General features: G+C 51.8%; 694 protein-coding genes, 2 tRNA genes and 3 pseudogenes (2 of these 699 running past the window's edge). 536 read left to right on the forward strand and 163 right to left on the reverse strand.

Going from position 1 to position 922746, the window contains the following annotated elements:
- Positions 1-175, reverse strand: partial view of a PQQ-binding-like beta-propeller repeat protein gene (locus H7F31_RS07690; RefSeq protein ID WP_187103653.1) — the beginning only. It extends 2393 nt beyond the left edge of the window; the window shows 175 of its 2568 coding nt (coding positions 1-175); the start codon lies at positions 173-175; its stop codon lies beyond the left edge, outside the window.
- Positions 176-361: 186 nt separating this feature from the next.
- On the opposite strand from H7F31_RS07690, the gene H7F31_RS07695 reads away from it, so the two are divergent.
- Complete coding sequence (locus H7F31_RS07695) at positions 362-1459, forward strand: DUF3626 domain-containing protein (RefSeq protein ID WP_187103654.1); 1098 nt, start codon at positions 362-364, stop codon at positions 1457-1459.
- 125 nt (positions 1460-1584) lie between these two features.
- Here the strand turns inward: H7F31_RS07695 and H7F31_RS07700 are convergent, their stop codons facing one another.
- Positions 1585-1920 (reverse strand): DUF1801 domain-containing protein, encoded by a 336-nt coding sequence (locus tag H7F31_RS07700; protein ID WP_187103655.1) that lies wholly within the window; start codon positions 1918-1920, stop codon positions 1585-1587.
- A gap of 256 nt (positions 1921-2176) precedes the next feature.
- On the opposite strand from H7F31_RS07700, the gene H7F31_RS07705 reads away from it, so the two are divergent.
- From H7F31_RS07705 to H7F31_RS07720, 4 genes are all read left to right on the forward strand, one after another.
- Positions 2177-3109 (forward strand): ABC transporter permease, encoded by a 933-nt coding sequence (locus H7F31_RS07705; protein ID WP_261800339.1) that lies wholly within the window; start codon positions 2177-2179, stop codon positions 3107-3109.
- Between the two features lie 22 nt (positions 3110-3131).
- Positions 3132-4043, forward strand: a complete 912-nt coding sequence (locus tag H7F31_RS07710) for a carbohydrate ABC transporter permease (RefSeq protein ID WP_187103656.1) — start codon at positions 3132-3134, stop codon at positions 4041-4043.
- Positions 4044-4125: 82 nt separating this feature from the next.
- Entirely contained in the window at positions 4126-5730 is a 1605-nt protein-coding gene (locus tag H7F31_RS07715) for an ABC transporter substrate-binding protein (RefSeq protein WP_187103657.1), read from the forward strand.
- 17 nt (positions 5731-5747) lie between these two features.
- On the forward strand, positions 5748-7112 hold the full coding sequence (locus tag H7F31_RS07720) for a hypothetical protein (protein WP_187103658.1): 1365 nt from the start codon (positions 5748-5750) through the stop codon (positions 7110-7112).
- Between the two features lie 121 nt (positions 7113-7233).
- Here H7F31_RS07720 and H7F31_RS07725 read toward each other — a convergent pair whose 3' ends face one another.
- On the reverse strand, positions 7234-7641 hold the full coding sequence (locus H7F31_RS07725; RefSeq protein ID WP_187103659.1) for a tellurite resistance TerB family protein: 408 nt from the start codon (positions 7639-7641) through the stop codon (positions 7234-7236).
- Positions 7642-7817: 176 nt separating this feature from the next.
- On the opposite strand from H7F31_RS07725, the gene H7F31_RS07730 reads away from it, so the two are divergent.
- A complete protein-coding gene (locus tag H7F31_RS07730) occupies positions 7818-8297 on the forward strand; it encodes a DinB family protein (RefSeq protein ID WP_187103660.1) in 480 nt (159 codons plus the stop codon).
- A 192-nt stretch (positions 8298-8489) separates the two neighbouring features.
- On the opposite strand, the gene csaA is transcribed toward H7F31_RS07730, so the two are convergent.
- Together csaA and H7F31_RS07740 are read right to left on the reverse strand one after the other, a co-directional pair.
- A complete protein-coding gene (gene csaA, locus H7F31_RS07735; RefSeq protein ID WP_187103661.1) occupies positions 8490-8822 on the reverse strand; it encodes a chaperone CsaA in 333 nt (110 codons plus the stop codon).
- Positions 8823-8999: 177 nt separating this feature from the next.
- A complete protein-coding gene (locus H7F31_RS07740) occupies positions 9000-9695 on the reverse strand; it encodes an alpha/beta fold hydrolase (RefSeq protein ID WP_187103662.1) in 696 nt (231 codons plus the stop codon).
- A gap of 192 nt (positions 9696-9887) precedes the next feature.
- Between H7F31_RS07740 and H7F31_RS07745 the strand changes: the two genes are divergently transcribed.
- Together H7F31_RS07745 and H7F31_RS07750 are read left to right on the forward strand one after the other, a co-directional pair.
- Positions 9888-10925, forward strand: a complete 1038-nt coding sequence (locus tag H7F31_RS07745; RefSeq protein WP_187103663.1) for a LacI family DNA-binding transcriptional regulator — start codon at positions 9888-9890, stop codon at positions 10923-10925.
- A gap of 620 nt (positions 10926-11545) precedes the next feature.
- On the forward strand, positions 11546-14728 hold the full coding sequence (locus H7F31_RS07750) for an alpha-mannosidase (protein ID WP_187103664.1): 3183 nt from the start codon (positions 11546-11548) through the stop codon (positions 14726-14728).
- A gap of 110 nt (positions 14729-14838) precedes the next feature.
- Here the strand turns inward: H7F31_RS07750 and H7F31_RS07755 are convergent, their stop codons facing one another.
- Positions 14839-15654: an AraC family transcriptional regulator gene (locus H7F31_RS07755; RefSeq protein ID WP_187103665.1), complete on the reverse strand. Its 816-nt coding sequence runs from the start codon at positions 15652-15654 to the stop codon at positions 14839-14841.
- Positions 15655-16310: 656 nt separating this feature from the next.
- On the reverse strand, positions 16311-17318 hold the full coding sequence (gene mgrA, locus H7F31_RS07760; protein WP_187103666.1) for an L-glyceraldehyde 3-phosphate reductase: 1008 nt from the start codon (positions 17316-17318) through the stop codon (positions 16311-16313).
- Positions 17319-17552: 234 nt separating this feature from the next.
- Here mgrA and H7F31_RS07765 point away from each other — a divergent pair, with 234 nt between their 5' ends.
- Together H7F31_RS07765 and H7F31_RS07770 are read left to right on the forward strand one after the other, a co-directional pair.
- Positions 17553-18722, forward strand: coding sequence for a YecA family protein (locus tag H7F31_RS07765; protein ID WP_187103667.1), 1170 nt, complete (start codon positions 17553-17555; stop codon positions 18720-18722).
- A gap of 184 nt (positions 18723-18906) precedes the next feature.
- Positions 18907-19491 (forward strand): hypothetical protein, encoded by a 585-nt coding sequence (locus H7F31_RS07770; RefSeq protein ID WP_187103668.1) that lies wholly within the window; start codon positions 18907-18909, stop codon positions 19489-19491.
- 85 nt (positions 19492-19576) lie between these two features.
- On the opposite strand, the gene H7F31_RS07775 is transcribed toward H7F31_RS07770, so the two are convergent.
- The gene (locus H7F31_RS07775; protein ID WP_187103669.1) at positions 19577-20464 is read right to left on the reverse strand and encodes an AraC family transcriptional regulator; all 888 of its coding nucleotides are present in this window, start codon (positions 20462-20464) and stop codon (positions 19577-19579) included.
- A gap of 196 nt (positions 20465-20660) precedes the next feature.
- On the opposite strand from H7F31_RS07775, the gene H7F31_RS07780 reads away from it, so the two are divergent.
- Positions 20661-21743, forward strand: coding sequence for a glycoside hydrolase family 172 protein (locus H7F31_RS07780; RefSeq protein WP_187103670.1), 1083 nt, complete (start codon positions 20661-20663; stop codon positions 21741-21743).
- A 242-nt stretch (positions 21744-21985) separates the two neighbouring features.
- Positions 21986-22366, forward strand: coding sequence for a hypothetical protein (locus H7F31_RS07785; RefSeq protein WP_108994996.1), 381 nt, complete (start codon positions 21986-21988; stop codon positions 22364-22366).
- Positions 22367-22515: 149 nt separating this feature from the next.
- Here the strand turns inward: H7F31_RS07785 and H7F31_RS07790 are convergent, their stop codons facing one another.
- On the reverse strand, positions 22516-23208 hold the full coding sequence (locus H7F31_RS07790; RefSeq protein WP_187103671.1) for a metal-dependent hydrolase: 693 nt from the start codon (positions 23206-23208) through the stop codon (positions 22516-22518).
- Between the two features lie 207 nt (positions 23209-23415).
- Between H7F31_RS07790 and H7F31_RS07795 the strand changes: the two genes are divergently transcribed.
- The gene (locus H7F31_RS07795) at positions 23416-24399 is read left to right on the forward strand and encodes a phosphotransferase (protein WP_187103672.1); all 984 of its coding nucleotides are present in this window, start codon (positions 23416-23418) and stop codon (positions 24397-24399) included.
- A 132-nt stretch (positions 24400-24531) separates the two neighbouring features.
- Here H7F31_RS07795 and H7F31_RS07800 read toward each other — a convergent pair whose 3' ends face one another.
- Positions 24532-25395 (reverse strand): SDR family NAD(P)-dependent oxidoreductase, encoded by an 864-nt coding sequence (locus H7F31_RS07800; protein ID WP_315970554.1) that lies wholly within the window; start codon positions 25393-25395, stop codon positions 24532-24534.
- A gap of 182 nt (positions 25396-25577) precedes the next feature.
- Here H7F31_RS07800 and H7F31_RS07805 point away from each other — a divergent pair, with 182 nt between their 5' ends.
- On the forward strand, positions 25578-25967 hold the full coding sequence (locus H7F31_RS07805; RefSeq protein WP_187103673.1) for a MerR family transcriptional regulator: 390 nt from the start codon (positions 25578-25580) through the stop codon (positions 25965-25967).
- A 905-nt stretch (positions 25968-26872) separates the two neighbouring features.
- Here H7F31_RS07805 and H7F31_RS07810 read toward each other — a convergent pair.
- Together H7F31_RS07810 and H7F31_RS34020 are read right to left on the reverse strand one after the other, a co-directional pair.
- Positions 26873-27733 (reverse strand): IS3 family transposase, encoded by an 861-nt coding sequence (locus H7F31_RS07810; protein WP_261800484.1) that lies wholly within the window; start codon positions 27731-27733, stop codon positions 26873-26875.
- Positions 27730-28062, reverse strand: coding sequence for a transposase (locus H7F31_RS34020; protein WP_219930285.1), 333 nt, complete (start codon positions 28060-28062; stop codon positions 27730-27732). The genes H7F31_RS07810 and H7F31_RS34020 overlap by 4 nt, the downstream gene beginning before the upstream one ends.
- A 350-nt stretch (positions 28063-28412) precedes the next feature.
- Between H7F31_RS34020 and thrS the strand changes: the two genes are divergently transcribed.
- Positions 28413-30173 carry a threonine--tRNA ligase gene (thrS, locus tag H7F31_RS07815; RefSeq protein ID WP_187103674.1) on the forward strand — a complete coding sequence of 587 codons (1761 nt, stop codon included), beginning with the start codon at positions 28413-28415 and terminating at the stop codon, positions 30171-30173.
- A gap of 180 nt (positions 30174-30353) precedes the next feature.
- Here thrS and H7F31_RS07820 read toward each other — a convergent pair whose 3' ends face one another.
- Positions 30354-31247, reverse strand: a complete 894-nt coding sequence (locus H7F31_RS07820) for an AraC family transcriptional regulator (RefSeq protein WP_187103675.1) — start codon at positions 31245-31247, stop codon at positions 30354-30356.
- A gap of 133 nt (positions 31248-31380) precedes the next feature.
- Here H7F31_RS07820 and H7F31_RS07825 point away from each other — a divergent pair, with 133 nt between their 5' ends.
- From H7F31_RS07825 to H7F31_RS07835, 3 genes are all read left to right on the forward strand, one after another.
- The gene (locus tag H7F31_RS07825) at positions 31381-32508 is read left to right on the forward strand and encodes a glycoside hydrolase family 88 protein (RefSeq protein ID WP_187105254.1); all 1128 of its coding nucleotides are present in this window, start codon (positions 31381-31383) and stop codon (positions 32506-32508) included.
- 232 nt (positions 32509-32740) lie between these two features.
- Positions 32741-33550 carry a YhfM domain-containing protein gene (locus tag H7F31_RS07830; RefSeq protein WP_187103676.1) on the forward strand — a complete coding sequence of 270 codons (810 nt, stop codon included), beginning with the start codon at positions 32741-32743 and terminating at the stop codon, positions 33548-33550.
- A gap of 95 nt (positions 33551-33645) precedes the next feature.
- A complete protein-coding gene (locus H7F31_RS07835) occupies positions 33646-34431 on the forward strand; it encodes a TetR/AcrR family transcriptional regulator (RefSeq protein WP_187103677.1) in 786 nt (261 codons plus the stop codon).
- A 559-nt stretch (positions 34432-34990) separates the two neighbouring features.
- On the opposite strand, the gene H7F31_RS07840 is transcribed toward H7F31_RS07835, so the two are convergent.
- The 4 genes from H7F31_RS07840 to H7F31_RS07855 form a co-directional block, all read right to left on the reverse strand.
- Positions 34991-35749 (reverse strand): ABC transporter permease, encoded by a 759-nt coding sequence (locus tag H7F31_RS07840; protein ID WP_187103678.1) that lies wholly within the window; start codon positions 35747-35749, stop codon positions 34991-34993.
- The gene (locus H7F31_RS07845) at positions 35746-36648 is read right to left on the reverse strand and encodes an ATP-binding cassette domain-containing protein (protein ID WP_187103679.1); all 903 of its coding nucleotides are present in this window, start codon (positions 36646-36648) and stop codon (positions 35746-35748) included. Before H7F31_RS07845 ends, H7F31_RS07840 begins: the two co-directional genes overlap by 4 nt.
- A 752-nt stretch (positions 36649-37400) precedes the next feature.
- Entirely contained in the window at positions 37401-38099 is a 699-nt protein-coding gene (locus H7F31_RS07850) for a zf-HC2 domain-containing protein (RefSeq protein ID WP_187103680.1), read from the reverse strand.
- Complete coding sequence (locus tag H7F31_RS07855; protein ID WP_187103681.1) at positions 38096-38587, reverse strand: RNA polymerase sigma factor; 492 nt, start codon at positions 38585-38587, stop codon at positions 38096-38098. The genes H7F31_RS07850 and H7F31_RS07855 overlap by 4 nt, the downstream gene beginning before the upstream one ends.
- Positions 38588-38726: 139 nt before the next feature.
- Between H7F31_RS07855 and H7F31_RS07860 the strand changes: the two genes are divergently transcribed.
- Together H7F31_RS07860 and H7F31_RS07865 are read left to right on the forward strand one after the other, a co-directional pair.
- Positions 38727-39503: a stalk domain-containing protein gene (locus tag H7F31_RS07860; protein ID WP_187103682.1), complete on the forward strand. Its 777-nt coding sequence runs from the start codon at positions 38727-38729 to the stop codon at positions 39501-39503.
- Positions 39504-39747: 244 nt separating this feature from the next.
- Positions 39748-40692, forward strand: coding sequence for a cell wall hydrolase (locus H7F31_RS07865; RefSeq protein WP_187105255.1), 945 nt, complete (start codon positions 39748-39750; stop codon positions 40690-40692).
- 55 nt (positions 40693-40747) lie between these two features.
- Here the strand turns inward: H7F31_RS07865 and H7F31_RS07870 are convergent, their stop codons facing one another.
- Both H7F31_RS07870 and H7F31_RS07875 read right to left on the reverse strand, forming a co-directional pair.
- Complete coding sequence (locus tag H7F31_RS07870) at positions 40748-41287, reverse strand: hypothetical protein (RefSeq protein ID WP_187103683.1); 540 nt, start codon at positions 41285-41287, stop codon at positions 40748-40750.
- A gap of 118 nt (positions 41288-41405) precedes the next feature.
- Positions 41406-42431, reverse strand: a complete 1026-nt coding sequence (locus H7F31_RS07875) for a Leu/Phe/Val dehydrogenase (RefSeq protein WP_187103684.1) — start codon at positions 42429-42431, stop codon at positions 41406-41408.
- A gap of 899 nt (positions 42432-43330) precedes the next feature.
- On the opposite strand from H7F31_RS07875, the gene H7F31_RS07880 reads away from it, so the two are divergent.
- The 5 genes from H7F31_RS07880 (at position 43331) to H7F31_RS34555 (ending at position 49050) form a co-directional block, all read left to right on the forward strand.
- Positions 43331-44269 carry an ABC transporter permease gene (locus H7F31_RS07880; RefSeq protein WP_187105256.1) on the forward strand — a complete coding sequence of 313 codons (939 nt, stop codon included), beginning with the start codon at positions 43331-43333 and terminating at the stop codon, positions 44267-44269.
- A gap of 17 nt (positions 44270-44286) precedes the next feature.
- Positions 44287-45195, forward strand: a complete 909-nt coding sequence (locus H7F31_RS07885; RefSeq protein ID WP_187103685.1) for a carbohydrate ABC transporter permease — start codon at positions 44287-44289, stop codon at positions 45193-45195.
- A gap of 302 nt (positions 45196-45497) precedes the next feature.
- Positions 45498-47171 (forward strand): extracellular solute-binding protein, encoded by a 1674-nt coding sequence (locus H7F31_RS07890; protein WP_187103686.1) that lies wholly within the window; start codon positions 45498-45500, stop codon positions 47169-47171.
- Positions 47172-47239: 68 nt separating this feature from the next.
- On the forward strand, positions 47240-48919 hold the full coding sequence (locus tag H7F31_RS07895) for an alpha-1,3-galactosidase-related protein (RefSeq protein WP_187103687.1): 1680 nt from the start codon (positions 47240-47242) through the stop codon (positions 48917-48919).
- On the forward strand, positions 48880-49050 hold the full coding sequence (locus H7F31_RS34555; RefSeq protein ID WP_187103688.1) for an S-layer homology domain-containing protein: 171 nt from the start codon (positions 48880-48882) through the stop codon (positions 49048-49050). The genes H7F31_RS07895 and H7F31_RS34555 overlap by 40 nt, the downstream gene beginning before the upstream one ends.
- 58 nt (positions 49051-49108) lie before the next feature.
- Here the strand turns inward: H7F31_RS34555 and H7F31_RS07905 are convergent, their stop codons facing one another.
- Positions 49109-50248, reverse strand: coding sequence for an HD domain-containing phosphohydrolase (locus H7F31_RS07905; protein WP_187103689.1), 1140 nt, complete (start codon positions 50246-50248; stop codon positions 49109-49111).
- Positions 50249-50660: 412 nt separating this feature from the next.
- On the opposite strand from H7F31_RS07905, the gene H7F31_RS07910 reads away from it, so the two are divergent.
- The 4 genes from H7F31_RS07910 to H7F31_RS07925 all read left to right on the forward strand — a co-directional run bounded on the left by H7F31_RS07910 (position 50661) and on the right by H7F31_RS07925 (position 61054).
- Positions 50661-52454 carry an adenylate/guanylate cyclase domain-containing protein gene (locus tag H7F31_RS07910; RefSeq protein ID WP_187103690.1) on the forward strand — a complete coding sequence of 598 codons (1794 nt, stop codon included), beginning with the start codon at positions 50661-50663 and terminating at the stop codon, positions 52452-52454.
- 192 nt (positions 52455-52646) lie between these two features.
- Positions 52647-54320 (forward strand): stalk domain-containing protein, encoded by a 1674-nt coding sequence (locus tag H7F31_RS07915; RefSeq protein ID WP_187103691.1) that lies wholly within the window; start codon positions 52647-52649, stop codon positions 54318-54320.
- A gap of 3 nt (positions 54321-54323) precedes the next feature.
- Positions 54324-59126, forward strand: coding sequence for a FecR domain-containing protein (locus H7F31_RS07920; RefSeq protein ID WP_187103692.1), 4803 nt, complete (start codon positions 54324-54326; stop codon positions 59124-59126).
- A 716-nt stretch (positions 59127-59842) separates the two neighbouring features.
- Positions 59843-61054: an IS4 family transposase gene (locus H7F31_RS07925; RefSeq protein ID WP_187101017.1), complete on the forward strand. Its 1212-nt coding sequence runs from the start codon at positions 59843-59845 to the stop codon at positions 61052-61054.
- Between the two features lie 383 nt (positions 61055-61437).
- Here the strand turns inward: H7F31_RS07925 and H7F31_RS07930 are convergent, their stop codons facing one another.
- From H7F31_RS07930 to H7F31_RS07940, 3 genes are read right to left on the reverse strand one after another with little or no spacing between them, the layout of a single operon-like run.
- Positions 61438-61812: a response regulator gene (locus tag H7F31_RS07930; RefSeq protein ID WP_187103693.1), complete on the reverse strand. Its 375-nt coding sequence runs from the start codon at positions 61810-61812 to the stop codon at positions 61438-61440.
- Positions 61805-63640: a hybrid sensor histidine kinase/response regulator gene (locus H7F31_RS07935; RefSeq protein WP_187103694.1), complete on the reverse strand. Its 1836-nt coding sequence runs from the start codon at positions 63638-63640 to the stop codon at positions 61805-61807. Before H7F31_RS07935 ends, H7F31_RS07930 begins: the two co-directional genes overlap by 8 nt.
- A 4-nt stretch (positions 63641-63644) precedes the next feature.
- Complete coding sequence (locus tag H7F31_RS07940; protein WP_187103695.1) at positions 63645-64697, reverse strand: HD domain-containing phosphohydrolase; 1053 nt, start codon at positions 64695-64697, stop codon at positions 63645-63647.
- 268 nt (positions 64698-64965) lie between these two features.
- On the opposite strand from H7F31_RS07940, the gene H7F31_RS07945 reads away from it, so the two are divergent.
- The 7 genes from H7F31_RS07945 (at position 64966) to H7F31_RS07975 (ending at position 77460) form a co-directional block, all read left to right on the forward strand.
- Positions 64966-66555, forward strand: a complete 1590-nt coding sequence (locus H7F31_RS07945) for a sensor histidine kinase (protein WP_187103696.1) — start codon at positions 64966-64968, stop codon at positions 66553-66555.
- Between the two features lie 99 nt (positions 66556-66654).
- Positions 66655-68268: a glycosyl hydrolase family 18 protein gene (locus H7F31_RS07950; RefSeq protein ID WP_187103697.1), complete on the forward strand. Its 1614-nt coding sequence runs from the start codon at positions 66655-66657 to the stop codon at positions 68266-68268.
- Between the two features lie 201 nt (positions 68269-68469).
- A complete protein-coding gene (locus tag H7F31_RS07955; protein ID WP_187103698.1) occupies positions 68470-69474 on the forward strand; it encodes an iron-hydroxamate ABC transporter substrate-binding protein in 1005 nt (334 codons plus the stop codon).
- A 163-nt stretch (positions 69475-69637) separates the two neighbouring features.
- Positions 69638-70759: an alpha/beta hydrolase family protein gene (locus H7F31_RS07960; RefSeq protein ID WP_187103699.1), complete on the forward strand. Its 1122-nt coding sequence runs from the start codon at positions 69638-69640 to the stop codon at positions 70757-70759.
- A 199-nt stretch (positions 70760-70958) separates the two neighbouring features.
- Positions 70959-73295, forward strand: coding sequence for a glycoside hydrolase family 95 protein (locus H7F31_RS07965; protein WP_187103700.1), 2337 nt, complete (start codon positions 70959-70961; stop codon positions 73293-73295).
- 193 nt (positions 73296-73488) lie between these two features.
- On the forward strand, positions 73489-75798 hold the full coding sequence (locus H7F31_RS07970; RefSeq protein WP_187103701.1) for a helix-turn-helix domain-containing protein: 2310 nt from the start codon (positions 73489-73491) through the stop codon (positions 75796-75798).
- 57 nt (positions 75799-75855) lie between these two features.
- A complete protein-coding gene (locus H7F31_RS07975) occupies positions 75856-77460 on the forward strand; it encodes an extracellular solute-binding protein (RefSeq protein ID WP_187105257.1) in 1605 nt (534 codons plus the stop codon).
- Positions 77461-77639: 179 nt separating this feature from the next.
- Here H7F31_RS07975 and H7F31_RS07980 read toward each other — a convergent pair whose 3' ends face one another.
- Positions 77640-78233, reverse strand: a complete 594-nt coding sequence (locus H7F31_RS07980; protein ID WP_187103702.1) for a YdeI/OmpD-associated family protein — start codon at positions 78231-78233, stop codon at positions 77640-77642.
- A gap of 190 nt (positions 78234-78423) precedes the next feature.
- Here H7F31_RS07980 and H7F31_RS07985 point away from each other — a divergent pair, with 190 nt between their 5' ends.
- The 12 genes from H7F31_RS07985 to H7F31_RS08040 all read left to right on the forward strand — a co-directional run bounded on the left by H7F31_RS07985 (position 78424) and on the right by H7F31_RS08040 (position 95452).
- Entirely contained in the window at positions 78424-78585 is a 162-nt protein-coding gene (locus H7F31_RS07985; protein WP_187103703.1) for a hypothetical protein, read from the forward strand.
- A 119-nt stretch (positions 78586-78704) separates the two neighbouring features.
- Positions 78705-79739 carry a Cfr family 23S rRNA (adenine(2503)-C(8))-methyltransferase gene (locus H7F31_RS07990; protein ID WP_187103704.1) on the forward strand — a complete coding sequence of 345 codons (1035 nt, stop codon included), beginning with the start codon at positions 78705-78707 and terminating at the stop codon, positions 79737-79739.
- Positions 79740-80067: 328 nt separating this feature from the next.
- Positions 80068-80277 (forward strand): hypothetical protein, encoded by a 210-nt coding sequence (locus H7F31_RS07995; RefSeq protein WP_187103705.1) that lies wholly within the window; start codon positions 80068-80070, stop codon positions 80275-80277.
- Positions 80278-80509: 232 nt separating this feature from the next.
- Positions 80510-82066: an extracellular solute-binding protein gene (locus H7F31_RS08000; protein ID WP_187103706.1), complete on the forward strand. Its 1557-nt coding sequence runs from the start codon at positions 80510-80512 to the stop codon at positions 82064-82066.
- Positions 82067-82081: 15 nt separating this feature from the next.
- A complete protein-coding gene (locus H7F31_RS08005) occupies positions 82082-84370 on the forward strand; it encodes a helix-turn-helix domain-containing protein (protein ID WP_187103707.1) in 2289 nt (762 codons plus the stop codon).
- Between the two features lie 231 nt (positions 84371-84601).
- The gene (locus tag H7F31_RS08010) at positions 84602-85513 is read left to right on the forward strand and encodes an ABC transporter permease (RefSeq protein ID WP_187103708.1); all 912 of its coding nucleotides are present in this window, start codon (positions 84602-84604) and stop codon (positions 85511-85513) included.
- Positions 85514-85525: 12 nt separating this feature from the next.
- Positions 85526-86407, forward strand: coding sequence for a carbohydrate ABC transporter permease (locus H7F31_RS08015; protein ID WP_187103709.1), 882 nt, complete (start codon positions 85526-85528; stop codon positions 86405-86407).
- Between the two features lie 59 nt (positions 86408-86466).
- Positions 86467-88125 (forward strand): extracellular solute-binding protein, encoded by a 1659-nt coding sequence (locus H7F31_RS08020; RefSeq protein WP_187103710.1) that lies wholly within the window; start codon positions 86467-86469, stop codon positions 88123-88125.
- A 52-nt stretch (positions 88126-88177) separates the two neighbouring features.
- On the forward strand, positions 88178-90466 hold the full coding sequence (locus H7F31_RS08025) for a family 16 glycoside hydrolase (protein WP_187103711.1): 2289 nt from the start codon (positions 88178-88180) through the stop codon (positions 90464-90466).
- Between the two features lie 208 nt (positions 90467-90674).
- A complete protein-coding gene (locus tag H7F31_RS08030) occupies positions 90675-92507 on the forward strand; it encodes a cache domain-containing sensor histidine kinase (RefSeq protein ID WP_187103712.1) in 1833 nt (610 codons plus the stop codon).
- Entirely contained in the window at positions 92497-94125 is a 1629-nt protein-coding gene (locus H7F31_RS08035) for a response regulator (protein ID WP_187103713.1), read from the forward strand. Before H7F31_RS08030 ends, H7F31_RS08035 begins: the two co-directional genes overlap by 11 nt.
- Positions 94118-95452: an extracellular solute-binding protein gene (locus tag H7F31_RS08040; RefSeq protein ID WP_187103714.1), complete on the forward strand. Its 1335-nt coding sequence runs from the start codon at positions 94118-94120 to the stop codon at positions 95450-95452. Before H7F31_RS08035 ends, H7F31_RS08040 begins: the two co-directional genes overlap by 8 nt.
- Before the next feature lie 98 nt (positions 95453-95550).
- On the opposite strand, the gene H7F31_RS08045 is transcribed toward H7F31_RS08040, so the two are convergent.
- The 3 genes from H7F31_RS08045 to H7F31_RS08055 form a co-directional block, all read right to left on the reverse strand.
- A complete protein-coding gene (locus H7F31_RS08045) occupies positions 95551-96417 on the reverse strand; it encodes a Gfo/Idh/MocA family oxidoreductase (protein ID WP_187103715.1) in 867 nt (288 codons plus the stop codon).
- Entirely contained in the window at positions 96414-97475 is a 1062-nt protein-coding gene (locus H7F31_RS08050) for a Gfo/Idh/MocA family protein (RefSeq protein WP_187103716.1), read from the reverse strand. Before H7F31_RS08050 ends, H7F31_RS08045 begins: the two co-directional genes overlap by 4 nt.
- Before the next feature lie 88 nt (positions 97476-97563).
- Positions 97564-98481 (reverse strand): AraC family transcriptional regulator, encoded by a 918-nt coding sequence (locus H7F31_RS08055; protein ID WP_187103717.1) that lies wholly within the window; start codon positions 98479-98481, stop codon positions 97564-97566.
- A 268-nt stretch (positions 98482-98749) separates the two neighbouring features.
- Here H7F31_RS08055 and H7F31_RS08060 point away from each other — a divergent pair, with 268 nt between their 5' ends.
- The 6 genes from H7F31_RS08060 to H7F31_RS08085 all read left to right on the forward strand — a co-directional run bounded on the left by H7F31_RS08060 (position 98750) and on the right by H7F31_RS08085 (position 108610).
- Entirely contained in the window at positions 98750-102580 is a 3831-nt protein-coding gene (locus tag H7F31_RS08060; protein ID WP_261800340.1) for a TIM-barrel domain-containing protein, read from the forward strand.
- A gap of 239 nt (positions 102581-102819) precedes the next feature.
- Complete coding sequence (locus tag H7F31_RS08065) at positions 102820-103812, forward strand: Gfo/Idh/MocA family protein (RefSeq protein ID WP_187103718.1); 993 nt, start codon at positions 102820-102822, stop codon at positions 103810-103812.
- A 1099-nt stretch (positions 103813-104911) separates the two neighbouring features.
- A complete protein-coding gene (locus H7F31_RS08070; protein WP_261800341.1) occupies positions 104912-106261 on the forward strand; it encodes an extracellular solute-binding protein in 1350 nt (449 codons plus the stop codon).
- Positions 106262-106423: 162 nt separating this feature from the next.
- Positions 106424-107329 (forward strand): carbohydrate ABC transporter permease, encoded by a 906-nt coding sequence (locus H7F31_RS08075; protein ID WP_261800342.1) that lies wholly within the window; start codon positions 106424-106426, stop codon positions 107327-107329.
- 42 nt (positions 107330-107371) lie between these two features.
- Positions 107372-108271, forward strand: a complete 900-nt coding sequence (locus tag H7F31_RS08080) for a carbohydrate ABC transporter permease (RefSeq protein WP_261800343.1) — start codon at positions 107372-107374, stop codon at positions 108269-108271.
- Between the two features lie 156 nt (positions 108272-108427).
- Entirely contained in the window at positions 108428-108610 is a 183-nt protein-coding gene (locus H7F31_RS08085) for a hypothetical protein (RefSeq protein ID WP_187103719.1), read from the forward strand.
- Between the two features lie 147 nt (positions 108611-108757).
- Here the strand turns inward: H7F31_RS08085 and H7F31_RS08090 are convergent, their stop codons facing one another.
- On the reverse strand, positions 108758-111664 hold the full coding sequence (locus H7F31_RS08090) for a glycoside hydrolase family 66 protein (protein ID WP_187103720.1): 2907 nt from the start codon (positions 111662-111664) through the stop codon (positions 108758-108760).
- A 335-nt stretch (positions 111665-111999) separates the two neighbouring features.
- Between H7F31_RS08090 and H7F31_RS08095 the strand changes: the two genes are divergently transcribed.
- A complete protein-coding gene (locus H7F31_RS08095; protein ID WP_187103721.1) occupies positions 112000-112959 on the forward strand; it encodes an alpha/beta fold hydrolase in 960 nt (319 codons plus the stop codon).
- A gap of 475 nt (positions 112960-113434) precedes the next feature.
- Here H7F31_RS08095 and H7F31_RS08100 read toward each other — a convergent pair whose 3' ends face one another.
- The gene (locus H7F31_RS08100) at positions 113435-115222 is read right to left on the reverse strand and encodes an acyltransferase (RefSeq protein ID WP_187103722.1); all 1788 of its coding nucleotides are present in this window, start codon (positions 115220-115222) and stop codon (positions 113435-113437) included.
- 169 nt (positions 115223-115391) lie between these two features.
- On the opposite strand from H7F31_RS08100, the gene H7F31_RS08105 reads away from it, so the two are divergent.
- The 3 genes from H7F31_RS08105 to H7F31_RS08115 all read left to right on the forward strand — a co-directional run bounded on the left by H7F31_RS08105 (position 115392) and on the right by H7F31_RS08115 (position 118251).
- Positions 115392-116219, forward strand: a complete 828-nt coding sequence (locus tag H7F31_RS08105; protein WP_187103723.1) for a helix-turn-helix transcriptional regulator — start codon at positions 115392-115394, stop codon at positions 116217-116219.
- A gap of 111 nt (positions 116220-116330) precedes the next feature.
- Positions 116331-116891: a sigma-70 family RNA polymerase sigma factor gene (locus tag H7F31_RS08110; RefSeq protein ID WP_187103724.1), complete on the forward strand. Its 561-nt coding sequence runs from the start codon at positions 116331-116333 to the stop codon at positions 116889-116891.
- Positions 116892-116895: 4 nt separating this feature from the next.
- On the forward strand, positions 116896-118251 hold the full coding sequence (locus H7F31_RS08115; protein ID WP_187103725.1) for a hypothetical protein: 1356 nt from the start codon (positions 116896-116898) through the stop codon (positions 118249-118251).
- Positions 118252-118332: 81 nt separating this feature from the next.
- Here H7F31_RS08115 and H7F31_RS08120 read toward each other — a convergent pair whose 3' ends face one another.
- From H7F31_RS08120 to H7F31_RS08140, 5 genes are all read right to left on the reverse strand, one after another.
- A complete protein-coding gene (locus H7F31_RS08120) occupies positions 118333-119424 on the reverse strand; it encodes a GerAB/ArcD/ProY family transporter (protein WP_187103726.1) in 1092 nt (363 codons plus the stop codon).
- A 50-nt stretch (positions 119425-119474) separates the two neighbouring features.
- On the reverse strand, positions 119475-119726 hold the full coding sequence (locus tag H7F31_RS08125) for a hypothetical protein (protein ID WP_187103727.1): 252 nt from the start codon (positions 119724-119726) through the stop codon (positions 119475-119477).
- A 40-nt stretch (positions 119727-119766) separates the two neighbouring features.
- Entirely contained in the window at positions 119767-120972 is a 1206-nt protein-coding gene (locus H7F31_RS08130) for a Ger(x)C family spore germination protein (protein ID WP_187103728.1), read from the reverse strand.
- 54 nt (positions 120973-121026) lie between these two features.
- Positions 121027-122580, reverse strand: coding sequence for a spore germination protein (locus H7F31_RS08135; protein ID WP_261800344.1), 1554 nt, complete (start codon positions 122578-122580; stop codon positions 121027-121029).
- 148 nt (positions 122581-122728) lie between these two features.
- Complete coding sequence (locus H7F31_RS08140; protein WP_187103729.1) at positions 122729-126958, reverse strand: glycoside hydrolase family 9 protein; 4230 nt, start codon at positions 126956-126958, stop codon at positions 122729-122731.
- A gap of 434 nt (positions 126959-127392) precedes the next feature.
- On the opposite strand from H7F31_RS08140, the gene H7F31_RS08145 reads away from it, so the two are divergent.
- From H7F31_RS08145 to H7F31_RS08195, 11 genes are all read left to right on the forward strand, one after another.
- On the forward strand, positions 127393-128727 hold the full coding sequence (locus H7F31_RS08145; RefSeq protein WP_187103730.1) for a vWA domain-containing protein: 1335 nt from the start codon (positions 127393-127395) through the stop codon (positions 128725-128727).
- 283 nt (positions 128728-129010) lie between these two features.
- Positions 129011-129862 carry a helix-turn-helix transcriptional regulator gene (locus H7F31_RS08150; RefSeq protein ID WP_187103731.1) on the forward strand — a complete coding sequence of 284 codons (852 nt, stop codon included), beginning with the start codon at positions 129011-129013 and terminating at the stop codon, positions 129860-129862.
- 62 nt (positions 129863-129924) lie between these two features.
- Entirely contained in the window at positions 129925-131721 is a 1797-nt protein-coding gene (locus tag H7F31_RS08155; RefSeq protein ID WP_187103732.1) for a cache domain-containing sensor histidine kinase, read from the forward strand.
- 3 nt (positions 131722-131724) lie between these two features.
- Positions 131725-133362: a response regulator gene (locus tag H7F31_RS08160; RefSeq protein ID WP_187105263.1), complete on the forward strand. Its 1638-nt coding sequence runs from the start codon at positions 131725-131727 to the stop codon at positions 133360-133362.
- 124 nt (positions 133363-133486) lie between these two features.
- Positions 133487-135100, forward strand: a complete 1614-nt coding sequence (locus H7F31_RS08165; protein ID WP_187103733.1) for an extracellular solute-binding protein — start codon at positions 133487-133489, stop codon at positions 135098-135100.
- A gap of 39 nt (positions 135101-135139) precedes the next feature.
- Positions 135140-136105, forward strand: coding sequence for an ABC transporter permease (locus tag H7F31_RS08170; RefSeq protein ID WP_261800485.1), 966 nt, complete (start codon positions 135140-135142; stop codon positions 136103-136105).
- 15 nt (positions 136106-136120) lie between these two features.
- Positions 136121-137017: a carbohydrate ABC transporter permease gene (locus H7F31_RS08175; RefSeq protein ID WP_187103735.1), complete on the forward strand. Its 897-nt coding sequence runs from the start codon at positions 136121-136123 to the stop codon at positions 137015-137017.
- Between the two features lie 208 nt (positions 137018-137225).
- Entirely contained in the window at positions 137226-139241 is a 2016-nt protein-coding gene (locus H7F31_RS08180; protein ID WP_187103736.1) for an alpha-L-arabinofuranosidase C-terminal domain-containing protein, read from the forward strand.
- 10 nt (positions 139242-139251) lie between these two features.
- Positions 139252-141018: a glycoside hydrolase family 2 protein gene (locus tag H7F31_RS08185; RefSeq protein ID WP_187103737.1), complete on the forward strand. Its 1767-nt coding sequence runs from the start codon at positions 139252-139254 to the stop codon at positions 141016-141018.
- A gap of 108 nt (positions 141019-141126) precedes the next feature.
- The gene (locus tag H7F31_RS08190) at positions 141127-141864 is read left to right on the forward strand and encodes a phytanoyl-CoA dioxygenase family protein (RefSeq protein ID WP_187103738.1); all 738 of its coding nucleotides are present in this window, start codon (positions 141127-141129) and stop codon (positions 141862-141864) included.
- An 82-nt stretch (positions 141865-141946) separates the two neighbouring features.
- A complete protein-coding gene (locus tag H7F31_RS08195) occupies positions 141947-142810 on the forward strand; it encodes an AraC family transcriptional regulator (protein ID WP_187103739.1) in 864 nt (287 codons plus the stop codon).
- On the opposite strand, the gene H7F31_RS08200 is transcribed toward H7F31_RS08195, so the two are convergent.
- The gene (locus H7F31_RS08200) at positions 142777-143685 is read right to left on the reverse strand and encodes an AraC family transcriptional regulator (protein WP_187103740.1); all 909 of its coding nucleotides are present in this window, start codon (positions 143683-143685) and stop codon (positions 142777-142779) included. The genes H7F31_RS08195 and H7F31_RS08200 overlap by 34 nt on opposite strands.
- Positions 143686-143812: 127 nt before the next feature.
- Between H7F31_RS08200 and H7F31_RS08205 the strand changes: the two genes are divergently transcribed.
- From H7F31_RS08205 to H7F31_RS08215, 3 genes are all read left to right on the forward strand, one after another.
- The gene (locus H7F31_RS08205) at positions 143813-144586 is read left to right on the forward strand and encodes a phytanoyl-CoA dioxygenase family protein (RefSeq protein ID WP_187103741.1); all 774 of its coding nucleotides are present in this window, start codon (positions 143813-143815) and stop codon (positions 144584-144586) included.
- Between the two features lie 261 nt (positions 144587-144847).
- Positions 144848-146473: a response regulator transcription factor gene (locus tag H7F31_RS08210; protein WP_187103742.1), complete on the forward strand. Its 1626-nt coding sequence runs from the start codon at positions 144848-144850 to the stop codon at positions 146471-146473.
- A gap of 75 nt (positions 146474-146548) precedes the next feature.
- Positions 146549-148225, forward strand: a complete 1677-nt coding sequence (locus tag H7F31_RS08215; protein WP_187103743.1) for a sensor histidine kinase — start codon at positions 146549-146551, stop codon at positions 148223-148225.
- Positions 148226-148275: 50 nt separating this feature from the next.
- On the opposite strand, the gene H7F31_RS08220 is transcribed toward H7F31_RS08215, so the two are convergent.
- A complete protein-coding gene (locus H7F31_RS08220) occupies positions 148276-149028 on the reverse strand; it encodes a hypothetical protein (RefSeq protein WP_187103744.1) in 753 nt (250 codons plus the stop codon).
- Entirely contained in the window at positions 149018-149602 is a 585-nt protein-coding gene (locus tag H7F31_RS08225) for a sigma-70 family RNA polymerase sigma factor (RefSeq protein ID WP_087569086.1), read from the reverse strand. The genes H7F31_RS08220 and H7F31_RS08225 overlap by 11 nt, the downstream gene beginning before the upstream one ends.
- 166 nt (positions 149603-149768) lie before the next feature.
- Between H7F31_RS08225 and H7F31_RS08230 the strand changes: the two genes are divergently transcribed.
- From H7F31_RS08230 to H7F31_RS08260, 7 genes are all read left to right on the forward strand, one after another.
- Positions 149769-150755, forward strand: a complete 987-nt coding sequence (locus H7F31_RS08230; RefSeq protein ID WP_261800346.1) for an ABC transporter permease — start codon at positions 149769-149771, stop codon at positions 150753-150755.
- 38 nt (positions 150756-150793) lie between these two features.
- Positions 150794-151705, forward strand: a complete 912-nt coding sequence (locus H7F31_RS08235; RefSeq protein WP_187103745.1) for a carbohydrate ABC transporter permease — start codon at positions 150794-150796, stop codon at positions 151703-151705.
- A gap of 103 nt (positions 151706-151808) precedes the next feature.
- On the forward strand, positions 151809-153380 hold the full coding sequence (locus tag H7F31_RS08240; protein ID WP_187103746.1) for an ABC transporter substrate-binding protein: 1572 nt from the start codon (positions 151809-151811) through the stop codon (positions 153378-153380).
- Positions 153381-153477: 97 nt separating this feature from the next.
- The gene (locus tag H7F31_RS08245) at positions 153478-154833 is read left to right on the forward strand and encodes a hypothetical protein (RefSeq protein WP_187103747.1); all 1356 of its coding nucleotides are present in this window, start codon (positions 153478-153480) and stop codon (positions 154831-154833) included.
- 90 nt (positions 154834-154923) lie between these two features.
- Positions 154924-156672: a DEAD/DEAH box helicase gene (locus H7F31_RS34560; protein WP_187103748.1), complete on the forward strand. Its 1749-nt coding sequence runs from the start codon at positions 154924-154926 to the stop codon at positions 156670-156672.
- Between the two features lie 270 nt (positions 156673-156942).
- Positions 156943-157623, forward strand: a complete 681-nt coding sequence (locus H7F31_RS08255) for a hypothetical protein (RefSeq protein WP_187103749.1) — start codon at positions 156943-156945, stop codon at positions 157621-157623.
- A complete protein-coding gene (locus H7F31_RS08260; protein WP_187103750.1) occupies positions 157623-158357 on the forward strand; it encodes a hypothetical protein in 735 nt (244 codons plus the stop codon). The genes H7F31_RS08255 and H7F31_RS08260 overlap by 1 nt, the downstream gene beginning before the upstream one ends.
- Positions 158358-159023: 666 nt before the next feature.
- On the opposite strand, the gene H7F31_RS08265 is transcribed toward H7F31_RS08260, so the two are convergent.
- The 3 genes from H7F31_RS08265 to H7F31_RS08275 form a co-directional block, all read right to left on the reverse strand.
- The gene (locus H7F31_RS08265; protein ID WP_261800347.1) at positions 159024-159563 is read right to left on the reverse strand and encodes a superoxide dismutase family protein; all 540 of its coding nucleotides are present in this window, start codon (positions 159561-159563) and stop codon (positions 159024-159026) included.
- A gap of 135 nt (positions 159564-159698) precedes the next feature.
- Positions 159699-160568, reverse strand: coding sequence for an aldo/keto reductase (locus H7F31_RS08270; protein WP_187103751.1), 870 nt, complete (start codon positions 160566-160568; stop codon positions 159699-159701).
- 28 nt (positions 160569-160596) lie between these two features.
- Entirely contained in the window at positions 160597-161808 is a 1212-nt protein-coding gene (locus tag H7F31_RS08275; RefSeq protein WP_187103752.1) for an MFS transporter, read from the reverse strand.
- Positions 161809-161999: 191 nt separating this feature from the next.
- On the opposite strand from H7F31_RS08275, the gene H7F31_RS08280 reads away from it, so the two are divergent.
- Complete coding sequence (locus H7F31_RS08280; protein WP_187103753.1) at positions 162000-162317, forward strand: winged helix-turn-helix transcriptional regulator; 318 nt, start codon at positions 162000-162002, stop codon at positions 162315-162317.
- A gap of 72 nt (positions 162318-162389) precedes the next feature.
- Here the strand turns inward: H7F31_RS08280 and H7F31_RS08285 are convergent, their stop codons facing one another.
- Together H7F31_RS08285 and H7F31_RS08290 are read right to left on the reverse strand one after the other, a co-directional pair.
- A complete protein-coding gene (locus H7F31_RS08285) occupies positions 162390-162881 on the reverse strand; it encodes an LURP-one-related/scramblase family protein (protein WP_187103754.1) in 492 nt (163 codons plus the stop codon).
- 24 nt (positions 162882-162905) lie between these two features.
- Positions 162906-163922 (reverse strand): LacI family DNA-binding transcriptional regulator, encoded by a 1017-nt coding sequence (locus H7F31_RS08290; RefSeq protein WP_187103755.1) that lies wholly within the window; start codon positions 163920-163922, stop codon positions 162906-162908.
- A gap of 319 nt (positions 163923-164241) precedes the next feature.
- Between H7F31_RS08290 and H7F31_RS08295 the strand changes: the two genes are divergently transcribed.
- The 9 genes from H7F31_RS08295 (at position 164242) to H7F31_RS08335 (ending at position 185790) form a co-directional block, all read left to right on the forward strand.
- The gene (locus H7F31_RS08295; RefSeq protein ID WP_187103756.1) at positions 164242-165690 is read left to right on the forward strand and encodes an ABC transporter substrate-binding protein; all 1449 of its coding nucleotides are present in this window, start codon (positions 164242-164244) and stop codon (positions 165688-165690) included.
- An 83-nt stretch (positions 165691-165773) separates the two neighbouring features.
- On the forward strand, positions 165774-166658 hold the full coding sequence (locus H7F31_RS08300; protein WP_187103757.1) for a carbohydrate ABC transporter permease: 885 nt from the start codon (positions 165774-165776) through the stop codon (positions 166656-166658).
- Between the two features lie 5 nt (positions 166659-166663).
- Positions 166664-167485 carry a carbohydrate ABC transporter permease gene (locus H7F31_RS08305; RefSeq protein WP_187103758.1) on the forward strand — a complete coding sequence of 274 codons (822 nt, stop codon included), beginning with the start codon at positions 166664-166666 and terminating at the stop codon, positions 167483-167485.
- A 25-nt stretch (positions 167486-167510) separates the two neighbouring features.
- Entirely contained in the window at positions 167511-170225 is a 2715-nt protein-coding gene (locus tag H7F31_RS08310; protein ID WP_187103759.1) for an alpha-mannosidase, read from the forward strand.
- A gap of 5 nt (positions 170226-170230) precedes the next feature.
- Entirely contained in the window at positions 170231-172120 is a 1890-nt protein-coding gene (locus tag H7F31_RS08315) for an MGH1-like glycoside hydrolase domain-containing protein (protein ID WP_187103760.1), read from the forward strand.
- A gap of 98 nt (positions 172121-172218) precedes the next feature.
- Positions 172219-178188, forward strand: a complete 5970-nt coding sequence (locus tag H7F31_RS08320; protein WP_187103761.1) for an S-layer homology domain-containing protein — start codon at positions 172219-172221, stop codon at positions 178186-178188.
- A gap of 104 nt (positions 178189-178292) precedes the next feature.
- On the forward strand, positions 178293-181997 hold the full coding sequence (locus tag H7F31_RS08325; RefSeq protein ID WP_187103762.1) for a hypothetical protein: 3705 nt from the start codon (positions 178293-178295) through the stop codon (positions 181995-181997).
- Positions 181998-182092: 95 nt separating this feature from the next.
- The gene (locus tag H7F31_RS08330; protein ID WP_187103763.1) at positions 182093-184720 is read left to right on the forward strand and encodes an alpha-L-rhamnosidase; all 2628 of its coding nucleotides are present in this window, start codon (positions 182093-182095) and stop codon (positions 184718-184720) included.
- A 35-nt stretch (positions 184721-184755) separates the two neighbouring features.
- Positions 184756-185790 carry a LacI family DNA-binding transcriptional regulator gene (locus H7F31_RS08335; protein WP_187103764.1) on the forward strand — a complete coding sequence of 345 codons (1035 nt, stop codon included), beginning with the start codon at positions 184756-184758 and terminating at the stop codon, positions 185788-185790.
- A gap of 69 nt (positions 185791-185859) precedes the next feature.
- Here H7F31_RS08335 and H7F31_RS08340 read toward each other — a convergent pair whose 3' ends face one another.
- Positions 185860-186810: a phytanoyl-CoA dioxygenase family protein gene (locus H7F31_RS08340; protein ID WP_187103765.1), complete on the reverse strand. Its 951-nt coding sequence runs from the start codon at positions 186808-186810 to the stop codon at positions 185860-185862.
- 126 nt (positions 186811-186936) lie between these two features.
- Here H7F31_RS08340 and H7F31_RS08345 point away from each other — a divergent pair, with 126 nt between their 5' ends.
- Positions 186937-187845, forward strand: a complete 909-nt coding sequence (locus H7F31_RS08345; protein WP_187103766.1) for an AraC family transcriptional regulator — start codon at positions 186937-186939, stop codon at positions 187843-187845.
- Between the two features lie 95 nt (positions 187846-187940).
- Here H7F31_RS08345 and H7F31_RS08350 read toward each other — a convergent pair.
- A tRNA-Pro gene (locus H7F31_RS08350) sits at positions 187941-188014 on the reverse strand.
- 180 nt (positions 188015-188194) lie between these two features.
- Between H7F31_RS08350 and H7F31_RS08355 the strand changes: the two genes are divergently transcribed.
- Positions 188195-189499: an MFS transporter gene (locus H7F31_RS08355; RefSeq protein ID WP_187103767.1), complete on the forward strand. Its 1305-nt coding sequence runs from the start codon at positions 188195-188197 to the stop codon at positions 189497-189499.
- Between the two features lie 64 nt (positions 189500-189563).
- On the opposite strand, the gene H7F31_RS08360 is transcribed toward H7F31_RS08355, so the two are convergent.
- Positions 189564-190517, reverse strand: a complete 954-nt coding sequence (locus tag H7F31_RS08360; RefSeq protein ID WP_187103768.1) for a helix-turn-helix transcriptional regulator — start codon at positions 190515-190517, stop codon at positions 189564-189566.
- A 175-nt stretch (positions 190518-190692) separates the two neighbouring features.
- Here H7F31_RS08360 and H7F31_RS08365 point away from each other — a divergent pair, with 175 nt between their 5' ends.
- The 11 genes and pseudogenes from H7F31_RS08365 to H7F31_RS08415 all read left to right on the forward strand — a co-directional run bounded on the left by H7F31_RS08365 (position 190693) and on the right by H7F31_RS08415 (position 202426).
- Positions 190693-190920 (forward strand): hypothetical protein, encoded by a 228-nt coding sequence (locus H7F31_RS08365; protein WP_397374094.1) that lies wholly within the window; start codon positions 190693-190695, stop codon positions 190918-190920.
- A 1005-nt stretch (positions 190921-191925) separates the two neighbouring features.
- Positions 191926-192744 carry a molybdate ABC transporter substrate-binding protein gene (modA, locus tag H7F31_RS08370; RefSeq protein ID WP_187103769.1) on the forward strand — a complete coding sequence of 273 codons (819 nt, stop codon included), beginning with the start codon at positions 191926-191928 and terminating at the stop codon, positions 192742-192744.
- 14 nt (positions 192745-192758) lie between these two features.
- The gene (gene modB, locus H7F31_RS08375; protein ID WP_187103770.1) at positions 192759-193415 is read left to right on the forward strand and encodes a molybdate ABC transporter permease subunit; all 657 of its coding nucleotides are present in this window, start codon (positions 192759-192761) and stop codon (positions 193413-193415) included.
- A 70-nt stretch (positions 193416-193485) separates the two neighbouring features.
- Complete coding sequence (locus H7F31_RS08380; RefSeq protein ID WP_261800348.1) at positions 193486-194292, forward strand: polysaccharide deacetylase family protein; 807 nt, start codon at positions 193486-193488, stop codon at positions 194290-194292.
- A gap of 113 nt (positions 194293-194405) precedes the next feature.
- Positions 194406-194612 (forward strand): annotated as a pseudogene (locus H7F31_RS08385) (hypothetical protein); the annotation flags it as partial.
- Between the two features lie 219 nt (positions 194613-194831).
- Positions 194832-195188 carry a thiamine pyrophosphate-dependent enzyme gene (locus tag H7F31_RS08390; protein WP_261800488.1) on the forward strand — a complete coding sequence of 119 codons (357 nt, stop codon included), beginning with the start codon at positions 194832-194834 and terminating at the stop codon, positions 195186-195188.
- A 130-nt stretch (positions 195189-195318) separates the two neighbouring features.
- Positions 195319-197073, forward strand: a complete 1755-nt coding sequence (locus H7F31_RS08395) for a sensor histidine kinase (RefSeq protein ID WP_187103773.1) — start codon at positions 195319-195321, stop codon at positions 197071-197073.
- Positions 197074-197094: 21 nt separating this feature from the next.
- Positions 197095-198726, forward strand: a complete 1632-nt coding sequence (locus tag H7F31_RS08400; protein WP_187103774.1) for a response regulator transcription factor — start codon at positions 197095-197097, stop codon at positions 198724-198726.
- Between the two features lie 124 nt (positions 198727-198850).
- Positions 198851-200554 carry an extracellular solute-binding protein gene (locus tag H7F31_RS08405; protein ID WP_187103775.1) on the forward strand — a complete coding sequence of 568 codons (1704 nt, stop codon included), beginning with the start codon at positions 198851-198853 and terminating at the stop codon, positions 200552-200554.
- Between the two features lie 75 nt (positions 200555-200629).
- Positions 200630-201529 (forward strand): ABC transporter permease, encoded by a 900-nt coding sequence (locus H7F31_RS08410; protein ID WP_187103776.1) that lies wholly within the window; start codon positions 200630-200632, stop codon positions 201527-201529.
- A gap of 18 nt (positions 201530-201547) precedes the next feature.
- On the forward strand, positions 201548-202426 hold the full coding sequence (locus H7F31_RS08415; protein ID WP_187103777.1) for a carbohydrate ABC transporter permease: 879 nt from the start codon (positions 201548-201550) through the stop codon (positions 202424-202426).
- Between the two features lie 127 nt (positions 202427-202553).
- Here the strand turns inward: H7F31_RS08415 and H7F31_RS08420 are convergent, their stop codons facing one another.
- A complete protein-coding gene (locus H7F31_RS08420) occupies positions 202554-203135 on the reverse strand; it encodes a substrate-binding domain-containing protein (protein WP_187103778.1) in 582 nt (193 codons plus the stop codon).
- A gap of 47 nt (positions 203136-203182) precedes the next feature.
- On the opposite strand from H7F31_RS08420, the gene H7F31_RS08425 reads away from it, so the two are divergent.
- The 6 genes and pseudogenes from H7F31_RS08425 to H7F31_RS08450 all read left to right on the forward strand — a co-directional run bounded on the left by H7F31_RS08425 (position 203183) and on the right by H7F31_RS08450 (position 207421).
- Positions 203183-205468, forward strand: a complete 2286-nt coding sequence (locus H7F31_RS08425; protein ID WP_187103779.1) for a hypothetical protein — start codon at positions 203183-203185, stop codon at positions 205466-205468.
- A gap of 168 nt (positions 205469-205636) precedes the next feature.
- Complete coding sequence (locus H7F31_RS08430) at positions 205637-205960, forward strand: hypothetical protein (protein WP_187105685.1); 324 nt, start codon at positions 205637-205639, stop codon at positions 205958-205960.
- Positions 205957-206214: a transposase gene (locus H7F31_RS08435; protein ID WP_261800349.1), complete on the forward strand. Its 258-nt coding sequence runs from the start codon at positions 205957-205959 to the stop codon at positions 206212-206214. Before H7F31_RS08430 ends, H7F31_RS08435 begins: the two co-directional genes overlap by 4 nt.
- Before the next feature lie 147 nt (positions 206215-206361).
- Positions 206362-206514 (forward strand): annotated as a pseudogene (locus tag H7F31_RS08440) (MgtC/SapB family protein); the annotation flags it as partial.
- Entirely contained in the window at positions 206466-207272 is an 807-nt protein-coding gene (locus H7F31_RS08445) for a CdaR family protein (RefSeq protein WP_187103780.1), read from the forward strand. The pseudogene H7F31_RS08440 and the gene H7F31_RS08445, both read left to right, overlap by 49 nt.
- Positions 207269-207421, forward strand: coding sequence for a helix-turn-helix domain-containing protein (locus tag H7F31_RS08450; RefSeq protein WP_187103781.1), 153 nt, complete (start codon positions 207269-207271; stop codon positions 207419-207421). Before H7F31_RS08445 ends, H7F31_RS08450 begins: the two co-directional genes overlap by 4 nt.
- A 191-nt stretch (positions 207422-207612) precedes the next feature.
- Here H7F31_RS08450 and H7F31_RS08455 read toward each other — a convergent pair whose 3' ends face one another.
- The gene (locus H7F31_RS08455; protein ID WP_261800350.1) at positions 207613-208140 is read right to left on the reverse strand and encodes an SRPBCC family protein; all 528 of its coding nucleotides are present in this window, start codon (positions 208138-208140) and stop codon (positions 207613-207615) included.
- A 122-nt stretch (positions 208141-208262) separates the two neighbouring features.
- On the opposite strand from H7F31_RS08455, the gene H7F31_RS08460 reads away from it, so the two are divergent.
- Positions 208263-208451: a hypothetical protein gene (locus H7F31_RS08460; protein WP_187103782.1), complete on the forward strand. Its 189-nt coding sequence runs from the start codon at positions 208263-208265 to the stop codon at positions 208449-208451.
- Here the strand turns inward: H7F31_RS08460 and H7F31_RS08465 are convergent.
- Positions 208432-209616 (reverse strand): ROK family transcriptional regulator, encoded by a 1185-nt coding sequence (locus H7F31_RS08465; RefSeq protein WP_261800351.1) that lies wholly within the window; start codon positions 209614-209616, stop codon positions 208432-208434. The two genes, H7F31_RS08460 and H7F31_RS08465, sit on opposite strands and share 20 nt — an antisense overlap.
- Before the next feature lie 251 nt (positions 209617-209867).
- Between H7F31_RS08465 and H7F31_RS08470 the strand changes: the two genes are divergently transcribed.
- The 12 genes from H7F31_RS08470 to bshB2 all read left to right on the forward strand — a co-directional run bounded on the left by H7F31_RS08470 (position 209868) and on the right by bshB2 (position 227569).
- Positions 209868-210455 (forward strand): YdcF family protein, encoded by a 588-nt coding sequence (locus H7F31_RS08470; RefSeq protein ID WP_187103784.1) that lies wholly within the window; start codon positions 209868-209870, stop codon positions 210453-210455.
- 194 nt (positions 210456-210649) lie between these two features.
- Positions 210650-212116, forward strand: a complete 1467-nt coding sequence (locus H7F31_RS08475) for an ABC transporter substrate-binding protein (RefSeq protein ID WP_187103785.1) — start codon at positions 210650-210652, stop codon at positions 212114-212116.
- Positions 212117-212231: 115 nt separating this feature from the next.
- Positions 212232-213167 (forward strand): carbohydrate ABC transporter permease, encoded by a 936-nt coding sequence (locus H7F31_RS08480; RefSeq protein ID WP_187103786.1) that lies wholly within the window; start codon positions 212232-212234, stop codon positions 213165-213167.
- A 29-nt stretch (positions 213168-213196) separates the two neighbouring features.
- On the forward strand, positions 213197-214033 hold the full coding sequence (locus tag H7F31_RS08485) for a carbohydrate ABC transporter permease (RefSeq protein WP_087572032.1): 837 nt from the start codon (positions 213197-213199) through the stop codon (positions 214031-214033).
- On the forward strand, positions 214030-214794 hold the full coding sequence (locus H7F31_RS08490) for a Cof-type HAD-IIB family hydrolase (RefSeq protein WP_187103787.1): 765 nt from the start codon (positions 214030-214032) through the stop codon (positions 214792-214794). Before H7F31_RS08485 ends, H7F31_RS08490 begins: the two co-directional genes overlap by 4 nt.
- 45 nt (positions 214795-214839) lie before the next feature.
- Positions 214840-215946, forward strand: coding sequence for an SGNH/GDSL hydrolase family protein (locus H7F31_RS08495; RefSeq protein WP_187103788.1), 1107 nt, complete (start codon positions 214840-214842; stop codon positions 215944-215946).
- A 116-nt stretch (positions 215947-216062) separates the two neighbouring features.
- Entirely contained in the window at positions 216063-222245 is a 6183-nt protein-coding gene (locus tag H7F31_RS08500; protein ID WP_261800352.1) for a CehA/McbA family metallohydrolase, read from the forward strand.
- A gap of 38 nt (positions 222246-222283) precedes the next feature.
- Entirely contained in the window at positions 222284-223015 is a 732-nt protein-coding gene (locus H7F31_RS08505; protein WP_187103789.1) for a glycerophosphodiester phosphodiesterase, read from the forward strand.
- A 91-nt stretch (positions 223016-223106) separates the two neighbouring features.
- A complete protein-coding gene (locus H7F31_RS08510; protein WP_261800353.1) occupies positions 223107-223910 on the forward strand; it encodes an MgtC/SapB family protein in 804 nt (267 codons plus the stop codon).
- 100 nt (positions 223911-224010) lie between these two features.
- Entirely contained in the window at positions 224011-226497 is a 2487-nt protein-coding gene (locus tag H7F31_RS08515) for an ATP-dependent helicase (protein WP_187103790.1), read from the forward strand.
- A gap of 71 nt (positions 226498-226568) precedes the next feature.
- Complete coding sequence (locus tag H7F31_RS08520) at positions 226569-226925, forward strand: YojF family protein (protein ID WP_187103791.1); 357 nt, start codon at positions 226569-226571, stop codon at positions 226923-226925.
- 2 nt (positions 226926-226927) lie between these two features.
- Complete coding sequence (bshB2, locus tag H7F31_RS08525; protein ID WP_187103792.1) at positions 226928-227569, forward strand: bacillithiol biosynthesis deacetylase BshB2; 642 nt, start codon at positions 226928-226930, stop codon at positions 227567-227569.
- Positions 227570-227693: 124 nt separating this feature from the next.
- Here bshB2 and H7F31_RS08530 read toward each other — a convergent pair whose 3' ends face one another.
- The 7 genes from H7F31_RS08530 to H7F31_RS08560 form a co-directional block, all read right to left on the reverse strand.
- Positions 227694-229205, reverse strand: a complete 1512-nt coding sequence (locus H7F31_RS08530) for an ABC transporter substrate-binding protein (protein WP_187103793.1) — start codon at positions 229203-229205, stop codon at positions 227694-227696.
- A gap of 29 nt (positions 229206-229234) precedes the next feature.
- Positions 229235-229996, reverse strand: coding sequence for a response regulator transcription factor (locus H7F31_RS08535; protein ID WP_187103794.1), 762 nt, complete (start codon positions 229994-229996; stop codon positions 229235-229237).
- Positions 229971-231734 (reverse strand): sensor histidine kinase, encoded by a 1764-nt coding sequence (locus tag H7F31_RS08540; RefSeq protein ID WP_187103795.1) that lies wholly within the window; start codon positions 231732-231734, stop codon positions 229971-229973. The genes H7F31_RS08535 and H7F31_RS08540 overlap by 26 nt, the downstream gene beginning before the upstream one ends.
- A gap of 149 nt (positions 231735-231883) precedes the next feature.
- Positions 231884-233380, reverse strand: a complete 1497-nt coding sequence (locus H7F31_RS08545; RefSeq protein WP_187103796.1) for an ABC transporter substrate-binding protein — start codon at positions 233378-233380, stop codon at positions 231884-231886.
- A 97-nt stretch (positions 233381-233477) separates the two neighbouring features.
- Positions 233478-234407 carry a carbohydrate ABC transporter permease gene (locus H7F31_RS08550; protein ID WP_187103797.1) on the reverse strand — a complete coding sequence of 310 codons (930 nt, stop codon included), beginning with the start codon at positions 234405-234407 and terminating at the stop codon, positions 233478-233480.
- Between the two features lie 12 nt (positions 234408-234419).
- Complete coding sequence (locus H7F31_RS08555) at positions 234420-235376, reverse strand: ABC transporter permease (RefSeq protein WP_187103798.1); 957 nt, start codon at positions 235374-235376, stop codon at positions 234420-234422.
- Between the two features lie 265 nt (positions 235377-235641).
- Positions 235642-239241, reverse strand: a complete 3600-nt coding sequence (locus H7F31_RS08560; protein WP_261800354.1) for a glycosyl hydrolase family 18 protein — start codon at positions 239239-239241, stop codon at positions 235642-235644.
- A 463-nt stretch (positions 239242-239704) separates the two neighbouring features.
- Between H7F31_RS08560 and H7F31_RS08565 the strand changes: the two genes are divergently transcribed.
- From H7F31_RS08565 to H7F31_RS08635, 15 genes are all read left to right on the forward strand, one after another.
- On the forward strand, positions 239705-240772 hold the full coding sequence (locus tag H7F31_RS08565) for an RluA family pseudouridine synthase (protein WP_187103799.1): 1068 nt from the start codon (positions 239705-239707) through the stop codon (positions 240770-240772).
- 138 nt (positions 240773-240910) lie between these two features.
- A complete protein-coding gene (locus H7F31_RS08570; RefSeq protein ID WP_187103800.1) occupies positions 240911-241612 on the forward strand; it encodes a hypothetical protein in 702 nt (233 codons plus the stop codon).
- Between the two features lie 152 nt (positions 241613-241764).
- The gene (locus tag H7F31_RS08575; RefSeq protein WP_187103801.1) at positions 241765-242310 is read left to right on the forward strand and encodes a GNAT family N-acetyltransferase; all 546 of its coding nucleotides are present in this window, start codon (positions 241765-241767) and stop codon (positions 242308-242310) included.
- 3 nt (positions 242311-242313) lie between these two features.
- Positions 242314-243423, forward strand: a complete 1110-nt coding sequence (locus H7F31_RS34460; RefSeq protein ID WP_187103802.1) for a GNAT family N-acetyltransferase — start codon at positions 242314-242316, stop codon at positions 243421-243423.
- A gap of 32 nt (positions 243424-243455) precedes the next feature.
- Entirely contained in the window at positions 243456-245228 is a 1773-nt protein-coding gene (locus H7F31_RS08585; protein ID WP_187103803.1) for a helix-turn-helix domain-containing protein, read from the forward strand.
- Positions 245229-245331: 103 nt separating this feature from the next.
- Complete coding sequence (locus tag H7F31_RS08590; protein ID WP_261800490.1) at positions 245332-246342, forward strand: ABC transporter substrate-binding protein; 1011 nt, start codon at positions 245332-245334, stop codon at positions 246340-246342.
- Positions 246339-247400, forward strand: coding sequence for an NAD(P)/FAD-dependent oxidoreductase (locus tag H7F31_RS08595; protein WP_187103805.1), 1062 nt, complete (start codon positions 246339-246341; stop codon positions 247398-247400). The genes H7F31_RS08590 and H7F31_RS08595 overlap by 4 nt, the downstream gene beginning before the upstream one ends.
- A 269-nt stretch (positions 247401-247669) precedes the next feature.
- Positions 247670-249928, forward strand: coding sequence for a helix-turn-helix domain-containing protein (locus H7F31_RS08600; RefSeq protein WP_187103806.1), 2259 nt, complete (start codon positions 247670-247672; stop codon positions 249926-249928).
- Between the two features lie 116 nt (positions 249929-250044).
- The gene (locus tag H7F31_RS08605) at positions 250045-250944 is read left to right on the forward strand and encodes an ABC transporter permease (protein WP_187103807.1); all 900 of its coding nucleotides are present in this window, start codon (positions 250045-250047) and stop codon (positions 250942-250944) included.
- A 31-nt stretch (positions 250945-250975) separates the two neighbouring features.
- Positions 250976-251872 carry a carbohydrate ABC transporter permease gene (locus H7F31_RS08610; RefSeq protein WP_187103808.1) on the forward strand — a complete coding sequence of 299 codons (897 nt, stop codon included), beginning with the start codon at positions 250976-250978 and terminating at the stop codon, positions 251870-251872.
- Between the two features lie 19 nt (positions 251873-251891).
- Positions 251892-253523, forward strand: coding sequence for an extracellular solute-binding protein (locus H7F31_RS08615; protein ID WP_187103809.1), 1632 nt, complete (start codon positions 251892-251894; stop codon positions 253521-253523).
- Positions 253524-253583: 60 nt separating this feature from the next.
- The gene (locus H7F31_RS08620; RefSeq protein ID WP_222622743.1) at positions 253584-254867 is read left to right on the forward strand and encodes an FAD-dependent oxidoreductase; all 1284 of its coding nucleotides are present in this window, start codon (positions 253584-253586) and stop codon (positions 254865-254867) included.
- 12 nt (positions 254868-254879) lie between these two features.
- Positions 254880-257120, forward strand: a complete 2241-nt coding sequence (locus tag H7F31_RS08625) for a family 78 glycoside hydrolase catalytic domain (protein ID WP_187103810.1) — start codon at positions 254880-254882, stop codon at positions 257118-257120.
- A gap of 271 nt (positions 257121-257391) precedes the next feature.
- Positions 257392-258345: an ABC transporter substrate-binding protein gene (locus H7F31_RS08630; protein WP_187103811.1), complete on the forward strand. Its 954-nt coding sequence runs from the start codon at positions 257392-257394 to the stop codon at positions 258343-258345.
- 191 nt (positions 258346-258536) lie between these two features.
- Complete coding sequence (locus tag H7F31_RS08635) at positions 258537-260174, forward strand: helix-turn-helix domain-containing protein (protein WP_187103812.1); 1638 nt, start codon at positions 258537-258539, stop codon at positions 260172-260174.
- 90 nt (positions 260175-260264) lie between these two features.
- On the opposite strand, the gene H7F31_RS08640 is transcribed toward H7F31_RS08635, so the two are convergent.
- Positions 260265-261494 carry an aminopeptidase gene (locus H7F31_RS08640; RefSeq protein ID WP_187103813.1) on the reverse strand — a complete coding sequence of 410 codons (1230 nt, stop codon included), beginning with the start codon at positions 261492-261494 and terminating at the stop codon, positions 260265-260267.
- Positions 261495-261655: 161 nt separating this feature from the next.
- Here H7F31_RS08640 and H7F31_RS08645 point away from each other — a divergent pair, with 161 nt between their 5' ends.
- Together H7F31_RS08645 and H7F31_RS08650 are read left to right on the forward strand one after the other, a co-directional pair.
- Positions 261656-262363, forward strand: coding sequence for a DNA alkylation repair protein (locus H7F31_RS08645; RefSeq protein ID WP_108995751.1), 708 nt, complete (start codon positions 261656-261658; stop codon positions 262361-262363).
- Positions 262364-262584: 221 nt separating this feature from the next.
- Positions 262585-263088 (forward strand): hypothetical protein, encoded by a 504-nt coding sequence (locus H7F31_RS08650; protein ID WP_187103814.1) that lies wholly within the window; start codon positions 262585-262587, stop codon positions 263086-263088.
- A gap of 31 nt (positions 263089-263119) precedes the next feature.
- Here the strand turns inward: H7F31_RS08650 and H7F31_RS08655 are convergent, their stop codons facing one another.
- Positions 263120-263902 (reverse strand): class I SAM-dependent methyltransferase, encoded by a 783-nt coding sequence (locus H7F31_RS08655; RefSeq protein ID WP_187103815.1) that lies wholly within the window; start codon positions 263900-263902, stop codon positions 263120-263122.
- 625 nt (positions 263903-264527) lie between these two features.
- Here H7F31_RS08655 and H7F31_RS08660 point away from each other — a divergent pair.
- The 9 genes from H7F31_RS08660 to H7F31_RS08700 all read left to right on the forward strand — a co-directional run bounded on the left by H7F31_RS08660 (position 264528) and on the right by H7F31_RS08700 (position 273369).
- Positions 264528-266141 (forward strand): ABC transporter substrate-binding protein, encoded by a 1614-nt coding sequence (locus H7F31_RS08660; RefSeq protein WP_187103816.1) that lies wholly within the window; start codon positions 264528-264530, stop codon positions 266139-266141.
- 78 nt (positions 266142-266219) lie between these two features.
- A complete protein-coding gene (locus H7F31_RS08665; RefSeq protein ID WP_087572230.1) occupies positions 266220-267170 on the forward strand; it encodes an ABC transporter permease in 951 nt (316 codons plus the stop codon).
- Positions 267171-267209: 39 nt separating this feature from the next.
- Positions 267210-268082: an ABC transporter permease gene (locus H7F31_RS08670; protein WP_087572231.1), complete on the forward strand. Its 873-nt coding sequence runs from the start codon at positions 267210-267212 to the stop codon at positions 268080-268082.
- A gap of 31 nt (positions 268083-268113) precedes the next feature.
- On the forward strand, positions 268114-269130 hold the full coding sequence (locus H7F31_RS08675; RefSeq protein ID WP_187103817.1) for an ABC transporter ATP-binding protein: 1017 nt from the start codon (positions 268114-268116) through the stop codon (positions 269128-269130).
- Positions 269120-270112 carry an ABC transporter ATP-binding protein gene (locus H7F31_RS08680; RefSeq protein ID WP_187103818.1) on the forward strand — a complete coding sequence of 331 codons (993 nt, stop codon included), beginning with the start codon at positions 269120-269122 and terminating at the stop codon, positions 270110-270112. Before H7F31_RS08675 ends, H7F31_RS08680 begins: the two co-directional genes overlap by 11 nt.
- Positions 270113-270146: 34 nt before the next feature.
- Complete coding sequence (locus H7F31_RS08685; RefSeq protein WP_087572234.1) at positions 270147-270533, forward strand: OsmC family protein; 387 nt, start codon at positions 270147-270149, stop codon at positions 270531-270533.
- Between the two features lie 183 nt (positions 270534-270716).
- On the forward strand, positions 270717-271970 hold the full coding sequence (locus tag H7F31_RS08690) for a mechanosensitive ion channel family protein (RefSeq protein ID WP_187103819.1): 1254 nt from the start codon (positions 270717-270719) through the stop codon (positions 271968-271970).
- Between the two features lie 85 nt (positions 271971-272055).
- Positions 272056-272529 (forward strand): hypothetical protein, encoded by a 474-nt coding sequence (locus H7F31_RS08695; protein WP_187103820.1) that lies wholly within the window; start codon positions 272056-272058, stop codon positions 272527-272529.
- Between the two features lie 252 nt (positions 272530-272781).
- A complete protein-coding gene (locus H7F31_RS08700) occupies positions 272782-273369 on the forward strand; it encodes a LysM peptidoglycan-binding domain-containing protein (protein WP_187103821.1) in 588 nt (195 codons plus the stop codon).
- Here H7F31_RS08700 and H7F31_RS08705 read toward each other — a convergent pair.
- Complete coding sequence (locus tag H7F31_RS08705) at positions 273366-274202, reverse strand: helix-turn-helix domain-containing protein (RefSeq protein WP_187103822.1); 837 nt, start codon at positions 274200-274202, stop codon at positions 273366-273368. The genes H7F31_RS08700 and H7F31_RS08705 overlap by 4 nt on opposite strands.
- 235 nt (positions 274203-274437) lie before the next feature.
- Between H7F31_RS08705 and H7F31_RS08710 the strand changes: the two genes are divergently transcribed.
- The 4 genes from H7F31_RS08710 (at position 274438) to H7F31_RS08725 (ending at position 276510) form a co-directional block, all read left to right on the forward strand.
- A complete protein-coding gene (locus H7F31_RS08710; protein ID WP_187103823.1) occupies positions 274438-274797 on the forward strand; it encodes a GIY-YIG nuclease family protein in 360 nt (119 codons plus the stop codon).
- Between the two features lie 53 nt (positions 274798-274850).
- A complete protein-coding gene (locus tag H7F31_RS08715) occupies positions 274851-275486 on the forward strand; it encodes a hypothetical protein (RefSeq protein WP_187103824.1) in 636 nt (211 codons plus the stop codon).
- A 5-nt stretch (positions 275487-275491) separates the two neighbouring features.
- Positions 275492-275944: a GNAT family N-acetyltransferase gene (locus H7F31_RS08720; RefSeq protein WP_187103825.1), complete on the forward strand. Its 453-nt coding sequence runs from the start codon at positions 275492-275494 to the stop codon at positions 275942-275944.
- Positions 275945-276033: 89 nt separating this feature from the next.
- Positions 276034-276510, forward strand: coding sequence for a hypothetical protein (locus H7F31_RS08725; RefSeq protein WP_187103826.1), 477 nt, complete (start codon positions 276034-276036; stop codon positions 276508-276510).
- A 103-nt stretch (positions 276511-276613) separates the two neighbouring features.
- Here H7F31_RS08725 and H7F31_RS08730 read toward each other — a convergent pair whose 3' ends face one another.
- Both H7F31_RS08730 and H7F31_RS08735 read right to left on the reverse strand, forming a co-directional pair.
- Positions 276614-277420 (reverse strand): DUF4367 domain-containing protein, encoded by an 807-nt coding sequence (locus H7F31_RS08730; RefSeq protein ID WP_187103827.1) that lies wholly within the window; start codon positions 277418-277420, stop codon positions 276614-276616.
- Position 277421: 1 nt separating this feature from the next.
- A complete protein-coding gene (locus H7F31_RS08735; RefSeq protein WP_187103828.1) occupies positions 277422-277991 on the reverse strand; it encodes an RNA polymerase sigma factor in 570 nt (189 codons plus the stop codon).
- Between the two features lie 155 nt (positions 277992-278146).
- Here H7F31_RS08735 and H7F31_RS08740 point away from each other — a divergent pair, with 155 nt between their 5' ends.
- The 3 genes from H7F31_RS08740 (at position 278147) to H7F31_RS08750 (ending at position 283822) form a co-directional block, all read left to right on the forward strand.
- Positions 278147-279202, forward strand: a complete 1056-nt coding sequence (locus H7F31_RS08740; RefSeq protein WP_187103829.1) for a M42 family metallopeptidase — start codon at positions 278147-278149, stop codon at positions 279200-279202.
- Positions 279203-279969: 767 nt separating this feature from the next.
- On the forward strand, positions 279970-281730 hold the full coding sequence (locus H7F31_RS08745) for an ABC transporter ATP-binding protein (RefSeq protein ID WP_187103830.1): 1761 nt from the start codon (positions 279970-279972) through the stop codon (positions 281728-281730).
- Positions 281714-283822 carry an ABC transporter ATP-binding protein gene (locus H7F31_RS08750; RefSeq protein ID WP_187103831.1) on the forward strand — a complete coding sequence of 703 codons (2109 nt, stop codon included), beginning with the start codon at positions 281714-281716 and terminating at the stop codon, positions 283820-283822. Before H7F31_RS08745 ends, H7F31_RS08750 begins: the two co-directional genes overlap by 17 nt.
- Before the next feature lie 410 nt (positions 283823-284232).
- Here H7F31_RS08750 and H7F31_RS08755 read toward each other — a convergent pair whose 3' ends face one another.
- Positions 284233-285087: an AraC family transcriptional regulator gene (locus tag H7F31_RS08755; protein WP_261800355.1), complete on the reverse strand. Its 855-nt coding sequence runs from the start codon at positions 285085-285087 to the stop codon at positions 284233-284235.
- 48 nt (positions 285088-285135) lie between these two features.
- Positions 285136-286008 carry an AraC family transcriptional regulator gene (locus H7F31_RS08760; RefSeq protein WP_187103832.1) on the reverse strand — a complete coding sequence of 291 codons (873 nt, stop codon included), beginning with the start codon at positions 286006-286008 and terminating at the stop codon, positions 285136-285138.
- Positions 286009-286117: 109 nt separating this feature from the next.
- On the opposite strand from H7F31_RS08760, the gene H7F31_RS08765 reads away from it, so the two are divergent.
- The 4 genes from H7F31_RS08765 (at position 286118) to H7F31_RS08780 (ending at position 289513) form a co-directional block, all read left to right on the forward strand.
- Positions 286118-287656, forward strand: a complete 1539-nt coding sequence (locus H7F31_RS08765; RefSeq protein WP_187103833.1) for a sulfatase family protein — start codon at positions 286118-286120, stop codon at positions 287654-287656.
- Positions 287657-288209: 553 nt separating this feature from the next.
- Positions 288210-288809 carry a DUF2087 domain-containing protein gene (locus H7F31_RS08770; protein WP_087569782.1) on the forward strand — a complete coding sequence of 200 codons (600 nt, stop codon included), beginning with the start codon at positions 288210-288212 and terminating at the stop codon, positions 288807-288809.
- A gap of 1 nt (position 288810) precedes the next feature.
- Entirely contained in the window at positions 288811-289212 is a 402-nt protein-coding gene (locus H7F31_RS08775) for a secondary thiamine-phosphate synthase enzyme YjbQ (RefSeq protein WP_187103834.1), read from the forward strand.
- Positions 289213-289231: 19 nt separating this feature from the next.
- Complete coding sequence (locus H7F31_RS08780) at positions 289232-289513, forward strand: DUF2277 domain-containing protein (RefSeq protein ID WP_087569780.1); 282 nt, start codon at positions 289232-289234, stop codon at positions 289511-289513.
- A gap of 325 nt (positions 289514-289838) precedes the next feature.
- Here the strand turns inward: H7F31_RS08780 and H7F31_RS08785 are convergent, their stop codons facing one another.
- Together H7F31_RS08785 and H7F31_RS08790 are read right to left on the reverse strand one after the other, a co-directional pair.
- Positions 289839-291461, reverse strand: coding sequence for a response regulator (locus H7F31_RS08785; protein ID WP_187103835.1), 1623 nt, complete (start codon positions 291459-291461; stop codon positions 289839-289841).
- Complete coding sequence (locus tag H7F31_RS08790; protein WP_187103836.1) at positions 291454-293187, reverse strand: sensor histidine kinase; 1734 nt, start codon at positions 293185-293187, stop codon at positions 291454-291456. Before H7F31_RS08790 ends, H7F31_RS08785 begins: the two co-directional genes overlap by 8 nt.
- Positions 293188-293444: 257 nt before the next feature.
- Here H7F31_RS08790 and H7F31_RS08795 point away from each other — a divergent pair, with 257 nt between their 5' ends.
- The 6 genes from H7F31_RS08795 to H7F31_RS08820 all read left to right on the forward strand — a co-directional run bounded on the left by H7F31_RS08795 (position 293445) and on the right by H7F31_RS08820 (position 305881).
- Positions 293445-294437, forward strand: a complete 993-nt coding sequence (locus tag H7F31_RS08795; RefSeq protein ID WP_187103837.1) for an ABC transporter permease — start codon at positions 293445-293447, stop codon at positions 294435-294437.
- Positions 294427-295317, forward strand: coding sequence for a carbohydrate ABC transporter permease (locus tag H7F31_RS08800; protein ID WP_187103838.1), 891 nt, complete (start codon positions 294427-294429; stop codon positions 295315-295317). Before H7F31_RS08795 ends, H7F31_RS08800 begins: the two co-directional genes overlap by 11 nt.
- 61 nt (positions 295318-295378) lie before the next feature.
- Entirely contained in the window at positions 295379-297133 is a 1755-nt protein-coding gene (locus H7F31_RS08805; protein WP_187103839.1) for an extracellular solute-binding protein, read from the forward strand.
- Positions 297134-297208: 75 nt separating this feature from the next.
- The gene (locus H7F31_RS08810; protein WP_187103840.1) at positions 297209-301171 is read left to right on the forward strand and encodes a DUF4838 domain-containing protein; all 3963 of its coding nucleotides are present in this window, start codon (positions 297209-297211) and stop codon (positions 301169-301171) included.
- 79 nt (positions 301172-301250) lie between these two features.
- Complete coding sequence (locus H7F31_RS08815; RefSeq protein WP_187103841.1) at positions 301251-303944, forward strand: glycoside hydrolase family 78 protein; 2694 nt, start codon at positions 301251-301253, stop codon at positions 303942-303944.
- A gap of 17 nt (positions 303945-303961) precedes the next feature.
- The gene (locus H7F31_RS08820) at positions 303962-305881 is read left to right on the forward strand and encodes a beta-galactosidase trimerization domain-containing protein (RefSeq protein WP_187103842.1); all 1920 of its coding nucleotides are present in this window, start codon (positions 303962-303964) and stop codon (positions 305879-305881) included.
- A gap of 315 nt (positions 305882-306196) precedes the next feature.
- Here the strand turns inward: H7F31_RS08820 and H7F31_RS08825 are convergent, their stop codons facing one another.
- Entirely contained in the window at positions 306197-307060 is an 864-nt protein-coding gene (locus H7F31_RS08825) for a sugar phosphate isomerase/epimerase family protein (protein ID WP_187103843.1), read from the reverse strand.
- Between the two features lie 335 nt (positions 307061-307395).
- On the opposite strand from H7F31_RS08825, the gene H7F31_RS08830 reads away from it, so the two are divergent.
- From H7F31_RS08830 to H7F31_RS08930, 21 genes are all read left to right on the forward strand, one after another.
- The gene (locus tag H7F31_RS08830; protein ID WP_187103844.1) at positions 307396-309531 is read left to right on the forward strand and encodes a hypothetical protein; all 2136 of its coding nucleotides are present in this window, start codon (positions 307396-307398) and stop codon (positions 309529-309531) included.
- Positions 309532-309565: 34 nt separating this feature from the next.
- On the forward strand, positions 309566-311278 hold the full coding sequence (locus H7F31_RS08835) for an exo-alpha-sialidase (RefSeq protein WP_187103845.1): 1713 nt from the start codon (positions 309566-309568) through the stop codon (positions 311276-311278).
- A gap of 81 nt (positions 311279-311359) precedes the next feature.
- Positions 311360-312385: an S-layer homology domain-containing protein gene (locus H7F31_RS08840; protein WP_187103846.1), complete on the forward strand. Its 1026-nt coding sequence runs from the start codon at positions 311360-311362 to the stop codon at positions 312383-312385.
- A 5-nt stretch (positions 312386-312390) separates the two neighbouring features.
- Positions 312391-313221: an AAC(3) family N-acetyltransferase gene (locus tag H7F31_RS08845; RefSeq protein WP_187103847.1), complete on the forward strand. Its 831-nt coding sequence runs from the start codon at positions 312391-312393 to the stop codon at positions 313219-313221.
- 14 nt (positions 313222-313235) lie between these two features.
- Positions 313236-314132, forward strand: coding sequence for an amidohydrolase family protein (locus H7F31_RS08850; protein WP_187103848.1), 897 nt, complete (start codon positions 313236-313238; stop codon positions 314130-314132).
- Positions 314133-314156: 24 nt separating this feature from the next.
- The gene (locus H7F31_RS08855; protein ID WP_222622744.1) at positions 314157-314987 is read left to right on the forward strand and encodes a sugar phosphate isomerase/epimerase family protein; all 831 of its coding nucleotides are present in this window, start codon (positions 314157-314159) and stop codon (positions 314985-314987) included.
- A gap of 13 nt (positions 314988-315000) precedes the next feature.
- On the forward strand, positions 315001-316002 hold the full coding sequence (locus H7F31_RS08860; protein WP_187103849.1) for a Gfo/Idh/MocA family protein: 1002 nt from the start codon (positions 315001-315003) through the stop codon (positions 316000-316002).
- Positions 316003-316191: 189 nt separating this feature from the next.
- Positions 316192-317931 (forward strand): type 2 periplasmic-binding domain-containing protein, encoded by a 1740-nt coding sequence (locus tag H7F31_RS08865; protein ID WP_187103850.1) that lies wholly within the window; start codon positions 316192-316194, stop codon positions 317929-317931.
- Between the two features lie 82 nt (positions 317932-318013).
- Complete coding sequence (locus H7F31_RS08870) at positions 318014-318916, forward strand: ABC transporter permease (RefSeq protein ID WP_187103851.1); 903 nt, start codon at positions 318014-318016, stop codon at positions 318914-318916.
- A gap of 41 nt (positions 318917-318957) precedes the next feature.
- Positions 318958-319833 carry a carbohydrate ABC transporter permease gene (locus H7F31_RS08875; protein ID WP_187103852.1) on the forward strand — a complete coding sequence of 292 codons (876 nt, stop codon included), beginning with the start codon at positions 318958-318960 and terminating at the stop codon, positions 319831-319833.
- A gap of 76 nt (positions 319834-319909) precedes the next feature.
- The gene (locus H7F31_RS08880; protein WP_187103853.1) at positions 319910-321739 is read left to right on the forward strand and encodes a cache domain-containing sensor histidine kinase; all 1830 of its coding nucleotides are present in this window, start codon (positions 319910-319912) and stop codon (positions 321737-321739) included.
- Complete coding sequence (locus H7F31_RS08885) at positions 321708-322523, forward strand: response regulator transcription factor (RefSeq protein ID WP_261800356.1); 816 nt, start codon at positions 321708-321710, stop codon at positions 322521-322523. Before H7F31_RS08880 ends, H7F31_RS08885 begins: the two co-directional genes overlap by 32 nt.
- Before the next feature lie 233 nt (positions 322524-322756).
- A complete protein-coding gene (locus H7F31_RS08890; RefSeq protein WP_187103855.1) occupies positions 322757-324373 on the forward strand; it encodes a response regulator transcription factor in 1617 nt (538 codons plus the stop codon).
- Positions 324370-326193 (forward strand): sensor histidine kinase, encoded by a 1824-nt coding sequence (locus H7F31_RS08895; RefSeq protein WP_187103856.1) that lies wholly within the window; start codon positions 324370-324372, stop codon positions 326191-326193. The genes H7F31_RS08890 and H7F31_RS08895 overlap by 4 nt, the downstream gene beginning before the upstream one ends.
- A 156-nt stretch (positions 326194-326349) precedes the next feature.
- Positions 326350-327282 (forward strand): ABC transporter permease, encoded by a 933-nt coding sequence (locus H7F31_RS08900; RefSeq protein ID WP_187103857.1) that lies wholly within the window; start codon positions 326350-326352, stop codon positions 327280-327282.
- A 24-nt stretch (positions 327283-327306) separates the two neighbouring features.
- Positions 327307-328194 carry a carbohydrate ABC transporter permease gene (locus H7F31_RS08905; RefSeq protein WP_187105273.1) on the forward strand — a complete coding sequence of 296 codons (888 nt, stop codon included), beginning with the start codon at positions 327307-327309 and terminating at the stop codon, positions 328192-328194.
- A gap of 97 nt (positions 328195-328291) precedes the next feature.
- Positions 328292-330043: an extracellular solute-binding protein gene (locus H7F31_RS08910; RefSeq protein ID WP_187103858.1), complete on the forward strand. Its 1752-nt coding sequence runs from the start codon at positions 328292-328294 to the stop codon at positions 330041-330043.
- A gap of 120 nt (positions 330044-330163) precedes the next feature.
- On the forward strand, positions 330164-334189 hold the full coding sequence (locus tag H7F31_RS08915) for a DUF4838 domain-containing protein (protein ID WP_187103859.1): 4026 nt from the start codon (positions 330164-330166) through the stop codon (positions 334187-334189).
- A 21-nt stretch (positions 334190-334210) separates the two neighbouring features.
- Positions 334211-336175, forward strand: coding sequence for an alpha-amylase family protein (locus H7F31_RS08920; RefSeq protein ID WP_187103860.1), 1965 nt, complete (start codon positions 334211-334213; stop codon positions 336173-336175).
- Positions 336175-337005, forward strand: a complete 831-nt coding sequence (locus tag H7F31_RS08925; protein WP_187103861.1) for a helix-turn-helix domain-containing protein — start codon at positions 336175-336177, stop codon at positions 337003-337005. Before H7F31_RS08920 ends, H7F31_RS08925 begins: the two co-directional genes overlap by 1 nt.
- 29 nt (positions 337006-337034) lie before the next feature.
- Positions 337035-338228 carry a Gfo/Idh/MocA family protein gene (locus tag H7F31_RS08930; RefSeq protein WP_187103862.1) on the forward strand — a complete coding sequence of 398 codons (1194 nt, stop codon included), beginning with the start codon at positions 337035-337037 and terminating at the stop codon, positions 338226-338228.
- Between the two features lie 146 nt (positions 338229-338374).
- Here H7F31_RS08930 and gluQRS read toward each other — a convergent pair whose 3' ends face one another.
- The 3 genes from gluQRS to H7F31_RS08945 all read right to left on the reverse strand — a co-directional run bounded on the left by gluQRS (position 338375) and on the right by H7F31_RS08945 (position 340365).
- The gene (gene gluQRS / locus H7F31_RS08935; protein WP_261800358.1) at positions 338375-339367 is read right to left on the reverse strand and encodes a tRNA glutamyl-Q(34) synthetase GluQRS; all 993 of its coding nucleotides are present in this window, start codon (positions 339365-339367) and stop codon (positions 338375-338377) included.
- 84 nt (positions 339368-339451) lie between these two features.
- A tRNA-Asp gene (locus H7F31_RS08940) sits at positions 339452-339528 on the reverse strand.
- 123 nt (positions 339529-339651) lie between these two features.
- Entirely contained in the window at positions 339652-340365 is a 714-nt protein-coding gene (locus H7F31_RS08945; RefSeq protein WP_187103863.1) for a hypothetical protein, read from the reverse strand.
- A gap of 128 nt (positions 340366-340493) precedes the next feature.
- On the opposite strand from H7F31_RS08945, the gene H7F31_RS08950 reads away from it, so the two are divergent.
- Together H7F31_RS08950 and H7F31_RS08955 are read left to right on the forward strand one after the other, a co-directional pair.
- On the forward strand, positions 340494-341354 hold the full coding sequence (locus H7F31_RS08950; RefSeq protein ID WP_256975788.1) for a gluconate 2-dehydrogenase subunit 3 family protein: 861 nt from the start codon (positions 340494-340496) through the stop codon (positions 341352-341354).
- 25 nt (positions 341355-341379) lie between these two features.
- Complete coding sequence (locus H7F31_RS08955; RefSeq protein ID WP_187103864.1) at positions 341380-343095, forward strand: GMC family oxidoreductase; 1716 nt, start codon at positions 341380-341382, stop codon at positions 343093-343095.
- A 169-nt stretch (positions 343096-343264) separates the two neighbouring features.
- Here the strand turns inward: H7F31_RS08955 and tatA are convergent, their stop codons facing one another.
- Positions 343265-343471, reverse strand: coding sequence for a twin-arginine translocase TatA/TatE family subunit (gene tatA, locus H7F31_RS08960; protein ID WP_087569776.1), 207 nt, complete (start codon positions 343469-343471; stop codon positions 343265-343267).
- A gap of 45 nt (positions 343472-343516) precedes the next feature.
- Positions 343517-344281, reverse strand: coding sequence for a twin-arginine translocase subunit TatC (gene tatC, locus H7F31_RS08965; RefSeq protein ID WP_187103865.1), 765 nt, complete (start codon positions 344279-344281; stop codon positions 343517-343519).
- Positions 344282-344405: 124 nt separating this feature from the next.
- Here tatC (H7F31_RS08965) and H7F31_RS08970 point away from each other — a divergent pair, with 124 nt between their 5' ends.
- The 6 genes from H7F31_RS08970 (at position 344406) to H7F31_RS08995 (ending at position 350648) form a co-directional block, all read left to right on the forward strand.
- Complete coding sequence (locus H7F31_RS08970) at positions 344406-344798, forward strand: c-type cytochrome (RefSeq protein WP_261800359.1); 393 nt, start codon at positions 344406-344408, stop codon at positions 344796-344798.
- Positions 344799-345084: 286 nt separating this feature from the next.
- On the forward strand, positions 345085-346971 hold the full coding sequence (locus tag H7F31_RS08975) for an assimilatory sulfite reductase (NADPH) flavoprotein subunit (RefSeq protein ID WP_187105275.1): 1887 nt from the start codon (positions 345085-345087) through the stop codon (positions 346969-346971).
- A 62-nt stretch (positions 346972-347033) separates the two neighbouring features.
- On the forward strand, positions 347034-348776 hold the full coding sequence (cysI, locus tag H7F31_RS08980; protein WP_187103867.1) for an assimilatory sulfite reductase (NADPH) hemoprotein subunit: 1743 nt from the start codon (positions 347034-347036) through the stop codon (positions 348774-348776).
- Between the two features lie 388 nt (positions 348777-349164).
- On the forward strand, positions 349165-349416 hold the full coding sequence (locus H7F31_RS08985) for a DUF7667 family protein (RefSeq protein ID WP_187103868.1): 252 nt from the start codon (positions 349165-349167) through the stop codon (positions 349414-349416).
- A 150-nt stretch (positions 349417-349566) separates the two neighbouring features.
- Entirely contained in the window at positions 349567-350337 is a 771-nt protein-coding gene (locus H7F31_RS08990; protein WP_187103869.1) for a sugar phosphate isomerase/epimerase family protein, read from the forward strand.
- 134 nt (positions 350338-350471) lie between these two features.
- Entirely contained in the window at positions 350472-350648 is a 177-nt protein-coding gene (locus tag H7F31_RS08995; protein WP_187103870.1) for a hypothetical protein, read from the forward strand.
- A gap of 1090 nt (positions 350649-351738) precedes the next feature.
- Here H7F31_RS08995 and H7F31_RS09000 read toward each other — a convergent pair.
- Complete coding sequence (locus tag H7F31_RS09000) at positions 351739-353949, reverse strand: heavy metal translocating P-type ATPase (protein ID WP_187103871.1); 2211 nt, start codon at positions 353947-353949, stop codon at positions 351739-351741.
- 208 nt (positions 353950-354157) lie between these two features.
- Between H7F31_RS09000 and H7F31_RS09005 the strand changes: the two genes are divergently transcribed.
- The 7 genes from H7F31_RS09005 (at position 354158) to H7F31_RS09035 (ending at position 359806) form a co-directional block, all read left to right on the forward strand.
- Entirely contained in the window at positions 354158-354850 is a 693-nt protein-coding gene (locus H7F31_RS09005) for a DsbA family protein (protein WP_187103872.1), read from the forward strand.
- Between the two features lie 10 nt (positions 354851-354860).
- Positions 354861-355289 (forward strand): disulfide oxidoreductase, encoded by a 429-nt coding sequence (locus tag H7F31_RS09010; RefSeq protein ID WP_108995184.1) that lies wholly within the window; start codon positions 354861-354863, stop codon positions 355287-355289.
- 4 nt (positions 355290-355293) lie between these two features.
- Positions 355294-356001, forward strand: coding sequence for a response regulator transcription factor (locus tag H7F31_RS09015; protein WP_087569768.1), 708 nt, complete (start codon positions 355294-355296; stop codon positions 355999-356001).
- Position 356002: 1 nt separating this feature from the next.
- Positions 356003-356962, forward strand: coding sequence for a sensor histidine kinase (locus H7F31_RS09020; protein WP_187103873.1), 960 nt, complete (start codon positions 356003-356005; stop codon positions 356960-356962).
- A gap of 96 nt (positions 356963-357058) precedes the next feature.
- Positions 357059-357982 (forward strand): ATP-binding cassette domain-containing protein, encoded by a 924-nt coding sequence (locus H7F31_RS09025; protein ID WP_087569766.1) that lies wholly within the window; start codon positions 357059-357061, stop codon positions 357980-357982.
- On the forward strand, positions 357975-358670 hold the full coding sequence (locus tag H7F31_RS09030) for an ABC transporter permease (protein WP_187103874.1): 696 nt from the start codon (positions 357975-357977) through the stop codon (positions 358668-358670). The genes H7F31_RS09025 and H7F31_RS09030 overlap by 8 nt, the downstream gene beginning before the upstream one ends.
- Positions 358671-358783: 113 nt before the next feature.
- Positions 358784-359806: a DNA-3-methyladenine glycosylase family protein gene (locus H7F31_RS09035; RefSeq protein ID WP_187103875.1), complete on the forward strand. Its 1023-nt coding sequence runs from the start codon at positions 358784-358786 to the stop codon at positions 359804-359806.
- Positions 359807-360753: 947 nt separating this feature from the next.
- On the opposite strand, the gene H7F31_RS09040 is transcribed toward H7F31_RS09035, so the two are convergent.
- Positions 360754-361638, reverse strand: a complete 885-nt coding sequence (locus H7F31_RS09040; RefSeq protein WP_187103876.1) for an AraC family transcriptional regulator — start codon at positions 361636-361638, stop codon at positions 360754-360756.
- Between the two features lie 137 nt (positions 361639-361775).
- Here H7F31_RS09040 and H7F31_RS09045 point away from each other — a divergent pair, with 137 nt between their 5' ends.
- The 14 genes from H7F31_RS09045 to H7F31_RS09110 all read left to right on the forward strand — a co-directional run bounded on the left by H7F31_RS09045 (position 361776) and on the right by H7F31_RS09110 (position 382427).
- Positions 361776-362819: a Gfo/Idh/MocA family protein gene (locus tag H7F31_RS09045; protein WP_258235189.1), complete on the forward strand. Its 1044-nt coding sequence runs from the start codon at positions 361776-361778 to the stop codon at positions 362817-362819.
- A 49-nt stretch (positions 362820-362868) separates the two neighbouring features.
- A complete protein-coding gene (locus H7F31_RS09050; RefSeq protein WP_187103877.1) occupies positions 362869-363612 on the forward strand; it encodes a ThuA domain-containing protein in 744 nt (247 codons plus the stop codon).
- Positions 363613-363825: 213 nt separating this feature from the next.
- Positions 363826-364695, forward strand: coding sequence for a VOC family protein (locus H7F31_RS09055; protein ID WP_187103878.1), 870 nt, complete (start codon positions 363826-363828; stop codon positions 364693-364695).
- A 70-nt stretch (positions 364696-364765) separates the two neighbouring features.
- Positions 364766-365380, forward strand: coding sequence for a nitroreductase family protein (locus H7F31_RS09060; RefSeq protein WP_187103879.1), 615 nt, complete (start codon positions 364766-364768; stop codon positions 365378-365380).
- A gap of 176 nt (positions 365381-365556) precedes the next feature.
- The gene (locus tag H7F31_RS09065) at positions 365557-370689 is read left to right on the forward strand and encodes an S-layer homology domain-containing protein (RefSeq protein ID WP_187103880.1); all 5133 of its coding nucleotides are present in this window, start codon (positions 365557-365559) and stop codon (positions 370687-370689) included.
- A 34-nt stretch (positions 370690-370723) separates the two neighbouring features.
- Positions 370724-371788: a glycoside hydrolase family 130 protein gene (locus H7F31_RS09070; protein WP_187103881.1), complete on the forward strand. Its 1065-nt coding sequence runs from the start codon at positions 370724-370726 to the stop codon at positions 371786-371788.
- 292 nt (positions 371789-372080) lie between these two features.
- Positions 372081-373850 carry a sensor histidine kinase gene (locus H7F31_RS09075; protein WP_187103882.1) on the forward strand — a complete coding sequence of 590 codons (1770 nt, stop codon included), beginning with the start codon at positions 372081-372083 and terminating at the stop codon, positions 373848-373850.
- Positions 373825-374865 carry a response regulator gene (locus H7F31_RS09080; RefSeq protein WP_187103883.1) on the forward strand — a complete coding sequence of 347 codons (1041 nt, stop codon included), beginning with the start codon at positions 373825-373827 and terminating at the stop codon, positions 374863-374865. The genes H7F31_RS09075 and H7F31_RS09080 overlap by 26 nt, the downstream gene beginning before the upstream one ends.
- Positions 374866-375088: 223 nt before the next feature.
- Positions 375089-376147 (forward strand): glycoside hydrolase family 130 protein, encoded by a 1059-nt coding sequence (locus tag H7F31_RS09085; RefSeq protein ID WP_187103884.1) that lies wholly within the window; start codon positions 375089-375091, stop codon positions 376145-376147.
- Complete coding sequence (locus H7F31_RS09090; RefSeq protein ID WP_187103885.1) at positions 376144-377073, forward strand: ABC transporter permease; 930 nt, start codon at positions 376144-376146, stop codon at positions 377071-377073. The genes H7F31_RS09085 and H7F31_RS09090 overlap by 4 nt, the downstream gene beginning before the upstream one ends.
- A gap of 13 nt (positions 377074-377086) precedes the next feature.
- Positions 377087-377968 (forward strand): carbohydrate ABC transporter permease, encoded by an 882-nt coding sequence (locus H7F31_RS09095; RefSeq protein ID WP_187103886.1) that lies wholly within the window; start codon positions 377087-377089, stop codon positions 377966-377968.
- 59 nt (positions 377969-378027) lie between these two features.
- Entirely contained in the window at positions 378028-379746 is a 1719-nt protein-coding gene (locus H7F31_RS09100; RefSeq protein WP_187103887.1) for an extracellular solute-binding protein, read from the forward strand.
- A gap of 55 nt (positions 379747-379801) precedes the next feature.
- A complete protein-coding gene (locus tag H7F31_RS09105; RefSeq protein WP_187103888.1) occupies positions 379802-381433 on the forward strand; it encodes a hypothetical protein in 1632 nt (543 codons plus the stop codon).
- Positions 381434-381461: 28 nt separating this feature from the next.
- Entirely contained in the window at positions 381462-382427 is a 966-nt protein-coding gene (locus H7F31_RS09110; protein WP_187103889.1) for a DUF1861 family protein, read from the forward strand.
- A 48-nt stretch (positions 382428-382475) separates the two neighbouring features.
- On the opposite strand, the gene H7F31_RS09115 is transcribed toward H7F31_RS09110, so the two are convergent.
- Positions 382476-383123 (reverse strand): SIMPL domain-containing protein, encoded by a 648-nt coding sequence (locus H7F31_RS09115; protein ID WP_187103890.1) that lies wholly within the window; start codon positions 383121-383123, stop codon positions 382476-382478.
- A 215-nt stretch (positions 383124-383338) separates the two neighbouring features.
- Here H7F31_RS09115 and H7F31_RS09120 point away from each other — a divergent pair, with 215 nt between their 5' ends.
- The 6 genes from H7F31_RS09120 to H7F31_RS09145 all read left to right on the forward strand — a co-directional run bounded on the left by H7F31_RS09120 (position 383339) and on the right by H7F31_RS09145 (position 392379).
- On the forward strand, positions 383339-384208 hold the full coding sequence (locus H7F31_RS09120) for a hypothetical protein (protein WP_187103891.1): 870 nt from the start codon (positions 383339-383341) through the stop codon (positions 384206-384208).
- A gap of 106 nt (positions 384209-384314) precedes the next feature.
- Positions 384315-385589, forward strand: a complete 1275-nt coding sequence (gene chrA / locus H7F31_RS09125; protein ID WP_187103892.1) for a chromate efflux transporter — start codon at positions 384315-384317, stop codon at positions 385587-385589.
- A gap of 217 nt (positions 385590-385806) precedes the next feature.
- Entirely contained in the window at positions 385807-387690 is a 1884-nt protein-coding gene (locus tag H7F31_RS09130; protein WP_187103893.1) for an LTA synthase family protein, read from the forward strand.
- Between the two features lie 204 nt (positions 387691-387894).
- Positions 387895-389778 carry an LTA synthase family protein gene (locus H7F31_RS09135; protein WP_261800360.1) on the forward strand — a complete coding sequence of 628 codons (1884 nt, stop codon included), beginning with the start codon at positions 387895-387897 and terminating at the stop codon, positions 389776-389778.
- A gap of 60 nt (positions 389779-389838) precedes the next feature.
- A complete protein-coding gene (locus H7F31_RS09140) occupies positions 389839-390942 on the forward strand; it encodes a PIN domain-containing protein (protein WP_187103894.1) in 1104 nt (367 codons plus the stop codon).
- Between the two features lie 3 nt (positions 390943-390945).
- Entirely contained in the window at positions 390946-392379 is a 1434-nt protein-coding gene (locus H7F31_RS09145; RefSeq protein ID WP_187103895.1) for an MBOAT family O-acyltransferase, read from the forward strand.
- Between the two features lie 111 nt (positions 392380-392490).
- Here the strand turns inward: H7F31_RS09145 and H7F31_RS09150 are convergent, their stop codons facing one another.
- Together H7F31_RS09150 and H7F31_RS09155 are read right to left on the reverse strand one after the other, a co-directional pair.
- Entirely contained in the window at positions 392491-394023 is a 1533-nt protein-coding gene (locus H7F31_RS09150) for a M23/M56 family metallopeptidase (protein ID WP_187103896.1), read from the reverse strand.
- Between the two features lie 3 nt (positions 394024-394026).
- Positions 394027-394401 (reverse strand): BlaI/MecI/CopY family transcriptional regulator, encoded by a 375-nt coding sequence (locus tag H7F31_RS09155; RefSeq protein WP_087569739.1) that lies wholly within the window; start codon positions 394399-394401, stop codon positions 394027-394029.
- A 223-nt stretch (positions 394402-394624) separates the two neighbouring features.
- Here H7F31_RS09155 and H7F31_RS09160 point away from each other — a divergent pair, with 223 nt between their 5' ends.
- Together H7F31_RS09160 and H7F31_RS09165 are read left to right on the forward strand one after the other, a co-directional pair.
- On the forward strand, positions 394625-394831 hold the full coding sequence (locus H7F31_RS09160) for a GntR family transcriptional regulator (protein WP_187103897.1): 207 nt from the start codon (positions 394625-394627) through the stop codon (positions 394829-394831).
- 57 nt (positions 394832-394888) lie between these two features.
- Positions 394889-395146 (forward strand): type 1 periplasmic-binding domain-containing protein, encoded by a 258-nt coding sequence (locus H7F31_RS09165; protein ID WP_187103898.1) that lies wholly within the window; start codon positions 394889-394891, stop codon positions 395144-395146.
- Between the two features lie 105 nt (positions 395147-395251).
- Here the strand turns inward: H7F31_RS09165 and H7F31_RS09170 are convergent, their stop codons facing one another.
- Together H7F31_RS09170 and H7F31_RS09175 are read right to left on the reverse strand one after the other, a co-directional pair.
- The gene (locus tag H7F31_RS09170) at positions 395252-396826 is read right to left on the reverse strand and encodes a DUF5050 domain-containing protein (RefSeq protein ID WP_187103899.1); all 1575 of its coding nucleotides are present in this window, start codon (positions 396824-396826) and stop codon (positions 395252-395254) included.
- Between the two features lie 228 nt (positions 396827-397054).
- On the reverse strand, positions 397055-397723 hold the full coding sequence (locus tag H7F31_RS09175) for a copper amine oxidase N-terminal domain-containing protein (RefSeq protein ID WP_187103900.1): 669 nt from the start codon (positions 397721-397723) through the stop codon (positions 397055-397057).
- 20 nt (positions 397724-397743) lie between these two features.
- Here H7F31_RS09175 and H7F31_RS09180 point away from each other — a divergent pair, with 20 nt between their 5' ends.
- Positions 397744-398208 carry a hypothetical protein gene (locus tag H7F31_RS09180; protein ID WP_187103901.1) on the forward strand — a complete coding sequence of 155 codons (465 nt, stop codon included), beginning with the start codon at positions 397744-397746 and terminating at the stop codon, positions 398206-398208.
- Positions 398209-398394: 186 nt separating this feature from the next.
- Here the strand turns inward: H7F31_RS09180 and H7F31_RS09185 are convergent, their stop codons facing one another.
- Entirely contained in the window at positions 398395-398859 is a 465-nt protein-coding gene (locus tag H7F31_RS09185; RefSeq protein ID WP_187103902.1) for a hypothetical protein, read from the reverse strand.
- Positions 398860-399085: 226 nt separating this feature from the next.
- On the opposite strand from H7F31_RS09185, the gene H7F31_RS09190 reads away from it, so the two are divergent.
- A complete protein-coding gene (locus H7F31_RS09190; RefSeq protein WP_187103903.1) occupies positions 399086-399568 on the forward strand; it encodes an RNA polymerase sigma factor in 483 nt (160 codons plus the stop codon).
- Positions 399565-400131 carry a hypothetical protein gene (locus tag H7F31_RS09195; RefSeq protein ID WP_187103904.1) on the forward strand — a complete coding sequence of 189 codons (567 nt, stop codon included), beginning with the start codon at positions 399565-399567 and terminating at the stop codon, positions 400129-400131. Before H7F31_RS09190 ends, H7F31_RS09195 begins: the two co-directional genes overlap by 4 nt.
- Positions 400132-400310: 179 nt before the next feature.
- Here the strand turns inward: H7F31_RS09195 and H7F31_RS09200 are convergent, their stop codons facing one another.
- Both H7F31_RS09200 and H7F31_RS09205 read right to left on the reverse strand, forming a co-directional pair.
- Positions 400311-400706, reverse strand: coding sequence for a bactofilin family protein (locus H7F31_RS09200; RefSeq protein ID WP_087569728.1), 396 nt, complete (start codon positions 400704-400706; stop codon positions 400311-400313).
- 1 nt (position 400707) lies between these two features.
- Positions 400708-401697 (reverse strand): M23 family metallopeptidase, encoded by a 990-nt coding sequence (locus H7F31_RS09205; protein WP_187103905.1) that lies wholly within the window; start codon positions 401695-401697, stop codon positions 400708-400710.
- A gap of 212 nt (positions 401698-401909) precedes the next feature.
- Between H7F31_RS09205 and hisJ the strand changes: the two genes are divergently transcribed.
- Complete coding sequence (gene hisJ, locus H7F31_RS09210) at positions 401910-402731, forward strand: histidinol-phosphatase HisJ (RefSeq protein ID WP_261800361.1); 822 nt, start codon at positions 401910-401912, stop codon at positions 402729-402731.
- A gap of 114 nt (positions 402732-402845) precedes the next feature.
- Positions 402846-403481, forward strand: a complete 636-nt coding sequence (locus tag H7F31_RS09215) for a GNAT family N-acetyltransferase (RefSeq protein ID WP_315970556.1) — start codon at positions 402846-402848, stop codon at positions 403479-403481.
- 861 nt (positions 403482-404342) lie between these two features.
- On the opposite strand, the gene H7F31_RS09220 is transcribed toward H7F31_RS09215, so the two are convergent.
- The gene (locus H7F31_RS09220) at positions 404343-404747 is read right to left on the reverse strand and encodes a DUF2500 domain-containing protein (RefSeq protein WP_187103906.1); all 405 of its coding nucleotides are present in this window, start codon (positions 404745-404747) and stop codon (positions 404343-404345) included.
- 123 nt (positions 404748-404870) lie between these two features.
- Complete coding sequence (locus H7F31_RS09225; RefSeq protein ID WP_187103907.1) at positions 404871-406709, reverse strand: ABC transporter substrate-binding protein; 1839 nt, start codon at positions 406707-406709, stop codon at positions 404871-404873.
- Between the two features lie 118 nt (positions 406710-406827).
- Between H7F31_RS09225 and H7F31_RS09230 the strand changes: the two genes are divergently transcribed.
- The 9 genes from H7F31_RS09230 (at position 406828) to H7F31_RS09270 (ending at position 419306) form a co-directional block, all read left to right on the forward strand.
- Positions 406828-408360 (forward strand): DUF4153 domain-containing protein, encoded by a 1533-nt coding sequence (locus tag H7F31_RS09230; protein ID WP_187103908.1) that lies wholly within the window; start codon positions 406828-406830, stop codon positions 408358-408360.
- A gap of 19 nt (positions 408361-408379) precedes the next feature.
- Positions 408380-409246, forward strand: a complete 867-nt coding sequence (locus H7F31_RS09235; protein ID WP_187103909.1) for a metallophosphoesterase — start codon at positions 408380-408382, stop codon at positions 409244-409246.
- A gap of 118 nt (positions 409247-409364) precedes the next feature.
- Entirely contained in the window at positions 409365-409580 is a 216-nt protein-coding gene (locus tag H7F31_RS09240) for a hypothetical protein (RefSeq protein WP_187103910.1), read from the forward strand.
- Positions 409581-409708: 128 nt separating this feature from the next.
- Positions 409709-411595: a sensor histidine kinase gene (locus tag H7F31_RS09245; RefSeq protein WP_187103911.1), complete on the forward strand. Its 1887-nt coding sequence runs from the start codon at positions 409709-409711 to the stop codon at positions 411593-411595.
- 16 nt (positions 411596-411611) lie between these two features.
- Positions 411612-413141, forward strand: a complete 1530-nt coding sequence (locus H7F31_RS09250; RefSeq protein WP_187103912.1) for an AraC family transcriptional regulator — start codon at positions 411612-411614, stop codon at positions 413139-413141.
- Positions 413142-413241: 100 nt separating this feature from the next.
- Positions 413242-414594 (forward strand): ABC transporter substrate-binding protein, encoded by a 1353-nt coding sequence (locus H7F31_RS09255; protein WP_187103913.1) that lies wholly within the window; start codon positions 413242-413244, stop codon positions 414592-414594.
- 81 nt (positions 414595-414675) lie between these two features.
- Complete coding sequence (locus tag H7F31_RS09260; protein WP_187103914.1) at positions 414676-415545, forward strand: carbohydrate ABC transporter permease; 870 nt, start codon at positions 414676-414678, stop codon at positions 415543-415545.
- Positions 415545-416372 (forward strand): carbohydrate ABC transporter permease, encoded by an 828-nt coding sequence (locus tag H7F31_RS09265; protein WP_261800491.1) that lies wholly within the window; start codon positions 415545-415547, stop codon positions 416370-416372. The genes H7F31_RS09260 and H7F31_RS09265 overlap by 1 nt, the downstream gene beginning before the upstream one ends.
- 93 nt (positions 416373-416465) lie before the next feature.
- Positions 416466-419306, forward strand: coding sequence for a hypothetical protein (locus H7F31_RS09270; RefSeq protein WP_187103916.1), 2841 nt, complete (start codon positions 416466-416468; stop codon positions 419304-419306).
- 922 nt (positions 419307-420228) lie between these two features.
- Here the strand turns inward: H7F31_RS09270 and H7F31_RS09275 are convergent.
- Positions 420229-420660, reverse strand: a complete 432-nt coding sequence (locus H7F31_RS09275) for an SRPBCC family protein (RefSeq protein WP_187103917.1) — start codon at positions 420658-420660, stop codon at positions 420229-420231.
- 261 nt (positions 420661-420921) lie between these two features.
- Complete coding sequence (locus H7F31_RS09280) at positions 420922-422118, reverse strand: ParB/RepB/Spo0J family partition protein (protein WP_187103918.1); 1197 nt, start codon at positions 422116-422118, stop codon at positions 420922-420924.
- Positions 422119-422299: 181 nt separating this feature from the next.
- Between H7F31_RS09280 and H7F31_RS09285 the strand changes: the two genes are divergently transcribed.
- The 6 genes from H7F31_RS09285 (at position 422300) to H7F31_RS09310 (ending at position 425939) form a co-directional block, all read left to right on the forward strand.
- Positions 422300-422461 (forward strand): DUF1328 domain-containing protein, encoded by a 162-nt coding sequence (locus H7F31_RS09285; protein ID WP_087569682.1) that lies wholly within the window; start codon positions 422300-422302, stop codon positions 422459-422461.
- 291 nt (positions 422462-422752) lie between these two features.
- Positions 422753-423187 (forward strand): YflT domain-containing protein, encoded by a 435-nt coding sequence (locus H7F31_RS09290; protein WP_187103919.1) that lies wholly within the window; start codon positions 422753-422755, stop codon positions 423185-423187.
- Between the two features lie 83 nt (positions 423188-423270).
- Complete coding sequence (locus H7F31_RS09295; RefSeq protein ID WP_187103920.1) at positions 423271-424410, forward strand: PP2C family protein-serine/threonine phosphatase; 1140 nt, start codon at positions 423271-423273, stop codon at positions 424408-424410.
- Between the two features lie 108 nt (positions 424411-424518).
- Positions 424519-425151, forward strand: a complete 633-nt coding sequence (locus H7F31_RS09300; protein ID WP_187103921.1) for a hypothetical protein — start codon at positions 424519-424521, stop codon at positions 425149-425151.
- A 35-nt stretch (positions 425152-425186) separates the two neighbouring features.
- Entirely contained in the window at positions 425187-425516 is a 330-nt protein-coding gene (locus H7F31_RS09305) for an STAS domain-containing protein (RefSeq protein ID WP_246608490.1), read from the forward strand.
- A gap of 3 nt (positions 425517-425519) precedes the next feature.
- Positions 425520-425939 (forward strand): ATP-binding protein, encoded by a 420-nt coding sequence (locus H7F31_RS09310; RefSeq protein ID WP_187103922.1) that lies wholly within the window; start codon positions 425520-425522, stop codon positions 425937-425939.
- A 121-nt stretch (positions 425940-426060) separates the two neighbouring features.
- Here the strand turns inward: H7F31_RS09310 and H7F31_RS09315 are convergent, their stop codons facing one another.
- Together H7F31_RS09315 and H7F31_RS09320 are read right to left on the reverse strand one after the other, a co-directional pair.
- Positions 426061-426957: a CheR family methyltransferase gene (locus tag H7F31_RS09315; RefSeq protein ID WP_187105279.1), complete on the reverse strand. Its 897-nt coding sequence runs from the start codon at positions 426955-426957 to the stop codon at positions 426061-426063.
- 32 nt (positions 426958-426989) lie between these two features.
- Complete coding sequence (locus H7F31_RS09320; RefSeq protein ID WP_187103923.1) at positions 426990-429806, reverse strand: ATP-binding protein; 2817 nt, start codon at positions 429804-429806, stop codon at positions 426990-426992.
- 213 nt (positions 429807-430019) lie between these two features.
- Here H7F31_RS09320 and H7F31_RS09325 point away from each other — a divergent pair, with 213 nt between their 5' ends.
- From H7F31_RS09325 to H7F31_RS09345, 5 genes are all read left to right on the forward strand, one after another.
- Positions 430020-430514 (forward strand): DUF948 domain-containing protein, encoded by a 495-nt coding sequence (locus H7F31_RS09325; protein WP_187103924.1) that lies wholly within the window; start codon positions 430020-430022, stop codon positions 430512-430514.
- 10 nt (positions 430515-430524) lie between these two features.
- On the forward strand, positions 430525-430998 hold the full coding sequence (locus H7F31_RS09330) for an ATP-binding protein (protein WP_261800363.1): 474 nt from the start codon (positions 430525-430527) through the stop codon (positions 430996-430998).
- Complete coding sequence (locus tag H7F31_RS09335) at positions 430995-431798, forward strand: sigma-70 family RNA polymerase sigma factor (RefSeq protein ID WP_187103925.1); 804 nt, start codon at positions 430995-430997, stop codon at positions 431796-431798. The genes H7F31_RS09330 and H7F31_RS09335 overlap by 4 nt, the downstream gene beginning before the upstream one ends.
- Before the next feature lie 132 nt (positions 431799-431930).
- Positions 431931-432647: an ABC transporter ATP-binding protein gene (locus tag H7F31_RS09340; protein WP_187103926.1), complete on the forward strand. Its 717-nt coding sequence runs from the start codon at positions 431931-431933 to the stop codon at positions 432645-432647.
- The gene (locus tag H7F31_RS09345; RefSeq protein WP_187103927.1) at positions 432631-434238 is read left to right on the forward strand and encodes a hypothetical protein; all 1608 of its coding nucleotides are present in this window, start codon (positions 432631-432633) and stop codon (positions 434236-434238) included. Before H7F31_RS09340 ends, H7F31_RS09345 begins: the two co-directional genes overlap by 17 nt.
- A gap of 62 nt (positions 434239-434300) precedes the next feature.
- On the opposite strand, the gene H7F31_RS09350 is transcribed toward H7F31_RS09345, so the two are convergent.
- Positions 434301-434687, reverse strand: a complete 387-nt coding sequence (locus H7F31_RS09350; RefSeq protein ID WP_087569671.1) for a YtxH domain-containing protein — start codon at positions 434685-434687, stop codon at positions 434301-434303.
- Between the two features lie 151 nt (positions 434688-434838).
- On the opposite strand from H7F31_RS09350, the gene H7F31_RS09355 reads away from it, so the two are divergent.
- The 4 genes from H7F31_RS09355 to H7F31_RS09370 all read left to right on the forward strand — a co-directional run bounded on the left by H7F31_RS09355 (position 434839) and on the right by H7F31_RS09370 (position 441804).
- Positions 434839-436740 carry an FAD-dependent oxidoreductase gene (locus H7F31_RS09355; protein WP_187103928.1) on the forward strand — a complete coding sequence of 634 codons (1902 nt, stop codon included), beginning with the start codon at positions 434839-434841 and terminating at the stop codon, positions 436738-436740.
- 641 nt (positions 436741-437381) lie between these two features.
- Positions 437382-439157 (forward strand): class I adenylate-forming enzyme family protein, encoded by a 1776-nt coding sequence (locus H7F31_RS09360; RefSeq protein WP_187103929.1) that lies wholly within the window; start codon positions 437382-437384, stop codon positions 439155-439157.
- Positions 439157-440329 (forward strand): acyltransferase family protein, encoded by a 1173-nt coding sequence (locus tag H7F31_RS09365; protein WP_187103930.1) that lies wholly within the window; start codon positions 439157-439159, stop codon positions 440327-440329. The genes H7F31_RS09360 and H7F31_RS09365 overlap by 1 nt, the downstream gene beginning before the upstream one ends.
- A 296-nt stretch (positions 440330-440625) precedes the next feature.
- Entirely contained in the window at positions 440626-441804 is a 1179-nt protein-coding gene (locus H7F31_RS09370) for an IS110 family RNA-guided transposase (protein WP_187101738.1), read from the forward strand.
- Positions 441805-442292: 488 nt separating this feature from the next.
- On the opposite strand, the gene H7F31_RS09375 is transcribed toward H7F31_RS09370, so the two are convergent.
- From H7F31_RS09375 to H7F31_RS09390, 4 genes are all read right to left on the reverse strand, one after another.
- Positions 442293-443189 (reverse strand): DUF4358 domain-containing protein, encoded by an 897-nt coding sequence (locus tag H7F31_RS09375; RefSeq protein WP_187103931.1) that lies wholly within the window; start codon positions 443187-443189, stop codon positions 442293-442295.
- Between the two features lie 179 nt (positions 443190-443368).
- Positions 443369-444235, reverse strand: coding sequence for a bifunctional hydroxymethylpyrimidine kinase/phosphomethylpyrimidine kinase (thiD, locus tag H7F31_RS09380; protein ID WP_187103932.1), 867 nt, complete (start codon positions 444233-444235; stop codon positions 443369-443371).
- Positions 444232-445047: a WYL domain-containing protein gene (locus tag H7F31_RS09385; RefSeq protein WP_087569665.1), complete on the reverse strand. Its 816-nt coding sequence runs from the start codon at positions 445045-445047 to the stop codon at positions 444232-444234. The genes thiD and H7F31_RS09385 overlap by 4 nt, the downstream gene beginning before the upstream one ends.
- Positions 445034-446353 carry a helix-turn-helix transcriptional regulator gene (locus tag H7F31_RS09390; RefSeq protein WP_187103933.1) on the reverse strand — a complete coding sequence of 440 codons (1320 nt, stop codon included), beginning with the start codon at positions 446351-446353 and terminating at the stop codon, positions 445034-445036. Before H7F31_RS09390 ends, H7F31_RS09385 begins: the two co-directional genes overlap by 14 nt.
- Positions 446354-447049: 696 nt before the next feature.
- Here H7F31_RS09390 and H7F31_RS09395 point away from each other — a divergent pair.
- From H7F31_RS09395 to H7F31_RS09415, 5 genes are all read left to right on the forward strand, one after another.
- Positions 447050-448198, forward strand: a complete 1149-nt coding sequence (locus tag H7F31_RS09395; RefSeq protein ID WP_187103934.1) for a slipin family protein — start codon at positions 447050-447052, stop codon at positions 448196-448198.
- A gap of 255 nt (positions 448199-448453) precedes the next feature.
- Entirely contained in the window at positions 448454-448927 is a 474-nt protein-coding gene (locus H7F31_RS09400; RefSeq protein WP_187103935.1) for a GNAT family N-acetyltransferase, read from the forward strand.
- Between the two features lie 141 nt (positions 448928-449068).
- Positions 449069-449746 carry a serine/threonine protein kinase gene (locus tag H7F31_RS09405; RefSeq protein WP_187103936.1) on the forward strand — a complete coding sequence of 226 codons (678 nt, stop codon included), beginning with the start codon at positions 449069-449071 and terminating at the stop codon, positions 449744-449746.
- A 19-nt stretch (positions 449747-449765) separates the two neighbouring features.
- Entirely contained in the window at positions 449766-450272 is a 507-nt protein-coding gene (locus H7F31_RS09410) for a CYTH domain-containing protein (protein WP_187103937.1), read from the forward strand.
- Between the two features lie 57 nt (positions 450273-450329).
- The gene (locus H7F31_RS09415) at positions 450330-451055 is read left to right on the forward strand and encodes an AAA family ATPase (protein ID WP_373863980.1); all 726 of its coding nucleotides are present in this window, start codon (positions 450330-450332) and stop codon (positions 451053-451055) included.
- Positions 451056-451869: 814 nt separating this feature from the next.
- Here the strand turns inward: H7F31_RS09415 and H7F31_RS09420 are convergent.
- Positions 451870-453078: an IS4 family transposase gene (locus H7F31_RS09420; RefSeq protein WP_187100809.1), complete on the reverse strand. Its 1209-nt coding sequence runs from the start codon at positions 453076-453078 to the stop codon at positions 451870-451872.
- Between the two features lie 304 nt (positions 453079-453382).
- Positions 453383-454771, reverse strand: a complete 1389-nt coding sequence (locus H7F31_RS09425) for a DUF5808 domain-containing protein (RefSeq protein ID WP_187103938.1) — start codon at positions 454769-454771, stop codon at positions 453383-453385.
- A gap of 89 nt (positions 454772-454860) precedes the next feature.
- Between H7F31_RS09425 and H7F31_RS09430 the strand changes: the two genes are divergently transcribed.
- The 3 genes from H7F31_RS09430 to H7F31_RS09440 all read left to right on the forward strand — a co-directional run bounded on the left by H7F31_RS09430 (position 454861) and on the right by H7F31_RS09440 (position 457042).
- Entirely contained in the window at positions 454861-455847 is a 987-nt protein-coding gene (locus H7F31_RS09430; protein WP_187103939.1) for a Gfo/Idh/MocA family protein, read from the forward strand.
- Entirely contained in the window at positions 455844-456587 is a 744-nt protein-coding gene (locus tag H7F31_RS09435) for a DUF4085 family protein (protein ID WP_187103940.1), read from the forward strand. Before H7F31_RS09430 ends, H7F31_RS09435 begins: the two co-directional genes overlap by 4 nt.
- Before the next feature lie 86 nt (positions 456588-456673).
- Positions 456674-457042 carry a DUF3221 domain-containing protein gene (locus H7F31_RS09440; RefSeq protein WP_187103941.1) on the forward strand — a complete coding sequence of 123 codons (369 nt, stop codon included), beginning with the start codon at positions 456674-456676 and terminating at the stop codon, positions 457040-457042.
- A 242-nt stretch (positions 457043-457284) separates the two neighbouring features.
- Here H7F31_RS09440 and H7F31_RS09445 read toward each other — a convergent pair whose 3' ends face one another.
- On the reverse strand, positions 457285-458259 hold the full coding sequence (locus tag H7F31_RS09445; RefSeq protein ID WP_187103942.1) for an aldo/keto reductase: 975 nt from the start codon (positions 458257-458259) through the stop codon (positions 457285-457287).
- A gap of 189 nt (positions 458260-458448) precedes the next feature.
- Between H7F31_RS09445 and H7F31_RS09450 the strand changes: the two genes are divergently transcribed.
- Both H7F31_RS09450 and H7F31_RS09455 read left to right on the forward strand, forming a co-directional pair.
- Complete coding sequence (locus tag H7F31_RS09450) at positions 458449-459444, forward strand: lipoate--protein ligase (RefSeq protein WP_087572312.1); 996 nt, start codon at positions 458449-458451, stop codon at positions 459442-459444.
- Between the two features lie 169 nt (positions 459445-459613).
- Entirely contained in the window at positions 459614-460780 is a 1167-nt protein-coding gene (locus H7F31_RS09455; RefSeq protein WP_187103943.1) for an MFS transporter, read from the forward strand.
- Positions 460781-460811: 31 nt separating this feature from the next.
- On the opposite strand, the gene H7F31_RS09460 is transcribed toward H7F31_RS09455, so the two are convergent.
- Complete coding sequence (locus H7F31_RS09460; RefSeq protein WP_187103944.1) at positions 460812-461927, reverse strand: AI-2E family transporter; 1116 nt, start codon at positions 461925-461927, stop codon at positions 460812-460814.
- Between the two features lie 130 nt (positions 461928-462057).
- Between H7F31_RS09460 and H7F31_RS09465 the strand changes: the two genes are divergently transcribed.
- The 7 genes from H7F31_RS09465 to H7F31_RS09495 all read left to right on the forward strand — a co-directional run bounded on the left by H7F31_RS09465 (position 462058) and on the right by H7F31_RS09495 (position 467200).
- The gene (locus H7F31_RS09465; protein WP_261800364.1) at positions 462058-462633 is read left to right on the forward strand and encodes an RNA polymerase sigma factor; all 576 of its coding nucleotides are present in this window, start codon (positions 462058-462060) and stop codon (positions 462631-462633) included.
- On the forward strand, positions 462630-463781 hold the full coding sequence (locus tag H7F31_RS09470; protein ID WP_187103945.1) for a DUF4871 domain-containing protein: 1152 nt from the start codon (positions 462630-462632) through the stop codon (positions 463779-463781). The genes H7F31_RS09465 and H7F31_RS09470 overlap by 4 nt, the downstream gene beginning before the upstream one ends.
- Positions 463782-464019: 238 nt before the next feature.
- Positions 464020-464232, forward strand: a complete 213-nt coding sequence (locus H7F31_RS09475) for a hypothetical protein (protein ID WP_187103946.1) — start codon at positions 464020-464022, stop codon at positions 464230-464232.
- 54 nt (positions 464233-464286) lie between these two features.
- A complete protein-coding gene (locus H7F31_RS09480) occupies positions 464287-464952 on the forward strand; it encodes a hypothetical protein (RefSeq protein ID WP_187103947.1) in 666 nt (221 codons plus the stop codon).
- Complete coding sequence (locus H7F31_RS09485) at positions 464949-466145, forward strand: glutathionylspermidine synthase family protein (protein ID WP_187103948.1); 1197 nt, start codon at positions 464949-464951, stop codon at positions 466143-466145. Before H7F31_RS09480 ends, H7F31_RS09485 begins: the two co-directional genes overlap by 4 nt.
- Positions 466146-466811, forward strand: coding sequence for a hypothetical protein (locus H7F31_RS09490; protein WP_261800365.1), 666 nt, complete (start codon positions 466146-466148; stop codon positions 466809-466811).
- Positions 466808-467200: a DUF350 domain-containing protein gene (locus H7F31_RS09495; RefSeq protein ID WP_187103949.1), complete on the forward strand. Its 393-nt coding sequence runs from the start codon at positions 466808-466810 to the stop codon at positions 467198-467200. The genes H7F31_RS09490 and H7F31_RS09495 overlap by 4 nt, the downstream gene beginning before the upstream one ends.
- Positions 467201-467249: 49 nt before the next feature.
- Here H7F31_RS09495 and H7F31_RS09500 read toward each other — a convergent pair whose 3' ends face one another.
- From H7F31_RS09500 to H7F31_RS09510, 3 genes are all read right to left on the reverse strand, one after another.
- Positions 467250-468443, reverse strand: coding sequence for an NAD(P)/FAD-dependent oxidoreductase (locus H7F31_RS09500; protein WP_187105283.1), 1194 nt, complete (start codon positions 468441-468443; stop codon positions 467250-467252).
- Between the two features lie 169 nt (positions 468444-468612).
- Entirely contained in the window at positions 468613-469128 is a 516-nt protein-coding gene (locus tag H7F31_RS09505; RefSeq protein ID WP_187103950.1) for a DUF4178 domain-containing protein, read from the reverse strand.
- Between the two features lie 18 nt (positions 469129-469146).
- Positions 469147-469818, reverse strand: a complete 672-nt coding sequence (locus H7F31_RS09510) for a PspA/IM30 family protein (RefSeq protein ID WP_187103951.1) — start codon at positions 469816-469818, stop codon at positions 469147-469149.
- 460 nt (positions 469819-470278) lie between these two features.
- Between H7F31_RS09510 and speD the strand changes: the two genes are divergently transcribed.
- Complete coding sequence (gene speD, locus H7F31_RS09515) at positions 470279-471082, forward strand: adenosylmethionine decarboxylase (RefSeq protein WP_187103952.1); 804 nt, start codon at positions 470279-470281, stop codon at positions 471080-471082.
- Between the two features lie 37 nt (positions 471083-471119).
- Entirely contained in the window at positions 471120-471989 is an 870-nt protein-coding gene (locus tag H7F31_RS09520; RefSeq protein ID WP_087572299.1) for an SDR family oxidoreductase, read from the forward strand.
- Between the two features lie 886 nt (positions 471990-472875).
- On the opposite strand, the gene H7F31_RS09525 is transcribed toward H7F31_RS09520, so the two are convergent.
- The 7 genes from H7F31_RS09525 to H7F31_RS09555 form a co-directional block, all read right to left on the reverse strand.
- Positions 472876-473832, reverse strand: coding sequence for a nucleoside hydrolase (locus tag H7F31_RS09525; protein ID WP_187103953.1), 957 nt, complete (start codon positions 473830-473832; stop codon positions 472876-472878).
- Positions 473829-474800, reverse strand: coding sequence for a ribokinase (rbsK, locus tag H7F31_RS09530; RefSeq protein ID WP_187103954.1), 972 nt, complete (start codon positions 474798-474800; stop codon positions 473829-473831). The genes H7F31_RS09525 and rbsK overlap by 4 nt, the downstream gene beginning before the upstream one ends.
- Before the next feature lie 33 nt (positions 474801-474833).
- Positions 474834-475709 (reverse strand): carbohydrate ABC transporter permease, encoded by an 876-nt coding sequence (locus H7F31_RS09535; RefSeq protein WP_087572296.1) that lies wholly within the window; start codon positions 475707-475709, stop codon positions 474834-474836.
- 21 nt (positions 475710-475730) lie between these two features.
- A complete protein-coding gene (locus H7F31_RS09540; RefSeq protein WP_087572295.1) occupies positions 475731-476627 on the reverse strand; it encodes an ABC transporter permease in 897 nt (298 codons plus the stop codon).
- A gap of 90 nt (positions 476628-476717) precedes the next feature.
- The gene (locus H7F31_RS09545; RefSeq protein ID WP_187103955.1) at positions 476718-478406 is read right to left on the reverse strand and encodes an extracellular solute-binding protein; all 1689 of its coding nucleotides are present in this window, start codon (positions 478404-478406) and stop codon (positions 476718-476720) included.
- Between the two features lie 47 nt (positions 478407-478453).
- Positions 478454-480901, reverse strand: coding sequence for a DUF4832 domain-containing protein (locus H7F31_RS09550; RefSeq protein WP_187103956.1), 2448 nt, complete (start codon positions 480899-480901; stop codon positions 478454-478456).
- 158 nt (positions 480902-481059) lie between these two features.
- Complete coding sequence (locus tag H7F31_RS09555; protein WP_187103957.1) at positions 481060-482403, reverse strand: ABC transporter substrate-binding protein; 1344 nt, start codon at positions 482401-482403, stop codon at positions 481060-481062.
- 61 nt (positions 482404-482464) lie between these two features.
- Here H7F31_RS09555 and H7F31_RS09560 point away from each other — a divergent pair, with 61 nt between their 5' ends.
- Both H7F31_RS09560 and H7F31_RS09565 read left to right on the forward strand, forming a co-directional pair.
- On the forward strand, positions 482465-484249 hold the full coding sequence (locus tag H7F31_RS09560) for a cache domain-containing sensor histidine kinase (protein WP_187103958.1): 1785 nt from the start codon (positions 482465-482467) through the stop codon (positions 484247-484249).
- A 66-nt stretch (positions 484250-484315) separates the two neighbouring features.
- Positions 484316-485878, forward strand: a complete 1563-nt coding sequence (locus H7F31_RS09565; protein WP_187103959.1) for a response regulator — start codon at positions 484316-484318, stop codon at positions 485876-485878.
- Between the two features lie 212 nt (positions 485879-486090).
- On the opposite strand, the pseudogene H7F31_RS09570 reads toward H7F31_RS09565, so the two are convergent.
- Positions 486091-486769 (reverse strand): annotated as a pseudogene (locus tag H7F31_RS09570) (SDR family NAD(P)-dependent oxidoreductase).
- 132 nt (positions 486770-486901) lie between these two features.
- Between H7F31_RS09570 and H7F31_RS09575 the strand changes: the two are divergent.
- The 10 genes from H7F31_RS09575 to H7F31_RS09620 all read left to right on the forward strand — a co-directional run bounded on the left by H7F31_RS09575 (position 486902) and on the right by H7F31_RS09620 (position 497818).
- Positions 486902-487897 (forward strand): helix-turn-helix transcriptional regulator, encoded by a 996-nt coding sequence (locus tag H7F31_RS09575; protein WP_187103960.1) that lies wholly within the window; start codon positions 486902-486904, stop codon positions 487895-487897.
- A gap of 87 nt (positions 487898-487984) precedes the next feature.
- Positions 487985-489223: an aminopeptidase gene (locus H7F31_RS09580; RefSeq protein ID WP_187103961.1), complete on the forward strand. Its 1239-nt coding sequence runs from the start codon at positions 487985-487987 to the stop codon at positions 489221-489223.
- 311 nt (positions 489224-489534) lie between these two features.
- On the forward strand, positions 489535-490581 hold the full coding sequence (locus H7F31_RS09585) for a Delta(5) desaturase DesA (protein WP_187103962.1): 1047 nt from the start codon (positions 489535-489537) through the stop codon (positions 490579-490581).
- 108 nt (positions 490582-490689) lie between these two features.
- A complete protein-coding gene (locus tag H7F31_RS09590; RefSeq protein WP_315970557.1) occupies positions 490690-491826 on the forward strand; it encodes a sensor histidine kinase in 1137 nt (378 codons plus the stop codon).
- Complete coding sequence (locus H7F31_RS09595; protein WP_187103964.1) at positions 491823-492428, forward strand: response regulator transcription factor; 606 nt, start codon at positions 491823-491825, stop codon at positions 492426-492428. The genes H7F31_RS09590 and H7F31_RS09595 overlap by 4 nt, the downstream gene beginning before the upstream one ends.
- Positions 492429-492557: 129 nt before the next feature.
- Positions 492558-494051: an ABC transporter substrate-binding protein gene (locus H7F31_RS09600; protein ID WP_187103965.1), complete on the forward strand. Its 1494-nt coding sequence runs from the start codon at positions 492558-492560 to the stop codon at positions 494049-494051.
- Between the two features lie 738 nt (positions 494052-494789).
- A complete protein-coding gene (locus H7F31_RS09605) occupies positions 494790-495314 on the forward strand; it encodes a GNAT family N-acetyltransferase (protein ID WP_187103966.1) in 525 nt (174 codons plus the stop codon).
- A gap of 539 nt (positions 495315-495853) precedes the next feature.
- Positions 495854-496222, forward strand: a complete 369-nt coding sequence (locus H7F31_RS09610) for a GntR family transcriptional regulator (protein ID WP_087572281.1) — start codon at positions 495854-495856, stop codon at positions 496220-496222.
- Positions 496219-497118, forward strand: a complete 900-nt coding sequence (locus tag H7F31_RS09615; protein ID WP_187103967.1) for an ATP-binding cassette domain-containing protein — start codon at positions 496219-496221, stop codon at positions 497116-497118. Before H7F31_RS09610 ends, H7F31_RS09615 begins: the two co-directional genes overlap by 4 nt.
- Entirely contained in the window at positions 497099-497818 is a 720-nt protein-coding gene (locus H7F31_RS09620) for a hypothetical protein (RefSeq protein WP_187103968.1), read from the forward strand. The genes H7F31_RS09615 and H7F31_RS09620 overlap by 20 nt, the downstream gene beginning before the upstream one ends.
- 101 nt (positions 497819-497919) lie before the next feature.
- Here H7F31_RS09620 and H7F31_RS09625 read toward each other — a convergent pair whose 3' ends face one another.
- Together H7F31_RS09625 and H7F31_RS09630 are read right to left on the reverse strand one after the other, a co-directional pair.
- Positions 497920-500502 carry a beta-propeller domain-containing protein gene (locus H7F31_RS09625; protein ID WP_187103969.1) on the reverse strand — a complete coding sequence of 861 codons (2583 nt, stop codon included), beginning with the start codon at positions 500500-500502 and terminating at the stop codon, positions 497920-497922.
- Positions 500503-500993: 491 nt separating this feature from the next.
- On the reverse strand, positions 500994-501392 hold the full coding sequence (locus tag H7F31_RS09630; protein ID WP_187103970.1) for a (deoxy)nucleoside triphosphate pyrophosphohydrolase: 399 nt from the start codon (positions 501390-501392) through the stop codon (positions 500994-500996).
- Between the two features lie 259 nt (positions 501393-501651).
- Between H7F31_RS09630 and H7F31_RS09635 the strand changes: the two genes are divergently transcribed.
- A complete protein-coding gene (locus H7F31_RS09635) occupies positions 501652-503565 on the forward strand; it encodes a sensor histidine kinase (RefSeq protein ID WP_187103971.1) in 1914 nt (637 codons plus the stop codon).
- A gap of 33 nt (positions 503566-503598) precedes the next feature.
- Here H7F31_RS09635 and H7F31_RS09640 read toward each other — a convergent pair whose 3' ends face one another.
- Positions 503599-503838 carry an NHLP leader peptide family RiPP precursor gene (locus H7F31_RS09640; protein ID WP_187103972.1) on the reverse strand — a complete coding sequence of 80 codons (240 nt, stop codon included), beginning with the start codon at positions 503836-503838 and terminating at the stop codon, positions 503599-503601.
- Between the two features lie 141 nt (positions 503839-503979).
- Positions 503980-504957, reverse strand: coding sequence for a hypothetical protein (locus H7F31_RS09645; protein ID WP_187103973.1), 978 nt, complete (start codon positions 504955-504957; stop codon positions 503980-503982).
- A 331-nt stretch (positions 504958-505288) separates the two neighbouring features.
- Here H7F31_RS09645 and H7F31_RS09650 point away from each other — a divergent pair, with 331 nt between their 5' ends.
- From H7F31_RS09650 to H7F31_RS09685, 8 genes are all read left to right on the forward strand, one after another.
- Positions 505289-505858 carry a C40 family peptidase gene (locus tag H7F31_RS09650; protein WP_087572558.1) on the forward strand — a complete coding sequence of 190 codons (570 nt, stop codon included), beginning with the start codon at positions 505289-505291 and terminating at the stop codon, positions 505856-505858.
- A gap of 96 nt (positions 505859-505954) precedes the next feature.
- Positions 505955-506989 (forward strand): NADH:flavin oxidoreductase/NADH oxidase, encoded by a 1035-nt coding sequence (locus H7F31_RS09655; protein WP_187103974.1) that lies wholly within the window; start codon positions 505955-505957, stop codon positions 506987-506989.
- 351 nt (positions 506990-507340) lie between these two features.
- On the forward strand, positions 507341-507733 hold the full coding sequence (locus tag H7F31_RS09660; protein WP_087572560.1) for a LapA family protein: 393 nt from the start codon (positions 507341-507343) through the stop codon (positions 507731-507733).
- 9 nt (positions 507734-507742) lie between these two features.
- Positions 507743-508717 carry a TRM11 family SAM-dependent methyltransferase gene (locus tag H7F31_RS09665; RefSeq protein WP_187103975.1) on the forward strand — a complete coding sequence of 325 codons (975 nt, stop codon included), beginning with the start codon at positions 507743-507745 and terminating at the stop codon, positions 508715-508717.
- 34 nt (positions 508718-508751) lie between these two features.
- Entirely contained in the window at positions 508752-508952 is a 201-nt protein-coding gene (locus tag H7F31_RS09670; protein WP_087572562.1) for a hypothetical protein, read from the forward strand.
- A 155-nt stretch (positions 508953-509107) separates the two neighbouring features.
- Entirely contained in the window at positions 509108-510544 is a 1437-nt protein-coding gene (locus tag H7F31_RS09675; protein ID WP_261800492.1) for a glycoside hydrolase family 26 protein, read from the forward strand.
- Between the two features lie 63 nt (positions 510545-510607).
- Positions 510608-511306 carry a lipase family protein gene (locus tag H7F31_RS09680; protein ID WP_087572564.1) on the forward strand — a complete coding sequence of 233 codons (699 nt, stop codon included), beginning with the start codon at positions 510608-510610 and terminating at the stop codon, positions 511304-511306.
- A gap of 56 nt (positions 511307-511362) precedes the next feature.
- Positions 511363-512010 (forward strand): PAQR family membrane homeostasis protein TrhA, encoded by a 648-nt coding sequence (locus H7F31_RS09685; RefSeq protein ID WP_087572565.1) that lies wholly within the window; start codon positions 511363-511365, stop codon positions 512008-512010.
- A gap of 21 nt (positions 512011-512031) precedes the next feature.
- On the opposite strand, the gene H7F31_RS09690 is transcribed toward H7F31_RS09685, so the two are convergent.
- Positions 512032-512853, reverse strand: coding sequence for a lipase family protein (locus tag H7F31_RS09690; protein WP_108995293.1), 822 nt, complete (start codon positions 512851-512853; stop codon positions 512032-512034).
- A 184-nt stretch (positions 512854-513037) separates the two neighbouring features.
- On the opposite strand from H7F31_RS09690, the gene H7F31_RS09695 reads away from it, so the two are divergent.
- Positions 513038-514009 (forward strand): Gfo/Idh/MocA family protein, encoded by a 972-nt coding sequence (locus tag H7F31_RS09695; RefSeq protein WP_187103977.1) that lies wholly within the window; start codon positions 513038-513040, stop codon positions 514007-514009.
- Positions 514010-514058: 49 nt separating this feature from the next.
- Here H7F31_RS09695 and H7F31_RS09700 read toward each other — a convergent pair whose 3' ends face one another.
- Positions 514059-515255: a magnesium transporter CorA family protein gene (locus H7F31_RS09700; protein ID WP_187103978.1), complete on the reverse strand. Its 1197-nt coding sequence runs from the start codon at positions 515253-515255 to the stop codon at positions 514059-514061.
- Positions 515256-515437: 182 nt separating this feature from the next.
- Here H7F31_RS09700 and H7F31_RS09705 point away from each other — a divergent pair, with 182 nt between their 5' ends.
- Positions 515438-515998 (forward strand): general stress protein, encoded by a 561-nt coding sequence (locus H7F31_RS09705; protein ID WP_108995296.1) that lies wholly within the window; start codon positions 515438-515440, stop codon positions 515996-515998.
- Positions 515999-516084: 86 nt separating this feature from the next.
- On the opposite strand, the gene H7F31_RS09710 is transcribed toward H7F31_RS09705, so the two are convergent.
- Positions 516085-517329: an NAD(P)/FAD-dependent oxidoreductase gene (locus H7F31_RS09710; protein ID WP_187103979.1), complete on the reverse strand. Its 1245-nt coding sequence runs from the start codon at positions 517327-517329 to the stop codon at positions 516085-516087.
- Positions 517330-517417: 88 nt separating this feature from the next.
- Positions 517418-518290 carry an AraC family transcriptional regulator gene (locus H7F31_RS09715; protein ID WP_187103980.1) on the reverse strand — a complete coding sequence of 291 codons (873 nt, stop codon included), beginning with the start codon at positions 518288-518290 and terminating at the stop codon, positions 517418-517420.
- 229 nt (positions 518291-518519) lie between these two features.
- Between H7F31_RS09715 and H7F31_RS09720 the strand changes: the two genes are divergently transcribed.
- The 4 genes from H7F31_RS09720 to H7F31_RS09735 all read left to right on the forward strand — a co-directional run bounded on the left by H7F31_RS09720 (position 518520) and on the right by H7F31_RS09735 (position 523033).
- Positions 518520-519692, forward strand: a complete 1173-nt coding sequence (locus H7F31_RS09720) for a galactokinase (protein WP_187103981.1) — start codon at positions 518520-518522, stop codon at positions 519690-519692.
- A gap of 64 nt (positions 519693-519756) precedes the next feature.
- Positions 519757-520749, forward strand: coding sequence for a UDP-glucose 4-epimerase GalE (galE, locus tag H7F31_RS09725; RefSeq protein ID WP_087572573.1), 993 nt, complete (start codon positions 519757-519759; stop codon positions 520747-520749).
- A 46-nt stretch (positions 520750-520795) separates the two neighbouring features.
- Positions 520796-522391, forward strand: a complete 1596-nt coding sequence (locus H7F31_RS09730) for a UDP-glucose--hexose-1-phosphate uridylyltransferase (RefSeq protein WP_187103982.1) — start codon at positions 520796-520798, stop codon at positions 522389-522391.
- A gap of 186 nt (positions 522392-522577) precedes the next feature.
- Positions 522578-523033 (forward strand): hypothetical protein, encoded by a 456-nt coding sequence (locus H7F31_RS09735; RefSeq protein ID WP_187103983.1) that lies wholly within the window; start codon positions 522578-522580, stop codon positions 523031-523033.
- 166 nt (positions 523034-523199) lie between these two features.
- Here the strand turns inward: H7F31_RS09735 and H7F31_RS09740 are convergent, their stop codons facing one another.
- The 5 genes from H7F31_RS09740 to H7F31_RS09760 all read right to left on the reverse strand — a co-directional run bounded on the left by H7F31_RS09740 (position 523200) and on the right by H7F31_RS09760 (position 528381).
- Positions 523200-523985, reverse strand: coding sequence for an IclR family transcriptional regulator (locus H7F31_RS09740; RefSeq protein WP_187103984.1), 786 nt, complete (start codon positions 523983-523985; stop codon positions 523200-523202).
- Positions 523986-524209: 224 nt separating this feature from the next.
- Entirely contained in the window at positions 524210-525529 is a 1320-nt protein-coding gene (locus H7F31_RS09745) for an aspartate aminotransferase family protein (RefSeq protein WP_261800366.1), read from the reverse strand.
- 38 nt (positions 525530-525567) lie between these two features.
- The gene (locus H7F31_RS09750) at positions 525568-527046 is read right to left on the reverse strand and encodes a M81 family metallopeptidase (RefSeq protein WP_261800367.1); all 1479 of its coding nucleotides are present in this window, start codon (positions 527044-527046) and stop codon (positions 525568-525570) included.
- Positions 527043-527438: a RidA family protein gene (locus H7F31_RS09755; protein ID WP_187103985.1), complete on the reverse strand. Its 396-nt coding sequence runs from the start codon at positions 527436-527438 to the stop codon at positions 527043-527045. Before H7F31_RS09755 ends, H7F31_RS09750 begins: the two co-directional genes overlap by 4 nt.
- 31 nt (positions 527439-527469) lie before the next feature.
- Positions 527470-528381, reverse strand: coding sequence for a fumarylacetoacetate hydrolase family protein (locus H7F31_RS09760; protein WP_187103986.1), 912 nt, complete (start codon positions 528379-528381; stop codon positions 527470-527472).
- 126 nt (positions 528382-528507) lie between these two features.
- On the opposite strand from H7F31_RS09760, the gene H7F31_RS09765 reads away from it, so the two are divergent.
- The 4 genes from H7F31_RS09765 to H7F31_RS09780 all read left to right on the forward strand — a co-directional run bounded on the left by H7F31_RS09765 (position 528508) and on the right by H7F31_RS09780 (position 531982).
- The gene (locus H7F31_RS09765) at positions 528508-529269 is read left to right on the forward strand and encodes an SDR family NAD(P)-dependent oxidoreductase (protein WP_187103987.1); all 762 of its coding nucleotides are present in this window, start codon (positions 528508-528510) and stop codon (positions 529267-529269) included.
- 38 nt (positions 529270-529307) lie between these two features.
- Positions 529308-530483, forward strand: coding sequence for an N-acetylglucosamine-6-phosphate deacetylase (locus H7F31_RS09770; protein ID WP_187103988.1), 1176 nt, complete (start codon positions 529308-529310; stop codon positions 530481-530483).
- A 14-nt stretch (positions 530484-530497) separates the two neighbouring features.
- Positions 530498-531592, forward strand: coding sequence for an alanine racemase (locus H7F31_RS09775; RefSeq protein ID WP_187103989.1), 1095 nt, complete (start codon positions 530498-530500; stop codon positions 531590-531592).
- Between the two features lie 135 nt (positions 531593-531727).
- A complete protein-coding gene (locus tag H7F31_RS09780) occupies positions 531728-531982 on the forward strand; it encodes a hypothetical protein (protein ID WP_187103990.1) in 255 nt (84 codons plus the stop codon).
- A gap of 737 nt (positions 531983-532719) precedes the next feature.
- Here the strand turns inward: H7F31_RS09780 and H7F31_RS09785 are convergent.
- The gene (locus tag H7F31_RS09785) at positions 532720-532947 is read right to left on the reverse strand and encodes a DUF1128 domain-containing protein (RefSeq protein WP_108993061.1); all 228 of its coding nucleotides are present in this window, start codon (positions 532945-532947) and stop codon (positions 532720-532722) included.
- A gap of 246 nt (positions 532948-533193) precedes the next feature.
- Here H7F31_RS09785 and yyaC point away from each other — a divergent pair, with 246 nt between their 5' ends.
- From yyaC to H7F31_RS09870, 17 genes are all read left to right on the forward strand, one after another.
- Positions 533194-533772: a spore protease YyaC gene (gene yyaC / locus H7F31_RS09790; protein WP_187103991.1), complete on the forward strand. Its 579-nt coding sequence runs from the start codon at positions 533194-533196 to the stop codon at positions 533770-533772.
- A gap of 253 nt (positions 533773-534025) precedes the next feature.
- Positions 534026-534877, forward strand: a complete 852-nt coding sequence (locus tag H7F31_RS09795; protein ID WP_187103992.1) for an alpha/beta fold hydrolase — start codon at positions 534026-534028, stop codon at positions 534875-534877.
- 90 nt (positions 534878-534967) lie between these two features.
- A complete protein-coding gene (locus tag H7F31_RS09800) occupies positions 534968-535633 on the forward strand; it encodes a DUF6483 family protein (protein ID WP_187103993.1) in 666 nt (221 codons plus the stop codon).
- Complete coding sequence (locus H7F31_RS09805; RefSeq protein WP_187103994.1) at positions 535633-536823, forward strand: class I SAM-dependent methyltransferase; 1191 nt, start codon at positions 535633-535635, stop codon at positions 536821-536823. Before H7F31_RS09800 ends, H7F31_RS09805 begins: the two co-directional genes overlap by 1 nt.
- Positions 536824-536926: 103 nt before the next feature.
- Complete coding sequence (locus H7F31_RS09810; RefSeq protein WP_261800493.1) at positions 536927-538606, forward strand: histidine kinase N-terminal 7TM domain-containing diguanylate cyclase; 1680 nt, start codon at positions 536927-536929, stop codon at positions 538604-538606.
- 229 nt (positions 538607-538835) lie between these two features.
- Positions 538836-539918 carry an HD-GYP domain-containing protein gene (locus H7F31_RS09815; protein WP_187103996.1) on the forward strand — a complete coding sequence of 361 codons (1083 nt, stop codon included), beginning with the start codon at positions 538836-538838 and terminating at the stop codon, positions 539916-539918.
- Between the two features lie 166 nt (positions 539919-540084).
- Positions 540085-541275, forward strand: coding sequence for a thiamine-phosphate kinase (locus H7F31_RS09820; protein WP_187103997.1), 1191 nt, complete (start codon positions 540085-540087; stop codon positions 541273-541275).
- 10 nt (positions 541276-541285) lie between these two features.
- Positions 541286-541783 carry a tRNA (adenosine(37)-N6)-threonylcarbamoyltransferase complex ATPase subunit type 1 TsaE gene (gene tsaE, locus H7F31_RS09825; protein WP_397374675.1) on the forward strand — a complete coding sequence of 166 codons (498 nt, stop codon included), beginning with the start codon at positions 541286-541288 and terminating at the stop codon, positions 541781-541783.
- Positions 541780-542688, forward strand: a complete 909-nt coding sequence (gene tsaB, locus H7F31_RS09830) for a tRNA (adenosine(37)-N6)-threonylcarbamoyltransferase complex dimerization subunit type 1 TsaB (RefSeq protein WP_187103998.1) — start codon at positions 541780-541782, stop codon at positions 542686-542688. The genes tsaE and tsaB overlap by 4 nt, the downstream gene beginning before the upstream one ends.
- 2 nt (positions 542689-542690) lie before the next feature.
- Positions 542691-543185 carry a ribosomal protein S18-alanine N-acetyltransferase gene (gene rimI / locus H7F31_RS09835; protein ID WP_187103999.1) on the forward strand — a complete coding sequence of 165 codons (495 nt, stop codon included), beginning with the start codon at positions 542691-542693 and terminating at the stop codon, positions 543183-543185.
- Positions 543182-544240 carry a tRNA (adenosine(37)-N6)-threonylcarbamoyltransferase complex transferase subunit TsaD gene (tsaD, locus tag H7F31_RS09840; protein WP_187104000.1) on the forward strand — a complete coding sequence of 353 codons (1059 nt, stop codon included), beginning with the start codon at positions 543182-543184 and terminating at the stop codon, positions 544238-544240. Before rimI ends, tsaD begins: the two co-directional genes overlap by 4 nt.
- A gap of 992 nt (positions 544241-545232) precedes the next feature.
- Positions 545233-546795 (forward strand): 2-isopropylmalate synthase, encoded by a 1563-nt coding sequence (locus H7F31_RS09845; protein ID WP_187104001.1) that lies wholly within the window; start codon positions 545233-545235, stop codon positions 546793-546795.
- A gap of 499 nt (positions 546796-547294) precedes the next feature.
- Positions 547295-548038, forward strand: a complete 744-nt coding sequence (locus tag H7F31_RS09850; protein WP_187104002.1) for an ABC transporter ATP-binding protein — start codon at positions 547295-547297, stop codon at positions 548036-548038.
- 198 nt (positions 548039-548236) lie between these two features.
- On the forward strand, positions 548237-549217 hold the full coding sequence (locus H7F31_RS09855; protein ID WP_187104003.1) for a polyprenyl synthetase family protein: 981 nt from the start codon (positions 548237-548239) through the stop codon (positions 549215-549217).
- Between the two features lie 138 nt (positions 549218-549355).
- Positions 549356-549526: a competence pheromone ComX gene (comX, locus tag H7F31_RS09860; protein ID WP_179215859.1), complete on the forward strand. Its 171-nt coding sequence runs from the start codon at positions 549356-549358 to the stop codon at positions 549524-549526.
- Positions 549527-549566: 40 nt separating this feature from the next.
- Positions 549567-551963 carry an ATP-binding protein gene (locus tag H7F31_RS09865; protein WP_187104004.1) on the forward strand — a complete coding sequence of 799 codons (2397 nt, stop codon included), beginning with the start codon at positions 549567-549569 and terminating at the stop codon, positions 551961-551963.
- A complete protein-coding gene (locus H7F31_RS09870) occupies positions 551941-552597 on the forward strand; it encodes a response regulator transcription factor (RefSeq protein WP_087571145.1) in 657 nt (218 codons plus the stop codon). Before H7F31_RS09865 ends, H7F31_RS09870 begins: the two co-directional genes overlap by 23 nt.
- Before the next feature lie 135 nt (positions 552598-552732).
- Here H7F31_RS09870 and H7F31_RS09875 read toward each other — a convergent pair whose 3' ends face one another.
- Positions 552733-554670 (reverse strand): ABC-F family ATP-binding cassette domain-containing protein, encoded by a 1938-nt coding sequence (locus H7F31_RS09875; protein ID WP_187104005.1) that lies wholly within the window; start codon positions 554668-554670, stop codon positions 552733-552735.
- Positions 554671-554824: 154 nt separating this feature from the next.
- Here H7F31_RS09875 and H7F31_RS09880 point away from each other — a divergent pair, with 154 nt between their 5' ends.
- From H7F31_RS09880 to H7F31_RS09915, 8 genes are all read left to right on the forward strand, one after another.
- Positions 554825-555451 (forward strand): 5-formyltetrahydrofolate cyclo-ligase, encoded by a 627-nt coding sequence (locus H7F31_RS09880; protein WP_187104006.1) that lies wholly within the window; start codon positions 554825-554827, stop codon positions 555449-555451.
- An 18-nt stretch (positions 555452-555469) separates the two neighbouring features.
- The gene (gene moaC / locus H7F31_RS09885; protein ID WP_187104007.1) at positions 555470-555940 is read left to right on the forward strand and encodes a cyclic pyranopterin monophosphate synthase MoaC; all 471 of its coding nucleotides are present in this window, start codon (positions 555470-555472) and stop codon (positions 555938-555940) included.
- Positions 555941-556008: 68 nt separating this feature from the next.
- Positions 556009-556503 carry a MogA/MoaB family molybdenum cofactor biosynthesis protein gene (locus H7F31_RS09890; protein WP_187104008.1) on the forward strand — a complete coding sequence of 165 codons (495 nt, stop codon included), beginning with the start codon at positions 556009-556011 and terminating at the stop codon, positions 556501-556503.
- Positions 556500-557564, forward strand: coding sequence for a molybdopterin-binding protein (locus H7F31_RS09895; protein ID WP_187104009.1), 1065 nt, complete (start codon positions 556500-556502; stop codon positions 557562-557564). Before H7F31_RS09890 ends, H7F31_RS09895 begins: the two co-directional genes overlap by 4 nt.
- Before the next feature lie 98 nt (positions 557565-557662).
- A complete protein-coding gene (locus H7F31_RS09900) occupies positions 557663-557890 on the forward strand; it encodes a twin-arginine translocase TatA/TatE family subunit (protein ID WP_187104010.1) in 228 nt (75 codons plus the stop codon).
- 135 nt (positions 557891-558025) lie between these two features.
- Entirely contained in the window at positions 558026-558778 is a 753-nt protein-coding gene (tatC, locus tag H7F31_RS09905) for a twin-arginine translocase subunit TatC (RefSeq protein WP_397374677.1), read from the forward strand.
- A gap of 154 nt (positions 558779-558932) precedes the next feature.
- On the forward strand, positions 558933-560099 hold the full coding sequence (locus tag H7F31_RS09910; RefSeq protein WP_187104012.1) for a YhgE/Pip domain-containing protein: 1167 nt from the start codon (positions 558933-558935) through the stop codon (positions 560097-560099).
- Positions 560100-560126: 27 nt separating this feature from the next.
- Complete coding sequence (locus tag H7F31_RS09915; protein ID WP_187104013.1) at positions 560127-560720, forward strand: TetR/AcrR family transcriptional regulator; 594 nt, start codon at positions 560127-560129, stop codon at positions 560718-560720.
- A gap of 89 nt (positions 560721-560809) precedes the next feature.
- On the opposite strand, the gene H7F31_RS09920 is transcribed toward H7F31_RS09915, so the two are convergent.
- Entirely contained in the window at positions 560810-561562 is a 753-nt protein-coding gene (locus tag H7F31_RS09920; RefSeq protein WP_187104014.1) for an IclR family transcriptional regulator, read from the reverse strand.
- A 241-nt stretch (positions 561563-561803) separates the two neighbouring features.
- Between H7F31_RS09920 and H7F31_RS09925 the strand changes: the two genes are divergently transcribed.
- The 8 genes from H7F31_RS09925 to H7F31_RS09960 all read left to right on the forward strand — a co-directional run bounded on the left by H7F31_RS09925 (position 561804) and on the right by H7F31_RS09960 (position 579222).
- On the forward strand, positions 561804-562727 hold the full coding sequence (locus tag H7F31_RS09925) for a dihydrodipicolinate synthase family protein (RefSeq protein ID WP_187104015.1): 924 nt from the start codon (positions 561804-561806) through the stop codon (positions 562725-562727).
- 29 nt (positions 562728-562756) lie between these two features.
- The gene (locus tag H7F31_RS09930) at positions 562757-564424 is read left to right on the forward strand and encodes a type 2 periplasmic-binding domain-containing protein (RefSeq protein ID WP_187104016.1); all 1668 of its coding nucleotides are present in this window, start codon (positions 562757-562759) and stop codon (positions 564422-564424) included.
- 19 nt (positions 564425-564443) lie between these two features.
- Entirely contained in the window at positions 564444-565391 is a 948-nt protein-coding gene (locus tag H7F31_RS09935; RefSeq protein ID WP_087571134.1) for an ABC transporter permease, read from the forward strand.
- A 15-nt stretch (positions 565392-565406) separates the two neighbouring features.
- Positions 565407-566309 carry a carbohydrate ABC transporter permease gene (locus tag H7F31_RS09940; protein WP_108992728.1) on the forward strand — a complete coding sequence of 301 codons (903 nt, stop codon included), beginning with the start codon at positions 565407-565409 and terminating at the stop codon, positions 566307-566309.
- A 47-nt stretch (positions 566310-566356) separates the two neighbouring features.
- Positions 566357-567763, forward strand: coding sequence for a sialidase family protein (locus H7F31_RS09945; RefSeq protein ID WP_187104017.1), 1407 nt, complete (start codon positions 566357-566359; stop codon positions 567761-567763).
- A gap of 58 nt (positions 567764-567821) precedes the next feature.
- Positions 567822-572051, forward strand: coding sequence for a LamG-like jellyroll fold domain-containing protein (locus tag H7F31_RS09950; protein WP_187104018.1), 4230 nt, complete (start codon positions 567822-567824; stop codon positions 572049-572051).
- Between the two features lie 52 nt (positions 572052-572103).
- Positions 572104-573060: an alpha/beta fold hydrolase gene (locus tag H7F31_RS09955; protein ID WP_187104019.1), complete on the forward strand. Its 957-nt coding sequence runs from the start codon at positions 572104-572106 to the stop codon at positions 573058-573060.
- Between the two features lie 492 nt (positions 573061-573552).
- Entirely contained in the window at positions 573553-579222 is a 5670-nt protein-coding gene (locus tag H7F31_RS09960; RefSeq protein WP_187104020.1) for a cohesin domain-containing protein, read from the forward strand.
- Between the two features lie 183 nt (positions 579223-579405).
- On the opposite strand, the gene H7F31_RS09965 is transcribed toward H7F31_RS09960, so the two are convergent.
- Both H7F31_RS09965 and H7F31_RS09970 read right to left on the reverse strand, forming a co-directional pair.
- Complete coding sequence (locus H7F31_RS09965) at positions 579406-581034, reverse strand: response regulator transcription factor (RefSeq protein WP_187104021.1); 1629 nt, start codon at positions 581032-581034, stop codon at positions 579406-579408.
- A 28-nt stretch (positions 581035-581062) separates the two neighbouring features.
- On the reverse strand, positions 581063-582841 hold the full coding sequence (locus H7F31_RS09970) for a sensor histidine kinase (RefSeq protein ID WP_261800368.1): 1779 nt from the start codon (positions 582839-582841) through the stop codon (positions 581063-581065).
- Between the two features lie 261 nt (positions 582842-583102).
- Here H7F31_RS09970 and H7F31_RS09975 point away from each other — a divergent pair, with 261 nt between their 5' ends.
- From H7F31_RS09975 to H7F31_RS10025, 11 genes are all read left to right on the forward strand, one after another.
- Positions 583103-584446 carry an ABC transporter substrate-binding protein gene (locus tag H7F31_RS09975; protein ID WP_187104023.1) on the forward strand — a complete coding sequence of 448 codons (1344 nt, stop codon included), beginning with the start codon at positions 583103-583105 and terminating at the stop codon, positions 584444-584446.
- A 99-nt stretch (positions 584447-584545) separates the two neighbouring features.
- Positions 584546-585484: a carbohydrate ABC transporter permease gene (locus H7F31_RS09980; RefSeq protein WP_187104024.1), complete on the forward strand. Its 939-nt coding sequence runs from the start codon at positions 584546-584548 to the stop codon at positions 585482-585484.
- 15 nt (positions 585485-585499) lie between these two features.
- The gene (locus H7F31_RS09985; RefSeq protein ID WP_087571126.1) at positions 585500-586339 is read left to right on the forward strand and encodes a carbohydrate ABC transporter permease; all 840 of its coding nucleotides are present in this window, start codon (positions 585500-585502) and stop codon (positions 586337-586339) included.
- Positions 586340-586466: 127 nt separating this feature from the next.
- Complete coding sequence (locus tag H7F31_RS09990) at positions 586467-590588, forward strand: 3-keto-alpha-glucoside-1,2-lyase-like domain-containing protein (RefSeq protein ID WP_187104025.1); 4122 nt, start codon at positions 586467-586469, stop codon at positions 590586-590588.
- A 109-nt stretch (positions 590589-590697) separates the two neighbouring features.
- Complete coding sequence (locus H7F31_RS09995; protein ID WP_187104026.1) at positions 590698-592407, forward strand: S-layer homology domain-containing protein; 1710 nt, start codon at positions 590698-590700, stop codon at positions 592405-592407.
- Positions 592408-592449: 42 nt separating this feature from the next.
- Entirely contained in the window at positions 592450-593577 is a 1128-nt protein-coding gene (locus H7F31_RS10000; protein WP_187104027.1) for a glycoside hydrolase family 88 protein, read from the forward strand.
- A 12-nt stretch (positions 593578-593589) separates the two neighbouring features.
- Positions 593590-593775, forward strand: a complete 186-nt coding sequence (locus tag H7F31_RS10005; RefSeq protein ID WP_187104028.1) for a hypothetical protein — start codon at positions 593590-593592, stop codon at positions 593773-593775.
- A gap of 72 nt (positions 593776-593847) precedes the next feature.
- On the forward strand, positions 593848-595035 hold the full coding sequence (locus H7F31_RS10010; RefSeq protein ID WP_261800369.1) for a DUF2264 domain-containing protein: 1188 nt from the start codon (positions 593848-593850) through the stop codon (positions 595033-595035).
- A 365-nt stretch (positions 595036-595400) separates the two neighbouring features.
- Positions 595401-595682 carry a co-chaperone GroES gene (groES, locus tag H7F31_RS10015; RefSeq protein WP_087571121.1) on the forward strand — a complete coding sequence of 94 codons (282 nt, stop codon included), beginning with the start codon at positions 595401-595403 and terminating at the stop codon, positions 595680-595682.
- 65 nt (positions 595683-595747) lie between these two features.
- Complete coding sequence (gene groL, locus H7F31_RS10020) at positions 595748-597385, forward strand: chaperonin GroEL (protein WP_187104029.1); 1638 nt, start codon at positions 595748-595750, stop codon at positions 597383-597385.
- Positions 597386-597919: 534 nt separating this feature from the next.
- The gene (locus H7F31_RS10025; protein WP_187104030.1) at positions 597920-606229 is read left to right on the forward strand and encodes an InlB B-repeat-containing protein; all 8310 of its coding nucleotides are present in this window, start codon (positions 597920-597922) and stop codon (positions 606227-606229) included.
- A gap of 98 nt (positions 606230-606327) precedes the next feature.
- Here the strand turns inward: H7F31_RS10025 and H7F31_RS10030 are convergent, their stop codons facing one another.
- Positions 606328-610341: an RCC1 domain-containing protein gene (locus H7F31_RS10030; protein ID WP_187104031.1), complete on the reverse strand. Its 4014-nt coding sequence runs from the start codon at positions 610339-610341 to the stop codon at positions 606328-606330.
- Between the two features lie 95 nt (positions 610342-610436).
- Here H7F31_RS10030 and H7F31_RS10035 point away from each other — a divergent pair, with 95 nt between their 5' ends.
- The 10 genes from H7F31_RS10035 to H7F31_RS10080 all read left to right on the forward strand — a co-directional run bounded on the left by H7F31_RS10035 (position 610437) and on the right by H7F31_RS10080 (position 624952).
- Positions 610437-613286 (forward strand): GAF domain-containing sensor histidine kinase, encoded by a 2850-nt coding sequence (locus H7F31_RS10035; RefSeq protein WP_187104032.1) that lies wholly within the window; start codon positions 610437-610439, stop codon positions 613284-613286.
- A 25-nt stretch (positions 613287-613311) separates the two neighbouring features.
- A complete protein-coding gene (locus H7F31_RS10040) occupies positions 613312-613971 on the forward strand; it encodes a response regulator (protein WP_187104033.1) in 660 nt (219 codons plus the stop codon).
- Between the two features lie 294 nt (positions 613972-614265).
- A complete protein-coding gene (locus H7F31_RS10045; RefSeq protein WP_187104034.1) occupies positions 614266-616698 on the forward strand; it encodes a hypothetical protein in 2433 nt (810 codons plus the stop codon).
- Between the two features lie 96 nt (positions 616699-616794).
- On the forward strand, positions 616795-619140 hold the full coding sequence (locus H7F31_RS10050; RefSeq protein WP_187104035.1) for a helix-turn-helix domain-containing protein: 2346 nt from the start codon (positions 616795-616797) through the stop codon (positions 619138-619140).
- Positions 619141-620052, forward strand: a complete 912-nt coding sequence (locus tag H7F31_RS10055) for an ABC transporter permease (protein ID WP_187104036.1) — start codon at positions 619141-619143, stop codon at positions 620050-620052.
- A gap of 15 nt (positions 620053-620067) precedes the next feature.
- Positions 620068-620946 carry a carbohydrate ABC transporter permease gene (locus H7F31_RS10060; protein WP_187104037.1) on the forward strand — a complete coding sequence of 293 codons (879 nt, stop codon included), beginning with the start codon at positions 620068-620070 and terminating at the stop codon, positions 620944-620946.
- An 80-nt stretch (positions 620947-621026) separates the two neighbouring features.
- Entirely contained in the window at positions 621027-622619 is a 1593-nt protein-coding gene (locus H7F31_RS10065) for an extracellular solute-binding protein (RefSeq protein ID WP_187104038.1), read from the forward strand.
- Between the two features lie 13 nt (positions 622620-622632).
- Positions 622633-623085 carry a NanQ anomerase/TabA/YiaL family protein gene (locus H7F31_RS10070; protein WP_187104039.1) on the forward strand — a complete coding sequence of 151 codons (453 nt, stop codon included), beginning with the start codon at positions 622633-622635 and terminating at the stop codon, positions 623083-623085.
- A 27-nt stretch (positions 623086-623112) separates the two neighbouring features.
- Positions 623113-623937: an HpcH/HpaI aldolase family protein gene (locus H7F31_RS10075; RefSeq protein ID WP_187104040.1), complete on the forward strand. Its 825-nt coding sequence runs from the start codon at positions 623113-623115 to the stop codon at positions 623935-623937.
- A gap of 34 nt (positions 623938-623971) precedes the next feature.
- A complete protein-coding gene (locus H7F31_RS10080; protein ID WP_187104041.1) occupies positions 623972-624952 on the forward strand; it encodes a 2-hydroxyacid dehydrogenase in 981 nt (326 codons plus the stop codon).
- A gap of 73 nt (positions 624953-625025) precedes the next feature.
- Here the strand turns inward: H7F31_RS10080 and H7F31_RS10085 are convergent, their stop codons facing one another.
- On the reverse strand, positions 625026-625925 hold the full coding sequence (locus H7F31_RS10085) for a nucleoside hydrolase (RefSeq protein WP_187104042.1): 900 nt from the start codon (positions 625923-625925) through the stop codon (positions 625026-625028).
- Positions 625926-626207: 282 nt separating this feature from the next.
- Between H7F31_RS10085 and H7F31_RS10090 the strand changes: the two genes are divergently transcribed.
- From H7F31_RS10090 to H7F31_RS10125, 8 genes are all read left to right on the forward strand, one after another.
- Complete coding sequence (locus H7F31_RS10090) at positions 626208-627974, forward strand: PrpR N-terminal domain-containing protein (RefSeq protein ID WP_187104043.1); 1767 nt, start codon at positions 626208-626210, stop codon at positions 627972-627974.
- Between the two features lie 11 nt (positions 627975-627985).
- Positions 627986-629275 carry a four-carbon acid sugar kinase family protein gene (locus H7F31_RS10095; protein WP_187104044.1) on the forward strand — a complete coding sequence of 430 codons (1290 nt, stop codon included), beginning with the start codon at positions 627986-627988 and terminating at the stop codon, positions 629273-629275.
- A 26-nt stretch (positions 629276-629301) separates the two neighbouring features.
- The gene (gene pdxA, locus H7F31_RS10100; protein WP_187104045.1) at positions 629302-630285 is read left to right on the forward strand and encodes a 4-hydroxythreonine-4-phosphate dehydrogenase PdxA; all 984 of its coding nucleotides are present in this window, start codon (positions 629302-629304) and stop codon (positions 630283-630285) included.
- Positions 630286-630297: 12 nt separating this feature from the next.
- Positions 630298-631368 (forward strand): sialidase family protein, encoded by a 1071-nt coding sequence (locus H7F31_RS10105; RefSeq protein ID WP_187104046.1) that lies wholly within the window; start codon positions 630298-630300, stop codon positions 631366-631368.
- A 70-nt stretch (positions 631369-631438) separates the two neighbouring features.
- The gene (locus tag H7F31_RS10110) at positions 631439-633679 is read left to right on the forward strand and encodes a helix-turn-helix domain-containing protein (protein WP_187104047.1); all 2241 of its coding nucleotides are present in this window, start codon (positions 631439-631441) and stop codon (positions 633677-633679) included.
- 149 nt (positions 633680-633828) lie between these two features.
- A complete protein-coding gene (locus tag H7F31_RS10115; RefSeq protein ID WP_187104048.1) occupies positions 633829-634740 on the forward strand; it encodes an ABC transporter permease in 912 nt (303 codons plus the stop codon).
- Positions 634741-634752: 12 nt separating this feature from the next.
- The gene (locus H7F31_RS10120; RefSeq protein ID WP_108992023.1) at positions 634753-635643 is read left to right on the forward strand and encodes a carbohydrate ABC transporter permease; all 891 of its coding nucleotides are present in this window, start codon (positions 634753-634755) and stop codon (positions 635641-635643) included.
- Between the two features lie 28 nt (positions 635644-635671).
- Entirely contained in the window at positions 635672-637372 is a 1701-nt protein-coding gene (locus tag H7F31_RS10125; RefSeq protein ID WP_187104049.1) for a type 2 periplasmic-binding domain-containing protein, read from the forward strand.
- Between the two features lie 108 nt (positions 637373-637480).
- Here the strand turns inward: H7F31_RS10125 and H7F31_RS10130 are convergent, their stop codons facing one another.
- Complete coding sequence (locus H7F31_RS10130; RefSeq protein ID WP_187104050.1) at positions 637481-638995, reverse strand: response regulator; 1515 nt, start codon at positions 638993-638995, stop codon at positions 637481-637483.
- On the reverse strand, positions 638937-640805 hold the full coding sequence (locus H7F31_RS10135; RefSeq protein WP_187104051.1) for a cache domain-containing sensor histidine kinase: 1869 nt from the start codon (positions 640803-640805) through the stop codon (positions 638937-638939). The genes H7F31_RS10130 and H7F31_RS10135 overlap by 59 nt, the downstream gene beginning before the upstream one ends.
- A 231-nt stretch (positions 640806-641036) precedes the next feature.
- Here H7F31_RS10135 and H7F31_RS10140 point away from each other — a divergent pair, with 231 nt between their 5' ends.
- The 6 genes from H7F31_RS10140 (at position 641037) to H7F31_RS10165 (ending at position 655190) form a co-directional block, all read left to right on the forward strand.
- Complete coding sequence (locus H7F31_RS10140; RefSeq protein WP_187104052.1) at positions 641037-642347, forward strand: ABC transporter substrate-binding protein; 1311 nt, start codon at positions 641037-641039, stop codon at positions 642345-642347.
- An 82-nt stretch (positions 642348-642429) separates the two neighbouring features.
- Positions 642430-643299: a carbohydrate ABC transporter permease gene (locus H7F31_RS10145; protein ID WP_187104053.1), complete on the forward strand. Its 870-nt coding sequence runs from the start codon at positions 642430-642432 to the stop codon at positions 643297-643299.
- Position 643300: 1 nt separating this feature from the next.
- Positions 643301-644119: a carbohydrate ABC transporter permease gene (locus H7F31_RS10150; protein ID WP_187104054.1), complete on the forward strand. Its 819-nt coding sequence runs from the start codon at positions 643301-643303 to the stop codon at positions 644117-644119.
- Between the two features lie 37 nt (positions 644120-644156).
- Complete coding sequence (locus H7F31_RS10155; protein ID WP_187104055.1) at positions 644157-650018, forward strand: DUF4082 domain-containing protein; 5862 nt, start codon at positions 644157-644159, stop codon at positions 650016-650018.
- Between the two features lie 101 nt (positions 650019-650119).
- On the forward strand, positions 650120-652126 hold the full coding sequence (locus tag H7F31_RS10160; protein WP_187104056.1) for a DUF4838 domain-containing protein: 2007 nt from the start codon (positions 650120-650122) through the stop codon (positions 652124-652126).
- Positions 652116-655190, forward strand: a complete 3075-nt coding sequence (locus H7F31_RS10165) for a glycosyl hydrolase (protein ID WP_187104057.1) — start codon at positions 652116-652118, stop codon at positions 655188-655190. The genes H7F31_RS10160 and H7F31_RS10165 overlap by 11 nt, the downstream gene beginning before the upstream one ends.
- Positions 655191-655815: 625 nt before the next feature.
- Here the strand turns inward: H7F31_RS10165 and H7F31_RS10170 are convergent.
- Complete coding sequence (locus H7F31_RS10170; RefSeq protein WP_187105288.1) at positions 655816-656733, reverse strand: tRNA dihydrouridine synthase; 918 nt, start codon at positions 656731-656733, stop codon at positions 655816-655818.
- A 407-nt stretch (positions 656734-657140) separates the two neighbouring features.
- On the opposite strand from H7F31_RS10170, the gene H7F31_RS10175 reads away from it, so the two are divergent.
- The 15 genes from H7F31_RS10175 (at position 657141) to H7F31_RS10245 (ending at position 679243) form a co-directional block, all read left to right on the forward strand.
- The gene (locus tag H7F31_RS10175; RefSeq protein ID WP_187104058.1) at positions 657141-658016 is read left to right on the forward strand and encodes a M15 family metallopeptidase; all 876 of its coding nucleotides are present in this window, start codon (positions 657141-657143) and stop codon (positions 658014-658016) included.
- 168 nt (positions 658017-658184) lie between these two features.
- The gene (locus H7F31_RS10180; RefSeq protein ID WP_187104059.1) at positions 658185-658838 is read left to right on the forward strand and encodes a hypothetical protein; all 654 of its coding nucleotides are present in this window, start codon (positions 658185-658187) and stop codon (positions 658836-658838) included.
- 69 nt (positions 658839-658907) lie between these two features.
- Positions 658908-659402 (forward strand): SMI1/KNR4 family protein, encoded by a 495-nt coding sequence (locus H7F31_RS10185; protein ID WP_187104060.1) that lies wholly within the window; start codon positions 658908-658910, stop codon positions 659400-659402.
- 735 nt (positions 659403-660137) lie between these two features.
- Positions 660138-661646 (forward strand): aminotransferase class III-fold pyridoxal phosphate-dependent enzyme, encoded by a 1509-nt coding sequence (locus H7F31_RS10190; RefSeq protein WP_261800370.1) that lies wholly within the window; start codon positions 660138-660140, stop codon positions 661644-661646.
- Between the two features lie 38 nt (positions 661647-661684).
- Positions 661685-662473, forward strand: a complete 789-nt coding sequence (locus tag H7F31_RS10195; RefSeq protein WP_087569650.1) for a DeoR/GlpR family DNA-binding transcription regulator — start codon at positions 661685-661687, stop codon at positions 662471-662473.
- A gap of 57 nt (positions 662474-662530) precedes the next feature.
- Positions 662531-664000 (forward strand): xylulokinase, encoded by a 1470-nt coding sequence (locus tag H7F31_RS10200; protein ID WP_187104062.1) that lies wholly within the window; start codon positions 662531-662533, stop codon positions 663998-664000.
- The gene (locus H7F31_RS10205; protein WP_187104063.1) at positions 663997-665067 is read left to right on the forward strand and encodes an amidohydrolase family protein; all 1071 of its coding nucleotides are present in this window, start codon (positions 663997-663999) and stop codon (positions 665065-665067) included. Before H7F31_RS10200 ends, H7F31_RS10205 begins: the two co-directional genes overlap by 4 nt.
- Complete coding sequence (locus H7F31_RS10210; protein WP_187104064.1) at positions 665055-666452, forward strand: L-arabinose isomerase family protein; 1398 nt, start codon at positions 665055-665057, stop codon at positions 666450-666452. The genes H7F31_RS10205 and H7F31_RS10210 overlap by 13 nt, the downstream gene beginning before the upstream one ends.
- Before the next feature lie 4 nt (positions 666453-666456).
- On the forward strand, positions 666457-667638 hold the full coding sequence (locus tag H7F31_RS10215) for a Gfo/Idh/MocA family protein (RefSeq protein ID WP_187104065.1): 1182 nt from the start codon (positions 666457-666459) through the stop codon (positions 667636-667638).
- Positions 667639-667915: 277 nt separating this feature from the next.
- On the forward strand, positions 667916-668887 hold the full coding sequence (locus tag H7F31_RS10220) for an AraC family transcriptional regulator (RefSeq protein WP_187104066.1): 972 nt from the start codon (positions 667916-667918) through the stop codon (positions 668885-668887).
- Complete coding sequence (locus H7F31_RS10225; protein ID WP_187104067.1) at positions 668853-671216, forward strand: alpha-L-rhamnosidase-related protein; 2364 nt, start codon at positions 668853-668855, stop codon at positions 671214-671216. Before H7F31_RS10220 ends, H7F31_RS10225 begins: the two co-directional genes overlap by 35 nt.
- Positions 671217-671297: 81 nt before the next feature.
- The gene (locus H7F31_RS10230) at positions 671298-672992 is read left to right on the forward strand and encodes an extracellular solute-binding protein (RefSeq protein WP_187104068.1); all 1695 of its coding nucleotides are present in this window, start codon (positions 671298-671300) and stop codon (positions 672990-672992) included.
- Positions 672993-673109: 117 nt separating this feature from the next.
- Positions 673110-674069, forward strand: coding sequence for an ABC transporter permease (locus H7F31_RS10235; protein ID WP_179215684.1), 960 nt, complete (start codon positions 673110-673112; stop codon positions 674067-674069).
- A 17-nt stretch (positions 674070-674086) separates the two neighbouring features.
- Entirely contained in the window at positions 674087-674968 is an 882-nt protein-coding gene (locus H7F31_RS10240; RefSeq protein WP_187104069.1) for a carbohydrate ABC transporter permease, read from the forward strand.
- Between the two features lie 99 nt (positions 674969-675067).
- On the forward strand, positions 675068-679243 hold the full coding sequence (locus tag H7F31_RS10245; RefSeq protein ID WP_187104070.1) for a DUF4082 domain-containing protein: 4176 nt from the start codon (positions 675068-675070) through the stop codon (positions 679241-679243).
- 103 nt (positions 679244-679346) lie between these two features.
- On the opposite strand, the gene H7F31_RS10250 is transcribed toward H7F31_RS10245, so the two are convergent.
- Genes H7F31_RS10250 through H7F31_RS10260 form a run of 3 tightly spaced genes read right to left on the reverse strand, consistent with a single transcriptional unit; the run spans position 679347 to position 682248 of the window.
- On the reverse strand, positions 679347-680156 hold the full coding sequence (locus tag H7F31_RS10250; protein WP_087569639.1) for an ABC transporter ATP-binding protein: 810 nt from the start codon (positions 680154-680156) through the stop codon (positions 679347-679349).
- 36 nt (positions 680157-680192) lie between these two features.
- Positions 680193-681239, reverse strand: a complete 1047-nt coding sequence (locus tag H7F31_RS10255) for a FecCD family ABC transporter permease (protein ID WP_187104071.1) — start codon at positions 681237-681239, stop codon at positions 680193-680195.
- 1 nt (position 681240) lies between these two features.
- The gene (locus H7F31_RS10260; RefSeq protein WP_187104072.1) at positions 681241-682248 is read right to left on the reverse strand and encodes a FecCD family ABC transporter permease; all 1008 of its coding nucleotides are present in this window, start codon (positions 682246-682248) and stop codon (positions 681241-681243) included.
- A gap of 211 nt (positions 682249-682459) precedes the next feature.
- Between H7F31_RS10260 and H7F31_RS10265 the strand changes: the two genes are divergently transcribed.
- The 36 genes from H7F31_RS10265 (at position 682460) to H7F31_RS10440 (ending at position 739739) form a co-directional block, all read left to right on the forward strand.
- A complete protein-coding gene (locus H7F31_RS10265) occupies positions 682460-683467 on the forward strand; it encodes an ABC transporter substrate-binding protein (RefSeq protein WP_187104073.1) in 1008 nt (335 codons plus the stop codon).
- 234 nt (positions 683468-683701) lie between these two features.
- Complete coding sequence (locus H7F31_RS10270; RefSeq protein ID WP_187104074.1) at positions 683702-684472, forward strand: DeoR/GlpR family DNA-binding transcription regulator; 771 nt, start codon at positions 683702-683704, stop codon at positions 684470-684472.
- 6 nt (positions 684473-684478) lie between these two features.
- On the forward strand, positions 684479-685255 hold the full coding sequence (locus H7F31_RS10275; protein ID WP_187104075.1) for an alkaline phosphatase family protein: 777 nt from the start codon (positions 684479-684481) through the stop codon (positions 685253-685255).
- Positions 685255-686526 (forward strand): MFS transporter, encoded by a 1272-nt coding sequence (locus H7F31_RS10280; protein ID WP_261800494.1) that lies wholly within the window; start codon positions 685255-685257, stop codon positions 686524-686526. The genes H7F31_RS10275 and H7F31_RS10280 overlap by 1 nt, the downstream gene beginning before the upstream one ends.
- 351 nt (positions 686527-686877) lie before the next feature.
- Complete coding sequence (locus tag H7F31_RS10285; protein ID WP_187104077.1) at positions 686878-687777, forward strand: aldo/keto reductase; 900 nt, start codon at positions 686878-686880, stop codon at positions 687775-687777.
- Between the two features lie 117 nt (positions 687778-687894).
- Positions 687895-690645 (forward strand): right-handed parallel beta-helix repeat-containing protein, encoded by a 2751-nt coding sequence (locus H7F31_RS10290; protein ID WP_187104078.1) that lies wholly within the window; start codon positions 687895-687897, stop codon positions 690643-690645.
- 75 nt (positions 690646-690720) lie between these two features.
- Positions 690721-692652 carry a DUF8034 domain-containing protein gene (locus H7F31_RS10295; RefSeq protein ID WP_187104079.1) on the forward strand — a complete coding sequence of 644 codons (1932 nt, stop codon included), beginning with the start codon at positions 690721-690723 and terminating at the stop codon, positions 692650-692652.
- A gap of 21 nt (positions 692653-692673) precedes the next feature.
- A complete protein-coding gene (locus H7F31_RS10300; protein ID WP_187104080.1) occupies positions 692674-694413 on the forward strand; it encodes a DUF5107 domain-containing protein in 1740 nt (579 codons plus the stop codon).
- 3 nt (positions 694414-694416) lie between these two features.
- A complete protein-coding gene (locus H7F31_RS10305) occupies positions 694417-695277 on the forward strand; it encodes an amidohydrolase family protein (RefSeq protein ID WP_187104081.1) in 861 nt (286 codons plus the stop codon).
- Positions 695274-695933 carry an L-rhamnose mutarotase gene (locus tag H7F31_RS10310; RefSeq protein ID WP_187104082.1) on the forward strand — a complete coding sequence of 220 codons (660 nt, stop codon included), beginning with the start codon at positions 695274-695276 and terminating at the stop codon, positions 695931-695933. Before H7F31_RS10305 ends, H7F31_RS10310 begins: the two co-directional genes overlap by 4 nt.
- Before the next feature lie 122 nt (positions 695934-696055).
- Positions 696056-696937, forward strand: a complete 882-nt coding sequence (locus H7F31_RS10315; RefSeq protein ID WP_187104083.1) for a MurR/RpiR family transcriptional regulator — start codon at positions 696056-696058, stop codon at positions 696935-696937.
- A 49-nt stretch (positions 696938-696986) separates the two neighbouring features.
- Positions 696987-697778 carry a GNAT family N-acetyltransferase gene (locus H7F31_RS10320; protein WP_187104084.1) on the forward strand — a complete coding sequence of 264 codons (792 nt, stop codon included), beginning with the start codon at positions 696987-696989 and terminating at the stop codon, positions 697776-697778.
- Between the two features lie 3 nt (positions 697779-697781).
- Positions 697782-698951: an amidohydrolase gene (locus tag H7F31_RS10325; RefSeq protein WP_187104085.1), complete on the forward strand. Its 1170-nt coding sequence runs from the start codon at positions 697782-697784 to the stop codon at positions 698949-698951.
- Complete coding sequence (menC, locus tag H7F31_RS10330; RefSeq protein WP_187104086.1) at positions 698948-700057, forward strand: o-succinylbenzoate synthase; 1110 nt, start codon at positions 698948-698950, stop codon at positions 700055-700057. Before H7F31_RS10325 ends, menC begins: the two co-directional genes overlap by 4 nt.
- A 99-nt stretch (positions 700058-700156) precedes the next feature.
- The gene (locus H7F31_RS10335; protein WP_187104087.1) at positions 700157-702271 is read left to right on the forward strand and encodes a helix-turn-helix domain-containing protein; all 2115 of its coding nucleotides are present in this window, start codon (positions 700157-700159) and stop codon (positions 702269-702271) included.
- 172 nt (positions 702272-702443) lie between these two features.
- Positions 702444-703385 carry an ABC transporter permease gene (locus H7F31_RS10340; protein ID WP_222622745.1) on the forward strand — a complete coding sequence of 314 codons (942 nt, stop codon included), beginning with the start codon at positions 702444-702446 and terminating at the stop codon, positions 703383-703385.
- A gap of 12 nt (positions 703386-703397) precedes the next feature.
- Complete coding sequence (locus H7F31_RS10345) at positions 703398-704282, forward strand: carbohydrate ABC transporter permease (protein WP_087569616.1); 885 nt, start codon at positions 703398-703400, stop codon at positions 704280-704282.
- A gap of 123 nt (positions 704283-704405) precedes the next feature.
- Entirely contained in the window at positions 704406-706001 is a 1596-nt protein-coding gene (locus H7F31_RS10350) for an extracellular solute-binding protein (protein WP_187104089.1), read from the forward strand.
- Entirely contained in the window at positions 705998-708064 is a 2067-nt protein-coding gene (locus tag H7F31_RS10355) for an alpha/beta hydrolase family protein (RefSeq protein ID WP_187104090.1), read from the forward strand. Before H7F31_RS10350 ends, H7F31_RS10355 begins: the two co-directional genes overlap by 4 nt.
- 181 nt (positions 708065-708245) lie before the next feature.
- Entirely contained in the window at positions 708246-711017 is a 2772-nt protein-coding gene (locus H7F31_RS10360; RefSeq protein ID WP_187104091.1) for an FG-GAP repeat domain-containing protein, read from the forward strand.
- Positions 710977-711996 (forward strand): ABC transporter permease, encoded by a 1020-nt coding sequence (locus H7F31_RS10365; RefSeq protein ID WP_187104092.1) that lies wholly within the window; start codon positions 710977-710979, stop codon positions 711994-711996. The genes H7F31_RS10360 and H7F31_RS10365 overlap by 41 nt, the downstream gene beginning before the upstream one ends.
- A gap of 15 nt (positions 711997-712011) precedes the next feature.
- Positions 712012-712902, forward strand: a complete 891-nt coding sequence (locus H7F31_RS10370; protein ID WP_187104093.1) for a carbohydrate ABC transporter permease — start codon at positions 712012-712014, stop codon at positions 712900-712902.
- Positions 712903-712954: 52 nt separating this feature from the next.
- A complete protein-coding gene (locus tag H7F31_RS10375; RefSeq protein ID WP_187104094.1) occupies positions 712955-714643 on the forward strand; it encodes an extracellular solute-binding protein in 1689 nt (562 codons plus the stop codon).
- Between the two features lie 24 nt (positions 714644-714667).
- Complete coding sequence (locus H7F31_RS10380) at positions 714668-716440, forward strand: sensor histidine kinase (protein WP_187104095.1); 1773 nt, start codon at positions 714668-714670, stop codon at positions 716438-716440.
- Positions 716441-716445: 5 nt separating this feature from the next.
- Positions 716446-718047 carry a response regulator gene (locus tag H7F31_RS10385; RefSeq protein ID WP_187104096.1) on the forward strand — a complete coding sequence of 534 codons (1602 nt, stop codon included), beginning with the start codon at positions 716446-716448 and terminating at the stop codon, positions 718045-718047.
- 132 nt (positions 718048-718179) lie between these two features.
- Positions 718180-722559 carry a DUF2341 domain-containing protein gene (locus tag H7F31_RS10390; RefSeq protein ID WP_187104097.1) on the forward strand — a complete coding sequence of 1460 codons (4380 nt, stop codon included), beginning with the start codon at positions 718180-718182 and terminating at the stop codon, positions 722557-722559.
- A gap of 155 nt (positions 722560-722714) precedes the next feature.
- The gene (locus H7F31_RS10395) at positions 722715-723515 is read left to right on the forward strand and encodes an SDR family NAD(P)-dependent oxidoreductase (RefSeq protein WP_222622746.1); all 801 of its coding nucleotides are present in this window, start codon (positions 722715-722717) and stop codon (positions 723513-723515) included.
- A gap of 19 nt (positions 723516-723534) precedes the next feature.
- Positions 723535-724473 (forward strand): aldo/keto reductase, encoded by a 939-nt coding sequence (locus tag H7F31_RS10400; RefSeq protein ID WP_187104098.1) that lies wholly within the window; start codon positions 723535-723537, stop codon positions 724471-724473.
- A 1-nt stretch (position 724474) separates the two neighbouring features.
- Positions 724475-725122: an SGNH/GDSL hydrolase family protein gene (locus H7F31_RS10405; protein WP_187104099.1), complete on the forward strand. Its 648-nt coding sequence runs from the start codon at positions 724475-724477 to the stop codon at positions 725120-725122.
- 13 nt (positions 725123-725135) lie between these two features.
- Positions 725136-725585 (forward strand): NanQ anomerase/TabA/YiaL family protein, encoded by a 450-nt coding sequence (locus H7F31_RS10410; RefSeq protein ID WP_187104100.1) that lies wholly within the window; start codon positions 725136-725138, stop codon positions 725583-725585.
- Positions 725586-725902: 317 nt separating this feature from the next.
- A complete protein-coding gene (locus tag H7F31_RS10415) occupies positions 725903-728176 on the forward strand; it encodes a helix-turn-helix domain-containing protein (protein WP_187104101.1) in 2274 nt (757 codons plus the stop codon).
- Between the two features lie 157 nt (positions 728177-728333).
- Positions 728334-729767: an ABC transporter substrate-binding protein gene (locus tag H7F31_RS10420; RefSeq protein WP_187104102.1), complete on the forward strand. Its 1434-nt coding sequence runs from the start codon at positions 728334-728336 to the stop codon at positions 729765-729767.
- A gap of 36 nt (positions 729768-729803) precedes the next feature.
- Positions 729804-730685, forward strand: coding sequence for a carbohydrate ABC transporter permease (locus tag H7F31_RS10425; protein WP_187104103.1), 882 nt, complete (start codon positions 729804-729806; stop codon positions 730683-730685).
- An 11-nt stretch (positions 730686-730696) separates the two neighbouring features.
- Entirely contained in the window at positions 730697-731518 is an 822-nt protein-coding gene (locus H7F31_RS10430) for a carbohydrate ABC transporter permease (protein ID WP_187104104.1), read from the forward strand.
- A complete protein-coding gene (locus H7F31_RS10435; protein ID WP_187104105.1) occupies positions 731404-734295 on the forward strand; it encodes an FG-GAP repeat domain-containing protein in 2892 nt (963 codons plus the stop codon). The genes H7F31_RS10430 and H7F31_RS10435 overlap by 115 nt, the downstream gene beginning before the upstream one ends.
- 71 nt (positions 734296-734366) lie before the next feature.
- A complete protein-coding gene (locus H7F31_RS10440) occupies positions 734367-739739 on the forward strand; it encodes a glycoside hydrolase family protein (RefSeq protein ID WP_187104106.1) in 5373 nt (1790 codons plus the stop codon).
- Between the two features lie 47 nt (positions 739740-739786).
- On the opposite strand, the gene H7F31_RS10445 is transcribed toward H7F31_RS10440, so the two are convergent.
- From H7F31_RS10445 to H7F31_RS10455, 3 genes are all read right to left on the reverse strand, one after another.
- Positions 739787-740470, reverse strand: a complete 684-nt coding sequence (locus H7F31_RS10445) for a FadR/GntR family transcriptional regulator (protein WP_187104107.1) — start codon at positions 740468-740470, stop codon at positions 739787-739789.
- A 54-nt stretch (positions 740471-740524) separates the two neighbouring features.
- Positions 740525-741214, reverse strand: a complete 690-nt coding sequence (locus H7F31_RS10450; RefSeq protein ID WP_187104108.1) for a FadR/GntR family transcriptional regulator — start codon at positions 741212-741214, stop codon at positions 740525-740527.
- 76 nt (positions 741215-741290) lie between these two features.
- Positions 741291-742370 carry a threonine synthase gene (locus H7F31_RS10455; RefSeq protein ID WP_187104109.1) on the reverse strand — a complete coding sequence of 360 codons (1080 nt, stop codon included), beginning with the start codon at positions 742368-742370 and terminating at the stop codon, positions 741291-741293.
- A gap of 178 nt (positions 742371-742548) precedes the next feature.
- Between H7F31_RS10455 and H7F31_RS10460 the strand changes: the two genes are divergently transcribed.
- The 4 genes from H7F31_RS10460 (at position 742549) to H7F31_RS10475 (ending at position 746309) form a co-directional block, all read left to right on the forward strand.
- Positions 742549-743571, forward strand: coding sequence for a Gfo/Idh/MocA family protein (locus H7F31_RS10460; protein WP_187104110.1), 1023 nt, complete (start codon positions 742549-742551; stop codon positions 743569-743571).
- Positions 743572-743592: 21 nt separating this feature from the next.
- Positions 743593-744327, forward strand: coding sequence for an MBL fold metallo-hydrolase (locus H7F31_RS10465; protein ID WP_187104111.1), 735 nt, complete (start codon positions 743593-743595; stop codon positions 744325-744327).
- Positions 744328-744392: 65 nt separating this feature from the next.
- Positions 744393-745292, forward strand: coding sequence for a dihydrodipicolinate synthase family protein (locus H7F31_RS10470; protein ID WP_187104112.1), 900 nt, complete (start codon positions 744393-744395; stop codon positions 745290-745292).
- 12 nt (positions 745293-745304) lie between these two features.
- Entirely contained in the window at positions 745305-746309 is a 1005-nt protein-coding gene (locus H7F31_RS10475; RefSeq protein ID WP_187104113.1) for a succinylglutamate desuccinylase/aspartoacylase family protein, read from the forward strand.
- A gap of 45 nt (positions 746310-746354) precedes the next feature.
- Here the strand turns inward: H7F31_RS10475 and H7F31_RS10480 are convergent, their stop codons facing one another.
- Complete coding sequence (locus H7F31_RS10480) at positions 746355-747881, reverse strand: GGDEF domain-containing protein (RefSeq protein ID WP_187104114.1); 1527 nt, start codon at positions 747879-747881, stop codon at positions 746355-746357.
- A gap of 234 nt (positions 747882-748115) precedes the next feature.
- On the opposite strand from H7F31_RS10480, the gene H7F31_RS10485 reads away from it, so the two are divergent.
- From H7F31_RS10485 to H7F31_RS10505, 5 genes are all read left to right on the forward strand, one after another.
- On the forward strand, positions 748116-749039 hold the full coding sequence (locus H7F31_RS10485) for an NEAT domain-containing protein (protein WP_187104115.1): 924 nt from the start codon (positions 748116-748118) through the stop codon (positions 749037-749039).
- A 31-nt stretch (positions 749040-749070) separates the two neighbouring features.
- On the forward strand, positions 749071-750807 hold the full coding sequence (locus H7F31_RS10490) for an S-layer homology domain-containing protein (protein ID WP_187104116.1): 1737 nt from the start codon (positions 749071-749073) through the stop codon (positions 750805-750807).
- A gap of 106 nt (positions 750808-750913) precedes the next feature.
- The gene (gene isdE / locus H7F31_RS10495; RefSeq protein ID WP_187104117.1) at positions 750914-751858 is read left to right on the forward strand and encodes a heme ABC transporter substrate-binding protein IsdE; all 945 of its coding nucleotides are present in this window, start codon (positions 750914-750916) and stop codon (positions 751856-751858) included.
- 11 nt (positions 751859-751869) lie between these two features.
- Positions 751870-752844 (forward strand): FecCD family ABC transporter permease, encoded by a 975-nt coding sequence (locus tag H7F31_RS10500; RefSeq protein ID WP_187104118.1) that lies wholly within the window; start codon positions 751870-751872, stop codon positions 752842-752844.
- Positions 752834-753619 carry an ABC transporter ATP-binding protein gene (locus H7F31_RS10505; RefSeq protein WP_187104119.1) on the forward strand — a complete coding sequence of 262 codons (786 nt, stop codon included), beginning with the start codon at positions 752834-752836 and terminating at the stop codon, positions 753617-753619. Before H7F31_RS10500 ends, H7F31_RS10505 begins: the two co-directional genes overlap by 11 nt.
- 727 nt (positions 753620-754346) lie before the next feature.
- Here the strand turns inward: H7F31_RS10505 and H7F31_RS10510 are convergent.
- Complete coding sequence (locus H7F31_RS10510; protein WP_187104120.1) at positions 754347-760481, reverse strand: vWA domain-containing protein; 6135 nt, start codon at positions 760479-760481, stop codon at positions 754347-754349.
- On the reverse strand, positions 760478-760831 hold the full coding sequence (locus tag H7F31_RS10515) for a zinc ribbon domain-containing protein (protein ID WP_187104121.1): 354 nt from the start codon (positions 760829-760831) through the stop codon (positions 760478-760480). The genes H7F31_RS10510 and H7F31_RS10515 overlap by 4 nt, the downstream gene beginning before the upstream one ends.
- 229 nt (positions 760832-761060) lie before the next feature.
- Here H7F31_RS10515 and H7F31_RS10520 point away from each other — a divergent pair, with 229 nt between their 5' ends.
- From H7F31_RS10520 to H7F31_RS10565, 10 genes are all read left to right on the forward strand, one after another.
- The gene (locus H7F31_RS10520) at positions 761061-762278 is read left to right on the forward strand and encodes a stalk domain-containing protein (RefSeq protein ID WP_187104122.1); all 1218 of its coding nucleotides are present in this window, start codon (positions 761061-761063) and stop codon (positions 762276-762278) included.
- 37 nt (positions 762279-762315) lie between these two features.
- Positions 762316-762810, forward strand: a complete 495-nt coding sequence (locus tag H7F31_RS10525) for a hypothetical protein (RefSeq protein WP_187104123.1) — start codon at positions 762316-762318, stop codon at positions 762808-762810.
- A 184-nt stretch (positions 762811-762994) separates the two neighbouring features.
- Positions 762995-764476, forward strand: coding sequence for a hypothetical protein (locus H7F31_RS10530; protein WP_187104124.1), 1482 nt, complete (start codon positions 762995-762997; stop codon positions 764474-764476).
- A 118-nt stretch (positions 764477-764594) separates the two neighbouring features.
- Positions 764595-766871 carry a helix-turn-helix domain-containing protein gene (locus H7F31_RS10535; protein ID WP_187104125.1) on the forward strand — a complete coding sequence of 759 codons (2277 nt, stop codon included), beginning with the start codon at positions 764595-764597 and terminating at the stop codon, positions 766869-766871.
- A gap of 285 nt (positions 766872-767156) precedes the next feature.
- A complete protein-coding gene (locus H7F31_RS10540; RefSeq protein WP_315970571.1) occupies positions 767157-768071 on the forward strand; it encodes an ABC transporter permease in 915 nt (304 codons plus the stop codon).
- Positions 768072-768073: 2 nt separating this feature from the next.
- Entirely contained in the window at positions 768074-768940 is an 867-nt protein-coding gene (locus H7F31_RS10545; protein WP_108996059.1) for a carbohydrate ABC transporter permease, read from the forward strand.
- Between the two features lie 76 nt (positions 768941-769016).
- Positions 769017-770540, forward strand: coding sequence for an extracellular solute-binding protein (locus tag H7F31_RS10550; RefSeq protein WP_187104127.1), 1524 nt, complete (start codon positions 769017-769019; stop codon positions 770538-770540).
- A gap of 20 nt (positions 770541-770560) precedes the next feature.
- Positions 770561-772627 carry an MGH1-like glycoside hydrolase domain-containing protein gene (locus H7F31_RS10555; protein WP_187104128.1) on the forward strand — a complete coding sequence of 689 codons (2067 nt, stop codon included), beginning with the start codon at positions 770561-770563 and terminating at the stop codon, positions 772625-772627.
- Positions 772620-773948 carry an FAD-dependent oxidoreductase gene (locus H7F31_RS10560; protein ID WP_187104129.1) on the forward strand — a complete coding sequence of 443 codons (1329 nt, stop codon included), beginning with the start codon at positions 772620-772622 and terminating at the stop codon, positions 773946-773948. Before H7F31_RS10555 ends, H7F31_RS10560 begins: the two co-directional genes overlap by 8 nt.
- A 96-nt stretch (positions 773949-774044) precedes the next feature.
- Positions 774045-778457, forward strand: a complete 4413-nt coding sequence (locus H7F31_RS10565) for an S-layer homology domain-containing protein (RefSeq protein ID WP_187104130.1) — start codon at positions 774045-774047, stop codon at positions 778455-778457.
- Positions 778458-778512: 55 nt separating this feature from the next.
- On the opposite strand, the gene H7F31_RS34565 is transcribed toward H7F31_RS10565, so the two are convergent.
- The 3 genes from H7F31_RS34565 to H7F31_RS34025 form a co-directional block, all read right to left on the reverse strand.
- Entirely contained in the window at positions 778513-778767 is a 255-nt protein-coding gene (locus H7F31_RS34565) for a Spo0E family sporulation regulatory protein-aspartic acid phosphatase (RefSeq protein WP_397374239.1), read from the reverse strand.
- A 108-nt stretch (positions 778768-778875) separates the two neighbouring features.
- A complete protein-coding gene (locus H7F31_RS10575) occupies positions 778876-779799 on the reverse strand; it encodes a proline dehydrogenase family protein (RefSeq protein ID WP_261800371.1) in 924 nt (307 codons plus the stop codon).
- 265 nt (positions 779800-780064) lie between these two features.
- Positions 780065-780169: a sporulation protein YjcZ gene (locus H7F31_RS34025; RefSeq protein WP_087569570.1), complete on the reverse strand. Its 105-nt coding sequence runs from the start codon at positions 780167-780169 to the stop codon at positions 780065-780067.
- 275 nt (positions 780170-780444) lie between these two features.
- Between H7F31_RS34025 and H7F31_RS10580 the strand changes: the two genes are divergently transcribed.
- The 4 genes from H7F31_RS10580 to H7F31_RS10595 all read left to right on the forward strand — a co-directional run bounded on the left by H7F31_RS10580 (position 780445) and on the right by H7F31_RS10595 (position 783881).
- Positions 780445-780603, forward strand: coding sequence for a hypothetical protein (locus H7F31_RS10580; RefSeq protein ID WP_179215674.1), 159 nt, complete (start codon positions 780445-780447; stop codon positions 780601-780603).
- Positions 780604-780778: 175 nt separating this feature from the next.
- Positions 780779-782107 carry an extracellular solute-binding protein gene (locus H7F31_RS10585; RefSeq protein ID WP_187104132.1) on the forward strand — a complete coding sequence of 443 codons (1329 nt, stop codon included), beginning with the start codon at positions 780779-780781 and terminating at the stop codon, positions 782105-782107.
- Between the two features lie 22 nt (positions 782108-782129).
- Positions 782130-783131 (forward strand): CobW family GTP-binding protein, encoded by a 1002-nt coding sequence (locus tag H7F31_RS10590; RefSeq protein ID WP_261800372.1) that lies wholly within the window; start codon positions 782130-782132, stop codon positions 783129-783131.
- 108 nt (positions 783132-783239) lie between these two features.
- Positions 783240-783881, forward strand: coding sequence for a hypothetical protein (locus H7F31_RS10595; protein WP_187104133.1), 642 nt, complete (start codon positions 783240-783242; stop codon positions 783879-783881).
- Positions 783882-783939: 58 nt separating this feature from the next.
- On the opposite strand, the gene H7F31_RS10600 is transcribed toward H7F31_RS10595, so the two are convergent.
- Positions 783940-784632, reverse strand: a complete 693-nt coding sequence (locus H7F31_RS10600; RefSeq protein ID WP_187104134.1) for a hypothetical protein — start codon at positions 784630-784632, stop codon at positions 783940-783942.
- A 216-nt stretch (positions 784633-784848) separates the two neighbouring features.
- On the opposite strand from H7F31_RS10600, the gene H7F31_RS10605 reads away from it, so the two are divergent.
- The 4 genes from H7F31_RS10605 to H7F31_RS10620 all read left to right on the forward strand — a co-directional run bounded on the left by H7F31_RS10605 (position 784849) and on the right by H7F31_RS10620 (position 791307).
- A complete protein-coding gene (locus tag H7F31_RS10605; RefSeq protein ID WP_187104135.1) occupies positions 784849-785883 on the forward strand; it encodes a LacI family DNA-binding transcriptional regulator in 1035 nt (344 codons plus the stop codon).
- A gap of 143 nt (positions 785884-786026) precedes the next feature.
- The gene (locus H7F31_RS10610; protein WP_187104136.1) at positions 786027-788219 is read left to right on the forward strand and encodes an alpha-galactosidase; all 2193 of its coding nucleotides are present in this window, start codon (positions 786027-786029) and stop codon (positions 788217-788219) included.
- Between the two features lie 465 nt (positions 788220-788684).
- A complete protein-coding gene (locus H7F31_RS10615) occupies positions 788685-789560 on the forward strand; it encodes a MerR family transcriptional regulator (protein ID WP_187104137.1) in 876 nt (291 codons plus the stop codon).
- Positions 789550-791307 carry an ABC transporter ATP-binding protein gene (locus tag H7F31_RS10620; protein ID WP_187104138.1) on the forward strand — a complete coding sequence of 586 codons (1758 nt, stop codon included), beginning with the start codon at positions 789550-789552 and terminating at the stop codon, positions 791305-791307. The genes H7F31_RS10615 and H7F31_RS10620 overlap by 11 nt, the downstream gene beginning before the upstream one ends.
- Positions 791308-791489: 182 nt before the next feature.
- Here the strand turns inward: H7F31_RS10620 and H7F31_RS10625 are convergent, their stop codons facing one another.
- Positions 791490-792833 (reverse strand): FAD-dependent oxidoreductase, encoded by a 1344-nt coding sequence (locus H7F31_RS10625; RefSeq protein ID WP_187104139.1) that lies wholly within the window; start codon positions 792831-792833, stop codon positions 791490-791492.
- A 210-nt stretch (positions 792834-793043) separates the two neighbouring features.
- On the opposite strand from H7F31_RS10625, the gene H7F31_RS10630 reads away from it, so the two are divergent.
- A complete protein-coding gene (locus H7F31_RS10630) occupies positions 793044-793805 on the forward strand; it encodes an SDR family NAD(P)-dependent oxidoreductase (protein ID WP_187104140.1) in 762 nt (253 codons plus the stop codon).
- Positions 793806-794062: 257 nt separating this feature from the next.
- Here H7F31_RS10630 and H7F31_RS10635 read toward each other — a convergent pair whose 3' ends face one another.
- The 4 genes from H7F31_RS10635 to H7F31_RS10650 all read right to left on the reverse strand — a co-directional run bounded on the left by H7F31_RS10635 (position 794063) and on the right by H7F31_RS10650 (position 797130).
- The gene (locus H7F31_RS10635; RefSeq protein ID WP_187104141.1) at positions 794063-794758 is read right to left on the reverse strand and encodes a PspA/IM30 family protein; all 696 of its coding nucleotides are present in this window, start codon (positions 794756-794758) and stop codon (positions 794063-794065) included.
- A 62-nt stretch (positions 794759-794820) separates the two neighbouring features.
- The gene (locus H7F31_RS10640) at positions 794821-795036 is read right to left on the reverse strand and encodes a PspC domain-containing protein (protein ID WP_087569558.1); all 216 of its coding nucleotides are present in this window, start codon (positions 795034-795036) and stop codon (positions 794821-794823) included.
- 298 nt (positions 795037-795334) lie between these two features.
- On the reverse strand, positions 795335-796168 hold the full coding sequence (locus H7F31_RS10645; RefSeq protein ID WP_187104142.1) for a lipoate--protein ligase family protein: 834 nt from the start codon (positions 796166-796168) through the stop codon (positions 795335-795337).
- Between the two features lie 131 nt (positions 796169-796299).
- Positions 796300-797130, reverse strand: coding sequence for a phytanoyl-CoA dioxygenase family protein (locus H7F31_RS10650; protein WP_187104143.1), 831 nt, complete (start codon positions 797128-797130; stop codon positions 796300-796302).
- Positions 797131-797281: 151 nt separating this feature from the next.
- Here H7F31_RS10650 and H7F31_RS10655 point away from each other — a divergent pair, with 151 nt between their 5' ends.
- The 11 genes from H7F31_RS10655 (at position 797282) to H7F31_RS10705 (ending at position 807124) form a co-directional block, all read left to right on the forward strand.
- Positions 797282-798154, forward strand: coding sequence for a helix-turn-helix domain-containing protein (locus H7F31_RS10655; protein ID WP_187104144.1), 873 nt, complete (start codon positions 797282-797284; stop codon positions 798152-798154).
- Between the two features lie 198 nt (positions 798155-798352).
- A complete protein-coding gene (locus H7F31_RS10660; protein ID WP_108996040.1) occupies positions 798353-799540 on the forward strand; it encodes a LolA family protein in 1188 nt (395 codons plus the stop codon).
- Between the two features lie 166 nt (positions 799541-799706).
- Positions 799707-800897 carry an alanine racemase gene (gene alr, locus H7F31_RS10665; RefSeq protein WP_187104145.1) on the forward strand — a complete coding sequence of 397 codons (1191 nt, stop codon included), beginning with the start codon at positions 799707-799709 and terminating at the stop codon, positions 800895-800897.
- Between the two features lie 318 nt (positions 800898-801215).
- On the forward strand, positions 801216-801497 hold the full coding sequence (locus tag H7F31_RS10670) for a CopG family ribbon-helix-helix protein (protein WP_087569552.1): 282 nt from the start codon (positions 801216-801218) through the stop codon (positions 801495-801497).
- Positions 801498-801500: 3 nt separating this feature from the next.
- The gene (locus H7F31_RS10675) at positions 801501-801851 is read left to right on the forward strand and encodes a type II toxin-antitoxin system PemK/MazF family toxin (RefSeq protein ID WP_087569551.1); all 351 of its coding nucleotides are present in this window, start codon (positions 801501-801503) and stop codon (positions 801849-801851) included.
- A 164-nt stretch (positions 801852-802015) separates the two neighbouring features.
- Positions 802016-802801, forward strand: coding sequence for an SAF domain-containing protein (locus H7F31_RS10680; RefSeq protein WP_187104146.1), 786 nt, complete (start codon positions 802016-802018; stop codon positions 802799-802801).
- Entirely contained in the window at positions 802798-803649 is an 852-nt protein-coding gene (locus tag H7F31_RS10685; protein WP_187104147.1) for a CpaE/TadZ family protein, read from the forward strand. Before H7F31_RS10680 ends, H7F31_RS10685 begins: the two co-directional genes overlap by 4 nt.
- Positions 803646-805034 carry a CpaF/VirB11 family protein gene (locus H7F31_RS10690; protein ID WP_187104148.1) on the forward strand — a complete coding sequence of 463 codons (1389 nt, stop codon included), beginning with the start codon at positions 803646-803648 and terminating at the stop codon, positions 805032-805034. The genes H7F31_RS10685 and H7F31_RS10690 overlap by 4 nt, the downstream gene beginning before the upstream one ends.
- 57 nt (positions 805035-805091) lie before the next feature.
- On the forward strand, positions 805092-806027 hold the full coding sequence (locus tag H7F31_RS10695; protein WP_187104149.1) for a type II secretion system F family protein: 936 nt from the start codon (positions 805092-805094) through the stop codon (positions 806025-806027).
- 19 nt (positions 806028-806046) lie between these two features.
- Entirely contained in the window at positions 806047-806937 is an 891-nt protein-coding gene (locus H7F31_RS10700) for a hypothetical protein (protein ID WP_187104150.1), read from the forward strand.
- Positions 806938-806974: 37 nt separating this feature from the next.
- On the forward strand, positions 806975-807124 hold the full coding sequence (locus H7F31_RS10705; RefSeq protein ID WP_179215673.1) for a hypothetical protein: 150 nt from the start codon (positions 806975-806977) through the stop codon (positions 807122-807124).
- Positions 807125-807243: 119 nt separating this feature from the next.
- Here H7F31_RS10705 and H7F31_RS10710 read toward each other — a convergent pair whose 3' ends face one another.
- Positions 807244-808653: an IS1182 family transposase gene (locus H7F31_RS10710; RefSeq protein WP_261800465.1), complete on the reverse strand. Its 1410-nt coding sequence runs from the start codon at positions 808651-808653 to the stop codon at positions 807244-807246.
- Positions 808654-809069: 416 nt separating this feature from the next.
- On the opposite strand from H7F31_RS10710, the gene H7F31_RS10715 reads away from it, so the two are divergent.
- The 7 genes from H7F31_RS10715 to H7F31_RS10745 all read left to right on the forward strand — a co-directional run bounded on the left by H7F31_RS10715 (position 809070) and on the right by H7F31_RS10745 (position 816935).
- Positions 809070-809216, forward strand: coding sequence for a hypothetical protein (locus tag H7F31_RS10715; protein WP_187104151.1), 147 nt, complete (start codon positions 809070-809072; stop codon positions 809214-809216).
- Positions 809213-809638: a hypothetical protein gene (locus H7F31_RS10720; protein ID WP_187104152.1), complete on the forward strand. Its 426-nt coding sequence runs from the start codon at positions 809213-809215 to the stop codon at positions 809636-809638. Before H7F31_RS10715 ends, H7F31_RS10720 begins: the two co-directional genes overlap by 4 nt.
- Before the next feature lie 88 nt (positions 809639-809726).
- Positions 809727-810212 carry a hypothetical protein gene (locus H7F31_RS10725; protein ID WP_187104153.1) on the forward strand — a complete coding sequence of 162 codons (486 nt, stop codon included), beginning with the start codon at positions 809727-809729 and terminating at the stop codon, positions 810210-810212.
- A 518-nt stretch (positions 810213-810730) separates the two neighbouring features.
- Positions 810731-811771 carry an S-layer homology domain-containing protein gene (locus H7F31_RS10730; RefSeq protein WP_187104154.1) on the forward strand — a complete coding sequence of 347 codons (1041 nt, stop codon included), beginning with the start codon at positions 810731-810733 and terminating at the stop codon, positions 811769-811771.
- Between the two features lie 10 nt (positions 811772-811781).
- Positions 811782-814958, forward strand: a complete 3177-nt coding sequence (locus H7F31_RS10735) for a Gfo/Idh/MocA family oxidoreductase (RefSeq protein ID WP_187104155.1) — start codon at positions 811782-811784, stop codon at positions 814956-814958.
- 48 nt (positions 814959-815006) lie between these two features.
- On the forward strand, positions 815007-815741 hold the full coding sequence (locus H7F31_RS10740) for a glucosamine-6-phosphate deaminase (RefSeq protein ID WP_187104156.1): 735 nt from the start codon (positions 815007-815009) through the stop codon (positions 815739-815741).
- A 36-nt stretch (positions 815742-815777) separates the two neighbouring features.
- Complete coding sequence (locus tag H7F31_RS10745) at positions 815778-816935, forward strand: N-acetylglucosamine-6-phosphate deacetylase (protein ID WP_187104157.1); 1158 nt, start codon at positions 815778-815780, stop codon at positions 816933-816935.
- Between the two features lie 106 nt (positions 816936-817041).
- Here the strand turns inward: H7F31_RS10745 and H7F31_RS10750 are convergent, their stop codons facing one another.
- Positions 817042-818157, reverse strand: coding sequence for a glycoside hydrolase family 88 protein (locus H7F31_RS10750; RefSeq protein ID WP_187104158.1), 1116 nt, complete (start codon positions 818155-818157; stop codon positions 817042-817044).
- Between the two features lie 122 nt (positions 818158-818279).
- Here H7F31_RS10750 and H7F31_RS10755 point away from each other — a divergent pair, with 122 nt between their 5' ends.
- The 15 genes from H7F31_RS10755 to H7F31_RS10825 all read left to right on the forward strand — a co-directional run bounded on the left by H7F31_RS10755 (position 818280) and on the right by H7F31_RS10825 (position 838278).
- Positions 818280-819164, forward strand: a complete 885-nt coding sequence (locus tag H7F31_RS10755; RefSeq protein WP_187104159.1) for an AraC family transcriptional regulator — start codon at positions 818280-818282, stop codon at positions 819162-819164.
- A 205-nt stretch (positions 819165-819369) separates the two neighbouring features.
- Positions 819370-820509 (forward strand): hypothetical protein, encoded by a 1140-nt coding sequence (locus H7F31_RS10760; RefSeq protein WP_187104160.1) that lies wholly within the window; start codon positions 819370-819372, stop codon positions 820507-820509.
- Positions 820506-821573, forward strand: coding sequence for a hypothetical protein (locus tag H7F31_RS10765; RefSeq protein WP_187104161.1), 1068 nt, complete (start codon positions 820506-820508; stop codon positions 821571-821573). Before H7F31_RS10760 ends, H7F31_RS10765 begins: the two co-directional genes overlap by 4 nt.
- A 155-nt stretch (positions 821574-821728) precedes the next feature.
- A complete protein-coding gene (locus H7F31_RS10770) occupies positions 821729-822826 on the forward strand; it encodes an alanine racemase (RefSeq protein WP_261800373.1) in 1098 nt (365 codons plus the stop codon).
- A 339-nt stretch (positions 822827-823165) separates the two neighbouring features.
- Positions 823166-826168, forward strand: coding sequence for a cohesin domain-containing protein (locus H7F31_RS10775; protein WP_187104162.1), 3003 nt, complete (start codon positions 823166-823168; stop codon positions 826166-826168).
- A gap of 209 nt (positions 826169-826377) precedes the next feature.
- Positions 826378-827424 carry a M14 family zinc carboxypeptidase gene (locus H7F31_RS10780; RefSeq protein ID WP_187104163.1) on the forward strand — a complete coding sequence of 349 codons (1047 nt, stop codon included), beginning with the start codon at positions 826378-826380 and terminating at the stop codon, positions 827422-827424.
- A 24-nt stretch (positions 827425-827448) separates the two neighbouring features.
- A complete protein-coding gene (locus H7F31_RS10785) occupies positions 827449-828267 on the forward strand; it encodes an acyltransferase domain-containing protein (RefSeq protein ID WP_187104164.1) in 819 nt (272 codons plus the stop codon).
- A gap of 155 nt (positions 828268-828422) precedes the next feature.
- Positions 828423-830750, forward strand: coding sequence for a helix-turn-helix domain-containing protein (locus H7F31_RS10790; protein ID WP_187104165.1), 2328 nt, complete (start codon positions 828423-828425; stop codon positions 830748-830750).
- Between the two features lie 160 nt (positions 830751-830910).
- Positions 830911-832515, forward strand: a complete 1605-nt coding sequence (locus H7F31_RS10795) for an extracellular solute-binding protein (protein WP_187104166.1) — start codon at positions 830911-830913, stop codon at positions 832513-832515.
- A 24-nt stretch (positions 832516-832539) separates the two neighbouring features.
- Positions 832540-833514 carry an ABC transporter permease gene (locus H7F31_RS10800; RefSeq protein ID WP_187104167.1) on the forward strand — a complete coding sequence of 325 codons (975 nt, stop codon included), beginning with the start codon at positions 832540-832542 and terminating at the stop codon, positions 833512-833514.
- A gap of 13 nt (positions 833515-833527) precedes the next feature.
- Entirely contained in the window at positions 833528-834409 is an 882-nt protein-coding gene (locus tag H7F31_RS10805) for a carbohydrate ABC transporter permease (RefSeq protein WP_187104168.1), read from the forward strand.
- A 5-nt stretch (positions 834410-834414) separates the two neighbouring features.
- Entirely contained in the window at positions 834415-835248 is an 834-nt protein-coding gene (locus tag H7F31_RS10810) for a sugar phosphate isomerase/epimerase family protein (RefSeq protein WP_187104169.1), read from the forward strand.
- A 40-nt stretch (positions 835249-835288) separates the two neighbouring features.
- Positions 835289-836272, forward strand: a complete 984-nt coding sequence (locus tag H7F31_RS10815; protein WP_187104170.1) for a Gfo/Idh/MocA family protein — start codon at positions 835289-835291, stop codon at positions 836270-836272.
- A 35-nt stretch (positions 836273-836307) separates the two neighbouring features.
- Complete coding sequence (locus tag H7F31_RS10820) at positions 836308-837171, forward strand: sugar phosphate isomerase/epimerase family protein (protein WP_187104172.1); 864 nt, start codon at positions 836308-836310, stop codon at positions 837169-837171.
- 27 nt (positions 837172-837198) lie between these two features.
- Complete coding sequence (locus tag H7F31_RS10825) at positions 837199-838278, forward strand: Gfo/Idh/MocA family protein (RefSeq protein ID WP_187104174.1); 1080 nt, start codon at positions 837199-837201, stop codon at positions 838276-838278.
- A gap of 94 nt (positions 838279-838372) precedes the next feature.
- On the opposite strand, the gene H7F31_RS10830 is transcribed toward H7F31_RS10825, so the two are convergent.
- Positions 838373-841501, reverse strand: a complete 3129-nt coding sequence (locus H7F31_RS10830; protein ID WP_187104175.1) for an alpha-mannosidase — start codon at positions 841499-841501, stop codon at positions 838373-838375.
- 205 nt (positions 841502-841706) lie between these two features.
- On the opposite strand from H7F31_RS10830, the gene H7F31_RS10835 reads away from it, so the two are divergent.
- On the forward strand, positions 841707-842537 hold the full coding sequence (locus tag H7F31_RS10835; protein ID WP_187104176.1) for an AraC family transcriptional regulator: 831 nt from the start codon (positions 841707-841709) through the stop codon (positions 842535-842537).
- Positions 842538-842656: 119 nt separating this feature from the next.
- On the opposite strand, the gene H7F31_RS10840 is transcribed toward H7F31_RS10835, so the two are convergent.
- The gene (locus tag H7F31_RS10840) at positions 842657-843937 is read right to left on the reverse strand and encodes a methyl-accepting chemotaxis protein (RefSeq protein ID WP_187104178.1); all 1281 of its coding nucleotides are present in this window, start codon (positions 843935-843937) and stop codon (positions 842657-842659) included.
- Positions 843938-844127: 190 nt separating this feature from the next.
- On the opposite strand from H7F31_RS10840, the gene H7F31_RS10845 reads away from it, so the two are divergent.
- From H7F31_RS10845 to H7F31_RS10885, 9 genes are all read left to right on the forward strand, one after another.
- On the forward strand, positions 844128-844607 hold the full coding sequence (locus tag H7F31_RS10845) for a PH domain-containing protein (protein WP_187104180.1): 480 nt from the start codon (positions 844128-844130) through the stop codon (positions 844605-844607).
- Entirely contained in the window at positions 844600-846252 is a 1653-nt protein-coding gene (locus H7F31_RS10850; RefSeq protein ID WP_187104182.1) for a PH domain-containing protein, read from the forward strand. The genes H7F31_RS10845 and H7F31_RS10850 overlap by 8 nt, the downstream gene beginning before the upstream one ends.
- Positions 846253-846497: 245 nt before the next feature.
- Positions 846498-847028: an RNA polymerase sigma factor SigY gene (sigY, locus tag H7F31_RS10855; RefSeq protein ID WP_187104184.1), complete on the forward strand. Its 531-nt coding sequence runs from the start codon at positions 846498-846500 to the stop codon at positions 847026-847028.
- Positions 847018-847362: a DUF5345 family protein gene (locus H7F31_RS10860; protein WP_187104185.1), complete on the forward strand. Its 345-nt coding sequence runs from the start codon at positions 847018-847020 to the stop codon at positions 847360-847362. Before sigY ends, H7F31_RS10860 begins: the two co-directional genes overlap by 11 nt.
- The gene (locus H7F31_RS10865) at positions 847347-847589 is read left to right on the forward strand and encodes a sigmaY antisigma factor component (RefSeq protein ID WP_187104187.1); all 243 of its coding nucleotides are present in this window, start codon (positions 847347-847349) and stop codon (positions 847587-847589) included. Before H7F31_RS10860 ends, H7F31_RS10865 begins: the two co-directional genes overlap by 16 nt.
- The gene (locus H7F31_RS10870) at positions 847582-847791 is read left to right on the forward strand and encodes a PLD nuclease N-terminal domain-containing protein (RefSeq protein ID WP_187104189.1); all 210 of its coding nucleotides are present in this window, start codon (positions 847582-847584) and stop codon (positions 847789-847791) included. Before H7F31_RS10865 ends, H7F31_RS10870 begins: the two co-directional genes overlap by 8 nt.
- Positions 847788-848732: an ABC transporter ATP-binding protein gene (locus tag H7F31_RS10875; protein WP_187104191.1), complete on the forward strand. Its 945-nt coding sequence runs from the start codon at positions 847788-847790 to the stop codon at positions 848730-848732. The genes H7F31_RS10870 and H7F31_RS10875 overlap by 4 nt, the downstream gene beginning before the upstream one ends.
- Positions 848729-849538, forward strand: coding sequence for an ABC transporter permease (locus tag H7F31_RS10880; protein WP_187104192.1), 810 nt, complete (start codon positions 848729-848731; stop codon positions 849536-849538). Before H7F31_RS10875 ends, H7F31_RS10880 begins: the two co-directional genes overlap by 4 nt.
- Before the next feature lie 115 nt (positions 849539-849653).
- The gene (locus tag H7F31_RS10885; RefSeq protein ID WP_087566162.1) at positions 849654-849941 is read left to right on the forward strand and encodes a HesB/YadR/YfhF family protein; all 288 of its coding nucleotides are present in this window, start codon (positions 849654-849656) and stop codon (positions 849939-849941) included.
- A gap of 446 nt (positions 849942-850387) precedes the next feature.
- Here H7F31_RS10885 and H7F31_RS34030 read toward each other — a convergent pair whose 3' ends face one another.
- Together H7F31_RS34030 and H7F31_RS10890 are read right to left on the reverse strand one after the other, a co-directional pair.
- Complete coding sequence (locus tag H7F31_RS34030; protein ID WP_222622747.1) at positions 850388-850513, reverse strand: DUF6254 family protein; 126 nt, start codon at positions 850511-850513, stop codon at positions 850388-850390.
- Between the two features lie 125 nt (positions 850514-850638).
- Positions 850639-851484, reverse strand: a complete 846-nt coding sequence (locus tag H7F31_RS10890; RefSeq protein WP_087566163.1) for an AraC family transcriptional regulator — start codon at positions 851482-851484, stop codon at positions 850639-850641.
- Between the two features lie 161 nt (positions 851485-851645).
- Between H7F31_RS10890 and H7F31_RS10895 the strand changes: the two genes are divergently transcribed.
- The 5 genes from H7F31_RS10895 to H7F31_RS10915 all read left to right on the forward strand — a co-directional run bounded on the left by H7F31_RS10895 (position 851646) and on the right by H7F31_RS10915 (position 856391).
- Positions 851646-853136: a tagaturonate epimerase family protein gene (locus H7F31_RS10895; RefSeq protein WP_187104193.1), complete on the forward strand. Its 1491-nt coding sequence runs from the start codon at positions 851646-851648 to the stop codon at positions 853134-853136.
- A 74-nt stretch (positions 853137-853210) separates the two neighbouring features.
- Entirely contained in the window at positions 853211-853675 is a 465-nt protein-coding gene (locus H7F31_RS10900; RefSeq protein WP_087566165.1) for a divergent PAP2 family protein, read from the forward strand.
- A 245-nt stretch (positions 853676-853920) separates the two neighbouring features.
- Positions 853921-854397 carry a glutathione peroxidase gene (locus H7F31_RS10905; protein ID WP_187104195.1) on the forward strand — a complete coding sequence of 159 codons (477 nt, stop codon included), beginning with the start codon at positions 853921-853923 and terminating at the stop codon, positions 854395-854397.
- A 321-nt stretch (positions 854398-854718) separates the two neighbouring features.
- A complete protein-coding gene (locus H7F31_RS10910; protein WP_315970572.1) occupies positions 854719-855378 on the forward strand; it encodes a response regulator transcription factor in 660 nt (219 codons plus the stop codon).
- A complete protein-coding gene (locus tag H7F31_RS10915; protein WP_187104197.1) occupies positions 855375-856391 on the forward strand; it encodes a sensor histidine kinase in 1017 nt (338 codons plus the stop codon). The genes H7F31_RS10910 and H7F31_RS10915 overlap by 4 nt, the downstream gene beginning before the upstream one ends.
- Here the strand turns inward: H7F31_RS10915 and H7F31_RS10920 are convergent.
- Both H7F31_RS10920 and H7F31_RS10925 read right to left on the reverse strand, forming a co-directional pair.
- Entirely contained in the window at positions 856388-858364 is a 1977-nt protein-coding gene (locus H7F31_RS10920; protein ID WP_187104198.1) for an ABC transporter permease, read from the reverse strand. The genes H7F31_RS10915 and H7F31_RS10920 overlap by 4 nt on opposite strands.
- Entirely contained in the window at positions 858361-859110 is a 750-nt protein-coding gene (locus H7F31_RS10925) for an ABC transporter ATP-binding protein (protein WP_187104199.1), read from the reverse strand. The genes H7F31_RS10920 and H7F31_RS10925 overlap by 4 nt, the downstream gene beginning before the upstream one ends.
- A gap of 188 nt (positions 859111-859298) precedes the next feature.
- Here H7F31_RS10925 and H7F31_RS10930 point away from each other — a divergent pair, with 188 nt between their 5' ends.
- The 3 genes from H7F31_RS10930 to H7F31_RS10940 all read left to right on the forward strand — a co-directional run bounded on the left by H7F31_RS10930 (position 859299) and on the right by H7F31_RS10940 (position 864599).
- Positions 859299-861065 carry an ABC transporter ATP-binding protein gene (locus H7F31_RS10930; RefSeq protein ID WP_261800375.1) on the forward strand — a complete coding sequence of 589 codons (1767 nt, stop codon included), beginning with the start codon at positions 859299-859301 and terminating at the stop codon, positions 861063-861065.
- On the forward strand, positions 861052-862857 hold the full coding sequence (locus H7F31_RS10935; RefSeq protein ID WP_261800496.1) for an ABC transporter ATP-binding protein: 1806 nt from the start codon (positions 861052-861054) through the stop codon (positions 862855-862857). Before H7F31_RS10930 ends, H7F31_RS10935 begins: the two co-directional genes overlap by 14 nt.
- A gap of 872 nt (positions 862858-863729) precedes the next feature.
- Entirely contained in the window at positions 863730-864599 is an 870-nt protein-coding gene (locus H7F31_RS10940) for a YitT family protein (protein WP_187104200.1), read from the forward strand.
- A 68-nt stretch (positions 864600-864667) separates the two neighbouring features.
- On the opposite strand, the gene H7F31_RS10945 is transcribed toward H7F31_RS10940, so the two are convergent.
- A complete protein-coding gene (locus H7F31_RS10945; protein WP_187104201.1) occupies positions 864668-865885 on the reverse strand; it encodes an MFS transporter in 1218 nt (405 codons plus the stop codon).
- A 2-nt stretch (positions 865886-865887) separates the two neighbouring features.
- Positions 865888-866622 (reverse strand): glycerophosphodiester phosphodiesterase, encoded by a 735-nt coding sequence (locus tag H7F31_RS10950; RefSeq protein WP_187104202.1) that lies wholly within the window; start codon positions 866620-866622, stop codon positions 865888-865890.
- A gap of 319 nt (positions 866623-866941) precedes the next feature.
- Here H7F31_RS10950 and H7F31_RS10955 point away from each other — a divergent pair, with 319 nt between their 5' ends.
- Together H7F31_RS10955 and H7F31_RS10960 are read left to right on the forward strand one after the other, a co-directional pair.
- Positions 866942-867142, forward strand: a complete 201-nt coding sequence (locus H7F31_RS10955) for a copper ion binding protein (RefSeq protein WP_187104203.1) — start codon at positions 866942-866944, stop codon at positions 867140-867142.
- A gap of 464 nt (positions 867143-867606) precedes the next feature.
- The gene (locus H7F31_RS10960) at positions 867607-868458 is read left to right on the forward strand and encodes a DUF421 domain-containing protein (RefSeq protein WP_187104204.1); all 852 of its coding nucleotides are present in this window, start codon (positions 867607-867609) and stop codon (positions 868456-868458) included.
- A 76-nt stretch (positions 868459-868534) separates the two neighbouring features.
- On the opposite strand, the gene H7F31_RS10965 is transcribed toward H7F31_RS10960, so the two are convergent.
- Positions 868535-869281 carry a hypothetical protein gene (locus H7F31_RS10965; protein WP_187104205.1) on the reverse strand — a complete coding sequence of 249 codons (747 nt, stop codon included), beginning with the start codon at positions 869279-869281 and terminating at the stop codon, positions 868535-868537.
- A 366-nt stretch (positions 869282-869647) separates the two neighbouring features.
- On the opposite strand from H7F31_RS10965, the gene coxB reads away from it, so the two are divergent.
- From coxB to H7F31_RS11035, 14 genes are all read left to right on the forward strand, one after another.
- Complete coding sequence (coxB, locus tag H7F31_RS10970) at positions 869648-870703, forward strand: cytochrome c oxidase subunit II (protein ID WP_087566177.1); 1056 nt, start codon at positions 869648-869650, stop codon at positions 870701-870703.
- 11 nt (positions 870704-870714) lie between these two features.
- Positions 870715-872616 carry a cytochrome c oxidase subunit I gene (gene ctaD / locus H7F31_RS10975; RefSeq protein ID WP_261800376.1) on the forward strand — a complete coding sequence of 634 codons (1902 nt, stop codon included), beginning with the start codon at positions 870715-870717 and terminating at the stop codon, positions 872614-872616.
- Entirely contained in the window at positions 872613-873230 is a 618-nt protein-coding gene (locus tag H7F31_RS10980) for a cytochrome (ubi)quinol oxidase subunit III (RefSeq protein WP_187104206.1), read from the forward strand. Before ctaD ends, H7F31_RS10980 begins: the two co-directional genes overlap by 4 nt.
- Before the next feature lie 4 nt (positions 873231-873234).
- Positions 873235-873552: a cytochrome C oxidase subunit IV family protein gene (locus H7F31_RS10985; RefSeq protein ID WP_187104207.1), complete on the forward strand. Its 318-nt coding sequence runs from the start codon at positions 873235-873237 to the stop codon at positions 873550-873552.
- 125 nt (positions 873553-873677) lie between these two features.
- Complete coding sequence (ctaG, locus tag H7F31_RS10990) at positions 873678-874586, forward strand: cytochrome c oxidase assembly factor CtaG (RefSeq protein ID WP_187104208.1); 909 nt, start codon at positions 873678-873680, stop codon at positions 874584-874586.
- Between the two features lie 62 nt (positions 874587-874648).
- Positions 874649-875110 carry a DUF420 domain-containing protein gene (locus H7F31_RS10995; protein ID WP_187104209.1) on the forward strand — a complete coding sequence of 154 codons (462 nt, stop codon included), beginning with the start codon at positions 874649-874651 and terminating at the stop codon, positions 875108-875110.
- Between the two features lie 6 nt (positions 875111-875116).
- A complete protein-coding gene (locus tag H7F31_RS11000) occupies positions 875117-875266 on the forward strand; it encodes a hypothetical protein (protein ID WP_187104210.1) in 150 nt (49 codons plus the stop codon).
- Between the two features lie 7 nt (positions 875267-875273).
- The gene (locus tag H7F31_RS11005) at positions 875274-876176 is read left to right on the forward strand and encodes an acyltransferase (protein ID WP_187104211.1); all 903 of its coding nucleotides are present in this window, start codon (positions 875274-875276) and stop codon (positions 876174-876176) included.
- Positions 876177-876393: 217 nt separating this feature from the next.
- Positions 876394-877116 (forward strand): hypothetical protein, encoded by a 723-nt coding sequence (locus H7F31_RS11010; RefSeq protein WP_187104212.1) that lies wholly within the window; start codon positions 876394-876396, stop codon positions 877114-877116.
- Positions 877117-877139: 23 nt separating this feature from the next.
- Positions 877140-877544, forward strand: coding sequence for a GntR family transcriptional regulator (locus tag H7F31_RS11015; protein ID WP_108996009.1), 405 nt, complete (start codon positions 877140-877142; stop codon positions 877542-877544).
- Positions 877541-878485: an ABC transporter ATP-binding protein gene (locus H7F31_RS11020; protein WP_187104213.1), complete on the forward strand. Its 945-nt coding sequence runs from the start codon at positions 877541-877543 to the stop codon at positions 878483-878485. The genes H7F31_RS11015 and H7F31_RS11020 overlap by 4 nt, the downstream gene beginning before the upstream one ends.
- Complete coding sequence (locus H7F31_RS11025) at positions 878482-879384, forward strand: ABC transporter ATP-binding protein (RefSeq protein WP_108996007.1); 903 nt, start codon at positions 878482-878484, stop codon at positions 879382-879384. The genes H7F31_RS11020 and H7F31_RS11025 overlap by 4 nt, the downstream gene beginning before the upstream one ends.
- Positions 879377-880684 carry an ABC transporter permease gene (locus tag H7F31_RS11030; RefSeq protein ID WP_187104214.1) on the forward strand — a complete coding sequence of 436 codons (1308 nt, stop codon included), beginning with the start codon at positions 879377-879379 and terminating at the stop codon, positions 880682-880684. The genes H7F31_RS11025 and H7F31_RS11030 overlap by 8 nt, the downstream gene beginning before the upstream one ends.
- Before the next feature lie 59 nt (positions 880685-880743).
- Positions 880744-881226 carry a small multi-drug export protein gene (locus tag H7F31_RS11035; RefSeq protein WP_187104215.1) on the forward strand — a complete coding sequence of 161 codons (483 nt, stop codon included), beginning with the start codon at positions 880744-880746 and terminating at the stop codon, positions 881224-881226.
- Between the two features lie 1344 nt (positions 881227-882570).
- Here H7F31_RS11035 and H7F31_RS11040 read toward each other — a convergent pair.
- Both H7F31_RS11040 and H7F31_RS11045 read right to left on the reverse strand, forming a co-directional pair.
- Positions 882571-884169, reverse strand: a complete 1599-nt coding sequence (locus H7F31_RS11040; RefSeq protein ID WP_187104216.1) for a response regulator transcription factor — start codon at positions 884167-884169, stop codon at positions 882571-882573.
- The gene (locus tag H7F31_RS11045) at positions 884162-885958 is read right to left on the reverse strand and encodes a cache domain-containing sensor histidine kinase (protein WP_187104217.1); all 1797 of its coding nucleotides are present in this window, start codon (positions 885956-885958) and stop codon (positions 884162-884164) included. Before H7F31_RS11045 ends, H7F31_RS11040 begins: the two co-directional genes overlap by 8 nt.
- A 225-nt stretch (positions 885959-886183) precedes the next feature.
- Here H7F31_RS11045 and H7F31_RS11050 point away from each other — a divergent pair, with 225 nt between their 5' ends.
- The 19 genes from H7F31_RS11050 to H7F31_RS11140 all read left to right on the forward strand — a co-directional run bounded on the left by H7F31_RS11050 (position 886184) and on the right by H7F31_RS11140 (position 916799).
- Positions 886184-887134 (forward strand): ABC transporter permease, encoded by a 951-nt coding sequence (locus tag H7F31_RS11050; protein ID WP_222622748.1) that lies wholly within the window; start codon positions 886184-886186, stop codon positions 887132-887134.
- Between the two features lie 24 nt (positions 887135-887158).
- A complete protein-coding gene (locus H7F31_RS11055) occupies positions 887159-888031 on the forward strand; it encodes a carbohydrate ABC transporter permease (protein WP_187104218.1) in 873 nt (290 codons plus the stop codon).
- Positions 888032-888122: 91 nt separating this feature from the next.
- The gene (locus tag H7F31_RS11060) at positions 888123-889904 is read left to right on the forward strand and encodes a type 2 periplasmic-binding domain-containing protein (protein ID WP_187104219.1); all 1782 of its coding nucleotides are present in this window, start codon (positions 888123-888125) and stop codon (positions 889902-889904) included.
- 121 nt (positions 889905-890025) lie between these two features.
- Positions 890026-891924, forward strand: coding sequence for a family 20 glycosylhydrolase (locus H7F31_RS11065; protein ID WP_187104220.1), 1899 nt, complete (start codon positions 890026-890028; stop codon positions 891922-891924).
- Positions 891924-894260, forward strand: coding sequence for a hypothetical protein (locus H7F31_RS11070; RefSeq protein ID WP_187104221.1), 2337 nt, complete (start codon positions 891924-891926; stop codon positions 894258-894260). The genes H7F31_RS11065 and H7F31_RS11070 overlap by 1 nt, the downstream gene beginning before the upstream one ends.
- A gap of 19 nt (positions 894261-894279) precedes the next feature.
- Positions 894280-895338, forward strand: a complete 1059-nt coding sequence (locus H7F31_RS11075; protein WP_261800377.1) for an SGNH/GDSL hydrolase family protein — start codon at positions 894280-894282, stop codon at positions 895336-895338.
- A gap of 220 nt (positions 895339-895558) precedes the next feature.
- A complete protein-coding gene (locus tag H7F31_RS11080; RefSeq protein ID WP_187104222.1) occupies positions 895559-898663 on the forward strand; it encodes a DUF5722 domain-containing protein in 3105 nt (1034 codons plus the stop codon).
- A gap of 562 nt (positions 898664-899225) precedes the next feature.
- Positions 899226-899462, forward strand: coding sequence for a small multi-drug export protein (locus tag H7F31_RS11085; RefSeq protein ID WP_261800497.1), 237 nt, complete (start codon positions 899226-899228; stop codon positions 899460-899462).
- Between the two features lie 219 nt (positions 899463-899681).
- Positions 899682-900695, forward strand: a complete 1014-nt coding sequence (locus tag H7F31_RS11090) for a LacI family DNA-binding transcriptional regulator (protein ID WP_187104224.1) — start codon at positions 899682-899684, stop codon at positions 900693-900695.
- Between the two features lie 118 nt (positions 900696-900813).
- A complete protein-coding gene (locus tag H7F31_RS11095; RefSeq protein ID WP_187104225.1) occupies positions 900814-902172 on the forward strand; it encodes an FAD-dependent oxidoreductase in 1359 nt (452 codons plus the stop codon).
- A 129-nt stretch (positions 902173-902301) separates the two neighbouring features.
- Complete coding sequence (locus H7F31_RS11100) at positions 902302-907296, forward strand: S-layer homology domain-containing protein (RefSeq protein ID WP_187104226.1); 4995 nt, start codon at positions 902302-902304, stop codon at positions 907294-907296.
- Positions 907297-907385: 89 nt separating this feature from the next.
- Entirely contained in the window at positions 907386-907856 is a 471-nt protein-coding gene (locus tag H7F31_RS11105) for a GNAT family N-acetyltransferase (protein ID WP_187104227.1), read from the forward strand.
- Positions 907857-907909: 53 nt separating this feature from the next.
- Positions 907910-909616, forward strand: a complete 1707-nt coding sequence (locus tag H7F31_RS11110) for a hypothetical protein (protein ID WP_187104228.1) — start codon at positions 907910-907912, stop codon at positions 909614-909616.
- Between the two features lie 283 nt (positions 909617-909899).
- Entirely contained in the window at positions 909900-911546 is a 1647-nt protein-coding gene (locus H7F31_RS11115; RefSeq protein ID WP_187104229.1) for an extracellular solute-binding protein, read from the forward strand.
- A 91-nt stretch (positions 911547-911637) separates the two neighbouring features.
- A complete protein-coding gene (locus tag H7F31_RS11120; protein ID WP_187104230.1) occupies positions 911638-912606 on the forward strand; it encodes an ABC transporter permease in 969 nt (322 codons plus the stop codon).
- 12 nt (positions 912607-912618) lie between these two features.
- Positions 912619-913500, forward strand: a complete 882-nt coding sequence (locus tag H7F31_RS11125; RefSeq protein WP_187104231.1) for a carbohydrate ABC transporter permease — start codon at positions 912619-912621, stop codon at positions 913498-913500.
- Positions 913500-914549, forward strand: coding sequence for a zinc-dependent alcohol dehydrogenase (locus tag H7F31_RS11130; protein ID WP_261800378.1), 1050 nt, complete (start codon positions 913500-913502; stop codon positions 914547-914549). Before H7F31_RS11125 ends, H7F31_RS11130 begins: the two co-directional genes overlap by 1 nt.
- A 78-nt stretch (positions 914550-914627) precedes the next feature.
- On the forward strand, positions 914628-916025 hold the full coding sequence (locus tag H7F31_RS11135; protein ID WP_187104232.1) for an extracellular solute-binding protein: 1398 nt from the start codon (positions 914628-914630) through the stop codon (positions 916023-916025).
- Positions 916026-916172: 147 nt separating this feature from the next.
- Complete coding sequence (locus H7F31_RS11140) at positions 916173-916799, forward strand: LysE family translocator (RefSeq protein WP_187104233.1); 627 nt, start codon at positions 916173-916175, stop codon at positions 916797-916799.
- Here the strand turns inward: H7F31_RS11140 and H7F31_RS11145 are convergent.
- Complete coding sequence (locus H7F31_RS11145; RefSeq protein ID WP_187104234.1) at positions 916788-918140, reverse strand: amino acid permease; 1353 nt, start codon at positions 918138-918140, stop codon at positions 916788-916790. The two genes, H7F31_RS11140 and H7F31_RS11145, sit on opposite strands and share 12 nt — an antisense overlap.
- Before the next feature lie 264 nt (positions 918141-918404).
- Between H7F31_RS11145 and serA the strand changes: the two genes are divergently transcribed.
- Positions 918405-919997, forward strand: coding sequence for a phosphoglycerate dehydrogenase (gene serA, locus H7F31_RS11150; protein ID WP_187104235.1), 1593 nt, complete (start codon positions 918405-918407; stop codon positions 919995-919997).
- 23 nt (positions 919998-920020) lie between these two features.
- Entirely contained in the window at positions 920021-920764 is a 744-nt protein-coding gene (locus H7F31_RS11155; RefSeq protein ID WP_187104236.1) for a YggS family pyridoxal phosphate-dependent enzyme, read from the forward strand.
- 29 nt (positions 920765-920793) lie between these two features.
- Here the strand turns inward: H7F31_RS11155 and H7F31_RS11160 are convergent, their stop codons facing one another.
- Both H7F31_RS11160 and H7F31_RS11165 read right to left on the reverse strand, forming a co-directional pair.
- Positions 920794-922227, reverse strand: coding sequence for a MocR-like pyridoxine biosynthesis transcription factor PdxR (locus H7F31_RS11160; protein ID WP_187105299.1), 1434 nt, complete (start codon positions 922225-922227; stop codon positions 920794-920796).
- 226 nt (positions 922228-922453) lie between these two features.
- Positions 922454-922746 carry the end of a glycosyltransferase gene (locus H7F31_RS11165; RefSeq protein ID WP_187104237.1) on the reverse strand. The gene runs 355 nt beyond the window's last position, so 293 of the gene's 648 nt are visible here — the last part of the coding sequence; its start codon lies off the right edge, out of view — the gene reads right to left on this strand; the stop codon is at positions 922454-922456.

Genomic DNA, 922746 nt, shown 5'->3' on the forward strand with positions numbered 1-922746 from the left:
AAGCGTCCGTAATCTCGAGCGTAGATGCAGAAGCAAGTGAAATCGCTTCTTGATTTGCCGCGGCAGGCGTTATTGATGGGCGAGGGGCTTGCGTTGCCGAATTTTCGCAACCGGCCAGCAGCCATATGAGGGCGAATACGCTTAACAGCGTTGCTTTTTTCTTTGGGAAAGTCATCTTCCGGACATCCTTTCTCCGATTCCTCTACATACTAATATTACCAAATAGAACGCGCAGGAGCATAGAAAGGTTGCGTATTGACAGAATATTTCGATTATCTTACCATATAAGAATTTAACTCCGTCCCTTTTGGAATGGAGTTGCTCCGCGTTTTAAATTAATGATGAATAGGGAGGTTGAAAAATGTCCAATAACAGGCAACTTACAAATGCGCAAAACTTATCCTTAAAATATATCGGAGAGCACGCATTATCCGGAAAAGAAGAAGCTACAACTCTAATAAAAGAAATTCTGCGGATGTCAAACGTTCATTGGGACATGTATGAAAATGCCCTTGCCAAACTGCGGACTAACGCGAGAATCGCATTGCATTTTCATCCTGACCGACCGCTTGCAGATATGAAATGCGTGGCGCAAGCATTGCTTGAACAAGGCGCCTACAAGAGTCAGTTCGAAACGCGCATATCAAATGGAAGTCTTTCGGCTTATCTAGGGGGAGCGCGTGATCTTTGGGAGAAGAAACTGTTTAACGGCGCTTATCATTTAGACGGTGCGAGTATAAGCGAACGCCCAAAGTATGGGGCGCTTGACGTAATGTTACACGCTGACGGTCCTTCTCCACGATTTGGATCCTGTTTCTTTTTACTCTCGCCTAGCGTATCCTGTCGCTCGACATTCACTTATGGAGATTCCAACGATGATCGGCCTGAAAAAGGTACGCTCGAGGAATTCGATATCGTAATAGCAGCATTATTAAATGATGTTTTTTTCCGCGAGTCTGCTTTAGGAGAACGGGATTTGACTCCCGGAAAATTGATCGACCATCTTTTATGCAAGCTTGAACAACCCTGCCGAAATCCTTTTAGCGACATGCCAAAACGCAACCTTAACCACTATATTGAGGCACAAGTTCATGGCGATATATCACTTGCAGATGACGTAGAAATGCTGGTTGCCGATTCTTCGTTTAAAGGAACGCGAGTAGGCAACCTTTTAGAGCAGCTATGTTTGAAATATTCGATCAAGCTAATATGGAACATAGGGTCTTATCTGATGGTTGAAGAAGTGCCCGCGGACTTTAGGGGGCCGACCATGCCCTCATTAGCTAAACGAATAGCGAAGAATGGGTATATTGATGCCAGTATAATCGGGGAAGCTGTAAATGATTTGAAAAGAAATCCCACAAAATGGTACGACAGAGGAAGCTACGCAGAAGTGCTCCAAGAGTTAAAATTACTATGGCATGTATTGGTTCGATTTGGGAAACCTTCCACCGTATAACGCCGATTAAAGGGTAAGAGGGGTTGCGCTCGAACGTCCCCCCATACCCTTTGCGGCCCCCACCAGTTGCCGAGGTGATCAGGCTCGGTCCACACTTAGCCATCCATCCAATTCCATTATGGCTTTTACAGCGTGTCGGAAGCTTGTTTTAAAAGTCCCGACAAAAGAGGTAGATCCGGAGAATCGTCTTCCCGTAATTTGATCCACTTTCGTTCGGCAGGGCCATCGAATGTTTGAGGAAACTCTATGCCGTTTGCATTCATAATCATAAAAGCAATTGCGTCTTTAGAGGGTGAAATAACGGCGGCATAATGCCCGTTTTTCAGAAAATGCGGCTTCTTATATTGAATCCGCTCTTCTGCTTCCGGAATTGTTTCGTGTACTAAATTGCGCAGTATCAAGCTGATTTCCGATTGCCATTTTGGCAAATTTTCAATATAGGCTGTTACATCTTGGTTCATTCGTTCGTCACCCTCCAGTTGGTATAATTTTCTTGTTTCTACATTAAACATACCCCTAAGAAAATATTCCTGTCAATGCATGTCAGATATTTAGAAACATTGCGAGAATAACTGGCTAAGCTCCTTGCTTTATTTTTTGCTGGCATTCGGACAAGTCCGACCTCGGCTCACTTCCGTCACAAGGCAGCTTCTATTGATCATCGTATTGGATGATGGGCTGCCCTATACTGAAATCAATCGAGAGGAGTGAAGGCTGGTGAAGGAGAGAACGGGGATTGCGTATTTCATCCATTCTCTATGGAAGTTCAGATTTTTGACGATCATGCTGGTGCCCACGTTTATCGTGCTGATCGTCAACAACTACTTGCCGATGTTCGGGGTGTTTATCGCATTTAAAAATATCAATTATATCGACGGTATTCTCGGAAGTCCCTGGGTCGGATTCCGTAATTTCGAGTTTCTGTTCACGTCAGGCTCCCTTTGGAGAATTACGCGCAATACGGTGTTGTACAGCCTGGCCTTTATGGCGGTCAACACCGTACTGTCCATAGCAATAGCCGTCGCGATCAACGAGCTGCGCGGCCGATTGGCCAAAACGTATCAGACATTTCTCATCATGCCTTATTTCTTGTCCATGATCGTTGTCAGCTATCTGGTGTACGCTTTTCTCAATCCGGATAAAGGCTTTATGAACGCGTCGATTCTCGAATGGTTTGGATTGGACAGAGTTTTCTGGTATTCGGAGAAAGCCTATTGGCCCTATATTCTCATCCTGGTAAATGCGTGGAAAAATGTCGGCATCGGAGCGGTGATCTATATCGCGGCGATAGCGGGCATCGATCAGGAATATTACGAAGCCGCCGTGCTCGACGGAGCATCGAAGTGGAAGCAAACGCTATATATTACGCTGCCGAGCATCCAGCCTATTATTATCATCTTAACGATTCTTTCGATGGGGAGCGTATTCAATTCCGACTTCGGACTATTCTACCAAGTCCCGATGGATTCCGGGGCGCTCTATCCCGTGACCGACACGGTCGACACCTATGTCTACCGCGTGCTGATGGAGCTTAACGATATCGGCATGTCGTCCGCCGCGGCCTTGGCGCAATCCGTATTAGGCTTCGTGCTCGTCCTGCTGACGAATTCGGCGGTGCGAAAAATAAACCCCGATCAGGCTTTGTTCTAGATCAAGACAGGAGATGAAAGACATGAGCGGTCCGGCTAACAGGCGGGAGAATACAATCTCTCCAGTCGCCAATATCATGCTTAACGGCATATTCCTTATTCTATCGTTCCTATGCGTCATACCCGTCGTTCTGGTTATCATCGTATCCTTGACCCATATCGACACCTTGGTGACCGAGGGGTATCAGTTTTTTCCGGATAAGCTGTCATGGATCGCTTACGAGAGCTTGTTCAAGGATTACGGAACGATCTTCAGAGCGTATGCCATCAGCATCGGCATTACGGTCGTCGGCACCGTTGCGAGCGTTCTCTTGATGGCGCTGTACGCGTACCCCATCTCTCGTCAGGATTATCCGTTCCGTACGTTCTTCACCTTCGTTCTGTTCTTTACGATGCTGTTCAACGGGGGAGTGGTAAGCAAATATATCATTTTCACCCAATCGCTGGGGCTGCTGGATACGTATATGGCGCTCGTACTGCCGCTGCTCATTGTTCCGTTTAACGTCATTATTATGCGTACCTTCTTCCAGACGACCATTCATCCCGCGCTGATCGAGTCCGCCAGAATCGACGGGGCAAGCGAATTTCGTATTTTTTTCCGGATCGTCCTGCCGCTTTCGCTTCCCGTTATGGCGACGATGGCGCTTCTTGGCACCATCTTGTTCTGGAACGATTGGTTCAACTCGCTTCTGTTCATTCGGACCGAAGACAAGTATCCGCTGCAATACTTAATGCTGCGAGTATTAAACGATGTACAGTATCTTCGCAATAACGTGCAATTGGCCGCACAGAATCCGGAGCTGATGAGCAACCTGCCCGATGAATCACTGCAGATGGCCCTTGCGGTCGTATGCATGGGCCCCATACTGCTTATTTATCCATTCTTCCAGAAATATTTCGTCAAAGGCCTCACCGTCGGCGCCGTTAAAGGCTGATCCCGCTGCGGTAGTTCCGGTATGCGGATTGACATTCGCCATGCCGTACTATATGAATCTAATTAATGGAGGGTTATGAGACATGAGACAAAAAAAGTCATTTCTGATTGCGCTCGCAATCATGCTTGCGGCCATGCTGGTGCTGCAAGCCTGTGCTTCCGACGGCAAGGAAAGCGGCACAAACAAGACAAACGAAGCCACAACTGCGCCAAGCAAGCAGCCTGACGCCGGTGCAGAGACTAGCAAGCCGACCGATGCCGAGCTTAAGCCTTATCAAGTATCCATCGTTTACTTTGGTACTCCGGAGGCCGACGGCGCGCTCGTAGAAGAGAAGCTTAACGAGTTTTTTAAAGAAAAAATCAACGCGACCGTCAAGCTGGTCCCCATCGCCGCCAGCGAGTATCAGAACCGTACCGAGCTGATGATGAATACCGGCGAGAAGATGGACCTTGTATTCTCGGCATCTTGGCTCAATTACTTCGGCAACGTGACGAAGGGAGCGTTCCTGGAGCTGGATGAGCTGCTGGACAAGCACGGCCAAGGCATCAAGGAAACGCTGCATCCGCTCTATCTGGAAGCGCCGCGCATGAAAGGGAAGCTGTACGCCGTTCCGACGAACAAAGAGATTACGCAAGGGCAATCGTTTACGTACCGCAAGGATATCGTCGACAAATATAACATTCCGATCGAAACGATTAACAAATGGGAGGATCTGGAGCCTTGGTATGAGAAGATCGCAAAGGAAGAGAAAGGCATGACGAACCTGTATATGTCTGGCGGCTCCGGCAATTCGGGCGGCGGCATCCACATGATGTACGAGACGAATTCCAATTACCGTCCGGTTGGCCCGACGCCGGGCAAGACCCAAATGTTCCTGGTTGACTACACGGCGCCCAAGATGGAAGTGAAATCGATATTGGATCCCGAGCTTGTCGCTATTGACAAAAAAGAATTCGAGCTGTTCCGCAAGTATTACGAAAAAGGTTATATCAACCCGGATGCGGGAACAAGCAAGACGAGTGCGGGCGACCTCAGACGCCAGGGCAAGCTGTGGATGTCATCGGGCGTATGGAAGCCGGGTTCGGACATCGAAGTAAAGATCGCCGACAACAATCTGTACGATTACGTGTCGCATGTCGTAACGGAGCCGATCGTGACGACGGACCTCGCTGCCGGCTCGATGTTCTCCATCTCGAGAACGTCCGAGGATCCGGAGCGTGCGATGATGGTGCTCAACTACTTGCATACGGATCCGTATGTCATCAATTTGATCGTGCATGGCATTGAAGGGAAACATTACAATAAGGTCGGCGACAATCGGATCGAACCGATCGCGGACTCCGGTTATGGCACCAGCGCTCTGTTCTGGGTCATCGGTAGCCAGATGCTGAACTACTTGAAGCCGGGTCAGCCGGATGATCTGTACATCAACTGGAAGAAGTTTAACGAGGAGGCGGTACGATTCCCGCTCATGGGCTTCGTATTCGACGATTCCAAGGTGAAGAATGAAATTGCCGAGCTGACCGCGGTTATATCGGAATACAAAATTTTGGCTACCGGTGCGGTTGCGAATCCTTCCAAGGTGGTTGATGAACGCAACGAGAAGCTGAAAACGGCTGGTATCGAGAAGGTGCAGGCAGAGCTGCAGGCGCAGATTGACGCCTGGTGGGCGGATAATAAGCAGTAGAAGGAGCTGCGTTTAACATGAAACCGGGACAGTTGATCTATACATTCGTCAGCTATGCGACCCATGTCGACCAGAGCTGGGGACATGGGATCGCGATCGAAGGGATCGATCGGACGGCGGAGCTCGCTCACAAGCACGGCATTCCGGTTACATGGATCGTCAATGCCGAATCGGCTCCGGTGCTCGCCGAACGTATTCTGGGATGGCATGAGCAATACGGAGACGATGTCATTCTTCAGACGCCGTTCTACGCGGATGAATCGGAGCATTCCAGGGCAAGGCTGAAGCAGGCGCTCCAGGAAGGATGGGCCGTGCTGCAGGATACGTTCCCCTGGGCGAAGACCAAGATTGTTGCCAGAGGCAGTATCTATAAGGAGTTTGTCGAGGTGGCGGAGGAGCTTGGCTTCCAAGGCATATGGGGATACTGCTGGGAGCAGGTATGGTGGGATAACATTACCCACAAGGGGATTCCATGGGGCTCCTGGTACATCGACAGCGGCCGGTTCAAGGCGCCGCATCCCGGCAAGGGCAAGCTGGTCGCCAGCGAATGGACGGCGCGCGATCTGCACGCGACGTATCATTCCGGCAGTCCCTGCATCTACTCGACAGACCCTAATGACGTTTTGCGGGCGGGACTTTGCTCGGGCGACAATATTGAATATTGGAAGAAGCTGTTCCATAACTATCTGGATAACACGGCGAATAACGAGCAAGTTTATTTTCTGCAGCAACAGGAAAGCCACGAGATGGAATATACCGACCGGTTCGCTATCTATCCAGCTTCCCATGTCGAGGCATGCGCCGGCATGCTGGACTTATTCTTCGACTATATTACGCAATATCCCATTACGCTGACGACGCTGCCGCAGGCGATTGCGAACTATCATGCACGCAATGAGGTTACCGCTCCCGTATACATGCTTACCCGCGATACGCTTGTTCGTCCCGAGGTGAACGATTATACGATGACGTTGGGCGGCACGGCTGCAGGGCCATGGCCCGACACGTTCCAGTACTATGATCGTCAATGCCAGATGGCGTTCGTCCAAGGCTCCAGTACGCCTGAACGGCTGCGGAGCTACGTCGGCAAGGGAGACATGGGCGATGAGTTCGAGGAGGCCGTTCCTCAAGTATTCGTGAGCGGCTACGAGAAAGGCGGGGACAGAATCCGCATGGCGTTCGAGATCGGCCATTGGTCTCCCCTTCCGTTCGGGCTTGCCTATTGGGATGATTTGAAGGGGTACGAGGTCCGATCGGTCACGGCAGGGGTGGAGGCGAAGCTGATTCAAGATCGGCTTGCGTTTCTGCGATTTGATCTAACGGGTTCGCCGACGGTCATCGAGCTGGTGCTGGAGAGAATCCTGGAGCGCGCTGCAGGATAGCGATTGAGAGGGAATAACGAAAAGCCTGAGCCCTAGACGAGAGAATGACTCGCCAGGGCTCAGGCTTTTTGACCACATTATAGCCTCGATAGGCGTTTTTCTCATGAATAGACGGTATGCGTCAAACGCCAAGCACCAGCTTCATGCCTTCCACTTTCAGCTTGTTCATGCTTTCAACCCAGCTTTTGAACGAAGCGAATGACTCATCATCGCAGCTGAATAATCGCTGCATCTCATCCGATATCGCTTTTTCCTGGTCGTCGTAGTTGCCGTCGGCATAGCTGAGCAGCAGCATCTCCGCGAGAAATATCCGCTTAAGGCGCTCATCCTTCAGGCTGCCGAGCAGGTCTGCGGTCGTCGTCTCGACGTCGGCGGAAGGCCGCCAGTCCGGAAGGCCAAGCTCCACCATCCAACCCTGCAAATAAGTTAACTCGTTACGGTTCACGAAGCCGTCCGACTTCGCGATCCGGTGCGCAAGCTCCAGAAAAGCTTCTTTATGCTCGCGTTCTGTAATGAAATGCAAGAACAAGTACGCTCACCCCTCTATTAACATCCCGTACATCCTTACAACTTCAAGGGATGATAAGTCAAGTGTAGTGGAGTCGTGTACCAAATTCAAGTTAAGATCGCGTTCGCCGCGTTTGAATTATCGGCCGGGTCATAATAGAATGGAGGGGACAACTTTTTGGGAGGGATCATCGACAAATGTATCGTACATCGGGTGACTTTATGGAAGATTGGGCAGCTTCGGCTGCAGGAACATTGTCCGTTATGCAGGCGATCTCGGATGACAAAATGAATGCGGCGATCGTAGAAGGCCATAACTCATTGAGCTGGCTTGCTTGGCACTTGGTGAGCACTGCCGGCGCGTTCGGCCGCTTTGCAGGCTTGAATGTTCCAACGATCGAGCGCGGCGCTCCAGTGCCGGCGACGATGGCCGAGATCGTCTCGCAATACGAAGCCATAATCGCGGCGTATGCCAGCGAAGGCTCGAAGCTGACGGATGAGTCGATGACGGAAGAGATCGATACTTTCGTGGGCAAGACGCCTCGCGGCAAATTTCTGCGCAAACTGGTCGATCACCAGACGCATCATCGCGGCCAGATGACCGTGCTGCTTCGCCAAGCAGGTCTCAAGGTACCCGGCGTACTGGGCCCGACGAGAGAGATGCAGACGCAGAACTAAGAAGAAGCATCGCCAGTCGAAACGATGGCTTCTATTTCAAGATGGGGGCTATGTGACGCTTGACGCTTGCTGAAAAGTGATAGATTGCCCCCAACTATAAAAACAGCGGCAGCCAAGAACGAATAAAATCCTTGACTGTCGCTATTTTATTAAGATATCGTTCTCCGTTAGGAGTTGAATGATTAAGCTAATTTATCCGATTTGTGTTCCATTGGGTATATTAACATCTGGTTTTAACAGTACAACGTCCCCTTGTTCTGGCACTCCGCCCAGAACCAAAACTTCCGAATTGAATCCCGCGATCCGGCGAGGCGGAAAGTTGACGACACCCACAATTTGTTTTCCGACAATACCTTCAGCCGTATATCTTTTCGTGATTTGTGCGCTGGAGGACTTGATACCAATTTCTTCACCAAAGTCAATTTCCAGTTTGATGGCCGGGACTTTGGCTTTTGCAAAAAATTCAGCCTTAATAATTGTTCCCACACGAAGATCGAGTTTTAGAAAATCATCAAAAGTTGCCATTCATAATTCCTCCTAATGTATAAGACCCTGCTACGGATTGAAAAGTGGAGATGGTTTCTCCCAGGAAGAGATAAGCTAGAATAATTGCCAGAGCTGGTTCCCCAATAATACCAGAACCAAGGAAGAACACCTAAAGGTTTTAGGGAATTCAGAATCGAACTGTCGTGTGCTAGCGCGTTAGTCTAATCCTACGCTCAATGTATCTAAAAAATCAGTTACGTCGGTGTAAAACAACTGTTTCTCGGGCCCTTTTAGGTTATGTCCAGACTGAGAGTACTCTTTTACTGTTATATTGCTGCACATTTTCTTATAACGATCAAGGTCGGTATCCGTAATTAACGATTCTTGAAGCTTGCCTCTCCCCACTAAAACAGGCATCGACAAAGACATATGATCTAAATTAATAAAAGCAGATTCTCTTTGGATACCCCATACCGCTTCAGGTCGGATATTCGCTGTTCGATTGTAAGGGATTAAATAGTTGTTTATATAATCTTCGGGCCAATCATGTGGCATTGCTCGATGCTCTGGAGGATAATCGCCAATAATTAACGAGTGTATTTGTTCCTTGTGTCTTTCAACGTAGCCTAAAGCATAAGAAACACCACGTGAATAACTAAATAAATGGAACGATGAGATTCCAGTCTGCTTTACGACTGCCTCAATATCTGATACATGTTCGTTCAGATTGTATCCTCTATCGGGGGTGTCGCTTTTCCCCCTGCCTCGAAATGATAGAATTATACTTCTTCTTGGTAGAACCGCCTCAAGCAAATCTAGATATTCTTCTGCTGTCTCGGACAGACCTGGACAAATAATCAACGGAACTAATTTCTTGTCGGATTCTTCTAATGAATCAAAATACTCGATCATAACCTTATTGTTAGATGCTTTTTTTGATAAATGTATTTAAACCACATCCCAAAGTTAAATTACTTTTTGCACACATATATTTTAGCACATATTGGAACTGCTCTCCCGTTAACGTAATGAAGCTACTGATCGTACAAAGCCCATTTACAGCGCTTATAACACGTGTTATTCTAGTGGCGAGGTGCAATCATTATGGCGAAAAGAACGACGAGCTTCGACGTCGCGAAGGCGGCCGGCGTGTCTCGCAGCGTGGTATCTGCGGTCATCAACGGAACGGCTGGCATCGGAGTCGGGCCGGAGACGCGCGAGAAGGTACTTAAGGCGATTAAGGAGCTGGACTACCACGTTGACGCTGGGGCCCGAGCGATGAAGACGGGTGTCAGCCGCTGCGTTGCGGCGTTTGGCGATATGAAAAATCCGCTGTTCCTTCAAGTGCTTGAAGGCATGCAGAGAGCTTGCGCGGAACGGGGTTATCATGTGCTGATTAGCGGTAAGGGCGGGGACGAGCGGGATCGGTTCGAGCTCCTCGATTTGTACAGGCAGCGTAGACTCGACGGCATTATCAGTCTGGATGCGATCCCGTTCGAGAGTCGAGAATGGCTGGATGCAGTGCGTAAGGCGAAGGTACCGTACATCTCCATCGAGGGTTATGCAGGCACGGCTGAAGCTTCCTCTATCCTCGTGGACTACCGGGAGAGCATTCTCGATGTCTTGGATCATATTGGCGCCATAAGCGGCTTTACTCCTGTATATCTGGATGCCTATCTGGAGGAGCCGGGATCGAACTGGGCTGAACGGGCGAGACGTTCCGCCTACGAGCGGTGGTGCCTTGAGAGAGGGTTGGTTCCGGTCGTCCACGAGTTGCAAGCCTATGACGAGGCTTGGATGCTCCGGTTTCTGGAGGAGCTTCGCGGGAGGGAGAACGGGAAGTTGCCGCCCATCCTCATCAATTGGTCGGTCAGCGCGTCGATTCTGTATCGGGCGGCTTGGAAGCTCGGAATCGCGGTGGGCAAGGATCTGTCCGTCATGGCAGGCGACAATACGAACCGAAGCAACGCGTTTATGGCTCCGCCGCTCGGCTGCGTCGAAATTCCCTATGCCGAAATGGGCGAGGAGGCGGTGCGCCGTCTGATCGGCAGCTTGGAGGAACCTGGTCAAGCAATGAGGCCGGAGAAGCTGTGGCTAAAAGCAACTATCGTGCCGGGAGAAAGTATGGCGCGCGATCGGTAGAACCGGCCAAACTGCAGCCGAGGTTGTCCGTTAAGTTGGCCGAGCAGACCTTATTCCCTGCCCAAAATCAGTATTTCCTGGTTGCTGACGAGTATAGGTTCAACTGGGAGATCGTCGATTCATTGTGTGCAGAATCGGTAATGAAGCTGCAATCCATCATCGCCAACGTGCTAACGGAAATGAGGGCCCTTATATGGATCGTTTGGCGTGATTTTAAAATCTAACGGAACTCGGCGACGTTATACGTGAGAAATTCAGGCAAGCCGCGGACTTTTGCCCTTCATAAGGGCTGTCAGTTCCATTAGATTTGCGAAGTGCCGCTTTTTGCTGAAATAACGCCTTTCAGTTCCGTTACAGTTGCTCCCGTTTACTTCTCAGTTCATTTCTTACCGGACACTTGCCTGCGATTTCATCTTTGCACAATGGATAGACAGCCTTGCTGGGTCCGTTAGAGAAAAATTGCCTACTTTCATCGATATAACGTCATTTTTGTCCGTAAGCCGTTAGAACGTAACGTGCACCGCCGCCGGTACAGAGTTGAATTACGAAAATTGCGGCGGCTTTTTTCAAGCATTGATAACACGTGTTATTAAATTAAACAATCGCAGGAGGAGATTACGATGTTTTGGATTATCGACAAGCTGCAGGAAAGAATCAAGGAGCTCGGGAAGCTCCGTTATCGGCATGTCATCGAGCTGGGGGAGTGGGCGATGGAGGTCGACGAGGAGCGAGCGAACGGCGTGCAGCGTGCGCCTTCAATCTCCCGTGAGAGAACGATGCGCAAGGGGGAGCGCTGGAAGGGGCGCGATCTGTATGTCTGGCTCCAGCGCCATGTCGAAGTGCCCGCCGAGTGGCAAGGGCAGAAGGTTGTAGGCGTATTCGATTTCGGTTTGACGGGCGCCGGCAACAACTCGGCCTTTGAATCGTTAATTTATGTCGACGGAGTCCCTTATCAGGGCGTCGACAGCAATCATCAGGAGGTCCTGCTCCCCGAGGATGCCGTCGGCCGCGAGCTGGAGCTTACCTTCCGCTTGTGGTCGGGCCTTGAGGGCGGAGGCGTGCCTACGGAGCAGGAGCATGAATTCAAGCGAGCCGATCTCTGCGTGTTGGATGAGGCTGCGGATGATTTGTTTTTCACGGGGATTGCTGCTCTGGAGACGGCGAAGGTGCTGGAGGAATCGTCGCCCGCAAGACAGGATCTGTTGACGGCGCTCGACCGCGCCTTCTTGCTGCTGGACTGGTCCCGACCGGGCTCAGAGGCGTTCTACGGAACGGTAAAGGAAGCGATCGCGCTGCTGAAGGAGGAGCTTGGAAAGCTGGAGTCCCGGCATCCCGTAACGGTACATGCGGTCGGCCATACGCATATCGACGTCGCTTGGCTGTGGCGGCTGACGCATACGCGCGAGAAGGCGGCCCGTTCGTTCTCGACCGTGCTTCGGCTGATGGAACAGTATCCGGAATACGTTTTCCTGCAGTCGCAGCCCCAATTATACGCTTATATAAAGAAGGATTATCCCGAAATCTACGAGGCGATCCGCGAACGGGTAAAGGAGAAACGCTGGGAAGCCGGCGGCGCTATGTGGTTGGAGGCGGACTGCAATTTGACGAGCGGAGAGTCGCTGGTTCGGCAGATTTTGTACGGCACGAAGTTTTTCCGCGATGAGTTCGGCGTGGAATGCGATTACTTGTGGCTGCCGGACGTATTCGGATATAGCTGGGCGCTGCCGCAAATTTTAAGGAAATCCGGCATTAAGACGTTTATGACGACGAAGATCAGTTGGAACCAATATAATCGGATGCCGCATGATACGTTCAAGTGGCGGGGCATTGACGGCAGCGAAATTTTGACCCATTTCATCACGACGCCGGAAGTGGCGGACGCAGGTGTCTGGTGGTATACGTATAACGGTCTCATCGAGCCGTTTAGCGTCAAGGGGATTTGGGATACTTACCGCAACAAGGACGTCAATAAGGAGCTGCTTCTCTCCTACGGCTACGGCGACGGAGGCGGCGGGGTCAACCGGCATATGCTGGAGATGCGCCGCAGGCTGGAGAATATGCCGGGCTTGCCTAAGGTCGTGCCGAGCAGGGCGGATGATTACTTTGAGAAGCTGCATGAGGCGGTCGATGGTACGGACCGTTACGTGCATACATGGGATGGCGAGTTGTACCTGGAGTATCACCGCGGCACCTATACGAGCCAAGCCTATAACAAGCGCATGAACCGCAAGCTGGAGCTGCTGTACCGCGAAGCGGAATGGCTTCAGGCGATGACTGCCGTGGAGAGCGGCGAGTGGGATGAGCAGTCGGCGGAGCGTCTCTACGAGGGCTGGCTGGCCATACTGCGCAATCAATTCCATGATATTATTCCGGGATCGTCCATTACGGAAGTCTATGAGGATGCCAAGGCGGAGTACGAGGAAGCCGAGCAATGGGGGCTGGGGGCGCGGGATCAAGCGGCAGGGAAGCTGGCGCGGAGCGCCGACTCCGGAGCGTTTGCTTTTACGGTATATAACAATGGGTCGTTCGAGCGTGGAGAGCTCGTGACCATTCCGAAGCGGGATGATGTCGGCCCAGCGGGCAAATGGACGATGACTCCTGGCGGAGAGGAACTGCAGGCGGAATATGTGGAAGGAGAGTGGCATGTACTGGTGCCGGGCATTCCTGCTCTTGGCGCGGTCGCATTAAACTTCGAGCCGGAGTCGGCCGAGCCGCAAACGACGGCAGCGTCTGCGTCTGCGTCAACCTTCCAATGGGATGGCAAAGTGCTGACGACGCCGTTTTATGCCATTGCCTTCAACGAGCAGGGGCAAATTGCAAGCCTGTTCGATAAGGAAGCGGGACGAGAGGTGCTTGCGGCCGGATCGAGAGGCAACGTACTGCAGGTGTTCGAAGACAAACCCAAGATGTTCGAGGCATGGGACATCGATTTGTACTATGGGGAGAAAATGCGGGAGATCGACGCGCTGGTCTCCTTGGAGCTGGTAGAGGCAGGCCGGCTGAAGGCGGTGCTGCGATTGGAGTGGACGTACGGGGATTCCTCTATCGTGCAGAAGCTTGCCGTCTATGCGAATAACCGCCGGATCGACTTCGCGACCAACGTTAACTGGCACGAGCAGCAACAGCTGCTGAAGGTGGCGTTCCCGGTACGGATTCGGACGACGGAAGCCACCTACGACATTCAGTTCGGCAACGTAAAGCGGCCTACGCACTGGAATACGAGCTGGGATCATGCCCGGTTCGAAACCGTCGGCCATCAATGGGTCGACCTGTCGGAGCGCGGATATGGCGTCAGCCTGCTTAATGACTGCAAGTACGGTCACGACATTAAGGACAACGTCATCCGTTTGTCCCTGATCAAGTCGGCCGTGTACCCTGACCCGCATGCGGATCAAGGCGAACATGTCTTCACTTATTCGCTCTATCCGCATCGCGGAGATTGGGTCGAAGCAGGCACGGCCGAAGCTGCGTGGCAGCTTAACAACCCGTCTTACGTCGTGGAGGGGATCTCTGCGGCGGCAGGCAAGTCGTTCCTGCGGCCAAGCGGAGCCCATGTCGCGATCGATGCGGTGAAACGGGCGGAAGATGGCAATGGGCTGATCGTGCGCTTGCACGAATATGCCGGCGCTCGCAGCATGGCAGAGCTTGGCAGCGACTATGACATTATTGCGTGGCAGGAATGCGATCTGCAGGAGCGGCCGATCGGCGAACTGCATCAAGATGGCGAGCCGATTCGTTACGAGCTGACGCCTTACGAGATCAAGACGTTCCGGCTTACGCTCGGCAAGCGGAAGCAAGCGTAATCGCCCTTCTGTACCGCGCGCAGCTCCCAACGAGTAGTGGGGCGGTGCGGGTGTCACCACAGTCCCATTCCGATGAACGCGCCGCGCCGCCAAAGGACGGCGTGGCTGCTTTACCTTGTGTTGCGGTATTCCGTAGGCGACATACCCATCGTCTTGCGGAACATCTTGGAGAACAGGAGCGGATCGTCGTAGCCTACGGAGCGCGCGGTATCGCCGACGGAGAGCGGGGTGGACGCGAGCAGCTCCCCGGCCCTCCTCATCCGGTATGCGATGAGATGCTGCTGAATGCTGCAGCCCATCTCCTCCTGGAACAGGGCGTTCAGATAGCTGCGCTGCAAGCCGACGAACCGGGCGATGGCGGCGACAGTCAGACGATTGGCATAATTCCTCTCGATCATATGGACGACTTGCGCGATATAACGATCCCGCGACCGCGTCTCCGGCGGGACGGGTTGCGGCGTCTGGGCTTCCACGACGGCAGAAAGCCATTCGTAGAGCAGCCCTGTCAGCCGGATGTCCCGGCCGGCCCTCATGGAGGCCGTTTCCTCCATTCTCCCGATTATGCCTTCATAATATTGTGCGTCCTCGGCCCGGAAGATCGGCTGTTCAACGGAGAGACCGGCTTGGCCGAGCAAGGTCGCGGCTTTGATTCCGTCGAAGCCGATCCAGCAGTAGCGCCAAGGATTATCCGGATCCGAGGCATAACGCGCGACAATTCCTGGAGCGATCAGGAAGCCTTGTCCGGGACCTAAACGGTATCCGTTGCCCCCGATCTCGAAGTTTCCTTCGCCCCCCAGGATGCAGTGGATTTTGTAATAATCCCTCACGCCCGGACCGACGATATGATTGGGCGAGCATTGCTCCATACCGAACTGAATCAGATGCAAGTCGAGCTGATGCAGGTTGGGAGGCAGAAATTCGATCATGGCGGGCAACTCCTTTCTATAATGATTTTACCGTATACGAGCTTCATGCCATACAATATTGTACGAATAACTGATCTTTGAACACGTACTTTAAGTGTCGCCGTTATAACGACAAGACCGCCGAAGAAGCTCCACGGCGGTCTTGTTGCTTTGTAAAGGACATGATGCTACTCCAAGACTGGTGAGCAACAACCAGCGACGCCGACTAACGGCCTATGCCGGCTAAAAGGAAAATCTCCCTCTAATCTCACGCTAGGCGCCCGTCATTCGGAAGTAAAGGGAAAATCACCCTCTAAATATGGCGGAATACGTCTGGAGCATCGATTTCACACGAATTAGAGGTCGGATTTCCCTTTATTTTGCCTATTGCGTGATGAATCGATGAGATAGAGGGAGGATTTCCTACTATATACCACGACAAAAGGGTGTTTTACGAAATGCCGAGTTTCAAAACTTGATTTGGCGAAAAAACTTGCCTCCAAACGTGTGCGCGCCGGAATGAAACGCACGGAACGCTAGCAGACGGCGCGGCCGAATAGCGTTGGCAAACGTCTCGGGTTGGCCAGACGACGAATAGTCGTCCGGGGTTCTCCGTTCGACGAATCGTCCGTCCGGAGTTTCCGTTCGACGTTTCCGTTCGACGTAACGCGGCCGGCTTACGCTTGCGCGCCGTCGCCCTTCGAAATCCGGTCGATCAGCTCGAGCTCTTCGACCGAGAACGTCAGGTTGTCCAGCGCGCGGACGTTCTCTTCGATCTGGCTGACCTTGCTCGCGCCGATAAGCGCGGATGTGACGCCGCCGTCGCGCAGAACCCAGGCGAGCGCCATCTGCGCCAGACTTTGACCGCGCTGCGCGGCCAGTTCGTTCAACTGACGGACAATAGCCAGCTTCCAATCCGGGATGCTGTCCTTGTTCAGGAAGCGGCTATGCCCGGCTGCACGGGAATCGGCAGGAATCCCATTTAAATATTTATTCGTGAGGACGCCTTGCGCGAGCGGCACGAAGCCGATGATGCCGACGCCCTCCTCGTTCATCGCGTTATGCAGGCCGTCTTCGATCCAGCGGTCCAAAATGGAGTAGCTGGCTTGATGGATTAGGCAAGGCGTGCCAAGCCGCTTCAAAATAGCCGCGGCTTCGCGAGCCTCGGCCTCCCTGTAGTTGGAGATGCCGACATACAGCGCCTTTCCTTGACGGACGATGAGATCCAGCGCGGACATGGTTTCTTCGAGCGGCGTGTCGGGATCCGGACGATGATGGTAATAGATATCGACGTAATCCAGACCCATGCGGCGGAGGCTTTGATCCAGACTGGCCACGAGATACTTCTTGGAGCCCCAGTTTCCGTATGGACCCGGCCACATGTCGTAGCCTGCCTTAGTCGAGATGATCAGCTCGTCCCGGTAAGGGGCGAGATCCTTTTGCAAGATTTGGCCGAAGGACTCCTCCGCTGAGCCGTAGGGCGGTCCATAATTGTTCGCGAGATCGAAGTGGGTAATGCCGGCGTCGAACGCTGCGCGCGCGATCGCTCTCCCGTTCTCGAACACGTCCTGTCCGCCGTAGTTATGCCATAATCCGAGCGATATGGCGGGAAGCTTGATGCCGCTGTTGCCGCAGCGGTTATATACCATTTCGTTGTATCGATTGCCATTAGCCGTGTAAGGCATGTTTGTAATCCCTCCGCAACGTTTATAATCATATTACTAAGCTTTATTATGATGCTGCAATAGAAGGATTCATATAGTGCGAAACCTGATCTGTATGGCATAATGCTTGCTATGTTCGCCGGCAAAAAGAGGGTTGCATCCATGTCTGCGCGTTAAGGCGTTATCTGTTATACTATTATCTTAGTAATTAGTATAAACAAGGTAAATTGTAAGCCAAACAAGGAGATTATCGTTATGCCAACAGTAAAACCGAACAAGATGACTTTGACGGAAATCCTGGGTAAGCTCAAAAAAGACGAATTGACCGAATTGCGCCAGGCGCTGGATGTTCGAGGCGTCAGCCAACTCAATAAAGCCGACCTCGCCAAACGATTGACTGCCGAGATCGTCGACAAGATAGAATACAGCCTGGAGCGAATGGACATCGAACGCTTTACGGTGCTGCAGAGCGTCATGAAAGCGCCGGGCGGCATTGTTTCTATAGAGAAAATCGACAACAATTATGATTCCATGTATTTTCAGCAATATGGTTTGCTCTTCCCGATGGACGATTATGTCTTTATGCCGCAGGAAGTCGTCGCGAAGCTGAAGACGCTGGATATGGACAAGCAGATGGACATGCTGAAACGCAACGAACGTTGGGCTAATCTGACGAGAGGCCTCCTGTTCTACTATGGATACATGGACAAGGAGACGTTAACCGGGCATGTAGAGAGGCTTACGGGCGAGCCGGTCGACGGAACGGCTTTCTGGAGAGTTGTCTGCGATCTGGCCTATTATGATTATAGTCTTAATTACGACGAAGAAAACGTATGGAACTTCATGTTAAAAGATCCGTCCGAGTTGATTGCCGAGCAGCAAAATCGCCCCAATCTTCCTTATTATCCATTTGCGGAGCCGGAGGTGATCCGTGCAGCCGCGCACGATTATGTGGATCGTCATGATGGCTACAAGAAGTTCGCGTCCGTCTTGCGCAAGCATTGGCGAGTAGACGCCAAAAGTCTGGACATCATGGCCGACGAAGCCGCGTCCGCCATTCAGAACGGCGCTTCGATGAATGATCTGTTTATTCAATTAATGGAGCATCTGGAGCTGGGATCGGACAATGAAATGAACGAGTTGATGGATGCGCTGGCGTCCTTCCATAATCATACGCGGATGTGGGTGCTCAAAGGCCATTCGCCGGAAGAGATGTCCGCCTACAGGCAAGGCGCCGGCCCGGTGCTGCAGCCCCAAGGCGCGAACGCTGCCGCGGTTGCTCCTCTCGCCGACCGTCCGGCACCGCTAGACATGCCGAAGGCCGACGTCTACAGCTTCCAGACGAAGCAGAAGATCGGCCGCAACGAACCGTGTCCTTGCGGCAGCGGCAAAAAATACAAAAAATGCTGCGGTGCCGGCGCGTAAGAAGCATATGCGTCAATAAACGGCCGGCAATAGATAATCGGCATCAAGGAAGAAGATCCAAGGACCGCCTGATAGGGGGGCTTGCGATCTTCTTTCTTTTTCGTCTCCGGTCGGGAACAATTGGGCGACGCGGAGCGTCTATACCATTACACAACAGGCCGGAGTAGAGAGGGGACGCTGGACGATGAACAGATTATCAGGACTCGCCTTGTTATGGCTGGCGGCGATTGTATTGTTGATAGCTTGCGGCGGGGAAGAGCGGCCGGAGGGGCCTTCTTCCACCACTAATCCGATTGTGGCGGAGCGGATGGACAATCCGAAGCTCGTGCATAAGGAAGAGCCGTTCGAGATGCGGCTCAACGTGGAGAAGACGACTTATAAGGCAGGAGAGCCCATTGTGCTATCGGCTTCGCTGACATACACCGGGGATGAGAAAGAGTTTACGGTATGGGGATCCAGCAGCGCCAAGGTCGGCTTCACTCTGACAGACGGGAAGGACTTCGATATGGACGGTGCCAGCACCTCGGATTTGACGCCCATGAAATTCGCTTGGGGAGAGACGATGGAGTTCCCGTTCGTGAAGAGCGGTGGCTACAGCTCCGATGATCCCGATGCGGAGTTCTGGAGAGCCTTCTACGCGGAAAAAGAGCTGAAGCTGCCTGCCGGACAATATTTGATAGCCGCGCACTGCAACTTCTCCTTGACGCAGGACGTCGTGGACAGTCACTATGACGGCGATGTGTATACAACGATCACAGTAGTGGAATAGGTACGACGGGAAGAAGGATAACGAAGGTTAGTCCTTCTTCGCCGCTGGACCGGGTATGGCCCGATGGTCTCGTCAGTCATCTGTTTCAGGAGGTAGCCGCCTCGCGATAGGCGCTGGGGCTGCGGCCCTCTTTGTTTTTGAAGGCGCGGCTGAAGGCGTGAATGCTTGGGTAGCCGAGCATATCAGAGATGTCTTGTACGCTGAGAAGGGAGTGCTTAAGCAGGCTGCGGGCCCGTTCGACCCGCATCTGCTGATGGAATTGGATCGGAGTAATGCCGTACGTTTCTTTAAAGCGCCGAATGAGATGATGCTTATTCAGATGGAACTGCTCCGCCAGCTCCTCCAAAGCCAGCTCGCGGCCGGCGTTCTCGCTTAGATAGAGCTGGATATCCTCGAGCCTGACGGAACCTTTCCCGCTTGTTCGCTTCAGTTGCGGGGCTTGCGCATCCCTAAGCAGACAGACGAGCAGCTCCAGGAGCAAGCTTTTTACCCGAACTTGATAATAGGGAAGTCTCATCTCTTGCTCGCGAATAATTCTGAACAGCAGTTCCTCGAAGGGATGGACGGTTTGGAGCCGGATCAGGCTGCCCAGCTTGAACTCGGGACCCGATAGCAGATCGTCGCGGAACCAGCGTTTCTCCTCCGGGGTCATATCCTTCTCGTGCTTGAAGGAGACGGGCACCTCGGAGCTGTCAAACGTTTCGTGCAGGTCGAAGTGAATATGGGGCTGATGCACGGGGCCGTGCTCCGGCACGCGGAGGACGTGTGGCTGGCGGGGCTTGAACAACAGGACGTCGCCGTTCCCCGCCACGATCGTCTCATGTCCGAATTCGACCTCGAGCGTCCCTTGCTTCACGTATAGCAGCTCATAATCCCATAACATTCGCTCGTCCAGCACCGAACCGGGATGGAGCCAATGATCCATGGCCACCCGCACATAAGGCGACAGCGTTTGTACCGACGACAGCTCCATCATTAACCTCCAGGACTTCCCTATTGTCAAAGTCTGCGACCTCTTGACTCTCCTTCCATTATAATCGCCAAAAGAAACTATACAATTGCTAAATCCGTTCTCCGGCATCCTCGTTATAATGGCATTATTGCGAATGCAGGCGCTTTCGATCCGCAAGCCGCCGGCATATAACAGATGACATGGAGGTTGATTGGCGATGAACTACGAATTTAACGGAACGGGAATGGGGCTAGGCAATCTGGCAAGACTTTCGAACGCGGTAACGCGGTCGGTATCGCCGGAAAATTTCACGGGAGAAAAGGGCAAAGGCGGAATGGCCACCGAAGGGGAGGGACTCGGTCCATCGGGTACGCTGGGACAAGGGTGGAAAATTTCGCCTTGCGTTCAAGTGGAGCCGGGCACGGCGTTTACGATGGCGGACATTGCCGGACCGGGCGTCATTCAGCATATTTGGCTGACTTGCCCCGTGGAATCATGGCGGCATTTGATCCTCAATATTTATTGGGATGACGAAGCGGAGCCTTCGGTTCGCGTGCCGGCAGGAGACTTCTTTTGCAACGGATGGTGCGAGCGCAGTCTTGTCAACTCCTTGCCGATCTCCGTTAATCCTGCCAACGGGTTCAACAGCTACTGGGAAATGCCTTTCCGCAAGCGGGCGCGGTTCACGATGGAGAACGTGGGGACGGAGCGGAAGGTGCTTTATTATCAAATCAATTATACGCTGACCTCCGTGCCGGATGACATGGCGTATTTCCACGCGCAGTGGCGGCGCAGCAACCCGCTGGCTTACATGGACGTGCATACGATCGTGGACGGCATCCGCGGCAAGGGGCATTACGTCGGCACTTATCTGGCCTGGCAGGTCAACAGCAACAACTGGTGGGGCGAGGGCGAGGTCAAATGTTACCTGGACGGGGACACGGAATTTCCGACGATCTGCGGTACGGGACTGGAGGATTATTTTGGCGGCGCATGGAACTGGGATATGGGAGGCCAATACGTCACGTATTCCACGCCGTTCCTCGGCATGCATCAGCATATTAAGGGGGACGGGCTGTACCGCGCCAACCAACGCTTCGGCATGTACCGATGGCATGTGATGGATCCAATCCGGTTCGAGACGGACTTCCGGGTGACGGTCCAGGCGCTGGGCTGGCGCTCGGGCGGCAAATATTTGCCGCTGCAGGACGATATCTCTTCCGTCGCGTACTGGTACCAGACGGAGCCGCATGTCCCGCATCCGGCGCTGCCGCATCGGGAGCAGCTGGAAGTGATTTGACGCTGCTGCAGACCCCATACACACGAATCACCCCCTTCACTATTCGATCATGGCGGGGGTGATTCGTGTTCCAGCAGGCATGAGAGCTCCTGCTCAGAGATGTTTCGGCCAAATCTGAGGATGTCCTAAGCTTCGTTAAGCTAACGGGCAGGATAGCAAAAAATAGGAAGAAATCCTCTTGTGCATCATGTATCAATAATTAGTAAAATTGGTACATGGATATAGAGAAGGGAGCAAGCCGAATGATTGACATGCAATATATAAACGATCTTGAGGCAGAGATGGATGTAATGAAGCTTGTAGATAATTATTATGAAATAAAATCAATCTTGCAGCAGTACCCTCAGGAACAGTGGTCATATGAAATGATTTTAGCATATGCTAGGGCATTGAATTATCTGCAAGATTATTCTGACCAGACCAATCCATTTGAACAAGCATACAGGCTGCTGCAAACTGTTTCTGATAAGGGAATTACGGACGCTGAATGGCATTTAATAATGGCTTCTGTTAGTTTTAATCTACAACTTTACGCTGGGGCAGTAAAACATGCTGAACAAGCAAATACGATCATAGCTGGCTGTGCTGATGATATGCTTGAACTGTACTCACAATATGACTAATTATTGCACCGCAATCAACAGTATTTTGTTACGCTAACGGGGAACGTTAGCTCAATAAAATAGCGACAGTCCAGGACTTTATTTTCTCGTCCTTGGCTGTCGCTGTTTCATTTTCTATGCTCACTGACAACGGATAGTGGAGGCCTGGCTCAGGAGTTCAGTTCGTAAGAAGCGCCGGGAGAGAGCGCAATCCCTTTCACGCCCTGCTCATCCAGAGCTTTCGCAAACTTGTCGGGATCCTGCACGATGCCGGGGAACGTATTGTAATGGATGGGGATAACGGCCTTCGCCTGCAGCCATTCCGCGGCCGTGAGCGCATCTTCCGGTCCCATGGTCAGCAGATCGCCGATGGGCAGGAAAGCAAGATCGATGTCGTGGCGTTCTCCGATCATCTTCATATCGCCGAACAAGCCGGTGTCTCCGGTATGGAGAAGCGTCGTGTCATTCCAATCGATGATGAATCCGCCGGGCATGCCCATGTACAGAATTTGGCCCTTCTCGACGATCATGCCGGAGCTATGGAACGCATGGACGAGCTTAACCTTGGCAAAACCGATGTCCAGGCTGCCGCCGATGTTCATGCCGATCGTCTTAAGTCCCTTCCAGGAGTAGTAAGTTGCAAGCTCGTACGTTGCGATAATGGTGGCGTCGTTCGCGCGGGCAATGGCTTCCGCGTCTGCTGTATGGTCGCCGTGCGCGTGCGTCAGCAAAATGTATTGCACCTTCACCTCTTCGGGTCCTGCGGTGGCCGTAGGGTTGCCTGTCAAGAAGGGGTCAATGATGACTGAGTGTTCATCTTCCGTAATTTGAATACATGAGTGTCCATGGTACTTGACGATCATTGCGATTCCTCCGATCCATGATTGAGTTGCAATTCGCGAAAGCCAAGCCGGTATAGCTTGGCCTTCTCCATTATATGTCATCCCGGCGGAGGCGCGCCAACTCAGGCCCTGCTCTGCTGCTCCTCTTTGTGCGGAATACGAGCAATTTCGGTCTCGGTCATGTACGATAGAAGGAGCTGTTCATTCGGGAGAAAAGGGGCATTTGAGATGAATGGGGAGGAAGAGCTTGCAGCGCTGCTAGACATTGAATTCGGTATCCGATTTATCCGCGCAACTCCTATCGACAAGGGCTGGCTTAACGTGAAGTGGAAGATCGATACGGATCAAGGCCCGCTATTCGCAAAATATTATCATCCCGACCGGTACAAGCTTCATGCCCGCCCGGATCGCAAGGCGGCCATCGAGCGGACGCTGGAGCTGCAGAACGGACTTCACGCTGCCGGTGTTGCTTGCCCTCGAGTGCGAACGCCCGACGACCGGCATCTGATGGTGACGCCGTCGGGGATGCATGTCGCGTTTATGGACTGGGTGGAAGGCGAGACCGTGCAGGCTGGCAGCATGAATGACAACCAGCTTAACAGTCTGGGGCAATCGACGGGACGCATGCACGTTTGGCTGTCGCATGTGCCGCCTTTGAGCAAGCCAGCATGGGAACCGGACCGTGCGGCTTACCTGATAGAGTGGGAAGAAAACCGGAATACGGCGGCCGCGGCAGGCGACGAGATCGTGCTGGATTGGCTGGACCGCTCGCGCGCTATCGTAGAAGCCGCGGACTTCGGCGAGTTCGCGGCAAGTCGGCAGGGCTGGCTGCACTGGGATTTGTGGGTAGACAACATCCTGCTGAGCGACAGAAAAGTCGCAGGCATCGTCGACTTCGATCGGATGACGATGGCTTATCCGGAGATCGACGTTGCGAGGGCCATCCTGTCCGGAGCGTTGCAAGAAGACGGGGGACTGCGCATAGACGGAGTTCGCGCGTTTATGGACGGTTATCGCGAGCACGCAGCGGCATCAGGCGAATTGTTGGTTCGAGCGATTCGCATGCTCTATCTGATCGAATCCATCTGGTGGCTGCGCACGGAGGTTCGCGTCGAGAGCGAGCTGCGCGAATTGCTGGCGCGATTTCTTAGGGAGCTGCGCTGGATTGAGGGTCATTGGCGGGAGCTGCCGGAGCTTCTGGAGCGCGTATAGGTAGATTGAACTGGGGCATGTGGAGAGCAAACGGGGAAGCATGCGGCTTCTCGCAGCTCGTCTCCAGACTAGCTTTCCACAGGTGCCGCTGCCTCGATACGCCGGATATGGTAGCTCGTCTCAGGCGGCATATCAGCCCTGCTTCAAATATTCCTTGCGGTAAATCTCGTCCACCTGCCGCAAAATGGCAGGGCCATGCTGCCGGAACTTCAAAGCCCTCGGAGCTCCTTTGGATACGAATGTGCCGGCTGCATGCCGAGCTGCGCCTGCCGCACCGTCGCGAAGCCTTGCCGCGCCGTGCGTCGGAGGCGGGAAAAACAGCCTCATCAACAATTGGACGGGCAAAGGCAGGCCCCCGCTATTGCTGCTTCTAATCGTATTGTTGCCGCCGGGATCGACGCTGAGAAGCCGGATGCCTTCGGCCTCTGCGGCCACCGCGTGTTCCTGTGTCCATAACGACAGGGCCAGCTTGGAGTCGGCATAGGGGCCAAGCAGCTTCTTGAAGGATTCCGGGGAGGCCAGCTTCCCGGGATCCAGACGTTTGACCATCGCGGCCGCATTCGACGAAGTGCCCACGACGGTAGGCCTATCGCCTTGCAGCAGCAGCTCCTTAAGCTCGTTGTAGATAATGTACGGCACGACGGTATGCAGCTCGTAATGAAGCTCGCGTCCTTGCCTGGAGTAGAGCAGCTCGGAGAAGCTGCCTCCCGCGTTGTTGTAGAGGACGTCGACTCGGGTTTCATGCGCGCGGATTTCTTCCATCACCTTCCTTAGGCTCGCGTAATCGGAGAGATCCCCGCGGTATGTTCTGAGCTTGGAAGTCCGCAGCATCCCGTTCAGCAGCTCATCGTCCTTGGGGAGCTCCGAACGGTTGAGGGCAATGACCTGCCAGCCTTCCTTCAGCAGCAAGCGGGCGAGCTCCAGGCCAATGCCGTGGCTAGCGCCGGTAATAAGCGCTACCCGTTCGTTTTGGTTGCTTTTTGTCATCGTGGTCATAGAGTATCATGCCTCCTTCATGGCGGTTGGTCGCAGATGCGATTAATTAGATGCATTGTAGAACTTGGATCTGACTTCAAGTCAAGGGATTTTTTTGAAAGGGATTGGAAGCTTGACTTGGAGCTGGCTCCAACTTATATAATCGGAAGAATACGATGAATCGGAGCAAGGAGAGAGCTGAGATGAACGCAGAACGAACCTATACGATTGCGCAGGCCTCGTCGCATACCGGATTATCGGGGGATACGATTCGTTACTATGAGCGAATACAGCTCCTGCCGCCGCCGGTAAGGAAGGAGAACGGTCACCGCCGTTATACGGATGATGACATTGCCACGATGAAGCTGCTGCTCTGCCTAAAGAAGACGGGATTGTCGCTGGAGGAGATGAAGCCATTCCTGGGCATCTCGCTCGACGGCGATCTGACGGAACATCAGGACTTGATCGACATGATGGAAAGCCATAGGGAGAAGGTCCGCGCGCAGATGGAGGAACTGGCCAAGGTCGTGGCCTTCATCGACGAGAAGCTCGGCAATCGTTCGCTTGCGAATCCGGGCTGCGAAGGGAATTGACAATTCCGGTCAATGAGAATAGAATGAATGACAAATCCAAAGGCAATGATCAAGGACATGAATGATTGCACATACCGCCCAGAGAGAGGGGACCCGGCTGAAAGCCCCTTAGGTCATGACATTCGTTTACCGCCTTGCAGCCGCAAGTTTGAAATTCCGCCAGCGAGGCCTCGCCGCCGGAAGTGTAAGGCTTGCCGGGTATTCCCGTTACAGAAAACACAAGGATTCGTCTGGCGGTTCTCCGCCGCGAAGACGAATTGAATTTGGGTGGAACCACGAGCGCGCTCGTCCCTTTGCGGATGAGGCGCTTTTTTTGATTTCTACGAACGGAGCGCCTCATCCATCGATAAGACCAACAACATACCAATCGGCTATAACCAAGGACATGTGCGGCTTACGCATGCCGACAGAGAGAGGGGCCACGTGCTGAAAGCCCCTTCGGACATGGAAGACGCGTACCCCCTTGCAGCCGCGATTCGGAAATCCGTGCGCTCCGCGCAGGCAACGGAGACTATGAACCGCCGGGAGTTCCCGTTACAGAACGTCGAAGGATTCGTTCGGCGGTGTTACGCCGGCTGCCGATAGTCGCAATGCCGAGGGGGGATATTCCGCCCGGCGTTCCGATCGGCGCAGAGAACGGATCGAACTTTGGGTGGAACCACGAGCACGCTCGTCCCTATGCGGACGGGCTTTTTTTGTTATTCAGGAAATGAGGTGCGTGCAAGAAGAATGTGTACGTATTTGGAGAGTATGCTGGTCTCGCATGATGAGAAATAAGCGTGAAGCTGCTGAAGGAAAACTCCAGAAGAATTCTAGCGGGAAAAGCTCCCTCTAATCTCGCCCCACTACCCGAGGCTGTTGTATTAAAGGGAAAACTGGACCTCTGTCAAGAAAGTGGACACCATTTATGCCGCTTTTCTCTTATTAAATTTTGCAGCATACCGGACTGGTGACAAGTAACCCAGTGCACTGTGGATCCGTTTACGATTGTAAAAAAACTCAATATATCTGTAGATTTCTTCATAGGCCTGTTGCTTCGTATTGAATCGCTTGCAGTAAACGAGTTCCTTCTTGAGCACGCTATGAAATGACTCGATACAGGCGTTGTCATAGCAGTTGCCTTTCCGACTCATGCTGGCTTCCATTTTGTAGGTTTTGAGTTGCTTTCTGTAATCATCAGATGCATATTGACTACCGCGATCTGAATGATGCAGCAGCCCCTTCTTTGGCTTTTTAGCTTTATAGGCGTCTTGCAACGCACCAAGTACCAAGTCGGTCGTCATCCGGCTCCCTAGGCGCCAGCCTACGATCTCACGTGTACACAGGTCAAGAATGCTTGCTAAGTATAAACGGCCCTCTCTGCATGGAATGTAGGTAATGTCTGCCACCCAGACCTTATTAGGTTTCTCCGTTTTAAACTTTTGGTTGAGTACGTTAGGTGCGATCGGCAAATCATGGCTCGAGTCTGTTGTCTGCACCTTGTACTTTCGCGAGACACAGGCACGCAGGCCAAGCTCCTGCATATATAAACCAATGGTTCGCTCTGCTACTGTGTGGCCTTCTTCTTGAAGGAGATACGTGATCTTTGGAGCACCGTAGCGCTGCTCAGAATCATGAAAATGGTAAGAAACCCGCTCCATTAAAGTCCGTTTTCTCAGCTCCTGGTTGCTTATCTCTGCATTTTTCCATTTGTAGTAACCGCTACGTGAAACACTCATGACTTCGCACATCTTCTCTAAACGAAACTCGGAGCGATGATCTTCTATGAACTGGAACCGTCGTTCCTTGGTTTGCTGAAGATGTGCACAGCCTTTTTTACAATCGCGAGCTCCTCCTCTACATCGGAAATCCTCTGGTCTTTCGCGCGGAGCTCACGTTCTTGCTCTTTAACGAGCTGCTCGAGCTCACGGAGGCGTTCCGAACTGGCGACGGGTTCATTCTTAAAATCTCGAAATTTCGCTTTCCAGGCATGTAACGTCTTCGCGGGAATATCTAGTTCGAGGGCGATGTCCTCCACCGATTTCGTCTGCCCTTGCAGATACTTTACCGTCTGTTTCTTAAACTCTTCATTGTATCGATTCCGCTGTTCACCCATTGTGAACACCTCCTATTTCATTCATTATCGAATTCTCTTAACGAGGTGTCTACTATTTATTCTACTTACAAACATACCTATAAATTACAAGAAATACGCGATAGACCCCGCATTTGCATGAAATAGAGGGAACATTTCCCGTTATCTCACCGAAGTGAAGAGAGAGAGGCGAAATAGAGGGAGGATTTCCCTTTGTTTACCACAATAGAAGAACAAGTTAATGGGAAATCAAAACCGAAATTTGGCGATAAAAACTTCATCTAAACGCGGTCGCTCATCCTCAAAGGCAACCGACCGATAAGAGTTTTTCTCATTTTTTCCGAACCAATAAAAATAAGGAGATGAAGACGATGAGCAAGCATGAACAACGATCGGAGCAAGCGGGAAGGGCAGCGGCCCTGCTGCTCGCGGAGGCGGTAAGGCGAATATATCCGGAGGCCAAGCTAGGCATGGGCGGCCTGGTGAATCAGGGTTTCTATTATGACTTTGATTTTTCGGGGGAGTCATCCGTTCCAACATCCGCCGAGCTGGCGGCCATACAGGAGGAGATGAGAAGCGTTGCGGCGGAATCGTCGCGACGAAGCGTAATGCGGCTATCGCGCGCGGAGGCGCAGCGTCTGTTCGAGGAGAAGGGAGAGCTCTGGAAGGTGGAACTACTTCGCGAGGCGGACAAGGACGAGGACCAGGATGAGGATGAGGTCCTGCTGCTGAAACGGGATGCCTACCTGGATCTGCTACTTGAAGAGGGAATGCCGCCGAATGATGCAGAGAGCGCGGAAGTGTCGTTCAGGCTGCTAAGCGTGGCTGGCGCGTATTGGCAAGGCGACAGCGGCAATGCGGTCCTGCAGCGGATCTACGGCGTTGCATTCGAAAGCGCGGAGGAGCTGGAGTCGTATCTGATCTGGCAGGAGGAGGCGCAGCAACGCGATCATCGCAAGCTCGGCAAGCAGCTGGAGCTGTTTATGTTCGCGGACGAGGCCACGGGCATGCCGTTTTATCTGCCCAAAGGGACGATCCTTCGGAATGAGCTGGAGCGTCTGGCACGGGAATTTCTGCAGAAGTTCGGATACGAAGAGGTGCGGACGCCTTTCATCATGGACCGGGCCATGTGGGAGCAGTCCGGCCACTTCGAGCATTACCGCGAGAATATGTATTTCTCGGAGCTGGACAACACGCAGGTAGCGGTCAAGCCGATGAATTGCCCGGGACATATGCTGATGTTCAAGAGAAAACGCCACTCGTACAAGGAACTGCCCATCCGGTACGCGGAGTTCGGCCAGGTGCATCGTTACGAATACAGCGGAGCGCTGAACGGCCTGTTCCGCGTGAGGACATTCTGCCAGGACGATGCGCATCTGTTCGTGCGGCCGGATCAGGTCGAGGAGGAGATCCTGCGGACAATCGAGCTGATCCAGTCCGTCTACGAGCTGTTTGGCTTCGCGTACAGCCTGGAGCTGTCGACAAGGCCGCAGCATTCCATGGGCAGCGACGAGCAGTGGGAACTGGCGGAAGCGGGGCTGCGCAGAGCGCTTGAGGCGGCCCAAGCGCCTTATGTAGTAAATGCCGGCGACGGGGCGTTCTACGGACCGAAGATCGACTTCCACATTAAGGATGCGCTAGGCCGCAGCCATCAATGCGGCACGGTGCAGCTCGACTTCCAGATGCCCGGGAAATTCGGCTTGTCGTATATCGACGAGCGGAACGAAAAGCGGACGCCGATTGTGATCCACCGCGCCGTATACGGCTCCATTGACCGGTTCCTCGGCATACTGATCGAGCATTACGCGGGGGCGTTTCCCCTATGGCTGGCGCCGGTTCAAGTGATGCTGCTGCCTGTGGCGGGCGCGCACGAGGTCTATGCGTCGGAGCTGCGCGAGAAGCTTGCGGCAGCCGGCATTAGAGCCGAAGTCGACAAGCGTAACGAGAAGCTGGGCTACCGCATGCGCGAAGCCGGCCTGGCCAAAATTCCGTTCTTCGCCGTTGTCGGCGACAAGGAGCAAGCCGGGGGAAGCTTGCAGGTTCGGGAGCGCGGAGACAAGAATCAGCGGGAATACGACGTAGAGTCGTTTATCGCGATGGCGAGCGAGCAGGTTCGAGGGAGGAGGTCCTGAACGGACTGAACGGAAACCCTGAAAGGAAGTCCTGATTGGACATTCTGAACGGACTAAACGGAAGTCCTGAACGGTTATCCTAAAAGAGGCTGCCCCAAAAATGTTCGCATGATTTGGGAATACTTTTGGGAAAGCCCCCGGCGTCCTCTTGTCCTCTCGTCCTGGCTGCCCATAGAACCGTCAAGTCGGCATATTTTGCCTCGAAGCCAACAGCTTGGCCTGCTTGCTGCGATATTGCGACGGCGTGCTGTCCACCCACTTGCGGAACTGGCTGGAGAAGTGGGACGGGATGGGCCAGCCCACCCGTACTCCGACCGCCTCGATAGACAGATCGGTGGAGGCGAGCAGCAGGCAGGCCTCTTGTACGCGGCGGGCCAGCACATAGTCGGTCACCGTATGGCCCGTCTCCTCCCGGAACAGATGGGAGACATGATACTTGGACAGGTGCAGGTCGCTTGCAAGCTTCTCCAGCTGGAACGGCTCGTGATAGTGCTGCTCGATCCACTCCAGGATAGCTTCGGTATGCGAGGCGGAGCGGGAGGCGGATGGCAACCTGTCCTGAGGATAAGCGCCTTCGCTCTCCAGAAAGACGAGCAGCTGCATAAGCAAGGCGGCATGCATCATATGGCGGCCCTCCGGGGTCGCCTTCTCTAACAGAGAATAATAATAGAGGAGGAGCGGCTCCACGGGATGGCGGCTGGAGAAGTCGCGGAACACATGCGTCGTCAATCGATCCTTCCAAATGCGCCTTAGTCCGGCGGCCAGACTGCCGAAGGGTTGGAGCGTGCCAGCCACCGCATTAGGCTCGAAGTGCACGATGGAGCGGGTGTAGGGCGAGTGATCCGTCAGCGCTTTCACATAATGAAGCTGATAGGGCTGAAAGAGGAACAAGGTACCGGGCTCGATGGTGTAAACCGTTTGATCGAGCACGACGCTGCCTTCCCCTTCGTGGACGTATAGCAGCTCGATGCCTTGATGGTAATGAAAGTAGCCCCGGTAGCCAGGCTCCGCCTCCCGATGCAGATTGGCGTGGATAGGCGCCTCCTGAAAATCGACGAAAGAGATGCGGCTCATATCGTTCTCCTTCCTTGTTAAGATTTGTCCGGCGAATATTAATCGCAATTTAACTATAGTCTATCACAAGACAACTGAACTGTCGCAACGCAACATCTGGTATCCTCATAGGTAGAAACCAATGGGAAGAGGGATGCGCATGTGGCAGCAAATTATGGATGACGTGGTACAGAAAACGAAACAAAACATCGAGCGTTACGGCGATTTATTCCCGCATGTCAGCTTGAACGATCAATACCTGCTTAATGATAATACGGATTGGACGGACGGCTTCTGGTCGGGCCTGCTATGGCTCTGTTACGAATATTCCGGAGACGAGAGCTTCAAGGAAGCGGCTCGCCGTACGGTGGCCAGCTTCAGGAAGCGCCTCGACAACAATATTGCGCTGGATCATCACGATATCGGCTTCCTGTACTCTCTATCGTCGAAGGCGCAGTGGATGATTGAAGGCGACGAAGAGGCGAAGCAGCTGACGATCGAAGCAGCGGATGTGCTAATGGGGCGCTGGCGTCCGGAGATCGGCATCATCCAGGCCTGGGGGCCGAAGGGAGATCCGGATAACGGCGGTCGGATCATTATCGACTGTCTGATGAACTTGCCGCTGCTCTACTGGGCGCACAAGGTAACAGGAGAACAGAAATATTACGACGTTGCCGTAGCGCATGCGGAACAAAGCCGCCGTTTCCTCGTTCGCGGAGACGATTCCTCGTATCATACGTTCTACTTCGATCAGGAGACGGGCGACGCGCTGCGCGGAGGCACGCATCAGGGCTATAAGGACGGCTCGACGTGGACGCGCGGACAGGCATGGGGCATCTACGGTTTTGCGTTATCCTACCACTATACCAAAAACGAGCAGTATCTCGAGACTTCCATTCGGTTGGCGAAATATTTCCTGGAGCGTCTGCCGGAAGATCTTGTCGTATACTGGGACTTCGACGCCCCCGTTAACGCGGAGACGAAACGCGACAGCTCGGCTTCGGCCATCACGGCATGCGGCATTCTGGAACTGCTCAAGGTATTGCCAGCGGATCATGAGGATCGCGCAACCCTCGAGAATGGTCTGGAGCAGACGATGAAGGGACTTGCAGAAGGATACTCCACGGTAGGCAAGCCGGATGCGCAAGGGCTGCTTGAGCGCGGCTCTTACAGCGTGCGCGGAGGCCACTCCCCGGACGACTACATGATCTGGGGCGACTATTACTATATGGAAGCGTTGATGCGTATCGAGAAAGGCCATAAGGGCTACTGGTACGAATAATATTTTTCGGTTTATGCCGGAGCCGGGTGGGCTCCATGCACCGCATACAAAAAGGAACCGCCGCACGAGTTTGGACTCGGGCGGCGGTTTTTTGCGCACTTGGCCGCATAGGTGCATGGAGCAGGAATGAGCAAGCAGCGGGTTTGTGCAACGCCAAATATGGAAGTGATGCACCTTTTCGCCCTCCAGCGTCGTCAAAGAGATTAGGGATCTACATAAAGGGGGTTGTATTGTGCGAAGAATCAAATACATGATGTTCCTGACCGTCAGCATGATGTTCATCTCGATTCTGTCGGCGGGATGCAGCGGGAAATCTTCCGGGACACCGTCGGGCGAGCCGGGGGGCGTTCAAGCCGATCGGGTTGTCGTCTCCCGATCCATCGAATTCGCCCGCGTAAACGACAAGCCATACGGCATATTCGACGGGAAGAAGGAAATAGAGGCCTTCGCCAAGGCGATTCAGACGGGGGATAAAATGAGAGGGCAACTGGATATCGACTTCCCGGATTACGACGTCGTCATCGACCGGAACGGCAAGCGCAAGCAAATTCACTTGTGGCTGGACCAGCGGAGCAATCGCGGCATGTTTACGTATGTGAGCGACACGGGAACAGGGTACACGCTGACGGAGAAGTCGACGAAGGAGCTTGTGGAGCTGATCTGGGGCATCGGTTATGATGCCGACAAGGCTGCCGAGAACGGAGATGTCGTAGCCGAGCTGTCCGGAGGAGTTCGGAATGCGGAACATTGGCTTTCTTTTGTCGATCTTGTAGAGAGTGGAGAACTGGCCGACATTCAGGTCGTCAACTATACCAAAGAGGGCGATCCAATCTTTCGTAATCTGATTAATAACGGTGATTCGCTCAGACTCAGGTACGACAATACGCATGATGCATATGGAACGCCGGTGGACAGAACGGACTTCTGCGATGGAATCGAGGCGCAGGAAACGGAGCAAGGGACGGTCTATACGCTCTCGGGCTGCGGAGACAGCGAGACGGGGTTCGAGCTTGTGCTTCCGGGCTCCGGCGGCGGGGACTGATTCCGCTGTGCTTGAGACGTTGCCTCCCTCGCCCTGTATGCTATACTGTATATCAAATACACAAATAGCGGACGACGGCGGTGAAAAAGGTCACGATGACACGGAATGAAGAGAACGAGAGGGATGAGAAGCTGAAAGTGCTGCCGGACAGCGTGAAGTTGAGCTGGGGCATTACGAGGAAGGGACGCAGAGGGCCAAAGGGGGAGCTAAGCGTTCCCCAGATCGTGCAAGCGGCGATTGCCATTGCCGACGAAGAAGGGCTTGCGGCGGTGTCGATGAGCCGGGTGGCCCAGTCGCTCGGGTACACGACGATGTCGCTGTATCGATACATCGCAAGCAAAAACGATCTCCTTCTGCTTATGCAGGACGCGGTCTGCGACTTCCCTATCCCGGAGGAGCGGAACGGGGAGTCATGGCGGGACCGGATGAAGGAATACGTGGCACTGTCCGTTGCGGTATTCCGCGAGCATCCATGGTATGCGGATATTCCTTTCGAGAGTTTGCCGCTTATGCCTCATAACCTCCGTATCCTCGACTGGATGATGCGCATTATGAGGGATTTTCCCGTCAACGATTTTGAGAAAATGTCATTCCTGCTGCTCGTCAGCAGCTACTCCAGAGCTTGCGGCATGATCGAGCGCGACGTCGCGCTTGTGGTGAAGGAAAAGGGCTCCATGGACAGCTTCCATGGCCGAAATTATACGGCCGCGCTGCAAGAGCTCATCAGGCCGGAGCAGTTCCCATATCTGCATCCCCTCGTCATGTCGGGAGCGTATACGGACGAAGCGGACAACCCTATCAAGGACGATCTGGATTTCGGACTGGAGCGCATCCTGGACGGCATCGAGCAATATATCGAGATGAAGCGAAAGCTGACATAATGGAGCCTGAACATGGCTTCGAACAAAAAATCACTCATCGCCCCTTCCTCTCCGGGAAGGACGCGTGAGTGATTTTTGAAATAGAGGAGAGCATTCGATTCGCCATGCTGTCTCTCTATTTCTTGGAATGCAACGCACCGCGCTTCGCCGCGCCGCCAAAGGACGGCGTAGCCGTTTCGCCCTGACGTATAGGAAAGCATATGAGTTTGCTCATAATCTCTCCGCACGTTTCGCTGAATATGTCGTCCGACTACTTATGGTCGCGGCCCGCGACAATTGTACCTATATACACAAATTTTCACCCGCATACACTGGAAAACAGAGAAATTGATCGTATATACACAAATCCGTCTCGACAATGAACAAAAATCTCCTTTTGCGGATGAGATTTGTGTATATTTGCACAATTTGCCGTTCTGAGGAGAGTTCGGCTCGCAAAATTGAGCATTATTGCTCAATTACAATCCGGAGCGATAAGTGTTATTCGCAGCGTTCAAGCCGGAACCGCGTATCCTCGATCCATTTTTTGTGAATCGAATTGTATGTCTTGTTGTGTGCGTTACTCCCTGGATTTCCGGGCGAATGCAATGGCGCCCCAGATCATGGCGCCGGCCAATATTCCGCCGCACCAGAGGAGAGCTTGCCAGCCGTGATCGGAGGCAGGGTTGCCGGATAGCAGACTTCGGATGGTCTCGATGACGGGCGTGATGGGCTGGTGGTTCGCGAACCCCTGCAGCCACGAAGGCATCGTCTCCGTCGGCACGAACGCGCTGGACAGGTAAGGGAGGAACAGCAGCGCGAAGCCGTAGCCGCTCGCGGCCGCCGGACTGCCGGTTACGAGACCGATCGCCGCGAACAGCCAAGTGAACGTCAGAATGAATAAAGCGACGAGTCCCACTGCGAGCAGCCACTCCACGAAGCTTGCGCTGGGTTCGAAGCCGACGAGCAACGCGACGCCGATCACGATGCAGGTGGCGACGAGATTGCGCGCGAGGCTGGCCGCGACGTGACCCGTTATGACGGCCGTTGCCTGGATCGGCATCGTCCGAAAGCGGTCGATGATGCCATTTGTCATGTCGGTCGCTACGTCGACGGCGGTACTGGAAGCGCCGAAGCCGGCGCATAACAAAATGATGCCGGGAACGACATAATTGACGTAATCGCCGCCGGAGGAGATAGCTCCGCCGAATACATAAGTAAAGAGCAGCATAAGGAATATGGGCAGCATAATGGCCATGAGCAGAGCCTCGACATTGCGAATGCTGTGGCGCAGGCTGCGCCCGATAAATACGATGTTGGTCGTCCATAGCGTTCTCATCCTGCGGATACCTCCTTGCTCGCCGTTTCTGCCGGCCCTTGCGTAAGCGCGAGGAAAACATCGTCCATGCTAGGCTTGCGGATCCCGATCCGGGTGTCGGGCGGATAGAGGCCGACGAGCTCGTTTATGGTCTGACGGATGTCGGCGAGACCTCCGGTCGTTGGAATGGAGGTTAAGAGCTCGTCGTTGCCGTCGCGCAATTCGATGACTTCTCCGCCGACCCTGGCCTTCAGCTCTTCCGAGGTGCCCTCGGCCACGATATGTCCGCCGTGAATAACGGCGATTCGATCGGCTAACTCGTCGGCTTCTTCCAGGTACTGCGTCGTGAGCAGAATCGTAATGCCTTGCTGCTTGAGCGCCAGAATCATCTCCCACAGGGCGCGGCGGCTGATCGTATCCAGCCCCGTCGTCGGCTCGTCAAGGAACAGGACGGAGCGCTTGGCGACAAGACTGAGCGCGAGATCCAGGCGGCGGCGCATGCCCCCTGAGTAGGTTTTGGCTCGTTTGCCGGCCGCTTCTTGCAGCTGGAATTGCTTTAGCAGCTCGTTTGTTCTTTTGCGGGCTTCCGCACCGGATAATCCGGATAATCGGCACATCATCATCAGGTTCTCTTCGCCGGTCAGCACTTCGTCGACAGCCGCGAACTGGCCTGTCAAGCTGATGGAGCGCTTTACCTCCTTGCGGTCGCGGATCACGTCGTGGCCCGCTACGCTTGCGGAACCGGCATCATGGAAAGCCAGCGTGGAGAGGATGCGGATTAACGTTGTTTTGCCTGCGCCGTTCGGCCCCAGCAGCGCGAAGATGGTCCCCGAGGGTACGGAGAGGTCGAGTCCGTTCAGAACGCTTTTGTTTTTGTACGATTTGCAAAGCCCTCGTACATGGATAGCATAAGTTGTCATTCGGCTTCACTCCTTGTCTCATTAACTGTATGTGTTATAAACAGTATATGGCGTACTCTGTTTGAGCTCCTCGGTCTTGAGACTGAATTTGAGGGGCCGACAGATGTATATACGGGAAATGGAAAAGAGGTTGTCCAATAAGTCTCCAAAATAAAAAGTTGGGCGGAAACACTTCCGTCCAACTTTTTTGTGAACCTACTTTTTCGGGAAAGTGGCGAGGGGATGCCTGCCACTTAACATCTAACCAAAACGGGCCATCCAGCATTCCGTTTTCACTGATTTATTGGATAACCGTTTAGGCCAAGAGCCGGCCTATTTGGTGAATTGTGTATGAATTTTCATACACGTTTGGCCCAGGAGCCGGCCTGTTTGGTGGATTATGTATGAATTTTCATACACGTTTGGCCAGGAGCCGGCCTGTTTGGTGGATTGTGTATGAATTATCATACACGTTGGCCAGGAGCCGGCCTGTTTGGTGAATTGTGTATGAATTTTCATACACGTTTGGCCAGGAGCCCGCCTAACTGGTGGAGTATGTATGAAGCCACTTTTGTTGAATTTTGTATACAATCCTACCCATATAATCGAGCCATAAAGACAACGGGGCTACCTTAAAAGGCCACTTCTCGGACAGCCCCTTAAAATTACTTCTATACTTGATCTCTATTTCTCGGAATGAAACTTACTGCGCCGCCAAAGGACGGCGACAATCGTTTCACCTTGATTCAAGTGCATTCTCTTCATGCATGTTTTTACTGGGCGAAGTTAGCCTCCACCTCTGCGTTGGCCGGAGGCAGCTCCATGCCTTTCTTCCAGACGAGCACGGAATCCTTTTTACTACCGAAGTAGAGGGCTTCGATCTCCCGGCCATTGCCGTCGTTTGATTGGTAGGCGTTGTTTTCGCCTTCGTCGAAGGTGTAGTACATGTTGAAGAGACCAACATCTACGATCTTTTTCTTTTTGACAACGGGACGCAGAGGGATGACGTACTTGTTGCCGTTCTCGTCGGTTTCGGAGCGTGTCCGGTTCAGATCGTATTCATCCGTTATGGACACATGATAGACGATTCGACCGTCCGATAAGCGGGACACGTCGGTAATCTCAATAATGTCCGACGGCACGGGGCGGATATTCCATTGGAACAGCCCGATATACCCGGAGACCAATACAGCGCAGATCGATACGGTAATGACGGCACCTTTCATAAAAGCCATCATCTTTGAGCGGCTCCACACCTTCGAGAGAGAACGAAGTCCTGAGCCCTCCCGAGCATTCGTTTCGAGAACGGATGGCGATAGCGGCAGCGCCGCTTCCAGCTCGGCGAGTGCCATCCGGCAATCGTCGCACTTCGTTATATGGTCCTCTACGAAGCGGCGGCTGGCAGGGCTGCACACCTCATCGGCGTACAGCGGCAACAGGTCTTTGACGATGTCGCAAGTGGCATCCTTCATGGAGAATCCTCCTTCAATTCGGCTAGCAGCCTTTTTTTGGCGCGATAGAAGGTGACCCTGGCCCAGCTTTCCGTCTTGCCGAACAGCCCGCTAATCTGGGCGAACGACAGCTCGCCGAATATACGCAGGGTGAACACTTCCTTATAAGGCTCGTCCATTCGGTGTAGTGCCTGATGAACGCGATAGGCTTGTTCCCTGTTCGCCAAGGCGTCTTCCAGATTCGGACTCCGTAAGTTCGCTCGTTCGAGCATGGTATCCTGGGAGATCCGCTTCTGTTTGTCCACATAGGTGAAATAGCTGTTTTTGGCGATTTGGCAGAGCCAGACGCTCATCTTGCATTCGCCCTTAAACGCATCGATGTTCTTCATTGCTTTGAGGAACGTTTCTTGCGTAATATCCTCCGCAATGGCGGCATCACGGCTTAGCGAGAGCACGAATGCATAGACGGGCTTGAAGTAATCGGCATAGATTTGCTCGAAATCGGTCACATTCTCACGTCCTTACGACAATAAGACTGGCTTGGAAAGAATTCGTTACAAGTTTTTATAGAAAAATAGGATCATTCGTGACAAAATGGGAATGTTTGATAATCGTTAACCATCTTAACAAGTTTGGAGGCAGCTTTCCATGCGCGTTTCGTTCAAATCGTTTATTGCGGGCTTCGCTTGCTGCGCGCTGCTTAGCGCTACTGCTGCGTACGCTGCGGTCGGCTCGACCCGTATTGAGGTTTTCTTTAAGGATATTAAGTACATGATTGACGGGGAGCAGAGGCAGCCGGCACCGGACAAGCAGGGGTTTGTGTATAAAGGGACCACCTATGTGCCGATTCGGTTTGTGGGGGAGTCGCTGGGCAAGGAAGTACTATGGGACCCTGATCAGGAGACTATATGGGTAAGCGACGATCCCGGGGAGCTTACCTTGGATGATCTCGGTATAACTGACGCCATAACCGGCGCAGACATACAATTGGGCATGACGAGGGAAGACGTGGAGAAACAGCTGGGTGAACCGGTCGATGAGTTTGTGGGAAGGTATAATTACGATGGACTAGAAATTTTTTATAGAGATAACAAGGCCGTCGGCTTTATTATCAATGCATCCAATAACGAGACTGGCAGATATAAGACAGCTAGGGGAATTGGGCTGGGAACCCCTTATCGGGACGTATTAAGTCAATATGGAAGTCCGCGAGGACAAGAATCAACTTACGGTGACTTTTATGATAGCAGCGTTACTTATACGTTCAAGGACGAGGGAGGTATTCTAGAGAAGGTAACGTCGCGCCTAGAGCCTTGGGACACCTCGAAGGTATATTACTTATCCATGAATGTGTTCAATAACGGCAAACGAACCATTGGCTTTTTATTGATTGGCGACAAACAATTTGCCATGAATATGAGTTGAATTCGGGTGTTTGTCTGTATATATAATGGCCCTCTGCAACGAATGATTAAGACGAATCTCCCCCTGACGATCATGAATTCTGAAAAAAAGTTAATCCTGCAAACGTTTTCGAGTGTGCTATAATTTGGCGAAGCCTGAGGGGACTAGAGCCAAGCAGCACAGCACAAGCGATTGCTAGGAGGTAATCAAGATCGGAAAGGCCAGACGATTTCATAAACAATGGATACATATTATAGTGGCGGCCATGCTGCTGCTCGCCATGCCGCTGACAGCCGCGGCCGCGCCGCAAGGAGCGAAGGCGGATAAGAACGCCGTCATCAAGCTCGACGGAGAACAAGTGAAGCTGTCCGAAGCGCCGATGATGCTGGACGGGAGAATGTTTCTTCCGGTAGCGCTCATTGCGCAATTGTTCGACGCCAAGAAGGTAAGCTGGGACAAAGTGAATCAGGAGACTACGATCGAAACCGCGTTAGGCGATACAATCGTTCTGGGAGATGGCGTGCCGGTCGTCTATTTCAACGAAGGACGATATGTGTTGGATGCCGCGCCGTTCATCGAAAACGGCAGAATGTACGCGCCGCTGCGACATGTAGCCGAGCTTCTGCATGCTACCGTCAAGTGGAACAAAGAGGAAGAGGCCGCCGAGTTAACGACGGTGGAGCCTGCGGTCATAAACGAGGAGAATGCGCTGACGGACGTGGTCAAGGCTTTTGGCACGAGCGAAGCGGAGCTGCTGCAGCGCAACGAGCTTAAGAGCAAGGATGCCATCAAGGCCGGCGTCAAACTACGCGTGGTCATGCCCTCCGTTCTGGATAAACCAGCCAAGCCGTTCACGGAGCAGGACTACACGCTGTTAGCGAAAATTACGATGGTAGAATCAGGTTACGAATCGTACGAAGGCCAGCTTGCCGTCGCCAACGTTATTTTGAACCGCGTCAAGGATTCCCGATTCCCAAGCAGCGTTAAAGATGTTATCTACTCCGGCAAGCAATTTCCGCCGGCGCATAACGGGCTGCTCGACAAGGCGAAGCCGAACGCAAGCGTACTGCGCGCCGCAAAGGATGCCTTGAACGGCAAAAACAACGTGCAGGGAGCCGTCTATTTCTTCAACCCGAAGGTGTCGAAAGGGGCGTTCTGGTCCAGTTTGGATGTTGTCGCGAAGATCGGACATCATCATTTTGCCGAATAGAGTATAAGAGGGACGCATGACCGACTTGTCGGTTATGCGTCTTTTTTTGTTGTATTTACTGATGCTTCCGGCGTCGGAGTCGGATGAGCCATATAGCGACGATTGAGACGGCGAGCAGACCTGCGACGGCGGCTAGCACGGGAATCAACGCGTTCGAGTTCGACGGGGGCGATGCACTTTGATCAATCCTGCTTGCCTCACTTGATAACGGGATGGGCTGGATAGCGATGTCCTTCATGGCGAGCTCTCTTGACGCGTTCCAGAGCCCGCTTCGACCGCATAGATGAGTGCGGAGCTTTCCTTCCCGTTCGCCTCCGAATACGAGATACGTTTGACCAGGCTCGTACGGATCCCATCCGTTGTCATAGATTTCGATGCGTGATTCGGCTACGCCTTTCCACGCTGTCTGCACCTGGAAGATCGTCAGCCCTTCCTTGTTCGCGGTAATAGCCTGCCCCATGAATGCGACGGAGCTGCGGGCCAGCTCTTCTGCCGCGGGCTCGGGTTCGGCGCAACTTAATGCCTGGACAGAAGGCAACGAGGCAAGCGTGAGACAACTGCCAATCATGAGGATAAGGGCAATGATTTTCTTCATGAGGCAACCTCCTCTCCTGCCAGAATGTTATTTATCTTACTGACGTTTACAATGAAAAAGAGGTTGCTCCGGCGCGTAATTTTTTTTGCAACTGGAGAATGGCAATAGCCGAATACGCTTATTTCAATAAATTCTCCGCCATTCTGTCCGCTGCGGCTGCTGTCGATAATCCCGAGACGGTTGCAGATTGGAACACCTTCATAAGCGTGCCGTAGATGTTCTCCACGTTACGCTTCGCCTCCGCCGCATCTCCTCCGCCTAACTCAGATCCTGTTACAATGATGCCGCCCGCGTTAATAACGTAATCCGGCGCGTACAAAATGCCAAGCTTGCGCAGCTCGTCTCCGTGTCGCGGCTCCGCGAGCTGGTTGTTCGCAGCGCCTGCCACGATTCTGCAGTCCAGCCGGCTTAGGATGTCGTCGTTCAGTATCCCTCCAAGCGCGCAAGGCGCGAAGACATCGCATGGTACGGCGAAGATAGCTTGTGGCGTAATGGTTGCAGCGCCGAACTCCAGAGCGGCCTGCTTGACGCGCGCCTCGTCGATGTCCGTCACGACGAGGTAGGCACCAGCCTCGTGAAGGTAGCGGCATAGCCGGAAGCCGACCTTGCCCAGCCCCTGTACGGCAACGGTCCGGCCCAGCACGGATTCCATGCCGAACACTCTTTTCAGCGCAGCCCGAATGCCGAGGTATACCCCGTACGCCGTCATTGTGGCGGTAAGATCATTGACGGCGCCGAGCGACCCCGACACGTCGGTCACATAGGAGGTTGTCTCGCGAATGCGGTCCATGTCGGCGACTGTCGTGCCGAGATCCATGCCGGTAATGTAATGTCCTTGCAACCGATCGATGTATCGTCCCAGCATTCGGAGCAGTCCGTCGCGCGGACCCTGCTTCGGGTGGGATAGAATGACGGCTTTGCCGCCGCCATAGCGGATCCCGGAGATTGCGTTTTTGTAGGTCATGCCTTTGGCTAGCCTCAAGGCGTCGTTGATGGCCGCTTCGTCGTTGTCGTATTGCCACATTCTGCAACCGCCGAGCGCAGGCCCCAATTTTGTATTGTCGATGGCGATAATCGCCTTAAACCCGCTTGCACGGTCCTGGAGGAAGAACACCCCTTCATAATCCGGTTGCCACATCTCCATGCGAGGCCCTCCTTCGCCTGTAAGTGCTGTATGGTGTAGGATATTCAGCGCAGAGCGGGGAGGACTAGGCTTTTGAAGGAGAATAGCTGTGCGAAGCGCCGACTGAGCAGTAACTTTGGATGCTGTAGCCCGAGAAAATCGGGCTACAGGAGCGCCGGACGCGCCGCAAAGCGCAATAGCCCGAGAAAATCGGGTTAGAGGGTGCCGTGGAGCGACTTTGGGATCTGTAGCCCGAGAAAATCGGGTTACAGGGCGCATTGGAGCGACTTTGGATGCAATAGCCCGAGAAAATCGGGTTACAGGGCGCATCGGAGTAACTTTGGATGCAATAGCCCGAGAAAATCGGGCTACAAGATCGCCGGAAGCGCCGCAAAGCGCAATAACCCGAGAAAATCGGGTTACAGGGCGCATCGGAGTAACTTTGGATGCAATAGCCCGAGAAAATCGGGTTACAGGACTCAGCAGAGTAACTTTGGATGCAATAGCCCGAGAAAATCGGGTTACAGGGATCATCGGAGCGACTTTGGATGCTATAGCCCGAGAAAATCGGGCTACGGCTTCGAACGTAGCTTCCCGTTTCACCCATTACTGATCGTAAGCTCATCCGTCGAGGGGCAGCTTCGCGCGAAGCCCCGGAAAGCCCATATCGTCAGCGTTTACGCCGCCCGTACAGGCGGAAATGTACGGATAGCAAGGGATTGGCCCTCTCGAAATGGGGGCAAATGTACGGGAAAATACCTAAGTGTACCTTCCAGAACGCGGCATAAGTCCACTATGATCAGGTCATGGAAGCGTATCCAAATATCGCGACTCCCGCTTTCGGGGGAGAGGGCGACGTGCGCAACAGACATAGGGGAGGGATCGTTCTGCAGCAATCTACATCAAGACAAAACCACTCGATGAAAGGCTTTTATTCGGCTAAGAACGGGTATGGGAGACAATTTGCCAAAAGCTTGCGCAGGCATTGGCAGCTCTACTTGCTCGTCTTACCGCCGCTATTGTTTTTTGTTATTTTCAAATATGTGCCCATGGCCAACGCGGTGCTGGCGTTCAAGGATTACAACGTCATCAAGGGCATCTGGGGGAGCCCATGGGTCGGCCTGAAATATTTTAATATGTTTTTCGAGAACCCGATTTTCTGGACGCTGGTGCGGAACACGATGCTGCTGAGCTTCTATCAACTGTTGGCCGGGTTCCCGATTCCGATCCTGCTCGCGCTTATGCTGAACGAAATCCGCAATGGCCGTTTCAAACGGTTTATTCAGCTGGTTACTTTCGCGCCGTATTTTATTTCCACGGTCGTCATGGTGTCCATGATCATGTTGTTTCTGGCGCCGCGGCTTGGTTTCGTAAACATCGCGCTCCAGTATTTCGGCTTCGAGCCGATCAATTTCCTGGGCGAGCCGAACATGTTCCGCTCCATCTATGTATGGTCGGACATTTGGCAGACGGCCGGATATGCGGCAGTGATCTATCTCGCGGCTTTGGCGGGCATTGATCCGACGTTGTACGAGGCGGCGAAGGTGGATGGAGCGTCGCGATTCCAGAAAATCTGGCATGTCGACCTGCCCGGCATTCTTCCGACCATTACGATTATTCTCATTCTTAACGTAGGCAACATCATGTCGATCGGCTTCGAAAAAATTTATTTGCTGCAAAATTCGCTCAACCTGCCCAAGTCGGAGGTCATCGCGACCTACGTATACAGCATGGGTTTGCTGAATGCCAACTACAGCTTTGCAACGGCGGTCGGATTAATTAATTCCGTTATTAATCTCATCCTTTTGGTTGCGGTCAACAGCTTCGCTAAACGAATCTCGAACAACAGTATCTGGTAGGCAAGGGGGAACTATCAATGACTTTTTCATCAACAGTGCCGAAACGCAAAATACGGGAGTCGGCCGGAGATCGCCTTTTTGTTTTTGCGATCTACGTCATTCTGAGCCTGGTGCTCGTTGCCGTATTGTATCCGCTAATCTATATCGTCAGCAGCTCGATCAGCAGTCCTTCGGCCGTCGTATCCGGCAAGGTGTGGCTTTGGCCGGTGGACATTTCGTTCAGGGGGTTCCAGACGATATTCAAGACGCCGCTTATTATGACGGGTTACGGCAATTCCCTATTTTATATGGCCGTGGGGACGCTCATTAGCGTAACGCTTACCGTCATGCTTGCTTATCCGCTTTCGAGAAAAACGTTTTTTGGCCGCAAAGGCATCCTGATGCTGGTGATGTTCACGATGCTGTTCGGCGGAGGATTGATCCCGACTTATCTCGTCGTGAAGGAGCTCGGCATGATCGATTCCCGGCTGGCCCTGTTAATTCCGAACGCGATCTGGGTGTGGCAAGTGATCATTGCGCGATCTTTCTTCCAGTCCACGATTCCCGATGAGCTGGCCGAAGCGAGCGAGATCGACGGATGCAGCGATTGGCGATTCCTTGGCAGCGTTGTTATTCCTCTATCAAAGCCGATTATCGCCGTGCTGGTCCTCATGTACGCCGTTGGGCAATGGAATGCGTATTTCGACGCGCTCATTTATTTGAAGTCGGATAAATTGTTTCCGCTCCAGCTTGTGCTAAGGAGCATCATCATTCAGAACAACAGCGCGGGAGCGATGGATATAAGCATTCAGGTGCAAAGGGCTCAACTGGCGGAGCTGCTCAAATATTCGCTGATTGTGGTGGCGACGCTGCCGGTTCTCATTATTTACCCGTTCGTGCAGCGTTATTTTGTCCAAGGGATGCTTGTTGGCTCCATCAAAGGCTAATTCTTATAGAGGTAGTTCAAAAAGTCCGCTTCCCATTACGAAGTAATCCAAGAGGCCTACTCGACGTCGAATATTGAATTCAGCCGAACCTTCCGGTGCTCACGTAGCGCTGCTACGCTCCGCTCCTCAGGTTCTAGCTTCATCCAATCTTCTCGGTACTGATAACCGAACTTTTTGAACATCACTATAAGGAGGTGAGGGAGATGTAAACGTCCGGGGCATGGAGGAGAAACGCTCTACGACAACAATTGGGGAAACAAAGTTCCATCATACTTGCGAACGCAAAGGGGAGTAGAATGCAAATGAAAAAGTTAAGCTGGAGCTTGATGTCGCTCTTACTCGTATTGGTGCTGGTTCTGTCCGCCTGCTCGGGCAAAAACGAAAACGCCGGAACGAACGGCACGCCGACGGACGGTGGTTCGTCCGGTGCGGCAACAGATACGCCGTCGAAGCCGGTGGAGATCAGCGTGTTTGCCGTGCAGGAACAAGGCATAGATCTCAATACCAACAAGTTTACGCAGCATGTCTCAGATATGTTTAACATTAAATTCAACTTCGAAGTCATCCCTTCGGACGGCGCGAAGGAGAAGCGTCAAATCTCGCTTGCGAGCGGAGACTATCCCGATGCCTACATGCTGACGCATTACGTCGATCAGTTCTCGCAAGCCGATCTGCTGAAATTCGGCAAGCAGGGCGTCATCATTCCATTAAACGATCTGATTGACAAGCATGCTCCGAACATTAAAGCCGCCATGGAAACCAATGCGGATCTAAGAACGCTGAATACGGCTCCCGACGGCAACATCTACGGACTGGTCGCTTACACGCAATGTTTCCACTGCTCGTACCCGAGCAAAATGTGGATCAACACGGAATGGCTGGAGAAGCTGAATCTCGAAATGCCGACTACGCCGGAAGAATTTAAACATGTTCTGAAAGCGTTTAAAACGGAAGATCCGAACGGAAACGGCAAGCCGGACGAAGTGGGACTAAGCGGCTCGACAGAAGAGTTTGGCGTGCGCGTCCTTCCGTTCCTGATGAATCCGTTCGTCTACAATGACGACAGAAACTATTTGAACATGACAAGCGGCAAAGTAGAATCCGCCGCAATCAAACCCGAATGGAAAGATGGACTCGCTTACGCGAAATCGCTGTACGATGAAGGGTTAATCGATCCGGGAGCATTTACGCAAAACGCCGAGGCGCTCAAAAAAATCGGCGAAAACGCGGATGCCGAAATTTTGGGCGTCGGCGCAGGCATGCATCCGGCCATCTTTATCGACATGGCGGGCCCTCGCTTCCCTAAATACCATCCGGTACCGCCGCTTCAAGGACCAAACGTGTCGTTTGCGACGCATGACAACGGCGGCGTATCGCCGGGAGGCAAGTTTGCCATTACGAACAAAGCAAGCGAAGAAGCGCAGATCGCCTTGATCAAGCTTGCCGATTACATGTTTACGCCTGAAGGACAAACGAACGGCGGTTCCGGCATGAAGGGAATCGATTGGGAAGACCCGGCGCCTGGAGATACGGCGCTCGGCGAAGGCGTAGCGCCTATGGTCAAAACGATTCCGGGCGTGGAGGGCGAGGCGCCGAGAAACGCAGGCTGGTCCGGCATGGCTCACTTCTATATGCCAAAGGAATACCGCGACAGTTGGGTGCAAGGCACGGACATTAACGATCCGTCCAACTACGAGCGCAAGCTGTATGAAGCAACGAAGTTGTACGAAGGCCATGAGCCGAAGGAGCTGTTCCCGTTCTGGTCGCTTTGGGTTGATCCGGCCGACAGCGACGAGATAGGCATGCTGCAAACGAACATCCGCAACTACATCGAGCAAAATGCGCTGCAATTCGTTACGGGCAACAAGGATCTAAATAAAGACTGGGATGCCTATGTGCAAGGGCTGAAAGACTTGAAGCTCGATCGTTATCTCGAGATTTTGCAAAAGACTTATGATGCGTCTGTAAAAGGGTAACTGGGACGATCAATGTCGGGCACTTCCAGGTGGAGTGTCCGACGTTCTTGAAATGAGAGGTGCACAACATGAGTGTGACGCAGACAGTCATTCGTCTGAACGACTACGGGATCAAACCGGATTCGGGAGAGGATGCAGCGACGGCGCTGCGAAAGGCGATCGAGGAGACCGCAAGGATCGCGGGTCCCGTCGTGCTGACATGCGACCCAGGAAGATACGATTTGTATCCTGAGCATGCCGCCAAGGAGCCGTACTATATTTCCAATACGGCCAGCGAAACCGAAAATTCCGACGTGACCAAGACAATCGGCATTTATCTGAAGGACATGAGGAACGTAACCTTTGACGGCAATGGTTCCTTATTCGTATTCCATGGCAAGCAAACGATGCTCGTTGTCGATGGCTGCGAGGAAGTAACCATCCGGAATCTGCGTCTGGATTACGAGCGGCCGACCGTGACGGAAATGACCGTCGAACGAATCGGCGACAACTTCCTTGACACCGTTGTCCATAGGGACAGCCGTTACGAGCTGAAGAACGGCTGTCTGATCTGGCAGGGCGAAGGGTGGCGTTTCCGGGACGGCCCCATGCAAGAATACGATCCGCTAACGAATACAACGTGGCGCATCGATAATTTTGTCGTTGCCGCGACGAGGGTCGATGAGAGGGAGCACGGTTGCCTAAGACTGTACTTCGCCGACGGTCAGCTGCCGCAGACGGCAGTCGGGCGCGTCTTCCAATCCAGAGACGGCATCCGCGACCAGGTTGGCGCGCTTGTGATTCGGAGCCGCAAGGTCGAATGGAGCGACGTGGGCGTTCATTTCATGCACGGGCTGGGACTGGTCTGCCAATTCAGCGAGGATGTGTTCTTTGAGCGCTTGGAGATCGCCCCGCGGCAAGAGACGGGGCGCACCGTCGCGGCTTTCGCCGACTGCATTCACGTGTCGGGCTGCCGCGGGCTGATCCGGGTGGCGAACAGCCGATTTGTCGGCGCGCACGACGACGTAATCAACGTACACGGGACGTATCTGCGCGTTGTGGGACAACCTTCCCCGGATGAGGTACTGCTCAGGTTCATGCATCCGCAAACGTATGGATTTGCCGCTTTCGGCGCGGGGGACGAGATTGAATTCGTTCGTTCCGAGTCGCTAATGTCCTACGCGGAAGCCGTCGTGGTTGAAGCGGAGCTCGTAGATCCGCGCGTCATGCGGATTAAACTCGACAGAAGCGTGCCGGAGCAATTACGCATCGGCGATGCCATAGAAAATGTAAGCTGGACGCCGGAAGTAGAAATCGTGGGCAACCGAATGGCCCGCATTCCGACTCGCGGAGTTCTGCTGACGACGCGCAGGAGGTCGCTCATCGAGGGGAATCTCTTCGAGCGAATGACCATGTCCGTCGTTCAGGTCGCATGCGACGCCGGAAGCTGGTACGAGTCCGGCATCGTAAAGGATTTGACCATTCGGGGCAATACGTTCGTCGAATGCGGGCATGCGGATGCGGCCGTCATCTCCGTGTCTCCCGAGAATACGGCGACGGAGGGAGGTCGGTACGTGCATTCCCGCATCGCGATCGAAGACAACCGTTTCAACATGCGGGATGCCCCACTGCTGGATGCAAGCGGCACGGAGCATTTGATATTCGCGAACAATCTGATCGCAGGTGCGGGGAAACGCCGTGAATCGGGAACGGCGATCCGGCTGACTGCTTGCGACAATGTATCTATTATGAACAATCGTTATTCCTGACAATCGATGCAGGGTTACCCGGACGGTTCCTTTGGGGTTACGAGGACGGAACCTTTAGGCCGAACAATGCGCTGACGCGCGCCGAAGCGGTGACCATCGTCAACCGCATGAGCATGTTTCGAATTTTATAGCCATAACAAGGGGCTGTCCAGAAAAGTGAAAACTGACTTCTGGTCCGCCCCTTTTGCTCTAAACCTCCGCCTCTTGATCCCGAATCTCCAGTATGCGCGGCAACTGGGCGATAAGCGAGTCGACGACGCGCGGGTCGAAGTGGCGGCCGCGCTCCGCCTCGAACAGCGCCAGAATGCGATCCAGCTCCCAGGCCTGCTTGTACGCCCTGGCGCTGCCTAGAGCGTCGAAGACATCGGCTACGGCGGTAATGCGTCCGTAGATATGAATCTCCTCGCCTTTAAGCCTCTGCGGATAACCGCTTCCGTCCCACTTTTCGTGATGCTCCAGGGCCACAATCGACGCGGCGCGCAGAAGTTCGCGCTTGGAATGCCGAAGCAATTGGTGACCGATCAGCGTATGCCCTTTGATCTGATCAAATTCCTCGTCCGTAAGAGCTCCCGGCTTATGCAGGATGGCATCGGGAATGGCGACCTTGCCGATGTCATGCATAGGCGAAGCGTCGCGCAAAAGAGCCGCTTCCCTCTCGCTCATGCCGAGGCCGAGCGCCAGCCAATACGAATATTGAGCCACTCGCCTGACATGGCTGCCCGTTTCCTTCGAACGGCTCTCCCCGATCTCCCCCATGGAAAAAATAATTTCCCGCTGCGTCTCCACGATTTCCTCACGCAGCATAAACGCTTCCAGCGATTTGCCGGAATACGAAGCGGCAAGCGACAGATATTCCATATCCTTGTCCGAGAAGACGCCCGACTCGGTCAGCTTGTTCACGGCCTGATAAGCGCCGATGACCCGGCCTTCATTATTGCGGAACGGAATCGTCATAATCGCCTTGGTGCGATAGCCGGTACGCTTGTCGTTATCCGAGTTGTGGCGCGGATCCTCGTAGGCGTCGTCGATGATGATCGATTGATCTTCGCTGATGGCGGTTCCGACCAGTCCGCTCCCGTAAGGGATGCGGATCTCCCCTCCTCCATGGGCGACGACGGTAAACAACTCCCGGCGTTCTTCGTCTATCAACCAGACTGCGCAGCGGTCTGCCACGATCATTTCGCGACCCATGTCGGCCATAAGAATCAACACGGATTCGAGCCGGTCGGCGGTTGCGATTTTTGCCGTAAATTCGAAGATCACCTTCAATAATTGCTCAGGGGTCAGCTCTTCCTTAAAGGCTCCGGCGGGCCGTCTATCATCGTTCACGAGGGCTCACCTCATTCCTTCCGCTTGTTGTTCCATTTTTTGTTCCATAGACATTCGCCTCCGGCGCGGTTAATTCCTGTTTATTTGCAGCGAAATTTCTAGGGCGTGTCTGAATACTCCGAGGGGAGCAGATTTTGCCGAATTTTCGTTCCATGCAAGGAACTTTTGTGAAGGCGTACCGGGGGTACTTCAAGCAAAAGTGACGAAGCAGGGGGCGGAAAGGCGGTGAAAGATGCCCCTGAGCGGGTTTTCAGACACGACCTAGTTATTCGAGGACTTTCGACAAGGATGTCCTATTTGGTAGGTTCGTGTAAAAGCTTGCAACAAGTTAACTTTGGGGAATGTCGGAAAATGTAAAACTAGTTTACAATGATAGATAGACTATTAACAATGGCAGGGAGAGTGCGTTTCTATGAAAAAAACGGCGCGCAAGCTGGCGCTGATCGGCAATGCGGGGGTACTGCTCGTCATGTGCCTGCTGATGCTTATGGAGCTTCTGCTGCCCCTCGACCGGGCATTATTCGGCTACAATATGTCGCAGTCGAAGTCGCAGATGCCCGACGAGCGTATTATAGTCGTCGCCATAGACGAATATACGCTGCAGGAGCTGGGCGCCTTTAATACATGGACGAGAGATAAATACGCAACGCTGCTCGATCATATGTATACGCCCGAGACGGAACCTGCCGCTGTGGGCTTCGATATTTTGTTTACATCGGAGAGCGTGCCGGAGGCGGATGCGGCGTTCGCCGAGGCTCTGGAGCGGCATGACGGCATTATTTTGCCATCCTACGCCAATACGGAGAGTGAATTCTCGCGCTCGCTGGAAGGGGCGTCCGACAAGTCGCTGCTGCAGCCCGAGGAATGGGTGCATCCCATTCCGATGTTCGCCGAGCATACGGATCGGGCGCATATTAACGCGCGGCTGGACAAGGATGGCGTAATACGCCGCACGCTGCTGCAGCTCGGACAGCCGGACGACGGGCCGATGCCTTCGCTGGCGCTGCAGATGGCCCGCATGGCCGAAGCCGATGTTGAGCCTTTCCTTAATATGAATGCAAGAGATGAAATTTTGATCGATTACAACATGGTGTCCGGGGATTTCTGGACGGTGCCGTTCGTCGATGTGTATAATGGCAACTTCCCTGCGGAAAATTTCGACGACATGCTGGTGCTGGTCGGCTTTACGGCGGTCGGCTACGATACGGGCGCGACAACGGTGGAGAGCGAGATGAAGCTGGTGTACGTGCACGGCAATATTTTGCACCAGCTGCTTCAAGGCGAGACGATCCGGGAATTGCACGGCCTTTGGATTTCGCTGATCTCGCTCCTGATGTTTGCGCTTATGCCTCTGGTGGCTTGGCGTTTCCGCACGATGACGGGAAGCCTGTTGGCTGCAGGAACGGCGCTAGCTCTGCTGGCCGCGCAATACGCCTCCTTCCAATGGCTGGATTGGCACTTTAACGCCGTGGAGCCGCTGGTCGTGCTGCTGCTAAGTTACCTGGTCAATATTACCTTGAAGTCGTTCCTCGAGAACAAGCAAAAAAACTTTATTACGAAGCAATTCGGGCGTTACCTCTCGCCGGATCTGGTCCGCGAAATCGCCCGCAGCGACCAGGAGATCAAGCTGGGCGGCATTAACAAGGAGCTTTCGATTCTGTTCCTCGACATTCGCGGATTTACGACATTGTCGGAGAAGCTGCCGCCGGAGCAGGTGCTCGACTTCCTGAACACGATGTTCGATATGATTACGCGCAAGGCGCTCGACAACAAAGGGACGATTGACAAGTTTATCGGCGACGCCGCAATGGTTATTTTTAATGCTCCGCTTGATGTGCCGGATCACGAGTATCGCGCCGTGCGGACGGCATGGGACATCCAGGAGTCGATGAAGGAAGTGCGGCGCATGATCGAGGAGAAACACGGCATCACGGTGAGCGTCGGCATCGGCGTCAATACCGGGATGGTCGTAGTGGGCAATATCGGCTCCTTCCTGCGGGTTGATTATACGGCGATTGGCGACAACGTCAACATCGCCGCGCGAATCGAGTCCAATACGCAGCCCAACCAGATCCTGGTATCGGAGGAGACGTATGAGCGAACGAAGGGGAGCTTCGTGTACAACTGCATCGGCGAGCGGATGATGAAAGGCAAAAGCGTGCCCGTCAAGCTCTATGAGGTGGTAGATTTGAAGTCTGCCCAATAATCTTTTGAACTTCAATATTGTAATCGGGGTTACAGTCAGGATTAGCGCGTTGGTGGTATAATTCGGGAATGCTTAAAGATATTTTTCGAAAATAACGTCGAAATTTGTTGTACAATTAGATAGATGTCATCATGTTTATTTATCGATAGATTTCAATAAGGATAGTAGATAAGAGTCTGGAGGTTGTGAGAAATGCATATAAGAGATAGGGCAGAGAACATTAGCCGTATGTCACGAAAGTGGGGAACGGCGTTGCTTGGGGTCTCGCTGGCCTGGGGGCTGACGATGGCTCCTGCCGCTGCGTCTGCGGCGGGACAGCAGCCGTTCGGCATCAAGGACGGAGTGCGGGGCGAGGAAGGGCAGCTATTGCTTCAGGTCGGCACGATGGCAGCCTCGGGAGAACCGGGTGACGGCGATGCGGCGGCGGATATCGCTTCTTTGCGCGCCCCGCAAGGCTTGGCCGTGCTGCCGGACGGGACGGTATACATAGCCGACACGGACAACCATCAGATAAGGAAGCTGGCGGGCGGCAAGATCAGCACCGCAGCCGGGCTGAAATTTCTGACGAACGAGCTGTATCGGCCAATCGGCGGATATAACGATGGGCTCCCCGGAGAATCGGCTCTTAACGAGCCGGTCGGGCTGGCGGCGAATGCCTCTGGCAATCTGTATATTGCCGATGCCGGCAATCATGCGATCCGCAAGCTTTCGCCCGGAGGCCGTCTGACTACGCTGGCGGGCAACGGCGTGATCGGCGATGCGGACGGCCGCGGCAAGGACGCGGGGTTCCACTACCCGCAGGCTGTGGCCGTTGACGATCGCGGCAACGTATACGTCGCGGATTCGCTTAATCATCTCATTCGCCGCATCGCGCCGGACGGCAACGTAACGACGTTAAACGAGTCGCCGACAGCGGGACGCGAGATTATTCCGGGGCTTTTGGTTGAGAGCGGCGGCTATCGCGACGGCAAGCTGGCGCAGGCACTGTTTAACGAGCCTTCCGGCTTGGCGCTGGATGCCAAGGGCAATCTGTATGTCAGCGATACCGGCAATCAATTGATCCGTTATATCGATTTCTCGAGCAACACAGTGTCCACGGTGGCCGGAGGCAAACCGGGCGGCACGCCGGATTTCGAAGCGGGAAGTATCTATGCGACCGCAGGGTATGCGGACGGAGCGGCGGCCAATGCGCGCTTTAGCTTTCCGCGAGGTCTTGCGGTTACGCCGGAGGGCGGGCTGCTCATCGCCGATTCGTTGAATCACGCGATACGTTATTTATATGATGGCAAAGTATCCACGATCGCTGGAGCGGGCGACTCGGAGCGCGGCTGGCTGGACGGCATCGAGAGCAGCCATGCTTTGCAGGCGCCTTCCGCGGTGGCGCTTGCTCCGAGCGGCGAGCTGCTGGCGGCGGACAGCTACAATAACCGCATTCGTTCCATATCGCTTCTCCGTCTGCCGGAGCGGCAGGAGGGCGATACGTCGGTACGGATCGTGACCGGCGCGGCAGCTGAGGAGCTTAAGACGCCTTCCAAACTGTTGGCTGGCAGAACATTCGCCCCGGTGCGGGCGGTCACCGAATCGCTTGGCTACGAGGTCGACTATAAGCCGGATACCCGCGAGGTTCTGCTGCGGAAGGCGCAGCTGGAGATCACGCTCAAGCTGGACAGCAAGGAAGCCGCGGTTCGCAGGAATGGCGGAGAAGCGGAGACGGTCAAGCTGGATGCCGCTCCGTTCGTCCAGAACGGCGTCTCTTATATTCCGGTCCGCTATATTAGCGAATTGATAGAATTGGATGTGCAATGGCATGCCGCGTCGCGTACGGTCATCATTCGCAGTCCGATAACAGATGGAGAGGAGCTGTAGGTTATGCGTTTAAGCGAACGATCAGTCCATGCCGGCGTAAGGAATTCCTTTGGAAGGGGCGTCTCCTTTGTTGCGGTCGTCCTGTTCCTTACCTTGCTGGCGAGCGTGGCGCTGGCCCCGATAGGCGAGCGCGCCGCGGCGGCTTCTGTTCGCATTGCGAGCATCGTGTCCGTATCGGGCACCGTCGAGGTCAAGAAAGCAGGGGGCAAAAAATATTTTAAGGCGTATAAGGATATGCCGCTTAATGCCGGAGACCATCTGAAAACGGGCGATAAATCGAGCGTGACGATCAGGGTGCAGGATCGTTCGGACGAAGCGACGTTAGGCGGCGGCTCTTCGCTGTACATATCCGAGCTGCGCGATGCGAGCGGCAAGAAAAAATCCAATTTTACGCTGTGGACGGGCAGCATGTGGGTGAAGGCAAGCACGCTTGTCTCTACCGAGGATGAATTCGAGGTCGAGACGCCGACAGCGGTCATGGGCGTGCGCGGCACGAACCTGTTTGTAACGGTCGATCCGCTAACCGGAGAATCGATGTTCATGATCGCCTCGGGGGTCGGACAGGTATTCTCGAAAAACAACGGCAAGAAGGACGATATGCCGTCTACCATCTATCCGAGCCAGATGTTGAATACGTATTTCGACGAGAAGAAGCAGTCCGAGAAGGATGAGGTTGTATTCGTCAATCTGGAGCAGTTTGTGCAGGGTGCCGGACCCGGCGTCATTGAGGCGATTATCAAAAACAAGGCGGCGATCGACAAGGAGAATGAAGAGCTTCTGGAGCGATTGCGCCAAGGACTTGGCCCCAACTCCAGCCTTGATCCAGAGAAAGCGGACGGCTTAAATGTTAATTCGATAGAGGATCTGGAACGCTTCCGCCAAAATCTCGAACATTTTGTGGCGAACGCGGTTAAAGAAGCGATCAAGCAGAATAAGGTCGATGCGGACACCATTCGGAAGCTGGTGGAGGAAGCCAATCGCAGCCTCGCCAAAAAAATTGATCTCGACAATGCAAAGGAGCCCGTGCTGACGGACAAGGAGAAAGAACAGCAGCGTCTGGCCGAGCAATTGAAGCAGCAGCGGGATCGGTTAAAGCAGCAGCAGGAACAGGCTTTGGCGGAGCAGCAAAAGAAGCAGCAGGAGCTGCTGGCCAAGCTGGCGGAGCAGGCGCGCCAAAAACAAGAGGCAAGTCAAAAGATACTGGAGGAGCAGAAGAGGAAAGCGGAGGAAGAGTACCTCAAGAAGCTGGAGGAAGAAAAGCTCAAGGCTTTCCTGGAGGCGAAGAAAAAGCTGGAGGAAGCGGCTGGCGTACCTACGCCAACGCCGTCGTCGACCAATGCCGGAACTCCGAGCACGCCAGCGCCGACTCCGACGCCTCCGGCGATTAATCAGCCAGGTGTGATAGAGGGCTCGCTGGAGCAAACGGTAAGCGGCAGCGCGAACGCGACTTACGGTCCTTCCGAAGAAACAGTGACGGTGACTGGCAATCTGACGATTGTTGGTGACGACACGGCGACCGGCGTTTATACGCTACGCAATATGAGTGTTAGGGGCAACTTGTCCGTCACGGTTCCGAACGGCAGCGTCGTGCTGCTGGATTCGGTCTCTGTAGAGGGTACAACGACGATTGTGGATGTGGCGGCGAACACATTCGACAGCTCCGCGTCTCATGAGGGCGTTATCGAGGTGCAGGACAGTAATAATGGCGCTCGGGTCATTCTGCAAGGGAATGCCGGCAGCGGTACGGTTCGCATTACGGGCTCCGGAATGATCGTGCTCGAAGGCCGCTACGACGGAGTAGTGATGATTGAGGGGAACGCTGCGTCGATTGTCCTGAAAGGACAATTTACAGGCACGGTGCAAGTCAATGTGCCGAATGTGACGATGACGGTAGATTCCACCGCCCTCTTTACCGGAACGTTGGCCATTAACGCAAACGAATTTTCGCTTAACGATATATCAAACAAAGTCGGCCATATCGTGCCGGGTTCCGGCATTGAGGTAGATCAGGACATTCTGGACAAAGCGAAGCTCAGCCGTCTGAACCAGGCAGCGAATGCCGAGGCTGTCCTTGCTTTCCTGCAAGAAGAGGAATATGCGGGCGCGTATCTGTGGCATGCCGAGCAATTGCTCGCAAAGCGCAAGAATCAGCAGGGCGGCGCCGGTTTCGCTACATGGGAGCTGGCGTGGGGAGCGATTGCCGAAGTGCTGGAGCTGAAAGAACCGGGCCCGGCACTGGAGACGGAAGGCGAGCTTTCTGCCGATATGCCGATCCTTGCTTTCACTTTTGACGGAGAAAACCTGGACTATCAGGAATGGGCCGAGCGAGTATACGAGGTTCGTATTTACCATGAATCATCGACAGAAGGCGATCCGCTGCGCACGGTTGCAGTGAATTCAGAAGGAGAACAAGACTTCGGTCTGGCGACGCTCAACGCAGGTCGTCTCGAGCTGGTTGGTTCCATCTTCGAGGCGGCAGGCGCGGGCAGCTACACGCTAAGGTTGTTAGCGGGCGAACGATTCGACGATGTCATCCATTCATTCGAGCTGCTGCCTACGGATTGGCTTAGCGGCGATATTGACCTGACCGACAGGGATCAGATCACACAAACGATAGTCGGCACGGAAGACCGCGAGTTTGGTCCTTCATCCGAATCCGAATTGCTGCTGGAGGTACCGGGCAATCTGAATCTTGCCGGAGACGGCAGCGGAACCTATAGGTTACGTAATCTGTCCATTGCGGGGGACCTGGTTATTGATTTGCCAGCTGGCAGCGTCGTGCTAGAGGATTCGGTCACGGTAACGGGAAACACGTATATTGACGGCATTTCGGGAAATTTTGCGACAGGCGGCGGCTTTCAGCCCTTGGTTGCGGTGACGGAGCCGGGCGAAGATTCGCCGGGAGCGGCGGGTACAGGCTTTGCCAGCTCCGCGCAACATGACGGCATGATTGAATTGCGAGAGTCCGATGGGGCTGCTATTCGTCTGGAAGAGGCGGCGAGCGCCGGCAGCTTGCAGATATCCGGCGGCGGCGAAGTGCTGTTGAGCGGCGTGTACCAAGAAGATGTAATTGTTACGGCGAACGCTACGGCTGCATCGCTGCATATTGCCCCTGATGCCAAAGTGATGGCACGGGTTCAGATTAACGCCCCGGGAGTTGAACTGGATCTGCAGGGCATATTGCTAGACATCGGATTTGGCCAGCAGGTGGGGGCAACCGATTCGGTCTTTGTGGCGCAACAGCTAATTGAAGACCGCAAACAAGCAATATTAGACGCAGCCGACAGCCTTAACCCCGATGAGGGCATCGAGCTTTCCGGATTCAAGCAGGCGCTCGAAGCGGCGGGATTCGAACTGGATCGAATGACGTATATGTATTTGCTGTTCGACCGACTGAAAGGTCAAGAGGGCACTCTGTACTCCCTGCTGAACATCAGAGACTGGCTGAGGGACTGGAGTGAGTTGCCGAACAACATTTCATCCGGCTTCGAGGAAGAGGCGCATCTCGCGATTGAGGATATGCCTTATGGGCAGCCATTGCGATTTGTATATAGCGGTTTTATACCTACACCAGTACAAGGCAATGAAGGAGAGGGAGAGTGGCCGGAAGGTCCCGAGTCGTTCGATTGGCCGGATTGGTTCGAACAGGCCAGCGGCATTACGATCAGTCAGACCATCGGAGATGAAGTCATCGAGCGTTATTATCCGATCAATTCCTTATTGTCATGCATTGCAATGCCGTATGGGTGTGAGGATATGTCCTATTGGGACATGACCGCCTTCCATCCGGGAGAAGCTAGCGTAACCGTCCATGGGGGCTTCCAGTATGGGGAAGATTGGGAGAGCGGGGCCGTTGGATTATACGAAGACGTAGCTGATCTGCCCTTTACGATTCAACAGCCTGTCCAGGCGGAGTGGAACGATAATGGGTATGTAACGCAATTCGTGTACGGCAATGAGAACAAAATGTTAGGTCCAACCGATCCTGAGCAGCCGGCAACGGTAGAATCCTTGACGATTCGGGGAAGCGGCAGCGGAACATATACTTTACAAAATATCGTCATAACCGGAGAGCTGAGAGTCGATATTCCCAATGGCTCGCTTGTGTTGGGCGACGGTGTGAGCTTTTACGGCGGGCAACAAGAAATAACTCCACTGATCACCATTCTGGACGTGGGTTACGCCGCTGACGGAGGACTGATCATGAACGGTTTGGCAGGCCCTGTCGATATTGAAGTTAATGATTCGAATGAAGCGAGACTGGAGCTGTGGCCGTCAACGACAGCGGAAGTGTCATATGTAACCGTGAACGGACCCGGTGTCTTGAAATTGGCTGGAACCTACAGGTCTGTTGCTTTGTACAATGACGCTCAATGGAACGGCAACGAGGAGATGCCGCCTTCTTATCGGGATATTCACCTTTCCGAGGGGGCTGTCATTGAAAATATGAGCTTATACAGCAATGCAGGCCGTATTCGTTTGTTTGACAACGGCGGAAAAATATTGAGGCTGTACGCAGAAGGTGAACCGCAGGGCGGATACGACTCCTCCATCACGGCTTACGAGGCCATGCTGAATGCGAAGCTGGCGGAATTAAATGAATTTTTGGCTTCGAGCGATTATAAAGAGGTAAAGCCTGGATTCGAATCCACATTGGCATTTATAGGCATCCCGCCGGCAGTAATACTTCAATCCGGAGAGGGGATGTGGGGTTATCTGCGCACTTCGAATCAGAGCCAACCCTACAGCAGCCTGACGCAAGCACTGAACACCCTGAAGTATTATCAAATTGACACAAACGTGTAATTCGTAGCGTATAAATGCGCTTCGCTGTCATAGTACGCGAACTCCACAGCAAATAAAACCGCCAGGGCGATTCGTCCGGCGGTTTTATTTACCACAATAGAATTTATAAGTTCCCGAGCTTGTCGGAAATCTGAGTGTAGCGCGAGTTCAGTCGTTGTCGCTACGGCGTGCGTACGTGTGCGATAGCGAGGGACGGAACTCAGAGCCCTTATTTCATCGTATGGAGGGGGAAAGGCGGGGCTTACGGAACTCAGAGACCTTATTGGTTGATGATAAAGGGGATGGAGCGCGATTGGGTTGGAATAAGAATGCTCAGTTCCGTAAGGGTACTCGAAACCGTTGATTTGGCGAAAATAACGTCGCTCAGTTCCGCACACCTGTTTAGTTTGGTCAATAAGCCCGCTTTGTTCACGTTTGCCGCCATAGGGCTTTGCCTTGCAAAGCTTAAGGTCGCTCATCTCCAAGAGGCCCACCGTATATCGCATCGGAAAATAGAGGGAAAATCTCCCTGTATTCTGGGGAAATCGGAATATCGGCTCCGCTTAGAAGGAAAACCTCCACTAGCGTTGCATCAAAGCTTACACTGCAAATAAATTTTCTAAAAGTAACTAATTTTGTAATTTTGTGTTCCTTTTTCATGGACAAAGCATGAAAAAAACTCCATTGTAATGAGGTAGGATACCGATCCATACACCCAATACAAAGGAGTAGCCGTAATGAGTGTATCGGATAAACAGGTCGTTCGTCAATGCCTTTCTCTTTTACCTTTGCAAGATTTTGTTGCCCCTTTTCTGGATTACCGGAAACAGTTCAAAACGGTTCAGCTGCTCAAACTTTTTATCACCGGGCAATTGCTGAACTGGGACTCCCTTCGTACCATAGAAAGCGCTATTCGCTCGGATGAAGGGTTTCAGGCTGAGTTTCAAGTGAAAAGCATCAGCAAGTCTCAGCTTTCACGTCGCATGAATAGCCTGCCCGTCGAGATTACACAAGCTTTGTTTGCTGCCGTGGTGCATGCCCTTCGAAAGCCGATCAAACCTTCTTTAAAGGGAAAGAAGCCCGTGTTGGCTATCGTCGATTCCACAAGCCTTCGCATGCCGCCTGTCTTAGGCGATTGGGCGTATGTGACGGAGAAACAAAACAGTGTAAAGGTTCATACTCGCTTGGTGTTTATCGATGAGCATACCGCGTATCCTGACCATATCGTGCCCTCCACGGGCAACATAAGCGACTTTTCAGGGTCGGATGATCTTGTTGTGGTCGATCCCAACGTGCTTTATGTCATGGATCGCGGTTACGTTTGTTATGTCAGGATGGAGAAATGGGTGACGAACAAAATCGATTTCGTCATTCGGCTTGCGAATCATCACTACGCCGAGGTTCAAAGCGAAAGACCGTCCACGGGTGAACGCTCTACCATCGTTCGCGATGCCGTGGTTATCCTCGGTAACCAGCCTAAAACTAAAATGAGAACACCACTACGCCTCATTGAGTTCTACGATGATCAAGGCCGGTTTTATCGGATCGCAACAACCAGACATGACCTACCTGCAGAAGAACTGATGGACGTCTATCGCAATCGCTGGCTAATTGAACTGTTCTTTAAATGGCTGAAGCAGCATCTGAAGTTCGCCAAACTCTACAGCTATCAACCGGATGCGGTGTGGAATCATATTTATCTAGCATTGGTCGGATACGGATTATCGTATCTGGTTAAACGTGAGCTCCATACGACGCATTCAACATGGGATATTCTCCGACTCATTCGCTTGTATGCGACGAAGAGGTGGTCGGCCTTTCTGACAGAAGTACACAGAATCCCAAAAGCCTGTAAGGTAACCAAACGAAAGACGGGTCCACCTAAGCTGCGAGAAGCCACGGAAACGCCTGGTGTGCGAGTACAACAGCCAAAGAAAAGAAATAGGTAATTTTTTTTGGAAAGGTAGCCTACGCTTAGGTGGAGCTGTCTTTTAATTGCAGGTAACATAAAACTTTGTGAAAATCAGCACGTTGTAGTGTTACAACGTGAGTGTGGAAGCATTAATGCAACGCTAGTGGAAATCCTCCCTTTAATCGGGATGGTTCGACCCGAAAACAGTGATTCGGCCAGAATTAGAGGTAGGATTTCCCTCTAAAAAGCAAGCAAGGGCGGAGATGAGGGAATCAGAGGGAGTTTTTCCTCTTATTCGAGAGACCGAACAGACAGGGGGACGCCGCTGCTTCTTTCTGGCGCTAGCACAAATAAAACCGCCAGGACGATCCTGACGGTTTTTCTAAATTGCGGTGCATGGGCCCTGAAGCCCCCGAACGTCTAAGCCAGCGAAGAAGAAAGCAGCGCCTCGATCTTGCCAAGCAGCCTCGTCCACTCCACCGGCTTGGTATCAAAGTCGTCGCAGCCCGCCTCGAAGGCTCGAGTACGGTCGCTCGTCATGGCATGGGCCGTAAGCGCAATGACGGGGATGTTCCTTGTGCCGGGATCTGCCTTGAGCGCGCGAATGGCATCCCAGCCGTCCATGACCGGCAGGCTGAGGTCCATCAGGATGAGGTCCGGCTGGATCGCCGAAGCAAGCTCGACACCTTGCCGGCCGTCAACAGCCATGTCCACGGTAAAACCTTTGCGGATGAGCCGGCGCGACAGCATATCCCGGTTCATCTCGTTGTCCTCCACAAGGAGAATTCTAGCCATCCTCCACAACCCCCTTTACAGACCCGCCGGATAGCTCAATGAGTCTTCGAATTTCGGTCAACAGCGCTTCGCGCTCCAATTGACTCTTGCTGAGTATGTTTTTGGCATAGCCGCTTAGACGCTCGCGATCCTCATCTGTAATCGACTTGGCCGTAACGACCACGACCGGGATGTCCCGCCATGCGTCGTGCTGCCGCAGCACCGTCAAAAATTCGAACCCGTCCATTTCGGGCATCATGAGATCAAGCAGAATGAGATGCGGCGCATCCTGCTCCAGCAGGCTAAGCGCATGATGGCCGTTATCGGCCTGGATCACGTTATAGCCTTCCTTGCTTAACATCTTTGTCATCATGTCGGAGGTGATCGCGTCGTCTTCTATGACCAGCACGGAATGGGACTGTCGTTCCTGCACATACTTTTCGATAATACCGATGAGCCGATCCCTCTGTACGGGCTTCGTTACGTATTCCGCGGCACCCATGGCGTAAGCGAGTCGCTGCTCGTCCATCATTGAAATCATGACGACAGGAATATGCGCCAGTTCGGGATCGTTTTTGAGCATGGTGAGCACGTTCCAGCCATCAACGCCAGGCATAAGCACATCCAGCGAAATGACATCAGGCTTCAGCTGTTTAGCCAGACGCAAGCCTTCCCGGCCGGATTGAGCAAGCGTAACGGTCCATTCCTCCTGACCGAGATAACGCTGCATTAATCCGAGCATTGCGGGATCGTCGTCGATGACGAGGACGGTGCCGACTCCATTGGCAGCGATGAGATTCGTTAAGTCGGAGCCCTCATCGCTAGTCTCACTGGCATATCCAGCCGGAACCTCCGGTTGGGGTATCGTCAGCATGGAAATATCCGACGCCAAAGACACGCCGGGCATTGACTCGCCATTACTTTGCAGAGGCAGCCAGACCTTAAACGTCGAACCCTCTCCGAGCTCGCTTTCGACGGAGATTTTGCCCCCCAGCATGGTGCACAAGTTTTGGCTGATGGCAAGTCCCAGCCCCGTTCCGCCGAATTTGCGGGTCGTGGAAGCATCGGCCTGCTTAAACGCAAGGAATACGCTTTCCGCTTGCTCCGGAGTCATGCCAATCCCGTTGTCTTGCACGCGGAAGGCTATACCAGGCACGTCAAGCTCCTGCTCGCTGGCGAGGGATAAAGTAACCGTGCCGTCCGATGTAAATTTGGCAGCGTTGCTGAGCAGGTTGAGCAAAATTTGCTTAAGCTTGGTCGCGTCCGAGCGGATCGAATCCGGACAATCGTCCAGCCCCTCCAGCAGCAAATGGTTGCGGTTGGCCGCCATCAGAGGATCCACGGTCGCAACCAGTTCGGCGATGAGGGAATGAAGGTCGACGGTTTCGAGATAAAGCTCTACTTTGCCGGCCTCAATCTTGGATAGGTCCAATATGCTATTAATCAGCGTGAGCAAATGCTGCCCCGCTTTATGTATTTTGTGCAGGTCGTCCGAGAAGGCGGCTTCTCCCATTTCTTCGGCTTCTTCCCCCAGCATCTCGCTGTAGCCGATGATGGCGTTAAGCGGCGTGCGAAGCTCGTGGCTCATATTGGCGAGGAACTGGCTTTTGATCTTGTTCGCTTCGACGGCTGCATCGCGCGCTTGGGACAACTCCATCGTCCGCTCTTGAACGAGCACTTCCAGCTGTTCGTTCAATTGATGAAGCTCCTGGTTGAGATCATGGATCGCGTGCGACTTCTCCTCCGAGATCCGCTCGGCTTCCAGCCGGGCTTGCCGCTCGAGCTCCAGCTCTCTGCGGAGTACATCTATCTCATTCCTATTATCGCTAACCCCGTTCCGTTCTTTCATCCACCTAATCCCTCCTGGCAATATTAAACGGCGCTTCGCTTCCGATGATGTCAAGGAATACTTCAACCACGCGTGGATCAAAATGCTGCCCGGACTGCGCTATAATTTCCGAGATGGCTTCCTCTCTTGTCCATGCCCGTTTGTACGGTCGCTCGTGCGTGAGGGCGTCGTAGAAGTCGGCGATTGCCACGATTCGCCCGTAGAGCGGAATGTCCTCGCCGCTTAATCCGTTTGGATAGCCGCTTCCGTTCCACTTTTCATGGTGCGTCAATGCGATCGTGCCGGCTGCCTGAAGAACGGGGAAGACGCTCCCTTGCAGGATGCTGGATCCAATATCGGCATGCTCCTTCATCCTGGCGAACTCCTCGGAAGTGAAGCGGCCGGGCTTAAGCAGAATATCATCCGGAATGCCGATCTTGCCAATGTCATGGAGCGGCGCGGCTCTGCCGATCAGTGCAGCCTCCTCGGGAGTAAGTCCCAGCCCCAGGGCGATACGAGCGGACAAGTCTCCGACCCGTTTCGTATGCTGGCCCGTCTCATCGTCGCGGTACTCCGCCGTGCGGCCAAGCACGTCGAGAATTTCCGCCTGAGCGAGCTCGAGCTCTCGTGTTCGCTCACGTACGCGTTGCTCCAAATCTTGGTTTCTTTCTTGCAGCTTCAGATGATAGAATCGTGTGGCCAGGAAGTTCTGAATGCGCAGCACAACTTCCGTCCGATCAAACGGCTTGGCGATGAAGTCGTTCGCGCCCTCATGCAACGCCCGTTTCTTGGCCTCGGGCGTCACGTCGGCTGTCAGTACCAGAATAGGCAAATATTCGCCTTCGTTCCAGTTACGCAGACATCGAATAGCGGTAAAGCCGTCCATCTCCGGCATATGAAGATCGAGCAGCACGATGTCAGGGCGGTGCTCCCGATACAAGACCTCCAGTTGCAGCGGATTGGTAGTTGTCACGAGATTTGTATATCCCGCACGAGTCAGAATGCGGTGCAGCAGGCTGATATTGAATTCCTGATCGTCTACGATCAGGAATTTGGCATTTTGCTTCCACTCGTCCATGGTAGGCCTCATTTGCTTATGTAATAGGGGAATGGAGAGGATTCCCGTCTGTCCATCCTAATCTTGCCATTCTCTCACTATTATAAATGTAAATTCGATATTTTACGACCAGATTCTTGTGCTTTCGACATAGGTTAAAAGTCATGACACGCGATATAGAGGATGACCTGTGAAACTTTAGGAGGAAATAATTCGCTTTGTGTCGAATGAGAGTAAGGATTTATCTGCCAGGCTGCCAGGGATACTAGGAACGGAAAGAGGGAACTCGATGCAACACCATAACCACGGCACTTACGACATGCTGCTTGTGCTGTTCTCCTATATAGTAGCGATCGCGGCCTCCTATACCGTGCTGGATCTGGTCAATCGGATCAGTACGACGTTCGGACCGCGAAGATGGCTTTGGCTGTCGTTCGGCGCGTGCGCGATGGGTAGCGGGATCTGGTCCATGCACTTCGTCGGCATGCTGGCGTTCTCGCTGCCGGTTCCCATCGCCTACCATATGCCTACCGTTGTGTTGTCGGTGATCGTCGCAATTGCGGCATCGTTTGTTGCCTTGCATATCGTGGGACGTACACAGCCCGGGATTAAGCGTATCGTGTCGGGCGGCGTGCTGCTGGCGGCGGGCATCGTCGCCATGCATTATATCGGCATGGAAGCCATGATGATTGAAATTGTATACGAGCCGTTGTACGTCGGATTGTCGGTGTTGATCGCGCTGATAGCGGCGATTACGGCGCTGTGGCTTTCGTTTTATTTTCGGAGGGAAGGGACGCAGAGTCGCGAGTATTGGTTCAAAAAAGTCGGCAGCGGCATGATCATGGGAGCGGCGGTCGCCGGCATGCATTATGTGGGCATGATCGCTGCGTCGTTCCCGCTGGACGGGATGAGCGGGCGAGAGAGCTCGGGCCTTATTCTCGACCAGAAGTGGCTTGCGTATTTCATTGCGGGCGGCACGTTGTTTACGTTGGGGCTTTCATTAATCGGGATCTTTATCTCCAACAAGTTCTCCTACAAGGATTCGGAGATCGAAGACAAGTCCGCGGAGATCCTCAAGATGAATGAGGAACTGCGCGAGCTTAATGACCATTTGGAGAGCCTGGTCAAGGAGCGGACGATGGAGCTGTCGCATGCACGGGACGAAGCGATCCAAGCCAATCAGATCAAAAGCCAGTTTCTGGCCAACATGAGTCATGAGCTGCGGACGCCGTTAAACGCTATTATTGGTTATAGCGAGATGCTGAAGGAAGAAGCAGATGAGATGGGAGCGAAAACGTTCATTGACGATCTCGACAAGATTCGAAAGGCAGGCACTCATCTGCTGATGTTGATTAATGATATTCTCGATATTTCCAAGATTGAAGCGGGCAAGGTCGAGATGTATTACGAGAAGGTAGAGATCGGGAATCTGATGCAGGAAGTGGCGGCGACGATCCGGCCGCTTATCGAGAACAACGGCAATGTGCTTGAGACGGTCACCGCGAGCGGCGAATTCGAGACGGACATTACGAAGCTGCGCCAAATTTTGCTTAATCTGCTCAGCAACGCAGGCAAGTTCACGCTTAAGGGCAACGTAAGATTCGAGGCTTGTTCGGAAACGTCAGGCGGACAGGCGGGATTTGCCTTTATCATCGCCGATTCCGGGATCGGCATGAGCGAGGAGCAGCAGAAGAAGCTGTTTCAGCCATTTACGCAAGCCGACGCCTCGACGACCCGCAAGTTCGGCGGCACGGGTCTCGGTCTCGCCATCAGCCATCGCTATCTTGCCATGATGGGCGGACACGTTACGGTGACCAGCGAGCCGGGCAAGGGAAGCACGTTTAAGTGTTGGGTGCCGGCAAGTACACAGAAATCATAGGGGGTGCGAAACCATGTATAAGAGCAACTATCCGCCTCCAATCAGCGTCTAACCTCTTGGCGGCTTCTCTATGAAGCTGCCGGAGAGGAGATACTGGGAATGAAATTGAGATTAACGCTGTTGTTAACGATGATAGCGATGATGTTATTCGCGAGCCCCGCAATGGCCTACAATGTCCAACTGAAGCCGTTTCAAGACGAAGAGAACGACTACGCGTTGGATCCGATCTATACGTTGGCTGCGCTGGGCATCATTAACGGTTACGAGGATTTGACATACAGGCCAAGAATGGATTTGTCGCGGGAGGCATTTGTGAAGCTGCTCGTTGTAGCCGAGCAAGTCGAAAGCGGACAGCCAATCGGGAGTATACCCGCGGACGTGGCCAAGGACCGCTGGTCCGCGTCTTATATTGCCGCCGCATTCGATAGAGCCTGGCTTGAAAGCTTGCTAGATTCGGAGGGACGATTTCTTCCGTCCCAAACTATTACGAGACAAGAGGTCGCGATGCTGATCGGCGTATCGCAGTTGGAGAAGCTTTCTGTCGAGCAAAGAGAAGCATGGCTGGCAACGGAGTGGCTGAAGGAGCGGGATTCCCGCGCATTCGGTGACGCCGCTTCTATTAATGTCGCTATGCAGCCCTATGTCTATTACGCGTCGCGTCTGGGAATTATGGAAGGCGACTCTACCGGTTTTAAGCCGAAGGAGCCGCTCATTCGCAAGCAGGCCGCGGCGGTCATTTATCGCTTGCTGGACAGCCGGATCGCAGGGCGGAAAATCGATTTTACGGGCTATTATGCGATAGAATCTTATCCGGCCATCGGACAAATGGACAAGCTGTCGAACGTCATTTTGGGCTGGTCCAGCTTGCAGTATGACGGGGCTGGCGCAGCCAAGCTGAACACCGGTTCGGGGGATTATAAAGTGCCGAACGGCTTCGGGGAAGTAGTGGAGGCGGCTGATAAAGCGGGAGCGTCGAAGGAATTGATGGTGTTCTACGCAGGCTCGGATCTCAAGGACTTCCTTAGGGACAAACCGGCGAGAGAAGCGTTTATCGATTCCTTGTTAGCGACCTTAAGTAATCCGGCCTACACCTTCACCGGCGTTCAAATTGACTTCGAAGGGTTGAGGGAAGCGGGAAGCGCCACGGATTTTACGTCATTTTTGAAGGAATTGAAGGAGCAATTAGGCACGTTAACCTTGTCGGTCGCAGTTCCGCCGATTCATTATTATAGCGGTTACGATCTGGGGGCGATCGGCAAGCTGGCGGATACGGTGGTGCTGATGGCGTACGACTTCACACATGCTGAGAGCAAGCTGCCATCGGCGCCGCTTCCGCTGGTCAATGACACGGTCGTGACGGCGCTGAAGGCAATACCGAAGGAAAAGCTGGTGCTGGGCGTGTCCAAGCAGGCCAATCAGTGGATAACGGCGCCGAATGGCGTTACCGGACCCGTGTACAAGCCAAGGATTGCGGATGTCGAAAAACGGCTCGCCATGCCTGGCGTAAAGACGACTTGGTCTACGCCGCACCTGCTAAAGCAAGCGGAATTTACGGATGAGCGGGGCAGTCATTTGGTCTATTACGAGGATGCGCAAAGCATCTCCAAAAAGATATGGCTCGCCAAGTACTACGGGCTGAAGGGCGTATCGTTGTGGCATATGGGCAATTACACGGCGGCTGACTGGGCGCTGGTCGGCCAACATGCAAGCTAGATGATCACCGAAACAAAGGCATTAACGGCTTGCTCGTATAACGGGCAGGCTGTTTTTGCGTCCGCCGGCCCTGCTCGGAAGAAAGTTCGGATTGCTATTAAAAGGATATTTGACAACGATAATGATAATTGTTATCATTAATAAGCTCGGATAGGCGAATCATACATACCGAGACATATGTAACAAAGGGGAATTTGCAACATGAACGTTAGAAAAACAAAACGATCAACAAGTACACTAGCCGGAATACTATTGCTTTCCTTGCTGCTGGCGGCATGCGGCTCGGCGAATAACGATAACGGGGCGGATAACGGCGCAGAGCCGACCGCAACAACTGCAGCAACAGATGCGCCAACAGCCTCCGGTCAACCGACAGAGTTCAAGCTGACGGACGGATTAGGCCATGAGGTAACCATTCCTGCCCAGCCTAAACGCGTCATCGCTTCTTACCTGGAAGATTACCTCGTCGCACTGGACGTGAAGCCGGTAGCGCAGTGGTCGGTTCCGAACGGAACGCAAGCTTACTTGCAAGAGTATCTGGCCGACATTCCTGCTATACCGCATGATCTCCCTTACGAAGCCGTGTTGTCGTTCGATCCGGATCTTATTATTACAGGTATGGCAAGCACGGTGGAAGGCGACAAGTATAATCAGTATTCGCAAATCGCCCCAACCTTCACGCTGGGCGACGAAGTGAACGGCGACTGGCGCCAAGCGCTGTTGAAAGTCGGCGAAGTGCTGGGCAAGGCGGAGCAGGCGCAGCAAGTGCTCGCCGATTATGAGACGAAGGCGGCGGAGGCTAAAGCAACGATTCAGAGCAAAGCGGCAGGCCAGTCCGCGGCAGCGCTGTGGCTCACAGGGAACAACTTCTTCGTAGTGAGCGACACGCAATCCAGCGGAGCCGTTCTGTATGGGGAGCTTGGCTTGGAAGTGCCGGCAACGGTAAAAGAGATTGCCGACGCATCGGAGTTCAGTTGGAACTCGATTTCGCTGGAGAAGCTGGCGCAGCTTGACGCGGACCATATCTTCCTTATTAATAGCGACGGCGACGGTGCCGAGGCGCTGAAGGATCCGGTATGGCAGGGTATCCCGGCCGTGAAGAACGGCAACATTCACGAATTCGGGGCCGACACGAGCTGGTTGTACACGGGGCCGATCGCGAACGGTCAGATGATCGACAACGTTCTGGCGAGCGTTGTGAAGTAGAGAGATCCCGCTATAGTACCAAACGACAGGATGTCGCCCCCAATGGAAGGGGCGGCATCCTGTCGTTTTAACATTCACTCTAAAGTGGATTCGATATTTTACTTTAGGGCTGGCATCTAAGGAGCTTCCTTGGTACCATGTGCATGATGAGGAGGGATTAATCATGGACAATCGGTTAGCGACTTTGCCTGATTTGTTGGTATGCAATAATGGAATTCAAGTGACAACCGCAGCAGATTGGGTACAGAAAAGGCGTCTGGAGATTTTGGAGCTATTTCGCACTCATGTGTATGGCAGAGAGCCTCAGCCATTATCGGTCAGATTTCATGTGGTAGAGGAAAAAGGTTATATGGGAGGCAAAGCCACCCGCAAGAAAGTGGATATTATGTTTACAGGTCCGTACGGCAAGGGCGTCATTCCTCTGCTGTTATTTGTGCCAAACGCCATCGAGACCGATAAGGCGGCACCTGTATTTCTGCTGATCAACAATAGAAATAATGATTATTTGGACCTCGATCAAGAGGAACAGGATGAGTTTTGGCCTGCAAAGGCTATTGTTGACAGAGGGTATGCGGCAGCCGTATTTCATGTGAAGGATGTGGATCCGGATGAGCATGATGGCTTTCGCGATGGCGTTCATGGCATCTTCGAAGAACCGGCTACGCCGGATGCGCCGCGTCCTTCCGATGCATGGGGAACAATTGCGGCATGGGCTTGGGGAGCCAGCCGGGTTATGGATTACCTGGTCACGGATACGGATCTTGATGCGAATCGGGTTGCTGTGGTCGGTCATTCCAGAGGCGGGAAAACTGCACTATGGGCTGGCGCGTTGGATGAAAGATTCGCCATGATTGTAAGCAATAATTCCGGCAGCACGGGCGCCGCTATCTCCAGAGGGAAAAAAGGAGAAACGATTTATCATATTAATACACGATTCCCCCATTGGTTTGCGGAAAATTACAAAAAATATAATGACAGAGAAAATGAGCTTCCGGTAGATCAGCACATGCTGCTCTCATTAATCGCTCCTCGCAGTGTTTATGTATCCAGTGCAACAGAAGATACTTGGGCAGATCCGCAGTCCGAATTTCTTTCCTTGAAACTTGCTGAGCCGGCGTATCAATTATTAAGCGCTCCAGGGCTCGGCAAGCATTCATTCCCGCAGCCGGAGACTCCGATACACGGCGAGAAGCTTGGTTATCATCTGCGTACAGGCGGACATGACTTGAAGGAGTACGACTGGCATTGTTTTATGGATTTTGCGGATAAGAATTTCAACTATTAAATAAGCGAATAGAAATTTCCGCCAGGGCGACATTGTGGGATGTGAAGGCTGGATGCCGCGCCCCGCAAGGGATATCAGGCGAACAGGCGGAGAATCGTACCCCTGGAACCGGAATTGTACCTTTACGCGAACGAGTTATTCTCGGTACCATTCTTCTTGTGGAAAGCGCTAACATAGAGTGTAGACAGGATGGTGCGATATGGGAGACATGAAGCTGCAATATACGAGCCCTGCCGCGGGTTGGCAGCAGGGATTGCCGATAGGGAACGGAAGATTGGGAGCCGTCATTCAGGGCGGCCCCGACAAGGAAATCTGGAGCTTGACCGAGGTTACGTTCTGGTCGGGCCGTGCCGAGGAGCCGCAGAGCGCGACAGGGGGAAAGGCGGCTCTGGCCGAAATGCGCGAACGGTTTTTCGCGGGAGACTATGAGGCCGGCGAACGTCTGGCAAGAGCGACGCTGGAGCCGCCGAAAGGCAACTTCGGGACGCATTTGACGCTGGCGGATTTGGAGATTCTGTTCGATGAGGGGGGAGGGGCGGATGGTTTCTCCAGGGAGCTGGACTTGGAGAAGGCAATTGTCTCCCATGCCTACAGCCGGAACGGATCGCCTTGCAGACGCGAGGCTTTCGCCACGCATGCTGCCGATGTTCTTGTCACGCGGCTCACGACGGGGGAGACGGGCGGGTTGTCGTTCCGGCTCGCCTTGAGCGGGCGGACGCCTTTGTTCTCGATCGGCGCCGACGCAGCCGGATACATCCGCTTCCGGAGCCAAGCGACGGAAGACGTGCATAGCGACGGGACCTGCGGCGTCTTCGCCAGCGGCATCGTGCATGTGGCGGCGAAGGGAGGCGCTATTGCCTGCGAGGGCAACGGGCTTCGCATCGAGGGCGCCGGCGAGGCCATTATTTATGTGGCTGTTTCGACCGACTACGGAAAGACGGATTCCGATTGGGAAGCCGAAAGCGTGCAAGCGATAGAGCTTGCAGCAGGTCAAAGCTATGAGGCGCTGAGAGCGGAGCATATTGCGGATCACGGCAAGTTGTTCGCGCGGGTGCGCCTGGACCTCGGCGAAGGCGACAGCGGCCGATCCGCGCTGCCGACTGACGAGCGGCTTCGCTTGCTTCGGAGCGGTGAGGGCGACGACCCTGCTTTGTATGCTCTGTTTTATCAGTACGGGCGGTACTTGACCATCGCGGGGTCGCGCGAGAACTCTCCGCTGCCGCTGAACCTGCAGGGGTTATGGAATGACGGAGAAGCGAACCGGATGGCGTGGAGCTGCGACTATCATCTCGACGTAAATACGGAGATGAATTATTATCCGACGGAGGCGGCGAATTTGGCGGAATGTCAAGTGCCGTTGACGAGGTTCGTGGCGAAGCTGGCCGAGGCGGGACGTTCGTCGGCGCGAACCTTCTATGATAGCGAGGGCTGGGTAGCGCATGTGTTCACGAATGCATGGGGTTTCTCTTCGCCGGGCTGGGGCTTGAACTGGGGCATGAATGTAACGGGCGGCCTGTGGATTGCTATGCAGCTGAAGGAGCATTACGAGTTCGGACTCGACCGGGTATTCCTGAAAGAGACGGCGTACCCGGTTCTGAAGGAAGCGGCGCTGTTTTTCCTAGACTATATGGTCGTGCACCCGGAGCATGGCTGGCTTGTCACAGGGCCGTCCAATTCGCCGGAGAACAGCTTCTATCCAAATGGGCGGACGGAAGGTCCGGAATATGCGCTGTCCATGGGGGCAACAATGGATATGATGCTGGTTCGGGATTTGTTCGACTTCTGCGCGGATGCATCCGCGACGCTGGAGGTGGACGAGGAACTGCGAGCGAGACTGAAGTCGGCTATGAAGCAGCTGCCTCCGTTGCAGGTGGGCGGCAATGGACAACTGCAGGAGTGGCTGGAGGACTTCGGCGAAGCGCAGCCGGATCATCGCCATCTGTCGCATCTGTACGGCTTGTACCCGGGAGCGCAAATTACTCCGCAAGGGACGCCGGAGCTCAGCGAAGCGGCAAGGACGACGCTGCAACGCCGAATGGGACGCGAAGGGCTCGAAGACGTGGAGTTCACGCTCGCCCAGTTCGCCGCCAGCTTCGCAAGACTCGGCGATGGCGCGAATGCGCATAAGCAGCTGACTTACCTGATCAGCCAGCTTTGCTTCGATAACCTCCTCACGTATTCCAAGCCGGGAATCGCCGGAGCGGAGACGAATATTTTCGTGGCGGACGGCAACTTCGGAGGCGCGTCGGCGATCGGCGAGATGCTGCTCCATAGCCATGCAGGCGCCATCGGGCTGCTGCCCGCGCTGCCTGCCAATTGGCCGTCGGGCAAGGCGGAAGGGCTTCGCGCCAGAGGGAATACGATCGTGGACATGCGCTGGGAGGAAGGACGTCTGGCGGAAGCGACGATCCTGCCGGGCGCAAGCGGCACGCTGGTCGTCTGCTCGGGCGGACGAACGGTGACGTTGGAAGTGGAGGCGGATCGCGCGTATAAGCTGGACGGCGAGCTTCAAGCAACAATGTTGCAGCGGATGTAGGTTAAGACGGTCTTCGTTTGAAGAAACGTCAGCGTGGGATAGCAACTGTTGCCGACACGACAGTTGCTTTTCTTTTGCCTGAGGGGGCGAGATGGGGGATAATGGGAGAAGCCGACCGGAGGCTTGCGGGAAATCCGCCAATCGGTTATGATAGCGCTCTCAAGCAACATGGTCATCGGGAGGGGGAGTCGTCTTGCCAAGGTATTCCAGAGTGTTCAGGAGATTCCTTGTATCATATCTCATCATCCTGATCATACCCAGCATCGCGGGATATATGTCGTATCAGACGGCCATTAACGTTACGGAATCCGTCTCCATCGAGAACGGCGTGACGCAGCTGCAAAAGAGCAAGGAGTTGCTGGAGCGCCGAATGGCCGAGGTTGAGGGGTTTACGCGGCAGCTTGCCATCAATCAGGATCTCGGAATTCTGATGAACGAGAACGGCACGGGCAGCCAATCCAACGTATACGGCATCTGGAAGATGATGAAGGACGTCCTGACGTTCGGACAGACGAACGACTTTTTGAAACAATTCTACGTCTACTTAAGCAATTACGACGTCGTGCTGACGCCGGGCTCGGCTTACTTCCGTCCGGAGCATTATTATGAAAACTACCATTACCCCGGCATGCCGTTCGAGGAGTGGAAAAGCGGCGTGCTGGAGACGACCCACCGCAGCGAAATTATGGCGCTCAGGCCGTTCATGGAGAACAAGACCGAAACTTCGGTCGTAACGTATATGCAGTCGCTTCCTCTGGACAGCTTCAACGGAGCTTCGCCGGCGGTTGCCGTCGTCCTGATCGATCAGAAGATGATTACCGACCCGCTGTCCGGCCTTACGGATCGTTACGGGGGCTGGATCCATATCGCTGACGGAGACGGGCACACGGTGGGACTGCGCGGGGCGGACGAGGAGCAGGTAACTGCGCTCGCGATGGACAGGGACTTCGATGGCGGGAAGCTGAGCCAATTTTATGAAGACGACCTCGTCATTACGATCAAGTCGGATACAACGGGCTGGGTGTACCGCGCGGGTATTCCGAAGGCTGCGCTGATGGAGAGCGCCAACCAAATTAAATTTATCTCCTGGACGGTGACAGGCATCGCCTTGTTCGTCGGTCTCATCGTCGGCCTGCTGCTGTCGTACCGGAACAGCGCCCCCATCATTCGCATTATCGGCGTGATGAAGGAGCAGTTCGGACCTGGGCAGGAGGAGGGGGCCCATCGCAACGAGTTCGACTTTCTGCACGGCAATATCGCCCAAATGCTGACGCAGCACAAGCGGCTGGAATCGGAGGTCGTCCGCCAGGCGCCGCTCGTGCGCGATGCGTTCTTCAAGCGGCTGCTTGCGGGCGAATTCCAGACCCGCGACGAAATTATCGCCGCGGCCGTCCAGTCGAACGCGGGGTTAAACGGCGACGTCGGGTATGTCGGCATTTTGCAGATTAATGGCTACCCGCTGCTCGACAACGTAGAGGTGCTTAACGAGCTTAACGCCGCCCGGCTGATTCTGAAGCAAGCGCTTATCGACTCCGGAAGCTCCGTCCGCATGACGGACACGGGTTCGGATAAGATCGTCTTCCTGTTCGCGTTTCCGGATCTGGAGGGGGCGTCGGGCCTCGGCAAGGAGGAGGTGTCGAAGACGCTGGAGAGCGTGTCCCGCCGCGCGTTCGAGGAGTTCCGTATCTCCGTTACGGTCGTGCTGGGCGGGCTGTTCCAGACGATTACGGAGGTGAGCCAATCCTACGAGCAGGCAAAGGGAACGCTGGATGTGGCCGTTCACCAGAACCGCAAGGAGCTGACCTGGTTCGAGGATACGCGGCATGAGAGCGCGACCTACCATTACCCGCTGGAGCTGGAGCTTCGCCTGATCGGCACGGTGCGCGCCGGAGAGTTGGATGAGGCCAGGCGGATCCTGGCTTCTATCGTGTCCCAGAATACGGAGCAGCGGGAGCTTTCTTACGAAATGAAGGGGCAGCTGGCAGGAGAGATGAAAGGTACGTTCCTGAAGCTGCTCGACCAGAAGGTATTCATGGAAGCCGAATCGTTCGAGGAGACGAAAAACCGGATTATCGCCATTCAGCCTTCCGAACCGCTGGAGATAATTCAGGAGGAACTGGACGGCGTCATGGAAACGCTGTGCGAAGTGGTGCGCAGCCGGAAAAACGACAGCCATATGCGTACGATCGAAGCGATTAAGGCTTATGTCCAATCGGCCTACGGCGATTCCGCGCTGACGTTATACCGGGTTGCAGAGCAAGTGGAACGGCCGGAGAAATATATTTCGCAGCTATTTAAGGAAGTGACCGGCGTCAATTTGTCGGATTATCTGGAGAACGTTAGAATGGAGCATGCATCGACATTACTGAAGCACGAGGCATTGACCGTCGACGAGATCGCCGCGAAGGTAGGCTACAACAGCTCGCATTCGTTCCGCAGGGCGTTCAAGCGCGTGACGGGCGTGTCGCCGAGCGTGTTCAGACAATCCGCATTGGACGGTTAGGGGGAGAGTGGCGTGAGAGCAGCCCGCAGCAATAATCGAATAAAGCTTGCTTCCGCGATGGCGCTTCTGGCGCTCGCGCTGGTTCTTGGCGCGTGTACGTCGGAGCCGGACGCCGCCATCGACGACGATGCCGCTCCCGTCGCGATTCGCGTATTCGCCCAGCAGGAGCCGTCGGGCGATCTGGAGACGAACGACTTCACGAGAGAGCTGGAGTCGAGGTTCAACGTCAAGTTCGAATGGAACGCCGTCGCATCGGCGGGCGCCAAGGAGAAACGTCAAATCTCGCTTGCCGGCGGCGATTATCCCGACGCCTACATTTTGACAACGTATGTGGACCAGTTCTCTCAGGCGGATGTGCTCCGTTATGGGCAACAGGGCGTATTCCTTCCGCTTAACGATCTTATTGACGAATACGCGCCGAATATCAAGGCCGCCATGGAGGAGAACGAGACGCTGCGCGCTTTCAATACGGCTCCTGACGGCAACATCTATGGTTTGGTCGCATACAGCGAATGTTACCATTGTTCCTTTCCGAACAAAATGTGGATCAACACGTCCTGGCTGGATGCCCTCGATCTGGATATGCCGCGGACAACGGAGCAATTCAGAGACGTGCTGCGGGCATTTAAAACGATGGATCCCAACGGGAACGGAGCGGAGGATGAAATTCCGCTAAGCGGCTCCATCGAAGACTTCGGGGTGCGAATCAGGCCGTTCTTGATGAACGGATTTATCTACGATGACGACAGCACTTATCTTCAGCTTCGGAACGGCCGGGTGAGCATGGCGGCGGATAAACCGGAATGGCGGGAGGGTCTGGCATACATCAAGTCGCTTTACGACGAGGGACTGATCGATCCCGGAGCTTTTACGCAGAACGCCGTCGCCTACAAGCAAATCGGAGAAAACGCGGGCGCGACGATATTGGGCGCGGGTACGGCGATGCATCCCGATATCTTCGTCAATACGGGTCCGGGCAACACGCGCGGGAAGGACTATAATCCGCTGCCTCCGCTGGTTGGGCCGCATGCGTCGTTTGCCACCCATATCAATATCGGCGTCTCGCCGGGCGCCAAGTTCGTCATCACGAACAAGGCAAGCGAGGAAGCGCGGATCGCCCTCATTCGTATGGTGGATTATATGTATACGCCGGAAGGGCAGGCCTTCGCCGAGACGGGCAAGGAAGGCGTCGACTGGAGACGGCCGGAGCCGGGAGAGCAGGCGCTGAATCCGGAACTGAAGCCGCAATTCGCGCGCATACCGGTGGATAGCGGAAAGAAAAGCAACAATTCCGGCTGGAGCGGAATGGGCCACTTCTACATGCCCAGGGAATATCGCGACAGCTGGGTGCAAGGCGAGGATATCTACGCGCCGGACGGCTACGAGCGCAGGCTCATGGAGGCGACGAAGCTGTACGACGGACACGAGCCGGAGCAGGTGCTGGCGGCGGAGTCGCTGTGGATTCAGCCGGAGGTCGCCGAAGAAATTAATTTCCTGCAGATGAACATCCGCAACTATGTGGAAGAAAACTCGCTGCAGTTCATTACCGGCAACAAACAATTGGACGAGGATTGGGACGGTTATGTGAACGGACTGCGGGATTTGAATGCGGAACGGTACGTGGAAATTATGCAGAAGGCGTATGACGAAGCGGCGAGGTAGGCGAGGTAGGCAAGGTAGGCAAGGTAAGCGGGGTAGGAGATGGGCGGAAGGAGCGTTGCTTTTGGATTTTTGATTGGTCCCCCAACGTGCTTCAATAGGAACAGGAAATGGGAGCGGATGCCGAGGCGATCTGCTCCCTGCTGTATGGCATGGCGTTAACGGTCTTGCCAGCTAACCAGTTAATCCTTTAGCCCCTTTCCATCCAGTATTTGCGGCAAGTACTTTTCGATTCTGGACTCGCGGGTTTTGGATTGTTTGGGTTCGGAGAAGTAGAAGATGTACGCTCTTTGCCGTCCAGGCGTCAATGCTTCGAAAGCCGTTTTCAAGTCGGGAATTTCCACGAATTTATTTTCCAATTCCTCGGGAATGACGTATTCGGCATGCTGTTTCATCTCTACTTGCCTGCCGGACTTTTCTATCTCGATGGCTTCATCGATATATGCCTTCAAGATCAGCTGCATCTCCTCGATTTGCTGCAGGCTGGTAAAACGGATCTGACGGGCGGCTTGCACGTTCTCCGTCTGCTGGATCAGAATGCCGTGATCGTCCTTAAGCAAGGCGCCTTTGTGGAACAGAAGGGCGCAGTATTCTTTGAACCCGTGTATCAACACGATGTTTTTGCCTTCATGGGTGTAACAAGGATGCATCCACTTAAAATCCTCGGTCAGCCCGCAATCGAGAACGATTTTTCTCAACTCCTCAAATTCGGCTTTCCATGTTTTCGCCTTTCTTAGAAATCCGTCCACCTTGGGATTGGTTTGATTAGTTGTCAAAGGAAACACTCCTTATCGTTTAGTTGTCATTTTATATCCTCGTTTAATAGTCGGTTTAAACGCTGCTTGGTGCCGTTTTGATTGTAGGACACCTTTTGGTGTCGTGTCAACAACATGCCTGCAAGCCTGCCTCCTGCGCGGGGGAGGAAGGTTGACCGGCAGCCCGGTTTCGTGTTAGGGTACTTGTTACATGAGTGCCGCAGGGCAGAAGGAGGATGAAGTGATGCCGGAAGTTGTAGATGATTACGTGAACCTGCCATTCGTCGGGCAAGACGACAAGTCAGCGGGCATGGTTCACATTTTACGGCCGCCGGAGCTTTATCCTACCATGACGGAATCCGCCTATCGGTGACTAATGCGCCGGGAGGCGTAGTTTCGCGATCGTTTTGGTTGATAAAAAGCGCTTGAAGCACCGGCTTGCCGGTGCTTCTTTTTGGTGTTGCTTTCCTCCGGGGCCAGAGGGAGAAAGCGATGAAAAAGAGGAATAGATACGAACGAATAAGCGATATTATCAAGAAAACGGGACAACCCGATTATCGGTATAAACAAATTACGGATGCGATATTCAAGCAGGGAGTACGCGAATACGATAACATGGGCATATTGCCGAAGGGATTGCGGGACGAACTGATGATGGAGCTGGGTAATGAGGTGTGCGGACTTAAGCCAGCGGCGGAGATAACGTCGAAGCAGGCAAATCGGCTGCTGTTCGGGCTGGAGGACGGCGAACGGGTAGAAGCCGTAAGGCTGAGCTACGAACGGGGCTGGGACTCGTATTGCATCTCCTCTCAATGCGGCTGCGGGTTCGGCTGTTCGTTTTGCGCGACCGGAACGATGGGACTGAAACGAAATTTGACGGCGGACGAGATTACCGACCAGCTGTTGTATTTTCTTATGCAGGGGCATGTGCTGGACAGCGTTTCCTTTATGGGCATGGGGGAGGCGTTAGCCAATCCATATCTGTTCGAGGCATTGTCGATTATGACGGATCCGCAGTTGTTCGGTCTTGGCCAGCGGCGGATCACGGTGTCCACGATCGGCATCATGCCGGCTATGCGCCGGTTAAGGGAAGAGTTCCCTCAAGTGAATCTAACCTTCTCGCTGCATTCTCCGTTCCCGGATCAGAGAAGCGCGTTAATGCCGATCAATAACCGTTTCCCGCTGCACGAAGTGCTGGAAGAGCTGGAGCTTCATGTCCGGCAAACGGGACGGAAGGTTTATGTAGCGTATATTTTGCTTAAAGGGGTCAATGATTCTCGGGAGCATGCGGAGGAGATCGCCGGGCTTCTTATGGGAAGAGGCTTGCGGGAACATCTGTATCACGTAAATTTAATTCCTTATAATGCCACGGACGGGACCGGTGAGCGGTATAGTCAGTCCGAGAGAGCGAGCATCGAGGCATTCGTACGAGTTTTGAGGAGCAGAGGGATGCGGGTGACCGTGAGAACCCAGTTCGGCTCAGACATTAATGCGGGTTGCGGCCAGTTGTACGGTTCGGAACAATAAATTTGCGTTTTGCGCGCAGATGGGGAGCGCAGCCGTATGGCCAAAGTGTATGACAACCGCGTCGGCCGAGTTGTCACGACCGCTCCAAGTCCGCCGTTGCCTAGCAGCGCTCCCTCAATACGCAACAACCGTTCTGGGTTGCCTTCTTGAGCAAACGCGCCGACAAACATTTCGCGTATGCGAACATGGTTTACCAAGTGCTGCCCGTGAGTCGGAAGTGGGCGAGGGAGTATGACGGCTTGGCGATGACCGCTTTCACATTTTTCCCACGGTCGTGCCGGAGCTGTACGAACTGACGCCGGGTTTTCGCCAGAATTACGACTGCATCGTGGATTTGACGCTAACGCGGTTTCTATTTCGCGCGTTCGGTGAGGCTTGTTCCGCGCTCGGACGCGAAGCGGAGGAGCGGGAACTGCTTAGCCGAATTGGAGAGATTCTGAAGAGTTTCCCGGACAATCCGACGGCGGAGTCGCGGCGCGGTACCGTGCTCGTCTCCGTGTCGGGCCAGCGGCCGCGGTTATCCCCTGCGGGCAGCTAGCGGGAGGTTAGTCAATTGAGGCGATTGTGCTACCCCTTTTGTGTTTCTCCTTGTATGAACTTGGAATCAACGGGCATATGGAGCTCTATTCCAGGTGCGGTATAGCCATGTACCTCAAGATGATCTGCAAAAAAAGCGAGGCTGTACTTTTCATACCTATTGAAATTGCTATTTACAATGCTTGATTCAGGGCGGAGAATAAGAGGACTACATCTAAAGGAAGTGCCCGCACATGATCCGTTCGAAATGGCTGCAAATCGGAATAACGGTAATCACGGTTGTTGCCCTTGCCGTCATTATATTTATATGGAACAAGCAGTCAGCTATTGAATCCCAGGATCGTCCTCATCTAACGATTATGCTGAGGATGGGAGACAGCTTCCGGAATACGGACAATCCGTACATTCAGGAGCTTGAGAAACAACTCGGCATGGACATCGAAGTGATGAATGTGCCGGCGAGCAGTTATAATGACCAATTAAATGTAGCAATGGCTTCCGGTGGTGTCGCAGATATCGTTCAGATCAATTGGTCTGGCGAAGTCAATTTTTCCGGATGGGTGCGGAGCGGGCTGATCTTGCCCATCGATCTGAAGCAAGCGCCGAATATTGAATATAATACGCAGCCCTCCCTGCTGTCCTTGATGAGGGTGGGGGAGGATGATCGTATATATGGCGTTCCGGGCACGACGACATCTTATCCTTACGGCGTTATTATACGCAAGGATTGGCTGGATCAGCTCGGGCTAGGAATACCGCGTACACTGAAGGAATATGAACGGGTGCTGGAAGCGTTTGTCACGTTGGATCCGGACGGCGATGGACGCAGCAATACGGTAGGCGTTACTTCGTGGCGTCTGAATCAGTTCGGGGGCATATTCGGAGGGGCCTTCAAAACGGATTATTTGTGGAATTCGCTGCACCCGGACGCAGGTGACGCCGAAGGCAAGGTCGTATTCCGGGAGCAGCAAGCGGGCTATATGTCGTTTATGAATTTTGCCAAGAAGGCGTTCGAGATGCAATGGCTGGATAACGACTTTCCATATCTGCAAAATGCGGAGCATAAGTTTATATTGGGCAAAACAGGAATGATCGGCGGATATTCCAATCAGACACTTCAATTGGAGAAAGAGCTGCAGCGTTTTGTGCCTGAGGCTCGTTTGGAGTGGATTCTAGGACCGGCTGATTCCGAAGGCAGACATTGGAATTTTTCGCCCGAATCGTATGGTTACAGAGGCGGCGGCAGCATGATCGGGGATCAGGCCGTCTTTGTCATTACGCAGAACGCGAACTATGACGCCGCGCTGCGATTCCTGGATGCGATGAGCACCAGGGAGATGATTTTATTCGCGAATCTGGGCATTCAAGGCGTACATTATGAAAGCTACGATTTGAACCGTAATATCGTGATTCGCACTCCTCAACAGGTTGAGGCGGTCAACCGCGATTTATTCGGCATATCCGACACGTACCGCAAAGAAAGCCTTGTGCTTCTCGGCGACAACGAACGGGAGAATGATCGTCTGGAGTATTACCGGAAGAAGGGCATGTTGCTCATTACGAGGCCAAGCTCCTTTAGCAGCGGCTTTGCGTCGGATCTCGTCCATTTCCAAATGATGAATCCAAATTTCAAGGAGCGGGAACGTAACACGGCAATCCAATACGTCACCGGAGATATGGACAGGGAGGAGTATTTGGGCTATTTGGAACAAGAAAATCGGCTTGAGCGGCAATCACTCGCACACGCTATTCAAGAGCGGTACTTGCAGTTAAGCCAGCCCCATAAATAGCGGAGGGATAACAACATGAAGGGAAAAAGCATCTACGTACGATCCGTCATCTATATGATTACGCTTATTTCCCTGGTGGTCTTGATTGGCTGCTCCTTCTATTATATAAGCGTAAGAAGTCTGGTGCTGCAAGAGGTGACCGACAGCGATAGCCAACTGACTGCCCAGATGGCCTCTACGTACGAGGTGTTTCTGGACAGCACGATCAATGCGGCGATGGTGTCAATCCAGGCAGAAGAGTCGAAGGGGTTCGGTGAGCAGAGCAGCCCGACCTCTCAGAGCCGTTACATCTATGAAAAGCTGGGTCAAATCTCGCAAATTTCTAATTTTATTTATTCGGTCTATTACACCAATATCCGATCAGAGGAAGTGTATGTTTCTTCCGGCTTTCGGTTTGATAAATCGGATTTCTATGATGGAGATTGGCTCGGAACGCTTGAAACTGAAAGTGATTTCTACATTCTCCCGGCCCGTAAGCTTCCGACACTGCCGCACGGAGAGAAGGATGTTATTCCGATTGTGATCAATATGCCGCTGCATGCTCTGCAGCACGATCATACGTATATCATTAACTTGGACGCTGGACGGCTATTCCAGTATTTGCTTCAACATTCCGACAACAGCGAGGGCAGAAACATCCGCATCGTCGAGCCAACAGGAATGATCTTCGTATCGACGGATCGCCCGCAGTACAATTACCGTAATGTCACGGAGTTTCCATATTTGAAATCGGAAGAGCTTATGAAGGAGCAAAGCGGACATTTCTTAACATCACGGGATGGTCAGAAGCTGATGATTTCACATTTCACGTCGCCGCAATTTGGCTGGAAGTACATCAGTGAAACGAACTACGACGATTTTGCCAAAAGCATGGTGTTCCCGCTTCAAATCATTATTGCTATTGCGGCTATCTCGCTTGTTATCAGCATAATCGTGGTAACTTCGATGTCCAAGTGGCTGTATAAGCCGGTCAAAGATATTATTAGAATGCTTGGAGGTCAAACCGGCAAGGAGAAGCATGTAGACGAATATAAATGGATCATCTCCCATATTCAGGCGTACCTGAAGGAAAACGAACATTTGCGTGAAACCGTCGATCAGAATCAGAGCATCATGGAGAAGCATTTCCTGCATACTTTAATTGTGCGCAACACGTATAAGGAACAGGAAATTGCGGAAAGACTGGACTATTTCGGTTATCCCTTGTATCTGAACTATACTGTCGTCGTGATCGGAATCGATGAGTTTGACGAGTATATGACTCGTTTCAGCATGGAGGATCGAATTCTCTGGGAATATGCGATTGAAAATATAACGCTGGAATTGTTGGAGAGACATGGGGCTGGCTTTTTCGTCAGCTTAGACACGTCCAAGTTCGCGCTTGTATACAGCTTAATTAACGATGTGCCGCAGGAGGAACTGACGGCCAATCTGATCAAGCTGACATCGGAAATCAAGGAGTCTATCCATTATTACTTGAAATTGTCCGTCAGCATCGGTGTAGGAAGGGCGAAACCTAAAGCCGGACATCTCTACAAGTCCTACCAGGAAGCGTTGACCGCGCTGAAATATGCGGAGTCGATCGGTAACGGCGAACTGGTATCTTACCGAGAGATGCAGGGGGCGGAGCGTGAGCTCGATTATCCGTACGAACTGGAGCAGACGATGACGCAGCATGTGATGCTGGGGCAATATGAGGAAGCAGAGGGTGCTGTGGCACAGATATTCAGGTTGCTGCAGACAGTGCCGAATCCGCAGGCATCCCATCGTCATATGATTTCGTTTCAAATATTGAACGCCTTGACGCGCAAGATGTTCGAGCTGGACATACCGGAATCCAGTGTTCTGCAAGGGGAGAACGGATTGGCTGAGCTCTGCAAGGAATTGCTGCAGAACCGTTCGGATCAGGCCAGCATCGATATGTTGCTTGGGCTTATCCATCGATTATGCTTATACATTCAGGAGCGTAGGGACAATGTATCCAACAGCCATGTGAGAGAGATGATGGCTTATATTCGGGAGCATCTGGCCGAGCCGATCTCGGTAGACTCCGCCGCGGACCATGTCGGGTTGAATCGGATGTACGCAGGCAGGCTGTTCAAGCAATATACGAATCAGAATATGGCCGACTATATGAATCAGACTCGCATCGATAAAGCAACGGAATTGCTGTCCGATACGAACATGAAGGTGATGGATATCGCGACAGCGGTTGGTTTTAACAATACTCATTATTTTATTAAGATATTCAAGCGTTACAAAGGCATGACTCCTGGGAAATTCAAAGAGAATACGCAAGCATAAGCCGGCGAAAGCCGGCTTTTTCGTATGCCTTACCCATCACATCCAATCACGTCCCATCAATAACACAAACGATAAGTTTATTTTGTTTGATCTATCGAATCGAGTGTACATCTGGAGGGCGTCCATGATCTTTTCTATAACAAACATCTTTGCTATTTCCCTCCACACAGGGTCCAGCCATACTGAAGCCAGACAAATAAACACAAGAACAAGAGGAGTTGAAGCAGAGGAATGCAACAACAGTATAAGCGACTATACGATAGCAGGCATTATTTGTTGATGTTGCTGCCTGGCATTCTGTATTATCTAATCTTTCATTATGCACCTATGTACGGCGTTATTATTGCGTTTAAAGATTTTAATATGTTTCAGGGCATATGGGGAAGTCCATGGGCTTCACAGAGCGGCTTCTACAACTTTATTGAATTGTTCCAATCTCCTGAGTTTTTCCGAGTCATTCGAAATACGATATTGCTTAGCTTCTATCTAATCCTCTTTTCATTCCCGATGCCGATCCTGCTTGCTTTAAGCCTGAATGAAGCCAGGAACGGCATCTGGAAACGAAGCGTCCAGACGATTACCTACTTGCCGCATTTTATATCTACCGTAGTCATCTGCGGCATGATTTTTAATTTCCTATCCCTTGATGGAATGATTAACCAAATAGCGTCGTGGCTGGGCGCGGAGCGGATTCAATATCTGCTTATGCCAGAATACTTCCGTACCATCTTCATAACCTCGGACATCTGGCAGACAATTGGCTGGGGCTCGATTTTATATCTTGCCGCGCTATCGGGAATAGATACATCTTTGTACGAAGCAGCCAGAATCGATGGAGCCAATCGATGGCATCAGATTATACACATTAATATACCGGCATTGATTCCAACCATTGTCATTCTGCTTATCTTCAATATCGGTAACCTGATGCAGATTAGCTTCGAAAAGGTTCTCCTGCTCTATCAGCCTAATACGTACGAAACAGCAGACGTCATCGGAACTTATGTGTATCGCAGAGGCATTATCGGCACGCAATTCAGCTTTGCAACTGCCGTCGGCCTGTTCCAATCCGCAATCGGTTTTGCCATGATTATGCTTGCGAATTGGTCTGCGCGAAAACTGACATCCAACAGCTTATGGTAAGGGGAGAATGATGTGAAAAAATCGATATCCGCAGGCTCCAGACTGTTTGATGGAGTCAATAATCTATGGCTGCTGCTGGTGCTAATCGCTACTTTGTATCCATTCCTGCATGTAGCAGCCGTCTCCCTGAGCGATCCGTTCACCGTTCTGCAGAATAAGGTTACTTTTTATCCGATTGGGTTGGACCTTAACTCTTACCAGACGGTACTCGAAAATCCCGCGCTCTGGACCTCGTATCGAAATACGATCGTGTATACCGTCTCAGGGACGTTAATCAATTTGGTGCTTACAACGCTGATGGCCTATGCGCTGTCCAAGCCCAAGCTCTATGCGCGAAAAACATTAACGATGATGGTCATCTTTACGATGTTCTTCCAGGGTGGTATGATTCCAAGCTATCTGGTCGTTAACGAGTTGGGCATTATGAACAGCATGTGGGCGGTTATATTGCCTTATGCGGTCAGCACCTGGAACCTGATGATTATGAGAACCTTCTTCCAGGGATTTCCTCAAGAATTAGAGGAGGCCGCGGTCATGGATGGCGGTAATCCGTACCAGATCTTGCTGCGTATCGTCGTGCCGCTGTCCAAGCCGATTATGGCGACCATGGCACTGTTCTATTCGGTGTGGCATTGGAACTCTTATATGTTGCCGCTGCTTTATTTGAACGAGAAGGTCAAATATCCGCTGCAAATTTTGCTTCAGCAAATATTAATATCCGGCGAAACCTCGTTCGCCCAAGCCAATGCTAACATAGACTCGGCGCAACTGATTATCGGAACCTCGATTAAATACGCAACAATCATGGTTGCCATATTGCCTATTATCCTAATTTATCCATTTGTACAGAAATACTTCGTGAAGGGTGCTATGATGGGTTCTATCAAAGGTTAGCCTATGCCAGACACGGAGTTTTCTTATAAATACGCTTGACCAAAAAGGGAGGAAACAAAGTGAAACAGGTTCAAAGATGGAAGTCGCGCAATATCTGGGTCGTCGCCATGATGATGGGAGTCATGGTCTGGTCGTCCGCTTGTTCAGGGAACAGCAACAACAATGGAGACGCTGTGAACAAGCCGGACCCAAGTAAGGACCTCGTTCGGACGGAGGAACCTGCTCCAACGAATGATAACGGCAGGCTGGCAGAGAAGGATACGAAGTTGCAAGTTTTAATGGAGGAGCATGCATCTTACCCGGTTAAACCGTTTGCCGACAGTCTGTTTCTGCAGCATGTGAAGGACAAAACGGGTATTGAGCTCGATATTATTCCGGTACCTGATTCCGGTGATGCTTATAAGCAAAAGCTGAACATTATATTAAACTCAAAAGATTTGCCGGATATCATTTGGAATACGAAAGACGATGCCAACATCAATTCGCTGGCTGTTAAAGGCATGTTCCTCCCTTACGACGAGTACCTGGACCAGCTTCCGAACATTAAAGCGGCGCTAGAGAAGTTCCCCGAACTTCGCAAGACGATTGCCGCTGAAGACGGCAAGCTTTATATTATGCCGCGCCTTCTGTTTGACAACATGACAGAGTTGTTCCTTTTCCGCAAGGATGTGCTGGAGAAGGAAGGATTATCGCCTCCTGCAACCTTCGATGAGCTGTATACCGTATTGAAAACGCTGAAAGATAAATACCCGGATCATATTATCTGGGCCAATCGCTGGGGATCGGAGCATATTTTGAACCGGCTTGCCTACAGTTGGGGAACCGGCTTTGAGCCTGCGACACAAGGGTTCTACCTAAATCGCGAACAGGATCGTTACGTATACGGACCGACGGAGCCGCAGTTCAAGGAGATGGTCGTATGGCTGAAGAAGCTGTATGACGAAGGTATTCTTGATCCTGAGTATGCACTTCGTACGACACAGCAATGGGAAGAAGTGTTTTTCAGCGAAAAGGCGTTGTTTACAGTTGATTTCATTGCGAGGGTGCAGCAGGTCAACAATAAATTTATTGAGCAAAACAGCTCTGCGCGGATAGTGGCGATTGCGCCGCCGACTGGCCCAACAGGCAGAAGCGGTATCTATGGTCGTTCATCCGTTCTCGCGAACAGCGGGATAGCGGTGACAGCCGGAACCAAGCATCCGCTCGAAGCGTTTAAGCTGATCGATTGGATCTTCGGCGGCGAAGGGCGATATATTGCGCGCTACGGAATCGAGGGCGAGACGTATTCGGTAAATGCGGACGATACCGTATCGCTGACACCGAACATGCAGTCATCCGGCAATCCGGGGGGCAAGGAATTGGTGAAGGATTACGGCTGGGTATATTACCTGAACAAATACGAATTCCCGGTAGACCATATGAAAGCCGAGGATGAGTCAGATGAGAATTTGTATATGTATTCGAGAAAAGTGATGGAAGATGCATCGGGGATAGTAGCCCCTGATCCAGTCCTGGCGTACACGGAGGATCAAACGAAGGTAGTTCGCAACAAAGGTACCGTAATTTCCGACTACTTCAAGGAAAATATCGATAAATTCGTTATGGGTGCAAGACCGATTAGCGAGTGGGAAACCTTCGTCGGCGAGCTGCAAAAGAGGGATACGGAAGAAGTGGCTGCCATCTACAATGAAGCTTATCAAAGCTATCTAAGCAAGTAATCATACATGTAGCGAATGCCTGGTAAACTAAGTAAGGAGATGTGTGAGCTATATGATTCAAATGAAGGTTGGTTTAAGGGAAGGACGCATATTCGAAGGGATAGGGGGAATAACGAGCAACGGGATGTCCAAGCTGATGATGGACTATTCTCCGGAGCAACTAAGCGAGCTGATGGACCTCCTGTTCCGACCTGGTTATGGGGCATCCTTGCAGCATTTGAAGGTAGAGATCGGCTCTGATGTCAATACATCATCCGGAACGGAGCCTTCGCACATGCGGAGCAAGGATGATCTTGATATCACTCGCGGCTGCGGCTTACCGCTCGCGAAGCTCGCCAAGGAAGTGAATCCTGAGCTCGTTCTCGAAGCGCTTCGATGGGGAACGCCACGATGGATACAAAACGACGAGGATAAATGGCTGTTCTATCTGAACTTTCTGAGAGGCGCCAGAGAAACATACGGCTTGGAGTTTGACTTTATTGGTCCTGACATTAATGAAGGTGCATTCGATCGGGACTGGGCGGTCAATACGCTGGGGCCCGGGCTGAAGCAGGAAGGATTCGGTCATATTCGGATTGTAGCGGATGACAGTGAGCACGGCTGGGATATCGCCGACCGGGCCGCAATCGATAAGGAGCTGTTTGAGCTAATTCATGCTTACGGCGTGCACTATACGCAGGAGAGTACGGAAACTGCTCGGAGCAGCGGCAAGCCCCTGTGGCTTAGCGAAGATTTGGCTTCGTTCCGTCACAGCTTTAGTGACGGTGCCTTGATGATCGCTCGTCGCATCTCTGACAGTTACACGCTAGGCCGGATGGTGAGATTCGAAATTCATCCGCTGGTCGAAGCCGAATATGAAAATACGCCATACAACTACAAAGGCATTCTTGTTACCACATGGCCTTGGTCCGGGCACTACCGGATAGATCCGGGCTTATGGATCATTGCCCATTATACGCAGTTCATCCAACCGGGATGGGTGTATATGGATGACGGCTGCGGTCGGAGCGAATATACGAGCCATGTGACGCTGCAGAACAAGGATACGGGCGATATCAGTATTGTGATTGTCAACAATGGACCGGAATCGGTCATGTTTGACTGCGACCTGACAGGACTGCCTGCGTCGAGTCGGGAGTTGCATGTATGGAGGACGACGGAAGCCGAGCAGTTCGAGCTCCAGTCAGGTCAAACGCTGGAACGTGAGCAAGGGAAATTACGGCTGAACGCTGTGCCGTATTCAATCTACACCGTTACGACAACAACCGGTCAGTGCAAGGGCTGCTCCGGAGTAATGGTCGAGACATCCTCTTCGTTCCCGCTGCCCTATGAGGACGGATTGTCTTCCGGTCGTGCAGGCGCTAATCCGCGCCATACGACCGATCAGGGTGGCGCATTTGAATTCGTATCGGGTGAAATGGGCATTTATTTACAACAGCAAGTTACTGCAGCACAGATACCCGTTGACTGGACTTATCGAAGAACGCCGGAGCCGTATACGCTGCTGGGCAGCCTCGAATGGGCGAATTATGAAGTGTCCGTCGATGTGAGGCTGGAATCGGAATACGGTTATGCGATGTTGGGCGGCCGTGTTAATTATACGGACAAAAGCGTGAGACCTCCGGAAGGGTACCTGTTTATTATGCGACACGACGGCGGCTGCGAACTGCGCCGCGGCGTAGATTCGCTGGCGTATGGCCGCATTAGCGAAGGGTTGCTGGGCAATGACGAATGGCATCGAATGAAATTGACGTTTGCGGATAAGACTATTGCCGCCTGGTGGAACGGCACAAAGCTTCTGGAGGTCGAGGATACGGAAATTTCCAGTGGGCAGGTGTCACTTGGCAGCGGTTATCACCATTTGGCTTATCGCAATCTACGTATTGAACCTATCCGCAATGGGGAGAGTATACTTCCTGTCGATTGCTCCCGTGTGATAGATACGGACAGCGCACTATTGTACAAGGGGCAATGGACGTTAAAGAAGGGGGATTTCAACGGATTTGCCCGCACGATGACCCATTCGAATGAGGAAGGGGCAATACTTGTCGTTCGTTTTCAAGGCAGCGGTATTAGCTTGCTTGGCAAGCGTGCGCCTGACGGCGGCATGGCGGATATTTTTTTGAACGGTGTGAATGAAGGAACGATCGACACCTATGCGCCCGAAGCAAAGTATCGCAGATCGCTGTTTTCCAAATATGGACTGGAATCAGGTCGTACGCATGAACTAAGGCTGGTTGTCTCTTCAGGCAGAAATCCCCGCTCTGCGGACAGACAGATTTATGCGGATGCTGTGGAGATTATCGGGGGGACACTGATAAGGAATAAGGAAGACGAATAACTGCAGCTTAAAGACGGACCGATCCAAGGTAGAATGAAACACGCTGCGCCGCCAAAGGAAGGCGACAGCCGTTTCATCTTGGTGGGTCCGTCTTTTCGTTTGTCTCCAAGTTTTCCACCTTCCAGTCCGCGATCCCTTTTTTTTCGTGCAGCGGCTCCGGCTCCGGTTTATAATAAAGAAACCTTGAACAATATGGAGGGGGGCCGCCGTGATATCCTTTATTCGCAACCGACTTGGCCGCAGCTTGTCCACGAAGCTCATCCTCCTGCTGCTCATGCTGCTTACCTTCGCGATTGCGATGATCAGCTCGCTTTATTTTTGGTTTTCTTCCGAAGTTATTTTACGAAATGTAAGTGCTTCCACCAAACAATCCGCCAAGCAGTCCGCCGACTACCTATCGCTTATTCTGACCGTCGGCAGCGACATGGGGCAGCAGATTTTTCGCGACGCGCGGATTCAGGGCGTTATTCAGGAGGAAGCGAAGGGCGGGCTGTCGGTCGACCAGAAGTTCGATCACAAAAACGCCGTTAACGATATTCTCAACAACATCATGTATACGAGTTCGTTTGTACACAGCATCTACCTGCTCCGGGAGCAGGGCGTCAGCTGGGGCAGCGGACTGTTCAACGCGTCGAAGGTCATGCGGTATACGCTGACGGAGCGGGATTGGTATAACGATATTCTTGGGGGCAGGCAAGACGAGCTGTGGCTGCCGCTCCAATTCGACCCTTTCAGCGGAGGAGGGGAGAATACGAGACTGGTGTTGACATTCGTTAAGCCGCTGCACAACCTCGCCACGCGCGAGCCGGCTGGAGCGATTTTGGTTAACGTCGACGGCCAGCTTATTCTGCAAGCAATCGATAGGATCCGGCTTGGAAAGACGGGCGATTTCTTCGTAGTTGACGGAGCCGGAAAGGTTGTCATCGCTTCGGAGCCGGAGCGCTGGAGCGACACGCTTGAGACAACGGGGTTAGGCGAACGGCTGCCGCGTATCGGGGCAGAGGAGTCGGAGTTCGAGCTGGAGCTGGACGGTGTTCGCCAATATGCGGTGACACGCAAACTAAAGAACGACTGGACGATCGTCGGCATCGTTCCCGTGGGCGAGATGATCGGGGATATCGCGCGCATTCAGCAGCAGATATGGTTGTTCGCCACCCTTTTGCTGGCGCTGGCCTCCGTTACGGGTTATTTGTTCTCGAAGCGCATTACTTCACCCCTTAAATCATTAATGAAGCAAATGAAAGAGATCGAGCGAAGCAACTTCAAAGCGCTCTCTGCTGTCTCGTCCCAGGACGAAATCGGGCAATTAAGCCGCCGCTTTAACCAGATGGTAGGCCAGATAGAGGCGTTGATCGATCAGGTAAATGAGGTGGAAGGGAAGAAGCGGGAAGCCGAGATGCGAGCGCTGCGGCATCAGATTAATCCGCATTTTTTATATAACACGCTGGCCACCATACGCTGGATGATCAAGTTCGGGCGGAAGGAAGGCGCGTATGACGGCATCTCATCGCTGGTCCGGCTAATGGAAGCAAGCATGGAGAAGCAAGGGGTGTTCTATACGATTCGGGATGAGCTGGAGCTGCTGGACAAATATATGGTCATCCAGCGGTTTCGATACGACTTCCGTATCCATCTGGATGTCAGATGCGAGGAAGCGCTGATGGACGTGTCCATTCCGCGGATGCTTTTGCAGCCAATCGTGGAAAATGCAATCTTCCACGGGCTCGCGCCCAAGGAGGACGGCGGGACGGTGACGGTTACCATCGAGCAGACGGCCGATACGCTGGAGCCAGGATTAATTCTACGAATCGAAGACGATGGAGCAGGCGTTCCGCCGGACCGTCTGCCGGGATTGTTGCTGGGCAGGACGGGGGAGGCCAAATCCGGCATGTTCGGGATCGGCCTCAATCACGTGCATGAGACGGTGCAGCTGTATTATGGCGAACGAAGCGGCGTGGAGATCGTCAGTCCGCCGGGCGGCGGCGGGACCATCGTAACGGTCAGGCTGCTTATGAAGGAGGAGATGGCAATTGGTATATAACGCGCTGATCGTGGACGACGAGCCGATGATCCGCTTCGGCCTGGCGTCCTGCGTCGAATGGGAGCAGGAGGGCGTCAGGCTGGCCGGCGAAGCGGCGAACGGAGAGGCGGCGCTGGCGCTCATTCGGTCGGAGGAGATCCATATTCTGATCACGGATATTAAAATGCCGCTCATGGACGGACTGGAACTCATCCGCCTTGCCAAGGAGCTCCGTCCGGAGCTGAAGGTCGTGCTAGTAAGCAGCTACAGCGATTTCGCCTATGCGGTGGAGGCGGTGAAGCTCGGCGTCGTGGTGGATTATTTGCTAAAGCCGACGATGGAACCGGAGGATCTGCTGCGCGTCGTTCGGACATGCAAGGATCGATTGGCGCGGGACCTCGCCGGCAGTGAGAAAGAGCTGAGACTGCGGGAAGAGGAGGAGAAGGGCAGAAAGCATCGGTTCGAGGAGGAGCTGAAAGCTTTTTTGGGAGGTATCGGCAAGGATTTCGAATGGAAGCCGGAATGGGCAATCGGCCATATCGTGCTGGCCGTCTGGCGAATGGAGCCCGCGGGCGGTGAAGCTTTGCGGCATATCGTCTCGCTTGAGTCTGCGAAGAACAAGCTCAATGAATGGTGCCCCCATGGCTACTCGTTCCTGTCAGGAGAGGGCGAGCTGGTGACGCTGCTTGCGGATCATAACGGGAGCGCTCTCTCCGATATTACGCGCTACCATCGACAGCTTGCGGAGGAGGATGGCATGGGGGAGTTCACGGTCGGCGTCAGTCCCGTCGTCCACCGATTGCAGTCGGCCCAAGACGCATACGGATGGGCGCGAAAGGCGCTCGGCAACGCCTTTTTTGAGGGGAGTGGGCGCTGCTATCTCGGCCAAATTCCTTCCGGGGGGGAAGAGAGGCGTCAAATTGCCGGGCCGGATGCCGGCTTCGAACGGCTGCGGGAGAAGTTCTCGAAGGCTTATGCGTTCTCGGATCAACCCGGCAGCGAGGCTGCGCTGGCGGAGATGGTCGCGTTATGGAAAGCGCGGCGTTATGGCCGAGATGAGATCGTCGCCCACGCCAGAAGCCTGCTTATGATTATGTGGTCGCATCGATTCCGCGTGAAGACGGAGGAGGATATGGGCATGATGATGAGGAGGCTGGGGAGTCTGGAGCAATCGTCCGGGCTGGATTCCCTGATTCGCGCCGTGCGGGAGGAGCTGTCCCGGTTCTGGAAGCCGAACAATCGTCCAACTGTCGCGGTCGACGCCGGCGGCGCGCATGTCATCCAGCTCGCGTTATCCTATATTCAGGAGCATTATCGCAGAGATATATCTCTGCAGGATGTGGCCGATTATGTGCACATGAGCAAAAATTATTTCAGCGAGCAGTTCAAGCAGCGAACCGGCATGAACTTCATCGACTTCGTGATTTCCCTGCGGCTTCATTACGCAAAACATCTGCTGGAGCAAACAAGCATGAAGGTCATCGATGTTGGCGCGGAATCGGGCTTTAACAGTCCCAAGCACTTCCTGAAGCTGTTCAAGCGGGAGCTGAACTGCACGCCGCTGGAATTCCGCGAACAGTGCGAGCAGGGGAGAACCAAGGAGGCGACATGGCCCGGGGAGGATGGTCTAAATGAATGATGACGCATGGACTGCGAGGAAGCCTGCCCGAAGCTGGACCGTTTATGTGCGCATGATGCTGCTCATACTGGCAACTGTAACGCTGGCCGGATGCATGAGACCTTCTCTTGCGCCGGGGGAGCTTGCGGAGCAGGAGCCTGAGGGCGATGCCGCGCGATATGCAGTCGAGCTGGAATACTGGCACACCTATAGCGATCTGGAGCAGGAAGTGTTCCTGGAGAAGGTTCTGCCGTTGTTCGAGAAACAATATCCCCATATTCGTATTAACGCCGTGCGCAAAGACCAAACGGATCAATTCAAGGATACGCTGCTGTTCGCGGTAGCGGACAACAAGCAGCCGGACGTCATGCGCATGGACATCGTATGGGTGCCCGAATTCGCCAAGAAGGAAGCGCTCGAGGAGCTGTCCGGCATGCCGGGCTTCGACGCGATCAAAGATACGTTTATCGGCGTTCTTATTCAGACGAATGTGTACAAAGGGGGCTATTACGGCCTGCCCGTCAACGCCAATACGCGCGCGGCTCTCTACAATAAGAAGCTTCTGGAGGCGGCGGGGCTGAGTGCGCCTCCCTCCACGTTCGAGGAGCTGGAGGCGGCAGCAGAGCGGCTTCGGGCCGTTTTGCCGGACGCGTACGGCATCGGCGTCTGCTGTTCGGGCGGCTGGGGCATGCTGCCTTACTTTTGGTCCCTTGGCGGAGAAATGACGAATCCGGAATACACCAAGGCAAGCGGCTATCTTAACAGCGAAGCAAGCCGCGCGGCGCTTAGCCGAATGAAGGACTGGATGGACCGAGGCATTATGAGCCGGTCCATTTTGGGCGAGGTGCCCGGCACGTGGGACGGTATTCTGAAGGGACAATTGCTCATGATCGACGACGCGCACTGGTTCCATACCGTCAATGCAACGGGGCCGAACAAGGAGCTGCTGGACGATGTCGTTATTGATTTGTTCCCGGGATTGGAATCGGGATCGGGAGGCATTTCCGTTATCGGCGGGGAGAATCTCGTCATGTTCGAGCAGTCCTCGCATAAGCAGGAGGCATGGGAGTTCATCCGGTGGATGACTTCGGAGGAACCGCAGCGGATTATGGCGGAGACGGGTCTAATCCCGACCATACAGGGTATCGAGAATAACGTGACGAATCCGCTGCTGGCGCCTTATCTGGAGCAATTGGGGCAAGCAAGACCGCGGCCTCCCGTCCCGAATTGGACCGCTATCGACGAGGAATTCGCACGGATGGTGGAGCGTATTTTGGCTGGAGAGATGTCTGTAGGGGAAGCGACGGATCGGGCTGCCGCGAGAATCGACGAACTACTATTAGAGTAGCATGATCCCATAGAGATGGTAGCGCGATCTCGCAGATAGAGCAGCACGATCTCGCAGACGGTTGCCGCGTCCCCGAGATCGTGCATACATTTTCTATATCATCGCGCAACGGATATCCATTCGTCCCGTCGATCAAGGGCCAAGCGACCTGCATCGAGCAGCGCCATGACGGCCAGCGTCTGTTCCCGCGGGACCGGAGGTACTCCGCTCTCGAAGAAGAGGAGCATCTGCTTAATCAGTTCGGGGAAGAAGCCGGTGCATTCCGGCACGATATAACCTTCCGCCTCTCCTTTGGGCTGAAGCAGGAGCTGGAACGGGGCGTTATTGATTTGGAGGAACGACGCCTGGCGGCCCCCTTCGAACTCGATAAGCAGGTGGCGGCCTCCGTTCGGCGCGGACAAACTTTTGACGCGCGTGACGGCGGCGCCGAGAAGCGCGACGATCATCTCCATCTGGTGCACGGCGTAGTTCTCGAAAGCTCCCGGACCGGTAACGGACAGATGGCTGATCGAGTCGGCATTGATTCCGGCGGGCAACGCAACGAGTTGCTCGGAGTAGCGCAGCGCCGAGGTGGAGAACATCGGCGTGCCTCCGGCCGCGGCCATCTCGAATAGCTTTGCGGCCGTAGCCAGGTCGGGAGCAAACGTCTTGTCGATGTAGACCGGTTTGCCGGATTGCAGCGCCAGCTCGGACAGGCGGAGATGATGCTCCGGATGGTCGGGCGACAGCACGATCAGCGCGTCCGAGCGTTCCACAAGCTCCGCGAGGCTGCCTGCCCGCTGTACATTGTGAGCGACGCACCAGTCGTCCGTATGGAGTCCACCGGGCTTGTCTCTTTCTGCCCAAGCGTACGCGACATCCCAGTCCAGTCCTTGCTCGGCGGCGCTCCCGCGCAGCCAGGCGGGATAGTTGTTGGCGTGCCACTCGTCAAGGAAATAGTCTATTAATCCGATTTTTTTGGTCATAGCACGATTTCCTTGCCCTGCTCTGACGAGGCGTACAGCGCGTCAATGACCTGAGCGGTCGTCAGCGTATTGTCGATGTTGGCCCTGTTTTTGACGCCGCCAGCGGCAGACAACAGGAAGGCCTCAATCTCCTCGTCGAACGCATCGACCTTGTTGAAGGTCGCAGCCGTCTCCAGCAGCATGCCGCCTCGCGACGTATACAAAGTGAAATCGCCGCCGTACTCCAGCTTGATTCCGCCTTTGTCCCCGAGAAATTCCACGTACATCGCCGATTCGGCAATGTTTTGCGCCCAAGCCCCGTTGAAAGTCAAGCTGGGACCGCTTGTGCGGATCATGCCGGCCGCAAAGTCCTCGACATCGTAGGTTCCTTCGTAATTTGGCGGACCGGCCCACATTGAAGTGAAGGCGTAATTCTCCATCTGCTTGCCGAGTTCGCCGTGTACCGCGCCCGAGACGCTTAGCGCTTTGGTGTCTTCGCCGAGACAATAGAAGATGAGATCGAGAAAATGGATGCCCCAGTCGATCAGCACGCCTCCGCCGGACATGCTTTTGGTCGTAAACGGTCCGCCGAGTCCGGGGATGGAGCGATGCGCCCTGAAGGAGCAATACACATGGTACAGCTTGCCGAGCTCCCCTGCGTCAATGAGCTGTTTGACGTGGTTGACGGCGCTGTTAAAGCGGTTGACGACTCCGATGTTCAGGATATTGCCGGTCCGGTCCGCCGCCTCCTTCATGCGCAAAGCTTCGGCGTACGACAGCGCGGCCGGCTTCTCGCAGAGGACGTGCTTGCCAGCCTCCAGGGCGGCGATGGAGACGGGAGCATGGGTATGGTTTGGCGTGCAAACGGAGACGGCCGTCACCTCCGGATCGCTTAGCACATCGTCCAGACTGGCCGTAGCCACCGGGATGCCGAATTGCTCTGCGGCAGCTTGTGCCCGCTCGAGAATCGGGTCAACGATGTATTTGATTTCAGCCTGCTTGCTTCGCGTATAAGCGGGAATATGTCTTGAGGTCGCGATTTGACCGCTGCCGATTACGGCGACTTTCATAGGTTTCATTGGCGCATCAGCTCCTATATGTTTATTCGTCCCTATCATAGCAAGGACGCGAGGAGCTGGATTTGCTTTCATTTGTCGGAATGATTGGTCATTTTTTTAGGTGGGAGGCAATTGCCTGGTATTCCGTGGGGGACATGCCAAAGTGGCGGCGGAACGCTTTGCTGAATGAGTGGATGGACTGGTAATGCAGATTGGCGGCAATCTCGGTTATCGAATAACGGTTTTGCCTGAGCCAAACAGTCGCTTGCTCGAAGCGCTTTTGATCGTAATATTGTTTGACGCTAAGTCCCGTTTCTTTGGAGAAAATATGGGAAATATGCGCATAGCTGTAACTAAGCTCGTTCGCGAGCGAGGACAGCTCCGTCAGCTCCAGCAGATGCAGATCGATGTAATGGATGACTCTGTAGACGAGGTCCCGCACGGCGTCCGAACTGGCGGTCGGCGCGTAATGGGAAGCCAGGTCCTCGTAGAAGCCCCGGTAAGCCAGCACGATCAGCTGCTTCAGGTACGTTTCGATCATGAGGGGCGAGAAGTCCGACAAATTCAGAACTTCCTGGAGCAGCCCGGTAAACATGGGGGCCGCAGCCCGACTTCCGGCGACAACAGGATATTTGACCTGCTGAAACAGACGCGAGATTTGAAGAAACTCGCCGTCGGTCTGCTCCTGACGAAACTCGAAGCCCGCATAATAATAGCGGAATGGATCCTCCCGATCCGCTATAACGTTATGCCGCTGGCCGGGCACATGTACGATCAAGTCGCCCTCCTGAACGGGATAGCTGGCGTCGTCGGTCGTAAATACGCCTTTGCCGGAGACGATATAGCTGATCTCATAGCAATATTGATGATGCTCGCCGACTTTATAGCCTGACGCGCAGCTCAGATCGCCGATTTGATACAGTGTAATGGGTCCATAATGCTTGGGATCATGAATGTATTGGTTGTCAAAATGAAATTTGATCTGCTTGTCCGGGGCCGAATTCGGCAACTTTCGCTTGTCGTTCATCATGGCGTCCTCCGAAATAACTTCAGTGGCGTTGCAAATATTCTCTATGTTGGTCATCGTATCATAGTTTCGGCAAATCTGTCGAAACGGCGGCTGGAGGACATTGTTCGGATCCCGGCAGATAGAGGCAATGAGCATAACAAAAGATACCGAATCGGAATAATATGGAATTTTAATAGGATAGCGCTTCCATTATGCTAGAGATAGATTCGTGCGGCAGCCGAACATGGGCATGGGTCTAAATCCATTGTGGAAGGTGGCATGTCATGTGTTAAGGGTAGAGTCTCGCGCAATTGTTTACGTCGTTCTGCTCTCGATGGTCTTTTCGCTGATCGGTATCGCTCGTCCGGGCACGACGCTTGCTTACGTAGGAGCGCTGGGAAATGTAACGGGAGCCTCCGTATCGGGAGACTCGGTTACGCTGACGATCGACAACGGCGCGGAGCCGAACGACGACAAGCTCATTATCGACGTGCTCAAGAGCGACATCGTAAAGGTGTCGTACCGGCCGAACGATGTATCGCCCAGCCCCGATACGCCTATGATTGATCCGGGCAAAACCTGGAGCGCCGTCGGGGCGACGATTAATACGTCGAGCAACCCCATTACCATCGTGACCTCCGAGATTCGGGTCGAAATCGCAAAGACGCCGGCGCGCGTCACGATCAAGAAGGCTGACGGCACGACGCTGCTGTGGGAGCCATCGGGTGGAGGCGTCTTCTACGACGGCGTCCGGTTTATGCGGAACTCCGGCGACAACATCTATGGCATTCGCAGCTACAACGCCAACGAATCGGCTCCTGATCTGCTTCGCAACTCCAGCACCCATCCGGCGCACGCCGGCAACCAAGGGGATTCCGGCGGTCCGCTCATGTGGTCGACGTCCGGATACGGCCTGCTTGTCGACAGCGACGGCGGTTATCCATACTCCGACACGACGGGCAAGCTGGAATTTTATTATGGCGGCACGCCTGATGAAGGACGCCGCTACTTCAAGACCGACGTCGAATATTACGCCATGGTCGGCTCCCCGGAGGAGATTATGGCCAGCGTCGGCGAGATTACGGGCAAGTCTCCCATGCTGCCCAAGTGGTCGCTTGGCTTTATGAACTTCGAATGGGATACCAACCAGACGGAGATGACCTCGATGATCGATACGTATCGCGCGAAGGACATTCCGCTCGACGCGTACGGACTCGACTATGATTGGAAGAAATATGGAGATACGAATTACGGCGAGTTCGCCTGGAATACGGCCAACTTCCCTAGCGCCGGCACGACGGCGCTGAAGACGGCGATGGATGCCAAGGGGATCAAGCTGATCGGCATTACGAAGCCGAGAATCGTGACGGAAGACAGCAGCGGCAACCGGACGACGCAATACAACGACGCCAACGCGGCGGGGTATTGGTATCCGGGACATGGCGAATACAACGATTATTTTATTCCCGTAAAGGTACGAAGCATCGATCCTTACAACGCGGGCATGCGCGCCTGGTACTGGGATCACTCCGAGGACGCTTACGACAAAGGTATCGTGGGCTGGTGGAACGACGAGACTGACAAGATCGCCTCGGGCTCGGCCCAATGGTGGTTCGGCAACTTCTCGACGACGCATCTGTCCCAAGCGATGTACGAGGGGCAACGCGCTTACACCAACAACCAGGCCCGCGTCTGGCAGACGGCGCGGACGTTCTATCCCGGCGCCCAGCGGTACGCGACGACGCTGTGGTCCGGCGACATCGGAGGACAGTTCGAGATGGGCGAGAAGGTCGGCTGGGCATCCGGCATGAAGGAGCAGCGCACGGTCATGCTCTCGTCGGTAAACATGGGACAGCCGAAGTGGGGCATGGATACGGGGGGCTTTAACCCGAACGACAGCAATCCTAGCCCCGAGCTGTATGCGAGATGGATGCAGTTCGCGGCGCTTACGCCGGTGTTCCGCGTCCACGGCAATTTGTACCATCAGCGGCAGCCATGGTTTTATGGCCCTACGGCGGAGGAAGCGTCCAAGGCGGCGATCAAGCTGCGTTATTCGTTGATCCCGTACATGTACGCCTATGAGCGGGAAGCTTACGAGACGGGCAACGGTCTGGTTCGCCCGCTGTTGTTCGATTATCCAAACGATCCGGCGGTCAGCAACTACGTCGACGGCTGGATGTTCGGCGACTGGCTGCTGGCTGCTCCAGTGGTGGACAAGGGCCAGACGGTCAAGCCGATCTATCTGCCGGCGGGTACGTGGACGGATTATTTTACGGGCAAAACCTATGCGGGCGGTCAAACGATTCAGTACGCGCTAAACGCGGACGACTGGTCGGATATCCCGCTCTTCATCAAAAAAGGCGCCATTATTCCGACGCAAGAGCCCCAGGATTATATCGGCCAAAGCGCGGTTACGACCGTCGATGTCGATGTTTTCCCGGATATTGCCGCAACCAGCTTCACGTATTATGATGACGACGGCGGCAGCTACGATTACGAGAGCGGCGAAATCTTTAAGCAGACGTTGACGGCGCAGGATAACGGCGGCAGCGGGGTCAGCTTCTCGGTAGGCGCCAAGACGGGCACGTTTGCGCCGGCTCTGCAAAACTACATCGTGAAGATCCATGGCAAGGCCGGCACGGGCGTAACGCTTGGCGGCTCAGGGATGACCTCTTACGGCGATCTTGCGGCGCTGCGCGCGGCATCCGGCGAAGGCTGGACGACGGGGCGCGATATCTACGGCGAAGTGACATACGTCAAGGTCGCGGCCGGAAGCGGCTCCGCCAAAAACATCGTCGTCTCGGGCACAGGCGCGCCGGCCGCTACGGCCATGAAGCTGGAAGCGGAGCAAGCTTCGTTGTCGGGCGCCACGCCGGCTACGCAGGCTGCCGTCAACAACAATCACGCCGGCTACTCCGGCACGGGCTTCGTGGACAAAATCGAGAACGACGGCGCGTCCGTTACGTTTTACGCCGATGTCAAAGCGGCAGGCGACTACGCGGTCGATCTCCGTTACGCCAACGGCAACGGTTCGGCGAAGTCGCTGAGCATCTTCGTCAACGGCAAGCGCGTGAAGGGGACAAGCCTCGCGAACCTGGCGAGTTGGAGCACTTGGGGGACGGCGACGGAAACCGTTCCGCTGGCGGCAGGACGAAACGCCATTACGTACCGCTATTATGCGGATGCAGGAGACACCGGATACGTCAATCTGGACTATATCTCGGTGCCGTTTTACCCGTCCGTCGGCAAGTACGAAGCGGAGGGAGCCGCCCTGTCCGGCGGAGCGGCGACAAACAAAAACCATGGGTTCCACAGCGGCACGGCTTTCGTGGATAGCATGACGGCAGTGGGGGCGGCGGCAACGTTTAAAGTGAATGTTCCGTCCGCCGGCAACTACCAAGTGGCGCTTCGTTACGCGAACGGCACGGGCAGCACGAAGACGCTTAGCACTTATGTAAACGGCGTCGACGTGGCGCAGGCCAGTCTGCCAAGCCCTGGCGCGAGTTGGAGCGCATGGCAGGATGTTTCGCAGTCGCTGACCTTGAACGCGGGAGAGAATACGATCGCCTTCAAGTATGACGCGGCGGACAGCGGCAACGTCAATCTCGATCGGATTCTGGTATCCCCGAGCTCGCCGGGAACGCCGCAGTCGGAGCTGAATTTGCTCGATAACGGCAGCTTCGAACGGGTCGGGTATAGCTCGGCCTGGACAGAATGGCATCCCAGCGGACAGGCGCTGGCCTTCGGCGTCGACAGCGGATCGGGCACGCATCCTCCGACATCGGCTTGGCACAGGGACGCGAGGGCGTACTTCTACTCCGCAAGTGCGTACCAGCAGAGCGTTCATCAGCTCGTAAACGTGCCGGTCAACAACGCGAACTACAAGCTGGAGGCTTGGGTGCGCATGCAATACGCAACCCCGACGACGGCGAGAGCGGAGATTACAAGCCATGGCGGATCGGCGATCTACGCGAACATTCCGAATACCGGGGAGTGGGAATATATCAGCATCGATAATATTTTCGTAACAAGCGGCGCGGTCGACGTCGGCTTCTATATCAACTCGCCGGGCGGCACGGTGCTCCATGTGGACGACGTGCGGTTGACGAAGCAATAGGGAACGGACGATACCGCGTGCGGTTGACGAAGCAATAAGGAACGGACGATACCGGTTACGATTAACGCATCCATACCACAACGCAGCGATACTACAACGGCCAGCGCCCCTTTAGGGAGCGCTGGCCGTTTGCGCGTCGAGACGGCATCCTGCAAAACTAGCTTTTCCATCCCGCAGCCAACAATGGTAGAATGGAAGGCAGTACCAATGCCATAACGATGAGAGAGGAGCAACAACATATGAGCACGAAACCGGTCAAATGGGGCATTCTGGGCTGCGGCGGCATCTCGTCGAAGTTTGCGAACGACTTGAAGCTGGCGGAGGGAGCCGAGCTGACGGCGGTAGCCGCGAGGTCGCTCGACAAGGCGCAAGCGTTTGCCGAGAAACATGGCTTCGAGCGCGCCTACGGCAGCTATGAGGAGTTTTTTAACGACGCGGACGTCGAGATTGTTTACGTCGGCACGATTCACCCGCTGCACAAGGAGCAGGTTCTTGCATGCCTGGAGGCAGGCAAAGCGGTGCTTTGCGAAAAGCCGTTCACGATGAATGCCGCGGAAGCGGAACAAATCGTACGCGCGGGACGCGACAAAGGTCTGTTCGTCATGGAAGCGATGTGGACGCGCTTCCTGCCTCCGATCGTGCAAGTGCGCGAGTGGCTGCAGCAAGGGCTGATCGGGGAGGTCCAACTGCTGAAAGCAGACTTCGGCTTCGACGCGGGTTGGAATCCAGGGGGCAGGCTTCTGAACAAGGAGATTGGCGGCGGCGCGCTGCTGGATGCTGGCATCTATCCCGTCTCCTTCGCTTCTTTTGTATTCGGCGAGCAGCCGAGCGCGATCCATAGCAGCGCGGTGATCGGCGAGACGGGGGTAGACGAGAAGTTTTCGGCGCTGTTCGAATACGAAGGGGGACATACGGCGGTGCTTAACGGCGCGGTACGTCTGCAGCTGACGAACGAAGCGTGCCTCTACGGAACGAAGGGTTACATCCACATCCCAAGCTTTCTCTTCGGCAAGTCGGCAAGCCTTCACGTCCGCGGAGAAGAACCCGTGCATTTCCAGGACGACCGCACGTACAGCGGCTACAAGCATGAAGCCGAAGCCGCCATGGAAGCTTTGCGCTCCGGCCGGACGGAGAGCGAAGTCATGCCGCTTGACGAGACGATCTCCATCATGGGCACGATGGACCGGATGCGCAAGCAATGGGGACTCACGTACCCTGCGGACAACCAGTAACTTTTAATAGAAAAACAAACCATGCTTGCGCCTCTGTATGTCCGGGGCCCCAAGCCGCGTTTCAAGCGGAGACAACTTGCCGCCTGAGACGCGGTTTTTTTTTGTTGTTTTGGAAATAATGCAGCTCCAAGACTTGTGGACGGACAAGCAACAGGGGGGCTTCACATGCAAGCTATAAAAGGTGAAAAGTCTAACGGACATCAGCGACGCTAATTGTCTGATTTTTGACCTTTGCCCAATCTAACGGACAGCAGGAGGCTGTCGATTCATTGTGTGCGAAACTGGAAATGAAGCTGCAATCGATCATCGCCAACTTGTTAACGGAAGTGAGGGCCCTTATATGGATCTTTTGGCGTGATTTTAAAATCTACCGGAACTCTGCGACGTTATTCGTGAGAAATCCAGGCAAACCGTGGACTTTTGCCCATCATAAGGGCTGTCAGTTCCATTAGATTTGCAAAGTACAGCTTTTTGCTGAAATAACGCCTTTCATTTCCGTTATAGTTGCTCCCGTTCATTTCCTAACGGACACTTGCCCGCAATTTCACCTTTGCACAATGAATAGACAGCCTCAGCAGGGACTCTATTTGGTCGGAATGGAGATAATTGGCGCGCAAATGAGGCAAATAGTGTCGTTGATGTCTCTTAGATTTTAGAAGTCTTCCAAAATAGAAGAATAACGTCATATTTGTCCTTTAGGCGGTGACTGCACGATTGGTTTTTTAAGTGGCCTTCAGGTGACTTTGTTCTCGTTGCCGGAAGTAGGGGGAGGCGAGAATTATAGCGGAGAAATCCGCTATAATGTGCCGAAGTCGGTGGGTGGCGGGAATTATAGCGGAAAAGTCCGCTATAATGCTTCGAATCCGGCGCATTGCGCTGCATATGGCGGAGTCACATCAGGCGGCGGACTACCGCAGCGGCGATCAGTATCTTATGTTCCGATCATCGGAGAATAACGCACCTTTTTGCTGGAAAATCCTGCATGCGCGCCAAAGCGATGAATAAAAAGCACCAAAAGAAGAAGTTAGTCAATCGGAGAACCCCAGCCTGCAGCCCTATAATGAAAGCGTACTCACACATCGATGGAGGGGATCAAGAGATGAAACTGAACATCAAGTCGGCTGCCAAGCCGATGGTGGCAGGGCTCGCGGCAATGATGGTGCTGACCGCATGCAGCGGCGGCAATAACGGTAACAACGGAGGAAACGGGGCGGCCACAAGTCAGCCGAGCAAACCGGCCGCGGAAGAAACGGCGAAACCAACGGAAAAGCCGGCGGATCCCGTCACAATCGAATTCTGGCACGCGTTCGGCGAGGGCGAAGAGAAAGTGCTGCTCGACGAAGTGATGCCGAAGTTTAACGAGAAGTTCCCGCATATTACCGTAAAGTCGACGCGCATGCCTACGGAGAACCTGGATCAGCAGGTCATAACGGCGGCTGCGGGCGGAGCGGTGCCGGACGTTATGCGGATGGACAATACGTGGATTCCGAGAATGGCGAAGGAAGGCGTGCTGCAGAAGGTAGACGGCTTCCCGGGCTTCGATCAGGTCGTGGCGGATTCCTTTAAAGGGCCGATGTCCACGAACTATTATGACGGCAGCTACTACGGCGTGCCGCTCGACACGAATACGAAGATCGCGATCTATAACAAGGAGCTGCTCACGGAAGCGGGAGCTTCGGCCCCGCCAGCTACAATCGACGAGCTTGTGGAACTGGCGCGCAACTTAAAGGCAAAGGGCAAATTCGGCATTACGATCGGTGGTCCTGACGCCTGGAACATGCCGCCGTGGTTCTGGTCGCTAGGCGGCCGCATTACAGACGACAACTACACGACGGCGACGGGACATCTTAACAGCGACGCCAGCGTGAAGGCACTGGAGACGATCATCGGCTGGAACGACGAAGGGCTGTTGGCTCCTCCGATCCTCGGCGGTCAACCGGGCACTTGGGAAGGGCTGCGCGGCGAGGAAGGCAAGCCGGCCAGCTATATGATGATTAACGAAGGCCCATGGTTCTTCAGCATTCTGGGCGATGCGGTCAAGGACAACATGATCCCGGCCAAAATGCCGAACGGTCCGGACGGCGCAAGCCATTCCGTCATCGGCGGTCAGAACATGGTCATCTTCGAAGGCGCCAAGCAGCCTGATGCCGCCTGGACGTTTACGCAGTTCATGCTGACGGAGGAGATTCAAACGCTAATGGCCGTGAAGACGGGGGCTATCCCGACAAACGTGGCCGCGGCAAATGCCGAAGAGTTGAAGAACGTGTACTATCTCGGAGCTTACGTTGCCGAGATGGATACGGCACTGGCACGCACGCCAAGCGCGAACTGGAATCAGATCAGCGACGTGTTCGGCAAAGCTTTCGAAACCGCGCTTCGCAAGGAATCGTCCGCCAAGGACGCATTGGATAAGGCGGCGGCAGAAATCGACGCGCTTCTCAAAAAATAAGGCCCTTCGGGCCCGGAAGGATGGCGGCGGCCGGCCTGTGCTGGCTGCCCCTTTTGATATCGGGAGGATTTGATCGGCTTTTACGCGCAATAATCGCTGCCAATAGACCGCGAGCATTCGTCTCGCCTTGGCAGTAGGCCTGCCGCTAGGAGGTAACTAAACATGAACAAAGTGAGCAGAGGGCTCAAACAATATATCCAGGTCGCGCCGTTTCTGGCGCTTGGTTTCATCATGACATGCGTGTTCGTCTTGTATCCGCTCGTAAAGGGCATACACATCAGCTTCTTCGAATACAAGGTCATCAAGCCGGAACAAAGCGTATTTCTCGGCTTCGACAACTATAAAAAGTTATTTAACGACCCTAATGTCTGGGTCGCGTTCCGCAATACGGTGTTGTTCGCCATCGTGACGGTGCCCGGCCAATGGGTGCTCGGCATTTTGGCGGCGATGATCATCAACTTGCAATTCATTCGTTTCAAGGTTTTTTTCCGGCTCGTGTATTATTTGCCCGTCATCAGCTCGTGGATCGTCGTCAGCTACTTGTTCCAATTTCTATTTAGCGACGGCAGCAGCGGCATCGTCAACTATTTGCTTACGGACGTGCTCCGAGTTACAAAAGAGCCGGTCGCCTGGCTGCAGAATACATGGAGCGCAAATATCGTCATCTGGCTGCTCAGCATATGGAAGGGCGTCGGCTGGGTCATGATTATGTATCTTGCCGCGCTGCAATCCATTCCGAAATCACTCTACGAGGCGGCGCAGATTGATGGAGCGAGAGGGCCGACGGCTTTCATTCATATTACGCTTCCGCTCATGCGCACGATGACCGCTTACGTCGTCATTAACCTCATCATCGGCGCGTTTCAGGCGTTTATCCAGGTGTTTCTTATTACCAAGGGCGGTCCGCTGGATTCGACGCATTTGGTCAACACGTATATGTTCAAGCACGCTTTCGAATACTTCGACTTCGGTTACGGCGCCGCGATCAGCGTCATGCTGGGACTGCTCATCTTCATCATTACGTACGGAAACCAGCGGACGTTCGGCAAGGAGCGGATCGAATATTAGACGAAAGCCGTCGTTTGCGCATAGCAAGAAAGGAGATTTCGTATGAATACTGCCGTACCCGCAAAGTCAGGCGCATCAACGAATCGGAAGTCAACTCCCAACCGTCCAAACCGCGCCAAACGAATGGCGTCCTGGCTTGCCCATATCGTGCTGATCCTTGGCATCGGCTTCGTAATCGGGCCGTTTGTCTATATGATTCTGACGTCGATTACGACCGACAACTTTAGCCTGCCGAGCCCGCAGAAGCTGCTTAACAGCGAAAAAACGCTGGTTAACTACGTCGAGGCATGGAATAAAAACAATTTCTCCAGCTATTTCGTCAACAGCCTGTTCGTTTCTTCCGCTACGATGATCTTGTCGCTTTCGTTGGCTTGCACGACTGCTTATGCCTTCGCGAGATTCCCGTTTCCCGGCAAGGAGTTTCTGTTCAAGCTGTTTCTGTTCTCGATGTTCGTCCCGGCCATCCTGAACATCATTCCGCAGTTCACCATTATTAAGTCGCTGGGGCTCGTGGATACCTACTCCGGTCTGATTTTGGTCTACATTAGCACCGGCGTGGTCGGCAGCACGTTTTTCCTGAGGGGATTTTTTGAGCGGATCCCGACGGAGCTGGAGGAATCCATCGTCATCGACGGCGGCAATCGTTGGACGATCTTCCGCGCGATCTACATTCCGTTGTCGCTTCCGGCTATCGGCACACTGGGCATTTTTGCTTTCTCCGGTACCTGGGATGAGTTTATTCTGGCTTTAACGCTGATCAAAACGGAGGCTCAACGCACATTGCCCATCGCGCTGCAGCTATTCCGGGGTCAATACGCGACTTACTATGGCTTGTTCTTCGCGGCTTCGATGATGGCATTAATGCCGATTATCGCGATCTTCGTTATCTTCCAGAGACAATTCGTCAACCCGAACCTGTCGGAGGGCAGCGTAAAGGGATAAGCTGGGAGCAGGACCCGACGTCCGCAAAGGACTGCGGGTTTTTGCTACTTTTGGAGGGGGGCGAACTTGATATGTCATTGTGCCCGATTGCCGTGACATGAGATAATTAACGTGACACAATAATTAAAATTTCCAGTAATGTTTGGAGGTTCCATATTGAAGAATTTCCCTGTCAAGCTTGGAGAGGGAGGACGAGTCGTCATCCCTGCCGAACTTGTGTCGCTCACCCGTAAGCAAGCTATTCAATACGTGCAGGAGCAAATGGCGAAGTACGAGATCGGCGACCGGGTTCTGTCGCAGGAACTAATCGACGATCGCAGGAGAGAAACTCAAAAATAAAAAGCAGGGTATGGACCGGCTGCGCGAGCCGAAGATCCATACCCTGCTTTCTTATTGGCGATAAATCCTACCTTTAAACGCGGTCGTTCATCTTCGAAAGGCCGAGGGTAGAGGATTTCTCACATCCGCGTGCCTGCCATATGCACGCTAGTTCACATTGATCCCGAAGTCCGTCCCTTCCCATCTGTCCGTGCTTGGTTCCAGGACGCCGTTGTTGTTGTCGTCCCACAGAAACGTAACGTCAACCGCGGTGCCCGTGGTGAACGGTCCAATGGACGTCTCGTGATCCAGATTGCCGTCCAGGTAGCCGTTGCTCCGGAGCGGCGTATCGGTCACGCCCGTCCAGCCGTTCACGCCCCAGTGCACCCAGCCCGGCAATCCCGTTCGGAAGGTAATGCGGTAACCCGCCGGGACGTTCGCGATTTGACGGTCGAACTGCCAAATGTACGTTTTGTCGAGATCCAGATGATCGAGGTTGATTGCCCCGGTGTTGCCGCTCGTCTGCCATAGCACAATGGTGTGGTGGCCGGGCTCCAGACGCGCGGTTATCTCGCCGTAGCCCCATGTGCTCCAAGAGCCCGTGCTCTTAAACGAAACGGTGCCTGCGAGCTTGCCATCGACGTACACGTCCCGGGTTGCGTCGGAGCCGCCGTTGGCATAGCGGAAGCGCAGCGCGTAATCATCGGAGGCCGTCGACTTCACGACGAAGGAAACGCCGTCATTTGTAGAAGAAAATCCGTCGACGAAGCCGCTCCCCGTATAGCCGGCATGATTCGTGTTCGTCGAGACGTTCGATTTGATCGCCGTCTCCGCCTCGTAGATATCGTTAGCCGGCACGCTGAACGAACGTTTCATGTAGAGCATGTCCCAATACTTCAGCTCCGGCACCGTAAAGGAAACGTATTTGCCGCCGGCATCCGAGCCCGAAGTGAACGTCAGTTCCTGCGTCTCTCCGTCGTTAAGATCAGGCGAGGCGAGATAGACGTCAGTAATCGTTTCGTCCGCGCCGATGTAGATTTTAGCCGGAAGATTGGTCTGGAAGCTTGGCTGCGACGCCGTATTGCGCCATTGGTTATCATTGCCGAGCAGGTTAATGAGGTGAACGATATTGTAATCCGACGTCCTTTTATTGATATACCAAACCGTGTTGGCCGATCCGTCGCCGCTTGCGCTGACGCCCGTCAGGTTCACGAATTGCGAGCCGGTGTCGTTGGGGACGACATCCGAGTCGAACAGCAGATTCTCATAAGCCGTGATGAAGTTGTAATGATCCTTCATCGCGTTTTTGAGCGAGCTTCGCATCGTCTTGCTTCGGTTCGGATAATATTCGTGCGGCAGCATCTGGTTGTCGTCGCCCAGCTCGATATGCGTCGCGCCGCTCGCCGACATCATGGCATCCGCCAGACGTACGGAATGTTCGTCGAACGTGCCAAGCGTCAGGCTGTCGAGGTTAACAGCGCCGACGTTGCCGGATTCGTACCGCAGCTCTACGGTGTGGGCTCCTTGCGTCAGCGGCACCTGGTACCAGGCGTCGTGCTTCCATGTCCCCCAACTGCTCTGGTTGAAGAAATACAGCTTCTGCACGAAGTTTCCGTCCACGTACAGATTAAGCGTCGAATTGGCTCCGGTGTTGTTGCCGTAACGGAATACGAGCGAATAATCCCCTGCCTCGGGAGCGTTGATCGCAAAGGAAACCTTATCGCCGGCGCTTGCGAACTGGTCGACAAATCCGCTCCCCGTGTACCCGGCATGATTCGTATTCGTCGAGACGTTCGTCAGCGACGCGCTCTCCGCTTCGTAACGCGTGCCGGCATTGTCGGCATAGTTCATGTAGGCTGCCAGCACGACCGCTTTGTTGCCGCCGTTTGCGCGCAGCTGCTCGATATAGTTTTTAAGCTGATTGTAGCTGTCCGAGAGATACCAGATTTCGCTGTACAGGAAATCAAGATCGGCGTTTTTGCTTACATCGTTTGCCGCCCATCCGTTTACCGTACCGTCGACGATATTGTATGTCAGGTTATCGCGGGCAGGGTTGTTGGCGCTAAGTACGCTTTTGGCCTGGTTCAGGAACGGCGAGAAGCGTGTGGAGAGATCGATGGAGTTGCCGTTGTAATCGTACACGTTGCTGCGCTGGCCCATCTGGTCCACGTGGATGCCGTCGAAGCCCGCGGTGTTGATGGAATCGATGTATTCGGCATGGATATAATTTTGCCAATTGGGATTTTGCGGGTCGAACATATAGAGGTACGTGCTGCCGTCGCCGAAGTCGACGTCGAACTGGTTCGTATGGGAGGAGTCCTCGTAGATGCCCCAGGTCGGACTGATGCCGAGAGGCGAATAGTTCTCGCGGGAGGCGTAGATCATGGCGTAAGCCATCGCCTTGCCGTTTACGTCATGCACCGCGTCGATCTGATTCTGAAGGGTGGACCAGGAAATCTCGCGGTTGAACAGGTCCAGCCAGGTGGAATCGATGCTGCCGCCGGTGCGCTTGATCATTTTGTCGTGCCGCCACATCCAGTCGTAGAACTGCCAGGCGTTAATGTGGTAATCCTGCGCAAGCTGATCGACCTTGGCCTTGCTCTCCAATGCCGTCTCGCCGGACTCGAATTCGCTAATATACCCGTATCGCGGATATTTCGTGAAGTCGCTGGAGACGTCGATCGCCGTTGCTCCTTGCCCCAGCGTCCCGGCATCGATCCGGACGAAGTAACCTCTGAAGTCCGTGGATGGAGCCGTCCAAGTGAAGGTCAAAGTCGTCGATTGCCCGTTTGTTAACGTTAAGGATTGGGAAGAGGTGTACACCGAGTTCTCCAAATGAAAAATTTCCAGTCGGGCGGTGCCGCTCCAGCTTGAGCCGGTGCCGTTTTTTGCCTGCACGCTGATCGAGACAGTGTCGCCCGGATTATAGCGGGCTTTGTCGGTGTACACCCGCTCGATGCCGCCAGAGCCTGATGCCTGTGCTTGCGGGGGAGGGGATACGACGGATGCGACGCACAAAAACAACAGGGACATCGCAAGCAGGAGGGAAAGCCGTCTTTTCCTTAAAGCGTACATAAATCTCACCATCCTCTTCCATAAGGTTGGCTGGGATTAGGGCGCCTAAGTCGCGTCTATCGCAGAAGAGCAGGTCGGCATCATCATGGGGAGCGGAAGCGGTTCTTAAGCTTGTCCGAGTTCCCGGCACTTTTATTGTATCGGTCGGGAGGCTCCATTTGCGAGGTTCTATTATTACGATTTGGTATTTTATATTCGCTAATTTCCAGAGAGAGAGGTCATTCTTTTTTTGGTTGGAATCGCTGTCAAAAAGGAGTATTATGGGTTTATTCGAGCTGAAGCCTACTATATGGCTTATGCCAATCATTGCACTTATTCGAGGGGGAAATTGAGAGATGCCGCAAGTAGACATGCCGCTAGACCAGTTGAAAGAATACCAGGGGAGGAACCCGCGTCCCGCGGACTTCGACGCTTATTGGGATCGCGCGCTGGAGGAGCTTCGCGCCGTTGACGCAAACGTGGAACTGGTGCCGAGCACATTCCAGACGCCGCAGGCGGACTGCTTCGATCTTTATTTTACGGGCGTCAAGGGAGCGCGCATTCATGCAAAATACGTCCGTCCCAAAAACGTGCAGGAGCCGCATCCAGCGATCGTCATGTTCCATGGTTACACGGGGCATGCGGGGGACTGGAGCGATAAACTCGCTTATGCTTCGCTGGGCTTCTCCGTGCTGGCGATGGACTGCCGCGGACAAGGCGGTTCCTCCGAGGATACCTGCGGCGTAAAAGGCAATACGCATCACGGCCATATCATTCGGGGACTTGACGATCACCCGGACAATCTGCTGTTCCGTCAGATCTACCTGGATACGGCACAGCTCGCCGGCATCGCCATTGAGCTGCCGGAGGTGGATCCGGAGCGGGTTTACGCGATGGGCGGATCGCAGGGCGGAGCCTTGACGATCTCATGCGCGGCGCTGGAGCCGCGTGTTAAGAAGCTGGCGCCGGTGTTTCCTTTCTTGTGCGATTATAAGCGCGTATGGGAGATGGATCTGGCGAAGGATGCTTATGCCGAGCTGCGCACGTACTTCCGCCATTTTGACCCGCTGCATGAGCGCGAGGACGAAATTTTCGAGAAGCTGGGCTACATCGACCTGCAGTTCCTTGCGAACCGCATTCAAGGCGAGGTGCTCATGTACGTCGGCCTGATGGATACGATCTGCCCGCCGTCCACGCAGTTTGCGATGTACAACAAAATCACGGCCAAGAAGCAGCTCGCCATCTATCCGGACTTCGGTCATGAAGGTTTGCCGGGTTCGTCGGATCGGACGATTCAGTTCTTTTTGGAAGGATAATAAAATAAATGACAAGCCCCGCTTCTCACTCGGTTTCGGTTTCGAGAGAGTTGAGGGGTTTTTTTATGTTTTAGGAAACGAAGTGTTGCCCCGGGCGGTAACCCGATTTTTTCGGGCTACAGCGCCGAAAGTAAGTCCACTTGGAGCTGTAACCCGATTTTTTCGGGCTACAGCGCCGAAAGTAACTCCGCTTGGAGCTGTAACCCGATTTTTTCGGGCTACAGCGCCGAAAGTAACTCCACTTGGAGCTGTAACCCGATTTTTTCGGGCTACAGCGCCGAAAGTAACTCCACTTGGAGCTGTAACCCGATTTTTTCGGGCTACAGCGCCGAAAGTAACTCCGCTTGGAGCTGTAACCCGATTTTTTCGGGCTACAGCGCCGAAAGTAACTCCGCTTGGAGCATTAAGCCGATTTTTTCGGGACGAAACGCACCTCCCGGCCAAAGGACCGTTGCCATTTCGCCTTGTTTCATTTTTACAACCGCCAAGCCGGCTCCAGCCGATGCACGCCCTTCGGCTCGTAGCCGAGCGCAGAGCTGAGGCCGCACGCGTCGGCGAGCAAGTAGAGGATGCTGAGCCACATCTCCGTCCCTTGCAAGCCCGTGGACTCGCGTTCGCTCAGGACGAAAGCGAAGCCGCGGTTCGGCACCCAGCCGCGCAGGACGATCTCGATGTGGCGCTCCGCCCAGGCGACGATTTCGTCGCGGCGATAATCGGTTTGCCTCATGCACAGCCACAGCGGATGGATGACGTCCAGCACGTTGCAGGCGTTAAGCCGGTCCTCGCGGAAAAACTTCGCGTTGCGGCTGTGGGCAAGAACGGTGTCGATGGCCGTTTCCGGATAAGGAAGCGGCATGCCGAACTGCGCATACGTGGCGCGGGTCAGACGGTAGAAGCCGTTGACGGGCTGCAGCCACCCGTCGGCTTCCGTCGGATCGCCCCATAACCCCGTCAAGCGATTCGCATGTGTGTGCAGCCAGCCGAACAGGTCGTCGGGCCGCTTGGAGGAGCCGAAGTGCTTAAGGTTATGGTACAGCCCCGTCGCGTAACAGTCGATCCAATCGCCGCAGCCCCAAGCGTTGTCCGTCCATGGCAGGGATTCCAGCTTCCCGTACAACGCCGGCGTATCCATCCTCTCTACGACTTGGACGGCATGCGGAAGCGCCAAGCCCAGCACCTCCAGCGCATATCCGACGGCGAGCAGATGGTAGCGGGAGAGGTGATCCGTAAGCAGAGACGGATTGTACGTCTCTGCGTCTGGGGGAGACCATGGATCCGGCAGAAGACCCGTTGCCGCATCCTGGAAGCCGCCAAGCTTCGCGACCAGCTCTTCTCGCGACCAGCCGGGAGGCAGATCGCCGAACATCGCGGCTATTTCTACTGCGTCGCAATAGGCGCGAACGGTTCGTTTGAAGCCCGGGCGGTCCCGGAAATACCGTTCGTCTTCATCGGTTTCTTCATAATATTGAAGCAGATCCGGGAGTTGTCCGGCAACGCCGGCGCCGAATTTGTTTAGGCGTGTCGCAAGCGCGTCTCTCCCTTTGCCGCGATCGTTTGCGTCCGACGACGAGGCAAGCCGGGGTAAAAACGCTCCGATTCGGCTGTCGACGGCCTCGCCGCCTGCGGCAACCAAATCGTGGTTCGAGGTCTCAGTTGTCGTTGCCCCGCTGCGAGATAGAGAGTCCGATATCGAAGCAACAGGGCTGTCGCTTCCCAGCCTGCTGCGAAGGACTTTGGCAGGGTTGCCGCCGACAATGGCGTAGTCGGGAACATCCTTGGTAACGATGGCTCCCGCGGCCACGATGACATGAGAGCCGATCCGTACGCCGTCCAATATAACTGCGCCAGCGCCAATCCATACATCATCTCCGATCACAATGCCAAGCGAAGTATGAGGCTGTTGAAAGATCGGGATCTCCGTCGAGGCATAACCATGATTGAAGCCGTACAAGCTGACATGCGATGCGATCCGTACGCCGTCGCCGATAGTGATGCGACCGGAGACGACTGCGTAAGCGTTAATGGAGCAATCTTTTCCCATGATAAGATGCGTATTGCGTACGATCGCTCCGCCCGCAATGTAACTGCGATCGCCAATGCGAAATGAATCCGGATAGAACAACGATTCCGCAGACACAAAGCAGTTGCTACCGAACTTGCCTTCAAATCGTGCTTCCAGATTGTCCTGCAAAGTTTGTTGGGTCTGCCGTTCTTCTTCCGTCTTGGCCATCCATGGCATATAATCGATCGGCCTAAGCGTCATCAGGATTCCTCCCCTTTGTCATAATCACGCTGATTTTAACATGATGATGCCAAGATAAACATGGTAATACCGCGCGCATACTTGTCAAAATCGATTCGTGAGATTATGCTCTTTATCATACGAATGACGATCGGCAAGGGCAATGTCGATTGCGGCGGGAGGTTATGCCATGGAGGAGTTGCTTCGGCAGCTGCACTTGCACGTCCATTTGGTGATGGACAAGAGGACTTATCCAGGTTGGCGCGACATTCGGCAGAATCGGTCGGCGCATACGTTCTATTGGATTAGGGAAGGACGCGGCGTGTTCCGGGGAGAAAACGAATTCGTCGTACGTGCAGGAATGCTGTTGTATATGCATCCCGGGATGGAACTCGCCATGGAGACGGATGAACGTCATCCCCTGCAAATTACGATGGTGCTGATATCCGCGATGCAAGGAGGAGGGGACGCCGGAAGTTGGCGGAAGGTCGAGGAGGCGCTGCCGTTGCCTTTCCTTCTGGAGGCCCAAGGAGAAGCGGCGCATGAATTCGACAAGCTGTTCGGGGAGATAGAGGCGGGTTGGGTGCCGGGACAGGCGGATGGCGAGTTGATGACCAAAGGAGCATTGTTTCGGCTCATCAGCGCGATTAGGCGCCGGATGAGAGAAGCGCAGACGGGAAGCGCGCAATCCGCCGATGCGTTCGAGCGTGCCAAGCAGGCCATCGACCGAGGGTATGCCGGCCAGGTTAAACTCAGCGAGCTGGCGAGAAGCTGCGGCATATCGGATTCGCATCTTCGCAATCTGTTTCAGCGTCATCTGGAGCGCAGTCCGAAGGACTATCTAAGCGTTCTTCGGGCCGAGCACGCCAAGAAGCAGCTGCTGTACGCAGACAGCACGATGAAGGAGATCGCGGAAAGCTGCGGTTACGCGGACGAATTCCATTTTAGCAAAAGCTTCAAAAAATATACGGGATTGCCGCCGAAGGCCTGGAGGGCACGGATGAAGGGTGGGACGTAAGGGATCGGAGTTCATTATCCGGTCTTTTATTTTTTTGAGGTTGAGGGATTCCGGAATCCGGTGACGTAGTTATAGATATAGGAGCTTAACAAGACTTGAAAGGGAGAGGTTATGAGCGGGGAGGAGCAACAACTGGTAGATGCCTTGCGCCACCGTCTGCCATCGGGGCTTGAAAGTTTGATGGAGAAATACGGGAATTTAGTTTACGGTCTTGTAAGACGGATTCTTGCAGGCGCGGGCAGGACGGAGGATGTGGAGGAATGCGTCAGCGACGTGTTTCTAGCGGCTTGGAAACGAATTGATGAATACGATATGACGAAAGGAACGTTAAGGACCTGGCTTCTGATTTTAGCCAAATATGCCGCTCTCGATGCTCGGAGGAAACTGTTAAGACACCAAGTCATGCAGTCGTTCGACGGGCATGCTGCTGCTGCTGCTGGGGCGAGCGTTGAAGAGAACGTGATAACCAAAGAAGCATCCGCGGAGCTGCTTGCACTGGTCAATGCTCTACCTGAACCGGATAAGAGCTTGTTCTACCGGCGATATTTTTTCTACGAATCCATTGAACAAATCTCGCAGGGACTCAATCTGACCGTGAAAGCGGTGGAGAGTCGCCTGTACAGGCTTCGGAAATGGTTTAAAGTTAAGCTTGGCGAAAGGAGGGCGGAATAAGGAAATGACTCAGAAGGACGAAAAAGAAATATTCTCGTGGATGGATCATCAGGAGCTGGACGAAGTAGGAGAGATTGAGCTATGCCAGGAGGAGGCAGTAGATGCTGCCGCATGGGAGCGAATCCGGAAACGTACTTTTAGTCAATTGGGTATGGAGATGGTTGGCGAGAAACGTTTAACAGAAGCAAAGTCACGCAGAAATCCAGTACGACGGAAATGGATTGCTGCCGTCTGCGCAATTATTATTCTGGGTACGGCTTTTATTTCCCTTTCGCCCGGGGCGCTAGCCGAAATGCAGAAAGTGCTGCAGTTCATCCCGGGCTTCGGCTTCGTGCAGCCAAGCGAAGATTCGGAGCACATCGCGTACGTGCTGCCTAAACCGATAGACTCGATCGGGGAATATGGCAGAATTACGGTGGAGGGCGTGCTCATCGAGCCATCCATTTCGCAAATTTCCCTAGGCGGGAATCATGTTGCCGCTACGGAGGTGAAAAACCTCGTGCTGGTGACGGAGCAAGGGGAGTTCGTATTTAAACAAGGCAGCGCAGCATGGGGGGGCAACGGTCCATGGCAGTCCATATACTACTATGAAGGAAACATCCCGGACAACGGGCTCGGAATAGTTAGTATTCGGTTCGGAAATACACTCATCGGCCCGATTCCGCTGTCGAAGGCGGCTACTTCTGAAGAGTTGGCGGGATTTGGCTCAAGTGACAGCAAGAACGGTATAACAGTTACTGGTATCGTGACTCCGCTAGATGGGGGAACTAATAAAATAAATCTGCTTACGCAATTGTCTGGCCGCCAGAGAGTGGATTCATACGGCAAAAGTTCGATTGCAGAAGGCTTGCAGCTCAAGCTAACGGATGATCAAGGGCGTGAGCTGGAGTTAAAAGAGGAAAAAGGTTTCATCAAGCCGGGAGAGCTGCTATTTGATGACTCTATTGGATCAAAGTATTATCAGGTGGTGATTCCCGCTATTCGAGTTATCGACCCCGATGCGAAGCAGGTTAAAGTGACCCTGCCGGTACCGACGGAAGGCACGAAAGAAATTAATGTAACCAGCCAAATCTTGGGGTTCACGATCGATTTTAGGAGCATAGAGCGCGTTAATGCGGAGAGCGTGCGCGTCGAAGTGGATACTCATTTTGATCCGGAACAACCGAGAACGCTGCAACATTATCGTCTGTACGGGAAGAGAGGCCAAAGCGCGATGTCGTACTCTTCCGAACTAAACGGGGCGACGGGTGCCATCACAGAATGGCTGACCGTGAAGCCTGGCCAGAAGGAAATCACCTTCTACATCGGGGAGCCGCAGTTTGTCGTAAAAGGGCCTTGGGTACTGAGCGATATGCGGTAGGTTCGGTAGGTTACGAGGCGATCAACCTTTATGAGGTTGCTGGTAAGATTCGGCGGTCTTCCGGGAATCCCGGCACCGGCTTTACCCCGCCTTCTTCCGAACAACCGCCATAATTGTCAGCAGCATCAGCGGAATGATGCATACCGCAGCGGCCCAGATAGGGTGAACGGAGGTGACGATGGCTCCCCAGCCGGATGGGCCGTCGTACGTGACCATGCCCGTTATGAAGCTGAGCAGGGCCAGCGGCATGACGATGACGGAGCTGTCCTGGAGTCTGAAGAGGCGTCCTACAAACAGGGAGATGGCGTAGAGTGTAATAGTCGTTTTCATATAGGAGCCCAGGATGAGGGACATGCCGATGATGGATTCGATACGCTGAATGATCTCCTGGAATTCCACGAGCCGGGCCATCGAGTAGAGGACGTATGGAATCTCGCCTGCAAAGGGACCGAACGCCATAATTCCGCCAACCGTTGCCGCCGATAAGGTAACCAGGTTAAAGATTAACGCGATGGATAACGTAACGGGTATACGCCCTCTGTTCTTGGGAGCCACGAAAGGGATCAGCATGCCGAACACGAACACTTCTGCGAATGGGAAGCCGAAGGAGAAGTAAGCGCCGTGCAGCACGGGCCTGACCCCCTTTGGGAGAATCGGAAGCAGATGCTGCGGCATGTACTCCGGAATGGAGAGCAAGAGCGTTGAGAGCAGGAAGAGGGCGGTGATGATCACGATGAACATAAACATGCGTGCCATCACTTCGATGCCTGCCCTGGCGGTAAGCGCCGCGATAAGCAAGGTCAGGGAGGTGAAGATATAGATCGGCGTCTCCCTCAGCATGGAGCTCACCATAAAGAGGGCGACGTCCATGACCATAGCCGACAGCATCTGAAGCATGAAGGTAAGCGACAGAAGACCCAGCACCGTGGCGGGCACATTGCCGATCAGCTTGCGGCTATAATCCACATAGGTCAGATCCGGAAACCTCTTGGCCAAATACAACAGCATGGCCAGCACGGCGAAGCCGGCTGCGCCGGACAGGATGAGCGAGATCCAGGCGCCGTTGCCTGCCTTGCCGATGAGCGGGCCCGGGACGTTGATAATGGAGGAACCGGTCATAAATACGAAGAAAAGCACGCCCAGCTGAATATGGTTGATCTGTTCCTTGTCCATGGCGATCCTCCCTTCCTCCCTTCCTCGTGATTAGCTCCGTGCAGTTCTGACTAGCGCTCCCAATCGGTCTGTAGCAGCTGCTCCATGGTTTTCGCTGCCTTGCCGAACGGAATGTTGGCGAGATCCAGATAATCCGGCCAATCCTGGTTCATGGCGAAGTCGATTGCTCCATAAAGCGTGATGAGGACGATTGATCCGTAGACGATCTTGTCGCGCGCGGTCAGCTTTCCCCTAAGCGCGAAGCCGTCGAATAGAAGTACGCCGCCAAATGCAATCGCGATTACAAGGCATCTTTCCCACATCCTCGTTCCCCCTCCCCCGACTTCGACTTTCTTGACATGGTCAAGACATGGTTTTGCTCCGTATTGTGCCGCCTGAAACCAGCCGCATTCTCACGTAAATGTCGTAAGGCATAGCGGCGAAGCGGGTGCCCCAATCAGCTTTCATGCGAGACCAGGCTTGCGGATGAGTCCTGTAGACGCGATTGCCCAAGCCGATCGCATCGATTTGCCGCTTCTGCAGAAAGGAAAGGGCGCCCGCTGCCTGCTCCTTGATCCGTTCCTCAACGGCGCTTACAAATATGGCTTCTTCCTCGGCTGTGCTAATTTTCGAGCATTTCAATTCATTGATTGTAATATCGCCTTCGATGCGAAGAACAAGACGGACATCGTCTCCTTTCACCACGGGTTTTATGTTGGAATGGAGCGAGAGTACCTCCGCCGTCTCGAGCTCCGTCTTGGAGCCGGGGCAGTGGATTTCGACGGCGCCCGATTTGTAATCGCCGCTTAACATCAGGAAGCCCTCCACTTTGCTTGCGGGGAGTACGTCCTTCATCATGCCGTCTTGAAGCAGGGCGAGACCTGCGGCGGAAAAAAATTGCGAGGTTTTGCCCTCTTCGTAAACGTAAGCGACGGCCATGTCCTTCTGCACGCTCTTCATCCGGCGGATCAGATCCAGCAAGGTCGTATCCAGCGTCTTCGCGGCGTTGCGGTACGACGATTCGCTCGTCCTTAAAAATTGCTGCGAACTCGTCTGTTCGATAAGCGGCGTTTTCTCGAACAGATGTGCAGCCTTTCCCTTCGCGATCATGAGGGAGACGCTGTTCCGCGGCTCATGGTCGCGATAGAACAGATCCAGCGTCTGGACCAGATTAAGGCTTCTGGCAAGCTTCTCCCCTACGATAATGACGCGCATATGGCTCCACTGAGCCTTCCTTCCCAAGTGGATCGGAATGTCGCGGATCGCCTCCATAACGGTATCGTCCGATGTCCGGATGTTAACGCTGGAGCCTACGATCGTGGACGTCGACTTGCCGATTTCCGACGAGGAAGGCCGATAGACTTGCGTCAGCATATCCAGCTTGCCATCGTCGCGAAGGTCGAGCGCCACACCCATGACGAATGCCCTTTCCGTCAGCTCATATTTGCTCCAGCAGCCTGTAGGCAAGACAAGCATGGCGGCCGCGAGCATCAGCGTCAACACCTTGCGGATCCGGGAGCGCAGTCGTTGGGCCAGCCGGCGCAGCAGGGAGGTTCTATCTTCTATCAACTTCGTTCATCTCCAATACGGGCTTCCGCCGCGGGCGCATTGACCGGAAGGTAGTTATTGCTTATACAAATTGCGAGGTTGGCGGAGCAGCTTCTTGAGCGGGATGCGCAGCAGCACGTCCTTGAGATCGCTTAAGCGAAGAGGCATCAACGAAGCCATGTACGGCTGTCCAAGCGATCGCAGCTTGCAGAGATGGAGCAGGATAAACAGCAGACAGATCATCATGCCGAATCCGCCCAGCAAGGCCGCGCTTGCCATAAGCGGAAAACGTAATATGCGCAAAGAGATTGCCATGCCGTACTGAGGCAGGGAGAACGAAGCGATGCCGGTTAAAGCAACGACAATGACCATGATAGGCGAAGCGATCCCCGCGCTGATGGCCGCTTCGCCGATGACAAGCGCGCCGACGATACTGACTGCCGACCCAACCGGCCGGGGCAACCGAACGCCGGCCTCCCTCATGAGCTCGAAAAAAAACTCCATTAGCAGCGCCTCGAAAAACGCCGGAAGCGGAATGCCTTCCCGAGCGTTCAAAATCGCAAGCAGCAATACGGTAGGTATAAGCTCCGGGTGAAAGGTGGACAAGGCAATATAGATGCTGGGCAGCGTAAGCGCGATCACAAAGGCGATAATACGGAGCCAGCGCACCATGGTAGAGATTAGCGTCCGCTGGTAATAATCTTCGCTGGATTGGAAAAATTCCGTGAATTTTCCCGGACATAACATAATGCCGCCCGTTCCTTGCACCAGAACGATAATCTTGCCGTCCAGAAGCGCGGCCGCCGCCATATCCGTTCGCTCCGTATACCGGTGCTGGGGGAAAGGAGAGTAGCTGGAATCCTCGATCAATTGCTCGATATAGGTGGTCTCCAAAATTTCCAGCTTGTCGACGTCCGCGATTCTTCGCTGAAATTCCTGCAGCAGCTCGTCGTCGACCCTTCCTTCGATATAGCCGTAAGCAATGGAAGTGTTCGTCTCGCCTCCGCCCCGGACCATCCTAATTTTGAGCTTCGTCGTCTTCAGCCGGAGACGGATGAGGCCGAGGTTTTTTTGCAAATTTTCGACGGTGCTCTCGCGGGGGCCGATGACGACGGATTCATTGACGGGCTCGTTGACCTGTCGGGTCTCGACGGACTCCGCTTTAAAGCTGAGCGCCTTGCTCCATTCGTCGAATAGAATGACAAGCCGGCCGTTCAGGATTTCTTCCTCCACCGCGAACATGTCTTTAACGACTGTCGCCTTCTTGGCGGAGACGCCGCTGCGCTCGAAGAAATTTCGCAGCTCCTCCATCGTAATATCTTTACCCGGCCCTACCTCATGGGTCTCGAGATCCTGTAGCGAATGTTTCATATAGTTGACGTTGTCCTCCTGCACGAGGGAGCAGAAGTAGATAGAGCAGGCGCGTTCACTGTAGTCGGGACCGAAGCTCCAATGTTGGAAAATAATGTCCGAATCTCCCGCGAACGTGTCTTCCAATTCCTTGAGATTCGCGTCCAGCGATGGCGAGAGCGGACGAGCCGCACGGTCTGCCGATTTGTTCTGCTTCTGAGTCATGCCGTTTGTCGTGCTTTGGCCGTCATGCGCCATGCCGCCTGATTCGTAGCCCATCCTTCAACACCTTTCCCGACGATTCGACGTTTTCTTCCATTATTTCCTATGAGGTGCGGAGCTATACGAAGCTGGCAGCAAGTATTCGATGGCGTTGTCATCATGGTAGAAAAAGGCCAGCCAGAAGTTTCTGGCTGACCAAATCGGATTATGGCGCAGTCACGATAATGTCATCATAGATCGCCTTCGTGTTGGCATAGGCGCGCGCGCCGATTTTGCCGCTGGAGAACGAGTTGTCCGTGGCGCTGAGCTCCAGGACATCGTCCTTGTACACCTCGATGGAATCGCCGTTCGCGACGATTTTGTAGGTGTAGAAGGTATCCGGGGCAATGCTGGGATTGGAGAAGTCCAGCACGGTTTTGGCACCGCCCGCGACCTTGACGAGCTCCATCTTGCGGCCGGCTTTGTCGTTGTTTTTGAGCAGCAGCACGTAAGTGTTGTTGGCGTCGGTATAGCGGAAAACGAGACCCGCGTCCTTGTTGCCGCTGACATTGTTCGTCACGTTGACCTTCGCTTGAAAGACATAGTCGCTCCAAGTCGGATCGCCTGCGACCGAGTAGCTTGAGCCGGAGCCTGCTTGACCGTTGTATTCGTTGCCGACGACGGTCCACGTGCCGCTGGTCGACGTCCAACCGTCCGCAACTCCGTCGCCGAAGTCGTCGGCGAACAGGGGAAGCGGTGCGTCCGCGACTGTCGGCCCCGACAGAACGGCCGTGCTGACGGCATTCGTCTTCGTATCGGTCGTATGGAAGTAATACGAGTGGACTCCGATCGGGAGCTTCGTCGTGTAGGTATAAGCTTTGCCGTCGGCATAGTTGTTGTCGCTTTGGTCGGCTGCCGTCATCTTATGAATGACGCCGTCAAGCACGAGCTCCATGGCGAACGGGGCTTGATTGTCGGCATCCGTGTACGTCACGTCGAACGTGAAATCCGTCGTCGAATCCCCGGCTGCCGCGCTGACGCCGCCTCCGGTTAACGCAGGAGCGCTGCCGCTGTTGACATTCGTTGCCTTGATTTCGTCGATGAGAAGTTCGCCGTACGTTCCGGTCGTTTGGTTGAGCCAGATGGACAACGTTGCGGCTTTCTTGTTTACGGTGGTTGCCAAGCCGTCGAGATTGACCTGCAGATCAGTCCAGGAGGTCGGTACGCTGGCCCAGCCGCCAGTCAGGTTGAACGTGCGCGTGCCGTCGTTTAGCTCGATCTTCATGCGCAGGTCCGGGTAACCCGGATTTTTGATGCCGAAGTTCAAATATTGATAGCCTGACAGGTCCACGAAATCATGCCAAGGCTGGAACTTGGCATTCGATGTCGCGGAGCCTGGCGTTTGAGTGAATTTGCCTACGGAACGCCCGTCCACCGTTGTCTTGGCAAACGTAGCCGAGCCGCCATTTTGCGTATACCAGTTTACCCAGTGGTTGTTGCCGCCCCTCGAGCCCCACAAGCCGCCGCCTCCCATGTCATCGTATAGCAAAGGCGTCGAAGGATCCGGGAGAGGAGGCGCGACCGTGTAGTGGGTGGAGCTGTAGGAATTGTTGCCGTTTGCGTCCACCGCCCGCACATCGATCCGACGATTGGTATATGGTGCAGCCGCGGTCTCGTCGACCGTGCCGGCGTATGCTTCGCCCGATGCGGATATCGGCTGCCAGCCGGCAGCAGGCACCGAGTATTGCGGATTGTTGAATCCATTTGCGGGATCGGCGAAGACGGTAACATTGCCGCGGACATAGTCGCCGATGATCGGCGATAGAATCGGCAGCTCCTGCGGTCGTTCGCCCGGCGGGATGCTGTTGCTTTCCATCGCGCTCAGGCCCATGATCGTATACAGAAGACCGGCTTGAATACTGATGCTGAACTCGTTATAGCGCCATTGATTCGTATCGTCCTGATGCAGCGATCGATCCTGGTACCAGGGGCTGACGCTATTCTTGTCCTTGGTATCCTTCATATTTGGTCCACTGACCATTGCGCCAGGGAAAACGTTGCCTCTGCCCTCCGGCGTGTTGGATTCCTCGTCGAAGCGGGTGTGCGGGAAATCGACATAATCGCTGCCGATGCCGGATACCCAGCTGATATTCCAGGGATTCTCGCCGAAGATCCAGTATATGCCCTTTAGAACGCCGTTTAACGCGGCTGGATCCTGAAAGAGCTCGTAATAGCGGAGCAGGTCGCCCAAATAGGAGGCATGCGGTTCGTTGACGCCGAAGTTTTTGAACTGGTTGAACACGCCGTAAGGCGTATCGTCAGCGGAAGACAGGAAGTAATCAACTTGCTGCTTCAGCAGATCGTGGATATGGGCTTGCGTAACCGGATCCGCAGCGGGATAAAATTCGGCGAGCGACATCGGACGCATATCCCAGTAGTTTGTCGTGTACAAATCGCTCGGCGTGAGCACATTGATTTTGGCAGTGGCAGCATTCTTATAATCATTGTCGTTCGTAAGCAAATACATCTCCACATCGGCAAGCAGCATGGAGTTATCGATGCCGCCTCTCGTGGAATAAGAGCCGAGCGGGTCGTTGTAATGATCCAGCACATATTGGTAGAATACTTCCGCTGCCGCCTGGCTTTCCGCGGCGAATGCGGTCAGTTCTGCCGTCCTGGAAGGATCGATGTCCCCTTCGGCGATAGCGATACGAATCGCGCGGGCCGTCGCGGCAAGCGTACCGGCCGCTTTCGCGGACCCTCCGACGCCGTAGTCGGTAATTTTGCGATCGTCGGCTGTGCCTGGGATATTGTCCGTCGCTTTCTCCGGATGAACGAAGGAAGCATTGTTCTTGAGGTTGTACATAGCTCCTCCAAGCTGGTTGGCGAACTTGATGACGTATTCGCTCCCCCAGATGGCTTCGTCGATGAGGTCGGGAATGCCGTTATTGTCGTTGTCGAACTTCACGCTGTCGGCATCCTTGTGACGGATGTAAGCAAGCGCGATCTGGGTTCCAACCCACTGATTGCCGCCATACTTGCCGTAATCGCCGGCATCGTACCAGCCGCCGGTCAGATCGTAATGCGTCAAGCCGTCTGGCGATGCGCCGTCGTCCAAGTGGCCGGCCCCGTGATAGAGCTTCGCCGAAGGAGCAACGCTGCTGTAACCCGGCGGGTAGACGTCGACTGTGGCCACGCTCGCCCGAAGGAGACGATAGAAGGCGGTCATTTCGTCCTTGTAGTTATCCCAGACGTTGCTTTCGATCGTGAACGGGAACGACGTGATGCCGTTGCTTTTAATGGAATATTGGCTGCCGAGCGCGTTTACTGAAGTGAAGTCGATGCTATAGACATGCTTGTCCCAAGTAATGCCTTTGTAGACCAGGGTACCGCTCGAAACGGGGGTTGAGCCGTTCAACACCTGATAGGAAAGATCCGTCAGCGGCTGGCTGGATACGACCATCGCATTTTTGACGTCGTTCGCGCTGTAGCCTGCTTGGCTGACGACGACATCGACCGTCTGGTCGGAATAGACGACGGTAGGACCCGTCTGCAAGGTCGTAGATGCTCCGTCGGAGGTGAGATCCGCTGCGCGGAAGTAGTAAGTATGGCTGCCGACGGGCAGCTTGGTGAGATGGAAGTAGCTTTTGCCGTCGCTGTACGTCGTGTCGGAGGTGTCGGTTTCCCTAAGATCGTAGGCCGTATCGTCGATGACGACCTGCATCGCGTAAGGTTTCTCGTTATCCGCGTCCGTATAGGTAGCGGTGAACTGGTACAGCGTGTTCTGATTATGAATGCTTCCGGCATTAGAGGTTAAGCCCGTCGCCGACAAAACTGGAGCGCTGCCGCTGGAGCCTGTCGTGGCGACGATATCATCCATCCAAATTTCTCCGTAAGCGCCGTTTGCTTGTCTAAGCCAGATTTCGAACTTGATGTTCTTTTTGTTAATAGCAGGGGAGAGGGAGTCCAGATCGAATTGGCTGACCGTCCAATCGCTGTCTACCGGCACCCAGTTCGCAAGCGTATAATTGCGGGTTCCGTCATTGATGACGATACGCAGGCGCGCGTCGGGATACCCCGGGTTCTTGAGCGGGAAGTTGAGGTAGCGGTAACCTCTAACGTCTACCGTCTCGTTCCAGGGCTGGAATTTGGCCCAGGAATTAGCCGCAGCAGGAGTCTGCGCGAATTTGCCGATGGTGCGGGAATCCTCCGTTGCTTTCGTGAAGGTGCCGGTACCGCCGTCCTGGTTCCACCAGTTCATCCAATTTTTCGTAAAGACTCCGCCACCGGAGAAATCGTCGTATAGGAGCGGGTTGCTCGGACCAGGGAGCGGAGCGACGGCAGCGGCTACGCTTGCCGGTGCCGCGGAGATGCCGGGAAGGACAAGCGCGACGCCCAAACAGAGCGCGGCGAGTTTTTTTGCTTTGGATCGGGCGAACGTTTTGACGAGTGACATAAACTAACCTCCATTTTGATAGGTATAGTAGGCTGCCGGTTCATGCTGCGAGTAGCAGTCTCGAGTGCGGGCTTTGCGGACCGCGTTTAATCTTCCCCCTCCTCTCGAACAATTTGAATCCGTTTACATCACAAGAATAGTACGGGAATGGCAAACCAAGCGATGATGTATTTCGAGGAGTACATGATCAATTTCAGCATGATTCGCGCGAGGAGTACTCGGGATGGTGACGATAATTTAGGATGGCAGCACACGTTCTCGCGCTGCAGCGCTCAAGGTAGCCCTGACGGGCGTGGACGAGCAAATGTGTATGAAAAAGCGAGTACAATGGGGCGTAGACGGGGTGGGAAGTTTTGCGAATAATAGCCTGTCCTAGCAACATATGCCAATCCCTGGACGTTAGAGGAGTATATATACATAAGGGGGTTGTGGCAATGAAGAGGGCGTATTCGTCGAAGGGGTCAAAAAAGGGGCGGCAATCGCGGCTGCATGGACTGGCGGGAGTGCTGCTTGCGATGGTTATTGTCTTGAGCGCGTGTTCCGGCGCGGACAATAACGCGGGCAGCCGAAGCACGGAGGGCGCGTCAAACGCTGCGTCTGCCGAAAAGGGGAACAGCGGCAACGCTCCTCGCGAGGCTTTAGGGGAATCGGACAGGAGCCCCGCTTCTTCCGAGCCGAAAAAAGAAATAGTTGAACGCAACGGAGTTTACTCCAATCCGAAACAGAAGATTCAGGCTGGGCAGCTGACCGCGGGAGAGTGGGATGACTTGGCGGCATGGGAAGGCTTCAATAATCTGCTTAACAGCCAGGAGGGCGACAGCAGCAAGCGCTTCTGGGGTTTTTGGCAATTTCATCGGCTGGAGGTGATTGTCTCGGCTAACGGCAGAGCCGTATCCGATGCGGAGGTCGTCCTGCAATCCGACAACCAGGCGGTCTGGCAGGCGAGGACCAATACGGACGGCATCGCGTATGTCTATGCTGGGCTGTACGAGAAACGCGATCTGAAGACCAGCAATGCCTACAATGTTCAAGTCAGCTTCGGACAGGAACAGAAAGCGACGCAGGGGCTGGACATAACGCGACAAGGCAGCGTCAAGGTGGATTTGGGGTCTGGCGTGCCGGGAACGGAGCCGTCCGAGAAGGTTGATCTGATGTTCGTCGTCGATACGACGGGTTCGATGAAGGATGAGCTGGATTATTTGGAAGCTGAGCTTAAGGACGTCGTGGAACGGGTGGCGGACGAACATGCCAACCAACTGGGGATCAGAGTCAGCGCCAACTTTTACCGGGATGCAGGAGACGAATATATTACGAGGCCTTATCCGTTTACGACGAATATAAATGAGGTGACCGACCAGTTCAGCGAGCAGAATGCGAGAGGCGGAGGCGATTATCCGGAAGCCGTCGACCAGGCGCTCAGGGATGGTATTCATAAGCACGACTGGAGCGAGGAGGCCCGGGCGCGCTTGCTGTTTCTGGTGCTGGATGCTCCGCCGCACGAGGATACCCAAGTCATCGAAGAGGTGCACAGGCTTATCGAAGATGCTTCGGAGAAAGGCATTCGCATCATTCCGGTCGCTTCGAGCGGCGTAAATGCGGATACGGAGTATTTGCTGCGGTTCATGGCCGTTGCGACAGGAGGAACTTATCTGTTCCTGACCGATGACAGCGGGATCGGAGGCGATCATCTGGAGCCGGCGGCGGGCGAATACGAGGTTAAGCTGCTTAATGATTTATTAGTTGAAGTTATTAACCGTTATGTGAGTTGATTGTCGAGCGAGAGTCAGGTGCTCTGGGAACGAGATCGACTAGTTCGGGCAATCTATTATAATCAAGGCCAATGAAGAGGCACTTGCGGGTAAACGGCTGCGAAGGCGGCAATTCCAACGCAAGTGTCTTTTTCTCGATTCGGAAATATCATTATGTTAGGTTTACGAATCTAAAAATTCGTAATATTATAGGTTTCTATCCTATTTTAACCGTACTAATGGCGAAATAGAGAATGGTGATATTATTGTCATTTTGTTATATCGATGAAAGGTGGCGTCGGAGGTGCGGGAATACGATTACGAGTACGCGGACTTTATTTATTACACGCCGGGCGAGCTCGACAAGGCGGGCGGTCTATGGCCCGTTCGGGCGGGAAGATGTCTGGCTAAGCCCCATTATAAAGTCGGACCCAAAAGAATCGAGTGCTACAGTCTTCACTTCGTGAGGGAGGGCAGGCTTCGCCTGGAATATGAGCGCCGGCAGATCGAGCTGCGAAAGGGCGACGTCTTCTGTCTATTCCCGGAGCGTACGTACTTTTACGATATGCTTCCCGCGGATCGAGAGCTCGAGATGAGCTGGCTGGCCATGGACGGCGAGCGGGCAAAGCCGCTGCTTGCGCTGGCGGGGCTTACGGAGGAAAGGCCCTTCCGCGCGGAAGCTATAACTCCGCAAGGATCGGCTGCCGTTAACCGCGCGATTGAAGCGATGGAGCGGGTTCAAAGGTGGCACCCAGCCGCGGCGCTTGAACTGCAAGGCCTCTTGTGCGGGTTGTTGGCGTCCCTGATGCCCCGGGAGCAGGACCAACAGATCGAGCTGGCGGGCTGGATCCGCGAATGCGAAGAGTATATGGAGCTGCACGCTTCGGAAGGCATTACGGTTCAGCAGGTCGCGGATTTCGCGGGGGTGCACCGTTCGTATTTTACCCAGGTGTTTACGGCCCGGACGGGTATGCCGCCGATGAAGTACTTGCAGATGATCCGCATGGAGAAGGCCAGGCGGCTCTTGATCGATACCGATGCCACGGTGACGGAGATCGGTCTGTCGCTCGGCTATCCCAACCTGTATACGTTTACGAGGGCTTTCAAAATATATTTCAAGCAATCTCCTCTAACTTTAAGGAAAGCCCAAGCTTAGCAAATTCAACCGAAATCAAATTGTAAGCGATTGCATTACTCCGTGAAAAGGAGCTGTCCGCAATGAAGCTGTCCACTCTCAGGCGATGGATATCGCCCAGCTTAAGCATTCAAGGGAAAATATTTCTCGCGTTCAGTCTCGTCGCGCTGCTCACCATTCTCTCCATAACCGGCATCGTGTACGTCAACATGCGCGACACGATCAAGTCCAACGCGGTGACCTCGGTGTCGGACAGCATCCGCCAGGCGGACGAATCCCTGAACATCATGCTGGAGGAGATCGATCGGCTGAATATGGTCGTCGTCATCAACAAAAACACCGTCATCGATACGTTGATCAGCCCGTCGGTGGAGATCAGCCACGAATGGTTTCAGGAGCAGAAGCGAATCGAGGAATTTTTGTCGTCCTTAATCACCTACAAACCTTACATTTCCCGGATCGCCGTCGTCGGCTTGAACGGAAAGGTGTTTTTCTCCGGGGGACCATGGCTGGACAGTACGATCCTTGGAACGCCGACGATGGAATACATGCTCCGCAATGGATCGCGCCATGCGTATTTAAAGCAGACGGGCGTCGCGGAGACGATTACGGTGGGGCGCAAGATTCGCTACAACCGCGAAACGATCGGCGTGGTCATGGTCGATCTGCGTTACGATTTCATCCGGAAGACGTACGGCGTTAAGCCGACCGCCGACAGTATGCTGTACGTGCTGGACCAGCAAAACGGATTCGTGTACCGCCCCGACCAGACACCTTCGTTTGCTCCGTCCGACCAGAAGATTATAGATTTGAAGCGGGAATTCGCGGGTAATGGCGACGTTGCGGAGAAGGTGATCGACGGCCGGTCCTTTATCGTGGTCAGCCGGCAGTCCGACCATACAGGCTGGTCGACGCTGGCGCTTATCCCGCTGGACTCGCTGCTTAGCGAGTCGACCCAACTGCGGAACTTGATGCTGGAGGTATCGGTTATCGTCCTTATCGTCGTTCTAATCGGCTCCTTGCAGGTTTCGTCCCGCATCACGATCAATATTCGCCGATTGAAAGCCATGATGATGCTGGTCAAGGACGGCAATCTGACGTTTCCGAAAAAAGAGATTAAAACCAAAGATGAAGTGGGGCAACTGTACCATGTTTTCATCGGCATGGTGGAGGAGCTTAAGCGGCTGCTCGAAGGGATTCGCGTCAGCGAAAAAGAGAAGCGAGAGGCCGAGCTGACGGCGCTTCAGGCGCAAATCCGCCCTCATTTTCTATACAATTCGCTCAACACCATCAAATATTTGGCCAAGCTGAACGGGGCGCCCAATATCGAGGAGGTATCCGGCTCGCTGATCGATCTGATGAGGGGCGTACTGGGCAACTCGAATGAATATTTGACGGTGCGGGAGGAGCTGGACTACGTGAGAAGCTACATTTCCATCGTCAAATACAAATATATGGAGCCGATCGTCGTTCACGAGGAGATCGCGAACCCGTCCTTGCTGGATAGCCGGATGCTGAAGCTGACGCTTCAGCCGATCGTGGAGAACGCGATTCTGCATGGCATCGGTTCGCGGGAGCAGGGCGGCTTCGTGACGATCCGGGTGTACGAGGAGCATCGCGATCTCATGATCGAAGTGACGGACAACGGAAAAGGAATGACCTCGGAGCAGATGGAGCTGCTTCTGGGCGGGCAGGGGACGAAGACGGCGTCCTCCCGATTCAGCGGCATGGGCGTACGCAACGTGCACGAGAGAATCGTACGTTCGTTCGACGAACCATACGGAATTAAACTGTACAGCGAACCGGGCTTATATACAAAGGTCGAAATTCGGATTCCCAATCTGCGGAGCCCGGCGGGCTCCGAACAAGAGGTGAGCTAAATGATGTATCGGGTACTGTTGGTAGACGACGAGCCGCTTGTACGCAACGACCTTCGGTCCTTATTGGATTTCCGCGCGCATGGATTCGATATATGCGGCGAAGCCCAAAATGGAGAGACGGCGCTGGCTATGATTCAGCAATCCCCGCCTGATGTCGCCGTCATTGACGTCAACATGCCGGGGATGAACGGCGTGGACCTTAACCGTGTGATCAAGCAGCGTTATCCCGCTGTCCAGACCATTATGCTAAGCAGCTACGATGATTACGATTACGTCCGTGATTGTTTAAAGAACGGGTCGGTCGATTATTTGCTGAAGCATAGGCTAGACGGCGATACATTGCTCGCCCTGCTCGGGAAGGCGGTTCGCGAGAAGCGTGAGGTCGAAGCCGCAACAGCAACAAAGGACAGAGTCTACTCATCCGATCAATCCCCGCCATTCGACCCGGCAGCCGTCCGAGGCCACATCGCTGATTTGGTAAGAGGCAAAGCCGCAGCCGCAGCCGAGTTGGAAGCAATCGCAGGGCGGCATGGCATGTATGCGAAGGCGGCTTTGTACACGACGGCGGTACTGCAGATCGTCCCCTTCTTGCTGCTGACGGAATCCAATACCGACGTGCAGACGAACCGGATGGTCCAGCAAGCCGTCGATCTCATGCAGCAGAGTCTCGGCGATGTCCGTGAGCGTACGGCCGCTTACGTGGAGGAGGGGCGAATCATCGTTTTGTTCGCCTTCCGGGAGCGCAGCGAAAATGCAGCCGCAACCGAAGCGGCCAGAAGCATGAGCAAGCTCCGCCATGCGCTGGAGATGTATCTGAATTTGAAGTCGATCTATGCGGTCGGACACGTATGCGGCAGCCTGTCGCAGCTAGGGGCGAGCTACGCCTCCGCCGAGAAGGCCCTCGATGCGAGCGCCGCGTCCGCCAGCTTCGAGACGGGAAGCGGGAAGCGGGAACACCTCGTCGCGCTCACGATCGAGGAGCAGAAGCAACTGCTGCTCGCCATCGAGAGGCTGGACGGTCAAGGCACGCAGCGCCTGATCGTCTCCGTGTTCGAGCGGATCCGCTCGTTGCCGCTGCATTCGCATACGGCGCAGATGATCGTCAGCGAGCTGCTGCATATCGGCGACAAAGCGTTGAAAAAAGGGGGTCAGTCCCCGTCCGGAGCGGCGGAAGCGGATCGCTTGCCTTCGCGAAGCGAGTTGAACTGGCTCGGCAGCGTCGGCGAACTGGAAGAGTGGATGCAATCGTTCTATGGCGTCTTGCTGCGGCTGCTCAAGGAGCGCCATGCGACGGGCACTTATTCCCGCCATGTGTCGCAGGCGATCGGCTTCATTTTGGAAAAGTATTCGGGCAGCGTGACGCTGGAGCTGGCCGCGGGTGCCATTGGCCTGAACGCATCCTATCTGAGTCGGATCTTTAAGGACGAGACGCAGTCCACGTTTTCCGAATACTTGAATCGCGTGCGGGTCGACGCGGCGCGAAGGCTGCTGGAGAGCGGTCAATATTCCATTAAGCAGATCAGCGATCAAGCGGGTTTTTCCACGCATAATTATTTTTTCAAGGTGTTTAAGGAGGCGACGGGCATGACGCCGCAGGCGTATTGCAACAGTCTCGGAGGCGGATCTGGAACGAAGCCGTAAAATATGTGGAGTAAATAGTCATATATGTGTAATTTGCCGTCATTGGCGGTGACTTATAATGGGGAAACACCGACGGCAAACGCTTACAATGATCGGTGAATCGATATACTGGAGGTTTATGTACATGCGCAAACAATGGGGGAAATACGCGCTTGCGACGATGATCGTCACCGGGTTGATCGCATCAGGCTGCAGCAACGGGAACAGCGGCGACAACGGCAACGGCGGCAATGGAGGCAACGGAGGCAATCCGGGGAGCGCCAATGGGTCGAATTCATCTGAAAGCGCCGTGAAGACGGACGGGTTCCCGATCGTCGAAACGCCGATCACGCTGAAGATGTTCACTCGCGTCGCGCCTGTAAACGGGCCTTTCAAAGATATGCCTGTATTCCAGGATTACGAGAAGCTGAGCAATATCAAAGTAGAGTTCATCGAGACGCCGACAGACGGCTTCGCGGAGAAGAAGAACCTGCTGTTCGCATCCAACGAGCTGCCGGACGCCATATTCCGCTCCGGGCTGTCGCAGCTCGAGTCGATCCGCTACGGAACGGCGGGACAACTGATTCCTCTGGAAGGCTTGATCGAGGAATATGCCCCTAATCTCAAGAGCCTCATGGAGCAATATCCGGAGATCCGCGCGGGCATCACGACGCCGGAGGGTCATATCTATGCGATTCCGGGTATCGTAACGCTCGGCTCCGCGCGGACGGACAAACGGTGGATCAACCAGTCGTGGCTGGATAAGCTGGGCCTGGATGTGCCGACAACGACGGATGATCTGTACAACGTGCTGGTAGCCTTTCGAGACAGCGATATGAACGGCAACGGGCAAGCGGACGAAATTCCGATTACCGCACGCGTAGGGATGCCAATCGTCAACCATATGGCGGGAGCATTCGGACTGGATTCGCAGCTCGGCTACAACATCAACCTCGAAGACGATAAGGTGAATATTTGGAGCGGCAACGAACGTCACAAGGAATTGCTTATGTATTTGAACAAGCTGTATAAGGAGAAGCTGATCGACCAGGAAATTTTCTCCCATACGGAAGCACAATTTCTAGCCAAGCAAGGAACGGGCAATACAGGGTATTTCTTCGACCAGACGAACAACAACTTCCTCTCGATCCAGGATCAATATGTGGGCATCGCGCCGCCGGAAGGTCCGCACGGCGACCGTCTGCATAGCCAGATTGGGCCGGTGCCGCGCGATTATGGCGCGTTCGCCATCACGTCGGTCAACAAACATCCGGAAGCGACGATGCGCTGGATCGACTACTTCTACAGCGACGAAGGCTCCACGCTGCTGCGCTTCGGCCGGGAAGGCGAGCATTACGAGTTGAGAGACGGCATCCCGTACTACACAGAAGAGTTTCTAGCCGTTTCGACAGACCAAGCGAAGATCACGCCTTATGCAGGTGGAGGCGCGCCTCATATCATCAGCGACAAGGTGGCATCATTCATTAACCCGCCTCAAGTGCAGGAAGCATTCGAAGCCTTGGAGCCTTATCTGCCGGCTATCCGTTACGCTCCGCCGATGTTCGACGAGGCAACGGCTCAACAGGTTAATATTCTCCGCAACGACATCGACAAATATATCGAAGAACAAAGCACGAAGTTCATCGTTGGGGCGCTCAGCTTCGACAAGTGGAGTGAATTCCAATCCACGCTTGAGAAAATGAACGTTGCCCAGCTTGAGAAGCTTTACCAGGAAGCCTATGACAAGATGGACAAATAGACCTGCTGCTAGAAGAAGGAGGGGTTGCCCATGAACAGCATGATGGAAAGCGCAGGGGCCGCCCCTGCACCCGCCCCTACACCTGACCGCAACAAGAAAGGCACGGGGCTGCTCAAAAAAATGGCGAAGCGGTACGACCTATACCTCATGCTGCTGCTGCCGGTCGCCTTCTATTTGATCTTCCATTACGGGCCGCTGTACGGTCTGCAAATCGCTTTTAAAAACTTCAATCCGGCCAAAGGCATTATGGACAGTCCATGGGTAGGTTTTATCCATTTCGAACGGTTCTTCGACTCGTATTACTTTTGGCGGCTGCTGTGGAATACGTTATCCATCAACCTGTTGTCCTTACTGATTGCTTTCCCGATTCCGATTCTGCTGGCGTTGATCGTTAACGAGATTCGGAGCCGGAAGTTCAGCAAGCTTCTGCAAAATATAACGTATATTCCGCATTTCATCTCCGTGGTCGTCATTGTAGGCATTCTGCAAGCGCTGCTTTCGCCTTCGGCGGGTCCGATCAACCAACTGATCGAGCTGTTCGGCGGAACGCCGATTCGTTTCATGGAGAGCGCCGGCTGGTTCAAGCCCGTCTACATCGGCTCGAACATCTGGCAGAGCATGGGATGGCAGTCCATTATCTACATCGCCGCCCTCAGCGGGGTAAACCCCCAGCTATACGAGGCGGCCAAGATGGACGGCGCCTCGCGGCTCCGCCGCATCTGGCATGTGTCGCTGCCGGGCATTATTCCGGTCATCGTCATTTTGCTTATCCTCGATGTCGGCCATTTCATGAACGTCGGCTTCGAGAAAATTTTGCTTATGCAAAACAATCTGAACCTTGAATCCAGCGACGTCATCTCCACGTTCGTCTACACGACGGGCATCTTGAAGGGCGAATACAGCTATACGGCGGCGATCGGTCTGTTTAACTCGGTCATCAACCTCATCCTACTGCTGTTGGTCAACAGGTTCGCTCGCAAGACGTCGGAGACGAGCTTATGGTAAAGGAGGGAATCGCTTATGGAAAAGGTACAAGCGAAGTCAAAACCGTCGGATGAAAAGCTGTTCGACATCATTTTGTATGTCATAGCAGCGGTCATTATGGTCATTGTTTTGTATCCGCTTCTGTTCACGGTCAGCGCTTCGTTTAGCGACCCGTCCAAGGTGCTGAACGGACAAGTATGGCTGCTGCCGAAAGGAGCCAACATCGAGGCGTACGCCAACATCTTGAAAAACGACAAGATCTGGAGCGGCTACGGCAACTCGATTCTATATACCGTCGTCGGCACCATCATTAACATCGTGCTGACGACCCTCGCGGCATACCCGTTGTCGAGACCCGATCTGCCCCTGCGTAACGGCATTATGGTTCTGATTACGCTGACGATGTTTTTCGGCGGCGGACTTATCCCGGTTTATTTGCTGGTCCGGGATCTTGGCATGGTCGACACGATGTGGGCGCTGATCGTGCCGGGCGCTATCGCCACTTACAATCTGATCGTCATGCGGACATACTTCCAATCCAGCATCCCTTGGGAGCTGCAGGAGGCGGCCCATATGGACGGTTGCAGCAATTGGAGATTGCTCGTAAGCATTATTCTGCCGCTGTCGAAGCCCATCCTGGCCGTTATGGTGTTGTTCTACGCGGTCGGCCACTGGAATTCGTTCTTTAACGCGCTGATTTATATCCGCGACGAGGCCAAATATCCGTTGCAGCTTGTGCTCCGCGAAATTTTGCTGATCAGCCAATCGGCCCAAATCGACGGCGGCAGCGTCGGTCTGGAGAAACAAATTCTGCTCGCGGAAAGCATTAAATTCGCAGTCATCATCGTGTCCAGCCTGCCTGTGCTGATCATGTATCCCTTCGTGCAGAAACATTTTGTCAAAGGCGTTATGATCGGCTCCATCAAAGGATAAAAGGTTGTTCAAAAAGTCCGCTTTTGATCACGAAGTATGCCAAGAAGCCTACTCGACATCGAAAATGGAACGCAAGCGAAACTTCCGGTGCTCACGTAGCTTCAACTACGCTCCGCTCCTCAGTTTCTACTTGCATTCCATCTTCTCGGTGCTGAAAACCGAACTTTTTGAACCCGCATTATAATTAACGTTTCAATGGAGGTCCGTTGTGAATAAAAATGCAAAAATAACAGTCGATTGCGGCGGAGCAAGCGAACATGCCGTCAACCCGTACCTGTTCGGGCACTTTGTCGAGGACATCCGCGATCATATGGAAGCGATGCTGGCCTTCCCGCTCAAGGATATGGATTTCGAGAGCGAATCCGAAACGAAACGGGAAATTTCCGGAAGCTGGTATGCCTATACGAACGGCCGAGGCACCAAATACGCGCTGGAGGCGCCCGCACCCAAGCATTCGGGGCGCGCGCAGCGCATCCGCGCGATGAGCGACGACGAAGCGTATGCCGGCATCGCGCAGAAGGCGGCTCTCAAGGGACCTGCGGATTACACGGTTAAGGTCGTCGCACGGGCATCCGTCGAATTAAAAGAGCTTATCGTGGAAGCGGCGGACCGTCGCACAGGGGAAACGCTGGGTCGGGTGTCTATTGCCTTAACCAGCCATAACTGGCGGGAATACGAAACGAGCCTGTCCGTCTCCCGCGCCTGCGCCGATGCCGAGCTTCGCGTCTATATTCCGGCGGAGCATCCAAGGTGGAAGGATCACGTGTCGACCGGCATGCTGTGGCTCGACCACGTGTCCCTGCTTGCAGCGGACAGCATTGGCATGGTGAAGCGCGAGGTCATCGACATGACGAGGGATTTAAACGCCGGGATGATGAGGCTCTCAGGCAACTACATCAGCGCGTACCACTGGGAGCACGGCATTGGTCCCGTTCTGGAGCGGCCGGTTATGTACAACGAAGCATGGGGCGGTTGGACGAGCAAATATTTCGGCACGGACGAATTTATCGCCTTTTGCCGGGAGCTGGGCGTCGAGCCTCTCATCTCCGTCAATGACGGATCCGGGACGCCGCAGGAAGCGGCGGAATGGATTCAATATTGCAACGGCGACGCCGATACGCCGATGGGCGCCCTGCGCACCGCGAACGGCCATCCTGAGCCGTATGACGTCAAGTATTGGGAAATCGGCAACGAGGTGTGGGGACAATGGCAAGTGGGGACCTGCACAGCCGAGGAGTTCGCCGAGCGCACCGTATCGTTCGCCGAAGCGATGAAGGCGGCCGATCCGTCGATCGTGCTTCTCGCCTGCGGCCATTACAAGCAGGAGTGGAACAAGCCGGTGCTTGAGCAGGCAGGCGAGCTGATCGATTATCTGACCTTGCACATCTACCACGGATATGGACCGTTCGGCATGGATCGCGACACGCCTGCGGAGGACCGGTATAAGGCGATCGCCGCCTTCCCCGAATTCACCCGTCATTACGTGGAGGAGACGACGAAGAGCATCAAGGCGAATCCAAAGCATGCCCATGTCAAAATCGCCGTTACGGAATACAACACGATGTATTACCCCAACACCATTCGCAAGGGACTGCCGAACGAACATACGCTGGGGGCGGCGGTGGCCAACGCGGCCAACCTGAACGAAATGCTGCGCGGAAGCGACATGGTGCATATCGGCAGCTTCTCCGACCTGGTTAACGGCTGGCTAGGGGGCTGCATCCGGGTAGGCGATTATTATGCCGACCAATATTGCGGCAAGCAGTCCGGCTGGAGCGGTAGACCGCTTGACGTATACGGGACGCCGACTTACGAGGTCTTGAAGCTGTATGCGAACCGCGGATTGCGTCGTATGCTTCCCGTGCGGACGGAAAGCGACACGTTTGCCGTGCCGGCCTTAAAGAAAACGCCGATCGCGCTGGACGCGCTGCCGGAGCTGGATGTCGCGGCAGGCGTGAGCGGAGCGGGCGATACGGTTACGGTATTTATCGTGAACCGCGGACTGGAAGAAGTAAATGCCGTGCTGGAACTGGCTGCTTTCGACGCGGCAGAAGAGACGGTGCTGTACGAAATTACCGGCGATAGCTATGACGCCATCAACAGCGTCTTCGAGCCGGAGAACATTTTGTGCCGCGACAGGGTCGTTCCTGCGGCGGAGTGGCAACGCGGCGTTCCGCTGCGGCCGTCCTCCGTCTATGCGGCAGTATTCCAAACGAAAGTGTAGGAGGCGCGCCATGACGACGAAATCGTATATAAAAGACTATCCAAGACCTCAACTCGTGCGCGGCGATTGGCTTAACCTTAACGGCGAGTGGGACTTCCGCTTCGACGACGCCAACGTTGGCGAGAAGGAGAAGTGGCAGGGGACGTTCGAGGCAACTCATCGGATTACCGTGCCGTTTACTTACGAAACCAAGGCGAGCGGCATCGGGATCGAGACCTTTCATCCTCAGGTTTGGTATAGCAGGATGATCGCCGTTCCGGCGGAGGCGGCGGGGAAACGGGCGATTCTGCATTTCCAGGCCGTGGACTACGAAGCGAAAGTATGGGTGAACGGCGAACTGGCCGGCGGTCATCAGGGCGGCTACGCGGCTTTCTCGATCGATATGACGCCATATTTGGCGTTCGGCGCCGACAACCGGATTACGGTCAAGGTAACGGACAGCGACAGCTGCTACCAGCCCAGGGGCAAGCAGCGATGGACTCCGGACAACTTCGAATGTTTTTACGTTCAGACCACGGGCATTTGGCAGACCGTATGGATGGAGTATGTGGAGGAGCAGCGGCTGGACGCGGTCAAAATAACGCCGGATCTCGATCGTCATATCGTACGGTTCGATTACGAGGTTAACGGTGTTGCGGCAGGCGGCGACGATCTGCTGCTGGAAGCGATCGTCACGTTTAAGGGCCGGCCCGTCAAGCGGGTCGCGCTGGGAATCGACCGTCCCTGTCTCTCCGTGGAGGTCGATCTTAACCACGAGGCGAACGGACCGTGGAAGCGGGCGTATTGGACGCCCGCCCGTCCGAACTTGTACGACGTGGAGTTCGTCCTGACATCGGGAGGACGGGTCGTCGACCGGGCGCTCTCATATTTCGGCATGCGCAAGATTTCAATCGAAAACGGCAAGGTGCTGCTTAATAATACGCCGATCTATCAACGTCTTATTTTGGACCAAGGTTATTGGACGGACAGCCATCTGACGCCGCCAAACGAAGAATCGTTGATCGAGGACATCGACCTGATCATGGAGATGGGCTACAACGGCGTGCGCAAGCATATGAAGATCGAGGATGCCCGTTTCCTGTATTGGTGCGACGTGAAGGGACTTCTTGTCTGGTCGGAGATGGCGGCGACCTTCGAATTTCACGATCGAGCGGTAAATGCGTTTACGAAGGAATGGCTCGAGATCGTCAAGCAGCAGCATAATCATCCCAGCATCATTACGTGGGTACCGTTTAACGAGTCGTGGGGCATCGGAAATGTTCTTCGCGACGAGAGGCAGCAGAAGTTTACAGAGGGCATCTACCATCTCACCAAGTCGTTCGATCCCCATCGTCCCGTCATCGTAAACGACGGCTGGGAGCATACCGTCTCGGATATCGTGACGCTGCACGATTATGTCGCGACCGGCGATGGTTTTCTGCAGCGTTATCGGGACAACAAGGACGCAATCGTGTCGGGCGAGACGACCTGCAACCAATGGAAGTATGCTCTCGCCAAAGGTTACAGCTACCGGGGACAGCCTATTATCATCAGCGAATTCGGCGGCATCGCGTTCCAGTCGGATAAGGGCTGGGGCTACGGAGAGCAGGTAGCGTCAGTGGAAGCGTTTATGGAGCGATTTAAAGGGCTAACGCAAGCGATCAAGTCCGTCGATTATATTTGCGGATATTGTTATACGCAGGTGACCGACGTGCAGCAGGAAATTAACGGATTGCTAACGGAGGACCGCAAGCCAAAAGTGCCGCTGGAGCAAATTCGGGCGATCAATCTTGGCTAACATCCGAAAATAAGCGTACTATTGCCGAACGAACCATAAGATTGGGCCCCCTTCCCTCTGATAAGATCATCTTGCAGGGAAAATGATGGATTAAACGGAGGGAATGCCATGAGTCACGCGGTTATTTCTGAACAAGAAGCGGCCTATTATCGGGATAACGGATATTTGCTTCATAAAAAGCAGCTTTTCGGACCGGAAAAAATGAAAGAGCTTAGCGATATTTTCGAGGAGCAATGGGAGTTGGTCGGAAGAAAGCTCAACAGCGAGCTGGACACGCCGCACTTTCGCGACGAGAGATTGCTTAAGTTCCTTCTCAGCGAAGAAGTGCTCGATTTGGTAGAGCCGATCATCGGCCCGAATATCGGCCTCTGGTCAAGCCATTTCATATGCAAGGAGCCTTTGGTCGGAAAGCAGACGCCATGGCATGAAGATTCCGCATACTGGAAGGGAAGATTGAGCCGCTTCGACAAGATCGTGACCGTATGGCTGGCGATCGATCCGAGCAACAAGGAGAATGGCTGCATGCGCGTAATTCCGGGCTCTCACAGCAACGGCTTCTCGGATTACGAGGATGTCGACGGGGCTCAGAACATCTTCGCGACGGAAATAAAAAACGTGGATCCCGAGAAGGCGGTTTATTTCGAACTTGAGCCGGGCGAATGTTCGCTGCACGATTCTCGCATTATTCACGGCGCGGCGCCAAACACAAGCCCTTATCGACGCTGCGGCTATACGATGCGTTACTTTGCGACCGACGCCAAGGTGTTTCCGGAAAAGAATCCCGGTTTTAAAGTATGGCTGGCCCGAGGCGTCGATCTAGCCGGAAACCCCTTTGTAAATGTATAATCGGAACAAGACGAGTCGGCTGCGCCGTCCCTTTGGCGGCGCAGCGCGTTTCGTTCCGGGTTTTAAATGAGGGGGTGAAGCCATGCGGGGCGACCGCGCGCCGGAGCGCTTGCTGGGAAGCCAGTATCTCGAAAAAAACGAATCCTACCGTATCTTCAAGCAGGATGTCGGCGGACGAATCGACACCCATTGGCATGATTTTTTTGAGATCGGATACATCTTGTCAGGCAAGGGCGTCCATATGGTAAACGGAGAACCATTCCCGCTCGGCAGGGGAATGGTCTTCTTGATGACGACGGCCGACTTTCACGAGATCGTGCCGGACGAGGGCGAGACCATTCATCTCTTTAATATGATTTTCAAGGATTCATGGGTGATGCCGGAGCTCGCCGAAAAGATGCTCGAACGGGAAGCTCCGCATGTCTACACCTTGTACGACGAAGACGCCGAGCGTATGAGGAGGGAGTTTGACGGCATATGGGAAGAGTCGCGGGAGGATCGCTTCGGGAAGGATTGGCTGGTTCGCGGCAGTCTGGAGCGGGTGCTGATCCTGTTGGCCCGACAATGCCTGCCGACTGCGGGGAGTTCGACAGCTCGCGATTCGGCAAGCGACAGGCATCCTTCCATAAGGAAAGCGCTCGTTTATTTGCAGCATCACTTCCGTGAGCCGGTGACCCTTGGGGCGATTGCCGCCTACGCCGGATTGTCGGCGAACTACTTCAGCGAATGCTTCCATAAGCAGACGGGCATTTCCTTTCAGGAATACGTCAGCGAGAAGCGTCTTCTTTTCGCCTCCGCGCTGCTCGGCAGCACACGACTGGCGATAACCGAAATTTGTTATGCTTCGGGGTTCAATACGATCCCCCATTTCGAGAAATCGTTTAAGAGGAAGTATGGTCTGTCGCCTAGAGACTATCGAAAACGAATCGGTTCGGAAGGGAGCTGATCGGCATGTCGCCAGTTTGCTTCGCGGTAAGCGGCCGGCGGCATGCCTTTTTTTTGCGTAAAGGAGCGGGTGAAATAATGAACGGACGAGAACCCGACCTGTTCGGCAATTTCCTTAATCGGCGTTCCGGTCCGGATCAGCAGTTCCTCGGCTGCGCGAATGCGTTCGTTCCGTACGGTTGTCGTATAGGATTCCATGATGTTCTCGGCGAACAGCCTCGACAGATGCCTCTCGGACACATTTAAGAGGCGGGCGACTTGCTGCTGGGAGAGATCGCCTGCCAGATTGTCGCGAATATATTGTTTGGTGCGCTGCACGAGGAACGAGGAGTCGGTCCGGACGGGCGGGCGATTCGATCTGCTAGCAACGCCGAACATATCCGGGAACGAAGCGAGCAGCGAATGCGCAAGCGCAGGAAGAACGCCGGCGGGTAAGGCGCCGGCGTACGATTCCGGTACGAGAAGGGACCTCCACAATCCCGCGACAGGGGAGCTCGACTGATTATCCATCCAGACCTCTCCTTGCCCAAGCGCATCCAGGTAGGATGAGAGCTCGGCCGGATCCGACTGCTTCTCGTCCGGTTCGAACGCGACGTACAGCAGATCAAGCTCGTTTACATCCCTGATTTGGTGGACGACGCCGGGCCTGGAGCAGAACAACACGCCTTCATGCAACGAATATTCCCTATCGCCTTCGGTATAAATCCCCGTTCCGCCCTCGACGTAACAGATTTCGAAAAACGAATGCTTGTGTACCGGATTGGCCACCAGGTGCCGGGAAACTCCCCAATAATGCACATGAAAGGTGAGCCGTTCGCCCTGCAGCAGTCCGGCTTGCCGGTTAAGTCTTTCCTGGCTTTGTTGCCACTGAAACATATCAATCCGACCTCCCTTGGCGGAATTTTGCAAAAAGGCGTCCGATAGGTGCAAATACGATTTATGTATAGAATACCTATAATGAACGTAGATTGCATCCTATATTTGCGAAGGAGAAGGATCAGATATGAATCAGGCCGATGTACAATTTTACAAAGAGAACGGGTATTTGCTAGTGAAAGGCGTCTTCTCTATGCAAGAAGTGGAAGAGATGAGGACGGCCGTCGAGAACATTATTCAGAGAGCGGCACGCGCAAAGGCCGATGCCAATCACGCGTGGCAGGGCGACTATCTGGAGCCGGAGCAATTAAAGAAGCTGGTTCTGAAGGGGTTTCACGACGTGCACTACCATGACGCGTCATTTACCAGGGCCGCGACGCATCCCAATATGGTAAAAGCGTTAAACGGCATCATCGGACCGAACGTGCAGTTGCACCACTCCAAGATGCTTGTAAAGCCGCCATCCAATGGGGCGGCGTTTCCGATGCACCAGGATTATCCGTACTTCCCTCACCGCGATCATTCCATGCTGGCGGCGAGCGTGCACCTGGACGATGCAGACATGGAGAACGGCTGCTTGTGCGTGGTTCCCGGTTCGCACAAGCAAGGGCCGATGCCCCATGTCGGCGCCCATTATCTAAACCATAAGGAGCATCCGATCTCGTCGGGAACGCCCTGTCCGGCTCAAGCGGGCGACGTGTTGTTCTTCAACTATCTGACCATTCACGGCTCCGACGTCAACAAAAGCCCGAGAACGCGGAGGAACGTCCTGTTCCAATACCGCGACGCATCAGACGTTCCGACGGAAAATGTCCACTTCGATTGGGGGATGGGGCTGATGATCAGCGGCGAGAATCCGGACTTCTCCCGCGCGAGGCCGAACTACCGCATAGTCGAATAGGATGAAAGAATGACCGGCCTCCTTCGCCGAACTTGCCTATCCGGCAAGCTTGGCGAAGGAGGCTTATTGTTCGAGGAGAACAATGCGGATGATAACTCGTATACGAAGCTTGCGATACATCACGAACTCCATGGATTTCATCATCGTCCTGTGCATGGATTATGCGTTATACTGAGAATGCCAATAGCAGAGCCGCCGTGCCCTTACGTACGGCGGCTCTGCTGCTAATAGACGGGCGTAATCGTACGGGAGGGATCCGATATGTACAAAATTTTGGTCGTTGACGACGAGCCGAGAGTAAGCGCCGGGATTAAAAATGTCCTGCTGTCATCCGAGCTGCAAATTTCTCATGTGGAGACGGCGCTGAACGGCTTCGAAGCCATCGATTATTTGCGCATGGAAACCTTCGATCTGGTGCTTACCGATATCCAGATGAGCCGGATGAGCGGTCTGGAGCTGATGGAGACGATCTATATGGAGCAGCCTCATCTGCCCGTCATCGTCATCTCCGCGCACGAAAAATTCGATTTCGCGAAGAAGTCGCTGAGACTCGGGGCGAGAGACTATCTCGTCAAGCCGGTAGAGCTTGCCGAGCTGCTGCGCATCGTCGGCCGGGTGCTGCGGGAGAAAGAAGAGCACGGCAAACAATCGCTCGAGCGGACAATACGCGAGGGCGAGGAAGAGAGGACCGGCGCGGCGCGGCGCAACGAGCTGCTGCTGGAGCTGGTTACGGAACGGAATCTGGCCAAAGCGGATTACGAGGATCTCATCGACGAGCTGGGCGGCGAGCGGAACGGCTGCCATTACGGCGTCGTCTCCGTCAGGCTGGATCTCAGCAGCGGCGGGTTCAGCAAGCGGGAGATTCGGCTGCAGGACCGCAAGCTGCTCAAGTACGCTACGGTTAATATAATGGAAGAAAGCCTTCGGGAGTGGAGCGGGCTTAACTTTAACGGCTACGGCAACGAGCTTGTCGGCATTATTCAATTGAGCGAGCGGGAGTTGTCCGAAGGGCCGCAGCAGTTGCAGTCGCAGCTTCACCTCATCGGGCAGATCATCTCCATGAACGTGAAGCAATATTTGAACGTCGACGCGACGGTGGGTATGAGTCGGCTGAGCGAGGACGTATTTATGCTGCCCAAGCTGATGGAAGAAGCGAACGCGGCGGCCGAATGGCGGAAGCTGCATCCGGGACAAAAGGTGTTCTATTACGAGGATGTCGCGACGCAGGATAACCTTAACATTACGCAGTGGATGGCGAAGGTGGACGAATATATCGGGACTTTAAAATCCGCGAACGGCACGGCGGGTTTCGTCAATCATGCGGCTATGGTCCGAACGCTGGGCGAGCTGGGTCATTCGGAGGAGCTGACCAGCAGCTGCTTCGGCATGCTTGTCTACCGCGTGTACGGGCTGATTCTCGAGCAAGGGAACGGCCGCGGCGTACAATTGCAGCGTTTCGACCCTGCCGCTTATTTCCAGGGACTGGCGGGAGAGGCGAGGCTGACGAAGCTGGGCGATTATTTGGCGGAGGCGGAGGCGCTCGTCTATGAGCTCGGCAAGGAGCGCGATCAATCCATTCTCGCGCGGATAACGGGCTACATTCGCCAGCATTTCCGCAATCCGGCTCTCAAGATTCAAGATATCGCGGGCGAGGTGCATTTCAGCACGGCGTATTTGGGTTATCTGTTCAAGCGCGAAATGAAAAAAAACCTGTGGGATTACGTTACGGAGCTTCGAATCGAAGAAGCGAAACGTTTGCTCGCGACGACGGACAAGAAACGTTACGAGGTGGCTTACGAGGTTGGTTACGAATCGCCGGAGCACTTTAGCCGGATGTTCAAACGGTATGCGGGCGTCAGCCCCGCCGAATTCCGCAAGGAAGCCTAGGGGGGGAGTAAGCTGCGGCTAAAATACAAGGTAACGATCGCATTCCTCCTGTTTATCGTGGCGCCGTTTCTCGTCGTGAGCTGGATCTCGGTCATCCGTACTTCTAATTCCATGACGGACGAGATCGGCCGGACGACGCTTCAACTCGTCAATCAAAACCACGTCACGATCGAGAAGACGTTATCCTCCGTCAATGATAAATCGCTGACGTTTATGGATAATCATTTTTTCAGCAATACGAAACAATACAGCTTTTGGACAGGCGTAGAGACGCTCGGTCAAATCAGCGAGGCGGATTCCATTTTGGAGAGCTGGTCGTCGGACGGCACCGACTATACCTTATATATGAAAAATGTAGATGGCAGGCAAACGCCTTTCGACACCATGTTCAAGGAAAGGGGCTTCAAATATTTCGGCGATTATATGACGGGACTTCCGGACTGGGCGAAGTATGCGATGGAGCAGGAAGGCGGGGCCAGCGTAAGGCATATTTCGCTGCCAGGCGGCGGCAAGACGATCGGCTTTATGCGGAGCATCCAGAATCCCAAGTCGTATTCCGAATCCATTGGCTTGCTCGTCGTCACCAAGCTGGAGGTGCTGCTGATGCGGGATCTTGTCTCCGTTCAGCTGCCGGAGCATGCGGGGCTGTACCTGTTCAACGCCCAGGACGAACTTCTGATGAAGGCCGGTCCCGACAGCGCGGCGCTCTCGGAAATTCCGGAGGAGGCGAGACGGGGGACGTCGGGATTTTATTTTGCCAAGGAGGGGGACGGGAAGTGGCTGTATGCCTTCTCTCGCAAGGCCGCCTACGATACGACGCTCGTCTACAAAATTCCTTACGACTCTATCACGGGCAACCAATCGGCGCTGCTTGTAACGGTAATGGCGCTGTCTGCGCTGTATCTCGTCTTCGTGCTGGCGTTCGTGCTTTATCTGCTCCGGATTGTCGTGAAGCCTCTGGTTCGCCTGGTCACGATTACGAAGCTGTATGAGCCGGGGAAAAGACTGGATATCGGCAATGAGCCGCTGAGGGCGGACGAGTTCGGCATCTTGTACGGGGCGTTCCTAAAGATGACCAAACGTCTAGATCAGTCGTTCGAGGACAATTACGGCATGCAGATCAAGCAAAAGGAATACGAGCTCTCCATGCTGCATTCCCAGATTACGCCCCACTTGCTCTATAACACGCTGGATTCCATCTACTGGTACGCGCTCGGCAGCGGCAATACCGACGTCGGCGAGATGGTAAAGGATCTGTCCAAGCTGCTGCGGATCGGTCTCAGCAAAGGACGGACGATGATCACGATCGGGGAGGAGCTGGAGCATGTGCAGGCGTACAGCCGTCTGCAGATGAAGCGGTACCCGGATACGTTCGAGGTGGAGTGGGACATCGACGAGAAGCTGCTGGCGTATACGACGCCCAAGGTCATCATGCAGCCTCTGGCGGAGAACGCCATCTTCCACGGCGTCAGCACGATGGACGGGGAAGGCGTCTTGCGCATCTGCATTCGCCGGGGAGACGGCGACGAGCTGCTGCTCATCGTCGAGGACAACGGCTTCCTGCCGGTGGACATGGAGCGGCTCGCCGCGATCGTGCGGGGCGACGCGTCCGACAAAGGCTACGGCATCCGCAACGTGCATCAGCGCGTGCAGCTCCACTATGGCGAAGCCTACGGCCTTCGCTACGAGGCCCGCGAGGGCGGCGGCCTTCGCGCCGTCATCAATTTGCCGCTCAACCTTATTGATGGGTAATACGCGGAAAGACGGCCTTGCGGGATTTGCCGCAAGGCCGTTTCTATCTTTTATGGATGGTTTCGCGCCGTTTCAATGCCCAGTTTTTCAAAATACGGTTGGATTTCCTCGCGAAGGCGATTCAAATCCTTCTGTTCTGCCGGCGACAGACGCTCCATGTGAAGGCTTCCGTCGCGATCCGATACCTTTGCTTCATACTTTTGCATAGCCTGCACAAGCTGGACGAAAGCGGACAACTCCTCTCCGTCCAGCTTTTTCTCGGCCATGGTCAACAGCTCGTCCGCAAATCGATTGCGCTCTTCGGTCTCGCGCGAAGCTTCCGCTTCGCTCAGCTTGGCGAGCAGCGGCTCCAGTCGGCTTGTCCAATGGAGGTAGCTTTCATAATCCGCGTCCGACAATTGCTCGGGAGTCGGAGCTTCGCCGTCGCTGCCGTATTTCAGAACCAGACCGCCGAGGTTTTGAAGCAGCAGCATCAACTCCTCAAAATCCTCCGGGGCCAGGCTTTGCTTTGTTTCCGCCAGCCTTCTCTCCAAATCCTCGTAACGCTGGGCATTCAAGCCTATTCCCTCGGCTTGCTTCTTTGAACCGTAGATCGTATCGGCCCAATACGTATACCCGGCGTAAGCACCCGTCGGAATCAATAGCGCGGCGGATAAAACTCCCGCGATCAACCATTTTTTCATAGGTTTGCTCCTATGCCCAATCTGTTTTTTCCAAATGGATTCTTCGAGATAGACCGGCGGCTCCGTTTGTTCCAAAGCGCGCAGCCGCAATTCCTCCCTGAGCTCCCGTTCAAGATTCATGCAGTTCCTCCACCTTTCCCGTTCGAAATAACCCGAGCTGCCGCTTGCGGCGCAATGTTTGCAAAGCGGCATGAATACGCGATTTGACGGTGCCCAGGGGAATGCCTAGAATCAGGGCGATCTCCTCCTGCGTGTATTCGTGAAAATAATGCAAAATAACAGTCTGCTTCAGCTTGTAAGGAAGCTTCTCCACGTTTTGCGCCAAGGAGTTACGGGATAGCCGATCCGTAATGTCGCCGGAAAAATCGTATTCCGCCGTTTGCTGCACCGCTTCCGCTTTTTTTGCAATTCGAAGCTGCATCCACCTCTTTCTTCGATGATTCCTGATTTGCCGCATCGCAATGCCCATAAGCCAAGGCCGAAAAGGCCGGGCGGGATCATAGCGTGGAAAAGAACGGAACATCGCCAAATAAATATCCTGAACGACGTCGTCCGCCTCGGATGCTTCGCGGACCAGGAAGCGAACGGTCTGGTAAACCTCCCTGACGGTTTCCGAATACAAGCGGCTATAAGCTTCACGGCTGCCGGCCAGCGCTTCGGCCGCGAGCTTTGAATGTTCGATGGAGCGTTCCATCCGTTGTCCCTCCTTCTCTCTGCACTCTTTATTGGGGCTTGCATCGATTTCCGTTCGATTTATTTTTGAAAGACAACTCATTATCCATCACATTCATCAAGGAATAGATCATCGCTCTATGACCGTCCGCATCCTATACTAGGTTCATGAGAGAGGAAGTGGACACATGGAGAAATCGATGAGAGAGCGGGTCGGCTCGGCCTCGGAGGCGATGCCCAGGAAAAAGCGAACCGGGTTCGCGCTATGGCTGCATCAAATGTGGAAATATAAATATTTGACGTTCATGCTTCTCCCTACGGCATTGGTCATTCTGGTACACAGCTATCTTCCGATGTTCGGCGTGTTTATCGCCTTCAAAAACATTAATTATATCGACGGCATCTTCGGAAGCCCTTGGGTGGGAACCTCCAACTTCGACTTCCTGTTCTCGTCGGGCTCGCTGATCCGCATTACGAGGAACACCATTTTGTACAGCCTGGCGTTTATGGCCGTCAATCTCGTTTTGTCCGTCGGCATCGCGGTCGCGATTAACGAGCTGCGCAGGAAGTTTCTGGCGAAGAGCTATCAGACGTTCATCATCATGCCCAACTTCTTGTCCATGGTCGTCGTCAGCTACCTGGTGTACGCGTTCCTGCATCCCGACTTCGGCTTTATGAACATGACGGTGTTAAAGTGGTTCGGCATCGATCCCGTCTACTGGTACACGGAGAAGGCGTATTGGCCTTACATTCTGATTCTGGTTAACGCCTGGAAGGGCGTCGGCATCGGCGCGGTCATCTATATCGCGGCCATCGCCGGCATCGATCCCGAATATTACGAGGCGGCCATTATCGACGGAGCGTCCAAGTGGAAACAAATGATTCATATTACGCTGCCGTCCATCCAGCCGATTATTATTATCATGACGATTCTATCCATGGGCAGCATCTTCAGCGCGGACTTCGGCCTCTTTTATCAAGTGCCGCAGGATTCCGGAGCGTTGTATCCCGTCACCGACGTCGTCGATACCTACGTATACCGCTCGCTGATGAAGATGAACGATATCGGCATGTCCTCAGCGGCGGCGCTTGTGCAAGCGGTAGTCGGATTTATTATGGTCATCGCAACCAACGCGGCCGTACGCAAAATCAACAGGGAACAAGCGTTGTTCTAACGCTAAGTGCCGCGAAGACACTACGAGAGGTGAACCTTATGCTAAGTCGAACGAGCCGAAGAGAGAACAGTCTCGCTCCGTTCTCGAGCGCTATCCTTAATATGGCTTTTATTATCCTGTCGCTGATTTGTTTGCTGCCCGTCTTGCTTGTCATCATCGTCTCTTTTACGCATGGCGATTCCATTTTATCAAATGGCTACAGCTTCTTGCCAAGCCGATTCTCTCTGATCGCTTACGATTCCTTGTTTAAGGATTACGGGATGGTGTTCGGCGGCTATGCGGTCAGCATCGGCATTACCGTGGCAGGCACCGTGCTCAGCGTCATGCTGATGGCGCTGTACGCCTACCCGATCTCGAGGAGCGATTATCCTTACCGCAACGCATTTACGTTTTTCCTCTTCTTTACGATGTTGTTCAACGGCGGCATCGTGAGCCGTTACCTCGTTTATACGCAGGTGCTTGGCATCAAAGATTCTTATATGTCGCTTATTCTGCCGCTCTTGATCGTGCCGTTTAACGTCATCATCATGAGGACGTTTTTCCAGACGACGATCCACCCGGCTCTCATCGAATCCGCGAGAATCGACGGGGCCGGCGAAATAAAAATATTCGTCCGCATCGTGCTGCCGCTTTCGTTGCCCGTTCTGGCGACTATGGCTTTGTTCAGCACCATTAATTACTGGAACGACTGGTTCAACGCCCTGCTCTTTATATCGAGCGAAGACAAGTATCCGCTGCAATATTTAATGATGAGGGTATTAAACGACGTACAGTATTTGCGAAACAACGTCGAGCTGGCCGCGCAGAATCCGACCTTGATGCAGGAGCTGCCAAATGAATCGCTGCAGATGGCGATGGCGGTCGTCGGAATGGGGCCGATCCTGCTCGTGTATCCGTTCTTTCAGAAGTATTTTGTCAAAGGTTTGACGGTGGGCGCGGTCAAAGGCTGATCCGCCGATCATGTTGGTAGCTTCGATCACCGCCTTAGGCGCCTTGGGGGGCGATCGTTCTATATAAGCAAGTTGACGTTTCTCACTAACGAGGAGGGTAAACATGAAACAAAGAAAACGGGGTATGCATATTCTGATCGCGCTTGGACTGCTTATGACGATGTTCCTGCAAGCTTGCTCGGGCAACGGCGGCACGCCGGAACCGACGCAAAGCGCTGAGGCGACAAAAGCGCCGGCAGCAACGGAAGGGGCGAAGGAGCCCGAGCTCGAGCCGTATGAGGTATCTATCACATACCATGGTAAACCGGAGCGCGACGTTGCATTGGTCGAAGAGAAGCTGAACGAGTTTTTTAGAGAAAAAATTAACGCTACCGTGAAGCTGAATCCGATTGTAGGAGCCGAATACAAACAAAAAACGGAGCTGATGATGAACAGCGGCGAGAAGATGGACCTTGTGTTCACGGCTTCATGGCTGGACTTCTTCTCCAATGTAACGAAGGGCGCATTTATCGAGCTGGACGAACTGCTGGAGCAGTATGGCGCGGGCATTAAGGAACAGTTGAATCCGCTCTATCTGGAAGCGCCGCGCCTGGACGGCAAACTGTACGCCGTTCCGACGAACAAAGAAATTACGCAAAGCCGTGCTATTACGATGCGCAAAGATATCGTCGACAAGTATCAAATCCCGCTGGAATCAATCAAAACGACAGCGGATCTCGAACCGTGGATGAAAGTCATCAAAGAAAGCGAGCCGGACATCATCCCGAACTTTGTATCCGGCGGCGGCGGCGACGGCGCCATGTACGAGCAAAACTCCAACTACCGTCCGGTTGGACCGACTCCTGGCAAGCTGGCCTTGTTCTTTTACGATTACACGAAGTCGGACAACATCAGCATCATCTCCGCGCTCGACCAGCAGATCGTGGATATCAACAAATCCGAGTTCGAACGCGCCCGCAACTGGTATGAGCTGGGCTACACGAATAGCGATGCGGCGACTTCGAGCACGAATATCGGAGATGTGCGCAAGCAAGGCAAGATCTGGTATCAAAACGCGGTTTGGAAGCCGGGCGCGGACATCGAACTTAATCTGTCCACGAACAACCAGTTCGAATTTATATCGAACGTCATCGACGAACCTCTCGTTACGACGGATCTGACGACAGGCTCCATGTTCTCCATTTCCCGCACGTCCAAGGATCCGGCGCGCGCCATGATGGTGCTGAACTATCTGCATACCGACCCTTACGTGGTCAATCTGATCGTTAACGGCATAGAAGACGTGCATTACAAAAAAGCAGGCGATAACCGCATCGAGCCGATCGCGGATTCCGGCTACGGCACAAGCGCCCTGTTCTGGGTCGTCGGCAACCAAATGATCAATTACCTGAAGCCGGGTCAGCCAGACGACCTCTACACGAACTGGATCCAGTATAACAATGAAGCGAAACGTTCTCCGCTTCTGGGCTTCGTCTTTAAGGATACCAACGTAAAAAATGAAATTACGCAATTGACCGCGATCGCGACGGAGTACAAGGCGATCAGTACGGGCGGCATTGCAAATCCGGTGAAATTGCTCGAAGAACGCAACCGGAAGTTCGAAGACGCGGGCATTGAGAAGGTCAGAGCGGAAATTCAAACGCAAGTTGACGCGTGGAAAGCTGCGCAGAAGTAATCTTTTGATGGAAGACGGGGCTGTCCCGGGGGTCTTGACCGGCCTCCGCGGACAGCTTTCTTTCTTAGAGAGGTCGTTCAAAAAGGAGAGAAGCCATATGGTTAAACCGCAAAATTTGATCTACACGTTCGTCAGCTATGCCGCGCATTACAATACGCCTTGGGGGAAGGGCGTCGCCGTCGACGGCATCGACCGGACGGCCGCGATCGCCCACAAGCACGGGGTGCCGGTCACCTGGATCGTGAACAAGGGGTCCGTGCCCGTATTGAAGGAGCGGATCAACGATTGGCATGAGCGGTACGGCGATAACGTGATTTTGCAAACGCCATTTTTCATCGAGGATTGCGGAGCGGACAAGTCGGTGTTCAAGTCGAAGCTGGAAGAGGCGTGGGCCATCGTGGAGAGTGCCTTCCCATGGGCAAAGACGAAGGTAGCGGGGCGAGGCAAAATCTGCAACGAGGTTATCGAAATTCTGGAGGAGCTTGATTTCCAGGGAATGTGGGGATACTGCTGGGAGCAGGTATGGTGGGACGGCATTACGCATAAGGGCATTCCCTGGGGCTCCTGGTACGTAGACGGCAAGCGTTACAAAGCGCCTCATTCCGGCAAGGGCAAGGTTGTCGCTTGCGAATGGACGGCTCGGGATCTGAACTTGACGTACCACTCCCGCAGCCCGGTGATCTATTCGACCGACCCTAACGACGTGCTGAGAGCGGGCTTGTGTACGGGCGAGGACATCGAATACTGGAAAAATCTATTTGCCGATTATTTGGACAATACGGCTCACAACGATCAGGTGTTTTTCCTCCAGCAGCAGGAGGCGCACGAGATGGAATACGGCGAGCGCTTTGCGGTATTCCCGGCTTCGCATGTAGACGCTTGCGCGGATATGCTGGATCTTTTTTTTTCCCACATAACGAAATATCCCATTACGATGACGACGGTGCCTCGGGCAATGGAGTTGTATCACGAGCATAATGAAGAGACGGCGCCAGCCTATATGCTGACCCAAGATACGTTGATCCGGCCCGAGACGAACGAATATACGTTGACGATGGGCGGAGCAGGCGCGGGGCCGTGGCCGCGTACGCTGCTGTATTACGACAAGGAATGCCAGCTGGCGATCGTGGAGGGCGAATGCGTGCCGAGGACGCTTCGAAGTTATGTGGGCAAGGGCAATATGGCGGATGAATTCGAGGAGAAGCCTCCGGGGCTGTTTGTGACGGACTATGAGAAGACGGAAGAGAGGATTACGCTGGCGTACGAGATCGGCTACTGGAAGCCGATGCCGATGGGGTTGGCTTATTGGGATGATTTGTCGGACTATGAGGTGCTGTCCGTCTCGAAAGGCGTTACGGCGAAGCTGATCGGAGACAGGGTCGCGTTCCTGCGGCTGCAATTGACCGGGGAGCCTTGGAAGGTAGAGCTTGTGCTCGCAAAGAGAAGGAAATAACGGATTGTTCTCACTAGCGTCCCGATTGTGGTATGATGTGAGGAACGACCCTCACCCATACCAAAATACTTGAGGAATGTAGGAGAACACATGAATTTCAATGAATTGCAATTAATGCCTGAAATTTTGCAGGCTTTGAAGGAAGAGCAATTGACGCAGCCGACGCCGATCCAAGAGCAGGCGATCCCGGTCGCGTTGCACGGCAAGGACGTGCTTGGCTGCGCGCAGACGGGTACGGGCAAGACGGCGGCATTCTCGCTGCCGATCATTCAGCAGCTATGCCAGGGCCCGAAACCTCCGCACAAACGCCGGCCGATCCGGTCGCTTATTCTGACGCCGACGCGGGAGCTGGCGATTCAGATCGAGGAGAACATCTTCGCATACAGCCGCCATACGCCGCTGCGGACAACCTCCATCGTGGGAGGGGTATCCCAGAAGGGACAGGAGAGCAAGCTGGAGCGCGGAGTCGACATATTGATCGCAACGCCGGGCAGGCTGATGGACCTGATGAATCAAGGTCTTATCGATCTGTCCAAGGTACAAGTGCTCGTGCTGGACGAGGCGGACCGGATGCTCGATATGGGCTTTATAAACGACGTCAAGAAGATCGTCGCCAAGCTTACATCGAAGAAACAGACGATGTTGTTCTCGGCAACGATGCCGCCGGAGATAGCGAAGCTTGCCGACTCTCTGCTGGTCAATCCAGCCAAGATCGAAGTAACACCGGCATCTTCGACAGTGGATCGCATCGAGCAATCCGTCTACTTTGTCGACAAACCTAACAAGATCGCCTTGCTTGCCGATCTGCTGGGCGACCAGTCGATCGCTTCGGCGCTTGTCTTTACCCGCACGAAACATGGCGCCGACCGAGTGGCTCGCGCCTTGAACCGGGTTAAGATTACGGCGCAGGCGATCCACGGCGACAAGTCGCAGAACGCACGGCAAGGCGCCCTGAACAACTTCAAGAACGGCGCGACACGCGTCCTCGTGGCGACGGATATTGCCGCTCGCGGCATCGACATCGAGGAGCTGTCGCATGTATACAACTTCAACCTGCCGAACATACCGGAGACGTACGTTCACCGGATCGGCCGTACGGGCCGCGCAGGACATAGCGGCATTGCGGTTTCTTTCTGCGAAGAAGAGGAGCTGCCGTACCTGAAAGACATCGAGAAGCTGATTCAGAAGAAGATACCGGTCGTGGACGGACATCCGTACCCTATGCAGGGCGAGGCTGCGGTTGCCGCTGCCGCGTTCGTCGCGTCAGGAGCGGGCTCCGTCGCTGGAGGCAAAGGCGGCTCGAAGGGACAGCGCGGCGGAGGAGGCCAGTCTTCGGCAGGCGCACAGCAACCGGCGAGGAGTCGGCAAGGCGCGGATGCACGGCAGAATGCGAATGGACAGGTAAAGCGTCAAGGCGGGGGACAAGCAGCGAATCCGCAGCCGCAAGGCTCGAAGCAGCAAGGAGCCGGCGGACAACAATCGTCTAAAAGTCAGCAGGCAGCAAATGGGCAGCAGGCGTCGGATGGCCAGGTAAAGGGCCAAGGCAAAGGACAAGCCGCGAATTCGCAACCGCAAAGCTCGAAGCAGCAAGGAGCTGGCGGACGTCAAGCGTCGAACGGACGCCAAACGGCTGGCGGCCAGGGTGGCCAGCAGCCGCAGCGCTCCAAGCCGCATGCACGAGACGGCCAGCAAGGACAAGGCTCCAGAAAGAGGCGTTCGTCCTCAAGAGGAGGGGAAGTCCAAGTTACTACTTTCCCATCGCACGACGGCAATTCTCTGGCTTCCAGTTTATTTAAGCCGTATTGGCTGCCGGCTCAACCGAATAAGCCTAAAAAATAGTTAATCCCAACCGGGCAGCGCAAGGTTCGACCTCGCTGCCCGGTTTTTGCTTTTTTGAGAGTGGAAGGTTAGGGTGCATTTTCCAAATGAGGTGTGTTAAAGTGGGTTAGAGGCGTTCGGCTAGCGTAGCCGAGGCGCGGCAAGCCTCCTATCGTCCGCAAGACGGTCGGGGGGCTTCTTGTTGTTCTTGTTGTTGCCACTATAAAGGGAAAAGAGGGATTCGAGCTGGAGATCAAACTGTGGCCGGGCGATCTGGCAGGAATTGCGACGATGCTGTTAAGCTGGGGCATACTGATAGGACTCGTGCTTCGCCGGTATCGTCGGCAATCGTCCGAGCGTCCGGCTCTATGGAGAGCGCTGCTCGTCGCGTGCATCAGTCTGTTTTCGTTCTCGATAAGTTTTCCTTTGGGAGGCTATGTCGCAAAGCTGGCGATAGTGCCAATTGGCGTGTGGCTGGTCTATTTATTCCTGCCTTGGGCATCCAGGATCCGATATCGTTCGTATGCTTGGACAGGCTTTTGGTGCAATTATGTTTTTCTTGTTATCGGATTGCTAGGGTTCTGGGGTCATGAGCTTGTTTATCCCAAGGATCAACTATCCACTTACTTGTCCAAGATCGATCATGCACGAATCGTCGGCATCCATCCATCCGCGGAGGAGAGCGCGTCGTTGCATGAAGCCCGGTTCAAGGAGCTTATTGATGACTTGAAGCCGCAGCGGCAATTCGAAGAGTCGCTGGATTGGTATTACGAGGCTCGCGACCAAGGCAAGGAGTTCTATCCTTACGCGTTATTGGGAGCAGAGCCAAAGTGGGGCAGCGGCATTCGTTATGAGGCGTACATCAAGTCGGACGGCTTGGGGCTCATTATTGCTCGGGACAATCAATATTACTATTATGAATCGAAGACGCCTTTACTCCAGTGGACGGACGGAAGAGGAGGGAGCCATTGATGAAGCGATCGATCATTGCGGCTATCATCGTGCTTGCCGCCGGTTCGTTTATTTTCTGGAAATGGATCGGGATCGGGCCGACGCCGATGAGCGACAAGGAGCTGGCTGCGCGGATGATTAATGAGTTGAATGAACGGGCGGACGTCTCGGAGGTGCAGGACATTGTCATGCTGGACAGCCGGCATCTGTTCGTGCCGTTCGTGTCGACAAACGGGGATTACGGTATGAGCTTCTGGGTGTGGGACCGGTTCGATTGGGAGATTCGGTCCATCGATAGCGACGGCAACCCTCAAATGTGGCATTTAAGAGAGGACGATCACTCCAAACAATATTTTGTGTGGAACCTTGCCCCGCAATCCAAGGTAGAAGAGCTCGACTTCTATCTGATTCGTAATCGGAATGCGGGACGATCGGACGGCAACGATTTTTACAGCCCGCGCGTACAGATGGAGAAGAGCGTCAGTTTGAAAGACCAGCGTTACGGCGTCAGCCGTATCCCGGACGATTGGATAGATATTCAGAAGTCGGTTCCAAAACAGAAGGGGACGGGAGGCACGTTAGGCATATGGGAATGGAGCCAGACTGGCGTGAAGGACTTTCGAATCGGATACGTGCCCACGCTTAGCGGCGAACTGGAGGCGACGCATAATTCGAGCACTTGGTCGTCGACTTATGGAAATATCCATCTCAGTTATATCTTCCCCTTGAATGAAGACGAATTGGAACATCCGTGATGACAAGCTTCGACAACGTCGAATCGAATTATACAGCTATTAATCATAAATACAGCCGGCGAGTAAAGCGATTCGAGAAATGAACAGTTTCGCTTAGCGGCGCGCTTGTTGCACGATAGAAGGGCGGGAATGAAGGCGAGTTTGCCGTGAGTGGAGAACGGAATAGGGGGATGGCATCATCCTAAACCGACTCCGGGCCACATGCTAAGCCACATGCCAAGCCACATGCCAAGCCGCATGTCGAGCCGCATACCGAGCCGAACGTCGTGCCGCATGCCAAGCCGAACGTCGTGCCGCATGCCACATCGAACGAGAAACAAACAAGCGGAAAAACGCCATCTAATTTATGCGATTTTCCATGGATTGGAGGATTAAAGGGAATATCGCCCTCTAATTGGTCAAATAGACATAGTGGAGCTCATTTTTAGCGGATTAGAGGGATGTTTTCCATCTATTGTTGGCAGGGGAAGTATTCCGGCACAATTAAAGGGAGAAAACACCATTAGTAACGTCACCTCAAACATAAAAGCATCTCCACCGAGTCCATAAGAGACTGATGGAGATGCTTTTTTTACATGACATGTTTCTATATATCCGTGATTGCTCCATACGGCCGAACGTGCTCGACTGCAGTGAACGCGGATGGACACTCACGTCTGACTCTACCTACTTGATCACGCCGCAAGCGATACGCGCTCCGGAATTGCCCGCCGGGTCGGTCGCGTAATCGTCCGCTTTCTCGTGGATGATCAGGGAGGCGCCATCCGCTTTCACAATGGAGTTGGGATGGCCGGGCTGGAGCGTCACGACGGCCGTCGTGATATCGATGGCGACTTTGCCGTTCGCGTCAACCTCGATATTAGGCAGATCGCCTTCGTGGAAGCCCTTCGGATTGTTGAAGCCATGCTGCTTCCCTTGCGGGTTAAAATGGTCGCCTGCCGACTTGAAATCCGGCGCTTCGCATTTGCCGAACTGGTGGATATGGATGCCGTGTTTGCCTGGCGTCAGCTTTTCCGCTTCCAGATGGATCACGACTTTGTCGCCTTTTTGCGTCAATACGGCTTGACCGATCGTCTGTCCCTCGTTATTGATGATCGAGATCGCTTCGTTTGGCGCCGCGCCGCCTTCTCCTGCATGGGCAGCCGCTTCATGCGCCTGGGGATGCAAGATAAGCATCAGCGCCGTTGTTATGGCAAGTAGATTCATGTGTACCTCCGCATACGAGTCGTAGTATCTGCCGCAGGTGTCCAACATACGTCTTCACGTACGCGGCAGCCTAAGTAGTATGCGCGAAAAAAATGGAAACTATTCTCAACGCCCGCAGACAGCGCATGCATCGAATTAGAAGTCAAAGTTGTCCGGGTCCGGTCCCACTCGGCGATTCTCATTAAGCGCATCGATCGCGTCCATCTCTTCCTGCGAGAGGGAGAAGTCGAACAGATCTCCATTCTGGGCAATCCGGACGGGTTTGGTCGACTTCGGTATCGTTACGACGCCATGCTGCAAGTCCCAGCGCAAAGTCACCTGCGCAATCGACTTTCCGTGCTTTTTGGCGATCTGCGCCAAAGTTTCGTTTTGCAGAAGCTGCCCCTGCATGAGCGGCGACCATGCTTCAAGCTGAATGCCTTTTTCGCGTGTATAGGCGAGGAGCTCATTTTGCGTCAGGCGTGGATGGAATTCCACTTGATTGATGACGGGTTTGAGCTCGGCCGAGTCCATCAAATCCCGCAAATGATGGGTCTGAAAGTTGCTCACGCCGATGGCTTTGACCCGATCATCCTTGTACAGCTTCTCCATGGCGCGCCAGGTGTCCTTGTATTTGCCTTTGACGGGCCAATGTATTAGGTACAGATCCAGGTATTCCAGACCAAGCTTGCCTAGACTCGTCTCGTAAGCAGCTATCGTTGCCTCGTAGCCCATGTCAGCCGTCCATACTTTGGAGGTAATGAACAATTGGTCGCGCGTCAGGTTATTCTCGGCGAGCGCTTGGCGAATGCCTTCGCCAACGCTGGTTTCATTGCCGTAGATGGCGGCGGTGTCGATGCTGCGGTAACCTTGGCGAACGGCGGAACGAATGGCGTCGACGAGCTCCTGGCCTTCTTCCACCTGGAAGACGCCAAGACCTACCCACGGCATGGAGCTGCCGTTATGAAGCGTTATTGTGCTTTGAAGCGACGCGGCTGGTTGCTGCGATTGGTTTGCAATCGTCATTTGTATAAGCCTCCAATATATCAATAGTTTAGTTTTTTCGTCCGAGACGGATTGATACGCCGGCAAGCAACACGGCGATGAGAACCATAATTCCGCCAACCCATGGCGTGTGACGCAAGCCGATACTGTCTACGACGATGCCGCCGGTAATGGAGCCGAATGCGATGCCGACATTAAATGCCGCTATGTTCAGCGCCGAAGCTACATCGACAGCCGACGGTACATTGCGTTCAGCCAATTGGACAATGTATAGCTGCAGACCGGGCACGTTCATAAACGCGAACAATCCCATCAGACCAATGGCGATTAGTCCGGCGACTTGATAGGGAATCATAAAGGACATTGCGACGAGAACGATCGTCTGAATGACGAACATCCGGAACAGCGCTCCTAGGGGATTACGGTTCGCCCATCTGCCGCCTATCTCGTTGCCGATGGCAACCGCGATTCCGTAGACCAGCAGCACAAGCCCCACTGTGCCTGGCTTCAGATGCATGACATCTTGCAGGATCGGGGTCAAATAGGTAAAAGCGACGAACGTGCCGCCGTATCCCAAAGCAGTGATGGCTAAGCCGAGCAGCAGACTGCGATTCGCAAGAATGCGCAGCATATCGGCAAACTTGGAAGGCGGCGATTGTTTGAGGCCGGCCGGAAGCAGCTTGGCGATGGCCAGCAGGCTGATTATGCCAAGAATGGCTACTCCCCAAAAGGTAGCGCGCCAACCGAATGACTGGCCGATATAAGTGCCTAACGGCACGCCGGTCACAGTGGCGATCGTTAACCCCGTAAACATCAGCGCGATCGCGCTAGCTTGCTTCTCTTTGGGCACGAGCTGGACGGCAATCGTCGAGCCGATGGAGAAGAAGACGCCGTGCGAGAACGCGGTAATGAACCGCGCGACCATAAGCAGCGCGAAAGAGGCCGACAATGCGGCCACGACGTTGCCTACGATGAAGACAAGCATTAGCGTCATTAGCAATGTTTTGCGATTCATGCGGTTCGTTAACGCCGTTAAGATAGGGGCGCCCACGGCCACCCCGATGGCGTAGCCGGAAATAAGCAGACCCGCAAGCGTGATGCCGATATCCAAATCGCCGGCAATTGATGCAAGCAGTCCGACGGGGACGAACTCCGTCGTTCCGATTCCGAACGCGCTGACGGCCAGAGCGAACAGAGCCAGCGCTCCCGAAGATTGCTTGCTCTTCGTTACCGAGGACTCCCGGATAGCTGATTGTGCCATATCTATGTTCCCTCCCAGGAATAAGTGGAATTCGCAGCGACTAATGTGCTTTCATCATCACATAAGCTGCTTGTGCAGTTCGCTGCATGGATGTTAGTATAAGCCTAACAGTATGCTTTGGTAAGTACGTACTTATAAGTGCTGTAGGCACTAAAAAGTACCCTGCCAAGTGAAAAAGGGAGGGAATCAAAATGCCCTACAACATTCCGGTTGAGGCGACGCTCGATGTGATCGGGGGAAAGTGGAAGGTTGTTATTTTGTGCCATTTGGACAAAGGGGACAAGCGGACCAGCGAGCTTCGCAAGCTGATGCCGAATATTACGCAGAAGATGCTGACCCAGCAGCTGCGCGAGCTGGAGGTCGACGGCATGGTAAAGCGGACGGTCTATGATCAGGTGCCGCCCAAAGTCATCTATTCGTTGACGGAGTATGGCTGGTCATTCAAGCCTATTCTGGACGCTATGTGTTCCTGGGGAGAGACGCATATGGAGGCGAATAATCTGGAGTAGAAAGACCGCGCGGAGTTCGCGCGGTCTTGTTGCGATAATGGGGCAAAGAGGCTTGCCCGTCGCCCTCTTGTATTAAGTGGCTGCGTTGCGAGCACGCTTTTGCATGTTGTGCACGCCCATGACGACCGCGATCAACTCGTAATCGTCAAGCTGAGGCGATCGGTTAACGAGTCGGAAGGCACCTGCCTGGAGCCAGTTGCTAACCTTCTGGAAGGTAGCGACCGTGGACTCCCTTTCATCCAGAATCGTATATTCCTGCGAGAAGGCGGGAGCCTCAATCTGATAGACGCCTCGATGCCCGGCATCGTATTCGTAACGTTTGCTGAACATGGAGAAGCGGGCTCTAAGCACGCCGACCTCGTTTCCTGAGCCGTCCAGCACCTCCCACTTATTGGAGAAAAATCGAAATTTCCCCGAATAACTTAATCGCGAATCATTCCGATAGATCGACAATGTTGCAGTCAGCATGCTCTCCAGATCCATCCTGCCTACCGAATTCCCGCCCTCTTTCATAATATCCGTTGTCCCCGCGCTGAAGAAACGATCGCTGAAATAAAGCTCCATATACATGCCACCTTTCCTACGTTTTTAAGAAACGTATCCGCAAGACTGGCCCTCTACCAAACGGACTTCTAGCAACGTAGAAAGATTAATGGGTTCCTCGTTTAAAATATAGCGTGCCATGTGCTGGGCCGCAATATCGCCTAATTTTTCAAATTGCGTATCCACATGCGTCAATTTATACGGCAAAATAAGCCCCCAACCGTTTTGTACGCCACTGATGACGGATAAGTCTTCGGGAATACGAAGATTCAATTCGTCGGCCGCTTTCTTGACTCCGACAGCTAGCAGATCGTCCGCAGTGAAAATAGCTGTAGGGCGGTTCTCCGTTTGCAAAAGTTTTAGTGCTTCGATATAGCCGCATTCCAGCGTCAGATTCGTCTCTGCTTCCAAAATTTCAAGCTCAGGGAAAGATCGGGAAATGGCAGTTACACCCTCGCGGAGGTCGATCGAAAGCGTCATATTGGAAGGCCCGTTCAGAAAACCGATCCGTCGATGCCCGAACTGTATTAAATGCTCTACTGCTATTGTACCGGCTTTAACGTTATCAACATCCACGTAGGGAATTTGTGCGGTAAGGATACCTGGCCGACCTACTATGATGAACGGAATTTTCTCTGATAAAAGATAAATTAATTCTTCGTTACTGACGGAAGGACAAGTTAAGATCAGCCCCCCGACTTGCCGCTCTTTGAACAACTTCACGAACAACTGGCTGGAATCCTCTCGCGACATGGACGTAAACATCTGCATGATCAAATTATTCTGAGAACAAAACTGGCAGATGGCGGCCGAGAGGGTGGAGAAAAACAGGCTTTGTTTGACCTGATCGCTCGAGAACGGCATAAAAAGACCAATCGATCGAGCTTTGTTGTTGACAAGAAGACGTGCGGTTATATTTGGATGATAATCGAGCGCGTTGATGGCGCGTTGAACTTTGTCCAACGTTTTCTTGCTGACCAGCTCAGGGGTGTTAATCGTTCTGGAAACCGTTTGCGCCGAAACGCCAGCCAATTTGGCAACGTCGGTAATTGTACTAGCCATTCGCGGAAACTCCAATCTATATTTGGCATCGTTAACATAAATAATCAAGCGTGTCGTATTTCTCTACTAAGCTTACGCGTTATGGCGCAAAATTACAAGTCTTTGGGAGTAGAATAGTTTGGATTTCTGCGCTAAAAAGTTATGTTGAGGATATTGACAACGCTTTCTCCTGTTGATATGATCAATCCGAGTGTTAACGTTAACATTTTATCTGATCGAGAAGGGGAGGCAGCAGAGAGCGACAGCAATTGAGCAGTACCATATCAGGTTGCAAAGAAAAGTTTGACAAAAGACGCAATTCATAAGGGGATGATAGCCAATGAAAAAGTTCAGCACAGTTTGGTTGATGTCAGCGCTGATCGTGACGACTTTGTCCGCATGCAGCGGTAATTCCGGTTCCAACGGAAATCCGACTCCATCTGATACCTCAGCTTCGCCCGCCAGTTCGGCGCCTGCTGAGTCTAAGTCGCCTGTTGCTTTTACAGTCGTTCATAATCAAGGGGAATACGCATGGCCCTCCTACGAAAAGATTGTAGCCGGCTACAATGAAAAGTCCGGGAATAATGCAACCTTGAAGTACATTCCGGCGCAGGAATCGGAGAGCTGGCTGCAAGCCCAATTCATCGCCCGCTCCGAGCCTGAAGTTGTAAGCGGTACCTCGAAGTTTGCCGACGCATTTAAGAACGGCTGGATTGTCGATCTGCTGCCTTATTTGGAAGAAGTCAGCCCCTACACGAACAAACCATGGAAAGAATCGTTCCTTCCCGGGCTGATCGAATCCGCGACTGATAAGACCGATGCGAACAATCCCCGCCTGTTCGGCATTCCGACGCAGGTCGTCACGGTGAACTTGTATTACAATAAGGATATTTTCGACGAAATCGGCGTTATGCAGCCACCGGCTACTATTTCGGAATTCCTTGAAGTCGCGCAGAAAGCAAAGGATGCGGGCTACATCCCGTTCAGCATTCAAAATTCCATGGACTGGAACCTGGGTTGGCTGGCTTCTGACGTATTCGGCTACTTGTGGAAATCGCGCTTGGCCGAACTGGATACGAACGGTTCTGGCAAAGTGGAACCGAAGGAATGGGCAGAAGCCGTCCTTGCGGACAAAGTGACGAAGGACAGCCCGGAATTGAGAGAATACTTGCGGCTAATGAACGACTTGAAACCTTTCTTTAACGAAGGTTTCAACAGCGCCAGCTGGGAGTTCGAGGGGATATTCAACGACGGAAAATCCGCGATGGTGCTTAACGGAAGCTGGTATCCGAATCAACATCAGCAAGGTGGCTACCCAGTCAATTATGGCGTGGCGCCGATGCCTTACCTGGACACTGCTTATTCGGAGTTCGGTCAAGATGTCCGCTATAAATACAAGATCGGTTCGACGCCGAGCTTCGCCGTCAGCCGAAATGCAAAAGACAATAAGGCGGAAGGCGCGTCCGTTGAATTCTTGCAATACTTGACTGCCCCCGATGGAGGAGCCAAGGTGCTCGCCGAGGATCTTAACCTCATTCCGGTCGTATCGGGCGTTGAAGTTCCTGAAATTTTGAAGCCCATCGTGGAGTCCTTCGGCAATGACGAGAATATGGGTTTCCACGCCCATGAATTCACGCCGGAGCAAAAAGACAGATGGTTGAAGAAGCAGCAGGAATTTTTGGCGGGCAAGGTGACGGCGGATGAATTCTTGAAAGACTTTGGAAAAGACTTGAAAAAGTTCGCTGAAGAAGCCGTCAAGAATCATCCGGAATGGAACGCTGCGCAGTAATATTTTGAACTTGGGATCGTTTCCGGCGCGATCGGCAGAAGCATTGTATGCCGGATGCGCCGGATTCGGCCGGGGAGGCAATCATGAGCAAGAAGATGCGCTATATGTGGCTTTACGCTTGTCTATTTCCTACTTTTTTCTTTGTCGGCTTGTTTCTGTTATACCCGTCTATTGAGGCTTTCAGAATGTCGTTTCTGGACTGGAACATGACCAATTATTTGAATCCGACATTCGCTGGCTTGGACAATTATGTCGAATTGTTGCAGGATCCCATATTTCGGAGCAGTTTTATTATTCTGCTGGCCTTTCTGTTGTGGAACATTATCATCTTGCAAGGCGCATCCATCCTGGGGGCGTACCTGATCAACTACTTGGGCAATACCGGATTGGCCGGATTTTTTAAAGTTTCCTTCACGATTCCGATGGTGCTTCCGGGCATGGTCACGACGATGTTTTGGCTTTTCTTCTACGAACCTGGAAACGGGATGCTAAATCATACGCTCGGCTTGCTTGGTTTGGAAAATTGGCAAAGAATCTGGCTGGGCGATAGCCAATTAACGGCGATGTTGTCCATTATGATGAAAGGTTTTCCGTGGGTAAGTGGACTGGGATTCCTCATCTATTTGGCCGGATTTCAAAATATCGACGAGTCTTTAAGGGAAGCTGCCAGAATAGACGGCGCCTCCGCATGGAAAATCTTCTGGACCGTGGATTTGCAATTGATTTTGCCGCAAATCAGATTGACAACTGTATTGGTATTAATCGGCGGAACGCAACAGTTCAGCGATCAGCTTATCATGACCAAGGGCGGTCCGGGTTACGACACGATGGTTCCTGGACTGTACATGTTTAATAACGCATTTACTTACGGCAAGCTCGGAACCGGTTCGGCAATCGGCGTCATTCTATTCGTGATTACGCTTGGATTGACCTTGCTGAATATGAAGTTTATGCGGGAAAAGAGGTAACGCGGATGAATAGCCAAAGGTTTGCGCGCATCATTGTCATTGTGTTCCTGTTCGCGTTGTTGTTTTTCACGCTGTTCCCCATGTATTTCATGCTCGTAACGGCGTTCAAAACGAATTATCAGTTATCGATCAATTATTTTGGACTTCCCTTGACCCCGCATGTGGAATTTATCATCGATGCAGCATCCAAAATCGGCGTTTATTTAAAAAATTCTTTAGTTGTTTCCGGGGGCACGGTCATTGGCGTTTTGGCTGTTTCCAGTCTTAGCGCGTATGTGTTCGCGCGATTCGATTTTCCGCTTAAATCCGCTCTGTTTATGGTATTGTTGTCTTTCTTAATGATACCGGGCATTCTTACGCTCATCCCGCAGTTCGTTTTGGTCACGAATTTGAATTTGATCAATAGTCCATGGGCGGCGATTCTTCCTTATATCGCAAGCGGGCAGTTGGTCGTCATTTTTGTGTTTCGCACCTTTTTTGAAGAAATTCCTAGAGAACTCACCGAGAGCATCCGAATGGACGGGGGCAGCGAGCCGGTTGTCTTTTTCCGGTTGGTGTTGCCGCTTGCGTTTCCGATCTTTTTGTCGATGGGTCTAGTGAATATTTTGTCGACATGGAACGATTTCATCTGGCCGTTGCTGGTCCTTTCCGATCAATCTATGTTAACTGTCACAGTAGGCTTATATCGGTTCATGGATCCGCAGCAGATCGTTTACGGCTCGATGTTCTCCGGGATGACGCTCGCCTCGATCCCGCTTATGGTATTGTTCTCCTTTACAATGAAATATTTTGTTCAAGGCATGACATCCGGTGCGGTAAAAGCATAAGAAGCAGGGGGATAGAACTGTTTATATGAGCACATACAAAACGATACATTTAGTTGCCCATACCCACTGGGACAGGGAATGGTATTTGCCGTTTGAAACGTTCCGGTTTCGACTTGTCGGTCTGGTCGACCGTCTGCTGCGCACGATGGACGAAGACAAGGAATATCGCTTTCATTTCGACGGTCAAGTTATAGCTTTGGAGGATTACCTTGAAATCAGACCGGAGCGTCGGGCGGATCTTGAACGGTTCATTCGCGAAGGTCGATTAACCATCGGTCCGTGGTACGTGCTTGTGGACGAGTTTCTCGTCAGCGGAGAATCCATGATTCGCAATCTGGAGGAAGGAAGGCGAATCGGCTCGTCATTTGGACCGATGTTGGAGGTCGGCTATTTGCCGGACACATTCGGCCACATTGCTCAAATGCCTCAACTGTTGAAGGAATACGGGTTTGAGTACGCTCTCATCTGGCGCGGCTTAAACGGAACTCCGGAACAAGTGCCAACCGAATTCGAATGGGAGAGTCCGAGCGGGCATCGGGTCAAGACCGTACACCTGTCACACATGTATGGATATACGAGTGCCATGAGCTTGCCTGTCGACCAGGAGCAGGCCGAGGAGCGGCTGCGAGAGCTGATTGGCCATATCGGTCCGTATGCAAAGAGCGGTCATGTGCTGTTGATGAATGGCTTCGATCATATGGAGCCACAGAGGCATATTACAGCAATGATCGACCAATGGAACACAAAGCCGAATGAATCTCCGATGAAATTCTCTTCTATTGAAAGCTACGTTCGAGACTGCTTTGGCGAATTGCCGAAGGTTCCGGTGTTGGGCGGAGAATTCAGACGTACGAGCCATACGCCTGGGGGCGTAATTAACACGATCATTCCGAACGTGCTTTCGGCCAGAGTATATCTCAAACAGCAGAACGCGACCGTGCAAAATTTGCTGGAACGATTGGTCGAGCCGTTGGAGGCGTTGGCGCTCGCAGCCGGAGACGGGCATCATCCGGCCTTTGTCCGGCAAGCCTGGAAATACGTTTTGCAGAATCATCCCCATGACAGCATCTGCGGCTGCAGCATCGACGATGTCCATGACGAGATGGAGACGCGTAACCGCAAAGCCGGTCATATCGGTGAGCAACTGGTCACGGAGACGCTTGCGCGGATGTCCGACAAAGTCGATCTGTCGTGGCTGCCGCCGGGCGGCAATCCGGTGCTGCTGTTCAATCCGTTGCCCTGGCGCAGAGACGCGTTAACCGAAATCGAACTTGACGCGGATGACGCGACGCTATACAGATCAGTTAAAGTCACGGACGAGGCCGGCGAATGGTACGAGGCGGAAATCGTCGAATACGAGAAGGTTTGTCCGATCGAAAACGATTCGTTGCGGTATCCGCTGAGCAAGGGGGAGACTTACAGACATAAAGTCCGCATTTTCGTTCGCGATTTGCCGCCGCTCGGCTATAAGACGATTGCCGCTCAACTGCGAAAAATACCGGAATTTGCGCACATCCCGGCGAGGGCGACCTCCAATTCCATTGAAAACGAGTTCGTTCGGATTACGGCAGAATCCGACGGAACCTTGACCTGGATCGATTTGGAGACCGGAGAGCATTTGCGGGGTCTGCATCGATTCGAGGACAGCGGCGACGTTGGCGACGAATACTTGTACTCCCGCCCGCTGCTAAACGAACATTTCACGTCCGCGACGGTCCGAAGCATTCGCGTATCGGGAGAAGGCCGCGGATGGCAGCGTTTGACCGTTTCCTATGAGCTGCTCGTACCGCGCTCGGCGGAACCGGATGCGAGAAGGAGAAGTTCGGATTTGGTTGCGCTGGACATCCGGACTGAAGTGACGCTTGTGGCGCGCAGCCGCACCGCGTCGGTCCAAACGACGGTGGATAACCGCGCGCTTGACCATCGCTTGCGTCTGTTGTATCCGATGAAGAAAGGGGGACGGCCGATTCAAGCTGGAGGCGCGTTCGATGTTTCGGAACGGCCGGACCGCGTGCAGCAGCCCCCAATGGACGTATGGGTGGAAAATGAACCGACGACTTTTCCGTTCCAGCATTACGTGTTTGCCGACCATGGCGAAACCAGAACGATCGTTAACGCGCATGGACTCCATGAATACGAATGGATTCCTTCCGAGCGTGCGACCGATGAAGGGACGTTGGCGATTACCCTGTTGCGGAGCGTTGCCTATCTCGGCGGCGGCGATCGCGGGATGGCGACGACCAATCGTCCCGGCCCCGGACTCAAGACTCCGGGAGGACAAGTACAAAGGGTGCTGACCTTCCATTATGGCCTTACCGTCGATCGTCAGGATCGCGCTATCGCGCCTTGGCGCGTGGCGGATGAACAGGCCGTTTCGGTTCAAAGTCGGGGTATCCGCATTCCGGATCCAAGTGAGGAAGCCGTTCCGGCGATAGCGGAATATCGACAAAGCGGACAGCGCGGTTGGTTGGAGATCGACAATGCGCTATTGCATGTCACCAGCCTGCGTCCGGCTCCGGATGACCGGGAGGGCATCGAACTTCGGTTAGTCAACCTCGGAGAAACGGCTGCCAGCGGCTCCATCCGCGTCCGACTGCCGATTCTCGGCGCTCATGCAATCGGGCTGAACGGCGAAGTACGCCGTGAGCTGACGTTGGAGACGGACGGCACCGATCGATGTCTGACCTTAGATTTGAAACCTAAGGAAATTGTCACTATCCAATTCACGATAAAGGAATGATTCGAATGTCGGACATTTACATAAGTCAGGAACGAACTGCAGCATCTGTCTCCGAATACGATCAAGTGCAAGAGAATTTGTCGTCCGGCTGGAACACCTGGCATACCCGCAGCGTCCTGACGCATGTGCTGCTGCCGGAGAGCGCCGCGATCAAGCTCGGCATCAAGGAATACCGGGAAGGCGGTTATCTGGCGGAAGCCTTGATCGGACGGCAAGGCAAGGATCAGGAAGTCGTTCGTCCCGGTTTGCGTAGCTACGACGGGTCTTATACCGAGCTGACCTTGCAATGGCGGGACATCGAGCTGCGTGTCGAAAGCGCGGTAGAAAACGGAGAACTTTTTCTGCTTGTCACTCCGCTGCGCAACCAGCTCAAGCCAGCTGTTCTGATTGCCGAATGCGGCATCCTGTGGAACCGCAAAGGGTATGTCCAACACGCGAACGACGGTAGCATCGAGGCTGTCTTTCCGGATCGGAACGTTAGACTCTATTCGACCGGCTCCGTCGTCGAGGAATATCATGTTCCCGCATCCGGACCCTATATCGCCTTGTCGCTCCATGAGACGGTCGGCTTGTCAACCGGCAAGCCGCGCGAGTTGGCGGCCATCCAGGCGCTCATCGATCAGCGGCGCCGCGGAATTGCGGAAGCTCGCCGATCGGCATTTGGCGATGCAGCGGATGTGTACGCCTCCATGCAAGCCTGCATGGCATGGGATACAATCTACGAACCCAAATATCAACGGGTAGTCACGCCGGTAAGTCGAATCTGGAACGACCAGGGCTACAAGCTTTTCTGCTGGGATACCTACTTTGCCGCTTACATGTGCATGGAGGACAATCGCGACCTTGCTTATGCTAATGCGGTCGAGATCACCCGGGCGGCTGTGGCTGACGGCTTCGTGCCGAACTTCGATTGGTCGGGAACGGTCATTTCGCGGGATCGCTCGCAACCGCCGGTAGGCTCGTTTATTGTTCTGCAGCTCTATCGCAAGTACGGTGATCGTTGGTTTTTGGAGGAAGTATACGAGCAGCTATGCGCCTGGAACGCCTGGTGGCCGGATAATCGGCAGATCGAGGAAGGGTTGCTGGCCTGGGGCTCCAATCCGATGACGCCGGTAGCGGATAACTTATGGGAAACGGCGGGCGTCCACGACACGTTTGGAGCAGCGCTTGAATCCGGGCTGGATAATTCGCCGATGTACGACGAAATCCCGTTCGATAAAACCAAAAATACGCTAAAACTTGCCGATGCCGGTTTGATGGGTTTGTATATTTGGGACTGTCTCGCCTTGGCGGAGATCGCGGATATTCTCAATGATCGCGAACGGGCTGAAGCGCTTCGCCGGTCGGCGGATCGGTTTGGTTCGGGCATGCAGCGGCTATGGGATGAGCAAACGGGCATTTTCCGTAATTTGAGGACCGATACGGGCGCATTCAGCGAACGTTTGTCTCCGACGAACTTCTATCCATTGCTGACGCCGTACGTTTCCGATGAGCAAGTAAAGCGCATGATTGACGAGCATTTACTAAACCCGGAGGAGTTCTGGGGGGATTGGGTACTGCCTTCCATCTCGCGGAATGATCCGGCTTATCCGGATCAGGAATATTGGCGCGGGCGAATATGGGCTCCGATGAACATGCTAGTCTATCTCGGTCTGCGCAACCAAGGAGAAACAGGGACGGCCCGACTTCTTGCGGACAAATCGGCCGAACTCATCCTTAAGGAATGGGTGATGCACGGGCATGTCCATGAAAATTACAACGGCGATACCGGCGAGGGCTGCGACGTAAAAAACAGCGACCGCTACTACCATTGGGGAGGCTTGCTTGCCCTGATCGCCTTAATGGATCGCGGCTATGCCGTATCCCCTGAGGAGATGACGAAGCAATCCCGCTAGAAAGCGGCAGATGCAACGGTTCATTCATAAAAATGGACCGTTGCAACTGAGATAAAAGATTCTTCCGTTTGTACCAGATCACTTAAGGAGCGTGAAGTATGGCTACAAGAAGCAAACGCCTCATCTCATGCGCGCTAGCCTTAGCAATAGGATGGACGACAGTATCCACTGCTTTTGCAGAAGATGCAGTAGCGAAGCCGGCTTTGGTTGAAACCCAAAGTACAGAGGACGCCCATTGGGCGGCGGCCACTATACGAAGTTGGAAAGACTACGGCTTGATTAACGGTTATGCCGACGGTACATTCAAACCAAACCGGCCCATAGGACGCGCAGAATTCATTGCTTTGCTTAATCGAATCTTCAAGTTTACGGAGAAACCGGAAGCGGAGCTCGCCGATGTTCCCTCGCAAGCCTGGTACCGAGAGGACCTGCTGAAGGCAATAGGAGCAGGCATCATACAAGGGGATGGCGAGGGCAAGTTTCGGCCGTTAAGCCCGATCAGCAGACAGGAAGCCGCGGTTGTTCTGGCCAAGGCGTTTCGCGCGAAGGCATCGGACAAGCAAGCTTACCGTAAGTTCAAGGATGCCGATACCATCTCAGGCTGGGCGACAGAAGCTATAAGTGCATTATCAGATCTGAAAGCGGTTACAGGATTGCCCTCTGGCCATTTCGCGCCTGAATCGTTGTTGACCCGAGCCGAGGCTTTGACGATATCCGATCGGTTGATGGGTCGATTGGTCAATAAAGCCGGCGTTTTCTCCGAAAATATCGACGGTAATCTGGTAGTGAACACAGAAGACGTTACTTTGCGAAATATGACGATTAACGGAAATCTCTACCTTGCCGCGGGCATCGGGGATGGCGATGTGACGCTTGACGGCGTTACGGTCAAAGGGACCGTTCACATTGAAGGCGGCGGCGAGAACAGTATTCATTTGATACGTTCCATTCTGGCCTCCCTTGTTGTCAATAAACCGGACCAACGGGTTCGTATCATTTCCGAAGCTGGGTCGGTCATCGCAGTAACGCATTTGTACTCGGGTGTGAAGCTGGACGGAACCTTCGAATCGGTCATTATTCAGTCGGAAGGGTTGACGGTTCAAATCCTGGGAGGCACGATCGCCCAACAGCTTGTTCCAAAAAACGGAGCTTCGGCGAAAATAATCTTGTCTCCCGGCGTCCGAATTAATCGCTTTACAGCCGAAGGGAAGGCAGATGTGACGGGTGACGGAGAGATTGTTGAGGCGGACATACAGGCTGACGGCGTAACGTTTGAAAAAATGCCCAGTCGGATCATGGTTGCGGACGGGGTCTATTTCTCTCGCGGAGCAACGGTTGATGGGGCGGGGAATGCGGGCAACCCGGGCTCAGGGAACGGGCCAGGCGAGCCTGCGCTTCAGGAGCGAGTCATCCATTTTGCTTTTGGACAAACGAATGATGAACAACAAGCAAATTTGATTGTGCAAGGCAACTCGGGAATCGATGAAATCGACACCAAGGTCGGAGAGCTGGCGGACGCGTATACCGTTCGATACCTGGAAGAATCGCAATCGAGTATCTCTTTTGAAATCGATCATCCTTATCCCGGTCGTGCAGTCACACTGGAGTTGGAGGAAATTCATACCCGTTCCGATGAGCTATTAGCCTACACCGTCCTGGTCAATGGCGAAGAAATGTATTTCAGAACGTATGAAGAAGCTTCGGAAGGTCCCAATCATTATTTTATTGAAGTGCCCGCTTCCGCTGCCGGAAGCGCAGGCAAGATCGAAGTAGAACTTCGTAATTATGGCGATGCGCGCGTTCACTTCAGCCGGCTGTGGGCGTACAGTCGATTTGACCGTTTGCTCGAGAACGAAGAGATCGGCCGGCAGATGACCGTCGGACTGCTTCAGCCGGCGCTCAAATGGGACGATTATGAGACGGATTTGCAGCTTGTTCAGGATATCAAGAATGAATATGTCGGAATGGATATGTACAAGCCGGCTCTGGGGTTCGAAATTCTTTACATGCACTGGAGCGAAAAAGAACTGGAGCGTCGTCTGGAATATTTAATGCGCTTATCAAGCGATGCCGACATCCCGATTCATCTCAGCATCAATTCCTGGTGGGGAGGCACGCCGAGCGGACCTGACGGCAAGGGCGGCCGCTGGACGGATATACCTTACAATCAGATCGTTTACGACCCGCTCAACATCGACGGCAGAGGCAACTGGAAGTTGACCACGCCGAATATATGGTCCAACACGCCGTGGCTGACGATGAACAATGCGCACTACAACCAAGTGCGCGCCGACAAGGTCAAGGGAGTTGCCAGCCTTATTTCCGGCAAGACGGCGGCAATGAAAGCGAGTGGAAGTTCGCTGCCGCCCGTCGTCATTTTTACCGAAAACGAACCATTATATTGGCCTTATTTTGCATTTAATGCGTCGCCGGAAGCCGGTGGAGACTTTGGGCCGGACACCATAGCTGCCGCGGCTGCCGACGGCGTTGCCTTGAATCCTGAGGATGGCTTGTCCCAGGATGAAAAGCTGTGGATGTCGGGCAATCTTACGACTTATATCGGCACGCTTTCAAGCGCCATAGCTGAGGGCTATGGTTACAATGCCATCTTCGTCGATCAGGGGCAAATCATTTATCCCGACAGCCAGTTGGTAGAGAATGCGTACACGCATATGTTCCCCACGCCAAACTATCCCGATTGGGACGAGAAGAGGGCGCATTGGGAAACGCATATGGTGAATGACATCCGTTTCGGTGCGGAGTGGGCCGGGGAACTGGATGCCCGCTATCTGGACTATATCGTCGCTCGAGGCAAATACGCGGATGTAAATGCGGAACGAGGCAGTCTCACCGACATGCAAACGCTGAAACAAGCGTACATGTACGGAGCCGACTATGTGAACGTGTATAACTATCATGAGGGCGATCGCCAGTTGATTGACGATTATGACGGCCAACGCGCAGAACTGGTTGCCGTACCCGCATACGACAAGCCTTTGGGAAAATATGATTTCAAAGCTGTGGATTCGCTGACCGTAAATGCAATGCTCGTCGGTGTCGAAGGCGTTCAGCGGGAAGTGTTGGTCGAAAAATATGTGGCGACTCCCGATAATGGGAACGTCGATGGCGGCCGTCTGACCTTCCGCCTGGATAACGCTGGCGATTCGTTCGATTCCGGTCTGACCGTGAAAGTGGAAGGACGAGCACTGAGTTCGCTGAATGCCGATAACCGGGTCGAAGTTTGGGCCGGACCGGAGGAAGGCGATTTAACGCTGGCGGCGACTTTGAAAAATTTCAACTCGGAAGTGGTGGAGGTTAGCGATCATATCGATCGCGATGCGGCTGTTGCTTATGTCGAGCTGAGGTTGTTTTCTCCGGGGTTGCCTTCCAGTTTGTACAGTTGGACCTCCATCTGGGCATTCGAAGCGTTTCTGCCTTGGGATAAACAAACCGGGCATTCGGATGGTACCGTCTACACGGTCGATCAGATGCGCCTTCGGAATTTATGGATCAGCTACCGGGCGGATGTCGAGCGGCTAATGAACACGTATCGGATCAAATCGGGTGAAAATGAGACTTACCAATCCATATCGGCTCTCTACCGCGCGGGGAAGTATCGGACAGCATACGATCGGCTAATCCGCGAGCTTTCCGAGACCTTGCCGGCAAAATATACGGTTAAGGGAGGAGGCAAGCTCGGCAAGTTCCCGATTGAAATCGATCTCGGGGACAGTCAGCGTTTCGCCGATATTGTTCTCTACGAAGCCGATGAAGAAACGCGATTCTCATTGAAAGCAGAGGTTGTACTGGATGCGACAGTTACGTTGTCCGGTCTCGTGAACGGACAATATTACAAAGCCGTTTCAGATTATGGCGGTCTCTATACGATTCAAGCGACGGCGGCGGGAGATTCCGGGGCAGTTCTGGCTGTCGGAGGAAAAGCGGTATTTACGCTGACGGCGTTTGCCGAAAGCGGGAAGCGGTATCCCGAGTCTTTTGAGGCTGCCTTTGTCAGCAAGAACAAGAGTTTAAACAAGCCGACGCCAAAAGGATACATTTATTTGGAATCGCAAGATCCGGAAATCGGAGAATATGTCAATTTCGTAGAGCTGAAGCTTGCGGATGACGCCGTTATCGAAAGAGGAGCGGCCGGTGCAAAGGACAGCGAACTTGAAGAAGTGCCAATCGAGATTTTGAACGATGGGGAATTGCTCAGGATAACGACGAACGAGAATAACGAAGCCGTCCATGTTCGCGCTTATTATGGCCAGATTTTCGGCACCATTACGGACATTCGGCCGATCTCCATTCGGGGAGTGCCGAGCAATGCCAAGATTGAATTGGATGGACTACACGAGTTCGAAATTGGGGCGGATGCGGTGCTTGATTCGCCTAAGGCGACGGGGAGCGGCATTCTGACCGCCGATCTGGACGACTTGGGCTTCGAAATCGGGGATCAGGTTACGGTCACTTATAGTCCGTACACGTATGAGGGCAGTCCGGTCAGAGCGATTAAAATCGCCGAAGTGTACGATACGCTCGTCGCCGAGACGTTCGAGCTTGCGGATGGAGATTGGATGGAACGCGCCTTTTCCGTTGACAACGTCCGCATTGCGCCTTTGGATGCCAATTATGCGGACAAAGTGATCAGACCGGATCATATATCCGAAGCTGGCAGCATCGTATGGAGGATCGACAGCGGAACGCCTTTGTCCGAGCTGGCGATCGAATACAGCGGCAGGGCGATCATGGGGAATCCGGACCTGCAAAGCGTCAAATGGTCTATCAGCGAAGACTTGAGTGAGTGGACTGAAGTAGGCGGAATCGAGCCCGGCGGAGAAGAAGGCAATTTTACCCTCGCCCGCGCAATTCGATTGACGGATGATGTGGCGGGGCTGACAACGGTTTACGTTAAGGTCGAGCTTCGAACAGCTTCCAATGACACGTGGGCCAGCTTGAATGATGTCAAAATCAAAAAGAAAGCGGAATTGCGCGAACTGGATTCCGCCGTGATCAGCCTTCCTGACGGTACGCTGTTCGCCGGGCAGTCCATTCCGCTTACGATCGAAGCTAGGTACAGCAATGGCGCCCCTGTGTACTTGAAGGATGCCAAGATCGCCTATATCATAGGCGATTCCGATCTGGCGGAAGTGTCCGAAGGCGTTTTGAAGCTGAAACAACCGGGAACAGCGACCGTTCAAGCCTATGTTTCAATCGGAGGCAATGTCGTCAAGTCCAATACGCTGGTTGTGGAGATTGCTTCCAACACGCTCTCCGAATTGGTAGCCGATCTTGACAAGAATGTGATCGGCGCGAACGATACGACCGCCATTGCCATCAAAGCCTACAACGACCAAGCGGTGGAAATGAACTTGCAGCTATTGGAGATCGATATGACCAGCAGCGACGTATCGGTGGCCACCGTTTCGGATGAAGGTATCGTTACCGGAGTGACTGCGGGAACAACCGAATTGACTGTTAGGGCGACGCAAGGCGAAACCGTGATTGAACGGAAATTGGCGCTGACGGTTGCCAATGTCCGAACGATCTACGAAAGCCGGTTTGATCAGGCGGCCTCCTGTTCGAACGAATCGGTGTGCCGCACGTTAGAGGCGAATGAAACGTACAAAGTTCCGACGAGCGAGGTTGTCGTTGTCGCAGATAAGGCGATATACGGTAACGTGGAAGCGGCCGGAGGCGTATTCGTTCCGGCGATTCGCGGTTTTTACAAGGGGCAGGGCGGCCCAGACAATACTTGGCCCATACATGAGCAAGCCACCGTTATATACAAACTGGATAGCGCGGGCGACGCGTTTCTGAGTCTGAAGGGCGAGATCGCGGTCAGAGCGGGCGTATTCGGTTCAAAAATCAGCGTATATGTCGGTGACAGCGCAGAGAACGCAAATGAATTTGTGGGAGAACTTACAGGCGGCATAACCGGACTGGATTTCACGTCATTTGTCCAACAGAAAAAAACCGCGTATGTGAAACTGGTCATTGCTGAAACCGCATTTGATTGGGGAGGCATCGTTTCCGTTAAATTCAACGAATTGACGGTTAACCTCTAGACGAAAAATGCCCTATGTGACGTTGTGCTCCGACTCTGGTATATAGCAGCCTAAGTCGGGGCATCCGTCTCACACTAAATGACAAAACTTAAGGAGGTTTGATGATGGAAGGATCCAGGTTGTTAGTCAAATCATGGACAGTTGTTATGATTGCGGTTCTAATCCTCACATCCTTTGTCTACCCTGCGAGCAAGAGTGAAGCTATGGCGAGCGGCATCGAATTATTCGTTAATACGACGGTATCCTCGGTAGATACGACGGTCGTGAAGTCTGGAACCGGTACAGTCGGAACATCCAAGACCTTAACCACGCAGATCGGGAATAATGGGGATTCGCCTACACCCGCCGGTCAGAACATTACCGTGAAACTCTATATTGACGGCGATTACATCAGCTCGCAGCAAATTACCCCGCCAGGGGGCGGATTCAATATGGCGGTGAACGCATCGGGCCAGGCTTGGAGTTTAAGATATTTGACTTGGACCTGGACCCCGACCAAAGATGGCAACCATTTGATTCAATATGAAATCGTAAATAATTACAACGATGCGTCGGCGCCAAATAATCATTGGATCTATACGGCTGCCGTAACAGACTCGACTGCCAGTGTGCTGGATACCGTTGATTTTGGCAATAGCGGTAGCGAAACGAGCCATGGGCTTTCATCTAATGGCGGTGGGACGGGTACTTACAATGAAAGCATCGGAAAAATAGCCGACACCTATAATTACCGAAATGCCGGCAGCAATGCGGGAGATTGGTTCAGCGTCAACATGGCCAACAACTCGAATCGTTACGGAACGCTCGCGATCCGGGAGATCCATCCAGTCGGTTCGGCGAATTATCGCAAGGTGTTAAACAATCCGGATCAGACGGGTTCGGGCAGCAGCGGCATTCCCATTGATGTGAATGTGACCGGTCAAACGTTTACGACCGGCCCTAACACGACTTACATTCCTTCTATTGCGGTTCAGATTGAGAAAGTCGGACTTGTCCAAACCTCCGCAAGCATGAACCTGACATTGACCTTGTGGGATTCTCCCTATAAGCATCAACAGCTTGCTCAAAGCACTTTGTTGGCTCAATCCGTTCAGGGCGGTTACGCATGGGAGATTTTCAACTTTGCCGAGGATGTCGGCGTGCTTCCGGGCAACCAGTATTACATGGAGTTTACGACGAGCAAACCGTTTGATGCGAATAACCGGTACGTTCTTTATGGTTACAACACCAGCTCCTATGCGGGCGGTACGCTCTACTCGGGCGGATCCGCGGTAAGCGGAAAAACGTTATCCTTCAAAACCGGTCCGAATATTCCTACCTCATACGATATACAGGTTGACGGGCAACAAGTCGGCGGTACCGATCAATTGTCGACCGGCAGCGGATTTGCCGCGCTTGATGTTGACAATTCGACGCCTCCCGGTCAAACCTTTGCCGTTGGAAACACGACGGAACTGCAGGCCATCGCCCTGCAAGTGGAGAAGGCGGGTTCGATTCCGGCGGATAATGCTTTGGTGTTGACGCTTTACGATACGCCGACGACAAGCGACAGCTCTTATCTGGCTACGCAGCCTTGGAATACGGATGTCATCGGCCAAGCCGTTCTTTCCCCCGACGAGGTGCCGGGCGGGTATAACTGGGCTACCTTCGTGTTTCCGCAAAAAGTGCTTGTCTATCCAGGGAGAACCTACTATTTTGAATTGAAAACTGTAAAACCGTTCGATTCGTCCAAACGATTCGTGCTGGGTTTTTATCCGACGAGCACGTACAAGCGCGGCGCTTTGTATACGAACCGTTCGATGCAAAGCGGACAGACGCTGTCTTTCAAAAGTTCCCACAACCCGCTGTTCAAGACACGAAATCTGTATGATCGCGGAATCGGCGCGCTTACGCATTTTGTGGATTTGCCGCAGTTGTACGCCGGAAGCTCGATTTCGGTCAAAGTTGTCAATCAATTGCCCGGTTCGGTTAATCATGCATACATCGATAAAATGTGGAACTATGCCGGCTTCGACACCTATGCGGCGAGGTACGATGTTCCCATGTATTTCTCGCCCTTGCTCGGCCGTGCCAGCGAGAATTCCACAACTCAACGTTTTCCGGAACAGGTCGATGTCATTAAGAACAATGTAATTACCCGATCCGACAATTATCTTGGAGGCAATTCAATAAAACCGGGTTTTTCGTTAGAAGAATGGTATGCCAAAAATACGTTAAACGTGCAAACCGATATCGATTATATTATGGGAGTAGCGAAAATCGCCGGAATTCCCGTCAATCTATATCTGAACTCGACTTGGGGCGGGACGCCGAACAGCCCGTACAATTCCATCCTCTATGATCAGATCCTGTTCAGCGGCACGGATAATTACAGCGATCCGAACATGAATTTGCTGACGCAGTCGCTGAATTACGCAACGGATTCGCATTATGGAAGGACAATTCCAAATATCTGGAGCAATACCTCATGGCTTACATTCAATAACGGCGGATTCACGAGCCCCGCTTCCGGCACCTTGAACCGATTCAAGAAGGATCGGCTTGGATTAAGCACGGATCAATTAAACAAGAACATACTCGATTTGGCGAACAGTAATCAGGACAACCTGTTGCTAAGCGTATCGGGCGACAACGAACCGGCTTACTGGGCCTATCAGATGGACACGGATTCGGATCCGACACTTGGGTATGCGTCCGTCAACAGCGGGAATATGCGCGTACGAGGTTCCGGCGATTTCGGACCGGATGCCGTCGCGCAAGCCAGTGCGGACGGCGTGACCCTGGACCCGTACACCGGCAACTGGGATACGATGAAACAGTGGTGGCAGACCAATCTGAATAACTACAACCAGTTTATATATGGCAACATCAATAGGGGCCTCTATAAACCGGTCACGAAGATTAACAACAATACGATTACTTACGCGACTGATGGGGTCAAACATAATCTGTTCACGCAAAATCCGACTCATCCGACGTATCCATTATTTGATATTTATCATTCCGGCTATGAGGCTGCGGTCGTGAACGAAGCGGCAACCGGGATCGAAAGTTACTTTCTGAGTCACGACTACTCCCATGCGCAGCGAATCATCAGCAATGTCGGGCGAACCGCCAACTTGAACCAGGAGCACAGCGGATTGCCGCTGGGCGACTATGACAAAAATATGGCCGGTTCATTTATGCTGGGCCTCAGGTATGTAACGCTTTACAATGTCATGAGCATATCCAGTCCTTATTACACCCCAAGCTTCACTGCCTTTAACGATAAAGTGAGCGCTTTTTCCGGGGACCCGATTCGCATCGCTACATTAGTCAATCAACGCAGAAAAAATTTGACGATTGCTGCAGAGCGTGACGCTGTTCGTTTAAAAAATTCGTTCACGCTTCTTCCAGGCGACGCGCTGGCTACAACGAAGTTGACTGCAGGAAATACAGCCTATAATGCCGGCGATTTTCATATGGCTTACAAAAATTATATTGAAGCAGAGAGCGCGGCGGCTTCAATCTTGCCGGCACCATTTGTGGTATCGGGAACGCAAGGGACATTATCCCCATACCCTTTACAAGTTACGCCGGTTTCCGGTGCCAAGTCGAATATTGTGGTTACGGTGAACAGCAGTTCGGAACTGGAATTTACGGCAAGTTCTACGGTTGCCGGCTCGGTCACTTATAAGACAACCAGTGCGTTCGGATCCAATCAGGTTTATGTAAATGGATCATTGGTTTCCTCAACGGCTAACGGTGCGGGAAGACAGTTCAATTATTCTCATACTGCCGGTACTACGGTTACTGTGGAAATTAAATAGACACACAATTGAGAGAAGTGGCTGTATCCCGACGGGCAAGTGCCGAGAACTTTCCTATCGGCGCTTGTTCTCATGTAAGAAAGGAAGTTGTCCATATGATTAAGGTTAGTTCGCTGACAACCGAATACGCAAATAATCCATTGGGAACGGACAAGTCCAATCCCCGGCTGGGATGGATAAACGAGTCCATGCAGCGAGGGCAGCGTCAAACCGCTTATCGCATTCTGGTTTCCATGTTTGAAGAGAATCTGGACTCCGGGTTCGGAGATGTATGGGACTCCGGTAAATGCGAGAGCGGCCGCTGCGTTTGTATCGATTATGCGGGAGAAAAATTGCAGTCCGCTACCCGTTATTACTGGAAAGTATGCGTATGGGACGAAGAGGACCGTATTTCCGCATGGAGCCCAATCGCTTGGTGGGAGACGGGACTCCTGCATCCGGAGGATTGGTCCGGTGCGTGGCTCTCATCCGACGGCGAACATGCGCCGCTTTTCCGCAGCGAGTTCCAAATTGAAAAGCCCTTCAAACAAGCCAGGCTGTATATAAGCGCGGCCGGTTATTGCGAAGCTTATCTGAATGGCGGCAAAGTCGGGGACCACAAGTTGGAACCGGCGTTTACCGTTTATAATAAACGAAATTTATATCATGTATATGATATCGGGCCGCAGCTGTTGGCGGGTAAAAACGGTGTCGGCATTGAGCTTGGTAGAGGGTTCTACGGATTGCGGACACCCAATGTCTGGAACTGGCATAGGGCCGAGTGGAACGACAATCCCCGGTTTATTGCCCAATTGGTCATTCAATATACGGACGGATCTGATCTCCTCGTCAAGACGGACGATCGTTGGGAGTTGATCGAGGAAGGACCGACCGTATCCGATTCCATATTTGCCGGCGAACGGTACGACGCAAGAAAATACCCGACGAATTGGAATAAGGCCGATTTTTGTGCCGCGGATGCATGTAAACCGAAGATAGTTCCGCCACCATCGCCGCGGCTTGAGGCCCAGTCGATGCCGTCGATCCGGGTCGCGGGACATGTGGATGCTGCAAAAATGGCCGTTTTAGGGGACGGCCACTATGTTTTCGATATGGGAGACACGATAGCGGGTTGGGTGGAAGCGACTATTCGAGGTGGGAGATCTGGACAATCCGTCTCATTTATTTACGGCGAAAAGCTGGATGAAACCGGCCGTGTCGATAACCGTCAGACTGCGATCGAGGCGGAAATACAAACGGATCACTATATGAAATCAAGCGAGCAGGCTGAAAAATGGGAGCCGAAATTCAGCTATAAAGGTTTTCGGTATGTAGAGATTTCGGGGCAAGGAATCAACATGGGACTTTCAGATGTGATAGGCAAACGCGTGCATACCGATTTGCGGTCAACGGGACATTTTCAATGCTCCAATCTTCTGTTTAATCGGATTCACGAGGCAACCCGCAAGACGCTGCTGAACAATTTTCACGGCATTATTACCGATACGCCCAAATACGAGAAAAATGGCTGGCTCGGCGATGCCCAACTGATTGCCGAAACGGCCGCCTTTCAGTTTGATATGGCCTTGTTCTGGGAAAAGTGGCTGATCGACATGCGCGATTCCCAACGGTCGGACGGGTCAATTCCCGTTATGGTTCCCGACAGCGGGTGGGGGGACTTTCACGCACCGGAATGGAGCAGCGCCTACGTCCTGATCGCCTGGCGTTTATACTGGTACTATGATGATATGCAGGTGCTCCGGGAGCATTACGGCAGCTTGAAAAGGTATATCGAATATGAGATCGGCTTGCTTGACGGAGGAATGTCCAGCAGCGACTTGGGCGATTGGTTGGCTCCGGGCTATTCGGAAGGACGTTCCCCGGAGGGCGGTCAAATTACTTCATCGTTCCACCTCATTTTGTTGCTTCGAACGATGGCCGGCATTGCGGGCAAATTGGGATTTTCGGCAGATAGCGAGCGGTACGGGGAGTTGGCCGAAGAAACGGCCGAAGCACTGAACCGCGAATGTCTCGATCGGGAGAATGGACTTTATCATACGAACCAGGAAGCGGGGTACCGGCAAACGTCAAATATACTGCCGCTTGCACTCTCTTTGGTGCCCTCGAATGTCGAGAGGCGGGTCGAGAACCGCTTGCTCGAAGATTTTGAACGGCGAATGGGCGGTCATGCCGATGTAGGCATTATTGGTCATAAGTATTTTTACCCGACTTTGACACGATTGGGATATGGAGAGGCGGCTTATCGGGCAGCGACACAAATCGCTTATCCGAGTATGGGGCTATGGTTTGAGCAGGAAGCGACCACGTTATGGGAATATTGGGACGTTAACACTCGTTCGAGAAATCATTATATGTTCGGGACCATCGTGCAATGGTTTTACGAGTATATAGCCGGCATTCGGCAAACCGCAGCCGGTTGGTCCGAAATGGAGTTCAAGCCTCACGCGCTTGGCGACCTGACTTCGGCCGAAGCCACGTTGGACACGGTAAAAGGGACTGTACATGCTGCATGGAGCCGTACGGCGGACATATCGTTCGAACTGACGGTGCATGTCCCCATGCAATCGCGCGCGATGGTTCACGTTCCTATATTGCCCGCAGGGCAAATAACGGAAAATGGGCTGCCGGCTGACCAGGCCTGCGGCATTCAATATATCAAAGACGAAAACGGATTTCGGGTTTATGAAATCGAGGCAGGCCGTTACGCATTCGCAAGCAGATAATCTCTGAAATATCAGTAGCTTAAGGAGCATGATTCATGTCCAGTACAATAAACGATGTAGCAAAGTTGGCCGGCGTATCCAGACAAACGGTTTCACGGGTCATCAACAACTCGCCGCTCGTAAAACCCGAGACAATCGTGGAAGTCCAAAAAGCAATTGCGTTGCTCGATTATCATCCTAACGCGGTAGCTCGCAATTTGGCGATTAAAACGGTTAAAACCGTCGGTTTGTTCATGCCTTTCGACGTGGAACAAGTGAGGCAGAATATGTTCTTCTCCACGATATCCGCTACAATATGTCATTATTATGCAAAGCAGGACTTTGTACTTCAATTGTTTACGTCGCCGGATGAGCGCAATTATAGCGAGTTGTTTAAAAAACTGTACCGCGAGAAGCGAGTCGGCGGGTTGATCCTAACTTGTCCATCCGTGAATAATGAGGACGTGATGGAATTGCTTGCCGCAAAAATTCCGTTTGTGATAATCGGTCGGCCGGGGTTGGAGCTTGAGCAAATCAACTACGTGGATGTAGACAATGTCAAGGCAGCCTACCTTGCGGTTCAAAGGATGCTGGAGCTCGGTCATCGCAAAATATGTCTTCTAAACGCACCTTCATCTATGACGCTAGCGGTAGATATTCGCAAGGGAGCCGAGGAGGCATACCGTGAAGTAAGCATGCCTATAGGAAACTTAAGCGAAATGCACATCGATCTCACCTTGAAATCAGCTTATGAAGCCACATTACATGTTATGTCCAGGGACGATCGTCCGACCGCATTCGTGACCGCCGACGATTTAATTGTATTGGGTATAAAAAAGGCAACGGATCATTTGAATCTGTCTATCCCAACGGATCTTTCCGTCATTTCCGTAATTAAAAACGGCTGGGCCGACTTGCTGCCGATGCCCCTCACATACATTGACGCTTCCTTTGAGGATTTGGGCACGCGATCCGCTCAATTCATGTTAGAGACCATTTCCGAGCCTGAAAAAAAACATATGATGCAGAAAAAGCTGAAACCGGAACTCATAGTGGGGGGAACGTGCACGCGAGTTGCAATGCCGGTATGAGCGAACCGAATGAGCCCCTGAATCCAATTTCAGAGGCTCATTCGCGCGCTCGGCAGCGCGGTGGAGGTCTCAGCAAATTTTATCCTTCTGCCATCTTATGGATTCGTCAAATGAAACTTGCTGCAGCTTCTCTTCCGTCCAGTAATATTGCAGATCCTTGCGTTCCCAGCCCATGTACAGCTCATCCCACGTATAGGGTCCATGCGGCAGCAGGGATGAGGCTTCAATAGGCTCGCTTGCAGGCTGAAATCGTAAATCGCAAGAGAGCCTTATCCGGCCCGGCGTTTGATTGCGAAGCGCTTTATGGACGGTCAGGCTGTTGAAGGCAATGACATCGCCCGCTTCATAGTCCCCTCCGGCCCATTCGCATCCGAGTCCGCAAAGAATGGATTCCAGTCCTCCGGCGCCGGAATTCGCTGTTACCCCAAGCAGTCCCGCACGGTGACTTCCTTCCAGAATCGTCAAACCTCCAAGTGTTCTGGGTACGTCGCCGAGAGGCACCCAAGTGGTCCAAGTCTCATAGCTTCCCTGAATGTGGATGAAATCCTGATGGGACGGCGTCGGATGCGCCATCTTGTGAGGAAGCATCAGCCTGCCGATATTGCGGGGATGCGCAATGGCACGCTCGCCGAACAGCGTCGTGAAAATAGACAGCAGCTTCGCCTCATGTGCCAGCCCATGGAACGCTTCCAGACGCTGCACTTCCTTATAGATGTGAAGCGGGACGCCGACGCCATTCCAGTTCGCCTCTTCTTCGCTCAGACTGTCGACTGCGGCCTGGTTCGCAGCGCCTGACAAGAGCGGATGGCTCCGATCCAATAGTCCGTTAGCATCCAGGATGGTTAGAAGCTGGCGTCTCACTTCCAGAATGAGCTCGCGAGGGAATAAACCTTTAAAGAAAAGATATCCATCTTTCTGCGCTCTATCCCTTAACGCTTCGGCATCCTGCAGAAGTGTTGTAGAGTCCTTGAACGTTCGCGTTACTGGTTTGAGGTCGGGATTGGAAAGCGACTGAGACATAGCTAATCCTCCTTATTTATCAATTATCGATCTATACCTAATAGTATAAATACCGTATTTACAGAAGTATTTAGATAGTGCAGACTTAAATTTAACGATTATCGATATAATGAGGAGCTATGTCCAATGAATGACAAGCCCAATCCAGCCCGAATTCCGTGGCATATGGTTTCCCCCGTCGTTTCTTATGCAAACTACTTGAACTGTCATGCCGGCGACAGCTTCGGGCCGCGCGTGATCGAAGATTATCAGTTCTTGTTTGTTGCATCGGGAAAAGGCCTCGTATGCATTCAAGAGAACGCATACGAGGCCTGCAGCGGAGATTTATTTTATTACGGACCTAACGTTTTACATTCCATCATCGCGGATAAAGTGGAGCCCTTCTCCCTGTACGGCCTTCATTTTAACTGGAGCTCCGAGCTCGTTCCAGTCGATCGCCGCATAATGCCGCATATTTCTTTCGTGAAGGGGCAAGAATACACCCGCATTGACAACCGTATTTGCATTGGCGACAACCTGTCGGAGACGCTATTTATTCAAGACTATCAGAAGTTGTCCAGACAAGTGTTCCTTCCATATTTCGAAAGACTTGTTCGTGTCTATTGCGCCGATGAAGCCTTTGCTCCATTGCAACTGCGGGCTTATGTAATCGAGCTGCTCATTGCGATGAAGAAAACAGGCGAAGCGTCCGAGTTGTCGCTTGAGACGACTAATCCCGTTGTGCTTGCTATAGCTGATCAACTGGATCAACGGGTGAGAGAGCGCTACGACAGGCAATGGTTAAGCCAATATACCGCTTATCACCCTGATCATGCGTCTCGTTTGTTTCGCGAACATACAGGCCGAACACCTTATAACTACTTCATGCAACGTAAAATTGAGCTTGTAAAGCAACTGCTTGTAAGCACGAACGATACTCTGCTGGAGATCGCGGACCATGTTCAGGCCGGCTCTATTCATGCTTTTACAAAGTGGTTCACTCAAATGACGGGCTTATCGCCGGGCCGCTTTCGGAAGCGAAGCAGGATGATCTAAGAGGATCCCTACGAAAAAGACCGCTCCCCACTGTATATACATACAGTAGAGAGCGGTCTTCTGTTCGATACGGGTTCCCGCATCGTCTGCTATGATCGGAGTAACACGATTCGAACGTGCGACCTCACCCACCCCAAGGGTGCGCGCTACCAGGCTGCGCCATACCCCGACGCTAAAATAGACAGCGTTTTCTTAACGCTGATTACTTGAAATTATACTACTCGTTTTCCTTGCTGGCAAGAGCCTGCCTAGTAAATCGTCCCAAATGTTAAGTTTTTGTTCTTGTCTCCGGGCAGCCTGCATTTCCTATACAATAAAGGCATTCGGTTTTTTACGGGAGGCCAAGCCCATGAAGTCGTTTTCGAAGGAAGAACGCAGTTGGATGTGGTATGACTGGGGGCATTCCGCTTACTCCGTCATTATATCGACTGCCGTATTCCCGCTGTTCTACAAGGCGGCTGCCGAGCAATCCGGCATTAGCGGAGCGGATTCTACCGCGTACCTGGGGTATGCGATCGCAATCTCCACGCTCATTCTCGCCCTGCTGGGACCCATCTTAGGGACCATTGCCGACTACCAAGGGTTCAAAAAAACCTTCTTCGCCGGCTTCAGCCTGCTCGGCGTCATCTCGACGGCGCTGCTGACCTTCATACCAAACGACCATTGGCAGCTGCTGCTGATTTGTTATGTCTTTATTATGATCGGCTCCGCAGGATCGAATGTGTTTTATGACGCCTTCCTGGTCGACGTGACCGATGACGAGCGGATGAACAAGGTGTCAACGAGGGGGTTTGCGCTTGGTTATATCGGGAGCACGATCCCTTTTATCGTCAGCATTGCGATCATTCTTCTGGCTCAGCAAGAGGTGCTTCCGCTGTCGGTGACGGCGGCCAGCCAGATTGCGTTCTTCATTACGGCAGTCTGGTGGGGTGCGTTCACGCTACCCATGCTGCGGCATGTCCGGCAAAAACACTTCATGAAAAGGGAGCCCCGCATTATCGCGAACAGCTTCGGCAGGCTGTGGGGCACGCTGAAGGAAATTAAACGATACCGGGCGCTGTTTCTGTTCCTGCTGGCGTACTTCTTCTATATCGACGGGGTTGGCACGATTATTACGATGTCCAGCGCCTACGGCTCCGATTTGGGTATCGAGGCGACGGATTTGCTTATTATTTTGTTCGTGACGCAGGTTGTAGCAGCTCCGTTCGCAATGTTATACGGGCGCCTTGCCGACCGATTCGGGAGCAAGCTGATGCTTTACGCAGGCATCGTCGTGTACATCCTCGTGTGCATTTACGCTTATTTCATGAAGACGGCGTTCGATTTCTGGATTCTCGCCATGCTGGTCGCTACCTCGCAAGGAGGCATTCAAGCCTTGAGCCGATCCTACTTCGCCAGAATGGTGCCCAAACAAAACGCGAACCGCTTCTTCGGCTTTTATAATATTTTCGATAAGTTCGCCTCGATCCTGGGACCTTTGCTCGTCGGCCTGACGGCGCAAGCTACAGGCAATACCAGTACAGGCGTGTTCAGCCTTGTCGTCCTGTTCCTGATCGGTGGAGCCATTCTTACGCGGGTGCCGGAGCCGGGTCAGGGTTCCGCGATCCTGCATGGGCCTGGCGGGAGCGGGAAGGGGAGCGGAATAGGAAGTTGAACCGGGGGGGACTCCCTGTGAAAAATAGAATGCCCGACCTTTCGGGAAGAAGCGGGCGGAGGCATCAAGCCTCCGCCATGATTTCGCCGGTGTGGCTTAAATCGTAGGCTGCAATCGCTCGAAGCTCTCGCTTGAAGCTGTCCGACCGGAGAATGCGGAGCACGGCTTCGATCCAGGGACTATTATCTGGCCGCTTCAGCATGACCAGATCGTAGCGCTCCTGAATGAGTGGAATGAAGCTGACGCCTTCCACGATGGAGGCGGCTTTTGCCGTTCCGACGCCGACGTCGGCTTCTCCGGAGGCGACCATAGCCGCAACGGACAGGTGATTCGTGAGCGTCTTCCCGTATCCCAGCAAGCCCTCCTGCGGGATGCGGTGCAGACGAAGTTGCTCGTCGAGCAGTACGCGGGCGCCGGCGCCCTGCTCCCGGTTCGCGATGCGCATCCCGGGACGAGCGAGGTCGGCCCAGCATGTGATGCCGTGCGGATTGCCCTCCGCGACGAACAGACCTGCGCTGCGGGCCAAAAGATTGACGACGAGATGCGGCATGCCAACGAGTAGACGACGGATGTATGGCACGTTGTATTCGCCGCTGTCCCCGTCCAGCAGATGGGTACTGACAAGATCGGCTTCGCCCTTGTACATGCGGATCAGGCTATCCATGCTGCCGATGTGCGACCGGAGCATCCGGTACTCAGGCAGCTCCGTTTCCAAATGTCTGGCGAGAACGTCCAGACTGATGTCTTGCCCCGTAATCACGATGGAGCGGGGAAATGGCGGGGAGCTTGGGGCATCGTGCGAGGCGGGCTGTTGCCGCTGACCGAGAGGACCCTCCGGGATCATTCGGTTCCGACGCTTGTACGCCTCCAGGTCGGCAGCGTCTACTCTCATTTGTTTGCCGACGCGGTAAGAGGAGAGTTCGCCTTTTTTGATCAGGTCGTAGACGGTCAGCTTGGATATTTTGAGCAGCTTCGCAAGCTCATCGGTCGTATAGGAGATATCGGACGATTGTGACATAGCGTATGTTCCTCCCGCTGAATTAAGCCGTTATTCTATGAGTTCTATTTTAGCATAAGAGTAGGGAAGCGGCTCCCGTTCTGTACGAGGGCCGTCATGGTAATCCGAATCGGGCGAGGGCCAAGTTTCCTTGAGAGTGTCGCGACATACGATGGTGCGAGGAGGTGTGCAGCCCGTGCCATGGTATCAGAAGGCGACGATGCTCATCGGTCAGCCTATCGGGGTATCTTTGACGAATGGTCAAGGCGTATCCGGCGTCTTATGCAGCTTGAACAACAACACGGTCATCCTGCAAGAATATATGTACCAGAACCAATATGCCGCGAAACAGTACCCATTCCATACCGTTCAAGACATCAACGGATTCCCGGGATGTTCGACGTCGGCGGGACCGTTCTACTAGGAGATTGATGAAGCGGTTGAGGAACGTTTGGATAAAAAGGGGGCGAAGGCTCCCTTTTTTGATGCGCGCGAGAGCTTTGCGCCTGTAGCCCGACTTTCTCGGGCTATTGCGCTCCGCGAAGCCGCTCGCGCTGAAGTAGCCCGACTTTTTCGGGCTATTGCGCTCCGCGAAGCCGCTCGCGCTGAAGTAGCCCGACTTTTTCGGGCTATTGCGCTCCGCGAAGCCGCTCGCGCTGAAGTAGCCCGACTTTTTCGGGCTATTGCGTTCCGCGAAGCCGCTCGCGCTGAAGTAGCCCGACTTTGTCGGGCTATTGCGCTCCGCGAAGCCGCTCGCGCAGCAGTAGCCCGACTTTCTCGGGCTATTGCGCTCCGCGAAGCCGCTCGCGCTGAAGTAGCCCGACTTTCTCGGGCTATTGCGTTCCGCGAAGCCGCTCGCGCTGAAGTAGCCCGACTTTCTCGGGCTACTGCGCTCCGCGAAGCCGCTCGCGCTGAAGTAGCCCGACTTTTTCGGGCTATTGCGCTCCGCGAAGCCGCTCGCGCTGAAGTAGCCCGACTTTTTCGGGCTATTGCGCTCCGCGAAGCCGCTCGCGCTGAAGTAGCCCGACTTTCTCGGGCTATTGCGCTCCGCGAAGCCGTTCGCGCAGCAGTAGCCCGACTTTTTCGGGCTATTGCGCTCCGCAAAGCCGCTCGCGCGCCAGTAGCCCGACTTTCGAGACTGCCGAATCGATTTAAAACAATGTTATTTTTTTACCGACTGGGAACTCTCAATTAAAATTGATCGGAGAGAAGAACTGTTGGAATTAATCAACAGTCTCGGAAATCAGGCTACAGAAACGCACAACGTTGGCGTGTGGAGCAAAGTAAGGCGTTAGTCCCTCAGCTGCCCTAAAGACATCCCTTCGCCAGAGTAATATTACCTCACATGAAGGTTTACATCCAACCAAAAGCAGAATTATAATTATATTTAGATATAAATAGATATAATTAGTTGGAAGGTGTTGGGTGGATGTCGGGGAGAACAGTGAGGTTTCATCCGATTTGGATATTTGCGTTAGCGGTTATGATCATCATGGCTGGCTGCGCGTCGGGCTCGAACGAGAAGCAGCAGGAAGCTGCGGGAACGCCAGTCGAGCTGACGGTGTCCGCCGCCGCCAGTCTGACGGATGCACTCGAACAATTAAAAAGCATATACGAGTCGAAAGCGGGAGGCGACGTGAAGATTTTGTACAATTTCGGAGCTTCCGGCGCGCTGCAGACCCAGATCGAGGAAGGCGCGCCTGTTGATTTGTTTTTGTCTGCCGCAACGAAGAACATGAAAGCTCTGGTGGGCGGCGGTTACATCGAAGAGGAGCAGCAAAGCAACCTGCTCGGCAACGATCTCGTCGTTGTTGTACCAACAGACAGCAAGCTGGACCTTGCAGCCTTGCAGGACTTGCAGGGCCCTGATGTGAAACGAATCGCGATCGGGATTCCGGAGAGCGTCCCCGCGGGGAACTACGCCAAAGAAGCACTCGAGCATGCAGCGTTGTGGGATGCCTTGCAAGGCGTAATGGTACAAGCAAAGGATGTTCGCCAAGTGCTGAGCTATGTAGAGACGGGCAATGCGGATGTCGGCTTCGTATACCGAACGGACGCGATGTCGTCGACCGCATCCGAGGTAGCCTTCGCCGTATCGCCGGACAGCTATACGCCGATTCTGTATCCGGTCGGCATCGTGAAGGCGACGGAGTATCCGGAGGAAGCGGCAGCGTTCCTTGAATTTCTGCAGAGCAAGGAAGCATTGGACGTCTTCGTCAAATACGGCTTCTCCGTTCCGAATCCGTGATCGGCATCGACTGGATGACGTTCTGGCCGCCGATTCGCCTGTCCATCCAGGTCACGCTGCTGTCCAGCATCGTAGCTGCCGTGCTTGGCATCGCCGCGGCATGGTGGATGTCCCGCAGGAAATTCCGCGGACAAACGATGGTGGATACGGCGTTCCTGCTGCCGCTCGTCTTGCCGCCGACCGTTGTGGGCTTTCTGCTGCTTATGCTGCTCGGACGCAGAAGCTGGGTCGGTCAAGCGATCGAATGGCTTTTCTCCTCGCCGGTTATATTTAGCGTGTGGGCGGCCGTCATCGCGGCCGTCGTCGTTGCGTTCCCGCTTGTCTACCAGACGATGAAGGTCGGCTTCGACTCCGTCGACCGCGAGCTGGAGGAGTCGGCGCGATCCATGGGAGCCAGCAACATGCAGGTGTTCCGTATGATTACATTGCCGCTAGCCTGGCGCTCGCTGGTGACGGCGTACGTGCTCGGCTTCGCCCGCGGTCTGGGCGAGTTCGGCGCGACCCTGATGATTGCGGGCAACATTCCCGGCAAAACCCAAACGGTGCCTACCGCGATCTATGTGGCGGTTGACGGCGGCCGCATGACGATGGCATGGGCCTGGACGATTGGCATCGTCATCATCTCGTTTCTATTGCTCCTGTTGACGGGGAGATGGAAAGGAAGGCACTAGGCGCGAGCTCCTTGATCCAGTATGATAGAGTTTGATAACGGACAATGACAGGATGAAAGGGGATAGTCTCTTGGCCACACGCAAAATCAAATTCGATCGTTTCCCGAACGGCAGCCAAAAAGCTGTCGTATTCAGCTTCGACGACGGACGCGAGCATGATCGTCGGTTAGTCGAGATGATGAATCGATACGGACTGAAAGGCACGTTCCATCTCAATTCCGGATTTTTTGGACGAGACGGGTACATCCAAGCGGAAGAGGTTCGGGCATTATTCGAAGGGCATGAAGTGTCCGCGCACACGGTGACGCATCCGTTCCTTGAGCAGTCGCCTACGGATCAGGTGGCGGAGGAGATTTTGACGGATAGGGCGGCGCTCGAATCGCTTGTCGGGTATCCGGTTCGGGGCATGAGCTACCCGTTCGGCACCTACAACGACAGGGTGGTGGATATGTTGCCTGCTCTGGGTATCGAGAATGCGCGTACGGTGCAAAGCCACGGCAGTTTCCACATGCCAGCGGACCCATTGCGCTGGCACCCAACCTGCCATCACAAGACGATGGTGGAGAAGGCGGAGGAGTTCCTGGCTTTGCAGTCTCGCCACTCGCGCATGGAGCTGTTGTTTATTTGGGGGCATAGCTATGAATTCGCCAATGACGGCAATTGGGAGTTGGTCGACCGTGTCGGCGAGCTGCTGGGCGGCCGTGAAAATCTTTGGCACACCACAATGTCGGAGTTGATCGCATACCAGAATGCCGTAAGCGCACTCCGTTTCTCTGTCGACAGGAGCCTTGTCCATAATCCGTCCGCTACCGATGTATGGATCGGCGTTGACGGGGAGTCGGCCATGGTGCCGGCGGGCAAGACGATTAAGTTGTAGTTGTAAAGTTTGCTGCCAAGCCATCTTCAAACATGGAACGACCAAAAACCTCGCCGATCCCACGATCGGCGAGGTTTTTTATTTTTTATGAAATATTGCATCGTTCCCTAAATATTAATGCGATCCGTAAGCTGAACAAGGCGCTTGGTATTGAAGAGTCGTTCCAGCAATTGGGCTTTGATGCTAAGGAATTCGAAGCACGCGTGGATTATTTGGCAGACCGTGCATTTAAAGATCAAGGTAAGACTGCGAATCCGAAATTGCCGCTTGTTTCTGAATTGGCTGAGGTGTACCGCGACGCATTTTACGGCCGCTTCTAAAAGAAGGACTTGTTGTATCCGTATGCGAGTAAAAATAACCGCCCTTAGGGGCAATGTCATTAAGTTAAGGCATAGTGTCTAAAAATCAAAAGAGCGGGTTATCGAAAAGATAGCGCGCTCTTTTGGCGTGAAAATGAAAAATTAGGATTTTACAAATGCCATTGAGAGAGTACGCGAATGAGCTAAGACAAATGCTGACATCCCTCATCCAAGACATGGCTGCGGCCGGACGATTACATGACCACTACCTACTGCGGACGCGGCCAGCACCTTGCCAAAGGCGCGGACCCGAAGGGGCTGATGGCCGAAGTTCTCGGTCGGGCGGACGGATTTTGCAAAGGAAAAGGCGGGCCCATGCACATAGCGGACCCCGAAAGCGGGATACTTGGCGCGAACGGCATCGTAGGCACCGGCGTGCCGATCGCCGTCGGCGCCGCCATGACCGTGCGCATGACGGGAACCGACCGTGTAAGCGTTTCTTTTTTTGGCGATGGAGCCATCAATCAAGGCGCGGTCTACGAGGCCATGAATCTGGCGGCGGTCTGGAATCAATTGCAGACAAATAGAATTTCTTAGAAGTAACCAAAAGTCAAGAATAGTCGCAAGAATGCAAGAAGATGAGCGGTCCGCAACGCAGGGTTGGGAGAACCCCCGGCGAATTAATAATGTAGCATGACAACACGCGCAGAAGAAGGATGATCTCCTTATGAAAGCATTTTCGGCGTTCAAAAATCTGAAAATATTCCCCAAGCTTATCGTCTTGTTTTTGATCGCGATTATCCCCTCTTTCATGGTTTCCTTCCAATTGTTCCGGTTCGGTGCGGAGAGCGTACGCAATGAAATCTGGGGCTCGATGGAGACGCGGGTTCGCTTTACGGTCAGTTCCCTGGATGCGGAGATGGAGCGCCTGATTCGGCTGCACACGCAATATGCGCTCGATAACGACATTACGAAGTTGAGCAGCATGTCGGCCATACTCCCCTACTACGATGTGATGCAAATGCAAAAGCGGGTGCAGAATAAGCTCTGGATCTTGGAAACTTCCAGTCTGTATGTCCGTCAGGCAGAACTGTTTATTCCCGAGATCGGCAAAACGCTCCTCTCGGGGAAGGATATTGCCCCGATGACGGATTCGGAAATCAAACAACTGCAGAAATTGAAGAAAGGAGTTCAATCCCCCTTTGTCTACTGGCACGACAAGATGCTGCTCAGTACGATCTTTCCGGATCCCAACTACTTTACGGCTTCGCCCCCTATGTACATCCTGCAGTCGGAAATCGACCGTTCGAGCCTGCAAGTCTACTTGCGTCGCATGCTTGGCGACACCGGAGGGGGCTCCCTGCTGTTCAACGATAACCGGGATTGGATGCTGGAAGCGGGAGCTTCTCCCGAAGGGCTGAGAGGCAGAATCCTGGAATATGCGTCGGGGCAACCAGCGGACCGGCCAACGGGGAGCGGCGTCCTGAAGCTCGGCGACCTTACCTACTATATCGTTTACGAACGCTCCGAGCTGTTGAACATGACGCTTGCGCTTTATATGCCGGAAGATAACGTAATGGGACCGCTGCAAAGGTACCGGGCTTTGTTTCGCAATCTGTTCGGCGCGGCGCTGATAGCGGTTGTAGGATTCTCCTACTGGATATTCAGATCGATCCATTCTCCGATTCGCCGCATGGTTCAAGCGTTCCGCAAGGTGGAGAAAGGAGACTTGAGCTTAACGATTACGCATCGGAATCACGATGAATTTCAATATATGTACGGCCAGTTTAACCTGATGGTCAGCAAGCTAAGACAGTCGGTACAGGACGTGTACCAATCGCAAATTATGGCGCAGCAATCGGAGCTTAAGCAATTGCAGTCGCAAATCAATCCCCACTTCCTGTACAACACGTACTATATGGTGCATCGCATGGCGCGCATGCACGATCTCGACAATCTGGAGCGGGCGACACAATATTTGGGCGATTATTTCGTTTACATTACCCGCAATTCGTCCAGCGAAGCGACACTTGGCCAGGAGTGGAATCACACGCTCGCCTACCTGGAAATTCAGCAAATGAGGTTTCGGAACCGGATCGAGGCCAGCATCGTTTGCCGGACCGCGCGCCTGGAGGAGATACGCATTCCGCGGCTTATCTTCCAACCGATTGTCGAGAACGCCTATCAGCATGGCTTGCAGACGGTTACGGAGAACGGAGCGATCGCGTTGTCGCTCATTGAAGGAGAAGAAGGGAAATCCGTCGTCTTCTCGGTGGAGAACAACGGCGATCCGGTGTCGGATGAAGAGATCGGCGCGATTCGGCACAAGCTTGAGATGGCGTCGCTGGGCTCGCCGGACAACACGGGGCTCATCAACGTGCACAAACGAATCAGGCTCAAATACGGAGAGCCTTGGGGCGTTCGGGTGTCGGCCGGTGCGAGGGGCGGCTTGAACGTAGCTCTGCATTTGCCGGCCGAGTGACAATGAACGGAGGAAACGAGCATGCGCCGAATCTTAATTGTGGATGATGAGCTGTTCATTCTAAACGGACTGACATCGATGGTGAAGGAGGCGAATTTCGCCGAATTGGAAGTGTATAAGGCCGCGTCCGCGCTCGAAGCTCTGGATTGGCTGCAAAGAACGACCATCGACGTCGTGCTGACCGACATCTGCATGCCGGGCATGGACGGGCTGGAGCTGCAGCGGCACATCAAACGGCAGTGGCCCAGATGCAAAGTCATCTTTTTAACGGGGCACGACGATTTTGATTACGCCAGAGAGGCCATTCATCAACGGGCGGCAGATTATATTCTGAAAACCGATGGAGACGAGCCGGTGCTTCGCGCCATTCGTGCAGCCCTGGAAGAATTGGAAGCCGAGTTTGTCAAGGAAGAGCAATTCGAGCAAGCAAAGTCCCGTTTTATGGCCGCTTTGCCCTATTTGCAAAATGAATTTCTGACCGACCTTCTGCAGGGGGAGAAGACGGCCGGCCGACGGCTCGGGGAGCAATTTGCCGATTTGAAGCTTACCTTTGCCTACGATCGGCCGGTATGGCTGGCGATTGCCCGCGTGGACGAATGGGCCGATTACAGGGAAGCCGACAAGAGGCTGCTGCTGTTCGCCGTACAAAATATTGCGCAGGAATATTTGGCGGGGGCTTTAAACGCCAAATCATTTGTTTACGAGAAGAACCGTATGGCCTGGATGATCCAAGCCGACGAACGAAACGCAGAAGGGGAGCGGGCGGACCTGTCGCAGCTTCTTCAAGGCACATTCGAGCGAATTCAGCAGTCCTGCAAGCAATTGCTTCGTCTAAAGCTTTCGTTCGTCATGGCTTATTCAAGCTGCGAATGGCCGCAGATCGCGGCCCGGCACGATTCGCTGAACAGGGTGATGCGAAGAGGAGGCGGCCTGGGTCATGAGCTGCTCCTGACGGATATGGACAGCGAAGGGGATTTTGCGGAAACCGCACCTGTCGAATACAGTGCCAGGCAGATCGGCAAGCTCATCGACGAGCTGGGCGTGTTGATGGAGAGCGGTCAGAAGGACGACTTCCGGCAAAAGCTGGTGGAGCTTTCGAATCTTTCGGACGGGAATGTCGAATTGAAGCTGATGGCGGCCTATCGGCTGATCTCGATGCTCATGACGGTATTGGCCGACGAAGGGCTGCTCAAGACGACGATGGTCTTAACGATCATGGACCGTCTGCTTAAGCTTGACGCGAATGCGAACTGGGAGACGACTCTGTCGCTGGCAACGGAGCTCGGAGACGCCGTCTTCTCGCGCAAGGAGTCGCTGAACAAGCAGTACGGTAAAAGTGTGATTCACCGGATCAGAACCTATATTGAAGCGAATTTGGCCGGAGATCTGTCGCAAGTCCGACTCGGTGAAGTCGTCGCGCTGAATCCTTCCTATTTGTCCCGCTTGTATAAACAGATTGCCGGCGAGAGCTTGTCCGATACCATCATGTCCGCGCGGCTGGCCGCCGCCACGGAAAAGCTCAAGAAGACCGACGACAAGGTGCAGGATATTGCGGTCAAGGTGGGCTTCGAGTCCGCTGCGTATTTCAACCGATTTTTTAAAAAAGCGGTAGGTCTAACTCCCCAGGAGTATCGCGAGCAATCCCGGATGTAATGGAGACTGGTAACGAGAGAGCAAGAATAGTCGAAATCGTCCAATTTCGCGTTTGCGGGCACGCCTCTATACTAAGAAAGTAAGAAGAGACATCTTCTACAATCGATGATTTGGGGGGAACCATGTGAACAAAAAGAAAGCCATTTCCCTGGTGCTTGCCGCGGCGCTCGTGCTTGTCGTCGTGTTGTCCGGCTGCAGCTCCGGGAACAACAACGACGCACCATCCAACGCGGGCGCTTTGCAGCCGACATCCGGCAGCGAGAATGCGGAGGCATCCGCACCTTCGGCTGCGCCCGCAGATCCGCTCGGCAAGTACGATCCGCCGATCGAAGTGTCCGTTATCCGTCCCTACGACGAGAACGTGAAATTCATCGAAGGCGAATCTGCGACAGACAATGTGTGGACGCGTAATTACGAAGAAGGTCTCGGCGTTAAAGTCAAATACGAGTGGACGCTGCAAGGACCGATCGATCAATATTACCAGAAGCTGAACGTGTCGATCGCCAGCAACGACTTGGCCGACATTATGACCGTCAACAGCGGTCAACTGAAACAGCTGGCTGAAGCAGGACAGTTGGCGGATTTGACGGACATCTATCAAAGCTACGCCTCCGACTTTACCAAGAAAATATTTTCCGACGACGGCGGCGTGGCATTGAGCTCTGCAACGTTCGGCGGAAAATTGCTCGGTCTGCCGCGGCTGGGGTCGGATATCGACGAAGTTCCCTTGCTGTGGGTGCGCAAGGACTGGCTCGCCAAGCTGAATCTTCCCGATCCGAAAACGATGGCCGACGTCGAGAAAATCGCCGAAGCTTTTGCGTCGCAGGATCCCGACGGCAACGGCAAGGCGGATACGTACGGGTTGGGCTTATCCAAGGACTTGAACGGCGGATTCCCCGGCTTTGAAGGCTTCCTCAACGGGTATCATGCATACTACAATACCTGGTTGAAGGACGCATCCGGACAAATCGTAAACAGCAACATTCAACCGGAGATGAAGACGGCGCTTGCCGCGCTGCAAAAGCTGTATGCCGCAAAGGCAATCGACAAGGAATTCGGAACGAGGGACGGCGGCAAGGTTGCTGAAGCCGTAACGAGCGGAAAGCTCGGCATGTACTACGGCGCGATGTGGACGCCGATCTGGCCGATTCAAGACGGCAGAAATCTCGATCCGTCCATGCAATGGGAGCCCTACCTGCTTCCATCCGTAGACGGTCAACCGGCAATCGGCCAGGTTCCGTTCGACGTGCCTAGCGGACAATACTATGTCGTGCGTAAAGATGCAAAGCATCCTGAAGCTGCGCTCAAAATGATGAATTTCTTTTACGATCGCATTCATGTAAATAAGCCGGAAACGACGGACAGCAAGTACGACGGCATTGAAACTTTCAAATATGTCATTCTCGCCGGCGCTCCGATTACGGAAAATCTGGATGTCTACCGCAAAGCGAAGAAACTGCTGGAGGCCAACGATATGGAAGGCCTGAAGTCGGCAAAAGAAGGTCAACTGCCGTTAATTGCCAAGTATCTCGAAGGCGACGAAAAGAACTGGGGCTATTATAAAGTTTTCGGTCCGGAAGGCAGCTACAAAGTAATCGAACAGATGCTGGATCAAAGTCTCTTCTTGCGCAGCGAATATTTCGGACCGCCTACGCCAACGATGGGCGAAAAGAACAGTACGCTCGAAACACTCATGAAAGAAACGTTTACCAAGATCATTATGGGCGCAGCCGGTATCGATGAATTCGATAAGTTTGTTTCCGATTGGAAGAAACTCGGCGGCGACCAGATTACCAAGGAAGTCAACGAATGGGCTGCTTCACGGTAAGTCTTTACTGACTAATGATGAGGGAGAAGAATGTTGCAGCTCTTCTCTCTCTTCTGCTTCGGGGATGTGGAAAACATGCTGTCCAAGAAAAGTATTCGTCAACTTCCGCTTCATTTCATGCTGCTTCCCGGCTTATTGCTGGTCTTAATCTACAGTTACGTTCCCTTTTTCGGTTTGTCGCTCGCATTTGTCAAGTTTTTGCCCGGACGCCCCTTTCTGGACAACCCCTGGGTCGGATTATCGCATTTCAAGTATGTGTTGGAGATGCCGAACTCTTTACGCGTCCTGGGAAATACCTTTTACATTGCATTTTTCAAGATTATGGTCGGGCAGCTCGTCCCGATCATCGTTGCCCTGCTTCTGAATGAATTGCGAAAAAACTGGTTGAAGCGCAGCGTTCAAACGCTGATCTATTTGCCGCATTTTTTATCCTGGATCATATTGGGCGGCATTCTTGTCGATATTCTGTCTCCGTCCCAAGGCATCGTCAACCAAGTGCTCGGTGCGTTCGGAATCCAGCCGATTTATTTCCTCGGGGACAATAATTGGTTTCCCTTCACGATCGTCATAACCGATGTGTGGAAAGAATTCGGATTCAATACGATCGTTTATTTAGCGGCGTTGACCTCGATTAATCCGGCTCTGTACGAGGCGGCGCTGATCGACGGCGCGAACCGGTGGAAACAAACGTTGCACATCACATTGCCCGGCATGCTGCCCATCATCGTACTCTTGGCTACACTCAGCCTCGGCAACGTGTTGAATGCCGGCTTCGATCAGATTTTTAATTTGTACAGTCCATCCGTATATGAGACCGGAGATATTATCGATACGCTCGTCTATCGAACCGGGCTTGAACAGGCGCAATACAGCCTGGCAACGGCAATGGGGCTGTTCAAATCGATTGTTTCGTTCGTTATGGTGGCCGTATCCTATTTACTCGCTTATCGTTTCGCCAACTACCGGATTTTCTAGCAGAGGAAGGATGTCGTCGTGAAAAAAAGCGCAAGCTACCGGGTGTTCAATCTATTCAATGTCGCTTTTCTATCCTTACTGGCGCTCGTATGCATATTGCCGCTGGTGCACGTGCTCGCCTTGTCGTTTAGCAGCAACAGCTCGGCTGCGGCGGGATTGGTCAAATTATGGCCGGTCGGGTTCACGACCAGCGCTTATGAATTCATTCTCCGAAAACCGGAATTTATGCAATCGATGTTGGTTACGTTACAGCGCGTGGGATTGGGAACGACAGTAAACCTCCTGCTGACGTTATTGGTCGCCTATCCGCTATCGAAGGAAACGGCGGCATTTCGGTTCAGGACACCTTATGCCTGGATTTTCGTCTTTACGATTCTGTTCAACGGCGGATTAATCCCGTGGTACATGACGATCAAATGGACCGGTATCATGGATACCTTGTGGGCTTTGGTGCTGCCCGGCGCCGTGCCGGTATTTAATGTGATCCTGCTGCTGAACTTCTTCCGCGGATTGCCGAAGGAGCTTGACGAGTCCGCCTCCATCGACGGAGCAGGCCATTGGACGACTATGTGGCGCATTTACGTACCGATGTCCATGCCCGCCATTGCCACGATTACGTTGTTTACCATTGTCGGCCACTGGAATTCCTGGTTCGACGGGTTGATCTTGATGAAAGTGCCGGAGCACTTTCCTTTGTCGACCTACTTACAAACGATTATTGTCAACATTGACTTGACTTCGATGTCGGGCAAAGATTTCGAGATTTTGAGGGATGTATCGGATCGCACGGCCAAAGCGTCCCAAATCTTCCTTGGCGCATTGCCGATCATTCTCGTCTATCCGTTCCTGCAGCGCTATTTTGTAAAGGGGATTGTTCTGGGGAGTGTGAAGGGGTAGAGCTTGAAGCCGGCACGGGGTTACGGTTCGCCGAGGACAGCTAGTATCATGCGGTCCTCGGCAACCGGTTCTATGCGATTTCAGGCCACGTCCTTCATGCGTTTCAAGCTGTTCCGCAGCTGCGAAGTCAGTCCTTGGCTGGCGGTGCCGTGCTTTCCCTGACAATAAGCCGCGGAGCGATGATCGCGCCTGGGTAGCTTCCGCCGGGATGCTGAATAAGAATTTCTGCGGCCTGAGTTCCGAAAAGATGCATATTCTGGTCTACCGAAGTTAGCCGGGGGATCGACCACTTTCCGGCAGGGTGACCGTCATAACCGATGATACTGATATCCTGCGGCACCAGACCCGGGTCAAAAGGAATGCTGCAATTATCAAGCGCCATACGGTAACCCTGAAGCCGGAGCGAGAACTCCATGTTTAACTCTACGATTGACTTTCCCGTTAGAATAATCCCGATTCGTTTATGGCCCAAATCAAGCAAATGCTTGGCAGCCATATATCCGCCCGCCATATTGTCGCCCGCCACATTCGGGATTTCCAAATCGGGGACATAAAATTGGATCGTAACCAGATATTTCTTCTCGCGCTTCCATTGCTCCATCGTATCCGTCATCTTGGTCTGCCTGGTATTCAGCAAAGCAAAAAGAATGTATCCAGCGTCGGCATCGCTCGGGAGCAGCGGGCTGTCGCCGATATCCAATATGGCCAAATTGTATACGCTACCAAATCGTGATTCAATCAAAGGAGCTGATCGAAATGAAACAGGAAAAAGAATCGTTTGGGAAGGGGATCAGGTATAAAGGGAGGCAACGCTCGTTCGCGATTTTCATGACGATTCTGCTGGCGATTGTGCTGACAACGTCTTCGGCAAGCGCCTCTCCAACCGGTTCATTCAATATTGGTGCCTACTGGCAACCGCCTACTGCAGGACCGGCCTATTCGACCGACATGAACACGAACGCAAACTGGTTAGCGATTAAAAACGCCAATATCGATACGGTGATGGCCATAGAGTCGGAAAGCTTGATGACCAAAGCCAAGAATGAAAGCGGTATTAACTTCAGCAATGCCAACAATGTTACCCTTATGGCAACGGATGCGGCAATTTACGGCAAAGAAACATTCACTTCCGCCGATATTACGGCGTTGAACAATGCCATACTTCCTTACAAAAACGATGCCCGGGTCAAAGGTCTTAATCTCAAGGACGAACCGGCCGGATGGAATTTGGAAGGATATGCGAACACCTATAAGCAGGCCAAATTGTTTGCTCCTAATTTATCCTATTACGTCAACTTGCTTGCTTACAAATCCGAAAGGTCTGAAGGCGATTTTTTAGGGGCTCCAAGCGGAAAGCTGTTTCTAAGCAATTCGGCCGCGAGAGGCAGCGGTACTTTTGTTACGGCACAGCAGCCGCTCGGTCAAACATTCAAGATGCCTGCCGGTGTCAGTTTTCTGCGCAGCATGCAATTTTATCTGGACGCCGTTCAGTGGTCAAGCAATGAAATGCTTTCCTTAAAAATATGGGACAGTCCGGCCAAAACCGCCAAGCTTGCGCAAGCCGATGTATGGGGATATGCCAGCGCCACCACCAATCAGCAATATAAATATTACCCGATCTTTACATTGGACGTTCAATTGACGGCAAATACGACTTATTATTGGGAACTGACTCATAACGGCGGCGGCGACAATTCCGTTGGTTGGGTAACTTCATCTCCAACAGGCACCAGCACGAATGCGGATGGCACCGCTTACGTAAACGGCGTAGCCAAAAATTACGATTTCTACTACAAACTATATACAAGAAGACCTAATACGCCGGATATAAAGGTCAATCCGCCATTGGGCAGCGGCGATTACGTTCGATCCACTCAATCGTTTGGCCAAACCTTTACAACACCTGCCAATGTCAACCGTTTCTTATACTATATTCAACCCTATATCGATCCTGTTCTTTGGAACGGTCAAGCTCTGACGATTACCCTATGGGACAGTCCGTCCAAAACGAATAAGATTGCCGTATCCAAAACGCTTACCTCATCAAACTCCGGACATACGCCGATTTTTTATATCGCTGCAAAATTGAATTCAAATACGTCTTATTACTGGGAGCTCACAAGCAACTCCGGCTCTAACGTAGGCTGGATTGTGTATTCTTCGTCCAGCGCATACGCAGGCGGAACAGCTTATAAGAACGGGGTGCAGCAAGCGAATTCCGATATGTGGTTCAATGCCCGCTTCGGCAGCGAATACGAGAACTATGTGGACGACTGGGTAGACTATAGCGGGGCCGACTTTATTCAATTCGATAATTACCCGTTCCTGGGCGGCCCGAGCGACGATGTCAATTATTTTCTCAATATTGAGCTGATCCGCGACAGAGCCATCGACAAAAACGTGAAGTACGGCGCATTCCTCCAATCCGTAGGGATCACGGACAGCAACACGGGTGCCGTAAGATATCGCAATCCAACCCTGAATGAGAAGCGATACAATGTATACACGCATCTGGCTTACGGCTTTAAAAATATGTATTGGTTTACGTATTGGCGTCCGCAAACAAACGGCTGGGGTGAAGTATTCAACGGCTCGCCCGTCGATTTTAACGGAACGCAGACGGCAGCATATTCGCATATTCAAACGTTAAACGGTGAAATGAAAAATTTGGGGGCAACCTTGAAGGATTTGACATCCCAAGCTGTCTACCATACAGGGCTTAATAAGCCCCGGGGAACGACCGGTATCCCGGCCGGCTTCTTTATCAGGCCGCAGGATATGAATGAAACAACGGTAACAGGATACTTCACTGACGCAAGCGGGCGCAAATATATTATGCTGGTAAACCGCGAATATAATTTCGTTAAGACCAATATTCCATTTAACTTAAATCCAAAACCGGCCACATTAACGGAAATCTCAAAGACTACCGGAGCGGAGGTCCCGCTCGTGCAAGGCACTTATACAGCCGGCACCGGCGTACTGAACATCACTCTGGCCCAAGGGGAAGGAAGATTGTTCGCACTGCCGGTCGGGTATTAAAATCAATATTTCTATCATGGAAGAGGCGCTTGTATAGGCCGCCAACATACAAGTTACCACCGGCCATCTGATATGGCCGGTTTTTTTCGTTGACATGCAATGTTGTAACCCGGAAATGTAAATCGTGCGATGTGTTGCTTTAATAGATACCTCAGGGGGAGATAACACATGCGCAAGAAGACATTGATTTCAACGGTTTATTTGTACATCGTCCACGCCTTGCTGCTTATGGCGCTCGCCGGGCTGGTCGTCGTCTCCTATATGGCGTATCCACTGGCCTGGATCGACCTGTTCTCCCGGAGAAAAATCCCGTCACCATCGCGCACCGCGGCGCTTTCGGCTACGCGCCCGAGAATACGATGGAAGAATACCGGCATCCGGCAATATCGTCTGGCCGACCGGGTGTCGATTCACTCCTTCAGCGCCGGCGCGAAGGTTGTCCGCTCAGAGAAGCAAGTACGAAAGCAAAAGGAAATCGCGAAATCAGCGTGAGTCTAAAGTATCTGCGTTACAAGCAGCGAGCACGCGAGAAACTCAGAAGTGAGGACGGGTACGCCCTCTCGGTTCGAAGGATGATTGAGCCGGAAAGTGTATTCGGGCAAATAAAGAATAACCGAGGATCAAGACGTTTTCTGCTTCGAGGCCTGCCAAAAGTGAGCCTAGAGGTCGGGTGGATTTCGCTCGCCCATAATTTGCTCAAGAAGGCGGCAATCGACCAAAAAGCAGAAATGGTGGTGCAGGGATAGGCTCCCTAGCACCACCATTTCTTTATTTTCACTGACATTTCAACACGTGTACTGTCTCGTCAAGCAAAAAAAACTATTTTTGAGACAGCCCCTTTCTAATGAATATATTACATTTCCGTGTCGGCAATGGCGAAAGGATGATAGGCGATGTTAATGGAGATGGAAAGCGTGTGGGAGATATCCTGGCTGGATTTAACAATCCGTATGGTTTTATCGGCGTTGCTGGGCGGCCTGATCGGCATAGAACGCGAATGGAGCAACCATGCGGCGGGCTTCCGTACGCATATTTTGGTCTGTCTCATTCGCACGATGATGAAATCGTTATCATCTATTTTGAAACGGAAGAGAAAGACCTGATTCAGCAGAAAATGATTCAAATTGCTGAAAATATGCGTCAAAAAATAGAGAAATATCTGAAAACGACAGTGTCCATTGGTATCGGCTTTATTTACGATAGCTGCCGCGATATTTCGTTGTCCTATCGGGATGCCAAGTCGACGTTTGAATTTCGGCATATGATTGGCAAGAACCGAGTGCTAATTAGTGGCGATACCGGTTTGCCTCCATCCAGTTTTGCAAAAACCAAGCTGCATGGACTGGAAAAAGAGTTTGCCATGAACGTGAAATTGGGCTTGGAGAATAAAGCCTTCTCCATTTTGGACGAAATCCAACAAATGCTTTTGGAAATGAAATATGTAACGTTATCGCAACTGCGTTTGATCGGCGTGGAAATTACTCTTCCCCTGTTCAAAGAGTTTGAGGAATGGATAAGCGACAGCGAAATGCTGGTGGCGGAGTCCGGCGAAGTAACGGATTTCTACCTGTTTAATCAAAATGTGGAACGGTATCAAACCAATGATGAGTTGTTTTCGGCTCTGCGTCGGTTAACCAAACACTTTGTCGATATCGCAAATCATCAACGCGAACGTCAGATGAAAAGCAATATTCATACCGCTATGGATTACATGGAAAAAAACTTTATGGTGGAGGGGCTTTCCCTACTCGATGTCGCAGGATACGTTCATATCAGCCCTACTTATTTGAGCAATTGCGCATGAAGTCGGCAATGGAGCTGCTGCGCATAACGGATTTGAAAACCTATGAAGTAGCGGATAAGGTCGGTTACAGCAACCCGCAATATTTTAGCCAATGCTTTAAGAAATATACCGGGTTTTCGCCGACCGATTACAAGAATAGCGCGACGTAAAGCAGCTACACAGCGTAATCGTCGTATTACCTCCGTTAATGAATTGCAGGGCAAGGTGTCTACTTGGGAATTTCGCCATACTTGCCCCACTATTTATCAAAATAAATTTACTCCGCGAACATAGAACGGCGCAGCCGGTTCTCCCTGGGCAATTACCCCAAAGCATCGACTGCTCCCCTCCAAACGAGCAGCTACTCCTGCAGCTTTGCCAAATATTCGTCCAGCAGCTCGAAGGTGCCGGAGAAGCCGACTTTCACGTTTTCCTTAAACGATTCGAAAAACTGGATTTCCGCTTTCGTCGCCTCGAAGGCTTTGCCGTGCATCGTCAGCTCCGTCATGTCGCCATCTTCGCGGAACGTGAGCGTGTTCAGGATGCGCAGCGGCCACATCTGGCTAAAAGGAGCGCGCAGCGTGTTGCCTTCCTCGTCGGAGAAGGCGTTTGTGTATACGAATTTCTCGTTTGGCACGATTTCGACGTACTCCAGCAGGCTCCACATGATCTGGCCTTCGGGACTCGATTGGCTGTAATGCACCTTGCCGCCCGGCCTGACGTCCTCGCTCACGATCGTCATGACGAAGCCGCGGGGGCCTTTCCAGTGCTGCATATGCTCCGGTTTCGTGATAACCTCGAACAGCAGCGCAAGCGGAACCTGAAAGGAACGTTTGACCGTAATGCCGTGGACTTTGCCTTTGCCGGTTTTCCCCATTAATTTTCTCACAACAAACAATCCCTCCCGTTAACCTGAACGATATATTTCGACTATACCGCATGGGGGCACCTGTTATCCTATCCGAAGAAGCTATGCCGGCAATTACACATTCAACAGCAGATGGTTTAAGAATGATGGTTAAAAGCTACAATGATCATGTGTATATATTTGCGGTAAACAACAGCGAAACAACACAGCAAGTGACGTTTACGTCCGAGCAGTTCGACAATGATGCAGTACGTGTATGGAACGAAAATCGTAATGAAGAGGAAGTGCCTTTAAACGAGCATTTACACATGATCAAAGAGATAGAGTATTAAGCGGTATTTCAAAAGCCCGTTTAATCACTAAACCGGCAGCAAGTTTCGTTTCGTCCGGTTTGTTATAGAGGTATGTCATTTGTACGTTATTAACCGTTACCGGCAGTTGATGCATGACTCTGGCCTTGATGTCGCTGAACATCTCGGGGCTGATCGATTGAATGACAAGGCCAGTCATAAGCAGGCTGTCTGGATTAATAAACGTAATAATGTTGGAAAGGGCTACCGAGATGCCTTCGACAATTTTTTCATACAAGCTAAGGAACTTGGCATCTCCCGTTTTTATGCCTTCCGCAAACTCATCCAGCGTACATTTGATAGACACACCTAGCCCGCTGCTGGAAGCTAGCGTCGTTAAGCATCCGGATCTGCCGCAATGGCAAGGATAAGCGTCTTCCCCATGGAACCCTTTATAATGCCCGAATTCCCCTGCGACAAAGTTGGAACCCGCTATAATTTGTTTATCAACGACAATTGCGCCGCCGGTACCATAATCGAACTTGATTGTGATATTGTTATTCGATTCTTTCAAGCACCCGTTCATGTTTTCGTAAACGGAAAGAAGATTAACATCATTTTCGATATGCACGGGAATATGATATTTGTCTTCGAGAAGCTGACTGAGCCGCAGACGATGAAAACCTATGCCGGGCGTCCGGAGAACGATGCCATGCTGGGAATCCACCAAGCCCTGTATACTGATTCCAATGCCTTTTATTTTGGAAGCGTTGGGCACTTGGCTGATCAGCTCATCAATGACTTCATGGAGCAGCTTCAGCAGCACATCAACGGAGCCATATTTGTTAATCGTGCGTTCGGCCGATGCGACGGCATCTTGACGCAGGTTGTACACTTTCCCGCGAATATATTTACCGGCGAGCTCAAGCCCAATGGCATAAAAGCTGCCGCTGTTGATATGAAGGCCCACTCGTTTTCTTCCGCTTCCCGCTTCCAGATCAATGAGCTCTCCAGCCACGATTATTTTTTCCTCCAACAGGCGGTTAACGATATTTGTTACGGTTTGCCTGCTTAGTCCGGTCTTTTCTGAAAGCTCTACGCGAGAGATTGGCCCTTCGGAATAAATAAGAAAAAGAACCTTCTGCTGATTAATGGATTTTAGTAACATATGGCTAGTTTTTTTGACCGAATCTCCCACGATATGCATCCTCTTTCCGACAACATATTAGATATGAATCGAGATTCAAAACATTTGATTAAATGATACACATACTTTGCTCTAAGTGTAGCATTAATACGAAGGGAATAAAAGTTGCAAGTCAGGCAGGAATGAGAAACTTTAACCCCACAATACAAAAAAAGCAAAGGACTGTATTGACATTGTTTAAAAAATAGATATGATTAATTTGTAAACTGATTTGATTAAGTATAACAAATTGACGACTAGAGGAGCAAGTCATGGTATGGATGGGATGGATAATTGCAACAGCGGCGATAGCGGTCCTTACTTACATATGCTGGCTGCATGCAGTTAGGTTGAAACCTGGCAAAGCAGATGCGCTTATTGTACTTGGCTATGTATCTAAAGACGGCCGAATACATCCTTTGCTTAAGGAAAGACTGGATGAGGCTTACAGACTTTTTCGGCAATATGGGCACAAATACATCATTGTATCGGGGGGAGCAGTTGGTTCACGACATTCGGAAGCGGATCTGATGAAAAATTATCTGGTTGAGAGAGGCGTTCCGGCAAAAAGAGTTTTGAAAGAAGATAAATCATTTAACACGGTTCAGAATTTAATGTATAGCAAGCAATTATTGGAGCAGCAACGTCTAGAATCCTTTATCATAATAACGAATTTATTCCATATTCGACGGACAAAGTATATTATGCAACGTCTTGGGATGAAAGGCGGTTTCAGTGCTAATCGAAGCTTTAGAAGCATTGCGATATTTCAGCTGAAATTAACCTTTTTGGAAATTCGGGCTTTCAGGTTAACTCTCCCGATTATTAGAAGGGCCATTAATGATTATCAAAACAATTGACAAGTTGGCTGGCATGACTTTATTAAATAATCAATATGCAAACGCTTACACGTTATTTTGGAGGTGAGGCTTAAGGGATCAAAGTCATTATTTATTTACAAAGTATTCACCTTGATTTGATTGATAATTAACAAAACATAGTTATCCTTGAATAGTTAATCCAATTTATTTATTAATTAAGAGGGGGAACCAAAATGTTGAATGGAAAAATGAATCGATTAATGAGTACGGGTGCTGCGGCAGTATTATCTCTAACGATGCTCGCCGCATGCTCAGGAAACAACGGACCTAGTCCAAGTACGACTCCTGCTGGCTCCGATAAGCCGGGTGCGCCTGCAGAAGCAGAGGTTTATGAGAACGGATTGTCAAAGACTGAGAAAGTAACGCTAAAGGTAGGCTTCTTTGTTGGAGGTTATGGCCGAGAATGGTTCGATTATGCAGTTGATTCGTTCACAGCCAAATATCCGAATGTCAAAGTAGACATCACGGCTTCAGCCGATATGAAGACGATTCTTTCTACCAAAATCTCTGCAGGCAATGATAATGACATGTTTGACCTATTCAATACGGAGCCTTCCGGAGGCATTATAGGGCTCGCTGAAGCCGGTAAGCTTGAACCAATGGATGACATTTGGGATTTTCCTCTTCCAGACGTACCGGACAAAAAGGTCAAGGATCTTATGATGCCCGGCATGTACGAGTCAACGCCGCTGATCAACGGGAAGAGATATGAATTTACTACGGCGAGCAGCTTTGGCGGGTTGTTCTTTAACAAAAAGCTATTCGAAGAGCATGGCTGGAACCAAAATCCGAACACATGGGAGGAATTTAAAGCGCTGCTAGCAGACATTAAAGCGGACGGCATTGCCCCAATTACGTTCCCGGGCATTCATCCAAGCTACCATAACTGGGCTTTCGGAACAGCCAAGAACTTTGAGCTGGCCGATATCAATGGCCATGTCGATGAGTTTATCGATAATTATAGAACTTATGGTCTGCCTCAATACACAAATCCAGAGACGGTTGAAACCTGGACGCGCTTCTATGAGCTTGGCAAGCTAGGCTATTTTGCAGAAGGACTTCCGGCATTGAACCATACGCAATCGCAAATGCAGGTTATTCAAGGGCAAGCAGCGATGGTATCGACGGGGACTCATGTCGAGAATGAGATGAAGGAAGCAACGCCTGCGGATTTCGATTGGGGCTTCATGGCTGTTCCTTTTAGAGACAACACCGATCAAAAGCTTTGGATTCGAAGCGGAACTTCGAACTTCAACTATATCTGGGCTGCTAAGCCGGAGCTGAACAAAAAGTGGGCCAAAGAATTGATCGCATGGCTGGTTACGCTAGATAATCAACAATTTGCTGCCGAAAAAGCAGGAGCTTTGCCAATGCGCAAGGATTTGACGGATGATCCTGCCAAAGCGGCTAACCTTTCCAGCTCTGCCCAATCCGTTCTGAAGTACATTGCGGATAATAAGGCTCAAACTTTTAAAGCAAGCCGGTCTATCAACATTTCCGATCCGAATCTTGCTCAAGCGGAAAAATTAATGAATGAGAATATCGCTAAATTTGCTATGGGCATGCAGGATCCGAAACCGATTCTGGAGCAAGCTGAAGAACTGCTGACGAAAGCTCTAGAGGCTGAAAAGAAAAATTAAGACGCGATGGAGCGGGGAGGATTCCTCTCCGCTTCTCCATTGCAGCCTCAGGGTCTTATAGGCTTCGCGCTGAACATGACTTATAAACGTCTAGTAAGATAGGAGTTGACCTCACGTGTCTGATTCAACCGCTGTGAAGACTGTAAGCAAGCTGGGTCTAGATAAAGCGAATACGCAGAAGTGGATATTTCTGTTCATTGCCATCGTGCCTCCCTTTGGCGGCTATTTGCTTTTTACGTTGTTCCCGAACATTCTATCTGTCTATTATGCGATGCTCAATTGGGATGGGTTTACGGATGCAAAGTTTGTCGGTCTGTCCAATTTCATCACCGCATTCCAAGATAAATATGTTTGGCGCGCGCTTACCCATAACTTGATTTTTATGATAACAGTGCCTTTCTTCGTTATTATCATCTCTTTGCTTCTCGCCTACCTAATTACAAATAAAACGTATAAAGAAAATAAATTTTTGAAGGTTCTGTTTTTTTTCCCGAACGTTTTATCGACGGTCGTAGTCGCTCTCCTCTGGGCCTTCATTTATGACGGATCGTATGGTTTGCTGAACGGCCTTCTAAAATTCATCGGCATTGATATCGGGAATTTCTATTGGCTGGGCAATGAAAGCACGGCGCTTGCATCCATTATCCCGGCATGGGTTTGGGGAGGCGTCGGCTTGTACGCCATAATCTTTGCCAATGCGATGCTGGCGATTCCAAAGTCATTGTACGAGGCGGCGATACTTGAAGGAGCCGGCCATATGACGCGTTTGTTTAAAATTACGATGCCGCTTGTTACGCCAATTATCCGCGTCAGCGCTTTGTTCCTCGTTGTCGGCACCATGAAGGGCTTCGAGATCATCCTCATTATGACGAATGGGGGGCCATTTGGTTCGACGGACGTAATCGGTCTCTATATGTTTAACTTAGCCTTTGGCGTAGAGTATCGGAATTACGGCTACGCTTCCGCAGTCGGTATGATTCTGTTCGTTATATTAGTAACAGCCAAGCTGTTAATCGATAAATTTGTGCCGAACAAAGGCTACGAGTATTAGTTTCCATATGAAGGTTCGGAGGGATCTATTTGAAGGAAAAACGAACGTTAATGGACATTGTGTGGCGTGTGGTGCTTTATGCCTGGGCGCTAACCATTTTATTTCCTTTAGTTTGGGTTATTTATGAATCATTAAAAAGCAATCCGGAGTTTTTTCAAGATATATGGGCGCTGCCTTCTGAATTCAGATGGCAGAACTATTCGAAGGCTTGGAATCAATACGGTTTTGGCCAATCGCTCTTAAATACGCTCTATTACGTTGGCGGAAGTCTAGTGCTGGGACTTTTCTTTACGACCATTAACGCTTATGCGCTTACTCGAATGACATTCAAAGGAAGAAAGCTGATTTGGGGCTTGATTATGTTGTCCCTGTTCCTGCCTGGCATCAATGCGCTTGTGCCTCAGTATGTCATTATGAGGGAACTGGATTTGACTAATAGCTTAACCGGATTAATACTGTTGTCCAGTTTGGGCGAAAGCGTGTTCTACCTGATGTTGCTCGGAGGATTTATGAGTTCCCTGCCTGTGGAGCTTGAGGAGAGCGCAACGATGGATGGCGCGACATTATTCCAAAAGTTTTGGCGCGTTATTGTTCCGTTGTCTACACCGGGAATTGTAACTGTCGGCGTATTCAAGTTTTTAGGGTTCTATAACAATTTCTTGGCGCCGTTCATCTATTTGAGCGATCCTAAAAAATATCCCATTGCGGTACAAATGTATTCAGCCAATAAACAAATGGAATTTACTGCAGATTGGGTAACCTTGTTTGCCGGCGTAACCATTGCAATGGTACCGTCCATTATTATTTATATTCTATTCCAGAGACTACTTATGGAAGGTGCGACGATGGGCGCGGTGAAGGGATGAATATCATGCATCAGGTACATGCGAGGTATAAGCTGATTGCACTGGATCTGGACGGGACTCTCCTGACAGATCGGGAGCAAATAACGGATGAGACTAAAAAATGGATTCAATATGCCGTAGACAACGGAGTGAAAGTCATATTTTCTACCGGAAGAGGCTTGCAAACCGCGAAGGGCATCTGGGATGAGCTTGGTCTCGACTCCCCAATGGTGCTGCTCAACGGCGCAGAGATATGGGAAGGTCCGGGCAGGCTTTATAAACGTTTCTTTATTCCTCGGGAAACGATTCGCCGCATTCACGCAATTGCTGCCGAACGAGGCGATTGGTATTGGGGCTACAGCGTAGAAAGCCTTACAGGGGCCAAGGACTGGACGCCGGAGATGTTCGAGCGGGATTGGATGAAATTCGGCATCGGCTGTCAAGATCAGAAGAAGCTTGCGGGACTAAAGGAAGAGCTGCTCAGCTTTGGATCGCTTGAGATTACCCACTCTGCCCCTGTCAATATGGAGATTTCAGTGCAAGGCATTACAAAGGAAAGCGGAGTACGCCAAGTATGTCAGATGCTGGGCTTGTCTATGTCCGATGTCATCGCCATGGGGGACAGCCATAATGACGCGAAGCTGCTGAAGGCTGCGGGTCTCGGTGTGGCGATGGCCAATGGAGAAGAGCATATCAAATCCATAGCGGACGTCATCACGGCTACCAACAACGAGGATGGCGTCGCTCAGGCGATTCGGAAGCATATATTCCAAATCGAATAAACGTGGCAAATGTCCGCATGTAGAGACAGAGGGGAGAACTTACAGATGAATGTTCAATCGAAAGAGATAAATTTAGATCAACTGGGCGACCCGATATACCAGGAGACAATGGAAGACGAACCGTTGAGATGGCATTCTCCGCTCGAAGCGCCTTTTCATATCGCGGGCTTCCCTTGGCTTGCGCAGGATGGGATTTACAGACGCCTGCCCCTCGCTTCCGGGGCCGTCTTGCCGCCTGCGGTTGATACGCTTGCTTATTGTACGGCAGGCGGGCAAATTCGCTTTCGCACCAATTCTTCGAGGCTGGTCATAAGGGTGCGTCTTGCCGGACCGTCCAATATGTATCATATGGCGCCTACAGGGCAATGCGGAGTAGACTGCTATCTTGGAGAACCGGGAGAGCAGAGCTTTATCACCGCGGCTAAATTCAAGCCAACGGAAAGCGAATATGAATCAAAGCTTTTTCGGTGGGATACAAAAAAAGAAGTGGCCGTCACCTTAAACTTACCGCTCTACCAAGGGGTGGAAGAGGTGTGGATTGGGGTAGATCAGGATGCCGACATAAGCGATGCACCTGCCTATGCAAGCAATAAACCCGTCATTATATATGGAACTTCGATTACGCAAGGGGGATGCGCCTCGCGGCCGGGTATGGCTTATACCAATATTCTCAGCCGCATGATTCCGATGGAGTTCGTCAATCTTGGCTTCTCGGGGAATGGAAAGGGCGAACCGGAGCTTGCGCGTATTATTTCGGAAATCGATGATCCGGCGCTTATTATTCTTGATTATGAGGGGAATACGGGCGAGGCCGGCAATATCGCACGAACGCTGCCTGCTTTTATCCAAATATTAAGAGAGCGTCATCCCGAGGTTCCTATATTAGTAGTCTCCAGGATCAGCACTGCCGAAGACCAGTTCTATAGGAAGAGAAGGGAGCTTAATGATCGCCGCAGGTTGATTCAGATCGAGAATGTGGAACAGAGGCGGAAAGAAGGTGACCATAATATCCATTTCGTTGACGGCTTTAAGCTGCTGGGCAATGATTCCTTCGAAGAATGTACGGTTGACGGAACACATCCGACTGACCTCGGATTTTTGCGCATGGCACAATCGCTTGCGCCTGTCATTAAGTCATTGTTGCGACTGTGATTAACAAGATAGATGAGATGAACAGCCTTCGGACTTCATGTTTTAGTTTAGAGGCTGTTTGTTGATCGGACAGACACCTGTTATACCATTTTAGCCGAAAAAAGGAGAGGATTTATGTGAAGTCTCAAAGAAGAAGACTGCCTTTTATTGTGCTGGCCTGTATCATTGCGGGGGTTGTTAGTCTTTGTTACGGCATGTTGGTATTCGCGTCTTCGGAGAAAGAAGGTGTTGTTTCTAATAAAGAGCGAGCCGAGTACTTGGGAGCTTCCCTGTTCAAAGGTCACATGCATACCCATACCTCTCTTAGCGATGGGATATTGCTGCCTAACGATGCTTACAATTTTGTGAAAGCAAATACGGATTTTGATTTTTATGCAGTGACTGAACACGATGTGACTTACGACATCAGTACGGGCAGTGATTTTATTACGAATGTACAGGACTCTTATTCAGAAGAATACAAGCTGCTGCATGAGCAATCAGATGCTCACAATCGTGATAACGAATTTATTACGCTGCCTGGCACGGAAGTGACTTGGTATGATGAATCGGGCCATATTAACTTATTTAATGCCCCGTGGTTTGCAAGAACACATGGAGTAGGTGCGGATGGCACTTGGGGCTGGAGCGACATCAAATACGATTTGCCAACCTTTTACGCAAGACTTGCCCAAGATCCTAACGCGATTGCTCAGTTTAATCATCCACGTTCGTCGGGAAATTGGAGCTTTAATGAATTTAAACACTATAACCGGGATGTTGACAGAAACCTGAACATGATGGAATACAAATCCTCCAATGATTTTGCGATCTATACCAAGGCGTTAGATCGAGGCTGGCATGTATCCCCTGTGTTTGGCGGAGACGAGCACAAAGGAAATTGGGGGATGGTACAGCCCCATGTGACCGGAATGTGGGGGGATAATCTCACAAGAGAAGGTCTTTACGAGGCGATGCGAAATCATCGCACCTATGTATCATTTGATCGTAATTTAGAAATGGCGGTTTCGGCAAACGGTCAGATGATGGGGGCGATCCTTCCAGCCGATACAAATGAAATTAGTCTTAATATACGAATAAACGACCCTGATGCTACTGATCATTTGGATAAAGTCGTTGTGTACAAAAACAGCGGCGAAATCGTCAAGGAGTACGGCAATATTGCCGGCAATCCATTTGAAATGCAAGAAACCTTTGCAAGTAAGGATGGGGACTATTTCCTCGTTAGAGCTTTCCAAGGGGACGGCGAAGAAGCTATAAGTGCTCCAATCTGGATTGGCGAGGAAACGAGGGGCACGGTGCATGCGCCTGAAATTACGGTGCAAGGACAATATCCGGAAACGATTAAGCTTGGGGATCAAGTAGAAGTGCTTAGCGCTTCGGCGACGGATAATCGCGGTCAATCTTTATCGGTTGAAGCGATCGTTCTTAATGATAAAGGCGAAGTAGCTGTTGCAAATCGGCAATTCAAGGTCGAGATGTACGGGGAATATTTCATTAAGTATGTAGCAACCGACTCTCAAGGAGATACGCGTGTTGAACTTATCCGATTGCTCGTTGATCAACAAACGCTGGATGCCGATAAAATTTTGAATGAATTTCAACCTATTGTTAATGTAGGTGCAAACGAACATGAAGTTGGCATCAATTTGGTGACGGATAAGGCATTAGAAACGTCGTATGTTCAGTTTAAGCCGGAGTCGGAGGCGACGTGGGACAATGCTGAAGCGGTCCAAGCGGAAGTTTCGTATTTTCAAGTCGCCTATGGCGATACGTTTGCCAAGAGCAACTATCGCGTGCTTGCAGCTCATGAAGCGAACTTAACAGATCTCGATTTAGGGACAACCTATGACTATCGATATGGGGCTTCGCCGACTGGGCCTTGGAGCAGCAGTTATAGCTTCAGGACCGCGCCAGCTACAGAAGAAGCCGTCATGTATGTGATGGGGGATCTTGAAGTTCCGGATCGCAATCCGGAAAGCTTCGGGCTCTTTACGGATATGCTGGACGTTCTGCGGGAAAAAAATGCAAACGGACAGACTGTGATTCAAGTCGGAGACTTGGCCTGGCTGGGCGGCAACCATTATGCTTGGAGCGATGTGTTTAACAACATTTACAACAACGATTTGGGTCTGGTTTCCGCACATATTGTCGGGGATCGCGAACATGCGACGGAGCGAAAATTCGGGCCGTACTCCGGATTTTTTAACCTGCCGAAGAATGGCGGGGGCAGTTATCGGGAAACGAATTATTCATTTGACAATGGCGGTATGCATATTGCTGTTCTGAATTCTATGGTGGATTTCGACAAGCAGCTATCGTGGCTGGAAAAAGATTTGCGGGCAACCGATAAAAAGTGGAAAATCGTCATGGGGCATTATCCTTATTATGGCGGTCAATCCGGCGATGAGACCGGGATGGATATGATGAGAGCGAAATTGTCTCAGGCATTCGAACGGCTTGGCGTTAGCTTGTACATTGGCGGTCATGATCATCTGTATAAACGGACAACGATACGAAACGGTGTAAAAGATATTTCGGAAGAAGCGATGAATCTAGGTACAACTTTTGTGACGGTTGGTTCATCGGGTCCAACGTTCCATGATAATAAATCATTTGACTGGGATCATATCGTTTACGATGAAAATAAGCAGACAGGCGTTATTTTAGAGTCAAACGATCAATCCCTCACTTTGAAAGCCTACAATAGCGATGGTGTTGAAGTTGATTCTTTTACGATTAAACAACCTGAAGATTATTTGAACTTAACGAGCGCCATTATAGAAAATAATGTCTTGAAGGGCGTTGGGGTTCTGAATTACCCGAGCCGGGTTGAACGTGTCGCCGTTATCGCGGAGAAGCGTGATCATACAGGCGAACAGCTGTTGGAGACGGTTATTCAAGAAGCGACATTAGAACATCTCGGACGTGAACAAATCATCCTATTGGACAACCCCCTTGCATTTGGCGATGAACATACGATCGTCGTAAGGTTGGTTAATAATCCAATCGATAGGGAGCCGTTAACGGACCCGTTAATTGCTAAAGAAGGAATGCTGGGCGATGGTTCGGAAGAAAACCCTTATCAAATCAATAGTGCCAGCGGACTTCACAAAATGCAGGAGTTCCCGGACAAACATTTTATTTTAGATCGGGACATTGATGGTTATGGTATGTTTTTTGAAGCAATTGGCGCGAATGACACGCCATTTACCGGGACGTTTGACGGGCGGGGACATTCGATTGCAGGCGTTGTTGTCTCCTCGGGCGGCGCGGGTCTCTTTGCTATTAATGAAGGGACGATTCGAAATGTAGGTATAATCAATGCCGACATTGATGTACGCCGTAGCAACATTGGGATCCTGGTTGATCAGAATGACGGAATCGTGGAATATGCTTACAGCACCGGATCTATTAAAGGGAATTCTACAGTTGGCGGGCTTGCGGGCTTCTCGAACGGTATCGTAAGAAACAGCTATTCCACGGCTCGCGTCATTGCGCGTGGCAAGCAAGCCGGCGGCATTATTGGGATTACCAATCGGGGCAGTGTAACCGAACAGGTCTATGCCATGGGAGCCGTTATAGCAGAAGAATCAAATGCCGGCGGTCTCAGCGGATACGGATATAACAATACGGTCATTAAAAATAGTATGGCATTAAATCCATCTATTGTTACAGGTACTGCATCCAATCGAATTGTCGGCAGAATTTTAGCCGGGGATACAGCCACTTTAGTCAATAATTACGCCGATGAAAATATGTTCGTTAGCAGCGAGAATGTTACAGTGAATGATCCGAACAATGAAAAGGGTCAAGGGGTCAGTTCAATCGTATTCGCGAAGCCGTCCTTTTTCATAGAGACCCTCGGTTGGGATTTCGATTCGATCTGGACCTGGAGTGAAGATGCCAAACGTCCATTGCTGCAAAGTAATTTGGAACAAATTAACGAAGACAATATGCCTAAGCCGAAGCTTGATCAGAACGAAGACGGATATTATATCATCCGTTCGATTAATGAATTAAAGACGATTTCAGAATTTCCAGATGAAAATTATATATTGGAAAACGATCTTGATTTTGATGGGGAGCTTTTTGAACCCTTATTTAAGGGGACGCCTTTCCTTGGCATTTTTGATGGAAATAATAAATCGTTATACAACTTTAAATCGGAAAGCGGCGGCTTGTTCCATCTAAATGGCGGGACGATTAAAAACATAGCTATGGTAGATGCAAGCGTCACTGGCGGGAGTAATATCGGCATACTCGTTAACACGAACAACGGAACGGTAGAAAATAGTTATGCAACGGGTTCGATCGAAGGCTCCAGCACTGTGGGCGGTCTGGCGGGCTATTCCAATGGCATCGTGAGAAACAGCTATTCTACTGCAGATGTAACGGCCCAGCTGAACCAGGCTGGCGGTCTGATCGGAATTACAAACTCAGGCAGTTTGACGGAAAACGCGTATGCATCCGGAGCCGTTCAGGCGCTTAGAAGCAATGCAGGCGGAGTGACCGGCTACGGCTATAATGATACGGTCGTCAGAAACGTTATTGCTCTTAACCCTTCAGTCGTGACGCCGACTATGGCGAACCGTGTGGTGGGACGAGTTCTTGCCGGGCATACCGCAACGCTTGAGAATAACTATGCGTTCGATGGCATGATTGTGGATAAAGAAGGCGAAAGTATCGCCGCTGCCGACAACAGGAAAGGCTTAGGGCTATCCCAACAGCAGGTCGAGGATCCCAATACGTATATCAGCAGATTGAATTGGGAATTTGAGTCGGTCTGGATGTGGAGCGATACGTTGAAGCGTCCGGTATTAAGCAGTAATTCTGAAGAAGCAGGAGTGCCTGCCGTGCCATTGGAAAGAAATGAAGCAGGTTATTACAGAATCAAATCCATTGCTGATTTGAACGTTATGGAAAGCTTCCCGGCGGAAAAATATATTTTGGATCAAGATTTGGATTATTCCGGCCAACCGGCTGAGTCGCTGTTTAAAGTGGTTTCGTTCACCGGCGTTTTCGATGGCGACGGGAAGAAAATAGTGAACTTTCATTCTTCGAGCGGCGGCTTATTCCATCTCAATGGCGGAGTGATTAAAAATATCGCTATGATAGATGCTAACGTCACTGGCGGAAGCAGAATAGGCATACTAGTCAACACGAACAATGGCGAGGTAGAGAATAGTCTTTCAACAGGCTCCATTACAGGCTCCAGCACGGTGGGCGGGCTAGCAGGCTATTCCAACGGTATCGTTAGGAACAGCTATTCTACCGCGGATGTAACCGCCCAGGTAAGTCAGGCCGGCGGACTAATCGGCATTACGAACGCGGGCAGCTTAACGGAAAACGTGTATGCGTCCGGAACCGTTCGGGCGATTACGAGCAATGCGGGCGGAGTGACTGGCTATGGATACAATGATACGGTCGTCAGAAATGTCATTGCTATAGGTCCTTCGGTTACGGCTCCAACGATGGCGAACCGTGTAATGGGACGGGTTCTTGCGGGGCACACCGCCACTCTCGAAAATAATTATGCATTTGACGGCATGATCGTTAATAAAGAAGGTGTTGCTGAGGGAGCATTAACAACGCTTAAAGGATTAGGTCTATCTGAAACTGAGATAGAGACTCCATCCACTTATACAGACCGATTAGGGTGGGACTTTAACGCGATCTGGAAGTGGGATGATGTTGCTAAACGTCCTGTTTTACAATCGGTATTAGAAGGCAACGAAGAAGAGCCAGTTACCCTGATTGAGCTTGAGCTCGAAGGACCGGCTGTGCTAATCGTTGGAGAGAGCGATCAAACGACGACCACTGCAGTATACAGCGATGAAAGCCGTGAAAAGGTAGAGACAGGCGTCACCTATACAAGCAGTGATCCAAGTATTGCGGAGATCAGCGCAAGCGGTGTAGTAACGGCAAAGGCGGAAGGAAGCGTATTTATCACGGCAGAGTATAATGGCCTGATTTCATCCTATGAGCTAATCGTTCTTAAGAAGGAAGTTCAGCCTGAGTTGATTCGGTTGGAGCTTAGCGGAGCGGATCCGCGTATGCAGGCGCATTCTACCTTAAGTTTAGTCCTTACTGCAATCTACGAAGATGGAACAAGGCATACGTTAAGCGATGGCGCAATGTATACAAGCGGCAAGCCGCAGACGGCATCTGTATCTGAATCTGGCGTTGTAACCGCCCACCGTCCAGGTGCGGTAACGATTACCGCATCCTACCAAGGAAAAACGGCTAGCTATAAGGTGAGAATTAACGCAGCGGGCGGTATTTCCTTTACTCCGTAGTTATGCCCCATTATTTCTATATAAATGGAGGAAACAGAATGAAAGCGGCAAAGCCACTTGTAATCGCGCATCGCGGCGCTTCGGCGGAGGCTCCCGAAAATTCTTTAGCGGCATTTATGCTAGGTGTCAGGCAGGGATGCGGTATGATCGAGCTGGATGTTCATCTTACCAAGGATAAGCAGGTCGTCGTTATTCATGACCACACATTGGATCGCACGACTAATGGCGCAGGCGACATCGCTAATCTTAATTACAAAGATATTAAGGGTTATGATTGCGGCAAGTGGTTTAGCGATCAATATGCAGGGGAATATGTTCCTCTGCTTGAAGAAGTGTTGACGAAGGTACCTGCAAATGTACAGTTTAATGTGGAAATAAAAGCGGCCGAAACGCCCGGAATGTTAGAAAGCTTAATTGACGTATTAAAAAAAACGGACCGGATCGGAGGTACGGTCGTATCATCGTTCCATTATGGATGCTTGGCAGAGCTAAAAGTATTATTGCCTGAAATTCGTATTGGTTTGCTTTACGATCTCGAGGCTGCGGATTTCAAAAAGTTCGAGAACGAATCGGGAGTTGAGGTGTTTTCGCTGCATCCGCACCACTCGCTTGTAACGGAAGCCTATATGGACATTGCCTATCATGCGGGCAAAACCGTTTATACGTGGACAGTGGATGAAGAAGCGGATTTGAAAAGACTAATTGAATTGGATGTAGCAGGCATTATTACAAATAAGCCCGAGTTATTAAGAAGGGTGCTGGAACAATAATCGAGCATTAGAAGAAAGGGCCATCTCATGGCCCTTTTCTAATGAATAAATCCCCATTTCCGTGTAGGCAATGGCGAAAGGATGATAGGCAATGTTAATGGAGATGGAAAGCGTGTGGGAGATATCCTGGCTGGATTTAACAATCCGTATGGTTTTATCGGCGCTGCTGGGCGGCCTGATCGGCATAGAACGCGAATGGAGCAACCATGCGGCGGGCTTCCGTACGCATATTTTGGTCTGTCTCGGCTCTACAACCATCATGCTCATGTCTAGCTACGGCTTTGGTCAATTTATCGACGAAGTCAATGTCCGAGTCGATCCTGCAAGGCTGGCGGCGCAAGTGATTAGCGGCATCGGTTTTCTGGGGGCCGGCGCGATATTGCGCAATGGCGATGTGATTAAAGGATTGACGACGGCGGCATCGATCTGGACGGTGGCTGCGATCGGTCTCTGCGTAGGCGCAGGCTTTTATACAGGCGCGTTGGTGTGTACGCTGATGGTGCTGATCAGCTTGTATGTTCTTAACAAGTGGGAGAAGGTGTTGCTGCGCAACCGTCGGTACCAGACCATCGAACTGAAGGTGATGGACAGCCCCGGATTGTGGGGGCGAATTGCCATGGTGTTCGAAGAGAATAACATTCGAATATCGAATCTGATGATCAAGCAGGAACGGATAGAGTTCCGGCGCAGCGACGAAACAACGGATCCTGATGGCGATTGCACAACGCTTCAGTTCAAATTGAAAGGTTTCAAGGCCAGCGATTTTCTGAAGGCGATGGAAGAGATCATGAAGCTCGAAGGCGTTCTGGAGATCGATTCTGAAAGCGTGCTCTTTGTGGACAAGCAGGCTGCCAAGCTCCGGGGCAAGGGCAAAAAGATCCCGGTTTCTTCGTAGCGATATCCGCAAAGACTCCCACCCGTTCAGCCCCCGGGCGCCGATTGTGATACAATAGTGCAACAAGCAAGTCTGAGGGCGGAAAGAGGGCAAGGGGAGCATGAAGGGGAACAACGATTTTCTGTCGCGCAAAAAAAGGGAGCTCGGCGTCGAGCTAAACGAAGTGCAGCGGAAAGCCGTCCTGCAGACGGAGGGACCGCTGCTTCTGCTGGCTGCGCCTGGATCCGGCAAAACGACGACGATGATTATGCGAATCGGCTACATGATCGAAGAGAAGGGCGCGGACCCTTCGCGGATCAAGGCCGTAACGTTTAGCCGGGCGTCGGCGAGGGATATGAGGGACCGGTTCGCCCGGTTTTTCCCCGCGCTGCCTCCCGTCGATTTCTCTACCATTCATAGTCTCGCGTTCGAGATTGCGAGAGAACGGCTGTGGAGAGACGGCACGTCGTATCAGATTATCGAGGGCAGGACCGAAGAAGAAGAGAACGGGGAGGCGCTCGGCGAAGAAGGGCTTCCGCTGCACAAGCGGATCATTCTGCGCAACCTCTTCAAGCGCGTAAACGGCGAGAATATTACGGATGATCAGTTGGAGGAGCTTACGACCTTTATCAGCTACGCTAAAAATCGAATGATTCCCGAGGCCGACTGGGACTCCGTTAAGACGGATGTCACGAATGCCGGCGATATTGCGAGGGAGTATGAGACTTTCAAGCGGACTGGTCATGCAAAGAGGCTCATCGATTTCGACGACATGCTGACGATCGCCGAGGAGGCGCTGGAGCGGGACGCCGCCATGCTGGCGAAGTACCAGCGCCGTTACGACTACGTGCTGACGGATGAAAGCCAGGATACGTCCATGGTGCAGCATGCGATCGTCGAGAAGCTTGTCCGGGGACATCGGAATCTGTGCGTCGTGGCCGACGACGATCAGTCGATCTATAGCTGGCGGGGGGCGGAGCCGTCCTATTTGCTGAACTTCAAGGAGAGCTACCCCAAGGCCGCGATCCTGTTTATGGAGCAGAATTACCGGTCGGACGGGGGGATCGTGGAGGCTGCGAACCAGTTTATCAAGCGGAACAAGAACCGTTATCCCAAAAATATGTTCACGAAGAACGGGACGGGAGACAAGCCCAAGTTCAAGCGAGTCTCGGACTACCGCAAGCAGGCCAAATATCTCGTGAAACGGCTGCAGCGGGAAGAGAAGCTGTCCGAGACGGCGGTGCTGTTCCGCAACAATGCTTCGTCCATCGTGCTGATGAACGAATTCGACCGCGCGGGCATTCCCTTCTATATGAAGGATGCGGACAACCGCTTTTTCTCCCACTGGGTGGTGGAGGACGTGCTCAACTTTATGCGGATGACGTTTACGGATCGGCGCGCGGATTTGCTCGAGCGCATTCATCTGAAGCTGAACGGTTACATCAGCAAACATCAGATGGCGGTGCTCAAGGAAATTGACAACAACGAGTCGGTGTTCGACAATCTGCTGCGGTTCGTCAAGCTGCATGACTACCAGACGAAGCCGATTGCGGATGCCAAAGAGACGTTTCAGGGCATGCGGGGAATGCCGCCAAAGCAGGCGATCGCGGTCATTCGCGGACGGCTGGGATACGAGAAGGCGCTGGAGAAAATGTGCGAGCGACTGGGCTTCCGCAAAGAGTATTTGATCGGCATTCTAAACACGCTGGAGGAAATCGCCGACGGGCTGGAGAGCATGGAGGACTTCGCGGCGCGGCTCAAATATTTGGAGACGTTGCTCCGAACCGCCAAGGGCAGGCGGGGGCAAAATGCCGTCACCTTCTCCACGTTTCATAGCGCCAAGGGACTGGAGTTCGACCGCGTCTATATGGTGGATCTCATTGACGGCATCATCCCCTCGTCGGAAGATGCCAAGTATGTCGGACCGCACAAGAAGGACGGCGGCACGGGCGAGCAGCCTCTAATGGAAGAAGCGGTTCGGCTGTTCTACGTAGGCATGACGCGGGCGCGCCATCATCTGGAGCTGATCTCGTACAGCAAGCGGGACGGCGAAGAGACGGCGGAATCCTCCTTCATGGAGGCGATGCGCGATATCGTGGAGCCGGAGAAGCGTGCGGCGGAGGCGAAAGCCGTCGTGGCCAAGCGGCTGGCGGCTGCCGGAAGCGGAAGGCAAGCAGGAGATGGCGGTGCGCGAGGGCCGGGCGGCAGTGGGAACGCCGCGGGCGAAGAAGGCGTCCGCCGCTGGGCGGGTTCCGCTGGAGGAGGCTCGTCGGCTCGCCGCCTCAAGGCATCGCTGGCTCCCGGCGTGCCGACCGTGACGACGACGGAAGGACGGCCGGGCGGCTCGGGAGCGCAAGGCTCGGGAGCGCAAGGCTCGGGTCGCGGCCGCGACAGCGCGTCGGCTTCGTCTGGGAGCCGGGGCGGCGGGGTTTTGCGCGACCGAACCCAGCTCAAGGCGGGTTTGTCCGTGCATCATCGAGTGTTCGGACCGGGCATCATTGCCAAGGTGGCGGGAGACGGCATAGAGATTCTGTTCGGCGAGACGAACATGAAGTCGCTGTCGGTCGCGATGTGTCTGGACAAAGGTCTGCTGGAGCCAATCGACTAAGTTGTAGTACACTAATAGAGCGAGTCTTGCCACGACAGCAGACCATAGATTAAGAAAGCGAGGTGCTGCCAATGCTTCCGATCGACCCATCGGTCATTCAGCAACGAATTGATAGCATGACGGGAGATCCTCTATATCTCCATTTGGAACAGACGACGGGCGCATATGCCGCACATTTCGATAGTTCCAAGCATCCTGCCGCAAGCTTCATCAGCAATATCATCATCGTTTATTCCCATGGAGGCATCTCCGGGGGCGGCCCTTACCGGGTCGGGCTTAAGATGGCTCAAGGCTGGGTGTATTGCGAGGGACTGACCCATTACGAAGAGACGGAATCGGATCGGCTGATTTTGGCCGGCCATGACAACACGGGCAAGCTGGTCGTTGCGCTGCAACTGAGCCCGGAGCCGTTCGGAAGGGAGAGATAGACATGGCAGAAAAGATATTAGTGCTGCTGCCGCATCCGGACGACGAAGCGTACGGCATGTCCGGAACGCTGGCACTGTACGTGCGGGGGGGGGCCCAAGTCACTTACGGCTGCCTGACGCTCGGAGAGATGGGCCGCAATATGGGCGTTCCGCCGTTCGCGAGCCGGGTGACGCTTCCGGCCATCCGCAAGCTGGAACTGGAGGAGTCTTGCCGTGCCATCGGCATTCAGGACCTCCGACTGCTCGGTTTCCATGACAAAACGATCGAATTCGAAGAGCCCGACCTGCTGGAATCGGTCATCGCGGGACTGCTGGATGAGGTTCGCCCGACATTGGTCTTTACCTTCTATCCCGGCTACAGCGTCCATCCCGACCATGACGCTACCGGTGCGGCGGTCGTACGGGTGATTGGCAGGATACCTGCCGAGGATCGGCCCAAGCTGCTGTGCGTCGCTTTCTCCAAAGACCATATCGTCGCGCTGGGCGCGCCCGATGTTCAATACGACGTGCGTGAGACCTTGCCGCAGAAGGTGGCTTCCATCTCCGCGCATCGATCGCAGTTCCCTTCCCCGGCCAAGATGTCGAAAGCCGATTTGGTGGAGCGGTTCGGCACGGAGCGTTTCTATACGTACAAGTTTCAATAATAAGCAGTCCAAACAAAAATGGGTTATCCCTCCGTTTTCGATCATCGCGTCGAGACGGAAGGATAACCCTTTTTTTCTTAACGGCTCGCAAGCGTACTCGGCGTTTCGGATTTTGGAATCACCTTCAGGTGTTTGTAGGCCGCGCATTCAGCTGCTTCTGTACGTTCAACCTTACCTCTTCGATGCCTGCTTGCTTTAGCTCCTCGTTAAACTTGGGGAGGATCGAGTCGACATCGACGGTACCGGTCATTAGACTGGAATAATATTTCCTCCATACCCCTTCGATGTTTTCAATTTGGACGGTCAGCTTGGATAGATCGGGAGTAAAGCCGAGCACGGCAGACTTGACGGTTTCGGCATTGTACTCACGAAATTGGTCCCATTTATCGAGTGGTTCCGGACTATCGCCCCCCATGGTTCTCAGGATAAACCAGTTGCCCTGCGTATATTGAACTCCCGCATAGCTCGCCGGCGCATCCGGAATCGGGTTGCCATGGCTGTCCCTGCCGGGAATCGGGATCGCTTGCCCTTGTTCATTGAGTCTGTAATGCACCCCTTCGATCCCGTAATTAAATAAGTTTCTTATTTCGGGATCGGTATTGAGCAGATTGAGAAACTGGATGCTTTCAACGGGATGTTTGGTGTTTGCATTGACGGCCATGATGCCTCCTCGTACCGCCTCTGTCGTGACGACGCTGGGTGTTACGGGATTCGATACAACCTTGTAGCCGCGATCCTTGCTCCAGGTAGTCTCCGAGAGCGGCCCGCCGCCGGAGGATTTCCAAAACACTTTTTCCCCGCGCTTAAGTCCGCCAGGCTCCCGGAGAGCCGCGTCTTTGTTAATAAAACCCTCTTTATAATAACGCCGCAACGTATCCAAAACCTGCCGTGCTTCCTTTGTTTCGAAGATATTTACGACCTCGGCGTTAGGATCCAGCGATTTCACCATTAAGGGAATTTTATGGTTCATGACATATTCGTAGCCATAGAGAGCAAAGAAATTGTGCGAATCCCGATCCAGCTCCATGGGGAGATATTCAGGTTCATTTTGCTGTATCATCCGGAGCAAAGGTTCAAGCGATTCCAGCGTATTGTACTTCGTAATGTCGATATCGTATTTTTTTACGATGGAAGCGGGGTACATCCAATGGTCGCGGACGGCCAGTTCTTTATTGGTCGGCACGCCGTAGATGCCTCCGTCGTTCATTTGCGCTCCTTGCCAAAAGGTAGGGTCTATGGTGTCGTACAAATCCTTGCCCAGGCTTGCGAGATAGTCGTCAAGCTTTAACCATGCGCCGCGCATGGCGGTAGCCGCATAGTTGGGCGCAAAAGCGATGTCGAAAGGCGACCCGGCGGATATAAGCGTGTTCAACCGTTCTTCATACTCCTGCCAACCAATCTTGATATAAGTGATCGTCACGCCGATTTTGCGTGCCATGATTTCGTTTATTTTATCGTTTACGAGCTTTAGATCCTTGTCGGGTTCGCCAATCGTGTAATAAATCAGATTAACGGTTTCGCCGTCATAGTGATCGTAGTATCTGCCAGACTGCCTGGAGCAACCGGTCGTATACGCTGCAAGCAGCAGGATAAGACTGATTGTCAACATACATTTGCGGGTAGAGTGCGTGAGCATCGATAATCTCCTTTCCGCCAAGCTCGTCGTTAACCTTTTCCCCGCAGATCCGTGGGAGATTTTCCAAAATAGCTATGAAAGTGCATATAGAAATAATTGAGATTGTTATAGCCGACGGAAAGCGCGATAGAAGAGATCTTTTCATCCGACGCTTGAATTCGTTCTTGCGCGAGGAGCATTCGGTAAGCCATAAGATATTCCGAAAATTTCATTTCGGATTCTTTGAGAAATAATTGTCCAAGATATGTGCTGTTCATCTGAAAGCGCTCCGCGATCGATTTTAAGGTAATATTTTGCGTATACTCCGTTTTAATCATCAACAGAATGCGGTTGAGCAGCTTTGATAAGCTGTCATAGCTTACTCCTAGCACGGGATCCTTGTTCAAGCTTTCGTTTCTTGCATTGCCGATCGTGCCATGGAGATCCTCGACGATGATTTTTTCTATCACTCGCTGCAGCTTTGTACGGTCTACGGGCTTGAGCAAGTAGTCTTTGACGCCGCAACGAATCGCTTCTTGGGCATACGTGAATTCGCTATACCCGCTCATGATGACATATTTGGTTGGGATTTGGAGCTCATTGAGTCGGAAGATCGCTTCATAACCAAGATTTTTGCCAATGCACACATCAAAAATAGCGACATCCGGCTGCACATCCACAACCATGGACATGGCTGCCTCCGTGGATTCGCATGTATCGATCCGACTGAACCCGTATTGCTTCCAGTCCAAGATACGCTTCATTCCCTCCAAAATCTGAGGTTCGTCATCGATAATCAACAGTTTGTACATGTTCGATCACCTCTTTTGAAATCCGTGCGGAAATTTTAACGCCAGCTTCCTCGTTATTTTCGATTTCGATAGAAAAGCTTTTGCCATAAAAGAAGTGAAGCCTTGTATAGACGTTGCGTAAACCGATACTGTCGGAAGAAGGATCGTCATGGCTCGAAAGCGTTTTTTGAACCGCATGCAGTCGGTCCGCATGAATACCGTGCCCGTTATCCACGAACTCCAATATATAATGTTCTTCAGCTTCCCAGCCGTTAACGACATACAAGTTAAACTCGCTGCCGGCGTTAAAGCCATGGACGAAAAAGTTTTCGGCCAATGGCTGCATCCAAAATTTTACGGTAGGGATCGAGAGCAAGGCCTGGTCTACATTAACTTGATAAAAAAACCGTCCCGGATACTTAAACTCCATAATTTCCAAGTATTTCTGCAACAATTCGAGTTCGCTTGCAATCGGGATGATATTTTCCTTTTTGACAATTTCGCGAAAGAGCGCTCCTAGCGTGGCGATGGCATCGGCGGTGTCCCTGTCTTGATTAACAAGGGCGGTAGAACGGATAACCTCTAACGTATTATAGAGAAAATGAGGATTGATTTGGTTCTGAAGCGCTTTCATTTCGGTTTCTTGCTGTTTGAGCTTTAACAAATATTCATTGCGGATATGTTTATCCAATTGTTGAATCATATCGTCTAATTCCCTTGCGATCATGCCGTATTCGTTGCGACGGTAACGGGCAGGGCGATTGGGGGTGAAATTGGCCGTTTTTACGCGTCCGATCGATTGAATGATACGGTGCAAGAAGCGGGAATCATCTCGCAGATTATACACGATGAGCAGCAGTACGCTGATCATGGTCGTTAAGACGATCAGAAAGACGGTAATCAGCATGTTGGCATGCTGCCTGATGAGCATAGATAAATCGACGATGCTTACGAATTTGAAATTGAACTTGGTGGACGTAAAGGCGATAAAAAAGTTATGATCTAAAAATCCTTGCGAGATATAACCATGACCGGGACCGTTCGCCGCTGCTAGACGGGATAATTCCTTTAACTCTTGGTCCTGTTCGTTGCCGATCAGGTAGATCTCGCGGGAAGCGCTGACTGCAGCGGCCTTCCCCAAACGATAATTGGCTACGGATTTAAAAATTTGATCGCTGCTGACCAAGAAACGAAGCTCCCCTAATTCTTTGGAGCCCTGTGCCGGATCCGATAATTTTTTGCGGTATACGAATCCCTTTAAAAGGGTATCGCGAAAAGCTTCGTCCGTATTGGGAATACCGAACTTGTAGCTTGCGATTCCGTTATCGCTAAAGCGTACGACATTGCCGTATTGGTTCGTATGCAGACTCACCTGCGTGATCCCGCCTTGCGCCCAGTGGTACAGGTAGGTTTTAATATCCTCCGGAAAGGATACCCAAGGCTGCGAGAATTGGCTGTTTTGCAGACTGTCGGTTAAATAGCCTTCGACGCTGCTGCTTAAAAAGCTGCGCGCATCTTCCATCAGACTATGATTGGAGTAGATGCGCTGCATGTAGGCCTCGATACGGTCGGCATCATACTGGAGCTCGTTCTCTACGCTCGCGAAAGCATTAGCGGCTTCTAACCGGGCATCGCCGATCCATTGATTCAGCAGCATTGCGCAGGTCAGAAGGCCAAGCGTAAGACCAATGATCACGACGAAGATGACATAGGCAATAAACTTGTAACGATAAATTTTTATTTGCAGAAAAGAGCCCATAGAACACCTCGATTGCGGCAGCTCAAAGGAAGCAGGTAATTACCCTACTACTTTATCATGATTGGCGAAAGCTTCATAGACAGCAAGATAAACAAGAAACAAGCATCCCATACAAAGTGTGTCTTCATATGAGATGCTTATTTTTTTATTTATTTGAAGTAGGCGTTAATTTGCTCTTGAGCGGCTTTCATAATCGTGTCCATGCCGGCGGACTTTAATTCCGCAGTAATCTTTGGAATCATTTTCTCCGGGTCGGATGCGCCCGTAATGAGTTCATATTTGTATTTATCCCATACCGCTTGGGAATTCGCCAACTCGGTCTGAATATTGCTGATGTCCAGCGCGAACCCGAGTACAGTGGAAGATATCGCCGCATCGTTCAGCTTTTTAACCTGATCCCATTGATCCTCGGGAGCGCCTTTGGTAACCGCCAGGTTAAAGAATGTGCCTTGGGAGTAAGCAGCCAGCGGCCAAGTATCCGAAATGCGCTCGATTACCTTCTCGCCATTTACGTTTTTATAGTCTACGTCCAACTCGCCGAAGGCCAGCATATTGCGCAATTTTGGATCCGTATTGACCAATTCGAGGTACTTCAGAGCTTCTTTTTTGTATTTCGAATTGGCGGAAATCGCGTTCAGGGAGCCTTGGATCGTGCTCGTTGTATAGATCGGCCCGAAGTGCTGAACCATACTATACTTTTCTACGGCATCATTGATTTGCCAGCTTACTTCTGCACCAGGGAAAGCCTGAGCGGCAAAAAATGCTCTGCCTTTGTCATTTTCGGTTTTGGTCGGAGCATCCGGGTTGATAATGCCATCTTGATACCATTGATGCAGGAGCTTTAAATTGGCCATAATGTCAGGCTGCTCGAGAACGGAGACGACCGTGCGCGATTCATCGTCTGTTCTTACACCAATTGGAGCGAAGCCCAGCGTTAAATCGTCATAAGTGTTAAAAAATCCGTTTAAGCCTTCGCCTTGCGTCATTGGCAACGGGTAGAAGCTTTTGCCTTCGCCAGACTTCATGCTGCGCAGCGGCCCGTCAAGGTCCTGCAGCGTTTTGATGCTGTTAATATCGATATTGTATTTTTGCACGTACTTATCGTCGTACACCCAATATTGCGTTAGCGATGAGTCCTTATAGGTTGGAACGGAATAATATTTGCCGCCGATTTTCGTGCCGTCCCATACCTTTTCGGGAATCAATTTATATAAGTCGGGCGTTTCGCTCTGAACCAGATCCGTGATATCGGCAAAAGCCCCCATAGCCACCTGTTTGCTGTATTTGCCGCTGTTTGTGAACATGATGTCAAAGGGTTCGCCCGTATTCACGATGGTGTTTATTTTGGTATCCCATTCGCCCCAGCTGGCTACTTTGATATCGATTTTTACGCCGATTTTTTCGGCCGTGTACGCATTCATGGCATCGACGGCTTTGTCGAAGTTGTTAGGGACTTGGCCGCCAATGAGCCACCAGACCAATGTCGGAATTTCCTTGCTGGGCGCTTCGGTTTTCTTAGGCGCGTCCGTGGCAGACTGCGGTTCTTTTGTTGCGGAAGGCGTGTTCGAGCCGGAGCAGGCTGCCAAGGCGGCCACCAGCAACGTGAGAATGCAAAGCGTAGAGACGAGCTTCCAAGACTTCTTCATTTCATTTCCCCCTTTTGGAAGTGGTATGGCTGTAACGGTCGTGCGTTGATCTATGAGAAATCCTCTATCGAGGCGTCTCAATGATGTGGTTTATTTCTCATCCTTTGACGGCGCCGATCGTTAGTCCGGAAATAAAATATTTCTGAAAGAACGGGTAGGCGAAGGCTACAGGCAAAACGATGATAATGGCTACGGCCATGCGCGCGGATTCCTTCGGCATCGTTGCGACAAGCACGGCGTAGCTGACGCCCATGCTCGCGGCATTTTTGGCAAGCGCGTCCACATTGCTCATCAAGCTATTTAACAGCGCCTGCAGAGAATAGAGGTTCTGGTTGTCGATATAGAGCATCGATTGGAACCAATCATTCCAATAAGAGAAGCAGAGGAACAGTCCGATGGTAGCAATGACCGGCAAGGAAATCGGAAGGATGATGGAAAAGAAGATCCGCTGTTGGCTCGCGCCGTCTATTTCGGCAGATTCGACCAGTCCGTCGGGAATCGTGCTTTTAAAGAAGGTTTTGCATATGATCACGTTGAACGACGACACGGCCAGCGGCAAAATAAGTGCCCAGACGCTATCTTTTAGCCCTAATAAATTTGTGTTGATGAAGTAGCTGGATACCAGGCCGCCATTAAATATCATGGGGATAAAGACAACCCAAGTCAGGAAGCCGCGCAGCTTGTAGGAGGGGCGTGAAAGCGCATAGCCCATGGTGGTGGTAAGCAATACGCCAATCACGGTGCCTGCCACGGTAACTAGCGCGGATACGCCGAAAGCCCGCAGAATCATGGTTCCTTGCTGTACGACAAAGGCGTAGGCCTCTCCCGACATGGCAACCGGAAACAAGTGGTAGCCCGACTCGCGTATGGAATTTTCGCTGGAAAGGGAGATGGATAAAACAACAATGACGGGTATGACGCAGAGCAGCGCCAAGATGATAAAGTTCAGGTTAAAGAGGATGTCTACGGCTTTGCTGGTACGGTTGAATTTTTCAAGGCCCGTTTCGTAAGTCGTTCTCGTCGACAATGTCTTACCCCCTTACATCATCGCGCTATCCGGATCAATTTTACGCACGATCCAATTAGCGGCCAAAATCGTTGCGCAACCCAGAACGGACTGCACGAATGCGGCAGAAGCTGCCATCCCCAAGGTAGCGGACTTGAGTTGTTTGTATACCATGACATCGATTGTGGTAGACACGTTGAACAGCGAATTGGAATCTCGCGTGACCTGGTAGAACAGGCCAAAATCGGTGTAGAAGATACGTCCGACCGCCAAAATGAACAGCATGACGATAACGAGCTTGAGCATCGGCAACGTAATGTACCTCGTCTGCTGCCAAATGGATGCGCCATCAATCACGGCCGCTTCATAATAGGTGCTGTCAAGGCTTGTGATCGTTGCCAAATAAATGACCATGCCATAACCTAAGCCCTTCCAAACATGAAGCAGAATCAGAAAGTACGGCCAGTATGCCGGTTCCATGTACCAGTTAACGGGATCGCTGCCTGCACTCGCAAGTATTTGGTTGAGAATCCCTTTATCGAAACTGAGGAACGCCCAGCCTACGGCGGATACGACAACCCAAGATAGGAAGTAGGGGAGGAACATCATGGTCTGATAGATTTTGCTTGCTTTGCGATTGTGGAGCAGGCCGATCATAATCGCAAATAGAACGGGAAGCACGATGCCCAGAACGATAAAAATAATGTTGTATCCGATCGTATTTCGAATAATGATCCAAGCGTCGTTCGACGTAAATAAAAACTCGAAGTTTTTGAAGCCGACCCAAGGGCTGTTAAATACGTTGCTCAAGAAGCCGCCGCTAATCCTGAAGTTCTTGAAGGCGATAATGATTCCAAACATAGGCAGGAAACAGAACAATAGGTACCAAATCGTCGTGGGCAGTGCCAAGAGGGTCAGTTCCGTATCCTGCTTGCGCCAACGAAATTGCGAGCGCTTTCTTTTGTCGTGGCGTTCGGTTGCCATACTCATGTCTGTCGCTCCTTCCGGTGTTTCTCCTGCTTGCCCCCTATTGTATAATGGATGGATTCGATGCTTCTAGACAACAAACTTGATACTATAGTCAACAAACGTTATGTACCTGTTGATTATGGACGAGTGCGGCTGGTCGGAGACTGCTGTAAATCAAAAAAAGCGGTGCAGGGATAGTCTCCTGGCACCGCTTTTTTTAAGTTTTTTAATGATTTCGATCAAGGTACGCTACATTTTAAGAAGATGAATCTGCCGTCGTGAGCTACTACAAGCTCTCCAGCATTCGAATGACGGCCACGGTCGCCTGTGCCCTGGTGACGTTCGTCGTTGGACTGAACGCCGTCCCGGAGACGCCTCTCAGAATGCCCAGCTGCGCAAGCCATGCGGCCGCATCTCGAGCATATCCCGCGATAGCGTCGCGGTCGCCGAAGCGATCCAGTCGGGCGGCATCTGCGCTGCCCTCGAGTCCCGCGAAGGAAAGCGCCCGTCCCAGCACGACGGCCATGTCTTGGCGCGTGATGTTGCCGTTCGGATCGAAGACGCCGTCCGACTTGCCAGCGATCAGCCCCGCCGCTGCAGCGGCGGCAATGTCGCCGGCGAATGCGGAGTCCGGATCTACGTCGCCAAAGACGATTTCCCCTTGACTCGGCAGTATGCCGAGCGCTCTTGTGATCATGGAGACGAATTCGGCGCGGGTAATTGCATCCGCCGCTCCGAATCTCGTCTCGCTCTTGCCGGCGATAAGCAGACTCGCCGTCGCAAGCTCAATAGCGTCTCGGGCCCAGTCCATGGCGACGTCCTCGAATTCGAAGCCGGTTACGGCTACGGTGTAGATGCTGTTGCCGTCACGAGTCAGCTCCACCGTAATCGTGCCGTCCTCATTCTCCGTCGCAGTAGTGGCGACGGGACGGAATTGTCCGCTCTCCGGCAAGTAGAGAACGCCGATGAGTCTGTGGCCGTCCGCGTCCGCGCCATCCAGCGTGAAGCTTCGCTTCAACAAGCTGCCGCCGAAGTCGGTTATTTCCTCATACTGGCCATCATCCTTCTTAGCCGCAATGATGAAGTCGATCGGCTCCGCGAGAAGCGTGATGCCAGCGGCTTTCGCGTCTTCTTCGATGCTTCCCGCTGCGTCTCCGGCTGGCGGGGCAAGCGTGATGCGAATATCCGCTCCATGCTGCAGTGCGCTGGCGGGTATGGCATAGGCGACGCCGCCCCAAATGATCGTCAGCCCCGCGTCTTCGCCTTTGTCGGCAATCGCCTCCGCGACGGCTTTCGGCAGAAGCACCTCCACGCTGTCCGCCGCGGCGTCGGCCGTTATTTTAAATGCAGCGGATTTGTTACCCTTGATGGTATTAAGAGCAAGATATTCCTGTACCGAGATCGTCAGCTTGCCGTTCTGCTTCGATACGCTGCCGTCGAGCTCGTTCTTATCCTTGACTGGCGGCGCGGGCGGCACGTAGGAGACAGGAGCATCCGTCGTAACGGTTATCACGCTTGCGGGGGATACTTCTCCGATGCTCTCCCCATCCTTAGAAACGGCGAGGACATAGACGGAATAGCTCGTGCTTGCCGACAGGCCTTCAAGATTGAAGGATGTGCCTTCCGTCGCGTCGATATATTTGCGGTTCACGAAAATCTCGTAACCGTCGGCTTCATTGACGGAGTTCCACTTTAATTGCGCGTGACTGCTGCTTTTGCCCGCAATCGCAAGTCCGGCCGGCGCCGGGAGCGCTTCCGCGTTCGCCGTCCCGTCTAGGGGAAGATCATGCGCCAGCTGATTTTGCAGCGTGCGGTTGCGGTCGCCGCTCACTTCCCAACTCATGACGCCAGCGAGATTCAGAGATTTAACGAGGGAGGCGTTGTATTTCATGGATGTATCGTCGTTGTAGGTAATGAACGTGCCATTCTCCTCGTTCCAGAGGTAGGCTGTTTTGGACGCGGCGTTCCAGTGTTTCTCGTAACCGTTTTTGCCGGCGTAATTGTTCTCCAAGTCCGCTACGTCGAAGACGCCGGCTTCCCAGGTGCCGCTTGGAATAGTCGTGCAGGTGCCGTACTGGCCTCCGTCCGAGCAGCCCGCCCAGCCCTTGCCGTAGAACGGAATGCCCAGCACAAGCTTCTCGGCCGGAACGCCGCCGTTTAAATGTCCGACCGCGCCGCCGCTTACGTTGTTGCGAGCCGCGTAATCCATGGGATGGCTGCCGTCATGATAGAGCGGAGCGTTATGATGCGCGAACAGCTCCCAGTTGCCGCTGTAGTCGTAGGTCATGATGTTGATATAGTCCAGATAGGCGGAAGAGTTCGCCAGATCCGCGTTCACGACGAAGTTGTCGCCTTGGCCGGACGCGATGGTGAGCAAATAATAACGACCGTCCTCGGAGCCGGCGGCGTCGAACGCTTCGCGTATCGTCTTCATGAGCAAGGTGAAATTGACGTTGTCCTCGGGAGAGTGCGCGTTATCCTCTTCGCCGCCCTCCACGGGGTACTCCCAGTCGATGTCGAGGCCGTCGAGGCCATATTCCCGGATGAAATTCACGGCTGAGTTCGCGAACGTGCGTCTGGTCAGCTCCGTTGCGGCTACGGGCGAGAAATTGTTCGACCACGACCAGCCGCCTACGGATACAAGCAGCTTTAAGTGCGGGTTCTCCTCTTTGATGGTTTTGAAGCTCGCGAAGTTTCTAGGATCAAAGTCGGCGTCGCCCAGGATCACTTCGCCGTCATGAACGTAGTCGCTCTGCAGCGGAATATTCCCGTTTTGGCACGCCGTCGCGCCGGAGCCGAATTTCTTCCAGCACAGATCGGCGAATGCGTAATTGATATGGGTAAAGTTGTCGTAATCGACATCCTCCGGCTTGAAGTTGCGTCCTTGCTCGGATAGCGACCAGGCCGTGTAATACGTGACGTTGGTGTATTCCGCGCCGGGCACGGCGGAGAGCGTCTCGCTGATCGGGGATTCCCAGAGCTGGTTCGCGGCCCGCACCGTGAAGTCGTAGGACTGTCCTTCCGCCAGGCCGGAGGCTGTCAGCCGAGGCTCGGATGTCGTGCCGATAACCGTGCCGCCCTGATAGACGGTGTATAACGTCGCGCCGGGAACGGGCGCCCAGCCGAGATTTACCGTATCGCGGTTGGCGGTAATGACTTGCAGATCGGACGGCGCGGCGAGCTCGCCCCAGATCAGGTCGATCTCGTTGCTGTTCGCGGACACTCGCGCGTTCGCGGGATCCTGGGCGCCGAGATAGAAGTTGAGCGCGGCGCCGGCGACCCGTTTCTCCTCGGGGATCGTGTAGGTCATGGCGTTGTCCGTACCGTTCCATACGCCGGCCTTCCAGTCGCCGTCCATGTAGAGATCATAACCCGTTGCCTGAGGGCTGGTCGTCCAGCCGAAGGTGATGCCGGTTTCCGTAATGTCGGATACCTTAAAGTTTTGCGGCGGCGTCAGCGGCGCTTCCTTGTATTCGCTCATGTCGGCCGTTGTCGTGAATTCCAGCACGTTGCTCTTATGCGCAAGCGTTGCGGGCCGTTCGTACCATGTAATATAGATGCGGTAAGTGGTCTCGGGCGTCAGTCCGCCTAACGCGTGCGTCCAGCGGTTGCCCCAAGTCAGATAGGAATTGGTATCGGCATCCCAGATGTCGATATCGTTAGGATGCTGCGGATCCTGATCGTTGCCGATGAAGTCCCATTCGAACGTTGCCATGTTGTGGGACAAGTCGACGATGCGGAGATTTTGCGGTGCTGCGGGATCTTGCCCGGGCGGTTCGTCCGCGGCATTAATGGCGGCGGGGGCGTAGAGGAGGCTGACTAGCAAAGCGAGACATAACGACAGGACGGTCGGCTTCGCGAACAGTTTGCGGTTTGACGTATACACCAGATCACCTCGAATGTTTTTTTTCGAAAGGATGTTGCAGCCATGCTTAGGCTTGCGCAAGATCTAGGTGAGAGGATTGAGTGGGAGCGGTTTTGTGGTTTTGTGGTCTAGTGGTTACGGCCTCCTTTGTTGGCATTTTGCAAAATAATTGTGGTCAACTTCTATCATGGGACGAAGAAACGATTTCAGGAAGGGGGAGATTTCCATAATGAGAGGGAGAAAATTTCGTGATACGCATATTCATGATCATTACAATCGGAATAATGATTGAAAATTCGACTTTCGACGACAGATGTCGGCACAATATGTGAAAACCATGGCGTTAAAAGGGAGGAGGCGGATCATCGATTTTGCCGGGACGGATGGCTTGCCCCAGCCAGCCCGCCATAGCATTCGCGGCGCGAAAATGATATAGTTGACACGAATCAAGACGAACGTTTTTTTTGGAAGCAGGAGGCCCCCCATGAAGCAGAAGAACAGAAGTAACCCGCCTAAAGCCAGCCGCCCGAATACCAACCGCCAGGGTGCCAGCCGTCCAAGTGCGAGCCGTCCGAATGCCAGCCGCTCGAATGCCGGTCGCCCGAGTGCCGACCGCCCGAATGCCGGCCGTCCGAGTGAAGGCCGCCCGAGTGCGAGCCGCCCGAATGCCAACCGGTATACCGTGAAGGAAACGACGGAGCTGCTGCTTTTTCTCATCCATACATCCAAGCTTGGCCGCAATTCCGCGAAATCGATGTTGGCCCGCGGGCAAGTGTCGGTCGACAATGCGGTCGTAAAAGAGTACAACCATCCCCTTGAGCCCGGGCAGATCGTCTCCGTCAGCAGGGAGCGAGTGGTGGAGGAAACGCCACTCGTCGGTCTCGCCATCCTGCACGAGGACGAGGATATTATCGTCATTCGAAAGGATGCCGGGCTGTTGTCGATCTCGACAGGCCAAGACAACGAAATCACCGCTTATCGCCAGCTTATGGCGCATGTCCGGGCCAAAGATCCCAAGAGCCGGATCTTCGTCGTGCACCGCTTGGATCGAGACACGTCGGGCGTGATGATGTTTGCCAAAAGCGAGAGGATCCAGCAGCAGCTTCAGAACGCTTGGCAGGAAGCCGTCAAGGAGCGCTCGTATGTTGCGTTGGTCGAAGGCAATGTGAAAAAAGCGGAAGGGACGATAACGTCCTGGCTGCGAGAGAGCAGCACGCTCAAGATGTACTCCAGCCAGCGGCAAGGCGATGGGCAGCATGCCGTGACGCATTACAAAACGCTTCAAGCCGGCACTGCCTACACGTTATTGGAGGTACGGCTCGAGACCGGACGCAAAAATCAAATTCGCGTCCATATGGAGGATCTCGGGCATCCCATCGTAGGTGACAAAAAATACGGCTCCCGGTCCAAGGTGCTCGGCAGGCTGGGCTTGCACGCTCGCGTGCTGGCTTTCTCCCATCCGACTACGGGCGAGCTGCTGCGGTTCGAGACGGATATTCCGAAGTCGTTCCTGGCGCAGCTCCGTCCGCCGTCCTCCGAGACGAGGAGATAACGAAGAGAGCGCAGCTGCCCTCTATTTACAAGTAACTAGAGGGTAGTTCTACAAGTCTATAGGAAATAATTCAAGCTTCTGATACGATGTCAGAGGCTTTTTTGGTTCGAGGGCTAATTCGTCTGCGCAGCAGCAATCTTGCGGAAGCGCGGCATTATAGCTGGTTTTCCAGCTACATTCGGCGATTCGGCACCCCGTGTGGCACATAATTGTTCAAGCTACTCTCAGCTAGCCAATAAAGCTGATTTTTCTACTATAATCAACGCGGCAAGCCTGTCCGAGGAATATTTTAGCGGAAGTTTCGGCTTTATTTCGGATGTATGTGTATTGCTGTCCTTGTCTATTAAAGTCACGTCTACGTTGTCCTATGCACAAGTTAATTACCGTGATATAGTCGGCTTGAAGGTTTTGGAAGATTATTCAGGGTCGCGAGAGGGGATTGGCAAAATGGATCGGCCATTCGGGCATGAAATGGGGCTTGCAATGACTATGGGCCCCAGGCTTAAGTGCGAAGTTGAAAGACAGCTGATTCTTGATTTAAACCACTACCATCCATTTTCTGTAGAACTCAGGTTTGATTGGTCGTACAGTTGTATTGAGGGCAAGTGTATGGATTATCTGGATGGATCGCTAGACCGTTTTTCGAGCATCTCGGTTTACGACGCAGAGGGGGAAATGGTATGCGATGGCTGGATGGACTTTCTGTATGTGCAGGAAAACGATCAGTTAATTGTGTACTGGGAATATCTCGATATCTATATAGATGAAACAATGGTTGAGGCAAAAACGACGACTGGAGTGCCGGAACATATTAAGCGCATGTACCGTTTAGGAGGTTAACAGGTTAATGATGGAAATCGTGATAAGGAGAGAAGAGAGAGGGAGCAAGGGGAGGGCTCGCCTAACGAGGAGCTAGGTTAAAATCCGGCGAATTTAGACACTCGTTCAGGAGCTCCGTGGAACTTGCCCTAATACGAAAGGTGGTTAACGTCATGAATAAAATCCCCGTTATCGAGACGCCGAGGCTGCGGCTTAGGCCGCTAAGGATAAAGGATGCATCTGATGTGTTCCATTACTTCGCTCAGGACGAGGTGACGGAATATTACGATGTGGAGAGCTTCACGGAGCTGGAGCAAGCGGAGAAGCTGATTCAGTTCTGGCATGACAGATTCCACAATCAGCAAGCCGTCCGATGGGGAATTACGCTTCGATCACAAGATCGGGTCATCGGCACATGCGGCTTCCATAATTGGACCCAAAAGCATTGCAAAGCCGAGGTGGGCTACGAACTGTCTCCCGAGTACTGGCGGCAAGGGATTATGGCCGAAGCATTGCATGCGATTATGCATTTCGGTTACGGGCAGATGGCGCTGAACCGTATCGCTGCAATCATTCTGCCGGGCAATACGGGGTCCCGAAGACTGCTGGAGAAGATGGGCTTCTATGAAGAAGGCACGTTGAAGGAGTATTATTATAAAAAGGAAAGCTTTAGAGATGCGATTATTTTTTCGAAGCTGAACGCGGGGAAGGAAGCATAACGAATGGCATATCAAAACATCTTGTTCGATCTGGACGGAACCATAACGGATCCCAAGGAAGGTATTACGAAGTCCGTGCAATACGCGCTGGCCAAATTCGGCATCCACGAAAAAAACCTCGATGTTCTCGATCCGTTTATAGGACCGCCGCTAGCCCAATCGTTCCGGGAGCTGTACGCGTTCGGCGAATCGGACGCCAGGCAGGCCGTAGAGTACTACAGGGAATATTTCAAGGAGACGGGAATCTTCCAGAATGCTTTATTCGGCGGAATGGTAGACTTGCTGGCCGGGTTGCAGCGGCAAGGGCGCTCGCTCATTCTGGCGACGTCCAAGCCGACCGTATTCGCGCGGCGGATCCTGGAGCACTTCCGGATTGAGAAGTACTTCACTGCCGTTCATGGCAGCGAACTCGACGGCACGCGGTCCGACAAGACGGAGCTCATCGCGTACATTATGCAACAACATAAGCTGGATAAGTCGGGGACGATCATGGTTGGCGATCGTAAACACGACATCATCGGCGCCCGCAACAACGGTATATCGTCCATCGGAGTTACGTTCGGCTATGGCAGCCAGGAGGAGTTAACGGGGGCGGGGCCGACGACCATTTGCCATTCCGTAGATGAGTTGAAGAAGACGCTTCTTTTGCGGGGTTCTAATCAGGCGACAGTGACAGAAGTGCGCGCCATTGGGATTCGCGACTCCGAAACCGTGGACCGCCTGACGGCCGTCTGGCATTCCTCCGTGGCGGCGACGCATGATTTTCTGACCGCTGAAGAGATCCGTTCCATTGAACCCGAGGTTCGGCAGGGCTTGCAGCTAATCGAGTATCTGTATGGTTATTATGAAGAAGACCGGCAGCCGCTCGGTTTCGTCGGCATGCAGGATGACAAGATCGAGATGCTGTTCGTGGAGGCGAAGCAACGCGGGAGGGGCATAGGCAAAAAGCTGCTGGAGGCCGCTCTCAAGCACGAGGGAGCGCGATACGTCGACGTGAACGAGCAGAACGTGCAGGGCTGTGCTTTCTACGCAAACAGAGGGTTCCGGATCGTCGGCAGGTCCGAGTTGGATTCGCAAGGCCGACCGTATCCGATTCTTCATTTGGAAATATAGTACATTGTTATGACCTGAGGAGGGAGACATCCATGTCCAACAAACCCGAATTTGAGCCTGCTCGCGCCAAGTCTGCCAGGGTAGCTCCCTCGCTCTATGGGGGAATCCCGGGCGGACGTATGGATGGATCGTCGTCCCTGCTTCGTGTCCCACCCGGAGAGGAGCTGTTGATCGGGGAGGGACAGCCGCTTGTCTTCCTTCGGCGGGCCGTTCATTATACGGGGCAATGGCCCTCCACAATGAAAAGAAGGCGCGTCGGCGTTTTCGCCCTGCTGTACATCAAGCACGGCCGTGGCGAATTAAGCGTCGACAATGTCCCCATCTCCATTGCCGGCAATCAGCTTCTTCTGCTCACGCCCGGCATGTATATGATCGAACAGGCTGATGCGCTTGCAGACTGGGAAGTCCATTACATCGCCTTCAAGCTGCTGCGTCCGGTACGAGAGGAGGGGGGCTGGGCGCTTGCGCCCTTCGAATGGTCGCACTTCCCGCGAGGCGGGGCGATGTCCGTTACTGACATGCACTCGATCGAAAGGCTAATCGAACGGTTGCATGAAGGCGGGAATGACGCTGACGGCATGTTTGGATGGAAACGCCAGCTGGCGCTGTCGGAACTGCTGTATACGATTCTGTCGGAGCAGAAGATGCAGCGGACTCCCTATTCGGCGCCGGATGCTGTAAGGCGCTGCGCAGCCTATATCGACCGGCATTATAAGGACAATATTCGAATGGACGAGCTGGCTAGCTGGTGCGGTCTCCATCCCAGTACGTTCACGCGCCATTTCAAGGCCGCGATGGGGGTGCTGCCCAGCGACTATTTAATCCATGCGCGCATTGAAGCGGCCAAAACCATTTTGCCGGGAGGCGGTCCGCTGAGGGAGATTGCGCGGCAGGTGGGTTTTTGCGATGAATATTATTTTAGCCGGATGTTCAAGAAGGTTGCCGGAGTTTCCCCTTCCGTCTACCTTCGTACGGCAGGAGAGCGTACGCAAGGCAAGGAGCGAAACGGCAGGATATTGAAGCCTGTTAATGTCGCGGTTACGTACGTGGACGAGGTCGACCATCTGATCGCGCTTGGCCTGCTCCCCGCAGCCGTGCCTGCCGACCATCAAACGGATCGGCAAGAGACGGTCATTCCCTATCTGAAGCCTTACATTGCCCATCTCCCGCATATCGGCTGCGAGCTGTCGATCGACATGGAGCGTCTGCGCAAGCTTGCCCCCGAGCTGATTATCGCCGGCCGCTTCATGAAGAGCTGGGGCGTGAACGGCTTTGCCGACATCGCTCCGACCCACTATTACAGCTGGGAGGTAGACTGGCGCAACGTGCATCGCCAGCTCTCGGCCATGCTGGGACGGGAAGCCCACGCTGAGCAAAATATCGCGCAATTCGACCGGCTCGTCCGCTCCGCGAGGGACCGGATGTACGCTGCATGCGCGAGCAAGACGTTCCTCTTCCTGGAGTCGACAAGGGAAGGCGTAAGGGTAAGTCCTTATATGAGCAACGGAGGCTGGCTGCTCTACCAACAGCTGGGACTGACGCCGGCATCGATCGTAAGCGTCAACGGCTGGGAGCATTACGTTACGTCGGAGGAAGCGGCCGCGATTCCGGCCGACTATCTGTTCGTAGGGCAGCGAAGCGGCTCGGCCGACGTGCATCGCGGGTTGTTGGAGGAGCCCGGGATACGACGGTTAGGTCCCCGTTTAATCGAGCTGCCCCGCTATCCATGGGGGAAGGGCGGTCCGATCGCCTACTCGATGGGCGTGAAGCTGATCCTGGCTTTGTTTGCAAAATTCCACAAATAATTTGCGGAAATCGTACATGGCTTTCCCATCGGAAATGCGTTACTCTTCTTGTTGAGAAGAATTATCATTATCGACTGACGAGGAGAGAAAAGTTGTGAAGAGAATGCAAAAATGGGGACTCTTGCTGGCGATGTCGGCACTTATCATGATTCTGTTGGCCGCCTGCGGAGGAGAGAACAAGGCAACAAACGAAGGAGGAGAGGGAAGCTCCGCGCCGGGCAGCGCGAGCCCCTCGCCTGAAGTTATAGAAGAGACGCCGGAGCCGTCGCCAACCGTGCGCACTGTCACGACGCTGGCAGGCACGGTGGACATTCCGGCCAATCCGGAGCGGATCGTACTGACGTATGACGACGACGTCGATCACTTCCTGGCGCTCGGTCTAAAACCTGTCGCCGCTCCGCTTTATGACAGGGACGATAACATTAACGGCTATCTGCCTTATTTGGCGGATCAATTGGAAGGAATGGGGACGTTCCCGCTATCAACCGATTTCGAGCCTATCGTGGCAGCGGAGCCCGATCTGCTCGTTGCCGGTTATCATCACCGCGAGGTGCTGACGGAGCTGCAGAAGATTGCTCCTACCGTCTACTTCGAATGGGATGTCGACTGGCGGAAGACGCATCTGGAGATGGGACGCCTGCTGAATTTGGAGGAGAAGGCTAAGAGCAACGTCGATGCCTTTAATGCGGAAATGGAAATTACCAAGACGTATGTCGCCGACGCAATCGGAGACGAACCCGTCGCGTTTATCAAGGTCCGTCAAAATCAGCTGGAGCTGTATGGCGGTCCGGGAACCGGTTCTTCCGCTTCCTTTATCCTGTACGATCTGCTTGGCCTGACGCCGGTTAAGGATGCCGCTACGGACACATGGGGCGCACAGTTCTCGCTCGAGAGCTTTACGGGTCTGGAAGCGGAGCATCTCTTCCTGTTGGTGCAAGGGAACGACGAAAATGCGGCGCTTGTGGACGACTTGCTCAGCAATGAGCTGTACAAAAACGTGCCGGCCATTCAGAAGGGCCAGGTGTACAAGGTGAATAGTTATCCATGGGAGCGCGGCGGTCCAATCGTCTTCACCGAGGGAATGAAGCAGATTCGCGAGATGATCAAGCCATGAACGGCCCATCTTCGAAAGAGACTGGCGAACTCTATGATCTGACCATAATCGGCGGTGGTCCCGCGGGCATGTATGCGGCTTTCTATGCGGGCATGCGGGATATGAAGGTCAAGCTGATCGAGGGCAAGGACGAACTGGGAGGTTTCCTGCATCATTACGCGGAGAAAATGATCTGGGATGTCGGCGGCATTCCGCCGCTCCGCTGCGATCAATTAATTAGGCATCTGGCTGAGCAAGCGCGAACTTTCGATCCGACGATCGTCTTCGGCCAGCGGGTCGACGGACTGGAGTCGCTGCCCGGCGGCGCTTACCGATTGCGCACCGATAGTGGAGAAACGCATGATACGAAGACGATCCTCATCACGGTCGGGCGGGGCATTACCGAGATGACCAAGCTGGACATCCGGGGCGCGGACCGCTACGAGTTGACCAATCTGCATTATACCGTCCAGAATCCGGAAGCCTTCCGAGACAAGAGAGTGCTTATATCCGGCGGAGGGAACTCCGCCGTAGACTGGGCGAACGAGCTTGTCGATGTGGCAAAGCAAGTGATCGTGGCGCATCGCCGCGAGGAGTTCGGCGCCATGGAGCGCAGCGTTTCCAGGATGCTGGAGAAGGCGGACGTGCGAACGCCCTATGAGCTGCATGAGCTGCATGGCGAGGGAGATGCCATAGGCGCGGTCAGTATCAGGCATGGCGGAAGCGGCGATATGGAGCTGATCGAGGTCGATGCCGTCGTCGTTAGTCACGGCTATTCACGAAGCTACGGCGACTTGTTGCACTGGGGGCTGGATATCGGCAAGCATGGGATTCATGTCAGCGACCAGACTGTGACGAACCTCCCCGGAATCTTCGCTGCCGGGGATTGCGCCTCCTACTCCAACAAGGTCAAGCTGATCGCAGGCGCCTTCACCGACGCGGTGCTCGCCGTTAACAGCGCCATGAGCTACATCGATGCCGAGGCGCCTGACATGGCGTATGTCTCTTCGCATAACGAAAAATTCCGGGAGATGAACAAGCAGTTGCATCGTGGAAGCACGGCGGTAGAAAAGCAATAAAAGACGCGGCATGGCGATGCTTCAATCGTTAAACTTAGGAAAGACACGGAATGCGGTTCCGTGTCTTATTTGCGTTCGAGAATGAGCCGGTATGGGCTATAATTCGGAGTTAATCGGCTTCAAGCGAATATGACCGATTTGTCAAAAATCGCTCATTTACTTTTCGGCCCTAAATCGATATAAAATGATAAAGGCGCTAGCGATCGTTCTACTTACTTTTTGTAAGCGTTAACAGCATAGAGAAATAAAAAAAAGGGGCCAAGAAAGTCATGAACAAAAAATCCAGGTTATGGCGAGATTATTTGATATCCTATGTTTTTATCTTTGCCATCCCCTTCCTCATCCTCGGTATGTTTATATACATGAACGCGGTGAAGGTTGTTCAGCATGAGATCGAACAAGCGAACAGCTATAAGCTGAAGCAAGTGCAAAGTTATCTCGACGGCCAGATTAACGGCTTAAAGCATATGGCCGCTAAGATGGCCTTTGATCAACGGCTGACTCCATATGCGGCTAAGCTGAACGACTATTCGGCAGCGGAGACGGTGAAAGAGCTGTCCAGATACAAGGACAACAGCTTGATTTTGGAGAGCGTATTGCTTTACTTCCGCAACGATGATCATATCTATTCCGATGAAGGCGTTGTTTCGCTTGATGTGCTGACCAAAGAGATGTATCCCTTCCCGCAGGCGGAGCGCGAAGCATTTTTGCACGATCTGTCCACGAGTCTCCAGATTACATTGAAACCAGCCGTTCCGGTACAGCTGAGAGGCAGCCGGGAAGAGCGTCTGCTCACTTATATGTTCCCGATTATGCCGAACAATAGCCAGCCTTATGGCACGGTGCTGTTTCTGATCAACGAATCGATGCTGACAAGCATGATGAGCAATATGCTGGGCAATGTGCAAGGCGCCGTCTATTTGCTCAACGAGGCTGGCGAAGTGCTTGCCGTCGAGCGGACGGAGGACTCTCCGGAGCTGGAGCGCATCATGCAGAAGTCCGAGCTCAAGACGGGCGAGGTCATCAGTAAAATCGGCTCTACAAGCTATTCGGTCATGAGCGAGAAGTCGGAGCTGACGGGCTGGACGTACATGATCGTAATGCCGACGGATCAGTTCTGGTACCGGGTCATCGAGTTCAAGCAGATTGCCGGCTTGGTGCTGCTGCTGGTGCTCGTGATCGGCATTGTTGCGGCCTGGTTCGTTTCCTTCAAAAAGTCGGGCCCGATCCGCGCGCTTGTTGCGCATTTGCAGCATCAGGGCACGCCGGGAAGATCGGAGCGGAGAAGCTCTAACGAGTTCGACTTCATTCGCGGAACGGTGGATGACCTGCATCATTATACGCTGCAACTGGAAACGAATATGGAGCAGCAACTGCCTTTGGTTATCGATCAAATGCTCTATCGGGCATTAACGGGGAGCGGCTCCGAAGCGGAGACGGGGGCGGGATCGGCTTTATATCCGCATATTCAAGGCCAATATTATTACGTCATGGTCATTTCTTATCGACAAGACAGCGATGGGATCGTTGACTCGTCCGGCCGCGAAGCGCTTTACCGTGTTCTAAATCGGGTCGAGGCACCGGGCAGCAACGGCTTTGGCATCGAATTGCTGGATGAACAGGCAATTGCGCTTGTCATGTCGGTTAGGGAAGCTGTGGCGGATACAAGAGCAAATCAGAAGCAGGCTGCCGACACCATTCAGGCATTATTGCGAGAGAAGCTCGGCATCCATTCCTTGATCGGCGTCGGTACGGCTCGCTGCGAGCTGTCCGACATTAATCAATCGTTTATCGAAGGGCTTGCCACCATTGAATATCGTCTGTTGTTCCCGGAGGGGCATGTGCTGTTCTTCGAAGATACCGCGAAGCTCCAGGATCATAATCGCCAATATTCGATGGGCGACCAGATGAAGTTTACGCAAAGCCTTAGAATGGCGGATCAAGCCGTATGTCTGGATTCCTTGCACGCGATGCTGGACAATATGGCGCAGATGGAGCAGTCCGTGCTGTTGCTTCGTTATATTTGCTTCGATCTTGTTAATGCCGTGCTGAAAGAGATGAGAACGCTGAAGACCGGGATGGATTGGCCGGAAACGAAACGAATGATGGAGTTCCAGACTTTGGAGGATTTGCGGGAAAGCATGAGTATCGTTGTGGTCCGTATTTGCGAGCATGTGGGTGCGGGCAAACAAACGAAGCGCGCCGACCTGTGCGCCAAAATTATACAGCAAATCGATCAGGGCTACAGGTCGGATCAGCTAAGCCTGGACATGCTGGCCCAGCAATTCGACGTGTCCGCTTCCTATATTAGCCGATTAATTCGCGAGCAGACGGGCACATCCTTTATGGAATACGTGCAGCAGCTTCGGATTGAGGCGGTCAAGCGGGAGATGCTGTCAACCGATCGTCCCATTAAAGATATTATTATCGAAGCCGGCTATCAGGATATGTCGAGCTTTATTAAGAAATTCAAGAAGTCCGAGGGGCTGACCCCGGGCGAATACAGGAAAAAAGCGCGGACGGAATAGGTCATTTATGACGGAATCCAATATGACCGATTGAACAAAAACCGCTCATTTACAGTACACTCCCCTCAAATCTATAGTGAGTAGCATAAATCGATGAGGGGAGGGAAGAAATTTCGATGGCCACGCTTTCAAGGAACATCCGCAAGTATTGGCAACTGTACGTCTTTATTATTCCCGCACTGGCCTACTTTATTGTGTTTCATTACATCCCGATATACGGCGCGCAAATTGCTTTCAAAAACTATTCGGCTGTAAAAGGGATATGGGGAAGCTCGTGGATCGGCTTTGATCATTTCGAACGTTTTTTTAATTCGTATTATTTCGGATTGCTGTTAAAAAACACGCTGCAAATCAACTTGTACCAGCTGGCGCTGTTCCCGGTCTCGATTATTGTAGCGTTGTCGATTCATGAGGTGGCCAAGGCGCGGTTCAAACGTTTCGTGCAGTTAGTCACGTATGCGCCGCATTTTATTTCGGTCGTCGTCATCTCGGGCATGATTCTGGTCTTTCTGGATCCGTCCTCGGGCATTGTCAACACGCTCATCAAAGCTCTGGGCGGAGAGCCGATCTCGTTTATTACAGAGCCGGGATGGTTCAAAAGCATTTATGTGCTGTCCGGGGAATGGCAGAACCTGGGGTGGGGCGCCATCATCTATTTGGCTGCGCTCGCGGGCATCAATCCGGAGCTTCATGAAGCTGCGCAAATCGACGGCGCCAGTCGATGGCAGCGAATCTTTCATATCAATATTCCGGGTATTATGCCAACCATTATTATTTTGTTTATTCTTAATTTGGGCAGCTTCATGAACGTTGGATTCGAAAAAATCTATTTGCTGCAAAATCCGCTGAACATGGAGTCCTCCGAGGTCATTCAGACACATGTGTACAAAAGTGGTTTGCTTCAAGCGCAGTACAGCTACACGGCGGCAATCGGCTTGTTCAATAATGCAATTAATTTTGCGATTCTGCTTACCTTCAACAGACTGGCGAGAAGGAGCGGCAACAGTCTATGGTAGAATCGAGGCGGAAGACCGGAGGGACAGAGGGATGATCAGACAAACATGGGGAGACCGGGTGTTCCAAGCTATCAATAGCGGATTTCTAGCGATTCTGGCGATGCTGGTGTTGTATCCGCTTATCTATATCGTAAGCGCATCGATTAGCGATCCGTCCTATGTAAATGCCGGACAAATGTGGTTATGGCCAAAGGGATTAACGTTCGAGGGTTACGAACGGGTATTTCAAAATCCGGATATTTGGCAGGGTTACTTGAACTCCGCATTTTATACGGTTGCCGGCGTATTGATTAATTTGGCCGTCACCTTGCCATGCGCGTATGCGCTGGCGAGGAAGGACTTGCCGGGCCGCACGCCGGTTACGCTTATTATTATTTTTACGATGTTTTTTAGCGGAGGCCTGATTCCGAACTACTTGCTGGTAAAGGAACTCGGCATGGTGAATACGTATTGGGCGCTCTTGCTGCCTGCGGCGGCTTCGGCGATCAATATTATCGTATCGCGAACCTTCTTCCAATCGAATATTTCGCGGGAGATGGAGGAGGCGGCCGCTATGGACGGCTGTTCGGATTTCAGAATGTTTTTCGTCATCGTGCTGCCGTTATCCAAAGCGATTATCGCGGTTATGGCGCTCTTTTACGGCGTCGGCCATTGGAACCAATATTTTGGAGCACTCATTTATTTGAGCGACCGAGACATGTTCCCGTTGCAGCTGTTCTTGCGGGAAATATTGGTGCAGCAAGAAATTGCGGCGCAAATGCTGATGAACGGCGGCGATGTGGAATTGATGATGGCGGAGCAGACCCGGATATCGGAGCTGATCAAATACGCGGTTATGATCGTTGCCGCTCTGCCGCTTATTATTGTATATCCGTTTGTTCAGCGTCATTTTGTGCAGGGCGTTATGATCGGATCCATAAAAGGATAAAAAACAGGGAGGTTTTTCTATGAGAAAAAGAACAGTGCGCAGCGTAGCTGCAGCAGTGGCGCTAATTTTAGCTGTATTGCCGGGTTGCGCGTCGAACGGCAACGAGGGAAATACAAAAACGAATATCAACCAGGCGGAAGGGCAGAAGCCGTCCGATACGCCGAAAACATTTAATGAAACGGGCCTTCCGATCGTGGACCAGCCGATCAAGTTGACGATGATGGGCGCCGAGGACATGCAGCGGAATTGGGAGGACCTGTATTTCTTTAAAGGAATGGAAAAGGATACGAATATTCAGTTCAAATATACGACCTTGCCAAGCACATCCTATCAGGAACGCAAAAACCTGGCCTTTGCCAGCAATGAATTGCCGGATGTATTTTTTAATGGCGGACTAAGCAGCAATGACGAAGTGAATTATGGCTCGCAAGGCATGCTGATTCCGCTGGAACAATTAATTGCGGATTATGCGCCAACGTTGACGAAGCTGTTCGAACATAATCCGGAAATTCGCCAATCGATTACCGCGCCGGACGGACATATTTATGCGCTGCCGCAAATTGCGGATCATCCGCGCGACCGTTTCCCCCGATTGTTTGTCAATGGCGAATGGTTAAACAATCTGAACATTAGCCAGTTGCCTTCAACCGTTGACGAATTATATGACATGCTTGTTAAGTTCCGCGATGAGGATCCTAACCAGAATGGTGTAGCCGACGAAATTCCGTTGACCGGGGATAACAAACTGCATTATCTTCGGCCGATTATGTTGTCGTACTTCGGTTATGTCAGCGATTTCGTTAACGTGAAGGATGACAAGGTCAACTTCGTGCCGGTACAGTCCGGCTACAAGGACTACTTGACTTTTATGAATAAGCTGTACGCCGAGAAGTTGCTGGATCCCGAAATTTTCTCTCAGAACAAAGCGCAAATGACGGCCAAAGGCGAAAACGAGCTGTACGGCGTCATGGGCAACAGTCTGCCGATCTTCGGCGGAAAGGATAGGCAGGTTGTGCCTAATAACATCTTGGACAATCCGCAAATGCCGCCGCTTGTGAGCGAGGCGGGCGCAACGCCGATCTACCTGGAGCGAGATACGATCCGCCGCGGCATGTTTGCGATTACTAGCGCGAATAAACATCCGGAAGCAACAATTCGCTGGTTTGACTACCTCTATTCGGAGGAAGGTTACCTGCACGCGCAGTACGGCATAGAAGGCGAGAGCTATCGCTGGTCCGATACGGATCCGAAGTATGTGGAGTTTATGGTTCCGGAGGGAATGCTGGAGAACGATTTCAAAAATATGAAGGTGTCTAATTTGGGTTATGGCTTCGCCAACGAAGAGTTGGAGAAGAAGTTCCTGAACTCGAGCTGGCTCGGATTCGTGCTGAATGACCAGGTCGGACAGTATGAGGATTATGGCCAGAAGGCGTTCCCGCTTACTTATTTCACGGAAGATGAGCTGCAGCGGGTTAACGCGATCACGGTTGATCTGCAAACCTTTATTGAACAAATGGAGGCGAAGATCGTCGTTGGTCAGGACCCGGTGTCGAAATGGGAAGAATACGTGCAGACGATGAATAAAATGGGGGTAGAGGAACTGGTAGCCATCTATCAAGCTTCCTATGATCGCTGGAAAAACGCAAAATAAAATTCGGGAACGGGCGAAGCGAGATGCTGCGCCCTTTTCCTTGCGGAGAGGAAGAGGATTGTGAGGGAGAAGCAACGAAACATACAGGAGTATGACGTCGTCGTGGTCGGCGGCGGATCGGCGGGAACAGCCGCAGCGATGCAAGCGGCCAAAGCGGGAGCCAAAACGGCTTTGATCGAAAAAAACGGGATGCTGGGCGGAACGACGACGGTCGGCGCCGTCAACTTCCCGGGGTTGTTCCATGCTTGGGGGAAGCAGGTGATCGCCGGACTCGGCTGGGATGCGGTCGTGCGGACGGCCGAGCTGGAGGGAGCGGAGCTGCCGGACTTCTCCGTCGTGCCCGAACGGCATTGGCAGCACCAGATTCGCATCAATCGGTTCCTGTATTCGGCCGTGTTGGACGAAATGTGCGTTGACGCCGGAGTGGAATTGAGGTTTCATGAAATGACGGCGGCGGCCGAGGGGACCGATTCCGGCATCCTGCTGACTGTGGCGGGCAAAGAAGGGATAAGCCTGCTGCATGCTAGCAAGGTTGTGGACGCGACCGGAGATGCCGATGTATGCGGCTTGCTCGGTTACGGACGAGTACAGAGCGAACATAAGCAGCCCGGAACGTTAATCAATGAAATCGGCGGGTACGAGATGGACGATATTAATCAGCTTGAGCTAAAGCAGCTTTATGATGCGGCGCTTGCCAAAGGAGAAATTCGTATGACGGATCATCCGGCAAGCGACATTCCGTTCTATCACGATTTAAAGGGCGGCGCCATAAGCATGCATGTGCCGGGAATAGACGGCGGCAGCTCGGCGACAAGAACGGCGGCGGAGCTGGAGGCGCGCCGGACCTTGCTGCGCATCTACAAATTTCTGCGCTCGGTTCCGGGCTGCGAGCGGCTTACGATCCGATTTGCCGCGAGCGAATGCGGCATTCGCGAAACATGGCGGATCGTCGGGGAGGAAACCGTCACCGAAGAAGCGTATTTAAATGGGTATGTGTGGCCTGACGCGGTGTGTTACAGCTATTATCCGATAGATCTGCATCATCCGAGCAGCAACACGATTATAAAAAAGTATCCGGCCGAAAATGTCGTCGCGACGATTCCGTACAAAGCGCTTATACCGGTTCGGAGCGAACATCTGCTTGTCGCCGGACGTTGTATAGCAGGCGATCAGATGGCCAATTCCGCTTATCGGGTTCAAGCCACTTGCATGGCTACCGGGCAAGCCGCAGGAGCCGCCACCGCGCTTGCCTCGCGAAATAACGTAAAGGTTCAGGAGTTGTCTTACAAGGAATTGACGGATTGTCTGCGACAACATGGCGCAATCGTGCCGAATCGTATGTAGGGGGAATGGAAGGTGGAGAAACGTTGGACGGCGTCATGGATTACGGATGAACGGTTCGTCGATCGGCCAAAGCTCGATTTGTTCCATAAGGAGATGGAAGACGGGCAGACGCATAGTCACGAGGAAGCTTTAACGAACGTTCATATGCTCGTCCGCAAATCGTTGCAATGGGATCGGGCTGTCGAGGAAGCGTGGCTGGATATCACAGCGGACGATTATTATAAGCTTTATATCAACGGGCAGCCGGTCGGTCAAGGTCCGGCGCAAAGCAGCTACGATCATTATTATTACAATCGATATAACGTTGCGCCTTATTTGAAGCCGGGAACGAACGTGATCGCCGTTCATCTCTATTACCACGGGCTTGTTTGCCGCTCTTACAACAGCGGCGATTACCGCCAGGGCATGATCGCGGAATTGGAGATCGACGGACGGCTCGCGGCGGTTACCGATGAGACATGGTTGTGCCGGATAGCGAAGGAATACGGCAGCGGCGGCATTATCGGCTATAATACGCAGTTTCTCGAGGCGATAGACAGCCGGAAGAAACAGGCCGACTGGCGGGAGCCCGAAGCTTCTCTTGCCGATTGGAAGCCGTGTCGTACGCTTGCGGGCCATGATTATACGCTGATTACCCAGCCGACGCCTCCGCTCGCGGTTTATCCCATCCGCCCGCAGCGCGTTGTTCGGTTATCGGAGGGCGGCCTTTGGATAGATTTCGGTCATGAATTGACCGGACAGCTGCAGTTTCAGGCGCGCGGTCAAGCGGGAGATATCGTCGAAATCCGCTGCGGCGAGGAACTGCTTGAGTCCGGGGACGGAGCGGAGCAAGATCCTCGGCGCGTTCGATTTCAGATGCGCTGCAATTGCGATTACCGGGAGCTCTGGACCTTGTCGGGCGCGGTGGACGAACCTGACTTCTATGACTACAAAGCGTTTCGTTACGCCGAAATTATTGCGCCGTCTTCCGTTGTCATCGATATAGACAGCATTCATGCCATCGCGAGGCATTACCCGTTGAATGAACAAGCGAGCCGATTCCGCTCCTCCAATGATTTGTTAAATCAGATCTGGTCGATTTGCGGCAACGGCGTACAATGGGGCTCTCAAGAAAACTACGTGGACTGCCCTAGTCGAGAGAAGGGGCAGTATCTGGGCGACAATACGATTATTACGCATGCCCATGCTTATCTTTCGGGCGATTTGCGGCTGTTCCGCAAATCCTTGCTCGATTTCCGGCAATATTCCCTTAAAGTATGCGAGGGTTTTACGGCGGTTGCGCCGGGACATCATATGCAGGAAATTGCCGACTTCTCGCTGCAATGGCCCATGCAGCTGCTGCAATATTACAGGCAAAGCGGCGATGCCGACTTTCTGCGCGAGATGCTTCCGGCGGCCGAAGGCATTCTCCGCCATTTCGCTCAATTCGAACGAGAGGATGGCCTGCTGGAGCGGGTAACGGACAAGTGGAATTTGGTGGATTGGCCGGTTGGGATGAGGGACGACTACGATTTTCCGTTGACGCAGCCGATCGGCGAGGGCTGCCATCTTGTTGTAAATGCCTTTTATTACGGAGCCTGGAGCGTCGTGCTGCAAATGCGGAATATTCTGGACGCCAAGGTTCAGGTTCAGGGGGATTCTCAAGATAGGCAAAAGCAGGAGCAAAGGCGCGAGTCGTTCCGAGCGCAGTTTTACGATCCGGAGCATCGATTGTTTGTGGATGCGGTGGGCTCTAGCCATCATTCTCTGCATGCCAATGCGTTGTCGCTGCTATTCGGACTTGCCGACGAAGGGGAGGAAGTACAGTCGATTGTGCGGTTCATTAGCCAAAAGAGGCTGAGCTGCGGCGTCTATATGGCTTATTTTGTTCTTCAGTCGTTGGCAAAAGCGGGAGCATACGACTTGCTTTACGAGCTGATTGTATCCGACGACGCCAATTCCTGGAGCACCATGATCAAGGAAGGAGCGACAACCTGCTTCGAAGCCTGGTCGAAGGAAGCAAAGTGGAATACAAGTTTATGCCACCCTTGGGCAAGCGCCCCGATTCCGATGCTGATCGAACATATCGCGGGCATTCAGCCGGCGGAGCCGGGCTGGACAGAGGTGAACTTCCGGCCTCGGATTCCTGCAAGTCTTGAGGAGCTGCATCTATCGTTCCGGACGGTTGCCGGACCATTTGTGCTGGAGCATGGGAAGGAAGGAACGTTTTTACTTACGCCTGACGGCGTAAAGATACGCAGCGAGCAGCTGTAGGCGTTAAAAACGCCGATGGACCGTAAAGTAACTCTGTTTAGCAGCCATAGGCGTTAATAACGCTTATGGCTCTCAAAAGCAGGCGAACGAGCAGCTGAATTGACTACAGCCGAATGCCTGCAAAAGCAACCCTGGGCTGCGAATTTGTACAAAATAACAAGGTTTTGCCGGAAAACGGTCAATTCTAGCCTAATAATCTATTGTTTGAGGTATACTCACCCTCCTATAATGGATGATAATGAGAACTATTATCACGTTGGAGGGTTTAAAAATGCAAGTACACAGAATGAAGCATGTATTATTGGGGGTCGCGCTAACGTTAATCGTAACGGCGCTTAGCGCTTGCGGCGGAAACGGAGGCGGCGAGAAGAAGGCGGAGACACGCGTGGTTAGCACGGTTAACGGGGATGTCGAGATTCCGGCGGAGCCAAAGCGTATCGTCGCGTTGTATTATCATCATCTTTTGCTGGCGTTCGATATGAAGCCGGTCGGGGCGAACTTGACCTGGTGGGGCGGAAGCCCATTCCTGCAAGAGCTGGAGTCGGACGGTATCGTGGACGTAGGAGGCCCTCCGTCGCTGGAAGCGGTAGCGGCGCTGGACCCCGATCTCATTATCATGAACAGCAACAACGTTGAGGACTACGACCAATATGCCAAAATCGCTCCATCCGTGCTCATCCCTTACGATGCGGCAAACAGCACCTACGACGATGCCAAGCTGCTGGGCGAAGTGCTCGGCAAGCCGGAAGCAGGCGAGGAGCTGCTGAAGAAATTCGAGGAGAAAGCGGCGGCAGCCAGAGAGAAAATCGCAGGCAAAATCGACGAAAACGCCAAGGTCGCCATCATTCGAATCGAGGGCAAGGGCAGCCAATTCGCCATCTTCGGATACAATTACGGACGCGGCGGATGGTCTGTCTATCGCGGGCTTAATCTGAAGCTGCCGGCCCGCATCGAGAAGGAACTGAACGATCAGAACGCCCAAATCGTTCAGCAGTTGTCGATGGAGCTGTTGCCGGAATATGTAGCCGACGCGGACTATATTTTGGTCTCCAATGAGGGCGAAGGCTTGGAGCTCGTGAAGGATAGCGACACATGGAAGACCATCCCGGCCGTCAAGAATAACAAAGCGATCGAGCTGGACGGAAAACAATATTTTTATTTCGACCCTATTTCTATCGAAGCCCAGCTTGATCTGATTACCGAGCTGTTGCTAGAGCATTCGTAAGTAATCCTATCCGTCCCGGCGGATGTCCGTCCTTGCTTAGAAGAAGTCCTTGCTCCGTCATTCCGGCGGACGAGGGCTTCTTTTTGCAAGTGCCCGAGGTTGATAGGAGCGCCCGGTGAGGTTACAATGGAGGCTGACAGATATATGATAATTGTTCTCATTGTATCCGACGAGGAGTTGATCCGCTCTCCATGAAACATATTGAGCTATCCTTTCGGTCCCATTTGTTCACGTTCGTGGATATGGAATACCGGGCGTGTTCCCCCGAGAATTTGTCTCAGAAGTTGTTCGTCCATCATTATTCGCTGATCGCGGTCATGCAGGGCAGGGGAGCGGGGATGATCGACGGCAAACGCATCAGGCTGATCAAAGGACTTTGTTTCCTGGCCGCGCCCGGCGCCCTGTTGGAAGTGGACGGCGCGGAATCCGAAGGGCTGGCCTTCTACCTTCTGGCGTTCCGCATCGAACGAATCGCGAACACGGAGGAGCAGGGGATCGGCTTGAAGGAGCCGGATGCGGAGGAAGAGATTTTGCGACTGGAAGACAAGCTTCACGTGCAGCCATTCGGCCAATGGGCGTCCATGCTTGAGGAACTGTACCGGCACCGCGCGCAAAAGACGGGGTTGGAAGGCTACCGGCAGCATATTCGCCTGCAGGAGCTGCTCTATTATTTGTGCGAGCGCAACGACGGGCAGTCGGAGCGGAATCCCCGGAGCGCCGTGAGCGGGAGCATCGACAAGCTGCATGAGGATATTACGCGTATCGCGAGCGTGAAGCAACTGGCTCAGATGGCGAACATCGGGGTCAGGCAATACACTTACCTGTTCAAGGAGCTTACCGGCCGCAGTCCCGTCGATTATATGACAGAGCTTCGGATGAACGAGGCGAAGAAGCGGCTGCTCGTCTCGAACGACGATTTGAACACGATCGCTCGCAATGCGGGATTCCAGGACGTGTATTACTTCAGCAGGCGGTTCAAGCAAATGGTAGGGATGGCGCCCAAACATTTTGTGGCCAAGCGTCGCCGCGAACTGAGAATCGTTGCGCTATATTATGCCGGCATTCTTATGTCGATAGGCGTCAAGCCGGTAGGCGCGAACCTGACCTGGTGGGGAGGCAGCGAGTTCCTGAAGGAGCAAGAGCGGGACATCGTCGACGTGGGAGCACAGCCCTCCTTGGAGAAGATAGCCGGGCTCGAACCCGATCTCATTCTGATGAACGACACCCATTCGCAATATTACGGACAGTTCTCCAAGATTGCGCCTACCGTCATCATTCCGTATGACGGCAAACGCGGCATCTACGAGGATATCCGGCTGGTCGGCGAGCTGATCGATCGTCCGCAGGCGGCGGAGCGGTTCGTCGCCCGTTACGAATCGAAGGCGGAGAAGGCGCGGGTCGCTTTAACGGAAGCCGGTATAACGGGCGGCGACTCCCCGGCCACGATCATCCGGTTGGAGGGGGGAGGCAGCCAGTTCTCCGTCTTTGGCGACAATTACGGGCGTAGCGGTTGGGCGGTCTACAGGGGGCTCGGGCTAGCGGCACCGGCGCGGGTGCGCCAACTGATCGAGAGCGGCACGCAGATCGTACAAGGCTTGCCCATCGACCGGCTGCCCGAATATGCGGAGTCCTCCCGCTATTTGTTCGTCATAAATGAAGGGGAGGGTATCGGGCTTATGCGGGACCGGGATCTCTGGAACGGGCTTGCAGCGGTACGAGGGGACCGGGTATTCGAGTTGGGCAAGGAACAATACGCCTATTTCGACCCCGTCTCGGTAGAAGCGCAGCTGGAGCTGTTGGCGGAGATGCTGATCGTCAGGGGCAGTTGAATGAGGCGATAAGAAGGGCGAGAGGGACGAAAAAACCACGCACCGGAAAAGTACGACGCGTGGCTGCCGACCCGCAGAATCGTTCGAGAGCTAGAACGCCCAGTTGCCCTTGCGGAACACGGGCTCCCGCACGCCGTCCGCCGTAATGCCGTCGATGTCCATATCAGCCGAGCCGATCATGAAGTCGACGTGCAGAATGCTCTGATTTAGCCCTGCTTGCTCCAGCTCTTCGCGCGACATGGAGGCGCCGCCTTCGATGCAAGTAGGATACGCATTGCCGAGAGCCAGATGGTTGGAGGCATTCTCGTCGAACAGCGTATTGAAGAAAATCAAGCCGGAATTTGAGATCGGAGAATGATGCGGCACCAGCGCAGCTTCTCCCAGATAACGAGCTTGGCTGTCCAGATCCAGCATCGTCTTCAGCACCTCATAACCCTTCTCCGCTTCAAAATGAACGACCCGTCCTTGCTCGAAGGTCAAGCTGAAATTTTCGATAAGCTTCCCTTGATAACTCAGAGGTTTGGTGCTTCGCACGAAGCCGTTCGTGCCGGTTCGAAGCGGCGCGGTATAGACTTCCTCGGTGGGCACGTTGGGATTAAAGGCAGCGCCCTTCTCGTTCCAGGAAATGCCGCCGTTCCAGCGATGCCGCTCCGGCAATCCGATGACCAGATCCGTGCCTGGCCCCCGGTAATGTAGCTGCTTGTACTGCTTGGCGTCCAGATAAGCCCGCTTCGCAAGCAACTCGTTGTTATGCCTCTCCCATGCCGCGACGGGATCGTCCTCGTCCACGCGAACGATTCGGAGAATGGCCTCCCATAACGTTGCAACGGCTTCATTCGGTTCAAGCTGCGGGTAGACGAGCCTGGCCCAACCCTCCGAAGGAGCGGCCACGATGGACCAGGTCATGCGCTTTGACGACATGTACGATCTGAAAGTAGAAAGCGCCGCGGAAGAGATGCGGGAGTAGTTCGCAGTCCGTCGGGGATCGACGCCTTTTAGCAGCTCGGGGTCCTCCGAGTGGATGAGCAGGTAGGCGTCGCCTGCCTCGGCCAATTCCGTCATGGCCTGCGCCCGCCAGGCGGGATATTGCTCGAACGCCGCGTCCGGTGCGAGGCTGTAGTGCAGCTTGGTTACTTCTTCGTCGCGCCACTCCACGTGCACTTGCTTGGCTCCAACCTCGTAAGCTCGCTTGACGACGAGGCGGACCAGCTCCGGCACATGGATGGGCGCGTTGATCCAGAGCGTCTGTCCCGGCGCAATATGGACAGCAGTGCGGACGATCAGATCGGCATATTTGGTTAACTCCGTTAATGTTGGCAAGATGGATGCCTCCTCTTCTGAACCAAAGTGTATCACATTTCGAATGCTTACTTCATCCGCAATAGTCGGAGGCTGGCCATAGCTTGAACTATTCAATTGAACCTGTTAAGTTTTTTAGTACATGCCTTTCCCCACAATGATCCGAAAGGAAGTGTCCATACATGAATCTGGAATCGGTTATGCAAGAGCTCGAAGCGCTTGGCAAGGAGCGCACCAAAAAAATCTATATGTCCAACGGCGCGCATGAACCGTTGTTCGGCGTTGCCACGGGCGAGATGAAGCCCATCAAAAGAAAGATTAAGCAGAATCAAGCATTGGCGGACGAGTTGTACGACACGGGCAATTACGACGCCATGTACTTCGCCGGCGTCATTGCGGATCCCAAAGCCATGACCGAAGCGGATTTCGATCGCTGGATGGACAGCGCGTATTTCTATATGGTTGGCGACTACGTGGTTGCGGTCACGCTGGCGGAGACCGACATCGCGCAGGAGGTGGCGGACAAGTGGATCGCGAGCGGCGACGAGCTGCGGATGTCGGCGGGCTGGAGCTGCTATTGCTGGCTGCTGGGCAGCCGACCGGACAGCGAGTTCTCCCGGAGCAAGCTGGAGGGCCTGCTTGAACAGGTAAGCAAGACTATACACGAGGCTCCTGCCAGGGCCCAATATTCGATGAGCAATTTCCTGTATACGGTCGCCGTGTCGTACAAGCCGCTCCATGAACAGGCTTTTGAGACAGCCAAATCGGTGGATCCCGTGGAGGTCCAACTGGACAATGGCAAAAGCAAAATTCTTCAGGCGCCAGCCAATATTCAGAAGGCGATCGACAAGGGGCAGATTGGCTTTAAACGCAAATACGTTAGATGCTAATGATTTTGTCCATTAGATTTATGGGCGGAAGCTGCCAGACCGGTACGGGAGCGTTTGCCGTACCGTTTTTTTTGTAGGGAAGTATATGATTTCGCCATCGGCTTAACGCTGTTTATTCTTTGACAGAACGACAACCAGAAACGGTCAGTCCCAATTCGTCAAGTAGGCGCGAATGGTATAGAGGGCTTGTCCGTGACAACCGATAGAGGGGATGAACAGTAATGGAACCTGTAATAGTGACAGAAGAAGAAATGGTGTTGGAGGCGGTAGAGTTCTCTAACGTGTATCCCATTCTGATTAATGAAATTGACCATATCGAGCGTTTGCGGGGGAAGCTGAACGACTTCCAGCTCATGTTGGCCGTCTCGCGAGCCAAGGACGCCATGTCGATCCTGGGCTGGGAGCGCAGGCAAACCGTGAATGCGACCCTGGAGAGATATGCGGGCATCTACCGGGAATACGGCAGGAAAGCGGCGGACAGGTGGGTGCTTGAGACCTTCGGCTTCGTGCTGGAGGCGGGCGATGAAGAGGAGCTGGAGACGTCCCTAGATGAGTCCGGCGCAACGGAGCATCCAGAGCATTCGGAGCATGGCGAAGAGGCGGAAGAAGAGGAAGTGAACATCCGCCTCACCATGCAGGAAATTTCCAGTCTGATCGCGGTCAAGGAGGCGGAGCTGCTCCAGCTCTATCGGGAATTCTATCGGTTGTCCAAGCCGAATTCCTGACAGCATCCGCCTGCCTTCCGCTATGAACCCGCTATCTCTTCACGGCTGCAATCCGGATGCGCCGGTAGTCGGCGATCCATTCGCCGTCGCGGAACAGATGAGGGGCAAGATCATTAACGCATCGCGTAATAATGGCGTTCCGCTCTTCTTCCCGAAAGCCTTGCAGCAGCGGTCCCGCGAAGGCGCGCAGCCAATTGCGCATGCCTTCATCGCCGCTGCCGAGCGGGGTAGGACGATCATACAGCTCTGCGTAACGAACCTCGAAGCCTTGCTTCTCCAGCAGTGGGGCGTATTCGCCAACTGTGGGGAAATACCACGGAAACCGAGCCCTCCAATCCACGCGAGCCAGCTCCAGCTGCGACGTCAGAGCCGCAATAATGGTACCGACATTGCCGCTGCCTCCGAATTCGGCCACGAATCTACCGCCTGGCCGAAGCGCTTGCCATACGGAGGAGATCACTTCCTGCGGTTTCAGCATCCAATGCAACGCGGCATTCGAGAATACGGCGTCGTACGGCTGTTCGCCCGCCTCTAATCGGAACTGCTCAGCGTCGGCTACGCGGAACGACAGTCCGGGGAATTTGCTCCTGGCGGCTTTAATCATATCCTCGGAGTAGTCAAGTCCGACGCAGGTTGTGCCAGCATGCGAAATCTCATGTGCAAGATCTCCCGTCCCGCAGCCCAGATCGATGATGCGTTCTCCTTGCTCCGGCTTTAGCAGCTCGATTAGTCCTTTACCCAGCCTCGATACGAACCCGATCCGGTCGTCGTAATGTTTGGCATCCCATGCCTGGCCCTTCTCCGCTTGCCCCATATTTGCTCATCCTTTCCGTCTTTGATGTCTCTTATTATCTGCCTGCTTATGGCAAAGGGGAAATAGTTATTCGAAATGATGTTATAGGTAAAATGAATAAATAAATGACTCTTTATTGCGAGAAAGAAAGGACTTCGCCACTTACTGAGTAGTTACTCAGTAGCCGTCGGAGGTTAACGTCGTCCGGCTTCTTTTTGGTTGGAGCAACAGTCATTGGAGAGCATTCACGAAATGGTCATGATTATGGAAAAGGTTAACACGTTTGCGCGAATGGGTCGGATTACATTCAAAACGGAAAGAAGTCCATAAAACATATCACGATCGAATCCACATCTTGTCAAGCCAATTAGATAGAATGATACAAGAATCCCATTATCTATGTAAATTATCAACAAAGTGAATCATTTACATTGTCCCATTAATTCCATTATGAAATTAAGTTTAATTTAGTTCTAAAATGATTATATTTGAGCCAATAATATCGAAAAATCCGTCGTTGACAAGATCTATATCGTGTATTACGATTTCATCTATCTACTAATCCAACAAAACAGCTATGAATTATTGGTTTTAGTTTTTTCGGATGAAATAGGTTATCTCACATAGGATCGGGGTTGACAGAAGAATGACGAAGAACAGAAAAAGATGGGTGCAAGTATTAACGGTGGTCTTGTTGCTGGCAATCGCAACGGCTTGCTCCAAAGAAAACACACCATCTCCTTCGGCCACGGCCGCAAACGGAGGTCAGCAGTCGGAAGCGACGGCGGCGCCGGAGGAGAAAACATATCGCGATTCGCTTAACGTTGCATTGACGGCGCAGCCTCCGACATTGGATACGGCCATGACGGTATCCGCGGTGGCGCTCGATACGGCAGGGAATATTTTCGAACAATTGTACACGCTGAACGCGAATTACGAGCCCGTTCCCGTTCTTGCGGAGTCGGTGGAAATCAGCGAGGACGGTTTGACGTATACATTCCCTCTCCGCCAGGGAATCAAGTTCCATAACGGCAAGGAGCTGCTCGCCGAAGACGTGGTCGCGTCGATGAACCGTTGGCTGACGACATCTTCCCGCGCGAAGGTGCTGCTGACGAATGCCAAGTTCGAAGAGGTTGATCCGCATACGGTGAAGCTGACGGTGGAGACGGCTACTTCCGACGTACTCATTCTGATCGCATCGCAAGCCCAGTTCCCGTCGATCACGACGAAGGAAATCATCGATAACGCGCCTGCGGAGGGCATCACCGAATACGTGGGCACGGGTCCTTACAAATTCCAGGAGTGGAAGCAGGACCAATATATTCATCTGGTCAAATACGCGGATTATCAATCGCCCGAAGGCGAAGCAAGCGGCTTCGCGGGCAAGAAGGAAGCTCCGACGGAGAACCTGTACTTCCACTTCGCGACGGATCACGCCACGAGGATCGCGGGCGTTAAGACGGGCCAATACGACGTAGCCGACAGCATTCCGCTGGAGAGCTACGACGAGCTTGCTGCGGTCGAGGATCTGGAGCTGCAGTCCTTCCCGGGCGGCGCGCTGACGGCGTTCTTCAACACATCGGAAGGTCTGCTGGCCGACGTGAAGATCCGCCAAGCGCTTCTGGCCGCATTCAACAACGAAGAAATCCTGCTGGCGAGCTTTGCCAAGCCGGAACTGTATTCGCTGGCGCCGGGTTACCTGAATACGAACCAGACTTCGTGGTCGAACGAGGCCGGAGCGGAATACTACAACCAGTCGAATCCGGAGAAAGCCAAGCAGCTATTGGCCGAAGCGGGCTATAACGGCGAAGAAATCACTTTGCTGACGACGAAGGATTATAACGAGATGTACACGGCGACGCTCGTCATCCAGGAGCAACTGCGCCAGATCGGCGTGAACGTCAAGGTAGAGAACTTCGATTTCCCTACCTTCCTGGAGACAAAGGACGACCGGACGAAGTGGGATATTTTCGTAGCAAGCACGGGCTATCAATTGACGCCTCCGCAGCTGCTCGCGGTTAACCCCGACTGGGCGGGCTTGAACGACGACACCGTGAAGCAGGCGCTAAAGGACATTCGCAGCGCGGCGACGCAGGAAGCGGCAAAACAGGAATGGGAGAAGCTGCAAGGTTATCTCTACGAAATCGCGTCTTCGACCGTTATCGGACATTACAACGGCATCGTGGCCGTCAACAAGGCGCTGGAAGGCTTCGAATTGTTCGAGGCTCCGGTCGTATGGAACGCCAAGCTGGAAAAATAAAGTCGGAAGAGGGTGTTCGAAGTCGCCGGCGGCTGGAACACCCTCTGCCGTTCATTAAAGCGCAAATGAGGGAATCAAGTGCTGGCTTACGTCGCTAAAAGGTTGTTGTCGCTCGTTCCTGTCCTGTTCGTCGTCACGATCGCGCTGTTTCTGATCATCCACGTGACGCCCGGGGGACCGGCCGCATCCATTCTTGGATTGGAGGCATCCGGGGAGGAGATCGCCGAGCTCAACCAGGAGCTCGGACTCGACCGTCCCATCGCCTTGCAATACGTCAGTTGGGTCGGAAAAGTGCTCAGAGGCGATTTGGGGAATTCCATCTTCATGAACCAGTCCGTCGCGCAGGCGATCCGGGAGCATGCCGGCCCCACGCTTTCGCTGGCGATTATCGCCCAATTCATCGCCATCGCGTTGGCGATTCCTTTCGGCATATGGGCCGCGTACAAACGGGGCACCGCCGCCGATTTCACGCTTATGGGCATCTCCTTGCTCGGCATGGCCGTTCCCGGTTTTTTGCTGGGGTTGTTCCTGATGCTGCTCTTCGGCGTCCATCTGCAATGGTTGCCGGTCGCGGGATACAAGGAGCTGAGCGCGGGATTCTGGGAGCATGTGAAACATCTGATCTTGCCGGGACTGTCTCTCGGGACGATCCAAGCGGCGCTCATTACGCGCATGACCCGTTCTTCCATGCTGGACGTGCTGAATTTGAATTATATCAAGACGGCGCGATCCAAAGGCTTAAGGGAGTCCGGCGTGTTGCTCAAGCATGCGTTCCGCAACGCGTTCCTGCCCATCCTGACCGTGCTGGGCCAAACGTTCGGCACTTTGGTCACGGGCGCCGTTGTGGTGGAAAGCATCTTCAACATTCCGGGTCTCGGCCAATTGATCCTGAATTCCATCGCGCGCAGGGATTATTCGGTTATTCAAGGCGTCGTGCTGGTCGCGACGCTCCTGTACGTGGGCATTAATCTGATCATCGATTTGCTGTACGGCGCCGTGGATCCTCGCGTGCGGCTGGACCGCAAATAGGGGGAGAAGCAACTGGAGACGACGGAAAGCAAGACATCTATGGCGGAATTGAGCAGAGCGATGCGCAGGGAGCAGAGGTCCTTGGCCATCCGCAGAATCGGCGGCAGCCCGGCGTTCGTCGCGGGAGCCGCGATCTTCCTTCTGCTGGCGGCGCTGGCGTTGTTCGCGCCATGGCTGACGTCCTACGGTCCTTACGATATGAAAGTGACGGAGCGGCTTAACGCGCCAAGCGGCACTCATCTGCTGGGGACGGACGAGTTTGGCCGCGATCTTCTCACTCGCCTGATGTACGGCGCGAGAGTGTCGATCGGCGTAGGGCTTGTCGTGGCGTTGCTGTCTTCGCTGCTGGGATTGCTGATCGGCGTTTATGCCGCCTATTACAAAACGCTGGACCACGTGCTGATGCGCATCTGCGACGGCCTGGTGGCCATTCCCGGCATTCTGCTCGCGATTGCGCTTATGGCGGCGCTGGGGGCGTCGGCGCTGAACGTGGTCATCGCGCTCACGATCGTGTTTACGCCCAATATCGCCCGGGTCGTAAGGTCGAGCGCGCTCATCGTTAAGGAACAGACCTATATTGAAGCCATGCGAGCGCAAGGAGCGGGCGATCTTCGAATCATCTGGCGTCATATCGTGCCCAATACGCTGTCGCCGCTGCTGGTGCAGGCTTCCTTTGTATTCGCGGAAGCCATTATCTCGGAGGCCGCGCTCAGCTTCCTGGGCGCGGGCGTTCCGGCTCCCGAGCCGAGCTGGGGCAACATCCTTCAAGCGAGCAAGCTCGTCATTTACAAGGCTTGGTGGATGGTCGTCTTCCCCGGCGCCATCATCGTGCTGTCGGTGCTGAGCCTCAATCTGCTTGGCGACGGGCTGAGGGACTGGCTGGACCCCCGGGTGAAGGGGAAACGAACTTAAACCGCGCGAGCGGACAAAGGAGAGGAGACGCATGCCGACGCCGCTGCTTGCCATCAATCAACTGAAAACCCACTTCCATACGGAGCGCGGCAAAGTAACCGCCGTTAACGGCGTAAGCTTCTCCGTGGAGCAAGGCGAAATTATAGGAATCGTCGGAGAGTCCGGCTGCGGGAAAAGCGTCATGTCGCAATCTATCGTCCGGCTGCTGGACCATACCGACGACATCAGCTACGAGGGGGAGGTACTGTTCGACGGAAGGGATTTGCTGCGGCTGTCCCCGGCGGAGCTAAGAGCCGTTCGCGGCAACGACATCGCGATCGTCTTTCAGGATCCGCAGGCCTCGCTTAATCCGGTGTACACGATCGGAGAACAGATCGGGGAAGTCATCCGTCTGCATCAGGGACTGTCCAAGAAGCAAGCCCGGCAGAGAACGATCGACATGCTGCGTCTGACGGGCATACCTTCGCCGGAAGTCCGCGTCGACGATTATCCTCACGAGCTGTCTGGCGGGATGCAGCAGCGGGCCATGATCGCGATGGCTCTCTCCTGCGAGCCGCGCCTGCTGATCGCCGACGAACCAACGACGGCGCTCGACGTCACGATACAAGCTCAAATATTGGATTTGATCGTATCGCTGAACGAGCGGCTGGGGATGGGCGTGTTATTCATTACGCACGATCTGGGCGTCGTCGCGGAGATCTGCACCGGGGTCAAGGTGATGTATCTGGGGCAGATCGTCGAAGAAACGACGACGGAACGGCTTTTCGAGTCTCCGCTGCATCCGTACTCGCAAGGGCTGATCGCGTCCATCCCCAGATTGGACGGAGACAGACGGGAGAAGCTCCATGTCATCGAGGGTTCCGTGCCTTCGCTGGCGAACGCGCCGAAGGGCTGCGGCTTCTCCACGCGTTGTCCTTACGCGGACGGGAAGTGCCGCGAGACGGAGCCCCCTTTGCGGCAGCACCGAAGCGATCACGGCGTGAAGTGCTGGCATTACGAAGCCATTGCCGAAGGCTGGAGAGGGGAGGCGGTGGACCATGGTCGATAACGGCGCGGTCGAACCGAAGGTTCTTCTGGATGTGCAAGGCCTGGAGAAGAAGTTCCCCGTCTACGGGCCGTTCGGGAAGTGGCTGGGAACGAGCTCGCACGTCCATGCGGTGACCGATGTATCGTTCCGTTTGCACGAAGGGGAGACTTACGGCTTGGTAGGAGAATCCGGCTCGGGCAAAAGCACGACGGGAAGAACGGTGCTGGGACTTCTCCCCCCGACGGGCGGACAGGTCCGCTACAAGGATCGGAATCTGGTCGAGCTGTCCAAGGCCGAGATGAACAAACTTCGCAAAGAGATCCAGCTGGTATTCCAGGACACGTATTCATCGCTGAATCCTCGCAAGCGGATCGGCTCGATTCTGGAAGAACCGCTTATCATTCATAAGATAGGAGACAAGGCGGAGCGACGCCGGCGAGTCTTCGACATTCTGCGTACCGTGGGGCTCCAGCCGGAGCATTATTACCGGTATCCGCATGAGTTTTCGGGCGGCCAGCGCCAGCGGCTGGGACTGGCCCGTGCCTTGATCCTGAATCCCAAGCTGATGATTTGCGACGAACCGGTGTCCGCGCTCGACGTCTCCATTCAATCGCAAATTCTGAACATGCTGCGCGACCTGCAGAGGGAGCTTGGGCTGACGCTCCTCTTCATCACGCACGACATCGGCGTCGTTCGTTATATTTCCGACCGGATCGGCATTATGTACTTGGGTCGAATCGTGGAAGAGGCTCCGACGGAAGCGCTGTTCGATCGGCCGCTTCACCCTTACACCCGGGCCTTGTTCTCCGCCGTGCCCGACTTTGCGCGCAAGACGCTGAAGAAGCGCGTTATTCTGCAAGGGGAAATTCCTTCCCCGCTTTCGCCGCCGTCGGGGTGCGTGTTCCATACGCGATGCCCGCATGCGACCGAGACCTGCCGGAGCGAGGTGCCGGAGCTGCGGGAGCTTGGCGAGGGGCGACGGGTAGCCTGCCATCTGGCTTGAGCGGACTAATCATACACAATGGGAGAGAGTAACGATGACAACGATCAAAGTAACCGACGGTCAAGATCACATTTTTAACGATGCCGGACTTCAATTAATCGGCAGCCGGTCTCCCAACTCGGAGGGGCTGTCGCCGCGGGAACTGCTGGAAGCATCGCTGGCGTTATGCGTATCCATTTCTCTGCAGAAAATCATGGATTACGATGGCGTCGACTACGACCGCAACGAAATCCTTATCGAAGTTTCGGCGACGAAGCCGGAGGATAAAAGCAATCGCTTCAGCGATTTCAAAGTTACGGTAACTCTTCCTTCCGGTCTGGACGGGGCTTACAAGGAGAAGCTGAAGTCGGTGACGGAGCGGGCTTGCACCATCGGCAATACGCTTCGCGCAGGTGCGGTTGTCGAACTGGTTGAGGTTTAGGTTTTGAATACGACGGCGGCATGGGGGGAAATCCTCGTGCCGCTTTTTGTATGCTCTATATTGCCGAGAGCCTGGCCGAATTGACGCGGAAGGCAGGTTTCGTTAGGATAAAACGATACGGCATCGACGAGCCGAGTGCTTCGCGCAACCAGATTAGAACGTTCAAGCAGTAAGGAGGCAAACATGTCATACATTCTCGATTTTCTCATTGATTTAGGCATTCAGAAGAAGATGGCGAGTTATCTCGCGACGATTATCACGATTGCGGGGATCGCGCTGATCTGCATGTTGGCCAATTGGCTGACCAAGAAGGTCGTGCTTCGCGTAATCACGCCTTATGTAGGCAAGAGCAAGCTTCAGTGGAGACGTTTTTTGCTGGAACGAAGAGTCATCCATAAGCTTTCGCACATTGTTCCGGCCATCATTATTTATTATTTCTCATTCAGCTTCCCGACCTATCAGCATTTGATTGCTAAAGGCGTCATGATTTATATGGTCGTCGTTATGTTAATCGTCTTTGATGCCCTATTGGATATGCTGAACGACGTATACACCACTTACGATATTTCCAAAATGAGACCGATCCGAGGTTACATTCAAGTGGTCAAAATCGTCGTCTTCATTGTCGGAGGCATTCTGGTCATCTCGAATCTAATCGGCGAAAGCCCGCTTATTCTGCTTAGCGGAATCGGCGCATTGTCAGCCGTTGTTATGCTCATCTTCAAGGATTCCATCCTGGGACTCGTGGCCGGCGTCCAGCTCACCTCCAACGACATGGTTCGCGTGGGCGATTGGATCAGCATGCCGAAATACGGAGCGGACGGAGACGTTTTGGACATCTCCCTGAACACCGTCAAAGTGCAAAATTGGGACAAAACGATTACGACGATTCCCACTTACGCCCTGATCTCGGATTCCTTCATCAACTGGAGGGGGATGCAAGCGTCCGGCGGCCGCCGCATTAAACGTTCCGTCCATATCGACGCCGCCAGTATCGGCTTCTGCACGCCGGAGATGCTGGAAAAGTTCAAGGGCATTCATTTGTTAAGCGACTATATCCTCGACAAGGAACGGGAAATCCGGCACTACAACGAGGAGCATGAGATCGATACGGCGAACAGGGTAAACGGAAGAGCTCTTACGAACATCGGCGTATTTCGGGCTTATTTGCAGCGTTACATCGAAGAGCATCCTAAGGTGCACAAAGGCTTGACCCGTATGGTTCGACAATTGGAGCCAGGGGAACATGGACTGCCGCTTGAAATTTACGCGTTCTCGAACGATACGGCATGGGCGGTCTATGAAGGCTTGCAATCCGACATTTTTGATCATATTTTTGCCGTGGCGCCCGAGTTCGGTCTTCGTATCTTCCAAAGTCCTTCCGGTGCGGATATGAGGGGGATGCTGCAGGGAGAACGATCCTCCGCGAATCAATAATACAAACGTTTGTTCCCATTTTTATTGACAAAAAAAGGTCGAATTATGGTATACTGGATTCATTCATCGAATGGAGGTTAGCGGCATGTCGGAACAGCTCACTCGAATTGAATCGTTGTTGGTCACCTTAAGCGGGCAAGTAATGGACAAGTTCGACAAAGTGGATGCAAGGCTTGAAGCAATGGATCAGAGGTTCGAAGCAATGGATCAGAAGTTCGAAGCGATGGATCAGAGATTCGAAGCGATGGATCAGAGGTTCGAAGCTCGGTTCCAAGCAATGGATATCCGTTTGGATGAGTTGGATGGGGATATTAAGCAGCGCTTTCAGACGATGGATACTCGGTTCGACTCCATGCAGGCTCAACTCGATCGAATGGAAGAAGCACAGGCTGAGGATATTGTGGGCATTCTCCGGATGACCGACGCCAAGCTCGATACCGTTAAGGCGCTGTGCGAGCATACGTTAAAGGAACAAGCCTTGCTTAAATATGAGCTGGACAGGCTTAAGCCATCCCTGCTATCACAATCCAATAAACTGTTTATGAACGACTTGGAATAATCCATTGATGATCAACGCAGTGAAATATAAGCGGGCAGACGTCTTCGACGTCTGTCCGCTCTTTTCTTTTACATGCGGATTAATTGGGAGGCTCGGGACGCAGTCCTTCCGCCCCGAGTTCTGCGGACGTGCCGGGGCAACCTGTTACGATTGGATTATTTTCCCGGGACGCTTGCGAAATTTAAAGGATTCTTGCCGTACGGCGGCGAAAGCAGTGAGCCCCAAATAATATGGCAGAAGGTGTGATGAAGGATGACGAGAATGCGAAAATGGGTCATTAGTCTGGCTGTACTCGCGCTTGCATCGTCGCCGAGTTTCGCTCAAGCGAAGAGCGGGCAGGCCGATGCGGGGATTAGCATTTATTACGGGGTCAAGGCTGGGGATACGTTATACGGCATATCGAAGCGGCATTATTTGACAAGCGACTACGTTAAGGTAGCGAAGCAGAACGGCCTCGATCCCAAGGCCAAGCTAAAAGTGGGAGCAAGGCTGAAGCTTAAGGATCCCCTTGTGCTGGATCATTATACCGTGGCCAAAGGCGACACTTTGTTTGCCATCGCCGGCAAATATTTTAGCCGGAACAATTATATCGGCATCCTGATGCAGGTTAATGGCTTGACGGGAACCACGGAACTTAAGAAAGGCAGGACGCTTAGTATCCCCATGCCTTCCGGACAGCGTTCGTATCAAGTGAAAGAAGGAGACACTCTGCAAAGTATCTCCGCCAAGTATTATAAACAGTCGGATTACGTGGCGGCGATTGCCAAGAGCAACGGAATCGACGGCGTCTCCGGAACGATCAAGCTTGGGCAATCGCTGCTAATTCCGAATCCGTTCTAAAGAGAAGAGAGAGCCGCGACCTTCTTCGCGATGATCGTTGACATCGCATGCTGATGGGGAATGCCTGACGAGTTGCAGTCGAACACAATTTCGGAGCTGTCTTCGATATACCAATCGCGGTAGCGGGACAACAGCTCGCCGGAATGCCATTTGTAGGCGTAAGGCTCCTTCTCGGGCGGCGGCGCAATAAACGGCTTGTCGACAAACACGTTAAAGCAGTGCATGCCGTTGGGATTCGTGAAACGTTTGTAATTGTCGAAGATGTCCTCTCTGAAGTCCGGCTTTATATAATGGAGCACGCCGCTGGAGTACAGAATGTCGAAGTGCGCGTCCAGGCGGTAATCCAGAATGTCGGCTTTGAACACATTTACTTGGACGCCTGCCTGCTCGGCGAGACGTTTCGTCTTGCCGATGCCGGCGTCCGTCACATCGAACGCGGATACATCATACCCGTTCCGCGCAAAGAAGACGGCATCTTTCCCTTCGCCGCAGCCAATATCCAGCAGCTTAAGCCTTTTTACCGGAGGCATCGCTTTTAGCACCTCGTAGCAAGCCGCATTCGGTTCCGTCCCCCAATAATAGTCTCCCGATTGATATTCTTCCTCGTAGATCGTAATCGATTTCTCCTGCAAGGCGTAACCCAGCAGCTTGTCAATGCTGACCTGAAGCGTCCTCGACAGCTCCGGCAGCAGGGCCACATCCGGCATGGATTGAGCGTTTTCCCATTTGGACACAGCCTGGAACGACAGGCCAAGTCTCCTAGCCAGCTCCTCTTGCGTCAAGCCTCTTTCTTTACGGTATATACTGATGTTTCTCGCCAACATTTCCTTCATGCAGTACGCTCCTTCTTTTGCTTTGTTCTCATTGTAGGCGAGAAGGATCCCCTGAACAATAACCTGTAAATTGAGCTTTTCGAAAATTCAACCCGGAGTTGAGTGATCGTCTAAAGATTGATGGATTGACGATGAGAGGAAGTCGTTTTATAATAAACGAGTGATTTACTAAATTACTAAATTACTAAATCGGGAATGTGATGTTAAAGGATAAGTAAGGAGGCTGGGAACTCTAATGGATCGGAATAGGCGGAAGGAATTGCAGGAAGCATATAAGGAAATGAAGACCTATATGGGCGTCGTGCAAATCAAAAATAAGGAGAGCGGCAAGTTGTATGTCGCCAGTTATCCAAATCTCAAAAATAAATGGTCGAGCATAAAAGCGCAGCTTGAAATGGGGAGGTTCAAGAATCTCGAACTGCAGAAGGATTGGCGCGAGCTGGGGGAGGCGGCGTTCGCGTTCGACATTTTGGAACAAAAGGATGCAAGCGACATTACGGATATAAAGTGGGCGTTGAAGCAGTTGGAGAAGCCGTGGCTTCAAAAGCTTCAGCCATATGGTGAGAGGGGATACAACAAGCCGCCTCGAGAATGAGGACTGGAGCAATGCGGCCCGGTAGTGATATGATGGTAGTGGGTGATGCTGACATGTCTAAAGAGACGACCGAGCCGGAAACACAAGCGTCCGGCAATGACAATCAAACAAATGACAACAACGAAAAGATGGTAGAGCTGCTCAAAGCCGTATATCATAACGGCATGACGGCATTAAAAATGTTTTTCGAAGAGGTCGCTGGCCAAATCGTCAATCAGGAACGATATGGGCCGATCTTCGTATTCCAAGTGCGGGATGCCTCTAAAAGCGTGTACGCATGCGGATTTTTCCTGCAGGAGCTGATTCAGAGATTCCAATCGGGCAATGACCCGGCGCAGTGGCTGTCTTCCTTCTTCTTCGAGATGATGAAGCAGGAAGGCGGCAAAGGGCTGCCGAATCCGCCGTCGGGCGAAGAAGAGACGAAGGCGTTGATCGACAAAACGCTTGTCCCGCATTGCATTGAGGCCGTGCGCGAGGAATTCGCTCCCGAACAGGTTCATGCGGGCTTGGGCTTCGTGCCTGAACATGGCCCTGTATTCGAAGCGGGATTCCCGTCGATTAAAGATGGCAACAATGTATGCGCCATTCCGCTGCATGTTCTGATTACGCATCATCTGCTAAACCGCGATCCGGCAGAAATTCTGATCCAAGGACTGTATAATATTCGGGAGCAACACGGGCTGGAGTAACGACTATGATTCATCAGCTGGACCACAGGAACTCAACGATCGCTGCGGCTATTCTGGACGTACAGCTTCCTGCTTATCGGATAGAAGCGGAGCTGCTCGGATTCGACGGCATTCCCGCTCTGCGGGACACCGTCGCAGATATTATGGCATGCAACGAAATTTTTGTTGGATATTGCGATGGGGAGAATTTGCTGGGACTTATTGCTTATGAGAAATCGGGGCTGGAGCTCGACATATGCCGACTGGTGGTCCACCCTTCGGCCTTTCGAAAGGGCATCGCAACGAAGCTGCTGGAGCATGTGTTGGAGCAGGAGGCGCCGGACTGTGCAACCGTAAGCACAGGCAAGGAGAACGGTCCCGCGATCGCATTGTACAAGCGTTTTGGATTTACGGAGAAGAGGGAGATAGAGGTTGCTCCGGGATTTTTTATTTCATCATTAATCAGAGAGATGAAATAAAATATTTTTTGCAATTTTAACAACCTAAACCATAATTGCGGTGTTATACCATTGTAGGACTATTCTCATAAGAGAGAGGGATGGTAAACATGGCAACAAAGGGTCTTCGTAAGTCGTTTTTCCTAATTCTGGTCGTTCTCGTTACACTGATGTCAGGCGGACAAGCTGTCTTCGCGGACAATGGAGGGACAAAACCGCTCACATCGCCTCCGCCCGACATGATTCAGCCGCTTGCGCTCTATACCGGGTATACTTATTTGCTCGGCTCGTCGATTGCAATACAGGATAATACCGGATTTGTACGTATTTCGGTAACGACTTCGGCGAAGAGCAGCGTGTCCACTATAGGCGCGTCGGTCCAATTGCAGCGTTATACGGGAACGGCCTGGATTGACGTCGGCTCCTCGACAACGCGTACGGCAAGCGACACGTCTTATTTATCCGATTCTGTCGATAAGGTGGTAAGCACAGGTTATTACTATAGGGCCAAGGTTACACATTATGTTACGCATGGCAGCGTGCACGAATCCGAAGTCGAATATTCGGTCACGGTTCTAGCCAGCTAACAGTAAGTCTGCCCCGAAGCATCGTCTGTCCGGGACAGCATTGGCTTGCCGATCGTTTGAAAGCCTCACGGAATTATTCCGTGAGGCTTTGCCGCGTTATTCGCTAACGCCATTGGATATTGCTGCCGATCTCCATGATCTCTTCCCGGTCCAAAATGCCGAAAATGTTGACATGCAGGTCGTTCGCGAAATACTGAAGGCTCGCGTATCCCTCGCTGGTGATTTGGAGATAGGCTTCGTATCCGTTGACTGAAGTCATTTCCGATTCAATGTCCGGGTCGTCCGATGATATCTTCATTCTCTGATCTTTTTCTATCTTCCGGATGGAAATGCGGTATAGGCCGCTTTCCCCCGACTCCCGTTCGTACAGAAGAGACAATTGATTGCTTTTGCCCGAATCTTGATGGCGGTAGGAAATAATTTCGGTAAGCGCAAACGACTCCGGAACATGACTGATATTGGGCAATGCGAAATTGAGTTGCTTCGCCGCTGCCTTAAGCGTATCATGCCGAATGGGATTCGTACCGCGATACGAAAGATCCTGACCGTCGGACTTATTCGACCCGCCATCCTCCGTAATGCCGGGAGGGGGAGCCGTTTTGGGAAGCGTGCCGCTTGCTTTCGGTTGTCCGATTGTCATTTCCAGGACCCCGTCCTTGATTGTGGTTACCGCTTCGATGACGGGCTTGAAGGCGGTGGTGACAGCGGGTGTTCCGAACAGGTATGCTCCCAGCAGGAAGGAGGCGGCGATATAAGGTACAAGCTTTAAACGGCGTTTTATTGCGGCCCTTCGGGCCAATTTCTTCTGAATTCTGGCCCAGGAAGGCCCGGGGTCGGGTACAAGCTGGGAGCTGTGTGCAGCTTCGTCGAAGGCTTGATCGAATAATTGATCGAATTCCTCGCGATTCATTCTATTCCCCCCATCTTTTCGCAAATTGTTTTTTCATCGCTTCTCTGGCCTTGTATAACTTGTACTTCACTTTGTCCTCCGTCGTATCGAGCTCGGCAGCCATTTCCTTGTAGCTGAGCTGCTGCTTCCACCTTAGCTCGATCAGCGCGCGGTATTCCGGCTTGAGCTCCGTCAGGCAGGAGGAGAGCTCCTCCGCCATCAGCTTGATTTCGATCTCGTCCTCCAGCGCGGAGGAATCGGTTGCCAGTTCTGCATTTTCTTTAATATAAACACTGTCAGAATCGATAACGTTGCGATTTTTTTTATGTTTTCGAAAATAATTATAGATTTCGTTTTTGACGACGACCTTCATCCAGCCTTTGAGATGCGCTTCGCTCTCGGCTTGCGGCACGTTCCGAATGATTTTCATAAACGCGTTCTGGATAATGTCCTCCGTCGTCGCATGGTCTTGTACCATATAAATAATATTGGGGTATACGTATCGGTAATATTCTTGATAGATCTCCCTCTGGATATTTGGGGATAACACTTCAAAGCGTGCTGTGGTCAGGTGGAACATCGTGCTTTGCATCTAGCCTGGATACCCCCCTCTTTGGCATAGGCCGCTTCTCTGCGGCACTCTATCTTCCGTCATTATAACGTATCCGATCCCACTTGTGAGCGTAGATTTGCGTCCTTCAGATCGTGGCGATACAATGGAGGCTGATAAGAGGAAGGAGCGAGCCTATGACGAATTCGCTAAACCCAAGTTTAGACGGAGAATATATGGTGCGGCAGCTTGTAAAGCTTCTTGGTATTCCAAGCCCAAGCGGTTATTGTATGGAGATTATGAATGATGTGGGAGAAGAGGCGCGGAGACTCGGGTATGAAATGGAGCTGACGCCCAAAGGCGTGGGCATCATTACGATACCGGGCGAAGACGAGTCGACTGTAATCGGCATCTCCGCGCATGTCGATACGCTCGGCGCTATGGTGCGGTCGATCAAGCCGAACGGCATGCTTCGATTTACGCCGATCGGCGGTTATTCGATGAACAGCGTGGAAGGCGAATATTGCCTCATTCATACGAGAGACGGACGCAAGTACGAAGGAACCGCGCTGACGACTAAGCCATCGGTTCATGTCTATTCGGATGCGCGCGACCTAAAGCGTGAGGAAGCTCATATGGAAATCCGGATCGACGAATCCGTGAAGTCGAAGGAGGAGACGGAGAAGCTCGGCATCTCCGTCGGTGACTTTATCTCCTGGGATCCCCGCACGAGGGTGCTGGATAACGGCTGGATCAAATCCAGGCATCTCGATGACAAAGCAAGCGTAGCGGCTTTGTTCGGACTTATGGAATGGCTGAAGCGGGAGGGGAGAACGCCGAAGCATACGCTGAAGCTGATCATCTCTACGTATGAGGAGGTAGGCCATGGCAACTCCTACATCCCGCCTGACATTACGGAGCTGCTGGCGGTCGACATGGGAGCGCTCGGCGATGATCTTTCCGGCTCCGAGCGGCATGTGTCGATATGCGCCAAGGACTCCGGCGGGCCTTACGATTACGGCATGACGACCCGCCTGATCGAGCTTGCAAAACGCGAAGGGCTGCCTTATGCGGTCGATATCTACCCGCAGTACGGCTCCGACGCTACGGCGGCGTTACGCGGGGGAAGCAACATCCGAGCGGCGCTGCTCGGACCCGGCGTTCATGCGTCGCACAGCATGGAGCGCACGCATAAGGAAGCCGTCATTAATACGGCGGCGCTGCTGCTCGCATACGTCATGGAATCCAGGTGAAACGGCAGTCGCTGCCTTCTGGGGGCTCAACTGCTCGTTTACGTCATTGAAACCAGGTGAAACGGCAGTCGCTGCCTTCTGGGGGCACAGCGAGTAACATTTATGAGAATGGTAGGTCAGATATGGAGAAAACCTAACTGTCCTATTATTGCAAGATATACGGTTAAGCCCGTTAAGGGCTTGGCCGTTTTTTATTTTCTGACCGAAAACAAACTCATATTGGCGATAAGCGTCCTCCAGTTAGGTATGTTGTCCAAACTACCATCGTTAGGTAAGTGATCAAAACTACCACGATTCTGCGTGAGTACTTGCCAGTTTTCGAATGAGAGGGAGCCAACCTTAAGCATAATCTACATGCATAATCTACGGCACCGCATAATCCGAAAAGAGAGGGAAAAGTTCCCTCTAATCTTATTAAAAACACGCTATAGGGATGTTATAAAGGGAAAAGCTCCCTATAATCGTATGGGTTCTGCACGAACAGCGGGATTTGGCCAGAATTAGAGGGAGGATTTCCCTCTAAAGCTCCCACGATGGTGAGGATGGGGGAATTAGCGGGCATTTTTCCCCTTATCGATAAAGAGTGATGATGATCTTTAAAAGGAAATTAATACCATTTTGGTAAGCGGCATTTTGTGTCGAACAACCAGCTTCTCCAGACTCGAATGAGCAGAATAATCCATAAAAGTGAGCTTGAATATCCATGTTTAATGAGGGGGATGAGGAGTAAACTTAATGCAGTAGTAAAGAAAATAGGGGGCGTGACGGTGAAATCCAAGCCATTGTTCAAAGAACATCTGATGAATCACAAAATGCAATACGTCTTTGGCGCGGTGTTATTGTCCATATCATGTCTGCTGCAGCTTGTCATTCCGCAGCTGCTTGGGAGTTTCGCCGACCTCGTGCAAGAAGGCATCGCGGCAAGTCAAATTCTGTCTATCGCCTTATGGATTGTCGCCGTCGGGTTTCTGGCGGCGTTCTTCCGTTCGACGGGACGAATTTACTTGTTCCGGCTGGCCAGATTGCTGGAGAAGCATATCCGGAAGAGACTGTTTATGAAATGGGAGAGCCTGCCTAGCGAATACTTCGGCAAACAGCGGATAGGCGACCTCATGAGCCATGCCGTGAACGACATTAACATTATGCGCGAGGTAGCCATGATGGGCGTTTTCTCCACTATCGAGGCGGCCGTCTTAATCGGCGTCGCCATCGCGGCGATGGCGGGCACCATTCATATCGGCCTAACGCTGCTGGTGCTGCTGCCGCTTCCCGCGCTGACCTACCTTGCATACCGCTTCCGGGGGGAGATCGAGCAGCGAACGAGGCTTGTTCAGGAGGCGGTGGGCCAGTTGACGAGCCGCGTGCAGGAATTCGTAGCCGGCATTCGGGTCGTGAAGGGCTACGTTCAGGAACGGCCCGAGATGAATAAGTTTAAGGAAGATAATCGGAACAATTTGGAGACGAACTGCAAGCTGAACCGGTCCAATTCTTTTTTTTCGGCTATAAGCTCGGCGATTGTAGGGGTAAGTTATCTGCTGTCCGTCGTCTTCGGAGGGTTGCTCGTTATGAGGGGGAGCATCGGCATGGGCGATTTCGTCGCATTCAACACGTATCTCACCATGCTAATCTCCCCTGTCGAGAATCTGGGCAAGGTTATTAACATTCTGCAACGGGGCAAAGCGGTGGATGTGAGACTGCGGCATATTCTCGATACGGAGCCTGCGGTGGCGGATGCAGCGGACGTTGCTTTCGTAGAGGAGTTGCGAGGCGCCATCGAGGTGAAGGGATTGACCTTCCGTTACCCCGAACAGAAGCGGGTTGCGCTCGACAACATTCAGCTGAACGTGCCGGAAGGAAGCAGCCTTGCGATAGTCGGCAAGGTCGGAAGCGGCAAGACGACGCTCGTGAATCTGCTGCTTCGACTTTATAACCCGCCGAGAGGAACAATTGCGATTGATGGGAACGACATTATGGATATTCCTCTGCGGCAATTGCGGGAGTCCATTGGTTTCGTGCCTCAGGAGCACATGCTTTTCTCGACGACAATCGGCAAGAATATCGCCTTCCACCCCGGAGGTTATGATCAGGAGGACATTCAGGAAGCGGCAAAGGTCGCGCAGGTCTATGACAATATCGTGGAATTTCCCGGGAAATTTGACACCTCGCTAGGGGAACGCGGCGTATCGCTGTCCGGGGGCCAGCGACAGCGTGTCAGCATTGCCCGGGCGCTGATCAAGGAGCCTGCCATACTGGTGTTCGACGACAGCTTGTCGGCGGTAGATGCAGAGACTGAGGAGCGGATTCTGGAAGGGCTGAAGAAAGCGATGAAGGGACGCACAACGATCATTACGAGCCATCGTCTATCAGCTATCCGGCACGCGGATCAAATCGTTGTTATGGACCATGGGCGCATCGTCGAGCGGGGAGATCATGCTTCGCTCATGAGGCGAGGCGGTCTCTACGCCTCGACTTACAATAAGCAGACGATGAAGACCGGAATGGAGGGGTCGCTTGGATATTCACAATGAACAACGGTTAACCGGCGTGAAGGACGGGACGTTATGGCGCAAAATGATGGCCTTCGCCGTCCCGTATTGGCGAAGTCTTGCCGTCTCTCTGCTGTTCGCCTTGCTTGTCGCAGGCGCGGCCATAACGCAGCCGCTGCTAGTAAAGTCGGCCATTGACGACAGGATTAACGGTCTCATGAAGCCGATGGTTTATGTGACGGATTCCGGCGCGCTGGCTCGATTGGCCGAGGATGACCGTACGAATGGCAAGCCGATCGTATTGGGTGATCGGACGTATTACCGCGTAAGCCAAGGCGATCATGTTTGGCCGGAAGGCGTTCATTCCGCCAGCATCTCCCAGCGCGACGGCGCTTATTATTTGCAACATGGCGCAAGCGGTGAGGAGGGCGCGGCGACAGGAGGAGAAGGCTACAAACTTTCCAAGGAAGAGATTGCGGCGTTCCGTCAGCAGGACTACTCCGGCCTGATCCTTCTGGCTGTGCTCTTCGTGCTGAATGTGGCGGTAGCGGGCATTTTTACGTATTGGCAATCCGTCATTTTGTCGAATACGGGACAGCAAATTATTTTCGACATGCGCAATCGGATGTTCGGTCACTTGTCGAAGCTGCAAACCTCCTATTTTGATCGCAATCCGGTCGGACGCTTGGTGACAAGGGTTGCCCATGACGTGGAAGCCGTCAATCAGCTGTATTCCCAGGTTATCGTCAACTTGGCCAAGGAGCTTCTCATGCTGGTCGGCATCGCGTCCATTATGCTGGTGCTGAACGTCAAGCTGGCATTGGTATCGTTCGCCGTCATTCCGCTGCTGATTTTGGTAACCTTCTACTTCAAGGGCATCATCAGGGATGCCCAGCGCGTGGCGCGGGTCATGCTGTCGAGATTGAACTCCTTCCTTGCGGAAAGTCTCAGCGGCATGACGATCGTGCAGATGTTTACCCGGGAAAAGCAGCAGCTCGACGAATTCGTGAAGCTGAATGACGAACATTATCGCGCCGGGATGAGGGGCAGCGTTAATAACTCGATATTCAACCCCATGATTGGTTTCGTCGGCAACCTGGCCCTCGCCCTTGTCGTCTGGTACGGCGGCCATTCCGTACTGGCTGCCGGAGTCACGTTCGGCGTCGTGTACGCGTTCACGACTTACGTCAGACAGTTCTTCCAGCCTCTGACGGCTCTGGCCGACCGTTACACGCAGATTCAGACTGCGCTGGCATCGGCGGAGCGAATATTCGAGCTGTTGGAGGAAAAGCCGGCCATCGTGGATAAAGAGAACGCGAAGGAGATCGAACGGCCGCTTAAGGGGGCTATCCGACTGGAGCGAGCCTGGTTCGCCTATAATAAGGAGGAATGGGTACTCAAGGATATCAACATCTCCATTAAACCGGGCGAGACGGTAGCCTTCGTTGGCGCGACGGGAGCGGGCAAAAGCTCCATTATCGGACTAATTAACCGGTTCTACGATATTCAGAGGGGCAGTCTGATGATCGACGGTGTAGAGGTGAAGGACTACAAGCTGGATCAACTGAGGCAATCCGTCGGCGTTATCCAACAGGATCCCTTCGTCTTCACGGGCAACATCTACGACAATATCCGGATGAACCGGGCGGACTTGAGCGACGAAGACATTCGCAACGCGGCAAGGGAGCTGGAGATGGACGACTTTATCGAACGGCTGCCGCTGGGTTACGAGACGCCTGTAGGCGAGCGGGGCGTGAAGCTGTCGTCGGGGCAGCAGCAGCTGCTGGCGTTCCTTCGCGTCTACGTAAGCGACCCAGACATTCTTATCCTGGACGAAGCGACCTCGCATATCGACACGGAGACGGAGGAGACGCTGCAGCGCGGGCTCTTGCGTTTGTCGAAGGGCAAGACGACGCTGATCGTGGCGCATCGGCTGTCGACGATTCGACATGCGGACAACATTATCGTCCTCGACAAGGGTCGTGTGCAGGAGATGGGCGATCACGATACGCTTATGAGACGCGACGGGCATTATCGCAAGCTTTACGAGCTGCAGAACGATGAAGGGCCGAAGGAGCAGCGGGGCGCGGCTGCGAGAGCTGGCGGAGCGTTAGCCGCGACAATTGCGAAGTAGCGATGGAAGGTTAGTCGTGACGGGCGCCGCGAAGTGGTGATGGGTCCAGGCGGAGCGTTAGCCGCGACAATTGCGAAGTGGCGATGGAGTGTTGGTCGTGACGGGCGCCGCGAAGTGGCGATAATCACCCTTACGGGTGATTCGATCGCTCCGTTGTGCAAGGCTGTCCTTCTAACGGACAGGAGCGTCGCTATTCTACGATTAGATGATGTTTCTAAAATCTAAGGGACACGCACGACCTTATCTGCACCATACAAACAACTTTCGGCTAAATTTTGGCCATACAACGTCGCTCCTGTCCGTAGCATTTAATCTTGGAGTAAAACAGGCTAATAGCGTCGCGTGAGTCCATTAGATTCCCACTTGCTCGGTCTGTCCTATACGTGAACAAAAGCCGTACCGGCAGCGGATTAGCTGTTCGGTGCGGCTTTGTGCGTCTTGGCATATTGCGAAGGCGATTGCCCCGTAAATTTCTTGAACAAGCGGCTGAAGTACAGCTCGTCTTCGTATCCGATGCTTTGGGCGACGGCTTTCAGTTTGTAATCCGACAGAATGAGAAGTTCCTTAGCCCGGTCCATGCGCAGCTGGGTCAAATAATGAATGGGGCTCGCGCTGACGTATTTCTTGAACAGCCGGGAGTAATGACTGCTGCTCATCCCCGCCATGGCGGCCAGCTCTTCTACGGTCATGTTCTCGGCATAATGATTAACCATGTAATCGATGGTCGACTCGATCATCGTATTCGTATGCCCCGTCACGGCCTGCGAGCGCAAATCCGAGATAATCTGGGTCAAGATCTCGAGAAACAGGATGCGCTGCCGCATTTGGACGATCTGGCCGCGATGTTTCATCAGCTTCATAATCCCTTCGAACGTATTGAGAAGCGGAGGGATGTTCGTGATGGCATAGCTTCCGGACAAGGGGAACGGCAGCTCCTTGTCGCTCTCCATCGTCCAGCTCCCATCCTCCTCGTAGGCGGCAACGGCGTAAGCGAAGCGAACGAAAAAAAATTCGATGGGACCGTCGCCTTCATTGATCCGCTCGACGATCATGCCGGGGGGAAGAGAAAACAGCTTGCCCGGCTCGGCCGTATAGGAGGAGCCGTTGAGCACAAAGGTTGCTTTTCCTTTTGTAATCAGCCACAGGCTGTGAAAGCGATGCGTGTAGGGGCCGTTCCGCCAGCCCGCCGGCTTTTGGGAATGTCCAGCCAGCATAACTTTGAAGTTCATTCGGTTCATGTCCCGCATCATTTCCCATGGTTTCATGATGAAGTAAGCCTCCCGAGTTTAATTGGTTTGTTTGCATCATCTTTACTATTTATTCAGCGGTCTCTTCCGATAAGCCGAGGGCGGCATGCCGGCATATTTGGCAAACGCTCTGCTGAAAGCGAAAGGATTGCCGTAACCAAGCGAGTAGGCAATTTCGGTGACCGAGGCGGCGGTGCTGTCCAGCAGCTCCGCCGCCTTGTCCATGCGCACCTTGCTTATATATTGAAGAGGAGACAAGCCGACTTGCTCCGCGAATGCCGTCGAAAAATAATTGCGGTTCATGCCGGTGAGCGCCGCCAATTGCTCCACGGACAACCCCTCCGCCGCATGAAGCTCGATGTAGCGGATGCTCTGGCGCACCCATTCCATGGTGGATGGGGCAGGATGCTTCTCCAACGAGGTCTGGTTAAGGCGCGCAAAAAACTTGAGTAGCAAGCTTTGCATCTCGAGCGCATAAGGCAGACTGTCGCCGCCCGGCGTGTTTCGGATCAGCTGGAACAGCTCCGTCAGCGCCGCTTGCAAAGCGGCGCCGATCCGGCCTCGCAAATACGGAACGCTCGGCGTGATGCCGGCAGAGCCGAGCAGAGATTCCGCGCCGGGTCCGTCGAATGCGAGCCAGGACAATGTCAATCTTTTGCAGATAGGATCGCGATGATAGGTATAGGATCGCCCTTTGAACTTGCAGAACAAATCCCCTCCCAGCAGTTCAATCTCACGCTCGGCTTCTCGCAGAATAAGCCGCCCTTCCGTCACGAGATGGAGACTGTAGCAGTCCATGCGCTTCGGACCGGCTTGATAACCGGGTTTGGTTACGCTTTGCCCGCCTCGCACGACCCATACCGATTGTTCTTGCTCCCAGCTGCCGGGCGTATGATAAAGAAACTCCGCATGCTCATGGCCGTAATCCTTCCAATACAAGCGAATCCTCCTCCTCCAACAATCTGAGAAATTGATAGGTTTCCCCAACATCGAGACATGGTCATCTCGGTTGATTCTTATTTATAATCTTAGCATAAGAGGAGGATGAATGATGAAAAAACCTAACATTCTGTTGATTACAAGCGATCAACAGCATTGGAATACGATCGGCGCGTTTAATAGAGAGCTTCATACGCCTAATCTCGACCGGCTGACGCGGGAAGGCACGACTTTTACGAGGGCATACTGTCCCAACCCGACCTGTACGCCGACGCGCGCCTCCATTATTACCGGGATGTATCCCAGCCAGCACGGAGCCTGGACGTTAGGCACGAAGCTGCTGGAGGACCGCCATACGGTGGGAGAAGATTTCCTGAAGGCGGGCTATCGGACCTCCTTGATCGGCAAAGCCCATTTCCAGCCGTTGAAATCGACTGAGGAATACCCATCGCTGGAAGCCTATCCCGTGCTGCAGGATCTGGACATGTGGAGAACATTCGACGAGCCGTTCTACGGCTTTGAGCATGCGGAGCTGGCGCGCAATCATACCAACGAGGCGCATGTCGGGCAGCATTACGCGTTATGGATGGTAGAAAAGGGCTGCGCCAATTGGCGTGATTATTTCTTGCCGCCGACGGGAAATATGGATCCTAATCAGACCTACAAGTGGCCTATTCCGGAGGAATATCATTATAATACCTGGATTGCGGAACGGAGCAATGCCATGCTGGAGCAATACGCGAAGGAAGACGAGCCCTTTTTCCTCTGGTCCAGCTTCTTCGATCCGCATCCGGAATATCTGGTGCCGGAGCCTTGGGATACAATGTACGACCCGGACAAGTTGATGATTCCAAGCGCGATTCCTGGCGAGCATGACAACAACCCGCCGCACTTCCGCATGACGCAAGAGGAGAACCCGGACTTCACCGCCTGGATGGAGACGGGAAGAGGCATTCATGGCTACGGCTCCCATCATTACTCTATCTACGGTGACAAGAAGAGACTGACGGAAGAGGACCGGAAGAAGCTGGTGGCCGTCTACTACGGCATGATCAGCATGATGGACAAATATATCGGTTCCATCTTGGATAAGCTCGACGAGCTTGGCTTGGCCGACAATACGGTCGTCGTGTTCACGACGGATCATGGCCATTTCTTCGGACAGCACGGCTTGCAGCAGAAAGGCGGCTTCCATTACGAGGATCTCATTAAGCTGCCGTTCATTGTGCGGTATCCGGGACAAGTGCCGGCGGGCGCTCAATCGTCCGCGATCCAATCCCTGATCGACCTGGCGCCGACTTTTCTGTCACTCTGCGGCATTTCGGCTCCGCACGCCATGACGGGCGTCGATCAGAAGGATGTCTGGCTCGGCCGACGAGGAAGCGCCAGAGATCATGCGCTCTGCGAGTTCCGGCACGAGCCGACGACGATTCACCAGAAGACGTACGTGGACGAACGTTACAAGATCACCGTCTACTACAATCAGACTTATGGCGAAATCTTCGACCTGCAGGAGGATCCCGGAGAGCTTCGCAACTTATGGGACGATCCCGCCAGCGCCGGACTTAAGTCGGAGCTCCTGCTTCGGTATGCATGGGCGGAGCTGGGCAAGGAATCTATGCCGATGCCGCGTATTTGGCATGCTTAATCATTGACGGGTTTAAATGTATGCAAGGCGCTCCCGACCGAAAGTTTCGGTTGACGGAGCGCTTATTTTTTTGTTTATGAAATTATGCGACATACCGGACTGTGGATAATGAGCCTGCAGCTTAAGGGACTTAAACGAAAGTGCCGATGGCCCGGAAAGTAACTCGGATGAGTGTCCATAGGCGTAAAAAACGTCTATGGCTCCAAAAAGTAGGCGAACGAGCTGCTGTAGGCGTTAAAAACGCCGATGGCTCGGAAAGTAACTCGGATGAGCGTCCATAGGCGTAAAAAACGTCTATGGCTCCAAAAAGTAGGCGAAAGTGCTGCTGTAGGCGTTAAAAACGCCGATGGCCCGGAAAGTAACTCGGATGAGCGTCCATAGGCGTAAAAAACGTCTATGGCTCGAGCTTGGCGGCAGCTAACATATTTGAGCTTGCTAATCACCCTCAGGTGATATTGTACTTTTTGGATTGACAATCCAATCCCAATACTGTATTTTAATAAATATCTAATTAGACGAACATCTAATAAAATATCGAGGGAGGCGTCACGCCATGCAATTGGACAAAATCGTGCAATATCACAAAGCCTTGTCCGACGCGACGCGGATACGCATGCTGGCCTTGCTAGCCGAAGGCGAGCTTAACGGGCAAGTGCTGGCGGAGAAGCTGGCTCTTACGCCGGCGACGATTACCTTCCATGCCGCCAAGCTGCGGGAGGCGGCGCTTATTTACGAGCGAAGAGAAAAAAATACGATCTACTTCTCGTTAAATCCTTATTTCCTGAAGCGAGGAGCCGAAGGGGTATTGGGGCTTGTATTTCATAAGAGGGGCGATGCTGATATGATGGAGCAAGACGAATATACGCGGCTGAGAGATTCGGTCATTCGCAACTTCTTCGACGCGGAGGGCAGGCTTAAGAGCATTCCGAGCCAGATGAAGAAGAAGCTGATCGTGCTGGAGCATCTGGTCTCCAGGCTGGAGAACGGACGGAAATACGGGGAATCGGAGATCAACGCTTTTATCAAGCTGGTTCATGATGATTTCGCGACGATTCGACGGGAGTTTATTATGCACCAGTTTATGTTCCGTGAAAATGAGACTTATGAGCTTAATCCGCGAGAGCTGTGGACGAAGTGGGAGGAGCTGAAGTAGGATGATGAGAACTTATGAGTTGTCCACAAAAGAACGGGACGGGATGATCGACGTGACGTCTTACGTTCGCGAGGCGGTGGCCGAGAGCGGCGTGCGCGAAGGTTACGCGATCGTATATTGTCCGCATACGACCGCCGGCATGGCCATTAACGAAAATGCCGATCCCGACGTGGTTAGTGACGTGCTGCGCCGGTTCGACGAGCTGTACCCTTGGGAGCATCGTCTGGATCGGCACGCCGAAGGCAATACGGCCGCGCATCTGAAGGCCATTACGACGGGAACGAGCCAGACGGTGCTCATCTCTGGCGGAAGATTGGTGCTTGGCACTTGGCAGGGCATCTACTTTTGCGAATTCGACGGACCGCGGCGACGGAAGTTCCATGTGAAAGTGATCGGAGATTAGTCCATAGGAGGCGAGAGACATGTGCAGGAACATTAAGCAGCTGTTCAATTTCGAGCCCGCTGCGACGCCGGACGAGGTTGAGGCAGCTGCCCTTCAGTACGTGCGCAAAATATCGGGTTTCATCCAGCCCTCCAAGGCGAACGAGGAAGCGTTCCGCCGCGCCGTTGCGGAAGTGACGGAAGTGTCACAGCGGTTGCTGGAATCGCTTGTAACGAACTCGGAGCCCAAGAACCGCGAGGTCGAGCGGGAGCGGGCGCGCGAGCGCAACGCCAAGCGGTTCGGCGTTAAGCCTGTCGAGTAGGCTGGCCATATTTCATATACGCAAAATAACGAAGAAGAAATTGGCGCTGGCGGAATAGTTCGAAATATCGATGCCGACTTGCTCGGCTTTGCGGCGAATAGCGTGAACAAGCTTCGGCTGCTGTGTCAGATCATAGCCGAATGTGGGCTTGGACCATGAGATGGCTAGAAAACATAGAGAATGGTGTCTTGTAAATAAAGAGGGGCAAGGCACCCTGCATATTACACGAAGAGGCTGTCCCATAAGCAGGTTAATTCTACTTGAGGCGACAGCTTCTCTTTGTTAGAAAGATAAAATTTCGCGCGCAAGCCCTTAAAGAGGTTTCTTAAAGCTGCTTCTTTTTAATGTAATGAATGGGGGCGATGCCGAATGTTTTTTTGAATCGTTTGCTAAAGTAATTTGGATCTTCATAGCCAACCTTATTCGCGATATGACTGATGGAAACAACGCCCGAATCTATCATTTCCTTTCCTTTATGAATGCGATAGGAAGAAATGTACTCGTTGAGCGTGGAGCCGCTAACCTGTTTAAAGACACGACAAATATGGAAGTAGCTAATATAGAAGTGTTGGGATAAGCTTTCGATAGTTAGGCTGCGGTCCTGATAATGCTGCTCGATATACGCCTTAATCATGGATACGATTTGCGTAGACTTGTTCTTGATTATGGAATGCACATCATCCGCCACGCGATCGTAAGCTTGCTGCATCCAAGCTTCCATTTCTTGAATATTATTATTGTTATATATTTTTACGAACGGATTTATATCGTCTTGGAACAATTTTTGATAGTCCACTTGATTTTCAACCGCAAACTCGATGCATAAAGTAAACATTTCGATACAATGCGCATAAATGAGATCGACATTAATCTTTTTTAGCGTAAAGCTCCGAAAAATGTCGTTTAATAAACGCCGAGTTTCGTCCCGGTCATTGGTACGTAAAGATATGAGCAGTTTGCTTTTGCTTTCCACGCTGAATAAAGCTTCCATCTGTTTATCATTTTCAATAGAACGATAATGAAACGTCGAATTGCATCCTGTAATCAACTTGCTTCTAGTGCACTGAATAGCTTCCGTATATGAGGAGGAAATGTTTTTGATTTGAGCATACGGTTTTCCGATTCCAATCGTCAGCGTGAATTTCAAATACTTTTGAACCATATGTCTAAGCTGATCCAAGCGATTAGTGATTAGAGCTTCTAAAGCATGATTGTCCTGTTCGTATCCGAAAACGCAACACAATCTCTCCCGATAATCGAAACAAAGCTGTACGGAGAAGGGTCTGTCAAGCATATCGGTCGCTATGTTAAAGAGTCCGAACTTCCACAGTTGTTTGTCCGCATGCGACCAGTTTTTTTGAGTTGTGTCATCAATTTCGATGATGGCGACTTGACAGTAATGGTTGCTCATCGGAATTTGCAAATCATTTGATATTTCCATCAATCTATTCTCGCTCAGTACCGAGCTGCTCATCAATAGATCAATTAACGCTTTCTCTTTGATAAGAGGTTCGTTTTGTTTTACGAATCGTTCCAAGTCACGTAAATTTTGTTGCGAGATTAACGTTTTATGCAGATGCGTCTTGATTTCGACTATCGTGGCCGTCAACTCATCTATATTAATCGGTTTAAGCAAATAGTTGTTCACTCCGTATTGAATTGCGGACTTGGCGTAGTTGAAATCATTGTATCCTGAGATGATTACAATGATAGGATGAATCTTAAGTTCCTTTTGTTTGAGCAATCTGCAAAATTCCAGGCCATCCATAAGCGGCATATTAATATCCAGCAGAATAACATCCGGATTTACTTCCTCTACCAGCTTCAATCCGCTTTCTCCGTTGTTTGCCTCCCCACAAATTTCAAACCCGAGTTGACCCCAAGGGAGCTTTACTTTCATCGATTGTCTGAAATAATATTCGTCGTCTATAATGATCAGCTTATACATCGTAAAATTCATCCTCCTTGCCTATTGGTATTTTCACAATAACTTTCGTATAGGAGCCGACTTCACTCATAAACGTAAGACCGTAGGCTTCCCCGAACAGGAGTTTGATCCTTTCATTGACGCTTGTTATACCGAAGTTAGCCAATTTATTACTGTTTTTATCTTGGGTTAGAATATCGTTTATTTTATGTTCGGACATCCCAATCCCATTGTCTGTTATCTCGAGCAGAATGAATTCCTTCATGAGCCTTCCCGTTATCGTAACAAGCCCTTTGTCCCGTTTGTTTCTCAGACCATGATAGATAGCGTTCTCGACGAGCGGCTGCAGCGTCAGCTTCGGAATCTTGCATGGGAAGATGGAATCGTCTACTTCTATGACATAATCCATGAACTCGTGGTATCTAAGAGACTGCATGAACAAATAGCTTTCAATGATCCGGATTTCCTCCGAAATCAGTATGACGTCATTCCCTGAACTTAATGAAATGCGATAGAAATTGCTGAGATGGTTCGTAAATTTCATTGCCGAATCATTCAATTTCAGTTGAATTAACGAGTTAATTGTTTCCAATGAATTATATAGAAAATGAGGGTTGAGCTGCGATTGAATAATCTTGAACTCATACTTTCGTTTGGCTTGCTGCGCTGTATAGATTTCTTCCATAAGTTCGTTGATTTGGTCCATGAGCGTATTGAATCCGTTGCTGAGCAGGCCGATCTCATCAGTTGAAGTTACGTTTGTCCGAGCAAGCAAATCACCGTTGCGAATGGCTTTCATCGACTTATGCAACTGAATAATCGGTTTGGTGATTAAACGGGACAAAATGTAGGATACAAGCAGCGACAAGATGAGGCAAATCACGCTGATGAAAATGATAAGCTTGTTGATATCCCGAACCTCTTGGGTGATCTCCTGTAATGGAACGACGCTAATAATTTTCCAATTTAATGCATCGAAGTTTTGCACGGTATATAACAAACGATCGTCGTTTCGGCCTTGCAGCTTCCTGCCGGTTGATGTTAATTGATTAAAATCTTGTTCGGCCATCGAATGCTCGCTAAGAAAATTCCGGTATAATCGATCCTTATTCGTGGATGAAACGATTTGATTATCGGCGTTAACGATATCGTACTGAACGTTGTTGTCGGCGATATTCATTGAATAGATCGAAGCAATCTCTTCTTCATTAATAAAGAGAAGGATGGAGCCTAAGGTAAGTCCAGTGTTCATATTGATGACGGGTTTCGTGATCAGAAACACATTTTGCATTTCTCCGGAAACAATTGGAATGCGATAAAGCCCCATCCAGTAAGCCGATTTAATGTTGTCGATATAATCGGACGCCTCCCGTTTGACAATCCCTTTAACGGTTTCAGGATCGAATTCGCTTGTCTGAAAGATGGAATAGTCCGCTGAAACGATTTCAGTGGTTTTTATTTTGCTGCGAAGCGTAAGCGTGCTGTAGATAATACGCTGAAACTCGATATTCAAGCTGTTTTTCGCGGATAAGGATTCGGGAACCGTGGGATTGTCGTTAAGCAGCGCCTGCATTCTATAATCGATAGACAACGAAACGCCGGAATTATTGATCGTCGAGATCAACGTATTCAGATGATTCGTGATGAGCGATAATTCGCGCGAGCTATTAATTTGCGCTTTCTGTATAATCGCCTTCGTTGATATGTGATTTGAATAGTAACTAATTACAAATAGGGATGCGAACACGACAATCACGCTATATATAAAAATTTTGTTCTTAATGGAGAGGTTGTTATGCACAGTACGCATGGAGGCCATTGAAAATAGTGTTTTCATACTATAAGTCTATATCAACTTTATTAAGGAGGAAAGGGCTTTCAAAGAAATGAAGACGAATACACAGGATATTCCTTATCGCCGCAAATTCGTCCGTTTTCAACCCGAAGGCGCATTGATACAATGAATTGGCAACGAGCAAATAGTTAGGGTTGGAGGTCATTTTCATGGAAACGCGAATCGACGTTGCCGGAGCCCCGAGAGCCAAAATGAATAAGAAACTTTCTGAGGGCAATCTTCTTTTATTGCTGGCCGTACCGTCCGTTCTTTTTGTTTTTGTTTTCTCTTATGTCCCGCTAGCAGGGTGGATTTACGCGTTTTTGGACTATACTCCGGGTATTCCGCTATCAAAAGATTCCTTTGTGGGGACCAAATATTTCACCATGATGTTCGATAGTGATTGGAGTCAGGTTAGTCTTGTGCTTAGAAACACATTAGTCCTAAGCTTTATGGGGTTATTAATAACCCCCCTTCCGGTTGCTTTTGCCATTTTGCTAAACGAGGTTGCCCATCCGTTTTTTCGAAAATTTGTACAAACCGTAACGACATTGCCTAATTTCATTAGTTGGATTATCGTTTATGGATTATTCTTTTCCCTCTTTTCCATGGAAGGCATGCTGAATTCGCTTTTTGTAAAACTAGGCATATTTGATGAAGCGCAAAACATTTTGGGAAATGAAAGTATTGCGTGGTTTCTACAGACGGGATTAGGCGTTTGGAAAACAGTGGGTTGGGGCGCCATTATTTACTTGGCTGCGATCGCCTCGATTGATCAGGAATTATATGATGCGGCAAAAGTAGACGGAGCCGGACGTTGGAATTGCATAAGACACATAACGGTTCCTTCAATCTTAACGACTTATTTCGTCATGCTGTTGTTGTCGATAAGCGGTATACTTTCCAACGGATTTGAGCAGTTTTACGTGTTTAACAATTCTTTGGTTGCGGGCAAGCTTGAGGTTCTGGATCTATACGTGTACAACATGGGCATTGTATATGGACAGTACTCTTACTCCATTGCGATCGGGATATGGAAAACCTTCATCAGTATCCTGTTGCTGATGACCGCCAATCAAATCTCGAAAAAATCAGGGGAGAGCATCTTTTCTAGACAACGCCAATACATTCCACATGCCGGAGGCTTAAACTATGTTCAGTAAATCATCAAGATTATACGATAGAGCGTTTAGCAGTATAAACTATGTGTTTCTGGGGATTTTTTCTTTCGTCTGCATCTATCCTTTTTATTACGTGTTTATTTACTCCATAAGCATTCCGGCGGAAGCGCAGCGGGGTATCTACTTGCTGCCTGCCGGGTTTACATGGGCAAATTATGAAATGGTATTTCGACTAAACGATATTTTGCAAGCTCTTTTTATTTCGGTCTCCCGCACCGTACTTGGAACTGTTGTTACGATTATATGCTGCTCTTTCTTTTCTTATTTGGTTGCGCAGAAAGAAATGAATTTTCGGAAACTGGTGTATCGCTTTACGATTTTTACGATGTACTTCAATGCCGGCATCATCCCCTGGTATTTAACGATGAGGGGCCTGGGGCTGAAAGACAACTTCCTGCTATATATCATTCCTGCAGCCATTACGCCTTTTTATGTAATCCTGATAAAAACCTATATAGAACAAATTCCCTTCTCGCTTTCAGAATCGGCGAAAATCGACGGAGCGGGACATATTCGAATATTTAGTTCGATCATCTTTCCAGTATCAACGCCAATCATTGCGACAATCGCGGTATTCTCGGCAGTGGGGCAGTGGGGAGCCTGGTTTGATAACTTTCTGCTTGTCAGCCGTTCCGATTTACAAACCCTGCAGTTAATCCTTTACAATTATTTGAATACATCTCAAAGTATTGCCAATCTTTCTCAGTTGGATTTAACAAGAGGAGATGCCGCCAGAGCGCTTACGCCGCAATCGATTAAGGCGACCATAACGATTCTTACGACGCTTCCCATTGTGTTCGTGTATCCCTGGATTCAGAAATATTTTGTTAAAGGGATTATGTTGGGCGCGGTAAAAGGCTGAAGATAACAGTCGAAATATTATATTCGACTGATTATTATTAAATCAATTAGGGGGTTCATCAATGAAATTGAAAGGTTTTATGTGTGTATCACTTGTTGTGGCAATTCTGCTTGTCTTCGGCAGTGCATGCAGTACCGGCAATACGAAGTCGAATGAATCGAGCGGAAGCCCGATTACAAGCCAAGCCCCTGGTAAAGATGCAGAAAGTGAAAGCGCTACCAGGCCGATCGTAACGTTAACCGTGCGCGGTGCGGATACGGGGCCTATACCAGGAGTGCAAAATAATCGCGTAACCGAAGTTATTGAGGAGAAGCTTGGCATTAAAATCGATTATCAGCTTTCCGATCCGACTAAAGATAAAGTCGCTTTGGCCAGCGGGGATCTGCCTGATATCATGCAAATCCCGATCACGGAGATGGGCGTCTATATTAAAGGCGATCACATTGTTCCGCTCACGGATCTGATCGCTTCGAACGGACAAGAAATTACGAATAACGTTCCCAAAATGCTGGAATTCAGCAAAAAATATTTAAGCGATAATACAGGATTACTGTATGGATTAACCGCGAATAATTACGTAAATGTAGGCGATGCAGCGCCCGTCTATAGTTATCCAATAGGTTTGACGCTTCGTTGGGATTACTACAAGGAGATGGGATATCCAAAAATCAATAACGAAGACGACTTTTTAAATGTATTGGCGCAAATGCAGAAGCTGCACCCGACAACGGCCGACGGTAAAAAAGTGTATGGCATATCCGGTTGGAATGATTGGGGACTGTGGCCTTACTTTGTACCTTATGTCTTCTCTCAAGGATATTTGAACGGAAATAACTGGACGCTTATAGATGGATCGAGCAAAGTGACGCCGATGTTTACCCATGAAGGAAGCGCATTCAAAAATGCTATGAAATTTATGTACAAAGCGAATCAATTAAAGCTTCTTGATCCGGAAATGTTTACGCAGAAAAACGATAATTTTATTGCGAAAAACAAAAACTTGCAGTTTCTTTCCGTACCGGCAACCTGGTGGAATGTCGACGCATTGAATACAATGCAAGCTTCGGGAATTAAGGAAGGCGGATATTACTTGATCCCCGGGGCGAATCCCGTTGTGTATCAAGGATCTGGATCGATGCTTACAGGCGCGATCTCAGGGAAAGCAATCGTTATTTCCAAACAAAGCAAGCATCAGGATCGGGCTATGGATTTGCTGAATTTCTTGTATTCGTACGAAGGCAATCGGCTGCTGATGAGCGGGATCGAAGGCGAGCATTGGGAAATGGAGAATGGCAGGCCTGAGTTAAAGGATAGCGAACGCGAAGCGATGCAAACAGAGGCGAATTATGTCCAGAAAACGGGGATTAATCTCTATCATAACTTTATGGGCATGTCGACGGAATCCCGAGACCCGGAAGGCAATCTGTTGAATGTACTATTGACCGATAAATCTCTGGAGCTTAACGCTACCGAAGGAGACAAGGATTACAACGCGCAATACGGCGTCTCTTACCCGGGGCAAGCGTTTCAGAAGCTGGCTGAACAGGGTAAAGCAAAGATTCAGTTTTACGACAACACGTTCCAATCGTTGTATCCGGACTTATCGAACGATCTAAAGATGATAAACGGAAAGATCGAAACCTATACGAAAACCTGGCTGCCAAAGCTGATCACGGCAAAAGACGAAGGAGAATTCGAAAAGATCTGGACAAACGGTGTCGACGAGATGAATAAGCTCGGCTTGGATACTTTAATGGACTGGGAACTGCAGCAAAATATCGAGGCGCTTGACAAGATGAAGGAAATTAACCAATAAGCCGCCCCGTCAGGAAGGAAGGGGGAAAACCCTTCCTTTCATTATATAACGGGAATAAGGAAAGGGATGGGACACATGATGGTAAAAAGAAAATGTTGTCTTTTGCTTTCTCTGCTTCTCTTGATTCAAAGCGCAATGTTCACTTTCTCTTCAAGCGCAGCGGCCAATGTGTCGGATATTACGGGGCATTGGGCGAATGTCCAATTGAACGAATGGTTAAATCAAGGGCTTATAACAGGATATAAGGACGGGACGATCAGACCGGATAATGCAATCAGCAGAGCAGAATTTATTGTACTGGTCAATCGCGCTTTCGGACTTACGGACGAAGCAACGATCGCTTACCCGGACGTGAAACCAACCGACTGGTTCTATCGGGATATTGCCAAAGCCGTAAAGGCCGGTTACTTATTGGGAGAAGCCAATGGCAAGATCAGTCCTAATGCGAACATAAGCAGGCAAGAAGGCGCTGTTATAGTAAACAGGCTTCTGAACCTGGAAGTAGCGGGTACGTTAGCGACGCCCCCATTTAAAGATGCCGGGGACATTGCTAACTGGAGCATGAAGGCGGTAAGCGCCATCGTATCCGAGCAAATTATGAAAGGTTACGGCGGTAATCTGTTTCGTCCCCAAGCTCCGGTTACCCGTGCTGAAGCAATCGTGATGTTGGACAGGGCGCGTCAGGATAAGTCGCGATCTTATTCAAAAGCCGGTATTTACGGACCTGCTAAGGGAATCGCAATCATCACGGGGGATGTCATGATTCAAGCCCCGGGCCTAACGCTTAGGAATACGATCATCAACGGAAGTTTAATATTCGCTAAAGGAATCGATGCCGGTGATGCTTCTTTGGTCGGCGTTACCGTAAAAGGCGCGACAACAATCAGTGGTGGTGCAAACAACATTCGCATTACCGACTCCACTCTTCCGAAAGTCATTATCGAAGCTGAAAATAGTTCCATTCGTATGGCACGATCCAGTATCGGGCAAATGTTTGTTATGGCCGGCGCAACCGGCGGCACCATAGTTCTTGATGCAGGTGCAATTGTGGAATATATGGAGATTTATACTGAGATTAAAGTAACAGGGGAGGGTAAGGTTGTGCGAATGAATAATAAAGCGACGGGTTCGCCATCCGGAAGCGGAACGCCTATAGTTCCCGTCTCGCCGACCGAAGCGCCTGCGCAAGATATAACTATTGTAAAAGAAGGGCAGGCAAAAGCCGTTATCCTTACCGGCGTCAATCCGGATGCCCAATCGCTAGGAGCGGCACGAACGCTTTCGGAATATGTGCAAAAATCAACCGGGGCAGAACTGCCGCTTCTAACCGTTGGAACGGAAAACGTGCCGGAAAATGCGGTAAGGATATATGTCGGAACCGTTGAAGCCGTCGATGAGCAGGAGATTAACGGCTTGTTGGCGGGATTGACGGATGATGGATTCGTCATTGTGCCCGGTACGGACAAAATCACGATTATCGGTCCGACTGCATGGGGAACCGAATTCGGCGTTTATGAATTTTTGGAGAGATATCTCGGCGTCGCGTGGCTGATGCCGGGGCCGGACGGAGAAGATGTGCCGACGCATCAAACGATCGCCGTCTCCATGCAGACAGTTCGCGAACAACCTGCGACGCTCTCTCGCCATTTTTTCGGGACAGAGGACCCACCATTATTAATGGGCTCTTCCTATCCGAGTGCTGCAACGAGCAAGGCGTGGGCAAAGCGCAACCGGATGTACGACAATATCCAGTTCCATCATAATTTTACGAGCCTGTTCGATCTTTCCGTATTTGCCGATCATCCGGAATATTATCCGGGAGGCGAGCTGCCGACGCATCCGTATCTTTGGCAAGTATGCTTTAACGACGATACGGCCAATGCCGCCATAACGCGAATCAAACAGTATTTTGACGCCAACCCGGACAAAAAATCTTACTCTCTGGGCATTAACGATGGCGCGAATTTTTGCGAGTCGAATCCTGCGCATCCCAATTATCCGGGAGAGCTGAATTCGATAGGCGTATTGAACATGTCGGATCTGTATTATCCATGGGTCAACCAAATCGTCGAAGGCGTTCTTGAGGAATACCCGGATAAATACTTTGGACTGCTGGCGTACGCCAATGTTTATGATCCGCCTTCGAACATCGAGCTAAATGATCATGTAATTCCTTATATTACCGATGACAGGATGACATGGGATGATCCGCGGATGGGCGTTCCCGGCAAGCTCCAAACGGAGAAATGGAGCGAAGCGGCGGCAAGCATAGGGTGGTATGAATATTTATATGGTTCTCCCTTTAATGTGCCTCGCATGTACGTTCATAATATGGCGGAAAATTACAAGTATGCTGCAGAACAAGGGGTCGTCGGTCATGTAGCTGAGCTTTTCCCGAATTTCGGGGAAGGTCCCAAACCGTGGATTTCGGCTAAATTGCAATGGGATCCGGAGCAAGACGTCGACGAGTTATTAAACGAGTGGTATAACAAGGCCGTTGGCCCGGGTTCCGCACCTTATTTAAAGCTATACTACGAATTTTGGGAAACGTTCTGGACGACGCGCATATTCCAAACGGATTGGTATTTGAATTGGGCGAATTCTCCCAATAGGACCAATCATCTGCCGGGCATTTATGATGCCAGTTACTTAAAGGCTTTAACAAAGGAAGAGATCGCAGAAAGCCGCCGATTAATGGAGCTTGTTGTTGCATACGCGGATACGGCGCAACAACAAAAGCGCGCCAATCTGCTTATGCGATCATTCGAGTACTATGAGGCCAGCGCGCTCAGTTATCCGCGAGACAAGGATATCACGCCTCCTGCTGCAGACGACGAGGCAGTGAACCTGTTATTGGATAACATTGCAAGCATGGAATATGCGCAGAAACGAATGGACCTGGTCAATGAATTTGTCGGGAATCCGATCTTGGAATTCCAGCTTACGCCGCCAACGTTCGGCGGCATGTGGAGCGGCCTCCAGGACGGCGTGTTCAATACATTAGCGGATTATCTTGAACACGCGCCTACTGAAGGTGAATTCATCCAAAAGCTGAAAGAAATGTCGTCAAGCGACACGATAACGGTTCGCAACTATTCGTTGTTATTGCTGGCAGTGGCGAACAACGCGCAAAATTTAATAAGTAACCCTTCCTTCGAAGACGGCAACGGCGACGAAAGCGATGAATGGTGGTATTGGACGGAAGGCACCGGCAGTATGAAGCGTACGAATACGGTATCGCGTACGGGAGCTTATAGTGTCGAAATCGACGGTGTCGTTACAGGAGGCGGGCCGGTGCAGAGAAGTATACCCGTTAAGCCGGGTTATTACGGGGCGTTAGTGCGCTATTATACGCCTGCGGATTTTAATCCGAATGCGAAGAGCAGTATCCAGTGGTGGCTTAATATGCAGGGAAGCAATAATCAGCATCTGGGAAGCGCTGTAACGGCCAAGACGCTCGTCGCTCCGAATAGAGGCAAATGGTCAACGATGGAAGTCATTTTTGAAGTCCCGGATAACGGGAGTACGGCCGAAATGGTATTTCCGGTGTGGGATATCGAACCGGGAACAAAAATTTATATCGACGACGTTTCATTGTACCGATTGGATGGCGCCGCAACGGTAGCGCAAACGATATCTGGAGACGGCCTCTACGTCAGCAACGTCAATCCGCTAGGCCAGACGTTCGAAACGCCTGCCGGAACAGGATGGAGCAGTATCGGAGCCGAGCTCCTCATTGAAAAAAATCTTTGGTTATCCGGCATTGCGTTAACGCTTAGCGTATACGACAGTCCGGATAAAACGACGCTGCTAGGTTCAACTTCAATATCCGGCCCTGTAGCTTCGTATTTCGAACATTTTCGAATTAACGCGCCGACAACGCCCCAAACGAGCTACTACATGGAATTGACGAGCAATAGTGTGGACGGCGTTTATGTCGCAATGAGCGTCGCCGATGCTTACGCGGACGGTTCAGCTTATCAGAATGGGGCGGCAATCGCGAAGGATCTGTATTTTAATCTGTTTCTTTCTAATTAATTTACAGTTGGCAGAGATATGACGATCAGTCATATCTCTGTCATATGCAACTCGACCTATACTGAGTTTGGAGGACGAAATGAGAGTATTAAACTTGAAAACTGAATACAAAAACAATCCACTGGGGATCGATGTCCGAAAGCCAAGATTCGGCTGGATGCTTCAGTCTCATATCCGATCACAAGGGCAAACCGCCTACCGAATCATCGTCGCTTCCAACCTTGCCGATATTCAAGAACGCCACGGTACGGTATGGGATAGCGGCAAGGTCGTCTCGGATCGGAACGTTCATGTAGAATATGACGGCATTGCATTAAGGTCGAATACGCTGTATTACTGGGCGGTGCAAGCATGGGATCGAACAGGCAATCCGACGGCATGGAGCGAATCCGCTTTATTTTCAACCGGGCTGTTTCATTCCAAGGAATGGCTTGCAAAGTGGATCGGCATGACCGGCCCAAGTACCGAATGGATGGGGGAGGAGGGACTTTCAAGGACGACTGAGCTATGTCCGTATGTGAGAAAAAAGTTTCATATGCGACGCCCGATTGTCCGCGCAACCGTTTTTTCCTCCGCGCTGGGGCTATATACGCTCCAAATTAACGGTAAACGGGTCAGTGAGGATTACTTCGCGCCGGGATGGACCGATTACAATACCCGGGTGCAGTATCAGACTTACGATGTTACGTCGCTGTTAAAGACTGGGGATAATGTGGCGGCCGCACTGCTCGGCAGCGGTTGGTACGCGGGCCATGTGGCAAGCATCGGGAAATATCAATATGGTACCGAGCCTTATTTCTTGTTTCAATTGCATGTAGAATATGACGACGGTTCTGCGGAGTGTATCGTTTCGGATGAATCTTGGAAAACAAGTGAAGGGCCACTGTCGAAGGCCGATATCATCATGGGTGAAATGTATGACGCACGCAGAGAGCAAGCGGGATGGTGCGAGCCCGGTTTCAATGATAGCGAATGGGAATCAGTCGGAGTGAAGTCGCATACCGCGAAGCTTGTATCCCAGGTAGACCCTCCGGTACGCATTACGGAGGAAATCACGCCGAGTCGCCAATATAAGCGATCCGAAATGCAGACGATATATGACCTTGGACAAAATATTGCGGGTTGGGTGCGCATTGTGCTGACAGGCCCGGCTGGTTCCAAGGTTACGCTTCGTTATGGCGAGCGATTGGATCAGGATAGCGGTTTATACATGGCAAATTTGCGCGGAGCCCTGCAAACCGACATTTACATTCTGAAAGGCGATAAGACGGAGGCCTACGCTCCGCAGTTTACGTATCACGGGTTTCAATACGTGGAAATCACCGTATCCAGCGAGGAGGTCGCAGTGTGTTCCGTCGTCGGACAGGTCGTTCATTCGGCGCTTGCCATGACAGGTTCATTGATTACGTCCAATCCAATGGTCAATCGTTTGCAAAGCAACATCGTTTGGAGCGGCAGGGATAATTTTCTTAGCGTACCGACAGATTGTCCGCAACGGGATGAACGTTGGGGATGGACGGGGGATTCGCAGGTTTTCATACGTACAGCCTCTTACAATATGGACATCGCCTCCTTTTTCCGCAAATATATGATCGACATGATGGATGCCCAGCAGCCAAACGGCAATTTCCATATCGTGAACCCTGAGGGAGGGCTGACCCGATACTTGGCTTCCCTTAATGATCCTTATAATCTGAAGCTTTCTCCGGGCTGGGGGGACGCGGGCGTTATTATTCCCTGGACGCTCTACCAGGTATATGAAGATCATGCCATCTTGCAAGAGCACTACGAATCATATCGCAAATGGATCCGGTTTGTGCTCGATGTCAGCGAGGATTATATAGTAGGAGAGTACGGGTTCGGTGATTGGTTGTCTGTCGGGGCGGAGACACCCAAAGATGTAATCGCAACGGCGTATTTTGCTTACAGCACGTCTATTATGGCGAATATCTCAAAGGCGCTCGGGAAGGAAGAAGAAGCAAAATCGTACACGGAATTGTTCGGAAAGATCCGCTCTGCTTTTAACGAGGCCTTCGTTGGTCCGGATGGCCGGATTAAGGGGGATACGCAGGCTGCATATGTGCTTGCGATTCAAATGAATCTATTGTCTACCGAAAATGAACGACGGGCGATTCACTATCTCGTTGAAGATATCGAAAACCATGGCGGACACCTGACAACGGGCTTTTTGGGCGTTTCTTATCTGCTGCCCGTACTGACCCGCGGAGGGCGAACGGATGTCGCCTATCGGCTGCTGCTTCAGGATACTTTTCCTTCCTGGGGCTATTCGATAAAACACGGCGCGACTACGATATGGGAAAGATGGGACGGCTGGACAGAGGAGCACGGATTTCAAGATCCTGGCATGAATTCGCTTAATCATTACAGTCTCGGTTCCGTTGGCGAGTGGTTGTACCGCACTGTGGCAGGAATTGATGCCGCTCCCGGGCAGCCCGGGTTCAAGCAAATCGTTATCCGTCCGATGCCAGGCGGCGAACTTACGTATGCTCGGGGCGAATTCGAAAGTATCTACGGCAAAATCATAAGCCATTGGGAGTTGTCCGAAGACAACTATCGATTAAATGTCACCATCCCGGTCAATACAACAGCAACTGTATACGTGAAAGCGAAGAATGGGAATTACGCTTCCTTGTTCGTTAACGGCGAACCGGCCTTACAGGCTGCTGTCGTTACATGGACAGGTTTCGAAGGTGATCAGGCGGTTTTCCATGTCGGGTCGGGTGAATATGAGTTTATCTGTTATAGAACATAAGAAATGGAGCTTGGATCATGAGGACTATTAAACGGGCCGTACACATCGATTTCCATACGATGCCGGACATTCCCGATTTCGGGACCAATTTCGACGCAAAGGCGTTCGCGCGAACGCTTAAGGATGCACGCGTTGAGTATGTCAACGTTTTTGCCAAGTGCAATATCGGCTTCGCTTATTACCCGACGGAAATCGGAGTCATGCACCCTTATCTCAACTTCGATATGTTCGGACAAATTGTAGAGGAATGCCGCAAAGTAGGGATTGGCGTTACCGCCTATTTCAACGCGGGGCTGGATCACGAGATGGCTCGCAAGCATCGCGAATGGACCGTAGTCAACAAAGAAGGCCAAGTGATCTACGGCGACCGTACGGAAAACTTTTTCCGCAATATGTGCTTTAACTCCGGCTACCGCGAGCATCTGCTTGCCATGGTGCGAGAGGTTGCCCAGCGCTATCCCGTTGAAGGCTTTTTCTTTGATTGCATGGCGGTCACGCCTTGTTATGGCAATGAGTGTCTCGAAGGCATTAGAGAGAAGGGCGGCGATCCGCAAAATGATGAGGATGTACGCGCTTTCACGAAGGAATCTCTTATTTCTTTCTCGCGGGCAGTAAAAGAGATTATCGGCGATGATAAGTTTTTGTATTTGAACGGACTGTCGCCGGCCGATACGGAAGGACTTCGCACGCATAACGAGATCGAATGCTTGCCGAGCGGCTGGAGCTATGATTTCTTCCCGGCCCAGGTCGCTTATGCGCGTAATCTCGGGCAGCAGACGTTCTATATGACCGGGCGGTTCAACGTCAACTGGGGAGACTTCGGCGGCTTGAAGAGCAAAGCTTCGCTGCTAAATGACTGCTGGGATGCGCTGATGAACGGCGTGCCGACGTCGATCGGCGACCATATGCATCCCAGGGATGGCCTGGATCCTGCAGTTTATAAAGTGATCGGTGAAATTTACGAAGAACTGGAACGTTACGAGCCGTGGACCGATCATGTTCGGGTGGTGGCGGATATTGGAATTCTTACATTCGCCGGCGGCGAGCTGGCGGATTGTCACAATGGCGCCGTCCGCATGCTAGGCGAGCTGAAGATGACATACGACATCATTAACGAGAATCATGATTTGTCTGCATATAAGATCATTATCTTACCTGACGATGTGCGAATTACATCGGAATTCGGACAAAAGCTGCAATCGTTCATTGCTATGGGCGGAGGGATCATTAGCTCCGGTCATTCCGGTCTGAATCCAGAAGGAACCGCGTTTGCGCTGGGCGAATGGAACATGAGCTATGAAGGCGAGGACCCGTGGAACAGCTCATACTTCCGCATGCTGGAGGACACTCTCGGAGAAATGCCGGACATGCTGTGCGGGATTTATAGCCAAGGTATTTTGCTGCAGGCGAAGGAGGGCGCGCAGGAAATTGCCGAGTATTGGCAGCCTTACTTTAATCGGGAATGGGACGGCTTCCATGGTTCATTTTATACACCGCCTGATCGCTATGCGGGATGGCAGGCAGTGGCAAGATCGAACAACATTATTCAGTTCTGCTTTCCGGTTTTCGGTACGTACATGGAGTATGCCGCAAATGCTCACAAGGCGATGGTCGCTTACAGCTTGAGGCAGTTGCTGCCGAAGCCGCTCCTCAAGTGCGAAGGCATTCCGACGACGGCGCGTGTGACGGTAACGGAGAAGGAGCACAAGCGGATAATCCATGTAAAGCTCACTCATCCGGAGCCAAGAGGCAAGTATAATGTGATCGAAGATTTGCAGACACTGAATGGCGCAGTTGTATACCTGAAAGGCGATAATGCGTCATCTGTTTATTTGGCGCCTGGACAAGAGCCTCTTAACCATCAATTTATAGACGGTTACATCCGAATTCCGCTGCCGGAGGTGGTTGGATATGCGATGGTGGTTGTGGAGCGTTGAGCTAATGATTTTTGGATCGGATCATTCTGGCGCGGCGCCGCAATATTGGAGCGGCACGATACGACGGGGAGGATCCGCTCGTTTGGCTGGATAGCCGATCGCCTGACAGATCGTATCAAGGTACGGTGGGGTGGCAATCCATTTAGCGGTTACTAACTCAAACAGAAGAAAAAGGCATCCATCTCCCTGATATATGGGATTGGATGCCTTCTTTCAATTTGACTGATTTGCCGGAAAAGAAAAATGCAAGTTCTTCAGTGGTCTCCTGATTTGCCGTGGCTGTTTCTTTGTTGAGGGCATGGACGATCCGGCTAGCTAAACTTCATTCCACATGCGTTTTGCGTTTTCGAATCCGAATAGCGTCCCGTTGAGGCAATCCTCCATGCCTTCAAATTCGATCGAAATATACCCGTCATAACCGGAAGCTTTAATGATGCGCAGAACCTCTCGCATGTCGATATCGCCTTGCCCGACGATCGCCCCCCGCAAGAAATCTCCACTTGCCGATTGAAACCAGCCTTGCCCGGGATTAAGGTGCTTCGACCGATGGTAAAAATCTTTCAAGTGGATCATCGAAGCAAGTCCAATATTGTTCCGGACGCCTTTGACCGGATTTTCATCCACACATATGAAGTTGCCAATGTCTAGCGTCGTCTTGAAATTGGGTCGTCCGACTGCATGGATCAAGCTTTCCACTCGTTCGCTGGCCTGCATGTAGAAGCCGTGATTTTCTACGCTTGTCGTGATCCCGAAGCCTGCCGCGTAATCGGCAATTTGCCTGCATGCCTCCGAAAGCATAGGCAAATCATTCTGGAAATAAACGATCGATGTTTGATCCAGCGGTCTCGATGCGACGTCGTGACGAAACAGCTTCACTCCAAGCTTGTTGGCGATATCGACTTCTTTTTTCACTCGTGCGATCTCCTGCAAGTAACCTGCCTCATCCGCACAGATGAAATTTGCGCTGACGGTATAGTTCGAAATATCGATGCCGACTTGCTCGGCTTTGCGGCGAATAGCGGGAACAAGCTCCGGCTGTTGTGTCAGATCATAGCCGATGGGCACGATTTCGACATGCTCGCCGCCGATTTCTTTTGTCCACTCGATCACATCCGGAACGGTCATCTGCTGCGCAATTATTGCGCGGCTTAAGCTATAAGTGCTGATTCCCCATTTCATTGTTTGGCACCACCATTCTCTAATATAAAACTATCACCAATATAATCAATGCCGCCCGGAACTTAAATTGAAATTCGTCAGATTTACCCGGAAATAATTCAGGATCATTGCTACGAACCTGACAACGAGTGTGGAACAGGCCGCATACCATTACGCATTGGGTGCAGCTTCCGTCACTCGTTTTTTCTTTGTTTAATTCGCAGCGCATAAGCCAGCCGCGTCTCTGTAGGCTTTAATATTATCCACCATATCTTAAGATTTTGGTATGGAAGCTCTAATTAGAGCGATGTTACCATTAAATCAATGAAACCGCTTTATTTTTTGGAGGGAAAGCGATGAGTGAGAAAAAATATGAATTCCGCAGACGGTTAGAAACGGTTCACAAACCGGACCGGCGCAATTCGAACGTTAATCCGGAATTCGGAGAAGCAGTGATTGAAGATGGTTGGCGTATAGTGATCGAGGAGAATGCGAAGCCGCTAGTACTCACTGTAGCAAAGGACTTGCAGGATTACTTGTTCGTAAGCATGTGCGTATCGGTTTCGCTTCACCGTATTGAGCATATCGGCGAAATGGCTGCGAGCGGAGAGCGAGTTATCGTTTTAGCTGAACAGGCTGCACTGCCAGGGCTCGACAGCAGGCTCGATAAGCCGCGCAGTTACCGCATTATCGCAAACGCAAAACGAATTGTTGTCTGCGGATATGATGACAGGGGGATAGGGCAGGGAAGCTATTACTTGGAAGATTTGATGAATTTACGCGAAGCGCCTTTCGTCAGCGGGCAGGATATTTCCCGGACGCCCTTATTTTCTCCGCGTATGGCTCATTCAGGCTGGGGGCTTGACCGTTATCCGGACGCTCATCTCAATGCAATGGCACATGCGGGTATTGATGCGGTTCTCCTCTTTGTCAAGGATGTCGATCAAACTCCTGAAGGCCATCTGGATTTTAATTATCTTGTTGACCGGGCAGCCTCCTACGGCCTCGATGTGTATATGTACAGCTACATGACCAACCGTAAACATCCTGACGATCCGGATGCCGAGTCGTATTATGACAGTACGTACGGCAAAATTTTAGCAGCCTGTCCACGATTTAAAGGGATCATCTTGGTTGGAGAATCCTGCGAATTTCCGAGTAAAGACCCGAATACGACAGGAGTGCTGCGTCTTGAATGGCCGGAAGAGCGGCCGAAGAAGAAACCCAGTCCTGGCTGGTGGCCGTGTTATGACTATCCTCAATGGCTTAATTTGCTGAAAAAGGTTATCCGCAAACATAGTACGGATACGGAAATCGTCTTCTGGACTTACAACTGGGGCTGGGCGCCGGAGGAAGAGAGACTCAGACTGATCAACTCTTTGCCTGAGGATGTGACGCTGCAAGTTACGTTTGAAATGTTCGAACAAATCAAACATGAAGGCATCACGAATGTTTGCGTTGACTATACGATTTCGTTCGAAGGGCCAGGCCAGTATTTCAGCAGTGAGGCTAAAGCGGCCCATGAGAGGGGGGTAAAGCTGTATTCGATGAGCAATACAGGCGGATTAACGTGGGATATAGGGGTCATTCCTTATGAACCGGTTCCTTACCAGTGGGCAAGAAGGCATGCTGCGCTCCTCAAGGCGCGGGAAGACTGGGGGCTGACTGGATTAATGGAATCACATCACTTCGGCTGGTGGCCATCATTCATTAGCGATATTGCGAAATGGGCGTACTGGAGTCCGAGCCCGCCTGTTGAAGAAACGTATGCCGCGATTGCCCGGCGCGATTTCAGCGAGGAGGCGGTTCCCTTCGTGCTGGCGGCCTGGCAGCATTGGAGCGAGGGAATTCAGAGCTATATCCCGACGACAGAAGACCAGTACGGCCCCTTTCGCATTGGTCCCTCCTATCCGCTTATATTGCGCAAAAAGGTGAACATCCCAGCAGCATGGCATGCGATGTTTGGCAGCGCTATCATAAGCGCCGACTATGGACCGCTAGAAAATGCCCGTCAGTCACTGGGAAATTCCCGGTACAATGTGGAAATTGGCAGTTTGGAACGTATGGCCGAACTTTGGCGGCGAGGAAATAGTTGCCTGGAGGAAGCCCTTTGTTTAGTACCTGCGAAGAAGCAGGAAGAAGGCAGGCGGCTTCTGGGGATGAATTGTTTTATCGTGCATGCCGTGCAAACGACGATCCATGTAAAACAATGGTGGATGCTTAAACAGCAGCTGTTTACTGAGCCTGATCCGGCGAAGACTAGCATCATTTTGGATGAAATGGAGCAGCTGGCTCTACGGGAAATTGCCAATGCGGAGGCTGTTATTCCATATGTGAATGCCGATTCCAGGCTTGGTTGGGAACCGAGTATGGACTATATGACGGATGAGACGCATCTGCATTGGAAAATTGCTCAAGTACGCAGCGTGCTGGAAGACGAATTTCCGAATTATCGCAAGTCGCTTGCTCTAACCACTGGTTCACTGCACTAGAATAGTTGGAAACTAAATCTGGGAGGTTAGGTAAATGAGGAAAATCAGTTTTATGCTTTTGATGACGTTGCTTGCATCATTGTTCGCAAGCTCTTTGCAAGCTAGCGCTTATATTGATCCGGACAGAGCAGTAAACCCGGTTTTCGAAACAACGGTTGTAGAAGCAAATCAAACTACAATTACCAAAAGGGCATTTAATGGTGCGATTATTGAATTGAAGCAAAACGAATTACTGCTCACTTATGACAATTACAGTGATGTTGAAGACGATTCTCCGGGTGTCATCTCGGGTAAAATCTCTCAAGACGGTGGTAGAACTTGGGGAGAGAGCTACTTAATTCAGGAAAATATCGGGTTGAAAAATGTGGCGAATCAAGGGGTAGTCAGACTGAAATCGGGTGATCTTGCACTGTTTTTCTACAAACAAGACGATAGTACGCATATCTCGATGCATATGATACGTTCCTCTGACGAAGGAAGAACCTGGAGCGAGCCGATCAATATCACGCCTCTTGAAGGGCATCATCCGACCGGCAATGACCGTGCTGTCGTTTTGAGCTCAGGAAGGATTATTATCCCACTTGGGGGTAACACCCCGTCTATTCCGGGTAAATCGGGTGTTTTTACCGTGTATTCGGATGACGAGGGAGAAACGTGGCAGTTTGGCGATTTCGTCGATTGGACGACAGGTTACCCTTCCGAGCCGGTGCTTGTCGAGCTAAAGGATCATCGCGTCATGATTTTGATTCGCACGACAGTTGGTCATATTATCAAGGCGTATTCGGATGATGGCGGGGAAACTTGGGGTGAACCGATCGAAACGGATATACAAACTGCTTCATCCCCTTACATGATTAAACGAATACCGGATAATGGCATGGGGCCTTTAATGCTGATCTGGAACAATTCGCCTAACGAGAATCGCAGACCTCTGACGATGGCGGTTTCCAATGACGAAGGGGAGACATGGACGAATTACATCAATCTTGAACCTGCCGACAGGGGAATAAATGCTTATCCCTCAATAACTACCTATCGCGATGAGGTTTTAATTACTTATTACACATATAGCCCCTATCCTGACGGTACGTACACACTACCGTTAAAGCTTCAAATCTGGAAATTAGCTGACATAACAGCCGGAACTGGCTTTGGGAATGCCACCTCATTAACGTCTAATGTAAGCTCGGCGTCGCCAGGCGAAACATTTAAGGTGAAATACGGATTGAGCAGTGTAGCGGCAGAGGTGTATGCGCAAGATATTTCCCTGATTTATGATCCGGCGACCCTAGAATACGTATCGGCAACATCGCTCAAACCGGGGGCCAAGCTGCTTGAAACCACAACAACTCCGGCTGGAAGCCTGCAATTAATTTTAGCCAGTACAGGAGAAGGCAACGCGATTAAGGTTCCAGGGGACATCGTGGAGATCACCTTTAAATCGAAGAGCGTTTCGGAAGCGGTGACAAGTGAAATCAAGATCAGCAGCGCGGTTTTGGCAAACGGTCAAGGCATTGAATATACGGCCGCAACTTCTGCGGTTAACATTCAGATTACGCCAGGCCTTTCCGGCGATCTTAACCATGATCAAAAAATATCGGTCGGTGATTTGGCTATCATTGCCGCCAATTACGGCAAAGACACGAATAGTCCGGATTGGAATCAAGTCAAGCAAGCGGATCTCAATGGAGATGGAAAAATCGACATTGTAGATTTAGTGACGCAGGCCAAGAAAATCAAACGATAGCAGTTCTTGACCTCCAAACAGGGGGAGAGTAAAACTTCCTCCTGTTCGGAGCAAGGAAAATGATAAGGCGGGTGGTCTGAATTGCGCAGTTTGCGTGTACGTATCGTTTGCTTGGCCATTATTTTGCTTTGCATGCCAAAGATGTTCCCTGCAGCGGCTAATGCTAAAGCAGCTCCAGAGTATTTGCTGGATGCCAATAAACCGGTTAACGGACAGGTTACTTTGACTCTTAGCGGTAAGAGCTTGGCTAATTTATACGGCTATGAAGCCAGCTTTTCCTTCGAACCGGATAAGCTGGAATTAGTGGAAGCTAAATCTAATCTTGAAGGGTTCTCTATCACGCCTATTATCAAGAACAACGAAATCATCATAGCACACACCAAAATCGGCAACGTACCGGGAGAAAATGGAGATCTCGTCATCAATACCTTGAAGTTTAAACTCAAAAAGCACGGAGATGCCATGGTGAAGTGGGAAACGATGAAGACAGTAACCGATCAACTGAAGAGTACTACAACTGCTGTCGGGCAGAGTGTTACTGTGAGTAAAACTTTCATAGATTTGACAGGGCACTGGGCTCAGGCGGATATTGAATGGCTCGCGGCGAGAGGAATTATCGAAGGTGTGGACGACAATCATTTTAAGCCGAATGACAAGGTGACAAGAGCGCAATTTGCCGCTATGATCGCCAGAGCTTTAAATCTGAAAGAAACGGCTGCCCGTAGTCCGTTTACAGATGTGCCTTCTGATTCTTGGTATGCTGATGTTGTTAGCAGCATTTATGCCGCAAAAATTATTAAGGGAAAAAAGGACGGCACCTTCGCTCCCCAGCAAAAGATTTCAAGGGAGGAAATGACGGTCATGCTCGTAAGAGCCGGCAGGTTTTTGGCGGAGGATGCATTTAAGGAAACGGACTCAGCGGGCGGAGTATCATTTGCAGATGTGAACGATATTAGCAAATGGGCAATTAAGGATGTAGAGCTTGCTCTGCATAGCGGACTTATTTATGGTACAACCAAAGCTACTTTCGCAGCGAAGTCTCAGTCTACTCGAGCCGAAGCAGCGGTGGTGATTAAAAGATTGTTAACTAAAATCAATGGGGAGTGAATTCCATGGGATCTGAACGGCTCCCCGCTGTTTCCCGGGCGCATATTATAAATGCTCTTAAGGAGGTTGGAGTGGCTCCATCCGATATCGTACTCGTCCATTCCTCCTTAAAGAGCTTCGGTTATGTAACAGATGGGGCGCTCGCTGTTATTGATGCGCTCAAAGAGACGATAACTGAACAGGGCACCGTGGTGTTTCCAACGCTCGTGCAGCAAGACTTCCCTAATGCTTATCGCAATTGGGATATCGGAACATCCCCCTCTGATGTTGGTCACATTAGCGAAACATTCCGCTTGCTGCCTGACAGCATAAGGAGCGATCAGGCGACCCATTCGGTTGCTGCGTGGGGGAGCAAGGCAGCCGAGATTACAGGCGAGCATTCCGCATATGGTCCGCGTATGGGCGTTTTCGGGGATTATTGTTTTTCCTATTCGTCCCCCTGGCAGAAAATGTACCTGCAACAAGCAAGAATCGTCTTTATTGGGATAGATATGGTCTACAATACGTTTAAACATTTTGCCGAGTATCTCTTGATGGAGCATTACTGCAGCTCTATTAACGATCCTGCGGCGAAATGTTTGGCCATGTCGAAGATAGCCAGGTATGGCGTTCCAGGCGTCTGGCCTTTTCACGATGCCCGCAAAACGCAGTCCATGTTAGATGAGTTGGGCTTCATATCTTATGCCAAATGCGGCAATTCGCTGCTTACAAGCATTAAGGCCGATGATTATATCGACAATGTATTACGGGTCTTCCTGGAAAGCCCGGCAAATTGGTTTAATGAAGCCTTCCTTGCCTGGATCAAAAATGATGTGATACAGCCGGGCTCTAATTGAAAGGAGTAACGTTTATGTTTATAGATATCCATGCGCATGCCTATAGAAAGCCAGTCCCTTTTGTCGTTCAGTTTTGTACGGCGGAAGAATTAATCCATCGTTATGATGAATTGGGAATAGAGAAAGGCGTCCTGCTTCCTATCGTCAGTCCGGAAATCTATTTTCCGCAAGCCAACGAAGATATTCTGGATATGGCCGACAAATACCCGAATCGATTTATTCCCTACTGTAACATCGATCCGCGCGCCTTGACCAATTCGGCTGAAGCTCCGCTCGAACGAGTCCTTTCCTATTATAAGGACAGGGGATGCAAGGGGCTTGGAGAGGTTATGCTAAATGCTCCATTGATGAATCCTTTAGTACAAAATCTGTTTCGGCACGCTGAACGCGTCGGGCTTCCGGTCGTATTTGACGGTTCTGATCAGAAAAATGGGGATTTCGGCCTGTATGACGATCCGGGTTTGCCGCAGTTGGAGCATACGCTGCAAAGATTCCCTAACTTGATCATATTCGGCCACGGTCCTGTGTTCTGGGCGGAAATTGGACGTTTGCAGACTCCGGGAGAAAGAGCGATAATATTTGACTTGCAAGGCGGCCAAGTAGGGAGATTGCCAAGCGGACCGATTCAGGAAGAGGGCGTCGTGCCGATCTTGTTTCGCAGGTATCGGAATCTTTATGGCGATTTGTCTGATTATACGGCCTACAATGCAATATCTCGAGATCCTGAATATGGTCCGAAGTTTTTGACGGAATTTCAGGATCGGCTATATTTCGGTACGGATATTTGTACGAAGAATATGCCGGTTCCTTTGGTCGACCTTTTGATCAATTGGCGTGATTCGAATAAAATCAGTGAAATCGTTTTTAACAAAATTGCTAGAGAGAATGCAATGAAATTATTTGATCTGTAATAAATTTGCAAAGGAGATGTCCGTGTGCGGGAGTTAGCTATTGGAGTTATCGTTCCAATGAACGCAGAAATCGGTGCTAAATTTGAAAGATTACAGCAGATGGACATACCAACTTGCCAGCTCAGTTGTTTTGAAGCATCTTTAATGACGGACGATATGGCCGGATTGGTCAAACAAGCAGCGCAATCCTATGCGATTGAGATCACGGCTTTTTGGTGCGGATGGCCTCCGCCCCGGTTTTGGAATTTCTATGAAGGGCCGGCTACTTTGGGGCTGGTTCCTCCCGCTTACCGCTCGGGGAGGCTGGAAATATTACTGCATGGATCTGATTTCGCCAAGAAACTGGGGATTTCCGATTTGATTACGCATGTCGGTTTTATCCCTGAGAATCCAAATGATCCAGATTATATCGGAGTTGTCCACGCATTGAAGCATCTGGTCACTCGTTGTCAGGCTAACGATCAATATTTTCTGTTCGAGACTGGCCAGGAAACGCCGGTAACGTTGAAAAGAGTGATTGAAGACATTGGGCTGCCGAATCTTGGCGTTAATTTGGATCCCGCAAATTTGCTAATGTACGGGAAAGCCAATCCGCTCGATGCCATTGATCTATTCGGGAATCTAATTCGCGGGGTTCATGCGAAAGATGGCGAATATCCGGTTGGAGCCAAGGAACTGGGCATTGAAACGCCGCTTGGAGAAGGCAGAGTAAATTATCCGGAATTTATTAATAAGCTTAAACGGCTGGGTTATAGCGGGGCGATAACCATTGAACGCGAGATCGAAGGAGAAGAGCAAATTCGAGATATTATTACAGCCAAGAAGCTTCTAGAATCATGGATCGCTTCTGATTGAAAGGACGAGGAAAATGAGAGTAGCGCTTGTTGGGGCCGGAGGGATGGGACGACATCATTTGAACGTTTACAAACAGATGAATGATGTTGAAGTCGTTGCTGTGGTGGATGCAGATCTGGACAACGCCAGAACATACATTGCTAGCGATGCTATTACTTTTTATGCTGATCTGGAGGACATGTTGGCATCCGAGCATGTCGACATGGTGGATATTTGCACGCCTACCTTCTTGCATGCACAGCAAGTTATGAAGGTAATGGAGCATGGCATTCATGTGTTATGCGAAAAGCCGATTGCATTGCATCCGGGCGAAGCCAAACAAGTGATTGAATGTGCAGCGGAATACCAGGTTCAATTTATGGTTGCTCATGTCATTCGCTTCTGGCCGGAATACGTATATCTGAAACAAGTTTTTGAGGAACGGCGTTACGGCAAATTAAAGCAGCTTCAGCTTTCGAGAATCAGTTCCATACCTCAGTGGAGCTGGCAGGATTGGATGATGAAGGGAGAGCAAAGCGGCGGGAGTGCGCTCGATCTTCATATCCACGATACTGATTTTATTTTACATCTTCTGGGAACGCCTAAATCGGTTACTAGTGTTGGGATAAAAGAAGGCAGGACGCTGGATTATATTTCGACTGTTTACGAGTATGATCATATGCTGGTTCAGGCAGAAGGGGGATGGTATAAATCTCCGCTCCCGTTCTCGATGTCCTTTAAAGCATGTTTTGAGCAGGCGATTCTGGAATATAAAAATGGCAACCTGTCCGTATATGCGGAAAATGAGCAGACCATAGAAGTAAGTTTTCAAGAAAAAGCGAAATCAAGTTCTGAATCCAGCGGCATTAATATCGACTTGGCAGATGGATATTTTAATGAAATCGAATATTTTCTCGATTGCATTCGTGAGGGGAAAAGACCCGAGCGCTCATTGCCTGAAAGCAGCCTGGAAAGCTTGACAATCGTATACAAAGAGCTGGAATCGTTAGAAACAAGAAGGAAAGTAAAGTATTGAATAACAACTGCCTCCGGTTGAAAGAGGTTTTGCAGGGCATCTTAAGATTATCCACCAAATCCTAAGCTTTTGGTATGGAACCTCGCATGAGAGCGATGGTACCATTTAATTAATGAAAACGCTTTAAACATTGGCGATTCAGGAGCAGGAAGTTATAGATATTACATCATAAAGCGAGGGGTATGTCCTATGGTCAGGAAGAATTGGCTTGCATTGTTATTGATTGCCGTTTTGGCAGTCAGCATAGTATCCGGTTGTTCAACAAGCAAAAATAACGAAGCAGAAAAAAAGCAGCCTACAACTACAGAAAAAGAAGGGAAATCGACAAAAGCGCCAGAGCCGGCGACATTAACGTTTGGTACTTACCATGTACCGGCAGATACGCGGGATAACTTCGATCAGACAGCGGTTGGAAAAGCGATCAAGGAACAATTGGACATTACGCTAAAAATCCGCGGCTCCCAGAACGTTGAACAAGATTTTGTCGCCGATGTAGCAGCGAATAATTTACCGGATATCTTTCTTGTTACCGCCAGCAACACTGCTCCGCAGAACTTGGAAATGATGACGAAAGCCGCGAAGGAGGGGATGCTGGCCGATTTAACCGACCTGATCCAGAACGGAGATGCGTCAATCCTGAAAGAGGTTATCAAACCTGAGCGAATGCCGCTTTATACGAAGCAAACAGTCTTTAATCCGGAATTCAACGGCAAATTGTATTTCCTTCCTGCGTACTATTCGACAACAGAACCAGCCAAGTACGGCTTCGGTTTATATTTGCGGGGCGATATCGCCAAAGCTTTGAATTTCGATACGCAATCGATTCAAACGCCGGATGATCTATACGAATTGGCCAAAAAGGTCAAAGAAGGAAATTTCAAAGATGTGAACGGCAAGCCTGTTTATCCGCTCGGAATGATCAATCCATGGAGCCAAAACTTGTATCAGCTTTTCAGAGGGTTTGATTATGGAAAAAGCGGATTCGCCCTGATCGACGGAAAAATTAAAAGCTTCATCGAGTCGGAACAGATTTGGCAGCAAATCTTGTTCGTTCGCAAGCTTATAGCGGATGGACTGATGGATCAAGAATCATTTGCTCATTCCTATCAGATCGGTTCCGAGAAAGTTTCGCAAGGCCGTTATGCCATCATGCCTTTTCTGGCTTCTGCAGTCGTTCCTGGAAACGAAGCAGTAATGAAAGCATTAACCGACTCTCATCCCGAAATGGCTTATGAGGCGCTGTCGCCGATGAATGACTTTACAGGGTCGTCGGATCAAGTGATCAACATGGGAATGGAATCGTATCTCATGGTTGGGGTTACTAAAGGAGCAAATGCAGAAGCGGCTGTCCGGTTATTGAACTGGCTGAACACGAGAGAAGGCAGGGCGGTCGTTAATTTTGGGGAAAAGGACAAACAATGGTTCTTTAACGATAAAAATTATGCGCAGATGACTGACGACGCTTATAACGAAGTGGTTACGGATCCGGATGGCTACTATGCCAAATATGGTGCCGGCGCTAAATCAAACTTGCTCGTCCCTGCACTGATTACCGGATTCGATGCGGCTTACGATATATTCGGTGGCACGCTGCGGGATCAGTATTATCAGAACAACGTGGAGATATCAGACAAAATAACCGAATATGTAGAGAAAACGATGCCCAAGCTGGTCGTCAAAAACCAGCTGGATATAAGCACATTAATGACGACTTACCCGCAGAAAGATCAATTGATGCCGGTGCTGCAGCAGTTAAAAGATATATTGGCCCGCACTTACTTAGCGAAGACCGAGAAAGAAGCCCAACATTTATTGGACGGTTATCGCGAGACATTAAATAAGAACGGCTATCAGGAATACATCCAGTATCTGCAGCAGGAATATGACAAAGATCCATCCTTATATCTCGTTTCTTCGGGAACCTATTAGAACGGGTTAAATAGGGGAAACACAATGTTGCCGCCTGACACGGTTTTGGGCGGCAACATACTCAGACAGAGTGGGTGAAGTAATGAAGAGCACATTGGCTTATATCGGTAAACACTATCAAATTTATTTAATCATCATTCCGGCCGTTATCTACTTTTTTATTTTTAACTATTTGCCTATGTTGGGGCTTTCGCTTGCCTTTCAAGATTACAGTTTTTCCAAAGGCATGTTTTTTAGTCCGTGGGTAGGGTTTAAATACTTTCAAACTTTTTTTGATTACTTTAATTTTGGGACTATCATTTGGAATACGCTCGTTATCAGCTTTTATAAACTTGTATTGTTTTTTCCAATTCCCATTATTTTTGCCATCATGCTCAATGAGATCCGCAACAAATATTTCAAACAAGCGATCCAAACCATTTTCTATTTGCCTTATTTTATATCATGGGTCGTCGCCATTACCATTTTCCAGCAGTTTCTGTCGCTAGACGGGTTATTGAATCAAATTCGCCAATCTCTCGGACTCGAAGCGATTTATTTCATGAACGATCCGGCCTACTTTTATCCGATCATGTTTATTTCCTACGTATGGAAAATGACAGGGTGGAGTGCGATTATTTATTTGGCGGCTATTTCCAGTATCGATCCTGAACTATTCGAAGCAGCCAAGGTGGACGGCGCGGGCAAGTTCAACCAAATTTGGCATATCACGATACCTTCTCTTGTTCCTATAGCGTCCGTCTTGTTTATTCTAAGTCTCTCCTCTTTGCTGCAAGCGGGATGGGAGCATATCTATCTCATTCGCACGCCGGGAAATATGAGCGTATCCGACATTTTAGACACGTATGTGATTCAACAAGGATTTTCTAACGGGCAGATTGGTTATGCAACCGCCGTATCCTTGTTTCAAAGCTTGATTGGTTTACTATTTGTCGTGATCTCGAACATGATTATTAAAAGGAAAAGCGAAATCAGCGTCTTCTGATCCGCTAGGGCAACATGATTAAAGTTTGTGGAGGTTTTGTAATGGTCAAGCGCATACCACCGCTAGGTATTGTCAACGCGTTCATTTTATTCCTGCTTGGCGCGATAACGCTGTATCCTTTCTATAATATATACATTTACGCTTTTAATGAAGGAACTGACTCCTTGAAGGCCGTACTGTATTTATGGCCGAGAAAATTTACGTTCGATAATATCGCGAAAGCATTAACGCAAGATGGGATTATGTCCGCCTTCCAATTATCCGTCCTGCGAACGGCTGTCGGTACGATTTTAACTTTGGTCTGCACCTCCTCATTGGCCTATGCGATGACAAGAAGGGATATTAAGGGATATCGATTTTTTTCAAATTATTTCTTTATCACGTTTGTTTTTACCGGCGGTTTGATTCCTTTTTATATTACGATGCTGAAGCTTAATCTTTACGATACGTTCTGGGTACTCGTCCTTCCCGGGATTTATAGTTTCTGGTATATGATTATTTTTCGCACTTTTTTCGATGCGATTCCGAAAGCTTTGGCGGAAGCCGCTCAAGTTGAAGGTGCCAGTTTCATCCATATTTTCCTGCGGGTGATTGCACCTCTCTCAAAGCCGGTCTATGCGACAATCGGTTTATTCGCCGGGGTGAATTATTGGAATGACTGGTTTACGGGCTTGTTCTTTGTCAAAAAGGAGCATTTACTCCCGCTGCAAAGCTTGCTGCAAAAAGTAATGAATGAAACAGATATGATCAGTAAATTCGGCTTGGTGGTGGGCTCTAGTCAGGCGGCGCAAACGGTTACTCCTTATTCGATCAAGCTAGCTATTGTCGTTATTTCCGTCACTCCGATTATATTGGTTTATCCATTCTTGCAAAAATATTTTGCAAAAGGGATGATGTTAGGCTCAATTAAAGGCTAAAACTATCAAATGCTTTTTCCAAATAATTATATTATAATGACCTTATCATTGTTAATGCGGAGGGACGGTACTTACGATGATCAGCATGTATCGCTCTCTCCAAACACGATTAATCGTTTTCCTGGTTCTGACGATCGTGCTTACTTCAGGCCCAACGATTTATTATATTTATAAAGTAACCCAAGATAATATGGAAAAGCGGTCCAGCGATTTTATTGTAACTTCTATGGATCATATCTCAGAGCAGTTTAATGGTTTGGTAGAGAATATCTATAAAACGATGCTGATGTTAACGGCCAACCAGGATTTATGGCAGTTTTTACGCAACGAACATTCCCTGGACGACTTGAATTCGAATGACATTCGCTGGGTCCGGAACCAAATTTCAATGTTTCGCACGATTAATCAGTCGATTTATTCTGTCTTTATCGTGGATTTTCGCAATCAGAATGTCATTTCCTCTGTGGAGGGGGCGCTGAACGCCAGTATGAATCCGCGGGTTTCGGAGTATATCGACTTTATGTTCGATCCGCAAAATAATGTTTTGCAGAACAAGCTGATCTTGGCTAAAGACGATGGCAGATACTATAAGCAATTCACCGGCGATCTGAACAAAAAAAATACCTATTCGATCATTGTCCCGATTCGGGATCTCGTCTTGGGGCCGACGCTGGGCGTAATGGTCATTAATTTAGCTGACACGACAGTGACCGGCATATTTGAGAATACCCGTTTCACGGATGGATCGAGTATTTATTTGATCAATGCAGACGGGGAGATTCTCTCCTCCAGCCAAAGCTCTGAAATAGGAAGTAAAATACCGCGACAATTCTCAACCGTAGACGACCATACAAGCAGCAAAGTAAGTTATAATCATCAGGAGTACTTAATTACAAAGACGAAAACCGCATACAATGACTGGTCGTTTCTGTCTGTGACCCCTTACCAGGCATTGATTGGGCCGAATCAGAATGCGATCCAGGTCGGATTTACTTATGTCCTGATTGCTTTGGTCGTTGTTTCCCTCATTCTCATCTTTCTGATCGAACGTTATTTTTACAGGCCAATATACCGGCTGCTCAGGAAAATCCGGCAGAATCATAATGGCCTGAATAAGCCGCTTGGCCGAGTTTCCGGCATCCAAGATCGCAAGGATGAAATCGGATACATTTTTCAAAGCTTTAATAATATTCTCGCGGATAAAGAGATGTTATTAAAAAATATGTATTCACAAAAGCTCATTTTGCAAGATACTAAAATTCGATTACTCTATTCGCAAATAAATCCTCATTTTCTGTATAACACCTTGGATAATATCCGCTGGCTGGCAATGGGATTGAGCGGTGGAGAGAATCAGGTGAGCCAAACGATCCAGAACTTGTCTGACTTGCTCCGCAACAGCGCAAAAACGGATAAACAAATCGTTTATATCGAAGAGGAATTGACTTTTCTGGACACGTATTTGGACATTCAGAGGGTCAGATATGGCGAGAGAATAAAAGTGATTTGGAAGGTATCCGATGAAACGAAGCGATTGAAGATTATGAAATTTATTTTGCAACCGCTTTTAGAAAACGCTATTTCCCATGGGATTGAGAGTCTGGAGAACAGCGGAGTGATTTGCGTATCCATTCAGCTGGCGGAGGGCCGATTAGAAATCGAGATCGCCGATGAAGGGGTAGGGATGGATGAAGAGCGGCTAGCATTTGTAAGGAAAGTTATAGATGGAACACAAGCAATAGAGAACAAGGTAATCGGACTCAGAAACATCTACGAACGGATACATTGGTATTATGGGGAAGAAGCAGAACTGATTATTACAAGCAAAGCAGGCGAAGGTACGACGGTTAGGATCACACTTCCAATAACGGCAGGTGATACTTATATACAAAGTATTGATAGCTGACGATGAGCGAAACATCAGAGAAGGACTGCAAAACTTTATTCCTTGGAAATCAATTGAGTGCGAAGTAGTAGAAATGGCGGATAACGGTCGTAAAGTCGTTGATTATCTCTCCAGTCATGACATTGATATTTTGTTGCTGGATATACAAATGCCAGTCCTCTCCGGCCTGGAAGTGATGCAGATTGTCTCTGTCAAGCACCCGCATGTAAAATCAATTATTCTTAGCGGTCATGCGGATTTTAAATATGCTCAGCAGGCGATCTCTTATGGTGTAACGGAATATATGCTTAAACCGATTAATATCTCGCATGTTTGTGATGTTCTCGGTAAAATCAAAAAAAACCTGAATGCACAAAAAGGAGATTTGGGGGGCTTGGCCAACCACCAGTTGATCGAGCAGGTGAAAAATGGTTCCGTTCCAGGTACAAGCCGCAAAAAGCGCATCGTCGATTTGGCAAAGGAATGGATCGAATATCATTATCAGGAAAATTTCGGTCTGGATATTATGGCCGATCAGTTCCAAATCAGCAAAGAATATTTTTGTTCCATATTCAAGGAAGAAACGGGAGAAAGCTTTATCCAATATGTTAAGGGCGTCCGTATGGTTAAGGCGATTAACCTGATGAAGGACGAACCGGATTTACGTATTTATGAAATCTCCGAAAAAGTAGGGTTTAGGGAATCAAAATATTTCTGCCGTGTATTTAAGTCGCATTTCGGACAATATCCGGAAGAGTACCGGAAGAGGATAACGACCATTACGCATAAGGAATCTGCATTATAAGATTTTGTTTAAGGGGAGTTACCCGAAAGATAGACACTTTAAAAGTGCCCGTCTTTCGGGTTTTTATGTTTAAATTATCTTAATAAAAATGAAATTGAAATTCATCAGATTTACCCGGAAATAATTCAGAATTATTAGACAGACATATTGTTATGTTGTTATATTATCGTTATCATTTTTTAAAATGAAATGGGCTATCCAAACTTCCGCACGACATTGAGGGGAGACATGATATGTATCGGGTGCTGATTGCCGAGGACGAAATGCTGGTAAGATTAGGGTTGAAACATTCGATCGATTGGGCCGAATATAATATGACCGTAATTGCGGATGTCGCGAACGGACAGGAAGCCATGGATATTTATCAGAAGGAATTGCCGGAAGTGCTCATTACGGATATTAAAATGCCGATTATGGATGGAATGGAATTAATTGCGAGAGTACGCGGCATCAATTCGGATGCCCAGATTGTCATTCTAACCTGTGTAGAAGATTTCAAGACGGCCCGAAAAGCGTTAGCTCACAATGTGCAAGACTATATTTTGAAGCTGGAAATGACAACGGAGGATATGGGCAGAATATTATTGAACATCAGGAAGAAGCTCGACCAATTGCATAAACCCGCGCAAATCAAGATGGATGCGGACATTTATATCCTTAAAGACAATCTCGTAAAAGAATATTTGCTTGGATCGCGCTACAGTGAAGAGGAGTTTACGGCTAAAGCGGAAAGCTTGAATATGCGGCTGCGTCCCCAGCGGGTCAGTATCACTCTTATGGAAATTGACAGCTTTGAACTGTTATGTAAGCGGTTTAAAGATGATAAGGGACCGCTCGTCCGCATGTCGTTATTGAATGTGCTGAACGAAGTATTGGCGAATTACGGCTGCGGCGAAGCTTTCGCCGATTCTGACAGCCGGTATTTGCTAGTATTCGGCTTCGATGAGTATGCCAGCGAGCAGCAAATGACGGATACGCTTCATACGATCATTGAGCATATTCGCAATGTGATGAACATGTATTTTAATATTTCTGTTTCATTCGTAATGAATCGCGCGCAAGCCGGTTATCATTCGATGAAAGCTCAGTATAGTGAAAGTTTATCAAAACTGGAGGACCGGTTTTTCCTTGGAGCGGGCTCAAACACTTATGCTGGAGAACAGCAAAGTTGGCGTATTCCAGAGGATATTAACCGTTCTCTCCTCCAGCTTGTGCGGGAGTGGAAGGCGAATGATGCTGCCAAAAAAGCGCTCGAGAGCACAATGCTAGCGTTCCTAACAAAGGAGAACGCAGTAAATGCAGCGGAAATAAAACGGACTTTTAAAAATTGGATATTGATGGCGGCGCTTTCGATGAGACTTTACAATTCGAATATGCCGGAGATCGTTTCGGATTATAGCGATAACATTGCGGAAGCGCAAACGCTGCATGAACTGGTGGACGTCTTTCGCACGTTCCTTCAAACGGTAGGCGAATACTTGTCCAATAAAACCACAATGAGTAAAGAAATTTCCGATGTCATTCGGTACATCGATGACAATTATAAAAGAGAAATTACGCTGAACGAGCTGGCACAGGTTGTAAAAGTCAGCCCGAATTACTTGAGCAGCTTGTTCAAGAAGGAAACCGGGATCAATTTTGCCGATTACTTGCTGCACTATCGTATTGATAGAGCAAAAGAACTTTTGCTCGGTACCTTCAGTAAAACATATGAAATTGCAGAACAGACCGGATTCGCCAATCAGAGCTATTTTAGCCGAGCATTCAAGAAACTGATCGGAATTGGCCCCAAAGAATTTCGCAGAAAATGGACGGTGCAAAGAGAAGCTCCGGGGGGGGCTGAACGATGATGGGCAATAGCATTTCGATGATCCGCAAAATATGGCAGAGCATTCGTGTTCAACTTGTTTTCTCGTTTATGATCATGAGCATTATTGTGCTTGTCTTAAGTTCTGTCCTGATTTACTACGGCGTGCTGGACATTTTGAAAACGCGCAGCGAGGACTCTACTTTACGATTATTTCAACAAACGGAACAACGCATACAAGGATTTCGGACAGAAATGGACAAGGTTTCGAAGATGCTGCTGCTTAATCCGGTTATCGAAAGCTACATGAATAAGGAGAAAGAAGGCACAGCCTATGATGCGGATGATGTCATCCAGTTCAATGAGCTCCTTAATCAATTATCGTTGCTCCTCAAAAATTACGATGTGATCGCATCAATCTATTTTTTATCATCCGATGGCTCGATTATCGGTTCGCGCGATGACGAACCTATAGTTGCGTATGATAAGGAGCTGAAGCATTGGAAGGAAGTTATGTCTACGTATGAACATGTTAATCGAACGCTAGGCGAGAGCATTTGGGTAAGCCCCGAGGTTTCGCAGCGACTGCTTCATAATTTGAGCTATAGACCGCAGAACGAACCGATCATATCCGTTGTTCGAGGATTCAGTACAATCTACAGCAAAAAATGGAATGCGTTTATTATCAGCGTTAATGAAAGCAACTTAGAGAATATGTATGGCAATCTATCCAAATTTGGCGAGGATGAAACGTTTATTTATGATGGGAACGGGATTATTGTGTCCAGCTCGAATAAATCGGCGATAGGAACGCAAGCAGCACCGCAATTAATGGAGCTGGGCGATAGCGATTATGGCAGCTTTACCAAGGACAATAACCAGGTTATCTACTATCGTATGCATGACACGGATTGGACATTGGTTCGTTATGTGCAAATCAGTGATTTAGTTAGGGACATATGGTCGCTGCGCAGCAAGATGATGTGGATTGTAGTGGGCAATGTCGTTGTCGCCCTGATCCTATCCTTCTATTTCATTCGCAAAATTACGATGCCTCTGAGACGTCTAACCAAGGGAATGGGGGAAGTGGAAAAAGGCCAATTAGGCATCACATTGGAAAATGTCGATAACGAAATTGGCATGTTGACCCGGGGATTTAATCGCATGTCGCAGAGCATTTACGACCTGGTAGAGAGAAATAAAGCAGCGGAACAAGAAAAACGGAAAATCGAGATCAGTTTGCTGCAATCCCAACTGCAGCCGCATTTCCTATATAACACTTTAAATACGATCAAGTGGATGGCGATTGCGATTCAAGCGAAAAACATCGCCGATAGTATTACCTTTTTGTCTAACCTGCTCAAACCTATTTATAATAACCCATCACTCGTCTGGTCTTTGCGAGAAGAAATACAATATTTAGACAATTATATTAAAGTGATGAATATTCGATATGGCGAACATATCGTCATGCAATATCGTTTGCCGGAAGAGCTGTTAGACCGCAGTGTATTGCGCTTCACATTGCAACCGATCGTAGAGAATGCCATTGTGCATGGCATGGAAGTGAATCAGGTCATTGGCACGATTTTATTGGAAGGAAGAGAAGAGGGAGATACATTGATTCTTGCCATTGAGGATCGCGGGAGGGGGATATCGGAAAACGAGCTGGCAAGTTTGAATGCATGGCTTGCCAATGAAGAGTCGGCTACGCGAGAAGTACCGCAGTTCGGCATTGGTCTATTTAATGTTCAAAAGCGCATTCGGCTTCACTTTGGAGACCAATATGGGCTTGCGATTCATAGCGTTCCCGGAGAGGAAACACGGGTCACGCTTGTTCTTCCGCATAAAATCGTAATATAGTGCAAAGTTGCAGCTGCTTCCTGTCTAAAAAAAGGGGAAAGACAGGAAGCGAGTACCTATAATAGTAGTTCCGTTTATTTAATCGCCGTTTGTAAGCGTATATAATTTTACTTAACGGATCTCGCAAACCTGCAGGCGATTAGAAGGGAGCAATCTATGCAAGCTACTAATAAAATTTTCCCCCTACAAAAATCTAAAATTTCACGGCGACGATTGTCGTTATTTATGATGCTTCTGCCGCTTTTATTGCTCGTCATTGTGTTTAATTACGTTCCTTTATTTGGATGGATCTATGCATTCTTCAATTATAAACCTGGTATTCCGCTATCGGAAACACCGTTTGCCGGATTAGAATATTTTCGATTGCTATTTGGAGCAAACAGCGATATTGGAAAGGTATTAGTCAATACACTCGTTATGAGTTTTTTGAATATTCTGACTTCACCATTGCCAATCGTGTTTGCCGTACTTTTAACAGAACTTCGTGGTCGCAAGTTAAAAAAATTCATTCAAACGGTAACGACAGTGCCTTATTTCATTAGTTGGATTATTGTGTTCTCTCTTGTGTTTTCAATCTTCTCATTCGAGGGCATATTCAATACGCTGCTTATGCAATTCGGATGGATTAAAAATCCGGTTAACGTGCTTGGCAATCCGGACACGGCTTGGTACGTGCAGACGGCTATTGTTATATGGAAAAATACAGGCTGGTCGGCCATTATCTATTTTGCAGCTATTGCAGGTCTGGATTCGCAGCTATTCGACGCCGCAAAAATAGACGGGGCAGGAAGGTTCAGATGTATATGGCATGTCACATTGCCAGGATTGATGCCGACTTATATCGTGCTTCTGTTATTAAATGTAAGCAATATGTTAAGCAATGGCTTCGATCAATTTTTTGTATTTTATAATCCGATGGTTGCAGATAAGCTGGAAGTTCTTGATTATTATATTTACCGCGTTGCTTTCCATGGAAACGATTACCCGTTTGCCACCGCTGTGGGCATGTGGAAAACCTTAATCAGCATTGTTCTATTGTTTACGGTAAATCTATTGGCCAAGAAAATCCGGGGTCAATCCATTATTTAATACGGTTGAGGAGGTGGTCACTTGATTAATAAACATACAAATCTATGGGAAGTTTTATTTCGCGGATGCAATCTCGTTTTCTTTTTGATTATTGCAATCGCTTGCACCTATCCATTCTATTACATTTTGATTTATACGATCAGCGATCCTGTGAAAGCGGCAGGCGGACTGCTGCTGTTGCCTAAAGGGATCAACTTCGTCAATTACGAAAAATTGCTGCAAATGAAAACCTTGTATTCGACGCTGTACATTTCCGTGCTTCGTACTGTAATCGGAACGTTTATCACGGTTGCTTGCTGTACTTTTTTTTCCTATATCGTAACCAAACAGGAATTGTATCTTCGTAAATTCATCTATCGTTTCGTGGTCATTACGCTTTATTTCAACGCCGGCCTCATTCCATGGTATTTGACAATGAGGTTTCTGCATCTCGACAACAATTTCCTGCTGTATATTCTGCCTTCGGCGATCAGCGGCTTTTACATTGTACTCATCAAAACCTATATCGAACAATTGCCGGCAGCCTTAGAAGAATCCGCGATGATTGATGGTGCAGGATATTGGACGATCTTCCAGAAAATTATCGTACCGCTGTCGATGCCGATTATCGCAACAATTGCCGTATTTGCCGCTGTCGGCCAGTGGAATGCGTGGCAAGATAATTACTTTCTCGTCTCCAAACAGAGCCTGCAGACACTTCAGGTCATGCTTTACAACTATTTGAATTCCGCGACCGCCGTATCAAATATTAATCCGTCGGATTTTCTGGATAAGAACGCGAGTCATCGATTAACGCCGGAATCCATCAAAATGACAATGACGATGATCGTAACCTTGCCTATCCTATTTGTTTATCCTTTTATGCAGCGCTTTTTTGTTAAAGGAATTATGTTAGGGGCAGTGAAAGGCTAGTGCATGGCTATAGGGAATGGAATGATTGAACTGCAATGTCGATTTTTTAAGACATGCTTTCAATATAGCTTGCTAAATGACTATGGGAGGACTAAGAATGATCAGAAAAAAAGCAGTACTGCTAATGGTTTCCATGATCATGATTTTCGTAGTTGCAGGTTGCAGCGGCAATAATAGTGGAAAGACAGAACCCACTGCAACGTCAAGTGCTAGAACCGAAGGGGAGAAGGAGCAGGCGACACCGGATGCCGGCCAGAACAAAGAACCGGTAAAGCTTTCTTTCTACTACTCAAATGTTCCATTAAAGACCGAAGGGCGTCAGACAGATGAGGTGATGCTGGAACTGGAGAAAAGGCTAGGCGTCGAAATCGATTTTATCAATCAGAATACCGATAGATTCAAGCTGATGATGGCAAGTCGGGAGCTGCCGGATATTATGGTCGTATTCGATCAGGATTACAAGCAGTTGATTGAAGGGGGTCTTATTCTTCCTCTCGACGATCTCATTCAGAGCAAGGGGAAAGATATCGCGAAAAATGCGGAAGCGCTCGATTATTATCGCCAATACTTAAGCTCGGATACCGGCAAGCTCTATTTGCTTCCGATGCAAGTGGGCGCTACGAAAGAAATGGTCGCCGATGTGCCATACGCTGATTACGGTGCAGGCTATCTGACAAGATGGGATTACTACAAGGAGCTAGGCTTCCCGGAAATTAAAAGTCCCGATGATTTGCTCGCTGTTCTAAAAGCGATGCAGGAGAAGCATCCGACCACAGCAGATGGTAAAAAAGTATATGGCGTATCTTCATTTGTCGACAAGGCGGGCTGGGGGCTATGGCCATTCTACATTCAAATGTCGCTCTCGCAAGGCTACATGGAAGGCGCAGGAAACTACCTGATTGATGCGGATAACAACTTCTATAATTTCTTGGCTAATGAAGAGGGCGCATTCTGGGATAGCATGAAGTATTTCTTTAAAGCGAATCAGATGGGCCTGCTGGATCCGGAATCATTTATTCAAAACCTGGATCAATACCAGAATAAGCAAACTAATCTGCAAGTTTTATCCGGTATAGGGGCTTGGTGGCAGGCAGGGGCGAACGAAGCGCTTGCTGACATACCTGACGCTGGATTTGTCACCCTTCCTATGGAAAATCATTACGTTTACAAAACAAATGTGTCCATAATCGGTAAGGCGGGAAGAGCGTTTGCCATTGCTAAAAACTCCAAAAATCCTGAAAAAGCAATGGAGGTTCTAAATTATTTGTACAGCAATGAAGGGATGAACTTATTATCAAGAGGTATTCAAGGAAAACATTGGGATATCGTTGATAACCAAGCGGCATACACCGATAGTTTCCTAAAAGCTCGTGTAAATGTGGATGAAGCGGAAAAGATCGGCGTAACTAAGTATGCGCTCATTTACGGATTGAGTGACTATACTGTAAATTCCGATGAAGGAATAGCTTTTGATCTAAACTCTGAATCAAGCATTGAAAGTACGGATTGGAAGGGCTACCAGCTTGATTATGCGAAGCATTATGGCGGGGAGTATCCAGGAGATGCTATAGAAAAAATGGCGGATCAAGGAAAAATTAAAATATCGTTGTTTGATACATCGGGGGGAGTGGCTGTAGGCACGCCGCCGGATGATATTAAACGAATCGACGATTCGATTAAAGATTATATGTGGAAAGCGATGCCGAAAGTGATACTTGCCAAATCGGAAGCGGATTACGAAACAGAAAAGAAAAATGTCATAAACGAGCTCAACAAGCTGGGGCTCGACAAGTCCAAGGAATATTGGGATAAAGTATGGCAGCAGTCCATAAATCGCGTTAAGAAATAAGCAGTTGTGCGAATTGTCGCAGCAGCAGTGAAACAAGGGGATGGGAGTTATAACATCTTATCCCCGTTTTTGGGATGTCCAATAAACGGTTTCATCTAGTTGGATGGGAGGCAAGAAACAATGAAAATGAAGAAGCTTGGTGGGAAATGTGCAATGTTTCTCTTGCTTGTGAGTTTAATAGGTTCTAGCTTCGGTACCGTGTATGGCGCGTCAGCGGATGGCAAGGCCGATGCTGCGGATAAAGCTCAGGCAACTCTATCCGCCTCGGCTGAACCATCGGATATAAGTGGTCATTGGGCGGAGAAACAACTGCTCGAATGGAGAAATAAGGGACTTGTTCAAGGTTATTCGGATGGCACGTTTAAACCGGATAATCCGATTACAAGGGGGGAATTGATTGCCCTAATTAACCGTGCAATGGGGTTTAAGGATAAGGCGCCCATCAGCTTTACTGACTTGAAGCCGTCCGATTGGGCTTATGATAATGTCGCTATAGCCGTGAAAGCCGGATACATACAAGGCAACGCAGACGGCACAATCGGTGCGAAACGGGAGATCAGCCGACAGGAAACAGCGCTCATGATCAGCCGTTTGATGAAGCTCGACAATAAGAGCGCTGCAGCCGATGCATTTGACGATTCCGATCAAATTGCCAAGTGGGCAAAAGCTGCGGTGGGAGCAGTCTCCGATAAAAAGATTATGGTGGGATTCAGCAATGGAAGCTTTCGGCCCAAGTCGTCCATGAAACGTGCCGAAGCGATCGTTGTGCTGGATCGCGTGATTTCCATGCTAGAAGATCAGCAGGAACCGACGACAACGCCTGCAGCTTCAGCAACACCAGTACCAACAGGTTCGCCAGTTCCAACGGCAACGCCAGGTCCGGCAGCAACTCTAGGACCTACAGCATCGCCAGAACCGACTCCGGCTTATGGCACGGTTACCGGTCACGTGTATGGTACTGACAATATCGGAATTGAAGGCGCGACGGTAACGCTTAGCGGCTCTGTATCGAAGACGACGACAACGATTGCGGCAGGGGCTTTCAGCTTCAATGATGTACCGATCGGCAATTACACGATTATTGTATCGAAGGATAATTACTCCGATGGCATATCGTCTGCACTCAACGTAACCAGCGGCGCAGCTTCCGATGTTAATGTAACCATTGAACCTGGACAAAATCTTGATGTTGTGGAGAATAGTCAGGCCAATGCGGTCATTGTTGTTGATGACGCCAACTTAAGCTCTGCCGCCAGTATAATGGCTGAATACGTGAAGAAATCCACAGGTGCAGATTTGCCGATTTTGACTACGGCGCAGCTGACAGCATCCGGCACGCAGTACGACGGCGACGTACGGGTTTATATTGGGTCCGGTGCCCCTGGGACAGAGGCAGTTATGGCATTCAGACTGCAAAGCCTAAGCGATGATGGTTTTGTTATTATGCCTTACCGGAATACACTATCGATTAGCGGACCTAATGATTGGGGAACGGAAATAGGTGTTTATGAGTTTCTTGAAAGGTATGTGGGCGTTCGTTGGTTAATGCCGGGACCGGATGGAGAAGATGTGCCGCTGCATGATGATATTATTATTCCATTCCGTACGGTGATCGATGAGCCTGCAGTGATGTCTCGCCACTTTTTTGGCACAGAGGCTTGGTATACTCTGCAAACGACTGCGGATTGGGCCAAGTATAACCGGATGCATGATGTGGTTAAGTTCCATCACTACTTAAATGTTCTGTTTGATCCGAAGGTATTCGCCAATAATCCTGAATACTATCCAGGCGGAGTTGTGCCTACACATCCTTATGCGTGGCAGCCATGCTTCAACGACGATACAGCCGATGCGGCCATTTGGCGAATTAAAGATTTTTTTAACAATTTCCCAGAAGAAAAGTCGTTCTCTCTCGGGATCAATGATAGCAACAACTATTGTGCGTCTGACATAGCGCGTACAAACGGCAAAATCAATTCAATAGGTATCCCGGACATGTCGGATGTTTATTATTCGTGGGTAAATCAAGTCGTGGAAGGGGTATTGGAGGAATATCCCGACAAGTATTTCGGATTGTTAGCCTATTGGAATGTATATGATCCGCCTACGACAAAGCTGAATTCCCATGTCATTCCATATATTACGGATGATCGTATGTCCTGGATCGACCCGGATATAGAGACAATCGGGAATGAATTAACCGAGCGCTGGCAACAGAAAGCGGATAATATAGGGTTTTATGAGTATTTATTTGGAAACCCGTACAATCTGCCGCGCGTGTATATGAACAAGATGGCGGAGGCCTACAAGTATGCCGAGGAACATGGTGTAAAGGCTCATGTGGCGGAGCTATATCCGAATTTCGGAGAAGGACCAAAGCCATGGCTTTCGGCTAAGCTTCAGTGGAATTCGGATCAAGATGTCGATCTGCTGTTAAGCGAATGGTATGAAAGAACGGTTGGCGTAAACGCAGCGTCTGATTTGAAGGCTTACTACGATCTTTGGGAAAATTTTTGGACAGATCGCGTATTCGAGACAAGCTGGTATCTCAATTGGAAAAACTCTGCTACTAGACCGAACTATCTCAACTTGCTTGATCATAGCTATTTAACAGCGGTAACAAAGGAAGATTTGAGTGAAAGCCGTCGCTTGCTAGAGTCGGTAGTAGCCAAAGCGATAACTGCTAAGCAAAAAGTTCGTGCCGAGAAGCTCTTGCGCGCATTCGAGCTTTACGAAGCATCGGCGCTCAGCTACCCAAGGGGGGCTGTCGATGCGCCAACAAATGAACAAGATGCGATCGCTATGCTGGACGACCTCAAACAAAGTTTCGATATGGCGATGAAACGTCAGGTCATCACGCAGCAATTCAAAGGCGATCCGATTCTTAATTTGACAACATACGCACAATACGCCGGCAAGTGGGATGGTGTACAGGAAGGGCTGATTGATGCGCTCGAAAGCTATGCAAACACGATTACAGATCCTAACAGCGTATTCCTCGCAGACTTCCAGCAAGTACTAGCGTATCTCGACAGTCTTAATCAATATACAGCAACCGCGGTAAAAACGACTGCTACGAAAGCGCAGATCCTGGCAGCGCTCGACTTCAGTCAGGGACCGTGGGTGAACGCGGAGCCGATTACCGAGTTTCTAAATATGACTTCCACGGAAGCTCCTCCGGGCGAGACGAGGATGTACTTGCTTTGGGATGACAGCAATCTCTATGTCGGGTATGAAAACTTTGATCCTGACATGTCAGGCGTCATTGTCAATGACGACGCACCGGGAGGATGGTGGCGAGTTGCGGATGATTCGGTTGAAACCTATGTGACAGGCGATGTGTCCGCAGGGTATACCGGCTTCTTCACGAATCCGAAGGCTGTCAAATTCATTTACAACTCAAGCCCGACGGGTCCAGTGCCAGGCGTAAATAATAGCTGGGAGACAAGTGCTGAAATGAAAGCGGATCGCTGGAATGTCATCCAAGTGATTCCGTTCTCCAGCATTGGCGTTGATCCGAGCGTGTCCAAGACGCTAATGGGATTCTTCTTCCGGAATTACCACGGTCAGTCCATGTTTTTGGGCTGGGGAGGCGGCGCTCCTTGGAATGCTAAAAGCTTCAGACCCGTTCATCTGGTAGAGGGGAATAATTTGATCACGAATCCATCGATTGAATCAAGTGTTGTAGATCAACCATGGTTAGCGTCCGACTGGTATGTTCGTTTCCTTGGAGATGGTTCGACTACTTTGCGGTCAAGCACACTCAAGCGTTCGGGCAGCTTTAGCCTGGAGACAAGCGTGGTTTCGTCCGATAGCAGTCCTTTCAAGGTTATCCCGATTGCGCCAGGCAAGTATAAAGCGGTCCTTAGTTACTATGTACCGATGGACTCAAATACGTCTGGAAAGATTCAAATCGTCACCACGATAAGGAAAGATGACGTCAATCTTGCTGAAAGCAAGTCGGTCGAGAGGCCGGTTTCGTGGATGCCGGGTCGATGGGTGCAATTCGAGCATATTTTTGAAATCGCATCTGATTATAACGGTGAAGTGCCTGACGACATCATATTTACGATTAATCATTCAGGGTTCTCTCTTGGCGAGAAGCTGTACATCGATGATGTTTACTTGTATAAGCTTACGAATTAAGTAATATTTGGAGGTTATTTTATGAGATTAATTAAACGGGCCGTTCATATAGATTTTCATACCTTGCCCAACATACCGGATTTCGGAGAAAATTTTGACGCTAAACAGTTCGCGAGGACGCTTAAAGACGCTAAGGTGGACTTTGTTAATGTGTTTGCCAAATGCAACTTGGGGTTTGCATACTACCCTACGAAAATAGGATTGCCTCATCCCCATATGAAATTCGATATGCTTGGGCAGATGGTCGAAGAGTGCCACAAGCTGGGCATAGGCGTTGTCGCTTATTTCAATGTGGGCTTGGACCATGAGATGGCTAGAAAACATAGAGAATGGTGTCTTGTAAATAAAGAGGGGCAAATCATCGAGGGAGATCGGACGGCGAACTTCTTCCGGTTAATGTGCTTGAATTCGGGTTATCGCGATTATTTGCTTAGCATGATTAAAGAAGTAACCGAGATGTATCCGGTAGACGGCATTTTTCTCGATTGCATCCTGATTAACCCTTGCTATGGGAACGAGTGCAATGAAAGCATGCATGAACGCGGGATGGATCCATTAAACGATCAAGACGCGGCTGCTTTTATGAAGCAGACTGCGATAGACTTCTTCTGGGATGTGAAGCGATCGATCAGGGAGGATATGTTCTTCTTTCCGAATGGACTAGGCCACATCAACTGTGAAGGGTTAGGCTCGCATATCGAAATTGAATGTTTGCCGGGTGCATGGAGCTATGATTATTTTGCCGCGCAAGCTGCTTATGCGCGTAACCTGGGCAAACAAGTCGTGTATATGACGGGGCGGTTCCATGCCAGCTGGGGAGATTTCGGTGGTTTGAAAAGCAAGGCTTCGCTTGAGTACGACTGCTGGGATGCGATCAGCAACGGACTGACGACATCGGTTGGCGATCATATGCATCCCCGAGACGGGCTAGAGCCGGATGTCTATCGTCTCGTTGGAGAGGTGTATACCGATATCGAGCGATATGAGCCTTGGACGGACTATGCTCGCGCCGTGGCGGAAATTGGCATCATCATGCCGGAAGGCTGCGATATGGGCGCCAACAATGTGGCGTTCCCGCAGGGGCAGGCGATCTTGAATGCGGCGGCGAGAATGTTGGGAGAGTTGAAATATACATTTGACATCATCGATGAGAGAGCGGATCTATCCAAATATAAGGTGATCATTCTTCCCGATGTTATTCCGGTTACTAAATTGCTTGAGGCAAAGCTCGAAGCGCATCAAGCCAAAGGAGGCGGAATCATCAGCACGGGCTACTCCGGCTTGAATCCGGAGAAGACCGCATTTGCTATGGATAGCTGGGACATGAGCTACGACGGTCCCGACCCGTGGAATGCCTCATACTTCAAAATGCTGGACGGCGATAAGGAGCTCATGCCGGAACGTTTGTGCGCGATTTACAATCAAGGCATTTTGATGAGCAGAAAACAGGGATCGCAAACCATCGCCGATTACTACCAGCCTTATTTCAATCGCAAGTGGGACGGATTTCACGGCACATTTTATACGCCGCCGGATAAATATACAGGTCATCCGGCAATACTGCGCTCCGGATACGTATTCCAAATTAATTTTCAACTGTTCAGCGGATATAGCGAATATGCGATGCCAGAGCACAAATATGTTCTGAAATATTGCTTGGAAAAGCTGCTCTCTAATCCGGTCATCAAGTATCAGAATATTCCGTCTACAGCGCGAGTATCGGTCACTGCTAAAGACAACATGGAAATGATCCACGTTAAAGTGACTTATCCGGAATTGAGAGGCAAATATAATGTGATCGAGGAGCATTCCGTCCTGCATGGCGGAGTGGTTAGCATTAGAGGGGAGAGCGCCAAGGAGGTATACCTGGCTCCAACGAAGCAGCCGCTCGCTTACGACATTTCCGATGGTTACATCCGCATTCCGCTGCCTGAAGTCGTTGGATATGCGATGGTAGTCGTGGAGCGTGGTGAGCAGGAAATCTAATGGATCAAATGAGTGAAAGATTGGGAGAGTATCTCACCAACATTCAAACATCCATTTTTACGGTATCCTACAGGCGAGTTGGTACAAATTGGTCTTATGCGAATATGAAGCATGAGTACAATCTCCTTTACTATATTGTCGACGGGAGCTGCGTGATTCGCGCCGATCATGAAGTGATTCAGCCCTTGAGCGGCCAACTGGTGTTATTGCCGGAAGGGACGAATCTCACGACTTTCTCCGATGATGAATATTTCTCCAAGTATTACTGCCATTTCACAGCTTCGCTTGGGGAAACCAGGCTTTTCGATTTATTGAAATTGTCTGCCGTCATTGATGTAAAAGATAAGCAAGCAATCGAAGAGCAGTTCCGTCAGCTCTGCCATTATGCAGCCGCCAAAAATAAGACTTCAGCCTTGCGCTGCAAAACGATTTTGCTTGGGCTTCTATGTACCTATATCGAGAACAGCCAGCTTTGCAAGTTTGCCGATAATGGGCACTCTCCATTGGACGCGGTTAACGTTGTGCTGCAGTTTATCGACAAACATCTGTCGGAAAAACTGTCAGTAGAGAGATTAGCCAGTCTCGTTCATTTCCATCCTCATTATTTCATACAGGTATTTAAGACGATGGTTGGCTGTCCTCCAATGCAATACATCACGAAATTGAGATTTGAGCATGCATGCATTTTCCTTTCCTCTACAGGAATGAGCGTATATGAAATTGCGGAAAGGGTCGGGATCGAACCCGATTATTTTGCAAAGTTTTTTAGACATCACTCCGGCATGACGCCGACTGAATATCGGAATCGTTCTGCTATTATGCCGCAATAAGCTGATATTTTCAGGGGGAGAGCACAAATATGGGGAATCAACCAGTCCGATTGGCTGTCGTGGGCGGAGTCCGCGGAAGCAGTTATCGTAAATCAGTTTCGATGATGCAAGACAAAGTACAAATGGTCGCTGTATGCGATCTTAACGAGGCCGTATTAAATAATTGGCGAATAAGCAACCCGGATATTAAAACATACACAAGTTTTGATTCATTACTTGAGGATGCTGGCATCGATGCCGTGCTGCTGGCTACTCCGATGATGCTGCATGCCAAGCAGGCTGTACAGGCGATGAAAGCGGGAAAACATGTTTTAAGCGAGGTCGCTGCTGCCCACACCATCGAGGATTGCTGGGAGCTCGTCGAGACGGTAGAGCAAACCGGAATGATTTACATGATGGCAGAAAACTTTAATTATTTCCGCTTGAATATGATGGTCAAGAACATGGTGGATCACGGAGAGTTCGGTCAAATCACCCATGCAGAATGCGGCTATATTCATGACCTGAGAGCGATATCTCATAATGAAGCGGGGCAGTTGACGTGGAGAGGCGAGATGCTGCGGGATTATAATGGAAACAATTACCCTACCCATTCGCTGGGTCCCGTATCCCAATGGCTCGGCATACATCGCGGCGACGAGTTCGACTATATGACGACTTTTGTGTCAGAGCCATCATCCCAGGCAGGCTACTTTGCGGAAATATTTGGATCGGATCATTCGGGCGCGGCGCCGGAATATTGGAAACAAGGAGATTCTTCGCTCACCTTGATACGCACCAAGCAAGGCGCTGTCATTTATTTGCGAAACGACTTTTCCTCCGCTCGTCCATTTAATTACGCGCATTTCGGGCTTCAAGGGACAAAAGGCGCTTATCTGGCGGCACGACGCGACGGGGAGGATCCGCTCGTTTGGCTGGATAGCCGATCGCCTGACAGATCGTATCAAGGTACGGTGGGGTGGCAATCCATTTGGGACCTTGCTTCCGAGTACGAGCATCCTTCATGGAAAAATGATCGAGCCAAAGCAGAAGAAGCCGGGTTTGGCGGCGATTATTTCGTCATGGAGGAATTTGTGTCCGCAGTGCTTGAAGGGAGACGACCGGCTATCGATGTTTATGATGCTGTAGCAATAAGCTGCGTATTTCCGCTTTCGGTGCAGTCCGTAGCGGCGAATGGCAAACCCATCAAGTTTCCGAACTTTACTAAAAATCGGGGTTACTAATCTCAAGCAGAAAAAAAGGCATCCATCTCCCTGATCTATGGGATGGGATGCCTTTTTTTACTTTGAGAGACTTGCCGGAGAAGAGAAGTGCAAGTTCTTTTAACGGCCTCCTGTCGGTAAGCCGGGCATTTCTTCTGCGGCAGGCACTAACTCCGCAGCCAATGCAGCATATTGTCATGGATGGGCAGAGGCTGCTCGCTAGTTCGTATTGGCGCGAAGTGAGAGACAAGCTCGGACGCGCGCACGGGCTCCGGCTTGTCGAGCCAACCGGCGATATGCCCCAGCAGGCCGACAAGCCGTTCGGCCATGATGCCTTCGCCGCGAAGCGAGGCCAGCGTTAGCGATTTGTCGCGCTTGGAGAAACGCTCGCCGCCGGCATCGCCAAGCAACGGTACATGGGCGAAGGCTGGAGGTTTCAAACCGAGCGCATCGTAGAGCGCCAGCTGCCTGGGCGTGGAGTCGAGCAGATCGGCGCCGCGCACGACATCGGTAATGCCCATGGCGGCATCGTCAACGACGACGGCGAGCTGGTAGCCGAACAAGCCATCGGCGCGCTTGACGACGAAGTCGCCCAGCGCGTCGCCATCATAGGAGCGTGCTCCCGCAAAGCCGTCGACGAAAGCGATCGGCTCGCTCGGCATGACGAAGCGGAGCGCGGGTTCCTTGCGGGCTTCTTTGGCTGTGCGCTCCTCCAGCGTAAGATGCCTGCAGAAACCGGGATAAGCCGGCCCCTCCGACGACAAGCCATGCGGGGCGCTGGCGATGGAGGCGAGCTCCGCGCGGCTGCAATAACAAGGATAAAGGCGGCCGGCAGCATTCAGCCGCGCCAGAGCCTCCTCGTAAAGCTCATCGCGAAGGCTCTGCTCATAAGGGGCGAAGGGCCCGCCAATCCGCGGCCCCTCGTCCCAGTCGAGTCCGAGCCAGAGCAAGTCGTCTTGCTGCTGCTCTGCAAAAGCGGGACGCGACCTCGGCTTGTCGATGTCCTCGATGCGGAGCAGAAACTCGCCGCCGGCTTGCCGAATTTGAAGCCAGGCAACCAACGCGGCAAAGGCGTTGCCGATATGCAGAAGCCCTGACGGCGTAGGCGCGAAACGTCCGCGGCGTATGATTGGCTGATGATGGTCCAGTTGCTTCGACATGGTTCACCCTCACCTTAAAGGGAATGCAAAAAAAGAGCAGCATAGCCGCTCTGTTTGTTATTTTGCCTATGTTTTTACTTTAAATGGCGGAGCTGACGGGATTCGAACCCGCGGTCTCCTGCGTGACAGGCAGGCATGTTAGGCCTCTACACCACAGCTCCACACTTAAAGTCTGTGCCTCTTGGACACAAGTAAGATCTTAACACGCCGGCGTATAGTTTGACAAGCTTTTATTTTCCTGAAGCAACCAATTCTCTTGGGTGCGGCAGATGCCGATCCCGCGACTACTTTGTTCCTTGCACCGCCAGCTCCAGCAGCGCGCGGATATCGTCCGCGATGGCCGTCGGCGACAGTTTCTCGGCCGTGGCCTCCGTTCGGATTTTGTCGATCATCTGTACGGCCATTTCATTCTCCACGGTCAGCACGCGTACTTCTCCCCCGCCCATGAAACCGGTGATCCGCTCGGCGGCCATAGACAGGTTGTCGTGGGCGGACTTATCGGTGCCCGTTATGCCGCCAAGACCTTCGCCCGGCGCCGTTCCTTGACCCGACATCCCTTCGATCGGACTTAGAAGCTTCATCTGAACGCTGTCATAGCGCGCGCCTGAAGGCGTACGTTTCGCCGTGGCGAGCACGACCGTGTCGTCGAAGACGAATACCTTTACGTCCGGAATGCCCGCCCCGCTCAGTCGGGATTCCAGATGCGCGGAGAAACCGGCCGCATGCAGTCCGGAGCTGCCGATCATGCCGTACACCGATGTCCCCATTCCATTTGTAGTGCCGCCTTGCCTGTTCGTCGTTTGCTGTTTCAAGCCATTCTCGCTCGGAATGACGGAAGGATCGCGCAGCATCTTCGTCTGGTGCTCATGTTCCGCGGAATGCGCTTCGATCTGATCTCTGTCATCGGTATCCATGGCGGCGCTGCAGCCTCCGAGCAGCAGCATTGCGGCCACAGCGGCTGCCGTCGCCCCCGCCAGCCATATTCGCGTCATTATCATTTGTTATCAACCTCCATTCAAGCTGTCTGCATGATTTAGGATGAGCTTTTCACCGAAATGAATATTCATCGTTCCATGGAAAATAATAATCGCGAACGAAACCATTGCCATTCAGGAGGTGCATCGTATTGGATTCAACCGGCAGCAAGAACAAGCCGAACCGCGAAGCGGAAGACGGATCTGTCGCTACAATGGAGCAGCCGACCGCAAATCCGGCAGGACCGCTGACCTATGAACAGGAAGCGAAGAACAACTCCCGGCGCAAATTTTTGAAGACGACAGGGTATACGCTTGGCACGCTGGCGCTGGGAGGCGCGTTAAGCTCGCTCATCGGCTGCACGAACAATTCGGAGGAGCCGACGCCCACCGGGGAGCCGGGGAAGGGAGAAGAGGAGAAAGCCCAGCCGCGAAATTACAACCGCGCGCTCATGTTTCTGACGCAGGAACAGTTTCGCATCGTGGAGAGCGCGACGGAACGTATTTTTCCCGAGGACGAGAACGGCCCCGGAGCGAAAACGCTCGGTGTTGCTTACTTCATCGACCATCAGCTGGCAGGAGAATGGGGGTTTAACGGGCGCGACTATATGCAGGCGCCGTTCTACGTGGGCGAGAAGGAGCAAGGGTATCAGGGACGGCTGAAGCGGCGCGAAATTATTGAGATCGGCATCAAGGAATTGAACAACTACAGTTTGACGCAATACCAGAAGAGTTTCCCGGAGCTGGTTGCGGAAGATCAGGATGAGGTATTGAAGGCGTTCGAGTCGGATGCGGTGCAGCTGACGACGATCTCGGCGAGCAGTTTCTTTAAGATGCTTCGCACGAACACGCTCGAGGGCGCCTACAGCGACCCGCTGTACGGAGGCAACCTGGACATGAACGGCTGGCGGATGCGCGGTTACCCCGGCAATCAGATGAGCTATACGGCTGTAATTGACAAGGACTATACGAAGATGGACCCGATCAGTCTGCAAGATCATATGGCCCATTAGCGAAGCGGAGGGACAACAGCGACATATGGCCAAAACGTTACCGAAAACGGATGTCGTCATTATTGGAGTCGGCTGGAGCGGCGGCATTATCGCGGCTGAGCTGACGAAAGCCGGATTAAACGTAGTCGGTCTTGAACGGGGCAAGGACCGCAAGACCGAGGATTATTTTATGGTGCACGATGAGTTGCGTTACGCGCTCAGATACGAGATGATGCAGGATTTGTCCAAGGAAACGATCACGTTCCGAAGCAATGAGGGGATCAGGGCGCTGCCGATGCGTTCCTACGGCTCGTTCCTGCTCGGGGACGGTCTGGGCGGCTCGGGGGTTCATTGGAACGGACAGACGTATCGTTTCTTGCCGTACGATTTCCAGATACGCAGCAAGACGATCGAAAAGTACGGGAAAAACAAAATCCCCGCGGAAATGACGATTCAGGACTGGGGCATTACGTACGACGAGCTCGAGCCGTATTACGACAAGTTCGAGCAGATGGCCGGCATTTCCGGCGAGCCGAATCCGCTGGGGGGAGCGCGCAGCAACCCGTATCCGACGCCGCCGATGAAGAAATCGCCGGCGCTTCAATTGTTTGAGGACGCAGCCAAGCGGATGAAGCTGAACCCGTACATGATGCCGGCGGCCAATCTATCGGAGGGATATACGAATCCGGATGGTATTTCCCGGGCGGCCTGCCAATATTGCGGTTATTGCGAACGGTTTGGCTGCGAATACGGGGCGAAGGCCGATCCTGTCGTGACTGTCATCCCCGTCGCGAACAAAACCGGCAAGTTCCAGCTTCGCACCCATTCGAACGTGCGGCGCATCTTGCACAAGGGCGGCAAGGCGACGGGAGTGATGTACACGGACGTTACGACCGGAGAAGATATTGTGCAACCGGCGGACATCGTCGTCGTCACAAGTTACGTGTTCAATAACGTCAGGCTGTTGCTGCTCTCGGAGCTCGGGGAACGTTATAACCCGGAGACGGGCAAGGGAGTTGTCGGCAAAAATTACGCCTACCAAGTTATTAAAGGCAGCGCGGCGGGTTTCTTCGAAAAGCAGCAATTCAACACGTATGCCGGTGCGGGCTCGCTGGGGGTTACGCTGGATGATTACAACGGCGACAACTTCGACCATAGCGATCTGAAGTTCATTCACGGCGGAGCGATCGCATTGTCGCAGACGGGCTCCCGTCCGATCCAGAACAACCCGGTGCCGTCGGGCACGGCGACCTGGGGCAAGGAATTTAAGGCAAAGTCGCTTCATTATGCGTACCGAACGCTCGGTGTGGGCGGGCAAGGCGCTTCGATGTCGTTCAAACATCATTTTCTGGATCTGGATCCTACGTACAAAGATGCGTTTGGGGATCCGCTCATGCGCGTTACCTTCGACTTCGAGGAGCAGGATCGGGAACTGGGCGTATATTTGGCTGCGCGCAGCGCCGAGATCATGAAGGAGATGGGGGCGGATCATGTCGACTATCTGAAGGAAATCGGCCCATACGAGATCGTGAATTACCAGTCTACGCACAACACGGGGGGCGTCATCATGGGCGCGGAACCATCGACCTCGGCGGTGAACACGTACTGCCAAATGTGGGACGCGGACAACGTCTTCGTCGTCGGTGCCAGCTCCTTCCCGCAAAATGCCGGCTACAATCCGACGGCCACGGTCGGCGCGCTTGCTTACCGTACGGCCGAAGGCATCTTGAAATACAGGGAGAAGGGCGGCTTGCTCGTGTGAGCAGCTTTCCATTTTTCCGGACCATCTCTCTATTTCCCGGAATGAAACGAGCCGCGTCGCAAAGGACGCCGGCCGTTTCGTCCGGGTGCTTCTGCGACGGCAAAAAACCTCTATTCCACTCGAGGTGGCTACAGAGGTTTTTGCGTGTTCGTTATGGGTTCGGGTTATGCTACAGCAGCTTTTTCAAATCATCTTGGACGTCGATGGCGGCAGCGCCAGGCGTATCATCCTCCACGATCCCGCGTGTTGAACTGCGGAACTCGCGGAGCGTGTCGCCGAACGCGCGGCCGAGCATGGGAAGCTTGGACGGCCCAAACACGATAAGCGCAATGAGCAAAATAATGATCAGCCCGGATACGCCGATGTTGTTGAACATGAGGTTGGCTCCTTTCGTAATGGCGAATTAAGATGCGGATCAGGATCAGGTAGGATCCGGCCTGAGGACCGGAACCGCGTAATGACGTTTCGCATACCGTCTCGACAGCAGCGCGCTGAGCTCGAAGAGCAGAATAAGCGGCACGGTCACGGACAGATGGGAGACGAAGTCCGGCGGAGAGATGCAAGAGCCCACGACGGCAAGGCCTACATAGGCGTATTTGCGCGTTACTGTCAGCCTCTCGGGCGTCAGAACGCCGAGCCGCGTCAGGAACAGCATGACAATCGGCATTTCGAATGCGACTCCGAGCGGAAATACGACGCTGAACAGGAAAACAAAATATTTGTCGATACCATACGTTTCCACCGCTCCGACGGTATGGTTCATTTGCATCATGAACCGCATCATCATAGGGAAGACGAGGAAATAACTGAAAGACACTCCCGCAAGGAACAACGCGAACGATGCAGGGACGTATGCGAGCGTTCCCTTCGCTTCCTTATCCGTCAAGCCCGGCCGCACGAACGCCCAAGTCTGGTACAGCAAGAGCGGCAGCGTGAACAGAAAGGCAAACAGGAAGGCGCAGCGAAGGTAGATGAAAAGCCCGTCCGTGAACGAGAATACATTCCATTCGACTTCTGTCGAGACGTTGCTGGATTTGATGTACTGCAGGATTTTCGGCGACAAATAGAGACCTGCGCACATCGTGACGAAGAACCAGCAGGCGACGAGAATCAGCCGTTTCCTTAGCTCGGCGAGATGCCCCACGATATCTTCCTGCATCTCCAAGGAATCACCCCATTTCCTCATTTTCCATACGTTTCTTATAGATTGTCCAAAGCGCGTCGCCTTATTCGACTTTGCCAAGCCGAATATTCCTGTCGCGGATCGGGAAAAGTAACCACATCTTTAATAACGAATGAGGTGTATGCAAGTGAGAAGTCCGAACAAATGGGTGTTGGGGTTGGCCGTAATTGCGCTAACGATTAGCTTGGCTGCATGCGGAGGAAACGCCAATAAAGGCACGAACAATGCCGGAACAGGCAATAATGCCCAGAATCCGGGAAATGAGGGTAATGCGGGCAATGGCGCGACAGTGGATACGGCTGCAGCAGAGGAAGTCTACAAAAACAGTTGTATCGGCTGTCACGCCGCTGATCTGGCGGGCGGGGTAGGCCCGAACCTGCAGAAGGTCGGCAGCGAAATGACGGCGGATCAAATTGAGGATACAATCGTAAACGGTAAGGGCGGCATGCCTGCTTTTAAAGGGCAGTTGACCGACGAAGAAATCAATTCGCTCGTGGGCTGGCTCGCGGCGAAAAAGTAACTTGAAGAGCCAAACACAAAAAGGCCGTTTCGCCGCGATCCAACGATCGTCTGGCGAAGCGGCCTTTTGGTAGTTCCATGGAATTATCATTAGGCAGATTATAATCGCTACATGAGATAACCGCTCCTTACATAAGAAAAGCTCACGCTTTGGTTCAATATTTCTTATAGACAGAATTCGTCAGATTTCATTGACCGTAACCAGGGACTATGGTAGTTTTAGATCATAAATTCATACTGGTAAACTTGGAATTGATGTGCACAGATTGGATGCGAGGTGGATGCAGTTGCAACTTATGGTGACGAACAGTCCGTTTAACGAAGCGCAGGTCGAGCTGCTTAACAAATTACTGCCGACTTTGACGGACTCCCAGATTCAATGGCTTAACGGTTATATGGCGTTTTATAGGGCGGGTACCGCTTCCGCAGAATCGGCCATAGCTTTTCAGGAGCAGACGGCGGCAGCGGTAGCTGCGCTTATTCCTGCCGAGGAAGCGGCTCAGCCCGCAGCGCCGGCTTTGCCGCGCGAGGCGGCCGTCCTGTTCGGCTCGCAGACGGGAAATTCGCAGCGGTTGGCGGGCAAGCTGGCCGCGCAGCTGAAGGAACAAGGCTTCGAAGTCACGTTGTCGGCGATGAACGCGTTTAAGACGAACGGACTGAAAAAGACGCCTTACTTGTTCATCGTGGCGAGCACGCATGGCGAAGGAGATCCCCCAGACAACGCGCTGACGTTCTACGAATTCCTGTTCAGCAAGCGCGCGCCGAAGCTGGACGGCATGAAATTCTCCGTTCTGGCGCTGGGCGATACGTCCTATGAGTTCTTCTGCAAGACGGGCCAGGACTTCGACAATCGTCTCGCCGAGCTGGGTGCGGAGCGGCTTGCGCCGCGTATCGATTGCGACGTTGACTTCGACGGGCCGGCATCGCAGTGGCTCGCGAGCGTCATTGGCGCGGTTACGGCAGCTCCCGCAACTGCGGCGGCTGTTGCAGGAGCTGCATCGGCTGCACCGGCAGGTTCGGCAGCAACGACGACGGCGACGGAGTCGGAATATTCCCGATCCAACCCGTTCCAGGCCGAAGTGCTTGCGACGATTAATCTGAACGGCCGAGGCTCGGACCGCGAGACACGCCATCTGGAGATTTCGCTGGAGGGCTCCGGATTGACCTACGAGCCTGGCGATTGCGTCGGCATCTACCCGCAAAATGATCCTGCTCTCGTCGATGCGATTATCGCGGAGATGAAGTGGAGTGGCAGCGAGAACGTCGTACCGACCAAGGACGGGGCAGAAGGACAGCTTCGCAACGCCTTGCTGGCTCAGTTCGAGGTCACGGTATTGACTCGTCCTCTGCTTGAGAAGGCTGCCGCATTCTCGGAAAATGCCAAGCTTGCCGAGCTCATCCTGCCGGACAACAAGGCGACGTTGAGAGCTTATACCAGCGGCCGCGATCTGTTGGATTTGCTGCAAGACTTCGGCCCCTGGAAGCTGTCCGCCGCCGATCTTGTATCCATCCTTCGCAAGATGCCGCCGCGACTGTATTCCATCGCCAGCAGCGGCAGCGCGCATCCCGAAGAAGTGCATGTCACCATTCGCAAGGTGGAGTATGAAGCGCATGGACGGAAGCGGGGCGGCGTATGCTCCGTGCAAGTATCCGAACGGCTGGAGGAAGGCGGCAGGCTGCCGATCTTCATCCAGAATAATCCGAACTTCAAGCTGCCGGCTAATCCGGAAACACCTGTAATCATGGTAGGTCCGGGTACGGGCGTAGCTCCGTTCCGGGCGTTTATGGAAGAGCGCGAGGAGCTGGGAGCCAGCGGCAAGTCGTGGCTATTCTACGGCGACCGTCATTTCGTAACCGACTTCCTCTATCAGACGGACTGGCAGCGAATGTTGAAGGACGGCGTGCTTACAAAGCTGGATGTGGCGTTCTCCCGCGATACGGAGGAGAAGGTATACGTACAGCATCGTATCTTGGAGCATGCCGCGGAGCTGTACAAATGGCTGCTAGAGGGCGCGCATGTCTACGTGTGCGGCGACGAAAAACATATGGCGCATGACGTTCATGCGGCGCTTCTGTCCGTGGTCGAGAAGCAAGGAGGCCTGAACGCGGAGGCAGCGGCGGCGTATTTAGCGGATCTGCAAGTAAGCGGGCGTTATCAACGCGATGTTTATTAACATCATTTATTTTTGATCATAGAGGGTAGCAACGGGTGAAACGGGAAGGAGCGGAAGCAGCAATGACGAAACAGAAGGTACAACCAGTCGGCGGAACTCCAAGCGATGTCGAGCAGTTGAAGATAGAAAGCAATTATTTGCGCGGTTCGCTTGTCGAGACGCTGGCAAACCGGGTTACGGGCGGTATGAGCGACCTGGACAACCGCTTGATGAAATTCCATGGGAGCTACATGCAGGACGACCGCGACGTGCGGAACGAACGGCAGAAGCAGAAGCTGGAGCCGTCGTATCAATTTATGCTTCGCGTCGTGACGCCGGGCGGCGTATCCACGCCGGAGCAATGGCTGGAGATCGACAAGCTGGCCCAGAAGTACGGAAGCGGCAGCATCCGCCTGACGACAAGACAGGCATTCCAATTGCACGGCGTGCTGAAGTGGAACCTGAAGCAGACGATTCGTCAGATCAACGACGTGATGCTGACGACGCTTGCGGCATGCGGCGACGTAAACCGAAACGTCATGTGTACGCCGAATCCGGAGCAATCCGAGGTGCATGCCGAGGTGCATCGCTGGTCGGAGCAGCTGACGAAACATCTGGCGCCGAAAACGCCGGCTTATCACGAGATATGGCTGGATGGCGAGAAGGTGGATACCGGCGACAAGCCGAAGGCGGAAATGGGCCTTGCCGGCAATGCCGTCGAGCCGATGTATGGGCCGGTATATTTGCCGCGGAAGTTCAAGATCGGCATCGCGGTGCCGCCATCCAATGATATTGATGTCTACTCGCAGGATCTCGGTTACATCGCGATTATGGAGAAAGGCAAGCTGGTCGGCTTTAACGTCACCGTAGGCGGCGGCATGGGCATGACTCATGGCGATAACAATACTTATCCGCAGCTCGGCAAAGTCATCGGCTTCTGTACGCCGGAGCAGATTCTCGACGTTGCGGAGAAAACGATCACGATTCAACGCGATTACGGCAATCGTTCCGTACGTAAATATGCAAGATTTAAATATACGATCGACCGTCACGGCCTCGACTGGTTCGTCGAAGAGCTGCACGAGCGTCTCGGCTGGCAGCTTGCGCCTTCCCGTCCGTTCCAATTTGAATCCAACGGAGATCGTTACGGCTGGTCGAAGAACAAAAACGGCAAGTGGAACTTCGCCATTTATGTCAATAGCGGACGGATCATCGATACCGAAGAAAGCAAGCTGATGACCGGACTTCGCGAGATTGCCAAGATTCATACCGGTGACTTCCGTCTGACGGCAAATCAGAATCTGATCATCGGCAATGTCGCCGCTCCGAAAAAAAAGAAAATCGCAGAATTGATGGCGCAGTACGGCATCACCGACGGCTCCGAGCTGGTTGCCCTGCGCCGCAGCTCCATCTCTTGCGTGGCGCTGCCGACTTGCGGACTCGCAATGGCGGAAGCGGAGCGTTACCTGCCGACTTTGATCGAGAAGCTGGAGCCTGTGCTTACGGAAGTCGGGCTTCGCGACGAAGAGATCAATATTCGGATGACGGGCTGCCCGAACGGCTGCGGCCGTCCGGCGCTGGGCGAAGTATCCTTTATCGGCAAGTCTCCGGGCAAATACAATATGTACCTGGGCGCCGGCTTCTCCGGCGATCGTCTTAGCAAGCTGTATCGCGAGAACATCGGCGAGACGGAAATTCTGGACACGCTGAAGCCGATCCTGAGCCACTACGCTTCGGATCGCGAGCATGGCGAGCATTTCGGCGACTTCGTCATTCGCAGCGGTTATGTAAAAGCCGTCGCGGACGGCACCGATTTCCATAGTTGATCAGTTGCAAGATAACAAATTTAACGGCACGGCTGCGCATTTACCTGCGTGGCCGTGCTTTTATTAATTTTTAAGCTAAAGAACCAGGCGGGAACGACTCCACCGTCCTTGGCCCCCTGCAGGGCGATGGCAGGGCAAGGGGCCGGATGTGTATGAAAAAGCGAGTACAATGGGCGTAGGCAGGCAGGGACGGGCGGATGTGTATGAAAATGCGAGTACAATGGTGCGTTGGCAGGCAGGTACAGGCGGATGTGTATGAAAAAGCGAGTACAATGGGGCGTTCGCCGGGAGTGGCAGCATATAGGGGATTTATGGGTTTGAGATCGCAGCCAAGCGGACATGCTGATAAGACCGCGATTATGGGATCTAATCAAAGGAGGAATGTTTCATGGTTGGCATTCATTCCGTGCATCGCCGCATGGCGGAGCTTACGCTCAAAGCGAGGGCGATCGGAGGGTATCACATGTTGTCTCCGCTGGAGAAGAGAGAGCTGGAGCATTGTCTGAAGGTGAACTTCGATCTTGTCTCCAATCTGGATTCGCTCAAGTCGGTCGCCTTTGTCGCCTACACGACCGGAGATGCCGAATGGCATCAAGAGCTTTGCACCAAGATCGAGCAGATTGAAGCCAAGCTTATTTAAGCTCCAGCATTTTTTCAATAGTGCAACCAGAGTCAAACGGGACGGCAGCAGTCGTTAATACGAGACAAGCGGCGGCGATTGGAAGTGGTATACTCATCGTATAAGGTTAAGCATCCCTACCAATAACGATGAGAAGGCGGCGAGCTTGTTATGAAAAAATCGATGATAGCAGCCCAGTTATACACGCTTAGAGAGTTTTGCAAGGATGAGGCAGGTCTGAGAGAGTCGCTGCGCAAGGTGAAGGAAATCGGCTACGAGGCCGTGCAAGTGTCCGGTATCGGCCCCATTGCTCCGGAGATCGTGAAAGCGATTGCCGATGAATATGGCCTGACGATCTGCGCAACGCATGTCGGTTACGACGCGCTTACGACGGATCTGGAAGCAACGATTGAGAAGCATAAGCTCTGGAACTGCCAATACGTCGGTCTGGGCTCCATTCCGGAAGCGTTCCGTAATTCGGGCGGCGCGGGTTATGCCGAATTTGCCGGCATCGCCAGCGACATTGGCCGCAAGCTGAAGGAGCATGGCCTGCAATTCATCTACCATAACCATCACTTCGAATATACGAATTACGATGGCAGAACGGGCATGGCCATCCTGCAAGGCGACAGCGACAAGGATGCGGTGCACTTCGAGCTGGATATGTATTGGGTGCAAGCCGGCGGCGCGAGCCCGGTAGATGCGGTGCGTGAGGTTGACGGCCGCATGCGTGTCGTTCATCTCAAGGACATGGCGATCGTCGACAACAAACAAGTGTTCGCGGAGATCGGCGAAGGCAATATGAACTTCCCGGCTATCATCGACGCTTGCCGCGAGATCGGCGTGGAATGGTATGTGGTGGAGCAGGATGTCTGCTTGCGCGATCCGTTCGAAAGCCTGGCGATCAGCTACCGTTATTTGAGCTCCCTGGCGACGGAATAGTATTAAATCAGGAAAAAAGCCTTTGGCTCCGATACGGGGACCGAAGGCTTTTTAGTTTTTTCTATACCAGACTGAATACGGCTGTGCTACGCATGTCGGTTACGACGCGCTTACGACGGATCTGGGAGCCACGATTGAGAAGCAGAAGCTTTGGATTGCCAGTACACGTCGGTCTGGGCTCCGTTCCGGAAGCGTTCCGAAATTCGGGCGGTTCGGGTTATGCCGAATTTGCCGGCATTGCCAGCGACATCGGCCGCAAGCTGAAGGAGCATGGCCTGCAATTCATCTATCACTTTATTGACTCGGGATGATGCGCGTTGGCCTTCAAAGGACGGCAAGGCCTTATCGCTTTGAAATCAAGGCAAGCATAAGCGTTCTCCCTACTCGACCTCTACCTACACGTGGATAACTTTTGAGAACGGACTAAAATGCGGGTCCCAGTGATCCTACAGTTTGATTACGGTTATTTATGCGCAATGAACAGTTACATACCAAAAGCACAAAGCGGGGGACGGTGTGGGGCGTGATCCATCTTATGCGTACGTGTACAATTACAGATATACACTGGCATCTGCTCTTCAGTTACGTTTGGTCGATTAACAATTGTACGAAAATACACAAATATAACTGCGTAAGTGCTAGTTTTCCGTGAATTTGTACAATTATACACAAATTATGGATCGGAAAGCTTCCGAGTTTCGATATGGGGCGAGTATTTGTGTATTTTTGTACAATTTGCTGAGCTGGGGTAGGTAAAGTCTGCGAAATTGTGTAGATATGTACAATTAGGGAGAGTGGTGAGAATAACGAGCCGCGGGATGTACAAGTTGTGGAGAACGACGAGCCGCGGGACGTATAAGTTGTGGAGAACCAACGAGCCTCGGGACGTATAAGTTGTGGAGAAACAACGAGCCGCGGGACCTACAAATTGTGGAGAAACAACGAGACTCAGTGAAACAAATTTTGAAGAAACAACAAGGCTTCAGCCCACACAAATTGTGGAGGGAAGATCAAGTTTCAGGGTAAATATACAATTGTTTTGCCGACTGCTTTGCAAAGAAAGTGCCCTCACCGAGCGGTAATGTAGCGATGAATACTCCGTACGCCAGTGGAGTGCAAAGTGGCTGCACAGTCGCCGGCTGGCTGATTCATAACGCGGAAAGCGGGGCGCCGACAAAGGTCGGCGCCAGTTGCTTGCAGCTATAATTGTCGGCATAACAGCCCCGAAACCTCGACCCAGCCCGAAAATGATCAGATCGTCCGCAAGTTCCGTAACCTCGACCCAGCCCGGAAATGATCAGATCGTCCGTTAGCCCCGAAACCTCGACCCAGCCCGGAAATGATCAGATCGTCCGCCAAGCTCCGGAACCCTGATCCAGCCCGAAATGATCAGATCCTCCGTCAGCCCTTCGCCGTGCTGCTCTCCTTGCGCTCCAAAAATAGAGTGAGACCGATTAGAGTAACCAGAATCGTCGCCCCCATGTCGGACAGAATGGCGATCCATAACGTGAGCCAGCCTGGGATCGTGAGAAGGAGCGCGATCAGCTTCAGGCCAAGGGCTATGCCGATATTTAGCCGTATAATCCGGTCGACGCGCCTTGCAAGCCTCATCGCATAAGGCAGCTTGCCAAGATGATCCTGCATTAGCACGATATCGGCCGTCTCCATGGCGCTGTCCGTACCTTTGCCCATAGCGATGCCAAGCGTGGCGGCGGCAAGAGCGGGAGCGTCATTGACCCCGTCGCCGACCATTCCGACGCGTCCTTCCGCCGCCAAAGCGCGAATCGCGTCCACCTTATCCTCCGGAAGCAGGCCGCTCTTTACTTCCGATACGCCTATCCGATTCGCAACTTTACGCGCCGTCTTCTCATGATCGCCTGTCAGCATGACCGTTCTACGAATATGGAGTCCGTGAATGGCCGCAATGACGGATTGGCTTTCTTCGCGAACCTCGTCCTCGATGCCGAACAAACCAAGCACCTCCGAGTCGTCGGATACGATCGCAAGGGTGAGTCCGGCTGCCTTCAGCGCTTCAATATCGCTTCGAACCTGCTCCGGCATATCGAGATGAGAGGCGCTCAGCTCATTGCCGAGTCTGTAGATGCTTCCGTCGATGTCGGCTTCCATGCCGACTCCCGCTATAGTGCGGAGGGAAGACGGCGTCTCCCCGGCATCCGTAATGCCTCTCCGGGTTGTTTCCTCCAACACGGCTTTGGCAAGCGGGTGGGTCGAGCCGTTCTCGATGAGGGACGCTACGCGGAACAGGCGTTCTTGGTCATAGACCCGCACTTCCGTCACATGCGGTTTTCCTTTGGTTAACGTGCCTGTTTTGTCGAAGGCGATCAGCTCCAGCTTTCCAAGCTGCTCCAGATGAACGCCGCCTTTGACGAGAATGCCGTGCCTTGCCATGCGTGCGATACCGGATACGATCGCGATCGGCGAAGCCAAGATGAGGGCGCACGGGCACCCCACGATCAGAACGGATAACCCTTGATACAGCCAGACAGACCAGTCTCCTCCGAAAAGCAGGGGAGGGGCCAACATGACGATGACGGCAATGATCATAATGGCGGGCGTATAATAACGCGCGAATTTGTTGATAAACAATTCCGTGGGCGTCTTTGTCTCTTGAGCCTCTTGCACAAGATGAAGGATACGGGCGAGAGAGGAATCCCGGTACGCCTTCGTAATTCGCACGAGAAGCAGGCCGTCCTGATTGAGGCTGCCGCCTAAAACGATGTCGCCGGCAGCTTTGTAGAGCGGCAAGGATTCGCCCGTGATGGCCGCTTCGTTAACCGAACTGACCCCTTCGATCACTTCGCCGTCGGAAGGAATTTGATCGCCGGGTCTGATCTTTACGATATCGCCCGCGGCAAGCGCAAGTATGGGCACGATCACCTCGCGACCGCCCTCCATCTTGCGAGCTTCCTTAGGCGCCGTCTTGAGCAGCGCATCCATGGAACGCCGGGCTTTCTCCATGCCCAGTCCTTCGAGCCATTCATTTAGTCCGAACAGGATGGCTACCAGCGTCGCTTCTTTCCATTCGCCGATCGCAATGGCGCCGGCGAGCGCAACGGTCATCAGCGTATCCATCGTGAATTTGAACCGCAGCAGATTGCGGAGACCCTTCATGAAGGTCGAATATCCGCTGATGGCAGTCGCCGCCAAATAAATGGTCACAACGATCCAGGACTCCGCTCGCCCATCGAGCAGAAGTCCAACGATATATAAGATGGCCGCGGCGAGGACGGGCCTCAGCTTCGTCCAACCGCTGCCATGCGAATGGTCATGTTCGTCTCCATGTTCGGCATGGTCATGTCCGTGCTCTTTCTCGTGGTCGTCAGGGGAGTGGATCCCTTGCCCCGCATGCGAGTGGGCATGACCATTCACGCTTCCGGTTGCCTCGGCATCCGCTGGAGCAGCCGAGAGCGTGGCTCCGTCCGACTTCAAAATGCGGCGCACGGCTTCCATGGAGATCTCTTCGTTGACTCGCAATCTGCCCGAATTATAATTAAGCGTAGCTCCCTCGCCATGCTCAAGTTCCCGAATTTCTTGTTCCAGCCGCATTGCGCAGCCGCCGCAGGAGAGTCCCTTCACCTGATACTGCTTCATACCGCTCGCCTTCCTTCTCATCTGTACATATGAATACTTGTTCATATGATATTATTATTTGGCTTGTTCTGTCAAATGCACATTCTTTGTTGAAGTAACTTTCATATCATTCGTAAAAAAATGTTCGATTTTTCTTATTTGGGGATGTAGAGGATGTCCCACTATTATGGTACGCTAAATGACATAAACCAAACGAGGTGAATAAGGAATGAGTGCACAAGTAAAGCGCAAGAAAAAATCGGGGTCACGCAATTTCGTATTGTATACGGCTATTGTCGTACTGATCATCGTATTGCTCGTTATTATTAATCAGACACAGAAGAAAAGCGAAGGACAAAACAAAGAACTGGCCAGCGCGCCTTCCACTCAGTCGCAGCCGGTGATGGGCGATGCGAACGCCAAAGTATCCATCGTCGAATTCGGCGACTACATGTGCCCGTCCTGCAAATATTGGGGAGAGGCGGTATGGCCGCAATTGCAGAAGGATTACATCGATACGGGCAAGGCTACGTTTGCCTACGTTAACGTTGATTTCCATAAGCAGCCATCCGTTAACGGAGCTCTGGCGAGCGAAGCGGTGTTGAAGTCCTATCCCGATCAATTTTGGGCGTTCCACAAGGCGCTGTACGACCAGCAGCCGACTGCCGAGCACGATGAGGTATGGCTGACGGAGGACAAAGCCGTGGAAGTGGCCAAAGCAACCATTCCGGACCTGGACGAAACCGCCTTCCGAACCATTATGAAATCGGACGAGATGAAGGAACAATATCTCTTGGACAAGTCATTGTACGAGAAGTTCAACGTCAACCAAACGCCAACCATCATGATTAACGAGACGCAAATCGCAAATCCGTTCGATTACGCGGCGATTAAAGCGGCGATCGAAGCGAACCTGGAATAGGGGTGGGCTCATGGCATTCAGGAGGAACGCGTTGTACTTCGCCTGGCTGGTCGCTGTCATAGCGACGCTCGGAAGCTTGTATTTCAGCGAAATTCGCGAATTCATCCCTTGCGATCTGTGCTGGTTCCAGCGCATATTGATGTACCCGCTTAGCATTATTCTTGGCATTGCAGCGTTTTACGACGATTTCAAAATAAAAAAATACGTGCTGCCGCTCTCCATCATCGGTATGTGCGTCTCGACCTTCCATTATATGATGGAGAAAATCCCCGGGTTCGAGAAGGTGCGCCCTTGCACAAACGGCGTTCCGTGCACGACCGAGTGGATCAACTGGCTGGGCTTTATTACGATTCCTTTCCTCGCGTTGACGGGATTTACCCTCATCACGATCTTGCTTCTCGTCGCGAAGAAACGGGACAACGAGCAAGAAGGAGAATAAGAATATGTCTGGCAAATTACTGCTCGTGGAGGACGATCTCTCCATCGGAGAGATGGTCGAAGATTATTTGACGAAAGAAGGCTACGCCGTCACGGTTGTTCGTGACGGCGTTGCCGCGCTTGAAACATTCCGTGCGGAGAGCTTCGATCTGGTGCTGCTCGACCTCATGCTGCCCAAGATGAACGGACTTGACGTTTTGCAGAGGTTCCGCGAGCGCAGCCGCGTGCCGATCCTGATCTTGTCGGCCAAGGACGGAGAGGTGGACAAGGCGCTTGGGCTGCGATTCGGCGCGGACGATTATATCGCGAAGCCCTTTTCGCTGCTGGAGTTGTCGGCGCGCGTAGCGGCCTCCATTCGCAGGGCGACTCAGTATTCGGAGGTTATCGCGGACGAAGCAGAAGTCACGTCGGACAAGCTGACGGTCGGCGATTTGATCGTGGATCCTTCCAACTTCATCGTAACGAAGAGAGGCGAGGAACTAAAGCTGACCGCAAAGGAATTCCAAATTTTAAAGCTGTTCGTGGAGCACCCGACGCGGGTTTATACCAAAGCGTTGTTATATCAGCTTGTCTGGAACGACACGTATTACGGCGACGAGAATGTGATTAACGTACATATGCGGCGCCTGCGCGAGAAGATTGAAGACGATCCGTCGAATCCCCGCTACATCCGTACGTTATGGGGCATCGGCTATCGTCTGGGAGAACAGTAGCATGGCAGGGCTGTGGTTATTGCCGGCTGCCGTGCTGCTGTTTTTTGCCGTGAGAGAGAGGCTGCGCAATCGCGCTTATCAGAGGGAGATTGCTTATATCAAGGGGAAACTGGATGACATAGCCCAAGCTCCTTCGAAGCAATCGACGGAACGAATCCTGTTAACGACTGAATCCCATGCCGTGCGGGAGCTGCTGGTCGGGATAAACGATCTGTTGGACCGTGCCGGCAAGTCGGCTGCCGACTATGCGATGACGGAGAGGGCCATGCGCAAAATGCTTGCCAACGTGTCCCACGACTTAAGAACGCCGCTCACCGTCGTCTTGGGATATGCGGAGATGTTGGCCAAAAATGTGAATATGACCGCGGAAGAACGCCTCCGGTTGTTAGAGAAAGTGCATCGGAAGACGGAAGAAGTGCTGGAGCTTATGAACGCGTTCTTTGATCTCGCCAAGCTGGAATCAGGGGATTCCGAGCTGGAGCTGTCGATGGTGGATGCGGGAGAGGTTTGCAGAAACGGCGTGCTGGCCTTCTACGATCTGCTGTCGGACCAGGGGCTGGAGGTAGACATTAAACTGCCGGAGGAGCCTGTCTGGCTATACGCAAACGAAGAGGCGTTGGGTCGCATTTTAAACAATCTGTTGTCCAATGCGGTGCGTTACGGCTCGGATGGCGGTTACTTGGGATTGTCGCTGTACGCCGAAGGGAGCGAAGCCGTCATCGAAGTAACGGACCGGGGCCGGGGCATTGACGCTGCCGATCAAGATCGGGTCTTCGAGAGATTGTACACGCTGGATGACTCCAGAAACAAACATTCGCAGGGGAGCGGGCTTGGACTTACAATTACGAAGCGGCTAGCCGAACGAATGGGCGGGGTCATCGGAGTATCCAGTTTGCCGTTCGTCCGCACGACGTTTAAGCTGACGATGCCGCGTTCCGCAGGGGCAAGGCGAGGAGAGTAAGAAATAAGTAAGAAACGGGAAAGGAAAAAGAGAGGGGCCCGCGATAAGATAGAAACAGATCAGCAAGAGATCGAAATCTGGCGGGGAGTGAACGACATGACGGATGTAATAAAGACGCGGCTGCTTAGCAAAACATATGGCAAAGCGGATATCGTAAAAAACGTCAATATGACGGTTAAAAAGGGAAGTATTTACGGCTTCCTTGGTCCCAACGGGGCAGGCAAGTCAACCTTGATGAAGATGCTGCTGGGTCTCGTCAGACCCTCCGGGGGCGAGATTGAACTGTTTGGAAGCAGGATGCTTCCGGGTTCGGTGGAGCCTCTCAAGCGAATCGGCCATATGATCGAGACGCCGGTCTTCTACGAAAAATTGACGGCGGAACAAAATCTGGCGCTGCATGGCGAATATATGGGGTTCTACAACCAGGACGCCATGAAGGAGTCGCTGAGCATGGTGGGACTAATCGGCATCGAAGGCAAGCCGGTCAAACAGTATTCGCTTGGCATGAGACAACGTCTGGGTATCGCAAGAGCGATCTCGACGCGTCCCGAGCTGCTGTTGCTCGACGAGCCTATCAACGGCCTGGATCCCTCAGGCATTCAGGAGATGAGGTCGCTGTTCCGCAGGCTTCGCGACGAATTCGGAATGACGCTGCTCGTATCCAGCCATCTTCTGGGCGAGATCGAGCAGGTGGCCGATGTCATCGGCGTTATCGATATGGGCGTTCTTGTCAGGGAAGTGACGATGGAGGATATACGCGCATCCAGGACCGATTACGTGGAGATCGTGACGGCCGATGCCAAGCAAGCCGCATACGTGCTGGAGGAGAAGCTGGGCATTCGGAACTTCAAGCTTATCGGCGAACGCACGCTGAGAGTATATGACAGGAATGTGCCGCAGGACGAATTGGCAAAGGGACTTATTCTAAACGGCGTATCCGTGGAGTCCATAAATCGGCGTCATCATTCGCTCGAAGACTTCTTCCTGGAATTGACCAAAGGAGGTGCGGTCCATGCTTAATCTCATTAAACTCGAGCTGCGCAAAGGACATCTGAAAGGTTATGCATGGGGTTCCGTGCTGGCATACGGCATCATCGCCGGTTTCCTGGCGCTTATCTATTTCACCGAAGGTCCGATCTCGGAAGAACCGATCTTCGCGAGTTACCCGGACATGCTGGAGATGATCGACGTGTTAGTCCGGGCTACGTTCATCATCTATGGGGCGGCTTTGCTGTCCAAACTTGTCATTAGCGAATTCCGGGACAAAACGATGGGGCTTCTGTTCGCTTATCCGGTCAGCAGGAAGAAGCTTATGTACGCCAAGCTGTCGATCGTCTTCATATGGACGTTTACGAACGTTGTTATAGCGAATGTGCTCGTCGGCACGATCTTCCTTATCATCAACGAAAATATGGGTTACGTTGATGATCAATGGAGCAATTCGCTTCTGTACGAACACGGTTTGACGATACTCATGCAAGCCATCGGAGCTGCGGGTATCAGTCTTTTGCCGCTCCTCTTCGGCATGAGGAAGAAGTCCGTGGTTGCGACGATTGTATCCGCCGTTCTTATCGTCATGCTGGTGGCTTCCAACAATATGGGCTTTACCCTGAGCTCCATCATCGCGATCCCGCTCTCGTTGTCGGCTATCGGCGTTTTGCTGGCATTCTGGAGCTTCCGCGACATAGATAAGGTGGACGTAGGCTAAGGATGGCAGGGTAAAATAGAGCAAGAGTAGAACAACAAGATCCCGAAAACCTCCGGCCGATGTTCTGTGGTACAACTATGAGTAAGAGTAGGCCGAGAGGATAGTGATATGCGATGGAGACGATCAACTTGCCAGCGCCGGTAGGCTTTCATTTTGGACATAATCTGGCCTATCTGGAGCGTTCGGCGAACGAATGCCTGTTCCGCACGGAAGCCGGTGCGGTCTATAAGGCGATAACTGATGGGGTTTATGGGGCTGTGTGGCATGTGAGTGAAAGCGATAAAGGCGGGGTGAAGCTGGAGCGATTGACGGAGCCATTTGCGGTTGCCGGTCTCTCCGGCTTCACGGGAACCGCAAAGGAATCTGCTGGCGGAGAGCCGGTGCTGCTGTTGGCGTCGGAGCAGGAACAGGCGGCGTCAAAGGATGCTGGTGGTCCGCGGTCGCTGTCTGCCAAGGAATCCCTTACCTCCGCAGCAATTGCGTACGTGCGCGAATGGTTTGATCTGGAGAGGGACCTGACTCCGTTCTATTCGCTGGCGGAGAATGATCCTTGGCTGCGGGAGCCCGTCCGCCGCTTCCAGGGTCTCCGGCTGCTGGGCATACCGGATCTGTTCGAAGCGCTATGCTGGGGAATTATTGGCCAGCAGATTAATCTGGCGTTCGCGTACACGCTAAAGCGCAGGCTGGTCGAACGATATGGCCGATGCATCGAGCATGGGGGGCATGCCTACTGGCTGTTCCCGGAGCCGGAGACGATCGCGGGGCTGACGGTAGAGGAGCTTGAACCGCTGCGCATGACGACGCGGAAGAGCGAATACCTCATCGACACTGCTGCAGCAGTGGCATCGGGCGAGTTGACGAAGGAGAGGCTGTTGGCATCGGGCAGTATGAAGGAAGCCGAGCGCATGCTTGTCAGTCGGAGGGGCATCGGTCCCTGGACGGCCCATTACGTCATTATGCGATGTCTTCGTTACCCGGACGCGTTCCCGATCGACGACGTTGGTCTGCATAACGCGATCAAGTCGTTGACTGGCGAGGGTCGCAAACCGACCAAGGGAGAGCTTTCAGCCATGTCGCAAGGCTGGGCGGGCTGGGAGGCGTACGCGACCTTTTACTTGTGGAGGCTGCTCTATTAGAGCGGCCTTCTTTTGTGCATTTGTGCATATGCGAGGGCGGGGGCGGGCAGAGGCAGGCACAGGTGCAGAGGTACAGGTAGAGGCAGACACAGGCGCAGAGGTGCAGGCAGAAGCAGGCACAGGCGCAGAGGCACAAGTGCAGAGGTACAGGCAGAGGCAGGCACAGGTGCAGAGGCGCGGGGAGTCGCACAGTCGCAAAGGCGGAGGGCAAGTGACAACGTAACGGCGTGCTTCCCAATAGAGGTCCCTTATATTATGGCTGATTATCAGCATGCGACCGCAAACTCGAAGCCAACCAATATTTTGCAGTTACCAAAACTAATAGAGGGAAAACCTCCCTCTAATATGCCCGATTAGCCGTATGCGACTCAAATAGAGGGAAAAGTGCCATCTAATATGGGGAGGACGGTCTAAATCACACTAGGATGCATGAATTAGAGGGAGAATTTCCCTCTCTTAGCGGAGATGTTGGAACGATGCAGGAATTAGTGGGCACTTTTCCTTTTAAATTTAGTTTAAAAGCCAAGCAGGCACATAGACGCTGTTGCACCAACTGGCGAACATGCAGCCAAAGCGCTTTTTGCGCAATTACCTCAATATCCGATAGCGCACCAACTGGCGAACATGCAGCCAAAGCGCTTTTTGCGCAATTACCTCAATATCCGATAGCGCACCAACTGGCGAACATGCAGCCAAAGCGCATTCCGCACTATTACCTAAATATACGATAGCGCACCAACTGGTGGACGTGTCTGCCAAAGCGCTTTCCAAGTAATTTCCTTTGTACCGATAGCGCACCGACAGGCGGACGTGCTACCAGAGTGCGTTCCGTGCAACTCATCCACCCACCATCCGATCCCCCACCATCCGATCCCCCACCATCCGACCACCCTCCATCCCATTACTACCATTCATCCACTCACCATCCATTTCCAACAGTCAGCCAGCTACATCTCCCGCACCTTCTTATAGTACTGCATAGGCGACAGGCCGACATATTGCTTGAATACCTTGCTAAAGTGGTAAGGATCCTCCAGACCGACCAGATAACCGATCTCGCCGAAGCTCATTGGGGTTGCCCGAATCAACTCCCGCGCATGCTGAATCCGGATTTTGTTGGCGTAGCGCATGATCGTCTCGCCCGTATATTCCTTGAATACGCGGTTCAAATAATCGTAGTTCGCTTCCAGCTCCGCCTGGATTTCCGTGCTTGTCAGCTTCTCGGTATAATGCTGCTGAATATAGTCGAGCAGCGCGTGTACCTTCGTAATCGCCTTGGAGCCTTTGCCGCCTTCGTTCTGCAACACGCCAAGCAAATATTCGCGGGACAGCTCGATCAGAAACTCGGAAAATCGAAGCGCGGTCACCCCTCGATTGTAATGCTTGCGCCGATAGAGCAGCAGCAATTCGTTCATGGCGCGCATGAGCTGTTGGAAGCTGTTTTTATCGGAGATCGTACAATGTTTGGGGAAATAATGAGTAGGCACCTGACCGTGCCCATCATCGTCATCCAGCACATAACTGCGGGCAAGCTCCGCAGGGTCGATCACTCTGGGCGATGGCGTAAGTCCAGGATGCCGGAAGTGGAAAAAATAATAGTCGCAGACAGCCTTATTCGTCCCCTCGTGATCGAGTCCGGGCTCCAGCAGCAACATGTCGCCTCGCCGCAGCACGTATTCGCGGCCTTCCTCTCTCATATGAAGCTCCCCGCTTTTGATCACATACAGAACATGTTCGTCCGTATTGCGGAAGAAGTGAATCCATGGCGTACCATAAGATACGAAGCCCATTAATTCGATCTTCGGCACGCGCTCTACATTCATCTCCAGCATGTCCGTCCCACCTTTACCCAGAGTAATAAAAGTCGGTTTTATACAAAAATCGTCACGATCTCACATTCCCGAATAGTCTAGCACATTCTATACTGTGGTGGAAACATGCAAGCGATATTAAGGAATGGATGGTGACTATGGAAAAGCTGAAGATCGGTGTCATCGGCATGGGAGGCATCGCCAATTATCATATTTGGGGTATCGAGAACAGTCCCGATGCAGAGCTGTTCGCTATCTGCGACGTCAATGCAAAAGCGTTGGAGGAACGGGGCGAAGCGCTTGGCATTCCGCAGGAAAGACGGTACTTGCGCCACGAGGAGCTGCTAGCGAACAAGGAAGTAGATGCCGTCATGATCGGCACGCCGAACAACAATCACTTTGCGGTTGCGCTTGACGCGATTCGGGCGGCCAAGCCGTTCGCACTGGAGAAGCCGATTGCCTTGAATATGCGCGAAGCGCTCGCGCTCCGCGAGGAGCTGGCCAATAAGCCGGTTCCGCACATTGTATGTTTTTCGTATCGGTACAGGAGTGCGGCCCGTTATGCAAGGGAATTGATCCAGTCCGGCAAACTGGGGACGATCCGCCATGTGTACAGCCAATATTTGCAGGGCTGGGCCATTCCCGAGGACGTTCCGCTCTATTGGCGCTTTAGCAAGGAGCTGTCCGGCTCAGGCGCATTAGGCGATCTTGGCTCGCATATTCTCGACCTGCATCGGTTCCTGGTTGGCGAGACGACGAGCGTAGTCGGTCACGGCGATACGATCGTCCGCGAGCGCAGCTTGCCTGATGGCAGCGGCAAAGGAGAGGTTGATGTAGACGACTTCTGCCATGTTCTTGGCCGCATGGAAAATGGGATCTCGTCCTCGATGGAAATTTCGCGCTTCGCTTACGGACGAGGCAATTACCAACGGATCGAAATATACGGCTCCAAGGGCTCGCTCGTCTATAGTCTCGAAGCCGAAGATACGCTGGAAGGCAACTTTGACGACGAAGAAGGCGGCTTCCGATTTCTTGACATACCGGAGTTGCATAAGGCCGAGCAGATGCAATCGTTTTTCGATCTGGTAAGGGGAAAGGACGACGGGTTAAACGCGACGATCGAGGATGGGTACATTAATCAGCGTACGATCGACGCCATTATCGAATCGTTTGCGGAAGGACGCTGGGTATCGGCGGAGTAAGAGGCTCTAGAAACTTTTGGGGATCATAATAGAAGGAGGACGTTATATCATGACGACATTAAAAGTGACGATCTGGAACGAATACAGGCACGAAAGGCTAAACGAGCATGTGGCGGGAATTTACCCGAGAGGGATCCACAATGCCATCGGCGATTACTTGCTGAAAGCGGAGAGCGTGGAGGTAACGACGGCGACGCTGGACGAGCCGGAGCATGGGCTGACGGAAGAGGTGCTGGCGAATACGGATGTACTGCTCTGGTGGGGGCATCTGGCGCACGGCGAAGTGCGCGATGATATTGTGGAGAAGGTGCGTGACCGCGTACTGGACGGAATGGGCCTTATCGTGCTTCACTCCGGGCATGCCTCCAAAATCTTCGAGCGGCTCCTTGGCACGAAGACGGGCACGCTGAAGTGGCGCGACGATGGCGAACGCGAGCGTGTCTGGGTCATCGAGAGCGGACATCCCATCGCGGAAGGGTTAGGCGACTACTTCGAAATTCCGAAGGAAGAAATGTACGGCGAACGCTTCGAAATCCCGACACCGGACGAACTCGTGTTTATCTCCTGGTTCGAAGGCGGAGAAGTGTTCCGCAGCGGCTGTACGTACCGCCGGGGCAGAGGCAAAATCTTCTACTTCCGTCCAGGCCATGAGACGTTCCCCGTCTATCATCAGTCCGAGGTGCTTAAAGTCATCGGCAATGCCGTCCGCTGGGCTGCGCCAACGCCAGGAGCGGCCTCGGTAGCGGGCCGTACGGAGCCGATTGAGCGGATCGGTGTAAGCACTGTTAAATAATCGGCTGCATGTCATAGCCCGCCCTGTCGATTCATTTCGGCCGGAGCGGGTTTTCGTTTTGCGGAATAACAATTACAAAAAATCCACAAGCTCATTAAAGCTCTGTGGATTTATTTTGGAACGTGCGCTTGACTTAAGTTATTAAGCAATATATACTTACTAATAGTAAGTAACAATAAATTAAATTCAACGAAATGGGAGGTCAAGCTTCCAATGCCCCATAAATTACATCCAGGCATATCGCTGGGCGAGGTTAAGCTAAGAGTGAGCGATTTGAGCCGTTCGCTTGCATTCTATGAAGAAGTCATTGGTCTTAAGCTTCTGAGGAAACAGGATGAGCGAACCGCCGAGCTGACGGTCGACGGCAAGACGACGCTGCTCGTGCTGCAGGAAGTGCCGGGAGCAGTCGTTACCCCGGAACGTTCGCATAGCGGCTTGTACCATTTTGCGATTCTGTTGCCGACAAGGAAGGACTTGGGCGTTACATTGAGACATTTGGTGGACAAAGGCGTGGCAATCGGCCAAGCCGATCACCTAGTCAGCGAAGCACTATACTTGTCCGACCCGGACCAGAACGGAATTGAGATCTACAGAGACCGGCCGCGGTCCGAGTGGAATCTTAATAGCGATGGAACCGTACGGATGGCAAGCGATCCCATCGACTGGCATGGCTTGCTGGCGGAAGCGGAAAACGAGAAATGGCGCGGTCTTCCTCTAGGAACAACGATGGGACATGTTCACTTCCATGTGGGAGATATGGCCAAGGCGAGAGGCTTCTATTGCGATGTGCTTGGTTTCGACATTGTTGCCGATTGGATGAGAATGGGCGCTCTGTTTATCTCGGCTGGCGGCTATCATCATCATGTCGGCCTTAACCTGTGGGCGGGCGTCGGCGCTCCGCCTGTATCGGGCAACGGAACCGGGATCGATTATTTTACGATCATCTTGCCGGACGAGGAAGAGTTGAAAAAACTGACGTCATCCATCACCGAAGCAGGATACTCCTGCGAAGAGCGGCAAGATGCAGTATATCTGCGAGATCCGTTTGGCATCGGAGTAAGACTGCTGGTCTCCCGTTCATAGGTATTGCGTTACTTGGCGCAGAACATTATCATCGCAAAAAAAATCAACTACGACATACGGAGGTATTATCATGGGAACATTAACAGCAACTAAGGACTTCTACACGGCAGTGCAAGCGAGACGTTCCATCTACGCAATCAGCAAGGAGCAGGTTGTGTCCGACGAACGTATTCAGGAGGTTGTGAACCATGCGGTTCAATACACGCCTTCTTCCTTCAACTCCCAGAGCGCGCGCGTCGTTGTTTTGCTTGGAGAGCAGCATGACAAGCTGTGGAACATGACGACAGATACGCTGAAAGCCATCGTGCCTGCGGATCAATTCGGCCCGACTCAGGACAAAATGAACGCATTTGGAGCGGGTTACGGCACGGTGCTGTTCTTCGAGGACACGGCGGTCGTTGAAGGTCTTCAGAAGCAGTTCGCAGCTTACGCGGACAACTTCCCGGTCTGGTCGAACCAATCTAACGGCATGCTGCAATACGTCATCTGGACATCATTGGAATTGGAAGGCTTCGGCGCTTCGCTGCAGCACTACAACCCGCTGATCGACGACAAGGTGAAGGCAGAATGGGAAATCCCTGCAAGCTGGAAGCTGCTGGCCCAGATGCCATTCGGCAAAGTGGTTGCTCCGGCAGGTGACAAACCGGTTCAACCGCTCTCCGAGCGCGTAAGGTTCGTGAAATAATAATTTCCTATACAGAGCATTCCGGCCATCCGTGGCCGGGATGTTTTTTTGTTCGGCAGCGCGAATTAGAGAAAACGACCGCCATATCCTGACAAATAGAAATGTAACCCCTCGTCTTCAGCCGGCTTTATACTGTGGGAAAGCACGAATAAATGACGGGGAGGTTTGAAAAAGATATGAAAAAATCAATAAAGCGGGCAACGGCTGCGCTTGTTGCGGGAGCGGTGTTCGGGTCCTTATTGTACGCCGGTCCGACGGTGGCTGCAAATCTGTCCGACGGGAGCGCGACGGTCGGAGCGGCGGCTGCGAATCCGTCCGATGGAGGGGCGGCGGCCGGCGCGGCTGTCGCCGCCAAATCGGTGCGCAAAGTGGATCGAATGACCGATTGGGCCAGCAATTACCGGTATATGGATTTTGACGGAATGGCGCAACGCTTGGACGAATTGTTGTTCGCTTTTGCAGCAAATCCGGAATACGTGCCAGTCGATAAGACGGAATCCTTTATGCCGATCGGCTATTGGGACGACACCAACCGCAACGGATACGGCCGAATGTTCGGTTTCCCCTCGTATATCGGCCATATAAACGGCTCGGGAGAAAATACGATGTCGCCGGGATCACAAGAGGCGATTTCGACGCTGGCGCTGCTGCTGTCCGGCATGCTCGCAGGTATCGACAAGACCAATCAGTACGGCTACAATTTGGCGGAAATGGCAAACGGCTTTCACAATACCGCAAACGGCGAAAATATGGTGTTGAACCGAACGAATACGTCAACCGGCCAAAGCTTCTGGTATGAGCTGTATCCGCAGTTGCTGTACATACAGATTTACGAGACGGCCAAGCGCCAATACGGGCAGGATATCCCTTCGATGCGCAACATCATTGTGCAAGGAGCGGAAAAATGGCTCGAAGCATTGCCGAATTTTAAAAACAGCAGCGGCAAGCTGTCGTTTGACTTCACATCCTATAATATGAAAACGGGTGAGCCGGTCCGCAACGGAAGGTGGACGGAACCGCCTGGCGGGGCGCTGGCGTACATTTTCTATTCGGCTTATGAGGCGACAGGCCAGCAGAAGTATTTGGACGCCATGACGTTGGTTATGGATGAGCTAAATGCAAGCGGTATCAATCCCAACTATGAGGTAACCCAGGATTACAGTCCGTTGATGGCGGCCGTCATGAACTTCCGATTTGGCCTAAATTACAATATCGATAAAATGATCAACTGGCTGTTCGACGGGGACAGCGATGTCCGCACGACTTGGGGCGTCATGGAAGGCGAATGGGGCGGATATCAGGCCGATGGTCTTGTCGGCGCGGGAAGCGACGGCGGCGGATTCGGTTTCCTTATGAATACCTATCATCTCGGCTCGGCGCTTGCGCCGCTTGCCAAATACGATCCCCGTTATTCCGACGCTGTCGGCAAATGGTTTCTGAGCGCTTCCAACAGCGTGCGGCTTATGTATCCGAACGAACTGCCGGCTGCCAATCAGTCGCATGGAGGCGCGTTCGAGCATGATCCGGACGGCGTTATTGGTTACGAGGGCGTTCGGCGTACGGTAAACGACGTTTCGCCGTTCGCTACGGGAGATCCGGTCAGCAATGGCTGGGGACAGACCAACTATGGCATATACGGTTCGTCGCTGATCGGCGTGTTTGCGGCGATTATTGATCCGACCAGCGTAGAGCGCATTTTGCGTCTCGATCTGAATGCAACCGATTATTATCGCGAGTCGGGCACTTTCCCGCAATATTTATATTATAATCCGTACCCGGAGGCGAGAAGCGTGTCAATCGAACTGGACGGTCCGTCTAAGCTATTCGATGCCGCTTCCAAAACAACGCTTGCCGCCAATGTATCGGGCAATTACAATTTGACGATTCCTGCGTTGTCTTCGTTGAACGTTATTGTGCTGCCGGCCGAGGCGGACATTCGCCATGTCGGGGCAAGCTGGATGGTCGGAGCGCGGACGATTGCCAAGGACGCGATCGGGGTCAGCATTTTGTCGCCGTCCGTTCAACGCCAGCATATAACGGCGGATGCGGTTGAACTGCAGCTGGAGCTGACTGGCAGCGACAACGCCGAGATGGAAATTGCCGTAGGCGATACCCTGCTATATTCCGGCCCGTTTGTGGCCGACTATACGCTGGATACGACCCGGATGGCCAACGGAATTTCGGATGTAGCCGTAACGGTAAAAGAGAACGGGCTAAGCGACACGGCCAATATCAAGCTCGAGATCAGCCGTCCCGATGAAGCGAACGTCATCTATGAGGCATCCGCGGCCGATGCGCTGCAGTATACGCCGGTAGCGGCGATGCCGGCAGCGGTAACGGATAGCGGCGAAGGTTACACGCTTATTACGGAAACGAACGAGGATGGCGACTGGGGCGCGGTGCAATCCGAAACGATCGAAGTCGATTTCTCCCGCCGGCCGTATCTGGAGCTGGATACGAATCAGCCCGACCCCTATTATACCGTTCAGATCAAGTTCGAGGATGAGCAATGGGGCAAATATGTGCTGTCGAACGGAATGAATGCCGGTAAAAAGCTGATCGATCTAAAAAACGCGCTTGCTTCGTTCGGCGACAAGGAGCGAACGGGTCCCACGCAGCTTCGCGTCTATCTGATGGCGAACGGCAAGGAAGGAGCTTCGTTTGGACTGAAGTCGCTTAAGCTGTTCTATGATGATCCGCCGGCCGTGGCCGCCGATGTTGTCTTCGATGCGATGGATATCGCAAGCTTTGCGTCGGGCGAATCGCCCGGCACGGCAACGCTGATCGGCAAAAAAGCGATTATGGAGAACCGAACCGACAACGAGGGTTACGGGGGCGTTCAGTCCGGCGCGTTTACGCTTGATTTTGCGAAAAATCCAACTCTGGCGATCGATATTGCGGAAGTAGGCGAAGGAAACACGTATACGCTCAAGCTGCTGTTTGGCGGCTCTTCCTACTATATCTACGCGAACCGAACGGCTACCGGCATACAAACAATCAATCTGCCACAGGGCATTCTGGACTATCAAAATCAGGCGCCGACCGGCTCCGGCGAAGCAAGGCTGGAGTTGTGGGCTACCGACAAAAAAGGCGCTTATTTTATCGTCGATTCGCTTGAGGTTGTTTATGAGGACGAAACGACGGCTTATGCGGCGGACAAAGCGACGATCGAGACGTTCGAATCTTCTTCTGCGCCAGGGAAGATCGGCTATATTAATGCAGCGGCGCGCGTGACGGAAAATCATCCCGACGGCGACTATGGCACGGTTCGGTCGACTCCGTTCCTGCTCGACTTCGACAAGCCGATTCGGCTTGCGATCGATGTGGCGCAAACAACGGCCAGATGGACGCTGCAATTGAAGTTCGAAGGCGACGAACATCCGAAATATTTGGTGGCGGACCGCACAACAACCGGGGTTACGGAGGTAGACGCGGCGACTATGCTGCGCCAATATGACGCCTCGTTCGACAAAACGGGCTTGCAGCGGACGACGCTGTATGTGATGGCAAACGGAGCGGAGGGCGCTTCCGTCGATGTAAAGGGCATTTCCTTGCAGCATGGGCAGTCGGAAAGTTATGCCATTAAGCTTGACAAGAAGCTGGTCGAATTGACGACAGGCGGGTCGGCGCAAGCGGCCGCAACGCTGGAGGGCGGCGACATCGGCGCCGCTGTGCGATGGAGCTCCTCCGATGAGACCGTGGCGATGGTCGATCAAAGCGGACGCATCACGGCAATCGGCAACGGCACGGCCGTAATCGACGCCGAACGCAGCGATCAACCGGGAGTAAAGGCGACGATTACGGTTGCCGTTCGCCCGGAGCGCGCCGTTGCCGTCACGGCCGAAGCGCCGCAATCCGCGCTTGCCGTCGGCAGCCGGCTAACGCTGCTGCCGGTCGTATCGCCGGCTAACGCGATCAATGACAAGTGGATTTTCCGTTCCTCGAATCCATCGGTCGCTCAGGTCAGTCCGGATGGCATCGTTAGCGTAACCGGAGCGGGCAAAGCGGTTATCGATATCCGGACAGAGGATCATTACGCGGGCATAAGCGTCGAGGTGACCGGATATACGCCCGGTGGCGCGGGCAATGTCGGAAACGGCAGCGGCACCGGCGGCGGAGCGGATGGCGACGAGGCCGCCGCGTACAACGGCGAATGGACAGAAGGCCGCTTTGTGGCGGAGCTTCTCCCGGACGGCGTGACTCAGGCTGTGGAAAAAGCCGCAGCGGAACAAGGCGGCGCGGCGCGAATCGAGCTGAAGATGGCCGAATCGGACTTGGCTGCGGCAAACGGTTTTTCGGTGACGATTCCGGAGCGCATATGGAAAGACGATATGTGGCAAGAAGCGGGCGTCCGACACTTGCTGCTGGCGAGTCCGCTGGGCGATATTCAATTAAGCATCGAAGATGTGCTTGAGCTTTATCGCGATCGTACGGGAACGTTGGAGCTGAAGCTGTGGAAAGCCGCTGCCGGACAGCTTCCGGGACCTGTGAGCGAAGCGGCGGACGGACGTCAGGTGTATGTGTTCGCCGCAACCTTGGATGGACGGGAGCTCTCGGACGATGCATGGCTCGCGTTAGTTACTTTGCCGATCGCCGGTGCCGATGCGGTTGTAAATGAGCTGTCGGCAGCCGGCATCGAACGAGCCAATCCGTTGTCGGGGCGGACGACGGGAGGCATAAGCTTTATCGTCGGCGGAAAGGTTTATGTAGTGCTGGCACCGCTGTCGACTAATCCTTATGGCGATACCGCTTCGCATTGGGCGGCGGACAGCATTGCTCTGGCTACGGCCAGAGGCATAATGCAAGGCCTGGGCGGCGGCAAGTTCGCGCCGGATCAAGGCATGACACGGGCGATGGCGGTGCGCTTGTTGGCCAATCTGGAACGAACGCTGCCTGGTCCGGCCGGACAGTTGCCGTTTGCGGATACGGAGGATGGCGCCTGGTACGCTTCGGCTGTCGGCTGGGCTAACGAAGCGGGAATTGCCGCCGGAACGGGCAACGGGAAGTTTGAGCCAAACCGATTGGTGACGCGCCAGGAGATGGCCGTGCTGCTGCTGCGTTACGCGCAATACGCCGGGTTGAAGCTTCCGGCTGCGGCTGGCGCACCCGATACGTTTGCCGACGCGGCGAACATACGCCCATGGGCGGCGGAGGCGGTGCAGACGCTGCATCATGCCGGCATCATTCGAGGCAAGGAAGGCAACCGCTTCGCGCCTGGCGACCATTTGACGCGGGCGCAGGCAGCCGCGCTGATGCAGGAGTGGGTCCGCTATATGCTCCAAGCTTGGGGCGCGAACGGACAGGATTGAATATCAATAACCGAAGCAGGGTGGTGAATGGATTATGAATCTCGCTGATCGCAAAGCGGAAATGAAAGAGCATTACGAAGCGTCGCTGGCCATGAATGTGGGCGATCACGCTTGGCTGTCCACCCTCTATTTTTCGGGGGCGTATGAGGAAGAGCCGGACTGGGCGATCGGTCCGTTCGTCAAGGAAGAACGGATGACCTTCCGACTGGGGCGGCAATGGCGCGATCCTTACGATTTCGGCTGGAAAAGCGGCTTTCTATTTAATCCGAGCCTGATCGAGCGCGACGGCAAGCTGTATATGTTCTATCGGGCCGCGCCCAAGAAAGAAGCGACCGGCTCGCGGATTGGCCTGGCCGTCTACGAGGAGGGAGCGGGATGGAGCGATTGTCAGCATAATCCCATCATCTATCCGACGAGGGACAATGAACTGCTCGGCTGCGAAGATCCGAAGGTATATGAGGCCGACGGGAAATATTATATGTTCTACAACGGAGTATGGCCGGTGAACGAAGAGCAGGCGGCAAGCGTTCGGGAATCAATGGGGTACGAGGTGCAAGTCGGCTGCGATATCAACATGGCGGTGTCGGACGATCTGCTACACTGGGAGAAAAGAGGCGTCGTGGTACCGCATGCCGTCTCGCAATATTGGGCGAAAGGCGCGGTCATCCCTCGCGATCCCAGTGGCAGGGCCGTGCGCATCGATGGCCGCTATATGATGTTTCTGAGCGAAGGCTGCGGCGGGCGCCAGCATGTCGGATACTCCGACGATATGTTGAATTGGCAGTTCGAGCCGCAAACCTATCTGGACACGTCCGCATACGGCAAGCTGTACGAATTGGCTTGCATATCCGCAGACCGCAGCCCAGGCGACGAGCGGCTGGTGATGGATTTTTATTATCGGGACGGAGACGGTCGCAATGCGGCGGGGCAGGCGTTGTATGCACGGCGCGAACCGTTCCGGCAACTGTCGCTGAACAAAGGCGGTACTCTCGCGTGGGGCGGGCTGATCCAATATCGCGGCAGATGGCTGTTTGCCCAAGGCTGGGATGCGGAGAACGGCGACAATGAGATGTATTTCTATAGCGCCGTTGTACGATAAGCGTATTTCCACGAAGTAGTGCTGCAAGGTCTGAAAGTCTCCGCTCCGAATGTCATCCGGATGCGGAGACTTTTTGTACCACATAAGAATTTATAAGTTTTCGGCTTGCCGGAAACCAAATACTTATTGGCGATAAAAACTACCATAAACCGCGGTCGCTCATCTTCGAAGTACTTCATAGAGTTTTTCTCATATAAAAACCCTCCATTCGAATCAAAAAATAACGTATCGCAATTTCTTCCGTCGCTTTAAAATGAAAGGAGGCGAGAGAGCAGCGAAAGGAAGAGATAGAATGGATGTCAGACGTTTGCTGCAATGGCTGTGGCCGGATACGCTGAAGGGCAGATTGAGCATTTTGCTTATTTTCGTGACTATTACGCCTATTGTGCTGATCGGGATCACTTCTTATTTCTGGTTTTATCAGGTTCAGATGGAGAAAATCAATGCCAGCTACGAGACGGTGCTGCGCAGCGAGCGGGACGCGCTGGAGAAGGCGTTCGACAATCTGGCGAGCGTCTCGCAGTTGCTGGCTGCCGACGGAGGATTGGGCGACGACATTGCGTTGTATATGCAAAGCGAAGATCCGCTCGAAAAGACCAAGCGTTTCCGTTCGATCGATCGTTCGCTTACGAACATCATTTATTCCAACCCCTCGATCCATTCGTTGTTTGTCTATTTCGAGGAGCATTATAAAACGATTCAGTTCGAGTCGGCTCCATTAAAGCATCGTTTCATGATCGCAGCGATGGATGATATGCCGTTTGTGCCGCTGTTTCAGGCCAACCAGTTGACCTATAACAGCCCTCACCCGACGGTGCTTCATAATTCCGACAAAACGGTGCTGTCGTTGCTGCGGCCGATTTCCTACGGCAGCGGTCAAACTTATTACGTCTATCTGGAGACGGAATGGGGACAGCTTGTCCCGCCCGCGGGAGATGGTGCCCAAACCGACGATGTCTACCATTTGCTGGTCGGCAACGACGGCGCGATCCGCTACAGCAATTTGCCGCTTGAGCTGCGCGAAGGGGCAAAACTGGACGATGAGCGCGTCGCTTTGCGCGCCTACAAGTCATTTTCCATGACCGGCAAGAACGGATGGGAGCTGGTATCCCTGGTAAAGCGGAGCGTGTATGAGAAGGAGGTTCAGCAATGGCGCATCCTGTACGTCATTATGTCCTGTCTGTCGCTGGTGCTGACCGTCGGCGCGGTTTCGTATATTTGGAGGATGGTGTACCGTCCGCTTCAGACGATGAACAAGGCGATGAACCGCTTCAGCCATGACGGCAACCACTTGCAAAAGCTGCACACCCGCTTGACGGAGTTTGAAGTGATCTATTCCAGCTTCAGGGATATGAGCCGCCGAATCGTTGAACTGATTACCGAGGTCGAGCTGAAGGAAAAACGGAAGGGCGAGCTGGAGGTGGAAAAACTCATTTCCCAGATTAATCCTCATTTCCTGCACAACACGTTGAATACGATTCAATGGCTGGCGCTGGAGAAGGGGCAACGCGAAATTTACGATCTGGTAAAGGTGTTTACGCGGGTGCTGCAATACAATTTGGGCAAAAGAAGCATGATCGTGAAAATCCGCGAGGAGCTTGCCGCGTTAAACGACTATATCGAGCTGCAAAATATTCGTTACGATCATCGTTTCAAGGTCGATTCCACCGTGGATTCGGATATTGCCGAGGTGCCGATTCCAAGATTCGTGCTGCAGCCGATCGTGGAAAATGCGTTGTACCATGGCATAAGCAGCGAGCAAGGCCGCATTACGGTCAAGCTGAAACGAATGACCGGGCGCTATATCCAGATTACGGTCGCCGACAGCGGGCAGGGCATGAGTCCGGACACCGTGGCCGCTTTACTCAAGGGGGAAGGAGGCAAGTCGACCGGCATTGGCATCGGACTGAACTACGTGCAGAAAATGCTGGACGTCCATTACGGCGACGCGGCTTCGATGAGCATCGACAGCCGGATCGGCGAGGGGACGACCGTCACGATTATGATTCCGGACAGCGTGAAAGGGGAGGAAGAACATGATCAAGGTATTGCTCGTGGATGACGAACCGTTGGTGCGCAGAGGCATACGCAGTATTATGCCGTTGTCCGATTTCGGCATGGAATGGGCCGGGGAGGCGTCCACGGCCGAGGAAGCGCTGAAGGCGCTGGATGCCGGGGGAATCGATCTGGTGCTGACCGATATTTCGATGCCGGGCATGGACGGGCTTGCTTTTATTCGAAAAATGCAGACGGACCATCCGTCCGTCCGTTCCGTTGTCATTACCTGTCATCAGGATTTTGATTATTTGCAGCAGGCGCTGCGGCTTGGAGCCGTCGACTATATCGTCAAAACGCAGCTCGATGACGATTCTGTCCACGATCTGCTGGGGCGTATCTCCCGCCATGTCGAACGGCACGCCGAGGCGGAGCGGACCGAGCTGGACCCAAGCATTCGCAAGCGGCTGGCTGAGCGTTGGAGCTCGCTGCACTTTGTAGCGCGCGAGGAATTGTACGAGGCGTTGTCGGCGGATACTTTGCGCGTGTTCGACGCCGCATCATGGAAGGAATTATTAACGTATTGCACAAGCGGCGAATGGCAAAGGTTCTGCCCGCTGCTGGCTCCGGAGATCGACCGCGCAAGCGCGCAGCTGGGGACATTGCACTCCATACCGGAGCTGCTCGAGTGGGTGGAGCTGTTTCGCGACGCCGCCATGCACCGGTTATGCCTGACGATGTATTCGGAGCAGGTCATCGCCTCGATTATGCAGGCGATCGATTTGTTGCGCGGCGCGGAAGACGGCAGATGGAGCCAGTCCGACATTTGCAAGCAGGTCGGGATGAGCGTCAGCTACTTCAGCAAATGCTTCAAGGAAATTGTCGGCGTATCTTTTGTCTATTATGTGCAGGAGATGAATTTGCGGCATGCGCAGTTGCTGCTGGAGGCAACCAATCTGCCGATCTATGAGGTGGCGGATAAATCGGGGTTCAGCGACGAGAAATATTTCGGCAAAATATTCCGTACAAAGCTGGGCTGCTCGCCGAGCGAATATAGGCTTCAAAGCCGAAGCAAGCGGTGAGCGGCGACGGGCGCACGGCATGCGGGAATATGCAACGAGGAAATCGGACGATCGGCACGTTTTTTTATGTGCGGAATGTCCGGTTTTTTTGTTGCGGAGGTTGTACGCAATAAATTTATCCGCCCAATGCGGCAAAAGGGCATGTAACGCCTGGCGGCGGCGCGGCGCTACAATATAGACATAGAGACGGAACCGGAATGAGCCGGGAGGAGGGGTAGCAACGATGAAAGTAAACGTACATCGCGCCGAGATCAATCCGATTATAGCGCCCGAGCATGTAAAGCCATCGCGATCCGATATGGAGGTCATCGGCGTTTTCAACGCCGGGGCGGCGAAGCTGGGAGACGAGGTTATCCTGCTGCTGCGCGTGGCAGAACGTCCTGTGCCGAACGACCCGGAGGCGTATTTGACGCCAATCTGGCGCCATGAGACGGGAACGCTGGACATCTTGCGCATCGAACGAACGGAGGATGCGGATTTCTCCGACCCGCGCGTTATTCGGACGCCGTACCAGAACTATTTGACTTCGATCTCCCATTTGCGCGTTGCTCGCAGTTTGGACGGCTACAACTTCCGGATCGACGAACAGCCGACTGTGCTGCCGGAGACGGAATACGAAACGTTCGGTATCGAGGACCCGCGCATTACCGAGCTGGAGGACGGTTATTACATTACCTACAGCGCCATTTCGCCATCCGGCATTGTAGTGCCGCTGTTGTATACGCGAGACTTCGAGTCGTTTGAACGCAGAGGCATCCTGTTCCATCCCGACAACAAGGATGTCACTTTGTTTCCCGAGCGTATCGGCGGCCGCTATTACGCGCTGCATCGCCCGTCAAGCTCCCACTACGCGAAGCCGGACATCTGGATCGCCGATTCAGACGATCTGCTGCGCTGGGGCAATCATCGGCGCATACTCGGCGTTAGGGAAGGCTGCTGGGACGGCGGCCGCATCGGGGCAAGCGCGGTGCCGTTCAGGACGGAGCGCGGCTGGCTGGAGCTGTATCACGGCGCGGACGGGGACAACCGCTATGCGGTAGGGGCCGTGCTGCTCGATGCGGAGCGGCCATGGCAAGTGCTTGCCCGCTCGTCCCTTCCGATTATGGAGCCGGAGGCGGCTTTCGAAAGGGACGGTTTTTTCGCCAATGTCGTGTTTCCGTGCGGAGCGCTCGTGGAGGGGGATACGATCAGGCTGTATTACGGCGCCGCCGATCGTTCCGTCGGTTGTGCCGAGATCAGCCTGCGGCAAGTGCTGGCGTCGCTTGAGGGGGAAGAGGCATGAGCAGGAAAATAAAATCGGCCGGATTGCGAGATCTGATTTACAACCGCTATTTGTACGCATTGGCCGTTCCGGCTGTACTGTTCAGCATCATTTTCGCTTATTTGCCGATGATCGGCGTATCGATCGCGTTTATGGATTTTAATCCGCTCAAGGGCATATTCGGCAGCGAGTGGATCGGGCTTGACAATTTCCGCTTTTTTTTCCGGGGCCAGGCATGGATCCAAATTACTTTAAATACGGTGCTGTACAACCTTTCGTTTATTGTGACCGGCACGCTGATGTCGCTGACGCTCGCGATTATGCTGACGGAGCTTGGTCGCAACTGGCTCGTGCGAACGATGCAGTCGCTCATGATTTTGCCCAATTTTATTTCGTGGCCGATCATCGGTTTGTTTTCCGTAGCTTTTTTTACTGCGGATACGGGAGTCATCAACAGTTTGCTTGTCAAGCTTGGCTGGGAGACGATCGCTTTCTATACCGATCCGGAAGTTTGGCCGCCGATTCTGGTGCTGATGAATTTGTGGAAGACGGCCGGCTTCGGAGCGATTGTTTATATGGCAGCCATTGTGGGCATCGACAAGGAGTTGTACGAGGCGGCCAGAATCGACGGCGCTTCGCGTCTCTCCTGCATCTTCCGCATTACGCTGCCGCTATTGCGGAGCACTGTCGTGCTGCTGTTCCTGCTCAGCATGGGCAATATTTTCGGCGGCAATCTGGACATGATCTATTCGCTGGTGGGCGACAACACCTTCCTGTTCCGAACGACGGATACGATCGATACGTATGTGTTCCGCGCGCTGCGAACCTCCGGCTCGATGGGGATGACGCAGGCCATTGCGCTCTATCAATCGGTGGTCGGCTTCGTGCTGGTCATTGTCGCGAACAAGGTCGCGTCGCGGCTTGACAAGGATTCCGCATTATTTTAGGAGGGAAGGCTGCATGAAAAATTCCAGGCAAGACCGCGTCATGTCCGTGTTGTTCTATCTGTTTACCGCCTGTTTTGCCGCAGCGTGCCTGTACCCGTTCTGGCTGGTGCTGTCAAGCTCGGCTACGGCGGAAGTGACGCTGCTGCGCGACGGTTACCGGCTATTCCCGGAACAATATTCGCTGGCGGCTTACAAGGCGATTTTCTCGTCTTCCACCATCCCGGACGCCTATCTCATTACGATATTTATTACGTTGGCCGGAACGGCGCTCAGCTTGCTCGTCACCAGCATGGCGGCATACGCCTTGTCCGGGCGCAGACTGCGCTTTGCGCCGCATATATCGCTGTTTTTCTACTTTACGATGTTGTTTAGCGGCGGCATGGTATCGAGTTATATTCTGATCACCAAATATCTCCATCTGGGCAATTCCATCTGGGTATATATATTGCCGGCGCTATTGTCGCCGTGGAATATGTTCCTGATGCGCAACTTCTTTAACGACATTCCGAAGGAACTGTTCGAATCGGCAAAGCTGGAGGGCGCGGGCGAGACGGTGATCCTGCGGTCGATCGTATTGCCGCTATCGCTGCCGGCACTGGCGACGATCGGCTTGTTCTACGCCCTTGGCTACTGGTCCAGCTGGATGCCGGCGATGCTGTACATCGATGATACCAAACTATTTTCGCTGCAATACATCATTATGCAAATTATTCGCAACGTCGATATGGCGCAAAATATTGCGGTAGCCGGCGCGCAATCGACCGCTCAGATCGTTCCGGCTTATACGGTGCGGCTGGCAACGGCCATCGTGACGGTTGGGCCTATCATCTTCTTGTATCCGTTCTTGCAGCGTTATTTTGTGGGCGGACTGAAGGTAGGCGCCATCAAAGGCTAAATCCGGCGTTTGCGCCGGTTGGCATACAGCATTACGATATAAAACGGGAGGGTTCACACATGAAACGATGGGGAAAGCAAGGATCGATGCTTTTGTTGTCATTGTGCATGGTTTCAACCATGCTGGCAGCGTGCAGCGGCAAAGACAATAACAACGGCAATAACGGCGGTAATAAAGGTCAGGTCGAGGCGACGCAGACTCCGGCCGCGGGAGAAGAGCAAGGCTCGAAGACGCCTGAACCGGCAACTCTGAACATCATGTTATGGGGCGACAAGCCCAAGCAATTCGATCAGGTCGTCGCCGAATTCGAACGCAGAACGAAGGATACATTGAACCTGAAGCTGAACTTTACATTTACGCCGCAGGCCGATTACGTCAACAAGCTGAAGCTGAAGCTGTCGGCCGGCGAGCAGGTCGATATCGCGTTCGACGCGCCATGGATGAACATGAACACCTTTATTGCGCAGGATAACTATACGAATCTGGATCAATATTTCAACAACGATCAATACCCGGGCCTGAAAAAAGCGTTTGGCGAAGGTTTCCTCGACAATAACCGGTTTGTCGGAGCGGATGGCAATCTGCATGTGTACGGCGTGCCTCTGGGTCAATATTTGGGCGATCTTGGCGCGATCTACTATCGCAAGGATCTGGCCGAGAATTACGGCATAGGCGAGCTGTCGACCTATGAGGATTTGCTGGCCTTTTTCGACAAGGTGACCGAAAACGATAAAGGCATGATTCCGTTCGTGATCAAAAACGACGGAAATTATGGCGCGGTAGCGACGATCGAGGTCAACAAACCGGCGCCGGTGAAATACGAGAAGGGGCTATGGCCCATCACGCTTGGACCGAATGTGGACGGCACCGTCCTGATTCAGGACAACAAGGTTGTGACGGCCACCATTAAAGGCGAAAAGCAGGAAGCGATCGCATCGTTCCCGGAGCCGTTCAATCAGGCGGACTACAGCATTTTGGAGACGGTTCGCGAATGGCATGAAAAGGGCTACATCGAGAAGGAGCCGATCGTGCGCAAAGACGCCAGCGGAACGTTCTCGGCGGGAAGAGCGGCGGCGATGATGGAGGGATTGTCCAATCTCGACAATATCAAAGCGCAGCTTGCGGCAGGCGTGCCTTCGGCCGAACTGGGCGTATTCCTGACGGCCCAAGCGGCTCGCGACAAGGTGCAGCCGAATCCCGGATATATTTCCGACTTCCGGGTATGGAACTTCCTGGCGATTCCGAAAACGTCGGTCAACGCCGACCGGGCCATGTCGTTTATAAACTGGCTGTTCGAAAGCCAGGATAATCACGACCTGTTCGAACTGGGCATCGAAGGCACGCATTGGGAGGCGATCGGAGACGACAAATTCAAATATCCGGATGGCGTCGATCTGAGCCAAAACTATGTGTTCCCCGGTTACATGCTGACATGGAACCCGAATTACATTCGCCTGTCGGAAAATGTGCCGGACAATCTGGTTGACTCGTTCCGCTACCTTGCCGACGAAAAAACGTATGTCCGCTCCGCGCTGGCCGGCTTTGCCTTTAATCAGGAACCGGTCAAAAACGAGCTGGCCAATCCCGATTTTGGCACCATTTCATCCGATGAGCTGGCCTACAAGCTTGGCATGGTGCCCAATCCCGCAGAGGGCTTGACGAAGCTGCAGCAGAAATGGGAAGCGAACGGCAGACTGCAGGCCGATATTGCCAAAATCAAGGAAGAACTGATCCGCCAAACGCAAGAGTTCCTGGATCAGCAGGCGGCGCAGAAATAGGCGGCATGAGATCGTGGGGGGCGGCGGAACCGCTCCCCTTGAAGGAGGCATGTGGATGATACGCAAAGTGAAGCAAATGCCGGATATGCCGCAGCCCTATGCGATGCGGAACTGGAAGCAGGTAGCGACAGCCTATGATCGGCTTGTGTTCGATGCCGAAGCAACCGGCGATTTTTTCCCGCTTGTATGGCGCGACGATACGCCAGGCGGAACGGGCAAGCCGGCTTTCGGCTTGCCTTCTTATTTGGGCGGCCGACGCGGCGAGAACGCACACGAAGCGATTAACACGGCGACTGCCGTGCTTGGCGCCACGTTGTGCGGGATCGACAAGTCGAATCAAAATGGCGTCAATTGGGTGGAGATGCTGGAATGTTATTATGGCGGGGAGCAGGCGCCTCCTCTGTTCCTGAATCGGAGAAACGGCCGCGCGGGATCGACCTTCTGGTACGAGATTTATCCTCATGCGTTAATGTATGCGTTAACCGATCTATATCCCGACACGGGCAATCTGGACATGATGATGCGCAGCACGGCGGATCAATGGCTGGAAGCTTGCAACAAGCTGACGGGAGAAGACGGCGTGCCCGACTTTGATCATCTGTCCTTCGATTTCGATACCGGCAAGCCGGTGGACAACGGCCGCTGGCGCGAGCCGGATGCCGCCGCCGGGGTTGCCTGGCTGCTCTATATGGCGTACAAGCGTTGGAACGACGGCGGCTATCTGGACGGAGCGCGGCGTTGCCTTGCCTTCCTGGAGCGGCGCGGCGCCAATCCGTTTTATGAGGTGCTGCTGCCCTTCGGCGCTTGCGTGGCTGCGCGGATGAACGCCGAGCTGGGCGATGCCCATTCGGTAGACAAATTGGTCAACTGGGTGTTCGACGGCGACAGCGAATGCCGGCCCGGCTGGGGTGTCATTGCCGACAATTGGGGCGGCTACGATTGTTACGGGCTGGCCGGGAGCATCACCGATTGGGGGCAGCGTTGGGATGCCGAAGGGGCGGGGCCATGGAAGCCGTTCGACGGCGAGCGGAGCGGCTACGCCTTTACCGCCAACACCTTTGCGCTCGCTTGGCCGCTTGTGCCGCTCGTTCGCTACGACAGCAGATTTGCGCCGGATATCGGCAAATGGATGCTGAATGCGGCGAGTGCGGCCAGGCTGTTTTACCCTGGAGCGCATTCCGGCAAAGCCCAGTCATGCGCGTTCTATAAGCCTGATGCGGATGATGTCATCGCGTACGAAGGCTTGCGCAAATGGTGGGATCACCAAAGCCCTTATGCGACAGGAGATCCGATCCGCTACAGCTGGGGGGCGATCGATCTTGGACTTTACGGCTCCTCCCACGTCGGCATTTTTGGCGGCATGATCGAACAGACCGATGTGGAAGGCATACTGCAACTGGATTGCCTGAGGACCGACTTTTTCCGCGAGGCGGCGCATCCGACTTATTTGTATTATAATCCGCACGACGAGGAGCAGGCGGTTACGATCGATGGAGGCGGAAACGACTTTGGCGCTGTCTACGACGCTTATGCGCATAGACTGGCGACGCTGCGGAGCAGCAAGCTCATCGTGCCGGCTCGTTCGGCGGTGCTCGCCGTCCTGCTCCCCGAAGGGGCGGATGTCGAGGAGTCGGACGGCAAACGGCATTGCAACGGGATTGTCATTGACTACAACACGCGGGCGTAGCCCTGCATTGACGGAGGTTGGATTGTTTATGCTTCAGATTCATCATCATCCGCAAACATGCGGTCAACTGCTGGAGTCCTATAGGGGCGGCAGAGAGTCGGCGACAGGGGCGAAGCTTCGGTTCGAAGGCGTGGACGGCAGAGATGTTTACAATATTACCGCCGCATTCGCGGACGATGGCGCTCCGGTGCTGGCCGGCCGCGTCGAAGCGCGCGACACGGAGTTTTCCTGCGTCAAGTTTTTCCGTCGGAAAGAAGGAGGGGGGCAGGAGGACGGCAGCTGGCAGGTCGATGAAACTTTGCCTGAAATGGCTTTGCAGGACCCTTTTTATACGCGTATTGGAGAGGAACTGGTTTTTGGCGGCGTCCGCGTCATCGAGGATGAACAAAATCCGGGCAAAATCGAGTCGTGGGAAACGGTATTTTCTCGCGGTGCGAGCGTTGCCGATTTGCAGCCGTTTCTGGTTGGGCCGAGCCATATGAAGGATATCCGGATGGTTCAGCTTGCGGACGGCGCGATCGGCGTATTTACCCGTCCGCAAGGGGAGAAAGGCGGCAGAGGGAAAATCGGCTTTTTCAAGGCGGCTTCGCTCGAAGCCGTTACGCAAGCGGATATTTCCGAAGCGCCGTTGCTTGAAGGCATGTTTATCGACGAGGAATGGGGCGGAGCCAACGAAGCTCATCTGTTGGCGAACGGGCTGATCGGCGTGCTCGGGCATATCGCCTGGTTTGACGAAGACGGTTACCGGCATTATTACGCGATGACGTTTGCGCTTAATCCCGATACGCTGGAACGCACTCCGCTCAAGCTGGTTGCCGAACGTTCCGATTTTCCGGATGGACCGGCCAAACGCGGCGATTTGCAGGATGTCATTTTTAGCGGCGGCCTGATTCGCAACGGCAACGGATGGGCGGATTTGTATGTCGGCGCCAGCGACGCCGAGGCCTATGTGATTGCCGTTCCCGATCCGCTGCTGGAGTACGAAGGACTATAACCGACCGACCTTAAATGTCATTTCTGTGTGGATGTAAAGGTCAAGCTTCTAAGCATACGCGTACCAGACGCGCACGGAAGACTTGAAGGTCAACACCCCAGGTTCGATCTCCGTAGCTGCATCCCCTGCGGGGAAGGACGCGGCTTTAAACAGAACAGGCTCGAAGCCGCGTCCCGGCGTTTCCTCGATCTTGCAAGGCACGGCGGAGAGAGAGACGCCAATCGTGTCGGCGATAACGCGAGCTTTGGCGCCAGCATCGCGGACGGCCATAGTCAGCGCTTCTTGCCTGGCGGCGGCGGAGCCTTTGGACCTGAACGACACATTGGTGACGGTGTTCGCGCCATGCGAGACCGCCGCATCGATGACGGTTCCCGCATTCTCCGTGCCGGGAAGCGTAATCTCGAGCAGATGCGTAACTTTGTAGCCGCGGAACTGCTGTTTTCCATCGACATAATCGTATTGCGGTTCAATGGTGAATGCCGCCGTCGCTATCGCCTGCCTGGGAATGCCGAGCGCCGTCAGCGCTCCGATAATGGACGAAATGGCAGCGGCATTCTCCTTCTGCAGCTCCGCCAGCTTATCGCCTTCACTGATGACGCCCAGCGTTACGCTCGTCTCGTCGGGCTTCGCCGTCGCGGCCCCTTCTCCCGTCACTTCGATTGTTAATGGACATGCTCCGTTATGTTGTTCGTTCATCTCTATTATCCCTCCCGAGTTCGCTCTCTACATAAATATGATGATGCCTTAAGCAATTAGACGAATAAGACCCGCGGGAAGTTCCAGATGTGATCTCCTTCCCGAGACCGAATTAACAACCCTTCCCAAGGATAGCGATGAACCAACCTCAAGGCCGTTACTTGAAGGTCTATTTTTCTGTAAATTTGAGGAAAAACGAAGTGAGGTTGTTGACCGTGACGAATCATGGAGTCATAAGCTGGTTCAGACAAGAAAAAGGAATGCTCGCGACGGGGCTGTTGGGTTTAGTTTTGGCAATCGCATGTGCGTGCTGGGCACTGATTGCGGGGCCCGAACGACCGCCGGAAGGCGATTTGTGGAAGGCGTTTTCCTTTAACGCCGCGCTTGGAGTCTTTCTCATATCGACGGCCGCTATTATGCCGCTTTCGGGAATGAAACGAAAAACTTTGGCATTCTTTCGCATGACGTACATCGCGCTCGCTTTATATTCCTATTTCGTGGAAACGGTGCAGAACGTTCGCGGATTGAATCCGCGGTTTCCCGTTAACGGAACAACCTTCGACGAAATCGCGGCGGGGATTTTCACGTTAGTCGCGCTGCTCCTCGTCGTTTTTTATGTCATATTCGCGGTCGGCTATTGGAGGAGAAGCGCATACGGCAGAAATCCCGAGCTAGTCCTGGGGATACGGTATGCGATGTTATCGGTTATGGTGTCCTTTGCGGGCGGCATTGCCATCTCCGTAAACAGCAGCAGATTCTTGGGCGCGGAAGGCAATCTGATCTGGCTGCATGGTTTGGGCTTTCATGCGATTCAGGCACTGCCGTTTATTGCCTGGCTGGCCGCCGGAACGATGTACGCGCACGCCAGTCGCCGCATGTTGGTTCATATATCCGGCATTGCGTTTTTCCTCGGCTTGATGGCGATGGGATGGCAGACGCTGCTTGGCCGCGGGCTGCTGGAATGGTCGGCGCTGCCGCTGACCGCGGCCGCCTGCTTTATTCTCGTCACCGCAGCAGGGATGCGGTCCTTGCTTGCAAATCTTGCGTCCGGCGACAGAGAGAAGAACAGAGGCATTTCTGCTTAATCATCGAATTTACAAAACCTCCACTTTAGCGTGTTGTCCTCTAACGCTATAATGGTTTCCAAGAAGCAAGGCCGGCGCAGGCTTTGCTGTATGGGAGGCACAGAGGATGTCGGGTAGAGGAAAGAGACTGCTGGAGCTGTTCGCCGCTTCTTTGAAGCTGGGATTAACGTCGTTTGGCGGACCGGTTGCTCATTTGGGTTATTTTCGAGAAGAGTACGTGAATCGGCGAAAGTGGCTGGACGATGGGAGTTACGCGGACATGGTCGCGTTGGCCCAGTTCCTGCCGGGACCTGCCAGCAGCCAAGTCGGCATTGGCATCGGTATTATGCGCGGCGGCCTGTTGGGCGGTCTGATTTCGTTCCTTGGCTTCACGCTGCCGTCCGCAGTTGCTCTTGCTCTGTTTGCTCTGCTGTTAGAGGGAATGGGCATTATCGATGCCGGCCCACTGCATGGCCTCAAGCTCGTAGCGGTCGCCGTAGTGGCGCATGCGGTATGGGGAATGGGGCAAAAGCTGGCGGCGGGACGCGCGCGCATGACGCTTGCGCTGGCGGCGGCCATCGCTGCCTTGTTATGGGAGGCCGTGTACGGCCAGGCAGTCGTCATCGTGTTGTCCGCCGTGCTGGGATTGTGGCTGTTTCGGGAGCGGGAGCACGGGGCTGAAAGCGCCCAGTCAGGCAAGGGAGCCACAAGTTTTGGCTCGTTGCCGCTTAAAGGCGCCGATAGCGGCTCGGCTGCGACGGTTGTCGCTGGCGCGGGCAGCCATCCAGGACTTTCGCGTAGAACGGGCGCCATTTGTTTACTTATATTCTTTCTGTTTCTTGTGCTAATGCCTGTCGCAAAGGAGCTGACCGCAAATCATTGGCTGGCGCTGATGGAGGGTTATTACCGCTCGGGCTCGCTCGTATTCGGCGGCGGCCATGTCGTGTTGCCGCTGCTGGAGCGGGAGGTCGTGCCGGTGGGGTTGGTGACCCAGGAGCAGTTCCTCGCGGGCTACAGCGCGGCGCAGGCGGTCCCGGGCCCGCTGTTTACGTTCGCGGCTTACCTTGGCGCTGTATCGGATGGTGCAATGGGTGCGATAGCGGCTACCGCGGCCATTTTCCTTCCCGCCTACCTCCTGATGGCAGGCGTAATGCCGTTCTGGCATAGTCTTCGCCAGCGGCCAAACGTTAAGCGGGCGCTGGCGGGGGCGAACGCCGCCGTCGTCGGCATTTTGCTGGCGGCTTTGTACGATCCCGTCTGGACCAGCGCGGTAACCTCCGCCGCCGACTTCGCGCTTGCGGCGGCGCTGTTTATTCTCTTAACCTATTGGAAGCTGCCGCCTTGGGCCGTCGTAATCATCGGAGCGCTGGGGGGCGTTTTGCTAACTAGTTTCTATACGTAACCGTTCCTGACGACAGATTGTCGTCGTCATGCCGAGAAGCCGTCCGGTTGCATCCTCCCGAAGGGTGCTGCCGAACGGCTTGTTTGCATGGCAGGCATTGCACTTCTCGCGCCGACATCTTATCATGGAATAGCTCCCGTTTTTAATGGAGCAACTTGAGGACTTGTCGATTTTGCCTTAGGCTGGCCGATAGACGCATGGAAAGGAAGAACGTACGATGGCACAACATTTGCCCCCGAGATGGAGTACCAAGTCGATATTGGTATTCTCGATTATTATGCTTGTCAAAAGCTACCTTACTTGGACCGTCCTGTTCGAGAACAGCTCGTTCAAGACGGTGTGGCTGAAAGAGCTGCCTATTATTCTCATTATATTCTGCATCATCGAATGGTTTTCGACCAAACGCAAATTGCTTATGTACCTGATCGTCAATCTTCTGATAACGGTTCTGTTTTTTACTCTCATCGTGTACTACAGACATTTCGGAATCATTCCCACTTATCATGTTCTAGAGCAGGCCGATCAGGTCGGAGCGGTAAAAAAAAGCATCTTTTCCGTCATCCATCCGAAATATCTGCTTATTTATATGGATATTCTCATCCTTGCTTATGTCTTGCTGCGCCGCCGTATTGCCGTAGGCTGGAAACGCGCGTTGTCCGCGAGAACGAGCCGCAAGACGGTGGCCGCCGTATTTACCATCTCGCTGTTCGCTTGTTTGTTTAATATTCTTCCACACACGGAAAGTATTAACGAAACCGTGCAGGCGGAGCAAATGGGCATCCTCAATTACGAAGCCTTCAGTCTTCTGGATAACGATGAGGAGACGCCTGTAGAGAAAGAGCTGATCACTCAATCATCGATTTATGATTTAAAAGGCATAACGGAATCGGAATCGCCTGTCCTGTTCGGCAGCGCGAAGGGAAAAAACGTGATTATCGTGCAGATGGAATCGTTCCAGAACTTCCTGATCGATCTAAAGATCGACGGGCAAGAAATTACGCCCGTCATGAACGCTCTTGCCCATGGAAACTACTATTTCCCCAGGTTCTATCAGCAGGTCGGACAAGGCAATACGTCGGATGCGGAGTTTGTCGTCAACACTTCGTACTATGTTCCGCCTGACGGACCCGCCACGCAGATTTATGCCAAGAAGGAGCTTCCCAGCATGGCAAGACTGCTGGAGTCGCACGGCTATGACACCGCTACGTTCCATACAAACGACGTGGATTTCTGGAATCGCGAGGATTTGTACCAAGGGCTAGGTTTTAATCGCTATTACGACAAGGAGTTTTTCGGCGAAGGGAACGACGAGCTATGGTTCGGTCCTTCAGACGAGGTGTTGTACGACAAGACCGCGGAGGAGCTGCAGCGCATGGATGCAGGCCCGGATCCGTTCTACGCGCATGTGATCTCGATGTCCGCGCATAACCCGTTCTCGCTGCCCGAAGAGAAGCAGAAGATGGTTTTGCCGGAGCGTTACGAGGGGACTTACGTCGGAGATTATATTCAATCCCAAAACTATGCGGATTATTGCTTGGGCATTTTCCTCGAGGATTTGCGGGAGCGGGGGCTGCTGGAGGACAGTCTGCTCCTGTTCTACGGGGATCATCGCGGACTTCCGGTTTTCTCTCTTGACGAGGAGGACCGTGTGCTGCTGGAGGGAATTTTCGGCGGAACCTACGTCGAACGCGATATGATCAACGTGCCGTTCATTATCGCGGGAGAGGGCGTCACGACGCCGGCCGAGTTCCGGCAGCTTGGCGGACAGGTGGATATTTTGCCGACGCTGGCCAACCTGCTTGGCTTATCCATGAATGAGCAGATCCATTTCGGGCAGGACTTGCTGAACCAGAAACACTATAATCTGCTGCCTCAGCGTTATTATTTGCCGACAGGCTCGTTCGTCAACAACGAGGAGCTGTTCCTGCCGGGGAGCGGGTTCGAGGACGGCAAACATTATACGTTGTCCGGGGGCGATAGCACCGAAGCGTCGGCTTCGACGGAAGACGAGTTCAACCGCGCGCTGGAGCTGCTTCATCTATCGGACAGCTACGTGAGCCAGTTGCCGGACCGTGCGGAACAGGATAACGGGGAAGACTGACGGAAGCCAGTCCTCCCGGCCGCCGGCAGAGCTGAATTGCGCTCGGATAAGCCCTATTTATTTCTGCGTCCATTTGCGTTAATATGAACTTAATATTATTTTTTATGCAACTATTTGATAGGGAAAGCCGTCGTTAATAGACGGTTTTTGTTTTGTACCCGAGCGGTCGTGTGCAGTCCGGTTCATTTAAGGGAGAGTGGGCAAGTGAATACAGTATTGAATGTCTACCGGAAGTCGCCGTTCTGGGCAAGCTTCGTTCTGATCATGTTAAAGATGGTATTGTTCCGGCAATTTACGTTCGGCGAGTTTGCCGTATCGGGATTGCTTACGGATGCCGCGGCAGTGCTGACGTTGATTTGCTTGGTGGAGTTAATGACGACAAGCAGATGGAAGCCTGTTGTCTTTGGCGTATTCAACGGAGTATTGTCGCTCCTGCTATTCGCCTGCTGCGTCTATTTCTCCTTTTTCGGGAGCATTCCGACCTACACGGCGCTGCATGGTCTGGATCAGGTTGGACAAGTAAAGGATAGCGTGGAATCGGCGATCCATGTAAAATTTTATGTCCTGTTTGTCGATTTGGCGTTACTTATTGGATTATGGCTGGCAACTTTGCGCAGCAGAGGAAAACGGGAAAAGAGCCGTCCGGCGGCCAAGCCGCTTTATATGGCAATCGGAATGGCGATCGCCATTGCGGCATCCTTCCTTTATATTCGCATGGATCTGGACATTCCGAACGAGCTTGTGCAATCGAAGCGGCTAGGCGTGCTCAATTATCAAGTGGCTACGGCCATTAACGAGAGCAGGCTCAACAGCGCGATCAAGGACGGATCTGTGGCGGTGACGCAAGAGGCGCTGTCCCAATTGGAGCAGGGCCATGCCGGGGGAGGCAAAGTGCCGGCGGGCACCAGCAGCTATTTTGGCGTGGCCAAAGATATGAACGTGATCGTCATTCAACTGGAGTCGTTCCAGGATTTGATGATAGGTCTTGAAGTGGACGGTCAGGAAGTGACGCCGGTCTTGAACGACCTGATTGGCGAAGGAGCCTTTTATTTCCCTAACGTATTCCAGCAAAATGGTCAGGGCAATACCTCGGACTCCGAGTTCATCGCCAATACAGGGGTATACGCGACCGGCTCCGTTGCCATGTCCAAGGGCTTCGGAGACCGCGAGGTTCCCAGCATGCCGCGTCTTTTGGGAGAGCGCAACTACGTGTCGAATACGTTCCATGTCAACGATGTGACATTTTGGGACCGGATCAATATGTATCCTGCCCTTGGGTTTACGACGTATTACGACAGGCCTTATTTCATTGATGATAAATTCAACGCTCTCGGCGCCTCCGACGGGGAGATGTATCGTGTTGGTCTGGAAAAGCTGACGGAGCTGCACGAGAAAAATCAGCCTTTCTACGCACAGTTCGTCACGACCTCCAGCCATCATCCGTTCTGGATACCCGGGAAATTTCTTAACATCCAAGTGCCGCAGCGCCTGCATGGTACCCAGCTGGGCCATTATATCACGGCGATTAACTATACGGACAAGGCGATAGGCGAGCTGATCGAAGGGCTGAAGGAGAACGGCATGTGGGACAATACGGTCATTATGCTGTATGGCGACCACTACGGCCTGCAGGTCAAGGAAAACGATCCCGCTTGGGTCGAAGAAGTGCTTGGCGTCAAATATGACGACCGGATCAGCCGTTTCAACGTGCCATTTATCATTCGGGTTCCCGGTGCGGAAGGCAAAACGATAGAGCAAGTGGGCGGTCATGTCGACATGATGCCGACGCTGGCTAACCTGATGGGCATTGATTTGAAGGCCGAAAACTTTACTTTCTTTGGCAAGGACTTGATCAACGCGACAAGCAATGTCGTTGGCATGCGGTATTATATGCCGACGGGGACGTTTTTTAATGACGACATCATGTTTGTGCCGGGAGAAGGCTTTGATGATGGAGAAGCTTTCGATCTGAAGACATTTGAGAAGATAACAGATTTTAGCCAGTATCGAAGCGATTATGATTACGTGCTGGAATTAATGCGCTTGTCGGATGGTTATGTGAAGCTTCTTCCGAAACGCGCGCCATAGTCTGTAAATAATGGAATGATACGACAGTTAACGACACTGCCGCAAACGAAAGGACGACGTATGAAACTAAGCCAAATCCGACGGAAAAGATACGGCCTGCTGGGACTCGCATTCGCTTTGGCTTTTTTTGTCGCAGCCCAATTCGTTGTCACAGCCTATGTAAAGCTGGATACCGTCTACAAACATCGAATGAACTATAATATGTTCCTGGAAGATCGAGGCATGATTGAAGTCGTCATCGAAGAGATGGCGAAAACGATCAAGCGGGACGGCCTGACGGACTACGCCATCCTTATCGGCAACTCCGTCGCTTGGGGGACGAACGAAAGCTCCGAGCATTCCCTGGGCCGTTATTTGTCCGACCTGGCGACATCCGCCGAAGGCGAGGACAAGCTGCAGGCCGTATTCAATCTGTCGGCTCCTTCTATCATGGCTGGCGATGCGTACACGCTGCTGCTTATGATGGAGGATCACGGCATCAAGACGGACAATGTCATGATCGGCTTGTCCTACTCGGCATTCGTGGAGCCTAAGCCGGGTCCGCGGCAAGTGTTCTGGCTTGGCGATTACTTGCGCACGCAGGATCCCAAGGCGTTCGCGGACGTGCTGCCGCATCTGCAGGCAAACGGCTTCGAATACAAGGAAGGCTGGAAGCATGCGGAGGAGCAGGCGCTGGAGACGCTCCTTCACCGTATCCCGGTCGTGAAGTACAAGGAAGTCATTCCCGCTTATTGGAAGCAGCGGAAGGCGGGAACCGACCTGCTCGGCGATCCGCGCGCCTGGAACGAAAAACAATTTTCCGAGACGTGGCTCGCCGATCCTTCTTATCTGAGCTTCTTTGATCCGCAACCGTTCGATATGAGCGAGAGCAATTGGGGCGTTTATTTCATGAACAAGATCGCGGAGCTTCAGCAAGGCAAACGTCTGCTCACCTTCGTGTCGGGCGGCAATGGCGAGCTTTCCAAAAAGGAAGTGACGAATCCGGGTTACGTGGCGAATACGGAAGCGATCGAGACCTATTTGCAAGGGCTCGGCTCGCCTTACTTGATCATGCAAGACAAGATCGATCCAAACTTGTTTACCGATCATGTTCATTTGACGAAAGAAGGCAATGAGCTTCTTGCCCGTTTCGTATGGGACACCTGGACGGGTAAGGGGGAATAGCGCATGTTGTTTAACTCACCGACTTTTCTGTTGTTTTTATTAGCGGTATTCGCGCTGTATTACTTCTTCCCTCGCTGGCGAATGCTCGTGCTTGCCGTTGCAAATGCCGCATTTTACGCGTATGCCGGAGTTGGCTACTTCGTGTTGTTCTTCTGCGTCGTGGCTTCCGTATACGGCATTTCAAAGTTTCTTGGCGGCAGCCGAAGCAAGCTTGCGCTGACAGCCGGACTCATCGTTGTATTGGCCAATCTGGTCTTTTTTAAATATTCCATGTTCTTGCTGGGCAGCGTCGAGCAACTGCTGGGATTCACGATATCGCTGCAAGGGACCCCGTTCGTCGATCGGGAGATTGCCTTGCCGATCGGCATCTCGTTCTACTCCTTCCAGCTCATCGCCTACCTGGTGGATGTGCATAAGGGCAAGCTGAAGCCAAGCCGCTCGCTTTTCGAGTTCTGGGTATTCATCTCGTTGTTCGCGCATTCGGCCGCGGGCCCCATTCTGCGGGGCGGCGACTTCCTGCCGCAGCTTCGCAATATCGTGGCGATCAAATTCCGCACGCCGCGCGTGAAGCTTGGTCTTGCGTTTATTCTGCTCGGCCTCGTCAAGAAAGTATTTATCGTCGAGAAGATCGCTCCATACGTTAACGAATATTTCGGCGTCGCGGGGACGTTGAACGGCGTGGAGTCATGGGTAGCTTCCTATCTCTTCGCTTTCCAGATCTACTTCGACTTCTCGGCTTATAGCGAGATGGCGGTCGGCATCGGCTTGCTGCTCGGTCTCAGGCTGGACCTGAATTTCAAGACGCCATACCTGAGTTCTAACCCCGCCGAGTTCTGGAGACGGTGGCATATTACGCTGTCGCAATGGATTCGGGACTATATTTTTATCCCGCTGGGCGGTTCGCGGGTAAAGAATTGGCGCATCTACGTCAACCTGATCGCGGCCATGACGATCTCGGGCTTATGGCATGGAGCCGCGTGGACGTTCATCATCTGGGGATTCTACCACGGCGTCTTGTCCGCAGCCCATCGGATGTATGGCAAGGGACTCAAGAAGATCGGCTGGACGAAGCTGCAGGGCAACTGGCTGTACAAAGTATTCGCCATCGCCGTGTTCTTCCATTTGACGGTAATCGGCTGGGTGTTCTTCCGCGCTAATAGTTGGGGGGACGCGGTCCACATGATCAAGCAGATGACGCTGCTCGGCGGCGTGTCGTTTACGAAAGAGACCATGCTGCTGCTCGCGATCTCGGCGGGTCTGTATCTGCTTCATATCGTGGAGTTCCTGGCCGTGAAGTACTTCAAGCGCTGGTCGCTTGGCTGGGAAGCGGCGGTTCCTTCGCTTATACGCGGCGCGGTGTATGCGGCCATTGCGATCATGCTGCTCATGCTGCTCATGAACGGCGAAGCAAGCTCATTCATCTATTTCGCTTTCTAAGACAGAGACGGCAGAGACCCATGATCCATAACAGGGATCACGGGTCTCCTCTTTATTTCATTTTCATCGATCGGCGCAGGTTGTCTGATTGATCTATAGTCGTTCAGGCGTTTACTTCAGATAATCGGTCGGATCTACGTAGTTCGTATCTTTTATGATCGAGAAATGGAGATGGGAACCGGTCGACTGGCCCGTGCTGCCCATTAGTCCGATAAGATCGCCGGATTTGGTCTCGTCACCGACTGTTATGGATAATTGCTGCAGATGGCGGTATTCGGACTGCCAGATCTCGTTATGCTCAATGATAACAATGAAGCCATGTTCGGGGTCATATTCCGCTTTAATGACTTTGCCGTCGGCGGCAGCGCGTATTTCCGTACCTTCAACATTTGCGATGTCGATTCCTTCATGCAGCGACTTCTCATGGGTGATTGGATGAATACGCTCCCCGTAACGCGAAGCGATTTTGCCGGTCGTCGGGAATACGAATCGAATGTCGTCATTTGCGGGCGATGTTTCAACGGCGGTTTGCACGGGAATGTGCTCATTGGGAGTTTGTGCGGCTTCTTTATCGTTTCCCGATGCGAAAGCGGATGGCAGCGACAATGCGGCTGCTAAGACAAGAATGAGCAGTCCGAAAAACGAAGCTCGTTTTTTCGGCGATTGAAAGTTTCGGATCATAACGATTCTCCTTGCAATTTGATTTTTATAGCCGGTAATTCCGGCCCCGGCCGAAACGGTTCTATGAAACTTGCCAAGCTCCAATATTTTTAAGATGCAAGCGGCATACGTATCTTTTTGGGTCAGGACGTTAAGCACGCTTGCATCGCAGGCCGTTTCCTGGTGTAGTCGCATGTTGCGCAGCCCGTACCAAACAGCGGGGTTGAACCAATGGAACGAGGCCAGTATTGTTGCAGCAACGTTGACCATGATGTCCCGCCGCTTGTAATGGGACAGTTCGTGAAGAAATACGCACTCCAAATCGGCGGCGTTTAGATGCTTGACCATTGGCTCTGGGATTAGCACCGTGGGCGAAAATAAGCCGAACAATGCCGGCGCGGATACTTGCTTCGTCACGCGCAGTCGGATTTTGGCGAGGATGCCGTTGTCCACTCGGATTCGAACGAATAGCGCAATCAAATCGGCGGGTATTTGAATGTTGGTTTCTCGCCGGAGGGCAACCGACATTCGCAGATAACCAGCCGTGATGTACAACAGGACTGCCGCTGTTCCGGCAAGCCACACGAATACCGCGATTTGGAATCCGGGAATCTTCATAGCCAGACGCTCCTGTGAGGCTGGAGGATGAGATTGGGCAAGATTCGAATCTGCTTGATTCGTATGCGTGATGGGCGAAATGTCGCTCGCGTATGAACCGATGATCGAAGCTTCCAAATTCTCAATAGAAAAGATTCGCTCTTCCATACCGGCAAGGGGACTTGTCCAGCGCAGCTCGCTCTCTATATTTCCTGGCAGCCAGGGCAGCAGAAGCTTCACGATCAGCAGAGTCCATAGCGCGTATTTCCACATGGGGACAAGTTTGCTCCGAAACGCCGCCGTCACCAGGGCCAGCAGCAAGACCATTAGGGCAGCCTCAAATGAAACAATAAGCGTTCGCTCGAATAGGTTTGTTAGCAATTCCACCTCTTATTTCACCTTCTTCTGGAGCAGCTCCTTCAACTCGCGAATGTCCTCGGAGGAGAGCTTTTCGGTTTCCAGAAAATGCGCCATCATCGGCTTCAGCGATCCGCCGAAAATACGCTGCAAAAACGAATGGCTTTCCGCCTGCACGCACTCATCTTCGCTGACCAATGGAAAATAGAGGTATTCGCGATTGTCCTTGTTGCAGCCGAGTGCCTGTTTCTGCACCAGTCTGCCGATCAGCGTTTTCGTCGTTTTCGGTTTCCATGGCTTGCTTCCGCTCAGTCGTTCAATGATTTCGGCGGCCGTCAACGGCGCAGCTTGCCATACGATTTTCATTACATCCCATTCCGCGTCCGAAATGTGGGGCAGTTCCCGCATCGTTATTCCTCCCTGTGATTACAATTGTAATCTTAATTGGCAAACGTGTTCCATGGATTACCTATGTAGTCTACGAATTTAGATTACAGATGTAATCAATGATTGTCAAGTTGTCTTTCTACGAAGTTACGTGTCAGATACTGTAGATATTCGATGAATCGTGTTTCTCCTGTCCTTCTATTCGTTATTTGAGATATGGCTATTGAATGAGGGGGAATACCGGATGGCTAATGAGTCGGCGTCCAAACCCATGTATGAACAAATTTTCAAGGCTTTGCGGGAACGTATCAAGGAAGGGCGATATGTGGTAGGAGATCGCGTTCCTTCGGAGAAGGAGCTTGGCGATGAATTCGCGGACATGCCTCGATCGCACCGATGGGACAAGCCAGATCGGGACGCAACCCGGGCAAGCGGCTCATCGGACTCGTGATGACGGATTTCGGCGTGGACGTCATGATCATATTGCCGGCGCAAGGCGAATACTTCAATGCGGATCCTAAAGCTGGTCATCGGCCAGTTTCCGTTCGTGCTGGTCGATCACCATCTGAAAGGACTGCCTGCGGGCTCCATCTGCACGGACAACGTGACGGGCGCTGCCAAAGGTACGAACCATCTGTTCGATCTTGGCCATCGCCACATTGCGTTTCTCACTCCGCCGCCCCGTGATACGACAGCGATCGAGGATCGCATCGAAGGTTTCGTCCAGGCGCATACGGAGAGCAAGGCGAAGATCAGGACGACTTAGCTGCAAGTCGACCAGTTTGGCGAAAATAAGGCGACATAGCCGATATTCGCTCCCCTGCTTCGTAAAAAAACAAACAAGGCAGCCGATCGGCTGCCTTTGATTCGTTTAACGAATAATGGCTAACGAAGAATCGTTTGATTTTTGAAATAGAAGACCATTATCGGAAGTAAATACACGCCCGACGGGTTCGGAAACTTTTAGCAGCAGACGGCCTGAACCGTCTAGCAGCGCAACGCCATTATTGCCGCCAAGCAGGCATACGAGCTGACTATTTACAACCTGAACGCCGGCAATCGACGTTCCCCATGCAAGCGTGTCATCCCCGTTTGGATTGACCTTATATAAATCGTATTGGGTGGAGCTCTTTTTTGTTGTATAAAAAATGTTACCATCGATGCTTTCAAACCATGTTACGGCGTGTTCGGACAATTTAACTTCATTTTTCCCGTCTATATCGGAAGAATATAACGATCTATCCTTGTCTTTAACGTAATACAGCTTTTTATCGATAACCTGGAACCAGCCCACGCTTGCGTCAACGATCTTTTTGGTTTTGTTGGTCTTTAAATTAATTTCATAGATCTTATTGGCGTCGGATTCGTCGCGCGAAGCCAGCACATACACATGGTCTCCATTGACAGCCATGTAGGAAGCTTTGCCGCTGCCCAATGACCACCGAGTACCGCTAAGCGTAACTGCGTACATCAGACTGGGATCACCCACTTTTTCACTTTCCCCGGCAGAAGATAATGACAAATTACCGCCTTCAAATGCCGAATCGCCGTGACGGACAATCAGTGTGCCGTAAGGTGTAACTCGAAAGTCCAAAGATCCTGAGTGCATCAACTTTGCCATCCCATCGTCAACGATTTTCACGAAATAGTCGCTACCCATAACACCACCCCCGAGTCGATAGATAAACCACAGAGTATTGTCACGGATTTGAAAGGAAAAAGGTCCAAGTAGATCAGAGCTTGTGCGACTATCTGGGTGACTATAAGAATAAATTTCTTCCTTGTCGGATGGCTGCTTCACAGGAGCACGGTATATACGGTTTGTAGTATACGTCGTCTCGACGAAGTAGTAGTACCCCTTGAAAAGGGCGACATCATTATCGGCAGCAAATGCCGGAAGGCCAGTCGGTTGCAATTGCGGGTTATGGGATGTAATGCTAAGTCCGTTGACGGCATTCCATTTATAATCCCATCCGAACTCCTCATACGCGAAACGCCAGGTTAGCGGGAAATAGGTAATGTTTCGAAAGTTTAATAACGGATATTGTTCTTTCGAGTTGTCAATTACTTTGCCATTGACCGTAATGGCCGATGTGGAAATCTTTGCGGAGTACGAAGAAGCATTGCGACTCCCTGACTTATAAGACGCATAAGCGGAGGTCACCTGGCTTTGCTTAATATGTAAGCCAGCTGTTTGTGACCAAGTTGTTTCCAGACCCAGCATTCTGGTATCGTTCCAAGTCATCGGAAAATAGGTTATACCGCGATAGACTAACAGAGGGTATTCCCGGTACTGATTTTCTACCACATGACCATTTAGGCTCACCTTAAAGTTTGGCAAGGTAACCTTTACACTAGCTTCCGAAGCGCTGATTTGTACTGCAGGCATCATAAGGATCAAACAAAATAAAAAAGCTAGCGCATATCTTGACCAATTTCTTCTCATTAGTATGTCATCCCTTTCTTTTTACTGGAGCAAGAATCATCTGTACCAAGTAATCGCCTTGGTTACCAAATTTTATATTATATAGACGGTTTAGTAAGGGGGAAGTTGCGCTATTCTGTTCGTTACTTGAATGAAAAACGTAGGGCACCAGAGGCTTTATTATCGTAATTCAGGTTAACGGAAAAAGCCTGCGATGCGGCTTGTGCTGCATCGCAGGCTTTTGTACGGCTAGCTCAGCCAGTTCAGATGGGCTTTGAAGCGAAGCTGCTCCATTTCCTTGGCCGTAAGCTGCGGAAGGCTGTTATCGGTCGTGACCAGCACAAGTCTGGAATCCGCATTCCAGCCGACCTTCGCGCCGAACGTTTCGAGCACAAGCCGCGCTGGGATGAAGGTTCGACCGCCGGTAATTCGCGCCGGGGCATCGAACTTCTGCGCCTTGCCGTTTATAACAGCCGTTGCGGAGTCGATCGTCAGCTCAACAGTGATGCCGTTTTTGCTCGCCTTCACGATACGTTTCGCGGGATCCCACGAAATGCTGGCGCCAAGCTTGGTGAGCAGCTCGCGGAACGGCACCAGCGTATAGCCGTTCTGAATGATCGGCTCGTTCGCAAGCTTTAGCAGCTCGCGGTCCCAGACGACCGCGGCCTTGTAGCCGACCGCGTCGGCCGGAACGGCATTATCGATCAGCCAATCGCCGACAGGCGGGAACGGTTCGGTAACAGGGGCGTTCAGGAAATCACTCCATTCGCCTGTATTCGCATCGATAGAAGGATGGATGGCGTTATAGGGCGCCGAGAACACTGGAACATCCGGCTTGATACGGAGCTTATAATAAGGCTTATAGTTATTGCCGAAAGGCTTATAGCTATTGCCGTCCCATAAGTAAACCCGCTCCAATTCATACAGGGAACGACGGCTTGCTTAAGCGTAAGGGAGGTGCCTTCCCGAACGAGCTGTACGACGACATGGAGTGGATGGCGATTGCCTGGCTGCGCGCATACGAAGCGACGGGCATAGTACGATTTAAGGAAGCGGCGCTTCTATTATGGGAGGATATCCAGACAGGCTGGAACAATCATATGGGAGGGGCATCGCACGAAGGCGACGGCGACGGCGGTTTGTTTAAAGGCATACTGGTCCGTTATTTGGCGGAGCTCGCCTTGGAAGCGTCGGGGAGGTCGGAAGCCGAGGAACTCCTCCTGTCCAATGCAAACAGCTTGTGGAGCCTAGCGCGCGATATGGAGCGCAACGTCTTCCACACGGATTGGTCTTCCCTGCCGTCGGAGCGGGTTACGCTGAGCACCCAGCTTAGCGGAATCATGCTGCTGGAACGGGTTGCGGCCTTGGAAGCTGGCGGAGTGGTCGTGTCGCAGACGGCTTAGCGGAATTAGATAAATGTATATAACCGCGTTAATCAGAAAATATATTCAAGCCACAGGTACGCTCTTCTCGGGCGTAATGCTGTGGTTTTTTTGCGTACTTGTTTAGCGCTGGTGATGCTGGCGCAAATTATCGGATATGGCGGAGCAGGTGGATTATGGCGTAGAGTGGCTGGAAAGGTACTGCAGTTAAGCTGGAGAAAAAGCTAGTTGGCCGTTCATCATAACGGCAAGACGTTCTGCATTTATATAGGCAAGGCCGTCTTGGACGAAATATCCGCCTTTCAAAACATGCCCGTTATGCATGATGCCGCCTTCCTCAAACAGCAGCGAAAAGGAGACCGCGCCTACCGTAATATCGGCAGATGCAGTCTCTCGATTATAAAAGAGCTGTCCGCTATGTTTCTCCACGTATTCGCGGATCGGCACATAAATCTGACCGTTTCTCTCGATAGATGTTTTTGGGGAGAAATCAAGTGCCCGGAGCTGCGCATGCGCGATCGGAACAGCGCTGTCCCCGGCGCGAAGCATCTCGACGCTGGGAACGACCGCCGATTCCGCTGCTGGTTCCACGTATGGAGGGTTAAACAGCCCTCCCAGCAAAGTGGCGGTTGCAATCAGTAAGACCGAGGCATTGCGAATTACGAGATTCATAAGGATACCTCCCGGGTATGAGCGTAGAATGAATATGTTTAATGCCATCTATTGTCCTTAGTCTACCCCTGAATTGTGCTGGCAATGTAAAAGGAATATAAAGTTTTATTTAAGATCGAACTTCATCACTTTTCGCCCATTGTCCATAGATACTAATAAACTTTATTGGGCATTGTGAAAAATAAAGACATGTTGGATTGTGTTAGTAGTGAAGGAGGGACAACAGGTGCAGGATTTATCTGAGCGAGGGGAAGCGGCTCGCAACGCCGTCATCAACTATTCGGACAATCTGGTCAAGGTAGCTTTCTCCTATCTAAAGAACATGTCGGACGCGGAAGAAGTCGCGCAAGATGTGTTTCTGGCCTATTTGCAGTCGGCTCCGGTCTTCGCGAGCGGCGAACACGAGAAGGCTTGGCTGATCCGGACGACGATCAATAAATGCAAGAACAGGTTGAAGTCGGGATGGTTCCGGAGACGCGCGGCAATGCCGGACAATCTGGGCGAGCTTACGCGGGACGAACATACGGTTTTGCAGGAAGTAATGTCCTTGGACGAAAAGTACCGGGTCCCGATCCACCTTCATTATTACGAAGGATATTCGCTGGAAGAGATCGCGGATATGCTGCATTCCAAACCCGCTACCGTCGGAACATGGCTGGCGCGCGGACGCAAGATGCTGAGAAGCGTAATAGGAGGAGGACAAGCATGAAGAAACCAGGGTACAAGGAGGCATTATCCAAGCTGAAGATGAGCGAGGACTTTCGGGAACGTACCATAGCGATGTTGGAAAGAGAACAACACAAGATGGAAGCCGATGGAGCACATAAAGGAGAGATTAGAATGAATACAGTGAACACGACGAAAAAGAACAAATGGGCAGCATGGTCGCTAGGCGTAGCGGCATGCGCGGTGCTGGCGATAGGCATTGTAGCTTGGGGCGGCAACGACGGCGGCAACGTGCCGGCGCCGGGCACGAATAACGGCGTAGTGGATTCGCAGCAGCCGGCTCCTCCTAGCTCCGGCAAAGCCGTCGTTAACATCGACGGGGTAATCGAAGAAGTAGCGGCGGACGGCAAGAGCTTCCGCGTGGGCGATCTGTGGGTATCGGTAACGGATGAGACGGAATACGGCATCCCGGGCCCTAATGCGCCCGAAGCTTCCGAACAGCTCGTCAGCAAAGAGTTCAAAGTAGGCAACGCGGTATCCGGCTTCACTTCGGATGACGTGGCAAGCGGCAAAGTCACCGCGCAGCGGATCTACAACAATTTCTAAACCTATAAAACAACGATGAGATAAAGAGAGCTTAAAATCATGAAAAACCTCTTCCTAGGGTGAAGGACATCTGCTCGCGGGCCCTTCATCAAGGAAGAGGTTTTCTTGACTTATAGGAAAGCATAAGATTTTGCCCATACTTTCTTTATACGTTTCTTCTTGCGTCTGGACCTAACCGATCAAGATGTTGCTTTAACCGGCTGGACGGCTTCGGGCTTTGTGCTTGTCATCTTGCTGCTGCCGTTAAAGACGCCGCCCGACTCGATGATGAGCGAGGCTGCCGTAATATTGCCGTTAAGCACGCCCGTGGAGCTGATGGTCAGCTTGCCGCGTATCTCGGCATCGCCGTTTAGCTGTCCCGCAAGAACGAGGTCGCGGGCGCTTAAATTGGAGTTGGCAACGCCATTCTCCCCGATAATGACATCTCCGTTAGAGGAAATATCCCCGATAATGCTGCCTTCGATGCGAATGCTTGCTTCGGAACGAAGCTTGCCCTCGAAGATCGTACCTTCCCCGATGAGCGTATCTGTCGTATCCGGGTTAATCTTGCCCGATCCGGATTTGCTTTTGAACATGTTACTCACGTTCCTCTCTGTCCTCTTGGATATAGGGCTTAGGGTCGACATGCGTGCCGTTTACGATAACCTCATAATGCAAGTGGGGGCCCGTGCTGCGCCCCGTGTTGCCGAGCTCGCCGATCAGCTGGCCTTTATGCACCTTGTCGCCTACCTCTACATGTCTGGCGTTAAGATGGAGATAACGAGTCTCGATGCCTCTCCCATGATCGATCAAAATATTGTTGCCCTGCGGATAGGTTCTCTCCGACAAGGTGACAACGCCGTCTGCCGCGGCGTAGATGGGATCGCCGCGATTGCCGCCGATGTCCAGTCCGTTATGAACGGCGGAACGGCCGGATATAGGATCTCGTCTAACGCCGAAGGTCGAGGTGATTTTCCGATTGTCCGAAGGCCAGATCGTCGGGGTAATGTCCAGCAATTGCTGGTGCTTCAGTATAGCGGACTTGGTTGCTTCCAAGCTGGGTTTCAGCTCGTCCATGAGGCTGGCGAGCAGGTCGAACTCCTCGCCGGTGCGATTCGCAAGGGAAAATGCTTCCGCCGATTGCATCAGGCTGAATTCTTCGCCGCCTTGTCCTCCTTCGCTCAGGGGCATGCTATTTGCTGAGGAGATATGTACGTCCGTCGATTGGATGCCGACGATTTCTTTTAATTGGCTCTCTAACTCGGCAATTTCGCTTATCTTGTTTTCGATCTGATCGGCTTGTGCCGACAGAGTCGTTAGATCGGCTTCCAGAGCCGCGATACGGTCGTTCTTGAACTGCAGCGACTTTTCGTAACCAGACTGCGATAGATCAAGCCGAGCCTGCAGATGTGCGAGCTTCGCAGCGTTGCCGCTGAACAAGGAGATGAATATAGCCGCGCATATTGCCAGCAAGGCAATGGCCGACGGCACGATTACTAAAATGTATCCGCTTACTGTAAAACGTTTTACGGATTGGTTCGCTTCGGGAATAATGACGAATGTAAATAGCTTGGATAATCGTTTCATTTAGGCTCCTGGACCTCCTACTACATTCCTACTCTTGCACAACCCTGTTTATTCGACAGAATAGGCCTTAATTCCTGCCTTGGAGAAAAAAACGTTGCCGCAACTTGATGGAAAGTCGGATTGTACCTTAGCGCGGACTCATGGTACGCTATGGTACGAGTGTAAAGATGACTGAAGAAATGGGCAAGCAGGGTGGAAGGAGTGCATGGGTAATGTTGAAATGGGATGGACATACGCATACGCGGTTCTGTTATCACGGAAGCGATGCGAAGCAGGAATTGTATTTGGACAGGGCGATCGAGCTGGGATTCCAGCGTTACACGATTAGCGAACATCCGCCGCTTCCGGCAGGCTGGATCGACGATCCTAAGCTGATGGACGAGCTTGCGATGTCGAAGGACGAGATGCCGGACTATTTGGCTTACGTCAAAGAAATGAAAGCGAAGTACGAAGGAAAAATCGAAGTCACTATCGGTCTGGAGATCGACTATTTGCCGGGGGCGTCATCGTTCACGGAGGAGCTGCTGGAGAAATGGGGGAACGAGCTTGAGGATGTTGTCTACTCCGTGCATTATTTGCCCGGCGTCGGCGGCATGCGCTGCATCGATTTCACGGCGGAGGACTTTCGTCGGCATTTGCTCGCCCATTATGGCACGATGGATGAGGTAGCGAACGAATATTACAATCATGTAGAAGCGGCGATTCGTGAAGCCGCCAAGCTGCCGATGCGCAAGCGGATCGGACATATCAACCTGATCGAGAAGTTCCGGACGGAGCTGCCGGAGATTAGCGAAGAATTGATTCGCCGCCGGTTGGAGGCCCTGCTGCCCTTGCTGGAGTCGTCCGGCGTAGGCGTTGACGTCAACATGGCGGGGATGCGCGTGGCTACTTGCGGGAAACCTTATGTGCCGGCATGGTTCCTTGCGGAGTGCGCGAAACGCGGCATTGCTTGCGTGTACGGCTCCGACTCGCATAAGCCGGAGCAAGTCGGATTTGGCTACGAATGGTTCGAGGAGACAATGTCGCGTGTATGAGCCGGGGAGGGGGCGAGGCAGCAAGCTGCGTCTACGACCGGATATGAAGATGGACAGGCAGATGAGCCTACGACCGGGCATGTATATAGACAGGCAGATGTGCATGGTACGGCCTTGAAGGAATCCGGCGAGCCAGATGTGCCTGGTGCGGTCGTAAAGGAATCCGGCGAGCCAGATGCGCCTATCGCAACGAAGGAATCCAGTCAGCCGGATTCGCCTGTCGAAATGAATGAATCCGGCCATCCAGATGCGCTTGGTGCCGCCTTTAAGAAAGGTGCGCAGAACAGTGCGCGTATTGTCGTGAGGGAAGAGTCCGCGAATGACAAACGTCTGTCCATGTTGATCGCACAGCTAGACGATTACCTGGCCGACTTGTATCCGCCAGAAGAAATATTCGGCGTGGACTTCTCGGATCCTTCTACATCGAGCATGGTGTTCGCCGTTGCTTACATGGACGGGCGGCCCGTCGGCTGCGGCGGAATTCGGAGCCTGGACGGCGACATTGCAGAGTTGAAGCGCTTCTACGTAGTGCCGGATGTTCGCAGGGCGGGGATCGCTGGGAAGGTGTATCGGTTTCTGGAGAAGCGTGCCGTTGAGCAGGGGCATTCGAGGCTTCGGCTGGAAACGGGCGAGCCTCAATTCGAGTCCATCGGTTTCTACCGAAAGCAAGGTTTCTACGAGATCGAAAGATTCGGCGAATATGCGGAATGCGAGTCCAGCTACTGTATGGAGAAAATAATCAGCCTATGAGAAGCGGGAAGAATGGTTACCGCCTCTATAGGCTGTTTTTTGTCGATTAGGAAATGATGCAACAACTTCGAATGAGGATTGCGCGCCGAGTTACCCCATAAAGAATATGGACTGGCTGAGAATCTAACGGACCTACGCGACACTATTAGCCTGTTTTGCCCAAGAATCAAATTCTAACGGACAGGAGCGCCGCTATATGGCCGAAATATAACAAAAAGTTGCTCGGATGGTGCAAATAGAGGCGCGTATGTCCGTTAGATTTTAGAAACATCAGCTAATCGAAGAATAGCGGCGCTCCTGTCCGTTAGAAGGACAAGCTTGTACATAGAGCGATCGTCAGGTAGTTTTGATCCTCAGCATGCTGGGAGCAGCCGCTGCGGGTGGAGACTAAGTCGGCGGCATCGATCTAAATCTCGCCGACTGGCGGCTTTTCAAGATTTAAGTCGGCGTTATCGATCTAAATCTCGCCGACTGGCTGCTTTTCAAGATTTAAGTCGGCGGCATCGCTCTAAAGCTCGCTTACCGGTTGCTTTTCAAGCTTTAAGTCGGCGTTATCGATCTAAATCTCGCCGATCAACTGCTTTTCAAGATTTAAGTCGGCGGCATCGATCTAGAGCTCGCCGAACAACTGCTTTTCAAGCTTTAAGTCGGCGACATCGATCTAAATCTCGACGACCAACTGCTTTTCAAGATTTAAGTCGGCAGCATCGATCTAGAGCTCGCCGACCGACAACTTTTCAAGCATTAAGTCGGCGACATCGATCTAAATCTCTCCGACCAACTACTTTTCAAGCTTTAAGTCGGCGGCATCGCTCTAAATCTCGCCGCTCGGCGGCATTTCAAGCTGCCAGCCACACTCCGCTACCCGATACTGCGCTCGAAGGCGACGATCCACTCGCCCTTCGTCGCTGCGTAGCCGGAGTCGCCTTCGGCAACCAGGCCGTAAATATTTTTGACGTCGAGGAATTCGCGGCGTGTGCCGTTCTCGAACTCCAGCGTGATGTAGTAATAAGTGCGCGAAGAGGACGACATATGACCGATGCCATCGTTGCCGTGATTATGGTGGTTCGTATGGTGGCGCACGTCCATCCGTTTGGCGACGACTTTGGCGAAGGTGCTTTCTTGGGGCGAACTTGCGTTTTTCGCGTGTTTGACTCCGGAGAAGATGATACCGCCGATAACGACCGCGAAGCCGATGACGATTATAATAGGAACAACTGTAATCATGAAGTCAAAGCCGGCCGGAGCGCCGAAAGGATCTCCCATGGTAATACCTCCTGTTATCTGGAAATTTTATCGATTTTCATAATACGTCATTTCCCGGGAAAATGTTGCACAATCCAACAGGTTTCCTGCAATCTCCCTTTAAGTTTGTGTTAAAAAGTTTCCTTATCGAAACCATAAATCCTTGAACCGCACCCAGCTTAAAGACTCAAGCGTAATGCCTTGAACGGAGGGGTGGAACGCTGTTTTTAGATGTTTGCGATAAAGGAAGCATAAGCTGTCGCGGCCGGTAAGCTCCTGCTCGATACGGATAAACAGCCTGGCACGCGCCGCGGGATCGGCCTCCGCCATAACGGCTCGCAGTCTATCGTTCATGACCGAGGCGTCGCGATCCGGCATGTGCTGCAGCATGCTCGTATACAGATCGACGAGCCGGAGCTCCCGGTATTCGTCAAGCATAATTGCGAACAGCAGCAAGTCGGCCTCCATTCGTTCGCCGCCCTTGAACTGCTCCGCCGGCAGAAGCCTGATGTCGAGACGGATGCCTTGCGCTGCCAGCAGTTCCGCGACCAGAGAAGCATCTGCCGCATATTGCGGAATGGTCAGCAGCGTCAACGCGTTGTTGCCAGAGCGTTCGTAATAGCTGTTCAAACCGACGATGAGCTCCTCAAGCTCTCCCTCCAAAAGCGCTTCTGGAACGAATGGAGCCTGTCTGCCTTCCTTGTCTCCGCCGCTGGCTCGCAGCCAGAAGCTGGTGGCTTCTTCGATAACGTCGCCAGACAGCAGTCGAAGCAGCTCGCCGCGGTTGATCGCGCGATTCAGCAGCCTTCTGAGCCTTGGGTTAGCCAGCGCGCCGTCCTTTAATTCGTTCATGGACAGAAACTTGCAGGTCGTGCCGGACTGCCGGACTTGCTGCCACTTGGAACCCTCGTTCTCCAACATCCTTACGTTGTGCATCACTTGATATTGCCGTAGCTCGCTGCTGTCCTGATGAGGATGACCGTCGGGAATCGGCATCGTCCACAATTCAACCTGGTCCAGGAAGGGCCGTCCCTGAAAATAAACCGGATTCGCCTCCAACGTCAGAATTCTCTGGTCGCTGGAAAGAAGGCGAAAAGGACCGGTGCCTACGGTCGATCCTCCGAGGCTGCCAACTCCGAACCGCTCGCCCTCCGCTTCGCACACATCCTGCGGCACGACGGAAGCGCGGTTCGTGGCCAGGAAAGGAAGAAACAGCTCGCACCGTTTCATCAACTGGAACCGGATAGTCGTGTCGTCAGGCGTCTCGATGGACTTTATCCCGCGGTAAACCCAGCTGTACAAACCGTCCGGGGCTTGCCGACGCAAGCGTTCGATGGAGTAGGCCGCATCGGCGGCCGTCATCTCCCGTCCATGATGAAACATGACGCCTTTCCTCAGATAGAATGTCCATTCGGTCCGGCTGTCGTCAGACTCCCATGCATGCGCCAGATGCGGAAGCACTTCGTTGCCGCGGCTGTCCATTCGCACTAGACCATCGAAAAGCTGGTGGACGAGATGCGATTCTCCAAAATAATGAATATTGGCAGGATCGAGGCTGGCGATCATGCCGGGAAGCGGAAAGCGCAGCGTATCGGTCCTGCGTTTGCCGTCCACTTGGGACCGAAATCCGAACTGGCTCGTTAGCCAATCCTGGAACGTTTCTCTTGCAGCGAGCCCGTCCGCCCCCTGAAGCGTGTCCAGCCCGGCCTGCAGATCGCCGCGTCCTACATGCTCTTTGGCTTCTTCCAGCAACATATGTTCAAGAGGTACAAGGAACACTAGCTCCGACCGATTGCCCCTGCCGCGGCGCGACTCCCATCTGATCCAGCCGTCGCTTTCCATCCTCTTCAAGATCATGACCATATTGCGCGTCGTGCATGCCAGCCGCTCCGCCAGCTCGAAGGTGGTCGTCAGCGCGGCCTCTCCGTCGGCAATCGACGAATAGGCGCGTCGGAGCGCGATATAATGCCTCCGGATCTTCATATCCGCCAGCCCCTTCCTCTAAAACATGAAATTACGACTTCGCAAATTGCACTTTTTGTTCTTATTTTATAGGTTACAATAAAAATAGGAAAAAGCAAAGTAAAGGGAGGCACGCGTGATGAGAGATCCAGCGCCTTGGCTGAAAAGATATAGCCGGATGTGGATGATCGCTCTGCTGCTCGGTTTCATAGGACAATACTTATTCGTGAGGCAACCGTTCGGTTTGTCGGTACCCATATTCGTCACCATGTGTTACGGCTTGTTCTTCTATTCGGTGAAAGGCAGGCTCGGCGGTTTTGATAGATGGAAGGGGCAGTCGAAGACGGGCTGGCTGCTGTTCGGACCGATCGCGGCGCTTGCGGTCAGCTATGCCTTGTTTGCGAATGAACTATTCCGTTTTCTGAATTTCTGGGGGCTAATGCTGCTAATGGTTGCTCAAAGCATGCTGTTAACGCGCGGCGGCTCGCAGCCGTGGCATCGTTTCGGATTTTACGGCGACTTGTTGAAGCAGTGGCTCCTCATTCCGTTAACCCATATAGGGGTGCCATTCGGCATCCTTGCCGGCTGGTTCCGCATCGAGAAGGGGAGAGGCCGCTTAAGCGGGAAATTCGGCAAGATTGTGCTAGGTCTCGTTATTGCGGCTCCGCTGTTGATTGTCGTCGTGGCGCTTCTTGCTTCTGCCGACGGCATCTTCCGATCGTGGATCGAGAATGTTCCCAATCTGTTCGACGACGAGTTCGTCGGCGATGCGCTTGCGAGAATATTCATCGGCGGATGCATCTCATTCTATGTGTTCTGTTTTGTATGGGGACTGTTGTTCCGAAAGACGAAAAGCGACGATGAAGGGCTCGAGACAGCGTTTCCCAGGGAGCCCCATGGCAGCACGGCGGAGAAGTCAGGTACGGGAGTCCATATCGATTCTACGGTCGCTGCCACCGTTCTGGTCTGCGTGAACTTCGTTTATGTTTTTTTCGTAGCGATCCAATTCTCCTATCTGTTCGGCGCGGCCGAGGGATTGCTGCCTGCAGGGACGGCATATGCGGAATACGCTCGTCGAGGTTTCGCGGAGCTCGTCGTTATTGCCATGATCAACATGGGGATATTGCTGTTAGGGCTGCATTTCGTCAAGAAGGAGAGCGGGCTGCTAGACCGATTCAGGCAAGTGCTGTTGACCGTGCTCATGAGTTGTACGCTCGTCATGTTAACATCTGCGTACAGCAGGTTATCTTTATATGAGGAGGCTTATGGTTTCACGCAGCAGCGGCTGCTGGTGCATGGCTTCATGATTCTGCTCGGGATTATGATGATAGCCGCTATCGTCCGAATCTGGTACGGCAGATATTCGCTGGCCAAGGTCAATATTGCGCTTGCGATTGTAGCATACGTTATTATGAACTATGCTAATCTTGACGCGCGGATTGCGGAGAACAACGCGGAGCGCTATGAGCGGAACGGGCGCATGGACTGGGGGTATATGTCCACCTTGTCGGCGGATGCGGCGCCGGCTCTCCTGAAATTGCAGGAGCGGCATCCGGAGCTGAAGGAAGTTCGGGATATTTTAGCGGAATTGCGGCTGGAAGCGAAGGACAGGAAGGGATGGCAGTCCTGGAACCTGTCGCATAGAAGAGCTGAGAAATTAGAAAGTCATTGATAGGACGGGAGGTGAAAGTTTGAGCAGGAGAAAACGATGGCTGTTGCTCTACATTCCGGCTTTCATTTTGGCGATGTATCTCTTCTTGCATTTTGAGAACAACGCGATCGAAATATCGACGCACCGAATCGCATCGGAGAAGCTGCCGCAAGGGTTCGACAATTATCGAATCGTCCAGCTCTCCGATCTGCAGAGCAAAATGTTCGGAAGGGACCAGCGTCCTCTTCTCAAGAAAGTGGAGAAGCTAAAGCCGGATCTGATCGTGGTCACCGGAGATCTCGTTGACTCGCATCATTATGACGGGGAAGCGAGTTACGCAATGATGGAAGGAATCGTGCGTATTGCGCCGGTCTACATGGTGGTAGGCAATCACGAATATTCGGCGGCCGAGTATCCGGAGCTCGAGGAGCGTCTGATCAAGCTGGGCGTGCGCGTGCTTCGCAATGAACATGATATTATCCCGCTTGGAGACGGCTTTTTGCGACTGGTCGGCGTCGATGATCCGCTGTTTAACCGGGAAGGCGACGGGAGCGCGGACAAGCTGAATATGCATCTGGCGGAAGCGATGGAAGGCATCGAACATCCGGAGTCGTATACGATTCTTCTCTCTCACCGGCCTGAGCTGTTCGACGTATATGCCGAGCAAGGACTGGATTTGACCTTCGCCGGACATGCGCATGGCGGTCAATTTCGTATTCCGTTCGTGGGAGGAGTCTATTCCCCCGAGCAAGGCTTCTGGCCGAAGCTGTCGGAGGGAAAACACGACAAGAACGGCTCATCGCTCATTGTCAGCAGGGGCCTTGGCAACAGCGTCATCCCTCAACGGTTATTTAACCGGCCTGAGATGATTTCGGTGGATCTGGTTCGTGGTGGAGGAACATCGTAGAACATGTCTTGCATGCTTACAAAAAGGCGATTGTTCCTAATGGATGAGCCAATGCGCTGCTCGGCCCGATCGCGTACAATAGGGTATGGATCATGACGAAATCGAAGGATGAGAGACCATGCCCTGCTACCACGGGAAAGTTGTCATAGTCAGAAACGAAGGCACGATTATTTTCGGACATATATGGGAGAATTCCCCGAGCTCGACCTCCGTTACGACAACGGGCCCCGGCGAGAGCACGGTGGAGGAAGAGGCGCTGGAAAGCGCCGAAAGCAGCTCCGTCAGGCGGGGCCGCGGATTCGTGCGCAAAGCCCGAAAGCGCAAGAGGCGGTAATTATAATTTTATTGAATTAAAGCGATAAATCCGTACAGACCCGTTCCGGGTCTATTTTTTGTGCGCTTGTCAATATTCGAATTGTCTTTTAGAATAATAGAATTAATCGCGTCAGAGGGGGACGACGGATGAAATTGCTGGGGATCCAAAGCAGGCTATTCGTCAGCTATATTTCTTTAATTCTGGTCATAGCTCTCATTCTTGGCGGCGTTTTTTATTTGTTCGTGTCCTCGTATATCCAAAACAAGGTTTTGTCTACTTACAAGCAGCTCGTGACTTCCGCCTCCTCCCAGTACGATATCGTCGTCTCCGACATGGATGTGCTCGCCAAAGATACGATCGTCAGCCGCATTCCATATGCGGATGAGATGAACCTCCCGCCCCTCGCCAATCCCATATTGTATTTAAATGATTTCTTTTTTCTCGACAGAACTGTTGCCGAAGGAATCGCCTTCGAAAATCCGGAGCTCGGAAAGACGGAGCTGATCACGGGTATCATCAATGCGGTAAACGGGTTGAATTATCGCGCGACCGAAGTGCTGCTTTACGATATGAACGACATTATGTATTCGGCTCCCTTTAACATTGCGGAAGAAATGATTCGGGAGCGCCGCGACTTGCTTGCCTCCGCTCCCTGGTTTCGCGAGCTTATATCGGAATACGGGAATACGCATCTGCTCGGACCATACCGGACGAACTGGTACGGAAGCAAGCCGGGGCACGTGTTTTCCTGGTTTCGAACGTTTCGATTTACATCTGATCCCGAGCGGAGAGGCGTCATCGAAATTCAGCAGGACTACGAGAAGATCGTAAAGATCGTAGAATCATCGTTCGGTTCCTACGCGAATCGTGTACATATTTATGGGTCTGAGGGGGAGCTCGTTTATCCCGTCGAAGCTGCCGTCTCCGAGAGGCTGCACCCGGAACGGCTGGCTTCCTATGCGCCGCAAGCGGACAGGGCTTTCCTGACGGAACGGAACGAGTCGGAGGATTCTGGCCGACAAGCGCTAATTGCCATGAGGTCCGGCTATACGGGCTGGACGATCGCGCTGTCGATGGATTACGAAGTTCTATATGCCGAGCTTTACGCGTTTCGCAACAATATCGCTACCGTCAGCGCGTTGATGCTCATTTTTGCTTTTTTGCTGTCTTATTTCGTTTCCAAGAGCATTACTCGCCCTTTAAAACTGTTGCACGGCGCAGTTCGCAAAAGAGGGAGGGGCTTGAATCTCAATCCTTTGACGGAGAAGCAGGAGAAGAAAATCGCATCCTCCGCGGAGGAAATTTCGCAAGTATATTCGGCGTTTAAGGATACGTACTCGAGGCTGGAGGAGTCGATGAACGACACTATAGAAGCGAGAACGAGAGAAGCGGAGGCTTACATGGCGGCGCTTCAGGCGCAGATCAATCCCCATTTCCTGCACAACACGCTGGCGGTTATCGCCGCGGCGAGCGAGGAAGGGGATATCGAGAAAACGGCGCGGATGTGCTATCAGCTTTCCGATATGCTGTATTACGCCTCGACCCAAAGCGAAACGATGTCGACGCTCCAGCACGAGCTCGACTATTCGATGGATTACTTGTCTCTCATGAAAATGAGGTTTGAGGAAAAATTGATTTACGATATCGATATCCCGGAAACGCTTCTGTCAATGCCGCTTCCGAAGCTTGTGCTTCAGCCTCTGATCGAAAATTGCTTCAATCACGGGTTCAAGCTCAGCAAACCGCCTTGGACTGTGCGGATTTCGGCGTTCGAAAGCAATGCCGGCTGGGAGATATCCGTCGCCGACAACGGGATCGGGATCGAAGACGGCAAGCTGGCCTCCATTTACTCGCGGCTGATTCCCGCATCTTCGCCGCAGGACGGCCGAATCGCGGACCCGGCAGCGGGAGGAATCGGCTTAATCGGCTCTATTCGCCGGTTGACGCTGCTTAACAAGGCCGGGTTCTCGTTCGAGCTTGGCCGAAACGAAGCTGGGGGATTTACCGTCAGGTTGAAGTTTTTAAAACAATAAACGGGGAGGTCAAGACATGGTTTGCAGAATTGTCGTTGCGGAAGACGAACCGCCGATCTTGCGCGATCTGATTCAGAAAATCGAAGGCATGGGGTCGGGCTTTCGCGTCGTCGGCCAAGCCTGGGACGGGGAAGAAGCGCTCGAGCGCGTCAGAACTCTTCGGCCGGATGTGCTGCTCACGGATATCCATATGCCGATGCGAAGCGGCCTTTCCTTGATTGAAGCGGTCAAAGCCGAGTTTCAGGGCATTGTTTGCGTGATTCTGAGCGGATATCGCGAGTTCGACTTCGCGCAGCGCGCACTGCAGCTCGGCGTTGACGATTATCTGGTGAAGCCGGTTACGCCCGAAGCGTTCGAGAGAGCCATAAGAGCCGCCAAAGCGAAGGCGGACGAGCGGTATGACCGCGACATGAACACGGCCTTAAACGCTTTTATCCGCCGCAGCCGCGTTGCCGCCGAGTACGATTCGGAGTCCCGCCGCATTGGTTTGCTGTACGTCGTGATCAACCACCCTTTCCGCAACCATCCCGAAGGATCGAGGTCGCGGGAATTTATGACGGAGGCATGGTCGAATCGCGGATTGGGTCCAATATTGGACGAGTTAAGAGAAATACCGGAGGAACCGGCGTGGATCATCGAAGGAAACTTCAATAACGAGATCATCATTGCGTTCGATGAGTCGGGTAATGATCCCCAGCGGATGATAAACGTTTGGAATCGCCTTTCGGCCTCTGCCATCGACCGCTCCTGGTACGCAACGGGAGCGGCTGGAGGCTCCGAGTTGAACGCCGAGGCATTGTCCGCGGAAATCGACCGCTTGCGGGCGATTTCGCGAGAAGGAGCCGTCATGGGACAAAGCCGGCTATTTAAACATCAGGAGCCGCAGGCTCATTCAGGATGGACGACGGCGGACGAGAAATCGATCGCCTTGCTCTGTCATAACGGTCAGACGCCGCAGCTTCTCGCTGCAGTCGACCGATTGTTGGAGCGCTGGACGTCGGACCGTGTGCCGAACGTAACTCTCGAACGCGATCTCGTCGGTTTGCTGACGCTCGTCGGGCGCAGCGCCAACCATATTGAGCTTTCGCAAAGCCGCAACGCCGAGCGTCTTGTGGAGGATTTGCTTTCGGATTGCGGAGAACCCGATCGGCTTAGACGGGTGATCGCCTCGACGATCGAAGAAGCGGTGGATGCAAACCCGGAACCGACGAGAACGGATTACGAAGAGGTTGTAAACCTCGTCTGCAGGTATATGGAAACACATTATCCAAATAAGTTGACATTGCGCGAGTTGGCGCAGCAATTCGGACTGAGCGAGTCCCACTTGTGTAAACTTTTCAAGAAATACAAGGACGAATCTCCGATTGAATATTTGCTTAAGGTTCGCATTGAGCAATCGAAAAAGCTCATTGTGGAAAACCCTTCGTTTAAGTTCAAGGAAATCGCAGAATTGGTCGGATTCGCCGATCAATACTACTACAGCCGCGTTTTTCGCAGCCAGACGGGCTGCACCCCTTCCGAATACCGGGCAATTTCAGCAAAATAATACAAACCCCCGAACAACATCATCCATTTTGTTGAGCGCTTTCATCCATTATCATTTAGATGCAAGGGCAGTACGACTTAAATTTCGGGGGGAAAGAAGAATGAGGAAATCCAGAAAGATCGCGGTTACATTAAACGTCTTGCTGGCGGTCATGCTGTTATTGTCCGCGTGCGCAAATTCAAAGAACGACGGCAAAGCGGCTTCGACCGCACCGGGCGCATCGGAATCCAGCCAACCAGCCGGCGAAAAACCGCCAGCCGATCCGGTCACGCTGACGATGCTGATCAACAAGGATTGGTACACGGAGTCGTTTCAAGCCGCACTCAGTCGTTACGAGGAGAAAACGGGCAACAAGCTCGACGTTCAAGTCACGCCGGGCGGACAGCCTTTCTCCGACGCTCTGGCCGGCAAGATGGCAGCCAATGAAATTCCCGACATTGTCGCTTACTACGGTACGGAAAGCCAGTTGAAAAGCATTCAGGCGGACCAAAATTTCCTCGACATTTCCGGGGAACCGTACATTTCGAAAATCAGCCCGGCCATCGCCGATGTTCCCGTTTATTTGAAGGTAGGGGGCGTACAATATGGCATTCCGGCGGCGGCGGTCAACGTGACGGGCGTCATCTACAACAAAAAAGTGTTCGCCGCCAACGGCATCGAAGTGCCGACGACATGGGAAGCGTTTATCGCAGCTGCAGAAAAGCTGAAAGCGGCAAACGTGACGCCGATTTATGAGGCATTGAAGGACGGTTGGCCGACGTTGTTGTTCCACTATTCCCTGGTCGCAAATATCGTCCAGAAAGACAATCCCGGGATTATCGATCAAATTAATGGCGGCAGTTACGATTTCACGACGGACCCGGCTTTCCGGCAAGTGCTCGAAAAGTTGAAGGAAGTTGCGGACAAGGGGTTATACAACAAAGATGCCGGGTCGGCAACCTATGACAGCCAAATCGCGGCGCTTGCGAACGGCACGGCGGGCATGATTCTGCAAGCCGACTGGGCGATTCCTGTCTTGATCGAGAAGTTTCCGGAAGCGGGAAAAGATATCGGCATGTTCCCACTGCCGATCAACGACGATCCGTATCTCGCGTTTTCCGATCCTTGGGCGCTATATCTAAATAAAAACTCAAAACAGCTTGATGCGGCAAAAGGGTTCTTCGAATTTTTTACAAGCGACGAAAATTTGAACGCCTACTACGGACAAATGAAAGGTATGCCGTCCTTCGTCGGCATCAATACCGAGCTGAACCCTGGCACAGCCGAAGTCGCGAACTTGATGGAGGAAGGTAAAGCGAAGCCGTTCTACCACGGCATTCTGGCACCCGGCATCTCGGTCGACTTTGATCGCGCGTCGATTGTACTGAAAGGGAAATCGATTGACAAGGTGCTCGAAGAGACGCAAAAAGGTTATCTGAAGAGCGGAAAAGACGCAAAGCTGCCGGGCTTCTAAGAGAAATGCTCATACCGAAGGGAAGGGTCGAAAGCTTGCTCCTTCCCTTCTTTTAATTCATACATCAGAAGGTGAAGTGAAATGAGAAACAAATACTATTCGCTCTACTTGGTTTTACCACAAGCATTGATTTATGCCGTCCTGTTTTTAGTTCCGGCCGCCGTGGGGATGGGGGCGGCGTTTACCGACTGGCATGCGCTCAACGACAATGGCATTCACTTTGTCGGATTCGAGCATATCCGATACTCGTTGTTCGACGATCCGCAGACCGCTCTCGCTTTTCGCAACACGGTCATCTACGCCTTCATGGTTATGGTGCTGCAAAATATCGTCGGTTTGGGCCTGGCTTTGCTTATGAACATGGCATTTAAAACGAGCGGCTACATTCGCAGCGCCTTCTTCTCGCCCGTCATTTTTTCTTCTCTTATCATCTCGTACACGTTTTCCGCGATTTTGTATCCGAACGGCCCTTTCGATCAGCTTCTTACGGCGCTTGGGCTCGGGGACCAAATCATGGGATGGCTGACGGACAAGGATATTAACATATTCGTCATCAGTTCCATCCATGGCTGGTGGTGGATGGGTTTCTCGGCGACGATCTTTCTCGCGGGCCTGAAGCTTATACCGTCCGAGCTAAACGAAGCCTCGAAAATCGACGGAGCGACGGCGTTTCAAAATTTTCGCAACATCACCTTCCCGCTCATCGGACCGGCCATTACGGTCAACATGATTTCGGCCTTCATCGGAACGATGAAAGCTTTCGATCTGCCGTATCTCATGGCCGGCAGCGGAGGCACGAACGCTCCGACTGTCATGGGACTCGTCGTACTCCATATGAGCTCCGGCCAGCGGGCTTACGGCACGGCGATCAACCTGATTCTTGTCGTCAGCATCCTGCTTCTCGCGATCCCGATGATTTACTACTTCAAGCGGCGGGAGGTCGATTTGTGATGCGGACCAAAAAAAACAAACTCAAACTCGGCGCTCTGGAATTGTTCACTTTGCTGCTGACGCTGGTCGTGCTCATTCCGTTCTACTTCGCTGTCCAGATTTCGTTGAAATCACCTGTCGAAGCAGCTCAATTGAATTTCGCGCTGCCCGAACGGCTACATTTCGAAAACTATACTGAAGTGTTAAAAACGTCAAATTTCAAGACCGGTTTGTATAACAGCATCTATTTCGCCGCGTTCGCCATCGTTGTCCAGATGCTGCTGTCTTCTGCGACCTCGTTCATTCTGGCGCGACGACAGGATAGGATCAGCCGGCTTTTATATGGCTTTTTTCTTTTCGGTCTCATTCCCGGCGGTTTTCTAATTCCGACCGTGCTTGTCATGGATTATTTGCAACTGTACGGAACAAGACTCGGCTTCATTCTGCTTGGTGCGGCGGGCGGTACTTCCCTGCTTGTGTTTTTGATCACAGGTTTTATCCGGTCGATTCCGAAAGAAATCGACGAGTCGGCGATGATGGAGGGCTGCGGCGTTTTCCGCCTATTGCTCGTAATCATCATGCCGCAGTTGAAGCCGATTCTGGTTACCGGCGCGATTCTGACGTTTATGGGTACATGGAATGATTTCATCGGCCCGTTTATATGGCTGCCGAAATCGTCTCAGCAGACGCTGCCAATGACGGTCTATCAATTCAATTCGATATACGGCACGCAATGGGAGCTGCTGTTTGCGGTATTGGTCGTCTGTGCGATGCCTGTGCTGCTTTTCTACTTGTTCGCCCAGCGATATTTGATCGAAGGCATGACGGCAGGGGCGGTGAAAGGATAATTCATTAATTCATTTACGCACGTCCGGAGAGGAGGTGAAGAGAAGCTTCATTGTTTACAAGGCCAAATCTTTCGAAATGAGGAGCGATGTTCAGTGAAAAACCGGGAAGAGATGAACCGGATTTTGATCAAGCTGGTGGCCGCCATCCTGGTACTCGGCGGATTATTAGTGACGATGGACAGAAACGAAGTCGTCGCCGCGACTTCGGGCGACGCCTATGTGAACTATGACAGTGTCACGGGTACTTGGACGATGGGTACGGGGACGATCGAGAAGAAGGTGCAACTGAGCGGAGGAAACTTCAGAATGACTCGTCTGTACAACAAACTTACTTCGCGCGAAATGCTTCAAAGCGGCCAGACCGGCACCGAATTCCGCATAACGGTGTCCGGCACGAGCTACCACGGCAACGGCGGGGGATGGACGCTGGTAAGCGAGTCTTCGGCTGTGGGGGATCAGGGGTCGGTCACCCAGGACATTACGATCCGCAACAGCGTGCTCGACGTGACGCTGCATTACATCATATGGCCGAGCACCGGCGTCATCGAGCAATATACGGAATTCAAAAACCGTACAGGCAGCGGCTATACGATCTCCGATCCGGAATTACTGTCTACGAATGTCATGTCCGCCGATATCGCGTCCGGAGACACGAAGTTCTACTATTTTACCGGCGGCAATAACAAGACGACATCTCTTCGATTGCAAACCGATACGCCTTCGAGCGGCTGGATCAGGGAACTGCAATCCGTGCATTACGGCGCGGAAGACTATTTGCAGGAAGTCGTGTACCGGCGTACGGCCCACGACGACGGAGTTCTGCTCGGCTGGAGTTACGGGAGCAACTGGTTTTCGAGGTTTAGCGGCAATGGCACAGTGCAAGTTGACGCATACGGCGCGAACGGAACGACGCTGGCCGCCGGCGCCACGCTAAGGCTTCCGCTCACCCACGTCATGGTATACAAGGGAGATCTGGATGACGCGGGCAACGCGTTAAAAGATTTCCAATACCGTTACAAATGGGATTTGACTAAAGACAAGTGGGTGGGTGCCGTCAAGCCTTTTATATGGAGCGCGGGCACCAAATTCGATCACGCCAATATGTTTAGATTTACTGAGTATTTCCGTTACGTCGGAGCGGATATGTGGCATATCGACGACCATTGGTACGACCGTGCGGGCGATTGGAATAATATTACGACGACGAATTTCGGGCAATTGAACAAGCTGGCAAAGAAGAATGAAATGGACTTGATGGTATGGATGCCCATTTGGAATGCGAATGCAAGCTCGGCTGTATTGACGGCCAATCCAACATGGGATACCGCAGGTACGGTTTCGGATTGCAGCATTGCGAACAATATGCAAAACGAGCTCATAATGTCCAATTCGGCGGTAAATAGCTGGATGCTGAATAAGTTGAATTCCAAACGCGCGGAGTGGGGAGACTGGATCTGGCGGCAAGATTTTGGCGGGGGCTCCTTTGACGGCGCCGGCGTAAATCAAATCAATGCGAGCCTTAATTATTTTAAACTGATGAAAGACTTCAAAACGGCAAATCCGAATTCGGGCATCAATGTCAACAACTGCGGCGGTCGTCAAATGTCGGTGGAAGCGTTCCGCTACGCGGACATCGTTCAGACGACGGACAGCGCGAATGGGCATTATTCGATTTATACGCCTTCATATTTGTATGCGCCCGATAAGTATTGGGGAGATCTGGATGCGGGGACTAATCTGAGTTGGTCCGCGAGCCAAGTCACCTTAAGGGCATTGTTGGGCAGCGCATGGCAATGGAACGCGGACGGAACGCCTACTCCAGCACAATTGGAAGCTTTCCGGAAAAACGCGGACATCTACCATTTCATGAAATCGATCGGGTTGGCCGGACGCTGGTCAAAAATGTACCATCCGGACAAGGTTACCAACGACGATAAAACGTATTATGTCCAGCGGATGAACAACGACAACACCAAAGGCGTCATTATTCCTCTGCACAGCCATTTCAACGCCAATTTTGTCACTGTATATCCTAAAGGTTTGCAGCCGACTTTGAATTATACGGTCCGCTTCCACAATTCGGGCTTTCAGGTTTCGAATACGGGAGCCTATTGGATGGCCAACGGCATAGGCGCGCAAGATTGGGGCGGAGATCTCGTTTGGCTTAACGTCACCAACTATCCGGGCGCGGGAACCGATTCGACGAATCCAACAGCGCCATCCGCCGCTGCCAAAACGCTCGAGACTCAAATGAACCGCGGAGGCGTTGCGCTGACATGGACGGCCGGCGCCGACAACAATTGGGTGTCCCATTACGAAATTTACAAAAACGGCGTATACAGCACGAAGGTCGCCAAAGGCAATTATGTCTTTCTCGCGGGAGCTTCGTTATCCGATTCGTATACAATAAGAACGGTTGACGGAGACGACAACAAGTCCGCGTTCACGACGGCGGCGACTTCGGGAGACAATGCGGCGAACTCGTTCGGCAATGTGCAGGGAGCCGGAAATTGGTCTTATAAGCAGACGAGCGATCTCGTCACCTACACGAATCTTACCTGGAACGCGGCAAACGGCTATTGGAAAGGAACCGGCTATTCGATCCTGTCCCGTTACTGGAACCATCCCGATACGACGGTGAAATCGGCTCGGACATGGACCGCTCCTACAACGGGCACGGTGACCGTATTCGGGCATATCGCGAAAGGCTATGAGGGACAAGGAGGCAACGGCATCCAGGCGAAAATCATGAAGAACGGCACGCAAATTTGGCCGACATCGGGTTGGCAAACGATCGGGGCTACGAACACGGTCGGAATCGATTACGAATTGTCGGTATCCGTGACGGCCGGAGACAATCTTTACTTCGTGCTCGACTCGATCGGCAACACCCAATTCGACAATACCGAATGGAGCGCGACAGTCAAATACTGAGCAAGGCGGAGTACAAGAACCACACAGTGTCTAGTAGCGCCGATCCGCTTTGGGGGACCGACATCCCGCTACAAAAAAAGGGACCCGCTGCAACGGGCAGCGGGCCAAAGTAATTTATATTTTAAAAAGGGGGTCGAGTTCTATTATAGGCTCTTAACATTAAAGATGGATGAAAGAAATATTTCAATTGCGTTACAAATTACTGGCTTACATTTCCAAATGAAATGGAATGGCGGATAGCCGTAAGAATCATCAAACTTTTGGATGGTGTGCCTCCTTCTTCAAGCTTAAATTGTAGATACGATTGAAAGGGCTTCGATATTTTAGCGGCTTACAATCGATTCCAGCAATAGAGGGAGGCTGCATCGTAATGATAATAAATGAAATGCGGCAAAAAAGCCGGAGCCCACATGCGTTGCTCTTGCGGACCGCGACTGCTTTAAAGATGTTAAAAGTTACCGGACGCCTCGCCTCGTATACATAAGTCTGCGAATCCGCCGAAAAGAATGTTATTACGTACGACCGACGACGTGCTCGTTTAACTGGACTCCCGGGATTGAGTCTGAAAAATCATACACAATCCGCGAATTTGCAGGCAACGAGCAGACGTGTATGAAAAATCATACACAATCCACCGAATGTGCGGGCAACGAGGCAGATGTGTATGAAAAATCATACACAACTCGCCGAATATGCAGGCAACGAGGCAGACGTGTATGAAAAATCATACACAATCCACCGAATATGCAGACAACGAGGCAGACGTGTATGAAAAATCATACACGTCTGCCTCGTTCAACTGGTATCCAGCGTTAATACAGTTTAAGAGTACGCACGCCGCAAAAAGAAAAACCTTCCTGCCGGAAGGTTCATTCGAAATTGGAATTTGTAGTTGAAACGCGTGTCTCGTGTGATGCCTTTATTAAGTTTCGGACCTTTCGACGTATGATTTGAAATTGTCCATAAACGCCTGCCAGCCAGCTTGCTGCATGTCTATAGGGTTGGTGTCCTCGGCGTCGAAAACCTCGACAACCTTCGTGCTGTCCCCTTGCCCAGTGAACGTAATCGCGACTTTCCGTCCGTCGCCAAGTGTGTACGCGATAAATTCGTATTCCCTCACTTCATCATAAACACCGGCGAAATCGAATCCGAAGCTGCCGTCCTTGGCTTCCATCCTCGTGAGGAATTTGCCTCCAGCCTGCAAGTCGTTTTCTGCGTTAGGCGCATGCCATTCGTCGGACGCGAACGACCACTGCGTAATGTGCTGAGGCTCCGTCCAATACTTCCACACTTGCTGAACAGGCGCGTGAACCTCGACTTCTACGGTAATACTAGCTTTCTTGCCAGTTTCCATGAGTATGACCTGCCTCTCCATCCCAAATAGGATCCTTTAAGCGCGTGGATGCTTCATCCACCGACTTAAGGCTTGTCCCGACGAAAGTTGCCTGCTTCACAAGTGATAGGAACAATAATAAGATAATGGATGACCATTATGATGTCAACCTTCCGCGTGAGCCCATATAGGAGTGATACTGCCGATAGGGCCGAAAAGCGCCGCTTAGGGGCAAGGTGAACCGGCTGTCGCCGTTTTTTGGCGGTGCAGTTAAATGTATGCCTAAAGCGGTGATTTCTCGCGAAGGGACTTCCATAAGGCAAGCTGTTCTTCCAGTTGCTCCACCACGGCGTCTACCTCGTGCGTAAACAGCACTTGACCCTCTCCGTCGGATTCGACCACCAGCTTGGCGATGGAACGTAAGAGCTCCGTCTGACGGGGAAGCTCTTGCTGCAGCTTGCGCAGCAAGTCGGACACGTTGACGTTTTTACTCGCCGCCACAGCTCCAGCCTCTTGCGAAGATGAACCGTCAGCCGGCCTTCCGGTGCCGTCGAAAGCAGATGGGCTTAACGGTTCGCCAGCGGCGCCACTAGCCGCCTGTGACGTCGTGTAGCCAGTCAATGCTGCCCCGGAAGCCGATGCCTCAGTTGTCGCATTCGATGCTGCCCCGGACACCGACGCACCAGATGTCGCATTCGATGCGTTTCCAGTCGCCGATCCCTTACGATTTTGTTCGTCAGCCTTCGCTTCCTCAGCCGCTTTCTTGTTCTTCCGGTTCTGCTCGTACACCGACCAGGTCTCGATCAAGCCGCTGCCCGTTTTGAGCAGCAGCTTCTCTTTGGTGTTGTCGGAGATTGTTTTGTCCTTGAACAGCTTGGCGATCTTCTTTACGTCGCTGACGGGAAGCTCGTCCCGCGCTGCGATGAGCGCCAGAGGATCCCGATGCTCCATGGACAGATCCTTAAGCGGCAGCAGTTGATCCTCCGTCAGCTTATCCTTGCGAATCTCCGTCCCGCTGACGATCAGCTTCTGGACAGCCTTGCTGAACTTCAACAGCTCGCACTTGTTCTTAATGTAGCTCTCCGGCTTGCCGAGCTTGGCGGAGAGAAATTTGAGCGAGCTGCGGAACCGTCCATCGTTCATCAGCTTGTCGAACGCGATAGCCTCCTCGATAGGGGAGAATCCCTCTCTCGTCAAGTTCTCCGCGATCTGCTCCAGATAAATTTCCATCTCGTCCGATGTGGTAGAGACGATACACGGGATCGTCTTCCGTCCCAGCATCTCGGTAGCCTTGTACCGGCGGTTGCCATATATGATACGGTATCGTCCGCCCTCCATCGTCCGAACCTTGATGGGGGAGAGCAGCCCCAATTCCTCGATGCTCTTCATGAGCTCCTCCAGCGCCTCCTCGTCGAACTGATAGCGTGGCTGATCCTTATCCTCTTCGATGAGCGACAAGGGAATTTCGATAATGTCCATGAGTTCTCTCCTTCATCCAGGCAGCATAATTTATTCCTTCTAGATTACTGATACTTCTATTATAACTGAGCGCTGATACGAATCAATGAAAGTCCGCGATATACGAGGTTGTTTCATCTCTGCGTCCTGAGGTTAATAGTAATCAAGCTAGCGAATGACAATTTCAAAAGGAGTGATTCCTATGTTAGGCTGGGCACTATTGTTCTTCATTTTTGCAGTAGCAGCAGGCATCTTCGGATTTATGGGGATTGCCTCCGCGATGGCGGGCATAGCCAAAATCTTATTCGTCGTATTCCTGGTTCTATTCATTGCTTCTCTTATTCTCGGCAGAAGGCGAGTCTAACTGACGGGGGCGGAAGCTGCGACAGAACGGAACGGAGACAAAGAACATCACCTGCAGGCATCAAATAGCTGCAATCTATAAGTGAGAGTTCAAAAAGTTCGGTTTTCAGCACCGAGAAAATTGGATGAAGGTAGAAACTGAGTAGCGGAGCGTAGTGGAAGCTACGTGAGCAACGGAAGTTTCGCCTGAATGCAAGATTCGATGTCGAGTAGGTTTCGTGGCTTGCTTCGTGATCAAAAGCGGACTTTTTGAACAACCGCTATAAACGAACCGTAAATGGAGGGAATTCATATGACAACGATCAACACGCAACTGACGAAGGTTCACACGGTAATGACGAGGGAAGAAGTACAGGAGCAGGTGGAACGGTTCCGCCGGGAAGGTTATGAGGAGGATCGGATTTTCGTTCTGACGCATGACAAGACGAGAACGAAGCGAATCGCAGAGCGGACGGATGCCGAAGAGATCGGCATCATGGATCAAGGAATCGGGACCGCGATCGGCAATATCTTTCGCAGCACGGGAGACGAGCTCAGAGCCAAGATGAGGTCGCTCGGCGTGGCCAAGGCGGAGGCGGAACGTCTCGAGGTCGAGATGGATCGTGACAAAATCGTTGTCATCGCTTGGGGCGGTCGCGAATACGAAAACGATGATTATGACCGCGAAGTTTACTTTCACCCCTATATGATGTACAACAGCTATAATAACCAACCGCCATTGAAATAGGTTGCAATAGCCTGCCCGCGGGGGTAGGCTATTGTCATGGGCATTTATGCGACTCTAGCAAGCATTAATGGGAGGAACAGCACGTGAGCATTATAATCGTAGACGACAATATAACCAACCAAATGATTATTCGCGCTATTCTGACCAAGGCCGGATATACCGATACTCGCATCGCCTCTTCAGCAAGAGAGCTGTATGACCTGCTTGGTTTGGAGGACGACTCCGCTCCGGAGGAGCCCGTCGATCTCATTCTGATGGACATGATGATGCCGGAAATTGATGGGCTTGAGGCTTGCAGACGCATTCAGGCAGGAGAGAAGTACAGGGATGTGCCGATTATTTTCGTTACCGCGGTCGGTGATTCCAATAAGCTTGCGGAGGCGCTCGATGCGGGAGCGTCCGATTATGTGATGAAGCCGATCAACAAGCTGGAGCTGTTGGCCCGGATGCGGTCCGCCTTGAGGCTCAAGCATGAGAAGGATTGGCATAAGGAGCGCGACAAGCGGATCCAATACGAGCTGGAGCTCTCCAAGCAGGTACAGAGAAGCGTTCTTAGCGGACCAATCCGCAATAGGAGCATCGAGATCGAAGCGGCTTACCGTCCCTCTTCGGAGCTCGCCGGCGATTATTATGCCTGGTTCCGGATGGATGCCAGCAGGTACGGCGTTATTCTGCTGGATATGATGGGACATGGCATTTCTTCTTCGCTGGTCTGCATGTTTATTTCGTCTGTGCTGCGCGATATGATCATGCGCGTTAACGATCCCGTAGAGGTGATGCAGGAGCTCAATCGCTACATGGGAGGGCTCTATCGATCGGATGAACTGATTAACTATTACTTTACGGCTATTTTTGTCGTGGTCGACACGGATTCGAGAAGTATGGAATATGTGAATGCCGGTCATCCGGCAGGTGTAATACTCTCTGGCGGCGAAGTGGTATATATGGAGCCTACCGGACCTGCCGTCGGTTTGTTCGATAATCTTGCTATTCGGAAGGTGAAATTGGCTTATGAGCCGGGTACGGATCTATTTCTGTATACGGACGGATTGTTGGATGCGCTTGAAGTTAGCGACTGCGGCATGCGGGAGCTGGCCGAATCCATGAGCTCGAAGAAAAGCATGGAGCTTAATCCCGAGGAACTCGTCGAGTCGCTGCTGGCCGAGCATGGCGGGGATAAGCAACGTGACGATATCTGTCTGGTACGTGCCGTCCTGCACTAAACTTTCCTTGCGAAAATAATTCCGACCTGCTGTTTCAAACCCTTCGGAATGGTTTATACCTTATGTATAGACTCTAGCAAAGTGTTTGATTGCAGGGAGGGTTTACGAATGAAAGTATTCCTTTTTGTAGCATTGATAGTAAGCGGAATGTTATCGACTGGCGGAGAAAGCCAATATCATACAGGATTCGAACCGGTGGCCGTCTCGCCGGATCACGTCGGGGCGGGTCGAACGGCGCCTCCCGAAGTAACTGAGCCTCGCGAATGGCCAAGCGGAGAAGCGGCCTATTATCCGGAGGAGGAATCTTCCGTTGTGCAGACCGTCGAACAGGACGAGGCTGCATTGGGCGCCGATGAAGGTATTCTGCTTCGAAGCGTTCAGGAGCTTACGTTGTACGACGACCGCGCGGCGGTCATAGGCAAGCTGGGCGAGCCGCGCGGCGTAACGCAGGATGAAGTCTACAGCGATCTTGTTATTATGGAGTATGAAGATCTGCGCGTTGTTTTCTCCGGCGAATACATCCAGGCTATTGACATTCCCGGCGATGTCAAGGAGATTTTGCTGGACGATGTTACTGTTCCCATGACGGTTGCCGATCTTAAGGCCGTATTAGGCGAACCCGACTATATTGCGGAAGACGGAATCGTCTTCCAGCGAGACGAAGCGCTGCTTAAGCTGTTCCTGGATGAAGAGACAGGGGAGCTTGCATATATCAGCTATTATCATTTGGCAACAGTCTAATCCCTCTATTATTTTTAAGAAAGCGAAGTGAACTCATGATGAAGTTGGAACCATTCAAGATTAGAACCGAAGAGCAGGGCAGCGAATACGTCATGTATCTGGAGGGGGAACTCGATCTTGCTGCCGTGCCGCAACTGCAATGCGCGCTTGAGCATGTGTTGAAACGCAAAGATATTGCGCTTGTTTTGAATCTAAGAAATTTGACGTATATCGACAGCACGGGTATCGGCGTTATCGTATCTATTTTGAAGACACGGGATGGATTGCGAGCACCGTTCTACGTACAGGAGATACCGGCCAAAGTGAAACGTTTGTTCGACTTGACGGGTATTTCGGGATATATAAAGGAAGGAGCCGGAGCGTAAGAGATGAAAGCTGTTCAATTGCACATACCGGCTCATGCGGATCAAATCGACTTGGTCAGAATTTGTTTGTACGGCATCGCCAGCAAGCTTGGTTTCGAATACGAAGATATCGAGGACATGAAGGTGGCCGTATCGGAGGCCTGCAGCAACGCTGTTCTGCATGGAGGACATTCCGGGGAAGGCATGATCGAGGTCACCTTTCACCACGATGACCAAGCCCTTGTTATCCAGGTGCACAACGATGGTTCGCCATTCGTGCTGGAAGGAGCTGGGCTGTCATCCACTCCTCTGGGCGGAGCAGCAGTATCAGAGCTCCAGGCCGGTGGGCTTGGCATCTATTTGATGGAGGCGCTGATGGACAAAGTGGAGGTATTTCCCACGTCAGAAGGCACCGATGTATGGTTAACCAAATATCGCCAATGAGAAAAACTTCTGTCGAAGTCGTTCGGGGGTGCGGGATTCGGTTTTCGAATGCTCGAGGCTTATATATTCGATTGTGTTAAAAAAGAGGCGCTCAAACCAGTTGAGGCCTCTTTTTGCGTGCTTATATAGGATCACCGCTTTTGCGGAAGATCCGCTGCTCGGGGTTAAACTCCGTAAAGCCGTTACGATGGGGGGCCAGCAGCGATTCCTTGCTGCCAAGAACGAGGAATCCATCCGGCGCCAGGCTTTCGTTAAGTATGCCGTGAACGCGAGACTGCAGCGCAGGGTTGAAATAGATCAACACATTTCTGCATAGAATGACTTGGAATTCATTGAACGAGCCGTCCGTAACCAGATTATGCTGCGCGAACACCATATGATTTTTGAGCGTGGGAAGGAAGCGCGCGTAGGCATGATCGGTTGTATAATAAGCCGAGAACTCCCGTGATCCGCCTGCCTGCAGATAATTTTTGGTATAGGCCTGCATGCGCTTAAGCGGAAATCGTCCTTCCTTGGAGAGGGCGATTGCAGCTCTGCTCATATCCGTCGCATAGATCATCGTACGTTCCAGCAGCCCCTCTTCCTCCAGTAAAATGGCCATAGAGTATACTTCTTCTCCGGTCGCGCAGCCGGCGTTCCATATTCGCAGTCGGTCATACTGGCGGAGCAGGGGCACCACTTCCGAGCGGAACGTCTGGAAGAATGCCGGGTCTCGAAACATCTCCGTCACCTTGATGGAGAAGTCCTCCAGCAAACGTTCCATGCAGCCTTCTTCGTGCAAGATACGATCCTGCAGCGAGGATATCGTCAAAGCGCCTTCCAGATGCATGCGATGGCGAATCCTTCGGCGAAGCGATGAGCGCAAGTAGTTGCGGAAGTCGAAGCCGCGCATACGATGAATGGCTTCAAGCAACAGATCAATCTCCAATTCCTCGAGCTCCGTAATGGCTATGTCGTCGTCGGCATCCCCTGCCGCGACTTCTTCGTATGCGGCGAAATCATCTGATCGCCTGCCCATTCTGGCGTAATCGAAACTTTCGAACTCCGGCATTAATGTCCCACCTGCTTTGTCAGCCAAACCCTCATCAGCGAGAACAGCTGCTCCATGTGGATGGGTTTGCTGATATAATCCGAGGCACCTGCTTGCAGACAGCTTTCCTGGTCGCTCTTCATCGCTTTGGCCGTGAGCGCAATGATCGGTTTGTCTTGCATGGTTTCATCCGCGCGCAGCGCGCGAGTCGTCTCGAAGCCGTCCATGATCGGCATCATAATGTCCATAAGAACCAGATCGAAGTTGGAGTCGCTTGCTACGATGTCCAAACACTCTCGTCCATTGCGTGCGATAACGACTTCCAGCCCTTTGTTCTTGAGCGCTTTATCAATCGCAAAAATATTGCGTTCGTCGTCCTCCACCAGCAAAACTCGCTTGCCCAGGAACAAGGCGGTTTCTTCGGAACCGTCCTTTCCAGAGCTTGCGGCGGCAGGTGCGTTCTTTATGGAATCCGATTGCGAAATCGGAGGAGAAGCGGCTGCCGTCGCGTTATCGTCGACGTTTACGTCCTCGAACTGACGTCCCGGAGCAGAATAGGAAGCCGACGCTTGCATGGACGCCTGCTCCAGCTCGATTGCGGCGCAATGAGTCGCCGGCAAGTACAGGGTGAAGGAGCTTCCCTTATGAAGCTCGCTCTCCACGACGATGCATCCGCCTAGCAGATTGGCAAGCTCGTTGCAGATGGAGAGTCCCAGGCCGGTTCCGCCATACACGCGATTTGTGTTGCCGTCTAATTGCTGGAACGCTCCGAAGATCAGATCTTGTTTGTCTCTAGGTATGCCTATGCCGGTATCGACGACGGAGAAAGCAAGCAGCTCCTCCGGGGCGCTGCCGGGCATCTTATCCGCCACAACAGCTGGATCTGCCTGATGGAGCTTTAACGTGACGGTACCGGACTCGGTAAATTTGAACGCGTTGGACAACAGGTTTTTCAGAATTTGCTGGAGGCGTTGACCATCCGTGCGGACAACGCTCGGAATATCGTGCTGCAGCTCGATGCGGAACGTAATGCCTTTCTTGTCCGCTACCGGGTCGAACAGCATCCTCATCATTTCCGGGATTTCGGTTACATTGACGTCATCCATGACGAGAGCGATTTTGCCAGCCTCGATCTTGGACAAATCCAGAATATCATTAATGAGAGAGAGCAGGTCATTCCCGGACGAATGGATGACGCGGGCATAACCTTCCTCTTCTTCCGTAAGCAGCTTGTTCTCGTTCTCGTAGAGCATCTGGGACAGGATCAGGATGCTGTTAAGCGGCGTTCGAAGCTCATGCGACATATTGGCAAGGAAGTTGGATTTGTACTGCGCGCTCTGTTTGAGCTTTTCGGCGTAAGCTTCCAATTCGGTTTTGGCATGCTCCAGCTCCCTGGTTTTCTGTGCGGCAAAGAGGTTCTGCTCCTCCAGATGCTCTGTCGTCATTCGCATCTCTTCCTGCTGCATCTGCAATTCCTCGGATTGCGCCTGCAACTCCTCGGTCTGTGTCTGCAGCTCCTCCGTGAGAGCTTGAGACTCGCTCAGCAGGCGCTCTACTTCCATACGGCCCGTTACATTGTCGATGGTGACGCCGAAGTAGTCCTCGATGCTCTCGAGCAGCTTCAGATGCTGGGCAGTAAACGGCTCAAGCGATGCGAACTCGACAACGGCTACGACTTTTCCCTCGTATTCGATGGGCACAATAAGCAGATTGCGAGGATTAAGCTCGGTCGTCCCGGATTGAATGCCGGCTTTGTAATCGTCGGGCGCGCTCAGCAGGTACGTTCTTTTATCCATCGCGCATTGGCCGATGAGACCTTCGCCGAACCGGAAGCTTGCCCTGGCCTCTGCATCGCCGGATTCCGCATAAGCCGCCAGCTTGTTCATGCGAGGCTCCGACCCCTTGGCGCCACGGATGTAGAAGACTCCGTAAGGTGCGCCGACCATGGGAGCCACGCGGCTTAGGAATGATCGCCCAAGCTCCTCCAGATTGTTCATGCCTTGCGTCATCGTGGCAATCTCCGCGACCCGGGTTGTAATCCAGGATTGCGCCTCCAGACTGACAAGAAGGGCATTTGTAGCCTCGGCAAGCTCCTTGATCTCGTCGTTCGTCTTCACATGTATTCGCTTCGAAAGATCTCCCTTTGCAACGGATATCCCTGTAATTGTAGAGGAAACCTGCCGTATCGTCTTGACGATGGAGCTCGAGACAAAGGATACGATGAGCAACGAAACAATGACGACCGCGAATAGCAGAATATACAGGCTCAGAGTGACGATGCGATTGCGGCTTTCGAGCTGTAGAATATAGGATTTGGTTTCGTCGATATGGGACAAGCGCATGTCCTCCAGTTGAGTCCGGAGCTTGTCGATATCGGCTTTGCCGGGATCGTTCTGAAAAAACGTTTGGATTCCGTCTGTGTCGTTATTCGCCCTCATGGCGATTGTCGGTTCGCCGGTGGTGTTAATCCAATTCTGAATCGTCAGCTTGACCGCTTCCAGTTCCTTGAGCGCGCTTGCGTTATTGTCAAGCAAGGCCGCAAGACTCGTATGGTTGGCTTCCCATTGGGACTTGCCTTCTTGATAGGGCAATAGATAGGATTGTCTGCCCGTAATAAGGTAGCCGCGCTGGCTGGTCTCCATGCTGACTACGTTGTAACGAATATTCGTTATAAAATTTTGGATCTCCAAGTCTCGGGTAATAATCTGCTCCATCTCATTGTGCAAAGTATTGATTCGTTCCGATACGACGGCGATCGTAATTCCGAGACAACAAATGATAAGCAAATAACCAATCGCGATCTTCATGCGAATGGTGTAATTCATATTCTTAAACATAGGGCAGTGGTCCTCTCATTATAGGTTCCGTCCTAAATTAACGATTTAATGTATAAACAACCTCTATAAACAGCCTCTCATAAACTATTAACCATTATAGCATGTATCGTCCCATTACCCAATTCGGAGGCGGCTTCTTCCAGCTGTTTCAAGAGACTTTCGGCGGGGTAAGAACGGATAGAGCGTCATAAACCATGAATTGAGGTGACCTTAATGAATATTCTAATCGGCATTTGTTTGGTCGTGATCACAGTATCTCTCATCATATTGGTCTTAGCGGTGACGAGGACGGTCAAACAAGCGGAGACGTTTATTGCGGAGACCAAGCGGACCGTTAACGAGCTTCGGACGGAAGTGCTGCAGATGAGCAGCGAGGCCAGGGAGGTTGTACAGAATACGAATGCGGTAACGGTCGACGCAAGGCGCAAGCTTAAGGATCTCGATGGATTGTTTCATACTGTCAGCGACATCGGAGAAGCGGCGCATGCACTGACGACGGCCGCGAAGCATGCGGCGGCAGGCGTGCTTGAGAAGACGACCGCTAAGACGGAACAAGCAACGCGCGCCGGCATCTCCGATACTGCGAGAATGGGGCATGAGTCTGCGGGAGCAGGCAATAGCGGAGCCCAGATTAGAAAGACGGCGGCTGCCATTGCAGAGATGGTGGCATCGTCGGTTAAGATCTGGAGCAGAATGAAAGCCAACTGAGTTATACTAGATGAAGACGGAGAGGAACGTGTATATGATGAGCCATTCGCCAATCAAGCTGCGCATACCCGCGGAAGCCGACTATCTGGATATTGTCCGCGCTGCCTTGTATGCCATTGCCGCCAAAGCGGGATTCCCTTATGAGGATATTGAAGATATGAAGGTTGCGGTGACAGAAGCCTGCTCTAATGCCATCCTCCATGCCTATAAGGGAAATGATGACAGAGGCGAGGTCGACGTAGAGTTTATGTGCCTTGAGGATGGTCTGACCATGACCGTAAGAGATTACGGCGGCGCCCGCGAAGAACGGCCCGAACCGATAAGAACGACCGGGCTGCAAGGCACCCCTATCAGTGATGCGCCGATCGGCGGCCTGGGTTTGTTCATGATGAGGGCGTTGATGGATGAAGTCAAGGTCCGGGTGAATAACGGTACGGAGGTTGTACTCACCAAGCGCATGAGCAGAAATGAGGAGATGGTATGAATTCAAGTTCCTCTGAGCTGACTCCGCAGCAAACGATGCAGCTTCTGGAGCAGTATCAAGAGACGAGCTGTAACGATACCGCGACGGCGCTCCTCCGACATTACGAGCCAATCGTTCGGATGGCGGCGGGCAAGCTGTCGAGGAGCAGGCCGGATTTGTACGAGGATATGTATCAGGTTGGCCAGATGTCTATGTTGCGGCTCTTCGCGCAGTATAATGCAGACCGTGAAATTCCGTTCGAAGCATACGCGATGAAGAGCGTAGTCGGACATCTCAAAAATTATTTGCGGGACAAGTCCTGGTATATTCAGGTGCCGAGGCGCCTTAAGGAGAAGGGTTTGCTGCTCGGACGCGCGATCGACGACTTATCCGTGCAGCTTGGCCGTTCGCCGAATGTAGATGAAATTGCGAATTATCTGGAGCTGTCGGTTGAAGAAACCATAGAGGTGATGACCTCCAGAGAATCGTACCAATATGTATCGCTTGACACGCCATTGTCCTCCGAGGGAGAAAGCGCTGCTACGATCGGCGACATGATCAGCACCAATAACGACGAGATGCTGACGCTGGATGGTCGTCTGGATCTCCAGGAAGCCTTCGGCAAGCTCAAGGATGAAGAAGCCAAGGTGTTGACCCTGGTCTACTCCAGCGGGCTGTCGCAGCGCGAAATCGCAGCCAAACTGGGTATCTCCCAGATGAGCGTGTCCCGCATACAGCGCCGCGCGATCGGCAAGCTTCGCGAGCTTCTGGGCGATGATTACGGCGAAAGCGCGGAGGCTCTGGAAGAGCGGGATGACTAAGCATTCCGCGTTTTCCTTGCGTTCTGCTGCAAATTGCCTTTATGCTGTTAATAAACGCCGCCAAGCATCATTGGGGGCGGATTAACTGCATGAAGGCATTTTTTGGGAACCTAGGAAAGGAGGAAACCATCTTTGCGTCTGATCATAGAGAATATCGACAAGCAATTCGGCGACAAACAGGTTCTGCGGTCCGCAAGCTTCAGCTTTGACAGCGGTAAGATATACGGACTTCTGGGCCGTAACGGAGCGGGAAAAACAACGCTGTTCGACTGTCTAAGCGGAGAGAAGGGAATGGATGGCGGACAGGTGCTGCTGGAAGAGGACGGCCGTACGCGGAATATAACCGAACAAGATGTGGGATACGTCTATTCGCTGCCTATTCTGCCGGAATTTCTGACCGGGTTTGAGTTTGTTAAATTTTTTATGGATATCAATAAGGACAAGCTGCAAACGGAATTGACGATCGATGGCTGCTTCGAAATGATGAGCATGACGGAGGAGGAACGGCATCGGCTGATCAAGGGGTATTCGCACGGCATGAAAAACAAGCTCCAGATGCTGTTGTTCCTCATCACGAAGCCTCCGATTATTTTGCTGGACGAACCGCTGACCTCCTTCGACGTCATTGTGGCTCTCGAGATGAAGCGAATGCTGAAGGAGCTCAAGAAGGATCATATTCTCATCTTCTCGACCCATATTCTGCAACTGGCCTCCGATCTGTGCGACGAGTTGGTTGTCTTGCATAAGGGAGAATTGTCCGCAGTGCCGTCCGAACTGCTTCATAGCGAGGAATTTGAGCAATCCGTCATTAATCTGTTGAAGGATGATGAGCATGCTGAGAATGTTTAGTACGCTGCTGGCGATTCGCACATCCATCGCTGCCAACCTGCTTATCTTCTACATTCAGAAGCTCCCGGTCATGGACAAGCTCATCAAAAACACGATTTACGCTAATTTCGAGCTTAAAAAAATCATTTCCGTCGCCGGGCTCCTGCTTACATGGATATGGGGTTTCCTGCTCCGATTTATGTATCTTGGACTTTTGATTTATCTGCCTGTCGTGAGTATAGGAGAAGATTTGACGAAGGCGGAGCAACTTAGTCAGTTTATACATACTTTTACCATCATCAGCTTTGTGATAGCGGCTGTCAGCAGTGCGACCATCCTGGAGCCCAAGCGCGAGAAATACATCGCGGTTAAGCTGATGAGATTGTCTCCAGCACGCTATATGAAAACTACGTTGGCCTACCGTTATACGACCTTTGGCATCTATTTGCTGCCTGCCATGCTATTATTCGCGGGACTTTTGGGTGCCGCCATTTTGGAAGCCGTTATGTTGACGGTGCTGCTTGCGCTTTGGCGTATAGTAAGCGAATATTTGCATCTCAAGCTTTTTGAACGGACCGGCGTGGTATTGATTAAACAAACAGCGATTGTTTGGAGCGTTATTTTGGTTGGATATGCCGGTGCGTATGCGCCGCTGCTGCTTGGTGCGGCTCCCATAACGGATAACGTCCTTCTTAATCTGCCGCTGTATATCGCGATCCCATTGGGAGGGGTGTTCGCTGCTTTCCAACTGGCTCGTTATACGGGATATAGAGAAGTCGTTGATGCCGCCACTAAGCGAGACGACCCGCTGCTTAATATGGGCCGTATGATGGCGGATGCGCAGAAGAAAAGCGTGGAGACGAAGCAAAGCGATTATGACGCCGTGCTTGTCGGGAAAGGCAGGCTGATCCAAAAGGAAGGCCATGCATACCTTAACGAATTGTTTTTCATGAGGCATCGCAGCTTGATACGCGGACCGGTTAACAAGCGACTCGCCATTATAGGAGTAATCGGAGTAGTCGGAGTCGTATTTATGCTTCTATTCCGCGGACAACTGCAGGAACAGCAATGGAATGCGGGTACCGTCATTCCTTTCCTGGTTCTGACCATGTACTTCCTGTCTGTCGGCGATAGTATATGCAAGGCCATGTTCTACAATTGCGATCTCAGTCTGATGAGGTACAGCTTCTACCGGAGCTCGGCCTATGATCACTTTCAAATCCGGCTGGGCTTCATGGTCAAAAATAATCTGCTTATTGCCGCAACTCTCGGATTAGCGCTTACGGCCGTCACAGCTGCAACCGGGCACGGGTGGCTCCAACTGGAGCTGCTTATGGTATGGGCTTGCGTCATCTCTCTGGCGATTTTCTATTCCGTTCACCACTTGTTTATGTATTACTACCTCCAGCCGTATTCGACGGAGCTGAATGTCAAAAATCCGCTGTTTTTTGCGGTAAACATGCTTATTTCATTTGCGAGCGGTTTTAGTATCATTTGGCGCGGTCCTTCTTCTGCGTTTACGATTGCGATTGTCAGCGTGACGCTGCTGTACCTGATGGCCGCTTTGATGCTGGTGCGGAAGCACGGGGCAAGAACGTTCCGGGTCAAATAAAATCGGACATGCGGGCGCAGGGCCACGCGACAATCTGTCGCGTGGCCCTGCGATAACCCCGCTTATTGCGCCGGGTCAGGCTGGAGCCCTTTGCTCTTAACCTCGGAGTTGGTTGGCATTTTGTCCATCTCCTTGCCTAGGCGCTGAATATCGTCTTGCAGCGGCGCCATGGAATTGATATCGGATTTTACGCCGTCAACCGCTCCCTTGACGCCGTCTACTGCGCCTTTAACGCCTTCAACGGCCCCTTGAGCCGCTTCTTTCGTATTTTCGCAGACGCTTGCGGCAACCTCTTTCGTACGTTGCCCAAATGCTTGCAGAGCGTTCATCAAATCGGCTCTCAGTTTCTCGCCAGACTTCGGCGCGAGGAGCAGGGCTGCCGCCGCTCCGATGAGTCCTCCTACTACTGCCCCGGTTACGATGCCGCTTGATCCTTGTTCCTTAGACATATGCGATCACTCCTGTTCTCGAATTGGTAAAGGCGTCCTTGCCTTATGACTCTACTTAACCCATCGCCCCGAACTTGAATCACGCGGTTATAATTCCTCCATTCTGCAAAATATAACTTCATCTGATCCAGATGGGAGATGAAGAGAAGGATTGGCACCGAAAAAGAAATGGATCGTCGCCGCTGTATGGCTGCTCTTTGCCGTTGCGATCGGTTTGCCCTGGTTCATGGACACGGCATCGCGGCCCAGCGCCAACTCTGCGGAGGTTGTGGGCTTAACGCTTCCAAAAGCGGCAATCGAGAAGTATGACGTTATAGTTGCGGGGACAGACCCGGAGGGGATAGCTGCAGCATTGTCCGCGGCGCGGAACGGACTTCGTGTGCTGCTCGTAGATGGCAAAGGGCGAGATCGCCTGGGGGGCCTGCTCACGATGGGCTGGCTTAATTCTCTGGATCTGAATCTGGCTCCTCAGCAGACTGCAGAGGCAAAGCGGAGCGGCAATTATGATTTTCTGAACAAGGGCATCTTCCAGAAGTGGTACGATCAGCTTGGCGGGACTTCGTTTGATGCTCATGCGGCGGCAGATCTGTTCGAGCAAATGGTCAGGGACGAAAGGAATATCTCGCTTCTATTAGGTGTCAAATCCATGGAACCCAAGCTGGAAGGTAAAGTAGTCCGGGGACTGGCCATTACCGATGGGAACGGGCGAAGCCGCGTCCTGCAAGCTCGGGCGGTCATCGATGCGACGCAGGACGGCGATATTGCCGCTCTAGCCGGCGCGCCTTACACCGTCGGGCGCGAGGATCTTGGCAATCCGGATGCGCGCATGGCCGTTACGCTCGTGTTCAAGCTAAGCGGGATGACGGAGGATATCTGGCAATCCTTCGGCAGACGCAAGGATACCGGAGTGGATCAAAGCAGCGCATGGGGGTTCCTGGAGGCGAGCAACTATCCCTCCTCCAATCCGGACAGGGTGGCGCTGCGCGGATTGAACATTGGACGGCAGAAAGACGGTACGATACTCGTCAACGCCATGCATATTTTTGGCGTAGATCCTCTCGATCCGGTCTCCGTGCAGGAAGGGCTGCGGATCGGGCGGCGGGAAGCGCCGCTTATTGCCGAGTTTTTGAAGACAACGTTCGAGGAAATGAAAGATTTGAGCTACGCCGGCACGGCGCCGGAGCTGTATGTCCGCGAGAGTCGGCATATGCAGGGGGAATATCGGCTGACGATGGCGGATTTGATGGAGAACCGGGACTTCTGGGATGCGATCGCGTACGGCTCTTACGACGTCGATATCCAGCGGCTTGGACGAGGTGATCACGGTGCGATCATGATGTCGCCCCGGCAATACGGCGTTCCATTTAGAACCCTCGTTCCCAAAGAAATCGATGGGCTGCTCGTCGTCGGGAGATCCGCCAGCTTCGATTCGCTGCCTCATGGCAGCGCTCGTGTCGTCCCCCTCGGCATGGCGACGGGAGAAGCGGCCGGAGCAGCGGCCAGGCTGGCCATAGACGAGGGAATATCGTTCCGGCAGTTGGCAGGATCAAGGAGCGGGATCTCGAGGCTCCAGGATATGCTGCGCGGCCAAGGCATGGACCTTCGCATGCGCGAAGCAAGGCAGCCGGCGTATCGGGGACATCCGACGTACCCGGGACTGCTGGCCGCCGTCAGCATGGGCATGACGCTGGGCGGATATGACAATAATCGCTGGGATCTGGACGGCCTGTCGAGCAAAGACCGATATTTGACGATGATGCAGAGGCTGGTCAAGATGCATCCCCGCTATTTCCGGGGTAAACCTGATGGAATGCTGGCCGGCTATTTGAAGTCGGGGGAGACGGTTACGCTTGAGAATGCCGCCCATGCGTTGCTGCTGACGTCGGGAGTTCAGGTTAAGCGTGAGCAAGCGGTAGCGGAATTAAAGAAGCGGAATTGGATAACGCCAGCGACTTGGTCGCTGATCAGCCATCCCGGCGGATTGACGAACGGAGAGACATTCATGCTGGTGCGAGACGCCGTCGCCAGACATGCGGGCGTGACATACCGGTAAGTGTGAATCTGCCAGCCATATCCCTTTAATGCGCATATATAAACCTATACCCTCGATATTGATGCTAAAGGGGGACACCGTGCGTTGGGAGCTGCGCGCGGTGCAGATTCTAATCCCACCCTTCTCCTTCACACAGACCGTGACCCTACATTACCATTTGGGAGTTTGCTCTTAGCGGTACGGGTGTTAGCGGGTGGGGAAATTAGGAGGAATACCTCCTACTAATCACAAGAATACCCTCGAATTTTTCTAACTAAAGGGAAAAACGCCATCTAATTCGCTGCTTTCGAGTCTGTATTGATGGTTTCGGGCGAATTAGAGGGTACTTTTCCCTTAATTTTATCCAGGGAGTGGAGATTGATAAATTTAGTGGGAGGTTTTCCCACCCGCTTCAATCGATCCCCATTAGTCAAAAGAATGAGAAGCTTCGCAGCCCGCTATTTGAGTTACCAATGCAACTGGATTGGCGATAACACTTACCTTACGCTTCAGAAGAGGCTTTACTTTGCAAAGCTGGAGTTCGCTCATCTTCGAGAGGCCTTGCGAGAGGTTTTCTTTACTAGAATGTTCTTTATTAAGAACAAAATTGATGTTATAGTAGATGATATGTTCCATAATAAGATCGGAGGTCAAGGCGAAGGATGGCATGGCGCAGCGAGTATCAAACGGGCACGGTTCCTGCAATGCTGGAGCAACGGGCTTTGGAGCATCCGGACGCGGTTGCTTATTGTTTTCCCGAGTGGGGGCAGCGACACACTTGGCGCGACATCTGGAAGGAGGTGCGTCCGCTTGCCTGCGGGTTGCGCCGTCTTGGCGTGCGCAAAGGCCACAAGGTCGCCCTGCTGATGACAGGGCGAATGGAAATGATTGTCGCAATGTATGCGGCAGCTTGTTTGGGCGCGATACTGGTACCGCTCAATGCTTACTCCCGCAAGGAAGAGCTGGCCGTGTATCTCGAAGAATCTTCCCCCTCTGTGTTGCTGCTTGGAGCGGAAGGCCACAAGCAGCAGTATCCCGCCATGACAAGAGAACTGGCGGAGGAGCTTCAGGCGCGTCATGGCTCACTGCCGGATTGGCTGCCCGGAGCGGAGCGAATATTCGTGGTTGGCGGCGGATCAGATGGCGACAGATGCGGCTTCCGTTCCTATCGGGAGCTGGCGACGAGCGTTGGTACGAAGGAAGAAGAGGATGCCCTATTCCGGGAAGCAAGTCAGCAAACGGCGGCTCGCGACCCGCTCGTGCTGCTGTTCACCTCGGGTACGCTCGGCAAGCCCAAGGGCGTACTGCGTACGACGGCTTCCTTTCTTGCGCCGTCGGCTAAGGAGCCGGGACGAGGCCGGTTAGCTACCTTAACGGCAAAAGCGAGCAGTTGGATCATGACGCGATTTAATATGCTGAATTTGCTGCCTCTTTACCACATGGGGGGCTTCGCAACGATTCTTACAACGATGACAAGCGCACCCGTCGCCACGGTCATGCTTAGCCGCTACAACCCCATGCAAGCTTTGGAAGTCATCGAGAAGGAACGATGCAGGGTACTTGTCGGCACGCCGTATATGCTGCAGGGAGTGATTGGCGCTCCCGAGAGAAGCCGTTACGATCTGTCATCGCTGATTGGAGTGGCATTTACTTCGGCTGCCGTTAACCCCGTCATTATCAGGCGTGTGACGGACGAGCTGAAGCTGCGTTTTTTTCTGGTCAGCTATGGCTCCTCCGAGGCGGGGGCGGTGGCGAGCGGCACCTGTCTGATGGGAGGGGGGATTGTGCTGCCGCTTCTGTACCGCATGCTTAAGCACACCAGGCTGCTGGGCGGACTTATTCCTTACGATAAATTTATGAGCGAGAAATACAGTCTCGCGGGCAAGGTTGACCGAAGCATCGAGATCCGCATCGAGGATCCCGTGACGGGGTTAGCCTTGCCACGCGGCGAGCAGGGGGAAATTCTTATTCGCGGGCATCGGGTTATGCGATATATTCGCGACGAGGCGGAGCGCCCATGCCATCAGCACGACGGCTGGTACCGTTCGGGCGATCTGGGTACGATCGACGAACAGAATCAGCTTACCATTGCGGGACGAATGCACCGGATCATTTCGCGGGGCGGCGAAAAGATCTCGCCGGTCGAAATCGAGAACGCGATTCTGCGAATCCGCGATGTAGAGGATGTGATGGTGCTCGGCATTCCCGACGAGCTGTACGGGGAGCAGATCTGCGCATGCGTCGTGCCGAAGCCGGGAGCCAAGTTGTCGGCGGAGCGCCTGCGGGTGGAGCTGGCTCCGTACCTGTCTGCGTTCAAGCTGCCAAAGGAAACGATCTTCCTGTCCCAGCTGCCCATGTCCGGAACGGGCAAAGTTTCCGTCGCAGAGATGAAGCAACTGGTGCTGCAAGAACTTGGCTCGCTGCGGAGACATGCGTAATGAGGCGCTTCTACCCCGGCATTACGTTGTTCAAGCTGGCCGGCGCGACTCTCGTGCTGGTTGCGCACGCGCTCTTGATACCCTCCATGGTTGCGATGGACCTGCCGCCGCTTGCGTCGTTCCTTATGTTGGAGGGGCGTGTCGTCGTGCCGTGTTTTTACGTCGTATCGGGCTTCCTGCTGTACAAGGGGTGGTCGCATGCTTCTAAGCCGGGAGCCTACGTCAGGAAATATTGGCTCCGGATCGCCGCCGTATACGCCGTCTTCTGCCTGTTGTTCGCAGCCGAATTTAATGTGCCCGCGCTGCTCCAAGACGGACTGGGATTATCCAACCTCATTCTGCAGGCCAAAATATTGGTGATGGCCGTGTTCGTGAACGGCCCGCTGCTCCAGCTGTGGTTCATTCCGCCCTTGCTGTTCGGTTCCGTCGCAGCCTACTGGTTGTTGAACCGGCTGTCTTTTAAGATGATTCTTATTATGCTCGCTGTATTGTATGGTGTCGTCCAGTTGGCTGCGGGCAGCTTGCTCAGCTTTACGGGGATGGGCCAGGTAGACAACGCGTCGCTGCCAGGTTTCTTGTGGACAGGCGCCACTCGTTATCTGGGATTCGGGCTTACATTTGTCGTGATGGGAGCATTAATGGCGAAATACGAGGAGCAATTCCTGAGGATGAATGTCCGCTTGGTTGCGGTACTCGCGATTGGCGCCACGGCTGCGGAGACGGTGCTATTGACGACTCTCGCACCTTGGAGCGATGCCTACAAGCTGACATTCGCCATGCTGCCGAATACGGCGCTTCTGTTCTACGGCGTGCTTCGCATTCGCAACGCGACCATAACGGCGCATCATCGTCTGCTGAATCTATTCAGCATCGTCACGTTCGTCGGGCATATCCCGCTTATGCGATTAAACAAGATTCTGTTCGGCTGGGGTGGAAGCTTGGACCTCGTCCTGTGGCAGCAGGTGCTGCAATCCCTGCTTACGTTCGCCGAATGCGCGGCGCTGACCCTGTTGCTTTATCGCAGGAGCCGCAAGTCCGGACTTTCGGGTGAGCGCGCGGCATCGCCAGGAGATGTGGAAGCGGCGGCGGGAATGTCTTCCGACCCGATGATTGGGGCGAAGCGGCAGACGCGGACTTCCGCGGGGATGACCGCCAATAAATTTGAAGGCTGAACTGCATGGAGGCTGTTTTAGCAAGGTCACGAGGGTGACGATGCAGGATCAGCTTCTTTTCGTATTATCAGGTTAGCCAGTTATTACTGGTTGGCCTTTTTTTATGGTCGGTATACGATGGCGGTAGCCGGGAGAACGTGCGTCTTTTAGGGGTCAGACCCCGTCACAAAAACTGTTCTCCCACTACCCCCAATGACCATGTTTGAGCTGGTAGAGGCAACGACCTCGCATCACAAGCGAAGCTATGGGTTTGGAACCATCGTGGGAGTGCCGGCAATTTTATTAGGGAGGTTGTTATGCAGCCAGTCGTAGGTGTGGATGTAGCGAAAGGATCTAGCGTAGTACAAGCTTTTACAAGGAGGAACGAACCGTACGGGAAGTTGGAGAGCATCTCTCACGGGGATAGCGGATTCGAGCGGCTAGGGGAGCTCTTAGCAGAGTTACAGGCGAGGATGGCAATTGCCCCTGTAGTTATTCTTGAAGCGACAGGACATTATCATCGGGGGCTTGTAGCTTATCTCGAACGTAGTGGATGGACGCATTTCATCGTTAATCCGTTACAGTCTAAGCGTGCGAAAGGAACTCAACTTAGGAAGGTAAAAACAGATGCTGCGGATGCTTGGCATCTAGCCGATATGTACTACCGCGGGGACGTTTTACCGCATCGTACATGGGACGAAACGTTTACAGAGCTGCAGCATGTGACCAGGCAGCATGAGTTTGTGACGGGAATGTTCGTCCAAGCGAAGTTAAACGCGAGAGCATTGCTCGAACAGGTCTTTCCGGCTTATGAGGAGATCTTTTATGCCCTGTTCTCTGTCACGTCGCTAAGCGTGTTGGAGCGTTGTTTAGAGGGCGATGATGGGGATCTTGTTGAAACTATTCAGGCATGCGCTGGAAAATCCCGTTCGAGACGTTGGGTTGATGAGAAAGCAAGACGACTTCGAGAGATCTTGTTAGATTGGAGAGCACAGCCTAGAAGCCAATCTCAGACCGTAGCCTTAAGTGGTATGGTTTCCTTGTTGCTTTCGTTCACGGAGCAATTAAGTGATCTTGAGAAACAGATGAATGAACTCGCATTTGATTTACCTGAGGTAGAACTGGTGAAAAGCATACCTGGGATCGGGGATAAATTAGCTGCAGCAATTGTTGCGGAGGTTGGAGATGTAGGACAATTTGAAGGCGCTAAACAGCTTGTGGCGTATGCGGGATTAGACCCTGGAATCTTTAGTTCCGGGAAATTTACCGCCACAAGTTCACGAATTACTAAGCGGGGTTCAAAGAGACTTCGCCGATCGTTGTATTTAGCTGTGCAATGCGGGATCCGGGGAAGCACCAACAAGAGGATTAGAGAATATTACGACAAGAAAAGAAAAGAGGGCAAGCCATACAAGGTGGTCGTGATCGCTTGCGCCAACAAGCTTCTCCATCACGTGTACGCCATCCTTAGTAAAAAGCAGCCCTACAGAAACTAAAAACCAAATTTACCCATAACCTTCACGCCAATGAAGGTCGTGCCTAGAAATCAGTATACCAATTAAACTGCCCCACTCCAATACTAAATGCTTGACAAGTATTAGCTGGTTTTTGTACTTGCAGAGCTGCTTGTTGGCACTCGTAGCCCGAGAAAATCGGGTTACAGAACGCCGCGAAGCTACTTTGAGTGCTGTAGCCCGAAAAAATCGGGTTACATAGCGCCGCGAAGCTACTTTGAGTGCTGTAGCCCGAAAAAATCGGGTTACAGAGCGCCGCGAAGCTACTTTGAGTGCTGTAGCCCGAAAAAATCGGGTTACATAGCGCAGCGAAGCCCATACAGCTTGATTAGCGGCAACTCCAGCAAAATTCACGAGTAGAATATCGTTTCGGTTGCCTTGCGCATACAAAACTTAAGAAGCTCCCAGAACCACAGCAAGTGGGGTTGGAAGCTTCTTATTATTTTCCGATTCGGAGACTTTGGATGCAATTAACCAAAAGACGCTTCGAATGCCTTTTTGATGGCTTCCTGGTCGTGCGAGATGGAAAACAACACGTAGTTGCCGTTACGGACAATCTGATAGTTTTTGGCATCTTCGTACTGGTCTTGAAGGTATGTTGAGAACGTCTTGATGATGTCCTCGGCGCGTTTCGTCAAACCCTCCTTAACCGTATCATAGTGCTCGGAGGATTTTAGTTTGACAACGACCAGCTCCGTTGCTTTGACGTTCATCATCGCTTGTTTGAATATACCTTCCTCAAGCAGCTCGGCTCCGTCGAAGTAGTAGAAGTCTTTGATCTGCTCACCGGTAGCCTCGATAAGCGCCGGAAGCTCTACGTCATTCGTTATGTTGGTTATGATGTCCGCCACCGCCACGTTAGCGCCAGGAGCATCGGGCTTGGCCGTCGGGTTGGGCTTCGCGGTAGGCTTGGCGTCAGGTTTAGTTGTTGGTTTCGTTGTTGGTTTCGCAGTTGGTTTAGTTGTAGGCTTAGTTGTCGGCTTTGCTGTAGCCGCAGGCTTCTCCGCGGGTTTGGCCGTCGGCTTGGCGCTCGGGGCGGGTTTCTCGCCAGCGTTGCTCGAGGCTGATGGTCTAGTTCCGGGCCGATTCGCATCCGCCGATGAGGACGCGGAAGGTGCTGCCTCCGCTTCTTCTGATGGAGCTGAAGAAGCTGATGACTCCGCCGAAGGTGAAGCAGTCGGGTTTGATGTTCCGTCCGAAGGCGAATTTTCCGGCGAGGCGCTCTGATCCGGTGTTTCCGTCTGGCTGGCGTTGCTGCTGCTTCCGTTGGAGTCGTTGCTGCTCCCGTTGCTGCAGCCGGAGGAGACCAGCGATAGGGCGATGGTGAGAGTGGCTGCGATTTTGAGCCAAGGTGTGCGATGATTCATTATGTAATCTCTCCTCGTCATGATGTCGAACATCTAGACGGGAGGAGGGAGAGTAAGGTTGCAGAAGGCGTAAAACCCGCGACTAAGTGCCCAGGTATGTCGTCAGCACCATCATAGTAGAGCAGAAACGCCCGAACGGCCCGAGTTTCTGTGACAACAACAAAGTCGAACTGAACACACTAGTTAGTGTAAGGATTTGGAGTGATCCAGCCGCGTGCCCGCCGTCCATACGCCCAGTGATTAGTGGGACCGTGTCCCGAGCCGATGTCCAGGCTGTCCTCGATGGCCGCGCGGATAAACGACTTGGCGAGTTCGGCGGCTTCGGGGACGTTCAGTCCCGCTGCAAGTCCTGCAGCCAGCGCGGCGGAATAGGTGCAGCCTGTGCCGTGCGTGTGCCTCGTATCAACGCGAGGGCTTTCCCAGTAGCGAAAGCGGCCGTCTTCGTACAGCAAATCGACCGTGACGTCTCGCGTCGATTCGTCATGCCCGCCCTTGATAGCGACGCTGCCGGCCCCCATCGCGGCCAGCAACCGCGCCGCTTTTTCGCGATCCGCCATCGTGGCGATCTTCATCCCGGTCAGCGTCTCCGCTTCCGGGATATTCGGCGTGATGACGCGTGCCAGCGGCAGCAGACGTTCCTTTAGCGAGCGCAGCGCATCTTGCCGCAATAGCTCGGAGCCGCCTTTGGCGATCATGACGGGGTCGATGACCAGATTGCGCCAGCCGAAGGAAGCAATCTGGTCCGCGACGGCGTCAATGATAGGCGCTCCGACGAGCATGCCTGTTTTGACCGCATCCGGAGCCAGGTCGTCGCCTACGGCGCCGAGCTGCGCGGCAACGGCGTCCGACGTCATGGGATAGACGGCACGTACCCCCAGCGTATTTTGCGCAGTAACAGCCGTGACCGCCGACATGCCATAAACGCCGAGCTCCTGAAACGTCTTGAGGTCGGCCTGAATGCCAGCGCCGCCGCCGCTGTCCGATCCCGCAATCGTCAGCGCCTTACGGACGGTGCCATCGTCCCTCTTGGGAGCTTGAGCCTTCATTCCGTCGCCCCCTCATCCACGCCATATCGCTGCAGCGCCCAGGAGACGGTCTGCTTCATGCGGGCGATGAGCCGATCGTTCTCGACGATGCGGATGCGTTTGCCGAGGAAACGCGCCTTCGACAATACGTATTCCTGCTCGTTAAGCGAGAAGTACAGCTTGATCCGGTATTCGTCCCGCTCTTCGTCGAACGACACCTCCCGCTCGAAGCAGGAGAAAGCGTACAGGATGCGCGACAGCTCCTCGTTATAGGCCGGCACAACGGCGATGACTGCCTCTGCCCGGCGCGAGACGAGATAAGCCTTGGCCTGGGCCGTACATCTTGCGAAGCGTTCGGGATCGCAAGGCTTCTCGCTGACCTCGGCGAGCTTCGACAGCCTAGTATTCATCAGCATGCTTTTGCGGGAGTCGTACCAGAGGAGGTACCATTCGCGCTTTACCATGGAGTATTCCAGCTTGAAAGGAATTGCGTTCTCATGGGCGTTGGAGCCGCCGCTCTTAACGCTGTACGCGATCCGAAGTGCACTGCAGGCATGGATGGCACGGCGAATGGTGCGAATATGAGGGTGGTACACCATCTTCTCCTTGCTGGCCGCCTTGTGCAGCAGATGCGGCGTCCAGTCGACGACAGGCTCCTCCCGGAGCATGTCGCGCAGCTTGTCCAGCGTCTCCGGGAGAAACGCCTCCTCCGCGGCGGGATGCGCCAGCATGGACTTCAGCCATGAGCGCTCGTGCGAGGTAACCATCGCCGCGCCGCCGTCCTGTAGGCGTGAGAGGAGCTGGTAATTGAATATTTTCTCAAAGGGATTCATAATACTCTCTCAGCTCCTTCCATTCCGCAATCATTTCTTCCCGGAGCCGCGCCGGCTCCAATACCTCGCAGCTTGAGCCGAAGCTGCGAAGCCAAGGCTTAATTTCAATGATCCCGTTGACTTCGATCTCATAGAGGAACGATATTTCATCCTCCTCCGTAATGACGCCCCATTGTCCTTGCTGCAGCACGCGTTCGCGAACAAAGTCCGGGATCGACGGTCCCGGCTTATAAAAGCGAGCCCGGACGAGCGTCTTGCGGCCCGTGTCGACGAGCCAGCTGTGGCGGATGCGCTGCTCCAGCAGCCCAAGCTTTTCGTTCCAGCTGTCCGCGTCGGCGGCATCGCCCACGGACAGATCCGTCACTCCTTCGAGCCGGTACTTCTTGATCCCGTGCCGCGCCCCCCAGCCTAGCAGATACCATCTCCCGTATTGATGATCGTAGACGATCTTGAGCGGCAATACCCTTTCCCGATTGCCCCCGGCCTCGCGTTCGAAGAGCGGATTGGTGTTGCGGGAAGAGTAGCTGGTCTCTTTTTTGGGCGAAAAATAACGAAAAGAAACATAACAACGCCCCTCGATGGCCTCGAACAACGGGAACAAGTGGGCCTCGTCCAGTATGCGGGAGTAATAATGGTATTTGTAGCGGAATACGTCCAGGTTCTCCGCGTCGAACCCGCGATCGCGCGTCAGCAGCTTGCTCATCATGTCCCGCAGAAGGTACCCTTGCACGGATGGGAGCTGGGTATTCGCCATCATGCAGGCGTAGTCGTGCACATCGAGCAGCTCGTCCTCCGCGAGCAAGCCTGCGAACCTGTCCCACAACGCGTACCGATAAGGGCGCGGACCGGGCTCACGGGTAATGACGCCTACTCCCTCCAAATATTTCAGATCGCCGCGAATCGTCTTCTCATCCGGCAAGGCGAGCTCAGGCGGCATGGCTTCGCTGCAAGCGTCCAGCAGCTCCATAGCCGTCTTGGCGCCTTCCTTCATCGCGCCGAGCAGAATAGACAGACGTTCGCTCTCGGATTCTTTGAGCGACTTCGCGCGGAACAGGAACAGCAGCAGCGGGTCCGAGGAATCCAGATAGCTAAAGCGCAGAAGCTCCGCCATGTCCCGTTGCTCCGCGGCGCCGTCTCGTCCGTTAAGCGAACTGGCGGCGATTTCGCGCAGCCGTTTCATCATTTTATCGAAGGTGTGGACGGAGATGCCAAGCTTCTCCGCATACTGTTGGCGGCTGTAGGCACCGCTCGTCAAGGCAAGCATACGCAGGAACTGGATCTCCTTGTCGAAGCTTTCTCTGGCCATACTTTCTCTCCTCTCTCGGTCCGGTTGGCGTTCCACTCATTGTAACAGGTCTGCGGCAGGTGCCCAAAGCTTAAATTTCCTTTCCCTTCGCCTAACGGCATGACGGCGCTATCCTTCCAAGCTCCATAATGCGTCCAAGTCATCGCCTGGGAGGCTGTGCTTCTCTCGTTCATAACGCTCTCGTAATACTTTCGCCATGTTCGCAGTATTTGCCATCCCTTATGATAAAGAAGGTTCATAAAGCACTGACGTTGCAACCAGGCGGGGATGTCCATTCATCCCGCAGTGCGGGCGCAAGTATGCGTTCGTATGCTGTGCGCGTGAAGGCTATGAACCGCCATTAATCGGGTTCGACTCCCGATCGCTTGAAGAGCGAGCTCATGGTAGAGCACTCAACTGATAATTGAGTCCAAGTATGATTTTTCCCAGAAGACCCCGGGACGGGAGCGGACGAAGACGCCAAGGCGGATTCGCCGCGAACGGAGCTATGCAGCAAGGCGGATCCCGATAGGCGCGAGGGACGAAGGATGTTTACTAGAAAGGCAGTGCGATGCAATCGAAGTCGGATTGCCGAGTGCTGCCCGGATAAGGGGCATGCCAGTCGTCCGTAATAGCGCCCATCTCAAGCCTTGTTCCGCTGCCGGAGCGGTAGCGCCGCTTCCGTATCAGGTCGCCACAACGAAAGGAGCAATGAACATGATACATACATTTACGGTTCGAAATGATCAGCGAGGCCTGTTGTTCAAAAAAGGAAGCTTCGTCAAATCGCTTCGCCCAGGCACATACCGATTCGCCGCTTGGTCGGGTTACACGATGACGATGATGAATCTTGCGGAGCCGTTCGCGGTTCCCGGCAAGGAGCTGGCGTTTTTCCTCAAGGACGCGGAGCTGCGGAGCGAGCTTGCGATCGTGGAGGTAGGCGATCACGAATACGTTCTGCATTACGAGGACGGCAGGTTTTCCCGACTGCTGACGCCCGGCAAGTACGCCTTCTGGAATGTGGCCGTCAGCCATGACTTCCGCCGGATCGACGTTCGGGTACCGGAGCTTGGCTCCGAGATCGAACGCTCCATTCTGCCTAGGCTTGCGGGCTACTATCACATGCACGAGGTCGCAAACTGGGAGACGGGGTTGCTCTTCTACGACAACGTTCTGCAGAGAGAGCTTCGTCCCGGCCGCTACTACTTTTGGAGAGGACCCGTCAGCGTCGCGCTGAAGAACGTCGATCTCCGCCAGCAGCAGCTCAACATGACGGGCCAGGAAATCATGACGGAGGACAAGGTGACGCTCCGCCTTAACTTCGTCTGCCAATACCGCATCGTTCATCCGCTCAAAGCGCTGGAAATTCGCGGCTTCGACGAACAAATGTACATCCTGCTGCAGTTGATTCTTAGGGAATACGTCGGCACGATGAAGCTGGACGATCTGCTTCGTACAAAGCAGGAGATCGGCGCTTACGCGCTGGGCAAGCTGAACGAGCGCAGCGAGGAATATGGCGTCGCTTTCCAGTCGGCGGGCGTGAAGGACGTTATTTTGCCGGGCGATGTGAGGGATATTTTGAACACGGTTCTCCTGGCGGAGAAGAAGGCGCAGGCCAATCTCATCACGCGCCGCGAGGAGACGGCATCCACGAGAAGCCTCCTGAACACGGCGAAGCTGATGGACGAGAATGTCACCTTGTACCGTTTGAAGGAGCTGGAGTTTCTGGAGAAGATCTGCGAGAAGATCGGCACGATCTCCCTGACGGGCGGCGGTGGCAGCCTGCTGGAAGGACTCAACTCGTTGCTTGCGGCGAATGGCGCGGGCGGAGCTGGCGGTGCGAGCGGTGCGGGTAGTGCGGGCTGAGCTGGCAGTGTGAGTAGTACGGACAGAATTGGCGGTGCGAGCAGTACGGACGGTGCTGGCGGCACGATTGGAACGTAGCGGACTTAACGGTCCAGCTGCGTTTTTTTGTTGGCGGTAAGAAAGGTTTAAAATCTAACAGACACCAGCGACGCTATCTGTCCGATAGGCAGTGAGTAACAAGCATTAAACGGTTCAATGTGTTTGTGCGGGGTGTAATTGTGTATACTTAGATCGTTTGGATGGAGGCGATACGGTATGGAAATCAGGGGATTTCAAGATTCGGATATAGAGGAGATCATAACCTTGTTCTATGGCACGGTACATACTGTGAACAGCAGGGACTATACGCGGGAGCAGTTGGATGCATGGGCGCCGGCGGAGGACATGGAGCGTCGTGCGGCTGCATGGCTGGAGTCCATGGCGGCGAATTTTGCTTTGGTTGCCGTCATCGAAGGCGCCATAAAGGGATTCGCGGATATGACAGAGCATGGTCATCTGGAGAGGCTGTTCGTTCACAAGGATTATCAAGGCCGGGGCATTGCATCTGTTTTGGTAGAGACGCTGGAAGCGGAGGCTGGCAGGCTAGGGCTCCCTGCGATCGATACAGATGCCAGCGTGACGGCAAGGCCGTTCTTCGAGCGCCGCGGTTTTGTTGTGGTCAAGGAGCAAGCCCCCGTTCGTAACGGGATTGCGTTAAGAAATTATAAAATGATCAAATCGCTGAGCTAGAGAGTCGGTTCCCAAGCGGAAGGTGGTATAATCATGGCATGCCCCCGCAATCGAAACATGAGATGCACATGATCGTATAAACCCATTATTGGGTATGAAGGAAGATAGATCGTAAGGCAATCGACCGAGGGGGCCAATAGGATGGCTGAAGATTGGAAAGCAGCGGAAGCATGCATCGCTCGCATTAAAGTCATAGGCGACGAAAGCAACCGTCAAGTGGATGTGATCGGCGAAGCAGACGGACTGAATCTCATCGGCATCGGTACGGACGCGGCCGTTTTTCATTACGAGGGAACGCCTCGGTATGCATATAAGGTGTATTCGGACCATGCCGTTTACAAAAAGAGCATCGAACGCGACGTCTACGAGCGGCTCGCGGGCATTCCGTATTTTCCGAGCCTGCACGGAGCGGGCTACAACTATCTCGTCATCAGCTACGAGCCCGGACCGACGCTGCAGGACTGTCTGACCGAAGGCATTCCGGTTCCGCCGCAGGCGATTCGGGACGTCGAGGAAGCAAGACGGCTCGTACGGGAGCGCGGATTGAATCCGCGGGACATTCATCTTAAGAACGTCATTCTGCAGAACGGTCGCGCCAAAGTGCTTGATGTCTCCGAATACGTAGAGGGCGGCAACGACAAGCGCTGGGAGCATCTCGTATGGGCGTACGAAAAGTTCTACGGTGCGATCGAAGGCCGGCGCATACCGGAGTGGCTGCTGGAAGCCGTGAAAAAAAGCTATAACAAGCTGGATCAATCCAGCTTGAATTTGGAGGATATCGCGGCCAGAGTGAACCGCGTGCTGGCTAGATTCAAATGAAACGGGAGGATGGAACGGTATGGCATTGGAGATCGAAAAAAAATTTTTGCTGGCGGTGGAACCCGCCGTTTTGATTAAGGAAGGCGTACTTTCCGCGCACAAGGAGCAGCTCATCGAGCAGACGTATCTCGCGATCGACGAGACGCAGGAGCTGCGCGTTAGACGGATCCAGGAGCTCGGGAGCGGAGAGGTGACTTACACGCACACCTTCAAGAACGGCAACGGGCTTGTGCGCGAGGAAGTCGAGTACGAGATTACGGCGGGAATCTACGAGCAGATGGTGAATGCATTCGGTTTCTTGCCGCTGACGAAGAAGCGCATCACGGCCGTGTGGAACGGCAGGGTTGTCGAGATCGATATTTACGATCAGTTGGAGTTATCCGTCGTGGAGGTCGAATTCAGTTCCGTGGACGAAGCTAACGCGTTTCAGGCGCCGGACTGGTTCGGCGAGGACATCAGCTCGCAGAAGCAATACAGCAACAAGACGGTCTGGAAGCAGCTGCAAGGGGAGAAGTGGCAACGGTAGAATTCGGAATGGGGGAGAGACATGTCGATCCATCGTAACGGTCATTATTTGCGCAAAATGGTGCTGGAACGAGACAACGTCCCAACTTTCGGCCGTTATCCTTTCAGCTTGGACGCGATAAGGGAATTCGACGAGTTGTCGTTCCATCCCAAGGTGACGTATCTCGTCGGCGAAAACGGAGCGGGGAAGTCGACGTTGATCGAGGCGATCGCGGTGGCGCTGGGCTTCAATCCGGAGGGCGGCACGATCAACTTTAACTTCGAGACCGCTCGCACGCATTCGGAACTCCATGATTACATGCGCCCGGTTCGCGGAGCTCAGCGTCCCAAGGACGGCTTCTTTTTCCGGGCGGAGAGCTATTTCAACGTGGCGACTTATCTCGATGAGCTGGATCGCGAGCCGGGATTCGGCGGGCCCTTGATCGCTTCCTACGGAGGCTCGTCTCTGCATGAGCAATCGCATGGGGAGTCGTTTTTTGCGACGTTCCTGCATCGGTTCGGCGGTAACGGCCTGTACATTATGGACGAGCCGGAGGCGGCGTTGTCGCCCTCCAGGCAACTGGCGATGCTGGCGCGCATGCACGAACTGGTGCGGGACAACTCCCAGTTCATCATCGCGACCCACTCACCCATTCTGATGGCGTACCCCGACGCATGGATCTACCGGCTGACGGAGAGCGGCATCGAACGAACGGCCTGGGAGGACACGGACCATTACGTCATTACGTCGCAATTCCTGAATAACCGCGATCGGATGCTGCGCGAACTGCTGGAGGATGGGTAGGAGAAGCGGATAGAGGGAGTTACAGGTTAGTTGGCGAAGCGGCTCGGGAGAAAGTGGCGTTTGTCTGAGTGGCAGTGGTGCGACGTAGAGTTTAAATGTCGGCTCTTCAAGTAACTGGTTGTTGGTGCTCGGTTGTCGGCGGGACCGCCTTAAACGTGCCAGCCGGCGGTTTTGACGGCATTTAAGTCGGCGGGACCGCCTTAAACGTGCCAGCCGGCGGTTTTGACGGTATTTAAGTCGGCGGGACCGCCTTAAACGTGCCAGCCGGCGGTTTTGACGGCATTTAAGTCGGCGGGACCGACTTAAACGTGCCAGCCGGCGGTTTTGGAGGCAGTTAAGTCGGCGGGACCGACTTAAACGTGCCAACCGGCGGTGTTGGAGGCAGTTAAGTCGGCGGGACCGACTAAAACGTGCCAACCGACGGTGTTGGAGGCAGTTAAGTCGGCGGGACCGACTAAAACGTGCCAGCCGGCGGTGTTGGAGGCAGTTAAGTCGGCGAGACCGACTTAAACGTGCCAACCGGCGGTGTTGGAGGCAGTTAAGTCGGCGGGACCGACTAAAACGTGCCAACCGGCGGTTTTGACGGCACCTAAATCGGCGGGACCGACTAAAACGTGCCAACCGGCGGTTTTGACGGCATCTAAGTCGGCGGGACCCATGAGGGTTGCAACAAACGTTACATCAACAGTGCGATTGGATGTTTCTCATAGTAGATCAATTATTTTACAGCCTCTTTTTGAGAGAGTGAGCCAAAAACGCAATCCCTACCTAGTTGTAGTCACATTCTCCCAATAATTGTGTTAATTACTTTTTTCTATGTCACTTTACTTTTCTTGAACATGCCTAATTCCGTTCGCAACGGGGGTACTTCTCTTGATGAACCCCTTTTCTTTCCTGTGGATGTTCGTGTAGGCGCTCGGAATAGAGCGTTTAGGAACTGGATCCAAGGATGAAACATATGAATACGGAACAACTCGAGGACGCGCCAAACGCTTTTCTTCGTTTCTAAGTGTAACTGCATGTACTGTGCAAGCATAAAAGTGATCAGCGTGAGGTAAATCTGGTTCCAAATCGCTTGTGGTTTGTAGCTATGCAGTTTCTTCAGCCTTAGATGTTGTTTGATCCATTTGAAAAAAAGCTCGATTAACCATCTGCATTTGTAGATATGAGCGACTTCTTCGGCCGTGATGTCTAGTCGCGAGGTTAGCAGACGGTAGAAACGCCCCTGCTCATCATAAAACTCCACGAGTCGAATGCGTTCTTTCATGGAGCGGAAATCGCCGCCTACGCTAACGATCGCATCTCGGGTGATGGAGCCATCTGGCGTTACTTGCCTTTCTTCTACAACGGTGGTCAGGGCACGATCCCGCATACGCATGACGAAACGAATGCCTCGCCGGATCCAGTTATCCATGTTTTTGTAGTTATCGTAGCCACGGTCCATGACATAGGTCACGGTGGACTCGGTCACAAGCTCAACGGTAGCCGCTCGATCTCCGACGTTTAACGTCGATGGGATCACGGCATCGGGATAAACGACATCAGGCGAAGCAGTCAAGAGACGTACGTGCAGTTTGACACCGCTGGACGTAGACGAAACTCTGGCCCAGTCTCCAAGCACAAGCGGCAATTTCACCTTGGATGAGTCAATAAGAGCTAGGCGCCCAATGCTAGGTGAAATGCCCTTCAGATTTGCCGTCAGCTTCTGGATATGAACCAAGCCATGGAGGAAGAGTTCATGCAGCATTTCCGTTGGAATCTGGGCCAATTTACGCGAAAGTTGTGCAGCGCTAATGCAGGGTAGATCGAGAACGGATCGTAATTCGGAGTGCGCGTAGATTTGTTCTTCCATCTCGACATAACTCTGCCAATTATTGAACTGAGCAAGAACGAACACCAAGATGCTTTTGCTAATCGTAAGCTTCTTCGCATAGCGATCGGCGTAGAGTAGACGATCCTGTACATCCAAAGGCAGTAAAGAAAGTAGTTGACGAACGACAGTGTTTTGGGTTACGTTATCCATGGTTTGGACTCCTTGTTTAGAGGTCGTGGACAACGTGCTACGTCTCTAAATGTAGGAGCCTTTTTCTGTTTTGTCCATGAAAAACGTGCAGGTAATTACAAATATAGTAACTTCTGTTTGAATCATGTGAGGTTTACTGCAACGTTAATGGGCGGGACCGACTAAAACGTGCCAGCCGGCGGTTTTGACGGTATTTAAGTCGGCGGGACCGCCTTAAACGTGCCAGCCGGCGGTTTCGACGGCATCTAAGTCGGCGAGACCGCCTTAAACGTGCCAGCCGGCGGTTTTGACGGCAGCTAACTAGCTATCCCGCCGTTAGCGCCTTCAGTTGACCGAACAGCACTGCCGTCGCGGCGGGGTCCTTTTCGTTGTAGACGACATAGCGGTCCGGCAGCTTGATGAGGATGTACGGCGCGTTTCCCTTGAAGACGTATAGCTTCGCCGCCCCAAGCTCCGTCAATTTGAAGTCGCCGCGCGCATATTCCGACGTGGCGATGCCGTTTTGCCGGAAGCCGCTCGGCATGTCGTCTTCCAGCGTCAGCTCCAGCACGTCATCCAGCGCGAACTCCAACGGATACATCGAATCCTCGATGATCACGTTTTGTTCGTCCTGGATGACAAGCTTCGGCGGGCTCGTATCCGCGCGGACGACCATCATCGCGATCGGGATGATAACAGCCGCGACGACGGCCAGCGTGCCGTAGTAGAACATTCGACCCGCGCGCGTGGCCATGTTGACCGTCGAACCGATGCCGACCCGCTTGGGGACGAAAACGGACTTGTCCTTGGGATTGTAATAGGACAGGCCATGACGCCACAGGGCATCGCCGTCTGCCGGGTAAGTGCTGCCATCCGTATCCCCGTAACGGTACTCAAGCTCCTTAATATGCTGATGCACGACGTAGATGCCGATCAGCGGCACGAGCGACACCATAAAGATGCCGCCGAACCACAAGCCGGGATCTCCCGAATACCCCTTGGAGAGCACGTTATAAGCGACAAAAGCGTTCACCGCCTCGAACAAAGCCAACGCCAGCCAAAGGATCGACCATAACCTGGCCGCCGCAGCGTTAATCGCCATATTCGGCAAAGCGTTCCGGCTATGCGCCCGAGGTTTGCCGCGGCTAAACGCCAGATACAGCAGGAACATGACGGCTGTCATAACTAGCGACGCGAAGCCGGACAGTCTAAGCACGCCGACGCCGCCCTTCAGCGAGATCACGATCAGCGGGACGGACATCAATGCGGGCAGGACGAACCAATAGGGAGAAAGCGGAAGCTTGCCCTTCATAAGCGCGATTTCGATGTCGACTCGCACTTTTTTGCGAGTGCCGGGCGCGAACCAGTCGTTGTCGCGTTTCAGCTTGGCCGCCTTGTAGTGAATGCGTTTGAATGGTACGGTAGACGTGTACATAACGCCGGCCAGCCATAAGAATACATAGATGAAGCCTAATGAGAATGTGTCGCCGAACCATAGAATGGGAAGCGCGGCGACCGCGGCCATAACGGCGAACAGCGCGTAACTTTGGCGATATTCCCTCTTAAGAGAGAGAAGTCGCTCGTCCTCCAGCACCTCGATTGGGAGTTTAACGCCGAACCAAAGCCCGTCTTTGGGCTTGGAATGCCCGAGATAGATAGCGACAACCGTGGCAAGAACGATCAGAACAGGCGCAAGCAATAGGTATGTTTCCATAAGTAGCCCCCTTCAGGCATGCTTGTCAGTTGCTCCGACCCACTATAATATAGACGAATTTTTTTGTCAAAAAAGAAAGGACGTACAACATGATCAGATTTGGCATTATCGGTACGAACTGGATTACGGACAGATTCCTGGCGGGAGCGGCGCTGCATCCCCAGTTTAAGCTGTCAGCCGTCTACTCCCGGACGGAGGAGCGCGCCAGGGAGTTCGCCGACAAATACGCTATTCCTCACACATTTACAGATATGGACGCCATGTTCGCGAGCGGCGAGATCGATGCCGTGTACATCGCGAGTCCGAACAGCCTGCATGCCGAATACGCCATCGCGGCCATGAACCGAGGCATCCACGTTCTTTGCGAGAAGCCGATCGCATCCAATAGCCGCGAGCTTGAGGAGATGATCGACGCCGCGCAGCGGAACGGCGTGCTGCTGATGGAGGCGCTGAAGTCGACGCTGATGCCCGGGTTCGGCGCCGTTCGCGAGGGGATAGGCCGGATCGGGAAGGTACGGCGTTATTTTGCGAGCTTCTGCCAGTACTCCTCGCGTTATGACGCTTACCGCGCGGGCACGGTGATGAACGCGTTCCGTCCGGAGTTCTCCAATGGATCTCTTATGGATATCGGCATCTATTGCCTGTATCCGGTCGTCGCGTTGTTCGGCAGGCCGAATTCCGTAAAGGCTTCCGGTTATATGCTGGAGTCGGGCGTTGACGGGGAAGGCAGCATTCTGATGCAATACGACGAGATGGACGCGGTAGTCCTCTATTCCAAAATAACGAGCTCCTCCCTCCCGAACGAAATTCACGGAGAAGACGGCAATCTTGTCATCGACAAGATCAGCGAGCCGGAGGTGGTGCAGCTCCAGTTCCGCGACGGCTCCGTAGAGGATCTAACCAGGCCGACCGTGGAGTTTAACATGTTCTACGAGGTGGAGGAGTTCATCCGGTTGATTCAAGAGGGCAAGACGGAGTCGGAGGTCAATTCGCATGAGCTCTCCCTGATCGTCATGGAGATTATGGACGAGGCGAGGAAGCAGATCGGTCTGGTCTATCCGGCTGATGCCCAATGATCATGCGTTACTTCACGGCCGAGCTGTACGAGAAAATGCAGGTGCGGGGAAGTCTCGTCTTCCATGAAACGCTGGAGGATCACGAGGAGGACCTCCGATGGTATGCGGAGCAGAATTGGGATTACGACGCGATAGCACGCGATAACTATCTCATGCTTAAGCCGTACTTCAACCGATATATGCCGAAAGTCGTGCGGGAAGCCGTTGATAGAGGCGAAGGAGACTTGCTTCGCTCCAGCTGGCCGTCTCCGGCCTTTCGCTCTCTCTTGGAAGGATGGGCGCAGTCCCTGGAGAAGGAATGGAGAGCGGCGTGCGAGACTTACCGGGAGTATTACCGCACGATAGAGAGCCGTCTTCCTCCCGAGAAGGAAAGCCTGGTTCGGCTGCATGACGCCAAAGTGCTTCAGGTCACGGTAACGGACGGCGGCTCGGGCATCGATCTGCTGTTGAATACAGGAGGCTCCATGCTGAGCGCGAACGAGACGTTGCTTCGATTCAACGGAGTCACGCGTTACTACCTCCCGGATGACCTCGTCGGCAATTGGTGGCTGTACGAGGAGCTTGAGCTTGCGGCAGGGGGCATTGCGAGGGATGGAGCGGGAGAGACGGGCTTTCAAATCCGCGCGCTGTTGAGCTCCCCGAGGGGGTACCTGGCGATGAACGAGCTGTCGATTACGGCGGAGACGGTTGACATCGTTTTTACACAGCCGGACGAGGTCGATACTTTCGATCGTGCTTGAATATTAGGGTGAACAAGGCTTGTCCCGCTGCAACCTTGCTTCGCGAAGCTGCGTCAAGGAGTTAAACCCTTGTGAGGAGTGGTCGAATGCGAAAGATGGTCGCAACGGCATTGATCATGTTGGTAGCTTTGTTGGGCGGTTGTTCGGGGGACGGAGGCTCGACGGGGGACAAGCCGGGGAGCGGCGGCCCCCACGACGAAGAGTGGGAGTATGGTACCGGTTACGTTCTGGAGAAAGCGGACGGCAGGCTGCTCATCGTGTCGAAGGAGTTCGAAGCGGGAGCGACAAGCGAAGACGTATTGAAGCTGGGCTCGATAAAAGCGATTTGGCTGAAGGTCGATGCCGGCCCGTACGAGGAGGCTGCAATCGGAGACCATGTCCGGATTACCGTGGTCGGCGCGGTCGCGGAATCGTACCCCGAGCAAGGAACGGGCAGCATAGAGAAGATCAAGTAATGGCGCTCGACAAAGAGCGCTAACGTATGCGCTACTCAGAGCGCCATAGTCGTTTTTAACGCCCACAGCAGCTCGTTTGCCTACATTTTGTTAACGCCTACAGAAGCGCGTACGCCTGCTTTTTGACGCCATAGTCGTTAATAGCGTCTATGGCTGTTCACCAGAGTTACTATCCAATCCATCGGCGTTCTGAACGCCGATGGATTTTTTTCTGCGACTCCGTGCGGACCGATCGGCAACCCCTACGTCAACCGATACAACGCGAACGGCTCGCCCGACCGAAACGGGGCGCTGATCTCGTCCAGCCGCGCCAAGATCGCGTCGTCCGGCTGCAGCTCGAGGCTAGCCAGGTTGCTCCGCAGCTGCTCGACCCGCGTAGCGCCGACGATGACCGTCGAGACGGCGGGGCGGCGCAGCAGCCAGGCCAGCGACAACGCGGCTGGCGTCGTGCCAAGCTCCTCCGCGAGCGCCGCTACCTGCCGCGACAGCGTCACCGTTGCTTCGCCGAGGAAACGGCGGAAGCCGGGATCGGTGTCGGCGCGCGATCCGGCCGGCGCATCCTGCGGCGTGCCGTATTTGCCCGTCAGGATGCCGCCGGCTAGCGGAAAGTACGGGATGATGCCAAGTCCCTGGTCCTGGCACATCGGGATGAGCTCGCGCTCAGGCGTCCGGTCGGCCAGCGAATAGCTGGTCTGCATGGAGACGTAGCGGGCAAGTCCTAGACGGTCGCTGATGCCGACCGCCTTCATCAGCTCCCACGCGTGGTAGTTGGAAGCACCGATATAGCGCACCTTGCCGGAGCGCACCATGTCGTCGAGCGTCCGCAGCGTCTCCTCCAGCGGCGTCTCGGGATCGAACGTATGAATTTGGTACAAGTCCACATAGTCCGTTCCCAGCCTGCGTAGACTGCCCTCCAGTTCGCCCATTAGGTGCCTGCGGGAAGATCCGCGTTCATATACGCCCGATCCGCGCGGCAACCCCGCCTTGGTCGTCAGAACCGCTTCGTGCCTGCGACCCTTGAGCGCTTCCCCGATGATGCGTTCCGACTCCGTCCCTGCGTAAATATTGGCCGTATCGATAAAAGAAATGCCGGCGTCCAGCGCCGCGTGTATAATGTCGATGGACGTCCGCTCGTCGGCCCTCTTGCCGAAGGCGTTCGTACCCAGTCCAAGCGCGGATACCTTCAGTCCGCTTTCTCCCAACCTGCGATATGCCATAGTTTCAGCTCCTTCTTCCGCGGTTTATGCCGCAAACTTTGCTTTCTAAATAGTATAGCGAACGATCCACTGCGGGGACAAGCCGAGGGCAACAAGCCGCAGAGCAACATTGAACGTCAGCCTCGCGAGAGGTATAATCTCCGTGAAGAGACTCTAGGCACACCCTAGAACATCCAAGGAGGACATCCCATGCGTTTCGTCAGCAACAAGGGGATCACGGATCCCGCGATCAATCTCGCGCTGGAGGAGTATATTCTCCGTTCCTTGCCGAGCGAGCACGACTATTTGTTGTTTTACATAAACGAACCATCCATCATCATCGGCAAAAATCAGAACACCGTGGAGGAGATCAACGCCGAATACGTCGAGGCCAGCAAGCTGCACGTCGTGCGCAGGCTGTCGGGCGGCGGAGCCGTCTATCACGATCTCGGCAATCTGAATTTCAGCTTTATCATGCAGGATGACGGGGGTTCGTTCCATAACTTCAGGAAGTTCACGGAGCCCGTCGTTAAGGCGCTTCGCAAGCTGGGCGTGGAAGCGGAGCTGACGGGTCGTAACGACTTGCAGGTGGGAGAGCGCAAAATTTCCGGCAACGCGCAGTTCCACACGAGAGGCAAAATGTTCAGCCACGGCACGCTTCTCTTCGACTCGGAGATCGAGAACGTCGTATCCGCGCTCAAGGTCAACGCGGAGAAATACGTATCCAAGGCAACGAAATCCATTCGCAGCCGGGTTGCCAACATTTCAGAATTCCTTCCTGAGCCTATGACGGTGGAGCAATTCCGCGAGACGCTGCTGCAGTCCATCTTCGAGGATCGGGGCGGAGAACCTGCCGCGTATGAATTGACGGAAGCCGATTGGGAGAAGGTGCATAAGCTGGCTGATGAGCGGTATCGGAGCTGGGAATGGAACTACGGTCGTTCCCCTGCGTTTAACGTTCAGCAGCGCAAGCGGATCGAAGGCGTCGGCACATTCGACGTCCGGCTGCAGGTCGAAGACGGCAGCATTTCGGAAGCCGCGATCTACGGCGATTATTTCGGAAGAGGCGACAGCGCGGAGGTTGCGGCCAAGCTTGCGGGAACGAAGTATGACGCTGCGGCGCTCCGACAATTGACCGAGACGCTGGATCTTCCTTATTATTTTGGCCCCATTACGGAGGAACAGTGGTTAAGCCTTTTGATGTAAACCTCTGCGAAATCCGGCATTTATTCACTTATTAATTCTGGAAAGGAGCTGCGTCCGATGGTTACCATTCGTCCTCCTTGCTAATCCAGGGCATGTGCTCGTGCCCCGCCTCCAGCATGATGACAACCCGTCGCCATGTTTAAATAGAGAGGGGATTTAGAGTACAACCATGTCCAACGTTACCAAACTTTATATGATCCGTTTTTTCCAAAGCCTGATTCCGGCCTACGTGATCGAGCGTCTGTTCTGGGAAATGCGCGGCATGACGATTCCCATGGTCGTCATGACGGAAATTCTGTTCGCTCTGACGATTGTCGTGCTGGAAATTCCAACGGGCATAATTGCAGACAAATGGGGCAGGAAGCGCATGCTGCTCGTAGCTGCCGTCATCGGCTGCCTGGAGTTTTTGCTGCTCTTGTTTTCTACGGAGTTCTGGCATTTCGCCCTTGTTGTCCTCCTGACGGCGGTTGCCGCGTCCGCAAGCAGCGGAGCGGATAACGCGATGCTGTACGATTCGTTGAAGGAGGACGGCAGGCAATCGTCCTTCGAGCGAATAGTCGGGCGAATGAACGCGCTGGACATCGTATCCATTACGATTGCCGCATTATCCGGCAGTCTGTTGGCAGGGAAATTCGGCTTCTCCTTCAATTATTGGCTGTCCTTCGCCAGTATGCTGATCGCGCTGGGCTTTACGCTGACGCTTCGCGAGCCATCCAGAGGCGATGGCGAAGGAGAAGCCGCATCGTTTCCGATTGCCGTCTACGTAAAGGAATCGCTTGCGTTTTTCCGGCGGCATCCCGGCATCTATCCCGTCATTCTGACCGGCATCATGACGGGGGCGGCGATCAATTTTGTCGACGAGTTCTGGCAGCTGTATTTGGAGAGGCATGGCATCCCCGTAGCGGCCTTTGGCGTGTTCTCGGCGGCCTTGTTTTTCGCGCGGCTGCCAGGCAATCTTATCGCCTATAAGCTAAAGGAAGTCATGAAGCTGGGAACGCTGCTTATTCTTATTACTGCAGTGCTTGGGGCAGGCTTTGTATACCTGGCGTTAGCGCGGGATTGGACCGGCTTGATCGCCTTGTTTGCCGTTTGTGTCGCGGCGGGCGTCATTGAGCCGCTGGCTGCGGGGTATTTGCATCACCGAATCGATTCCGGCATGCGCGCGACGATCGATTCGTTCCAGTCGCTCGGCCTGAACGCCGCGCTGGTCGCAACGGGGATCGGCTTCGGCTACTTTGCTTCGGGAATGGATCTGTTCGGCGGCTTTGGCTTTATCGGCTTCGTCTGCGCCGTGTTCCTCCTTTATCTGCTGGCCATTGCGCGGCGAATCCGCTAGAGCATACCGGAATTCGTTGGGCGCAGGACTATTATTGCGGGCCAACGTCGCTCGGTCCCATGGAAGTGACGTTATCCCCTTCCGCCACAATGGCGCGAATGTGTCGGAAGATAACCTTGGCCGCGGCATACACCGGCACGACGAACAAGATGCCGACGAGGCCGGTCACGCTGCCCGCCGCCAAAATAAGCGCGATGACGGTAACGGGATGAATGTCCAGCGTGCGTCCCATAACTTGCGGAGAGATGAGATTGTTTTCGATCTGCTGAACCAGGACCGTAATCAATACGACGTACAGCGCTTTGACGGGATCCTGGAACAAGGCGACGAGCACGGCAGGGGCAGCTCCGATAAACGGACCGAAGAACGGAATGAGATTCGCCAGCATGCCAATGACGGCAAGCACAAGCGCGTATTCCAGTCCGATGATGGCATAACCCGCAAGCAGCAAGACGCCGACGATGAGACAAACGACCGCTTTGCCCCGAATGAAAGAAGCGATGGTCTCATCCAACTCCTGCAGCATGGCGGCAACGCGCGCGCGTCTGTTTGTCGGAGCGAGCTCCAGCAGCCTCGCCGAAAATTGATCGCCATCCTTTAAGGCGTAGAACAGGATGAACGGCACGAGACTCAACATGACGAGCGCGTTGCTCATCCAGCCGAAGGCCCGGACCAGACTGTTCGCGATGGAAGACGCGTACCGGTTCCATTCGGCGCCGAGATCCTGCGAGACATTCGGCAGCGCATCGCGGATTTCCGGCGACAGCGTTTCCTGGCTTTCTTTTAACGACTCCATGCCGTTCGATACGAACTTTACCATCTCGGGAACCTGCTCCACGAAGGTGAGGAACTGGGATTGCAGGAACGGTCCCGCCGTCAGCACGATAATGGTCAGCAGCAAGCCCGATGCCAGATAGACGAGAAGTACCGCGAAACCTCGCGGTACTTTTCGCCTTTCTAGCATACCTACGATGGGGCGGAGCATGTAATACATGATGACCGAAGCGGCGAACGGGAAAAACAATGCGTTAAAGATAGAGCCGATCGGCGCGAACAGCCCCCGGTTCAGATGGATCAGATAGAGAAGGAGCATCACCAATATCGCGCCGGCGAGTCTTCTGAACCATATATGTTGTCGCTGCGTCATAACGCGCGCACCCCCTGCGAATGTCTTTTTACCATTGTTAAACGAACGGTACTCATTCCAAACATCCCATGATGAAAAAAAAGGAACTTTCCGTATGCGAGAGGGAACATATAGGCAGAGGTGATCCTAGGTGAGCGATCCGAGCGAACATTATTTGCGTTATCTTGCGCCGGGCTATGATCGGACCGAAGTGTTGGAAGAGTTGATGGGGACTTACGGAGAAGAGGTCTGGCGCTTCGCATATTTCATGACCCGCCGGCGGGATGCAGCCGACGACATTGCTCAAGAAACTTTTATCGCGGCCTATGACGGGATGTACGCTTACAGAAGCGAGTCCAGTGTAAAAAGCTGGTTGTTCGGCATCGCGCGCAACAAGTCGCTCCATTATCTTCGCAGCGCCTTCTTCCGAAGAGTCAAGGCGATGGACAATTATTCGTTGAGCCGAAGCCTCGCCGGCGCGACCTCATCGGCGGAACAGGTTGTCATGGATCGAATGGAGGCAGGTGCTGTCTGGGCAACAGTGTTCAAGCTGAAGCGCAAGCACCGCGAAGTATTGGTCATGGCGTATCACTACGAGATGTCCATGGCTGAGATTGCCGCTGTACTGGGCGTAGCGGAAGGTACGGTCAAATCGAGGCTTTCCCGAGCCAAGCAAAGCATGTCCAAGCTGCTGGATGTTTCTCGAGACGAGGGGGAAATAGGATGAGGGCGAACGAATCGAATTGGCGGAACGCGCTAAAAGAAAACCCGTTCCCGGACGGGCAATTCGACGAAACGATTAAGCGAGCCGTACGTTCGCGAATCGGGAAGCGAGGGGGCGAGGGTATGAAGTTCAGGTCAGTCGCGTTCGTTTGCGCAGCGGCGATCCTGATAGTATTTGGCTTGTTTTACGCCCCGAACATGATAGGCCGGACTGATAATCCCGAGCATTTGGAGTCTAGAAACTCGTATTACGAGGGAGGCGAGCTGCTTCTCCAGGTATTTCCCGACCCGGAATTAAAGGCAGGCCGCGAGTATGGGTATCTTTTTCATTTCGCCAAGCTGGTGCAAAAAGAAATCGTAGGCAAGGAGCTTGCCATCGAAGCTATCCATTTGGGGTCCAATGAACGGGTAACGGCGCTTGCTCCGTTTATTGTGGGCGAGCCGAGTTCAGCAGAGTTGAACATGGAGCGTTACGTCGTACGTTGCGCACTTCCGATAGGCGGCCTTTGGCTATACGAGGTGAAGCTGGACGGCAGCAACTACGCGAGCGTCGTGCTTGAAGTCGGCGAACCGGATTGGACGCCAAGTCCGACATTTAAGTCAGGGAGCTACGAGATGAGGGGGATCGAGGGGAAGATCGGCTTTATCGATCCAGGATTTGTCGCAAGGAAACCTAACAAATATATGTGGCATGCATGGGGCGCGCCCTCGGAGCTGGAAGGCAGCTTCGAAGTGAAGGCGGTTAAACAGGGAACGCAGCAAATGATTTCCGTCATTGAGGGGCTAAGGTTTGGCGGGGCTATTAATGATGCCGATGCCAGCATACCCAGCAGCATGTCGCTGCCCGAACCGGGCGTATGGCGTCTCCTTCCATTCGTTGGAGGCCGATTAATGGAGAGCATCGTCGTCGAAGTGATGCCTCGGGAGACGCAATCGGTGACGACGGAGCAATTAAAGAAAGTAACGCCGGAGATGACGTTTGCAGAATTATTAGAGATAATCGGAGAGAGTGCGGATATCGGTTCCGGCAGAACGATCAGAGTATATAGACATACAGGCGGGACTGAGATCGTGCTCAATTACGTTAATGCAAGCGAGACAATTTATCCTGATATATACGACACGATCCAGAATATCATCCGGAATGAATAGCTTTTTCGCATGTGCGACAGATTTACGATGGCCCTATAAGGTTGCCCAAGCAGTCATTTAGCGATGACTGCTTGGGCTCTTTTTTTTGACCGCATAGCGATAAAACTCCCTGATGCTTCCGAAGCCGTTTCACTTTGAATCGCGCATTTCCTTCCTTTGGCGTGAAACATCTGCCGCGGCATCTCGTAATAAGGTATAATCAAATTCGCAATAGCTACAATCGAAGGAGGCCACTATCGTGGAACAAGGTCTGAATGTGGTATTAATGGAGAAATTGGCAACAGGCGAGCTTCGCAAGATTGAGGAGAGAGTCTGGTCGAAGAATATGATTACCGCGCTGGAGCATGTCAATTATATCGTCGTCGGCGATCGCGAATACGAGACGATCGAAGGGCGTTTGAACGTGGACCTGGGCAGCCTGGAGCTGCTGCTTGTCCCTATGCAGGCCTAAGCTGTACGAAAGCGACAGAAGCGATAGCAGCATTAGCAGGAGGAGGAGAGAGAATTGACTCACGAAGAGAAGCAACAATCTGGCAGCCCGGCTTCGCCGCGGTTATTTACATCCGAAGGCAAGCCGGTCAAAGTATTGTCCACATCGCTCGGCATTGCGCTGCTCGCAAGCTCCGTGTTCGGAGTTACGGGCGTATCCGCTACGGGAGCAACGACGACAAGCGGCGAACAGCCTAAACTTGTGTCCTGGTCGTCCGATGAGGTTAAGGCCTACTTCGACGCGAGCGTAGACTGGAGTTTGCCTATGCCGTCGCTGGAGGACGAAGAAGAAGAGCCCGTCGATTCTGGCGGCGGAGGAGGAAGCTCCCCGGCCGTCATCCATCATTACGGTTCCGGCTTCGGCTGGGACGATTTGCTCTTATATCATTTGCTCTTTAATAACGGCGGCAGCTACTCGTCGTCCGGCTACTATAAAAATCGTCCGGCTTATTATTCGACGAACAAGTCCCGGTATACGCCAAAGAGCTATACCAGCGACACGTTCCAGAACAAACAAGTCGCCGGCACGTCGGTCAAGCCTAAGACCTCCAGTACGAGCGGCACGATTACAAGACGTTCGACATCTTCTTCGCCTGGCGGCATCGGAGGCAAGTCCAGCAGTCTGAGCTCCTCGGGCTCCAAGAGCACGTCGAGCGGCAAGAGCAGCGGGTTCGGCGGATGACGAAGCCGGCGTTCGAGATTTTGACAGAGCCTCATCCCGATCGCGCTGCACGAGTCGATGCGCTAAAGGAGCTTGGCTTCGGCTGGGCGGATATCGAGGATGAACAATATTGGATCGACCAGATCGTCGCGCTCGACCGGAACGTGTACGAGGAGCTCCGCCAAGCTTCCGTCATGTTATGGCGCGTATTTGATAAAGCGGTTCGTCATATACATGGCAATCATGGCATCTACGAGTTGATCGGCATCCCCCCCATCCTATGGGAGATGGTCGACGGCACGCCGCTGCCCGAGCCCGGTTTTATTAGCCGCTATGCAAGGTTCGACTTCGCTATCGATCAAGACGGCACGATCAAGCTGCTGGAGCTAAATGCCGACACTCCGACCGGTTATGTCGAGGCCTCAATCGCGACGCCGTGGCTGTGCGGGGAAGCTGGAGTGGATACTGTCAACGCCGGAATGAAGGAGCTAGTCGCTGCCGCATGGGGCGAGGAACGTCCGGATACGGCGGCATGTGTCGCTTATGGAGAGCATGCGGAGGACTCCGGCACGATCGAAGCGTTAGTCCGGCATAGCGGGCTGGAAGTGGCGTGCAGAGATTGCCTGGAGCTGTACGTGGACGAAGGCGAACTAAAGGACGCCGGAGGACGCGTCATTGAGCGGATGTTCGCCCTATATCCCAAGGAATGGATGGCGGTGGACGAGGGCGGAGATGCTTTGGCTTATTCCATCGAGACCGGGAAGCTGAAACTGTTCAACCTGCCGCCGGCTATTCTGCTCCAGACGAAAGGTCTTATGGCGGTTGTCTGGGGATTGTATGAGCTTGGGCAATTGTTCGATGAAGAAGAAAGGAACGCGATCGGGCGTTATTTCCTGCCTACTTACAACAAACCCGTCTTCGACGGAAGCTACGTATCCAAGTCCATGTTCGGACGGGAGGGCGGTTCCGTGCGCCTGTTCGACGAGTCCGGGGGATTGGAGCTGGAGGATCAGGACGGTTACGATACAAGCGTGCTGTTCCCGACGGTATACCAGAAGCGAGCGAAGCTGGCGACCGTGCATACATCGCGCGGCGAGCTGCACCTGCTTATCGGCATGTTCGTCATTAACGGCCAGCCCTGCGGCTTGCTGGGACGGGGAGGCGGTCCCATCACGGGGAATACCAGCCATTATATCCCGATAGGAGTGAGATAGATGACAGAGCTACACATGGCAAAGAAAAGGCGAAAACCAAAATTCGGCATACTAGTGGCGGCTCCGGTATTGGCGCTGGCGCTGGTTCTCGCGGGTTGTTCCACGAACACCCAGTCCGTCTTCCATACCGACTCGTCGGCGAATTCATCGACGGTCAGCGACGTGGCGCAAGTGCCATGGGATTACAAGATCGTGGAAGGGACGGTCGGCGATCTGATTGGCAGCGACATGACCATTTTGCCGGACAATACACTTATGCCCAATGACAATAATTATGCAACGGGCGATAAAATTTGGGGCCTGCAGTTCATGGACGCCGAGATCAAAACGGATGCCCAAAAGCGCAACGAGATTCGGTTGTCCGCATGGCGGACAATCAAGACGTTCAAGGATGAGAACTCGGCGAAAGCCGATATGGATAATTTGAAGCTGCTGCTGACTACAGAGGTTGATCTTGTCGGCGTCTACAAGACGGAATACAACGGGGAAGTGCGTAACTTTGCCGTCGTGGAGCTGCCAACGGGCAACCGGATGAAGCAGCCGATCGACGATAAGCGTTACGATGCGCTCGCCAAGGCGAAGACGGTTAACGTTTATTTGGAAGAAGTACATGATTTCGCGGATTATGATCTGGCGTATGCAAAATTTCGGGGGTGGGCCAATTGACGGTCGTCTTTAATATTGTCGTTAGCGTTATCGTTATTATCGGTTTGCAGTTAATTGGGATGGTCGTATTTAATTGGATTACGCCGTTTAAGGACATGGAGGAGCTGCGCAAAGGAAATGTCGCCGTCGGCCTCGCGCTTGGCGGGAAATTCATCTCGACTGCGATCGTACTCGGGGTTTCGGCGTATACGAACTCATCGATCTGGTTCATGATATTGTGGTTCGTGATCGGTTATGTGTGTCTGCTTGCGGCCTATCTCATATTCGATCTGTTTACGCCCGGCTTCAAAGTATCGGATCAGTTGGTCAAGGGCAACGTAGCCGTGGGCATTATGTTGTTCTGCGTTTATCTGGGCTTCGCGTTCGCCATCAGCAGCTTGATTATTTAGAGCTTCTTATCCAAACAACAACGCCTCGGCAGCAACCGAGGCGTTGTTGTTATTTTATAGCCGAACGAACGTCGTAATCGGCAGGATCCAGCTCCGGCTGGCGTCCGAGCGCCAACAGGGCAAGCTGGCAGCCCAGATAAGGGCCGGCTGTCAATCCCGACGAGCCTAGTCCGTTAGCGGTTAGCAATCCTTCCCAGCCGGGGACGGCCCCAAAGACGGGGAGAAACCCCGGTGTAAACGGGCGGAAGCCGACCCTCGTCTCAACAAGCTCGGCATTGGCAAGGCCGGGAGCGGCAACCAGCGCTTTGTTCAGAATTTCCTGCAAGCCCCCGGCAGTCACCCTTGTATCATCGCCATCCGGATCGTTTTCATGGGTGGCGCCAACTACGATTTTGCCGCCGTCGAACGCGAGCATATATTGGTCGGAGGGAGGCATAACTACCGGCCAGCTTCCTGTGTCAGGCCGATCTTGGAGGCGGAGATGGGCGATCTGCGCCTTCTGCCTGCTGACTCGCATCGTAATACCCAGCGGCTGCAGCAATGGTCCGGCCCAAGCGCCGGCACATACAATCACCGCGTCGGCAGCGACAAAACGATCCTGCTCGGGATGAGATCCGCTTCCGTGCTTCCATCTTGCGGTCTCGGGTGAATCGACGACTGGACTTGCATCTGCGATAGTCGCACCAATAACCCGGCTGCCTTCGAAGGCAAGCGCGGCGCTGCCCTCCCGGTAATGCGCCCCAAGCTTGACCGCTGCGCGAATCAGCGCATCTCTGAGAGCTCGGCCATCGACGCGCGCCGCACCGCTGATTCGAACGGAGCGGCTGCCTTCCGCAAGCGGAGGGAACTGCGACAGCGTCATCTCCTCATCGCACAGATCAATCTCGCCGATCTCGGGAGCGTCCTCCTTGCGTTTGCGGGCGAGCGACTCCAGCGCGGAGAGCTTCTCCGCGTCTTGGCGCAAATGAAGGGCCCCTACGCGGGAATAACCCGTCTCGGTTTCGCCAAGCTCCTCGAGCTCGCGGATAAGGCCGGGATAGAAACTCGCCCCGTTTTTGACCAAGCGGTACCAGACGGCATTGCGCCGCTGCGATACCCAGGGACAGATGATGCCTGCGGCTGCATCCGTCGCTTGTCCCTTGTCCTTCCTGTCTATGATAAGCGTCTCCGCTCCCAGCTTTGCCAGATGATAAGCCGTAGAAGCTCCCGCGATCCCCGCTCCAATAACGATACATTTCATAATAGCCGCAACCCTTCCGACATTCTCATTCTATTATAGCCCATTTGTCATATAGCGCCAGAAGCGACGTCGACCTCGATCGTCATCGCATCATCAGCTGCAAATCTGCAAACAAAAAGCTCTCCATCCTAGTTGGAAAGAGAGCTTGGAAAATAAGGCGGGATCAAACATTCTACGGCGTCGGCTTGCCTTCTAGCACTTCAACGTCGGCAGCGAGCACCGATTCGCCTTCGTAGATCATAAAACGTCCGTCGAGCCATTCGACGCGAAGCAGCTTGCGGTCGTCGGACTGGTAACGCCAGACGGATTGCTCGCCGCCTTGCATAAAGGGAGTCTTGCCAACCGTTGTGACATGCTCGGCGTAATGCTCCTCCATATGATACGTGCGTCCGTCCAAATCCAGCGTCATAGGCACTTCGGTGATACTGTCAAGCCTGCCGTCGATGGGAGAAAAAAACGAATAGGCGTTAGTCTCGCGTTCCTCCACGAGCAAGTAGCTCAGCTCCGCGCCATCCTGCAGCGTCAGCATCGTCGTGCGGCGACGGCTGCTCAGGACGCGGCCGATCACATGGTAAGTGACGAGGGATACCTCGCATATGTCGCCGGGGCCGGTCGCTAGAATGCTGCGAGCCGCGACCGGCGGTTCCGGACGCTTCATGATGCCTTTCAGTCGTTTGAATATGCTCATATCGTCAACCGTCGATTCTTAGTTTTTTTCGTATTGCTTGAGCAGTGCCGCGAGCTCGTCTTCGACCGCTTTGTTTTTGCCAAGGTTGGCGAACTCGTCGTCGAGCGACTTGCCTTTGGATGCAGCCAGATCGTTAGTTGCCTCCGCCATGGCTTCCGCCTGGAGCATCTTCTCCTCCATGCGTTTCATGCCTGCCGCAGCTGTGCCGGAGCCGAAGCCCGACATTGTTTTGTTGATCTGCGTCTGCGTCTTGGCCGCTTGGTAACGGGCAACAAGCGTCTCGCGTTTGTTCTTCATGTCTTCCAGTTGCTTGCGCATCTCATCCAGCTTGGCGCGAAGATTGTTGGCAAGCAGTTGGTTGTCCGCATAAGCTTCCTTGTATTCCACCATCTTTTTCTCGACGGATTGTTTGTCTTCGAGCACGCGGCGTGCGAGGTCGACATTGCCTTCCTGAACGGCGATTTGAGCCTGCTCGGAACGTTTGACGAACAGCGCCTCCTGCTCCTCGTACAGCTTTTTGAACTTTTTCTCGAGAGCGATCTGGGAAGCAACGGCTTTCTCGGCGTCTTGCAGATCTTCCGTCATATCGCGAATGTATTGGTCGGTCAGCTTGATCGGATCCTCGGCTTTCTCGATCAGGGAGTATACGTTGGAGAGAGTCAGGTCGCGCAATCTTTTGAACAAGGACATGTGATAACCTCCATTAATTTTTGATTTTTTTTGAAATATAAGAAAGTATAAGTTTTTTCACTATACCGTGCTTATATTTCCCGGAATGAAACGAGCCGCTCAACCAAAGGGCGTTGCAGCCGTTTCGCCTTGGATGTCTAGTTATACGCAATACCATTATAATACGTTTCAACGGATTGAAGGGAGAGTAGAAATATGTTTTTTTGTACGCGTAGGGGAGGTGCCCGACTGCCGCTGTCTGCGGATAAAGAAATCTGCTGGCGTTTAAGCAGGGGCATTACAGGGTAAGAAGGGTGCATGGTTCAAGTTCAGCCGCAATTCCCGAGCTCTAAGATGAGAGCAGCTTCAGGTCATCATCGGTGATATCTCCGTCCCGGATGTTCGTAACCGCTCGACGGAATGTCGAATGAGGGAACGAAGATCAGGAGATAGTAGACAGAGTAAGGAGGGAGGAATAGGCATGACGTTAACGCATGAGCAGCGGATCCAACTGCATGGCTTCAATAATTTGACCAAATCGCTCAGCTTCAATATGTACGACATCTGTTACACCAAGACGCGCGAGGAACGGGAATCGTACATTGCTTATATTGACGAGCAATACAACTCGGACCGCCTGACGTCGATTCTTCGCCAAGTGGCCGACATCATCGGAGCGCATGTGCTTAATGTGGCCAAGCAGGATTACGTGCCCCAAGGGGCAAGCGTGACCATTCTCGTCTCGGAAGGACCTATCGTTGAAGTGCCTGAAGAATCGTTCGAGGAGTCGCCGGGGCCGCTGCCGTCCATGGTCGTCATGGCGCTGGACAAGAGCCACATTACCGTACATACGTATCCCGAATATCATCCCGACGAAGGCATCAGCACGTTCCGCGCGGATATCGACGTATCTACCTGCGGAGAGATTTCGCCTCTCAAGGCGCTTAACTATCTCATCCACTCCTTCGACACGGACATTATGATGATCGACTACAAGGTACGGGGCTTCACTCGCGATATTTTTGGCAAAAAGCTGTTTATCGACCACGAGATCAATTCCATCCAGAACTATATTCCGGAGGAAGAAGGCCGTCAGTTCGATATGATCGACGTCAATATTTATCAGGAGAATCTGTTCCATACCAAATGCAGGCTCAAGCAGTTCGACTTGAACAATTATTTGTTCGGCTATACGAAGGACTCTCTGTCCAAAGAGGAACAGGATGAAATTACGGAACGTCTTAAGACGGAGATGGACGAGATTTTTTATCACATTGGAAGATGACCAAGAAATACCCAATATAATGAAATGAGGTGCGAATATGACTTCTTCCACGACCAAAAAACAGGTGCTTCCTCCGCAGAACCAATCGCGGCAGCCGGGCATTGAATCGCAAATGAATCCATTGCCCGCGTTCGAATCGCTGAATTACAAGGCAGCCGGCAAGCTGGAGGGCAAGGTGGCTCTTATTACGGGCGGGGACAGCGGCATTGGCAGAGCGGTATCCGTTGCCTATGCGAAGGAGGGCGCTTCGGTTTGCATCGTCTATAAGGACGAGCACGGTGATGCCGAGCAGACGAAGGAAATCGTAACGGGTCTCGGAGCGCGTTGCCTGCTGATCGCTGGCGATATTGGAGACGAAGCGTTCGCGAAGGATGTTTTGAAGCAAACGATTGATGAATTCGGCAAGCTGGACATTCTGGTCAATAATGCGGCCGAGCAGCATGTAAGGAAGAAGCTGCAGGATATTACGGCCGAGCAGCTTCATGCCACATTCCGCACGAACGTGTTCAGCATGTTCTACCTGACGATCGCGGCGCTGCCGCATCTGAAATCGGGGAGCGCAGTCATTAATACAGCATCGATTACCGCATACAAAGGCAATCCGACGCTGATCGACTACTCCTCCACAAAAGGAGCGATCGTCTCATTTACTCGCGCGCTCGCGTCCAATCTTGCGGCGGAAGGCATCCGCGTAAACGGCGTTGCGCCGGGACCGATCTGGACGCCGCTCATACCGGCGTCGTTCGACCCGCAGAGCGTATCGGAGTTCGGCTCCGACACGCCGATGGGACGGCCCGGGCAGCCGTTCGAGCTGGCCGCCGCATACGTGTATCTGGCATGCGACGACTCCAGCTACATGACGGGGCAAATGCTGCACATTAACGGCGGCGAAATCGTAAACGGCTAGGTAGCCGCCAGCTCCGCAGGCAAGGTAGAGGGCGCTGCTCGTGCAGTTGCCGGCGTGACCAACGAAGTCGCTTGAAACGGCAAGCACTCCACATGTGTGGAGTGCTGTTCACTGTTCGTTTGGAAAGGGAAAACAGAATGAGAAGATCATACAGATAGGGCGGGTATGGTGTACCACTCTTCTTGATTCGCTGTTTAACCAATAACGAACCATCGTAGAACCTAATTACGGAGGTTAACCGTTAAGACCTTTCAATCTTACCGCTCATGGGTGAGTTGGCGGCACTAAGCAGCTCCTCAGTATATTTCCCAGTGAATAACCCTCAATCATGAATTCAATGAAACGAACTCCCGCTTACTGCTATCGTCCAACGTTTCAGCAAGCTTCTTCAGTTCCTTTATATCCATGGGCACACCACCTCCAAACAATGATATCACCCCTATTATAGAACGTTAGTTCGTATATATCGGATATCAACATTTAGGTTTAACATAGCCTATGCAAAAGTACAGTTATATTTTCTCTAGGCCTCTTATGACCGTCGCTACATGCAGAACGTACTGTTAAATTAATGGTTTTTGGGAAAACGAGCGGTTTGATTGACATTTAAGTGCAGTTTTGCAGGTAATCTCCCTGAAACGGGCGTGGTATTCCAAAATAACTGTAGTTCTGCAGGTCATTGTTGTATCGGCTGTTTTGAAAACTGCTTAGATTTAATAAGGGCTACCTCGTCCACCACCTGTCAGCAGGCGGGAGTGGAGGAGGTAACCCTTTTTGCGTATATGGGAGTATATCATTTCGCCTTACGTCGTAGCCGTTTCACCTTGGATAATTGGCTGGCATCTGCCTTCGTCGCGGAATGATCCATATCTTGCGGCGTCTTGGCCTACGGCTCCCGAACGAGCAGCTCCTCAAGCAGCTCGGCAATGGATGCCGGGGCCTGCTTCTCTACCAAATACGCGTGCGGTCCGGAGGGATCATCCACCCAACCGTTGGCGCCGCTTTCCGGATCAACGATGATACGTCCGCGCACGATATCCCAATATGGAGCTGCTCCACGGGCGGCATACAGCACGCCGGTTAGATCCCAGCTCGGTCGCGTCGGTTCCTCCCCGAGGTGGGCGGCGTAGCTGCGGCGCACGGGATGCTCATCTGGCGCTTCTGCGAGCAGCCGTGCTCCGGTAGGAATGGCGGCGCCTATTTCGTAGCCGGTAAAGGTGATAGACGTGGGCCAGTTGGCGCAAACGTAAGCGGCGGACCCCGGATGCATCTCGAAGTTCCATTCCTTTCCCGCAGGGAAGTGGCCGCCCATCACGATGAGATGCTTAACCTTGAGCGCGGCGAGCTCCGCGCCGGTAAGCCGCGAGACGGCGTCAGCTTCTGGGTCTGCGTCTGCAAGCAACAGATGCATCAGATTAATGAGCGGACCGATCGCGACGATGACGACGCTCCCGTCCTCCGCTTCTGCAAGCAATTGGCGGTAGAGGGATGTGGCGTCTGGTACAGACCGTCCTTCGGGATAACGGTTGTGGCATGACGTTGCAATAATTCGATTGTATTTCTCATATGGCTCTCCCACTAGGAAACCGGGAGCTTCTAATGTGCCAACCGGGATGTCGCCTCGGCCATAGTACACATTGATCGCGTCCAGACAGCCGGCTCCCCACGGGCTTGATGTGTTATGCATCATTCCTACCGTGCGAAGCTGCCCCTCAGACTGCAGAGCGTGCAAGACAGCTACGGCGCCGGCATCGTCGCAGTCCGGTCCGATATCCGTATCCAGGATGATGGGAACAGGACCCTCGGCAAGCATGTAGAATGCTGGCTTCGCTTCTGTCGTCATCGGTTGTCACTTCCTTCTGGCATGGCCGGGACGGCGGGAAGTCGCAGCAGAGCTTGCTGTCTTAGAAAGGTATCAAGCTCGCTCTTGGACGGCATGGCCGATTGGGCTCCGACTTGCCGGATCGCGAGCGCGCCGACGGCGTTGCCTATGCCGACAGCCTCCTCGGGCGTGCTTCCTGTGGCTAACGCATAGGCGAAGCCGGCATTGAAGCAATCGCCCGCGCCTGTTGTATCAACGGGCTCCGATGGATACGCAGCGATATGCTGCAAATCGACATCGCGGATGAGATATGCGCCGTCGGCACCGGCCTTCGCCACGATCGTATTCACGCCTTTGCGAAGCAGGATGTTCGCGGCTTCCTTCAACTGCAGCACGTATTGCTGATGGCGGCCTGCATAATATTTGATTTCCGTCTCGTTCGGCGTCATGTAATCGATATATTTGAAGATGGCGTCAGGCAATTGGGAAGCTGGAGCGGGGTCCAGAATTACCGTCTTGCCGGCTCCTTTCAGCCGTTTGATTGCGTAAGCGACTGTACCGATCGGCACTTCCAGCTGGAACAAGAAAATGTCCGCTTCGAGCAACTGCTCCCAACATTCGTCGATGTCAGAGGGTGTTAGCAGCCCGTTAGCTCCAGGTGAAATAATGATCTGGTTTTCTCCCTGGGGGTCGACCAGAATCATCGCCGTACCTGTCGCGGCATCTTGTTCGACCCGAATGCCGGCCGTATCTACGCCGTTCATGCGCAGGTGGCGGATGTAGTCGCTGCCGTGAATGTCGCCGCCGACCTTGCCCACCATGCTAACGTTTGCCCCGAGAAGCCCTAACGCGATAGCTTGATTGCCTCCCTTGCCGCCAAAGAAGGTGGAATAACCGACGGATGTCAGGGTTTCACCTGGGAGCGGGAAGCGCTCAACGGCGGCTACTAAGTCGATGTTTAAACTTCCTATAACGCATATGGATTTCATGTATCTCTCTCCTATCCTGCTCTGCTAAATAGTCTATTCTTTGACCGATCCCATTACGATTCCATGAATGAAGAAGCGCTGAAGGAAGGGGTAGACGACGAGAATCGGCAGCGATGCCAATATAATTTGGGCCGAGATCGAATTCCGATTCGTCAGCGATGCCATGACCGTCTGCTGGTCCGCATTAATCAGATTACGGGATGCGAGAACAACATGCAGATAGGTCTGCAAGGGGTAGTTCGCAGTGTCGTTCATGAAGATCAATCCGTCAAACCAGGAATTCCAATGCCCGACCACGCTGAACAGCGTAACGGTTGCGATGACTGGCATAGACAGCGGGATGAAGATACTCGTCATGATACGATATTGAGACGCCCCGTCCACCAGCGCGGCTTCCTCTAGTTCTTTGGGCAGCTGCCGCATGAAATTGACCATCAAGATGACATTGAATACCGGTACAGCTCCCGGAAGCACGAGCGCCCAGATCGTATTGATCAGATTCAGCTCGTTGATGATCATGTACATCGGAATGAGACCGCCGCTGAACAGCATCGTGAAAACAAGGAACCAGATGTAGATATTGCGTCCGCGGAAGTAGGAGCTTTCCTTTGACAGCGGATAAGCGAGCATAATCGTCAGGAGGAAGTTCAGCAGGCCGCCGACCAATACGCGCAGCGAGGACATACCAAAGGCGTCCCAGAACTTGCCCATCTGGAGAATCGTTTTATAAGAGTCCATGGTAAATTCGATGGGAAGCAGGCCGACCGAGAACTTGGAAGCCGGTCCCTCTCCGCTAAGCGATACCATGGCGATATGCCAAATAGGGAGGAGGCACAGCAACGAGATGAGGGCGAGACCAACGTAATTGAAAATATCGAAGGGCTGGAGTTTGTTCAGCCGTCCGTTCATGAGAATACCCCCGATCCATAATTAGAAAATACGGTAGTTTGCATAGCGGCTGGCAAGTCTGTAGGAGATGACGATCAGGACAAAGCCGATCACTGATTTGATGAGTCCGATCGCCGTTGCTAAGCCGTACTGCGCTTGAATCAAGCCCATCCTGTAAATATAGGTGTCGATGATATCTGTAGAGCTGATAACCATCGGATTGTATAAGTTGAAAATTTGGTCAAAGCCAGCGTTCAATACATTGCCAAGACTAAGTGTGGACATGAGCACGATGACAGGCAGAATGCCTGGAATCGTAATATACAGCGTCCGCTTCCAGCGGGTTGCCCCGTCGATCGCGGCTGCTTCGTACAAGGCCGGATTAATTCCGGTCAACGCGGCTAGGTAAACGATTGTAGAGAAGCCGAATTCTTTCCAGACATCCGACACAACAATCATGATACGAAACCAAAATTCATCCCCGAAGAAGAAGATCGGAGGGATGCCTACAGACTGCAAAGCCTGATTGAACGCGCCTCCGTTGATAGATAGAACGTCTACCAGGATGCCTCCCAGAATGACCCACGAGAGAAAATGGGGGAGGTACACGAGACTTTGCACCGTTCGTTTGAACCACATGATTCTGGCTTCGTTAAGGAAGAGCGCGAACACGACAGGCACGACGAGCCCCGCTACGATTTTCATAAGTGAGATTTCGATTGTATTGCGGATCGTTCCCATCGTATCTGGCAGCTCGAAGAGGAAACGGACATGCTCAAAGCCAACCCATTCCGAAAAAATGAAGCCCTTCGAAGGATTAAAGTTCTGAAAGGCGATGACGATGCCGAACATGGGGAGGTACGAGAACAGCAGCAATACGAGAACGCCGGGGGCGACCAGCAAGTGGAAAAATGTAAGATCCTTTTTGTTTATTTTCATGGCTGTCCCTCCGCGATTACTTAAAGATAATAGGGCGGGGGAATAAGCTTTGGTCCGCTTTCTCCCGCCCTATTTGGCTAGCTTAAATCCTTATTGCTGCGCCGAGGCCCATGCGTTGACTTCCTTCGTAATGTCATCGCCGCCGAGCGACTTCCAGTCGCTTGCGAATTTGTCGAACTCGGATATATCCGCTTTGCCCATAATAATTTTGGTGAACGTCTCCAATTCGAGCTTGTTCAGGCTGGCTTGACGTTTAGTCATCGTCTCCGTTGGTGCGCCGAGGTACGAATCGTGTACGAAGCTGTCGCCATATTGCGCCAGCACGCCTTCTGACTCCAACAAATATTTGTAGTACGCCCAGCCGTTAGGCTCATTTTTTTTGTAGGCATTCCATTTCCATACGCCGTCGGGATGCGTCACAAGCGAGCCGTCATCCTTGGCAGCGGCTTCTTTGAATTGCCCGCCAATGACCATGTTTTTGCCGGGATCGTCGAAGAAATAAGGTTTGGCGTACTGGTGGATTTCCTTGCCTGCGTATTGCGGACTTCCTTGGATGTCCTTGTAGAACAGATCGTTGTATTGTCCACCCTCGATCCACATCTCCGCCCAGAGGTTCATCGATTTGATGAGCGCTTCAGGATGCTCCATATCCTTGCTTGCGACCATCCAGCTAAATACGTTGTTCGGGCGCTTCGGCATGAGGCTGCCGTCCGCCGACACCGGAATCGGGTAGGCGTTCCAGTCGGAATCCGGCGTATGGGACATCGTCGTCGATAGCGGATACAGCGGCTGCCAGAAAGCTCCGAAGTAGATGCCGCCTTTGCCTGCTCCCACATCGTCCGCCGTCTTGCCCCAATCCTTGGCGCCGAACTCCTGATCGATGGCTTTGGCTGCGTAGAGATCTTGCAGCTTGGCGAGCGCTTCCTTCATCTCCGGCTGGATGCTGCCGTAGACGAGCTGGCCGCTGTCATCCTTGACCCAGGTTGCGCGATAAGCTTTGTAGGCAGAGGAGACGCCGTCGAAGGCCATGCCGAGAGCATTGTCGAGCGCGATGCCATACGTATCCGCCTTTCCATTGCCATCTGGATCGCGTTCCGAGAATGCTTTTGCCACCTCGTATAGCTCGTCGATCGTCTTCGGTGGTTGCAAGCCCAGCTTCTCCAGCCAATCCTTGCGGATGTACATGATCGCCACGTTCTCGTAATAGTCGTTCGGAACCGGCATGCCATAAATTTTTCCGTCCTTCTTGGCTGGGGCGAAGCCGGCGCCTCCGCCGTATTCCATTGATTTGCGCAGCAGCGGGGAGGCATAAGTTTCGTAGGCTTCTGTTAAATCCGCAACTTGATCCTGGTTGATCATGCGGCTGAGCTGGTTTAAGTCGACCTTGGAAATATCGGGAATGTTATTGGTGTTAATAGCAAGATTCAGTTTCTCCAAGGACTGTGACGCATCCGATACCCATTCGTTTTTGAACTGAATTCCTAGTATTTCGAGATATTTTTTGGTCATGATATTGTCGTCGATACTCTCGCCTTCTGCGAACAGTACATTCGAGCCCGTTGTGCCGACGACGGATACTTCGATAGGCGGATCGTATTTGCCTAGCGGATCAATGTTTGCCGCCGGAGTGGAGGATTCGCTTGGTGTGTTGCTATCTACAGGAGCCGAAGTGCTGTTGCCGCCGTTCTCGTTGTTATTGCCGGATGAGCATGCGCTGGACAGGATGAGTGCGCTTGCAGCGAGTAAAGCCGCAAAGGAACGCGTACGTTTGTTGATCATTGTGAATCGCCTCCGTAAGTTAGGTATGTTCATAACGTTTGGTATGGTTAAAGTTTAATGACGCTAATGTCGTCGATGGCGATGTCTCCGCCTTTGAGTCCCCAGACAAGACGATAATCCTTGAAGCTGTCTGTGCGGACAACATAGGTTCGGGATTCTCCCTCCTGGCTGGAAGCCCCGTACCAGCGATGAACGAAGCTTGGAGCAGCTCCCGATTTTTTCGACTCTGCCCCGAAGCGGAAGTAACCTCCTCCGCTTGGCGTAGCAAGCGGCTTCCACCTGAAGGTGACGAGATAGACAGAGTCCTTATTCAGCTTGAGAACGTTCTTGCGGCTGTACAGGAAGTTTCGTTCGTCCGATACGGAGGAGATTGACCAATCGCCATGCAGACCTGCGGCACCGCTCAGGCTGCCGGCTGTCTGGCCCGTGCCGAGCTCGTATCGGGAGGCTGAGAGACCGCCGGACTCGAACGAATCATGGACCGCCTCCAACTCCTTCGTAATGACGATGTCATCAATCGAGATCGCGCCGCCGGAGCGAAGCCCCCAAATCAGATAGTAGTCCTGGAAGGTTTCGTCTGTCGTAAAGGTCACCGTCTTGGTTCGGGTCAGTCCCGAGTCGTCTCGCCATGTCGTGAAACCTTTGTCATGCGCGAAGCTGCCGCTGCCGGTGCGGGCAAGGAAATAATAGAAGCCGTTCGGACCAGGGGTAGCAGTTGCCTTGTATCGGAAGGAGACGGTGTATGTCGTACCGGGCTCCAGTGCGATCTTAGCCGTGTCGCTGTACAGAAATTCGGACCAGTCCTGCGTCGACGGGGCGCTGCCATAAGCCGAATAACTACCGTCTACAACTTTATCCGGTTGGTTCGTGACGACGCCGAGTCCCTGAAAGCCGCCAACATATTGGGAGGAAGCGAAGGAGCCCCCTTCGAATGCATCGCGGATGGAGTCATCCTGCGGCATGGTCACGCTGCCGCTCTCCACGTTCAGCTTGCCGAGCAAATATCGGTTCTCGGAGTCGCGTCCCTCGATGCCGAGGCGTATCGCCGGATTGCCTTGATCGTCAACCAATGCGACGCGGACGTCGTACTCGCCGGGAGCGATCGTCGTCGGCAGCTCGAAGGATGAGAAGGTCTCGTATACTTCGCCCGCCACGAACCCCGTCATGTCGAAGTTCTCGTCCGTCGCACTCCAGACCGTATCGCCGCTGCTGTCCGTCAAGTACAGCTTAAGCGGGTAATTCTTGTAGCTGCGGCCAACTCCAAGGTTGGACCAGAGCTGCCGAAGCTCAAACGCGCTGCCGGATTGGACGGCAGAAGGGAATTGCGCTTGGTTAATGACGAGCCGATAGCCCATTCGTTTGTTGCCCTCATCGATGAGATCGGGCCGCTCCGAGTAGAAGGAAGCTGCGCCGAAGTCGCCGTCGTGTCCCATCATGGTGATGTAATTGGGATGGAGCTGAAGCGCCTCCTCGAGGGCCGAATCCGGCGTGAAGCCCGAGCCATTGCCGACGTAGTAGCCGTATCCGCCGAAGAACTCCGCGATGAGGGGGAGACTGCGGTTGCTGCGGAAAAATGATTCCAACAGCTGTCGGTCATACTCGCGCAGCGCGCCGGCGGCCCCGTCTCTGCGGAACGTCAGGTTTGGTTTGGTCAAAGCGTGATCGAACGCGGACCAGCTCATATATTCCTCATAGGAAGCTGGATTGTTCACGGTCGGCGTCATTTCGCTTCGCCATTCGTAGGAGTTGGAAAGGGCGAGTGTTTTGTCCCCGTTCCATGCTGCGTACCACTTGTCGATAATGGCTCGAAGCGTGGAGATTCGCTCCGCATAACTGTCGAAGTCGTGGCCGCTGTGCCACTCGCCCCAGGTGCCGTACCCTCTCAGGTCGACGATGTCGAGTCTGGGGTCATCTCTGTACCGGTCCGCGAACGCTTCGAGGAACGTCTCCAGCTTCTCCATGAAGACCGGGTTCGTATAATCCGGCAGCTTGAAGGTATAACCTTGATCGAACCGCTCCTGGTAAGGTACTCCGTATTGCTGGAACAGCCACTCCGGCACGCTCTTCGCGTATCCGTAGCCCGAGATCATCATGGCGTCCGTAGAGATACGGAAATGGATGCGCTTACCCAAATTCGCCCAATACTCGATTGAATCGTCGAGCAACGACCAATCGTACACGCCTTCTGTTGGCTCCAGTTCTCCCCAATGGGTCAGAACAGCAACATTGTCGACCTCGGGGTAAGTACCCGTGCGTCCGGCGTCTAAGTGGCCGGGTATCGCATTGTCGATGAGCACCCAGCCCATGCCAGGATTGTGTAGCACCTCATTCGTCTGTACAGGCGCGACGCTCACGAGCTCCGACTGTATGGCAGATGTACCAGATGCGGCTACCGTTCCGGTTGCAACGGTAGCGCCTCCTTGCGCCGCCAGCGTCGCGCAGAGCAGGAATGCGGCGGTTTTCCGTGCAGCTGTTTTTCGTAATCGATTGCCCAACTCAAACCCTCCTCTCTTTTGTGAAAACGAAAAAGATGGCCGTAAGCCCTTACATGCTTACAGCCATCATTATAGGAGTGTTTGAGTGCACTATTTTAAGGTGTTCTGGTCTACTGGTTGAAGAGGGCGAAAGGAGGCTAGCATCGGAGCGTTAAAACTTATCGCAGCGAATCCAGCTTCTTGTCCATCGCGTTAAGAATGTCGTCGACCGTTCCATGACCGGCTATCCAGTCCTGGAAGCCGCGGCACAAGACATCCGCTACGCCGACAGGCCAAGCCTGGTTGCTAAAGTAAATTGAGTCGTGTTCCGTCATTAGCTTCGTATAGTCGTCGAACTCGGGGATGCCAAGGTCTTCTCCCTTATACATAGGGAATACGGCGTAGTTCTGTTTATAAAGCTCGTAAAGTGGAGAAGCCGGGTCGTACTGATAGGCGAGAATATCCAGTACTTCGGGCAAATGCCGTGTATTGGCGTTGATGACGGTACCGCCCGCGGGACCGACAGACAGAAGCAGCGGTTCACCGGGCTCATTGCCCGGCAGCGGCATGAAACCGATCTCGAACGCCGCCGCGCCGCGATTGCCGGCGCTCTGGTCGTCCCCGTCTGGCTTGTCCGCGTCCTTGCCGCTGGCCGTCAATCTCGCGTGGTCCCAGTTGCCATTGAACATCATCGCGGCCTGTCCTTCTGTGAACAGTGCAGTCGCCTGCGCTGCGCCGACGTCCAGGGAGCCGGCGGCGATGTAACCTTTGTCGTACAGCAGCTTATATTTCGTCAGTGCTTCCCGCCAAGGGGAGTCGGCGAACGTGCGGGTTCCCTCCAGAAGCTCCTTGTCGAAGTCGGGATACTCGGAGTAGACGAGGGAAGCTGCGAGCTGATAGAGACCGAATTGGATAAACCAGCGGTCCTTGTCCGGCATAACAATTGGCGTAATACCTGTGAGCTTAAGCTCCTCGCATAATGCGAGGAAGGACGGCCAATCCGCGGGGAAGGAGGTGATGCCTTGCTGCTCGAACAGCTCCTTGTTGTACCATGTCGCCATGATGCTCTGTCCCTTCGGCAGGCCGTACACTTTCCCATCGACCGTAAAGCCCTCAAGCGAATCCGATGTGAACCGATCCAGGATGTCCATGCCGGTCAAATCCTGCAAATAGCCGGCTGCGACCAGCTCCTCAAGCTGGCGTTTCGGCCACCATTCGAAGAAATCGGGCCCTTCGCCGGATGATAACTGGACAAGCAATGTTTTTGTATAGGGATCCTCGGGCAGCATGTCGGATTCCAGCGCAATGCCGGGAAACCGCTGCGCAATGGCATATGGAAATTGCCGCATGACATATTGATTGTTATCCTCATTATCATCGGCAACGCCCATATGCATATAACGAACGGGCACTTGTGCGTCTGGGTGCGTCTCCGCTGATTGTTCTCCACTGCAGCCTGATAATAGAACAAACAACGTCAAGACGAACAAAGGGAGGGAACGATAGATAGGTATTGCGCTCACTCCATTCTCTGAATGTATGCTACAATTATACAAAAAAACGCTTTCACGGGGTAGATGCAATATGAGATTTGCATGGGGACTCAAGAATCGGCTTTTAGTCGCGTTACTGCTAATTTCGTTAATTCCGATCGTCGTTGTCGTCGTCGTTACCTCAAGAAACTATGCTTCTTTAGTAGAGCGCCAAGTACAAGAGGTATCGGCTAACGTACTAGAACGCTCCATGATCCGAATGTCCAACCAGCTGGAGGAAATCGGCCGCGTCTCGGAATATATTGCCTATCAACAGACAGCCGGGGCCGACGACTCCTTGTCGTTTCTTAAGCGGTATCTCGTCCCGGATTCCGTGAGTGAGTACGAGCGGCTTCGTAATGACCGGGATTTTCGTACGGCGACAGAGAGCTTGCTGCTCAGCCACGATTATATCGAGGGCTTGTACTTGTTTGCGGAGGACGACACTGTCTTCGCAAGCACTAAGGGCTCGGAGCTGCAGCTTGATTATGTCCCTCGCGATTCGGAATGGTATAACCGTACATTGGAACGTCAAGGAGGGATCTACGTCAGCGATACGGGATATCAGAAGTTCCTGTTGTCCGATCAAATGTCGATTACTTTCTCGCGTGCCCTATATGATCCGAGGACGAAGGAACGGATCGGCGTACTTCTGATGAATTGCAGCGTGAAATTATTCGATGAGCTAAGAAACGGCGTACTGGACGACCAGCACATCGCTGTCCTAAGCCCGACTGGCGACAGGCTTTACGAAACCTATTCCAGCGAGGGCGCCCCCTTTGTTCCAAGGGAGGCGAGCGGCAGCAGCCTCGACAAAAGAGACAACAGACTTTATGTGTATGACACGTTTTCCTCTTATGACTGGCGCATGGTGATCTCCGTTTCGCTGGCTTCGGTGGCGAAGCAAGTGCAATCGACACGGACATTCGCGATCGGGTTCGGCGCATGCTGGGCTTTCGTTGCTATCGCGTTGTCTCTCTGGATTGCCAATACGTTCTCGAAGCCCGTCAGCCGGATCGCCGTCCTGATGAAGAACTACGACAAGGGATTGCAGCAGCAGACGAGTCTTGAGCGCTATAAATCCCGTACGGACGAGATCGGCATATTGTACGGGCAATATGCGAATATGCTCAAGAAAATCGATACGCTGATCCACGAGCGCTATCATAGTCAGTTCATTGCCATGTCCGCCAAAATGAAGGCACTCGAAGCACAGATTAACTCGCATTTTCTATTCAACACCCTCGCGACGATCAATAGCATTGCAGAATTGGAAGATGTCGATAGCATCGCGGAGATGTCCAAGGCGCTCGGGGATATGTTTCGTTACAGCATTAAACTCAATCGCGACGAAGTAACCTTGCAAGAAGAATTAGAGCATGTTGGCAATTATATGCGAATCCAGTCATACCGTTACGGCAACAAGGTCGGTCTCGAGATCGACATCAGACCAGGCCTGGAGAATATGACGATGCTGAAGCTGCTTATGCAGCCCATCGTGGAGAATGCCTTATACCACGGTCTCGAGGCCAAGAAAGGGAAAGGGATCGTACGAATCTCAAGCGGGGAAGATCAGACTGGCTCCTGGCTCGAAGTTTCCGACGATGGCGCTGGCATCGAGGAGTCCAAGCTCGCTAGTCTGAGGGAGATGCTGGCCAGACCGCCCGCATTCGAGCAGTTGGGTGCTGAATCCGGCGACAGCAGATCAATCGGCATTTATAACGTCCATGCCCGTATCTCGCTTTATTATGGCGAACCTTACGGACTCGAGGTGTATAGCGCCGGAGAGGGCAAGGGTGCGACGATTCGCCTCCGTCTCCCCAATATTAACGGTTAGACTTTGGCTTGGCGAACTATGATCTTGATGTTGGGCTAGCTTGCTTCAGGAAGGGAGAACGAATACATGTATCGATATGTCGTGATCGACGACGAGTCGCTAATCCGCAGAGCCATCGTCAAAAAAATCGCGTCGCTCGGTCTGCCGCTCGCTTGGGTGGGCGAAGCAGAGGACGGAGAAGAAGGACTTGATCTGGCGCTGCGGGAAAGCCCGGACATTGTGTTGACCGATATGCGTATGCCTGCAATGGATGGGATTTCCCTGCTCCACGCTTTGTCTGAACAGAAGCCGGATGCGGCATTGATCGTCATCAGCGGGTTTTCGGACTTTGAATATACGCGCGAAGCCATCGCGACCAACGTCATTGACTATATTCTAAAGCCATTCGATAACAAAGAATTACATGCCGCGCTGGAGAAGGCGATCAACTTCCATAGAGAGAAAGAAAATAAACGAAAGAGCGATCAGGAGCGGGAGTTGGAAATGGATCGCGAGCGATTGTCGGCGTGGTTATGCAGGGGCGGAGCAGACGAGCAACTACAATCGCTGACCAAGCAATACCGTTCTGCCACGATTAAGGGGCTGCTAGGTGCGAACTCTTTTGCCGTAGGTTTATTAACTCTGCCGGACAGTCATGCCAGATTGTTTCCGAACGTGGAAGATGCTGATCGGACGCTGTCTGGGTCGACGGGAGAGTACATCGTTCGATTACCTCATCCCGAGCGGACGGATACGGCATTAATCGTCATTGGAAGCCAAATGGAAGCGGAAAAGAAGGTTCGTACGATGCTGAGTCAAACGATCGAAGGGGTGCGACGGTCCGGTGGTGAGGCAGTAGGAGCGGCAAGCCGCTCATACGGTAAGCTGGAGGAGCTTCGTATGGCATATCGAGAGGCTTGGAGCCTGTTAGACCATCGACCGTTCGGTCAGTGGACGGGACTTCTCCAGGAAAGCGGAGCTGTCTATAAGAAAATGGATGGGTGCTGGCCTTGCCGCGACGATCTCTTATATGAGATTGAAGTTGGACATGTCCAGCAAGCCCTCTATATGACAGGAGAGCTGTTCAAATATATTCGTAGTTTAGATGGAGCAACGCTTGCCCAAGCGAAGCAGTATTGCGTCCAACTTGCGCACGATATCGCAAAAGTCGACAATCAAGAGAGAGAAGATGAGATGAATGATGATGATCTCGGCCTCATTACATCTATGCGACAAGCAATGGATCCGATGGAGCTAGAACATCAGTTTACCGAGTTGGTTAGAACGATATCCGAGCGTGTGCTTGCTTTATTGCCTACAGCCGCGGGGCAAATCGGACAAGTCAAACATTATATTGATTTACGTTATTCACAGCCGATTCGGCTGGAGGAGGTTGCGGAACGCTTTTACCTGCATCCTGTGTATCTCAGTATGGTGTTCAAAGAGAGTATGGGGGAGACATTTCAGGATTACTTGAAACGACTGCGCATGGAGCGGGCGAAGCAATTGCTGTCGTCTACTAAATATAGGATTGATCGAATTGCGGGCATGATCGGCTACGATAACGCCAAATACTTCTACAAAGTGTTTAAGAAGGAGATCGGACTCACGCCGGCAGAGTATCGAAAGAGTCAAGGGACAATCGAATAAAACGTATAGAATTTATAAAATTTCGGAGTATAGGGTTTCTTCTGCTACGAAAAGAAATTTGGTAAGGTAGGAGATGGAGCCGAACATTCTAAAACGAATTTTCTTTGATGAGCACGGGCACTGCCTGGAAGAGGGAGAATTAAAGGTGAAGTACGCCAAGCGGATATGCCCTTAAAGGACGCCGTCAGGCGTTTTTCTTAATTAGGTTAGCATCAAAGAAAGCCATGCTCCTTGGCGTAGTTGCCCCAATGCGGGCGCCGGCCGTCGACATCTTCGATGCCGTACATGTCGGACAGCTTCCAGCTCGACAGCACTTGGCCGGAATATGCGGCATGGTCGGGGGCGGCCGCAAGCGCGGCGAGACCGCGTCCGATATAATAAGGCGTTTCCGACTGGCCAAAGTGCTCGGCTTCCTTGATGCCGCTAGCGATGGCATCTCGCCAGTTGCTCTCCGCGACGCCGAAGTGCTCCAGCATCTCCTCCGACCGGAGGAAGCCCGGCGTTGCGGCGACAGCGGTGACGCCATGCGCCTTGAGATCCGAAGCCATTGCTTCGGCGAGGTGGATGGGCGAGGCCCCATATATTGTTGACCAGCACGTCGAGCCGCCCATTCTGTTCTTCGCGTATAGTCGCGAACAACGCTTCTACTTCAGGTGGCACGGTGTGATCCGTACGTACCGCAATGCCTGTTCCTCCGGCTTCGCTCACCATGGCCGCCGTCTCTTGGATCGTCTCGGGACGATTTAGATCCGAAGGCGTCCCTGTCACGCTCCTCCCCGTACAATAGACCGTCGCGCCTGCCGCGCCTAGTCCCACTGCGATTCCTCTGCCAGCGCCCCTTGTCGCGCCCGCGACAACCGCTATTTTCCCTTGCAAAGGCAGCTTGTTCATCGTCATTTATCCTCCTGGTCCTGTAGTAGTTGTACTTCGTCTATAATAAATCGCATAATATGACAACCTCTGTCATGATTAACGAGATATAATGTTAGTGAAAAGCGCATATTACAATCAGGGAGGGCCACTATGCGGGCAAGCCGATTGGTAACGATCCTGCTGTTGCTTCAAAATAGAGGAAAAATGACGGCACGCGAGCTGTCGGAGCAAGTCGAGGTGTCCGAACGGACGATTCTTCGCGATATGGAAGAGCTCAGCGCCTCCGGCGTTCCGGTCTACGCCGAACGTGGCAAAGAGGGAGGCTGGCTGTTAACGGAAGGTTATCGAACAAGCCTGACCGGCATCCATGCCGACGAGCTTGCGGCGCTGCTCTTCGCGAGCCGTACCGATCTGCTGAGCGACCTCGGCCATGAACGGCAGCTGCAGGCGGCGATGCAAAAACTGCTTGCCGCCGCTACGGACTCGGCACGAAGCGGGGCGGAGGCCGCCAGGCGCAAGCTGCATATTGACGGTGCCGGCTGGCATCCCAATCGGCAGCAGCGCGAACCTGCGCCATGTCTGGCCGCCGCCCAGGAAGCGGTCTGGGCGGAGCGGAAACTTCGTATCGCCTACATGCGCGATGGAGCGCAGAAAAGCCGGATCGTCACTCCGCTCGGACTTGTCGCCAAACGGGACGTCTGGTACCTCATCGCGGGGACGGAGGGGGACGGGATTCGTACCTTCCGCGTCTCCAGGCTTCTGGAGGCGGAGGTGCTTGCCGACTGCTTCAAGCCGCCGGCAGAGTTCGACCTTGCTGCTTACTGGGAAACATCGCTGGAGCAATTCCGCGAGCGGTTGCCCCGGTATCCCGCCAAGCTCGGCATAACCGAGGCGGCGCTGGTCAGGCTGGGAACCGAACGGTTTGTAAAGGTGATAAGCGTCTCGGAAGCGGAACTTGCGGCGAACGAGAGAAGCAATGTCGAGCACAAGGACGGATGGCTCGTCGCGGAGGTGGAATTCGAGACGCCGGAATCGGCGTGCGGGATCGTACTGAGTTACGGAGGACGCATGCAAGTGTTGGAGCCGCCGGAGCTGCTTCGGCGCGTGCAGGATGAAATCCGCTCGGCATCAATGTTATACTTATAGAAGTCTGCCGGATGTTTTTCTGGCAGCTTGAGAAGGTCTGGAGAGCATCCGGCGACTACCCTATTATTTGAGGAGATGCAAATACATATGACAACGAATCTTCAAGCGAATTTCGAGAAATATGCCGAGCTGATCGTACGTACAGGCGTTAACATTCAGCCCGGGCAAGAGGTGTTTATGGCGGGAGCTTCGATCGAGATGGCGGAGCTCATACGCGCCATTGCGACCAAAGCTTACGAGGCCGGCGCTTCCAACGTTCACGTCGACTGGGTGGACGACTACCTCTCCCGTCTCAAATACGAGAAGGCCGACGAAGCCATCTTCGGCAGCTTCCCTTCATTCGAGACGATGAAACGCAACCATTTCGTCGAGAGGGGTGCGGTCTTTATCTCGCTGACGACTTCCAGCCCGGATCTGCTTAAGGGGATTCCATCGAGCCGCATCTCGGCGTTCCAGAAAGCTTCCGGCGAAGGATTGAAGGAGTTCCGCAGAGCGATTCAGTCCGACAAGGTCAGCTGGACTGTCGTAGCCGGCGCGGGTAAAGAGTGGGCGAAGAAGGTGTTCCCGGACGTTTCCGAAGAAGTGGCGGTCGACATGCTTTGGAACGCCATCTTCGATTCCGTGCGTCTGCATGACGCCGATCCCGTATCCGCTTGGGTGAAACATAACGAAACGCTGCACGAGAAAGCCGAAGTGTTGAATGCGAACAAGTTTCGCAAGTTGCATTATCGCGCTCCAGGCACGGATCTGACTGTGGAGCTGCATGAAAAGCATATTTGGGTCGCGGCAGGCAGCACGAATCAGAAAGGGTTCTCCTTCATGGCGAACATGCCGACGGAGGAAGTGTTTACCGTGCCGCTTAAGACGGGCACGAACGGTTATGTATCCAGCACGAAACCATTGAGCTACGGCGGGAATATCATCGATAAGTTCAAGATTACGTTCGAGAACGGACGTATCGTGAAGGCCGAAGCCGAGGAGGGCGAAGAGATTCTCCAGAAGCTGGTCGACATAGACGAAGGCAGTCACTACCTGGGCGAAGTTGCGCTTGTGCCGCATCACTCCCCGATCTCCGAGTCCGGCATTCTGTTCTACAACACGCTGTTCGACGAGAACGCTTCTAACCATCTAGCCATCGGCAGCGGCTATGCCTTTAATGTCGAGGGCGGCAAGACGATGTCGGCCGAGGAGCTTGAGGCGCATGGCGTCAATGCCAGCATTACGCATAACGACTTCATGATCGGTTCGGCGGAGATGGATATCGACGGCATCAAGGATGACGGAACCGTCGTACCGGTATTTCGCGCCGGCAACTGGGCGATCTAGCTCGCTTTCAGGCATAGGAGTAACGATGCCTCTAACTACCCGGATAGCGGGCGTTAGAGGCATTTTTCTGTATTCCTGTGGCAAAGCTCCGCAGTAAACCGATTCCATGTAACATGCGCAGCAATAGACCTTGGGTTCCATTATTTGTCGCTCTACCCAGTTCCCTATATGACATTCGTCATATCGTATTCTTGACGTTTATGACTGCCGTCCATGACGCCGTTATTGCTACAATGGCAATAACAAAGTTATGGCGCGGAAAGCGGCCCTCATGAGATGGCAGGCGGCGCCTGTCCAAGGAGGAAGCCGCGATGTCGGAATTGAAGCAATCACAGCTTAAGAAAAGCGTTGCACCTTTCGAAAGAAACGACCTTAAAGTCAGTATCAGGCAGCTTGCCAATACGCTGCTCCCCTTAATCGTCCTATGGGCTGCAGCCTACTGGAGCTTATCCGTCTCCTATCTGCTGACGCTTGGCATCGGCGTGCTCGCATCGGCATTCGTCGTGAGGACATTTATCATCTTCCACGACTGCTGTCACGGCTCGTTCTTCTCGAACAAGCGCGCGAATGACATTCTCGGCATCATTACGGGCGTCATTACGCTGGTACCGTACCAGCAATGGAAGAATTCCCACGCCATTCACCATGCAACGAGCAGCAACCTGGACAAACGCGGAGTCGGCGATCTCTGGATTTTGACGGTGGACGAATATGCAGCACTGGCGCCACTACAAAAACTGGCTTACCGGGCATACCGCAATCCGCTCGTTATGTTCGGCCTGGGGCCCATCTTCGTGTTCGTGTTGCAATACCGATTCAACCGCAAGGGAGCGCGCCGCAAGGAGCGCCTTAACACATACTTGATGAACGTGCTGATCGTTGCCGTCTACGCTCTGCTTGGCTGGGCACTGGGCTGGCAGCAGTTCCTGATGGTGCAATTCCCGATCTTTTATTTGTCCGGCGTGCTTGGTATCTGGCTGTTTTACGTCCAGCATCAATTCGAGGACTCCTACTTCGAGAAGGATGACGAATGGAGTTACGTTATGGCCGCGGTCGAAGGAAGCTCGTATTACAAGCTGCCGAAGCTGCTGCAATGGCTGACGGGCAACATCGGCTTTCACCATGTGCATCACTTGAGCCCGAAGGTGCCTAACTATTATCTGGAGGATGCGCATGATGCGACCCCTCCGCTCCAGAAGGCCACTACAATTACGATTCTGCAAAGCTTCGAGTCGCTCAGGTTCCGGCTGTGGGATGAGCGGGACAAGAAATTCGTCAGCTTCCGCGACGTCAAGGACCGGATCAGCAATCGCCGCGAGCGTCCGGTAGGGGCTCGCAGACATAAGCGGGCAGGGTAGGCCAAGGACTGACCTGGCTCTGGGACATTGGGCGGCTGCGCAGCTCGTTGCGCAGCCGACATATCAGGGATAAAATAAAGGTAAGACATGCAGAAGGAAGGGCGGCCCGTGAACAAGTGGCATCAAATATTCAGTCGCAGTACCGGACTTAGCGCCTACGTATGGGTTGTCTTCTGCATTCTGCCGTTCTATTTCATTTTCAGATCGTCGTCAACGCCCGAGGTTGTATCCGGCATTGTGATGATCCTTTTATTTTTTGTGTGTTATCGTCAGTCCTTCGTCTCCAAGGGATGGCTCGTCTACTTCTGGACAAGTATTCAGATTCTCATCTCCATTGCGATGACGCTGCTCTTCAGCTACGTGTACTTCTCGATCTTCCTAGCCTTCTTCATCGGCAATATTAAGAACAAAGCGGGCTTTTACACCTTGTACGCGATTCATCTCATCAGTACGTTCATCACGGTCAACTATGGCCTTGTTACGCAGAACAAGCTGTTCTTCACGCAATTCCCGTTTATTCTGATCTGTCTGATCGTCGTCATCCTGCTTCCATTCAATACGTACAGCCAGAAGAAGCAAGGGCAATTGGAGGGTCAGCTCGAGGATGCAAACAAACGGATCGGCGAGCTCGTTAAGCTGGAGGAGCGGCAGCGGATCTCGCGGGATCTGCATGATACGCTGGGACAGAAGCTGTCGTTGATCGGGCTTAAGAGCGATCTTGCCGGCAAGCTCGTCTTTCAGGATCCGGAGCGCGCGCAGGCGGAGATGCTCGAGGTGCAGCAAACGGCCCGGACCGCGCTCAAGGAAGTCCGCGAGATGGTCACGCAGATGCGAGGAACGCGTCTCGACGAAGAGATGCACCGCGTCGGTCAAATATTGACCGCGGCAGACATTGAGCTTACCCTTGCGGGGGACCCGAAGCTGGCGAACACGACGTTGCTTGCGGAGAACGTGCTCAGCATGTGTCTAAAGGAAGCGGTAACGAACGTAGTGAAGCATAGCGGGGCGTCGAAATGCAGCATTTCGATTCTCTCGGACGACAACGACGTAACCGTATCCGTCTGGGATGACGGCATCGGCATGACGTTGAAGCCCGGCTATTACCGGGGCAACGGATTAAGAGGTATGAAGGAGCGGCTCGAGTTTGTAAACGGCAGCCTGGAGCTCGCCTCGGACAAGGGAACGATGGTTACGTTCCGCGTGCCGCATGCCGTGAAGCAACCGATAAAGGGGCTGGAAGCATGATTAAGATCGTAATAGCGGAGGATCAGAGAATGCTTCTGGGCGCTCTGGCCTCCTTGCTTGATTTGGAGGAAGACATGACCGTCGTCGGCCGCGCCGGCAATGGCGAGGAAGCTATCCAGCTTGTGCATGAGCATCAGCCGGATATATGCATCATGGACATCGAGATGCCTTCTAAGAGCGGTCTGGAAGCGGCAGAAGAGCTCAGGGGACGCTGCAAGGTCATTATTCTGACCACGTTTGCCCGCTCCGGTTACTTCGAGAGGGCGCTTAAAGCAGGCGTCAGCGCTTACCTGCTCAAGGACAGTCCCAGCGAGGAGCTGGCCAGCTCGATCCGCAACGTCATGGCCGGACAGCGTATTTACGCTTCGGAGCTTATGGATGAAGCCTACGGCGGCTCGGGCTTCGACAATCCGTTGACGGAGCGGGAGAGGGAAGTGCTGGGTCTTGTCGCGGACGGCAAAAATACGAAGGAGATTGCCACGGAGCTGTTTCTGACGACGGGGACGGTCCGCAACTATATTTCCGTCATTCTCGATAAGCTTGGCGTCAGCAATCGGATCGAGGCAATTACGCGGTTCAAGGAGAAAGGCTGGTTTAAGTGACCGGTCTTTTTTTTGTAAAAATTCATGTTTCTCATTTTTCTTGCAACTATTTTATCAAATAATTCGTATTACTTATGGTACATATTGGTACACTTGATAGGTGATATGCAGGGGAGTGGGAGGAAAAAGATGAATAATTGGTTGAAGAAGGCTGCGCCGGTGGCGCTTGCCGGAACATTGCTGGCGGGCTGCAGCTTCGGAAGCGGCAGCAAGGAAAACAACGCAGAGCAGACGGTAAGAGTGATGTATTACGACGAAAGCGGATTTTTTCAAAACTACGGCATGCTGTACAGCGCGCTGAACCCCAACGTGAACTTCGAGGTTGTGTCGACGCAAAGTCTCTATCGCTCGGGACCTTCGGAGGATGGCGAGGAATTCGACTATGAAAAGGCGCTCCAGAAGCTGATCGACGAAGAGAAGCCCGATGTGTTGATGATTGATCAGGGCCAATACAAGAAGTTGGCCGAAGAGGGCAAGCTGCTTGATATCGAGGCTTATATGGCGAAGGACAAGTTCGACACGGAAGGTATCGTGCCAGGCATGCTTGATTACATGAAGGAGCTAGGCGGCGGACAACTGTACGGCTTCCCGTCGAGCTTTAGCAGCCAGGTGCTTTATTACAACAAGGGCTTGTTCGACAAATACAACATCGCTTATCCGACTGACCAGATGACTTGGCAGGATGCCATTCAGCTCGCCAGACAATTCCCGATCGAAGGGGAGGCGGAGGATCGTGTCTACGGCCTTAAGATCGGCTATAGCGGGGACCTTAACGAGATGTCCTCCATGCTCGCTTCGGCCGAAAATCTCAAGTACGTTGATACGAAGAGCAAAAAGATGACGATTGATTCGGACGGATGGCGGAATGTCGTACAGACGTCGCTGGACGCGCTGAATTCCAAGGCGTTGTATTTTGAAAACATGGATCAAGGCATGATGGGCGGCTCCAGCAGCTACGAAGACTATTTGATGCGTAATCCATTCCTGTCGGGACGCCTTGCCATGACGGTGGACAGCACTTATCTCATGCAGCAGATTAAAGAAGCAAAAAATTATATTAAGGACGAGGGCGCCGTTATTAGTGACTGGGATATGGTCACGATGCCGGTAAGCGCACAATACCCGGATCAGAGCGCTAACACTTGGTACAGCGACATCTTCGCGATCGCCAAGGACTCCCCTAATGCGGAGGCGGCGTGGGACTTTATCTCCTACATCTCCAGTGACGATTATTCGCGAGTGAAGGCCAAAGTAACCAATATGGGAGGCTTCCCGATTCGCACGGCGTATATCAAAGATGAGGAAGGCCGCAACTTTGCAGCTTTTTATAAGCTCAAGCCTACCCAGTCGATGCAGGATTATCGTGATTTCGAAAGTTTGAATCCTCAGTTCAACATGATGTTCTACGGTCACATGCAGGAGGAATTCAAGGCTGTACAGGACGGCACGAAGAGTATCGACGAAGCGCTCAAGACGCTTCAGGTCAAAGGCGACGAACTGCTTAGCCAGGAACCGATGACGGAAGAAGAGATGAACAAAGAGATGGAGAAGCGGATGGCAGAGGAGCAGAAAAGAATGATGGAGGCAGCAGGCGAGGCCACCTCGGAAGCCGTCGTGGAATAAGCAAACTCTGTTATGCTCAAGCAACAAAACAAAGAAAGCGGCGGCCCGTGCGGGTTGCCGCTTTCTTTGTTCAATTATAGGAATTAATAAAATTTCGGGGTGGAGCGCGAGATCAGTCGTTGTCGTTACGGCATGCGTGCGCGATAGCGACAAACGAGGGACGGAACTCAGAGCCCTTATTTCGTCGAATAGAGGGGTAAAGGCAGGGCTAACGGAACCCAGAGACTTTATTGATTGATGATAAGGGGGATGGAGCGCGATTGGTTTGGAATAAGAACGCTCAGTTCCGTAAGAGTATCCGAAACCGTTGATTTGGCGAAAATAACGTCGCTCAGTTCCGCATACACTTGGTTAGTTTGGTCAACATGGCCGTTTTGTTCACTCTTTATTGCATAGGTTTTGCAAAGCTTAAGGTCGCTCATCTCCAAGAGGCACACCGTATATCGCATCGGAAAATAGAGGGAAAGTCCCCCTTTAATCTGGGGGAATCGGAATATCGGCTCCGCTTTGAGGGAAACCTCCCTTTAATCGGGGCGGCTCGACCGGAAAACAGTGATTCGGCCAGAATTAGAGGTAGGATTTCCCTCTAAAGGCTAAGTAAGGGCGGAGACGAGGGTAGTAGAGGGAGTTTTCCTCTTATTCGAGAGAACGACAGGCGGTTTTCTTAACTTGCGTCAAGGAATTGATAAGCGTATAATTACCCCCATTATTTCAAGGTTAATCTGGAGGTGCTTCCGCGTGGAGAAATTGAAGCTGATTAAACCGTCTGTGCAATACAGGGAAGCCTACCTGGCTTTCTACGAGGATTGGATTGCAAGCGGAGAATCCATTGTGCCTTGGGTAGTGGAAAGAGATCCATCGGACTTCGAGGCGTATGTCCAATTTCTATATTCGGCCGACGCCGAAGAGAAGTTGACGGATAGCGGGTGGGTTCCGCACTCGACCTATTGGCTGCTGGACGGGAAGGACAATATCGTCGGGGCGCTTAACTTCCGTCATCGATTAAACGAAAAGCTGCTGGACAGCGGAGGTCATATCGGCTACGGCATTCGCCCATCGGCAAGAAGAAACGGTTATGCGTCGTTCCAGCTCGGTGCAGCGCTCGACATTGCCCGCAGGAAGGGGCTGGATCGCTTGCTGCTTGTGTGCGACAGCGATAACGAGGCGTCGGAGCGCACGATCCGGAAGCATGGCGGCATATTGGAGGATGAGCGTGCGACCTCGGATGGTAATACGGTTAAGCGGTTTTGGATTGCTCTCTGATTGAAAAGTGATCGATCTGATGGCATTTGCTGATCAGGTTACGGCAAGGCTGGCGAAGGGGCTGTCCCAAAAGAAATAAAAATGATAGCGAGACAGCTAAGCACGCAAATAGACACGAAAATGGTCGGTCAGGATACCTATCCTTGACCGACTCCCTGCAACAAAAACATCCCATAGGCGTTGTTAACGGCTATGGAGCTCGTAACAGCAACAATAACGACGTTCCTGCTTCGAGCCTGCCGAAGGTAAGCCTTGAGGTCGGGTGGCTTTCGCTCGCTCACAATTTGCTCACTGAGGCGGCAATAGACCAAAAGCCAGAAATGGCGGTGCAGGGTAACGCCCTAGCACCGCCATTTCTTCGTTTTTGACGTTTCATTTAACGAATGAGCTATTTCATCAAGCGAGCGATCATACTTTTAAGACAGCTCTTTTTTGCAGTTTTTTTAGCAGAAAATGAAAGTTTGTTATTGACATGATGAACTGACCGTTGTATGGTTAGTTACATAAGTAATAAACCACATAAGTAATGAGGTGATTATGTGTTTGATGACCGAAGTCCCATCTATCAGCAGATCGCTGATGGCATTAAAAATGATATCGTTAGCGGCGTGCTGGGGGAAGAGGAGCAAGTGATGTCCACCAACCAATATGCGGCGTTCTATCGGATTAACCCGGCAACTGCGGCGAAGGGCTTTCAGTTGTTAACGGATGAAGGCATTTTATACAAGAAGAGGGGAATCGGCATGTTCGTCAGTCCGCAAGCGAAGGGAATGCTGCTGGAGCAGCGAAGGGAGCGGTTCTTTGAGGAGGTTGTCGACAAGATGGCTGCCGAAGCCAAAGTAATCGGCATCCCGGTCATGGATATTGTAAAAAGACTGGAGCAGTTGAATGGAGGGGAAGAGCAGTGACGATTACGATTGAAGTAAGCCGCTTGGGGCTGCTCTATAATAAGTCCGCGAAGGCGCTGGACGATGTAACATTCCGTCTGGAGGGCGGCAAAATATACGGCCTGCTAGGCCGGAACGGCTCAGGCAAAACGAGTCTGTTGTCGATACTGGCCTCGTTCCAGCAACAGACCTCGGGAGAAGTGCGAATCGACGGGGAAGTCCCGTACGAAAACGAGCGCATTGTTAACCAAGTCTGTTTTATACAAGAAAACGGCTATCTAGCCGAGTCGTTTAAAGTCCGCGACGTTATCAAGCTTGCATCGGACTGCTGGCCGAACTGGGATGCGGATTACGCGAATCGGTTGCTGAACCAGTTCGAGCTGCCGGCCAAGAAGCAGATCATGGCGCTTTCCCGCGGCATGAAGTCGGCGCTGGGCGTCACGATCGGGCTGGCTTCCCGGGCTCCGATCACGATTTTCGACGAGGCCTATCTAGGTATGGATGCACCGTCGCGCTACTACTTCTACGAAGAACTGCTCAAGGATTATATGGAGCATCCCAGAACGATCATTCTCTCCACTCATTTGATCGAGGAAGTGTCGGATTTGTTCGAGGAGGTTCTGATCCTGGACAAAGGCAAGCTGGTGCTTCAGGAGGAGGCGGATAAGCTTCGCTCGCGAGGCTCCGCCATTATCGGCCCGGCGGACGCAGTAGACCAATTCGTGGAAGGATTGACGATACTCAGCGAGCAGAAGCTGGGCGGCACCAAATCCATTACCGTATTCGGAGAGCTTGGCGCGGAGCGCGAGAAGCGTGCGACAGCGGATGGATTAACGATCGGGCCTGTCTCTTTGCAAGATTTATTCGTTCATTTGACCAGAAAGGGGATTGGCGGCGATGAGCGCAAACATGGCTAAGGGGAAACGCAGCCCCGTCATGAACGTGGCTTTTCATTTGTGGAGCGCCTATAGGCATGTATTGGTTTGGTTCTGGGTTATATTTACCGTTATTTACTTCGGCATTAACGAAATGATCATGCGGGGGATCATTCCGGACGAGAGTATCAGGAATTCGGGGAGAGAATGGGACGGCGCTTCAATCGCGCCGCGAATCTTCTTGCTCGTGCTGGGTATCTTGCTGACGATAGGCTCGTTCAACAGCTTCGTATCGAACGGCATTACGAGAAGGAGCTTCGGTAGAGGAGGACTTCTCTTCGCGGGTCTGCTGTCCATCATCTGCACCGTTTTGCATCTTCTGGGTTATCCTATTGAAATGTTAATCATTGAAATTAGCGGAGCGGAGCGAAGTATGCAGTACCCCAATCTCGCGATTGTAGCCATAACGAACCTGCTCATGTACTTCGGCTACTTCTGCGGAGGGTGGCTGATCGGCACCGGCTTCTATCGTTTTCATTGGTTCAAAGGGTTGTTGGTCTGCGGGCTCGCCGTAGCGTTCCTGATAGGAATGGAGACGATGACGGCGACGGAGCTGACGGGGAGCGCTGCGGCGGATCAAGGCATCATCCTGCTTGTGCTTGCGTTGGCCAGTTTCTTGATCGTCTGGATTAATGATGGTTTCTTGCGCAAAATATCCGTTAAACGGAAGATCACTTTGTAACCAGCAGGTAGAAGAATTATTTGAAAAAAGGGACTTTCCCTCTCGGTCTGATCTTGTCGACCGGGAGAGAAAGTCCCTTTGTTGTAACAACCTTATTTGAGCTATCTCGATTCCATGGTGGCTGGCAATGGCATGATATCGATGGAGCCGCCACCGTTCCAAATTGGCTCGGGCAGAGGAGGATAGTTCAGCGAGCCACGCTCATCCAGCTCCTTAATGCCGCTTGCCTTGAGCATGGAGTCGGATAAAGTGTAGAGAGAATCGCCGGAATAAAGAATACGGCGCACCGTCTTGGAGTAGTCGTAACCGTATTGGCCGCTTTTTCTCAGATCGTCCTCCGTTAAGTGACTGATCCGTCCCTTAAGCTGGAAACCCTTCTGGAGATCGATGCCGTAGACATACGCGCCCTGGTAGACGAATTCGCCATAAGCCGGGAAGTCGCCAGGCTGTAGAGCATCTTTGTTCTTGATTTCGTGCAGTTCGACAGGGAAAGCCATCAATCCCTTGGCCTTGGAGAAGAGGAGAGCTTTGTGATTATACAGCAGCTCCGAGCCCGTGCCGCGATCGCCTATGACCTCCTTGAACAGCTCCTTCGGCTGCGATACGTCAGACACGTCGAACATGGCAATCTTCATCCCTTGATAGAACGCCATCGTCTCATCCGGTCCCATGCCCTTGGACGGTACTTCCACCGTCTCCTTGCCGAAGCCGATAATATGATTCTCGTCGTACGGATGGAGATAGTCGCTGTAGCCCGGAATCTTGAGCTGTCCTAATACGGCAGGATTCATCGGCTGGCTCAGATCCACGACGAACAACGGATCGACGTTACGGAAGGTAACCATATAAGCTCGATCTTCCATGAATCGGACGGAATAGATCCGTTCTCCCGGCGCGAGACCTTCCAGCTTGCCGACTACGCTCAGCTTCTCGTCGAGTACATAGACGTTATTCTTCGAGCCCTGCTCGCCGCTTGCCCACATATTGCCGCTCGTAAGCGCGACACGGAAATAACCTTCGTGCTCATCCATGGAGAACTGATTCAGCAGGCTGCCGGGAACGGTGCCTTGGCCGATATAGACAACCCGGCCTTGGTCGAGCCGGAATTTATGGAACTCCGTGTAATCCGAGTAGGAGTTGTTCTTCGCTTCGTATCTCGCGATGGCAACGTACAGATGCTTCTGCGAAGCGTAGATCGTGTTTCCCGAACCAAGATAGGCGGATACTTGAAGCTCGCCATCCGGCTGGCTTAAGTCTACGGAGCCGACTATCATCATGCTGCTGTCCGCAGGCTCGGGGAAGTATCGCACGTCGCTAAGCGGCAGTTGACGAAGCTCGTCGGTTACGGCCGAATCTCCGTAGAACGGCTCGGCTTCGGTGGCAAGCGTCCGAGCGGTTGCCGCATCGTCTTGCACGGATCTTTTTTTCGATGCCATGGCATCGTAGAAGGGATAGTAATAGTTGTATTTGTTCGACACCATATAAAGCGAATCGCCTATCTTGCGGGAAGAGACGTAACCGCCTTCCTGCGACAGTTCACGTACGAGTTCCGGCTTGGCGGAGCCTTTCAGCTCATAGACATAAGCGACCGTCAGACTTCGATGGTTGAAATAAGGCAGGATGGAGACACCTTTGCCAGCTGGCGGTGCAGGATCAATGGCGATGGCAGGCGCTGCCGGTTCGATGGAAGCAGGGGAGGCAGTCGTTTCGGCACTCGGCGACGAGCCGCTGCTTCCGGCACCAGTCGATTCCGAGCCGGGATTCGCTGGAATAGGCTGCACTCCGTTATCCGGTTGGACGACATGCGGCTTCATGGCAGAGATGCTCCGCTGACCGATTACGATCAGATGCTTGTCGTCAACATACAACTCCTGGGGCTGGAAGCCTTCCTTGGCGTCGTACTCCATGACGGTGACCAGCTTCGGGTTCGAGGCGTCGGCAATATCGCTAATGACAACTCTGCCGCCGCTGATCTGGTAGACGAAGCCGCCATCCGTCTTCGCCCAATCCGCCTCGTCCACGCCGTCTACCTGCACGTTCGTCGTGGAATGATCGTCGGAAGGAGGAGAACCGTCAGGACTAGGGGCTGCAGAACCGGAATCTGCTCCCCCGAGGGAGGCGGACGTCTCCGCTGCTGCAGTCGCCGTAATCGTCAACTTGTTCTGCGACGTCATAGAGGCCTGAAGCAGCTCCATCAGCTTCTTGCTTGTACCTACGGTTGGCAATTGCTTGGGCTCGTCAATTGTGACGAGTCGTTTCGCGCCATCCCAAGAGACGACCGTGCCAAGCGCTTCGGACAATGCGCGAAGCGGCACCATCGTTATGGCTTTCTCAATCCGCGGAGCAAGCGGAAGCTTGACATTTTTCCCGTCCGTCGTCATTGTGGCCGATCCGATGGTGATTGTCGCGCTGCGGCCTTCTCTCTGTATGGTCACCTTTTCGGAGCCGTCAGCGGCTTCGGAATATTCGACCTTGGCTCCCAAAGCTTCGGCAATCTCGCGAAGCGGCACCAGGGTTGTGCCGTTATGGATATAAGCGGGCGTTGCCAGCACTAATGGTTTGCCCTTCACCTGGACCTCGATGGAGCCTTGGGCGACAACTTCCTCTTTGAACGCCCCGCCTGTAAATGGCGACAGACATAACAGCAGTGTGAGAAATGCTGCTATCGTTGCCTTCTTTTTCATTTTCGAATCCTCCTTTGACGATTGTATGGACGCCGACCCCTTCAAGCTGTCTGAATGACATGGATGTTACCATCTTGACGCGGAGAAAATGGAATATGTTGCGAGTTGTTGGCACATTTTAACGGGATTCTCATCGGCGTTTATAACGCCGATGGGCCGGAAGTAACTCTAATTAGCGTTCATAGGCGTTAGTACCGCCTATGGCTCTAAAAAGTAGGCAAACGAGCGACTGTAGGCGTTAAAAACGCCGATGTTCCGTAAAGTAACTCTGATGAGCGTCCATAGGCGTTAGTACCGCTTATGGCTCCAAAAAGTAGGCGAACGAGCGACTGTAGGCGCTAAAAACGCCGATGGCCCGTAAAGTAACTCTAATTAGCGTTCATAGGCGTTAGTACCGCCTATGGCTCCAAAAAGTAGGCGAACGAGCGACTGTAGGCGATAATAACAAGACTGTGGATAATGAGGCCGCACCATCGCCACTAAGCCGCTAGTTACGCATTCATACCTTTCATTAGTCGTTGAACCGTTGGAAGATCGGCAGGCGCCCACTCCAGCCTATCAAGCTCCGAAGCAGGAAGCCAAATCAGCTTCTCGTGTTCTCTTGGGACCGGAACGCCGCTCTTGATCGTTGCGTAATAAGTCAACAAGCGTACCTGTATCTCTGGATATTGGTAGAGGGTATCCTCGATGCTGGAGCCAACCTCGATGAGACAACCAAGCTCCTCCTCGATCTCGCGAATGAGGCATGTCTCTGCCGCTTCGTGAGGCTCCAACTTGCCGCCAGGGAATTCCCATAGTCCCGACATGGACATCCGGGAAGAACGCAGCGCGCACAAGATCTCCTGACGCTCATTGCGGATAACGGCTCCTGCAACCATGATCATTTTCATATCTTAATCGCGCCTTTCCGTTCACATAATCCTATTTCACGTTGCTTTCATCATATATGACTTAAGAACTATAATTCAATGAGTACCAGTACCTATGCGCGAAACCCACACTTTCTCATAAATTTTAAAAATAGTTTCCAAATGGTAGTTGTATTTCCTTGATACATAGCGGAAAATAATAATAGGTAAATTTTGCCGAAGAATGTCGAAAAATATTACAAGCGCACAGGGATGAATATTATGGCTCGAGGTGAAGGGAATGGCAGTTATCAAAAAAGGTTTAATATCGCTTGTTGCGCTGATCTCGTTCATTGGAGCATTCTTTACGGGATCACCATCTATTCTTGCTGCTTCAGGGCAGGGTAGCGATCAAACAATCATTACCGAGTGGCAGATGCTCTGGGAGCAGCCCGGTCAGTCGCTTACAGCCGAAGAAGTTAGCTCATTGTCGGACAGCGACGGTTGGTTCACGGTCCATTCCGATGGAGATTATCCAAGTGTGCCGGAAGGGATAAATTCGGCTTGGATCAGGTTTCGTTTGCCGGAGTTGACTCAAATGAGGCCTGCACTAACAATTAATAAGTTATATGCAAAAGAGGTCATTATATATTTACAAGATAAAAAGATATATGAACGTACAAGAAAGTATTCTTTTGATCTAAATGAAATACTACTTCCGATAGAAGTTCAATATGAAGGATCAAACATTTACTTGTATGTTGAAAATAATGTAAATAAGCTAGGGATTTATAATGAAATAAATGTTGGGGAATTTACTGATCAAATTAAGACATTTGTTAAGGCGGATATAATTGATATTATTTTAGGAGCATCTCTTGTTCTCATTTCTTTTTTTATGATAGTAAGTGTACTTTTTATTAATAGGACATTCCAGCCGGGGTGGTACTCTTTATTTCTCGTCATGTTGTCAGTAGGAGTTATGATACTTTCTTATTCGTCGTTTATGTATAAATACTTTCCTGAGTATATTACCTTATTTAATATATGTTTTGATATAGCATCATCATTGTTTATGCCTGCTCTGTTTTTCTTTCTTGAACAAGTGCTAGGAAGGGGGCCATTTGGTTTAATTACAAAATTCAAAAAAATACAAACTTACTTTGCTGTAATTTACACAGTGTTTCTCGGATTGAGTTTTGTATCATCGGAAATCCATGATTTTTATTATACAAGTGGGTTTGTAATATTTGGACTATCAATCATTGTTGGTAACATTTTGTTGATATCTTCTGTGATTTTTGAATGTAAAAATAGAAATAAAGAAGCTATTATATTAGCTATAGGTATTAGTATATTTGCGGGTGTAAGCTTAGTTGAAGTCATTTGGTATATGTACATTGATCGGATGTATGACATGAAGTATTGGAAAGTAAGTATTTTATTTTTCCTTGCTTCACTAATAATTATTCTTGCCAGAAAAGTAATGGTTAATTATCAAAAGGCTCTTCAATATTCAAAACAAATTGAGATATTTAATGAAGAACTGCAACGGTCAGAGAAGATCGAACTAATAAGTAACTTAGCTGCATCTATTGCGCATGAAGTTAGAAATCCTCTACAGGTTACTAGAGGTTTTTTACAGCTATTGGGACAGCGCTTGAATTCAAAAAACGACAAAAGTTATGTGAACTTAGCTATTGATGAACTGGATAGGGCCTCTGAAATAATTACAGATTTTTTAACGTTTGCCAAACCTGATATTGGCAAAGTAGTGCGACTAAATATTCAAGAGGAAATAAGTCAACTAGTTGCAATTTTAGCGCCATTAGCCACATTACAAGGGGGGATTATAAAAGTCGAGCATGATAAAGAGTTGTTTATTATAGGTAGTTCATCCAGGTTTAAACAAGCATTGATGAATATTATTAAAAATAGTATAGAAGCTTGTGGTGATGGTGGAGAGATAACTATAAATCTTTCAGAAGATGCGGTAAGCGGGAGAGTTATAATAAAAGTAAGAGACAATGGAGAAGGGATCGATGCCGAAGATTTAAAGCGTTTAGGAGAACCGTACTATACTAATAAAACCAAGGGTACTGGCCTTGGATTGATGGTAACTTTTAGAATTATAGAAGCAATGGAAGGTAGTATTAAATTTATTAGTGAGAAAGGGATTGGAACGGAAGTAAATATCACTTTACCTTCACAATAAGTAAAAAGGCCGATGAAATCATCGGCGCTTTTTTTATGCCCACATTGGAGCATCAACATCATTGTTATTTACACCGGCAGGATTTTGAGGAATCACCAAATAGTATGAATCAGCAGTTTCTTCAACAACGTTTAAATTGACATCTTCAGGAATGTCAACGCCGAAGGCGTCTTTGATTGCCGACTTTGGATCTGCGAGCAACTTCGATTTGAATTCTGCATCGGTCCAAGCTTTTTCGATAATTTGATCTTTCAGGTTTTGTTCGTTTGACACAGCAATCACCCTTCCGAATATGTATATGATTTCCACAATTAGTCTATCACGAACAGTCGACAAAATCTACTTCTTTTTTCCTATTTTGAACAAATATTATAGTCTGTTTGGATTAATCCCAGTCATCAGTCGACATGTTTCTTAAGTCCCGAATAATAGATTGATCCCGCCGCCGAGCTGCTTTCGCTTGCGATCCTCATGTCGTGCGGCGATTGCATGCAGGCATTCCACCATATGGAGATTAAATGCAACTAGTTCTGGAGGTGCACAAAGGTTATCGCTCAGTCGGTCATGGTACCCCTTCGCAATGTCGGCGTATGGCTGCATGCAGCCTCGCACATATATCGCAGCCTCGATTCGCTCTTTCGTTAGTCCTTCCGTGTTGTAAGACGGTACGGATTCGTCGGACAAGGCACCTTCCCGCCCCGCCACAATCATCGCCAGAAGCCCGTTATAGCTGCCGTCCGTGAGATCCTCCTCCCAATCGGCCCAGTCGTCCAGCATTTGGAGCGTCATAAGCGCGATATCGATGGCCTCATCGGTTAAGGAGATCCATTCTTCGGTCGAAGCGGAAGAAGCGCCTGGGCCCAGCAGCAGAGCGCCGACCGCGCTTATTTTGACAGGAGCGGCTTTGCCCGATGTGAGCAGCGGATTCGTTAGGAAGTAGTTTCCGCGCCCTTCGCTTATGACACTGTCTGCCCAAGTCCGCACATAACCGTCGTAGTAACGCCAGAACGGGCTGTCGGAAGGGAAAAGCGCACGGAAGATCCGAAACATCTCTTGTTGAAGAAGACTGCCGAGGGCAAGCTGGGACTTCCAGTCGCCGCCTGCAACTTTGCTGTCCATTACATCGTCTTGAATAAAAAAGTAGAGCATGCCATATACATTGGCAAGCGCAAGTTGTCCGCATTGCTCTTCCGAGATCTCTGCCTTCTCCTTCATCCAATACGGCAGCAGCGTGCAGATGTAATCCTTGCCGCCGTCCTGGTTGGCGGGATTAAACTTCTCCGCATAGGTTATTCCAAGCTCGTGGAGCGGTGGAGGAAAACGTCCGATCGTCTCCAGAGCTTGACCGAATACGTTCCTGATCCGTGATTTGTACCGTTCATACCATTCCATGCGCTGACATCATCCCTTCGGACTATTAAAATGATGATATAGTACAAAAATACTATATCACGATAGTCGAAAATTGGATGCAGATTTTGGAAGATTAGGAGGAATTTTTGCGCATAGCTTCTTGCAACTACCTTATAACTACCTGTTGAGTAAATGTAGAAAATCCAGTAAAATGGATTTGATTGTGGAGGTGGCGCAAGATCATCCATGCATCCATATGAAACTAGACCTTAGTCGGGGTTCTTTCTATTACCTCAGAAGGTTCTTCGAAACCTTCTCCTGCATTAAAGTTAATACCAGACGATAGTTCTTTAATGTGGAGGTCATCTTAATGAGTAGAGACAAAGAGATTTACGTGCTTCTGACGGACACGGGGACAGTTTTGACCAAAATTATACGAACGTTCACGAAGGACCCGCTTAATCACGCATCCATTGCCTTCGATCCGGATCTCCAGGAAGTGTACAGTTTCGGCAGAAGAAATCCCAACAATCCATTCTTCGGCGGCTTTGTGCGTGAAGATGTACGGAGCTCGTTTTTCGAAGAATCCATGTGCGCCTTATATCGTTGTACAGTCAGCCAAACGGTCTACAATAATCTGAGAAATCAGGTGCAGCATTTCGAGCAGAATCAGGATTTGTACAAATATAATTTGGTCGGCATGCTCGGCGTTGTCTTTAATATCGAATGGGAGCGCAAATATTCGTACTTCTGCTCGCAGTTCGTGGCGACGATGTTCCAGCGAAGCGGCATGGAACTGATCGATAAGTCGCCTCTCCTCGTGACGCCAGGCGATCTGCAGCATACATCCATGCTCGAATTAGTCTACCACGGTCAATTGCATTCATACGTGGGCTGCCAAAACAGCATAGCAGCCGCCAGCGCGTTCCGCACGGCATAAAGGGATCCCGAAATTCGGGATCTCCTTTCTTTTTGTAAGCGAACTTGTGGTATGCTATTTAGGCAAGGCAATGGCTAATGCGCAGGAGGGATAACGATGTCTACAACAAACTTGGATTCTTCATTCCGCATCAAAAACCTGGAGCTTCGCAATCGGACCGTCATGGCGCCGATGTGCCAGTATTCCGTGCACGAAAAGGATGGTACGCCGACGGATTGGCATTATGTCCATTATGTATCTCGTGCCGTAGGCGGCGTTGGGCTGATTATCGTGGAGATGACGAACGTCGAGCCTGCCGGCCGTATAACGGACCGCTGTCTCGGCTTATGGGCGGATGAGCAGATTCCGGCCTTCCGCCGAATCGTAGACGCCGCGCACGGCCACGGCGCCAAGATCGGCATACAGATCGCCCATGCGGGACGCAAGGCGACGGATGATCCGTCACCGGTCGCGCCATCGGCCATCCCGTTCGACGACCATTCGAAGACGCCGAGAGAGCTGACGACGGAAGAGGTCAAGGCGATGGTGCTGAAGTTCGGCGAAGCGACTCGCCGGGCCGTCGAAGCCGGCTTCGATACGATCGAGCTGCATGGCGCGCACGGCTATCTCATTCATCAATTTCATTCGCCGCGCAGCAATACGCGCGACGACGAATATGGCCGCGATCTCACCTTGTTCGGTCGCGAGGTCATCGCTGAGGTTAAGCGCAATATGCCGGAAGACATGCCGCTGTTATTCCGGATTTCGGCGCTTGAATATACCGAAGGCGGATACGGCATCGAGACGGGCATCGAGCTGTGCCGCGCTTATCTGGAGGCGGGCGTCGATCTGCTTCACATCTCGACTGGCGGAGAAGGAGTGCCTAGCGCGGAGCGCCGTCCCAAGGTGGAGCCGGCCTTCCAGCTTCATGCGGCGCAGGCGGTTAAGGAAGCGCTGGGGGTCCCGGTTATCGCGGTCGGCATGCTCGACGATCCTGCGGTTGCCTCCGAAGCGCTTGCCAGCGGCAAAGCCGATCTGATCGCAGTCGCCCGCGGGCTGCTGCGCGATCCATATTGGGCGCTGCATGCCATAGCGGCCAGCGGAGGCAATTATAAGGCCGCGGTACCGAAGCCCTATGAGCGGGGATTCTAATTCGCAGCATAATCATTAGAAGATAGTCCATTCGCAAGGAATGGGCTTTTCTTATGTTGAATTATTAGAAAGTATACACTTTGAGAAAATGTTTAGTTGCGGCTGTTAAAATGGGGGCTACTGTTGTTTCAAGACTCCATGAAAGGTTGATGAATAAGAATGGGACAAGGAAAGAGAAAACGCCGAATCGGCCGCAAGGAGCGTTTGGTCTTGCTTGCCATTTTATTAATCAGCCTGATAACGGCAGTGATCGGGAAGGGCGGTATTTTGCATTCTTGATCAGGGATCAACGCTAGACTATTTGGCCAACTTATGAGACTCTAATGTAAAGCTGGTGCAGGAGGATGTCATATGAAAAGTCAGGGCATGCTGATCTCGGCGTTTGCTTTCGCGCTGGTTATTGCCATTTTCGCTGTCATTAACGTCGAACAAGTGGAAGTAAACTTTATGTTCGCGAAGACGTCAACTCCTCTTATTCTCGTCATCTTGGTATCCACTTTGCTGGGAGGACTGACAGTGGGGCTGTTCGGGATGCTCCGGATCTTCAAGCTGCAGCGTCAAGTGAAGACATTGGAGAAGAGTGTGGCCGAGCAGGCAGAGCAATCCGATCCGTTCGAAGCCACGTTCGCAAGCGATGCAGGTCCTAACGCTAACGCGGGGACGGCGCTCGTTTCCGATACGCAATGGGAAGAGGAATCGGCGGATAATGGAAATGCCCTTGTCGAGAAGGATCGTAAGGAATGAGACATAACGATGTTTGAAATGACGGAATATCGGATTGCCCGCCTGTATAATTACGCTTGTCACGAGGACGAGGCGGAGCTGTGCGGGCTGGAACTGCGAGTTCTGTTCGGTGAGAAGCCGGAAGCGGGAGTTGCGGCACAATATCAGCAGAACGACAACGACTCTGATAGACCCGCCATCTCCGTCAGTCGAAGCCCGTTCCTCAAGCGCAGATTGGATGCGGCATTTCGGTCGGCAACGCTCGATGGGCTGGCTGGCCAGCTCGGCGGCTGGGATCTGCAAGGGCAGACGTTCAAGGTTTATTATACCGCCGGGGATGAACGTCACAGCTACGAAGAGAAGCGTGCCATTGAGCGTCAGGCAGGAGGTTATCTGCAAGGGAAGGCGGATATGCATGCTCCCATGCTTAAGTTCGGCGTTGCGAAGTATCGTGGAGAATGGCTGTTCGGACCATGCGAAGACAATGATGGAACATGGCTGAGCCATCAAGCCAAGCCGCAAAACTATTCCACGGCGCTGCCTGTCCGCGCCGCCAGAGCGCTCGTAAACATCGCGATCGGTCCATCTCCTCGCGACAGGACTTTTATTGATCCATGCTGCGGTATGGGGACGGTATTGATCGAAGCGCTGTCGATGGGGATCCGCGCAGAGGGCATCGAGATTAACCCGCTTGCGGCCAGAGGGGCCAGAGTCAATCTGGAGCATTTCGGTTATTCGGGCAATGCTGTCGTCAAAGGCGATATGACGGAAGTAAGCAAGCGGTATGACGCAGCAGTGCTTGATATGCCCTACAATCTGTGCTCGGTATTGCCGAGCGAAGAGCAATACGCTATGTTGATGTCGCTAAGGAGAATGGCGGCTAGAGCTGTCGTAGTGACGACGGAAGACATGCAGCTCCGGCTCACGGAGACCGGATTTCGTATTTTGGATTGCGCCAAGCTGAGCAAAGGCACTTTCAAGCGGTTTATAAGTGTAGTAGAATAAGGAAGATGCGGGTTATAAAAGTGAGGTGAACCTTATGTCTGCGAACGAACAGAACGAAGCCGCAGAGCAGCCGAAGAAGCTGTCCCAAGCGGAGCGGGCGAAGCAATTGCTGGCCCAGAAGAAACAGGGACAATCAGGTCTGCCTGGCCAGAAAAATTACTCAACGGGCACTCAAGAGCTCAGAAGCCAAAATACGAAGAAGGTTAACAACCAGCGCAAGAAGATGGGTGTATAACCGAGCAAGAACGCCATGCCGGCTATCGGCGGCGTTCTTTTTTTGCGGGAATAATTAAGCGGGAATTGGCGAATGCTGTAGAAATTAGGCCGTTGTCCAGTCACGCGGGCGGTTCGGCACGAATAGAATATACGACAGGAGGATACTCGCTATTGATGTACCTGCGTATCGGTCAGCTTCTTCTCTTAAGCGCGGTGTTATTTCTATCGCCGTCACTTCCCGTCCCTAAATATGAAAGCGTATTAGCCGCTCCAGACGCAAACGACAGTCCAGAGAAGCAATGGACGCTTCGGTATACGCCGTCCGAGGATCGGGTAAGTCGCGCCAAGCTGGAGCCTGAAACCGGAGCCTATCTGGGCGCGTATGTTCTGCAAGACGACTTCATCGGACAAAGTATGGACCGCTTTAACGAATGCACGGGGAGGACTCATGCCAGCTTTTTCAAATACGTTGGTTATGGAAAACCCTTTCCCGTGCAATGGGTGCGGGACGTGGTGAAGGCGGGAGCATTCCCCCATATCGCATGGGAGCCGAACGAGGGTCTCGACAAGGTAAAGGACGAGGATTACTTGCGCCGATTCGCTCGTCAGGCAAAAGCTAGCGGTGTCCCGATTCTGCTGCGGTTCGCATCGGAGATGAACGGAAACTGGACGGCATACAGCGGCAACCCGGAGCTGTACAAGGAGAAGTGGAGACTCGTCCACGATGTGTTCGAACAAGAGGCGCCAAATACGGCGATGCTGTGGTCGGTGCTGGCGATGCCGGAGAAGCCGATGGCGGATTATTATCCTGGCGACGATTATGTCGATTGGGTTGGCGTCAACATTTACAGCGTCAGGTATCATAACGGCGACCGCAACTATGCTGCGCATCAGGAAGATCCGCTTGATCTGCTCAATGCGGTTTATAACCGATACAGCCGTACGAAGCCGATCGCCGTCTCCGAGTTCGGCGCCAGCCACTACAGCGCGACGGACGGCAAGACGGATGTCGCCTTTGCGGCCGCAAAGCTGAAGCGGTTCTATGGCTCTCTTGAGCAGCTATATCCGCGCGTGAAGGCGGTGTATTATTTTGACGTCAACAATACAACGGCCTTCAACCCCGCACGGAGGGTCAATGATTACAGCATTACAGGTCAGCAGGCGCTGCTGGACACATACAAGGAAGCGACGGCATCGGATTATTATGGAGCCCGGGCGGCTTCAGCGTCGGACATAGCGGTTAAGGGAAATCATGGGGATACGCGGCGGCGAAAGTCGTATACGTTCAGAGGCAAGTTATTCGAGTCTAATGGCGTGGTCTATGCGGATAAATCCTTCTTTATCGATTATTTGGGTCTCCGGCTGTCAAGATTGCCGCAAGGCAATAATGGGAGCGATGGCAAGGAGCGCGTAAGAATCGAACGCAAGAAGGGACACGAGACGATCGCGGTAACAACCGAGGTCATACGGCGATCGGTCGAGGCAGGCTACAACAATTCGCAAGGCGCGGCGATCAGGAGAAAGCTTCAAGCTATTGCCGTACTTGAGACGGTACGCGCTCTGGGCTACGAGGCTGCAGTGGTCGATACTGACATTCGAATTGAAGAATGAAACAAGGCGAGTCCCCGCATAATGAGGGTAAACCATCATCTTTGCTTATGGAGGGATTCGAATATGGCGGTCCAATCATCCCCGCTTCACGTTTATTTGTTGGCCGGCGTAAAAACAACAACTTGCGCGTTCAACGCGTGCAAGGAAAAGCTGGAGACGCAGTTGCGATCGGAGGGAGTCGATCCCGTGATCCGGGTGTTGTTCCCGTATGGGGATTGCAGCAGAAGCGTAATCAGACAAGTATTGGAGGTTCGCTCCGATCTGTCCAACCGAATGAAAGCGGGACGGATCGGCGGGCGCAACGTATGGGAGCAGCTTAAGGATTCCGTGAAGGACGAGGAAGGCAGATTCCTGCTTATTGGACATAGCGGGGGCGGCGCAGCCGCTTATCAGGCGGCCAAAATGCTGGAGGAGAACGGAATGATTCGTGATTTTCGCGTCGTACAGGTTGGATCGCCTCGTACGCCTATTCACCCCCGGCTGCAGGACAAGGTGAGTTACTTCCATTCCATCGACAGGGACGGGAAGCAGAACGATCCCATTACGCGCATCGGCACCTGGGGAGGGTGGATCCGCAAGGGCAGATCCGTGCCTCGCTGGAGCCGGTTCAAGTACGCGCCTGGTTATGTCGAAGGGATTCCCGTTATCGGAGGACACGCCGATTACTTCCGCAATTCCGAGCCGTTCGTCGATACGGAAGCCGTCTGCAACCTGGATAAGACGATCGGCCGGGTAGGCGCCTGGTTGAAAGGGTGGCTCTAATCCGATAGACTGGAGGTAGTGTTCGCACTTACTTGCTATCGGGAGTTGATTGAATTATGGCTAATACTCATACCTTCTCCAAGGGAGAAGAGATCGCGAACGCGGTCACGCATGGCATAGGCGCCTTGCTTAGCGTTGCGGCGCTTGTCCTGCTCATCGTCTTTTCGTCGATCAAGGGAACGCCTGCCCATGTCGTCAGCTTTACCATCTACGGCTCGGCCATGCTGCTTTTGTATTTGGCCTCGACGCTGGTGCACAGCTTTCCTCCGGGCAAGGCCAAAAAAGTATTCGAATCGCTGGATCATTCCTTCATTTATGTCTTCATCGCCGGCACTTACACGCCTATCCTGTTCCATATCGTACAAGGCGCATTAGGTTGGGCGCTTTTTGGGATCGTGTGGGGAGTTGCTATCGCGGGAGCGGCATTCAAGGCATTTTTCGCCTCCAAATTTCTGGTTACATCGACGATTCTGTATATCGCAATGGGATGGATAATTGTGTTCGCCTGGAAGCCGCTCGTGACGCATCTTGCGCCGGGAGGATTGCAATTGCTAATAGCGGGAGGCCTGTTATATACGGTCGGAACGGTGTTCTACGTATGGCGAAGCTTTCCGTACCATCACGCCGTATGGCATCTGTTCGTGCTTGGCGGCTCCATCGTCCATTTTTTTGCCATTATCTTATATGTGCTGCCAGCCGACTGACGAGTCGGTCTTTTTTTTTGCTTACATCTCCCCCGTATCCGGGCACCAGCCAGGAGGCTCCGCGCACATCGCGGCGGCAACGACCGGCTGCTCCTTAGCCAGATCCTCGAAGTAGCTGTCCAGAATATGATTGCCCGACACGGACCCCATCCTGAACGATCGGGGCACCTCGCCTTTGACGTGAAGATAAAAGTAGGTTTGTTTCGTGCGGGGCGACTGGTAAACAAGAGGCGGCAGATGGGGGACGATGTCATGTTCGTTCTGGAAGCGCCAGTGTGTCGGAACACAATAATTGTAGGTCTGCACGAACCTGGGATCTCCTACGCGGGGAGCTCCGAACGTATAAACGACAGGAGAACGGAATGGCGTATTGCGGGCGATATCCAGCGCAGCAAGCGTAGCAAGCGCTCCGCCAAGACTGTGGCCTGTAATAAACAGAGGGAGGTCTTGCGGCAGCAGGCCCGCCAATTCGAACACCCTGTCGCGGGCCGACATATAGATATCCGTAAAGCCCTTATGAGTCTGTCCGGCATTGCGGACAGGGCGATAGGGCGTTTGCTGCGCGATGAAATCCGATACCCAATCAACGGCGGAGCCGGTCCCTCGAAATGCGAGAATGGCGCATTGCTCCGACTGAAGGACGAATCCGAATCGTTCTGGCCGGCTCTCGTAAGCGCTTGCCCAAATATCTCCCACGAGAGAATAGCTGCGGGGCACAAGGAACAAGCCGTCTTCCTTGTTATTGAATTGTACATAAGTTTGACCGCAAATGCCGGCCAGGAACATAGCTGCTTCCAGATCGGGCTTGGGGCTGTTTAAGTATGGGACATTGCCTTCGTTCATGGGTCATCCCTCCGCTTCGCCTCGTTCAGTGTGGCTCTCATCCAACATAGTATGTAGGCGAATGCGGATAGGTACCAAGGCGCCGCAACAAATGGACGCGGGCCAGCAGTGTCGCTTATAATGGTCTCAACCAAGGCGGGAGCCGCCGCGGCTAAGGAGTCCTGAGAAGAAGGGGAGAGGATACATGACATTGCAGATCGGAATTATCGGAACGGGTTGGTTCGGCCGCATGCATGCAGAGAAGCTTGCAAAGCTGGAGGGCGTCAACGTTGCGGCATTTGCGGCGACATCGCAGCAGAAGGCCGACGAGGCAGCGGGCAAATTTCATGATACAAAAGGTTTTGCGGAGGTATCGGATATGCTGGATGCGCGCAAGCTGGATGCGGTATACATATGCGTGCCGCCATTCGCTCATGGCGACATTGAGCAACAGTTGATCGAGCGCGGAATTCCTTTCCTGGTGGAGAAGCCGATCGGAGTCGACGAAGAAGTGCCAGGCTCGATATTGCAAGGCATAAAGGACAAGTCGCTTATTACGTCCGTCGGCTATCATTTCCGTTATATGGATGGCACGGCCCGAGCCAAAGAGCTGCTTGCGGAGCGTACTATCGGCATGGCTCTTGGTTATTGGATGGGAGGCATGCCTGGCGTCTACTGGTGGCGTTCCATGGAAGGTTCCGGCGGCCAGTTCGTCGAGCAGACGACGCATATCGTCGATCTTCTTCGTTATACGGCGGGGGAAGTTAAGGAAGTGTATGCAGCGTATGGCGATCGAATCGTGGCCGGTACAGAAGAGGGAGTAACCGTTCCGGATGTCGGCACGGTAACCTTAAAGCTGGCGTCTGGAGCCGTAGCAACGATCAGCAATACATGCGCGATTCCTGCAGGAGGTCATAACGGTCTGCACCTCTATACCAATACAGGGGTGATGGAGATCGGCGGCAATGGGTTCATCGATAAGACATCCGGTCAAGTGACCGAATATCAGAATCGCAGCAATCCTTATGAGTCCGAGAATGACGCGTTCCTCCATGCCGTACGGACAGGCGATACATCCCGCATTCTCTCGACCTACGAAGATGCCTGGTTAACGCATCGCGTTACTATGGCAGCCAATCGGTCCGCACGTACCGGACTGCCGGTCGTTATCGAATAGATCGACAAAAAAATCCCGGAGGCTCCGTTCCTGTATACCGCACATGGTATCAGGTCCGACTTCTCCGGGATTTCTGTCCCAGCGCGCCGTCATGGGGATTGCCCGGCGGCTTTTTGCGTTTGCGTCCGTGAGTGGCGGAGCGGCTGCGTTCGCTGCCGTGCTCTTCTTCCGACTCCATCAGCCGCGGTTTCTCGCGTTTCTTAACGAGCAGATCGCCGGTCCAGCCTTTGTGCCAAAGCCACCAATAGATGCCGATCGTAATGACGGCCGTACAACTCATCGTGAGGGGGAAGCCCCAATGCTGCATGCTCCATGGCAGCCATTCGAAGTTCATTCCCCATATGGCGCCAATAACCGTTGCAGGCAAGAAAAGCACCGTGAAGATCGTCAGCGTCTTCATAATATCATTGCCGCGGAAGCTGGAGATGGCATCGTCCATGGAGATTAGCGTATCGATCTCCAGCGCGTAATGTTTAAGCAGCGTTTCGATTCGCTCCAGCTTATGCGAGATCCGCTTGAACCCGTCCGTCTCCATCAGATCCTCGTCGAAAGCCTCCTTGGCCGCCGCGTGTACTTCCCTGATGGGAATAAAGAGGTGGCTCCAGTGAAGCAGGTCGTATCTGCGGTCAAAAATAACGTCGAGCAAGTCCGTACGGTTCCGATGCCTCATCGTCTGCTCGAGCTCGCCGAGCCTTCGCTCGAAACCGTCCAGTCCGTTGTGGAACGTCCCCAGCAATATGCTGATCATGATGAAAAAGGCTTCCGGAGCGAGCTCGCACTCGCCATATTTGGTGATGTGAGATTCATGCTGCAATCTCAGGGGAAGCCGCATGTCCTCATAGATGGATACGAGACGATGGCGTGAAACCCAGAAGTGAAACGGCCCGATATCCGAGGCATCATCCGAAATTTGAATCATAAGCGTCCCGCAAAGTACGGTTCCTGAATCTTCGGAATTGTAAACCAGAATATGATTCGTTTTTCTTGATTCGCTATGGTCGATCCACTGCGCGCATTCCGGGAACCGTCTCTTGAATTCGGACAGTTCTTGCCGGGGAGAAGGGTCCGTGCCATCCGTATTCGATGAAGATGAATTGCCGAGGGGGCGCAAGCGTTCCGGTGCGCGAGCTGGCAAGGATGTGTTCTTCCGGCTCGGAAGCGGTTGCTTGGGCTGCATCGCATCGGCGGATTGCTGCAGCACATGCCACTCCCAGCCGGAAGGAAACGTGAGCAATTGACGGATCATCGGCATCTCTCCCCTCTATCATTTCATACCATTTACATCTTTCTCCGATACTGACATCGCTACCTTTCATCATAACCCGAACCTGCCCCAATAGACAACTGTTCCCATTTGATTGAGGGCGTGGCGGTTGGGGCATACCATCCATATAGGAAAAACCAATACAGACACACGGAGGGGCAGACATGGCGAAAAAAATCGCGATATTCGAAACTCAGCAGCAGGTTATCGACGTCGTAACGCAATTGGAGAATTCCGGCTTCAAACCCGGAGATATGAAGATAATGGCCAAGGACAGCGAACATTCAAGACGAATCGAAGCGGAGACGGACGTACATGCCGACGAAATGCGCGATCTGGAAAAAACGCGTCAAGATATTGCAACGCACACAGATACGGTTGGAACTATGTATGCCAGCGGGTTCGGTATCGCGCCTGCCGCCATGGCTTACGGCTATACGGGCTTCGGAGGCGGGACGGCATCCGGCACAGGCATCCCTTTTGCCTTGTCCGGCGCATTCACCGGTAATGAACATGAGCGCGCATTCCTTGCCTTAGGACTTGATCACAAGGAATCCGAGATGGTCTCCCGCGAGGTGGAAAGAGGCGCATATGCCTTGATCGTGGAGACAACGGAAAGCAAGACGCTGTTTGACAAGGATGGCGGCCCGGATCTGTCGACTCTGGGCATCGCGGAAGCCGTTTTTCGTAGATGCAACGCCTCCTTTATCGTGGATGGCAGTTAGAATCATACTCTTGATCGGAAAGCCGACTGCAGCGTGTTTACGGGCTGAGCCGGCTTTCTCGCCGTATGCCAAGAGCCCGTAGATAGTCATCTCGGCGTTCCTTCGCGTAATGTCGCCCGTGACAAACCGATAATATCCTTAAGCGGATTGGAATCCGCCTCTCCTTGGATGAGCTCACGAATCAACTTGGCGCCAAGAAGGCTGTATACAGTCCCGTTGCCGCCGTAACCAAGTGTGTAATAAACGCCTGGCCATTCGGGATCCTCGCCTACAAAGGGCAAATTATCCTCCGATTCACCGAATGTGGCGTTCCAATCGTAAGCGATGGCAAGCGGCAAATCGGGAAATAGCGCTTTCGCCTTCTCCAGCAGCTTCTCGCTATGTTCTTTCCGGCGCTGTACGCTCTGCAACGGGTTCCGGTCTTCTTCGTCAAGTCCTCCGATGATGAGCCGATTATCCCCAGTCGTACGCATATACAGGTATGGTCTTGCCGTCTCCCAGATCATGTAACGCTCGTGCCACTGGCTTAGATCGGGAACGGGTTCCGTCACGATAACGAACGAACGGCCAATATCCGGTTTGATCAACTGTCCGCGAAGCTCTTCGGGCTCATAGCCTATGGCGTAGATCACGTGGTTTGCATCGATATAATGGCCGTTGCCGGTATGCAGACGGTGTCGTCCGTCTCCCAAGGTATCATGCCTGACGATGTCCGTCTGTTCACGGATTCGCAGTCCTCTGTCGACGGCTTGTGCCGCGAGCAGCGTTACGAACCGCAAGGGATTAACCTCCGCATCCCCTCCCGTCACGATGGCTCCCGGTTTGCGGAACGGGAAATGGGCAGCGATGTCGTCCGCCGTCCAATAGCTCGCATGGAGTCCGCAAGACGATAATGCCTCGTATTCTTGCTTCAGCTTGGGCAGATCTTGCTCTGTCGAAGCGTAATACAGGCTGCTGCGCCGCCTGAAGCCGGCATCCTCCGGAAGCGATGCGGCAATGTCGGCGAGTTTGTCGATCGCGCGGCTGCACGCGGCATAGAATGTCTCCGCGGGTTCTCGTCCAATCTGCGTAATCAGGTCGGAGAGCATAACGTCGTTGCAATATTGCAATAAGCCTGTATTGGCCGACGTGCTCTCGCCTGCGACGATTTCCCGCTCCGCCAGAATAACGTCGATCCCGGATGACACCAGCTCCCATGCGCATGTAATGCCCGACATTCCGCCGCCTATCACGACAACTTGTGCGGTTTCGCACTCTGTCAGCGGGGGATAGCTTGGCGGGTTGTGCAAGGTACTTGGCCAATATAAGCTGCCGGTGTGTAATTCGCTCATGGGCAATCACCTCCTGAGGTAGTATACCCACGGCGAGCGATTCCGAAAACGCTGAACCGATAGATTACAGCTTGCTCCCAATGAGCAGCTAGCTTCCCTCCAGCATCAGCCTGCGGTAGGCGGTCGGCGATTGGCCGAATTGCTTGCGGAATTGCTTGGAGAAATACAAGGCGTCCTGGAGACCGACGGAAGCCGATATTTGTTCCACCGTCAGCTCAGGGCGCTCGCGGAGCATAAGCTTCGCCTTGTCCAGACGAAGCTTTAGCAGGAACGAGACGGGCGACATTCCCGCCCTCCGCTTAAACGCGCGCGACAAGTAAGCGCGGTTGTAGCCGAGCGCCTCGGACATCTGCTCGATGGATACCGGATGGGAGTATTGGGTGTTTAGATAATGGATGACTTGCTGATGAATGTCATCGTTCTCCTGACGTTTCAAATGCGCTTGATGGTCTTTGTCCGCTCTCTGATCCTGATACAGGGCCATAAGCAGATGAAGCCAGCCGGCTGCCTGGACGGAGGCGGAGGATCGGGCGCCTCGGAATGTCAGATAGATGCTTCGATACAACAGAGCAGCCTTCCGTTTGTCCTGCAAGGCCGTAACGGATTCTCCGTCCGGGAAGCCGGCTTCCCGGACGAGACCGTTTGCCCTTGCGCCTGAGAACGCGATCCAGCGATATCGCCACGGCTCGCGGGGATCCGACTCATAGCTGACCAGCTCCTCCGGCCGGATCAGAAACGTGTCGCCGGCGGACAGCTCGCGCCGGACGCCGCCCAAGGTAAATGCCCCTTTGCCGGAGAGAATCAGGTGCATCAGATAGAAGTCATATACCTTGGGACCGAGCCGATGACCGGGCTTCGTCTGGCTTTCGCCGGCGAACAAAACATGAAGCAAGGAAGCGGCTTCGTCGAAAGCCGGCGTCGGACTGGGATTAGAGGCGACAGTATATGTTTCGGTAGTCATATTTGCACACCTGCCTTATAGTCTTTTAGTTTAGACCGAACTATTTGAACTCGCATTTTTACCGCAGCAGTACCTGCAGGATTCATCATAGCATGTTCGAAATGGGGAGTTAAAGTCACATAAATCCATATGATCGACATTTTGCGCCATTTCGTTTTTGATTGCAATCCACTATACTGAGGCTAAAGCAGGCAACAACCAAACTTATACCAAAGGATCGTGATCGCACATGGCTAATCTTGCAGCTTTGACTGACACATTCATTGAACAATACGGCGGAAGCGCCGAAGGCATCGCGGTATTCCACGCGCCGGGCCGCGTTAATCTGATCGGCGAGCATACCGACTACAACGGGGGGTACGTGTTCCCGGCAGCATTGACGTTCGGCACGACGCTGCTTATTCGCAAGCGCGAAGACAACAAGCTGGGGCTGGCTACGACGAATTTCCCTTCGTCGGGGACCTTCTCTGTCGAAGGCGTCGAATACGACAAGGCGGACGATTGGATGAACTATCCGAAGGGCATCGTGAACGAGCTGTTGCAGCAAGGAGTAACTTTCGGCAGCGGATACGATATTCTCTATCATGGCGAAATTCCGAACGGCTCGGGCTTGTCTTCCTCGGCTTCCATCGAAGTTGTCACGGCATATGCTCTCCTGTCGATGGAGAACCTGCCGACCGATACGGTAAAGATCGCGTTGCTCTCCCAAAAGTCGGAGAACGAATTCAATGGCGTCAAATCCGGCATCATGGATCAATTCGCGGTTGCGAACGGCAAGAAGGATCACGCGATCCTGCTCATGTGCGACACGCTGGAATACGATCTGGTGCCCTTTCAATCCGGCAGCTACAAGCTGGTCATCGGCAACACGAACAAACGCCGCGGACTGGTAGATTCCAAATACAACGAGCGCCGCGCGCAATGCGAGCAAGCCGTGTCGGACCTCCGCTCCGCGCATCCCAAGCTGGAGCTGCTGGGACAGCTTAGCCTGGAGCAGTTCAACGCTTCCAAGTCGCTGATCAAGGATGATCTCATCCGCAGCCGCGCCGAACACGTCATGGAAGAGATCGACCGGGTCCTGAGATCGATGGACGCGCTTAAGAGCAATGACCTGGCCGCGTTCGGCCAATTGATGAACGAATCGCATGACTCGCTGCGAGATCTATACGAAGTAACCGGCGCAGAGCTCGACGCGATGGTAGACGCGGCGCGCGGCGTAGATGGCGTGCTGGGCTCCAGAATGACGGGCGCGGGCTTCGGAGGCTGTACGGTGTCCCTCGTACACGAGGACAGCATCGAGCGCTTCCAGGAGGAAGTTGGGCGAAAGTATACGGAAGCGACGGGACTGACGGCGGACTTCTATGTCTGCAGCATCGGCAACGGCGTCGAACGCCTTCAATAGGGAACATGAATACGAACTTATAGTAACGGGCCAATGGAACGAATAACGAGAAAGAAGGGATACTATGGCAGTATTGGTAACCGGAGGAGCGGGATATATCGGCTCTCACGCCGTTGCGGCGCTCCAGGAACGCGGGGAAGACATCGTTGTCGTGGATAATCTGCAGCAAGGCCACAAGGGAGCGCTGCTCGGCGGCAAGCTCTACGTCGGCGATCTGAGAGACGCGGACTTCCTGGACACGGTGTTTAAAGAGAACGAGATCGACGCCGTCATCCACTTCGCGGCGAACTCTCTTGTCGGCGAAAGCATGAAGTTGCCAGGCAAGTATTACCATAATAACGTGTACGGAACGTTGTGTCTGCTTGAGAAGATGAACGAATACGGCGTCAAGCGCATCGTATTCTCGTCGACGGCCGCGACCTATGGAGAACCGGAGAGCGTGCCGATCGACGAATACGATCGTACGCTTCCGACAAACGCTTATGGCGAAACGAAGCTGGCGATGGAGAAAATGATGAAGTGGTTCGACGTCGCGCATGACATCAAATATATCTCGCTCCGCTACTTCAATGCCGCCGGCGCTCATGACAGCGGCCGAATCGGCGAGGATCACCACCCGGAGACGCATCTGGTGCCGATCGTGCTGGAAGCCGCGCTGGGCAAACGTCCGCACATCTCCGTATTCGGCGACGACTACGCGACGGAGGACGGCACATGCGTGCGCGACTACATTCATGTCAGCGACCTGGCCGACGCCCACTTGCTGGCCGTAGACCGGCTGCGCGGCGGAGCGGACAGCGCCGTCTACAACCTCGGCAATGGGCAAGGCTTCTCGGTCAAGCAAGTGATCGAGATTGCCCGCTCCGTGACGGGCAAAGAGATCAACGCCGTTATCGAGCCAAGGCGCGCGGGAGATCCTGCCGTGCTGGTCGCTTCCTCGGACCGGGCTCGCAAGGAGCTGGGCTGGAATCCGACCCGCAGCAATCTCGAAAACATTATCGGCAGCGCCTGGAGCTGGCATCAGTCCAATCCCGAGGGCTACGACGACAAGAAATAGACCCGGCCCCAAGATAAGCCGGAGGAGCGAGAGGAGCTGCAGTAGCATGACGTTGCAACAAACGGCCGCGCCTGCCAGAGAAGAGGCGTTATCTAACATCGAGAAGCTGCTGGCGTTCGCGCTCGTTAAAGGAATGCTGGAGCGGGAGGATCTTGCCTACGCGCGCAACGCGCTGCTGGATCTGTTCCGGTTCACCGAGCCGGCGGAAGCGACGGGCGGCGATCAAGGCGAGCCGGCGGAAAGTCCGGTAGAGCTGCTGGAGCCGCTGCTCGACTATGGTGTCGCGATCGGTCTTGTCCCGGACAATACGCTCACTCAGCGGGATCTGCTCGACGCCCGGATCATGGGTTTGTTGATGCCAAGACCGTCGGAGACGACGTCGGCCTTTCGCGCGAGGGCAAGCCAGGAAGGCATCGCTACCGCTACGGACGCCTTCTACGCGTTGAACATCGACAGCAACTATATTCGAATGGACCGCATTCGGAAAAATCAATATTGGCTGCACAGAACGCCATATGGCGAGCTGGAGATGACGATCAACCTGTCGAAGCCGGAGAAGGACCCCAAGGAGATCGCGCTGCTCAAGACGCTGCCGCAAGCCCATTATCCAAAGTGCCTTCTATGTGCCGAGAATGTCGGTTATGCGGGACGCCCGGATCACCCGGCAAGACAGAATCTTCGGATCATACCCATGACGTTGCAGAACGAGGCATGGTTCTTCCAATATTCGCCCTACGTGTATTACAACGAACACAGCATCGTATTTAAAGGCGAGCACGAACCGATGGCCGTTACCCATTCTTCGTTCGCGCGGCTGCTGGACTTCGTCGAGCAATTCCCGCATTACTTCATCGGATCTAACGCCGATCTGCCGATCGTGGGCGGTTCTATCTTAAGCCATGACCATTTCCAGGCGGGACGTCATGTCTTCCCGATGGAAGCAGCGCCGATCGAGGCCAGGTATGCAGACGGCTCGGACAATGGAGTGACATACGGCATCGTGCAATGGCCGATGTCCGTGCTTCGCCTGCAAGGCTCCTCCAAGGCGGCCGTGCATGCGGCGGGCTGCCGTATTCTGGATCTGTGGAAAGGCTACAGCGACCCGTCGGCGGAAGTGCTTGCGTTCTCGGAAGCAGCGGACGGCATCCGTATTCCGCATAACACCATTACACCGATCGCTCGGCTCAAGGACAACGGCGACTACGAGCTTGATCTGGTGTTGCGCAATAACCGTACGAGCGAAGAGCATCCGGGGGGCATCTTCCACCCGCACAGCCATCTCCACCATATCAAGAAAGAAAATATCGGCTTGATCGAAGTAATGGGACTGGCCGTCCTTCCGGGACGTCTGAAGGAGGAGCTGGAAGCAATCGCAAGCCTGCTTACCCCCGAGGCGGCCGAAAAAGCCTCCGATTTGCAGAGTTCCGGACACAAGCTGGCTCATCACGCGGAATGGGCGGATCGTCTCGTACAGAAATACGGCAGCATGCTGTCGCAGAAAGAAGCTAACGACATCGTCCGTTCGGAGACGGGCGACAAATTCCTCGACGTGCTTAAGGACGCGGGCGTCTTCAAGCGAACGGATGAGGGGGCCAAGGCGTTCCGGACCTTCCTCGAAGCATCCGGGCTGAAATCGCAATAACGCAGATGTGCCATAAGATATAAACAATAGCCTTCCTTGTCGAATGTTGTAATAACATTTACGGGAAGGTTTATTGTTGTGTTAAACAAGACTTTATGGTATTTTTTATATAATAAATATTTTTTATTGTAATAATATTAGATATGCTTATGATGTGCTAATGAATATTAATATTGGAGGTCCAACATGGCTGAGAAGATGTTGCCACTTGACGAATTTCTGGAATTAACGACGGATGAACAGGTTGAAAAGCTAAAGCGCTGGAAGATGGACTACACGCTTAAAGATATCCGGGAGGCTTGGAATTTCAAGCATTCCGCCCAATATTACATGCTGCTCAAGAAGCTTCGCATCTACGAGCGGGTCGTAAACAAATCCGACAAGTTCTACCCTGCCCAAGAACAGCTCATGAACAGACAGAACCAGGAAGGCGAGCTTGGCTGGAGATCCCAGTCGGCGGCAAAGCTGCCATCGGACAGCTTCGATTACCATCTTAATACGACGCTCAGCGGAGCCGAGCTTGCGGACAAGCTTGAGCGCCTGGCACACTTCCTGAAGGGCGAGCGCAAAAATATCACGATCAAGCTGTCCATTGGCGGAGCGGCAGAGCCCGAGTCGACGGAAGAAGTAACCGAAGAATAAGAGGACTGCGGTTCGGCAATAAGTCTCCAAAATAAAAAGGTTGGACAAGAAAACGTAAGTTTTCCGTCCAACCTTTTTGTGTACCTGCTTTGCAGGAATGCAGCGAGCCCGGGAAATAGCAAGGAAGAATTCGGATGAATTGGAGTTAAACAACAAAAGATCGTATCTATGCTTCAAACCCGAGCTTTTGGGAAGCGATCAAAGCCGCGTCGCGAACATGCTGCGAGATTTCGGGGAGCATCTCTTGCTTGAATCTGTGCATGGCGCCGGAGACGCTGATCGCGCCGATCGGACGGCCATACATATCGAACACCGGCGCCGCGACGCAGCGAGCTCCTTCGACGATTTCTTCGTCGTCCAGCGCATAACCTTGCTTGCGAGTAAGCTCAAGTTCCGACAACAATTGCTCCACTGTACCAATCGTATTGGGAGTAATAACCGGCAGGCCCCATGTGTCGACCAGTTCACGCACCGACGCCTCCGGGATATGAGCGGCAATTGCTTTTCCCATCGCTGTGGCGTGAAAGGGCGAGCGGGAACCGATCGTATCGGTCATTCTTAGCGCGTGCGTGCTTTCAACGATTTCGATGTACAGCACCTGATTATCCACCAAGACGCCCAAATTGACGGTATCGCCATATAGCTCGGACAATGTCTTCATTTCCGCCAATGCGGCAGTGCGGAGCGTGTTTCGTTCGAGTAGATTTCGGGTCAGCATGAGCTGCTTGTAGCCAAGGCAATATTTGCCGTCCTCATCGCTGCGGCTGATGAATCCCCGATTTTCCAAGGTAAGAATAATGCGGAAGGTGGACGATTTGGGCTGCTCGAGAAGATTGGTAATCTCGATCAGGCTAAGCGAACCGTGCTCCGAGAGCAGTTCCAGCAAATCAAGCGCCTTATCTATCGATTGAATCGTATACCGCTCATTTTTAACCTCAATTTCTTTACTCAACTGATACTACCTCCGTTTGCCGCCATAAGTGCGTGTTCAAAAAGTTCGGTTCTCAGTACCGAGAAGATGGAAGGCAACTAGAAACTGAGGAGCGGAGCGTAGCAGAGCTACGTGAGCACCGGAAGGTTCGGTTGCGTTCCATATTCGATGTCGAGTAAGCTTCTGGGCATACTTCGTAATGGGAATCGGACTTTTTGAACGACCTCTATAAGCTTATGATCCTGTCAAAGCGCCAGCTTGGCCAAAGCGCGATCCGCCGCTTGTATAGTATTTTCGATATCCGCTTCGGTATGAACGGTAGAAATATACCATAATCCGCTGGGGCGCACAAGTACGCCTTCCTCCAGCATCAGCTCGGCAAATCGGCTGTATTTGGCGGCATCGCGCTTATTGAAGGTGTCGAAGTCTTCGACCTGCTTCTCCTCCGTAAACATGAAGTGGAAGACGGGTCCCGCCTGGTTGATAAGTCCTTGGACGCCATGTTTATTCAATAGCTCGCGAAGGCCGGCTACTAATCTGTTGAACAATTTCTCCATACGCGGAAAGCTGCTTCCGTTATCCTTGCCAAGCTCGTGAAGAACGGCGAGAGCTGCGGATGTGGCGGCAAAATTTCCGTTCAACGTGCCCAGATGGCCTACGGTGCCTTTTTCGATCAACGCCATAATGTCGGCTTTGCCGGCAACGCCGCTAATTGCGAAACCGCCTCCCAGCGCCTTGCCTATCGTTACCAGGTCCGGTTTCAAGCCCAGTTTGCCGTGAGCCCCGCCAAGGCCCAGCCTGAATCCGGTAATGACCTCATCCATAATCATAACGATGCCACTTTGCTCCGTCAGCTTGCGTATACGTTCCAAATAACCGGCTTTCGGCCCAATACAACCGTTATTGCACATTATAGGTTCCGTAATAACCGCAGCGATGCTGTCCTTTTCCTTGGCAATCAACGCTTCGAAAGCTTCGATGTCGTTCCAAGGCAGCATAATAATGTCCTGCAGGCTGTTCTCGCTCTGACCTCCTGTTCCGGGAGGAGCGGAAGCCATAAAACTTTGGGCTGCGGAGGATTGCTTCATATCCGGGCTCAAGAAGGAAGTGAATATCGCATCGGACCAGCCGTGGAAATGACCATGGAACCGGACGACTTTCGTTCTGCCGGTATATGCTCTGGACAATCGAAGCGCCAGCATGACGGCTTCGGTGCCCGAGCCGCTTAGCGCGACTTTGTCGGCGCACGGAAGCAACTCGGTAAGCAGCTTCGCCAGATTAATCTCGCCATCATGCTGCAATCCGTAAGTGAATCCGCGCTTCGTTGCTTCATTCATCGCCTCTGCCATCGCGGGATGGGCATGACCAAGGATGAGCGGACCGTAAGCAAGCAAGTAATCGATATACTCATTGCCGTCAACGTCGCGTACTCGGGAACCGCTTCCCGACTCCGCGAATAGCGGCGTCGGCTTCATAGAAGCGCGAAGTGTCGAGGCTACGCCTCCCGCCAAATATTTTTGGGATTCGAGCAGCATTTGTTTGGATTTCTCTACATTTAATGACAACAGGATTCCTCCCTTTAATTATAGTTTTGAACAACCTTTTATATAAACCTTGGTTGGGGCTCGGGATCGAATGGATATATCGGCTTGGATACGCGCTCATAGTGAAAATGCTCGAGATTGGCGCTGCAGCAGCCTGGAGTATCAACGTAAATGACAGATTTGGCGAATGCACCGAATGCGGTTTGCCAAGCGATTGCGGATTTGACTACGATTATTTTGAAGTCGTCCGGCCAAAGTCCGGCATAGCGAATATGGCCCAGATCCCATGGCGCCACGCGTTTCTCCGTTATGACAATCGTTAGTTGTCCGCACTCGACAACCGCTGTTCTGCCCATGAAAGCAAGCTGTCCGGTCATATACGCGCCGACGTGGCGATATTGGCCGTCGAACAGCAAGCGGATCTTCCCGGTTACTTCGACGGGTTCGCCATGCAGCGGATTGCTCTTGCCTCCGACCGGACCTTGGAAGATCGAGCCGACGCCGAGCTCGAATGCGAGGCTTGACGCTTGTTCGTCCCTAATTACGATTAATGCCCTCTCCTGGATACCGACCAATTGTCGGAGAGTATGAGTGGCGTCCGCAGGCGCTCCGCCGCCGACATTATCCGAGCCTTCCACAAGAATGACGGGGCCTGACGCTTCTGCAAGCGCGGCTGCGATTGCTTCGTCGGGGGACAGGTGGTCAAGGCCGAAGCTTTCCTTCAAATCGATGGTTAGCCGAACCAGTTCGGCCGCATAACGATCCGCCAGTTGTTGATCGTTGTCGGCGGTTACGATAAAGGACATCCCCGCATCGGGAACATCGCTGTATGGAAACCCTCCCGCGACGGTTACGTTCAAAATTTGCGGATCCGATTCTATTTCGAAGGCGCGGTCCATTATTGTTTTCATACTTCCGGTTTCGGTCATCATCGCTTGCGGAACGACGAGCATGCCCGTGTGGCCATAGGATCGGGTTGGCTTGATTTCTTGCCGTATATATCGAACAAGCAGATCGAACGCTTCTTCCGCCCTTTCGTGCATATCGACATGAGGATAAGTATCGTAGCCGACAATGACATCGGCAAGCCGAACCATATCTTTGCTCACATTGCCGTGAAGATCTATGGTCATGGCGATCGGCAGCCTGTCGCCTAGCTTCGCCCTCAGCCGTCTGAGGCATTCGCCCTCCAGATCGTCGTACTGCTCGGACGCCATCGCTCCGTGCATAATGAGCACGAGGCCGGATATATCGCCGTCAATGGAATCGACGACATTATCGATCAGAACGTCGGCTGCCGCCGCTTCCACCATGCCGCTTGGCGTAGCTGCGGTATATAAGCCGGGTGTCAGCTGGACGCCATGCCGCCTGGCCGCATCGATAACGCCGCCCATTGAAGTGCGTGTGCCGCCATAGCGGAGGAGATAGGCGTCAAGTCCATTGACGCTCTCGCTCTTGAAATGCTCAAGCCCGGTCATTCCGGGAGCAAATGTATTGGTTTCATGGAGAATTCCGGCAACCGCAATTCGCAGGGTCATTCGGCTTCCCCTCGGACCGAGCGGACGTAGGCGATCACATCGATCTCGACCAAATAATCGCCAATGCCGCTTTGCACCGAGGTGCGCGCCGGGAACGGCCGATTCATTATTTTCTCATACGTTTGGTTGTAACCGGGAAAATCTTCCAGATGCGATACGATTGCGTTTGTTTTCACGACATGATCGAGCGTTAAGTTTGCAGCCTTCAATATCGTTTCGATATTGCGCAAGCATTGCTCCGTTTGTTCTTCAATCGTATGGCCGACTACCTGGCGCGTCTTTGGATCGACGCCAACCTGGCCTGAGACGTATACGAAATCGCCGGCGCGCAGCGCTTGCGAGAACGGAAGGGGAAATTCGGGTGCGTCGCTTGTATGAATTTGTTGGGACATCGTGCATCTCTCCTTAAGTTTTGGAATACTTCTACAGCCTTGCTTCCGCTACCATGCGGTTGGTCAGCTTGCCTAACTTCTCGATTTCAACGGTAACGATATCGCCGTCCTTCAGCCATACTTGCTTTTCTTCGGGGTATCCGAGCACTACGCCTTCCGGGGTTCCGGTCAAAATGATGTCTCCCGGCGCGAGCGTCATATATTGCGAAATATAGCTGACAATCTCGTCGCAATGGAAAATCATATCGGCGGTATTGGAGTTTTGTCTGATCTCACCGTTGACGGTGCAGCGGATTTCCAGATCATTCGGATTTCCAGTCTCATCGGCGGTGACCAAATAAGGGCCAAGCGGACTGAAGCCGTCGCACGACTTGCCAGTCAGCCATTGCGATGTACGAAGCTGCAGATCGCGGGCGGATAAGTCATTGACGCAAGCATAACCGAATACGTAATCAAGCGCGCTGTCTTTGTCCACATACTTGGCTTCCTTGCCGATGACGATAACAAGCTCCGCTTCGTAGTCCACTTTCGAGGAGACCTTGGGCAGAGCGACATCATATCCATGACCGGTCAGCGTGTTGTTGAATTTGTTAAACAGAATCGGGAATTGCGGAATAGGCGCATTGGTTTCTTCGGCGTGCTTGCGGTAGTTTAGTCCGACGCAAATGATTTTGTTAGGATGCGTTACACAAGGTCCCAGCGTGAGCTCCGTCTCGTTCAGGAACAGAGTGGAACGCTCGGAAGCTTCTAGCGCTTGATCGACAAGCTTACGCAGCTTGGCAATCGAGTCATCGCCGCCTGTAATCGCTTCCATGACGGTGGCGGGGATGTTGGCGTCCTGCCGGCCGAACGCGCCGATTGCTTGCGAGACGTCCAGCACTCCTTGCGGTGTGGCGATTCCTAGCTTCTGCTGGCCATCTTGATTAAAAGTTAGCAGTTTCATATTAACCTCCCATTTGGCATAAAAACATTTGTTTTGCTATTTTGAAACCAAGGTTTTATAATCAAAACATATCACACCCGTTTCGGGTTGTAAATCCTATTTGTTTCAACTTATCAGGAGGGGCTCATGCGACTATTAAATCAACATGCTCTCGTGACAGGCGGATCCAGCGGCATTGGCCAGGCTATTGCGTACAGATTTGCGCGCGAGGGCGCAAGGGTGACAGTGTCAGGGAATGAACGTAAGGCATTGGATGAAACGGTGCAGTCCATTTTCGATTTCGGAGGCAAGGCGACAGCCGTATTGGCCGATGTTCGGAGCAAGGCGGATGTTGAGCGGATGGCAGCGGAGGCTGTTGCGGCTTTCGGACCGATCGATACGCTGGTCAATAGTGCCGGAGTTTGCAAGCCCGCGCCTTTCCTTGATATTGAGGAAGCGGATTGGGATTTGCACATCGACGTTAACTTGAAAGGGACGTTTCTGTGCGCGCAGGCCGTCGCTCGGGAAATGATAAAGCAAGGCAAAGGTTCGATTATTCATATATCCAGCGTTAACGGCTTGGCCGCTGAAGGGGATCAAGTGCATTATAACGCTTCGAAAGCCGGAATCAATTCGCTTACAATGTCGATGGCGCTGGAGTTGGCGCCGCATGGCATCAGGGTGAACGGAATTTGTCCGGGATTTATACATACTCGGCTGACCCAGCCCCTAATCGATAATCCGCAGGCGATCGAGCCTTATTTGAGAACGATTCCATTGGGCAGGATAGGGAATCCCGAGGAAATAGCCGCGGCTGCGTTGTACCTTGCTTCGGACGATTCCTCCTATATGACGGGGCATTCGATGGTTGTTGACGGAGGCCAGTTTATAAAGCTGTCTTCCGTTTGAAAATTGATTATATCCATGGCTTGGGGGGAAGAGCGAGGATGAAAGTAATCGTTAACGCAAAAGTTGTTACACCGCGCGGCTTGATTGACGAGGGAGTCGTTTGGTTCGATCAAGGACGAATTGTCGCTTGCGGCGAGGCACGCGATCTGACGCCGTCTGCGGATGCGGAGCTGATTGATGCCGAAGGGCTGTATGTAGCTCCGGGGTTTGTCGACATTCATTGTCATGGCGGCGGCGGCCATTGGTCCTTCGAGAATCCTGCCGCGTTTGCCCGCTTTCATTTGAATTATGGTACGACGTCCATTTTGCCAACCTTCTCGTATAATGAATCGGAGAAGCAGATAGCGGAGGGGCTGCGCAGGATACTGCAAGCGCAGTTGGATACAAAAGCTTACGGCCGCTCTATAGCGGGGATTCATATGGAAGGGCCTTATATTAATCCTAAGTACGGGGCGATTACATCCCCGATTCGTCCGGTGAATCCGACGGAGTACCGGGAGATTCTCAAAATGGCGGGCGAGCAAATCAAAGTATGGACGCTGGCACCCGAGCTGGAGGGGCAGAGGCAATTTATGGAGGAGGCCTCGCGCTATGGCATCACATTTTCGGTCGGCCATTCGGAGGCAGCTGCGGAGACGGTGCTGGACTGTGTGCCGTACGGACTTCGCATCGGCTGCCATTGCACAAATGCAAGCGGCACCACGCCGTCGCCCTCCCGCTATGCCGGAACGAGGGAGGTAGGTGTTGACGAAGCGGTTCTGCTCAGCGACGAGATATATGCCGAGGTTATTCCCGACAGCGAAGGCCGTCACGTTCGCCCGCTAATGCTCAAGTTTATCCTGAAGGTCAAAGGGGCGGATAAAGTTATCATTATTACGGATGCGATGGACGGAACTGGCGTAAATGACGCTATTGTCGATGTCAATCTTATCGAAAAAACCGAATTTTCCCCAGCCCAAGCAGAGGACTATATGCTGGGCGGCAGTTTGCTTACGATGGATCGCGCCGTATATAACATGAAGCGTCACACGGGCGTCGGCATGGCTGATCTGTTCAAGATGGCGTCTCTGAACCCCGCGAAGGTTATTGGAATCGATCATGAAGCGGGGAGCTTGGAGACGGGGAAGCGGGCCAATTTGATTTTTGTAACCGAAGACATTCAAGTCCGCAAAGTGTTCCTCGACGGCGAAATGGTTCATGTCCACAATCAGTGAGGAGTGACAAGGATATGCGAATTGAGCAAATGGAGACGCCGGCGGTGGCGATTGATCTTGATATTCTGGATGCCAATCTAAAGCGAACGGCGGAGCTTGCCGCCAAAGCGGGGGTAAATCTGCGTCCGCATATTAAAACGCATAAAAGCGTGTGGATTGCCCGGAAACAAATCGAATACGGAGCTGTAGGCATTACGGTAGCCAAGCTTGGGGAAGCGGAAGTGATGGCTGATGGCGGAATCGACGATATCCTGATCGCCTTTCCTTTGGTTGGCGCAGGCAAGCTGAAGCGTTTGGCCGCACTGATTGAGCGTGGCATCCGTGTAACGGTTAGCGTAGACAGCGTGGAGGCTGCAAGGGGAATATCGGATGTCGGCGTCGCTGCGGGCATAAAAATTCCGCTCTATCTCGATATCAATACGGGGCTAAATCGTTGCGGATTGGAGCCCGGGCTGCCTTCGGCCGAGCTCGCGATTCAAATTAGCGCTCTGCCTGGCGTTGAAGTAAAAGGGTTGATGACGCACGCAGGCCATTCTTATGGCTGCGGGGATGCAGAGGGAGCGGAAAAAGTTGCATTTGCCGAGGCGGAAGCCTTAATCGCCACTCAGCAAATACTCCGGGAGAGAGGGCTGGAGGTGCCCGAGATTAGCGTGGGGTCGACTCCGACCTCGAAGTTTGTCAAGCAGCTATCGGGTGTTACCGAAATGCGTCCGGGCGCTTATGTTTTTGGCGATGGCTCGCAGTTGTTTCCCGGTCTGATCGACGAATCGGAGTGCGCTATGCGCATTCACGCCACGGTCGTAAGCACGCCTCGTCCCGGAACCGTCATTGTGGACGCAGGCTCCAAGACATTGACCAGCGATGTTAGCGTCCATCGCAAAGGTTATGGTTATTTGCCTGATTATCCCGAAATATTCGTCGAGAGACTCAGTGAAGAGCACGGCATACTGGCAGTACCGGACGATTGCTCGCTGCGAATCGGCGATGTCGTATCGATTATTCCAAATCACTGCTGTACGGTGGTTAATTTGCGTGATGAATTGATTGGAGTGCGGGGCGGAAAGCTGGAGCGTATGTTGAAGGTGGACGCGCGCGGCATGAATACGTAGGGGGATGCTGGCGTGGGCATTTGGATATTTTCACAAACCGTACGTCAATTGAGCAAAAATACGCAATGAAGATGAGGCAAGAGCCATTTATTCGTAAAATATACATATGCGGCAAGCCCGTTATGTGCACGCTATATGGCCAAAATCGAACGTAAAGAACCGTTAGGGCAGTTTATCCCTGGCGGTTTTTCTACTTGGGCTCTATTTCCCGGAATGAAACTTACTGCGCCGCCTAAGGACGGCGACAGCCGTATCACCTTGTTTATACAGGATTTATATAATTCGGGGATGGGACGGGCGGTTAGTGAGCAGGCGGATATGACGACCGACAGGCACGAGTATGAAATTTCGAGTACAATGGCGCGTTTGGAGGGCCAGGCGATCGAATGAGTATGAAATTTCGAGTACAATGGCACGTCGGGAGGGCCAGGTGATCGAATGAGTATGAAATTTCGAGCGCAATGGGACGTTTGGGGGGTTAGGCGATCGATTGAGTATGAAATTTCGAGTACATCGCCCCCGGTTTAGCGAGTAGGGTAGACATCTTTTTCGATTTTTCCCGCAAAGGGAAGAAAATTATAAAGATGTCACCCTTTTTTATTGCTTGTGGAAAAACAGGAAAGTTTCATAGGTTTCATGTGCAGATTAAAACGGTCGAAAAATCTAACAGACACCAGAAGGCTGTCGATTCATTGTGGACGGCAGCGCAGTTAAGTAAAGGCTGATCGTAACGGACTCCACAGTCGCTATTTCGCAAAAATGGGGCCTGTTCAAATTGTAACGGACACAGACGACCTTACTTCCGTCAAAACCGCATAGAATGGGCGGAAATGCACCAATTAGCGTCGTCTAAGTCCGTTAGATTTTCAATATCGCGAAAATGCTGCACATAGAGGCTCTGAGGTCCGTTAGCGAAAGCTGAACGTTTCAGCTCCGTTACTCACAATGAATCGACAGCGTCATTTATGTCCGTTAGACAGTGAGTGTCTGGACGTTTGGAGTTTTTGATTCGCCCGTCAGAGTGATTTTGTTCATTCAGGGCTGGCCAATCGTCGCAGCGTGATTTTGTAGAAATTGGAGCGCATTATTTGTCTGAAAACACAAATTAATGGGTTGTTCTGGAATTATTACGACTTGCGAAGCTTGCCGAGCTCCGATACAATCGCTTCTACTTCGCTGATGCTGAACTTATCCTTGCTTGCGACGATGTCATAGATATCCTTGACGTCTTCGTAGCAGGCGAGGCTGAAGCTTCCGGCTTGCATGGCGGCGCCTGAAGCCATTCTCAGCTTGGTCTTGATAGCTTCGATCATGAACTCGAGATTGTCCTGTGTTGGCGACTGCAAATCAGTCATCGGTTGTTCCCTCCTTTATTGCTTGGACGCTGATCTCGTCATTGTACCATGTTGCATATGGCGTGCACCACAAAATTGAAGAGGCGGGGCGATATCGGGTACAATGAGGAGTAGGAAAGTAAAAGTGCGAGTTCAGAAAGTTTGGTTATCCATACAATAGCGTATGCCTCCTATGCTGCGTTTTTTTCGAAAAAGCTGTAGAAGATTGGATGTAGCCAGGATCTGAGGAGCGGAGGAAATAAAGGTATGATTATCGGCAAGACGCCGCAGGCTGAACAGGAGCTCGGAACTCCCGCACGGTTAGCTTTGTTTGTCGCCGACATTGCCCGGTTGCAGCCGGACAGGGAGAAGATTCTGTTTGTCTGCATCGGCACCGATCGTTCCACCGGGGATGCGCTGGGTCCGCTAGTCGGCACGATGCTGAGGGAAAACGGCTGGCCGCGCGTTATCGGCACGCTGGCGGAGCCGTGCGACGCCCATCGGGTCGAAGGGGCTGCAGCCGCGGCGATGCAAGAACAGAGCGAGAGCGCTCTGACCGTTATCGCGATCGATGCGTGTCTGGGCAAGCCGCAATCGATCGGCGGCTACATGCTAGGGAGCGGCCCCCTGCAGCCGGGAGCGGCGACGGGACGCCAATTGCCGCCGATCGGCGACTACGCCATCGCAGGCGTCGTCAATCGGTTCGGCCCCAAGGCATACGGCATGCTGCAGACCACTTCGCTGCATCTTGTCATGGGAATGGCGAGGGAGATTGTTTCAGCTATTAACGAAGCGTGGTATATCCATAATAGTGAGAGTTCAAAAAGTTCGGTTTTCAGCACATAAGCGTATGCTTCCGATGCTGCGTTTTTTTCAAAAACGCTGTAGAAGATGGAATAAAAGTAGAAACTGAGGAGCGGAGCGTAGTGGAAGCTACGTGAGCACCGGAAGATTCGCTTGCGTTCTATATTCGATGTCGAATACGCTTCTCGGCATACTTCGTGATCAAAAGCGGACTTTTTGAACATCCTCTAATAAGCAATAACATTCTTCCGGTAGACGGGGGGATGGGCATTACACCTATGAGGAGGGATTTCGTATGAATGGCAAACCTGGCATTGACGCACAGACAATCTCTATCGCGAACAGTTCCGTAACGCTCGACAGCGGTCTCGAGCTCTCGTATTACGATTCGAAGGGCATGGGGGCGGAGGAACCGGTATTGGTGCTTCTACACGGTTACTGCGGAAGCTCCTCGTATTGGGAACAAATCATCGCCGAGTTGGCGCGGCACGCAAGAATAATCGCGCCCGATGCGAGAGGCCATGGCATTAGCGCGGCTCCTGCCGATGAAATATATTCGATGGAAGCATTCGCGGGCGATGTCGAAGAGCTGCTGGGACAGCTTGGCATCGGCGAGGCCGTCATGATCGGCCACTCGCTTGGAGGATATATAACGCTCGCTTATGCGGAGAAGTACGGGAGCAGGCTGACCGCGTTCGGACTCCTGCATTCCACGACGCTTCCGGACAGCGATGCCGCTAAAGAAAACCGTGATAAAGCGATAGCGACAATCGAGGGAGACGGAGTCGACGTCTTCGTCGAAGGGCTCGTGCCCAAGCTCTTCGCCGCCGATCGGTTGGAAGAGCTTGATATGCAGGTGGCAAGAGGCAAGGAGATTGGACGAGGAACGTCGCAGCATGGAGCGGCGGCTACGGCACGCGGCATGAAGGAACGATTCGATCGGGGTTCCGTCATTCGAGACGCGTGGGTTCCTGTGCTGATCGTGGCCGGCGGGAAGGATGGCGTTATTCCTGCCGAGAGCGCGTTCGCCGCGACAGGCGGTAAGACGACAATCGTAGAGCTTGGGGAAGCTGGACATATGAGCATGCTGGAATGTCCGGAGGATCTGAAGACGGCCATCCGGGATTTCCTCGAAAGCGTGCGGTAGTCTGCCGTCGACTATCAATAGAGTAGAAAGCCGGAGCCGGCCGTTGTTCGCCTAGAACGCGCCGGCTCCGTATTTGGGGGAGGAATAGCGTTGTTCCAAAGGGATTATTTCATGCGTATGATCTCGCAGATGACGGAAGCCATTGGTCAGATTATGAACCTGCGCCGGGAGCGGAAGCAGGAGGAAGGCCTTCTCGTTATCGACGAGCTGCTGGACAAGGAATTTCGACTTAGCAGCAAGCTAATCCGCTCGCTGTCGGATGTCGACCTGATCAAGGTCATGTCTACCAATGGCCTTCCGGACACCGATCATCTGCAGGCGATCGCGATATTGCTGAAGCAGGAAGCGCTTCTTCAAGCAGAGCTAGGCAAAGAAACGGAGAGCTTCGCCGGCTATGTCAGGTCGCTTCGATTGTTCATCCGATTATCGCTGCTGGAAGCAGAGCCGACGCTGGTGCAGCCGGATGACGAAGTGAGGGATCTGCTGGAGACGCTTCGTCCCTTTGAGCTGCCCGTTCCCGCAAAGCGGCTTCTGATGGAGTGGCATGAAGCGGGAGGCCGTTTCGCGGATATGGAGAACATCATGTACGAGCTGCTTGAGGATATGGCATTGTCCGCGGCGGACGCGGCGGCCGTCTATGAGCGGCTGCTGCTGCTGGATGACGGCAAGCTTGTCCAGGGCGGCCTGCCCCGGGAAGAAATCAGGCAAGGATTAACGGATTTGTCCGTCAACCATATGAGGAGTGAGCAGGGTTAATGAGCGAAACAGGGCAAGAGGAATGGCAGCGGACCGTAGCGGAATGGATGGAGAGAGGGGAACTGCTTCACGCTACGCTGAGCCAACCGCGGCGCAAGGATGGCGATACGCCGCCTAAAACCGTCGTAAGGCCGGTTGCCATGAAGGATGGGCTGCATTATCAATTCGAGTCTCATTACAAGGCAAAGGTGCTCCATCGAAACATGAAGGAGGAAGAGGCTGCCGAAACCTTATTATCGCTTTTAAAGGGCGATTACAGGCAGGCGTTAATAAAGACGCCGCAAGCAGACGTCCAATTGCTTTTTAGCAAGAAGGGGAAAGCTGCGGTTCGGCGTCTGGCGCCAACCGCAAAGAGCTCCGTCGCCATGGAGCATAATCGCAAGAAGCGCCGCGTGCTGGAGGAAGGCACTCCGGTGCCTTTCCTTGTGGAGCTGGGCATCATGACGCCGGAAGGCCGGGTGCACGCCAAGAAGCAGGACAAGTTCCGACAGATCAATCGATTCCTCGAGACGGTTTCGGATGTGCTGGATGATCTGCCTGCCGGACGGGAGCTGCGGATTGTCGACTTTGGCTGCGGGAAGTCTTACCTGACCTTTGCGCTGTATCATTTGCTGGCGGTAGAGCTGGGCCGGCCGATCTCCGTAGTGGGACTTGATCTGAAGGCGGACGTCATTCAGTTTTGTTCGGAGCTTGCGGGTAAGCTGGGGTATGACCGGCTGCAATTCCTGGTCGGCGATATCGCGGAATACGAAGGTCTGACATCGGCGGATATGGTTGTGACGCTGCATGCCTGCGATACCGCGACCGATGCCGCGCTGGCCAAAGCAGTGGGATGGGGAGCCTCCGTCATCATGTCCGTGCCTTGCTGCCAGCATGAGCTGTTTGGTCAAGTCGAGAGCGAAGTGCTGGCTCCGATCTTGTCCCAAGGTTTGCTCAAGGAGAGATTCGCCGCCTTGGCGACGGATGCCGTCAGAGGACAGCTGTTGGAGACGCTGGGCTACAAGGTTCAGATGCTGGAGTTCGTCGATCCGGAGCACACGCCCAAAAATCTGTTGATTAGAGCTGTGGTCTCTGGTCGCAAAGAACTATCTCTGTCTAAATGGCATGAGTATGAGGCATTCAAGTCGTTCCTTGGACTCTCTCCCGCGCTGGAGAGAATGCTACCGGGAGCATGGCCCGTTTCCAGGTAAAAATAATTTCCATCCAACAAATAGGCAATTGTCGCGAGTAATAACATTTGTTACAATGGAAATAGATGGCTACCAAACGAATGGGTGAACCTTATTGGATTGGATGATCTGGCTCGATTTCAGCATGTTTCTGATACTTGCGGCCCTGTTTCTGTATGTGTTTTCCTCAAGCACGGTTACGGTTTTGCATCGCATTTATCTCTTGCTCCACGTCGTTTTCATCATGTGGCCTCTGTTCCAGTTCGCATCGCAGACGACATCCGAGACTTCCTTTAGGATCTTGTACCTATCGGCTTCCTACATAGGACTTTCGATGCTTGGGGTCGGCTGGCTTGTCTTCATCCTTTACCTGTCGGGACAGTCCTATGTCATTCGCAAGAGCAGGATGTTTGTTCTGGCGATTCCCGCCCTTCTGTCGGTTGCGGTCGTGTGCTGGAATCCGGCGGGCATGTTCCTGCAAATCAACAACGAGTTGGGGCCCGTCAAGCAGTTGCAGCACGGTCCACTTTATTGGGTCATGATCGGACAGCTCTTGCTTTATCTATCCGTGTCGCTGATTTTATTGATTCATAAGCTTCGAATGAAAGACGAATCTACTCGGCAACGTCAGATGGTCCGGACGGCATTGATCGGATTGTTTATGTTGGCGTTTTTCGCGATTGGAGATCTGCTCGTCAACATCTATTTCATCGATCTTCTGAACAACTACATTCCGCTCATCTCTATCGGCCTGACAACGACGGCCGTCTATATCGTAAATGCGATCAGCCGAAACCGAGTGTTCGACATCATCGGCATTGTGCAGCGCGACGTCATGAATACGATGTCAACGGGCATTCTTGTCATCGACGAGAACGACGTCATTCTGGAGATCAACAAAATGCTGCAACCGATACTAAAGCTGCGAATCGGGGATTTCTTCCAGCCGTTTTCGCTTGCAGCGCAATTTAAGGATGAGCCGGCCAGGCAGCTGCTGGCGCTCTTTGAGTCTCAACGAATGCGTCCCATGGAGCGGCTGGAAGTGGAGCTTAACATCAATTTCAACGACATCTGCTACGTGGTCGTGCAGTCGGCCCCGATATTGGACGGGAAGAAGCGAATAATCGGCCGCGTCTTGACCTTTCAGGATGTAACGGAGCTTAGAATGCTGGTAGAAGAGACGAATTCCCAGAACGAGCTGCTGCAGCAACGGAACAAAGAGCTTCTCGTTATGCAGGACGAGCTGTCCCAAGCGAACAGGAAACTGGAGCAAATGGCGATTACGGACGGCCTTACGGGCTGTTTCAATCGCAGATACTTGCTGCAGCAGCTCGAAAGCGAGATCGTATCGAATATTCGGTACGGCATTCCGTTTTCCTTGTTTATCTTCGATCTGGACCATTTCAAAATGATCAACGATCGTTTCGGTCATCTTGCCGGCGACGAAGTATTATGCAGCACGGTACAAGCCGTACGAAGAGTACTGCGTCCGACGGATGTGCTGGCCAGATTCGGCGGGGAAGAATTCACGGTCTATTTGCCCCATACGAATCGGGAGCAGGCCGACCTTATCGCGGAGCAGGTCAAGATGACTGTGGAGCAGAACAAGGTGCCGTCCGGCATTGGTGACGGAGTTGTCTCCGTGACGATCAGCATGGGCGTTAGAACGATCGACCGGTTCGATCTGGACAATCTGACTGATCCGAAGTCTTATCTGCGCGAACTGATGGCAGAAGCGGATGCTGCATTGTACGAAGCGAAGTATAGCGGACGCAACCGGATCGTTAAGAGCAAGCTGGCGTAAGCGGATTGCTCCGAGCGAGAGAGGGATGACAGCAGATTGACTGCTTCGTCCTTTTTTTTCCACTTTTCGTGTTCAGATTTTGTTCAGAAGGTTGTGCTTCATCCGGGCCAAGTGGATATTAGCTACATAGTCAGACGTTATGATGTTTGCTAATATATAAATGCATGTCAACCTCTTCGAGCTTCACCTTCGCGGATAAAGACTCACAATGAAGGCAGGTATACACAAAATGAGAAAAGTGCAGCTAGCAATGGCGAAGCCGGGGGATCGGATTGCCAGATCGATCTTTCAAGAGAATGGCAACGTCTTGCTCGGGACCGGAGTTGAATTGAACGAGCGATACATCGAGAGGCTTCGCAACATCGGTATCGACTTTCTATATATTGAAGACGGGCTTTCCGAGGACATTGAACCTGAGGAGACGATTCGGGACGAGACACGGACGAAGGCTGTCAATGAAATTTATAAAACCATGAATTCCTTCAAAGACGAGGTCGTGTCCAAAGGTCGGACGATTGCTCCCGATATAGGGCGCAATTTTCGCGCGGTGTTCGGCAACATCATGCAGGATCTTGCTACTCGACCGAATATGCTGGTCAATCTGTCGAGTATTCATTCCATGGACGCCTATTTGTTCCAACATTCCTTCAATGTAGCCGTATTGTCCGGCATTATGGGGATCGCCAAGGGATTCAATCGGAATCAATTGGAGGAGCTGGGCGTAGGCGCTCTGCTCTTTGACATCGGCATGACGAAGCTGCCGCCGGAACTGCTGAGCAAGACGGGACGTTATACGAAGGAAGATATGGAGTTGATGCATTCGCATCCCAAGCTGGGCTTCGATATTTTGCGCAAATATCACGATATCTCCATCGTATCCGCGCACTGCGCTTTGCAGCACCACGAACGCTTCAACGGCATGGGGTATCCGCGAAACTTGAAAAAGGATGAAATTCATATATATGCTCAGATCGTCGGACTGGCCGACACCTATGATGCGCTCGTATCGCCGCGTCTGCATCGCAAGCGTTATACGACAAGCGAGGCGATCGAATTTCTATTCGCTTCCGGCGGCACGTTCTTCGATCTGGATCTGATCAAGCTGTTCTGCAGCCATATCTCGGTATACCCCGTGGCAACGACGCTTCAGCTGAATACAGGTCAAGTTGTAGTGGTGACGGAAAATAACCAGCTTGCGGTGCATCGCCCCAAAGTGCGCGTCATTATGGAGGCGGATGGGACTTTGCCCAAGTCCCCGTACGAGATCGAGCTTAAGGATCAGCTTCACATTACAATAGTGAAGGAGTTGTAATAACGAGAGAGAAGCGCTGGCGATTGCGGCGCGTAACGGAAGCCTCCCCCGCTAATCGGCAGAAGCCGCGGCGTAGGAGGTTTTTTGTCTGTATCGCAAGCTTTGAATCCTGCTCCGTTTAGGGTAGAATGGGGGGATATAAGAAGAGAAAAGGGAGATTGTCGGTGTGGATGAGTTTGCTAGCATAACGCTTTGGACGGGGCGTCGGCAGTCGGCGGAATGGCAGCGCGCGCGAGGCGTGTCGCTCGGTATCGGCGACGATGCCGCGGCTGTCGATATCACCGGGGCGAGCGACGGCATCCTTGGCGCCAAGCACATGGTGCTCGCGGTCGACACGATGGTGGAGAGCGTGCACTTTAGCGGCGAGACGATGAGGGACGAAGACGTCGGCTACAAGGCTCTTGCCGCCAATGTGAGCGATATTGCCGCGATGGGCGGCGTGCCCCTGCATGCGCTCGTATCGGTCGCCGTGCCGAAGTCGTACGGTCCGGAGCGGATGCGGAGGTTGTACGACGGGCTGTACGAATGCGCCGAGCGCTATGGGGTGGCCGTGATCGGAGGCGACACGACGTCGTCGCCGGATCGGCTGGTTATATCCGTCACGCTGACGGGAACCGTCGAGGCGGGACGCGAGGTGCGGCGATCCGGAGCGAAGCCCGGTGAGGCCGTGTTTTTGACCGGCGCCGTGGGACTGTCGGCGGCGGGGCTGCATCTGCTGCTCGCCGAGGCAGGCGGAGGCGGAGCTGCTGGTTCTGCGAAGCAGCGGTTGCAGGCCGGCGATGTTGAGGCGGGCCATGTCGCGCCGCGTGCGGAAGCGGAGCATGTTGTGCCGCGTGTGGAAGCGGGCTATCTTGAGCTGATACAAGGACAAGGGCAAGACGGTGAGCGGGAGACGGGGCAGAGCCGTGCTGCTCTTGTAGCGGCGCATCGGCGTCCCTCTCCGTCGGTACGGGCCGGCAGACTTCTGCTGGAGCATGGGAGCAGCAGCCTGAACGACGTCAGCGACGGAGTTGCCAGCGAGGCGTGGGAGATTGCGGAAGCTTCGGGGCTTCGGCTTGTCCTCCGAGAGAGCCGTCTCCCGTTAGACGATGCTCTTAAGACGTATGGCGCCGATGCCTCTCTTAATCCGCTGGAATGGATGCTTTATGGCGGCGAAGATTACGTGTTGCTAGGAACGATTGCCAAGGACAAGCTGGAAGAGGTTCGTGAAGTTTTCCGCGAGGAGGGACTTTCCTTTTTCGAGATCGGCGAGACGTTGGAGGGGTCGGTTGGCGTGGAGCTCGTCCGTGAGTCGGCACAAAGCGGCGATGAGCGGAATATTCCTGTGGCGAAACGGGGGTATAATCATTTTGGATAATGAAGCGGTGATGGGGATGAAAGCGGGCAAGGGAACGGCTGTTCAAGAAGTGGGCAGCTTGCAGGAAACGAAAATATGGGCGTCCAGACTGGCGGCTCTCTCAGGTCCGGGTACGGTCATCGCTCTCGATGGCGATCTCGGCGCGGGCAAGACCGCATTCTCTCAGGCGTTCGCCGCGGCATTAGGCGTTAAAGGCGTGGTAAACAGTCCAACTTTCACGATTATTAAGGAATACGAGGGGGAGAGCCTCCCTTTCTATCACATGGATGTTTATCGGTTGTCCGTTGATGAAGCGGACGAGCTGGGGCTTGACGAATATTTTTACGGAAACGGCGTCACGATTGTGGAATGGGCCAGTTTGATCGAGGAACTGCTGCCGCCTAATCGCCTGTCTATCTATATCGAGCATCTCGGAGGAGAAGCAAGACGGTTCCGGTTGACGGGATGGGGAGAGCCGTATGCGGAGTGGCTGGACAACGCTATGGAACAGGAGCAACTTGGACAATGAATAAGGCAGCATGGGCAGAGAGCGGCCCGGTTATCGCTCTGGATACGTCTACGGCTGCGATGGCAGCCGCGATTATCCGTGACGGGGAAGTGCTGGGAGAGGTGCAGTCGTTGGCGGAACGCAATCATTCCGTTCATGTCATCTCCCATTTAAAGAATCTATTGTCATCGTCGAATATAAAGCCGGAGGAGCTGGCGGGTATCGTCGTCGGCAACGGTCCCGGCTCCTATACGGGCATGCGGATTGCGGTCACGGCCGCCAAGACGCTGGCCTGGTGCTGGGAGAAACCGCTGGCAGGCGTCTCCAGTCTCGAAGCGATCGCGTTCGGAGCTTGGCACAGAGGGATGGAAGACGCGCCTGCAGGCGGTGAAATCACGAATGCTCGTACCGAAACGAGCCGCGAGCATTGGGTGCTGCCTATTATGGATGCCAGGCGGGGGCAAGTGTATGCCGCGGGTTTTGTTTGCCGTGCGGGTGCAGATGGAACCGAGGTCGAAGAATGGTCGAGATTCGCCGAGGATGGCGTGCGGATGATGGAACGATGGGTGGACTCGATTCTTGAGCGAATCAAGGATACGGTTGGGAGAAAAGCGGGTTCTGATGGTGCTTGTGCAGAGGGAATCGCCAACTCGGATCGGATACATGCAGCCGTGCCTGTCGTCTGGCTCGTCGGCGACTTGTCGCTGCATGGACCGGCAGCCGAGCGGCTGGCCGCGCAGGGAGCGGAGCTTGGTGCCGAAGTCCGGCTAACGCCTTACGTCATGGAAGGCCGATACTTGGCGCAGCTTGGCCAAAGACGTCTTGCTGCAGGCGAGAACGAAGATCCGCATACCTTCATTCCGAATTACACGCAGCTTACGGAAGCGGAAGTGAAGTTGAAGGCGAAGCGGGCGAGTGAGGGATAGAGATGCCGGTGAATCATGCAAAGCTTGTATATCGCCCCATGTCGTTAGCTGACATTCCTGCCGTTCTGCTCATCGAGCGGGAATCGTTTAGCAGTCCCTGGACGGAAGAATCGTTCGTGAACGAGCTGAAAAACAATATGTTCGCCAGATACCTCGTGCTGGAATACGGCGGAGAATTAATCGGATATGGCGGCATGTGGATCATTATGGACGAGGCGCATGTCACGAACATCGCGATCAGATCCGATGTCAGGGGCATCGGGCTCGGGCATCGGCTCATGGCTCAGCTGCAGCGTACAGCGCTGTTCTACGGCGCGGCGCGCATGACGCTGGAGGTGCGCGTCTCCAACGAGCATGCGCAGCGGCTATACCGGAAGCATGGCTTCCAGCCATCCGGCGTACGCCCGAACTATTATTCGGATAACAACGAAGACGCGCTTATTATGTGGGCGGAGCTGGATGAGAGCCGGCTGGGAACGGGAGAGGAAAGTCATTGAATACAACTGGCAATTACGATGAAACTTTGATACTTGCGGTAGAGACAAGCTGCGACGAGACATCGGTGGCGGTCGTCAAGGGCGGCAAACATATTCTGTCCAATGTAGTCAGCAGCCAGATCGACGTTCACGAAGCTTTCGGCGGAGTCGTGCCGGAGATTGCCTCGCGCAAGCATGTCGAAAGCATAACGTTAATTATCGAACAGGCCATCCGCGAATCGGGACATGGATTAAAGGATATGTCCGCCATTGCGGTCACGCAAGGACCCGGGTTGGTCGGGGCGTTGCTCGTAGGCATCGTCGCGGCAAAAAGTCTGTCGCTCGCGTTGGACATTCCGCTAATTGGAACGCATCATATAGCGGGTCATATTTATGCCAACGAGCTTGAGCATGAGCTTAAATATCCGTGCTTGGCGCTTGTTGTGTCCGGCGGGCATACCGAGCTGGTTCTGCTGGAGAAAGAAGGCAGCTTCCGGCTGATCGGCCGTACCCGCGACGATGCGGTGGGCGAAGCCTATGATAAGGTCGCCCGCTCATTGAAGCTGCCTTATCCCGGCGGACCGCATATCGACAAGCTGGCTGCGGAGGCCAAAGCTGCGATCGAGCTGCCCAGGGCATGGCTGGAGGAGGGGAGCTACGACTTTAGCTTCAGCGGGTTAAAATCCGCCGTGCTTGCCGTCATTAATCAGACGCGCATGAAGGGGCTTGAGCTGGACGAAGCTGCACTGGCCCGCGGCTTTCAGGAATCCGTGATCGAGGTGCTCGTGACCAAATCGCTTAGAGCCGCCTCGGCTTATGGCGTCAAGCAGCTCTTGTTGTGCGGGGGCGTTGCCGCCAACCGGGGCCTGCGGGCTGCGCTTGCAGCTCGCTGCGAAGCCGAGGGGCTGCCGCTCCTCATCCCGTCCGGCAAGTTATGCACGGACAATGCCGCCATGATTGGAGCGGCTGCGCATCTGAAGCTGAAGCGCGGCATGTATTCCGACCTTGATCTAAAGGCCGATCCCGGTCTGTCTCTGGAAGCATGGTCGCCGGAGATTGAAAATCGGACTTTTTGAAGTTCGAATTGACAGATAATTATCGTCCGGCTATAATAAACAGCAATACTTCAATCCTCATATTCGCAAACGCTAAGAACAGGAACAGTAGAGGTGCTCCGGGACGCATAGGGACGTAATGTCTTGATTGCTCAGAGAGCTGCGGGTGGTGCAACGCAGTCGATGGAAGCCTTGAAGCTCGCCTGGGAGCGGAACTAAGGAACATTGTCATGTCTCTCATGCATGGGAGGGCAATTTACTTAGTTACGGTTAACCTCCGTAAGCAGGTTCATCGTGATGGACTCCGGATCCGTAAACGATGATTAAGGTGGGCATTCTTTCGTCTTTTTTGACGGAGGCTGCCAACAAGGGTGGTACCGCGCGGGTCTTCGTAACCTGTCGTCTCTTGAATAAGAGACGGCAGGTTTTATTTATTTTCAGGACCATTAACGAGTCGGTCGACTGGCGGAGGGGAAAAGGTGCACCTTATCGCCCGCCAGAGCGAACATCCTGATTGATGGATAAACAGATCGATGGCAAAGAGCGCTGCGAATGAGGCAAGTGAAGTGAACTTAATCGAATACTGAATAAACGCTATGAGCAGGAGCAAGTAGAGCAACGGTTGGCAAATCGGTTCACAAAATCATGGTTCTCATGAAAAGGTGGATACGGTCAAGAGAGCTGCGGGAAGGTGCGACGCAGTCAAAACCAGGGCTTGAATCTCGCCTGTGAGCGGAATACGGGAACGTGGCAGCCATTTTCGAAGCGCAAGCTTCGGGATAGAACCATTCGCCGCCGGTACTGTATTACGGATCGCCTCCGTCAACGGGCTTTAAGCGGGCATGCTGCACCGGACATTCGCGTTCGGGCACGGCCAATTGGAGTGGTACCACGGCAGAAGCGTTAAGCTTGTCGTCTCTTGATCGATTGATCGGGGATGGCGGGCTTTTTTTCGTTTAGAAATAACCTTAGCTACTACACTTCTATAGGACCATTATCGAGGAGGAAAAACAATGGAAAACTACAAAAAAATTCAAATATTTGATACAACCTTGAGAGATGGAGAACAATCGCCGGGAGCCTCGATTGCACCGGAGCGTAAAATCGTCATTGCCCGCCAGCTCGCCAAGCTGGGCATCGACGTGATCGAGCCGGGGTTCGCGGTGTCCAGCGCCGGCGAGTTCGCGGCGGTACAGCAAATATCGCGCGAGCTGCAGCAGGTGGAGATCGCCGGCTTCGCACGGGCGGTCAAAGGCGATATTGACGCAGCGGTTCAGGCAACGGCGGATGCAGCTCGCCGCAGACTCCATCTGTTCATCTCGTCGTCGGACATTCATCTGAGCCATCAGCTGCGCAAGTCGCGGGAAGAGGTCATTCGGATTGCCCGCGATATGGTGGCGTACGGCAAACAATTCGTGGACGAAATCGAATTTTCGGCGATGGATTCGACGCGGTCCGGCCGTGATTTCGTCATCCAGCTGGTCGAAGCCGTCATCGAGGAGGGCGCAACAATCATTAACTTGCCGGATACGCTGGGGTATGCGATGCCGAACGAAGTTATCGAGCTGTTCCAGGCTGTGCGCAAGGAGGCTCGGGGCGGCAATAAGGTGCGATACAGCGCGCATTGCCACAATGATTTGGGTATGGCGGTAGCGAACAGCCTGGCCGCGATCCAAGGAGGGGCAACGCAGATCGAAGTGACCGTGAACGGCATCGGCGAGAGGGCGGGCAATTGTTCGCTGGAGGAGCTGGTTATGGCCATCGAGACGCGTCGGGACTATCTGAAGGCGGAGACGAACGTCCAAATCGATCAGATCTACGAGACGTCGCGAATCGTCAGCCGGACGATGAATTTCCCCATCGCCTACAACAAGCCGATAGTCGGACGTAATGCATTCCAGCACGAATCCGGCATCCATCAGGACGGACTGCTGAAAAACCGGAATACGTATGAGATCATGGATCCCGAGGCGATGGGCATCTCCAGAAGCATGATCGTGCTGGGCAAGCACTCGGGCAGCCATGCCATCAAACATCGTCTGGCGGACTTCGGCATTGAGCCGACAGAGGAGCAATTCAAGGCGATCTACACCAGGTTCAAGGAAGTTGCGGACGGGCAGAAAATCGTGACGGACAACGAGTTGATCCGCATAGCCGGCGACATGACCCGGACGCAGTTGGACCCGCTCGTCTTGGTGGATCTGCTGGTGCATGCAGGTACGCAGCGAGCGCGGACCGCAACCGTTACGGTACGCGAGAACCAGGACGGCCGCGAAGAAAGTTATACGGCTATGGGCGAAGGGCCGCTCGAAGCCGTTATCCTGGCACTGAAGCAAGCCATTCCGGCTGAGGCGGAATTCGAGGACCTGGAGCTGCATTCGCTGTCTACCGGAGAAGATGCGTTCGGCGAAGCGGTAGTGAGCGTGCTTTATGGCGGCGAGAGATTCAGGGGCAGCTCTGTGCATAATGATATTATTCTGGCGGCTGCGCAGGCATACGTGTCCGCATGCAACCAGGCATTTATGTCTGCGGGGGCGGCTCAGAGAGAGAATCACGGCAGCAGGAAGATTAACTAAGTCGAATAATGGGGGTTCCCCAACAAAATAGCTGACATGTGCACAAACTTATCCACAATCGACCCTCGTTTTGGGGATAAGTTTGTAAAGAGGGCGTAAACCTTGGGTTTGCGCCCTCTTTCTTATGTGGGGGAAACGGGGATAACTTTTTCACAATTGAATTGTGGATAATGTGGATAAAGTGGATATAAACAACGAGATCATAGGCTCCTGCGCATATTATTCGTCAGAAGCTTGGAAATTGCGGGCCTAATCCCGAAAAATGTCGACAGAATTAACTAACAATTTATCCAGAGTTGTGGATAAGCCTGTTAATAGGTATGTCGAACCAACGAAACCAAGGCGCGAGAGGCGGATTTTCAAGGGATAAATGCGGCAATCGACAGCGCGTGGCGAGAGCGCAATGAAATTTGCGTTAATTACGAATCAAGTTTTCGGTGAAAACACCAGCTGGATGAGCTATCTTAACAATAAAGTCATACATGCGGAGGTAAACTGAATGGATAAGGGAGCCGTCATCCAGGTGAATCAAGTCAGCAAGCATTTAGGCGCTAACCATGCAATCAAGCAAGTATCCTTTCAGGTGAGGCAAGGAGAACTATTCGGCGTAATTGGCAAGAGCGGGGCGGGCAAGACGACGCTGCTGGAGCTGATTTCGGGCCAAAGCAAACCCGACGAAGGTTCCGTAAGCGTGCTAGGCTTCAATATGTTGACGGATGGGGATAAACTGAAGGAACACATCAATTTTTTGATGGGAACAACGACTTTGATCGATAAAATGACGGTGAGGGAAGCGCTGGAGATGTTCCAGGACTTCTATCAACGAACGATCGATACCGACGTCGTTCTAAAGCAGTTCGGACTGGCGCCCTATGCCGACAAGATCGTCAAGCGGCTGTCCGGCGGCTTGCGGCAGCGGACGACGCTTGCGATCTCCGTCGTCAATGATCCCGAGATTATCTTTCTCGACGAACCTACGACCGGTCTCGACAGTCAGGCGAAGCGCGAGTATTGGTCTATTCTTGCGGGACTGAGACTGCAAGGCAAGACGATTGTCATCATCTCCCACGATATGACGGAAATTCAATATTGCTGCGATCGTGTCGGCGTCATGAAAGAGGGGCAACTTGTCGTATGCGACAGCCCGATGACGCTGATCGAAGAGCTTCCCAGGGGCGGGCTTACAATGGAGGCGGTATACATGGAGTATGCCGTGGGCAGCAGGGGAGGCGTTGAAGTTTAAACCGGTTGAACAAGGCAAGCGCGTCCAAGATCCGTCCAGCGAACACAGAAGTCTAATGGAGATAAGGATGGAAATGATCGCACTTCTCTTATCACGCAGGAGCGAGGAGGGAATTGGTGATTCAAAGAAGAACGATGCCAGCAAGCGGAGAACGTAGTATACTGGTTATGGCATTGTTTAACTTGCGGAGGAATCCATATGGATTGGGTACATAATGACTGGAATAATCTAAACGATAGAATCGGCGAGGCAATGAAGTCGCTCATTCGGGAAAGGTTCCAATCCCGGCGGCTTCAGAAGCACGCGCTTGATTTCGTGGAAGACAAGCTCGGCGAGGCAATGATCTTCGGATCTTTGACGTTCGTTCACTACCATATGTACGGCGGTAGCGAGGGCGACCCTCTTATGACGGCGGCGGGCATGGAATTATTGATTCTGGCAACGGATATTCTCGATGATTTGGAGGATGGAGACGCGCCTGCCAAGCCATGGATGAACATTCCTATGCCGGAGTCGCTTCATGCCGCAACCTCCATCCTGACGCTGTCGCAGCAGGCGATGCTGCAAGGGATAAAGGATATCAGACATCGTGGCGAATTCGCAGAACGGCTCAACAATCAACTGCTGCTTTCCGCGAACGGACAGATGATGGATATTGCCGGCGAAGCGAAGGACGAGGATGGTTACGTGGAGATGATACGGTTGAAGTCCGCGTCTTTGTTCGTTCTGGCCTGCAATGCAGGCGCGATGTGCGCGGGACGCGAGTGGAGTCCGGACATAGAAGCGTATGCGGAAGCGCTGGGGCTGTCCGCCCAGATGAAGAACGACGTAAGGGATCTTGTGCGCTGGGACGACAAAAGCGATTTCCTGGGGCGAAAGATCAGTTTGCCGCTGCTGTATTTGATGGAAAGCAGCACGGAGCAGGATTCCTGGATTATAGACTACTTCCAAGGGAGATCCGGCGCGGAAGCTGTTCTGGACAGGCAAGAACAGTTCCGCGAAGCGCTGGAACGGACAGGCGCCTTGCTGTATGGAACAGTGATGGGACGTATGCACTATAATCGTTTCCTTGATTTGCTGGACGCCATGCCTGCCGAAGATAGGTGGAAGGAAGGGCTTGTTCGCATGCTGGGCGATGATAGTCGGATCAATGACAGGGCCCTTCGATCTAACGCCTAGTCCATAGGGAGCGAAATCACGCAAAAGCTATTTCGGTAAATACCAATCAAGTTTGCGTTTGCCTGCTATCCTATGTCTGATATAGTAGAAATGTACTATATTCGATGTTCATTAATAGGAGAAGCGGAGGAATGTAAAATGTTGAAGGACATGATTCGTCAATTGGCAAGCAGCGCAGAGAGTATGAAGTTGGTTATGGGTGGACAAGTTCAATTGGCAGGAGTTTCAACGGAAGAACAGAGAGCTCTCCTAGGCGAATTGAAGGATAAGGACAACGGTGCCCGTTATTTCGGTTACGGCTGGAACTAGTTTCCAAGTCAGATGAAGAGATTGAAAGGAAGAGGTTTGCATGAAATCTACGGCAATGAAAAGGCTGAGCGCATTCCTCTTCTTGATTTTTTTTGTCACAATAACAATTTATTTGACTGCCGTCATTATTCGCGTTCCTTCCATCGGAGCGTACGTCCTTCCTCAGGATAATGCCGGTTTTTTTGTTGTTTCACTGGCACCTGGGGGCCAGGCCAAGATGAACGGACTACAGATTGGTGACCGGGTGCTTGAGATCAATGGCAAGCAGGCGAACGAATTCCCCAATCTGTTGAAATACGATTCGCTGGAGGACGCGGACAACGTCCTTATCGAACGTCGAGGCAGCTCCATAATCTCTATTACGTTCGCCAAAGCCTGGTCGGGCGAGCATACGACGCTCGAATTATTGCTGCAGCTATACATACCGGGAATATCGCTATTCGTGTTCTGCGCGTTCTCCGCATTCCTTTATGTAAAACGAAATCATGATCCGGCGGCTATTATGCTCATTCTGTTTTTCTCGTCGATAGGGATAAGCTACTACAGTTCCTCGGCGTCCATCTTGAGGGACCCCGTCGGTTTATCGATTATTTATGTCGTATTGCCTACCATTCCGTTATTGTATATGAGCTTCATGAACATTTATCTGCGAAGATTCGACGCAAGCCTTATCGACAAGCGATGGCTTGTCGTACTTTTCGGAATCGTCGGCGCGGTCAGCGCGAGCAGCCTGATCTATATTTGGACGGATTTGCTTAGCAACGAGACGTTTAATTATATCAAGAATGCCTATAGCGCCATTGTGCTCGTCGGCAATCTCGTTTGCGTCTACAAGCTTGTGCTCAAATATATGAAACACCGTTTTACGAAGCTTCATTCGCTGTTTACGATAACGTTGACGGCCCACCTCGTGGCTTTTACGCCATTTGCGGCTTTGAACTTGTTGCCGCAGCTGTTTGGCAACGATCAGGTTCTGCCTCCGGCATTCACGGCTTTGTTTTTGTTTGTGCTGCCGATCGTCTATTTCTATCTGTCGACTTCCAATCAGCTGTTCGACATAGATTTTATATTAACTCGATTCAAGTATTACACGGCGTTGTCACTCCTGCCGGCCTTACTGCTGGCGGCAGTGGTCACGCTCGCGGCCCAGGCGCCGGATGGCAGCGCCTGGTCGAAATTTATCGGATCGTTTGTCATTGTATATGTAGGCATGACATTGTTCCTGTACGCTAAGGAACAGATCGATCAGCGGTTCCGGCCTAGGTTGTTCAAGGCGATGTACAGCTATCAGGACAGTCTGGATCGCTTCTCCCGCAATGTGGCTAAGGTCATGAAGCAAGGCGATCTGGAGTCGGTTCTCAAGAACGAGATCAACCAGTTGCTGCCCGTAGGCCGCATAACGTTCCTTATCGTCGATCAGTCGGAGCATGCGGTGTTTCCTATGAGCGATGAACACGAGGAGATGGTAACCGCCGACTTCCTGTTGGGCACCGTCAACGCGTTCAAGCTTGGAGACTTGATTGATCTTCCGTACGGTCTAGGTCTCGTAATCGGCAAGCAACGTTCCAGATACCATGTATTGTGGATTGGGATGAAGACGAATCATACGAAATTTAATTCCGACGAAATTCGCTGGCTAAAAACTATGGCCAACTATTCCAGCATTGTGTTCGAGAATCTGTATTTGATCGAAGGACTGATCGAGGATCTGCAATCCGAGGTCCGCAAAGAACACGCGCCTTCCCCATGGGTGCTTAGGATGTTGTTCCTCCTGTCGGAGAACGAGCGGCGAAAGCTGGCAGCGGATCTTCATGATTCCGCGTTGCAGGACCAATTGCTCTGGTATCGCAGACTGGAGAGCATCATGATGGACCATCCCCTCTCGGAAAAGCTCGGCAATGAGCTGGAAGCGATTAAAGAAGGGCTTCTGGACGTCATCCATCAGATCAGGGAAACCTGCAATGAACTCAGGCCTCCGTTGCTTAAGGAGATGGGGGTTGTCGAGGCGGTGGAGTCGATTATCGAGCATACGCAGATGAGGGTTAACTTCGAAGTGAAATTCCGTTCCAAGCCTATTCAACACGAGCTGAATGAGGAGCAGATAACGGCGATCTACCGAATCGTTCAGGAACTGCTGCGCAATGCCGACAAACATGCAGACGCCAAGGTTATTACGCTGGAGCTAGAATTGCGCAAGGATATGTTGTATTTCCGCTATCAGGATGACGGCATCGGCATGGATGTCGAAGGGATGGCGGAATCTTTCGAACATATGGGGTTATCGGGCATTAAGGAACGTGTCGCGAGTCTGGATGGCGAAATTTCGTTCGTATCGGAGCGCGGCCGGGGACTTGAGGTGACAATCCTGATGCCGGTTATGATAGAAGGGGCAAGAACCGAAAGGGGTATTACGGGTGATTCATATCTTATTAGTTGACGATCATCCTTCCGTGGGAGAAGGCACGAAGACGATGATTGAACAAGATGGCGAGATGAAGGTGACTGTTGCACATTCCGCTTTGGAAGCTTTAAACAAAGTGCAGACAGGCAAGGAACCGTTCGATCTGATTCTTTGCGATCTCAATATGCCCGGCATAAGCGGGCTGGAATTGACGAAGCGCTTGCTTCAGCTGGATCCGGATCGCAAGATCGTCATCTATTCCGGCTACGAGATTGGCTCGCACTTTAATCTGCTTATCGAATCTGGCGTTTCCGGCTTCATATCGAAGACGGCTTCGCGGGAGCAACTGCACAACTCCATTCGCTGCGCGTTACGGGGAGAGGCGGTTATCCCCATTACGTTGCTAAAGCAGCTAAGACGAAACGAAGTATTGGTGGCCCGATCGGAGTTATCCATCGAAGACGTATCGATCAACGAGAAAGAGATGACTATTCTGTCTGAGGTTGCTGCGGGCGTAAGCAACAAGGAGCTTGCAGCTAGTTTGCATGTCAGCCAACGCAATGTGGAATATCAATTGACGCGTATTTTCGAGAAGTTAAATGTAAGATCCCGTTCGGAGGCTATTCGCGAAGCGAAACGTCTCGGACTTATTAGTATGGAAACCTATTAATGTCATAGAAGAGGGCTGCAGGCGCGATGAGAGTATCATCGTGCCGGCAGCCCTCTATAATTAAGTTTGACCCGCCACACTCCGTGCAATCCCTATTCAGTGCGGCAGAACTTGAGAATAACGGCCAGAAGAGGTCTACATCAGTTCTTCCCATTGCTCATAGGCTGCGGATAACGTTTGTTTGTGTTCTTCGATGGAGGCTTGGATCTCTTGAATGCGGATGTAATCGTTAAAGATCGCGGGATCCGTCAATTGCTCCTCCAATTCGGCGACGGCGCCTTCCAGCTCGGCGATCTGGGCTTCGAGCTGCTCCAGCTTACGCTGCTTGTTGCGTTCGTCGCGTTTGGCCTGTTTCTCCGCTTCGTAGGAGCTGGCCGTCGGAGCTTCTGCAGCGGCGCCGGTCTTGCGCTGAGCGGAGGCTTGCATGGCAAGGGCTTCGCGCTTGGCGTCTTCCATTTCGATTTTTTTCTCCAGCATATCATCATAATTGCCCAGGAAATGTCGGATGCCGTCGGGATGAAGTTCGATGATTCGCTCCGCCATCTTATTTAAGAAGTACCGGTCATGGGAGATAAACAACAGCGTGCCTTCATAGTCGATGAGTGCGGCTTCCAGCACTTCCTTGCTGAACAGGTCCAGATGGTTCGTAGGTTCGTCGAGAATGAGAAGGTTGGCTTGCGCCAGCATCAGCTTGGCCAGCAAGACGCGGGCTTTCTCTCCGCCGCTTAAGGAGGAAATCCGCTTGAGCACGTCTTCGCCGCTGAAAAGGAAGTTGCCAAGGACGGTGCGAATTCGTGCTTCCTCCATATGGGAATATTCGCTCCAGACTTCCTCGAGCACCGTATTCTGTCCATTTAGGCGGGTATGCTCCTGATCGTAGTACCCAATCTTTACGTGGGTGCCGAATCGTATGGTGCCGGAAGCGGGCTCAAGCTGCCCCATCAGCGCCTTCAACAGCGTGGACTTGCCGATACCGTTCGGTCCGATCAGCGCCACGGTTTCGCCGCGCGTCAGTTCGAATCCGATATGGCGGAATAACGGCTGCTCTTTGCCGGGGAAGGTAATGGACAAATCGTCGACGCTGAGCACGTCCTTGCCCGACATGCGCTCGATCTCGAAGGTGAAATGCGCTTTCTTGAGATCGCCGAGCGGCTTGTCCAGTCGTTCCATCTTCTCCAACGCCTTGCGTCGGCTCTGGGCTCGCTTGGTCGTCGAGGCGCGCACAATATTGCGCTGGATGAACTGTTCCATCTTCTCGATCTCGCCTTGCTGCTTCTCGTAATGTTTAAGATCCGTCTCGTATTCGGCAGCCTTGATCTCCAGATACCGAGAGTAGTTGCCTGTATAACGTGTGGCGACATGGCGTTCGATCTCGACGATCGTGTTCGCCATTGCGTCGAGGAAATACCTGTCATGGGATACGACGACAATAGCGCCTGCGTAACCGCGCAGGTAGGATTCCAGCCAGGTCAATGTCTCGATATCCAGATGGTTGGTAGGTTCGTCAAGCATAAGCAGATCGGGAGCCTGGAGCAGGATGCGAGCCAGCGCAAGACGCGTCTTCTGCCCGCCGCTTAAGGTGGAAATGACCGTCTCCATGTCGAAGCTGCCAAAGCCCATGCCGTGCAGGACGCTGTTGATCCGCGTATTGATCTCGAAGCCGCCCTGCTCGCGGAACCAGTCGGACAGGAGAGCATACCGCTCCAGCGTCTCCTCATAGCGCTTGGGATTGTCGTGAAGTTCCGGATCCGCGATCCGCAGCTCGAGCTCGCGGAGCTCTTCCTCCGCTTCAAGCAGATGGGAGAACACGGCGCGCATCTCCGCGATAATGGTGCGATCGGATTGAAGACCGCTGTTCTGGGCGAGATAACCGAGCTTCGTTTCTTTGGCTTTATGTATATCGCCGGAGTCGGCGGACATTTCGCCGGCGATTATTTTGAGCAGGGTGGATTTGCCTGCACCGTTAACCCCGACGAGGCCAATCCGGTCGCGTTCCTGAACCTGCATGGAAATATGGGATAATACGGCGGTGACGCCATAATGTTTGGACACATTGGACACTTGCAACAGCATGTCTGACCCTCCACTCCATAGTTGCAGCATAGCGCTGCGTGCATCAATTTCTAGTTTACCACAAAGTGCTGCATCCATTGGCGAAAGTTGTATAACAATGGTACACTACATGGAAAGGCAAGTTCAGTCATGGGACGGGAAAGAGGATTGAACGATGGACGCGCCATACGTTGGACAGGAGAAAGCGAAGGCACGGGCTGTCTATGCATCGGACAGGAATGCGTTAGACCCCGAGGAGCGCCTGAAATGGTCAATTGCCGCATGCCGTCATATCGCGGATCTGGCGGAGCGCGAACGGCTTCGCGTTATCATGGCGTATGTGTCGTTCCGCAGCGAGCTCGACTTAAGCACGCTGATGCAATGGTGCTGGCAGAAGGATGCCCAGGTTATCGTGCCGAAATCCATCGTAGAAGGACGAAGCATGACCTTGCACAGACTGGACAGCTTTGCACAACTTCGTGCCGGGGCCTATGGCATTCTGGAGCCCGATCCGAACCTTGCTCCTCCGCTCGAAGAGGATGTTGTGCCGGAGCTTGTACTGGTGCCGGGGCTCGCCTTCGACCGAAACGGGGGAAGAATGGGATACGGCGGAGGTTATTACGATCGCTTCTGGCAAAGGATGTCTGACCGCAACGAACGGTTGGGGAAGCAAACGCTCTGGCTCGGAGCCTCATTCGAAGCGCAAGTAAGGGATGAGGTCCCGGGCGAGGAGCATGATTTGCGCCTCGATGGCGTTGTCACAGAAGAGGCTATTCATTGGAGAGCGACATCACATATGTAGAGAAAGGAGAGGCGCGGGATGGAGCTTACCCACTTTAACGAACAAGGAAGGGCAAGAATGGTCGACATCTCGGAGAAGGACGTCACGACCCGGGTAGCGACGGCGCGAACCGGCGTCAAGATGCATCGCGAAACGCTGGAACGGATCAAGGCTGGAACAATCGGCAAAGGAGACGTGCTGGCGGTCGCGCAAGTCGCGGGCATTATGGCGGCCAAGAAGACGGCGGACTGGATACCGATGTGTCATCCGCTGCCTCTTACCGGCATTAATATCGTTTTTTCCGACAACGGAGAGGACGAGTTATACATAGAAGGAACTGTGAAAACAACAGGCAAGACAGGCGTGGAGATGGAGGCGTTAACTGCCGTATCGGCTGCGGCGCTTACGGTCTACGACATGTGCAAGGCATTGCAAAAGGATATGATCATCGGGCCAACGCAGCTTATGGCAAAGAGCGGCGGCAAGAGCGGAGATTACAGCATAAGTTAGAGTTCAACATCTATAACGGAAGCGTAGAGAGAGCAGTCGCGGGACATTCGGGATGGGAGGAATGGGATATGCAGTGGAAGGTTGCGTTATTGACGGCTAGCGACAAGGGATCGCGCGGGGAGCGGGAGGATACGAGCGCTCAGGTTATTCGCGAGTTGGTGGAGGAGGAGCTTGGCGGCGTCATCGTCGATTATCGGATCGTACCGGACGAGCAGGATGAAATTATGGCGGCATTAATCGAGATGACGGAGTATTTCCAGGCGGATCTTGTTCTGACGACCGGAGGGACGGGCCTCGCTCCCCGTGATATTACGCCTGAGGCGACGCTTAAGGTGATCGATCGGGAGGTTCCGGGGCTCGCGGAAGCAATGCGAATAGGCGCGCTGCAGAAGACGAGAAGGGCGATGCTGTCCCGCGGCGTATGCGGCATTCGCGGCAGCTCCTTGATCATCAACTTGCCTGGGAGTCCCAAAGGCGTTCATGAGAGCTTGATGGCTGTTATGGATCAGCTGCCTCATGCGCTCGGCATTCTATCGGGACAGCTTGGAGAGCATAGCGGATGACGGAACGAAGCACGGAGCAGACGGAGCGGGAGCAAAAAACGATTCGGCAAGGAACGTCGCTGCTGAGAGAAGTGTCCGTATATGATGCCGTGGGATTACGATTGGCGCATGATCTGACGCAGATTATTCCCGGTCAATTCAAGGGAAGACTGTTCAAGAAAGGACATCTCATCTCCGAAGCCGACATTCCAAGTCTGCTCGATATCGGAAAAGAGCACATCTACATTCTCGAGCTTGGCGATGGCGAGCTGCACGAAGACGATGCAGCGCTAGCGATGGCTCTTGCGCTTGCCGACGAGCAGCTCGTGCTTACAGAACCCCACGAGGGCAAGGTAAGCTTGAAGTCTCAAATACTCGGACTGGCCGAGATAGACAAGGATATCGTGGACGCCGTAAACGCGCTCGGAGAGATCGCGCTTGCAACGGTCAAGCGGCATGCCGTGATCCGTCCAGGCAATCCTGTCGCGGCTACTAGGGCGATTCCACTGGTCGTGCCCAAGGAGAAAGTGGCGGAAGTGGAGGAACTGGCCAGGCAGTACCGCCTCAAGCATGACGGAGCGGCTCCGCTGCGCGTTAGGCCATTTCGTAAGGCGAGAGCTGGGCTTCTGACGACGGGAAGCGAAGTGTACGAGGGACGAATAGAGGATAAATTCGGACCCGCTGTTGCTGCCAAGCTGGCGGAGTTAGGCTCCGAAGTGGCGGAGCAGCGTTTTGCCCCCGACAATAGTCAAGTAATTGTCAAGGAAATACACTTTATGCTGGCGCAAGGGTATGATATGATACTCGTGACAGGCGGCATGTCCGTCGATCCCGATGACCGGACGCCTGGCGCCATTCGTCAAGCGGGCGCAGATATCGTCAGCTACGGAACGCCTATGCTTCCGGGCTCTATGTTGCTCATGGGTTACATACAAGGAATTCCTATTCTCGGACTTCCGGGCTGCGTCATGCATGACCCTTACACCTCATTTGACGTGCTTCTCCCGCGAATTCTCGCAGGGGACACGATTACGAAGGCTGATATAGTGCCGCTGGGATATGGCGGCTTGCTGTCGCGTTAACGACGCAGGTAAATCCGCGACAGAGGTTTGGCGGGCAGCCTAAGCATATGAAGGTTTCTCGCACGGATGGACAATACACAATTAAAGGAGGTTTAATTATGAGCGGAATTGGTGCAGGGGGCATTATTTTATTGGTCCTGATCGCCTTGCTGTTATTCGGACCTAACAAGCTTCCCGAGCTTGGCCGCGCATTCGGCAGGACGCTTCGCGAATTCAAGTCGGGAGCGCGCGAGATTATGGATGACAGCGATGCAAAGGACAGAAGCAGAGTGGAAGTAAGTACGGCACCCGATACGGAGAAATCGAACAAGCGGCTTCCGGAATAACCGGACCCGCTTTTTTCTTGAGATTGAAGAATGGTGTGCGGGAGCATGTCGAAAGGAGAGTCGAATTCACCGATGAAAGCCGGCGACAAGGTGAGGGAAAAAATCGACAAAGGTTTGCTTCGGGAAGATGGCCTGATGCCGTTGTTGGAGCATCTGGGCGAGTTCCGTAAACGTCTGATCTATATTTTAATCGTATTAACGCTGGGACTTGTGCTCGGTTTAGTGGCGGCGCAGCCTTTGTATAATTATTTGATGAGTCTGGAACCGGCCAATACGATGACCTTACATACTTTTTCTCTATGGGATGGCATCGGCATGTACATGAAGATTGCTCTTGTCATAGCGTTAGTGATCACGCTTCCGTTTACCGCCTATCAGCTATGGGCATTTGTAAAGCCGGCGCTGAGACCGATTGAGCAGAGATCCACGTTAAAATACGTGCCATTTGCGCTGATTATGTTTTTGGCTGGCCTCGCGTTCGCTTACTTTGTTGTGTTTCCGCTTGCGTTTAACTTCACGCGTACGGTTGCGGCACACTTGAATCTGGAGGAAACGTACGGGATCATTCAGTACTTTACGTTCATGTTCAGCATCCTGATCCCGATCTCGCTGCTGTTCGAGCTGCCGCTTGTCATTATGTTCCTGACGGCGATCAGGATCGTCAATCCTCTGCGATTGCGCAAGATGCGCAGACTTGCCTATTTTATTATGGCGATAATCGGCGTTACGATCACTCCGCCGGATTTCATATCCGACATCCTGGTCATTATTCCGCTCGTGCTGTTGTACGAATTCAGCGTCTTTCTGTCAGGCATCGTGTTCCGCAAGCAGCAGGAGAAGGATGCCAAGTGGGAGGAAGAAGAGGATTCGGCTGCTGCTCAAACTTAATCCTACAAATAAGAAACCTGACGTGCGGATGCGTCAGGTTTTTTTGCGTTCGCGATCAGCCATATTATCAGGCTTGACAAAACAATCGCTCCGGAGCATAATTTAAACAGTTGTTTTAAACAACTGTTTAAATAGAGAATGGAGTGGTAGAATAATGAAGACGGCGCTGCAAGCGTTTATGAAAAGGCCGACGACTTGGGTCGGTATTATTACGGCATTTATGTTCCAAATTATATTCTCGGTCATCTGGATGACGGGATACGACGGGGTAACGGATCGTGTCGACGGATTGACGATTGCGATCGTAAGCGAGGATGCCAGCGGGATGGGAGAGGCCATTGCGGGAAATCTGGCGGATCGATTGCCCTTCACTGTCGTTCGGCCTGAGTCGCTGGAAGCGGCGAAGAAGCAGCTGCATGATCGCGAGCTGCAGATGGTCGTGCACATCCCTGCAGACTTCGCGGGACAGGCGGCTTCGCCTGACGGGCAAGCCAAGATCGGTTTCCTCATCAACGAATCCAATCCCGCGCTGATAAAGAGCATGATGAGCGGCGCCGCGGAGACGATTACCGCCGAGGTGAACCAACAAGCCGTCGCGATGGGCATCAAGGGTACGTTGACGGGCATGAACATGCCGGAGGAGCAAGCGGCAGCGGTATCCGGCGGATTGTCGGAGCGCGTCGTGTCGGATGTGCAATCCGTTAATCCCGTGCAAGGCATGAACAATCAAATGGTGCCGATGATGATGGTGCTTGCCTCGTACGTAGGCGCGATGATCATGGGGATGAATCTGGAGCAATCGTCGATGGCGATCGCATCGGCGACGAGCCGCTGGAGCCGATTTGGAGCGCGCAGCCTGATTAACGTGATTTCCGCTGCTGCCGTATCGTTGGTCGGAGCTTCGCTCCTCTCGGCGCTCGGTGGCCAGATCCAGGAAGGTTTCCTCCATCTGTGGGGCTTCCAGTTTATTTTTTTGCTCACGTTTATGTTCGTCTCCCAGATGTTTTTGTACGTGTTCGGAATGGCGGGCATGTTATTCAATATTATGCTGCTGTCGGTTCAGCTCGTATCCTCCGGAGCCATGGTGCCTCGAGAGCTGTTGTCCGACTTCTATACGGGACTTAGCAAGCTGTTGCCGGCAACGTACGCGGTGGACGGCAATATGAATATTTTGTTCGGCGGTCCGGGCGTAGGCGGCGACTTGGCTGCGCTACTTGCGATTACGGCTTTTGCAATTGTGGTCAGTGCGGCAGCGGTGGTGTTCAAGACGAAGACAGCCCGCCAGCCTCAGGCGGTTATCGCCGGTCGTCAGCAGTCATAACATTTAGGCAGGGAGCGATCGGGAGACATGTCAACGATAGACGAAATGGATGTGAAACGGCGAATTGTGACGGCAGCCAAAAGACTGTTCGCGAAGCATGGCTTCGAAGGCACGTCCATTCGACAAATCTGCGAAGAAGCTGGAGCTAACGTTGCTCTTGTCTCCTATCACTTCGGCGGCAAAGAAAGTTTGTTCGGCGCGTTGTTCGAGACGGAATTCCCGAATAACCGGGTCGCTTCGGTGAATCCGGATATGGATCCCGTGGCCGGCGTTAAGCTGGTGATCCGGGAGGTCACGGCCTTCAGGCAGTCGGATCCGCTCTTGATAACGATCATTCAGCAGGAAATAATCATGAACACGCCGCGTATCCAGAAGATCAGGGAGCATGTCATGCCGATGTGGGGACTGCTGCGCAAGTGGATCAAGGAAGGGCGCGAGCGCGGCCTGTTCGAATTCCGCTCGGTGGATACGGCGTTTATGTCTGTTGTAGGCACGCTCCTCTTCCACCGCAATCAAGAGTATTGGTCGGTCATGCTGGAGGAAGGGCAGCCCGATCTGGAGACGATGACGCGGGAATTGACCGAGTTCATCTTGCGGGGCCTGCATTACAAAGCTGAATAAGCAGTGAATTTGCCCGGGCGCTTATGCGACCCGGGTTTTGAATTTATAGCTGGAGAAAGCTGTGAGAAGAAAGAGGATGCTTGCTTCACTCACGTACGCAAACTGATCTTCTGGCTGGCGGTGTGCAGCTTTTCTGCATATTCCTCTATGCGGTCTTCGACTCTGAGCGACGGACCTGATATGCTCATGGCGCCCAGCAAAGAACCGTCCCGCCTGAATACAGGAACCCCGACGCACTTAATGCCGAATTCATGCTCCATATTATCGATACTGTATCCTCTTTTGCGAGTACGCTCCAATTCGTTCAGCAAGGCATTGCGATCCGTTATTGTGTTGGGCGTATGGGCGCGCATGCTTTGCTCGCTTATCGCTTTTATTGCCTGGTCGGGCGGTAAAAAAGCCAGAATTGCTTTGCCAAGGGAAGTGCAGTACATTTCGGCCGTCTCGCCTGCCATAGAACGCGCATTAAAGGATGTAGCCGGATATACGCCTTCCAAATACATAATGCGAGCTCCTTTAGGCACCGCAAAATAAATGACTTCATTGACCTCTACCGACAAGGCGCTCATAGGCGGTTGGATTGCGTTATGCAACCCCAGATTGGAGTTTATAATATACGACAGCTCCAAAATCTTGGTGCCGAGACGATATTTGCCATTCTCCGTATTTCTTTCGATATAGCCAAACTGCTCATAAGTAGAAATAATGTTGTGCACATTGCTTTTGTACAAATCAAGCCGCTCGCTAATTTCTGAAATCCCCAATTCCGGTGTTTCAACTGAAAAGCAGGACAATATGTCCAATGCTTTTTTCAATGTTTTCACTTTTGCTTCCTCTGCCATCGCCAAACCCCTCTCTCCTGAATTCCTAATCTGCACCATTGTTCCCTATTATAGAACAGTATACTATTTTCACGCAACATAATTCTACATAAATCTGGGATTTCGAATGATTTTCGCATAGAATTATAATATACAAGTTAAATCCACTATTTACACAACAAAATTACTGTGCTAATATGACGTCATAAAGATAAAAATAGAATTACGTTCTATATATTAGAACATATGAGGAGTGGATAACATGCAGAGCATCAAGAGCGGCGTATGGCCAACCATGATTACTCCTTTTACGGCAAACAATACAATCGACTATACCGCCGTAGAAAAGATGATCGATTTCTATCAGAAACGAGGTGTTGCAGGCATATTTGCAGTGTGTCAATCCAGTGAGATGTTTCACTTGACTCTTGCGGAGAAAAAAAGCTTGGCGAAGTTTATTGTCGAGAATGCGCCAGACGGGATGCAAGTCATTGTATCCGGACATACGGCAGACAGTGTGGATGATCAGGTTCGCGAAGCGGAAGAAATCATGTGTACCGGTGCAGAAGCCTACGTTATTCTGCCAAATCGCTTTGCTGCGGAGGATGAAAGCGACGATATCTTAATCGAGAATATGACAGCGTTTACAGAAAGGTTGCCCAATATCCCGCTAGGTATTTACGAATGCCCGTATCCTTACAAAAGATTGCTGTCGCCAAACGTACTGCGTTCTTGTGTGCAACTCAATCGCTTTTTGTTCATTAAAGACACTTGCTGCAGCATACAGCAAATTGCCGAGAAGTTGCAAATCATTAAGGACTCGGGCATTAAATTGTTTAACGCCAACAGCGCAACATTGCTGGAAAGCTTACAGCTTGGCGCAGACGGATACAGCGGGGTTATGGCTAACTTTCATCCGGAACTATACGCCTGGCTTTGCAATCATTTTCAATCCAGGCCGGAACAGGCTGAGCAGTTGCAGCAATTTCTCGGTACCAATTCGATGGCGGAGTACCAGTACTATCCGGTTAATGCCAAATACAGCTTGACATTGCAAGGTCTTCCGATGGAAATCGGCAGTCGGGTTCGGGACACCAATCTATTTACCGAATCGCAGCGCAAAGAAATCGCTCAGCTAACGGGACTTTCGTTAGTAGCCAGAGAAGCAATGGCGATAGAGGTTTAACACTATTCATTTTAAAGGGAGGCAAAAGTATGAAAAAAATACGTATTTATTCGATGTTCAAATTTGGCCTGATCACGATTTTGGTATTAAGCATGCTGGCAGCATGCAGCAAAGCAGAAACACCGGGCACTAACACTCCTGCTCAGAACCCGGGCACAAGCAGCACCAGGCCGGAACGAACGGATGGCACTGCCGATGGCGGCATGACCAATTTGGAAGGTTATCCGATTACGAAAGAACCGATTACCATTAAAGCCGTCGTCTCTTACAGCGCATTGCGCCCGGAAATGGACACAACGGAAGTTTGGAAGTATATTGCCGAGAAGACGAATATTAATGTTGAAGTTGAAGTATTAAAAGATTCTGAAAAAGTAGATTTAATGTTTGCCAGCAATGATTATCCCGATATTCTGTTAGCTGTCGGCATCAATGCAAATCAAATGACTTCCGCCGTTGAAGGCGATCAATTCGTTGAGATGAAACCGTTGATTGAACAATATGCTCCAACGTGGAACCGCTTTATGGAGGAGAACAAGCTTGTTTATAACGGCTCGTTGGCTTCCAATGGAAAGTTGTATGGCTTGCCTTTCATTGACTTTGCTCCATTTGTTCGCAACTTGCGCGACCAATGGATTATTATGGATTCCTGGTTAAACGAACTTCAAATACCAATACCTAAAACGACTGAAGAATTCAAAAACGCTCTAATTGCTATCAAAGAAAATGCCGGAAAAGGATCTATCCCAAGTGATGTTATTCCGTACTATTTCATGTTCGACCGCTATGTTGGCGGGCAATTCGATATTTATGGAAGCTTTGGCGTTTATATTACACACGGAGATTATCTGTATGTAGATAACGGTGTCGTTAAAGACCAGTCTACCAATCCGGCGATTAAAGAACCGCTCAAATATTTGCGCGAACTTTACAGTGCAGGGGTGATTCCGCCTGAAGTGTTTACAGACGATTTCAATACTTATGCAGCTAAAATCAGCTCCCTTCCGCCGGTTGTAGGCTCCTATCATTCTTACGAAAACAGACAGCCGGAGCTCGGAACGTCCATGGGCCCGCTCGACAGCGGGAACGGTCAGAAGCCGTTGATCAGAAGCCAAGCCTATATAGCAGGACCGGCCAACGCTGCTATTATTACTAAAAACAATAAATACCCTGTTGCAACCGCTCGGTTGCTGGAAGCAATCGCTTCAGATATCGAACTGGGTATGACGATAAGCAGGGGCATTCAAGGAGTAACCTGGGATTTTGACAGTGAGGGAAAAGCCTATCAATTATTTTGGGAGGAATCCCCTGACAAAATGACGGAGCATAGCGGTCAGTTAGGGTTGCACAATTCCATTGTCGCCTTGAGAGACAAGGACTTCTACGAAAACAAATGGAAAGAGCTAACCTATGATGTGAAGAACAACAGAGCTTGGGCATACGAGAATGTATATAAGGATGTAGTCATGCCCAATGACATGGTATTAGTAGAAGGTGCGCTTGATGCAGATGATGTCAGCATGATGAAGCAATACCAGGCTGATCTAACGAACTATCGTAAAGCGATGTTTGCCGATTTTATTACAGGCAAACAAGATATCGATGCACAATGGGATGCGTATGTGAAACAAATGAACAACTTAGGCTTGGAAAAGTTTGTGGGGTTAAAACAAAAAGGATACGATGTAATCGCGAAATAATGGAAGGGGCTATGAGCGGATGAAGTCATCGAGACTAAATACAGGGAGTGGAAATCTTAAACCCTTAAGCTATAGAATCTGGGAAAGCCGACAACTTTATATCTTTCTTCTGCCAGCCATTGTGCTAGTTATTATTTTTAACTATTTGCCGATGTATGGCGTCACGATTGCTTTCAAAGATTTTAAGCCGCATTTGGGCATTATAGACAGTCCATGGGTAGGTCTCAAATATTTCGACCGGTTCTTCTCAATGCCTATGTTTACCGTCATTCTGAAAAACACATTAATACTAAGCTTCTACATGCTGCTTGCCGGCTTCCCGCTGCCTATTCTGCTGGCGCTTATGCTTAATAGCGCAAGCAATCAGAAGATGAAGAAGCTGGTTCAGACTATTACTTATGCCCCCCATTTTATCTCTATCGTTGTTATTATCGGGATGGTCAATATTTTCTTCTCGCCCTCGATGGGAATCGTCAAAAACCTGTTGAATTCCCTAGGCTGGCTGGAAGGAAATCTTGGAGTATTGATAGACGCTGCCGCTTTTCCGCATTTGTATGTGTGGAGCGGCGTCTGGCAAGGTCTTGGCTGGAGCAGCATCATTTACCTCAGCGCATTGTCCGCGGTAGACCAGTCCATGCACGAAGCGGCCATTATAGACGGCGCCAGTAAATTTCAACGTGTTTTGAAAATCGATCTGCCGTCTATATTGCCCACAATTGTTATTTTGTTAATTTTAGAATCCGGATCAATCATGAATGTAGGTTTTGAGAAAGTATTCCTTATGCAGAACTCGTTCAATGTAAGTACAAGCGAAGTTATAAATACCTACGTGTACAAGATAGGGATCAGAGAAGGTCAGTACAGTCTGTCTGCCGCTATAGGCTTGTTCAATTCCGGCATTAATTTCATTATGATTCTTTTGGTCAACCAGATCAGTAAACGCTTGGGCCAAGAATCGCTATGGTAGAGGAGGGAAAGCGCGATGTCAAAACCCATTTCACAAACCAGGCAGGACAAAATATACGATATTTTTAATTACACCATTTTAATTCTACTGCTTCTAATCGTAGCTTATCCACTCTACTTTGTGGTTATCGCTTCCTTTAGCGATCCGAAGCTGGTTGCTACCGGGAAAGTGCTGTTTTGGCCGAAAAGCTTTGATTTCAAAGGTTATTTGGAAGTGTTAAACTACACTCCAATCTGGGTTGGGTACCGTAATACGTTGTTTTATACCCTCTTCTTTACGTTTCTCTCGGTTGCGACAAGTCTGCTTGCAGGATATTCATTGTCCCGCAAAGCTTTCCCGGGCAAAGTGATTATTACAGCGTTTTTGTTGTTTACCATGTTTTTTAACGGAGGACTTATTCCAACTTACTTGCTTGTAAAAGAAATCGGTCTATACGGCAATCCTCTCATTATCATTTTGCTGGGAGCAGTCAATATTACAAACATCATTATTAGCAGAACCTTTATGAGATCTACTCTACCTGATGAACTGTTTGAAGCGGCGAGTATCGATGGTTGCAGTCATTTCTCCTTTTTCTTTCGAATTGTTTTGCCCGTCTCCAAAGCTCTCATTGCCGTGCTTGTGCTCTTTGCAGCGGTAAGCCAGTGGAATTCATGGTTCAATGCTATGATCTACTTGCGAGATCCCGGCTATATGCCGTTGCAAATGGCCTTGCGCGATTTGATTGTCAATCAGTCAGCCATGAGTATGGCATCCGAGAACGCCGATATGGGCGGCGATGCAGTGGCACAAATTTATTTAGTGGAAGCGATGCGGTATGCGGTCATTATCGTGTCCACCTTGCCGATTATGTGCGTCTACCCGTTTGTTCAGAAATACTTTGTGAAAGGCGTTATGATTGGATCGGTTAAAGGATAATGCAATCACGAGATCGTAAACACTATTACATTTCAGGAGTGAGCAACATGTTAGGATACGCCGGTTGGAGTTATATGCCGTACAGCCCTTACGATCAATATCACAAACGCAGCTTGCCTTATATATGCCGTTTGGCACCGGACGTTGCTTCGATCGAGTTTGAGTGGATGGATGCGGGAGACAATGGCGCGCATCTGCTCTATTACCGCAAATACCGGACCAATGATCCGTATGCGGTCATTGCGCTGGATTCATCGGTTGGCATGATTACGGGCCTGGAACCGGAATGCGACTATGAGATGTACGTAGTGCGGGCAAGCGGGACGGGCTTGAGCGATATCCGTCTTGCGCGGACGGGTCCGCCGGTCGGCACGGTCGTCAACTATCTGCATCCCGAGGACGAAACCTACGCCTTCTCCGGCAGGAGCTTGTGCAGCCCTTCGATTGTTAAGCTGCCATCGGGCGCCCTGTTGGCATCGATGGATGTTTATTCGAGCAAAGCGCCGCAAAACCTGACGCTGCTCTTCCGCTCGGATGATGACGGCGCGCATTGGCGTTACGTTTGCGAACTGCTTCCCTGCTTCTGGGGCAAGCTGTTCTGCCATCGCGGCGTCCTGTATATGCTGGCCAACTCCACGGAATACGGCGATTTGCTGATTGGCCGTTCCACGGACGAGGGGCAGACTTGGGGGGCGCCGGTTACGATTATGAAAGGCGCGGGAAGCTGGAGCGGCCGCGGGCCCCATAAGGCGCCAATGCCGGTTATCGAATATGAGAATAGACTGTATACCGCTGTCGATTATGGTTCCTGGTCGACTGGCGGACATAGCAGCGGGCTGATCTCCATTGATGCCGACGCTGATCTGCTTGTTGCCGAGAACTGGTCCTGTACAGGCTTTTTGCCTTATGACCATTCTTGGCCCGGAGCGATGCCGGAAGGACAATCCAAAGGAGCTTTGGAAGGGAACGCAGTCGTCGGTCCGGATGGGGAAATTTACAACGTGCTGCGTTATCAAATGGACGGATACGGAAAAGCGCTTGTTTTAAAAGGAAATAAAAATCAACCCGAAGAGCCGTTGCAATTCCATAGCTTTGCCAACTTTAACGGCGGCAGCAATTCGAAATTCGACCTTCTTTATGACGAAGGTTCTCAGGCCTATTGGGCAATTGTCAGCGAAATTGTCAATGCTGAGACGCCGCGACAGCGTAATGTGTTATCGCTTGCCTTATCGCATGATATGCAAAACTTCCAAATCGTAAAAAGACTACACGATTTCCGTCATGAAGATCCGGCAGATGTCGGTCTCCAGTATGTCAGCTTCTTGATCGATGGCGACGATATTATCTATTTGTGCCGCACCGCCATCAATCAAGCAAAAAACATGCATGACTCCAACTATACCACTTTCCACCGCATCAAGCAGTTCAGACAATACCTGGAATGTAAAGTTTGAGACGAAGCGGCAGTATGACTTGCATTCGATAAAACGTTGTTGGAGGGATGTGAAGCATATGCATAAATCCACCTATTTTTTAACAGGATTTATTGTCATGGCGCTGATGATCATCAGTCAACCCGTGTCGGCCGAAACGGATTTGAGATACGCCAATCCGTCTATCGCGGATAATCTCGAAGATATGTATGGCAATATGTTCGTCGATTGGGATGATGATGGAGAGCTCGATATGATATCTATGCATTTCTATCATAATACGTACTCTTTATACAAAAATACCGGCACGGATCCCAATGGCTACCCTTATTATGAAATACAAAACGACGATCTGACATTTCTGAAAAATCTGGTTGATATTGATGCTGTGACCAGACCGGACGGCCTGTTTGACATTATCGCCAGAATGAACGACGAGCTTCGCATTTACCGCAATTCGGGAACGGCGGGAAATCCGGTCTTTGCAAATTATGATGTGATAGGTACGTTAAGCGTACCGATCGGAGAAGCTCTCAGTTATTTCACATACAGCGATCTGGATGGGGACGGCACGAAGGATGCTGTTGCAGTGGCTGTCTTCGGCAGCAGTCCGCTACCTGGAGAAGGGGAGCTTCTGATTCCCCCTTATCATGAAAATATGGGACTTGGCCTGGGCTATGACAATCAGGGAAATTGGCTCGGCAAAGAGCTGTCCACGCATCTGTATGTATTCTCGAATAGCGGAACGGATACGAATCCTGTTTTTGATAGCGGAAATATCCTTATGCTAACCGACAATTCGGAAATTACGCATCGTACGACTACGGCTATCGCTGTCGGCGACGTGGACGGCGATGGCAAACCGGACCTGGTTGTTGCGCATGACAATGATCGTTTGCACTTCTATCAGCAGGCTGGTCTGTCATCCGGCATCCCTTATTTTCAAGCCGGAACCAACTTGATAGAGGCTAACCATTATAATGGCCATATTGAACATGCGCATCGTGCCATTCATCTTCGTTGGACTGATATCGATAACGATGGCAAGCTTGAATTGTTGCTATCTTCCACGGGAAGCGGCAGATTAGTCATATGCGAGTTGAACGGCGGCAATAAAATCGAAAGCGAATATTCCGTGTTAACCCGGAATGCCAAGCTGTCTACGGACTCGCTTCCTGTCCCTGATTTCGGCGATTTGAACGGGGATGGCAAGCTGGATTTTATAAGCGGGGATTCAAGCGGATACATCAATTATTTCGAAAACATTGGCACGGCGGAGAATCCGGGTTTTGCGGCCAAGGTTTTGCTGGAAGCGGGCGGGCAGAGGATACAGCATATCGCTGGACCCAGCGGATCGGTACAAGGTTATAAGGAGTGGCGTTGGGGCTATACACAGCCGATGCTGTTCGACTGGGACCTGGATGGCGATCTGGATATCGTCACCTCGGACATAAGCGGCTATCATACGCTCTATCTCAATATTGGCACGCCAACGAACTATTCATTCGCTGCAGGCGTTCGACTGTTATACAATGGCGGCGAGTTGCGAACGCATACCCGTTCCAAGCCGGCAGCCATTCAAGTTGATGGAGTCAATTATTATTTTGCGCTGGATGAGTATGGATACCTGGCAAGATACGAACAGGACACCGCTTCAGGCACGAATAGGCTCAACAATAAAACGTGGTTGCGTTACGACGACAGTCCTCATATGCCGATTCGTATGGATGGCGATGCAGGCAATGAGGGGAGGGTCAAACTGGAGCCCGTCGACTGGAATCAGGATGGAGTTTTCGATCTGTTGGCGACCGGAACGGGCAAGTTTCCTTTAAGCTGGTACCAGGATGGCTATAACAAAAATGCGCATATCACACTTTTCGTCAATACCGGCACCAATGCGAATCCCCAGTTTTCCAGCACGTTGTATGTTGTCACGCATGATGATGAGCTGGTTCATCCTACCGGCAATCATACCGCCGCATCCACTATGGGGGACATTAACAACGATGGCATGCTGGACCTGCTAATGGCCGAAGAGACCGGTTCTTTTGTGTTATATGCGCAAAGCGAGCTTGACGTAAGGCCTTTATTTCCCGGAATGGAACAAATTTTGTTTGATAATGAGCTTACCTTGCGCTGGGAGCTGATTCGGGGAAATAACCCGTCGCTCTTTGACCAAATTTCGGGTGGAATCCATCCGTCGATGTATGAGGTTACGTCAAATCTGCAATTGCCGACAAGCGGCGTTCGAGGTGCAACTATAAGCTGGAGCTCCTCGGATCAAACGTTGATTACGTCCGGCGGCGAGGTTAGTGCATCGCGAAGCGGATTTGTCACCTTGACTGCCACAATCAGTTATGGCGGCGGCACGGTTCAAGTCAAATTTCCGTGTTATGTTAATAATAGAGGCGACAAATGGAGATCGGTATGGAAAATGGATGACAGCGGAAATACGGTAGCCGATATAAGCGGGTTCGCGCATGGAATCAATTACGGAGCCGAAAGCGGTTTAGTCGGTGCTGTCAATACTGCATATGATTTTAAAGAAAGCGAACATGATTATATTGATTTAGGTTCGGCCATTCAGCCCGGACTTACAAATGATCTGACTATCGCTGCCTGGATCAATCCGGAAACGTTTCGCGGCAGCTTTGAGGCGATGAGTCGGAATGGCATTATGGGCGACTCGGACGGCATTCTCACGTTTGCTTTACAGAATGAAGGCAGACTTGCTTTTTCGTGGGAGTACGCCAGACAACACGCCGGAAAAACGCCTCTTGCCTACTGGACGCTGGATGAGACAACCGGTACCACGGCCGGCGACATGATTGGGAATAATCATTGCACTAACCATGGCGCAACGATTGATCAAGATGGATGGAGCAATCGTGCTTATGACTTCGAGGAAAGCGCGAAAAATTATTTGAATTGCGGCTCAGGCCTATCGATAAACGGCAGCACCGCAACGATCGCCGCCTGGATTAAGCCGGAGTCATTCCGAACAGGCACTGGCGCAAACAGCCGAAATGTTATTTTTACGGATAGCAACAATAGTATCATATTCACGCTTCAAGATTCGGGCAAGCTTACTTTGTTGCTCTACAACGGAATCAACTATAAGACGTTTCAAAGCACGATAGCCGTGCCGCTTAATGAATGGTCGCATGTAGCGGCCTCCATGGACGGTACCCGGGCAACTCTCTATGTAAATGGCGTGTCGGTTGCAAGCGCAGCTTGGGCGCGGGATTTTGCCGGGCTTGGCGATATCAGTATTGGCGGTGCCAAGGCGAATCGTAATTTCGATGGTTTAATCGATGATATACGTTTGTACGGTCGCGGAATAAACGGCGTAGAAGTCAATAATCTTGCTTTGTATGGAATTGAAGGCGACACTATATCGAGTATTGAGGTTGATGCGGCAGATGCCGTGTCTTTAGGAGAATGGACGCATGTGGCGGTTACCAAACAGGACGGCACGACAAAACTGTTTATCAATGGTGTGGTCAAAAAAGTCAGGACGGATGATTTCGAGTCTGCCTTCCGCCGATTGGGCAACTTGAATATTGGCAGGGTGAATGGCAACAAGGCACGCGGTTTTGACGGTCTTATTGATGAGACGGCCATATACAACTATGCGTTAAGCGACAATGAGATTGCTTTGATGGCCAATAAAGGGCTTATGGCGCATTGGACTTTGGATGAAGCATCCGGTTCGATCGTTGCCGATGCCATGCAGAGCTACCCGGGGACCAACAACGGAGCCACCCTTCAAGTTCCGGGCAAGGTAGGGACGGCCTATGACTTTGAGGAAAGTGAAGGAGATTACGTCAACTTCGGAGACGGTCTGCAATTGTCAGCCGGCAATACGGCGACTGTTGCTGCATGGATCAAGCCGGAATCATTCCGTTCCGGTTCGGGGTCATCCAGCCGCAACGGCATATTAGGCGATTCGACTGCAGATTTCAGCTTTATGCTGCAGGATCAAGGACGTCTGGTGTTTCAATGGGACAGTGGCTCGGCTGCCTATCAGACATTGCAAGCAGATGCCGGGCACTCGCTGTCGACAGGGGAGTGGGCGCATGTAGCGGTTACCCGTGACGGAGCCAGCATGCGGCTGTATATCAATGGGGAATTGGTCAAGCAAGCCAGTAACGGCTGGGCGGCGAATTTCGTTGCCTATGGCGACATGATCCTTGGAAGACAGCTCAATTTGGCCGCACGGGGTTTTGACGGTCTGATCGATGATGTCAGGGTGTACAATCGTCCGCTAAGCGACAATGAGATTGCCTTATTGGCTGCAGGAACATAATAAGATTTGCGGATTTTGATTTGGGCTGATAGGCAGAAGGGAATGTTGATATATGCCGCTTGTGGACATGCCGCTTGAGAAGTTGAAGGAGTACCAGGGGAAAAACCCGCGCCCTGAAGATTTTGACGAGTATTGGGAGCGAGCCATCGCAGAGATGAAAGCGGTTGATGCGCAAATGGAGTTGGTGCCGAGTTCGTTCCAGACGCCGCAGGCCGACTGCTTTGATCTTTATTTTACAGGAGTGCGCGGGGCCAGAATACATGCCAAATACATTCGTCCGAAAAATGTGCAAGAGCCTCATCCGGCGATTGCGCAGTTCCACGGTTATTCGAGTAATGCGGGTGATTGGCTCGGCAAGCTTGCGTACGCTTCGCTCGGCTTTTCCGTCTTATCAATGGATTGCCGCGGTCAAGGCGGCTCTTCCGAGGATACGGGTGGCGTGAAAGGAACTACGCATCGCGGACATATTATTCGTGGTCTCGACGACGAGCCGGACAATTTGCTGTTCCGCCATATCTTCCTCGATGCAGCGCAACTGGCGGGCATTGCCATGAAACTGCCCGAGGTTGATCCGGATCAGGTATACGCAATCGGCGGTTCGCAAGGAGGCGCGCTTACGATTGCATGCGCGGCGTTGGAGCCGCGCGTGAAAAAACTTGCGCCGGTGTACCCGTTCCTCTGCGATTACAAGCGGGTATGGGAGATGGATTTGGCGCAGGGCTCCTACGAGGAACTGCGAACCTTCTTCCGGCATTTCGATCCGCTGCACGAGCGCGAAGATGAAATTTTCGAGAAGCTGGGTTATATTGATCTGCAACATCTGGCGAACCGGATACGCGGCGAGGTGTTGATGTTTGTCGGGCTTATGGACAGGACCTGCCCGCCGTCTACCCAGTTCGCGGCCTACAACAAGATAACGACGCCAAAGCAAGTGGTCGTCTATCCCGATTTCGGCCATGAGAACTTGCCGGGCGCGTCAGATCGCACGATTCAATTTTTGCTGCAATAGGCTTGGCAGCGAACTGACGATGTGCGGGAATTGACCGAGTTCATTTTGCGGGGCCTGCATTATCAAGCTGAATAAGCAGTGAATTTGCCCGGGCGCGTATGCGACCCGGGTTTTGAATTTATGGTGGTAATTTATTACGAATTAGATGTATTTGTTTATTGTTTTCATGAAAATAAAGGGCGGCGTCCCGGACACACAATATAAAATCTTGCAGTTTATACTTTGAAAAGTGCATGTCCCCCGGGCAGTTCGGTGTGATAAATTAGGTTGCGTATAAGTGCGAGTTCAAAAAGTTCGGTTTTCAGCACCGAGAAGATGGACGGGGAGAGAGAGGGGATGTCGAAACAATCGGCAGTGTCAGGCAATTCTATTTTTTGATAGCGGTTTCAATGAATTGTAACCGTTTCCGCTGGGTTCGCATAAGCGGGACGGAGACGCGTCTGTCGCCATGTCCAATCTCGCAAGGACTTAATTCAAGAGGAGGTTTCAGGAGTGAGAAATAAGTATTCGATGAGAATCAAAATATGTTCGATTATCATGTCCGTCATGCTGATCACGGGATTGCTGCCGTCTCTCGCGTTGCCGCAGGCTTCCGCCGCTACGGCGTCGACCGTTTATGCGGCGGCTTACATGGGGGCGACGACAACCGCCGGCACAACGTTACCGGGCAGCGTCGATATTGGCGGGCAAAGCGCGAGCGTAGTTTGGCAGATCGGCGATGACACGTTTGCTGTTCCTTACGAAACCGTTGCAGTAACCGGAACGGCGGATGGCGGCGTATCCGTCGTGGCGCAAGTAGAGGTCATTCCACCGGCACCCCATCCATTGGTTTATTTTGTGGACAGCGGCAGAGCCGGCGATTCCAATAACAACGATCCCTCCCCATCGCCGCTGTATGCAGCGGTTCAGCAATTGACTGGCAGCGACTTGATCAATCAAGCGCCGGACCAGAAATTTGTGAGCGGAACGACAGAATGGGGCTTCGATGATTCCGCGCATAAGGTCAAATATTCCAAAGACGGGGGACACACCAATCCAGCAACCGATCCTTCCAAGTGGACTGTAGGATTGCGGGCCGCCAACGACCATATCATCTACAAATTGAAAGCCCTTACTCCCGGAACGTATACGCTCAGCAGCGGCTTTCACGACTGGTACGGCAGCCGCTCCCGGGACATGAGGCCGCGAATCGAATATACGGATACGAGCGGCGGGACAAAAACGGTTCAGCTGGACGCGCTTAACACGAATACATCCAAGCTTCATTCCAGCGAATTCACGATTGCCGAAGATATCGATGTCAATGTACCGATGACGTTGACTTATGCTTACGTAGCCAACGAAAAACCGATTCTGAGCTGGTTTGCCATTGCAAAAGGAGAGGTCAAATCCATAATCGAGGAGGCCAAACAGACCGCGGCGTCCATGGTGAAGGTTCTGCTGGACGGCAACGACATCCCCGCGAACAACGTCAACGGCCTTACGTTTAAGGGCTTCGGCGTGCTCAGCGCCAACAGCACTAGCGCACTGCTGATGGACTATAAATCGGAGCAGCCCGAAGCTTACGCGGAAATGCTCCGCATTCTGTTCGGCGGCGACAACCCCATTATGACGCACGTCAAAATCGAAATGGGCAACGATCGCAACAACTCTACGGGTCCCGATCCGGCAACGATGCGTACGGCCGATGAGGAGGCCAACGTCACCAGACATCCGGGCTTCCAGCTTGCCGCGGACGCCAAGATCATCAATCCCGATCTTAAAGTGAGCATCCTGCGCTGGAGCGCGCCCGCATGGGCGAACAACAACAATGACAATATCTATACCTGGTACAAAAAAACGATTCTTGCCGCGTATCGTGAATACGGTTACATGGTCGATTACGTCAATCCCCATATTAACGAGCATGCGGCAGACCTGACATGGACCAAGCAATACGCCGCGCGGGTCAAGGCGGACAACACGGGATTCGAAAGTTCGGAAGAGCAGGCGCTCTACAACCGGATTCAAGCGGTTATTTCCGACGAGGTCGGAACGGGCACTTTCGGCGGCAGCATGGTAAGCGATGCTTCTTTGCGGGAAGCAGTGCCAATCGCGGCGTTCCACTACAACACCGACGACGACAGCGGCGGCAATTTCAAGCGGCTTGCGGACCAGCTTGATATTGAAGTGTGGAACAGCGAAGCGCAAGCCACCTTCAGCAACACGTCCTTCCGTCCCAACAACAACACGAAGGATCCATCGACGGCAGGTACCGGAATTGGCGGTACCGGCAGCGCGCTGGAAATGGGCAATACCATTATCAAAGGGTTTGTGAACTCCCGCAGAACACACTTTATTTATCAGCCGGCTATCGGCTCCTTCTACGAAGGCGGCCAATATTCCTTCAAGGAGTTGCTGAGCGCCCGCGACCCTTGGTCCGGCTGGGTTCACTACGATGCGGGGCTGGACGTTCTTCGCCATTTCAGCTCGTTCGCGAAGATCGGTTGGGAGAACGAAGACAATACCGCAGGCATCTGGAGAACGGTTTCCAAAGCCAGCTCCGCCGGAGCGGCAGGCACCAATCCGGTCAGCGGAAGGAATGGCTTGCCGAATTACATGACGCTCGCCGCTCCGGATAAAACCGACTTCTCGACCGTCATCGTGAATGATAGCGAATATACAAGAACCTACAAGCTTCAGACAGTTAATATGGGTTATGCAGGCTCGCCTTCTCTCGCCGTATGGGAGACTCGCGAGGCGGATGAAGGTGGGGCCTTCAACAGCAATTATTTGAAATATCGCGGTCAGGCAGCAGCTGACGGCGGCGGCGTGTATACGGTGCAGGTCAAGCCGTTCTCGATCGTAACCGTGACGACGCTGGCCGAGGCCGATATCGAAGCCGATCCGCTTCCCGTAGAGGGCGAGCGTACCGTGCTGGATACCGATGCTACCGGGGCTGTCCGGAATACGACGGACAACATTCTTTATGCGGATGATTTCGACTATAGCGGCCAAACCGTGCCGGTCATCGGAGCAGACGGGGAAATTGCGGGTTCGCAGGATTATATCGAATCCCGCGGAGGCTCCAAAAGCGTCATCCCGCGTTACACGCATGATCGCAACGGGGCGTTCGAAGCTTATCTGGACGATCAAACCCAAAACTATGTGCTGAGACAACAGCTGGACAGAGAGATCATGGGACTTGGCGGCACATGGAACGGCGGCGATCCCGTGACGGCCATCGGCGATTACCGGTGGACCAACTACAGAGCCAGCGTGGACGTATCATTCGAAACGAACAATACTTTCGGCGGTAACAACTATGCCGCGATCGGCGCTCGTTATCAGGGCGGGGGGAGCTCCCACAATATCGGCGGCACGCCTTACGTACTAAAGTTCTGGTTAGACGGAGGCTGGCAACTGCTGGTGAACAACAGCGGCGTAGCGAACGGCAACGTGGCCAGCGGAACCGGCGGCGTGAAGATCGATGGGTTCGATACTGCCCATGACGCTTGGCATAATATTGCCATCCAGGTGGCAGGCGATAAGATTACCGCCTATGTGGATGATGTATTGGTGGCCAGCTATAGTGATCCGAATCCAAAGCTGTCCGGTCGGGTGGATCTCGCCAGCGGGTATTATCATGTCCGCTTCGACAATTTGCTGGTGGAGAAGGTAGACGGTTACGTCCCTTATTACACCGAGGCGCTCGACGACTTCGAGATGCACGACCTATCCGCGCCCCAGGCTGCCAAGCTGGTGTACAACGACCAGTGGGCTCACCGCAACGGACAGGGCATGTTCCATTATCAGCGTACGTTGACAACTAACGAGAGCGCGGGCGCGACGCTTGCATATACCTTCGTCGGCACGGGGCTTGATCTTCTCGGTCCCAACAACGGCACAGCCGTGCTGGAGGTAACGGTAGACGGTCGGGTGACTGTAATGTCAGGTAATACGATCGCATCCAAGGAGCTGTATCAAACCTATGCGCTGCGTGGACTTGAACATGGCGAGCATACGGTTCAAATAAAAGTGTTGAGCGGTACTTTGGTTGTGGATGCCGTCGCGGTCGTATCCGGCAATGCAGCGGGAACGCCGGATATTAGCAAGCTTCGGGCGGCGGTAACCGAGGCGCAGGACATTACGCTGCAAGACGAATATTTGGCCAGCGACTGGCAGTTTTTCGAAGCTGCAAGAAACGCAGCAAAGAAAGCCGCGGACAACCCGGCCGCCTACAGACTGGATCAGGAGGGAAGCGAGCAGTTGACGGCTCGTCTGATCTTTGCGCAGAATCAGCTGGTTACGGGCGACATACGCTCGCTCGCAACTCCTCACTATTCGGCGTCTTATGTCGGAGGTGTGCCGGATCTTCCGGCGCAGGTGGAAGCGACGCATGAAGACGGATCCAAATCGATGGTCAATGTTGACTGGCAGCTGGACGGCATCAGCTTCAATACGGCCTATCAAACGGTAACGGTCACCGGTACGTACGGAAGTCTGCAAACGACGGCCTATGTAGAAGTTGTGCCGGAGGACATTCTGTATTTCGTGGATGCGAACGCAACGGCAACCGGCTTGACAAGCGGGCATAATGCCAGCACGACGCTTAGTTATGATTCGCCGGCTTACAGTTCGGTAGCGGCTCTGGCCAGCGCATCCGGCAAGCCGCTGCTCAACAATGCGCCGGACCGGGTCTACGACGCAGCCCAAGGCTGGGGTCACCGCGCCTTGAATGCGAGCGGAGGTTCGCAAGCCGTCTCCTACAAGGGTATTGTAGCGGGAACGTACAGCAAGCAAACGACGACCGGCATCTATACCGGCAATTCGAACGGTTCGGCCGTTGTGTATACCTTCGGCAATTTGCCGGCCGGCGAATATACGCTCACATTAGGTACTTACAGCTGGTGGGCCAGCTCCGCGCGCACGGAGCAAGTTTACCTGGAGTATGACAACAAATCCGAGCATATGGACACTATCACGCTTAACGCCGCTTCGTTCGATGCAGTCAAAAGCTATACCTTCACTCTGGAGGAGGAGGGCGCTGTAAATTTGAAGATGGTGGCTGCAGTCAACAATCAGTCTCCTTTGCTTTCATTTGCAGCCGTTGCACCGGTCAAGAGCGCTGATCCGGGAGTCAATAAAGAAGAGCTCCAGACGTTGTATGACGAGCTTAAAGACAAAACGAACGACAATTATACGCCAGCAAGCTGGAGCGTCTTCGTAGACGCGCTGGCGGAAGCAAACGGCATGCTTCAAAACGAGGAAGCAACGCAGCAACAGGTGGATGACGTTGTACAATCGCTTCAAGATGCGGCAGCAGGTCTGGAGCAAGAATCGGTCGGTACGGATACGCTGTATCTGTCGGGTCCAGAAAGCGTTGTATCCAATCACACTTTTGATGTGACGCTTGGTCTGAATACGGTATCCGAAAGCGTGTACGGACTTGATTTCACAATCCAATACGATCCGGCACAAGTCGAATTTGTAGGCGCAGCATCAGTTAAGACCGGCTTTACGCTGATGGAACCGTCGTCCGAGCCCGGACAGCTGCGGTTTCTGGCCATCGATCACCAGCCGGGAGCGGCAAACGCGGATCCGGTTGCGCTGCTGAAGCTACAGTTTAAAGCAAAAGCTCTCGCCGAGTCTGTTACTGGCAGTATTACCTTAACGGATATCGTATGGGCAAATGCCGCGGGCGTGGAAACGGAAGTGGAGGAGCCAGTGTCGTACAGCATCGAGATCGAGGCAGTTTCCAAAGCTGTGTTGGATGCGGCCATTTCGAACGCGAAGGCGCTACATGGCTCCGCAGTGGAAGGGAATCTGGCAGGTCAATATCCGACAGGCTCGAAGGCGGCATTATGGCTGGCTATTCTGGCTGCGGAAACGACGCAGGCTAATGAAACGGCTACTCAAGCCCAGGTGGATGGGGCACTGTTAACGTTGAACTCCGCTGTTCGGACCTTCGAATCGCTTGTGATATCCCATGCACCTGGCGATTTGAACGGTGACGGCAAGATCGGCATCGGCGATCTGGCTCTGATGGCGTCCGCCTTCTATGGCAGGAACGATGAAGACGCCAATTGGGCTGCTTATAAGAAAGCGGATTTGACCGGTGATGGAAAGATCGATATCGAGGATCTGCGCAAGCTGGCGCAATTGATTTTGGGCAAAATTTAAACATGAGGGTGTCCCAAAAGTGAATTTGGAAAACCCTCAAAACCAATATAAGATGACTTTCGTAAAAAACCAAGGAGCTAAGCGGTTTGAATTCGCTTAGTTCCTTGGTTTTTAGCGTCCGCTTTTGGAACTTGAGGTCCTTTCGTTGAAAATTGTGACGTCCCCGTGATGTCCGATGTCAGGTCAAGACCTTCCATTGGACATCTCCGATTCGATACGCTGCAGGAATTCCCTCGGAGAAATACCCTCTACCTTTTTGAATACCTTGCTAAAATAAAAAGCGCTGTCATAACCGAGCTTTTGCGAAATTTCGTAAATGCGACCTTCTCCGCGCTGCATCATTTCTTTGGCAGCTGTAATCTTCGTTTCTGTAATATATTCTACAAAATTAATTTTGGCGACCTTGGAGAACAGATGGCTCAAATAGTTGGGACTGAAGTTGAATACATCCGCGACGTGATTTAACGTCAATTTGACATCCAGATTTCGTTTGATATAGTCCTGTACATTGCTCACCACCTGAGCTTTGTAGCTTTGTTTTCTGGAAGACAAATTTTCGCAGCAGCCGTCCCGGAATCGGATCAGCCAAGTGATAATATCTTCCATAGCATGCATTTGATAAATACCCCGATATCCCTCGGGTTCGTTCTCGAAAATTTGCTCTATCATTTCCTCGCCGTCCGCCAGCATGGAAGTAGCCATAAACAGTACGCTGCATGCGGCATCAATGGCAGGCACGAGAGCGTCGGGCCTTCCTTCGAACGTTTCGATCATTTTCGTAATAATGTCATGCAACGCACGGATGTCGATCTCCTCAAACGCGCGGCGCATCTCCGACCGCATGGCGGAAAAATCGAATAGGGCAGTTTCTTGTCCCGCTGTGTCATTGCGCGTAAAAAATACAAATTCGTTTTGCTGTGCTGCGTGAGGCAACATCTGGCGTGCTGCCAGGTAGCTGTCCCGTATCAGATAAGGGTCCTCTACGGCATAGCCGACAGAGCCCATGATGGTGACATTAAAGTAGTTGCGCAAGATAAGCGCCATATGGTTTAGAAGCTTGGCGATATCGGGAACCCATACATTTGCATCCGTAGTAGGTACGGGAATCGTAATGGCAAAGTTGCGCAGATCCAGACCGGTTACAAAGCATGGTCTGTCGGTCAGCAGCGTGCTTTTGGCCATTTGCAGCGTGCTGGAGCAGAAGGCGACCAACTTGTCCCCGCTAGGGGGTACGCTATCGGGCTCCGTGATACGGCAAATACATACGGTATAAGCGGGCTCCGATAAGTCAATCGACAGATCCTCTTTATGCAGCGTAAACTGGTTCCGGTTCTCAAACAAATTGTTGAACAGACGGATAAAAAACTTATCCCGCTGAGCATGCAAGTTGCTTCTGTATTCCAGGCTGGGATGAGTCTCCATCGAGCGGTATTCCTCCAAGATGGCGATGACTTTGACAATGGAGTCCGAGAGAGATTGCGGCGTCAGCTCCAGCTTGACCAAATAATCGGCAGCTTGAACCTCGACGGCAGCACGCGCGTATTCGAATTCCTCGTAGCTCGTCAATATAATAAAAAGCGGAATCCGACCGTATTTTTTGCGAACGCTGTCGGCGACCTCCAATCCGCTTTTGACCGGCATTTTAATATCCGTAATGACGATATCAGGCCGCAGCGTATCGATCATATCCTCCGCTTGGCCGCCGTTATGCGCGGTGCCGACAATTTCGATATTGTACTGCTCCCATTTGAGCATGGATTGCAGGCCGACACACACCAACGTTTCGTCATCCGCAATTAATAATTTAATCATGCTTCTTTCCCCCTGTCATTGCAGTCCGTTATGCCGATGTCTGCGTAGGCAATAAAATGAACATTTTCGTATATTTTGACGGTTCACTCTCGATAGACAAACCGTATTTGTCGCCAAAAGCGAGTCGAAGACGTTCGTTGACGCTGCTTAAACCCACATGAGTGATCATCCCGACGGAGTCGGTGTCATGCTTTTTAAGAATGGCATCGATTTTTTCCTGTTCCATGCCTATACCGTTATCCTCGATCGTAATTAGCAGATCCGCAGAGTCGCTTCGTTCGACGGTAATGGCGATATGGCCGCCAGTTCCTTTGGGTTCTATGCCGTGGAAGATGGCGTTTTCAACGATCGGCTGCAAGGAGAAGCGCGGGATCGGACAGTTCAATAATTGTTCGGAGCCGATATGTTGTTCCAGCGTAATCGTACTTCCGTAGCGGTATTTTTGAATCAGAAAATAATCGTCCAGCAAGGCGAACTCCTCTCCGAGCGGTACCAGCTTGCGGATGTCCTTGGCAATGTTGCGAAGCAGTCTGGATAGGGAGGTTGTCATTTCCGCGATGCCGGAAGCATTCTGAATCGTTGCCATCCATTTGATCGAATTAAGCGTATTGTACAGAAAATGAGGATTGATCTGGCTCTGCAGCATCCGGTATTCGAGCTCCTGCTTCTGCTTCTCGTCGGCCAGCCGAGTCTCCATAAGCGCGACTATATCTTGCGATAACCGGTTGATGCCACGGCCGACATCCCCCAATTCGTTATCCCATTCGATCATTCTATCGACAAAAAAGTGACCCTGCGCGATCTTGTCCATTCTTTTTTTGAGCTTCTCAACAGGGTTGCTGATCGTACGGGTCAAATAAACCGTTATAATGCCGCTCAAAGCGATGAGCAGGCAAGACACGCCGAGCATCAGCAAAATCCATACATTAGACAAGGTAGTCAGTTGATTCGTTGCGAGCGTCTGCGTCAGTACAACGCCGTCAATGACGGGATAGGAAACGGTAATTCGGCTCGATCCGTCCTTCGACTCGATATGGGATACCACAGTTTGCGACCCGGTGGAATAATCATTGATGAAAGCGGTGTCAACATATTCAGAAACGACTGGCTCTATTTCGGCGCCGTCAATTTCATAATGCGTTTCTCCTAGCGTCAGCAGCAGTTGAGAACCGGATGGCAACGCGTAGCCGTGCAACTTGTCTGTAATGACCGAAGTACCGGCTAGCAAATAGACAGTGCCAACGGTTGAACCTTTGTCGTATATGGGAAAGATTACGGGGATGACCTTGGAATTAGAATAAGGATCCTTGATGATCCGCCCCCATTGCTCAGCGGCATCGGAATCAGTGCCGGGAAGCAGGTGAATATTGTGAATGCTTAGTGGCAACGACGTACTGCTGGCCAAGTTGTCCACCTGCAAAAATTTGTTTTTGTTATCCGTCACGACCAGCCGGCGTACATAGCCGTTGGACAGGTTGGAACGAAAGTCTTCCTGCATGGAAGCGTAGAGGTTAATGGCATCCATCGCACTTGCCTGCTCGGAGGAGAAATAGTCGACCAACAGCGTATTGGTAGTGGAATTTGCGCTATTCTTCATAACATGAGCGGAAAGATTGATTAAATCCTTTTCAATAATATGGGCGACGAGCTGCAAGTTGAATTCCGCTGCCTGAACCGCCGTTTTGCGTTGGAAATACGAGATCATCTCGTAGCTGAATATCGACATGAGGGCGGCGGTCAGTAGTGCAAATACGGTCATAATTAAAATAATGCGGCTTTTGATTGTTGTATGTCTATGCTTTCTCAAGCGCAAGCACCCCTTTGTATACGATAACAATACCATAGATGGCACAAACGTAAGAGGTAGGCGATAAAAAACAACCGATTTTACATGTTTTCGATATAATTTTGCAGGAATCCAATTGAAAACGCTTTAAAAGGTTGAAAAAGTGAAGGATAAGCCGTTAAAATTGTATCCTCTTTGGGCAAGTTATGTTCTAATATTTGAAATAGATTCGGCAATGTCGAGTGGGCTTTACCAATAACGCCAGGAAAAGGGGACTTTTACATGAGATTCAAAAAAACATTGGGAATCGGATTAACGGCTATGCTTGCGGCTGGTATGGTTGCGGGTTGCTCTGGCAATGACGGAAACTCAGGGGCTACAGCGGCGCCGACAGCAGCACCGACGAATTCCTCAAGCGCTCCAGCGGACAAGGGCAACGAACCCGTTACATTGAAATGGGCATTGTGGGATTGGGAAGCAACCGCTTACTATGAGCCTCTAATTAAAGCGTATACAGAAGCTAACCCTCACGTAACGATTGAGTACGTGGATCTTGGATCCACCGACTACATGACCATGCTCAGCACTCAACTGTCCGGCGGAGCAGATCTGGACGTTCTGACGATCAAAGATATTCCGGGCTACTCCAACCTGGTCAAGCAAAATCACCTGGAGCCGCTGAACGGCTTTATAGGCGAAAGCGGCATTGACACAGCGGCATATGGCGGCACGGTAGAGCAAATTCAAGTTAAAGACGAAGTATATGCGCTTCCTTTCCGCAGCGATTTCTGGCTGATCTACTACAACAAAGATCTCTTTGACAAAGCGGGCGTGCCTTATCCGACCAACGATATGACGTTCGATCAATATGAAGAGATTGCTAGAAAAGTAACTTCGGGCTCCGGCGCAGATAAGGTATACGGCGCGCATCACCACACTTGGCGCAGTGCTGTTCAATTGTTCGGCATTTTGGATGGCCAAAACACGGTAGTTGACGGCAAATACGATTTCCTGAAGCCGACTTACGAGCGCATTCTGAAGCTGCAGGATGACGGCATTATTATGGATTACGCAACATTGAAAACGTCCAGCACGCATTACTCCGGCGTGTTCTACAACAACTCCGTTGCAACGCTGAACATGGGCAGCTGGTTTATCGCAACGCAAATCGACAAAGTGAAAAGCGGCGAATCCGCCGCTGCCAACTGGGGTATCGTGAAATATCCGCATCCGGAAGGCGTGGAGCCGGGCACGACGCTGGGCACCATCACATCGCTGGCCGTTAACAAAAAGTCCGCCAAAAAAGATGCGGCTCTTGATTTCCTGAAGTTCGTGACAGGCGAAGAAGGCGCAACGGTTATCGCGTCCACCGGCACGATTCCTGCGATCAAAAACGACGAGGTTATCAGCTCGATCGCAAGCATCGATGGTTTCCCGACTGATGAAAACAGTAAAGAAGCTCTGAACACGTTCAAAACATACCTGGAAATGCCGATGCACGAAAAAAGCGCGGATATCGAAGTTATCTTGAACGAAAATCACGACAACATCATGACGAAAAACACAAGCATTGATAAAGGTTTGGAAGACATGAATAAACGCGTGGAGCTTGTATTGAGCAATTAGTACCACGAAAACAGTGTTTTGTGAGGCGGGCGTTTGCCCGCCTCTTTCAAAATAAAGCAGCAGGCGGCTTGTCGTACGAGAAGGTTTGGAGGGAAAATCATGCAGAAAGAAACGACGCTGGCAACGGGAAAAAGCAGCAAGCCGTTTATCACAAGAGGGATGAAAGATCATCTGGTGGCGTACAGCTTTATTGCGCCCAATTTTATCGGATTTGCCTTGTTTACGCTAGTGCCTATGATATTTGCGATTATATTGGCCTTTGTGAAATGGGACGGCTCCAATCCTATGAATTATGTCGGGATTGATAATTTTATAAGACTTATAAAGGACACTACCTTTCATAAAGCGCTTTGGAATACGGTTGTCTATACGATAGGCGTAGTGCCTTTGACGATGGCATGCGCGCTTGCGCTTGCTATCCTGCTTAATCAGAAGATTGTTGGACGTAATTTTATGAGAACGGCGTTTTTCTTCCCGTATGTGGCTTCTCTTGTAGCGGTTGCGGCGGTATGGAACTTTATCTTTAGTCCCACGATGGGACCGATCAACAATCTGTTGCATACCATCACCGGCATTCCTATTGAGGATCTCCCTCGTTGGGCGGCGGATAAAGACTGGGCCATGTTTACGGTTATCCTGTTTACTGTATGGAAAAACATGGGATATTATATGGTCATTTACTTGGCAGGGCTGCAGGGCGTTAATCCCGAGCTATACGAGGCTGCCGAGCTGGATGGCGCAAATGGCTGGAAGCGGTTCACTAATGTTACGATCCCGCAGCTGGCGCCGACAACCTTCTTTGTACTTATGATCCTGGTCATCAATTCGTTTAAAGTGTACGACATCTTCATCAACCTGTTTGCCGGAGCAGATAACCAGTTAAATGATTCCACAAGGGTACTGGTTTATCAAATCTATAATACCGCCTTCCGTTCGCTGGATTACGGCTACGCCAATGCCATGGCTCTCGTGTTGTTCCTGATTGTTATGGGCGTAACCATCGTTCAGTTCCGCGGCGAAAAAAGATACGGTCAATAGGAGGAGACAGAAGAGATGGTTGGATCAAAAAAGAAGTTCCACGCAGGCTGGATGACGCTCGCCTATATCGCGTTAATTGCCGTTGCCATATGCATGATTATTCCATATATCTGGATGCTGTCATCCTCGTTCAAGCTTAATAAGGATGTATTCTCCTTTCCGATGGTGTGGATACCGGACAACATCCGTTGGCAGAACTATGTGGACATTTGGACCCGCATACCGCTTGGCACGTTTATTATGAATACGGTCAAATTATCCGTCATCGTGACCTTGCTGCAATTGCTAACGTCCAGCTTCGCGGCTTACGCCTTTGCGAAGCTTCGCTTTAGAGGGAGAAACCTGCTTTTCCTCTCCTATATCGCAACAATTGCTATTCCTTGGCAAGCCTACATGGTGCCGCAATTCATCATGATGCGCGAGCTCGGCCTAAACAATACGCATCTTGCCATTATTTTTCTGCAAGCTTTCTCGGCATTCGGGGTATTCTTAATGCGGCAATTTTATCAAGGCATTCCGGATGAGCTTTGCGAAGCGGCAAGGATCGATGGTTTGAGCGAGTACGGCATTTGGGCGCGTCTGATGCTGCCGCTCTCCAAGCCGGCATTGTCTACACTGACGATCTTTACTTTCGTTACGACATGGAACGATTTCCTCGGACCGATGATTTATTTGACCAAAACCGAGCTTAAGACGATTCAGATCGGTCTGCGGATGTTCATCTCTCAATATTCGGCCGAATACGGGCTCATTATGGCAGCCAGCGTCGTATCGATTATACCGGTATTGATTATATTCCTGGCTCTGCAAAAAAACTTTGTGCAGGGCGTTGCTTCTTCGGGGATCAAAGGCTAAGACTAGCGCATAAGATTGGATCGGCTGCAGGCATGCGGCCCGTCCAATCGTACGCGCATTTAAAAATTGCAGGTTGATGTATGCGCTTTCGTGAATGGAAAATACATAGCGAGGAAGTGGATTTCCTTTGACATCCATCAAAAAGTATACAGCCATATGGACGACAATTTGCATGATCGTCGTGCTGTTCGCTTCGATTGGTCCAACCATTGTTGCTCATGCGAATAGTAATGGCACAATTTTGTTTCAGGACGATTTTTCCGGCGCGTCCCTTTCTTCCGATTGGAGCATTCTCGCAGGTGCTTACAGCGTACAAAGCGGCATATTGAACGCAACCAATACCAATTCGACGATCGTTACGGGGGTTGCGGCCTGGAAGGACTACACGGTAGAGAGCCAAGTCCGTATCAACGCCAATGGCGGATACGCCGGCATCGTGTTCCGGGCGCAGGACAACAGCAACAATTATTGGCTCCGGCTGTACAGGCCGGCATCGGGATCAACCCAGGTGCAGCTCATCAAGCGGGTGGGCGGCTCTGCCTCCGTCCTGGCATCATCCAATCAGACCTTGTCGATTAACCAATGGTACAACCTCAAGGTTGTCGCGAGCGGCAGCCTGATCCAGGGGTACCTGAACAATAGCAAGGTCGTTGAGTTTACGGACACTCAATTTGCGGCGGGCAAAATCGGCTTGCAAAACCTGAGTGGAACGATGTCGGCCGATAATGTGGTCGTGACCGAAATCAAAGCGACGTTGGAGGACGGCACGAAGCTGCCGGCATCCTACAATCCGGTCGTTGTCGCCACCCTGACGGGACAGCAACCGGCAATGCCGAATACGATTAGCGGCAAGGCGTTCGACAATTCCGTCGTGGATCCCATATACGTAGACTGGAGTTTGCCGGCCAATGTCGACTATGCGCAAGCCTTCGCCCCAGCGATCGAAGTAACGGGAACCGCTTATTTGAAGGTGGGAGCCGACGGGACGAGACACGATCTGGCGGAGCCCGTGAGGGCATACGTTGAGGTTGTGCCTCCCAATCTGAAATATTTTATCGATGCGGGCGCGAGAGTTCCTAGTATTTATAATGCCGTGAAGGCATTGACAGGGAACGACCTGCTGAACGAGTCCGGCCATGCGGTTTACAATTCGACATCCGGATGGGGGTATATCGCTCTTACCAGCTCAGGAGCAAACAGCACTATCATTAACAAATCGGAGCAACCCGATCTGGACAAAAACGCTACAGGCATCATGATCGACGGCGGCGATCCGCTATCTACCTTGTCGTACAAGCTAGACGGTCTGGAAGGCGGCAAAAGCTATCGCTTTACCTCCTATCATCGTCTGTGGTGGAGCAACGAAATGCCAATCAAAATATCGATCAGCTACAATCTGGACGGTAAAAAGGTATCCAAAATCGTCAATCGTCTACATCTGGATCACACGGGTCATTCCAAGCTAATAACCTATGACATCGAACTGCCGGATGGCGCCGCAGACGCGACTTACGTGCTGACGAACGCAGGCTCCTATACGGCAGGGCCGGGAGCGGGAAAAACAAATAAAAATGCGGCGATCAGTTGGCTTGCCGTGGAGGAGTTAACCGGCCCCGTTCAGCACGTCACGTATTCATCGATAGGCGGCATGGCTGGAGAGAACACCGACGTCTGGTTTGATACGAAAGGCGTTCCGATTCAGGCTCACGGCGGCCAAGTCATTTGGGTGGATCATGTATCGTGGAACGGCAATGAACCGACATTTACGGACAATCCGGTCGACGGTGACGGTGCCTGGCTGTGGGTCGGCGAAGATAAAACCTACGGCGGCCGGCCGATTGGCGGCATTCATACGTATGTATCCAAGGATCTGTACAACTGGGCAGACATGGGCGTTGCCCTTTATCCACATCGCGTATTCCCGATGGAAAAAACGGCGAATGGCCAAGGCGTTCAGTTCAGCGACAGCCAACTTGAGGCGTTGAAAGCCCGCGCGATGGGAACGGCAGGCATTGGCACCAACGAACTGGGCGATCCTTTGTCCCAATTCGACATCGACTACGCCCGCGACTTCCTGCAGGCATACGTCGACAAAAATGCGCATCCTGGCTATAGCCGGAGCAATGACGGCGATTTCGACTATGCGGCTGCAACCTACGACGAAGCAAGCTTGAGATTGGCGTTTGACCGTACGTATGCTTATTACACCATTATGGAACGTCCGAAAATGCTGTACAACGACAAAACGAACCAATATGTCATTGTGTACCACGTCGACGGGCCAAGCGACGCGCGCATATTGGAGTTTTACGATACGCTCAAGAACGACCCGGCCTATGTTACCGCCGCCAGCCGGTACAGTCGCGCGCAGATGGGCTTTGCGGTATCGGACTCTCCGTTTGGTCCGTTTAAGCTGGTCAACGCGCAGAAAATGAACTACATCGAGGGTTATTACGACAGCAACAAAGGTATGGCCCGCGATATGACCGTATTCAAGGATGACGACGGCAAAGCGTATGCTATTTATTCCAGTGAAGAAAACAAATATACGTATATTTCATTATTGAACGACGAATTTACGGCGCCGATCAAGGACGGAACGGAAGGACTGGGCGAAACCTTTACGGCCCGTGTATTTACAGATACGAGCCGGGAGGCGCCTGCGGTATTTAAATATAACGGTTATTATTATTTCATTACGTCCGGCACAACGGGATGGGATCCCAATCCTTCCATCGCCTATCGCGCCAATCATATTTTCGGCAATACGACGGACGGAGGCAGGACGTTTACGCCTTATACGAATCTGGGCAATCCGTTCCCGTACGACACGTCGAATACGTCGTATCGTACACAGTCGACGGCGGTCATTCCGTATGATCCCGAGAACGGCCTGTTCATCTATATGGGCGACCGCTGGATCCAACGTGCGTTGGAAACGTCCGGTTACGTATGGATTCCGCTACAGATTACGGCGAACGGAACCAAGATCGAAGGCCAGACGGTAAGCGACTGGAAGCTGGAATCGCTGGATGCGCTGGCGCCGTTGCAGGTGCTGCGAGACGGCGAACATACCGTCAAGCTGGGCGAAGCTCTGGAATTGCCCGCGACGCTTAATTTGAAGCAAGGCTCGACGACTTACGACAACGTGCCCGTAAGCTGGGATTCCGCAAGTCTGTCGTCGGCAAGCACGAAGCTGGGAACGGCTACGGTACAAGGTACGCTTGGAGGAAGCACTTCTCTGGCAGGCAATACGGTTAATTACGAGGTGTCGGTGACGCTGCCGGACCATATGCTTTATTTTGTCAGTCCGTCATCTGGAGAAGTACCGCAATATACGCAGTTGGTCGGCGACTATACGGCCAGCACGGGCAAGCAGCTCCAGCATACCGTGGCAGAGCAAAGCTACGATCCACAGAATGGAAGAACATGGGGATACACCGGCACTAACAGCATACTCCGGACAAACAACGCGGATATTTTCCAAAGCTTGCGCTATGTGAACACGACAAGCAGCCGGGATCTGACCTACAAATTTGATCTAGATGGGGGCAAATACAACGTCTACATCGGCTTCTACGATCCGTGGTTCTCGTCTTCCCAGTCGAATCGCGTTGCGAATACCGCCATCAACGGTACGACGGTGGAAACGGGAAGGATCATTACCGGCTCCTACGAGGCGGCGGCACACAAGGATATCGCGATGGATGAGGCAGGCACGATGGAAATCGTCGTTTCGCCAGCTAAGACCGGTAGCAATACCGACGTACAGCTCAGCTGGATCATCATCGCCAAGACGCAAGCGGATGCCGAGCCGGAAACGGACAAAACCGCGCTGGATGAAGCTATATTGAACGCGGAGGCGCTGCATGGCTCCGCAGTTGAAGGAACTCTGGCGGGACAATACCCGACAGGCTCTAAGGCGGTTTTGCGGCAGGCCATTCTGGCCGCGAAAACGACGCAGAATAGTGAAACGGCGACTCAAGCCGAGGTGGATCTGGCGCTTCTGACATTAAACGCCGCCGTTGGGACGTTTCAATCGCTTGTGATCGCGCATGTGCCTGGCGATTTAAACGGTGACGGCAGGCTGGGCGTCGGCGATCTGGCCTTAATGACGTCACTCTACTACGGCAAGAATCAGGAAGGCGCCGATTGGGACACTTACAAAAAAGCGGATCTGATCGATGACGGCGAGATCGATATCAAGGATCTGCGCAAGCTGGCGCAATGGATTCTGGGCAAGATTTAAGCATTAACGGCTGATGGGATGGCCGGCTCGCGATTCAAGTCTGCCATGACAAGGATCTCGAGTCCGGCCTGACGCATTCTAGTCTTTACCTATGAGAGGGATGGTAACTATGAAAAGAAGAATATGGACGATCGGGCTGGCGCTCCTGCTGCTATGCTCCGTATGGCCTTCTGCGCTGTTCGCGGCGCCAGATGAGCCGGATTTCTACTTGAACGTATCCAAGGCCGGAGTCAGGGTCGGGGAGACGATCGAGGTGGAGATCGGCCTTCGCAATGCGCAGGAACTGGTGGCGTTTGAGTTAAATGTCAAGTTCGATCCATCCCTGTGGACGGCCGGCAGCGGCGCATTTACGACGAGTTTGAGCGGCTTCAGCTCCCTGGTAAATACGGAACTGCTCCCCGGAGGCAAAGTGCGAGCAGTCTACTCAAAGCTCGGGGATGCGGCGGGGGAGAGCGGCAACATTGTGCTGGGGACCGTCAAACTGACCGCCAAAGCGGTCGGCGAAGGAAACTTCACGCTGGACGCCATCAAGGTTGGTCAATCCATTGATCAATGGACGACCTATAACCCGGCAACGGGAGCGAACGCGGTAATTGTCGGCAACGGAACGGGAGGAGGAGACGGGACTGGCGGCGGCAGTGGCAGTGGTACAACCCCTGATAACGAACCGATCATTACGGAAAAGTCCGTTGTGGTGGGGTCGCCTTCGATCGTGGGCGGGACAGCGCGGGTCAAGCTAAATGCCAACCATATGCAGCGAGCGGTCGACCTGCTCAGCGGCCAAACACTGCGCATCGAGGTGCAGCCGGGAGTCGCGGCGAGCAAGGTGGAGGTGGAGTTCCCGCTGGCGCAAGTTCGCGGCGAAGCGGGACAAAAAGCCAAGAACATCATCATCGACAGCGGCTTTGCGATTGTCACCCTTGACCGGGGGCTGATCGACGACGAATCCGCGTCCAATCTGCAGTTTTCAGTCCGCCGACTGGATGCATTGAGTTTGCCCGCGAATATCGGCGAGCAGGTGAATCCGGGAGACGCGGTGTACGATTTTGAGCTGCTGCTGGATGGACGTCCGATAAGCGCGTTTGGCGGGGGCGAAGTGACGGTAGAAGTACCTTATACGCTGCGGCCGGGCGAAACGGCGGACAAAATCGTCATCTACTACGTAACGGATAGCGGCGAATTGGAACTGGTCAAAAACGCGAGATACAACCCGGCAACGGGCATAGTAAAGTTTAGCCCGAAACACTTCAGCAAATATTTCCCTGCCTATGCGCACAAGACATTCGGAGATTTGGGCCAAGCGGCATGGGCGCGGTTATACATTGAAGCGCTGGCGGCAAGGGACGCTGTAAACGGAGTCGGAAACGATGCCTTCCGGCCGAACGGTCCACTGACGCGGGCGCAGTTTATTACGATGCTGGTTCAATTGTTCGATCTGGAGGATGCGTCCGCTACGGCTACGTTTAGCGACGTGCAAAAAGGCTCGTGGCATGATAAGGCCGTGGCGTCCGCGCAGAAGCTGGGCATCGCGCAAGGAAAACCGGACGGCAGCTTCGGGATAAACGACGCCATCAGCCGGCAAGACATGGCGGTCATGCTGTACCGAGCGTCCAAGGCGATGGGACTGGCATGGAGCCCAAGCGCGGAAGCGCCGGCGTTTGCGGATGCGGCCAGCATCGCCCCGTATGCCGTCGAAGCGGTAGCGGTTATGCAGGAGCAAGGCATTATAAACGGCATTGGCGAAAACAGCTTTGCCCCGCGGGGACTGTCGACCCGAGCGCAAGCTGCGGCCGTACTGTACAGGATGTTTGGACTGTAGAAGGATAAAACGATAGATAAGACAAAGAATGGGAGCAGAGAGATGACCATACAGAAGCAATGGGCACAAGAAGCATGGGAGCAGATTGTCGCCAAAGTATCGAGGACGAGCAAACGAATTGGAGATCGCTTCCCGCATGCGAGCGTAAACGGACAATATGTACTGGAGCCGGCCTATTGGTGGACGGCGGGTTTCTGGCCTGGTTTGCTATGGCTGGTTTACCGGGAAACCGGAGACGAAGCATTACGTGCGTTGGCTGAGAGCTGCGAGGCTCAGTTGGACGGGGTGATATCCGACTACTATCGACTGGATCACGATATGGGATTTATGTGGCAGCTCACTAGCGTTGCCCGCTACAAGCTGCTCGGCGAAGAGGAATCGAAACGTCGGGCGTTGCTGGCGGCAAATCTGCTGAGCGCTCGGTTTAATACGAAGGGCCGCTACATTCGCGCCTGGAATCCGTGGAGACCGGGCGAGGACAATTCCGGCTGGGCAATCATCGACTGCTCGATGAACTTGCCGCTGCTGCACTGGGCAGCCGACATATCCGGCGATCCCCGCTACAAGCACGTGGCGATTGCGCATGCGGATACGGTGCTGGACCATTTTATTCGGGAGGATGGCTCGGTTAATCATATTGTCATCTTCGACGCCGCAAGCGGCGAGAAGCTTGGCGTAAACGGCGGACAAGGCTATGCGGAAAATTCCGCCTGGTCGCGCGGCGCAGCTTGGGCCATCTACGGCATGGCGCTTAGCTACAAGCATACAGGAGACGAGCGTTACCTTCGGGCGGCGCAGCGCGTGGCGCATTTCTTTATCGCCAATCTGCCCGAGGATGATGTGCCCGTATGGGACTTCCGTATTCCCGACGACGTTACGCGCTATCGCGACAGCTCGGCTGGCGCCTGTGCGGCCTGCGGCCTGCTGCTGCTGGCAGAGCAGGTAGGTTCGGCGGAATCCGAACTGTATAGCGAAACGGGCGAGCGGATGCTGCATAGCCTGTACACCCGTTACGGTGCGTGGGACAATGAGGCGGAAGAAGGTTTGATTTTGCATGGCACCAGCCATTATCCGGAGAACAAAAATATCGATGTGCCGCTTATCTACGGAGATTACTACTTCGCGGAGGGCATCTCGCGACTGCTTAAGCACGGCGAGTTGTTTTGGTAAGCTGTTGGGCTAGTGACGCTGGAAGGCAAGCGCAAGCTATTTATATTATACGATGCCGTATCATGGGTGCCGGAAGTGACGGCGCGTGTCGATAGTGATCATTTTGGCAAGGAACGTCACTGGTATACGCTGGACTTCCACAGGTTGGATGGAACAGTAGATAAGGGGTCGACAGTGAGGCCGCCGGTAAGTATATAATAGAAGCAGTGTTTTATTTCCATTTTGCATAACGCTCGTAAGACAAAGCAAGACCAGGGGGAAAGGAAGAGGATGATGACAGCAGCAAACGTAGGCGCCGCTCATTCGGGAGAACGGGCATTTTGGCTGGAGAAGCTGGGACAGGTGGCGGGTCCTGTCTTGAACGCGCTGGCCGAGCGGAGGCTAAAGGTTGACATGCCGGTTGAATGCAAGCCTGGCATGTCGGAGGATCGCGCCAAATTTACACATTTGGAGGCGCTGGGCAGGCTGCTTGCCGGCATGGCGCCATGGCTGGAGCAGCCTGGCGGAGCGGAGGATGAAGCGGAAGAAAAGCTTCGTCTTCGTTATGCGGAACTGGCAAGAGCGGCAATTGATGCCGGCACGAATCCGGCGTCGCCGGATTTCATGAACTTCTCGGAAGGCGGGCAGCCTATCGTCGACGCCGCGTTCCTGTCGCAGGCGCTGCTGCGCTCGCCGAACGAGCTGTGGCGGAAGCTGGAGCCAGGCGTGCAGCGCAACGTGGTTGCCGCCCTGAAGGCGACGCGCACCCGCAAACCTGGTTACAACAACTGGCTGCTGTTCTCCGCCCTTATCGAAGCGGCGCTGTTCGCGGCAGGCGAGTCGGACTGGGATCCCATGCGGATCGATTACGCGATCCGGCAGCACGAGCAATGGTACAAAGGAGACGGCGCCTATGGCGACGGGCCGGAATTTCATTGGGACTATTACAACAGCTTCGTCATTCAACCCATGCTGATCGATCTGCTAGAGACGATGCGAGGACAGGATGGGACATGGGATGACATTCGCCATGCAGCGCAGCGTCGGGCCATCCGCTATGCCGCCGTACAGGAGCGGTTTATCGGACCGGACGGCTCCTTCCCTCCAATCGGGCGTTCGCTCCCGTATCGCTGCGGGGCGTTCCACAGTCTCGCCCAGAGCGCGCTGCGCGGCGAACTGCCGGAGGAGCTCTCTCCCGAGAGCGTGCGATGCGCGCTGACGGCTGTTTTACGGCGCACGCTCGACGCGCCGGGAACCTTCACGCCGGAGGGCTGGCTGACGATCGGTTTGGCGGGACACCAGCGGGAGCTTGGCGAAAGCTACATTTCGACAGGCAGCTTGTATCTGTGCGCGGTTGCGTTCCTGCCCCTCGGCTTGCCGGCCTCCAATCCCTTCTGGAGCGGTCCGGACGCGCCTTGGACCTCGAAGACGGTATGGAGCGGCGGCGAGATCCCGATCGACACCGCTTTGAAGTCATAAGAAGAGCATAAATACCAACAGCGATTGCAAGCCTGCATCCGTCGATCCGTCGTCGGCATGCAGGCTTGTTTTATTAAATGAACGTATCATTCCCGGAACGAAACGCGCCCCGCCGCCAAAGGACGGCGCAGCCGTTTCGCCTTAGGGACAAGCTTGAACAAATACGATGCACAGCCATCGGTGCGGCCTTGTCGCAGTTGACAACGGGTTCTGCAGGCTCACTTGTAAATTTACCGGAAATTTGTCCTTAGGCACTTGAAATCGGATGGGAAGTTGAGTATGATAAAAATGGTTGTTAGCACTAGAGGCTCACGAGTGCTAACGAATTAAAATCATGCGACAAATTTAGAAGGAGGCTATTTTCAATGATTAAACCTTTGGGTGAACGCGTATTGATCGAACCAATCGCGAAGGAAGAAACGACTGCAAGCGGCATCGTATTGCCGGATACGGCGAAGGAAAAGCCGCAAGAAGGCAAAGTCATCGCGGTAGGCAGCGGATCGCTGAAAGACGGCGTACGCGTTGCATTGGAAGTAAAAGAAGGCGACCGCGTTCTGTTCTCCAAATATGCGGGAACTGAAATCAAATACGAAGGCAAAGAGTATTTGATCATGAAGGAAAGCGACATCCATGCGATTTTCGGCTAAGAGAGCCGGGTTCCAATAAGATTTAGATTCCGTATACATTCTAACCAATCGGGAGGTTAACGATTATGGCTAAAGAAATTAAATTCAGCGAAGACGCTCGCCGTTCCATGCTGCGCGGCGTTGACGCTCTTGCTAATGCAGTAAAAGTAACGCTTGGTCCTAAAGGCCGCAACGTGGTGCTCGAGAAAAAATTCGGCAGCCCGCTTATTACGAACGACGGCGTGTCCATCGCGAAGGAAATCGAGCTGGATGACGCATTCGAGAACATGGGTGCCCAGCTTGTTAAAGAAGTAGCGACTAAAACAAACGACGTGGCCGGCGACGGCACGACGACTGCAACCGTTCTGGCTCAAGCGATGATTCGCGAAGGTCTGAAAAACGTAACGGCCGGCGCTAATCCTATGGTGATTCGCAAAGGCATCGAGAAAGCTGTTGGCGCTGCCGTCAACGAGCTGAAAGCTATCTCCAAGCCTATTGAAGGCAAGCAGTCCATTGCGCAAATCGCTGCTATCTCTTCCGGCGACGAAGAGGTTGGTCAACTGATCGCGGAAGCGATGGAGAAGGTTGGCAACGACGGCGTTATTACAGTAGAAGAGTCCAAAGGCTTTAATACGGAGCTGGAAGTGGTTGAAGGCATGCAATTCGACCGCGGCTACATCTCCCCTTACATGATCACGGACACGGACAAGATGGAAGCGGTGCTCGACAACCCTTACATCCTGATCACGGACAAAAAAATCACGAACATTCAAGAAATCCTGCCTGTCTTGGAGAAGGTTGTACAATCCGGCAAGCAGCTTCTGATTATCGCGGAAGACGTGGAAGGCGAAGCGCAAGCGACGCTGGTTCTGAACAAACTTCGCGGCACATTCACTTGCGTAGCGGTTAAAGCTCCTGGCTTCGGCGACCGCCGCAAAGCGATGCTGCAAGATATCGCTGCCCTGACTGGCGGCCAAGTGATTACGGAAGAGCTCGGCCTTGAGCTCAAAGGCACTACAGTAGAGCAACTGGGCTCTGCTCGCCAAGTTCGTATCACTAAAGAAAACACGATCATCGTGGAAGGCGCCGGCGACTCTGCCGACATCCTTGCTCGCGTTAACCAAATTCGCGTTCAATTGGAAGAAACAACTTCCGACTTCGACAAAGAGAAGCTGCAAGAGCGTCTGGCCAAGCTGGCTGGCGGCGTTGCTGTAATCAAAGTCGGCGCGGCTACTGAAACCGAATTGAAAGAGCGCAAGCTTCGCATCGAAGACGCTTTGAACTCCACGCGCGCAGCTGTCGAAGAGGGCATGGTATCCGGCGGCGGAACAGCTTTGATCAACGTTTACGCAGCTGTTGCGGCTATTGAGGCAAACGGCGACGAGCAAACGGGCGTTAACATCGTGCTTCGTTCCTTGGAAGAGCCAATTCGTACAATCGCAGCGAACGCAGGCCAAGAAGGCTCCGTTATCGTTGAGCGTCTGAAAAACGAGCCGGTAGGCATCGGCTACAACGCTGCAACTGGCGAGTGGGTCAACATGTTCGACGCCGGTATCGTCGACCCTGCTAAAGTAACGCGTTCCGCGCTGCAAAACGCTGCTTCCGTAGCGGCTATGTTCCTGACAACTGAGGCTGTCGTAGCTGACAAGCCTGAGCCGAAGGGCGCTGGCGGCGCAGGCATGCCTGACATGGGCGGCATGGGCGGTATGGGCGGCATGATGTAATAAAGGGCTTGAAAACCCTTATATATCAAGAAAAACGGGACCTTTCGGGGTCCCGTTTTTTGCGTATTATCACAAAAAAATCACATTCCTAGGTAAACGGCTCTCTTTAAGATGTCCTTATTGATTCAGCTTACTTGTAACCCAAATTAAACCTAAAGCTTGAATTCATTAATAATAGCGGCGTAGGGATCACCTCCCTTACGCCGCTATTTTTCTTGTCGGATGTAGTCGTTTCCTCCTCGATTGTCCCCTCGAAGAATGATAGATGATATCGATTTCCCCAATTTTATCATAGTAAATTAGTCTATATATGAAACTTAAAGTTTTCTTTATAATTCGACAGTGTTTCTATCGACGATGATAACATAGTAGGAAAATAGTAACTGAATTTACGTAATTACTGTCGTAATTTGGTTGTTACGAAGGGAAGGTTAACGTAACTGGCAGGGGCTATAGGTCTTTGGCATTGGGAATGAGAGAGTCAGTATGGCAATTAAAGAGATTCATAACAGCTACTAGAAGGGATGAAAGAGTTTGAAGCAGGCAATAAAACGTGGATGGAAGTTAAAATCGCGGATTCTGGCGTTGATGCTGGTTTTCAGCATGGTGGTGGGCTTGCTGCCAGTGAACTTAATGCCGGTGCAGCAGGCGACAGCGGCCGAATCGAGCGGGTTTCAAGATGTTCGTCCAACGGATTGGTTCTACGATGCGGTTCTCTATGTCCAGAAGAATGGAATATTCAACGGAACGGGTGTTGACAGCTTCTCGCCCCAGGGTACGATGACGCGTGCCATGTATGTGACGGCGCTTGGACGAATGGCAGGCGTGGATGTAAGTAAGTATCCAATCTCGAACTTTGCCGATGTGCAGACGGGGATTTGGTATGCGCCATATGTAGAGTGGGCGGCTAAGAAAGGGATTACCGCCGGCACGGGCAACGGGAACTTTTCTCCGGATGCAACCGTATCCCGTGAGCAAATGGTGACGATGACTTTGCGGTATTTTGAAAGCCATCAGATTCCCTATCAAACAAGCAATCATGTAACTACAAAGCCGAGTGATCTCGCAAATGTTTCTTCTTGGGCAGTTGACGCGGTCGTCAAGCTGTGGCAAGCAGGCTTGTTCGTTGGAGATGCCAATGGCAATTTCAACCCGCATGACCAAGCAACCCGTGCGCAAGCTGCCGTTACCTTCATGCGCAGCAATGCGGTTGTGGGGGCGTGGCAAGGACAGAATCAAGCGACGGCGACGCCTAAGCCAACACCAGCACCAACATCAACGCCTGAACCCAGCAGCAACACCGGCGGCAACAGCGGTGGCAATGGTGGTGGCAATGGCGGTGGCGGCAACATCACTCCTGAGTATGCGCTTACGTTCGAGAGCAACGGAGGTACAGCGGTAAATGGCCAGACGGTGAGACAGGGCTCCAAGGCAGAGGTACCTGAAGTGCCGACAAAGGAAGGTTACACGTTCGGCGGCTGGTATAGCGACAGCAGCTTGGCAATTCCCTACGACTTCACGGAAGCGGTGACGGGCAAGCTTACGTTGTACGCGAAGTGGACGATTAAGAGCTTTACGGCGAGCTTTGATAGTAACGGCGGGCCTCTGGTTAGTAGTCAGCCAGTGAATTATGGCGGCACGGTTACGGAACCTGACGCACCGACGCGGGTTGGTTATACGTTCGGCGGTTGGTACAGCGACAGCAGCTTGACAGTCGGCTACAGTTTCACGACACCGGTAACGGATAACATGACGTTGTACGCAAAATGGACGGCCAGATACACAGTGAGCTTCAACAGTAACGGCGGATCGACGGTGGCTGAGCAGACGGTGAACGAAGGCGCTAAAGCAGCGGCACCTAGCACGCCGACGAAGAATGGTCATGTGTTCGGCGGCTGGTACAGCGATAGCAACTTGACGACCGCATACGACTTCACAACAGCTCTGGTGACGGGTAATATCACGTTGTATGCGAAGTGGACGATTGTTCAAAAAAACAACTACACGGTAAGTTTCATCAGCAACGGTGGTACGGCAGTGGCTGACCTGACGGTGGAAGAAGGCGCCGTGGCTGCGGCACCCGGCACCCCAACTCGGGAAGGATATACGTTCGGCGGCTGGTACAGCGATAGCGGCTTGACAAGCCATTACGGCTTTACGGCAGCGGTGACTGGCCCTATCACGTTGTATGCGAAATGGACGATTAATAGCTACACGGTGAGCTTTGTCAGCAACGGCGGATCGGCGGTGAATAGCCAGTCCGTGAATTATAACGGCATGGCTGCGGAACCTGGCGCTCCAACTCGGACAGGTTATACGTTCGGCGGCTGGTACAGCGACGGCAATTTGACGAACGCCTACAGCTTTACGGCAAAGGTGACTGGTAATCTGACGTTGTATGCGGAGTGGACGATTAATAGCTACACAGTGAGCTTCAACAGCAACGACGGCTCAGAAGTGAATAGTCAGTCTGTAAATTATGGCGGATCAGCGACGGAACCTACCGCCCCGACACGGGCAGGCTTTACGTTCGACGCCTGGTACAGCGATAGCGACTTGCGTAGCCCTTACGGCTTTACGGCAGCTGTGACGCAAGACATCACGTTGTATGCGAAGTGGACAGCTAATGCCTACACGTTAAGTTTTGATAGTGACGGCGGAACGGCGCTAACCTCTCAGACGGTACAAGCAGGAGAAGCGCTGGGTAAACTGCCTGCCCCAGCTAAGGAAGGGGATATTTTCCAGGGCTGGTTTAGGGACAGCGATCATTTGCTAATTTTCGCAGAAGGAAGTTCCATTATCGAGGATACGACCTTGTATGCGAAGTATATGGATAGCGTGGATAATGCCGTACAGACTACGCCTAGCCACTCGATGCTGGATGTTTCGCCGAACTTCACGATTGCTGTTATAGACGCATCGGGCAATCTGACGGCATCCGAGGTTAAAGCGGGCATGTCGTTCAAGGATATAGCGAATCCCGACTTCGCGGGGATTACTGTCACCGGAGCGAACGATCTCTTCACGGTAGCTTCGGCAGCCGAAGGCGGCGAGTTCGTCGAGGGCAACACCTATCAACTTACGTTGACTGACGACAACCTGCGTTTCCAAGGACAAGATGCGACGACGCGCATCTATGTGTTTAGCGTTGCCAAGCAAGAAGTCATGAATGTTCCTCTCAATCCGAACATGATTTATCTGGCCTTTACCGAGGTCTCGGATATGATGCTGGATGGCGCGAATGTGGATTCGCCGGCCATACCTGTCGTCACGACGACGGTGGGCGGCAGCGGAAATACGCTGGCTGAGGCGAATGCAAGCAGTGGAACGTTCGTTTATGGCGGAAGCGCCTCGATTAAAGTTGGCGATACCGTCGCCATCTATCAAGGGGTTCGCCCTGATCTTCGCACGATAGAAACAACCGCTGAAGACGCTGGTGATGTCGCGTATGTCCAGATCACAGCGGTTCACGGTACAACCTACACCTATGGTCGCGCGGACTCGGATCAAGTGTTGTTCAAACCGGATGTGCTGCCGGTGAGCGTAGAGGCCGACACGGATGAAAATCCCGATAACAACTCCATCACGGTTGAGCACTCCGTGATGAACTACAGCGACAGTATGTATGAGCCGCTCGGCTTGGATGAGCTGACGACGGTGGATGTGGGCGATTTTATCGGGTTTTATGAAGGCGAGTTCGCCATTAATGGTGAATTCGCTGATGAAGATTTGAGGATCGTCGGCTACGGGCGCATCACCTCCATTACGTCTGCGGCAGAGATGGACATCATTACGTATACCGATGCTACGGTAGAGGACGTTACAAATTCGTTCAACCTCTATCAGGAGCAAGCGATTAACGGAGACGTGCTATTGTCGGATGAGCAGGTCGCGAGGCTCGAAGCGCAAATCGAGCAGCAAGCGATCGACAGCGGATTCGTCGATCAAGCCGCGAATTATCTGAGCGCCATTGCTATGGAGACGAATGACTTCAAGGCACAGTCGAAGGTAGGTATACTATCGGCAGACACGGTAACGGTAGAGAATCTGACCGTCGTTGCTTCGCTCGGCACGAAGCTGAAGCACATTAACGGCCGAACCTCCGGCGTGAGCGCTACCTTGCAAGTAGGAGCCGATATTGTCGTCAATGGCGAAGAGGGCGCCCTCGTCATCCATATGACGGGTACCTTCATTCAGGAGATGAGTCTGGATCTCGGCGTTAATTCGGAGACGAAATGGCACTGGTACACCGTAAATACTTTTTTTGGTAGAATTCCTCTATTCCCGGTCATTGATGATTATGTGATTACGGCGAATCTGGATGCCTATAGCTACACGGGGCTCAACATCAAAGCGGAGATGGCTCTTGTCGAACACGACAAGCTGGGAGCTGCACTGGATGACTGGCTGGATGCGAAGACCTCGGGCCTCTTTAGTCAAGTGCGGGACATCGCGACAGAAATCGAAGCGATCATGGCGGGCGTGCAAGATACCGACGTGGATGTAGAGACTCTGAAGGAACAGTATAAAGAGATGTTGGAGCAAGACACGGAATGGGTTCCGTTAATCGAGAAGGAAATTTTCGAGGCGAGCATGCGCGTAGCTTTAGGGATTGTAGAAATCAAATTTGAGGCCAAGTTTGTGGTCAGTGCTCAGGTCAACCTGACGATCGGGGCGGATTTCTACTATAAAATGGCGAAGCGTTACTCGGTGACATTGCGCGTACTGAGTTTTAGCGGCACGAGCAATACAGTCAGCTTGCCGGGAGACGGCGATTATCAGTTTACCTTCTATGTGATGGGGACGCTCGGATTACGAGCCGGTATTAATCTGGAGGTAAAAGCGGGGATTGGAAGTGTCGAATTAAATAGCATTGGGATTTCCGCAGAACCCGGTGTGTATTTGAATCTATGGGGTTACTTCTATTATCAGTTAAAAAATGTGAGCGGGGTAAAAAGCACGAAGTCTTTGGGCGCCCTGTATGTTGAGGTAGGCATCTATTTGGAGGTGGAACTCGGCGCCCAAATAGGCGATGGCATGCTCTCGACCAGCGTGGAGCTGGTTGATGAAGAGTGGCCGCTGTATACAATAGGGGAGTCCAATAATGTCTACAATTTTGACTATTCGCAGAATGAAACGCCCCTATTGAAAATGGCAGGCCGGGTGACCACCGCCACAGTTCCGGAGATGCTGTTCACCATGCGTATGTTTGATTTGAAGTCAGGCGAAACGAATACCGAGAAGTATGACCTCTCGAGGTTCGATATCCAGGTGGACAATCCGAATTTCAAGTATGATCCGAAGACCCAAAAGATCGAAGTGGTGGACAAGACGATTCCGGTGAGTGAGGGCAATCTGGTCATCACCTGGAAAGGGGCGCCGCTGTCGTTCACGTCGGAACCGCTGAGGCGCAAGATTCCGTTAAATTGGATGGCTAGAATTGGCGACTATATTCTAGAGCTGTACCCGCGGAATGGCGGAGCAACTCAGGTGATTGCCGCCCCTTATAACGCGGCGATCAGCGTAACCGATCTGGAATATTCGGGATACACCTTTGATGGATGGTATACGGCTCCTACAGGCGGAACGAAGATTACGATTCCGAGCCAAATGCCTGCCGAGGATATGATTCTGTTCGCGCGCTGGATCGCGAATACGAATACACCGTATACGGTCAAGCATTACTTGATAGACCCGAACACCGGGACATCGACTTCGCCTGTGTTTACGGAAAACTTGACCGGAACAACTGACACGAGAATTGTGATCAACTCCGAGAGGTACAAAGATCAAGGGTATACGAATGGCACGGTAAGCGGCGCATTGCTCAAAGGCGACGGCACGACGGCTCTCAGGGTTGAATATTATCCGACGAACCGAAAGATGACCTTCTCTTTGGGCTATGAAGGTGCGCAGGCAAGCAGTTCGATAACGGAACCGTTCGGTAAGAACATCGCCGGTCGGATCCCGGTGCCGACAAGACCGGGTTATACGTTTGCCGGTTGGTCGCCGGAGGTTCCAAGCGTAATGCCGACTACGGACACGACCTATACGGCAAGGTGGACAGCCAAAACGGACACGCCTTACCAAGTCGTACATTTGCAGCAAGATATAAATATTAATAGCGGCACTTATACCGTTGTGGATAAAGAATCGTATCGCGGCACAACCGATGCCACGGTAAATTCGGCGGATGTAACGCCAAAGGCCTATGAGGGTTTTACCTTTGATCCGACTGCTGCGCAGACAGCTAATATAGCGAGCGACGGCTCCACGGTGCTGAAGCTGTATTACAAGCGCAATAGCTACGCCATGACGATAAATTACAATGGTTCTGGCCAAGCGAGCAAGGTCGAAAACGTACCGTTCGGGGCAACGACGGGGATACGCCTTGGCACCCCGGCCTGGCTGGGGTATACATTCGCAGGGTGGATCTCGGACCCTGTGTTAGCGGAGTCTTCGACAACGATGCCTGCCCATCCTGTCGAGTTTATCGCGCAGTGGACGCGGAACGGCTACACGGTAAGCTTCAACAGCAACGGTGGGTCGCCGGTGAGCAACCAGACGGTAGAATATGGCTCCCAAGTAAGCGAACCGGATCAACCGACGAAGGATGATTTGGTGTTCGGCGGCTGGTATCGTGACAGCAACTTGCAGACTGTCTACGTCTTTAGCGCACTGATCACAGATCATCTCACGCTATATGCGAAGTGGCTGCGCGGCTACACGGTGAGCTTCGACAGCAACGGCGGGTCGGCGGTGGCTGACCGGAAGGTGAACGAGGGAGACAAGGCGGCGGCGCCTGCCGCACCGACGAAGGAAGACTTTGTGTTCAGCGGCTGGTACAGCGACAGCGATTTGACGAGCGCCTATGACTTCGAGACCAATGTTGTAACGGGCAGCTTCACGCTGTATGCAAAGTGGACGAGTGTTCCAAAAGTCAGCTACACGGTGAGCTTCGACAGCAAGGGCGGGTCGCAGGTGGACCCTCTGACGGTGTACGAAGGCGCGGTAGCTGCGCAACCTAGCGCGCCAACGCGCGAAGGTTATACGTTCGAAGGCTGGTACGATAGCAGCAGCTTGACGAACCGCTTCAGCTTCTCGACACCGATTACGACTGACCTCACGTTGTTTGCAAAGTGGACGGATAACATCTACACGGTGAGCTTCAACAGCAACGGCGGGTCGGCGGTGGACAGTAAAACGGTGATTCATAGAAATACGGTGGCGCAACCTGCCGCGCCAACTCGGGAAGATCATAGGTTCGAAGGCTGGTTCAGCGATTTCGAACTGAACAATAGGTACATCTTCTCGACATCGGTGATGGCTGACCTCACCTTGTACGCGAAGTGGACGCCTTATTACACGGTGAGCTTCAACAACAACGGTGGTCCGGCTGTGGCTGATGTGAAGGTGCTAAGGGACGTCATGGTTTACCCGCCTGATCCAACGACGCGAGCAGGTTATACGTTCGGCGGTTGGCACAGCGACAGCGAGTTGACGAACCGCTACAACTTCTCGACACCGGTGACGGGCAATCTGACCTTGTACGCCTTGTGGACATTAAACGTCCACACGGTGACCTTTGTCAGCAACGGCGGGCCAGTTGTGGAGAGCCAGGCGGTGGTTCCAGGAAGCAGCGCTGTGGCGCCTGCCGTACCGAATCGGGTCGGCTACAAGTTCGAGGGTTGGTACAGCAACAGCAATTTGACGACGGTCTATAACTTCTCTGCAAAGGTGAACGCTAACCTTACCTTGTACGCGAAATGGACGCAAACATCGTGGCTGCAAGTCGGCGACGAGATGAATGCGGGAGCGGGGGATCAGTCCAAAGTCGTAATTGACAGCCATGGCATTCCTTATGTGGCTTATGTGACTTGGAATTCCGAAGTATTCGTTATGAAATACGTGGATAACGAGTGGCGGTCCGTCGAAAGCTCAACCGCTCTCGAGAAATCGGGTTCGGGTACTGTATCGCTTGCCATAGACAGCTTGGACACGCTTTACGTTGCATATTCCAATCTATCCCAAAAAGCGGTCGTAAAGAAATATAATGAGGGCGCTTGGCAATCCGTAGGCAGCATAGAAGGAAGGGGGAACCATCCTTACATCGCCATAGACAAGGATAACACTCCTTATATAGCTTACATCGATGACTCTCAGAGCACCTATAATTCCATATATGTGGCGAAGTACACAGGCAGCAATTGGGAGAGGATAGACGATGGTGCAATAGGGTCGAGTACAACTCGTAATCTAATTATGGCGTTTGACCAAAGCAAGACCCCTTATCTATTCTATACGTATAGATCCGGGGGAGTCGGGACAAAAACAAATGTGGTTAAATTCAACAGCACTGGTGCGGGCTATGCTCAGGAGGAGATCAGTGACTCCCAGTTCCAGACAATTGGCATGTTTGATGCGTCATTCGCGCTTGATCCAAGCGGCGTACCTTATGTGGCCTATATGAGCAGTTCTACCAAAGTGACCGTGATGAAATATATGGGATCCACTTGGGAATCTGTAGGCACTTCCGGATTCACGATAACATCGGATGATTCGAAGGACTTATCTACCGTTATCGCATTTGACAGATCCGGTACTCCTTATGTTGCTTATCGAGATGCTGCAAGCGGCGGCAGAGTGACTGTGATGAAATACGGGGGTGGCAGTTGGAGTCTCGTAGAGAGGGCAGGCATCTCCGCCGATAACGTATATGGGATACGTCTTGCCTCGGACAGCAGCGACAACATCTATGTGAATTATATCGTAGTCTCAACAGGCCCAATAACTGAAGGTAAAGTGTCCGTGATGAAGTATGATCCGGACTTCCATCAACCTTGACAGATCAGACTGGCAGAGCAGCCTACTCCCTTCGGAGTAGGCTGTTCTGTTGTGAGTCCGGCATGCGCCATAGCTTTTTTCTTATCATGTCGAACCGGCTATTGCCGCTGCTCCATCATGCGAAGCAATATTGTGACGGTTTCCGCCCTGGTTGCAACGCCATTAGGATCGAAGCGGCCATCGCTTCGGCCCAGCAAGATGCCTTTCTCCGACAGCGCGCCAATCGCGCCGATGGCCCATGAAGGCAAGGAGCCTGCATCTGTGAATTTGGATGCCGCTTTGCTATTATCATCCGCCTTAAGAACGCGCGCTACAATAACGGCAAGCTCGGCTCTCGTCAAGCCTTTGCCCGGTCTAAAGGAGCCGTCGGGATAACCGCTGAGCAGATTCTCGGCGAATAATTGGCTAATGGCATCTCTTGCCCATAAGCCGATCTCCGCTTTATCGGTGAAGTCGGGCATGGATGAAGCTGCATGCAGCTTTAAGGCAGGCGCAAGCATGACTGCGAATTCCGCGCGGGAGATCACGCGGTCTGGCTTGAATGAGCCATCCGGATAGCCTTTGACGATGCCGGCGGCGATCGCTTGACTGATAACCGATTCCGCCCAATGGCTGGCAATGTCTCTTGGTTTGTTCTGCAGTTCTTCGGGGGATTGTTCGTTGTTGCCGCCCTCTCCGCCGCTTTCGTTATCTCCATCATCGTCATTGCCATTGTCCTCGTCCGTTCCTTTGCCGCTGCCAGTACCTCCATCGCTGCCGCCGCCAGTTGGCGTGCTGTCCGTAACGCCGACAGTCAAGGTTTGCGGCTTGCCGGCGGTGAATACGAAGGTTAGCGTATGGCTGCCGACACTCAGCTTGCTCAGGTAAGTCGGCTGGAGAATCACTTTATTGCCTTGCAGTTGGTAGTCCATGCCTTCATGTAAGACCCCATCGCCACGAGTGATGCTCTTAAGCATATTGCCGTTCAACGACAACGATATCTCCATCGTTCGCTGACCGTTTGTGTAGCGATCGAAGGAAGCGGCGACAGGGCTGATTACGCTATTGTCCGCGCGGAACCAAGCGAGGGAGTGATATTGCCCCGCCGCAATGCCTTTCGCGCCGGTCAGACGTACCAGATTCGTTGGACCATAGCGTTCCGAATCATTGTTGAGACCCAACTGGCCGTTATCATTGAAGCCCAATCCGTAAACCTCTCCGTTCTCGGCCAGCAGCAGCGTATGATTGCCGCCTGAGGCAACTTTCTTTATTGGAGGCATATTGGTTTCGATCAACGTGGGTTCGTTGATGTCATCATACCAGTCCTCACCCAGTCCAAGCGCGCCAGCGTAGGCGTCTCCAAACGCCAGCACCTTGCCGTCGCTTGTCACGAGAAACGAGCGTCCATAAGCCCATGAGCTGTTCTCTTCTCGTTCGTATTCACCGCCAGCCGCGATTGCTGCGATTGTGTTGTCGCCCGTGTCCACGATAGTCGGCACGAATGCATTATTCCAATCGCCCAGTCCCAGTTCTCCTTCTTCTCCGCTTCCGAACGAGAGAACATCTCCGTCCGCAGTCAGCAGCAGCGAATGTCCAGGACCGGCAGCGATCGCTGCAATTTCCGGAATATTCTCGAGCAGAGCTGGCACAGCCAGATAATTGGATGCATTGGGAGAGGGCGATCTCTCTACGCCAAGCTGTCCGAAATCATTTCTGCCGAATACGTACACCTCGCCGTCTTCCGTAAGCGCAAGCGAATGAACGCCGCCCGCCGCTACGGCTTTGATGCCGCTGAGCCCTTCAATCTTCACGGGTGCAATAACGTAGTAATCCTGTTCTGACGCAGGCTCCGAACCCAGTTGTCCGAATTGATTGTAACCCCAGCCGTATACGTCTCCGGCTTCGCTTAGCAGCAGCGCATGTTCGCCGGAGGCTGATATGGACGCTATCGCAGGCAGGTTCTCGAATAAGGCAATAGGCTCCTCTTCGTCCCCAAGCTCTTGAAAAATACCGCTGAACGCGTATACATCGCCTTCTGATGTCAAAGCCATAGAGTAGAAGGAACCGGCAGCAGCCTCTCGGATCTCTTGATCGCGCAGAACCTCCATGTAACTCGGAAGCGTACGATATTGGTAATCGCCAAATCCCAGTTGACCGAAAAAGTTGGCGCCAAATGCGTATAATCCTTCTTCTCCATATACCGGATCCAACAAATGAACAGACAGCTTGGGATAAACGCCTTTGTCCATCCGAAACGTCAATTCGGCATGTTCTCCCTTCAGAGTCAGCAGATAGTCCGACGAGATGGTTACTTGTTGTTCGTTGCTGCCCGGGGATGAAATCCAATAGTCGCTCCCCTCGGATAGCGGTGTCATGCCATTGAGGATACCCAGGAATTGATTTCCGTATAATTCAACTGTTATGTCGACATTTCCTTGGAACCGAACATCGCGTTCGATAATGATATGATCTTGATACAGCCTGCTGTTATTGCTTTTTAGCATCTGCACAGGAATTGCAATTTCCGTGTTGTCGCTGAACGTAAAGACAAGCGAATGGTTGCTTGTATTATGGATATAGAAATCGCTTAAAAATGTTTTGGAGATGGTGACGTTATTTCCTTCGATCGTGTAGGAGGTTCCTGCCGCCAGGATTTGACTGCGAGCGTAGGCGTTTTCAAGATACGACAGCTTGATGCCGGACAACGTGTTGCCGTTCAATTCAAGCTCAATATCTGTGATCTGCTCCTCTAGCAACGATGGGTTTTGGTCGAACACAAGGTCTGGCGTCAGGACGAAGCTTAACGGTTTGTTGATGATTGACAGATCCAGCGACTGCGGATCTCCGTAACTAAATCGAAACGTAAGCACGTACTCGCCGACTCCCAGACCGGTCAAATAAGATTTGAGGAGGTAGAATTGATTATCAACAATGCTGTAGTCCTCCCCGGCCGTCAATATCCCGGTTTCGTCTTCAACACTGACGAGTATATTGCCGTTCCGCTTCACGTCAATGGCCAGATCTGTTTCCTTATCGGGTCTGAACGCATTAAAGGCTGCGGTTTGCTGACCCAGTTTGCCGACCGTTTTGCCTATGACCAACGAGTGACTATATCCTGCCGAAATGAAACGGATATCGGATATATCGGTCAAAGACAACAGTTCAGGCGCTCTCAAGGTATTACTTGGATACGTTCCCCAGTTACCTGAAAAACCAGTTCCATATAAGCTGCCTTCGTCAGTCAGGAACAGCGTATGTTGCGCGCTGCTCGAAACAGCCGATACATGGCTCAACCCGAGAGGCGTCGGTTTTCTGTAATACACATAATGCTGGCTTGGATCGTACAGTCCCAGTTGTCCTGTGGGGCTCGAACCACCGAAAGCATACACTTTGCCGCTTGATGTCACGACAAACGAAGCGAGGCTGCCGGCTTCCACAGCAGATCCCCATCCAGCAGACTCGCCAGCAGGCTCGGTAATCTTCTGAGGCGTGCTGAAAATGCTAGTCGTAGTGTTAAGCCCGAGTTGACCGTTATTATTGCCGCCGAAGGCATAAACCTCGCCGCTGTCGAGCAGAGCAAGCGAATGGTTTAATCCTGCCGAAATGGCCTTTACATTGGAAAAGCCCGTAATAAGCTGTGGCGTAGAGGAGGCAACGGTGTTGCCGTTCCCAAGCTGTCCTTCGCCATTATTGCCGAACGCATAGACCTGTCCCGTATTCGTCAAGGCAAGCGAAAAGCGATGACCTGCTGATATCGCGGAGATACCTGAGAGGTTTGGGACAAGCGTCGGAGTTGTGCGAGGCTGATTGTCGCCGAGGCCCAACTGCCCGAATTCATTAAGGCCGAAGGCGTATACCGACCCATCGTTGGTCAGTAAAAGAGCGTGCTGATAGAATGAGGAAACGGCCTGTACCGGCGGAAGCCCCTCAAGCTTTGTCGGCACTGTAATATTGTCATTTGAAAAGGGGTCTGCAATTTTGTCGAGCTTTTTACCAAAGTAGTATACGTCCCCTTCTTCTGTGAGAACCAAAGAAAATTTTTCGCCTGCTTCAACTGCTTTCACATTAAGGTGGGACAAGACGTCGATGCCTCCTGGCGATTGAACATCGAAGAAATTAGCTTCGTCCCTCACTGTCGCTCTTCCTAGCTGACCATTGCTGTTCGTCCCCATCGATATCGCTATACCTGTGTTGGAAGCAGTAGCGCCATCCTCATCCGCGGACGCGGATGACGGCGGAGCAGCGAAAGGCTGCCAAGGAACGGATGAACGTCGGAGGAGCGGAGCCGTTTCTGCAGATTGCGGCAGGTCTGCTGGAGGATGAATGGGATCGTAGCTACCCCCTTGTATTCAACGTGAACATGGAACTGGCACAGGCCGAAATATTATTGAAGCGATTCGACGAAGCTGCCTGTCGGTTAGAGCGTTTGTTGAAGCAGGCCGCCTCAGATACCGACCGTGTTCAGGTGTACATTCTGATGCTTCAAATGGAGAAAAGCCGGGAAAATTATGGAGAATTGCTGCGGATAGGAAGGCTTGCGCTCGCTTTGTCAGGTCAGCGCTACCCCGATAGACCCGGCATAACGGAAGTGCTTCGGAGCTGGTCCTCTATGCGATGGAAGCTTCGCGGAAAGTCTGTGGAGGCTCTTGGCAAGTCTGCTCCTATGACAGATGGACGTATCAAGCTTGTCATGTCCATTCTCGTCTACATGAGCCAGGCCAGCTTTGTGGAGCATAAACGGGAATGGGCTTGCGCCATCTTCCGAATGATCGAGCTGACGGCCGAGCACGGTCTCGTGCCCGAATCCGGACATGGCTTCGCAGGCTACGCGCTGCTGCTGGATTACGTCTTTCATCGTTATGATACGGCTTACCGCTGGGGAAAGGTTGCCTGCGACGTTGCACGAAACAAACCGGATATCTATGCCCATGTGTATAGTACCTTCTCGATTTGTTTCCTGAGTTGGCGCAAGCATGAGCCCGACTTTCTGATGAAATACGAGAACGAAGTGAGAGATTCCGTGATTCAGACTGGCGATCTGGCCTTGTTCAACTGGACGTTGATGATTAACTGGGCGCTGCAGATTGAATTCAGCTACCCTTTAGGATCGATCTATGAAAGTATGATGGCCAATGCCGAATATTTTTTATTGCCGGAAGCGGACAATCATATCCAACATGCAGCTATTCTCGCTGACTTGCTTGTGAAGCTGACGGGGAGAAAGTCGGAGCGAGATCCATTTCCGCCTATTGCCGGCCATGGGGATGTGGTCATGGACGTGGCGGACGGGGATAACTTTGTTCGAAGTGAGAATTTATGCGTAAACCTCTATATTACGGGTTATTTGTTCGGTGATTATAAGACAGCTCTGCAGGCGCTTGATCAATGCGAGAACATGATTCGGTCGAACCCCAATCAGATTTTGGATATATCCAGTCAGCATTATTATGTTGTTCTCGTGCTGAAAGAGCTTTACGGGACCGCGACCGATATGGAACGCAAGGTCTACGTCCAACGGATCAAACGAAGTTTGTCGGCACTCAGGGCGTTGGCAAAAAAAGTTCCAGGACATCATCTGCACAAATACCAGTTGGCCAAGGCGGAGTTAGCCCGACTGATGTGCGATTATACGGCGGCGGAGACGGCGTATGCCGCAGCACTGAATGCTGCGCACGAAGGCGGATTTTTGCACGATTACGCCATAATTGCCGAATGCTACGCCAAGTACGGAATTGAGCGAAACAAGCCTGTGATTTCAAGGTATTACATGAACGAAGCTTACGATTATTACGTGAAGTGGGGAGCGCTGGCCAAGGCTTCGGCGGTGGAACGTCGCCATGGGCATTTACTTCAACAGGGAAGACGAGGATCAATGGAAGCGGATAGCATTGATTATTTGGCGGTCATGAAGTCGGCGCAGAGCATCTCCGGAGAGATGCGGATGGAGAACCTGCTATCCACGCTGATGGATACCATGCTTCGTAATGCCGGGGCGGAGTATGGGGCGCTGCTCATACTGGACGAGAATCAGTGGAACTTAGAGGTGTTTGGCACGGCACGGGAGCTCAAGCATGCAAGGACGCCGCTTGAGGAGGCCCGCGGGCTCGTACCGCTTTCAATGATCAGCTACGCAATCCGGACCGGGGATGAGATCGTTCTTCACGATGCCTCGGAGAGCCGTTTCGAGCGAAGCGAAGAAGTCGTGCACGGCGGTTTGAAGTCGGTGATGTGTCTGCCGATCCGGATTCAGAATCAGTTGATTGGCATGCTGTACCTGGAGAACAATCTGGCAGCCGGCGTGTTCAACCAGAATCGTCGCGATGTCCTTGCTTTGCTGGGCTCGCAATGCGCCATTTCGATCACAAATGCGAAGCTGTATGAAGGCATTCAGTTCCTTACGAATCATCTGGAGGATCAGGTCGAGGAACGCACGAGAGACTTGGAGAAGTCGATGGAGGCGAACTCGGAAGCGCTCGCGGAGATGACGGTATATGCCGAGCGGACGCGTATCGCGCAGGAAATCCACGATATTGTCGGTCATACGCTAACCTCTACGATACTGCAGATCGAAGCGGGCAAGCGGCTCATCAGCAGGGATGTAGAGAGGGCAGAGGCTCGTCTGGGCAGTGCCCAAGATTTGGTGCGTCACAGCTTGAACGAGATACGAAACTCCGTTCACATGCTGCGGGAGGACAAATACTACGATATCGAAAAAGCCCTGCACGATTTGATTCGGGAGACCGAGCGTCATACAGGCGTCGTCGTTCATGCACGCATCGACCCAATCGGTCATTTGTCTTTCCTTTACAAGAAGGTGATCTACCATGCGCTTCAGGAAGGACTGACGAACGGGCTGCGGCACGGCGGGGCGAAAGCGTTCAGCTTTACTCTTATGCTTGAGGCAGGGCAGTATCGCTTCCGCTTGGCTGACAACGGCGTTGGGGCGGAAACGATTGAGCCGGGGTTCGGATTAAAGATGATGGGAGACCGCGTCAAGCAGCTCCATGGCAAGCTGGACATCGAGTTTGAGCCGGGCAAGGGGTGCATGCTGCGAATAGATTTGCCGTCAGGCGCTTGAGCGGCCTGCGGAAAGGGGAGCGAACATGATTAGAATAGTAATAGCGGATGATCAGATGCTCATCCGGGAAGGGCTTGGCACCATTATCGGGCTGGAGGACGATATGGAGGTGCTAGGCATTGCAATGAATGGGAGCGAGGCCTACGAGATGACGGCAAGACTGTCTCCTGACATCGTGCTGATGGATGTCCAGATGCCAGGTATCGATGGCATTACGTCACTCAAGCGTATCAAGTCTGATTATCCAGAGACGAAAGTGCTTATTCTAACGACTTACCTGGAGGAGAAGTATATTGTAGACGGACTTGCGGGCGGCGCTATAGGGTATTTGCTAAAGGATATGGACACCAACAGAATGATCGAAGCCATTCGCGATGCCTATGAAGGTCGATACATCCTGCCGTCGGAGGTGGCCGCGAAGCTGGCCATTCGAATCGCGGATTTGTCGAAGGAGATCGCCGGTGCAGCGCAGCAGTTGTCGACGGTACGCTGGCCAGAGTTGACAGAACGGGAACAGATGGTGGCCGCACTGATCGTTAAGGGCTGCAGCAACCGTGAAATTGCGGCGCAGCTATACATTGCGGAGGGCACGGTCCGGAATTATATCAGCACGCTGTATTCCAAGCTGGAGGTATCCGACCGCGTGCAGGCGATTGTGCTGCTTCAGTCGTTGCTGCGCGCATAGGAACCGAACAGATCCATGGACAGATTTGTAATGGTTAAGCACGGTAGCTGACGTATATATTAAGCCGATGCATTTTCTATAGAGCATTCGTTTGAGTTTTAGACAGCCGTTTCTACTGAGAGGGCTGTCTTTTTTTGTGAATTATAAGAAAAAATGAAGCAATTAAAAGAAATGCATCATGCATAATGAGGAAATGTGAATCCTCAGAAGGAAGGATGAATATTTCAATTCAGGTCGATTTGCAGTAGCTTTAGGCTATGCGAGATACCCCAAATATCAGGAGGCGTTTGAGAAATGACCAATCGATTGAGGAATAACCTGAAGCTATGCGAAGTCTCCGATGCAAGTATTATTCTGTCGGGCTCGGTGTCTGCTCGAGGCCAAAATGCGGTTCATATATTAGTTGAAGAAATTGAACGAAGAACGGGCATCCGCTTACCTGTTATGGATTCTGTTCCTAATGAGCAACGGCCGCTCATCTCTATTAAAATGGTCAATTCCTCATCATCCCCGGCCTATGGTCAGGAAGGCTTCCGGATTCGGATAAGTCAGTCGAACGGAAGAAAGTTAATCGAAATTGAAGCGGCAGATGACAGAGGGATTTTGTATGGCGTTGGAAAGCTGCTAAGAATGATGTATCTGACAAAAAACAAAATCGAAGTTCCAACTGATGTGGACCTGGCGGAAACACCGCATTTTTCCCTGAGAGGACATCAATTGGGCTACAGACCCAAAACCAATGCCTATGACGCCTGGACGCCCGAAATATATTCGCAGTATATTCGAGAGCTTGCATTGTTCGGGACAAATAGTATCGAAATTGTACCGCCGATCACCGATGACGAAAGAACGGGACCGCTCATGAAGTATGACCCGTTGTTTATGATGCGTCATGTTTCGGAGGTGTGCGATGCGATGGATTTGGATGTGTGGATCTGGTACCCGAATATGGGCAGTCCGGATAACTGGTATCCAGCAACCGGAAATGATGAAGAGTTTATGAAACCGGAATACTTGAAGCGGCAATTGGAAGAACGAGAAGAGATTTTCAGTTCCATGAAGCGAATCGATCATATTCTGGTTCCCGGCGGGGATCCCGGAGCATTAAACGCCCAGGATTTATTTGATTTTATGGCCATGGAAGCGGAATTGCTAAATAAGTATCATCCCAACGCGAAGCTGTGGGTATCCCCTCAAGCTTTTAATCCAACGGATGAATGGCTGGATACGTTCTATACGAATGTGAGGAAAGAACCTGCTTGGCTCGCTGGAGTCGCCTTTGCGCCATGGGAGAAACATTCGTTGCCAGAGTTGCGACAATTGATCCCCGAAGGGATGAAGATTCGCAATTACCCGGATATTACGCATACGATCAACGCGCAGTACCCTGTGCACAACTGGGACACGGCATTTGCGATGACTCATTCCAGAGAATGCATCAATCCTCGGCCAATGGCTATGAAGCATATTCATAATCTCCTAAAGGACGAAGGAATAGTCGGTTCGCTTACTTATTCGGAAGGCATTAATGACGATGTAAATAAATTTGTCTGGGGTGGGCAGGATTGGAATCCCGACACGCCTGTTCTGGAGACGCTGAAGGAATATGCCCGTTTCTTCATTCATCCGGACGTGGAATACGGTGTCGCTAATGGGCTTCTTGCGCTGGAACAAAACTTTGAAGGACCGATGATGACGAATCGTCAAATTTCGCACACGTTGAATCAGTGGCGGAAAATGGAATCCAGAGCGGAGGAACAAGTTTTACAAAACTATCGATTCGAAATGGGGCTGCTCAGGGCCTATTATGACGCGTATGCCCAAAGAAGGCTGATCCATGAGCAGGAACTGGAGCAGCGTGCAATGGATGTTCTGTATCGAGTGGATGAGGCAGGGACTATGCCGGCAATGGAACAGGCCGAAGAAATTCTGAATCGAAAATATTCGCAACCGGTTTGTACGGATTACAGAGAAAAGTGTTTGGATCTGGCAGACCGTTTGTTTGCGCATATTGGCGCGCAGCTAACGGTGTCAAAACATCAGGGGGTCAGCATTACCCGGGGGGCTTTCGTAGAGGCTATCGACACCCCGCTTAACGACATGGCTTATCTTTTGTCAGCCTTCAATGTGATCAGGTCCATGGAAGAAGAGTCTTCGAGGAAAGGGGCCTTGGATGCCATCATTTATAGAACCGATCCTGGAGAAGGCGGGGTTTATACCAATTTTGCGGCAGACCAGTCGTTATCGCGGGTTGAAATTGCCCATAAGTGGAAGGATGATCCGGGCTATCTCGATACGGCGCTTATCAGACATAATCCGGGTTTGCTGGAAACGGCTTATTCCATTCTGAACGGCAGTAATTCGCATACGTTGCTTTGTCGGGAAACGTGTAATCGAATTCTTCCTGGTTTAACAAGTCCGCCGCTTGCCTGGATCTCCAATCTGTCTTCTTACTATTCGGCTCCAGTCAAAGTAACCTATTCGAATTTGGACAGTCGCAGTTCCTACACCCTGCAAGTCATGGGACTCTGGGGAGGGGGCGTTGATATGCTTCTTAATGGCAAGAGCACGGCAGACAACGAGATAACGCACAGAGGACTGATGGAAACCTTTGAAGTGACTCCGGATATGATCCCGGGCGGGGTACTAGAGATTGTTTGGGTTAACGAAGAATCGGGAATCGGACCCTACATCAACGAATTGTGGTTGAAAAGGGATAACAGTTAAGGACAATCCTTGGGCTAATACTGGCTTACTTTCAAGGGATTGTGCTTTACTTGTGATAGATCAAACTAGTGATTTATCAAAGTTGAGGGGTATCTTATGAAAGCCAATCGATTGTTTTACCGCATCCTGCTTTATTTTCTCACGCTGCTCGTCCCGTTGTTAATCGTGTCTTTTATCTTCTATGGATATCAAACCATGCTGGCCAAGCAAGAAGACTCCAAAAAATTAGTGTACTACTTGCAGTCATCCGCGAAAACCGTTGATTTGTATTTACGATCCGTGCATGAAGTCAGTCTCGGCTTGCTTAGCAACAAGGCGATTGCAACTGTTCTGAGGCCTCACGCTATGTTGACGCTGGAACAAAGAGTGCAAATGTCGGACATATCGGAAATGATCGCGAACTCCGAAAATATTATTGCCGAGTTTACGGAAAATATCTTTTTATACGTGGACCACGAACGGATTTATACGGTAGGCGGAGTTGACGACTTCTCGCTATTTTTCGAAAAGTTTTATGTGCATCAGGAGTATCCCGTTGATTTTTGGAAGGGTTTGCTTGAGCGGCGGGAGTCTTTTGAAATTCTTCCCCCGACCCCGGTCTCCATTAATGGCCAGGGGAAGGGGAAGGTCATTCCTTTTATTGCGAAATCGTACGTAAACAGTCACGATGCCGTAGTGGCGGCCAATTTATCCGAAAGCAATCTATTAAAACTATTTACGGACAATACTATTTTCAGAGAAAGCGATTTTTTTGTTATAGATGAAAATCGGCAATTGATGCTTAGCAGCAACTCGGGATTGATTGACGAGCATTCCTTCCGCCAAATGGATTTGGCATTTGACAATCATGAGAAAAATTATCGGGAAATTCGCTTAAGCGGCAAAAAGTATTTGCTCGCCTATGTAAACTCCGAAAGATACGGATGGAAGTATTATTCGTTGACTCCGCTCAGCGCGCTGAATCAGGAATCACGAAGCACATTTCAATTCATTGTGGCCATTAGCGTAACCTTCTTAATTCTTGGCGTGGTGTTTTCATTTATTTTCAGTATAAAAATTTATAATCCCATACGGAAAATTAGCGAGATCGTAAACGGGTTCGAAGAATTGGACGAAAGCGCGCCTTACAAAAATGATTTTGAATATATCGGCAAAAATATCAAACAAATGCATGATAAAAGTACTCAAATCAAAAAACACAGTATGCAAATCTCCAGGGAGTTTCTTGATTACACCTTTTACGATGTGTTTATGGGAAGGCCGGTCGAGCCTGATACGTTGAAAGTTTTGAACAATATTCTTAGAGATGAATGGCTTTTTTCCGGGAATCGCTATGTTTGCCTAAACGTCTGGTTTCAATTTTCGGAGGCGTTTTATGAGGAAGTTCAGGATACGGATCGTCTTATTATTTTAAGCAAGCTTAAAAATGTCGTCAGTGCCTTGAGCCGTGAAGATACTCGCGCATATGTGCAGGAATACAACGATCTTCTCTTTGTTTGTGTGGTCAATATGGACGAAGACAATGAGAAAGGGGTGCTGGACAACATTATTCAAAATATACATGCTACTTTTTCGTTCGATTTCAAGTATTGCCGGATTTTCATCGGAAGCGGTCGATCTTGCACGGAACTGTCCGATTTAAGGCATTCTTTCAACGAAGCGATGACCGCGCTACAACGTCGCAATGCGCAAGAGAAGTTTCAAGTTATTCATGCGGAGGCGACCAAGGTAGAGAATTCATTTCTGTATTCGTCTCAGGAGGAAAATCAACTGATCAATGCCATCAACTCCGGAGACTTGAATGCGGTAACTGACAATGTCCGACTCATTATGGAGAAAAACCAAAAAAATAATTCATCCTATCAAGCAATGAATGGCTTGTATAACGAAATGATACGAACGGGATATAAGCTGATGACGGTAAAAGGCATGCATTACGAGCATATTTCGATGGAGGCAAAAACATTTCATACTAGTCCGGACAAACTGGTTATTCGGAATGAAGAGCAATATGAAAAGCTTATCGCTTTTTATGCGCAGATAATTGAAGCAGAGAAGGACCGGAGCCAAAATTTGAGCTCCATTGTGATCACGACAATGGACTATATCCAGACTCATCTGGAACATGACTTGTATTTGGAAAAGATATCGGAGCAAATGGGGATTTCTACGAAGTATTTGTCGAAAATCTTCAAGGAGCAGACCGGCAACAATTTGACGGATTATATCAGTTTATTGCGAATATCCAAAGCAAAACAATTGTTGATCGAATCTGATTTCAGCGTTAATGAGGTAGCCGAGAAAGTGGGAATATTCAATAGAACGACCTTTTTGCGGACATTTAAAAAATATGAGGGAGTATCTCCTTTGGAATTCAAGAAGCTCCATGAACAAAAAAAAGACAAAACGTCTCCTCGAACAGAAAAGGGAAGTGATGGATGAATGAAGACAGAAGCTTTGGCCTGGAAACAAATAAAGAGCAGCGGCTATTTATATTTGATTTTTCTAGTGCCTCTCGTGTACTTTCTTATTTTCAAGTACGGACCGATGTTCGGGATTCTGATCGCTTTTAAGGATTATAACGTGTTTCAAGGTGTATTAAACAGCGAGTGGGCAGGCTGGAAGCATTTCGAGAGTTTTATTTTCGATCCGTATTTTTGGAAGCTGGTTCGCAATACCTTGCTTTTAAACATTTATATGATCCTCTTTTATTTTCCGGCGCCTATTATACTTGCTTTGCTTCTAAATGAAATTCGCTTTACGGCCTTTAAACGAGTGGTGCAAAGCATCAGCTATTTGCCTCATTTTTTATCTACAGTCGTTGTAGCCGGGATGCTCGTCAATTTCCTGGCTACGGATGGCTTGATTAATCAGATCATCGCATCTCTGGGCTTTAATAAAATCCAGTTTCTAATGCTGCCGGAATGGTTCCGGACGATTTATATCTCGTCTGATATTTGGCAGAAGATCGGCTGGGGATCGATCATCTATTTGGCTGCGTTAAGCGGCGTCGACCCGCACTTGTACGAAGCGGCAAAAATGGACGGCGCGAACCGGTTCAAACAAGCGATTCATGTTACTCTCCCTGGTATTTCTTCCGTTATCATGATTCTTTTTTTGCTAACGCTGGGCGACTTAATGTCGATAGGGTTTGAGAAAATATTGCTGCTATATACCGGTCCGACCTATGAAACAGCGGATGTGATCTCCACTTTCGTGTATAGGCGCGGCTTGCTTGGCGCTGATTTCAGCTATGGCGCAGCCGTTGGACTTTTTCAATCCGTCATTTCATTTTTGTTGATCGTAGGCGCAAACTATGCAGCCAGAAAGCTGAACGCAACCAGTTTATGGTAGGACAGGAGGATGGAAATGAACTTAAAAGGTATTAATGCAGGGAAGATATTTGATGCTGCAAATATGTTATTCCTTATTGCATTGTGTATAACCATACTGTATCCGATTTACCACATGTTTATCGTATCGGTCAGCGATGGTCATGCCGTGCTCAGAGGCGATATCAAGTTGTGGCCGGTGTCTCCGTCATGGGATACGTATAAGGCGGTTTTAAAGGATCCGGATATCCTCAATTCGTACAAAAATACCTTTCTGTATACGACTACAGGTACTTTGATCAATGTGACCCTGACTGCTTTCTGCGCGTATCCGCTTGCCCGCAAAAAGTTCTACGGTCGATCCTTTTTCGCCATACTGATCATATTTACGATGTTCTTCGAAGGCGGAATCATCCCTGAGTATATTGTGATTGACGCCTTGGGTCTCATCAATACGATGTGGGCGATCGTATTGCCTCCCGCGATTCATGTGTTTTATATGATAATCATGCGTACTTTCTTTCAGCAGATTCCAGAGGAAATTTACGAATCCGCTTACATCGATGGCGCAAATGATTTACGAATCTTTTTTCGTATCATCTTGCCTTTATCCGTACCGGTCATTGCGACGATTACCTTGTTTTATCTAGTCTGGCATTGGAATAGCTTCTTCCCTGCGCTGATGTATCTGAATGAGAAGAGCCAATATCCGATGCAGCTTATCATGCGAAACATTGTAATTGCCGGTAATGTAGCCGCGCAAGAATCGGCTGCTGCTTCCATGAATGCCATGATTACCGGACAAAACATCAAATATGCCGTTATTATTGTGACCATTGCACCGATACTGGTCGTGTACCCGTTCATTCAAAAGTATTTTGTCAAGGGTATGATGGTTGGATCATTAAAAGGTTGATTTCTTCTGAATTTGTGAAAGGGGGGATGCCGCGCGTCTTTGCAAAAAGGGAAGTCATCATTCATTTGGGAGGGTTTTGTATGTTGAAAACGAAAAAACTTGCGTCAGGACTCATGTGTACGCTGCTTGCATGTATGCTCTTGATCGGGGCCTGCAGTAATGGGAGCAGTTCGTCGCCCGCAGAGAAAAAAAACGCCGAGAGCGGGAAGCAATCGTCGCAGCCGTTGAAGTTAAGCTGGATGTTGGAGGACAATCCCAATCAACCCATTCTCTCGGACACTCCGGTAGTACGGGAAATACTTGGCCAGACGAACGTGCAATTACAGCTGGAGGCGGTGCCGACAAGCAGCTATGAAGAGCGCAAGAGCGCGTTGATCGCTACGAATAATATTCCCGACCTGCTCACGGTTGACTTGAATGACATTCAGATGTTTGCCAGAACCGGGATTTTCCTGAACATATCTGATTACCTGGATCAGGCCCCCAATTTCAAAAAAGCGATTGAAGGCAGAGAGGATTTTAAGAAGATGTTGGTGGATGGCAATTTATACGCTTTCCCGACATTGGAATATTATCGTGTGGCTGTAGCTCCCCAACCGCTTATGCGCGTGGATTTGCTGGAGGAGTTGAATCTCGAGGAGCCTCGCACGTTTGATGAGCTTTTTGATGTCCTGCTGGCTTTTAAGGAAGCGTATCCGGAGAGTATCCCTTTTGTCGGCAGTCGCAGAGGGACGACGTACATGCTTGGTCAACTGGCATACCCTATGGGAGCCGGCGGCTTCGAAGGTTTTTCGGAAACCGGCATGTATTTCGAACCGAGAGAGAACAAATACGTTTTTGGACCGACAAGCGAAAACTATAAAGACGTCGTTGCTTACTTGAACAAATTGTACAGCCACGGGCTGCTTGATCCCGATTATGCAGTCAATACGCAGGAAATGGCTGTGGAAAAATTGTCTTCCGGAAAGTCCTTATTTACTTACGACAACAACACTCATGCGGTAAGATTGTTTAATCCGGCGATTTCCGAAATCAATCCTAAAGCCAAATTCGATATTATCGGTCCCTTGCAGAATCAGTACGGGGAAACAAGAAGCTTGCGATATGAACAAGATTGGCTTGGAACAAGCACCGCCATCAGCTCCAAGGTAAAGGATCCTGAAGCAGTCATTCGATTTATGGACTGGATGTATTCGGAAGAGGGCATGTTGGCCACTAATTTCGGGGTCGAAGGCGAGACTTATGAAATGACAGACGGGAAGCCGCATATTCTGCAAAGTATTCTGGATGATCATAAGGATCAACAAGATGTATTCTCGGCTACGCAGAGTACATTGGGCGTGGGCTATCTAACATTCGCGAAGTACGTTCACGAAGGTACGCTGGCTGACATATCCGAGGATCTGCTTATTGAAATGTCGGAATATATTGACCGTCTTACCGAAGAAGGCACGATTCGATTTATGGGCATCGATCCTCCATTTACCGAGGAGGAATCCGAAACATTGAGGAAACTGGAAGTTCAAGTGACGACGATTTTCGAGCAAAATGTAGACCGATTCATTATGGGCACGCGGCAGATGAGCGAATGGGACGCGTTCCGCCAGCAGATGATGGATGCAGGAGTCGCCAAGATTGAAAAAATATACAATGATGCGTTGTCGCGTCTTTAGGAGACACATAGAAATGATCATAGACCAACTAGAAAATGCAGCTATTTATGCGGGACTCCATGCGAAGCTTAAGGCTGCACTGGACTATTTGCAAAGTAATCCTTTGATCGACTGGGAGCCCGGCAGGTATGATATCGAAGGCAGCGACATGTTCTTGCTGCTGCAGCAGTACGAGACACGCGAAGCGGAAGACAGCTTTTGGGAGGCCCATCAAAATTATATTGACGTGCAGTACATGCTGCAGGGAAACGAAAACATGGGATTTGCCCATGTGGACCGATTAAAAGTGAAGAAACCATACGATTCAACGAAAGATTTTGTCGTCCTGGAGGGCGAAGGGGATACCTTGACCGTACATGAAGGAAGCTTCGCCATATTCTACCCCCAGGACGCGCACATGCCTTGTCTGTCTTGCGGAAAACCGGAGATGGTTAAGAAGGCCGTCATTAAAGTGTTAGCAACCTGATTTCTAATCCAGCATCCGGAGGTCTGTATGAACAGTAAACAGTTGATGAATGAACTGAAAAATGGAGGTCGCGTGTACGGGACATTAATCGTCTCGACTTCTCCCAGATGGCCTCAAGAAGTGAGCAAGCTTGATATTGATTTTGTATTTCTCGATGCCGAACATATGGCGTTGGATCGCGGTTTGTTGTCCTGGATGTGTCAAACCTACAAGGCAATGGATTTGGCGCCGATCGTGCGCATCCCTTCGCCGGATCCCTATCAGGCGAGCATGGCGCTTGACGGCGGCGCTTCCGGGATTATCGCGCCTTATATCGAAACGGCCGAGCAGGTCAAGGCGCTCAGGGCAGCCGTTAAACTCCGGCCGTTAAAAGGCCAGCTCGCAAGACGGCGCGCCGAATTGCAAGGCCAACCGTCCGATCCGGCGGAAGCAGAGTTAAATGAATATATCCGGGAGTATAATGAATCCAATCTGCTCATTGTGAATATCGAAAGCGTTCCCGCGCTAGAAGCGCTTGACGACATTCTTGCCGTGGATCAGTTGGATGCTGTTCTTATCGGTCCGCATGATTTGTCTTGCAGTCTGGGAGTGCCGGAACAGTATCGTCATCCCCTCTTCGTGGAAGCCGTCGAAACGATAATTAGCAAGGCGAGGGCGGCAGGGGTTGCTGCGGGGATACATTATTTCTTTGGAATCGACCAGGAGATCCAGTGGGCGAAAGCTGGTTTGAATTTGCTTGTTCACGCCTCGGATATGACGGCATTTATGGCGCGCATGTCAGACGAAATTGCGGAGATTAAACAGGCGTTGGGCGATCCGATTCGTGAATTGAATAACCGTATAAATATATAATGGATTCAAAAGCAATATGGAAGGTATGGTAAATATGAAACCAAAAGTGTACGTTACAAGACAAATTCCGGATGAAGTCTTGGCAATGATTCGGCAGGCCTGCGAGGTGCGTGTTTGGTCGGAGAGCGATATACCGGTGCCGCGGGATGTTTTGGAACGAGAGATCGCCGATGTCGAAGGCTTGTATTGTTTGCTGACCGATCAGGTCGACGAGGCTCTTCTGGAACGGGCTCCCCGATTAAAGATAGTCAGCAATATGGCAGTAGGATACAACAACATTGATGTGGAAGCGGCGACACGGCGCGGTATCATGGTGACCAATACACCCGATGTACTGACAGAAACAACGGCGGATCTTACTTTCGCGCTATTGATGGCCACTGCTCGACGGCTGCTGGAGGCTTCGGAATACTTGCGTAGAGGAGACTGGCAGACTTGGTCGCCTATGTTGCTGACGGGTCAGGATGTGTTTGGCTCTACCCTCGGCATTATCGGCATGGGGCGCATCGGCGAAGCGTTGGTTAAGCGTGCCAAAGGCTTTAACATGAATGTGCTGTATTACAACCGCACACGAAAGGAAGAGGCGGAAGAAGCTTACGGCATTCGATACACCGATATGAACGAGTTGCTTCGCAAGTCAGACTTTGTCTGTGTGCTGACACCTTATTCTCCGCAGACGCATGATTTGATCGGTGCGGCAGAGTTGCGACAGATGAAACCGACTGCTGTACTTATCAATACCTCCCGTGGCGGCATTGTCAATGAGGATGCCTTGTATGAGGCGCTGCGAGACGGCACGATCTGGGCCGCCGGCCTGGACGTGTTCGAGAGTGAGCCGGTAGTCCCCGATCATCCGTTGTTGACTTTGCCAAACTTGGTCAGTTTGCCTCACATCGGCAGCGCCAGTGTTGCAACGCGCATCCGAATGGCGAGCTTGGCCGCAAATCATTTGATCGATGCGATCGGCGGTCATCGTCCGGCGCATCTGGTAAATCCGATTGTGTGGAAACCGTGACAATAATAGCCCCGTCCCATCCTGTAAACGCGGGATGGGAGAGGGGCTATGCTCATTGCTATTCGTAATAAAATCAGCCGCAAACGGTTTCCATAAACAATTGATGAAGCGCTTCCGATCGCATCCCGGTAGTCACCTCAGCATTTGGCGTCTGATCGGATACTATTGTCATTCCACGGGTCAATATACCTGAAGTTTCTACACGAAGATGCATCGGACTGGTCTCGAAGAAAGAGCGGTCAAAGCACCACACTAGCGGAGCAAGATCATACATCACCGGTCCTGTCTTGCTTCCTTTGCTCGGCCACCACCGCTTGATGCAATCGCCTAGAAAAGCGCCAAGCTCGGCGTTGCTGTTCTCGATTATACGGCAGTCCTCCGGGCTCAGGACCAACTGACGGGTAACGCTCCAGGTACCGAAGAACAGCGGGATGCCGGATGTCAGCACCACCTCGGCCGCTTCGGGATCCCAAGTAATATTGTGCTCCTGCCGATGAACTTGCACCTCGCCGCCCATCAGCGCAATGCCGCGGATTTTGGATGCAATGGACGGCCGGAGACGCAAGGCCAAAGCAATATTGCTTAACGGTCCGATTGCCGCAATTGAGATATCCTGGGGGTACCGCTCAACCATTTGGATAATCAGCTCCGCCGCGTTTACCCTCTCTTCTTCCCGTTCACGCTCTTCGAGAGGAATCGCCGCGTATTGATTCAACCTTTTTTCGGTTGTCATCCTTGCAAGCTCGTCATCCGACAAACCTCGCATTGGAAGTTCAATGCCGGAACCGACGGGAATGTCCGTTTTCCCGTTCAACTTCAACAAATGTTTGACTATTTTTGAACGCTTGTCGGCCCAGGGCGTTACGGTCGTGATGGCTTTAATGTCCAGGTGCGGACAACGCAAGGCAAACGTCAGCGCAAGCACATCATCCACATCGTCTCCGATATCGGTATCTACGATTATTCGAGTCATTGCGATTCTCCCTTAGGTTATTAAAATGAAAATCACTGGAATATTAAGGTTCTGCCCCATTATTGAACACGCAAACTTCGTTTGTCAATAAGTATTCCCTGCTCCGGCATGGATTTTTTGATAGTATGCTTCATTTCGAGTAAAGTGTTGCAAAATGATACAATTAAAACGGGAAAATAGACTATTAATTAAAAATTCTATGAGATATACTAAATACGAAATAGATATTATGTTATTTAGTTGCATAATTAAACAATAAACGATAAAGGGAGGAGCAATCCTATGAGTATCAAAGCTTTAGTCGTGGCGCCTTATGCCGGACTGGCAGAGCTGACAAACAGCTTGAAAGCCGATCTGGAGGAGTTCGATATTACAGTCATACAAGGAGATCTCTCGGAGGTTCTCCCCCAAATTGATAGCTTTCATTTACAGGGATATGACTTGATCATTAGTCGTGGGGGAACGGCGACTCTGCTTAGTAAGCATTCCTACCTCCCCGTCATTGATATTCCGGTATCCGGCTTTGATATATTGCGAATGCTGACATTGGTTAAGGGATTTCAGGCGCCTGTGGAGATGATCGGTTTTCGGAATGTCATTGAAGGGATTATCTCGGGTTCGAATTTAATGGATATGGATATATCCTACACGATGATCCATCATCAGGACGAAGTTGATCAAGCTCTGCAAGCGGCAAAATCAAAGGGAGTCAAAGTGATCGTTGGAGACAATATTACCGTAAAGAAGGCAACCGTGCACGGCATGCAGGGGGTATTAATTACTTCTGGTCCAGAATCCGTTAAAGCGGCATTTACCCAAGCCAAGCAAATCTATAAGATATCCCAAACCTATAAGGTTAAAAACCAGGCATTCGAAACCCTTCTGAGTACGATGGAGACGGGATATGCGATTGTAGACCAAGAGGGTACAGTCAAATATGCAAACCATGCATTTAGGGATTTATTGAAACTGAAAGAGTCGCAATCCAATCTATTTCGATCCTACTCCTATTTGCAAAAACTGCTAGTTAATCTAGGCCAGGGAATTACACTGGATCATCAAATGATGATGGTTGACCAGGAAGGACAATTCGCTCTTACCGGAGATGTAATCCCAATGGAAAGCGATTTGAAAGTGTATTACTTAAAGGCCAGACCTGCTGCGCAAGCTGCTGATGCCGACATACATTTCGGCTATTCCGCCGGATTAAATCATACATTCCCGCCATTAATAATGACACAATCCGTTTATTCGAAAGAAAAGGCGAGCTATACACTTCCGATGGCCGTTTATGGAAAAGAGGGAGCGGGCAGAAGGCTGTTTGTTCTTGGCAGCTTGATGGATCATTCGAAGACTATGGTAGAGATCAAAATATTCAACTCGGCCGAGGCATCGTTCAGAGCATTGTTAGCCCTGATTTCGATATGTAATGAAGATCAAATTTTATATATTAGCGGCGCCGAGAACTTGACGCTTACAGCGCAAGAGGAGTTCGCAATTGCGTTAGAAAAGGTCGCAGCCAAGACGGTTTTGTCCTTTCTCGAAGATCCCGTCTTTATGCTGGAGCAAACACAAATCGATAAGAAGCTTTACAACTTCTTCAAAAAACAGATTGTTTACATGGCTCCTTTACATGAAAGAAGGGCGGATTTAGAGGAATATATTCGCGCTTTTCTAATCTCCTTCAATGAAAAATACGGAAAACAAATAGTGGGTGTTCGACCAGAAGTGATAGAAGCGTTACATGATCACTCATGGGCAAGCAATTTATTCGAGCTCAAAGAGGTTATGGATCAGTTTGTCCAACATACTTCCGGCGAGTATATTGATGCCAATGTTTTGCCCATCCTTTACGGCTTGCAGCAAAATCAAAAAAACAAGGGTTCTTTAGATCCAGAGCTTACAGGACTGAATTTAAATCAAACTCTTGATCACATAGAAAAAGATATTATTCGAATCGTATTGGAGCAGGAAGGCATGAATCAATCGCACGCTGCCAATCGATTGGGTATTAATCGTTCGACCTTATGGAGAAAGCTGAAGGGATAGGGTGTGGGCTGGTGAAGGTTGCTATAATCGCGGATGATCTTACGGGAGCAAATGACACAGGCGTGCAGTTTTCTCGGAAAGGGCTGTCGACTACGGTTTTATTGGACCTAAAGATTCGCATTTCCAGTGAACAGGATGTTGTTGTATTCGATACGGACAGCCGTTCTTTATCTAAGCAGGAAGCCGCCGAACGGGTCGGCAGAGTGTGCGAATACATGAAACAACAAGAAATGAAGCCCGCAATCATCTATAAGAAGATTGATTCCACGCTTAGAGGGAATCTAGGCGGGGAATGGGATGCCGTATATCATGCGTTTCAACCGGACTTCATTGTAATTGCACCTTCTTATCCCAAGGCGGGAAGAATCATGAAAAGCGGAAGCCTGTTTGTTAACGGATTATTGCTTCATGAGACAGCTACATCGAAGGATCCCAAAAATCCGTCAACCAACTCCTATCTTCCGGAGTTGTTAAGGGAGCAGTCGGAAAGACCGTTCGCACTCCTAACAACCGAGCTGCTAAGAGGCGATCGCGCGCGGCTGGCCGAGAGAATTAAACAATTATACGAGATGGGCATTCCTTATCTGCTTTTCGATGCCGAAACGGAGGAGGATCTGGCATTGATTGCAGAAATATTCCAAGGAGGGGATTATCGTGTGATATGGTCGGGATCAGCAGGATTAGCCAACGCTTTAACGACCCAAGTCTCGGCAATGGAATCAAATCAAGCACATCCTTCTACTGATTCCGATTTGGTCATGGTCGTAGTAGGCAGTGTGAACGCGGCATCCAGGCGGCAGTTGGATTACTTATTGCAGCAAGAGAACGTCACCGGGATCGAGTTGAATTCGTTATTGGCATTGACGGAAGAAGGAAGAAAGACAGAGTATGAACGAGTTGCCTATTTGGCTCTTCAAGCTGTACTTGATAAACAAAATGTCGTTCTTTATTCGTCAGCCGGCCCCGCAACGATACAGAGCGCTCGAAGGCAAGGAAAAGAGCATGGAATGGACGACAATCAAGTGAGCAACACGATAAGCGACGCACTCGGAAAGGCGGCGTCACGCATCATTAAGCAATGCGGTATATCCAATCTGGTGTTGACAGGCGGAGATACGGCCAAGCAGGTTTGCCTGCATTTGGGGGCAGGGGAATTCGAGTTGATTACCGAGATTGAAGCAGGTGTTCCTGTTGGCAGATTATCTGTTCACAAGGGAATTAACGTGATTACGAAAGCGGGCGGCTTCGGCGGAGACGAAGTATTGCAGCGAGCATTGGAAACGTTTACAAGGGGTGGGTGACAATCAAACCGATAATAGGAATAACGATGGGGGATGCAGCAGGCGTCGGACCGGAAATCATTGTTAAGGCGCTTCGGCATCAATCGATTTATGAAAAATGTCGCCCCGTAGTCATCGGCGATGCCCAGATTCTGCAGAGAGCGATAGAGGTTGTTCATGCGTCGGACATGCGGCTCCATAACATTAATGAACTGAAGGATGCGCGATTCGTTAATGGCTGTATGGATTGTCTGGATCTCGCTCTGTTGGAGAACAATATTCCGTTTGGAAAGCTTTCTGCTGCAGCCGGCAATGCTGCCTTTCATTATGTAGCAAAAGCAGTCGAATTGGCCAAGGAGGGATTCATAGATGCCATTTGTACAGCGCCTTTAAATAAGGAAGCGCTGCAGCTGGGAGGACATCCATATCCGGGACATACCGAAATATTAGCAGACTTAACCGGCACGAAGGAATATTCGATGATGCTCTCGACGGCTAAGCTGAAAGTCATCCACCTGACTACTCATGTTGGATTGCTGAAAGCCATTGAAATGATTACGCCGGATAGAACCTTTAATGTCATTCGGCTTGCTTACGATACGTTGAAGAGAGCGGGAAATGAGAATCCCAAAATTGCTGTTTGCGGCATTAACCCGCATGCAGGAGAAAATGGATTATTCGGAAATGGAGAGGAAGAGGAGAAGCTGGTACCGGCTATTGAACGCGCAGTCGCGCTAGGGATGGATGTTACGGGTCCCTATCCGGCAGATACTCTGTTCTTCAGGGCTATGCGCGGCGACTTTGATATTGTTGTCGCTTGTTATCATGATCAAGGTCATGCACCCGTAAAAGTACTGGGCATTGAATCGGGAGTGAACATCACTGTCGGATTAAACGGAGGCATTATAAGAACCTCCGTTGATCATGGCACGGCTTTTGATATTGCAGGTAAAAATCTGGCCGATGAAAGCAGCATGATTGAAGCGATTTATTCGGCTATAGAATTGTCGCCTTTAACATTACACGACTAGGAGTGATTACTTATGGAATATAACAAACCTGTAAGACCAGAGAATATGGAGCATGTTACGATTTATAGGAATGATGGGGAATTCAGCTCATGGCCTTTCAACGCGGGAATGTGGAAGATTAATGAAAATAATATTCTAGTAGGGTTTATGAATATTCCGTGCGATTATTCCAATCCCGCCAATCGCAAACATGGACGGGTCGAGGTATATAGTAAAATAAAGTCTGTACGAACAAGGGATGGCGGACTAACATGGAGCGAAACGTCGGAAATAGCCGATAATGTCCAGACAACCCACGATTTGCTGTTTGAAAGGCCATTTACATATACCGAAGGATTCGATTTTAATGATCCGAATGTTTTATTGGAATGCTGGTGTTCGCCTAATTCCGGAGAGCCGAATTCTACTGCTTGGATTAAGATGTCCAGAGATGGCGGAGAAACCTGGGGGGAGCCGGCTGCTCTTCCTAAATGCGATATTCCGAGATACCAGGGAAGACCTTCCTATATCGTTCGTCCGGATGGCGTGGTGCTCCTGTTCTTAACTGCGCAACCGAAAAATAATCCGCATGACCGCCCCGTAGTGTTCGCCTCTTTTGACAATGGAGTAAGCTGGTCGCTTATTTCATTAATGCCTAACAGCAACGAATATCGTATGATCTGTCCTTCTCCCGTATTAATGAAGGACGGTACGATATTGGTAGCCGTAAGATGCAAGCCAGACATGATTGCAGCATGGGATGAATTATATGCGTCGGATGACGGCGGGTTGACCTGGCGTTTTGTCTCGCGAATAAATGATCATGGGGATACCGTTCATTTGACTCTAATGGCAGACGGACGATTGTTTGCGGTATATGGCTATCGACGTCCTGGTTATGGCGTACGTGCACGAATTAGCGAGGATAACGGTGCAACATGGGGACCCGAGCTGATTTTGCGCGATGATGGCGGGAGTCTTGACTTAGGTTACCCTCGAGCTGTAGAGGTGCGGCCGGGAGAGCTATTAATCTCCTATTATTTTAATGACAAGAGCGATCCGATTGGCGTTCGCTATATTGGCGGAACGATCTTGAAAGTGTAATCATAGTGTAGCTTATTACGCCCTCAAACGATGAGTTGGGGGCGTAAAATCATTATTAATGGAGGCCTATATGAAATATCAACTTAAATTTGGCGTTCTAAAGCAGTATTTTGTTTGGAATGTGCTTATGATTGTTGTGATCATAGGCTTGATTGGATTAATACTGATGGGCATGATCACGAATATGGTAGAGAAGGAAATGTCGGATATTAATGCTCGGCGGATGACTTATGTGAACTCGATTATCGAGTTGGGCGTGCTCGAGCCGGCCGAAAAGATTGTGTTAGAGCAATTGCTTGCCCCGCAAAATTTGGATTTTACCGGAGGTTATAGCCATGTCGAAGCGCACAAACAGCTAAAAAAGCTGATTGCCGTGCTGCCGTTCGTCGAATCTCTCAATATTTATTATCCAGGAGAGGAGACGCTGATATCCAGCAGAGGCATTAAATATGAGTATCAGTCAACGGCTACAAACGAATTTGTCGACCATTTCATGACGGATCAGAACGGCAATAAAAAATGGTTTCCATTTAACGAGGACGCTAATCTAACCTTCGAAAGAACAGGAGAGGTCATTAGCTACGCAAGAGCTTCGGCATTAAAGCAGGACGGGGAGCCTGTATTTATTCTATATATTAATATTTACAGCAAATACATTTCCAATATGCTGCGCAGCCAATTGGTTAATCCGAACGAAGCCATACTCATTCTCAATCATGACAATGAAATTATTGTTCAGTCGGATCCTTCTGCCCGTTATGCTATGACTCAGGCAAATGATCTAATCGAAGCAAGTCAGAAAGAAGATAAGCAGCTGAATATTCGTGAGATTAATGGACAAAACGTTATGCTGCTTAACCATACATCGAGCTATAATGATTGGACCTATACATTAATCATGCCGCTTAGCGATTTTTTTCGCGTATCCAGTTATATTCAGAACATAATCATCTATGTATCGTTAGGCACTTTGATTGTAGGTCTCTTAGTAGCCTTATTTGTCGCGATAAATCAATATAGACCCATTAAACAAATTATTGCCCACTTATTGCATACGAGCGGCACCCATGAGTTGAATGGCAATGCCTACGCTTTTATTAACGATTCGATTAAAAATATGCATGTATCCGTAAATGCACTTAGGATACAGGTAAACAAGAGCAGGCTTAATCAATTGCTGCGAGGCATTATCGATGACGAAAGCAATGCAGAGATAAGCCATATCCTGCATGAAGAGCAAAGTGTCGTTGCAGCTTTTCAAATAAATGAGTTGGACATGAATGAAAGCGTATTCGAGCAACTGGAATATGCTGTTGTTCAATCGGGATTAATGACGGATTATAATGTGCTGATCACTTCTTATTCCAAAGATATGATCGTTGTGGTTATTAATTTTAAAACCGACGAGAATGTTGTGTTCGAACGAATTGAATTGGCGACTTCCATATTAGCAGGCACATTCGCATTCCCGATCCGCGTAGGCGCCGGATCGATTGTCAGAGGACTAGGCCAATTGCACTCCTCCTGCGAGCAGGCGCTCAGAGCGCTCAAGCATCACTTCTTAACAAAGGAAAAATCCGTGGTGTTGTATAGCAGTGCTGTCGCGAGCATGGGAGAGTTTCGTATACCCGAGCTTTATCGGCAGCTTGTCCAGGCTTTCGAAGCTCATAATGTTCAAGAGATACATCGTTTGCTTGATTGTATCGCTATTAAGCTATCCAAGCAAAGCTGCCGCATAGAGAGTGTGGAGCTCATCATCCATCAAATCATGCAGCTCGTGACCCAAAAGATGATGGAGGCCGAACCAAAGAGCGGGGAAAGTATGCTCGTTTATAAAAACGTTCCTGAGGAGTTTTATGGCAAGGGAGATATATTCGAGGCTTTAGAATGGCTGAACACGTTTATTGCCGACATTTTTTCCTTGCATGTAGAGGAGAATACGAACCATATTCTTATGCAGAGTGTTAAGAGCTATATCGATACACAATATCATGAGGAGATTTCATTAGAGCTGCTTTCTCAAAAGACGTTTATAAGCGCTACTTACATTTCGGCTTTGTTTAAAAAAACCTTCAATATCGGGGTATCCGAATATGTATCCGAGTTGAGAATGATGAAAGCCAAAGAGCTGCTGGAGAGCAGCAATTTAAAGGTAGAGGAAATCGCCGGCAAGGTCGGGATGACCAATAGCACCTACTTTATTACACGGTTCAAACGCAGATTCGGAATGACGCCGAATCAGTATAAATTACATGTTCGAAGCAGTGAAATCAAGGAATTAAGGGAATTGAAGGAAGTGAAGGAATCATAAAAAAGTGAAGTTTTCCCCGAATCCCCCGCGTTTTCGAGCAAATGATAAGAAAACGAAGGTATCCCAAATTGTTGAGATTGTTTCGTACACCGCTTTCGTTTAAATTGACTTCGAAGACATGAAAGCGGTTGCGAAAAGGGGGTGTTTACATGGGCTCAGTAACCTGGAAGTCATACGTGAAGTATAAATTTTTATTCCTATTGCTCCTCCCGGCTTTAGCGTACATGATTATTTTTAATTATGCGCCAATGTATGGAGTATTAATTGCTTTCAAGGATTATTCGTTTACAAAAGGCGTTTGGGCAAGCCCTTGGGTCGGATTCGAGCATTTCCACCAGCTGTTTAATGCAAGTACAAACTTCACTCGCATTTTGCGCAACACCGTCGTGATCAGCGGCTTGAAGATGATATTCACTTTTGGCGGCGCAATCGTGCTCGCGCTGTTCATCAACGAGATCCGCAGTACGGCATTCAAGCGTATTACGCAGAACATCAGCTACCTGCCGCATTTCTTATCTTGGGTGATCATTGGAAGCATCATGATGGAGATGTTATCTCCGTCCAGCGGCGTCGTCAATAAAATCATCGAACTCTTCGGGGGTCAAACGATCTATTTTTTGGCGGATAAATACTGGTTTTTGTCGATCATTGTTGCATCGGATATATGGCAAAGCATTGGCTGGGGCTCCATCATTTACTTGGCCGCCATTAGCGGCATCGATCCGCAGCTCTATGACTCGGCGAAGATTGACGGTGCAGGCAGAGCTCGCCAGATGTTCAGCATTACCCTCCCTTCCATTGCCAATGTCATTGCGATTATGTTGATTCTGCAGGTGGGCAGTATTCTGAACGCGGGCTTCGATCAGATCTTTAATCTTTATAATTTCAAGGTGCTCGAGGTCGCCGATATACTGGATACCTATGCTTATCGAGCCGGTCTGGAGCAAGGGAATTATAGTTTATCCACTGCGGTGAGCTTATTTAAAAATGGCGTTGGATTAGTACTGGTTCTGATAGCGAATAAAATTGTCAATCGAATGGGCCATACAGGATTATGGTAGAGGAGGCAAGCTGTGGGGAAACAACGTCTTTCTTTGTTCGACATTTTTAACTATGCCGCGCTTACTATTTTCTGCTTGTCCATCCTGTACCCGTTCGTGTATTTAATCAATATGTCATTAAGCACGTCAGCAGGGTTGTACAGCAGAGATTTTGCCTTATTTTTGTGGCCGGAAGGCTTTACGTTAGAAGCGTATCGCAAGTTCTTGTCCATGAATTATGTATATTCGGGCTATGGAAGCACGATATTCCGGACCGTGGCGGGCACGGTTTTATCGCTAATTGTAATGTCTGGCGCCGCGTATGCGTTATCCAAAAAATATTTGCCGCATTTGAAGATTTACACCACGATATTCGTTATTACCATGTTTTTTGGCGGCGGTCTCATCCCGTCTTATCTGTTAATGCGTAATCTTGGATTGCTGGACAATGTTTGGATTCTCGTACTGGGTCCTATGGTCAATGCTTTTTATCTGTTGATTATACGTAATTTCTTTATGAGCATTCCAGAGGAGCTTGAAGAATCTGCCCGTCTCGACGGGGCGGGCGATATTAAAATATTTACGCATGTTATCATCCCGCTTTCGCTGCCTGTCATCGCTACGATCGGCTTATGGCAAGCCGTAAACCATTGGAATGCTTGGTTCGATTCATTGATTTATATCAATTCTATGGACAAACATGTCATCAGCGTTCATATTCGTCGACTGGTGATCGAACAGAATGCAGCAATGAATGATCAGCTCATTAACAGCTTGGGTTCCGTCCAGAAAAAAGATATGCCGGCGCCGGAATCCATTCGCGCTGCAGCGATTATGGTAACCATTATTCCTATTTTATGCGTGTATCCGTTTATTCAGAGGTTTTTTGTGCGAGGCGTTATGGTTGGTGCGGTTAAGGGTTAAATGAATCCGAAATTGGGGGGAATTATCCATGAAGAGGAAATCCAGCATAGTACTTACGATGATTTTAGTTGTCGCCTTGTTAGTTTCAGCTTGCGGGAAAAACGAGCCATCAAACGCATCAGGTTCAAATGCAAGCCCGATCTCGAGCCCGGATTCAAAAAACAATCAAGGTTCCAATAACGATGCTGAAGCAAAAGAAGCGACTGTCGCCTTGAAGTGGCAAGGTCCGAACTATCCATTTGAAGATGGCACATACGCGCAGAAATTAATGGAGGAAACGTTTAATGTCTCGATTACGCCGGTGCGTATCGATGATAGTCAGCAGCTGAATCTTCTGCTTGCCAGCGGCGATATTCCGGATATTATGTATATTAGCACAAGCGAATTGGTTGGTTACGTAAAAAACGATGTCCTTGCGGGCATTCCGTTGGATATGGTTAAGAAGTTCGCGCCAGACTATTATGACATCGTCGTCAAACAAGATCCGAATGTGTTCACATATGGCAGCTTGGATGGTACTCTTTATGGTCTGCCTCGTCTAGATGCCGCTACCGCGCCATATGCCCTTTCAATTCGCGGCGACTGGCTGAAGAATGTCGGCAGCGACGTTCCAACAACGCTTGAACAATTAGAAGAGGTTTTCGTGAAATTCCGCAATAACGACCCGGATCAGGATGGCAAAAAAAATACCTATGCCATGTCAATGGGAAGCGACAACCTTCATTCCTGGTTCAACTCGATCTTCGGCGCGTACAACACAAATCCCTTCCTCTGGCTTGAACGCGACGGCAAGCTCCAGTACGGATTTACATTAAATGAAACCAAAGAAGCCTTGAAGCTTATTGCGAAATGGAAGAGCATGGACTTAATCGATCCGGAATTCATTACCGATAAGTCAAGAACGAGCGGGCAAGACGATATTTCTTATAAGTTTTCGGCAGGCCGCATTGGTTATGCGGATAATATCTCATATGATGACCAACAGTGGGACAACGATGGCCATCTCAATGCGAAGTGGGTAGCGCAGCATCCGGAATGGCAAGAGTTCTTCGGCGATCCCGCGAATACGTATGTGACGGAACCATTCTATTCCGTTCCTGAATCGGGACCGCAGCCCGTATATGTGAATATGGCGCCGCCAACCGGACCCGATGGTCAATCAGGCACGTTAGTCGGTAATCTTCTATCGCGTTTCATCGTTTTCGGCAAGCAAGTGGGCGATGATGAGGAGAAAATGGAAAGGCTGCTGACCATACTCAATACGCTTGTGTCTAATGAAGATGTATACGTTTCGATCGAATTTGGTGCGGAAGGCAAGGTTTGGGAATATAACGATGCCGGACAGAGAGTGATGAAGGAAGGCTGGACGGAGTCGGCCGAATATCATCCGCAAGGCAAAAACCTGGGCACGGGACTATTCTTCGATCTATTGTTCGCTACCAATCCGGATTTCTTGTCGGCATTCGGCGGTCCTCGCGCGGTACAACGTTATGAGAAGACCAAGCCGATAACCAACCATACAGGTATTGGCAATGCCGTGAAGGCGCCTCTTGCTTCCGAGTCGAAATATCCGGATCTTAGCGCAATGCTTCAAGAGTATATTATGAAAGCCATTTTGGGTGAAGTTGATATCGACGCGACTTACGATGCGACCGTTGCCAAGTGGCTTAGCGCCGGCGGAGAGGTATTGACCCAAGAGGCGAACGAATGGTTTGCAAGCACGAAGTGATTATATAATCCATGGATGGCATCATAGAGAAACCGTCAGAGTGTTGCGCTCTGACGGTTTTTCTAACGCAGTCCAGCTAGAATCAGGATTCGCATAGGCCGAGCGATTCTACTGCTTCTCCAGCCGCTTGCGGTATTCCGATGGGCTACAGCCTTCGAACTTCTTGAACAGACGGCTGAAGTAGAAAGGATCGGTGAATTTTAACATTTCGCCGATTTCCTTCGCCAGCAGCTCCGGGTCGGAGCGGATCAACTGCTTGGCCTTCTCGATCTTGAGATAAGCGAGATATTCGATCAGCGGCATTCCTCTGTATTGCTTGAAGAGCTTGCTCAAATAGGGGGCGGTGAGGCCGATGCCGGAAGCGAGCTCTTTTGGATCGAAATTGAGATGGGAATTTGCCTTCAGATAGTCATCGAGTTTGCTGACGACGCCTTCCGGAGAGTCGCGCGAGATGCTGTTCTCCACGAACAAAGCAACTTCTAGCCGCTCGATTAGAGAGTCGCTCCATATTTCGTTAGGAGTAACGCTTTCCATACTTTCGTCGACGACGGAATCGATATCGACGTCCCTCCTCCAATACCCTTTGCCGACAGCGTGGAGGGTCCGTTTCACAAGGGCCGTGAAGTCCGGGACGGGAAGCTGGGCCGAGAGCCATTCTCCGATCAACGAGGACAACTCGGCCTTGAACAAGCTTTTCTGCTGCAGATGAACCATTGATCTTAAGGAGATCAATCTTTCGTTTGTCAGAATGGTAATAGGAGAACCGGCTTCCGACGCATCTGGAGTTTCGTTCTCTAGGATCAGCTTGGATACGCCGTGTTCGGCCCTTCGCCGCAGCAAATCCCGGAGAGAACCAAGCGATCCTGCGATGTCGCCCAACCGGGCAACCGGTGCTCCGATTGCGACGTTTACTGTTGTTCCCGATCTTGCCTCCAGCAAACGCTGCAACGCTTTCGCCAATTGCTCTCTTTCCGCTATCTCCCCGTCGTCGTCCCGATCCCCATCGACAATCACAATTTTCTCCGAGGACGTTTTCCCGCTCCATACTCGGACCGTAGTGCCAGGAGTCGTTAACGTGGCAAGCTCCGACTCCAAGTCGGCAGGGCTTGCTTCCGCCCCGGACGCTCCTCCGCACAGCGCCACAAGCAGCCCCAACGAGCGGCCCGCGAACAGCCCATCGGATTCGTCGCGGAGCTGCTCCCCGTGCAGCGCGGAGAGCAGCAGCGCCCGCTTTCTTTGCTCTTTTCGTCCCTCTAGCATCGCCCCGAGCGTAGCCAACACCTTCCGCACATCGTCTGGCGACACCGGCTTCAGCAAATAGTCGTAGGCCTGAAATTTTAGCGCTTCCTTCGCATAGTCGAAATCCCGGTAGCCGCTCAGAATGACGAACGGGAGCTCAGGGTCTTTTTGCCGGATCGCCTTGATTAATTCCAGGCCGTCCATGACCGGCATGCGAATGTCGGTAAACAGGACATCCGGGGTTTCCTCTTCCAGCTTTCGCAGAGCGTCGGCGCCGTTGATCGCGGTAGCCGTCACCCGGAAAAGCGAGGAGTTTCGTTCGATCTCATATCGAATGTCCCGAATTAAAGGAGGCTCGTCTTCGACTACCATTACCCTGTACATGTCCGTCCTCCGTTCCCGATTTGATTTTTCCGCCAAAGCTTACCTTCAGTCCCCGTTCCGGAGCGTTCTCGATTATCATCGTCGCGCTTTCCCCGTGCAGAAGCATCAGCCTCGCATACGTGTTGACTATGCCCAGGCTGTACGATTCCGTGCGAACCTCGCCTCCCGATCGCCTCTCATTCGAGAACAAAGCCTCGATCTTCGACCTCAGCTCCTCTAATGTCGGCTCGTCAGCTCCAGCTCCGTCGTCGAGGACAGCAATTTTCCAATGTCCGCCCGCTACCCGTCCCTCGATCCGGATATGCCAAGGCGGAGGAACGGAGGCGAATGCATGCTTCATCGCGTTTTCCACGAAAGGTTGGATGGTGATTCGCGGAAGCTCAATGTCCCTCAGCTCAGGATCGATGTCAATCTCAAAATCGAAATGCTCCTCGTAGCGGTATTTCAACAAATTCAAATAATTCCGCGTATATTCGATTTCATCCTCGACCCGAACGAAGTCGGAGGAGGTCGTATAGCGAAGCTGCGAAGAGAGCTGCCTGCACATTTCCGCGACCTTTTCGGGCTGCTCGCCCTGCTTGGCCGCGGCTCCGATCGTCGCTAACGTGTTATGGATAAAATGCGGATTGATCTGGGATTGGAGAGCCAGCAACTGCGCCTTGGCCTCCCGTTCGCCCGCCTCGGTCAACTGCTCGATCGACAGCTGCAAGCGTGAAAACATTTTTCGGAACAGCCGATCGAGCTGCTGCAGCTCGTTGTTTTTGTCCGTATAGTCGATGTTCAGCGCCAAATTGCTTAAGGTCACCTGCTTAAGCGAGCTGCCCAACGTCCGGAGAGGGAGGGTGAGCCGCTTCGAGCTGTGATGAAGGACGATCAGCGTCGCCAGCAGGACCAGTAAGCCTGCGCCGACGATCAGCGCGTTAAGCCGGCCGACGGAAGCTAGCGCCTGTTCTCGAGATTGGGCGATGGTCAGCACGTGTCCGGTCAGAGGAGATTGGCGGTAGGTAAGCAGCATCGGCTCGCCCCCGCTGTTGCGGACCGAAGCCGAGCCGCTGGATCCTGCAAATACGTAAGGCTTGTACAACTCTGCATCTTCGGCAGAAGTCGAGGCATCGATGGACGGTCGGGGATAGAACAGGTTGCCTGTCGGATCGAATATATAGAACTCCGAATCGATCGCCGGGTCGGGTTCATATAGGCGAGCTAGATCGCTATACCTTTGCTGCACTTCGATATAACCGTACTCTCTACCCGCCGCATCCTTGATTTTGCGGCTGAGAGAAAATACCGGAACCTGAAGCTGCGACCAGTTGTCGAGATGCGGGGGAAGCAGCGTGAAGCTGCCGTCTCCGTCCGCAAGCGGTGCGAAGATCGGAATGCCTTCCAGGCCGGCTTGGAAGATCGCTTCCGCGTTGTCTAACGACTGCGGAGAGAGGGCATACTTGTGCTCAAAATTAAAGGCGACGATTTTAAAGGCGGAGCTGAAAGGACCGTTGATCGAGGAAATTGTGTTGGTCAGCTTCCTTGTGTCTTGAACCCCAAGGCCCGGGATGCTGGCCGGGGTATAGAGATGCTTAGCCAGGTTTTCATCCAGAAGCAGGCTGACGTTGATCCGTTCCATATCCTTTACGCGCCCGTCGAATTGCTCCGTAATTTTCTGAAGCAGGCGTTCGGTGCCGGTATAAACCCCTTTTTGGACCATTTTCGACGAGTACACGGCCAAGGCGGCGACAATGCAGGCGATGATTAATAGAATGAGGATCGAATAGGTGACGAAAATTTTCGTCTGGAGGCTCCCGTTTTTCAGCATTCGCCAGCCCTCTCTTTCGCAATGATCCGACTCTTCTGCCTAATGTAACAGACGACTTGACAATTCGTCAAACCCCCGGGAAACCGTTATTTTTGTGCCGAATCGTACATGCGGTTTTCCTAACCAGTCCATTCTTCTCCCAGCTGAATGCGTTTACAATAGAGATCGGGACATGTCCGACGCTCGACAATAAAGATCATAATTTCATTCAATGAACGGGGGAATCAGCAAGTGAATTTTCGTCTACAGAAATTTGCATTAGCCCTTCTAACATGCTTTGTTTTGCTTTTCCTTTCGGCTTGCGCGTCCGGAAACAAGGCCGAGCCGTCTGCCAGCGGTTCGCAGCCCGCATCCGAAACGCCGTCTGCCAGCAAAGAGACGGCTCCGGAGAAAGTGACGCTTTCGATCATGGTCGGAGGCAACAACAAATTTTACGAAACGATTACGAAGGAATACACCAATCGCAATCCGCACGTAACCTTCGATCTGCAGACCGTGGACGGAAGCCAGTACGACACTTTGCTCAGAACGCGCATCGCAACGAAGAATTTGCCGGATATCGTCGGACATAACGTCTCCGACATGGCGAGAAGATACAACCCGACCGACAATTTTGTCGACCTATCCGGCGAACCATGGGTCGGCCGACTCGTCAATCCGGATATCCTCAAAATCGACGACAAGATTTACAACCTGCCTTTCGCCGCCTCTGGCTCCGCGCTGGGCATCGTCTACAACAAAAAAATATTCGCCGATCTAAACCTGAGCGTACCGAGAACGTTCGAGGAGCTTTTGCGAGTATGCGAGACGCTGAAGACGAATGGCATTACGCCCTTCTATCTGGGGAACAAAGACGGATGGGTCGCGCAAATCTGGGGACTGACCACGTTTTCGGAGGTCGTCAAGAACACCGATATCATGGATAAGATTAACGCCAATCAGCTCAAGCACGCAGACGTTCCGGGCTTCGAGGAAGCTTTGGGGCAGATCATGCAGTTGTTCGAGAAAGGTTATGTGAACGAAGACCATCTTTCCGTAGGTTTCGACGGTCTTGGGGGAGCGATGAATTCGGGGAAAGCGGCTATGACCGTGCTCGGAGATTTTATCGATGCGGGAGAGCAAGTGGGCGACTACGGTATTTTCGCGACGCCGGGCGTGGACAACCCCGATCTGACCGTCGGTACCGTAACGGGCTGGTTCATCTCCAAAAACTCCAAAAACATCGAAGAAGCGAAAAAGTTTCTGGACTTCTGGAGCCAGCCGGACATTATCGGCATTCAGTACGCGGAAGATCCGAGATTCTCGGCGTTCAAGGACGTCCAGGTCAGCTTTAACCCGCTGATGCAAGCGGAATACGACGAGTACATCTCCCAAGGTAAGGTCGTGCGTCAATACAACGATTTGATTGCCGTGGATACGTCCGAGCTGTTCCGGCTCTATCAGGACATGTTCGGCAAAGGCAAGACACCGAAGCAGGTGCTTGAGGCTTGGGACGAGAAAGTCGCCGAGCTGGCCAAAGCCGCCGAGCTGCCGGGATGGTAAGCGAAACGGGTTAGCTGCCGAAGAAGAGGCCGACGACAAGGAAGCCTCTTCTTCCTTAATTACAGACTCGGAGGAAGACGCTATGAATGCTAGACGGCTTTACCCGCATTTTTTTCTGTACCCTGCTCTGCTCATCTACTTGGCTCTGTTCATTTTTCCGACCTTGTTCAGCTTCATTTATTCGTTTACGGATTGGAACGCTTATCGCGATACGATCCGGTTTACCGGGCTCGACAACTTCGTCAAAATTGCGAAAAATGCCGACCTGATGTTGTCTATAGGCAATACGGTGTTGTTCGCGGTCGTGACCAGCATTGGGAAAAATGTGCTCGGCATGCTGCTCGCAGTCGCTTTATGCAGCCGGATCGGATTCAAGAGACTGTTTCGCACCGTCTTTTTTCTGCCGACCGTGCTCAGTTTTATCGTCGTCGGCGTGCTGTTTACAGCGCTGCTGCATCCCGATGGTTTCCTTAACCAGTTTCTCGGTTTTATCGGGCTGGAAGGGCTGCGGCAGGAGTGGCTGGTGGACCGGAGCGTCGTCATGTATACGGTCAGCTTCGTTGACGTGTGGAAGGGCACCGGCTTTCATATGATCATTTTCATGGCCGGGCTGCTCGCGATTCCTCGCGATTACGGAGAAGCGGCGCAGATCGACGGGGCGAATCCGCTTCAGGAGTTTTTCCGCATCAAGCTGCCGCTCATGATGCAGGCGGTCAGCGTCAACGTCGTACTCAGTCTGATCGCCGGCTTCAAAGTATTCGAGCAAGTGTTCGTGCTGACGAACGGCGGACCGGGTTATGCATCCTCGGTGCTTAACTCGATCGCCTTCCAGATGTTCGGCGATGGTCGTTGGGGGCTGGGCACGGCGATGAACCTGATCCTGTTTTTGCTCATTACGGCCTTCTCCATCCTGCTGCTGACCTATTTCAAAAGAAAAGAAGTGGATATCTAACATGAGAAAGCGGATAGGAAAACCTCTTCTGGAGCTTGTGCTCGCCGTTGCCGCCTTCTTCTACTTTTTTCCCGTTCTGATGATGATTCTCGGCTCTTTCAAGAGCAGCATGGAAGCCTCCGCTTTCGATAGGCTGTGGCCAGAGGTGTGGGAGTTCGGAAACTTCCGTCAAGTGCTGTCCGGAGAGAGGATCCTGCAGTCGCTGCGCAACAGCGTGATCATTTCCTCGTTCTCGATTGTGCTGACGCTTTTGCTGGCGGCGGTCGCATCCTTTGTCACGGCGAGAAGGCAAAGCCGGTTTGTGTCGGGGGTGTATTTTTTGTTCATCGCGGGCCTCGTCGCTCCTCTGATGTACATTCCGACGATCAAAACACTGCAATTTTTGAGTTTGATGAATACGTTCACCGGCTTGATTCTGGTCGTCGTCGCTACGAATCTTCCGTTCGCCGTTTTTCTGTTTACGGGCTTTATCAAAGGCATTCCGCGCGAGCTGGACGAATCGGCCTTCGTCGACGGCTTCGGCACGACGAGAATTTTTTGGTCGATCATCCTGCCATTGCTCGCACCGGTCATCGCGACTCAATCGATCCTGATGCTGGTCGGCGTGTGGAACGATTTGAGCATGCCGCTGTTTTTCCTGAACGACAGCGGCAAATGGACGCTTCCGATGCTCGTTTACAATTTTATCAGCCAATATGTGCGGAACTGGAATCTGGTGTATGCGTTTCTGATTTTGGTTTCGCTGCCCGTGGTCGCCTTGTTTATCGCGGGGCAGAAGCATTTCGTGTCCGGACTGATGTCCGGCGCGGTCAAAGGCTGACGATGCCTGAAATCTCAAGATGAGGAGAGGAATGAACATGAACCGTTTTTCCGCGGCACTTCGAATCTGCTTGGCAATCGTATTAGGCTTGACCGGGACGATAACCATTACACAGGGGCCTTCTTCCAAAGCGCACGCGTCCGGGAACTGGCCCGTCACCGCCACGATTTCCAACGAGAACGGCGGACCGGTGTTCAAAATTAACGGGACCCCCGTCGTCCCGCAGTTTAACTACGGCAGTACGATGAAAATCCATCCGAACTACGGCCCTTTTCTGGATACGATTACGATGGCCGAATCGCGCGACGTGCATGTGACGTTCTGGATTAACGTGCTGGACGACATGGCCTGGAACGAACAGGTCAACGAGGACGTGTTCCAGCGTGATCCTAACGCTTACGGCATTATGCGCATCGGCATCGCTGACGGGCAGCTGTTCGATCTGGCGGAGGATCAGTACGCGGTGACGGATCGGGGACTTCGTTCCGGATGGCCGTCCTTAGCGTCGCAAGATTGGAGGGATCAACTTGACGCCCTGGTTGTCGATTATATCGCCTGGCTGAAGCAGCAGCCTTATGCGGACCGGATACTGGGCTTTCAGATCATGAACATGGATAGCGGAGAATGGTACTTCGACTCCAACAGCGAGGGGAGAATCGGAGCGGGAGAGGACTACTCGCCTCCGATGGTAGCGGCGTTCCGCCAGTGGCTAACCGATAAATACGAGACGGATGCGGCTCTGCAAGCGGGTTGGAATGATCCCGGAGTCACGCTTGCCACGGCGGGGGTCCCGACTCTCGAGGAGAGAGACCATTCGGAGGAGAATTTCTTCCGCTCTATCGCCACGGAAGGCAAAGCGATCGACTATCAAACGTTCTATAGCAAAAAAATAGTCGAGACGATCAATTACGCCGGCGGGCTGTTCAAGCGGGAGACGGACGGGCAGACGCTGCTCGGGTCGATGTACGGTTACCACTACGTCGCCGCCCACTACGCCCGTCCGTCCAACAACGGCCATTATGCGCTAGGGGACTTGCTCGCATCCTCCACCGTGGATTTCATCAGCGCTCCCGTCAAGTACGGGGATCGGGCTATGGGCATCAACGCGGGGCCGATGGGATCCTTCGACTCGCTGGCGCTGCACGGTAAAATGTTTATTTTGGAAAACGACACGCGCACCCATCTCGTCGACGGCTTGCCCTTTCGGGACGACATTATGTTCACTCCCAGAACGTACTCGCTGGACGAAACGCTGGAAGCGCTGCGGCGGGAGACAGGCAACCAGATCGTCACCGGGGGCGGCCAGTACCTGATGGATATCAACTCCAAGGGCTGGTTCAAGCAAGAAGAGATTTGGGACGAATACCAAAAGCTTCTGGGCGTGCAGGCGAGCCGGTATTTGCAAAGCGCCGACCGGCAGTTCAAGCCGGACGTGGCGGTCATCGTGGACGAGGATTCGGTTCCGTATCACACGTTAAACGTCAACCAGATAACGCCGACCAACAATCCTTACGGCCCGGAATACTATCAGGATTTCGGTTTTTTTCATCTGTTCGAACAGCAGCAGAGAGAAATGGCCAGGAGCGGCGTGAAGTTCGGCTATTACGTGATGTCCGATTTGCCGAACATCCCCGATTCGGTCAAAACGTTCGTGTTCCTTAATGCTTATCGCGCTACATCGGATCAGCGGGCAGAGATCAATGACTTGAAGCAGGACGGCAACGTGCTCGTCTTTCTGCGCGCGCCCGGCTATTTCGACGATTCCGGATCCAGCGCCGCGAATATTTCCGACTTGATTGGCATGACCGTCGCCAAGTCCGATTATTCCAGCGCGGCCACGATCATTTCGAACTTCTCCGATCCCGCGACCGAAGGCAGCGGCGCGATGACGATCGGAGGTTGGAGGATCGGAGAGGACAGCGGCGCCGTGGAACCTGAATATGCTTACACTCCGTCCTTCCATGTCACCGATTCTGCCGCCGTTAAGCTCGGTTATTACGATGGGGAAACAGGCAAAACGGCCTTCGCCCGCAAAGACATGGGGTCGTGGACCTCCATTTTCAGTGGTTCCGGAACACTCAAGGCTGGACTGATCCGTTCGATCGCCAGCAATCTGGGCGGAGCCCATGTGTATTCTTATGACGGCAAAGACAATATCCGCACCGACGGCAAGCTGCTGATGATCCATTCGGCTACGGGCAACGCGGGGATAAAGTCGATTGCGCTGCCGAAGCCGTCGAGAGTGGTGGACGTGGTGAATCGGGGGACGGTAGGGGAGAACGTGAGCTCTTTCCGCTTCGATATGGAGGACGAAGCGACTTCCTTGTTCGCCGTCGTTCCCTACGATACTGCGGACGTCGAAGCCGAAAGCGGCTCGGTCGTCAGGACGGGGGCGTGGAATGATGAGGCAAATCCGCCTTACTCCGGGGGCACTGCATTATCGTCGAACGTTCCGGGCTCAAAGCTGACCTTTTCTTTCTCCGGACCGTATCTGTCGCTGATCGCATCCGCCGGGCCGGACGGAGGTCGGATTGACGTCGAGATTGACGGCGTAAAGTATCCCTACGCCGAGCTGTACGCTCCTCGGACCGAGCACGCCAAGGAGTTCGTTCTGGCGCTGGATCTGCCCGCCGGTACGCATAGCGCCACGCTGACCGTATCTGCGGATAAGCATCGCCTATCCACGGGAACGGCTGCTGTAGCCGATGCGTTCGTCACGGCTTCGGCGCCGACGGCGGTTGTGCCGGCAACGGATCCCGAGACGGGCCGCGAGTCGATTCTGGCGGGGGAAACGCCGACAGGGGCGAGCAACGATGCCCGCTACGAGCTTGGAACCCGGTTCAAGACGACCGTGGACGGAACGATTACGCATGTGAAGCTGTACGCGCATGCCAATGAAGGCGGGCAGCATGTCGTCTCCATTTGGCGAGTGGATGACGGGGTGCAGGTAGCCGGTCCCTTCAACTGGACCTTCCCTGCGGGAAACGAGGGCTGGAAGCTGTTTGAGCTGCCTTCGCCTCTGGCCGTTAAGGCCGATACCGACTATATCGTCTCCGTGACGAACAGCGCGGAGGACAAGTTTTACGTGTACACGCCGCAAGGCTTCGCCGAGCCGATCGAGCGAGGACATTTGGTCGCCTACTCCGGCAGCGGCGTAAGCACGGCCTCGATCGGCACGATGCCAACATATTCGTTTAAAGGTACAAATTATTTCCGGGACGTCGTCTTCGAGCCGAACAATGGCACAAGCCTGCAGGCTGGACAAACCCCGGAGCGTTTTGACAGCGATGAGGTGTACGAACTCGGGACCCGGTTCTCTGCCAACACAAACGGTTATGTGACCAAAGCAAGAATCTACGCGCATAAAAACGAGACGGGCGTCCATCGGGTATCGCTATGGAACGCCGATGACGGAACGCTGCTGGCCGGACCTTACGATTGGAACGTAAACGCCGGGACGTCCGGGTGGAAGGAGTTCGCCCTGCCGGCGCCTGTCCGGATCAAAGCCGGCAGCGACTACATCGTATCGGTCACGAACAGCGTGAGCGACAAGCTGTATGCCGTAAGCGGACAAGGGGGTCCTGCGGTTCCGACCGGGAGCGGACGTTTCGTAGCTTATGGGGAGGGAGTCAGCACGACCTCGCTCGGAACGATGCCTACATTTGCGTTTAATGACGCGAACTATTTCCGGGATGTCGTCTTTATGCCGGACCACGAGCAGACCGTTCTGGGCGCAGAGGTTCCGCTCGGCTTCTCCAACGACGCCCGTTACGAGTTAGGGACGAAATTCCAAACGACGGCGGACGGCCGTATCGTCGGCGTTCGCCTGTACGCCCATCCCGACGAAGGAGGAGCCCATCTGGTCTCCCTCTGGCGAGTAAGCGACGGGCAGCGAATCGCCGGTCCATATACGTGGGACGTGTCCACGAGGCATCCCGGATGGCGGGAGTTTCTGCTGCCCGAACCGGTTGCAATCTCCGCCGGAACGGATTATATCGTCTCGATCACGAACGGGCCGTCGGATTATTTTTATGCGGCTTCGCCGCAAGGCTTCGCCCAACCGTTCGTCAGCGGGGATCTGGTCACCTACGAGGACAGCGGCGTGAGCACGACCGTGATCGGAACGATGCCGATCTATACGTTTAATAGTACGAACTATTTCCGAGACGTTTTGTTCGTGCCCGAAGTTGGCAACCCTGAGCCGGACAGCTACAGCATCGCGGTTGAAACCGAAGGTCACGGCACGGCGAGCGCCAATGTCGCTTCTGCGGGAGTGAATACCATAGTTGAGCTGAACGCGACACCAGAGGCGGGCTATATCTTCAAAGAATGGAAGGTTGTCAGTCCGGAAGGGTTAACAATCGATGGAAATACATTCACCATGCCTAATGAGGCGGTAAATGTAAAGGCCGTATTTGAGGAAAAACCTGCAGCGAATTATGCACTTGCAGTAAACGGAAGTTACGCAGCCGAATCGGGGGCGGGCACTTACTCGGAAGGTGAGGTTATTACCATAAATGCCGGCAGCCGCAGCAATTATACGTTCGGGGGTTGGAGTTCTAGCGATGGTGTGACTTTTACCGACTCAGACAACCCTGTCACTACATTTACCATGCCTGCAAAGAATGTGACGGTAACAGCGGAATGGAAAAGCTCCGGAAATAATAACGGTTCAACAGGCAATAACGGAGTCAGCACGCCTTCCACACCAGCTTACAACGCAGTCATCAAAGTGATAGATGCGTCAGGCAACGGTGCAAAAGATACGACCCTGCCCATTAAGGTTGATGCAAAAACTAGAACTGCAGTTTTAGAGACGGCTTCAATAAACAACCTTTTATCAAATGGCGGAACTTCCGTGATTACAGTCCCATCCATCACAGACGTCGATATCTATACCACGGGTATTCCAATTTCATATCTGTCAACGACTGACAGGCAAGGCGCTCTGAGGGTTAATACCGATAAAGGCAGCGTTACTGTTCCATCGAATATGCTGACAGGTGTAAAAGGGGCGACTGGAACAAAAGCGGAAATCTCAATAGGCGTGGGCAATAAATCCGTACTGCCTGAGGCATTAAAAAAAGCCATTGGCAAAAGACCGCTGATCAAGCTTTCCATGTCCATAGACGGAAAGCAATTAGAGTGGAACAACCCGAACGCATCTGTGACGGTAACGATACCTTATTCACCGTCAGCAGCAGAGCTTGCCCATCCTGAAAAAATTATAATTTGGTTCATCGATGGAAGCGGTAAGGCTATAGCGGTTCCCAATGGACATTATGACGCGAGCGCTGGCACAGTGACTTTTACCACCACTCATTTCAGCGACTACGCTGTGGGATACAATCCGGTTGGCTTTGCAGATGTAGCGGCAAATGCATGGTACAACAAGGCAGTGGGCTTTATTGCGGCAAGAGGTATCACTACAGGTACAGGCAACGGCAATTACAGCCCCAATGCACGGCTGACTCGAGGTGAATTCCTTGTCATGCTGATGAGGGCTTATGAGATTGCCCCGGATGAAAATCGGTCAAATAACTTCGCAGATGCAGGGAGCAAATACTATACCGGCTATCTGGCTGCGGCAAAAAGATTGGGAATAGCCGAAGGCATTGGAAGCAATAGGTTTGCGCCAAACAGGGAGATCACCCGGCAGGAAATGTTTGCTCTGCTGTACAACGCTTTAAAGGCCTTCGACAAGCAGCCGCAGGGCAATTCCGGCAAAACGCTTTCTAGCTTCAGTGACGCAGGGCAGATTGCTTCATGGGCAAAGGACGCTATGACATTGTTAGTAGAAACCGGAACCATCGGAGGAAGTATTGGTCAGCTTACGCCGGCAAGCACTACCACCAGGGTAGAAATGGCACAGGTGCTTTATAATTTGCTGTCAAAGTGAGTTTTGCCTGTGCCGGAAAAATAGTTGTGCGGGAAGGCAAGGTGCCGATGGCGGGCCGTGCCTTCCCTTTATCGCGAATATCAGAGAGGGGGATTGTTGCAGTGGGAAAAGAAGAAAGCTTTCGTCTATCGGATCATCTCGACTCCGGCTTGCGAATATCGGTGCCCAAGTCGGCTCATGAAGTGCTGCTTTTCGCGGCGTCCGAGCTGAGAACGCATCTGGCTCTTGCCGGGTATTCTTGTTCGATGGAAGAGGGGGAAGACGGAGGCGGTGCGATCGTGCTGCGCGTGCTCGACACGGCGGATGGTAATCGGGAGGAAGCGGACGGGTTTCGGATATTCGCCGAGAACGGCGCGGTCATTGTTGGCTGCAGCCCGAGGGCGGTATTGTATGGCGCGTATCGCTTTTTGGAAGAGCATGCGGGAATCTCCTGGCCAACTCCTGCGCATCGCTCCGTTCCTGTGGGCGAGCCCTCACCGGTCGTCGGCAGCCGACGCTACAAGCCGGCGTTTTCGAGAAGGGGGATCGTGCTGGAAAGCTCGGAGACGTCCGAATACGCCAAGGCTCTAATCGATTGGTCCGCCAAAAACGGCTTAAACGATCTGTTTTTTACGATCGAGCTGTGGGAGCGGTTTGAGGAGCAATTAAGACCCGAGCTTGCCAGACGGCAGTTGAAGCTCACGTTGGGCGGCCATAGTCTGGGCAGGTTTTTCCCGGCGGCGGAACTTTATCCGGACCATCCGGAATGGTTTGCTCTGGCGGGGGAGAATGGCGCGCGAATGATCGATCAGCCGTGTTACTCGTGCGAGGCAGGCGTCGAGGTCATGATCGGAAACGTCGTCTCTTTTGTGGAAAGGGAGCTGGAAAAAGGCAACGCGCTGCGGACGTTATCGTTATGGCCCAACGACAATAAGCATGTATGCGGCTGCTCCGCTTGCCGCGGAGCCGGGTTCATGACCGCCTATATCGGGTTTCTCGATCGGCTTCGCAAAGCGTTCGACGCGAAAGGCATCAAGGTGAACGTAGAGCACATCGCCTATAATGCGCAGTTGGAGTGGAGCATGCTGGAGGACGTTCCGGCATCAAGCGAATTGGATACTTTGATCGCCTGCTGGGGGCGGAACTACCGGGACTCGTTCGAGGAGCCTATTCTGCCTCGCGACGTAAGGTTCAAAGTGGCTGTCGACCGATGGGCGGAGGCGTGCGGGACGTTCGGAACCGGACTGACCGCGTTCGAATATTATTCCGATTATTGGATGCTTACCTCCCTGTTCCCGCCGCTGTTCCGGACGATCGGAGAGGACATGGCTTACTTTCGCCGCATTGGGGCGAGCGGCGTCATGAGCCTGATCGTGCCTTACGGCAAGTCGGTCCGCATCATCCGGGAGGAAATCTCCGGACAGGCGGTGACCGCGGCCGACGCCGGGCGGGAGATGGATTCGGAGCGTGCCGCGATGTGGCCGAATCTCTATGTATTTGCCCGGATGGCCTGGGAGGGAGAAGAGACAAAGACGACGATCGAAAGCCTTTGCCGTCATTTGTATGGTCCATATGCCGAGATTAGCCGGGAGCGTCTGGAGCGGCTGTCGGACGCCCTGGCCGGACTCACGGCTTACAATACGGAGTTTTTCAAGCTCAGATTTACCGATACATGGCTGAGGACGGACGGGGAGGAGGTTTTCGGCTGGCAGCCCGCTATGGACGACGGAGCCGTTCCGCGGGCCCGGGTCGCCGAATGCCGGCGTGCGCTGGCCATTCTGGAAACGCCGCTTGAAGCAGCCGGCCCGTCGTATCATGAGCCTGCCGGCCTGTTGTCCGACGAACTTGGGACAGCCGCCCTGTTCTCCGATGACCCTGCTGCCGTCGCTTCGTCCTCCATCGAGTTTAGCGCCGACGCGGCCGAATTGATGCGCTACTACGATTTTGTCTCGACCAAGCTTCGTTCCATCCACTCGCAATCGTCGGGCCAACTTTGCGCCATCGAGCGGCGGTGGGAGGAGGCCGCGTCCCATTGGCGGGAGGCTTTGGAGAAGGAAAAATTAATCGACGGCTGGGATCGGGAAAGCTGCGCGGAATGGCTGGAGGCGGCGATGACTCATGCTCGCTAATAACCGGATTTGGACAAAGGGAAATTTGACGTTCTGGTCGTGGAACGACCGACTGGAGCGGGAGGAGATCGGCCGGCAACTTGGCGAATTCAAGCGAGCGGGCCTTCACGGTGTCTTCCTTCACGCCAGAGGCGGACTGCAAACGCCGTACCTTGGAGACGAATGGATGGAAGCCGTAGCCTGGGCGGTAGAGGAAGCGAAGCTGCTGGACATGGAAATCTGGCTTTACGACGAGGATGCGTGGCCCAGCGGGTTTTGCGGCGGCAAGGTGCCCGGCGAAGGGGAACGATTTCAGCAAAAATGGCTATGCCGCGAAATCGTCGAGCCGGCGAGGCTTCGGCTGACGGACCGCAGTCTAGTCTGCTACATCCGGGATGGGGAGGAGGGAAAGTGGCGGCAGGTTGCGCCGGAGGAGGCATTGAATGCGGCTTCCCAGGTGCTCCATGTCTATTATGACGTTAACCCCTACTATACCGATCTTCTCTACCCCGAAGCCGTCGCCGTCTTTATCCGTCATACGCATGAAAAGTACAAGGAGCGCTTTGGCCAAGAATTCGGGAGGACGATCCGGGGCGTCTTTACCGACGAGCCCCAGTATGCGGTTGGCCAATGGCCTTGGTCGAAGTCGCTGACCGCGGCGTTCGAAGCCGGGCGCGGCTACGACCTGCTGTCGGCGCTTCCCGCGCTTTGGTTCGAGCAACCGGATACGGCGAAGATCAGACATGACTATTGGCAGACGGTTACGAAGCAATTCGTCTCCTCATACACGGCTCAGATCGGCCTATGGTGCGAGAAAAACGGCTTATGCTTCACGGGGCACATGGCTGCCGAGGATACCCTTCTCTTCCAGATGTCGCAGATCGGCGCGGCGATGCCTCATTACGAATGGATGCAGATGCCGGGCATCGACCACCTTGGTCTGCGGCTGACCCGCCCCGTTCTGATCAAGCAGGCGGCGAGCGCGGCGCGCCAGCTCGGTCGGAAGCAGGTGCTGGCGGAGACGTTCGGCTGCAGCGGCTGGGGAGCGCGTTTCGAAGACTTGAAGTGGATCGCCGATTGGCAGCTGGCGCTCGGTATCAACGTACAGTGTCAGCACCTGGCGTCTTACTCGCTGCGGGGCGCGCGCAAACGGGATTATCCGCCTTCGCTGTCGCCGCATCAGCCCTGGTGGCCGCATTTCGACTTATTCAATCGTTATGTGGAGAACCGCCAGAACAGATTGACCGCTGGAACATCCGCAGCGGACATTTTGATCATACATCCGATTACCAGCGCGTGGTGTCTCTACGAGCCGCAACGGCCTCATGCCGTGAGAGAGCTTGACCGGAGGTTTGGGGGAATTTCGCAGCTTCTATTGGACATGCAGCGGGAGTTCGACTATGGGGACGAGACGCTGCTGAGCCGATACGGCGAGGTCGAGCAGGGCCGGTTAAAGGTGGGCGGATGCCGGTACAGTCTCGTTTTTCTGCCAGCCCTGTATTCGTTGGAGAAGAGCACGTTTGAACTGCTAAGGCAGTTCGTGGAGCAGGGAGGGACGGTCGTCAGCGCGGGGGAATATCCGAGCCACGTCGAGGGGGAGCCCTCGGAGGCGCTGCGGGAATGGTGCGAGGTGCATGTAAAGCGGATCATGCCGACGTATAAGGCGTTTGAGTTCGTGCTGCGGGAAATGCCCTCCCTGTATCGGCTTGCCGATGAAGCGGGGCGACCGGCCAAAGACATCATTGCTCATCACCGCAGAACTGATGACGAGGGGACGCTGTTTCTCTTTCACGCCCGCCGGGATCCCGGCCTTCGGAAGCTGGCGCTTACGTGGGACGGGGCTTGCGAGGTGTGGGCGGTCGATGCCCTTTCGGGCAAGAGGAACGTGCAATCCGTCGCGATAGCGGACGGGAAGACGAGACATACGTTCACGCTCGGTCCTGGCGAATCTATCCTGTTTGCTGCGAAGAGACTTCCGGAGGCTGCGCCAGTCGCCGAAGAGCGCTTGGAACGCAAAGGGCTACGAAGCTCGTTCGAGCTCGGGGGAGCCTGGAGCTTAAAGCATCAGGTCCTTAACGCATTGACCTTGGATCGATGCCGCTACCGGCTGGCGGGAGAAGAAGCGTGGAGCAAGCCGCTCGACGTGTTGCACGTCCAGCAGCTTCTGGTCTCCCGACGGGAGCGGCTGGACATCGAACTGGCTTTTTCTTTTTGCGTCCATCCTGACCTTGCTTGCCGTCAGGGGTTGATTCTGGCGGGGGAAGACCTGCGTTTCTGCCGTATCTCCTTAAACGACCTCACGCTCCCCTTACAGACAGAGGGGGCATGGTTGGACGCTTCGATCGAGAAAGCGGAGATCGGTCCGTACGTCAGGAGCGGGATGAACACCCTCGTCGTTCATAGAGTGTTCGAAGGCCGGATGGAGCATCGCTATTTGGACGATTCCGGCGCGTTCGAGACGGAGCGGAATCGATTCGTGCACAAAACGGAGCTGGAGAGCTTGTACTTGCTCGGCGTTTTCGAGACGGCGGCCCGGCCATCCTCGACTTGGAGCCCTCTGCAAAACCTAGTGGAGGCGCAGGTGGAAGCGTACGAGATCCGACCCCAACGAACTCATTACCGGATCGACGAGCTGACGAGTCAGGGCTTTCACTTTTTTCAAGGAACGCTGTCGTTGGAAAAAGAGATCGAATGGGACGGCCGGGGGCAAAGCGCGTGGCTGCGTCTACAAGAGCCGACCGCTTGCGTAATAAGCGTTGACGTTAACGGAACGAGCGCGGGAAGGCTGGCATGGGGACCTTACGAATGGGAGCTTACGAGCCTGCTGAATCCCGGAGTCAATACGATTACGATTCATTTGACCGGAACGCTGCGCAATTTGCTGGGGCCTCATCATCATTACTCGGGAGATCCATATTTCGTCGGGCCCAGCACGTTCCAAGGAAAAAAAGGATGGGAGGACGGAGTGACCGGATACGTACATCCGGACATCACATGGGTGGAACGATACGCTTTTGTCCCTTTTGGGACCGGATATAGTCCAGTACTCGAAATCCGGTACGAAGTTCACGAAGAGGAGGCATAGGAGAACTGCGCTTATAAGTCTCCGCCGGTTGCTTCTTTCGGTTGCCAAAACGATGAAGCTCAAGTTATAAAACGCTTTGACCTCATGAATAAAAAATAGGCTTCTCACGAGTTCAGATCGACTTTGTGAGAAGCCTATTTTACCACGCCAGAATTTATATGTTTCCGAGCTTGCTTTGGATGTGAAATTCTTATTGGCGATAAAACCTACTTGGCTCCAAAAAGTAAGCGAACGAGCAGCTGTAGGCGTTAAAAACGCCGATGGACCGTAAAGTTACTCTGATTAACGTCCATAGGTGTTAGAAACGCCTATGGCTCCAAAAAGTAGGCGAACGAGCCTCTGTAGGCGTTAAAAACGCCGATGGAGCGTAAAGTAACTCTAATTAACGTCCATAGGCGTTAATAACGCTTATGGCTGCAAAAAGTAGGCGAACGAGCCGTTGTAGGCGTTAAAAACGCCGATGGACCGGATGTTCTTAAGCGATGCGCAGGGGGTTTCTCGCATTTTTTAAACTTGTAGTAACAACCAGAATCGCAAAAAGTTGGAACAAATTTAGACTGCAAACTGCTTCGGCGGTGAGTGACTGGAAGTTTTGGATTTTAGAATCCCTGAAGGCAAATATGCCTCAATCCAACTCTTTATCTAAAACATGTTTTACTAAACGGCGAACTTCATCTGTTGACGTGGTATCCATTAATTGGTTTCTTAGTTCGCTTGCGCCTCTAAATCCGCGAACATAGATTTTGAAAAAGCGAAGAAGCGGTTTAAATGGACGTCGTTCGATTTCTTTTGAATATTTATCGTGAAGATCCAGCTGTAAAAGAAGTAAATGGAGAAACTCCTTTGCGCTATGTTCTTTAGGTTCTTTTTCAAATGCAAATGGGTTGGTGAAAATGCCGCGGCCAATCATGACGCCATCAACGCCGTATTGTTCGACTAATTTTAATCCTGTTGCGCGGTCAGGAATATCTCCATTAATGGTCAGCAATGTATGTGGAGCAACCTCATCGCGTAATTTTTTGATTTCGGGGATAAGTTCCCAGTGGGCATCTACTTTACTCATCTCTTTTTTTGTCCGAAGGTGAACGGAAAGGTTCGCAATATCTTGTTTTAATATATGGCTTAACCAATCGCGCCACTCGTCAATTTCATGGTAACCCAATCTTGTTTTAACGCTTACCGGTAATCCGCCTGCTTTTGTTGCCTCAATAATTTCTGCCGCAACTTCAGGATGTTGGATTAATCCGGCGCCTTTTCCATTGGATGCGACGTTTTGCACCGGGCATCCCATGTTTAAATCGATGCCACGGAAACCGAGTTTTTTCATATCCATGCTCATCTGTCTAAAATACACGGGTTTATTGCCCCATATATGAGCGACAATCGGTTGCTCATCCTCTGTAAACGTTAACCGGCCTCGAGTACTGTCTCTTCCTTCAGGGTGACAATAACTTTCCGTATTTGTAAATTCCGTAAAAAACACATCGGGTTTTGCAGCTTCGCTAACGACGTGACGAAATACTACATCCGTGACATCTTCCATAGGTGCCAGTATAAAAAATGGCTTCGGCAAATCAAGCCAAAAATTTTGTGCGTTACTCACTGTATCTTCTCCTTATGCAACCTATATAAAAACGACTTTAGCTATAGCAAAGTCCGTTATCCATCATACATCGTATCATTTTTTTTCGTTTGATGCACAAATTCAATTGTGTGAGTGACTGGGCCGATCTCCAACAATCCGAGGATACACATCTGTTTGCAGGGCGTGAGCTCATTAAAAATGAACCGTTAAAAACGCTGTCAACCTAAGGGAGCATGAAGCTCCTTATGGAGGCAGCGTTTTTTTGTTCGAAAATAAACGTTTAGAAAAGTTTTATTTATTTCCCTGCTTTTATTTAAATAGTTTTCTCTAACCTGAGTTTGTGAACGACAAGGAGGAAGCTATCTATGAAAAAGAAGAGTTTATTAATAATTGTCATCCTTTTTGTGTGTGGTTATATCGCGATTCAACAGATCACACAAGGTACGTTGAAGAAATCAAATTACCAATACGATCAGGCACAAGAAAAAACTCAGGATGAGGAGTACCGAACCATACGAACCATAACAATCGCAAAAGATCAGGTCTATAAGGGCAATCTGGTACTTGTGAACAAAGAGCACCCCGTTCAGCAAGAAACGATTGAATCCGATATCGTCCAGCTCTCTCAGCATGTAGATCTGGTACAGGGATACCGTTTGCTGGATGACACTATTCGGGTGTCGGAGAGTGTGGGACGGGTATTTATGGAGATGGTTCAAGCGGCACAAAAAGATAACGTAAACCATTTTATCATCAACAGCGGATATCGAAGCATGGAAGAACAGGAGCAGCTCCATAGTGAAATGGGTTCGGAGGTTGCCATGCCCGCTGGCCACAGCGAACATAATTTCGGCCTGGCTCTCGATATCGGTTCTACCGAAACGAAAATGGAGCTTGCACCCGAGGGGAAATGGTTGGAGAAAAACTCTTGGAGGTACGGATTTATTTTGCGCTATCCCAGGGACAAGACAGAAATTACGGGCACCATATACGAACCTTGGCATTATCGTTTCGTAGGGCTGCCGCATAGTGTCATTATCAAGATGCACAACTTTTCGCTGGAAGAATATTTGGCTTACCTGAGAGAGCAAAAACAGCTCGCTGTTCCTCTAGATGGTGAAACCTATGAAATCCACTATTACCCGGTTTCCGCAGAGACAACAATTGATGTGCCAATCGATAAAAACTATCAGATTTCAGGTGACAATATGGGGGGAGTTATTGTGACCATTTCCCCCTGATAAGAGTTAGGGTTAATCATGATCCCTCTCTATCAGGTTCTTGAACTGCTAAATTTCTCGTTCCAGTGGGTGTTGCCTCGATATGGAGACTGGATTAAACTGAATCAAACAAGTATAAATATGGTAATTGCTAAATCAGCCGATCAACTAGGGATATGGAGGTTACGGGTGGCGTTTCCAAATAAGAAAGAATACGTGGCTCACGTTGTCGGGTTGTTTTCGAAAGTTGCTGATCAATACGGATTTGTTCGTGAGAACGGGTTGTCCTTTACTCGCAAGCAATCGGACGAGGTAGAAGCGGGCATGGCAGTGCAGGTTGCGATCACAAAGCTGCCAGCTTCGGTTGTGGTCTTGCTGGTCGACGTATCTCTGAGGTTGGCTTCCGTAGCGGAACTCTGCGAGCAATTGTTTGCTCGTGATCGTGCGATCGCTACGATTGGCGGGCCTTTGGGCAGATTTACCGAACGAGATGATTTTGTTACCGAGTACAGATTCGACTGGAAAGGCGACGAGGATCGAGTGTTGGGTCAGCTGGATGCGGATATCCATAAATTCTCGAGATTTGCCGAATCCATTAACTCTGCCCAATCATTGGATGCCGGCCGTCTCGCGCGTCTGCCGGGCCTGCGCAAAAACTTCTCCTTGGGGCTTGGGGAGACTTACAAGTACACGGTGCCCGAGGTTGCTGCAGTGCTACATCGTTTGAACGGGAAAAGGGATGAAGCGATGCGGACCGCCGCAATCGCTGAACGGAACAAGTCAGGCCGATTGTCCGCGGAACAGTTGAACGATCTCCGCAGGTATGTGTCTGAAATGGATTGAATGGCGAATTCGGTGAGGTCTAGAATCGTTAAACAGGAGCGGTTAGAAAACGACTGGAGGGCGATACATATGAATAAAAAAATTGGCGAATTTATGATTTGGGCCAATGACAACAATTGGGATATAACCAAAAAATCTGGGCATCAATTAAATTTAGATAGCAGCATTATATCCAGATATCATGAAATCCCAAATGAATATTTAGATTTTTTAACCGTGGTTAAAAGATGTATAACACCGGATGAAATGACTTGGTTTATTTGTGAGGACGAATTCAATAATAGCGCGGATACTGAATTTAAATGGAATGAATACGAATTGCTTAGTTTAGAAGCGGCAATGGATGATGATCGTTTGAAATCAGAAATAACGGCGTGGTGGGACAATTACTTGCCAATCATTATGTCAGTTAATGGTGGATATTCCTTCTATGCGATTGATTTAACAATTGAAAAAGGTGCTATTGTACGTGGATATGAGCCCGAATTCGAAGAAGTTGAAAAAGTAGCAAATACTCTTGAGGAGTTTTTTGAATTAATTATGGCAAATTCAATAGAGTTCTAATCATAAAAAATTGTGTTAGACCGCTGCCTGTGTTGGGTGAGCGGTCTATTTTAATTTCGTTTGATTAAAGGCTGTCGACATAGAGAGGATAAGAAAAGGGGCTGTCCAATAAGTCTCCAAAATAATAAATTGGGCGGAAAAACACAATATCTTCCGTCCAACTTTTGGATAACCATTTGGCCAGGTGCAGGCCTATTTGGTGTATTGTGTATGATTTTTCATACACGTTTGGCCAGGTGCAGGCTAATTTGGTGTATTGTGTATGATTTTTCATACACGTTTGGCCAGGTGCAGGCTAATTTGGTGTATTGTGTATGATTTTTCATACACGTTTGGCCAGGTGCAGGCCTATTTGGTATATTGTGTGTGATTTTTCATACACGTTTGGCCAGGTGCAGGCTAGTTTGGTGTATTGTTTATGATTTTTCATACACGTTTGGCCGGGTGCGGGCCCCTACCCATATAATCGGGCCATAAAGACAACGGGGCTACCTTAAAAGTTCACTTCTCGGACAGCCCCTTTTTTGTGGAATTCAATAGCGGGCGGTCAGCATCCTTTTGCGGGTATAAGCAGAAAGGTTACGAAATATCAGATAAAGAAATAAACTTGACAATAAAACGAAACTTAAATAAAATAAAAACGAAACAATAAAGAAACATAAGCAGCTTGAAAGCGAGGTGGGGCTATTGAATTCTGTAAAAATGTCTCTATCCCAATTGCTAGGAAATCAATATATGAATGCCGTGGTCTCTGCTGCAATCTCTCTGATGGACCTTGACAAGGAAGAGGCCGAACGACTCGCGTCGGAGGAAATCGAGTTTTTGCCTGATTCATACGTTAGCAAAATGGATGGTTTGTTGGGAAACATAGGAAAGCCGTTTGTTTCAGGGCTAAAGAAAGCGCTCTCCGGGGCTCCGACGGATGCTTTCAGAAACGCAAGCAATACGAAAGCCAGCCCGATCGGAGGATTAGGTTACGTTCGACTGGGCGAGGACGGCAGATTGTACTTAGCGGCCAAGAGCGAGCACTACCATACGCCGCTCGGTCATAATTTCCCTGGCTACAAGCTGATCGATCTCGCAAGGGCTCTCGGCATAACAAATGCGTCCCATAACAATACACGGGGATACATAACGCGTTTGCTCGAGAGAGAGCTCGTCAGGACGATCAACGGCTTAAGACCGGAAGAGACGGATGGACTGGAGGCTATACTGGCATCTCGCGAGTCGCATGTGTTAAATCGCGTCATCAACTTGGAAACCGGGTCGTTGGCCTGCGAAGCCGGCATCAAAATGATGCTCGCGAGGTTTTATCGCCTAGACTCGACATTTCCTCAGCCGAAGTACGAGGGACGGACGCCGGTGTTTTTCGTTATGGCGGACCATGACGGCGGCGCGAAAGCGAACTATCATGGAACGACGATTTTTGCCCAATTGATGCGCGATATGTGGCCCGGCCTGTACGAGAAGCTGGAAGAAGCGGGAGTTTTGAAGGTTTGTCCGGTAAGAATCAACGATTGGGATGATTTTCGGGAGAAATTCGAGCGCTACAATAAGCCACCTTATAAGGTTGCCGGATTTTTGCACGAAATTATATTGATGAATTACGGGGGGATCAAGCTTGAGCGGGATTACTTGCACAAGGCGTATGCATTGTGCCACGACAACGACATTCCGATCATGTGCGACGAAATTCAATCCTGCATGTGGTATCCTACTATCTATTTGTTCCGCGAGTATGGATTGAATCCCGACTTTGTCGTGATCGGGAAAGGTTTCCCGGGCGGTCAGTATCCGGCTTCCCGGATCATTACGACAGCCGAGATGGACACCCTGAACCAGTTCGGCGCATTAGTTACGAACGGTCAGGAAGAGCTTGCGGCATTGGCTTATTTGATTACGATGAAGTTCACGGAAGAAAATGAATCCTTTATTCGCGAAATGGGCGAATACTACGAAGATAAGCTTCGGGAATTAGCGTCCCGTTATCCGTCTCTTATAGAAAGAACGGAAGGATTGGGGCATCTTTCAACTTTATTATTCTATGAAGCGCAGACGGTCTCGCGATTTACGGGTATGCTTAATCATGCGTGCATCGACATCAGCGCCCAAACGTACAAAGCCAGCTGTCCTCCGGCCGCGCTTACGAAACCGCCGATCATTGCCACCAAAGAAATGATAGATTTCGTGGTGAAGATCATGGACGACGCGCTGCAAACGATTGAGGCGAAGGAACTTGGCTGATCGTTGTATCGCAAGTTGATTAACATGGAGGGGTATTCATGAACGAACCCGTTATGAAGGATATCGACATCGAAGAAAGAAGAAAGCGAATTTTGGAATTGCTTCAACGTGAAGGCAAGGTAAAGGTGACGGATTTAAGCAAGCTGTTCGGCACCTCGGAAGTGACGATCCGCGGCGATCTGGACGGACTTGAAGAGCAGGGGCTGCTGCAGCGCGTTCATGGCGGTGCGATCAGCAATTATAAAAACTATTACAATATGACGTTTCATGACCGAACGGAAACGAACGGAGAAGAAAAAAGAAGGATCGCGGTCGAAGCGGCTTCCATGATTTCGGACGGAGATACAGTAATTATTGGTTCGGGAACTACTCCTCTCTATGTCATGAGGGAATTAAAAAATCATAAAAATCTGATTGTGATTACCAACTCGCTGCCTGTAGCGCATGAAGCCGGCTTCAATCGCAACATAGATGTAGTTGTATTGCTTGGTGGCACCATCAATTTGCAGTACGGATTTATTGCCGGCGATGACGCCATTAACCAGTTGAACAGATATAAAGCGGATAAGCTTATTCTTTCATCGGATGGCGTAAGTTCCGAATTCGGGGTAACGACCTATCATCACCTTGAAGCGGAACTGAATCGGAGAATGATCGCGCTCGTGGACAAAAGAATTCTCGTAGCCGACTATACGAAAATCGGCCGCGCCAACTTCGCGCGAATAGAAGACATCGAAAAAATCGATTGTCTCATCTCCAATCCAAACGCGAACAAAGACGATATCGAAGCGATCAGGGAAAAGGGCGTTGAAGTAAGACTAGTCTAGCTGTCCGCAAAAATGTTGCAATCGGGCCGAACCTCCTAACGAGAAAGGGAAATCGCGATGTCAGGCGAAACGAATCAAGAGCATACCTATTTGATCGGACTCGACATTGGAACATCTGCCGTCAAAGGCGTGTTGATGTCGGCCAAAGGTTCAATAACATCCCGTGAAAAAAGCGAGACGGCCTATCAGAGGATCGATGGCGGGGGGGTTCAATTCGACGTCCGCCAGTTGTACCGATTGACCGTTGACGTCATCCGTAGACTGGCGGGCGCTTTGCCGCGAGGAGGTTCCATCGTCGGGCTCAGCATCGCTTCGGCCAGCGGGAACACCGTGCTTGCGGACGAACAGGGCGAGCCTATGATTCCGGCATTCAGTTGGCTGGATCAGCGCGTTCGCGATGAAATGAAGACGGTGTTCGGAAAGCTCGATCCGGATGAGGTGCACGAAACGACAGGCTGGCCGTTGCTGGAATCGTTTCCGCTAGCCCATCTCGCCTGGCTGAAATGCCATGCGCCTAAGCTTTTGGACGCATCGTCCATCATCTGCATGAGCACGGATTATCTCCATTTCAAATTGACGGGGAACTGGAGTATCGATCGCTCGACCGCCACCACTTTTTATTTGCAGGATCAGAAATCGGCGCAATGGCATTCGCCCTATTTGCAAAAATTAGGCATAGCGGAGAGCAAGCTGCCGCCGATCCGTTCCACGGGCGACGTGATCGGCCGCATCACCTCGGAAGCCGCGGCCGATACGGGATTAGTACAAGGAACGCCGGTCGTGCTCGGCGCTTTCGACCATCCTTGCGGGGCAAGAGGATCCGGCATTCTCGACGAGGGACAATTGCTCATTTCCTGCGGCACTTCCTGGGTTGGCTTTATGCCGATAAAGGACAGGTACCGATCCGTCTCGCTGCGGATGTTGACGGATCCTTTTCTTCAACCGGCGGGACCGTGGGGCGCGATGTTTTCTCTTCCGGCGATTGCCACTTCGGTAGACGCCTATATCCGAAAGCATATTTCCGACGGTCCCGATCGTTACCGTGAATTCGATCGGCTGGCTGCATCCGCCGGTCCCGGGGCTGGCGGACTCGTCATCGACCCGAGTGCGGAGGAGATCTCCGACGATCTTGCGCAGGCTGAGAAAGCGCATATTGCTAGAGCGATTATGGAAGGCACCGCGTTTCTCTTGAAGGCGAAAATCGACAGGCTCGAAATGGCCGGTACTCGCTTTTCCGACGTGACTTTGGTAGGTGGGCCGTCCGAAACGTTTCCATGGCCGCAAATCGTCGCCGACGTGCTCGGCAAGGATATCCGCACGGTCAATGGTTCCTGCGCGGGCGCCGTTGGAGCCGCCATGGTGGCGGGAATAGGCGTGGGGTTGTATGCCGACGAGCGGGATGCTCTTAAGCAATTGGTTTTTCCCGAGCTGATCCGGAAGCCGGACCCGAGTGCGGCCACGATCTACGAGACACGATACAGGCAATTTTTGAACAAGTATACGACCTTGGGGAGTGATGCGAAATGAACGAGTTGTTTGAAGTCAAGGATGTCGACAAAAAGTTCTACGAGCAAAAGCTGAAAGATTTTTTGCCTGACAAGATGATCGATATTCATACGCATGTATGGTTGGACAGCATCCGCAAACCATCCTCCTCTACGCCCGTGAGAGCGGTAACATGGCCGTCCCTCGTCGCGAAGGACAATTCGATCGAGGACTTGTTGGAGACTTACCGGCTGATGTTTCCCGGCAAAGAGGTGACGCCGCTCCTCTTCTCCCAAGTCAGCATGAACTACGACATCGCCGCAGGGAACGAATATGTCAGGAGTTGCGCGGAACGGCTTCGCTTGCCGTCGTTGATGGTGGCGAAACCGGAGCAGAGCGCTTCCGAATTCGAAGAAGGAATCAAACACGGCGGTTTTTTAGGATGCAAGGTGTATTTGAATTTCGCCGCCCCCTATATCCCGGAGAAGGAAATCCGGATCTACGATTTTCTGCCGAAGCATCAGTTGGAAGTGCTGGATCGGCATGGCTGGATGGCCATGCTGCATATTCCGCGGGACGGCCGGTTAAAGGACCCTGTGAATTTGGCGCAAATGCTGGAGATCGAACGCAACTATCCTTCGTTGAAGCTCATCATTGCCCATGTGGGAAGAGCATATTGTCCGGAGGATGTGGGCGATGCCTTCGATATTTTGGCGGAAACGCGAAACATGGTATTCGACTTCAGCGCGAATACGAACACCGATGTGTTCCGGCAGCTGATTCGTGCGGTCGGACCGAAGCGAATCGTGTTCGGAAGCGATTTGCCGATCTTGCGTATGCGAACGAGACGGATATGCGAAAACGGCAATTACGTGAATTTGATTCCGAGAGGGATGTACGGGGATGTGTCGGGAGATTCGCACATGCGTGAAGTCGAAGGCTCCGAGGCGGATTCCCTGACGTTCTTTATGTACGAGGAGATCGAAGCTTTCCGCACAGCCGCGACAGCCGAAGGTTTAAGCAAATCCGACATTGAGGATATCTTCTATCGCAACGCCCGATCCCTCATCGATAGCACGGAGAAGGAGCTACGCAAATGGACAAGCTGAAAATCGGATTGCTGCCGTTATACGTCAAGCTCTATGACGACATCTGGCCTGAAGCAAGAGAACGGGTTGATGCATTTTACCTTACGATTGCCAGTGAACTGGAGAAAAGGGGATTGGAAGTCGAACAAGCGAAGGCGTGCAGGATCAGCCCGGAATTCGCGGAGGCGGTTCAAGCCTTCGAGCAAGCAGAAGTGGACGCTATCGTTACCTTGCATTTGGCCTATTCGCCTTCTCTTGAATCCGCCGACGTTTTGGTAGCTACGAAGCTTCCTTTGATCGTACTGGATACGACGCCAACCTACGATTTCGGTCCTTCGCAGCATCCGGACGAAATTTTATATAACCATGGCATTCATGGCGTACAAGATATGTGCAATCTGCTCGTCCGCAATGGAAAGAACTTTCGGATCGAAGCCGGCCATTGGTCGGAATCCGATGTTCTGGATCGGGTCGCGGACAACGCAAAAGCCGCGAAAATCGCGAAAAAGCTAAGGAGCGCCAAAGTGGGCTCGATCGGAAAATCGTTTGACGGCATGGGAGACTTCCGGGTGCCGGCGGACGAATTGCGCAAGGCGATTGGAATCAACGCGATTTTCGTGGATCCTCTTGATTCCGATAACGTTTTCGGCTCGGTATCGGAGGAACGGGTAGACCGGGAGATGGCATTAAACGAGCAGCGGTTTCACGCTGATAAGTTCGACCGGGAAACCCATCGGCAATCGACCAAGGCGGATCTTGCGGTCAGAGATTGGATTGAGCGTAACGAGTTGACGGCTTTCACCGCCAACTTTCTGGAAGTGACCCGGGCGTCGGCGCTGCCTTGCATGCCGTTTCTGGAAGCGAGCAAAGCGATGGAAAGAGGCATCGGGTATGCGGGAGAAGGAGACGTGCTGACGGCCGCGCTGGTCGGGGCGCTGCTGTCCGTCTATCCGGACACTTCATTCGCTGAAATGTTCTGCCCGGATTGGAAAAACAACCTGATTTTCCTGAGCCATATGGGCGAAATGAATTTACGCGTCGCTGCGGGAAAGCCCGAGCTTATGGAAAAAGACTTTCCGTTTACGGATGCCGGCAATCCCGTCGTCGCATACGGCAAATTTCGCGGCGGACAAGCGGTCTACGTCAATCTGGCCCCCGGACGAAACAAATCCTATTCGTTGCTCCTGTCGCCGGTGGAGATGGTGGAGGGAGATGGCGAAGATAGAATGAGGGATACCATTCGAGGATGGTTCCGACCCGTCATTCCGGTCGCTGATTTCCTGACCGCATATAGCGAGCTTGGGGGTACGCATCACGGCATAGTCGTGTATGGCGACGCGATCCGAGTATTGGAACGTTTTGGAGCGATTATGGGCTGGAATACCGTCACTATAAAGGAGACCTAAAGACATGATTAAATGCGTGAAATTGGCTGTTGTTGGCGGGAGAAGGGGAGCGCATTTTAAAGAAGCGCTGAACGCGTTGACGGATAAAGTGCAGCTGGTCGCCGTATGCGACAAGAACGAAGTCGTATTAAATAAGTGGAAGGCCGAGTATCCAGGCGTACGAGCTTACGACGATTACGAGAAGCTCTTAGAAGACGCGTCAGTGGATGCCGTATTTCTTGCCACTCCGCTGTTTTACCATGCCCAGCAGGCGATAGCTGCGCTGCGTGCCGGCAAGCATGTCATTAGCGAAGTTATCGCTTCTACGTCCATTGAGGACAACTGGGAGCTGATCGAAACGGTCCGGCAAACAGGTCTCACGTACATGATGGCAGAAAACTACTGCTACATGCGGCCGAACATGATGGTCGGTCATATGGCGGAACACGGGGTGTTTGGGGAAATTACGTCCGCGGAATGCGGCTACATCCACGACGTCCGCGAGCTGCTTCATGACTCCGACGGCAGCTTGACTTGGCGAGGGAATCTGTTTCGGGACTACAACGGCTGTACGTATCCGACGCACTCTATCGGACCGATCGCGAAGTGGCTCGGAATCGGCCGAGAGGGCGGGGATGAGCTGGAGAGCCTGACCACTTTCGTGTCCAAAAGCCGTTCGACCGCCAAGTATTTCCACGAACATTTCGGCGACAAGCATCCCGGCTCCAACCCGCAATATTGGGGGCTGGGCGATTCGACCGTCACGTTGCTGCGCACGAAGAAGGGCGTACTCATCACCTTGAAATACGACGTTCAATCCGCGCGTCCGCACAACATGACGCATTATTCGCTGCAAGGAACTTCCGGCGCCTATTTGTCGGGAAGACATGAGCGAGAAGAGCCGTTGATCTGGTTGGAAGGCGCATCCGAGGCCGCTCATCCGGAGTGGGAATCGCTGTGGCGGCATGAAGATCAGTGGGAGCATCCCGTGTGGAGGCGTTGGAGGGAAGCGGCGGAGAAAACCGGTCATGGCGGCGGCGATTTTCTGGTGCTGGAGGAATTCGCTACGGCGATTCTGGAAGAGAGAAAACCCGCTATTGACGTGTATGATGCGGTTGTTTGGAGCTCGATATTCCCGCTGTCGGTAGAGTCCGTCGCTGCGGGCGGCAAGACCGTTCCTTTCGTCGACTTCAAGAAACTAAATTAATATTATAAGCCTTTCATGAGTTCAATGCGAAACTTGTGGAAGGCTTATTTCTATTAATATGTCTATATAGTCCAATAGGTTGTCTTAATTGACCTATTGATGGGTGTGAGATGTGCTTATAATGAAAATGAAAAGATACAAAATCATTCATCCATATTGTCAAACGGGAGGTCGACTAATAGTGATAAAAGAATAAGGTCATTATGATAGCGCTACCAATGTACAGGCGTTTTGCGAAAAAGGCGATAAAGAATTGCGATAGATGGAGGAAATCACTTTGAGTGAGAAAGGTTCAGTCTTCACGGCCTCGGAGCATAATGTACGGGAAGGATTTCCTTTCGCAATCTCGCATTGGATTCACGATGCCGATAAAGAAATTCTTTGGCATAGCCATGAATTCATCGAGATCGTCTTCATTGTAGACGGTTCTACCACACATGTGTTCCAGGCACCGAACTCGAGTAAATTCGAAAGTAAGGTGAGCAAGGGGGACATTTTTATAATAAATCCCGGAGAACTGCACACCTACAAGATTTTAAAAGACGAGCGAATCGAAGTCATTAATATGCTGTTCTATTCTAATATTGTGGATTGGACTCTCATCAGAGACGCCGAAAAAATGGACTTGATGGATTTCTTCTATGTTCAGCCGTTTTTGCCTCCCGAAGCCAGATTCGGAAACGTTCTTAAATTGAACAAGGAAGAAGCGGTGTTTGCCCGTCAAATGGTCGAAAATCTGGCTTATGAGTATAAAAACAAAAAAAACAATTACAAACTGCTGATCAAACTGATCATGACCCAATTAATCGTCGTTTTGAGCCGTATGTTTGCGGAGCAAATGACTGTATATAGCTCACTTGGATTAGTGAAAACGCTTAAAATAGAAAATATTCACCGAGTATTGGGCTATCTGGAACGTCATTACTCCGAAGATATTACATTGGAACAGTTGGCGAAAATCTCTATAAGTAGTGAAAGGCAAATGACCAGGATATTTAAGAGCATAACAGGTGAGACGATATTCGGTTATTTGCACAAGCTCAGGATAGAAAAGGCGAAGAGTCTGCTGCTCGTTACGGATAATAAGATATCGGATATTTGTACAGCGGTAGGGTTCAACGATATCAGCTTCTTTAACAAGGTTTTTAAGAAAATCGTAGGCGTCAGCCCCAAAGATTATCGAACTTCTAAAGCGCAAACAGGGAGCATTAAAAATGAATTTATCAGCACATTGGATATGGGTAGATGACGATCTCGATTACAAAAAGAAGGCGTGTCACTTTAAACGGGATTTCGTGGCGGACGTTCTTCCCGAAAACTATCAAGTGTTCGTTTCCGCGGATAGTCTTTATCAATTGTTCGTTAACGGACAATTCGTTTCTAGAGGTCCTTGTAAAGGGGACGATTACAGGCAATATTTCGATCGCGTCGATTTAGCCCCGTACATGCGGGTAGGGACGAACGTTATCGTTGCATCGGTCATCCGCTTCCCGAATGAAAGCTTGAGCAATCTTTCGTTCAAGACCGGTACGATCTCCGTCGTATCTTCGTCCCGCGGCGGCTTTCTGCTCGCGGAAGAACGGAACCTCGATCTGAACTTGGGTCTGTCGACGGACGATAAGTGGAAGGCCATGCCTAACAATGCTATTTCGTTTAGGGAAGCTGAACATGCTAAATATGCCGGTGACATGGAAGACGTAGACGGGAACGAATTTCCTTATCGCTGGGAGTTAAATGCCGCTGATATCGGTATCTGGAAGAACGCCAAAACGATTTGCACCGCGGATTCCTCTCTCAAAGGCGGCTTGCTTAACCAATGGCAGCTTACGGAGAGAGACATCCCATTCCTGTACGAGAAGGATATCGGCTTCGCCCGCGTGATGAAATCCAGCAATGAACGAATCCCATGGATGGATTTAATCGAGGGCAAAGAGGTAAATATTCCAGCAGGCGTGCATGAATGGGCAGAGTTGGACGTCGGGGAATTGACTACGGCTCGTTTGAAATTGCTGATGACCGGTTCCCAAAATTCCAAAATCAAAATGACGTACGCGGAGAGCTATGTAGCAGAATTCGACAACAGCGGAAATCTGTATAAAGGGATTCGAGACGACGCGAAGGGATGGCTGCAAGGAGAATTCGACCGCTATTTGTTGAGGGAGGGGACACAATTTTACGAGCCTTTTTCATACAGGACTTTTCGATTCCTGCGGCTCGATATCGAAGCGACGGATCAGTCTTTAACGATCAAACGGTTGCAGCTTACAGAAACGGGTTATCCACTCGAGATTAAAGGAAGTTGGAAGTCCGGGCATTCCAAGTGGCAAAAGTTATGGGACATCAGCGTTCGAACGCTGCAGCGATGTATGCACGACACCTATATCGATAGTCCCTACTACGAACGCATGCAATATTCGATGGATACGATGCTGCAGATGTTGTTTACTTACCGGCTGTCTACGGATGATAGGCTTGCGAGGAAAGCGATATTCGACTTTCATAGCTCCGTCATGCCTAACGGGATGATGGCATGCAACTGGCCGGCTAAGTTCAAGCAGGTCATTCCGGGATTCTCGATCTATTGGATCATCATGCTTCGTGATCATTACGAATATTTTGGAGATTTAGAGCTTATAAGCAAATATTTACCGACCGTCGAGCGAGTTCTAAATTATTTTATTGCGAAAATAGACAGCCGTACAGAATTGATTTCGGATATCGGATACTGGCAGTTCGTAGACTGGGTCGAAGAATGGACGGACTCATTCGGTTCGCCGCTTCAAGAAAGTGAATCCATCAATGTGATCTATAACCTGATGGTCGTATACGGACTGAGGACCGCAGCCCAATTGAATCGGTACGCAAATCGCGAGGATGTCGCCGCGGAGTTCGAGACGAGAGCCGTTCTTCTCTCGAGAGCTATATATTCCTCGGCATGGTCTCCCGTTGAGGGTATGTACAAAGACACGCCGAATCGGGAGGATTTCAGCCAGCATGCACAGGTATGGGCGGTTCTTGGCGACGTGTTGGTTGGGGACGCAGCCAAATCGGCGATGTTGAAGAGTCTAAATGAAAAAAAGGTAGCCAAATGTTCGTATTCCATGTCGTTTTTCTTGTTCAGGGCTTTAGAGAAAGTTGGATTATATAGCCATACGAATAGCCTTTGGGACAACTGGATTCAACTGTTGGACAAGAACGTCACGACATGGCCGGAAGACCCGGTGACGCAGAGAAGCGATTGCCATGCATGGGGGGCAATTCCGATCTACGAATTTTCAGCTTGCATTCTGGGGGTAAAGCCTCTACAGCCCGGCTATGAAGAAATTCTGATCGAACCGCATGCGGAGTATTTCCGACAAGCTGAAGGCACGGTGTCTACACGGTGGGGACCGGTGTACGTGAAATGGGAACGCGACGATCATCGATTCGGCCTTCGGGTTCGATTGCCGGAGCCTCGCAAGACGGTGGTGGTGATGCCCAATGGCGAGCGGCAGGTATTCGCGGGCAGAACAGAATTTTCTCTTGAACAAGGAACCGGGGTTGCATATGCGAACGGAGGAGGTGAAGGCATGGATTGAATATATCAAGTATTTATCGGAGCGGGATGGATTGCTTAAACACGATTACAATTGGTCTTATCTACTAGAGGGGGAGAATCTATGAAACGATTTCGAATGGGAATGACTTCACTTTTGCTGTTGGCAATGGTATGGTTGGCGGCTTGCTCGAACAATCCGGCGCCTTCTTCTTCACAGCCGTCTTCAGCTACGAGCGACTCCAAAGATCCTTACGTTATTCAAGTGCTTCACTCCACGGCAACGAACATTAAGAAGAGCGATGAAACCGAAATCGGAAAAGTAATCAAGGAGAAATTCAACATCGTTTTCGAGTATGTCAGCTTTACCGGGAACGAGCTGGATCAGATGAATTTGATGCTGTCCGCGGGCAACTATCCCGAAATCGTGAGACTTTCCGACAACAGCGTATTGGATAAATACATTAGAGCCGGTGCGCTTCTGCCGCTGGACGATTTTCTAACTAACGCTCCGGAATTTAAAAAGCGTTACGATGCTCAAATCCCGCTTTGGCGTTTGCCTGCCCATGATAGCAAACTGTACAAGTGGGAAAATAACGTTCCGACGGATTTCAAAAATAATCTGGAAGCTCTGGATGTCGCGGTGCGCATCGATGTTCTGGAAAAAGCGGGTTGGCCTGAGCTGTTATCGACGGACGACTACATTCAATTTTTGAAGCAAGCCATGAAAGATCATCCGTCAACGAACGGACAGAAGTCAATCGGGATGACGGTTCCTTTTGCGGAGCCTTGGGGCGTTCAAGGGATTGCCCCGATTATGTATGAAAAAGGCGGAAGATACAGTACCGCAGCCGGTAATTTGAGCGTCATATGGAATCAGGTCGATCAACAATATGTCGATATGATGGAAAACGAGTATGTGAAAGAAGGCTTCTTTTTCTTCAATCAGCTTTATCGGGAAGGGATTTTGGACAAGGACAGTTTTACGGATTTATTGCCGCAGGCGACGGAGAAGCTAGTGAGCGGAAGGGCGTTATCCACCTGGTATCCCGTAAGTGTGGACAACGCTTCCGCGATCAAATCCGGTCATCCCGAGTGGCAAATGATTAATTTGCCGATCCGCAGCAAGACGCAAATCGAGCGAAACGAAAAGCGCCAAATCCGCGTTGAGGATACCCGGTCCTATGAAATGTACTCGATTACCAAAAACGCCAAAGATTCCAAAAGAATTTTCGAGCTGCTGGAATGGGCCGCCTCCGATGAAGGGAAAATACTGCTCCAGTCCGGTATCGAGGGAAAGCATTACACGATCGAGAATGGCAAACGCGTAGCGACGGAGGACTATAAAAACATTATCAACGATCCTATGCAAAGCTCCCAAGTCGGATTCCGCATGTTCCCGTTTCTTGGCTACGTTGGCACGAATGCGCCTGACGGAGTTCCGTACGATATGAAAATGGATCCGGTTTTAACGGATGAGATGACGCTTTCGCCGGAGTTGAAAAACGCTTATACCCAGTTGGGATGGACGGATTCGAAGCAGTATTGGCGCGAGACGGGCAAAGCAGCACCAACCGGAATCGCCGCCGCTATCGCCATCGATTCCACTTCGGAATTGGGAGCATTGCAGCAGAAACTGATCGAATTCAGAGTTAAAAATACCACGAAGCTGATCATTGAGCCTAAGAGCGACGAGGACTTCGAAAAGCTGTACAGCCAGATTATAAACGATTATCGGAAACTGGAGCCGGAGAAAGTTGTGAACATGTACAACCAGCTCTATCAAGAAAAACTGGCTCAACTTGAATCTTTGAAATAATCAATCGTTTGATCTGGAGATTAACGGACAAGCCGATCAAAATTGCGGATGTCCGTTAATCGCCAACAGCTTTGACGAATCAACGCGGGAAATGCACAAACGATGGGGGAATACCATATGGGAACCGGGTTCGAAGCAACTCATGCAAACCGTTCCGAGGCAAGACAAAAAATGTTTAGAAAAGCTTTGAATCAACGCTATTTATATTTCATGATCCTGCCCGCAATCGCCGTCGTCATTACGTTTAATTACGTGCCTCTATTCGGTTGGGCGATCGCTTTCATAAATTATCGTCCGGGATTTAGCCTATGGCAATCCGATTGGACAGGGTTGGAGCAATTCAAATCGTTTTTCATGCAAAGCGACGATTACATTCATGTTCTTCGCAACACGCTGGCTATGAATGTGGGTTCCTTGTTTTTTAATTTGGTAAGCGCCTTCTTTTTCACGATTCTTCTGAATGAGATCCGAATAAAGTTATTCGGAAAAATCATTCAAACGGCGACTTTTTTTCCGTTCTTCGTATCTTGGGTCATCATTTATACCCTGGTCAACGCGTTGTTTGCCCCATCTTCGGGCGCCGTTAACGAAACGTTAGTTAACTGGGGCATTCTCGAGGAAGGACTCAATATTCTGGGCGATAAGAAATACTCTTGGCCGTTAATGATTTTTTTGGGGAATTGGAAGTACTTAGGGTACAATACGGTCATTTTTTTAGCGGCTATTGCCGCGATTTCGAACGAAGAATATGAAGCGGCGGATATCGAAGGGGCTAATCGTTTCCAGAAAATAAGGTATATTACGATACCCAATCTGATGCCGACGGCGATCGTGCTGCTTATTCTCAATAGCGGATGGGTTCTCAACTCAAGCTTGGAGTCGTTTTTCTTGTTTACGAATACGGCAAACTGGGAGACTATGGAAGTCTTCGACATGTACATTTACAAGTTTGGGTTGCAATTGCTGAACTATCCTTACGCAACGGCAGTCGGAATCATGAAAACCTTCGCAAGCATATTGCTGCTTCTATCGGTTAACGCGATTGCCAAAAGATCGACAGGGAAGTCCATCTTATAACGATTGAAGGTGAAACAATGAAAAGAAAGACGGCAGGCGGGCTTGCGTTCGATCTTTTAAATTATATTTTTATGGTCATCGTCTTATGTATCATGGTTCTTCCGTTTCTATATATTGTAAGCTATTCGTTAAGCGATCCTAGCCGGTTAAAAGGAGGATTCGTCCTTATTCCAGCCGGATTGTCCTTCGATGCATACAAGCTAGCTTTTAAAGACCCAGCAATCGTCCAGGGGATCTTCATCTCCGTGGCGAGAACGCTCGTCGGACCCGCATTAATGCTCCTCGTTACCTCCATGGCCGGTTATGTTCTAACCCGGAACGAATTGGTAGGGGTCCGGTTTTTGCGCAAATTTTTTGTGTTTACCCTTTATATTTCTAGCGGCCTCATTCCTTTGTATCTTGTAATGAATTATTTGAATTTGCTAGGCACCTTCATGGTTTATATTCTGCCGGCCGCCGTGTCCGTTTTTAATATGATCCTGATCAAAACCTATATCGAAGGTATGCCTAAAGGTCTCGAAGAAGCGGCCGTTATGGACGGAGCGAATGAATTCGTTCTCTTCTTTAGAGTCATCTTTCCCGTTTGTCTTCCGGTCTTAGCGGCGGTGACATTATTCGAAAGCGTCAACCAGTGGAATGCATTCATCGATACGCAAATCTACAATACGATGTCTCCGAATTTATTTTCGTTGCAATATGTGCTGTACAATACGTTAAACTCAACGACATCCAATCTGGAGCTGTTGAAATCTCAAGTATCCAACAACCAAAACATCGCGACGCCGCAAAGCCTGAAAATGGCGATTACGGTCATTACGGTGCTGCCGATCGCCTGCGTGTATCCGTTCTTGCAAAGGTTCTTTATGAAAGGTTTGTTAATTGGTTCGATTAAAGGATAGTAGGAGACCTAACGACATGACATAAGGAAGAGGCCGATCTGCGCGTCAGAAGATACGGGCAGGGAGTCGGTTAATTAACAAGCAGGGGTGAGTGGTTTTATGAGAAGAACGAACGAGTTCACGAGGATGTTCAACCTTTTCATCACGGCGATTCTGGTTGTTGTCATGACGATGACGGGAATATCGCCACAGCAGAGAGCGTACGCCGAACCAAGCTCCGATGTAGCGGATATTGCCATCCCATGGCCTGTAACTGCAACGATCGGCAAGGAAAGCGGGGGAGTGGTGCTCAAGATAGACGGGGAGATCGTCAACCCCGTTTTCATGTACGGAAACACGATGAAGCAATTTCCGGATTACTCCGCATTTTTGGACACGATCGACAAGGTCAAGACGCGTGATGTCCATGGCTATATGTGGGTGAACGTGCTAAAAGACAATGCTTGGAACGCACAGGTGAACGATGACGTTTTTACCCGCGACCCGAATGCATACGGCATCATTAGAGTCGGACTTCAAGATGAAATGTCGTTTGACGCCGGAGAATATTCGATCACCGAGAAAGGCAATCGGCCCGGATGGCCTTCGGTCGCGTCCATGGCTTGGAGAAGCGAGCTGGATTCCACGATTTCGAATTACTTGGAATGGTTAAGCCAGCAGCCTTATGCGAATCGAATTATAGGCTTTCAAATTATGGGCATGGAAACGGGAGAGTGGTTTTATAACTCCAATGATCTTAGCGTTGGCAACGGCGAGGACTATTCGGCTCCGATGGTTGCGGCGTTCAGGCAGTGGCTGACGGATAAGTACGGATCGGATGCGGCGCTCAAGGCGGCATGGAACGATCCGGGAGTCACGCTGGCAACTGCATCAATTCCAACGGCTGCCGAAAGGGACTATACGTCGGAAAACTACTTCAGGTCGATGGCAACCGAGGGGAAAACGATTGATTATCAAACCTTTTATAGCGAAGAGATAGCGGGGATGATCAATTACGTAGCCGGACTTTTCAAGCAAAAAACGGATTCGAGAGTGCTTGTAGGGGCTATGTACGGCTATCCGTATATGTTCGCGACCTATGTTCGTCCTTCGAATCACGGTCACCAAGGGCTTAGAAAAATATTGGAGTCAAATGAAATCGACTTCATCGGGGCGCCGGTACAATACAACAATAGGCGCATGGGCTTAAGCGCCGAACCGATGGGCGCATTTGATTCTCTTGCGCTTAACGGGAAAATGCTGATCGTCGAAAACGATACGAGAACGCACGTCATCGATAGCACGCCATATACGGACGACCAAACTTATCGGCCTAGGGTGTTCAGCCTGCAGGAAACGCTCGATGCCACAAGGCGGGAAACCGCCAACGAGATTATTACCGGGGGCGGACAGTACTGGATGGATCTGTTTTCGCACGGATGGTGGAACGATGAGGACATCTGGGACGAGAATCAGAAGCTCATCGCATTGCAGGGGAGCAAGTATCTGATTTCCGCGGACAGAACCTTTAGGCCCGATGTCGCGGTCATTTTGGACGAAGAGTCTTACAGTTATCATACCTTGATTACGAATTACAATACGCCTACCAATAACCCTTATGCTCCAACGGATCAACCCGATAGCGGGTTCGGTCATTTGCTCGCGAGACAGCAGAGAGAATTGGCCAAAAGCGGTGTGAAATACGGGTACTACCTCATGTCGGACGTCGACAAAATCCCAAGCACCGTTAAAACTTATATTTTCCTGAACGCTTACCGGGTGACAAACGCTCAAAAGGCCAGCATCGATAATTTGAAGAAAGACAATAACGTTTTGGTCTTCATTCGTGCGCCTGGCTATTTCAACGACACCGGTTCGGATGTAACGAATATTTCCAATCTAACCGGGATGACCATGAGCAAGGCGACGCACACCAGTCCGGCAACCCAAATCTTCGATTCGTCCGACCCGGTCACGGCAGGCAGCGGAGTGTCGGTATACGGCGGCTGGAAAATAAGCGGAGATACGGGCGAGGTCGAACCCGTCTACTCTTACACGCCGTCCTTTTACGTAACAGATAGTCAAGCCGCTGCAATCGGACATTACGACACGGATCCAGGAAAAGTTTCTTTCGCCAGGAAGGAATTCGGGAATTGGACTTCGATCTTCAGCGCGTCAGGTTCTTTGCCGGCCGGTCTGATTAGATCGATCGCGGTGAATGTCGGCGGCGCTCATTCCTACTACAACGAGGGGACCGATAACGTCCGTACCGACGGGAAAATTTTAATGATGCACGCTAGCGTCGGTAACTCGGGAATCAAAACGATTTATTTACCTCGTCCTTCTAGAGTCGTTGACCTTATCGCTAATCGTACCGTTGCCACGGGCGCAACGTCGTTCAGCTTCTATCTGGGAGAAACGCGAACGGCTCTATACAATATTTTACCAAATGATAGCCTGATAGAAGAAGTCGAAGGCGGAACGGTAACCAAATCGGGCTCTTGGTCGGATGACATGAAATATGGATACAGCGGCGGCAAGGCCGTCATTTCCAATCAAGCAGGCGACAGCATCTCTTACGCGTTCAACGGAACGGATCTCTCGCTTAAAGCTTCTACCGGTCCGAACAGAGGCAGGGCAAACGTCGTCATTGACGGCATCGAGTACCCGTATATCGAATTGTATTCCACCGATTTCGAATATAATAAGGAATTCGTTATCGCCCAGGGGTTGCCTTCCGGGCCTCATACGATCGAGATTACGGTAGACGATAACAAGCATAGAAACTCTTCCGGCACCGCAATTGCGTTAGATGCCTTCGTAGTGGGGGAAACGGTAACCGGGCCCGGATCAACGCCGGCTCCGTTTCCGGTTCAACAAACGATCTTTACGACACAAACTCCGCTTGCCTATGGCTCGGATGCGTTATATGAACTGGGAACGAAATTCAAAACGACCGTTGACGGTTCCATTACGAAAGTCAGACTGTATTCCGGCGTTAACGAAGGCGAACTCCACAAAGTCAGCATTTGGAGAGTGAGCGATGGAACGAGATTATCCGGACCGCATAACTGGATCCTTTCTCCGGGGAATTCCGAATGGAAGGAATTCGAACTCCCAGCGCCATTAAAGATTAAGGCAAATACCGATTATATCGTTTCCGTTACGAACAGTCCCACCGATAAAATTTACGCCGTATCGGACGACGGTTTTAACGCTCCGATTTCGAACAGAAATCTGGTCACCTACTCCGGTAGCGGGGTGTATTCCGGCACGTTAGGTTCGATGCCGAACGCGACTAGCCTAAATCGGAATTATTTTAGGGATATCGTTTTCATACCGAGCAATTCGGAACAAATTTTTACATCGCAGGTTCCTGAAACGTTCTCTTACGATGCGCAATATGAACTGGGTACGAAGTTTAAGACGAAGATAAAAGGTTTTATTACGAAGGTAAAAGTTTTTGCAAGCGAGGAAGAGGGAGGCAACCATTCCGTCAGCCTATGGAGGGCAAGCGATGGAGTGCGCATAGCTGGGCCCTATACCTGGAATATCGCTTCAGGAACCTCAGGTTGGAAGGAATACGAGCTCCCCTCGCCTCTGAGCATCGATGCCGAAGTCGATTACATTGTATCCGTTACGAATAGTTCAACCGACAAGCAATATGCCGTCTCGGATAATGGTTTGAGCAGTCCGATTCAGAATGGGCATATGGTCACCTACGTCGGCAGCGGAGTATACTCCGCCACGTTGGGTTCCATGCCGACGGAAACGAATCTGAATCGAAGTTACTTTAGGGATATCGTATTCGTACCTGCACACGGGGAGAGTGTCCTTGCCGCGCAAACGCCGAGCGGTTACGGGTCGGATCAGCAATACGAATTAGGAACGAAATTCAAGACGACGGTTAACGGTCATATTTCCCGAGCGCGGTTGTTCACCCATGAATACGAAGGCGGCAATCATACCATAAGGATATGGAAAGCGAGTGACGGCACACTGCTTGCCGGCCCTTATCAATGGAATGTAACCGCTGGAGTCCGCGGCTGGAGAGAGTTTATATTGCCGACTGCTTTAAGCGTAGCAGCTAATGAGGATTACATTATATCGATTACCAATAGTTCCACGGATAAGGTTTATGCATTCGCGGAAAATGGTTACGACAGTCCGATCGTTAACGGCCATTTAGTCACCTACGCGGGCAGCGGCGTATTTTCCGGCACGTTGGGTACGATGCCTACAGCGACTTACGGCCAGAGAAACTATTTCAGGGATGTTGTCTTTCAGCCGGGATGACCGATGCAGGCTTCCCACGACCGACCGGCTAAACTCTCCCACCTTAAACAAAAAAAGAGCATGTTCAATTTGACATGCTCTTTTTGTATGGAATTAGCGGCATTTATTTAGAGTGCGAATCTTTAAGGCTTCGACCTTTGCCATGAGGAATGCACAGCGGCGTCCCGAAGATGGGATCGACCGTCATTTGGCATGCCATGCCGAACACTTCGCGTATCAGTTGTTCGGTCATAATAACCTCAGGCTTGCCTTGGGCATGTATATGCCCGTCTTTTACGGCCACGATGTGGTCCGCATAACGGCAGGCTAGATTGATATCATGAAGGACCATGACGATGGTCCGTTTTTCTTGACCGTTCAGGTCGAACAGCAAATCAAGGATTTCGATCTGATGGGACATATCCAGGTAAGTGGTTGGCTCATCCAGCAAAATGGTTGGCGTATTCTGTGCCAGGGTCATCGCGATCCAGGCGCGCTGGCGTTGACCTCCGGACAGCGAATCGATCGAAAGCGAGGATAACTCCTTCATGTGAGTAACCTCAAGCGCCCGGTTAACCATTCTCTCGTCTTCGCGCGTCCATTGCTGCAGCCAGCTTTGATACGGGTAGCGACCTTGTTTGACGAGCTGGTGAACGGTTAATCCTTCCGGGGCAAGCGGACCTTGAGGCAATATAGCGAGCCGTCTGGCAATTTCTTTGCTCGAAAGTTTGGCGATTTCGGTTCCGTCGAGCAGGATAGACCCTTCTTGCGGTTTTAGCAGGCGGGCCAGGGACCGAAGCAACGTCGATTTGCCGCAGCCATTGCTGCCGATCAACACGGTAATTTGTCCCGATGGCACAAGCAAGTCCAGTTGATTGAAAATTTCTTTTTGCCCGTACGATAACGTCAAGTTTTTCGCTTGAATGGAGGACATGGGAACGGCTCCTTTTGTAATGGAATGCGGCAACGGCTAGGCGCCGTTGCGATGTCGGTACAACAAGTAGATGAAGAACGGCGCTCCGATCGCGGCCGTAAACACGCCAGCGGGAATATCCAGCGGCAAAAAAGCAATCCTTGCAACGAGATCGGACAACAGCAGTACTAAAGAACCGATAAGCGCAGACACCGGGATGACGCCTCCGTACGAAGGACCTACAAGCTTGCGGGCGATATGCGGGGCCATTAAGCCAATGAAGTTAATTGCTCCGCCGATAGAAACGGCCGCACCTGCCAGCGCGACGCTGATGATGAGCAAAATTGTCCGTTTGATCTGAACGGAGCTTCCTACGCTTGTAGCGACTTCATCGCCAAGTTCCTGTACGTTAAGGTGGCGAGCGTACAGGATCGCGACCGGGAACAGCACAACGATCCAAGGCAGCAACGTGTAAACGTCTCTTACCCAAGAGACGCCGTATATGCTGCCGGTCATAAAGGTAAATGCCTTTACTGCAACTGCCGTAGGCGTGAACGACGATGTCAGGATTAGCATGTACGTAACAGCCGTTATCGCGGTAGCCATCCCGATGCCGATGAGGACGAGCCTTAACGGGGTCACGCCTTTACGGTAAGCAAATAAGTAGATCAAAAAAGCCGCGGCAAACGCTCCGAGTATCGCGCTCAGTGGCATATAGCGAATGCTGACATGCGAGAAGTACAGGATAAAGATGACGGTTCCCAAGGAAGCTCCGCCCGAAATGCCGATAATATCCGGGGAAGTCAGCGGATTTCTCACAATCCCTTGCAGCAAGGCGCCGGATACCGCGAGAGCGGAGCCGACCATTACGGCAATGATGACGCGAGGCATCCGAAGCGACTCGATGATCATGGTGTCGGGCGAATCCAAGGTTCCAAACAATATACGAATGACGTTGGCGGGGCTGATCGTCTTGCTGCCCAGCCCGACGCATACGACGATGGCCGCGATGTTGGCAAGGAGGAGCATGAGGATCACCATGACCGTACGGCGCTCGAGCTGGAAGGAAAACATACGGTTTCTAATCGTGACAAGTTTGCTCATTTTAAGAACGTCCTCCTCTTCTTGCGATAAAGACGAAGAAAGGAACGCCAATGACGGCCGTCATAATGCCAACGGGGACTTCCTTCGGAAACGAAATGTACCTGGAGCCGACATCGGCCGCCAAAAGCAGGATGGCTCCGTATACGGCACAATACGGAATGACCCAGCGGTAGTCTAAACCAACCAAATAGCGCATTAAGTGGGGTACGATAATGCCAACGAACGCGATCGGACCGGCCATGGATACCGATCCGCCGGCTAACAGCACAATGATGACGCCGGCAGCCAACTTGATGTAGATCGTTTTCTGTCCGAGTCCGACTGCCACGTCCTCTCCCAGCGTCAATACGTTCATGTGTCTGGCTAATAGGAACGCGCCGACCAATGCGATTCCGATATATGGAGCGGCGGCCGTGAAGATATTAAGATCCCGTCCGGCGACCGAACCTACGAACCAATAAAGCACTTGATCGAAGGTCTGTCCGCTCGTCAAAAGGACGCCCAAGGATAGAGAGGAGAAAAATGCGGTCAACGCGGCGCCAGCCAAAGTAACCTTAAGCGGCGTCAATCCGTCATTGCCGATAGAACCAAGGGTATATACAAGCGTGGCAGTAAAAGCCGCGCCGATGAATGCGAGCGTTGCGAATGCGGATAAACCGCTAACCCCGAAAAATGCAGACCCGGTAACGATAAAAAACGCAGCTCCCGCATTGATGCCGAATAAGCTTGGCGAGGCGAGCTGGTTTCTCGTAATCCCCTGCATCAACGAACCGGCGACGGCCAGGCTCGCTCCCGCAGCCGCGGCAATCAGCGCGCGAGGCATCCTTGCGGTTTGGATGATAAGATGTTCTTGCGAACCGTCGAATCTCACGTAAGAATCCCAGATTGTGCGCCAACTGATGTCAGCCACTCCAAATACGATGCTGCTGACGATGCCCACGGCAAAAAGAAGCAGCCCAACGAATAGACCAGCTGCCTTCTGAGAACTCGTTTCTAATAATGTCTTCATCTTGTCCTCTTTCCTTGTCGCTATTCCAAAGTGGGATATGTCCTGTATAAAAAGAGAGAAAAAGCTACTCGATTATTTTAAGGGAAGAGAATGAACGTGTCAACGAGCTTGAAAATCATTATCATTTTTGATTGACTTCGTTTTGATATGCTGGTATAGTTTCGTTTGGATGATAGTGAGAATGATTTTCAGCATAGGGAGAGAAACAACAATGAAACATGGTCTAATGAAGAAACTTACCTGGACAACTACGGCGCTGATGATGGCGCTCATGTTAGTGGTTTCGGGCTGCGGGCAATCCGGTTCTAACAATAGCAATAAGGAAAACAATTCAAGCGCCAATAGCAATGGTAATGGTACAGCCAATACGAACGAAGAAAGAGTTGTTACTCATGCTATGGGCGACACGCCGATAAAAGGAAATCCGGTTCGTGTAGTCGTTTTGACCAATGAAGGTACCGAAGCGCTTCTCGCTTTAGGCGTAAAGCCGGTAGGCGCCGTGAAATCTTGGACGGGAGATCCGTGGTATGAGCATATCAAAGCGGATATGGAAGGCGTAACTGAAGTAGGGGAAGAAAGCCAGCCAAACATGGAATTGATCGCAAGTCTTCAGCCTGATCTGATCATCGGCAACAAGCTGCGTCAAGAGAAAGTGTACGATCAACTGAACGCAATCGCACCGACAGTGTTTTCCGAGACGCTTCGTGGTGCTTGGCAGGATAATTTTAAATTGTACGCGGACGCGCTTGGCAAAAAAACGGAAGGCGATCAGATTATCGCGGAGTATGATGCGAGAGCTGCCGACTTTAAGAGTAAAGCAGGAGACAAATTAAACAAAAAAGTGTCCGTAGTACGTTTCATGGCAGGAAAAACGCGTATCTATTTGGAGGATACCTTCACTGGGATCGCGTTCTCGAAGCTTGGCATTACGCGACCTGACGGTCAGAATTATAAAGATACGTTCGTCGAGGAAATCACGAAGGAACGTTTGCCCGAGGTAGATGCTGACATGTTGTTCTACTTCACCTATGAGACAGGCGACGGCAAAGGCACGGAAATGGAAAATGAAATGATGAAGGATCCGCTTTGGCAAAGTCTCGAAGTCGTGAAAAACGGAAATGCTATTCGCGTAGACGATGCGATCTGGAACACGGCTGGCGGCGTGATTGCAGCCAATCTCATGCTCGATGAAATTTTCGCCATCTACGACATTAAATAATCCCATCACATGCAACAGCCGGGCGATTGCCTGGCTGTTTTTTGTGCGCTTGGCAGCGCAACGACTAATCGGTGGAAGTCCCGAGTGCACCGCAGGTGGCGGAAAGTTGAGGTTCTTTTATTTGAAGAAGTCGGGCATGAGCGGGGGCAACATTCGTTTGATAACAAAATAATGCTTGACACAACATATTTGCAGGTATACATTAAATGTGTATTTGTGAGGAGTTGATTGCATTTGTTTGCAAATGAGAGGCGAATAAAAATTACGGAGATGCTCAAGGAAAAGTCCTCTGTAACGGTATCGGAGCTCATGGCACTGTTTGAAGTATCTATTGAGACAGTCCGCAGGGATCTGGAATATCTGGAAAAAAAACAAGCTTTAAAAAGAGTGCATGGGGGGGCCGTTAGCAATCAGAAAATGAAAATGGCTGCGAGCCTTGAAGAGCGTACATCCGAGAATCGGGAGCTGAAGGGGCAGTTGGCGCGGAAAGCTTTGCAATATATTTGCGAGGACGACATGATCGCGATTGATTCGGGCAGTACTGCAATGGAGCTGGCACCGCTGCTCAAGGATCATTTTCACAGGCTCAAGATTGCCACGAATTCCCCTGAGGTTTTCGCCGCTTTAAGCGATGTAGAAGGATTCGACATGATCCAGATCGGCGGCCAGTACCTGCGGGAGGAAAAAGCTTTTTACGGTCATATGGCATTAGAGACCATAAAGCGGCTTCATTTCACGAAGGCGTTTATATTTCCTTCGACGATTTCGCTTCGTTATGGAATCGGTTTGTTCCATCATGAATTATTCGATATCCAGCGGGCGCTTATCGAGCATTCGGATGAGGTATTCATTTTGGCCGACAGCTCCAAATTCGAGACTCCTGCAACCATTAAAGTTTGCGATTTATCGACCTCGTTCCATATCATAACGGATTCAAAGCTGCCGGATCACGTTTTTTCGCTGTACAAGAACAAATCACTGAACATCATAAAATCCATGGAGTGATTAAAAATGAACCATAAGGTCCTGCTTATTTTGGTTGATGGCATGCGTCCGGACAGCTTATCCATTTCAGGACATCCCTATATCGAACAATTAAAGGAGAAGGCCAGCTACACGCTTTCAGCCCGGACTGTTATGCCAAGCGTAACGCTTCCTTGTCATATGTCGCTGTTCCACAGCGTCCCCCCCGGGCGGCATGGCATTATGGATAATATCCATACTCCCCAGGTGCGGCCTATCGATGGACTTTGCGAGCAACTAAAAGCCAGCAACAAAACATCGGCTTTATTTTATAATTGGGAGCAGCTTCGCGATGTCGCCCGTCCTGGTTCAACGGCGCACAGTTGTTTTATCTCGGGTTCGAATTACGGTTACGACGTTACGAATATAATGCTTACCGACCAATCGATCGCATTTATAAACGAACACGCTCCCGATTTTACCTTCTTATATTTAGGAGATGTGGATGAGGTGGGACATAAGTATGGATGGATGTCCAAGGAGTATATTGAAGCCGTTTATTTGTCCTGGGAATGCATTGAGAAGGCCGTACATGCTATTCCGGAGGATTATAACGTCATTGTTACTTCCGATCATGGGGGCCACGACCGTACTCACGGTACAATGATGCCCGAAGATATGACGATTCCATTGTTCATTAAAGGGAGGGCGTTTGCATCGGGAGCAGCTCTGCCGGAAGCTAACATTATCGATATTGCGCCGACAATTGTTAAGCTTATAGGCGTATCCCCGAATAAGGATTGGGAAGGTATACCTCTTGTGTGATGATTTCGAATTCAATAGCTTCAAATCCAAAGCAGCGCAGTGCTTTATTTTTTAGTATTTTATGTTGTTTGGTCTATTTTACCAGCTATTTGACACGCATTAATTATGGGGCAGCTCTATTAGAAATCGCGCAATCTCTGAACATTAGCAATCAATTGGCAGGCATGGCGGTTATCGGCAGTTTTATTACCTACGGCGCAGGTCAGCCTATTTGCGGGTATTTGAGTGACCGGTTTGAGCCGAGAACGATGATATTCGCAGGATTGGTGGCAACAGCTTTCTGCAACTTTGCAATAGCATTTATGAGCGACATCTATATGATGACCTTTATTTGGTGCTTAAATGGATTCTTTCAAGCGATGTTATGGCCTCCTCTTGTACGCGGCATGTCACAATATTTATCGCCCGAGCTCTACCGCAAGACAAGTGTGGGGATCGTTACGGCGTCTTCGGCAGGAACGATCGTGGTTTATGTATTGGTTCCCTTTAGCATTTGGATTTCAGGCTGGCGGGTCTCTTTTATAATCCCGGGAATCGTTGCGATATTGGTTGCGTTATTGTGGATTTTTAGTATCGAGGCTTTTGGTCGGCAAGAAAAAAACGAGCAAGTTTCGAAGCCGGTTTCAATGGGCAGGAAGTATGGGACAGAGCGAAACGTCGGCTCGCTTATTTGGACCTCAGGGCTTTTGCCTGTCATGCTGGTCATCATTCTTCAGGGTGCTTTGCGAGATGGCATTACAACATGGATGCCAACGTATATTCATGATGTTTTTCGATTAAATACGTCTATTTCTATTTTAAGTACGGTCGTTTTGCCCGTATTCACCATTTTCTGTGTAGCAGCAGCTTCACGGATTTACAAATGTATACAGAATGAGCTTAAGGTCTCCGCCTTGCTATGGGGGGCGGGCGTAGTGACGGGTTTGGCGCTTATTGGCTTTTTTTCGTCTCATGCCATGGTTTCTATTATCCTTATGGCTCTATTGACGGGCTGTACGCACGGCATTAACTTGATGTTAATCAGCCAATTGCCGCTTCATTATGCCAAGTATGGGCGTGCAGCAACGATTTCGGGTATTTTGAATGCATTTACTTATATCGGAAGCGCGATATCTATCTATGGAATTGCAGCATTAAGCGAAGCTTATGGCTGGCGCTTTACTATTATAAGCTGGACTTTTATTGCGCTAATAGGGCTAATCGTCTGTTTTGGACGTATAAAGAAGTGGAGATTGTTTTTGGAGAAAACAGAGCCGGAATTCTCATCATAAAGAGTTGGTCATGTTAACACAAAGGATAAACGCTCTCAGGATATCCATACATTTCATAAAAACCGGTCCGCATGCGGACCGGTTTTTTTTAAGTCATCGTGGATACATGATTTTGTAGAAATCTTCCGTCATGGCGTTGCCGTACGGATGCTTTTTTGCTTTTATACGATAAAAACGAACGTTTTCCAATAAATTTGAAATAGCTTTAGCGCCCTTTGGCCCTTATTCTCAGTAACAAGGGGCAAAAACCGGATATTGAGAAAGCGCTGTATCCGGAGTGGAAACACGCTTGATTAGAAGCCGGTAGTGTGAGGCGGGCGGCCGATAACATCCGGGATGGAGTGAAAAGCAATGGAATATACGTTACTGGGAAAGACGAATTTTCGCGTTTCCAAATTGGGGCTCGGAGGATCGCCGCTGGGCGGAGACTACGGCAAAACGACGGACGCGCAAGCAATACGGGTAATCGATGCCGCGCTGGATCTTGGCATTAATTTTATCGACACCGCGCCTCTGTACGGCGGGGGGGAAAGCGAACGAAGAGTCGGGCTGGCATTAAAGGGAAAGCGGAGCCGTGTCATTTTGGCAACCAAGGCGGTTGTGCGCGGCGTTCCGTATACGTACGAGAATACCCTTCGGTCGGTAGAGGAGAGCCTTAAGCGGCTGCAGACCGATTATCTCGATTTGATTCAACTGCACGAGCTGGAATCCGTAAGCTATGAAGACGCCATGGAGGGAACTATCAGGGCATTCCTAAAGCTCAGACAGGAGGGGATCGTCCGGGCGATCGGCGTTAATGCCGGCCAGTTAGACCGGCTGCTGCCTTTTGTTCGGGAGGGGATCGTCGATACGATCCAAACCTTCGGCAGGTACACGCTGATGGATAATACCGCCAAGGATGAGCTGCTGCCGCTGGCCAGCCGGGCTCATGTCGGCGTCATTCATGGAAGTCCCCTCTGCATGGGGCTGCTGACGGAGTCTCCGGCGCCTTTCTTGTACAAATACCCGGAGAAGATCGCGGAAGGGGAGCGACGCAAGCGGCAGCTCGAATTTCTCCGGCAGGGCAGGCCTAACGGGCTGGTAGAGCCGGCTTTGCGCTTTAGTTTAACCTGTCCCGACATCGCGGTGACGCTTACGGGGACGACATCGGTAGAGGAATTGACCCAAAACGCCGCCTATTGCGACGGGAGAGGTTTAACTGTGGAACACGAGGCCAAGATTCTGTCCCTATTCCCCGGGCAGCCTTTATAAAGGTTGTTCAAAAAGTCCGCTTCCCATTACGAAGTCATCCTAGAAGCTTACTCGACGTCGAATATTGAATTCAGCCGAACCTTTTGAACACGCATTTAAAGTGAAGGAGGAGTAGCAATGAACAAGATCTACTATGTTGCGGTTAATGGCGATGACTTCAACGACGGTTTGAGCTTAGAACGCCCGTTTCGCACGATCGACAGAGCGGCGCAAGCAATGGAAGCCGGAGACATAAGCTACATTCGGGAGGGTACTTACCGGGAGACGGTGGCGCCTTCCCGCAGCGGCAGGGAAAACGCCCCCATTCGTTTCGAAGCATACGGGAACGAGAGGGTCGTCGTCAGCGGCTGCGACGAGGTGACCGAGTGGACGCAGCACGAAGGGAACGTCTACAAGGCGAAGACGGATTGGGATTTGGGTGACGGCAGCGAAACGCTGGTCTTCTTTGATGAGGAGCTTGGCGTGGAAGCGCAGTGGCCGAAAATCCGGGATCGGCTGGATCGCTCGCAGTATGCGCGCGTCGACGCGGCGACCAGCGGGATGACGAACAGCATGATTTTTGATGAAGAATTGCAAGCGTTTCCGGACGGCCACTGGGACGGGGCGATGGTCGCCTGCGTCAACGGAGTAGGTTACTTTATGTCCACGGCCAAAGTGACCGGCTTTGCCGCCGGCACGCTGCATCACGAGCAATGGGTCAGCTCGGCCGACCATTATTTTACGAAACCGGGGGATCTGTATTTTATTACCCGGACGCTGCGGGCGCTTGATGCGGAGAAAGAATGGTACTACGACCCCGCGGAAGGGATGCTGTATGCGATGGCTCCCGAAGGCAAGCTGCCGCCTCAATGCATGATCGAGGTGAAGCGTCGCGAATATGCGTTTGATCTGCGGCATAAGGAGCACGTTCATATTATCGGCGTGGATTGCAGGGGAGCGAGCATTACGACGGAGGAAGCCAGCCGATGCCTGATTCGGAAATCGCGGATTTACGGCATGGACCGTTCCTTCGGTTACCGCCAGTCGATCTACGGAAGGACGCGAGGCATTGCGCTGGGCGGAGAGGGCAACATGCTCCGCGACTGCGAGATTTCCCATTTCGAAGGAAACGGCATTTCGATATCGGGTGCGCGCAACTCGGTGCACAACTGCTACATTCATGACGGCAACTTCGAGGCGTCGTATGCGAGCATGATCTGGATGACGGGCGCCGAACACCGGGTTTCCCGTTGTACGATTACGAGGGGCGGCCGAACGTCGATCTCCGGCGTATTCTCGCGCTCGACGATCGAATATTGCGATATTTCCTTCGCTAATGCGCTGACGAAGGATTCGGGCATGATTTATTTGTTCAACCATGACTTCGACCAGACGCAAATTCACCATAACTGGCTGCACGACAATCTGTCCGACCATCTGAGCTTCGGCTTTTACATGGATGCCTGGACGAGCGGCATCAGCTTCTTCCGCAACGTTATCTGGAACATTCCCGAACGGGGGATGGTGCTCAATCGGCCCATCCAGCGGACGCTGATCTACAACAATACGTTTTATCGCAAGGCGATCGCCGATTCGTCCGTTTTCTGCCTGGACGACATGTACGGTACCCATATGGCGAACAATTTGTTCGCGGATGGTGAGATTCGCCGCTGGGGCGGCCACAGCATCGTCTCGAATAACCGCTTTGACGCCGATCCGTTCGTCGATGCGGAGAGCGGGGATTTCCGGCTGCGCGCGGACTCGCCGGTCATCGGTCAGGGCATCCCGATCCCCGGGGTGACGGACGGTTATCGGGGCCAGGCGCCGGATCCCGGCGCGTACGAGTTCGGTGGAGAAGAGTGGGTGCCCGGCCACAGCTTCGAGTCTGCCGAGACGCATGACCAGTCCGCCCACGCAGGCGGGTTCGATCCGCCCGAGCATGGCCAGACCGCCTCTGCAGGCGGGTTCGTTCCGCTCAAGCATGAAAGCCTGCTGCGCAACGGCGGATTCGAGTCGGGTTCGCTTGCTCCATGGACTGCCGCTGGCGGGACGCCCCGCCTTGTATTCGAATGCGCCTGGGATTACAGCAAAAACGGCGGTTATCCGACGGTCGTCCGCAGCAACAGGTACGCGGCTGTTCTTGGACCTGGCGAACGGATCGAGCAACGGGTAGCGGGACTGAAGCCGAATACGTCCTACATTTTTTTTGCGGGCATCAAGTCGGGAGGGGAGTATCGCCAGGCGATCGAATATGCCGAAGCGAACGGCGGAAGCCAGTGGGAGCGGGAGCCGGACGGCACGCCGGCGATTTATCGGGACGTCCGATACGTTGGTCCGATGCGTTCGAAGGAATGGATCAAGCTGGATAATATCGATTTTGGCGCCGCGGGCCAGTACGACAATGTATCCATCGGGTTAAACAAAGTGATTGGCCCGGTAACGGTGGAGGTCCGCATCGGCGGTCCCGATGGCGAACTGATAGGCGCTGTCGCGCAGCAGACTCCGTACGACGCGGTTTGGCGATATTTCGGGGCGCCGCTGGGTTCTGTGGCGGGGGTGCACGACGTATATTTGGTCCTGTCCGGCGAAGGGCAATGTCTGCTGCACAATATCGTGTTTCACAACACCTTCCGGGCGGGGACGGCAAGGATGTCCGTCCATGGGCACGACGGCTCCATAGGGGAACTGGTTGTCAACCGCTGGAATTGGGAGAGCACGCTGTCGGAGCTGCATTTTACGACCGGTCCCGAAACGTCGTCCGTGACGGTGGCGATCGAAAATATCGGCGCGCTTGCGGTTATCGGAATGCCGGCTCAGCGCATATATGCCGACGACTGCGGCCTATGGGAGCAGCCGCGATTAAGCCGGGCGATAGAGTCCGAACGATAGAGGTAGGAAGATAGAGACCGAACGATAGAGGTAGGAAGATAGAGACCGAACGATAGGGAGAAGGAGGCGGAAAACATGAACGACGGCAATCGGACGCACGAGCCGGAGCTGCCGGGTATCACAGCCTCGGAGAGCTGGCCCGCGCCGGCTTGGGCGCTGCAGGAGAGGGCGATTCTCGAGAAGCTGAACATGGCCGCGACGGAATATGTAGCTCGTTACACTCGGGCGGATGGCACGCTGATCTGGCGGGAAGAATGGCCCGGAATGGACGGCTCCGACGACCCGTACGAAGCGTTTATGAATTTGTCTTTGCTGTATGCGCTGGGGGGAAACGAGGAGGTCGGGCGGCTGTCCCGGCTTATGTGGGAAACGATTACGTGGCAGTGGACGCAATACGGGCAAATTCATCGCGAGTTCGACGCCTATTACGACTGGATGCATCATGGGGAAGGGTATTTGTATTTTTATTTCCTTGGATTCTCCGATCCGCAATCTCTCCAGCTGAAGCAAAGAGCGGTTCGCTTTGCCCGGATGTACACCGGAGATGATCCGGAGGCGCCGAATTACGATCGCGAGAAACGGCTAATGCGCTCCCCCATTACGGGAAGCCGGGGGCCAAGGTTCGAGATGACGGCGGAGGATTGGGTGACGCATCGGGAAATATTGGACGATTATCTGGCCCCGTTCGAGGACATTCCCGGCGTCGACTTTGCCAGCGGGAAGTGCCGCTGGTCGGACGATGAAATCTACGGGCACATCATCCGTTTGATGAACGAACGTCAGGCCAAGGGCGACGTGCCGCTTAACCTTAACGCGACGGGGCTGCTGGCGCATACTTACATGTTGACCGGCGACGAAACGCTGCGCCTGCAGGTGCAGGATTATTTGAGCGCCTGGGAGGAGCGGACGGAGCGCAACGGCGGCCTGATCCCCGACAATATCGGCTTGTCCGGGGCAATCGGCGAATACAACGACGGCAAATGGTGGGGCGGTTATTACGGCTGGCGCTGGCCGCATGGCTACGCAACGATCATCGAGCCGGTCTTTAACGCATGCGCCAACGCGCTGCTGCTAACCGGGGACCGGAAATGGCTGAAGCTGGCGCGGGCCGTCATAGACAAGCAGTGGAGTCTCGGACGGTGGCGGGACGGCGTTTGGGAGGCGCCTCATCGCCATTGCGACGAGGGATGGACGGATTGGCGCCCGTTTAACGCGCTGCATCCGGTTCATCTGTGGTATTTGTCCAGGGAGCAGGAGGATCTGGAGCGCGTTGAGCGCATTCCGATTCCGGAAACATTGAGACGGATCGATCTTCCGTCGAATTCCGGGAGAAATCCGGTGACCGGCAAGGAAACAAAACATTTTATCGGAAATACGATTCCCTGGTTTTTGTTCATGCAAGGAGAATACGAAGGGTACCCGGAGTTGATTCTAGATGCCGTTCAAACGTTGATCGACCGGCAGTTGGACAAAATGCGTTCGTCCGCCGGCGACCCGTTAAGCTGGAACTGGGAAAATCCGCTAAGCATCCATGCTTGGCAGGAGTATTGTCCGCTCTACTTTGAAGGACTGCTGCAGCTTATGCTGGGCGCGCCCATGCATATCTCCCATGGCGGCTTGCAGCATGCCAGCGTCCGATATTACGACGGGGAGAAGCGCCGGCCCGGCCTGCCGGAAGGCGTAGCGGCGTTGGTCGACAGGCTGGAAGGTTCGACTCTCGATGTGACGCTCATCAATACGGACGCCTCCGCCGCCCGGGAGACCGTTATTCAGGCGGGTGCCTTCGGAGAGCATCGGTTTATCGAAGCGGTTGCGTATAATCGCGACGGAGAGGAGACCGGCGCCTTGACGCTGCAGGATAAATGGCTTCGAGTCGCGTTGGGACCCGGCTGTGGATTAAAGCTGCGTCTGACGGTAGAGCGGTACGTCAATCAGCCGAGCTATGCGACGCCTTGGTTCGATCCGGCGGTTGATGTCCGTCCGATTATGCATAGATCGGGGGATTAGCGAAAGGAGAGAAAGACGAAAATGCTGCAAATCCGCGCTTATACGGAAGAACTGTTGACCCATCCCATGGTGGCGGCGGGACCGATTCCGAGCGCCCAGGATCCGGACGGGGTGTATCCCTATGAGAGTTATGCAGAAACAAGCCGCCGCCCCGTCCTGAAGTCGTATCGATTCGTAACTTTGGAGAACGATCGCCTTAAGGCAACCATTTGTCCGGACCTCGGCGGCAAGGTGTACTCCCTGATTCATTCCGCGTCGGGCAAGGAGACGCTTTACGCCATCCCCGCCGTACGGCCCGTGCGCATTTTGCCCCGGCAATTTTTTATTGGCGGCGGGATCGAGGTCAGCTTTCCAATCTCTCATACTCCCGTGCAAATCGTGCCCGTTCTTTACCGGACGATGGAGACGGAGGATCGGATCTTCGTCTGGTGCGGAGAGCGGGAAACCCGGTTCGGCATGCATTGGACCGTGGAGTATTCGCTGGGCCGGAACGACGATTTCCTGACCCAGCGCACCCGATTCTATAATCCGACGTCCGAAGCGCATCCCTGGATGTCTTGGTCCAATGCGGGAGTGCCTGCCCGCGCCGATACCGAATTCCAGTTTCCGAACGGCCCCGTGCTTGCTCACGGCGATCGGATGGAGACGCTGGATTGGGCGAAGGACGGGCCCAAAAGTCAGTGCGACATCGACCGGATGACCGGCTATTTCTGGCGGGAGCCGGACTGCCAGGCCTTTGGCGTATACACGCCGAGCCTGGGGAGCGGTCTGTACCACGTCGCCGATCGTCGGTCGATGCCCGGCATCAAGCTCTGGTCGGATGGCGTCGGCAAGCACGAGGCGTGGGTTTCCCAATATTCGCTGGACGGGGAGCAATGTCTGGAAATTCAGGCCGGACCCATTATGGATCAATCGATCAAGCGGGAGTTGGCACCGGGCGGGTCGCATCATCATATCGAATTCTGGATTCCGACGGATCGGCGGCTTGATATTTATCGACTGGCGGTTCCCGAGGTTGAGCTGCCGGAGGTCGACCAAATTCCGTTATTCGGCTTTGCTCGCGCCGAGGAAACGGAAATATGGGAGCAGGTGGCGGAGGCATGGCGCGCAAACCGGCCCGAGCTTCTGCCGCCGCCGCCGGGGATTGACGACAACCGTTGGGCCATCTCCGGTTATGAGGAGATGGAGGCGGCGCTTCGATTCGCGGTAGCAAGCCGGCCGGATCAGGAGTGCGCCTGGCGAATGCAGCTTGGCGCATGGTATGCAGGCAAAGACCGGATTGACGAGGCGCTTGCGGAGCTTACGGCATCGGGAGAGGATCGGGCATGGGCCCTTGCCGCCCGGTTGTATCGGCGCAATAAGGGAGATAATGCGAAGGCTGCCGAGTGTTATCGGTCAATCCGTTCGCAAGCGTTCGCCTTGCATCCCCAAGTGACCTATGAGCGTGATTTGGCGTTATCCGGGATCGGTCCGCAAACATTGGCCGAGAGGGAGTACTGGCTGGAGCGGACAAGCGCCCTGCAGGATGAATGGCTGGCGGAACGCCGTGCCGCATGGCTTGCTGATTCGGGAAGGTTCGCCGAAGCCAAACGTTTGCTTGCGGGGACGGCATTCCAACTGGTTCACCAGCGTTACGCCCGCACGAAGCTGTGGCGCCGGATTATGGAGGGGCTTGGCGAGCAGGAGCGCGAAGCGCCTGCTTTTCTGGGCGAGGACGATTTGTTCGCATTCGGCGCATATAGGGAATACGGGGAGGATTAAGCCATGTATACGGATACGCATGTGCATCTGTGGAAGCTGGACAGAGGAGATTATCACTGGCTCAAGCCGGAGAATGCGACGTTGTACCGGGATTTCTCGCCCGATATGTTGCGGCCGCTTCTCGAAGCGAACCGCGTGGACGAGGTCATCCTTGTCCAGGCCGCCGCAACGCTGGCCGAAACCGAATATATGCTTGGGCTGGCCGAGCGTTATGACTTTATCGCCGGCGTGATCAGCGGACTGAATCCGCTTGACGACGGATTTCAAACCGATTACGAACGGGTAAAGGGGCGCAGGAAGCTGCTCGGATTCCGATGGAACGGGACTTTCTTTCATGCGGAATCGGCAGATGCGCCCGTTAGGCCGGGCCTTCTGGCAGCCATGCGGCTGCTGGAGGCGGACGGTTACGTGGCGGAGATTCTCGTTCAGCCCGGCGATTTGCCGTATTTAACGGCGTATGCATCGCTTGCCCCGGAGCTGGCCATCGTCCTTAACCATCTGGGAGGACCGGGCAAGGCGGCCGTGCAGGAAGGGGGCATGGAGCCGTGGATGGGGCAAATATCCGAAATAGCCGCGTTTCCGAACGTAAGCTGCAAAATATCGGGAACGATCACGTTGGCCGAAGGCTTCCACCCGGAGAAGCTGACGAAACACGCGGCGCATTTGTTCGGGACTTTCGGTTCGAAGCGGCTGCTGTTCGGCAGCGATTGGCCCGTTGCGCTGCTTGGCGGGAGCTACGGTGAGGTCGTCCGGCTGTTCGAGCGGCTGCTGCCGGACGGGCTCGCGGAGGAGGAGCGGGACGCCGTGCGATTCCGTAACGCGCAGAGAATATACAAGCTGGACTGCCGGGAGGGAGCAGAATGAAGCGATGGATGTTCCGTGCGCTGTGGAAGGATGAGCAGACTTGCGGAGAAGCGTGGGCTCAAGCTCATGCGTCGGCGCTGGATGCGCATCTGACAAGCCGGAAAGTGTCCGTCTGCCACTGGTTTGCCGGGGCGGGCGGACTTTATATTTATGCCGAGACGGAAGAGGCTGAGGAGCCGTCCGTCATTCCTCGAGATATGGCCCTGAAATTTCTGCAGATGTGGCCCGGCTATCCGGAGTCGAAGCCGGCTGCGCTGATGATGGACGTCTTTCATGATGGAGAACCCGCAAGCATGGACAGTTGGCGCGGCAGCCGGCCGGTAGAGCGCCGCGTCGGTTCGCTGGCGCGGTTAAAGCCGGAGATGTACAGCAGCTATGTCTATTATCACTATCAAATGCAGGAGGAGCGCCCCTCCGGATTTAACCAGACGTACAGGATCGGGGCGCACGAAAATATGCTGTTCTCCTACTTCGAGCTTCCGGCTTCCCTGGAATATCCGAAGCGGGAAGCGCGCCTAAAGACGAATCATACGCCGCAAGATTGGCATGCCGTCATGCAGCCGCACTTTATTCCGTGGGAAGCAGAGGACGAAGAGGCAGAGCCTGCGTTGTGGCGCGAATTGCAATTGATCTACCAATACGAGCGTGCGGATTGACCGCATTTGCCCGAAAAAAGATGATTGTCATCCTCGGAGCAACGGTCTATAATGTGGGTATGAAGCATTAACTTCGAAACTGACCATAATATGGTGCCTAAACTTCGGGAAAAGGGATAGATATGATGGAGACGATTCGCAATCAAATTCGCACAATGTTCGACGGCTTGACGGCAGGACAGAGGAAAGTCGCAAAGTTCCTGCTGGAGGACCCGGGCCGGATCGCGACCCTGTCTGCCAAGGAAGTAGGCGCCCGCACCGACACGAGCGAGACGACCGTGATCCGCTTTAGCGTCGAGGTTGGCTATACCGGCTACGGCATGCTTCAGAAGGAGATTCAGAACGCGCTGGTGCAAGAGCGCAAAAACGCCAATCCGTTCGGCAGTTGGGGCGAGGCGGCCGCCGGCGAGCCGGAAGAACCGGCGGCCTACATCGCATATCGCAGGAGTCTTAATGCGGCGAACGTGGAGCGGACGCTGACGGAGATAAGTCCTGCGGCGCTGGAGCAAGCCGTCGAACGCATCCGCTCGGCCTCGCACATTGCGGTCATCGGCTTGCGGGCTTCGTTCGCCCCGGCTCATTGGCTCACGTACTCGCTAAACATTCTTCGCGGCAATGTCGTCCTTTACCACGGCGGCATGGAAGATGGTAATGCCTTGTTGTCCAGGGTGCAGCCCGGCTGGCTTGTGATAGCGCTTTCATTCCCCCGTTATATGCGGGAGACGCATGAGTTCGCGAAAGAGGCCAAGCGGCGCTCCGCCCAAATTCTAGCGATCACCGACCGCGAATTGTCTCCGCTGGGGTTGATGGCGGATCAACTGCTGAAGGTAGAGGTCGAGCCGCCGGTTACGCTGCAGGGGATGCCAGCCGTCTTCGCGCTGCTTAACACGCTGACCGGCTTTTTGACCGTACGCGACCGCGAGCGGGTGCAGCGGCGGCTTGCGCAGGAGCAGGCAATCGGGGAGCGCTCCTTTTACTTTGTAAATCCGGCGGATACAGATTGAGGGTTCGGGCCCGGCGCAAAGCCGGCGCCCGCGATTGGAGGAATGGATCATGAAGCGGTTGGCGTATCGCTCGGTAACGGATTTCGAGGAGCTGCGGGAGCTGTCGGAGCTTCAAGGCACCGCATGGCCGATGGATATGTTTACTTCCGCCGTCCAGATGAAAGCGGCCGTTCAGCATGGCGGATCGGTAATCGCCGCTTACGAAGGAGAGAGAGCCGCCGGTTTCTGCTACGGCTTCGCGGCATACGACGGCAAGGAGCCGTATTTGCATTCGCACATGATGGTTGTGCATCCCGATTACCGCGATCAAGGAGCGGGTACCCGGCTGAAGCAAGAGCAGCGGCTGTGGGCGATCGAACGGGGTTATTCCGCGATTACGTGGACCTACGATCCGTTTCAGCTTCGCAATGGTTATCTGAACTTGTGCAAGCTTGGCGGAACGGTGAGCGACTACATGCCGGCCGTATACGGCGTCGATCAGGCAGGCGACCCGAGCGATCGTTTCCTCATCCGATGGGAGCTGGAGTCCCCCAGGGTATGCGCGGCTGTTCGGGGCGAGCCTGCATCGGATCCGCGTTGGCCGGATTATGCCAAGCTGATCGAAAAGGCGGGGAAACCGGGCAACAGACTGTCGGCGTGGGATTCCGTCGATGGAGGTTATTTGCTGGCCGTGCCTCGGGACGCCGCGGAGATCAAGAAGCGCAGCCCGGAAACGATCGTCGCATGGAAGCGGCAGCTGCGCGAGCTGTGCCAAGAGGCGTTTGGCCGCGGCTACCGCATCGTCGGCATGCTTCCCGGAGATGCGGAAATCGACTACTACGTGCTGGAAGGAGAGACTTAAACGTTGAACGCTTCCGAATGGACCGAACGTATTAAGCGCTGGCTGGCCGACCATGCCGGGGAAATCGAACGAATGTATGCGGAATTGCATGAGCTGGCGGAAATCGGCTGGCAAGAATACCGTACAACCGCCTACATTTGCGAGCGATTAGGCGAGATCGGCCTGGAGGTCCGGACGTTCGCCGGGCATACCGGAGCCATCGGCGTTTGGAGCGGTCCGGCCGGCGGCCGCAGCGTCGCGCTGCGCGCCGATATGGACGCGCTCTGGCAGCCGGTGGACGGACAGTGGCGAGCCAATCACTCATGCGGTCACGATGCGCATATGACGATGGTTTACTCCGCCGTCCGTTGTCTGAAGGAGATCGGATATACGGTACCGGCAGGCGAGATGATGGCGGTGTTTCAGCCGGCCGAGGAACCGGCGGAGGGGGCGAAGGCGCTGCTGCGGTCGGGCCAGCTGGACACCGTGGACTGCATGCTCGGCATCCATCTACGGCCGCAAAAAGAGCTGGCAAACGGGCAGGCTTCGGCCGGGATTTACCATGGCGGCGTCGCGAACGTGCACGGTCGGATTCGCGGCCGGCAGGCCCATGCGGCCCGGCCCGAAGACGGCATCAACGCGCTCGAGACGCTCGCCGCGATCGTGACGGCCGTCCGAGCCATCCGTGCGGACCAGGAGGCCGGCGGCTCTTGCAAGGTAACGATGGCAAAGGTGCCGAACGAAAGCGTCAACGTCATTCCGGACGAGGCGGAGTTCTCGGTCGATATCCGCGCCACGACGTCCGAGGAGCTGGTGCGGCTTATGGAGCGAGTCAGGCAAATCGTGGCGGAGATCGGAGCGGCCGACGGGGCAGAGGTAACGACCGACGGGGCGATCAAGGCTGCGCCCGCTATTCCGAATGCCGAAATGGAGCGCATTGTCGGCGAAGCCATCGTCGAGACGTTAGGCGAAAAGGGTCTGGCCGCTCCCGTCTTCACGCCGGGGGCGGAGGATTTTCATTTTTACACCATGGAACGCAAGTCGCTCCAGGCGACGATGATTGGACTCGGCTGCGGATTAGCGCCGGGGCTGCATCATCCGGAGATGAGCTTTGATCATGGAGCGATGCGCAAGGGCGCGGCGATTATGGCCATGTCCGCGATTAAGATATTGGAGGAGAGACGGCAGCGATGAAAATCAGGAGCGTCACGTTAAGACATATGAGCATGCCTTTGCTGAACCCGTTTACGACCAGCTTCGGCACTTTGAAGGATCGGGAGTTTATTGCCGTGGAGGTAACGGATACGGAAGGAAGATCCGGCTGGGGAGAGTCGGTCGCCTTCGTCGAACCTTCTTATAATGAAGAAACGCTCAAGGGCAATTGGCATCTGCTGGAGAAGTTTCTGATTCCGTTGGTAAGCGCAGCGGAGATCGGGCATCCGACCGAGTTGGCGGAGAGGTTTGCTCCCATCCGCGGCAACCGGATGGCCAAGGCTGCGCTCGAGACCGCTTGCTGGGATCTGTATGCCAAGCGGCAGGGCCTGCCGCTTGCCACGGCCATCGGCGCGACAAAGACCTCGATCGAGGTTGGGGTCAGCATCAGCATTATGGCCACGCTGGAACAACTGCTGGAGACGATCGAGCATCGGATTCAAGCCGGCTACAAGAGGATGAAGATCAAGATCAAGCCCGGTTGGGATGTCGATATCGTCGACGGCGTGCGTCGGAAGTATCCCGATATTGCGCTGATGGTGGACGCCAACTCGGCCTATACGCTTGCCGATGTGGATCATCTGCGGCGTTTGGACGATTATAATCTTATGATGATCGAACAACCGCTGGCGCATGACGATCTTGTCGATCATCGCGAGCTGCAGCGGCAGCTGCGTACGCCGATCTGTCTGGACGAGAGCATCCATTCGGCCGACGACGCGCGCAAAGCGATCGAACTGGGCAGCTGCCGGATTATTAATATCAAGACAGGCCGAGTCGGAGGGCTGACGGAGGCTATCAAGCTGCATGACCTGTGCGAGGAGCGGCAAATTCCGGTATGGTGCGGCGGCATGTTCGAATCGGGCATCGGCCGGGCGCATAATATCGCGCTGTCGGCGCTAAGCAACTTCACTTTGCCCGGAGATACGGCAGCTTCGTCGAATTATTGGGAAGAGGATATCGTCGATCCTGCCGTAATCATGCGTGAAGGTCGGATCGAAGTGCCGCAAGGCCCTGGCATCGGCTATAACGTCAATCTGGAGCGTCTTGCCAAATATACGCTGCATCGGGAAGTATTCAAGTTATAGAGGTTGTTCAACACGCAATTATTAGCTGGCGGCAGGCATACAGAGAAGCAGGAGCAGGCGAGAGGCAAAGCCAACATACCATTCGAGGGGGCGAACGGCATGTTTTCCAAAGGCGATCATAAGACAGACCTCATTAAATCGGTTATTATTTTTGCGACATTGACCGTTATCGTAATCGGCGCTTTCGGATTTTATTTGTTTTCCAATTCTCAGGCTTTGGTGGCCAAGGAGGTATCACGCGACAGCCTGTACCGGCTTCAGCATGTTCGCGATTATTTGGAGACGACCGTGCTCAAGCGCTACGAGGAGCTGTTCCAGGATAAAGTGGTCTCCACCGCTTTCCAGAAATACGACGGGTTGGGCTTGCTGCTGGACGAATCGAACGGCAGTCTGGGTTACCGGTTTCTTGTTCTGCACAATGACATTCAAAATGCCAAGCTGGCGCAAGAGGGCTTGTCCAATATAACCGTGCATTTTCTGAAAACGGGTTATACCGTCGATTCCCGGTATATTTACGAGAAACCCGGAAATTCCAAGGATGCCGGGTTTCTCGGCGAACTGAGCCAATTCCCGCTAAATCGCTGGACGATACGCGACGGCGGCGAGGGAGAACGGGTGATGACCTACTTGCAGTCGCTGCCTTACGGATCCTCGCACGACAATGCCAAGGGATATCTGTATCTGGACGTCAGTCTCGATTACGTGACCGGGCTGCTTGGCGGAATGTTGAGCTCCAAAGAGGAACGGTTCTACATCGTCGATGAGGACGGCAAGACGCTGCTGACGAACTCGGAACAGGCGGTGGACGGATTTGACGGCTCAAACGAGCTGGCGGGGACGGCCGCGTCGGTGACCGTGAGGGAAGAAGCTGGCCGAACAACGGTATGGGCGTATTCTCCCGCCAGCCTGTCCAGGTTCGGCTGGGGGTTTTACGTAGCTCGGCCGCTGGATTCGCTGCTGATCGAGTCGAAGAAGCTGCAGCATAATTTGTTTGTCGCCTCCATAGTAGCCGCCGTCGCAGGTCTGGCGATTTCGCTGCTTATGTCCAGGCGAGTATACGTGCCGCTTAAAAAAATGATGAGCAGTCTTCAGACGCTTCATCGCAGTCTGGAGAAGACGCGGCTGCTGAAGCTGATTCATGGAGATACGGAGGAGGCCGGATCGTATTCGTTTGCGGAACGGTCGCAGTTTGCCGTGGCGTATATCCGGCTGCGCTCCGGAGAGTTGGACCTCGGGATGCTCGACCATCAGTTCCACAACAAACCGTTCCACTGGGACGCTTTGGCTGTCTCTCGGGAGGAGTTGGTTGTGTTGTTCGTGCTGGAGCCGGATGAACCGGACACGGACGCGACAGTCAAGGAGACGCTGCGATCGCTGCAAGAGGAGTTATGCGGCGTCTGCCAGTTCTCCGCCGGGTACGGGCGAACGACGGATAGGCTCGCCCTTGTTTCCGAATCGTTTAGCGAGGCGAAGCACGCGGCCAGATACGAGTTTCTGTTCGGACCTTCCGCCGTTGTCGGCTTTCACGAGGTCGAGGCTCGCCGCAATGCGCTGGAGGATATGAACTTCGAACGCTTCGAGAAGGGGATTCACGCACAAGATATGCAAGCGGTTTCAACATATTTGGAAGAGTTCGAACGTACTTTGATCGACGGAGGCTGCGGCATCGAGACGGCGGAATGGGCGTTGATGCAGCTTAGCGTGTGCATGCGCCGCATGGCGCTTCATTATCGGTTGTCCGATCGGCTGGAAATTCCCGATATGTCCCGGACGCTTAAAGAAGGCACGCTGGGAGAAGGGCTGGAACGGATCAAGGTCGACGTGAGACAGATCATCGCCTGGCTGAGCAGCGACGCTCCTCACGCTCATGCCGAGACGATCAACGTCATTCAGCGTTATATTCATGAGCATTTGCATGAAGATATTTCGTTGGATCAGGTGGCCGAGCTGGTATCTTTCTCTCCTTCCTACATCTCCAAGCTGTTTGCCGAAGTGCTGCATATGCCGTTTATCGAGTATTTGAGCCGCGCTCGGCTGGAGCTTGCGGCGGAGTTGCTGAGGGACGGCCAAGAATCGGTGACCCGGATCGCCGAACGGGCCGGGTACAGCAACGTCCAATATTTTTGCACGAAGTTTAAGGCAAAATACGAAGTGACGCCCAACCAATACCGCAAGCTTACGCGGGCGGCCTCGGTTCAGACCGAGGTCGTCTAACAACCCATATCAGGATGATTTGGCGGCTTTCCGGGAGGAAAGCCGCTTTTATGCTTCAAATTATACAAAATGACATGAATCTGAACTGGATTCGATAAGGGTTTCGCTTCTAAAATGAGGGCAGGCCATACGAAATGCGGCAACAAAATTTACAGAAATGGAGACTTGCTCTATGGCATCCTTGACAAGGAACAGGAAGCTGGCGGCTGAAAGTAGATGGAAGCGCTACAAAAAGCATAAGTACCTGTTTATTTTGCTGCTCCCGGCTTTGATCTGGTATTCGATTTTTCAATATGCTCCTCTGTATGGCGTGCAACTGGCGTTTAAGGATTTTCGCGTATTGGAAGGGATTAACGGAAGCCCCTGGGTAGGATTTAAGCACTTCGAAGTTATGTTTACTTCGACCAGCCAGTTTTGGAGAGTATTTCGCAATACCGTAGTCATCAGTCTGTATCACATCATATTCGGATTTCCCGCTGCTATCGTTCTGGCGCTCATTTTTAACGAGATCAGGGGAAAAGTGTTTAAAAGGGTTACGCAGTCGATCAGCTATTTGCCGCATTTTCTCTCATGGGTCATTCTTGCGGGTTTGTTCGGCACGATTCTGTCGCCAAGCACGGGGATCGTCAACTACATTCTTACGATGCTCGGGCTCGATACGATCTACTTTCTGGGAGATCCCGACTACTTCAGATTCACCTTGGTGACCACGAGTATTTGGAAAGAGGTCGGCTGGGGTACGATTATCTATTTGGCTGCGTTGGCGTCGATCAATCCGAATCTGTACGAAGCGGCAAGCATCGACGGAGCCGGCCGCTGGAAGCAAACGCTGCATATTACGCTCCCCTCCATTTTACCGGTCATTTGCATCATGTTTATTTTTCAGATCAGCGGCATTTTGGACGCGGGTTTCGACCAGATATTGAATCTGTATCATCCTGCCGTATATGAAGTTGCGGATATTCTGGATACGTACGTGTTCAGGGTCGGCCTGTCTCAAATGCAGTACAGTTTGACAACGGCAGTCGGCTTGTTTAAAAATGTGATCGCTCTCCTCCTGGTTTTGGGAACCGATTACTTAATTAAAAAAGCGGGCCAGGAAGGGCTTTTCTAAGGAGGCGATACGATGTTTTCACGCATGACGATCGGCGAAAAATGGTTTCAAGTGTTCGCGGTAATGTTTATTGCCGGATTAAGCGTTCTGTTTGTGTATCCCTTCATCCATGTGCTGTCGATCTCGCTCAGCACGCCTTCGGAAGCGATTCGGCCGGGACTGCATTTGTTTCCTCAGGAATTTTCTTTAGAGGCATATCGGAAAGCGGTTTCATCTACGCAAATCTGGTACGGCTTCCGCAATACGATATTCCGGACGGTTGTCGGCACGGTGCTATCGGTTGTCGTGATGGTCATGGCCGCTTATCCTTTGTCCAAAAAATATTTGCCGGATCGTCGTTTCTACACGTTGTTTATCGTGATGACGATGTTTTTCAGCGGCGGCCTTATTCCGTCCTACATGCTGATCAAAAGTCTGGGACTGTACGATTCCATGCTCGTCTACATTATCCCGAGCCTATTCGTCACGTTCTCGCTCCTGATCTTGCGCAACTTCTTTATCGGCATCCCCCAGGAGCTGGAGGATTCGGCCCGGATGGACGGAGCCAACGATATTCGCATTCTGTTCTCCGTCGTGCTGCCGCTGTCGGCGCCGATCATCGCGACGATTACGCTGTGGTCCGCGGTCCGCTATTGGAACGAATGGTTTCAGGCGCTGATCTACATTCAGGACCAGACCAAAATCGTGCTGCAGATCTATCTGCGCAGACTGGTCGTGGAAAATCAGGACATGGAGCTGCGAATGCTGATGTCTCAGCAGCCAGGCCAGGAAACGGTGACGCCGGAGACGGTCAAAGCCGCCGTGCTTATGATCATTACGGGGCCGATCATCATTGTTTATCCGTTCCTGCAAAAGTATTTCGTTAAGGGAGTCATGATCGGTTCCTTAAAGGAGTAGCGAGGTAAATGCATGTGCCGGAAAAATTTGCTAAAATACTTATTCAAAAAGAACCGGACTTTTTGAACGAGTCCTGCAGCAATTTTTCATAGATGAGGATTGATAAAAAGGGAGGAAACAGGTGTGAAAAAGAACGTTAAATGGAAAGTTCTAACGGCAGTGCTTGCTGTCATTATGCTGCTCTCGGCGTGTACGGGAGGGGGCAATAACAAACCTTCTACCAGCGGCGAGACTTCCGCTCCGTCGGGAACGGCCTCGTCCGCTCCAACCGCGCAGGCAGAGGAGCCGATCAATCTGCTTTGGCTGAGCTTCGATCCGCCAGAAGGCGACGAGACGCCGGTTCAGAAGTTTTTGGAAGAACGTTTTAACGTAAAAATAGAGAACATGCGCGTAGACCGTACCAGCTGGACGGAGCATCTGAACATTCGGCTTGCAACGGGAGAAGTTCCCGATCTGTTCTTCTTGTGGTCGCAAGGGGAAATTCTGGATTACTCCAATCAGGGTCTGCTGGCCGAGCTGCCGATCGATCTCATCAGGGAGAAGATGCCTAAATACGCGGCTTCCGTCGACGAGATGGATCCTAGCATCTGGGACCTGGCTGTCGTAGACGGCAAGAACTTCGCGATTCCGCTCTACTGGCTGGAAGGGCTTACGCCGTTCATGCCTGCTTACAACGGCGATTGGCTTAAGGCGGCCGGCTTCGACAAAGCGCCGGAGACGCTGGAAGAGTTCGAGAAAGTGGTCTATTACTTCGCGAAAAACGATCCAGACAAAAACGGCAAAGCGGATACGATAGGGTATTCGGGCAGCGGCAAGGACTCTCTCGCAACGCTGGCGTTCAACTCCGTCTACTCGGCATACGGAACAAGTCCCGGCGCCTGGTTGAAAGCCGAAGACGGCAGCCTGGTCAATGCGATGGTAACCGAGCGTACTCGCGAGGCGCTTAAAGTGCTTAATAAGTGGTACAAGGACGGCGTTATCGACAAGGAGTTCCTGACGACGGATTACGCCAAGACCCGTCAGGATCTGGCCAACAGAAGATCCGGCATTATCGACAGAGGCATGTGGAACAGCTATTCGATCGCCATCGGACCGGAATTCAAGGGACAAAATCCGGATACGGAGCTGGTTGTAGGCAAGCCGCTGGTCGGTCCTTACGGAGACAATGCCGGCTTCTCGTGGGGGGTCAAAAACAATTTCGTCGGCATGGGCGCCCAGGTAGCGAAGGATCCAAAGAAAATGGATAAACTGTTCGAAATTTTGGAAGCGATGGTTTCGGATGAAGAGGTTTATAAAATGACGTACTTTGGCGTTGAGGGAGAGCACTATGATCTGGTGGACGGCGTTCCGACGCCCAAGGAAGAGTACGTAAACGTGACGGAGCGCGGAGCGAAGGTCGGAGCAAGCAGCTATTACAACATCTTCGGCACCAAGTCCAGCTACATGTCGCAATTCGATCTGTCGAAGGAGCAGGCCGCATTTAAGAAACAGACAACGGAAGGTGTACCGGCATTTAGCAGCCTGCTTACGTTTATCGTTCCGGAAACGTCCCAATACCCGGATTTGAACCGAATTCGCGATGAACACCTGATCAAGTTTATTATCGGCGAGATTAATCTGGATCAAGGCTTCGACGATTTCGTGAACCTGTGGAATTCGTCCGGAGGAGAGGCTCTGACCAAGGCGGTCAACGATCGTTACGCCGCATTGCAGCAATGAATATATTAAATGAGACGGGCTGCGCCGCCGACATGCAGCTCCGCGAGGAGATCGCGGAGCGCTGCCGGCAGCAGCTAAAGAAGCTGGCGAACGCGAGAAGTCGGGCCGTGAGCCAGGAAGAGTGGGACAGCTTGCGCCGACCGTTGATGGATACGATTAGAGCCGCATTCCCCTCCTTTATGTACGACAGGGAGCCGATCGCTTCGCGGGTAGTCAGCCGTCATCACTTTGGCGACTATCGGGTGGAGAACGTCATCTTTGAGTCCTATCCGGGCTGGGAGGTCAACGGAACGGTATATCTGCCCGCGCAGCCGGGCCCATATCCGGGCGTCGTCTGCCCGACGGGGCACAGCTGCAAGACGGGCGAAAGCTATCAGATTTCCGCGCAGATTTTCGCGCGCAACGGCTACGCGGCCATCTCTTTCGACCCGCCGGGCGTGGCTGGAGAGATCGGCCATCTAAACAATCATTTTACCAACGGGCTGATCGGCTACCTGACGGGCATCTGGAGCAACACGCATTTTGTCCTGGATGCGATCCGCTGCATCGATTATTTGGAAACCCGCGACGATATCGATTTCAGCTCGGGCGGCGTGGCGATGACCGGCGTATCCGGCGGCGGCGCGACTACGATCTATGCTTCGCTGCTCGACGAGCGCGTCCGTTTTCTGGCGCCGGTCTGTTGTCTAAACGAGCATGAATCCTTGCATTTGACGGACTGGTATACGAGCTGTCCTGAGCAGTTAGGTACGGGACTGATCGCGCACGGCATCGATTTTACGGATTTGATCGCGCTTCAAGCGCCGAAGCCGTGCCTGATCGTCGGCGGCCGGGAAGATGATCTGTTCGACTACCGCAACACCCAGCGTTTGTATCACGACGCGGCGGACATCTATCGGCTGTATGGCAGAGAGAGCGAACTGGGATTGTTTCTGGATGATTGCGGCCACGCTTATTCGGTCAACATGGCTAATGTCGTGGTGAGCTGGATGAACCGCGTGTTCAAGCCGGAGACTCCGACGCTCGCTCTGAGCCGCGAGGATCTGACGGTCCAGGAGCCCGGGCTGCTGCATTGTCATCCGTCCAATGAGGTCAACATGTATACGATCAACAGGGACGAGGGCAGGCGGCTTTTGGGCAGCCGTGCCGTGCCGCAAGGAGAAGCCGGCCAGGCGTACCTTCGGGAGCGGCTGCGTCTAACGTTAGGGCTGGAGGAGTCGGACTTCCCTCGCGAGACCGACGCTGCAGATTGGAGCTTGCGGGCCAGAGTGCAGGAGCAGAAGCCTGCCGGCGCTTACCAGTTCCGCGCCGTCAGCCTGCGAACGACGTCGGTGAGCGAGGTACCAGGTCTGTTTATGCGAAGGATCAGACCTTCTGGCGTCGGCCCGAAGGCGGATGCGTCCGGCCGGCTGCCGGCTGTGCTGATGATCGACGAGGGGGGCAAGTGGGACGGCTTCCGCAGCTTCGGCCCTCTGACGGCGCTTGGAGAATCGCTGGTGTACAGCATTGACGTCAGCGGTTTCGGGGAGCTTGCGCCCCGCCCGGTCTGGCATGATGTAGCGCCCTGGTGCGACATCGAGCGGACGCTTACGTACCTCTCCGTCGCCGCTGACCGATCGATCATGGGCCTGCGGGTGCGGGATGCCCTGCACGCTTGGCATTACATGCGCTCGCTGCCGGAGGTCGACCCGAATCGACTTGTTCTTGCGGGCAAAGGGCTCGGAGCGACGGTGGCGCTGCTGGCATCCATGCTTATCGGTCCATTCCACAAGCTGGTATTATGGGACTCGTTGCTTAACTATCAGGCGCTGACCGAGGAATTTCCGTTTGCCTGGAAACAAAGCGTCGTCGTGCCGGATATTTTGCGGCACTTTGACCTGCAGGATCTGCTGCGGAACGCTCCTTGCGTTGACAAGACGGTTATCAACCCGCTTAACGCTGCCCGGGAGTTTGTAGACCTGGCGCATGCGAGCGCGCTATATCCGGAGGATGTGCGGATTTGCTCTGGCCTGGAGGAGAGCAAGGCCAGAGATGCTTTTGTGCAAGCGATACTGGCTGAGTAATCGTTAATAGAACTATTTCCACAATAAAACAAGTAGCGATCAGGTGAAATCACCTGGTCGCTTTTTTATATTTCTCTCATTTACTGCAAATACCCCTGTCATGAACTGAATGTTCCCATGGTTTTTGATCGAAAACAAGATTATATAATGAATTCAGCTGGATAGAAGGAGTTGTTGGAATGTGATTCGCGGATCGATTAAGGAAAAAGGTTTTGATACGTTTAGCAAAGGGAAATTCGGGAATGCGGGACAGAACATATATGTGTCACAAAAAGGCGTTATTCAGCGGATTCACCAGTTTGATGTAAACGGGGATGGCTTTATCGATTTGCCGTTTGCTAATTCCCACGATGACAGCTTGCGGGTTCCAGCATATGTGTATGTCGATCCGCTTAACGGGGAAGAAAGAATCGAAATTCCGACGGAAGGCGCTTATACAGGTGCTGTCGGCGATCTGAACAATGACGGCTACGACGATCTTGTTATCGGCAATCAGTATGACGGCGCGTCCAATTACACATATGCTCAAATTTATTATGGTTCGCCGCAAGGGTACAGCACGAAACGGATGCTTCAATTATGGGCGCCATCTTGCAAAAGCGTCGCGATCGGAGATTTTAACGGGGATGGGCGCAAGGACATCGCATTTGTCAGCTTCGAGAAGCTGCGTTTGTTTTTTCAGGATGAGCGGGGATTTAGAACGAAAGGATTTATGGATGTGGAGCTGGATCACCCCGTTGATACAATCGTTTCGGCTGATTTGGATGGGGACGGTTTCGACGATCTGATCGTTCGGACCAATAATAGCGAGATCGTTATTTATTGGGGGGGACCCGATGGCATCCAGGCAGAATGCCGTACACGGCTGGACCCCGCTTTGACAGGGAACGACGCGATCGAAGCGAGCATTGACAGTGCGGCAAGCGGAGCCGGCGCCGGAAGCCTGTTTGTTTACAGCGTATCCGAAGCTCTTCGGCTTAAAGTGCTGCAATGGAGAGGAACTCCGCATATCTTCGTATGCCGCGGGGAACAATCCGTATTCATTCCCATCGATAGGAACCGGAGCGTTGGCCAGCCGCTTGTACTCGATAGCGGTAAAGTGACAAGCGCGGCGATCGGCGATGTGAGAGGAACCGGCAGCGAAGATATTATACTCGCATCTCGGCAGCCGGATCGGGACGGGGCGGAGAAATCATGGATTTATTGGGATACGGCAGCGGGATACTCCAACGAAAATCGAACCTCATTCACGACGAAAAGCGCTTATGACATTGAAATAGCGGATTTGAGCGGCAATGGTTATGGAGATATCATCGTATGCCAGGATAAGACGGAAACGATGTACACGTATGAATCGGTTATTTACCGAGGATCAGAGGCTGGCTTGGAAGAGACGCCGCTGCGGTTTGAGACGCATTGCGCCGTAGGTGTATTTGTCGCCCGCACGATGGATAGGGAGAATCCGCAAGTTATTTTCCTTAATCACTTGTCCAATCGCATTTTGGGAGACGTGCCTTCTTCTATTTATTTGGGCGGACCGGACGGCTTCTCCCCTGAGCGAAAGCTTGAATTGACCGGCTGGGCAGCTACAGAGCTGCGAATTTGCGACTTTAATGACGATGGATTCGCGGATGTGTTCATGACCAACAGCAATGAGAACGCGCTGCATATGGATCATGGTTCATTCGTCTTCTACAACGGTCCGGACGGGTTTTGTCAGGAGCAAAGAGTCGAGCTGCCAACCAAACATTCCATGAGCAGCTGCTGTGCGGATCTTAACCGGGACGGGTGGCTTGATCTTATTGTCGTCGGACACAACAACGACGAACTGTTGATCTTTTACGGCTCGGAGAAAGGGTTTGTTGACGAACCGGTTCGCATTCCGTTAGTGATTGACGGCGTTGCCTACAGACAGCCGAGATTCATGACTCTTGCGGACTTAAATAATGACGGTTGGCTGGATCTTGTCATACCGGACTGTGGAGCAACCGAAGATCTGCTCATCCTGTGGGGCGGGCCGGATGGATTTGATTTGAATCGGCGCACAATGCTGCCTGAAGGATCGGGAATCAGCTCGCGCGCGGCGGATTTAAATGGAAACGGCTGGCTTGACCTCATTGTAGGCGGTTACAAAGGGCCGGACGCCGGCGATCCTTACAGCACTTTTGTTTACATTTACTGGGGCGGCCCTGACGGGTATTCCAATGATAGAAGGACGGAGCTGCCGGCGCATTTCGCCGCGGATCTCGCGATAGCGGATTTTAACAATGACGGCATACTTGACATATTTGTAGCTTGCTATCATGGAACTCGAACCCGCGATATCGACTCGTATATTTATTGGGGGGAGCCGGACGGAACGTATTCGGTGGACAAGCGGACGCGACTATTCGGTCATTCCGTCGCCGGTGTGCTGGCTGCTGATTTCAATGAGGACGGATATGTCGATTTGGCGATGGCCAATCATAAGACGTTCGGGAATCATCCGGGCATGTCCTTTGTATGGTGGAACGGTCCGAATGGATTTAACGAGCACAACAGGACGGAATTGCCTACGAAAGGACCGCACGGAATGACGCACTCGGACATTGGCAACATTATGGATCGCGGTCCCGAAGAGTACTATGAATCACGCCCTGTTGCACTGCCGGAAGGCTGCGTCATAACCGGAATCGATTGGCTTGCGGCTATACCAGTAAAAACGTGGGTTAAAGCGCAAATCCGAACCGCGGCGAATGAAGAAGCGTTGAAGAAGGCGAACTGGTCTGGCGTCGATGGAGAGGGAAGCTGGTTCGAGAGGGGCGGCAAGTGCTCCGCAGGCAAGTATGCGGGTAACTGGGTACAATATCGCTTAGCTCTTGGAGCCGTCAATAGCGGCGGCACTCCCCGTGTTAGCGAAGTGACCCTTAATTATGAATCGCAGGCGCAAAAGCATCAGAACAATCACGAATGAGGAGGGGATCAACATCGAACAAACTGCAAAAGCGATTAAAACGGATGCCGGTCCGAAGAACAACCTCCGCAAAAAGAAATGGAAAACATTAGCCCAGCAATACCAGCTCATATTGATGTCTGTGCCGTTTGTCGGCATATTGGCCCTATTTAGTTATTTGCCCTTGTGGGGCTGGATTATGGCTTTTCAGAAATATTCCATAGGGAAGGGCATCTTCGGCAGTGAATTCGTTGGATTAGATCAGTTTGTAAAACTGTTCAACGATGATTGGTTTTATATCGTTCTTCGAAATACGTTAGCGATGAGTTTGATGCATCTGATTACGAGCTTCGCAGGAGCGATTGGTTTGGCGCTTTTTCTTAATGAAGTGAGGTCGAGACTGTTCAAACGAACGATTCAAACGATTACGTATATTCCGCATTTCGTCTCCTGGGTCGTGATTGCCAGCATCGTTACGCTTGTTCTGTCTCCGGATTTCGGGCCGCTGAATGAGCTGCTGATCTGGCTTGGCATTGTGGATGAGCCGGTATTTTTTCTATCCAAGGAAAAATGGTTTTGGGTTATTCATACGATGGCCGGCTTTTGGAAGGAACTAGGCTGGAGTACGATTATTTATTTGGCGGTGCTGGCCGGAGTGGATCCCGCGCTCTATGAAGCCGCCGATGTGGACGGAGCGGGACGTTTCCGCAAAATGATTCATATATCCTTGCCCGGACTTATGCCGACCGCCAGCATTCTGCTTATCTTGAACACGGGTTACTTGATCGCGACCGGCTATGAATCACAGATGCTGCTCGGCAACAATCTGGTCATGGAGTATTCGCAGGTGCTTGACTTGTATGCGCTCAATTACTCCATGCAAATCGGGGATTACTCTTACGGGGTCGCGATTAGCATGTTCAAATCAGTGGTGAGCATCGTACTGGTATTGCTCGTCAATTCATGGGCCAAGCGGATTGGCCAGTCTACCGTTCTGTAGTGAAGGAGGCGCAAAATGAGAAGCAGAACTAAAGTCGGGGACAGCATATTTAACGTTTTCAACAATACGCTGCTGCTGCTGCTGGGCATAGCGACATTGTATCCTTTTATGAATCTATTGGCCGTCTCCTTGAATCAGTCGCTCGATACGATGCGCGGCGGAATCTATCTATGGCCGCGAGAGTTTACGCTCGACAATTATCGCCTTATATTCAGCAATGACCGTTTATTCGATTCCGCTGCTCTCTCCGTATTGCGAACATTGATTGGAACCGGATTGTCCGTCATATGCACAATTATGGTTGCTTACGCATTAAGCCGCAGAGAGTATATGCTTCGCAAAACGCTCAATACCATCATTGTGGTCAGCATGTATGTAAACGGCGGGATTATTCCGATCTATTTGATGATCAAAAATTTAGGATTGACCAATACGTTCGCGGTTTATATTATTCCCGGTCTGATCGGCGCGTTTAACGTGATGATTATGCGGAGCTACTTTGACCAGCTGCCTGACGGGCTTGTTGAATCGGCCAAGCTGGATGGAGCAAATGAATGGCAAACCTTATTCCGCGTTGTTATGCCGATCAGTCTTCCTGTCATTGCAACCATTACTTTGTTTATATCCGTCGGACATTGGAATTCCTGGACGGATAATTTCTTGTACAACAGCAAAGAAAGCCTGACTCTGCTGCAATATCAACTCATGCAGATTTTAATGCAGACAACCGAGCAAGTTTCCGGCGGTATCGGGTCCGGAACCGACGACGCTTTATTGAATTTTACAACGCCGCAGTCGATCAGGGCCACGATGTCGATGGTTGTCACGCTTCCCATCCTGTTCGTGTATCCATTCTTGCAGAAGTATTTCATTAAAGGCATGACGCTTGGCGCTATGAAGGAATGATATCTTTGGGGGAAACCCGATGATATAATTAAAAACTAGAAAGGGTGTTATCATGAACAAAATGTTCAGATTGCTCGTCATCGTGCTTGTATTTGCAGTGGCTGCCGGCTGCAGCGGGGGGAACAACGGAGGGAACGGCACTGCCCCGACGAATAAACCGGGAGAAACGAAAGCCGGGACACAATCGGCGGCGCCTCAAGAGCCCGTTGTGGTCCAGATGGCAAGCTTGTATCCGAACCTGGATGCGAACAATCCGGTTATGACGGAGCTTAGCAAAAAATCAGGCTTTAAATTTGACCTGGTTACAGTAACGGGAGATCGCAATCAGAAATTCGACTTATGGCTCGCTTCCGGCGACTATCCGGCCGATACGGTCATTTTAAAGCCGGATTATATTAAAAAATATTCGGATGCCGGCGCAATAATCCCGCTGGAGGATTTGATAGAAGAGCATGGCCCTAATATTAAGAAGCATTTCGGAGAATACTTCGATTTGTTAAAAGACGAAAACGGACATATTTGGTCGCTTTATGTCAGCAACATAACTGATGAGCCTACGCCGACGATGCAATCGGAGTTCGCTGTCAGCTATAAAATGTTGGAGGAAGCGGGATACCCCGAACTGAAAACAATGGATGATTTGTTCAACTTGCTGAAGGATTACTATGAGAAGCATCCGCAAACGAATGGACAGCCGACCATTCCTTTCTCCGGCTTTAGCTATAATGACAATACTTATGAAAACGCGACAGGTCCGATCTTCACTACGAGCGGATTGGAAAATCACGGGGACTTTACGATCGACGAAAACAATAATGTTAGGCATATCTTTACATCGGAAGAGGCGAAAAACTATCTCGCATTTTTAAATAAGCTTCATATCGCCGGCATGCTGGACAAAGAATTTTTTACTTTAAAAAATGATACGATGACGCAAAGGTTGGCGGAAGGCCGAGTTTTGGCGGGCGCTTTCCCAAGCTGGTACATGCAGCCGGAAGTAGAACCGGTTATCCGGGCGTCAGGCAACTTTGATGATCTTTACGCTTATTTCCCGCTTGTGTTCGATGCAACCAAACCAAATAAAAATTTCACGGCCGCGGCAACGCGTTCAAACTGGAACTGGGCGATTACCTCAAAATCCAAGCATCCGGAAGAAGTAATCAAGCTGCTTGATTATATGTTTACCGATGAAGCGCAAATTTTGATTAACTGGGGAATTGAAGGCAGTCATTATGAAGTCGTAGACGGTAAGCGGGTCATTAAGGAAGAGTATAAGCAAGGAGTTGCCGCCAACCCGGATTTGATCTGGAGCGAAATTGTTACGCCATTCTACGGCACATCGATGTATTACGCGCACGGAACGAAGTTGGCTGATGGAGACTATGCCACGCCTACGACGAGAGATAGCGTCAGAGAAAAATACGATGAAAGAACAAAAGAAGTTTTAGCGGAGTACGGCAAGGAAGTGTGGGCGGACTTCATTCCCGAGGTGAACTTTATTCTTCACGGACTTGGACAACTGGGCGATGTGGAGGAAGTGCGCGCCGAATCCGAGCGGCTTAAGCAAATTTGGAACCGCGATACGGCCAAGATTGTTTTCTCCGCGTCGGAAGAGGAGTTCGAAAAGCAGTGGAATGAAACCATGCGCGCGCTGGAAAAGGCGGGAATCGCGAAAGTGGAGGAAGCGTATACAAAATTGTGGAAAGAGGCTACTGCGCGATATAGCCATATAGGGAAATAAATCATATAGGGGAGGGGGAGCAGAATGAGTATCCGCACTAAGCTGTTTTTGTCGAACGGCGCAGTCGTCATTTTGCTGCTCACTTCCCTTACTTTTATTTTTGAGCATTTTAGCAGGCAGATGATTCTTGAGAAGATCATGGAAAGCAATAGCAACTCGTTTTCGCAAATGACGGAAAATGTGGACAGTCTCTTGAAAACCTACGAGCAGACTGCCGATGTACTGTATATGGATGATTCGCTGCAGGCTACTCTGCTTCAAGAAATTCATTCTTTGGCGTTGCAGCATACGGAGTACACGGAGCTTATCGTCCCGCTTATGGAATCGATTCGTTCTACAAAAGAGATTGTCAATTTTCAACTGTTTACCAATAATGATACGTTTCAATTAGGGGTTGTCAGGCCGTTGTCGGAGGCTCCAGAATTGGCGAGGAGAAGCGGATGCGACACTTCCGCGCCAAGCTATCGGTCGCTTCGTTCCTGGACTTTGGAGAAGGGAGCGGGTGGAGAGAACTTGCTTCGCTTATCGCAAAGGCTTAACCATCTGGATATGAAAGCATGTCTATTCGTTTCTATCGATGTGGATGTCAATGTGCTGGTGGACTTTATAAAAGCGAAGGATAATCCGAATCAAATCGTGTTTAGTTTATCGGATGGGAAGGTCGTATTTGACAATGCTTCTGACCATGCAGGGGTGGCCCGCTTGGAGGATTACTGGTTTTTCCCCGAGATGACTGCCAATGATGACGGCCAGCTTGTACGTATGGCCGATCAGGAATATTTGCTAACCAGCCGCGTCCTGGATTCGCGCAATAGCGTAGATGGCATCCAAATCGTCTTTCTTACCCAGCTTGATGCCCTGGTGGCAGGCACGAATGCGATTCGAACGACGGCTCTCGTTCTGTTCGTTGCAACCTTAGCTATATTCGTCATTGCAAACTATGTGGTATCGTCCAGATTAACGAGAAGATTGGTAGAGCTGTCCATAAAAATGAGAAAAACCAGCCTCGAAAACTTGCAGCCGATTCAAACGATTAAAGGAAATGACGAAGTAAGCAAGCTCGGCTTCAGGTTCAACGAGATGGTGCAGCGCATGCAGCGGCTTATTCGCGAGGTGTATGAGTCGGAACTGGAGCGCAAAGAGCTGGAGCTGAAGACAAAGGAGTCCGAGTTATACGCCTTGCAGACACAAGTGAATCCCCATTATTTGTTTAATACTTTAAATGCGCTTCGCGGTAATCTCCTTATGAAGGGAGATCGCGAAAATGCGAAAATTGTTAATTTATTGGCTAAATCCTTTCGCAATGTGCTGGGCAAAAGCGGCAGGATGATTACGATAGCGGAAGAATTGGACATTATCGAGACTTACTTGAACATTCAAGCTTTCCGATTCTCTGACAGGCTTCGCTTCCGAATCGACATTCCGAAGCGGCTGCATGATGTCGCTATACCGAAGCTTTCGCTGCAGACATTGGTGGAAAATACGATCGTCCATGCGCTGGAGCCAAGCGCTGACGGAACAATGATCGTTATTCGGGCGGATTTTGATGAGCGGCAATGCAGACTTGTTGTGGAGGACAACGGTCCAGGCATTCCGTGCGATCACTTGACGGCAATAAGACAAAGGCTCGAAACTGCAGATCAGAAGAAGGATGACTCGCTGCATATTGGCCTGCGCAACGTACATCAAAGATTGCGTCAGAGCTTTGGCCCGAACTTCGGTCTGATCATTGAAAGCAAGCTGGGAGAAGGCACAAGGATTATCATTAACCTTCCGCTAGACAAGCCGCAAACATAAGGAGGTTGGGAGCCATCTATAACGTACTTCTTGTAGATGATGAGCCGGGGGCGTTGCTTTCGCTGAAATATTTGCTGGATTGGGAGCTGCTTGGTTTCACGATCGCGGGTGAAGCGACGAACGGCCAGCAGGCGCTCGATCTTTTTCATGACGGCAATTACGCCCTGGTCGTCACTGATATGAAGATGCCGGTATTGAGCGGTTTGGATTTGATTGCGCAGCTGCGCGCATTATCCGATGTTCCGATTATCATCATGAGCGGTTATGAGGACTTCTCATTCGCACAGAAGGGTTTGCAACTGGGCGTTAAGGATTATTTGCTGAAGCCGGTTGAGGAAGATGACTTGGTGCGTCTATTGAAAACCGTGGCAGCCGAGCTGGAAAATGAACGGATGCTGGACAAAAAGCTGCATTTTGGTTTGTCTGCAACAAAGGAGCGCATTGCCAGAGAATGGGCCAACGGTTTCATGAATGCGGAAGAAGTGACGGAACGGTTTAAGCTGATAGATATACATGTTAGAGAGCGCTCAGGGATTTGCTGCATTGCGGCGGAGCTGGACTCGGAAGCCTGGAACGACTCTTCTATGACGGATAATGATCTGCAAATAAAACGGTTTGCCGCGCGTAATGTCATGGAAGATATTATTGGGTTAAGCGGCTGTTTATTCGAAGAATCGGATATGAAATACGGCATCGTTTTATACTCGGATTTAGACGAGGTGGAGCGTGCGGATGTTATTGCAAAAATCAGCCTGATGAGCCAGCATGTGCAGCAATACGCAAAAATCGGGATAACATTCGGCATAGGCAAGCTGGTTCATGCGATGAATGAAGCCGTAAAGTCTTATGAAGAAGCGAAACGAATGCTGGACAAGCAATTCTTTTTCGGCAAGCAAAGCGTTATTTCGGAAGAGAGGCTGTTCTCGAAAGAGGCGAATGATGATGAACAGAACTGGCTCCATGCCAATGAGCTTATTGAACAGCTTAACAAGCAGGACAGCGAGCAACTAAGAGAACTGCTTGCGCGCAGATGGGAGTTATTGGCGAAAAATCAAGTGCAATCGAATCTTATTAAAACAATGATCTTGGAGCTGTTCATTGAGTTGTTTCGGCTTGTTAGGGAACAGGGGATTGATTATGAGCAGCTGTTTAATCCGAGACAACTCGATTACGAACGCATTATGGGGGCAAGATCTTTGACGGATCTGTTCCAAATTACATGGACGAAATTGAGGGAAACAGCTGAGTTGATCAAGTCCCATAGCGAGCTGTCATCTGAAAATGCGGTCAAAGTAGCCAAGCGATTAGCGAATGAACGTTATGCCGACAACATCAGTATGAAAAATATAGCTTCTCAAGTGTATATGAATGCGGCCTATTTGGGGCAGCTATTTAAAGCGGAAACAGGCATTGGCTTTAACGATTATTTGTTTCAGGTTCGCATGGAAAACGCAAAAAGAATATTGAGCTCTACGGATATGAAGGTCTACGAGGTGGCCTATGCCGTCGGTTATAACGACCTGGATTGGTTTTATAAAAAATTCAAGCAGCATACCGGCTTGAGCGCAAGCGAATACAGAATCATGAGTGCATCGCATTCGGATTAATATATAAACAGCCTGGCAAGAACAATAATTCCTCCCGCTATGATCTGAATGTTAAGGGGTTCATCGAATGATGGACTCCTTTTATAATCAGTGAGGAAGCGGTTACAAAATAACTATTGGGAGGAATAATGAATGAGAAGGGAACGGTTACTTCGCAAAGGATTTCGCAAGCTCCAGTTTTACATCAGCATAGGAATGATTCTGGCCTTGGCAATACCGCAATTGGCGATGGCAAGCGGGCAGCCGGAAGAAGCCGACCTTTATAACGGTTATGGCCCAGGCTTGATTGCATCAACGGCGGGGTTTGCGAATAAGGACGCCAATCCGGAGCTGGGGCAGCTAAGCGGCTTCGGCAATAGCGGGAGAATGGAGCTGGACTATCAGTATCGCAGCATCGGCGTCGATTTTGGAGCAATCGCGGCTGTGAACACCATCGAACTTGAAGCGGCGAATGCGTCGAACCGAGTCGAGAAGAGCGATCTGTCCCTATACATCAGCTCGGATAATGAGACGTACAGCAAAGTAAAGGATTGGGATTTCGTTAAAGTGGACAACCGTGTAATTTTGTACAATTTTTCGGAATCAGCTCGTTATGTAAAGGTTCATAACCATTTTGATGATACGAAAGGCACTTTTTATAATGAAAGCCTGCAAGAGATGATTAAAGCGTATCAGCTGCCGCAAGGACGCTGGACGGCCGGCAATGGACAAAGCTGGTTGTATCAAAAGCCGGTAACTGTCTCCAATTCGAATGCCGAAATGATCAATGATCGGGCGGTTTATCTGACTAAGGAGGATCTTGGAACCGCGCAATTGATTGTCGACGGGAAGCTGCAAGCCGATTATCGCGATATTCGCTTTGCGGCTGGTGGCCAAGAGCTGCACTTCTATATGGATGATGCAGGCTTCTACGTACGAATTCCTGAAATGCAGCCTGAGGAAACCAAGCAAATTTATATGTATTACGGCAACCCGGCGGCCTCCTTCCGCGGCGGAGCACAGGAAGCGCTGCAAATCGAGTACGGCAACAAAACAATTGCGGAACAATCAGGGGAATTGAAGCCGGTGCGATTGAAGGATGGCACGCTGATGACAGTAGCGGGTTCGAATGACGTGGGCATACTGGCCAATTACTCCTTTGACGGCGGCAAGACATGGACGGATCAGGAAACGATTATACAGCCTGTTTCGGCGGCAGGCTCAGACCTGTATGAATTTCCTACCGGAACTTATGTTGATCCCGATACGGGCGAAGTTTATTTGTTCTTTGCCGTCCATCATTATTTTGGCGTGTGGAGCGGTGGCAATACTTGTTTGTCCATCGATGTGTGCCGCAACGATATGTATGTCGTCAAATCAACCGGATTTGACGGACAAAAGCCGGTATTCGGCGAACCTGCGCGAATAACGGGCCTGCAAACAGCTTCCGGAGCGCCGATTCATTATATGATCTCTTATACGAATCCGATTCGTCATAGTTCTGGAAGGATCATCGCGCCATTCTCCCATGTCATCGGAGATGACGGCACCTTTGGCGTCAGCTTCCTGTACTCGGACGATAATGGGGGCACTTGGCAGAAGAGCGTTTCCGAGCTGACGATTCCATCCATTGGCGGGGAAGGCGGAGTGACTGAGGTTGCCATTATCGAATTGGCTGATGGCAGTTTAAAGACTTACTTGCGTCAGCAAAGATCGGATATTTATTATCTCGGGACAAGCTCATCGGCGGATGAAGGATTGACATGGTCCCCGGTGGCCGACAGTGAAATGATGAGCACCAATACGTTCCCCGCCATGCAGCGGGATGACAACGGGAATATTTTACTGACATGGTCAGGGCATAATGCGGAAGGAATGGGGAGTTATTATCGCAACAATCTTACCATTGCTTACAGCGATGATGAGACGCTCACCTGGCAGGGTTATCATGATCTGACTGGACGCACTCGCTTGTCCACGCCGGGCTGGATTTCCGAGAATGAGAAACGCAACGTTGTTCAGGCGGATGGAGTAAAGGCAGGCGATGATGCGCGGCTGTTCACGTGGCCTGGACTGACGGGGGCCTTCTCTATGTTGGTAGAGGATTTTGACCGTTATTTGCGCTACAGCCATGGCGCATTGGATAGCTTTGAGTATGAGCATAGCGGAATTACGCCTGATAACGGGACAAGTCTGGCAAATGATTACTGGTGGAAGACGGCTAACTCAGGAGTCGTTACAACAAGTGACGCTGTTGCGAAGCAAGGAGATCGATCGCTTTATATTCACGACAATATTGACGACCAGCGAGTGACGGGCGGATCAAGGCTGTTCCCTGCAACACGGAAAGCGAGCGTGCAGCTTTCGGTCTATGGAGAGAGCTTCGACAATGATCTGTTTATTTCTTTGCAGGAAGGATACTCGCAGCATTGGAATGCGCTCGGCGCCGGTTTTATCCTGCAGCTAGATTCTGACGGATCGTTGAAATATACGGATACGGAAATAAATTCTTCAACCGGGACGGTCAAAGTAGGTTTTGTGAATCCGGACAGCAACCCGCTGACGGGCAACTTGTCCAATTTCTCGGACGCTTTCCCGTTCGCGTTAGATTACAAGGATCGCAGCGTAGGCGTGGATCTTGGCCGGGCTGCCAAGCTGCGCGAAATCCATTTGATTGACGGCAAGCAATATAATAAACCGCAGCCGCCAGACAACCTGCCGGGGAATCGGATCCAGCAGCAGAACCTTGAAGTGTATGTCAGCGATATGAACAATGGGGATTGGACTCTTCTGGAAGGATGGACCTTCGAGAAGGAAGACGGCAATATTAATATTGGGCTGGAGCATTTGGATATCGAAGCGCGTTATGTAAAAGTCCACCAAAACTACTCGGATACCGCTTTTACTTTCGGAGCGCCGCAGCAAGAGATTATGCGTGTCATCACGGAGTATGACCAGCCGATCGAGTTTCATGAGCTGGCGACACCGACAAGCTTGACGTTTAATGAATGGCATAAAATTCGTCTTGACTTTGATTTGGACAGTGGAATGGCCGACGTCTATGTGAATGATGCATACAAGGGCCCGATAGAGGCTGCTCATCCGGGTAAAGTCGTTAACCATCTGATGATCTCATCCGGCGCTTCGGGACTTGGGACGGAAGTCTATATAGATGAAGTGATGATTCAGGATCTATCAGTGGCGCTGCCGCAAGCCGGATTGATCGGAGATGAGGAGGCGGCGGTCGAAGAGACGGACACGACTGCTCCGGCAATCTTGTTCTCTCCAGACGGGAGTGAAACCTTGCTGTACGAAGCTTCAGTCCAAGCGGCGGTAACCGATGATTGGAGCGGTATCGACGCCGATCGGCTTATGTATGTTTGGGCACAGAGCGAGACAGCTCCGGATACAGGTTGGAAAGCATTCGGCTTAAGCGATGCGATTACTTTGTCGAGCGTGTCCGGCGATTGGTATTTGCATATTCGCGCGGTGGATATGAACGGCAATGAGGCACAGGCCCATTCCAACCGATTCCGTATGCAGCTCAGAGAGTCATCGGGATCGACGGCGCCTTCGACCGGTGGCAATACCGCTAATGAATGGAACATTGCTGCCGGGGAAGGCGGGACGTTAAGCAGCAATAATGAAATAGAATTGACGATTCCGGCAGGAGCCTCGGACGGGGCAATGCGCATCGCCATTTCAAAGCTTCAGGAAACTGGCGTCCTCCAGCATCCGGAATGGAGCCGGTTAAGCCCTGCCTTTAAAGTATCGAAAAATGTAGCGGGAAGCCTGAAGAAGCCGGCAACGATTAAGCTGAAGTTTGATCGGGAAAAGCTTGAAGATCATCAACTGCCTGTTATTGCTTACTATGATGAAGAGAAAAAAGTTTGGGTTGAAATCGGAGGAAAGGTTGAAGGTGATTTTATTTCGGCAGCAACAGATCGTTTGGCTACATTCGCGGTCTTCGCCAAGCTGCTTGGATCGACAGAGCCCGCCGTATCGTTTAGCGATTTGGCCGGACATTGGAGTCAGGCAGCCGTCTATGAGGCGGTAAGGCTAGGGATTGTCAATGGCTATCCGAATGGCATGTTCAAGCCTGATAAAGAGTTGACGAGAGCCGAGTTTATCGTTATGCTTGCCCGCGCGCTGGAGCTGGAGGCCAATGAAGAAGCGTTGCCGTTGTCGTTTGCCGATAGCGAGCATATCCCGGACTGGGCTCTGCTATCTATAGCGCAGGCGCTGCAATCGAACATCATACAAGGCTATGATGACGGCACTTTCCGTCCGGATGCGAGGATAACTCGAACAGAAATGATTGTTATGACAGTGCGCGCGCTGGGGCTCTCTGTTGGAATGGAGTCGGCTACGAGCTTTGCGGACGACGCAGCGATTCCGGCTTGGGCCAAGCCCCTGGTTGCTGAGGCGGCTGCTCGCGGACTGGTCGAAGGACGCGGCGGCAACCGCTTTGCTCCAGAGGGCGAATCGACCCGTGCGGAAGCGGTGAAGGTTTTACTGAAAGCTATTCAATAAGAGATAAGGGAGTATACGGTTAGTGTACTCCCTTTCTACATGCATGGAATGAAATAAAATTGACTAAAACAAAGAGCAGATGCTATATTAATTGGTAATACCATATTATATATGCAAAGCGCATTTCATGAATTTAAATAGAAAGTGGGTTTGTTATGTCGACGATGGATTTGTTCCAATTGAATGGTCAGGTTGCAATTGTTACAGGAGGCTCGGGTTTGTACGGCGAGCATATTTCCACCGCTCTTTGCGAGGCAGGAGCGCATGTCATTATCGCTTCCCGCAACGAGGGGAAGTGTCAGGCTCTCGCAGATCGCTTTAATGAACGCGGATACAAAGCATCAGGCATGAAGCTGGATCTGAGCGATGAACAAAGCATTATCGCATTTATCGCAGAAGTGTCCGAGAGGTATGGGCGAATTGATATTCTCGTCAATAACTCCGTTTCCCGTTATGGTTTGAACAATGTTGAAGATACGACTGCCGAAGGATGGAATACGGCGCAGCAGGTGAACGGAACGGGGTTGATGCTTATCTCGAGGGAAGCCGTTAAACTGATGCGTGCCGCAGGCAAAGGAAATATTATTAACATAGCCTCTATTCAAGGAGCGCAGGCGCCTCACTTCCCTGTATATGGAGATACGGGTATGACCAGCGGTGTCGAGTATACATTCGCGAAGTGGGGGATGATCGGAATGACGAAATGGATGGCCAGCTATTATGGACCCTATAACATTCGCGTCAATGCGATTAGTCCCGGCGGTTATTACGAAGGAGAGGATCAGCATGAGGAGCATTCGAATGCATTCGTAAACAATTACAAGTCTATGACTCCGCTTGGCAGATTGGCCGAAGACGATGATATCAAGGGGCCGATCGTTTTCCTCGCCTCCGAAGCTTCGCGTTACATCACGGGTCATAATCTATTGCTGGATGGAGGCTGGACAATTTGGTAAAAGAAAGGGTAAAATGTCCGTGAATAAACTTACAGTATCCAAAATGACGCTTGGCACGGTACAACTTGGCATGAATTACGGGCTTATCGGCACCAGTCAAAAGCCTGATGTTCAAGCGAGTTATGGTATTTTGCAAGCAGCATGGCAAGGTGGAGTGTCGGCCTACGATACGGCTGCGACGTATGGGGAATCTGAGCAAATACTGGGTCGTTTTTTTGGCAAGTTGCAATCCGGAGAAGCTCCGACAATCATTACCAAAATTTATGTGCAGCCGGAGGGAAGCTGGAGTCCTGGACGAATAAAAGATGAGATCTATCGCCAGACGAGAGCGTCGCTTGAGAAACTCGGTGTCGAGCAAGTGTCTGCTATGATGCTGCATAACGTCGATGCGATGCGAGCTCATGGAGACATCATTGCGCAAGTATTCGCCGAGCTTGTACGGGATGGCTTAGCGGAAAAGGCGGGTATTTCATTTTCGTCCAATACGGAAGAGGAGTTTGCAATGCTGCGTCCGTATTTGGAAGACTCCGTTTTCGGCGCTGTACAGCTTCCGTTAAATGTGTTCGATCATCGACCTCTGAATAACGGGTGTCTGGAGATGTTGCGATCCGCAGGCAAAACAGTGTTTGTCCGCAGCGTGTTCCTGCAAGGCCTTTTCTATGCGGATGAAGCAGAGCTGCCGTCTCAATTGCCCGAGGCTGTTGAACCGATCCGCCAGCTTCGCGAGCTTGCGCATAGCTGTGGCTTAACTCCTGCCGAGCTGGCTGTTTCCTATATTCGCGATATGCCGGGTGTAGATAGTCTGGTTATCGGCGTGCAGACAGTTGAGCAATTGGAGGAAAATTTACGGTTAATAGAAGGGCCTGCCGTACCGGAGTCCATTTGTAATGAAATAAGAGAGCGATTCCGGAATCTGCCCGAGCGGCTCCTTACGCCGGGGATGTGGAGCAGGTGGTGAAATGTTGAAGCTCAGGGCGTTAGATCAATTGCAGCGAGGTGAACGAGCTTTTATCGTTTGCATAGGCGATTCCATTACAGAACAGAATTATCATCTTGAAGGCAAACTTAATTATGTGGGTCTGCTTACAGAACGGTTAATGGAACGGTTCAATCGCAAGTCGTATGTGTTTAACGTCGGGAAGAGCGGAGATACTTCACAAGGGATACTGAATCGACTGGATCAAGACGCTTTGCGATTCGGAGCGGATCTGATTACAGTGATGATCGGCATAAATGATTCTATACAAGGAGCAGCAGGTATTGCCCCATTTAAACGGAACTTGGAACAGATCATCACCAGGGTTATAGCATCTGGATCTGAGGTGCTGCTTTTAACCCAGAATGCGCTCGATTATAATATTCATGAACAAGCGGTCCTAGCTAGAACCGCCTATCCGGAGTATGCTGCAGCCGTGCGGGAGGTGGCGGCCGCAACGGATACTCCTTTATGTGATATTTATAGTCATTGGCGTGAATATGTACAAGAATCGACTAACAGCCACTTGATGCTCATGAATGACAGCATTCATCCCGGTGCCCAGGGACATGCATTCATAGCAGGACAAATCTATCATTATCTGAATATAACGCCTAGTGCGGAAGAATAGGAGAGGTCGCCCAATGATTAGAGACGCTTTGCAAAATTTCAAGCTGTATACAGGATTCCATCCGCGGTTAGAGCAAGCAGCACAATTTATAGCAAACGAGGAATGGAAAACTCTTGCGCCTGGAAAATATGAGATTGACGGAGACAATATTTTCGCAATCGTTCAGCATTATGAAACCAAACCGCGAGAGCAAGGATTATGGGAAGCGCATGAGCGGTACATGGACATTCAATTTGTGGCTGAAGGCGAGGAGAACTTTGGTTATGCGCCTATCGGGCAAGCGGTTGTAACACAACCTTACGATTCCGATTCCGACTATGCGTTATACGATGCGACAGGCGATTTCTTTATACTGCGTGAAGGTCATTTTATATTGGCAGCGCCGCAAGATGTACATATGCCATGTTTGGCGGTAGACAATTCTCAACCGGTTAAAAAAATTGTGATTAAGGTAAAGGTTTAATCAACCACAAGAATAAACGGACGGCTAGAACAGGTATAAGTTTTTAGGGGGGAGCCGAATGGTTCCCCTTTGTTTATCGTTGGAGCATCTACAAAGCGATAATCGTTTTGGCGGTCGTCTCCAGCAGCGCAAATATCCATTTTTTTGAGATAAAACCCAGATATCTATATGGGCATTACAGTTATAATTATGCTACTCTGAGAAAATATAAATGATTTAGTTGCAGAAGCGGTTCAGAAAAATGAAAGCGCTGTATCCGTGGGGAAGGAGAAGGCATGTGGGGGATATAAAATCAAAGCTAAGGAAAGGGTGGCAGCATGGGGAAGAGAGAGGCGATTCGAACGTCAAACAGAACCTTTTTATCGTTGAAAGTTATTTTAATATCCACTTACATATTCCTTTCCGTTCTAATTATAATCGTCTTCTCTGGCATTACGAGTTATGTGGCTGAGAAAGTCATTAAAGAAAAGGAAAACCGCGCAGTAATAAGTTCCTTAACTAATATTGATGATCGGATTAATAATAAATTAGCCCAATATTCCGATTTGATGATTTCGTTAGCCTACGAGGCGCCAACGCAGAAATTGTTACAGGGACTGGAAGGGCTATCCGACCAAAGTAAAATTGAATTCGTCAATGAGTTCTACTCCAGAATGTACGAGGTTAATGTGACGCAAACGGATATTAATGCAATTGTTTTTATAGACACTAATGGCAAGCAGTACTATACCATGAACCAAAACTTTAATACGGAAGCATGGGTGAATAACTACTTTACTCCAGAATTGCAAGATCAGGTGGCTAAGCTGCGGGGAGAAATATTCATCGATTTCTCTGGAGGAAACTCGAAGGATCGCAATAGTGTAACACTTATTAGCCAGATTAATGCACTCAATAAACCGCGAGGCACGAAACCGATTGGCATTATGATGATAAATATCAAAAAGGGGGCACTCTCCTCGATTCTATTCCAGAATAGAGAATTACAGCTAACAACATTAGTCGATTCTCAAGGAATAGTTGCGATTGATGCGCATAAAGAACTTCAGGGAACGGTTAGCGAATTGAATAAAACCGCCCAATTGCAAAAAGAACCCTCCTTTCAAACCAATATGAATGGAGAAGACTTTTTTGTATCCATTTTTAAAAATGACAAGTATCGCTATACGTTGATGAGCCGTGTCCTTGTAGATGAGCTCTACAAAGATGTGGATTATATAAAAAAAATAATAGTTTACCTTATCCTATTCGTACTATGCGGAGTTGTTATGATTTCTTTTTTCCTCTCCACATTTCTCGTCAAGCCGATCAAAGAGTTGGTAACGTTAATGAATCGTGTCAGTCATGGGAATTTAAATGTAAGAATGGTCAAGATTCCTTCTAATGAAATAGGCATCCTCGCTAATAATTTCAACCAAATGGTTGATACGTTAAAGAATAGCGTTCCCCTAAGAAAGGAAAGATTAATCAGCAAGCTGTTATTGGGCAGGATCACAATCGATGAATTCTCTTCTCAAGGAGCAGAACTTGGAGTAGCTGCTACTGTCGGAGTTAATATTGTTGTTGTTGTAATCGAAATTCATGACACTCCCATGAGCGATAAGGAATTTATTCCGATAGACGATATAGAACGGTTTCTTCAATCCAGATTAGTATCCGTTCATTCGGCTGCTTTGTTGCATATTCTTGACAATCGCCGTCTGATCGTTATTTTACAAGAAGCGGAAATGAATCTCATTCAATACTTGCATGAGTCTTTGAATAGGGAGAAGGGAGTGCCGACAACATTCGGAGTAAGCCGCTCCTCGTTCAGCTATGATAAAATCCACGAATCTTATAATGAAGCACTTGATGCGCTTCACTATAAGCACTTATTCGAAGCGAATGAAATTATATATATTAATGATATTCAAGAGAAGGATAACGACTATGAACAATTGGAACGGATAGAGGATGAGATTGTACAAGCAGTAAAGTTTGGACGAGGAGAACAATTGACCGCAAGCACGGAACTGCTTTTTAATACCTTCAAAGAACAATTCGTGACCAGGGAAACGATGAATCGATCGTTAGGCCATACCCATTTGAAAATTCTTAAATTAATGAGCAATCTGGGAATCGATCTTTTTAATGCCGACCCGACTATCCCCCGATTGCCATCGCTTGAAAGCTTTAACTTGTATCGCCATACACATGAACTGAAACAAGAGTTCTCCATTTTCTTGGAAACATCTGCACAATTAATCGGGAATAAACGCGAAACACGGATGCATGAAACGATTGCCAAAGCAATCACGATCATTAATGAGCGATACATCGATGGTGAATTTTCCGTTAGCACCATTAGTAAGGAATTGTATATAAGCGAAAATTATTTTTCCAAGCTGTTCAAACAAGAGACAGGCAAAAATTTCTCTCAATATGTTACTGCCGTGCGAATGAAAGAAGCCGAAAATTTACTTACGCTAACGGATTTAAAGATCAGTGAAGTAGCCGCAAAAGTGGGTTACAAGGATGCCAATTATTTCAGTCTCAGCTTTAAGGGGATTTTTGGGATTTCACCGGTAAAGTATCGAGAACAGCACCAGTAAAACTCTGTTCAGCCTAATTTTATAGACGGTATAATGGTTTTTCTAGGGAAAACCCAGAATATTATATGGTCGACTGAGCCATATGTCCGCTAACATTTAATTTATGAAAGCGGTTTAATTTCGGTTGCTTTCTAACAAAATTCTGGAGGGGTAGAAAATGAGAAGAAGAAAGCACGGTTTAGCTTACTTGCTCGTGATGCTTTTGGTTGTAACCATATTGGGCGGATGCGGGAGCGGGAATAACGAGGGGACATCGGTTGAGCCTGACAGCTCATCATCATCCGTGACTCCGAGCCAGGAAGCAACTACTAATCCGGAAGATGAAAAGCCGGTCGAGCTTGTGTTCTGGAACTATCCGGTTTGGAATTTGCCTGATCAAAAGCCAGGCGAATATGCCCAGACGCTGATTGAAAAGTTTGAAAAGAAATATCCCAACGTGAAAGTGAAGCTTGAAATCATTCCCTATGATGGCGGAGATCAGAAGGTGAATGTAGCTCTTGCATCCAATACGGCACCGGATATTCTTAATGATTCTCCGGGACGTACGACCAGCTATGCGAAGAGGGGATATACGGTACCTCTAAATGATATTTTGACGGAGGAGCAGCTAAAAAAAATTCCGCAAAATGTTCTTGAGAAAGTAACTTTACAAGACGGAACGATCTTCAGCTACCCTCAGGGATTGGGGGCGACGCTCATGGTCATCAATAAATCGTTAGTGGAAAGAGCGGGAGCGGCGGACTTATTGCCTTCGGGAGAATTACGGACTTGGACGATTGAACAATTTGAAAAACTCCTCGTGGCCGTAAGGGAATATCAGAAGAAGGAAACACCGGATAATTATCCGTTTCTAATGTTCGGCTTGAACGAGCAGGGGGATGCTCTGTATCACAGCTTTATGGCTGGTTTTGGCGGAAAACGTTATACGGATGACCGGACGCAAAGTACATTTAGCTCCACGGAAAATGTGCAAGCGGTGGAGTGGTTCAAATCGCTAATAGATAAACAGCTTGTATATCCAAATCCGGAAACAAGAGCTGCTGGAATGAGCAACGATTATTTCGTTCAAGAAAAGACTGCTGTTGCGTTTGGCGGGTTTTCACTCTTGAATGCAGTCCAGAAGGCGAAAGATGAAGGGGCGATCAAGGGAGAGTTTGAAGCGATCTTGGCGCCATTCCCAAGTGTTAAGAAGGATCAAGGCGTAGTTATCGGCGGAGGCGGACAATTCGTTGTTTTCGACAATGGGGATGAGAATAAGATTAAATATGCAAAGAAATTCATCCAGTTTGCACAGACAGAGGACCCTGATTTCATTAAAGCGATGAACGCCTTTGATGTTTATGGAAGAGACACGTTAGGAGCCAATCCAGATCCCGAGAAGCTGTGGTTGTCCAAACTGGTGACCGATACAGAGCATATCATTGCGATTGACGGCTCTTATGATATCGAAGGATATTCGCAGACCAGAGCGGTGTTCTTCCCGGAAATGCAAGCCGTATTTATCGGTGCCAAGGAGCCGCTGCAAGCGATGCAGGATTATGATGAGAAAGCAAATAAAATCATTAAGGACGCAATTGCATCCAAAAAATGATCGAGTGTACGAATTGGAATTGGAGTGGAGCATGCGATGCTGAAAAGAGAATTCAACTTATTGTATAAAGAAAGATATGGTTTTCTATTTGTAGCACCTGCTTTGTTATTCTTCGTTCTGTTCTATTTATATCCAATCTTGGATGCTATTAAAGTAAGCTTCTACAAATACACCTACTATTCTTCGGGTTGGGCAGGGATTGGGAATTACCAGTCCCTGCTGGAAGATGATGTTTTTCTCAGGTCCGTCAAGAATACACTTCTAATTGTCATCATGTTTGTACCGGCAACTCTCATCATTAGTTTAATTCTGTCGATTTTTATCAGCCTGTTCAGGACGAGGCTGCAAAGTGTTTTTAAAGCCGTTTTTTATATTCCTGCAGTCACGTCCATTGTCAGCATTACGTTTATGTGGCAGTATCTGCTGAATTATGATTTTGGATTACTGAATTTTCTCCTTGGTCTATTCAATATAGACAAAGTGAATTTTCTTAGCTATGACAGTGCGATCGTGACAACGACATTAGTCGTTCTCACCATTTCACTCGGCGGACCTATTGTAATCCTATCTGCGGCATTAAACGGAATTCCCGTCAGCTATTATGAGGCTGCGGAATTGGACGGGGCATCGTTCTGGCGCAAACACATTAGTATTACACTCCCGATGATGAAGCCAACCATTCTCTTCGTTGCCGTGACGAGCACGATTGGCGCCTTTCAGCTTTTTGCGATTATATTGTTGTTTACTGCGGGTGGTCCGAATTACGCGACTACAACCATTTTATTGCTCTTGTATCAGGAGGCTTTTGTGAATGGGGATTATGGTCGGGCTAATGCAATGGCTGTCATACTAAGTATAATCATTGTCATTATTGCATGGCTGCAGTTCAAATTTTTGCGAACGGATATTGAGTATTAAGGAGCAATCGTATGAACAAGTCCAACCTGATCGTCGTTTTGTTGAAGCTGTTGCTCGTTATTGTTGCTGCTTTGTTTTTGTTCCCGTTTTATTGGATGATTTCGTCTTCATTTAAGGAAATGTCGATTGCTTTTCAGATTCCGCCCCAATTTTATCCGCATCATCCGACATTAAATAACTATATTAAGCTTCTGGATACGAATGCGGCTAAATGGTTTTTAAATAGTGTATTTGTAAGCGCGTGTACCACTCTTGCAGTCGTTTTTATTACTTCTATGGCTGCTTATTCTTTGGCGAAGATTAACTTTCGCGCAGGCAAGTTTATATTTTCAATATTTGTCGGCTCGATGACGATCCCAGGAGCTGCGCTCCTGATCCCGCAATTTAAGATTGCAATCGAACTGAATTTAATAAACACGTATCTTGGATTGATTGTCCCTGCGATCGCGGCGCCTTACATGATCTTTTTATTAAGGCAGTTTATGAAAACCGTCCCTCAGGAAGTTCTTGAGTCGGCAAAAATGGACGGGTGCAGCGAGCCCGGCATTTATTATCGTATTATGCTGCCCTTATCGACGCCTGGACTCGCTGCAATTGCTATCTTTACTTTCGTGCAGAGCTGGAATGATTATATCTGGCAGCTATTGATCATTAAGAATACAGAAATGATGACGTTGCCGTTAGGCGTTGCCACCTTAATTGATGCGGAAGCAGTTGATTGGGGGCTGATCATGGCAGGTGCGGTTGTAACGTCGCTGCCCGTTGTCCTTATCTTTATATCCTTCCAGAAGTATTTTGTCCAAGGGCTGACTGTTGGTGCGGTCAAAGGGTAGTCATTAAGCAGGATTATGGAGGGGTTGACTTGAGTAAAGCTTGGCGTGAAAGCGGCTATGCCGCCTTCGCAGACGGAACTTTCGGTAACGGCGGACAAAATCTATATGTTTCTCGGAATGGGGTTCTGCAACGGATTTTCCGTTTCGACCTCAATCAAGATGGCTATACCGATATTATGTATGTCAATAGTCATGATATGGGCGAACGTCCAGCTATTGATGTCTACGTAGATCCCTTGCATTCTGCAAGACGAATCGAACTACCCTCGGCAGGGGCTTATTATGGCGCAATCGGTGATTTGAATGGCGATGGATATGATGATTTAGTCATTGTTAACCAGAACAACGGAACCCACTCGGATCTGACGGCTTATATTTACTACGGTTCACCCGGCGGTTTGTCGGAGCGTTACAAGGTTGAGCTTCCTGTTCCGAATTGCAGAGCCGTGGCGATTGGTGATTTCAATGGCGATGGTTATCGGGATATCGCATTCAGCAGCAATGGCAAGTTAGTCGTCTATTACCAAACCGCAGCGGGTTTCCGGCCATCAAATAGTGTAACGCTAGAGCTTGAAGTAACGCATATGGCTGCCGGGGATATTGATCAGGATGGCTATTGCGATTTATTCGTACGTGTCAAAGGCGGGAATCCCCTGGTGCTGTGGGGAAGTCCTGAAGGACTACGGCAAGAGGGCTGCACGCAAATTGGCGGGAGCGATGAGGCTGCCCAGGATTTAGCGGGTACGACGGCAGGATGGCTTGTATTTGTTGAAGGTTGGGTGCCGAAAATCATTGAAATTGGAGGACGTATCCACCTTTTCCGTCAAGAGAATGATGCAGCTTATTTCTATCCTCTATCAACAAGTCGAAAAGTAGCTGAACCTCTTATCTTGAATTGCGAATCGGTTATCTCTGCTGCAGTCGGCGACGTAAACGGGAATGGTTATGAGGATATTGTTCTCGTCGTTTGTAAGGGTCGGGATCGAAGCGAGTCCTCATGGATTTATTGGGGCCATCCTTCGGGGTACTCCAACAGGGAACGAATGGAGATTCAAACCCAAAGCGCGCGTGACGCGGTCATGCATGATCTTGATGGAGATGGACAGTTGGAAATTGTGATCTGTCAAGGAAGAACAGATGTTATGAATACAACCGAGTCGATCATTGTTAAAATTGCGCATCATGACGCAACAGCGGAGCTCATTCGTTTTGTAACGCATGATGCCACAACAGCATTGATCGGTACAACGATGGATTCTCCTTCCCCTCAAGTGATTTTTATTAATCATGTCTCTGGACGAGTTAGGGGAGACGTGCCCGCATACGCCTATTTAGGGGGGGCCGATGGCTTTAATGAAGATAGGCGGATCGAGTTCCCGGGATGGGCGGCGGTTGATTCCATCTGCTGCGATTTCAATGACGATGGTTGGGGCGATGTGTTCCTTGCCAATTGTTCAGAGAACGCTCCCCACCTTGATCCGGGATCTTATCTCTATTGGAATGGAGTGAATGGATTCGATCCCGATAACAAGTTGGTGCTGCCTACTGTAAGAGCGCATGGATGTGCCGTCGGCGACTTCCGCCACAGCGGATACTTGGACATCGTGGTTGCTGGAGCGAGTAATCCGGAGCTGTTGATCTTCAAGGGCGGACCCGAAGGATTCGACGTGGATCATCCGCAGAAAATCATGATGGATCCCGATATGAAGATATTCAATCCGGAGAAAAAATTGTATTCGTACGAGATGCTGGCAGGTCGTGCTTATCGGGAGCCGCGCTGGTTGTTTACTGCGGACTTCGACAATGACGGTTGGTTGGATTTATATGTATCACAGGTTTTTGGACCGAGTTATATATTATGGGGCGGTCCGGAAGGATTCTCCATGAACCGTTCGACCGTATTGAATTGTGATGGCGGTATATGCGCTCAAGCAGCGGATTTAAACGGGAATGGTTGGCTTGATCTAATTGTCGGCGGATATCTATCGATGGGTAAAAAGGTTGCGAATGAATCCTATGTATATATTTACTGGGGCGGACCAAAAGGATTCCGTGAGGATAGACGAACACAGCTCCCGGCACATACGGCAAATTCGATTACGATAGCCGATTTCAATCGTGACGGCATTCTGGATATCTTCGTTACATCCTATAATTCTGGACGCGAACGGGACATTGATGCCTATATCTACTGGGGACAACCGGGAGGCGTCTATTCCGCGGATCACCGTTCGACGATATTTACTCATTCATCTTGCGGATCAATGGCGATTGATTTCAATGAAGACGGTTGGGTCGACTTGGCTATAGCTAACCACAAGACGAATGGGAATCACTGCGGATATTCCTATGTCATGTGGAATGGTCCTGATGGATTCTCTCAAGAACGGATGACTAAGCTGCCTACAATGGGTCCGCATGGCATGATGTCCGTAGATCCGGGTAATATCATGGATCGTCGTCCGGAAGAATTTTATGTATCCAGTGAATTCGAACTCCCTCACGGAGATAAAGTGTCGCGAATTTCTTGGATAGCCGAGCTGCAGCCGAAGACTTGGGTGAAGGCTCAAATCCGGACTGCGACAAGTAGAGGCGGACTGGTACAGGCTAATTGGCAAGGTCCGAATGGAATGGAAGATAGCTGGTTCGATAATGGTCAGAAAGCGACGGATGCCCTGCAGGTTGGTCAATGGATTCAATACCGCCTGGCACTTGGCGCAATAAATGGTGGCAATAGTCCGCGCGTGACGGAAGTAACCGTCCATTATGAAGCTTAGAAGCTTCGGAGATGCTGAGCAGGTAAATAGGAAATTGTATCGTACCTTTGCTAGAGAAAGGATGATATTGTATGAAAGTTGCAAGTAAATGGCTGATGGTTGCAACTGTATTTACCGCGACCTTGCTTTTCATGCTGCTGTCGGGTTCCTTGGCATATGCCAACGAAAGCGTTCTTATCGATGACGATGCACACAGCTTATCCGAGGCGGGCTGGGTTAGGCAGAATGCGCCTAGAGCCGGCACTTATATTACGGATTCACCGAATTCATTAGGCAATCCATCCCAGATTTCGATGAAGCAAGTTATGCGCGGACAATATTTGTTCTATAGCTCAGAGAATCTTATGTCTGACACGATTACTAAGGAGATTTCGATCGGTGCGGGTAGCTGGACGATTGAATTCGAAGCGCGGATCGCGGATTTGATTACACCGTCGGAGAATCCCGCTTGGAATGGTTTTGCAATCGATACGATTGCCAACCACAAACGATACCGAGTCACGTTTAACAGCAAAACTGGTGAAATGGATTCCACTTTCAAAGTGTTGATTATGAAGAACAGCTCCAGTGCCTATGACGAGACTGAAATTAAGCTTGGTGATTTCGCCGACATTCATAAGTGGGGGATTTCCTATGATGGCGGAACAACGTTGACGGTCAGTCTGGACGGCAAAGTGGTCGCAAGATCATCGAGTGTGAATGTAACGAGCGGATTTGATGATAAAGTGATGTTATACAATAGCACGACAGGTATTCAATCCGGGACGAATGAGGTATATCTATACAATTACAAATTTGTGAAAGGCGGGAATCTGCATTCCAGTGAAGAGGTTGTCCAAGACAATGCGGCTAGCTTCACATCAGCAGGGTGGACAGCGTCTGTTCCGCTGCAAGGGCAATATATTATTGATAACGCTCATTCTCAAGGCAATCCGAATGCAGTAGCGTTAAAGTCGGTGTCCAAAGGACAGTATCTGTTTTATAGCGATCAAACAGCAGCTTCCTCTACTCCCGTTTCAATGAGCTTGAATTCAGCAATTGGCAACGGTTCATGGACTTTGCAACTGAGAGCGAGAATTGCTGATTTAATGCAGGCGACAACGAATGGTGCAGACACAGGGTTGCTCGTCGAAGTTGTGGCCAATCAGAAATTGTATAAGCTGATTTTCAATAATCGTGACATCATTACGGCAATCAAAGACAGCGGCAGCGGTTCTTACAGTCAAGCACGGGTGGACATGCCTACGGACGATCAATTTCACTCCTGGAGCATCTCTTATGACGGTGGTGAAAATATATATGTCGATCTCGATGGCGTGAAGGTGGCGGAGTTTGGCGGGATGGGCATCAGTACGACGCAAAGCGATGGAATTACGTTAACCAACGCCGCACAGAATCGTTTATCCGGCACGACCGAAGTGTATATGGATTCCATTACGTTGACGATAAACTCGATGCCGGAGTGGGTGAAGGTAAAGTCGGATGCTTATTTGGCAGAAAATTCGGAGAATGTGTTGACCGACTTCACAGAGCGGTTGCTGGATAACGGTTGGGTGAGGTCAGGCGATCCTGTGAATGGGAATTATATCTCGGATTTCTCCAATTCATTAGGGAACCCGAACCAAGCATCCCTGCTGGCTGTCCCGCAAGGTCAATACTTATTCTATGCATCATCAGCGGGGACAGCAAGCTCGCTGACCAAGAGTCCGCTGACGATTGGCACAGGACCATGGTTCTTGGAGCTGGATGCGAACATCGTTGATTTGATTACGCCCTCGGCGGATTCAATTTCCAATGGAATATCTGTCGATGTTATCGCTAATATGAAGAAGTACAAGGTGACTTTCAATAGTATGGATGCGAACGGCAATTTGAAGATCGTCGTGCTAAAGGACAATAGCGGGACGGTTGAAGAGAAGCAGTTAACCTTGCCGCCAGACGGCAAAGTTCATAAATGGGGCATCGGATATGATGGAGGCACCACCTTGACAGTAAATCTTGACGGCACCGTAGTCATGCGGGTGTCTGGCGTCCATGTACCGGATTCTGCAACAGATCGGATTGTATTGCATAACAATGCCGGTAATCTACAGTCAGGCACGAACAAGGTTTACCTTGATTTGGTCAAGCTGGACATAACGAATGTGCCGGAGTGGGTTTACGCTGCTATTGACGACGATGGCGACAATCTCAGTCAATCGAGCTGGACAAGACCTATCGACCCTGTAAGCGATAGTTATATTACCGATCATCCGAACTCATTGGGCAATCCTAACCAGATCCAGATGCTGCCTGTTTCTTCGGGTAAATATTTATTCTACAGCGCACAGGATAGTCAATATAGCGTTATTAACAACAATATCCATATCGGGTCAGGAGCTTGGTATGCGCAATTGGAAGCGCGGTTTGCCGATTTGCCAACCCCATCCGCCTATCAGGCTTGGAGAGGGTTCTCGATAGACATCGCAGCTAATTCCAAGCGTTACAGACTCTCTTTCAACAGTATAGATTCGAATGGAAATATGAACATTTACTTGTTGAAGCCCGGGAATACGTACGAAATGAAGCAGGTTGCTCTCCCCTCCAGTGGAGGATTCCATCAATGGGGGATCGCCTTCAACGGAACGAATGCCATCACTGTCGATCTTGATGGCACAATTGTCGCGAAATTCACCTATACAGAACTGACTGCAGCCGTTGCTGATAGCATGAAATTGTTTGCCGATACGAACAACTTGCTGTCAGGCACAACCGAGGTGTATGTCGACAGGATCCGGCTGCTGCGCAATTTCAAGCCTAAGCTGCATGATTCGAGCCCGACGTTAAATACACTTCTTGATGACGATGCTTCCAGTCTCAGCGCTGCAGGCTGGGTTGCGAACACGTCGCCAAGAACGGGCGTTTACATGATTGATGACGATCCGAACTCATTGGGCAATCCGAATGGAGTTTCGCTAAAGCCCGTTCCGGCCGGACAATATTTGGCATATGCCGACGGCACTTCAACCAGCGGTTATTATAGCAGTATGAAGCGCAACCTATCGATCGGATCTAGCGCATGGACTCTGCAGTTCGATGCCAGGATTATCGATCTCGCCAAGGCGACGAACTACTATTTATGGAAGGGACTCTCCTTTAATATTTACGCCAATAACAAAAGATACATCGTTTCTATGAACAATTACGATCCCGTCAAAGGAACGATCCGAGTATTATTGATTACCAATGGATCAAATGCGTTCCAGGAGAGGGAAGTATACGTTCCGGCTGACAATGCATTCCACAAGTGGGAAATCGTCTATGATGGCGACGGTGGACTCTATCTTGGTCTCGACGATAACCTTCTTGCCCAGTCGAATAATTCCGGAATAGCAGCGACGACCGGCGACAATATATCCATTATTAATCTCGCCAATGATATCTATACGACAGGAACCAACGAGGTATATTTCGATCAAATCAAGTTTACGCTGAATAAAGTACCGGAGTGGATTAATTACTATCCCAACCTGTCAGGGGTAACGGTTATGCCGGAAGCCAGTTCAAGCTCCGTTCCTATTCTTGTAAATATAAGCGGTGCAGATCCGACTTGGTTTACGAATCCCGACATACAGGTTAAAGCAAGTATTTATAGCGGCACTCAGCTGCTCTCTAGCAGTACTCATGCTTTGGATGCCGCTACTGTCAGCTTAGACGTAAACGGTGGAGGAGGTACAGGCGTACGGCAGCTCGTTGTCGAGCTATTGAATAACAATCTATCAGTCGATAAGGTGATTAAAGAGATCGAGTTATTCCCCGCTGTCACGGCAGTCAATCCTAATGATTCGGTCACTTCCTCTCCAGGTGCGGTTGCATTATATACGGCAGTCGATCAAATGATAAACGGCAGCAATCAAATTGCGACAGCTGCGGGATGGCAGGTGGCCGATTACAAGTACAAGGGATCCGATGAAAGTGTCGCAGGCAATGTGTACAGCCTGATTGAAAGTACGGCAAGCGCACAAACCTTGAGACTGCCCGTAGATCTATACGGCTGGTTCGGCGTATATATCGGTTATGTTGCAGGTACGGAACAATTTGACGTTACGGATGGGAGCATCACGCATACGATAGAGATAAGCCCTAGCGGAGCAGCCCCATTATACAGCGAACAAACGATCAGAGAAGAGTTTGTTATGGCAGCTAACTTTAATGGAAGAACATTCAGCATCATCCCGTCAGCCAACAAGAAGGCAAGAATTGCTTATGTAAAGTTACGCGGGCTAACGACTGCTGATATTGCAGAGTATACGATGGCTGATGAAGGGAGTCTGGGCAAGCGGGCAATCTACAACAACGATGGTTATACCCATTTTACATCTCTGAAATATCATAATGTTGAATCCATTGAGAACATGGCCATTAATATATTCGATGGACAAGATGCGGGAGGTGTCGATTGGGCGCTGGGGACAACGATGCAATTGAATTATGATAGTCAATATGCGGGTGCGCCATTTGACTCGTTTACCGAAGATGACCCGACGCTTAGGGAAATCGATCTTTATGGAAAAGCCAACATTCTTAACATTTATGATGAAAGCGGCAAATGGGCCCCGGAAGTATTGGCAGAACGCGCTAATGACATCGGAATCGATTTTAGCGTATCTCTAAGGATGAATGCCTTTTACACCTTAACTTCGTTCCCTGCGCTTAACGGTCAACTTTATAACGATTATATTGGGACACCCTATGATGCGAGACAGTTGGATGCCAATGGTAATCCGACTTTCCGATTAAGCTATAATAACGCAGATTTTAGAAATTATATCAAGAATATCTTAATGGAAACAGCTGCGATCCCCCATGTGGATGGGGTGAATCTCGATTTTGGCAGGTATCCGTATTTATTCGCCTACGAATTAACCGATGTCGCCAGCCGGAAAGCGATCATTACACAAATGCTGAGTGAAATCAGAGCGGCATTGCCGGGGAAAACGATCAGCGTGCGAATCCCTTATTGGAATTACGAAGGGTATGGATTGGATCCGCAAGCCTGGATCGATCAGGACTTGATCGATACGCTGATCCCAACGAACCTCTCCTATGAGGATTTCTTCGACATTTCGCCCTTTGTCAGTATGGCGGCAGGATCGAATGTTAAGATTTATGCAGGAATTGTCTCCGATCTGTCGGGAACGGACCTAACCAAGGAGCAGGAAGCAATGATCCGAAACGGCGGCACGCATGTGAATACGAAGAGAACGCTTAGTCAAACCCAATACCAAAAGCGGACTTACGATGTGTATGAAGCAGGTGCCGACGGCGTGTATATCTTCAACGACTGGTGGAACGGCAAAGGAATATTCGGATTATTGGGAGATAAAGTGAAGGTACGCAAGTGGCACTATTTTGATTATTATTCGCAATTGCAGGAAAATCCGATTTTTATCATGCAGCCATAAGCAGAAGCTGTCTCTGAAAGGTAAGCTTAACTTTCCAGGGACAGCTTTTATCGTTCAAACAGCCGGTTCCAGACGGATAAATGATGTTCTAGCCAAGTTTTTGCTGCAGCCGTATTTTTTTTTGCAATCGCTTGCGTAATTTCCTCATGGTCGCGAAGTGTAATATAGCCGGACTCTTTATCCAGAAGCTGATCGCGCCAATCGTGAAAAAACGCGCTTATAACCTCGCTCAATTCCTGAAAGGTGGCGTTGCCGGTCAACTGAAAGAGCGAACGGTGGAAAGCGATATCCAGTTCGATGATGGATTCGCCATTTTCGATTGCGGCGGCCATTTGCGCATTAATGCGTTCTAACGTGTCTAATGCGATAGGCTGTGACCGAGAGATTATCAGTTCCAGCGCGGCTTTCTCCAGCATGACTCTCGTCTCGAGCAGCTCTCGCATGCGCTCCGGATTTTGCGTCCAGCCGAAGGAAACTTGATTTACAATATGGCTAATCGAAGCTTCCGATACATAGATGCCGTCGCCTGGCTTAATAAGGAGAAGTCCGATTGTTTCCAGCGACTTAAGCGCTTCTCGTATAACCGTTCGGCTCATTTCCAGTCGCTCTATCAGTTCTTTCTCGCTGTAGAAGCGATGTCCGGCACGAAAGCTGCCATCCGTAATAAATTCGCGGATTTTGGCAATCGCTTGTTCTTTTAGACTTGTGCGTACTATAGGTTCAAGTGACATAACTCCGCCTACTCCTTTCAACATAAAATGGTTAAATCTTCTCCAGTTCCAATGTTAGAAGTCAGAGTAGATGGGCAACAGATGTTCCTCAAGCAGCTCAATCGCACTGCCTTTTTGTCCTTGCCCTATGAAATCAAGCAATTGACGATGTTGTCTAATGGACTGCTTGCGTTCTTCCATAGAAAGCGTCTTGTCACGAACCGGTTGTTCGATGAACGCAAAAAAATTGTCAATGACAGTGGTCAACTCAACTAGATACGGATTGGATGAAAGCAGGATCAGTCGGCGATGCAATTCATGATCCAGCTTTATAAACTCGGAATCGCTTATATCGTTTTCGGATTGCTCTATGATTTTGTACAAAGGCTGAAGCTGCTCCGCCTGAATATTGTTCATAATATGGCTCAGCGCGGCTTGTTCAATCATAAAACGAAATTCAACCAACTGTTTAAAGGTTTGCTTGTCATGATTGGAGGGAGGCAACATTTCTTGAAACAGACGAGACAAATTTTGTTCTTTGACAAATAATCCTCGTCCTTGATGCTTTTCGATTAGTCCGAGTGTTTCCAAATGGCTGAGCGCTTCTCTGACAACAGGCCGACTTACTGCCAAAGCTTCGGACAGCGCGCGCTCCGGGGGCAGGCGGTCGCCAGGCTTCAACTGCTGATCCATCATATATTGTTTAATGCGGTCGCTTACGATCCAGCTTAATGATTTGATTTCATTTGAAATGGGTTGTTTCAATTCGCGGAACCTCCTCTACACTATCATTATAGCCAACAATTCGAGAATGTCGATTAATTGCGAGTAGAATAAGGCTCTACAATTGGTCGGCGTCGTACAGAGGGATATTGGTTGCTGCTTCTTGAACCATTAGTCGCTGCTGCTCCAAATCCTTATAACCTGCGCCGCTAATGATGCACACAATTTTGTCGGTGCGGTTAATTTGGCCTGTTTCCACAGCCTGAACGAGACCGGCAAGCGAAATGGCTCCGGCAGGTTCGCAGTAGATGCCTTCCCGTCTTGCCAGTTCGCGCTGCCACTTCCATGTTTCTTCATCGGCAACGATGGAGCCGACGCCCTGGCTGCCGTCCAGCGCTTCGAAGGCAATGTCTGCATCGGGCGGATTGGACACTTGAATGCCCGAAATCATAGATGTCGAGGCTCCGGAAGCAGGCTGTCCCAAACCTTGCTGCCAGCCCCTTACTAAATTGCTGCAGCCTGCTGATTGGCAGGCGCCCATGCGGGGAAGCTTGCTGGCTTCGTTTTGTTGGCGAATCCGATGAAAGCCTTTATATACGCCGGAGAACAGTCCGCCTCCTCCAACGGGGACGAAGACGGCATCGGGCACGCCAAGCTGATCGGCTATTTCCCATGCGATTGTTTGCACGGCTTCCATGGCAAGCGGTGCATAGGCGAATGCGGTAATGACGGCTTCCCAATTATTGCGAATCGCTTTATCCCGTACCTGTTCGAATACTTTGGTGCCGATCGCCGGATCAAAGCCGAGTCCTTTGACCTTATACACATGCGCTTGATGAACAAGCACTTGCTCCAGCTTGGCGGGAATAATATTTTCCTGGACATAGACATGGTAGGGGATGCCCGCTTTGGCTGCATAGGCGGCGATAGACGCGCCTGCATTGCCGGAGGTGGTGCCGATGCAAGCCGTTTTACCGGATTGTTTGGCCAAGGAAAGCGCCATTGCAGAGATGCGGTCCTTATAAGAACCGGTCGGATTCAGGGATTCCAGCTTAAAATAAAGCTGTGTCAAACCCAGCTCGGCACCTATGGAGCTGCTGGCAATAAGCGGCGTATGCCCTTCTCCAAGCGTAATGCGGTTATGCGGCTCTACGACCGGCAAGGAGTCCGCGAAATGCCATATGCCTGTAGACATCATATAATACAGCACCTTCTTTTTGTGTTATGGTATTACCAATTATAGTACTGTATGCTGTTGGCAGGGTCAATGTTTATCTAGACGGTTCGTATATGATGAAATGAAATTGACTAAAACAAAGAGCTGATGATATATTAATTGGTAATACCATATTATATATTTGCGAGGGGATGGTGCAATGGTTAATCATGAGCATCGGCTAGCTGCAGCGTATATTCGAGTAGGGATGATTGGGTTAGGACGTTTTTCGCAATTTCATCTTAAATGTTTGCGACAGCTTCCCAATGTAAAGTTGGTGGCCGCAGCGGATTTGAGCGAAACAAGAAGGTTGGAGACGGCGCAAGAGTGGGGTTGTACTTGCTATGCAAGTTGGCAGGAAATGATCGACTCAGAGAAACTGGATGCGGTCATTGTGCTTACACCCGAAATGCATCATGTCGAACCAACCTTGGCAGCTTTGCAGGCAGGCTGTCATGTATTTGTCGAAAAGCCAATCGCGCTTACGGAGCAGGATGCCGAGCGGATGATTGAAACGGCCAAGCAAAATAATCGGCTGCTTATGGTAGGGCATGTTCTGCGTTTTGATCCTAGAATGCTTGCGGCAAGACAAGCGGTTCAGCAAGGCGAGGTTGGCAAAGTTCGCTCGATTTATTCGAGGCGGAACAATCCGAGTCGTTATTTTTCGTTATATGAGCGTACGAATTTAATGTATATTCTCGGCATTCATGATATTGATCTGCAGCGTTGGATGACGGGGGCGGAGGTTGTTGAAGTGTTTGCCCGATCAAGCAGTAGCACCGGGAACGGACCGGATTTAATATGGGCAATGCTTACCTTTTCAGATGGAACGATAGGCGTGATTGAAAATAATTGGCTTATTTCCAAGCAAGCGCCTGCGGAGATGGATGTGCGGATGGAGATTGTCGGCGAGGAAGGCATCATTCATTTTCAGGATCCAGATCAATCCCTTGTATTTTGGAGCGGCAACGGCGTAACTCATAGGGCTTCCTATATATGGAATGAAGCTCATGACTCTTATGCAGGCTATATTTTGGAGGAAATGAAACATTTCTACCAATGCGTGCGCGATAATACGCCTTCTCCTATTTTGCTGTTGGAGGATGCGAAAGAGGCTGTTCGGGTGGCGGAAGCTATTATTTTGTCCAGCCAAACCGGACAGCCGGTTCGATTAGCGCCTTGATGCGGAAGGGGAGGCGGCACGTTGGCGCAACTGACGGAGCGTGTTTATTTGGTAGGAAGCGGATTGCTTGGCAATCGTATGTCGGATGACTATGACTGTAATATTTATTATGTAGCAGCCGGTGATAAAGGGATATTGGTGGATTGCGGGGGCGGAAGAAATACGCATAAATTGCTGGATATTCTTGCGCAGCATGGATTTTCGGGAGAACAGCTGGAATGGATTGTGTTGACGCACGCGCATGCGGATCATTCCGGTGGGGCTGCCCTATTGCAGCGGCAATTCGGCGCGAAGGTCGTTTGTTCAAGATTGACGGCGGAGCTGGTAAGCGGTGGGGAAGATACGCTTGAGATTGGGAAAGCGCGGGAGCAAGGCATTTATCCGGCTGATTATCGTTACGAGTCTTGCGTACCGACTATCGTGATCGAAGATGGCGAAAAACTGTACTGCGGCGACTTGGAGCTGCATTTTATTACGACGCCCGGACATAGCCGCGATCATATGAGCATCTATATTCCACAGCTTGCGGCATTATTTTGCGGGGACGTACTATTTTCGAATGGAAGAATAGCCGTGCAGCAAGCAGAAGATTTTTCGTTTGAAGAGCTTGCAGACAGCATATGCAGATTGAAAGAGCTGCAGGCGAAAGATTTGTTTCCAGGACATTTGCAGCCGTTATGCGGTGATTACGGGAAGACGTTGACAGCGGCGGAGCGGAAATTTACGGCGGGGGAAATACCGGAGAGTATTGTGTAGAACGGATGTGAGCGCGGGTACGTGCTCTGTAAGGATAAATTTTGAGAATGAGTGGGGGATGAAAAATGAAAAATATTTTGTCGGCAGGTTATTATCCAGCGCTTGGGACGCCTCTTGATGAGCAGGGGAACGTCATTGCTTCGAGCTTAAGTTTGCATGTTGAGGATCAGTTGAATGGGAATGCGGCAGGGCTGTTGGTAATGGGCTCGATGGGCATGCAAGCGCAAATTAAAAACTCGGAATATGCAAGGACGGCGCGGATCGCATCCGATGCGGTAAAGGCGGCTCGGTCTGCTTGCCCGGTTATGGTCGGTGTCATGGACAACTCTATCGGACGAGTGGCAGAAAGAATAGACAGCTTGAAAGAAATGGCTTTATGCGGAGTTGTAGCGACTACGCCTTTTTACTTTGCGTTGACGCAGACGGAGGTTCGAGCTTTTTTTGAGCGGATCGCGTCGATGTCTCCTTTTCCGGTTTATATGTACGATTTGCCTGGCGTTACGAAGACGAAGATTGAAGCGGCAACGGCCATAGAGCTTATGAAACATCCGAATATTGCAGGGATCAAGACAGGGGATTTGGCTTTGGCCAGAGTTTTGCAGCGTGAAAAGTTTCAGCATGCTCCGAACTTCTCGGTTTTATTTAGCGGCTTGGACGTATTCGATGCGGCTTACGGCTATGGATTGACGAGCCAGCTTGACGGCATGTTTTCATGCACGACAGCTATTAATAAACGTTTATATGAAAGTTTGGCAAGTGAAAATATGGAAGCGGCGTCGAGCAGTCTGGATGATATTATAACGCTTCGCAACACCTTTGTAAGCGTGGGCGTATTCGGCGGCTTTAGCTATGCCATGAATGCGCTTGGCTTTGAAGGGAATTTTGCGCCTGATTATGCGCCGCGGCTGACGGCCGCGCAAGAAGAGCAGGTCCAAAGCTGCATGCGGTCGCTCAAGCTGATCTGAGGAGATTAAAAAATGACGATTCCACATACACCTGCCGCGTTATTCGATTGGGAGTCAGTAAAGCGGGGGGAAGCCGCGAATGTTATGTTGACTTTTGAATGCGGGGAAAGAGCCGGAGAAATTCCGCTGCGGATCGTAAAAGGGAAGGAGCAGGGACCGACCTTGCTCATTCTTGCTGCCGTTCACGGAGATGAATATGACGGGGTGCGTACTGTCATTGAGCTTATTCATTCCGTGCAGCCGGAAGATATTCGCGGAACGCTGCTCATGGTTCCTATTGTAAATATGCCGGCTTATGAGGGGATTTCGCGCGTTACGCCCCTTGATGGGAAAAATTTGGCGAGGGAGTTTCCGGGCTCGCCGGAAGGCAGCTATACGGAAAGACTGGCCTATTACTTGGATCAGTATATTTTGGCAAAAGCAGATTTCTTGCTTGATCTTCATAGCGGCGCCATGGAATTTTCCATTCCGGTGCTCGTGGGCTATTATGCCAATGAGGAGCAGGAGATAGGACGCCGTTCGCGAGCTGCCGCCGAAGCGTTCGGCATGGAGACGATTTGGGCCCATCCGCAGGTCGGGCCGGGACGCACGGTTAGCGCTGCGACGGAACGGGGAATCCCGTGGCTGTATACGGAGGCGAACGGAGGCCGCAGAATTAAACTTGCCGAACAGGAACAATACAGGCACGGCGCCTACCGTTTGATGCATCATTTGGGTATGCTGCTTGCGCCCGAGGCCTGGTTGCTTCAGCCTGCGCCTGCTATTAAACGAAGATTGAAAGGCGATGGCAATTTTGACGCTTCGTTGCTTGCATCCGCAGATGGTTTCTTTATCCCGGCAGTGGAATTGCTGCAGATTGTTGAGGAAGGGGATAATGTCGGCAGCATATACGGCTTATTCGGCGAGGAACTCGAGAAGCTGCATGCGCCTTCCTCCGGGATCGTTGTAGGTTTGGCGGAGATGCCATACATCAAAAAAGCAGGAATCGTTTGCTCCATTACGGGGGTGAAGGGATAAGCTTAAGGCCCATGCAATTGCGCATGGGCCTACTCGATTATCCAACTATGCGTTGTATACCTGATATTGATTTTTCCCGCGCTTTTTGGAGGAGTAAAGTGCTTTGTCCGCATGTTTGATCAAGGTTTCTGCGTCTTGTCCATGAATGGGGGAAACTGCGATTCCCACGCTGATCGTTACAGGTTGATCCGAGAGCTCCCTGTTGGAAGTCGTCAAGGCTGTAATCGAATCGATAAGCCGTTCTGCCATCTGCATAGCATCCGCAGCGCTTGTCTCAGGCAAGATCATAATAAATTCGTCGCCGCCCAGTCGTGCCGATATATCCTCCTTGCGTGCCGCTTTCTGCATGCCGTCAGACACGCATTTCAACAGCTGGTCGCCGGTGTCATGACCCAGCTTGTCGTTAACTTCCTTGAAGTTATCAACATCCATCATAATGAGCGCTGTCGTCGTTTGTTGCGAAGAGAGTGTTCGAATCATGGCTTCGTCGAAAGCAGCTCTATTTTTCAGACCGGTAAGGCTATCATGAAAAGCTAGATGCATAGGCCTGGCTACTGCTTTTGAAATGAATAACGACAAAATGATCGTAACGAATAATACGGTTCCAAGCTGGAAAACAAAAGCTTTGCGATTGTCGGCCAGCAAGTTTTGCAGATCCTCATCATTGTAAATAACCTGGATCACTTTTCGTTCTGTTGTCGTTCCCGTATCGTATTTGGATTTATAATAAATGTTTCGGTAAGAAACTTTTTTGCCATTCCATTCCCCAGGCCGTTCTGTCGTTTCTTTAGTGTCAAGGGTATGCTTAAAAGCTTTGTAATGCTCTTCCGACAATTTAAACGAATCCGTCGAATATCCCAGTGCATTTCCGGCCGTGTTTAATATGTAAATATGGGAGATCAATGGGTCTCTTAATGTAAGGTTATCAATGGCAGTGAAAAAATTAAACTGTTGAAAAATAGCGCCTTCTTGCAAATTATTGCCAAGCTGAATGATAAATTGCCCGTCTGGCGTGCCCTGATAACTATATTTTTTTACGACGCCAGTCTCTTGTTCGATATCCATGCCGTCAGGATAGAACTGTCCGGAAATTCTTCTGGCATCCAATGTTTTTGCAAGCGATTGGCAGCAAGAATTGAAATCAAGTCCGATATCGGTTTCCATGCTGCTGTGCGTAATGACGTTATCCTTATTGATAATGTAGACGTCATATCCGTATTCCTTCTTCAGTTCATTAAAGCTCCATTGATCGAAATTTGGTTGTTGTTCATAGAGAAGGATTAATTCTGCAGTTACCTCCTTCATGGAGGCATCCATTTGCTCGCCGAATAGGTAATAAGCTTTTTCAATCGTATCGATAGATGTTATAACCATTTCTTCGCTTTTTTGCATGAGCACATGCTGGTTTTGGATCGTTTGACTTTTAAGTCTGTTATGATCAATCGCAGCTAGTATGACCGAAATACTCATTGCAAAAGCGATCATTGTAACAATAAGTTTTAGTCGGAAGCGTGATTCCATATCATTCACCTCTTTAATGACTGAATCTAGTAATAATTGACCATTTGGCATAGTTCTTATCTACTGCATTATAATCTATATTTCGATAAAAAAGTGACTTATTGATGTACTAATGGTATCGACGATTTTGCGGGTAACCTGAATCGAATTTTTTACGATTCTATGAACTTGATTGACGCCAGTACCCGCATGAGGTATCATTTTGAAAGCCAGCTCATTTGAGCTTTTTATTTTGGACTAAATTGAGAATGATTATCGGTATTTTGTGGGATTTGGAGGTTAAATATGTTAGTTGACCGTTTACCTGTTGTCAGGACGGTAATTGCCATGCTGATGCTTGCTTTTTTGTTGCTTCCCGAAGCAGCCTATGCAGAGCAGGCCGATGGGGAATATACGATTGGATTCAACATTATGCATGCTGATAAAAAAAATGCTTCAATTGCAGAAGGGTACTGGAATCAGCCGGCAAAGCTGACGATAAAGGATGGCGGCATGCGGGTACAAACGACGATCAATAAACATGCTTGGGTAACCGAATTTGCTACTCGTTACAACGGGAAGATGACGGATGTAAAGACGATATCGGTCGACGAGGCTGCCAATGAAAGATTGACCGAATTTCAAATAGCTAATTTAACGGATTTAGTAGAGTCTAGTGTTAGCGTGACGATCGATGAGATGGACTATGATCACAGCTATACGATGTATTTTAAATTTAAACCTGAAACGTTAACGCTTGTAAAAGCAGCTGGAGAATCGGCGCCTGCTGCTACAAAGCCTGCTGAGACAAAGCCTGCAGCAACAACGCCGCCGAAAACGGCAACTGCGCCGACGAACCCGCCGGCGGAATCAACAGAAACGCCTGTTTCTTCCATAAAGCCATCGGCATCTGCCGTACCAACAAATCAAACGGCACCGTCTCCTGTTCCAACATCTGAAGCAGATGAGCAGGAGTTCATAGATAGCAACGCAAATGCAACTCCATCCGCTATTCCGGTCACTGAACCTGCGTCAGTGGAAAACGATAATCAAAGCGAAGAAGCGGTCCTTTCCGAGTCTGATGCAGGAGCCGAATCCGTAGATCCCATTCAGATAGAGGAAACGGATCGCAATGGAAATCAAGTCATTGTCACCGTGGTTTTAGTCGTGTTATTAGCGGCAGCTGCAGCAGCGGCTATTGTTTATAAAACACGTCGGAATAAAAAATAAAACGTTGCGCAGTCGAAAGGATGAATGGAAAATGAATTCAAAAGCAGTTAAAAGATTTGCGGCATTTATTGCAGCAGTAATGTTAGTAGGTACAATCCCTGCCGTAGTAGCGGCGGAAAGCAGTGCGGTTACAACAGGTTCGGCAGTCGTAACTTCCGCTAAAGAAGAGACTCAAGAGTCGATCGTCTATTTTGTTAATTATGAAGATACGACTAAAATTTCCTCGGTTGCTTCGTTTTTGGCAAAGCCCAGCACTTATTCTAAAGATGGCGTGAATTACTTGCGCGTCGATGTTCAACAAGTCTATGATGTGAAATTAACCGTTGCGGGCAAGGAAGGCGTTAAAGTCGGCGAATACACGACAACCGTGCAAGGCCGCAATGGCGCACAGGAAGTTACATATTTTACGTTTGATTATGTAGTAGATAGTTTTACAGAGGTTATTAAAGCGAATACCACTTACATGGTTCCGGACTATTTCACTGAGCCGCAATCGCATGACCTTTATGTGGTCATCAATAATGATAGCAGTGAAGCTGTAAAAGGGTTGAGTGCGGCAATTGCAACTGCAGACGCAGCTGAACCGAAGGCAGAAGCTTTGACTGCAGCCTTATCCAAGGCTAAAAAAGCGAATAGCTTACTGACGCCCAAAGCGGATTTAGAGGCAGCTTTGGCTGATCTGACAAAGGCAACGCAAGAAAATCCGACAAATGCTTTTGTTTATTATGTCAATGATTCGGATCCTAGCAAACTGTCTTCTATGGCCGCCTATTTGGCTAATCCAAAGTCTTATCAAAAAGACGGTAATAGCTATTTGAGACTAGATGTAATGCAAAAATACGATGTCAAAGTATTGGTAGAAGAAAAGGAAGGCGCCAAGGTAGCTGAATATGCGACGACGGTTCAAGGTCGTCAAGGCGCTGAGGAAGTTACCTTCGTTACGTTTGATTTTGAGGTGTCGGATCTGGCTGCGACTTTATCCGCTAGTGCAAGCTACTTTGTGCCTGGCGTATTCGAAGAGCCGCAATCTCACACGATCTCCATCGTTGTTAATCAGAATAAAGATGCCGAATTGAGCAAAGCGAAAGCGGCTGTAGCTTTAGCGGAAGCGGCTGTCGAGCAAACCGATGAGCTTAAAGCTGCAATTACCGCGGCTAACGAAGCGGCTACTTATTTAAACACTGCTGCCAATATTGAGTCTGCAACGGATGCGCTTCTGCAAGCAATTGGCAATGTCAATGTATTTGCCGACACGGAGAAGCATTGGGCTCAGAACGATATCGCTCAACTTTACGCTCAAGGCATCGTCAACGGCTACGAAAACGGCCAGTTTGCCCCAGGCAAAGCGATGACTCGCGCAGAGTTCACCAAGCTTGTCGTTACAAGCTTAAATATTCCTGCCACGGAAAAGGAGTTAGCTTTCGCCGACAATGATAAAATCGCTGCTTGGGCTTCCGACTTTGTTAAGAGAGCGGTGGCTGCAGAAGTGATTACAGGTTATGCCGACAATACGTTTGCTCCGCAAGATACGGTTAGTCGCGCGGAAGCTGCAGTTATTCTTGTAAAAGCTCTGAAACTTAGCACGGAAAACGCTCCGGAGCTGACTTTTGCGGATTCCGATGCGATTCCTGCCTATGCAAAACCATATGTTGCCGTGGCGGTAGAAAAAGGTCTGATTGAAGGAGTCGGCAACAATACTTTTGCTCCTGGCGCCGACGCATCTCGCGCTCAAGCGGCTGCTATTATCCTTCGTGCTCTAGCTCTTTAGGGTTCGCGTCGTCAAGTAAAGTTAATGATGTATTAACAAATGATAAGGACCTCCTTATAACGATGTTATAGGGAGTGTCCTTCTATCTGTTTTTAGGAGGGTTAAGATGCCGGCAAGGATATGGACGCCGTTGAAGTTAATAAGCTTTGTTTGTGCTTGTGTTTTATTACTGGCTGCCTGTGGCACAGAAGCACAAATAAGTTCCGATGCAAAGGGAAACAAGACTACCGTAGATGATGAAGCTTCAAACGGGAGCAAGCCTTCGACAGAAGCCGATACCGAATATCGAATCGTATCCACAACTGTCGCGATAACGGAAATTTTGGATGCGCTTGATCTGGATGCCGTTGGCATTCCGACTACCTATAAAGAATTGCCTGGTCGTTTTAAAGGAGTAACGGAGATCGGCAATCCAATGAGCCCTGATATGGAGCTCGTTCGTTCCTTGCTGCCAACACATGTATTATCGGTTAGTACGCTAGAGGATGATTTAAAGGATGGTTTCGAAGCGGCCAAGGTGAAAGCCGATTTTCTGGATTTTACCAATCTGCAAAGCATGAAAGAGGAGATTCGCAGCCTGGGAGAGCAGTTTAATCGAACTGAGCTTGCCGAAACGTTAATTGCGAATTATGATGGCAAAATTGCCGAGCTCAAGCAAAGAGCAACTGGAGAAGCTCCAACCGTCATGATTTTGATGGGCGTACCCGGCTCTTATTTGGTCGGCACAGCCAATAGCTATATTGGAGACCTGGTGAACCAGCTGGGAGGCATAAATGTGGTGGAACAATCGGATGTAGAGTTTATCTCCGCCAACACCGAATATTTGTATCATGGCAATGCGGATATAATATTGCGCGCTGCGCACGGGATGCCTGACGAGGTTATTAAAATGTTCGATGAGGAATTCCGAACCAATGATATTTGGAAGCACTTTAAAGCGGTACAAAATGACCGAGTGTATGACTTGCCTGAGGATCTATTCGGAACGACTGGCAACATGGCCGTTGAAGAAGCCCTGGAGGCATTGGCGGATATGCTTTATTCAAACTAAAGGAGACTAACATGAAAAAGTGGGTATCCTTATTGGCAGTCCTTTGCCTGCTTGCTGCCGTTGCGCTTTATTCGATGATGGCAGGCAGTATTAAGATAGGTATAGGCGAGCTTGTATCCGGTTTATTATGGGGTAATAATCCGCAGGTTGACGTGATCCGCGACCTTAGGTTGCCTCGTGTTTTTGTTGCGATGCTGTGCGGTGCAGCCTTGGCCGTATCCGGTGTTCTGCTGCAATCCGTCATGCGCAACCCGCTCGCGGATGCAGGAGTCATTGGCATCTCGGCGGGAGCCGGCTTTGCCGGCTTGCTCGTAACGGCGGTTTTTCCTGCCTTATTTTTTTATATTCCGCTGTTTGCCGTTATGGGAGGCTTGCTTGCCTGCTTTTTGGTTTATCTATTTTCATGGAAATCAGGTCTGCAGCCTTTGCGGCTTATCTTGGTCGGCGTAGCCATTAATGCTGCGTTTACCGGCTTTAACCATGTTCTCGGATCGTTTGGCGGATCAAGCGCGACGAGTCGGATCACAAGCTCCACCTTCCATATGAAAACCTGGCAGGACGTCGAAATGATCTTGCTTTATGGCGGAATCACTCTGATCTTGTCCTTCTTTTTATCGACGTGGTGCAATATGCTTGCGCTTCAAGATCGTACGGCAAGCAATTTAGGTTTGAATGTTATGCGCGCCCGAATCGTCATCTCCTTGGTTGCCGTCATGCTTGCATCTGCGGCTACAGCCGTTGGCGGGCTGATTGTATTCGTAGGCTTGCTTGTCCCCCATATAGCCAGGCAATTCGTAGGCTCCGATCATAAGCTATTAATTCCGTTTAGCGCAGTTGGAGGGGCCTTGCTTATTTTATTTGCAGATACGGCGGGACGCACCCTTATTGCTCCCATTGAAATTCCTGCTTCGGTCATCATGATGATGATCGGCGGTCCGTTCTTGATTTTTATGCTGTTAAAGGGGGATCGCGTCCATGGACATTAAGCAGCTTCAATTTCATTATAAAAATAGCGGAGCGATTATACGCAGCCTCTCTACAACGATATCTGCAGGGAAAGTAACGACGATTCTTGGACCCAATGGCAGCGGGAAATCGACGCTGCTTAGTCTTCTGGCCAAAAATTTGGCGCCAACGGCGGGTCAAGTGATCGTAAACGGTCGTGATTTGCAGCAGTTTACGCAAAAGGAATTGGCTCGGCAATTAGCGGTTGTCCATCAACAGAATGAAGCTCCGTTTGATTTGACGGTAGAGAAATTGGTGGAGTTTGGACGTCTCCCTTATCGCCATATGTTCTCGTTTGACAACAAGGAAGATGCCGAAGCGGTCGAATGGGCGATGGCGTGTACGGGATTGACTTCATTAAAGTCGAAAAAACTGATTGAACTGTCCGGCGGGCAAAAGCAGCGTGCATGGATTGCTATGGCGCTTGCCCAAAAAACGAATCTATTGTTTCTTGATGAGCCGACGACTTATTTGGATGTTTATTATCAGATCGAGCTGTTGGAGCTGGTTCGCAGCCTTAACGAACAATTGGGCTTAACGATCGTGATGGTGCTTCATGATGTCAATCAAGCGGCGCGATACAGTGATGAATTAAAGGTGATGAAGGAAGGACAAATCGTGGCTGAAGGCGAGCCGAAGCATATTATGACCCGTGAATTGATGCTGCGGGTCTATGATGTTGAAGCTGTCATTCGAGAGGATGCCGAGGCCGGGTTTTATGTTATTCCGGTTGCCTCGACAACGCCCCTAGGTTAATCGATATATATGGCTGCACTAGCAGGGCCGAGCAAAAGTTAATCTACTTTTGCTCGGCCCTGTTGCGCGTGGATTTGCATTGTCCAAGGACTGTGGTGTCCGTCGATCAGCCTTTACTTAACTGCGCTGCCGTCCACAATGAATCGACAGCCTCATGGTGCCGTTAGATTTTTTAACCTGTTGTTTCACAAGCCCGAGCGACAGATCTCCCCATCTGAGTCCGTTAGATTTTCATTATCGCGAAAATGCTGCAAATAGAGGCTCTGAGGTCGGTTAGCGAAAGCAGAACGTTTCAGCTCCGTTACTCACAATGAATCGACAGCCTCACCAGCGACGTTATTTGTCCGATTTTTACTTCAGTCAAAATCTAACGGACGGGCAAGTGTCCGGTAAGAAATAACGGGGAGCAACTTTAACGGAAATGAAAGGCGTTATTTCGGCAAAAAGCGGCACTTCGCAAATCTAAAGGAACTGATAGCCCTTATGATGGGCAAAAGTCCGCGGTTTGCCTGGATTTCTCACGAATAACGTCGCGGAGTTCCGTTAGATTTTAATATCACGCCAAACGATCCATATAAAGGCTCCCATTTCCGTTAACAGGTTGGCGATGATTGATTGCAGCTTCATTTCCAGTTTTGCACACAATGAATCGACGGCCTCTTTATGTCCATTAGAAAGTGAGTGACTGAGTGACTGAGTGACTGGATGTTTAAGGTTTGTGACTCACCTAGCGACCACCCCCGCTTGGAGGCCCATTCTTTACGACAGGCTTCTTGATCGCCGCTTCGGCTTGTTTGAAGTAATAGGCGGCGCCGCTCTTGAAGCCGAGGGCGAATCCAACGACATCTCCGCCGAGTCCGCCTTTCTTGCCTATCTTGACCTCCTCGAAGCGTTTGGCCAAATAATCGAATTCCTTGTCTATGAGTTTCAGCTTAATCGGGCTGATACTGTATTCCAGCTTCGGCAAGTCCTTGTTGTCCATCATGCCGCTCAGCACTTCGCCCAGTCCGTATGTGTAGGCTTTGGCCGCATTAATGATGTCTTCGTAATCATCCAGCATCAGCGCAAACGAACTGACGCTCCAGACGGAGGTGCTGACGCCGATAAAAGAGCCTGCCATAAAGGCAAGGTAGTCGTCGCCCGTCGGCGATACCGGTTCCATCGAGATCAGAAATTCCGCGAAGCTTCCGTGTTCGCCCGTATCCGTGACGGATATCGTCTCGTAAGTCGCGGGATCGATCTCCAGCCAAGCCCAGCGCTTTTCCCCTTGCATAACCGTCGGCTCATTCGGAATCAGCATGGCCGCGGTGGAGGTTCGGGCCCGCTCGATCAGCGCTTCCGGGTACCCTTGCTCTTCCATCCGCTTCAGGTCCCCGGTTCTCGTGCCGGGCAGACTGAGGAGCAGCAACGTATCTTCGGGGCTCTCCATCCACAAATCCATGAAGTCGGCTCCATCGCCCGGCAGGACGGAGCCTTCGAGCCGAGACGCGAACAGGCCGCTCATGAGATGGAAGGCGCGCGACGCTTCCTCCGATCCCCGGTGAATCAAATTGGCGGATTGCTGCAGATCGACGCTAGTTCTTAAGGTTGATCCCGGTCCATCGTTCCTGACCGTAACGAAGATGACCCGCTCCTTGCCCACCCGTCCCGCGGTTACGTCCAGCATCTCCGCGAGTTCGGATTCGAACGCAGTCTGGTTCGCGATAAACCGATAGAGGATGTTGCGGGTATACCAGGAGAGGGCAGAATGATCATCCGGCTTCTTGACTTCGTTATACGCGCGATCAGCGGCTTTTTGCAGCGCAGCGGCCGCTTCGGCGGACAAATCCGGAAGATTAACGGCGACCGTATGGAACACATCGGTAATTTCTTCGCCATCACGCAGCTTTGTTTCATGCATCAGCTTTTTCTGCGGCAGCTGAACTTCAATCCTAACGCCGACGATTTTATTTTCCTCCGCGTCTATCATGCGGTTACCGACGATTTGCATCGTCCCGTTCTCAAGCACGGCCGTATAATTGCCGGATGCTCCTCCTGCGCGGATATCCAACGCTTCCTGCCCCAATGCATCCAGATCAAGCGAATTCTGCAGGACGCGAATATCCTGGATGTTGGGCCCCCCGTCGCCGCCGTCGCCTCCCCCAAGCGCGCCTCCGATATCTCCGGCAATCGCGCCTAATCCCGAGTCGGCTTTCGCCTCCACCTGGAAGTAGACGCTGATCGTTGCTTGTGCGGACGTCATCCCTCTTTGCTCCTGGCCGCCAGGGAAGAAGGCCAAACCGCCGAGCTCCGACAGCTCTTTCATGAACGGAACTACAAAAATTTTGTTTGCTCCTTGCTCGTCCTGATACGTCCATGCGGGCAAATATTTCAAAGTTGCCGCATCCACGGAGCCCAGCTCTCGAAGCGCCTCCCTGCCGCGTTCCGTCAGCTGGACCATGCCAAGCGAGGGGCTGTAGCCAAGCTGCGAAAGCAATCCGCCCGCCAAGCCAGCCAGATCGCCTTCCGTCCCCCAGCCCTGCGCGATGACGGCTTCCGGAGAGTGGCGGTAGACGCCATGGGGATCGGTTGAGGGCAGCCATCGCAGACTGCCCAGAAGCTGCTCGAAATCGGCCCATTGCCTTACGGATTCGATAGCCATCAAGCCTAGCACGGCGGGCATAGGAGCCGGGACGGCTTCTCTGCGCCCTTCTTTTTCATTAAAGTCGACGGTCCGCGCCTTGCCTTCCCCTTGACCTGCCGCCTCCCGTGCCCGATGACGGCGGAGAACCTCGGCAAGCGCCGCGGATAGCTGCAAATCGAACGTATCTTCGAGCTCCGGCTCGATCCGAACGGCGAGCAGGCCTTCCTCCTTATAGACATCGTCGCCGACTTCCATGTTCAAGCCGGGGAACAGTTCGGATTGCAGGTTCCACTTCAACTCCTTCCCGTTATGGGGGAGGGAGAACAGGAGCAGTCCGCGCCGCTCAGCCCCGTCGAATACGGACCAATCGGCATCCATGCCCAGCAGCAGGCCTTCGGTGAGCGGATCCGGAGCGAGCTCCGGCACATCGCTATCCCGCGGGGGCTGAACGGGGACAAGCTTAAACGTCTCGCGAAAGCCGGTTGAGCCGAAGCCGTCGCTTTCATCGGTCAACGTCACGTCGGCTACGACATAGTTGCCGCTGCCGGACTCCAGTGCTTGCATCCGGGACAGCGCATTGACGGTCAGCGATACGCCTTTGCCCCCGGCATCGACTCTTCTCTCCGAATGCGGAATTTCCGTTGTTCCCGAGCTAATCGGAAGCACGGTTGCGCCGCCGAAGAGGTCGACATACAAGTCCGACGGCATCGTGCCCAGCGCATTCGGCGTCTGGAAGGCCAGCACGGCTGTGTTTGCGGAGCCGGGAGCGAAGGTCGCGGGCCGCAGCAAGCCATGAGGCAAAAGGGCCGTCGCCATATGGACCGGCAGGAGGAAGGGACCGGCGGCGGTGGCGACGCGCCAATAAAAGCGTTGCCGCGGATCCAGCTTCAGATCGGCGTTGACAAGCGACTTCAGCTCGGTCTCGACGAGTTTAAACATGCTGGCGCCTCGCGTTATGGCCACATTGCCGATCCGGCCCAATTCGCCTACGGATTGCAAGGATAGCTGAAACGTATCCGACAGCTTGCCGATGGCGCTCTTGGGCATGCTGTTCCAGGCTTCGGGGTCTTCTTTCGGAAGCTCACCGATCAAGGCGAGCGAAATATGCCCATAACCGGTGTCGTAATAATGGAGGGAGGCCCGTTCCATCTCCTCGTCCGGTACGAGGAATACGAGCAATCCCTTAACGGCTTCGCCGGCCTTGACGGTTATGCCGCCTTCTCCCGGCGGGGACAGCGGCTGCTCCGTCAGCCAGGTGGCCGTCGAAGCCGGATAGGAACCCGAGTCGTTGATCCGCATAAAGAAATGAGAAGCGAAGTCCGGTATTTGATAGGCAGCTCCGCCTTCATGCATGCCCGTCAGCTCCATCTCGATCGCCGCGAAGGAACGGCCATGCGGAGCGGAGACGCCCTTGAGCCTGTTAAGCAAATAGAGCTCGTTGGCTTTCCATTCCACGGACTTGTTTTTGCCTTTAGCGTTAAGCGAGATCCGCTTGCGGATCTGCACGTCCTCGCCCGGCAGATCGCGTCCATAGACAAGCGAAGCAGCAGCTTGCCCATATTGCGCGACGGGGAGGCCCGTCTCGAGACCGATGGTTTGGAATTCCACCTTGTTGCCGGCGTCCCGCAGCATGGGGAAATCCACCAGCTTGTCGTCCGTATATAGCCGTGCGGAGCTGTCAGTGTTCCCGCTTTTAACCGCGAGGGTAAGCGGAATTTGTCCCTTCGTCCGCTTCTGCACTTGCGCAAGCGCCTCTTGGATGGCTTTCGTCAATACTGCCGGGTCCTCGGAAATGACGTATTGGCCACCGGATTTCTCGGCGGCCCATTGAAAGGCTTCCTCGCTATCCTCTGTGCCCAGCCCTACCCACAGCACCCCGATGCCCTCCTCTTTGATCGCCGCAAGCGTTGTTTCAAAGAAGCTTTTTTGCTTCTCATCGACGGCTAGTGCGGCGTCCGTTACGTAGACGATGACACGTTTCTCCGAAGGAATGCTTTTAAGCGACTGATAGGTCGCGAAGACGGAATTCAGGATGTCCGTACCGCCAACGGCCTTTAAATTGCCAAGCGCCTGCAGCAGCTCGGCCTTGCGGGAGGTGAAGCCTTGATCGAACCGCAGCTCGGTCGAGAAGCTGAGCAGCTGCATCAAGCTGCGTTCGGGCAGCTCCGCGATAAAGTCGTGGAACAGATGTTTTACTTTATCGATGCGGTACGCGCCGTTCCCCGAAGCGGGATCGGCATCCATGGAGCCGCTGACGTCAAGGGTCATCGCGATAACGGGAACGTCGGAGGCGGCTTGCTCCTTGGGCCGTTCGTAGACGACTTCGAAGCGGTTGCCGAGCCGCTCGTTAATCGCGGCGAACACGTGGTCCAGCGCGGCCGCGTCCTGCGCGGAGTAATACGTGCCTCCAGACATGGCCGCGAGTTCCAGCAGCGTGGCATTGTCATGGTCCGGGCCGAAGCCGATGGCATAGACCGGCACTCCCGCATCGCGCGCAGCCTGCTCGACCTCGCTTCTGCTCGAGGTGCTGCCCGTTCCAGCCTTTTCGGCATTGCTATCCACGCCGTCCGTAAACAAGACCAGGGACGGTCTCGTCTTATCCTTCAACTGGCTTAACGCCTTAATGACGGAATCATACAGCCTGGTATTTCCTTGCGCCTTGACCGAAGACAGTCCCGCGAGCGCTTCCTTCTTGCTTGTGCCTTCGATTACCCGAACCTGCGTGTCAAAATCAATCAATTGAACATGCGCATCCTCCGGCAGTCCTTCGATAAAGGAGCGGGCGGATGCGAGCACATGGCTCATCGACTTCGCCATGGAGCCGGAGGAATCCAGCGCCAACACGACGCTCGGAGGCGTCTTCATCCGGCTGAGCTCCAGAAGCTTGCCAGGCCGGCCGCCCTCCAATATTTCGATGTCGGAAGGGTTCGGCGCAAATCCGGGTTGCTCGGAGTCGAGCAGCATAAACGTAATGCGGGCTTGCTCGCCTTGTTCCACGGCTTCTTCAATCTGCAGTCCGCTTTCCGCGCCATCGGATTTCCCGATACCGTCGTTCCGGTAGGCGTTGCGAATGAGCGGTTTCATATCCAGCACCGTCATCTCGCCCGCGCTGACAGGCACAAGCCTTGTATGCACGGGCGGTCCGGTTTCCTGCTCGAGGGCGACGTTCCAGTAGCCGGGAGGAAGCCAGAAGAGCGTATCGCCTTCCGGCGTACGGTCGCCATGGAGATGAAGCTCCGGATGGCTCACGACGACCCCCGGAGGCGCCTCTACCTTGAGATGACCGGCCATTCCTCCTGTTACCTTAAGCGATCCCAGTCGTTCGCCGTCCCGGAACGGAGTGATGTCCTCGGTCTCGTCTACCGAGAAAACAAGCTCTCGCGGATCCGAATCCGGGCTCCAGGTAACCTTCCAGAACAAAGGCGCGGATGGATCCTGCGGAATATCGTTAAGCGTATAATGCGTGCTTTTAACGGCGTTGAGCTCTTGGTTGTAAGAGAGATCCCGCCGATTTTTTCCCTGCGAGTACAAACCTTTGGCATGGAGGCGGACTCCGCCATCGTTAAGCTCGGCCCTTAAGCTTTGATATTTGTGGTTCTCGTTATTCGTCATGAAATAGATTTCGCCGCCGGGATAATCCGATGTCATGAATCCGGCGGGCAAACCGTGCCGCAGGCGAAGCTCCTTGAACACCTTGAATTGGTAGCCGTCGCCGCCTTTGGAGGCGATGCCCCACCATGTGATTCCTTCGGAATCATCAGCCGTAACCACGAGACTGTCTTCCGCGGATCCCATGTAGGCGCGACCGCCAAGCTCGTTTATATACAGCCGCAAGTCCTCCCAAGGATCGCCGCTATCGTCCTTCCACTGCACATTCAGCTTCCAGAGCTCTCCCGCCGTCATGCGGAAGGTCTCCATCTGCCGTTCGTTGATATACTTCAATTCCTGATATTGATTGGGAGTATGCTCGGTTGATTGATAGTTGGACTGAGAGCCGAACGGGTTTAAATAAGGAATCGCGATGCTCCAGTCGCCGACGGGATAGCGGGTTCGTTTGGGCACAGCCGGCTCCGCTTTATCTCGTCCGGTCGGCACGTGAGAGCTCTGCGAGACTATAGGCCTTTCCTTGGAGCCCGGCTGATTCTTTATAAATAGGGCTGCGGCGCCAACCGTCACGAGGGAGGCGATCAAGAGGAGCAGGATGGTCTTGTTTCGTTTGCTTTCGATCCGGCTTTTCATGATTCAAAGGTATGTCCACAGGAGGGGCAGAAGCGGGCGTCCAACGGTGCGGGTTTGCCGCATACGCAGTCCTTTTCATTTGCCAGCGTCTTGATTTCTTTGCTATTTTCCTCGATTTCCGCCTCCAGCCGCGCGATGTTTTCAACCATGCCGGCAGGATCCGCGCCCGAGTCATCCGCAAGTCTGCCGACCGCTTGCAAATAGTACATGCGTCCGATGCTCTGGTAGTTTTGCTCGATCTCCTTCTGCTTATTGTTGTTTTGCAATTTGAGTTTATTGATTTCCACAACGATTTTCGCCTTGCTGCCTGCTTCGGTAAATCCGGATTTCACTTTGTCCATAAAGCTCATATCCATTCCTCCATTCGGGTTCTTGTTCCTAATTGTAAAAGAATGGCGATGCTGCCCCAAGTTACATGTTGTCATCGTTTTTGTCAGTTATCCGGGCTATAAGGATGGCGACTGGGGCAGAAGACCCGCATCATGGCGAAGACATGACAATGGTTGTGACAACGTGTAACTGGTCTGACGGGATGAGGCGGTATACGATGAATTCGATCAGGCGAAAGGAGTTGGTAAAGTGGAGAGAAAAACGACGAAGGTGATGATCTGGCTGTCCTGCTTGCTCGTGCTCTTGGCCGGCATGGCGACGTCGGCAACTGCCAAAGCCGGCGAAATAAAGATTTATGTCGAAGGAAAGCTTCTGCAGTTCGAAGGCCAGCAGCCGCTGATCCGGAACGGAACGACGCTGGTGCCCTTCCGCAAGACGTTCGAGACGCTTGGCTACAAAGTGGAGTGGAACGCAGAAGAGAAGACGGCATCGGGGACCAAAACCGGGATAAAGATCGAGCTGACGATGGGAAGCCAGTCGGCAAAGGTGAACGGTCAAGGCGTTAAGCTGTCCGTACCGGCGCAAATCATTAACGGAAGCACGATGATTCCGTTACGGTTCGTATCGGAGAGCAGCGGCTATTTCGTTTCTTACAACAATGCGTCGGGCACGTCAATCATCGAGATTACCAAGGAAGATACGGTCCTCGAGCCCTATGTGGTAAAGGGAAGGGTTGTTAATTCTGAGGGCACTCCCATTAAAGGAGCATGGATTACGATCGACAACCAGCTGTTGTATGACAGCAACCTGCAGGCCAAGACGGATGACAACGGAAGCTACCGGATAGCGTTGCCGAAGGCGGCCACGACTTACATGGCATATGCCGATTTCAAAACCGTCTATGAGGGAGTCGAGCACAGCGTCGAGCTGACGGCGGACGATAACAGCCCGTTCGCCGGCAATACGGGCGCGATCCGCAATTTCACCGTCAAGCTTAACAGTTCTACCGGCACGGGCGGAAGCGGGGAAGTGCTGTTCTATATGATGGATTTGATCCATCCGCTTAACCCCATTGCCGAACCGCCAGATCGGGACGACGTGACGATAACGCTGGAGCCCGTGGGGACGATGATGGATGGAACCGTCGGCGGACCCAAATTGGTTAGCAAGGGAAGCAGAAACAACAATGGTTACGGCGTGCACAACGTTCCGATCGGCCAATACCGCGTCAGCGCCGTCTATGCGCCGCCTGGCGAGGAACCGCAGCAAATGCTCGTCAGAATCGTAACGAGGGGCGAGGATTTGCCCTTTGCGGAATCCATTGTGGCCGGCTTCAGAAGCATCACGAGCAAAATTCATGTGATGGAGCTGGAATTAAAGCTTAATGTCGTCAAACCGCCGAATGAAGAACCCGGCGAGTGGACTTGGGGCGACGAAGACGAAGAGGAAGAAGAATGGACCTGGTAATGGCGGGTTCCGATTATGACAAAGGGAGAATGAGGCAATGAAGAAGAAACCGGCAACAACGACATGGAAAAGGGCAGGGCTGGCAGCGACGGCGATGGCCTTGGTTTTCGCGATGGGATGCTCGAACATCGAGCAAGCCATCCAGGAAGCGGAGGAGGGAGAAGTGACGATTACGACCGGGGAAGGCAAGGAGGTTACGCTGTCCAGTAAAGCGGACATACCGGAAGGCTTCCCTTCCGACGTGCCGCTGCCGGATGAAATCGAAGTCACTTCGTCGATCAGCGGCAGCGATTCCATCACGGTGACGATCGAAACGGAGATGCCGTACGACGAAGCAGTCGCTCTGTATTATGACTATGCGCAACAAGCCGGCTACTCGGAGGTTAGCCGAATGGGAGACGATAATTCCATTCACTATTCCTCACAAAAGGGGACGGAACGATTTATCTTTACATTGCAGCGGGATCTGGAAGACAACAAGACGGTTACTGGAGCATTGGTGTATTCCAATAATCCTGAAACCGAACAATAAACGATAGTCGTCATGAATCCGATTGCCCAAGAAACCCTGCATCTTAAGATGCAAGGGTTTCTTTTCTATGTGATGAAAAGGGATGCGCATGTGCAACCTTCCAAGGAATGGAAACGTAAAAGTGTTGAGGAATGAAGCAACGGCATGTTGGATGTGAACATCGATCCCGAAGGCGGTGAAGAGGATGACGACCAAGGTTGGGCAAGCGGAAGTTTATAGAAAAATGAATTGGAGACTACTGATCGCAGCTTTGTTGGCGGTGGGCGCAATCGCGACGCAATGGCTGTATGGCAATCGATCGGATGCGATCTATGAGCGGGTCATGTCTCGTCAAGGGTATGATACGACCCTCGTTAAGGAAGGGATATCGACAACTTTCCTGCTGAAGCCAGAATGGATTCCGGAGGGCGTCGGCGAGGAGAATAAGCTGAACCTCGTACTAGAGAAGAAGTTTAATACGACGATTTTGCTGGAATCCGTAACGAAGCAAAATAACGATATTTATGTGCAATTGAACGCCATCCCTTCCATGAGCCTCAGGGCGGGTCGCTACTTGACGACTTCACTGATTCTGGATAACGGTTCATTCACAACCTCCGGAGCGGTAGAACGCTGGCAGGTGACGGACAACTCGGGACGCGATCTCTTGAATGGCAGTTACGGTGCGACTGAAGGTCCAAGTAATATGGCGGGAATTTCCTTCGATTTCGCGAATGAGGACGTATTGAGAGAAGGCGTAACGATTCGATTTGCCGGCTACAACTTATACGGCTACAGGCAGCATGACGGCGGGCTGTTGGCGTCTGCTTGGCTGCCGTTCTCGGGAATTGCCGTCCTGATCGTTCTGATCTTGCTCTACCGGCGCCGAGAGGAAGCGGAAAGGGGACTCGGCTGGAAGCTGGCCGGTTATACCCTGCTTGGCTGCTTTACCTTTTCTATTAACACTATTAAGCTTCCGCTGGGCTTTCTCGTCTATCTGCTGTTCTTCCGGAAGCCCGTGCCGAATGCCAGAACAAAGCGTAATGCGGCGCTGCTGGGACTAACCATCTATGCAACGGGACTCTTATGGCCTGCGATTTCGGAGGAGGTTGGATGGCGAGAGCGCGATGTGCGAATGGAGGCGATACCTTATGAAGCGCTTGGCATGGAAGGCATCTGGAGATCGGTGCTTGCGGAAACCTCTGTTACGGATCAGGCCAAAATTTCTTCCTTTGAGCTCGTGCGCACGAAGGAAGGCGATGTGCTGAAGGCGGAATTTCGTTTAGTAGATCGGGTAAACGACGAGTTTGTTTTCTCCGAGGTTGCGTACGACGGAGAGGGGAATCGGATGAAGTATTCTCCGCGAGGCTCCTCGGATACTTGGCTGCAGTACAACGAAGGGATGTATGCCGCCTTGTTCTTCGAGCGATTCGAGAAGCTGCGAATGCTGGATTGGCGACCGTCGGGAGATGATGCATACGTCATGCTGAAGCTGCTGGATGATCGGCCCGTCCAATACGCCATCAACGATGCTGTCAAATTCAAGGTCGACGAGGCAGGGATTCACTCCGTTGCGAACGATCAGCTTCCCATACAAGGAATGCTGTTCACCGTCGGAGGGGCGGCATACCCGGATCCCTCTAGCTGGGCTGGATGGACGGATTATTTGTTTAACGTAACGAATTGACTGGGGCGGTTAGAGCGCTAAGATCCTTTATAATGATTATAGCTTGATTATGGACTCCTTCCACAGCGTTTCCTATAATGGATAAACATATAGCAAGACGGCTATCAAAGGAGATGCTATGAAAAATCGTTCCGGCAAATATTTTATCCGTTTACTCTTATTTTGCCTGCTTATTGGATCCATTCCTGTTATTGTAGTGGGAATCGCTTCTTATTATATGTCCTCCTCCATCGTGCAGGACAAGGTGAATGAACGAAGCATGGATGCGCTGCAGCAAACGCAGCTCAGGGTAGAACAAATACTGAAGACGATCGACCATTCGGTTACCCAATATATTAGTTCGCCTTTAGTGGTTAATGCCATGTCATTGCCTTATGCGGCGGAGCATTATCAAATTTACAACGAAATGTACCAGAGCATGGTACGCAGCCAAACCTTCGAATTGACGATCAGCAACATGACGATTGTAAATTTAAACGGGCAGTGGGGAATAGACAATAACAATATCTTTACGTTCGCTGATCTCAAAAATTTGGATCAACTGCTTCGGTATGAACAGCTGCCGTCCTTTTCTGCATGGGTAACGAACAAAGACGATCGTTCGCCAAGTATCAGCCTGGTCAAAAAAATCCCGCTAAATTCGCTTAAGGCTAACGGACTTGCAATTGTTACGATTGCGGAGTCGGAGCTGTCTCGTTTGCTGAAGGAGGGGAACCAGAGCGGGACTGTGCTGGTGCTGGATAACGGGTATGAGCTGCTGTCGGAAGGCGGGGCCGCGAGGGGGCAACTCAGCCTCGATCCGTTGATTCCCGAACTCAAACGAAACAAAGAATCGACGACTCAATTCGACGTATCCCTGGATGGAGACGAAACCAGTATCATTGCAAGGCAATCCAGCTACAATCGGTGGACTTACGTGTCGGCCATCTCCATTAAGGATATGACCAAAGACTCGCGATCCATCGGTTGGGTAACGCTGGCTGCCTGCCTGTTAATGATCTTGTCGACATGCGGTTTGGCTTTGTTTGGCTCTCGTTCGTTTTATCAGCCCATTCGCCAGCTCGTATCCGCCATTGCGGCGAAGCCGGATGACCCTCATGCTGTGGAGACGAAGGATGAATTCGCTTTAATAGGGGCGCGACTGCAATCCATGCTGCAGAAGGAAGACAAGCTGTCCGCCCAAGTGGCGGGCAAGATCAGAGAGATGAGGCCGTTTTTCGTGCTTAAGCTCATCAGGGGCGAGGAGAAGAAGTCGCAGCTGCCTGCCAAGCTGAAGGAGTATGGCTATCCGGACGATTGGCAATGGCATGCCGTGCTCGCCATCCAGATCGATTCTTTGGACCATTCGAACTATCGGGAAGAAGATCGGGACTTGCTGTTGTTCGCTATCGCCAATATTGCGGCGGAGTTGATTCCTGCTCATGAACGGCTGGATCCCGTATTTATGGAACAGTCTTTAATCACATTGGTTGGGGGGAGCGAGAAGCGGGAGGAGACGGAGTACAAGTCTTGGCTGTTTGATAGGGTAGAACTCGTTCAAAAGGCCGTCAGCCAATATTTGAGCTTGCCGATCAGCATCGGCATTAGTCGGCCTCGTCATCAGTTGATCGATGCTCCGGCCTCTTGCGAGGAAGCGCTGGAGGCGCTTCGTTACCGAATACGGAGCGGCCCCGGATCCATCTTGTTTATTGATGATGTGAGACCAGGCGATAGCATAGCAGGCGTTTTCCCCCATCGGGCCGCCAAGGAGCTTTGCGATGCGGTAAAGCTGGCAGATTGGACCAGAAGCAAGGAACTGCTGGATCAATGTATGGCCTTGATATTCGGGGAGCAGGCGGATTGGCGCCAGTATCAGATGTCGTTAATCCGGCTATACACGATGCTGATGGAATTGATGCAGTCAAACTCCATGCTGCATGAATCAACGGATGGGTCCGTGTTTTCGTCGGATCAGGAGCTGTTTCACCAGATCTTGGAGCTTCAATCGCAAGAGACCATCCGGACCTGGTTTTATGACACCGTGATCGTCCCTTTAATGAACAAGATTGAGCAACAGCGCAAATCGCATGCGAAACAAATTTCCGATCAAGTCTTGCAAATGATCTATCAGGGCTTCGAGACCGAGCTTACGCTTGAAGCCTGCGCGGCGAAATTGAACTACCATCCCAATCATTTGGGCCCGCTATTTAGCAGGGAAACCGGAATCAGCTTTAGCGAATGCTTGCAGCAATACCGGCTGCAGATGGCCAAGAAGTGGTTGATTGAGACGGATATGAAGATCGGCGATATTGCCGAACGGCTTACGTATACAAACCCGCAAAACTTTATCCGCTTTTTCCGGAAGATGGAGAACATGACCCCGGGACAATATCGCCAACAGCATGTCGGGCAATAAATATTTATGACCCAAAAAACCAGACGCAGCGCGTGTAGCTGCGTCTTTTTTGTTTGGAGCGGACTTTTTGAACAACCTCATTAAGATGATTATAATTCCGGTTCTAATGATTATTAGAAGCGCCGCTATCACCACGCGTTCTGATGATTATACCCCGATTATAGACGCTCGTCTCCTCGCCGTTTAAGGTTAAAGCACGCAGCACAAGACGATACGTTCTAGCAAAGGTGGAGTTAGAAGATGAATCAAATCGAAAGCGAGCCGGCCCTTGCGGCGCCTGCCTACATGTCCAGGCGGCATCGGGTCGGTCGCCGGTTATTACGGGACAAATGGTTATACCTCATGCTTATTCCCGGCGTCCTTTATTTTGTCCTCTTTAAGTATGCGCCCATGTGGGGGTTGCTGCTGGCGTTTAAAAATTATCAGCCATACCTGGGCTTCTTCGGGAGCGAGTGGGTAGGACTGAAGCACTTTGACCGCTTGTTTCACGATCCCGTGTTCTGGATGCTTTTGCGAAACACGCTTATACTGGCCTGTTACAATATTTTGTTCTTTTTCCCGGCGCCGATCGTTCTGGCGCTTATGCTTAACGAGGTTCGGCGCGAAGCCTTCAAGCGAGTGGTACAAACGTTGATTTACGTCCCGCATTTTGTTTCATGGGTCGTCGTAGTCGGGATTGCTTACACCTTCTTCACCCTGGACGGCGGCTTGGTAAACGAGGCTATCGCAGCCATGGGTGGGGAGAAAATCAACTTTTTGATTAGTACGGAGTGGTTCCGCCCGATGATTACGCTGGAGGTGATATGGAAAGAAACCGGATGGGGGACGATTATTTTCCTTGCCGCCTTATCCGGAGTAGACCCTCAGCTGTATGAAGCGGCAAGGATAGATGGAGCAGGCCGCATGCGTCAACTGTGGCATATCACGCTTCCCGCGATCCGATCGACGATTACCATCCTTTTTATTTTACGACTAGGAACGTTCCTGGACACAGGCTTTGAGCAAATATTCCTGATGCTTAACTCGATCAATCGGGAAGTCGGCGAAGTATTTGACACTTATGTTTATACAGCCGGGATAACGCAAGGACAGTTCAGCTTTAGCACGGCCGTCGGATTGTTTAAATCGATTGTTGGATTCGTGCTGATCATTACCGCCAACTGGCTGGTCAAAAGATTCGGAGAGGAAGGAGTGTACTAGTCATGCATGAACGCAGTTTGGGGAATCGCCTGTTCGGCATTGCCAACGGCACAGTGTTGATCCTGGTGGCGGCGGTTATGATTATTCCCTTTATTTATATCGTTTTGATTTCATTTGCGACAGAGCAGGAAGTGTTGGCCAAAAGTTTTATGTTATTCCCAACCAAGTTCTCGCTGGCGGGCTATCGTTATATATTGTCGACGCCAATCCTGCTCCACAGCTTGTGGGTCACAATCGGCGTTACCGTTGTCGGCACGCTGGTAAATTTGCTCATGACTGTGCTTATGGCCTATCCGCTGGCGCGGAAGGAGTTGTACGGTCGTCGGCTGATCCTGCTGCTGGTCACTTTTACGATGGTTTTTAGCGCCGGAATTGTCCCTACCTTTCTGATTGTCAAAGGACTGCATCTTACGAATACGTATTGGGCTTTAATTATTCCGAGCGCGATCAGCGCATTTAATCTGATTATTATCAAAAACTTTTTTCAACAGCTTCCGGACGGTCTGGAGGAATCGGCCAAGATTGACGGCTGTAATGATCTCGGCATCCTGCTGCGTATCGTGCTTCCGTTGTCGATGCCGGCCATCGCCACTTTCGCGTTGTTTTACGCCGTCAACCATTGGAATACTTTTCTTAACGCCATTCTGTATATTAACGATTCCCGCAAGTGGCCCATCCAGGTGCTGCTGAGGCAGATTGTCATTTTGACGGAAAAAGGTTTATCGGATATGAGCGAGGCGCCGCCTCCGCCTTCCAAAATTATTAATATGGCCGTCATTGTATTCTCGACTGTTCCGATTCTGGCCTTTTATCCTTTCCTGCAAAAACATTTTGCCAAGGGGGTGTTGCTTGGCTCGGTAAAAGGATAATCAGCTCTACGGGTTAAAGGATGGGCTTGCCCGTCTTTTGATACAATTAACTCATCTAATCAAGGGGGACGAAGACATGTTGGGATTACCGCGCAAGCTGGCGTTTGTCGGGCTGGCTGCAATCGTGGCAACAAGCTTGGCCGCATGCGGACAAGGCAAGAAGGAGGAAGGGAGCGACGGCCGGTTTACATTTACCATGATGAACCAGTACACCTCGCCGGAGCCGCCGGGCGAAAATAACCCGATTATCAAAAAAATCGAGGAATATACCAATACCAAGATAGACGCAACCTGGATACCTGCCTCTGCTTACAACGACAAGGTGAATGTATCCATTGCTTCCAATGATCTGCCCCAAGTACTCATGATTCAGGATACGAAATCGTCGTCGATCATTAACGCCCAACGTTCAGGCATGTTTTGGGAAATCGGGCCTTATCTGAAGGACTACCCGAATCTGAGCAAATATAACGGCAACGAAACGGTATTAAACAATATTTCCGTGGACGGCAAAGTTTACGGTCTGTACCGTGCAAGAGCGCTGGCGCGTCAAGGCATCGTCATCCGTCAGGACTGGCTGGACAATCTGGGTCTTGAACAGCCCAAAACGATCGATGACTTATATAACGTCATTAAGGCGTTTACGCTAAACGATCCGGCAAAGACGGGAAACCATGACACGTTCGGTCTTGTGGAAGCGGAAGATTCCAGCAATGGCGCATCGGCAGTCGGGTTGACCGGCTTCCAGACGATTTCGGCTTTCTTTGGAGCGCCTAATCAATGGGAAATACGGGACGGCAAGGCTGTCCCGCAGTTTATGACGCCTGAAAATATGGAAGCTATGAAATTTTACAAGAGACTGTATGATGAAAAGCTGATTAATCAGGATTTCCCGGCTACGAAAACAAGCAAGCAGCAGGAGCAATTTTTCCAAGGCAAAGCCGGCGTTATCTTTACGACGCTTGACTTCCTGATCACTGGCGGCAATGAGCTTAAGAAGGCGAATCCGGATGCCAAGCTGGATATTATCAGCCGGATTGAGGGGCCGGAGGGCGAGCGGGTATTTGCTACAACGGGTTATAACGGCATGTTTGTGTTTCCAAAAGCAACGGTCAAAACAGAGGAAGAGCTGAAGCAGCTTCTTGGTTTCTTTGACAAAATCGTGGATGAAGAAATGATGTACACGTGGACTTGGGGGATCGAGGGAAGCCATCACGCGAAGGATTCTTCCGGAGAGCCGTCCATCACCGACCAGACGGCCTATTCCAACGAAGTATCGCCTTTAAAGCAACTGCCGTCTTATGACGGAGCTTTGATGATCTGGAAGGGCAAAGGCGAGGCGGATAACAAGTTCCGCCAGATGATGCAGGATAATGAATCCATCATCGTGTCGAATCCGGTGGAGCCGCTCATTTCCCAGACTGCCGTGGAAAAAGGAACAGAGTTGAACAAAATTATTACGGATGCTCGCATTAAGTTCATTATCGGCACATTGGATGAGGACGGCTTCAACAAAGAAGTAGAGAAGTGGAGAGCTCAGGGCGGCGATCAAATTATTGCGGACTACACGGAGCTTTACGCCAATCAGGCCAAGAAATAACGTTGAAGGAGTTTAGCACGATGGCAATGGACACTTTACAGCAATTTGCTTTTGATATACGCAGAAGCCTGGCCCCCAAGGAACATATCTGGGTAGGCAGCGGCTATAGTACGACAGCCCCGGAGCGGAGAACGGTAATGGGCGTGCGCGGATGTTACGCGCCGCCCTATGCGGCGAAGGACCTTCAACTGTCCGTAGGGCTGAGAGCGGATGGGCATGATATTGCGGACAACGGCCATTTGGGCAAGGGTGACTGCGGCCTGTTGTATGCGGAGGAGATCTGGCAGCCGGACCGGATTGTCCGACGGGGCACTTATCATCACTTTGTCGCGGACAAGCTGCTTTCTCTGGGAGTGGACAGCGAATTGGTGCCGCTTGCAGGCAGCCATGGTTTTGTACTAAAGGTGACGGTTCGCAACCGCAGCGGAAGAACCATAACGCTTGGCATTGCGCCGGAGGTATCGCCAGGCCGGCCGATCTATGCCAACTACGATGAATGGGACTATGGCTGGCCCGAAGCGGCAGCGGAGCAGGCAACCAAGTGCGATCATCCGGCTCATGCTTGGGAGAACAGTCAGGTAAGGGTCACGCTAACGAGCGAAGGTCAATTAGAGACGGTGCTGGCGGAGGGGGAGTCGCGGACGATACGTTTCTGCGTCGCAATGACCGCAGCCGGCACCCCTTTCCTTCCGGCCGCCGCGCTGGCAACGCTGGAGGATCAGACCCGGCGAGTATGGGAGCACCGGTTGTCCGAGGCCGGTCGTCGGCTGCCGGTCCTGCAATCCGATATCCCTGGGCTCGAAGAATATTACCGGCGTTCCATCGTGAGCGGTCTGATCTGTCTTTGGGACAACCCCGAATTTGCCATGCAGCCTTTCCCGGTTGTGTCCGGAATCGAGGGAGCCGGCATTTGCTGTTACCCATGGGATGTGGGCGGATACGCGGCCAAAACAATGGGACTGTTATTAGGCGAGGAGAAAAGCCTGGAGCTGGCCGGGTTGATGGCTGACAGCGGCGTTGACCGCCATTCCCGTTTTGCGCCTAGCGGCAAGGGAGCCAATGTCGCTTACTCCTACAGTCTTTGGTCCTTTATTCATTTTGCATGGAGCGCCATTCTTCTATATGGCGAGGGAGGCCGAAAGTTGTTCCCCGTCATGCGTCAATTAATGCTGCAAGACGATCAAAGACTTCCTCAGACAAACGACTTGCTGGATTACGGCTTTCAGCATAATCTTCTGGAAATGCGCGGCGCCGGCTACGAACATATTGTTGCCAGTCCCAATGCCGAGCGCGCATGGAGCTATGACAGACTGGCCCAGCTCGCGGAGCGGCTGGGGGAGGAGCGGGAAACGACGGAGCAGTGGCGAGCCAAGGCGGAGACGATTCGTCAGTCCATTCGCCGCCATCTTTGGGATGAGGAGAAAGGATGGTTCAAGGCCGTATACCCTGATGGGCATGAGGAGTTTATCTATTCCATCCAATATTTCGATGCGCTGCGCTTCGGGGCATGTACGGAGGTTATGGCGGATCGTATGTTCGAGCAGGTCAGGGAGGGAGCGTTTCTTGGCGCCTACGGTGTAAGCAGCGTTTCCGCAGAGGATGAGCTTCATTACGAGCAAAATGATCCGGATTGGTCGGGCGGCGGCTCCTATACGGGAGACGGTCCCATGCTGGCGCTGACGCTTTGGGAACAAGGCAAGGATACGGCGGCATGGGATGTGTTGAAGCGGCATTTCTGGATGGGCCGGCATTTGCCTTATTATCCGCAAGAGCATTATTGCGATCGGCCGGCCATTCCTGCCCACAAGCGGGCCAATGTGGTGGCCGGATTGTCCGGGGCGGAGGCGCTCCTGTTCGGCATGGCGGGGATCGAACCGCAGCTTGACGGCAGTCTGTGGATTCATCCAAGACCGCCCGAGGACGGGGATGTGCAAGTCAGCGGCTTCCTCTTCCGCAATGATAACTTTGATATTCTCATGCGTCCCGGCTACTGCCGAATTTCCCGCAATGGCATTGCGATCTATGAGGGAACGCCTCGCCGTGTATTGGCAAGCGGCTTGGAAGAGAGGGGAGCGGCTAATGAATAAAGAAACTTGCAAGTTTGATATTATCATAGCCGGCGCGGGCGTTGGCGGCATAAGCGCCGCTCTTGCCGCGGCAAGGCTGCAGCAGCGAGTGCTGCTAATCGAGCAGGCGGATGAAGTCGGAGGCACCGGCGTCTTCTCCAGCGTATCGCTTATTTGCGATTTTCGCGATCGCGCCGGCCGTCCGATTAACAGCGGCATTCACCGGGAACTATTTCCCGCCGCCTACACCCATTACAGCGAACAAGTTGTGCCAACCTATGACGAGCAGCAGTTAAAGGCAAACTATATCAAGCTGCTTGGAGCAGAGCCCCTTCTGACGATATGGACGGGGAGCGCGGTTGTCCAAGCCGACATGCGGGATAACCGGATTGCTCAGCTGCATATCAGCGGCAAACATTCGGGCATCGTATCCGCTCCGGTCTATCTCGATGCTACCGCGGACGGCAATTTGTCGGCTCTGGCGGGCTTATCCTACCATCTGGGCCGGGAGAGCGACGGCAAGCTCCAGTCCGCTACGGCGACGTTCAAGGTGAGCGGCTTCGATCGGTCGCTGCTCCAGCAGCCCGATATTCGGTTATGGTCCGCGATCCATTCGTTAAGACGGGAGCTTCTTCCCTTTTATCGGGAGTTGAAAGAGGCTGGGGGCACCAACAATCCGCGAACCGGCGTAACTTGTTTCCCTTACCCGGATGGAGAGGCGCTTTTGTTCAACTCTACCTCGGTATTGGAGGTGGACCCTACCAAGCCGGAGACCGTCGAGCGCGGCATAGAGGAAGGAAGCAAGCAAGCAAAGGAACTGTTCGCGGCTATTTGCCGACATCCGGCATTTCAACATGCGAGGCTGGACTATATCGCTCCCAAGCTCGGCATTCGAGAGGGGCGGCGCATTGTCGGCGAGTATGAGCTTACCGCGGAGGATTGTCTCGGCACCCGGCGCTTCGAAGATATGGTGGCGGCCTGCGCTTATTCTCTTGATATTCATGATCCTGAAGGCGGTACGACGCGGCTTGAGCGTATTCCGGAGCCGGGATATTATCATATCCCGTACCGTTCCTTGATTCCGAAAGGGGCTGGCAATCTGCTGCTAAGCTCCAGATGCATCAGCGGAACGCATGAAGCGCACAGCTCTTACCGGATTATGGCCTCGGTCAGCGCGATTGGCGAAGCTGCCGGAACGGCAGCGGCCCTGTGCGTATTTCAAGGGCTGACGGATGTAAGGCAGGTCAAACCTGCCCATATCCGGTTTATTCTTCAAATGAGGGGTCAATTTGTGGAAGGTTCGGTGGAGCGGGTATCGCTGCCGACTGCGGCATCAAGTTAGTTTAGGCGGAATGATAGAAGGGCTGGAGGGGGAACATGGCAAGCTTCTCCTTCCTCCCGGTTACATTCCGATTATAAAACGGGAGGGAATAGGAAAATGATGAAACAACCGTTGCCATTCCGCAAATTTGCAGCTGCGCTGGCTAAGCCGGCTAAACGGGGGCTCAGCGTGCTGCTTGCAGGGTTGCTGACAGCCCAGTGTTTTGCGGCTGCTGTTTACGGTCAAGAATTGGAAACGCTCACAGGAGAGGGGGCTGAGAGTGTCGACTCGGTCGATAACGATGCCGACTTCTTGCGACCAGTCCAGGTAACGCCGTGGGACGAGTTTAAAGCCGGTTTTGGCTCCAGCCAGCATGGCGTTGCCCTGCAGACGGATGGCATGGAGCTGGATGGGACAATAGCGAAGTGGGAATCGTTTGCACAGCTTCAGTTGCCGGCAAGCGATGCCCAAGTGGAGATGTCGGGTTGGGCTAACGCAGAGGACTTGTCCGCCCATGTCTATATGGCCTATGATGACGACTATTTCTACTGGGCGGCTCAAGTGATCGACAATAACCATACCCCCGTTGCCGGCAGTACGATGTGGAGAGGGGACAGCATTCAATTTGCCTTTAGCCCGGACGGCACTTATGGACCGGAATATGGCATCAACTTTATGGATGGCCAGGCTCATGTGTGGCAGTTCAGCGAAGGGAAGGCCGTGGCGGGAGCGGATCAAATTGCAGCTGCGGCGACGCAGCTTGGCAGTACCATTTTGTATGAGGTAAAGATGCCCTGGAATACAATCTATACAGGAAAGCCGGATGGCATACTTCCGTTTACCTTGCTCTTTAACGATAATGACGGAGCGGGGCGTCGCGGATGGATCGAATGGACGCCGGGTATAGGCAAAGCCAAGAGTCCCGGTTCCCATGGCAAAGTGCAGCTGGTTTCCGCAGACACGCCCTGGAGCTTCTGGGTAGATGGACCGAAGGAGCTTGGCAGCGGATCCGCAGGCGAATATAACGTTTCTGCGGTAAATTGGGGCAATGAGGAGATCAGCCTTCGGTTATCTTCCATAATGACGAACATGGACCAGGAACTGGTCATTCCTGCCCGGTCAGTAGCAGAGATAAAGACGGAATTTGCACCAACGAGTGCCGACGACTATGCGCTCGACTTTACTTTAGCCGAACCAGGAGGCAATAGAACGCTCACCGAGATTATCGATGTAACCGCTATCATGACTTCGACAGAGTTAGAAGGCATGTTGGATGCGGTTGTGAACAAGCTGCCTGTGCTTGAGCAATTGCTGCTCGCTGCGGAAGCGCAAGGTTTGTCTACGGATTATGAGCGAATCAACTATACGGTAATCAAAGAATTCGTAAAATACGGAAGAGAGGACATAGTCGGAAACAGACTCGGACGGGCTTATTATGTCGCCGTGGAGCTTGAGCGATTGTACGGCGAAGCGGAGTCCCGACTTCAGGGTTATTTGGACGGCACGGTCCTGCCGCAGGATGTCCCGCGTTACGTGAGCGGAAGGCCGGCTATTTCCGGTTACTCCTTTATGGGGGACACAGCGGTAAGAAGCACCGGCGCGGTCGAAGAGCGGCCGATCTTCTTTACCGGCTACGGCCACTTTGGCAAAGTGCGGGAGGATATCCCTATATTCCAGGATTTGGGCAACAATATTATTCAGATCGAGATTGGACCAAGAGATGTCATTTTGGACAAAAAGGATTTTGTAAATCAATTTACGGTAGGCCGTTCGGGCAATGTAAACGCAACCGCAGCTGCGGTGGAAGGCGTAAGTCATTCGGGAGACGTTTCATTGCAAATTGCAAATGCGTCGCCCATACAGCCCAACGTATATGTAAATGTAGCCCAGACGATCCCGGTCGAGCCCAATACGACCTATGAATTTCGGGTTTGGGTAAAAGGGGAAAATGCCAAAAACACGTGGTTTCCCGGAGGGGCGGCGATGAAACAGCGCAAGTCTTTCCCGAGCGGCACCTTTGATTGGCGGGAGGTTGTGTACGAATACACGACCGGCGCTCAAGAAACCAGCTATAAATTAATGATCGTGTCAGAAAATGCGGGTACGATCTGGGTGGACGATCTTAGCGTGACCAAAGCGGGCAGCAGCGAAAACATCGTTAAAAATGCCGGATTCGAAGATTTGGGAGGATATTCGGAGGATAAGGATTACGTCATCTCCACTCGCAAGCTCGAATCGGACATTCAACAGGCGCTGCAGCGGGCAGAGGACCATGATATAGCCGTTAATTTGCTTATTTCTCCTCATTATTTTCCGGCTTGGGCGTTAACCAAGTGGCCCGAATTGAACGTATTAAACAACGGTTTTATTAAATTCTCCTTATTTCATCCAAGGGCCAGGGACATCATAGAGGATTATTTGCGGGCGTTGGTCCCGGCAGTGGCGGGCTACGAATCCTTGCATAGTATTACGCTGAGCAACGAATCGGTTTATCAGACGAATAAGGATGCTTACGCTTTACCGTTTTGGCACGAGTATCTGGAGGAGTTGTATGACGAAGATATAGCGGAGCTTAACGGAATCTATCAGAGCAGCTATGCCTCCTTTGACGAAGTGCCGATGCCCGCTAATGTGACCGCCAGTCCCTGGTCCTATGATTATGTCGTTTTTAACCAGGATTATTTTGCCCGCTGGCACGAATGGATGGTCGATGTGATCCATGAGTTGTCGCCGGATCTGCCATTGCATGCCAAAATTATGGGCGATCCGCAGGGAAGTCTGTCATGGGGAGTCGACATAGAACGTTTCTCTGCGTTCAGTCAAATTAATGGCAATGATAATTGGAATTACATCAATGAGGGGCCGAAAGGTTTTATGGAGGAACTAAGCTTCTATGATATGCAAACCTCCTTCAAGCAGGCGCCCGTATTTAATTCCGAGCATCATATCATTGCCGACGGCGATAAGTTATACACTCCGGAGCAAGCCAAACATTTTCGCAGCGTTCTTTGGCAAAGCGCCATACATGGACGCGGCGCTTCTACGATTTGGATTTGGGAGAGAACCTATGACGAATCATCCAGTCGGGAGGGGAGCGTCCTCCACCGTCCGGATGTTGTGGCCGAAGCGGGGCGCACCAATCTGGATCTAAATCGTTTGGCTTGGGAGATTACGGCATTCCAGCATGCCAAACCGGAAGCGGCTCTTCTATACACGGTTCCCGCCGGCATTTTTTCCGGCGATTACTCTACGGTTACGATGCGAGCGTATGAAGCGTTATCGTATAGCGGACATAAAACAGGATATGTCTCCGAGAAACAGATCGCGGAAGGCGCGCTTGCCGATTACAAACTGCTGGTCGTGCCTTATGTGACACGGGTTGATCCAGCTACTCTGGACGGAATCAAAAGTTTTATCGATCAAGGGGGACGAGTGCTGCTGATTGGCACGCATGCGCTCAGGCTTACGCCTCATGGAGAGGAGCCGGCGACTGCGGATCGGCAATATATTTTTGACCACTCGGATAAGATTACGGCCGCAGATTGGACGGCTTCGCAGATTCGAGCATTTATGGAGCCTATTCTGGATAATATGAACCCTCAGCATGTGAAGCTGATTCAGCCTTCTACCGGAGAAATGCCTTACAACGTAGAATGGCGCAACGCAACATACGAAGGCAAGATGTTGTTAAACGTTGTGAATTACGGACCGGAAGCCGTGTCGGCCAAGGCGGTAGTCGGCGAGCGGGCCGTCACGCAAATGACGAATCTGATCACCGGGGAAATTGTGGATGAGACCGTTATAACGTTAGCGCCGCTAACTCCTTATTTGTTCTCCGTGGATGGATTGGAGGAGCCTGAGGTTGAACCGACAAATCCTCCCTCGTCGCCTCCGCCAACGAATATCGTTGTTTCTCCGGTCCTTCCGGATGAGAGCGAGGAGTCGGAGGAGCCCGTCTCCGAAACGAATGAACAGCCAGTCGTGCCATTTAACGATACGCCGGGACATTGGGCTGAGCAACAAATTAACGAGGCAGTGGCGAAAGGAATCGTCAGCGGTTATCCGGACAACAGCTTCCGTCCTGATGCCGATGTCAGCCGCCAAGAGTTTGCCGTTTTGCTGATGAGGGCGATAGGAGAACAGATGGATATCGATGAATCTGCGCAGTCTTTCTCTGACGGGGAACAAATCGGCAGCTGGGCGCGGCAAGCGGTAGCCGCTGCTGTGCAGACCGGCATTATTAGAGGATATGAGGACGGAAGCTTCCGTCCGAAAGAGAAGATCAGACGGGCAGAAATGACGGTGATGATCGTCCGCGCCCTGCAACTGCCCATTCTAGCCGACGGAGCAACTTCTTTTGATGATGATGCGAACATTGCTGATTGGGCAAAGGGTTACGTTGCGGCTGCAGCGAGAAGCGGGATCGTAAACGGGCGAAGCGGCAACAGGTTTGTGCCGAACGATACTTCAACGCGAGGAGAAGCAACGGTTATGCTCGTCCGGATACTACAATCGTTAAATAAACGATAGGCCAAAGTTGAAACGGCAGTCCTCGCCCTTGAGCGTCGACTGCCGTTTTTAGCATTTATCCCGCCATTTTATTTTTGGCTTGGTTGCCAAGTTGCAGTTGATCTACATCCTTCCAACTTACCCTGCATCCACTCTCATTGCAGGAATCGAATAAAGGACATAATCGATAGTGAACTAGGGCATCGTCAAGACGTTGACTGGCTTCCAGGACAGGAGGGGCAGTGAAGGATCCGTGGTTGTCGAACGTAAGTTCCATGATTTTGCGAAGCTGTTCAATTTGATTGCGGCACTCGCATATATTCATAGACATTCGTCTCCTTCGTGATAGATTGCTAGGTCGATAGAGGTTTTCTCACTATTTTACAACAAATAACGTTTAATGGCTATAAGTGGAAGGTCCGGAGTTTTGACAATCCTGTTACCTCACGAGATTGCGCAGGACTAACCATAGATTGGCGGGTTTTTCTGCCAGGCGCCTCGTGTAATACGGATACCACATTTCGCCGTAAGGAACATAACAACGTACCCTATACCCTTCGCGGGCCAGCTTGGTCTGCTCCTTCATTCTTAAACCGTATAACATCTGGAATTCAAACCGCGATGTCGGAATCCCCCGTTCAGAAACGTATTTCTTGACATAACCGATAATGGCATCATCATGGGTGGCGATAGCAACATAGGCGCCGTGGTCCAAATGGAGCCGAATGAGCCGCTTAAACTGCTCGGCAATCTCGGTGCTGCTCTGGTAGGCAATGGAAGGCGGTTCCTTGTAGGCGCCCTTAACAAGTCTGAGAGGGATGCCTTCCTCTAAGCAGCGCTTCGCGTCTGACGCCGAACGGTGCAGATAGGCCTGAAGGACCGTGCCGACATTGTTCAGCCCTTCCTCGCGAAGACGGCGTACGATAGAGTAGGTTGCTTCCGTAAAAGGCGAATCCTCCATGTCGAGCCGAACGAAGTAGCCGAGATCTGCTGCATGCCTCGCAACTGCCCGGATATTGGCGAGCGACGCCTCGGCGTCCAGCGCCAACCCCATCTGGGTGGGCTTAAGGGAAACGTTGGCGTCCGATCCTTGCTCCGCGATGCCGTCCAGCAGCTTGATATATGCGTCGCGATAGCCTGCGGCTTCGGAAGCAAGCGTCACTCCTTCGCCGAGATGATCCAGCGTTGCCATAATGCCCATGTTGTTTAGCGCCCGCACTTGTTCGAGAGCGTCATGCAAATGGCGGCCGGCGATAAATCTGGAGGACAGCCGCTTGCCGTATTTGATCGTCATTGCTTTGACCGTTTTGTTGCCCGCGATACCCAGGAGACATCTTCGATACCAATCCGCGCCGATAGCCACCTTTGACTCCCCCTTATGACGTCCAACGCTTCGAGGCAGCTGCTTTGTCAGACTGCCCCCTGGTGAACGACATTTCCTATAGTGCGTGTGCAACAGCCTCTTATAGAAGATATGCGGCAGGAGTCTTGCCCTATTAGCGCCTGAGGGCTTGTCCCGTCTGACGAACAGGAAAGACCCGCGACGCGGGGTGCGGGTCTCTCGCCAGGATGGCTGCTGCGATTCATGTCCTCATGCATGGAGGATACGATTCAGACATGGGAGGGGATTAGTACCATTTGAAACCAAAGCTGCAAGCGATAATCACCAGCAGAATGAAGAGAACCAGGATGGCTCCGACGTTATTATAAGCACCACCAACGCAACCGGACATTGTTACATGCACCTCCTTACGTTTTGAGTACTCTGTAGGTTATGCTCCCGAGGCATACGTTGATTGGGTATTTGTTCCCATGGCATATAACTTGGGCGAACGCCCGCATTGCGGGACAAGGGTGGGGTTTAGCTCGGACAAAGGCCGTGACGAGTCGCGAGAGGTGAGGGCTTCGGAGCAAAATGTGCAAACGCACAATTTTATCAAACGCCTATACAATCGGGTGAAATATACATAGGATACTGTACCTTAACATTAAAGGAGCTGAAAACTTCATGAATTATGCAGCAAACGTTTCTGGCGGAGCTAACCATCACTACCCTGTCGCAGGTGCAGGTTGCGGTAATGTAGGCGGCGCATTTAACAACGTCGGAGCCATCCTGGTTCTCTTTATCCTTCTGGTCATCATCGTAAAAACACTCTGCTGCTACTAATCTCTGCCGATCACTAGCTGAAATAGCGTGCAAAACCCTCAGGCGGTCTTCGCTTGAGGGTTTTACATGTTGCGGAGATCGTTCCGTGCGATTCGACGAAAAACGGAGAAAGACTCCACATTTCGACACAATATCTTTATAATGGATAATAGAAACAAAGGGGGGACGAGTTATTTTGAGAAAACCAATCGTAAGCGTAGGCATAGGGGTCATCCTTCTAGCTGTTTTAGCTGCTTGCGGTACCAATAATGATGAAGGAAAGGAAGCGGGCGCAGAGGAGAAAACACAGATTACGTTATGGCATAACTTTAATGGGAACGATCTTCGTTCGTTGGCGATGCGGAGTCTTATAGAGGCTTTCCAAATAAATAATCCGCAAATCGAGCTAAAGGTGGAGAAGTTTGTATCCGACGGATACCGGGCGAAGGTTATGGAGGCTGCGAAAGCGGACAATCTTCCGGATGTGTTCGTGATGTGGAGCGGCTCCATGACAAGCGATTTTGCCCAAGCAGGGCTGATCCAGCCCATCAATGAATTGCTGGGCGAATACCCGGAATGGAGAGACGGATTTATGCCGGGTTCGCTGGAGGCGTTTACCGAGGGAGGAAATACATACAGCGCGCCAATGGGACTTACTCCGACTTCGATATTGTATTACAACAAGTCGATCTTTTTGGAGCAGAAGCTGACCGTGCCTCAAACATGGGAACAATTGCAGGATGTCATCGGCAAACTTAACGACAAAGGCATCACGCCAATCGCATTAGGCAACAAGGCGGGCTGGGTTGCGCAATCAAGCATCTTTAGCTCGCTTGCGGATCGGGTTACGGGCACCGAATGGTTTATGAAGGCTATAGCTCAAGAAGGAGCAGCGTACACGGACCGTGTTTTTGTTGATGCCTTAACCTATATGCAGGAGCTTGCCGAGGCTGGCGCGTTCCAAAAAGATTACGCCAACATGGATAATCTGGAGATGGAGCTGCTGTTCGCGCGCGGAGAAGCGGCGATGATGATTGACGGAGGCTGGGCGCTGACGAATATGGCGGCGAATGCGACGAATGAAGAACTGCGGCGGATCGGCGCAACCGTATTGCCATCCATGCCTGAAGGTTTGGGGAACAGCCGGTCCGTGTCCGGTGTCACGGGCATCGGCATGGGACTCAGCAGCAAGGCGCAGGATAAGCGGAAAGAAGCGGCGCTTGCGCTTATATACGCGATGAGCGGTCCCGAAGCGCAGCGTAAGACGCTTGAGAGCAATCAATTGGTAAGCTACAAAATCGATTTGGACAGAAACAAGGTGTCGTCCATCTTCGCGGAGGTGTACGAGTTGGTGACCAGCGTTGAATTCACGCCTGTTTATGACGTTTATTTGTCCAGCGAGACGGCGGAGGTCCTAAATGAAGGGCTTCAAAAGCTGCTCGCGGGAACGGCCGAGCCGGAGGAGGTAGCGGCGAGCTTGCAAGAGGCTCATGTCAGATCCGCGGAGTCAGCCCGGAGCGAGTAACAATAGAGAGAAGGAAGAGCTTATGGAGAACCTGAGCGAGGCTGGCGAATCAATCGCGATGCGCGCGATACCGGTCTATGTGCTGACGGGATTCCTCGGCAGCGGCAAGACTACTCTGTTGACGCGGCTGCTGGAACGGTTGAAGTCGGAAGGGAAACGTCCGGCTGTCATCATGAATGAACTAGGCGATATTAATCTGGACGGCCAACTGGTGGAGAGGGACGTGCCGATGGCGGAGATGCTGAGCGGGTGCATCTGCTGCAGCATGCGAGGCGATCTGGGGCTTACGATCGATGGTCTGATCGGACTGCATGGACCGGATGTCATCGTGATCGAAGCAACGGGCGCCGCCAATCCCATGGAGCTGCTCGACGGCGTGACGGAAGCGGCGATGTACCGGAAGGTGGAGCTGAAGTCCGTTATCGCGGTAGTGGACGGTCCGCAGCTATTAGCTCGCGGGCGCGACGGCAAAGGCCGCACGTTCAAGCTGATGCGCGACGGGATTCGCTGCGGCACGGCGCTCCTGCTTAACAAAGCCGACAAGCTGGCTCCCGAGGAGCTTGTCGAAGCGCAGCAGTTGATGCGCGGCATGAACGCCCATGCTCCGATTTTGCCTACGGTCCGCTGCGATACAGAAGCTTGGGACTTGTTGTTTGGCACCTCTCAGGATGCTGCTTCGCGTGTTCCTGAGGGTACTGTGGGGACTCATGTTCATGAACATAGCCACCAGCATGTAATGGCGTTGACGCATTATTGGCGTGGTCCCGTCGACAGCGAGGCGTTCGAGCGGCTGCTGGGCGAATTGCCCGATAACATCTATCGGGCGAAAGGCATCGTATCGTTCTCGGACACCTCGCGCGGCAGTCGGTTCTTGTTCCAATATGCGTATAAGGAATCGGACTTTATCCGGATCGAGCCGCAGGGAGAAGTGCTGGATGTCGCCGTGTTCATCGGCGAACACTTCTCCAGAGAGGAGCTGCTGGGCAAGCTGCGCACGTTGGAAGAAGCGGAAGATAAGTCATAATTTGTCGCATCATGTCTATACGCGGTAATGGTTGGATACAATAATCGGAGATGGGACGGCATGATTGTCCCTGCCAATCCATACGGTATAGAAGGGTGAGAGACGATTATGATGTTCAGCAAAATATCGGTTGCGTTGGCGACGGCACTGCTGTTGTCCTCCGCATATGGCATGACTTCCGAAGCAGCCGTCGAAGGACCGCTGCTCGCTCAGCACGCGGAAGGCGAAGACGGTCATCGTCACGGCGAGATGTCGCGCAAGGAATTCGAGGCTTACCGACTGGAGAAGCTTCGCGAAATGGCGGCTTACTTCGGCTTGAAGACCGACGGCAAGTCCGCGGATCAGCTAAAGCAAGAGCTTAAGGAAGCGCGCAAAATCAATCCCGAGAAATGGGAGGCGTTCAAGGCGGAGCATAATGCGAAGCGATTGGAGCGCCTGCAGGAGATTGCCAAGAAGCAAGGCATTGCGACGGAAGGCAAGACGGCTGAGCAACTCCACAAAGAGCTGAAAAATGCGCACGGCGGCAAGTGGCCGGGCCGCTCCAAGGATACGCGCAAAGAGCCCATGCCTTCCGCAACAGTCGCTCCGGCGCCGAATCCGGCACCGACAACAGCGCCGACCGCCGCTCCTACCGCTATGCCCAAACCCGACAAAAAAGATGGAGAATCTGAGGGCAAGGGTATCGAGAAACAGGGGGAAGCGGGCAAAGGAAAGGTCGAAAGCTTGCAGGATTCCCAAAAGAGCAAATAAAACCTATTCATCAGAAAAAAGGCATGAAGCCGGGTAGATCCGGACTTCATGCCTTTTTTCAGATCGTCCACTGGGAATGAACGATACCGCTCAAGTACCAGCCTCCCTCATGCTGTTCGAGCACGAGAATCAGGCTTTTCCAATCCATGCCCTCGTATTGCTCTTCAAACCCGCTGAAGTGATAGTCCACAATGTAGCTGCCGGGGAACGTTTCTTTCATGTTAGGCTCTGTGTTGCCGCTGCTCAGAATTTCGTCCCAGCCGATCTTCTCGGCATTGACGAAGTCTTCGTCATAAACGAACTTTTTGTAATAGTCGCCGAAGGTGAGCTCGATCGGTTCGCCGGAGCCGTCGAAGGAACCCCATACATATTTTTTGTCATCATTCGTCGTTGGAAGCTCAGAGGCGGGAAACGTCTGCGCTTTCTCCTTGTCAATGTGGGCATAAGGCGAGAACAGAAGACCGTTCTGCGGATGGACGAAAGCCTGCAGAGTCTCCATGTCGGCATCCTTAAGCGTCAAAATAATGGCTGCTGCTGCGTCCTGCGGCGTCGCGAACAACGGACTTTGTTTCTCTTGGCCGCTTGTTCCTCCGTCGGCAGGGGTTGTCGCCTGGGCGCTTGCGGTCGGAGACGGCGAGCCTGATTGTTCCGTTGGATGCGGAGTCTGCGAAGATCCGTTCCCGGACGCGCAGCCCGTCAAGCCAATCGCGAGGATGGCGGCCGTACATAAAGTAATCCATGTTTTTTTCATGTTATAGCACCTGCTTTCTGGATCATATTAACAAGGTTGCACTACAACTTACAGACGAGGGCTGTTGGCGGAAAGGTTGCATGACTTGGCGGCTCGGCGGAAATAATTGACCGCTTGTCAGAAGTCGTGTTGTTTGTTAGGATGTATTTATTAAGTAAAATTATTAACTAAACATCAATTTAATATCAAAATCGGATATACGCGGGAGCGAGTGGGATGGCAACGATCAAACAAATTGCTGCGAAAGCCGGCGTATCGGCTGCAACGGTATCCAGAGTGCTGAACAACGACCTATCGCTTTCCGTAAGCGAGGACACGAGAGGGCGTATCTTCCGAATCGCCGAAGAGCTCGGCTACAAACCATCCAGGCTGCGAAAGTTGAAGCAGGAAGAACATCTATCCCGTCAGCAGATCGGGTTGTTGATGTGGTCGACGCTGGAGGATGAGCGGGACGATCCGTACTTTTCCTCCATTCGCCGAGGCATCGAGCTGCGCTGCGAGGAGCTCGGCATTACCATCGCGAAGGTGATGAGAGGCAGAGGCGGTACAGAGCTTGCTCCTTGCCATGGACTCGACGGTCTCATCGTCGTAGGTTCTCTTCACGTGGAGGATGTGCTCGCCCTATACGGCAATCCCGAACGCATCGTATTCGTCAATCACGCCGAAGGTCCGCCCTCCAGCGACTCCGTCAAGCTCAACTTCGAAGCCGCGATGGAGGAGGCGCTGTCTTACTTGCAGGCGCTGGGCCATATTCGGATCGCGTATGCAGGAGGAGAAGAAACGGTTCACCGCTTAATGGTCTCGACAGAGAACGAGACGGTAACCGATTCCCGAAGAAACAGGTACAGGGCATTTATGTCAGAACGGGGGCTTTACCGCAGCGAGTACGACCTCGTTACGGAATGGTCCTCGGGCGGCGGTTATTCCGGTATGAGAAAGCTGCTCGATCTTAATGAGCGTCCTACCGCTTGTTTGATGGGAAGCGATCCTATGGCCGTGGGTGGGCTTCGGGCACTCCACGAAGCGGGGCTCGAGGTTCCTCGCGACATGTCGCTGATCGGATTTGACGACATCGAGATTTCCGCTTACCTGAGCCCTCCGCTTACGACGGTCCGCGCCTATACGGAGCTGATGGGGCGGACGTCGGTGCAATTGTTGCTAGAGCGAATCCAGGGCCGCGAGGCGGCCATTCACGCCACGGTAAACACGTCGTTTATCGTCAGGGAGAGCTGCGGGCCGCCCGGCGTGTAAGCGTAGCTCAAACCCACATCATGCTTCCGAAGCGGCTTTGCTTTGCAAAGCTGAAGGTCGCACACATCTTCGAAAAAGCCTCGATAGAGGTTTTCTCATAACTTACCCGAAAACAAGAGATTAGAACCGAGGAGGAACATTTAATGTCCATTCGTTATGATGAAAACAACCGTATTTTCCATTTGCAATCGGGAGATGCCAGCTATGTGCTCGGCGTTACGAAGCAAGGTTACCTGGCTCACTACTATTGGGGCCGCAAAGTTCGCGGAACCGGTCTGCGCCAGCTGCTCGAGCTGAAAGAACGCGCATCGTTCTCGCCTAGCACGGATTTGGAGCAGAAAGAGCTGTCGCTCGATTCGCTTCCGCAGGAATATCCGACATACGGCAGCTCCGACTTCCGCATGCCGGCGTTCCAGGCGCAGCTCGCCGACGGAACGACCGTGACGGAGTTTTTGTACGATTCCCATCGGATCGTAAAGGGCAAGCCATCGCTGCCGGGCCTTCCGGCGGTATACGTCGAAAGCGACGACGAAGCCGAAACGCTTCTCGTCGATCTGGTCGATGAGAATTCCGGTCTTCGCGTTACGCTATCCTACACGGCGTTCGCGGACCACAGCGCGATTGCGCGTTCGGCAAGCGTAGTCAACGAAAGCGGAGCTACCGTCAAGCTGCTTCGCGCGTTCAGCGCCAGCTTCGATCTGCCTCATGACCGCTTCGAGCTGCTGCAACTATCCGGAGCCTGGTCGCGGGAACGTTACGTTCATACTCGCAAGCTGGTACCGGGACTTCAGTCGGTGGAGAGCCGCCGGGGATCCAGCAGCCATATGCAGAATCCTTTTATCGCTTTGCTCTCGGAGGGATCGACGGAAACGCATGGCGACGTGTACGGCGTTAGCCTTGTCTACAGCGGCAGCTTCGCGGCAGGAGTAGAGGTTGACCAGTTCCATACTTCGCGCGTATTCGCGGGACTGAACAGCTTCGACTTCAGCTGGCTGCTGGAGCCGGGCGAGACGTTCCAAGCGCCCGAGGCGATTCTGGTGTTCTCGGCCGAAGGCTTGGGCGGCATGTCCCGCAGTTATCACGAGCTGTATCGTACGCGACTTAGCCGAGGCGCGTTCCGCGACAAGGCCCGTCCGATTCTGATCAACAACTGGGAAGCGACGTACTTCAATTTCAATGCGGACAAAATCGAAGCAATCGCGCGTGCCGGCCAAGAGCTCGGCATCGAGCTGTTCGTGCTGGACGACGGCTGGTTCGGCAAGCGGGACAGCGACAACTCTTCGCTAGGCGACTGGTTCGTGGATCGGAACAAGCTGCCGAACGGTCTTGAGGATCTGGTCGGCCGAGTCACTTCGCTCGGCATGGAATTCGGCTTGTGGTTCGAGCCGGAGATGGTATCCCCCGACAGCGAGCTCTACCGCAAGCATCCGGACTGGTGCCTGCACGTGGAAGGCCGCAGAAGGACGCAAGCCCGTCAGCAGCTTATTCTCGACATGTCGAGACAGGACGTGCAAGACTACATCGTCGAAGTGATCTCCGCGACGCTCTCCAGCGCTCCGATCACATATGTGAAGTGGGATATGAACCGCAACATGACGGAGATCGGTTCTGCACTGCTGCCTGCGGACCGTCAGCGGGAAACAGCTCACCGCTACATGCTGGGCTTGTACGCCGTGCTTGAGAAGATCACGACGAGCTTCCCGCACGTGCTGTTCGAAAGCTGCTCCGGCGGCGGCGGACGCTTTGACCCGGGCATGCTTTATTACATGCCGCAGACGTGGACGAGCGACAACACGGACGCCGTATCGCGCCTCAAGATTCAATACGGCACAAGCATCGTGTATCCGATCAGCTCCATGGGCTCTCACGTATCCGCGGTGCCGAACCACCAGGTGGGCCGGATTACGTCGCTCGACACGCGCGGCAACGTCGCGTTGTCCGGCAACTTCGGCTACGAGCTCGACCTGACGCAATTCACGGAAGATGAGAAGGAACTCGTGAAGGAGCAGGTGGCCAAATACAAGGAGATCCGCCACTTAGTGCAATTCGGCGACTTCTACCGTTTGTTGAGCCCGTTCGAGGGCAATGATACGGCTTGGATGTACGTGAGCAAGGACAAGAGCGAAGCGGCAGTCGTATTCGTGTCCGTGCTGCAGGAGGCGAACCCGCCGCTGGACCGTTTCCGCCTGCAAGGACTGGACCCTGCTGCCGACTACGTGCTGCAAGGCCAGGGAGACGGCTACGGCGGCGACGAGCTGATGTTTGCCGGTCTTGCGAAGCCGCAATTCCATGGCGATTTTGCGAGCAAGGTGTACCATTTCAAGAAAAGCGAATAGTAGGCAAGTTAGCGGTAAGAGAGGAGCGGGTCGCCTGGGGCGATTCGCTCTTTTTATGTTGCGTCCAAGCGCCAAGCGGCAAGCACCAAGCGGCAAGCACCAAGCACCAAGCACTAAACTCCCAAAGGGAAGGGAAGGGAAGAGAAGGGGCTAGAGAAAGGGGGTGGAGGGGGGAGGGGGAATGGGCTAGAGGGGGAAGGAAGGGGTTGGAGAGCGCCAGAAATCAATTCGCGAGATGCCGAACCTGCCAGGTTAAGAGAAGCGGGGAAGCGAGGCGTCAATTGGCGCGAAAAAACCGAAACAAAGGGGTTGCGCTTGACGTAACGTCAAGTGCTATGCTTTGAAATAAGGAAAGTATATCATTTCGCCATACTTTCTCTATATATCTCGAATTGAAACGGGCTGCGCTGCCAAAGGACGGCACGGCCGAGTCACCTTGGCAGGAAGGGGAGGGAAGGGACTGTGATGAGCGACCAACACGAAAATGCGAACGGAAAAATCGGAAACGAAATGGCCGATGATCGGCGCACGTATACGATCGGGGCGTTCGCCCGCATGACGGGAACGACGGAGCGTACGCTGCGTTTTTATGACCGCAAAGGTCTGCTGAAACCATCGGGGCGCAATGCGCAAGGGCATCGCTTCTATCAAGAAGGGGATCTGCTCCGGTTGCAGCAAATACTGACGATGAAATATTTGGACTTCTCGCTGGATGAAATCGCGGAGCATCTGGGCGATCGGAACCGTGATATGACCGCTACGCTCAATCTGCAGCGCGAGCTGCTAAGCCAGAAGCGGGATCAACTGGATAAGGCGATTGGCACGCTGGACCGCATGCGGATGCTCCTTGAAGGAGCCGGAGAAATAGACAGCTCGCTGCTGCTTTTCTTCATTCACAACATTCAGAACGAGGAAGCGCAGAAGCGTTACCTGGCGGAACGGCTGCCGGCTCCTGTTGTCGGCGCGATTTTTATGGAGGGCATGCCGGAGGCGGAACGGCTGGAGCTTGAGAAAAGGATGACGGCTGTGCTGGTTGAACTGACGGGCTATTGCCGCGAAGGTCGCAGTACAGACGATGAGGAAGTACTGCGCTCGGGGCAGCAGTTAGTAAAGCTTCTGAGCGAGGTCATCGGACAAGCGATGGAGCATCTGAGCGAAGAGCAAAAGGACGAGATGGAGCGAGCGATTTCCGAGATTGGCAATCCGGAAGCGGAGCTTGATCCCGCGCTATTTTACAGCGGATTTTCGAAGGAGGAAGAGTTATTTCTCGCGGCTGTCATGGAAAAGGTCGGCGTTATGGAAGAGGATTGGTTGAAAGGAGTGAGTCAAGATGAACGTTAAACCGTTTCTGGCGCTTGTCGGCAAACACCGGCCGAAGGGCTGGATTATTGCCGCGGCCATAATATTGGGGCTGGGAGAAACAGCGTTGTCGCTCTTCATTCCGCTGCTCACGCGGGATGTCGTCGAGGAAGCCTCCGCATCCGCGTTGCAAAGCGCTACGGTCATTATGTTAGGGGTTGTATTCGCGCTACAGACCGCAATGTCGGGCTTCGGCGTCTATACCATGTCCTATGTCGGACAGTATATGGTGGCCGGTTTGCGCCGGGAGGTTTGGGAGCGGGTGCTCCGCCTGCCAGTTTCGTTCTTCGACCGCAATACGTCAGGCGAAACGATGAGTCGGATAACCAACGATACGAACGTCATCAAGGATTTTATCGTTGGGCATGTCATATCTTTCTTGGGAGGCATTGTCTCCATCGTTGGAGGCGTGGGCATTCTCCTGTACCTCGATTGGCGAATGACCTTGCTTATGCTGATCGCCGTTCCGGCGTCGCTGCTTATCCTGTGGCCGCTCGGCAGCAAGATGTTCGCGATCTCGAAGTCGATGCAAGACGAAACCGCGATGTTTCAGGGCGATCTGGGGCGAGTGCTGACGGAAATTCGGCTGGTCAAATCTTCGCTGGCCGAGCCGGCCGAACTGAGACAAGGACGCGGCCGCATTGGCAGCTTGTTCCGTTTCGGCATGAAGGAAGCAAAGATCATGTCCATCGTTACGCCGCTAATGATGTCCATCATGCTGCTCATTCTCGTGCTGCTTATCGGATACGGGGGCGTCAGAGTCGCGCAAGGAACGATCACGACGGGCGAACTTGTCGCCATCATTCTCTACATGTTCCAGATCGTCATGCCGTTTACGCAGATGGCATCATTTTTTACGCAGTTCCAGAAGGCGCTTGGCGCATCGCAGCGAATTATCGAGCTGATAGAAGAGCCGGCGGAGACGGAGCGGAGCATCGACGATCGTCCGGCGAATCAACAACGCGGGAGACGAATTTCTGCTTCTGAGACGATTTCTTTTGAGAAAGTCAGCTTCGCCTATTCCCCGGATCGTCCCATTTTGAATGGGGTATCGTTCGAGGCCGTCGCCGGCGGCATGACCGCTTTCGTAGGCGCCAGCGGCGCGGGCAAAACGACGATTTTTTCGCTTGTGGAGCGCTTCTACTCACCTACGGGAGGTACGATTCGTTACGGCGCGGACGATGTGTCTGCGATGTCGTTACAGCAGTGGCGGGACCGACTGGCTTACGTCTCGCAGGAAAGCCCTATGATGGCCGGTTCCATTCGGCATAATCTCACATACGGCTTGAGCTCGGATGTCAGCGAGGATCGAATAGCCGAGGCGTTGGAGGGAGCGAATCTGGCGGAGCTGATCGCATCACTTCCCGATGGGCTCGAAACGGAGGTTGGCGAACGCGGCGTAAAGCTGTCGGGGGGCCAGCGCCAACGTCTCGCTATCGCGAGAGCGATGCTTCGCGATCCTGAATTTCTACTGCTGGACGAGGCAACGGCGCATCTGGACAGCGAGTCGGAGCGGCTCGTGCAGGACGCGTTGCAGAAGCTTATGCAGGGACGCACGACGCTCGTGATCGCGCATCGCCTGTCGACGGTCAGCAATGCGGACCGGATCATTGTATTGGAAAAGGGCGAAGTGACGGGGCAAGGAACGCATATGGAGCTGCTTCGCTCCCATGAGCTGTACGTCAAGCTCGCGAAGGGACAGCATCTTGAGAGCGAGGCTGCGGTTTGAGGTGAGGGCGGGTTAATAGGATTGATAGCCCGACCCGACGAAACATTGAAACCAACTGCAACGTTGAGTAGCGCGGAAGCGGCGGTTTTGTTTGAACGCTTGAAAAAGGAATACGACTCGCAGATTGCCAAAGAGCCAGCCGCGATGCAAACGCGACTGGCTCTTTGTATACGGGTCGAGGGTTATACCGCCTGCAAGCCGGCTTGGTTAAGCAAGTTCCAAGGTTTGTTGTAATGGGGCTGGAAGAAGAAGTCCACAAAGCCGAGACCATCCATCGTCATGCCGTTTTGTATGCAGACCGACAAGGTGTTGATCGATTGAGTCAAGTCGACCTTCGAGATGACCTGCGCGCCGAGGATACGGCCGGTGTCGGCATCGTAGACGACCTTCAGCGTAACGTCTTCGTAGGTCGGCATAAATTCCAGACGGTCATGGTCTTGCAGCGTTACTTGCTTGACGTTTAGGCCGGCTGCCGTCGCGGCCGTCTCTGTCAAACCCGTCGATGCGATATTGTAATCGTAAATTTTGATGCCCGACGTTCCTTGTGTACCCATGTACTGCACGGTTGGCTTCATCAGGTTGCGGGCAACCAGCGTGCCCATCCGGACGGCATTGGTCGCAAGCGGGATATAGGCATGCGCCCCGGTCGGGTTGTAGCGAACCGCGCAGCTGTCGCCTGCGGCGAACACGTCCGGCTTGCTGGTCCGCATATATTCGTCGACGATAATGGCGCCGTTCGGCAGCATGTCGACTTGTCCGCGGAGGAGATCCGTGTTCGGGCGGAAGCCGATGCAGAGAACGACCATATCGGCTTCGAACTCTCCGTCATTCGTCACGACCGCGGTCACCTTGCCGCTTTGATCTCCTTTGAACGATTGCGCTGTTTTTCCCAGTGCGAGCTGTACGCCTTTGTCCGTCAATTCGCGTTCCGTAATGTCCGTAAACTCGCGATCCAAATATTTGTATAGAATCCGGTCCATATTATCAATGAGCGTCACTTCTTTGCCCAATACCTCGAACGCTTCAACGAGCTCAATGCCGATGTAGCCGGCGCTGATGACCGCAATCCTGCGGGCTTCTTTGGCTTTCTCGATAATCGTCTGAGCATGCCCGTAATTTTTACAGAGCAGAATGTTGTCAAGTCCGATGCCGTCCAGCTTCGGAATAATCGGCCACGAGCCGGTCGTTACGACGAGTTTGTCGAAGCTGTGCGTGAAGGTTTCGCCGGTCATGCTGTTTTTCACATCCAGTTGCTTCGCGTCGGTGTCGACATTCAATACTTCATGGCGCATATGCGTCATCACGCCCAGCTTGGCAAGCTGATCCGGCGAAGCGTAGAACAGATCTTCCGCTTTCTTTACGACGCCGCCTACATGAAGAGCAATACCGCACGAGAGGAACGAGATGTTGTCGTTTTTCTCGAAGACATGGATCTCGGCCTCGGGATAAAGTTTAACCATATTCAGAATCGCGGCAGTTCCGGCGTGTGTACATCCAATCACGGCAATGCGAGTAGGGGTTGTCATATAAAGCGCCTCCTAATGTATATAGTGAATTAATTCACAATACATAATGTGATTTATTTCACAACGTTGTCTTGCTCATATAATACGCCAAACAGGTCGGCATGACAATGTCTGAATTGTGAACAAATTCACAAACTAGGAATTGGGATTCCTTATGTTAAAATAGGACAAACCATCAAACCAACCACCAGAAAGGCGGGGGATGAAATTATGACGGAACAAGGAACGCATGACGGGAAAATCGTGCTTATTACGGGAGCGGGAGCAGGAATCGGGCGCGAGCTGGCGCTGGCTTATGGGCGGGAAGGGGCATTGTCGCTCATTGCCGACAGGAATGAAGCTAGTCTGGAAGAAACGGCTGCGCTATTGGAACGCGAAGAGTTGGATTCCGCTTCTTTTGTTGTCGATATAAGCAAGCCTGAAGAAGTAAGCCGCTTGTTCGTGGATATCGAGATTATGTTCGGGCGATTGGATATCGTTGTCAACAATGCGGGCTTCGGTATTTGGAAGTCGCCGTACGACCTGGAGATCGACGAATGGGATCATGTCGTTCATACGAATCTGAGAGGCACGTTTCTCTGCTCGCGCGAGGGAGCCAAGCTGATGAGGAAGGATGGAATCGGCGGCTCCATCGTCAATATTTCATCGACGCGGGCGCACATGTCGGAGCCCTGCTCGGAAGCCTATGCGGCATCGAAGGGCGGGATCCTGTCGCTGACGCACGCGCTCGCTGCATCGCTCGGTCCCGACGGAATTACGGTCAATGCGATATGTCCAGGTTGGATCGAGACGGGCGATTACGGAGCGCTGCGAACGGAGGATCATGCCCAGCATCCCGCGGGACGAGTAGGCAAGCCGGAGGATATCGCTAAAGCATGTTTGTATCTGACGAATCCGCGGAACGATTTTGTGACGGGTACACATATAACGGTGGACGGCGGCATGACTCGCAAAATGATTTACGCGGAATAATGGGCGCATGAGGGATAACATGCGCAAATGCAAGTTTAAACGGCAATCGTCTATTTGGCGGCACGGCTCTTAACCTTGCCGAGAAATAGAGAGAGAGTATGGCGAAATCAGGAAATCATATGATTTCCTATATTGCGAAAAAGCCTTCAACCCATTAAGACAATGGTTTGAAGGCTTTTTCGTTCTACAGGCGGGACCGGCTCATCCGCTTTGCTCCTTCCGATGCCAGCCCCTTAAGCAAGAGCTGTATATAAAGGCTAGTTGCCGGATTTGCTCATCAGCCGTTGCAATTGTTCTTCCACCTGGGCGGAACGTTGTTCTCCCTTGATGTCGACAGGAGCGTATCCGCCGCCTGCCCCGCCTGCCGTCGGAGCTGTTCTTGCAAGCTCGCGGGAGGCTTCCCATTCCATAACCTTCTGCTCGATTCTCTCGAAGCCTTTGCTTGCCGAACTGCTATGCAGGTGGGTCGGTCCGCCGTATACGCCATTGCCGGTACCGGCTTCGCTCGTTGCCGACATTTGCCTTACGCGTGTCATTAGCTCTTCTCGTTTGCTCTGCAGACGGGTTTTCTCTTCCTTCAGACCTTCCACGCGCAAACGCAGGTCGTCTGCCGATTGCTTGGCGAGGTCGCGCAGCTTTGCGGTTTCCTCCGCTTGCTCCAGATATAACAGCTTGGCTTCCAGCGCCATGCGTGCTTCTTGCTCACGGCCTTCCAACGCGGCTTGTTCCGCTTTGCCCTCGTAATATTGAGCCTGCGCATGCAGTTCTCCCAGCTTGGAGCTCATTACGCGTTCCTGGACGAGTTGTTGCGACATCGAACGTTCCGTGCGTTCGATCACCTCATCCAAGTCCCGCAAATAGTGGTTAAGCATCATAACCGGATTTTCCATTTTGTCCAGCATCTCGTTAGCGGCAGCCTTCGTCATATTCAATACGCGTTGTAGAATTCCCATGTCATTTCTCTCCCTATATGTTTAGTTTTGATGTGGTTGTTGTTGCTTTGGTTGTTGCCGGATTAGTAGTGGTCGACGAAACGGAAATCATTATACGGCGCCTTCGGAATGAACAGCGAAGCGATCAAGTAAATGAGTAGCACGCTGCCGAAGCTGAAGAAACCTGCAATAACGACCAGCATTCTGACGATGTTGGAGTCGATCCCCAGCCATTGTCCAAGTCCCCCGCATAATCCGGTTAATTTACTGTCCGAAGTGGAACGAAACAATTTTTTCATCTCGCATTCATCCTTTCGTGTTGCTCATCTATGTCCTTATTGTATAGCTCGGGCGAATGCTTCGTAACAGTCCGCAGTCTATTGTTGGAACTGGCCTTTAGGCGGGGCAGGACTCGGACGCACGACCGGGAGAGGGGATTACGGTGAGGTAGGACGTACGGAAAAAAGGCTGCTCGGGAACCCAAAGGGGCTCCTGAGCAGCCTAATTTATACGCTATTTGCCGAGCGTGCGCGCGATAGGCCAGATGTGTAAGAACGGCCTATATGGAACGCAAGGAGACGAGAGCAAGCAAAGGAGCTAACAATCCGTTGTGTATCGGTTTTTAAGCGAGCTCGCCATCGTATCCAATTCTTCCTCCGTGGGCATTATTAGTCGAGCGGCGGCTTCCTCGACACCTGCTGGCGTCTGCCTGCTCTGAATGGCAGATTTGATGGCAGCTGCGAAGACTTGCGCGCCATGGGGGCCAAGGCCGGCAATCTCCTCCAGACTGGCGGTGCTGTCGCCGACCACGATGGGATGGCCGAGCGAGTCGTCGCCGCAGGAGGCGACATCATAGAAGGCGCGGACGAGCTCGGCGCGAGTGCGGCCGGAGCCCTCTGCCACGACGAAAGCCTGTATGATCGATGCATGTGTCTGCCGCCGCTGGGCGATGCCGCAAAATTTGTAGCCTTCGATGCTCAGATCGAAGTCGCCGGGGCAATAGGCGCCTGTGATCTCGCCTTTCTCCACCAATCGACCGGTGCTATGCAAGGCTTCCGCTATTAAATGATACATCCGTTCGAAGTCGTTATGGAATCGAAGATCCAAGGCATTCTCCTTGGGAAGAATAAGGGAGACATTAACGACGCCGGCATCCAGAGGAACGGCCGCTCCGCCAGAATTGCGCACAACCGTCATCCAGCCACTCTCCTCCAGCCACTGCCTGGCTTCCTTTGCTCGCGGCATACGGCTATCTTTCTGGCCCAGCACGAACGCATGGGGATGGCGCCATAGATGACAGATTGCCGGTCCGCCTTTGCCGGCGCTTCGGCAGAGGAGCTCATCCAGGGCAAAGGCGTACAAAGGATCGCTATGGCGGAAATCGTTCATTCGGTCGAGCAGCAGGATGGCGGGTTCTTCCTTGAAGGGCATGCTGGGTTCCTCGCTTATGGGAAAATGTATAGTCTACCCATATTGTAACACCAATCCCTTTGCAGCGGATAAATACGTTTCTCGCCATCGGATCGGCCATCATTGCGATCCCCTTCGGCATCTATCGATGATCATTGCCGCGGAGTAGCGCGTGTCCAGACGACAGGGAAGTCATCCCCCGACAGGATTTCACCAGGCTGTACTTTTACGTGGCTTTCCATCGGATGTCCGCCTGCAGGTTCGTAGCGTGTATGACCAGGCATGTAGTGGACGGCAATCGCGCGACGCTTTAATGAAGAGCGATTGTGGGGGCTGCCGTGCCACGTTAAGGAGTGGTGGTAGCCAACTTGACCTTTCTTGATCTCGAATGGCACAGATTCTACGATTGCATCTGCCGGCAACAGTTCCGGCTGACGATGATACGGCTTGAAATGATCGTCGCTTGCCAAGTAGCGCTGGTGGTTGCCCCAAAGATGACTGCCGGGTACCATCCACATGCAGCCATTCTCAATGACGGCATCATCCAAAGCGACCCAAGCGCTTACGAGTTCGGCGGGTTGGATGATGGGCCAGAGAGGATGGTCTTGATGCCAGCCGGTTGGTCCGCCGGAATAAGGCGGCTTGTATTGGATCTGATCATGCCAAATTCGTACCATATCCGTATTCGCAAGTTGAGCGATCTCTTCGCAAATCGTTGCATTCTGCGCATGTTGATAGAAGGCTTCGCTCGCCATCCAAATGTTTACGATTTGCACGACCTTTTCATTTACTGTCATGTCCATGCCCATATTTCCAGCACCCTCCAGCAAATTTACATTCCTTACTGGTTTTCGCACGGACTTCCCTTCCATGACAAGATCAAGCTCTGCGCGCAGCAGATCGACTTCGGCTTCACTTAGTACGATCCCGCCTTTTAAAAAGCCATCCCGATGAAATTGTTCGATTTGCGCTTTTGTTAACATGTGTTGATAATCCCCTCTCATACCTTTATCAGGTAATATTTGATACTATAAGCATAGTGGAAGGGTTTTCAGATGTATTTGCAATAGTGCTAGATATCTTTATAATTATTCAACATTTTTCGGAGAATGGAATAAGGGAGCGCAGGTTGAGGTGAGAATATATTCTATTGTCGATTTGAAACCGACAGTCAACTTTGCAAGCCGTGATCAGGCCGAACCTTGCACGGTGTGGGGACCGCGGATTATTCCGGATTGTCAAATCTTTTATGTAATCAGAGGAAAAGCCGGATTGCAGCTAGGCAACGAACAGATCGCGATCGCTTCGGGGCAAGGTGTGTTTTTTGGAAGCGAGAGTCCTCATCGCCTGGAAACGCTAGAAGAGACCGATTACTATAGTGTTCATTTCCACTTCGATCATGTTTCTCCGGCGCCGCTTCATCCCGCTTATGCGATTTTGGGCTGCGAGCAGGAGCAGCTCACACAAGAAGCGGCACGATATGAGGTCTCGCTTGGGGACCGTCGTGGTGAGCTTTTCCCTCACAAGTTCGCATATCCGGGGATGGAGCCTTTCTTATTGCGTTTGGTAAAGGAATATCGAGGCGGGCATGGCTGGTTTGATTGGAGCTTGCGCGGAATTATGCTGGAGATGATCACTCATATGCTGCGTTGCCAATTGGGGGAAATCAAGCGAGTTGTATCTCCTTTCCTGGCCGCTACTTTGGACGCCATCCGTGCAGAGCCTGAACGTCACTGGACTGTCGCCGAGTTAGCGGCGTTATGCGGTTATCATCCTGTCCATTATTCGAGGTTGTTTAAGATGGAGATGGGAACCAGTCCGAAGGATTATTTGATGACGGAGCGAGTAAAACGGGCAAAACAATTACTGCTTAGCGGCGAAAGGATAGAGAGCATCGCAGAACGTCTTGGCTATAACAGTATTCATTACTTTTCGAATAATTTTAAGCAGCAAACGGGGCTTACGCCATCCGAATATCGCCAACAAGGCCGTGTGGATTTAGCTTGAAACAGTTGACGCCGCATGATGTATTTTCGTATTAAACAGTACGACAAGCGATTGAATTAAACGGTGAAAATATCAGGGTTTGACCTCATCCTTAAAAATATCCCGCAAGCTCGTCAACCCTGTCCGCATAATTGTCCAAGTCCCCACATAGACATGTTATCATCCAGTAAAAATTCGATGGTCAGAGGGGATGATTACATGCGTCGCATGGCATGGACGGCGGCAATTATTATGGTATTCGCGCTTGTTCTATCTGCTTGTGGTGGTACAAAGGACGCCGAGTCCGTGGTGAAGGATCTCGAGAAGTACGTGAACGACATGGAGAGTTACCAAGGCAACGGCACGATGACGCTTCATACCGGCCAGCAGCCGCTGACGTATCAGGTGGAGGTGTCGTACCAGACGCCGCATTACTACCGCATCAAGCTGACGAACGAGGAGAAGGACATTACGCAGATCGTGCTTCGCAACGACGATGGCGTATTCGTATTGACACCCAAGCTAAACAAAGTATTCCGGTTTCAAAGCGACTGGCCGCAAAATCAAGGCCAGGTTTATCTGTACCAGACGCTTGCGCAAAGCATCATTGTAGACAACTCCAGAGTATTCGCCGTAGACGAGGACGCCTACGTGTTCGACGTTATGGCGAGCTACAACAACGGCTCGTTAGCCCGCCAGAAGATCTGGCTGGACAAAGCGGATCTGAGCCCGGTACAGGTGGAAGTCAGCGATACGAACGCTTCTGTCGTCGTAGACGTGAAGTTCGACGACTTCGAGTTCGGAACGAAGTTCGAGCCAAGCGTATTCCAGACGGAAGCGAATATGCAAGCGGAAGCTTCCCCGTCGGCCGGCAACGACGAACCGACCATAGCAACGCCGGAGAACACCGACGATACCACGGCGCCTGGCGACGATGCAGTCGAAGACGAGGATACGGACGGCAAGGTTGAAGGAAGCGGCAATAACGAGGAAGAACCCGGCGACGAAGAAGCAGGTGCAGAAGAAGAGGATGCATCGACAGGCGTGGAAGGCGAAGAGCCGGCCGACTTCGTGGCCATGGGACCATCGTACCTCCCGAGAGGCGTATCGATGAAGGATGCCAAGGACATTGTATTCGGCGGCAATCCCGGCATGATGACACGTTATGAGGGAGTATACAGCTACACGCTCATTCAGACGATGCCGAAGGATGTGGCAACGACGCTTGTTCCCGGACGTATGGTGGATGTCGGATTCGACAACATCGGCCAGATCACGGGCGATGACAAGCTGCAGACCCTTACCTGGACGTACGAGGGTCAGCAATTCCGCCTTACGAGCGAAAATCTGCCGGAGAGCGAGATGTTAAAGGTAGCGCAATCGGTCCAAGGCGAGATGGCGAAATAAATAATAACCTGCTTAATACTCGGCTGGCATGGGATTTCCAATACGTGCCAGCCGATTCTGGCATGCATTGCATTGACAGTCCCGGCAGCCTCGTTTAACATTGATTTTATTGATGTTGACTGCCCGGATTGTTCCTGCGTTACTGCTAGAGGAGAAGGTGAAAGACTTGGATTCGTATTATCGCCCTACGAGGGCAGAAATTTCGCTCGATGCCTTGCGGCACAATCTAACCGCTATACGCGCCGCGCTTCCCGACGGCTGCAAGCTGATGGCTTCCGTTAAGGCGAACGCCTATGGTCATGGAGCCGTGGAGATTGCAAAGGCCGCCGAGAGTTTCGGCATTGATTATTTGGGCGTCGCGTTCCTGGATGAGGCGCTGGGACTTCGAAGAAGTGGCGTTCGCGCGCCTATTCTTGTATTGGGATACGTGCCTGGTGATGCCCTTGGTCTTGCTCGAGAGCATGATATTACAATCAGCATGTTCAGGGAAGACGTTCGCGAGGCAGCGGGAAACCTTCCGGACGCTCCGGATGGCCGCAAGCTCAAGATTCATGTAAAAGTGGATTCCGGCATGGGCCGTCTTGGCGTGCTAGGACTGGAAGAGGCGGTAACGTTCGCCGAACATTGCCTGGCTACTCCGCAGCTTGAGGTTGAGGGCATGTTTACGCATTATGCGCGCGCGGATGAGCTGGACAAAGGATATACGAGATCGCAGCATGAGCGATTCTCTGCCGTTGCCAAAGCGCTTGAGGAGCGCGGTATCCGGCTACCGATCATTCATGCTGCCAACAGCGCCGCGGGGATGGAGACTCCGGAGTGGGCGGGCGGCATGGTGCGGCTTGGAATCGCGATGTACGGTTTGTACCCGTCTGCCGAAGTAAATCGGGAAAAGATCGCGCTTGCTCCGGTTATGTCGCTAAAGACGGAGGTTTCCTTCGTCAAGCAGGCGCCTGAGGGCTGGGGAATTAGCTACGGTACCCGTTATTTCGCAAAAGGCGGAGAGAGGATCGGCACGCTGCCGATCGGATATGCCGATGGGTACAGCCGGATGCTCTCGGGCAAAGCGCAAGGACTTGTGCGCGGCGTCAAGCTGCCGATACGGGGCACGATCTGCATGGACCAGTGCATGATTACGCTGGACGACGAGAGGCTGATGGCCTCCGAAGCCGGAGAGGTTCAGCAGGGCGAAGAGGTTGTGCTGATCGGACGACAGGGCGACGAAGTCATTACGATGGAAGAACTCGCGGATCAGCTTGGCACGATCAACTACGAGATTGCATGCATGATCGCGTCCCGCGTGCCTCGCGTCTATACGTCTGACGGGGCAGTCGTCTCGGTTCGCAACGAGCTGGCATAGCCGCGCCCGTATCTAGTGGGATTTTTTTCATGAAGGAAATTCCGGCAGCGACGGAGGAATTTGGGGAACGAATATCGAATGTACTGTAGAGGTTATTCTGCACGCCTCATGCATGCCGCGATATAGCATAATTGATATATGACTAACATAGATATGTTGAAGTATAGCGGAGGCTATATTTTGCCAGACTATAAGGGAGTATAAATACTCCGCTTGAACATTTTACGTAGCAGCGCCAGAATGTACCTGCTATAACCGCATAGATTTCATCATGCACGTGCACAGTGGCTTTGGAAAAGTTTTGGGGGTGTCAGTTCGGTGGCCAATATCCATAATACGAAAAGGATCATGATCAGCCTGCCCGATCAGCTGCTGGAGGAAGTCGACGGAATCGTCGCCAAGGAAAACTCCAATCGCAGCGAATTTATTCGGCAAGCCATGAAGCTGTATCTGGTAGAGCGCAAGAAACGCCAAATCCGCGAGTCCATGCAGCGCGGCTATATGGAGATGGCGAGAATCAATCTGAACATGGCCTCGGAAGCGTTTCAAGCAGAGGAAGAAGCGGATCACACGTTAGGGCGTCTAGTGAGCGGGGTGTAGAGCTTGATCGTCAAACGCGGAGATGTTTTTTTTGCCGATTTGTCCCCAGTCGTAGGATCTGAACAGGGAGGAGTCCGTCCCGTTCTCGTAATACAGAATGACATCGGTAACCGCTTCAGCCCTACCGTCATCGTAGCTGCCATCACCGCTCAAATTCAGAAAGCAAAGTTGCCGACGCATGTAGAGATGGATGCGGCGACGCATGGCTTCGACCGCGATTCCGTCGTGCTGCTGGAGCAGATCCGTACGATCGACAAGCAGCGTCTGACGGACAAAATTACGCATCTGGACGACGAAACGATGCGGAAGGTCGACGATGCGCTGTTGATTAGCGTCGGTTTGATCGATTTTTAAAATTTGTTATAGACAAATCATGACAATTATTGATATTATATACCCAATTGAACACTAAAGTTAAATGATATGTGACTACGAATGCGAAGAACGCATGCGAAGAGCCGAGACCGGCTTGCGCGTGCGTTCTTTTTTGTCGTTGTCGGGAAGGGAGTGGAGAAGGGATGGGCAAGGGGCGAAATATGTGGCTCAGTCTGGTTGCGGCGGTATTATCGGCAAGTCTTGTCTACGGGCTGTACGATCTGCAGCGGCTGCAGGTGGAGCGACAGGCGACCATGCCGGTCGTGGCTCCTGTTCGGTTTATTGCTGCGGGAGAACGAATACAAGCGGAAGATTTGATGCTGCTCCGGCTGCCTGCCGAAGCTTATCAGAAAGAGATGGTTGAGGTTGTCGACGCCGTGGCCGGCAAGGAAGCCGTCGTGCCGATGGGAAGAGGGGAGCCCGTGCTGGCATGGAAGCTTAACGAATACGGCCTTCAGCCGAGAGGTTCGGAAGCGACCTTTCAACTGCCCAAGGACTACATACGTTCCATCTCCAGCGGCATACGCGCCGGAGATCTTGTAACGTTGTTTGCATCGGGACCGGAAGGGGCTTCGACGCGTGTGTTCGACGAACCGGTCGTGGTAGCTTCCGTTAAGACGGCAGGCAACGTAGAGATAGACAATATGGAGCGTCCGCATCTGTTGTCGCTCGCCGAGGGCAATAAGGAAGAGATGTACGCGGCCCGCAGGGACGCCAACGGCAGCATCGACGCCATCAATCTGAATCTGACCGAGACCCAATGGCTGACCATCGACGAGCTGTGCAAGGGCGGAGAAGTCAAGCTTGTGATCGCCTACAGCCCGGCGTCTTTCGAACGGATTGGCAATGCGGTTGACAGGGAGTCCTCTATGTCAGGCATACGGCAGCATGATCTAGAGACCAAGGATGAGGAGGAGGAACAGCCATGAGCGGCAAGCAAGGGACGATGATCGTTTTTGTCGGCACGACGCCAAATATAGGTACGACAACGGCAGCATTCGCTTCGGCGATGAGGCTTGCGGAAGCGACAGAAAAGCCGGTCGGCTATTTGTGCCTGCATCTCAAGAGCGCCAAGCTGCACCGGTTCCTCGGCGTGGACGAACCCGAAACGACGCTCGACAAGCTGCAGCCCGAGCTTCGGTCGGCGGCATTGACGCCGGCCATGCTGCAACGCGCGATGTTCGAGCTGCCGGGGCAGCGTAATCTCCGGGTGTTGTTCGGAAGTTTGAACAGGGAGCAGGCGGAATATTTTACCGATAGGGAAATTCAGCATTTGCTCGACGTGGCGGAGCGGACGTTCTCCTGCGTCGTGCTAGACGTCGGGGCGTACTGGGATAACGCGGCGACGGTATGCGCGATTCAGCGGGCTACTATGCGGGTCGTAGTGACGACAGGAGCGCTGTCTCACTTCCAGGAGGACGGCAAACGATGGATTGGCGACGTATCGCCGCTGTTCAAGGTGCGACCGGCGCAATACGAATGCCTTGTCATTCGTGCGCCTTGGGGACGTGACGCATACAGTGCAGCGCAGATCGGAAGAGAGCTTGGCGCTGCAGGAATCAGCGAGCTCCGTTTGTCGCAGACGTTGTTCGCCAGCCTGGATCAAGGCGCGTTTCACCTGTGGCTGAAGGAGGATAAGGCGGGGAAAGCGGCAATGTCGAGAGAAGCGGGAAGGATCGTTTCCCGTTACGGGTTGGGGTTGCCCGTGCCTCGCGCCAAGCTTCTCGCATGGCCGTTCAAGCGAATGAGCGCGAGAGAAAGGACGGGGTCGGCATGAGTCAGGAGCGGACAAAGTTCTCTCCCGCGGAATTCGCGGCAAGGACCGGAGGACGGAATCCCGACAAGCAATCCGTGCCAGAGACCTCGGAAGCATTAGGGAAGCTGGAGGAAAGCCATTCGCCGGCAGAGGAGCAGAGCCAACTGGTGGATGACATACGTTCTTACTTAAGCGCTCCGAGAGGGCTCACGGAAGAAGAGCGCAGAGCTTATGGCGAAACGCTAAATCGTGCCGTGCTGGGTTTCCCGCAGGAGCGGGAGCAAGTGCTCGCGATTATCGAGGAGCGTCTCATCCGTTTGCGTATCCAGCAGGTGGAAGGTTGGCGGCATCCTTATGCGACATTGGCGGAAGCGCTGTTTGCAGAGGTGGTGGGACTCCATGTGCTGGAGCTGGTGCTTGCGGATCGGGAAGGACTGGAGGAGATTCAGGTCGTAGGAACCCGAATCTACGAGGTGAGGAGCGGATTCGGGACGCTGTCTAAGTTCGCATTCGAAGAGCTGAGAGATGTGGAACGCATCCAGCAAAATTTGGTGTTGTTCAACAACGACCGGATAACGCCGCGCAAGCGCTGGGCGGAAGTGATGCTGCGCGACGGCTCGCGCGTCACCATGACGGGCTTTGGTTTCACGGCAAGTCCCACGCTGACCATTCGGTTCTATACGATGCGCACGTTCAGTCTGGCAGCGCTGGCGGACTATCCTTACAGATCGATGAATGCAAGGGTGGCGGGGCTGCTCCGGGCCATCCTTCATGCGAGATTCAATATCGTCGTCATCGGCGCAACAAACTCCGGCAAGACGAATTTGCTGAAGGCGCTCATTGCGGAGCTTCCCGACGAAGAACGAATCATTACGATCGAAGGCCGATTCGAGATGATGCTCGGGCGGGACTTCCCGGACAAAAATATCGTCGAATACGAATCGTCAGAGGAGGATGGCGGCCACTCTTCCGCGCAGGCATTTAAGCTGGCGTTAAGGCAATCGCCGCAGCGGATCGTCCATGCCGAAATACGCGACGAGGACGCCAACATCTACGTTCGCGCATGCACGAGGGGACATAGCGGCAGCATGACGACGGTTCATGCGAACGAGCTGGAGGACGTGCCGGAGGCGATTACCGATATGTGCATGCTGGACGGCAGGGCGATGAACGCGGAGCGGCTTTCGAAGCGGATAGCCGAATTTGTGACGGAGGTAGGGATCCAAATGAAGATCGTGGCAGGCCGCCGAATTGTTGCCCGTATTGGAGAGCTGGGCTGGCGAGGCGGAGAAGCCTTCGTCCAGGATTGGGCGGTGTACGACGAGCTGCAGGATGATTGGCGATTCGAAGCGGCGCCGTCCGAGAGGAAGGCAGCGAAACTGGCGGCGGCGGGGTATTGCACATGACCCTTGCTTACGAGTAATGGACATGGAAGTGTTGAGACTGGAGGCGATGTGCACGTTATGAACCATCTGACGATGACGGCAGCCGCTGCCGCTCTGTTCTTGCTGTTTTCTTATATCATAGGCAATCTGATCGATATCGTTCATGACAGGCGTAGATTGCGAAATCGTCTGACTTACGAATCGCCCCGAAGCCTGCGCCGGCTGCTCATGCGGGAGTTTACCATATATGCGCGGCTGCGGGAGCATTGTGCCCTGTTGCTGGAGACGCTGCGGCTAAAGATGACGGCAGATCTGTTTCTGGGGGCATCGTTTATTCTGCTGCTGATGGGGGTCTCGCTTGGCGGCATGTTTTTCCAAAGTATGAAGGGCACGCTGCTGTTCGGGGTTCTTGTCGGCGTCGCGCCTTACGCTTTGCTCCGGGGACTGCTTATCCACCGCAGGATGCAGGCGCAGTTGGACTTCCTGCCAGCCGTGGAGCTGTTCTATCAATGTTATCTTGTCACGGGGGAACGTCATATCCGGACGGCTCTGCAGCGCGCGATCGAAGAGAAGCGGCTGCTCGGTCCCATGCAGGCGGTGTTCGAGCAGCTGTACCGGAATCTGTCCGTGCGGGGAGACGACGAGAGGTCGCTGCGGCTTATGGCGGGATCGCTGGGACATGTGTGGGCGGATTACTTCGCAAACATTATGCGGGTCGCCTTGACGGAAGGCGTGACGGTGACGGACGGTCTGCGCGAGCTGCTGGGCGACATGCGCAAGGCGCGGCGTTCCAACGAGCAGGAGCGTCATCGGCTGCTGGAGATTAGAATCGCCAACTTCACGCCGGTATTGTTCCTGGCTTTGTTCGTCGGCATCAACATCAAGTACAACCCGGAGAACGCCTATTATTACTATTTGTTCGATCCGCAGGGGAAGGACATGCTGCTGAACGCGCTGCTGCTGATCTTCGCGTCGTTCCTGATGGGACTATGGTTATCTCGCAAAAAGATGTAAGAGGGAAGGAGGGCTCCCCATGTTCGAGCAAGCGGAGCAGGGAATTCGGCTGGCCCTGATAGCGGGACAGCTGTTATTCGCGGCCGTTGCCATATATGCGCTGTTGTCATTGCTGCCGAGAAAGGCTCCTCGCTGGAGCAGGCTGGCGTTTCTGTCCTGGAGAGCAGCCCCGCCACCGGCCGGCTGGCTGAGATTGTTTCGGATCAGCAGGGACTCCCACGCATTTAGAGAGCGGGAGCTGCTGCTTGCCTCATGCGGCGTGACGGTCGATCCCGCTTGGTATATGCTTGCGCGCTTCGCCGGCAGCGGGATCTTGATCGTGGCGGCGCTCGCGTCAGCAGTCATGCTGGGCGTAAATGTGATGTCGCCTTCAGTCCAACTGGCTGTCGGAATTCCCGTCTTGCTTGTCGGTCTGCTCGCGTTGGACCGTATGTGGCTCAGAACGATCGGCAAGCTGCGTTCGCTTCAGATGACGAAGGAGATCTACACGATAAGCAATCAGCTTCTGTATTTGGCCGATTCGTCTCTTCATATCCATGCTAAGCTGACTCGATGCATTCCTTTCACAAAGACGATGCGCGGCGATATGGAGCGGCTGCTGGCGGAGTGGTATCATGATCCGGCTTCGGCTCTTCAGCGATTTAAGACCAGGCTCGGAACGGATGACGGGATGAGCTTCGTGGAGACGCTGGATGCGCTGCGGCTGCATGAGAGCCGCGAATATTACGAGCTGCTCCGCGTAAGGATCGAGGATTACAAGGATAAGCTGGAGCTTGCCAAGGAAGGACGCAAGGAATCCACCTCGTACGTGTTGTTCCTGCTGGCAGGCATTCCAATTCTTTATACGTTCCAGGTTTTTATATTTCCATGGGTCAAGGAAGGACAGAAGCTGTTCGAATCTCTCGGCTAGAGCGGAGAACGGCAATTGATGAAGGAGGTGAGAATGAATGCGCAATATTCTGATGACGGTCATGATGCTCGTAGTCGTAATCGTATTGTTCAACTCGATCATCGCTCAAGATACGACGGGCACGAGAAGCCAAGTGCAATCGCAAGGCAACGCCGCGAATACAAGAATCAGCCAGTTGCTTCCTTAATGGACTATCGGGTCTGGCCGGCTTTGAGAAGGAGGCGGTTCCGCATGAAGAAGCCGTCTCTGTTTGCTTAAACGCATCAGAAAATAGAGGGAAAAGCTCAGACTGTTGAATAACCTCATTTATGCGGCCTGGGTTTGAGTCATAGAGCGGTATTTGGTGTTAATTGGTAGAAACAGTATCTGTACATGCTGTAGACCGCCAACGAACATCTCCTTCCAAGCCAGATGCCGCGCAATTTTCTTCAGATTTTGGGAAATTGCCGTCATCAAAGACTGCTCCCGCATTTTGTTTATTCCGCGGAGCTTGCTTCGACGATAACCATGAAGATTTTTGGCATCTGCAAAGCTTCGTTCAATCGTTTGGGCGCGAAGTTTATACAGAGCTTCACCTTCTGGGCTTATACGGTTAAGCATCACTTGTTCTTTATGCGCTTCCCAAATATGACGCTGAATCTTACGTTGCTTATTTTCGGCCTGCGTGCACTGTGACAGCATTGGACATGAAGCGCAGCTACTAGGGGCAGAAACGTATTCCCGGTAACCTGCACGATTGGTGGTGTAGTAGCTCAATTGTTGGCCAGCGGGACAAATGTAAACATCTTTTTCCGTATCATAGATAAAGTCACTCTTTGCCAATAGGCCCGGTGTTCTGCTTGCCTGTCGATAGTTGATGACGGGGAAAATATTCATCTCTAATGTTTTTTTGCAAATGTAGGGCGTCATATAGCCGGAGTCCAGTAGCACGGCCTCTAATGTGGCATCAAAACCAAAGGTTTGGATTTGGCGTTGCAAGCGCTCGAGATAGACGGTGGCGTCGTTTACATTGCCAGGTGTCACATGAACGTCTGTGATGATATTGAATTTGTGATCCACGGTGCGATGATCGAGATAATGGAATCCTTCTGGCTTATTGCGGCGATTCATATAACCACAATCCGGGTCTGTGGCACTGACTTTATGTTTGGTGACTTCCACCTCCTCTTTCGGAGCTAAAGGCTTTTTTTCGTGAAGATCTCGATCCTCGTTCACGGCTTGGTGAAGTTCTTCCAGATATTCGTGAGGCGTCTTCCCGATGACTTGAACGGTATAGGCATTATTGTTGGCATCGGCTCGAACATGCGTCGAATCGGTAATGAGTACGCGGCCTGCCACCATGTGGTGTTCCATCGCCAAACGCACAACTTTCTCAAAAATCTCCTGAAACAGGTTCGTTCCCGCAAAGCGGTTGTTTCGGTTAAAACTAATCGTCGAATGGTCGGGCACCTTGTCTACGAAACGCAGTCCCAAAAACCAACGGTACGCCGCATTAGGAAAGATCTCTTTTTCTAACTGGCGCTCCGAACGAATGTTGAAGAGGTAACCAATGAGCATCATTTTGAATAATACGATGGGGTCGATAGGTGGTCTACCCGTCGTTGCTGTGTAATAGGGACGCGTTAACTCGGTAATAAAGGAGAAATCGACATGGTCGTGAATGACTCGAAGAAGATGATCTTGAGGCACCAATTGTTCCACACAAACCAGTTCCATTTGATAATCGGTCGAAGCGTCTGACTTATTGGTGTTCCACACGATAACCACGCCTTTCGAGTACAATTTATTACCTTTATTATACCTAAATTAACGCGTTAATTTGGTGAATTATTTAAAGATTGGTGAGTTTTTCAACAGTCTGAAAAGCTCCCATTAATCTGGGGAAATTCGAATATCAGCTCGCTTAGAGGGAAAACCTCCCTTAAATCGAGGTGGATCAACCCGAAAACAGCGATTCGGCCAGTATTAAAGGTAGGATTTCCCTCTAAAGAGCAAGCAAGGGCGGAGACGGGGGTATTAGAGGGTGTTTTTCCTCTAAAGTTTTTACTCCTTATACTTGTTCTTATATTTCATCAGTAAACGCGCTCGTCCAAAGGACGGCGTAAGCCGTTTATCCTTGGGAGGTGCAATCCATGCGCGCATTGTTATTATCCATGTTATTGCTTGTGACCGTATTGCTGGTCTATTCGGCGGTTGCCGAAGGAGAGGACGGCATGAGGTCGCAGACAAATGAAGCGGGCGCATCCATCCGCGATTATATAAGGGGGATGAGTCCGTGAAGCAATTGCTGCTTTTCGTGCTTTTCGCGGCGATGCTGTGCTGGATGATGTTCTCGCCAATCTATAAACATGTCGTCATTGTTCGGCAAGCGGTGCTGCAGCAAGAGGTCGATTATTTGCTGGAGGTTGGCGCGAGCGGTACATACGGCTATATTAGCGCCGCGATGCTGCAGCAGTCGGCCGATCGGCTGGAACGCCTGGGATTGGAACGCGACGCGATCGAATACATCGCCGAGACGACCAGCGGCGTGTCCGCCGCCAATCCAGGTTTGCCCGTGCCAAGGGGGACGGGCATAACGCTTGCGATCAGCTATCCGTTCGAGAACTTGTTTATGATCGATGCGCTGATCGGCTTGTCCCCCATTGCGCCGGAAACGCGGATGCGGGCTTTCGGGATGAAAATGAGCGAGTACGTGCCGTAACCCGGCTAGTGCTTTAATTGGCACTACTAATGAATTTGGCACTACCAATGAATTTGGTTCTACCAGTGAATGGAAGGAGGAGGCCGCCTTGTACAAGCTGCTGCTGATCGTGATGATGATGACCATCTGGATGGCGGTTCATCTCATGGGCGTCGAAGAGGAGTTGGCAATGAAGACATTGTCCCAAAGCAAACGGGCGATCAATCGGGCAGCGCATGCCGCTGCCCAGCAGCTTGACAAGGAAGCGCTCGGCAATGGCGAGCTTCGCATCGATCCGCAGACTGCCGCCGAGACGGCTTTAAATTATTTGGGCGGCAACCTGCTGGTGGACGGCGAGGGCGTGCCTTTGGACAATTCCTTCCTGCTCGAGCCGATTGAGGTGCTTGTTTTCGATATTGTTAACGGAGACCAAACGTTTCCGTATGTCTACCGCAATGATGAACATCAATTCGAAGCCGTCCTGCGTAAGCCCGGCGTCATACTGATCGTCAAAGTTGTTTACCCTAGATCGTTCCGCGTGCTTGAGCCGATCGAGTGGGAAATAAGGGGAGCCGCCGAACTGGTGGCGGGATAATTATAGATCGTATCTCCTCAATTGAGAAGTCAGTTGGAAGTGAACGGCAATGGCGTTCATTAGTTGCAGCTCGATCTCAACCGGATAGTAATACTGTTGTTCGTCGTAGGGTATCTCACTGAAATAGATTACATTGCTTTTCCCCGTAATGAGACGACAATCGAGCGCCATAAGCGCTTCCGCATAGCCGACCCCATCTTCGTCTTAAGAAATCTCGTCCCCCATGCTTGTGCATATCCCGAATTTCCGCTCAATGAAGTTCTTCCATCAGCTACACTACCCTACACTATCGCTTGTATCACATCGTGCTTAATTATAGACAATGCCTGTTCTTAAATACGGGTAGTATTTCGTAAGAACGGAGCATGTTGATCCGCGAGTGAATCTATCAAACTTAAAAATGCAGATGCATACATAAAAAAAGGAGGACAGGATCGGTCTTGACCATTTTATTCGGAGGAGGACGCTCCGTCATCCTCCTGTTTTCTTCAAGCTGACAAGGAAAGGAGATCATCCCGGTGAGCGTATTCAGAAAGTTTGTCATGTTATATCTAGTGTCCCTTGCTTGCTGCGCGGTATGGCCTTCGGCGCTTATGGCGAAAAATGCCGATATTCCGGAAGCAGTTGCGTTTAAGCTCGAAGCTGTGAAATCCGGAGCGGACGACGAAATCATAGTCAGCGTATGGGTTCAGCATGTCCCGGATGTGTATGCCTACGAAGTGGAGCTCGGGTATGAGCCTCGCAAGCTGGAGCTGATCGATATTTTAAGCGGTTTTCCCGGCATGTCGGTCAACCCTATTTTAAGCAACGATCGGATTCGGTTTGCACATACCCAAATTGGCAATATCCCTGGCAAATCGGGGAATTTGAAGCTCGCAACTTTTATTTTCAAGCAGCTACACAAAGGAGATTCCACGATACGCCTGCATAACATCAGCTTGGTCGCATCGGATCTGAAAACAACGGATTACAAGCCCGGCAATCATCTGCGGGTGGAGGATACTTCCGTCCATATTCGATTAACCGACATCGCCGGTCACTGGGCGGAGCAGGCAATAGAACAGGCGGTCAGCCTGGGGTTCGTCGAGGGTTACGCCGACGATACTTTCCGTCCGGAACGCAAAGTGACGCGAGGCGAATTCGTCTCGTTGCTGTCCCGTGCGCTGCAGCTAGAATTGCCCATAGACGCGGAGCGTCCGTATGCAGATGATAGCCAGTTCCCTCTATGGGCCAAACCGCATATATACGCAATAGCCGATCAAGGATTGATATTTGCTTACGAGGATCATACATTTCGAGCGGATCGTCCGATTACCCGTGTAGAAATGACCGCGATCATGGCACGGGCTTTCGAAGGGAAATCGGCAACTGCCGAATTGGAATATAAAGACGCCGATCAAATCCCGGCTTGGGGATACGAGGCGGTGGCAAAAGCGACGGCTTCGGGTCTCGTTCAAGGCAAACCCGGTCAGCGATTCGCGCCGAACGAGCAAACGACTAGAGCCGAAGCCATTGTATTGATTTTAAATGTATTAGACGCAATCGATAAAGGACGGTGAGGGGACGGATATGAAAAGGTATGCAATCGTAGGGGCCGGGGCCAGAGCTCGCTATATGTTTGCAAAGCCTATTGCCTTTCAGTGGCAAGCGACTGCAAAGCTGGTCGGGATCTATGATACGAATTCCACTAGGGCGAATCTGCTCGGCAAAGAATGCGGGGGAGTGCCCGTCTATGATTCGTTCGACGCGATGCTGTCCGGCTCCAGGCCGGACGTCGTTATTGTTGCTACCGTGGACAGCACGCATCATGAATATATTATTCGATCGCTCGAAGCCGGATTCGACTGCATAACCGAAAAACCGATGACGATCGATGCGGACAAATGCCGCGCCATTATGGAAGCCGAGCGGAGAACGGGGAAAAAGGTAAGCGTCACCTTTAACGCGCGCTTTAATCCCTATAACGTCAAAATCAAGGAACTTCTGATCCAGGGAGCGATCGGAGAAGTTACGCATATTCACTTCGAGTGGAATCTGGATCACAGCCATGGAGCCGATTATTACCGCAGATGGCACAGAAGGATGGAGAACAGCGGAGGACTGCTGGTTCATAAATCGACGCATCACTTCGACTTGGTCAACTGGTGGCTGGGCAAGGAGCCGGAAGAAGTATTCGCTTACGGCCGCAGGGCGTTCTATGGTGCGACGCGGGAGGAGCGAGGAGCACGTTGTTTGACTTGCGACTACCAATCAACCTGCGAATTTTATTTCGATATGGAAAGCGACGAGTTTGCCAATTCTTATTATCTTGGAGCGGAAAAGGATGACGGTTACGTCCGCGACCAATGCGTGTTCGGCGACGACATTACGATTTATGACTCGATGTCGTTGAATGTCAGGTACGGAGACGCCGTCACCTTAAATTATTCGTTGATCGCCTACAGCTCGTACGAAGGCTGGCGCGCGGTGATTCACGGGACGAAGGGGCGGATGGAAGCCGGGGTTTATACGAGCGGCGAACGCGCGAGCGAACCGTTCCAGCAGCTTCGTATTTACGACCATAGAGGCAATAGCCAGATTTATCGAGTCAAGAAGCTGGACGGCGGGCATGGCGGCAGCGATGTCAAGCTTCAGCGCATGCTGTTTGTGCCGGACCAGCCCGATCCATTGGGACAACAGGCGGATTCCTGGGCAGGAGCGATGTCGTTATGTCTGGGCTACGCCGCCAATCGGTCGATTGCGGACCATAGTCCCGTGCGAATCGGCGACCTTCTGGGGGGGAGCCGGAACGTGTTGATCTCGGAGCTGGAATCGTATCGTCTGCGGATCTATCAAGTCAAGGAACAATGGAAGCGCCATGTGTACGAGCGGTCGGAGCAAGCCTTCCGCGCAGGGGACGAACAACGGGATTTGATTGAAACGGTCGCGGAGTTAAAGACCAGGCAAACCGAAATCCGCGAACGGTTTCTGCAATGCATCGGTGGGCTGCCGCCATCCGACTCGCCTCTATTGCCCAAAGTATGCGGCGTTCTGCAGCGGCAAGGATATCAGATCCAGAAGGTTGTATTTCAATCGCGTCCCGGTATATGGGCGACATGCAACGTGTACGTCCCGGACGAGACCAGCGGACCGGGGCCGGCGGTTTTATTTTTATGCGGCCATCACGACGAGGCCAAACAAGCGGAGGAATACCAGTCCGTATGCCGCCAATTGGTCAGGGCCGGACTTGTCGTTCTGGCCATGGATCCGATCGGTCAAGGCGAACGCGTGCAGCATGCCGACGGCAACGGAGGTTCCTTTATCGGAATCGGCGTAAGGGAACATGATTATTTGGGCAGCCAATGTCTCCCGCTCGGGGATAGCCTGGCGCGGTATTTTGTCCACGATGCGATGCGGGCAATCGATTATTTGATAACAAGAGCGGATGTGGATGCGGGGCGCATCGGAGTCACCGGCAATTCGGGCGGCGGAACGCAGACGGCCATGGTGATGATGGCGGATTCGCGCATCGCCGCCGCGGCCCCGGCCACGTTCGTTATGAGCCGTCAATCGTTTATGTATGCGGGAAGATGTCAGGATGCGGAGCAAATATGGCCGGGCTTCACGGCTTTTGGCTTCGATCATGAAGATATATTGCTGGCGATTGCGCCTAAACCTCTGCTTGTATTGGCCGTTTCTTACGATTTTTTTCCTATTGAAGGCACGCTGCGCACATTTGATCGGGTGAAGCGGTTCTGGGAGATGCACGGCAAGGAAGAACAAATTCAGATGTTCGTAGATGAGGCGGTTCATTCGTATACGCCGGCTTTGGCAGCCGCCGCCGCGGAGTTTTTTATGCGTCATCTGGGCGGAAGACGGGCCGCATTCGTTGTTGCTCCCTCGGACGAAAATCCGGAAGTCTCGCAGCTGTTGTGCATGAGCTCGGGACAAGTGATGAGCGAATCAGGCTTGGAGGTTCCCGCAAGAGCTGTTCACGACGAAATTGCAGACAGGTCGCAGCTGCTTCGCGCGAATAGAGAAGCAGCTGTTTCCTTAAAGGAAACCGGCTTGCAATGGCTGGAAGAAAGAATCTACGACGGAAGAAAACCGGTCCCGTTCCGGCCAAGATGTTTTATGCAGCGGGATACGGTGGGAGAGCTGGATTTCTATAATGCCATTTGGTGGTCGCAGGAGGGAATATTCAACCACGGGCTTGTGTTTAAGGAGCTTGGCCGGGGGGAAGAGCGGATCCCCGCCACGCTTGCGGTTTGGGATGGCGGTACGCATCAGTTGCAGCGGCATTGGGATTGGATTAGTCGAACCTGCCAGTCCGGCCGAAGCGTTATTGTGCTGGATACGACGGGATCGGGTCCTTTGCAGCCGCATCTGATCGACGGCAAAGACCCGCTCGATTTTTACGAGATTATGCATAAGCTGACAACCGATTTTTTTTGGCTTGGCGACAGTCTTGCGGCATTAAGAACGTATGATGTGATCCGGGCGGTGGAGGCTGCAGCCGCTCTACCCGGCATTGACGGCAATCATCTTCAATTATATGCGTCGGGGAGACATGGCTTCTATGTTCAATTGGCATCCGCGATAAGATCGGATTTCCCCGCATGGGAATGGGAAGACGCGTTAGACAGCATTGCCTCCTGGGTGGAAAGCAAACAGTACGACCCAAAAGATATTTTAAGTATTGTGCTGCCGGGCATGCTGCATTACTTTGATCTCCCCGACTTGAGGAAATGGAGTCAAACAGAGTAAACGAGAAACAGAACGAATGCCAATGAAACAAGAGAGGAATGTGACAAATTGAACATACGGATCTTCAATTCCGCGGATGAACTAGGCGAAGCGGCTGCTAAAGAGGCATCCAACATTATGAATGGAAAAATAAAGGAGAACGGAAAGGTCAGAATCGTACTGTCGACAGGCGCGTCCCAATTCGAGTTTTTCGAATCCTTTGTTCGGCAGTCCATCGATTGGTCCAAAGTGGAGATGTTTCATCTCGATGAATATATCGGGTTGCCCGTCGCTCACGCGGCCAGCTTCCGGAAGTATTTGCAGGAACGATTCGTCGAACGGGTCGGCATAGGCAAGGTGCATTTCGTTAACGGCGAGCTGGAACCGGAATCGCATATCCGGCAGCTTGCCGAAGAAATCGCGAGGGCGGACATCGACCTGGCCTTGATCGGAATCGGAGAAAATGCGCACATCGCCTTTAACGATCCGCCAGCCGATTTTGAAACGACGGATCCGTATTTGATCGTTAATCTGGATGACAATTGCAAGCTGCAGCAGGTTAGAGAAGGCTGGTTCGCGTCTCTCGGCGACGTCCCGAATCAAGCGATTTCCATGTCGGTGCAACAAATCATGAAGGCGGAGCATATTATTTCCTGCGTACCGCATGGGGTTAAAGCGGGTGCGATCCGGCTTGCTCTAGAGCCGGGCGTAACGCCGGTGATCCCGGCATCTATTCTCAAACAACACAAAAATTGGACATTGTTTCTGGACAACGAGTCATCGTCCGGGATTGCGCGAAGCTAAGCAAGACGGCACCATGAAACGAGAGGGAGAACATCGATGCCAAGCTGGAAAGGGAAACATTGGAAGACTGGCAGGGCGGTTGAGATAAGTGTCTTGTCGGGACGTATTCATTCTGTCGAGGAAACGGAAGACGATCATGCCGACGTATGGATAGCGCCGGCGCTTATGGATCTGCAAGTGAATGGCATTGATGGAGTCAATTACAACGGGCGATATACGACCGCAGAGGCGATTGCCGGGACCGTTCGTTATTTGCATAGTTGCGGAGTAGCCCGTTTTTTGCCAACCGTCACGAGTTGCTCGCAAGAAGAGGCCTTATCTCGTCTGGCGTTACTGGTTCAGGCATGCGAGGCGGATCCGATAACCGACTATGCGATAGCCGGTATTCATATGGAAGGTCCCTATCTGTCAGCTGATGACGGACCAAGAGGCGCTCATGCCGCCAAGGTGATGAGAGATCCGGATTGGAACGAGTTTTTGGCTTGGGAGGAGGCGGCCAAAGGACGATTGCGGAAGGTGACGGTGGCTCCGGAGCGTAAAGGGGCGATCGAGTTTATTCGCAAGCTGACGGAACGCGGCATTATTGCGGCGATTGGTCATACGGGGGCGACCGAGGAGCAAATCGCGTTGGCGGTGGACGCGGGGGCAACGATGTCGACCCATCTCGGAAACGGAGCTCATCCCGTGCTGAAGCGGCATCCGAACTACATATGGGCGCAGCTTGGAGAAGACAGGTTATGGGCAGGTTTGATTGCGGACGGCTTCCACTTGCCGCCGTCCACGCTCAAATCGATGATTCGGGCGAAAGGGAGCAAGGCGATTCTCGTTAGCGATACCAACATGCTTGAGGGAGCTCCTCCGGGAACCTACGAGTATGGAGTCAACGAAGTCATAAAGGATGCGGAAGGAAGGTTGTTCCTTGCGGCATCGCCCGATATCTTTGCCGGGTCCGCGCTTGCGCTTAATGAAGGCGTGGCCAATATAGCCCGATTCGGAATCGGCTCCGTCAGCGAGGCGATTGAGATGGCTTCGACGCATGCGGCCGAATTGCTCGGTTTGGCGCAAGACGGCGCAGGTTCTCTGATGCCGGGGGCGCCGGCGGATTTTATCTTGTACGATTCCGGCGAGTCGGATTGGTTTCGCGTGAGAGAAACCGTCTCGCAGGGAATCTCCCGGTATACATTCGGCCAATAGGCCAGCAAAACCGTCCAGTACCTGCATGACTAGGAGAGTTTCTTCCTGCAGGCGAGTGAACAAAGAACCGTCTCAATAGCGAAACGGTTCTTTGTGCGATTGGCAGTTACCAATATCCTTTATGCCCTTGTTTTAGGCGCATGAGCGCCTCCAGGTAATAATAGTCGCCCCAAATCACGTAGTCATCCGGCGACGCTCCGCCTCTGACGCTGTACGAGCCGCGCTCCAGCACACCTTGCGCGTCGGGTTTGCCGATTGTCGCATAATGTCGTACCAATCCCTTCATGGAGCGTTGTATGCCATCCTCCAGAAAAGTGCGTTCGGGATGATCGGCCGGGATATGTTCAAGCAGCTCCAGTAATCCGCAAGCTGTAATCGCCGACGCCGAGCTGTCGCGTTTCGTCTCAGCGCTTACAGGGGCGTCAAAGTCCCAGTACACGACATTGTCCTCCGGCAAACGTTCGAGAAAGTAGCGGGCCATTCTTAACGAAGTTTCGAGATACAAAGGATCCCGGGTGTAACGATAAGATAAGGCAAAGCCGTATATGCCCCATGCTTGTCCTCTGGTCCAGGTAGAGCCGTCTGCATATCCCTGATGAGTGCCGCCGCGAATCGCATCCCCGGTCTCCTGGTCGAAGTAGAAGGTGTGATAGGAGGAGTCGTCGCCGCGAACGAGGAAACGGCGGCTTTTCTCCGCATGTTCGGCGGCAGCATCGCTGTATCGGCGATCTCCTGTAGTCTCGCCGGCCCAATAAAGCAATGGAAGATTCATCAGGCAATCGATAATGATTCTGCCGCCATTTTCCTCGTCGCCTTCAGATCCCCAGGCTTGGATGATCCGGGACTTCGGACGCCAGCGCGTTAACAAGAGATCCGCCGCGGCGATCGTCAGCTGTTTGGCCGATTCATCCTTTTCTACGATCCAATGCGCTTTCGAGGATAAGGAGTACAAGAAGCCGATATCATGATTATTAAGAGCCTTCTTTTGCGCGAGCCGGTCGCGGAAGCTTTCCGTCGTATACCGGGCTGCATGGAGGAAATCCGCATCCTTCGTGTATTCATAGCAAAGCCACAACATGCCGGACCAAAAGCTGGAAGTCCATGCGTTGTTGTCGTTAAGTGAGTAGACATCGTTTTTGCTTACATGGGGGTACAACTGGCCGAATCGTTTCATATTGCTGCGAGTTTTCGTAACCGCGTCCTCAATTGCTGTTGTCCACATGGGGCACCTCTTTATCTGATTTATTGGATTCATTATTCGTAAGCGTACCAAAGCAGAGTGCGAAATAATTCTATCCAATTGTGCGAAAATACAAGCGAATTGCGATTAAGCGAGGTGAAAAGATGAAACGGCTGGAGACGATTGATTTTCAGGCCAATCCGTTCCAAGGGCGTTTCCTGGCAGAGGCTGAACCGGACTACAAAGGTTTCTTCCATAGTCATCCGGGTATCGAAATATTAATGATTCATGAAGGTCGCGGCACGGTAACGCTGCCGAAACATGTCTATTCTATTCAACCCGGCGCCGTCTTTATCTTTCAGCCTCATCAGCTGCATCATGTACGAGCGATCCATACGCAAGAGCACCCGTATGTCCGATCTTTGCTGGAGTTCGATCCCGTCGCGATTTATCCGTATCTGAAGCCTTACAATCATCTGGGGCGGATGCTGACCTATGTATGGAAGGGGGATTTGAAGGAACAGGCGTTTCCGGAAATGCTCGCTCGTTATCCGATCGAGCCGAATATTCGATTTTACAAAGAGCATATGGGAAGCAATATAAGTTTGAAGCCCGAGCGGTATGCGAGCCTTGTAACACAGCTTCTGCACTATTTGCAGCTAGAGATCAGTCAGCGCTCCATTACAATGAATTTGAGAACGCAAACCGGTGTTTCTCATACCGAAGCCATCCTGCGTTGGATCGAAGAGCATTACACGGAGACATTCGATTTGGGGCAATTGGCCGATGAGCTGCATCTGTCGAAATACCATATTTCTCATCTGTTTAAAGCGGATACGGGCCGGACGGTAACGGAATATATCATGGCGCTGAGGAGCAAGGAAGCTTGCCGATTGCTTATAGACAGCCCGCTGTCTGTAGCCGAGGTGGGCGTGCGTGTCGGCTGGCCGATTGCTTCTCATTTCACAGGGCAATTTAAACGGTGGGTTGGCTGTACGCCATCGCAATATCGCAAGCGGCATCACAGGCGGTTGTTGGAAGGACGGTAGACTTCATGTACACGATCGCTTGTATCGCATCGTGCTTAATTATAGACAATGTCGGTTCTTAAATTTAGGCGGTATTTCGTAAAAATGGAGCATGTTAATCTGCGAGTGAATCTATCAAACTAAAAATGTAAGTACATTCATAAAAAGGAGGGCACGATCGGTCTTGAGCATTCAGCATCAAATATTATTTTGATGGAGGTGTTGTATGAGCTACGGCACAGGAAAACTTGAGCGGCGTACCGACGGTCTATCACCGCTATACACAACCGAAGCGGAAGATGGATTTATGCCAACAATAACTGGATTTTCTGGAGAATTAAATGGCGAGATGACTTTAGACGGATTTTTTAGCGCCAAAAATTCATCGCAATCCTTTTTTTTAAAGGGTGATTCAGGCAATATTGGCATCCCGGCGTTTGGCAATGAGTATAAACATTCAGATGTTGATAGTTATGGAGAACATGGCGCATGTATTGCAGCGCCTAAAATTGCTGGAAATACGAATATTGGGACATTAGCTTCCGGTAGCGATTCCTCCATACCGCTCGATGAGCCTACCGACGAGTTTTTCTTTACCGGAATGATAAAGCTGGTAACGGAGAACTACGGCGGTGCTGATGCCCAAGTAAAAATATTTCGGCTTAGAAATGAAAATGCAGAGGCTCTAATGTATGCAACCCCACAGTGGGCAGGGAGTGGTGCCACACGTGGAGCGGTTCAGGATTTTGTTTGGTCAGTCGGGTTTAACGGTTCTAGCGGATACGGCACCCATGAAAGCGGGGCAGCCATACTGTCTGGCGAATGGGTACGTGTTTTTATGTATTACAAGGCCAGTTCGGAGCTTGGCGTTTTCGATGGCGCCCAACTTATGGCGAGAAAAAGCTCCGCTACCAACGAACTGTTTTTCCAATTCAGGGAGTCGGATTCGGAGCAATCAAATTTCAACGATTGGAGAAAGAAAGGCGTTCAAACACTCCCTGCCATTTTTAAGCCCGCAAAAGTGGCGAACATTTTTGATAGAGCTACACCCCCGCGTAGTAAATATCTTGCCGATATGTTAATGCCGTATTACGCAAGAGCAAATCAGGTTTTTGAATGCCGACTGGATTGTATATATGGTAATGACAGCATGGAATCTGTCTGGCTGGCCAATAGCGATGACATCAATATTGCATTTGCGACAGGCAAGCTTGAGCTTCAAAAGCAAATAAGCAGAACCGAAAATCGTATAGTGATTGATGCTTCAACGCTGGGTAATTTGGATATCTCCGACAACATTTATGCGATTGTCGTCAATAGTAATCGGCAACCATCAACGGGGATTTTAGTGAGGGCAGCAGAATGACACAAATAAAAATAGCTTTTAAAAATAAATCTGCTGGGTTAGTGGCCGGATTTCAAAATACAACCGGGACTTATGATCCGAGAAATATTGGCACAGTAATAGCCGATCTATTGGATGTGAGTGGAATACCGACAGGACTGTCTTTGGAGGTAGCTGCTCCCTTGCACGGTACAACGGGTTCCACTTCTTATGCTGACGCAGATGCTTGGGGGTACAATGTCGGGGCCTACAGAAATGCGTGGATAACAAGATCAAGTACGGCAAACGGAACATTGCGTATCTCTGGTTTCGCGGCAGGCCAGGAAGGAGCAATGACTGTTTGCGGACATACAAATACGGCGGCACGGGATACGGATTATTTTATAAATGGCGGAGCCGCGAACAGGTACGATGCCACGGCTAAACCCCCGGCAGAGCCGATAACATTTTTGTTTTCCGCCAATGCAAGCGGGTACGTTGACATAACAACTGCCTATACGTCAATTTATGCATATCTAAACTTTATAGATTTTACGTTCGAGGAAAGCTCTTCCCCATCGATTGATAGCGTCGATCAATGCAAAACCGGACAAACAAGCCAGATAGTATTTACCGCGGAATTTGCAGCAATAGAAGCATCGATTTCTGACTCAGTCGTTATAAAAACGTATCCTGCTACAACGGTGGACACTGTTTCAGTCGAGGCAATCATCCCTGAGTGGATCGATGGAGAAACGGCCATAAAAATGGGTGCCGTCACTCTTAAGGCAAGCGATGGCGTAAGTGAAACCGCAGGCTATGCAACAATTCTTGAGTATTGGGATTCGCATCCTGACAACCCCAATATAATTCAATTTTCTACGGTCGAGCTGACCAGTGTTAGCGCTGATTCGATAGGTGTTGTTTTTGGTTTTAATCCACCGTTAAAGATGGGTACACAAGTTGTTTTTGATGCCGCGCGATTTACGGTAGGATCCGATGGGAAAACAACGGGTGACTATTCTGGTCTAACGCTTTTCAGGTTTAGAGACCCGGACGACAAAAAAGCTCGCAGCTTTATATTAGACACGTCCATTGGCCCGTAAGCGTTAAACGATGCCTGAGCAATCGTTAAGAGATAATCCTCCTCGATAGCCATTCAGAGGAGGATATTTCTATGCTCGTAGCTTCGCAAGGAATGAGAGCAAAAAAGCATGTCTTATCATGAAGTGAATCCTATACGAAGGAGGAGCCGTGTAAATTGGAAACACCTCATATCGTCATTGATGCCGGCATTATGGCAAACAACATCAACAAGATGGCGAAATTGGTGACAAATGCAGGCGTCAAACTAAGGCCGCATGTAAAGACGCACAAGATGCCATCCATTGCGATCAAGCAATTGATGGCAGGGGCGTCCGGCATTACGGTCGCCAAGCTGTCGGAGGCGGAATTGATGGCCAGGCATGGAATCGGGGATATCTTCATTGCCTATCCGATCGTCTCCCCTGGCAAAATCGACAGGCTGTTGCAACTCGCTTCTCAAATTCAATTGATAGCCGGCATAGACAGCTTGGAATCCGCCCGCTTGCTTGCGGAAGCGGCGGCGAAATCGGGAAAGATTATCCAAGTCCGACTTGAAATCGATACGGGCATGCGCCGAACCGGCGTCTTGTACAGGAATGCCGTAGAAATGGCGGAACAGATATCTCTTCTGCCGTCGCTGCGCTTTAACGGAATATATACCTATCGTGGCGCAATGTATGACGGCAAGCCGACACTGGATATTAAGACGGCAGGAGATGATGAAGGGAGACTAATGGTCGATCTCGCCTGCCGCATACGCAAGCGTGGTATCAGAATCGATGAAATTAGCGTTGGCTCTACGCCGACCGCGAGATACGCTGCAAACGTACCTGGCATTACCGAGATCAGACCCGGAACTTACGTATTTCAGGACCGCATGCAGTCTCGTTATGGCGTATGCGGTCCCGAAGATTGGGCAGCATGCGTTCGCGTCACGGTCATCAGCCGACCTTCAGCCGATCTTGCCATAATCGACGGGGGAAGCAAGACATTCGCTACGGATATCCAGCCGATGTCGAACCCGCTTCAACTTGAAGGTTACGGTCACGTGCTGGGGTGGGAAGACATCCGCTTCGAACGAGTTTCAGAAGAGCACGGCATGCTCAAGCTTGGACCGATCGCCCAAACTTCCAGTTTGCAAACGGGGGATATTTTGCATATTGTCCCCAATCATATTTGCAGTACGATCAACCTGCACAATCAGGTCGTTTTCCGTTACGAGAACGGAGAAGAGCATACCGCTCCCGTTCTTGCGCGAGGATTGCTCGAATAAGGCCACTACAAAGCTCCCGCCCTGCATAAAGCAGAAGGTTGGAGCTTTTTTCAACAAATTGTTAGCTATCGCTTGTATCGCATCTTGCTTAATTATAGACAATGCCGATTCTTAAATCCGGGTGGTACTTCGTAAGAACGGAGCATGTTGATCTGCGTGACATTCAATCAAACTAAAAAATGTAAGGGCATACAAAAAGAAAGGGGGACAGGAACAGTCTTGACCATGCAAGTATAGCGACATGATTAATCCTAAAAACGAGAGGAGTCAGAGGAAAGTGTCTAAAATGGAGTATTACTGTATGACAATACGCGTATTTGTAGAAAGGAGATTAACATTTTGAATAAATCCGTCAAGAAGCTGTCCATTATCTCGCTCTGTTTGGCTTTGATGTTTATGACCATCAATATTTGGGTTTTCTCGGGAACGTCTTTTGGGCAGTACAGTGAAGAAATGCAACTGCCGGATATCCCTGGTACCGAAATGATTAAGACCGCACCGGCAAACGAGTGCGAAAAACCCGATCCGGCTTGGATATTTTGCGATGATTTCGAAGAGGATCGCAGCAGCCAATATTTCGAAGGGTTCAACTTTGTAAGGAATAACCGAACGGAAGGCATGGGGTGGAAAGGCTCAACCGCCGTCAAAGGGATGTTTAAAAAAGGAGTAGAAGGTGCAGGAGGCATGAAGCTCGCATTCGGCAAAACTCCCACCGAATATGAAGCTCCTGTCTCTCGTGAGGGGGAGATTCTACGAGAAGTTTACTATCGAATGTATCTGAAGCATGAGGAGAATTGGATCGGGGGCGGCGGTTACAAGCTGTCTCGCATCATGTCACTTGCACATAATTGGGCTCAGCCGTTTGCTGGCTATGTGTGGGCCGGTCAAACCAAACCCGGCAGTACCGCAGACCAATATTTATTCCTGGATCCCGTTTCAGGTACAGACCCGGAAGGCAATCTCAAGAGTACGAAGTATGGGGATGGTCCGAATCAACGTTGGTTGGGTCAAAGAAAGGGACTAACCCCTATCTACAGTCAGGATAATATCGGGAAATGGTACAGTATAGAGGTTCATGTGAAGCTGAATGACCCCGGACAATCGAATGGCGTATTCGAATATTGGATCAATAATACGCTCCAAGCAAGTTATGTGGGTTTGAACTGGATAGGGAATTATGACGAGTTCGGGATTAACGCCATCTTTTTCGAGAACTTCTGGAACGGCGGATCTCCGCAGGATCAGAATCGCTACTTCGACAATATTGTAGTCAGCACCGAGAAGATCGATAAAGATATAAATCCTTTGAGCGCATCCGGGGGAGATGCGGAGCTGGGATGGAGCGCGCCGGACGGTTTGGTGGAAGGCGCCGAACTCATCGTTTCCACCGATGGAACCCACAACTTCGGCGATCTCGGGCCGACGGTGCTAAATCATCAGACGTCAGCCGCTCGGCTAGAGATTACCGACAATGCTAACTACGATGCGTCTGATAAGATCACCATTCTTGATATTCAGAACTGGTCAGCGGACGAGGTAAGCGCTACGATCCGTAAAGGCATTTTCAACGAAGAAACGCTGGAGGGCAAGCATCTTCATCTGCACGATGCGAATAATACCCATCTTTATATCGGTCAATTAAATGTCGTTATCGTACCGACGCCAGAGCCGACACCAACGCCAGAGCCGACACCAACGCCAACGCCAACAGCTATTACCAGCAAGGTGAAGCAAGTCGAGATAACGGCGGAGGACCTCGAGCAGGGCATCTTAATTGAAGCCGAGGATTTCACCCGCGAAGAGAACGGTACCGTATTGGTCGCTTTCAGGGACGGAACATCGCATACAACGAATAACCCCAAGGGGAGTTCTTTCTTGAGATGGGATAAGACAGGGCACCTCCTGGAGTGGGAGTTCGAAGTGCCCGAATCGGGGAACTATCGGATCGGAATGCGGTACGGATCAGATGCACCTGATTCGGTTAGACAGTTTTATCTCAACGATGGGGAGGAGTACATCTTCCATTACCCGCAAAGTCCGGGGGGATGGAATGATCGCTACAACGTTGTGTTGCAAACCACTAATGGCGTAGAGGACAACGATCTTGTGTTCTATCTTGAAGAGGGAACAACTCATACGATTCGAATGATAAACGTAACATCCGGATTAAACTTCGACTATCTGCTCGTACAAGAAGTAATTGATGAAACCTCGCAACCTCCGACTGGAGGGACGGCCGACATAATCGGCAGCCATACAGCCTTGCAGGCAGGTAACGATCTGGAGTTGACCGTTGGTGTATCGGAACTCGAGGGCAGCTTTACAGCGCTCGATGTTATCGTTGACTACGACCCTGACGTACTTTCATTCGAAACAATAACGAACGGAGCTTCTACTTCGCTGGCCGAATCAGCGATTGAGCCGCTAAATCCGAAGTATTCGGTCGCAAGCGCCGTCAATGAGGCTCAAGGTAAAATTCGGATAATCATGTTCAGTCAAGGAGAGCAATACGCGATCCAGGATGATGGCTCCTTATTCAAAATGCATGCAGAGGTGAAGGAAGGGGCTACGCCGGGGACTACCAGCGTGGCGCTTGAGAAATTTGATGTTTCCCTATTCGACGCGGCTGCATCTCTGGATATAAGCGGAGCAAGTTATTCGCTCGATATTCGACTGGCTGACAACGCAGCGTTGGCAACAGCCATTGCCAATACGCAACACCTTCACGATCAAGCGACGGAAGGCACGCTGCCGGGACAATATGCTGTCGGCTCCAAAGCGGCGCTGCAATCCGCTATTGATGCCGCAACGACAGTGAACGCAGATATCCAAGCCACTCAAGCTCAAGTGGACGCGGCACTGCAAGCTCTGAATGCCTCGATCGCAACGTTTAATCAGTCCGTCGTTCCAGTTGTTACGGTAGACAAAACGGACTTGTCCGGAAAATTGGCTATGGCGCAGAGTCGTTACGACAAAGCGGAGGAAGGCAACCGGATCGGGTTGTATGAGACGGGCTCCAAAGCGGAGTTACATGACGCGATTGCGGCAGCGAACGCTGTATATACGCTTGCGAGTGCAACTCAGGCTCAAGTGAATCAAGCCGCAACTTCGCTGGATGAAGCCTTGTTGACCTTCACAGGCAAAATCGTAACGCTGGTGCCTGGCGCTACAGCTGTTACAATCACTGATTTGGCCATCACCGCACGTTATTATGGCGTGACCCAAGATGATCCAAGCTGGAGTGATATTGAGAAAGCGGATGTACTAGGCCAGGGTGAGATTACAATTCAAACACTTGCCGCGATTGCCCAGATGATTCTGGACGATTGGCTGCTCGAGTAGTTCGGCAATTCGTGTAAGCTAGCATGTCCGGGAGGAAGAAGCTTCGTCTTCCTCCTTTTTTTCTTCAACCTGCAGCTTGAGTACATAGGCATTACGATAGAGCATCTTAATATTCGAATATTCATCTTAACTATAAGACATTCCGATGCGCATCATTCAGGAGTATGCTTGATCATAAATACACGCTTCCCAGGAGGTGCCAATCTACTTTGGCTGAACAAACAGGAAGACCCGCATTTTGGAGAACGACCTTGGATGAGCTGGAGCAACAGATCAATACGGTAAAGAAGGGGATAGCGACGATTGCCGGAAGCTCTGCCGGAGGCCGCCCGATCTATCAGGTTACATACGGAGAGAAAGAAGATTTCCGTCGGCAAGCTAATTACAGCTCAGCCTGCGGTGCGGGCAATCCGAATTATTATGCGGATAAATCGAATGGCGCAAAGCCGGTTCTCTATATCCTCGGCGGTGTACATGGCGGCGAGCTCGAGGGTGTTGCAGCGGTCCTTAATTTGATCCGCGTGTTGGAGACAGGGGAAGATTTTCGCGGTCAACGCTGGGATTATTTGCATAGAAATCAGGGGCGGTTCCGGATCATTCTTATTCCATGCGCTAATCCTGACGGACGGGCTCGGGTCCCGGTAGACACCATGGTGGGACAGAGCTACGAGATGTTCAGGCGTTATGTTCAAGGCACGTGGAAGGATGGCTCATTGTGCGATTGGCCTGGCTGCAAAAGCGTTCACCCGATTAAAGAACATGTCGAGTTTCTAGGCGGTTATTTCAATGACGATGGCGTCAATATCGTACACGATCGGTTCTATGACCCTATGGCCAAGGAGACCAAGCTGCTGCTTCGGATTGCCGAGCTTGAGGCGGCAGACTTCAGTTTGCATCTCCATGGCGGAGATAACTGCATCAATCAAATTCTTAAAACCGCATATATGAATCGTACGGTTCGAGAGGGTCAGAATCGATTTAACCGGATGGTTCGGGAGGCTTGCGAGCTAAGAGGATTGGAATATTACGTGAATGAAACGGAATCCCGTCCAGAAGACGGAGACCGGCCAGCTGCATTTTGCATCGATTCCGCCATGCATCATGTTTGCGGGGGGATCAGCTGCACATACGAGACGAATATGGGGTTGGACTATGGTAGACTAAGATGTACGCATGATGAAATCTTGGACCATCATATGATTCTGTTCGATACATTATTCAGATTCTATGATTCGGCGGGTCAGAAGGCGACATGATCCCATCTGCGGAACGTCAGTAAGGTGGAGGCGATTAAACTGAATATCGAACGATTGTGCGACGGCATACAACTTCATCCCGAAGCCAAACGTCTGGTGCTGGACTACGATATGGATGCAATTGAATATGAAAGCGCCAAACGACATTTTTACGAAGATTACATGTCCTTTTTCGAAAAGGAGGAGCAGCTCCGGGGACATCGAGTTCGTCTGCTGTATTTGTTTATCCGATTCGCGGTTGATCTGTATGAGGAATACAAAACTAGAGAGATTGATGATTCGGTCTATTATGACACGTTTTCGGATATTCGGATTTGGTGTATGGACTGCAAAAGACAGTTTGGGGAATTTGGTTTGCAGGAATATCGATGGTTCAAGGAGCATTTGCGTCTGCGTCTCTTCCGATTGGGAAGGCTGCAATTTCATCCCTATACGATGACGTCCGACGTTGTAGTTGCAGGAAAGAGGGTATACGAGAACCAGATTGTGCTGAACGTCCATATCCCTGCAGGCGAGCCGCTAGACGCTGACAAGGTTGATGCATCATTCGAGCGTGCGCGTCGTTTCTTTAGAGGCGTTGAACCGGTGTTCGTATGCCACAGCTGGATGCTTGAGCCTAAGCTTAGTCAAATTCTGAAAGCCGACTCGAACATTTTGCAATTTCAGCGCCACTTTACGGTCTATAGGTTGAACCCTGACTCGCGCCAGGCGGAGGAGCGCATATTCCAGCAGGTGTGCTCCGATTATTCGGAATACCCGGAGTCTACAGAATTGCAGCGGAGCGCCAAAAGCTTCCTGCTCGCAGGTCAGAAGCTGGGGGCGGCCAGCGGCATAAAAATATAAGCTTGTCTCCATCGGGGACAAGCTTTTTTTCTTTGCATAAGGCAAATCATGGTATAATTTGGGAACAACTTAATTTCAGAGTATGCATCTTAATTATTTAACATTCCGGGTGCACGCCCGCAGGAAGTATGATAATGGATGAAGGGGGAGGCCGTATGAGCAGGAAAACAAATTTTTTCTTAACGATGTTTCTGGCATTTCTTCTTATGCTGATGTTTCCGACAGCGCTAACGACCGTGCTGTATCACAACATGAATGCGGTTATTAAGGAAGATGTGCAGAACTCGAGCAATGCGATGCTGAGACAGGTAAGCTTAATGATCGACAGTCGGCTGCTTGAGGTCGAACAACTGGCCGCACAAATCGCATTTCATCCGAAAATCAATCATATGTTTTCGCGCAAGGAAACTCTGGGAGCGCTTTCAATTTATCAATACAAGGAGATTATGGACACGTTGTCCTTTCATTTCGCAACCAATGGATTTATACAGGATCGATATGTATATTTCAACAAACAGGATGCTGTAGTTACGCCGTATGCGAAAAGCGATGCTAGCGACTTTTACAATATCTATTATAAATATGAAGAGTTAAGCGAGAGCGACTGGATGAAGTTTCTAAAAAACAGCAGCGATCAAGCTGGATTTCTGCCTGCCATGAACGTCGCGGGAAAATCGACTGGCGGAAGCGGTCGGTTGATTACCTATCGCCGTTCGATTCCAATCGGCATGCAAGGTCCTTCTGACGGGGCAGTTGTCGTCCTGATCGACACCGAACAAATTCTAAAGATGTTGTCTAATCTGGAAAGCGCGAATAAAGCCAGAATTTTTGTAGCGGACAGGGAAGGGCGTCTGTTGGTCCGCTCCGGCGCAGATGGACAATTAGATGAAGCGGGGCTTGATTTGGATAAGCTTGTTGAAGGAAAGTTCACCGAATATCCCGAGAGTATAGGCGGCGAACGATTGATGGCGACCAAATACGTTTCTGCGGAGACGGGCTGGCAATATATTTCGCTGGTGCCTCATTCCGTCATGATGGCCAAGGTCAATCGAACCGAGATGTGGGCCTTGTCGTTATTGGGCATCTGCATCTTATTTGGCTTGTTGGGCGCTTATCTCTTAGCCAAACGATTATATAGTCCGATCCACAATCTCGTTTCATCGATCCTTAAACGCGATAGCGATGACCGCAATCGGGTAACGGCGGAATTTTCCCTGATCGAAGAAACGTTATCCAAATCATGGAGGTCGGAAGAAGCGCTGAAGGTTGTCGTGGATCAGCAAGTGCCGTTGATCCAATCCAACTTCCTCAACCGATTGATGAATGGCATTGTCGATACCCAGTCCTTGAACGAGGAATCATTGCGCTTTATGGGCTTACGCTTCGATTCGGATTGGTTTGCCGTCGTTATTATTAATGTGGACGACTTCCGACAGATCAAGCTTGATAATGCCGAGCAGCAGTGGGCCATGATTCGATTTGTCATATCCAATATTAGCCAGGAACTATTGGGTCGAAGGGGCGTGGCACATGCCGTGGAGACGGAGCTGAGCAGACTTGTGCTGCTGGTTAATCTGCATGTGGAAGATGAGGAGGAAAGGTCTGTCTATCTGGAGTCCGTTATCGATGAATTGAAGCACGTGATCGAGAACAGGTTCAATATCGTATTAAGTATCGGAGCAAGCACAATTCGGCAACATTATCGGGAGATTGCGGTTTGTCACTCGGAAGCGCTGGAAGCGCTGGAATACCGAATCGTCAAGGGAAAAAGCAGTGTAACCTATTATCGTGAAATCGATCAGGCGCGTGAACGCGCCCGCTACTATTATCCCATGGAACTGGAGATGCAGCTGGCTAATGCGATCAAATCAGGCGACTTCGAACAAGCGGATCAATTGATGAAGCATATTGAACAGATGAATTTCCATTCCAAACAAATTTCCCTGGAGATGGGCAGGCTGCTCTACTTTAATATGATGAGCACCTTGATCAAGATATGGAATGATACTTCCGAGCGCGTGCAGCATCTGCTTGTGGATGACTTCGATCCGCTGCGCAGGCTGTCGAATTGTTCGACGTTAATCGAGATGCAAGAACAGATCCGGGTAATCTATCAAGCGATCTGCGACAGCGTCATTGCGGCGCAGCGCGACCCAGGCGCCATACTGGTTGATCACATCGCATCATACATCGACGAACATTATGCGGATAATTCCCTCAGCCTGAATTCGATTGCGGAACGGTTCGACTTAAGTCCCCAGTACTTGTCCAGTTTCTTCAAGAAACATAAGGGTTATAACTTGGCCGATTACATGACTCGCATTCGAGTGGAGAGAGCGAAGCTCTTGCTGAAGGATTCTTCGCTCAGTCTGAATCGAATCGCCGAATTAGTCGGATATGCCAAAGATGCCGGACTTATTCGCATATTCAAGAAATATGTGGGCGTAACTCCGGGGAAATATCGTGAATATATGAAGGAATAAGCCGAGCCCTTAAATGTAGAACATTCGCAAGTGAAATCTGACCTATTGATCGGAAGGATGGAGCATATCCAACCGGAATGATATAAGGCATGATGTTGTCGAGGGAAGCGCTTGACAACCGGTTCTCTAAAATAAAACGAGAGTTGAAGGAGGACGAAACATGAAAGGGAAGGTCAAACTGATATTCGGACTGCGCGCAGGGGTAGCACTACTTTTAACTGCAGCGCTTGTCGGATGCAGTACAAGCGGGGGGAACTCGCCAACAGCATCGCCTAACGCGAGTGCATCGGTCAAGCCGTCGGAGCCGGCTCAGACCGAGACTCCGGCGGTGGAAAAGCTGGATAAGCTGTCCTACTGGGTCTATCTGAACAGTGGGGCTGCGGCAACAATCAAAAACCTGGGAGAACATGAAGCCTACAAAAAGAAACAGGAGCTGACAGGCGTTAATGTGGAGTTTATCCATCCGCAAAGCGACGAGGCATATAATCTGATGATGGCTTCGAAGGATTTGCCGGATGTGATAGAATCAGGCTGGATTTCGAATCCTGGCGGTCCGGAGAAAGCCATCGCTGACGGCAAAATTATTCGTTTAAACGAATATATCGATGATTACGCGCCGAATCTGTCGAAGCTGTTGGAAGAAAATCCGGAAATGCGCAAAATCATAAGCACGGACGACGGCACGATCTTCGCGTTCCCGTTCTATCGCGGCGACCCCTTCCTGTTGACATTCATGGGTTTCGCGCTTCGTCAGGACTGGCTGAACAACCTGAAACTGGCTATGCCGGAGACGCTGGACGAATGGCATGCCGTATTGACAGCGTTCAAGAACGATGATCCGAACCAAAACGGCAAAGCGGATGAAATCCCTCTTTATTACAAATGGTCCGATCTTGGCTTCCAAACGGCTTACGGGATTACAAACGGATTAATTCAGGAAGATGGAGTCGTGAAGCATAGCTGGTACACGCCGCAATTCAAGGAATATATTACGCTGTTGAACAAATGGTATTCCGAAGGACTCATCGATCAAGATTATTTGACGACAGACGGCAAGCTGCGCGACGCAAAGCTGACAGGTGATCAGCTCGGAGCTCATATCCAATATACAGTCGGCAGATACAATGGGCTCATGGAAGGCAAACATCCAACATTCGAGATGAAAGCAGCTCCATACCCAGTGATAACCAAAGGGACAACGCCTATAATCGGCCATCAGGATCCGTATTATACAGGCAATGGCGCAGCGGTTACAACCTCTGCGGACAATATTCCGGCCATTGTGCAATGGCTTGATTTTAACTACGGTCCGGAAGGCAGCACGCTGTTCAACTTCGGGATTGAGGGTTTGACGTATGACATGGTGAATGGAGAGCCTGTATTCAAGGAAGAGGCATTAGCCGATGGTAACCTGCTAGGCAGAACAACGTTATCAGGCGCATACGGTCCATTCGTCCAAGACAAACGCATTATGGAACAGAAATCGGCATCATACAAAAACGGAGTCCATTCTCTGGAAACCTGGATGAACGCCGAAAATAAAAAACATATTCCGAGACTGACGCTCACTCCGGATGAAGGCAGCGAATACGCATCCATTATGAATGATATCAATACGTTCGTTAAAGAGCAGGTGGATAAATTCGTTATGGGGATCGAACCGATGGATAAATTCGATGCATTCGTTGCTACGATGAAGGATATGGGGATGGAACGCGCGATTGCGATTCAACAAGCAGCGTACGAGCGTTATCTGAAACGTTAAAACAACATTGAATCGGAGATGACTATGCAATTATCTAAACGGAACGATATCGGTACATCCGGGAGGGCGGGCGGCGATGCCGCCCTACCTCCTTACCGGGTCCAGCTGCTGCGCGACTTGCGGCGCAATAAGTATATTTACTTTATGGTGCTGCCAGTCGTTGCTTACTACGTCATATTTCACTATATACCGATTTATGGCATACAAATCGCATTTCGCGACTACAGTCCGAGTACAGGTTTTCTCAATAGCCCGTTTGTAGGGTTTAAACATTTCATAAGTTTCTTTGACAGCTATTACTTCTGGAGATTGATCAAGAACACGTTAATGATCAATCTCTACGAACTGATCTTCGGATTCCCGATGCCGATCATATTCGCTTTGCTTCTGAATGAAATTCGCAGATCCTGGTTCAAGCGGACGGTTCAGACGATATCGTATTTGCCGCACTTTATCTCGGTTGTCATTATTGCCGGCATGATTACCGACTTTGTCGCGCGCGATGGCTTGATCAATCAGTTTATTACAATGCTGGGCGGAGAAGCGATTCCGTTTTTGCAGAAAGCGGAATGGTTCCGGACGATTTATGTCGGCTCGGGCATTTGGCAAGGACTTGGCTGGTCGACGATTATCTATCTGGCGGCGATCTCGAATATCGACCCTACTTTATACGAGGCGTCGACTGTTGACGGCGCGGGCCGTTGGAGGCAAGTGCTTCATATTACGATTCCGGGCATATTGCCAATCTGCATCATTATGTTGATCTTGCAGATCGGTTATATGATGAGCGTCGGACACGAGAAGATTATATTGCTGTACAATCCGCTAACTTATGAAACGGCAGATGTTATCTCTACTTATGTATTCCGCAAGGGGATTCTGGAAGCCAGTTACAGTTTCAGTACAGCTATTTCCTTGTTCAATTCCGTCATCAACTTTGCGCTGTTGATCATCGCGAATAATATCAGCAGGCGAGTATCCGATACGAGCTTGTGGTAAAAAGGAGATTTCAATGAGAAACAAGCGCGGCGTAGGGGAAATATCCTTCGATATATTGAACACGGTGTTAATGCTGGCGCTTATCGCCACCACCTTGTATCCGTTTGTCTATATCTTATTCGCTTCGCTCAGCGACGCGGTAGAACTGATGAAGCATCGCGGAATTATGTGGGCGCCAAAAGGATTTTCGCTTGAAGCTTACAAAACCGTATTTTCGAACGAAAGCATGATTACCGGATATAAAAATACGATATTTTATGTCGTTGTAGGGTCGGTCTTCAACCTGTTGATGACCAGCATGGGAGCCTATGTTTTATCCAGACGCAATGTGCTGCTTAAGAAGCCGATTATGATCATGATCATGATAACGATGTTTTTTGGCGGCGGACTGATTCCATCCTACCTGTTGATTAATGATCTGGGTCTCATGAATACGCGTGCGGCGCTCATCATTCCCGGAGCGATCAGCACATGGAATCTGATCGTTATGAGGACATCTTTTCAAGCCGTGCCGTACAGTCTGGAGGAATCGGCCCGAATCGACGGAGCAAACGACTTTACCATTTTGTTCCGCGTTATCATTCCGCTTTCGCTGCCTGTTTTGGCTGTCATGACGTTATTTTATGCGGTAGGCCATTGGAATTCTTACTTTGGAGCCTTAATCTATTTGACCGATGCAAGCAAGTTCCCGCTGCAGCTTGTGCTGCGCGAAGTGCTGTTGACGAACAATATGGAAGAGATGCTGACCGGCATTTCCTCGGAAGCAAGACATCAAGTTGCGCAAACGATCAAGTATGCAACGATCATGGTGGCGACGGTGCCGATATTGGTCCTGTATCCTTTCCTGCAGAAGTACTTTGTTAAAGGCGTTATGATTGGATCATTGAAGGAGTAGAAATCATGCTGAAATCGATTAATCATTGGACTTTCCCCAAAGACATGCCGATGGAGTCCGTCTTCGAGCATGCCCGTCTTGCCGGCTATGATGCGCTCGAATTGAATTTGGGCCAGGCAGGAGCCATAGGTCCCAATCTTGCTTCGACGACGACCGAGTTGGCTGCAATCAAGCGTATGGCGGAATCAAACGGAATTTTATTACGCAGCCTTTCCTGCGGTCTGATGTGGGACCATTCATTGTCGGCTCCGCAGCCGGAAGTGCGGCGAAGAGGGCAAGAGATCGTCTCGAAGCAACTGGAAGCGGCGCATGAACTCGGAATGGATACCATTCTTACCGTAGCCGGTTATTGTACGGACGATGATACATCGTATGAATTGCTGGAAACGCGCAGCCGCGAGACGCTTGGCAACTTGCTGCCGCATGCGGAGCGTCTCGGCGTAACGATTGCCATAGAGAATGTATGGAGCAAGTTTCTATTGTCCCCGACCGAGATGGCCGGATATGTCGATGGATTCGGTTCGAGTTCGATCGGCGTTTACTTCGATATTGGCAATGTCATGCTTTATGGCCATCCGGAACAATGGATACGGATACTCGGTTCGCGTATACGGAAAATTCACGTCAAGGATTTCCGGAGAGCCGTTGGCAACGGGCAGGGGTTCGTGCCGCTGCTTGCAGGGGACGTGAAGTGGCCGCTTGTTATGAAAGCGCTGCGGGATATCGGGTATACGGACACGATCACCGCCGAGGTTGGCGCTTATTCTTCTTATCCGTTGCAAGCGGTGTATGACACAGCGCGCCATCTGGATGTGCTGATCCATGGCGAGCCGAGATAATCAATGATTGGACATCAGATCCGCTTGGGGGGAAAGTGAAATGGGAGTACGTGTAGCATTCGCGGGAGTTGGCGGAATTGCTCAGACGCATCTGAAGGCGCTGAGCGCCAATAAGCATGCCGAAGTCGTAGCGGCTTGCGATGTCGTGCTGGAACGTGCGGAGGCGGCCGGTCAAACTTATGGGCTGAAGGCATACTACGATGTAGATCTTATGCTGGAGCGGGAGAAGCCGGATGCGCTGTTTATCTGCGTTCCGCCGTTCGCGCATGCCGAGTTGGAAGAGAAAGCCGTCAGCAGAGGGATCCACTTAATGGTGGAGAAGCCGCTCGGGCTTGATATAGATATCATTCGCTCCAAAGCGGCGGCGATTCGTCAAGCCGGCATATTGGCTGCGTCAGGTTATTGTTTGCGTTATCAGGATGTAGCCCGGCAAGCGAGAAGCTATCTTAGCGGCAAAGAAATCGGTATGGTGCGCGCCCATTATTTGTGCGGCTTCGTGGAGACGCCATGGTGGCGCGATATAACGAAGTCGGGCGGCCAATTGGTAGAGCAAGCGACTCACACGGTGGATATGACCCGATATTTGGCCGGCGAAATAAAATCCGTATACGCCCGCATGCGATTCGGATTGCTGGAGCATAAGCCGGGCGCGTCGATTCCATCGGTAGCCACAGTTTGTCTCGACTTCGAATCGGGAGCGGTTGGGCATATCGATACTTCATGCATCCAGTCGGACTGGAGCAGCAGCGTGGAAGTGTTGGGACGGGATTATAAACTAACGTTATCCGGACGCAAGCTGACGATTCTGGAGGGGGAAGAGACGAAAGTTTATGAAAGCGAGTCCGGCAGCGCCTATCAGGCGCAGGACGACGCATTTATCGAGGCGATTCGCACCGGCGATCGCAGCTTGATCCGCTCTACTTATGATGATGCGCTGAGAACCGCCGAGGTGACGTTAGCCGCCAATGAATCGGCGCTTACCGGATTGCCGATTGCCATGCGCGGACATGTATATTCAAGCTGATAGATATATGATTTATTCGGAGAGGAAAAAAAGATATGAAACTGGGAGTGACCTCGTACAGCTTGTCCAGACTATTGCGCGAGAAGAAAATGGACGTATTCGGCGTTATGGATTGGATTGCCGATCAAGGTGGGGCGCATATTGAAATTGCCCCGGGCGATTACATCGATATGGAGACGCCAGAGTTTCCGGAGCGTATTCGCGAACACGCGTCCCGCCGAGGGTTGACGGTTTCCAACTATGCTGTCGGAGGCAATTTCGTAGAGGGCGATAACGATACGCTGGAGCGCGAGATTGAGCAAGCGATCCGCCAGGTGGATATCGCGCATCGGCTGGGCGTGTCGCGCATGCGTCACGACGCTGCCTGGAGAGCGCGGGAGGAGACGACGCCGGCGAAATTCGAAGCGGACATCGAACGGATTGCCGGGGCGTGCAGACGAATCGCCGATTATGCCGCTCCGCTTGGCATCACGACCAGCATAGAGAATCATGGCTTTCATATGCAGTCTAGCGAGCGCGTGCTGCGGCTTATTCATGAGGTGGACCGTCCCAATTTTCGACTGACTATGGATATAGGCAATTTTATGTGCGCGGACGAAAATTCGGTTGCGGCTGTCAAGCGTGCAGTTCCCTATGCCTCGATGATTCATCTGAAAGACTTTTATTTGCGCCCATCCTATCGCGATCCAGGGAAAGGTTGGTTCCAGACTCGGACCGGAGATTACTTGCGAGGCGCGATTCTCGGCAATGGCGATATCGACATGTGGGAAGTGCTGCGATTGATTAAGCAATCGGGTTATGACGGGTTCTTCTCTGTTGAATTTGAAGGGGCCGAGGATTGTTTGAGGGGCACGTCGATTGGGCTGGAAAATGCACGAAACATTTGGAACGCGGTTTAAGCGCGGTTTGGGCAAGGAGGAAGCACAGTGTCAACTAAAAAAGTGAATATAGGTCTTATCGGGGCAGGCAATATTGCCAATGAGCATATTAAAGGTTTTTTGCAATTTCCGGAGCAATGCGAAATTACGGCTATAACGGATACGAAGCTGTCCCTGGCTCGGGAGAGAGCTATTCAGCATGGTATCGGGCAGGTGGCATCGACGGCTGAAGAATTGATTGCCCGCAACGATGTGGACGCAATCGTGATCTGCGTTCCGAATCAATTTCACGCCCCGCTTGCTATTCAAGCTATGGAAGCGGGCAAACATATATTGCTGGAAAAGCCGATGGGCATTAATGGCGATGCGGCGCGTCAAATATTGAAAACCAGTGAAGAGCTGGATCGTATCGTAATGATTGGACATCAGAAGCGGTGGGAGTCCATCCCCATGCAGATCAAGGAACAGATAGATCGCGGCGAACTGGGCCGCATCTATACGGCCAAGACGGGTTTGTTCCGGCGCAAAGGGATTCCGGGCTGGGGAACCTGGTTTACTCGGGGCGAGCTTTCCGGCGGGGGCCCGCTCATCGATATCGGCGTGCATATGCTGGATCTCGCGCTCTATCTGATGGGGAATCCGAAGCCGGTGTCCGTATATGGAGCGACTTATGCCGAATTTGGCCCAAGGCGCAGAGGCATTGGGGATTGGGGACGTCCCGACTGGAATGGGACCTATGATGTGGAGGACCTCGCTACTGCGTTGATCAGAATGGAGGATGGAAGCACATTATCCCTCGAAGTGAGTTGGGCGGTCCATATGGATACCGATAATACGCCATTTATCCATCTGATGGGCACGGAGGGAGGAGCAAGTTATAAGCAGGATCGAGGGAAATTGCTCACGGAGAAATTCGATCAACCGAACGAGCTGTTGCTGAGCGTGCCGGATGGCGATGAAGGCGAACGAGCCAGGTTCTGCCGCCACTTCCTGGCTTGTATCCGGGAAGGCAAGCAGCCGCTTACATCGGCGCGAACCGGCTGGACGAATAATGTCATTATGGATGCGATCTATGCCTCTTCCCGCAGCGGCAACGAAGTGAAGCTGAACTGGGATTTGCAAGGTTAAACAGCCGGATCATGAAGTTAGCCTCGCGCAAAGCATTACAAATCTATTCAAAAAAGTCCTCCTCGGATCTAGCATTGAGGAGGATTTTCTTCGATTATTTCCGCTTAATACGGAAAGTCTTGATTTCGAACGGCGTTAACTCGAAGGGGATCGACGAATCCGCGTGTTCGATCGGGCGCAAGGTATGCTCCAGCATGTCGCATTCCGCTGCGGAATCGATAAGTGTGTTGTTTAGTCGAAGGACATCCCGAATTCTGGCCCCATGGTTCTCGTATACGCGCACAATCAGATCGCCTGATCCGTCATCCGCCGGCTTTGCTGCAGACAGGAAGACGCCGCAGGCGCCTATCGTCAGCCATGATTCCTCAGCATGCGTCCAGGCGGTTGCCGCGACCGGCTGATAAAGAAGCGGCGCATTATATTTCCAACCTTCCTCGTCCACATGGCCGGCTCTCCACTCTCCGTCATGCAGATACAGGGAGTACGAGAAGCTATGATGGCCGATGTCGCATGTCGTATCCGGATATTTTGGCGCTTTAAGCAGTGTAATGCGCATCAATCCGCCTTTTATGTCATAACCGAACTTTCCGTCGTTAAGCAGCGACGCGCCGTAGTTTCGCTCGGACAGATCGACCCAATGATGCGCGCTTACTTCCCATTGCGCACGATCCCAGCTTGTATTGTTGTGAGTGGGGCGTTCGATATGGCCAAAGCTCATATCGTAGGTCGCCCGATCGGCATGAATATCCAGATCGAAGCCGGCCTTGAGCAGTCGACCCGTTTCGTTCCAATCGGCTTCGGTGCGGAAATCGACTTTTCGTTCGTATGCTTTAAGCACGATATCCTGAACAATACAGGAGCGATTGATCGTTTTTTTAACTCGCAGAACGGCGATAGTGGAAGAGGAAGAAACAAGCTCCACGGATTCGGCTTGATCGATTAATTTTCCGCCCGCTGCCAGGGTCTCCTCGTCGATATTCCACGCATCGTAGAAATCGTACAGCTCCTCGAATATTTCCAGCGCATTCCCGGGTTTGCCGGAAGCCTTCAGCACACTTCGCTCGAAACGTTTATCCCACACCTTATCAAGGAAACCGGACTGTTTGCTTACAACGATCCGCAGCTCGCCATTCTCGAGCGTGAAGCTGTCGTCGTCTTCGCGGACGGATACAGCATCCGAAGATGCAGGAGAAGCGGGGGTGCCGGGCAAAACCAGATAACGTTTATAGCCAACCGAAGGAATGCGTTCCGCATACAGGAGCGTCCTGCCGTTCGGCAGACGCGAATAAACGACCTGCTCGGAGCTTGCGGCATCCACGATGATTTCATCAACGCGTACCTGCAGATCGCATTCCACCCATTCCGTCCGTGCAAAAGCCAACGAATTAAACAGAACGAAAGAACGCCCTTTCTCTTGCTCCGCTGCCAGAACCACATCATCTGCATGATCCGCAGCAGGACCCACTAATGCCGACAGCGCCTCGGCTTGCGCCGTTTCGCCAATCTCGAAGATCCGTGCGTATTCCTGCTCTGCCGTCACATACGTATCGGCCTGCGAGGTGCCCGGAAGGATGTCATGGAATTGCTGGAACAGAAGCCGTTCCCAGCCTTCTTTCAGTTGACCGCCAGGGGCGCGTTGCAGCGCCAGCAGCAGCTCGGCGTTCCGGTACAGAAGCTCCGCTTTGCGGTTGTTCCGTTTGGCGGCGGCCTGAGAGGTGTACGTACCCTGATGCCATTCGAAATAAAGTTCGCCTCTCCAGGTTGGAAGCTGCTCGCGGTTCATATTCAGCTTTGCGAAATAGGAGGCCGCCGTGCCCGGCTTTATCTTGGGCATACCTGGAAGCTTGGTAAAACGTCTGGAACGTTCGATCATTTCGGCCGTTACGCCGCCGCCGCCATCGCCATAACCATAGACGGTCATCATATCTTTTGTATGTTTTGTGTTGCGGAAATTTTTGATGCCGGAATCGATAGCCGGAAGTTTCATCTCGGCGGAATAGCTGTTGAACATGTCAAGAATCGCGATCAGCTTACTGCCGTCAGGTGCCTCCCATTGAAACAGATGATGTGGAAATACGTTGACTATATTATTGTTGATTTTGCACGTATAGAAGTAACGGAACCCGCACTTGCTGAGCACTTGCGGCAAATACGCGGGGTAGCCGAACGTATCCGGGAGCCAGCAAATTTCGGTCGTTTGGCCGAATTCCTCTTGATAAAATTTCTGGCCGAATGCCGTCTGCCTAATTAACGATTCGCCGGAAATCAAATTGCAGTCCGGCTCCACGAGCATCCCGCCGATCAGCTCCCAACGCCCTTCGGCCACATAATATTTAATCTTTTCGTATAAGGCCGGATAGTGCTCCTTCGCCCATTGATATTGGGTTGCCTGACTTTGCGAGAAATGGAATTCCGGATAACGGTCCAGCAGCTGCAGCATATTGGAGAACGTCCTTCCGCACTTGCGCACGCTTTCCTTGGCTGGCCACAGGTAGGCCAGATCCAGATGGGAATGGCCCACTGCGGTAATTTCCCTGTTTGCAGCGTTGTTCGTTGCAGCTGGCCACCTTTCTGATAGCCAGGAGCCGAAGCGGCGCGCTCCTTCCTGGAAATAACCGTCTTCATCATCCGGCTTCGTATGCCGTCTGGCCTCGTTCAGCAATTCCAGCGCCCATGCCGATTCGGTTAACAAATAATATTCGTACAGCACTTCAAGGTCGAGCAACAGATGATAGAGCATCTCGTCCAAAGTTACGATTTCGGCTGTACGGAACAGATGGGTGCCATAGTCGAGTCCTCCCTGAACGGCATGAGCGAGATTTTGCCACCGGATGGAAGCCTCGATCGTTAAATCGTAAACTTCGCCGGCTACGCCGGATTCCGATAGGCGGCACAGGGAACGATTGGGATCAAACCCCTGCTGAGGCGCTCCATTTAAGTAAAACAGACATTCTCCTTCATTGTTGAAGCGCAAAAAAACGGGATGGCCGGCATGTTTGGCGTCCAGTGTCACTTGAGTTTGGAAATAAGCGGTGCTCGCATACCAGGCCTGACCTACGTCAATCGTTGACCAATCCGATGTGTACCGGGTTTGTCCGGGTCCTTCGTAGATCGCTTCCCGATAATTCCAGGTAGCGATAGGAGTCGTCGCTTGATATAAACGTTGTTTGATTTTGCCCAAAAATGAATCCAAGGTTCTGCGAAAATGATTGGCTACTGCCATAAACCTCATCCCTTCTATTGCTTGTTCACCCGTATATAACCAACTTATAATAGATGGTGACACGAAAAAATACGTGTTCTGGACAAAATGAGTAAGTTATTCGGACATTAGGGCCCTAGAGCGGAAAGCAGAGGCGAGTCCCATCAGAAAACATATCTACATCGAAGATCATTCCGGTTATATGTTCCGGTTCGGAGATCTGACTGTGAACATACTTAATGTGACTAGGGTGTTTCCCAGCGATGACTGGTATGTCGGGGAGCATTCCCATACCTGCTATGAGCTTCACGTCATCCCGGGCGGCGAAGGTTTCGTCAACATCGAAGGGCATGATCTGCATGTGCGCGGCGGCCAGTTCTATATCACGGCTCCTTATGTGAAACATACGCAACGCGTGCTGCAATCGAACCCGATGGGCGAATATTGTTTGCGTTGGGAGCTGCTTGCCCCAACAGACGACTCCCCGGGAATCCAGGAAGAAAGCGATGAATACCGCATACTGAAAAAATATTTTTCTCGCTGCTACCCGAATACGTTCGAGGACGCCTACCGAATGGACAAAAAATTCGAGCGTATCTTCGCCGAGCTTGACCGGCCGCGTGCAGGTTCGCGGTTGAGAGTGCAAGCTATTTTGATCGACATTATGGTCGATGTATTACAATCCCTACATAGCTATGGCGAGGAGAGCGTCCCCCGCAATCAGAAACAAACCGAGGAGGAGCGGCGTCTCAATCGCATAATGGAATTTATTCAGAAGGAGCATCACCGTCCGATTACCGCCGAAGAGGTATCGCGAATCTTCTTTCTTTGCCCCCGGCAAATCAATCGTTTGCTTCGAAAGAGATGGAACTGTACGTTAGGGGAGTTGGTTACCAGGCATCGTCTGGAGGAAGCAATCAGCCTTCTGCGGCAGTCGGCTATGACGGTGGAGGAAATTGCGCTGCGGTGCGGGTTTACAAGCCGTTATTACATGTACGAGGTGTTTCGCAAGCACGGGTACTCTACGCCCGGGAATATAAGGAGGGCCGGCCTTTAGAAGATGCGCGAACGCCAGCTTTGCAAAGCAAGGCCGCTTCGGAAGCATGAGGCGGGAAAAGAAAAACTCTTTGTCTCCATAGGGACAAAGAGTTTTTTAGGGTTCAGGGAATTATGCGCTCATACACGGAACCGCTCCACCTGGCGCCTGAGATCGGCGGATTGCTCCCGCATCGTCTCGGTGGATGCGGCAATCTCTTGCATGGCGGCAATCTGTTCCTGAGTAGAAGCTGCCGCATCTTGGGCGTTCTGACGGATAAGTTCCGCAATATCGGCGACCTGCCGGGCTTCTTGCAGCGTCGATCGTACGACTTCGCTTTGGTTCGAGACGTAAGAGGCTACATCCTCCACGATCCGGGAGACGGCGCCGGTATCTCCGACGATGGCTTGCAGCGCGGCTGCCGCCTCCTGGCTATTGCCGGCTTCCCGGTCGGCTAACGAAGACTGATCCGCGATAGCCGACGCCGTATGGCGGACTTCCTCCCGCATTTGTCCGATCAGCCTGTTAATGTCATGTACCGCATTCGCGCTATTGGCTGCAAGCTTTTTCACTTCGCCGGCAACGACCGCGAAGCCCTGTCCGTGTTCTCCCGCATGAGCGGCCTCGATGGAAGCGTTAAGCGCCAGCAGATGCGTCTGATCCGCCAGCTCTCCGACGAGACCGGAGATCGTATCGATCTCTTCTGCCCAGCGCTCCAGCTCGCGAACGGAGCGAAGCGAATCCCTGCTGGAAGCGGCAAGCTTGCGCATGCCTTCGACCGATAAACGGATAGACTCGGCGTTGCTGCCGATCGCTATAGCCATCCTCGCCGTTGTTTCAACGGCTTCGTCGGCCTGGCGGCTGATATCGTCCGTCGCTTGTACGACTCGTTCGACGGAGGTGAGCATGGCTTCCGCACCCTGTGCCTGCCGATCGACTCTCTTGGCGATATCGTCCATCGTGCCGGCGATCCGCTCGGCATGCTGCGCGGCTTCGCCCGCGGATGCCCGAAGCTGTTCGGAGTTGGCATCGGCAACTTTTGAGCCGTCGGAAATGCCGCCGATCATGCCCCGCAAGCTGTCGATCATGCGGGAGAAGGACAGTCCGAGCTCCCGCATCTCATCGTCGGAGCGTACATGGTTGATCTGGACATGCAGATCGCCTGCCGCGGCTTCGTTGGCTGCGCGAGTTAACACGATCAGCGGCCGAACAAGCCATCTCGCCGCCAGCCATCCCAGCAAGCCTGTCCAGAATATGCCGAGCGCGAGCGTCAAGCCGACGAAGATCCAGCCGGAGACGTGATCCCGCAACGCGGGCTGAACGACCAGCAGGCAGAATGCGCTGGTTCCGTAAGTGACGATGGATACGGCTACAATACCCATCACCATTTTGGCTACAATTCCGAATTTTTTCCCGGTCATAGAGGTCGTCTCCTTTGGGCAGTTTGTCTGTATTGTATCAGATTGGGAGATGCTGGTGTGTGACGATGATCACTATTGGACCGGAATCGACATATTTCGGCAGATTCCTCAAATTGCTGCACAGGCTGGTTATTGACTCTGCCTTTGAAAATTGATGTAATAGGAGGGAATGAAAGAGAGGAGCAGGTACATGAACAGGGAGCTGAAAAGAAGGCTTCATCGTGATTATTTAAAGGTTTATCGCATTTCGGAGCTTATTTCCAACGGCGTATTCTTAGCCGTTATTTTGACTTACCTCGGGCTGGCGCTTGCGTTCGACTGGACGCTGCTGCCCGTTTGGATCTGTGCGGGACTGCTGATTCTGTCGCTGATCGTATTTACCTGGATCGTGCCCGGGGTGAAGTATAAGCGATTCCGCTACGAGCTTTTCGAGGAGGAGCTGGAGATCGAGTCCGGCATCATTTTCATCAGCAACGTGCTGGTGCCCATGGTTCGCGTCCAGCATGTCGAGCTCGGCAGCGGTCCGCTCATGCGCAAATTCGAGCTGGCCTCGATCTCGGTTGTTACTGCTGCTACGACCCATAAAATCAGCGGATTGAAGCGGGACGACGCGGAGCAATTAAAGAGAAGCATAGGCAGGCTTGCCAAGGTGGATGAAGGCGATGAATGAACGTCGATCTCTTCATCCGTTGTATATTGCGTATGGGTTTCTCAGCGTTATTAAAGGTTTGCTGCCGCTAATTATAATCATGCTGCTTAGAGGCGTGAATTGGGATAAAGTGCTGCAATGGTATTGGATTGCAGGAGCCGCGGGACTGTTTGTGCTGATGCTGGTCTTAAGCTATTTGCAATGGAAGCGGTTCGGCTTTTGGCTGGAGAACGATCGGATCGTGATCCGATCAGGTCTATTGTTTCGCGAAGAGAAGACGATCTACTATTCCCGAATTCATTCCGTCAACGTCGAGCAGCCGCTCATCCAACGATTGCTCCGAACCGCGCAGCTTAAGATAGAGACGCCGGGCGGCGGCCAGAAGTCGGATGGCATCCTGCATGTGCTGTCCGTTGCCGAAGCGAATCGGATCAAGGAGCAGCTTAGGGCGCATGCCGAAGGAACGGCTGCCACGACTGCGACGGCTGCCGCGGCAGCCAGGAGGGAGCTTGCAGAACCGAATGGCGCTGCTGCAGAAATGCGTGATGATGCCCTTTTGCTTGATGATGCCCTTTTGCTTGATGATGCACTCTTGTCCAATGAAGCAGGAGAGAAGACTATTGCGACTAGTGAAGGGCAAGTTCGACAGCTGCAAACTCCTGCTGGAGGCAATGGTACCTTACGCCAAGCGGAAGACTCCGTCAGGCTGGATACGGGACAATTGTTCAAGGCGGCTGCTACGTCGCTGAACTTTGGACTTGCGATCGCGTTTATCGGCGGCTTGTATTCGTTCGCCGACGATTTCCTGGAGCTGTTGCTGCCCGATGGTTTTTTTGAACATCTGATCGAGGATACCCAAAGCTTGATGTCGAGCGTCCTGTTTATTGTTGTTATAGCCGTATTCGTCATCTTGTTTGCGTGGGTGTTGTCCATCGGGTTATTCATTCTGAAGTTTAGCGGCTTTACCATGGGCAGAGCGGGTCAACAGGTGAGCATCTCCTACGGATTGCTGGAGAAGAAGTCGTACGTGTTCGATCCGAAGAACGTGCAGGCCGTCATTATTAACGAAAGTATATTGCGTCAATGGATCGGATTCGCGGAGGTGAGGCTGCAGATCGTCTCGTCCGACAAGCAGGAGCAGCTGATGCTGCATCCATTCGTCGCTTTCCGGGATATCGACTCGCTGCTGGCGCGTTTCGTACCGGGCATGCGCGTATTTGATCCCAAGGAGCTGTCGCCCGCACCTGCCAAGGCGCTGCTTTATTACCTCCGCGTGCCTTATATCATCGCCGTAATGATAAGCGCGGCTTGCATCGGATTCTTCGGCGTGGCCGGAATCTGGTCGGTGATCCTGTTTCCTTTGGTCTACGCTTGGAGGAAAAGCTGTCATCGTGCAGCGGGAGGACTGCTCAAAGAGGGGCAGCTCACGCTGAGACATCGGCTGCTGCACAGAACGACTTATCTCGTGCGCAGACCCCGTATCGTTGCCCTGAAGGCGATAAGTACGGCAGCTCAGCGGCGTAAAGGATTGTCATCGGTAGCTGTCCATGCGCTTGGCAGCGGCACGGCTTTTGGCGTGACGTGTCTGGAACGCAACCAAGTCGAAGAAGTGTGGCAATGGTATAGTCGGCATGCTGCGGCAACACAGGAGAAACGGAATTCTTGATTTTTTTAACATCGGTGTATGGGACACTCCCGTTCGCCGATGTTTTTTGTTACCACAATAGAATTTTTAAGTTTTCGAGAAATCGAAAACCGAATTTCTATTTGGCGATAAAAACTTCATCTAAACGCGGTCGCACATCCTCGAAGGACTGCGATAAAAGTTTTTCTCAACCAATGAACGAAATAGGCACTCTACTCGTCATAGAGTGGAATTGATTATTTGTCGAAGGGAGCAGCGCCAATAACGTGGAAGACGAACCGAAGCTTGTGCAACATGCCATTCGTGGCGATACGGGGGCTCTATCCGAGCTGCTGCGGCGAAATTACGTATTCCTTTATCAATACGCGCTCAAGCTGACAATGGACAGAAACAGAGCGGAAGATATCGTACAAGAGACGGCCCTCAAAGCAATCGAGCATATTACCCTGTTCCAAGGCGGATCGAAGTTCTCTACCTGGCTGATCTCGATCGCCTCCCGGCTTGTCATCGACAAGGCGAGACGAAGCAAGAGAGAGCGCAGATGGCTGACAGAAGAGCGGTACACGAGAGGATTCCGATTCGAAGTCACGAGCAGGCTCGATGAGTGGCCGGATGCCGTCGAGGCGCTTGCGGAGCTGCCGGAGCATCACCGCGTCCCCATTTTGTTGAAGTATTATTACGGCTATTCGCAGGAGGAAATTTCCGAGATGCTTAAGGTGCCGACAGGGACGATCAAATCCAGGCTGCATGCCGGCATCAAGCGTTTAAGAGAGGAGTTGAGAGGACATGAGCAATGAGGATAAACGGAACCAGCAATGGTTCGATGAGCGGATCGGAACCAAGCTGAGACGGTTGGACGAGGCGTTCGAGCCGCAGCCCCCCGAGTTGCAAACGATGGAAGTTTTCGTAGCGGAAGGGAAAAAAGCGCTAAGAGAAAAAATGCTGAGAGATATGCTGATATTTGTATTGCTGGCCGTAATCGTAGTCGCAGTCATGGCTTGGACCATCAACCGCAACTTGGCATTGTTTGTTGCGCTTCAGGCACTCACGGCGTTGTCTGTAGCCGGATGGATGGCGCTCCACCTCCTTCGTCTCGCCTGGAAAGGGAGAACGCAATGGAAGAGAAACTAATGCAATCCGTATGGTTCTGGCTGCTGCTTGCGGCAGTGGTGATTCCCCAGTCGACCTGGTTGTTCGTGGACGCGCGCAAGCGCGATAGCGGCCCCTGGTTCTGGGGGCTATGGGGACTGATTCAATTTCCGCTGCCGCTTGTCGCGTATTGGCTGCTCGTTCGCAGAGGATGGTGGAAGAAAATCAAACATGATTTGCAATCACGAGGGGGGAGACAAGATGAATGACGAGCTGGCAATTTCAAAGCTAATTCCCATAATAGCGCCGTTTCTGGTTATTCAATTGATTTTGATGGTTATTGCAATAACGTTATGCATCAAGGCTGAAGCTACGAGAGGGCCTAAGCCGATGTGGATTCTGATCATTATATTCGTAAACATACTTGGTCCCGTCGCTTTTCTTATCGCAGGAAGGAGGAATGAGCGATGAGCACACTGCTGGAGGTATCCGGACTTTCAAGGAGCTTCGGGTCGGTTCAAGCCGTAAAAGGAATCGAGTTTTCCGTCGGAGAAGGACGCTGCGTCGCGCTTCTGGGACCGAACGGCGCGGGCAAAACCACGACGATTCGCATGCTCGCAGGATTATTGAAGCCGACTAGCGGAGCCATTAAATACGCTGGACAATCCGAGCGCGCAGATGTCAGGGAGGGGATTGGCTATCTGCCGCAGTCTCCGGCATTCTATCCATGGATGACGGGGCAGGAGTTCGCGATTTATGCAGGCAAGTTGTGCGGACTTGGCGGCCGGGAAGCTGGACGGAGCGCTGGCGAATGGCTGGAGCGAGTCGGACTGAAGGATGCGGCCAAACGAAAAATTGGTGGTTATTCCGGGGGAATGAAGCAGCGATTGGGACTCGCCCAAGCCCTTATTCATCGTCCTAAGCTGCTCATCATGGATGAACCCGTATCGGCGCTGGATCCTGTCGGCAGACGAGAGGTGCTGGAGCTGATTCGCGAATTGAAGCGGGAGACGACGGTATTGTTCTCCACTCATGTGCTTCATGATGCGGAAGAGCTGTGCGAGGATATCATCATTATTAACAAAGGCGATATTGCGCTGAATGGATCGCTTGAGGGCATACGCAACTCTTATCGGAAGCCGATCATCGAGCTAACAATGGAACCGGACGAAGGATCGAGCCGATGGGCAAGGGAACTTGTCGCATCCGTTACCGCCGGGCATGGAGGAAACAATCCCCTTTTGGCAGATGCCGTGTTGCAGGGAAACGAGCTGCGTTTCACCGTTCGGGAGATGGAGGAGGCAAGGGCGCATTTGCTGCGATCGATCGTAGACAACGAGGTCAAGCTTATTCGTCTCCAAGCGGGATATTCGACGCTGGAAGATCTTTTTATGAAGGTGGTTAGAATATGAGCAAGGGAGGCAAAAAGGGAGGCGCATCCCGCTACGGAGCGCTGCTGGGCAAGGAGATGCTGGAGCTTGCGAGAAGCATGAAGCTGGTATGGGTACCGCTTGTGTTTGTCGCGTTAGGCATCATGCAGCCCGTCTCCATCTATTACATGCCGCTTATTCTGGAGCACGGAGGCAATCTTCCGGAAGGCACGGTGATCGAAATGCCGATGCCGCTCCCTACCGAAGTAATGTCGGGTACGTTGTCCCAATTCGGAGTGATTGGCATACTTGTTCTAGTGCTGGTCTATATGGGAGTCGTATCGGGCGAGCGCAGCAGCGGCACGGCTTCCCTTATCTTGGTGAAGCCAGTATCAATCTTGGCCTATTTGGGATCCAAGTTGACGGCAATGCTGCTTCTTGCCCTGTTGTCATTGCTGTGCGGATATTTAGCCGCATGGTACTATACGGATCTGTTGATAGGAAAATTTGCTTTTGGGGAGTTTTTGGGCAGCTTTCTCTTATATGGATTGTGGCTTGCCTTCGCCATGGCTGCAACGCTGCTGTTTAGCACGATACTTCGCAGCTCCGCAGGAGCAGCGGCATGCGTGCTTGTACTACTAGCTTTGTTATCCATTGCCGCCAACCTTGCACCCCATTATGCGGGCTGGTTGCCGGGCGCATTAAACAGCTATGCCGCGCAAGCGGCGAATTCGACGATAGAATACACGGACGTATTCGTCTGGGTCATCGTTTGCACCGTGCTGCTGATTGCAGGTGCGTATGCGCTCTCGTGCTCGCTGCTCCGCAATTCGGCGACAATTGACTAAGCTTATCGGACAAGCATTTCCAAATATATGAGGTCAAACGGTTAGGCCAGGGGTTGGAGCGTCGGCGATTGAGAGGTATAATGAAAGTAATTAGAACCTCAAGGAGCTGACAGCGATGAAGTTAGTGGTGGAGCAAGCGGCAGCGCGTTGGTATAAGGAGCAGATGGATTTGTCGAACGGCGATGCGTTAAGAATATTCATCCGGCTGGGAGGCGACGGGAGCGTTCACCCCGGGATGTCCTTGGGCATAACGAAGGATAGTCCGCGAAGCGAAGGGCTTCGGCACGAGATTGAGGGTATTTTGTTCTTTATGGAAGAAGACAATTTGTGGTATCTGGAAGAAAAAGAACTTCGCATTTCATTTGATGACCGATACGAAGAAATTTTGATGAAGGTTGTTTAACTCAATATAGAGCGGGGAGCTGTAACCGAGAAAATCGGGCTACAGGGCGTAGCGGAGTAACTTTGGATGCTGTAGCCCGAGAAAATCGGGTTGCAGGGCGCACCAGAGACTTAAGAGGTATAATCCGCGTATTGCCTGGAATAACGGTGCCTAGTTCCCGCAAGCAAGTGCAACAGAATCGTTACTTTGGCGAAAATGGCGTCGCTCAGTTCCGCGCACACCTGTTTACATTTGACAAGCCGTTGTCCTTACTCGAACTCAAAGAACCGTCAGGGTGTTTTTATCCCTGACGGTTTTTCTTACCAAATAATCGTATAAATTTTCGAGTTTATCAAAAATCATAAATTCTTATTGCCGATAAAACCTGCCTCATGCTTCCAAAGCGGCTTTGCTTTGCAATGGTAGAGGAGCCTCATCATCGAGAGGCCGCGACAGCGGTTTTCTTCTTAACCCTTGTTGTCTTGCGTTCCCTCGCTCAGTTCCTCAAACGACTTCACTTTGCCGTGCGTCGGCTTTTGATTGTGCTTGCGTTGATGCCAGGCGTTCTCCCGGCGGTTCTTGGATGATGACATAAATGAAGCACCTCCTTCCATGTCATTAGAATGGCATTCAGCTTCATTCCTCATGCGTGGCAAAATGGACTAATCTCAGCTGACATGGCCGGGGAATAATCGAGATGCGGCGTCCGAGCGGAGGCTTATTTTCTGGAAGACTGCCGGTATCGCAGAGGGGTGTTATTGGCAATTTGGCGGAAGGCCCTGCCGAATTGCACGAGCGAGCCAAAGCCGACTTGCTCCGCGATCGTAATGACTTTGGCGTTCGTTTCCTGCAGAAGCCGCTGCGCCTCCTGGATACGAACGAGATGAACGTAGGTCACAAGCGGGAAGCCGGTCACTTCCTTGAACATTCGGCTCAGATAGGCCGGACTGATCTCGAATCGTCTTGCCAGCTCCTCGAGCGAGACTTCATCCGCATAATGGGCGTTGATATGACGCACGATAGAGGAGATTTTGCGATGAAGCGGGCTGACATGGTCGGGAACCGTTACGGAATTTGTTTTAATAAAACGTGAAGCGAACAACAGCAACTCGATCAAATAATGACGAATGGCGAAAGTCTGGCCAAGAACCGGCTCCCGGGCCTCGTCCGTCATGGAACCCAGGATACGCTGCACCATTCTGCGGCTTTGTAGATCAAGGCGAAGCACTGGCGAGCCGATTGAAAGCGCATCGAGCAAGTAAGGGGCTTCCTCCAATGCGCTGCCCAGGAAGGAATCGCTAAAGTTGATAACGACGCGGGCATGGCCGAAGTCGCCGGAATCCGATGTCGCATGCAACTCGCGCCGATTGATGAGCACTAAGTCGCCAGGCAAGATTAAGAAGGAGCGATCGCGAATAAAGTACATCCGCTCCCCTTCGTACAAGTAATAAAGCTCGTACATGTCATGCATATGCTGCGTACGTTCGAATGGCCCGGAGCGGCGGATATATTGAAGGTAGATCGGACCCTTCTCTTCATTGCCGTAGGTGACTGTATCGGACATGCTGGTCAGGTCTCCTTGTTTGACTCCATTAAGATAACAATCCTATTAATCGTATCACGAGGCGCAAAATATGAACAGTTTTAATCAGAAATAAGAATAAATGATAAGAAAATTTTCTATAATTGCGATACGATGGAGAAAAGCTAAAGGAGGCAATTCCCATGAAACAATTGGCTGAAGTATTGCAATCGGGCAATATATCCGAGTTCGTATCTTCCGAATATACTGTATATCCAAAATCGATTGCCAAAGCAGGCGGCACAACGGTCGCGATCGTCAAGACGGCTGAGGGCAAAAAGTTGTTCGCTGTTGGCGACGATGATCTGTACGATGCTTTGGTTGGCGAACCTGCTCAAGGCGGAGAAGGCAAGTTATGTGCGCTGTCGCATGCCAATCGTCTGACCATCAACAACTTCTTCCCTTATACAGCTCCTCGCGCATTCGGCACGAAGGTGGCAACGATGGGGCTCGGCGACCGGCTTGGTATTGCCAGTCCTGGTCATATTGAGACGATTCGAGGCAAGGACATTCGTCCGGTGCTGGCGCAGCAAAGCATTCGCGAGCTTGCGTTGACGGGCCGCACTTACGAAGACGTGCTCGACGCAGCCGCCTACGCCGTACTTCAGGAAGGTTATACAGACGGTTATGGTGCGGACGGTGACCATCTCAAGAAAATCGAAGACATCGAATATGCGTTGCGTCTGGGCTTTACGATGCTGACGCTGGACTGCTCGGAGAAGATAGACAACAGTATCGCCGGCGCCTCCGATGAGGAGCTCGCGGCGAAATACGAGGCTCTTCCTGCAAGCCTGCGCGAACAATACGAATCCCGTTACTTGGGCGAGGCTGCAGCCGTTCCGGATGCAACGCTTGCTTTTACAAAGGAATTGCTTGTAAAGGATGTTCTTATTTACCATGAGGCGATTAACTTCATGGAAGAAATTTACAATCGCTACATTGCAACGCTGGATCGCGAGGTCGACTTCGAAATTTCGATCGACGAGACGGAGACGCCAACATCGCCAGAGGCTCATTTCCTGGTAGCGAACGAGCTGCGTCATCGCGGCGTTTCCATTTTCAGCATGGCTCCGCGGTTCTGCGGAGAATTCCAGAAGGGCATCGACTATATCGGAGACATTGCGCAATTCGAGCGCGAGTTGGCCAGCCATGCGGCAATCGCTGTACACTTTGGCTACAAACTGAGCATTCACTCCGGCAGCGATAAGTTCAGTGTATTCCCGCTCATCGGCCAATATACGAAGGGGCTGTTCCACCTAAAGACGGCTGGCACGAACTGGCTGGAAGCCGTACGCGTAGTCGCTAGCGAGAATCCTTCCCTCTACCGTCGCATGCATCAATATGCGCTGGATCACTTCGAGGAGGCTACCGCTTATTACCATGTAACGACGGATTTGTCGGCGATAGCTCCGCTGGAAAGCGTGACGGACGAGCAGTTGCCGGACTACATGAATGAAAACAACGCTCGCCAGTTGCTGCATATTACGTATGGTTTGTTGCTGCAAGCGAAGAACGAGGATGGCAGCCTGACGTTTGCGGACGAGTTTTTCCAGACACTCTACGATCGTGAGGACGTATTTGTCGAAGGCTTGAAACGCCACATCGGAAAACATTTGGAGCTGCTGGGCAAATAAGTTAACAATATTTTGGCATGCTGGGAGGAACCTGCGGGAACACTGACGAGGATAGAAGTCAGGAGGGGATCCGTATGGCCAACCGAGGATTGGGAACGGCGCTTGCCGCAGTGGGGGCCGCGCAGCTGCTGAAGATTCCGATGCACGCGTGGCGGACAGGGGAGTGGAGATTGGGCAAAGTCGTCGGCTCGGGCGGCATGCCCAGCTCTCACTCCAGCGGCGTAACGGCGCTTGCCGCCTACACGGCGGTCAAATACGGCGTGAAAACGCCGGAATTCGCAATCGCGGGCATGCTTGGCATCATCGTCATGTATGATGCGATGAACATTCGCAGGCATGCCGGAGAGATCGCGATCCAGGTAAACGATCTGGATGCGGACGTCGAGCGTCTGGCCGGCCATCATCCAGGCATCTACCACAAGCGGCGCGAGGAGAAGCTGAAGGAGTCGCTGGGCCATCAGCCGGGCGAGGTTTTAGCTGGTGCAATTCTTGGCGCAGCGGTAGGTGTATTGGGCGCTATGACGGTTCGAGCTCGATAGTAACTTTGCGACGGCGGAGTGCTGCTGTCACAGTTCGAATTTAAAGTAACAATGTATAAGACGTCTCGCGGATATCGATGCCGCGGGACGTCTTTTAGTGTTTATGTGTAGATGGGGACAGCCTGTGTACCCTCCGTACCTCCGCCAGCGTCACATTGTATTCGGTTTTTCATAACCACTTGACTTCCCAATATAAATTGTATAAAATTTAATTAATTAAAATATAAATAAAGGGCGTGGATGATATGTCCATTTACAATATTCCGGTAAAGAACATTAAAGGAGATCAAGGAACCCTTGCACCATATCAGGGCGACGTTATGCTTATCGTCAATACAGCAACTGGCTGCGGTTTCGCGCCTCAGTTCAAGGGGCTGCAGAAGCTGCATGACGATTATTCGGACCAGGGCTTTGCCGTGTTGGGCTTTCCGTGCGCGCAATTCGCGAATCAAGAAAAGGGCGATGATAAAGAGATCGAGCAAGCCTGCGAATTGAACTTCGGCGTAAATTTCCCCTTGTATTCCCGAATAGACGTAAAGGGGAAGGACGCACATCCGCTGTTCCGGCATCTGACGGACGAAGCAAGAGGCGTGCTTGGCACCAGGTCGATCAAGTGGAACTTCACGAAGTTTCTCATCGACCGTCAAGGCCGCGTTGTCAAGCGGTTTGCTCCGACAGATGAGCCGGCCAAGATCGAGTCTCATATCCGCGAGCTGCTGTAAAACGACCAAGATAGTCTGGATGATACTCGCAATAAGCTATAATACATCGCTGGTATGACCATCAAGTAACGCTGCGAACATCGCATTCAAGCAACGCGGCGAACAACGCATCAAGCAAAGCGACGAACAATGCAAAACCTCCGAGGGAGCTACATTTCTCGGAGGTTTTTAATATTAGCGCATACCGAGCGCATACCGACCAGGGACGGGGGTGCCTGGCAAGGCAGGTGTGATATACTGGCTCAATAAGCCTATTCATTCTACATAAGCTGGGAACCGAAGCAGCAGTGCGGGAAAGGAGCAATCGGCGTGTTTAAAATTATGGTCGTAGAGGACGACGAAAAAATACGGGCGATCGTAGCGGAGAGCTTGCGAAAGTGGCAGTACGAAGTGCTCGAAGTAACCGCATTCGACGGGATCGAAGATCAGTTCCGTAAGCACGAGCCCCATCTTGTGCTGCTCGACATTAACCTTCCCGTCTTTGACGGCTACTATTGGTGTCAGCGCATAAGGGCCATTTCGAAGGTGCCCATCCTATTTCTGTCGTCGAGAAGCCAGAATATGGACATTATCATGGCCATCAATATGGGGGGCGACGATTATGTGCAGAAGCCGTTCGACTTATCGGTACTGGTGGCAAAGGTAAACGCTCTGCTAAGACGCAACTATACCTACCAGGACGAGGCCTTGGAGCTGCGTCATCGGGGCTTGTCGTTCCATCTGTCCAACTCCTCCGTCGAAGCGGATGGCCATACGGCGGAGCTGTCGCGCAATGAATTTATTATTTTACAGGCGCTCATGCGAAATATTGGAAAGATCGTATCGCGTGATGAGCTGATGCATGCGTTATGGAAGGACGAACAATTCGTTGATGACAATACGCTCACCGTCAACGTCAATCGGCTGAGGCGCAGAATCGCGGAGCTCGGCCATGATGATTTCATCTCCACCCGCAAAGGAATGGGGTACATTGTGGAATGAAGCTGAAGTCGGTATGGAAGTTTATCCGCTACCAACGATCGTATATCATCATGTGTTTCGCTTGTTATTCGCTTGCAATGGCCGTTATCTACGCCGATCCCGGGATCCATTACAAATGGGACACGTATTTGTATGGATTGGGGTTATTGGCGTTGTTAATTACGGCTTTTTTTGCCTATCGGTATGTCCGGGAGACGCGAAGCATAGCGCTTCTCCGCGAAGAAGAGGGCGAGCCGATGACGCTTGAAGGCGAGGCTTGCCAAGACGAGCTGCACAGAATGGAGACGGAGCATATCCGCAAGCTGAACGAGGTAAACGAAAGAGGACTGGAGTCGTATCGGTTTATGGTATCGTGGTTCCATGAGATCAAAACGCCGATCGCCGTGCTCAGGCTGATCCAACAGACCGATCCCCGTGCAGCCGATATGGACGAGGAGTTGTCCAGAATCGAGCATTACGTGGACCAGGCGCTCTATCACGCCAAGCTGGACAGCTTTTATCAGGATTACGACATCGTCTCCTGCGATTTGGAGCAGCTCGTCAAGAATATGGTGAAGCAGCATGCCAAGACGTTTATCGCAAAAAAAATCAAGCTCGCCCTGCAGATTGAATCCGCTGCCGTGCAGAGCGATCCCAAGTGGTTGTCGTTCGTCCTTCAGCAATTGATCACGAACAGCTTGAAATATACCGATACGGGAGGCGAAATGAGCGTGACGGCTTCCGAGACGGCTTCGGAGATCCGGCTAACGGTTCGCGATAACGGAGCGGGTATCGATCCGAAGGATCTGCCCCGCATCTTCAATCGAGGCTTCACGGGCGAGAACGGAAGAGTGTACGGGAAATCGACGGGGATGGGGCTGTATTTGGCACAGGAGCTGTGCGCGAAGCTGGGTCATTATTTGACATGTCAATCGGAGAAGGGGAGTTATACGGAGATGACGATTCATTTTCCGCGCAACCATGATCCTTATCTGGATGCCATGCGCATTCAAGAGAAAAGCCGGGAGCATTAGAGCTTCCGGCTGACGATGCGTTCGTACACGCTGGCGGAGGAAAAGTACAGCATAACGTAGATCACGAAGTACACGGCCATGGAGCCGATCACGATGGACGTAAGCTGCGGGTAATCCTGCAGCGTCGAGAGCATGTAGGAATCTATGATGAGCCAGCTGTTCAACAGGCCGAGCACCAGCGGCGGGGCAAATACGAACAGCAGCTGCTTGCGAATAACTGCTTTCACTTGACCGCTGCGAATGCCGAGCTTGCGCAACGTATCGAATTGCGTCATGGCGTCCGTCGCTTCCCGCAGCTGACGGAAGTAGATGACGCTCGCCAGCGCGAACAGCGCGATAACTGCCAGGAACGCCCCGGAGAACAACAGGAGCGAGGAGCTCTCGATCTGCTTGGAGTAGACGTCGGCGAAGGAGGAATAGTACCCTTCCGGCGCCGCGGAATAGAATAGCAGCTGAACTTGCCGGGACAACTCTTCCGCATTCCCTGCATCTTCGATGGCATAGATTTGAAACGTCTGCTCCTCGGCGGATGGCTTCAACGAAGCATAGGCATCATCGGCGATGACGAGAACGGCTGCCTTGCTGCTCATGGAATCGTCGATAGTCGTTCTCCATCCCAGCAGCGAGTAGTCGAGCTGCTCCTTGATGGAGAGAGTTAGAGGAGCTGAGCCAACCTGGATCTCGAAGACGGGCTGTGAGCCTGCCGGATGAACGAGCGGAATATCGATGCCGGCGGATAACGCGATGGTCTCATTGCCGCTTAGCTCGTTAGGCTCGGAATGTCCCCTTAGCTGCTCGAACTCCTTGAAGGTGCTCCAAGGCACCAGCAGCAGGCCTTCAAGAAACTGCTCCTCGCCTTGGAAGGCGATCTCCCTGTCGGAGACGGCATCGGCCTTTAAGGTGTGCAGGACGCGATAGTCGAGCACGGGATGCTCTTTTTCGAAGCCGCGAATCAGGGCGTCCAGCTTGGAGCCGGTTTCCCCATCCAACGTTTCGAAAGCAATGTCGTTGGGAAGATTTTTTTCCGTTGCGCTGAATTGAACGCTATAATTGATGGCGACGAAGCTGGTCAGCAGGATGAGGGCCGAGCTGAACAAGGTGATAAACGCGAGATTAAGCGCATTGCTTCTGGCCTGGAAACGAAGCGAGGAAGTCCATAGCACCGTATTCCCCTCATGATAACGAGGCATCTTGCACAGCCTCGCCAGGATCCAGCCGGTGAACTGGCGGAAGAACAGCCATGTTCCCGCAATGATTCCCACAGAAACGGCGGTCATGGAAAACAGGCCGTACTCCTTCCAGACGATGGATTCACGCCCCAACACGATCAGCACGTAAGCTTGAATTAGCAGGACAATGGCAAGAAGGGCGGGAATCGCCGATGTTCGGATCGGTTTCTCCATGATCGACCGGGCGTGGAAAAGCTCGACAAGCTGAACGCGGTGGACCGTGATGAGATTCTGCAACCAGATGATAAGGATGATGGCGGCAACTACGGCTGCCGTCGTACCGACAGCGCCAGCCTCGAACGACAAGGAAACGCTTTGGTCGTATTGCATCAGTTTCATGAGCAGCATGCCGAACCACTTCGACAGCAAGCCCCCGAGCAGAATGCCCGACACGAGAGAGAGGGCGCTTAATATAACCGTCTCATAGAATAACATCCGCGTCACTTGCCTCTCGCTCATGCCAAGCAGCAAGTACATGCCAATCTCTTTTTTGCGTTGCCTCATGAAGAAGGAATTAGCGTACAGGATAAACAAGATAATGAATAGACTGATCGCTATGGAAGCAATGGTTACCCCTTGGCGAAACATATCGCTGTTCCGGAGTACGTTCAGAATATCTTCATTATACATAAGCGAAGAAAACGTGAAATGAATAACGACGCCTGCGATCATCGCGAACAGATAGATGGCATATAACCGAATATTGCGATTGGCGCCGCGAAGCGTCAGTTGGAGCAGGCTCATACCCGTCCACCCCCGAGCAGGCTTTGCGATTCCAGAATGCGATCGAAGAACGACTTGCGGGATTGGTCGCCCGCATACAGCTCGTTTACAATGGCGCCGTCGCGCAAAAAGATGACGCGATTGCAGTAGCTCGCCGCATAAGGATCATGCGTCACCATCAGGATCGTCGTGCCGAATCGGCCATTCATGCCGGCCATCTCTTCCAGCAGCTCTGTCGCGGATCTGGAATCCAGAGCTCCGGTAGGCTCGTCCGCGAAGACGACGGCGGGATTGGTGATAAGCGCGCGGGCGGATGCGGTCCGCTGCTTTTGTCCGCCGGAGATGCCGGCCGGATACCTGTCGAGAATAGCCCCGAGCTGCAGAGCCTCGACAAGCGGATGGAGCCGCTTCTTCATCTCGTCGGTCTTGAAGCCCCGCAGCGATAGCGGCAGCAGAATATTTTCCTGGACGGTAAGCGTGTCGAGCAGATTATAATCCTGAAAGATAAAGCCCATCCGCTCCTGACGGAAACGGCGAAGCTCTTTTTTGCCCAGCGATAGCAGCGACTGCTGCCCCAGCCATACTTCCCCGCCGGTTACCCGGTCAATCGTCGACAGTACGTTCATGAGCGTCGACTTGCCGGAGCCCGACGGCCCCATGATGGCTGTAAACTCTCCTTCGTTAACCGTAAGATCGATATTGCGAAGCACGGGCGTCTTGCCATAACTCTTGGATACATTACGGGCACGAATAATAGGTGTCTGCATAAGGTTTCTCCTCTCTGTTTCTTGTCTCTGTCCTCACTATACCGTCCAGCCGCTTCCCGTTCCATCGATTCTACGGAAAGCAAAGTGACACTTCTGTCACATACAGTTTTAATCATTTTTTACTGTTGTAGGATGGCGAAAATAAAGGTAATATTATACAATCGAATGCCGGAAAGCGGGGAGTTCCTTTGACTTTTTTAAAGCGATTGGATTGGTTTTTCAAGCAAAGATGGCGCAGTTACGCGATCGCGATTACGTTAATGACGATTGTCAGTCTGCTCTCATCCATACCTCCGAGATGGATTGGCAATACGGTTGACGCCATTAGCACCGGCGAGTTGACTAGAGATGACTTGGGCAGGAAGGTTATGCTTCTGGTTGGCCTGGCTCTGCTCACTTATGGACTTGTCTACGTATGGATCACCACATTATTCGGCAATTCGGTACTGGTAGAGAAGCTGCTTCGCGGCAAGCTGCTGGCGCATTTGACGGTATTGAGACCGTCCTTTTTCCATAAAAACAGCACGGGCGGATTAATGGCGCTTGCCACCAACGATGTGCTTGCCATCGGAAATACGGCGGGTTACGGCGTTATGACGCTCGTAAATACGCTCGTCGGAGCATCCGTCGTCATCGTCATGATGGTGACTTTCGTCTCCTTCAAACTGATGCTTGCAGCCTTGCTGCCATTGCCGCTGCTCGCCTTTGTCATTATAAAGCTGGGCGGGAAGGTGCGCATCCGCTTTATGGCGGCGCAAGCTGCATTTGGCAACATGAACGATCATGCGCTGGAGTCCATCTCCGGCATTCGCGTCATCCGCTCCTATGTGCAAGAAAACGCCGATCTGGCCGCTTTTGGCCGCGTAACGGAAGATGTCATGACAAAAAATCGTCAGGTGTCGCTTCTTAATGCCATGTTCCATCCCTTGATCTCTATTATTGTCGGCATCAGTTATACGGTCAGCATCGGCTATGGCTCCTATCTGGTGCTCGAAAACGAAATAATGATCGGACAATTGCTGACGTTCAATATTTATCTCGGCATGTTGATCTGGCCTATGATCTCTTTCGGCGAATTCATCAACGTGTTGCAGCGTGGAACCGCTTCAGCCGATCGACTGGATAAAGCGTTTAACGAGCGACCGGATGTAACGGAGCCCGTTAACCCTCTATCCGTGGACATTCCTGCCAGCGTCTCATTCGACCGTCTAAGCTTCACCTATCCCGGTGCGGCTGCGCCAAGCTTGTCCGGGATCAGCTTTCGCCTGGAGAGAGGAGAAACGTTGGGGATCGTAGGCAAGACGGGCAGCGGAAAGAGCACGCTGCTTAAGCAACTGCTGCGGCAATATCCCGTGCAGCCCAATGCAGCGTACATCTCGGATGCGCCGATTGAACGGATTCCGCTGGAGCGGACGCGAGAGTGGATCGCTTATGTGCCGCAGGAGCATCTGCTGCTGTCGAAGTCGATCCGCGACAATATCGCGCTCGGCAAGCCGGACGCAACGGATGGAGAAATTGACAAGGCAGTTGCGATGGCCTCCTTCGACACGGATATCGCGGGCATGCCGGAAGGACTGGCGACGATCGTCGGAGAAAACGGCGTCATGTTGTCCGGAGGACAGAAACAACGCCTTGCGATTGCCCGCGCTCTTCTCGTCGATTCCGAGATGCTGCTGTTCGACGATTCCTTGTCCGCCGTGGATGCCCGTACGGAAAGCCGCATTCTGAAGGCGATCCGCCGGGAGCGGGCCGGCAAAACAACATTTATTACAACGCATCGTCTATCCGCTGTCAGTCACGCGGACTGGATTCTGGTGCTGGAAGGCGGCAAAGTGCTGGAAGAAGGCACGCATGAGCAATTGATGCTGCTGGGCGGCTGGTATAAGCAACAATGGGAGCGCCAGCAGATGGAAGCCAGCCTGGAGGAGCAGGGGGATGAGCATGGAGATGCATAACGAAGGCAAAAAGGCTGGAGCAGCAACCATCAAAAAGCTTCTGGCCTATGCGCTGACATATAAGTTCAGAATTATTGGCGCTATTTTGATCCTTTGCTGCGCGGTAGGGGCAGAGCTGGCTGGTCCGTTTATCGTAAAAACCATTATTGATGATCATCTTAGCACAGGAGGAGATGGCGGAATGGCGCCGGTCCTTACGTTGCTGGCGATCTATGTCGGGCTGCTGGTTGCCGCGGGCGGACTGCACTTTCTGCAATCATACCTTCTGCAGGCGACAGCGCTGCGAATTATTCGCAATATGCGGATGGATCTTATGCGCCAAATTCACCGGATTCCGCTCCGTTACTTCGACAACACGCCGATCGGGGCTATCGTGTCGCGTATTGCAAACGATACGGAGGCGATCCGCGAGCTGTTTATGAGCTTCATGGCGACGTTCGTGGTCAGCTTTGTGCAGCTCGCCGGCATTTATACGGCTCTATTCTTACTCGACGTTAAGCTGGCTCTGCTCTGTTTGCTGCTGCTGCCTTTATTCGCCGTCATCATGGTTGTGCATCTCAAATTCTCGAAGCGGTACATAACCATCATGCGCGCGCGTCTCAGCGATATGAACGCGATGATTAATGAATCTATTAATGTGATGCCTATTATTCAGGCCTTTCGCAGGGAGCAGCGCACCATCGAGGAATTCGAAGAGCTGAATCATGACAGATACGTGAATCAGGTTAAGCAATTCCGCGTGTTCTCGTTATCATCCCGAAATATCGTCGGCACGATCGGAGCGCTTTTAACGGCGTTCGTTCTCTGGTATTTCGGCGGTCAAGCGTTGTCCGGGGTCATTCTGTTCGGCGTTCTGTACGCGTTCATCGATTACTTGGGCCGAATCTTTCAACCTATAATCGGCATATTCGACCAACTAACGAATGCCCAACGGGCATATGTCGCGGCGGAGAAGGTGTTTGCGATTATGGACATGGAAGGCAGAGATGTCGAGGAGACGCCTTCCCGGATTAGACAGGATACGCGAGGCGATATCGCATTCCGCGACGTAACGTTCTCCTACAAGAAAGGAGAACAAGTGCTGCGAAATATTTCGTTCGAGGTCAAGCGGGGGCAGACGCTGGCGCTGGTCGGCCACACGGGATCAGGCAAGAGCTCCATCATGAATCTGCTGCTTGGCTTCTATGAGCCGGATCAGGGAACCATTACGATCGACGGCAAGGACATCGGCACGATGTCCAAACAGGAGCTTCGCAAACCGATGGGGATCGTCCTACAGGATCCATATCTATTCGCGGGCGATATCTCCTTTAACGTCAGCATGTATCAGGAAGGCATTACGCAAGAACGCGTTGAAGCCGCGTTGCGGGAGGTTGGCGCGTCATCCTTTATCGATTCGCTGCCGGGCGGCGTTCATGAGCCTGTCGTTGAACGGGGAAGCACCTTCTCGGCAGGGCAGCGTCAACTGATCTCGTTCGCCCGCGCGCTAGCCTATGATCCCGCTATCCTTATCCTGGACGAAGCGACGGCCAGTGTCGACAGCGAGACGGAACATATCATTCAGCGTGCGCTTAAGGTCGTCAGCGAAGGCCGCACAACGCTGATTATTGCCCATCGGTTGTCGACGATTCGGGAGGCGGATCAGATTCTGGTACTGCACCGCGGCGAGATCGTCGAGCGGGGGAATCATGATTCGTTAATGGCGATGGAGGGCAGATACTACCGGATGTACCGGCTGCAGATGGGGGAATCCTCAGGAGAAGCGCAGCCCGCCGCTTCTTCCAAACCATAATAGTGTCTTATCGTATAGCTCTGCCGCTCTTACAGAGCAGCGGAGCTTATTACATTTTAATTTTTTCGTCATATGTGAACCAACGAAGGGATGGAGCAAAGCGCTCCTCTGATTGTGGAAATAAGGTCCCATATGAGGCTGTCGATTCATTGTGCAAAGGTGAAATTGCGGGCAAGAGTTCGGTAAGGAATGAACGGGAACAACTGTAACGGAAATGAAAGGCGTTATTTCAGCAAAAAGCAGCACTTTGCGAATCTAATGGAACTGATAGCCCTTATGAGGGGCAAAAGTCCACGGTTTGCCTGGATTTCTCACGAATAACGTCGCAGAGTTCCGTTAGATTTTAAAATCACGCCAAAAGATCCATATAAGAGCCCTCATTTCCGTAAACAGGTTGGTTGGCGATGATCGATCGCAGCTTCATTGTGAGTAACTGAGCTGAAACATTCTGCTTTCGCTAACGGACCTCAGAGCCTCTATTTGCAGCATTTTCACGATATTGAAAATCTAACGGACTCAGATGCCGCTATTCGGTGCATTTCCGCCCATTCTATGCGGTTTTGACGTAAGTAAGGTCGTCTGTGTCCGTTACAATTTGAAAAGGCCCCATTTTTGCGAAATAGCGACTGTGGTGTCCGTTACGATCAGCCTTTACTTAACTGCGCTACCGTCAACAATGAATCGCTAGCTTCTACTTGTCCGTTGGCAGAGAGGTCTTATGTTTTGCGTTCTAATGATGAACGGCTCCAACGGATGTTGATCCGATTTAGGGCATTAAACAAGTCCTCATTGATCTCAAATAGATATTGATGCAAGTTTGAACAAAAAAGATTATAATGAGAATCAGCAATCTTTAATGAGGGGGAACTTGTTTGCCGCATAGAGAACATAAAAAACTTTCCAGTCTCGAAATCATAAAACGTTTTGTTTTCCTTACGATCGGTTCTGTCCTGATGGGCGTGGCCCTGGAGCTTTTCCTTGTACCGTTCCAGATTATCGATGGCGGCATTGCCGGTATATCCATAATGTTGTCTGAGCTTACTCCTCTTCCTCTTAGCGTCTACTTATTTCTTGCGAACGTTCCGTTCCTCATCCTCGGCTACAAGCAATTAGGCAAAACTTTTGCTCTGTCTACACTCTACGGCATTACGATTATGTCTATTACGACGGCATTTCTGCATCATGTCGGCGCCTTTCCGGAGGACAAGCTTCTGGCTGTCCTATTTGGCGGTATGATTCTGGGGGCCGGCGTAGGTCTTGTTATCCGTTACGGAGGCGCCCTAGACGGCATCGAAGTGGTATCTATCCTGATCGCCAAAAAGATGCGCGTCGCGGTAGGACAAGTCATCATGGTCTTTAATCTCTTAATCTTCCTGATTGCGGGTTTCGTCTTCGAATGGACTTCCGCCATGTATTCCATACTGGCCTATTACATAGCGATCAAGGTAATCGATATCGTTGTCGAAGGATTGGAGGAATCCAAGTCGGTGACGATTATTTCGAAGGAACATGTCGATATTTCCCAGGCAATTATCGATCGGCTTGGCAGAAGCACGACGCTGCTGCAAGCCCGAGGGGGGTTCTCCGGCGATGATCTTCAAGTGGTCTATTGCGTAGTATCACGGCTCGAACTTGCGAAGTTAAAGTCTATCGTACACGAATACGATGAGAAGGCGTTCATCGCGATCGAACATGTCTCTGACGTGCTGGGCGGCAATTTTAGCAAAAACAGCATTCATTAAACGTTTAAAGGCGATGCCAAGGACAGAGGTCCTGACATCGCCATTGTTGTTTAACGCTGAATTAAACGCTACATAGAAACAGGCGGCTGTGCGGGAAGAGACTTGCCCTGATCACGAACGCCTAGCAGAAATAACAGCGCAATCACCATCCCGGCGGCTGCGATATAGAACAGCATGGAGTATCCCATCCAATCGATTATGACGCCCATTAAAGGCGGAGAGGAGATGGCGGCGATGGATGAGGCGATATAATAGATGCCGGTACGCGTGCCGATACTGCTCTCTTCGCCCAACTGGACGATGAACGGATAGGAGTTAATGTTGATGCACGCCCAGAAAACTCCTCCTATGAGCAGCATGATCCGCAAGAGCAGCACCGATTCGATCAGCGAGACCAACGAAAAGACGACGATAAGGCCGATTATGCCAAGCAGAATGATCTTTTTTTTGCCGAATCGATTGCCTAGCATTCCACTAGGGATGGCCGCGATGACAAAGGAAAGCGAAAAAAAGGCGAGCGAAAATGCCGCAGCGCTGTCCGTCATGCCCAGTCGATTCGTTCCATAGAGCGTAAACAAGGCTTCGACTCCTTGGTAGGAGAAAAACCAAAAGAAAATCGCCCCTAACAGAAACAGCGTAGGCTTATTCCATTCTTTTCGGTAGTCGCCGGGCTGCGCTTCCGCTTTGCGTTCCAAGACAAAGCTGGCGGCGTGCGGTTCCCGAATGACGAAAAACAATACCGTCAAACAAAGCAGCGTAAGAACCGATGATGTTAGAAAGGGCAGCGACGTATGCCAGTCGTTTAAATAGGCGCCTCCGGCAAAAGCAAGAATGGAGCCTACGCCTCCCATGAAATTAATGATGCCGTTAGCCTGCGTTCGCTTCCCCGGCGGCGTCAAATCCGGCATCAGAGCTACGGTAGGCGATCGGTATAGGCTCATGGAGAGATTCATAAGCACCATAAACAGAATCAAAGTCACGATCCCGTTATGCCATGGAATTAACGCTCCGAACACGGCGGCCAGCGGCATGCCGATGAGCAGGAAGGGCATCCGTTTGCCGAACTTTGTGCGGGTCCGGTCACTCTTGCGTCCGATCCAGGGCTGGAGGAACATCGCAAAGTAATTGTCGATCGTCATCATGAAGCCGATAAGCCCCACGTTCTTAATAAAATGCTCCAAATAGAGCGGCACATAAGCGTTGTACAAAGCCCAAGTAATGCTGATGCTAAAGAAGCCGAGACCAAGCAGCCAAATTTTTCGCGGGGCGTAGGCTATGGCAGTCATCGCTACCTCCTGCTTTGAATGAGCTTATGCAGCCGGTCGGGATAATCCGTAATGATGCCGGCAACACCTGCTTCGATAAGACGGAGCATCCCTGCTTCTTCATTAACGGTGAAGGGGTGATAGACGATGCCGGCTTCTTCCGCTTCCTTCACCCATTCGGGAAGGACGGCATAATGATACGCGTGCAAGGCATCCGCATTCAGCGTCGCGGCATATTCCCAAGGCCGATATAAGCCCTCCATATATAAAATGCCCGTGCGAATGTCCGGGGCCAGCGACTTGCAGAGCGCCAGCGAATAATGATTGAAGCTGGACAGGACGACGCGATCGGCCAAGCCTGCCTGGCGTACGGCCGAGATAACTTCGGCTTCCATTCCCGGATATTGGACGGCGCCGTTCTTCAGTTCCAGATTAAGAATAAGCTCTGATTCCGCGGCCAATGCCAGCAGCTGATCCAATGTTGGAATACGTTCGCCAGCAAACGATGCGTCGAACCAGCTGCCGGCATCAAGCTGGCAAATGGCTTCGTAATCGGTGTCAACGACGAGACGAGCCGCACCAGCCGTTCGTTGCAGCGACTCGTCGTGAATACAGACGAGCACGCCATCCTTCGTTCGTTGAATGTCTGTCTCAATGCCGGTTGCGCCTAGCTCCAGAGCACGGGCGAATGCGGCCATCGTATTCTCCGGACAATAAGCGCTGGCACCTCGATGGGCGAAGTTGATCATGGATTTCATGGGGACACATCCTTTTTCCTTTTTTATAAGAAGTATACCGCTGTTATGTTCGAACCATGTTAAACGCGCGAGTTGATTTTATTCGAAAAAACGCTTACAAGATGATCGTAGCATATACGAAGTAAGATGAATAGGGGAGACGAAAGAACGACTTTACATACCCTTGGGGGGTATGATAACATAATGGATAGAAAGGCATACCCCGGGGTGGTATTGTAAGGGGCGTAGTGGAGCGGATTCAGGCAGGCGAGGACGAAGCGATCGATAAGCTGCTGGTTACGGTCAACATTTAATGAAACCATTATGGAGGATGATAACAATGGCAAACGTTGTATTGAAAGTAGAAGGCATGAGCTGCGGTCATTGCGTGAGTTCGGTAGAGAAAGCGGTAAGCGAAGTTGGCGCGAACGGCCAGGTCAGCCTGGCGGACAAGAAAGTAACGGTGGAGTATGATGAAGCCAAAGTAAGCCTGGATGCCATTAAGGCGGCAATCGAAGAACAAGGATACGATGTGGGGTAACGGAAGGGATAAATAAAATAATAGCCGAGAATTGGACAGGGCTGCCCTGTCGGCGACAATCGTCGCCGGCCAGGCAGCCCTTAATTGCATATATTTAACCTGCCATGTCCTTAATCAGGAAGGCATATTATCCCCGCAGCTTATCGTAAACAGCATGTGCATCACAGTTGTTTGTGCGTCTTATTTTTCCCAAAACAACGAAAGCCCTACCTCTCTTCCGTCCTTGCGGCTCCATTGACCGCGCCAGTGTGAATCAGAAAAACAGTTGAAACATGAGCCTAGATTCGTTAGTCAAGATGATCAAATACAGAGGGTATAGTTGATTCTTACTGGGGATCTATAGGGGTTAAATATTACATTCCTATTATCATATCATCACGAGTGGAATAATGCAAGTGAAAGCTGCCCCGAGAATGACATTGGCTTAGTTGGACATCATAGGATGATGAGAGGGGGATTAAGACATGCCGGATTGGATCGAAATTATCGTTCGAACGCTGGCTGCCATCACGATTCTGTTCTTGATGACGAAGGTGCTTGGCAAACGTCAAATATCGGAGTTGTCTCTGTTCGAGTACATTACGGGCATCTCAATCGGCAATATTGCCGCCTACATTTCATTAGACCTGGATGAACTATGGTATCTTGGGATTGTCTCGCTGCTCGTATGGGTAAGCGCATCTGTTGGCATAGAATATTTGACTATGAAGAACAAGAAGGCAAGAGACATCGTAGATGGCAAGGGCAGGGTGCTGATCAAGGACGGCAAATTGTTGAAGGAGCAACTGAAGAAGGAAAGGCTAACCTTGGACGAGCTTTTGGAGCAGCTTAGAAGCAAGGATGTCTATCGCGTGGCGGATGTCGAATTCGCCGTAATGGAGTCAAGCGGAGAGCTTAATGTATTAATGAAGAAACAGTATCAGCCCATCACCCCGGATATGCTGGGATGGAAGATGGCGGAGGAGAAGCCGCCGCATACGCTTGTCATGGATGGCATCGTATTAGAGAAGGAATTGGAGTTATCGGGCGTAACGAGGGATTGGCTGCGTCATAAGATGAGTCAGCAGAAGCTGAAGCTGGAGGAAGTATTGCTGGCACAGTTGGACAGTGACGGCATTACGCTTCATATTCAGATGGTCGATGGACGAAGTTTTCCTCAAAATCAAGCGGAGAAACCTGCCGATCGAATACGCCAAATGACCGCTCAACTTGAGGAGGAACTAAAGCGGCTGGAGCACGGCGCTCGCAACGAAGCAGACAGGCAAGCCTATCGCTCCGCGCTCGACCGCCTTCAAACGGGGTTGAATGGGAAGTAACCGCCGCAAAAAAGCATACGAGGAGCTCCCATACCATGGAAGGCTCCTCGTGTTTCTTCTATAATAAATGTTACGATTAGCGTCTGTTGAACTTGCGCAGCTGCCAATCCTGCGGCGAGTAGTGACCGGGTTCCGTAATAGGGGCGGGACGTTCCGCAGCACCGTCGAATTCGTATTGAACAACTTTGTTGAAGGTGTCGACCAAAGGCGTTAACGATCGGCTGGCCCATGCTTCCGATGCGAAACGAACAAAATAATTGTTGAACTCCATATTGGCGGAAATATGAACCTCCTGGATCATAGGGGATTCTTCGCGAATGCCCTTCGCAATCGTCTGCTTCAATTCATTGGACAAGTTCTGGTGGTCCATAACGGTAAAGAAGGAATTATACGGAGTCACGATAGTGTAAGGATTGCTGTAAGGCGAACCGGAATCGGCATTGTATACGCCGCCGTTGGAGCCGGTATTATTTTGCTCGTCCGTACCGCCCTTCGCTTTCGTACCCGCTGCAGACCAATCCAATAAAATCGCTACATAAGCGTTTTTGTCCGTCAGCATAACAATCCCATTCGCTACGCCATTGAGCGAGCCGATCTTGTTCGACAGCATGGAGCTGTATTCGAAAAAGGCATTGTCATGCTGCCCCGCGTCGGTATTCGTGGACCCATACGCCTTCAGTCCCTGCATCTTGGGATCTCCGGGCTTCCTGCTTCCATAGTCCGAGTCGGAATGCTGCATAGACTTCTTGTAGCCGCAAGCCGAAACGGCAATGACCAAGAGCAAGGACAACAGGATAAAACCGGCCCGTCGCATCATCGTCATTGGCTTACCTCCAATCCTAATTGGGATGATGTTAGTGTCCGTTCCCGCGAGGTAAAACATACGCCTTAGGAAGGCATACATAAATGACCATGGGTTTGGTGCACAATGAAAGGTAAACGAAGCGTTAAAGCACGGCTGCAAATACCGCCGCAATAGCCCGAAAGAGCGCTAAAATATCCGTTTTTGACAGCTTTGAGAACAATTTGTGAACTCTCTGTGGAACATTGACAAAAGAGAGCGTCAACTTTATATTTAATAAAGTGTTTAAAGTTGCACGAGATGTAACAACAGCTGTGAAACACGCAGCAGGCCGCTTGCCACGTGAAAAAATGGCCGCTGCGAAAACGTCAAAAGTGGGGTTGATTAATGATGAATCGGTGGCAATTTGTAAGACGGCTGGCACCGCTGATGGCCATGATGGCATTGGTGCTTGCGGCATGCGGACGAGAAGACTTGTCTACGCTGAATCCTCAAGGGCCGGTAGCGGAAGAGCAATTCGGATTGATGAAGACGGCGATTATCATTATGGGCATCGTTGTTGTTGTCGTATTCGCCCTTGCTTTGTATGTCATTATCCGGTTCCGCAGACGTTCGGGAGACAAGACCATTCCTAAGCAGGTAGAGGGTAGCCACAAACTTGAGGTTATCTGGACCGTCATTCCGATCATCTTGCTCGTGATCCTGGCCGTTCCTACTTTGCAATCGGTGTTTAACTTGTCCAAGGATTACAGCAATGACCCTGATGCAGTTAAAGTCATCGTGACTTCTCATCAGTACTGGTGGGAGTTCGAGTATCCGGAGTTAGGCATCAAGACTGCGCAGGAGCTGGTCATTCCAACCGGCAAGACGATCGCAATCGAAGCGAAGACGGCTGACGTGATTCACTCCTTCTGGGTTCCGTCGCTGGCAGGCAAGATCGATACGAATCCAAGCGGCAATGAGAACCATATGTATTTCTCCGCGCCGAAAGAAGGCGTTTACTTGGGTAAATGCGCCGAATTGTGCGGACCATCCCATGGTCTGATGGATTTTAAAGTAAAATCCGTCGATGGCGCGGCGTTCGACCGCTGGGCAGCAGCGATCAAAGAGCCCGTTGCTCTTCCATCCGACCCGGCGATAGCAGAAGTGTTCCAAAGCAAATGCCTGGTATGCCATGCAATTGGCGACTTGGGCGTACAAGCTTATCCGAACCTGTCTGGCATTGCAAGCCGCAATAGCGTCGGTGGTATTCTTGTCAACGTAGAAGCTGATGATAAGCAATACAAACACGAAGATACTGTATATAACAATCTCTATAATTGGATCAAGGATCCAGAGGCGGTTAAGCCCGGCAATCTGATGTCGAACCGATACGAGTTGACCGAGGATGAGCTGGAAGGGATTGCACAATACTTGTCTGAGTTAACGTTAGATTACGAATAATATCATCAGCGATGAAGGAGGCGCCTACCTTGGCTCATGCACATGCAGTCAAACGTTACAGCGGTCTTATGGACTGGCTTACAACGGTTGACCATAAGAAAATCGGTATTTTGTATTTGATAGCAGGGGGATTCTTTTTTCTCGTCGGCGGACTTGAAGCGATCCTGATCCGGATTCAGCTATGGGCTCCGCAAAATGATTTCGTTGGAGCGGATACATACAACGAATTGATTACGATGCACGGCACAACCATGATCTTCCTTGCGGCGATGCCGCTCCTGTTCGCCTTTATGAACGCGGTCGTGCCGCTTCAGATCGGCGCGCGGGACGTCGCATTTCCGTTCGTGAATTCATTAGGCTTTTGGACATTTTTCTTCGGCGGCTTGCTGCTCAATGTCAGCTGGATCGTCGGCGATGTGCCAGACGCGGGTTGGACGGCGTATGCGCCGCTGGCAGGAACCACCTATAGTAATGATCATGGTATGGATTATTACGTATTAGGCCTGCAGATTGCCGGTATTGGTACTTTGATCGGCGGTATCAACTTTCTTGTAACGATTATCAACATGCGTGCACCTGGCATGACATTTATGCGGATGCCATTGTTCACTTGGACGGCATTTATTACGTCCGCATTGATCCTGTTCGCATTCCCTGCTCTTACTGTCGGTCTTGCGGCCTTGATGTTCGATCGGTTGTTCAGCGCGAATTTCTTCGATCCTACAGCAGGCGGCAACGCAGTTTTGTGGGAGCATATTTTCTGGATTTTCGGGCATCCTGAGGTATACATCCTCATTCTGCCGGCCTTCGGTATTATCTCCGAGGTTATCAGTACGTTTTCGCGCAAGCGTCTGTTCGGCTACAGCTCCATGGTATTCGCGACGATTTTGATCGGTTTCCTGGGCTTCATGGTATGGGCGCATCATATGTTTACTACAGGTCTTGGTCCCGTTGCGAACGCGTTGTTCTCTATTGCAACGATGTTGATTGCCGTTCCGACAGGCATCAAAATCTTTAACTGGCTGTTTACGATGTGGGGCGGTTCCATCAAATTTACATCCGCCAACCTGTATGCGGTCGGATTCGTACCAACTTTCGTTATGGGCGGCGTTACGGGCGTCATGCTGGCATCGGCTCCTGCCGACTTCCAGTATCATGATACCTACTTCGTCGTAGCGCATTTCCACTACGTTATCGTAGGCGGTCTGGTATTGGGTATCTTCGCAGGCTTGCATTACTGGTGGCCTAAGATGTTCGGACGGGTGTTAAACGAAACGCTCGGCAAGATCACATTCTGGACATTCTTTATCGGCTTCCACTTGACATTCTTCATTCAGCACTTCTTGGGCTTGCTCGGGATGCCGCGTCGGATCTGGCAGTACCTGGATGGCATCGGCTTTAACGAGATGAACATGATTAGTACGGTCGGCGCTTTACTGATGGGCGTAGGCACAATCTTGTTCCTGATGAACGTTGTAGTAACAATGGCTAAACCTAAAAATGCGCCAGCAGATCCTTGGGAAGACGGCCGTACGTTGGAGTGGACGATTCCGTCGCCTCCGCCAGAGTACAACTTCGCCCAAACTCCGCTTGTTCGCGGTTATGATGCGTATTGGAAAGAGAAGATGGAAGGCCACAAAGGCATGACGCCTGCGGAGCCGATCGGTCCGATTCATATGCCGTCTCCATCGATTCTGCCTTTCTTTATGGGTGTTGGCTTGTTTGTTGCAGGCTTCGGTTTCATGTACGCTCCGGATTGGGGTTACATTGGAGAACTTAAGACGGGACACTTCATCGGTATAATTGGCCTTGCCACTACATTGTTGTGTATGGTGCTTCGGTCCATGATCGATGACCACGGCTTCCATATCGAAGAAGACGAAATTCTGAAGGACTTGGGGGGGAAAGCATGAGTGCACATACGCATGTAGAAGGGCAATTGCCCCATGAGCCGGAGAAGGCTACCCTCGAGGGACGCAATAAAGTATTAGGTTTCTGGTTATTCCTCGGCGGCGAGACCGTTCTCTTCGGCACTTTGTTCGCGGCGTACCTGTCGCTTCGGGATCAAGTGCTCGAAGGACCTACCGCCAATCATTTGTTCGATCTCATGTTGGTTGCTATTGCGACAGCGATCCTGCTTACATCCAGCTTGACAAGCGTGTTCGCGATTCAAGCGATGCACCAGAAAAATGTAAAAAGCTTGATTGGCTGGTTGATCGTAACGGTAGTCTTGGGCGCCTCGTTCCTGGGGCTTGAGATTTACGAGTTCTACCACTATGTTCACGAAGGTCACGGCTTCACGACAAGCGCGTTCAGCTCTTCTTTCTACACGCTGGTCGGCTTCCACGGCGCGCACGTATTGTTCGGTATTGTGTGGATCACGCTTCTGATCATCCAATTGTCCCGCAAGGGACTAACGGTTGTAACGGCGCCTAAGGTATATGTAGCCGGGATGTACTGGCACTTTATCGACGTTGTATGGGTATTCATCTTCACGGTTGTCTACCTGATGGGAAAGGTGGTTTAACGGTATGGCAAGCAATCACGGAGCCGCTGAGCAAAGCACCAAACATCACAAGGTTGAAGGTCCCAAAAAACATGTCGTTGCGTTTATCTTCTCGATTCTGCTGACTTTTATCGCATTTGCGACTGTGATCAGCGGAGAAATTAACAAAGACTTTATCTATGTTATTTTAATGGGTACGGCTTTCCTTCAAGTTTTCGTGCAGATGGCATTCTGGATGCACATGAAGGATCGCGGCCACACATTCGCGATTATCGGCATTCTGTTCGGTGTAGTCATCGTCTTTACAGCTGTGATCATGGCAGAATATTGGGTTTGGTGGTAATCGTAACTCCGGACCGATAAGAATTGAAGAGAGGAGGGTCCCAGTCAGCGGGTCCCTCTTCTTTCCGTAAGATTGGCATTTCTTGCCGTCCGGGTATGCTGTACAGGAGAAAGGAGCCTTCCAAGATGTTTGGCTTAAACGAATACTTCACTTTTGAGCAACTATGGTCGCCCATGTTTCTATTCGGAGTTATTGCGGTGGTCATTCTGTATTTCTATTTGATAGGACCTTGGAGAGAGAAACATTTTCCGCAGGAGCCGACTGCGACGACGCTTCAGAAGATGCTGTTTATCGGAGCCGCGTTATTATTTTATTTGGCGCAGGGCGGTCCTCTTAGCTTAATGGGTCACTTGACGTTTACCTATCATATGGTGAATATGGCCATTTCGTATTTGATTGTTCCCCCGATGGTCCTGCTTGCGCTGCCGGCTTTTTTATGGAGGAGAATGTTTGGAGCCCCATTTTGGAAGAAGCTCTCCTTCTTGATGCACCCGATCTCCACTCTCGTTTTGTTTAATATGTTATTCTCGCTGTACCATGTACCGCTGATCCATGATTATGTGATGACGAACTTCACGGTTCATCGTCTATATTACGCAGCTCTGTTCCTTACATCGTTTATGATGTGGTGGCAAGTCGCTTGTCCTGTTCCGGAGTGGTCAAAATTAAGCGATCTCAAACGAATGGCCTACGTATTCGCCAATGGGGTATTGCTTACGCCAGCATGCGCGCTTATTATCTTCTCGCCTGGTGACTTGTACGCAACGTACAACGATCCAGAAGTATGGGTAAAGGCGATGGGATATTGTATCTCCGGCGATACGAGTTACTTGTTGACTCAATATGGCGGTCCGGAATTTTTTAACCTGGTTGGTTCCGAGAATGACCAGCAATTGGGCGGGATCGTCATGAAGCTTGTTCAAGAGCTGATGTACGGCCTCATTTTGGCGTATATCTTTAAGCAATGGTTCAAGCGCGAGCATACGGAAGACGATGATTTGCCGAATCCTAATCCGAATCCAGGCGCGGTTTAAGGACCTCTCCGGAGGTCCCATTATCAAATCCTATTGACTATTGACGCATGGAGTGGATGACAGTGGACTTGAATATTTTAATGCCGACCGTCAGCACCTTTTTTATCGTCTTGAGTGCGACGCTCGTGGCATTTGGTTGGCGGCTTGCGGTTAAGCGCAAGCTCGAGCAGCATCAAAAGATGATGGTGTGTGCAGCGATCGCGGCCATTTTGTTTTTTATTATTTATGCCTCGAGAACCTTTATTATTGGCAGTACGCCATATAACGGGCCCGATGGCCTTAAGCCTTATTATCTGGTATTTTTGCTGTTCCATATCACGCTGGCAACAGTGGCTGCCGTATTCGGCATAACGACGATCGTACTCGGCTACAAAAAGAAGTTTGCGAGACATCGTAAGCTGGGCCGATTTACTTCGATTATCTGGTTTATTACGGCCATTACAGGCACAGCTGTCTATTCGATTCTGTACGTGCTTTATCCGGCGGCCGATGCAAAGCCGTTATTCGAAGCGATCTTCGGTTAAAGGGCTATGTCAAACAAAAAAGCCAATATTGTCGAGATTCATATCGTGCGCGCCATTGCAATCATTGCCGTTGTATTGATCCACGCGACAGCTACGCCCCGTACGGAGATACCATGGGGGCAGCCTGTCGGCCCCTTTCTATTATGTCGCGAATAGTTTAAGCATGTTCGCCGTACCGCTGTTTCTCATGCTGAGCGGCCTGGTGCTGTTCTATCGTTATCATGACGACTGGAGTATGGGACAGGCTCTGGCCTTCTATAAGAAACGGCTTAAGTATATCGTAATTCCCTATGTGGTCTGGTCTGTGTTCTATTATTTTTTTAATCGCATCGCCTACAGCCATCCGCTCGAATTCGATCCCGTGCTGTTCCTCAAGATGTTATTGTGGGGAGACGCGAACTATCACTTGTATTTCATGTCGATTATTATTCAGCTGTACTTGATATTCCCATTGCTGATGGGAATCGTACAATGGCTTAAGCTTAAGGCATGGCATATGGCAGTGCTGGCTATCCTGATCCAAAGCGTGTTCCTGTACATCCATCATGAAGTGTATTTGTTCGAACATAAGGCGACATTGATTTGGAATTATTTCGCTGTATTCGGCATCGGAGCCGCAATTGGAATGCGCTACGGCAAGTTCGCCGAACGCTGGAGACATGTGGCATGGACTGGACCGCTGGCCATACTGGTCGGGTTCATGTATTTGTTATTCGTGTTCTCGTCGCAAGCCGGAGCGATCTACCCGACGTCTGTTTACGCGATTACGTACAGCCTTTATACTGTGTTAATCGGGATCAGTCTTATCTGGGGCGGCAAAATAATGGTGGAGCAAAAGGCCCGTATTCTCCCCTTACTGATGGCCTTGGGATCAGCCTCATTCGGGATCTACTTCATTCATCCGGCGATCCAGACGGTCATGGGCAAGCTGTTTAAACAGGAGCTTGGCAGCGCCTACTACCATGTATATGTCATCTCGCTTCTTGTCACGATGCTTGGACTATCGTTTGCCATTGTCCATCTCACAAGAAAGATCAAGCTGTCCTGGCTGCTTTGGGGCAAATAAAAATGCCGCTAAATCCTTTATTTTGGTCGTTGCAAACGACTGGAGTAGAGGTTTTTTTGTTGTGTACAAAGAATTTTAGTTTTTTCGTCCCGTCGCTTGACATCCACTGTTACTATGAATATACTGTGTATATAGATATATACAGTATATAAACACAGTCGCTTGAGCGGCATTTTTAGCAGTTAGAATGATGTTGGGTTCGGGAGGCAAGAGAATCATGGGGAAATGGAAGGGCGCTTGGTTCTTGGTAAGAAGCGAGTTGTTGTGGGCAAGATGGAAGTTCATCATGCCGGTGCTGTTCGTCGGAGTGATGCTATTGTTCATGGTGCCGTTCTTCAGTGACGGGCTGAACGGGGAAGCAGCAGTATTCTCCTACTGGGGTATCGACTTGTATGCGCTGCTGTTGTTTCCCTGTCTGGGAATGATGGGGACGCAGGCTAACTTTTACTGGAAGACGGATATGTATACGAAGAAGCTCGAAGTTTGGAGGACATTGCCGATATCGCTGGGGCAGATCGCACTAGGCAAGTTCTTGCTTTACCTGACGGTGTCGCTGCCGTGCATGATCCTGTTTTTTACCGGCTTTTATTTCAGCGTTCATTTCATGAATCCCAGCTTCGAGTTTCAAGCGTTCTTGCAATTTGCGATCTTCTGGATATTCTACACGATGGTTGCGGGTTTCTTGTACTTGTACGTAGAGATTGGCTACAAAGGGAAAACCTACTTCTGGTATTGCATGCTGCTTACTTTCGGAGCGATCGGAGCGTTGGTCAGTATTACGATATGGTCGAAGGAAAGCGTGTTGGTCAACAGCTACAATACGGTGCTTAACGGAGGATGGTGGCTGCCGACCGGGGCAATTGCGGTCTCGGCCGTCTGCATCCCGCTAGGACTTCGCAGCATCGAGAAAAGATTAAGAAAGCGCGACTTATCCAAGTGAAGGAAAAAGGCGGGTGAAATCAAGTGAGGCTGCCCATCCAAATTAACGAACAAAGCGCGGAACCGTTGTATCATCAAATAAAAGTCCAACTTAGAGCGCTTATTGTAAGCGGCCAGCTTGAAGAAGACACCTTGTTGCCTTCCATCCGGGAACTGGCCCAGACAGTCAAATGCAGCGTCATTACCGTCAAGCGGGTGTACAGCGATCTGGAGACGGAGGGACTGCTCCGAACGCGGCAAGGCACCGGCACTTATGTGGCCAAGGTCGGCGAACAGGAGCGCGACAAACATCGGTTGTCCGTCGTAATCGAAGCGCTGGACCAAGCCGTCGCAGCCGGCAAGCGGGTGCAATGCTCGGAGGAGGAGCTCGAAGGGCTGTTCCGCGAAGCGGTACGCAAACATTACGATCCGGGAGGAGAACAATCATGAGCGATTGGAAGGCGGAAACCGCGATTTCATTTAAAAACGTATCGGTGCGGAAATCGGATTTCGTGCTGGGGCCGACAACGCTGGACATTCCAAGCGGTTATATTACCGCCATCGTCGGACCGAACGGAAGCGGCAAAAGCACGTTGTTCCGCATGGCGCTGGATCTGGCAAAGCCCGATCATGGCAAAGTGACGGTACTTGGCCAAGAAATCGGCAGCGGCGACGATGATGCGCTCAAGCAGCGTATCGGTTATGTCCCCGAGGAGCCCTATGCTCATGAGTCGAGGCTCAAGGGCAGCGACAAGGCAAAGATCAACGGCTTCTGGTACAAGGGATGGGATCTGTTCCGCTATCAAGAGCTGCTTCGTATTCTTCAGGTTAATGATCATCAGCTGCTTGGCAATATGTCCAAGGGAATGAGAAGGAAGACGGAGTTGGCGCTCGCGCTGGCTCACAACCCGGAGCTGCTGCTGCTCGACGAACCTTCTTCCGGACTTGATCCGTTGGCCTGGAAGATAATGATCGATCTGTTGCACCGCCATATGGATCAAGGCGACCGCACCATATTAATGACGAGCCATATCGTGGACGAAGTGAAACGGCTGGCGGATTTCATCGTATTTATGGCGCAAGGCAAGGTGCTGGGCTTCTACGAGAAAGACGAATTATTTAGCAGTTGGTTCACTTATTATGTCAGCGGCGAAGGGATCGAAGCCAGGGATCTGGCCGATATGCCTGGTCAAACCGGCATTGAGTTCGCGGGATTGAACACGTTTCGCGTCACGACAGGCAAAGCGCAGGTTGCCGAAGCCTGGTGTGCGGATGCCGGACTTACTGTCGTAAGCAAATCCGCGATGGAACTGGATGAAATTATGGCGGCTCTGCTGCACGGCATCGGGCTGGACACAAAAGCAAACGAAGCGAGGGGATTGAGAAGATGAAGCCATTAGTGGTCGAGAACGTAACGAAGCAATACGCGGACAAAACGGCGGTAAACAACAACTCATTCGAAGTGGGCGAAGGCGAAATCTACGGCTTGCTCGGCGCAAACGGCGCCGGCAAAACGACGACGATGCGGATGGTGCTGGGACTGATCTTTCCCGACGAAGGAAAGATTTTGTACAACGGCAAACCGTACAGCAATGAACAGCTTAGCAAGCTCGGATACTTGCCCGAGGAGCGAGGCCTCTATCCAAAGGTAAAGGTAAGCGACCAGATCATTTATTTGTCCCAGCTTCGCGGCATGTCGAAAGGCGATGCCGATCGCAATCTCAAGTACTGGCTTGAGAAGTTCGAGGTTCCCGAATACTACAACAAGAAGGTCGAGGAGCTATCCAAGGGGAACCAGCAGAAAATCCAGTTCATCGCCGCGGTAAATCATAAGCCTCAGATCGTTATTATGGACGAAGCGTTCAGCGGACTTGATCCTGTTAACGTAGAGCTGTTGAAATCGACCGTCAAGGAGCTTCGGGATTCCGGTACGAGCATCTTGTTCTCGACGCACCGGATGGAGCATGTCGAGGAGCTGTGCCGCAATATTACGATTCTTCATCGCTCAAACACGGTGTTGAAGGGCAGTCTGAAGGAAATCAAAAAGCGGTTTCCGAGAGAACGTGTAATACTGGGCACGGATAATGCAATCGGCGGCATCGAAAGAATAGCCGGCGTTACCGGCGTCACGAGGACAGAGCAAGGCTACGATATTCAGATCTCGATGGAGTCGGCAGGCGCGGAAATTTTGAAGCTGGCGATGGAGCAAGCAAACGTGAACCATTTTGAAATCAAGGAACCGACGTTAAACGAAATCTTTATCCGAACGGTGGGTGATCGTCATGAATAGTTTCTGGACGGTAGTAGGGTTTACGATCCGCAATAAGGTCAAAGGCAAAGCATTTGTTATTACAACGCTTATTATCGCGCTAGTTATCAGTATCGGCATTAATCTTCCTTATATCATCGAGCAGTTCGACAAAGGCGATAAAGCAACGAATGTGGGCTACGTCCAGATGGCGGGCGAGAATATCGATAAGACGGGCGACAGCTTGAAGTCTTTCTACGAAGCTCAAGAGAATCCGAGCATTGTTATGGTGCCGTTCGAGGACCAAGGCGATGCCGCAGCCAACGAAACCATGCTAAAGAAAGCCATTGAAGATGGCGAAATCAAAGGTTATCTGGAATTCGGCACCGAGCTGACGGATAATGGATTTCCGGTTATGACTTACAAATCCGAGAAGCTGATGGAATTCAGCATGACGGAATCGCTTCAAGGCTCGTTGATCCTCATTCGCCAGGCGAACATTCTTAAGGATGCGGGACTGTCGAACGAACAAATGGCACAGTTGTCTGCGCCGATCAAAATTGATACGGTCCAAATCTATACGGGCGAAGGCGGCAATGAAGGCTCCGGGCGAACGCCTCAGGAGCAAGGCGTAAATATGGGCGTCGTCTACGTCATGATCATCTTCCTGTTTATGGCCATTATGACCTCCGGCAATATGATCGCGTCGGAAATTACGGCGGAGAAGAGCTCCCGCGTTATGGAAATTCTGATCACGAGCGTCTCGCCGCTCAAGCAGATGTTCGGCAAAATCTTCGGCATGTTCGTCGTCGTCATCATCCAGGTCGCCTTCTACATCGCGGTTATCCTGGGCAACGCGTCCATGCCGCATAACAAAGGCGCGCTTGGCAATCTCGACATCGATCTGTCGCTTGTGGATCCGCTTCTGATCATCTATGCCGTACTGTTCTTCTTTACAGGTTTCTTCCTGTTCGCGACACTGTACGCAGCAGTAGGTTCCATCGTCAGCCGGACGGAGGATCTCGGCCAAGCGGTAATGCCGATGACCTTTATCTCGCTTGCCGGCTTCTACATTGCGATTTTCAGCATCAGCACGCCGGACAGCATGCTTGTCACCGTCACATCGTACATCCCGTTGTTCTCGCCGTTTACGATGTTGCTCCGTCTGGGACTGACGGAAGTCGCGATGTGGGAGACGCTTCTCTCCTTCGGCATCCTGCTCGTCTCGATCTACGTGTCGGTATACATCTCGGCCAAGATCTATCGCACGGGCGTGCTGATGTACGGCAAACGTCCTTCGTGGAAAGAAATTCGTAAGGCTATGAAGGCTTATAAGATTTAAACATCACCCATTGTAATCGATGGCAGTAAGGGTATGACTTGGAAAAGGATGATGACAAGTTGGAACAATTTTTGCAGCAGCTGCAAGATTCAAATCCGATATTACAATTCTTTGGGGTTATGATTGTGGGAATGATCCCATTCATCGAAGGATACTTTGCAGTACCTGTAGGGATTGCGATCGGCTTCCCGGCAGTGATGACGATAGCAGCTGCAATCGTCGGAAACTGGATTTCGGTTATGGTTGTTATCCTGGCTAGTGATCGCGTTAAGCAGTGGCTGCAAAGAAGAAAAACGTCTGAACGTAAACAAGAAAAGCAAAATAAACGTCTAGAACGCGGTCAGAAGCTATTCCATAAGTATGGTGTTCCCGGAGTGTCGCTTCTAGGTCCGTTGTTGATCGGAGACCATATCGCGGCTTTGGTTTGTATCGCCTCGGGTGCATCGAAACGATATGTGATGATTTGGCAAACGATTGCCATAGTAGTATGGGCTGTTGGAATGGGGATTTTGGTGTTGTTAGGAATTAATGTTGTAAAGTAATTCCACTTCCAAGGAAACAGAAGAGAATCCTAGATTCATTGTAGCATGGATGTATCGAGGGTTCTCTTCTTTCATGTAATGTTACTATCATACTGGAGGTCGAGTGTGATGAGCGAAGATAACCAGTCGGACAACAAGCATAATCGAAGCAAAAAGTTTGCCTCAGGAATGGCGCTTGGAATTGCTATCGGGAGACGATAGTACCACGACATGAAGGCAGCCGGCTACGCGATCGGCTGCCTTTGTTCGTTGAAGTAACGGGCAGCAGTGAATAGAATATACTTTTGGCTTCTGCTAAAATATTTGTAGAAAATTTATCTGAAAGGAATGTTTACAGTAAATAGCAAAGGAATCTCGCTAGTTCAAAATTATACGTACATGTTTAAACAGGATCAACTTAAGACACTTAAAACACAGTATGAGGAAAAGGACAATTTTCACATTTATATGGTTGGTAAAAGACCTCTTATGATGTTCGACACTTCCTCCTACGATACTTCTGGGTCAATTTTCAGAGGGAATATCCGAATTGCCGATGATAATTGCGTTCTTCGATCCCAATGAATCTGACGATGACCTAAGAAGCTACATTCATAACTTAGTTGAATCAAAAAAGAACAATACTAAATTTTTACAAATTTCAGATAAGCAAAATATCGCGAAGGAACAGGTTGATCTGATTCAGGGTTTAGTGAGAAAGTTAGTTCTAGGAGCGTTTAGACGGATACAAACTGACTAGCTCGCTTGTGGTATAGTAGGTGGAATCTTTCTTGAAATTCCCATGATAATGATGATGATTTACAACAGGAAACAAGCAGAACGTCTCAAGCAATCCGGCACTGATAGGACTACGAAAGTATTGTGTCTGAAACTGGTATGTACATTTGTATATCATGTGGTCAAGAAAGTAAAAAAATAAAGTACACGCAATTTAAATTTTGCGATAAAGAGCATTCAATGCCACAGAATATAAAAATGTTCTTTGCAACCAACATCTGGAGAAAACAACCAAACTGAAGATTTGAAACGATTTTCAGAACTAATGTAGATTTAATTAAAGCCTTAGTTATCACGAAAACGCTAGGTAATAAATCTCTGCTAAGATGACATTTTAAAGTATTCAAAATCAGGAAAGTGGTATATCTTGATATTGATTATGCCAAATTACTAGAGAAATTTCCTCTTTATGTGCACAAATTAGTGGCATCATGAAGTATTACCCACATTCGTGTAGTGCTTTGGGTAATATCTATAAATGAGTCTTGATTGCCAACTTTGTTGGTATATCAAGACTTTTTCTATTTTGGTTAAGGAATGGACGGATGATTAGTGCCATTTGACGCTTTAGCCCAATTGGCTTCGTTTCCGATATTCTATAGGGGTCAATCCCGTCAGTTCCTTGAATACTTTAGAGAAGTAGCGATAATTCTCAATCCCGACCAGAGAGGAGACTTCATATACTTTCGTGTCACTATCTGAAAGCAAGGCTTTGGCTTTATCGATACGTAGTTTGGTTAAGTAGACAGTAAAATTTTCTTTTATTTCTCTTTTAAAGATTTGTGAGAAATACGATTTATTCAGGTTAATATGTTTGGCGACATCGTTAAGGCTGGTAATATTCATGTAATGGCTATCCAAGTAGGCTAACGCTCTCGTAATATCGTCACGGGAAAACTTAGACTGTTTTCCTTCCAAATAAACTTCGCGGATTCTCGTGATCAACTTCGAGAGCCATCTAATGTATGCAGTTAGTTCCATATTCGGCCATGCTCTATCGAAATGCTCGATGTACCGAGTGAGAGATAACTCCTCTATTTTTTGATTGAACGCGAACATCAACTCTGCATGAAAATCTTTCAAGGTTTGGATATCCAGTAATTCCGAACGGAACTCGGATGCTAGAGAATTGATCGCACTCTCGACCTGGTCATCTTCTTTAGTAACATTCAAGATGATAGATTTGATTTGTACCTTTCTTCGATCTGCGCTCCATTTCTCTGTATGCTTTTCAGTCTCTGTATAGTGTATGATACTTCCTTTGCCTGAGAAAAAGGAGTACTCTGTCGCCAGACTTGCTTGTCTGGCCGCTTCTGAAACCTGAGAAACAGTCGCAAAAACTGGACTTACGCCGACTGTTACAGTCAGCTTTAAGTATCGTTGTATCGCGGAGGAGACTTCATCAACTAAGCCGTAAATAAAATTGTTGATATATAAGTAGCTGTCGGAAGCACGAAATCCCGAGATCATGTAAAATGTCTTTTTATCGGACTTCCCATAAATGGTTCCTTTGGTGTTATCTATGATCTCTCCAAGAACGTTTTCGATCGCAAATACGAAAGGCTCGTCCTTCCAAGTAGAGTGGCGTTCGCTCTCATCAACAATTAGGCAACTAACGACCAGCTTATCCATGGGAAATTTGCTTTGAATAGCTCCGATCTTCATGCCTATGAGATCAACATCGGTTATATGACCTCGAATCATGTCGATAACGAGGGTATTCATGACTGCGGGCAGATTTATCGTATCGTCGCGTCTTCGCTTAAGTAGTTCATTCTCCGAAATTCGATCATTATCTATGAGAGAAGCCACTTGATTCAGAGTCTTGAAGAGATTGTCCTCGTCCATTCGTTGTTTTAACAAATATTCGGCAGCACCGTGCTTCATGGCAAGCCTGACGTTATCGTAATCGTCATGGCAGCTCAAGACGATTACCTTGCAGCAAACTGAGCCTTCTAATATATGCGGAAGCGATGTCAGTCCGTCCATAACCGGCATTTCAATATCAAGAAGAATGATATCCGGTTTAGTTTCCCGTATGCGATCCAAGGCGACTTCGCCATTCTCTGCTTCGCCTATACAAACGTATTTCTTGTTTTTATCAATCATATCCTTCAGATCTGTCCTGACTGTATAATCATCATCTACGATAAAAACTTTATACATATTGTTCGCACTCGCTTTCGTCTTTAATTAGGGGCATGGTGATCATAATGAGAGTTCCTTCATCTTTCTTGCTTTCGACTCGAAGTCCGAACCTCTCGCCAAAGTAAAGGTTGATTCTATCTCGGATATTTTTAAGTCCAATTCCCCGATATTTCTTTTCTACGCCTTGACTCTCGTCTGCAAACAGCTTGCGCATTTGTTCCTCAGTCATGCCCTTGCCATTGTCTGCAATGGAGAAGATGATGTTATGATTTTCCGTCCAAATAGCGATTCGAAGCAAGCCGTCGCCCTTCACTAAATCCATTCCATGGAATAAAGCGTTCTCGACTAGAGGCTGAAGCAACATTTTGAGAACTCGAAATGGTTTTAGAGCTTCATCGACTTCATAGACGACTTCGAATTGGTTATTGTACCTGATTTGTTGCAAATAAACATAGGACTGAACGAGTTGAAGCTCTTCCTCGATCGTGACGAATGTCACTTGTTTGCTAATGCTTGTCTGCAACAACCCGATTAGGCCGGAAGTAAGCTTGTAGATTCGCTCGTCTTCCTGGCTTCGGGAAATGCTTCGAATCGTAGTCAGAAAGTTGTATATAAAATGTGGTGTAATTTGTGCTTGCAGAATGTTCAAGTCAGACTGTCGCTTTAGCCGACTTTCGGCTCTGATCCGTTCCAGCAGGCTCCTCAATTCTCCCAGCATTTTATTATATGTCGCCGTTAATCTTCCGATTTCATCGTGGGATACAACTGCAATTTCGCTGGTGAAATCTCCTTTTTCAACCCTGCGAAGTGATTTGACCAGTTTTTGCACGGGTTTCGTAAGATTGGATGCCAGAAGAATGGACAAAATCGCGGACAGGACAATGGAGAAGAGGATTGTCCAAATTGAAATCCGTTTGACGATGTGGGATTGCTTATACATTTCGCTGATGTCGACCTTCGTCACATATATCCATTTCGTTACGTTCGAATATTTGTAGCTGATAAACTCGTTGCGACCTTCGTTACTGTGGATGAAGTTTCCATGAAGGCTTCCGGCATCCAATATAGTGTCAACGTAGTTGGATTCCAAGTTTTCAGGGGTTTGCTTATCTATAGCGTACATAAAATTACCATTCAGGTCGATGATCGAAAGGTCGTCTCCGTTATTCATGAGACCAGAATTGAAAATGTTGTTGATGACAGACATGGGAATATTCAATATGATGACGCCGGAAGCGACGGAATTATCGAGCGAATAAATAGGAAGCGAGAATGTCATCACAGACCTGTGTTTTGAATCCCGAAATTCGTTTTCATGAAATCCACTCCATAGCGTTCGGCTTTCAGGCTCGAGCGCTTGTTTGTATACGTTGAAATTCTTATAGTTACTAATCTCGTATTCGCTTAGATTACTGATGGTAACGATCGTATCATTATCAAAACAGATGTATATGGAAGAGATATAGGGGTTGCTGCCAAGGATCAGTGAAAGGTATTGTTCAATTTTCTTGATTTGTAGAATACGATCCATATTGCTGAATGTCATATCGTTGTATTGTTTAATTTCCTGATAGTTTGCGAGTTGTATGCCAGTTTTGCTTACATCGTTCATTAGATATTCAATGTTATTTATCGTGTGGTCGAGGACATTCTCCGAGTTTGATTCGGCCAAATTATCGATGATGCCAGCGATTTTGATATTGGCCATAATTCCAAAGGTACTGATGGGGACAATGGCAATCATAATCATGGCTATGGCAATTTTGTATTTAATAGAAAGATTACGCAACCAGGCTTTGCCTTTCAACGTCTATTCCTCCTTTTAGTACACTATAAGCGATAAAAACGGCAATTCCAATAAGGAATGGACGATTATTCCGAGACGACCGATAAACTCGCAAAGAAAGTAGACACATCTATCGAAATGAGACGAAAACTTATGCGATTTTTATACACAATGCATGTAATTGTTTATTTTTACAAGAAATTCTCAACAGTATAATTTAAATAAAAGACATACGGAGTTGGTTGAATGAAAGTCGAAATGTCATACAAGTTAAACGCGAAAGTATCTTGGTTTACTCGCTTGCGCAAAGACTGGCGAAGGCAGCTTTTCTTGTTTGCGCTTATTGTTCCTGCCATCGCGTATACGATTATTTTTAACTATAAACCGATTTACGGCGTCACAATGGCTTTCCAGGATTATGATTTGCTTAAAGGATTATCGGGAAGCGATTTCGTCGGACTGGACAATTTTAAAGCTTTTCTGGAGGACCCTGATTTCAAAAATGCTTTGAGAAATACTGTGGCGATCAGTTTGCTGAACTTGCTGATCGGATTTCCGATACCTATCGTATTCGCACTCTTGCTCAACGAGTTTCGGTTTCAAAAAATGAAAAAAGTCGTACAGTCCATTACTTATCTTCCGCACTTTATCTCTTGGGTCATCATAAGCGGACTTCTCTACAGGCTACTCGATCAGGATTCGGGATCGATCAATATGATACTCGGTTGGTTTGGTGTCGAAAGTATCGGTTTTTTCAGGGAGCCTAGCTATTTCTGGATGATTTTCATTCTATCCGCATTATGGAAAGAAATGGGCTGGAACTCCATATTGTATTTATCGGCAATGACATCCATCAACCCCGAATTGTACGAAGCAGCTTCGGTAGACGGAGCAGGCAAATTCAAGCGAGCTTTGCATATCACTATTCCGGGCATCATGCCGACGATCATTATTCTTTTTATTCTATCCGTCAGCAGCTTGTTTAGCAGTTCTTTCGATGCTCTATACCCGATGCGAAATGTCATGATCGCGAGCACTTCGGATACGATCGACGTGTTTACGTATTTCAAAGGGGTTCGGTTGGGCGAATATGGCTATGCAACCGCGGTCGGGCTAACACAATCGATAATTGGATTGTTATTATTGTTCACCGTGAATAAAACGATGAAAAAATTAACGGGATACTCACTGTTTTAGCAGAGTGATAGGGAGGCAAGAGACTTGAAGAAAATTACCGTATTCGATGCAATCATGGTGTGTTTGCTGCTGATTCTATGCGTTGTAACCTTATATCCCTTCTATTACGCACTGATTATTTCGGTCAGTGACGGTCTGAGGGTACAGCAGCACAATGTCGTATTACTGCCACAAGGCTTTACTTTGCAAAACTATCATGCAATCTTTCTGGACGATCGGATCTTGGACGCTACATTTATATCGCTGGCGAGAACCGTGCTGGGGACAGCCTTATCGCTTATCGTCATTGGATTATGCGCATACTCCATGTCCAAAACCTACTTTAAATTCAAGAAGCCCTTGTTCATTTTCTTCGTTATTCCGATGTACGTAAGCGGGGGAATGCTTCCAACTTTTATTCTGATTCATGATCTTCATTTAATGAACAACTTTCTTGTATACATTTTACCAGGCTGCTATTCGACATTCTTCATGTTTTTGATGAAGGTATTCCTCGAAACGATACCCGATAACTTGGAGGAATCGGCGAGAATAGACGGTGCACGAGAACTGAAGATTATGACCAGCGTTATTCTTCCGCTCTGTTACCCGGTAATCGCCACCATTGCTTTATTCGTGGGGGTCGGCCAGTGGAATTCATGGTTCGATGCGTTGATGTACGTGTCCAACCAATCGCTTCATCCGCTACAAATGGTGCTTCAAGCCATATTGACCGAATCTCAAAATACGGCGGACAAGTTGCTCCTCATGGGTATGAACAGCCAAAAGGTTACACTGACGACACAAACGTATACGATGGCGGTTCTTATCGTGACGACGGTTCCGATCGTGTTCGTGTATCCTTTCGCGCAGCGTTATTTCGTCAAAGGCATGACCCTTGGTGCAGTTAAGATGTAGCTAAAATACGAGGCGGATTTTTGCTTCTTAATCATATAAATAATCTTCATATGGTTTTTAAATTATTCTATTTCTAGAGGAGAGTCCATTAATGATCATGAGAAGATTCAAACGGGGAGTTTACAGTCTGATTAGCGTTGTTCTAGTTTTGTCGCTGTTGGCTGCATGCACCAAAAATAACAATACGAGCGAGCCTTCGAAATCTCCGGAATCGCCATCGCAAGGTACATCGGAAAGCGCAATCCCGGAGAAGCTGGAACCCCTTGAGTATACATTTTGGGCTTGGGGAGATACCCCGCCGACGGTTGCCGACGATGCCAACGACCTTGTGGCGAAGGCCGTCCAGGAAAAATTCAATCTCAAAGTCAAAGAAATTTACGTCAATAACGGTATGTCCCGAAAAGAACGCTTGAATTTATTCCTCGCTACCGATTCTTTGCCTGACGTCGTATTTGACATTAGTGATAACACTACGATACCGGAAACAGGCAAATACGCGGAATTGGGTGATCTTGTCAAGCAATATGCTCCAAATCTGCTAGAAGCTTATCCGGAAGAACAATGGAAAGATGCCATGTATAAAGGGAAATTGTACAACTTCCCTGCCGTTCTGACGGATGGAAACGATCCTATGTTCATCAATGATATTTACGTAAATCCTATGGGTAACTGGGCGGGTATCTGGGTTAAAGAAAGCGACTTAAAGAGCCTTGGCTATTCGTTCACGAGCACGAAAGATCTCGCCAAAAAAGTTAACGAAACGCAAACGAAACCAACCGTGGATGATTTGAAAATCGAACCGGCAATCGCAACGCCGGATGATTTCTACAACTTCCTGAAAAAGCTCAAAGAAGCTAAACCTAAGGTCGACGGAAAGGATCTGATTCCGTTCACGATTCCTGTCTATCTGCAACCGCATTTCGGTGCGATGTTTGGTTTGACGACGCAATGGAAATACGATCCGAATTCGAAACAAGTATCACAGTTTCTCGGGGATCCAAACGCCAAAGCTTATTGGGAATATATGAACAAGCTATATAGCGAGGGCTTATTGGATAAGAACTTCGCTATCCAAAAGGATGACCAGCTTCAAGAAAACGTCGTTCAAGGCAGAGTCGGCGCTTTCATGTGGGCCAAAGACATTCCGAAAGTTCAAGAATCCATTACACAAAAGGATCCCAACGATTCTCTGCGCCTCATTCCGTTGCCTAAACAGCCGGGAACGACATTCGTAGGCATCGATGGAGTGAACAAAGCTACTTTCAAATTTTTTATCCGCAAAGATTTCAAAGACGTCAAACGTCTGGTTGAGCTATTCAATTGGACGATGTCGCAAGAGTATTTAGAACTGATAACCTGGGGGCCCGAGGAACTCGGCTTATGGGAAATGAAAGATGGCAAGAAAGTTTGGAAAGATGAAGCCTTCCATCAAGCGATCCTTACGAACAACGCAGATATTCTCAATGAAAAGTATTACAAATACGGATTGGGCTTAACAAAAGTTAGCTCAAAGATTTTTGCCTCGACTCCTACTGCTGCGGTTAATCGCTGGGATTGGAAGAGAAGCTATCCGTTCGAGGTCGATTCGAACGACGTCGTCTATTTCGCGAACTTCATCAGCAACGCAGGCATTCAGTGGAATGGGTATATAGGTGCCGCCGTAAGCGAAACTTCCCAATTAGCTCCGAGTTATGTTTCGGGCGAATTCCAGCAGCAGCAATCCGCTAAACTGTTCGCCGCAAAGAACCAAGAGGAATTTGATAAAAACTGGGATGACATCATGAAAGCTTACAATAGTCGGATGAAATACGACGATGCCAAGAAGGAAATGGAAGACTACTTTAAATCCATTGGTTTCGAAGTTCAGCAGTAAACGATTGGATTAGGAAGAAGAAATAAAAAAATAAGGCAACGAATGTTGACTCCGAACATTTGTTGTCTTGTTTTAAAAAACCAACAGATTTTGCTTCGATTAAAGTAAAGGAGAAGATTAAATGACTACAGAGCTAGCCCTATTCGTTCCCAATCCTAGAGAAGTTCGTTATACGCCTGGTTTATATACAATATCTCGAGATGGATCTGTCTGTATTCCAGCCGATTCAAATGAAATGATGCTAAAAATAGCGGAGAGAGCTCAGCGGATTATTCAAGAATTAATGGGGTACGATTACCCTGTCTGTATCGGAAACGGTTTGAGCGATACTCAGATAAGCTTCGAGAGAAAGGAGGAACTCCCTTCGGAGGGTTATACTTTGGAAATCAGCCAGATCGGAATTTCGATCGCGTACAAGGACGAAGCTGGCGCTTTCCATGCCGTAAGCACATTAAAGCAGCTTTTGAGGCAACACAAGGAGGAGGCCATGCTTCCGTGTCTTCAGATTTCCGATTATCCTGATTTCAGTGCAAGAGGAATAATGCTCGATATTAGCAGAGACAGAATACCGACGATGGAAACCTTATATCGCATCGTTGAATTCATGGCGGATCTCAAGCTCAATCAGCTGCAGCTTTATATTGAAGGATTTTCTTATGCTTATCCGTCTTTCCCGGACGTGTGGAAGGACGGGACGCCAATTACTCCGGAAGAGATCGCGTTGCTCAATCAATACTGCAAAGACAGATTTATTGATCTCGTTCCTAATCAGAATAGTTTCGGACATATGACGCCATGGTTGATTCGCGAAGAGTTCAACTCCCTCTCGGAATGTCCCGATGGTTGTATGGCGCCATGGGGATGGTACCATCCTACAACGTTAAATCCGGTGGATCCCGATGTGTTCAAGTTTCTTGAGCGCACGTTCGACGATCTGCTTCCCGCGTTTTCATCACCCTATTTTAACGTGGGCTGCGATGAAACCTTTGAATTGGGCCAAGGTAAAAGCAAGGAGCAATGCGAAGAACGAGGCAAAGGGACTGTTTATCTGAATTATTTATTGAAATTGCATGAGCTTGTAGGGAAAAAAGGAAAGAAGATGATGTTCTGGGCAGAAATCATCGCAAAAAACCCAGAATTAATCCCGCAGTTGCCAAAGGATCTCATTGCTTTGGAATGGGGGTATGCAGCAGATCAACCGAATCCCGACCATTGCGAGACGCTGATGAAAAGCGGAATTCCTTATTATGTCTGTCCGGGCACATCAAGCTGGAACACGATCGGCGGGTTTACGGACAATATGAAATCGAATTTGCATAATGCCGCAACATTAGGAAAGAAGTTCGGAGCCATAGGTTTTCTGAATACGGATTGGGGTTCGCCGCATCATTGGCATCATCTGCCGATCAGTTATCCTGGGTTTGTCTATGGTGCGGCGCTAAGTTGGTGTGTAGATCAGAATGTCGATGCAGATATTGCCGGTTACCTCGACCGGTTCGTATTTCTTGATCGCAATCGTAGGATGGGACAATTTGCTCTGGACCTTGGAAACTATTATTTGCAGGAACAGAAAACGAATTTCGATGGAAGCGGCATATTCAGAAACTTGTATTATCATCAGCTCACGGATACGAATAGAGATCTGGAGTGGCTTAATCTGCCAAGGTTAACTCGAGATGACTTCGAAGGCGTAGAAAAGTACGTGGAAAATTTATTAGGCGTGTTGGAGCAAGTGGACTTGCAATGCGACGATGCGGATCTTGTAATAGCGGAGTATTATAACGCAATCGAACTCATTCTTCATGGAGCCAAGCTAGGCCTATTAAATTTATCTGCAATGGATGAAGCCAATCGTAAAGATAGACTCTCTGCTATGATTCAAGACTTGAATGGAGTTATGAGCAAGTATGAACAGGTATGGTTAAGCCGCAATCGAGTGGGCGGGATGAAGGAAAGTTTGGGTAATCTCGAAAAATTAGCTGATGAATATGGCAAGGCTCTGAAGGAGTTGGCACACTAATGAGATTAAACTGTCATGCAGAATCCGATTGGAATCGAATTTCCGGATTGTTTCCGCGAACGAGGTCGAAGCGAATCTATATTCACGGGCCGTTGGCAGATACTTTAGTTGAAGTACGGCCTGACTTCACCGTACTTATTAAAGATGCACTTGGACGCAAAGGGGATTTGCGCCGTGGTCACGGTTTTCTATTCGGGCCTGAGGGTCAACCTCAGTTTTTTGATTATCGCAACGTCGAACAAGCATTGTTTTCTCCCAAGGAACCGATTCTTTTCTCTTACCTTTCCCAATCAAACTTTGCGCACAGCCTAACCAGCTTGACGTTACCAGATTCGGATGGTCATATGCGCGTGCATCAATTCCTGTCGATAACTAATCTGCACCCCACGCTAGCAAGAACAGGCCATTGGTATTTCCAAAATATCGAAGCGAGTCATGATCAATTTTATGTCCACGCGAATGAGGATTATGTTCCTTTTAACAGCGTGGCAGCACCATGGCTTAATGGTATGAGCCTGGAGCAGCGGATTATTGATTCTACTTCGGGTAGCTTGCTTCATCCTGATGGTTCAACGCTTATGTGCTACAAAGCCGACTCATCCGCACATGTAGAATATAGGGCTCAAGCGGGTGAGTTCAATCATATCCTGAGATTTGAGATGACTTTGGCTCCAGGTGAAACGAAGCAAATCCAAGTTGAGATTTATGACACTTTCGTCCAGAAAATGCCTGGGGCCAAGTCTGGCGAGAGCGAAGCCTTTATGGATGAGGAAACCGCAATAGCGAAGAGCAGGGAAATCTGGAAGATGAGCTTAGCCAACCAAACCCAAGTTCAAGTTCCGGAAGCGGTTATTCAAACGATTTTCGATACGGCTTTGACGAACTCATTACAGTTGATTGCTCAGAGGGAGGATGGATCAGCGCTTCCAGGGCAAGGAGGATTTAACGATTATACAGTTGTGTATACATGGGAAGTATCCAACTATTTACGAATGTTAACCCGGTTAGGGGAAACGGATATCGTAAAAAAGACGCTTGAATACTTTTTGAGTACACAGGAAAACAGTATTGGCCCGGAAGGGGATATTCTATCGCCAGAGGGCTCATTCCGTGCCTATATTTTTTGGATGGGTGAAACTGGATCCGTTCTGGGGCTGCTTGCGGATTATTATCTGGTTACGAAAGATCGGGAATGGCTTCGAGCGAATCTGTCCATTGTTCTCAAAGCATGTGAATGGGTTTGCAAGGAACGTAATGCGACTAAAGTTTTCGATGATGCTGGCGAAAAAGTTGCTCACTTTGGTTTATTGCCCAAAGGGCGTGTTCATGATTGGCCGGACAGCGGTTATTTCTTCCTGTCGAATGTGACGACATGGCAGGGCTTAAACAGCATGGCTGCGGCTTTGGCTGATATTGAGCATCCTGATGCTTCTAGGTATTGTAGCGAAGCCAATGATTTCAGAGTCTGTATTCTAGAATCTATTAAGCGAGGTACCGTAGTGGGTCATGATAACGTTAGATGGATGCCTAATGAGGTTTATACCCAATCGGACATTCGAACCGGTGTCTACGCAATCGATGGTCCAATTAGCTTAATAGATACAGGTCTGATCGAACCGATGGATGAAATCATCCCGGAAATTGAATATCTGATGCGTAAGCAATATGCGATGAGCGATAGGTTTGCGGTTAAACTGCCTGGAATGGAGGATCCGAGTCTAGGAGTCATTCAAGAGCAATACGCCGGGTCGCCGATAGACCTGTATTACGTTAATAATTCGGAAAGAGTATGGCATCGCACGTGGAGCTTACGCGGAGAAAGGGAGAAGGCACTGCGTTATTTCTATTCGACGATGGCTTTTTCTACAACGCTCGATACCTACCATGTACATGAACGCTTCAGTCCTCAACTTCCGTGGTTGTCTCCTTGGCAACCAAATGGAAGTGGAAATGGGCGTATTATGGAAATGATTTTAAACACGCTATTTATCGTAGAAAGCGATAAGCTTTACTTTTTGCCTAGTGCCCCTGCTGAATGGCTTGATGTTGGAAAACATGTTCAGGTGAACAATGTAGGCACCGTCTTCGGAAAGCTTTCCTTTTTCATTGAAAGAAGCACATTGAATATTATTGAAGTGAATCTTTCTCTGCCGTCGGGTATTGATCAATTGTCTCTAAACCTGTTCATGAGAAATAATTATCGTATTCATGAGATAGAAGAGTTGAGGATAGACGGCAAGGCTTCGGATTGGCATGGAAGCGTTAGCGGGAATACATTGGCGTTGAAAAATCCGGGTCGGGAATTGAAGTTTATAGTCGTCTTGTCCATGGCATGACACGTAGGAGGTTTGGCTTTTGATACAACTTAATCATGAAGATGAGGAACTTCATTGGCGTTCCCCCAATGAGCCCCCTTTTCAAATATCCGGATTCGCTTGGTGGTCGCAGGAGCATAAGTATCGTAGGCTGCCGGTTGTGGTCTCAGGAGCCATTCGTGAAGAGGTGGACGACTTGGCAAACCATACGGCAGGTGGGCAGATACGTTTTCAGACAAATGCCACCAAGTTAATGATAAAAGTGAGGTTATATGGTCCAAACAACATGGACCATATAACTGCAACCGCTGTTAACGGCTTTGATTGTTATTTGGGTTTGCCTGGCTCCCAGTTATATTATGGGACAACGCGCTTCCCCCACAATGCAAATGAATATGAAAGCGTATTCTTTGAATCCGTTGAACCTGAATTACGATGCATTACCCTTAATTTCCCGCTGTATCAAGGCGTACATGAAGTGCAAATCGGGGTGAATTCAGACGCGACAATGGTGGAATATCCTCCATATGGCAATGAGGGCAAGGTCATCGTGTACGGCACCTCGATTACACAGGGAGGCTGCGCCTCACGCCCCGGAATGGCTTACAGTAATATTTTGAGCCGTAGATTCAATATTGAATTTATAAATTTAGGCTTTTCCGGAAATGGCAAGGGTGACCCGGAAATTGCGGAGTTCATTAGCCAAATTGAAAACCCGAGATGTCTTATGCTGGATTATGATGCCAATTGCGTGAATGTGGATGGTCTAATTACGACCATGCCTGAATTTATTCGAATCTTCCGCAGCCGGCATTCCGAGGTCCCTATCCTCGTCGTATCACGAACCCCTTGTGGATATGAGCATGTCAGAGCCTCAACCTATGAAGAAAGAGTGGCAAGAAGGAACTATCAATGCGGGCTGGTAAGGGAGCTTCGGAACCAAGGGGATCTATTCATTTATTTTTGCGACGGGGCGGATTTACTTGGGGAAGTATGGAATGAATGTACAGTGGACGGCCTGCATCCGACTGATCTTGGCTTTATGCAGATAGCCAATGGGTTAACTCCGATCCTTAAGGGCATCTTGCAGATATGTTAACATGCCTCCGATGAACGGATCGGCACACGTAGGCCGACTATTTGAGCGAGAATCGACGTGAAGACTTGATAGGGGGGATGCCGCTGGTAGTATTATGTTGAAGAAGCGAAATTGGTTTGTCTCCACAGCAGTGGAGAGGCAAAATCACTTCGGTGCGCCTCGTCCTTGAGGACGGCGTGCCGGCCGGTAATATTCTGATTATGAAAAGGAGACATTCATAATGATCAAAAATAAATTGTTGGCTTCATTATTGCTACTAGCTCTAACTGTATCTACTATCATCCCTGCTAATGGAATAATCTTTGCAGACACAGGTGTAGTTTTTAATAATGTTCCATGCGTTTCCCCAGGAAGCGGAGTGATTTCCAACGTAACGGCAACGAGTACGGAGATAATCGTTTCTGGGTGGATTCGCACAAGCCAGACTCAAAATCTTGAATTATTTGCATTAGAGCCATATGAGGAACATACACTCGCTGTCCTTGCTACTAAAACGGCAGTTATAAGCGACTCAGTTAATCCGGGAGGAATTGAAAAATGCTATAATTATACGGCTACTGTCAATCGTTATGACGGTTCGTCCAAAGATCGCATCTACTCCAAATTTGCTGTTGCGCTTCGAACTGGTGCGGGAGTGCTTACCTTGGTTGATGGGAAGCATGTGACTACATTTACGGAAGTCGCGCTTAATTCTTTCACTTTCCCGACATCTCCAACAAAGAAAGGGCTGCAGGTTCAACTGATCGATGATGCTCAGGAGCTTGGAATCGGTCATGCCGCTTTGAATTTTAGCTACGGCGATCTTCTCCATACCACTGGAGGCAGTAATACGATCACCTATACGATGAATGGAGAACATTTTTACTTTGACAAACAAAAGATTGAAGAAAATGATCGTGCTGTGAAATCATTATCTGACAATGGCGTTATTGTTACTCTTATCTTGCTGGTCTATCCCAGTTACCTCACGTCCCCGTCCAATCTGATTCTGCACCCGGATAGTAACGGAGGGATTGTCGGCGCATTCAACACAAAAGACGCGAACATGAAATATTTTCAAGCGGTCTCAGAGTTTATCGTTGAGCGCTATACGAGAAGTGATCAATCATACGGACGAGCTGTCAATTACATTATCGGAAACGAAGTGAACTCTTATTCGGTTTGGTACAATATGGGTGTTAAGACATTGCCGGAGTTTGTTAAAGACTATGTACGTACTTTAAGAGTCTTTCATACTGCAGCAATGAAGAAATACAGTAATGCCAGGGTATATATTTCACTCGATCATTTTTGGACGACTTTCTTCGATTTTCAGGGGAAAGAGGTCATCGATGAAATCAACACGCAAGCTGCAACTTTAGGGGATTTTCCTTGGAATGTAGCTTATCATCCATATCCTGAAAACTTAGGAATCCCGCAAACTTGGAATGATACCACAGCCACAAATAGTTTTACTACTCCAAGAATTACGTTTAAAAATATCCAAATATTAACTCAATATTTGGATCAAACTAATTTTAGATTCAACGGAGCCTCACGCCGTGTCATTTTATCCGAACAAGGCTTTCACACAATGGACCCTATTGATGTGGATGACCAAAGAGTACAAGCAGCAGCTTATGCGTACGGATACTACAAAACGCTTTTTAACAGCAGCATCGACTCGTTTATTTTGCATCGCCACGTGGATAACGGTGGGGAGGGAGGACTGCACCTCGGTCTATGGACTCGAGATACGACTACAGGTATACCGAATGATCCGGATGTGAAAAAAAAGATGTGGAGCGTCATGAAACAGATCGATACTGCCGATTCGGAAAACGCGACTGATTTCGCCAAGGGCATTATTGGCATATCCAATTGGACTGAGGTTATTCCTGGGTACGATGTATCCCAATTGAATGTTCGTACCCCGCCTGCAGTGACGAATTTATACCCAATTACCGCTGGAGGAGGGACAACAGCGGTGATCGCCAATTTTGAAACGGATACTGAGGGATGGACTAAAGCAGATTATACGGATAGCGTCACTAGGGTGACTTCATCGGCAAATTTACCAGGCACTCCATATCAAGGCACCGGCATGCTGGAGGCGGCTTTCAGCACGACTCTGGATAATAATGGTGCTGCAAGTTGGAAGGGCGTAACAAAAACCTTTACAACTCCGTTAAATTTATCTTCAACTCCTTATCTTCAATTGGCAATTAATTCGTTTGGCGGGGCACCAAGTGCTACTCAATATTATGCTAAAGTCAGATTATACAGTGGAAGTAATATTCTGGAGGGGCAAAGTGAAATAACCCCCGATAGTTGGAACTTGCTTGGGATGAATGTATCTCAATGGGCTGGCAAAAGCTCGATAGATCGGATTAAGGTTTGGTTTAGAACGGATAGCGGTGCATTATGGGATGCAGGGTTTTACGTTGATAATATTGGAGCTTCCCAATCCGTTTCATATAAACACTTGCAAGGGGAATTTGATACAAATGGGGATACGGAAGGTTGGACCGTAGAAAATAATATTACTAGTTTATCGGCAACAAATGGATCCATGCAGGGAACACTTAGCGGAAACGACCCGTATGTAACAAAATATGGAATTCAAATAAATTCAGCTATTAACAATAAAGTTATCATTCGCATGAAAAATTCAACTAACGCAACGAAAGGCAAGCTCTATTGGACGACCAATCTGGAAGGTACAAGATCCGAGAGCAAATCCCAGGATTTCAATATTACACCAAATGATGCACAATACCGTGAATATGTAGTCGACTTAAGCGGTAAAGCAACCTGGGCGAATACGATTACTTCGCTGCGGTTCGACCCGGCCGATAACAGCAACGGAAGCGGCTCGTTTTCGGTTGATTCCATTCGTCTATTGCAAAACGTCTATCAGCATTGGGATTTTTCAACTAACAATGACCTAATGGGATGGAACACCTTGAATATGATGACGGCTTCCGTAAGCGGCGGTATAATGACGCAGACGTTAACTGGCGCGGATCCTTATATGCTTTCGCCGATCATAGCGGTAGATGCTGAAAAATACAAAATCATCCAATTTAAAGTGAGAAATAATACAAGCGCGACAAAGGGCAAAATTTATTGGAATCGTACCAGCGATGCAGGCGCTAGCGAACAAAGGCAAAAGCAGTTTACAATTACGGCAAATGATACCGCCGAACAGGTATACACCATCCGCATGGACGATGAAACGCTTTGGAATGGGACGATCAAGAATATTCGAATGGACTTTGCCGATAACAGCTCCGGTACGGGGACAATCACGGTTGACTACATTTCATTGCCTATATATAAATAAAGTTGTGATACGAATTGGAGAGAATATTTATGCTGACATATTGATGAAAGGCAGATGCTACGTATGAAATCGGTTTATCGGAGCGTTAAAGAGGAAGGTTATCTGATTATCCAGAGATATTCAGAGGCAACTCCCAGATGACAGTGTAATTTTACGTAAGGCCATGGGTAATATTAAGACGTTTAAATTAAAAGAACTTTATCAATATCACAAAGATTATGTTGCAGAGATGATTGTTAAATCCAAGTATTATAACGAGAGTCAAATTATTTAAGCTTGGAAAGCATGGATAAGCGTGTACTTGCAAAACTAACAAAGGATATCAGTAATGAGTTTGACTTGTTGTAAAAGATCATAGTCAATGCAACTTTGAGTAAATTTGCTGCCTTCAAACAAAGTTAAAACTTAAAGGCTAATTATAGTGCCATTTTATGCTATCATTCATACGGCAAATGCCAAAGTATCTTGTACAATGTGCCATTTTATAAGGTATATTTCTAATTTATTGATACTGCAAGATTCAAATCCGATATTACAATTCTTTGGGGTTATGATTGTGGGAATGATCCCATTCATCGAAGGATACTTTGCAGTACCTGTAGGGATTGCGATCGGCTTCCCGGCAGTGATGACGATAGCAGCGGCAATCGTCGGAAACTGGATTTCAGTTATGGTTGTTATCCTAGCTAGTGATCGCGTTAAGCAGTGGCTGCAAAGAAGAAAAACGTCTGAACGTAAACAAGAAAAGCAAAATAAACGTCTAGAACGTGGACAGAAGCTATTCCATAAGGAAAATTGAATCCAGGACGTCTCAAAAAGCATGCTTTGCGAGGCGTCTTTTTTTTGATCATTTTTTGCGCATCAAAAAGACGTTGACAAACAAGACCGGGATAAAGGATACTAAGATTATAAATCAATTTGGAGCGCTCCCAATTTTGGGGCGCCACTATAGAACCTTCTTTACGAATGGCAATTGGGCAGCTTGTTAGCAAGAAGGATATGGTGTATGGAGGTTGCAGTGAAGCATACATTGGAATCCATCGCCGCTCTCGCGGGAGTTTCCAGAGGCACCGTATCTCGGGTCATTAATAATCAGCCGAGCGTAAAACCGGAAGTGCGGCAGAAGGTGCTGGCTATTATCGCCGAGAAGGGATATACGCCGCATCCCCAGGCGCGCAGTCTGGCTGGCGGCAAAACCGGGAATATCGGCGTTATCGTATTTGGCGCCAAGCTGGACTTTTTGACGCACCATATTTTCTATGAAGTGCTTCAAGGCATTCAGCTTATAACGGCTATGAACAGCTATGATTTGTTGCTGTTCTCCAATCGAAGCGATTATGATCACGAGTATTGGAAAAAAATCGCGATCAGCCGCAAAATCGACGGGCTCGTTATTATGGGCGAAAACATCCGCGAGGAGTATTTGCAATTTTACAGAGACCAGGGCATTCCGTTCGTACTCATTGGAAAACGCATCTACGATGGGCTGCCGCTTGCCTGCGTAACCTCCGATTATCGCCAGGGGACGTACGATGCAACGAACTATTTGATCGGCCAGGGCAAACGCTCGATCGTATATATTCAAGGCTTGATCGGCACTCCGCATGAGGAGGAGCGTTATGCCGGCTACAGGCGGGCTTTGCATGACGCGGACATTGCGTTCAGGCAGGAATTGGTGGCCGTCGGCAAAGCCGAGCAGGAGGAAGCGCGCAAGCAGATGGATCGGCTGATTGCGGAAGGGCATGCATTCGATGCAGTGTTTGCCGCCAACGACCTGATGGCGCTGGGCGCCATTGAATCTTTAACGATGCATAACTATCGCGTTCCGCAGGATATCGCCGTTATTGGTTATGACGATATTCAAGCCGCAGCCTTTATGAACCCGCCGTTGACCACGGTCAGACAGCATAAGCAAAAGCTTGGGCAGCATGCCGTGGAACTGCTGCTGGACATGCTGCGGGGCGAGTTGGACTGGCACGCGTCCAAGGATGTCGTTATTGAAAGCGATTTGATTATTAGAGGAACAGCCTGACGAGAAATATTACGGGGACACGGCTGACGGCCGATGTCCTATCTTTACAATAAAATATGGAGCGCTCCCAATGTCTAAATTGGGAGCGCTCCAAAAACAGATTTGGAGTTGATTTTCTATGCACGACTTGGAAAAATACGATGTGGCGGTTTTGGGAGGCGGCCCGGCCGGCATAACCGCTGCGATCAGCGCTGCCCGTTCCGGCGCCAAAACCATTCTGATAGAGCGTTACGGCTTTCTCGGCGGCATGTCCACGGCGGCGATGGTCTACCCGTGGATGACCTTTCACGCGGCTTCCGGAGAGCAAGTGATTAAAGGGCTGGCCCAGGAAATTGTGGACCGGCTGATGGCGCTCGGGGCTTCGCCGGGTCATCTGCGGGATACGATCGGCTTCACCCATACGTTAACTCCTTATAATCCCGAGGTATACAAGGTATTGGCTTGCGATATGCTCGCGGAAGCTGGCGCGGATATTTTGCTTCATACTTCCGTTATTGAGGTAGAGACCGAAGGAGATCGCATCGGCGCCATTAAGTTATATGGAAAAAACGGCATCAGAGACTTGAAAGCCAAGGTATACGTGGACGCGACAGGAGACGGCGATGTCGCCTATATGGCCGGCGCTCCATGGGAGAAAGGCAACGATAATGGGAAGCTGCAGCCGATGACGATGAAGTTCCGCATGCGCGGCGTAGATTTGCAGGCAATCAAACAATATATGAAAAGTAATCCCTCGGAATTTTACGAGAAGTCGTTGATTTCCGAGCTGGACCGGTTGCCTTTAACCGGAATAATGGGGTTTTATAGCAAGTGGAGAGAGGCGCGGTTGCCTATCCTGCGGGACGGGTTATTGTTTTTCAGCGGCCCCGGCGAGGATGAGGTGCTGATCAATACGTCCCGCGTGTCGGGACTGGATCCTACCAATAGCGAGGATTTGACCAAGGCGGAGATTGAAGGGCGCAAGCAGGTGCTGGAGCTGGAAGCCTTTCTGCAGCAAAGCATTCCCGGCTTCGAGCGAGCCTCCGTGTCCGCCGTCGGTACCCAAATAGGCGTCAGGGAGACTCGGAGAATGATCGGGCAGTATGTGCTCAGCGGTCAGGATGTGCTGAGCGCGCGCAAATTTACGGATGTTATCGCGCGCAGCGGCTATCCGATCGATATTCATAATCCGGAAGGCAAGGGAGTGACCGCCAACTTTATCCGAGAGGGCGGGGCCTACGATATTCCTTATCGGAGCATCGTTCCGCTCCAAACAGCTAATCTGCTGCTGGCGGGCCGCTGTATTTCCACCTCTCACGAGGCCCAGGCGACAACGCGTCTGACGCCTAGCTGCATGGCGATCGGGCAAGCGGCCGGTACGGCGGCGGCGCTGGCGGCGGAGCTGGGCTGCGATACCGGAGATGTGCCTATAGATGACCTGCAGAAGCTGCTGCTAGCAGGAAATGCGGAGCTTGGCTTTAGCGGAGCCGCGGTATGACGGCGAAGGGCGGAAGCTGCCAATGACAGAGAGCTCTTACTAATCCGAGGAGGTGAATGCATGATTCGTTTTTAATTTCTTTACCTGGTTCATGGGAATACCAAACTTCAATTAACGGGGTGCGTTCTAATGAAGAAAGGTTTAATGAAACGGTGGTTCTGCATGATTCTTTCGTTCTCGCTAGTTTTCTCTATGTCATCCATGCAGGCGTTTGCCGAATCCGCAGAGGATGCGAATCCGGTCATCGTCAATCCCGGCTTCGAAACGGGGGATGGGTCCGGCAAAATTCCCGGCTGGCGGCTAATCACAACAAATACAATAAGCACTGTGGCTCCCAGCACGGCATTTGCACACTCTGGTCAAACAAGCATGCATTTCAACAATCCGACCAATCAGGAACAATTGCAGGTGGCAAGCGAGAAAATAGATGTCGTGCCCGGAGGCGTTTATAACGCCAAGGCGTGGGTGTACGTAGTCAACCAATCGCATAGCGTCGGATACGAAATCCATTTTTTCGCTGCCGACAATAAGCCGTTAAAGCCTCCGTCAACTTTCATAAATTTTGCGAAGGGCACATTGACGCTGAATGCCTGGAACGAGCTTGTTGTTCCATTCACGGTGCCGGACAATGCGGCCAAGGTCGAGCTAAGGTTCAATTCCGGCAAAACGGCTACAACGGAAGCCTATTTCGACGATGTGTGGATAGAGACGGTCAGCTTGCCCGGCCAACCGGAGGAGCCGGAAGAGCCGGAGCAGCCGGAACAGCCGGCGGGACCCGTGCGGAATCTGGACTTTGAGATGGAGCCGGCGTCCGGCGTCATTCCCGGATGGAGCCTGAAGGCGCCTACGGTAGGGGTGCTGGAGCTTGCGACCAGTCCGGTTCGCGGCGGCAAATATAGCTTACATTTTGCCGATCAGTCGATCGAATCGCGAACCCAGGCGTATAGCGACCCTTTGGACGTAAATGCGGGGGACAAATATGTGGCCGGCGCCTATGTTTACGTCATGAACCAAACCCACAGCATAGGCCTTGAAGTTCATTTCGAGAAAGATGGGGGAACGGCGGTGGGCAGCCCGATTTTCCTTAACTTTACCTCAGCCCAGCTGTCCAGAGAGCAATGGTCTTTGATGGAAGTGCCATTCACCGTGCCTGCCGACGCAACCAAGGCGAGGCTTCTCATCAATTCCGGCGTTCCAAGCTTGACAGAGGCTTACTTTGACGACCTGTTCATAACGGAAGATGGCGGCGAGACGCCGGTTGACTTGCCGAATGAAATTCAGAACCCTGGTTTGGAGCTTCCGTCCGCTGCCGGCGGAATTCCGCATTGGAGCGTCGGAGCCGGTACGGTAGGTGTACTCGAACTTAGCACGGAACGCGTTAGAAGCGGCTCGAACAGCCTTTATTTTGCCGATCGCGATTCGAGTCAGGGTTTGCGGGCCATTAGCGATCCTTTCCGGATAGAAGGCGGAGAGACCTATATTGCGAGCGCTTATGTAAACGTCATCAGTCAATCACATAATATTGTGTTGGAAACGTATTATTTTGATGCCAAAGATGTTCAAGTCGGCGTGAAGACGGAGCTGTTCAGCTCCAACTCGCTGGGAACGAATCAATGGTCGCGCATGAGCACGCAGACGGAAGTCCCTCAGCATGCCGCCTATGCCAGGGTGGCGTTATACTCGGGAGGAGTGAGTATCACGGAGGCATACTTTGACGATGTTTCATTTGAAATCCTGCCCAAAGAAGAGCCGTTGGACCGCGTCTATCAGGAGTCGGTTCGTCTTGGCGACATGGTAAGCGTCAATCTGGGCCAGGCGGGACAAATTCAAACGAACAGTCTTGGAGAGAATGAGGTTTATTTCCATTCCAACGGTTTGCCGGGTCCATTTTCGGTTCTGGATGCCGAGACGGGCGAATTGAAGTTTTCGCAGCTGATTCCGAATTCGGAAGCGATGTGGGCCATGACGATCGGTTCGGATAAAAACGTTTATTTTGCCGCAACCGGAGACGGGCTGCTGTATCGTTATCTTCCCGCGGAGAAGCGGATTGAATCGCTAGGGGTCAATCCTGCCGACAGCTGGGTCTGGGATTTGGAAGCATCCTCCGACGGCAAAATTTATGGAGCGACCTTCCAGGATAAAGGGATAGGCAAAGTGTTCGAATATGACATTGCCACCGGCGCGTTCAAAAACTACGGAGGCGTCATGAGCGGCATGGACTACGTCCGGGGCATTGCGGTGCACGGCGAATATATTTATGCCGCGCTGGGCGCCAATGTCCATCTGTTCAAGATCCATCGCGAAACAGGCGAAAAAACCGAGATTCCGATCAAGGGATACAGCGGCACCGTCGGCACGATGGCCGATGTCTTCGTGGTAGGAAATAAGCTGTTCGCGTCGGTCAGCACGATGAATATGGTCGTTATGGACTTGGACACCTATGAGGTTCTCGGAGGTTTCCAATACAGCAACATGCTATCGGAACCGAATCCGGATAACGGCAACGAGATTTATTACAAGAACGGCAGCGAGCTGTTCAAATACGATTTGGCGCAAAATAAGTCGGTCAAGATTGCGCTCCCGTTCCCTCTGCCGGACACGCTGCGCGTTAAGGATATGACTTGGATTACGCTCAAGGAAGGCGCGGGAGCTGGAGAAACGGTGCTGGCCATGATTACGCAGTACGGCGAGTACTGGTACTATAACCCGAGGGACAACTCCATTAAATTCGTTGATTTGGATATTGCGTCTCAATATGTAAGGATTCAGGCTCTCGAAAGCGGTCCGATGGACGGGCGCATTTATATGGGAGGCTATCAGCGGGGGATGAGCGTCTACAACCCGTTCACCGACGAGATGGATGTCAATATAGCGGCGTTCGCTCAACCCGAAGGAATCGGGTTCCTGAACGATCATGTTTATTACGGCACGTACGTCGGAGCGGTTATGTACAAATACGATCCGCGGAAGCCGGCCGAGATTGGCAGCAATCCGGTGCTGTCTTATGACATCGGACATCATCAGGACCGACCTTTCGCGATTGCATCGGGCGGAGGCAAGCTGTATGTCGGCACGGTAGCGGACTACGGCATGCTCGGCGGCGTGCTTGCCGTCTACGACGAGCGGCAGGACAAATGGACGCAATACGACGATGTGGTCGAAGATCAGGCGATTATCGGGCTGGCTTACAAGGACGGCCTGTTGTACGGGGGCACTACCGTATGGGGCGGCCTCGGTATCTCGCCGACGCAACAGGCAGCCAAAATCTTTGTGTGGGATGTGGCCAAGGGCCGGAAAGTAGCCGAATTTACGCCTGACATTCCCGGCATCGACGAAACGCCGAAGATGATCGGAGATATTTCATTCGGGCCGGACGGCCTGTTATGGGGCGCGGTCGACGGCACGATCTTTGCGATGGATGTAGAAACGAAGGAAGTCGTGAAGAGCAAGATGATCCGTCCAAGCCTTTACAACTCCAGCAAATGGAAACCTTATCATTTGAGATGGAGTCCGGACGGCATGCTGTATACGACATTGTCCCGCCAACTGACCGTCATTGATCCGGAGACTTTGCAATACAAGGTGATCGATGGCACGTTCACGAACGATATGACGATCGGTCTCGACGGCACCATCTATTATGCGCCGGATGCGGGCACGGCATTAGTAAAAATCCCGGTGCCCGAGACGGATGCGACCTTGCGTTCCGTGACCATTGACGGCAAGCCGTTCGCGGAATTCTCGACCGGCGTCACCAGCTATGTGAAGGAACTAACGGCGGATTCGACGATTGAGGCCATCCCGTCGCAGCAAGGTGCGACAATTGCGATTGAAGCGATGAACGCCAACGAAAAAACGCTGATCAAGGTAACGGGGGCAGACGGCAAATCCAGGCTGGATTATACGTTGTATTGGAATGAAGCCGCGCGCCAGAAGGACAGACCGGGCGCGGGAGATCCGAATCCTCCCCTTAACCCAGGGCCATCGGGGCCATCCACGCCTGTTGAACCGGAGACAGAAGGAAGACAGATGGTATCCGAGAACGAGCTTCGTCCGAACGCACAGGGCGAGGTTGCAGTCAAGCTGGACCCTAGCGCGGACCACGCGCTGCTACCTATTAACGCGGGCGAATTGGCCGGCAATCGGTCGATCAGGCTGGACGGCGGGAATTATGCCGTCGACGTTCCGGCGGAAGTGCTGGAGCAATTGAAGCAGCTGGCGGAAGGCATGGCGAAAGCTCGGATCAAAGTGACCTTCGAACGGGCGAGCGAGCAAGACGGGGAGGCGCTTGCTCAGGCCGTATCGGCACGGTACTCGGCGGAAGTTGCTGCGCTAAGCGATATTCGCAGCATCCTTCTGTCCGTTGTCGAACCAGAAGGCGGCGAGAAGAAGCTCGGGCAATTTGCCGAACCGGTGACGCTCGTCTTTGATTTGATAGGCGATATCGATCCCGATGCAACCGGCGTCTATCGCATAGACGATAACGGAACTCTGTCTTTCATCGGCGGAGCGATCAAGAACGGCCGCATGGTTGCGGAAGCGACGGCATCCGGACGTTATGCAGTTATGCAATTCGACAAGACTTATTCGGATGTGCCTTCCGGCCACTGGGCCTCCCGAGCGATCAAAAAAATGACGGCTATGCTGATGGCCCAAGGCGTAAGCGAGGATCGATTTGCGCCCGAGAAAGTGACGACAAGGGCGGAATTTGTGGCGTTCGTCGTTCGGGCCTTGGGATTGGAAACGGCGGAAGCGGGTTCGGGCAGCTTCGCCGACGTAGCGTCCGGCAGCTGGTACGCGGCGGAGATAGAGGCGGCGTTACAGGCGGGCATCGTGAACGGAACAAGCGGCAATACCTTTGCTCCGGGAGCCGCGGTTACAAGAGAGCAAATGGCTGTTATTCTCTACCGGGCTTACGAGTACAAGCGCGGCAACGGCGTGGTTTCCGGCGCGGGCGGCAGCTTCGCGGATCAGGATGCCGTCAGCCCGTGGGCTGCCGACGCCGTATCGGCCGCTCAAACCTTAGGCCTGGTGCGAGGACGCGGCAACGATAAATTTGCGCCGCAAGCGAATTTGACGAGGGCGGAAGCCGTGCAAGGGGTATTGAATTTGTTTGACAAATAAAAGAGTGCGGGTGATGCGGGCATTGTCCCGCATTACCCTATTCGATGGAACTATGGAGCATCTATTGGGATAGAAGGAGAGAAGCGGTCATGGCCGATATGCTGGTTAAATTGTACGATCTGCCCCAACTAGAGCCCATGGACGCATTCGAGCGGCGAACGGGCATCGTGATTCGAAGGGCGATCGGTCCGGAGAAGCATGTGGTCGTACAGTGGGTCAAGGAGCGATTCCGCCCAAGCTGGGTGAGCGAATGCGAGGTCGCTTTTGCCCGCAACCCCATAGCCTGCGTTGTGGCGGTCGAGGCAGGCAGTCTGGCGGGATTTGCTTGCTATGACGCCACCGCCAAAGGTTATTTCGGTCCTACCGGCGTAGAAGAGGCCGAGCGCGGCAAAGGAATCGGCAAAATGCTGTATCTCTATACATTGCAATTGATGCGCCAGGACGGATACGGTTACGCCGTGATCGGCGGCGCCGGTCCGGTGGATTTCTATGCCAAGACATCGGGCGCCGTTGTCATTGAAGGATCTGAGCCCGGAATCTACAAGGGAATGCTGAGATAGCGGGCCGATTTCATTCGGCTCGTCTTTATCATCGCGATAGGGAGGGATACAAGATGGGGAAACTTGCGATCAGACAGCTGAGAGCGCATCCGGTATTAAACTTTGCAAGCGAAGAACTGCAAGCGATCAGCGAGGTCTATGCGGGTGCAACGGCTGTCTATGCCAAGCAGTTGATTATCGGAACCTGGAGCGATTGCGAGCGGCATTTGTCGGCTGCGCCGTTTGATCCGGTGGCGGCAAAGCCGGCATGGCCTTGGCAAAAGGAAGCGGAAGGCGGTCAGGAACGCGCGGGATATGAGTACCCGGAGGACGCCTACGTCATTCTGTGCCGGGAAGACGTTATTATTCTTGCCGGCCGCTGCGAAAGGGCGGCTTTATATGCGGTGTACGCCTATTGCAAAGAGGAATTCCGGATCGAATGGGTTTATCCGGGAGAAACGGCCGTTCGCGTCTCTCGCCAGGCAAACAGCTCGGAGCGGGAGCGGACTCGCGCGCATGACGCGGATAGGCCGGCCGTTCAAGTTCCGTCCATGCGGCGCAGAGGGTTTGTATACGAGAATTTGAGGGACGAGCCGTATTTGCTGGCGGTGATCGATTGGCTTGCCAAGAACCGCGTCAATGAGCTGTTTATGACGTTTATGCTATGGGATGAGCTAGGTTCGGCGCTGGCCCCCGAGCTGTCTAAACGCGGCATCGCATTGACGCTCGGCGGCCACAGCATGAAGTTTTTCATGCCGGAATTAAAGGCAAAAAATCAGTTGGATTATTCCGATTTGAGCTGGCAGGACGGCGTTATCGCCGGTATCGTGCAATATTGCGGCAAGGTTCCGTCCTCATTGTCCCGAATATCGCTGTGGCCGGAGGATGCCGCAATCGCCGATAACGAGGCGGAGAAAAAACGGTTTTTAACCGGCTATATCCGGTTTACCGAACGAATAAAAGAGGCTTTGAGCGCAGCAGGCATAGAAATCGCGGTCGAGCATATCGCCTATAATGCGGGCTTGTCCTGGGATATGCTGGAGTTGCTTGACGGAGTAGAGGCGTCGGAGCGCAGCGATGTCCTGTTTGCCTACTGGGGCAGGGACTATAGCCGTCCATGGTCTTCCTCGGACAGCCGTGCCGAAGACGCTAGAGCTGCAAGAGCTTTGGAACGATGGGCTGCAAAGGCGGCCGATAAAAACAGGAATATATGCGTGTTTGAATATTACAGCGACCACTTTATGTTAAGTTCGTTATTCCCCGCTCTTCCGGAGCGCATCTATGACGACCTGGAGCTGTTTAAACGGCTCGGCATCGACTCCGTCACGAATCTGGTTGTTCCATGCTCTCGCACTGGCACTGAATATTCCTGGAAGTGGGCGCAAGGCTATAACAGCTATTTGTTCGCGAGATGCGCCTGGGGCGATAGCGCCGAAGCGGCTTTAGCCGATTATTGGCAATATGCGCCGGCAAGCGAGCGCGCATTCCTCAGGGCGGCTGTAGACCGGGTGGGGAGCAAGCTGGCCCGCCTGACCCGCTACAACTTTCCATTGTTCCCCGCAAGAGTGGTGGATGTAAAGAAACTGACGGCGCCTGTTACGGAAGCAAGCGTTATTCGGGCTGAATTGAAGGAGCTTGAAGCGGATGTCCAAACGGCATTGGCTCATTTGCTGAGCGGCGAGGGCACTGGGCTGGAGCCGTTTAGAACGTATTTCAATCATCTTGGAGAGACGATAGGGGAATTGAGCCGAGACTGGGCCGAAAACGAAGAGCTCGGATAACCGGTTCTCCTTAATTGCGCAACCGCATGCGAAAACGGAAAATCTAGGTCACGCTAGTGTACTTCTCGCAGTTTTTTTTGCCTCGATAGAGGATTTCTCATTTAAAAAAGTGTTGACAGTTAGAGTTATGGGTTATATCATTTGAATATGCACTAGATATGAACTAAGTTTATTTATGGAAACCGTTATCATATCAGGAAATGACATCAAAACAATGGTTTTCAATTCATTAACAGGTTTTCTAGTGTATTTGTAGTACAAATCGTGATTGGGGGAACGGAATATGACAAGCAATAAGCTAAAAGAAACAGCTTCCAAGATGGCGCTTGCACTGGCGCTTGTAATGGTGGTTACCGCATGTTCGGGGAAATCGAATAGTCCGGCGGAGTCGCCTGGCGCGTCACCATCGCCAACTTCAAGCAGCGAGGGGAATGAAGGCAAGCCCGAAGCCGGAGCGCTGCCGATCGTAGCGGATAAGCTGACATTGGATACATGGATTGTATCGGACGGCAACTTCCGCGGCCAGAATTATAACGAAAAAAATTCTTTCGCCAAGATGGAAGGGCTTACAAACATTAATATCAACTGGATTCAGGGCAGCGGCGCTGACGGCGTCGAGGCGTTCAATCTACTTATGGCAGGCGGCCAGCTTCCCGATCTTGTCGCTTACAACAACATGGTGACGGAAGGTCCCAAGTACGGACAGCAAGGGGCATTCGTCGAGCTTACTCCTTACATTGAGCAGCATGCCCCTAATTTCAAAAAAATTCTGGACAATAATCCAGAGCTGAGAAAGCTGCTGACGACGGCCGACGGCGAAATTTATCAGTTCCCTCAATTGAATTTGCATGAATACAATCTGGTTCAGATGTATCCGCAAATTCGCCAGGATTGGCTGGAAAAGCTGAAGCTCGAGGAGCCGAAAACAATCGACGACTGGTATACCGTTCTTAAGGCTATTAAGGAAGGGGACCCGAACGGAAACGGCATTGCGGACGAGATTCCTTATGTAGCCGTGAACTTGCAGCATATCATCCGCACTTTCGGACCTGCGTTTAATACCGATTGGGAGTTCTACGTTGATAACGGAAAAGTGAAATTCGCGCCGTATGAGACTGAATACAAGGAATTGCTGCAATGGCTGAACAAGCTGTACGGCGAAGGGCTGCTTGATCAGAACTATCTTGTAGATACCGACTTTAAATTTTTGACCGAGAAGGTAACAACGGATCGCGCCGGGGCATGGGCAGGCTGGTCCGGATCGTATATGCGATCGTTCACTGACTTGATGAAAGATCATCCAACGTTCAAGCTGGTTGGCACAGAGCCGCCGGTTGGGCCGAAGGGCGAGCAAAGATTCGGCTTCCACGCATGGCCGCTTGGAACTGTAGGCGTAGCGATCTCCGCCAAGAGCAAGCATATTGAAGAAGCGGTCAAATGGCTTGACTTCCAATATTCGGAGGAAGGCATTATGCTGAACAACTTTGGCGAAGAGGGCGTATCGTACGAGATGGTTGACGGTTATCCGAAGTTTACCGATGCCGTGTTCAACAACCCGGAGGGGCTTAATTCCACGGAATCATTGCTCAGCTACACCATTGGCGGCGGAATGTGGTCGACGGTTGCGGACGAGCGTTACCTGGAGCAATATGACATGGAAGAAGCGATTGAAGCCAAGCAGAAGGTAGGGAAATACATCAATTTTGACAAGGCGTTCCCTCCGATTACGCTGACTGCACAGCAAAATGATAAAGTCGCGTCGCTGCTGGCGGATATTCGCACCTACCGCGATGAATATGCCAACGGTTTCGTGATGGGCAACCGTTCGTTTGATGAATACGATAGCTTTGTCCAGCAACTGAAGCAAATGAAAATCGAAGAAATCATTGCCGTCTATCAGGAAGCTTACGACAACTACCTCGGCAAGTAACGGCATGCAAGGCAGGCGCGCCCCTTAAGCTTTTGGGGCCGCCTTTTTAACCAAATGAGCATTAACGGGCTTCCCGGAAAGGAACGGGCATATGAACGCTAACGCGGCTAAATCGAATAACAAGGTTCCGGATCGTTTGAAAAAAGGCGTCCGGCGAGCGACATTCCGAGGAGTTATTAAAAACCGATCGCTTTATATCATGCTGATTCCCGTTGTTTTATATTTTATTGTCTTCCATTACAAACCTATGTACGGGGCGATTATTGCTTTTAAAGACTTCAAGCCCTTCCTCGGCATTGGAGACAGTCCATGGGTCGGCTTCAAGCATTTTCAGCAATTTTTCGAAAGCTATTTTTTCGTCCGCATCTTGCGGAATACAATAGTGATCAGTCTGTATCAGCTTATATTCGGATTCCCGGCCGCCATTATATTGGCGTTGCTGCTTAATGAACTCAAAAATCAAATATTTAAGCGATTTGTGCAATCTATTTCGTATTTGCCGCATTTCATATCGCTAGTCGTCGTATGCGGCATGCTGATTGACTTCCTGCAGCCGGACGGCATCATTAACCGTTCCTTGCTGGCGATAGGCGTGATCGGCGAACCGATCAATTTTATGATTCTGCCGGAATGGTTCCGCTTAATCTTTGTCGGGTCAGGCATATGGCAAAGCGTAGGCTGGAGCTCCATTATTTTCCTCGCCGCGCTATCGGGAATCAATCCTTCTCTTTATGAAGCGGCGGCAGTCGACGGGGCGGGACGATGGAGACAGATGCTGAGCATAACATTGCCGGGCATCATGCCGACCATCATCATTCTGCTTATTATTAATATCGGAAATTTCATGGTTGTCGGTTTTGACAAAATCATTTTGTTATATAACTCAGCAACTTATGAGACGGCGGATGTGATCGGAAGCTTTGTTTTCCGCAGAGGCATTACCGAAGCCAACTACAGCTTTACCGCTGCCGTAGGCCTGTTCAACTCAGTGATTAACTTTACGCTGCTTGTACTGGTGAATCAATTGGCCAAGAAGAAGGCGGAAAGCAGCTTATGGTAGGGGGAAACGCAGATGACTTACAATAAGTCGATTGGGGAGCGCGTGTTTGACGCTTTCAATATAGTATTGCTGGTGGTTGGATCGTTTCTATTTCTGTATCCGCTTTGGTTTGTCATCGTGTCCTCGGTCAGCGATGCGGCATCCATCGCGTCCGGCGCCGTTTCATTATGGCCCAAAGGATTTAATCTGGAGGCTTATGAACGGGTATTCAACGACTCCCGCGTATGGCTCACGTACCGCAATACGATCTTCTATGTCCTTGCGGGCACGCTGATCAACCTCGTCCTGACGACCTTGGGCGCCTATCCGTTGTCGCGGAGAGATTTGCACGGCCGCAATGGCATTATGCTTTTTATTGTATTTACGATGTTTTTCAGCGGCGGACTTATCCCGATGTATTTGAACGTGCGCGATCTTGGCTTGTTCGACACGCGTTGGGCTCTGCTGCTGCCGGGCGCAATCAGCGCCTATAATCTGATCGTGATGCGAACCTTCTTTCAATCCACCATACCCGACGGACTTATCGAATCGGCCAAAATGGAAGGAGCTAGCGAATACCGGATACTGTGGAGTATCGTGCTTCCGCTGTCCATGCCGGTTGTCGCCGTCATGACGTTATTTTACGCCGTCTACCATTGGAACAGCTGGTTTGACGCCATGATTTATTTGCAGGATCGTTCGTTGCATCCGCTGCAATTGCTGCTTAGGGAAATTCTCGTTTCCTCGCAGACCAACGATATGCTCGGCGGGGTCGGAAGCGGCGACGTAGTCGGCGTATCCGAGACGATCAAATATGCGACGACAGTCATAGCGACGTTGCCTATTCTCGTCATCTATCCGTTTCTGCAAAAATATTTTGCCAAAGGCGTTATGCTTGGAGGAGTAAAAGAATAATGATAAATCCATTGCAGATAAGCGAAACGAAAAAGCTCGACAGTCCTATGAAGACCATATTCAGCTACAAAGGCAAGGCGATCGTGCAACAGGTACCCGTCCCCGAGGTGAAGGCTCACTCCGTACTTGTTCGGACCGTATATTCCGGCGTAAGCAACGGTACAGAGCGGCTGATGCTGATGTCCAATCATCAGCAACCCGTTGCGCTTGGCTATAGCGCATGCGGCATTGTAAGCGCGGTGGGGGAGGGCGTCCATCACGTCAAACCGGGCGATCGCGTAGCCTGCTACGGCGCGCCTTATGTTCGCCATGCCGAATACATGCTGGTGCCCAAGCATCTTGCATCGCCTGTGCCGGATGACGTGGATATGAAGGAAGCGGCATTTGCCGGACTCGGCGCTATCGCCATACATGCGCTGCGGCAGGCCAAGCTGGAGTTCGGCCAATCGGTCGTTATTGTGGGGATGGGCATTATCGGCCAGATTACGGCCCAAATTGCCAGCGCGGCGGCTTACGATACGATTGTTTACGATTTGCAGGCGGAGCGATGCGCCTTATTCGAATCGCTCAGCAAAGGCAGAACCGCCCAATCGCTAGAAGAGCTTGAAGCCGTCATCCATCAGGCGACGGAGGGTTGCGGAGTGGATGCGGTGCTGCTCGCGGCCAATGGCAAAAACAACGGGTTGATTGACGGAAGCCTGGACTGGATACGGGATCGGGGCAACATCGTCATTGTCGGCGATCTCGAAATGAATTTTTCAAGAGAGAAGATGTTCCGGAAAGAGGCGGATATTCGCATATCGCGAGCTGGCGGCCCCGGACGTTACGACAGCAACTACGAAGCCAACGGTCAGGACTATCCGCTGGGTTATGTACGCTGGACCGAAGGCAGAAATATGAGCGAATATATTCGGCTCTTGCGGGAGAAGCGCATCTCGATCAATCCTCTGGTGAATCAGAGCGTGCATCTTGACGAGATTCCGGGCATGTACGATGGTTTATTTATGTCGGTTTCGCCTGCTTTAGGCACATTGATAACATATGAATAGTGATATATACTACCAAGTATATAAGGTACCGAAATTTTGTAAGATATGTCCGGTATTATACGAAGGGTAGTGCATTGTATGGAAAAGCCAAGCAGAACCACGTTTCGAGTGCGGCTCGAGACGATGGTTCATCAGCTTAGAGAAGATATACTTAGCGGGACCCTGGCGCCGGGGAGTTATTTGCCGTCGGAGGACGTCCTGGGCGAACAGTTTCAATTGAGCAAAAAATCGGTTCGCAAAGGGTTGGAGGAGCTCGTAAACGAAGGGCTTATCGTCAAAAAACCGAAAATCGGCAATATGGTGCTGAAGCCGGGCGAAGGAAGCGGCAGGACGAGCATTCGGTTCTGCTATTACCCTGAAGTGGACCAGGAGATCGACATGGCGGCTTTGCTGGATATGTTCGAGCGGAAGCATCCGCATATACAGGTTAAGCGCATGACGATGCATACGGATCATTACGCCGATCAAGCCATTGAGTTTATGGAAGAGCAAATGCTGGATGTCGTTTTGTTGAACTTTTACGATTTTAAGCATTTTCTTGAGACATCCCGTTTGCAAATGCTGACGGAGCAGCCGATTGACGAAGCAATCTATCCGTTTCTCAATCGCGCGTTCACCATTGAAGGCCGGAGTTATGTCAAGCCGTTTTCTTTTTCGCCGGTTATTCTTTGTTACAATAGAAGACACTTTCAAGAAGCCGGGCTGGCGGAGCCGGACAGCAGCTGGACCTGGAGCGACTTTTACAGAGCCGCGGAAGTATTGGCCAAGAACGGGGAAGAGAATAAGCGATTGGGCTTCTTTTTTTATCCTTATTCCAACAATCGATGGCCGCTTTGGTTGCTGCAGCATGATTTTCAGTTGCAAAGGAACGAGGCGGGCCAGTTTAATTTTCGAAGCGAGCCGTTCACCAATAGCATTCACACGTTAAAAGAGCTGTTTACGAACGAATATACGGCGTCATCCCTTGTATTCGAGAACTCGCAGGATCCGGAGCGTTTGTTTTCGGAAGAACGAACGTCAATGATTGTCACCACTTATTTCAGATTGAATCAATTAAAGCAGGCGTCGTTCGAATACGATATCTCGCCTGTTCCTTATGTAGAGACGCCCAAAACGTTGCTTTTGAACGTAGGAATCGGCATCAGCAATCAGTCGGCCCATAAGGAGGCGGCGAAATTGCTGGTAGATTTTTTAACATCGAAAGAAGCGCAGATGTTTATGAGGAATCAGACGCTGTCCATCCCTAGCGTGAAGGAAGCGGCCCAGTCGGAGCGGCAGAACAAGCAGGGCGAGCCCAAGCGATATCAAATGTTTCGTGAAATTATGCCAAGCTACCGATACTACTCCGACATGAATATGAAGCGCTCCCAGCTTACAGCTATGGTTCATCATCTCAAGTTGTATTGGGCGGGGCTTGAAACCGCCTCGAATGCAATCGCTAGCATAGAGCAGGCTCTTGATCAAGAGTTTGCATAGTATGCGTCTTGAAAAAATATGCTTTCCATGAAGCCCGCTGCCATTAGCGGGCTTTATTTGTTTGTGTTGCTCAAGCCAGGTTCTAGTGCAGACAAGTCCTCAATAGGATGTACAAGTACAGTTATCTCTGTAGAATGGGGTATGCGCATGAACATTTTTTTTAGTTACGTTTTGCTTGGTTTTTCTTTGGCGGCGCCTATCGGTCCGGTTAATGCGGCGCAGCTTGAGAAGGGCATCAAACATGGCTTCTGGCACGCTTGGCTGATCGGTCTTGGCGCGATGGCCGCGGACGCGGTATTTATGATGCTCATTTATTTCGGATTGGCTCATTTCCTGGAAACGCCGTTTGCCAAAACATTTTTGTGGCTGTTCGGCGGGTTTATTCTTATTTATACAGGCGTAGAAAGCTTCAAAAAAAACGATATGTTATCATTATCGGAGCAGCGTTCCAATGAATCGCATACAAAATCCTTTTACGCCGGTTTCCTTATGACCTTCTCAAACCCGGTCAGCATTTTATTCTGGCTTGGCATTTACGGCTCGATTTTGGCTACGACCGCCCAGAAGTACGACACGTTGGAATTGCTGCTATACAGCTCGGGCATATTTATCGGACTCATGCTGTGGGATGTTGCCATGGCTTCCATCTCCAGCGTATTCCAAAAGTTTCTGCATGAAGGCGTCCTTGTGTTTATTTCGCGAGCGGCGGGCGTTTGCTTGCTGGGCTTCGGCTTATATTTTGAGTGGCAAGCGATCAAGGCGTTATTTCTCTAATTCGGCCCATCGTTTGCGCATAAAAATAGTGACGATGCCGATGGCGCCAATGAATCCCAGACTAATAAAAAAACCGGGTCTGGTTGATCCGTCAAACCATGTACCGACTACCGCGGCAAGCAATAATGCAATTGCGACATAGCTTTGCGCGCGTCCCCACGCATTAAGCTTCAAAAGCTTGTACGAAGCGAACAATATATAGAGCCACGTGTATAACAACATAAGTCCGCCGGCCGTTGTAATAAATTCGTATACACGATTGGGAAGCAGCAAAGCAACCGTGATGGATACCGCCATTCCCCCTAACGTCAACAGGAGAGAGCCGTAGGGAAATTTTCGTTTGCGGGTTTTTCTGGAAAAAAACTTCGGCGCATCGCCTTCGTCCGCTATCATCGACATGACGAGAGTAACGGAATAGAGGGATGCGACGAGGCCCGAAAATCCGGCGATGATCAGGACACCGTTGAAAATATGGACGAGCACTTCATAATGCAGATCCTTTAATGCCGTTACGAAGGGGCTTTCTTGCGTGGTGATTTGATCAATTGGCGTTACAAAGAGCACCAGTCCGATGGAAACAACAAAAAGGAACGTAATGATGGCAATCATCAAACGCCCCGATTTCGGCGCCTCCTTGGGTTCTTTTAATTCCGCTGCCATAATACCCATCACTTCAATGCCCGAGAAGCAGAAGAAAACGTAAATCAAGCTTGTCCAAACGCCCATCGCACCGCCTTTGAAGATGCCTTGAAACGAATTTGGCGCATGCGTATGCGCATTCTCCGAACCCAGAAAACCGGGAATGACGAGGCAGGCCAATAGGATAAACATTGCGATTGCCGCTACTTTGACAATAGCCAGCACATTGACGGTTTTCTCGAACCAAGCCGTACCGAGCAAGAGAACTCCGACTCCCAATACGGCATAACCGCTCGTTAGCATCCACAGCGGGAGATTCGGAAACCAAAATCGCGTGAATAAACCGATGGCGGTCAATTGGCTTCCGAGAATAAGCATCTCGGAGGACCAGTATACCCAGCCGTGACTGAAGCCCGCCCAATGTCCGAATGCTTGCTTGGAATACGTTCGAAACGACCCTTTTTCGGAGTGCTGGGCAATCATTTTCGCCAGTGCCTGAAATACGATAAAGGTACCGACGGCTGCAAGCAAAAAGTTGAGAATGACGGAGAAGCCGCCTTTTTCAATGGCCAAGCTGGAGCCCAGCAGAAATCCTGTTCCCGTGGTTGTCCCCAAACCGAACAAGGCCAATTGCCACCAGGACATATTGCCTTGTTTGTCGTCTGACTTCGATGCGTGACGCTTCGATGCGGAATCGCTCATGAACATGGGCTCCTCGATTGACTTAATGGGCGGGCTACATTATTTTAACAAACTGGACTCGTTGTTATTCCAAGTCGTTTCAAGTCGTCTCAAAAGCATGATTTTTGAGACGACTTTTTTTGCCTTTTTTACATTCATTGAGACAGTTTGCTGCTATGGACTTTTTTATCTTTTATTTGGACTGCTCATTTTCGTTTTTATGGATATGTATATCCAATCCATTGACTGATATACTGGCATGGTATTCTACGAGGAGGGGATCGTATGTTTAAAGTTCTGGTCACGGATCTTATTAGCGATTTTGGATTACAGCAATTGATAGGCGCTGAGGATGTAGAGCTGTCCCAAATTACAGGACTTTGCGAAGAGGAGCTTATATCCATTATTTCTTCCTATGATGCGCTACTGGTTCGTTCTCAAACCAAAGTTACCCGCCGCGTCATAGAGGCTGGAATTCATTTGAAAGTAATAGCCAGAGCAGGTGTAGGAGTAGACAATATTGATTTGGAAGCCGCCACAAGCAGGGGAATTATTGTGGTCAATGCGCCCGATGGCAATACGGTTACGACATGCGAGCATACTTTTGCGATGATGATGGCTCTGGCAAGACATATTCCGCAAGCTTATGCCAAAACTATTACTGGCCATTGGGATCGCAAATCATTTCTCGGCGTCGAATTGCGAAATAAGGTGCTCGGCGTGCTGGGGCTTGGCCGCATTGGCATAGAATTGTCCAAACGCGCCGCGGCGTTTGGAATGGATGTTGTTGGTTATGATCCATATCTATCAAAAGAGAGAGCCGACAAATTGGGCATCAAACTTTTGACAATGGATGAAATCATCAGGACTGCAGATTTTTTGTCCGTACATACGCCATTAACAAAAGAGACGCATCATTTGATCGCCAGACCTCAATTCAATGTTATGAAGCGGGGAATGAGAATTGTTAACTGCGCTCGCGGAGGAATTATTGACGAGGTTTCGCTTATGGAGGCGCTGGACAAGGGAATTGTAGCCGGCGCTGCCTTCGATGTATTTGAAAATGAACCTCCAATGGCAGATCACCCATTCTTAAAACATCCCAAAATCATTGTTACTCCGCATTTGGGCGCGTCTACCTTGGAAGCTCAAGAGAATGTTGCTCTAGATGTTTCCGAGCAAGTTATTCATATTTTGCGTAATGAACCTTTTAAAAATGCGGTCAATATGCCCGTTGTTCCAACAGACCTTCTGAACAAATTGCAACCCTGCTTCGCATTGTGCGAGCAACTTGGAAACTCACTGGCCCAGATGACCGACGGAGCGGTGCGTGAAGTTGCGGTAGAATGCGAAGGGAAACTTGCCGATCTGGATGCATCGCTGCTGATTCCCTATGTGCTAAAGGGATTGCTTTCCCATCATCTCGGTTCGGAGCGAGTCAATGTCGTCAATGCCGTTCACTTGGCAAAATCGCGGGATATTCATTTGCTGGTGCGAAAATCAGTCTTGGCCCAAAGTTCTACGAGCGAAATCACGATTCGGCTAAAGACGACGATTGAGGAGAGATGGGTATCGGGTTCTGCTTTACCTGGCGCTCAGGGAAGGATTACTCGAATCGGGCCTTATCCGGTCGACATTACTCCCGAAGGGTATGTTTTGTTAATTTCACAAAATGATAAACCGGGCATCATTGGACGCGTTGGAAATTTGCTAGGCAATAACGGTATTAATATCGCAACGATGCAAGTGGGTCGCAATGAAATAGGCGGTTCCGCGGTCATGATCCTGAAAATTGATCATAAGGCATCCGCACATGTCATAGAAGCATTGCTGGAAATTCCCGAAATCAAACGTGTACGAGAGATCATCTTTGACTGACGCGATTAAGGAGGGGAGAAAACATGGATCAATTTGTGGAGGAAAACTTAAAAACAATTAAGCAGGAGATGGAGTCGGCCTGCCGCGCTTCCGGTCGTCGCATAGAAGATGTGAAATTGTTACTGGCAACCAAAACCGTTCCGCTAGAAAAATTGAACAGAGCTATGCAGGCGGGAGAAACGTTATTTGGTGAAAATAAAGCGCAAGAACTGCGGGACAAGTTCCCGCTTATGCAGCAGCATCAACAGGTGGAATGGCATTTTATCGGACATTTGCAAACGAACAAAGTGAAGGATGTTGTGAAATATGTGACACTCATTCACTCTGTGGATCGTTTAAAGCTGGGGCTGGCTCTGCACCAACAGCTCGCAAAAATGAACAAAACCATGGATATTCTAGTGCAAGTCAACACGTCTTATGAGGCTAGCAAATTCGGAGTCCCACCGGAAAAAGCGCAGGAATTGATAGAACAATTATCCCGATTCGAAACACTAAACATAAAAGGTCTGATGACAATTGGTAAATTAAATGCCACAAACGAAGAAACACGGCATTGTTTTCGATTGTTAAAAAACATTCAAGCGCAAATTGAAGAGAAAAAATATCCCCGCGTAAAAATGGACATTCTCTCAATGGGGATGTCTGGTGATTTCAAAGCGGCAATTGAAGAAGGAGCCACCATTATCCGGATAGGGACAAGCGTATTTGGCCAACGCTACTTGCCGGATCGATATTACTGGAACGAAAACAAACGCGGGAATGATTAATCTGCAGCGCAAAAAACGGGCAAGGATGCTTATTGCAACAGTATCCTTGCCAGACGCTCAATACCTTGCTCGATGGCGGCTTCATCTACTTTAGCAAATCCAAGCACCCATCCTTTTCGCTCGCTTTCGAGACAATATTTGCTTAGCGGGTAGATACGAATGCCCTCTTTATACGCCAATTTTGTCACTGCTTTTTCGTCAAACGAGCGAGCGGCCTCAAGAAGCATATGCAAACCGGTCTCGACGCCGCTTAGCGTAAAGCGTTCGCTCAACCCAGCCGCGGCAATGGCCTTCGTCATGGCTTCGTGCCTGCGCCTATACACATTTCGCACTCGCCTCATATGGCGCATAAAATGTCCTTGTTCAATAAAATGTGCAAGCGTTAATTGCTCCATAATGGGAAGATGACGATAAGTCAATTCATGGACCTGGGAAAGCCGATCAATGGCTTTATGTGGCCCGATAATTGCTGAGATCCGAATTCCCGGTGCGACCATCTTGGAAAAACTCATCATATACAATGTATTTTGAGGCCGCTGACTAAACAAGGTAGGAAGCGGATCCCCGCGATAACGAAATTCGCTGTCGTAATCATCTTCTACAATCCAAAACTGAGATTGAGCAGCCATCTGTACTAATTGTTGTCGGCGTGGTTCTGACAAAATGACACCTACCGCACACTGATGGGATGGCGTAACAAACACAAGCTTGGTTTGCGGGTCAATGTCGTCAACGCAAAGGCCAAATTCATCAACTGGCGCGGGAGCAACATGCATTTTCCGATAACGCATCGCCATCCATGCAGCGGGGAATCCCGGATCTTCAACGGTGACGGTATCCCCTTCTTGCAAAAGGGCTTGGGCAATCAAATCGATGCTATGCTGAGCGCCGGATGTTAACAGGATTTGATCGACGTGAACATGAATGCCTCGTTCAAATGACAGGTATCGTTGAATCTGTTCCCGCAGGGGCAGATAACCTTTGGCATCGCCGTAAGCCCAAATATTCAAATCGGTTCCTGTTGAAGCTTGCAAATAGGACTGTCTCCAATTCCTTTGAAATTGTTCATCTAAATAAGGCTCATGGGGACTGAAATCAATTTCGGGATTAACCCTTTCTTTATTGCCAAACCAACTATGTAAATGGCCTATGGAAACATGAAGGAACGGCAAATCCGGTAGATCGGGTCCTTTGATTTCCCCATCCTCTAAAGGAGATACGGGACGGATCCGTTGATTAACTCTTGTTCCTCCCCTACGGGAAGTTACTGTGTATCCACGGCTGAATAACTCTTCGTAAACAATCTGAATAGTTGAACGCGAAACGCCAAGCTGTAACGCGAACTCGCGAGAGGGGAGCAGCAATTCGCCTGGTTTCCATTTTCCGGTCGTTATATGATGGATCGCTTGATCCAGAAGCTGCTGCCAGATGGGACGGGCATCTTCACGGTCTACTTTTAGTATTGTTATCACCACCAAAGTTTTGAGAGGGGATTATGGATTGATTAAAAAGTGATTTTTTGATATAAAAAGACAATCAAATGAATGCTATATTATCACAGCGATTCTATGTTTTGCAACTTTATACATGAACAGACCTACTCAAAAAATCTCCCTCCTCTAAACTTCCGAACGGACGAAAGTGAGCGTAGAGGAGGGAGATGAATCGAGTAGTTCGCTACCCTATTCTTTAGAATTTTTCCGGAAACTGTTTGACAATACCCTCTGTAAGCATATTGGCAAAGTGAATCATATGTATTTCATTCTGATCTGTTGCTGCAATTGAGGCTTTCCAATCCCCTTTGAGATAACTCAGTACGACTTCCGTTATTAATTGGAGATGCTTGTACAGCATGTCCTGTAGTTCTTTAAACGTCCAATTTGGATTTGCGGAACTTAGAAACTTAGCCATTTCATCAGCATTTTTATGCCAAGCAGCCTCCAACTTCTTTACCTCTGCCTGATTGTTAGCTTTTGCTGCAG

It is taken from the genome of Paenibacillus sp. PAMC21692 (assembly GCF_014303795.1).
Taxonomy (GTDB): Bacteria; Bacillota; Bacilli; order Paenibacillales; family Paenibacillaceae; genus Pristimantibacillus; species Pristimantibacillus agaridevorans.

Bases quoted from the DNA above. Each gene is read 5' to 3' on its own strand.
- H7F31_RS07695 (WP_187103654.1), top strand. From the start codon at position 362: ATGTCCAATAACAGGCAACTTACAAATGCGCAAAACTTATCCTTAAAA.
- H7F31_RS07700 (WP_187103655.1), bottom strand. From the start codon at position 1,920: ATGAACCAAGATGTAACAGCCTATATTGAAAATTTGCCAAAATGGCAA.
- H7F31_RS07710 (WP_187103656.1), top strand. From the start codon at position 3,132: ATGAGCGGTCCGGCTAACAGGCGGGAGAATACAATCTCTCCAGTCGCC.
- H7F31_RS07715 (WP_187103657.1), top strand. From the start codon at position 4,126: ATGAGACAAAAAAAGTCATTTCTGATTGCGCTCGCAATCATGCTTGCG.
- H7F31_RS07720 (WP_187103658.1), top strand. From the start codon at position 5,748: ATGAAACCGGGACAGTTGATCTATACATTCGTCAGCTATGCGACCCAT.
- H7F31_RS07730 (WP_187103660.1), top strand. From the start codon at position 7,818: ATGTATCGTACATCGGGTGACTTTATGGAAGATTGGGCAGCTTCGGCT.
- csaA (WP_187103661.1), bottom strand. From the start codon at position 8,822: ATGGCAACTTTTGATGATTTTCTAAAACTCGATCTTCGTGTGGGAACA.
- H7F31_RS07740 (WP_187103662.1), bottom strand. From the start codon at position 9,695: ATGATCGAGTATTTTGATTCATTAGAAGAATCCGACAAGAAATTAGTT.
- H7F31_RS07745 (WP_187103663.1), top strand. From the start codon at position 9,888: ATGGCGAAAAGAACGACGAGCTTCGACGTCGCGAAGGCGGCCGGCGTG.
- H7F31_RS07750 (WP_187103664.1), top strand. From the start codon at position 11,546: ATGTTTTGGATTATCGACAAGCTGCAGGAAAGAATCAAGGAGCTCGGG.
- H7F31_RS07755 (WP_187103665.1), bottom strand. From the start codon at position 15,654: ATGATCGAATTTCTGCCTCCCAACCTGCATCAGCTCGACTTGCATCTG.
- mgrA (WP_187103666.1), bottom strand. From the start codon at position 17,318: ATGCCTTACACGGCTAATGGCAATCGATACAACGAAATGGTATATAAC.
- H7F31_RS07765 (WP_187103667.1), top strand. From the start codon at position 17,553: ATGCCAACAGTAAAACCGAACAAGATGACTTTGACGGAAATCCTGGGT.
- H7F31_RS07770 (WP_187103668.1), top strand. From the start codon at position 18,907: ATGAACAGATTATCAGGACTCGCCTTGTTATGGCTGGCGGCGATTGTA.
- H7F31_RS07775 (WP_187103669.1), bottom strand. From the start codon at position 20,464: ATGGAGCTGTCGTCGGTACAAACGCTGTCGCCTTATGTGCGGGTGGCC.
- H7F31_RS07780 (WP_187103670.1), top strand. From the start codon at position 20,661: ATGAACTACGAATTTAACGGAACGGGAATGGGGCTAGGCAATCTGGCA.
- H7F31_RS07785 (WP_108994996.1), top strand. From the start codon at position 21,986: ATGATTGACATGCAATATATAAACGATCTTGAGGCAGAGATGGATGTA.
- H7F31_RS07790 (WP_187103671.1), bottom strand. From the start codon at position 23,208: ATGATCGTCAAGTACCATGGACACTCATGTATTCAAATTACGGAAGAT.
- H7F31_RS07795 (WP_187103672.1), top strand. From the start codon at position 23,416: ATGAATGGGGAGGAAGAGCTTGCAGCGCTGCTAGACATTGAATTCGGT.
- H7F31_RS07800 (WP_315970554.1), bottom strand. From the start codon at position 25,395: ATGACCACGATGACAAAAAGCAACCAAAACGAACGGGTAGCGCTTATT.
- H7F31_RS07805 (WP_187103673.1), top strand. From the start codon at position 25,578: ATGAACGCAGAACGAACCTATACGATTGCGCAGGCCTCGTCGCATACC.
- H7F31_RS34020 (WP_219930285.1), bottom strand. From the start codon at position 28,062: ATGGGTGAACAGCGGAATCGATACAATGAAGAGTTTAAGAAACAGACG.
- thrS (WP_187103674.1), top strand. From the start codon at position 28,413: ATGAGCAAGCATGAACAACGATCGGAGCAAGCGGGAAGGGCAGCGGCC.
- H7F31_RS07820 (WP_187103675.1), bottom strand. From the start codon at position 31,247: ATGAGCCGCATCTCTTTCGTCGATTTTCAGGAGGCGCCTATCCACGCC.
- H7F31_RS07825 (WP_187105254.1), top strand. From the start codon at position 31,381: ATGCGCATGTGGCAGCAAATTATGGATGACGTGGTACAGAAAACGAAA.
- H7F31_RS07835 (WP_187103677.1), top strand. From the start codon at position 33,646: ATGACACGGAATGAAGAGAACGAGAGGGATGAGAAGCTGAAAGTGCTG.
- H7F31_RS07840 (WP_187103678.1), bottom strand. From the start codon at position 35,749: ATGAGAACGCTATGGACGACCAACATCGTATTTATCGGGCGCAGCCTG.
- H7F31_RS07845 (WP_187103679.1), bottom strand. From the start codon at position 36,648: ATGACAACTTATGCTATCCATGTACGAGGGCTTTGCAAATCGTACAAA.
- H7F31_RS07850 (WP_187103680.1), bottom strand. From the start codon at position 38,099: ATGAAGGATGCCACTTGCGACATCGTCAAAGACCTGTTGCCGCTGTAC.
- H7F31_RS07860 (WP_187103682.1), top strand. From the start codon at position 38,727: ATGCGCGTTTCGTTCAAATCGTTTATTGCGGGCTTCGCTTGCTGCGCG.
- H7F31_RS07865 (WP_187105255.1), top strand. From the start codon at position 39,748: ATGCTGCTGCTCGCCATGCCGCTGACAGCCGCGGCCGCGCCGCAAGGA.
- H7F31_RS07870 (WP_187103683.1), bottom strand. From the start codon at position 41,287: ATGAAGAAAATCATTGCCCTTATCCTCATGATTGGCAGTTGTCTCACG.
- H7F31_RS07875 (WP_187103684.1), bottom strand. From the start codon at position 42,431: ATGGAGATGTGGCAACCGGATTATGAAGGGGTGTTCTTCCTCCAGGAC.
- H7F31_RS07880 (WP_187105256.1), top strand. From the start codon at position 43,331: ATGAAAGGCTTTTATTCGGCTAAGAACGGGTATGGGAGACAATTTGCC.
- H7F31_RS07885 (WP_187103685.1), top strand. From the start codon at position 44,287: ATGACTTTTTCATCAACAGTGCCGAAACGCAAAATACGGGAGTCGGCC.
- H7F31_RS07890 (WP_187103686.1), top strand. From the start codon at position 45,498: ATGAAAAAGTTAAGCTGGAGCTTGATGTCGCTCTTACTCGTATTGGTG.
- H7F31_RS07895 (WP_187103687.1), top strand. From the start codon at position 47,240: ATGAGTGTGACGCAGACAGTCATTCGTCTGAACGACTACGGGATCAAA.
- H7F31_RS07910 (WP_187103690.1), top strand. From the start codon at position 50,661: ATGAAAAAAACGGCGCGCAAGCTGGCGCTGATCGGCAATGCGGGGGTA.
- H7F31_RS07915 (WP_187103691.1), top strand. From the start codon at position 52,647: ATGCATATAAGAGATAGGGCAGAGAACATTAGCCGTATGTCACGAAAG.
- H7F31_RS07920 (WP_187103692.1), top strand. From the start codon at position 54,324: ATGCGTTTAAGCGAACGATCAGTCCATGCCGGCGTAAGGAATTCCTTT.
- H7F31_RS07925 (WP_187101017.1), top strand. From the start codon at position 59,843: ATGAGTGTATCGGATAAACAGGTCGTTCGTCAATGCCTTTCTCTTTTA.
- H7F31_RS07930 (WP_187103693.1), bottom strand. From the start codon at position 61,812: ATGGCTAGAATTCTCCTTGTGGAGGACAACGAGATGAACCGGGATATG.
- H7F31_RS07935 (WP_187103694.1), bottom strand. From the start codon at position 63,640: ATGAAAGAACGGAACGGGGTTAGCGATAATAGGAATGAGATAGATGTA.
- H7F31_RS07940 (WP_187103695.1), bottom strand. From the start codon at position 64,697: ATGGACGAGTGGAAGCAAAATGCCAAATTCCTGATCGTAGACGATCAG.
- H7F31_RS07945 (WP_187103696.1), top strand. From the start codon at position 64,966: ATGCAACACCATAACCACGGCACTTACGACATGCTGCTTGTGCTGTTC.
- H7F31_RS07950 (WP_187103697.1), top strand. From the start codon at position 66,655: ATGAAATTGAGATTAACGCTGTTGTTAACGATGATAGCGATGATGTTA.
- H7F31_RS07955 (WP_187103698.1), top strand. From the start codon at position 68,470: ATGAACGTTAGAAAAACAAAACGATCAACAAGTACACTAGCCGGAATA.
- H7F31_RS07960 (WP_187103699.1), top strand. From the start codon at position 69,638: ATGGACAATCGGTTAGCGACTTTGCCTGATTTGTTGGTATGCAATAAT.
- H7F31_RS07965 (WP_187103700.1), top strand. From the start codon at position 70,959: ATGGGAGACATGAAGCTGCAATATACGAGCCCTGCCGCGGGTTGGCAG.
- H7F31_RS07975 (WP_187105257.1), top strand. From the start codon at position 75,856: ATGGCGCTTCTGGCGCTCGCGCTGGTTCTTGGCGCGTGTACGTCGGAG.
- H7F31_RS07985 (WP_187103703.1), top strand. From the start codon at position 78,424: ATGAGTGCCGCAGGGCAGAAGGAGGATGAAGTGATGCCGGAAGTTGTA.
- H7F31_RS07990 (WP_187103704.1), top strand. From the start codon at position 78,705: ATGAAAAAGAGGAATAGATACGAACGAATAAGCGATATTATCAAGAAA.
- H7F31_RS08000 (WP_187103706.1), top strand. From the start codon at position 80,510: ATGATCCGTTCGAAATGGCTGCAAATCGGAATAACGGTAATCACGGTT.
- H7F31_RS08005 (WP_187103707.1), top strand. From the start codon at position 82,082: ATGAAGGGAAAAAGCATCTACGTACGATCCGTCATCTATATGATTACG.
- H7F31_RS08010 (WP_187103708.1), top strand. From the start codon at position 84,602: ATGCAACAACAGTATAAGCGACTATACGATAGCAGGCATTATTTGTTG.
- H7F31_RS08025 (WP_187103711.1), top strand. From the start codon at position 88,178: ATGATTCAAATGAAGGTTGGTTTAAGGGAAGGACGCATATTCGAAGGG.
- H7F31_RS08040 (WP_187103714.1), top strand. From the start codon at position 94,118: ATGAATGATGACGCATGGACTGCGAGGAAGCCTGCCCGAAGCTGGACC.
- H7F31_RS08045 (WP_187103715.1), bottom strand. From the start codon at position 96,417: ATGACCAAAAAAATCGGATTAATAGACTATTTCCTTGACGAGTGGCAC.
- H7F31_RS08050 (WP_187103716.1), bottom strand. From the start codon at position 97,475: ATGAAACCTATGAAAGTCGCCGTAATCGGCAGCGGTCAAATCGCGACC.
- H7F31_RS08055 (WP_187103717.1), bottom strand. From the start codon at position 98,481: ATGAACGACAAGCGAAAGTTGCCGAATTCGGCCCCGGACAAGCAGATC.
- H7F31_RS08065 (WP_187103718.1), top strand. From the start codon at position 102,820: ATGAGCACGAAACCGGTCAAATGGGGCATTCTGGGCTGCGGCGGCATC.
- H7F31_RS08070 (WP_261800341.1), top strand. From the start codon at position 104,912: ATGAAACTGAACATCAAGTCGGCTGCCAAGCCGATGGTGGCAGGGCTC.
- H7F31_RS08075 (WP_261800342.1), top strand. From the start codon at position 106,424: ATGAACAAAGTGAGCAGAGGGCTCAAACAATATATCCAGGTCGCGCCG.
- H7F31_RS08080 (WP_261800343.1), top strand. From the start codon at position 107,372: ATGAATACTGCCGTACCCGCAAAGTCAGGCGCATCAACGAATCGGAAG.
- H7F31_RS08090 (WP_187103720.1), bottom strand. From the start codon at position 111,664: ATGTACGCTTTAAGGAAAAGACGGCTTTCCCTCCTGCTTGCGATGTCC.
- H7F31_RS08095 (WP_187103721.1), top strand. From the start codon at position 112,000: ATGCCGCAAGTAGACATGCCGCTAGACCAGTTGAAAGAATACCAGGGG.
- H7F31_RS08100 (WP_187103722.1), bottom strand. From the start codon at position 115,222: ATGACGCTTAGGCCGATCGATTATATGCCATGGATGGCCAAGACGGAA.
- H7F31_RS08105 (WP_187103723.1), top strand. From the start codon at position 115,392: ATGGAGGAGTTGCTTCGGCAGCTGCACTTGCACGTCCATTTGGTGATG.
- H7F31_RS08110 (WP_187103724.1), top strand. From the start codon at position 116,331: ATGAGCGGGGAGGAGCAACAACTGGTAGATGCCTTGCGCCACCGTCTG.
- H7F31_RS08115 (WP_187103725.1), top strand. From the start codon at position 116,896: ATGACTCAGAAGGACGAAAAAGAAATATTCTCGTGGATGGATCATCAG.
- H7F31_RS08120 (WP_187103726.1), bottom strand. From the start codon at position 119,424: ATGGACAAGGAACAGATCAACCATATTCAGCTGGGCGTGCTTTTCTTC.
- H7F31_RS08125 (WP_187103727.1), bottom strand. From the start codon at position 119,726: ATGTGGGAAAGATGCCTTGTAATCGCGATTGCATTTGGCGGCGTACTT.
- H7F31_RS08135 (WP_261800344.1), bottom strand. From the start codon at position 122,580: ATGGGCTACGAATCAGGCGGCATGGCGCATGACGGCCAAAGCACGACA.
- H7F31_RS08140 (WP_187103729.1), bottom strand. From the start codon at position 126,958: ATGTCACTCGTCAAAACGTTCGCCCGATCCAAAGCAAAAAAACTCGCC.
- H7F31_RS08145 (WP_187103730.1), top strand. From the start codon at position 127,393: ATGAAGAGGGCGTATTCGTCGAAGGGGTCAAAAAAGGGGCGGCAATCG.
- H7F31_RS08155 (WP_187103732.1), top strand. From the start codon at position 129,925: ATGAAGCTGTCCACTCTCAGGCGATGGATATCGCCCAGCTTAAGCATT.
- H7F31_RS08160 (WP_187105263.1), top strand. From the start codon at position 131,725: ATGTATCGGGTACTGTTGGTAGACGACGAGCCGCTTGTACGCAACGAC.
- H7F31_RS08165 (WP_187103733.1), top strand. From the start codon at position 133,487: ATGCGCAAACAATGGGGGAAATACGCGCTTGCGACGATGATCGTCACC.
- H7F31_RS08170 (WP_261800485.1), top strand. From the start codon at position 135,140: ATGATGGAAAGCGCAGGGGCCGCCCCTGCACCCGCCCCTACACCTGAC.
- H7F31_RS08175 (WP_187103735.1), top strand. From the start codon at position 136,121: ATGGAAAAGGTACAAGCGAAGTCAAAACCGTCGGATGAAAAGCTGTTC.
- H7F31_RS08185 (WP_187103737.1), top strand. From the start codon at position 139,252: ATGACGACGAAATCGTATATAAAAGACTATCCAAGACCTCAACTCGTG.
- H7F31_RS08190 (WP_187103738.1), top strand. From the start codon at position 141,127: ATGAGTCACGCGGTTATTTCTGAACAAGAAGCGGCCTATTATCGGGAT.
- H7F31_RS08195 (WP_187103739.1), top strand. From the start codon at position 141,947: ATGCGGGGCGACCGCGCGCCGGAGCGCTTGCTGGGAAGCCAGTATCTC.
- H7F31_RS08200 (WP_187103740.1), bottom strand. From the start codon at position 143,685: ATGTTTCAGTGGCAACAAAGCCAGGAAAGACTTAACCGGCAAGCCGGA.
- H7F31_RS08205 (WP_187103741.1), top strand. From the start codon at position 143,813: ATGAATCAGGCCGATGTACAATTTTACAAAGAGAACGGGTATTTGCTA.
- H7F31_RS08210 (WP_187103742.1), top strand. From the start codon at position 144,848: ATGTACAAAATTTTGGTCGTTGACGACGAGCCGAGAGTAAGCGCCGGG.
- H7F31_RS08220 (WP_187103744.1), bottom strand. From the start codon at position 149,028: ATGAATCTTGAACGGGAGCTCAGGGAGGAATTGCGGCTGCGCGCTTTG.
- H7F31_RS08225 (WP_087569086.1), bottom strand. From the start codon at position 149,602: ATGGAACGCTCCATCGAACATTCAAAGCTCGCGGCCGAAGCGCTGGCC.
- H7F31_RS08230 (WP_261800346.1), top strand. From the start codon at position 149,769: ATGGAGAAATCGATGAGAGAGCGGGTCGGCTCGGCCTCGGAGGCGATG.
- H7F31_RS08235 (WP_187103745.1), top strand. From the start codon at position 150,794: ATGCTAAGTCGAACGAGCCGAAGAGAGAACAGTCTCGCTCCGTTCTCG.
- H7F31_RS08240 (WP_187103746.1), top strand. From the start codon at position 151,809: ATGAAACAAAGAAAACGGGGTATGCATATTCTGATCGCGCTTGGACTG.
- H7F31_RS08245 (WP_187103747.1), top strand. From the start codon at position 153,478: ATGGTTAAACCGCAAAATTTGATCTACACGTTCGTCAGCTATGCCGCG.
- H7F31_RS34560 (WP_187103748.1), top strand. From the start codon at position 154,924: ATGAATTTCAATGAATTGCAATTAATGCCTGAAATTTTGCAGGCTTTG.
- H7F31_RS08255 (WP_187103749.1), top strand. From the start codon at position 156,943: ATGCTGTTAAGCTGGGGCATACTGATAGGACTCGTGCTTCGCCGGTAT.
- H7F31_RS08260 (WP_187103750.1), top strand. From the start codon at position 157,623: ATGAAGCGATCGATCATTGCGGCTATCATCGTGCTTGCCGCCGGTTCG.
- H7F31_RS08265 (WP_261800347.1), bottom strand. From the start codon at position 159,563: ATGAATCTACTTGCCATAACAACGGCGCTGATGCTTATCTTGCATCCC.
- H7F31_RS08270 (WP_187103751.1), bottom strand. From the start codon at position 160,568: ATGACGATTGCAAACCAATCGCAGCAACCAGCCGCGTCGCTTCAAAGC.
- H7F31_RS08275 (WP_187103752.1), bottom strand. From the start codon at position 161,808: ATGGCACAATCAGCTATCCGGGAGTCCTCGGTAACGAAGAGCAAGCAA.
- H7F31_RS08280 (WP_187103753.1), top strand. From the start codon at position 162,000: ATGCCCTACAACATTCCGGTTGAGGCGACGCTCGATGTGATCGGGGGA.
- H7F31_RS08285 (WP_187103754.1), bottom strand. From the start codon at position 162,881: ATGGAGCTTTATTTCAGCGATCGTTTCTTCAGCGCGGGGACAACGGAT.
- H7F31_RS08290 (WP_187103755.1), bottom strand. From the start codon at position 163,922: ATGGCTAGTACAATTACCGACGTTGCCAAATTGGCTGGCGTTTCGGCG.
- H7F31_RS08295 (WP_187103756.1), top strand. From the start codon at position 164,242: ATGAAAAAGTTCAGCACAGTTTGGTTGATGTCAGCGCTGATCGTGACG.
- H7F31_RS08300 (WP_187103757.1), top strand. From the start codon at position 165,774: ATGAGCAAGAAGATGCGCTATATGTGGCTTTACGCTTGTCTATTTCCT.
- H7F31_RS08305 (WP_187103758.1), top strand. From the start codon at position 166,664: ATGAATAGCCAAAGGTTTGCGCGCATCATTGTCATTGTGTTCCTGTTC.
- H7F31_RS08310 (WP_187103759.1), top strand. From the start codon at position 167,511: ATGAGCACATACAAAACGATACATTTAGTTGCCCATACCCACTGGGAC.
- H7F31_RS08315 (WP_187103760.1), top strand. From the start codon at position 170,231: ATGTCGGACATTTACATAAGTCAGGAACGAACTGCAGCATCTGTCTCC.
- H7F31_RS08320 (WP_187103761.1), top strand. From the start codon at position 172,219: ATGGCTACAAGAAGCAAACGCCTCATCTCATGCGCGCTAGCCTTAGCA.
- H7F31_RS08325 (WP_187103762.1), top strand. From the start codon at position 178,293: ATGGAAGGATCCAGGTTGTTAGTCAAATCATGGACAGTTGTTATGATT.
- H7F31_RS08330 (WP_187103763.1), top strand. From the start codon at position 182,093: ATGATTAAGGTTAGTTCGCTGACAACCGAATACGCAAATAATCCATTG.
- H7F31_RS08335 (WP_187103764.1), top strand. From the start codon at position 184,756: ATGTCCAGTACAATAAACGATGTAGCAAAGTTGGCCGGCGTATCCAGA.
- H7F31_RS08340 (WP_187103765.1), bottom strand. From the start codon at position 186,810: ATGTCTCAGTCGCTTTCCAATCCCGACCTCAAACCAGTAACGCGAACG.
- H7F31_RS08345 (WP_187103766.1), top strand. From the start codon at position 186,937: ATGAATGACAAGCCCAATCCAGCCCGAATTCCGTGGCATATGGTTTCC.
- H7F31_RS08355 (WP_187103767.1), top strand. From the start codon at position 188,195: ATGAAGTCGTTTTCGAAGGAAGAACGCAGTTGGATGTGGTATGACTGG.
- H7F31_RS08360 (WP_187103768.1), bottom strand. From the start codon at position 190,517: ATGTCACAATCGTCCGATATCTCCTATACGACCGATGAGCTTGCGAAG.
- modA (WP_187103769.1), top strand. From the start codon at position 191,926: ATGTCGGGGAGAACAGTGAGGTTTCATCCGATTTGGATATTTGCGTTA.
- modB (WP_187103770.1), top strand. From the start codon at position 192,759: ATGACGTTCTGGCCGCCGATTCGCCTGTCCATCCAGGTCACGCTGCTG.
- H7F31_RS08395 (WP_187103773.1), top strand. From the start codon at position 195,319: ATGAAAGCATTTTCGGCGTTCAAAAATCTGAAAATATTCCCCAAGCTT.
- H7F31_RS08400 (WP_187103774.1), top strand. From the start codon at position 197,095: ATGCGCCGAATCTTAATTGTGGATGATGAGCTGTTCATTCTAAACGGA.
- H7F31_RS08410 (WP_187103776.1), top strand. From the start codon at position 200,630: ATGCTGTCCAAGAAAAGTATTCGTCAACTTCCGCTTCATTTCATGCTG.
- H7F31_RS08425 (WP_187103779.1), top strand. From the start codon at position 203,183: ATGAAACAGGAAAAAGAATCGTTTGGGAAGGGGATCAGGTATAAAGGG.
- H7F31_RS08430 (WP_187105685.1), top strand. From the start codon at position 205,637: ATGCGCAAGAAGACATTGATTTCAACGGTTTATTTGTACATCGTCCAC.
- H7F31_RS08445 (WP_187103780.1), top strand. From the start codon at position 206,466: ATGGAGCAACCATGCGGCGGGCTTCCGTACGCATATTTTGGTCTGTCT.
- H7F31_RS08450 (WP_187103781.1), top strand. From the start codon at position 207,269: ATGAAGTCGGCAATGGAGCTGCTGCGCATAACGGATTTGAAAACCTAT.
- H7F31_RS08460 (WP_187103782.1), top strand. From the start codon at position 208,263: ATGATGGTTAAAAGCTACAATGATCATGTGTATATATTTGCGGTAAAC.
- H7F31_RS08465 (WP_261800351.1), bottom strand. From the start codon at position 209,616: ATGCATATCGTGGGAGATTCGGTCAAAAAAACTAGCCATATGTTACTA.
- H7F31_RS08470 (WP_187103784.1), top strand. From the start codon at position 209,868: ATGGTATGGATGGGATGGATAATTGCAACAGCGGCGATAGCGGTCCTT.
- H7F31_RS08475 (WP_187103785.1), top strand. From the start codon at position 210,650: ATGTTGAATGGAAAAATGAATCGATTAATGAGTACGGGTGCTGCGGCA.
- H7F31_RS08490 (WP_187103787.1), top strand. From the start codon at position 214,030: ATGAATATCATGCATCAGGTACATGCGAGGTATAAGCTGATTGCACTG.
- H7F31_RS08495 (WP_187103788.1), top strand. From the start codon at position 214,840: ATGAATGTTCAATCGAAAGAGATAAATTTAGATCAACTGGGCGACCCG.
- H7F31_RS08505 (WP_187103789.1), top strand. From the start codon at position 222,284: ATGAAAGCGGCAAAGCCACTTGTAATCGCGCATCGCGGCGCTTCGGCG.
- H7F31_RS08510 (WP_261800353.1), top strand. From the start codon at position 223,107: ATGTTAATGGAGATGGAAAGCGTGTGGGAGATATCCTGGCTGGATTTA.
- H7F31_RS08515 (WP_187103790.1), top strand. From the start codon at position 224,011: ATGAAGGGGAACAACGATTTTCTGTCGCGCAAAAAAAGGGAGCTCGGC.
- H7F31_RS08520 (WP_187103791.1), top strand. From the start codon at position 226,569: ATGCTTCCGATCGACCCATCGGTCATTCAGCAACGAATTGATAGCATG.
- bshB2 (WP_187103792.1), top strand. From the start codon at position 226,928: ATGGCAGAAAAGATATTAGTGCTGCTGCCGCATCCGGACGACGAAGCG.
- H7F31_RS08530 (WP_187103793.1), bottom strand. From the start codon at position 229,205: ATGCTCACGCACTCTACCCGCAAATGTATGTTGACAATCAGTCTTATC.
- H7F31_RS08535 (WP_187103794.1), bottom strand. From the start codon at position 229,996: ATGTACAAACTGTTGATTATCGATGACGAACCTCAGATTTTGGAGGGA.
- H7F31_RS08540 (WP_187103795.1), bottom strand. From the start codon at position 231,734: ATGGGCTCTTTTCTGCAAATAAAAATTTATCGTTACAAGTTTATTGCC.
- H7F31_RS08545 (WP_187103796.1), bottom strand. From the start codon at position 233,380: ATGAAGAAGTCTTGGAAGCTCGTCTCTACGCTTTGCATTCTCACGTTG.
- H7F31_RS08555 (WP_187103798.1), bottom strand. From the start codon at position 235,376: ATGAGTATGGCAACCGAACGCCACGACAAAAGAAAGCGCTCGCAATTT.
- H7F31_RS08565 (WP_187103799.1), top strand. From the start codon at position 239,705: ATGAAGCAGAAGAACAGAAGTAACCCGCCTAAAGCCAGCCGCCCGAAT.
- H7F31_RS08575 (WP_187103801.1), top strand. From the start codon at position 241,765: ATGAATAAAATCCCCGTTATCGAGACGCCGAGGCTGCGGCTTAGGCCG.
- H7F31_RS34460 (WP_187103802.1), top strand. From the start codon at position 242,314: ATGGCATATCAAAACATCTTGTTCGATCTGGACGGAACCATAACGGAT.
- H7F31_RS08585 (WP_187103803.1), top strand. From the start codon at position 243,456: ATGTCCAACAAACCCGAATTTGAGCCTGCTCGCGCCAAGTCTGCCAGG.
- H7F31_RS08590 (WP_261800490.1), top strand. From the start codon at position 245,332: ATGCAAAAATGGGGACTCTTGCTGGCGATGTCGGCACTTATCATGATT.
- H7F31_RS08595 (WP_187103805.1), top strand. From the start codon at position 246,339: ATGAACGGCCCATCTTCGAAAGAGACTGGCGAACTCTATGATCTGACC.
- H7F31_RS08600 (WP_187103806.1), top strand. From the start codon at position 247,670: ATGAACAAAAAATCCAGGTTATGGCGAGATTATTTGATATCCTATGTT.
- H7F31_RS08605 (WP_187103807.1), top strand. From the start codon at position 250,045: ATGGCCACGCTTTCAAGGAACATCCGCAAGTATTGGCAACTGTACGTC.
- H7F31_RS08610 (WP_187103808.1), top strand. From the start codon at position 250,976: ATGATCAGACAAACATGGGGAGACCGGGTGTTCCAAGCTATCAATAGC.
- H7F31_RS08615 (WP_187103809.1), top strand. From the start codon at position 251,892: ATGAGAAAAAGAACAGTGCGCAGCGTAGCTGCAGCAGTGGCGCTAATT.
- H7F31_RS08630 (WP_187103811.1), top strand. From the start codon at position 257,392: ATGCAAGTACACAGAATGAAGCATGTATTATTGGGGGTCGCGCTAACG.
- H7F31_RS08635 (WP_187103812.1), top strand. From the start codon at position 258,537: ATGAAACATATTGAGCTATCCTTTCGGTCCCATTTGTTCACGTTCGTG.
- H7F31_RS08645 (WP_108995751.1), top strand. From the start codon at position 261,656: ATGAATCTGGAATCGGTTATGCAAGAGCTCGAAGCGCTTGGCAAGGAG.
- H7F31_RS08650 (WP_187103814.1), top strand. From the start codon at position 262,585: ATGGAACCTGTAATAGTGACAGAAGAAGAAATGGTGTTGGAGGCGGTA.
- H7F31_RS08655 (WP_187103815.1), bottom strand. From the start codon at position 263,902: ATGGGGCAAGCGGAGAAGGGCCAGGCATGGGATGCCAAACATTACGAC.
- H7F31_RS08660 (WP_187103816.1), top strand. From the start codon at position 264,528: ATGACGAAGAACAGAAAAAGATGGGTGCAAGTATTAACGGTGGTCTTG.
- H7F31_RS08670 (WP_087572231.1), top strand. From the start codon at position 267,210: ATGGCGGAATTGAGCAGAGCGATGCGCAGGGAGCAGAGGTCCTTGGCC.
- H7F31_RS08675 (WP_187103817.1), top strand. From the start codon at position 268,114: ATGCCGACGCCGCTGCTTGCCATCAATCAACTGAAAACCCACTTCCAT.
- H7F31_RS08680 (WP_187103818.1), top strand. From the start codon at position 269,120: ATGGTCGATAACGGCGCGGTCGAACCGAAGGTTCTTCTGGATGTGCAA.
- H7F31_RS08685 (WP_087572234.1), top strand. From the start codon at position 270,147: ATGACAACGATCAAAGTAACCGACGGTCAAGATCACATTTTTAACGAT.
- H7F31_RS08690 (WP_187103819.1), top strand. From the start codon at position 270,717: ATGTCATACATTCTCGATTTTCTCATTGATTTAGGCATTCAGAAGAAG.
- H7F31_RS08695 (WP_187103820.1), top strand. From the start codon at position 272,056: ATGTCGGAACAGCTCACTCGAATTGAATCGTTGTTGGTCACCTTAAGC.
- H7F31_RS08700 (WP_187103821.1), top strand. From the start codon at position 272,782: ATGACGAGAATGCGAAAATGGGTCATTAGTCTGGCTGTACTCGCGCTT.
- H7F31_RS08705 (WP_187103822.1), bottom strand. From the start codon at position 274,202: ATGAAGGAAATGTTGGCGAGAAACATCAGTATATACCGTAAAGAAAGA.
- H7F31_RS08710 (WP_187103823.1), top strand. From the start codon at position 274,438: ATGGATCGGAATAGGCGGAAGGAATTGCAGGAAGCATATAAGGAAATG.
- H7F31_RS08715 (WP_187103824.1), top strand. From the start codon at position 274,851: ATGTCTAAAGAGACGACCGAGCCGGAAACACAAGCGTCCGGCAATGAC.
- H7F31_RS08720 (WP_187103825.1), top strand. From the start codon at position 275,492: ATGATTCATCAGCTGGACCACAGGAACTCAACGATCGCTGCGGCTATT.
- H7F31_RS08725 (WP_187103826.1), top strand. From the start codon at position 276,034: ATGGCAACAAAGGGTCTTCGTAAGTCGTTTTTCCTAATTCTGGTCGTT.
- H7F31_RS08730 (WP_187103827.1), bottom strand. From the start codon at position 277,420: ATGAATCGCGAGGAATTCGATCAATTATTCGATCAAGCCTTCGACGAA.
- H7F31_RS08735 (WP_187103828.1), bottom strand. From the start codon at position 277,991: ATGCAAAGCACGATGTTCCACCTGACCACAGCACGCTTTGAAGTGTTA.
- H7F31_RS08740 (WP_187103829.1), top strand. From the start codon at position 278,147: ATGACGAATTCGCTAAACCCAAGTTTAGACGGAGAATATATGGTGCGG.
- H7F31_RS08755 (WP_261800355.1), bottom strand. From the start codon at position 285,087: ATGAAACCATGGGAAATGATGCGGGACATGAACCGAATGAACTTCAAA.
- H7F31_RS08765 (WP_187103833.1), top strand. From the start codon at position 286,118: ATGATGAAAAAACCTAACATTCTGTTGATTACAAGCGATCAACAGCAT.
- H7F31_RS08770 (WP_087569782.1), top strand. From the start codon at position 288,210: ATGCAATTGGACAAAATCGTGCAATATCACAAAGCCTTGTCCGACGCG.
- H7F31_RS08775 (WP_187103834.1), top strand. From the start codon at position 288,811: ATGATGAGAACTTATGAGTTGTCCACAAAAGAACGGGACGGGATGATC.
- H7F31_RS08780 (WP_087569780.1), top strand. From the start codon at position 289,232: ATGTGCAGGAACATTAAGCAGCTGTTCAATTTCGAGCCCGCTGCGACG.
- H7F31_RS08785 (WP_187103835.1), bottom strand. From the start codon at position 291,461: ATGTATAAGCTGATCATTATAGACGACGAATATTATTTCAGACAATCG.
- H7F31_RS08795 (WP_187103837.1), top strand. From the start codon at position 293,445: ATGGAAACGCGAATCGACGTTGCCGGAGCCCCGAGAGCCAAAATGAAT.
- H7F31_RS08800 (WP_187103838.1), top strand. From the start codon at position 294,427: ATGTTCAGTAAATCATCAAGATTATACGATAGAGCGTTTAGCAGTATA.
- H7F31_RS08805 (WP_187103839.1), top strand. From the start codon at position 295,379: ATGAAATTGAAAGGTTTTATGTGTGTATCACTTGTTGTGGCAATTCTG.
- H7F31_RS08810 (WP_187103840.1), top strand. From the start codon at position 297,209: ATGATGGTAAAAAGAAAATGTTGTCTTTTGCTTTCTCTGCTTCTCTTG.
- H7F31_RS08815 (WP_187103841.1), top strand. From the start codon at position 301,251: ATGAGAGTATTAAACTTGAAAACTGAATACAAAAACAATCCACTGGGG.
- H7F31_RS08820 (WP_187103842.1), top strand. From the start codon at position 303,962: ATGAGGACTATTAAACGGGCCGTACACATCGATTTCCATACGATGCCG.
- H7F31_RS08825 (WP_187103843.1), bottom strand. From the start codon at position 307,060: ATGAAATGGGGAATCAGCACTTATAGCTTAAGCCGCGCAATAATTGCG.
- H7F31_RS08830 (WP_187103844.1), top strand. From the start codon at position 307,396: ATGAGTGAGAAAAAATATGAATTCCGCAGACGGTTAGAAACGGTTCAC.
- H7F31_RS08835 (WP_187103845.1), top strand. From the start codon at position 309,566: ATGAGGAAAATCAGTTTTATGCTTTTGATGACGTTGCTTGCATCATTG.
- H7F31_RS08845 (WP_187103847.1), top strand. From the start codon at position 312,391: ATGGGATCTGAACGGCTCCCCGCTGTTTCCCGGGCGCATATTATAAAT.
- H7F31_RS08850 (WP_187103848.1), top strand. From the start codon at position 313,236: ATGTTTATAGATATCCATGCGCATGCCTATAGAAAGCCAGTCCCTTTT.
- H7F31_RS08860 (WP_187103849.1), top strand. From the start codon at position 315,001: ATGAGAGTAGCGCTTGTTGGGGCCGGAGGGATGGGACGACATCATTTG.
- H7F31_RS08865 (WP_187103850.1), top strand. From the start codon at position 316,192: ATGGTCAGGAAGAATTGGCTTGCATTGTTATTGATTGCCGTTTTGGCA.
- H7F31_RS08870 (WP_187103851.1), top strand. From the start codon at position 318,014: ATGAAGAGCACATTGGCTTATATCGGTAAACACTATCAAATTTATTTA.
- H7F31_RS08875 (WP_187103852.1), top strand. From the start codon at position 318,958: ATGGTCAAGCGCATACCACCGCTAGGTATTGTCAACGCGTTCATTTTA.
- H7F31_RS08880 (WP_187103853.1), top strand. From the start codon at position 319,910: ATGATCAGCATGTATCGCTCTCTCCAAACACGATTAATCGTTTTCCTG.
- H7F31_RS08890 (WP_187103855.1), top strand. From the start codon at position 322,757: ATGTATCGGGTGCTGATTGCCGAGGACGAAATGCTGGTAAGATTAGGG.
- H7F31_RS08895 (WP_187103856.1), top strand. From the start codon at position 324,370: ATGATGGGCAATAGCATTTCGATGATCCGCAAAATATGGCAGAGCATT.
- H7F31_RS08900 (WP_187103857.1), top strand. From the start codon at position 326,350: ATGCAAGCTACTAATAAAATTTTCCCCCTACAAAAATCTAAAATTTCA.
- H7F31_RS08910 (WP_187103858.1), top strand. From the start codon at position 328,292: ATGATCAGAAAAAAAGCAGTACTGCTAATGGTTTCCATGATCATGATT.
- H7F31_RS08915 (WP_187103859.1), top strand. From the start codon at position 330,164: ATGAAAATGAAGAAGCTTGGTGGGAAATGTGCAATGTTTCTCTTGCTT.
- H7F31_RS08920 (WP_187103860.1), top strand. From the start codon at position 334,211: ATGAGATTAATTAAACGGGCCGTTCATATAGATTTTCATACCTTGCCC.
- H7F31_RS08925 (WP_187103861.1), top strand. From the start codon at position 336,175: ATGGATCAAATGAGTGAAAGATTGGGAGAGTATCTCACCAACATTCAA.
- H7F31_RS08930 (WP_187103862.1), top strand. From the start codon at position 337,035: ATGGGGAATCAACCAGTCCGATTGGCTGTCGTGGGCGGAGTCCGCGGA.
- gluQRS (WP_261800358.1), bottom strand. From the start codon at position 339,367: ATGTCGAAGCAACTGGACCATCATCAGCCAATCATACGCCGCGGACGT.
- H7F31_RS08945 (WP_187103863.1), bottom strand. From the start codon at position 340,365: ATGATAATGACGCGAATATGGCTGGCGGGGGCGACGGCAGCCGCTGTG.
- H7F31_RS08955 (WP_187103864.1), top strand. From the start codon at position 341,380: ATGGCCAAAACGTTACCGAAAACGGATGTCGTCATTATTGGAGTCGGC.
- tatA (WP_087569776.1), bottom strand. From the start codon at position 343,471: ATGTTCAACAACATCGGCGTATCCGGGCTGATCATTATTTTGCTCATT.
- tatC (WP_187103865.1), bottom strand. From the start codon at position 344,281: ATGAGGAAATGGGGTGATTCCTTGGAGATGCAGGAAGATATCGTGGGG.
- cysI (WP_187103867.1), top strand. From the start codon at position 347,034: ATGACGAAACAGAAGGTACAACCAGTCGGCGGAACTCCAAGCGATGTC.
- H7F31_RS08985 (WP_187103868.1), top strand. From the start codon at position 349,165: ATGGTTGGCATTCATTCCGTGCATCGCCGCATGGCGGAGCTTACGCTC.
- H7F31_RS08990 (WP_187103869.1), top strand. From the start codon at position 349,567: ATGAAAAAATCGATGATAGCAGCCCAGTTATACACGCTTAGAGAGTTT.
- H7F31_RS09000 (WP_187103871.1), bottom strand. From the start codon at position 353,949: ATGAAGCAGTATCAGGTGAAGGGACTCTCCTGCGGCGGCTGCGCAATG.
- H7F31_RS09005 (WP_187103872.1), top strand. From the start codon at position 354,158: ATGAGTGCACAAGTAAAGCGCAAGAAAAAATCGGGGTCACGCAATTTC.
- H7F31_RS09010 (WP_108995184.1), top strand. From the start codon at position 354,861: ATGGCATTCAGGAGGAACGCGTTGTACTTCGCCTGGCTGGTCGCTGTC.
- H7F31_RS09015 (WP_087569768.1), top strand. From the start codon at position 355,294: ATGTCTGGCAAATTACTGCTCGTGGAGGACGATCTCTCCATCGGAGAG.
- H7F31_RS09020 (WP_187103873.1), top strand. From the start codon at position 356,003: ATGGCAGGGCTGTGGTTATTGCCGGCTGCCGTGCTGCTGTTTTTTGCC.
- H7F31_RS09025 (WP_087569766.1), top strand. From the start codon at position 357,059: ATGACGGATGTAATAAAGACGCGGCTGCTTAGCAAAACATATGGCAAA.
- H7F31_RS09030 (WP_187103874.1), top strand. From the start codon at position 357,975: ATGCTTAATCTCATTAAACTCGAGCTGCGCAAAGGACATCTGAAAGGT.
- H7F31_RS09035 (WP_187103875.1), top strand. From the start codon at position 358,784: ATGGAGACGATCAACTTGCCAGCGCCGGTAGGCTTTCATTTTGGACAT.
- H7F31_RS09040 (WP_187103876.1), bottom strand. From the start codon at position 361,638: ATGCTGGAGATGAATGTAGAGCGCGTGCCGAAGATCGAATTAATGGGC.
- H7F31_RS09045 (WP_258235189.1), top strand. From the start codon at position 361,776: ATGGAAAAGCTGAAGATCGGTGTCATCGGCATGGGAGGCATCGCCAAT.
- H7F31_RS09050 (WP_187103877.1), top strand. From the start codon at position 362,869: ATGACGACATTAAAAGTGACGATCTGGAACGAATACAGGCACGAAAGG.
- H7F31_RS09055 (WP_187103878.1), top strand. From the start codon at position 363,826: ATGCCCCATAAATTACATCCAGGCATATCGCTGGGCGAGGTTAAGCTA.
- H7F31_RS09060 (WP_187103879.1), top strand. From the start codon at position 364,766: ATGGGAACATTAACAGCAACTAAGGACTTCTACACGGCAGTGCAAGCG.
- H7F31_RS09065 (WP_187103880.1), top strand. From the start codon at position 365,557: ATGAAAAAATCAATAAAGCGGGCAACGGCTGCGCTTGTTGCGGGAGCG.
- H7F31_RS09070 (WP_187103881.1), top strand. From the start codon at position 370,724: ATGAATCTCGCTGATCGCAAAGCGGAAATGAAAGAGCATTACGAAGCG.
- H7F31_RS09075 (WP_187103882.1), top strand. From the start codon at position 372,081: ATGGATGTCAGACGTTTGCTGCAATGGCTGTGGCCGGATACGCTGAAG.
- H7F31_RS09080 (WP_187103883.1), top strand. From the start codon at position 373,825: ATGATCAAGGTATTGCTCGTGGATGACGAACCGTTGGTGCGCAGAGGC.
- H7F31_RS09085 (WP_187103884.1), top strand. From the start codon at position 375,089: ATGAAAGTAAACGTACATCGCGCCGAGATCAATCCGATTATAGCGCCC.
- H7F31_RS09090 (WP_187103885.1), top strand. From the start codon at position 376,144: ATGAGCAGGAAAATAAAATCGGCCGGATTGCGAGATCTGATTTACAAC.
- H7F31_RS09095 (WP_187103886.1), top strand. From the start codon at position 377,087: ATGAAAAATTCCAGGCAAGACCGCGTCATGTCCGTGTTGTTCTATCTG.
- H7F31_RS09100 (WP_187103887.1), top strand. From the start codon at position 378,028: ATGAAACGATGGGGAAAGCAAGGATCGATGCTTTTGTTGTCATTGTGC.
- H7F31_RS09105 (WP_187103888.1), top strand. From the start codon at position 379,802: ATGATACGCAAAGTGAAGCAAATGCCGGATATGCCGCAGCCCTATGCG.
- H7F31_RS09110 (WP_187103889.1), top strand. From the start codon at position 381,462: ATGCTTCAGATTCATCATCATCCGCAAACATGCGGTCAACTGCTGGAG.
- H7F31_RS09115 (WP_187103890.1), bottom strand. From the start codon at position 383,123: ATGAACGAACAACATAACGGAGCATGTCCATTAACAATCGAAGTGACG.
- chrA (WP_187103892.1), top strand. From the start codon at position 384,315: ATGTCGGGTAGAGGAAAGAGACTGCTGGAGCTGTTCGCCGCTTCTTTG.
- H7F31_RS09130 (WP_187103893.1), top strand. From the start codon at position 385,807: ATGGCACAACATTTGCCCCCGAGATGGAGTACCAAGTCGATATTGGTA.
- H7F31_RS09140 (WP_187103894.1), top strand. From the start codon at position 389,839: ATGAAACTAAGCCAAATCCGACGGAAAAGATACGGCCTGCTGGGACTC.
- H7F31_RS09145 (WP_187103895.1), top strand. From the start codon at position 390,946: ATGTTGTTTAACTCACCGACTTTTCTGTTGTTTTTATTAGCGGTATTC.
- H7F31_RS09155 (WP_087569739.1), bottom strand. From the start codon at position 394,401: ATGCGGGAACTGCCCCACATTTCGGACGCGGAATGGGATGTAATGAAA.
- H7F31_RS09160 (WP_187103897.1), top strand. From the start codon at position 394,625: ATGGCTAATGAGTCGGCGTCCAAACCCATGTATGAACAAATTTTCAAG.
- H7F31_RS09165 (WP_187103898.1), top strand. From the start codon at position 394,889: ATGCGGATCCTAAAGCTGGTCATCGGCCAGTTTCCGTTCGTGCTGGTC.
- H7F31_RS09170 (WP_187103899.1), bottom strand. From the start codon at position 396,826: ATGAGAAGAAATTGGTCAAGATATGCGCTAGCTTTTTTATTTTGTTTG.
- H7F31_RS09185 (WP_187103902.1), bottom strand. From the start codon at position 398,859: ATGAATCTCGTAATTCGCAATGCCTCGGTCTTACTGATTGCAACCGCC.
- H7F31_RS09195 (WP_187103904.1), top strand. From the start codon at position 399,565: ATGAAGAAACCAGGGTACAAGGAGGCATTATCCAAGCTGAAGATGAGC.
- H7F31_RS09200 (WP_087569728.1), bottom strand. From the start codon at position 400,706: ATGTTCAAAAGCAAATCCGGATCGGGCAAGATTAACCCGGATACGACA.
- H7F31_RS09205 (WP_187103905.1), bottom strand. From the start codon at position 401,697: ATGAAACGATTATCCAAGCTATTTACATTCGTCATTATTCCCGAAGCG.
- hisJ (WP_261800361.1), top strand. From the start codon at position 401,910: ATGTTGAAATGGGATGGACATACGCATACGCGGTTCTGTTATCACGGA.
- H7F31_RS09220 (WP_187103906.1), bottom strand. From the start codon at position 404,747: ATGGGAGATCCTTTCGGCGCTCCGGCCGGCTTTGACTTCATGATTACA.
- H7F31_RS09225 (WP_187103907.1), bottom strand. From the start codon at position 406,709: ATGAAGATCCGGAGGCATTATATCGCGCTCCGACGCGCCTATTCGTCG.
- H7F31_RS09230 (WP_187103908.1), top strand. From the start codon at position 406,828: ATGAGAGATCCAGCGCCTTGGCTGAAAAGATATAGCCGGATGTGGATG.
- H7F31_RS09240 (WP_187103910.1), top strand. From the start codon at position 409,365: ATGCCCTGCTACCACGGGAAAGTTGTCATAGTCAGAAACGAAGGCACG.
- H7F31_RS09245 (WP_187103911.1), top strand. From the start codon at position 409,709: ATGAAATTGCTGGGGATCCAAAGCAGGCTATTCGTCAGCTATATTTCT.
- H7F31_RS09250 (WP_187103912.1), top strand. From the start codon at position 411,612: ATGGTTTGCAGAATTGTCGTTGCGGAAGACGAACCGCCGATCTTGCGC.
- H7F31_RS09255 (WP_187103913.1), top strand. From the start codon at position 413,242: ATGAGGAAATCCAGAAAGATCGCGGTTACATTAAACGTCTTGCTGGCG.
- H7F31_RS09260 (WP_187103914.1), top strand. From the start codon at position 414,676: ATGAGAAACAAATACTATTCGCTCTACTTGGTTTTACCACAAGCATTG.
- H7F31_RS09265 (WP_261800491.1), top strand. From the start codon at position 415,545: ATGCGGACCAAAAAAAACAAACTCAAACTCGGCGCTCTGGAATTGTTC.
- H7F31_RS09275 (WP_187103917.1), bottom strand. From the start codon at position 420,660: ATGGAAACTGGCAAGAAAGCTAGTATTACCGTAGAAGTCGAGGTTCAC.
- H7F31_RS09280 (WP_187103918.1), bottom strand. From the start codon at position 422,118: ATGGACATTATCGAAATTCCCTTGTCGCTCATCGAAGAGGATAAGGAT.
- H7F31_RS09285 (WP_087569682.1), top strand. From the start codon at position 422,300: ATGTTAGGCTGGGCACTATTGTTCTTCATTTTTGCAGTAGCAGCAGGC.
- H7F31_RS09290 (WP_187103919.1), top strand. From the start codon at position 422,753: ATGACAACGATCAACACGCAACTGACGAAGGTTCACACGGTAATGACG.
- H7F31_RS09300 (WP_187103921.1), top strand. From the start codon at position 424,519: ATGAAAGTATTCCTTTTTGTAGCATTGATAGTAAGCGGAATGTTATCG.
- H7F31_RS09305 (WP_246608490.1), top strand. From the start codon at position 425,187: ATGATGAAGTTGGAACCATTCAAGATTAGAACCGAAGAGCAGGGCAGC.
- H7F31_RS09310 (WP_187103922.1), top strand. From the start codon at position 425,520: ATGAAAGCTGTTCAATTGCACATACCGGCTCATGCGGATCAAATCGAC.
- H7F31_RS09315 (WP_187105279.1), bottom strand. From the start codon at position 426,957: ATGGGCAGGCGATCAGATGATTTCGCCGCATACGAAGAAGTCGCGGCA.
- H7F31_RS09320 (WP_187103923.1), bottom strand. From the start codon at position 429,806: ATGTTTAAGAATATGAATTACACCATTCGCATGAAGATCGCGATTGGT.
- H7F31_RS09325 (WP_187103924.1), top strand. From the start codon at position 430,020: ATGAATATTCTAATCGGCATTTGTTTGGTCGTGATCACAGTATCTCTC.
- H7F31_RS09330 (WP_261800363.1), top strand. From the start codon at position 430,525: ATGAAGACGGAGAGGAACGTGTATATGATGAGCCATTCGCCAATCAAG.
- H7F31_RS09335 (WP_187103925.1), top strand. From the start codon at position 430,995: ATGAATTCAAGTTCCTCTGAGCTGACTCCGCAGCAAACGATGCAGCTT.
- H7F31_RS09345 (WP_187103927.1), top strand. From the start codon at position 432,631: ATGCTGAGAATGTTTAGTACGCTGCTGGCGATTCGCACATCCATCGCT.
- H7F31_RS09350 (WP_087569671.1), bottom strand. From the start codon at position 434,687: ATGTCTAAGGAACAAGGATCAAGCGGCATCGTAACCGGGGCAGTAGTA.
- H7F31_RS09360 (WP_187103929.1), top strand. From the start codon at position 437,382: ATGGCATGGCGCAGCGAGTATCAAACGGGCACGGTTCCTGCAATGCTG.
- H7F31_RS09365 (WP_187103930.1), top strand. From the start codon at position 439,157: ATGAGGCGCTTCTACCCCGGCATTACGTTGTTCAAGCTGGCCGGCGCG.
- H7F31_RS09370 (WP_187101738.1), top strand. From the start codon at position 440,626: ATGCAGCCAGTCGTAGGTGTGGATGTAGCGAAAGGATCTAGCGTAGTA.
- H7F31_RS09375 (WP_187103931.1), bottom strand. From the start codon at position 443,189: ATGAATCATCGCACACCTTGGCTCAAAATCGCAGCCACTCTCACCATC.
- thiD (WP_187103932.1), bottom strand. From the start codon at position 444,235: ATGAAGGCTCAAGCTCCCAAGAGGGACGATGGCACCGTCCGTAAGGCG.
- H7F31_RS09385 (WP_087569665.1), bottom strand. From the start codon at position 445,047: ATGAATCCCTTTGAGAAAATATTCAATTACCAGCTCCTCTCACGCCTA.
- H7F31_RS09390 (WP_187103933.1), bottom strand. From the start codon at position 446,353: ATGGCCAGAGAAAGCTTCGACAAGGAGATCCAGTTCCTGCGTATGCTT.
- H7F31_RS09395 (WP_187103934.1), top strand. From the start codon at position 447,050: ATGATACATACATTTACGGTTCGAAATGATCAGCGAGGCCTGTTGTTC.
- H7F31_RS09400 (WP_187103935.1), top strand. From the start codon at position 448,454: ATGGAAATCAGGGGATTTCAAGATTCGGATATAGAGGAGATCATAACC.
- H7F31_RS09405 (WP_187103936.1), top strand. From the start codon at position 449,069: ATGGCTGAAGATTGGAAAGCAGCGGAAGCATGCATCGCTCGCATTAAA.
- H7F31_RS09410 (WP_187103937.1), top strand. From the start codon at position 449,766: ATGGCATTGGAGATCGAAAAAAAATTTTTGCTGGCGGTGGAACCCGCC.
- H7F31_RS09415 (WP_373863980.1), top strand. From the start codon at position 450,330: ATGGTGCTGGAACGAGACAACGTCCCAACTTTCGGCCGTTATCCTTTC.
- H7F31_RS09420 (WP_187100809.1), bottom strand. From the start codon at position 453,078: ATGGATAACGTAACCCAAAACACTGTCGTTCGTCAACTACTTTCTTTA.
- H7F31_RS09425 (WP_187103938.1), bottom strand. From the start codon at position 454,771: ATGGAAACATACCTATTGCTTGCGCCTGTTCTGATCGTTCTTGCCACG.
- H7F31_RS09430 (WP_187103939.1), top strand. From the start codon at position 454,861: ATGATCAGATTTGGCATTATCGGTACGAACTGGATTACGGACAGATTC.
- H7F31_RS09435 (WP_187103940.1), top strand. From the start codon at position 455,844: ATGATCATGCGTTACTTCACGGCCGAGCTGTACGAGAAAATGCAGGTG.
- H7F31_RS09440 (WP_187103941.1), top strand. From the start codon at position 456,674: ATGCGAAAGATGGTCGCAACGGCATTGATCATGTTGGTAGCTTTGTTG.
- H7F31_RS09445 (WP_187103942.1), bottom strand. From the start codon at position 458,259: ATGGCATATCGCAGGTTGGGAGAAAGCGGACTGAAGGTATCCGCGCTT.
- H7F31_RS09450 (WP_087572312.1), top strand. From the start codon at position 458,449: ATGCGTTTCGTCAGCAACAAGGGGATCACGGATCCCGCGATCAATCTC.
- H7F31_RS09455 (WP_187103943.1), top strand. From the start codon at position 459,614: ATGTCCAACGTTACCAAACTTTATATGATCCGTTTTTTCCAAAGCCTG.
- H7F31_RS09460 (WP_187103944.1), bottom strand. From the start codon at position 461,927: ATGACGCAGCGACAACATATATGGTTCAGAAGACTCGCCGGCGCGATA.
- H7F31_RS09470 (WP_187103945.1), top strand. From the start codon at position 462,630: ATGAGGGCGAACGAATCGAATTGGCGGAACGCGCTAAAAGAAAACCCG.
- H7F31_RS09485 (WP_187103948.1), top strand. From the start codon at position 464,949: ATGACGAAGCCGGCGTTCGAGATTTTGACAGAGCCTCATCCCGATCGC.
- H7F31_RS09490 (WP_261800365.1), top strand. From the start codon at position 466,146: ATGACAGAGCTACACATGGCAAAGAAAAGGCGAAAACCAAAATTCGGC.
- H7F31_RS09505 (WP_187103950.1), bottom strand. From the start codon at position 469,128: ATGAGCATATTCAAACGACTGAAAGGCATCATGAAGCGTCCGGAACCG.
- H7F31_RS09510 (WP_187103951.1), bottom strand. From the start codon at position 469,818: ATGTCCTTGTTCAAAAGATTGCGCGACCTGACTCTCTCCAACGTATAC.
- speD (WP_187103952.1), top strand. From the start codon at position 470,279: ATGACGTTAACGCATGAGCAGCGGATCCAACTGCATGGCTTCAATAAT.
- H7F31_RS09520 (WP_087572299.1), top strand. From the start codon at position 471,120: ATGACTTCTTCCACGACCAAAAAACAGGTGCTTCCTCCGCAGAACCAA.
- H7F31_RS09525 (WP_187103953.1), bottom strand. From the start codon at position 473,832: ATGACGACAGAAGCGAAGCCAGCATTCTACATGCTTGCCGAGGGTCCT.
- rbsK (WP_187103954.1), bottom strand. From the start codon at position 474,800: ATGAAATCCATATGCGTTATAGGAAGTTTAAACATCGACTTAGTAGCC.
- H7F31_RS09535 (WP_087572296.1), bottom strand. From the start codon at position 475,709: ATGAACGGACGGCTGAACAAACTCCAGCCCTTCGATATTTTCAATTAC.
- H7F31_RS09540 (WP_087572295.1), bottom strand. From the start codon at position 476,627: ATGAAAATAAACAAAAAGGATCTTACATTTTTCCACTTGCTGGTCGCC.
- H7F31_RS09545 (WP_187103955.1), bottom strand. From the start codon at position 478,406: ATGATCAACAAACGTACGCGTTCCTTTGCGGCTTTACTCGCTGCAAGC.
- H7F31_RS09560 (WP_187103958.1), top strand. From the start codon at position 482,465: ATGAGATTTGCATGGGGACTCAAGAATCGGCTTTTAGTCGCGTTACTG.
- H7F31_RS09565 (WP_187103959.1), top strand. From the start codon at position 484,316: ATGTATCGATATGTCGTGATCGACGACGAGTCGCTAATCCGCAGAGCC.
- H7F31_RS09575 (WP_187103960.1), top strand. From the start codon at position 486,902: ATGCGGGCAAGCCGATTGGTAACGATCCTGCTGTTGCTTCAAAATAGA.
- H7F31_RS09580 (WP_187103961.1), top strand. From the start codon at position 487,985: ATGACAACGAATCTTCAAGCGAATTTCGAGAAATATGCCGAGCTGATC.
- H7F31_RS09585 (WP_187103962.1), top strand. From the start codon at position 489,535: ATGTCGGAATTGAAGCAATCACAGCTTAAGAAAAGCGTTGCACCTTTC.
- H7F31_RS09595 (WP_187103964.1), top strand. From the start codon at position 491,823: ATGATTAAGATCGTAATAGCGGAGGATCAGAGAATGCTTCTGGGCGCT.
- H7F31_RS09600 (WP_187103965.1), top strand. From the start codon at position 492,558: ATGAATAATTGGTTGAAGAAGGCTGCGCCGGTGGCGCTTGCCGGAACA.
- H7F31_RS09620 (WP_187103968.1), top strand. From the start codon at position 497,099: ATGAGCGCAAACATGGCTAAGGGGAAACGCAGCCCCGTCATGAACGTG.
- H7F31_RS09625 (WP_187103969.1), bottom strand. From the start codon at position 500,502: ATGAAAAAGAAGGCAACGATAGCAGCATTTCTCACACTGCTGTTATGT.
- H7F31_RS09630 (WP_187103970.1), bottom strand. From the start codon at position 501,392: ATGAAAATGATCATGGTTGCAGGAGCCGTTATCCGCAATGAGCGTCAG.
- H7F31_RS09635 (WP_187103971.1), top strand. From the start codon at position 501,652: ATGGCAGTTATCAAAAAAGGTTTAATATCGCTTGTTGCGCTGATCTCG.
- H7F31_RS09645 (WP_187103973.1), bottom strand. From the start codon at position 504,957: ATGGAATGGTATGAACGGTACAAATCACGGATCAGGAACGTATTCGGT.
- H7F31_RS09650 (WP_087572558.1), top strand. From the start codon at position 505,289: ATGAGTAGAGACAAAGAGATTTACGTGCTTCTGACGGACACGGGGACA.
- H7F31_RS09655 (WP_187103974.1), top strand. From the start codon at position 505,955: ATGTCTACAACAAACTTGGATTCTTCATTCCGCATCAAAAACCTGGAG.
- H7F31_RS09660 (WP_087572560.1), top strand. From the start codon at position 507,341: ATGAAAAGTCAGGGCATGCTGATCTCGGCGTTTGCTTTCGCGCTGGTT.
- H7F31_RS09665 (WP_187103975.1), top strand. From the start codon at position 507,743: ATGTTTGAAATGACGGAATATCGGATTGCCCGCCTGTATAATTACGCT.
- H7F31_RS09670 (WP_087572562.1), top strand. From the start codon at position 508,752: ATGTCTGCGAACGAACAGAACGAAGCCGCAGAGCAGCCGAAGAAGCTG.
- H7F31_RS09675 (WP_261800492.1), top strand. From the start codon at position 509,108: ATGTACCTGCGTATCGGTCAGCTTCTTCTCTTAAGCGCGGTGTTATTT.
- H7F31_RS09680 (WP_087572564.1), top strand. From the start codon at position 510,608: ATGGCGGTCCAATCATCCCCGCTTCACGTTTATTTGTTGGCCGGCGTA.
- H7F31_RS09685 (WP_087572565.1), top strand. From the start codon at position 511,363: ATGGCTAATACTCATACCTTCTCCAAGGGAGAAGAGATCGCGAACGCG.
- H7F31_RS09690 (WP_108995293.1), bottom strand. From the start codon at position 512,853: ATGAACGAAGGCAATGTCCCATACTTAAACAGCCCCAAGCCCGATCTG.
- H7F31_RS09695 (WP_187103977.1), top strand. From the start codon at position 513,038: ATGACATTGCAGATCGGAATTATCGGAACGGGTTGGTTCGGCCGCATG.
- H7F31_RS09700 (WP_187103978.1), bottom strand. From the start codon at position 515,255: ATGATCCGTCAATTGCTCACGTTTCCTTCCGGCTGGGAGTGGCATGTG.
- H7F31_RS09705 (WP_108995296.1), top strand. From the start codon at position 515,438: ATGGCGAAAAAAATCGCGATATTCGAAACTCAGCAGCAGGTTATCGAC.
- H7F31_RS09710 (WP_187103979.1), bottom strand. From the start codon at position 517,329: ATGAGCGAATTACACACCGGCAGCTTATATTGGCCAAGTACCTTGCAC.
- H7F31_RS09715 (WP_187103980.1), bottom strand. From the start codon at position 518,290: ATGACTACCGAAACATATACTGTCGCCTCTAATCCCAGTCCGACGCCG.
- H7F31_RS09720 (WP_187103981.1), top strand. From the start codon at position 518,520: ATGGCTAATCTTGCAGCTTTGACTGACACATTCATTGAACAATACGGC.
- galE (WP_087572573.1), top strand. From the start codon at position 519,757: ATGGCAGTATTGGTAACCGGAGGAGCGGGATATATCGGCTCTCACGCC.
- H7F31_RS09730 (WP_187103982.1), top strand. From the start codon at position 520,796: ATGACGTTGCAACAAACGGCCGCGCCTGCCAGAGAAGAGGCGTTATCT.
- H7F31_RS09735 (WP_187103983.1), top strand. From the start codon at position 522,578: ATGGCTGAGAAGATGTTGCCACTTGACGAATTTCTGGAATTAACGACG.
- H7F31_RS09750 (WP_261800367.1), bottom strand. From the start codon at position 527,046: ATGACCCTGCGAATTGCGGTTGCCGGAATTCTCCATGAAACCAATACA.
- H7F31_RS09755 (WP_187103985.1), bottom strand. From the start codon at position 527,438: ATGTCCCAACAAATTCATACAAGCGACGCACCCGAATTTCCCCTTCCG.
- H7F31_RS09760 (WP_187103986.1), bottom strand. From the start codon at position 528,381: ATGAAACTGCTAACTTTTAATCAAGATGGCCAGCAGAAGCTAGGAATC.
- H7F31_RS09765 (WP_187103987.1), top strand. From the start codon at position 528,508: ATGCGACTATTAAATCAACATGCTCTCGTGACAGGCGGATCCAGCGGC.
- H7F31_RS09770 (WP_187103988.1), top strand. From the start codon at position 529,308: ATGAAAGTAATCGTTAACGCAAAAGTTGTTACACCGCGCGGCTTGATT.
- H7F31_RS09775 (WP_187103989.1), top strand. From the start codon at position 530,498: ATGCGAATTGAGCAAATGGAGACGCCGGCGGTGGCGATTGATCTTGAT.
- H7F31_RS09780 (WP_187103990.1), top strand. From the start codon at position 531,728: ATGGCCAAAATCGAACGTAAAGAACCGTTAGGGCAGTTTATCCCTGGC.
- H7F31_RS09785 (WP_108993061.1), bottom strand. From the start codon at position 532,947: ATGACTGATTTGCAGTCGCCAACACAGGACAATCTCGAGTTCATGATC.
- yyaC (WP_187103991.1), top strand. From the start codon at position 533,194: ATGATTATCGGCAAGACGCCGCAGGCTGAACAGGAGCTCGGAACTCCC.
- H7F31_RS09795 (WP_187103992.1), top strand. From the start codon at position 534,026: ATGAATGGCAAACCTGGCATTGACGCACAGACAATCTCTATCGCGAAC.
- H7F31_RS09805 (WP_187103994.1), top strand. From the start codon at position 535,633: ATGAGCGAAACAGGGCAAGAGGAATGGCAGCGGACCGTAGCGGAATGG.
- H7F31_RS09810 (WP_261800493.1), top strand. From the start codon at position 536,927: ATGATCTGGCTCGATTTCAGCATGTTTCTGATACTTGCGGCCCTGTTT.
- H7F31_RS09815 (WP_187103996.1), top strand. From the start codon at position 538,836: ATGAGAAAAGTGCAGCTAGCAATGGCGAAGCCGGGGGATCGGATTGCC.
- tsaE (WP_397374675.1), top strand. From the start codon at position 541,286: ATGGGGATGAAAGCGGGCAAGGGAACGGCTGTTCAAGAAGTGGGCAGC.
- tsaB (WP_187103998.1), top strand. From the start codon at position 541,780: ATGAATAAGGCAGCATGGGCAGAGAGCGGCCCGGTTATCGCTCTGGAT.
- rimI (WP_187103999.1), top strand. From the start codon at position 542,691: ATGCCGGTGAATCATGCAAAGCTTGTATATCGCCCCATGTCGTTAGCT.
- H7F31_RS09845 (WP_187104001.1), top strand. From the start codon at position 545,233: ATGGAAAACTACAAAAAAATTCAAATATTTGATACAACCTTGAGAGAT.
- H7F31_RS09850 (WP_187104002.1), top strand. From the start codon at position 547,295: ATGGATAAGGGAGCCGTCATCCAGGTGAATCAAGTCAGCAAGCATTTA.
- H7F31_RS09855 (WP_187104003.1), top strand. From the start codon at position 548,237: ATGGATTGGGTACATAATGACTGGAATAATCTAAACGATAGAATCGGC.
- comX (WP_179215859.1), top strand. From the start codon at position 549,356: ATGTTGAAGGACATGATTCGTCAATTGGCAAGCAGCGCAGAGAGTATG.
- H7F31_RS09865 (WP_187104004.1), top strand. From the start codon at position 549,567: ATGAAATCTACGGCAATGAAAAGGCTGAGCGCATTCCTCTTCTTGATT.
- H7F31_RS09875 (WP_187104005.1), bottom strand. From the start codon at position 554,670: ATGCTGTTGCAAGTGTCCAATGTGTCCAAACATTATGGCGTCACCGCC.
- H7F31_RS09880 (WP_187104006.1), top strand. From the start codon at position 554,825: ATGGACGCGCCATACGTTGGACAGGAGAAAGCGAAGGCACGGGCTGTC.
- moaC (WP_187104007.1), top strand. From the start codon at position 555,470: ATGGAGCTTACCCACTTTAACGAACAAGGAAGGGCAAGAATGGTCGAC.
- H7F31_RS09890 (WP_187104008.1), top strand. From the start codon at position 556,009: ATGCAGTGGAAGGTTGCGTTATTGACGGCTAGCGACAAGGGATCGCGC.
- H7F31_RS09895 (WP_187104009.1), top strand. From the start codon at position 556,500: ATGACGGAACGAAGCACGGAGCAGACGGAGCGGGAGCAAAAAACGATT.
- H7F31_RS09900 (WP_187104010.1), top strand. From the start codon at position 557,663: ATGAGCGGAATTGGTGCAGGGGGCATTATTTTATTGGTCCTGATCGCC.
- tatC (WP_397374677.1), top strand. From the start codon at position 558,026: ATGCCGTTGTTGGAGCATCTGGGCGAGTTCCGTAAACGTCTGATCTAT.
- H7F31_RS09910 (WP_187104012.1), top strand. From the start codon at position 558,933: ATGAAGACGGCGCTGCAAGCGTTTATGAAAAGGCCGACGACTTGGGTC.
- H7F31_RS09915 (WP_187104013.1), top strand. From the start codon at position 560,127: ATGTCAACGATAGACGAAATGGATGTGAAACGGCGAATTGTGACGGCA.
- H7F31_RS09920 (WP_187104014.1), bottom strand. From the start codon at position 561,562: ATGGCAGAGGAAGCAAAAGTGAAAACATTGAAAAAAGCATTGGACATA.
- H7F31_RS09925 (WP_187104015.1), top strand. From the start codon at position 561,804: ATGCAGAGCATCAAGAGCGGCGTATGGCCAACCATGATTACTCCTTTT.
- H7F31_RS09930 (WP_187104016.1), top strand. From the start codon at position 562,757: ATGAAAAAAATACGTATTTATTCGATGTTCAAATTTGGCCTGATCACG.
- H7F31_RS09935 (WP_087571134.1), top strand. From the start codon at position 564,444: ATGAAGTCATCGAGACTAAATACAGGGAGTGGAAATCTTAAACCCTTA.
- H7F31_RS09940 (WP_108992728.1), top strand. From the start codon at position 565,407: ATGTCAAAACCCATTTCACAAACCAGGCAGGACAAAATATACGATATT.
- H7F31_RS09945 (WP_187104017.1), top strand. From the start codon at position 566,357: ATGTTAGGATACGCCGGTTGGAGTTATATGCCGTACAGCCCTTACGAT.
- H7F31_RS09950 (WP_187104018.1), top strand. From the start codon at position 567,822: ATGCATAAATCCACCTATTTTTTAACAGGATTTATTGTCATGGCGCTG.
- H7F31_RS09955 (WP_187104019.1), top strand. From the start codon at position 572,104: ATGCCGCTTGTGGACATGCCGCTTGAGAAGTTGAAGGAGTACCAGGGG.
- H7F31_RS09965 (WP_187104021.1), bottom strand. From the start codon at position 581,034: ATGATTAAATTATTAATTGCGGATGACGAAACGTTGGTGTGTGTCGGC.
- H7F31_RS09975 (WP_187104023.1), top strand. From the start codon at position 583,103: ATGAGATTCAAAAAAACATTGGGAATCGGATTAACGGCTATGCTTGCG.
- H7F31_RS09980 (WP_187104024.1), top strand. From the start codon at position 584,546: ATGCAGAAAGAAACGACGCTGGCAACGGGAAAAAGCAGCAAGCCGTTT.
- H7F31_RS09985 (WP_087571126.1), top strand. From the start codon at position 585,500: ATGGTTGGATCAAAAAAGAAGTTCCACGCAGGCTGGATGACGCTCGCC.
- H7F31_RS09995 (WP_187104026.1), top strand. From the start codon at position 590,698: ATGAAAAGAAGAATATGGACGATCGGGCTGGCGCTCCTGCTGCTATGC.
- H7F31_RS10000 (WP_187104027.1), top strand. From the start codon at position 592,450: ATGACCATACAGAAGCAATGGGCACAAGAAGCATGGGAGCAGATTGTC.
- H7F31_RS10010 (WP_261800369.1), top strand. From the start codon at position 593,848: ATGATGACAGCAGCAAACGTAGGCGCCGCTCATTCGGGAGAACGGGCA.
- groES (WP_087571121.1), top strand. From the start codon at position 595,401: ATGATTAAACCTTTGGGTGAACGCGTATTGATCGAACCAATCGCGAAG.
- groL (WP_187104029.1), top strand. From the start codon at position 595,748: ATGGCTAAAGAAATTAAATTCAGCGAAGACGCTCGCCGTTCCATGCTG.
- H7F31_RS10035 (WP_187104032.1), top strand. From the start codon at position 610,437: ATGACGGCGGAGCAGCGAAAGGCTGCCAAGGAACGGATGAACGTCGGA.
- H7F31_RS10040 (WP_187104033.1), top strand. From the start codon at position 613,312: ATGATTAGAATAGTAATAGCGGATGATCAGATGCTCATCCGGGAAGGG.
- H7F31_RS10045 (WP_187104034.1), top strand. From the start codon at position 614,266: ATGACCAATCGATTGAGGAATAACCTGAAGCTATGCGAAGTCTCCGAT.
- H7F31_RS10050 (WP_187104035.1), top strand. From the start codon at position 616,795: ATGAAAGCCAATCGATTGTTTTACCGCATCCTGCTTTATTTTCTCACG.
- H7F31_RS10055 (WP_187104036.1), top strand. From the start codon at position 619,141: ATGAAGACAGAAGCTTTGGCCTGGAAACAAATAAAGAGCAGCGGCTAT.
- H7F31_RS10060 (WP_187104037.1), top strand. From the start codon at position 620,068: ATGAACTTAAAAGGTATTAATGCAGGGAAGATATTTGATGCTGCAAAT.
- H7F31_RS10065 (WP_187104038.1), top strand. From the start codon at position 621,027: ATGTTGAAAACGAAAAAACTTGCGTCAGGACTCATGTGTACGCTGCTT.
- H7F31_RS10070 (WP_187104039.1), top strand. From the start codon at position 622,633: ATGATCATAGACCAACTAGAAAATGCAGCTATTTATGCGGGACTCCAT.
- H7F31_RS10075 (WP_187104040.1), top strand. From the start codon at position 623,113: ATGAACAGTAAACAGTTGATGAATGAACTGAAAAATGGAGGTCGCGTG.
- H7F31_RS10080 (WP_187104041.1), top strand. From the start codon at position 623,972: ATGAAACCAAAAGTGTACGTTACAAGACAAATTCCGGATGAAGTCTTG.
- H7F31_RS10085 (WP_187104042.1), bottom strand. From the start codon at position 625,925: ATGACTCGAATAATCGTAGATACCGATATCGGAGACGATGTGGATGAT.
- H7F31_RS10090 (WP_187104043.1), top strand. From the start codon at position 626,208: ATGAGTATCAAAGCTTTAGTCGTGGCGCCTTATGCCGGACTGGCAGAG.
- pdxA (WP_187104045.1), top strand. From the start codon at position 629,302: ATGGGGGATGCAGCAGGCGTCGGACCGGAAATCATTGTTAAGGCGCTT.
- H7F31_RS10105 (WP_187104046.1), top strand. From the start codon at position 630,298: ATGGAATATAACAAACCTGTAAGACCAGAGAATATGGAGCATGTTACG.
- H7F31_RS10110 (WP_187104047.1), top strand. From the start codon at position 631,439: ATGAAATATCAACTTAAATTTGGCGTTCTAAAGCAGTATTTTGTTTGG.
- H7F31_RS10115 (WP_187104048.1), top strand. From the start codon at position 633,829: ATGGGCTCAGTAACCTGGAAGTCATACGTGAAGTATAAATTTTTATTC.
- H7F31_RS10125 (WP_187104049.1), top strand. From the start codon at position 635,672: ATGAAGAGGAAATCCAGCATAGTACTTACGATGATTTTAGTTGTCGCC.
- H7F31_RS10130 (WP_187104050.1), bottom strand. From the start codon at position 638,995: ATGTACAGGGTAATGGTAGTCGAAGACGAGCCTCCTTTAATTCGGGAC.
- H7F31_RS10135 (WP_187104051.1), bottom strand. From the start codon at position 640,805: ATGCTGAAAAACGGGAGCCTCCAGACGAAAATTTTCGTCACCTATTCG.
- H7F31_RS10145 (WP_187104053.1), top strand. From the start codon at position 642,430: ATGAATGCTAGACGGCTTTACCCGCATTTTTTTCTGTACCCTGCTCTG.
- H7F31_RS10150 (WP_187104054.1), top strand. From the start codon at position 643,301: ATGAGAAAGCGGATAGGAAAACCTCTTCTGGAGCTTGTGCTCGCCGTT.
- H7F31_RS10155 (WP_187104055.1), top strand. From the start codon at position 644,157: ATGAACCGTTTTTCCGCGGCACTTCGAATCTGCTTGGCAATCGTATTA.
- H7F31_RS10165 (WP_187104057.1), top strand. From the start codon at position 652,116: ATGCTCGCTAATAACCGGATTTGGACAAAGGGAAATTTGACGTTCTGG.
- H7F31_RS10170 (WP_187105288.1), bottom strand. From the start codon at position 656,733: ATGGAAGATGTCACGGATGTAGTATTTCGTCACGTCGTTAGCGAAGCT.
- H7F31_RS10175 (WP_187104058.1), top strand. From the start codon at position 657,141: ATGAAAAAGAAGAGTTTATTAATAATTGTCATCCTTTTTGTGTGTGGT.
- H7F31_RS10185 (WP_187104060.1), top strand. From the start codon at position 658,908: ATGAATAAAAAAATTGGCGAATTTATGATTTGGGCCAATGACAACAAT.
- H7F31_RS10190 (WP_261800370.1), top strand. From the start codon at position 660,138: ATGAATGCCGTGGTCTCTGCTGCAATCTCTCTGATGGACCTTGACAAG.
- H7F31_RS10195 (WP_087569650.1), top strand. From the start codon at position 661,685: ATGAACGAACCCGTTATGAAGGATATCGACATCGAAGAAAGAAGAAAG.
- H7F31_RS10200 (WP_187104062.1), top strand. From the start codon at position 662,531: ATGTCAGGCGAAACGAATCAAGAGCATACCTATTTGATCGGACTCGAC.
- H7F31_RS10205 (WP_187104063.1), top strand. From the start codon at position 663,997: ATGAACGAGTTGTTTGAAGTCAAGGATGTCGACAAAAAGTTCTACGAG.
- H7F31_RS10210 (WP_187104064.1), top strand. From the start codon at position 665,055: ATGGACAAGCTGAAAATCGGATTGCTGCCGTTATACGTCAAGCTCTAT.
- H7F31_RS10215 (WP_187104065.1), top strand. From the start codon at position 666,457: ATGATTAAATGCGTGAAATTGGCTGTTGTTGGCGGGAGAAGGGGAGCG.
- H7F31_RS10225 (WP_187104067.1), top strand. From the start codon at position 668,853: ATGAATTTATCAGCACATTGGATATGGGTAGATGACGATCTCGATTAC.
- H7F31_RS10230 (WP_187104068.1), top strand. From the start codon at position 671,298: ATGAAACGATTTCGAATGGGAATGACTTCACTTTTGCTGTTGGCAATG.
- H7F31_RS10235 (WP_179215684.1), top strand. From the start codon at position 673,110: ATGGGAACCGGGTTCGAAGCAACTCATGCAAACCGTTCCGAGGCAAGA.
- H7F31_RS10240 (WP_187104069.1), top strand. From the start codon at position 674,087: ATGAAAAGAAAGACGGCAGGCGGGCTTGCGTTCGATCTTTTAAATTAT.
- H7F31_RS10245 (WP_187104070.1), top strand. From the start codon at position 675,068: ATGAGAAGAACGAACGAGTTCACGAGGATGTTCAACCTTTTCATCACG.
- H7F31_RS10250 (WP_087569639.1), bottom strand. From the start codon at position 680,156: ATGTCCTCCATTCAAGCGAAAAACTTGACGTTATCGTACGGGCAAAAA.
- H7F31_RS10255 (WP_187104071.1), bottom strand. From the start codon at position 681,239: ATGAGCAAACTTGTCACGATTAGAAACCGTATGTTTTCCTTCCAGCTC.
- H7F31_RS10260 (WP_187104072.1), bottom strand. From the start codon at position 682,248: ATGAAGACATTATTAGAAACGAGTTCTCAGAAGGCAGCTGGTCTATTC.
- H7F31_RS10265 (WP_187104073.1), top strand. From the start codon at position 682,460: ATGAAACATGGTCTAATGAAGAAACTTACCTGGACAACTACGGCGCTG.
- H7F31_RS10275 (WP_187104075.1), top strand. From the start codon at position 684,479: ATGAACCATAAGGTCCTGCTTATTTTGGTTGATGGCATGCGTCCGGAC.
- H7F31_RS10280 (WP_261800494.1), top strand. From the start codon at position 685,255: ATGATTTCGAATTCAATAGCTTCAAATCCAAAGCAGCGCAGTGCTTTA.
- H7F31_RS10285 (WP_187104077.1), top strand. From the start codon at position 686,878: ATGGAATATACGTTACTGGGAAAGACGAATTTTCGCGTTTCCAAATTG.
- H7F31_RS10290 (WP_187104078.1), top strand. From the start codon at position 687,895: ATGAACAAGATCTACTATGTTGCGGTTAATGGCGATGACTTCAACGAC.
- H7F31_RS10295 (WP_187104079.1), top strand. From the start codon at position 690,721: ATGAACGACGGCAATCGGACGCACGAGCCGGAGCTGCCGGGTATCACA.
- H7F31_RS10300 (WP_187104080.1), top strand. From the start codon at position 692,674: ATGCTGCAAATCCGCGCTTATACGGAAGAACTGTTGACCCATCCCATG.
- H7F31_RS10305 (WP_187104081.1), top strand. From the start codon at position 694,417: ATGTATACGGATACGCATGTGCATCTGTGGAAGCTGGACAGAGGAGAT.
- H7F31_RS10310 (WP_187104082.1), top strand. From the start codon at position 695,274: ATGAAGCGATGGATGTTCCGTGCGCTGTGGAAGGATGAGCAGACTTGC.
- H7F31_RS10315 (WP_187104083.1), top strand. From the start codon at position 696,056: ATGATGGAGACGATTCGCAATCAAATTCGCACAATGTTCGACGGCTTG.
- H7F31_RS10320 (WP_187104084.1), top strand. From the start codon at position 696,987: ATGAAGCGGTTGGCGTATCGCTCGGTAACGGATTTCGAGGAGCTGCGG.
- menC (WP_187104086.1), top strand. From the start codon at position 698,948: ATGAAAATCAGGAGCGTCACGTTAAGACATATGAGCATGCCTTTGCTG.
- H7F31_RS10335 (WP_187104087.1), top strand. From the start codon at position 700,157: ATGTTTTCCAAAGGCGATCATAAGACAGACCTCATTAAATCGGTTATT.
- H7F31_RS10340 (WP_222622745.1), top strand. From the start codon at position 702,444: ATGGCATCCTTGACAAGGAACAGGAAGCTGGCGGCTGAAAGTAGATGG.
- H7F31_RS10345 (WP_087569616.1), top strand. From the start codon at position 703,398: ATGTTTTCACGCATGACGATCGGCGAAAAATGGTTTCAAGTGTTCGCG.
- H7F31_RS10355 (WP_187104090.1), top strand. From the start codon at position 705,998: ATGAATATATTAAATGAGACGGGCTGCGCCGCCGACATGCAGCTCCGC.
- H7F31_RS10365 (WP_187104092.1), top strand. From the start codon at position 710,977: ATGAATCGCAGGCGCAAAAGCATCAGAACAATCACGAATGAGGAGGGG.
- H7F31_RS10370 (WP_187104093.1), top strand. From the start codon at position 712,012: ATGAGAAGCAGAACTAAAGTCGGGGACAGCATATTTAACGTTTTCAAC.
- H7F31_RS10375 (WP_187104094.1), top strand. From the start codon at position 712,955: ATGAACAAAATGTTCAGATTGCTCGTCATCGTGCTTGTATTTGCAGTG.
- H7F31_RS10380 (WP_187104095.1), top strand. From the start codon at position 714,668: ATGAGTATCCGCACTAAGCTGTTTTTGTCGAACGGCGCAGTCGTCATT.
- H7F31_RS10390 (WP_187104097.1), top strand. From the start codon at position 718,180: ATGAGAAGGGAACGGTTACTTCGCAAAGGATTTCGCAAGCTCCAGTTT.
- H7F31_RS10395 (WP_222622746.1), top strand. From the start codon at position 722,715: ATGTCGACGATGGATTTGTTCCAATTGAATGGTCAGGTTGCAATTGTT.
- H7F31_RS10405 (WP_187104099.1), top strand. From the start codon at position 724,475: ATGTTGAAGCTCAGGGCGTTAGATCAATTGCAGCGAGGTGAACGAGCT.
- H7F31_RS10410 (WP_187104100.1), top strand. From the start codon at position 725,136: ATGATTAGAGACGCTTTGCAAAATTTCAAGCTGTATACAGGATTCCAT.
- H7F31_RS10415 (WP_187104101.1), top strand. From the start codon at position 725,903: ATGGGGAAGAGAGAGGCGATTCGAACGTCAAACAGAACCTTTTTATCG.
- H7F31_RS10420 (WP_187104102.1), top strand. From the start codon at position 728,334: ATGAGAAGAAGAAAGCACGGTTTAGCTTACTTGCTCGTGATGCTTTTG.
- H7F31_RS10425 (WP_187104103.1), top strand. From the start codon at position 729,804: ATGCTGAAAAGAGAATTCAACTTATTGTATAAAGAAAGATATGGTTTT.
- H7F31_RS10430 (WP_187104104.1), top strand. From the start codon at position 730,697: ATGAACAAGTCCAACCTGATCGTCGTTTTGTTGAAGCTGTTGCTCGTT.
- H7F31_RS10440 (WP_187104106.1), top strand. From the start codon at position 734,367: ATGAAAGTTGCAAGTAAATGGCTGATGGTTGCAACTGTATTTACCGCG.
- H7F31_RS10445 (WP_187104107.1), bottom strand. From the start codon at position 740,470: ATGTCACTTGAACCTATAGTACGCACAAGTCTAAAAGAACAAGCGATT.
- H7F31_RS10455 (WP_187104109.1), bottom strand. From the start codon at position 742,370: ATGATGTCTACAGGCATATGGCATTTCGCGGACTCCTTGCCGGTCGTA.
- H7F31_RS10460 (WP_187104110.1), top strand. From the start codon at position 742,549: ATGGTTAATCATGAGCATCGGCTAGCTGCAGCGTATATTCGAGTAGGG.
- H7F31_RS10470 (WP_187104112.1), top strand. From the start codon at position 744,393: ATGAAAAATATTTTGTCGGCAGGTTATTATCCAGCGCTTGGGACGCCT.
- H7F31_RS10475 (WP_187104113.1), top strand. From the start codon at position 745,305: ATGACGATTCCACATACACCTGCCGCGTTATTCGATTGGGAGTCAGTA.
- H7F31_RS10480 (WP_187104114.1), bottom strand. From the start codon at position 747,881: ATGCCAAATGGTCAATTATTACTAGATTCAGTCATTAAAGAGGTGAAT.
- H7F31_RS10485 (WP_187104115.1), top strand. From the start codon at position 748,116: ATGTTAGTTGACCGTTTACCTGTTGTCAGGACGGTAATTGCCATGCTG.
- H7F31_RS10490 (WP_187104116.1), top strand. From the start codon at position 749,071: ATGAATTCAAAAGCAGTTAAAAGATTTGCGGCATTTATTGCAGCAGTA.
- isdE (WP_187104117.1), top strand. From the start codon at position 750,914: ATGCCGGCAAGGATATGGACGCCGTTGAAGTTAATAAGCTTTGTTTGT.
- H7F31_RS10500 (WP_187104118.1), top strand. From the start codon at position 751,870: ATGAAAAAGTGGGTATCCTTATTGGCAGTCCTTTGCCTGCTTGCTGCC.
- H7F31_RS10505 (WP_187104119.1), top strand. From the start codon at position 752,834: ATGGACATTAAGCAGCTTCAATTTCATTATAAAAATAGCGGAGCGATT.
- H7F31_RS10510 (WP_187104120.1), bottom strand. From the start codon at position 760,481: ATGAAAAGCCGGATCGAAAGCAAACGAAACAAGACCATCCTGCTCCTC.
- H7F31_RS10515 (WP_187104121.1), bottom strand. From the start codon at position 760,831: ATGAGCTTTATGGACAAAGTGAAATCCGGATTTACCGAAGCAGGCAGC.
- H7F31_RS10525 (WP_187104123.1), top strand. From the start codon at position 762,316: ATGAAGAAGAAACCGGCAACAACGACATGGAAAAGGGCAGGGCTGGCA.
- H7F31_RS10530 (WP_187104124.1), top strand. From the start codon at position 762,995: ATGACGACCAAGGTTGGGCAAGCGGAAGTTTATAGAAAAATGAATTGG.
- H7F31_RS10535 (WP_187104125.1), top strand. From the start codon at position 764,595: ATGAAAAATCGTTCCGGCAAATATTTTATCCGTTTACTCTTATTTTGC.
- H7F31_RS10540 (WP_315970571.1), top strand. From the start codon at position 767,157: ATGTCCAGGCGGCATCGGGTCGGTCGCCGGTTATTACGGGACAAATGG.
- H7F31_RS10545 (WP_108996059.1), top strand. From the start codon at position 768,074: ATGCATGAACGCAGTTTGGGGAATCGCCTGTTCGGCATTGCCAACGGC.
- H7F31_RS10550 (WP_187104127.1), top strand. From the start codon at position 769,017: ATGTTGGGATTACCGCGCAAGCTGGCGTTTGTCGGGCTGGCTGCAATC.
- H7F31_RS10555 (WP_187104128.1), top strand. From the start codon at position 770,561: ATGGCAATGGACACTTTACAGCAATTTGCTTTTGATATACGCAGAAGC.
- H7F31_RS10560 (WP_187104129.1), top strand. From the start codon at position 772,620: ATGAATAAAGAAACTTGCAAGTTTGATATTATCATAGCCGGCGCGGGC.
- H7F31_RS10565 (WP_187104130.1), top strand. From the start codon at position 774,045: ATGATGAAACAACCGTTGCCATTCCGCAAATTTGCAGCTGCGCTGGCT.
- H7F31_RS34565 (WP_397374239.1), bottom strand. From the start codon at position 778,767: ATGTCTATGAATATATGCGAGTGCCGCAATCAAATTGAACAGCTTCGC.
- H7F31_RS34025 (WP_087569570.1), bottom strand. From the start codon at position 780,169: ATGTCCGGTTGCGTTGGTGGTGCTTATAATAACGTCGGAGCCATCCTG.
- H7F31_RS10580 (WP_179215674.1), top strand. From the start codon at position 780,445: ATGAATTATGCAGCAAACGTTTCTGGCGGAGCTAACCATCACTACCCT.
- H7F31_RS10590 (WP_261800372.1), top strand. From the start codon at position 782,130: ATGGAGAACCTGAGCGAGGCTGGCGAATCAATCGCGATGCGCGCGATA.
- H7F31_RS10595 (WP_187104133.1), top strand. From the start codon at position 783,240: ATGATGTTCAGCAAAATATCGGTTGCGTTGGCGACGGCACTGCTGTTG.
- H7F31_RS10600 (WP_187104134.1), bottom strand. From the start codon at position 784,632: ATGAAAAAAACATGGATTACTTTATGTACGGCCGCCATCCTCGCGATT.
- H7F31_RS10605 (WP_187104135.1), top strand. From the start codon at position 784,849: ATGGCAACGATCAAACAAATTGCTGCGAAAGCCGGCGTATCGGCTGCA.
- H7F31_RS10610 (WP_187104136.1), top strand. From the start codon at position 786,027: ATGTCCATTCGTTATGATGAAAACAACCGTATTTTCCATTTGCAATCG.
- H7F31_RS10615 (WP_187104137.1), top strand. From the start codon at position 788,685: ATGAGCGACCAACACGAAAATGCGAACGGAAAAATCGGAAACGAAATG.
- H7F31_RS10620 (WP_187104138.1), top strand. From the start codon at position 789,550: ATGAACGTTAAACCGTTTCTGGCGCTTGTCGGCAAACACCGGCCGAAG.
- H7F31_RS10625 (WP_187104139.1), bottom strand. From the start codon at position 792,833: ATGACAACCCCTACTCGCATTGCCGTGATTGGATGTACACACGCCGGA.
- H7F31_RS10630 (WP_187104140.1), top strand. From the start codon at position 793,044: ATGACGGAACAAGGAACGCATGACGGGAAAATCGTGCTTATTACGGGA.
- H7F31_RS10635 (WP_187104141.1), bottom strand. From the start codon at position 794,758: ATGGGAATTCTACAACGCGTATTGAATATGACGAAGGCTGCCGCTAAC.
- H7F31_RS10640 (WP_087569558.1), bottom strand. From the start codon at position 795,036: ATGAAAAAATTGTTTCGTTCCACTTCGGACAGTAAATTAACCGGATTA.
- H7F31_RS10645 (WP_187104142.1), bottom strand. From the start codon at position 796,168: ATGCCCTTCAAGGAAGAACCCGCCATCCTGCTGCTCGACCGAATGAAC.
- H7F31_RS10650 (WP_187104143.1), bottom strand. From the start codon at position 797,130: ATGTTAACAAAAGCGCAAATCGAACAATTTCATCGGGATGGCTTTTTA.
- H7F31_RS10660 (WP_108996040.1), top strand. From the start codon at position 798,353: ATGCGTCGCATGGCATGGACGGCGGCAATTATTATGGTATTCGCGCTT.
- H7F31_RS10680 (WP_187104146.1), top strand. From the start codon at position 802,016: ATGGGCAAGGGGCGAAATATGTGGCTCAGTCTGGTTGCGGCGGTATTA.
- H7F31_RS10685 (WP_187104147.1), top strand. From the start codon at position 802,798: ATGAGCGGCAAGCAAGGGACGATGATCGTTTTTGTCGGCACGACGCCA.
- H7F31_RS10690 (WP_187104148.1), top strand. From the start codon at position 803,646: ATGAGTCAGGAGCGGACAAAGTTCTCTCCCGCGGAATTCGCGGCAAGG.
- H7F31_RS10695 (WP_187104149.1), top strand. From the start codon at position 805,092: ATGAACCATCTGACGATGACGGCAGCCGCTGCCGCTCTGTTCTTGCTG.
- H7F31_RS10700 (WP_187104150.1), top strand. From the start codon at position 806,047: ATGTTCGAGCAAGCGGAGCAGGGAATTCGGCTGGCCCTGATAGCGGGA.
- H7F31_RS10705 (WP_179215673.1), top strand. From the start codon at position 806,975: ATGCGCAATATTCTGATGACGGTCATGATGCTCGTAGTCGTAATCGTA.
- H7F31_RS10710 (WP_261800465.1), bottom strand. From the start codon at position 808,653: ATGGAACTGGTTTGTGTGGAACAATTGGTGCCTCAAGATCATCTTCTT.
- H7F31_RS10715 (WP_187104151.1), top strand. From the start codon at position 809,070: ATGCGCGCATTGTTATTATCCATGTTATTGCTTGTGACCGTATTGCTG.
- H7F31_RS10735 (WP_187104155.1), top strand. From the start codon at position 811,782: ATGAAAAGGTATGCAATCGTAGGGGCCGGGGCCAGAGCTCGCTATATG.
- H7F31_RS10745 (WP_187104157.1), top strand. From the start codon at position 815,778: ATGCCAAGCTGGAAAGGGAAACATTGGAAGACTGGCAGGGCGGTTGAG.
- H7F31_RS10750 (WP_187104158.1), bottom strand. From the start codon at position 818,157: ATGTGGACAACAGCAATTGAGGACGCGGTTACGAAAACTCGCAGCAAT.
- H7F31_RS10755 (WP_187104159.1), top strand. From the start codon at position 818,280: ATGAAACGGCTGGAGACGATTGATTTTCAGGCCAATCCGTTCCAAGGG.
- H7F31_RS10760 (WP_187104160.1), top strand. From the start codon at position 819,370: ATGAGCTACGGCACAGGAAAACTTGAGCGGCGTACCGACGGTCTATCA.
- H7F31_RS10765 (WP_187104161.1), top strand. From the start codon at position 820,506: ATGACACAAATAAAAATAGCTTTTAAAAATAAATCTGCTGGGTTAGTG.
- H7F31_RS10790 (WP_187104165.1), top strand. From the start codon at position 828,423: ATGAGCAGGAAAACAAATTTTTTCTTAACGATGTTTCTGGCATTTCTT.
- H7F31_RS10795 (WP_187104166.1), top strand. From the start codon at position 830,911: ATGAAAGGGAAGGTCAAACTGATATTCGGACTGCGCGCAGGGGTAGCA.
- H7F31_RS10800 (WP_187104167.1), top strand. From the start codon at position 832,540: ATGCAATTATCTAAACGGAACGATATCGGTACATCCGGGAGGGCGGGC.
- H7F31_RS10805 (WP_187104168.1), top strand. From the start codon at position 833,528: ATGAGAAACAAGCGCGGCGTAGGGGAAATATCCTTCGATATATTGAAC.
- H7F31_RS10810 (WP_187104169.1), top strand. From the start codon at position 834,415: ATGCTGAAATCGATTAATCATTGGACTTTCCCCAAAGACATGCCGATG.
- H7F31_RS10815 (WP_187104170.1), top strand. From the start codon at position 835,289: ATGGGAGTACGTGTAGCATTCGCGGGAGTTGGCGGAATTGCTCAGACG.
- H7F31_RS10820 (WP_187104172.1), top strand. From the start codon at position 836,308: ATGAAACTGGGAGTGACCTCGTACAGCTTGTCCAGACTATTGCGCGAG.
- H7F31_RS10830 (WP_187104175.1), bottom strand. From the start codon at position 841,501: ATGGCAGTAGCCAATCATTTTCGCAGAACCTTGGATTCATTTTTGGGC.
- H7F31_RS10840 (WP_187104178.1), bottom strand. From the start codon at position 843,937: ATGACCGGGAAAAAATTCGGAATTGTAGCCAAAATGGTGATGGGTATT.
- H7F31_RS10845 (WP_187104180.1), top strand. From the start codon at position 844,128: ATGAACAGGGAGCTGAAAAGAAGGCTTCATCGTGATTATTTAAAGGTT.
- H7F31_RS10850 (WP_187104182.1), top strand. From the start codon at position 844,600: ATGAATGAACGTCGATCTCTTCATCCGTTGTATATTGCGTATGGGTTT.
- H7F31_RS10860 (WP_187104185.1), top strand. From the start codon at position 847,018: ATGAGCAATGAGGATAAACGGAACCAGCAATGGTTCGATGAGCGGATC.
- H7F31_RS10865 (WP_187104187.1), top strand. From the start codon at position 847,347: ATGGAAGAGAAACTAATGCAATCCGTATGGTTCTGGCTGCTGCTTGCG.
- H7F31_RS10870 (WP_187104189.1), top strand. From the start codon at position 847,582: ATGAATGACGAGCTGGCAATTTCAAAGCTAATTCCCATAATAGCGCCG.
- H7F31_RS10875 (WP_187104191.1), top strand. From the start codon at position 847,788: ATGAGCACACTGCTGGAGGTATCCGGACTTTCAAGGAGCTTCGGGTCG.
- H7F31_RS10880 (WP_187104192.1), top strand. From the start codon at position 848,729: ATGAGCAAGGGAGGCAAAAAGGGAGGCGCATCCCGCTACGGAGCGCTG.
- H7F31_RS10885 (WP_087566162.1), top strand. From the start codon at position 849,654: ATGAAGTTAGTGGTGGAGCAAGCGGCAGCGCGTTGGTATAAGGAGCAG.
- H7F31_RS34030 (WP_222622747.1), bottom strand. From the start codon at position 850,513: ATGTCATCATCCAAGAACCGCCGGGAGAACGCCTGGCATCAACGCAAG.
- H7F31_RS10890 (WP_087566163.1), bottom strand. From the start codon at position 851,484: ATGTCCGATACAGTCACCTACGGCAATGAAGAGAAGGGTCCGATCTAC.
- H7F31_RS10895 (WP_187104193.1), top strand. From the start codon at position 851,646: ATGAAACAATTGGCTGAAGTATTGCAATCGGGCAATATATCCGAGTTC.
- H7F31_RS10900 (WP_087566165.1), top strand. From the start codon at position 853,211: ATGGCCAACCGAGGATTGGGAACGGCGCTTGCCGCAGTGGGGGCCGCG.
- H7F31_RS10905 (WP_187104195.1), top strand. From the start codon at position 853,921: ATGTCCATTTACAATATTCCGGTAAAGAACATTAAAGGAGATCAAGGA.
- H7F31_RS10910 (WP_315970572.1), top strand. From the start codon at position 854,719: ATGGTCGTAGAGGACGACGAAAAAATACGGGCGATCGTAGCGGAGAGC.
- H7F31_RS10915 (WP_187104197.1), top strand. From the start codon at position 855,375: ATGAAGCTGAAGTCGGTATGGAAGTTTATCCGCTACCAACGATCGTAT.
- H7F31_RS10920 (WP_187104198.1), bottom strand. From the start codon at position 858,364: ATGAGCCTGCTCCAACTGACGCTTCGCGGCGCCAATCGCAATATTCGG.
- H7F31_RS10925 (WP_187104199.1), bottom strand. From the start codon at position 859,110: ATGCAGACACCTATTATTCGTGCCCGTAATGTATCCAAGAGTTATGGC.
- H7F31_RS10935 (WP_261800496.1), top strand. From the start codon at position 861,052: ATGGAGATGCATAACGAAGGCAAAAAGGCTGGAGCAGCAACCATCAAA.
- H7F31_RS10945 (WP_187104201.1), bottom strand. From the start codon at position 865,885: ATGACTGCCATAGCCTACGCCCCGCGAAAAATTTGGCTGCTTGGTCTC.
- H7F31_RS10950 (WP_187104202.1), bottom strand. From the start codon at position 866,622: ATGAAATCCATGATCAACTTCGCCCATCGAGGTGCCAGCGCTTATTGT.
- H7F31_RS10955 (WP_187104203.1), top strand. From the start codon at position 866,942: ATGGCAAACGTTGTATTGAAAGTAGAAGGCATGAGCTGCGGTCATTGC.
- H7F31_RS10960 (WP_187104204.1), top strand. From the start codon at position 867,607: ATGCCGGATTGGATCGAAATTATCGTTCGAACGCTGGCTGCCATCACG.
- H7F31_RS10965 (WP_187104205.1), bottom strand. From the start codon at position 869,281: ATGACGATGATGCGACGGGCCGGTTTTATCCTGTTGTCCTTGCTCTTG.
- coxB (WP_087566177.1), top strand. From the start codon at position 869,648: ATGATGAATCGGTGGCAATTTGTAAGACGGCTGGCACCGCTGATGGCC.
- ctaD (WP_261800376.1), top strand. From the start codon at position 870,715: ATGAAGGAGGCGCCTACCTTGGCTCATGCACATGCAGTCAAACGTTAC.
- H7F31_RS10980 (WP_187104206.1), top strand. From the start codon at position 872,613: ATGAGTGCACATACGCATGTAGAAGGGCAATTGCCCCATGAGCCGGAG.
- H7F31_RS10985 (WP_187104207.1), top strand. From the start codon at position 873,235: ATGGCAAGCAATCACGGAGCCGCTGAGCAAAGCACCAAACATCACAAG.
- ctaG (WP_187104208.1), top strand. From the start codon at position 873,678: ATGTTTGGCTTAAACGAATACTTCACTTTTGAGCAACTATGGTCGCCC.
- H7F31_RS11000 (WP_187104210.1), top strand. From the start codon at position 875,117: ATGTCAAACAAAAAAGCCAATATTGTCGAGATTCATATCGTGCGCGCC.
- H7F31_RS11005 (WP_187104211.1), top strand. From the start codon at position 875,274: ATGTTCGCCGTACCGCTGTTTCTCATGCTGAGCGGCCTGGTGCTGTTC.
- H7F31_RS11010 (WP_187104212.1), top strand. From the start codon at position 876,394: ATGGGGAAATGGAAGGGCGCTTGGTTCTTGGTAAGAAGCGAGTTGTTG.
- H7F31_RS11020 (WP_187104213.1), top strand. From the start codon at position 877,541: ATGAGCGATTGGAAGGCGGAAACCGCGATTTCATTTAAAAACGTATCG.
- H7F31_RS11025 (WP_108996007.1), top strand. From the start codon at position 878,482: ATGAAGCCATTAGTGGTCGAGAACGTAACGAAGCAATACGCGGACAAA.
- H7F31_RS11030 (WP_187104214.1), top strand. From the start codon at position 879,377: ATGAATAGTTTCTGGACGGTAGTAGGGTTTACGATCCGCAATAAGGTC.
- H7F31_RS11040 (WP_187104216.1), bottom strand. From the start codon at position 884,169: ATGTATAAAGTTTTTATCGTAGATGATGATTATACAGTCAGGACAGAT.
- H7F31_RS11050 (WP_222622748.1), top strand. From the start codon at position 886,184: ATGAAAGTCGAAATGTCATACAAGTTAAACGCGAAAGTATCTTGGTTT.
- H7F31_RS11060 (WP_187104219.1), top strand. From the start codon at position 888,123: ATGATCATGAGAAGATTCAAACGGGGAGTTTACAGTCTGATTAGCGTT.
- H7F31_RS11065 (WP_187104220.1), top strand. From the start codon at position 890,026: ATGACTACAGAGCTAGCCCTATTCGTTCCCAATCCTAGAGAAGTTCGT.
- H7F31_RS11070 (WP_187104221.1), top strand. From the start codon at position 891,924: ATGAGATTAAACTGTCATGCAGAATCCGATTGGAATCGAATTTCCGGA.
- H7F31_RS11080 (WP_187104222.1), top strand. From the start codon at position 895,559: ATGATCAAAAATAAATTGTTGGCTTCATTATTGCTACTAGCTCTAACT.
- H7F31_RS11085 (WP_261800497.1), top strand. From the start codon at position 899,226: ATGATCCCATTCATCGAAGGATACTTTGCAGTACCTGTAGGGATTGCG.
- H7F31_RS11095 (WP_187104225.1), top strand. From the start codon at position 900,814: ATGCACGACTTGGAAAAATACGATGTGGCGGTTTTGGGAGGCGGCCCG.
- H7F31_RS11100 (WP_187104226.1), top strand. From the start codon at position 902,302: ATGAAGAAAGGTTTAATGAAACGGTGGTTCTGCATGATTCTTTCGTTC.
- H7F31_RS11105 (WP_187104227.1), top strand. From the start codon at position 907,386: ATGGCCGATATGCTGGTTAAATTGTACGATCTGCCCCAACTAGAGCCC.
- H7F31_RS11110 (WP_187104228.1), top strand. From the start codon at position 907,910: ATGGGGAAACTTGCGATCAGACAGCTGAGAGCGCATCCGGTATTAAAC.
- H7F31_RS11115 (WP_187104229.1), top strand. From the start codon at position 909,900: ATGACAAGCAATAAGCTAAAAGAAACAGCTTCCAAGATGGCGCTTGCA.
- H7F31_RS11120 (WP_187104230.1), top strand. From the start codon at position 911,638: ATGAACGCTAACGCGGCTAAATCGAATAACAAGGTTCCGGATCGTTTG.
- H7F31_RS11125 (WP_187104231.1), top strand. From the start codon at position 912,619: ATGACTTACAATAAGTCGATTGGGGAGCGCGTGTTTGACGCTTTCAAT.
- H7F31_RS11130 (WP_261800378.1), top strand. From the start codon at position 913,500: ATGATAAATCCATTGCAGATAAGCGAAACGAAAAAGCTCGACAGTCCT.
- H7F31_RS11135 (WP_187104232.1), top strand. From the start codon at position 914,628: ATGGAAAAGCCAAGCAGAACCACGTTTCGAGTGCGGCTCGAGACGATG.
- H7F31_RS11140 (WP_187104233.1), top strand. From the start codon at position 916,173: ATGAACATTTTTTTTAGTTACGTTTTGCTTGGTTTTTCTTTGGCGGCG.
- H7F31_RS11145 (WP_187104234.1), bottom strand. From the start codon at position 918,140: ATGAGCGATTCCGCATCGAAGCGTCACGCATCGAAGTCAGACGACAAA.
- serA (WP_187104235.1), top strand. From the start codon at position 918,405: ATGTTTAAAGTTCTGGTCACGGATCTTATTAGCGATTTTGGATTACAG.
- H7F31_RS11155 (WP_187104236.1), top strand. From the start codon at position 920,021: ATGGATCAATTTGTGGAGGAAAACTTAAAAACAATTAAGCAGGAGATG.